General features: G+C 68.2%; 691 protein-coding genes, 12 tRNA genes, 1 rRNA gene, 1 other RNA gene and 2 pseudogenes (1 of these 707 cut by a window edge). 306 read left to right on the forward strand and 401 right to left on the reverse strand.

The window, feature by feature from the left end:
- The 5 genes from QSJ30_RS04265 to QSJ30_RS04285 form a co-directional block, all read left to right on the forward strand.
- A protein-coding gene (locus QSJ30_RS04265; protein WP_285606747.1) for an acyl-CoA mutase large subunit family protein crosses the window boundary here: on the forward strand, nt 1–296 show its 3' portion. The gene continues 1,360 nt to the left of window position 1, outside the view; only the last 296 of its 1,656 coding nucleotides appear in the window; its start codon lies beyond the left edge, outside the window; it ends in the stop codon at nt 294–296.
- A gap of 109 nt (nt 297–405) precedes the next feature.
- Complete coding sequence (locus QSJ30_RS04270) at nt 406–657, forward strand: hypothetical protein (protein ID WP_285606749.1); 252 nt, start codon at nt 406–408, stop codon at nt 655–657.
- Between the two features lie 219 nt (nt 658–876).
- The gene (locus QSJ30_RS04275) at nt 877–2,739 is read left to right on the forward strand and encodes a cytochrome c3 family protein (protein WP_285606751.1); all 1,863 of its coding nucleotides are present in this window, start codon (nt 877–879) and stop codon (nt 2,737–2,739) included.
- Between the two features lie 50 nt (nt 2,740–2,789).
- The gene (locus tag QSJ30_RS04280) at nt 2,790–4,964 is read left to right on the forward strand and encodes a cytochrome b/b6 domain-containing protein (protein WP_285606753.1); all 2,175 of its coding nucleotides are present in this window, start codon (nt 2,790–2,792) and stop codon (nt 4,962–4,964) included.
- A 226-nt stretch (nt 4,965–5,190) separates the two neighbouring features.
- The gene (locus tag QSJ30_RS04285; RefSeq protein ID WP_285606755.1) at nt 5,191–5,421 is read left to right on the forward strand and encodes a cytochrome c3 family protein; all 231 of its coding nucleotides are present in this window, start codon (nt 5,191–5,193) and stop codon (nt 5,419–5,421) included.
- Between the two features lie 64 nt (nt 5,422–5,485).
- On the opposite strand, the gene QSJ30_RS04290 is transcribed toward QSJ30_RS04285, so the two are convergent.
- Genes QSJ30_RS04290 through coaE form a run of 5 tightly spaced genes read right to left on the reverse strand, consistent with a single transcriptional unit; the run spans nt 5,486 to nt 11,845 of the window.
- Complete coding sequence (locus QSJ30_RS04290; RefSeq protein WP_285606757.1) at nt 5,486–7,186, reverse strand: phospho-sugar mutase; 1,701 nt, start codon at nt 7,184–7,186, stop codon at nt 5,486–5,488.
- Between the two features lie 34 nt (nt 7,187–7,220).
- Nucleotides 7,221–7,841: an SAM-dependent methyltransferase gene (locus QSJ30_RS04295; RefSeq protein ID WP_285606759.1), complete on the reverse strand. Its 621-nt coding sequence runs from the start codon at nt 7,839–7,841 to the stop codon at nt 7,221–7,223.
- The gene (locus QSJ30_RS04300; RefSeq protein WP_285606761.1) at nt 7,841–9,229 is read right to left on the reverse strand and encodes a TldD/PmbA family protein; all 1,389 of its coding nucleotides are present in this window, start codon (nt 9,227–9,229) and stop codon (nt 7,841–7,843) included. Before QSJ30_RS04300 ends, QSJ30_RS04295 begins: the two co-directional genes overlap by 1 nt.
- 1 nt (nt 9,230) lies before the next feature.
- Nucleotides 9,231–9,749: an O-acetyl-ADP-ribose deacetylase gene (locus QSJ30_RS04305; RefSeq protein WP_285606763.1), complete on the reverse strand. Its 519-nt coding sequence runs from the start codon at nt 9,747–9,749 to the stop codon at nt 9,231–9,233.
- Nucleotides 9,746–11,845 (reverse strand): dephospho-CoA kinase, encoded by a 2,100-nt coding sequence (coaE, locus tag QSJ30_RS04310; protein WP_285606765.1) that lies wholly within the window; start codon nt 11,843–11,845, stop codon nt 9,746–9,748. The genes QSJ30_RS04305 and coaE overlap by 4 nt, the downstream gene beginning before the upstream one ends.
- Before the next feature lie 120 nt (nt 11,846–11,965).
- Between coaE and QSJ30_RS04315 the strand changes: the two genes are divergently transcribed.
- From QSJ30_RS04315 to QSJ30_RS04370, 12 genes are all read left to right on the forward strand, one after another.
- Nucleotides 11,966–13,909, forward strand: coding sequence for a hypothetical protein (locus tag QSJ30_RS04315; protein ID WP_285606767.1), 1,944 nt, complete (start codon nt 11,966–11,968; stop codon nt 13,907–13,909).
- Nucleotides 13,909–15,888: a hypothetical protein gene (locus QSJ30_RS04320; protein WP_285606769.1), complete on the forward strand. Its 1,980-nt coding sequence runs from the start codon at nt 13,909–13,911 to the stop codon at nt 15,886–15,888. The genes QSJ30_RS04315 and QSJ30_RS04320 overlap by 1 nt, the downstream gene beginning before the upstream one ends.
- A gap of 123 nt (nt 15,889–16,011) precedes the next feature.
- Complete coding sequence (locus tag QSJ30_RS04325; protein WP_285606771.1) at nt 16,012–16,971, forward strand: acetyl-CoA carboxylase carboxyltransferase subunit alpha; 960 nt, start codon at nt 16,012–16,014, stop codon at nt 16,969–16,971.
- A 1-nt stretch (nt 16,972) separates the two neighbouring features.
- Complete coding sequence (locus tag QSJ30_RS04330; RefSeq protein WP_285606773.1) at nt 16,973–18,640, forward strand: single-stranded-DNA-specific exonuclease RecJ; 1,668 nt, start codon at nt 16,973–16,975, stop codon at nt 18,638–18,640.
- A complete protein-coding gene (locus tag QSJ30_RS04335) occupies nt 18,637–20,385 on the forward strand; it encodes a hypothetical protein (protein ID WP_285606775.1) in 1,749 nt (582 codons plus the stop codon). Before QSJ30_RS04330 ends, QSJ30_RS04335 begins: the two co-directional genes overlap by 4 nt.
- A 52-nt stretch (nt 20,386–20,437) precedes the next feature.
- A complete protein-coding gene (locus QSJ30_RS04340) occupies nt 20,438–23,707 on the forward strand; it encodes a WD40/YVTN/BNR-like repeat-containing protein (RefSeq protein ID WP_285606777.1) in 3,270 nt (1,089 codons plus the stop codon).
- A gap of 75 nt (nt 23,708–23,782) precedes the next feature.
- Nucleotides 23,783–24,520: an LPS export ABC transporter ATP-binding protein gene (gene lptB / locus QSJ30_RS04345; protein ID WP_285606779.1), complete on the forward strand. Its 738-nt coding sequence runs from the start codon at nt 23,783–23,785 to the stop codon at nt 24,518–24,520.
- A gap of 2 nt (nt 24,521–24,522) precedes the next feature.
- Entirely contained in the window at nt 24,523–26,088 is a 1,566-nt protein-coding gene (gene rpoN / locus QSJ30_RS04350) for an RNA polymerase factor sigma-54 (protein ID WP_285606781.1), read from the forward strand.
- A 72-nt stretch (nt 26,089–26,160) separates the two neighbouring features.
- The gene (gene hpf, locus QSJ30_RS04355) at nt 26,161–26,484 is read left to right on the forward strand and encodes a ribosome hibernation-promoting factor, HPF/YfiA family (RefSeq protein WP_285606783.1); all 324 of its coding nucleotides are present in this window, start codon (nt 26,161–26,163) and stop codon (nt 26,482–26,484) included.
- Nucleotides 26,485–26,557: 73 nt separating this feature from the next.
- Nucleotides 26,558–26,722, forward strand: coding sequence for a hypothetical protein (locus QSJ30_RS04360; RefSeq protein ID WP_285606785.1), 165 nt, complete (start codon nt 26,558–26,560; stop codon nt 26,720–26,722).
- Between the two features lie 2 nt (nt 26,723–26,724).
- Nucleotides 26,725–27,825, forward strand: a complete 1,101-nt coding sequence (locus QSJ30_RS04365) for a CofH family radical SAM protein (protein ID WP_285606787.1) — start codon at nt 26,725–26,727, stop codon at nt 27,823–27,825.
- Nucleotides 27,826–27,851: 26 nt separating this feature from the next.
- Complete coding sequence (locus QSJ30_RS04370; protein ID WP_285606789.1) at nt 27,852–28,358, forward strand: GreA/GreB family elongation factor; 507 nt, start codon at nt 27,852–27,854, stop codon at nt 28,356–28,358.
- Nucleotides 28,359–28,364: 6 nt separating this feature from the next.
- Here QSJ30_RS04370 and hisG read toward each other — a convergent pair whose 3' ends face one another.
- The 9 genes from hisG to hisD form a co-directional block, all read right to left on the reverse strand.
- On the reverse strand, nt 28,365–29,012 hold the full coding sequence (hisG, locus tag QSJ30_RS04375; RefSeq protein ID WP_285606791.1) for an ATP phosphoribosyltransferase: 648 nt from the start codon (nt 29,010–29,012) through the stop codon (nt 28,365–28,367).
- On the reverse strand, nt 29,009–29,977 hold the full coding sequence (locus tag QSJ30_RS04380; RefSeq protein WP_285606793.1) for an ATP phosphoribosyltransferase regulatory subunit: 969 nt from the start codon (nt 29,975–29,977) through the stop codon (nt 29,009–29,011). Before QSJ30_RS04380 ends, hisG begins: the two co-directional genes overlap by 4 nt.
- Complete coding sequence (gene hisIE / locus QSJ30_RS04385) at nt 29,977–30,624, reverse strand: bifunctional phosphoribosyl-AMP cyclohydrolase/phosphoribosyl-ATP diphosphatase HisIE (protein ID WP_285606795.1); 648 nt, start codon at nt 30,622–30,624, stop codon at nt 29,977–29,979. Before hisIE ends, QSJ30_RS04380 begins: the two co-directional genes overlap by 1 nt.
- A gap of 1 nt (nt 30,625) precedes the next feature.
- Entirely contained in the window at nt 30,626–31,378 is a 753-nt protein-coding gene (gene hisF, locus QSJ30_RS04390) for an imidazole glycerol phosphate synthase subunit HisF (protein ID WP_285606797.1), read from the reverse strand.
- The gene (locus QSJ30_RS04395) at nt 31,378–32,091 is read right to left on the reverse strand and encodes a 1-(5-phosphoribosyl)-5-[(5-phosphoribosylamino)methylideneamino] imidazole-4-carboxamide isomerase (protein ID WP_285606799.1); all 714 of its coding nucleotides are present in this window, start codon (nt 32,089–32,091) and stop codon (nt 31,378–31,380) included. Before QSJ30_RS04395 ends, hisF begins: the two co-directional genes overlap by 1 nt.
- A complete protein-coding gene (hisH, locus tag QSJ30_RS04400) occupies nt 32,082–32,723 on the reverse strand; it encodes an imidazole glycerol phosphate synthase subunit HisH (RefSeq protein WP_285606801.1) in 642 nt (213 codons plus the stop codon). Before hisH ends, QSJ30_RS04395 begins: the two co-directional genes overlap by 10 nt.
- A complete protein-coding gene (gene hisB, locus QSJ30_RS04405; RefSeq protein WP_285606803.1) occupies nt 32,720–33,304 on the reverse strand; it encodes an imidazoleglycerol-phosphate dehydratase HisB in 585 nt (194 codons plus the stop codon). The genes hisH and hisB overlap by 4 nt, the downstream gene beginning before the upstream one ends.
- Nucleotides 33,301–35,064 carry an aminotransferase class I/II-fold pyridoxal phosphate-dependent enzyme gene (locus tag QSJ30_RS04410; protein WP_285606805.1) on the reverse strand — a complete coding sequence of 588 codons (1,764 nt, stop codon included), beginning with the start codon at nt 35,062–35,064 and terminating at the stop codon, nt 33,301–33,303. Before QSJ30_RS04410 ends, hisB begins: the two co-directional genes overlap by 4 nt.
- 82 nt (nt 35,065–35,146) lie before the next feature.
- Nucleotides 35,147–36,433 carry a histidinol dehydrogenase gene (gene hisD / locus QSJ30_RS04415; RefSeq protein ID WP_285606807.1) on the reverse strand — a complete coding sequence of 429 codons (1,287 nt, stop codon included), beginning with the start codon at nt 36,431–36,433 and terminating at the stop codon, nt 35,147–35,149.
- A 219-nt stretch (nt 36,434–36,652) separates the two neighbouring features.
- Here hisD and QSJ30_RS04420 point away from each other — a divergent pair, with 219 nt between their 5' ends.
- Nucleotides 36,653–38,263, forward strand: coding sequence for an ATP-binding protein (locus tag QSJ30_RS04420; protein WP_285606809.1), 1,611 nt, complete (start codon nt 36,653–36,655; stop codon nt 38,261–38,263).
- Between the two features lie 36 nt (nt 38,264–38,299).
- Here QSJ30_RS04420 and lpxC read toward each other — a convergent pair whose 3' ends face one another.
- From lpxC to QSJ30_RS04455, 7 genes are all read right to left on the reverse strand, one after another.
- The gene (gene lpxC / locus QSJ30_RS04425; RefSeq protein ID WP_285606811.1) at nt 38,300–39,220 is read right to left on the reverse strand and encodes a UDP-3-O-acyl-N-acetylglucosamine deacetylase; all 921 of its coding nucleotides are present in this window, start codon (nt 39,218–39,220) and stop codon (nt 38,300–38,302) included.
- A 124-nt stretch (nt 39,221–39,344) separates the two neighbouring features.
- Entirely contained in the window at nt 39,345–40,049 is a 705-nt protein-coding gene (locus QSJ30_RS04430; protein ID WP_285606813.1) for an IspD/TarI family cytidylyltransferase, read from the reverse strand.
- A complete protein-coding gene (locus QSJ30_RS04435) occupies nt 40,018–40,863 on the reverse strand; it encodes a septal ring lytic transglycosylase RlpA family protein (protein WP_285606815.1) in 846 nt (281 codons plus the stop codon). Before QSJ30_RS04435 ends, QSJ30_RS04430 begins: the two co-directional genes overlap by 32 nt.
- A 134-nt stretch (nt 40,864–40,997) precedes the next feature.
- Entirely contained in the window at nt 40,998–42,593 is a 1,596-nt protein-coding gene (locus QSJ30_RS04440) for a DUF4388 domain-containing protein (protein ID WP_285606817.1), read from the reverse strand.
- Complete coding sequence (tyrS, locus tag QSJ30_RS04445) at nt 42,590–43,789, reverse strand: tyrosine--tRNA ligase (RefSeq protein WP_285606819.1); 1,200 nt, start codon at nt 43,787–43,789, stop codon at nt 42,590–42,592. The genes QSJ30_RS04440 and tyrS overlap by 4 nt, the downstream gene beginning before the upstream one ends.
- 43 nt (nt 43,790–43,832) lie before the next feature.
- Nucleotides 43,833–44,384, reverse strand: coding sequence for a hypothetical protein (locus QSJ30_RS04450; RefSeq protein WP_285606821.1), 552 nt, complete (start codon nt 44,382–44,384; stop codon nt 43,833–43,835).
- A gap of 9 nt (nt 44,385–44,393) precedes the next feature.
- Nucleotides 44,394–45,725 carry a PhoH family protein gene (locus tag QSJ30_RS04455; protein WP_285606823.1) on the reverse strand — a complete coding sequence of 444 codons (1,332 nt, stop codon included), beginning with the start codon at nt 45,723–45,725 and terminating at the stop codon, nt 44,394–44,396.
- Nucleotides 45,726–45,831: 106 nt separating this feature from the next.
- Between QSJ30_RS04455 and QSJ30_RS04460 the strand changes: the two genes are divergently transcribed.
- From QSJ30_RS04460 to QSJ30_RS04470, 3 genes are all read left to right on the forward strand, one after another.
- Nucleotides 45,832–47,946: a prolyl oligopeptidase family serine peptidase gene (locus QSJ30_RS04460; protein ID WP_285606825.1), complete on the forward strand. Its 2,115-nt coding sequence runs from the start codon at nt 45,832–45,834 to the stop codon at nt 47,944–47,946.
- Nucleotides 47,947–48,015: 69 nt separating this feature from the next.
- A complete protein-coding gene (locus QSJ30_RS04465; RefSeq protein ID WP_285606828.1) occupies nt 48,016–50,157 on the forward strand; it encodes a prolyl oligopeptidase family serine peptidase in 2,142 nt (713 codons plus the stop codon).
- Between the two features lie 40 nt (nt 50,158–50,197).
- Nucleotides 50,198–50,273: transfer RNA gene (locus QSJ30_RS04470), tRNA-Thr, on the forward strand.
- Between the two features lie 308 nt (nt 50,274–50,581).
- On the opposite strand, the gene QSJ30_RS04475 is transcribed toward QSJ30_RS04470, so the two are convergent.
- The 6 genes from QSJ30_RS04475 to QSJ30_RS04500 form a co-directional block, all read right to left on the reverse strand.
- Complete coding sequence (locus tag QSJ30_RS04475) at nt 50,582–51,316, reverse strand: methyltransferase domain-containing protein (RefSeq protein WP_285606830.1); 735 nt, start codon at nt 51,314–51,316, stop codon at nt 50,582–50,584.
- Between the two features lie 52 nt (nt 51,317–51,368).
- The gene (locus tag QSJ30_RS04480; protein ID WP_285606832.1) at nt 51,369–51,761 is read right to left on the reverse strand and encodes a cupin domain-containing protein; all 393 of its coding nucleotides are present in this window, start codon (nt 51,759–51,761) and stop codon (nt 51,369–51,371) included.
- Nucleotides 51,762–51,777: 16 nt separating this feature from the next.
- The gene (gene wrbA, locus QSJ30_RS04485; RefSeq protein ID WP_285606834.1) at nt 51,778–52,380 is read right to left on the reverse strand and encodes an NAD(P)H:quinone oxidoreductase; all 603 of its coding nucleotides are present in this window, start codon (nt 52,378–52,380) and stop codon (nt 51,778–51,780) included.
- A gap of 86 nt (nt 52,381–52,466) precedes the next feature.
- Nucleotides 52,467–53,288, reverse strand: a complete 822-nt coding sequence (locus QSJ30_RS04490; protein ID WP_285606836.1) for an alpha/beta fold hydrolase — start codon at nt 53,286–53,288, stop codon at nt 52,467–52,469.
- A gap of 59 nt (nt 53,289–53,347) precedes the next feature.
- Entirely contained in the window at nt 53,348–54,580 is a 1,233-nt protein-coding gene (gene ubiG / locus QSJ30_RS04495; RefSeq protein WP_285606839.1) for a bifunctional 2-polyprenyl-6-hydroxyphenol methylase/3-demethylubiquinol 3-O-methyltransferase UbiG, read from the reverse strand.
- Complete coding sequence (locus tag QSJ30_RS04500; RefSeq protein WP_285606841.1) at nt 54,577–55,737, reverse strand: 3-oxoacyl-[acyl-carrier-protein] synthase III C-terminal domain-containing protein; 1,161 nt, start codon at nt 55,735–55,737, stop codon at nt 54,577–54,579. The genes ubiG and QSJ30_RS04500 overlap by 4 nt, the downstream gene beginning before the upstream one ends.
- Before the next feature lie 242 nt (nt 55,738–55,979).
- Here QSJ30_RS04500 and QSJ30_RS04505 point away from each other — a divergent pair, with 242 nt between their 5' ends.
- Entirely contained in the window at nt 55,980–56,156 is a 177-nt protein-coding gene (locus QSJ30_RS04505) for a hypothetical protein (RefSeq protein ID WP_285606843.1), read from the forward strand.
- Nucleotides 56,157–56,169: 13 nt separating this feature from the next.
- On the opposite strand, the gene QSJ30_RS04510 is transcribed toward QSJ30_RS04505, so the two are convergent.
- The 8 genes from QSJ30_RS04510 to QSJ30_RS04545 all read right to left on the reverse strand — a co-directional run bounded on the left by QSJ30_RS04510 (nt 56,170) and on the right by QSJ30_RS04545 (nt 64,744).
- Entirely contained in the window at nt 56,170–56,568 is a 399-nt protein-coding gene (locus tag QSJ30_RS04510; protein WP_285606845.1) for a YchJ family protein, read from the reverse strand.
- Nucleotides 56,569–56,587: 19 nt separating this feature from the next.
- Complete coding sequence (locus QSJ30_RS04515; protein ID WP_285606846.1) at nt 56,588–59,317, reverse strand: WD40/YVTN/BNR-like repeat-containing protein; 2,730 nt, start codon at nt 59,315–59,317, stop codon at nt 56,588–56,590.
- 66 nt (nt 59,318–59,383) lie between these two features.
- Entirely contained in the window at nt 59,384–61,048 is a 1,665-nt protein-coding gene (hutU, locus tag QSJ30_RS04520) for a urocanate hydratase (RefSeq protein WP_285606848.1), read from the reverse strand.
- Nucleotides 61,049–61,099: 51 nt separating this feature from the next.
- Nucleotides 61,100–61,960, reverse strand: a complete 861-nt coding sequence (locus QSJ30_RS04525; RefSeq protein WP_285606850.1) for an MBL fold metallo-hydrolase — start codon at nt 61,958–61,960, stop codon at nt 61,100–61,102.
- Between the two features lie 22 nt (nt 61,961–61,982).
- Nucleotides 61,983–62,972, reverse strand: coding sequence for an aldo/keto reductase (locus QSJ30_RS04530; RefSeq protein WP_285606852.1), 990 nt, complete (start codon nt 62,970–62,972; stop codon nt 61,983–61,985).
- Between the two features lie 155 nt (nt 62,973–63,127).
- Nucleotides 63,128–63,778, reverse strand: a complete 651-nt coding sequence (locus QSJ30_RS04535; protein WP_285606854.1) for an NAD(P)H-dependent oxidoreductase — start codon at nt 63,776–63,778, stop codon at nt 63,128–63,130.
- A gap of 29 nt (nt 63,779–63,807) precedes the next feature.
- Nucleotides 63,808–64,128, reverse strand: a complete 321-nt coding sequence (trxA, locus tag QSJ30_RS04540; RefSeq protein WP_285606855.1) for a thioredoxin — start codon at nt 64,126–64,128, stop codon at nt 63,808–63,810.
- Nucleotides 64,129–64,192: 64 nt separating this feature from the next.
- The gene (locus QSJ30_RS04545) at nt 64,193–64,744 is read right to left on the reverse strand and encodes a flavodoxin family protein (protein ID WP_285606857.1); all 552 of its coding nucleotides are present in this window, start codon (nt 64,742–64,744) and stop codon (nt 64,193–64,195) included.
- Between the two features lie 105 nt (nt 64,745–64,849).
- Here QSJ30_RS04545 and QSJ30_RS04550 point away from each other — a divergent pair, with 105 nt between their 5' ends.
- Nucleotides 64,850–65,260 (forward strand): winged helix-turn-helix transcriptional regulator, encoded by a 411-nt coding sequence (locus QSJ30_RS04550; protein ID WP_285606859.1) that lies wholly within the window; start codon nt 64,850–64,852, stop codon nt 65,258–65,260.
- Here the strand turns inward: QSJ30_RS04550 and QSJ30_RS04555 are convergent.
- The 6 genes from QSJ30_RS04555 to QSJ30_RS04580 form a co-directional block, all read right to left on the reverse strand.
- Nucleotides 65,250–65,804: a nucleotidyltransferase family protein gene (locus QSJ30_RS04555; RefSeq protein WP_285606861.1), complete on the reverse strand. Its 555-nt coding sequence runs from the start codon at nt 65,802–65,804 to the stop codon at nt 65,250–65,252. The genes QSJ30_RS04550 and QSJ30_RS04555 overlap by 11 nt on opposite strands.
- The gene (locus QSJ30_RS04560; RefSeq protein ID WP_285606863.1) at nt 65,801–66,778 is read right to left on the reverse strand and encodes an XdhC family protein; all 978 of its coding nucleotides are present in this window, start codon (nt 66,776–66,778) and stop codon (nt 65,801–65,803) included. The genes QSJ30_RS04555 and QSJ30_RS04560 overlap by 4 nt, the downstream gene beginning before the upstream one ends.
- 7 nt (nt 66,779–66,785) lie before the next feature.
- Entirely contained in the window at nt 66,786–68,936 is a 2,151-nt protein-coding gene (locus QSJ30_RS04565; RefSeq protein ID WP_285606865.1) for a xanthine dehydrogenase family protein molybdopterin-binding subunit, read from the reverse strand.
- Nucleotides 68,933–69,406, reverse strand: coding sequence for a (2Fe-2S)-binding protein (locus QSJ30_RS04570; RefSeq protein ID WP_285606867.1), 474 nt, complete (start codon nt 69,404–69,406; stop codon nt 68,933–68,935). The genes QSJ30_RS04565 and QSJ30_RS04570 overlap by 4 nt, the downstream gene beginning before the upstream one ends.
- Before the next feature lie 69 nt (nt 69,407–69,475).
- Nucleotides 69,476–71,623 (reverse strand): xanthine dehydrogenase family protein molybdopterin-binding subunit, encoded by a 2,148-nt coding sequence (locus tag QSJ30_RS04575; RefSeq protein ID WP_285606869.1) that lies wholly within the window; start codon nt 71,621–71,623, stop codon nt 69,476–69,478.
- Entirely contained in the window at nt 71,620–72,081 is a 462-nt protein-coding gene (locus QSJ30_RS04580; protein ID WP_285606871.1) for a (2Fe-2S)-binding protein, read from the reverse strand. Before QSJ30_RS04580 ends, QSJ30_RS04575 begins: the two co-directional genes overlap by 4 nt.
- A gap of 132 nt (nt 72,082–72,213) precedes the next feature.
- Here QSJ30_RS04580 and QSJ30_RS04585 point away from each other — a divergent pair, with 132 nt between their 5' ends.
- Nucleotides 72,214–72,792, forward strand: coding sequence for a peptidylprolyl isomerase (locus tag QSJ30_RS04585; protein ID WP_285606873.1), 579 nt, complete (start codon nt 72,214–72,216; stop codon nt 72,790–72,792).
- Here QSJ30_RS04585 and QSJ30_RS04590 read toward each other — a convergent pair.
- Entirely contained in the window at nt 72,767–73,477 is a 711-nt protein-coding gene (locus tag QSJ30_RS04590; protein WP_285606875.1) for a protein kinase family protein, read from the reverse strand. The genes QSJ30_RS04585 and QSJ30_RS04590 overlap by 26 nt on opposite strands.
- Before the next feature lie 305 nt (nt 73,478–73,782).
- On the opposite strand from QSJ30_RS04590, the gene QSJ30_RS04595 reads away from it, so the two are divergent.
- Nucleotides 73,783–74,895, forward strand: coding sequence for a DUF2344 domain-containing protein (locus QSJ30_RS04595; RefSeq protein ID WP_285606877.1), 1,113 nt, complete (start codon nt 73,783–73,785; stop codon nt 74,893–74,895).
- Here QSJ30_RS04595 and ftsW read toward each other — a convergent pair.
- From ftsW to bshC, 7 genes are read right to left on the reverse strand one after another with little or no spacing between them, the layout of a single operon-like run.
- Entirely contained in the window at nt 74,887–76,005 is a 1,119-nt protein-coding gene (ftsW, locus tag QSJ30_RS04600; RefSeq protein ID WP_285606879.1) for a putative lipid II flippase FtsW, read from the reverse strand. The two genes, QSJ30_RS04595 and ftsW, sit on opposite strands and share 9 nt — an antisense overlap.
- A gap of 1 nt (nt 76,006) precedes the next feature.
- Nucleotides 76,007–77,323, reverse strand: coding sequence for a phosphohexomutase domain-containing protein (locus QSJ30_RS04605; protein ID WP_285606881.1), 1,317 nt, complete (start codon nt 77,321–77,323; stop codon nt 76,007–76,009).
- A 9-nt stretch (nt 77,324–77,332) separates the two neighbouring features.
- Nucleotides 77,333–78,151 (reverse strand): dihydropteroate synthase, encoded by an 819-nt coding sequence (folP, locus tag QSJ30_RS04610; protein WP_285606883.1) that lies wholly within the window; start codon nt 78,149–78,151, stop codon nt 77,333–77,335.
- Complete coding sequence (gene ftsH, locus QSJ30_RS04615; protein ID WP_420798758.1) at nt 78,148–80,079, reverse strand: ATP-dependent zinc metalloprotease FtsH; 1,932 nt, start codon at nt 80,077–80,079, stop codon at nt 78,148–78,150. Before ftsH ends, folP begins: the two co-directional genes overlap by 4 nt.
- Nucleotides 80,080–80,083: 4 nt before the next feature.
- Entirely contained in the window at nt 80,084–81,103 is a 1,020-nt protein-coding gene (gene tilS / locus QSJ30_RS04620) for a tRNA lysidine(34) synthetase TilS (RefSeq protein WP_285606885.1), read from the reverse strand.
- Entirely contained in the window at nt 81,100–81,819 is a 720-nt protein-coding gene (gene bshB1 / locus QSJ30_RS04625; protein WP_285606887.1) for a bacillithiol biosynthesis deacetylase BshB1, read from the reverse strand. Before bshB1 ends, tilS begins: the two co-directional genes overlap by 4 nt.
- Complete coding sequence (gene bshC, locus QSJ30_RS04630; protein WP_285606890.1) at nt 81,816–82,988, reverse strand: bacillithiol biosynthesis protein BshC; 1,173 nt, start codon at nt 82,986–82,988, stop codon at nt 81,816–81,818. Before bshC ends, bshB1 begins: the two co-directional genes overlap by 4 nt.
- A gap of 119 nt (nt 82,989–83,107) precedes the next feature.
- On the opposite strand from bshC, the gene QSJ30_RS04635 reads away from it, so the two are divergent.
- Complete coding sequence (locus QSJ30_RS04635) at nt 83,108–83,605, forward strand: hypothetical protein (protein ID WP_285606892.1); 498 nt, start codon at nt 83,108–83,110, stop codon at nt 83,603–83,605.
- Entirely contained in the window at nt 83,592–84,899 is a 1,308-nt protein-coding gene (locus tag QSJ30_RS04640) for an MgtC/SapB family protein (protein ID WP_285606894.1), read from the forward strand. The genes QSJ30_RS04635 and QSJ30_RS04640 overlap by 14 nt, the downstream gene beginning before the upstream one ends.
- Before the next feature lie 3 nt (nt 84,900–84,902).
- Here the strand turns inward: QSJ30_RS04640 and QSJ30_RS04645 are convergent, their stop codons facing one another.
- On the reverse strand, nt 84,903–85,088 hold the full coding sequence (locus QSJ30_RS04645; protein ID WP_285606896.1) for a hypothetical protein: 186 nt from the start codon (nt 85,086–85,088) through the stop codon (nt 84,903–84,905).
- Nucleotides 85,089–85,235: 147 nt separating this feature from the next.
- Here QSJ30_RS04645 and QSJ30_RS04650 point away from each other — a divergent pair, with 147 nt between their 5' ends.
- Genes QSJ30_RS04650 through QSJ30_RS04685 form a run of 8 tightly spaced genes read left to right on the forward strand, consistent with a single transcriptional unit; the run spans nt 85,236 to nt 92,216 of the window.
- Nucleotides 85,236–86,567 (forward strand): aldehyde dehydrogenase family protein, encoded by a 1,332-nt coding sequence (locus QSJ30_RS04650; RefSeq protein WP_285606898.1) that lies wholly within the window; start codon nt 85,236–85,238, stop codon nt 86,565–86,567.
- Nucleotides 86,568–86,588: 21 nt separating this feature from the next.
- Nucleotides 86,589–86,939, forward strand: a complete 351-nt coding sequence (locus QSJ30_RS04655) for a hypothetical protein (protein ID WP_285606900.1) — start codon at nt 86,589–86,591, stop codon at nt 86,937–86,939.
- Nucleotides 86,936–87,940 carry a phosphate acetyltransferase gene (gene pta, locus QSJ30_RS04660; protein ID WP_285606901.1) on the forward strand — a complete coding sequence of 335 codons (1,005 nt, stop codon included), beginning with the start codon at nt 86,936–86,938 and terminating at the stop codon, nt 87,938–87,940. Before QSJ30_RS04655 ends, pta begins: the two co-directional genes overlap by 4 nt.
- Nucleotides 87,937–88,518 (forward strand): phosphoribosylglycinamide formyltransferase, encoded by a 582-nt coding sequence (gene purN, locus QSJ30_RS04665; protein WP_285606903.1) that lies wholly within the window; start codon nt 87,937–87,939, stop codon nt 88,516–88,518. The genes pta and purN overlap by 4 nt, the downstream gene beginning before the upstream one ends.
- Before the next feature lie 9 nt (nt 88,519–88,527).
- A complete protein-coding gene (locus QSJ30_RS04670; RefSeq protein WP_285606905.1) occupies nt 88,528–89,922 on the forward strand; it encodes an NAD(P)H-hydrate dehydratase in 1,395 nt (464 codons plus the stop codon).
- A complete protein-coding gene (gene tsaE / locus QSJ30_RS04675) occupies nt 89,915–90,349 on the forward strand; it encodes a tRNA (adenosine(37)-N6)-threonylcarbamoyltransferase complex ATPase subunit type 1 TsaE (RefSeq protein WP_285606907.1) in 435 nt (144 codons plus the stop codon). The genes QSJ30_RS04670 and tsaE overlap by 8 nt, the downstream gene beginning before the upstream one ends.
- A 6-nt stretch (nt 90,350–90,355) precedes the next feature.
- The gene (locus tag QSJ30_RS04680; protein ID WP_285606909.1) at nt 90,356–91,654 is read left to right on the forward strand and encodes a DNA recombination protein RmuC; all 1,299 of its coding nucleotides are present in this window, start codon (nt 90,356–90,358) and stop codon (nt 91,652–91,654) included.
- A 55-nt stretch (nt 91,655–91,709) separates the two neighbouring features.
- Complete coding sequence (locus QSJ30_RS04685) at nt 91,710–92,216, forward strand: HNH endonuclease (protein WP_285606911.1); 507 nt, start codon at nt 91,710–91,712, stop codon at nt 92,214–92,216.
- 6 nt (nt 92,217–92,222) lie between these two features.
- Here QSJ30_RS04685 and QSJ30_RS04690 read toward each other — a convergent pair whose 3' ends face one another.
- Nucleotides 92,223–93,503 (reverse strand): chorismate-binding protein, encoded by a 1,281-nt coding sequence (locus QSJ30_RS04690; protein ID WP_285606913.1) that lies wholly within the window; start codon nt 93,501–93,503, stop codon nt 92,223–92,225.
- Between the two features lie 156 nt (nt 93,504–93,659).
- Here QSJ30_RS04690 and QSJ30_RS04695 point away from each other — a divergent pair, with 156 nt between their 5' ends.
- From QSJ30_RS04695 to QSJ30_RS04705, 3 genes are all read left to right on the forward strand, one after another.
- The gene (locus tag QSJ30_RS04695) at nt 93,660–95,132 is read left to right on the forward strand and encodes a leucyl aminopeptidase (protein WP_285606915.1); all 1,473 of its coding nucleotides are present in this window, start codon (nt 93,660–93,662) and stop codon (nt 95,130–95,132) included.
- A 149-nt stretch (nt 95,133–95,281) separates the two neighbouring features.
- On the forward strand, nt 95,282–95,578 hold the full coding sequence (locus QSJ30_RS04700; protein ID WP_026853675.1) for an HU family DNA-binding protein: 297 nt from the start codon (nt 95,282–95,284) through the stop codon (nt 95,576–95,578).
- Between the two features lie 29 nt (nt 95,579–95,607).
- A complete protein-coding gene (locus tag QSJ30_RS04705; RefSeq protein WP_285606917.1) occupies nt 95,608–96,345 on the forward strand; it encodes a CsgG/HfaB family protein in 738 nt (245 codons plus the stop codon).
- A 6-nt stretch (nt 96,346–96,351) separates the two neighbouring features.
- Here QSJ30_RS04705 and QSJ30_RS04710 read toward each other — a convergent pair whose 3' ends face one another.
- The 4 genes from QSJ30_RS04710 to QSJ30_RS04725 are packed head-to-tail and all read right to left on the reverse strand — an operon-like array spanning nt 96,352 to nt 98,574.
- A complete protein-coding gene (locus tag QSJ30_RS04710; RefSeq protein ID WP_285606919.1) occupies nt 96,352–97,341 on the reverse strand; it encodes an alpha/beta hydrolase in 990 nt (329 codons plus the stop codon).
- On the reverse strand, nt 97,338–97,622 hold the full coding sequence (locus QSJ30_RS04715) for a 2Fe-2S iron-sulfur cluster-binding protein (protein ID WP_285606921.1): 285 nt from the start codon (nt 97,620–97,622) through the stop codon (nt 97,338–97,340). The genes QSJ30_RS04710 and QSJ30_RS04715 overlap by 4 nt, the downstream gene beginning before the upstream one ends.
- Nucleotides 97,623–97,633: 11 nt before the next feature.
- Nucleotides 97,634–98,059 carry a hypothetical protein gene (locus QSJ30_RS04720; RefSeq protein ID WP_285606923.1) on the reverse strand — a complete coding sequence of 142 codons (426 nt, stop codon included), beginning with the start codon at nt 98,057–98,059 and terminating at the stop codon, nt 97,634–97,636.
- Entirely contained in the window at nt 98,056–98,574 is a 519-nt protein-coding gene (locus QSJ30_RS04725; protein WP_285606925.1) for a hypothetical protein, read from the reverse strand. The genes QSJ30_RS04720 and QSJ30_RS04725 overlap by 4 nt, the downstream gene beginning before the upstream one ends.
- 56 nt (nt 98,575–98,630) lie before the next feature.
- On the opposite strand from QSJ30_RS04725, the gene QSJ30_RS04730 reads away from it, so the two are divergent.
- From QSJ30_RS04730 to QSJ30_RS04755, 6 genes are all read left to right on the forward strand, one after another.
- Nucleotides 98,631–99,098: a peptidylprolyl isomerase gene (locus tag QSJ30_RS04730; RefSeq protein ID WP_285606928.1), complete on the forward strand. Its 468-nt coding sequence runs from the start codon at nt 98,631–98,633 to the stop codon at nt 99,096–99,098.
- A 73-nt stretch (nt 99,099–99,171) separates the two neighbouring features.
- Nucleotides 99,172–99,741 carry a DNA-3-methyladenine glycosylase I gene (locus QSJ30_RS04735; protein ID WP_285606930.1) on the forward strand — a complete coding sequence of 190 codons (570 nt, stop codon included), beginning with the start codon at nt 99,172–99,174 and terminating at the stop codon, nt 99,739–99,741.
- A 21-nt stretch (nt 99,742–99,762) separates the two neighbouring features.
- A complete protein-coding gene (gene metG / locus QSJ30_RS04740; RefSeq protein ID WP_285606932.1) occupies nt 99,763–101,664 on the forward strand; it encodes a methionine--tRNA ligase in 1,902 nt (633 codons plus the stop codon).
- Nucleotides 101,661–102,002, forward strand: coding sequence for a hypothetical protein (locus tag QSJ30_RS04745; protein ID WP_285606934.1), 342 nt, complete (start codon nt 101,661–101,663; stop codon nt 102,000–102,002). The genes metG and QSJ30_RS04745 overlap by 4 nt, the downstream gene beginning before the upstream one ends.
- Nucleotides 101,999–102,340, forward strand: coding sequence for an arsenate reductase family protein (locus tag QSJ30_RS04750; protein WP_285606936.1), 342 nt, complete (start codon nt 101,999–102,001; stop codon nt 102,338–102,340). The genes QSJ30_RS04745 and QSJ30_RS04750 overlap by 4 nt, the downstream gene beginning before the upstream one ends.
- Nucleotides 102,341–102,350: 10 nt before the next feature.
- Nucleotides 102,351–103,127 (forward strand): exodeoxyribonuclease III, encoded by a 777-nt coding sequence (locus tag QSJ30_RS04755; RefSeq protein ID WP_285606938.1) that lies wholly within the window; start codon nt 102,351–102,353, stop codon nt 103,125–103,127.
- A 62-nt stretch (nt 103,128–103,189) separates the two neighbouring features.
- On the opposite strand, the gene QSJ30_RS04760 is transcribed toward QSJ30_RS04755, so the two are convergent.
- Nucleotides 103,190–104,212: a carboxypeptidase regulatory-like domain-containing protein gene (locus QSJ30_RS04760; RefSeq protein WP_285606939.1), complete on the reverse strand. Its 1,023-nt coding sequence runs from the start codon at nt 104,210–104,212 to the stop codon at nt 103,190–103,192.
- 187 nt (nt 104,213–104,399) lie between these two features.
- On the opposite strand from QSJ30_RS04760, the gene QSJ30_RS04765 reads away from it, so the two are divergent.
- The 6 genes from QSJ30_RS04765 (at nt 104,400) to QSJ30_RS04790 (ending at nt 110,749) form a co-directional block, all read left to right on the forward strand.
- The gene (locus QSJ30_RS04765; RefSeq protein WP_285606941.1) at nt 104,400–104,687 is read left to right on the forward strand and encodes a DUF1844 domain-containing protein; all 288 of its coding nucleotides are present in this window, start codon (nt 104,400–104,402) and stop codon (nt 104,685–104,687) included.
- A gap of 17 nt (nt 104,688–104,704) precedes the next feature.
- Nucleotides 104,705–106,567 carry a tetratricopeptide repeat protein gene (locus QSJ30_RS04770; RefSeq protein WP_285606942.1) on the forward strand — a complete coding sequence of 621 codons (1,863 nt, stop codon included), beginning with the start codon at nt 104,705–104,707 and terminating at the stop codon, nt 106,565–106,567.
- Nucleotide 106,568: 1 nt separating this feature from the next.
- Nucleotides 106,569–107,735 carry a DUF4388 domain-containing protein gene (locus tag QSJ30_RS04775; protein WP_285606943.1) on the forward strand — a complete coding sequence of 389 codons (1,167 nt, stop codon included), beginning with the start codon at nt 106,569–106,571 and terminating at the stop codon, nt 107,733–107,735.
- 9 nt (nt 107,736–107,744) lie between these two features.
- On the forward strand, nt 107,745–108,344 hold the full coding sequence (locus tag QSJ30_RS04780) for a thymidine kinase (protein WP_285606945.1): 600 nt from the start codon (nt 107,745–107,747) through the stop codon (nt 108,342–108,344).
- A 168-nt stretch (nt 108,345–108,512) separates the two neighbouring features.
- Nucleotides 108,513–109,703, forward strand: coding sequence for an acyl-CoA dehydrogenase family protein (locus QSJ30_RS04785; RefSeq protein ID WP_285606947.1), 1,191 nt, complete (start codon nt 108,513–108,515; stop codon nt 109,701–109,703).
- A 62-nt stretch (nt 109,704–109,765) separates the two neighbouring features.
- Nucleotides 109,766–110,749 (forward strand): patatin-like phospholipase family protein, encoded by a 984-nt coding sequence (locus QSJ30_RS04790; RefSeq protein WP_285606949.1) that lies wholly within the window; start codon nt 109,766–109,768, stop codon nt 110,747–110,749.
- On the opposite strand, the gene QSJ30_RS04795 is transcribed toward QSJ30_RS04790, so the two are convergent.
- On the reverse strand, nt 110,746–111,174 hold the full coding sequence (locus QSJ30_RS04795; protein WP_285606951.1) for a universal stress protein: 429 nt from the start codon (nt 111,172–111,174) through the stop codon (nt 110,746–110,748). The genes QSJ30_RS04790 and QSJ30_RS04795 overlap by 4 nt on opposite strands.
- Before the next feature lie 115 nt (nt 111,175–111,289).
- On the opposite strand from QSJ30_RS04795, the gene QSJ30_RS04800 reads away from it, so the two are divergent.
- The gene (locus QSJ30_RS04800) at nt 111,290–111,988 is read left to right on the forward strand and encodes a pirin family protein (RefSeq protein WP_285606953.1); all 699 of its coding nucleotides are present in this window, start codon (nt 111,290–111,292) and stop codon (nt 111,986–111,988) included.
- Nucleotides 111,989–111,997: 9 nt separating this feature from the next.
- On the forward strand, nt 111,998–112,864 hold the full coding sequence (locus QSJ30_RS04805) for a pirin family protein (protein ID WP_285606955.1): 867 nt from the start codon (nt 111,998–112,000) through the stop codon (nt 112,862–112,864).
- Here the strand turns inward: QSJ30_RS04805 and QSJ30_RS04810 are convergent, their stop codons facing one another.
- The gene (locus QSJ30_RS04810) at nt 112,865–114,253 is read right to left on the reverse strand and encodes a replication-associated recombination protein A (protein WP_285606957.1); all 1,389 of its coding nucleotides are present in this window, start codon (nt 114,251–114,253) and stop codon (nt 112,865–112,867) included.
- Nucleotides 114,254–114,297: 44 nt separating this feature from the next.
- Between QSJ30_RS04810 and QSJ30_RS04815 the strand changes: the two genes are divergently transcribed.
- The 4 genes from QSJ30_RS04815 to QSJ30_RS04830 all read left to right on the forward strand — a co-directional run bounded on the left by QSJ30_RS04815 (nt 114,298) and on the right by QSJ30_RS04830 (nt 118,866).
- Nucleotides 114,298–115,485, forward strand: a complete 1,188-nt coding sequence (locus QSJ30_RS04815) for an alanyl-tRNA editing protein (protein ID WP_285606959.1) — start codon at nt 114,298–114,300, stop codon at nt 115,483–115,485.
- Nucleotides 115,482–116,327, forward strand: a complete 846-nt coding sequence (locus tag QSJ30_RS04820; protein ID WP_285606961.1) for an alpha/beta hydrolase — start codon at nt 115,482–115,484, stop codon at nt 116,325–116,327. The genes QSJ30_RS04815 and QSJ30_RS04820 overlap by 4 nt, the downstream gene beginning before the upstream one ends.
- A gap of 4 nt (nt 116,328–116,331) precedes the next feature.
- Entirely contained in the window at nt 116,332–117,480 is a 1,149-nt protein-coding gene (locus QSJ30_RS04825) for a cysteine desulfurase family protein (protein ID WP_285606963.1), read from the forward strand.
- Nucleotides 117,481–118,056: 576 nt separating this feature from the next.
- Entirely contained in the window at nt 118,057–118,866 is an 810-nt protein-coding gene (locus QSJ30_RS04830) for a hypothetical protein (protein ID WP_285606965.1), read from the forward strand.
- Between the two features lie 22 nt (nt 118,867–118,888).
- On the opposite strand, the gene QSJ30_RS04835 is transcribed toward QSJ30_RS04830, so the two are convergent.
- Together QSJ30_RS04835 and QSJ30_RS04840 are read right to left on the reverse strand one after the other, a co-directional pair.
- A complete protein-coding gene (locus QSJ30_RS04835; protein ID WP_285606967.1) occupies nt 118,889–119,863 on the reverse strand; it encodes a YheT family hydrolase in 975 nt (324 codons plus the stop codon).
- A gap of 25 nt (nt 119,864–119,888) precedes the next feature.
- Complete coding sequence (locus QSJ30_RS04840) at nt 119,889–120,434, reverse strand: hypothetical protein (RefSeq protein ID WP_285606969.1); 546 nt, start codon at nt 120,432–120,434, stop codon at nt 119,889–119,891.
- A 190-nt stretch (nt 120,435–120,624) separates the two neighbouring features.
- Between QSJ30_RS04840 and QSJ30_RS04845 the strand changes: the two genes are divergently transcribed.
- Nucleotides 120,625–122,877, forward strand: coding sequence for an NADP-dependent malic enzyme (locus QSJ30_RS04845; RefSeq protein ID WP_285606972.1), 2,253 nt, complete (start codon nt 120,625–120,627; stop codon nt 122,875–122,877).
- A 43-nt stretch (nt 122,878–122,920) separates the two neighbouring features.
- On the opposite strand, the gene QSJ30_RS04850 is transcribed toward QSJ30_RS04845, so the two are convergent.
- Genes QSJ30_RS04850 through QSJ30_RS04860 form a run of 3 tightly spaced genes read right to left on the reverse strand, consistent with a single transcriptional unit; the run spans nt 122,921 to nt 126,764 of the window.
- Nucleotides 122,921–123,712, reverse strand: a complete 792-nt coding sequence (locus QSJ30_RS04850) for a SirB1 family protein (RefSeq protein ID WP_285606974.1) — start codon at nt 123,710–123,712, stop codon at nt 122,921–122,923.
- Entirely contained in the window at nt 123,712–124,209 is a 498-nt protein-coding gene (locus QSJ30_RS04855; RefSeq protein WP_285606976.1) for a hypothetical protein, read from the reverse strand. The genes QSJ30_RS04850 and QSJ30_RS04855 overlap by 1 nt, the downstream gene beginning before the upstream one ends.
- Nucleotides 124,206–126,764: a SpoIIE family protein phosphatase gene (locus QSJ30_RS04860; RefSeq protein ID WP_285606978.1), complete on the reverse strand. Its 2,559-nt coding sequence runs from the start codon at nt 126,762–126,764 to the stop codon at nt 124,206–124,208. The genes QSJ30_RS04855 and QSJ30_RS04860 overlap by 4 nt, the downstream gene beginning before the upstream one ends.
- Nucleotides 126,765–126,789: 25 nt before the next feature.
- Here QSJ30_RS04860 and QSJ30_RS04865 point away from each other — a divergent pair, with 25 nt between their 5' ends.
- Nucleotides 126,790–127,524: an SDR family oxidoreductase gene (locus tag QSJ30_RS04865; protein ID WP_285606980.1), complete on the forward strand. Its 735-nt coding sequence runs from the start codon at nt 126,790–126,792 to the stop codon at nt 127,522–127,524.
- Nucleotides 127,521–128,189, forward strand: coding sequence for a radical SAM protein (locus tag QSJ30_RS04870; protein WP_285606982.1), 669 nt, complete (start codon nt 127,521–127,523; stop codon nt 128,187–128,189). Before QSJ30_RS04865 ends, QSJ30_RS04870 begins: the two co-directional genes overlap by 4 nt.
- A gap of 34 nt (nt 128,190–128,223) precedes the next feature.
- On the opposite strand, the gene QSJ30_RS04875 is transcribed toward QSJ30_RS04870, so the two are convergent.
- The 11 genes from QSJ30_RS04875 to QSJ30_RS04925 form a co-directional block, all read right to left on the reverse strand.
- Nucleotides 128,224–128,610, reverse strand: coding sequence for a VOC family protein (locus QSJ30_RS04875; protein WP_285606984.1), 387 nt, complete (start codon nt 128,608–128,610; stop codon nt 128,224–128,226).
- 37 nt (nt 128,611–128,647) lie between these two features.
- On the reverse strand, nt 128,648–129,055 hold the full coding sequence (locus tag QSJ30_RS04880) for a DUF3788 family protein (RefSeq protein WP_285606986.1): 408 nt from the start codon (nt 129,053–129,055) through the stop codon (nt 128,648–128,650).
- 1,183 nt (nt 129,056–130,238) lie between these two features.
- Entirely contained in the window at nt 130,239–130,523 is a 285-nt protein-coding gene (locus QSJ30_RS04885; RefSeq protein ID WP_285606988.1) for a hypothetical protein, read from the reverse strand.
- A gap of 292 nt (nt 130,524–130,815) precedes the next feature.
- A complete protein-coding gene (locus QSJ30_RS04890; protein ID WP_285606991.1) occupies nt 130,816–131,679 on the reverse strand; it encodes a DUF2911 domain-containing protein in 864 nt (287 codons plus the stop codon).
- The gene (locus QSJ30_RS04895) at nt 131,672–133,600 is read right to left on the reverse strand and encodes a hypothetical protein (protein ID WP_285606993.1); all 1,929 of its coding nucleotides are present in this window, start codon (nt 133,598–133,600) and stop codon (nt 131,672–131,674) included. The genes QSJ30_RS04890 and QSJ30_RS04895 overlap by 8 nt, the downstream gene beginning before the upstream one ends.
- A gap of 35 nt (nt 133,601–133,635) precedes the next feature.
- Nucleotides 133,636–134,130: a hypothetical protein gene (locus tag QSJ30_RS04900; protein WP_285606995.1), complete on the reverse strand. Its 495-nt coding sequence runs from the start codon at nt 134,128–134,130 to the stop codon at nt 133,636–133,638.
- 7 nt (nt 134,131–134,137) lie between these two features.
- Nucleotides 134,138–135,076: an arginase family protein gene (locus QSJ30_RS04905; protein WP_285606997.1), complete on the reverse strand. Its 939-nt coding sequence runs from the start codon at nt 135,074–135,076 to the stop codon at nt 134,138–134,140.
- A complete protein-coding gene (locus QSJ30_RS04910; protein WP_285606999.1) occupies nt 135,066–135,746 on the reverse strand; it encodes a lysophospholipid acyltransferase family protein in 681 nt (226 codons plus the stop codon). The genes QSJ30_RS04905 and QSJ30_RS04910 overlap by 11 nt, the downstream gene beginning before the upstream one ends.
- Nucleotides 135,746–136,282 (reverse strand): GNAT family N-acetyltransferase, encoded by a 537-nt coding sequence (locus QSJ30_RS04915; RefSeq protein ID WP_285607004.1) that lies wholly within the window; start codon nt 136,280–136,282, stop codon nt 135,746–135,748. Before QSJ30_RS04915 ends, QSJ30_RS04910 begins: the two co-directional genes overlap by 1 nt.
- A gap of 190 nt (nt 136,283–136,472) precedes the next feature.
- Nucleotides 136,473–137,489, reverse strand: a complete 1,017-nt coding sequence (locus tag QSJ30_RS04920; RefSeq protein WP_285607006.1) for an inorganic phosphate transporter — start codon at nt 137,487–137,489, stop codon at nt 136,473–136,475.
- Nucleotides 137,490–137,496: 7 nt separating this feature from the next.
- Nucleotides 137,497–138,144, reverse strand: a complete 648-nt coding sequence (locus QSJ30_RS04925) for a DUF47 domain-containing protein (RefSeq protein ID WP_285607008.1) — start codon at nt 138,142–138,144, stop codon at nt 137,497–137,499.
- A gap of 114 nt (nt 138,145–138,258) precedes the next feature.
- Between QSJ30_RS04925 and QSJ30_RS04930 the strand changes: the two genes are divergently transcribed.
- Nucleotides 138,259–139,632, forward strand: a complete 1,374-nt coding sequence (locus QSJ30_RS04930) for a sensor histidine kinase (RefSeq protein ID WP_285607010.1) — start codon at nt 138,259–138,261, stop codon at nt 139,630–139,632.
- On the opposite strand, the gene QSJ30_RS04935 is transcribed toward QSJ30_RS04930, so the two are convergent.
- Genes QSJ30_RS04935 through QSJ30_RS04960 form a run of 6 tightly spaced genes read right to left on the reverse strand, consistent with a single transcriptional unit; the run spans nt 139,602 to nt 144,606 of the window.
- A complete protein-coding gene (locus tag QSJ30_RS04935) occupies nt 139,602–140,306 on the reverse strand; it encodes a response regulator transcription factor (protein ID WP_285607012.1) in 705 nt (234 codons plus the stop codon). The genes QSJ30_RS04930 and QSJ30_RS04935 overlap by 31 nt on opposite strands.
- A 14-nt stretch (nt 140,307–140,320) precedes the next feature.
- Nucleotides 140,321–140,986: a phosphate signaling complex protein PhoU gene (phoU, locus tag QSJ30_RS04940; protein WP_285607014.1), complete on the reverse strand. Its 666-nt coding sequence runs from the start codon at nt 140,984–140,986 to the stop codon at nt 140,321–140,323.
- Nucleotides 140,986–141,768 carry a phosphate ABC transporter ATP-binding protein PstB gene (pstB, locus tag QSJ30_RS04945; protein ID WP_285607016.1) on the reverse strand — a complete coding sequence of 261 codons (783 nt, stop codon included), beginning with the start codon at nt 141,766–141,768 and terminating at the stop codon, nt 140,986–140,988. The genes phoU and pstB overlap by 1 nt, the downstream gene beginning before the upstream one ends.
- The gene (pstA, locus tag QSJ30_RS04950) at nt 141,768–142,646 is read right to left on the reverse strand and encodes a phosphate ABC transporter permease PstA (protein ID WP_285607018.1); all 879 of its coding nucleotides are present in this window, start codon (nt 142,644–142,646) and stop codon (nt 141,768–141,770) included. Before pstA ends, pstB begins: the two co-directional genes overlap by 1 nt.
- Nucleotides 142,646–143,761, reverse strand: a complete 1,116-nt coding sequence (gene pstC / locus QSJ30_RS04955; RefSeq protein WP_285607020.1) for a phosphate ABC transporter permease subunit PstC — start codon at nt 143,759–143,761, stop codon at nt 142,646–142,648. Before pstC ends, pstA begins: the two co-directional genes overlap by 1 nt.
- Nucleotides 143,761–144,606 carry a phosphate ABC transporter substrate-binding protein gene (locus QSJ30_RS04960; protein WP_285607022.1) on the reverse strand — a complete coding sequence of 282 codons (846 nt, stop codon included), beginning with the start codon at nt 144,604–144,606 and terminating at the stop codon, nt 143,761–143,763. Before QSJ30_RS04960 ends, pstC begins: the two co-directional genes overlap by 1 nt.
- A gap of 344 nt (nt 144,607–144,950) precedes the next feature.
- On the opposite strand from QSJ30_RS04960, the gene QSJ30_RS04965 reads away from it, so the two are divergent.
- The 3 genes from QSJ30_RS04965 to QSJ30_RS04975 are packed head-to-tail and all read left to right on the forward strand — an operon-like array spanning nt 144,951 to nt 150,230.
- Nucleotides 144,951–147,182 carry an Rne/Rng family ribonuclease gene (locus QSJ30_RS04965; RefSeq protein WP_285607024.1) on the forward strand — a complete coding sequence of 744 codons (2,232 nt, stop codon included), beginning with the start codon at nt 144,951–144,953 and terminating at the stop codon, nt 147,180–147,182.
- 6 nt (nt 147,183–147,188) lie between these two features.
- Entirely contained in the window at nt 147,189–147,911 is a 723-nt protein-coding gene (locus tag QSJ30_RS04970; protein WP_285607026.1) for a ZIP family metal transporter, read from the forward strand.
- A 36-nt stretch (nt 147,912–147,947) separates the two neighbouring features.
- Nucleotides 147,948–150,230: an LPS-assembly protein LptD gene (locus QSJ30_RS04975; RefSeq protein WP_285607028.1), complete on the forward strand. Its 2,283-nt coding sequence runs from the start codon at nt 147,948–147,950 to the stop codon at nt 150,228–150,230.
- Between the two features lie 9 nt (nt 150,231–150,239).
- Here QSJ30_RS04975 and alr read toward each other — a convergent pair whose 3' ends face one another.
- From alr to kdsB, 3 genes are read right to left on the reverse strand one after another with little or no spacing between them, the layout of a single operon-like run.
- Entirely contained in the window at nt 150,240–151,379 is a 1,140-nt protein-coding gene (gene alr / locus QSJ30_RS04980; protein ID WP_285607030.1) for an alanine racemase, read from the reverse strand.
- Between the two features lie 10 nt (nt 151,380–151,389).
- Nucleotides 151,390–152,358 (reverse strand): thioredoxin-disulfide reductase, encoded by a 969-nt coding sequence (trxB, locus tag QSJ30_RS04985; protein WP_285607032.1) that lies wholly within the window; start codon nt 152,356–152,358, stop codon nt 151,390–151,392.
- Between the two features lie 43 nt (nt 152,359–152,401).
- Nucleotides 152,402–153,187, reverse strand: a complete 786-nt coding sequence (kdsB, locus tag QSJ30_RS04990) for a 3-deoxy-manno-octulosonate cytidylyltransferase (protein ID WP_285607034.1) — start codon at nt 153,185–153,187, stop codon at nt 152,402–152,404.
- A 169-nt stretch (nt 153,188–153,356) separates the two neighbouring features.
- Between kdsB and QSJ30_RS04995 the strand changes: the two genes are divergently transcribed.
- The 7 genes from QSJ30_RS04995 to QSJ30_RS05025 are packed head-to-tail and all read left to right on the forward strand — an operon-like array spanning nt 153,357 to nt 163,444.
- Nucleotides 153,357–155,381, forward strand: coding sequence for a chemotaxis protein CheA (locus tag QSJ30_RS04995; RefSeq protein ID WP_285607035.1), 2,025 nt, complete (start codon nt 153,357–153,359; stop codon nt 155,379–155,381).
- On the forward strand, nt 155,374–155,805 hold the full coding sequence (locus tag QSJ30_RS05000) for a chemotaxis protein CheW (RefSeq protein WP_285607036.1): 432 nt from the start codon (nt 155,374–155,376) through the stop codon (nt 155,803–155,805). The genes QSJ30_RS04995 and QSJ30_RS05000 overlap by 8 nt, the downstream gene beginning before the upstream one ends.
- A gap of 50 nt (nt 155,806–155,855) precedes the next feature.
- Nucleotides 155,856–156,857, forward strand: coding sequence for a beta-ketoacyl-ACP synthase III (locus tag QSJ30_RS05005; protein ID WP_285607037.1), 1,002 nt, complete (start codon nt 155,856–155,858; stop codon nt 156,855–156,857).
- A gap of 10 nt (nt 156,858–156,867) precedes the next feature.
- The gene (locus QSJ30_RS05010; protein WP_285607039.1) at nt 156,868–157,398 is read left to right on the forward strand and encodes an RsmD family RNA methyltransferase; all 531 of its coding nucleotides are present in this window, start codon (nt 156,868–156,870) and stop codon (nt 157,396–157,398) included.
- 25 nt (nt 157,399–157,423) lie between these two features.
- Complete coding sequence (locus QSJ30_RS05015; protein ID WP_285607041.1) at nt 157,424–159,910, forward strand: methyl-accepting chemotaxis protein; 2,487 nt, start codon at nt 157,424–157,426, stop codon at nt 159,908–159,910.
- A 46-nt stretch (nt 159,911–159,956) separates the two neighbouring features.
- Nucleotides 159,957–161,627 (forward strand): sensor histidine kinase, encoded by a 1,671-nt coding sequence (locus QSJ30_RS05020; protein ID WP_285607043.1) that lies wholly within the window; start codon nt 159,957–159,959, stop codon nt 161,625–161,627.
- Nucleotides 161,624–163,444: a response regulator gene (locus tag QSJ30_RS05025; RefSeq protein WP_285607045.1), complete on the forward strand. Its 1,821-nt coding sequence runs from the start codon at nt 161,624–161,626 to the stop codon at nt 163,442–163,444. The genes QSJ30_RS05020 and QSJ30_RS05025 overlap by 4 nt, the downstream gene beginning before the upstream one ends.
- On the opposite strand, the gene QSJ30_RS05030 is transcribed toward QSJ30_RS05025, so the two are convergent.
- On the reverse strand, nt 163,425–164,135 hold the full coding sequence (locus tag QSJ30_RS05030) for a CoA transferase subunit A (RefSeq protein WP_285607047.1): 711 nt from the start codon (nt 164,133–164,135) through the stop codon (nt 163,425–163,427). The two genes, QSJ30_RS05025 and QSJ30_RS05030, sit on opposite strands and share 20 nt — an antisense overlap.
- A gap of 81 nt (nt 164,136–164,216) precedes the next feature.
- Here QSJ30_RS05030 and QSJ30_RS05035 point away from each other — a divergent pair, with 81 nt between their 5' ends.
- The 9 genes from QSJ30_RS05035 to QSJ30_RS05075 all read left to right on the forward strand — a co-directional run bounded on the left by QSJ30_RS05035 (nt 164,217) and on the right by QSJ30_RS05075 (nt 173,193).
- A complete protein-coding gene (locus QSJ30_RS05035) occupies nt 164,217–165,290 on the forward strand; it encodes a TolB family protein (protein ID WP_285607049.1) in 1,074 nt (357 codons plus the stop codon).
- On the forward strand, nt 165,287–165,838 hold the full coding sequence (locus QSJ30_RS05040) for a D-glycero-alpha-D-manno-heptose-1,7-bisphosphate 7-phosphatase (RefSeq protein WP_285607051.1): 552 nt from the start codon (nt 165,287–165,289) through the stop codon (nt 165,836–165,838). The genes QSJ30_RS05035 and QSJ30_RS05040 overlap by 4 nt, the downstream gene beginning before the upstream one ends.
- Nucleotides 165,835–166,575: a DNA/RNA nuclease SfsA gene (gene sfsA, locus QSJ30_RS05045; RefSeq protein WP_285607053.1), complete on the forward strand. Its 741-nt coding sequence runs from the start codon at nt 165,835–165,837 to the stop codon at nt 166,573–166,575. The genes QSJ30_RS05040 and sfsA overlap by 4 nt, the downstream gene beginning before the upstream one ends.
- Nucleotides 166,576–166,601: 26 nt before the next feature.
- Nucleotides 166,602–167,717 (forward strand): glycine cleavage system aminomethyltransferase GcvT, encoded by a 1,116-nt coding sequence (gcvT, locus tag QSJ30_RS05050; RefSeq protein ID WP_285607055.1) that lies wholly within the window; start codon nt 166,602–166,604, stop codon nt 167,715–167,717.
- A gap of 56 nt (nt 167,718–167,773) precedes the next feature.
- Nucleotides 167,774–168,160: a glycine cleavage system protein GcvH gene (gene gcvH / locus QSJ30_RS05055; RefSeq protein WP_285607057.1), complete on the forward strand. Its 387-nt coding sequence runs from the start codon at nt 167,774–167,776 to the stop codon at nt 168,158–168,160.
- A gap of 4 nt (nt 168,161–168,164) precedes the next feature.
- Nucleotides 168,165–170,126, forward strand: a complete 1,962-nt coding sequence (locus QSJ30_RS05060) for a LysM peptidoglycan-binding domain-containing protein (RefSeq protein WP_285607059.1) — start codon at nt 168,165–168,167, stop codon at nt 170,124–170,126.
- A 50-nt stretch (nt 170,127–170,176) separates the two neighbouring features.
- Nucleotides 170,177–170,252 (forward strand) — tRNA-Ala (locus QSJ30_RS05065).
- Nucleotides 170,253–170,360: 108 nt separating this feature from the next.
- The gene (locus tag QSJ30_RS05070) at nt 170,361–172,343 is read left to right on the forward strand and encodes an ABC-F family ATP-binding cassette domain-containing protein (RefSeq protein ID WP_285607061.1); all 1,983 of its coding nucleotides are present in this window, start codon (nt 170,361–170,363) and stop codon (nt 172,341–172,343) included.
- A gap of 34 nt (nt 172,344–172,377) precedes the next feature.
- A complete protein-coding gene (locus tag QSJ30_RS05075) occupies nt 172,378–173,193 on the forward strand; it encodes an SDR family oxidoreductase (RefSeq protein WP_285607063.1) in 816 nt (271 codons plus the stop codon).
- Here QSJ30_RS05075 and QSJ30_RS05080 read toward each other — a convergent pair.
- Nucleotides 173,184–174,587, reverse strand: coding sequence for an aldehyde dehydrogenase family protein (locus tag QSJ30_RS05080; RefSeq protein WP_285607066.1), 1,404 nt, complete (start codon nt 174,585–174,587; stop codon nt 173,184–173,186). The genes QSJ30_RS05075 and QSJ30_RS05080 overlap by 10 nt on opposite strands.
- A gap of 34 nt (nt 174,588–174,621) precedes the next feature.
- The gene (locus QSJ30_RS05085; RefSeq protein WP_285607068.1) at nt 174,622–175,992 is read right to left on the reverse strand and encodes a tryptophanase; all 1,371 of its coding nucleotides are present in this window, start codon (nt 175,990–175,992) and stop codon (nt 174,622–174,624) included.
- A 110-nt stretch (nt 175,993–176,102) separates the two neighbouring features.
- Here QSJ30_RS05085 and QSJ30_RS05090 point away from each other — a divergent pair, with 110 nt between their 5' ends.
- From QSJ30_RS05090 to QSJ30_RS05110, 5 genes are all read left to right on the forward strand, one after another.
- Entirely contained in the window at nt 176,103–176,897 is a 795-nt protein-coding gene (locus tag QSJ30_RS05090; protein ID WP_285607070.1) for a type III pantothenate kinase, read from the forward strand.
- A 1-nt stretch (nt 176,898) separates the two neighbouring features.
- Complete coding sequence (locus tag QSJ30_RS05095) at nt 176,899–177,579, forward strand: biotin--[acetyl-CoA-carboxylase] ligase (RefSeq protein ID WP_285607072.1); 681 nt, start codon at nt 176,899–176,901, stop codon at nt 177,577–177,579.
- Between the two features lie 127 nt (nt 177,580–177,706).
- Nucleotides 177,707–179,995 (forward strand): nitric-oxide reductase large subunit, encoded by a 2,289-nt coding sequence (locus QSJ30_RS05100; RefSeq protein WP_285607074.1) that lies wholly within the window; start codon nt 177,707–177,709, stop codon nt 179,993–179,995.
- Between the two features lie 22 nt (nt 179,996–180,017).
- Nucleotides 180,018–180,326, forward strand: a complete 309-nt coding sequence (locus QSJ30_RS05105) for a cupin domain-containing protein (protein ID WP_285607076.1) — start codon at nt 180,018–180,020, stop codon at nt 180,324–180,326.
- A 5-nt stretch (nt 180,327–180,331) separates the two neighbouring features.
- Nucleotides 180,332–181,603: an NAD(P)/FAD-dependent oxidoreductase gene (locus tag QSJ30_RS05110; protein WP_285607078.1), complete on the forward strand. Its 1,272-nt coding sequence runs from the start codon at nt 180,332–180,334 to the stop codon at nt 181,601–181,603.
- 150 nt (nt 181,604–181,753) lie between these two features.
- Here QSJ30_RS05110 and QSJ30_RS05115 read toward each other — a convergent pair.
- The 15 genes from QSJ30_RS05115 to QSJ30_RS05185 all read right to left on the reverse strand — a co-directional run bounded on the left by QSJ30_RS05115 (nt 181,754) and on the right by QSJ30_RS05185 (nt 196,402).
- Nucleotides 181,754–181,825: transfer RNA gene (locus tag QSJ30_RS05115), tRNA-Gln, on the reverse strand.
- 95 nt (nt 181,826–181,920) lie between these two features.
- Nucleotides 181,921–182,280 (reverse strand): SpoVG family protein, encoded by a 360-nt coding sequence (locus tag QSJ30_RS05120; protein WP_285607080.1) that lies wholly within the window; start codon nt 182,278–182,280, stop codon nt 181,921–181,923.
- Between the two features lie 48 nt (nt 182,281–182,328).
- On the reverse strand, nt 182,329–183,006 hold the full coding sequence (locus QSJ30_RS05125) for a purine nucleoside phosphorylase YfiH/LACC1 family protein (RefSeq protein ID WP_285607082.1): 678 nt from the start codon (nt 183,004–183,006) through the stop codon (nt 182,329–182,331).
- A 7-nt stretch (nt 183,007–183,013) separates the two neighbouring features.
- Nucleotides 183,014–183,850 (reverse strand): serine hydrolase, encoded by an 837-nt coding sequence (locus QSJ30_RS05130; protein ID WP_285607084.1) that lies wholly within the window; start codon nt 183,848–183,850, stop codon nt 183,014–183,016.
- An 82-nt stretch (nt 183,851–183,932) separates the two neighbouring features.
- On the reverse strand, nt 183,933–184,835 hold the full coding sequence (locus QSJ30_RS05135; RefSeq protein WP_285607086.1) for a UbiA family prenyltransferase: 903 nt from the start codon (nt 184,833–184,835) through the stop codon (nt 183,933–183,935).
- On the reverse strand, nt 184,832–185,620 hold the full coding sequence (locus QSJ30_RS05140; protein WP_285607088.1) for a DUF116 domain-containing protein: 789 nt from the start codon (nt 185,618–185,620) through the stop codon (nt 184,832–184,834). Before QSJ30_RS05140 ends, QSJ30_RS05135 begins: the two co-directional genes overlap by 4 nt.
- The gene (locus tag QSJ30_RS05145) at nt 185,617–187,083 is read right to left on the reverse strand and encodes an MlaD family protein (RefSeq protein WP_285607090.1); all 1,467 of its coding nucleotides are present in this window, start codon (nt 187,081–187,083) and stop codon (nt 185,617–185,619) included. The genes QSJ30_RS05140 and QSJ30_RS05145 overlap by 4 nt, the downstream gene beginning before the upstream one ends.
- Complete coding sequence (locus QSJ30_RS05150; protein WP_285607093.1) at nt 187,080–187,871, reverse strand: ABC transporter ATP-binding protein; 792 nt, start codon at nt 187,869–187,871, stop codon at nt 187,080–187,082. Before QSJ30_RS05150 ends, QSJ30_RS05145 begins: the two co-directional genes overlap by 4 nt.
- 4 nt (nt 187,872–187,875) lie before the next feature.
- Nucleotides 187,876–188,652 carry an MlaE family ABC transporter permease gene (locus QSJ30_RS05155; RefSeq protein WP_285607095.1) on the reverse strand — a complete coding sequence of 259 codons (777 nt, stop codon included), beginning with the start codon at nt 188,650–188,652 and terminating at the stop codon, nt 187,876–187,878.
- Nucleotides 188,653–188,673: 21 nt separating this feature from the next.
- On the reverse strand, nt 188,674–190,071 hold the full coding sequence (gene glmU / locus QSJ30_RS05160; protein ID WP_285607097.1) for a bifunctional UDP-N-acetylglucosamine diphosphorylase/glucosamine-1-phosphate N-acetyltransferase GlmU: 1,398 nt from the start codon (nt 190,069–190,071) through the stop codon (nt 188,674–188,676).
- A 37-nt stretch (nt 190,072–190,108) separates the two neighbouring features.
- On the reverse strand, nt 190,109–192,085 hold the full coding sequence (locus QSJ30_RS05165) for a hypothetical protein (protein WP_285607099.1): 1,977 nt from the start codon (nt 192,083–192,085) through the stop codon (nt 190,109–190,111).
- A gap of 24 nt (nt 192,086–192,109) precedes the next feature.
- Entirely contained in the window at nt 192,110–192,814 is a 705-nt protein-coding gene (locus QSJ30_RS05170; protein ID WP_285607101.1) for an aminotransferase class IV, read from the reverse strand.
- Complete coding sequence (locus QSJ30_RS05175; RefSeq protein WP_285607103.1) at nt 192,811–194,013, reverse strand: PdxA family dehydrogenase; 1,203 nt, start codon at nt 194,011–194,013, stop codon at nt 192,811–192,813. The genes QSJ30_RS05170 and QSJ30_RS05175 overlap by 4 nt, the downstream gene beginning before the upstream one ends.
- Nucleotides 194,014–194,038: 25 nt before the next feature.
- On the reverse strand, nt 194,039–194,521 hold the full coding sequence (locus QSJ30_RS05180; protein WP_285607105.1) for an LSm family protein: 483 nt from the start codon (nt 194,519–194,521) through the stop codon (nt 194,039–194,041).
- 195 nt (nt 194,522–194,716) lie between these two features.
- The gene (locus QSJ30_RS05185) at nt 194,717–196,402 is read right to left on the reverse strand and encodes a sensor histidine kinase (protein ID WP_285607107.1); all 1,686 of its coding nucleotides are present in this window, start codon (nt 196,400–196,402) and stop codon (nt 194,717–194,719) included.
- A 24-nt stretch (nt 196,403–196,426) separates the two neighbouring features.
- On the opposite strand from QSJ30_RS05185, the gene QSJ30_RS05190 reads away from it, so the two are divergent.
- The 4 genes from QSJ30_RS05190 to amrB all read left to right on the forward strand — a co-directional run bounded on the left by QSJ30_RS05190 (nt 196,427) and on the right by amrB (nt 198,352).
- The gene (locus QSJ30_RS05190; protein ID WP_285607108.1) at nt 196,427–196,861 is read left to right on the forward strand and encodes a Fur family transcriptional regulator; all 435 of its coding nucleotides are present in this window, start codon (nt 196,427–196,429) and stop codon (nt 196,859–196,861) included.
- A 36-nt stretch (nt 196,862–196,897) separates the two neighbouring features.
- Nucleotides 196,898–196,972 (forward strand) — tRNA-Gly (locus QSJ30_RS05195).
- A gap of 56 nt (nt 196,973–197,028) precedes the next feature.
- Nucleotides 197,029–197,103: transfer RNA gene (locus tag QSJ30_RS05200), tRNA-Cys, on the forward strand.
- Between the two features lie 97 nt (nt 197,104–197,200).
- Entirely contained in the window at nt 197,201–198,352 is a 1,152-nt protein-coding gene (gene amrB / locus QSJ30_RS05205; protein WP_285607110.1) for an AmmeMemoRadiSam system protein B, read from the forward strand.
- A 9-nt stretch (nt 198,353–198,361) separates the two neighbouring features.
- Here amrB and mnmA read toward each other — a convergent pair whose 3' ends face one another.
- From mnmA to QSJ30_RS05225, 4 genes are all read right to left on the reverse strand, one after another.
- Entirely contained in the window at nt 198,362–199,462 is a 1,101-nt protein-coding gene (mnmA, locus tag QSJ30_RS05210) for a tRNA 2-thiouridine(34) synthase MnmA (protein WP_285607112.1), read from the reverse strand.
- A gap of 67 nt (nt 199,463–199,529) precedes the next feature.
- On the reverse strand, nt 199,530–201,488 hold the full coding sequence (locus QSJ30_RS05215; protein WP_285607114.1) for an LTA synthase family protein: 1,959 nt from the start codon (nt 201,486–201,488) through the stop codon (nt 199,530–199,532).
- 126 nt (nt 201,489–201,614) lie between these two features.
- Nucleotides 201,615–203,834: an LptF/LptG family permease gene (locus tag QSJ30_RS05220; protein ID WP_285607116.1), complete on the reverse strand. Its 2,220-nt coding sequence runs from the start codon at nt 203,832–203,834 to the stop codon at nt 201,615–201,617.
- A 75-nt stretch (nt 203,835–203,909) separates the two neighbouring features.
- On the reverse strand, nt 203,910–204,896 hold the full coding sequence (locus tag QSJ30_RS05225; RefSeq protein ID WP_285607118.1) for a KpsF/GutQ family sugar-phosphate isomerase: 987 nt from the start codon (nt 204,894–204,896) through the stop codon (nt 203,910–203,912).
- 178 nt (nt 204,897–205,074) lie between these two features.
- On the opposite strand from QSJ30_RS05225, the gene QSJ30_RS05230 reads away from it, so the two are divergent.
- Nucleotides 205,075–205,150 (forward strand) — tRNA-Ile (locus QSJ30_RS05230).
- A 43-nt stretch (nt 205,151–205,193) separates the two neighbouring features.
- Here the strand turns inward: QSJ30_RS05230 and QSJ30_RS05235 are convergent.
- Entirely contained in the window at nt 205,194–205,910 is a 717-nt protein-coding gene (locus QSJ30_RS05235) for a FadR/GntR family transcriptional regulator (RefSeq protein ID WP_285607120.1), read from the reverse strand.
- Between the two features lie 158 nt (nt 205,911–206,068).
- Here QSJ30_RS05235 and QSJ30_RS05240 point away from each other — a divergent pair, with 158 nt between their 5' ends.
- From QSJ30_RS05240 to QSJ30_RS05265, 6 genes are all read left to right on the forward strand, one after another.
- On the forward strand, nt 206,069–207,832 hold the full coding sequence (locus QSJ30_RS05240; protein ID WP_285607122.1) for an L-lactate permease: 1,764 nt from the start codon (nt 206,069–206,071) through the stop codon (nt 207,830–207,832).
- A gap of 97 nt (nt 207,833–207,929) precedes the next feature.
- Entirely contained in the window at nt 207,930–210,785 is a 2,856-nt protein-coding gene (locus QSJ30_RS05245; protein ID WP_285607125.1) for an FAD-binding and (Fe-S)-binding domain-containing protein, read from the forward strand.
- Entirely contained in the window at nt 210,782–211,528 is a 747-nt protein-coding gene (locus QSJ30_RS05250) for a (Fe-S)-binding protein (RefSeq protein WP_285607127.1), read from the forward strand. Before QSJ30_RS05245 ends, QSJ30_RS05250 begins: the two co-directional genes overlap by 4 nt.
- On the forward strand, nt 211,518–212,951 hold the full coding sequence (locus QSJ30_RS05255; protein ID WP_285607130.1) for a LutB/LldF family L-lactate oxidation iron-sulfur protein: 1,434 nt from the start codon (nt 211,518–211,520) through the stop codon (nt 212,949–212,951). Before QSJ30_RS05250 ends, QSJ30_RS05255 begins: the two co-directional genes overlap by 11 nt.
- Nucleotides 212,944–213,627, forward strand: coding sequence for a LutC/YkgG family protein (locus tag QSJ30_RS05260; RefSeq protein ID WP_285607131.1), 684 nt, complete (start codon nt 212,944–212,946; stop codon nt 213,625–213,627). Before QSJ30_RS05255 ends, QSJ30_RS05260 begins: the two co-directional genes overlap by 8 nt.
- Nucleotides 213,628–213,663: 36 nt before the next feature.
- Nucleotides 213,664–213,740 (forward strand) — tRNA-Met (locus tag QSJ30_RS05265).
- Between the two features lie 227 nt (nt 213,741–213,967).
- Here the strand turns inward: QSJ30_RS05265 and QSJ30_RS05270 are convergent.
- The 3 genes from QSJ30_RS05270 to bshA all read right to left on the reverse strand — a co-directional run bounded on the left by QSJ30_RS05270 (nt 213,968) and on the right by bshA (nt 218,343).
- Nucleotides 213,968–214,489 carry a hypothetical protein gene (locus QSJ30_RS05270; RefSeq protein WP_285607133.1) on the reverse strand — a complete coding sequence of 174 codons (522 nt, stop codon included), beginning with the start codon at nt 214,487–214,489 and terminating at the stop codon, nt 213,968–213,970.
- A gap of 111 nt (nt 214,490–214,600) precedes the next feature.
- Nucleotides 214,601–217,171, reverse strand: a complete 2,571-nt coding sequence (locus QSJ30_RS05275; RefSeq protein ID WP_285607135.1) for a ligand-binding sensor domain-containing protein — start codon at nt 217,169–217,171, stop codon at nt 214,601–214,603.
- 62 nt (nt 217,172–217,233) lie between these two features.
- Nucleotides 217,234–218,343 carry an N-acetyl-alpha-D-glucosaminyl L-malate synthase BshA gene (bshA, locus tag QSJ30_RS05280; RefSeq protein WP_285607141.1) on the reverse strand — a complete coding sequence of 370 codons (1,110 nt, stop codon included), beginning with the start codon at nt 218,341–218,343 and terminating at the stop codon, nt 217,234–217,236.
- A 50-nt stretch (nt 218,344–218,393) separates the two neighbouring features.
- On the opposite strand from bshA, the gene QSJ30_RS05285 reads away from it, so the two are divergent.
- From QSJ30_RS05285 to QSJ30_RS05295, 3 genes are read left to right on the forward strand one after another with little or no spacing between them, the layout of a single operon-like run.
- The gene (locus QSJ30_RS05285; RefSeq protein WP_243301201.1) at nt 218,394–218,651 is read left to right on the forward strand and encodes a YggT family protein; all 258 of its coding nucleotides are present in this window, start codon (nt 218,394–218,396) and stop codon (nt 218,649–218,651) included.
- Between the two features lie 13 nt (nt 218,652–218,664).
- Nucleotides 218,665–219,225: a DivIVA domain-containing protein gene (locus QSJ30_RS05290; RefSeq protein ID WP_285607149.1), complete on the forward strand. Its 561-nt coding sequence runs from the start codon at nt 218,665–218,667 to the stop codon at nt 219,223–219,225.
- Between the two features lie 53 nt (nt 219,226–219,278).
- Nucleotides 219,279–220,451 (forward strand): thiolase family protein, encoded by a 1,173-nt coding sequence (locus tag QSJ30_RS05295; protein WP_285607152.1) that lies wholly within the window; start codon nt 219,279–219,281, stop codon nt 220,449–220,451.
- Between the two features lie 71 nt (nt 220,452–220,522).
- Here QSJ30_RS05295 and QSJ30_RS05300 read toward each other — a convergent pair whose 3' ends face one another.
- The 8 genes from QSJ30_RS05300 to QSJ30_RS05335 all read right to left on the reverse strand — a co-directional run bounded on the left by QSJ30_RS05300 (nt 220,523) and on the right by QSJ30_RS05335 (nt 228,646).
- Nucleotides 220,523–222,022, reverse strand: coding sequence for an OmpP1/FadL family transporter (locus QSJ30_RS05300; RefSeq protein WP_285607154.1), 1,500 nt, complete (start codon nt 222,020–222,022; stop codon nt 220,523–220,525).
- A gap of 155 nt (nt 222,023–222,177) precedes the next feature.
- Nucleotides 222,178–222,921 (reverse strand): tryptophan synthase subunit alpha, encoded by a 744-nt coding sequence (trpA, locus tag QSJ30_RS05305; protein WP_285607156.1) that lies wholly within the window; start codon nt 222,919–222,921, stop codon nt 222,178–222,180.
- 1 nt (nt 222,922) lies between these two features.
- Complete coding sequence (trpB, locus tag QSJ30_RS05310) at nt 222,923–224,107, reverse strand: tryptophan synthase subunit beta (RefSeq protein ID WP_285607158.1); 1,185 nt, start codon at nt 224,105–224,107, stop codon at nt 222,923–222,925.
- Nucleotides 224,100–224,738: a phosphoribosylanthranilate isomerase gene (locus QSJ30_RS05315; protein ID WP_285607160.1), complete on the reverse strand. Its 639-nt coding sequence runs from the start codon at nt 224,736–224,738 to the stop codon at nt 224,100–224,102. Before QSJ30_RS05315 ends, trpB begins: the two co-directional genes overlap by 8 nt.
- Complete coding sequence (locus tag QSJ30_RS05320; protein WP_285607162.1) at nt 224,735–225,571, reverse strand: indole-3-glycerol-phosphate synthase; 837 nt, start codon at nt 225,569–225,571, stop codon at nt 224,735–224,737. Before QSJ30_RS05320 ends, QSJ30_RS05315 begins: the two co-directional genes overlap by 4 nt.
- Nucleotides 225,568–226,602 (reverse strand): anthranilate phosphoribosyltransferase, encoded by a 1,035-nt coding sequence (trpD, locus tag QSJ30_RS05325; RefSeq protein ID WP_285607168.1) that lies wholly within the window; start codon nt 226,600–226,602, stop codon nt 225,568–225,570. The genes QSJ30_RS05320 and trpD overlap by 4 nt, the downstream gene beginning before the upstream one ends.
- A gap of 56 nt (nt 226,603–226,658) precedes the next feature.
- On the reverse strand, nt 226,659–227,249 hold the full coding sequence (locus QSJ30_RS05330; RefSeq protein ID WP_285607171.1) for an anthranilate synthase component II: 591 nt from the start codon (nt 227,247–227,249) through the stop codon (nt 226,659–226,661).
- Nucleotides 227,246–228,646 (reverse strand): anthranilate synthase component I family protein, encoded by a 1,401-nt coding sequence (locus tag QSJ30_RS05335; protein ID WP_285607174.1) that lies wholly within the window; start codon nt 228,644–228,646, stop codon nt 227,246–227,248. The genes QSJ30_RS05330 and QSJ30_RS05335 overlap by 4 nt, the downstream gene beginning before the upstream one ends.
- 234 nt (nt 228,647–228,880) lie before the next feature.
- On the opposite strand from QSJ30_RS05335, the gene QSJ30_RS05340 reads away from it, so the two are divergent.
- From QSJ30_RS05340 to QSJ30_RS05355, 4 genes are all read left to right on the forward strand, one after another.
- Nucleotides 228,881–229,807 carry a hypothetical protein gene (locus tag QSJ30_RS05340; protein WP_285607176.1) on the forward strand — a complete coding sequence of 309 codons (927 nt, stop codon included), beginning with the start codon at nt 228,881–228,883 and terminating at the stop codon, nt 229,805–229,807.
- Nucleotides 229,788–230,588, forward strand: coding sequence for a 5'-nucleotidase C-terminal domain-containing protein (locus QSJ30_RS05345; RefSeq protein WP_285607177.1), 801 nt, complete (start codon nt 229,788–229,790; stop codon nt 230,586–230,588). The genes QSJ30_RS05340 and QSJ30_RS05345 overlap by 20 nt, the downstream gene beginning before the upstream one ends.
- 8 nt (nt 230,589–230,596) lie before the next feature.
- On the forward strand, nt 230,597–231,526 hold the full coding sequence (locus tag QSJ30_RS05350) for a bifunctional metallophosphatase/5'-nucleotidase (protein ID WP_285607179.1): 930 nt from the start codon (nt 230,597–230,599) through the stop codon (nt 231,524–231,526).
- 164 nt (nt 231,527–231,690) lie between these two features.
- A complete protein-coding gene (locus tag QSJ30_RS05355; RefSeq protein ID WP_285607181.1) occupies nt 231,691–233,913 on the forward strand; it encodes an NADP-dependent isocitrate dehydrogenase in 2,223 nt (740 codons plus the stop codon).
- 70 nt (nt 233,914–233,983) lie between these two features.
- Here the strand turns inward: QSJ30_RS05355 and QSJ30_RS05360 are convergent, their stop codons facing one another.
- The gene (locus QSJ30_RS05360; RefSeq protein ID WP_285607183.1) at nt 233,984–235,891 is read right to left on the reverse strand and encodes a formate--tetrahydrofolate ligase; all 1,908 of its coding nucleotides are present in this window, start codon (nt 235,889–235,891) and stop codon (nt 233,984–233,986) included.
- Between the two features lie 108 nt (nt 235,892–235,999).
- Between QSJ30_RS05360 and QSJ30_RS05365 the strand changes: the two genes are divergently transcribed.
- From QSJ30_RS05365 to QSJ30_RS05385, 5 genes are all read left to right on the forward strand, one after another.
- Entirely contained in the window at nt 236,000–236,608 is a 609-nt protein-coding gene (locus QSJ30_RS05365) for a YigZ family protein (protein WP_285607185.1), read from the forward strand.
- 200 nt (nt 236,609–236,808) lie between these two features.
- Nucleotides 236,809–237,234 carry a LiaF transmembrane domain-containing protein gene (locus QSJ30_RS05370; protein WP_285607187.1) on the forward strand — a complete coding sequence of 142 codons (426 nt, stop codon included), beginning with the start codon at nt 236,809–236,811 and terminating at the stop codon, nt 237,232–237,234.
- Nucleotides 237,231–237,941: a LiaF transmembrane domain-containing protein gene (locus QSJ30_RS05375; RefSeq protein ID WP_285607189.1), complete on the forward strand. Its 711-nt coding sequence runs from the start codon at nt 237,231–237,233 to the stop codon at nt 237,939–237,941. The genes QSJ30_RS05370 and QSJ30_RS05375 overlap by 4 nt, the downstream gene beginning before the upstream one ends.
- A complete protein-coding gene (locus QSJ30_RS05380; protein ID WP_285607192.1) occupies nt 237,941–239,005 on the forward strand; it encodes a sensor histidine kinase in 1,065 nt (354 codons plus the stop codon). The genes QSJ30_RS05375 and QSJ30_RS05380 overlap by 1 nt, the downstream gene beginning before the upstream one ends.
- Nucleotides 239,002–239,757 (forward strand): LytR/AlgR family response regulator transcription factor, encoded by a 756-nt coding sequence (locus QSJ30_RS05385; protein ID WP_285607194.1) that lies wholly within the window; start codon nt 239,002–239,004, stop codon nt 239,755–239,757. Before QSJ30_RS05380 ends, QSJ30_RS05385 begins: the two co-directional genes overlap by 4 nt.
- A gap of 6 nt (nt 239,758–239,763) precedes the next feature.
- Here QSJ30_RS05385 and QSJ30_RS05390 read toward each other — a convergent pair whose 3' ends face one another.
- The 4 genes from QSJ30_RS05390 to QSJ30_RS05405 form a co-directional block, all read right to left on the reverse strand.
- Entirely contained in the window at nt 239,764–239,991 is a 228-nt protein-coding gene (locus tag QSJ30_RS05390) for a hypothetical protein (protein ID WP_285607196.1), read from the reverse strand.
- Nucleotides 239,992–239,998: 7 nt separating this feature from the next.
- Nucleotides 239,999–241,180, reverse strand: a complete 1,182-nt coding sequence (locus tag QSJ30_RS05395) for an SCP2 sterol-binding domain-containing protein (RefSeq protein WP_285607198.1) — start codon at nt 241,178–241,180, stop codon at nt 239,999–240,001.
- 173 nt (nt 241,181–241,353) lie between these two features.
- Nucleotides 241,354–242,670 (reverse strand): M56 family metallopeptidase, encoded by a 1,317-nt coding sequence (locus tag QSJ30_RS05400; protein WP_285607200.1) that lies wholly within the window; start codon nt 242,668–242,670, stop codon nt 241,354–241,356.
- A complete protein-coding gene (locus tag QSJ30_RS05405; RefSeq protein ID WP_285607202.1) occupies nt 242,667–243,053 on the reverse strand; it encodes a BlaI/MecI/CopY family transcriptional regulator in 387 nt (128 codons plus the stop codon). The genes QSJ30_RS05400 and QSJ30_RS05405 overlap by 4 nt, the downstream gene beginning before the upstream one ends.
- Nucleotides 243,054–243,154: 101 nt before the next feature.
- On the opposite strand from QSJ30_RS05405, the gene QSJ30_RS05410 reads away from it, so the two are divergent.
- A complete protein-coding gene (locus QSJ30_RS05410; protein WP_285607204.1) occupies nt 243,155–244,651 on the forward strand; it encodes a Ppx/GppA phosphatase family protein in 1,497 nt (498 codons plus the stop codon).
- 7 nt (nt 244,652–244,658) lie between these two features.
- Complete coding sequence (locus QSJ30_RS05415; RefSeq protein ID WP_285607207.1) at nt 244,659–245,858, forward strand: LeuA family protein; 1,200 nt, start codon at nt 244,659–244,661, stop codon at nt 245,856–245,858.
- 36 nt (nt 245,859–245,894) lie between these two features.
- Here the strand turns inward: QSJ30_RS05415 and QSJ30_RS05420 are convergent, their stop codons facing one another.
- Complete coding sequence (locus tag QSJ30_RS05420) at nt 245,895–247,796, reverse strand: serine/threonine-protein kinase (protein WP_285607209.1); 1,902 nt, start codon at nt 247,794–247,796, stop codon at nt 245,895–245,897.
- Between the two features lie 127 nt (nt 247,797–247,923).
- Between QSJ30_RS05420 and QSJ30_RS05425 the strand changes: the two genes are divergently transcribed.
- From QSJ30_RS05425 to QSJ30_RS05445, 5 genes are all read left to right on the forward strand, one after another.
- Nucleotides 247,924–249,447, forward strand: coding sequence for a cellulose synthase family protein (locus QSJ30_RS05425; RefSeq protein WP_285608044.1), 1,524 nt, complete (start codon nt 247,924–247,926; stop codon nt 249,445–249,447).
- A 207-nt stretch (nt 249,448–249,654) separates the two neighbouring features.
- Nucleotides 249,655–250,506, forward strand: coding sequence for a PHP domain-containing protein (locus tag QSJ30_RS05430; RefSeq protein WP_285607211.1), 852 nt, complete (start codon nt 249,655–249,657; stop codon nt 250,504–250,506).
- A 31-nt stretch (nt 250,507–250,537) separates the two neighbouring features.
- A complete protein-coding gene (locus QSJ30_RS05435; protein WP_285607212.1) occupies nt 250,538–250,936 on the forward strand; it encodes a response regulator in 399 nt (132 codons plus the stop codon).
- Between the two features lie 2 nt (nt 250,937–250,938).
- Nucleotides 250,939–251,769, forward strand: a complete 831-nt coding sequence (locus QSJ30_RS05440) for a tRNA pseudouridine synthase A (RefSeq protein WP_285607216.1) — start codon at nt 250,939–250,941, stop codon at nt 251,767–251,769.
- Nucleotides 251,770–251,778: 9 nt separating this feature from the next.
- The gene (locus QSJ30_RS05445; RefSeq protein ID WP_285607218.1) at nt 251,779–252,336 is read left to right on the forward strand and encodes an HD domain-containing protein; all 558 of its coding nucleotides are present in this window, start codon (nt 251,779–251,781) and stop codon (nt 252,334–252,336) included.
- Between the two features lie 3 nt (nt 252,337–252,339).
- Here the strand turns inward: QSJ30_RS05445 and QSJ30_RS05450 are convergent, their stop codons facing one another.
- The 5 genes from QSJ30_RS05450 to sucC all read right to left on the reverse strand — a co-directional run bounded on the left by QSJ30_RS05450 (nt 252,340) and on the right by sucC (nt 257,056).
- Nucleotides 252,340–253,566, reverse strand: a complete 1,227-nt coding sequence (locus tag QSJ30_RS05450) for a CapA family protein (protein WP_285607219.1) — start codon at nt 253,564–253,566, stop codon at nt 252,340–252,342.
- Nucleotides 253,566–254,444: a radical SAM protein gene (locus QSJ30_RS05455; protein ID WP_285607220.1), complete on the reverse strand. Its 879-nt coding sequence runs from the start codon at nt 254,442–254,444 to the stop codon at nt 253,566–253,568. The genes QSJ30_RS05450 and QSJ30_RS05455 overlap by 1 nt, the downstream gene beginning before the upstream one ends.
- An 18-nt stretch (nt 254,445–254,462) precedes the next feature.
- Complete coding sequence (locus QSJ30_RS05460; protein WP_285607223.1) at nt 254,463–254,861, reverse strand: acyl-CoA thioesterase; 399 nt, start codon at nt 254,859–254,861, stop codon at nt 254,463–254,465.
- A gap of 120 nt (nt 254,862–254,981) precedes the next feature.
- Entirely contained in the window at nt 254,982–255,854 is an 873-nt protein-coding gene (gene sucD / locus QSJ30_RS05465; RefSeq protein ID WP_243321408.1) for a succinate--CoA ligase subunit alpha, read from the reverse strand.
- 44 nt (nt 255,855–255,898) lie between these two features.
- Nucleotides 255,899–257,056: an ADP-forming succinate--CoA ligase subunit beta gene (sucC, locus tag QSJ30_RS05470; protein WP_285607227.1), complete on the reverse strand. Its 1,158-nt coding sequence runs from the start codon at nt 257,054–257,056 to the stop codon at nt 255,899–255,901.
- Nucleotides 257,057–257,164: 108 nt separating this feature from the next.
- Between sucC and QSJ30_RS05475 the strand changes: the two genes are divergently transcribed.
- Nucleotides 257,165–258,658, forward strand: coding sequence for a type IV pilus twitching motility protein PilT (locus QSJ30_RS05475; protein WP_285607229.1), 1,494 nt, complete (start codon nt 257,165–257,167; stop codon nt 258,656–258,658).
- 194 nt (nt 258,659–258,852) lie between these two features.
- On the opposite strand, the gene QSJ30_RS05480 is transcribed toward QSJ30_RS05475, so the two are convergent.
- The 5 genes from QSJ30_RS05480 to udk all read right to left on the reverse strand — a co-directional run bounded on the left by QSJ30_RS05480 (nt 258,853) and on the right by udk (nt 262,073).
- Nucleotides 258,853–259,848: a polyprenyl synthetase family protein gene (locus QSJ30_RS05480; RefSeq protein ID WP_285607231.1), complete on the reverse strand. Its 996-nt coding sequence runs from the start codon at nt 259,846–259,848 to the stop codon at nt 258,853–258,855.
- A gap of 1 nt (nt 259,849) precedes the next feature.
- Complete coding sequence (locus tag QSJ30_RS05485) at nt 259,850–260,347, reverse strand: YajQ family cyclic di-GMP-binding protein (RefSeq protein WP_285607233.1); 498 nt, start codon at nt 260,345–260,347, stop codon at nt 259,850–259,852.
- 133 nt (nt 260,348–260,480) lie between these two features.
- The gene (locus tag QSJ30_RS05490; RefSeq protein WP_285607235.1) at nt 260,481–261,110 is read right to left on the reverse strand and encodes an NUDIX hydrolase; all 630 of its coding nucleotides are present in this window, start codon (nt 261,108–261,110) and stop codon (nt 260,481–260,483) included.
- Nucleotides 261,110–261,427: a rhodanese-like domain-containing protein gene (locus tag QSJ30_RS05495; RefSeq protein WP_285607237.1), complete on the reverse strand. Its 318-nt coding sequence runs from the start codon at nt 261,425–261,427 to the stop codon at nt 261,110–261,112. The genes QSJ30_RS05490 and QSJ30_RS05495 overlap by 1 nt, the downstream gene beginning before the upstream one ends.
- Nucleotides 261,420–262,073, reverse strand: a complete 654-nt coding sequence (gene udk, locus QSJ30_RS05500; RefSeq protein ID WP_285607239.1) for a uridine kinase — start codon at nt 262,071–262,073, stop codon at nt 261,420–261,422. Before udk ends, QSJ30_RS05495 begins: the two co-directional genes overlap by 8 nt.
- Nucleotides 262,074–262,126: 53 nt before the next feature.
- On the opposite strand from udk, the gene QSJ30_RS05505 reads away from it, so the two are divergent.
- Nucleotides 262,127–262,750, forward strand: coding sequence for a type II secretion system protein GspG (locus QSJ30_RS05505; protein WP_285607241.1), 624 nt, complete (start codon nt 262,127–262,129; stop codon nt 262,748–262,750).
- Nucleotides 262,751–262,846: 96 nt separating this feature from the next.
- On the opposite strand, the gene tdh is transcribed toward QSJ30_RS05505, so the two are convergent.
- Nucleotides 262,847–263,878: an L-threonine 3-dehydrogenase gene (gene tdh, locus QSJ30_RS05510; RefSeq protein ID WP_285607243.1), complete on the reverse strand. Its 1,032-nt coding sequence runs from the start codon at nt 263,876–263,878 to the stop codon at nt 262,847–262,849.
- Between the two features lie 261 nt (nt 263,879–264,139).
- Between tdh and asnB the strand changes: the two genes are divergently transcribed.
- The 5 genes from asnB to QSJ30_RS05535 are packed head-to-tail and all read left to right on the forward strand — an operon-like array spanning nt 264,140 to nt 267,722.
- Nucleotides 264,140–265,849, forward strand: coding sequence for an asparagine synthase B (gene asnB, locus QSJ30_RS05515; RefSeq protein WP_285607244.1), 1,710 nt, complete (start codon nt 264,140–264,142; stop codon nt 265,847–265,849).
- 38 nt (nt 265,850–265,887) lie between these two features.
- Nucleotides 265,888–266,298, forward strand: a complete 411-nt coding sequence (locus tag QSJ30_RS05520; RefSeq protein WP_285607246.1) for a PilZ domain-containing protein — start codon at nt 265,888–265,890, stop codon at nt 266,296–266,298.
- Between the two features lie 26 nt (nt 266,299–266,324).
- A complete protein-coding gene (locus QSJ30_RS05525) occupies nt 266,325–266,570 on the forward strand; it encodes a hypothetical protein (protein ID WP_285607248.1) in 246 nt (81 codons plus the stop codon).
- A 37-nt stretch (nt 266,571–266,607) separates the two neighbouring features.
- Nucleotides 266,608–267,264, forward strand: a complete 657-nt coding sequence (locus QSJ30_RS05530) for a rhodanese-like domain-containing protein (protein WP_285607250.1) — start codon at nt 266,608–266,610, stop codon at nt 267,262–267,264.
- Nucleotides 267,261–267,722, forward strand: coding sequence for a MauE/DoxX family redox-associated membrane protein (locus QSJ30_RS05535; protein WP_285607252.1), 462 nt, complete (start codon nt 267,261–267,263; stop codon nt 267,720–267,722). Before QSJ30_RS05530 ends, QSJ30_RS05535 begins: the two co-directional genes overlap by 4 nt.
- A 58-nt stretch (nt 267,723–267,780) precedes the next feature.
- Here the strand turns inward: QSJ30_RS05535 and QSJ30_RS05540 are convergent, their stop codons facing one another.
- Nucleotides 267,781–268,974: a glycine C-acetyltransferase gene (locus tag QSJ30_RS05540; protein ID WP_285607254.1), complete on the reverse strand. Its 1,194-nt coding sequence runs from the start codon at nt 268,972–268,974 to the stop codon at nt 267,781–267,783.
- A gap of 98 nt (nt 268,975–269,072) precedes the next feature.
- Between QSJ30_RS05540 and QSJ30_RS05545 the strand changes: the two genes are divergently transcribed.
- Complete coding sequence (locus QSJ30_RS05545) at nt 269,073–269,618, forward strand: DEAD/DEAH box helicase family protein (protein ID WP_285607255.1); 546 nt, start codon at nt 269,073–269,075, stop codon at nt 269,616–269,618.
- 69 nt (nt 269,619–269,687) lie between these two features.
- On the forward strand, nt 269,688–271,031 hold the full coding sequence (locus tag QSJ30_RS05550; RefSeq protein ID WP_285607257.1) for an MFS transporter: 1,344 nt from the start codon (nt 269,688–269,690) through the stop codon (nt 271,029–271,031).
- A 16-nt stretch (nt 271,032–271,047) separates the two neighbouring features.
- Here QSJ30_RS05550 and QSJ30_RS05555 read toward each other — a convergent pair whose 3' ends face one another.
- On the reverse strand, nt 271,048–272,043 hold the full coding sequence (locus tag QSJ30_RS05555; protein ID WP_285607259.1) for a hypothetical protein: 996 nt from the start codon (nt 272,041–272,043) through the stop codon (nt 271,048–271,050).
- 68 nt (nt 272,044–272,111) lie between these two features.
- Between QSJ30_RS05555 and dnaG the strand changes: the two genes are divergently transcribed.
- The 6 genes from dnaG to QSJ30_RS05585 all read left to right on the forward strand — a co-directional run bounded on the left by dnaG (nt 272,112) and on the right by QSJ30_RS05585 (nt 283,076).
- Entirely contained in the window at nt 272,112–273,833 is a 1,722-nt protein-coding gene (gene dnaG, locus QSJ30_RS05560; protein WP_285607261.1) for a DNA primase, read from the forward strand.
- Nucleotides 273,834–273,993: 160 nt separating this feature from the next.
- The gene (gene rpoD, locus QSJ30_RS05565; RefSeq protein WP_285607263.1) at nt 273,994–275,718 is read left to right on the forward strand and encodes an RNA polymerase sigma factor RpoD; all 1,725 of its coding nucleotides are present in this window, start codon (nt 273,994–273,996) and stop codon (nt 275,716–275,718) included.
- 349 nt (nt 275,719–276,067) lie between these two features.
- Nucleotides 276,068–277,687, forward strand: coding sequence for an MFS transporter (locus QSJ30_RS05570; protein WP_285607265.1), 1,620 nt, complete (start codon nt 276,068–276,070; stop codon nt 277,685–277,687).
- Nucleotides 277,688–277,756: 69 nt separating this feature from the next.
- On the forward strand, nt 277,757–278,725 hold the full coding sequence (locus QSJ30_RS05575; RefSeq protein ID WP_285607267.1) for a serine/threonine protein kinase: 969 nt from the start codon (nt 277,757–277,759) through the stop codon (nt 278,723–278,725).
- Complete coding sequence (locus tag QSJ30_RS05580) at nt 278,725–282,807, forward strand: translocation/assembly module TamB domain-containing protein (protein WP_285607269.1); 4,083 nt, start codon at nt 278,725–278,727, stop codon at nt 282,805–282,807. The genes QSJ30_RS05575 and QSJ30_RS05580 overlap by 1 nt, the downstream gene beginning before the upstream one ends.
- Before the next feature lie 47 nt (nt 282,808–282,854).
- On the forward strand, nt 282,855–283,076 hold the full coding sequence (locus QSJ30_RS05585) for a MoaD/ThiS family protein (RefSeq protein WP_285607270.1): 222 nt from the start codon (nt 282,855–282,857) through the stop codon (nt 283,074–283,076).
- Here the strand turns inward: QSJ30_RS05585 and dnaX are convergent, their stop codons facing one another.
- Complete coding sequence (gene dnaX, locus QSJ30_RS05590) at nt 283,077–284,678, reverse strand: DNA polymerase III subunit gamma/tau (RefSeq protein WP_285607272.1); 1,602 nt, start codon at nt 284,676–284,678, stop codon at nt 283,077–283,079. It abuts the gene before it with no gap.
- A 133-nt stretch (nt 284,679–284,811) separates the two neighbouring features.
- Between dnaX and gltB the strand changes: the two genes are divergently transcribed.
- A complete protein-coding gene (gene gltB, locus QSJ30_RS05595) occupies nt 284,812–289,200 on the forward strand; it encodes a glutamate synthase large subunit (RefSeq protein ID WP_285607274.1) in 4,389 nt (1,462 codons plus the stop codon).
- A 268-nt stretch (nt 289,201–289,468) separates the two neighbouring features.
- Here the strand turns inward: gltB and QSJ30_RS05600 are convergent, their stop codons facing one another.
- The 6 genes from QSJ30_RS05600 to hemH form a co-directional block, all read right to left on the reverse strand.
- Entirely contained in the window at nt 289,469–290,356 is an 888-nt protein-coding gene (locus QSJ30_RS05600) for an SPL family radical SAM protein (RefSeq protein WP_285607276.1), read from the reverse strand.
- Nucleotides 290,357–290,427: 71 nt separating this feature from the next.
- A complete protein-coding gene (locus QSJ30_RS05605) occupies nt 290,428–290,868 on the reverse strand; it encodes a hypothetical protein (RefSeq protein WP_285607278.1) in 441 nt (146 codons plus the stop codon).
- Nucleotides 290,869–291,062: 194 nt separating this feature from the next.
- Nucleotides 291,063–291,497, reverse strand: a complete 435-nt coding sequence (locus tag QSJ30_RS05610; protein ID WP_285607280.1) for a DUF2914 domain-containing protein — start codon at nt 291,495–291,497, stop codon at nt 291,063–291,065.
- Nucleotides 291,498–291,556: 59 nt separating this feature from the next.
- Nucleotides 291,557–292,420 (reverse strand): DUF481 domain-containing protein, encoded by an 864-nt coding sequence (locus tag QSJ30_RS05615; RefSeq protein ID WP_285607282.1) that lies wholly within the window; start codon nt 292,418–292,420, stop codon nt 291,557–291,559.
- A gap of 54 nt (nt 292,421–292,474) precedes the next feature.
- Nucleotides 292,475–293,734, reverse strand: coding sequence for a protoporphyrinogen/coproporphyrinogen oxidase (locus QSJ30_RS05620; protein ID WP_285607283.1), 1,260 nt, complete (start codon nt 293,732–293,734; stop codon nt 292,475–292,477).
- Nucleotides 293,731–294,678, reverse strand: coding sequence for a ferrochelatase (hemH, locus tag QSJ30_RS05625; protein WP_285607285.1), 948 nt, complete (start codon nt 294,676–294,678; stop codon nt 293,731–293,733). The genes QSJ30_RS05620 and hemH overlap by 4 nt, the downstream gene beginning before the upstream one ends.
- Before the next feature lie 112 nt (nt 294,679–294,790).
- On the opposite strand from hemH, the gene QSJ30_RS05630 reads away from it, so the two are divergent.
- Nucleotides 294,791–295,312, forward strand: a complete 522-nt coding sequence (locus tag QSJ30_RS05630) for a hypothetical protein (RefSeq protein ID WP_285607287.1) — start codon at nt 294,791–294,793, stop codon at nt 295,310–295,312.
- An 18-nt stretch (nt 295,313–295,330) separates the two neighbouring features.
- On the opposite strand, the gene QSJ30_RS05635 is transcribed toward QSJ30_RS05630, so the two are convergent.
- On the reverse strand, nt 295,331–295,732 hold the full coding sequence (locus QSJ30_RS05635) for a hypothetical protein (protein ID WP_285607289.1): 402 nt from the start codon (nt 295,730–295,732) through the stop codon (nt 295,331–295,333).
- A 137-nt stretch (nt 295,733–295,869) separates the two neighbouring features.
- Between QSJ30_RS05635 and QSJ30_RS05640 the strand changes: the two genes are divergently transcribed.
- Complete coding sequence (locus QSJ30_RS05640; protein ID WP_285607291.1) at nt 295,870–296,745, forward strand: TIGR02757 family protein; 876 nt, start codon at nt 295,870–295,872, stop codon at nt 296,743–296,745.
- Nucleotides 296,746–296,942: 197 nt separating this feature from the next.
- On the opposite strand, the gene ffs is transcribed toward QSJ30_RS05640, so the two are convergent.
- An RNA gene (ffs, locus tag QSJ30_RS05645) (signal recognition particle sRNA small type) lies at nt 296,943–297,038 on the reverse strand.
- Nucleotides 297,039–297,328: 290 nt separating this feature from the next.
- On the opposite strand from ffs, the gene QSJ30_RS05650 reads away from it, so the two are divergent.
- Nucleotides 297,329–300,727 carry an adenosylcobalamin-dependent ribonucleoside-diphosphate reductase gene (locus QSJ30_RS05650; RefSeq protein WP_285607293.1) on the forward strand — a complete coding sequence of 1,133 codons (3,399 nt, stop codon included), beginning with the start codon at nt 297,329–297,331 and terminating at the stop codon, nt 300,725–300,727.
- A 123-nt stretch (nt 300,728–300,850) separates the two neighbouring features.
- Here QSJ30_RS05650 and nudC read toward each other — a convergent pair whose 3' ends face one another.
- From nudC to QSJ30_RS05680, 6 genes are all read right to left on the reverse strand, one after another.
- Complete coding sequence (nudC, locus tag QSJ30_RS05655; protein WP_285607295.1) at nt 300,851–301,621, reverse strand: NAD(+) diphosphatase; 771 nt, start codon at nt 301,619–301,621, stop codon at nt 300,851–300,853.
- A gap of 63 nt (nt 301,622–301,684) precedes the next feature.
- Entirely contained in the window at nt 301,685–301,936 is a 252-nt protein-coding gene (locus QSJ30_RS05660) for a hypothetical protein (RefSeq protein ID WP_285607299.1), read from the reverse strand.
- 65 nt (nt 301,937–302,001) lie between these two features.
- Nucleotides 302,002–303,111: a sialidase family protein gene (locus tag QSJ30_RS05665; RefSeq protein ID WP_285607301.1), complete on the reverse strand. Its 1,110-nt coding sequence runs from the start codon at nt 303,109–303,111 to the stop codon at nt 302,002–302,004.
- A 2-nt stretch (nt 303,112–303,113) separates the two neighbouring features.
- On the reverse strand, nt 303,114–303,383 hold the full coding sequence (locus QSJ30_RS05670; RefSeq protein ID WP_285607302.1) for a MoaD/ThiS family protein: 270 nt from the start codon (nt 303,381–303,383) through the stop codon (nt 303,114–303,116).
- A gap of 64 nt (nt 303,384–303,447) precedes the next feature.
- Nucleotides 303,448–303,666 carry a hypothetical protein gene (locus tag QSJ30_RS05675; RefSeq protein WP_285607305.1) on the reverse strand — a complete coding sequence of 73 codons (219 nt, stop codon included), beginning with the start codon at nt 303,664–303,666 and terminating at the stop codon, nt 303,448–303,450.
- A gap of 118 nt (nt 303,667–303,784) precedes the next feature.
- Nucleotides 303,785–304,774 carry a malate dehydrogenase gene (locus tag QSJ30_RS05680; RefSeq protein ID WP_285607307.1) on the reverse strand — a complete coding sequence of 330 codons (990 nt, stop codon included), beginning with the start codon at nt 304,772–304,774 and terminating at the stop codon, nt 303,785–303,787.
- Between the two features lie 177 nt (nt 304,775–304,951).
- Between QSJ30_RS05680 and QSJ30_RS05685 the strand changes: the two genes are divergently transcribed.
- Nucleotides 304,952–308,002: a ligand-binding sensor domain-containing protein gene (locus tag QSJ30_RS05685; RefSeq protein WP_285607309.1), complete on the forward strand. Its 3,051-nt coding sequence runs from the start codon at nt 304,952–304,954 to the stop codon at nt 308,000–308,002.
- Between the two features lie 7 nt (nt 308,003–308,009).
- Here the strand turns inward: QSJ30_RS05685 and mtgA are convergent, their stop codons facing one another.
- Complete coding sequence (mtgA, locus tag QSJ30_RS05690) at nt 308,010–308,738, reverse strand: monofunctional biosynthetic peptidoglycan transglycosylase (RefSeq protein ID WP_285607311.1); 729 nt, start codon at nt 308,736–308,738, stop codon at nt 308,010–308,012.
- Nucleotides 308,739–308,793: 55 nt separating this feature from the next.
- On the opposite strand from mtgA, the gene QSJ30_RS05695 reads away from it, so the two are divergent.
- Nucleotides 308,794–309,942, forward strand: coding sequence for a M29 family metallopeptidase (locus QSJ30_RS05695; protein WP_285607313.1), 1,149 nt, complete (start codon nt 308,794–308,796; stop codon nt 309,940–309,942).
- Between the two features lie 31 nt (nt 309,943–309,973).
- Here the strand turns inward: QSJ30_RS05695 and QSJ30_RS05700 are convergent, their stop codons facing one another.
- The 6 genes from QSJ30_RS05700 to QSJ30_RS05725 form a co-directional block, all read right to left on the reverse strand.
- A complete protein-coding gene (locus tag QSJ30_RS05700) occupies nt 309,974–310,204 on the reverse strand; it encodes a cysteine-rich CWC family protein (protein ID WP_285607315.1) in 231 nt (76 codons plus the stop codon).
- 11 nt (nt 310,205–310,215) lie between these two features.
- Nucleotides 310,216–310,638: a PaaI family thioesterase gene (locus QSJ30_RS05705; protein ID WP_420798768.1), complete on the reverse strand. Its 423-nt coding sequence runs from the start codon at nt 310,636–310,638 to the stop codon at nt 310,216–310,218.
- A 95-nt stretch (nt 310,639–310,733) separates the two neighbouring features.
- The gene (locus QSJ30_RS05710; protein ID WP_285607320.1) at nt 310,734–311,084 is read right to left on the reverse strand and encodes a DUF2200 domain-containing protein; all 351 of its coding nucleotides are present in this window, start codon (nt 311,082–311,084) and stop codon (nt 310,734–310,736) included.
- Between the two features lie 408 nt (nt 311,085–311,492).
- On the reverse strand, nt 311,493–311,927 hold the full coding sequence (locus QSJ30_RS05715; RefSeq protein WP_285607322.1) for a hypothetical protein: 435 nt from the start codon (nt 311,925–311,927) through the stop codon (nt 311,493–311,495).
- Between the two features lie 158 nt (nt 311,928–312,085).
- A complete protein-coding gene (locus tag QSJ30_RS05720; RefSeq protein WP_285607323.1) occupies nt 312,086–312,562 on the reverse strand; it encodes a hypothetical protein in 477 nt (158 codons plus the stop codon).
- Between the two features lie 155 nt (nt 312,563–312,717).
- Nucleotides 312,718–315,945, reverse strand: coding sequence for a S41 family peptidase (locus tag QSJ30_RS05725; RefSeq protein WP_285607325.1), 3,228 nt, complete (start codon nt 315,943–315,945; stop codon nt 312,718–312,720).
- Between the two features lie 545 nt (nt 315,946–316,490).
- Here QSJ30_RS05725 and ilvA point away from each other — a divergent pair.
- Nucleotides 316,491–318,029 (forward strand): threonine ammonia-lyase, biosynthetic, encoded by a 1,539-nt coding sequence (ilvA, locus tag QSJ30_RS05730; protein ID WP_285607327.1) that lies wholly within the window; start codon nt 316,491–316,493, stop codon nt 318,027–318,029.
- 269 nt (nt 318,030–318,298) lie between these two features.
- On the opposite strand, the gene QSJ30_RS05735 is transcribed toward ilvA, so the two are convergent.
- From QSJ30_RS05735 to QSJ30_RS05745, 3 genes are read right to left on the reverse strand one after another with little or no spacing between them, the layout of a single operon-like run.
- The gene (locus QSJ30_RS05735; protein ID WP_285607328.1) at nt 318,299–319,006 is read right to left on the reverse strand and encodes a 16S rRNA (uracil(1498)-N(3))-methyltransferase; all 708 of its coding nucleotides are present in this window, start codon (nt 319,004–319,006) and stop codon (nt 318,299–318,301) included.
- On the reverse strand, nt 319,003–319,524 hold the full coding sequence (locus QSJ30_RS05740; RefSeq protein WP_285607329.1) for a GNAT family N-acetyltransferase: 522 nt from the start codon (nt 319,522–319,524) through the stop codon (nt 319,003–319,005). The genes QSJ30_RS05735 and QSJ30_RS05740 overlap by 4 nt, the downstream gene beginning before the upstream one ends.
- A gap of 5 nt (nt 319,525–319,529) precedes the next feature.
- Nucleotides 319,530–319,874, reverse strand: a complete 345-nt coding sequence (locus tag QSJ30_RS05745; protein ID WP_285607331.1) for a TfoX/Sxy family protein — start codon at nt 319,872–319,874, stop codon at nt 319,530–319,532.
- 74 nt (nt 319,875–319,948) lie between these two features.
- On the opposite strand from QSJ30_RS05745, the gene QSJ30_RS05750 reads away from it, so the two are divergent.
- Nucleotides 319,949–320,851 (forward strand): bifunctional enoyl-CoA hydratase/phosphate acetyltransferase, encoded by a 903-nt coding sequence (locus QSJ30_RS05750; RefSeq protein ID WP_285607333.1) that lies wholly within the window; start codon nt 319,949–319,951, stop codon nt 320,849–320,851.
- Nucleotides 320,852–320,857: 6 nt separating this feature from the next.
- Here the strand turns inward: QSJ30_RS05750 and QSJ30_RS05755 are convergent, their stop codons facing one another.
- The 5 genes and pseudogenes from QSJ30_RS05755 to QSJ30_RS05770 all read right to left on the reverse strand — a co-directional run bounded on the left by QSJ30_RS05755 (nt 320,858) and on the right by QSJ30_RS05770 (nt 326,351).
- Nucleotides 320,858–321,688 carry a hypothetical protein gene (locus QSJ30_RS05755; RefSeq protein WP_285607335.1) on the reverse strand — a complete coding sequence of 277 codons (831 nt, stop codon included), beginning with the start codon at nt 321,686–321,688 and terminating at the stop codon, nt 320,858–320,860.
- 107 nt (nt 321,689–321,795) lie between these two features.
- Nucleotides 321,796–322,941, reverse strand: a complete 1,146-nt coding sequence (buk, locus tag QSJ30_RS14475) for a butyrate kinase (RefSeq protein WP_420798770.1) — start codon at nt 322,939–322,941, stop codon at nt 321,796–321,798.
- 36 nt (nt 322,942–322,977) lie between these two features.
- Nucleotides 322,978–324,006: pseudogene (locus tag QSJ30_RS14480) on the reverse strand (phosphate acyltransferase); the annotation flags it as partial.
- A 75-nt stretch (nt 324,007–324,081) separates the two neighbouring features.
- Nucleotides 324,082–324,717 carry a hypothetical protein gene (locus QSJ30_RS05765; protein ID WP_285607339.1) on the reverse strand — a complete coding sequence of 212 codons (636 nt, stop codon included), beginning with the start codon at nt 324,715–324,717 and terminating at the stop codon, nt 324,082–324,084.
- A 38-nt stretch (nt 324,718–324,755) separates the two neighbouring features.
- Complete coding sequence (locus QSJ30_RS05770; protein WP_285607341.1) at nt 324,756–326,351, reverse strand: BamA/TamA family outer membrane protein; 1,596 nt, start codon at nt 326,349–326,351, stop codon at nt 324,756–324,758.
- A 264-nt stretch (nt 326,352–326,615) separates the two neighbouring features.
- Here QSJ30_RS05770 and QSJ30_RS05775 point away from each other — a divergent pair, with 264 nt between their 5' ends.
- On the forward strand, nt 326,616–328,649 hold the full coding sequence (locus QSJ30_RS05775) for an SPFH domain-containing protein (RefSeq protein WP_285607343.1): 2,034 nt from the start codon (nt 326,616–326,618) through the stop codon (nt 328,647–328,649).
- A 91-nt stretch (nt 328,650–328,740) separates the two neighbouring features.
- Nucleotides 328,741–329,580: a tetratricopeptide repeat protein gene (locus QSJ30_RS05780; RefSeq protein ID WP_285607345.1), complete on the forward strand. Its 840-nt coding sequence runs from the start codon at nt 328,741–328,743 to the stop codon at nt 329,578–329,580.
- A gap of 34 nt (nt 329,581–329,614) precedes the next feature.
- Here the strand turns inward: QSJ30_RS05780 and QSJ30_RS05785 are convergent, their stop codons facing one another.
- The 3 genes from QSJ30_RS05785 to QSJ30_RS05795 are packed head-to-tail and all read right to left on the reverse strand — an operon-like array spanning nt 329,615 to nt 332,197.
- On the reverse strand, nt 329,615–330,790 hold the full coding sequence (locus tag QSJ30_RS05785) for a cache domain-containing protein (RefSeq protein ID WP_285607347.1): 1,176 nt from the start codon (nt 330,788–330,790) through the stop codon (nt 329,615–329,617).
- Between the two features lie 25 nt (nt 330,791–330,815).
- On the reverse strand, nt 330,816–331,415 hold the full coding sequence (locus QSJ30_RS05790) for a roadblock/LC7 domain-containing protein (protein WP_285607348.1): 600 nt from the start codon (nt 331,413–331,415) through the stop codon (nt 330,816–330,818).
- Nucleotides 331,412–332,197: a DUF4388 domain-containing protein gene (locus QSJ30_RS05795; RefSeq protein ID WP_285607350.1), complete on the reverse strand. Its 786-nt coding sequence runs from the start codon at nt 332,195–332,197 to the stop codon at nt 331,412–331,414. The genes QSJ30_RS05790 and QSJ30_RS05795 overlap by 4 nt, the downstream gene beginning before the upstream one ends.
- A gap of 248 nt (nt 332,198–332,445) precedes the next feature.
- Between QSJ30_RS05795 and QSJ30_RS05800 the strand changes: the two genes are divergently transcribed.
- Entirely contained in the window at nt 332,446–333,093 is a 648-nt protein-coding gene (locus tag QSJ30_RS05800) for a class II aldolase/adducin family protein (protein WP_285607352.1), read from the forward strand.
- The gene (gene mtnA, locus QSJ30_RS05805; protein ID WP_285607358.1) at nt 333,093–334,091 is read left to right on the forward strand and encodes an S-methyl-5-thioribose-1-phosphate isomerase; all 999 of its coding nucleotides are present in this window, start codon (nt 333,093–333,095) and stop codon (nt 334,089–334,091) included. Before QSJ30_RS05800 ends, mtnA begins: the two co-directional genes overlap by 1 nt.
- Before the next feature lie 15 nt (nt 334,092–334,106).
- Here the strand turns inward: mtnA and QSJ30_RS05810 are convergent, their stop codons facing one another.
- The 3 genes from QSJ30_RS05810 to QSJ30_RS05820 are packed head-to-tail and all read right to left on the reverse strand — an operon-like array spanning nt 334,107 to nt 337,155.
- Nucleotides 334,107–334,484 (reverse strand): DMT family transporter, encoded by a 378-nt coding sequence (locus QSJ30_RS05810; RefSeq protein ID WP_285607361.1) that lies wholly within the window; start codon nt 334,482–334,484, stop codon nt 334,107–334,109.
- The gene (locus QSJ30_RS05815; protein WP_285607363.1) at nt 334,481–335,500 is read right to left on the reverse strand and encodes a glycosyltransferase family 9 protein; all 1,020 of its coding nucleotides are present in this window, start codon (nt 335,498–335,500) and stop codon (nt 334,481–334,483) included. Before QSJ30_RS05815 ends, QSJ30_RS05810 begins: the two co-directional genes overlap by 4 nt.
- Nucleotides 335,497–337,155: an ArnT family glycosyltransferase gene (locus QSJ30_RS05820; RefSeq protein ID WP_285607365.1), complete on the reverse strand. Its 1,659-nt coding sequence runs from the start codon at nt 337,153–337,155 to the stop codon at nt 335,497–335,499. The genes QSJ30_RS05815 and QSJ30_RS05820 overlap by 4 nt, the downstream gene beginning before the upstream one ends.
- A gap of 84 nt (nt 337,156–337,239) precedes the next feature.
- On the opposite strand from QSJ30_RS05820, the gene QSJ30_RS05825 reads away from it, so the two are divergent.
- Entirely contained in the window at nt 337,240–337,515 is a 276-nt protein-coding gene (locus QSJ30_RS05825; protein WP_285607366.1) for a hypothetical protein, read from the forward strand.
- A 110-nt stretch (nt 337,516–337,625) separates the two neighbouring features.
- Here the strand turns inward: QSJ30_RS05825 and QSJ30_RS05830 are convergent, their stop codons facing one another.
- From QSJ30_RS05830 to QSJ30_RS05860, 7 genes are read right to left on the reverse strand one after another with little or no spacing between them, the layout of a single operon-like run.
- Nucleotides 337,626–339,290, reverse strand: coding sequence for a glycosyltransferase family 39 protein (locus QSJ30_RS05830; protein WP_285607368.1), 1,665 nt, complete (start codon nt 339,288–339,290; stop codon nt 337,626–337,628).
- A gap of 16 nt (nt 339,291–339,306) precedes the next feature.
- On the reverse strand, nt 339,307–340,359 hold the full coding sequence (locus QSJ30_RS05835) for a bifunctional UDP-4-keto-pentose/UDP-xylose synthase (protein WP_285607371.1): 1,053 nt from the start codon (nt 340,357–340,359) through the stop codon (nt 339,307–339,309).
- A 60-nt stretch (nt 340,360–340,419) separates the two neighbouring features.
- A complete protein-coding gene (locus tag QSJ30_RS05840) occupies nt 340,420–341,322 on the reverse strand; it encodes a CorA family divalent cation transporter (protein ID WP_285607373.1) in 903 nt (300 codons plus the stop codon).
- Nucleotides 341,322–342,386, reverse strand: a complete 1,065-nt coding sequence (locus QSJ30_RS05845) for a zinc-binding dehydrogenase (protein WP_285607375.1) — start codon at nt 342,384–342,386, stop codon at nt 341,322–341,324. The genes QSJ30_RS05840 and QSJ30_RS05845 overlap by 1 nt, the downstream gene beginning before the upstream one ends.
- 13 nt (nt 342,387–342,399) lie before the next feature.
- Complete coding sequence (locus QSJ30_RS05850; protein ID WP_285607377.1) at nt 342,400–343,398, reverse strand: NAD(P)H-dependent glycerol-3-phosphate dehydrogenase; 999 nt, start codon at nt 343,396–343,398, stop codon at nt 342,400–342,402.
- Entirely contained in the window at nt 343,385–344,050 is a 666-nt protein-coding gene (gene plsY / locus QSJ30_RS05855) for a glycerol-3-phosphate 1-O-acyltransferase PlsY (protein ID WP_285607379.1), read from the reverse strand. The genes QSJ30_RS05850 and plsY overlap by 14 nt, the downstream gene beginning before the upstream one ends.
- Nucleotides 344,051–344,062: 12 nt before the next feature.
- Nucleotides 344,063–345,289 carry a CinA family nicotinamide mononucleotide deamidase-related protein gene (locus tag QSJ30_RS05860; RefSeq protein WP_285607381.1) on the reverse strand — a complete coding sequence of 409 codons (1,227 nt, stop codon included), beginning with the start codon at nt 345,287–345,289 and terminating at the stop codon, nt 344,063–344,065.
- A gap of 257 nt (nt 345,290–345,546) precedes the next feature.
- Between QSJ30_RS05860 and QSJ30_RS05865 the strand changes: the two genes are divergently transcribed.
- Entirely contained in the window at nt 345,547–345,843 is a 297-nt protein-coding gene (locus QSJ30_RS05865) for a hypothetical protein (RefSeq protein WP_285607383.1), read from the forward strand.
- Here QSJ30_RS05865 and QSJ30_RS05870 read toward each other — a convergent pair.
- Nucleotides 345,822–346,349 (reverse strand): DinB family protein, encoded by a 528-nt coding sequence (locus tag QSJ30_RS05870; protein WP_285607385.1) that lies wholly within the window; start codon nt 346,347–346,349, stop codon nt 345,822–345,824. The two genes, QSJ30_RS05865 and QSJ30_RS05870, sit on opposite strands and share 22 nt — an antisense overlap.
- A gap of 10 nt (nt 346,350–346,359) precedes the next feature.
- Nucleotides 346,360–347,781, reverse strand: coding sequence for a pyruvate kinase (gene pyk, locus QSJ30_RS05875; RefSeq protein WP_285607386.1), 1,422 nt, complete (start codon nt 347,779–347,781; stop codon nt 346,360–346,362).
- A 140-nt stretch (nt 347,782–347,921) separates the two neighbouring features.
- Here pyk and QSJ30_RS05880 point away from each other — a divergent pair, with 140 nt between their 5' ends.
- The 3 genes from QSJ30_RS05880 (at nt 347,922) to QSJ30_RS05890 (ending at nt 350,286) form a co-directional block, all read left to right on the forward strand.
- Nucleotides 347,922–348,146 (forward strand): helix-turn-helix domain-containing protein, encoded by a 225-nt coding sequence (locus tag QSJ30_RS05880; RefSeq protein ID WP_285607389.1) that lies wholly within the window; start codon nt 347,922–347,924, stop codon nt 348,144–348,146.
- Nucleotides 348,147–348,267: 121 nt separating this feature from the next.
- Nucleotides 348,268–349,272, forward strand: coding sequence for a type I glyceraldehyde-3-phosphate dehydrogenase (gene gap, locus QSJ30_RS05885; protein WP_285607391.1), 1,005 nt, complete (start codon nt 348,268–348,270; stop codon nt 349,270–349,272).
- 3 nt (nt 349,273–349,275) lie between these two features.
- Nucleotides 349,276–350,286, forward strand: coding sequence for a type I glyceraldehyde-3-phosphate dehydrogenase (locus QSJ30_RS05890; protein ID WP_285607393.1), 1,011 nt, complete (start codon nt 349,276–349,278; stop codon nt 350,284–350,286).
- On the opposite strand, the gene QSJ30_RS05895 is transcribed toward QSJ30_RS05890, so the two are convergent.
- Both QSJ30_RS05895 and QSJ30_RS05900 read right to left on the reverse strand, forming a co-directional pair.
- Nucleotides 350,283–351,512: an aminoacetone oxidase family FAD-binding enzyme gene (locus tag QSJ30_RS05895; protein WP_285607395.1), complete on the reverse strand. Its 1,230-nt coding sequence runs from the start codon at nt 351,510–351,512 to the stop codon at nt 350,283–350,285. The two genes, QSJ30_RS05890 and QSJ30_RS05895, sit on opposite strands and share 4 nt — an antisense overlap.
- A gap of 112 nt (nt 351,513–351,624) precedes the next feature.
- The gene (locus QSJ30_RS05900; RefSeq protein WP_285607397.1) at nt 351,625–353,073 is read right to left on the reverse strand and encodes a serine/threonine-protein kinase; all 1,449 of its coding nucleotides are present in this window, start codon (nt 353,071–353,073) and stop codon (nt 351,625–351,627) included.
- 57 nt (nt 353,074–353,130) lie between these two features.
- Here QSJ30_RS05900 and lipB point away from each other — a divergent pair, with 57 nt between their 5' ends.
- The 3 genes from lipB (at nt 353,131) to QSJ30_RS05915 (ending at nt 357,228) form a co-directional block, all read left to right on the forward strand.
- Nucleotides 353,131–354,255: a lipoyl(octanoyl) transferase LipB gene (lipB, locus tag QSJ30_RS05905; RefSeq protein WP_285607399.1), complete on the forward strand. Its 1,125-nt coding sequence runs from the start codon at nt 353,131–353,133 to the stop codon at nt 354,253–354,255.
- A 152-nt stretch (nt 354,256–354,407) separates the two neighbouring features.
- A complete protein-coding gene (locus tag QSJ30_RS05910) occupies nt 354,408–355,547 on the forward strand; it encodes an acyl-CoA dehydrogenase family protein (RefSeq protein WP_285607402.1) in 1,140 nt (379 codons plus the stop codon).
- Nucleotides 355,548–355,695: 148 nt separating this feature from the next.
- Nucleotides 355,696–357,228 carry a TolC family protein gene (locus tag QSJ30_RS05915; RefSeq protein ID WP_285607404.1) on the forward strand — a complete coding sequence of 511 codons (1,533 nt, stop codon included), beginning with the start codon at nt 355,696–355,698 and terminating at the stop codon, nt 357,226–357,228.
- Nucleotides 357,229–357,273: 45 nt separating this feature from the next.
- On the opposite strand, the gene QSJ30_RS05920 is transcribed toward QSJ30_RS05915, so the two are convergent.
- Nucleotides 357,274–359,487, reverse strand: a complete 2,214-nt coding sequence (locus QSJ30_RS05920; protein ID WP_285607408.1) for a S9 family peptidase — start codon at nt 359,485–359,487, stop codon at nt 357,274–357,276.
- A 52-nt stretch (nt 359,488–359,539) separates the two neighbouring features.
- Nucleotides 359,540–360,388 carry a carboxylating nicotinate-nucleotide diphosphorylase gene (nadC, locus tag QSJ30_RS05925; protein ID WP_285607410.1) on the reverse strand — a complete coding sequence of 283 codons (849 nt, stop codon included), beginning with the start codon at nt 360,386–360,388 and terminating at the stop codon, nt 359,540–359,542.
- A gap of 47 nt (nt 360,389–360,435) precedes the next feature.
- Here nadC and QSJ30_RS05930 point away from each other — a divergent pair, with 47 nt between their 5' ends.
- The gene (locus QSJ30_RS05930; RefSeq protein WP_285607412.1) at nt 360,436–361,212 is read left to right on the forward strand and encodes an enoyl-CoA hydratase-related protein; all 777 of its coding nucleotides are present in this window, start codon (nt 360,436–360,438) and stop codon (nt 361,210–361,212) included.
- Between the two features lie 61 nt (nt 361,213–361,273).
- On the opposite strand, the gene QSJ30_RS05935 is transcribed toward QSJ30_RS05930, so the two are convergent.
- Together QSJ30_RS05935 and QSJ30_RS05940 are read right to left on the reverse strand one after the other, a co-directional pair.
- Nucleotides 361,274–363,382, reverse strand: coding sequence for a hypothetical protein (locus QSJ30_RS05935; RefSeq protein WP_285607414.1), 2,109 nt, complete (start codon nt 363,380–363,382; stop codon nt 361,274–361,276).
- Nucleotides 363,383–363,405: 23 nt separating this feature from the next.
- Nucleotides 363,406–365,145: a SpoIVB peptidase S55 domain-containing protein gene (locus QSJ30_RS05940; RefSeq protein WP_285607416.1), complete on the reverse strand. Its 1,740-nt coding sequence runs from the start codon at nt 365,143–365,145 to the stop codon at nt 363,406–363,408.
- A 178-nt stretch (nt 365,146–365,323) separates the two neighbouring features.
- Here QSJ30_RS05940 and QSJ30_RS05945 point away from each other — a divergent pair, with 178 nt between their 5' ends.
- Complete coding sequence (locus QSJ30_RS05945; protein WP_285607418.1) at nt 365,324–368,284, forward strand: TonB-dependent receptor; 2,961 nt, start codon at nt 365,324–365,326, stop codon at nt 368,282–368,284.
- A gap of 62 nt (nt 368,285–368,346) precedes the next feature.
- On the forward strand, nt 368,347–369,117 hold the full coding sequence (locus QSJ30_RS05950) for a TIGR00282 family metallophosphoesterase (protein ID WP_285607420.1): 771 nt from the start codon (nt 368,347–368,349) through the stop codon (nt 369,115–369,117).
- Nucleotides 369,118–369,126: 9 nt separating this feature from the next.
- On the opposite strand, the gene aqpZ is transcribed toward QSJ30_RS05950, so the two are convergent.
- The 3 genes from aqpZ to QSJ30_RS05965 all read right to left on the reverse strand — a co-directional run bounded on the left by aqpZ (nt 369,127) and on the right by QSJ30_RS05965 (nt 371,055).
- Nucleotides 369,127–369,804: an aquaporin Z gene (gene aqpZ, locus QSJ30_RS05955; protein ID WP_285607427.1), complete on the reverse strand. Its 678-nt coding sequence runs from the start codon at nt 369,802–369,804 to the stop codon at nt 369,127–369,129.
- 76 nt (nt 369,805–369,880) lie between these two features.
- A complete protein-coding gene (locus QSJ30_RS05960; protein ID WP_285607429.1) occupies nt 369,881–370,696 on the reverse strand; it encodes a hypothetical protein in 816 nt (271 codons plus the stop codon).
- A 2-nt stretch (nt 370,697–370,698) separates the two neighbouring features.
- A complete protein-coding gene (locus tag QSJ30_RS05965) occupies nt 370,699–371,055 on the reverse strand; it encodes a hypothetical protein (RefSeq protein ID WP_285607431.1) in 357 nt (118 codons plus the stop codon).
- Nucleotides 371,056–371,108: 53 nt separating this feature from the next.
- Here QSJ30_RS05965 and QSJ30_RS05970 point away from each other — a divergent pair, with 53 nt between their 5' ends.
- The 3 genes from QSJ30_RS05970 to QSJ30_RS05980 all read left to right on the forward strand — a co-directional run bounded on the left by QSJ30_RS05970 (nt 371,109) and on the right by QSJ30_RS05980 (nt 373,793).
- Nucleotides 371,109–371,795 (forward strand): HAD family hydrolase, encoded by a 687-nt coding sequence (locus QSJ30_RS05970; protein ID WP_285607433.1) that lies wholly within the window; start codon nt 371,109–371,111, stop codon nt 371,793–371,795.
- A gap of 143 nt (nt 371,796–371,938) precedes the next feature.
- Nucleotides 371,939–372,796 (forward strand): 3-hydroxybutyryl-CoA dehydrogenase, encoded by an 858-nt coding sequence (locus QSJ30_RS05975; RefSeq protein WP_285607435.1) that lies wholly within the window; start codon nt 371,939–371,941, stop codon nt 372,794–372,796.
- Between the two features lie 73 nt (nt 372,797–372,869).
- Complete coding sequence (locus QSJ30_RS05980) at nt 372,870–373,793, forward strand: class I fructose-bisphosphate aldolase (RefSeq protein WP_285607436.1); 924 nt, start codon at nt 372,870–372,872, stop codon at nt 373,791–373,793.
- Between the two features lie 56 nt (nt 373,794–373,849).
- Here the strand turns inward: QSJ30_RS05980 and QSJ30_RS05985 are convergent, their stop codons facing one another.
- The 3 genes from QSJ30_RS05985 to QSJ30_RS05995 all read right to left on the reverse strand — a co-directional run bounded on the left by QSJ30_RS05985 (nt 373,850) and on the right by QSJ30_RS05995 (nt 380,111).
- Complete coding sequence (locus QSJ30_RS05985) at nt 373,850–375,418, reverse strand: peptide chain release factor 3 (RefSeq protein ID WP_285607438.1); 1,569 nt, start codon at nt 375,416–375,418, stop codon at nt 373,850–373,852.
- A gap of 105 nt (nt 375,419–375,523) precedes the next feature.
- The gene (locus QSJ30_RS05990) at nt 375,524–377,596 is read right to left on the reverse strand and encodes a S9 family peptidase (protein ID WP_285607440.1); all 2,073 of its coding nucleotides are present in this window, start codon (nt 377,594–377,596) and stop codon (nt 375,524–375,526) included.
- Nucleotides 377,597–377,732: 136 nt separating this feature from the next.
- On the reverse strand, nt 377,733–380,111 hold the full coding sequence (locus QSJ30_RS05995) for a sodium-translocating pyrophosphatase (protein ID WP_285607442.1): 2,379 nt from the start codon (nt 380,109–380,111) through the stop codon (nt 377,733–377,735).
- Nucleotides 380,112–380,557: 446 nt separating this feature from the next.
- Between QSJ30_RS05995 and QSJ30_RS06000 the strand changes: the two genes are divergently transcribed.
- Genes QSJ30_RS06000 through QSJ30_RS06010 form a run of 3 tightly spaced genes read left to right on the forward strand, consistent with a single transcriptional unit; the run spans nt 380,558 to nt 383,989 of the window.
- Complete coding sequence (locus tag QSJ30_RS06000; protein WP_285607444.1) at nt 380,558–381,253, forward strand: succinate dehydrogenase cytochrome b subunit; 696 nt, start codon at nt 380,558–380,560, stop codon at nt 381,251–381,253.
- Nucleotides 381,254–381,269: 16 nt separating this feature from the next.
- On the forward strand, nt 381,270–383,189 hold the full coding sequence (locus QSJ30_RS06005) for a fumarate reductase/succinate dehydrogenase flavoprotein subunit (RefSeq protein WP_285607446.1): 1,920 nt from the start codon (nt 381,270–381,272) through the stop codon (nt 383,187–383,189).
- An 11-nt stretch (nt 383,190–383,200) separates the two neighbouring features.
- The gene (locus QSJ30_RS06010) at nt 383,201–383,989 is read left to right on the forward strand and encodes a succinate dehydrogenase/fumarate reductase iron-sulfur subunit (RefSeq protein WP_285607447.1); all 789 of its coding nucleotides are present in this window, start codon (nt 383,201–383,203) and stop codon (nt 383,987–383,989) included.
- 79 nt (nt 383,990–384,068) lie between these two features.
- Here the strand turns inward: QSJ30_RS06010 and tatA (QSJ30_RS06015) are convergent, their stop codons facing one another.
- Both tatA (QSJ30_RS06015) and QSJ30_RS06020 read right to left on the reverse strand, forming a co-directional pair.
- Entirely contained in the window at nt 384,069–384,254 is a 186-nt protein-coding gene (gene tatA, locus QSJ30_RS06015) for a twin-arginine translocase TatA/TatE family subunit (RefSeq protein ID WP_285607450.1), read from the reverse strand.
- 117 nt (nt 384,255–384,371) lie between these two features.
- On the reverse strand, nt 384,372–386,261 hold the full coding sequence (locus QSJ30_RS06020; RefSeq protein ID WP_285607451.1) for an APC family permease: 1,890 nt from the start codon (nt 386,259–386,261) through the stop codon (nt 384,372–384,374).
- A 522-nt stretch (nt 386,262–386,783) separates the two neighbouring features.
- Here QSJ30_RS06020 and kdpF point away from each other — a divergent pair.
- From kdpF to QSJ30_RS06060, 9 genes are all read left to right on the forward strand, one after another.
- The gene (kdpF, locus tag QSJ30_RS14485; RefSeq protein WP_420798771.1) at nt 386,784–386,849 is read left to right on the forward strand and encodes a K(+)-transporting ATPase subunit F; all 66 of its coding nucleotides are present in this window, start codon (nt 386,784–386,786) and stop codon (nt 386,847–386,849) included.
- On the forward strand, nt 386,846–388,564 hold the full coding sequence (gene kdpA, locus QSJ30_RS06025) for a potassium-transporting ATPase subunit KdpA (RefSeq protein ID WP_285607453.1): 1,719 nt from the start codon (nt 386,846–386,848) through the stop codon (nt 388,562–388,564). Before kdpF ends, kdpA begins: the two co-directional genes overlap by 4 nt.
- Nucleotides 388,561–390,684, forward strand: a complete 2,124-nt coding sequence (kdpB, locus tag QSJ30_RS06030) for a potassium-transporting ATPase subunit KdpB (protein WP_285607456.1) — start codon at nt 388,561–388,563, stop codon at nt 390,682–390,684. Before kdpA ends, kdpB begins: the two co-directional genes overlap by 4 nt.
- A gap of 8 nt (nt 390,685–390,692) precedes the next feature.
- Nucleotides 390,693–391,304 carry a potassium-transporting ATPase subunit KdpC gene (kdpC, locus tag QSJ30_RS06035; RefSeq protein ID WP_285607458.1) on the forward strand — a complete coding sequence of 204 codons (612 nt, stop codon included), beginning with the start codon at nt 390,693–390,695 and terminating at the stop codon, nt 391,302–391,304.
- A gap of 9 nt (nt 391,305–391,313) precedes the next feature.
- Nucleotides 391,314–393,998, forward strand: coding sequence for a sensor histidine kinase (locus tag QSJ30_RS06040; protein WP_285607460.1), 2,685 nt, complete (start codon nt 391,314–391,316; stop codon nt 393,996–393,998).
- Nucleotides 393,995–394,690, forward strand: coding sequence for a response regulator (locus QSJ30_RS06045; RefSeq protein WP_285607462.1), 696 nt, complete (start codon nt 393,995–393,997; stop codon nt 394,688–394,690). The genes QSJ30_RS06040 and QSJ30_RS06045 overlap by 4 nt, the downstream gene beginning before the upstream one ends.
- A 197-nt stretch (nt 394,691–394,887) precedes the next feature.
- A complete protein-coding gene (locus QSJ30_RS06050; protein ID WP_285607464.1) occupies nt 394,888–395,781 on the forward strand; it encodes a UbiA-like polyprenyltransferase in 894 nt (297 codons plus the stop codon).
- Nucleotides 395,782–395,841: 60 nt separating this feature from the next.
- On the forward strand, nt 395,842–396,819 hold the full coding sequence (locus QSJ30_RS06055; RefSeq protein WP_285607466.1) for a M23 family metallopeptidase: 978 nt from the start codon (nt 395,842–395,844) through the stop codon (nt 396,817–396,819).
- A gap of 18 nt (nt 396,820–396,837) precedes the next feature.
- Nucleotides 396,838–397,299 (forward strand): bactofilin family protein, encoded by a 462-nt coding sequence (locus QSJ30_RS06060; RefSeq protein WP_285607467.1) that lies wholly within the window; start codon nt 396,838–396,840, stop codon nt 397,297–397,299.
- Nucleotides 397,300–397,313: 14 nt separating this feature from the next.
- On the opposite strand, the gene ruvB is transcribed toward QSJ30_RS06060, so the two are convergent.
- Nucleotides 397,314–398,327 (reverse strand): Holliday junction branch migration DNA helicase RuvB, encoded by a 1,014-nt coding sequence (gene ruvB, locus QSJ30_RS06065; protein ID WP_285607469.1) that lies wholly within the window; start codon nt 398,325–398,327, stop codon nt 397,314–397,316.
- A 116-nt stretch (nt 398,328–398,443) separates the two neighbouring features.
- On the opposite strand from ruvB, the gene QSJ30_RS06070 reads away from it, so the two are divergent.
- Both QSJ30_RS06070 and ispF read left to right on the forward strand, forming a co-directional pair.
- Nucleotides 398,444–399,970 (forward strand): sensor histidine kinase, encoded by a 1,527-nt coding sequence (locus QSJ30_RS06070; RefSeq protein WP_285607471.1) that lies wholly within the window; start codon nt 398,444–398,446, stop codon nt 399,968–399,970.
- Nucleotides 399,967–400,458: a 2-C-methyl-D-erythritol 2,4-cyclodiphosphate synthase gene (gene ispF / locus QSJ30_RS06075; protein ID WP_285607474.1), complete on the forward strand. Its 492-nt coding sequence runs from the start codon at nt 399,967–399,969 to the stop codon at nt 400,456–400,458. The genes QSJ30_RS06070 and ispF overlap by 4 nt, the downstream gene beginning before the upstream one ends.
- Here ispF and QSJ30_RS06080 read toward each other — a convergent pair.
- On the reverse strand, nt 400,455–401,795 hold the full coding sequence (locus QSJ30_RS06080; protein ID WP_285607476.1) for a CCA tRNA nucleotidyltransferase: 1,341 nt from the start codon (nt 401,793–401,795) through the stop codon (nt 400,455–400,457). The genes ispF and QSJ30_RS06080 overlap by 4 nt on opposite strands.
- A complete protein-coding gene (locus tag QSJ30_RS06085; protein WP_285607477.1) occupies nt 401,795–402,277 on the reverse strand; it encodes a GNAT family N-acetyltransferase in 483 nt (160 codons plus the stop codon). Before QSJ30_RS06085 ends, QSJ30_RS06080 begins: the two co-directional genes overlap by 1 nt.
- A 17-nt stretch (nt 402,278–402,294) precedes the next feature.
- Between QSJ30_RS06085 and QSJ30_RS06090 the strand changes: the two genes are divergently transcribed.
- Nucleotides 402,295–403,233 carry a thiamine pyrophosphate-dependent dehydrogenase E1 component subunit alpha gene (locus QSJ30_RS06090; RefSeq protein ID WP_285607479.1) on the forward strand — a complete coding sequence of 313 codons (939 nt, stop codon included), beginning with the start codon at nt 402,295–402,297 and terminating at the stop codon, nt 403,231–403,233.
- Between the two features lie 92 nt (nt 403,234–403,325).
- Nucleotides 403,326–404,495, forward strand: coding sequence for an acetate/propionate family kinase (locus QSJ30_RS06095; protein ID WP_285607481.1), 1,170 nt, complete (start codon nt 403,326–403,328; stop codon nt 404,493–404,495).
- 62 nt (nt 404,496–404,557) lie between these two features.
- On the opposite strand, the gene QSJ30_RS06100 is transcribed toward QSJ30_RS06095, so the two are convergent.
- Nucleotides 404,558–404,968: a hypothetical protein gene (locus tag QSJ30_RS06100; RefSeq protein ID WP_285607483.1), complete on the reverse strand. Its 411-nt coding sequence runs from the start codon at nt 404,966–404,968 to the stop codon at nt 404,558–404,560.
- A 314-nt stretch (nt 404,969–405,282) separates the two neighbouring features.
- Between QSJ30_RS06100 and QSJ30_RS06105 the strand changes: the two genes are divergently transcribed.
- The 6 genes from QSJ30_RS06105 to QSJ30_RS06130 all read left to right on the forward strand — a co-directional run bounded on the left by QSJ30_RS06105 (nt 405,283) and on the right by QSJ30_RS06130 (nt 410,711).
- On the forward strand, nt 405,283–406,503 hold the full coding sequence (locus QSJ30_RS06105) for an efflux RND transporter periplasmic adaptor subunit (RefSeq protein ID WP_285607485.1): 1,221 nt from the start codon (nt 405,283–405,285) through the stop codon (nt 406,501–406,503).
- A gap of 74 nt (nt 406,504–406,577) precedes the next feature.
- Nucleotides 406,578–407,264 carry an ABC transporter ATP-binding protein gene (locus tag QSJ30_RS06110; protein ID WP_285607487.1) on the forward strand — a complete coding sequence of 229 codons (687 nt, stop codon included), beginning with the start codon at nt 406,578–406,580 and terminating at the stop codon, nt 407,262–407,264.
- Nucleotides 407,265–408,515, forward strand: a complete 1,251-nt coding sequence (locus QSJ30_RS06115) for an ABC transporter permease (RefSeq protein ID WP_285607489.1) — start codon at nt 407,265–407,267, stop codon at nt 408,513–408,515.
- Nucleotides 408,508–409,821 (forward strand): ABC transporter permease, encoded by a 1,314-nt coding sequence (locus QSJ30_RS06120; RefSeq protein WP_285607491.1) that lies wholly within the window; start codon nt 408,508–408,510, stop codon nt 409,819–409,821. Before QSJ30_RS06115 ends, QSJ30_RS06120 begins: the two co-directional genes overlap by 8 nt.
- A gap of 8 nt (nt 409,822–409,829) precedes the next feature.
- Nucleotides 409,830–410,255 (forward strand): alternative ribosome rescue aminoacyl-tRNA hydrolase ArfB, encoded by a 426-nt coding sequence (gene arfB, locus QSJ30_RS06125; RefSeq protein ID WP_285607493.1) that lies wholly within the window; start codon nt 409,830–409,832, stop codon nt 410,253–410,255.
- A 24-nt stretch (nt 410,256–410,279) separates the two neighbouring features.
- On the forward strand, nt 410,280–410,711 hold the full coding sequence (locus QSJ30_RS06130; RefSeq protein ID WP_285607495.1) for a DUF6526 family protein: 432 nt from the start codon (nt 410,280–410,282) through the stop codon (nt 410,709–410,711).
- 24 nt (nt 410,712–410,735) lie between these two features.
- Here the strand turns inward: QSJ30_RS06130 and QSJ30_RS06135 are convergent, their stop codons facing one another.
- Together QSJ30_RS06135 and QSJ30_RS06140 are read right to left on the reverse strand one after the other, a co-directional pair.
- Nucleotides 410,736–410,915, reverse strand: coding sequence for a hypothetical protein (locus QSJ30_RS06135; RefSeq protein WP_285607498.1), 180 nt, complete (start codon nt 410,913–410,915; stop codon nt 410,736–410,738).
- Nucleotides 410,916–411,044: 129 nt separating this feature from the next.
- Nucleotides 411,045–411,986, reverse strand: a complete 942-nt coding sequence (locus QSJ30_RS06140) for a DUF1684 domain-containing protein (protein WP_285607500.1) — start codon at nt 411,984–411,986, stop codon at nt 411,045–411,047.
- Nucleotides 411,987–411,995: 9 nt separating this feature from the next.
- Between QSJ30_RS06140 and QSJ30_RS06145 the strand changes: the two genes are divergently transcribed.
- Nucleotides 411,996–412,967, forward strand: coding sequence for a DUF1028 domain-containing protein (locus QSJ30_RS06145; protein WP_285607507.1), 972 nt, complete (start codon nt 411,996–411,998; stop codon nt 412,965–412,967).
- 8 nt (nt 412,968–412,975) lie between these two features.
- Here the strand turns inward: QSJ30_RS06145 and lspA are convergent, their stop codons facing one another.
- From lspA to QSJ30_RS06175, 6 genes are all read right to left on the reverse strand, one after another.
- Nucleotides 412,976–413,467 carry a signal peptidase II gene (gene lspA, locus QSJ30_RS06150; protein WP_285607509.1) on the reverse strand — a complete coding sequence of 164 codons (492 nt, stop codon included), beginning with the start codon at nt 413,465–413,467 and terminating at the stop codon, nt 412,976–412,978.
- Nucleotides 413,464–416,253 (reverse strand): isoleucine--tRNA ligase, encoded by a 2,790-nt coding sequence (gene ileS, locus QSJ30_RS06155; protein WP_285607511.1) that lies wholly within the window; start codon nt 416,251–416,253, stop codon nt 413,464–413,466. Before ileS ends, lspA begins: the two co-directional genes overlap by 4 nt.
- A 132-nt stretch (nt 416,254–416,385) precedes the next feature.
- Nucleotides 416,386–416,769, reverse strand: coding sequence for a large conductance mechanosensitive channel protein MscL (mscL, locus tag QSJ30_RS06160; protein WP_285607513.1), 384 nt, complete (start codon nt 416,767–416,769; stop codon nt 416,386–416,388).
- Between the two features lie 57 nt (nt 416,770–416,826).
- A complete protein-coding gene (locus tag QSJ30_RS06165; RefSeq protein ID WP_285607514.1) occupies nt 416,827–417,930 on the reverse strand; it encodes an OmpA family protein in 1,104 nt (367 codons plus the stop codon).
- Nucleotides 417,931–418,342: 412 nt separating this feature from the next.
- A complete protein-coding gene (locus QSJ30_RS06170; protein ID WP_285607515.1) occupies nt 418,343–418,867 on the reverse strand; it encodes an acyl-CoA carboxylase biotin carboxyl carrier protein subunit in 525 nt (174 codons plus the stop codon).
- An 11-nt stretch (nt 418,868–418,878) separates the two neighbouring features.
- Nucleotides 418,879–420,390, reverse strand: coding sequence for an acetyl-CoA carboxylase biotin carboxylase subunit (locus tag QSJ30_RS06175; protein WP_420798761.1), 1,512 nt, complete (start codon nt 420,388–420,390; stop codon nt 418,879–418,881).
- A 161-nt stretch (nt 420,391–420,551) separates the two neighbouring features.
- On the opposite strand from QSJ30_RS06175, the gene QSJ30_RS06180 reads away from it, so the two are divergent.
- Nucleotides 420,552–420,995 (forward strand): hypothetical protein, encoded by a 444-nt coding sequence (locus QSJ30_RS06180; RefSeq protein WP_285607518.1) that lies wholly within the window; start codon nt 420,552–420,554, stop codon nt 420,993–420,995.
- A 13-nt stretch (nt 420,996–421,008) separates the two neighbouring features.
- Here the strand turns inward: QSJ30_RS06180 and coaBC are convergent, their stop codons facing one another.
- Nucleotides 421,009–422,217, reverse strand: a complete 1,209-nt coding sequence (coaBC, locus tag QSJ30_RS06185; RefSeq protein WP_285607520.1) for a bifunctional phosphopantothenoylcysteine decarboxylase/phosphopantothenate--cysteine ligase CoaBC — start codon at nt 422,215–422,217, stop codon at nt 421,009–421,011.
- 87 nt (nt 422,218–422,304) lie between these two features.
- Between coaBC and QSJ30_RS06190 the strand changes: the two genes are divergently transcribed.
- From QSJ30_RS06190 to QSJ30_RS06220, 7 genes are all read left to right on the forward strand, one after another.
- Nucleotides 422,305–422,589 carry a DNA-directed RNA polymerase subunit omega gene (locus QSJ30_RS06190; protein ID WP_243315126.1) on the forward strand — a complete coding sequence of 95 codons (285 nt, stop codon included), beginning with the start codon at nt 422,305–422,307 and terminating at the stop codon, nt 422,587–422,589.
- A 135-nt stretch (nt 422,590–422,724) separates the two neighbouring features.
- Entirely contained in the window at nt 422,725–423,432 is a 708-nt protein-coding gene (locus QSJ30_RS06195) for a TetR/AcrR family transcriptional regulator (protein ID WP_285607525.1), read from the forward strand.
- Entirely contained in the window at nt 423,429–424,421 is a 993-nt protein-coding gene (locus QSJ30_RS06200; RefSeq protein ID WP_285607527.1) for an HlyD family secretion protein, read from the forward strand. The genes QSJ30_RS06195 and QSJ30_RS06200 overlap by 4 nt, the downstream gene beginning before the upstream one ends.
- The gene (locus QSJ30_RS06205) at nt 424,421–425,344 is read left to right on the forward strand and encodes an ABC transporter ATP-binding protein (RefSeq protein WP_285607528.1); all 924 of its coding nucleotides are present in this window, start codon (nt 424,421–424,423) and stop codon (nt 425,342–425,344) included. The genes QSJ30_RS06200 and QSJ30_RS06205 overlap by 1 nt, the downstream gene beginning before the upstream one ends.
- On the forward strand, nt 425,337–426,299 hold the full coding sequence (locus tag QSJ30_RS06210) for an ABC transporter ATP-binding protein (protein ID WP_285607529.1): 963 nt from the start codon (nt 425,337–425,339) through the stop codon (nt 426,297–426,299). The genes QSJ30_RS06205 and QSJ30_RS06210 overlap by 8 nt, the downstream gene beginning before the upstream one ends.
- Nucleotides 426,296–427,438 (forward strand): ABC transporter permease, encoded by a 1,143-nt coding sequence (locus QSJ30_RS06215; protein ID WP_285607530.1) that lies wholly within the window; start codon nt 426,296–426,298, stop codon nt 427,436–427,438. The genes QSJ30_RS06210 and QSJ30_RS06215 overlap by 4 nt, the downstream gene beginning before the upstream one ends.
- A 9-nt stretch (nt 427,439–427,447) precedes the next feature.
- Complete coding sequence (locus QSJ30_RS06220; protein ID WP_285607531.1) at nt 427,448–428,578, forward strand: ABC transporter permease; 1,131 nt, start codon at nt 427,448–427,450, stop codon at nt 428,576–428,578.
- Nucleotides 428,579–428,590: 12 nt separating this feature from the next.
- Here QSJ30_RS06220 and QSJ30_RS06225 read toward each other — a convergent pair whose 3' ends face one another.
- Nucleotides 428,591–429,373: a DODA-type extradiol aromatic ring-opening family dioxygenase gene (locus tag QSJ30_RS06225; RefSeq protein WP_285607532.1), complete on the reverse strand. Its 783-nt coding sequence runs from the start codon at nt 429,371–429,373 to the stop codon at nt 428,591–428,593.
- A 117-nt stretch (nt 429,374–429,490) separates the two neighbouring features.
- Here QSJ30_RS06225 and QSJ30_RS06230 point away from each other — a divergent pair, with 117 nt between their 5' ends.
- Nucleotides 429,491–430,219, forward strand: a complete 729-nt coding sequence (locus QSJ30_RS06230) for a pyridoxine 5'-phosphate synthase (protein WP_285607533.1) — start codon at nt 429,491–429,493, stop codon at nt 430,217–430,219.
- Nucleotides 430,216–431,034, forward strand: coding sequence for a DUF4388 domain-containing protein (locus tag QSJ30_RS06235; protein WP_285607534.1), 819 nt, complete (start codon nt 430,216–430,218; stop codon nt 431,032–431,034). The genes QSJ30_RS06230 and QSJ30_RS06235 overlap by 4 nt, the downstream gene beginning before the upstream one ends.
- 17 nt (nt 431,035–431,051) lie before the next feature.
- On the opposite strand, the gene QSJ30_RS06240 is transcribed toward QSJ30_RS06235, so the two are convergent.
- Complete coding sequence (locus tag QSJ30_RS06240; protein ID WP_285607536.1) at nt 431,052–431,738, reverse strand: fumarylacetoacetate hydrolase family protein; 687 nt, start codon at nt 431,736–431,738, stop codon at nt 431,052–431,054.
- 9 nt (nt 431,739–431,747) lie between these two features.
- A complete protein-coding gene (locus QSJ30_RS06245; protein ID WP_285607538.1) occupies nt 431,748–432,668 on the reverse strand; it encodes a tyrosine recombinase XerC in 921 nt (306 codons plus the stop codon).
- Between the two features lie 31 nt (nt 432,669–432,699).
- Here QSJ30_RS06245 and QSJ30_RS06250 point away from each other — a divergent pair, with 31 nt between their 5' ends.
- Nucleotides 432,700–434,526, forward strand: a complete 1,827-nt coding sequence (locus QSJ30_RS06250; RefSeq protein WP_285607539.1) for an AMP-dependent synthetase/ligase — start codon at nt 432,700–432,702, stop codon at nt 434,524–434,526.
- Between the two features lie 7 nt (nt 434,527–434,533).
- Here QSJ30_RS06250 and QSJ30_RS06255 read toward each other — a convergent pair whose 3' ends face one another.
- The 18 genes from QSJ30_RS06255 to QSJ30_RS06340 all read right to left on the reverse strand — a co-directional run bounded on the left by QSJ30_RS06255 (nt 434,534) and on the right by QSJ30_RS06340 (nt 452,148).
- A complete protein-coding gene (locus tag QSJ30_RS06255) occupies nt 434,534–435,040 on the reverse strand; it encodes a protein-tyrosine phosphatase family protein (RefSeq protein ID WP_285607541.1) in 507 nt (168 codons plus the stop codon).
- A gap of 145 nt (nt 435,041–435,185) precedes the next feature.
- Nucleotides 435,186–436,556 carry an oxygen-independent coproporphyrinogen III oxidase gene (gene hemN, locus QSJ30_RS06260; protein WP_285607542.1) on the reverse strand — a complete coding sequence of 457 codons (1,371 nt, stop codon included), beginning with the start codon at nt 436,554–436,556 and terminating at the stop codon, nt 435,186–435,188.
- Entirely contained in the window at nt 436,553–437,542 is a 990-nt protein-coding gene (hemE, locus tag QSJ30_RS06265; protein ID WP_285607543.1) for a uroporphyrinogen decarboxylase, read from the reverse strand. The genes hemN and hemE overlap by 4 nt, the downstream gene beginning before the upstream one ends.
- Before the next feature lie 73 nt (nt 437,543–437,615).
- A complete protein-coding gene (gene hemL / locus QSJ30_RS06270; RefSeq protein ID WP_285607544.1) occupies nt 437,616–438,872 on the reverse strand; it encodes a glutamate-1-semialdehyde 2,1-aminomutase in 1,257 nt (418 codons plus the stop codon).
- A complete protein-coding gene (gene hemB / locus QSJ30_RS06275; protein ID WP_285607545.1) occupies nt 438,869–439,846 on the reverse strand; it encodes a porphobilinogen synthase in 978 nt (325 codons plus the stop codon). Before hemB ends, hemL begins: the two co-directional genes overlap by 4 nt.
- Nucleotides 439,840–440,532, reverse strand: a complete 693-nt coding sequence (locus QSJ30_RS06280; RefSeq protein WP_285607547.1) for a uroporphyrinogen-III synthase — start codon at nt 440,530–440,532, stop codon at nt 439,840–439,842. The genes hemB and QSJ30_RS06280 overlap by 7 nt, the downstream gene beginning before the upstream one ends.
- On the reverse strand, nt 440,529–441,407 hold the full coding sequence (gene hemC / locus QSJ30_RS06285; RefSeq protein ID WP_285607548.1) for a hydroxymethylbilane synthase: 879 nt from the start codon (nt 441,405–441,407) through the stop codon (nt 440,529–440,531). Before hemC ends, QSJ30_RS06280 begins: the two co-directional genes overlap by 4 nt.
- Nucleotides 441,404–442,567 (reverse strand): NAD(P)-binding domain-containing protein, encoded by a 1,164-nt coding sequence (locus tag QSJ30_RS06290; protein WP_285607550.1) that lies wholly within the window; start codon nt 442,565–442,567, stop codon nt 441,404–441,406. Before QSJ30_RS06290 ends, hemC begins: the two co-directional genes overlap by 4 nt.
- Before the next feature lie 86 nt (nt 442,568–442,653).
- Nucleotides 442,654–443,787 (reverse strand): chorismate synthase, encoded by a 1,134-nt coding sequence (gene aroC / locus QSJ30_RS06295; RefSeq protein ID WP_285607552.1) that lies wholly within the window; start codon nt 443,785–443,787, stop codon nt 442,654–442,656.
- Nucleotides 443,788–444,194: 407 nt separating this feature from the next.
- Nucleotides 444,195–445,805, reverse strand: coding sequence for a capsule assembly Wzi family protein (locus QSJ30_RS06300; protein WP_285607554.1), 1,611 nt, complete (start codon nt 445,803–445,805; stop codon nt 444,195–444,197).
- Nucleotides 445,802–446,449: a class I SAM-dependent methyltransferase gene (locus tag QSJ30_RS06305; protein WP_309559873.1), complete on the reverse strand. Its 648-nt coding sequence runs from the start codon at nt 446,447–446,449 to the stop codon at nt 445,802–445,804. The genes QSJ30_RS06300 and QSJ30_RS06305 overlap by 4 nt, the downstream gene beginning before the upstream one ends.
- Nucleotides 446,449–447,084: an acetyltransferase gene (locus QSJ30_RS06310; protein WP_285607559.1), complete on the reverse strand. Its 636-nt coding sequence runs from the start codon at nt 447,082–447,084 to the stop codon at nt 446,449–446,451. Before QSJ30_RS06310 ends, QSJ30_RS06305 begins: the two co-directional genes overlap by 1 nt.
- Nucleotides 447,081–448,193, reverse strand: a complete 1,113-nt coding sequence (locus QSJ30_RS06315; protein WP_285607561.1) for an aminotransferase class I/II-fold pyridoxal phosphate-dependent enzyme — start codon at nt 448,191–448,193, stop codon at nt 447,081–447,083. The genes QSJ30_RS06310 and QSJ30_RS06315 overlap by 4 nt, the downstream gene beginning before the upstream one ends.
- On the reverse strand, nt 448,190–449,011 hold the full coding sequence (locus QSJ30_RS06320) for a glycosyltransferase family 2 protein (RefSeq protein WP_285607563.1): 822 nt from the start codon (nt 449,009–449,011) through the stop codon (nt 448,190–448,192). Before QSJ30_RS06320 ends, QSJ30_RS06315 begins: the two co-directional genes overlap by 4 nt.
- Nucleotides 449,005–450,003 carry a dTDP-glucose 4,6-dehydratase gene (rfbB, locus tag QSJ30_RS06325; RefSeq protein WP_285607565.1) on the reverse strand — a complete coding sequence of 333 codons (999 nt, stop codon included), beginning with the start codon at nt 450,001–450,003 and terminating at the stop codon, nt 449,005–449,007. The genes QSJ30_RS06320 and rfbB overlap by 7 nt, the downstream gene beginning before the upstream one ends.
- 62 nt (nt 450,004–450,065) lie before the next feature.
- Entirely contained in the window at nt 450,066–450,902 is an 837-nt protein-coding gene (rfbD, locus tag QSJ30_RS06330) for a dTDP-4-dehydrorhamnose reductase (RefSeq protein ID WP_285607567.1), read from the reverse strand.
- Nucleotides 450,902–451,402, reverse strand: a complete 501-nt coding sequence (locus QSJ30_RS06335) for a dTDP-4-dehydrorhamnose 3,5-epimerase family protein (RefSeq protein WP_285607569.1) — start codon at nt 451,400–451,402, stop codon at nt 450,902–450,904. The genes rfbD and QSJ30_RS06335 overlap by 1 nt, the downstream gene beginning before the upstream one ends.
- Before the next feature lie 2 nt (nt 451,403–451,404).
- Nucleotides 451,405–452,148 (reverse strand): sugar phosphate nucleotidyltransferase, encoded by a 744-nt coding sequence (locus QSJ30_RS06340; protein WP_420798772.1) that lies wholly within the window; start codon nt 452,146–452,148, stop codon nt 451,405–451,407.
- Between the two features lie 123 nt (nt 452,149–452,271).
- On the opposite strand from QSJ30_RS06340, the gene QSJ30_RS06345 reads away from it, so the two are divergent.
- Both QSJ30_RS06345 and QSJ30_RS06350 read left to right on the forward strand, forming a co-directional pair.
- A complete protein-coding gene (locus QSJ30_RS06345) occupies nt 452,272–453,225 on the forward strand; it encodes a glycosyltransferase family protein (RefSeq protein WP_285607573.1) in 954 nt (317 codons plus the stop codon).
- A 31-nt stretch (nt 453,226–453,256) separates the two neighbouring features.
- Entirely contained in the window at nt 453,257–454,540 is a 1,284-nt protein-coding gene (locus QSJ30_RS06350) for a glycosyltransferase (protein WP_285607575.1), read from the forward strand.
- On the opposite strand, the gene QSJ30_RS06355 is transcribed toward QSJ30_RS06350, so the two are convergent.
- A complete protein-coding gene (locus QSJ30_RS06355) occupies nt 454,497–455,507 on the reverse strand; it encodes a glycosyltransferase family 9 protein (protein WP_285607576.1) in 1,011 nt (336 codons plus the stop codon). The two genes, QSJ30_RS06350 and QSJ30_RS06355, sit on opposite strands and share 44 nt — an antisense overlap.
- Before the next feature lie 26 nt (nt 455,508–455,533).
- Nucleotides 455,534–456,565 (reverse strand): glycosyltransferase family 9 protein, encoded by a 1,032-nt coding sequence (locus QSJ30_RS06360; RefSeq protein WP_285607578.1) that lies wholly within the window; start codon nt 456,563–456,565, stop codon nt 455,534–455,536.
- Between the two features lie 79 nt (nt 456,566–456,644).
- Here QSJ30_RS06360 and QSJ30_RS06365 point away from each other — a divergent pair, with 79 nt between their 5' ends.
- The 6 genes from QSJ30_RS06365 to mqnE are packed head-to-tail and all read left to right on the forward strand — an operon-like array spanning nt 456,645 to nt 463,024.
- Nucleotides 456,645–458,450, forward strand: a complete 1,806-nt coding sequence (locus QSJ30_RS06365; protein WP_285607580.1) for a peptidylprolyl isomerase — start codon at nt 456,645–456,647, stop codon at nt 458,448–458,450.
- Nucleotides 458,447–459,742, forward strand: coding sequence for a hypothetical protein (locus QSJ30_RS06370; protein WP_285607581.1), 1,296 nt, complete (start codon nt 458,447–458,449; stop codon nt 459,740–459,742). The genes QSJ30_RS06365 and QSJ30_RS06370 overlap by 4 nt, the downstream gene beginning before the upstream one ends.
- Before the next feature lie 46 nt (nt 459,743–459,788).
- The gene (locus QSJ30_RS06375; protein ID WP_285607583.1) at nt 459,789–460,451 is read left to right on the forward strand and encodes a 3-oxoacid CoA-transferase subunit B; all 663 of its coding nucleotides are present in this window, start codon (nt 459,789–459,791) and stop codon (nt 460,449–460,451) included.
- A gap of 7 nt (nt 460,452–460,458) precedes the next feature.
- Nucleotides 460,459–460,815: an Ig-like domain-containing protein gene (locus QSJ30_RS06380; RefSeq protein ID WP_285607585.1), complete on the forward strand. Its 357-nt coding sequence runs from the start codon at nt 460,459–460,461 to the stop codon at nt 460,813–460,815.
- Complete coding sequence (locus tag QSJ30_RS06385; RefSeq protein ID WP_285607587.1) at nt 460,815–461,843, forward strand: quinone-dependent dihydroorotate dehydrogenase; 1,029 nt, start codon at nt 460,815–460,817, stop codon at nt 461,841–461,843. The genes QSJ30_RS06380 and QSJ30_RS06385 overlap by 1 nt, the downstream gene beginning before the upstream one ends.
- A gap of 53 nt (nt 461,844–461,896) precedes the next feature.
- Nucleotides 461,897–463,024: an aminofutalosine synthase MqnE gene (gene mqnE, locus QSJ30_RS06390; protein ID WP_285607589.1), complete on the forward strand. Its 1,128-nt coding sequence runs from the start codon at nt 461,897–461,899 to the stop codon at nt 463,022–463,024.
- On the opposite strand, the gene QSJ30_RS06395 is transcribed toward mqnE, so the two are convergent.
- The gene (locus tag QSJ30_RS06395; RefSeq protein ID WP_285607592.1) at nt 463,021–464,190 is read right to left on the reverse strand and encodes a phospholipase D-like domain-containing protein; all 1,170 of its coding nucleotides are present in this window, start codon (nt 464,188–464,190) and stop codon (nt 463,021–463,023) included. The two genes, mqnE and QSJ30_RS06395, sit on opposite strands and share 4 nt — an antisense overlap.
- Before the next feature lie 65 nt (nt 464,191–464,255).
- Between QSJ30_RS06395 and QSJ30_RS06400 the strand changes: the two genes are divergently transcribed.
- Nucleotides 464,256–464,813 carry a 5-formyltetrahydrofolate cyclo-ligase gene (locus QSJ30_RS06400; RefSeq protein ID WP_285607594.1) on the forward strand — a complete coding sequence of 186 codons (558 nt, stop codon included), beginning with the start codon at nt 464,256–464,258 and terminating at the stop codon, nt 464,811–464,813.
- Between the two features lie 9 nt (nt 464,814–464,822).
- Here QSJ30_RS06400 and QSJ30_RS06405 read toward each other — a convergent pair whose 3' ends face one another.
- Together QSJ30_RS06405 and QSJ30_RS06410 are read right to left on the reverse strand one after the other, a co-directional pair.
- Complete coding sequence (locus QSJ30_RS06405; RefSeq protein WP_285607596.1) at nt 464,823–465,959, reverse strand: FHA domain-containing protein; 1,137 nt, start codon at nt 465,957–465,959, stop codon at nt 464,823–464,825.
- 48 nt (nt 465,960–466,007) lie between these two features.
- Entirely contained in the window at nt 466,008–466,307 is a 300-nt protein-coding gene (locus QSJ30_RS06410) for a YhbY family RNA-binding protein (RefSeq protein ID WP_285607598.1), read from the reverse strand.
- A 44-nt stretch (nt 466,308–466,351) separates the two neighbouring features.
- Between QSJ30_RS06410 and QSJ30_RS06415 the strand changes: the two genes are divergently transcribed.
- On the forward strand, nt 466,352–467,743 hold the full coding sequence (locus QSJ30_RS06415; protein ID WP_285607600.1) for an IgA Peptidase M64: 1,392 nt from the start codon (nt 466,352–466,354) through the stop codon (nt 467,741–467,743).
- A 67-nt stretch (nt 467,744–467,810) separates the two neighbouring features.
- Complete coding sequence (locus tag QSJ30_RS06420; protein WP_285607602.1) at nt 467,811–470,357, forward strand: serine/threonine-protein kinase; 2,547 nt, start codon at nt 467,811–467,813, stop codon at nt 470,355–470,357.
- Nucleotides 470,358–470,616: 259 nt separating this feature from the next.
- On the opposite strand, the gene uvrB is transcribed toward QSJ30_RS06420, so the two are convergent.
- The 3 genes from uvrB to acpP form a co-directional block, all read right to left on the reverse strand.
- Nucleotides 470,617–472,629 carry an excinuclease ABC subunit UvrB gene (gene uvrB, locus QSJ30_RS06425; RefSeq protein WP_285607604.1) on the reverse strand — a complete coding sequence of 671 codons (2,013 nt, stop codon included), beginning with the start codon at nt 472,627–472,629 and terminating at the stop codon, nt 470,617–470,619.
- A 94-nt stretch (nt 472,630–472,723) separates the two neighbouring features.
- On the reverse strand, nt 472,724–473,977 hold the full coding sequence (gene fabF / locus QSJ30_RS06430; RefSeq protein ID WP_285607606.1) for a beta-ketoacyl-ACP synthase II: 1,254 nt from the start codon (nt 473,975–473,977) through the stop codon (nt 472,724–472,726).
- A 77-nt stretch (nt 473,978–474,054) separates the two neighbouring features.
- Nucleotides 474,055–474,294: an acyl carrier protein gene (gene acpP / locus QSJ30_RS06435; protein WP_243288255.1), complete on the reverse strand. Its 240-nt coding sequence runs from the start codon at nt 474,292–474,294 to the stop codon at nt 474,055–474,057.
- A gap of 135 nt (nt 474,295–474,429) precedes the next feature.
- Here acpP and QSJ30_RS06440 point away from each other — a divergent pair, with 135 nt between their 5' ends.
- Complete coding sequence (locus QSJ30_RS06440) at nt 474,430–475,365, forward strand: site-specific tyrosine recombinase XerD (protein WP_285607608.1); 936 nt, start codon at nt 474,430–474,432, stop codon at nt 475,363–475,365.
- Nucleotides 475,366–475,432: 67 nt separating this feature from the next.
- Complete coding sequence (locus QSJ30_RS06445; RefSeq protein WP_285607610.1) at nt 475,433–476,467, forward strand: helix-turn-helix transcriptional regulator; 1,035 nt, start codon at nt 475,433–475,435, stop codon at nt 476,465–476,467.
- 9 nt (nt 476,468–476,476) lie between these two features.
- Here QSJ30_RS06445 and QSJ30_RS06450 read toward each other — a convergent pair whose 3' ends face one another.
- Together QSJ30_RS06450 and QSJ30_RS06455 are read right to left on the reverse strand one after the other, a co-directional pair.
- Nucleotides 476,477–478,042, reverse strand: coding sequence for an ABC transporter substrate-binding protein (locus QSJ30_RS06450; RefSeq protein WP_285607612.1), 1,566 nt, complete (start codon nt 478,040–478,042; stop codon nt 476,477–476,479).
- Between the two features lie 49 nt (nt 478,043–478,091).
- Complete coding sequence (locus QSJ30_RS06455) at nt 478,092–478,664, reverse strand: thioredoxin domain-containing protein (protein ID WP_285607614.1); 573 nt, start codon at nt 478,662–478,664, stop codon at nt 478,092–478,094.
- Nucleotides 478,665–478,750: 86 nt separating this feature from the next.
- Here QSJ30_RS06455 and QSJ30_RS06460 point away from each other — a divergent pair, with 86 nt between their 5' ends.
- Together QSJ30_RS06460 and ttcA are read left to right on the forward strand one after the other, a co-directional pair.
- Complete coding sequence (locus tag QSJ30_RS06460) at nt 478,751–479,257, forward strand: Rrf2 family transcriptional regulator (RefSeq protein ID WP_285607616.1); 507 nt, start codon at nt 478,751–478,753, stop codon at nt 479,255–479,257.
- 5 nt (nt 479,258–479,262) lie between these two features.
- A complete protein-coding gene (ttcA, locus tag QSJ30_RS06465; protein ID WP_285607618.1) occupies nt 479,263–480,114 on the forward strand; it encodes a tRNA 2-thiocytidine(32) synthetase TtcA in 852 nt (283 codons plus the stop codon).
- 128 nt (nt 480,115–480,242) lie between these two features.
- Here ttcA and QSJ30_RS06470 read toward each other — a convergent pair whose 3' ends face one another.
- The gene (locus QSJ30_RS06470; protein WP_285607619.1) at nt 480,243–481,433 is read right to left on the reverse strand and encodes a class I SAM-dependent rRNA methyltransferase; all 1,191 of its coding nucleotides are present in this window, start codon (nt 481,431–481,433) and stop codon (nt 480,243–480,245) included.
- Between the two features lie 30 nt (nt 481,434–481,463).
- Here QSJ30_RS06470 and QSJ30_RS06475 point away from each other — a divergent pair, with 30 nt between their 5' ends.
- On the forward strand, nt 481,464–482,636 hold the full coding sequence (locus QSJ30_RS06475; RefSeq protein WP_285607620.1) for an alkaline phosphatase family protein: 1,173 nt from the start codon (nt 481,464–481,466) through the stop codon (nt 482,634–482,636).
- Nucleotide 482,637: 1 nt separating this feature from the next.
- Here QSJ30_RS06475 and QSJ30_RS06480 read toward each other — a convergent pair whose 3' ends face one another.
- Nucleotides 482,638–484,320 carry an aspartate:alanine exchanger family transporter gene (locus QSJ30_RS06480; protein ID WP_285607621.1) on the reverse strand — a complete coding sequence of 561 codons (1,683 nt, stop codon included), beginning with the start codon at nt 484,318–484,320 and terminating at the stop codon, nt 482,638–482,640.
- A gap of 31 nt (nt 484,321–484,351) precedes the next feature.
- Nucleotides 484,352–485,386 (reverse strand): cysteine desulfurase family protein, encoded by a 1,035-nt coding sequence (locus QSJ30_RS06485; RefSeq protein ID WP_285607622.1) that lies wholly within the window; start codon nt 485,384–485,386, stop codon nt 484,352–484,354.
- Nucleotides 485,387–485,408: 22 nt separating this feature from the next.
- Here QSJ30_RS06485 and QSJ30_RS06490 point away from each other — a divergent pair, with 22 nt between their 5' ends.
- Complete coding sequence (locus tag QSJ30_RS06490) at nt 485,409–486,320, forward strand: 5'-nucleotidase (RefSeq protein WP_285607623.1); 912 nt, start codon at nt 485,409–485,411, stop codon at nt 486,318–486,320.
- Between the two features lie 7 nt (nt 486,321–486,327).
- Here the strand turns inward: QSJ30_RS06490 and QSJ30_RS06495 are convergent, their stop codons facing one another.
- Complete coding sequence (locus QSJ30_RS06495; RefSeq protein ID WP_285607624.1) at nt 486,328–486,936, reverse strand: YajG family lipoprotein; 609 nt, start codon at nt 486,934–486,936, stop codon at nt 486,328–486,330.
- A gap of 109 nt (nt 486,937–487,045) precedes the next feature.
- On the opposite strand from QSJ30_RS06495, the gene ftcD reads away from it, so the two are divergent.
- Nucleotides 487,046–488,893 carry a glutamate formimidoyltransferase gene (gene ftcD, locus QSJ30_RS06500; RefSeq protein WP_285607625.1) on the forward strand — a complete coding sequence of 616 codons (1,848 nt, stop codon included), beginning with the start codon at nt 487,046–487,048 and terminating at the stop codon, nt 488,891–488,893.
- A gap of 48 nt (nt 488,894–488,941) precedes the next feature.
- Here the strand turns inward: ftcD and QSJ30_RS06505 are convergent, their stop codons facing one another.
- On the reverse strand, nt 488,942–489,625 hold the full coding sequence (locus tag QSJ30_RS06505) for a hypothetical protein (protein WP_285607626.1): 684 nt from the start codon (nt 489,623–489,625) through the stop codon (nt 488,942–488,944).
- 292 nt (nt 489,626–489,917) lie between these two features.
- Between QSJ30_RS06505 and QSJ30_RS06510 the strand changes: the two genes are divergently transcribed.
- Nucleotides 489,918–490,817, forward strand: coding sequence for an RluA family pseudouridine synthase (locus tag QSJ30_RS06510; protein WP_285607627.1), 900 nt, complete (start codon nt 489,918–489,920; stop codon nt 490,815–490,817).
- On the opposite strand, the gene QSJ30_RS06515 is transcribed toward QSJ30_RS06510, so the two are convergent.
- The 9 genes from QSJ30_RS06515 to mltG all read right to left on the reverse strand — a co-directional run bounded on the left by QSJ30_RS06515 (nt 490,814) and on the right by mltG (nt 499,611).
- A complete protein-coding gene (locus QSJ30_RS06515; RefSeq protein WP_285607628.1) occupies nt 490,814–492,445 on the reverse strand; it encodes an ABC-F family ATP-binding cassette domain-containing protein in 1,632 nt (543 codons plus the stop codon). The two genes, QSJ30_RS06510 and QSJ30_RS06515, sit on opposite strands and share 4 nt — an antisense overlap.
- A gap of 156 nt (nt 492,446–492,601) precedes the next feature.
- Entirely contained in the window at nt 492,602–494,452 is a 1,851-nt protein-coding gene (locus QSJ30_RS06520) for a mechanosensitive ion channel domain-containing protein (protein WP_285607629.1), read from the reverse strand.
- A 100-nt stretch (nt 494,453–494,552) separates the two neighbouring features.
- Nucleotides 494,553–494,738, reverse strand: a complete 186-nt coding sequence (locus tag QSJ30_RS06525; RefSeq protein WP_285607630.1) for a hypothetical protein — start codon at nt 494,736–494,738, stop codon at nt 494,553–494,555.
- Between the two features lie 82 nt (nt 494,739–494,820).
- The gene (locus QSJ30_RS06530) at nt 494,821–495,717 is read right to left on the reverse strand and encodes a proline dehydrogenase family protein (RefSeq protein ID WP_285607631.1); all 897 of its coding nucleotides are present in this window, start codon (nt 495,715–495,717) and stop codon (nt 494,821–494,823) included.
- Nucleotides 495,718–495,882: 165 nt separating this feature from the next.
- Nucleotides 495,883–495,959: transfer RNA gene (locus tag QSJ30_RS06535), tRNA-Lys, on the reverse strand.
- A gap of 62 nt (nt 495,960–496,021) precedes the next feature.
- Entirely contained in the window at nt 496,022–497,011 is a 990-nt protein-coding gene (gene trpS / locus QSJ30_RS06540; protein WP_285607633.1) for a tryptophan--tRNA ligase, read from the reverse strand.
- A 24-nt stretch (nt 497,012–497,035) separates the two neighbouring features.
- Nucleotides 497,036–497,785, reverse strand: coding sequence for a site-2 protease family protein (locus tag QSJ30_RS06545; protein WP_285607636.1), 750 nt, complete (start codon nt 497,783–497,785; stop codon nt 497,036–497,038).
- Nucleotides 497,786–497,822: 37 nt separating this feature from the next.
- Entirely contained in the window at nt 497,823–498,602 is a 780-nt protein-coding gene (locus tag QSJ30_RS06550) for a TlyA family RNA methyltransferase (RefSeq protein ID WP_285607638.1), read from the reverse strand.
- The gene (gene mltG / locus QSJ30_RS06555; protein ID WP_285607640.1) at nt 498,595–499,611 is read right to left on the reverse strand and encodes an endolytic transglycosylase MltG; all 1,017 of its coding nucleotides are present in this window, start codon (nt 499,609–499,611) and stop codon (nt 498,595–498,597) included. The genes QSJ30_RS06550 and mltG overlap by 8 nt, the downstream gene beginning before the upstream one ends.
- A gap of 47 nt (nt 499,612–499,658) precedes the next feature.
- Here mltG and QSJ30_RS06560 point away from each other — a divergent pair, with 47 nt between their 5' ends.
- Together QSJ30_RS06560 and QSJ30_RS06565 are read left to right on the forward strand one after the other, a co-directional pair.
- A complete protein-coding gene (locus QSJ30_RS06560; protein WP_285607642.1) occupies nt 499,659–501,089 on the forward strand; it encodes an APC family permease in 1,431 nt (476 codons plus the stop codon).
- Nucleotides 501,086–502,207, forward strand: coding sequence for a saccharopine dehydrogenase family protein (locus QSJ30_RS06565; protein ID WP_285607644.1), 1,122 nt, complete (start codon nt 501,086–501,088; stop codon nt 502,205–502,207). The genes QSJ30_RS06560 and QSJ30_RS06565 overlap by 4 nt, the downstream gene beginning before the upstream one ends.
- On the opposite strand, the gene rapZ is transcribed toward QSJ30_RS06565, so the two are convergent.
- Entirely contained in the window at nt 502,208–503,059 is an 852-nt protein-coding gene (gene rapZ / locus QSJ30_RS06570) for an RNase adapter RapZ (protein ID WP_285607646.1), read from the reverse strand. It abuts the gene before it with no gap.
- A 98-nt stretch (nt 503,060–503,157) separates the two neighbouring features.
- Nucleotides 503,158–505,776, reverse strand: a complete 2,619-nt coding sequence (gene secA, locus QSJ30_RS06575; RefSeq protein ID WP_285607648.1) for a preprotein translocase subunit SecA — start codon at nt 505,774–505,776, stop codon at nt 503,158–503,160.
- Nucleotides 505,777–505,915: 139 nt separating this feature from the next.
- On the opposite strand from secA, the gene ndk reads away from it, so the two are divergent.
- Nucleotides 505,916–506,335 carry a nucleoside-diphosphate kinase gene (gene ndk, locus QSJ30_RS06580; protein WP_285607650.1) on the forward strand — a complete coding sequence of 140 codons (420 nt, stop codon included), beginning with the start codon at nt 505,916–505,918 and terminating at the stop codon, nt 506,333–506,335.
- A 74-nt stretch (nt 506,336–506,409) separates the two neighbouring features.
- Here the strand turns inward: ndk and QSJ30_RS06585 are convergent, their stop codons facing one another.
- From QSJ30_RS06585 to QSJ30_RS06600, 4 genes are all read right to left on the reverse strand, one after another.
- Complete coding sequence (locus tag QSJ30_RS06585) at nt 506,410–506,883, reverse strand: hypothetical protein (RefSeq protein WP_285607652.1); 474 nt, start codon at nt 506,881–506,883, stop codon at nt 506,410–506,412.
- Between the two features lie 312 nt (nt 506,884–507,195).
- Nucleotides 507,196–509,037: a proline--tRNA ligase gene (gene proS / locus QSJ30_RS06590; protein ID WP_285607653.1), complete on the reverse strand. Its 1,842-nt coding sequence runs from the start codon at nt 509,035–509,037 to the stop codon at nt 507,196–507,198.
- 130 nt (nt 509,038–509,167) lie between these two features.
- Entirely contained in the window at nt 509,168–509,617 is a 450-nt protein-coding gene (locus tag QSJ30_RS06595) for a GatB/YqeY domain-containing protein (RefSeq protein ID WP_285607654.1), read from the reverse strand.
- Nucleotides 509,618–509,752: 135 nt separating this feature from the next.
- Nucleotides 509,753–510,007, reverse strand: a complete 255-nt coding sequence (locus QSJ30_RS06600) for a ferredoxin (RefSeq protein WP_285607655.1) — start codon at nt 510,005–510,007, stop codon at nt 509,753–509,755.
- 135 nt (nt 510,008–510,142) lie between these two features.
- On the opposite strand from QSJ30_RS06600, the gene QSJ30_RS06605 reads away from it, so the two are divergent.
- Genes QSJ30_RS06605 through recR form a run of 4 tightly spaced genes read left to right on the forward strand, consistent with a single transcriptional unit; the run spans nt 510,143 to nt 512,532 of the window.
- Entirely contained in the window at nt 510,143–511,060 is a 918-nt protein-coding gene (locus QSJ30_RS06605; protein WP_285607656.1) for a thiamine-phosphate kinase, read from the forward strand.
- Entirely contained in the window at nt 511,057–511,569 is a 513-nt protein-coding gene (locus QSJ30_RS06610; RefSeq protein ID WP_285607657.1) for a DUF2062 domain-containing protein, read from the forward strand. Before QSJ30_RS06605 ends, QSJ30_RS06610 begins: the two co-directional genes overlap by 4 nt.
- 1 nt (nt 511,570) lies before the next feature.
- Nucleotides 511,571–511,873 carry a YbaB/EbfC family nucleoid-associated protein gene (locus tag QSJ30_RS06615; RefSeq protein WP_285607658.1) on the forward strand — a complete coding sequence of 101 codons (303 nt, stop codon included), beginning with the start codon at nt 511,571–511,573 and terminating at the stop codon, nt 511,871–511,873.
- 59 nt (nt 511,874–511,932) lie between these two features.
- On the forward strand, nt 511,933–512,532 hold the full coding sequence (gene recR / locus QSJ30_RS06620) for a recombination mediator RecR (protein ID WP_285607659.1): 600 nt from the start codon (nt 511,933–511,935) through the stop codon (nt 512,530–512,532).
- A 4-nt stretch (nt 512,533–512,536) separates the two neighbouring features.
- Here the strand turns inward: recR and QSJ30_RS06625 are convergent, their stop codons facing one another.
- From QSJ30_RS06625 to QSJ30_RS06640, 4 genes are all read right to left on the reverse strand, one after another.
- Nucleotides 512,537–512,818 (reverse strand): 2Fe-2S iron-sulfur cluster-binding protein, encoded by a 282-nt coding sequence (locus tag QSJ30_RS06625; RefSeq protein ID WP_285607660.1) that lies wholly within the window; start codon nt 512,816–512,818, stop codon nt 512,537–512,539.
- Between the two features lie 72 nt (nt 512,819–512,890).
- Entirely contained in the window at nt 512,891–513,232 is a 342-nt protein-coding gene (locus QSJ30_RS06630) for a P-II family nitrogen regulator (RefSeq protein WP_285607661.1), read from the reverse strand.
- Nucleotides 513,233–513,251: 19 nt separating this feature from the next.
- Complete coding sequence (locus QSJ30_RS06635) at nt 513,252–514,574, reverse strand: ammonium transporter (RefSeq protein ID WP_285607662.1); 1,323 nt, start codon at nt 514,572–514,574, stop codon at nt 513,252–513,254.
- Nucleotides 514,575–514,701: 127 nt separating this feature from the next.
- Entirely contained in the window at nt 514,702–515,244 is a 543-nt protein-coding gene (locus QSJ30_RS06640; RefSeq protein ID WP_285607663.1) for a YqgE/AlgH family protein, read from the reverse strand.
- Nucleotides 515,245–515,275: 31 nt separating this feature from the next.
- On the opposite strand from QSJ30_RS06640, the gene QSJ30_RS06645 reads away from it, so the two are divergent.
- Entirely contained in the window at nt 515,276–516,016 is a 741-nt protein-coding gene (locus tag QSJ30_RS06645) for a hypothetical protein (RefSeq protein WP_285607664.1), read from the forward strand.
- On the opposite strand, the gene QSJ30_RS06650 is transcribed toward QSJ30_RS06645, so the two are convergent.
- The 9 genes from QSJ30_RS06650 to QSJ30_RS06690 all read right to left on the reverse strand — a co-directional run bounded on the left by QSJ30_RS06650 (nt 516,017) and on the right by QSJ30_RS06690 (nt 522,743).
- Nucleotides 516,017–517,078, reverse strand: a complete 1,062-nt coding sequence (locus tag QSJ30_RS06650; protein ID WP_285607666.1) for a PLP-dependent cysteine synthase family protein — start codon at nt 517,076–517,078, stop codon at nt 516,017–516,019.
- A gap of 87 nt (nt 517,079–517,165) precedes the next feature.
- Complete coding sequence (locus QSJ30_RS06655) at nt 517,166–517,381, reverse strand: hypothetical protein (protein WP_285607668.1); 216 nt, start codon at nt 517,379–517,381, stop codon at nt 517,166–517,168.
- Nucleotides 517,378–517,863, reverse strand: coding sequence for a MogA/MoaB family molybdenum cofactor biosynthesis protein (locus QSJ30_RS06660; protein ID WP_285607669.1), 486 nt, complete (start codon nt 517,861–517,863; stop codon nt 517,378–517,380). Before QSJ30_RS06660 ends, QSJ30_RS06655 begins: the two co-directional genes overlap by 4 nt.
- A 2-nt stretch (nt 517,864–517,865) precedes the next feature.
- On the reverse strand, nt 517,866–518,363 hold the full coding sequence (gene purE, locus QSJ30_RS06665; protein ID WP_285607671.1) for a 5-(carboxyamino)imidazole ribonucleotide mutase: 498 nt from the start codon (nt 518,361–518,363) through the stop codon (nt 517,866–517,868).
- 75 nt (nt 518,364–518,438) lie between these two features.
- Nucleotides 518,439–518,852 (reverse strand): hypothetical protein, encoded by a 414-nt coding sequence (locus tag QSJ30_RS06670; protein ID WP_285607672.1) that lies wholly within the window; start codon nt 518,850–518,852, stop codon nt 518,439–518,441.
- 71 nt (nt 518,853–518,923) lie between these two features.
- Nucleotides 518,924–520,603 (reverse strand): N-acetylmuramoyl-L-alanine amidase family protein, encoded by a 1,680-nt coding sequence (locus QSJ30_RS06675; RefSeq protein ID WP_285607674.1) that lies wholly within the window; start codon nt 520,601–520,603, stop codon nt 518,924–518,926.
- Nucleotides 520,600–521,148 (reverse strand): hypothetical protein, encoded by a 549-nt coding sequence (locus QSJ30_RS06680; RefSeq protein WP_285607675.1) that lies wholly within the window; start codon nt 521,146–521,148, stop codon nt 520,600–520,602. The genes QSJ30_RS06675 and QSJ30_RS06680 overlap by 4 nt, the downstream gene beginning before the upstream one ends.
- A complete protein-coding gene (rdgC, locus tag QSJ30_RS06685) occupies nt 521,149–521,760 on the reverse strand; it encodes a recombination-associated protein RdgC (protein ID WP_285607677.1) in 612 nt (203 codons plus the stop codon).
- Nucleotides 521,757–522,743: a PP2C family protein-serine/threonine phosphatase gene (locus tag QSJ30_RS06690; RefSeq protein ID WP_285607680.1), complete on the reverse strand. Its 987-nt coding sequence runs from the start codon at nt 522,741–522,743 to the stop codon at nt 521,757–521,759. The genes rdgC and QSJ30_RS06690 overlap by 4 nt, the downstream gene beginning before the upstream one ends.
- 21 nt (nt 522,744–522,764) lie before the next feature.
- On the opposite strand from QSJ30_RS06690, the gene QSJ30_RS06695 reads away from it, so the two are divergent.
- The 4 genes from QSJ30_RS06695 to QSJ30_RS06710 are packed head-to-tail and all read left to right on the forward strand — an operon-like array spanning nt 522,765 to nt 525,028.
- On the forward strand, nt 522,765–523,787 hold the full coding sequence (locus tag QSJ30_RS06695) for an NAD(P)-binding domain-containing protein (RefSeq protein ID WP_285607682.1): 1,023 nt from the start codon (nt 522,765–522,767) through the stop codon (nt 523,785–523,787).
- Nucleotides 523,784–524,653 (forward strand): 3-hydroxyacyl-CoA dehydrogenase family protein, encoded by an 870-nt coding sequence (locus QSJ30_RS06700; protein WP_285607684.1) that lies wholly within the window; start codon nt 523,784–523,786, stop codon nt 524,651–524,653. Before QSJ30_RS06695 ends, QSJ30_RS06700 begins: the two co-directional genes overlap by 4 nt.
- Nucleotides 524,650–524,802, forward strand: coding sequence for a hypothetical protein (locus QSJ30_RS06705; RefSeq protein WP_285607685.1), 153 nt, complete (start codon nt 524,650–524,652; stop codon nt 524,800–524,802). Before QSJ30_RS06700 ends, QSJ30_RS06705 begins: the two co-directional genes overlap by 4 nt.
- 25 nt (nt 524,803–524,827) lie before the next feature.
- Nucleotides 524,828–525,028, forward strand: coding sequence for a hypothetical protein (locus QSJ30_RS06710; protein WP_243301923.1), 201 nt, complete (start codon nt 524,828–524,830; stop codon nt 525,026–525,028).
- A 61-nt stretch (nt 525,029–525,089) separates the two neighbouring features.
- On the opposite strand, the gene QSJ30_RS06715 is transcribed toward QSJ30_RS06710, so the two are convergent.
- From QSJ30_RS06715 to QSJ30_RS06745, 7 genes are all read right to left on the reverse strand, one after another.
- On the reverse strand, nt 525,090–527,126 hold the full coding sequence (locus QSJ30_RS06715; protein WP_285607689.1) for a type IV pilus secretin family protein: 2,037 nt from the start codon (nt 527,124–527,126) through the stop codon (nt 525,090–525,092).
- Nucleotides 527,123–527,578, reverse strand: coding sequence for a hypothetical protein (locus QSJ30_RS06720; RefSeq protein WP_285607690.1), 456 nt, complete (start codon nt 527,576–527,578; stop codon nt 527,123–527,125). The genes QSJ30_RS06715 and QSJ30_RS06720 overlap by 4 nt, the downstream gene beginning before the upstream one ends.
- A gap of 10 nt (nt 527,579–527,588) precedes the next feature.
- The gene (locus tag QSJ30_RS06725; protein WP_285607692.1) at nt 527,589–528,200 is read right to left on the reverse strand and encodes a type IV pilus inner membrane component PilO; all 612 of its coding nucleotides are present in this window, start codon (nt 528,198–528,200) and stop codon (nt 527,589–527,591) included.
- An 8-nt stretch (nt 528,201–528,208) separates the two neighbouring features.
- The gene (locus QSJ30_RS06730) at nt 528,209–528,808 is read right to left on the reverse strand and encodes a PilN domain-containing protein (protein ID WP_285607694.1); all 600 of its coding nucleotides are present in this window, start codon (nt 528,806–528,808) and stop codon (nt 528,209–528,211) included.
- Nucleotides 528,805–529,899, reverse strand: coding sequence for a type IV pilus assembly protein PilM (pilM, locus tag QSJ30_RS06735; protein ID WP_309559874.1), 1,095 nt, complete (start codon nt 529,897–529,899; stop codon nt 528,805–528,807). The genes QSJ30_RS06730 and pilM overlap by 4 nt, the downstream gene beginning before the upstream one ends.
- Before the next feature lie 67 nt (nt 529,900–529,966).
- Nucleotides 529,967–530,734, reverse strand: a complete 768-nt coding sequence (locus QSJ30_RS06740) for a Stp1/IreP family PP2C-type Ser/Thr phosphatase (protein WP_285607698.1) — start codon at nt 530,732–530,734, stop codon at nt 529,967–529,969.
- 2 nt (nt 530,735–530,736) lie between these two features.
- The gene (locus QSJ30_RS06745; RefSeq protein WP_285607700.1) at nt 530,737–531,492 is read right to left on the reverse strand and encodes a J domain-containing protein; all 756 of its coding nucleotides are present in this window, start codon (nt 531,490–531,492) and stop codon (nt 530,737–530,739) included.
- 211 nt (nt 531,493–531,703) lie between these two features.
- On the opposite strand from QSJ30_RS06745, the gene gatA reads away from it, so the two are divergent.
- Complete coding sequence (gatA, locus tag QSJ30_RS06750; RefSeq protein ID WP_285607702.1) at nt 531,704–533,164, forward strand: Asp-tRNA(Asn)/Glu-tRNA(Gln) amidotransferase subunit GatA; 1,461 nt, start codon at nt 531,704–531,706, stop codon at nt 533,162–533,164.
- Nucleotides 533,165–533,173: 9 nt separating this feature from the next.
- Nucleotides 533,174–534,520, forward strand: coding sequence for a dihydrolipoamide acetyltransferase family protein (locus QSJ30_RS06755; protein ID WP_285607703.1), 1,347 nt, complete (start codon nt 533,174–533,176; stop codon nt 534,518–534,520).
- Between the two features lie 44 nt (nt 534,521–534,564).
- Here QSJ30_RS06755 and QSJ30_RS06760 read toward each other — a convergent pair whose 3' ends face one another.
- Together QSJ30_RS06760 and QSJ30_RS06765 are read right to left on the reverse strand one after the other, a co-directional pair.
- Nucleotides 534,565–535,938 (reverse strand): replicative DNA helicase, encoded by a 1,374-nt coding sequence (locus QSJ30_RS06760; RefSeq protein ID WP_285607705.1) that lies wholly within the window; start codon nt 535,936–535,938, stop codon nt 534,565–534,567.
- A 17-nt stretch (nt 535,939–535,955) separates the two neighbouring features.
- Complete coding sequence (locus QSJ30_RS06765) at nt 535,956–539,102, reverse strand: CehA/McbA family metallohydrolase domain-containing protein (RefSeq protein WP_285607707.1); 3,147 nt, start codon at nt 539,100–539,102, stop codon at nt 535,956–535,958.
- 181 nt (nt 539,103–539,283) lie between these two features.
- On the opposite strand from QSJ30_RS06765, the gene QSJ30_RS06770 reads away from it, so the two are divergent.
- Together QSJ30_RS06770 and QSJ30_RS06775 are read left to right on the forward strand one after the other, a co-directional pair.
- The gene (locus tag QSJ30_RS06770) at nt 539,284–539,853 is read left to right on the forward strand and encodes a SanA/YdcF family protein (protein WP_285607708.1); all 570 of its coding nucleotides are present in this window, start codon (nt 539,284–539,286) and stop codon (nt 539,851–539,853) included.
- Nucleotides 539,850–540,992 (forward strand): thiolase family protein, encoded by a 1,143-nt coding sequence (locus QSJ30_RS06775; protein ID WP_285607709.1) that lies wholly within the window; start codon nt 539,850–539,852, stop codon nt 540,990–540,992. Before QSJ30_RS06770 ends, QSJ30_RS06775 begins: the two co-directional genes overlap by 4 nt.
- A gap of 3 nt (nt 540,993–540,995) precedes the next feature.
- On the opposite strand, the gene QSJ30_RS06780 is transcribed toward QSJ30_RS06775, so the two are convergent.
- Nucleotides 540,996–543,626 carry an AMP-binding protein gene (locus QSJ30_RS06780; RefSeq protein WP_285607710.1) on the reverse strand — a complete coding sequence of 877 codons (2,631 nt, stop codon included), beginning with the start codon at nt 543,624–543,626 and terminating at the stop codon, nt 540,996–540,998.
- A gap of 131 nt (nt 543,627–543,757) precedes the next feature.
- Here QSJ30_RS06780 and QSJ30_RS06785 point away from each other — a divergent pair, with 131 nt between their 5' ends.
- Together QSJ30_RS06785 and QSJ30_RS06790 are read left to right on the forward strand one after the other, a co-directional pair.
- Nucleotides 543,758–544,489, forward strand: a complete 732-nt coding sequence (locus tag QSJ30_RS06785; protein WP_285607711.1) for an ABC transporter ATP-binding protein — start codon at nt 543,758–543,760, stop codon at nt 544,487–544,489.
- A gap of 44 nt (nt 544,490–544,533) precedes the next feature.
- A complete protein-coding gene (locus tag QSJ30_RS06790) occupies nt 544,534–545,202 on the forward strand; it encodes a carbonic anhydrase (RefSeq protein WP_285607712.1) in 669 nt (222 codons plus the stop codon).
- Here the strand turns inward: QSJ30_RS06790 and era are convergent.
- The 4 genes from era to QSJ30_RS06810 are packed head-to-tail and all read right to left on the reverse strand — an operon-like array spanning nt 545,199 to nt 549,129.
- Nucleotides 545,199–546,131 carry a GTPase Era gene (gene era, locus QSJ30_RS06795; protein ID WP_285607713.1) on the reverse strand — a complete coding sequence of 311 codons (933 nt, stop codon included), beginning with the start codon at nt 546,129–546,131 and terminating at the stop codon, nt 545,199–545,201. The two genes, QSJ30_RS06790 and era, sit on opposite strands and share 4 nt — an antisense overlap.
- Nucleotides 546,124–546,909 carry an acyl-ACP--UDP-N-acetylglucosamine O-acyltransferase gene (gene lpxA / locus QSJ30_RS06800; RefSeq protein WP_285607715.1) on the reverse strand — a complete coding sequence of 262 codons (786 nt, stop codon included), beginning with the start codon at nt 546,907–546,909 and terminating at the stop codon, nt 546,124–546,126. Before lpxA ends, era begins: the two co-directional genes overlap by 8 nt.
- Nucleotides 546,906–547,376 (reverse strand): 3-hydroxyacyl-ACP dehydratase FabZ, encoded by a 471-nt coding sequence (gene fabZ, locus QSJ30_RS06805; protein ID WP_285607717.1) that lies wholly within the window; start codon nt 547,374–547,376, stop codon nt 546,906–546,908. Before fabZ ends, lpxA begins: the two co-directional genes overlap by 4 nt.
- Before the next feature lie 49 nt (nt 547,377–547,425).
- Nucleotides 547,426–549,129: an HD family phosphohydrolase gene (locus tag QSJ30_RS06810; RefSeq protein ID WP_285607718.1), complete on the reverse strand. Its 1,704-nt coding sequence runs from the start codon at nt 549,127–549,129 to the stop codon at nt 547,426–547,428.
- An 88-nt stretch (nt 549,130–549,217) separates the two neighbouring features.
- On the opposite strand from QSJ30_RS06810, the gene QSJ30_RS06815 reads away from it, so the two are divergent.
- Nucleotides 549,218–550,390, forward strand: coding sequence for a class I SAM-dependent RNA methyltransferase (locus tag QSJ30_RS06815; RefSeq protein ID WP_285607720.1), 1,173 nt, complete (start codon nt 549,218–549,220; stop codon nt 550,388–550,390).
- Nucleotides 550,387–550,758 carry an adenosylmethionine decarboxylase gene (speD, locus tag QSJ30_RS06820; protein WP_285607722.1) on the forward strand — a complete coding sequence of 124 codons (372 nt, stop codon included), beginning with the start codon at nt 550,387–550,389 and terminating at the stop codon, nt 550,756–550,758. Before QSJ30_RS06815 ends, speD begins: the two co-directional genes overlap by 4 nt.
- Here speD and QSJ30_RS06825 read toward each other — a convergent pair.
- The 4 genes from QSJ30_RS06825 to QSJ30_RS06840 form a co-directional block, all read right to left on the reverse strand.
- Nucleotides 550,748–551,251, reverse strand: coding sequence for a methylated-DNA--[protein]-cysteine S-methyltransferase (locus QSJ30_RS06825; RefSeq protein WP_285607723.1), 504 nt, complete (start codon nt 551,249–551,251; stop codon nt 550,748–550,750). The genes speD and QSJ30_RS06825 overlap by 11 nt on opposite strands.
- The gene (locus QSJ30_RS06830; protein ID WP_285607725.1) at nt 551,248–552,660 is read right to left on the reverse strand and encodes a DNA-3-methyladenine glycosylase 2; all 1,413 of its coding nucleotides are present in this window, start codon (nt 552,658–552,660) and stop codon (nt 551,248–551,250) included. The genes QSJ30_RS06825 and QSJ30_RS06830 overlap by 4 nt, the downstream gene beginning before the upstream one ends.
- Nucleotides 552,661–552,728: 68 nt before the next feature.
- Nucleotides 552,729–553,241, reverse strand: coding sequence for a methylated-DNA--[protein]-cysteine S-methyltransferase (locus tag QSJ30_RS06835; protein WP_285607732.1), 513 nt, complete (start codon nt 553,239–553,241; stop codon nt 552,729–552,731).
- Between the two features lie 42 nt (nt 553,242–553,283).
- On the reverse strand, nt 553,284–553,706 hold the full coding sequence (locus QSJ30_RS06840) for a methylated-DNA--[protein]-cysteine S-methyltransferase (protein ID WP_285607734.1): 423 nt from the start codon (nt 553,704–553,706) through the stop codon (nt 553,284–553,286).
- Nucleotides 553,707–553,782: 76 nt separating this feature from the next.
- Between QSJ30_RS06840 and QSJ30_RS06845 the strand changes: the two genes are divergently transcribed.
- From QSJ30_RS06845 to QSJ30_RS06870, 6 genes are all read left to right on the forward strand, one after another.
- The gene (locus QSJ30_RS06845; RefSeq protein ID WP_285607735.1) at nt 553,783–554,592 is read left to right on the forward strand and encodes a menaquinone biosynthetic enzyme MqnA/MqnD family protein; all 810 of its coding nucleotides are present in this window, start codon (nt 553,783–553,785) and stop codon (nt 554,590–554,592) included.
- A 51-nt stretch (nt 554,593–554,643) separates the two neighbouring features.
- Nucleotides 554,644–555,954, forward strand: coding sequence for a Xaa-Pro dipeptidase (gene pepQ, locus QSJ30_RS06850; RefSeq protein WP_285607736.1), 1,311 nt, complete (start codon nt 554,644–554,646; stop codon nt 555,952–555,954).
- A gap of 197 nt (nt 555,955–556,151) precedes the next feature.
- Complete coding sequence (locus QSJ30_RS06855; RefSeq protein WP_285607737.1) at nt 556,152–556,475, forward strand: hypothetical protein; 324 nt, start codon at nt 556,152–556,154, stop codon at nt 556,473–556,475.
- Nucleotides 556,476–556,481: 6 nt separating this feature from the next.
- Entirely contained in the window at nt 556,482–557,153 is a 672-nt protein-coding gene (locus QSJ30_RS06860) for a hypothetical protein (protein WP_285607738.1), read from the forward strand.
- An 8-nt stretch (nt 557,154–557,161) separates the two neighbouring features.
- Complete coding sequence (locus QSJ30_RS06865) at nt 557,162–557,962, forward strand: sensor histidine kinase (protein WP_285607739.1); 801 nt, start codon at nt 557,162–557,164, stop codon at nt 557,960–557,962.
- A gap of 52 nt (nt 557,963–558,014) precedes the next feature.
- The gene (locus QSJ30_RS06870) at nt 558,015–560,177 is read left to right on the forward strand and encodes a S9 family peptidase (protein WP_285607740.1); all 2,163 of its coding nucleotides are present in this window, start codon (nt 558,015–558,017) and stop codon (nt 560,175–560,177) included.
- On the opposite strand, the gene QSJ30_RS06875 is transcribed toward QSJ30_RS06870, so the two are convergent.
- The 8 genes from QSJ30_RS06875 to QSJ30_RS06910 all read right to left on the reverse strand — a co-directional run bounded on the left by QSJ30_RS06875 (nt 560,178) and on the right by QSJ30_RS06910 (nt 567,997).
- Nucleotides 560,178–561,443, reverse strand: coding sequence for an MFS transporter (locus QSJ30_RS06875; protein ID WP_285607742.1), 1,266 nt, complete (start codon nt 561,441–561,443; stop codon nt 560,178–560,180). It abuts the gene before it with no gap.
- A 152-nt stretch (nt 561,444–561,595) separates the two neighbouring features.
- Complete coding sequence (locus tag QSJ30_RS06880; protein WP_285607743.1) at nt 561,596–562,018, reverse strand: CBS domain-containing protein; 423 nt, start codon at nt 562,016–562,018, stop codon at nt 561,596–561,598.
- A gap of 10 nt (nt 562,019–562,028) precedes the next feature.
- On the reverse strand, nt 562,029–562,733 hold the full coding sequence (locus QSJ30_RS06885; protein ID WP_285607744.1) for an ABC transporter ATP-binding protein: 705 nt from the start codon (nt 562,731–562,733) through the stop codon (nt 562,029–562,031).
- Entirely contained in the window at nt 562,726–563,445 is a 720-nt protein-coding gene (locus QSJ30_RS06890; protein WP_285607746.1) for an ABC transporter ATP-binding protein, read from the reverse strand. The genes QSJ30_RS06885 and QSJ30_RS06890 overlap by 8 nt, the downstream gene beginning before the upstream one ends.
- Nucleotides 563,445–564,494 carry a branched-chain amino acid ABC transporter permease gene (locus tag QSJ30_RS06895; RefSeq protein ID WP_285607748.1) on the reverse strand — a complete coding sequence of 350 codons (1,050 nt, stop codon included), beginning with the start codon at nt 564,492–564,494 and terminating at the stop codon, nt 563,445–563,447. The genes QSJ30_RS06890 and QSJ30_RS06895 overlap by 1 nt, the downstream gene beginning before the upstream one ends.
- A gap of 10 nt (nt 564,495–564,504) precedes the next feature.
- Nucleotides 564,505–565,374, reverse strand: a complete 870-nt coding sequence (locus tag QSJ30_RS06900; protein ID WP_285607750.1) for a branched-chain amino acid ABC transporter permease — start codon at nt 565,372–565,374, stop codon at nt 564,505–564,507.
- Nucleotides 565,375–565,442: 68 nt separating this feature from the next.
- Nucleotides 565,443–566,588 (reverse strand): ABC transporter substrate-binding protein, encoded by a 1,146-nt coding sequence (locus QSJ30_RS06905; protein ID WP_285607752.1) that lies wholly within the window; start codon nt 566,586–566,588, stop codon nt 565,443–565,445.
- Between the two features lie 146 nt (nt 566,589–566,734).
- Nucleotides 566,735–567,997 (reverse strand): porin, encoded by a 1,263-nt coding sequence (locus QSJ30_RS06910; RefSeq protein WP_285607755.1) that lies wholly within the window; start codon nt 567,995–567,997, stop codon nt 566,735–566,737.
- Between the two features lie 461 nt (nt 567,998–568,458).
- Between QSJ30_RS06910 and QSJ30_RS06915 the strand changes: the two genes are divergently transcribed.
- Nucleotides 568,459–569,700 (forward strand): porin, encoded by a 1,242-nt coding sequence (locus QSJ30_RS06915; protein WP_285607757.1) that lies wholly within the window; start codon nt 568,459–568,461, stop codon nt 569,698–569,700.
- Between the two features lie 188 nt (nt 569,701–569,888).
- Here the strand turns inward: QSJ30_RS06915 and cls are convergent, their stop codons facing one another.
- From cls to QSJ30_RS06960, 9 genes are all read right to left on the reverse strand, one after another.
- Nucleotides 569,889–571,337, reverse strand: coding sequence for a cardiolipin synthase (gene cls / locus QSJ30_RS06920; protein WP_285607759.1), 1,449 nt, complete (start codon nt 571,335–571,337; stop codon nt 569,889–569,891).
- Nucleotides 571,334–571,891, reverse strand: coding sequence for a DUF1003 domain-containing protein (locus QSJ30_RS06925; RefSeq protein WP_285607761.1), 558 nt, complete (start codon nt 571,889–571,891; stop codon nt 571,334–571,336). Before QSJ30_RS06925 ends, cls begins: the two co-directional genes overlap by 4 nt.
- A 60-nt stretch (nt 571,892–571,951) precedes the next feature.
- On the reverse strand, nt 571,952–572,785 hold the full coding sequence (locus QSJ30_RS06930) for an alpha/beta fold hydrolase (RefSeq protein WP_285607763.1): 834 nt from the start codon (nt 572,783–572,785) through the stop codon (nt 571,952–571,954).
- Nucleotides 572,786–573,005: 220 nt separating this feature from the next.
- The gene (locus tag QSJ30_RS06935) at nt 573,006–574,502 is read right to left on the reverse strand and encodes an OmpA family protein (protein WP_285607765.1); all 1,497 of its coding nucleotides are present in this window, start codon (nt 574,500–574,502) and stop codon (nt 573,006–573,008) included.
- A gap of 114 nt (nt 574,503–574,616) precedes the next feature.
- Nucleotides 574,617–574,904: a YtxH domain-containing protein gene (locus tag QSJ30_RS06940; protein WP_285607767.1), complete on the reverse strand. Its 288-nt coding sequence runs from the start codon at nt 574,902–574,904 to the stop codon at nt 574,617–574,619.
- A gap of 10 nt (nt 574,905–574,914) precedes the next feature.
- The gene (locus tag QSJ30_RS06945; protein ID WP_285607769.1) at nt 574,915–575,304 is read right to left on the reverse strand and encodes a hypothetical protein; all 390 of its coding nucleotides are present in this window, start codon (nt 575,302–575,304) and stop codon (nt 574,915–574,917) included.
- A 110-nt stretch (nt 575,305–575,414) separates the two neighbouring features.
- Nucleotides 575,415–575,702 (reverse strand): sll1863 family stress response protein, encoded by a 288-nt coding sequence (locus QSJ30_RS06950; protein ID WP_285607770.1) that lies wholly within the window; start codon nt 575,700–575,702, stop codon nt 575,415–575,417.
- Between the two features lie 11 nt (nt 575,703–575,713).
- On the reverse strand, nt 575,714–575,863 hold the full coding sequence (locus QSJ30_RS06955; protein WP_285607772.1) for a lmo0937 family membrane protein: 150 nt from the start codon (nt 575,861–575,863) through the stop codon (nt 575,714–575,716).
- Between the two features lie 64 nt (nt 575,864–575,927).
- The gene (locus tag QSJ30_RS06960) at nt 575,928–576,689 is read right to left on the reverse strand and encodes a BON domain-containing protein (protein ID WP_285607774.1); all 762 of its coding nucleotides are present in this window, start codon (nt 576,687–576,689) and stop codon (nt 575,928–575,930) included.
- A 422-nt stretch (nt 576,690–577,111) separates the two neighbouring features.
- Between QSJ30_RS06960 and QSJ30_RS06965 the strand changes: the two genes are divergently transcribed.
- A complete protein-coding gene (locus QSJ30_RS06965; protein ID WP_285607776.1) occupies nt 577,112–578,773 on the forward strand; it encodes a sigma-54-dependent Fis family transcriptional regulator in 1,662 nt (553 codons plus the stop codon).
- 93 nt (nt 578,774–578,866) lie between these two features.
- Here QSJ30_RS06965 and QSJ30_RS06970 read toward each other — a convergent pair whose 3' ends face one another.
- The 5 genes from QSJ30_RS06970 to QSJ30_RS06990 all read right to left on the reverse strand — a co-directional run bounded on the left by QSJ30_RS06970 (nt 578,867) and on the right by QSJ30_RS06990 (nt 585,170).
- Entirely contained in the window at nt 578,867–579,055 is a 189-nt protein-coding gene (locus QSJ30_RS06970) for a hypothetical protein (protein ID WP_285607778.1), read from the reverse strand.
- 201 nt (nt 579,056–579,256) lie between these two features.
- A complete protein-coding gene (locus tag QSJ30_RS06975) occupies nt 579,257–580,168 on the reverse strand; it encodes a response regulator (protein ID WP_285607780.1) in 912 nt (303 codons plus the stop codon).
- A complete protein-coding gene (locus tag QSJ30_RS06980) occupies nt 580,165–582,762 on the reverse strand; it encodes a PAS domain S-box protein (protein ID WP_285607782.1) in 2,598 nt (865 codons plus the stop codon). Before QSJ30_RS06980 ends, QSJ30_RS06975 begins: the two co-directional genes overlap by 4 nt.
- Before the next feature lie 394 nt (nt 582,763–583,156).
- The gene (locus QSJ30_RS06985; protein WP_285607784.1) at nt 583,157–584,791 is read right to left on the reverse strand and encodes a BamA/TamA family outer membrane protein; all 1,635 of its coding nucleotides are present in this window, start codon (nt 584,789–584,791) and stop codon (nt 583,157–583,159) included.
- Nucleotides 584,792–584,897: 106 nt separating this feature from the next.
- Complete coding sequence (locus tag QSJ30_RS06990) at nt 584,898–585,170, reverse strand: hypothetical protein (RefSeq protein WP_285607785.1); 273 nt, start codon at nt 585,168–585,170, stop codon at nt 584,898–584,900.
- Between the two features lie 525 nt (nt 585,171–585,695).
- Here QSJ30_RS06990 and QSJ30_RS06995 point away from each other — a divergent pair.
- Nucleotides 585,696–586,946 (forward strand): AI-2E family transporter, encoded by a 1,251-nt coding sequence (locus QSJ30_RS06995; RefSeq protein ID WP_285607787.1) that lies wholly within the window; start codon nt 585,696–585,698, stop codon nt 586,944–586,946.
- 110 nt (nt 586,947–587,056) lie between these two features.
- On the opposite strand, the gene QSJ30_RS07000 is transcribed toward QSJ30_RS06995, so the two are convergent.
- Nucleotides 587,057–587,133, reverse strand: a tRNA-Arg gene (locus tag QSJ30_RS07000).
- 16 nt (nt 587,134–587,149) lie between these two features.
- Nucleotides 587,150–588,382 carry an FAD-dependent oxidoreductase gene (locus QSJ30_RS07005; protein WP_285607789.1) on the reverse strand — a complete coding sequence of 411 codons (1,233 nt, stop codon included), beginning with the start codon at nt 588,380–588,382 and terminating at the stop codon, nt 587,150–587,152.
- Between the two features lie 60 nt (nt 588,383–588,442).
- Here QSJ30_RS07005 and QSJ30_RS07010 point away from each other — a divergent pair, with 60 nt between their 5' ends.
- Nucleotides 588,443–589,663, forward strand: a complete 1,221-nt coding sequence (locus tag QSJ30_RS07010) for an MFS transporter (RefSeq protein WP_285607791.1) — start codon at nt 588,443–588,445, stop codon at nt 589,661–589,663.
- Nucleotides 589,664–589,672: 9 nt separating this feature from the next.
- On the opposite strand, the gene QSJ30_RS07015 is transcribed toward QSJ30_RS07010, so the two are convergent.
- From QSJ30_RS07015 to pgsA, 3 genes are all read right to left on the reverse strand, one after another.
- Entirely contained in the window at nt 589,673–590,401 is a 729-nt protein-coding gene (locus tag QSJ30_RS07015; RefSeq protein ID WP_285607793.1) for an SDR family NAD(P)-dependent oxidoreductase, read from the reverse strand.
- Entirely contained in the window at nt 590,398–591,036 is a 639-nt protein-coding gene (locus QSJ30_RS07020) for a DUF502 domain-containing protein (protein ID WP_285607795.1), read from the reverse strand. The genes QSJ30_RS07015 and QSJ30_RS07020 overlap by 4 nt, the downstream gene beginning before the upstream one ends.
- Before the next feature lie 104 nt (nt 591,037–591,140).
- Nucleotides 591,141–591,794 carry a CDP-diacylglycerol--glycerol-3-phosphate 3-phosphatidyltransferase gene (gene pgsA, locus QSJ30_RS07025; protein WP_285607797.1) on the reverse strand — a complete coding sequence of 218 codons (654 nt, stop codon included), beginning with the start codon at nt 591,792–591,794 and terminating at the stop codon, nt 591,141–591,143.
- A 99-nt stretch (nt 591,795–591,893) separates the two neighbouring features.
- On the opposite strand from pgsA, the gene queG reads away from it, so the two are divergent.
- Complete coding sequence (gene queG, locus QSJ30_RS07030; protein ID WP_285607799.1) at nt 591,894–592,862, forward strand: tRNA epoxyqueuosine(34) reductase QueG; 969 nt, start codon at nt 591,894–591,896, stop codon at nt 592,860–592,862.
- A 361-nt stretch (nt 592,863–593,223) separates the two neighbouring features.
- On the forward strand, nt 593,224–595,113 hold the full coding sequence (gene speA, locus QSJ30_RS07035; RefSeq protein ID WP_285607801.1) for a biosynthetic arginine decarboxylase: 1,890 nt from the start codon (nt 593,224–593,226) through the stop codon (nt 595,111–595,113).
- Nucleotides 595,114–595,137: 24 nt separating this feature from the next.
- Here speA and QSJ30_RS07040 read toward each other — a convergent pair whose 3' ends face one another.
- Both QSJ30_RS07040 and QSJ30_RS07045 read right to left on the reverse strand, forming a co-directional pair.
- Complete coding sequence (locus tag QSJ30_RS07040) at nt 595,138–595,620, reverse strand: nucleoside deaminase (RefSeq protein WP_285607803.1); 483 nt, start codon at nt 595,618–595,620, stop codon at nt 595,138–595,140.
- Nucleotides 595,621–595,661: 41 nt separating this feature from the next.
- Nucleotides 595,662–596,144 (reverse strand): DinB family protein, encoded by a 483-nt coding sequence (locus QSJ30_RS07045; protein WP_285607805.1) that lies wholly within the window; start codon nt 596,142–596,144, stop codon nt 595,662–595,664.
- 123 nt (nt 596,145–596,267) lie between these two features.
- Here QSJ30_RS07045 and QSJ30_RS07050 point away from each other — a divergent pair, with 123 nt between their 5' ends.
- Together QSJ30_RS07050 and QSJ30_RS07055 are read left to right on the forward strand one after the other, a co-directional pair.
- Nucleotides 596,268–597,155, forward strand: a complete 888-nt coding sequence (locus QSJ30_RS07050; protein WP_285607807.1) for a 3-hydroxyacyl-CoA dehydrogenase family protein — start codon at nt 596,268–596,270, stop codon at nt 597,153–597,155.
- A gap of 24 nt (nt 597,156–597,179) precedes the next feature.
- Complete coding sequence (locus tag QSJ30_RS07055; RefSeq protein WP_285607810.1) at nt 597,180–597,527, forward strand: hypothetical protein; 348 nt, start codon at nt 597,180–597,182, stop codon at nt 597,525–597,527.
- 9 nt (nt 597,528–597,536) lie between these two features.
- Here the strand turns inward: QSJ30_RS07055 and purD are convergent, their stop codons facing one another.
- Nucleotides 597,537–598,841 (reverse strand): phosphoribosylamine--glycine ligase, encoded by a 1,305-nt coding sequence (purD, locus tag QSJ30_RS07060; RefSeq protein ID WP_285607812.1) that lies wholly within the window; start codon nt 598,839–598,841, stop codon nt 597,537–597,539.
- 267 nt (nt 598,842–599,108) lie between these two features.
- On the opposite strand from purD, the gene QSJ30_RS07065 reads away from it, so the two are divergent.
- The gene (locus QSJ30_RS07065) at nt 599,109–599,678 is read left to right on the forward strand and encodes a hypothetical protein (protein WP_285607814.1); all 570 of its coding nucleotides are present in this window, start codon (nt 599,109–599,111) and stop codon (nt 599,676–599,678) included.
- Between the two features lie 49 nt (nt 599,679–599,727).
- On the opposite strand, the gene QSJ30_RS07070 is transcribed toward QSJ30_RS07065, so the two are convergent.
- Both QSJ30_RS07070 and QSJ30_RS07075 read right to left on the reverse strand, forming a co-directional pair.
- Entirely contained in the window at nt 599,728–600,492 is a 765-nt protein-coding gene (locus QSJ30_RS07070; RefSeq protein WP_285607816.1) for a LytR/AlgR family response regulator transcription factor, read from the reverse strand.
- Nucleotides 600,489–601,571 (reverse strand): sensor histidine kinase, encoded by a 1,083-nt coding sequence (locus QSJ30_RS07075; RefSeq protein ID WP_285607818.1) that lies wholly within the window; start codon nt 601,569–601,571, stop codon nt 600,489–600,491. Before QSJ30_RS07075 ends, QSJ30_RS07070 begins: the two co-directional genes overlap by 4 nt.
- Before the next feature lie 156 nt (nt 601,572–601,727).
- Between QSJ30_RS07075 and tpx the strand changes: the two genes are divergently transcribed.
- Nucleotides 601,728–602,273: a thiol peroxidase gene (tpx, locus tag QSJ30_RS07080; RefSeq protein WP_285607820.1), complete on the forward strand. Its 546-nt coding sequence runs from the start codon at nt 601,728–601,730 to the stop codon at nt 602,271–602,273.
- 41 nt (nt 602,274–602,314) lie between these two features.
- Here the strand turns inward: tpx and QSJ30_RS07085 are convergent, their stop codons facing one another.
- The 11 genes from QSJ30_RS07085 to QSJ30_RS07135 all read right to left on the reverse strand — a co-directional run bounded on the left by QSJ30_RS07085 (nt 602,315) and on the right by QSJ30_RS07135 (nt 616,647).
- The gene (locus QSJ30_RS07085; protein WP_285607822.1) at nt 602,315–602,809 is read right to left on the reverse strand and encodes a 3-isopropylmalate dehydratase small subunit; all 495 of its coding nucleotides are present in this window, start codon (nt 602,807–602,809) and stop codon (nt 602,315–602,317) included.
- 3 nt (nt 602,810–602,812) lie between these two features.
- Nucleotides 602,813–604,099 carry a 3-isopropylmalate dehydratase large subunit gene (locus tag QSJ30_RS07090; RefSeq protein WP_285607824.1) on the reverse strand — a complete coding sequence of 429 codons (1,287 nt, stop codon included), beginning with the start codon at nt 604,097–604,099 and terminating at the stop codon, nt 602,813–602,815.
- 10 nt (nt 604,100–604,109) lie between these two features.
- On the reverse strand, nt 604,110–605,309 hold the full coding sequence (locus tag QSJ30_RS07095; RefSeq protein ID WP_285607825.1) for a CaiB/BaiF CoA transferase family protein: 1,200 nt from the start codon (nt 605,307–605,309) through the stop codon (nt 604,110–604,112).
- Nucleotides 605,306–606,214, reverse strand: coding sequence for a hydroxymethylglutaryl-CoA lyase (locus QSJ30_RS07100; RefSeq protein WP_285607826.1), 909 nt, complete (start codon nt 606,212–606,214; stop codon nt 605,306–605,308). The genes QSJ30_RS07095 and QSJ30_RS07100 overlap by 4 nt, the downstream gene beginning before the upstream one ends.
- Nucleotides 606,215–606,221: 7 nt before the next feature.
- On the reverse strand, nt 606,222–607,340 hold the full coding sequence (locus tag QSJ30_RS07105) for an isocitrate/isopropylmalate dehydrogenase family protein (RefSeq protein ID WP_285607827.1): 1,119 nt from the start codon (nt 607,338–607,340) through the stop codon (nt 606,222–606,224).
- 162 nt (nt 607,341–607,502) lie between these two features.
- Nucleotides 607,503–610,301 carry a DNA polymerase I gene (gene polA, locus QSJ30_RS07110; RefSeq protein WP_285607829.1) on the reverse strand — a complete coding sequence of 933 codons (2,799 nt, stop codon included), beginning with the start codon at nt 610,299–610,301 and terminating at the stop codon, nt 607,503–607,505.
- A gap of 30 nt (nt 610,302–610,331) precedes the next feature.
- Entirely contained in the window at nt 610,332–611,156 is an 825-nt protein-coding gene (locus tag QSJ30_RS07115; protein ID WP_285607831.1) for an SDR family oxidoreductase, read from the reverse strand.
- A gap of 76 nt (nt 611,157–611,232) precedes the next feature.
- A complete protein-coding gene (locus tag QSJ30_RS07120) occupies nt 611,233–611,520 on the reverse strand; it encodes a hypothetical protein (RefSeq protein ID WP_285607833.1) in 288 nt (95 codons plus the stop codon).
- Nucleotides 611,521–611,577: 57 nt separating this feature from the next.
- Nucleotides 611,578–613,299, reverse strand: a complete 1,722-nt coding sequence (gene ispH, locus QSJ30_RS07125) for a 4-hydroxy-3-methylbut-2-enyl diphosphate reductase (protein WP_285607835.1) — start codon at nt 613,297–613,299, stop codon at nt 611,578–611,580.
- 96 nt (nt 613,300–613,395) lie between these two features.
- Nucleotides 613,396–614,307 carry a prohibitin family protein gene (locus QSJ30_RS07130; RefSeq protein WP_285607838.1) on the reverse strand — a complete coding sequence of 304 codons (912 nt, stop codon included), beginning with the start codon at nt 614,305–614,307 and terminating at the stop codon, nt 613,396–613,398.
- Nucleotides 614,308–614,415: 108 nt separating this feature from the next.
- Nucleotides 614,416–616,647: a nitric-oxide reductase large subunit gene (locus QSJ30_RS07135; protein WP_285607839.1), complete on the reverse strand. Its 2,232-nt coding sequence runs from the start codon at nt 616,645–616,647 to the stop codon at nt 614,416–614,418.
- A gap of 213 nt (nt 616,648–616,860) precedes the next feature.
- Here QSJ30_RS07135 and QSJ30_RS07140 point away from each other — a divergent pair, with 213 nt between their 5' ends.
- On the forward strand, nt 616,861–617,301 hold the full coding sequence (locus QSJ30_RS07140; RefSeq protein ID WP_285607841.1) for an ATP-binding protein: 441 nt from the start codon (nt 616,861–616,863) through the stop codon (nt 617,299–617,301).
- Nucleotides 617,298–617,921 carry a cation efflux transmembrane domain-containing protein gene (locus QSJ30_RS07145; RefSeq protein ID WP_285607843.1) on the forward strand — a complete coding sequence of 208 codons (624 nt, stop codon included), beginning with the start codon at nt 617,298–617,300 and terminating at the stop codon, nt 617,919–617,921. Before QSJ30_RS07140 ends, QSJ30_RS07145 begins: the two co-directional genes overlap by 4 nt.
- 3 nt (nt 617,922–617,924) lie before the next feature.
- On the opposite strand, the gene QSJ30_RS07150 is transcribed toward QSJ30_RS07145, so the two are convergent.
- The 5 genes from QSJ30_RS07150 to QSJ30_RS07170 form a co-directional block, all read right to left on the reverse strand.
- Nucleotides 617,925–618,254, reverse strand: coding sequence for a DUF190 domain-containing protein (locus QSJ30_RS07150; protein WP_285607846.1), 330 nt, complete (start codon nt 618,252–618,254; stop codon nt 617,925–617,927).
- Between the two features lie 9 nt (nt 618,255–618,263).
- Complete coding sequence (crcB, locus tag QSJ30_RS07155; protein WP_285607847.1) at nt 618,264–618,650, reverse strand: fluoride efflux transporter CrcB; 387 nt, start codon at nt 618,648–618,650, stop codon at nt 618,264–618,266.
- Nucleotides 618,651–618,661: 11 nt separating this feature from the next.
- Nucleotides 618,662–619,330 (reverse strand): divergent polysaccharide deacetylase family protein, encoded by a 669-nt coding sequence (locus QSJ30_RS07160; protein ID WP_285607849.1) that lies wholly within the window; start codon nt 619,328–619,330, stop codon nt 618,662–618,664.
- Between the two features lie 247 nt (nt 619,331–619,577).
- A complete protein-coding gene (locus QSJ30_RS07165; protein ID WP_285607851.1) occupies nt 619,578–620,741 on the reverse strand; it encodes a S41 family peptidase in 1,164 nt (387 codons plus the stop codon).
- A 78-nt stretch (nt 620,742–620,819) separates the two neighbouring features.
- Nucleotides 620,820–621,917 (reverse strand): D-alanine--D-alanine ligase family protein, encoded by a 1,098-nt coding sequence (locus QSJ30_RS07170; protein ID WP_285607853.1) that lies wholly within the window; start codon nt 621,915–621,917, stop codon nt 620,820–620,822.
- Between the two features lie 141 nt (nt 621,918–622,058).
- Between QSJ30_RS07170 and QSJ30_RS07175 the strand changes: the two genes are divergently transcribed.
- Nucleotides 622,059–623,297 carry a DUF438 domain-containing protein gene (locus QSJ30_RS07175; protein ID WP_285607855.1) on the forward strand — a complete coding sequence of 413 codons (1,239 nt, stop codon included), beginning with the start codon at nt 622,059–622,061 and terminating at the stop codon, nt 623,295–623,297.
- A 7-nt stretch (nt 623,298–623,304) separates the two neighbouring features.
- Nucleotides 623,305–623,817, forward strand: coding sequence for a DUF1858 domain-containing protein (locus QSJ30_RS07180; RefSeq protein WP_285607856.1), 513 nt, complete (start codon nt 623,305–623,307; stop codon nt 623,815–623,817).
- 2 nt (nt 623,818–623,819) lie between these two features.
- Here QSJ30_RS07180 and QSJ30_RS07185 read toward each other — a convergent pair whose 3' ends face one another.
- Nucleotides 623,820–624,008, reverse strand: coding sequence for a hypothetical protein (locus tag QSJ30_RS07185; protein ID WP_285607858.1), 189 nt, complete (start codon nt 624,006–624,008; stop codon nt 623,820–623,822).
- Between the two features lie 230 nt (nt 624,009–624,238).
- On the opposite strand from QSJ30_RS07185, the gene coaD reads away from it, so the two are divergent.
- Entirely contained in the window at nt 624,239–624,721 is a 483-nt protein-coding gene (gene coaD, locus QSJ30_RS07190) for a pantetheine-phosphate adenylyltransferase (protein ID WP_285607860.1), read from the forward strand.
- A gap of 51 nt (nt 624,722–624,772) precedes the next feature.
- Here coaD and QSJ30_RS07195 read toward each other — a convergent pair whose 3' ends face one another.
- The 4 genes from QSJ30_RS07195 to QSJ30_RS07210 all read right to left on the reverse strand — a co-directional run bounded on the left by QSJ30_RS07195 (nt 624,773) and on the right by QSJ30_RS07210 (nt 632,008).
- A complete protein-coding gene (locus QSJ30_RS07195; RefSeq protein ID WP_285607862.1) occupies nt 624,773–627,550 on the reverse strand; it encodes an OmcA/MtrC family decaheme c-type cytochrome in 2,778 nt (925 codons plus the stop codon).
- A gap of 361 nt (nt 627,551–627,911) precedes the next feature.
- Complete coding sequence (recG, locus tag QSJ30_RS07200) at nt 627,912–629,996, reverse strand: ATP-dependent DNA helicase RecG (RefSeq protein ID WP_285607864.1); 2,085 nt, start codon at nt 629,994–629,996, stop codon at nt 627,912–627,914.
- 10 nt (nt 629,997–630,006) lie between these two features.
- On the reverse strand, nt 630,007–630,717 hold the full coding sequence (locus QSJ30_RS07205) for a hypothetical protein (protein WP_285607866.1): 711 nt from the start codon (nt 630,715–630,717) through the stop codon (nt 630,007–630,009).
- 76 nt (nt 630,718–630,793) lie between these two features.
- Nucleotides 630,794–632,008 (reverse strand): trans-sulfuration enzyme family protein, encoded by a 1,215-nt coding sequence (locus QSJ30_RS07210; RefSeq protein ID WP_285607868.1) that lies wholly within the window; start codon nt 632,006–632,008, stop codon nt 630,794–630,796.
- Between the two features lie 77 nt (nt 632,009–632,085).
- On the opposite strand from QSJ30_RS07210, the gene QSJ30_RS07215 reads away from it, so the two are divergent.
- The gene (locus tag QSJ30_RS07215; protein ID WP_285607870.1) at nt 632,086–632,550 is read left to right on the forward strand and encodes an Lrp/AsnC family transcriptional regulator; all 465 of its coding nucleotides are present in this window, start codon (nt 632,086–632,088) and stop codon (nt 632,548–632,550) included.
- On the opposite strand, the gene QSJ30_RS07220 is transcribed toward QSJ30_RS07215, so the two are convergent.
- On the reverse strand, nt 632,538–632,834 hold the full coding sequence (locus QSJ30_RS07220; RefSeq protein ID WP_285607872.1) for a winged helix-turn-helix transcriptional regulator: 297 nt from the start codon (nt 632,832–632,834) through the stop codon (nt 632,538–632,540). The genes QSJ30_RS07215 and QSJ30_RS07220 overlap by 13 nt on opposite strands.
- 255 nt (nt 632,835–633,089) lie before the next feature.
- Here QSJ30_RS07220 and QSJ30_RS07225 point away from each other — a divergent pair, with 255 nt between their 5' ends.
- Nucleotides 633,090–634,160 (forward strand): DUF3187 family protein, encoded by a 1,071-nt coding sequence (locus QSJ30_RS07225; RefSeq protein ID WP_285607873.1) that lies wholly within the window; start codon nt 633,090–633,092, stop codon nt 634,158–634,160.
- Between the two features lie 17 nt (nt 634,161–634,177).
- Here the strand turns inward: QSJ30_RS07225 and QSJ30_RS07230 are convergent, their stop codons facing one another.
- The 5 genes from QSJ30_RS07230 to QSJ30_RS07250 are packed head-to-tail and all read right to left on the reverse strand — an operon-like array spanning nt 634,178 to nt 637,634.
- On the reverse strand, nt 634,178–634,783 hold the full coding sequence (locus tag QSJ30_RS07230) for a TMEM175 family protein (protein WP_285607875.1): 606 nt from the start codon (nt 634,781–634,783) through the stop codon (nt 634,178–634,180).
- 46 nt (nt 634,784–634,829) lie between these two features.
- A complete protein-coding gene (locus QSJ30_RS07235) occupies nt 634,830–635,372 on the reverse strand; it encodes a DUF1697 domain-containing protein (protein ID WP_285607877.1) in 543 nt (180 codons plus the stop codon).
- Entirely contained in the window at nt 635,369–636,673 is a 1,305-nt protein-coding gene (locus tag QSJ30_RS07240) for a hypothetical protein (RefSeq protein WP_285607880.1), read from the reverse strand. Before QSJ30_RS07240 ends, QSJ30_RS07235 begins: the two co-directional genes overlap by 4 nt.
- Nucleotides 636,670–637,293, reverse strand: coding sequence for a hypothetical protein (locus tag QSJ30_RS07245; RefSeq protein WP_285607882.1), 624 nt, complete (start codon nt 637,291–637,293; stop codon nt 636,670–636,672). Before QSJ30_RS07245 ends, QSJ30_RS07240 begins: the two co-directional genes overlap by 4 nt.
- Entirely contained in the window at nt 637,293–637,634 is a 342-nt protein-coding gene (locus tag QSJ30_RS07250; RefSeq protein WP_285607884.1) for a hypothetical protein, read from the reverse strand. Before QSJ30_RS07250 ends, QSJ30_RS07245 begins: the two co-directional genes overlap by 1 nt.
- Nucleotides 637,635–637,680: 46 nt before the next feature.
- Between QSJ30_RS07250 and map the strand changes: the two genes are divergently transcribed.
- Nucleotides 637,681–638,478, forward strand: a complete 798-nt coding sequence (gene map, locus QSJ30_RS07255; RefSeq protein WP_285607885.1) for a type I methionyl aminopeptidase — start codon at nt 637,681–637,683, stop codon at nt 638,476–638,478.
- Nucleotides 638,479–638,565: 87 nt separating this feature from the next.
- On the opposite strand, the gene QSJ30_RS07260 is transcribed toward map, so the two are convergent.
- The gene (locus QSJ30_RS07260) at nt 638,566–639,069 is read right to left on the reverse strand and encodes a thioesterase family protein (protein WP_285607886.1); all 504 of its coding nucleotides are present in this window, start codon (nt 639,067–639,069) and stop codon (nt 638,566–638,568) included.
- 38 nt (nt 639,070–639,107) lie between these two features.
- Between QSJ30_RS07260 and ispE the strand changes: the two genes are divergently transcribed.
- Genes ispE through QSJ30_RS07315 form a run of 11 tightly spaced genes read left to right on the forward strand, consistent with a single transcriptional unit; the run spans nt 639,108 to nt 653,454 of the window.
- Nucleotides 639,108–639,941, forward strand: a complete 834-nt coding sequence (gene ispE, locus QSJ30_RS07265) for a 4-(cytidine 5'-diphospho)-2-C-methyl-D-erythritol kinase (RefSeq protein ID WP_285607889.1) — start codon at nt 639,108–639,110, stop codon at nt 639,939–639,941.
- Between the two features lie 33 nt (nt 639,942–639,974).
- On the forward strand, nt 639,975–641,513 hold the full coding sequence (locus QSJ30_RS07270) for an NAD(P)H-dependent oxidoreductase (protein WP_285607891.1): 1,539 nt from the start codon (nt 639,975–639,977) through the stop codon (nt 641,511–641,513).
- A 59-nt stretch (nt 641,514–641,572) separates the two neighbouring features.
- On the forward strand, nt 641,573–642,493 hold the full coding sequence (locus QSJ30_RS07275; RefSeq protein ID WP_285607893.1) for an ABC transporter ATP-binding protein: 921 nt from the start codon (nt 641,573–641,575) through the stop codon (nt 642,491–642,493).
- 33 nt (nt 642,494–642,526) lie between these two features.
- A complete protein-coding gene (locus QSJ30_RS07280) occupies nt 642,527–643,582 on the forward strand; it encodes an ABC transporter permease (protein WP_285607895.1) in 1,056 nt (351 codons plus the stop codon).
- A gap of 48 nt (nt 643,583–643,630) precedes the next feature.
- Nucleotides 643,631–646,426: a hybrid sensor histidine kinase/response regulator gene (locus QSJ30_RS07285; RefSeq protein WP_285607897.1), complete on the forward strand. Its 2,796-nt coding sequence runs from the start codon at nt 643,631–643,633 to the stop codon at nt 646,424–646,426.
- Nucleotides 646,427–646,464: 38 nt separating this feature from the next.
- Nucleotides 646,465–647,727: an MFS transporter gene (locus QSJ30_RS07290; protein ID WP_285607899.1), complete on the forward strand. Its 1,263-nt coding sequence runs from the start codon at nt 646,465–646,467 to the stop codon at nt 647,725–647,727.
- Nucleotides 647,724–649,214: a histidine ammonia-lyase gene (hutH, locus tag QSJ30_RS07295; RefSeq protein ID WP_285607902.1), complete on the forward strand. Its 1,491-nt coding sequence runs from the start codon at nt 647,724–647,726 to the stop codon at nt 649,212–649,214. The genes QSJ30_RS07290 and hutH overlap by 4 nt, the downstream gene beginning before the upstream one ends.
- A complete protein-coding gene (locus QSJ30_RS07300; protein WP_285607904.1) occupies nt 649,211–649,891 on the forward strand; it encodes an HD domain-containing protein in 681 nt (226 codons plus the stop codon). The genes hutH and QSJ30_RS07300 overlap by 4 nt, the downstream gene beginning before the upstream one ends.
- Nucleotides 649,888–652,164, forward strand: coding sequence for a HEAT repeat domain-containing protein (locus tag QSJ30_RS07305; RefSeq protein ID WP_285607905.1), 2,277 nt, complete (start codon nt 649,888–649,890; stop codon nt 652,162–652,164). The genes QSJ30_RS07300 and QSJ30_RS07305 overlap by 4 nt, the downstream gene beginning before the upstream one ends.
- A gap of 54 nt (nt 652,165–652,218) precedes the next feature.
- Nucleotides 652,219–652,743: an inorganic diphosphatase gene (locus tag QSJ30_RS07310; protein WP_285607907.1), complete on the forward strand. Its 525-nt coding sequence runs from the start codon at nt 652,219–652,221 to the stop codon at nt 652,741–652,743.
- Between the two features lie 6 nt (nt 652,744–652,749).
- Nucleotides 652,750–653,454, forward strand: coding sequence for an HAD hydrolase-like protein (locus QSJ30_RS07315; protein WP_285607909.1), 705 nt, complete (start codon nt 652,750–652,752; stop codon nt 653,452–653,454).
- Between the two features lie 4 nt (nt 653,455–653,458).
- On the opposite strand, the gene QSJ30_RS07320 is transcribed toward QSJ30_RS07315, so the two are convergent.
- From QSJ30_RS07320 to QSJ30_RS07330, 3 genes and pseudogenes are all read right to left on the reverse strand, one after another.
- Nucleotides 653,459–654,052, reverse strand: coding sequence for a LolA family protein (locus QSJ30_RS07320; protein ID WP_285607910.1), 594 nt, complete (start codon nt 654,050–654,052; stop codon nt 653,459–653,461).
- A gap of 727 nt (nt 654,053–654,779) precedes the next feature.
- Nucleotides 654,780–655,355: pseudogene (locus QSJ30_RS14495) on the reverse strand (GTP-binding protein); the annotation flags it as partial.
- A 94-nt stretch (nt 655,356–655,449) separates the two neighbouring features.
- Nucleotides 655,450–655,938, reverse strand: coding sequence for a peroxiredoxin (locus QSJ30_RS07330; protein WP_285607913.1), 489 nt, complete (start codon nt 655,936–655,938; stop codon nt 655,450–655,452).
- Here QSJ30_RS07330 and QSJ30_RS07335 point away from each other — a divergent pair.
- A complete protein-coding gene (locus QSJ30_RS07335; RefSeq protein WP_285607915.1) occupies nt 655,919–657,061 on the forward strand; it encodes an isocitrate/isopropylmalate dehydrogenase family protein in 1,143 nt (380 codons plus the stop codon). The two genes, QSJ30_RS07330 and QSJ30_RS07335, sit on opposite strands and share 20 nt — an antisense overlap.
- A gap of 158 nt (nt 657,062–657,219) precedes the next feature.
- On the opposite strand, the gene lexA is transcribed toward QSJ30_RS07335, so the two are convergent.
- Nucleotides 657,220–657,873 carry a transcriptional repressor LexA gene (gene lexA, locus QSJ30_RS07340; protein ID WP_285607918.1) on the reverse strand — a complete coding sequence of 218 codons (654 nt, stop codon included), beginning with the start codon at nt 657,871–657,873 and terminating at the stop codon, nt 657,220–657,222.
- A gap of 192 nt (nt 657,874–658,065) precedes the next feature.
- On the opposite strand from lexA, the gene QSJ30_RS07345 reads away from it, so the two are divergent.
- From QSJ30_RS07345 to QSJ30_RS07355, 3 genes are all read left to right on the forward strand, one after another.
- On the forward strand, nt 658,066–659,889 hold the full coding sequence (locus tag QSJ30_RS07345) for a 2-oxoacid:acceptor oxidoreductase subunit alpha (protein ID WP_285607920.1): 1,824 nt from the start codon (nt 658,066–658,068) through the stop codon (nt 659,887–659,889).
- A gap of 11 nt (nt 659,890–659,900) precedes the next feature.
- The gene (locus QSJ30_RS07350; protein WP_285607922.1) at nt 659,901–660,953 is read left to right on the forward strand and encodes a 2-oxoacid:ferredoxin oxidoreductase subunit beta; all 1,053 of its coding nucleotides are present in this window, start codon (nt 659,901–659,903) and stop codon (nt 660,951–660,953) included.
- Nucleotides 660,954–661,055: 102 nt separating this feature from the next.
- Nucleotides 661,056–661,131, forward strand: a tRNA-Ala gene (locus QSJ30_RS07355).
- Nucleotides 661,132–661,239: 108 nt separating this feature from the next.
- Here the strand turns inward: QSJ30_RS07355 and QSJ30_RS07360 are convergent.
- Entirely contained in the window at nt 661,240–662,232 is a 993-nt protein-coding gene (locus QSJ30_RS07360) for a hypothetical protein (protein ID WP_285607924.1), read from the reverse strand.
- A 367-nt stretch (nt 662,233–662,599) separates the two neighbouring features.
- On the opposite strand from QSJ30_RS07360, the gene QSJ30_RS07365 reads away from it, so the two are divergent.
- Nucleotides 662,600–663,712 (forward strand): ice-binding family protein, encoded by a 1,113-nt coding sequence (locus QSJ30_RS07365; protein WP_285608046.1) that lies wholly within the window; start codon nt 662,600–662,602, stop codon nt 663,710–663,712.
- A 143-nt stretch (nt 663,713–663,855) separates the two neighbouring features.
- On the opposite strand, the gene QSJ30_RS07370 is transcribed toward QSJ30_RS07365, so the two are convergent.
- Complete coding sequence (locus tag QSJ30_RS07370; protein ID WP_285607925.1) at nt 663,856–665,691, reverse strand: acyl-CoA dehydrogenase; 1,836 nt, start codon at nt 665,689–665,691, stop codon at nt 663,856–663,858.
- A gap of 130 nt (nt 665,692–665,821) precedes the next feature.
- On the reverse strand, nt 665,822–667,498 hold the full coding sequence (locus QSJ30_RS07375; protein ID WP_285607927.1) for an AMP-binding protein: 1,677 nt from the start codon (nt 667,496–667,498) through the stop codon (nt 665,822–665,824).
- Nucleotides 667,499–667,662: 164 nt separating this feature from the next.
- Between QSJ30_RS07375 and QSJ30_RS07380 the strand changes: the two genes are divergently transcribed.
- From QSJ30_RS07380 to QSJ30_RS07405, 6 genes are read left to right on the forward strand one after another with little or no spacing between them, the layout of a single operon-like run.
- Entirely contained in the window at nt 667,663–670,101 is a 2,439-nt protein-coding gene (locus QSJ30_RS07380; protein WP_285607929.1) for a bifunctional acetate--CoA ligase family protein/GNAT family N-acetyltransferase, read from the forward strand.
- A 16-nt stretch (nt 670,102–670,117) separates the two neighbouring features.
- Nucleotides 670,118–670,744: a CBS and ACT domain-containing protein gene (locus QSJ30_RS07385; RefSeq protein WP_285607931.1), complete on the forward strand. Its 627-nt coding sequence runs from the start codon at nt 670,118–670,120 to the stop codon at nt 670,742–670,744.
- Nucleotides 670,732–671,865 (forward strand): acetoin utilization protein AcuC, encoded by a 1,134-nt coding sequence (locus QSJ30_RS07390; RefSeq protein ID WP_285607932.1) that lies wholly within the window; start codon nt 670,732–670,734, stop codon nt 671,863–671,865. Before QSJ30_RS07385 ends, QSJ30_RS07390 begins: the two co-directional genes overlap by 13 nt.
- 39 nt (nt 671,866–671,904) lie before the next feature.
- On the forward strand, nt 671,905–672,492 hold the full coding sequence (gene ruvA / locus QSJ30_RS07395; RefSeq protein WP_285607934.1) for a Holliday junction branch migration protein RuvA: 588 nt from the start codon (nt 671,905–671,907) through the stop codon (nt 672,490–672,492).
- Entirely contained in the window at nt 672,489–673,424 is a 936-nt protein-coding gene (locus tag QSJ30_RS07400; RefSeq protein WP_285607937.1) for a 2-hydroxyacid dehydrogenase, read from the forward strand. Before ruvA ends, QSJ30_RS07400 begins: the two co-directional genes overlap by 4 nt.
- A 28-nt stretch (nt 673,425–673,452) precedes the next feature.
- Complete coding sequence (locus QSJ30_RS07405; protein ID WP_285607938.1) at nt 673,453–674,994, forward strand: tetratricopeptide repeat protein; 1,542 nt, start codon at nt 673,453–673,455, stop codon at nt 674,992–674,994.
- A gap of 311 nt (nt 674,995–675,305) precedes the next feature.
- Here the strand turns inward: QSJ30_RS07405 and smc are convergent, their stop codons facing one another.
- Nucleotides 675,306–678,815: a chromosome segregation protein SMC gene (gene smc / locus QSJ30_RS07410; RefSeq protein WP_285607939.1), complete on the reverse strand. Its 3,510-nt coding sequence runs from the start codon at nt 678,813–678,815 to the stop codon at nt 675,306–675,308.
- 235 nt (nt 678,816–679,050) lie between these two features.
- On the opposite strand from smc, the gene QSJ30_RS07415 reads away from it, so the two are divergent.
- From QSJ30_RS07415 to QSJ30_RS07460, 10 genes are all read left to right on the forward strand, one after another.
- Entirely contained in the window at nt 679,051–679,782 is a 732-nt protein-coding gene (locus tag QSJ30_RS07415) for a hypothetical protein (protein WP_285607940.1), read from the forward strand.
- On the forward strand, nt 679,782–680,618 hold the full coding sequence (locus QSJ30_RS07420; protein WP_285607941.1) for a PilN domain-containing protein: 837 nt from the start codon (nt 679,782–679,784) through the stop codon (nt 680,616–680,618). Before QSJ30_RS07415 ends, QSJ30_RS07420 begins: the two co-directional genes overlap by 1 nt.
- Nucleotides 680,615–681,193 (forward strand): hypothetical protein, encoded by a 579-nt coding sequence (locus tag QSJ30_RS07425; protein ID WP_285607942.1) that lies wholly within the window; start codon nt 680,615–680,617, stop codon nt 681,191–681,193. The genes QSJ30_RS07420 and QSJ30_RS07425 overlap by 4 nt, the downstream gene beginning before the upstream one ends.
- On the forward strand, nt 681,190–681,837 hold the full coding sequence (locus tag QSJ30_RS07430) for a hypothetical protein (RefSeq protein WP_285607943.1): 648 nt from the start codon (nt 681,190–681,192) through the stop codon (nt 681,835–681,837). The genes QSJ30_RS07425 and QSJ30_RS07430 overlap by 4 nt, the downstream gene beginning before the upstream one ends.
- Nucleotides 681,838–681,854: 17 nt before the next feature.
- Nucleotides 681,855–684,146 carry a secretin N-terminal domain-containing protein gene (locus QSJ30_RS07435; protein WP_285607944.1) on the forward strand — a complete coding sequence of 764 codons (2,292 nt, stop codon included), beginning with the start codon at nt 681,855–681,857 and terminating at the stop codon, nt 684,144–684,146.
- A complete protein-coding gene (locus QSJ30_RS07440) occupies nt 684,143–684,601 on the forward strand; it encodes a type II secretion system protein (RefSeq protein WP_285607945.1) in 459 nt (152 codons plus the stop codon). Before QSJ30_RS07435 ends, QSJ30_RS07440 begins: the two co-directional genes overlap by 4 nt.
- Before the next feature lie 86 nt (nt 684,602–684,687).
- A tRNA-Leu gene (locus tag QSJ30_RS07445) sits at nt 684,688–684,773 on the forward strand.
- A 133-nt stretch (nt 684,774–684,906) separates the two neighbouring features.
- Nucleotides 684,907–685,176: a 30S ribosomal protein S15 gene (gene rpsO / locus QSJ30_RS07450; RefSeq protein ID WP_243293268.1), complete on the forward strand. Its 270-nt coding sequence runs from the start codon at nt 684,907–684,909 to the stop codon at nt 685,174–685,176.
- 58 nt (nt 685,177–685,234) lie between these two features.
- Nucleotides 685,235–685,909, forward strand: coding sequence for an NUDIX domain-containing protein (locus QSJ30_RS07455; RefSeq protein ID WP_285607949.1), 675 nt, complete (start codon nt 685,235–685,237; stop codon nt 685,907–685,909).
- Nucleotides 685,906–686,508, forward strand: a complete 603-nt coding sequence (locus tag QSJ30_RS07460; protein ID WP_285607951.1) for an L-threonylcarbamoyladenylate synthase — start codon at nt 685,906–685,908, stop codon at nt 686,506–686,508. Before QSJ30_RS07455 ends, QSJ30_RS07460 begins: the two co-directional genes overlap by 4 nt.
- Here QSJ30_RS07460 and QSJ30_RS07465 read toward each other — a convergent pair.
- The 7 genes from QSJ30_RS07465 to QSJ30_RS07495 are packed head-to-tail and all read right to left on the reverse strand — an operon-like array spanning nt 686,501 to nt 693,270.
- Nucleotides 686,501–687,259: an SHOCT domain-containing protein gene (locus QSJ30_RS07465; protein WP_285607953.1), complete on the reverse strand. Its 759-nt coding sequence runs from the start codon at nt 687,257–687,259 to the stop codon at nt 686,501–686,503. The two genes, QSJ30_RS07460 and QSJ30_RS07465, sit on opposite strands and share 8 nt — an antisense overlap.
- On the reverse strand, nt 687,259–688,659 hold the full coding sequence (locus QSJ30_RS07470) for an L-serine ammonia-lyase (RefSeq protein WP_285607955.1): 1,401 nt from the start codon (nt 688,657–688,659) through the stop codon (nt 687,259–687,261). The genes QSJ30_RS07465 and QSJ30_RS07470 overlap by 1 nt, the downstream gene beginning before the upstream one ends.
- Nucleotides 688,660–688,684: 25 nt before the next feature.
- Complete coding sequence (nadB, locus tag QSJ30_RS07475; protein ID WP_285607956.1) at nt 688,685–690,259, reverse strand: L-aspartate oxidase; 1,575 nt, start codon at nt 690,257–690,259, stop codon at nt 688,685–688,687.
- The gene (locus QSJ30_RS07480; protein ID WP_285607958.1) at nt 690,256–691,044 is read right to left on the reverse strand and encodes a DUF309 domain-containing protein; all 789 of its coding nucleotides are present in this window, start codon (nt 691,042–691,044) and stop codon (nt 690,256–690,258) included. The genes nadB and QSJ30_RS07480 overlap by 4 nt, the downstream gene beginning before the upstream one ends.
- Nucleotides 691,041–691,763, reverse strand: coding sequence for a peroxide stress protein YaaA (yaaA, locus tag QSJ30_RS07485; RefSeq protein WP_285607959.1), 723 nt, complete (start codon nt 691,761–691,763; stop codon nt 691,041–691,043). Before yaaA ends, QSJ30_RS07480 begins: the two co-directional genes overlap by 4 nt.
- A complete protein-coding gene (locus tag QSJ30_RS07490) occupies nt 691,760–692,578 on the reverse strand; it encodes a DUF3473 domain-containing protein (RefSeq protein WP_285608048.1) in 819 nt (272 codons plus the stop codon). Before QSJ30_RS07490 ends, yaaA begins: the two co-directional genes overlap by 4 nt.
- The gene (locus tag QSJ30_RS07495) at nt 692,575–693,270 is read right to left on the reverse strand and encodes a MotA/TolQ/ExbB proton channel family protein (protein WP_285607961.1); all 696 of its coding nucleotides are present in this window, start codon (nt 693,268–693,270) and stop codon (nt 692,575–692,577) included. The genes QSJ30_RS07490 and QSJ30_RS07495 overlap by 4 nt, the downstream gene beginning before the upstream one ends.
- A gap of 70 nt (nt 693,271–693,340) precedes the next feature.
- Here QSJ30_RS07495 and QSJ30_RS07500 point away from each other — a divergent pair, with 70 nt between their 5' ends.
- The 4 genes from QSJ30_RS07500 to tatC all read left to right on the forward strand — a co-directional run bounded on the left by QSJ30_RS07500 (nt 693,341) and on the right by tatC (nt 696,101).
- The gene (locus tag QSJ30_RS07500) at nt 693,341–694,696 is read left to right on the forward strand and encodes a UDP-glucose dehydrogenase family protein (protein WP_285607963.1); all 1,356 of its coding nucleotides are present in this window, start codon (nt 693,341–693,343) and stop codon (nt 694,694–694,696) included.
- Nucleotides 694,693–695,040, forward strand: a complete 348-nt coding sequence (locus QSJ30_RS07505; protein ID WP_285607964.1) for an AtuA-related protein — start codon at nt 694,693–694,695, stop codon at nt 695,038–695,040. The genes QSJ30_RS07500 and QSJ30_RS07505 overlap by 4 nt, the downstream gene beginning before the upstream one ends.
- Before the next feature lie 31 nt (nt 695,041–695,071).
- The gene (gene tatA, locus QSJ30_RS07510) at nt 695,072–695,266 is read left to right on the forward strand and encodes a twin-arginine translocase TatA/TatE family subunit (protein WP_285607966.1); all 195 of its coding nucleotides are present in this window, start codon (nt 695,072–695,074) and stop codon (nt 695,264–695,266) included.
- 64 nt (nt 695,267–695,330) lie between these two features.
- A complete protein-coding gene (tatC, locus tag QSJ30_RS07515) occupies nt 695,331–696,101 on the forward strand; it encodes a twin-arginine translocase subunit TatC (protein WP_285607968.1) in 771 nt (256 codons plus the stop codon).
- Here tatC and QSJ30_RS07520 read toward each other — a convergent pair.
- A complete protein-coding gene (locus tag QSJ30_RS07520) occupies nt 696,047–697,177 on the reverse strand; it encodes a UDP-N-acetylglucosamine--N-acetylmuramyl-(pentapeptide) pyrophosphoryl-undecaprenol N-acetylglucosamine transferase (protein WP_285607969.1) in 1,131 nt (376 codons plus the stop codon). The two genes, tatC and QSJ30_RS07520, sit on opposite strands and share 55 nt — an antisense overlap.
- Before the next feature lie 187 nt (nt 697,178–697,364).
- Between QSJ30_RS07520 and QSJ30_RS07525 the strand changes: the two genes are divergently transcribed.
- Together QSJ30_RS07525 and QSJ30_RS07530 are read left to right on the forward strand one after the other, a co-directional pair.
- A complete protein-coding gene (locus QSJ30_RS07525) occupies nt 697,365–698,114 on the forward strand; it encodes an electron transfer flavoprotein subunit beta/FixA family protein (RefSeq protein ID WP_285607971.1) in 750 nt (249 codons plus the stop codon).
- A gap of 45 nt (nt 698,115–698,159) precedes the next feature.
- Nucleotides 698,160–699,131 carry an electron transfer flavoprotein subunit alpha/FixB family protein gene (locus QSJ30_RS07530; RefSeq protein WP_285607973.1) on the forward strand — a complete coding sequence of 324 codons (972 nt, stop codon included), beginning with the start codon at nt 698,160–698,162 and terminating at the stop codon, nt 699,129–699,131.
- A 66-nt stretch (nt 699,132–699,197) separates the two neighbouring features.
- Here the strand turns inward: QSJ30_RS07530 and QSJ30_RS07535 are convergent, their stop codons facing one another.
- From QSJ30_RS07535 to QSJ30_RS07550, 4 genes are all read right to left on the reverse strand, one after another.
- Nucleotides 699,198–699,647: a DUF1569 domain-containing protein gene (locus QSJ30_RS07535; RefSeq protein ID WP_285607975.1), complete on the reverse strand. Its 450-nt coding sequence runs from the start codon at nt 699,645–699,647 to the stop codon at nt 699,198–699,200.
- An 84-nt stretch (nt 699,648–699,731) separates the two neighbouring features.
- The gene (locus QSJ30_RS07540) at nt 699,732–699,959 is read right to left on the reverse strand and encodes a hypothetical protein (protein ID WP_285607977.1); all 228 of its coding nucleotides are present in this window, start codon (nt 699,957–699,959) and stop codon (nt 699,732–699,734) included.
- Nucleotides 699,960–699,990: 31 nt separating this feature from the next.
- Nucleotides 699,991–700,713, reverse strand: a complete 723-nt coding sequence (locus QSJ30_RS07545; protein ID WP_285607979.1) for a cyclic nucleotide-binding domain-containing protein — start codon at nt 700,711–700,713, stop codon at nt 699,991–699,993.
- A 24-nt stretch (nt 700,714–700,737) separates the two neighbouring features.
- Nucleotides 700,738–701,274: a GAF domain-containing protein gene (locus tag QSJ30_RS07550; RefSeq protein ID WP_285607981.1), complete on the reverse strand. Its 537-nt coding sequence runs from the start codon at nt 701,272–701,274 to the stop codon at nt 700,738–700,740.
- Nucleotides 701,275–701,334: 60 nt separating this feature from the next.
- On the opposite strand from QSJ30_RS07550, the gene lpxK reads away from it, so the two are divergent.
- From lpxK to QSJ30_RS07580, 6 genes are all read left to right on the forward strand, one after another.
- A complete protein-coding gene (lpxK, locus tag QSJ30_RS07555; protein ID WP_285607983.1) occupies nt 701,335–702,363 on the forward strand; it encodes a tetraacyldisaccharide 4'-kinase in 1,029 nt (342 codons plus the stop codon).
- Between the two features lie 107 nt (nt 702,364–702,470).
- Entirely contained in the window at nt 702,471–703,727 is a 1,257-nt protein-coding gene (locus tag QSJ30_RS07560; RefSeq protein ID WP_285607985.1) for an ABC transporter substrate-binding protein, read from the forward strand.
- A 73-nt stretch (nt 703,728–703,800) separates the two neighbouring features.
- Nucleotides 703,801–704,679, forward strand: a complete 879-nt coding sequence (locus tag QSJ30_RS07565; protein ID WP_285607987.1) for a branched-chain amino acid ABC transporter permease — start codon at nt 703,801–703,803, stop codon at nt 704,677–704,679.
- A 1-nt stretch (nt 704,680) separates the two neighbouring features.
- Nucleotides 704,681–706,633: a branched-chain amino acid ABC transporter ATP-binding protein/permease gene (locus QSJ30_RS07570; protein WP_285607988.1), complete on the forward strand. Its 1,953-nt coding sequence runs from the start codon at nt 704,681–704,683 to the stop codon at nt 706,631–706,633.
- Between the two features lie 11 nt (nt 706,634–706,644).
- Entirely contained in the window at nt 706,645–707,361 is a 717-nt protein-coding gene (locus QSJ30_RS07575) for an ABC transporter ATP-binding protein (protein WP_285607990.1), read from the forward strand.
- 47 nt (nt 707,362–707,408) lie between these two features.
- A tRNA-Gly gene (locus QSJ30_RS07580) sits at nt 707,409–707,483 on the forward strand.
- 74 nt (nt 707,484–707,557) lie between these two features.
- Here QSJ30_RS07580 and QSJ30_RS07585 read toward each other — a convergent pair.
- From QSJ30_RS07585 to QSJ30_RS07605, 5 genes are read right to left on the reverse strand one after another with little or no spacing between them, the layout of a single operon-like run.
- A complete protein-coding gene (locus tag QSJ30_RS07585) occupies nt 707,558–708,667 on the reverse strand; it encodes a hypothetical protein (protein WP_285607992.1) in 1,110 nt (369 codons plus the stop codon).
- On the reverse strand, nt 708,664–709,482 hold the full coding sequence (locus QSJ30_RS07590) for a helix-turn-helix domain-containing protein (RefSeq protein ID WP_285607994.1): 819 nt from the start codon (nt 709,480–709,482) through the stop codon (nt 708,664–708,666). The genes QSJ30_RS07585 and QSJ30_RS07590 overlap by 4 nt, the downstream gene beginning before the upstream one ends.
- Nucleotides 709,479–710,462, reverse strand: coding sequence for an AAA family ATPase (locus QSJ30_RS07595; protein ID WP_285607995.1), 984 nt, complete (start codon nt 710,460–710,462; stop codon nt 709,479–709,481). Before QSJ30_RS07595 ends, QSJ30_RS07590 begins: the two co-directional genes overlap by 4 nt.
- Nucleotides 710,459–711,712 carry a sigma-54-dependent transcriptional regulator gene (locus QSJ30_RS07600; RefSeq protein ID WP_285607997.1) on the reverse strand — a complete coding sequence of 418 codons (1,254 nt, stop codon included), beginning with the start codon at nt 711,710–711,712 and terminating at the stop codon, nt 710,459–710,461. Before QSJ30_RS07600 ends, QSJ30_RS07595 begins: the two co-directional genes overlap by 4 nt.
- 12 nt (nt 711,713–711,724) lie before the next feature.
- Complete coding sequence (locus QSJ30_RS07605) at nt 711,725–713,110, reverse strand: bifunctional type I 3-dehydroquinate dehydratase/shikimate dehydrogenase (RefSeq protein WP_285607999.1); 1,386 nt, start codon at nt 713,108–713,110, stop codon at nt 711,725–711,727.
- A gap of 208 nt (nt 713,111–713,318) precedes the next feature.
- Here QSJ30_RS07605 and QSJ30_RS07610 point away from each other — a divergent pair, with 208 nt between their 5' ends.
- Nucleotides 713,319–714,653, forward strand: coding sequence for an anaerobic C4-dicarboxylate transporter (locus QSJ30_RS07610; protein ID WP_285608000.1), 1,335 nt, complete (start codon nt 713,319–713,321; stop codon nt 714,651–714,653).
- Nucleotides 714,654–714,714: 61 nt separating this feature from the next.
- Here the strand turns inward: QSJ30_RS07610 and QSJ30_RS07615 are convergent, their stop codons facing one another.
- Entirely contained in the window at nt 714,715–716,463 is a 1,749-nt protein-coding gene (locus QSJ30_RS07615) for an anion permease (protein ID WP_285608002.1), read from the reverse strand.
- Between the two features lie 147 nt (nt 716,464–716,610).
- On the opposite strand from QSJ30_RS07615, the gene QSJ30_RS07620 reads away from it, so the two are divergent.
- Nucleotides 716,611–717,666: a tartrate dehydrogenase gene (locus tag QSJ30_RS07620; RefSeq protein ID WP_285608004.1), complete on the forward strand. Its 1,056-nt coding sequence runs from the start codon at nt 716,611–716,613 to the stop codon at nt 717,664–717,666.
- 1 nt (nt 717,667) lies between these two features.
- Here the strand turns inward: QSJ30_RS07620 and QSJ30_RS07625 are convergent, their stop codons facing one another.
- The 10 genes from QSJ30_RS07625 to QSJ30_RS07670 all read right to left on the reverse strand — a co-directional run bounded on the left by QSJ30_RS07625 (nt 717,668) and on the right by QSJ30_RS07670 (nt 728,473).
- Entirely contained in the window at nt 717,668–718,198 is a 531-nt protein-coding gene (locus tag QSJ30_RS07625) for a hypothetical protein (protein WP_285608005.1), read from the reverse strand.
- Entirely contained in the window at nt 718,195–718,983 is a 789-nt protein-coding gene (mazG, locus tag QSJ30_RS07630; protein ID WP_285608007.1) for a nucleoside triphosphate pyrophosphohydrolase, read from the reverse strand. The genes QSJ30_RS07625 and mazG overlap by 4 nt, the downstream gene beginning before the upstream one ends.
- A 32-nt stretch (nt 718,984–719,015) precedes the next feature.
- The gene (locus QSJ30_RS07635) at nt 719,016–720,956 is read right to left on the reverse strand and encodes a L,D-transpeptidase family protein (protein ID WP_285608008.1); all 1,941 of its coding nucleotides are present in this window, start codon (nt 720,954–720,956) and stop codon (nt 719,016–719,018) included.
- Nucleotides 720,953–722,905, reverse strand: a complete 1,953-nt coding sequence (locus QSJ30_RS07640; RefSeq protein WP_285608010.1) for an aconitase family protein — start codon at nt 722,903–722,905, stop codon at nt 720,953–720,955. The genes QSJ30_RS07635 and QSJ30_RS07640 overlap by 4 nt, the downstream gene beginning before the upstream one ends.
- Nucleotides 722,906–722,985: 80 nt before the next feature.
- Complete coding sequence (locus QSJ30_RS07645) at nt 722,986–723,333, reverse strand: DUF1292 domain-containing protein (protein WP_243302289.1); 348 nt, start codon at nt 723,331–723,333, stop codon at nt 722,986–722,988.
- 159 nt (nt 723,334–723,492) lie between these two features.
- Nucleotides 723,493–723,696, reverse strand: coding sequence for a cold-shock protein (locus tag QSJ30_RS07650; RefSeq protein ID WP_243285857.1), 204 nt, complete (start codon nt 723,694–723,696; stop codon nt 723,493–723,495).
- A gap of 159 nt (nt 723,697–723,855) precedes the next feature.
- Entirely contained in the window at nt 723,856–724,641 is a 786-nt protein-coding gene (locus QSJ30_RS07655; RefSeq protein WP_285608012.1) for a C40 family peptidase, read from the reverse strand.
- Nucleotides 724,642–724,763: 122 nt separating this feature from the next.
- Nucleotides 724,764–727,520, reverse strand: coding sequence for a beta strand repeat-containing protein (locus QSJ30_RS07660; protein WP_285608013.1), 2,757 nt, complete (start codon nt 727,518–727,520; stop codon nt 724,764–724,766).
- A gap of 8 nt (nt 727,521–727,528) precedes the next feature.
- Nucleotides 727,529–728,071, reverse strand: a complete 543-nt coding sequence (locus QSJ30_RS07665) for a hypothetical protein (protein WP_285608014.1) — start codon at nt 728,069–728,071, stop codon at nt 727,529–727,531.
- 102 nt (nt 728,072–728,173) lie between these two features.
- Nucleotides 728,174–728,473, reverse strand: a complete 300-nt coding sequence (locus QSJ30_RS07670) for a PilZ domain-containing protein (protein ID WP_285608015.1) — start codon at nt 728,471–728,473, stop codon at nt 728,174–728,176.
- A gap of 173 nt (nt 728,474–728,646) precedes the next feature.
- Between QSJ30_RS07670 and QSJ30_RS07675 the strand changes: the two genes are divergently transcribed.
- A complete protein-coding gene (locus tag QSJ30_RS07675; RefSeq protein WP_285608016.1) occupies nt 728,647–729,135 on the forward strand; it encodes a helix-turn-helix transcriptional regulator in 489 nt (162 codons plus the stop codon).
- Nucleotides 729,136–729,224: 89 nt separating this feature from the next.
- Nucleotides 729,225–729,491, forward strand: coding sequence for an Ada metal-binding domain-containing protein (locus tag QSJ30_RS07680; RefSeq protein WP_285608017.1), 267 nt, complete (start codon nt 729,225–729,227; stop codon nt 729,489–729,491).
- A 151-nt stretch (nt 729,492–729,642) separates the two neighbouring features.
- On the opposite strand, the gene QSJ30_RS07685 is transcribed toward QSJ30_RS07680, so the two are convergent.
- Entirely contained in the window at nt 729,643–730,671 is a 1,029-nt protein-coding gene (locus tag QSJ30_RS07685) for a DUF2911 domain-containing protein (protein ID WP_285608018.1), read from the reverse strand.
- Nucleotides 730,672–731,517: 846 nt separating this feature from the next.
- On the opposite strand from QSJ30_RS07685, the gene QSJ30_RS07690 reads away from it, so the two are divergent.
- Both QSJ30_RS07690 and QSJ30_RS07695 read left to right on the forward strand, forming a co-directional pair.
- Nucleotides 731,518–731,928 (forward strand): hypothetical protein, encoded by a 411-nt coding sequence (locus QSJ30_RS07690; protein WP_285608019.1) that lies wholly within the window; start codon nt 731,518–731,520, stop codon nt 731,926–731,928.
- Nucleotides 731,929–732,092: 164 nt separating this feature from the next.
- Nucleotides 732,093–732,719: a hypothetical protein gene (locus tag QSJ30_RS07695; protein WP_285608020.1), complete on the forward strand. Its 627-nt coding sequence runs from the start codon at nt 732,093–732,095 to the stop codon at nt 732,717–732,719.
- A gap of 3 nt (nt 732,720–732,722) precedes the next feature.
- Here QSJ30_RS07695 and QSJ30_RS07700 read toward each other — a convergent pair whose 3' ends face one another.
- Genes QSJ30_RS07700 through QSJ30_RS07720 form a run of 5 tightly spaced genes read right to left on the reverse strand, consistent with a single transcriptional unit; the run spans nt 732,723 to nt 737,945 of the window.
- Entirely contained in the window at nt 732,723–735,659 is a 2,937-nt protein-coding gene (locus QSJ30_RS07700) for a helix-hairpin-helix domain-containing protein (RefSeq protein ID WP_285608021.1), read from the reverse strand.
- 13 nt (nt 735,660–735,672) lie between these two features.
- Complete coding sequence (locus QSJ30_RS07705; RefSeq protein ID WP_285608022.1) at nt 735,673–736,011, reverse strand: hypothetical protein; 339 nt, start codon at nt 736,009–736,011, stop codon at nt 735,673–735,675.
- Nucleotides 736,008–736,259: a BrnT family toxin gene (locus QSJ30_RS07710; protein WP_285608023.1), complete on the reverse strand. Its 252-nt coding sequence runs from the start codon at nt 736,257–736,259 to the stop codon at nt 736,008–736,010. Before QSJ30_RS07710 ends, QSJ30_RS07705 begins: the two co-directional genes overlap by 4 nt.
- A gap of 37 nt (nt 736,260–736,296) precedes the next feature.
- Nucleotides 736,297–737,424, reverse strand: coding sequence for a Y-family DNA polymerase (locus QSJ30_RS07715; protein ID WP_285608050.1), 1,128 nt, complete (start codon nt 737,422–737,424; stop codon nt 736,297–736,299).
- A gap of 59 nt (nt 737,425–737,483) precedes the next feature.
- Nucleotides 737,484–737,945, reverse strand: a complete 462-nt coding sequence (locus tag QSJ30_RS07720) for a molybdenum cofactor biosynthesis protein MoaE (RefSeq protein WP_309559875.1) — start codon at nt 737,943–737,945, stop codon at nt 737,484–737,486.
- A gap of 27 nt (nt 737,946–737,972) precedes the next feature.
- Here QSJ30_RS07720 and lat point away from each other — a divergent pair, with 27 nt between their 5' ends.
- Nucleotides 737,973–739,313 carry an L-lysine 6-transaminase gene (gene lat, locus QSJ30_RS07725; RefSeq protein WP_285608025.1) on the forward strand — a complete coding sequence of 447 codons (1,341 nt, stop codon included), beginning with the start codon at nt 737,973–737,975 and terminating at the stop codon, nt 739,311–739,313.
- Complete coding sequence (gene rnhA, locus QSJ30_RS07730) at nt 739,310–739,753, forward strand: ribonuclease HI (protein ID WP_285608026.1); 444 nt, start codon at nt 739,310–739,312, stop codon at nt 739,751–739,753. The genes lat and rnhA overlap by 4 nt, the downstream gene beginning before the upstream one ends.
- 127 nt (nt 739,754–739,880) lie before the next feature.
- Here the strand turns inward: rnhA and QSJ30_RS07735 are convergent, their stop codons facing one another.
- The 3 genes from QSJ30_RS07735 to QSJ30_RS07745 form a co-directional block, all read right to left on the reverse strand.
- Entirely contained in the window at nt 739,881–741,704 is a 1,824-nt protein-coding gene (locus tag QSJ30_RS07735; RefSeq protein WP_285608027.1) for a TonB family protein, read from the reverse strand.
- A 98-nt stretch (nt 741,705–741,802) separates the two neighbouring features.
- A complete protein-coding gene (locus tag QSJ30_RS07740) occupies nt 741,803–742,471 on the reverse strand; it encodes a hypothetical protein (RefSeq protein ID WP_285608028.1) in 669 nt (222 codons plus the stop codon).
- The gene (locus tag QSJ30_RS07745; RefSeq protein ID WP_285608029.1) at nt 742,464–743,885 is read right to left on the reverse strand and encodes a sigma-54-dependent transcriptional regulator; all 1,422 of its coding nucleotides are present in this window, start codon (nt 743,883–743,885) and stop codon (nt 742,464–742,466) included. The genes QSJ30_RS07740 and QSJ30_RS07745 overlap by 8 nt, the downstream gene beginning before the upstream one ends.
- A gap of 65 nt (nt 743,886–743,950) precedes the next feature.
- Between QSJ30_RS07745 and QSJ30_RS07750 the strand changes: the two genes are divergently transcribed.
- Complete coding sequence (locus tag QSJ30_RS07750) at nt 743,951–746,281, forward strand: ComEC/Rec2 family competence protein (RefSeq protein WP_285608030.1); 2,331 nt, start codon at nt 743,951–743,953, stop codon at nt 746,279–746,281.
- Here QSJ30_RS07750 and QSJ30_RS07755 read toward each other — a convergent pair.
- The 4 genes from QSJ30_RS07755 to ettA are packed head-to-tail and all read right to left on the reverse strand — an operon-like array spanning nt 746,250 to nt 750,014.
- Nucleotides 746,250–746,831: a phosphorylase family protein gene (locus QSJ30_RS07755; RefSeq protein WP_285608031.1), complete on the reverse strand. Its 582-nt coding sequence runs from the start codon at nt 746,829–746,831 to the stop codon at nt 746,250–746,252. The two genes, QSJ30_RS07750 and QSJ30_RS07755, sit on opposite strands and share 32 nt — an antisense overlap.
- A 9-nt stretch (nt 746,832–746,840) precedes the next feature.
- Nucleotides 746,841–747,698: a DNA cytosine methyltransferase gene (locus QSJ30_RS07760; RefSeq protein ID WP_285608032.1), complete on the reverse strand. Its 858-nt coding sequence runs from the start codon at nt 747,696–747,698 to the stop codon at nt 746,841–746,843.
- A gap of 4 nt (nt 747,699–747,702) precedes the next feature.
- Nucleotides 747,703–748,320, reverse strand: a complete 618-nt coding sequence (locus tag QSJ30_RS07765; RefSeq protein WP_285608033.1) for a hypothetical protein — start codon at nt 748,318–748,320, stop codon at nt 747,703–747,705.
- A complete protein-coding gene (gene ettA, locus QSJ30_RS07770) occupies nt 748,317–750,014 on the reverse strand; it encodes an energy-dependent translational throttle protein EttA (RefSeq protein WP_285608034.1) in 1,698 nt (565 codons plus the stop codon). The genes QSJ30_RS07765 and ettA overlap by 4 nt, the downstream gene beginning before the upstream one ends.
- 194 nt (nt 750,015–750,208) lie before the next feature.
- Between ettA and QSJ30_RS07775 the strand changes: the two genes are divergently transcribed.
- On the forward strand, nt 750,209–750,604 hold the full coding sequence (locus QSJ30_RS07775; protein WP_285608035.1) for a DUF6982 domain-containing protein: 396 nt from the start codon (nt 750,209–750,211) through the stop codon (nt 750,602–750,604).
- A 10-nt stretch (nt 750,605–750,614) separates the two neighbouring features.
- Here QSJ30_RS07775 and ppdK read toward each other — a convergent pair whose 3' ends face one another.
- Entirely contained in the window at nt 750,615–753,329 is a 2,715-nt protein-coding gene (ppdK, locus tag QSJ30_RS07780; protein WP_285608036.1) for a pyruvate, phosphate dikinase, read from the reverse strand.
- Between the two features lie 116 nt (nt 753,330–753,445).
- A 5S ribosomal RNA gene (rrf, locus tag QSJ30_RS07785) occupies nt 753,446–753,561 on the reverse strand.
- Nucleotides 753,562–753,579: the final 18 nt, after the last annotated feature.

The raw sequence follows: 753,579 nt of genomic DNA on the forward strand, positions 1-753,579 counted from the left end.
AGCAGGTCGTGGTCGGCGTGAACCGCTTCGCCATCAGCGGCGAGGTGACACCGGATCTCCTCCGGGTGGACGAGTCGCTGGGCGAGGCCCGGCGCCGCCAGGTGGCGGCCGTGCGGGCGGGCCGGGACCAGGAGGCCGTCGCGGCCCGGTTGGCCGAGCTTGCCGCGGCAGCCAGGGGCACGGAAAACCTCATGCCACGCATTGTGGCGGCCGTGAAGGCCGAGGCCACCGTGGGTGAGATCTGCGATGCCCTCAGGCTCGTCTTCGGTGAGTACCAGGAGCACCTGGTGCTCTGATCGTTCAAAACCCCACGATGTCTTGTGAGAACTCCTGATCCGGGTACCCTTATTGCAGTGCGGTCCCCAACCCCGTCCCGCTCCTGCGGGACCCCCATCCGGAGGCACCATGCGCATCACCACCCTCATCGCCGCCGCGGCGCTGATCCTCGCCGTTCCCGCCCAGGCCAAGATGCCGTGGGTCAAGAAGGCCCAGGAACTCGGCTTCGCCGAAGTCAAGGACTGCAAGGCCTGCCACGTCGGCGCTCCCAAGAAGGGCGGCGAGATGTCCGCCCGCGGCAAGTTCCTCGAAGAGACCAAGGCCAAGAAGAAGGCCACCGAAGTCGACCTCAACTGGCTGAAGGACTACAAGGGCAAGTGAACCGCCGGCATCGGCTTCCGGACCTCACCGGGCGGGTTTTCCGCCCGGTTTTTTCTGTACCCAGGGGTCGCCCTCACAGTGGATCCCGACACATGTAGCGACATCAATGTTCAGCTGGGCAAGGACTTGGATCTTCCCTGGTGTCGTGATCTAGATCACCAACAGGTATCTTAATGGGAGGCAACCGCGTTAGGGTTATAGGCGACACGTGAGGTAGCTATGCGCCTGCTGATCGCCGGACTGTTTTCCGTATTCCTTGCGGCGGCTCCCCCCTCGGCCAAGGACTGCCTTTCCTGCCACGACATCGACCTGGCCAAGTTCGCGGCCACGAAACACGGCAGCATGGCCTGCACGGATTGCCACAGCAGCATCACGAGCCTGCCCCACGCCGACAAGCCCGCGCCGGTGAAGTGCGCCACCTGCCACGAGGATCAGGTCAAGGCCTACGGGAAGAGTGTCCACGGAGTCGCCAAGCAGAACGGGATGACCGACGCGGCCACCTGCGCCTCCTGCCATGGTCCCGCCCACGCGATCCTCGGTGCCGGCGATCCGGGTTCGAAAGTCGCCAAGCAGAATCTGGCGGATACCTGCGGGGCCTGCCATTCCAACCCGGATTTCCTCACCAAGCACAAGATCCCCTTCGCCAAACCGGTGGAGGCCTACCGCCTGAGCGTGCATGGCCGAGAGGTCGCCAAGGGGAATGCCGGCGCGGCCTCCTGCTCCGACTGCCACGGCAGTCATGACATCCTGGCCTCGCGGGACCCCAAGGCGAAGGTGAACCGGGCCAACGTGGCGGAGACCTGCGGCCTTTGCCATGGCGATGTCCAGTCCGCCTATGCCGACAGCGTCCACGGGCTCGCGGTGAAACGGGGGTCCAAGGATTCACCCACCTGCACGGGTTGCCATGGGGAGCACAGCATCCTGGCGCCTTCCGAGCCGGGTTCCCTGGTCAACGCGGCCCGTGTATCCACCATGACCTGCGGCCGCTGCCACGGGGACGAGCGCCTGAACACCCGCTACGGATTCGGCGACAAGGTGCCCGCCTACCAGGACAGCTTCCATGGCCTCTCCGTCCGGGGCGGCGGCAAGTCGGCCGCCAACTGCGCCTCCTGCCACGGCGTGCACAACATCCTCCCCTCGGCGGATGTACGCTCCACGGTGAATCCCGCCAATCTGAGCCAGACCTGCGGCAAGTGCCATCCCGGTGCCGGAACGAAGCTCGCCTCCGCACCCATCCACGTCCGCACCGCCACGATCACGGAGCACATCTCCGTGCGCTGGATCCGCCTGGCTTACCTGGTGCTCATCCCCCTGACCATCGGCTTCATGCTGGTGCACAACTTCCTCGACTGGCTGGCGAAGCTGCGGCGAGGCCCGCACCACGGTGGCACCCACGAAGGGTTCCCGCGGATGAACCCGACCTTCCGCATCACCCATGCCCTGGTGATCGTGAGCTTCGTCTCCCTCGTCGTCACCGGGTTCGCCCTGAAGTTCCCCGAGGCCGGCTGGGTGAAGCTCTTCCAGTCGTTCGACCCTACTTCGAGTCTGCGCGGCGTGGTGCATCGCATCGCGGCGGTGATCATGATGGCCGGCACGGTGTTCCATTTCATCCACCTGGCCGTGTCGAAGCGGGACCGGGTGATCCTGGTGGAGCTGCTCCCCTCCTGGCAGGACGCCAAGGACATCTTCAACATGCTCCGGTTCAACCTGGGCCTGATCCAGGACCGGCCGACCTTCGGCATGTTCGGCTATGCCGAGAAGATGGAGTACTGGGCCTTCATGTGGGGCACCGTGGTGATGGCCGTGACAGGCGTCCTGCTGTGGGCCGAGAACTGGAGCCTGCGGCACTTCCCGAAATGGGTGCTGGACGCCGCCACGGCCGCCCACTGGTATGAAGCCATCCTGGCGACGCTCTCCATCCTCGTCTGGCACTGGTACCTGGTGATCTTCGATCCCGACGTCTATCCCATGGATCTGGCCTGGCTCAATGGCAAGGCCTCGGCGGATCACATGCGCGAGACGCGGCCCGAGTACTACCGGAAGACCCTAGAAAAGCGCGAGACCGGTTCCGACAACTCGTGACACCCAGCCTGGCACACGACCCTGCCCCTACCCACTCCACAGGAACGACCATGACCCGAACGCCTTCTGATACTCAGGCTCCCGCCGCCGGCAAGCGACGCGGGGGGGGCCTCCTGCTGGCCCTGATCACCGGCCTCCTCCTTTTGGCTGCGCCCCTGCAGGGCGCGCCGGCCAAGGCTGCGGCCAAGGAGAGCTGCTTCGATTGCCACAGCGACAAGGACCTCACCAAGGAAGGTCCGAGCGGCACCACCGTGCCGCTCTTCGTCGATGCGGGCCGCTTCGGCGGCTCAGTCCATGCGTCGCTCTCCTGCAAGACCTGCCATGCCGAGCTCCACAAGGATCATCCGGGTGACGGCAACCCGGTGCCCAAGGTGAAGTGCGGCACCTGCCACACGGAGCAGGACAAGGTCTACCAGGGCAGCATCCACGGCATGAGCAAGGCCATGGGGGCTTCGGCCGCTGCGAACTGCACGGACTGTCACGGGAACCACTACATCGTTCCCGTGAAGCAGGCGGATTCGCCGGTCTACAAGATGAACCTGTCCCGGACCTGCTCGAAGTGCCACGCGAACAAGAACCTCACTGACGAATACAAGATGAAGTACCCGCAGGTGGCCTCCCAGTACCAGGAGAGCATCCACGGGAAGGCGCTGCTCGTGAAGGGGCTCATCGTGGCCCCCAGCTGCAACGACTGCCATGGCGTCCACGACATCAAGCGAAGCGTGGACCGGAGCTCACCCATCAACCATGCCAACGTCGCCAAGACCTGCGGCAAGTGCCATGTGACGGTGGAGGAGGTCTACAACAAGAGCGTCCACGGCCAGCTCCTGGCCAAGGGTGATCCTCGCGGCCCGGTGTGCATCCAGTGCCACTCCGCCCACCAGATCGAGACCCCGGTGAGCGGTCACTTCAAGGCCGGCAGCGACATGGTCTGCGGCAAGTGTCACGCCGACCGCCTGGAACACTACCGCGACACCTACCACGGCAAGGCCATGGCCCTGGGCAAGGCGAACACCGCCAGCGCGGTCGCCGCCTGCTATGACTGCCACGGGCATCACGACGTCCTGCGCGCCGCGGATCCGAATTCCCGGCTGTCCCCTGGGAACATCGTCAACACTTGCAAGCAGTGCCATGCCAACGCCACCGTCAGCTTCACGAAGTACGCACCCCACGCGAACCCGATGGACCGCAAGAACTACCCGGTGCTGCACTACGTCTTCCTGATCATGACCACCCTGCTCGTGTGCACCTTCTCCCTGTTCGGGGCGCACACGCTCCTGTGGTTGATCCGGTCCGTCTGGCTCTACCGCCACGACTCCAAGCAGTTCCGCGAGGCCAAGATCAAGATCCAGGAGGATGACGAGCAGTTCACCCGGTTCCAGCCCTTCGAGCGGTTCCTCCACATCCTGGTGGTGACGAGCTTCCTGCTGCTGACGATCACCGGCATGCCGCTGAAGTTCTACTACACCGACTGGGCCAAGGCGATCTTCCGCTTCTTCGGGGGGGCCGACGTGGCCCGCACCCTCCACCACTTCGGCGCGGTGATCACGTTCGTCTACTTCGCGCTGCACGTGAGCACCACCTTGGGCCACTTCTGGCGGAACCGCGGCTTCCTGAAGGACCCGGAAACGGGCGCCATCCGGCTGAACCGGATCTTCAAGGCCATGGCCCACCCGGATTCCATGATCCCCACCAAGCAGGACGTGAAGGACTTCGTAGCCCACAACCGTTGGTTCTTCGGCAAGGGTCCACGCCCCGAGTTCGACCGCTGGACCTACTTCGAGAAGTTCGACTATCTCGCCGTGTTCTGGGGCGTGTTCGCCATCGGCGTCTCGGGCCTGATCATGTGGTTCCCGGAATTCTTCAGCAAGTTCATGCCGGGCTGGATGATCAACGTCTCGCTCATCGTCCATTCCGACGAGGCCCTGCTGGCTGCCGGCTTCATCTTCACGGTCCACTTCTTCAACACGCACTTCCGGCTGGAGAAGTTCCCCATGGACACCGTGATCTTCTCGGGCCGCATCTCCAAATCCGAGATGCTCCACGAGCGGAAGCGCTGGTATGACCGCCTGGTGGCCGAAGGCCGCCTGGACAGCTTCCGCGTCAAGGATGAGTGGGAGGCCTGGAAGGGCATCGCCCGGAGCGCTGGCTACATCTTCTTCAGTGTCGGCCTCGTGCTGCTCTTCCTCATCATCTATGCCATGACCTCGCGCCTCGCCCACTGACGCCAGGATGGGTGGAGAAGGGCTCCGGTTCGCGCCGGGGCCCTTTTTCTTGGCGTGGCGCGCTTGCCCCTTCGTTGCCTCAAATGGCTTGAAATCAGTGAATTCAGAACCGTGACAAAGCTGTGACTACCATCACTGACGATCCAGCCCTGTCATACGACACTCAAGTCATCGGTTCCGTCCTGCTCGGATCGGATTCAAACCCCTACCCCCCTAAGGAGTTTCCATGCGCCGCATCACCCTCCTCACTGCCGCCCTGATCCTGGCCCTGGCCCCGATGGCCTCCGCCAAGCCCACCACCGTGAAGGGTGCCAAGTGCACCGCCTGCCACGAGGGCGCCCCCAAGGACAAGAAGTTCAACGATGCCGCCGCCAAGATGGTCGCGAAGTACAAGGAAGCCCAGTGCAAGGATTGCCACGGCTTCGCTGATGGCAAGCTGACCACCACGAAGAAGTAGTCGTTCTACTCTCCAGAAACGAGAAGGCGCCGGATTTCCGGCGCCTTCTCGTTTCTGGGGTCGGCTATAGGCCGAGCAGCGAGCGGGCTTCCGTCTCCATGAGATCCAGCTGGGCCTCGCCGCCCCGGCCCTGGAGGTAGACCTTCAGCTTGGGTTCGGTGCCGCTGGGGCGGAAGGCGGCGAAGGCGCCGCTCTCCAGGCGGAATTTCAGGACGTTGCTGCGCGGGATGGGCAGGGCGACCGCCCGGCTGTCGGGACGATCAAGGATGGGTTCGCTGCGGTCGCCATCGTGCCAGAGGCCGGTCTGGAAGTCCTCCCAGCTGACGACCTTCTCGCCACCCAGGGAGGCCAGCCCCGCAGCGCGAATGCGACCCATGGCCTCGGCAAAGCGCTTGGCGCCGCCGGGCCGGGGATCCTCCAGGTTCACCAGGCGGTTGCGGAAGGTGCCGACCTTGGCCATGAGGGCGTCCACCGCCTCGAAAAGGTTCTGCCCCATGGCCTTGTAGTGCCCCGCCAGCTCGGCGACGACCAGGGCGGCCGTGACGCCGTCCTTGTCGCGTAGATCCGGCGGCAGCAGCATGCCGTAGCTCTCCTCCGCGCCGAAGGCATAGGGCTCACCCAGGGCCTCCAGGCGATCCATGCACACGGCGATGTTCTTGAACCCCGTGAGGGTCCACACCACGGGCAGGCCGTGGTACCGGGCCACCTCAGCCATGAAGTCGGAGGTGACCACCGTGCTGACCACGGCGCCCTTGCGGCCCCTCTGGGTGCAGAGGTAGTCCAGGGTGAGGGCCGCCAGGTCGTTGCCGGACATGAGCTCCCAGGCCCCGTTCCGCCTGGCCACCACGCCGATGCGATCCGCGTCCGGGTCATTGGCGAGGATCACCTCGGCATCCATGGCCTCAGCCTCCTTCAGGGGCGCGGCATAGGCCGCCAGCTCCTCCGGGTTGGGGCGCGGGGCCGTGGGGAAGGTGCCGTCCTGCACGCCCTGGCTGGGGCTGACGGAGAGCGGCAGACCCGCCCGCTCGAAGAGGGCGGGCACGAAGGCGATGCCCGTGCCGTGGAAGGGCGTGTAGAGGATGCGGGCGGCCTCGAAGGCCTTGGGATGCTGGAGCAGGTCCTGGCCCATGGCGATGTAGGCTGCCTCGACCTCGGCGGGGATCGGTTGGATGCGGCCCGCCGGCACGATGGGTGGTTCGGGCACCAGGGGCAGGCCCGCCATGTGCGCTTCCACCTCCGCGTCCCAGGGCTCCACCACCTGGCCGCCCAGGTCGTTGTAGGCCTTGAAGCCGTTGTATTCCTTGGGATTGTGGCTGGCGGTGACGATGGCGCCGCAGCCGGCGCCCAGGCGCTTCATGGCGAAGCAGAGGAAGGGGGTGGGCAGGGGGCGGTCGCCGAGGAACACCTGATAGCCGGCCGCGGCGAGAACCTCGGCGCAGGCCCTCCCGAAGGCCTGGGAGTTGAGGCGGGTGTCGAAGCCCACGACGGCCACCATCTTCCCGGGGGCCCTGCGGCTGGCCACATTGGCCAGGGCCATGGACACGCGACGGATGTTGGGGAGGTTCATGCGGCGCAGGCCCGCGGCCATGAAGCCGCGGAGGCCGCCGGTGCCGAAGGCGAGGGGCTCGGAGAAGCGGTCCTCCAGTTCGGCCGAGGCCTTGGCATCCCCCGCCTCGGCGGCCTTCAGCAGGGGCTCCAGCTCCGCCCGGAGCTCAGGCTCCAGGTGGGGGAAGGCAAGGTAGGCGTGGGCGGAATCAAGGCTCATGGAAGGTCCCGTAAGAACATTCCAGGATTGCAGATCAAGGAAGCGAGGTCGACCCGGAGGGCTTGCGGGCCACCACCTGGACCACTGCGCCCAGGCCATGATGGTGGACGCCTTCGCGGATCTCACGCACCAGCTCCTGGCCAATTTCGAACTCCAGGCCAGGCAGGAGGCTTCTCAGTTCCGCCAGAGTGATCAGCAGGTCCACTTCCTTCGGGCCACCGGTGCCGTATTTCAGCTGGTCGGGTGTGTAGGCTTCCAGGATCAGCATGCCGCCAGGGGCGAGGGCCGCGGCGCAGCGTGGATAGAGGCTGCGCCTAAGGGCGGAAGGCAGGTGGCAGAAGATGGAGATGATGCCGCTCCAGGGTGTCCGGCCGAGGTCGAAGTCCGCGAGGTCGGCAGCCACCGTGGTTAGCGCCACGCCCCGGCTGGCGGCCAGTTCCCGGGCCCGGGCCAGTCCCACAGGAGACTGGTCCACCGCCGTGACGGCATGTCCCAGGGTGGCGAGGTGGACGGCATTCCGACCCTGGCCCTCGCCCAGCCCCAGCACGGGGCCGGGGGGAATGCGCGGCGCCATCTCCCGCAGGAAATCATTGGGTTCGGAGCCGTAGGTCAGCTCGGCCTCACCGTAGCGCTCATCCCAGAATTCGCGTCCCATCACGCGCCTCCCAGGGCGATGTCCTCCAGCAGGATGCTCAGGCCCGCGCTGCTGCCGTACCAGCGGAGGTCACTGCCCAGGGCGGCGATGCGGGTGAGGAAGTCGCGCAGGTTGCCGGCGAAGGTGAGCTTATCCACGGGTTCGGCCAGGAGGCCATCGCGGATGCGGATGCCGCTGGCGCCCACGCTGAGGTCGCCGCTGACGGGGTCCACCGTGTGCAGGCCCATGATCTCCGTGATGAGCACGCCATTCCCCGCCATGCGGTAGAGGGCGTCGGGCGCCGTGTTTCCGGGCAGGGGGAACAGGTTGAAGGTCGTGGCGCCCGGCTGGCTGCCGAAGCCCCGCCCGGCGCTGGCGGTGGGTGCCACGCCCATCTCCGCGGCGGTCTTGAGGGTGTGGAGGTAAGTCTTCAGCACGCCGCCTTCGAGCAGCACATTGCGGCGTGTGGGCAGGCCCTCGGCATCCCAGGGCTCGGTGCCTAGGGCCGGGCGGCCCGGCGCCTCGGGCAGGCGGCCGTCGTCCACCAGCGTGAGCAGGGGCGAGGCGATGGCCTGGCCCAGCTTTCCCGCGAAGAGGCTGCGCTGCTTGAGCACGGATTCCGCATCCAGCATGCCGGCCACGATGCCCAGCAGGTCCACGGCCACTTCCGGGTGCAGCACCACCGGGTACCGTCCAGCGGGCAGGCGCTGCGGGTGCAGCTTCCGCTCGCCTTTCAGGGCGGCCTCGGCGCCGATGGCTGCGAGGTCCAGGCCGGGTCGCCGGGAGACATCCCAGTGCCAGGCAGCCTGCCGTTCTTCGCCGTCAGCCACGGCCAGTTCGATGGCCGCGGAGCAGCTGGACCACGCGTCCGGCGTGCGTACGCCCTTCTGGGTGAGCAGCAGGCTGGCCCCGGTGCCGTCGCTCCAGGCGGATTCCCGCACCGCCGCGACTTTCGGGGAGGCCTTCCGGGCCTCAGTTTCCAGCTCCAGAGCCCACCCGATGCGCTGCTCGGGCGTGAGGGCCTCCACGGACGGGTCGAAGCGGCTGGGCAGGTCATCGGTGCCCTCGGGCGCCGCCTGGCGTAGCCAAGGGTCCTCATCGCCCAGGGCGCTCAGCTCCCAGGCCTGGGCGAAGAGGCCGCGGAAATCCACTGCGGCGAGGTCCGTGGTGGTGGCCAGGCCGGTACGGCAGCCCTTGCCCCCGTTGCGGATGACACGCACGCCGAGGCCCCCGCGCTTGCTGGTGGTCAGGTCCTCCAGGGCGCCGTTCTGCACCTTGGCCTTGCGGCTGCGGGACACGGACACGAAGGCCTCGGCGCCTTCCGCGCCCAGGCTCAGGGCGTGCCGGATGCCATCCTGGAGGCGGGACTCGAGGGATTCGGGAATGAACGTTCGGAACGGATCGGTCATGTCAGGCTTCCTTCTCGAGGGCAGAGCGCAGAACCATCAGGGAGCGGGCATCGAAGGCCACGAGGGTGATGGTCTGCGGGAGGTCATAGGCCGCCAGCCAGGCGCGACAGGTGGCCACGGCGATGGCGGCGGCCCGGTCAGCGGGGAAGCCGTAGATGCCCGTGCTGATGGCTGGGAAGGCCACACTGCCGCAGCTGTGGGCCTCGGCCAGCTGGAGGCTCGCCCGGTAGCAGGAGGCGAGGGTCTCGTCCTCACCCTGCTGCCCGCCGTTCCAGACGGGGCCCACCGCATGGATGACGAAACGGGCTGGCAGGCGGTGGCCGCCAGTCAGCTTCGCCTGTCCCGGAGGGCAGCCACCCAGGCCGCGGCATTCCCCCAGCAGGTCAGGTCCCGCCGCGCGGTGGATGGCCCCGTCCACGCCGCCGCCGCCCAGCAGGCTGCGGTTCGCGGCATTGACGATGGCGTCCACGGCGAGGGTGGTGATGTCGGCCTGCACCACCTGCAGGCGCTCGGAGCTCAAATCACGCTCGGCAGGGGCTCGGCGGTGCCGCCCACGACGAGGGCGGGGCAGAGGATGGTGGGGAGGGCGTCGCTCACCGGGACGCCCTGGCCGTCCTTGCCGCAGGTGCCGATGTCGAAGTGGTGGAGGTCATTCCCGATGCGGGTGAGGCCCTTCAGCACCTCGGGACCGCAGCCGCTGAGGGTGGCGTTCTTCACGGGGTACTTGGGCTCGCCGTTCTCCACCCAATAGCCCTCCGTCACCTGGAACACGAAGTTGCCCGTGACCGTGTCCACCTGGCCGCCGCCCATGCGCTTGACCAGCAGGCCGCGGTCCAGGTCGCGGAGGATGGCCTCGGGGGCCTCGCTGCCGGCGGCGAGGAAGGTGTTGCGCATGCGGGGGATGGGCAGGTGGCGGTAGCTCTCCCGACGGCCGTTGCCCGTGGGCTCCGTGGCCATCTTCCGCGAGGTCTTCCGTGATTGCAGGTAGGCCTTGAGCACGCCGTTCTCGATGAGGACCACGCGGCTCACGGGGTTGCCCTCATCGTCGATGGCCTGACTGCCGCGCTTGTGGGGCAGGGTGCCGTCGTCGATGATCGTCACGCCCTCGGTGGCCACCTTCTGGCCCAGCTTGCCCGCGAAGGCGCTCATGCCGGCGAGGGCGAGATCCGCCTCCAGGCCGTGGCCGCAGGCCTCGTGGATCATGGTCCCGCCGGCGCTGCTGCTGAGCACCACGGGGAAGGTGCCGGCCGGAGCGGGCTGGGCGTCCAGGGACTGCAGGGCCAGCCGGACCGCCTCATGCACGGTGTGGGCGACGGCCTCGTCCGTGAAGAGCTCGAACCCGCGGGTCTCGCCCAGGGCCTGGTAGCCGGACTGGAGCTGCTGGCCGTCCCCGGCGGTGACATTCACGCGAAGCACGACTTGGGTGCGGTGATCCTCGGTGAGGCGGCCGGTCCAGGTCCCGTCCGCGCGCTCGGCAGCGGCGATCCAGACCCTCTGGGTGCTGTCGCCGTAGCCTGCGGAAACCTGCTTGAGCGCGCCGGGGCGCAGGGCCTCCGCCTGAGATCGCGCCAGGGCCTCGGCGCGGCGCACCAGGGCCACCTTCTCATCCAGGGGCACCCCGCCCGGATCGCGCTCCACGGGGCTGGGCGTGGGGTGGACCTTCAATGTCAGGGCGGGGATTTCGGCCTGCCCGCCGGTACCCGGCGCGGCCAGGGTGTGGGCAGCCTCGAGCAACTCGTCGAAGCCAGGCGCGATGAGATCCGCGAAACGGGTGGTCTCGCCGTCCATGAGTCGGAGGCTCGCGCCGAAGGTCTCGGAGGCCAGCACGTCCTCCATGCGGCCGTCGTCCATGCCCAGGGCATGGGCCCGCCGCCGTTCGATGAAGGCCTCGCCGTAGTCCCCGCCCCGGCTGAGCAGGGTGGCCAGGATCTCGCGGAGCTGATCAGCGGTGAAAGGTGCGGGCATCGGCGCTCTCCAGGTCCGCGCGCGGCGGACCTTCCAGTTTGACAGAAGCGAGGCCTCGGCTCCCGCGAGGGTCTCCGTCAGATCCCTGCCGTCGTTGGGGATCACGAGGTCCGCATGGAGCGCCCGTTCGGGCGGGCCGGCCTGGGCGCGGATGCGGGCGAGGACGGCTTCGCGGGTCAGCCCGTCCCGGGCCATCAGGCGCGCCACGCGCAGGTCCTCGGGGGCGTCCACCGTCCAGAAGGCGTCGAAGTGGTGGGCCCTGGCCCGCTCCACCCAGAGGGCCGCATCCAGGACCGCCCCGCGGGTGGTGGAGGGAAGGGCCGTGAGGCGGGCCGCCAGGAGGGCCTCGATGCGGGGGTGGAGAATCGCGTTGAGGCGGCCACGGGCCGCGTCATCTGCAAACACGTGGGCGGCCATCCAGGCTCGGTCGAGGGCCCCGTCGGAGCGGAGGCAGGCTGGGCCGAAGGCTGCCGCCACGGCCGCCAGCCCCTCGCTGCCCGGCAGCACTGCATCCCGGGCCAGGGCATCAGCGTCGATCACGGCCCAGCCCCGGGCCGCCAGCAATCCGGCCACATGGCTCTTCCCTGCGGCGATGCCGCCGCTGAGACCGAGGAGGGGGAAGGGGGAGGACGGTTCTGGAGTGACCGGCATGGTTTCCACGGGCAGAAGGAGTTTAAAAAGGGTTTCACATTTCGCAAAGGTGTGATGGGCGTCTCTTGCCGACTCACTTTCCACATGCCAGCATGCCGGGGATTCCACCAGGAGTAACTCGTGAAAACGCGGATCATGTCAGCCGTATTCTGCTTGACCATCCGACTCATGGCCGGAAATGCCTGGCTTCCCATTCCACCTGAAGTCTGGGCCATCAAGGACGGCCCAACAGGGGCCGTGATCCTGGAAGATCGGATGAAACTCAACGTTCTTACCATTGATTACGTCTACCGGGTGCGCGTATTCGCTGAGGCCGGGCGCCAGGCGGCGGAGATTCCAGACCTTCCGAGCTCGGCCACCGGCGTGAAGGGCCGGACGGTCTATCCAGATGGCCGTCAAGTGGAATTCAACAGCCGGAAGGATTTCGCGGAGCGGGTCATCGAAAGCGGGAACGGCGAGCGGCGTAAGACTCACTTGGTGGCACCAGGAGTCACGACGGATTGCGTCGTGGAATTCCAGTGGTCTGAATCAGCAGATGGACTTCTCAGGGGATTGCCCGCCCGTTTTTATCAGGGGCTCTACGGTGTTTGGATCTTGGCTCATGCTTATCCTACGCAGGTCATGGCCATCGAGGTGGCCCAGCCGTTCCCGCTTGCCTGGTCGTTGAGTCCTGGCGCCGCACCTGCTCCCGAAGTCACGAGTTCCTGGAACAGCAAACGGTTGACCTTCAAGAACCTTCCAGCAGTGGAACTGCCGCCCTATAGCCTCAGGCCCACCCTCTGGTTACCGAGGTTGGTCATCTTCTGGCAGCCGGATGACATACGCGGTTCAGTGAGTGAGGGGGCTGATGCGTACTGGAACCAGGCCATCCGGCAGCATTACAAGCCAGATTATGAAGAGTCGATCGAGAAGGGAGGGGCCTTCAAGACGCTAGCCATCGAGTTGACGACCGATCTCTCAGGAACCCCCAGCAAACAGGCCGTCACATTGCTGGAACGCCTGGATAGCCGGATCGCCAATTTGAGCCAAGCCACGTTCGCGGAGTCCGCGGCCCTGCCGAAAAATTTCTGGAAGGATTTCGCACCCAAGAACCTCGCTGCCGCGGCCAAAAACGGGAAGACCAACGCCCAAGGGATGAGACTCATCTTTTACCACTTGCTCAAGGCGGCCGGACTGAAACCGATCATCGCCAAAGTACCTGACCGGGAATTCACCCTATTCGACTGGAACCACCTCAATCCTTGGCAGTTCTCTACTGATTTGATCGGTATCGAGGAACCCAACGGCGGGATGATCTGGTTTGATCCCACGCGTCGGTTCGCCACACCAGGTGTGGTGCATCCGGACTATACAGCGGTCACCGCCCTGATCATCGACTCCAGCACCTGGAAGGGGAAGAAAGGCCTGGTCGGCAGCCTGGGCGCGAACGCAAATCTGCGTCGCTACACCTACAGACTGAACCTGGACGAGGATGCAGATCGGTTTGAGGTGGACTCGGAATTCGCCGGGTACCCGGAGTATGTCGAGAGAAACCGGTACATGGCTCTTGAACCTAAGGAACAGTCGAAGCTGCTGAAGGAGAAGTTCGAGAAGGAGATGAAAAACCTTGTCGTGGCCTCGGCTGAGGTGAGAAACACTTCTGACGCCAAAGCTAGCGTCACGTGGCACCTGAAGGGGTCGCTGGAGCGGGAAGCCGGCCGCAAGCGAGTGTTGGACCCTTTTCCGGGCATGCCGTGGCCCTTATGGGTTCCTGGAAAGTTGGATGACTCCCGAACCGCGCCGATTGTGTTGCCCTATCAGGCCACACAACTTGCGATCGCCACTTTCCCGGTTCCACGGGGTTACACCATGGGCCCCCAGCAGGAGCTGAAGAAGCAGAACCTGTTTGGCCGAGTGTTCTGGGTGCCTGCCTTTGATCCCGCCACGGGAATGGGGAAGGTTGTACTTCGGGTGGAGGTGACTGCCCAATCTGCTCCGTCCACCCAGTGGGCAGAGTTCAGACAATTCCTGGGCTGGATTGAAGACGCCTGCCGACGGCAGGTCACGCTTTCGCGGGAGGGTTGATGCGCCTTCGATGGCTGGGGTTGTTCCTCCTGACGGCGCTGCTTCCCGCCCAGGATTTTGGACGATTGCCCGAGTGGGCCGCCCAGGTTGCCCGCGCCACGGCCGGGGAGGCCGCTCCGGAGAATGCCGTGGCCTGGGTGTTGTTGGATCGGACGGAGATCGCCTACACCGGTAGCGGAGAGATTCGTCAGCGGCGATTCAGGCTTGTGAAAGTTCTGGGAGAGCGCGGATTGCGGCAGGGCACCTTTGTCATTCACGGCCTTGGCGGGAAGGGAAACAAGGTGAAGAAGTTGAAGGGATGGAATCTCCGTCCCGATGGCGACCTGGTGAAACTGGATTCAGACGATGTCGTGACCATGAACGATGCATCTGAGGCGGAATTCAGCACGGATACCGTCACTGGTGCCACGCTAGATCGTGTGGTCAAGGGCAGTTACATCGCATTCGAGTCTCTAGAGGCCATTCAAAGTCCTATTGGTCCAGTGGCCGCGACGGGCCTGCTCGAAACGATCCCCGTCCGTCGGTGGGAACTCGATGTGGCCAAGAAGGAGGGGTGGTTCACCAACCTGCAGCTGGTCGATGTGCGCATCGATCGCCGTCACTTCCTCCCCTGGATTGCCAAAGTGGAACCGCTGGGAGCCACGGGCTTGGCTGTTTCGAATCTGCCAGTGCTACCGGAGGACGAAGGCGGGCATCCCCATCGGTACAATGTGCTACCGGTCATCAGGGTTCGATTCCTGGATCCGGCTCATCCCGCCGCTCGTATGTGGGCGACCTGGGATGAGGTCGCACGATGGACGGCCGGAAACTATGCCACGGCCACGGCCTCAGGGGGCGTGGCGGATCTGCATGGCCGGAAGGGCCCGGAAGGCCTCAATGCCCTCTGGTCGTGGATGGCGGCGGCGCTCAACTACAAGCAGGTGTACCTCTCTGCTGAACGAGGGTGGGTACCTGAACAGACAGTTGAAGTGGGGCGAAAACGTTACGGAGACTGCAAGGACCTGTCGGCCTTCTTCATCGCCGAGGCCAAAATGCTCGGTTTCACGGCGCATCCGACGCTGGCAAGGATCAACGAAGGGGAAATCGAGGCGCAGGAGGAGCCCTTCCCGATTTTCAATCATGTGATCACGGCCCTGCGACTGGACAAGAGCCTGGGACTTCCGGGCGAAGTGGAAAGTCCGAAGGGTCGGTTCCTTCTTGTGGACGCCACGGACCCCTTCACACCCTTCGGATTCCTGGGCTCAGGCCATTGCGGACGGCGGGTGATGATCTGTTTGCCCGACGGGGCCCAGTGGGTGACGGTTCCGGATGCCGCAATCCTGCGCGACCGGCTGTCAGTCGATCTTGAAGGAGAGGTGAACGGTTCCGCACTCCGAGCCACCATGAAGCTCAAGGAGACTGGAGCCTATTGGAATCTCCGCGCCATTGCTCACAAGGGAGGCGCAAAGGCCATGCGGGAGGCCCTCATGGGAGGTCGGTTCGACCTGCCGGCCACGGCCCAGATCGAGGTGGTTCGCCTAGGAGACCCGCTTTCCACGGATCGCCCCTTCGAGGTGGAAGTGAAGATCACCCATCCCGACGGATTTCACCGGAACGGCGCGGAATGGACCCTGGCGGCCTGGGGCATTCCCTACCCGCCGGCCCTCATCCAGAAGGCTGGTACGCTCCGGCGGTACCCCGTGGCGAGCATGGCGACGGGGGAACTCAGCTACCACGCCACTTTGACGTTCCCAGCCAAGATCAAGCCAGTGCTGCCGGAACGCAAAGGTGATACGCCGTTTCGCACCTTTGAGTGGAAGGCCGAAACCGAACCCATGGCGGATGGTACGCGCCTACGGCTCAGTCTTGCACATTGCTACAAGCCGGTTACTTTCGGTTTTGAGCAGCTAGACAAGGGGCTCCAGGCCTGGAAGCAGGACCGTGGTCTCGTGAAAGCTCTTAGGGAGGACGGCTTGGCTTTCACGGCAGTGGCGAACTAGACATCGGGCACGGTCGCACAGAGGGCTCCGGGGGGTGCCTGAGCTACTCTGGGTCAGCCCGGCCTGTTCATTCGCTCCTGGGCCCTCTACACTGGACCGTCCGACTTCCCGGCTCGAGGCTTCATGAAAGACGCGACTCCCGAACAGGCCATGGATCTGTCCCAGCTGGAAAAGCCGGTGCTCGAGCTGGAGGCCCAGATCCGGGCCATGGAGATGGACCCCTCCCAGTCCAAGGAACGGGAGAAGCTGGAAAAGAAGCTGGACAAGCTGAAGGCCGAGCTGTTCACAAACCTCACCGACTGGCAGCGGGCCCAGCTGGCGCGGCACCCCAAGCGCCCCTATACGCTCGACTACCTGGAGCGGATCTGCGAGCGCTTCGAGGAGCTGCACGGCGACCGCCGCTTCGGCGACGACGCGGCCATCGTGGCCGGCATGGGCTGGATCGAGGGCAACCCCGTCATGATCATCGGCCAGCAGAAGGGGCGGGACACGAAGCAGAAGATCCTCCGCAACTTCGGCATGCCCAAGCCCGAGGGCTACCGCAAGGCCCTGCGCCTCATGAAGCTGGCCGAGAAGTTCCAGCGCCCCATCCTCTGCCTCATCGACACGCCGGGCGCCTATCCGGGCGTGGACGCCGAGGAGCGCGGCCAGGCCGAGGCCATCGCCCGCAACCTGCTGGAGATGGCCAAGCTCGAAGTGCCCGTGGTGGCCGTGGTCCTGGGCGAGGGCGGCAGCGGCGGGGCCCTGGCTCTGGGCGTGGCCGACCGGGTGCTCATGATGGAGAACGCCATCTACTCCGTGATCTCGCCCGAGGGCTGTGCCTCCATCCTGTGGAAGGATGCCAGCCAGGCCCCCAAGGCCGCGGCGGCCCTCAAGCTCACGGCCCCGCATTTGCTGGAGCTGGGCGTCATCGACGGCATCGTGAAGGAACCCCTGGGTGGCGCCCACTCCGACTTCGACGCGGCGGCCGCTGCTCTGAAGGAAGCCGTCGTGGAGGCCTTCTCTGAGCTGTCCGAGCTGACCGCTGAACAGCTGGTGGAGGAGCGGTACCAGAAGTTCGCCCGCATGGGCAGTGTCGGCTGACATGGAAGCCAAGGCCTGGCGCCTCCGCCGGGAGATCCCGGCGGGTCCGGCGCCCTGGCGGGCCCTGGCCGCGGCCTGGAACCTGGATCCCCGCCTCGCGCGGCTGGCCTGGCTGCGCGGCGTGGATCAGCCGGAGGGTCTGGCCTGGCGCCTCGACCCCTCCTGGACCCGCAGCACGGACCCCCACCTCCTCCCCGGGGTGGACGCGGCCGTGGCGCGCATCCGCCGGGCCGTGGATGCCCGCGAGCGCATCGTGGTCTATGGCGACTACGACGTGGATGGCGTGACGGCCACGGCGCTCCTGATGCGCGCGCTGGAGCGGCTCGGCGCGGACGTCTCGTTCTTCATCCCCAACCGCTTCTCGGATGGCTACGGCCTGCACCTGGACTGCATCCGGGAGCTGAAGGAAACCCGTGATCCCGGCCTGCTCATCTCCGTGGACTGCGGCGTGCGCAGCGTGGCGGAAGTGGCGGCCAGCTCGGAGCTGGGCCTGGACTGGGTCATCACGGACCACCACGCCCTGGGCCCGGAGCTGCCGGCCGCCTGCGCCGTGGTGCATCCCCACCTGGACGGCTATGCCAACCCCTTCCTGGCGGGCGTGGGGGTGGCCTTCAAGCTGGCCCAGGCCCTGATCGGGGCCGCTCCCCATCCCGTGGGCGCCGATGCGGCCTTCCTGGACGGCATGCTCAAGCTGGTGGCCATCGGCACCGTGGCGGACGTGATGCCGCTGGTGGACGAGAATGCCCTGCTCGTGCGGCGCGGGCTCGATTCCCTAGGCGGCAGGAATGGTCCCGGGCTGGCGGCCCTGCTGCGCGCCGCCAAGAAGGAGGGCGCTCCCGGCGGGCAGGACATCGCCTTCGGCGTGGCGCCCCGGCTCAACGCCGTGGGCCGCATGGGTGGGGCGGAGGATGCGGTCCGCCTGCTCCTGACCCGCGATCCGGCGGAAGCGGAGACCCTGATGATCCGGGTGGAAGCGCTGAACCAGGAGCGCCGGGCCATCCAGGAGCAGCTGGCCGCCCGCCTGCCCCGTCCGGAGGATGCCGCCTTCGACCTGGTGCTGGATCCCTCGGCCCACAAGGGCGTCATCGGCATCGTGGCCGGCCACCGCATGCGCGCCACGGGACGCCCCGCGGGCGTCTGCACCGTGGTCGATGGCGTGGCCCACTGCAGCCTCCGGGCTCCGGAAGGCTACGATCTGGGCGGCCTGCTGGCCCTGGCCCAGCCCTTCATCCTGGGCGGCGGCGGCCATCGCGCGGCGGCGGGCCTAAGCTTCGAGCCCTCCCGCCTCGCCTTCGTCCGTCAGGCCCTCCAGCGGGGCGCGGCCGAGCAGGCCGCCGGGCGCGAGCTCCCGCCTCTGCTGGTGGACGGCGGCCATGCGGATCTTCCCGATGACGCGGACCTGGCCCGCCTGGAACCCTTCGGCCAGGGCTTCGCCCCAGCTCTGGCAAAGCTTGAGGGGGCCGTGGCCGCTTCGGCTGTGTTCGGGGCGGACCACTGGAAGCTCCGGCTGGCCGGGACCCCGGATCCCCTCACCTGGTTCGCGGGTCGCGAGCGACCGTCGCAGCCGGTCATCGGCGAGCGGCTCTGCGTGGCCGCCGTGCCTCAGGGCAGTGCCCGTTGGGGCCGCTCCTGGCTGGTGGACGCCCCCCTCGGGGAGGTGGCCCCATGAAGGTGCAGGCCCTGCTCCGGGACCTGCCGCCGGCCCGCCACCCGCTATGGCGGGGCCTGGGCTGGGGACTGGTGGTGGGAACCCTGGGCTTCACCCTGCGCTTCCTGATGATGGGCGGCGGGGGCATGCCGGGTCGCACCGTGGGCGGGGATCCCCTGTTCGGCGAAGGCACCCGGGGCACCGTGGGAACCCTCACCGAACAGCTGGGCCTGAACCGCATGGTGCTGGCCTACCGGACCATCGAAGGGTCGGAGGAGGACCTGCGCCTGGAGACAGTGACGGGTCACCTGGACGAGCCGACTGGCCAGTGGCGCATGCTGTCGCCCAAAGCCCGCCGGCAGGATGGCGTCTGGACCCTCCAGGGCCCTCTGGATCTGGAAGTGGCCGATCCAGGCACCAAAGCCATCCAGGGGCGGGGGCGGGTGGAGAACGCCGGGCCCGCGCTCCGCTGGGCGGAAGGGGAGTGGGAAGGGCTGGCTCCGTTGCGCTGGGAGGCCCTGGAGGGGTCCACCAGGGGCATCTGGAACCTGCCCGCCGGATGGCGCCGCGAAGCCGACGGCCGGTTCCGTGTGGAGCAGGGTCCCGTGCGCTGGCAGGCGCCGACGGACGGCACCGCCCCGGCCACCCTCCAGGCCATGGAAGCCGAGCGGCTGTGGGCCGTGCCCGGGTTCCAGACGGGCCATCTCGAGGGGGTGCGGGCCCGCCTGGCGGAAGGCTCACTGCAGGCTTCCGTGGCGGATCTGTCGCCGGACACCGTCACCTGGCCCGGGCCCCTGGCCTTCGAGCGTGCTGACGGCTGGCGCGGCGAGGCGAAGAGCGGGATGGCGCCGAGACCTGCGCCCGGTGCGAAGTTCCAGCAGGTGGAGTTCCGGAAGTTCCAGGCCCATCGGGGGCTGCCCACGGGCGAGGAGCGCCTGTCCACGGACGGGGCCCGCTGGACGCCCGCGGGCCTGCGCCTGGAGGGCAGCGTGGTCTGGGACCAGCCCATGGACGGCCAGCGCCTCGTGCTCCGCGCGCCGCGCGTGCTCATGCGAGAGGGGCCGGGGGGCGACCTGCCGGAAACCCTGCCCGTGGGCCATGCCGTGGCCGAGGGCCAGGCCCTGCTCACCTGGGGCCGGCGCACCCTGTCCTCCCCCCGCATCCTGGTGGAGCGGGCCACCCGGCGCTGGAAACTCCAGGCCCCGGTCCTGGGCCGCGGCGAGGACGGCACCTTCAGCGGCGGCGCGGGGCAGGGGGATCCCCGGTCCTGGACCATCGAGGGGCCCGTGCAGGTGAACCTGTTCGCCGGCGGCAACCTGCGGGGGGCGAAGCTCGTGTGGGAGGACACGCTGTGGACCCTCACGGGTCGCCCCGCGGCCTGGAGCCGCCTGCGCGAGCGGCTGTCCGGCCCCCGCATTGTCCGGAAGGGCGAGGCGGTGAGCTTCCCAGAAGGCCTGAGCGGGACCCTGGCCGCCGCGGACGGAGACCTCTTCCTGCGCGCGGAGCATGGCCAGAGCGAGGGGCAGAAGATCGTCCTCGGGGGCGGCGTGGAGTGCCAGGGCCAGGGCTGGCGTCTTGCGGCGGACTCGGTGACCGTCACCGTCGGGCCGGACCGCACGGCGAAGCTGATCCAGGCCCAGGGCACCGTCACCCTGCGGGGCCGCCTCGGCGAGGGCCAGGGCGAGGCCCTTGAGCTGGAGCCTGCCACCCAGACGGTCAAGTGGCAGGGGCGTGTGCGCGGCAAGGGCGCGGGCCCTGGCTGGTGAAGGCCGGGGCTTTCTCGGGCATCATGGAGCAAACCTCGTATTAGGAGGCACCATGCCCCGGTTCCGCTCCCTCTCGCCTCTGGCCCTGCTGCTCGCCGCTGTGCCGGTCCTGGCGGCACCGCCGGTGAAGGCCAAGGCCACGGAACGGGCGGGCTCGCCCCTGGCGGACTTTCCCGCCCGGAATCTGGGGCCGGCGGTGACCTCGGGGCGCGTCGGGGATATCGCGGTCGATCCCCGCAAGCCGGACACCTGGTACGTGGGCGTGGCCTCCGGCGGCGTGTGGAAGACGGTGAACGGAGGCACCACCTGGGCTCCGCTCTTCGACAAGGAGGGCTCCTTCTCCATCGGCTGTGTGACGGTGGATCCCCGCGACTCGAACACCGTCTGGGTAGGGACGGGCGAGAACAACTCCCAGCGCTCGGTGGCCTATGGCGACGGTGTGTACCGCAGCCTGGATGGCGGGAAGCACTGGGAGAACATGGGCCTGAAGGCCAGCGAGCACATCGCCAAGATCCTCGTGGACCCGCGCAACGGCCAGGTGGTCTACGCGGCCGTCCAGGGTCCCCTTTGGAAGGAAGGCGGCGAGCGCGGCCTCTACAAGAGCGCCGATGGCGGAAAAACCTGGAAGGCCGTCCTCACCGTGGATGCCCACACCGGCGTCACGGACGTGGTGCTGGATCCCCGCAACCCCGACGTGCTGTACGCCGCCACCTACCAGCGGCGCCGCCACGTCTGGGGCATGCTGGACGGCGGTCCCGGCGCCGGCATCCACAAGAGCCTGGACGGCGGCCAGACCTGGGTGAAGCTCACGGAAGGGCTGCCCAAGGAGGACATGGGCCGCATCGGCCTGGCCGTGCCGGCGGGCGAGCCGGACACGGTCTACGCCACCATCGAGGCTGCCAACAAGGCGGGCGGCTTCTTCCGCAGCCTGGACGGGGGTCGCACCTGGGAGCGCCGCAGCGAGCAGGTATCCGGCAGCGCCCAGTACTACCAGGAGCTCATCTGCGACCCGAAGGACCCGAAGCGCGTCTACTCCATGGACACCTGGATGCAGGTGACCGAGGACGGCGGCAAGACCTGGCGGCGCGTGGGCGAGACCTCCAAGCATGTGGACAACCACGCGCTGTGGATCGACCCCGCCAACAGCGACCACCTGCTCTCCGGCTGTGATGGCGGCGTGTACGAGAGCCGCGACCGGGGCGCCACCTGGGAGTTCAAGGCCAACCTGCCCGTCATCCAGTACTACCGGGTGGCCGTGGACAACGCGCGCCCCTTCTACACGATCTACGGCGGCACCCAGGACAACTTCTCCCTGGGCGGCCCCAGCCGCACGCGGAACCTGCACGGCTCCACGAACCTCGACTGGTTCGTGACCCAGGGCGGAGATGGCTTCTACAGCCAGGTGGACCCGGATGACCCGGATACGGTCTACTCCGAAAGCCAGCACGGCGGCCTGGTCCGCTTCGACCGCCGCACCGGCGAGCGCGTGGAGATCCAGCCCCAGCCGGCGCCCGGCGAGGAGCCTCTCCGCTGGAACTGGGACGCCCCGCTGCTGATCAGCCCCCACAACGGCAAGCGGCTGTACTTCGCCGCCCAGAAGCTCTTCCGCAGCGACGATCGCGGAGACAGCTGGACCGCCGTGAGCCCGGATCTCACCCGGAAGATCGATCGCAGCCGCCTGAAGATCATGGACAAGGTGTGGAGCGTGGACGCCGTGGCCCGCAACGCCTCCACCAGCTTCTACGGCAACATCGTGGCCTTCACCGAAAGCCCCAAGAGCGAAGGACTGCTGTACGTGGGCACCGACGACGGCCTCATCCAGATCAGCGAGGATGGCGGCAAGGCCTGGCGGAAGACGGAGCGCTTCCCCGGCGTGCCCGAGCTGACCTACGTCTCCTGCCTGGCGGCGAGCCCGCAGCAGGCCGGCACGGTGTACGCCGCCTTCGACAACCACAAGACCGGAGACTTCCGCCCGTACCTGCTGCGCTCCCGGGATCGCGGCCGCACCTGGGAATCCATCGCCGAAGGACTGCCCGAGCGGGGCAGCGTCTACACCGTGCGGGAAGATCCGGCCCGGGAAGGCCTGCTCTACTGCGGCACGGAGTTCGGTCTGTTCTTCAGCCTCGACGCCGGGAAATCCTGGTCGAAGTTCACCCAGCTGCCCACCATCGCCGTGAAGGACATGGCCATCCAGGCCCGGGAAGGCGACCTGGTGGTGGCCACCTTCGGGCGGGGCTTCTACGTCCTCGATGACCTCACGCCCCTGCGCCAGGCGAAGCCGGAGGACTTCGAAGCCGAGGCCCACCTCTACGGCCTCCGGCCCGCCCAGGCCTACATCCCGGCCGTTCCCTTCGGCGGACCCGGGAAATCCTTCCAGGGCGATTCCCTCTTCCTGTCGCCCAATCCGCCCTTCGGCGCCGTGTTCACCTACCACGTGAAGGTGGAGCCGAAGACATTGAAGAAGCAGCGCCAGGCGAAAGAGCAGGAAGCCGCCAAGGCCGGCCAGGATCCGGCCACCCCGGCCTGGGAGGCCCTCCGGGCCGAGGACCGCGAGCTGCCCCCCGCCGTGGTGCTGACCATCGCGGCGAGCGACGGCCAGGTGGTGCGCCGCATCTCGGCGAAGCCCGAAAAGGGCCTCCACCGTGTGGCCTGGGACCTCCGTCTCCAGGATCCGGCGCCCATCCGCCTGAGGGTCCCGAGCGAGCGGGATCCGTGGGATTACGGCGCCCAGGGCGCCCTCGCCGCGCCAGGCCGCTACCAGGCCACGCTGGGCTTCCAGGTGGATGGTGTGCTGAAGTCCGTGGCCGGCCCCGTCGCCTTCGAGGTGAAGCCCCTGGATGCCGACCGCCTGACCCCGGCCCAATGGACGGAGTACAGCGCCTTCTGCGCCCGCATGGGCGACGCCCAGCGCCGCGCCATGGGCATCTCTGAGCGCCTGACCGAGGCCCAGAACCGGCTGGATCATGCCCAGAAGGCCCTGCTCGAGACCCCGGCCGCCGATGCGGCCCTGCTGACCCGCGGCCGGGCGCTGCACGGCGAGCTGAAGGACCTGCGGGATCTGCTCAACGGCGATGCCACCGTCGCCTCCCGCCAGGAGCCCACTGTGCCCGGCATCCTGGGGCGGATCCGCGAGGTGTCAGGCAGCGTCTGGGCCACCACCCAGCTGCCCACCGCCACCCAGCGCCAGAACCTGGCCTGGGCTGAGGATGGCTTGAAGGCCCTCCAGGCGAGGTTCGGCGCCGCCCTGGGGGCGCTCAAGGCCCTGGAGGACGCCCTGGAGGCCGCCAAGGCCCCGTACACGCCAGGACGCGCCGTCCGCTAAAGGTTTTCCCTCCGCGCGCCGGCCACGGCGCGCGCCCCCGGCGCGATCGGGCAGTCAATATGTTCTGATAGATCCATGACAGAGCCCACCCCCTGCCTCGAGGCCGTGAACCTCCAGAAGCGCTACGGCGACCGCACCGTGGTGCGGGACGTGAGCCTCTGTGTGGGCATGGGCGAGGTGGTGGGCCTGCTCGGTCCCAACGGCGCGGGCAAGACCACGACCTTCTACATGGTGGTGGGCGTGGAGGCGCCGGATCGGGGCGGCATCCGCTGGCTGGGCCAGGATGTGACCGCCCTGCCCATGCACCGGCGGGCCCGGCTGGGCATCGGCTACCTGGCCCAGGAATCCAGCGTGTTCAGGGGTTTGACTGTTTGGGAGAACTTGCTGGCCCTGGCTGAGTTGCAGCCCATCCCGAAGACAGAGCAGAAAGACCGCTGCGAACGCCTCCTGGCCGATTTCCACCTGGGGAAAGTGCGCGACACGCTGGGCATGAGCCTATCCGGGGGCGAGCGGAGGCGCTGCGAGTTGGCGCGGGCCCTCGTGACCGAACCCAAGATCATGCTGCTGGACGAGCCCTTCGCCGGCGTGGATCCCAAGTCCGTGCTGGAGATCCAGGGCCTCATCGCCGACCTCAAGGCGCGAGGCATCGGCGTGCTGATCACCGACCACAACGTCCGCGAGACCTTGCAGATCGCCGACCGGGCCTATATCTTGGCGGACGGGATGATCATGAAACACGGCCTGCCCAGCGAGATCGCAGAGGATCCGGACATCCGCCGGGTCTACCTGGGCGACCGGTTCAGGTTGGACTGATCGTGGCCGGCCCCTTCCTCTCCCAGCGCCTGGCCCAGAGCCAGACCCTCGCGCTCACCCCCGCCATGCAGCTGAAGCTCAAGCTGTGGCAGATGAACCTTCAGGAGCTGTCGCAGACCATCGAGCGCGAGCTGGAGGACAACCCTCTGCTGGAGCTGGCCGACGACGGTGACGAGGTGCCGACCCTCGAGGCCATCGAGGAGGGGCGCGATTCCGACGTGACCGAGGCCTCCTCCGACCAGGCCGGTGATGGCGTGGAACTGCCCGAAGGGGTGGACACCGTCGATCTGGGACCCATGCTGGATGCGGCAGGCGAGATGAACCCCGAAAGCGATCTGGAGAAGTTCACGGAAGAGGGGGTGGCCCAGGTCCAGGAGACCGAGCTGGGCGCCGAGAACAGCTGGGATTCGGACCTGCCGCGCACCAGCAACCTGCCTGAAGAGGATCGGTTCTCCTGGGAGGATCGGCTCAGTGCTTACGAATCCCTCCAGGATCACCTGGTGAGCCAGCTCTACGAGACCCTGGAGAACGAGGATCCCCGGGCTGCGCTGGTGGAGCGCCTCATCGACCGCCTCGACCCCAAGGGCTTCCTGCGGCTCGATCCGGACCAGCCCTCGGTGGAGGCCACCCCGGCCGCCCTGGCGGCGGACCTGGGCGTCACGGAGGAGGCGCTGCGCGCGGCCCTGGACGTCCTCCAGGAGTTCGACCCCTCCGGCGTGGGTTGTTTCACGGTGCAGGAGAGCCTGCTGCTCCAGCTTCGTCACGCCGGTGCCGAGCCCGACGATCTGGCGGTGCGCATCATCCAGGACCACACCGCGCAGGTGGCGCAGCGGGACAGCGCCAAGCTGCGCCGCGCTCTGGGCTGCACCGACGCGGAGCTGTGCCTGGCCATGGACCAGCTCAAGCACCTCAACCCCTCGCCTGGCCGGGCCTTCGATCCCGAAGGCGAGCGGGTGGTGAAGCCGGATGTGGTGGTGCTCAAGGGCGAGGATGGCAACTGGAAGATCTACCTCAATGACGAGGGCCTGCCCCGGCTCAAGGTGAACGGCGACTACCAGCGGTTCCTGGCCTCCAGCGACGCCAAGGCCGACAAGGACTTCATCCGCGAGCGCTTCCGCAGCGCCCGCGACTTCATCCGCGGCGTCGAGGACCGGAACCGCACCGTCCTGCGGGTCTCGGCCCAGATCGTGGAGCTCCAGAAGGAGTTCCTCGAACACGGTATCGAAAGCCTGCGGCCCATGGTGCTGCGCGACGTGGCCGAGGCCACGGGCTTCCATGAGAGCACCATCAGCCGGGTGGTGAAGGCCAAGACCATCCACACGCCCCAGGGGCTCTACGACCTGAACTATTTCTTCTCCGCGCGTCCCAAGGATTCGGACATCTCCGCCACCGTGGTCAAGCACCGCATCAAGGCGTTCGTGCAGGCCGAGGATCCTGCCAAGCCGCTGTCCGATGAGGCCATCGCCGGCCTGCTGGAGCGGGACGGCATCAAGGTGGCCCGTCGCACCGTGAACAAGTACCGCGAGGAGCTCAAGATTCCTCCTGCCTCCCAGCGCCGGCGCCGCTGACAAGGGTTGAGGCCCCTTCAGGCGCTGCTTTCACCGATTTACGGGCCGCCCGGCCCCTTTCAGGAGTGTCCCATGAAGGTCCACTACACCGGCCGCCACGTGGAGCTCACCGAGCCCCTGAAGCAGTTCACCAAGGAGCGGCTGGATAAGATGGCCACCTATCTGGACGACATCATCGACGTCCACGTGATCCTGGCTGTGGAGAAGCACCGCCACGAGGCTGAGATCACGCTGAAGACCCGCGCCAGCGCCTTCGTCGCCTCCGCCACCACCGATGACATGTACACAAGCATCACCCAGGCCGTGGAGAAGCTGGACGTGCAGGCGCACAAGCACCAGGGCAAGCGCAACTCCCGCCCCCATGAGAGCGCCAAGGCCGGCGCCGTCGAAGAGTAGTCATTGCGTGTTTTCCGATCAAAGGCGGCCCATCCGGGCCGCCTTTGATATCCTTGAAGGTCCGGAGTCCGCCATGCCCGATCCCACCCATCTCTACGCCCCGAAGACCAGCACCGAGCCCACGCAGGTCTGCGAGAAATGCCGGAACCCCTACACGCTGGATCATTTTCAGCACGGCGTGGCCGGCCAGGAATGCGTCTGCCGTCGCTGCCTCCAGGTGATGGGGTACCAGGTCTAGACATGCTGAAGGCCCTCGATTCCCCCGAGGCGATCCTGGAGGGCGTCCTCCAGGGTCGCCGCGTCTCCGCGGCCGAGGCCCTGGTGCTCATGGAGCAGGCGGAGCTGCCCGATCTGGCCGTGGCCGCCACCGCCGCCCGGGACCGCCACAACGATCCCCGGCGCGTGAGCTACGTCATCGACCGGAACGTGAACTACACGGACGTCTGCAACGTCTACTGCACCTTCTGCGCCTTCTACCACAAGCCCGGCGACACCCGCGGCTACGTGCTCACCAAGGAGCAGCTGAAGCAGAAGGCCGAGGAGACCCAGGCCATCGGCGGCACCGGCTTCCTCCTGCAGGGCGGCGTGAATCCGGACCTGCCGTGGGACTACTACCTGGACCTGGTGCGCTACCTCCACCACGACCTGGGCATCTGGGTCCACGGCTTCTCCCCGGTGGAGATCCAGATGATGGCGAAGCTCAGCGGCCAGACGCTGCGGAAGACCATCGCGGACTTGCGCGAGGCCGGCCTCGGCTCCATCCCCGGCGGTGGCGCGGAGATCCTGGTGGACCGCATCCGCAAGAAGATCGCGCCCCTCAAGGGCGGCCGCGAGAAGTGGCTGGAAGTGATGGAGGCCGCCCACGAGGAGGGCGTGAAGACCACGGGCACCATGATGTTCGGCATCACGGAAACCCTGGCCGAGCGCATCGAGCATTTCGAGGCCCTGCGCGACCAGCAGGACCGCGCCCTGGCGCGCAACAATGGCGGCGGCTACACGGCCTTCGCCGCCTGGCCCTTCCAGAGCGGCCACACGCCCTGGGAAGGCAAGGTGCCCAAGCCCACGGATGTGGAATACCTCCGCACCATCGCCATCGCCCGCATCTTCCTGGACAACTTCGCGCACATCCAGAGCAGCTGGGTCACCATGGGCCGCAAGACCGGCCAGCTGGCCCTGCACTACGGCTGCGACGACATGGGCAGCCTCATGCTCGAGGAGAACGTCGTCAGCGCCGCGGGCACCTGCTACAGCGTGAACAAGGATGAGATGACCCGCATGATCCGCGCCGCCGGCTACGAGCCCTGGCAGCGGGACAACATCTACGGCGAGATCCGCGGCTGATCCGCCGGCGAACCCTGGGCGAACCCGTGAATCGAGCTTTCATCAAGGATCCGGATGACACGGGGCGCCCCGAGGACCTGCCCGACCGGCCCCAGAGCCCCCACCCGAACTACGTGACCCCCGCCGGCCTGCGGCAGCTGCAGGACCTGAAGGCGGATCTGGCCGGCCGCCAGAGCCGGCTGCTGGCGGAGGGCAAGCTTGCCAATCCTCAGGAGCTGGCCATCGTCCAGCGCGACCTGCGCTACTACCAGGAGCGCCTGAACCGGGCTGTCCTGGTCGATCCCAGCGGCAAAACGGGAGAGCGGGTCCATTTCGGGGCTGCCGTGGAGGTCTGCGACGAAGCCGGCGCCATCGCGACGTACACCCTCGTCGGCGAGGACGAAGCCGATCCCGCCCAGGGCAAGGTCAGCTGGGTCTCGCCGCTGGGAGAGGCCCTGCTGAACGCCGAGGCCGGCGATGAAGTCCTCTGGCGCCGACCCGCCGGAACGATGCGCCTGGAGATTCTCAGCATCCGTCCAGGCGCCTCCTGTTGATCCTGTCTACGCCTTTGCCTTCAGTGCGCCGAGCAGCATGTCCGCCAGCGGTCGGATCCGCCCGGGTTCGCTGAGGTAGGCGCCGCGGGCGGCGACCAGGCGGGCGGAGGAGCGCCCGAGCACGGCCGTTTCCACCAGGCCGTGAGCCTTGAGGGTGCCGCCGGTCTGCACGAGGTCCACGATGGCATCCGCCAGGCCCAGCAGGGGTGCCAGCTCCGCGCTGCTGCTGAGGGGTACCAGCTCGGCGGTGAGGCCTTCACGGGACAGCCAGGCCTCGGTGGCCTTCGGGAACTTGGTGGCCAGCCGCAGGTGCGGCTTGGCGCGCAGATCCTCCAAGGTGACGCCGGTCTTGGCGCAGAGTGACAGGCGGCAGGCGCCGAAGCCCAGATCCGCCAACTCCAGCAGGTCCATGTCCATTTCGTCCAGCGTGTCCGAGCCCACGATGCCCAGGGAGGCCACGCCGGCGGCCACGTAGCGGGGCAGGTCCGCGCCCTTGAGCAGCAGGGCCGCCACGCCGGGCGTGGCGGTGGGGATGCGGAGCACCCGGGACTTCAGGGCCGCGGTGTCGAGCGCCAGCGGGGTGCCCGCCAGCTTCGGCACCAGCTCGTCGCCGAGGCGGCCCTTGGGGAAGGCGATGAGCAGGGTCTGGTTCATCGGGGTTCCTCGAAGAGGTCGGGGCGGGTGGCGGCCAGGTCGAGCAGGCGGGACAGACGCACGCAGAAGCCGGCGGCCTGCCAGGGGCGGCCCAGGTCGGGGAAGAGGCGGTCGTAGCGGCCGCCTGCGGCCAGCTCCTGCTGGGCGCCGGGGGCCCAGAGCCGGAGTGTGGGGCCTGTGTAGAAGCCCAGGCCCGCCACGTCCGCCAGGTCCACCCGCAGCTCGAGGTTGGGTGGCAGGATGGGCAGCAGGGTCTTGAGGGCACGGTCCATGTGGCTCCGCTCCTCTTCCAGCAGACTCGCGTAGGGGCTGGATTCCAAGGCGCTGAGCGTTCCTGGGCCGTCGAGTTCGGAGAGCAGGGCCTCGGCGTGCGCAGACAGTCGTGCGGCGGACGGATGACCGTCGAGGGCCTCCCGCACCCGGTGGGGGGCGCGCCGGGAGAGGGCGGCCACCACGGCGTCCGCCAGCTCACCGAACAGACCTTCCGCTTCCAGGGGGCGCCGCACCAGGGCGGCGTTGCCCAGGTGGAGGATGGCGCTCTTCAGGCCGATGAGGCCGGGGATGGCCATGAGCATGCGGGCCAGCTCCACATCCGCCTCCGCGGCGGGCTCGCCTTCGGGCTGGATGCGCTCGCAGCCCACTTCGAAGCGCTCCACCGCCTCCCAGGGCTGGACGGGCCGCCGGAACACCGCGCCCGCATAGGCCACGCGGTCCGGCGGTGTGGGGAAGCTGCGGGCCAGGAGACCTGCCAGGGCCACCGTGAAGTCCCAGCGCAGGGCCACCAGCTCATCGCCGTCGAAGAAGCGCAGGGCGCCCTCGGGCACGGCTTCGCGCAGGACGAGGGAGGGGTGCAGCTCACGGTAGCCGTGGTCCGCAAGGAGCCCCATGAGGGCGCCTTCCCACCGACGGAGCCGGGCGGCGGAACCGAAGAGCAGATCAGGGAAATGAGGTGTGCGGACGGGCATCAGGCGGGCCCTCCGGTGCGCTCAGCGTGGCGGTGATGAAGCACCTCCACCACATCCAGCAGGCTGGCGCCACGTTCGAGGAGGAGCATGTCGAGGTGGAACAACAGGTCCGCGGCCTCGCCGAGGAACTCCTCGCGGTTGTCGTTCTTGGCGGCGATGACGACCTCTCCGGCCTCCTCCACCACCTTCTTGGCGATGCGGTCCACACCCTGGGCGAAGAGCTTCTGGGTGTAGCTGCCGTCCAGGTCCGCCAGCGCCTGGCGCGACGTCAGCAGGGCCTCCAGGCGGCCCAGCCAGGGCAGGGTGGCGGGCCAGGGAGCAGTGTTTGGGCCGCCTTCCGGACTGGAATCGAAGCAGCTCTCCGTACCGCGGTGGCAGCTGGGACCCTCGGGGTCGGCCACGATGAGCAGGGCGTCCGCATCGCAGTCGGGGCGGATCTGCACGAGGCGGAGCCGGTTTCCGCTGGTCTCGCCTTTCACCCAGAGCGACTGGCGCGAGCGGCTCCAGAAGGTGACGAAGCCCGTGTCGAGGGTGAGCTGGAGGGATTCCCGGTTGAGCCAGGCCACCATGCGCACTTCGCCGGTGCGGTCCTGCACGATGCCGGGGATGAGGCCGGCGGAATCGAATTTGAGCGTGTCGAGGTCCATGTCAGATCCGTATGGAGAGGTCGTTCTGGGCGAGGTAGGCCTTGAGGCGGGGGATGGGCAGGATGCCTTCGTGGAAGAGCGTGGCGGCCAGCACCGCGTCGGCGCCGTGCTGGAGGGCCTCCAGGAAGTGGACCTCCAGGCCCGCGCCGCCGGAGGCGATGAGGGGGATGGGCAGCTCCGAGGCCAGGTCCAGCAGGGGCAGGTCGAAGCCGTCACCGGTGCCGTCGCGGTCCATGGAGGTGAGCAGGATCTCGCCGGCGCCGAGGTCGTTGAGCTCCCAGAGCCAGTCCACGGCCGCCCGTTCCGTGGGCTCGGTGCCGCCCTTCAGGTATACGCGCCAGCCCAGGTCGGCATCGCGCTTCACGTCCACGGCCGCCACCACGCACTGGCGCCCGAAGGCATCCGCCAGCTCGCAGACCAGGTCCGGCCGCAGGGCAGCAGCGGTGTTCACGGCCACCTTGTCGGCCCCGGATCGCAGTAGGCTGCGGGCATCCTCCACGCTGGAGACGCCTCCGCCCACGGTGAACGGGATGCTCAGCTCCCGCGCCACCTCGCGGACCCAGGCCTCCCGCGTGCCGCGGTTCTCCAGGGAGGCTGCGATGTCGAGAAAGACCAGCTCGTCCGCGCCTTCCAGATCGTAGCGCCGGGCCAGGTCCACGGGGTGCCCCAGGTCGCGGAGCTCCTTAAACTGGACGCCCTTCACGACGCGGCCGTTCTTTACGTCGAGGCACGGGATGATGCGCTTGGCGGGCATCAGGCACCCCCTGCCAGGGCGGCCCGGGTGCGTGGATCGTCCAACGCGATGAAGCCCTCCATGAGGGCCTTCCCGCTGATGGCGCCCACGACACCGGGCAGCATGGTCAGCGGGTCAAGGTCGGCGAGGTCCTTCACGCCGCCGGAGGCCTGCACCCGGAAGCCCTCGCGGGCCACCCACGCGACCGCTTCGAGGCCGGGGCCTTCCAGCGTGCCATCGCGGCTCACATCGGTGACGAGCGCCCGGTCGAAGCCCAGGGTGAGCAGGGCCTCGAACACATCCGTGGAGGCGCAGGCGCTGGCGGCCTGCCAGCCGCGGGTGACGACGCGCTCGCCCTTGAGGTCCAGGGCGGCCACGATGCGATCGCCGGGGAGGCCCCGCAGGGCGGAGGGCTGCTCCACCGCCAGCGTGCCGACCACCGCGTCAAAGCCCAGGGCCAGTACCCCCTCGATGGCCCCGCGGTCCCGCAGGCCGCCGCCCAGCTGGAAACGCACCTGGGGGAAGCGGGCGGGAAAGGTGGTGAAGGTCCCCTGGCGGGGCCCACCGAAAGCGCCGTCCAGATCCACCAGGTGGATGCGCCGCGCCCCGGCCGCGATCAGGTGTTCGACCCAGCCCTCGGGCGTGAAGTCATAGAAGGTGGCCTGCTTCCGGTCACCGTGGCGCAGGCGGACCAGGCGGCCCTGCAGCAGGTCCATGCTTGGAATCAGTTGCATGGAGCCTCCGAGGACACGGGCAGGGCGCCCATCCAGGCCAGGGCCGACTGGAGCAGCCCGAGGCCGGCGGGGCCGGACTTCTCGGGGTGGGGCTGGAAGCCCAGGACCTTCCCCCGGGCCTCCACGGCCGCGAAGGGGCGACCGTGGTCGGCCAGGTAGATGGTCTCGGCGGAGGGCTCCAGGGCGTAGCTGTGGACGAAGTAGAGCCAGGCGCCGTCGGGATCGGGCAGGGCCGGGTGGGCGCTGCCCTGGCGCACCTGGCACCAGCCCATGTTCGGGACCTTCACGCCCGGCCCCAGGCGCCGCACGAGGCCGGGGATCAGGCCCAGACCCGAGGCGCGAGGCGCCTCTTCGCTGCCTTCAGCCAGCAGCTGGAGCCCGAGGCAGATGCCCAGCAGGGGGCGGCCTTCGGCCACCAGCTCCGGCAGAAGCTGCCACCAGCCGCGCTCGCGCAGGGATTTCCGCGCAGCCTCGAAGTGGCCCACGCCCGGCAGGACGATGGGGCCGGAGGCGGTGGCCTGGTCTGGCGACGCGGCCCGCACGTAGGCCAGGCCCAGGCGGTCCAGGGCGCCTTCCAGCGAGGCCAGGTTGCCGGCCTCGTAGTCGATGAGGGTGATGCGGCCGGCGCTCATGCGGACAGGGTCCCCTTGGTGGAGGGTACGCCGCCGCCCTCGGCGCGGGTGGCCTGGCGCAGGGCCTTGGCCAGGGCCTTGAAGAGGGCCTCGACCTTGTGGTGGGTGTTCACGCCGCGGATGAGGTCCGCGTGGATGGCCAGGCCGCCGCGCATGGCCAGGGCGATGAAGAACTCCCGGACCATCTCCACCTGGAAGCCGTCGCCGAGGACGACCGGCGGCAGCTCTGCGTGGAACTCGCACCAGGGGCGGCCGGAGAGATCCACCACCACCCGGGCCAGGGCCTCGTCCAGGGGCACGTAGGCGTGGGCGAAGCGGGCGATGCCGGCGCGGTCGCCCAGGGCCGTCTTCAGCGCGTCGCCCAGGCAGAGGCCCACATCCTCCACCAGGTGGTGGCTGTCCACGGGCAGGTCGCCGGCGGCCTCCACCTCGAGGCCGAAGCCGCCGTGCTTCGCGAGCTGCATCAGCATGTGGTCGAAGTAGCCCAGACCGGTGCGGATGCGGGCCTCGCCCCCGTCCAGGGAGAGGCTCAGCTTCACCTGGGTCTCGGCGGTGGCACGGGTCAGGATGGCGGTTCTCATGGCAGCTCCTGGTTCAGCATCGGCAGAAGGGCGCGCAGGGTCTCGAACTGGACATCCCCGGCCGCGGCGAAGTGATCGCGGTCGGGCCCCAGGGCGGCGAAGCGCCAGGCCACCTCGGGCTTCAGGTCCGCGGCGGCGCGCAGGCAGCGCGCATCGTCGACGGTATCCCCGGCGAAGACGATCTCCTCGGCCCGGAAGGCGTCCGCCAGCTGCAGCAGGCCCGCAGGTTCGGGCTTCCGCAGGTGGGGTGCGGCGTCGCAGACCGCGGGCAGCGAGAAGCCGAGCACCTTCCAGGCCAGGTCCAGTTCCTCGGGTGGCCGCCCGGTGAGCACCGCCAGCTCCCAGCCCGTGGCCTGGAGGTCGGCCAGGGTGGCGAGGGGACGCTCGAGGCGGATGGTGTCGACGTAGTGTTTCTGAACGAGGATCTGCGCCGGGGGTTCGAGGGCCTCCATCCGCGCGTCGAGCTCCGGGAAGCCACGGCCGTCCGCCGCTTCGATCACGGGCCGGAGGTCCACGTCACCGTGCACCTCCGCCAGGGCCAAGGCCCCAGCCGCGAGGCGGAAGTCGTTGTTGTAGCCGCCCAGGCGCTTGAAGGCGCGATAGGCCCCGTCGGACCAGGGCAGGGCAGGCCGGCACTCCGCCAGCGCCCGGGCCACAGCCTCCATGAAGCTGCGGTCGGCGTCGATGAGCACGCCGTCGATGTCCAGGACCAGCAGGCGGCGGCGTGGCCGTGGCGCGGGTTGTGGCAGCGTCGCGCCCAGGGTCGTGGCCACGCGGGTGGTGTCCGCCTCCGTGCCGATGGTGAGCCGGGCGGCGCCGGTGCCGGGCAGGCGGCGCACCTTGATGCCCTCGGCTTCCAGCGCATCCGATGGATCCGGCGTCACATGGATGAAGTTGCCGGCGCTGGGAGCGGCGTGGTGCAGAGGCAGAGACGCGACCAGGCGGTCGCGCCGCTCCGGCAGGGCCCGCACGGCAGGCTCGAAGGCCGGGGCGAAGTCCAGGGCCACGTCCAGGGCTTCCAGGCTGGCGGCGGGGATGGAGTAGGGCAGCTGCAGGGTGGCCAGCTTCGACACCAGGGCCGGATCGCCCAGGAGGTAGCCCAGGCGCCAGGAGGCGGAGGCCAGCGCCTTGCTGAAGGTGCGGAGCAGCACCACGTTCGGGTAGCGGTCCACGGCCAGACGGTGGGTGGCGGGGGCGAATTCCGCGTAGGCCTCGTCCATCACCAACAGGGGCGGCACCGGCCGGGCCGCGGCGGCGGCCAGCAGGGGCTCCAGTTCTTCCGGCGACACCCAGGCGCCCGTGGGATTGTTCGGCAGGGTCAGCCAGATCTGGCGGCAGTCCAGGGCCTCGAACCAGGGCTCCAGCGGGAAGTCCGTACCCTGGGGCACCTTCCGCACCTGGCCGCCGTTCCTGCGCACGAGCATGGGATAGAGGCTGAAGCCCGGATCCGGGATGGCCACCGTGTCGCCGAAGCTGAGGCCCGCCATGGCCACCAGGTCCAGGAGGGCGCCGCTGGAGGGGCCCAGCAGCAGGCCGCCCTCGGGGGCGCCCACGCGCTTCCGCAGGCGCTCGGTGAGCTCCTCCTGGCGCTCGGGATAGAGGTGGAAGGGCATGTCCCGGAGCCGCGCCAGCAGCGCCTCCCGGGCTTCGGCGGGCCAGTCGGAACCAGCCTCGTTCATGTGCAGCCGGAGGCCCGTGGGCGGCTCGGGAGGCCGCCGGTAGGCGGGCAGATCAGCGAGGTCGGGTCGGAGGAAGGACATGGGCAACTCGGGATGAGGGTAGGAGGAAACCTGGCTTCTGGGAGGAAGAAGCGGAACGGAGCGCTCGGCGAGGAGGCGCTCCCTAGGGGTGGTGATGGCCGCGCAGGCCGGCGCTGCGGCCGTGGTGGGTGAGGCCCTCGGCCTCGGCGAGCTTCTCGACCCAGGGGGCCATGGTGGCCGCGTCGGCGGCAGAGAGCCGCAGCAGGCTCTGGCGCTTGAGGAAGGTGGCCACGCCCAGGGGGCTGGTGTAGCGGGCGCTGCGATCCGTGGGCAGCACGTGGTTCGGCCCGGCGCCGTAGTCGCCGAAGGCCTCGGCGCTGGCGCTGCCGATGAAGACGGCTCCGGCGGCGGTCAGCGAAGGCAGCCACGCCTCGGGATCGCGCACGCAGAGTTCGAGGTGCTCGGGCGCCCAGGTCTGGGCCAGGGCGATGGCCAGGTCGCGCTCGGCGCAGACCAACCGCCCGTGGGTACCCAGGCTCTGCTCGAGGATCGTCCGGCGGGGCGAGGCGGTCACGCGGTTCTGGAGCTGGGCCTCCACCGCCTTGAGGAGGGCGCGGTCGGCGCTCACCAGCACGGCGGCGGCGTCGGGATCGTGCTCGGCCTGGGCCATCAGGTCCTCGGCGAGCCAGGCGGGATCAGCGCCGTCGTCGGCGATCACCAGCAGCTCGGTGGGGCCCGCCAGGGCGTCGATGCCGCAGGTGCCGATGAGCTGACGCTTGGCCTCGGCCACGAAGCGGTTGCCGGGGCCGGCCACCAGGTCCACGGCAGGTTCCCCGTAGGCCAGCCAGGCCAGCGCCTGGGCGCCGCCGAAGGGGTACAGTTCGGTGAGGCCCAGTTCCGCCGCGCAGGCCAGTACGAGCGGATCCACGCCCCAGGCTCCGGGCAAGGTGGGCTGGGGCTTGGGAGGTGTGACGCCCACGATGCGGCCCACGCCGGCCACTTGGGCGGGGATCACGGTCATGGCGAGGGTGGAGGGATAGAAGGCGCGCCCGCCGGGGATGTAGACGCCCGCGGTCTTCAGGGGGCACCAGCGCTCGCCCACGGTGCCGCCGCCGGGCAGGGGCAATTCCAGGTCGCGCAGGCAGCCGCGCTGGCCTTCCGCGAACCGGCGCACATTGGCGATCATCTCCCTCAGGGCGGCCATGAGGTCGGGCTGGCGGCGGTCCAGGTCCGCTCGGGCGGTCTGGAGGGCCGCTTCGGGGATGCGCAGGGCGGCGGGATCGAGGGCCACACCATCCAGACGCGATGTCCAGTCCAGCACGGCCTTCAGCCCGTCGCGACGCACGTCGGCCAGGATGGCCGTGACGGCCTTCCGCGTGTCCTCTTCCGTCTCCCCGTTCCGCGCCAGCGCGGCCACCCACCCGGGCACGTCCGCCCGGTTCGTCAGGTCAGTGATGGAGATGAAGTAACACCTGTGCACCTCAAGGGTGAAGAGAGAAGCCTGACAGCCGATGGAGGGGGGTGCAAGCAGGAACCCTGTCTGGGCAGATTCTTTACTACGACCGTCCATTGTTTCCTGCCACCTTCAGCGCCTAGCATCGAGAGGTGCTGCTGCGTCTATCACAACCGATCTTGAGATCATGAAATCATGACGAACCTGGATGACCTGATCAAAGAGACCCTGGTGTTCACCGCCCAGAAGGGTTGGACCCAGTCCCATGCGGGGTTCTTTCCGGCGTTGGTGCAGTTTCTCGGCGAAAAGCTGGGTGTGGAGTACGCCCTGGTGGACGAGCTTCTTCCCGACCAGAAGCGTGCACGGACCGTGGGGTTGTATGCCTCCGGGGAACTCGTCCCGGACGTGGAATACGACCTGAACGGAACTCCTTGCGAGAACGTCATGGGAAGGGGCCTCTGCTGCTACCCCAGGGGAATCCAGCGCCTCTTCCCAGAAGATCTGATGCTCCAGCAGATGTCCGCGGAGAGCTACATCGGGATTCCGCTATGGGATTCGCGGGGCAACCCCATCGGTCTGATCGCCGTGATGGGGAAGAAGCCCATGGAGGACAGGGAACTGGCGGAATCCATTCTGCAGATGGTGGCGGTGCGCTGTGCCCACGAGCTGGAGCGCAAGCGGGCGGAGGAGGAGCGGCGGCGGATCCAGGCCGAGCTGCTGCGATACCAGAAACTCGAATCCATCGGCAGCCTCGCCAGCGGCGTGGCGCACGACATGAACAACGTGCTGGCCGCGATCATGGGCGTGGCCACGGTCCTCAGGGACCGTTTCGAAGGCGATCCTTCCGTGGCGGGGAATCTTGATCTTCTCCTTAACACGGCTATGCGGGGGCGGACGCTGGTCAAGGGGCTCACCGATTTCGCCCGCGACAGGCTGGAAGACGCTGTTCCCCTGGACCTGAATCAGCTCCTTCGGCAGGAGGCGGAGCTCGTCTCCCGCACCAGTTTCCAGAGGGTCGATCTGGACCTGGACCTGGAGGAACCCCTCCCGAAGGTGATGGGGGAGGCCGCCTCGCTGGCCAATGTGCTCATGAATCTCTGCGTGAACGCGATCGACGCCATGCCCGAGGGTGGCCGCCTGAGGTTCCGATCCAGGGGGCTGGGCGAAGGCGGCGTGGAAGTGGTGGTCGAGGACACGGGCCAGGGAATGACTCCTGACGTGCTGGCCAAGGCCCTCGATCCCTACTTCACCACCAAGCCCGTCGGCAAGGGAACGGGACTGGGGCTCTCCGTCGTCTATGGGGCGATGAAGGCCCACGGGGGCAGCTGCAACATCGAGAGCGAGCCGGGCTGGGGTACACGGGTCACGCTCCGCTTCCCGGCCCTGGTGGTCCCGTCCCCCGGGCCCGAGGTGATCCCGGAGGGTCCCCGGGCTTCAGAGCCCAGGTCTCTGGGCATTCTCCTGGTGGATGACGAGGAGATGATCCGCGAGTCCGCTTCGGCCCTGTTCCGTCATGTGGGCCACCGGGTCGAGGTGGCGGCCAGCGGCCGTGAGGGCCTGGACCGGCTGCAGGCCGGATTGGCGGTGGACCTGGTGGTGCTCGACCAGAACATGCCCGGGATGACCGGCGTGGAGGCCCTGCAGGAGCTCAGGACCTCGCGACCCGACCTTCCGGTCATCCTCTCCTCGGGAAGGGTGGACCGGGCCGTGGAAGGCGCCCTGGCTTCCTATCCCCGGGTGTGGCTCCTCAGGAAGCCCTTCGACTTCGCCGAGATGCAGGCAGTCGTCCGGAGAGCCTGCCCCTAGGCGCAGCAGGAGCCTGGGTGGATGGGCCGGGTTCGCTCAGGCGGGCTGGGCGGCGATGCTGAGCTCGGCGGGCCGGAAGAAGAACTGCACGTTGGCCGGCACGGCATCCTCGGTCCATTCCCAGCAGCCGGGGTCCGCCAGGATGGCCTGGGCCAGGGCGACATGCAGGGCGTGACCGGCGGCATGGGCTTCCACCAGGCCCAGCAGCGGGGCGCCAAGCAGAGCCAGGTCGCCCACCAGATCGAGCATCTTGTGGCGCACGGCTTCGTCCTCGTAGCGCAGGGACTCGTTCAGAGGGCCGTCGGCGCCGAAGACCACGGCGTTGTCGAGGCTGCCGCCCAGGGCGAGGCCGCGGGCGCGCATCATGTCGATCTCCTGGGCCAGGCAGAAGGTGCGGGCAGCGCCCAGCTCCCGGCGGTACTTCTCCGGGGTGAGGCTCAGCTCGCGGCTCTGGCGGCCCAGGGCGGGGATGGGGAAGTCGATGACGTACCGGAGGCGGAGGCCGTCGAAGGGAAGGGCGCGGATCCAGCGGTCGCCGTTCCGGACCTCGATGGGCCGCGTGATCTTGAGGAAACGGCGGCGGCCTTCGAGGGCCCGGGTGCCCGCCTGCAGGATGGCCTCCACCCAGGGGGCGGCGCTGCCGTCCAGGATGGGCAGCTCCTCGGCGTCCACCTCGATGCGGAGGTGCTCGACCTCCAGCCCCATGAGGGCCGACAGCAGATGTTCGATGGTCTGAAGACGGACCCCATCCTTCACCAGGGTGGTGGCGAGGACCAGGTCGCCGGCCAGGCCGGCCTTGGCGGGAATCTCGGTGCCCGTGGGCGTGTGGATGAAGACCAGGCCCGTGGGAGCTTCCACCGGCACCAGGCGCACCGAGCAGGGGCGGTTGCCATGCAGGCCATGGCCCGAGACGGTGATCTCGCGGCTCAGGGTCTGGGGTGCGGTGCTGCGGGGCATGGTTTGTCCTCGCAGATTGTTAAGCCAGTATCGTGCCGTTTTACTACTCAAATCATTTCATGATTTGTGTAGAGATGGAGGAGGCACGGATGTGGGTTCATCCACCACACACCGTGGTCGGAGGTCAGCGCGGCTGGGTGCGCTCCCAGTCCTCGGGGGTGGTGAGCTTCAGGTTGGAGCTGGGGCTGGAGATCAGCCTCACGGCCAGGCCCAGGCGTTCCAAGAGGGCCACGTCGTCTGTGGCACTGAAACCCGCTGCATCGGCGTCCCGGAAGGCATGGAGCCAGGTCCCCAGGCGCGCGATCTGGGGGGTCTGGGCCCGGAAGAACGGCTCCCGGGGTTCGGTGCCGAGCACTCGGCCCTCCGGATCCACCCGCTTGAGGGTGTCCGTGGAGGGCTCCCCGAGCAGGACGCCGTCGAAGCGGTTCAGGGCTGCCAGGGCCTCCCAGAGGGGCGCGACCGGTGGGAAGGGGCGGACGGCGTCGTGGATCATGACGGGGGCCATGGGCTGGTCGGGCAGGGCCCGGAGGGCAGCCCAGACAGAATCCTGGCGGGTATCCCCGCCCGGTACCACCCAGCAGGGCACACTGAAGGACCAGCTGCGGGTTTCCTCCAGGTGGCCCTCAGGCACGGCCAGGGCGATGCCGGCCAGGGGCGGCATCCCGGGGGCGAGGAAGGCATCGACTGTGGCCTGGAGCAGGGGACGCCCCCCCCAGTCCCGGAACTGCTTGGGCAGGCCGCCCCCCATGCGCAGACCCCGCCCCCCGGCCGGGATGACCAGGAAGGGGCGCAGGGGTTCAGCGCTGGCGGGTGATGAAGGGTTCGACACCGCGGTCCTTCAGGAGCTTGGCGAGCTGCTCGGCGGCCTGTTCGGCGTCCTGGCGGCTGGTGTAGCTGCCCACGCGGACCCGCTTCACGGCCAGCCCACCGCGGGTGGTGGCGCTCTGGGTGGTCACCACGCCGAAGGTGTTTTCAAGTTCGCGCGTAAGTGACTCGATGTTCTTGGGATCGGAAAGTGCAGCCACCTGCACGACGAAGGGGTCCGCATGGTCCATGGCCGGGTCCAGTGCGGTGGGGAGGCCCATGGCGTCCACAGAGCGGAGGCGGATGCGGGTGGTTCCCCGGCCCATGAAGCCCAGCTCTTCGGCCCCGCGCTTGGAAAGATCCAGCACCCGGCCCTTGATGAAGGGGCCGCGATCGTTCACCCGGAGGACGGTGCGCCTGCGGTTCTCCAGGTTCTCCACTTCCACGAAGCTACCGAGGGGCAGGGTCCGGTGGGCGCAGGTGAACTGTTCGGGGTCGAAAATTTCCCCGCTGGCCGTGGGCCGGCCTGCGAATCCGTCATCGTTGCCGCCGTACCAGCTGGCCATGCCCTCTTCCACATAGGCCTGCCCGTCGACCGACAGGGCGCCCTGGCGGGAGCCGGCGAGCGATGAATCGTAGGTCGCGGGGGGCCGGGTGCAGTGGAGGGTGAAGCTGAGGGCCACCAGGGTGGCCACGCGTGGGGTGCTCCAGCGCATGAGCCTGAGAACACCGCCCTTGCCTGGGTCCACCGGAGTTGGAGGGTCGAAGGCGATGTGGATCTCGTGGATCCAGAGCGCGCAGGCCTTGCTCCAATTGGTGGGATGGAAGGGTGACAGCATCGGACTCCACAAAGATCATCAGGTCGCATTTAATGGACCAGCTCGTATACATATAAAGTATGCCCCGGGCCGGCCCTTTTGTAAAGAGTCGCAAATGACAATGGGAATATATATGATGAAGACGGGAATGATGCCTATTGCCGGCTGGGGATCTGATCCGCCCGGAAGGGCTTCGGGCGGTTCCCCGCCGCCAGGAAGGGAGCGGGAAGGCGCTTGGCGGCGGTCATGGCTGCCGCTTCCGAGTCGTGGCTCCCCAGGAAGACCTGGTAGCAGGTGCGCCCGTTCCGCATGGTCATGGGCAGGATGAAGAGATCCGGGTCCCGATCCTTCAGCAGCCCGGCGGCGTGCTGGATCGTCTCGCCCTGGCAGGCGATCTCCAGCCGCAGGGACCACTTCCCCTGCATCGCGCCCAGCTGGGCGGCACCCTGGGTGAGGGCCAGCTTCCAGTTCCCGTCACGGATGGCCTTCATGCGCTCTGCCTTGGAAGGAACCGCGGGAGGCTTGGGCGCCGGCTTCGGGGTGACCGGGGGGGGAGCCTGGACGGCGGGCTCAGGCTCGGGGCTGGCCTTCGCCTCGATCTTCGGGGGGGCTTCGGTCGTGGGAGGCTCGGGTTTCGGTGTGGCCGGTTCTGGGTTCTGGTGGGTCGCCTGGGCCAGTCTCGGGAGAATGATGGGGTTCCGCTTGTACCACCGCAGACCAGCCCATAGCCCGAGGGCGACCAGGAGGATCAGGAACAGTATCAGCGGGCGCCGGGACGTGGCTCTGGGCTCAAGGTAGGGCGGCTCAGGGAATTCCGTGCTTCCAGCCGCCGTTTGCTGGATGGGGAGGGCACGCTCCTGGGGGGCCGGAGGCTGGAAGCCTCCCTGGGGAAGGGGCTCGTCCACCTCGTCCTCAGGCCCCAGCTGGTCCAGGGCCTCGGAAAGGTGCTCCAGGTTGGTGGTGGGGAGCTGGGCGGCCTGGATCTCCTCGATCAGCGAAGACTTGGGCGCCGGTGGTGGGGTGGGGGGAGCCACCGGAAGAGGGATCGGGAACGGTTCCAGGACGGGGATGTCCAGGGTGGGCGCCCCCTCCAGCCGGACCCAGCCCATCTCCCGCAGGAACAGCACGAAGGCACCCAGGCGAAAGGGCTCGACCCCGGCTTCGCGGCTCAGTTCCAAGAGGGTCCGAGGGCCGTCGAGGAGGGAGGGAATGCGGACCAGGTCGGGGGGGAGGCTGAGCTCGGGGGGCCGCCTGCCCTCCAGGGCCACCGTCTGGTCCAGGGGGCCCAGTTCCGCCAGCAGGCGCTCCCGGTCCTGCAGGTTCAGCACCCCGGCCAGCAGCATGGCGGGGGTGTCGAAGGGCAGCCGGACGGTGCTGGCATCCAGGGGCTTGGCCTCGAAGGCGGGGGGCTCGGCCGCCCCGGCCATGGAGGCCCAGACCACCCGCTCCACCTGGGCCCGGGCCACATCCAGCAGGTCGCGCTGGGTGATGAACCCCATTTCGATGAGGTTCCGGCCGATGGACATGGTCGGATTCAGGTTGGCCATGGCGTAGTCGAGCTGGACCTGGGTGAGCTTGCCGCGTTCCACCAGGAGGTGGGTGAGGCGGTCCAGGGGGTGGCTGCTGGATGCGAACACCACATTCCCCTGCTCGAAGAAGATGGTCCGGCCGGGCTCGTGACCCAGACGCCACAGCCCCGTGGCCCCCGTCCTGTGTCTCGCGAAGAGGTCTCTGAGGGCCGGAAGGCTCATGTGATCACCCAGCGCTCGAGCTTGAGCTTGCCGACCTTCACGAGGATGGACTGGCCGGAGCTCAGGACGAGCCGGAGAGCCGGGTCTGCGGCCTTCTGGCCATCCAGGCTCACGGCGCCCTGGCCGATGAGGCGCTCGGCCTCCTTCCGGCTGGTAGCCAGACCCCGGTCTACGAGCAGCCGGCTGAGGGGGACCTCGCCCCCGGTGGCGGCCACGGCGACCTCGGGGGCCGCCTCCTGGCTGCGCTCGGAGAAGCGGCGCACCCAGCGTTCCTCGGCCTCCCGGCCGGCGCCGGCGCCGTGGAAATCCGCCACGATCTGCCGGGCCAGGGCCTTCTTGGCGTCCATGGGGTGGCCCTGCTTGAGGGCTTCGATCTCGGCAGGGAGCTTGTCGGTCAACAGGAGGTACCAGTCCCACATGAGGGCGTCGCTGGCGCTCATGGCCTTGCCGAACTGGGTGTCCGGATCCTCCATGAAGCCGATGTAGTTGCCCAGGGATTTGGACATCTTCTCGATGCCGTCGAGACCCAGCAGCAGGGGCACGGTGAGCACCACCTGGGGCTTCTGGCCCGAGGCCTCCTGGAGGATGCGGCCCTGCATGAGGTTGAAGAGCTGGTCGTTGCCGCCCAGCTCCACGTCAGCTTGGAGGGCCACGGAATCGTAGGCCTGGGTCAGGGGATAGAGCAGCTCGTGGAGGGCGATGGGCTCGCGGGCCTCCATGCGCTTGGCGAAATCGTTGCGCTCCAGCATCTGGGCCACGGTGAAGCGCGAGGCCAGGCGGATCCACTGCTCGCCGTGCAGAGGACCAAGCCATTCGCTGTTGAAGCGGACCTTTGTCTTCTCGGGATCGAGGATCTTGAAGACCTGGGCCTTGTAGGTCTCGGCGTTGGCGAGAACCTCTTCGCGTGTGAGGGGCGGGCGCGTGGCCTTCTTGCCCGTGGGATCGCCGATGAGGCCGGTGAAATCGCCGATGAGGAAGGTCACCTCGTGGCCCAGCTTCTGGAACTGGGCCATCTTGCGGATGAGCACGCCGTGGCCCAGGTGCAGGTCGGGCGCCGTGGGATCGAAGCCCGCCTTGATCCGCAGAGGCCGGCCCTCCTTGAGTTTCGCCTCCAGCTGGTCGAGCTTGTGGCAAGTCACGGTGCCCTTCGTGAGCAGGGCTAGGGCGTCAGATACGGATCCGGAAGCGGCGGTCATGCTTGAATCTTGGCGGAAAACGCGTGGCGGCTCAATGCGCAGGTCAGCGGACGTCCACTTCCAGCACGCGTCGAGGGCCCCTGTCTCCGGGTTTCCGGGCGCCCTCGAAGGTGACGTAGACGGCCCGGCCCGACTTCGGGCTCCAGCCCACCTCCACCTTGCCGCCGAAGTCATGGTTGATGCGGAGGCCCTGATGCTCCATCAGGTCAGGCGTAAGGTCCGGGGTGGGGGCCAAGTCCTTCTGCCACTTGGCCGCGGCTTGGAGGAAGTCGGATTCGGTGGCCCAGGTCTTCGCCAGACCGGGGTTCCCGGCATAGAGGGCGCGGCAGCCCTCGGGCGTGCGGAGCTGATCCACCACGCCGCGGAAGTCCTCCCAGTCCGGGCGGATCTTCTCTAGGGCGAACCCCATGATCTGGTTCTTGAAGCCTGCGGGGTCCTTCTTGGCCTTGTTCGCCACGTAGGCGATGCCGCCCACGCAAGTGACCAGAGCCACCAGGAAGGCGATGCCGCAGCCGAGGGCGACCTTGCCCCAGAGCGGCAGGCCCGGCTTGAGGGGGACGCCGTGTCCGCCGTTGTCCCAGGATGAGTCCGCCATGAAGGGCTCCTACAACAGGTTGCTCGCCAGCTCCGCCAGCTTGCTGCGCTCACCCTTCATGAGGGTGACGTGGCCGGAGATGTCGAGGTGTTTGAAGTGTTCCGCCAGGAAGCTCAGGCCGTTGGTGCTGGCATCCACGTAGGGGTTGTCGATCTGGTGCGGATCGCCCGTGAAGATCACCTTGGTGCCCTCGCCGGCGCGGGTGAGGATGGTCTTGACCTCGTGGGGCGTGAGGTTCTGGGCCTCGTCCACCACCAGGTACTGCTTGGGGATGCTGCGGCCCCGGATGTAGGTGAGGGGCTCCACGCTGAGGTAGCCGGCCTCTTCCAGCTGCCCCGCGGTCATGGTGGTGCGCTTCCGGGCCTCGGTGTTCGCGCCCACGATGAACTCGAGGTTGTCGTAGATGGGCTGCATGTAGGGCCGCAGCTTCTCGCCGATGTCGCCAGGCAGGTAGCCCAGATCGCGTCCCATGGGCATGACCGGCCGGCTCACGAGGATCTTGTCGTAGGCCTCGTCGTCCACCACCTGCTGGAGGCCGGCCGCGATGGCCAGCAGGGTCTTGCCCGTGCCGGCCTTGCCCAGCAGGGTGACCACCTGGACCGTGGGATCCAGCAGCAGCTCCAGGGCGAACTGCTGCTCGCGGTTGCGGGGCTTGATGCCCCAGGGGTAGGACTCCATGCGCTTCACGGGCCGCAGCAGCCCCTCCCCGGCCATGAACCGGGCCAGGGCGGTGTGGCTGGGATTGGTCTGGTCCACCAGGGTGAGGAACTGGTTGGGTTCGAGGTGCAGCTCGGGGTCGGGCTGGAGGCCGCCGTCATAGAGCAGGTCCACCTTGGCGGGGTCCACCTCCCAGGACTTGTGGCCGGTGTAGAGTTCGTCCATCTCCACCCGGTCGGTGGTGTAGTCCTCGGCCAGGATGCCGATGGCGTCGGCCTTGATGCGGAGGTTGGTGTCCTTGGTGACCAGGACCACCTTCTCCTTGCGGGCGGTGAGGAGTTGCTTGGCGCAGGCCAGGATCTGGTTGTCGGCCTTGTGCTTGTCCTCGCGCAGGATGCCGATGTCCAGGGGATGATTCTCGACGTCCACCTTGAGGGAGCCCCCGCCCTCCAGGGCCACGCCCACGCTGAGGCTGCCGGTGGCCCTGAGCTTGTCCAGCATCCGTGAGACTGTGCGGGCGTTCCGGCCCACCTCGGTCTGGTCCTTCTTGAAGTGGTCCACCTCCTCGATGACCACGATGGGCAGCACCACATCGTGTTCCTGGAAGTGGAGGATGGAGTTCGGATCGTGCAGGAGGACGTTCGTATCCAGGACGAAGACTTTCTTGCTGGATGGCGGGACCAAGAGACCTCCGGTTCTGCCCGCACCCTACCACCAAGCTTCCCCGGTTGCACGGCTGGGATTGGGCTTCCCGAAGGTGGGAGAATGACCGCCCCCTTTGGAGACCCGCATGAGGATCCTTGCCATGGCCCTTGCTTTCACCGCAGTCCTGTCCGCCCAGCCTCCCATCACCTACCCCGCCACCCGCAAGGCCGACGTGGTGGATGACTTCTTCGGGACCAAGGTGGCGGACCCCTACCGGTGGCTGGAGGACGACAACTCCCCGGAAACCAAGGCCTGGGTCGAGGCCCAGAACAAGGTCAGCTTCGCCTACCTGGAGCAGATCCCCGAGCGGGCGAAGATCCGGGAGCGCATCACGAAACTGTGGGACTTCGAGAAATACAGCGCCCCCTTCAAGCGGGGCAAGCGGTACTTCTACTCCTACAACACGGGCCTCCAGAACCAGTCCGTGCTGTTCGTGACCGAGGATCCCAAGGCCCAGGGCCGGGTGCTCCTCGATCCCAACACCCTGAGCAAGGACGGCACCGTGGCCCTCAGCGGGGCCAGCTTCACGGAGGACGGGCGCCTCATGGCCTATTCCGTGTCCGTGGCCGGCTCGGACTGGCAGACCTGGAAGGTGCGGGATGTGGCCACCGGGAAGGATCTGCCCGACGAGATCCGCTGGTCCAAGGCCAGCGGCGCCTCCTGGCTGAAGGATGGCAGCGGCTTCTTCTACAGCCGCTACGAAGCCCCCAGGGAGGGTGGGGCGCTCACGGGCGTGAACAACAACCACATGCTCTATTTCCACAAGCTGGGCACTTCGCAGGCGGAGGACGTGCTCATCTACCAGCGCCCGGACCAGCCCGAGTGGTACATCGGCGGCACCGTGACCGATGATGGCCGCTGGCTCGTCATCACCGGGAGCAAGGGCACCAACCCCGAGACCAGTCTGTTCCTGAAGGACCTGACGAAGCCCGGCAGCCCCGTGGAGCCCTTCCTGGACCGCATGGATGCCTCCTATGGCGTCGTGGACAACGAGGGCGACACCTTCTTCGTGCTGACCAACCAGGGCGCTCCCCGCAACCGCCTGGTGGCCATCCGGAAAGGGCAGGCCGATCCTGCGAAGTGGACGGGCATCATTCCCCAGGCCAAGGGCAAGGACGTGCTGGAGTCCGTCTCCCTGGTGGGCGGACGCTTCATCGCCACCTGGATGCGGGATGCCCACTCCGCCGTGGAGTTCTACGATCCCAAGGGCAAGCGGACGGGCAGCCTGGCCCTGCCCGCGCTGGGCACGGCCGGCGGCTTCGGCGGGCGCCGCGAGGACACCGAGACCTTCTACACCTTCGGCAGCTTCGCCTATCCCGGAACCATCTACCGCCTGGACCTGAAGACCGGGAAGAGCACGGTGTTCCGCACGCCGAAGGTGGCCTTCAGGCCCGCGGACTACCAGGTGGAGCAGGTCTTCTACCCCAGCAAGGACGGCACGAAGGTGCCCATGTTCCTGGTGCACAAGAAAGGGTTCAAGCGCGACGGCCAGAACCCGACCCTGCTCTACGGCTACGGTGGCTTCAATGTGTCGCTGACGCCCGCTTTCTCCGTCTCGCGCATGGTCTGGCTGGAGATGGGCGGCGTCTACGCCATGCCGAACCTCCGCGGTGGCGGCGAGTACGGCCTCGAGTGGTATGACGCGGGCCGCAAGGACAAGAAGCAGAACGTCTTCGACGACTTCATCGCCGCGGCAGAGTGGCTCATCGCCCACAAGATCACCTCCACGCCGAAGCTGGCCATCAACGGCGGCAGCAACGGCGGTCTGCTGGTGGGTGCCTGCCTGACCCAGCGGCCGGACCTCTTCGGCGCCGCGGTGCCCGAGGTGGGCGTCATGGACATGCTGCGCTTCCACAAGTTCACCCTGGGCTGGGGCTGGAAGAGCGACTACGGCAGCAGCGAGACGAAGGAGGGCTTCGAGACCCTCATGAAGTACTCGCCCCTCCACACCATCAAGGCCGGCACGAAGTATCCGCCGACGCTGATCACCACCGGCGACCACGATGACCGCGTGGTGCCCGCCCACAGCCACAAGTTCACGGCCACCCTGCAGGCCGCCCAGGCGGGTCCGGCGCCCATCCTCACCCGCATCGAGACCAGCGCGGGGCACGGCGCGGGCAAGCCCACGGCCAAGGTCATCGCCGAGCGGGCGGATGTGCTGGCCTTCCTGGTGAAGAACCTCGGCATGAAGCTGCCCTGAGGGTTGTTCTAGCCTTTTGTTACGAGGTATCCTGAGGGGCATCCCCCATGCCCTTCAGGAGGTCCTTTCATGCCCCTCGCCCTGTCCCGATCCTGCCTTCTGGCCTTCGCCGCGTCGGCGCTGGTGGCCCAGGCCCCGCTCACCTATCCGGCCACCCGCAAGGCGGATGTGGTGGACAACTACTTCGGCACCAAGGTGGCCGATCCCTACCGCTGGCTGGAGGATGACCACTCCGCCGATACAGCCGCCTGGGTGGCCGCCCAGAACCAGGTGACCCAGGCCTATCTCGGCCAGATCCCCGAGCGGCAGGCCATCGAGGCGCGGATGACCCGCCTCTGGAACTACGAGAAGTACGGAGCGCCCAGCAAGCACGGCAAGTACTACGTCTACTCCTACAACTCCGGCCTGCAGAACCAGGCGGTGATCTACCTCACGGAGCGCCTGAAGGAGAAGGGCCGAGTGCTCTTCGATCCCAATGTCCTCAGCAAGGACGGCACTGTCGCGCTGGGGGGCATGCGCTTCAGCGAGGACGGCGCCTTCGTGGCCTACAGCCTGTCCAAGGGCGGCTCGGACGTGAGCACCTGGAAGGTCCGCAACGTGGCTACGGGCGCGGACCTGCCGGACACCTTCCCGGCCGGCCGCATGGGCGTCAACAGCTGGGCCAAGGACGGCAGCGGCTTCTACTACACCGACTACCCCAAGGTCGAGGCCGGCAAGGCGCTCACCGCCGTCTACAAGAACCAGAAGCTGTACTTCCACAAGCTGGGCGATCCGGTCGAGAAGGACGTGGTGGTCTATGAGCGCCCGGACCAGCCCGACTGGGGCTTTGGCGCCGGCGTGACCGATGACGGCCACTGGCTGGTCATCTCCCAGCGCCAGGGTACCGAGCGGAAGAACCGGGTGTTCCTGAAGGACCTCCAGAAGCCGGGCAGTCCCGTGGTGCCCCTGTTCGACCAGTACGACGGGTCCTATTCCATCCTCGGCAATGACGGCGACACCTTCTACGTGCACACGGATGCCGGCGCGCCGCGCCATCGCATTGTGGCCGTGGGCCTCAAGGATCCGAGCCCCAAAGCCTGGAAGGACCTCATTCCCGAAGGGAAGGGTCGCGATGTCCTGGCCGGGGCGGACCTCTTTGGTGATACCTTCGCGGTCACCTGGAAGGTGGATGCCCTCAACGTCGTGAAGCTCTATGACCTGAAAGGCCGGCTCCTCAAGGAGATCAAGCCCGAGGGCCTGGGCAACCTCAGCGGCTTCGGCGGCCGCCGCCAGGACACCGAGACCTTCTACACCTTCACCTCGTACAACCAGCCGCCCACGCTGTACCGCTACGACCTGAAGACTGGCATCAGCACGGTATTCCGCCAGCCCAAGGTGGACATCAAGCCCGCCGAGTACGAGGTGAAGGAGGTCTTCTACCCCAGCAAGGACGGCACGAAGGTGCCCATGTTCCTGGCCTACAAGAAGGGTCTGAAGCTGGATGGCACCAACCCCACGCTGCTGTATGCCTACGGCGGCTTCAACATCGCCCAGTCGCCGGGCTACTCACCCGTGTCCCAGGTCTGGATGGAGATGGGCGGCGTCTATGCCGTGGCCTGCCTGCGGGGCGGCAGCGAGTACGGCAAGGACTGGTGGGAGGCCGGCAAGCGTGAGAAGAAGCAGAATGTCTTCGACGACTTCATCGCCGCGGCCGAGTGGCTCATCCAGGAGAAGTACACCAGCACCCCCCGGCTCGCCATCCACGGCGGGTCCAACGGCGGCCTGCTGGTGGGCGCCTGCATGACCCAGCGCCCGGACCTCTTCGGCGCGGCGCTGCCCGCCGTGGGCGTCATGGACATGCTGCGCTACCACACCTTCACCATCGGCTGGATGTGGAAGAGCGACTACATGTCCAGCGACACCCCCGAGGGCTTCGCCAACCTCATCAAGTACTCCCCGCTGCACAACCTGAAGCCCGGCGTGAAATACCCACCGACACTGGTGACCACTGGCGATCACGATGACCGCGTGGTGCCCGCCCACAGCCACAAGTTCATCGCCACCCTCCAGGCCGACCAGGCCGGCCCGGCCCCCGTCCTCACCCGCATCGAGACCAACGCGGGCCACGGCGCCGGGAAGCCCACGGCCAAGCTGATCGCCGAGCGGGCCGACCTCTGGGCCTTCCTCGTCAAGAACCTCCACATGAAGCTGCCCTCCGGCTTCGCCCAGTAGTTGATTCCAGGGCCTTCCCAGGGCAAACTGGGAGGCCAGCGCCAACTTAGCTCAGCTGGTAGAGCAGCTGATTCGTAATCAGCAGGTCGCAGGTTCGAATCCTGTAGTTGGCTCCAGTGAAAAGGCCCCGCTTGCGGGGCCTTTTCACTGGAGTGAATCCCTCCGGGATTCGAACCTGCCCTCGCGATGCATGCGTCGCAAGGATCTAGGGTCGAGTGGGACCGCCCGAGGCGCGACTCTCCACCTGACGCATCCTCCACCGGAGGATGCTCCCACTCGCTTCGCTCGCGGAGTTGGAGCCTCTGTCGCGCCGAAGCGGGACCGGCGACCGGCAAAGCCGGGCGCAGTTCGAATCCCGCCCGAGTGGGTCGACGCCCCTTCCTGAGCCCTTGACTACGGCCGAGGGTGCCCTTTGGCCTGGCCTTCATGGAAGGACACTCCCGGCGAGGACCCCTCTCTTTTCCCCAACCAGCAGCTGATTCCCAATGGCCTGACCGGCCGATGCTGTTGCCGGAGGAAGCACAAAGTCGGCCTCCAGCAAGTCGGCCCGGACTGCGGAGAGGGGACGCCAGTGCACGTTCTCGGCCCTGTTCCAGCCGATCTTGACAGCGGCCTGTTCGCAGAGGCGCGTCAGGATCGCCACGCCGCCGGCGCGGCCGTCCATCACGCGAACCAGCAGCCGGCCACCTTCAGGCAGGTGGGAGGCGGCCCTGAACAGCAGCGCGCGTTGCTGGGCGGGTGGGAGGTAGTGGAGGACGTCCAGCAAGGTGATCACCGAACATTCGGGCCAGGGCTCCTTGAGCAGATCGCCGCACTCCACTTGGATGGCAGGGGTCGATTCGGCCAGCTGTCGGGCGAAGTGCGCTTTGGGTGCATCCCATTCAATGCCGTGGATGTCGTTCTCAAGGCCTCGCGCGGTCAGAAGCAGCCCAAGCAGGCCGACTCCACACCCGAGGTCCAGGACCTTCGCGCCTGGGGGGATCAACGGGAGAACAGCACGGTAGATGGGATCCAGCCGGATCTTGTACTTCCCATAGCCAGCGAGCCAGTACGCACCCGGACCGGCTGCGGCCGTCAGCCTCGCGGACACCGCCGCGAAAGGGTTGCCGGCCCGATCGGAGGAGAGATCGCTGAGGTCCGTGGATTCGATCGTGTTCACCGCGCTCCCCAACATGGACCAGCCCCGGGCCATGGGGGGCTTGATGACCAGTCTATTCCGTCGTCTTGCCATCAAAGTGTTCGTTGTCTGCTTCGGCGTCACGGCGGGTCTGATGGACGACACCATCCCGATGATTCGGCGGGGCGTAGAGCGTATAGAGCTTCAGCGGAACACTGCCGGTATTGACGATGTTGTGCTTCGCCCCTGCGGGGACGATCACCGCGAAGCCGGCGTGGATCGCCGTCCGGACGCCATCGAGAACCGCTTCCCCGTCCCCCTCCTCCACGCGGAAGAACTGATCGAGCTGGTGGACCTCCGCCCCGATCTCCTCCTTGGGTTTCAGGGCCATGACGACAAGCTGGCAGTGCCTGGCGGTGTACAACACCCGCCGGAACGCGTCATTACTGATGGCGAGACTTTCGATGTCTTTCACAAAGCCCTTCATCGCTGTTCCTCCTTTGTCAGGCAGATTGCTTCTTGGCGACTTGCGCCACATGGCTTCCCTGGAAACGGGCGACCTTCAATTCGTTTTCCGACGGTCGGCGGCTGCCATCGCCGCCGGCCAGCGTACTCGCACCGTACGGCGATCCGCCGGTGATCTCGCTCATGTTCATGATCTCCTGGCAGGAATAGGGCACCCCCACGAGGATCATGCCGTGGTGCAGCAGCGTGGTATGGAACGAGGTGATCGTGGTCTCCTGGCCGCCATGCTGCGTGGCCGTGGACGTGAACACGCTGCCCACCTTGCCGATCAGGGTGCCCTTGAGCCACAACCCGCCGGTCTGGTCCAGGAAGTTGCGCATTTGGGCGCACATGTTGCCGAACCGTGTCGGAGTGCCGAAGATGATGGCGTCGTAGCCCGGCAGCTCGTCCACGGTCGCGACGGGGGCCGCCTGATCGAGCTTGGCGCCCGCCTTCCGGGCCGCTTCTTCGGACATCAGCTCAGGCACGCGTTTGATGGTGACCTCGGTGCCTGCGACGCTGCGGGCGCCTTCGGCCACCGCGTTCGCCATGGTTTCGATGTGGCCGTACATGCTGTAGTAGAGAACCAGGACTTTTGCCATGTCGTATCTCCTCGTTGAGTGATGCCGTGGAATGAGGGCCCGCATCAGCGGCGGCGCAGAGTGGGATCTCCGGCGCTTGTGGAAGGTCAGGCCTGGAGGAAGGCGAGCAGATCGGCATTGACCTGGTCTTTATGGGTCGAACAGAGGCCGTGGGAGGCCCCGGGGTAGGTCTTCAGCGTGGAGCCCTCCACGAGCTTGGCCGCGAGCAGCGCTGTGGTGTCGATCGGCACGATCTGGTCGTCATCGCCGTGCATGATGAGCGTCGGAATATGGAAGGTCTTGAGATCCTCGGTGAAGTCCGTTTCCGAGAAGGCCTTGATGCAGTCGAGCACGCTCTTGAGACTGGCCTGCATGCCCTGGCGCCAGAACGAATCCCGGAGGCCTTGGGAGACCTTGGCATCGGGCCTGTTGGCGCCATAGAACGGCAGGGTGAGGTCCTTGAAGAATTGCGAGCGGTCGGCGAGCACGCCAGCGCGGATTTTGTCGAATGCATCGAGCGGCGCTCCCCCGGGGTTGGCGGCTGTCTTCAGCATCAAGGGCGTCACGGCGGCGATCAGCACGGCCTTGGCCACCCGCTTGGTGCCGTGGCGGCCGATGTACCGGGCGACTTCGCCGCCGCCCATGGAGTGCCCGACATGGATGGCATCCTTCAGGTCGAGCATCTCGACGAGTGCCGCGAGGTCATCCGCGAAGGTATCCATGTCGTTGCCATCCCAGGGCTGGCTGGAGCGCCCATGGCCACGGCGGTCGTGGGCGATGCATCGGTATCCGCGGGCACCCAGGAACACCATCTGGTCTTCCCACGCATCGGCACTCAGCGGCCAGCCGTGGCTGAACACCACAGGCCTCCCGCTGCCCCAGTCCTTGTAGTAGATCTCCGTACCGTCCTTGGTGGTGATCGTGCTCATGGCGGATGCTCCTTTCGCTGATTTGCCGTGGTCACCCCAGGAAGCAGATCTGGGGGGGGTCAGGCGGTCTTCAGGGCCCGGCCGCAGTACCCGACCCTCTGGGACTTGGTGAACTTGAACTGGAACTGGTCGCTCACCCGTCCCGTGAGCAGCAGCTTGAGGAAGGCCCAGGTGAAGATCCGGGGCTGCACGCCCCGCACCACCTCGACGGCGAGGTGGTGCCGGGCACACAGATCCTTGAGCTCCGCGGGCTTCAGGAACAGGTCGTAGACATGCATGTGCTTGGGGGTGTTCTTGACGAACCATTCGACGCCCTTGATGGCAATGAGCCAGCTGATGGGAGTCCGATTGAACGTATGGAAGAAGAAGAAGCCGCCGGGCCTGAGGACCCTGGAGGCTTCCCGCAGGACGGCATCCCGTTCGACCAGATGCTCGAGGAAGTCCATCATGCAGATCGCGTCGAAGCGTCCGGCGGGAAGGGACAGCACCCGCGCATCCATCGAGCGGTAGATCACGGAACGAGTCGTGTCGTGTCGATGGGCCACCGCCAGGCTGTCCCGGGAGAGATCGATCCCGGTGACCGCATGGCCGGCCTCCGCCAGGGGATTGGCGAGGAACCCGGCCCCGCAGGCTACATCCAGGATGGTGAGGGGCGGCTCGCCAAAATGCGCCTGCAGTTCCGACAGCACCCAGGAGGTCCTGAGGCGGGACTCCGCCCTCAACAGGGCGACCGGATCATCGGTGGCTGTGTACCATCTTTCGCCCAGCTCATCGTAGAGGGTGTTGTTGATGCCGGGCCTCGTGCTCTCCCGTCGCTTGCGGGTCGACCAGTAGACGACCTGGAACACCAGGAATCCGGACACGGCGAGGCACTGGAACAGAAGCATCGCCCTTGCCGAGGCCAGAGCCGGTGTGGGAATTCCCTTCAAAGGTATGGCCCCCGTGCTGATCCAGAGCAGGGCCGTGGCGATCAGGACCAGGGGATGCAGGATGAACAGGACGGCATGCACCCAATGCTCCCCCCCGGGGCATAGGCGCTGGTGGAGGAACTCATCCTTGGTGATCAGGAGGCAGGAGAGCACGGCCAGCACCCCGTAGAGGCCGAGGTTCGAGGCCACCGGGGGGAGTAGGAGCGGGCAGGCGAGGCAGGCCAGGAACACCGAAGTGTCCAGGGCGTGCCCCATCCACTCACCACGGGGCAGGGTCCTCCGGCGGTGGAACCAGAACTCGTCCACCCCCATGGCGAGCCCCTGGAGGCCGAAAGGCAGGGACCAGAGCAGCAATCCGTTCACGCGCTTTTCCGAAGAAGGGCGCCGGAGATGGTCAGCCCGGGCCCGAAGGCCAGGGAGACGATCAGGGTGCCGGGTTGGACAGCTCCATCCTCCAGGATGGCCTTCCACACATGGGGCAGCGTCGCGGAGGACATGTTTCCGAAATCGCCCAGGATGGCATTGCTGGCCTGGATCTGCTCCGGGCGCAGACCGAGGTGCTCCGCGATTTCGTCGATGATCCGGGGACCGCCGGGATGGATGGCGAAGAGGGCTGCCTCGCACAGCTGGGCCGTGGTCAAGCCTGCGGTGGCGGCCAGGCGGTCCAGGAATGCTCCCAGGCCGGCGCGGATGTGGTCCGGGACCTTGCGGGAAAGGGTCATCAACATCCCGAAGTCGGAGACCATCCAGCTCATGGCGTCCTCCGTGTTCGGCACGATCTCCTCGCGGGTGGCGATCAGTTCCAGGCCGTTCGCGACCGGAGGCCCTTCCCCCATCCGCGAGGCGGAGTACCGGATCACGCCATCCGCGAACAGGGTCTGCACCACCAGCTGTTCGGGCAGATGCTGGGTCGGATCCATGTGCAGGGTGCACAGCTCGGTGTGGACGATATCCACCCGGGCCTTGCCCCTTTCCACAAATCCCGCGGCCATTCGGATGGCGGGCAGCGAGGCGTAGCAGCCCATGTGGTAGGCGTGGATCACCTCGGTGGACTGCCCCCAGTCGCGCTTGGCCACCAGCCGCTGGGCCCCGCTGGGTGAGACATATCCCGTGCAGGTGACATGGATGAGCACTGGCGGCGGGTCTGCCTCCTCGGCGTAGAACTGGTCGAAGGCGAGGCCGCTGACCTCCCGGAAGAAACGGCTCCGCTCGCCGCAGGGCTTGCCCGACGGATATTCCTTGAGCCGGAAGATCCGCATGCGATCCCAGTCGGTGTGGGTGAAGTCATCCAGGGCGGAGTTGCGGGAACGGATCCGATCCGTGCTGCAGCCGAAGCGCATGACCAGCTTCCGGTATTTCCGGGTGATGGCCTCTCGCGCTTCGTCCGTGGTCGGTTTCTGAAGGGTGATTTCCGCCTGGGCGTGGGCCGCGGCGATCCATTCCAGGATCGCGCCCTGCCCCGAGTGGTGTTTGGGCGGCTGGCTCTGGAAACTGTGCAGGAGGACCGGAGAGTGAGTCATCTGCACTTCCAAGCATTTTGTGAACCAAACTATAACCTATTATATTGTAATAATTAAATAATACAAACCAACGGCTGCCCAAGGGCATTGAATCAACATGAAACACCGACGCCTTCAATTTGAAGGCCGATCCCAGCTCCAGGCGGCAACCTGGCCGGCCGGGTGGTTGAGGTCTCCTCCTCACAACTTGACGGCGCAACCCGCTTTTATGCCCTATATTCCTCAAGGGAGGGGAACGGAAGATGAATCGACGGATCAGCCAGACCCCCTTGAACTACGACCGCGAAGCTGGGACCGAGCGACGCGCCCTGCGTTCTCGAGGCGACCGCCGCCGCCACGGTCGGGCCCTCCGCATCTTCTTCATTCCGCTGGACATGTTGGTGCATAAGCTGCGCAGCCGCACCCTGGTCGTATTCTGAACGGCCGGGCCTGCTAGGACTTCACCACGCCGTCGACGTACACCCAGCGGCCATTCTCCCGTGCGAAGGTGCTGGTCTCGATGTGGAGGGTGCGCCGGCCGTTGGCCTGGAGGCTGGCGTGGAAGGTGACGATGCCGGTGTCGTCGGCCTTGCCGCCCTTCTCTTTGGCGATGATCTTCAGGCCCACGCAGCTGACGGACTTGCAGTAGGTGGCAAGCTCCTCCCGGTTCTCCTCGGCGCGCTTGTCCTCGGGGCGGGTGGCGATCAGGTAGTCCACCTTGCCGAGGGCATAGGCGGAGAAGCGGGAGCGCATGAGCTGCTCGGCGGTCTCGGGCTGGGCCATCCCCGCGTGATACGGGCCGCAGCAGCGGTCATAGGGCTTCTTGGAAGTGCAGGGGCAGGGGCGGGACATGGATCCTCTCTTGGGACGGTCAGCGGGTTTCGATGCCGGGGGCGATGGTGACCTGGACCTTCTGCTGCACCTTGGCGGCGCCCAGAGTCAGGGTGGCAGTGTAGGTGCCGGGGCGCACGAACTTGTCGGGGCCCAGGCCGCCGTACTCGGTGAGCAGGGTCTTGGTCGGGCGCAGGTTCCAGGCCACCCGTCCCAGGCCCGGCGTACGGGGCAGGGGGAAGGTGGCCACGGGCTGGCCTTCGGCATTGGTGATCGAAAGGCTGGGAGCCTCGTCGCCCAGGTCGCGGATCCAGTAGGTGAGCACCGCGCCCTCGGGCGGGTTCTCCCCGCGATAGATGCCCCTGCCGGCTGAGTCCTCCCAGCCGGGCAGCAGATAGGCGCCTTCCGCGGGACGCACGGGGAAGAGCTCCAGCGGCTTGGCGGCGACCTCGGCGGTGAGGGCCTCCAGGGGCGAGATGTCGTCCAGTACATAGAGGCTGCGGCCGTGGGTGGCGATGACGAGATCACGCTCCCGGGGCTGGATCTGAAGGTCGTCCACAGCCACGGCGGGCAGGCCGCCGAGCTTCACCCAGTTCGCACCCCGGTCCAGGCTCGCGTACAGGCCGGCCTCGGTGCCTGCATAGAGCAGGTCCGGGTTCACCGGATCTTCCCGGACCACCTTCACGGGCACGTCCGGAGGCAGGTTGGCGGCGAGGCTCTGCCAGGTGCGTCCGCTGTCGGCCGTGCGGTAGACCAGGGGGGCGTAGAGGCCGGCCCGGTGGGCGTCCACGGCCAGGTAGGCCACCTTGGCGTCGCGCCTTCCGGGCTCGATGCGGCTCATCCACTGGCCGCGGGCCGGCGTGGGCACGAAGGCGCTGAGGTCCGTCCAGTGGCCGCCGTCGTCCTCGGTGAGCCAGAGCTTACCGTCGTCCGTGCCGGCCCAGAGCAGTCCGGCCTTCACGGGCGACTCCGCCAGGGTGTACACCACGCCGTAGGTCTCGGCGCCGCTGCCCGTGGCCGTGGTCTTCTGGGGGTCCCGAGTCGAGAGGTCGGGGCTGATGACCTTCCAGTTCTCCCCGCGGTCCGTCAGGCGGAAGATCCGGTTGCCGCCCAGGTACAGGGCGCCCTTGTCGTGGCTGCTGCCGAAGAGTGGCGCGTTCCAGTTGAAGCGGAAGGCGGGCTGGCCCTCGGCCGGGTTGGGGCGCAGCGTCTTCAGCTCGCCGGTGCGGAGGTTGAAGCGGTGCAGCATGCCCTCCTGGCTCTCGGCGTAGATCAGATCGGGGTCCTGGGAATCGAAGGCGCAGGAGAAGCCGTCGCCCCCGCCGATATTGGTCCAGTCGGAGTTGAGGATCCCGTCCTTGGAGCGGGTGCGGCTGGGGCCCACCCAGTTGAGGTTGTCCTGGAGGCCACCGGCGATGCGGTAGGGCGTGCTGTCATCAAGGGTGATGCGGTAGAACTGGCCCGCAGGGATGCTGTTCAGGTGGAGCCAGGCCTGGCCGGCCTCGTAGCTCTGGTACACGCCGCCATCCGTGCCCAGCAGCAGCCGAGGTGAGACGGGTGGCAGCGCCGGCTCGCCGGGCGCGGGGGGTTCCACCTTCGGGGGATCGGCCTTGGGGAAGGCCAGGGCATGGCAGTCTGCATGGACCTTGCCGAAGAGGTCCTCCCGGAAGCTGCGGCCCCCGTTGTCCGAGACGTGCAGCATGTAGCCCGCCACGTAGACCCGCTGGGGATTCACCGGGTCGATGCGGAGCTGGCTGAAGTAGAAGGGGCGGGGGTTCAGCGCGTTCATGCGGATCCAGCTCTCCCCGCCGTCTTCGGAGCGGAACACGCCGCCGGCGCGGCTCAGGAGGTCGTCGATGCCCACGGTGCCGCCCTGGTCGCTCTGGACCACCGCCATCACGACGTTCGGGTTGCTGCGGGAGACATCCAGGCCGATGCGACCGGTGAGTGTGGGCAGGCCCTTCCCGAGCTTGCGCCAAGTGGCTCCGCCGTCGGTGCTTCGGTAGATGCCGCCGACATCCTGCCCCTCCGAGGCGGCGATGCCACAGCTGAAGGACCAGGGGGTGCGCTGCCGCGCGTAGAGGGTGGCGTAGAGGGTATCCGGGGTCGAGGGATCCAGGACCACATCGCCGCAGCCCACGCGGATGTCCAGGCCGCCGGGAGCCTTGAGGACGGCCTTCCAGGTCTTCCCGGCGTCGGTGGTCTTGAAGAGCCCCCGCTCGCCGCCGGGGTTCCACAGATCGCCCATCACCGCCACCCAGGCGATGGCGGGGTCCTTGGGATGGACCACGACCCGCGGGATGGCCCTGCTGCCCTCCAGGCCCGCCCGGGCCCAGGTGGCGCCGCCGTCTGTGGAGCGGTAGACGCCGTTGCCCCAGCCGGAGCTGTTGCGGTCGTTGGCCTCTCCCGTTCCGACCCAAAGCACCTTCGGATCTGAAGGGGCCACAGCCACGGCACCGATGGACTGAACGGGCTGCTTGTCGAAGAGGGGGGAGAAGGTGGCGCCCGCATTGGCGGTCTTCCAGACGCCTCCCGTGGCCAGGCCCACGTAGAACGTGTCGGGGCTTGCCGGATCCACGGCGATGTCGGAAACCCGGCCGCCCATGATGGCGGGCCCGAGGCTGCGGGCCTTCAGGGCCGCGAGACGGGCCGCATCCACGACCGGCCCCTGCGCTTTCGGGGCGGGCGCGGGTACCTTGCCCTTCGGGCCAGCCGTCAGCGAGGCGCAGAGCAGAAGGGCGGACAGCAGGCGCGGAAGGCTGGCGGGCATGGAGACCTCGTCGGGAAGATCCGCCAGCTTACCGCAGGGCTTGAGGTATCCGCTGATCCAGTGGCATCAGCCCTTCATGGGGATGTGCAGGCCGATGGTCTCGGCATGCTCGCGGGCGGTTTCGTAGCCGGCATCGGCATGGCGGAAGACGCCCATGGCGGGGTCGTTCCAGAGCACGCGGGCGATGCAGCGGTCCGCGCGATCGGTGCCGTCGGCCACGATGACCACGCCGCTGTGCTGGCTGTAGCCCATGCCCACGCCGCCGCCATGATGGAAGCTCACCCAGGAGGCGCCGCCGCCCACGGCGGTCATGGCGTTGAGCAGCGGCCAGTCGCTGACGGCATCGGAGCCGTCCTTCATGGCCTCGGTCTCGCGGTTGGGGCTGGCCACGCTGCCGCTGTCCAGGTGGTCGCGGCCGATGACGATGGGCGCCTTCACCTTGCCGGTGCGGACCAGCTCGTTGAACTTCAGGCCCGCCAGGTGGCGCTCACCGGCGCCGATCCAGCAGATGCGGGCGGGCAGGCCCTGGAAGGCGATCTTCTCTTTGGCGGCCTTGAGCCAGCGGATCATGCCTTCGTTCTCGGGAAACAGCTCCATCATGGCGGCGTCCGTCACCGCGATGTCCTCGGGATCGCCCGACAGGGCCGCCCAGCGGAAGGGGCCGATGCCCTTGCAGAAGAGGGGCCGGATGAAGGCGGGCACGAAGCCCGGGAAGGCAAAGGCGTTCTCGAAGCCGGCCCGCTTGGCCTGGGCGCGGATGTTGTTGCCGTAGTCGAAGGTGACGGCGCCGCGACGCTGGAACTCGACCATGGCTTCGACATGGGTCCGCATGGACGCCAGGGCCCGCTCCACGTAGGCCTCGGGCTCCTCCTTGCGCAGGATGGCGGCCTGTTCCAGCGAGAGCCCCGCGGGGATGTAGCCGTTGTATTCGTCGTGGGCGCTGGTCTGGTCCGTGACGAGGTCAGGCTGGAAGCCGCGCTTGAGGATCTCGGGCAGGAGCTCCGCGGCGTTGCCCAGCAGGCCGATGCTCCGGGCCTCGTGGGCGTCCACGTACTGCTGCACCAGGGTCAGGGCCGTGTCCAGGTTGTCGGTCCACTCGTCCAGGTAGCGGGTGTCCAGGCGCTTCTGGATGCGGGTCTGGTCCACCTCGATGCAGAGGGCCACCCCGCCGTTCATGGTGACGGACAGGGGCTGGGCGCCGCCCATGCCGCCCAGGCCGGCCGTGAGGGTCCAGGTGCCGGCCAGTGTCCCGTTGAAGTGCTGGCGGGCGGCTTCGGCGAAAGTTTCGTACGTGCCCTGCACGATGCCCTGGCTGCCGATGTAGATCCAGCTGCCGGCGGTCATCTGGCCGTACATCATCAGGCCCTTCTGATCCAGTTCGCGGAAGTGCTCCCAGGTGGCCCATTTCGGAACCAGGTTGGAGTTGGCGATGAGGACGCGGGGCGCGTCGGGATGGGTCTTCACCACACCCACGGGCTTGCCGCTCTGCACCAGCAGGGTTTCGTCATCGTTCAGGTGCTTCAGCTCCTTCACGATCGCGTAGAAGCAGTCCCAGTTACGGGCCGCCTTGCCCAGGCCGCCGTAGACCACCAGGTCCTCGGGCCGCTCGGCCACCTCGGGATCCAGGTTGTTCATGAGCATGCGCAGCGCGGCCTCCTGGACCCAGCCCTTGCAGTGCAGGTGGGTGCCGCGGGGCGCGGTGATGATGGGGGCATCAGAGGCGGTGGTCATGGGGACTCCGGCGGAACCCCCTAGTTTCCCACGCCTTCCGAGGGATCGCGATCAAGACCGCCGGAGGATGGCCAAGGCCCGTTCCAGTTCGGCCCTCATGGCGAGGGGAGAATCCGCATGGTGGATGCTCCCGTGGCCCGGCAACACCCAGGTGAAATCGAAGTCGAGCAGCCTTTCCAGACTGTCAAGCTGCTGCTCCCAGCTGTGCCAATTGTAGGTGCGGGAGGCTGAGAGGCGCCCTTTCTCCGGGTTCCACCACAGGTGGTCCCCCGTGAAGAGGAAGTCCCGGTACAACAGGCACACGCTCCCTGCCGTGTGCCCCGGCGTGGGGATCAGCAGCAGGTCATCGGCCAGGGGGATGGGCTCGCTGCCCTCCACCAGCCGTTCCGGCCAGGTCATCCCCTCGGCCCGGTGCATGACGCGCTCGCAGCCGAACCGTGCGCGGTAGGCGGCGTGGTCCGCCACATCGTCCTGGTGGCTGAGCACCAGCATGGCCACGCCACCCAGGGCCTCCAGGTTCTTCATGAGCGGCTCGGCGGCCCGGGGCGAATCCATGAGCACGTTGCCCCTCGGCCGGCGGATCAGGTAGCTCCAGGCCCCGAAGCTCTTCTCGCTGGTGTAGCCGCAGAAGAAGACATCCTCAGCCAAGGGATGGGGGAAGGCCTTGGCGGCGGCGAGAAGTTCCACCTTGTCATCGGTGCCGATGGAGCCCACGGGACAGGCCACCAGGGCCATGGAGGCCCGGAGCCGCGATACGGAATCGCCGGGCTGGGCGTGGACCTTGGCGTGGTCGCCGCCGTCGGCGAAGGTCTCCGGCGCGAACTGGTAGCAGGTGCCGCAGTCGATACAGGTCCGGTCCACGAAAAAGGGGCCGGGGACGTTGTCGGATTGGGCCTCTGCACGGCGGGCCATGGATCCCTCCGCACCTTGGATGCTAGCGGTTGACCAGACGCATCATCGATTCGGGATAGCGGGGCCCCGCGGCGGCACCCGGCGGGAAGAGGCCGCTGAGCTCCACGAGCTCGCCCGGGCAGAGCACCTGCTCCAGGGCGCCCAGGTTCTCGTCCAGGCGGTCCCGGCGCTTCGTTCCCGGGATGGGCACGATATCGCCGCCCTGGCCCAGAACCCAGGCCAGGGCCAGCTGGGACGGGGCGCAGCCACGGGCGGCGGCCATGTCCTGGAGGCGGGCGACGAGCTCCAGGTTTTCCTGGAAGTTCCCGCCCTGGAAGCGGGGCGAGTTGCGCCGGTAGTCATCCGGCTCGAAGTCTTCGAAGCGCTTGATCTGGCCCGTGAGGAAGCCCCTCCCCAAGGGGCTGTAGGGCACGAAGCCCACGCCCAGCTCGCGGCAGGCCTGCAGCAGGCCGGCCTCGGGATCGCGGGTCCAGAGCGAATATTCAGACTGGACAGCGCTGATGGGATGCACAGCATGGGCGCGCCGGAGGGTGGCCGGGCTCACCTCGGACAGGCCCAGGAAGCGCACCTTTCCGGCCTTCACGAGCTCCGCCATGGCGCCGACGGTATCCTCCACGGGCACCTCGGGATCCTGACGATGCTGGTAGTAGAGGTCGATGGTGGCCACGCCCAGGCGCTTCAGGCTGGCGTCACAGGAGCTGCGGACGTAGTCGGGCCGGCCGCAGACGCCGCGCGCGGCGGGGTTGGCCGGGTCCCGCACGATGCCGAACTTCGTGGCGAGGATCACCTTCTCCCGCACCGGGGCCAGGGCCTTCCCCACCAGGGCCTCGTTGGTGTGGGGTCCGTAGACATCCGCGGTGTCGAAGAAGGTGATGCCCTGGTCCACGGCATGGAGGATCGTGGCCGTGGATTCAGCGTCATCCCGGTGGCCATAGAAATCGGACATGCCCATGCAGCCGAGGCCGAGGGCGGACACCGTGAGTCCCTGGGTTCCGAGGGTGCGGGTCAGCATGGGGACCTCCTTGGGTGAGGCAGGAAAGCCACGAAGAATAAAACTCTCGCAGAGAAAAGAATGAGAAGACGGAGGTCGCAGAGGAAGGCTTTTCCTTCACCTCTGCATCCTCCGCCTTCTCAGCGACCCTCTGCGGGTGTTGTTGCTGTTCGCGCTCAGCGGTGCTCGACGACGTCCTTGGCTTCGAAGCGCACCTTGGGGGCGCTGGCGTACTTGTCATCGGTGGCGCGATAGCCCAACGGGCAAGCGCTGATGGTGGTGTAGCCCGTGCCCTTGAGTTCGAGGATCTCGTCGTACTTGGCGGGCTCGATGCCCTCGAAGGGGCAGGCGTCCACGCCCAGCAGGGCGGCGGAAGTCATGAGGTTGCCCAGGGCGATGTAGGTCTGGCGGGCGGCCCACTCCTGGATGACCGCGTGGCGGGCGCCCTTGACCAGGTCGCCCACCATGTAGCCCTTGTAGCCGGCCAGGGTGTCGATGGCCACGCCGCGCACCTCGGCGATGCGGGCCACGAAGCGGTCCACGTCGGCCTCGGTGATGTCCTGCTTGGCGGTGAGGACCACCAGGTGGCTGCAGTCCTCCACCTGGGACTGGTTCCAGGACGCGGGGCGCAGCTTGGCCTTGAGGGCCGGGTCGGTGACGACGATGAACTTCCACGGCTGCAGCCCGTAGCTGGAGGGCGTGAGGACGAGGGCCTCCTCGATCACGGCCCAGTCGGGGGCGGAGATCTTCTTCGCGGGGTCGAACTTCTTGGTGGCGTAGCGCCAGTTCAGCTGCTGAAGCAGGCTTTCGCCAGAGATGGTGCTCATGAGTGCCTCGGGTACGGGAGGGTGCGGGTTCAAATGACCTGCTGGATGCGGGTCCGCAGCTGGTCGATGGGCAGGGAGCCCACGATCCGGTCCAGCGGCTCGCCGTCCTTGAAGATCACCAGGGTCGGCATGCTGAGAACGTCGTACTGCTCGGAAAGCGGCGTGAAGTCATCCACGTTGAGCTTGGCGAAGCTGATCTTCCCCTTGAACTCCGCGGCCAGGGTCTCGGTGATGGGGGCCAGCTCGCGGCAGGGCGCGCACCAGGGAGCCCAGAAATCCACCACCGTGGTGCCATGGGCGACAGCCTCGGTGAAGGTCTGGTCAGTGAGGTGCTGGATGAGGTCGGACATTCGGGAACTCCTCCGGGGGCCTTCCAGATTAACGGATCTGGAAGGCTTTCCGGTCATGACAATATCAGGCGCCCTTCGCCCACCGCGTGGCCGCGGAGGCGATGCGCTGCCCCAGGAGCTCGGCGCTCCTGCGGTCCGCCAGGTTGGGCTCGACCTCGGGGGCCACCTGGCCCGCCTGGGCCATGAGGCCCGTGAAGCTGCCGAGACGGTTGATGCCCTCCTCGTTGTAGGGCATCTCGGCGTTGCCGATCCAGACCATGCCGTGCTGCATGGCGAAGATCATCAGGGACTGGAGGGTGTTCAGCTTGTCGCCGCTGGGGCTGCCGCTGATGGTGAAGCCGGCGGCCAGCTTGTCCTTCCACTTCCGCTCGAGCCAGGGCTTGGAGCTGGCATCCATGAAGGTCTTGAAGGGGCCGCTCACGTTGCCCATGTAGGTGGGGCTGCCGAAGATGATGGCGTCGGAGGCCTCAAGGTCCGACCAGTGGGCGTCGATCTCCTCGACGGGAACCAGCAGGACCTTGGCGCCGGGAATGGTCTCTGCGCCGGACTTCACGCTTTCGGCCACCACCTTGGTGTGGCCGTAGCCGCTGTGGAACACGATGGAAAGCTGGGTCATCCTCATCTCCTTTTCGGGGGCTTGCATTCGATTCGCCCGTGATCCAAACTTTAGGTGCTTACGATCGAAAAGAAAGTAGGCACTATTTCGGAAGGTAGGCACCTAATGGTTAGTCATGCGACTCGCAAGGCATGCGCCCTGGCTCCCAACGTCCTCAGCGCCCAGTGCCCGACGCGCCAGGCCCTGGATCTCATCGCCGACAAGTGGACGACCCTGTTGATCTACCTGCTGTCGAAGGGGAAGCAGCGCTACGGCGACCTCCACCGCCAGGTGGGTGGCATCAGCCAGAAGATGCTGACCCAGACCCTGCGGAAGCTGGAGCGGGACGGCCTGGTCACGCGCCACGTCTATCCTGAGGTGCCGCCCCGCACCGAGTACGAGCTGACCAAGCTGGGGCACACGCTCATCGGGCCCCTGGGCGCCCTCTGCGAGTGGGCCGGCACGCACCTGTCGGAGCTGGAGCAGGCCCGCAAGCGCTACGACCATCTGCAGAAGAAGCCCAGCCTCAGCGCCTGATGCTGTCCAGGTCCCCGGGCGCGTCCAGGTCGTCGGCGCCGGCCGGGAAGGGCAGGGAGACCGTCTGCTGACGCAGGAGGAGGGCCTTGGCCCCCCGGTCCCCGCGCAGGGCCAGCAATTCCGGGAAGCACCGCCGCGGCAGCACGGCGGGGATGCCGAGGGTGCCAGCATAGGCGCAGGCCACGGCGCGCGCGGGATGGGCTGCGGCCAAGGCCAGCAGGGCTTCGAGCAGGGCCGCGTCCACGGCGGGTTGGTCCACCGTCAGCAGCAGGGCGGCTTCCACCTCCGGCGCCAGGGCCGCAATGCCCTGGCGGATGGAGCTGCCCATGCCCTCCTGGGCCTCGGGGTTGAAGACCGTCCGGACCTCCAGTCCGTCAAGGCCGGCGTCCCAGGCCCCGATCACGGCCACCACCGGACGGCAGCCGGCGTCCAGGGCGGCCCGGGCAGTGCGGTGCAGCAGGGTCTCGCCGGCCAGGCGCAGGAGAGCCTTGGGGCCGCCCATGCGTCGCCCCGCTCCCGCTGCCAGGATGACGGCCGCGATCATGGGGCCGACACGGGCGCGCGGGATGCCCGCAGGGAACCGCCCGCCCGGCCCTGGAAGCTGGCCTGGATCTCCGCCAGCACGGCCAGGGCGATGGTCTCGGGATCCTCGGCGCCCAGATCCAGTCCCACCGGGCTGTGCAGGCGGTCTCCGAAGTGGAGGCCCTCCGCGGCGAGCTCGGCCACCAGCTTCGCGCTCCGGGCCCGGCTGCCCATGAGGCCGAGGTACCCGGCGCCCGCGTCCCCAAGCAGCCGCAGGGCCTCGAGATCCTTCTGGTAGTTGTGGGTCATGAGCACCACCGCGCTGCGGCCGTCCAGTCCCAGCCCGGGCACCCGCTGGGCGGGGTGGCCCGAGAGGATGCGGTCCGCCTCGGGGAAGCGTTCCGCCCGGGCGAAGGCGGGGCGATGGTCCAGCAGGCCCACGGACCATCCGAGCCCCTTGGCCAGGCGGACCAGGGGCCGGCTGTCATCGCTGGCGCCCAGGACCCACAACGAGACCGGCGGGGGGATGACCTCCAGGATTTCCTCGGCGTCCGGAGCATCCCCCTCACGCAGGCGACGGCGCGGGAAGCCCTCCTTCAGCGAGGTCGCAAGGCGCAGGGGGCGGCGATCCCGCAGCACCTCCTCGACCCAGGCCAGCCAGCCCGGGGGGGCGGCCTGATCCAGCCGCTCCACCAAGATGTCCAGCACCCCTTCGCAGCCGCTGCCGCTGCCCCAGACGAGGTCCGCCTCGCCCCGCAAGTCGTACCGCAGCCGCCGCGGGAGGCCGTCGGCCAGCACCTCCCTGGCCCTTCCGAGCACCTCCCCCTCCAGGCAGCCGCCGCTGAGGGAGCCGCGCAGCACCTGCTCCCCATCGGTGAGCAGGCGGGATCCGGGTCGGCGGTAGCTGGAGCCTTCGACGCGCAGCAGCGTGGCCAGGGCCAAGGGCCCGCCCTGCTCCCGGATCAAGCCGAGGATGTCCTGGAGTTCCTTGTGCATGAGGAGATTATGCCTTGCGCAGAGCCGGTGGGAGGAGCGGCAGACTGCGCAGGCGCTTGCCGGTGGCGGCGAAGACCGCGTTGGCCACGGCGGGCGCCAGGGGCGGCAGGCCCGGTTCGCCCACGCCGCCCGGCGGCAGGTCACTGGGCACGATGTGGACCTCCACCTTGGGCATGGATGGGAGCAGGAGGATCGGGTGGGCCGAGAAACTGTCGGCGGTCACGCGGCCGTCCTTGAGCGTGATCTCGTCGTAGAGGGCGGCGCTGAGGCCGAAGGCGATGCCACCCTCCATCTGGGCCTTCACGTTCCCCGGATTGAGCACCATCCCGCAGTCCACGGCGCAGACCACGCGGTGGACGCGGATGCTGCCGTCGGCCTTGGCTTCCACTTCCGCCACCTGGGCCACATAGGTGCCGCAGTCCAGGTAGGCGTGGGCTGCGATGCCGCGTCCCCAGCCCTTGGGCAGCTTGCGGGTCCGCCAGCCGGCCTTGGTTGCCGCCAGCTCCAGCACGGCGCGGTACCGGGCCGGGTCGAAGGTGTCCCTCCCCAGCTTCCGCGGACCCTTCGGAAGGTTTTCGAGGCGGAAATCGAGGGGATCCTTCCCGGCCGCATGGGCCAATTCGTCCAGGAAGGACTCGGTGACGAAGGGGTTGAAGCTGGCCGGCACGGCCCGCCAGAACCAGATGGGCACCGGCGTGTCGCTCTGGCCCCACTCCACGTGGAGGTTCGGGATGGCATAGGCCAGGTCCGCCGCGCCCGCCAGCTCCGTGGCTTCCGCGGGCCAGGGGAAGTGGTTGGCGGCCGCGATGGAAGGCCCCACGAATCGGTGGCGCCAGGCGAGTGGATGGCCCTGGCCGTCCAGACCCGCCTCCAGTTCGTGGAGGGTGGCCGGGCGATAGCCGTCGTGCTGGAAGTCGTCAGGCCGGGTCCACTGCGCCTTCACCGGCGCGCCGACCGCCTTGGAGCACTCCACGGCATCGAGGATGAAGTCCGCCATGGCGCGGCGGCCGAAGCCACCGCCGGCCAGCGTGACCTGGATCTCGATCTGGTCGGCCTTCAGGCCCGTGAGCTTCTCGACGAAGGGCAGGGTCATCCCCGGGGCCTGGGTGGGGGCCCAGATCATGCAGCGGTCGGGCTTCACGTCCGCCACGGCCACCATGGGCTCCATGGTGGCGTGGGCGAGGAAGGGGGCGTCGTAGGTGGCCTTGATGCGCTTGGCCGCCTTGGGCAGGGCCTGGGCCGCATCACCTTCCTGGCGCACGACCTTGCCCGGCGTCTTGAGCCGCTCCTCGAACTGCCGCCGGAGGGCGGCGCTGTCCACCTTGGCGGCCGGGCCTTCGTCCCACTGCACCTTCAGCGCCTCCCGGCCGGCGAAGGCCGCCCAGGTGTCCTCGCCGAAGACGGCCACGCCGCTCGAAACCTGCAGCACCTTCTTCACGCCGGGCACCTTGAGGGCGGCCGCGGCGTCGAAGGACTTCACCTTCCCGCCGAACACCGGGCACCGCTCGATGCTCGCCACGAGCATGCCGGGGAGGTGGATATCCGTGGCGAACTGGGCCCGTCCGGTGACGATGTCGGGCCCGTCCAGGCGCAGGGTGTCCTTGCCCAGGATCCGGAAATCCCTGGGCGCTTTCAGCGGTGGCTCCGCCGGGGCCGTGAGTTTTGCGGCCCGGGCCACCAGGTCGCCGTAAGCCAGGCTCCGCTTCGTGGGCGGGTGCTGGATCCGGCCCGAGCGCGCCAGGCACTCGGACTTGGCCACACCCCAGGTGTCGGCAGCGGCCTGGAGGAGCATTTCCCGGGCCTGGGCGCCCACCTTCCGAAGGGCCAGGGTGGTGGAGCGCGTGGTCTGGCTGCCGCCGGTGACACCGAGATCGCCGAATCTCGGCGCGGTGGAGGCCTGGAGCACCTTCACGCGGGACCAGTCCGCCTCGAGTTCCTCCGCGATGGCCATGGCCATGCTGGTGCGCACGCCCTGGCCGATCTCCGTCCGCGTGGCCCAGATGGTGATGGAACCGTCGGGATCGATGCGGAGCATGCCGCTGGGCTGGAACGAGGCTACCGGGGCCTGGGCCGCGGCGCCCCTCACCCGCACGGGCAGGGCGAAGGCCAGGGTCAGGGCGCCGGTGGTCTTGAGGAAGTCACGCCGGGTGGTGCTCATGGGGCCACCTCCTTCCGCTGGCCCGCGGCCCGGTGGATGGCCTCGCGGATCCGCAGGTAGGTGCCGCAGCGGCACACGTTCTCGCCCATGGCCTGGTCGATGTCGCGGTCCGTGGGTTTGGGGTGCTTGGCCAGCAGGGCCGCGGCGGTCATGATCTGCCCCGTCTGGCAGTAGCCGCACTGGGCGACGTCCGTCTCGATCCAGGCCTTCTGCAGGGGATGGGCGCCATGGGGGTCCAGGCCCTCGATGGTGGTGATGCGCTTCGTGCCGACGTCGCCCACCGGCGTGACGCAGGACCGCACGGGCTCGCCGCCGAGATGGACGGTGCAGGCGCCGCAGAGGCCCTGTCCGCAGCCGAACTTGGTGCCTGTCAGGGCGAGGCGATCGCGCAGCACCCAGAGAAGGGGCATATCGGGTGGTGCCTCGACCGTGTGGGACTGGCCATTGACCGAGAGCGTGTACTCCGCCATGGGCACCTCCAGCTGGGATGGCGGCCCCCATGCTACGCCCGTTTGATGGCGAGGGTGGGATATGAAAAACTAGATCAATCCATCTTCAATGGGAACTTTCCGGATCCGCTTTCCCGTGGCGGCGAAGACCGCGTTCAGCACGGCCGGGATGACCACGGGCACGGGCGGCTCGCCCATGCCGGAAGGGGCCTCGACGCTGGGGATCACGTGGGTCTCGACGAGGGGCATGTCCCCGAGGCGCAGCACAGGGAAGTCGTGGTAGCCCGTCTGCACGGTACGGCCCTTGTCCCACGTGATCTGGGAGAAGAGGGCCGAGAGGCCGAAGGCGATGCCGCCTTCCACCTGGGCTTCGAGGCCCGCGGGATTCACCGCCAGGCCGCAGTCCACCGCGCAGGTGACCTTGTGCACCTTGAGCCGGCCCTTCACCAGGGAGACCTCCGCCACCTCGGCGGCGTAGGTGCGGCCGTCATAGGCGTGGCACGCAAGGCCGAGGCCATGGCCCGCGGGCAGCTTGCGGCCCCAGCCGGCCTTTTCCGCCGCCACCTCCAGCACCTTCTTCAGGCGCCGGATGTCGGCCGCGTCGCGGCCGAACTTGACGATGCCGCGGTCGCCCAGCAGGTCCAGGCGGAAGCGGAGGGGGTCCTTCCCCAGGGCGTGGGCGACTTCGTCGAGGAAGCATTCCCGGGCGAAGACATTGGGCACGATCTGGATGCCGCGCCACCAGCCCAGGGGCGTGGGCGCTTCCACTTCCGAGAAATCCACGGCGAGGGCGGGGATGGCGTAGGGGATGTCGTAGGCGCCGTTGGCTTCCGTGGTGGCTTGGGAGGGCGCCTTCTGGCCTCCCAGCCAGGACCTCAGCACAGCAGGGCCGGCGATGCGGTGGGTCCAGGCCGCGAGGGCGCCCGCGCCGTCGATCCCCGCGCGCAGTCGGTGGAGCGTCGCGGGATGGTGGAGGTCGTGGCGGAGGTCATCCTCCCGGTCCCACACCACCTGCACGGGACCGCCGCCGGCGGCCTTGGCCACCTGGGCGGCCTCGGTGCTGAAGTCGGTGCCCAGGCGGCGTCCGAAGCCACCGCCGATGAGGGGCACGTTCAGCTTCAGCTGCTCGGCCTTCAGGCCCATGGCCGCGGCGGCGCGATCCTGGGCCCGATTCGCGGACTGGCTGCCCACCCACATCTCGGCGCCATCGCCACCCACCTGGGCGGTGGCGTTCATGGGCTCCACGGTGACGTGGGCCTGGTAGGGGAAGCTGTACTCCGCCTCCAGCACCTTGGCGGCGGCGGCCAGGGCCTTGGCGGGGTCGCCTTCCCGGCGGGCGTCGTCGGCGGGCCCGGTGAGGGCCGCCCGCATCTTCGCTTCGAGCGTGGCGGAATTGAAATCCCGGCCGGTGCCCTCGTCCCAGGTGGCCGCGGCGGCCAGCGCCTCCCGGCCCTTGAAGGCCGCCCAGGTGCTGTCGGCCACGACCGCGAGCCCCGTGGGCACCTTCAGCACGGCCTTCACGCCGCGCACGGCCTTGGCCTTGGCGTCATCCCAGGTTTTGGGCTGGCCCCCGGGCACGGGGCAGCGCAGCACGGCGGCGAAGCGCTGGTCCGGGCGCCGCACATCGAGGCCGAAGACCGCCTTGCCCGTGACGATGGCCGGGCCGTCGAAGCGGGGCGTCCGCTTGCCCAGCAGGCGGTACTCGCCGGGCTTCTTCAGGGGGACATCCTTGGGAACGGGCAGCTTGGCCGCGGCTTCCGCCAGGGCGCCATAGGCCAGCCTCTTCCCGTCGGGACCGAGCACGAAGCCCTTCTCCGTGCGGCACTGGCCCAGGGATACCTTCCACTGGGCGGCGGCCGCGCCCTTGAGCATCTCCCGGGCCGTGGCCCCGGCGCGGCGGAGCGTATCCCAGGTGGTGCTCACGCTGGTGCTGCCGCCGGTGTTCATGGCCTTGAACTCCGGTCCGGGCTGGCCGGTGATGACTTCGACCTTCGACCAGTCGAGGTCCAGTTCCTCCGCCAACGCCAGGGGGAGAGCCGTGCGGACGCCCTGGCCCATCTCCACCTTGGGCACGGTGATCTGCGCCGTGCCATCAGGCCGGATAGTCAGGAAGGCATTGGGGCGGAAGGCCGCCCTGGTGGTCTCCCCAGGGCGGGGTTTGGCCTCCAGGTACACGCCCAGCATCAAGCCCGTGCCGGCGGCGCCGGTCAGTTTCAGGAAGTCGCGGCGGCTGGTCACTTCGCACCTCCGGCGGCGCGCTTCACCGCTTTGCGGACGCGGGGGTAGGTGCCGCAGCGGCAGACATGATCGGCGAAGGCTTCATCGATGTCGTGGTCCGAGGGACGGGCCTTGCGCTTCAGCAGGGCCGCGGCGGTCATGATCATGCCCGGCTGGCAGTAGCCGCACTGGGCCACGTCCTCGGCGATCCAGGCACGCTGCACCGGGTGGGAGCCATCCTTGGACAGGCCCTCCACGGTGATGACGGTACGTCCGGCGGCCTCCTTCAGGCTCGTCTGGCAGGCCTTCACGGCCTGCCCGTCGAGATGGACAGTGCAGGCACCACAGACGCCCTGGCCGCAGCCGAACTTGGTGCCGGTGAGGCCGAGCGTGTCCCGGAGCACCCAAAGCAGCGGCGTGTCGGCGTCGACCTCCACGCTGTGGCCGCGGCCATTCACAGTGAGCTGGTAGGTGGGCATGACGACCCTCGCAAATATCGTGTGACGAGGCTTCCACCCTACGCTCCTGGCCACCGGGTCGCAACGGCGGCGCCACCGCGGGACACCGGAATCGGCGACGCGCTATGCTGGGAGGCCCCCCCGGAGATCCCGATGCGACCCTTGCTCGCTGTCCTTCTGTCTCTTGCAGCGGCTGCCCTGAGCGCCGGCCCCAAGCCCCAGGTGAAGCTCACCACCTCCCTGGGGGTGATCGTGATGGAGCTCGAGCCGCAGGCGGCTCCGCGGACCGTGGAGAATTTCCTGAAGTACGTGAAGAAGGGGCAGTACAACGGCACCATCTTCCACCGCGTCATCCCCGGCTTCATGATCCAGGGCGGCGGCTACGTGGACTACCTGGGGAAGAAGCGGACCGACGCCTCCATCCCCAACGAGGCCGACCGCGCGCTGGCGGCGGGACTCAAGAACAAGCGCGGCACCGTGGCCATGGCGCGGACGCCGGATCCCCACAGCGCCGCGGCGGAGTTCTTCATCAATACGGTCGAGAACCGGTCCCTCGACTTCAAGAGCAAGGCCAACGACAAGACATGGGGCTATTGCGTGTTCGGTCGGGTCGTGAAGGGCATGGACGTCGTGGACCGCATCCAGGCCGTGAAGACCAGCTACAAGCGCAGCGATTTCCCGAACCTTCCCGTGAAGCCCGTGCTCATCAAGGAAGCTGTGCAGATCCAATGATGGACAGGGCCTCCGCGGGCGCACCCAGCTTGCGCAGGCTGCGCTCGAGGCGTGCGCGGTAGCGGGGCCAGAGGTCCGTGCCCGCAGGCGTGAAGCCGGCGCGATCCCAATCCAGGACGAGGGCGCCGCCGCTCGGCGGCAAGAGAATGTTGGTGGCGTTGAGGTCGGGCGACCACAGGCCCCACTCGCAGAGCGAGGCGAGGGCCTGGCGGATGGCGTCGGCGCGTCCGGCGCTGAGATCCCAGCGGCGCGGCCAGGCCTCGCCCTCGGCCAGCCGCGTGAACAGCACGCCCTCCACGCCGATGCCGTTGGGCCGCCACGCATAGCCGAGGGGCTCCACGGTGGGGAAGCCCGCCTCCCAGAGTCCGCGATGGACCGCGTGCTCCGCTGCGAAACGCAGGTGGGTCCGGTAGGTCCGTTCGTTCAGGTGGCGCAGGAGGCCGCCGCGGCGGTAGGGGCGCATCACCAGATCGCCGACGCGGAGAATGCCGCCGCGACCGAAGGCGCCTTCGAGCGGAAGGGCCTCTCCCTCGATGAGCTGGCCGCCGGGCGTACAGACGCGCCAGCCGGGGCCGAGGCCCGGCAGCTCCAGGTTCACGCGGCAGCCCAGCGGACGGAGCGGCCTGCCAGGTTCGTACGGCCACGAAGCCGGCAGGGGGGGGACGATGTAAGGGTCGTGGATCATGTGGATTCCAGCTTGGCGGGTCCCGGGACGGAAGGCAAAGACTGTGTCTGTCCTCCCGCTGGAACGAGCCCGGCGACACCTGTCAACTGTCTCGTCAGGGCGGGAACCTGCCACCAAAAATCAGCACGGACCCAAGTGGCTTGAGCTGGAAGGAATTCTTCCGGATTGCACCCCCGCTTCCCACAAAGGATGTGGAAATCCCTCCCCGCCCCCTCGGTAATGGGGAAAAAATTTTCTCGATTTCTGCACGTCGGCCAAACGCCGTTTGATCCGCGCACGCGGTGCGGCCTCACTATCCTGGAGTCGTGAACGCATCCGCTCCCCATCCCTCCATTCCCGCCGAAGCACTGGCGAGGCAGGCCCGGCTAGCGATGGTGCTGGCCGCCATGGAGCGGCAAGCGGAAAACCTCGAACCCCATCCGCTGCAGACCCTGCGCCAGGCCCTGCAGGGAGAGCCGGCGGATCTCTCCGCGCTCGTCGAGGGATTGGTCGAGGAGGATCTGGTGGAGGAAGGCGCCTGTCTGGTCCGCGCCGAGCGGAGGCAGGCCCGGGAGGAGCCCGCGAAGCAGATCGGCTCCCTCCTGGCGCCACTGGCCACGAAGGCCATGGCGCGGCGAGAGGCGACCTGGCAGCTGGACAGCCGACGCGCCACCGTGCGCCTGGGCTACGCGAAGGACGGCGGGGCCCTGGACTTCGACGAGGGGGACGTACACGCGATCCTGCTCCAGGCCTTCCGCCTTGAGGGGTTCCGCTTGGCCCTGGACTTCGGCAAGCGCTCCCGCCCTTCGCTCCGACTGGAACTGCCGCTGCCCGCGGGGGCCGGCGGCCTGGCGGAATGGGCCGAGGCGGAGCTCCGGATGGAGCCGCCGGAAGCGCACGGGAGCCTGATGGCGCGGATGAACAGGCGGCTGCCGGAAGGGCTGCGGATCCATCACTGGGACGCCTGCCCGCCCTACGCTTCGCCGCTGGGGGAACTGGCTGATGCCTCCCACTGGCGCTGGGAGTGCCCGGCCGACCATGCGGATGGGGCGCGGCTCCGCACGGCCGCGTTCCTCCGCGCGACGGAGTGGCTCTGGGAGAAGGGCGGCCGGATCGAAGGCCGCAAGCAGGTCAAGCAGCTGGACCTGCGGCCCCTGGTGACGGACCTGCGGTGGGAGGGGAATGTCCTCTTCAGCACGACCCGCGCCGAGGTCGGTAACCCCCTGAAGGTCCACGCGGCGATCCTGGGTCTGGAACCCTCGGCCCTCCGCGGCCTCCTGCGCCTGTCCCTGGACCTGAGGCCGGATCCACGGCTCGCCCAGGCGGAGCGCTTCGAGCCCAAGCTCAAGAACATGTACGAGGACGCGGTGCTGCTCAGCGGCGGCTCGAACATCACCCTGGTGGACGAAGATGACGACGAACCCCTGCGCCTAGGCTGAACCTGCCTCCTTGCTGATGGCCAGCAACAGGCCAAGGCAGATGAGGCTGGCGATGAGGCTGTTGGGGCCGAAGGAGATGAAGGGCAGGGGGATGCCCTTGTTGGGGGCCAGCGACAGCACCACGCTCATGTTCATCAGGGCCTGCACCACCAGCAGCAGGACGAAGCCCATGGCGCAGAGCTTGAGGAAGGTGTCGTTGACGCGCCGGGCGATGCGGTAGCCCCGCCAGAGGATCGCGATGAAGAGCGCCAGGATCGCCACGGTCCCGATGAGGCCGGCCTCCTCGGCGATCACCGCGTAGATGAAATCCGTGTGCGCCTCGGGCAGGAAGAAGAGCTTCTGTTTGCCGCCGCCCAGGCCGACGCCCATGAAGCCGCCGTTGCCCACGGCCACGAGGCTCTGGAGGGCCTGGTGGCCCTTGCCGAGGGGATCGGCCGCAGGATTCAGGAAGCTCGTCACGCGGGCCAGACGGTAGGGCGACAGCACCACGAAGGCGGTCCCCAGGGCGCCCAGGACCGGAATGGCCACGGCAAAGATCCACTTGGGCGCGCCGCCGAGGAACACCACCATCAGCGTCACGAAGACGATGAGGAAGGAGGTCCCGAAGTCAGGCTCGCGCAGGATGAGGGCCAGGGGCACCGACATGATGCCGGCCAGCCCCAGCAGCTTGGGCAGGGCATCGCGATGGCTGGTCCAGGCCTCGCGATGGCGGACCATCCAGCCCGCGGCGATGAGGACCGACAGGGGCTTGAAGAGCTCCGAGGGCTGGAGGCTCATGGCCCCGAGCCGGATCCAGCGGTGGGCACCGTTGATCTTGGGCCCGAAGAAAAGCACCGCAGCCAGGAGCAGCACCAGGATCCCGTAGGTGATCTGGAGGGGGCGCGGGTGGTCCTGGAGGGGGGTCAGGTCCACCTGGGAGAGCGCCAGCATGCAGGCGATGCCGATGACGCCACCGAGGAGCTGCCGGGTCAGGAAGGCGGTGGCGGCCGCGTGATTCTGGGAGGCCTTGATGGCGGAGGCGGAGTAGATCCACACCATCCCGACGGCGACCAGGGCCAGCGCGAACAGCACCAGCCAGCGATCCACGGGGCGGCGGACGTCGGGTGCCATGTCAGAGCGCCAGGTCCCGCCGGGCGGCGGCTTCGAGCTCGTGGAGGGCCAGATCCACCCAGGTGGCCTCCTGGGCCTCCACCATGAGCCGGAGTTTGGGCTCCGTGCCGGACCAGCGGACCACCTGGCGCACCCCCTCGCCCCAGCGAGCGTCGATGGCGGCCATGGTGGCCACCAGTTCGGGGCAGGCCTCCACGGCCCGCCGGTCCTTGGCCAGCACGTTCACCAGGCGCTGGGGCCAGGGGCGGAAGGTCCAGGCCCAGCGGCGGTCATTCGGCCGGTGCAGGAGGGCCCGCAGGATGCCGAGCGCGGCAGCCATGCCGTCGCCGCTGGGCCCCACACGCTTCTGGATGAGATGGCCCGAGGCCTCGGCGGCGAGATCCCAGCCGCGCCGGGCCATCTCCCGCAGCAGGAACTTGTCACCCACGGGGGTGCGGACGAAGGGAATACCGGCGTGGGCCAGGGCCTGGGCCAGGCCGCCGTTGGTCATCACGGTGCCCACCACGCCCGGAGGAGCATCCCCGCAGGCCAGGCGATCCTGGGCCAGCAGCCACACCATCTGGTCGCCATCCACCAGGTCGCCCTGGCTGTCGACGAGAAGGCAGCGGTCCCCGTCGCCATCAAAGGCGATGCCCAGCTGGGCCCCCCGCGCCACCACGGCCGCCGACAGGGCGTTGAGGTGGGTCGAGCCCACGCCCACGTTGATGGAGGGACCGTCGGGAGGCACGCCGATCCAGTGGATGGCGTCGCCGCGGAAGAGCTCCAGGGCGGCTTCGGCAGTGGCGCCATGGGCGCAGTCGATCACCACGCCGAAATTACGGGGCAGGTCGAGGCCGCCGAGGTGGGCCAGGTAGGGCCGGAGGTCCAGGTGGCTGGCCGGCAGGGAGATGGTGGTTGGCTCGGGAATGACCTCGAACGCGGCCTCGATGGCGCGCTCCTGGCCCTCCTCGAGCTTCTCGCCCAGCTCGTTGAAGCCCTTGAGGCCGTTGTCCTCAGGCGGATTGTGGCTGGCGGAGATCATGAGACCCCAGGTCTTCTCTCCCTCCATGCTCAGCTTCGCGACGGTCCAGGCCACCGCGGGGGTGGGCGCCATGCCCAGGATCAGCACCTTCAGGCCCATCCCCACGCCCAGGATGAACGCCTCGGACATGGGACCGGAGCTGGAGCGGGGATCCCAGCCCACCACGAGCCGCTTCACACCGGCTTCCCGGGCCACCTGGGCCCAGGCGGCGCCCCAGCGGGACACCTCTTCCAGGGTGAGGGGGGAACGCAGGGCCACCCCGCGAATGCCGTCGGTTCCGAAATAGCGCAGGCTCATGCCGTCAGATTAACCGATGGCGTGCGTCCTGAAGACCCTGTAGCCCCATTCCATGGCTTCCGCGTGGGCCGTGGCGGTAAGGGGATCCCGCTGGTCCGGGGCGAGGCCCGGCGTTCCGGCCCGGGACGCGAGGAACCGCTTGCGGGAGATCCCGATGCAGATCCGGTCCGCCGGCCAGCCCAGGGCCCCGGGCAGGCGGGGCAAGGCGTTCCAGAGTGCGAGATCCTCCGCGAACGTGGTGCCGAAGCCGAAGCCGGGGTCCAGCAGCACGCGGTCATCGGCGATGCCCGCGGCCCGCAGGCGGTCCCGCACCGCGAGCAGTTCAGCGATGGCGGAAGCCGCGTCCTTCGGCGTGGAGTCGGCGTAGGGGGGCATCAGGAACCCCTCCCCAAGGCGACGGCTGCGCATGGCGATGAGGCCGCACCGCGAGGCCGCGGCCAATTCCAGCATGGCCGGCACGGTGAAGCCATCCACATCGTTGATGACAGCGGCGCCCGCAGCGAGACCCTTCGCGGCCACGGCCGCGTGGCGGGTGTCCAGGCTGAGAGGGATGCGCGGCAGGGCCTCCGCCAGGGCCGACAGCACCGGCTCGAGACGGCCCCATTCCGTGGCGGCGTCCACCACCGCGGAACCCGGCCGGGTGCTCTCAGCCCCGAGGTCCAGCATGCGGGCGCCGGAGGCCACCAGGTGTCGGGCCTGGGCCAGGGCCGCGGTGGGCTCCACGAACCGGCCGCCATCACTGAAGGAGTCCGGGGTGAGATTGAGGATGCCGATGAAAAGGGGGCCGCTCGTGAGAAGCGGCCCCCATTGGAACGGCAGGACGGTCACGCGGGCTTCAGGGCCGGGTTCAGACCGGGATCCGTGGAGGGACCCTCCACCGTCGCGGGGGCGGTGGGGGTGCTACCGCTCTTGGGCGGCGGCAGGGTGCCGCCCTTCATGAGGATGTCGATGTCGTTGCCGTCCAGAGTCTCCCGCACGAGCAGAGCCTCGGCGATGGACACCAGCTGGTCGCGGTGGGCTTCGATGGCGGCCTTGGCCCGGCGGTAGTTGCGGAGCACGAACTCCTGCACCTCGACGTCGATGAGGCGGGCCGTGTCCTCGGAGATCTCGCGATGCTGTGCGAAGTCGCGGCCGAGGAAGACCTCGTGGTTGCCGCCCCCGCCGAAATTGAGCGGGCCCAGCTTGTCGCTCATGCCGTATTCCGTGACCATCGACCGGGCCATCTCGGTGGCCTGCTGGATGTCGTTGGCCGCGCCGGTGCTGAGCTGGTTGAAGAAGATCTCCTCCGCGATGCGGCCGCCCATCGCGATGGCGATGCGGCTCTCCATGTAGTCGCGGGTGGTGTTGTAGCGGTCCGTGGTCGGGAGCTGCCAGGTGACGCCCAGGGCGCGACCGCGCGGGATGATGGTGACCTTGTGGAGGGGATCGCTGTCCGGCACCACGGCGGCGACGACCGTATGGCCCGCCTCGTGATAGGCGGTGATGCGCTTGTCCGCTTCGGTCATGACGAGGCTGCGGCGCTCGGCACCCATGTAGACCTTGTCCTTGGCGTTCTCGAAGTCGGCCATCTCGACCCACTTCTTGCTGCCGCGGGCGGCGGTGAGGGCGGCCTCGTTGCAGAGGTTGGCCAGGTCCGCGCCGGCGAAGCCGGGGGTGCCGCGGGCGATGACTTCAAGATCCACGTCGGGGCTGAGGGGGATCTTGTCGGTGGTGTGCACCTTCAGGATCTCGAAACGGCCCTTGACGTCGGGGCGGTCCACCACCACGCGCCGGTCGAACCGGCCGGGGCGGAGCAGGGCGGGATCGAGCACGTCGGGACGGTTGGTGGCGGCGATGAGGATGACGCCCTCGTTGCCCTCGAAGCCGTCCATCTCGACCAGCAGCTGGTTCAGGGTCTGCTCACGCTCGTCGTGGCCGCCGCCCAGGCCGGCGCCGCGATGGCGGCCGACCGCGTCGATCTCATCGATGAAGACGATGCAGGGGGCGCTCTTCTTGGCCTGCTCGAAGAGGTCGCGCACGCGGCTGGCGCCCACGCCCACGAACATCTCCACGAAGTCGGAGCCCGAGATGGAGAAGAACTGGACCTTGGCCTCGCCGGCGATGGCGCGGGCCAGCAGGGTCTTGCCGGTGCCCGGAGGGCCCATGAGCAGCACGCCCTTGGGGATCTTGCCGCCCAGCTTCACGAACTTGGCGGGATCCTTCAGGAACTCCACGATCTCCTTCAGCTCCTCCTTGGCCTCGTCGCAGCCGGCGACGTCCGAGAAGGTGACGCGCTTGGCGCTGCTGGACAGGCCCTTGGCGCGGGCCTTGCCGAAGCTGAGGGCCTTGTTGCCGCCCATCTGGGCCTGGCGCATGAATACGAACCAGAGCACGACAAACACCAGCAGGGGCGCCCAGAACATCAGGACATAGGCGAAGTTGTTCTCGCTGGGCTTGGCGGCCTTGAACTCGTCGAGCTGGCCTTCGGTCTTCCAGCTGAGGATCACCTTGCCCAGATCCTGCATGGGCGGGGCGATGGTGCGGAACTTCTCGATGACCTCGCCGGTTTTGGGGTTCTTCTCGGGCTGCTTGTAGGTGCCCTCGACATCGAACCCGGACAGGGTCACGGACTTGTACTTGCCTCCCACGCCTTCGGTATAGAAGGTCGAGAAGGGAATCTCGATCTGGCGGCTGTTCTGGGGGATCTGGCGGAAAGCCAGCACCAAGAGGGCGATGATGCCCAGCCAGACCAGCACGCTCTTCATCATGGAATTCAAAGGGTCACTCCTTGGGGCGCTTGCCCAGGTGGCCCTCCAGTGTACTAGGCCCGGGAAGGCAGCTGAACCTTAGATGCAGATACCCGCCGTCTGGTTCAGGGTTTAGATGAAAATTCCCCCAGGCCGAAGGTTTGCGGCCCTTTGCGAGCCGCGCGGCGAGCCAGGGCGCGAGGCCCCGCAGCAGGGCCGCCTCCCGGGGCCAGCCGAGGCGGCGGAAGGCGGATTCCAGCGTCCAGCGCAGCTCCGGCTCGATCCAGGTCTCCCGCCTGAAGGTGACACCTTCCTCCGAGATGGACCACCGGGAGCCCTCCCATCCGGCCACGAGCGTCCGGGCCAGCTGTTCCGCCTCCTCGGCCTGGCGGTGGGTCTCGAACAGGTGGCGGTCCAGATTCGGCGCTTCCTGGCGGAGGGTATCGAGGATCGGCCGCCAGCGGTTCCTGGCGGTGAAGGGTTCGGCATTGCTGGCGTCCTCCCGCCAGGGTAGGTTGCGCGAGGCCAGGTAGGCGCGGAGCTCCGCGCGGCGCGTCTCTGCCAGGGGCGACCAGCGCAGGCCCTGGCGCGGCGCCAAGGGGTGCAGGCAGCCCAGGCCCCCACCTCGGGCCAGGCGCAGGAAGACGGTCTCCGTGTGGTCGTCCAGAGTGTGGCCGGTGGCCACGACGCCGGCGCCGCACTGCTCGGCCTCCTGGCGGAGCCAGTTCCAGCGCAGGTCCCGGGCCGCCATCTCCAGGCCCTGGGCGCTGGCCTCGGCGTGAGCGTGCACGCCCAGCGACGCCTCCGCGAGATCCAGGTCCAGCGCCCGGCAGAGCTGCCGCACGAACGCTGCATCCTCCTGAGCCTCCGGCCGCAGCCCGTGGTCCGCATGTGCCACGCTCAGTTCCAGACCCAGGCTCTTCCTCAACGTCCAGAGCAGCGCCAGCAGGGCCACCGAATCGCCGCCTCCGGAGCAGGCCACCAGCACACGGCCCGTGACGCCATCGCCCCGGTGCTGGATCTGCGCGAGGAGGTCAGACTCGAAGCGGTTCATGCCGGGGCGTTCAGGCGGCCGACGAGCTGGAGCAGGGCCGGGGACACCGGCCGCTCGCACCACAGGGCCTCGGCCCAGTCGCACATGTGCAGCGAGCCCCAGTGCATGGCCCGGCCGAGGACCCCGCGCCGGAAGGCCGGGTGGGCGATGCGCGTGGCGGGCTGGGCGGGGTCCTGGTTGAACTGGCTGCCGAAGGCGTCGAAAGCGGCCATGCGGCGCTCCCACACGGTGCTCACGTCCACCAGCAGGTCCGGCGGGCCGGGGTTCTCGCCGCCGGCCCAGGCGATGGCTTCCGGACGCCAGGGCGCTCCGTCGCAGGGATAGTTCTTCAGCCCGGCATAGTAGGCGGCCTCCCGGGCCAGGCGGTGGGCGCGGCGGTGGTCGGGGTGGCGATCCTCCGGGGCGGGCACGATCAGCACGCGGGGCCGGAGGCGGCGGAGCTCGGTCATGAGGCGCAACCGGTAGGCCTCCTCCTCTGTGAAGCGGCCGTCGGGGAAGTCGAGGACGAGGCGGGGCACGCCCAGGATGCGGGCGGCCTCCTGGGCCTCAGCGCGGCGGGTCTCCGCCGTGCCCCGGGTGCCGAGGTCACCGCTGGTGAGGTCGAGGATGCCGGCCTTCATTCCCCGGTCAGTGGCCAGGGCCAGGAGGCCCCCCACGTGGACCTCCACATCGTCGGGGTGGGCGCCGAGGGCGAGAATCTCGTAGTCGTGGCTCATGGTTCCTCCACCAGGATCACGGATGTGGCCCCGTCCATGCGCTCCAGGATGCGATCGAGCAGGGCACCATGGCGAAGCCATGAGAGGCCCGGCAGCACGCGTTCCTGCGGGACGCTGAAGGGGAAGAGGGCCTGCCGCAGGTGTTCGGGATCACCCCCCACCAGGGCGGCGGCCGCCTCCCGGTGGAGCCGTTGATCCAGCTTCGCGATCCGGTCCCGGGTGCGCGCCTGCTCGCGCAGGAACCGTGTCTGCAGGGCCTCCGGCCAGGCCGGATCGGCCTCCGCCGGGCGGAAACGGGAGGTGGGCAGCGCCCCGGGCCAGGGAGCCAGGCGGTCCCAGGCTCCCAGGCGCAGGGCGTCCAGCTGGACGGCCGACACCCTGAATCCACGGGGTACGACGAAGACGCTGGGTCTCGGGAGGATCTTCGGCGCAGCGAGTCCCACGCGCTCCCAGAGGGGTTCGCAAAGCCGCCAGTAGGCCCGCTCAGAGGGGCCCAGCACCACCGCGGCCACCGGGAGCATCAGCGACTGCATCAGGGGGCGGATGGCCGCTCCAGGGCTCAGCCAGCGTCCGGCCGGCAGCGGCAGGTCGCGGTCCAGGCGCTGGCGGAGCCCCGTGCGCGGCTCCAGGGAGAACCAGGCGGCCTGCACGCGCGGATCCAGGGGCAGGGGGGCGCCTTCGGCCTCCAGCCGCTCGGCCTGCCGCACCAGCAGGGCTTCCAGATCCAGGGAGCGCCAGCGCTCCAGCTCGGCCTGGATGGGCTCGCGGACCGCCGGGGCCGTGGGCGAGAAAGGCCGGAGGCCGCGCTCCCACAGCGGTTGCCCCAGGGTCAGGACGTGGCTCCGGAGCGTGGGTTCCGGAGGCGTGGGTAGCGGCCCCCACCAGGCCTCGGCCTCGGCCTGATGCCCGGGCGTCCAGGGCAGCCAGCCGGTGGCCGTGCCGAGGCGCGCGTCGAACCGGAAGCGGTGGCGCATCGGGCGGCCCGCCTTCCAGCCCACTACCGAAGCCACTTCGGCGCGGTCGTGATCCTCATCTGCCAGCCAGTAGACCGCCTCGGCGCCCGTGCGGCGGGCTTCCGCCAGGGCCGCGAGGGCCTTGGCCACCGAGAGGGCGGGACTCCATCCGGCCCCGATCTGCTGGCCGGTGGCGATGACGGGCGTCCGGCTCATGGGCGCGTCCTTCCGCCCGGTCCGAGCCTTCCCCGCTGGTGCATCGTCCTCGTCATGGGCCCCAGCCTACCCGATATGCGCGGCTCCCCGGCCATGCGATGCTCGATGGCATGTGGAGCGTGGAACCCTGGATTCCCCCCGCCTCGCCGGATCTCGCGCTGCTCGCCATGGAGGCGGCGGACGCGGCCGGCGTGGCTGCCCTGAGGGCCTGGCCGGAGCTCCGGAAGGGCGGCATCGGATTTGGCGACCTCCCCCCCTTCCTGTGCTGGCGGGGCGCGGCGGAGGGACGCTGGCACCTGGTATTGCTGCAGGCCCGGGAAGTCGGTGCCCTGGTTCCCGGAGCCAGGACGACCCCCCTTCCTGCAGGCTGGCTCGACGCGCTGGATCTCGAGGCCCTGGCCCGCCCTCTGGCCCGCCATCCGGATTTTCCCGGTGGGACTTCGGTCCATGTCGTCCAGCTGCCCGGGGGAGAGACCTTCAGGACCCGCACCTTCGGCCACCCGGCTCCGGACCTCGTGGCGGAGGTCCTGCGACGCACCAGCCACATCCGGGACTGGCATCCGGCCGATCTAGAGATGGATAAGGGACCCTCGGGAGCACCCCATGCTGAGCCTTGATTTCTCCACCTTGAAGGAAGCGGCGATGGCGGTGGCCCTGGGCCTGATGATGGGTCTGGAGCGGGAACGCAGCGGCTTCGAGCGGAGCCGGGAGGGCCATGGGGAGCCGCTCCGGCGGGAATCGGATCACAGCGAGTCTCTGCACGGCAGCCTGGGGGCGCGGACCTTCGCCCTCCTGACCCTCCTGGGCTGGATCTCCGTGAAGGTCGGGGGGGAGGGCCTGGCCCTGCCCATCGCCGTGCAGGCCTTCGCGGCGGTCCTGATCGGCCTCTTCTATCACCAGACCAGCTCGCCGGACCGGGGCCTCACCACGGAGGTCGCCGCCCTGGCCGCGCCCCTGCTGGGCATGCTCCTCACCCGGGATGCGCTGCTGGCGGTGGCCGTGGCGGTGATCGTGACCCTGCTCCTGCTGTCCAAGCCGTGGATCCGGGCCTGGATCCCCCGGCTGCATCGCGAGGACCTGACCTCCGCCATGCAGCTTCTCATCGTCTTCGCCATCATGCTGCCGCTCCTTCCTGTACGGACGCTGGATCCCTGGGGCGTCCTCTCACCGCAGAAGGTGGGCTGGATGGTGGCGCTCATCGCGGCCGTGGACTTCCTCGGATATGCCCTCAACCGGGTCCTGGGACCCCGGAGGGGTGCCGTGATGACGGGCCTGGTGGGTGGCCTGGTCAGCTCGACTGTGGTGACCGTGACCATGTCCCGGCAGGCCCGGGAGGATCCCTCGTTCCGGAGCTCGGGCCAGGTGGCCGTGATGCTGGCCTGCGCGGTCATGGGCGTCCGCGTGGCCGTCCTGGCTGGCGTGGTGGGCGGCCTCGACCTGGTCCGTCCCCTGCTGCTGCCCATGACGGCCATGGTGGCCACACTGCTGGGCGCGGCCTGGTGGACCTTCCGGTCGAAGGCCGACCGCGGGACCGGCACGGAGGAGATGCCCCTGCGGAATCCCTTCCACCTCAAGCGGGCCCTGGGCTGGGGGCTGGCGCTGGCCACGGTCCTGCTCGTGTCCGCGGCGGCCCGGGCCTGGTTCGGGGACCGGGGCCTGATCCTGACGGCGGGTCTCTCCGGTGTGGCAGACGTGGATCCCATCACCCTGGCGGTGGGCAGTCAGATGCACACCAGCGGCCTTCCGGCGGGAACGGCGGTGCTGGCCATCGTCCTGGCCATCGCCGCGAACACCCTCGCCAAGGCTGGATTCGCCTGGATCTCGGGCGGCCGGGCCTTCGGCCTGCGCCTGACGGCCATGCTGACCGCCTCACTGGTCGCTGCCCTCGCGATGGTGGCCCTCAGGCTGTAGGTACTATTTCCCGCGGTTGCTCATGCGCGTATGGGCGACGCTGCTCTTGCCCTGGGGGCGGGCAGAAGCCTTGACCATGGGCTTGGGATGGGAGTCGGCCTTCGGTTTCCCGGCGCTGGCCACGGATACCGGCTTGTCCGCGGCCTGAACCTGCTGGAGGAGATCGGCGGGGACGAGGGGCTTGGTCATGGTGGGACTCCTGTCCTGTGATTCTACCGCAGCCCGCCAGCGGGTCCGCCGGGCGGATGTGACCGCCCTCAAGGCGGGGCGGCGCGAGCCGAGGTTAATCTGGCTCCAGGCGGGGCGCGGCCCGGGCCTTCCGGGGAGGGGTGGACCATGATGGCGGCGATGGGGAACGGCCTGGTGGAGGCGGCTCTGGAGGCCTTCGAGGCCTGGCGCGAGGTCCCCCGGCTGGAGCGGCGGCGGCTCATCGAGGCCTGGCTGGAGCAGCTTGGCCTGGTGCGGGAGGAGCTCGCGCAGCTGCTCACCCAGGAGACCGGCAAGCCGATCACGCTGGCCCGGGGCGAGGTGGGCCGGGCGGAGGCCACCCTGCGGGCCACGGTCGAGGCCGTGGGCGGGTTCGGCGAGGAGGCCGTGCCCTACGATCTGATGGCGGGGGCCGAAGGCTGCCGGGCGGTGCTGCGGCGGTTTCCCGTGGGGCCGGTCCTGGCGATCACGCCGTTCAATTTTCCGGTGAACCTGGCGGTCCACAAGCTGGCTCCCGCCCTGGCCGCGGGGTGCAGCGCCATCTGGAAGCCCTGTCCCCAGGCGCCACGGACCTCGGCGCTGCTGGGAGAAAGCTTCCAGGCCGCCAGTCGCCAGGTGGGTGCGCCCCGGAACCTGCTCCAGCTGGCCGCGCCGGACCCGGCTGCGGCCGAGGCCCTGGCGAAGGATCCCCGCATCGCGGCGGTGAGCTTCACGGGCTCCGAGCGGGTGGGGCGACACCTGGAGCAGGTGCTGGCGGGCAAGCGGCTGCTGCTGGAACTGGGTGGCAACGGCGCCGTGGTGGTGGACGAGGGCGTGGACGCGGCGGCCGTAGCCCGCCACCTGGCCCCCGCCGCCGTGGCCGGGGCGGGCCAGAGCTGCTCCAAGGCCCAGCGGATCTACGTGCACCGGAACCTGTGGAACACCTTTGCCCCGGCCTTCGTGGCGGCGGTGCAGGCCCTGCCCGTGGGCGATCCCATGGATCCCGCCACGGTGGTCGGGCCCCTCATCGACGAGGCCACGGCCCGACGGATGGACGAGGGCCTGGACCGCGCGGTGGCCGCGGGGGCTGAGATCCTGCTGCGGGGCCCCCGGCAGGGGGCGCTCCTGCCGCCGGCCATCCTCACCGGACTGCCGGAAGAGGACCCCCTCCAGTGCGAGGAGGCCTTCTCGCCCATCACGGTGCTGACACCCGTGTCCAGCTTCGAGGAGGGTCTCGACCGGGCGGCCGCCACGCGCTTCGGCCTGCGGGCCAGCGCCTACAGCCGGGACCAGCGGCACCTCCGCCTGGCGGAGTCGAAGCTCCGTGCCGGCGGCGTCCTGCTGAACCTGCCGCCGACCTTCCGCCTGGATGCCGCGCCCTTCGGCGGCGTCCGGGCCAGCGGCAATGGCTTCGAAGGCCCCCGGTGGGCGATGGAGGGCTTCACCGAGGGCCGGCTCATCGTCGAAGGCCCGGCCCTGTAAGATTCGACCTGGAGCCGACCCATGAACCTCTCCATGCCCTTCCGTCCCGGCGATCTCGTGGTGGTGGTGCTCCACTCCCCGCGGGAGCGGCTGTGGGGACGGATCCTCGGCCTGGAGGCCGCCGGCATCGCCGTCCGGGGTGTCGACCTCTCCCCCTGGAGCGAAGTCCTGTCCCTGGTCCGCACGGGCCAGGCGGATCAGGTGGCCCTCGGCACCCGCTTCCTGCCCATGCACCGCGTGGAGACGCTGTACCTCGATGAGGCCAGCTCCGGCGCCCCCAGCCTGGCGGAGACCTTCCTCGACCGCACCGGCCAGGACCCCCACACCTTCCTGGCAGACCCACCCTCGTCCCGACACCGGAGGAATCCATGAGCCACGCCAATCACGCCAGCTGGATGGCGCGTTTCCGCGAGCGCGCCAAGACCCTGAATCGCCACATCGTCCTGCCCGAGGGCCGGGACGACCGCACCCTCCAGGCCGCCCAGCTGCTGCTGGACCAGGCGCTCTGCCGCCTCACCCTGCTGGGCGATCCCGCCGACATGGCCAGGCGCGGCTCGGCGCTGGGGCTTTCCCTGAAGGGGGCCATGCTCGTGGATCCCGCCGCCAGCCCCCTGCTTCCCGAGCTGGCCGGCGCCTACTACGAGCGGCGCAAGGCCAAGGGCATCAACGAGGCCCAGGCCCTCGAGGCGGTGCACAACCCCCTCTGGTTCGGCGCCATGCTGGTGCAGAACGGCCACTGCGACGGCATGGTGGCCGGCGCCCTCAACACCACTGCGGAGACCGTGCGGGCCTGCCTCCAGGCCATCGGCCCCGCCAAGGGCATCAAGACGGTCTCCAGCTTCTTCCTGATGATCCACCCCGATGCCGCCTTCGGCGAGCAGGGCGCGGTGATCTTCTCGGACTGCGCCGTGGTGCCGGATCCCACCCCCGAGCAGCTGGCGGACATCGCCATCGCCGCCGCCGAGAATGCCCGCAGCGTCATGGGCGTGGAGCCCCGCGTGGCCCTGCTCAGCTTCTCCACCCGCGGCTCCGCCGAGCACCCCTGCGTGGACAAGGTCCGCGCCGCTCTGGCCATCGTCAAGGAGCGCCGGCCCGATCTGGCAGTGGACGGCGAGCTGCAGGCCGACGCGTCCCTGCTGCCCTCCGTGGGGCAGAAGAAGGCTCCGGGCTCCGCGGTGGCCGGCCGGGCCAACGTGCTGGTCTTCCCGGACCTCGACGCCGGGAACATCTCCTACAAGATCGCCGAGCGCATGGGCGGTTGCGCGGCCATCGGGCCCTTCCTCCAGGGCCTGGCCAAACCCGCCAACGACCTGAGCCGCGGCTGCAGCCCCCAGGACATCGCCGACACGGTGGTCCTGACGGCCCTCCAGTGAAGCGGATCGCCCTCTTCATCTCCGGCACCGGCGGTAACGCCCTGAACCTGCTGCGGGCCTGCCGGGAGGGCCGGGTGCCCGCCCTCCCGGTGCTGGGCCTCGCCTCCACCGCCAAGGCCGGCGGCATCCCCCGGCTCCAGGCGGAAGGACTTCCCACCGTGGCGGTCGTCCGGAAGGAGTTTGAATCGGACGAGGCATTCTCGGAGGCCTGCTACCGGGCCGCCGAGGCGGCGGGGGCGGAGGTCATCTGCCTCTGCGGGTGGCTGAAGAAGCTGGCCGTCCCCCGCCGCTGGGAGGGCCGCATCCTCAACATCCATCCGGGGCTGCTGCCCAGGTTCGGCGGGCCGGGCATGTACGGCATGCATGTCCACCGGGCCGTCCTCGAAGCAGGAGAGACCGAATCCGGCGCCACGGTGCACCTGGTGGACGCGGAATACGACCATGGCCGCATCGTGGATCAGCTGCGGGTGCCCGTCCTGCCCGGCGACACCCCGGAAGACCTGCAGAAGCGGGTCTATGCCGCCGAGATGGAGTTGTACCCGAAGGCGCTGGCGGCATACCTGGCCGAACGGGCTTAGACTGTCGCCATGATCCCCCTCCTCACTGCCGACGAGATGCGGGTTGTGGAGCGCCAGGCCATCGAGGGCTGGGGCGTCCCATCGCTGGTGCTCCAGGAACATGCGGCCCTCGGAGCCCTGGCTCTGCTTCCCCCGGGGCAGCCGGTCCATGTGCTGGCAGGTCCCGGTAACAACGGGGGCGATGCCCTGGCCCTCGCCCGGCTCGCCCGCCTGGAGGGCCGCGAGGTCTCGGTGTGGTCCCCCTCCGCCCAGCCCGGCTGGCGTGGTGACGCCGCCCACCAGGCCCGGCTCTGGAAGGGCCTCGGCGGCGAGATCCGCACCTCCACGGCCCCGGCGGAAGCCATGGCCGTCTGGCGGGGCTGGGTGGTGGATGGGCTCCTTGGCCTGGGCACCACGCGACCTCTGGAAGGCGCGGCCCTGGCCTGGGTGCGGGCCCTCAACGCCTCAGGTTTGCCGGTGCTGGCCTTGGATCTGCCCTCGGGCCTGGACCCCAGCGCCGCGGAAATCCCCGGGGAGGCTGTGCGCGCCACGCGGACGGCCTGCTTCGGGCACCGCAAGGTCTGCCATGGGCTGATGCCCGCGCGGGAGGCCTGCGGGGACATCACTGTGGTTCCCATTCCCCTGGACCGCGCTCCCCGGGCCGCCCTGCAGCTCCTGGAGCGTCCAATCCTCCCGCCGCGGGCCTGGGATGCCCACAAGGGCAGCTTCGGGCACGTGGTCATCCGGGCCGGGAGCCTGGGCATGAGCGGCGCAGCCGTGCTTTCGGCTCTGGGCGCCCTGCGTGTGGGCGCGGGCCTGGTGACCGTGCTGACCGATCCCGAGGTCCGCGCCGAGGTGGCCGCCCAGGTGCCTGAGGCCATGGTGCGGCCCTGGCAGGGCACCCTACCCGCCGAGGCCGATGTGCTGCTGGTGGGCCCGGGTGGCATCGACCAGGTGCCCGACTGGGAGGGACCCCTGGTGCTGGACGCCTCGGCCCTGAAGGAGGGCGAAGGGAAACGCTGGATGGAGCGGCCCGGCACGGCCATCACGCCCCACCCCGGTGAGTTCGCGCGGCTGTTCCGGCTGCCCCGTCCGATGCTGATGGACGAGCGCCTAGCCCAGGCCCGGCAGGTGTCCACGGGGAAGCCCGGTGTCCTGCTGCTCAAGGGCGCCCAGAGCGTCCTCGCCGGCGGTGCCCGCGAGGAGCTGTGGATCAATCCCACGGGCCATCCGGGGCTTGCCACCGGCGGCAGCGGCGACCTGCTGGCGGGGATGGTCGCCGGCTTCCGCGCCCAGGGGCTGCCCATGCGCGAAGCGGTGGCCGCCGCGGCCTGGTTCCACGGGGCCGCCGCGGATCGCCTCCCCGGCGCCGGCCTGTTGCCGCGGGACCTGGCGGACCAGCTTCCGGAGCTGCTGCGTGGCTGACCGCCACCTCGCCGACGATCTGGCCACCGAGGCCCTGGGCGAAGCCCTCGCCCGGCTCACGCCCCCCGGCGGAACCTGGCTGCTCCGCGGGGAGCTGGGGGCCGGCAAGACCACCTGGACCCGGGGGTTCCTGCGCGGGCTGGGAGGCGACCCGGACGAAGTGGCCTCGCCCACCTATGCCGTCCTCCACCGGTACGAGCTTCCCGAGGGCCGGCTCTTCCACCTGGATCTCTACCGCCCGGGCCCGGAAGGCGCCTGGACCCTGGGGCTGGAGGAGGCCATCGGCCCCTTGGACCGGCTGGTGGTGGAGTGGGCGGGATCAGATGGTCCCTGGCCCACGGCCTGGGTGGCCGAGCTGTCGCTGGTCCCCGAGGGCGGGGGGCGGCGGGCCGAATGGACACTGCCTGACGAATCAGCCCGGCGATGATGGGGCATGACTCTTCCCCTGGTGGTCTCCCTTCTCGCCTGCCTGGCCGCCCTCCTCGCGCTTGGGGCGGTCCTGCGGCGGAGCCGGACTGACCCGGTCCCCTTCGAGGCCCTGCGGCGGCACGCCGAGGAGCTGGCTTCGAGGAACCGGTCCGAATCCCACCAGGCGCTGATCGCCCAGCTCCGGCCCCTGGCGCTGGAACTTGGCGAGCTCCGGACGGCCCAGGCCGAGAAGTTGGGGGAGGGCTTCCGGCAGCTCACGGCCGCCGTCCAGGAGGCGCTCCGGGCCTCCCGGTCCGAGCAGGGGGCCCAGCTTGGGCTGGTCCAGCAGCAGGTCCAGCAGCGGCTCGAGACCATCCAGGCCTCGAACGAGGCGAAGCTCGAGCAGATCCGCCGCACCGTGGACGAGCAGCTGCACGAGGCGCTGGAGAAGCGCCTGGGGGAGAGCTTCAACCTGGTGGCCCAGCGCCTGGAGCAGGTGCAGCGGGGCCTGGGCGAGATGCAGGGGCTGGCCCAGGACGTGGGCGGTCTCAAGCGGGCGCTGACCAACGTGAAGGCGCGCGGAGTCCTGGGTGAGGCCCAGCTGGGGGCCCTGCTGGAGCAGTTCCTGTCCCCCGGGCAGTACCAGGCCAATGTCCATGTGCGGCCGCGGTCCCCGGAGGTGGTGGAGTTCGCGGTGAAGCTCCCCGGGCCCGAAGAGGGCGGCACGGTCTGGCTGCCCATCGACGCCAAGTTCCCGCTGGAGGACTACCAGCGGCTCATGGAGGCCTACGAGGCGGGCGACCTGGTGGCCGTGGAAGCTGCCGGGAAGGCCCTGGAGGTCAGGCTGCTCTCCCAGGCCCGCGACATCCGCGACAAGTACATCGCCCCGCCCCACAGCACGGACTTCGGCCTGCTCTTCCTCCCCTTCGAGGGGCTCTACGCAGAGGTGCTCCGCCGCCAGGGCCTCTTCGAGCGGTTGCAGCGGGAGTGCAGGGTCATCCTGGTGGGCCCCACCACCCTCACAGCCTTCCTCAACAGCCTGCAGGTGGGCTTCAAGACCCTGGCCATCAGCCGGCAGACCAGCGAGGTCTGGAAGGTGCTCGGGCACGTGAAGGCCGAGTTCGGGCGCTTCGGCGGGGCCCTGGCGGCGGTGCAGAAGAAGCTGGAGGAGGCCAGCGGGAAGCTGGGCGATGTCTCCGCCCGGCGGGACCAGATGGAAAAGAGGCTGGCGGGGGTGGAGGCGGCGCCAGAAGCCGGCCCCGTGGGCCTGCCGGTGGATTCCCTGGAACCATCAATGCCTTATTTATCCAAAGCGCCGGAATAATTCACTTCACAAATCCCCGGATTGCCTTAGGATACGGGCCAATCCAGGGGGTGTGATGCTGAAGGGACGGGAACGTCACGGCGTGGGTGAGGTGATCGCCGTGGACCGGAACTACGTCCCCATGCAGGAAGTGAGCCGGAGGCGGGCCCTCTGCGCCGTGGTGGCGGGCCGCGCCCACGTGCTCAACCCGGCCACCTTCGAGCGCCACCGGAACCTGGATGGCCGCCTCGAGCTCATCATCTTCCCGCACGCCCAGGCCTGCAGCGACTCCAAGCTCCTCATCGGCCGCCTGGAGCGCCGCGTGCTGCGCCGGGACCACTACCTCTGCCAGTACGAAGGCTGCCAGCGGAAGGCCACCACGGTGGATCATGTGATTCCCCTCTGCCAGGGCGGGTCCACCACCTGGCAGAACCTGGTGGGCTGCTGCCTGCCCTGCAACCAGATCAAGGGCGGCCGGACGCCGGATCAGGCCGGCATGGTCCTCAAGCGCCAGCCCAAAGGCCCCCGGGCCCACCTGTTCGAACGCTTCGAGGAACTGCTGAAGCGGGCGAGCGCGGCCTGAAGTCCTTCAGCCGCTGATGGCCCGGGTCTTCAGGAACAGCTCCGCCCATTCCCGGGCGGGGTCGCTGCGGCGGGTGATGCCGCCGCCGGTCCAGTAGGTGAGGGCCTCTCCCGCGATCTGGGCGGTCCGGATGGGCAGGGTCAGGTCCAGGTCGCCGCTGGGGGCGATCCAGCCCAGGGCGCCGCAGTAGAAGCCCCGGGACGCGGCCTCGGTCCCGGCCAGGTGCGTGCAGACCGCGTGTTTGGGGGCGCCGGTGACGCTCCCGCCCGGGAGGACGGCCCGGAGGAGGTCGGCCAGGCCGAGACCCGGGCGGGTCCGGGCCTCCACGGTGCTCACCAGGTGCTGCACGGTGGGGTAGGGTTCCACGGCCATGGGTCGGCTCACGACGACGGTTCCGGTGCGGGCCACGCGACCCAGGTCGTTGCGCACCAGGTCCACGATCATGGTGTGCTCGGCCCGCTCCTTGGGATCGGCGGCCAGGGTTTCCGCCGCCCGGCGGTCGAGCTCCGGGTCTCCCGTGAGGGGAACGCTGCCCTTGATGGGCTGGGACCAGATCCGGTCCCCGCGGCGGGACAGGAGCCGTTCCATGCTCAGGCAGAGGAGGCACAGGTCGCCGAGGTCCAGGAGCGCGCCGAAGGGGGGGCGGGCCCGCCGGAAGGCCGCCAGGGCCAGCGCCACCGGATCGCCCGGAAACAGGGCGTCGAAGGGAACGCACAAGTTGGCGACATAGAACCCGCCTTCAAGGATGCGCTCGCGGATGGCCTCGACGGCCGCCCGGTGGTGGGCCTCGGTCCAGCGGGGGTGGAGCGCCGGGGGGGGCGGAACCCGGGAGACCTCGGGCCGGAGGAGGCCCTGCCAGAGGCCTGGTTCCGGCGGGGCGCCCCAGGACCACAGCTCGGCTTCGCCATCCCAGACGTGAAGGGCCTGCCGGAGGCCCCGCCAGTGCTGTCCCAGGGTCCCGGGGGTCAACGCCTGGCGGGGCAGGGCGGCCTCGTCGCAGGCCAGTTCGAAGGAGACGGCACCGATCCAGGGGCCCGGATGCTCCGGCAGGACGGACTCCAGGGCCTCCCAGGGCGATCCGGAGCGGGCCTGGCCGTCCAGGCGGGAGGTCCAGGCATCGCCTGACCATCGGGAGGCCAGGATGGGGCCGTCCGGCAGGCCCAGGAGCCCGTCGCCCGTGCCGCCCGTATGGAGCCAGACTGCACCCCGCCTGAGAAGGGCCTGGGCACAGTCAGGCCAGGGGCCGGGCAGGGGGAAGGGCTGGCGGTGCCGGGGGGTCAGATCCATGGGGGTATCTTCCCATTGGATTCCGGAAATAACTCTATCGTCTAGTGTTGAAAAAGTTGCCGCTAGTAAATTGATGGCCCATGACAAATAACGACGAAAAACAGGCTTTTCTTTTTTTCCCGCAGGACCTAGGCTCTTGGGCCAGGAGGAACCTCCATGCCTTCAGTGGATATCAGTTCTCAGACCGGGAAGGACTTCGCCGGGGATGCCTTGATCGTCCCCGTATTCTCCGGGCGCGAGCGCCATCGTCTGCCGCTCGCCATCAGCAAGGTCGCGCGCCAGGTGATGGATGAAGAGGATTTCAAGGCGGACTATCTCGAAGTTGTGCCGCTGCATCACCCCAATGGTGTCAAGGAGAGCCGCTGGATGGTGCTCGTCGGCCTCGGCGACGAAGAGAAGGTGACGCTCAACAAGATCCGCAAGGCGGTGGGAACCGCGGGCCGCTTCTGTCTCAAGAAGAAGTGGAAGAAGATCGGCGTGCTGTCGCCGTCCACGTCCACCCTGGATCACGACGCGGTGCAGGCCGCCGTGGCCGAAGGCGCGCTGCTGGCGAACTACGATCTCGTGGCCTTCAAGGGCGGCAAGCAGGAGGCGAAGCAGTTCACGTCCATCGAGATCTTCACCAATGGCGACGACACTCGGAAGGCCCGCCGCAAGCTGCCCGTGATCGAGGCTGGTGTCGCGGCCTGCCATCGCGTCCGTGACCTCGCCAACACCCCCGCCGGCGATCTCTATCCCGAAGTCTTCGCCGAAATGGCCGTGAAACTGGCCAAGCAGCACAAGCTCCACTGCGAGGTGCTGGATGTGCCGGCCCTGGAGAAGGGTGGCTTCCGTTCGGTGCTCGCCGTGGGTCAGGGCAGCGTGCGCCCCCCGCGGGTGGTGAAGCTGGAGTACAAGCCCAAGGAGAAGCCCAAGAAGCATGTGGTGCTGGTGGGCAAGGGCGTCTGCTTCGATTCGGGCGGCCTGTCCCTCAAGGATGCCTCCGGCATGGAGACCATGAAGGACGACATGACCGGCGCGGCGATCGTCCTGGCCACCCTGGCGGCCTGCGCCCAGCTGGAAGTCCCGGTCCAGGTGACGGGGCTCCTCGGCCTGGTGGAGAACATGCCCTCCGGGTCCAGCTACAAGCCCGGCGATGTCCTCCGCAGCCGCAGCGGCAAGACCATCGAAGTGCTCAACACCGATGCCGAGGGCCGGCTGGTGCTGGCGGACCTGCTCCACTACGCCGGGGAGCTGGGCGCGGACCATGTGGTGGACCTGGCCACCCTCACCGGGGCGGCCCTGGTCGCCATGGGCGATGGCGTCTCGGCGGTCATGGGCACGGACCAGAAGCTGGTGGACCGGCTCTTGGACGCCGGCAGCGCCGCTGGCGAGCATCTCTGGCAGCTCCCCCTGGTGGAGGAGTACACCGAGCTGCTCAAGAGCCCCCTGGCCGACCTGAAGAACATCACCGGCATCCGCTGGGGCGGCACCATCACCGCCGGCCTCTTCCTGCGGGAGTTCGTGGGTGGCGCCTCCTGGGCCCATGTGGACCTCGCCGGCAGCTGGTCGGGCAAGGAGCGGGACTACCGCACCCACGGCGCCAGCGGGGAGGGCCCCCGGTTCCTCCTGGAATGGCTCATGGATTGATCCCGGGCCGCGAGGCTGGGCCAAAGGGGGGCATCGCCCCCCTTTTTTTCAAATGGGTGAAGATATCCCTCTTGACCGCGGGGCATGGATGGGGATTTATTGAGGACTGCCTTCACCCCACCTGAGCGCCCAACCCCTTCGGAGTTCCCATGGAAGCGATGGAGACCCTCACCAAGGCTGACCTCTCCCGGCACCTCATGGAGCGGCTCGAACTGGGGAAGAAGGATGCGGATCTCCTGGTGAACACGTTCCTGGAGAGCATCATCGAGTCCCTCAAGACCGGCGAAGGCGTGGAGCTTCGCGGGTTCGGAAGCTTCCGCCTCCGGGACCGGCGGGCCCGCCAGGGGCGGAACCCCCGCAGCGGGGAGAGCATCCAGGTACCCCCCAAGCGCGTCGTGTACTTCAAGCTGGGCAAGGAACTGCGCAGCAAGCTGATCGACGAGTAGCCGTACAACCCACCATCCACGGAGTCCCCATGCGTTTCCGCAAGCTGCTCCTGGCCCTGTTGGCCGTCCTCGCTGTCGCGACACCGGCCCTCGCCCAGAAGAAGATGTCCAAAGAGGAGAAGGCGAAGCTCCCGCGCATCGCCATCCTCGAGTTCAAGGCCGCGCCGGATGCCTGGCACGGCTGGCGATTCGGCGGCTGGGGCAACCAGATGGGCACCATCTCCAACCAGCTCCGCGACCTCTTCACCACCGAGATCATGGAGAAGGGCCGGAACAAGATCCGGGTCATCGAGCGCGAGCGGCTGTCCGAGATCCGCGAGGAGCTGAACTTCCAGCAGAGCGGCGAGGTGGATACCGCGACCGTCCAGAAGATCGGCAAGCTGCTGGGCGTGAAGTACGTGATGACCGGCAAGATCACCCGTTTCGCCTACAAGGAGGGCGGGTTCGGCACCGGCTGGGGCGTGGGCGCCCTGGTGAGCAAGGTCACGGGCGACGGCATGGCCGGCGCCGTGGCCGGCAGCGTGAACGTCAAGAAGGCCTCCTTCACGGGCCGCCTGGACATCCGCCTCATCGAGGTGGAGACCGGCGAGATCCTGGGCGCCTGGAAGGACGAGGACAAGATCTCCGACACGAGCGTGAAGGTGGCGGGGACCGGCGCGGAAGTCCAGTACGACGAGGAGCTGGTGAACAAGGTGTTCGAGCCCATCGTCGCCCGGATCACGCCCAAGCTGCTGCGGGCCACCGTCGCGGCCCACGAAGAGGACTGAGCGCTCTCAGCGTGCTGCGGGGGGCCCTCCGGGGCCCCTCGTCGCGTGCGGGAACCAGGTTTCCACGGACTGCTGGATGGCCCCGGTGTAGGCCGATCCCAGCACTTCCGCACAGTGCAGGTGCCAGGTGGGCACCTCGACCACGCGGATCGCGGTGAACCGGGCCGCCAGCGCCCGCTGGACCTCCGGCGGCGCGAGCCGGTCCTGGGTGGCCAGGAAGCACAGGCTGGGCGTGGCGAACCGGAGGCCCGCCGTCCGGCCCAGGAGATCTGTCTCCGAAGGGTCGTAGCCGCCCAGGCGGCCGGCGGTCCGGCTGGCCAGGGCCCCGATGGACGGGGCGAGGATGTGCCACCAGCGGTCCGCCGGGCCCCGCACCAGGCGCTCGGCGAAGCTCCGGCTGCTGGCGGGGGCGCCCTCCCAGATGAGCCCCGCGAGAGGGCCCCGGCCTTCCCGTTCGAGATCCGCCAGGGCCAGCAGGCCCACGGAAGCGCCGAGGCTCCGGCCGAGCAGGAGGATCTTCCGGCGGGGGATGCCGGTGGCTTCCAGGTGGTGGACGATGCGGACGACATCCCGGGATTCGGCCACGCCGAAGGTCACGGCCGGCGCTGGCCCACCGGCCCGGAGGGCATCGTCCCGCCGCCGATAGGTGAAGATCGCGGCATCGAGGCCCGGAAACCACTTCAGGGCCGGACTGGTGCCCCAGCGATCGTCTCCGAAGCCGTGGAGCAGCAGCACCACCCCAGGCGCGGGCTCGCGCCGCCGGAGGCGCCAGAGCTGGAGGCCGGCCACCTCTTCCGAGGACCAGACGCCCCCGGGATCCCCGTGCCCGCCCGCCGCCAGGTCGCGGTAGGTGGCTTCTACCCGTGCCAGGGGCTGGGGGCGGTAGAAGGGCGGATCCACCAGCTCCCGGGCGACGGCCCGGGTCTTCCATGCCACGAATCCCCCCACCGCGAGCAGGGGCAGGGCGGGCAGGAGCACCCAGCGGCGCGCCCTCACCAATAGCCCGTGGTGATCAGGATGGCCGCGGAGGAGTCCACGGCCCGGCACTGGCAGCTGAGCCGCTGATCCGGTCCGGCCGCATTGCGCTCCAGCGTCCGGGACTCGTGGGGACGGGGCGGAGTCAGGTGCGCGGCCCCCTCCAGGACCGTGACCAGGCAGCGGGCGCAGGCCCCCTGACCGGAGCAGGCGGAGGCCACGGGCAGGCCTCCGGCCAGGCAGCGCTCCATCAGGGACCCCCGCCCGCCAAGGACGAGGTCCGCCCGGCGAGTGCGGGCCACCAGCGCCATCGCTACTTGGCGAGCGCCGCGGTCACGCCGGGCAGGCCCTCGGCGGTGGGCAGGGGATCGGGCTTGCCGTAGAGCACGGCATCGAGCTTCTGGACCAGCGTGATCTGGTAGAGGCCCTTGTCCGCCCCCATCTCCAGCTCCCCGAGATCAGGGCTGAAGGTCTCGCGCTGGCTGGTGAGGAAGAACCGGTGCTTGCCCGCGGCGAGGCCCTTCACCACGAGGCTGGTCGCGCCCTTCGGCAGCTGCTGGACGGGGATGCGGGCGCCATCGAGGCTCAATTCGACCGGACCCACCACCTTGCGGGTGAAGCGGAACACGACCGTGCCGGCTGGAACGGGGGTTTTGGGAGTCAGGGGGACCTTGCGGCAGCCCAGGAAGGAGATGGAACCCAGCAGCACCAGGGCGGGAACAAGGGGGTGGAGCTTCATGAAACCTCCGCAAGCTTTGATGATATGCGATCAGCGGTCCCGAGGTCTCGGGGCAGCTCGGCCCAGAGGGATCCATGCCAGGTCGCTGTCCTGGGCTTCCGGCCGATGACGCCGGTCAGCGGGCCTGAGCAGGTCAGCTCCAGCCGTCCCCCGCTGTGGTCCTCCAGCCGCGTGAACCGCACCCGGGTCTTCCCCGTGGCGGCCCAGGAGTCCGGGTAGCCGCCGGGCCTCTGCCGCACCAGGCGCAGCGTGTAGAGGGTGCCATCCTTGAGAACGACCAGCTCCAGGTCGAAGGCGAGGGCCGGGTCCCGGGGTACCAGGCGACCGGTCAGGCGGACCAGGGGCGGCAGGCCCGAACGGGCCGGGATGGAGGCCACGGAGGCGAGCTCCAGGCGCCAGGGGGCCCCGTCGAGGGTGAGGTCTCCGCCGCCGCGGACCACGACCTCGAGCCCGGGGGCCTGGGCTTGGAGGCTGAAGGCCAGGAAGAGGCAGGGCAGGGCGCGCAGGAAGTTCATGCTGACTCCGGGGGGTCCGCCTTCTATTCTGGTGGTTTGACGCAGAGAGGTGAACCATGACGCGCGTGCTCTTCCAGACCGACAAGGGCGACATCAACCTGGAGCTCTTCCCGAAGGAGGCGCCCGGCACCGTGGCGAACTTCGTGAAGCTCATCGAAGCCGGCTTCTACGACGGCCTGGCCTTCCATCGCGTCATCCCCGATTTCGTCATCCAGGGCGGGTGCCCCAACACCAAGCCCGGCGCCTCGGGCATGCCCGGGACGGGCGGTCCCGGCTGGAAGATCAAGTGCGAGACCGCCGGCAACCCCCACCAGCACAAGCTGGGCGCCCTCTCCATGGCCCACGCCGGCAAGGACACGGGCGGCAGCCAGTTCTTCGTGGTGAACGGCGATCGCCGCAACGTCCAGCACCTCGATGGCGTACACACGGTCTTCGGCCAGTGCGTGTCCGATGCGGACATCAAGGTGGTCCAGGCCATCAAGGCCAACGACCGCATCCTCAAGGCCACGGTCACTGAGGCCTGATTTTGGCTTTCCACAGGCGCAGAATCGGGCGGCAAAGCCGCCCGATTCTGCGTAGAGAAGGGCGGGTGGGGACATGAAAGACCGCTGTGGCTGGTGCGGGACGGATCCGCTGTATGTGGCCTACCACGACGAGGAATGGGGCGTCCCCCAGCACGACGACCGGCGCCTCTTCGAGAAGCTGGTGCTGGAAGGGGCCCAGGCCGGGCTCAGCTGGATCACCATCCTCCGGAAGCGCGAGGCCTACCGGAGGCTTTTCCACGGGTTCGATCCCGCGAGGGTCGCGGCGATGACGGACGGGGAGCTGGAGGCCGCCCTCCAGGACCCGGGCATCGTGCGGAACCGCCTGAAGGTGTTCTCGGCCCGGAAGAACGCCGGCGCCTTCCTGGCGGTGCAGAGGGAATTCGGCAGCTTCGACGCCTTCCTGTGGGCCTTCGTGGGCGGGGCGCCGAAGGTGAACCACCCGCGGACGCTGGCGGAGGTTCCGGCCGTGTCCCCGGAGGCCGAGGCCCTGAGCAAGGCGCTCAAGAAGCGGGGCTTCACCTTCGTGGGGCCGACCATCATGTACGCCTACCTGCAGTCCCTGGGCCTGGTGGATGACCACGTGGCCACCTGCTGGAAGCGCCAGGGGCCTGACTCGCTGTAGACTGGAAGGCTCGGAGCCCCCGTGTCCAAGCCCTTCTACATCACCACGCCCATCTACTACGTCAACGACCGCCCCCACATCGGCCACACCTACACCACGGTGCTGGCGGATGTGATCGCCCGGTTCCATCGCATGCGCGGCGAAGAGGTGTATTTCCTGACGGGTACGGACGAGCACGGCCAGAAGGTGGAGAAGGCCGCCGCGGCCCGGGGCATCACGCCCAAGCAGCTGGCGGACGAAGTGGTGGCCAACTACACGGACCTCTGGCAGCGCATGGGCATGACCCACTTCCGCTTCATCCGCACCACGGACGAGGACCACAAGGCCCAGGTGCAGCGGCTGTTCAAGCGCCTGCTGGACAAGGGCGACATCTACAAGGCCACTTACAAGGGGCTCTATTCCGTCAGCGACGAGGCCTACGTCACGGAGACCCAGGCCAAGGAGCTGCAGGCCCAGGGCCTCGCGCACCAGCTGGTGGAGCTGGAGGAGGAGACCTACTTCTTCCGCCTCAGCGCCTACCAGGACCGCCTGCTGAAGTACTACGAAGAGCATCCCGAGTTCGTCCAGCCGGACTTCCGCTTCAACGAAGTGAAACGCTTCGTGGAGGGCGGTCTCCAGGACCTCTCCATCAGCCGCACCAGCATCAGCTGGGGCATCCCGGTCCCCGGCGACGAGAAGCACGTCATCTATGTGTGGTTCGACGCGCTGCTGAACTACCTCACGGGCTGCCCGGCCAACACGTGGCCGCCGGACCTCCAGCTCGTGGGCAAGGACATCCTGCGCTTCCACGCCGTGTACTGGCCCGCCTTCCTCATGGCGGCGGGCATGTTCCAGCCCACCACCATCCTGGCCCACGGCTGGTGGCTCATGGGTGAGGACAAGATGTCCAAGAGCAAGGGCAACGTGGTGCGCCCGGACACGCTCCTGCGCTTCGGCAACGATGCCCTGCGCTTCTACTTCATGCGCGACATGCAGGTGGGCCACGATCGCGGCTTCAGCTACGAGGGCTTCATGGATCGGCTCAACGCCGACCTGGCCAACGGCCTGGGCAACCTGGCCTCCCGCACCCTCAGCATGATCCAGCGCTACCGGGGCGGCGTGGTGCCCATGCCCACGGTCATGGATGAGCTCGACTGCGAGATGGCCCAGCAGCTCCTCGCCGTCTTCCCCGAGTATCTGGAACAGGCGCGGGCGAACAATTTCCACGGCGCCCTGGACACCCTGTGGACCTACCTGCGGGCCCTGGATGGCTACATCGTCAAGGCCGAGCCCTGGAAGCTGGCCAAGGATCCCGCCAAGGACCCCAAGCTGGATGCCGTGCTGGCCATCCTCTACCGGGCCCTGCGCGCCACGGCCCTGCTGGTGGTCCCCGTGATGCCCGAGCTGGCCCAGACCCTCTGGGAAAGCCTGGGACACACCACCAAGGTCGCGGATCGCACCTTCCACGGCTTCGCCCTGGACGGCCCCGCCATCGGACCCATCGGCGAACCCAAACCCCTGTTCCAGCGCATCGACAAGGAGAAGGAAATGAGCGAACTCGAGGCTTCCGCAGCACCGGCGGAAGTGAAGCCCACCTTGGATATCCCTGGAATCCGGGAGACTGTGGACGCGGACACCTTCTTCAAGGTGGACCTGCGCGTGGGGAAGATCCTCGAGGCCGAGCGCGTGCCCAAGAGCGACAAGCTCATCAAGATGAAGGTCGACATCGGCCTGGAGCAGCGCACCATCGTGGGCGGCATCGGCAAGGCCTACGAGCCCGCCGATCTGCTGAACCGCCTGGTAGTGGTGGTGGCGAACCTCGCCCCCCGCAAGCTCATGGGCGTCGAGAGCCACGGCATGCTGCTGGCCGCCAGCGACAACGCCAGCAAGCCCTATCTCGTGGCTCCACCTGAGGATGCCCAGCCCGGGTTCCTGGTGAAGTGAAACAGCCCGTCTTCACCTTCGAGGCCGAGCTCCTCACCGATGCCCCCTACGAGCACATCGCCGGGCGGCTGCGGCGGGAGTCGCCGGCGGCGTTCAAGAGCCTGGGTTCCCTCAAGGTGTGGGCGCCACCCGAGGAAGGTGCAGAGCTCATGGTTCTGCGCTGGGCCCGGACGGTGGGCGGGGCGACCGAATCCGGAGTCCTGACCCTCGCCCCGAATCCCAAGGGTGCCCATCTCCGCCTTGAGGGCCGCATGAAGGGCTGGTCGGCCTTCATGCTGTTCGGTCTGCTGCGCTGGCGGACGGATCGCCTGCTGGATCGGTTCGTGGAGGAACTGTGAAGCCCGTGCTCTGGATGAAGTCGAGCTGCACCACCTGCCGCAACACCAAGGCGAAGCTGGCGGAGCTGGGTATCGAGGTGGAGGTTCGCGACTACTTCAGGAAGCCGCTGGAAGCCGCGGAGCTGGAGCGCCTGCTGCCCGCGGACCCCACGCCCATGCTGGGGACGAAGAGCCCCAAGTACAGGGAACTCGGCCTGAAGGACCGCCAGCTGTCCAAGGCCGAGGCCGTCGCCCTCATGGTTGGGGACAACAACCTGCTCAAGCGCCCCATCCTCGTGCATCCCAGGGGCACAGTCATTGGTTTCGATCCGGAAGCTTATGCGAGACTGGTCCGCTGAAGGAGGATGCATGCGCTTCTACAGCTGGAACGTGAATGGCTTCCGGTCGGTCCTGAAGAAGGGGTTCATGGACTGGCTGGAGGAGACGGAACCGGACGTGCTCTCCCTCCAGGAGATCCGCTGCGAGTGGGAGGAGGCGGACCTGGGCGTCCGCCGCCAGATCGAGAGCGCCTACGACGTGTGCTGGTTCCCCGCCACCAGCAAGAAGGGCTACGCGGGGGCCGCCACCTTTGCCAAGAAGGAGCTGGGCTTCACCCATGCCAAGGGCCTGGGGGTCGACGGCTACGACGCCGAGGGCCGCATGATCGTCTCGCGGAGGGACAAGCTCGTCTTCATCGGCGGCTACTTCCCGAACGCCTCCCAGGGGCTCGTGCGCCTGCCGTTCAAGCGCCAGTTCGCCAGGGATCTCGCCGCCTTGGTGATGAAGCACCACGCTGCTGGCGATCAGGTGATCCTCACCGGCGACATGAACGTGGCTCCGGAGGAGATCGATCTCGCCCGGCCCAAGGACAACGTCAAGAATCCCGGCTTCACCCCCGAGGAGCGCGAGGACTTCAAGCTCTACCTGGGTGCGGGACTGGTGGACGTGCTGCGCGAACGGAACCCTGCGGTGCCCGGCCTCTACACCTGGTGGACGGCCCGGGGCGGCGCCCGGGAGCGGAACGTGGGCTGGAGGATCGACCTGTTCCTCGCCAGCCGGACACTGCTTGACCGCGTGAAGGACACCCGCATCCACGCCGAGGTCCTGGGCTCCGACCACTGCCCCATCAGCCTTGAGCTGCTTTGATTTTTCCCCGGCACCAAAAGAAGAGGGCCCCGGTCGGGGCCCTCTTCTTTTGGTGACAATGCCTACTTGATGCGCTTCAGGGACGGATCCTTCAGCATCTCGCGGGCGGTGGCGGCATTCTTGCCGGTGGGGGCGAGCTCGATGTATTTCTCGAGGTGGGTCTTGGTGCCCTTCAGGTTGTTCTCGCCGAACTCGACCATGGCCAGCAGGTAGTGGGCCTCGGCGTACTTGGGATCCACCTCCAGGGCCTTCAGCAGGTGGGTCTTCGCCTCCTTGGTCCGGCCGCCATTGAAGGCCTCGACGCCCTTGTTGTAGATCACGTCGGGGTTGGGCCCCTGGATGGCCTCCAGCATGGCGGTGTACTTCTGCTCGGCGGCCGCGTCGGCCTTGGCCTTGCTGGTCTCGATGAGCCCGGCGATCACGCGCTCGTCCTTGGGGTTCCGCTCGAGGGCCTTGAGGAGATAGGGCTCGGCCTCCTCCTTCTTCGTGCCGGCCTGGGCGATGCAGATGCCCAGCACCCGCTCGATCTTGAGGAGCTCGGGCGCCAGTTCCGCCTTGGCCGCGTCGTCCTTGAGCTTGGTCAGGGCCTCGGTCAGGGTCTTGTAGGCCTTGTCCACGTGCGGAAGGGCCTCTTGGTAATTGCCTTCGTTGTAGAGCGGAATCGCGGCATTGAAAGCATCGCGGCCCTCAGCATCAAGGGCGGCGCCGGAATCTGCAGCGACGGCGGCTGGTCCCGCAGCGGCCAGGCTCGCAGCTCGGGCCTGTTCTGCGGTCAAGAGCGTGATGTTCTTCATCAACACATCGCCCAGGGGAATCTTGACCATCTCCTTGGAGTCTGCGTAGCCTGCGGCGCTCACCGTGAGCTCAAATTCCTTGGGATCAAGCCCCACCTGAAGGAAATTCCCCTTCTTGTCGGTCACGAGCTCCTTGATCCAGGCGAGATCGAGGCGTTTCAGGACGACCTTGGCCCCGATGATGGGTTGGCCCTCCTTGGATTGCACCCGACCGCTGATACGACCTGTGGTATCGGCATACAAAGACAGACAGGCGGCCGGGATGAGGATCGAAGAGATGAGGCGTCGCATGGGGGCTTCCTCCAAACCCATCTATCGTTCCACAGGGCTGCTTGCGCGCCGAGTGCTTTTCGTCAAAAAGGCGCCTTGCCGGTCTCCCGTTCCTCCGCGAGGCCTGGTGTGGCCGGCCGGATGCAGGAAAATTCGGCCTGTGGTAGGCTTCCGGGCAGACAAGTCCTGAAAGTGTTCGAGGTAGTCCATGAATCCAGCGGTGCCGGAAGCCTCCTTGACCGCCCTGATGCATCTTCTGGCGGAGCAAGCGCTTATGGCCCTGGGCGTGCCCCACCCGATGATGAAGGAAGTCCCGCCAGCAAACCCCACGGTGGCGCGGTTTTATGTGGACCTCCTCGGGGTGCTCAAAGAGAAGACCGAAGGTTCCCGGGACGAGGCGGAGACGCGCCAGCTGGAGGATCTCCTGTATGGCCTCCGCATGAGGCTGATGGACCTGAAACCGGCCGCGGATGTTCCAGCAGGCCCCAAGTCATGAATCGCGGAAGGAAGGCCATGGGACTCTTCCAGGTCTTGCGGGTTGCCACTCTGACGGGGGGCCTGGGTCTTTCAGCCTTTTCGGCCGCGCCCAAGCCCGAGGCCCCCAAGCCCACTCCAGCGCCCCAGGCGGTGGCGACGGAACCGGCCATCGCACTCAGCCACCGGGCGAACCACCTGTTCGAGGCCTTGGCGAAGGGCGACCCCGAGGCCGTACGCCGCGCCCAGGTCGAAGTGGAGGCGCTGCGCCGCACCTACTCCATGCTGGATGTCACGCCTCTGGTGGAAGCCGCGGCCCTCTGGGCCCGGCAGCAGGGCGTGATCGGACGGCCGTCGCTCGGACTGGAGGCGCTCCAGGCCGTGGAGCGCTGGGCTCCCGACCATCCCAGCCTGCTCGGCAGCCGCATCGCGCTGATGCGGCAGGAGGGGCCGAGAGGGTGGATCTGGAGTTTCCCCGATCTGCTCCGGCTCACCCGCCTGCGCCTGGAGCAGCCGGCCCACCGCTGGCTCTGGCTGCTGCAGCACCTGGGAATGCTGCGGCTGACGGCCACGCTGCTGCTCTGGGGCTGGGCCCTCACCATGGGCCTCCGCTACCGCCACGTGCTCCGGCATCTCTGGGAGGAACCCTTCCAGCACAAGGGCATCAGTCCGGCGCTCGCCGCGCTGGTCGGTGCGGCGATCCTGGCCGGGCCGGTGCTCCTGGGCCTGGATCCCCTCGTGGCGGCCCTCCTCTGGCTTTTCCTGCTCGCCCCGTTCCTCCTGGTCGCCGAAGTGAGGATCACGGTCTTCATCATGCTGTTCCAGCTGGTGCACCCCCTCCTGGCGGTCATGGAGCCCCTGGCGGCCCGGGAGCCCCAGCCCAGCATCCAGACCCTCCAGCTCCAGCCCCGGGTCCAGCCGATCCCGGCTTCGGCGCTGCGCCTCCTCCCGCCCACGGACCAGGCTTTCCTCAAGGGTTGGGAACAGCTCCAGAACCAGCAATGGAAGGAGGCCGAAGGAACCTTCCAGGACCTGGTGGGCCGCCATCCGGATCAGCCCGAAGTTCTGAACAACCTGGGTGTCGCGCGGTATCAGACGGGCGATGTCGCCGGGGCCGAGCGGGCCTTCCAGGAGGCCCAGCAGGCGGGGTCGCGGATGGAGGTGCTCCTCAACCAGAGCATCCTGGCCTTCAACCGGCTCGATACCGTGCTGGGAGCCACCAAGCAGGACGAGGCCCAAGCGGCCAGTCCCGAGGCGTATGCCCGTCTCATCGCCCTCAACGATGCCAGGAAGGACGTGCGTACCTATCCCATGCCCCTGCCTGACACCACCCTGAGGGCGGATGCGCTCGCGGACGCAGCCGGAGGGCCCAAGGTGGAGCGCCTGCCCCTCTCGGAGCCCGCCTTCCTGGTCGCCCTCCTGCTGCCGCTGCTGGGGATCGGAGCCTTCCTCCTGAGGGTGCGCAGGAGCATGCGGATGGCCCATCCAGGCCAGTGCATCCGCTGCGGGGAGCCCTATCACACCACGGACAGTCCCGATCCGGAGGTCTGCTCGAAGTGCCACCACCTCTTCGTCCTGAGGGATGGGCTCCACACCGAAAGCCGCCGCAAGAAGCTCGATGAGGTGGCGGAGCACCAGCGGAACACGCGCTGGATCCACAAGACCCTCATCGTCCTCCTGCCGGGTTGCGACCTGGCCTTCCTGGGGGAGACCCGGGAGGCCCTGATGGAGTTCCTCCCCTTCTGCCTCGCCGTGGGCATGGTTCTCGCGACGGGCCGGTCGGTGCGGTACCCGGGGGAGATTCTTCCGGACCCGGCTTCCACCTGGCTGGCCCTGGGGGCCGTTCTCGTGGGCCTGCTCTACCTCCGCTCCTGGCTGAAGCTGTTCCTGAGGAGGGCCTGAGATGGCGCTGGAAGGATCCCTCCGGGACTTCGACCTCTTCTCCCTGTTCAACATGATCAAGATCCAGGGGAAGAACGGCACCCTGGTGCTGTCCCAGGGGCAGGAGTTCGTCAAAGTCTTCTTCGAGAACGGCGAGATCGTCGGCTGCGACTCCAACCAGGTCCGCATGGAGGACCGCCTGGGCACCATGCTCGTGCGCCTGGGCCGGCTCACGGGTGAGGAACTGCTCGGCATGGTCCAGGTCCAGCGGCAGACCCTCAAGCGCATGGGCACCCTCCTCCTGGACAGCGGCAAGGTGACGGCCGCGGACCTGCAGGACGCCCTCTTCAGCCAGGCCACCGCCATCCTGCATCGCACCTTCCGCTGGGTGGAAGGGGACTATCGCTTCGACTCCTTCCTGCCGGCAGACCTGGACCGTGAGCACTTCGTCCCCATCCCCGTGGACACCGTGCTGATGGAAGCCGCCCGCATCCAGGACGAGTGGCCCGAGGTGGAGCGCCGCCTGCCGGGCCTCGACACGGCCCTCGGCAAATCTCCCAGGGCCCAGGCCCTGCATCTGGACATCGACCGCGAGGTCTCTTCCGTACTGGATGGCAAGGGCCAGGTGCATGGCTCCTCGGGCCTCACCCACGAACAGGAGATGGTCCTCTCCTACTTCGACCATCCCCAGAGCCCCAGGGAGATCATCCAGATCAGCCGCTATGAGGAGCTGGACACCTGCAAGGCCATCGCCGATCTCCTGGAGGCCGGCCTGCTGGAGCCCAAATCGAATGACGGGAGCGTCAAGATCTCCCGCCCCTGGGTGGAGGGTCATCCCGACCTGGCCCCGGAGGCCTGGGAGCCGAGTCCGTTGTTGTGGCCCCTGGTGGTGCTGGGCTTCGCGGTTCCGCTGGCCCTGTATGTGCCCCACGCGCGCGGCTCCATGAACCTCGGCCTGGCCAGTCTCCAGCCTGTGGACGTCCAGGTGACCGCGGAGGGGCCGACGCGCCTCCGGCACGAGTGGGTGCTCCGCATGGCCGCTCCCAAGGATGGCGGCGCAGCGCTGGCGAAGCGGCTTGGAAGCCCGCTGGATGGCAAGAACTCGATTCCCGATCTGGCCAGTCTTCCCGATCCCATGGCCCCGGCTCCCGCCAAGGCCCCTGAACCGCCTCCGCGGCCCAAGCGATAAGGATTTCCGATGTTCGTGCACCAGCGCCAGGGTTCCCTGGAGGTGATCTGCGGTCCCATGTTCTCCGGCAAGTCCGAAGAGCTGATCCGGCGCATCAAGCGGGCCATCATCGCCAAGCAGAAGGTGCAGGTGTTCAAGCCCGCCCTGGATGACCGCTACGATGTCTCCGCCATCGCCAGCCACAGCCAGAGGAAGCACGACGCCATCCCCGTGAAGGACAGTGTGGAGCTGGCCCGGCACCTGGATCCGGAGGCCCAGGTGGTGGCCCTGGACGAGGTGCAGTTCATGGATGAGGGCCTCATCCCCATCATCGAGGACCTGGCCGATCACGGCGTGCGCGTCATCGCCGGGGGCCTGGACCAGGACTCCAACGGCGAGCCCTTCGGCATCATGCCCATCCTGCTGGCCAAGGCCGAATACGTCACCAAGCTCCAGGCCATCTGCATGGTGTGCGGCGCCCTGGCCGGGCGCACCCAGCGCATGGTGCAGACGGGCGGCCAGGTGCTGGTGGGGGCCGCCGAAGCCTATGAGGCCCGTTGCCGCCACTGCCACGAGACGCCCCACGCCACTGGGGGAAGGCTGCTGGAGGACCCCGCCCAGGGGTCCTGATTTTCCACTTCGTCAAGCCGATCCCCGACATGACATCCAATTGGGGGGTATGGGGCGGAATGTGACTCCGGGCGGGTTCCGGGGCGGCGGTAGACTGGCCCCGGCGCGCTGCTGCAGCGCCGTTTCCGCCACACCGCCCGAGGCTTCAGGGCACACCAGGAGATCCCCATGGCCGGCGCCTACGCCACCTTCACCCACATCACCGACTACATGGGCTTCGAGGGCCTGCTCACCGAGGAAGAACGGATGATCCGCGAGACCGCGCGGAAGTTCGTGAATGCCGAGGTGCTGCCCATCATCGAGAAGCACGCCCAGGACCAGACCTTCCCCAAGCACCTCATCCCCAAGATGGGCGAGCTGGGCTTCTACGGCCCATCGCTGCCTGAGGAATATGGCTGCATGGGGGTTTCCAACGTCGCCTACGGCCTGTTGATGTATGAGCTTGAGCGCGGCGATTCGGGCCTGCGTTCCTTCGCGTCGGTGCAGGGCAGCCTCGTGATGTGGCCCATCTACACCTATGGCAGCGAAGAGCAGAGGCGGCACTGGCTGCCCAAGCTGGCCACCGGCGAGAAGATCGGCTGCTTCGGCCTCACGGAGCCCGATTTTGGTTCCAACCCCGGTGGCATGCTCACGAAGGCCGTGCGCGAGCCCGGCGGCAAGTGGCGCATCAACGGCACCAAGATGTGGATCACCAACGGCACCGTGGCCGATGTGGCCGTGGTGTGGGCCCAGACCGAGGACGGCATCCGCGGCTTCCTGGTGGAGAAGGGCACTCCCGGCTTCAGCGCCCCCGAGATGAAGGGCAAGTGGAGCCTGCGCGCCTCGACCACCTCCGAGCTCGTGCTTGAGGACGTGATCGTGGACGAGAAGGCCAGCCTGCTGCCCAACGTGAAGGGGCTGAAGGGCCCTCTCGGCTGCCTCACCCAGGCCCGCTACGGCATCGCCTGGGGCGCCCTGGGCGCCGCGGACGCCTGCTACCAGTGCGCGCTCGACTACGCGAAGAGCCGCATCCAGTTCGACAAGCCCATCGCCAGCTTCCAGCTCCAGCAGGAGAAGCTGGCCTGGATGGTCACCGAGCTCACCAAGGGCCAGCTGCTGGTGCACCAGCTGGGCCGCCTGAAGGACGCCAAGACCTACACGCCCGCCCAGGTCTCCATGGCCAAGATGAACAACGTGAACGTCTCCCTCGAGATCTGCCGCAAGGCCCGCACCATCCTCGGCGCCAACGGCATCCTCGACGAGTACCCGGTCATGCGCCATATGGCCAACCTCGAGAGCGTCTACACCTACGAGGGCACGCACGATATGCACACCCTCGTCATCGGCCAGGAAGTGACTGGGATCCCCGCGTACCGCTGATCGCCGTTCCCACCGGAGAAAAACGGGCCGCACGGCCCGTTTTTCTCCGCATAGAATGCCGGATGCCCCAACCCTTCCGCATCCTGTCCATCGACGGCGGCGGCATCCGCAGCCTCATCCCGGCGCTGGTGCTGGCGGAGCTGGAGCGGCAGACGGGACGGGCCGTGGCCGACTGCTTCGACCTCATCGCCGGCACGAGCACAGGCGGCATCCTGGCCCTGGGGCTCGCCACGCCCGGGGAGGTCGGACGGCCCCGCTACTCGGCCCAGGATCTGGCCGGCCTCTACCTGAAGGAGGGAGCCCGGATCTTCGACGAGAGCCTCTGGCGGCGGCTCACGAACCCCATGGGGCTGCGGGCGGCGAAGTATCCGAGCGACGGCATCGAAGGGGTGCTCGCGCAGTATTTCGGGGAGTCGCGCCTCAAAGAGGCGCTCGTGGAAGTGCTGGTGACGGCCTACGACCTGGAGAAGCGGGATGCCTTCTTCTACCGCCGCCGCCGGGCGCGTGAGGACGCCCGCTATGACGTGCCCATGCGTGTGGCGGCCCGGGCCACCAGCGCCGCGCCCACCTACTTCGAACCGCTGCTGGTGCCCTGGCCGGGGGATCGTGATGTGCTGGTGGATGGCGGCGTCTTCGCCAACAACCCCGCCATGTGCGCCTACGCCGAAGGTTGGCAGACCTTGGCCAAGATGGGCCGCGGTGCGGAGTCCATCCTCCTGGTATCCCTCGGTACGGGCCTCTATGCCCGGCCTTACCGTTACGAAGACGCGAAGGGCTGGGGTGTGGCCGGGTGGGCCCGACCTGTGCTGGATGTGATCTTCGACGGCGTAGCCGACACCGTGGACTACCAGCTGCGTCAGCTCCTGCCTCCCCGGGAGGACGGCGCCCCGCGCTACCTGCGCTTCCAGGCCGATCTCGATGCCGGCCTCAGCGAGATGGATGACACCAGTCCGGAGCACCTGAAGGGGCTCCACCGCGCCGCCGAGGCCATCCTCCAGCGCCAGGCCGCCGACATGGCGGCCCTCGTCAGGCAACTCGCGGGCTAGTGCGTCTTCTCGGTCCGCACCACGAGGACATCACAGGGCGCCAGCCGCACCACGCGGGCGGCGGTGCTGCCGAAGAGCAGTCGTTCCAGGGTGGAGTGGCCGACCTGGGCCACCACCAGCAGCGTCTTGGTGTCCGCCTCGGAGACCAGCTCCTCCGCGGGGCCGCCCCACTTCACGATGACCTGGGAACCCCCGAACGGCTTCACCCAGGCTTCCAGCTGCTCCCGCGCGTGGTCCTCCATGCTCTTCAGCCAGGCGGGGTCGGGCAGGGCGATCTGCGCCTCAGGCAGCATGGGTGCCGGCGGCTGGAGGACGTGCATGGCGACCAGGGGCACACCCATGCGGACCGCCCAGGTCCCGGCCCGTTCCAGAGCCTGCTTCGAGGCTTCGGAGAAGTCCACACCCACCAGCACCCGTGCGATCACGGCGTCCTCCGCTTGGATGCCCCCAAGATACGTCCAGGTCATCGATCGGTGCCGGATTTTTTGGGAGGGGCTTGAAATAGAAGTTGCAACACATATAATGGATCCAGGAGGCGCCATGATCACGCTGCGATCTGCCGGGGCCCGGGGCCACTTCGACTTCGGATGGCTGGACACCCACCACACCTTCTCCTTCGGAGAGTATTTCGATCCTGAACACACCCAGTTCCGTGCCCTGCGCGTGCTGAACGAGGACCGGGTCCAGCCCGGCAAAGGCTTCGGCACCCACGGCCACCGGGACATGGAGATCCTCACCTGGGTGCTGTCCGGCGCCCTGGAGCACCGCGACAGCCTGGGCACCCACGGGGTCATCCGGCCCGGCGAGGCCCAGGTTATGAGCGCCGGCACGGGCATCCGGCACAGCGAGTTCAACGCTTCGGATACGGAGCCGGTGCATTTCCTCCAGATCTGGATCCTGCCGGAACAGCAGGGCCTGGCCCCCCGCTATGACCAGGTGGCCTTCAGCGAGAAGGACCTGGAGAACCGCCTGCGCCTGATCGCCAGCCCGGATGGCTCCGAGGGCTCGGTGAAGCTCTTCCAGGATGTGAAGGTCTACGCGGCGCGCCTGGATGCCGGTCGCGAAGTCCAGGCCGCGCTGCCTGCGGGGCGTTCCGGCTTCCTCCAGGTGGCCAAGGGCTCCGTGACGCTCAATGGCACCGTCATGAACGCCGGGGATGCCGCCCGCATCGAAGGAGAGCCGTCGCTCACGGTGGTGGCCGGTTCCCCTTCCGAAATCCTGTTCTTCGATCTGGCCTGAGGAGGTCCCATGTCTTTCAAACCCGTCTCCATCGTCGTTCCAGGCCTTCCCACGGAGGATGGCAACCGGGTGCCCCTCACCCGCCTCGTGCCCGGCCAGGGGCATCGGGGGGCCGATGCCTTCCGCGCCATGGACCCCTTCCTGCTCATGGACCACTTCGGGCCCATGGTGCTCCCTCCGGGCACGGACGCGGGCTTCCCGCCCCACCCCCACCGCGGCTTCCAGACCCTCACCTACCTCATCCAGGGCGCCTTCCGGCACCGGGACAGCACGGGCGGGTCCGGCCTGCTGCAGCCCGGCGGCGCCCAGCTCATGAACGCGGGTGCGGGCATCGTCCACGAGGAGATGCCTGTTCCCGAGCACCTCGAGACCGGCGGCCCCATCGAGGGCGTCCAGCTCTGGATCAACCTGCCGAAGGCCCAGAAGCGCACCGCCCCCGGCTACACGGACCTGCAGCCGGAAGCCATGCCCTGGCAGACCCTCCCCGGCGGTCGCATGCGCGTGCTGGCCGGCACCTGGGCGGGCGTGACCGGCCCGGCGGTGGCGCCTGCCCGGATCGCCTACGCCCACCTGGAACTGGAAGCTGGCGGGCGCTTCCAGCACAGCATCCCCGCCGGGTGGATCGCCGCGGCGGTACCCCTGCATGGTTCCCTCCGTATCGAAGGCACGGAGGTACCGGCGGACTCCGTGGCCCTGCTGGGCGAGGGCGAGCGCCTCGCCCTGGAGGCCCTCACGCCGGTCAGCTTCATGCTGCTGGCGGGGGAACCGCTCCGGGAGCCCATCGCCCACTACGGCCCCTTCGTGATGAACACCCGCGAGGAGATCGAGCAGGCCATCGAGGACTACCAGACGGGGCGCATGGGCCACCTGGACTGATCAGACCGGCTTCGCTTCCAGCTTCCGGCCCAGGGTGAACTTGCCCTGGGCCAGTTTGTGGATGGACCGCGCCAGGGCTTCGCGGCTGCACGCCAGCTCAGCGCTCCAGGCTTCCAGGGGCAGCTCGCCGCCGTCGGGATGGTCCTCGACCCAGGCCTCCCAGAGCGCGGACAGGGCCTCGGCATCGGGCTCCTGGCGGTCCCGCCAGCTGCGTTCCTGGGGGCGCTTCGGTTCGTAAAAGGTTTGCCCACGCAGCTTGTCAGGCAGGAAAGTCTGCTCCCGGTCGTAGTCGTCGTGGGAGTAGTGGTAGCCCGCGCCCCGCCCGGCCTTGCGGGCGGTGGCGGTGTGGGCGTCGCGGATGGCTTCGGGGATCGGCGCGTCGTCCGCCGCCAGGGCCGCGTCCACGGCCAACACCGTGGCGTTGCTCTTGGGGGCGTTGGCCACGTAGATGATGGCCTGGGCCAGGGGGATGCGGGCCTCGGGCCAGCCGATCTGCTCCACGGCCCGGCTGGCGGCCTCGCAGAGGATGAAGGCCTGGGGATCGGCGTTGCCCACATCCTCGGCGGCGCAGACCATGAGGCGGCGGGCGATGAAGCGGGGATCCTCCCCGCCTCGGATCATGCGGCTCAGGTAGTAGAGGGCGGCGTCGGCATCGGAGCCCCTGAGGCTCTTCTGGAAGGCGCTGGCCAGGTCGTAGTGGCCGTCGGCGCGGTCGAACATCATGCGACCGCCCAGGGCGCCCTGGAGGGACTCCAGGTCGGGATCCGGCATCTCCATCCAGGTCTCGAGCCCCGAGAGCGCCGAGCGCAGGTCGCCGCCAGCCCAGTGCGAGAGCCACTCGAAGACTTTGGCCGGTTCCGGCTGCCCGGTCCGCTCCTTGGCCCAGGCCCGCTTGAGCACCTGCTGGATGTGGGCCGGCTCCAGGGCCTTGAGGGCGATGAGCTGGCAGCGGCTGCGCAGCGCCGGGTTCAGGTAGAAGGCCGGGTTCTCCGTGGTGGCGCCGATGAGGATGGCCTCGCCGCGTTCGAGGAAGGGCAGCAGGATGTCCTGCTGGGCCCGGTTGAAGCGGTGGATCTCGTCCAGGAACACCACGGGCGGCACCGTGCGGAACAGCGGCATCTCGCGGCTGTCGGCGAGGAACTTCTTCAGCTCCGCGGCGCTGCCGCTGACGCCCGAAAACTCCATGAACCCGTGGCCCGTGGCCTCGGCCAGGATGCGGGCCAGGGTGGTCTTGCCGGTGCCCGGCGGCCCCCACATCACCATCGAGGGCAGCCGCCCGCCCGCGGTAAGCCGGGTCAGCGCGCCCTTGGGGCCGAGCAGGTGGGCCTGGCCCACCACCTCGTCGAGGGTGGCCGGGCGGAGGCGTTCGGGCAGGGGGACGTGGGACATGGCGACCCCTCCAGCCTATCAGCGCCCATGCTAGGCTCCGGGGCATGCTTCCGGCCTACGAACGAGACCCCTACGCCACGTTCCTGGAGACCCGCCTCGTCCGGGGCGGCGAGGACCAAGGCCGACCCTTCGCGATCCTGGAGGACACGGTCTTCTACCCCGAGGGTGGCGGCCAGCCCTGCGACCTGGGCTCCGTGAACGGCGTGGCTGTGGTGGACGTGCAGAAGCGGGAGGGCGAGATCCGCCACTACCTGGCCTCACCGCTGGCGGAAGGCCCTGCCTCGCTGACGCTGGACTGGGCCCGCCGCTTCGACCACATGCAGCAGCACACGGGCCAGCATCTGCTCACGGCCGTGGCCCAGGATCAGTTCAAGTGGGAGACCACGGCCTTCCACCTGGGGGCGTCGGTCTGCGACATCGAGCTCACGGCTCCCTCCATTTCGCCACGCGAAATGGAGCAGTTGGAAGAGGCTGTGGCGTCTGAGATCCGGGCGCATCGAGACATTTCGGCCCGACGGGTGAGCCCGGAGGCCTACAAGCTGGAGGTGGTGCGCTCCCGTGGTCTCCCGGAGGGCCACTCGGGGGACATCCGCCTGGTGCAGATCGCGGGGGTGGACCTGAACACCTGCGGCGGCACGCACCTGCGCCACACCGGCGAGATCGAGGCCCTGAAGCTGCTGGGGACCGAGCCCATCCGGGGAGGCACGCGCCTCTTCTACGTGGCCGGAAGGCGCGCCAGGCTGCGCCTGGACGCGCATGAAAAGCGCAGCGCGGCCCTGCGTGCCCTGCTGGGTGCGCCGGACGAAGACCTGGTGCCCGCCCTTCAGACCAAGCTGGATCAGCTGCTGGTTCTGGACCGCCGCAGCCGCAAGCTGGAAGAGGAGCTGGCGGAGCTCCAGGCCACCGCTCTCGCGGCGCGACCCGGCGCCCTCGTGGAGGTCCACCTGGAGGGGAAGGACATGGCCTTCCTCCAGAAGCTGGCCCGGGGCATCCTCGCCGCAGCTCCCGCCAAGGCCGTGTTTCTCACCTCCGAAGGAGGCGGGCAGGGGCTCTTCCTGCTGAGTGCGGGGGAGGATTCCCGCCTGGATGTGCCGACCGCCGGCAAGGCCGTGGCGGCGCTCCTGGGCGCCAAGGGCGGCGGCTCCGGGAAGAGCTTCCAGGGCAAGGCGCCGGATCTGGCGGCGCGGGCCGAAGCGCTGGCCTCCCTCCAGGCGGGCGGAGTCGAGCCATGACACGGTCCTGGCCACTCTGGATCGTCAGCATCCTCAAGCTGGTGGGTTGGGGTCTGGGGATCTACGTGGGGCTCTGCCTCCTGGCCTTCCTGGCCCAGCGCCGCATGATGTACTTCCCCGACCGCGAACCCGAGCCGGAGGCGGTGCAGCGGGCCCTCGGCGTGCGTATGGGCCCCTGGCGGGACGGGAAGGGGAGCGTGCTCGGCTGGCGGCGGGCGGCGCGGCGGGGTGGCCCCCGCATCCTCGTGCTGCACGGGAACGCTGGAGACGCCCTGGGCCGGGTGGACTACATGCCGACGCTGGAGGCCGCGGGTTTCGAAGGGGTGCTGCTGGAGTATCCGGGCTACGGCCCCCGGGAGGGGGAGCGATCGGAGGCCTCGCTGGTGGCCGATGCCCGGGCGGCGCTGCGCCAGCTGAAGGCGGAATCCACCGCGCCGGTGTTCCTGCTGGGTGAGAGCCTCGGGTCCGGCGTGGCGGTGCAGGTGGCCGCCGCGGAGCCGAAGCTGGTGGCCGGCCTGCTCCTCGCCGTGCCCTTCGCGCGGATGACGGAAGTGGCCGCGCACCACTACCCGTACCTCCCCATGACCCTGATCCTGCGGGATCGCTGGGACAGCCTGGGCCGCATCCGCGGCTACCCAGGTCCGGTGGCCATCGTGGTGGCGGGGCAGGACGAAGTGGTGGGCGCCGCCCAGGGCCGCCGGCTGGCCCAGGGCCCCGCGGGACCGGTCCGGGTCTGGGAAGTGCCCGGGGCCACCCACAACAGCCTGCCTCTGGCGCCGGGCCGCCCGCCCTGGTCCGAGGCCCTGGCCTTCCTCCGCAGCCGCGCGGGGATGGGACAATGAGGCCATGGATCTGATCTACCTCGACCACAACGCCACCACGCCCCTCGCTCCCGAGGCCTTCGAGGCCATGCGGCCCTGGTTCATGGAGCGCTTCGGCAACGCCAGCGCAGCCTATGCCCTGGGCCACCTGTCGGACGGCGCCGTGGTGGCGGCACGGGAGCAGGCGGCGGCTCTGGTGGGCTGCACGCCGGCGGAGATCGTGTTCACCAGCGGCGGCACGGAGAGCCTCAACCACGCCTTCCGGGGCGTGTGGGAGGGCGTCCCCGCCAAGCGCCACCTGGTGACCACGGCCGTGGAGCATCCGGCCGTGCGGGCCCTGGTGGTGTGGTGGAAGGGCCAGGGCGGCGAGGTCACGGATGTGGGCGTGGATGAGGCCGGCCGACTGGACCTGGGGGCCCTGGAGGCCGCGGTGCGGCCGGAGACGGCCCTGGTGGCCGTCATGGCCGCCAACAACGAATCGGGCGCGCTGTTTCCGGTGGCCGAAGCCACCCGCATCGCGAAGGCGAAGGGGGCGCTCTCCCTGGTGGATGCCACCCAGGCCATGGGCAAGATCGCGGTGGACGCCGGAGCCTGGGGGGCCGACCTGCTCTGCCTCAGCGGCCACAAGTTCCACGGCCCCAAGGGCACGGGCCTCCTCATGATCCGGCGGGGCGTGCGCCTGAAGCCCCTGATGCTGGGCGGCTCCCAGGAGCGGGGCCGGCGGGGCGGCACTGAGAATGTCCCGGGCATCGTGGGGCTGGGCAAGGCCGCCGAGCTGGCCCGGGCCAGACTGCCGGAGATGGACCGCGTGCGCGGCCTCCGGGATGAGCTCGAGGCGCGCATCCTAGATGGGATCCCGGATGTCCGCATCCACAGCGCCGCTGCCGACCGCCTGCCCAACACCAGCCTGGTGGGATTCGCGGGGATCGAAGGCGAGGCCCTGCAGCTGAAGCTGGCGGAGCACGGCATCTGCGTCTCCACGGGCAGCGCGTGCAGCACGGGCATGCGCGAGCCCAGCCATGTGCTGCGTGCCATGCGCGTGCCGGATGCCTATGCCCGGGGCACGGTCCGCTTCAGCCTGGGCCTGGGCACCACGGCCGACCAGATGGCCCACGTGGCGGAGCTGCTGCCGGGGCTGGTGGGGGAGCTGCGCCGGGGCCTGGGCGGGCGCTGAATGGCTCGATAAATTCGATAAATTCCCTGCGTGATGCAGTAATTTAATAGATTGCATGGAGTGGTTGTCGAAGGCGGGTGGGGGGAAGCCCTTTTTTCCCCGCCCATGGCTGGACCGGAGTGCCTCATGGTCCTGGAACGCCTCAGACGGTTTGCCCAAGGCTTCGGGGCCTTCGGTGATGGCACTGGTTGTCCCGAATGGCGCAAGCCTGCTGTCTTAGACCAGGGGCGGCTCGGGGAGGCCCGCGTGGCGTTGGACCACGAGGGGCGGGGAGTGGTGCTCTGGGAGAACGATGGGGGCCTGTGGGCCCTGCCTTTGGGGCCCGGCGCCTCTCCTGAGTTGATGCGGTTTCCCCTCGGAGAGGGGGCGGCTCCGCGGGTCGCGCTGAGTCCCGAAGGGCGCGGGCTGGCGATCTGGATGACCGATCTGAAGAACAGACGACAGATTCTCGGGAAGGTCCTCGGGACAGACGAAAACCCTGAGCACGTGTTGTTCCGGACGGTGGGGCGGATCCACCAGCTCCAGGTGGCGGTCGATCGTCGTGGCAACGCACTGGTGGCATGGGTCCATGAAAATATGGAACGGATCGAGGTGATGGCCCAGTCCTTCGACTCCCGGGGGGAGGCCTGGGAGAAGGAGCCGGTCGTCCTGGGCCTTCCGGGGGATCCATCGGTCTCACCGCACCTCGCGGCCAACCACCGCGAGTACGCCATGGTGCTCTGGGAGGCGCAGGACGGCAGCTTCGAAGGGCTGATGGCCTGCCACTACTGGCCTTCGGACCGGATCTGGTCGGACCGCCCCGTGCCCGTGGTGGCTCATGAAGCCCACCATCACCAGGTGGCCATGGATGATTCAGGAAACGCGCTGGCCCTGTGGATCCACACCCCGCACGGCCAGCGAAGCGTCCTCGAAGCCGGCTATTACGATGTCTGCCAGGGCGAGTGGAGCGAACCTGTGGTGTTGGCGAACGCCCAGGCGATCGTGTCGCCGCGCCTGGTCATGAACGGCCATGGCGAGGCCATGGCCACCTGGTGCCAGCGGGAAGGCGCGGGCGCCTGCCACCTGTTCGCGAAGGACTTCAAGGGGAGGGCGTGGGAGCCGGGAGCGGAGTGTCTGGACCACGGCCACCAGCCGATCCAGGACTATGCCATCGACTTGGCCGCGGATGGCCGCGCGGGCTTCCTGGTGGTCCAGCAGGGAGCTGCCGGGAATCACGTGTCTGTCCGGATCCGCCAGGCCGGGTGGTCCGCTCCCAGGGTCGTGGGATCAGCCCGGGATTCCGTTTGCGCCTCCCCTCGAATCGCGCTCAGCCCCCGGGGCGGGGCGCTCCTCTGGACGCAGGGCGCGGACCCGAAGAGATCCCTGGTCCTGGTCGGGTCCCTTTGAACGGCGGGAGCCCGGCCGATGGCTACTCGCCGAGCAGCTGCCTGGCATAGTGCTCCACCGCGTACGGCAGCCAGCGGTGTCCTGGCAGGTCCCGGCTGAGGTAGCCCATGTGGCCGCCGTGGGGTTCGATGTGGAGGTGCACGGCGGCCGAGGGCTCCGCCTCGGCGGCGTGCCGCCAGGGAATGAAGGGATCGTCCTTGGCCATGAGGATGACGGTCGGTATCGCGATCTTCGACAGATGATGGCGGGCCGAGCACCGGGCGTAGTAGTCGTCGGCGTCCCGGAACCCTCCAGCCTTCGTGGTGTAGGCATCGTCGAAGGCCCGCAGGCTCATGAGGGGGCCCGTCCGGTAGATGTCCTGGATGAGACCGTCCTCCACGCGCTGGCGGATGGCCTTGCGGCAGCGCTTGATGAAGCGCAGCTCGTAGAGCCGGCTGAGGCCGGAGTGGATGGCGCTGGAGCAGGCGCCCAGGTCCACGGGCGGGTTCACGGCGATGGCGCAATCGGGTTGCGCGGAGGGTTCCGGCAGGCCGCCGCCCAGGTTCAGCAGCAGGGCGTTGGCGGACAGGGAGTAGCCGATGGCCAGCTGGCGCAGCCGGGGATGGCGCTCCCGGGCGGCGGCGAAGGCCGCGCCGAGGTCATCGCCGGAGCCGCTGTGGTAGGGCTTCTTCGCCAGGCCGCGCCCCTCGCCGCAACCCCGATGATTGACGGTCCACACATGGTGGCCGAGCTTCCGGGCCAGGGCGATGGTGCGCCGCACGTAGTGGGCCTGGTCATCGCCCCCGAGGCCGTGGAAGACCAGCACCAGGGCATCCGTCTCGCCTGGATAATGCCGCCCGGTGAGCTGGTCCCCATCGGGCAGGGGGATGCGGAAGGGGGTCGAGGGGTGGTCCGGCGAGGCCCCGGGCAGGTAGTTGCCCAGGATGGTCTGGAGGTGGCCTGAAGCGGCCCACCAGGGGGCGCGGCAGGGGAGGGGCGGCGGAGCCAGCGTGCGCATGCACCCAGTCTGCCCGGGCCGCGGCTCAGTCGTTCCTCTTGAACACCAGCTTGTAGCTGAAAGGGTTGTCCAGCTTGGGGTGCGTGTAGGTCACCTGCAGGGCCAGCGAGTTCCCGTCCTTGCGCATGGAGTAGACGTATCTGAGCGTGAAGCCGTCGCCGGTGAGGGTCTGGATCATGGTCGGCCCGTCCTTGGCGAGGGTGGCCTTGAAGACCGTGTCGTCACTGCGCTTCCAGTCGCTCTCGGTGCCATCCGCGGGTGTGTCGATGGGGCGCTCCCGGCCCATGGTCACCGAGAAACTCTCCCCCGCCAGGATGTCGAGCTTGTTGAACTCCTGGCAGGCCGACTGGAGCTTCTTCTTCCAGTAGAGCTTCTTGGCGAAGTTCAGATCGCTGACGTGGGCCTCGATCTGCTCGCCGACCTTGTCACTTTGTGAAGCCGCAAGGGTCCATTCACCGTCCCAGTCCACCTTGACGGCCCGGGGCTCGCTGGCGGCCGCAGGGGTCCTGGACTTCTGCGCCGCGAGCGGGCAAAGGAGGAGGAAAGACAGGCCAGGAGCCAGAATGCGCACGGGACCTCCGGAAGCGATATGGAGGAGCCTACCTTCTCACCGGGGCTTCTGGAAGTTTTGTAAGCATCCTGTGTGATCCCTGCAACAAAGGGGGGGATTGATGACCTTGTAGGCATGATCGCGTAAGACGAGGTGTAAGCTTGGTGGCATTCAGCCCAGAGACAGGGCACTCAATTCAAGGAGTGTGGCCATGAGTCGTAAACAGGAAGCCCTCGATTACCATTCGCAGGGACGGAAGGGAAAGATCGAGGTTGTCGCCACCAAGCCCTGTTCGACCGCCCGCGATCTGGCCAACGCGTATTCCCCAGGTGTGGCGGAGCCCTGCCTGGAGATCGAGAAGAACCCCGAGGACGCCTACAAGTACACCGCCAAGGGCAACCTGGTGGCCGTGATCTCCAACGGCACCGCCGTGCTGGGCCTGGGCAACATCGGCGCCCTGGCCGGCAAGCCCGTGATGGAAGGCAAGGGGGTGCTCTTCAAGCGCTTCGCCGACATCGACGTGTTCGACATTGAAGTGAACGAGCTGGACATCGACCGCTTCTGCCAGGTGGTGAAGGCGCTGGAGCCCACTTTCGGCGGCGTGAACCTCGAGGACATCAAGGCCCCCGAGTGCTTCGAGATCGAGACCCGCCTGAAGAAGGAGATGAACATCCCCGTCTTCCACGATGACCAGCACGGCACCGCCATCATCAGCACCGCGGCCCTGATGAACGCCTCAGAAATCGTGAAGAAGAAGCTGAGCGACATGAAGGTGGTGTTCAGCGGCGCCGGGGCCTCGGCCATCGCCTGCGCCAACATGATGGTCGCCGCCGGCGTGAAGCTCGAAAACCTGTGGCTCTGCGACACCAAGGGCCTGGTCTACACGGGCCGCACCGAGGGCATGAACAAGTACAAGGACAAGTTCGCCAAGCCCAGCGAGTGGCGCACCCTGGCCGACACCATCGTGAACGCGGATGTGTTCGTGGGCTGCTCCAGCAAGGGCGCGCTGACGCCCGAGATGCTGCTGAGCATGGCCAAGAACCCCATCGTCTTCGCCCTGGCCAACCCTGATCCCGAGATCGACTACCCCACCGCGAAGGCCACCCGCGACGACATCATCCTGGCCACGGGTCGCAGCGACTACCCGAACCAGGTGAACAACGTCCTGGGCTTCCCCTTCATCTTCCGCGGCGCTCTGGATGTGCGCGCCTCGGAGATCAACGAGCCGATGAAGCTGGCCGCCGCCAAGGCCCTGGCCGCCCTGGCCAAGGAAGAGGTTCCGGATTCCGTGGTGAAGGCCTACTCGGGCCAGAAGTTCACCTTCGGCCCCGAATACATCATCCCCAAGCCCTTCGATCCCCGCGTGCTCCTGTGGGTGGCCCCGGCCGTCGCCAAGGCCGCCATGGAGACGGGCGTGGCGAAGCAGCCCATCGCCGACATGCAGGCCTACAAGGAGCGCCTCGAGGGGCTCCAGGGCCGCAGCAAGGACGTGATCCGCAGCGTGGTCCATCGCGCCAAGGCCAACCCCAAGCGCGTGGTCTTCCCCGAGGGCGACCATCCGCTGATCCTCCAGGCTGTCTCTCAGATGGTGGATGAGGGCATCTGCATTCCCATCCTGGTGGGCGACCCCGTCAAGGTGAAGGCCGTGGCCGCCGGTCACGGCATCTCCGTGGACGGCATCGAGATCCTGGATCCGGCCACCGTGACCTGGCGCAAGGAGGCGGAGGACGCCTTCCTGGACCTGCGGAAGCGCCGCGGCGTCACCCGTGACGAAGCGGGCCGCAAGCTTCAGGAACGCATCTACTTCGGTGCCATGATGTGCCGCATGGGCAAGGCCGATGGGCTGATCGCGGGCCTGACGATGTACTACCCCGACACCATCCGCCCCTGCCTGGAGGTCATCGGCACCCGCAAGGGCGTCAAGCGCGTCTGCGGCGTCTACACCATGGTGCTGAAGAACCGCGTGCTGTTCTTCTCCGATACGACCATGAACATCGAGCCCAGCAGCGAGGAGCTGGCTGAGATCGCCCTGCTCACCGCGGACCTGGCGAAGGACACCTTCGGCATGGAACCCCAGGTCGCCATGCTCTCCTTCTCCGACTTCGGCAGCGTGGAGCACCCCCTGGTCCGCAAGGTCCAGAAGGCCGTGGAGATCGTGAAGACCACCCGCCCCGGCCTCAAGTGCGACGGCGAGATGCAGGCCGACACCGCCCTGGGCGACGGCATCCTGTCCGAGAACTACCCCTGGGTGGACCTCCCGGGCGGGCCGAACGTGTTGATCTTCCCCGACCTCACCAGCGGCAACATCGGCTACAAGCTGGTGCAGCGGCTGGCGGGCGCTGAGGTCATCGGTCCCATCACCTGCGGCATGGCGGCTCCGGTCCACGTGCTCCAGCGGCACAGCGACATGAACGACATCATCCACCTCACGGCGCTCACCGTCGTGGAGGCGCAGCAGAAGTAGCTGTCAGTCACCAGCTTTCAGTCGCGGGGCCTTCGGGCCCCGCTTACTTTTCCAGCTGCTGGAGCCAGGTCTGGAGCTCGGGATCGGGATCGGGGCTGAGGCGCAGGGCTTCGCGGAGATCCCGGAGGGCCGGTCCGGGCTCGTCCCGCTGGAGGTGCACGAAGGCGCGCTCCTTGTGGACCCGGGCATCCTCCGGGTCCAGCAGGATCAGGTGGGTGGCCGTCCAGAGGGCCTCCTCCCAGTCCTCGGCGTGCATGAAGCGCAGGTGGAGGTTGCGCACCAGGCGGACGAGGATCTGGCGGTCCGTGGCGGGCCTCAGCATGTCCGGGTGGAAGGTGACGCGGCCGGCGCTGGCGGCCCGCACCAGGGCGGCCCCGGCCTCCTCGCCCACGGCGCACCCGCGGTTGAAGGGGTCGAAGCAGAGCAGGGCGGGTCCGGTGCGCAGGGCGGCGATGAAGTGCCCGGGCAGGCCCACGCCCACGGCGTCGAAGCCGAGGCGGCGCGCCAGATCGATCCAGAGGATGGACAGAGCGATGGGCAGTCCCTTGCGCCTTGCCACCACGGCCGGGAGCAGCGCGTTCAGGGGGTCATCGTAGGTCTCGCGGTCGCCCTCGAAGCCCAGCTCGACGAAGAGCATGTGGTTCAGGGCCTCCAGGGCCTTGGCGGTATCCCAGGGCAGGGGCATGCGCCCGGCGAGGTCGAAGGCCCACTCATTCAGCAGCATGACCACCGGCGCCGGGTCGGGATCCTCCAGGGCCGGGGCCACCGCGTGGATGGCGCCTTCGGCCAGGTTCCGGCACTGCGGGTCGAGGCGAAGGTATTCGAGCAGGGACATCAGCCCCGCCGGCGGATCACCGCGCGGGCCACCAGGGCCGCCGCCACCAGGCCCACGGCGCCCCAGGACCAGTTCATCCAGGAGCTGGTGGCGGCCTGGACTTTCCGGGTCTCCTCCGCCTTCCGGGCGTTCTCCTCGATCGAGATCTTGGACTGGGCTTCCCGGGCGTCCTTCACGGCCTTCTGGGCTGATTCGCGGGAGGCCTGCAGGTCCTTGGCCCCGGCCTCCTGCTCCTCCTGGATGCCGAGCACCGCGACATGCTCATGGGATCTGGCCTGGGCCTTGGGAGGTGTGCTCGCGGGCACGGCCTCCGTGTCATCGCTGCCGGAGACCGGGCCCTGGTTGGCGTCCAGCGACTCGGTGAGGGCCTGGAGGTCCTCGCGCAGGCCCTGGAGCACCTGGTTCTGGCGGTGGAGCTGGGCGCCCTGCAGCCACAGCATGAGCAGCTGGGCGGCCAGGAGACAGGGGATGGTCCATCGGAGGGCGGGGCGAGTCATGGGTGCTCCCTTCCCAGGATAAACAGAGTCCGGTCATCCCGGTTCTGGGTATCAAATGCCGCTACATCCCGGAAGACCGCTTCACAGGCCGCCCGGGGGCTGCCCGTGCCCCAGAGCCGGCGGAGCTGGCCGCACAGGCGGGCGACGCCGTAGAGCTCGCCCTCCCGGTTCATGGCCTCGGAGAGCCCGTCGCTGTAGAGCACCAGCCAGCCCTTGGGAGGCAGGGTCCCCTCGACGACCTCCCAGTCACCGGGGCCCGCCGGGCGCAGGCCAAGGCCGCGGCCGTGGGGCGCCATCTCGGTGAAGCAGTCCTCGGCGACCCCTTGCAGCAGCAGGGCGCCGGGGTGGCCGGCCCGGGCCAGCCGGTAGTGGCCCTGGTCGTTCCACTCCAGCAGGACCAGGGTGAGGAAGCCCCGCTGCCCCAGCAGCTGGCGGAGGGTGTGATCCAGGGAGCAGAGCATCTCCTCCAGGCCCTGGTCCTCGCGCTGGGCGGCCTGCTCCAGCAGGGCGGTGGCCTGGGCCATGTAGAGGGCCGCGGCGAGGCCCTTGCCGCAGACGTCGCCCACGGCCGCCAGCCAGTTGCCGCTGGGCCGCCGCTTGACGAAGAGCAGGTCGCCGCCGGTCTCCTGGGCGGGTTCCAGGCGCAGGGCCACCTGGAAACCGGGAATGGGCGGCAGGTGCGAGGTGATGAGCCCCTCCTGGATGCGCCGGGCGGTCTCCAGTTCCTGGCTGAGGCGCTCCTGGGCCAGCAGGCGCTGGTGCATCACGGCCGTTTCCAGCACCTGTCCCGCGGCCAGGGCCACCTCGCGCAGCAGCTCGCGATCCTCGCGGCCGTAGTTCAGCTCGGCGTACTTGCCGCCCAGCAGCACGGCGCTGTGGGGGTGGTCCCCCGCCAGGATGAGCAGGAGCAGCTGGGCTTCCAGGGCGTCCACATGGGCCCGGAGGCCCTCCCCCTGCTCCCGGATCCAGTCGGCCTCCTCGCTGCCCAGGCCCAGCACCAGCTCCCGGTTCTCCCGGGCCAGGCGGAGCAGGCCTGGGGGCAGCCGCAGGGGCTGGGGCGGGAAGTGCACCCGCCGGTCGTCCCGGTCCATGGTCTCGGCGGCGGGCAGGAGGAACTGGCGCGACTCGATGGGCAGCACCTGCAGGAATTGCGGCTGGAAGGCCTCGTCGAGGGCCCGCTGCAGGGACTTCAGCAGCGCCTCCTCGCTGAAGCGTTTCCGGGGCTCCCGCACGGCGCTCAGGGCGATCTCGCGGGTGCTGGAGAAGTCCCGCCGGAAGCGGCGGCGGATGCCCTTCAGCAGGCGGCGCAGGGTCCAGCCCAGGGGCAGGGCCAGCAGACCGATGAGGGCCCCCGCCCAGCCCGGCGGGATGGAGGACAGGTGGGAGAAGGCCCAGGCCAGACCCCCCAGGTAGCCCGCCACCGTCAGCGCCAGGATGGCCATGTAGCTCACCCACCGCAGCAGCACCTTCTGCACCTCGAAGAGGCCGTGGCGGAAGATGGCGAAGGCGAAGCTCAGCGGCAGCAGGGGGGCCGGCAGCATGAAGATGAAGACCTGCCGGCGGAAGAGTAGGCTGCCTCCGAACCGGGCCCGGAGCACGGTCCAGGCCAGCAGATCCAGGCAGAGCACCGCCGCCACGATGAGGGAGGGCCGTAGGGCCCGGCGTAGCCGCTCGTGGGTCCGGAAGGTGCCCACCAGGAAGAACCCGAGGCCCGCCAGGGCCGCCGCGGCGTAGAGCGGGATGGGCAGGAACCCGAAGAGGTTCAGCGTCGCTTTGAGGAGGCCCTCGGGCGGCGCGCCGGCCGGGGTGCGGAGCGCGCCGTCGCTGAGGGTGACCCAGAGGCGGAGGAGGAACTGCGCCAGGGCCATCAGCGCGAAGATCCCGTAGACGGCCTGGAGGAAGCGCCGGTTCTTCCGCAGGTGGAAGGGGTGCGGGAAGCGCAGGAAGAAGTGGATCCACAGCGGGGGCAGGAGGGCCGCCGTGAGGGACGCCATGAGGCTCACGGCGATCCGCATGGCCGTCGGGGCGTTCAGCCCCACGGTGGCGCCGGACAGCAGCAGCGCCGTGGCCGCCAGGTAGAAGAAGTGCCGCGAGGTCTTGCGCTCGGGCGCCGACAGCACCACCAGCAGGGCGATGGCCCAGGCGAGGATGCCGTTCAGCAGCAGGGCCACCTGCTCCAGGTCGAGGGGCTTCACCAGGCGCAGGGGCAGCAGGATCTGACGGCCCTGGCGCTTCACGGTGTAGATCAGGATGGTGCCCTGGGACTTGGCGTTGATGAACCGCTGGGCCTTGAGGGTGCCCTCCAGCGTGGGCTCGAAGGCCCGGCCCTGGATCTTCACCAGCTCGTCACCCTCGAGGAGGCCCGCCTCCTCGGCCACGCCGTCCGGCAGGATCTCGCGGATGACGATCTTCCCGTTCTCCACGATCCAGGAGCACTGGTCGTCCGAGGCGGCGTACACCCACTGGTTGAGCCCGAAGGACCCCAGGGCCAGCGTGAGGCAGGCGAAGCTGATCCACAGCAGGCGCCAGCGGATGCGTTTGAGGTAGGGGTTCATGGGACCTTTGTGGAAGAATGCCCCGATGGAGCGGATCTCGCGGAACGACAGGCCCTGCTGGGTGCTGGTGGGGGGACGGCGGCGGCTCGGCCGGGCCCTGGCGGAGGATCTGGCCCGGGATCATGACCTGGTGCTGACCAGCTCGGAACCCTGGGGTGGAGAGGCGTGGATGGAGGCTCTGTCGAAGACGGCGGGGATCCGGACACTTGTGTGGAATGCAGAGAGCCCGGAACTGAGTTCCAGAATCATGGCAGATCTGGAGGGCCTGAAGGCGGAGGGCTGGGTGATTTCCGGCGCCGTGCTGCTGGCCGGGACCTTCCCGGAGCAGCCCCTCGGCGCCTGGACGCCGGCCTTGCTCGAGGCCACCTGGCGCCTGAACCTCAGCTTCCCCTTTCTCGGCGCCCAGGCCCTGGCGCCGCACCTCACAGACGGTGCCTGCCTACAGCTCCTGCTGGACACCTCCATCCACCATCCCTGGCTCAAGCGCCTGCCCTACAGCGCCGCCAAGGCCGGACTGGCGGCGCTGGTGCCGGGCCTGGCCCAGCTGCTGGCGCCGAAGGTGCGCGTGGTGGGTCACGCCCTGGGGGCGATCCTGCCCGCCGAGGGCAGCGACGAGGCCTTCCTGGCCGGCCGCACCCTGCTCAAGCGCCTGGGCGACCCCGCCGACCTCTGCCGCGCCGTCCGCTACGCCGCCGACAGCCCCTTCCTCACGGGGGAGATCATGACGCTGGACGGCGGGCGGCGCTGGGTGGACCGATGAAATTCAAGGTCAATGAGGTGTTCCATTCCATCCAGGGCGAGGGCGCCCGGATCGGCCGCCCCTGCCTGTTCATCCGCCTCACGGGCTGCCCGCTGCGCTGCACCTACTGCGACACCGAGTACGCCTTCTACGACGGCACGATGCGGGACCTGGACGACCTGCTGGAGGAGGTGAAGCGGCGCCTCGGGCCGCCCGTGAAGGGCCCCAGCGCCCCCTTCGTGGAGCTCACCGGAGGCGAGCCCCTGGCCCATCCCCAGGCCCCGGAGCTGCTGCGCTCCCTGCTGGACCTGGGCTACGAGGTGGCCCTGGAGACGGCGGGGGCCCACGACCTGGCCCCCGTGCCCCGGGAGGTCATCAAGATCGTGGACCGCAAGACCCCCGGTAGCGGCGAGTCCCACCGGTGGCTGGAGTCCAACCTCGATCACATGGTTCCCGGCCAGGACGAGCTGAAGTTCGTCCTCTGCGACCAGGCCGACTACGCCTGGGCCAAGGCCTGGTGCGCCGAACGCGAGGTGTGGGACCACCTGGAAGTCCTCTTCAGCCCCGTCTGGGGCAGCCTCGACCCCGCCTGGCTCGCCGGGCAGGTTGTCGCCGATGGCCTGCCCGTGCGCGTCCAGGTGCAGCTGCACAAGGTCATCTGGGGGGCGGAGAAGAAGGGCGTGTAGCAGATGGTCGGGGCGCCGGGGCTGACGAGCCGCATCATTGGCCTTGAGGCGGCTGCCACAACTCGATCTTGTTCCCCTCTGGATCCATGACCCAGCCGAACAACCCGTACTCGGAATCGTCGATCTTATCGAGCACCTGGCAGCCCTCTTCCTTCAGGGCCTTGATCAAGGCGTGGAGGTCTTCCACTCGGTAGTTGACCATGAAGGGAGCAGAGCTCGGAGCGAAGTGGCTGCTCTCCTGCGGATCGATCAGCCAGGCCGTCGTGCCGGCCACCGGCTTGCCTTCGGCGTCGGTCCAGTCGAAGGCGGCTCCGCCCCAGGCCTGGACATCGATTCCCAGGTGCCGCTTGTACCAGGCCTGCAGGGCCGGGGCGTCCTTGGCCTTGAAGAAGATGCCGCCGATGCCTGTGACTCGTTTCATGGGACCTCCGAGGCGTGGTGGGGGTGAAGGGACTGTCTCATGAGTGGGCGGTTTTGATTTCAAGCAGCTTGGCCACCGATGCCAAGTCATTCGAAGCATGGATGGAGAACCGGATGCCACGGCCTTCGGCGTAAGGCCTTGCTTCGAGAAGCAGCTTCTTGATCTCGTCGGGAAGCCAGCTGGCCATGGCGAGCTGGAACGCGCGCTCGCCGAGAATGATTGCTACCCAGACCGAACCCTTGTCAGGGGTGAGATAGAGCAGGGTTCTCTTCTTGTGCTGGAGCAGGCACATCTGGCCGAAGTCGGTTTTCGAAGGCTTCCAAGTCATCGTGAGCGGGCCATAGGCGGCTTCAACCTGGCTGATGATCCCATTCCAGATCGGCAACGCCGGACCCATGACGCCCTCGAGCTCAGCCATGGTTGGAGGTTTGGCGTTCACGGGCATGCGGGAAGCCTAATGAAGGACGCTGACCAGACTTGGCTGCATCGAGGCGAGGGGCGACGCCGAGGAAGCGGCATGTGGAGGGGGAGCGGAAGACAATGCCCGTGGGGCCGAGACGAGCGGAGGTCAGGCCACCAGGAAGACCGCTACGACTCTACAGCGAATGGCTTATCGGAATCTTTGAGTTGAGCGAGGTAATCATCTGGATCCAACTTTGCGAAGGTCATGCGAGGGCGCTCACTTATGGAACGACTGGGCGTGAAGGTCAATTCGAGCGGCCCTTCCACTTCCAGGACAAAACGGATAGTGCCGCTTTTCATAAGCACAAGATCGGTTAGTGCGCGACTTCCATACATGGGCCCTGAAAAGGAATCAGAAGTGACGTATTTGAGCTCATGGGAGATGAGCGTAAAGCAAGTGGTTTCCTCCCAAGGGCAATCGAAATCCGTAACCAGCAGGTAGCCCTCTGGAACCAGGATTTGGTGTCGGAGGCAATAGCCGCTTACGTGGAGACCAGTAGGTACCCCGTCAAGGAGCAACCTGGACTTTCCGCCCCAAGAATCATAGGGTCCCTCGTGTTCTTCGAGTGTGAACCGGTCAATTCGCTGCACGTAAGGCACCCTGAGGAAGGAAGCCGATCGTCATCGCCTGCATCGAGGCAATGAGCGGAGCCGGGGAAGCGAGATGTTGAGAGAGAACGGAAGGCAAGGCAGGCGGGGTCCGAGTTGAGCGGAGGGTTAGGTGGCGCCGACGCACAAGGAGAGGATGCCAATAAGAACAAAAATGGGCCAAGCAAGATGCTTCGCCCTTGAGCCAATAAGAACAACAATCCCAGTTGCTAGGAAGGTAATGCCAATGATCTTAACTACAACCAGATGTGAGGGTGAACCATGGCTAAGGTGAATCAGGATGGCAGCGAAGCCCCACCATGCAACGGATGTAATGTGCCAGGCGAAACGAAGGATTCGAGTCGTGAACTGGGTGCTACCGAAGAGTTTCGGTAAGTCCTCTCGACGAAAAAGACGGATGAGAATGTAACGCTCACCGAGGTAAGAATGGGCCACTCCCACAATGAGAAGCAGAATCGCAGCGATTAGGAGGGCGATGGACATAGCCATCTAACCACTGAGTTAAGCCGCGCCGCGAAGCGGCGTCGGCTTGGACGAATTGTTAGGTGGCCAGCTTCTCATGGCTGCCGCCGCGCTGCCGCGCCCCGGCTCGGATCCAGCCACCGGGAGGGCGCGAAGAGAATCGGCAAGCCCAAGCCACAAAGGATCAGTGAGCCCCAAATTCCACGGCGCTTGCTGTCGGGATCAGCAGTGTATTCCTCCTGGCTCGTTATCTTGATATCCGGCCGCTGGAGAGCGATCCAACCAAACGCAGACATGAAGCCGCCGAACACGACGAGCGCAAAGCCGAACATGCGAACTTTCCACGATGCCAAAGTTTTCGGATGCGACGTGCTATCCATGGCCACCTAACTTTGAATTAGACGAGCGTTTGCAGAAGTCAGAGGCGCCCACGTTGTATGGGAAGTGTTGGATGGGAAAGACCCTCCGAGCTTAGGCGCCCATCGCCTTGTGGGCAAATGGAAAACGAACCTGGATTGGCGTGAACGGTGAACCCCTCAGGCCCGTCGCGCCTCGCTTCCACGCGATGGTCATGGCCTTCCCCAGGCCTGTACCTTCCAGAGACAAGACACCAGGAACCGCAAAGCCGCGCGCTTTGCTTTTCCTGGTGCCTTCGTGCCCTGGTGGTGTTCCTTATTTCCAGGTCGCCAGTTCTTTCTCCAGGTTCTCCGTGTATTCCTTCGGCGCCTTGCCCTTGGAGAGGTCGATGGCCTTCTGCAGCTCGGCGCGGGCTTCGGGCATGCGCTTGGCGTCCTTGTAGATCCTGGCGGCGGTCTCGTGGTTCCAGAAGCTCTCGCCGGCCTGGAGGCTCTTCTCGATCCAGGCCAGGGCCTTCTGGGGTTCGATGCCCTGGTCCTGGCAGTACTTGGCGGCCTGGTACCAGGGCACCCAGTCGTTGTCCGGCGCCTTCTTGAGGCTGTCCTCCAGGTGGGCCCAGTAGATGGCCCTGGTGTCGAAGGCCACGGGGAAGCTCACCCGCAGCTTCTCCCAGCCCAGCTCCACGGTGGCGTGGCCGCCGTCGGTGGGGATCACGCGGTAGTCCAGATACTCCAGGAAGGGCCCAGCCTGGGGCGTGGCCTCCCAGCGCAGCAGGTCCTCGCCGGCCTTGTACTCGTAGGCGCCCCACTGCTTGGCCTTCTTGTTGAGGATGAGGGTCCAGGTCTTCTCGCCGGGGATGACGAAGAAGCCGTAGGTGCCCGCGGGCACCTCCTTGCCGGCCACCTTGGCGGCGTGGCTGAAGGTGATCACGGTGGCGCTGTTGGCGCCGGCCCGCCAAACCTGGCCGAAGGGCACGAGGTCGCCCCAGATCTTGCGGCCCTTCACGGCGGGCCGGGCGAAGGCGAGGTCGATCTTGCTGATGCCGATCTCCTGGGACACCGTGCAGGCTGGGCTCACGCGCAGCGGGATCAGGCGCACGGGGGCGGGCTTGTCCTCCGCGCGCAGGGTGGCCGCGAGGGGCAGGGCGACCAGCAGAGTGGGGAGGAGCAGCCTACGCATGGGAATCTCCTGGGACACGGCTGTCGAGGGTAGCACCCCGGCGCGGCGGAAGGAGGAAGCGGCCGGGGTTCCGGTTGAAGGCCTTCAGGATCTCCAGCCAGAGGCGGCGGCTGGCCCGGCCGCTGAGGTCCCGGGCCCGCAAGGCCGTCCAGAGGGCCAGGGCGAAAGATACCGCGAAGTTCAGGACGCCGATGAGGCCGATGCCGAACAGGCCCCAGAGGACCTCCTTCCAGGCCAGGGTGCCCTCGAACCAGAGGGTGGCGGAGCCCAGGGCCAGCGAGGCCGCCTGGAGGGTGACGTGGCGCACTTCCGCATGGATGCCCGCGAAGGCAAAGGCCATGGGCACGAAGACCAGCAGGGCGCCCAGGGCCGTGTAGCCCGCGAAGCCCGCCAGGTGCCTCTGGATGAACCGGCCCAGGGCCTCGGCGCCACCCGCTCCGAACCAGGAGCGCAGCCGGTGGTTCTGGGCCAGGGCCTCGGGCAGGCAGCGGTAGGCGCTCCAGTTGGCGGTCCAGCCCGCGGCCAGGCTGGAGAGCCAGAGCAGCACGCCCGTGAGGGCCGCGAAGACCAGGGTCCAGCCGTGGAAGGGGTGAGTGCCCTGGAGGCTGTGCAGGGCCGCTTCGTGCTCCAGCGGGACGTGGCCCGTCAGCCAGACCCAGGCCGCAACCAGGCCCGCCGACACGGGCACGGTGGCCAGCACATTGCCCAGGGTGGCGATGACCTGGGTCCGCGTGATGGCCGCCACCAGTTCGACTTCCCGGGCCTGGCCGTCATCGTCCTCCAGGGCGCGGGCCAGAGCCGCGGCGGTCATGGCGGGCTGCTTGGAGGCCAGCGTGAAGCCCAGCAGTTGCATGGTGCAGAAGCTGGCCGCGTAGTTGGCGGTCAGGGCGAGGCCCGACAGCAGGGGCGCCAGGGGAAGGATCGAGAGGGTGATCTTGAACAGGGCCGTGCCCGCCGTGAGGAGCCCGCCGCCCGCCGCGGACCGGCTCATGGCCCACCACTCGGACCGGTCCCGGGCGATGTAGTGCTCGCCGGTCTCGCCGGTGTGCTCCACCACCTTGCGGGCCAGGCGCTTGACCGTGGTGCGCAGCAGGGCCAGCAGCCCGTGCTGGGCGAGGCTGCCGCGCACCAGCTCGGCGGCGAAGGCGGTGCCGTCCCCCTGGCCCGCGGCAAAATCCAGGAGCTGGCCGATGCGGGCCAGCTGGGCTTCCAGCAGCTCGAGCCGGAACACCAGGTCCGTGGAGACGCCGCGATCATCGAGGCGGGCGTGGGCCTGGGCCAGGGTGGCGGTGCAGGTGCCCCAGCAGGCCTCCCAGGCGGCCCGCGCCTCGGCATCCCCGGGGCGGTCCCCGGCCTCGTGGACGACGCGGGTGAGGTGGAAGAAGGGGGAATCCGCATCGCTGCCTTCCGGATCCAGGGCCAGCAGGTCGCGGGACAGGCCCACGGCCGCGGCGCGGTGGGCCAGCAGGCGGGCGGCGTGGGCCCAGATCGCCTGGGGGGGGGCCAGCAGGGCGCCCCAGATGATCCGCAGATCCACAGGCAGGCGCTCGATCCACACCGCGTCCGCCTCGTCCAGGTCCAGCCGGTCCACCAGGGCGTAGAGGTCCCCTTCCGGGTCCAGGCGGGGGATGACCCGGTCCACGATCCGCAGGAATCCCTCGCCCACCAGAGTGGTGCGGTCCGGCAGGCCCGTTTCCGCCAGGAGGCGAATGGCCGAGGCGTGGTTCCAGGCCTCCGACAGCGGCCCGCTGAGGCCCCGGAAGGCCAGGGCCGCGTGGAGCCGGCGGAGCCGGGTCGTGCGCCGGGGCTCGCCATCCTGGGAATCCAGGGGCGAAGCCTCCAGCAGCCAGCGCAACAGAGGCTCCAGCCTCGGGGCGCCGCCGCTCAGCAGTTCATCCAGCCTGGGGTCGGACAGGGGCATCGGGACTCCGGAGGAGTCCTCAGGGTGGCACAAGCCTAGGAATTGGAACCCGATCGATGGGATGAGGTGGGCCTAGTCCGATTGAGGAACTGCTGCACCGCCAGGGGATCCACCGTGGCGGGAGTGCCGGACCAGGCCTGGGAGGGCCGCAGCATGCCCAGCATGTCCTCAGGGCAGCCCACCTGCTCGTAGAGGCGCTCCACCCGCGCCGCCAGCTGGCCGAGGGTGCTTTCCGTGGCCAGAGCCTCGCGCAACAGGGCCTCCCGCCAGCGGTCCTGGGCCTGGGACCAGCGGAGGCTGCCGGGCCGGGGCGTCCGGCCCACCGCTTCCGCGCAGGCGGCCCAGAGGTGGGCCTCGAAGGTCCGGAGCCCTTCGCCCGTCAGGGCCCTCAGGCGGGTGGCGGCCGAGCCGTCGCCCGGGATCCAGCCCTGGATCTCCTCGGTGCCGAGCAGGCCGAAGTCGTGGCCGGTCACGATGTCGTCCCAGGTGGGCTCCCCATGTGTGCGGCGGAAGGCGTCGTAGGCGCTCATGGGGACCTCAGGCGAGGAGGTGGAGGGCAAGGTGGACGGCGACCCGGGCGCTGGCCTCGGCACCCTCCAGCGTGGGGGCCAGCTCCATGAGATCGGCGCCCAGCCAGGGCTCGGGCCAGGAGCGGGCGGCGTGGATGAGGCGCAGGGCTTCGGGAAGGCTGAGACCGCCAGGTACCGGCTCCGCCACGGCCGGCACCAGCACCGGATCCAGGGCATCGAGGTCCATGCTCAGGTAGGCCGGACCCCGGCCCACGGCGGCGAGATCCGCCGCCAGGCGGGAATCCAGGCGGGGATCGCGCAGGTCCTCGGGCGTCCACATGCGCACGCCGGCGGCCTGGAGGAAGGCCAGCTCGCCATCGTCGAACCGGGGCGCCCGCAGGCCGGCCTGGACCACGCGCGCGGGATCCAGCAGGCCCTCCTCCAGCGCCTGGCGCACCCAGGTGCCGTGGTGGATCTCCGTGCCCCAGGCGGCGCCATCGGCGGCGTCCGGGTGGGCGTCCAGGTGCAGCAGGCCCAGGGGCCCGTGCTGGCGGGCCAGGGCCCGCAGGGCGCCGAGGGTGAGCGCATGGTCGCCCCCCAGCAGGAGGCTGCGGCAGCCGGTCATGGCCCAGGCGCCCACGGTGGCCTGGACGGTCTCCAGGGCCTCCTTCAGGGAGAAGGGCAGGGTGGGGATGTTGCCGCCGTCCAGCCAGCCATGGGCGGCGGTGGGGCCCAGGGCCAGGCGGCCTTCGCGCAGGCGGCCCGGCATGGGATGCGTTCCGAGGCCCATGGAGGCCGCCCGTAGGGCCCAGGGGCCCAGGCGGGCGCCGGGGCGGTTGATGACGCCGGCATCACAGGGCACGCCGAGGACGACCCCGGTGGCGGGGCGGGGGTCCAGCACCAGAGGCAGCCCGAGGAAGGGCGTCAGGCCGGTGCGGAGACCCTGCATGAGGACATCAGCGGACATCTGGACTCCGGGGCTCGAGGGCGGTGCGGAAGGCGGCGATCCACTGGTCCGGGCTCTCGAAACCGGCGGGATGCAGGGGGGCCTCCGCCACCACGGTGACGGGCGTGCGAGTGGTGAGAAGGGTGCGGAGGTGGGGGAGCAGGGTCTCGTCGCCAGTCCACGGGTAGTGGGGCGCGGGGCTGCTGAGACGGAAGGGCTGGGCGGGCAGGCCCAGCTCGTAGACGGCCCGCAGGCCACCTTCATAGAACGGCGCAAGCCGCTCGCCCCGGGTGGTGGTGCCCTCGGGGAAGAGCAGCATGTCGCGGCCCTCGCGGAGCGAGGCGGCGAAGCCGACGAGGGCCGCGGCACGGCTGCCGGCGTCGTCCCGGTCCACGAAGTGGAGGCCGGATTTCCGTGCCCACCGCCCGATGAGGGGATAGCCCGTGACCTCGCCCTTGGCGATGGTGCCCATGGGGCGGAGGCTCATGAGCGCCACAGGATCCACCCAGCTGAGGTGGTTGGCCACCCAGAGGGGGATGTCCTTCCGGGGATGCCCGGCCACCTCGAGTTCCACCCCCAGGGCCGGCAGCAGCCGTCGCGCCCAGCGGTGCATGCCGGGCTGGGGCTCCGTGCCGGCGGCCAGGCGCGGCAGCAGGGCGAAGGTGGGCCAGAGGACGCCCGTCCAGGACATCAGGACACCAGCTTCAGCCGCGTGTAGCGGGCCCGGACACGCTCCAGGTCGTCGCGGGTGATGGCGGACCAGAGCCGCGTATCCCCGGGCGTGTAGTAGTCCCGCACTTCGGCCACCACCCGGGCGCCGAGGGCGTGGTGGACGCTGCGGGCATCATCGTTGCCGGGCTCCACCAGGAACCGGCACTCCTCCACGTTCTCCTGGAGCAGCTTGGAGACCATGGCCCGGATGAGCAGGTAGTTCACCCGGCCCTTCTGGTAGTCGGGGTGCACGGCCAGCGTGGCGCAGTAGACGGTGGTCCCCTTCACGAAGTTGAGGACGTAGCCCACGGGCCGGTCACCGTCCAGGGCCAGGAAGCACCAGTCACCGTAGAGCTCCGTGCAGAGGCGCAGGTAATGGGGGCAGAGCTCCCCGGCGCCATCCCCGGACCAGATCTCGGCTTCCAGGCGCTGGAGGTGGGCGAAGTCGGCGCTGGAAAGCGGCCGGACGACGTAGCGGGCACCCTCGGAATGGGGAGTGAGCGTCTCGATGGTCATGGTGGGCCTCCCTGGTGTCGGGACCAGGATCGGAGACGGGCATGACGGTCTTGCAGCGGCGCCGGTAAATTTATGGAAATACAGTGCTTCCGAGTGGCTACGGAATGCGCGTGGACCGGGCCCTCCAGACTGGCCGGCCGTCGTGACGGATCGGCGCCTTCGAGGTCACATCTCTGGGACGTTCATCCGGTCAGAAGAACGGCGCCACCAGCTTGAGGAAGCCCGCGGCCAGGAGGGCGCTGATGGGGATGGTGAGGATCCAGGCGACGACGATGTTCCCGGCCACCCCCCAGCGCACGGCGCTGGCGTTCATGGAGGTGCCGACCCCCATGATGGCGCCCGTGATGCTGTGGGTGGTGCTGACGGGGATGCCGAAGTGGGCGGTGGTGAAGAGCACCGCGGCAGCCGCGGTCTCGGCCGCGAAGCCGTGGATGGGGCGCAGCTTCACGATCTTCGAACCCATGGTCTTGATGATCTTCCAGCCGCCGGAGGCGGTGCCCAGGGCCATGAAGCTGGCGCTGCCGATCTTCACCCAGAGGGGGATGATCACCTTCGCCTTGGCATCCATGGGGAGATGGAACTTGTAGGCGATGAGGGCGAGACAGATGATGCCCATGGCCTTCTGGGCATCGTTCTGGCCATGGGTGAAGGACATGGCCGCGGCGCTGACGAGCTGCGCCTTGCGGAAGACGACGTTCACCTTGTGTCCCGAGAAGTGGCGCACGATCCACAGGATGATCAGGATGAGCAGCATGCCCACGATGAAGCCCATCGCCGGGGAGATGATGATGAAGGCGCCGATCTCCTCGAGCTTCTTGGTGTGGAGGGCCCCGAAGCCCGCGTGGGCGACGACGGCCCCGGCCAGGCTGCCGAGCAGGGTGTGGCTGGTGCTGGAGGGGATGCCGAACCACCAGGTGAGCAGGTCCCAGGTGATGGCCGCCATGAGGGCCGCCGCGATGACCGCGGGAACCACATGCTGGCTGTCGGCGATGCCCTTGGCGATGGTGGTGGCCACGGAGGTGCCGGCCAGAGCGCCTGCAAAGTTGAGCGTCGCGGACATGACCAGGGCGTATTTGGCCGGCAGCACGCCGGTGCTTACCACGGTGGCGATGGAGTTCGCCGTGTCATGGAAGCCGTTGATGTAGTCGATGCCCCAGGCAAGGAGGATCAAGACCGCCAGGGACGGGATGAGGAACGCTTCGATCATCGAAGCCTCAGGCGTTCTTCATGACGGTGGAGCCGATGACCTTGGCGACCAACTCGATCTTGTCGGTGGCGTCCTCGATCTTTTCGAGCATTTCCTTCCACTTCACCAGTTCGATGGGGTCCTTCGGATCCTGGAAGATCTGGGCCAGGCCCGCGTGGTAGATGGAGTCGGCCTTGTTCTCCAGGGCGTGGACCCGGCGGATGCGGTCGCCGATCTCCTTCTGGTTGGACATGTTGCGCAGGGACCGGGTGAGGTGGAGGATCTCGCCGGCGCCCTCCACGATGATGGAGCTGATCTCCGTGACCGCTGGCATCACATGGCTGATGCGGTACAGGATCAGGCGCTCGCAGACCGAGTGGATGCGGTCGATCACGTCATCGATGGAATGCGCCAGGGCCAGGATGTCCTCCCGGTCGATGGGCGTGACGAAGGTGTGGTTCAGGCGGTCGATGATCTCGTGCGTGATGTCGTCGCCGGCGTGTTCAAGATCCTTCATCTGCCGGCGCAGCTCCGCGAACCGGGCCGGGTCGCCGCTGCGGATCTCGCGATCGAAGAGCTGGGCCGCCTGGTACACATTGCTGGAGGCGGATTCCAGGAGATCGAAGAAGACCATCTCTCTGGGCTTGAGCCAGCGCATCACGGCATTCAAGGACATGACAACTCCCATAGATCCGTTTCCCACTGTACCGGCTCCCGGGATGTAAACGGAGCGTAAATTGGCTGCCAGCCGGTGGGTTGTGACCGCGTAGAAGGTGTATGGTCTGAAGGCATGGAGGACCGAAACCCGAATCGTGAGGCAGGGCCCGGCGTGAGGGCCTTTCTGGAGCGCGCCCTGGTCTGCCTGGGGGCCGTATTGTTCCTGGGCCTGGGCCTGGGGATGAGCGTCCAGAAGGGGATCTCGGCGCCCTGGACGCTGGGGCTCGTGGCAACCGTCCTCCTGGTGGTCATCCTCATGGCCCGGTGGCAGGTCCGCCAGGTGGCGGAGCCGCTGGGCCGGTTGCTGGGCGGCTCCGGTCCCCGCGCCATCGAGGATCTTCCCAGCGCCTGGTCGGCCATGGAGCAGGAGAACCTGGACCTGCGGGAGCGCGCGGCCCGGGAGGACCGCCTGCTCCCCAGCATCATGGCGCGGCTGGAGGAGGGAGTCCTCCTCTTCGGCCCGGCGGGCGGCCTGGAGCAGTTCAACCCGGCGGCCCAGCGCCACCTGGGGCTGGGGGCGCCCCTGGCCAAGGGGATGACGGTGGGAGAGGTGTTCCATGACCCCGACAGCCCCTCCGCCGTACAGAAGGCCTATCGCGGCGCGCCGTCGGAATGGCGGCTCGCGCGGGCGGGCCGGACGCTCCGGGTGCGGGCCATCCCCTTCGCGCCGATGGGCAGCGTGTCGGGCGTGCTGCTCACGCTGGACGACGTGACCAGCCAGGAGGCCCTGGAGACCACGCGGCAGAAATTCATCTCGAACGTCAGCCATGAGCTGAAGACGCCCGTCACGGCCATCCGGATCGCGGCGGAAAACCTCCAGGAGGAGGCGCTTCCGGATTCGGCGCAGGCGGGGGCGCAGTCCATCCTCCGCTCCGTGGACCGGCTCGCGATGCTGCTGGGGGACCTCTCCGAGCTGAGCCGCATCGAGAGCGGAGCCCTCCGCCTGGAGCCGGTGCGCCTGGATCTGGCCGAGTTCATCGCCTCGGTGGTGAAGGACCAGCAGGCCCGGCTCGCGAAGGCTTCGGTCCGCTTGGAGGTCGCCGTGGATGCGCCGGAGGGTGCCATCCTCCAGGCGGATCCGCTCCGCCTGAGCCAGGTGCTCGAGAACCTCCTCTCCAACGCCATCAAGTTCAGCCCGCCCGGGGGGCTGGTCCGGCTGGGCGTCCACATCTCGGCCCAGGGTGAGCTGTGGGAGGTGGCCGACCAGGGCCCCGGTGTTCCCGAGGCGGAGCAGGGGCGCATCTTCGAGCGCTTCTACCGCTCCCAGGCCGCCAAGGCCAAGCCCGGGACGGGCCTGGGCCTGGCCATCGTGAAGCACCTCTGCCGGTTGATGGGGGGCGAGGTCACGGTGGAGAGCCATCCTGGAGCGGGAGCCACCTTCAAGGTGATGCTGCCGCCCCGGTCCGCGGGAGCCGATCAGGCCTCGGCCGGTCCGCCCAGCCGGTAGCCCACCCCGACCACCGTCTCGATCTGCTCCGCGGCCATGGGGCCGAGCTTGGCGCGGACGCGGCGCACATGGGCGTCTATGGTGCGGCTTTCGCCGAGGTATTCGAGGCCCCAGACCTGCTGCAGGATCTTCTCCCGGGTCAGCACCCGGCGGGGGTTGGCCAGGAAGTAGGCCAGCAGCTCGAACTCGCGGCGGGTGAGGTCCACGATCTGCCCGTCAACCCGGGCCGTATGCATGTCGAGGTCCACGGCGATGGGGCCGAAGGTCAGCTGCGGGGCCCGCTCGGCAGCCTCCGTGGGCGTGGATCTGCGCAGGATGGCGCGCAGGCGGGCCGCCAGCTCCCGGGTGGAGAAGGGCTTGGAGATGTAGTCGTCGGCGCCCAGCTCGAGGCCCAGCACCCGGTCGATCTCTTCGCTGCGGGCGGTGACCAGCAGGACGGGAAGGGCCTTGTGGGCCGCATGGCCGCGGATGGCCCGGAGCACATCGAGGCCGTCCATGTCGGGCAGGCTCAGGTCGAGCAGGGCCGCGTCGAGCCGGAGGCCCGGAGTCCCGAGGGACAGGAGCGCCTCGCGGCCGGTCCCCACGCTGGTCAGGCTGAAGCCCTCCCGGCGCAGATGCTGTTCGAGGCCCAGGCGGATCTCGGTGTCGTCTTCCAGGAGGAGGATGTGGGGCATGGGATCCTTTGCCCTTATTCTACGGAATTGCCGCGAAGGTAGGGGTGCTTGGCACTGTGGCCCTCGAGGATGAAGAGCACCTCTTCGGCGATGTTGGTGGCCTCGTCCGCGATGCGCTCCCAGTTCTTGATGACCAGGATGAGGTGGCTGGCGCGCTCGATGCAAAGGGGATCCGCCAGCATGGTGCGCAGCAGGTCGCGGTAGATCTTCCCGTAGAGGGCATCCACGCTGTCGTCGCTGAGGATCACGGCCTGCGCCAGGGCCGCGTCGCTGCCCACGAAGGCATCCACCGCCCGGCGGACCATGCTCCGGGTCTCCGTGCCCAGGCGCTCCAGGTCGTTCCCCGCCAGGATCGGCGGATGGACCGTCGCCACCCGGCGGGCGATGTTGCAGCAGTGGTCGCCGATGCGCTCCAGCTCGGGGATGATCTTGAGGCTCGAGGCGATGCGCCGGAGATCCGTGGCCGCCGGGGACCGGAGGGCAAGGAGGTCGATGCACTGCTGGTCCAGCTTCAGCTCCCATTCGTCCATGGTGCGATCGAGCTGGTTCACCTGCTCGGCTTTGGCCGGGGAGGGTTCCGCCAGGGCCTGGATGGTGAGCTCGATCATCTGCTCCGCCACCCCGGCCATGGCCATGATGCCTTCCCGGAGCTCCTTGAGTTCTGTGTCGAACAGCCGCATCAGCCGAACCTCCCCGTGATGTAGTCTTCCGTCATTTGCACCCTCGGCGTGGTGAAGATGCGCTCGGTGAGGTCCATCTCCACCAGCTTGCCCAGCCAGAAGAAGGCCGTGTAGTCGCTGACTCGCGCCGCCTGCTGCATGTTGTGGGTGACGATCACGATGGTGAGATTCTCCTTCAGCTCGGTGATGAGATCCTCGATCTTGGCGGTGGCGATGGGATCCAGGGCCGAGCAGGGCTCGTCCATGAGCAGCACCTCCGGGTTCACCGCCAGGGCCCGGGCGATGCAGAGCCGCTGCTGCTGGCCGCCGCTCATGCCGGTGGCGCTCTCCTTGAGGCGGTCCTTCACTTCCTCCCACAGCGCGGCCTTGCGCAGCGCGTCCTCCACGAGGCCGTCCAGGGTGGGGCGGTCGTTGACGCCGAAGAGGCGCGGTCCGAAGGCCACGTTCTCGTAGATGGACTTGGGGAAGGGGTTCGGCTTCTGGAAGACCATGCCGACGCGCCGGCGGAGGTCCACCTCGTCGATGCCGCCCTGGTAGATGTCCACCCCGTCGATCTGCATGTCACCGCTGACCTTCACGGCGCTGGAGACTTCGTGGATGCGGTTGAAGCACTTGAGGAAAGTGCTCTTCCCGCAGCCGCTGGGGCCGATGATGGCGGTCACGCGCTCGGCGTGGATATCCAGGGAGAGCCCGTCGAGAACCTTCTTCTCACCATAGCTGAAGGCCATGTTGCGAACCGAGAGCTTGATGGGCTTGGTTTCGGGAAGGGTGGGAGTGAGCATCAGCGGGTCCGTCGTCGGATGGCGCGGTCCACCAGGCGGACCAGCAGGTTCAGGGAGAGCAGGACCAGGATCATCACGGCGGCGGTGCCGGCCGCGATCTCCCGGGCATCGGGCAGGGTGCCGTCCGAGGTGACGTACCAGAGGTGAACGGAGAGGGTCTCGCCGGGCACGGTCAGGCGGAAGTCCGGGAACTGGGCGCTGGCGTTCGTCCCCGCGGTGAAGACGAGGATGGCGCTCTCGCCGAAGGCGCGGCCCGCGGTGAGCACCAGGCCCGTGAGGATGCCCGTGGCGGCATAGGGCAGGGCCACCTTGAGGATGGTCTGGAGTTTGGTCGCGCCCAGTCCGTAGCTGGCCTCCTTCAGTTCCCGGGGGACGGCCAGCAGGCTCACCTCGGTGACGCGGGTGATCACGGGGATGTTCAGGAGGGCCAGGGTGAGGGCGCCGGAGCGGATGGAGAAGCTCCAGCCCATGGCCTGCACGAAGACGATCATGCCGAAGAGGGCCAGCACGATGGAGGGCGTGGCCGCGAGGGTCTCGATGGAGAGCCGCAGGAAGCGCAGAGCCCGGCCCTGGCCTGCGTAGGCGGCCATGTAGATGCCGGCGCCCAGGCCCACGGGCAGGGAGATGCCCAGGGAGAGCACCACCAGGTAGAGCGAATTGAAGATCTGGGGCTTGATGCCGCCGCCCGCGTCCAGCGTCTCGGGCATCTTCGTGAGGAAGCCCAGGTTCAGGACCGGCCAGCCCTGCTTGAGGATGGCGCCCACGAAGACGATCAGGACGAGCACGAACAGGATCGCGATGCCCCAGAGGACACCGCGCATCAGGCGGTCGACGAACTTCGAGGACCGGGAGCGGCGGAAGGTCGGTGCGGCGCCCATCAGGCCTCCTTCCCGCGGCCCAGCCGCCGGGTGGCCATGATCAGGACCATGGTCAGCAGGTAGAGCAGCAGGCCCATGGCGAAGAGGACGTTGTTCCAGGTCGAGCCGGCCGCGGTATTCGGAAGCTCCTGGACCAGCTCGGTGGTGAGGGTGGCGGCCGGCGTGAACAGGGCGCGCAGGAAGGGGGCCCGGTCCGTGGATTCCCGCATGAGGGCGATCCACTGGGGGTTGTTGCCGATGACCATCTGCACGGCCATGGCCTCGCCGATGGCCCGGCCCAGGCCCAGCACCGCGGCGGTGAGCAGGCGGGGGCGGGCGGCGGGGATGAGGACGTGCCAGATGGCCTGCCAGCGGCTGGAGCCCAGGGCCTGGGCCCCTTCGTCGAGGCTGGCCGGCAGGGACTCGAAGGCGTCGGTGGACAGGCTGACGATGGTGGGCACGATCATGACGGCCAGGATCACGGCGGACACGGCGAAGCCCGAGGCCGGGGCGTCCGCGAGCCAGGTGCGGCTCACGAGGGGCAGCACGACCGTGAGTCCGAAGATGCCGTAGACCACGGAGGGGATGCCCACCAGCAGGTCCATGACCTGGCGCATGAGGTTCCGCATCCAGGCCGGAGCCATCTTGGCGATGAAGACGCCCGTGAGGATGCCGGCGGGGGCGGCGAGGAGGAGGGCCAGCCCGGTGACGCCCAGGGAGCCGGCGATGAAGGGCAGGATGCCGAAGCGGTCCGAGGAGGGCGCCCAGTCCGTGGACAGGAAGACCTCGGAGAGGCTGAGGGCCCGTCCGGTATGGGCTGCCGCCGGCCAGAAGGCAGCCAGCCCCCGGGAGGCCAGGAAGAAGAGGATGCCGCCGATGAGGCCGACCACGAGCAGGCTGCAGGCCAGGAAGGCCAGGTGGGCCCAGCGGTCGGCCAGCCGGTGGAAGGGGCTGTGCTGGAAGACTGGTGTCCCGGTGGCCGGGGGGAGGCTCTCGACCGCGGGTTCCACGGGAAGGCCGCCCCCGCTGGGGACGGCGATGAGGGAAGTCTCGGGCGCGTCGGGCATGGGGCCGGCTTTCCGCGAACCACCCGGCTGGAGGTCAGCCGGGTGGGCAAGGGTGGATCCGACGGTCATCAGAGCTTGGTCTTGAGGGACTTCACGTAGTCCACGGGCAGGTAGCCGGCCTTGAGCACGTTCTGCTGGAACCCGGAACTCAGGATGTAGGCCAGGAAGCCCTCGACGGCCTGCTTCACCTTGGGATCGCCCAGCTTGGCGGGATTGGTGTAGGCGTGGCCGAAGGAGAAGACGGGGTACTTCCCGGACTTCACCGATTCGTTGGAGCAGACGACGCCGTTGTAGGCGATGCCGGTGATCCGCGCCTTGTTCTTCTCGAGGTGCTCGAGTTCCACGAAGGAGACGGCGCCGGGCGTGGTGGCGACGGAGGTGACCACGGCGCCGGTGGAATCCTGGATCAGCACGTCCTTGCTGAATTCCTGGTCGTGCAGGATCGTCTTCTTCTGGACGGCGCGGGTACCGGAGGACTCGGGGCGGATCACGCGGACGATCTTCTGGTTCTTCCCGCCGACCTCCTGCCAGTTGCCGATCTTCCCGGTGAAGATCTGCTCGGCCTGCTGGGCGGTGAGGTTGGTCACGCCGACACCGGGGTGGGCGATGAGGGTGAAGGGCTGGACCACGATGTTGTGGTTCTTCACCCCGGCCTTGTCCTGCTCGGGGGTGGCGTAGACATCGGAGATGCCGATGTGGCAGCCGCCGCTGGTCACCTGGTTCAGGCCGGTCATGGACCCGCCGCCGCTGACGGCGATCTGGACGCCGGGGTGTGCCTTCATGTAGTCCTCGGCCGCTTTCTTGACGATCGGGCCGAGGGCGGTGGAGCCCATGACGGTCACGGTCTGGGCCTGGGCGGCCGCGGTCACAAGCAGGCCAGCCAGGATGGTCTGGGCCAGGAATCGGATCTTCATGGATGTCTCCCTCAGATGCTTTCAAGCCTGGTGACCAGGAGTGAACGCCTCGGGGTCTGGTTGTGACATCCGTGTAACTTCGCCCGATCCTGTCCTCGAAGTCTCCTGGCGCTCTTTGCTTGCCCCCCCGGGAATAAGTGGGTTTAATGATTGAAGATCCTGTGGGCAGATCGAGGCATCGCCCTTTGCCCCCAGGGATCGCGACCATCCCTTTTTTCCATCCCGGGTGGCCGAAGCCAGGGCAGGGCCCCCTTCGGTTTCCCGACCTCCCATCCCGCCATCCATCCCAAAGGCTGCCGTGCAGGCCCTGCGCTAGCCGCAGCCCGGGAATCACAGGAGAATCCTTGAACCCCAAGAAAATCATGATGATCAATGCCACCGATCCGGAAGAGATCCGCGTGGCCACCCTGATCGACGGCGTGCTGTTCGATTACGACGTCGAGTTCCTCCACAACGAGAAGATCAAGGGCAACCTGTACAAGGCCAAGGTCGTGCGGGCGGATACCAGCCTCCAGGCGGCCTTCGTGCATTTCGGCGGCCAGAAGAACGGGTTCCTGCCCCTCGGCGAGCTGCCCCGCGACCTGGGTGAGGGTCGCCGGGGCCGGATCCAGGACGTGCTCCAGCGCGACCAGGAGATCCTGGTGCAGGCCGTGCGGGAGGAGCTGGGCTCCAAGGGCGCCATGATGACCGGCCAGATCAGCCTGGCGGGCCGCTACCTGGTCATCACCCCCGGCAACCCCGTGAACGGCATCAGCCGCAAGATCGAGGGCACGGACGAGCGCCGCCACTTCAAGCAGCTCATCGACACCCTGGAGATCCCCGAGGACATCGGCGTGATCGTCCGCACCGCCAGCCTGGGGGTCACCCGCGAGGACTTCCAGCGCGACCTGGAGTACCTGCTGGACACCTACAAGGAGGTGCTGAACCGCTACAAGCACCGCCAGGGGCCCGGCCTGGTCTGGCAGGAGGACGACGTCGTCACCCGCACCCTGCGCGACACCTTCAGCGCCGACGTCGAGGAAGTCCAGATCGACGACCTGGACACCTTCCATGCCGCCCAGTCCTTCTTCAAGCGCACGATGCCCCAGCACCTCGATGTGCTGAAGCACTACACCGGCAAGAAGCCCCTCTTCTCCCGTTTCCAGCTGGAAGAGCAGATCGACCGCATCTACGGCCGCAAGGTGCCCCTGCCCAGCGGTGGCGCCTTGGCCCTGGATCAGACCGAGGCCCTGGTGGCCATCGATGTGAACAGCGGCAAGACCTCCGGCGACGGCGTGGAGGACATGGCCTTCAAGACCAACATGGAAGCCGCGGAGGAAGTGGCCCGCCAGCTGCGCCTGCGCGACCTGGCCGGCCTCATCGCCATCGACTTCATCGACATGAAGCGCGAGTCCCACATCCGTTCCGTGCAGGACCGCCTGGTGGACTGCCTGAAGGCAGACAAGGCCCGCATGGAGGTGGGGAAGATCAACCGCTTCGGTGTGCTGGTCATGACCCGCCAGCGCATCCGGCCCAGCCTGCAGCACGTGAACCACGAGCCCTGCCCCACCTGCGCCGGCACCGGCAAGGTGAAGACCATGGAGGCCCTGGTGCTGTCCGTGGTGCGCCGCCTCCAGGGCATCCTGGCCAAGGGCGGCATCGGCGAGATCCGCGTGAAGCTCGCCCCGGCCATCGCCACGGCCCTGCTGAACCAGAAGCGTCGCGACCTCTCCCTGATGGAGGAGCAGAGCGACGCGAAGGTCATCGTCATGGCCGACTGGTCCATGTCCTACGGTGAGATGTCCGCGGAGATCGAGCGGGCCGAAGAAGCGCCGGCTGAGAAGCCCGCGCCCAGGCCCCATCGCGAGAAGGGCGCCCCCGAGGACGAGACCGTGGTCCTGGGCGGGGACAGCCCCATCTCCTTCGACAAGGCCCTGGGCGTCCACGGTGATGGCCCAAAGGAACCCAAGAAGGAAGCCTTCAAATACGACCGCCGGGACCTCCAGCGGGCGGCCCTGGACGAGCGGGAGCGTCTGCGCGCCCTCTTCGAGAGCGCCAAGCCCGAGGACGAGGAAGAGGAGGAGGGTGCCGAGGCCGGTGCGGATGACAGTAAGGGTGACGGCGCCAAGCGCAAGCGTCGCCGTCGCCGTCGCAAGGGCGGCGCCGAGCGGAATGGCGAGACCACGGTCACCTCCGCGGATGAACCCACCGAACCCGCGGCACGACCCAAGCCCCAGTACGAGGCCCAGCCTGAGCCCCCCAAGGTCACGGCGGACCTGGTGGCGAGCCTGCTGACACCCAGCCCCCGGCCGAAGATCGGCGGCGCCGCGCCGACTTCCCCCGAACCCGCGGGAGCGCCCGCCAAGCCCAAGCGCACGCCCCGGGCGAAGGTCGCTTCTTCGACGGAGTCCGTGACCCCCGCAGCACCCGAACCGGTCCTGGTTCCGGAGCCCAAGGCTGAAGCCCCCGCCAGGAAGAAGGCCGCCCCGAAGGCGAAGGCCAAGGCGGATGACACTCCGGAGGCCGCGGCCAAATCCGCCCCCAAGGCCGCTCCCAAGCCCAAGGCTTCCCGCGCCAAGAAGCCCAAGGCCGAGTAGCGGATCATGTCCATCTACTGGCTGGCCCCCCTCGCGTCCCTGGCCACCCTTCTGGGCGGCTGGGGCGTGGTCCGGTTCCTCCAGGGACGGGCGCAGTTCATGCGTCTGCTTTCAGGCGTGGCGGCGGGCTACCTGCTCTCCGTCACCCTGGTCCGCATCATCCCGGAATGCATGGAGGCCCCTGGCGGGGAAAGCAACGCCATGTGGGTCCTCGCGGGCTATCTGCTGGTCCACGTCATGGAGCACGGCATCACGCTCCACTTCCACTACGGCGAAGAGACCCACAAGGATGGCTCCCCCCTCAGCGGGGTGCTGGCCCTGGTGGGCCTCTCCCTGCACAGCCTCATGGACGGCGTGGCCATTGCCGCGGCCCTCGCCACCCACAGCAACCTGGGACCCCTGGTGGTGCTGGGGATCCTGTTCCATCGCATCCCCGAGGGCGGCACCATCGCCTCGATCTTCCTGGTGCGGGGCTTCGGGAACCGGGGCGCCCTCATGGCCGCCGCGACCCTGGCCCTGGCGGCCCTGGTGGGGGCGGCGGGGCAGTCCCTGCTGGGTCTCCCCACCGGACCGGTCCTGGGGCTCACGGCGGGCCTGGCGCTCTACGTGGCCAGCTCGGACCTGCTGCCCGAGGTGCAGAAGGTGTCGGGCCTGCGCAGCACGGTGGCGCTCCTCAGCGGCGTCGGCATCTTCCTCGTCAGCGCGCGGCTGCTGCCGCATCATCACTGATCGCCCATGGCCATCCCCGGGAGGACCCGAGGCCTGATGTTGGGATGCCTGCCTGCGCTGCTGGCGGCCCAGGGGCTGCCCGATATCCCGCAGCCGGCTCCACTGGAGGCGCCCACGCCGGCGGAATGGTTGCCCCTCCGCCCCTTCCGGGTGGAACGGGGGCCGGGGCTGTCCCGGGTGCCCTTCGACTACCGGGGTGAGGGCGTCTACGAGCGCGGCGACGTCTGGATCCTGGAGCGGGGCGCCATCCAGTCCGAGGGCCTGCTGCTCCTGGCGGACCGCATCGAGTACCGCATCCCGGACGGCCGCCTGGTGGCCGAAGGCCACATCCGCCTGGAGGGGCCGGGCCTCAGGCTCCGCGGCGAGCGCCTGCAGATGAACTGGGAGCGCCGCTCGGGCGAAGCCTGGGCCCTCCAGATGGACCTGCCTCCGAACTGGACCCTGCGCTCCAGCCATGTGGCCTTCACCACGCTCCGGACCTGGGCCTTCGACGCTGTGGAACTGAGCCCATGCCCGGAGGAGCGGCCCGGCTGGAAGGCCCGCCTCTCCTCCCTGAAGGTGGACCTGGATGGCTTCGCGAGCATGTGGAACGCCCGGGTGCTGCTGGGAGCGGTCCCGATCTACTACGTGCCCTACGCCCTCTATCCGGCGCAGGCGGAACGGACTTCCGGCCTGCTTCCCCCGAAACTTGGGATGTCCAGCTCCTTCGGCACGACCTTCGGGCTTTCCTATTACCAGACTCTGGGTGACTCGGCCGATGCCACCCTCTCGCCGGAGTACTTCACCAAAGAGGGCGTCCTCTGGGGCGGCGAGGTGCGCTGGCGGCCGGACCTGACCCACCAGGGCAGCTTTTCCGGCCAGTCCATCCACCAGCAGAGCCTCGACACGCGCCGCTACCGCTACTCGCTCAAGGAGGTGTGGCAGCGGGAGGACGGCTGGCAGCTCACGGCGGACGTGAACCAGGCCTCAGACATCCTGGTGGACGCGGATTTCGGCAAGGGCCTGGGCTACCTGGGCACCACCAGCTTCGATTCCGCGCTCTACCTGGGCCGCACGTACACGTTCGGGAACCTCAGCCTCTCGGCGGCCGAGCAGCGCAGCTTCTTCTATACCAAGGACCAGGGGGATCCCTTCTACAGCCCGGATTTCCCGGCCTCCCTCCGGCGGCAGACGCTTCCGCAGGCGGAATTCCGCTTCTTCCCCATCCCGCTGCTGGGCCCCCTGTACCTCGATGGCGGGGTGCGGCTGGGGCGCTTCGCCTACCGCATCGAAGGCAACACCGCGGCTCCGGGCCAGACCTATGCCTGGGACCGGCAGGACGCCAACACCCGCCTGCACGGCCGCCTGGGGCAGTGGGGGCCGTTCCGGGCCGACTTCGAGGCCATGGGGCGCGCGACCCACTACAGCTCGAGCCTCAGTTCCCCGGTATTCGATCCGGAAGGCGGCGCCACGGACACGGCGGTGAACCCAGCCACCAGCCCCTTCCAGGTGGACGGCGCCGCGGCCTCCCGCTACCTGGCGTCGGCGCATCTGCGCCTGTCCGGTCCCCAGGTGGGCAGGACCTTCAAGGATGTCTCGATCCTCGGCTACAAGGGCGAGCTCAAGCACGTGGCCGAGCCCTATTTCGGCTGGACCCAGACCAGCCTGTACGGCGAGGCGGGTGCCCTGCCGCGCTTCGACACGGTGGACTCCTTCCCCGGTGTCAACGAGAGCGCCTCGGGCGAGCGGAGCTTCGAGGTGGGCCTCAAGCAGCACATCCTCGGGCGCCCGGGCTCCGGGGCGGGGTTCGCGGACCTGGCCCGCCTCCGAATCGCCACCCGGTACCACGCCTCGCCCATCATCCTCAGCGACGGCCGCTACAAGAAGGGCTGGTCGAGCGTGGACACGGATCTGGACGTGGAGCCCGACGAGCGGCTCCGGATCAGCCTCCGCCGTTCTTCGGACCTGGGTGCCGGCGGCTCCGACAACGCCCTGAGCATGGACGTGAAGGGGAAGAGCGGGAACACCTTCAACCTGGCCTACTTCTCCACGGGCATCAACCGCTTCCTGGTGCGCCAGAAGGGGCTGCAGGTGGGCGGGGTCCAGCGGATCTGGGATGACCGCCTCCGCCTGGAGTTCAGTGCCAACTATGACTTCCACCAGAGCGGCTTCGCCTCCAGCCAGGTGGCTTTGGCCTACGTGGAGCCCTGTGTGGCCTACGTCCTGAAGTACACCCACGTGGCCCTGAACACGAACCTCGTGTCCGGTGGCCGGGAGGACCGCATCGACCTGACCTTGACCCTGCGCGGCCTGGGAGATCTCTTCAGCTTCCGGCGCTAGGAGGGCCCGTCAGGGCGTGAAGCGGCGGGTGATCCGGCGGTGGAGCGCGCAGGTCAGCTCGTAGGGGATGGTGCCGAGGAGCTGGGCCAGGCGCTCGAGGCTGTGGGCGGCATCGGGATTCCCGCTGTAGAGGGTCATGGGATCCCCGATGGCCAGGTGCACATCCAGGGGCAGCGCCACCGTGAGGTAGTCCATGGAGATGCGCCCCACCACGGGGAAGGTGCGGCCCTGGAAGCCCACCACGGCCTTGTTGCCGAGGTCGCGGCGGTAGCCGTCCGCATAGCCGCAGGCCAGGGTGGCGATCTGCAGTGGGTGGGGCGCCACGAACGTGCGGCCATAGCCCACGGTGGTGCCCGCCGGCATGGCCTTCACGCGGGCCACTTCGGCCACCAGCTCCAGGGCAGGCTCCAGGCCGAGGGCACGGCCTTCGGCCAGCATGGTCAGGCCATACAGGGCCAGGCCCGGGCGTACATGGGTGTCCTGGCCCAGCATGCCGCGCAGGCAGGCGTCGCTGTTCCCGTGGTGGCGCTGCTCTGGGCGGATGCCTCCGTCCGCGAGCTGCGCGAGGCAGGCGTCGAAGACGCCACGCTGGCGCTGCGCGAAGCCGGGATCCGGATCGTCCGCCGTGGCGAAGTGCCCCATGGCGCCTTCGATCCAGGGCGCCAGCCGCTGGAGTTGCAGGAGGTGTTCCCCCAGTTCCGAGGGCAGCAGGCCGAACCGGCCCATGCCCGTGTCCAGCTTCAGGTGGAGCCGGACGGGGTGCCGCGGGAGGGCCCGGGCGTAGTCGTCCAGGTGCTCGGGTCCCACCACGGCGATGGTGAGGTTCTCGGCGCTGGCGGCGGGCAGGGCCTCGGGCCGCAGGCCACCCAGCACGAGGACGGGACACTCGATGCCGCCCCGCCGGAGCTCCAGGCCCTCCTCCAGGCTGGACACGGCCAGCCCGTGGACGCCGGCCTCCTCCAGGGCCCGGCTCACCGGCACGGCCCCGTGGCCGTAGGCGTTGGCCTTCACCACCGCCCAGATCCCGCGCCCCCCCGAAGCGGTCCGGACCCGGCCCAGGTTGCGCGCGATGCGGCCCAGATCCACTTCCGCCCGGAGCGCACGGCCCTCCGGATGCCGCTTCAGGGGTTCGAGATGCTGCTCATTCACCAGGCGCTCGTCATTCGGCAAGACCCTGTTCCGCCAGCCAGCGCTCGGCGTCGATGGCGGCCATGCAGCCGCTCCCCGCGGCCGTGATGGCCTGGCGATAGACGTGATCCTGGACGTCGCCACAGGCGAAGACACCCGGGATGGACGTGCGGCTGGAGCCCTTCTCGACCTCGAGGTACCCCGTCTCGTCCATGGGCAGCTGGCCAGCGAAGAGCCCGGTGTTGGGCTGGTGGCCGATGGCCACGAAGAGCCCCTCCACCGGCAGCTCGGACTCGCTGCCGTCCACGGTGTCCTTCAGCTTCAGCGCGCGGATCTTCTCCACCTTCTCGCCCATGGGCGTCTCGTGGGTGGCGGTGACCACGTCCAGCACGGTCTTGTTCCAGAGCGGCTGGATCTTCTCGTTCTTGAGGGCCCGGTCCTGCATGGCCTTGGAGGCGCGGAGCTTGTCCCGGCGGTGGATGAGGTGGACCTTGGTGGCGAACTTGGTGAGGAAGGTGGCCTCCTCGATGGCCGTGTCCCCGCCGCCCACCACGGCGATCTCCTTGCCGCGGAAGAAGAAGCCATCACAGGTGGCACAGGCGCTCACGCCGCCACCGGTGCGGGAGAGCTGCTCGTCCTTGCCGATGCCCAGCCACTTGGCCGAGGCGCCCGTGGCGATGATCACGGCGTCGGCGGTGTACTCGCCCTTGTCCGTGGTGAGCTTGAAGGGGCGGGCCTGGAGATCGGCCTTGAGCACGGTCTCCGACCTGATGATGGTGCCGAAGCGGAGCACCTGCTCGCGCATCTCGTCCATGAGGGCCGGTCCGGCGATGCCCTGGCGGAAGCCCGGGAAGTTCTCCACCTCCGTGGTGATGGTGAGCTGGCCGCCGGGCTGGACGCCTTCGAAGACCAGCGGCGCGAGGTTGGCGCGCGAGGCATACAGCGCAGCGGTGTAGCCCGCGGGACCGGTACCAATCACGATGACTTTGTGGTGGCTCACAAGATTCTCCTGGCAAGGAACGGGCGTTGACCGCGTGTCGAGTCTACCGCGCCAGCCCGCGTTCCCGCAGGAGGGCCTCCGCCGCGGCCACGTCGGCGGGCACGTCCACCCCCAGGCTCAGGAAGGGGGTGGAGGCCACCCCGATGGGGATGCCCGCGGCCAGGGCCCGGAGCTGCTCCAGCATCTCCAGCTGCTCCAGGGGGTGGGGCGCCAGCCGGGTGAAAGCCTTGAGCGTCTCCGGCCGGTAGGCGTAGAGCCCCAGGTGGCGCTTGAAGTGGGAGAGCTGCTCCGGCTTCATCCAGGGGCGGAAGTCGGATTCGAAGATCGAACTGTGCCGCAGGTAGGGGATGGGGCTGCGGCTGAAGTAGAGGGCCCGCTGGCGGTCGTCCACCACCACCTTCACGGCATTGGGGTTGAACAGCTCGTCCGCGTGGGCGAAGGGGCAGGCGGCCGTGCCCATGGGCAGGTCCGGCTGGTCGCGCATGAGGGCCACCACGGCGGCGACTGTCTCCGGGTGCATGGCGGGCTCGTCGCCCTGGATGTTCAGGACGCAGTCGAAGGTCTCCCCGAGGGCCTCCAGAGCGGCGGCAGTGCGGTCCGTCCCCGAGGGCAGGGCGGGGTCGGTCATCACGGCCTCGCCGCCGAAGCCCTTCACCGTGCTGGCGATGCGGTCGTCATCCGTGGCCACCACCACCCGATCCACGCCCTCTGCCCGTCGGGCTGCCTCGAAGACCCACTGGATCATGGGCCTCCCGGCGATCAGCGCCAGGGGCTTCCCCGGAAACCGGGAGGCCTGGAAGCGGGAGGGGAGGACGGCGAGGGTGCGCATCGAGACAGTTTAAGCGGCTTGAAGGGCGTCGCTGAGGATCGGATCGTCAGATGGCCGGAGGATATGGAGACGGCGAGCCCTTCGGGCTGCGGATCTGATGGGTCCGGCAAGCCGTCCAGACTCCAGACTCCGGACCCTCCTGCCGATGTCTCAGAGACTGGGAGTTCCCTTGGATTCATCCTTCGACGACGTCTGGGCCGAGTGCGAGGACCTGTTCGTGCAGGCCCGGCAGCGGCTGGCGACACTGAAGACGCCCCAGCCCCCGCACGTGACCCAGGCTTCGGTGAACGCCCTCTTCCGTGCCACCCACACCCTCAAGGGCATGGCGGGGATGCTGGGCTTCCCCCGGTTCAGCCAGGCCGCCCACCGCATGGAGGACATCTTCGACCTGATGCGCCAGGGCCGCCTGCGCTCCACGGATTCGCTCATCGAGACGCTCGAGTCCGGTATCCAGGCCCTGGAATCCGGCCTGGCCGACCTCCGGCGCGGGCAGCCGGAACCAGAGGACTACCTGCATGCCCTCCGACGGCGGCTGGGCGAGCTGGAAGCGCTGGCCCGGCCCACCGAAGGCGCGGTCCTGGACCTCTCCTCGCTGCTGGACCTCTCCCCCGAGGTCCTGAAGACCCTTTCGGATTACGAGCGGACCCGGGTGACGGCGGTGCTCCTGGCGGGAATCCCGATCCATGGAGTCCGGGTCTGCCTGGATCTCGGGACCTTCGACGACCGGCTGCGGGCCCTCAGCGAGGCAGCGGGCGCCCAGGGGGAGCTCATCTCCACCTTGCCCCTGGAGGCGGCCGAAGATAAGGATGGGCTCTGCTTCCTGCTGCTGATCGCGGCTCCGGCCCTGGATGTCCAGAGCCTGGGGGTCCTGCCGGCGGAGGCCGTGGAGGTGACGGCTCTGGCGGATCCAGAGCGGATCCCGGCCAGTCTGAGGGCGGATCCCGGCCCGCTGGCGCCACCTCCGGTCCTCAAATCACCCCGGCTCCCGGCTTCCGCTGCGGCCTCTCAGGATGCCGAGATCCTGCGGCTTCCGGCCCAGCGGGTGGATGCCCTGGAGGCCCGCCTCATGGCCGTGGCCCAGGTGCGGGATTCCGCCAGCCAGGCCCTCCGGCGCATCCAGGATCCGGGCATGGACAGCTCCATGGCCATGATGGGCGAGATCGAGACCGGGCTGCTGGAGGTCCAGAAGTCGCTGCTCCAGATGCGCATGGTGAAGGTTGAAAGCCTGTTCCAGCGGATCGAGCCCATGGTGAAGGCCCTCAGCCGGGACATGGGTAAGCCTGTGCGCCTCTCCTTCCAGGGCGGGGACCTCGAGCTGGAGCGGAGCCTGCTGGGACGGTTGATGGAGCCCTTCCTCCACCTGGTCCGGAACGCCCTCGACCACGGGCTCGAAAGCCCGGCGGAGCGCGTGGCCCAGGGCAAGACCGAGACGGGTTCGCTGAAGATCTCCGCCTCGCAGCGGGGCCGGAACCTCCGGTTCGACATCCGGGACGACGGACGCGGCTTTGACTTGGGCCGTATCGAGGCCCGCGGCATCGCCCTGGGGCTGCTTCGGGAAGGGCAGGTCCACACCGCCGAGGACCTGCACCGGCTGACCCTCGAGCCCGGCTTCTCCACCCAGGAGCGGGCCTCCCAAATCTCCGGCCGGGGCGTGGGCATGGACGTGGTCCGTTCCGAAGTCGAGGGCATGGGGGGTGAGATCCAGATTTCCAGCGAGCCCCGCCGGGGCAGTCTGGTGCGGCTGAGCCTTCCGCTGTCCCGGGCAGTGGTCGGCTGCCTGAAGGTCCGCTGCGGCCAGCAGGCCTTCGGCCTTCCCCTGAGCCATGTGCTCCGCATCCAGGCCAGCCCCGTGGCTCTGCATGGCGGCAGCCACGTCGAGGTGCTGGGAGAGGACCTGCCCATGGAATCGCTTCAGGCCAGCCTTGGGCTGCCCGAGCCGGCCGGGGGCCAGCGCCTCCTCGTGGTGCTCCGCCAGCAGGGCACCGCTGTGGATGCCGGCCTGGAGCTCGCCCTGGGGGTGGACGAGGTCGTGGGCCGCACGGAGCTCCTGCTCCGGAGCCTGCCGGAACTGGCCCACGCACCGGGGATCATGGGGGGCAGCCTCCAGGAGGAGGGCATCCTGTGGGTCCTGGATCCGGAAGCCGTGATGGGCCTGGCCATGGTGTCCCTCATGCAGCGGGTGGCCGGTGCCTGAGACTTCCCTCCTCCTCCGCGCCCGGGCGGCCGGGCGGGACCTCCTGCTCCCGGTGGCCGACCTCCGGGAGGTGGTGGCCTTCGCCCCGGTGACCCCCGTCCCTGGCGGCCCTCCGGGCATCCAGGGGGTGGTGCTCCACCAGGGGGAATTCCTTCCGGTCCTGGACTGGACGGCCATCGAGGGCTGTCCGGCCCGGCTGGACCCGGCGGTGGCCATGGCCGTCCTGCGGCCCCGGCTCGGCCTTCCCCTCGATGGGCTGACCGGCACCGTGGAGGCCCCCGAGGACGGCTGGGGCGACCCGGAGGAGGGAGACCCCTGGGCTGCCATCCTGGCGGGCTGCTGCCAGGTGGAAGGCGAGGCCCTGCCGGTGCTGGATCCGGATCGGCTCCTGGCGCTGCTGCACCGCCTCCGCAAGGGTCGCTGACGTGCTGGGCCGACCATGCGATGATGAGGGTTTCGTGCCCGGAGGCCCCCTTGAATCGTCGCCTTAGCGCCCCCGTCGGAATCACTGCCACTGGGCAATGTTTTCCCCCCAAGGTGGTCACCAACGACGACCTTTCCAAGATCATGGAGACCAACGACGAGTGGATCCGGACCCGCACGGGCATCCGGGAGCGCCGATGGGTCGAGCCGGGCACCGGCGCCTCCCAGCTCGGGGCGCCCGCCCTGCAGATGGCCTTGGACAACCGGGGCATCAAGGCTTCAGAACTGGATTTGATCCTGGTGACCACCGTGACCCCCGACACCCTGTTCCCGGCCACGGCCTGCCGCATCCAGGACATGGTGGGTGCCAGCAATGCCTTCGGCTTCGATCTGAACGCCGCCTGCTCCGGCTTCCTCTACGCCCTGACGACCGCCGCCAGCCTCGTGGCCGCCGGTGGTGTCCGCCGGGTCGGCGTGGTGGGCGTGGACATCATGTCCACCATCATCAACCTCGAGGACCGGGCCACCTCCGTGCTGTTCGGCGATGGCGCCGGCGCGGCGATCGTGGAGCGGGTGGAGGACGGCCTCGGCATCCTCGACTTCGAGCACAAGGTGGACGGCTCCGGTGGCTGCTTCCTCTTTATGCCCGCCGGCGGCTCGCTGAAGCCCGCCACCGCGGAGACCGTGGCGGCCAAGGAGCACTACATCCACCAGGCCGGCAGCGAGGTGTTCAAGAACGCGGTGCGCGAGATGGCCGACAACAGCAAGCTGCTCATGGACCGCAACGGCTTCCGCGGCGATGAGCTCAAGCTCTTCGTGCCCCACCAGGCCAACATCCGCATCATGGATGCCGCCGCCAAGCGACTGGAGCTGGATCCCGCCCGCATGATGGTGAACATCGACCGCTACGCCAACACCACCACCGCCACCATCCCCACGGCGCTGCACCAGGCGGTGGAGGCGAAGCGCGTGGAGAAGGGCGACCTGGTGGTGCTGTCCGCGTTCGGAGCCGGCTTCACCTGGGGTTCGACGCTCCTCCGCTGGGCCTACTGACCCTCCGGCGATGCGGATCATCGCCGGGACCCTGAAGGGACGCCGGCTCACGGCGCCTCCCCCGGGGGATCTGCGGGTGCGGCCGACCTCGGACCGGGCCCGGGAGGCCCTGTTCTCCATCCTCCAGCGCTGGCCGTCCGGTCCCTTCCTCGACCTCTGTGCGGGGACCGGGGCGGTCGGGCTCGAAGCCCACTCCCGGGGCTATGGGCCGGTCACCTGCGTGGAGGCCTCCGAGCCCGGTTGGTCCTGCCTGATCCGGAATGCCAACGGCACGGGGATCAATACGATGCGTACGGATCTCCAGCGCCTTCCGGGGGACACGTTCGGCCCTCAGGCTGTGGTGTTCCTCGATCCGCCCTATGATCAGGCCGGAGCCCTTTGGGCCCGCCTGGCACCGCGGTTGCGGTCCTGGACTGCCACCGGGGGGGTTCTGGTGTTCGAGACGGACCGGCATACCCGGCTGGAATTACAGGACGGCTGGACTCTGGCCGAAACACGCGAATATGGTGCAGCCCGATTCCATCTCTGGACCCCGGCCTGAGCTCAGGGCTGAGGCGCCCGCCCCGGTGGACCCGGACATCCTGGCGTTGGTGCTCACTCGCCTCAGGACGGGCACGGTTCTCGTGTGGCTCTCCGCCTTCCTGGTGGGCTTCCTGTTGTTCCTTTTCGCGGCGCCGCCGGATTTCCACCTCTCCCTGCGGGGGATGGCCGTCGCGCTGGGCCTGCTGGGGCTGGCGGCCGGGGCCTCCACGCTCCAGATCCAGCGCCTGGGCCGGGCCCTGGCCGGCGGGCCCCTCGGGCCGGACCTCTACCGGTCCCTGACCCGCTTCCCGCAGACCTCCTCCCTGCTGTTCTTCTACCTGGGGGCCTGCCTGAGCGCGGGAACCTACGTCTGGGTGAAGCTCTACCTGGGCCAGAGCACCCTGGTGAGCTCGGTCACGGTGGCCGTATTCCTGGTGCTGGCCTCCCTGGCGGCCATCAGCCAGTACTTCCTGACCAAGCAGAACCTGATGAAGGTGTACCGGTTCCTGGCCGCCCAGCCGGGGTTCATCGAATCGCAGACCCGGTTCTCCACCAGCCTGCGGGCCAAGTTCGGCTTCGGCATCCTGGCCATGACCGGCGGCGTGCTGATGCTCTCCATCCTGGTGTCGGGGCTCACCCTCCAGTCCTCCATCCGGACCAAAGTCACGAGCTATGCCCGGAATGAACTCGCCAACCTGGCGGACTCCGTGGCCTTCGTGCAGGAGATGAACACCACCCAGGAGGACCTCGACGCCTTCATGGGAACCCTGAAGCTGGGCGCGGGCGGCGGCATCTCGCTCCAGCTGCCCGTGAGCAAGGGCGGGGGGCTCCTGGGTTCCCGCCTCCAGGCCCGGGGGGCCGGCGACATCGTCGTGATGCAGGCGCTTCCGGATGGCTCCCAGCTGCGGGCGGTGATCCCCGAGGCGGAGTATGCCGACGCCATCTGGAAGGCGCTGCGGCCCAGCCTCGCCATCCTGTTCCTGGCCGGGGGCTTCCTGATCTACTTCATCCAGCTGATCCTGCGCGACGTGCAGCAGCCCCTGCTGCTGCTGAGCCGGAATGCCAAGCGGGTCGGGGAAGGGCGCATCGATACCCTCGAGGCGGTCTACAGCGATGACGAGGTGGCCTCCCTGGCGCAGGGCTTCGGCCTCATGGTGGGGAGCCTGCGTGGAATGGTAGTCCAGATCCGCGCCGCCAGCCGGGACCTGGCCAAGGCCTCCAGCGCCATCCGGGAATCCGCCGACGGCGTCCGCCAGTCCAGTCACGGCCAGCGTGAGCTCATCGAGTCCTTCCACGAGGAGATCAACGAGCTGACGGACACCTCGATCAGCATCAGCGCGAGTTCCATGGAGCTGAGCCTGGCCTCCGAGAACACCAACACGACAATTGTGCAGATGGCCGCCAGCGTGCAGCAGATCAACCAGAGCATGGATGAGCTGCTGATGGTGGTGGAGGGCATCACCTCCGCGATCCGGGACTTCGACGTGGCCATCAAGAACGTGGGCAAGAACGTGGACCACCTGGCCGACCACGCCGAGCACACCCGGGAGTTCGCGGAGAACCTGGAGCAGAGCACCTCTGCCATCGACGACAACGTGAAGATCGCCCAACGCTACGCCAAGAACGTGATCCACACCGTCGCCAGGGGCATGGAGCTGGTGGCCCGGAATCGGGACAAGATCCAGGTGATCGACCGGGTCGTGCAGGATTTCCACGCCACCACCCGCACCCTCCTCCAGCTGGGCACCGACATCGCCAAGATCCTGGACTACATCGGCGATCACGCCCAGCAGACGAACCTGCTGGCCCTGAATGCCGCCATCATCGCCTCGCAGAGCGGGACGGCCGGCGACGGGCAGGCCAGGGGCTTCTCGGTGGTGGCCGACGAGATCAAGCAGCTCGCCGAGCAGACCGGGCGCTCCACCCAGGAGATCCAGCAGATCATCGGGATGCTCCAGGCCGAGATCCGGAAGGCCTATCAGCAGGTGGAACTGGGCATCGACGCGGTGCGGGACGGGGCCGAATCCATGGGGCAGAGCGAAGAGGCTCTCCAGGCGATCCTCGAATCGGTGGGGGGGATGGACCGGGTGGTGGAGAGCATCCTCAGCGAGACCCTCCAGCAGGGCGGCCAGGCCAGCCTCATCCACGAGGCCAACCGCAACATCCACCACCAGGTGGAGACCATCCGCTCGGTCATCGCAGAGCAGCAGCAGACCAGCAACCACATCCTGTCGCTGGCCATGAACGTCCAGCAGGCCACCAGCGTGGTCCGCGACTCCACCCGGGAACAGAGCGCGGGCAGCGACGAGATCGCGCGGGCCACCGAGCAGGTCCGGGCCCTGGCCAGCAGCCTCCACGAGATCCTGGCCCGGCAGGAGAGCCACGTGCTGTCCCTGAAGGAGACCATGAACCGGGTGCTGGGCAAGGCCGTGGAGAGCGAGCATGCCATCGGAGCCTCCAGCGGGGCCGTGGAGCAGCTGGGCGTCCAGGTCCACATGCTCAACCGGGAAGTGAACCTCTTCAAGCTGTGACCCGGCTACCTGCTAGGCTGGAAGCCGCTTCCCAGGGCCCCCCTGCATGTATCGCCTGTCCATCAAGACCAAGCTGAGCGCTGTCATCAGCATCCTGGTCCTCTCGTTCATCGCCTTCAACCTGCTGTATTACCCGCGGTGGGTGGAACAGCAGATCCGCACCCAGGCTGAACTGAGCGCACGCCAGGTTGCCGAGACGGCCAGCTATGCCCTGGGTCCGGCGGTGAGCACGGGCAACACCCGGGACATCGCCAAGGTGCTCCAGGGGGTCCAGAACATCCCCTCCTTCCGTTTCAGCGCTGTCTATGGCGCCAACGGGGAGGCCCTGGACAGCACCCCCACCACCCCGGAGTGGGCCACCGGGCAGGTTCTGCGGGACGGCATCTCGCACACCTACACCCGCCGGGAAAGCAGCATGCTGGTGGCGGTGGCCCCGGTCTTCTACGAGGAGCCCAGGGCCGATCAGGTGGGCACCCTGGTCATCGGTTTCACCACGGAGGGCACGCAGCGGGCCGTCCGCGAGAACATCCGCGCCAGCCTGGCCGTGGGCCTGGTGACCCTCGTGCTGGGCATCGGCGTGGCGGTCTTCCTCTCCAACCGATACCTCCGGCCGGTCATCCAGCTCACGGAGGCCGCCCAGAAGGTGGCCCAGGGCCACCTGGAGACCGTCTCCGTGAAGGTCTACACCCGGGACGAGATCCAGGACCTGGGGCATTCCTTCGAGGTGATGACCGACAAGCTGCGGGTATCCCGGGACGAGATCGAGCGGCAGAACCGCCTGCTGGAGTACCGGGTCCAGGAGCGCACCCGCCAGCTCATGGAGACCATCTGGGAGCTCGAGGAGATCCGGGCCAACCTCGAGCAGCTCGTCCAGGAGCGCACCCGCGGCCTCGAGCAGAGTCGGGTGGAGCTCAGGGCCTGGGCCAGCACCCTGGAGGAAAAGGTCCAGGAGAAGACCCAGGAGCTGCGGGAACTGAACGACAGCCTGCTCACCAGCTACCAGAAGCTGAAGGAGGTGGACCGCCTGAAGGACGAGTTCCTGGCCAACGTGAGCCACGAGCTGCGGACCCCCCTGAATTCCATCATCGGCTTCTCGGGCATGCTCATGCAGGATCCCGACGGGCGCTTGGGGGAGGAGGCGAAGGAGGATCTCCAGATCATCTACCAGAACGGGCGGTCGCTCCTGGGGCTCATCGACTCGATCCTTGACCTCTCGAAGATCGAGGCGGGCAAGATGGACCTGGAGCTCGAGGAGGTCGATCCCGTGGCGCTGCTGGATGAAGTGAAGGCCATGGCCACGGGGCTCGTCCAGGACCGGGCCATCCAGCTCGAATACCAGCGGCCCGACGCTCCGGTCCGGGTCATGGGCGATCCCGACCGGCTCCGGCAGGTCTTCACGAACCTCGTGGGCAACGCCATCAAGTTCACGGAGGGGGGTTCCGTGCGCATCTCCGCCGAAACCATCGAGGGCCGCTTCGTGGTCCGCATCGAGGATACAGGCATCGGCATGACCGAGGAGGACCTGGGCCGCCTGTTCAAGCCGTTCCAGCAGGTGGACGGAAGCATCTCCCGACGCTTCGGCGGCACCGGACTGGGCCTCGCCATCAGCCAGCGGTTCATGGGGCTCATGAACGGGCGCATCCGCGCCACCAGCAAAAAGGGCGAAGGCAGCGTCTTCCTGGTGGACATGCCCCTCGCCCCCGGGAGTGCGGCATGAGCGGCGGAGCCCAGAAGATCCTCTGCATCGAGGACAACGCCATGAACTGGCGGCTGGTCCAGCGCCTCCTGTCGCAGGCCGGGTTCGAGATGCACTGGGCCGAGGATGGCCTCAAGGGCTACGAGCTGGCGGTGCAGTTGAAGCCCGCCCTCATCCTGCTGGACATCAACCTCCCGGGCCTCTCCGGATTCGAGGTGGCCACCAAGCTCCGCCAGAACCCGGCCATGGACGGCGTCCTGATCGTGGCGCTCACTGCCAAGACCATGCGCAGCGACCGGGAGACGGCCCTGGTGACGGGCTGCGACGGCTTCATCTCCAAGCCCATCGATCCCTTCCTGTTCGTGGGCCAGGTGGAATCCTACCTGGGGGGCCACCGGGACCGGCTCGAGCAGGGGCGGGAGGGGGCGGCCCTGCGCCAGTTCACGCACCAGGTGGTCGAACACCTTGAGGCCCAGCTCCGGGAGGCCCAGGAGGGCAACCGGAAGCTCCTGGAGGTCCAGGCCGCGCTTGAGCAACGCAGCCACCATCTCTCAAGGCTGCTGGCCCTCAGCAAGGACACCATCCCGGTCCGGGACTCGGAGGAGATCCTGTCGCGGGTGCTCGGCCAGCTGCGGGAGGAACTGGGGCTCGGCCACCTGAGGGCCTATCGCCTCCACTCGAGCGGGGCCTATTTCCAGGGGCGCGCCTGGGAGGCCGAGGGCTTCGTGGAGACTCCGGTCCTGCCCCGAGAGCAGCCCTTGGCCACTGGCGTGGATTCCCTCCCGAGGGGTGTGGTCCTGATGAACACGGATCTCCGCCAGACCGCGGTCTGGGAGCAGGGGATCGACCTGGGTCTATGGGACCCGAGGGCCCAGGCGCTGCTGCTGCCCCTGCGCAGCCGCTCCGGCGAGGACAGCCTGTGGGGCTTCCTCGCCGCGGATCGCGCCGGGCAGGCCTTCCAGCCCTTCGAGATGGAGCTGGCGGCCCTGTACGCCGGGATCCTGCAGGTGAGCCTGGAGAACGCCGAACTCATCGCCCACCTGGACGAGACCAGCCGCGCCCTCGGCACCAGCTATGAGGGGCTCGAGTCCACCTATGTGGCCCTCAAGGACGCCCAGCGCGCCCTGGGCGCCCAGGATCGGAAGACCGCCCTGGGCGGCCTCTTCCTGCAGATGGCCCAGCGCCTCCAGCTGCCGGTCCGGACCCTGAAGGACGAGAGCCACACCCTGTCCGTCTACATGGAGCGGACCGATGTGGGGCCGTCCGAAGAACGGGAGGTCTGCCACCAGTCCATGGAGTCCATCCGGCAGGCCATCGCCCAAGTGGACGATCTGGTGCGCGCCCTGCTCCGGCGGGCGGGCCAGGTCGAGGCGAGCGCCCCGGAATGGATCCACCTGCATGACCTGCTGCGCCAGGAACTGGAGATCCTCCAGGCCGATGGGACCCTGGTCCCCGAACTTCCGGTGGAGGTCAACCTGCAGGCCCCGCGGGACCTGATCTTCGGCGTCTCGACGGATTTCTCCGAGTTGCTGGGGCACCTCGTCTCCCATGCGCTGGGAGGTGCTTCGAGCAGGATCCAGCTGCGGTCCTGGGGCGGGAAGCGGCATTTCCGGCTGGAGCTGGAGGACGATGGCGGTCCCATCTCCCCGGAGCTCATCGAGCGGGCCTTCGAGCCCTTCTCGGGGTTGCGGCCTGAGGATCCGGACCCGGATCCAGGCCGGCGACCGGGCACGGGGCTGCCGTCCTGCGCCCAGCTCATGACCGCCTATGGAGGCGCCGTCGAGCTCCTGCCCACCGCCCAGGGGTCCATCCTCCGGCTCAACCTTCCGATGGACTGATCCGGGTCACCACCTTCTCGATGCGCTTCTCATAGGCCGTTCCCAGCACCAACCGATGGACGAAGATGCCCGGTGTGTGGATGGCGTCGGGATCGAGTTCCCCGACCTCGACGATCTCCTCGACCTCCGCGATGCAGACCTTTCCGCAGGTGGCGGCCATGGGGTTGAAGTTCCGGGCGGTCTTGCGGAACACGAGGTTGCCGAGGCGATCGGCCTTCCAGGCCTTCACCAGGGCGAAATCCGCGAAGATGCCCGCCTCCAGCACGCATTCCCGGCCGTTGAACCTGCGGATCTCCTTGCCTTCAGCCACCTTCGTGCCTGCCCCGGTGGGCGTGAAGAAGGCCGGGATACCCGCGCCGCCGGCCCGCATGCGCTCGGCCAGCGTGCCCTGTGGCACCAGCTCGACCTCCAGCTCGCCGCTGAGGAACTGCCGGGCGAACTCGGCGTTTTCCCCCACGTAGCTGCTGACCATCTTGTGGATCTGGTGGTTCCTGAGGAGGATGCCCAGCCCGAAGTCATCCACCCCGGCATTGTTGGAGTAGCAGGTCAGGCCCTTCGCCCCGGTTTGGGCCAGAGCCGCGATGAGGTGCTCCGGGATGCCGCAGAGGCCGAAGCCCCCCACGGCCAGGTGGGCCCCGTCGGGGATGTCCTTCACGGCTTCCAGGGCGGTGCTGATGCGCTTGTCGATCATATGGGAACCTCGGAGCGGCCCAACAGTGTGCCATCTCTGGCATCCTGCTCCAGTCCCTGTTTGGACTGGAAGAAGGCGACCATGAAACGACTGATGCTTGCCTGCCTCTGTCCGCTGGCCCTGTGGGCCCAGCCGGCCCCTCCCGCGCCGGAGGCCCGGCCCGTGCCCGGGGATGAGCTGAGGGACAGCCGGGAGGTCCACCTCCGGCACGTGAAGAAGCTCACGGGGACCGGCTCCAATGCCGAGGCCTATTGGTCGGACGACGGGCAGCGGATCGTCTTCCAGAGCACCCGGGACGGCTACCCCTGCGACCAGCTCTACACCATGAATGCGGATGGCACGGACCAGAAGCGCGTGAGCACGGGGAAGGGCCGGGTCACCTGCGGCTGGTTCCTGCCGGGGGGGCGGGGGATCCTCTACGCCAGCACCCACGGCGCCGCGCCGGACTGCCCGCCGGCCCCTCCCTTCACGCCCGGCAAGTACCAGTGGCCGGTCTTCCAGGGCTTCGACCTCTACATCGTCCCCGCCTCCGGCGGCGAGCCCCGGCCCTTCCTGCCCTCGCCAGGCTACGACGCGGAGGCCACGATCGCACCCAACGGCAAGTGGCTGGTGTTCACCAGCGAGCGGGGCGGTGACGTGGACCTCTGGCGGGCGGATCTCGACGGGCGGAACCTGCTGCGCCTGACGGACGGGGTGGGCTATGACGGAGGCGGCGTGTTCAGCCCCGATTCGAAGCTCATCGCCTGGCGCACGAACTACCCCAAGGGCGAGGCCGCCACGGCGAAGTACCGGGAGCTGCTGAGGCAGCACCTGGTCGAGCCCATGGAGATGGACATCTGGGTGATGAACGCGGACGGCACAGGGAAACGCCAGGTCACGAAGCTGCCGGGCGCGGCCTTCGCCCCCATCTTCACCCCGGACGGCAAGGGCCTTGTCTTCGCCACGAACCATCACGACAACCAGGGCAGGGGGCGGAGCTTCGATCTGTTCCGGGTCAACCTAGACGGCACCGGGCTCGAGCGAATCACCTGGACCGGCCTCTTCAACTCCTTCCCCCATTTCAGCCCCGACGGGAGGAAGCTGCTCTGGGTGAGCGGCCGGAACCCGCGGGGTCCCCGCCAGTTCGATGTGTGTGTGGCGGAGTGGATTCAATGAGGCCCGCGGTCTTCCTCGATCGCGACGGAACCCTCAACGAAGAGGTGGACTACCTCAGCGACCCGGAGCGCCTGGTGATGATCCCCGGGGCCGCGGCCGCCGTGGCCCGCCTCAACGCCCGGGGCATCCCCGTGGTGGTGGTCTCCAACCAGAGCGGCATCGGCCGGGGCAAGTATGGGTGGCAGGATTTCGCCGCTGTCATGAGCCGCATGGGGACGCTGTTGGCCCTGGAGAACGCCCACATCGACGCGGTCTATGCCTCGCCCCATCACGAGAAGGGGCAGGGTGACTACTGCGTGGCAGACCACCCCGACCGCAAGCCGAATCCCGGCATGCTGATCAGGGCTGCGGCGGAGCACGAGCTCGATCTGGCGAAGTCCTGGATGGTGGGGGACAAGGCCATCGATCTGGACGCCGGCCGGCGCGCAGGGTGCCGGGTGGCCCTGGTCCGCACGGGCTACGGGGCCGAGGTGGATGGCTCCACCGCCGATCTGGTGGCCGCGGACCTACCCGAGGCCGTGGACGGCATCCTGGCCCAGTGGCCATGATCCTGGTCGAGAAGGCCGGCCTGGTCCCGGGCACCCTGATCCAGCGATACAAGCGGTTCCTGGCGGACGTGCGGCTGGCCGATGGCTCGGTGGTCACCGCCCACACCACCAACACCGGTTCCATGAAGACCTGCTGGGAGCCCGGCGACCGTGTGCTGCTGGAGCCTGCGGCCAACCCGGACCGCAAGCTGAAGTTCACCTGGCTGGCCGTGGAGCGGCCCGGCGGCTGGGTGGGCGTGGAGACGGGCATGCCGAACCGCGTGGTGGCCGAAGCGGCCCGGCGGGATGCGCTGCCGGGGCTGCCCGGTCTGCGCGCCGTGCGGACCGAAGTGAGATACGGGGCCGAGAACAGCCGCATCGACGTGCTGGCGTTGGACGCCAAAGGCCGCCAGGTGTTCATCGAGGTGAAGAACACCACACTGAAGGACGGCCCCTGGGGCCTGTTCCCGGATGCGGTCACCGAGCGCGGGACCAAGCACCTGCGGGAGCTCCAGGCCATGGTGCGCGAGGGCCACCGGGCGGCCATCGTCCTGTTCGTGCACCGGACCGACGTGGATCGCTTCGACGCGGCCCGGGAGATCGATCCGGCCTATGCGGCCGAGCTGGACCGTGCCGCGGAGACCGGCGTGGCTGTCCTGCCCCTGGCTGTGCGGCTTGTCACAAGCAGGGAACCAAGCGGTCTGTGGAGCCTGGGCTGGGAATTGCCGGGCCTTCTGCCTTGGGTTCCCCGGCGATAGACTGGGGCTTCGCACTGGAGATTCCCATGTCCACTTCCGCCACCGAGCTGATGAAGACCCCGCTGAACGCCGCCCATCGGGCCCTGAACGCCAAGATGGTGGATTTCGGCGGATGGGACATGCCGGTGCAGTACCCGGCCGGGATCCTCGCGGAGCATGAGGCGGTGCGCACCAAGGCCGGCCTCTTCGACGTGAGCCACATGGGCGAGATCCGCGTGAAGGGCCCTGGCGCCCTGGCCCTGGTGGAACACCTGACCCCAAACGCCGTCTCCAAGCTGGCCATCGGCCAGGTCCACTACACGGCCTTCCTCTATGAGAACGGCACCTTCGTGGACGACTTGCTGGTCTACCGCGAAGGGGAGGAGGAGTTCCTGCTCGTGGTGAACGCGGGCAACTCCGACAAGGACTTCGCCTGGGTGCAGCAGAACGCCAAGGGCTACGACTGCACGGTGGTGAACGAGAGTCCCGCCACCGGCCAGATCGCCCTGCAGGGGCCGCTCTCGGTGGGCATCCTCCAGCCTCTGACGAAGACCCCGCTGGAGCCCATCGGCTACTACTTCTTCACCCATGGCGAGGTGGCCGGGATCAAGTGCCTCATCAGCCGCACGGGCTACACCGGCGAGGACGGCTTCGAGCTCTACTGCGCCGCCGGCGACACCGAGAAGCTCTGGAATGCGGTGCTGGCGGCCGGGATGCCCGCCGGGCTCATTCCCGCGGGCCTGGGCTGCCGGAACACCCTGCGCCTGGAGTGCAAGATGGCCCTCTACGGCCACGAGATCGACGACACCATCCATGCGCTGGAGGCGGGTCTCGGCTGGATCGTGAAGCTGGACAAGGGCGACTTCATCGGCCGCGGAGCCTTGCTGGCCGCGAAGGCCGCCCCCGCCCCGCGGAAGCTTGTGGGCTTCAAGACCCTGGAGAAGCGCGACATCGCCCGCGACCACATGCCCGTGGTGCAGGACGGCCGGCAGATCGGCTTCGTCACCAGTGCAGCCCCCTCGCCCACCTGCGGCATCAACCTGGGCCTGGCGTACGTCCCCACCGAACTGGCCAAGGTCGGCGGGCGTATCCAGATCGAGATCCGCGGCCGGGCCGTGGACGCGGAAATCATCCCCACGCCGTTCTACAAGCGGCAGAAATAGCTCTCGGCTCTCGGCTATCAGCTCTCAGTCAATAAACGACCCAACCTGGAGGATCCATGTTCCCTGCCGACCTGAAGTACACCAAGGACCACGAATGGCTGAAGCCCGCGGGCGATGGCACGGCGCTGGTGGGGATCACCCACTACGCGCAGGATGCCCTGGGCGACGTGGTGTTCGTGGACCTGCCCGAGGCCGGCGCGGCCTTTGATCAGGGCGAGGAGTTCGGCACCGTGGAATCGGTGAAGACCGTCTCTGAGCTGAACATGCCTTCGGCCGGCGAAGTCCTCGAGGTGAATGCGGCCCTGGCGGATCATCCGGAAGCCGTGAACGAGGATCCCTACGGCAAGGGCTGGATGGTCAAGATCAAGCTGACTGGCGCTCTGGCCGGCGATCTTCTGGACGCCGCCGCCTATGAGGCCCTGGTGAGCGCGGAAAGCCACTAGGCTCATGCCGCTGCCGCTTCTGACAGCCCTGCTCTGGGGGACGGCTCCGGTCCTGGGACCACCGCCGTCCCCCCAGCCCCAGGCCGTGATCGTCCCCGCCCGTGCGGCTGAATCGGACGCGGCCCGTATCGCCCGCCTGCGCGCCCTTGTGGAGGCCGCGGAGCAGGCGCTGGAGGCGGATGAGGAAGAGGTGGCCGAGGCCCGGGCGGACGAGGCGGACGTCCTCACGGCCGACTGGTCGCCGGAGCTGCTCCGGAGCCGGGTGGCGCAGGATCTGCTCCAGCGGCTGAAGGACGTCCAGGAGCAGCTCTCCGCGGAAGTGCCGGCGGCTCCCGGTGAAGCCGAGCCGGGCCTCAAGGCCGCCGAGGAGGTGCTCTCGCTCAGCGGCGAGGAGCTGCGGAGCGAGCTGGAGAAGGTCCGGGCGGCCGAGTACGGAGCCACCTACGATTTCCCCATCGACCTGAACGACAAGGTGCTCACCTGGGTGAGCCTCTTCACGACCACCAAGCGCGGCTTCATGGAGAATGCCCTGGGCCGGGCCTCGGTGTACATGCCCATGATCCGCCAGGTCTTCGCCGAGGAGGGCGTGCCTTCGGATCTGGCCTACCTGGCGGTCATCGAGTCGGGCTTCCGCAACGAGGCCAAGAGCCGCGCCAAGGCCGTGGGCATGTGGCAGTTCATCCGCTCCACCGGCCGCATCTACGGGCTCACCGGCAATGCCTGGGTGGAGGAGCGGCGCGACCCCGTCAAGTCGGCCCGGGCAGCGGCCCGCTATCTGAAGCGCCTCTACGAGATCTCCGGCGACTGGTACCTGGCGGCTTCCGGCTACAACGCCGGCCCCCTCACGCTGGAGCGCGCCATCCAGAACCTCGGCACCCGGAACTTCTGGGATCTGGCCCGGTCCCGCTGGCTGCGCACCGAGACCAAGAACTACGTGCCCGAGCTCTGCGCGGCGATCCTCGTGGGGCGGAACCCCGAGCGCTACGGTCTGAAGATCGTGCCGCTGGCGCCCTACGTCTACGAGACGGTGACCGTGCCTGCGATGACCAGCCTCGCCGTCCTGGCCCGCTGCGCCGGCACGGACACAGCTTCGCTGAAGACCCTGAATCCCGAGCTGCTGAGGGGCTCCACGCCTCCGGGCAGCTACACCCTGCGCGTGCCTCCGGGCAAGGCCCTGGAGTGCATGCGCCAGCTCGCCCGGATGCCCGCCGGCAAGCGGCTGGACTTCCAGCACTACACCGTGCGCCGGGGAGACACCCTCGCCAAGGTCGCGAAGCGGTTCAAGGTGGCGCCGGATGACCTGCTGGACGCCAACGACATCACGGCGCGGCAGTTCAAGCCCGGGAAGCGTCTGCTGGTGCCGCCCGCGCCCAGCCTGGCTCTGGATGCCCGCGACCTCGCTCCCAGGATCGAGCGTGTGAAGCTGCTCGGAGACCGGCCCCTGGAGCCCCTGCCGGTCGTTCCCGTAGACCCGGGGCCGGGTGGGACAGCATCGCCCGCGGCCGCGGGGACAGAGGCTGTTGTCGCCTCCAACCCTGCGATTCCGCCTGCCGTTCCACCTGGGGCCACCGGGCCGGCTTCCCCGGCCAGCGTGACCCCGCCTGCCACGGCGGCTGCCAGGCCCGAGCCCGCGGTGGAGGGAGCCACCTACCGCGCCAGGCCCGGCGATACCCTCGCGAAGATCGCCCGCGCCCGCCAGGTCCCCCTGGGCCTGCTGATGCGGCTCAATCCAGACGCCGTGAAGGAGCTGCATCCCGGGGATCTGGTCCGGCTGCCCGGCTCCGCGTCCTCCAGCTCCTCCCCGCGGACAGCGGGCGCGCCGCGGATCCATGTGGTCCAGCGGGGGGAGACTCTGGCCGCCATCGGCCGGAAGTACGACCTGGATCCCAAGGACCTCAAGACCTGGAACCGGCTGAAGGGCGACCGGGTCCAGGTCGGCCAGCGGCTCCGTCTGGTGCCCCGGTGATCTGTGCTTGCGGAAGGCGCAAAGGAGTGTGATACTGGGTCTTCCCCATTGGGGCCATAGCTCAGCTGGGAGAGCGCTTGCATGGCATGCAAGAGGTCGTCGGTTCGATCCCGATTGGCTCCACCAAAACCGAAGGCCACCGGAAGGTGGCCTTCGCGCTGTCAGCCGTCAGCTATCAGCTGTCAGTCGCACCTCACCGATAGCTGACAGCCGATAGCCGAGAGCTGAAACCCCATGCTCGCTTCCCTCAACCATGTCGATCTCCGCTTCGGCCCCCAGGAGGTGCTGAAGGACGTGACCTGGGCCATCCAGGAGGGCGAGTGCTGGGGCGTCATCGGCCGCAACGGCGCGGGGAAGAGCACCGTCTTCAAGCTGCTGCTCGGCCAGCTGGAAGCCGACAGCGGCACGGTGGTGAAGCCCACGAAGGAGCGCGGCATCCGCATGGGCCACTACGCCCAGGACCTGGTGCCGGAGACGCAGGGCAGCGTGCTGGAGGAGGCCCTGGCGGCCTTCGGCGACGTGGAGCGCCTGCAGCATGAGATGCGCGAGCTGGAGCACCGCATGGGCGAGGCCGGCGCAGATCTCGACGAGGTGATGGAGCGCTACCAGAAGGTCACGGAGACCTTCGAGCACCTCGACGGGTTCACCATCCGGGCCCGTGCCGAGAGCATCCTCCAGGCCCTCGGGTTCAGCGCCGCCGATTTCGAGCGCCCCGTGGAGACGCTCTCCGGCGGCCAGAAGAGCCGCGTGATGTTGGCCAAGGCCATTCTCCAGGGGCAGGATCTGCTGCTGCTGGACGAGCCCACCAATCACCTGGATCTGCCCAGCCTGCGTTGGCTGGAGGCCTTCATCCAGGACACGGATGCCACGGTGGCCGTCATCAGCCACGACCGCTACTTCCTGGACAAGATCGCCACCGAGATCCTGGAGCTGGAGCTGGGCCGCTCGCGGGCCTACGACGGCAACTACTCCGAGTTCATGGAGAAGAAGGAACAGGAGCTGGAGCTGCTGGAGCGCCACTACGAGCAACAGCAGGCCTACATCAAGAACCAGGAAGAGTACATCCGTCGCAACATCGCGGGCCAGAACACCAAGCAGGCCCGTGGCCGCCGCACCCACCTCGCCAAGCTCGACCGCATCCAGAAGCCGCTGAAGGACCGCCGGAAAGTGAAGTTCAGCTTTCCCGAGACGCAGCGCGGCGGGGACGTGGCCCTGGTGCTGGAGAACGCCAGTGTGGGCTGGGGCGGGACACCCCTCTACGCGCCCCTGGAGCAGCTCCAGATCAAGCGCGGGCAGAAGATGGGCATCGTGGGCCTCAACGGCACCGGGAAGTCCACCCTGCTGAAGGCCATCTCCGAGGAGATCCCCTTCATCACCGGGCGGGCCCGGCTGGGCAGCCAGGTGAAGCTGGGCTACTTCGACCAGCACCACAGGAACCTGGATCCGCGGAATACCGTGTTCCAGCAGATCCACGCCGTGAATCCGCAGGCCCTCAAGCAGGACGTGCTGGGCTTCCTGGCCAAGTTCCAGTTCCGCGGCGACGAGGTGGACAAGCCCGTCACGGCGCTCTCCGGCGGCGAGCGGGCCCGCCTGAGCATCGCCACCCTCATCCGCCATGGCGTGAACCTGCTGCTGCTGGACGAGCCCACCAACCACATGGACATCCCCAGCATGGAGGCCATGGAGGACACCATCCTGAGCTTCACGGGCGCGGCCATCGTGGTGACCCATGACCGCTACCTGCTGGGCCGCGTGGCGGACTCCCTGCTGCGCATCCACGAGGGCAGGGCCGAGTTCCGCGAAGGCGGCTACGAGGACCATCAGGCCTGGGTGGACCTGGACCTGAGCGCCGAGACGGAATCGGGCAGCCCTGAACCCGAGCCCTCCAGGAAAGTGGCTTCGCCGCAGGCGAAGCCCAGCCCGGCGGCGAAGCCGCAGGGCCTTGATGGCACACCGTCCAAGCCACGCCCTATAGACAAGGACAAGCAGCGGGCCGTGAAGCGCTTCGAGAAGCATGTGGCCGAAGCCGAGGCCAAGGTGGCGGCGCTGGAGGCGAAGCTGGCGGACCTGCAGAGGGAGATGGCCGCCATGGATCCCGCCGACTGGCAGGCCTTCAGCGCGAAGCTCGATGCCCAGAAGACCCTTGAGGCGGACCTGGCCTACGCCATGAGCGACTGGGAAGCCGCCCAGACCGCGCTGGAGGAAGCCCAGCGCTGAGGGTGATAGCATCCAGGGAACCCCCGAGGTCCCCATGACGGCTTTCCGCGGCGCCCACGTCCTCATCACCGGTGCGGCCAGCGGCCTGGGCCGCCTCATGGCCCTGGAGGCGGTCCGGCGCGGCGCCCGCGTGAGCCTGCTGGACCGGGACGCCAAGGGCCTGGCCGAGGTCTGTGAGGCCCTCCGCGCAGAGAAGGGCGATGCCGAGGGCTTCGTCGTGGATCTCTCGGACCGGGCGGCCCTCCAGGCCACCTGCCACGAGGTGCAGGGCACCCGGGGCGGCGTGGACATCCTGATCAACAATGCCGGCATCGTCTCGGGGAAGACGCTGCTGGAATGCAGCGACGAGGCCATCGAGCGCACCTTCCAGGTGAACGTCCTGGCGGGCTTCTGGACGGTGCGGGCCTTCCTGCCGGGCATGCTGGCCGCAGGGAAGGGGCACATCGTCACCGTGGCCTCCGCAGCAGGCCTTGCGGGCACCTCGCGCCTGGTGGACTACTCCGCCTCGAAGTTCGCGGCCTTGGGCTTCGACGAATCCCTGCGCATGGAGCTGAAGCGCCTGGGCAGTCCCGTGCGCACCACCGTGGTCTGCCCCTTCTTCATCGACACCGGCATGTTCGAGGGGGTGAAGACCCGCTTCGCCTGGCTGCTGCCCATCCTCAAGCCGGACTACGTGGTCCGCCGCATCCTGAAGGCCATCGAAGGGAACCGCTCAAGGCTCGTCATGCCCCGCTTCGTGCTGACCGTACCCGTGGTGCGCGTGCTGCCGCCCATCCTCTTCGATGCTGTGCTGGGCTTCTTCGGCGTGAACCGGAGCATGGACGAGTTCGTGGGACGGGCTCAGAAGTAGCGCAGCGTCAGGTCGATCATCCGCCGCACGAAGCCGGTGTAGGGCGGGTACATGAGCTGGATGGCGGAGAACCGGGTCCGCTGGCGCAGGATGCCGCGGGCGTTGGAGAAAGCCTCGAAGCCGTGCCGGCCGTGGGCCTTGCCGAAGCCGGAGGTATTCACGCCGCCCGTGGGCAGGCCCGTGTGGGCGAAGTGAAGGACCGTGTCGTTGATGCAGCTGCCGCCGGCGGTGGTCCGGGCGATGAGGTCCCCGGCGACCCGGCGGCTGCCGCTGAAGACGTAGAGGGCGAGGGGTTTGGGACGGGCGTTCACGAAGGCCACGGCCTCGGCCATGTCCCTCACCTTCAGGACCGGCAGAAGGGGGCCGAAGATCTCCTCCTGCATGACCGGCGAGGCGGGGTCCAGGTCCGTGAGCACGGTCGGGCTGATATAGCGGGAGGCCGCATCGACGTCCCCGCCGAAGGCGAGCTGTCCGCCGGATCCGCGCAGGAGCGCCTGGATCCTGGTGAAGTGCCGGTCATTGATGATCCGGGCCAGGTCTGGGCTCGTCCGCCGGGCTTCCGGAGTCGTGCCGTAGAAAGCCTCGAAGGCCTGCTTCAGTTCCGCCACCAGCGCCTCGTGGACCCGCTCGTGGACCAGCACGTAGTCGGGGGCCACGCAGGTCTGGCCGCCGTTGAGGCCCTTGCCCCAGGCGATCTTGCGGGCGGCTTCGCGCAGGTTGGCGTCCGCGTCCACGAGCACGGGCGACTTGCCGCCCAGCTCCAGCGTCACCGAAGCCAGATGCTCGGCCGCGGCCTTCATGACCGCCCTGCCCACGGCGGGGCTGCCCGTGAAGAAGACATGATCGAAGGGCAGGGCCAGCAGGGCCTGGGCCGTGTCGGCCTCCCCTTCCACCAGGGCCACCTCCTCCTCCGGGAAGAGCCCCGCCAGCAGCTTCCGGAGGAATGTGTTGGTGTGCGGCGTGAACTCCGAGGGCTTGAGGATGGCGCAGTCGCCGGCGGCGATGGCCGAGACCAGGGGGCCGAGGGTCAAGTAGATGGGGTAGTTCCAGGGGCTGATGATGAGCGCCACGCCCTTGGGCTCGTGGCGGATGGTGCCCGCGCTGCCGAAGAGGCCGATGGGGGTGGGGACCCGCCGCGGCTTCATCCAGCGGCGCAGGTGCCGCAGGGCCTCTTTGATTTCTGAGATGACCGGGTAGAGCTCCGTGAGGTCAACCTCCTCCGGGGACTTCCGGAAGTCCGCGGCCAGGGCTGCCTGGGCCTCGCCCCGGTGGGTCATGAGGGCCTCCAGGAGGGCCCGGAGCTTGGCCCGGCGCTGGTCGGGGGACGTTGCCGCCACCCGCCAGCGGGCCGCCTGCTGGCGGGCGAAGAGGGCTTCCAGCGGGGTGGCGGTCATGGGCGGTCCTGGGGAGGTTCCGCCCATCATAGCCCTACGCCCAGGCCATCTCGGCGGTGAAATGCCGCAGGTACTTGCTCTGTTTGACGATCTTCACGCCGCGGATCTCCCGGGCCTTGGCTTTCACCTCGGCGATGACCTCGGCGGCGAAGTCGAAGTGGCTCTGGGTGTACATGCGGCGGGGGAAGGCCAGGCGCACCAGCTCCATGCTGTGGTAGGTCTCCGAGCCGTCATCCAGGTGCTTGCCGAACATGACGGAGCCGATCTCCACGCCGCGGATGCCGCCTTCCAGGTAGAGGGCGTTGCAGAGCGCCCAGGCCGGGTACTGCGAGACGGGCATGTCGGGCAGGACGGTCTTGGCGTCGATGTAGACCGCGTGGCCGCCGGTGGGTTTCACGAAGCCCACGCCCGCGGCCTCCAGCTTCTCGCCCAGGTACTCGGCGGTGCGCAGGCGATAGCGCAGGTAGTCCTCCTGCATGCCCTCCTCCAGGCCCACGGCGAGGGCCTCCAGGTCGCGCCCGGCCAGGCCGCCGTAGGTGGGGAAGCCCTCGGTGAGGATCAGCATGTTGCGGACGGGATCCAGCCACTCATCGCTGCGCAGCATGATGAAGCCGCCGATGTTCACCATGCCGTCCTTCTTCGCGCTCATGGTGCAGCCGTCGGCGTAGCTGAACATCTCCTGGCAGATGGCCTTGATGGGCGTGTTTTCGTAGCCGGGCTCGCGGAGCTTGATGAACATGGCGTTCTCGGCGAAGCGGCAGACGTCCATGATGAGCGGCTTGCCGTACTTCTTCAGGAGTGCGGCGTAGGCCCGGAGGTTGGCCATGGAGACGGGCTGGCCGCCGCCGGTGTTGTTGGTCACCGTGATCATGCCGAAGGGGATCCGGTGGCCTTCCTTCTTGAGCACTTCCTCCACGCGGACCAGGTCGATGTTGCCCTTGAAGGGGTGGATGAGGCTGGGCTGGAGCCCTTCGGGGATAACAAGGTCCACGGCCTCGACGCCGTTGTATTCCAGGTTGGCGCGGGTGGTGTCGAAGTGGCAGTTGTTGGGGACCAGGTCGCCCTGCTTGCACACGGCGGTGAAGAGCACCTTCTCGGCGGCGCGGCCCTGGTGGGTGGGGACGAAGTGGGCCATGCCGGTGATGTCCTTGAGCACGGCCTCCAGGCGGAAGAAGCTGCGGGCGCCGGCGTAGCTCTCGTCGCCCACCATGATGGCGCCCCACTGGGCCGAGCTCATGGCGCCCGTGCCGGAATCCGTCAGCCAGTCCAGCAGCACGTCCTCGGCCCGCAGCTTGAAGACGTTCAGCTTGGCGGTCTGCAGCATCTCCAGGCGCTCCTGGGGGCTGGTCATGCGGATGGGTTCCACGGACTTGATGCGGAAGGGCTCGATCATGGTGCGGGGCATGGGGGGACTCCAGGCGAAAAACCCAGGGTATCGGAGGCTGCCGGAATGGGTATCACAAGGGGGTGGCGGGCCGGGCCCCGTCAGGCGATCCTGGAACGCTCGGAGTGCGCATGAGTCTTCTGTTGGCCGTCGATGTGGGCAACACCAACGTGGTGCTGGGGATCTACGATCTGTCAAAGGGTCCGGACTCGCCCCTCGTCTGTTCCTGGCGCCTGGCCACCAGCCGCGAGCGCACCGTGGACGAGTACGGCGTCTCGGCCCTGGCCCTCATGCGCCACCAGGGCATCGAGGCCGGCCAGATCAAGCACGTCGCCATCTCCTGCGTGGTGCCGCCCCTCCATCCCATCCTCATGAGCCTGGCTTCGATCTACTTCGGCGTGGAGGCCTTCTACGTCGAGCCCGGCGTCAAGACCGGCGTGAAGGTCCTCATCGACAACCCGGCGGAGCTGGGCGCCGACCGGCTGGTGAACGCCGTAGCGGGCATCGAGGCCTACGGGGCCCCCCTCATCGTGGTGGACTTCGGCACGGCCACCACCTTCGATGTGGTGAACGCGAAGCGCGAGTATCTGGGAGGCCTCATCTGCCCCGGCCTGAAGATCAGCGCCGATGCCCTCTTCCAGCGGGCCAGCCGCCTGCCCCGGGTGGAGGTGGCCGAGCCCGAGCGCCTGGTGGGCCGCAACACCGTCCAGGCCATGCAGTCCGGCATCTTCTACGGCTACGTGGGCATGGTGGACGGCATCCTGGAGCGTCTGCTGGCGGACATCCCGGAGGCCAAGGTGGTGTCCACGGGCGGCCTGGCGAGGGTGATCGGCCCCCACACCCGGCACATCCGGCTGGAGGCGCCGGACCTCACCCTGGACGGTCTGCGCATCCTCTGGCTCCGGAACCAGGGCGGGCGGAAATAGGGTGGACCTGCCGCTGATCCGGCTGGCCGAGGTGGACTCCACCCAGGCCTTCCTGCGCCGGAATCCCCAGCTTGGCTTCTGCGCCGTGCTGGCGGACCGCCAGACCGAGGGACGGGGGCGCCAGGGCAACCGCTGGGAAAGCGCCTCCGGGGCAGGGCTCTGGATGTCGGTGGCGCTGCCTTCGCCCTCGGGAGTGGCCCCGGGCCTGGTGCTCCAGCGCGCCATGATCGCCGCCGCCCGGGTGCTGGACCCTGAAGGGCGGGCGCTGGGGCTGAAGTGGCCCAATGACCTCGTGGCCTGGCGTGATGGCCGCCTGGTGAAGCTGGGGGGCATCCTGGGCGAGCAGGTCGGGGGCCGGCTCATCCTGGGCTTGGGCGTGAACCTCACCTGGGCGCCGGCGATCCCGGATCGGGCCATCCTTCCGGCAAGCCTCGTGGATCTTGAGCTGTCCTCCGGGCCAACGCCGGATCTCGCCTTCTGTATCATTCGTTATTGGACGAATTTGGCGCAGGATCTTCAACCTCTCTTCCGATGGCCGGAAGCGGGTTCTCCCATCCATTGGGAGGGGGGGCAGGGCACCTGTCTGGGCTGGGAGCCCGATGGGCGTCTGAAGGTGGCCTCGGCGGAGGGCATCCGGCGGCTCAGCGCGGGAGATGTCTCGGGGCTCGGGCGCGAGCTCTGATCTCCCCTGGGGTTTTTGAGCCTCATCCGAGTTTCAAACGCCGTGGTCCGAATTGTTCCTTGAGCATTGATGCGTTCGGGCGCACTGTTTGATGGGTTTTTCCGAATCCATCAAGGAGATGCGCGTCATGAGCAGTGCCCATCAGGATTCCACGCCCCTTTCCCCCCGCTGGCGGCAGGCGGTCATCCTCGTGATGATCTTCGGCTTCAGCCTGCTGATCTGGGTCACGGCGAAGACCTACGCCGGCGCGCCACCCATCCCCGCACGGGTCGTGGGACCGGCCGGCCAGGTGTTGTTCACGGGGGAGGACATCAAGGACGGCCAGGAGGTCTTCCTGAAGTACGGCCTCATGGAGCACGGCACCCTCTGGGGCCATGGCGCTTACCTGGGGCCCGACTACACGGCCGAGTACCTGCACCGCCTGGCGGAGACCGGGCGCGACACCCTGGCCCAGTCTCGCTATGGGAAGGCCTTCAAGGATCTGGGCGAGGGGCAGGCCCTGGAGATCGGCGCCCTGTTGACCGCGCAGATCAAGCAGAACCGCTACGACCCGGGCAGCGACACCCTCCGGTTCACGGAAGCCGAGGTGGCCGCCTACCGCACCCAGGTGGCGGAGTGGAAGACCTACTTCTCTGGCGACCAGCCTGCGGTGGGACTGCCCGCCAAGTTCATCCAGGACGAGGGGGAGCTGAAAAACCTGACCACCTACTTCGCCTGGGCCACCTGGGCCACCGTGGCTCCGCGCCCCGGAAAGGACTACTCCTACACCAACAACTGGCCCTACGAGCCCCTGGTGGGCAACACGCCCACGGCGTCGACCTACCTGTGGAGCGCCATGAGCCTCATCACGCTGCTGGGTGGCCTGGGCCTCATCCTCTTCATCTTCGGGAAGTTCGACTACCTGGGCTGGGGCGGCGATGCGGGCTGGAAGCACGCGGAGGAAAGCCGGCTCCATGCGTGGACGCTCACCCCCAGCCAGAAAGCGGTGGGCCTCTTCTTCGCCGTGGTGGCCCTGCTGTTCCTGGGCCAGGCTGCTCTGGGCGGGGCCCTGGCTCACTACCGCGTCGAGCCCGGTGGCTTCTACGGCTTCGACCTGGCCCGCATCCTGCCTTACAACCTGGCCCGGACCTGGCATCTGCAGCTGGCCATCTTCTGGATCGCCACGGCCTGGGTGGGTGGCGGCCTCTTCCTGGCGCCCCTCGTGGGCGGGGCTGAACCCAAGGGCCAGAGGGCTGGCGCCCTCCTGCTCCTCGGCGCCCTGGCCATCGTGGTCTTCGGCAGCCTGTTCGGCGAGTTCGCGGGCATCAACGGGTACCTCGGCAGCCTGTGGTTCTGGCTGGGCCACCAGGGGAGCGAATACCTCGACCTGGGCCGGTTCTGGCAGCTGCTGCTGGCGGTGGGGCTCATCTTCTGGCTCTTCCTCATGTTCCGGGCCCTCCGCCCGGCCATGAAGGGCCGTGAACAGGGGGAGCTGCCCTCGCTCTTCTTCTACGCGGCCATCGCCATCCCGCTCTTCTACGTGCCGGCCCTGTTCTACGGGCCCCGCACCAACTTCGCGGTCATCGACAACTGGCGCTTCTGGATCATCCACCTGTGGGTGGAGGGCTTCTTCGAGCTCTTCGCGACGGTGCTGGTGGCCGTGATGTTCTACCAGCTGGGCCTCGTCACGGCGAAGTCCGCCACGCGGCTCGTGTACCTCGACGCCATCCTCTACCTGGCCGGCGGCATCATGGGCATCGGCCACCACTGGTACTTCACGGGGCAGGGCACCCTGAACATGGGCCTGGCCGCCAGTTTCTCGGCGCTGGAGGTGGTGCCGCTCACGCTGCTGACGCTGGACGCCTGGGACTTCATCCGCCTGCAGGACAAGAACTGCGAGGACTGCGGCCGGCCTCTGGCGGCGCGGCAGCGCTGGGCCATCAAGTTCCTCATCGCCGTGGGCGTGTGGAACTTCGTGGGGGCCGGCGTTTTCGGGTTCCTCATCAACCTGCCCATCGTGTCCTACTTCGAGATCGGCACGACACTCACCGCCAACCATGGTCACGCCGCCATGTTCGGCGTCTTCGGGATGCTCGCCCTGGCCGTGCTGGTCTTCTGCCTGCGGGAGCTCAAGGGCGACCGGGCCTGGGAGCGGGCGGAGAAGGCCATCCGCATCGGCTTCTGGGGCCTCAACATCGGCCTGGGCCTGATGCTGCTGCTGGACCTGTTCCCCGCCGGCGTCATCCAGCTCTGGGACGTACTCTCCAACGGCTACTGGCACGCCCGGCGCCTGACCTACCTCATGGGCGGCACCTTCCACACGCTGGAGTGGATCCGCATCGTGGCCGATACGGTCTTCCTGCTCGCGGGCGCACTGCCCATCGCCTACGCCACGCTGCGGCTGGTGTTCTCCCCTGAACCGAAGGACGCGGCCTGAACCGGCCGTGAAAGGAACCCCCATGACCATCACGAACCTGCAGGAAGCCCTGCCCATGCCGGAATCGCAGCGGGCCAACCTCCCTCTCATCGATGTGGAGCACGGTGTCAAGGTGGTGCTCGTGGCCCTGCCCGGAGGGGTCAAGATCGCCCCCCACAAGGCCCCCTACGTCGCCACCGCCCAGCTTCTGACCGGGCGCATCGAAGTGCTCAAGGGCGAGGCCTGGATCCCCATGGCCCCCGGGGACCGGGTGGTCTTCGACAAGGACCAGCCCCACGCCCTGACCGGGATCGAGTCCTCCTACGTCCTCGTGACCCATATGCGGGACTAGGCACGGTGGCAGATCCAGATCCTGTCCCTCCCACGGTCCTCATCGTCGGTGGTGGGTTCGGGGGGCTCCGGGCCGCCCGCGCCCTCGCTGGCGCGCCGGTCCAGGTGGTGCTGGTGGACCGCCAGAACCACCACCTGTTCCAGCCCCTCCTCTACCAGGTGGCCTCGGCCACCCTCTCGCCGGCCGACATCGCCGCTCCCATCCGCCACATCCTCCGGGACCAGGCCAACGCCGACGTGGTGCTCGGAGAAGTCGCCTCCGTGGACCTGGACGCAAGGCGGGCAGTCCTGGTGGACGGGAGGGGTCTGTCCTATGACTTCCTCATCCTCGCCGCGGGTTCCCGCAGCTCGTACTTCGGGCGGGACGCCTGGGCGGGCCTGGCGCCGGGCCTCAAGACCCTGGAGGACGCCCTGGAGATCCGGCGGCGCTTCCTGCTCACCTTCGAGCGGGCGGAGCAGGAGGAGGACCCGGATCTCCGCCGGGAATGGCTGACCTTCGTCATCGTCGGCGGCGGGCCCACGGGCGTGGAACTGGCCGGCACCCTGAAGGAGATGGCACGGCTCACCCTGCCGCAGGAGTTCCGGCGCATCCGAACGGATCGCGCCCGGGTCATCCTGGTGGAGGCCGGGCCGGGCATCCTGGCGAACTTCGGCTCCGGGTTGTCGGAGAAGGCCCTGCAGGGCCTGGAGCGCATCGGCGTCGAGGTCCGCCTGGGCCAGCCCATCACGGCCATCGAGGAGCATGCCGTCCAGCTCGGCGGGGAACGCATCCCGACGCGGACGGTGGTCTGGGCGGCCGGGGTGTCGGCGGTACCCCTGGGGGCGACCCTCGGCGTGCCCGTGGATCGCATCGGCAGGGTGCTGGTGGAACCCGATCTCAGCCTTCCAGGCCATCCCGAGGTGTTCGTCGTGGGGGACCTGGCCGCCTTTACGCATGGGCCCGGAGGCGCCTTGCCGGGCGTCGCCCCCGTGGCGATCCAGCAGGGCATCTGCGCTGCCGGGAACCTCCTGGCGACCCTGGCCAGCCGGCCGCGCCAAGCATTCCGCTACCGGGACAAGGGCAGCATGGCGACCCTCGGCCGGGGCAGGGCCGTGGCCCACATCGGCCGCCTGAGCTTCACCGGCTACCCCGCCTGGCTGGCCTGGCTGTTCATCCACCTCATGCTGCTCGTAGACTTCCGCAGCCGCGTGTTCGTGTTCTTCGAATGGCTGTGGGCCTACCTGACCACCCAGCCCAGAGCGCGGCTGATCCTCGGGAAGAAAACCCGCGATATCTAACGGCTCATCAGGAGATTCCCCGACTCTGGTGGGGGACAGTAGCTGTTAGACATAGACGGGAGCTCGCCTCGAATACCTGCGCGCCATCTCCGATGCGAGTTCCTCAGCTGGTCCCCAACGAAAACGACCGCCTGCTGGCGGCCGTTTTCGTTGGGGAGGAAGGATTCGAACCCTCGGTACGCAGGATCAAAACCTGCTGCCTTACCACTTGGCTACTCCCCAGGCGGAAAGGCAAGCATAGCGCGGGTCTGAGTCCGGCCCAAGCCCGCGGTTCGGTTGCGGGGCCTGGCTTCAGGGCCTGGCTTCAGGGCCTGGCTTCAGGGGTTGGTCTTGGGGGTGAAGCCGAACTCTTCGACGCCCAGGAGGTCGGGGCGCACCTGGGCGGCCTCGCCGCGCTCGATGCGGCTGAGGGCGCGGTGGCCGGTGGCGGTCTCGTAGGCCAGCAGCACCTTCTCCTCGATCTGCTCGCGGAGGTTGTTGTTCAGGGGATAGGCGATGTCCTTGAAGCTGCCGTCGCGCTTGCGGCGGCTGGGCATGGCCACGAAGTAGCCGTCTTCGCCCTCCACCACCCGCAGGTCCCCCACCAGGAAGCAGTCGTCGATGACCAGGCCGGCGAAGGCCCGCAGCTTGTCGTCGCCTTCCACCTTGGTGATGCGGATGTCGGTGATATTGAGCATGGGCTGTCCTCGGTCTTCAGCCGCCGGGAAGGAGGGCCGACTTCCAGGTTAGCCGATCTCGACCCAGCCCCACTGGCGGCCGGTGGTCTCGCCGCGGCGGTAGGAGTAGAGCAGATCGGGGCGGCACACGGTGCAGAGCGCCACGCTACCTTCCTTCCCGGGATCCAAGCCAAGGCTCAGGGCCTGGGCGCGCAGGAAGCCGTGCAGATCGAGGTGGGCCCTTCCGGAGGGGCCCTCGCTGCGCAGGCCCTCATCCCAGGCGGGATCCTGCCGGGCGGCGGCGATGACTTCGTCGCCCACCTCGAAGTGGCAGGCCAGGATGGCGGGACCGAAGGCCCACACCAGCTCCGCCGGACGACCGCCCAGGGCGCGGTAGCGGGCCACGCCGCGCCGCAGGATGCCGCGGCCCGGCCCGGGGAAGGGGCTGTCATCGCCATGCCCCGTGGCGCCGCGCCAGCCTGCATGCAGGGCGGCCACCCAGGGCGTGCCATCGGCCAGGGGACCGGCCAGCAGCACGGGTACGCAGTCGGCGACGCGCACACCGATGCGGACGCCGGGGTGGGTGGTCCAGAGGCCATCGGCCTCCACCACCGCGTCGGTGGCCTCCACCACGCCGCAGCGATGCACCTGGTTCAGGCGCCGCTCGGGCAGGGCCTCCGGGGGATCCTGCCGGGTGGAGAAGCCCCAGGCCAGCGGGAAGGGAGGCCGGACATCAGGCGTGAGCAAGGAGGCCTCAGCCCTTGGGGCCGAGACGGCCTTCCAGCCACGACTTGATGCGGTTGGCGTCGCCCAGGCGGCTGTACTTGCCCCAGGAATCCAGCAGGATGATGAGCACGGGCCGGTTGGCCAGCATGGCCTGCATCACCAGGCAGCGGCCGGCCTCTTCGATGTAGCCGGTCTTGGAGAGGCCGATGTTCCACCGGGGGCTGCGCACCAGGGCGTTGGTGTTGGGGAACTGGATGCTGCGGCGGCCGGCCTGGATGGTGGTCTCGGACCGGGTGGTGAAGTCGCGGATCTCGGGGTAGCGGTAGGCGGCTTCCAGGATCCGGGCCAGGTCGTGGGCGGAGGCGACGTTGCCGGCGGAAAGGCCGGAGGGATCCTCGAACCGGGTCTCCGCCAGGCCGAGCTCCCGGGCCTTGGCGTTCATCGCCTGGACGAAGGCGGTGAGGCCGCCGGGGAAGGTGCGGCCCAGGGCATGGGCGGCGCGGTTCTCCGAGGCCAGCAGGGCCAGCAGGAGAGCCTGCTCGCGGGGGAGGCGGGTGCCCACGGGGAGGCGGGACCTGCTGTGGCGCAGCATGTCCATGTCCTCGCGGGTGATGGTGAGCGTCTCCTGGGGGTCCAGGCGGGCATCCAGCAGCACCATGGCCGTCATCAGCTTGGTGAGAGAGGCGATGGGCTGGACGGCCCCGGCCTGCTTCTCGATCAGGGCCTGGCCCGTGACCTGGTCCAGCACCAGGGCCGAGGCGGACTTCAGCGAGAGCTTGGCCGGGGTGCGGGGGGCCGCCTGCAGGGCCGTGAGGGCCGCGCAGCACAAAAATCCCACCCTTCGGATGCCCCGGCTGAATCCCATGCCCGCTCCATGAAGATAACGATTGTCATCACCCATTCCCAGTCTACTGGATCGGATGGACGATGCCTTCATTAGAAATTGGTCAGGGCCAGAGCAGGACCAAAAGGCTTAGGTCCGTCACGGCCCAGGCACCCAGACCCCAATACATGCCAGTTTCGTGCCGCCGGTCGGTCCAGGTGCGCCAGCCCCTCATCCAGGGCAGGAGGACGCCCAGCCAGCCCGCCAGGGAGGGCACCAGGAACAGGGCGTTCCGCCCCCGGGCCAGGGCTGCGGCGCCGAACAGCAGGTGGGCTGCCGCAGCGGCCGCCAGGGCCAGGGCCAGGCTCCGGCCCACCCCCAGGCGGATCACGAGGGTGCGGTCACCGCGGGCGGTGTCCTCGGCCACCTGGTAGATCTGGGTCATGGGGTAGAGGGCGGCGAAGAGGAAGGCGAAACCCCAACAGGCCCACCAGATGGCTCCGTCAAAGGGCCTTCCCGTGAGGGCCCAGCCAGCCAGGGGCGTGAACAGGCCGAAGCCGAGGCAATTGATGAGCAGGTCCCAGCCGGCCCGGGCCTTGAGCCGCACCGGGGGCACGGAATACAGCACGCTCATGACCACGCAGGCGAGGTTGAGCAGGGCGAAGGGCCTGGGTAGCAGGAAGCCCAGGAGGGCGGAGGCGGCCAACAGCAGTGAGGAGAATGCCAGCAGGTGTTCGGGCGGCTTCGGTGGCGCCTTCAGGTAGCCGATGTCGCCCTCATCCTTGTCGAAGGCGCTGTTGATGGCGAGGGTGCCGCCGTTGAGCAGGGCGACGAAGACCAGCCACCCCAGCAGGGTGGGGCGGGCCCGCAGGGCCCAGCCCGCGGCCAGCAGGGTGCCCAGCAGGAAGTGCGCCGTCATGATGGGCCACTCCAGCGGGCGCAGGTGGAGCAGGTAGGCCAGGGCCCGGGGGCCCAGGAGGCGCTGGAAGAAGGCCCGGATGGGGAAGGCCGGGGCGTCCCCGGTCACGCGATGCCTTCGTGGCGCAGGGCCTGGACCTCGCCGGAGGGCCGCCGGGGCTCCACCAGGGTCTCCATGGCGGCGAGCAGGTGGGGCACGCTGAAGTCTGTGTCCACACACATGCCGTGGGGCAGGCCCAGCGGGATCACGTAGCAGGGGATCTCGGGCATCTTGGTGAGCCCCTTGAGCAGCCGGTCCGGGCAGCTCACGGCCACGACGAGATCGGGCCGGAATTCCCGGGCCTCGCGGTAGGCCTTGTGGCTGCGGTTGGTGATGCGGCCCTCCCAGCGGTTCGTCAGCACCAGGTTCATGTAGTCGCCCACGGGGCACAGGCCGCAGTCGTAGCAGGCCTGGAGGTCATCGAGGATGCCGGCCTTGCAGCGGGCCATCTGGATGCAGTGGGGCAGCAGGATGAGGGCCCGCTTGGCGCGGCGGTCGCTGAAGGCCTCGCGGACCCGCCGGTTGTTGTCGCCGCAATAGGAGAGGATCCACGCGTCCTCCTGACCCAGCCAGCGGGCGAGGGGGCGGAAGGCGTGGGCCCAGATGCTGTCCTGCCGCCGGACGGCCGTCCGGTTCCGCAGGAAGGCTTCGCCCCGCAGGAAACTCGGCCAGGCCGCTGCGAGGGCCGTCACGCCCGCCAGCAGCCACCAGCCGCGACCGGCGGAGTGAAAGGCCGCGCCCAGGAAGGCGAAGGCCGCGGCGGCCAGCGGCACACCCCGGCGGACCCAGAGGAACAGCACGCCCCGCTCCTCCGGCAGGGAGCCGGGGAGGGGCAGGGCGCGGGGTTCCTTCACTTGCCGGCTCCAGCCAGGCCGATGATCTTCTTGAGATCGTCGTCCTTCCAGCGCAGGCCGCCGCCGAAGAAGATCGTGCGGAGGTCCTTGTTGCCGATGTCCTGGACGCCAGCCTGGACGTAGGCGCCCTTCCAGAACTGATAGCTGCTGGTGAACCGGTAGCGCGGGTTGGGCTTGTCGTCACGCTTGGTGAAGTCGTAGGCCAGGACGCCGAAGCGCAGCCGGTCGTTGTCCAGGGTGCGGAGTTCCACGCCGCCGCCGCCCTTGCCCTCGACGATGCCGGCGGAGAAGACTGCAGGGCCGATGCGCTTGGCGAACTGGGCGGACAGGGTGAAGCTCCGATCCGTGGTGACGAACTGGTTCCGCTCCAGCACGGTGATGGGCTGGCCGGTGACGGGGTCGAGCTGGGTGACGGTGCGGGTGCTCTCGCTCAGCTTGCCATCCGGCGTGGAGGCGAAGCCCAGGGCGTACCAGTAGTCGGGCCTGGGGGCGATCTCGAGGCCGAGGGCCACGCGGCTGTCCTTGCGCTTGTCCCACTGGGCCGCGTCCATGTCCAGACGGAAGTCCATCTTGTTGAAGCCGCCCAGCAGGCCGTTCACGTTGTCCACGGCCTCATTGATCTTCTTGATGGTGGTCTCGTCGTTGAGCAGCTTGCCGATGGTGCCCTCGCCCTTGTTGATGCGGTCGGTGAGCACCTTCAGGTTGTCGGCCGTGCCCTGGAAGCTCTGGGCCAGCTTGCGGACGTCACCCATGACGCCCTTCAGCTCGGGCCGGTTCTCTTCGAGCATGGCGTTCAGGTTCTTGCCGACCATCTCGAACTGCTGGGCGAGCTTGGGCAGCTTGTCGCGCAGATCGGCGGTGATGGCCTCGACGTTGCCCATGGTGTTGTTGATGGCGCTGTGGTTCTCCTGGGCCATGGACCGGAACTCGGCCGTCAGCACGCGGATGTTGTCCACGATCTCGTCGAGCTTCTGACGGCCCTGCTCGCCGCCGATGGACTCGTTCAGGGCCTGGGTGACACCCTTCACGTTCTTGCTGATATCAGAGAGGGACTCCATGAGGTTGTCGAGGCTGACGCCGGCCTTGCTGGGCAGGGGCTTGCCCTCGGGGAAGGGCCCCTTGGCGCTGTGGCCGGCATCCAGGTCGATGAACTTCTCCCCCAGGATGCCGATGGAGCCCAGCGACACGAAGGCATCCGCGTAGACCGGGACATCCTGGCTCAGCCCCACCACGACGCGGGCCTTCCCGTTCTCGAGGGCGATGGTGCGGACATCACCCACCTTCACGCCGGCGATGCGTACGGCGCTCTGGACGTTGAGGCCCGCCACGGAGTCGAAGTAGGTGAAGCGCTCGGACTGGTTCTTCTTGCCGCCAATCTCCAGCTTCTCTGAACGGAAGACCAGCACCGCCAGCAGGAAGATGGCGCCGGTGAAGAAGAGGCCGACCTTGGTTTCGGGCTTCATGTGTGGGCCTCCTGGGTTCTTCGCTTGGGCGGGGGCGGGTCCTGAAGGAAGGGACCATCCGCATCGCCCCGCAGGAACTGCTGGATGACGGGATGCGGATTGACCTTGAAGGCGGCGGGCGGCTCGCAGGCGATGCACTCACCGCGGAAGAGCAGGGCGATGCGGTCGGCGATCTCGAAGGCGGACTTGAGGTCGTGGGTGATGGTGATGGTGGTGACGCCCAGCTCGTGCTTGAGGTCGAGGATCACGCGGCCGATGACGTCGGTCATCACGGGGTCCAGGCCCGTGGTGGGCTCGTCGAAGAGGAGGATCTTGGGCTTGAGGGCGATGGCCCGGGCGAAGCCCACGCGGCGCTTCATGCCGCCGGACAGCTCGGCGGGCTTCAGCTTGTCGGTCCCCTTCATACCGACCATGGAGAGGCACTCCTCCACCCGGGCGGCGATCTCGCCCTCGGTGTACTTGAGGTGCCGCCGCAGGCCGAAGGCCACGTTCTCGAAGACGGTCATGGAGTCGAAGAGGGCCGCCATCTGGAAGCACATGCCGATGCTCTGGCGGACCTTGAACAGCTCCTCGCGGGAGAGCTGGGCGATGATCTTGCCCTCGATGGCCACATGGCCGGAATCCGGCGTGAGCAGACCCATGATGTTGCGCAGCAGCACGGTCTTGCCGGTGCCGGAACCGCCCAGCACCACGAGGCTCTCGCCCTCCTGGACCTGGAGGTTCACATTGGACAGCACGACCTTCGGACCGAAGGCCTTGGAGAGGTTGACGACATCAATCAGGGCCATGCCGTCACACCAGCAGGAGCTTGGTCAGGAAAAAATCGGAAATCAGGATCCACAGCGAGCTGGTCACCACGCTGCTGGTGGGTGCGTTGCCCACCCCCTCGGCGCCGCCCTGCGTGCGGTAGCCCTTCCAGCAGCCCACCAGGGCGATGATCATGCCGAACACCAGGGCCTTGTAGAGCGCGATGCGGAGATCCCTGAAGGCCAGCAGCTTGTAGAACTCGTTGCCGTAGACGAAGGCGCTCTGGCCCTCGACACCCACCAGGATCATGTAGCCGCCCCAGAACCCGACGTAGATGGAGATCACGGTCAGGAGGGGGACCACGAGCACCGACGCGAGGAAGCGCGGCACGAAGAGGTAGTGGATGGGATCCGTGGCCAGGCACTCCAGGGCGTCGATCTGCTCGGTGACCTGCATCGTTCCCAGTTCCGCGGCCATGGCCGAGCCGATGCGCCCCGAGAGCATGAGGCCCGTGATCACAGGGCCCAGCTCGCGGACGATGGCCAGGCCCTCCACCTGGGAAGCCAGGCCTTCCGCCTGGAACTGCCGGAAGCCGAAGGCCAGCTGCACAGCGAACACCATGCTGACGGCGACGCTCGTGAGGATCACCACCGGGAGGGAGTGGACCCCCACGGCCTGGAGCTGGTTCAGCAGGTTCTTGCCGTCGAAGGGACGCTTGAAGAGGGCGACGAACGTCCGGCCCGCCAGGGTGGCGAAGTCCCCCGCGGTGTCGAGCGCTCCCAGCACGCGGGCACCAGTCTTGTCGATGAGGGTCAGAACCATGGGGCTCCGGAGCGCAAAGGACTAGCTTAACCGAGTCTGCTTCTTCTGCCGGTCCCGCAGAAGAGCGGCGCCACCTTCACGCAGGGTCTGGGGAGTCCGGCTCAGGGCCAGGCCGTCCGCCGGTACGTCCTTGGTGATGGTGCTGCCAGCGCCGATGAGGGCCCCGTCGCCGATCGACAGCGGAGCGACCAGCTGGGTGTCCGATCCCACGAAGACGCGGCTGCCGATGAGCGTGCGGTGCTTGTTCACGCCGTCGTAGTTGCAGGTGATGACGCCGGCGCCGATGTTCGTGCCTTCGCCGATCTCCGTGTCGCCGAGGTAGGCGAGGTGGTTGGCCTTGGCGCCGCGGTGGAGCTTCGCCTTCTTGGTCTCCACGAAGTTGCCGACATGGACGCCTTCGGCCAGGTCCGTGCCCTCGCGCAGCCGGGCGAAGGGCCCCAGCTTGGCGCCCGCGCCCACCGCGGCCTGCTCGATGACGCAGTAGGGCCGGACCTCCACGCCCTCCGCCAGGGTGGAGTCGGTGATGATCGTGCCCTGGCCGATGCGGCAGCCCTCACCGATGGCGACGGAACCCTCCAGCCTCACGCCGGGTTCCAGGAGCACATCCTGCGCGAGGGTCACCCGCGGACCGACCAGCGTGCTGTCGGGATGGAGGAAGGTCACGCCCTCGGCCATCCAGTGCCGCTGGACCCTTCGCTGGGCCGCGGCCTGGAGGGCAGCCTGGTCGTGACGGGAGTTCATGCCCGCCAGCTCCTCGGGGTCGCACACCTCCACGGCCACGGGGAGTTCCCGGGCCACGGCAGCCACCGCATCCGTGAGGTAGTACTCCTTCTGGGCGTTGTGGTTGGTGAGGCCCTGGAGGGCGCGGCGCAGGGCGGGCCAGGGCAGGGCATAGGCGCCGCCGTTCACGCGCTGGACGGCCAGCTGCTCCGGCGTGGCGTCTTTGGCCTCCACCAGGCCCGCGAGGCGGCCGTCGGCATGCTGGATCACCCGGCCGTACGAGCCGGGGGTCTGCAGGTCCATGGCCAGGAGCAGGGCGTCTGCCGAGCAGAGCCTCCGCACGGTGGCCGGAGAGGTGAGCGGCACATCGCCGCAGAGGATGGCCACCTGGGTGGCACCGAGCCGGTCCAGCTCGGGGATGCAGACCTGGAGGGCGTGACCGGTGCCGAGCGGCTCGCCCTGGTCCACGGCGGTGACGGGACAGGGCAGCAGCCCGGCCTGCCGCCAGGCCTCCAGGGCCGCCAGAACCAGCTCCTTGCCGTGATGGACCACCACGACGGCGCCGCCGAGATCCGGAGGCAGGGTCCGCAGCGCCCAGAGCAGCGACGGGTCGCCGAGGATCGGGTGCAGCACCTTGGGAAGCCGGGATTTCATGCGGGTTCCGAGTCCCGCCGCCAGGATCACCGCCACCGTCGACATGCTGCCTCCAGCCTCCAGCCTACAACAGCCCACGGCATCACTCCGCCGGCTCCCGCAGCAGGGCCAGCACGGACTTGCCGAAGGCCGCGGGCTCGAAGGGCTTTTCCAGGAAGCCGATCCGGCGCAGGCCCAGGGACGCCGGGTCCATGGGCAGGGGCTGGTCCATGCCGATCACCAGGGTGGGTATGGGCTCTTTCTGGAAAGTGCGGAGCGCCCGGTGGAAGCGCTCCAGTTTCGGCGTCCGCTCGAGCACCAGCACGTCCGGCTGGGCCAGTCCGCGGCTCCCCCGCAGGAGCTTCGGCAGGTCTTCGAACGTCCCGGCCTGGCCCCCCAGCTGCCAGACCAGGTCTGCGAGGGCGCTCCGGACCAGCGGATCGCGGTCCACGATCCAGAGGGTCCGCCCTGAGAGCAGCGCGCCCGCCAGAGGCCGGACCGGCGCAGCCACGGGCAGGTAGACCCGGGGCCGCACCCCCGAGCGGGCATCCTGCTCCAGCTCCAGCATGCCGCCGGCCTCCAGCACGGATTGGCGCAACCACCCGAGGCCGAACAGCTCCCGGGTCCAGCCCCCGGGCCCTCCCACCGGCTCCGCATGGAGCAGTCCGAAGCCATGGCCCCCCAGGTCCGCGGCCTCGAGGGTCAGCACCAGGTCTTCGCGGCCCGTGCGTTCCCTGGCATGGAGCAGGAGCTGCGTGGCGATGCGCTTCAGGGCCTCCGCCTCCACGGCCAGAGACAGGGATGCGGCCCTGAGCTCCATGCTCCGGCCCGCCGGGAGAAGCCTCCGGAGGCCCGGCAGCAGCGCCTCCAGCGTGGCCCGGCCCTCCACTGGTCCGCGCTCCGGCTGAGTCGGCGACAGCCTCCGGGTGGCCTCCCCCACGCGCTCGGCGGCCTCCCGGAGCGGGCCTGCCGGAGCATCCGACAGCAGCCGGTCGGCGGCGGCGGCGAGGGCCAGCATCGCGTTGGCGCCTAGCCTCCGCTGCTCCTCGTCGCCGCCGGACCGGGGGGAGGCGCCGGCCCGCAGGGACAGGGCCCCGGCGACGGCATTGGCGATCCACACCAGGCCCATGCCGCGGTCGAAGGCCGAGGCCTCGAGGACGACCTCGCTGAAGCTCCCGTCCTCGCTGACCTGGGTGGCGGTCACCGAGGCGCTTCCGAACTGGAGGAGCTGGTTCCGGATGGCCTGCCAGACCGGCAGCTCGCCCCCCTGGAAGAGCGCATCCATGGGGTAGCCCCGCAGCTGGTAGCGGGGCAGGCCCACCAGCTGGCTGAAGGGACCGTTGGATTCAAGGACCCGGCCCTGGTCGTCCACCAGCCACATGGGCTGGCGCGGATCGAGGCCCAGGGCCAGTCCGGGCAGTTCCGCGGGCCCGGCCTTCTCCACCAGGGCCAGAGCCAGGCGGAGGCCCTGACCGCGCCCTTCCACCCAGGCGCCCTGCTCCCGGAGCCACTTCAGCTGCTGGAGGGCCACTAGGCCGAGGAGCAGGCCCGCGAGGATGGCCGAGAGCCAGGAGAAGCGGGGTGCGTCCGGAGGCAGCAGCAGCTGGGCCAGGGCGCCCGCGCCCAGGGTGAGGGCCCCGACGAGGGGCATCCGCAGCTCCAGCTGGCGTCCGTGGGTCCACCGGTAGGCCAGGTCCGAGAGGACCAGCCAGAGCAGGGCCTCCAGGGCCGCGCCGGCCCACAGGTGCAGCACGGCCTGCCAGGGCAGGTGGAGCCGGACCAGCAGCAGGGCCAGGAAGAGGCTGGCGCTGCCCACGCCCACGGCCAGCCGGCGCACGCCCTGGACGCCCTCCCGCTGAGCCTGGAGGAAGATCGTGAACCCGAGCAGGGCCCCGCCGAGCTGGGCGGCCGGCAGGGGCAGGCCCGTGAGGTGGCCCCAGGGCAGGGCCAGCACCGCGAGGATCCCGCCCAGGAAGTAGCCGTAGCTGAGGCCCACGCGGCCCTTGCGGCGGAAGGTCCAGAACCCCAGCCAAGGCGGAAGGGGCAGCAGCAGGGCCGAGATCAGGTCTGCGAAGGCCATGGCGGAGTTCCTAGGGGAAGCCTCTCACGGAAGCGTGGCGGGCCAGAGGCCGCGAAGGGCATTCAGGCACCAGAGCCGCCCTCCGCCGCAGTCCTCGAGGGAGATGGGCGCGCGCTGCAGCAGCCACCCGTGCTCCTCGGCCCAGGCAGGGAGGTCCAGCCGCTCGGCGACACTGGCCACGCGGCCTTCAGGCGGCGGCAGGGTGAGCGTACCGGCCCGCTCCAGGGCCACCGTGGCGATGGCGCTCTCCGCGAGGGTGCCATCCGGCCACAGCAGCAGAGCGTCCTCGGCGCCATGCCGCCAGGCCTCGGCCAGGGCCTGGGGGCGCCAGGGGCCGGAGAGTCCCTTGTGCGGCGCCAGGGGGTCCGGGCGCAGATCGCCCATGGGGTGGGGCAGGGGCGCGAGGCGATAGGGTGTGGACGGCGGGGGCAGGGGCTCCAGGCGGGCGTCCAGGAGCTTGAGATCCAGGCGGAGTTCCAGGCGCAGGGCGGCCTCCGGGGCCGCATGCCGCTTCAGCCAGTAGCCGAGTTCCTCCGTGGCCTCGGGCAGCCAGGGGGAGGCGTGCCCCAGGGCCTTGGCTCCGGCCTGGAGGCGATCCAGGTGGGCCGCCAGGTGTCGGGGCGTGCCCTGGCGGACCGGCAGGGCCGTGCGGGGAACCGCGGCGCCCTGGGGTTCCGTTCCATGCAGGGTCGCGCCCGGCCCGAAGGCGGCTCGGAGGGCGGGACTCAAGGCTCGGCCACCCGGGCGGTCCAGGGTTCCCCCTGCGCCCGCCCCGCGAGCCGCACGGCCAGGGCCGCGGCCTCGAGGAAGTTCCGCGGATCCGCGATCCACCGGCCCGCCTTGTCGAAGGCGGTGCCGTGATCGGGGCTGGTGCGGATGAAGGGCAGGCCCAGGGTGAGGTTCACAGCCCGGCTGGGCTCCAGCAGCTTGATGGGGATGAGGCCCTGGTCGTGGTAGAGGGCGACCACCAGATCGAACTCGCCCGAGACGGCGCGGTGGAACAGGCTGTCCGAAGGCAGGGGACCGGAGAAGCGCGGCCCGCGGGGGCCCGAAGCGGGTCTGGGAACCGGGGGCTCGCCTGGATGGAGGGTCCATCCAGCGGGCGCGGGCTCGGCCGGAAAGGGGGAAGGCAGGCTGGCGAAGGGGCCCGCGGGCCCTGCTTCGCGGAAGGCCGCCTCGGCCCGGTCGCGGGCTTCTGCCAGCAGGCGCTCTTCGTCTCCGAACGCCCCGGCCTCCCCGGCGTGGGGATTGAGGGCGCAGAGGGCCACGCGGAGATCCGGGTTCCCCGTGAGCTGGATGAACCGGCTGGCGGAGAAGGCCAGGGTTTCCGCCACGGCCTCCGCGTCCAGGTCCTCCACCACGGAGCGCAGGCTCTGGTGGACTGTGTGCAGCACCACGGACAGGCGGGGGCTCACGAAGGCCATGCGCGTGAGGGGCGCGCCGGCGAGCGTCTGGAGGTATTCGGTGTGGCCGGGGATGGGGTACCCGGCCAGATGCGCGGCGGACTTGGCCATGGGCAGGGTGGTGAGGGCGTCCGCCGCCCCGGACAGGGCCAGGCCCGCAGCCAGGCGGATGGCCTCCACGGTGGCCCGGCCGGAGGCGGCGGAGCCGCGGCCCAGGACCAGCTGGCCGGTGTGGATCTCAGGCGTTGGGTCAAGCCAGAGCGCAGTGGTGGAGCCGCCGAGGTTCTCCACTTCGAGGCCGCAGGCCGTCCCCAGGAAACCCTCCGGCGCCGGAGCGGGGGCATCCGCCCACCGCCAGTTCACGAGCCTGCCCTCAGTGCCCTTGAGGAGGTCCACGCCAGCCCGCGCCCCGACCACGACCACGTCGGCCCAGGCTCCCAGGATCGGCAGGGACCGCAGCAGCAGCTCGGGCCCGATGCCGCAGGGATCCCCCAGGGTGATGGCGATGCGCGGTGGGCGGCTCATGGTGGTCCCTGAGGCGTTCCCGCCCTCAATCGTAGGCGGCGATCTCCACTTCCGTGGTCAGCGGTTCTTCCTTCTTGGACGGGCGGCTCCGGCGGATCCGGGGCTCCTCCTCCTGCTTGTAGATGTACTTGATGTTGTGCTTGGGCACGAGGACGTTGGGTTCCTTCACCCGGTTGATCTTCAGGCAGTGCTTGTCGTACCACTCGATGACGCCGCGCACCTTTTCATCGTCCTGGAGCACGATCACCATCGGCGTCTTGGACTGCATCTGCTTGAGGTAGTAGAAGCTCTCGGCGTTGGTCTGTTCGGGCGGCGCGATCTTGCGGCGGGGACTCCCCAGCCCCTGGGGCGCCGTGGCCGCCGAGGGGTTGACCACCGGATTCGGTTCGCCGCTCGGCGTGAGCGAGGGAGGCACGGGTGTCATGGCTTCTCCGCCGCCCCCCTTGGCGGGAATACCCAGCTTGTCCTTGAGTTCGCTGAGGTTCGGTCGGATGAGCTTGCGGTTCATGGCAGATCCTGGCCCGGTGGGCAGTGCGGGAGATGTCAAAGGCATTGGCGGGCGGCCACCCCCTTTCATGGCTGAACGGGGCCCGCCAAGGGGGCAGGAGCCGAAAGCAGTGGAAGGGATGAACCACTGTGGCAGGTGCCAAGTGGACCCTGCAAGGGTGTGTCCTGATTTAGATGACGGAAAGCTGCCGGAAGTTTACGCCGGATCCTCCTGCTGCGCCAACAGCTCTTCCGGTGGATGTTCCGGTAGGAAAATCCTGACCCGGGTGCCGGTCCCGGGCCGGCTCTGGACATCGATGCGCCATCCCATGGCTTCGGTGAACTTGTAGACCAGGCTCATGCCCAGCCCCGATCCCTCCTCGAAACTGCCCGAGAACGGGACGAACAGACGATCCAGTTGATCGGGGGCCATGCCGCAGCCGTTGTCCTCGACCATCAGCCGGATCCGGCCCCCGGTGACCTGGGCCGAAAGGGTGACCCGAGGCGAGGGGACGCCCTTCACCGCCTTCCGGGCGTTGCTCAGGAGGTTCATGAGCGTCCGGTGCAGGCCCACGGGATCCGCGTGGAGGAGGGCCTGGGGGGGCTCCTGCAGGCTGAGGGGCAGGCCTTCCGTCCGGGGATCCATCTCCCAGCTTGCGCGGGCCTCTTCCAGGACGCGGGCGAGGGGAAGCACCTTGCCGGGCGCGGCCTCGGGCCTGGCCAGATCGAGGAAATCGGAGACGATGGCGCCCACCCGCTGGGTCTCCCGATCCAGGATGCCCAGCACCCGGCCCCTGACCTCCTCTGGCGCCCCTTGCCGGTGCAGCAGCTGCACGCAGCCGCTGATGGAGGCCAGGGGGTTGCGGAGCTCGTGGGCGAGGCCGGCCGCGAGCTGCCCGATGGCCGCAAGACGCTCGCTGATCCGGGTGCGTTCCTCCAGGGCCTTGAGCTCGGTCAGATCCTGGAACAGCAGCAGCTGGCCTGTTTCCTGGCCCCCCGGTCCCCGGAGGGAGGTCAGATGCCCGCCCAGGATCTGCGGATTCCGGCCCTCCTGGGGACGGGCGAGCTCGAACCGGTGCTGGGCTGGCAGGGGATCTCCTAGATCGAGGAGCTCCTGGATGGGGAGGCCCATGGGCACGGGCCGTCCGAGGATGGCTGCCGCGGCGGGGTTGGCGGACGTGATCCGTCCCGCCGGGTCCAGGGTGACGAGGCCGGAGGACATGGACTCCACCACCCGGAGATGCAGGGCCGACAGCTCGTCCACCGTGGCTTCGCTGGCGCTCAGGTCGGTCCGCAGCCGATCGAGGCTCCGGCGGATGAGGACCAGCACCAGGGTCGCGGCGAAGATCTGCAGCGAGGCGATGCCCAGCAGGAACGGCAGGCGGCTTCCCTCCAGATCCAGGCCCTCGCCGGACAGGCCGAACGGCGGGATCAGGCCCAGCGTGAAGCCCAGCACGAGCAGGATGTGCGACATGGAGGAGACCACGCCCACCCAGACGATCTCCGTGGTGCCCAGATAGAAGGCGGAGGCCAGCACAGGGAAGATGTAGAGGGTGGAGAAGCGCTCCTGGACCACGCCCTGGTAGGCGATGACCAGGGTGACCAGGCCCAGGTCCAGCACGAGGTTCCACCAGATCCACGGCAGGGTGGGGGTGGGGAAGATCTGGCCCCGGTCCCGGAGGCCCTGGCCCGCCTCCGCCACCGCCTCGATGAGGAAGAGGGCCAGGGCGGCCAGGTACAGGTCCTCGCCCGGGCCCACGACCCGCCCCTCGGCCGGCAGCGCGAGGTGCAGCACCAGCAGGCCGAAGCTGGCGTAGAGCCGGAAGGCGAGGGGAAGGAACGGCTGGCTGGCATCCGTTGCGCCAAGCCGGCCCAATGTGCGCTGGAGCATAGGATCCAGCATGCCCGAATCTGGCATCCTAGGACCATGTCCGACCCCGGTCCCGCCTCCTCGCCCTCCCTGCGTGCCGCCGGCATGCGGCAGACGCCCCAGCGCGAAGGGATCCTCCAGGTGCTCAAGGACTCGGACCGCCCGCTCACCGTGGAGGAGATCTGGGAACGCATGCCGGAGCGGCGCTCGGGCCTGCCCACGGTCTACCGGAACCTCGAGCGCTTCGTGCAGGAGGGCTGGGCCGAGAGCATCATGGGCCCGGACCAGGTCATGCGTTTCGTCCGGTGCGACTCGCGCCGCCACCACCACCACCTCCAGTGCGAGCGCTGCGGACGCACGGTGGAGGTCGATGCCTGCGGGCTCGATGAATCGCTGATCGAGCTCGAGACCCTTTCGGGGTTCCGGATCACCCGGCACCAGCTGATGCTCTTCGGCCTCTGCCCTACCTGCCGATCCGAAAAAGACCGTTGACCGTATCGCGCGCCATTGCTAGTCTTGATGTCTCACGCGGGTGTAACTCAGTGGTAGAGTGCAACCTTGCCAAGGTTGAAGTCGTGGGTTCAAATCCCATCACCCGCTCCACTGCACCCGGGCCGCGCAAGCGGCCCGGACTGTTTGAAAGCTCCACAGCAACACAAGGCGCCGTAGCCAAGTGGTAAGGCCCGGGACTGCAAATCCCGTATCCATCGGTTCGATTCCGATCGGCGCCTCCAGACAAGCCCCCGCAAGGGGGCTTTTTTGTGCGTCGATCGGGAGCGACATCGCGGATGGCGCGGGCGGGGCTGCTACGGTGGTTCCGGAGATTCCCCCATGAAACGCGCCGCGGCCTTCTTCTGCGCCTGCCTCCTGGCGTGCCTTCCGGGCCTTGCCCAGGCTTCGCTTTCCGCGCCCGCCCCCCCAGCCCAGCGCCCCACGCTGGAAGAGGTCCGGAGGACCATGGGCATCCCCTCCCAGGGGGACCTCCGGGGTCAGCAGGATGCGGTGGGCTTCGCCTCGAAGCCGGAGCAGATGGCGAAGGTGTGGGAGCGGTCCGCCCTTCCGCCGGCTCCCGAAGCCCTCGCCCCCATGCCCGCCCCGGGGGTCGCCGGCCTCATCTGCCCGCACGATGACTACCTCTACGCGGGCAGGGTGTACCACCAGCTGATGCCGCTGGTGAAGGCCCGTACCATCGTGTTGGTGGGTGTCTTCCACAAGTACCGCCGGTTCGGGGCCAAGGATGCCCTGGTGTTCGATCCCTATCGCGCCTGGCGCGCACCGGATGGCGAGATCAAGGTCTCCGGCCTGCGTGAGGAGCTGCTGGCCAGGATGCCCGCCTCGGAGGTCATCCGCGATGCGGCCATGCAGGACAGCGAACATTCCGTCGAGGCCATCGCCTACTGGCTGAAGCACCAGGACCCGAGAGTCGAGATCGTATCCATCCTCGTGCCCTCGGCTTCCTTCGAGCGGTTCCAGACGCTGGCCTCGCACCTGGGGAAGGCCCTGGCCGAATGTATTCAGGCCCGCGGCTGGGCCCTCGGCCGCGATTTGGCCATCGTCATCTCCTCCGATGGCATCCATTACGGTGAGGACTTCAAATACACTCCCCATGGTTCCGGGGGCGTGCGGGCCTATGAGGAGGCCATCGCAAGCGACCGCCACCTGCTGAAAGGCCCCCTGGCCGGCCCGGTGTCCGCGGCGAAGGCCCGGGCATTCTTCACCGCGGTGGTGAACCCACAGGATCCCGACCAGTACCGCATGCCCTGGTGCGGCCGCTTCTCCATTCCGTTCGGTCTGTTGCTGCTGGAAGAGACCGCCCGGGACCTGGGATTGGCTTCTCCGACCGGATACCCGGTGGCCTTCGGCACCTCCATCAGCTTTCCCCAGGTCCCAGTACGGGATGTGGGGATGGGCGCCACGGCAGAGGCCAACCTCTACCATTTCGTGAGCTATCCGGGTGTGGCCTTCACGCTGGGAGGGCGGTGATCTTCTCGATCACTCGGGCTGGCTGTCGATCCACCCGCCGCCCAGGAGCTCCCCCTCCTGATAGAAGACCACCGCCTGGCCGGCGGCGATGGCCCTCTGGGGCTCCGCGAACGCGACCTTGACCCGGCCATCCGGCAGGGGGATCACCAGCGCCTCGGCTTCCATGGACCGGCTGCGGATGCGGGCCTGGCAGGCCAGGGGCCCGCGGGGAGGGCCATCCACCCAGCTGAGTTCGCGGGCCACCAGGTCGCGACCGAGGAGGTCGGCCTCACCGCCGACCCAGACCGTGTTGGTGGCAGGTTCCACCCGGACCACATAGAGGGGCTCGGCGTAGGCGACGCCCAGGCCCCGCCGCTGTCCCACCGTGTGCCGCCAGTAGCCGCGATGCCGGCCCAGGACCCGGCCGTCCAGGTGGCGGATGTCCCCATCGCCCCGGCCGGGATCCCGGCCCTCCGCCTCCAGGAAGCTGTCGTAGCGATCCTGGGTCACGAAGCAGATCTCCTGGCTTTCGGGTTTCTCCGCGAGGTGCAGGCCCAGTTCCGCGCCCAGGCTCCGCACCTCGGGTTTGGTGAGCCCGGCCAGGGGGAACAGGGTCCGCGCCAGGGTGGCCTGGGTGTGATGGAAGAGGAAGTAGCTCTGATCCTTGGCCGGATCCGAGGCCTTCCGCAGGTGCCAGCGCCCATCGGCATGGGTGATGGTCGCGTAGTGGCCCGTGGCGACAAAGGCGGCTTCCAGGGATTCGGCTCGCTCCATCAATGCAGAGAACTTGAGATGCTGATTGCAACGAATGCATGGACTAGGGGTTTCGCCATCCAGGTACCCCTGGATGAAGCCCTCGATGACCGTGTCCCGGAAGCGGGCCTCGAAATCCATCACATAGTGCGGGAACCCCATCTCATAGGCCACCCGGCGGGCGTCCTGGAAATCATCCAGAGTGCAGCACTTCCCATCGGATGTTCGAGCCGTCTTCTTGTCGAAGAGCTGCATGGACACGCCGATGACTTCATAGCCGGCATGGTGGAGCGTGGCCGCCATCACGGAGCTGTCCACCCCGCCGGACATGGCGGCGAGGACCCGGGCTCCGGGACGGAGCAGGGGATGCTCCGCCAAGGCTTGTCGGACTCGAGCGAACAAGGAACTCACGATTCGGGCTTCCTGGATGGACACGTAAGGGTGATCAATTGTACTTCTTTGCCTTGAATAGCTCATACGCCGTCTGGTAGTAGGCGATGGCCAGATCATCGTGGCTGGCGCCCTCCGGCTGGGGCAGGTAGGCGTCCTTCTCGGCGTCATACCTCTTGGAGACCCGGGTGCCGTGGAGGCCGAGGATGGTGAGGACGCCATCCTTCATCAGGGCCACGTGATCGTTGTGGTTGAACAGCATGACCCGGCCGGACTCCGGCGTGCGGAGCACGTCCTGGCCGAACCATGGCGCGGTGTAGGGGAGCCCCAGCAGGCCCATGAGCGTGGGGGCCAGGTCGATCTGGGACATGAGCCCGTCCGACCGCCGGGGGGCCAGGCGGCCGGGTGCGTAGAACATCAAGGGGATCTCGTAGGTCTTCAGAGGGATCTCCTGCCGGCCGTAGACCCTGGCGCCATGGTCGGCGATGACGATGAAGAGGGTGTTCCTGAACCAGGGGTGGCGTTCCGCATCCCTCAGGAAGCGTCCCTGGGCGAAGTCGGCGTACCGCACCCCGGATTCCCGGCCTCCTCCCGAAGCCTTCACGCCGATGGACTCCAGCCCGGGCCGGAAGGTGTAGGGCTTGTGGTTCGAGGTGTTCATGATGTGGAGGAAGAAGGGCGCCCCCTTGGCCGCGCGCTCGTCCGCGCAGGACAGGGCCATGTCGAAGAGGTCCTCATCCGACACGCCCCAGATGTTCTCGAACCTGGGCTTGGTCTTCAGGTTGGTCCGGTCCAGCACCTCGTAGCCGTTGCTCTGGAAGAACTCGTTCATGTTGTCGAAGTACCCATAGCCGCCGTACAGGAAGGCCGTCTGGTAGCCATGGCCCCGGAGTACCGCGCCGAGGGTGGCCATGGACTCGTGTCCCGGGCGCCTCAGGACGGCCTCGGTCGGAACCGGGGGCATGGAGGTGCTGATGGCTTCAAGGCCTCGGACCGTGCGGGTCCCCGTGGCATAGGCATGCCGGAACCAGAGCCCCTGCTGGGCGAAATGGTCGAATTCCGGCGTCCAATCCCTCGCGGAGCCGTAGAGGCGGCTGAACTCGGCGCCGAAGGACTCGCTCGAAATCAGGATGACGTTCAGCTTCCCCAGGCCCTCGGGACGGGCGGGGAACTGGCGGTCCAGGCGCCCTTCCGGCAACCGGGTGAACCGGCCATCGCCCGAGGCCAGCTGCGCCTCGAGGCGCTTCAGGTTCTCCGCGGGAGGGCGGGTGGGGTAGTAGGCGTGGTAGTCGATTTCGCTGGTGCGCAGCGCCCGGAAGAAGCTGGAGGGTCCGTTGGCCGCCAGTTCATTGGTGACCCGGTTGAGGGAGAACCCGAAAAGGTTGGTGGGAATCCAGAGGATGGCCACAGCCAGCGCGGCGCCGTAGACCGCCATGGCCAGGCTGCGGGCCTTGAAGCTCAGTGGGGTGGACATAGCCTTCACCCATTGGGCCCGAAGCTTCCAGGCGGCGAAGCCCGCCACCAGGGCGCAGACCAGAAGGATCTTGACCACAGGGTATTCGGACCAGATATCCCCTGCCACTTCAGTTGGATACATCAGGTAGTTCACGGAAACCAGGTTGAACCTGGCGTTGAACTCCTCGAAGAAGAAGTACTCGCAAGCCACCAGGAAGAGCCCGCCGACGGCGTACAGAAAGGTCACGAGGGTCGGAAGGACCGCTCCCCAGGCCCGCCGTCCGGAAGGACGAGGGGGTCGGAGCCAGCCGTACAGGGCCAAAGGGAGTAAGAAGTAGAGGGCCTGGACTGCATCGGAAATCAGGCCCGCTGGGAGGACCCAGAGCATGGAGGAGGCCGGAACGTGCGCCTCCCGGCCGAAGATGCTCCAGAGCGTCAGGCGCAGCACCAGGCCGAGGCCCAGATACCCCGCAGCGAGCAGCACCAGGGGGCGATAGCGGTCCGCCAGCCCCTGGAGGGTCGGGGCAGGGGGCTGATCGGAATTCAGCGAGTGATCCAAGGGGGTCCTTTCAAACGGGACAAAAAAGAAGCCCGCCCTGAGGAACGGACGGGGATCTGTGATTCATTCTCTCATCCCCGGTGGCCAGGGGTCCAAGGGTTCCGTGCCCGGAGAGCCGCTTCGGACTCAGGTCCGCAGCCTCGAGACCCGGACCAGGGCGCTGGCCCCCAGGAGCATGAAGGGCGCCACGATGCCCCAGTAGGCCGGGATCTCGGAGGCCCTGGCGGCGCCTCCGAAGAGGGTCTGGAGACCCAGGAACACGAGCCCGCCGACCAGGCCGATCCCGATGGCCTGGCCCCGGCCCTGACGAGGTCCCGGAAACGCGTACGAGAGCATGGCCAGGACCAGCAGCGGACCGGCCAGCCAACCAAGGAGGCGGCTCCACAGGAGGTAGGAGCGTTCCGGATCCGGCGCCCATCGCTGCCACTCGATCAGGTCAAGGGTCTTGGCTTCGGCCGCGGAGGGGGCGGCGCGGAGGGCCCGGTCCGGGAACAGGGCCTCGGTGCTGGGACCTGGCACCAGGCGGGTGCCGCCCCAGGCGAGGGCTTCCGACCGCTCCGCCCCGGGCTGCCACCGGAGGAGGATCGGCGCCTCGCCGGGGCCCTTCAGGGGGAACCCCCAGCGAGCCTCCGGGGAGAGATGCCACAGGACGCCCGTGGAGCCGAGATGCATCCAGGGAGAGGCGGAAGAGGAGCCCTGGGGGCGCTGGAGGATCTGGTAGTACAGCCTCCGGGCCTGCGTCCTGGCAAGGGGGGCGAGACCGGCCTGGAGAAGGAAGGTGGCCAGGGCCACGGCGCCCCAGGCGAACCGGCTGGCCCAGATCCACTGGAGCAGGCTGACACCACCGGCGCGGATGGCCAGCCACTCGCGGTTGAGCGCCGCTTCGGACAGGGTGAGCATGCTCCCCAGGAGGAAGGAGACGGGGAAGGCCACCTCGAGAAACGGGGGGAGATTCCAGATCCAATATTTAATGAATACAATTAAATGGATATTGTTCTTCGACAGGTCTCCAGCAAGGTTGGAGAACTCGATGAGCAGATCCAGCGCCAGCAGACTGCCCAGCGTCAGCCCCCAGTTGCGCCACCAGGCGAGGGTGGACCAGTGGCGGAAGATGCCCCGACGGGTTCCCTGGCCATGGATCCACTGCAGGACCGAGGATTTGGCGGCGGAGATCCGGGCATGGAGGGGGCCCAGGGGCAGGACGCGCCCCAGGGAACGCATGAGGATCACCCCCAGGCCGGGGCGGGTCCGATGAGGCGACAGCCGCTGGTTGAAGATGAACCAGGCAGCCCCGAGGAACAGAAAGGGCAGGAGGAGAGTCGGATAGATGGAGGTAGCTTTTCCGCCCAACACCATGTCTTCAAAGTATTTCATCATCAAGTAATAGACCAGGATCACGCCGAGGCTCTTGATGACGGCGCCCCCTCGGTAGAACCGGGGATGGCCGAAGCCCAGGGCGATCCCCATGAGCAATAGCGAGAGGCCAGCCACGGGCAGGGTGATCCTCCGGCCGAGCTCGATGGCGGACTGCTGGCGCAGGGGGGTAGGGGTGGTGGCGTCTCCGTAAGTCTGCAGCAGGGCCCTGGAGGACTTGTAGCGAAGGGGAATCGGAGCGAGCAGGCGGGGGCCCGCCGGGACAAGGAAGCGCAGGATCTGCTGTTCCTGCTTCAGATGGATGACGCTGCCACCAGCGGCAGGCTGGAAGAGCACGCCCTGAAGGTCCGAAAGATGAAGCCGGATCTCGGCATCGCCGGAGGGGGCACTCTCCAGAGCGTAGGTCATCTGGGAGGCCGTCATGTGCTGCGTGCCCTGGGCGGTGGACTCCATCAGGTGGATCTGCCCGCCCTCGGAGACCCAGAACGCGGTGTCCGGGGAGCCCGGCGGATGCCAGGGCGGGCTGCCCGGCCGCAGGAACCGGGCCTTGGCCGCTTCCGACATCTTCCGGCGCAGGGACTGCTGGAGGCCCGCCGAGGTCGGCACCAGGACGTGGGCGTTGAAGGAGGCCAGGAGGAGGAGGCCGCAGGCCATGATCGCCCAGGGCGCGAACCAGGTCCGGCGGCCCGCGCCAAGCCCCTGGGCGGCCACCAGCTCCGACCCCTCCATCATCTGTTGCGTACCCACCAGCCCTCCGAGCACGGCCGCCATGGGCAGGACCATGGAGAAGGTCTCGGGGAGGGAGAGCATGAGCAGGGGGAACATCCAGCGCAGGGGGGCGCCCTGCGAAAAGATCTCCTTCGAGATGGCGATCATCTCCCAGGAGACCAGCAGGAACCCGTAGAAGAACAGCGCCCCGAGGAAGGGCGTCGTCCAGCGGCGGAGGATGTAGCGGGTCAGAACGGAAGGCACCTTGGGATCCAGATTTTACTTTCGATAATGTATATTATGTAACCTTAAATCAACGCCGAGGACGGCTCTGGGAACCTACAAGACCTTTGCTGTCAGTAGATCGTGGATATGGATGAGCCCAACGGGCTGCTCCGGCTTCCCCACCAGGAGGAAGGTGATCTTCCGGGCCTCCATGTCGCCAGCGGCCTCCAGGGCCAGAGCCTCTTCGCCGATCATCGCCGGGCTCCGGGTCATGATCTGCTCCGCCCGGAGGTCGAGGGGGTTCCGGCCCTCGCGCTCGGCACCTTCCAGCGCCCGGCGCAGGTCGCCATCCGTGATGACCCCCAGGAGCTTCGGCCCGTCCATGACGCTGGTCATGCCCAGCCGGCCCCCGGTCATGGCCCGCAGCACGTCGGTCAGGGCCGAGGAGGCGGAGACACTGGGCCAGCTGGTGTGCATCAAGGCTTTCACCTTCATTAACTTCGCACCAAGACTTCCAGCGGGATGATTCAGGGCGAAGTGGTCCCGGGTGAAGCCCCGGCGGGACATGAGGCTGGCCGCGAGCAGGTCACCCCAGATCAGCTGGAGGGTGGTGCTGGCCATGGGCGCCAGATCCAGAGGGCAACCCTCCCCCTGGGGCAGCCGGTAGGTGAAGGTCCAGTGGGCGGCCTGCCCCAGGCTGCTGTCGGGCCGGGCGGTGATCGCGGCCATCGGGATGCCCAGGCGGACGAGGCTGGGCAGCAGGCGGACCACCTCTTCACTTTCCCCGCTGTTGGAGAGGGCGAGGACGGAATCCTCCCGGGTCACCATCCCGAGGTCTCCGTGCAGAGCTTCGGCCGGATGGAGGAACAGGCTGGGGCATCCCGTCGAGGCCAGCGTCGCCGCCACCTTCTGGGCCACGAGTCCCGACTTCCCCATGCCGGTGAGCACCACCCGGCCGGAGCGCTCCAGCACACTGGTGCACCAGGCGTCCACCTGGGCCTGGTTCCAGCTGTCGCGCAATTCCATGAGGGCGGCCTGAGCCGCCTCCAGCACGGCCTGTCCGGCCTCCGCGGCCCCTGCGACCTGGTTCTCGTCCGTCACGGTTTCGACTCCGGTGGGGTGGGCAAAGCGTTCATGCTACCAGCCATTCTCCACCTCATCCCCCTGCCCCGGACCCTGCACTTCACACGATCCGCCCAGCCAGCTTCTTCAGGAGAGAGGCCGCGGGATCCGCCGCATGGGGCCGGAGAACCGCGCCTGCGTTTGCTACACTGGCCCCGGCCCTGTAGCTCAGCGGTCAGAGCTGGCGGCTCATAACCGCTTGGTCGTGGGTTCGAACCCCACCGGGGCCACCATCTGCGCGCGCCGCCCTGGCGGCTCGCGCAGGCGGCGCACGGTTCAGACGATCCACTTCCGCAATTCGCCTTCGGCGAAGTTCAGGTGCGCGAGCATGGCCTCGGACGCGGCCTGGGAGGAGCCGGACCGGATGGCGGCGAGGATCTCGGAGTGCTGGTCGATGATCCGCTGGGGGTTCTGGACATTGTCGTGGTAGAGCTGCCGGCGGGCGACGGAGTTGGCCTTGGCGAACTCCTCGGAGACGGTCTTGAAGAGCTTGGTCAGCAGGCTGTTATGGGTGGCCTCGGCCACGGCGTAGTGGAAGGCGGCGTCGAATTCCTCACCCTTCTCGGAATCCTGCAGATTGAGGCGCTCCCGCATGTTCGCCAGCATGGACTCGATCTGATCGAGCTCCTCGAACGTGGCCCGCTGGGCCGCCAGGCTCGCGGTTGCAGTCTCGAAGATCCGGCGCATCTCGAACATGTCGAGGAGCGAGTTGCGCTCCACCGCCAGGAACATGGCCAGGGGACGGATGATGTCGTCGGTCTCGGTGCCCCGGACGAAGGTGCCCTCACCGGGGCGGATGTCGATGATGCCGAGCATCTCCAGGGTCCGGATGGCTTCCCTCACGGAAGCCCGGCTGACCTGGAAGCGGTCGGCCAGGTCGCGCTCGGCGAGGAGCTTGTCGCCGGGCTTCAGCTTCCCGTCGGCGATGAGCTGCTTGATCTGCTCGACGATTTCCTCGTAGAGCCGTTTGGTCTTGATCGGTGTGAGGTCCATATCCAACCATCCTAAGTGATGGAAAAGGGAATAGATGCGAAATGTGATAAAAAGCAAACGCCTTGCGTATGGTCTGACCACTAGACCCATTGTAGGCTTTCGCGAGGCTCTTTTCCAAAACTCTACCTTCTCATCCCCTACCCCCATCTGGAGGCAGCATGACCCCCTGGACCCAAGTCTATTCCCCCGTCATGGGGAATATCTTTCTCTCCGCACTGGTGGCCGCATTGCCGGTCTTCGTGCTGCTGGGCTTCCTGGCCAAGCACGTGAAGGCCCACTACTCGGCCATCCTGGGTCTGCTCACCTGCTATGTGGTGGCCGTCCTGATCTACAAGATGCCTGCGGGCATGGCCGGCATGGCCGCCGTGCATGGCGCCCTGTTCGGACTGGTGCCCATTGGCTGGATCGTGCTGAACGCCATCTTCATCTACGACATCACCGTGAAATCCGGTGACTTCGAGGTCGTGAAGCACTCCATCGCGGGTCTGGCCGGTGACCGCCGCATCCAGGCCCTGCTGATCGCCTTCAGCTTCGGTGCCTTCATCGAGGGCGCGGCCGGCTTCGGCACGCCCGTGGCGATTTCCGCCGCCATGCTCATCGGCCTGGGCTTCCGGCCCCTCCAGGCCGCCGGCCTGGCCCTCATCGGCAACACCGCCCCCGTGGCCTACGGCGCCCTGGGCAGCCCCCTGATCGCCCTCGCTGGTGTGACCGGCCTGCCCCTGGACATGCTGAGCGCCGCCGCCGGCCGCATCCTGCCCATCTTCTCGCTGATCGTGCCCTTCTGGATCATCTGGACCATGGCCGGGCGGAAGGCGATGATGGAAGTCTGGCCCGCCTGCCTCGTGGCCGGTGGCAGCTTCGCCATCACCCAGTTCGCGGTGAGCAACTTCCACGGCCCCTGGCTGGTGGACATCATCGGCGCCATCGTCTCCATGGTCGCCCTGGTCCTGTTCCTCAAGATCTGGCAGCCCAAGACCACCTGGCGCTATGAGCACGAGCGCGAAGAGCCCCATGCGGTGAAGATCGAGCAGCCCACTGGCAAGGTCGTCAAGGCTTGGCTGCCCTGGGTCTTCCTGTCCCTGTTCGTGTTCGCCTGGGGCACCCCCCAGGTCAAGACCTTCCTCAATGGCGGCACCAAGGACAAGCCGAACTTCCTGGCCGGCTACACGGTCAAGAATTTCGAGATCCCCAAGCTCCACAAGATGGTCATCAAGGCCCCCCCGGTGGTGGCCAAGGCCTCGGCCGAGCCGGCCGTCTGGACCTTCAACTGGCTTTCCCTCACGGGCACCAGCCTCCTGCTCGCCGGCATCTGCAGCGGCCTGCTGGCCGGGTTCAGCTTCCCCGAGCTCGTCAAGGTCTGGGGCAACACCGTCAACCGCGTGAAGATCTCCCTGCTCACCATCGCGGCCATGCTGGCCCTGGGCTTCGTGTCCAAGTCCGCGGGCCTGGACGCGACCATGGGTCTGGCCTTCGCCAGCACCGGCGTCCTCTTCCCCTTCTTCAGCGCCATGCTGGGCTGGCTGGGCGTGGCCCTGACCGGCAGCGACACCTCCGCCAACGTGCTGTTCGGCGGTCTCCAGAAGATCACCGCCCAGCAGCTGGGTCTGAACCCGATCCTCACGGCTGCCGCCAACACCACCGGCGGCGTCATGGGCAAGATGATCGACGCCCAGAGCCTCGTGGTGGCCTCGGTCGCCACCAACCAGCAGGGCGAGGAGGGCACCATCCTCCGCTACGTGTTCTTCCACAGCCTGGCCCTGGCCGCCATGGTCGGCGTCGTGATCTTCCTCTATGCGAAGGTCCTGCCCGCCAACTGGATGCCCCAGCTTCCTCCCGCGGCCCCCGCGGTGGCGGCTCCCGTGACCGCTCCTGCGGCTCCCGCCGCTCCGGCCACCCTGCCCGCCCCCGCCCCTGCCAAGTAGGCCGGGCGGCATCCTGACGTAAGACCCGGGTCCCGCCGCGCCCCAACCGGCCGGCGGGACCTTTTTTCGCGATCGCCTGATCCAGAGGATGTTTCTCATGAGCACCGCCACCGCCACTTCCCTGAGGGAATCCCTCGTGTCCATCGTCGGTCCCGACCGTGTCCTCGACCGGCCGGTGGACTTGATCGCCTTCGCCTCGGATGCGAGCTTCTACCGGCTCATCCCCAAGGCCGTGGCCTTCGCGGGCAGCGTGGACGAAGTCCGGGCCCTGTTCCGGCTCAGCCGCGAGCTCGGGGTCCCCATGACCTTCCGCGCCGCCGGCACCAGCCTCTCGGGCCAGTCGGTGTCCGACGGCATCCTGGTGGAAGTGGCCCGCAACTGGCGCGGCATCCAGGTGCTGGAAGGCGGCGCCAAGGTGAAGGTGCAACCCGGCGTCATCGGGGCCCATGTGAACCATGCCCTGCGCCCCTACCGGGCCAAGATGGGCCCCGACCCGGCCTCCATCAACACCTGCACCGTTGGCGGCATCCTCTCCAACAACTCCAGCGGCATGTGCTGCGGCGTCACCCAGAACGCGTATCACACCCTGGAATCCCTGACCTTCGTCCTGCCCTCGGGCACGGTGATCGACACGGCCGCGCCGGACGCAGACGCGCGCTTCCGCGAAGCGGAGCCGGAGCTGGCCGCAGGGCTCCTCAAGCTCAAGGCCGACCTGGAGGCCAACCAGCCCCTGGCCCAGCGCATCCGTGCCAAGTACAAGATGAAGAACACGACGGGCTACTCGCTCAACGCCTTCATCGACTACGAGCGCCCCGTGGACATCTTCCGCAATGTGCTGGTGGGTTCGGAAGGCACGCTGGCCTTCATCGCCGAGGCTGTGCTGAACTCCGTGCCGGATCTGCCGGTGAAGGTGACGGGTTTCCTGATCTTCCCCGACCTGCATGCGGCCTGCGCCGCCATCGTGCCCCTGCGCGACGCCGGCGCCGCGGCCCTGGAGCTGCTGGATCGGGCCTCTCTCCGCTCCGTTGAGAACCAGGCCGGCGTACCCCCCACCATCAAGACCCTGCCTGATGGCGCCGCTGCCCTGCTGGTGGAGTTCCAGGGCAAGGATGAGTCCGCCCGCGCCGAACTGGAGCGCCTGGCCCTGGATGCCGCCGCCCACCTGACCTTGCTCGAGCCCGCCCGGTTCACCCACGATCCTGTAGAGCAGGCCCTGATGTGGAAGATCCGCTCGGGCACCTTCCCGTCCGTCGGCGCCGTGCGCGCCCGCGGCACCACCGTGCTCATCGAGGACGTGGCCTTCCCCATCGAGAAGCTGGCCGATGCGGCCGTGGACCTCACCAAGCTCTTCGCCAAGCACCGCTATGACGAGGCCATCCTCTTCGGCCATGCCAAGGATGGGAACCTGCACTTCGTCATCACCCAGTCCTTCAACGACAAGGCCGCTGTGGATCGCTATTCCGCGCTCATCGACGATGTAGTGGAGCTGGTGGTCAAGAAGTACGACGGTGCCCTCAAGGCCGAGCACGGCACCGGCCGCAACATGGCGCCCTTCGTGGAAGCCGAGTGGGGCCCCGAGGCCAAGGCCGTCATGGAGCAGCTCAAGAACCTGGTGGACCCTCTGCGCCTGCTGAACCCCGGTGTCATTCTCAACGCCGATCCCCACTGCCACCTGGCCGACCTCAAGCCCATGCCGGGCGTCGAGGAGGAGGTCGACAAGTGCATCGAGTGCGGCTATTGCGAGCCCAAGTGCCCCAGCCGCGAGCTCACCCTCACCCCCCGGCAGCGCATCGTCGTGCGCCGTGAGATGGCCCGTCTGGAGGGAAACCGGGAAAATCCCGCCCTGCTGTCGTCCCTGCAGGAGGCCTTCCCCTACATGGCCCTGGACACCTGCGCCACGGATGGCCTCTGCGCCACCGCCTGCCCCGTCGGAATCGACACCGGCCAGCTCACCAAGCGGTTCCGCCGCGCCAGTCACAGCCGCCGCGCCCAGAAGATCGCCCTCTCCGTGGCCCGCAACTTCGCCACCGTGGAGCCGGCCATGCGGCTGGCCCTGCGCAGCGGGCACCTCGTCCAGAGCCTCTTCGGGCCCAAGGCCATGCCCTTCCTCACCCGGATCATGAAGACCTTCGGCGCCTCCCACCAGTGGAGCCCGGAGATGCCCAAGCCCGCCAAGGCGCCGCTGCCCGTGACTACTCTGGAAGGCGCCCAGGCCATCTACTTTCCCGCCTGCCTCTCCCGCATGATGGGCCACCTGCCCGGCGAGCCCGAGGAGATGAGTCTGGTGGAGGCGCTGGTGAAGGTGTCGGCGCGGGCCGGCTACCCGGTCCACATCCCCTTCGATGTGGAAGGCACCTGCTGCGGTGTGCCCTTCAGCTCCAAGGGCTATGACGAAGCCCACCGCTACACCATCAACCGCACCATCGAGAAGTTCTGGGAGTGGACCCAGCAGGGCCGGCTGGCCCTCGTCATGGACACCAGCCCCTGCACCTATGGCGTGCTCACCAGCCGGGGCTACCTCACGCCCGAGAACCAGGCGAAGTTCGACAAGCTCAAGATCCTCGACAGCACCGCCTTCGCCAACGATGTGCTGCTGCCCCGCCTCCAGGTGACCCGCAAGGTGGGTTCCGTGGTCCTCCACCCGGTCTGCTCGGTCACCAAGATGAACCTGCTGCCCAAGCTGGAGGGGGTCGCCAAGGCCTGCGCGGACAAGGTCGTGGTGCCCCGGGATGCAGGCTGCTGCGGCTTCGCCGGCGATCGCGGCTTCACCCACGCCGAGCTGACCGCCTCCGCAACCAAGCACGAGGCCCGGGAGGTGAAGGCCGAACGTTTCGATGGCTACTTCGCCAGCAGCCGCACCTGCGAGGTGGGCATGACCCGTTCCACGGGCCAGGTCTACCGAAGCTTCCTATACTTGCTCGAGTCCGCGACCCGACCGGAGGTCTCCAAGTGAATGGAACCAAGCCCAAGAAGGTCTACTTCTACGGCACCTGCCTGGTGGACCTGTTCTTCCCGGACGCCGGCATGGCCGGCATCCAGCTCCTGCGCCGGGCCGGCGTGGAGGTGGTCTTCCCCGAGGGCCAGACCTGCTGCGGCCAGCCTGCCTTCAACTGCGGCTATTGGGAGGAGGCCCGGGACGTGGCCCGCACCCAGGTGGCCCTGTTCCCCGAGGACCTGCCCGTGATCCTGCCCTCCGGCAGCTGCGCGGGCATGATGAAGGTCCACTATCCCGAGCTGTTCCACGGCCAGCCTGATGAGGCCAAGGTCCGCGCCTTCAGCGCCCGGGTCTACGAGCTGACCCAGTTCCTCGTGGACGTGCTGGACGTGAAGCTCAAAGACCTCGGCGAGCCCGTGAAGGTCACCTGGCACAGCTCCTGCCATGCGGTCCGCGATCTGGGCCTGAAGGGCGAGCCCCAGGCCCTCATCGGCCAGCTCTCCAACGTGGAGCTGGCGCCCCTGACCCGGGAATACGAGTGCTGCGGCTTCGGCGGCACCTTCGCCGTGCGCCACCCCGAAATCTCCGGCGCCATGGTCACCGACAAGATCGCGGACGCCACCGCCACCGGCGCCTCCCTCGTCCTGTCCACGGACGGCGGCTGCCTGATGAACGTGAACGGCGCGCTGGAGGCCAAGAGCAGCAAGCTCAAGGTCCAGCACATCGCCGAATTCCTGTGGGAGCGCACCCGTGCACGCTGAGAACGAAGTCCATTTCAGGGATGCCGCCGCCAAGGCCCTGCTGGATCCCCAGCTCCGGGCCAACTTCCGCCGCGCCATGGACGGCCTCATCACCAAGCGCAAGGCCCAGTTCCCCGATCCGCGGGACCTCCAGGACCTGCGGGACCTCAGCACGGCCATCCGCTCCCGCAGCCTGCTCTGCCTGCCGGAGCTGCTGGAGCAGCTGGAGGCCAGCTGCGCCAGGAACGGCATCAAGGTGCACTGGGCCGAGACCTGCGAACAGGCGAACCAGCTGATCCTGGGCATCCTCCAGGCCAAGGGCGCCAAGACCCTGGTCAAAGGCAAGAGCATGGTCTCCGAGGAGATGCACCTCAACGCCTTCCTCGAATCCAAGGGCATCGAGGCCCTGGAATCCGACCTGGGCGAGTACATCATCCAGCTCGACGGTGAGACGCCGAGCCACATCATCATGCCGGCCATCCACAAGAACAAAGACCAGATCGCCCGGCAGTTCAGCCAGAAGATCAAGGACGCGAAGTACACCGAGGATGTGGACGAGCTGACGGCCATGGCCCGCAAGGTGCTGCGCCAGAAGTTCCTCGATGCCGATGCCGGCCTGTCCGGCGTGAACTTCGCCGTGGCTGAGACCGGGACCCTGTGTCTGGTGGAGAACGAAGGCAACGGCCGCATGAGCACCCATGTGCCGCCTCTCCACATCGCCGTCATGGGCCTGGAGAAGGTCGTGGCGCGGCTGGAGGATGTGGCGCCGCTCTACGCCATCCTCACGCGCTCCGCCACCGGCCAGGCCGTGAGCACCTACTTCAACCTGATCACCGGGCCCCGCGGTGCCGGGGAGAAGGACGGCCCGCAGGAAGTCCACCTCGTCATCCTCGACAACGGCCGATCCCGGATCTACGCCGATCCCCAGCTGCGCGCCACCCTGCGCTGCATCCGCTGCGGCGCCTGCATGAACCACTGTCCTGTCTACACCCGCGTGGGCGGCCATGCCTACGAGGCCATCTATCCCGGCCCCATCGGGAAGATCCTCACCCCGCAGATGGAGGGCGTCGGCGTGCGCCACGACCTCATCCACGGCTCCAGTCTCTGCGGCGCCTGCGGCGAGGTCTGCCCCGTGGAGATCCCCATCCCCGAGATCCTGGTGCGCCTGCGCCGGGAGGCCACCCACGACGACATGGCCTCGACCGTGGCCGGCAAGGCCACCGGCCGCACGGCCACGGAGGACTGGGCCTGGCGTCTCTGGGCCGGAGTGACGAAGCGCCCCGCCCTCTATCGCGTCGCGACTTGGTTCGCCACGCGCTTCGGGAAGGCCCTGCCCGCCAATGCCCCCCTCATCAAGAACTGGACCCAATCCCGCACCAAACCTGTTCCCGCCCGCCGTTCACTGAGCGAGCGCATGCGCGCCGAGGGAGCCAGCCATGAGTAGCCCGAACTCGTCCGCTGCGGATTCCCGCAGCGCCATTCTCGGTCGCCTCCGCGCCGCCGGCGATTCCGGCCCCCTGCCCGCCCTTGATACGGCGGTTCTCGAGCGCCGCCAATGGTCAGCCGCCGAACGCGTGACCCGGCTGCGCAAGGGCATGGAGGCGGTCCACACGGAATTCATCGAGGCCACGCCCGCTGATTGGCCAGCCGTGATCCGCGCCTTCTGTGAGCGCGAGGGGCTGAGGAACCTGCTCTACGGTCCCACCAGCGAGGCGGGTTCCGCCCTGGCCGCCGCCTGGGCGCCCGGTGGACCACAGCTGAAGCCCTACGACCGCCCCGTGGAGGACTTCAAGCAGGAGCTGTTCGGCGACATCGACGCCGGATTCACCGGCACCGTGGGCGGCGTCGCCGAGACCGGCGGCCTGCTGCTGATGCCCGGTCCTGCCGAGCCCCGGCTCATGTCCCTGGTGCCGCCCGTCCACATCGCGCTGCTGCGCGCCTCCACCATCCAGGACAGCTTCTGGTCCGCCGTGAAAGCCCTGGGCTGGGGCCGGGCCCTGCCCCCCAACGCCCTGATGATCTCCGGTCCCAGCAAGACCGCCGACATCGAGCAGACCCTCGCCTACGGCGTCCACGGTCCCAAGCGCCTCATCGTGGTGCTCGTGGATGATCTGAAGTAGACGAAGACCCGCGCCCCCGCTACACTGCTCCTTCATGGCTGGGTAGCTCAGGTGGTTAGAGCGAGGGTCTCATAATCCCTAGGTCGGCAGTTCGAGTCTGCCTCCAGCCACCACACAGAACACCGGAGCCGAGCTGCTCCGGTGTTTTTGTACGCCCACCCAAGCCAAAGACTCGGACTGCCGAGAAGCAGTGGCGGCCAGGTAGCCCATAGCGAGCAAGGCCCCAGTGGGGCCTGCGCAGCGTACATGGGCGTGGCCAGCCACGCGCCAGTTCGAGTCTGCCCTCTGGGGCTAGGCCAGTGCCAGTCAGTCAGACGATCGGCCTGAGCCCCCGACCCGTCTAAGCCGCATCGCTCGGACCGGCCGGGCGCCGGGACATCCGCGTGTCATTCCAGACCCGGAGGAGATGGGGTCTGGCCTGTTGGTACCAGTAGCGCACCAGGTCGATCCGCCGCCGGTCGGAGGCGCCGGCCAGGAAGGAGCCGTCGGCCAGGGCGAACGAGGCGTCGACACCCGGTCCCAGGACGTGGAACCGGGCAGGACCCTGCACGTCCGGTCCAAGCTCGATCCGCAGGCCGCCCACGCCGCCGAGCGGCGCCCTCCCGAACAGGAGCAGGGTCTCCTCCCCGTCGAAATAGACACAGAGGCCGCTGTTCAGAACGGTGGCGAGATGCTCTTCAAACGCTTCGATTCGGGAGAATCCCTGCAGGCAATCGAACCGGAGGGACGGGGGGATGCCGCCGGCCGGGGACCCCGGGGCCAGCGCCGGCCGGGCCGGGCATCGGCGCCGGGTCCACGTCGACAGGGAGGCCAGATAGGTCGGGGCGGTCTCGCGCTGGAGGTCGGTTGGGAGGGGTGGCATATCGGGCGAAGTCCTCACGGGAATCACCCATGAAACACACCTTCGGCCCCTGCTGGTGGCAGAACCGGCTGAACGGTCATATCTGGCGTCCCAACGGGAGAGCTCCCCCGGTCATTCCCCCTGGGAGGGCCCGGTCTGGCCCTGGCCCCCCTCCCCTTCCCGCCTGGTGGCCCGCTTCCGCTCGGGGTACAGGGCGTCCGCGCAATCCGGGCAGATGCCGTGGGTGAAGTCCGCGTCCGAATGGGCGGTGATGTAGTGCTCCAGCTGGTTCCAGTAGCCCGAGTCGTCGCGGATCTTCTTGCAGCTGGCACAGATCGGCAACAGACCGGAGAGCTGCTTCACTTGGCCGAGGGCCGTGGACAGCGCGGCGTTCCGGGATTGGAGCTCCTCGGTCCGCTTGGCCACCAGGGCCTCCAGCTCGGCTTTGCTGCGCGCCAGGGCCGCCACGCGGAGCCGCAGGATCACGAGGCCGAGCCCCAGGAAGGCCAGGCCGCCAAGGCCCAGGGCCCACCAGGTCCGCCACCAGGGCGGGAGGACGCGGAAATCCAGTCCGGTCGCGGGACCGAAGGCGCCATCCTTGCCCGCGGCACGGGCTTCGAACCGGTAGTGCCCGCCCGGCAGCGCGGGGTAGCGCACCAGGGGTGCGTCAACCTCCCGCCAGGCGTCCTCGAGGCCCAGCAGCCGCACCTGGAACCGCGTCTGGCGTTCGTCCAGGTAGGTGGGCGCGGCGACCCGGAAGGAGAGGGTGGCTTCCCGGTGGGCGATCGGCGCGAGGTTCCCAAAGGGGGGTTCCAGCCGCCGGGTCCCATAGGAGAGCTCCAGGATGTGCGCCGGTGCCTGCACGGGCTGGGGCCAGGCCCCATCCGTCTCGTAACGCACCAGGCCCGCGGCCGTCCCCACCCAGATGCGCCCGGATTCAGCCAGCAGGGCCTGGATGGCGCAGTCCTCGCTCACCATCCCATCCTCCTGGCCGATGTGGAGCGGCGGATCCAGGCGGTCCAGGCCCTGGTCCGTAGTGGCCCAGGTCTGCCCCCGCTCGTCCACCTCCACGGCGTAGATCTGGTCCGAGTGAAGGCCCTGGCCCTTGACGCGCTGCTCCAGCACGGTGAGCCGGTCCCCGTCCACGCGGACCCGGGAGAGCCCCTGGGGCTCCTGGTAATGCACCCAGGCGCTGCCATCCGGCAGGAAGGCCATGCCGTAGAGGCCGAAGGGCAGGAGGCCGTCCTTTTCCGTGAACAGCCGCCAGGGGCCCTTGGCAGCTTTCAGGTACAGCCCCGCGGTGGTGGCGGCCCAGAGGCGGCCCCCGGCATCCTCCCGGATGCGGAAGACCCCGAGAGCGCCTGCACCCGCGGGTTTCACCTCCTGGATGAGGCGCTGCCCGGCTGGATCCCAGCGGAGGATTCCGGACCGGACATGGCTCAGCCAGACCTGCCCCCTGGAGTCCACCATCACGCTGTTCACGGCGAATCCGAGGTCTCCCAGAGGCGCCACTTCAGCGGCCTGGTGCCCGGGGCGGAGCCAGAAGGTGGGTCCGATGGTGCTGACCATCCACAGGGTGCCGGTCCGGTCGAGGGTCAGGCTCTTGATGCGGTGGCCCTCCGTGCCGGGAATCCGCGAGGCGGCGGTGGCGGTCACCCGCCGGGCCCCGTCATCCGTGGCGGCCAGGAGCTCGCCGCCCGGCTGGCGGGTGATGGACCAGACCACCTCCCCGGAGATGCCTGCGGCCAGGGCATGATTCCAGACCCGGCCGCCGCCCTGGAGCCGTGCCAGGGCGGTCCCCAGGACCCAGAGCGTGCCCTCCCGGTCCCTGAACACCGTGCGGACCCAGCGGAACGGCAGCCCTCCGGCCGCGTCCATGCGCTCGGTCTGGTCCCCCGAGAGGTGCAGCGCCCCCGCCTGGGTGGGCAGCCAGATGGAACCGTCGGCGTCCGTGAAGGGGACGCTGTTGGGGGACAGGCTTGCGTCCAGCCTGCGGGACTGGTCCGAGAACCGGGGGGCTCCCGGCGCCTTCAGGACCAGGCTCCGCCCGAAGCCTGCCCAGACCCGCCCGGCCCCATCCTCCACGACCATGGAGACCCCATCGGCCGGCAGGCCCTGGCCCGGGCCCCAGTCCTCCCGGGATCCATCAGGAAGGAACGTGATGAGGCCCGCCTTCGTGCCCAGATGCATGGCCCCCCTGGCCCCGGCCGCGAGGATGGCGACCAGACCAGCCGGCCTGGGTGCCCGGAGCCGGAACTGCACGCCCTCCTCCTGGACGAACAGCCCTTCAGAGGTCATGGCCCATAGCCGGCCACGGCGGTCCAGGGCGATGGTCTCGGCGGGCAGTGGGCCCGGCAGGCTGCCGAAGCGGGCCGGCTCGATGCGCCCCTCCCGGATCCGCACCAGACCCCTCAGGGTGGCTGCCCACACACCGCCTTCCCGGGCGGGGAGCAGCCGGTGGATGAACCCCGAGGGCAGCCCGTCTTCCCGGGTCCAGCGACGGCAGTGGCCACCCTCATAACGCAACAGGCCGCTTTCCGTCCCCAGCCAGAGGAACCCCTCCGCATCCTGGGTCAGGGTGGTGATGGCCCCGGAGGGCAGGCCCTGGGCCGGGCCCATGACCGCGAAGGGACGGCGCCAGCCCTCGGAGGCCAGGCAGAGGACCCCCAGCAGCCCCGCCACGATGATCCTGACCCATGCCATGCCCACTCCTGCTGTCCGTTCCCTATCGATAGCTCCCGCGCCCCGGTTGACTAACGGGACCGTCAGCCCTGGCCCAGCACCCGCCGGTAGAGCGCTTCGTACCGGTCCACGATGGGCCCTTCCGCGAAGGTACCCAGGGCCCGCTCTCGGGCCGCGTTGCCCATGGTCCGGCGCAGGTCGTCATCGCGCAGGAGCTTCACCGCGTCAGCCGCCATGGCCTCCACATCACCCATGGCCTCCAGGTAGCCGTCCACTCCGTGGCGCACCACCTCCGGCAGGCCCCCCACCCGGCTGGCGATGACGGGCACCCGGTGCCCCATGGCCTCCAGGGCCGCCAGGCCGAAGCTCTCCGTGGCGCTGGGTAGCAGGAAGAGGTCCGAGCAGGCCAGGACCGTGCCAATGTCCAGCTGCTTGCCCGTGAACCGCACCTCGGAGGCGAAGCCCCGGTCCCGGCAGTAGGCCTCGGCCTCCACCCGGTCTGGTCCATCGCCCACCATCACCAGGCGCACCGGGACTTCCCTGCGGACGAGTTCGAAGACCTTCAACACGTCCATCACGCGCTTCACGGGCCTGAAGTTGGAGATGTGGGTCAGCACCGAGGTGGCCCTGGGCGCCAGCCAGGCCCGGCAGTCCGGGCTCTCCTGGCCCGGGGGCTCGACGAAGTTCCCGATGACGTCGATGTCGCGATCCACCCCGAAGGTGCGGTAGGTCTCATCCCGCAGGTACTCTGAAACGGCAGTCACGCCATCGCTTTCCCGGATGGCCATCTTCACCATGGGGAGGTAGCTGGGGTCGCTGCCCACCACGGTGATGTCCGTGCCGTGCAGGGTGGTCACGACCTTCAGGCCCGGAATGGCCATGCGGGCCAGCAGGGCGGCCATGGCGTGGGGGATGGCGTAGTGCGCGTGGATGATCTCCAGGCCGTGGTGCTCGGCCACGTCCGCCATCTTGGAGCCCAGGGCGATGGAATAGGGGGCATCCTCGAAGAGCGGATAGGTGGTGGCCCGGACTTCGTGGAAGTTGATGCGGTCCTCGAAGCCCACCAGGCGTGGCGGCACGCTGGGGCTGAGGATGTGCACCTCGTGGCCCCGGGCGGCCAGGGCCTTGCCCACCTCCGTGGCCACGACGCCCGAGCCGCCGAAGGTGCTGTAGCAGGAGATACCGATGCGCATGGGGAACCCTCTCTACCCGCTATGATGAACGGGTTCCCGGGATCCTGCCCATGCCCCTTCTCTTCGCCATCGCCTACCACGCCCTGACCCTGCTCAGCTGGCTGCTGATCGCGACGGCCCTGCTCTCCTGGTTCCCGGTCGACCCCAGGAACCGCTGGATCCGGCTGCTGCACGCCATTACCGACCCGGTGCTGCACCCCATCCGCGCCCTGGTTCCGCCCATCGGTGGAATCAGCCTGGACATCTTCATCGCCCTCCTGCTGCTGTGGGGGGTCCAGAAAGTGCTCGCCCAAGCCGTGGGTTCATGACACAGGAGGAGGCATGAAATACACCCCTCTCGACATCCAGCGCCGGGAGTTCGAAAAGGCCTTCCGCGGCATCGAGGAATCGGAGGTGCGGACCTTCCTCCACGAGGTGGCTGCCGAATGGGAGGAGCTCCTGGCCGAGAACCAGAAGCTGAAGGAGGAGATCCTCGACAGCCGGGAGCGCCTCCGCCAGTACCAGGACCAGGACCGCATCTTCCGCGAGACCCTCCTCCAGGCCCAGCGCACCCGAGAGGATGTGCTGGATGGTGCCAACCGGGAGAAGGAGCTCATCCTCCGCGAGGCCCAGTTCAAGGCCGACGAGGTCATCCGCGATGCCCAGCAGCATGTGGTCGAGCTGGAGGTGCAGATCCGCAACTTGAAGATGGAGCGAACCCGGTTCGTCCGGGACCTGGAATCCCTCATGGAGCGCACCCGCCGCCACGTCCAGGAGGAGGCTCCGGACATCTACCTGGCCGCTCCCCCCACCCTGAACCTGGAGGGGCTGGACTTCAGCTCGCTCGACGAGCCCACCACCCAGGCGATCCCCCCCATCCGCCGGCCGAAGGCCTCGAGCTAGCCTTCAGCTGATGGCCGATAGCTGACAGCTGATAGCCCCCCATTGGAGTTCCCATGTCCCACGCCGTCATCCTGAAAGCCCTCCGGAGCCCCATCGGCAAGTTCCAGGGGGGTCTGGCGCCCCTGGCGGCGCCGGACCTGGCGGCCCAGGTGGTGAGGGCCCTGCTGGCCGCCGTGCCGGGGGCGGCTCCGACCGAGGCGATCTTCGGCAATGTCGTGAGTGCGGGTGTGGGCCAGGCGCCGGCCCGCCAGGCGGCCCTGCGGGGCGGTCTGCCCTCCAGCGTCTCGGCCCTGACCATCAACAAGGTCTGCGGCAGCGGCCTCAAGGCCATCCAGCTGGCCGCCAACGCCGTGCGCCTGGGCGATCATGACGTGGTGCTGGCCGGCGGCATGGAGTCCATGTCCAATGCCCCCTACCTCATGCCCAAGCTCCGGGCCGGAGCCCGCATGGGTCACACCGAGGCCAAGGACGCCATGATCCTCGACGGCCTCTGGTGCGCCATGACGGACCAGCACATGGGCCACACGGGCGAGCTGGTGGCCGACAAATATGGCGTGAGCCGCGAAGCCCAGGACGCCTGGGCCGCCGAGAGCCACCGGAAGGCTGTAGCCGCCATGCAGTCCGGCGCCTTCCATGCCGAGATCGTGCCCATCGCCGTGCCTGGGCGGAAGGGCGATGTGATGATCACGGAGGACGAGGGGCCCCGCCCCGATTCCACGCCCGAGTCCCTCGCGAAGCTCCGCCCCGCCTTCAAGAAGGACGGCACTGTCACCGCCGGGAACGCCCCCAGCGTGAACGACGGCGCCGCCGCGGCCCTGGTGACGACCGAGAGCTATGCCAAGGCCCACGGCCTGGCCGTCCAGGCCCGCATCCTCGGCACGGCCACTGCCGGTCTCGACCCCGAGTGGGTGCTCATGGCGCCCGTGGAGGCCATCCGCAAGGTGCTGGCCCAGGTGGGCTGGACGGTGGGCGACGTGGACCTCTGGGAGATCAACGAGGCCTTCGCCGTGCAGCTGGTGGCCACGATGAATGAGCTGAAGCTGCCGGCCGACCGCATCAACGTTCACGGCGGCGCCGTGGCCCTGGGCCATCCCATCGGGGCCTCCGGCGCCCGCGTCATGGCCACCCTGCTCCATGCCCTGGAGCGCCAGGGCAAGCAGCGCGGCATCGCCGCGCTGTGCCTCGGGGGTGGGAACGCCATTGCCATGGCTGTGGAACGGGTGTAGCCCGCCGCGGAGCACCCTATAACGAGAAGGGGCCCGGCATGCCGGGCCCCTTCTCGTTGCAGAGGCTGGAACTAGAAGCTGTAGCGCAGCGAGACGCCCAGGATGTCGATGGTGGCCTTCATCGTGGCGCTGAGGCTGCCGCGGGTGAGGTTGTCGCCCGCAGATGTCAGGTTGATCTTGCTGTCGCTGATGAACAGGTGGGTGTAGCCGACATCGATCGCCGTCTTCTTGGACAGGTTGTAGCTCACGCCCAGGGAGACCCACTTGCGGTCGTTGTCGGGGATGCGGGGCGTGCGGTGGGCCTCATCCACGGCGCTCTGGTCATAGGCGAGGCCGCCACGGACCGTCCACTCCTGGTTCACCTTCCAGGTGCCGCCCACGGAGTAGAACCAGGTGTTCTTCCAGCTCTCGTTCGTGACGGAATCAGCCAGCCCCGTGTCGAACTTCACGCGGAGCTCCTTGAAGCGGGACCAGGTGCTCTGCGCCACTTCGCCCTGGAGGGAGAAGGCGGGGCTCAGCTGCCAGTCGAAGCCCAGCGAAGCGGTGGCCGGGAGGGCGAGATCAGCCTGACCCTTGCCATTCCGGAGGCCGGCGCCCTGCAGCGCCGCCAGATCCGTGGCGGGCATGGCGGCGGGGTACTCGAAGGAGGCATCACCCTTGAGTGTCATGGTCATGGCGGCGGAATAGGCACCGCCCAGCCGGAACTCCTTGGTCGGCTGCCAGGTGAAACCCGCCTTCCAGCCGTAGCCCCAGCCGTCGCCCTTCAGGCCGGCCTTGCCGTCCCAGGCGCCGGGGATGGCGTAGCCAGGGGTGCCGAAGGTCGCGCTGGGGGCGCCCATGGCGACGGTGGCCACGGGGCTGTTCTGGGTCGGACTGGGCGCCACGGGGGACATGCCGGCCGCAGCCAGCCCGCTGCCCACCTTCAGGGCCAGGGCCGTGCCGTAGTCCACGCCGTTGGTCAGCTCGGCATCGGCCTTGCGGGCGATGAAGGCCACGCCGAAGGAGAACTGGTCAGCCACCCGGTAGGCCAGGCTGGGCGTGATGTCGATGGTCTTCAGGTCGGACTTCAGCGCGTGATAGCGGCCGATCCAGTTGGCGTCGTACTCGGTGGTGAGGCCGAAGGGGACATTCAGGGAGAGTCCCAGTTTCAGGTCCTTGTTCACGCTGTACATGATGTTGAATTCAGGCAGGACGGCGGAGATTCCGGAGTTCGGATGGCTGGAGGCGCCGGAAATGGGGATCAGGCTCGTCGTGGTGTTGGGCGCCACGTTGAAGCCGAGGGCAGTCAGGGCCGGCGTGCGGTTGGCCGTCATGTCCGAGAGCTTCACGTCCAGGCCGACGTAGGTGCCGCCGAAGGAGAACTGCCAGCCATCGTACTGGGTCATCACGGCGGGGTTGAAGAAGAGGGCGCTGATGTCGCTGCCACCCGCGCTGACACCGGCGAAGGCATTGCCCTGGGAGCTGGGGCTCTGCTCGCGAAGCTGGAAGCCGGAGGCCTGGGCCTGGGGAGCGAAGGCGCCGGCGGCGATGAGGGTCAAGGCCGTGAGGGTGAGACGTGAACGGTGGGTCATGGGCGCATGGCTCCTAATCCCGGAAGTCCCGGGGTGGGTGGCTGTTGCCAGCCGATTCCGAAGGTGGAAGATGGATCACAATACCAAATCGATGCAGACCTGCAATCACTCCCGAGAGCCTACCCTAAGGAAAGATCGCGACCTATAGGTCACCATCAGAGGAGTGGAGCGAGGCAGGCCGACAGGCTCCTCCCCCCGGCCAGCTCCCGCACCAGAGCGGATCCGATGACCGGAGTGGCCCCCATGGCCCGCACGGCGGCGAGGCTGGCCGCATCGGACAATCCGAAACCCACGGCGAGTGGGCGCGTCGTGAGCGTTCCCAGGTCCGCCACGCGCTCCCGCACCGGCGCCAGGTCCGTCCCCTGCCCTGTGCCCGTGACGCCCAGCCGTGCCACCACATAGGCGAAGCGCTGGGCAAAGGGCGCCGGAGCCCCCGGATCCGGGCGCTCGCCCAGGACCTGCCGGGCCCGCTCCAGGGTGGTGGTGGGCGCCAGGAGCGGCACCATGGGATAGCCCGCCGCCCGCAGCTCCGCCTCGAACGCGGGCTCCTCCCCGAAGGGCAGGTCCACCACCAGCAGCGCCTTCACGGGCGTGGTCCTCAGCAGCGTCTTCAGCCGCTCCGCCCCGATCTGGAGCAGGGGATTCAGGTAGGTGAAGAGGATCAGGTCCGGGCTGTCCGTGATCCCCGCCAGGGCTTCCAGCACCCGGACCGGCGTGGCGCCGGTTGCAATCGCGCGGTGCGCGGCCGCCTGGAGCACAGGGCCGTCCGCGATGGGATCCGAGTGCGGCAGGCCGAGTTCCAGGGCCTCGAGGCCAAGGGCCTTGGCCTCGGAAAGCAGGTGCGGGAGCAGGTCCAGTGAGGGATCGCCGGCCATGAGAAAGGGAAGGAGCGGGTTCATGTCAGATCCCCAGGCGTGATTGGTAGGTGGACAGATCCTTGTCGCCGCGGCCGCTGAGCCCCAGCAGGATGGTGGCGGCGCCTTCGGCGGCCAGCGCGGGCAGCAGGGCCAGGGCATGGCTGCTCTCCAGCGCGGGGAGGATGCCTTCGGCCTCGCAGAGCAGGCGGGCGCCGGCAAGCGCCTCGTCATCGGACGCGCGGCGCACCTCCACGTTGCCGTCGAGCGCAAGCGCCGCCAGCTCAGGCCCCAGGGCCGGGTAGTCCAGTCCCGCGCTGATGCTGGCGGTCTCGGCCGTGTGGCCATGCTCGTCCTGGAGCAGCAGGGTCTTGCAGCCGTGCAGCACGCCCATGCGTCCGCCATCGAGCCGGGCCGCGTGCTCGCCAAGCCCGCGGCCATGGCCGCCGGCCTCCACGGCCACGCGGCGCAGGTCATCGCCCAGGAAGGGCATCAGCAGGCCCAGCCCGTTGCTGCCGCCGCCGGCGCAGGCAAGGACGGCATCTGGCAACGAACCCGACTGTTCCAGCGCCTGGGCGCGGGCCTCCTCGCCGATGACGGTCTGGAAGGTTCGCACCAGGGTCGGGAAGGGATGGGGTCCAAGCGCGGAGCCCAGGATGTAGTGGGCCCGATCGCAGCGGCCCGCCCAGGCCCGCAGGGCCTCGTTCACGGCTTCCTTGAGGGTGCCCTGCCCCGCGGCCACCGGCTCGACCTTGGTGCCGAAGAGCCGCATGCGGGCCACATTCGGCGCCTGGCGGGCCATGTCCGTGACGCCCATGAACACGGTGCAGGTCAGGCCCAGGCGCGCGCAAGCCGCTGCGGTGGCCACGCCGTGCTGGCCCGCGCCGGTCTCCGCGATGATCTCGGTCTTGCCCATGCGCCGGGCCAGCAGGGCCTGGGCCAGGGCGTTGTTGATCTTGTGGGCGCCGGTGTGGGTGAGGTCCTCCCGCTTGAGGAGGAGGGCCTTCAGGCCCAGCGTCGCAGCTAGGCGTGGGGCAGGCGTGAGAGGCGTGGGCCGGCCCACGAAGTGGCGCAGCTCGGCCTTCAGCTCGGCGAGGAAGGCCGGATCCGCCCAGGCGGCGCGGAAGGCGGCCTCCAGATCCAGCAGCGGCTGCATGAGGGTTTCCGGGGCGTAGCAGCCGCCAAGCTGCTGCGAACCGAAGCGCGTGGGGAGCGTGAACGAATCAGTCATGGGTGCCCTTTCCGGCCGAGGCTTCATGTCTCACGGCCGCTACGAACGCGGCCACCTTCGATGGATCTTTGACGCCGGGCGAGCCTTCCAGCCGACTCGCCGCGTCGAAGCCCCGCAGGTGCGGGCGAATGTCGAGGGGAAGCGCGGTGGCCCGGTCCGCCAGGTTGGTGCCATCCAGGCCACCCGCGAGCAGGAAGGGGCCGGGGGGTGGAAAGGTCATGGGATGGCTCTGCCCCGATCCTCCAGCCACCCCGGTCTGGGTGGGGCTGGATTCCCATAGATAGAGGTCCGCGGGCACCACGGCCTGGCCCGGTTCATCCGCCCAGGGCAGCAGGACGAAGAGGCCTGCCTCCCGCAGCAACGATATTCCTCGCTCGCGTTCCACTGCGGGGAGGTAGGGCTGGATGCGCCGGAACCCATGGCGGCGCGCCTTTTCGAGGAGGGCCTCGGCACGTTCATCCACCATCACCAGCACGGCCCGGTCCAGGAAGGCCTCCGCCACCGACAGATCCGCGCAGTGCCGAGGGCTGGGCGGATGGAACACGAAACCCAGCAGATCCGCGCCCTGCCCTGCGGCGAAAGCTGCGTCTTCGGCGGTGGTAAGCCCGCAGACTTTGGCCAGCAGGTTCATCGCGCCTCCTGGCGCAGGTCCGCGAAGACGCGCTCCAGAAAGCCCTTGGGATCCGGGCTCCGCATGAGGGCTTCGCCGATGAGCACGGCCTCGAAGCCCGCCCGCAGGGAGGTCTGGGCATCCTCGGGCGTGGCGAGGCCGGATTCCCGGACCAGCACCGCATCCGGGAAGGCCTTGCGCAGGGGCGCGGCGGTGGGTTCGCCCAGGGTGAACGTGGAGAGGTCCCGGGCGTTGATGCCCACCATGCGGGCCCGGGCTTCCTGGGCGTGGGGAACCTCCGTGAGGTCGTGCAGCTCCACGAGCGCCTCCAGACCGCGCTGACGCGCAGCCTCGGCGAAGGCGGCCGTATGGCCTTTCAGCACTCGGACGATGAGCAGCACCGCCTCGGCACCGCAGCTTTCGGCCTCCGCAAGCTGGGCCTCGGAAATGACGAAGCCCTTGTAGAGGCGCGGCAGACCAAACTCCGCCGCGGCGGTCAGATGGGCCGCCGCTCCGCGGAAGTAGGCTGGTTCCGCCAGGATGGAGAAGGCTGCCGCGCCACCGTCGCGGTAGGCCTGGAGCTGGGCCTGGAGGGGCGTGCCGGCCGCGAAGGGACCGAGCGAGGGCGAAGCCTGCTTGTATTCGGCGATCACGGCTCCACCCCTGGCCGCGGCTTCCCGCCTCAGGGCCAGCTCGAAGGGACCAGGGCCCTCCAGGGGCCCGCGGACCGGTGGCGCCGTTGGCGTTGCCTGGGCCAGGCGGGCCAGTTCGGATACCAGTACCCGCTGGAGATGCGAACTCTTGGGCAGCCCGGTGCCCCGGACCAGGGAGGCGGGATCAGGCAGGCGACTCACGGTTGCACTCCCGTCATGGGAAACGGCAGGGTGAAGCCGTGTTCGAGGGCGGCCCGCAGGTCGCGGAAGATCTGGGCCAAGCCGTCCAGAGAACCGCCCTGATGCAGGACCAGCCCAAGCCCGGCCTGCAAGGCTACGGCATCCGCCACGGCCGGGCGGAACTCCGCGTGGCCGGCCCCACCGAAGATGCCGCGGGCGACGGCCAGGGCCTCGCCCCGGTCCGCCACCCGCAGCGCGTGGCGGTCGGGCTGGGTGATGCCCAGCTCCCGGGGGACGATCACCTGGGGCGCCAGGACCCGACCCTCCCTCACCGCCACCACCGTCGTGGGACCTTCGATGGAAGCTTCGTCGAGCCCCTTCCCTTCCGCGTCCTTGCCGTGGATGACGAAGGCCCGCTCCAGGCGGGTGCGCCGGGCCAGGGCTCCGGCCATGGGAGCCAGCAGCTCCTCGCGCGCCACGCCCAGCACCTGCAGGGGCGGATGCCCGGGATTCAGCAGCGGCCCCAGCAGGTTGAAGATCGTGGGGATCCCCAACCGGCGGCGGATCTCCCGGAGACGGCCCAGCAGCGGGTGGTAGGCCGGCGCGAACAGGAAGGCGAACCGGCGCTCCAAGAGGTCCGCCTCCAGGTCCGAGACTGCCCTGGAGAGGTCGTAGCCCAGGGCCTCCATCAGGTCGGCGCTGCCGCAGACACCCGTGGCGGCGCGGTTCCCATGCTTCACCACGGGCACCCCGAGGGTCGGGAGGAACAGCGCCGTGAGGGTGCTGAGGTTGGCGGTGGATGCCCCATCACCGCCCGTGCCCACCACATCGATGGCGCCGTGGGGCGCTTGCGGGAAGGGTACGGCCACCTCAAAGAGGGAGTCCGCGAAGGCCGCCAGCTCGTGGGCCTCGGGCACCCGCTGGGCCAGCAGGGCCAGACAGGCCCCTACCAGCAGCGCGTCCGTGTCCTGGTCGATGAAGATGTGCATGAGCTCCGAGGCGGTGGCCTCCGGCAGCGGGCGGATGGGGTTGTGGGTGGTCAGCAGGGTCATCGGGTCAAGTCCTTAGGGAGCGTTAGGGGAAAACCAGCGTAGTTCTGGGTTTCCCCTTAGGGCCCCTTATGTCGCCCAGGCGACGTGGAGAGACGCAGGAAGTTCGCGAGCATGGCCGGGCCGTCCGGCGTGAGGATGCTTTCCGGGTGGAACTGCACACCCCAGCGGGGCAAGTCGCGGTGGGCCATGGCCATGATTTCGCCACCGGGGCTGCGGCCGGTGACGCGCCAGCAGGCGGGCAGCGAAGCCGCATCCGCGATGAGGCTGTGGTAGCGGCCGACAGGAAGTCCCATGGACAGGCCCTGGAAGAGTCCCGTCCCGTCGTGCTCCAGGGCCGTGGCCTCGCCATGCAGGGGTTCGAGGGCCCGGATGACCCGGCCACCAGTAGCCGCGGCCAGGGCCTGGTGCCCCAGGCACACGCCCAGCAGCGGGATGTCCCAGTCGGAGCCGGCGAGCGCCATGTGCGCTGGGCTTTCCGTGGGGTGGCCGGGCCCCGGCGACAACACCACGGCTTCGGGCCGCAGGGCCTTGGCCTCGTCGAGGGTGATGGCGTCGTGCCGGACCACGCGGACCGGCGCACCCAGTGTCTCGAAGGCCTGCACCAGGTTGTAGGTGAAGGAATCCAGGGCGTCGATCAGGAGGATCATCGGGTGGCTCCGGGCAGCTGGACACCGAGGGCCTGGGCGATGGCGCCCAGCTTGTGCAGGGTTTCGAAGTATTCGGACTCGGGCTTCGAGGCCCGCACCACGCCGGCCCCGGCCTGGATGTGGGCCGCGCCGCCCGCATAGACCGCCGTGCGCAGGATGAGGGCCGTGTCGAGGGCGCCATCGGTGCCCAGTCGCAGCAGCACGCCACCATAAGGGCCGCGCACCTCGCCTTCCAGTTCGGCGATGCGCTGGCAGGCCCGGAGCTTGGGGGCACCGCTGACCGTGCCGGCTGGGAAGGTCGCCGCCAGCACGTCCAGGGCGTCCACGCCGTCCCGGAGTTTCGCCTTCACGGTGGTGGTGAGGTGCAGCACGTGGCTGGTGCGCTGGAGGGCCAGGGGCTTCTCCACCCGGACCCCGCCGGGAACGGCCACGCGGCCCAGGTCGTTGCGGGCCAGGTCCACCAGCATCTGGTGCTCGGCCAGCTCCTTGGGATCGCGCTTGAGGGCCTCGAAGCGGGTGATGTCCTCCTCCGCATTGGCCCCACGCGGTACGGTGCCGGCGATGGGCAGAGTCTCCGCTTCATCACCCTGCACCCGCACCAGCATTTCCGGCGACGCACCCACCAGGGCGAAGCCCTCCCACTCCAGCAGGAAGCCATAGGGGCTCGGATTCAGGCGGCGGAGGCGGCGATAGGCCTCCAGCGGCGGCGGCGGATCTTCGATGCGGAAGCGCTGGCTGGGCACCAGCTGGTAGATGTCCCCATCCAGGATCAGTTCCTGGGCTGTTCGCACGGCGCCTTCGTAGGCTTCCCGGGTCATTTGCGCGATGGCGCGGGGTTCCGAGGCGCCTGGTCCGGGATCGCGCACACCGGCCAGGAGCCGCGCCCGAAGGTCCCGCAGGCGGCGGAAGCCGGCCTCTGCATCGCCGTCCACGGTCTGGAGTTCCGCCACCTGGTGCAGGTGGTCGAAGACCAGGGCCACGTCGAAGCGGCGCACCCACAGGCCCGGCAGGCCCAGGCTGTCCCTGGCCGGCTGGGGCAGCGTGGGCTCCAGGGCCCCCACCGCCTCGAAGCCCAGGTAGCCCGCGCAGCCCACGCCCACGGGGAGGGTTTCCTTCAGGGCCGGCAGCTCCGTCGCGGGGTCGGTGACCGTGGCCGACGACGGTCCACCGGCCAGGGCCCGCAGGGCCTCCACCCAGCCCTTCGCGGGCGGGTCCAGGCGGCACTCGGCGGGCCCCTCCAGCAGCACGAAGCTGTGGCGGCCCACGCGCTCGCCCTGGTCGCAGGACTCCAGCAGCAGGCTGGCGCCAGCGGGGCGCAGGGCCAGGTAGGCGGCCAGGGGTGTGAGGAGGTCCGCGGGGAAGGGATGGCGGAGCAGGAGCCTGGGTTCAGAAGCCATGGTTGTCGTCCACATACAAAAAAGCCCGACCATGGGGTCGGGCTCGGAGGGTCCGGGGTGGCGTCGGCCGCTAGGCCTCGCGCAAGGAGCCATCCAAGCCCGTACGCCACCACCAAGCCCCGAGAAGGAGGCCCTGGCGGAGGGTCGGAAAGGACAGCGGCATGGAACCGATGAAACCCCATCGGCGCGGGCCCTGTCAAGTGTGGTTTGATGAAGGATTGCTTGCGGACGGCCATGACCGAGGATCGCCCCACCACCATCCATACCGAGGACGCTCTTGCGCCCAGGAACCCCTGGCGGTTCCTCCGTCCCGGCCTGCCCGGCGGCTTCACCCGCTGGGGCTGGGGCCTCATGGCCGGCTGGATGCTGGTGCTGCTGGGCCCCGTCCTGGGCTGGGCCGGCCACCTGCGCCGGGCCGCGGGCTGGAGCGCCCTGCCCAGCCACTGGGGCGAGCGCATCAGCGCCCGCGACATCTGGGAACTATGGGAGAACGGCGGCCTCCAGCACCGATTGGCGAACTCGCCGACCGTGCATCTCTTCGGCCTGGGCCTCGTGATCGTGCTCTGGTGCGGCTGGCGGATGCAGGCAGAGCGGGCGGGCCTGCAAGCCCGCCTCGGGTCCTGGCTGCTGGGCGCCCTGGACACGGTTCTCATCGGCTTCCTCCCCGTGGGCCTCCTGGCCTGGCTCGGGGATGTGGCGCTGGCCTGGCTGGGCCAGCTGGGCATCGACGGGCTCGGCTGGATGGCTCTCTTCGGACGTCCCCTGTTCTGGATGGCCGCCGTGGCCGCCCTGAACCTCCAGTGGTGGTTCTGCCGCCTGGGCCGCGCCGCCGGGCCGCTCCGCGGCTACCGGCACCATCTGGCCGACTGCTTCCTGCGGCTGTGGACGCACCCCGTCCAGTGGGGCCTCCTCTCCCTGGGCGGCGCCGCTCTGCGGGGGGTCCTGCCCTTCCTGGTGCTGGTCCTGGCCTGGCGCATGGGGGGCGGCACCGCCTTCCGCGTGGGGCTGTTCCTCGGCCTGCAGCTGGCCGTCACCGTGCTCAACGGCTGGCTCATGGGCTGGCTCTTGCGCGCCACCGCCCTGTTCTGGGCCCATGATGCCGAGGTGCGGGACGCCCGCGCCGCCGTGAAGGACCTCCCCCGTGAAGCTGCGATCAACTAGCGTATTCCTGTCCCTGGCCCTCCTGCCTATCCACTTGGCGGCGCAGCCGCCCAGCGTGAAGGCGGAGGTCATCCCCGTCACTGAAATGCTCCCCGACGATCCGGAGGTCCAGAAGGTCATCGCCCCTCTGGCGGAGGAGATCAAGGCCAGCTTCGGCCTGCCCCTGGTGCAGGCGCCCCAGGGCGTGTTCCGCGGGCGGCGGGGGGAGGAGAACCTCCTGGGCTACTGGGTTTCGGATGTCATGCGGCAGGCGGCCCAGCCCCTGGTGGGTGCCCCGGTGCGCTTCGCCATCACCAACGCCGGCGGCCTGCGGGCCAACCTGCGCCCCGGCCAGCTCAAGGTGGGCGATATCTTCGAGCTGATGCCCTTCGAGAACGAGCTGGTCGTCATCGAACTCACCGGCGCCGAGGTCATCCAGGTGGTGAAGGAGGGCCTCCTCCGCCGCGGCGGCGAGCCTTGTTCCGGCGTGAAGGTGAAGGTCGAGGGTACGCCCCAGCAGGCCACGCTCACTGTCACCTGGGAAGATGGCAGCCCCATCGATCCCGCCGCCATGGTGAAGGTCGCCACCACCGACTACCTCTACCTTGGCGGCGACTCCATCCCCACGCTGAAGAAGGGTCGCAAGCCTTTCACCACGGGCGTCACCCTCCGGCAGATGCTGTTGGACGAGTGCGCGGCCATGGGCAAGGCGGGCAAGGAGCTGCTGGCCCCGGCGCCAGGCCGCTACACGGTGCCCGTGCCGATCCTGGAAGCCATCCGCGACAAGACGTTCAAGCTCTAGGAATGCCCATGGACCGCCGCCACTTCCTCGCCTCCCTCGGCGCCGCCGCCGTGGCCTCCCGGGTGCCCCTGAAGGCCGCGGAAGGCCCGGCCGCGGGCCGCATCACCCTGCTGCACACCAACGACACCCACTCCCGCATCGAGCCCTTCGGCCCCGGCAACGGCGCCATCAGCGGCAAGGGCGGCATGGCCCGGCGGGCCACGCTGGTGAAGCAGCTCCGGAGCCAGCTGGGTTCCGTGCTGCTGCTGGACGCGGGCGACACCTTCCAGGGCACGCCCTACTTCAACCGCTACAAGGGCCGGCTCGACTACCAGCTCATGCGGATGATCGGCTACGACGCCACCACCCTTGGGAACCACGATTTCGACAACGGCGTGGGGATGCTGGTCGAGGCCATGGCCTCCATGGAGCAGCTGCAGCACAAGAACCCGCCCTTCGCCTTCCTGAACTGCAACTTCGACTGCAAAGGCGCACCGGAACTGGCCAGGCGGATCCGCCCCTTCCTCATCCGGGACTTCCCTGGCGTGAGGGTGGGCATCACGGGGGTGGGCGTGGCCTTCGCCGGGCTGGTGGCCCCCAAGAACCACGAGGGCATCGCCTGGAAGGATCCCTACCAAAGCCTCAAGCCCGTGGTGAAGCGCCTCCGTGAGGTCGAGAAGGTGGACCTGGTGGTGGTCCTCTCCCACCTGGGCTACGACGTGAAGGACGCCGGCCATGATGATCTGCGCCTGCCCGGCCAGGTGGCGGGCATCGACGCCATCATCGGTGGGCACAGCCACACCTTCCTGGAGGCGCCTGTGAAGGTCAAGCAGGCCCAGGGGGAGACCCTCGTCTTCCAGGTCGGGTTCGGTGGCGTGAACCTGGGGCGCATGGACTTCACCCTGGCCCGCGGCGAGGTGAAGGCCGCCTCCGGGGCCGCCATGCCGGTGCTCGGATAAATCGTTTGGCGTGACGGAAGTCCCAATTCCCCGTCCCCACAGGGAAAGCCGCTTGAAGCGCGACTTTCCCCGTGGGAGCCTGCCATGAATACCCTGAGCCGGACCAGCGGGGGTGGTGAGTCATCCAGGCCCCGGCGGTGCCGTAAAAGCCCAAAGGAGAGCCTATGACCACGCAGAAGATCATCTGGACGGAGATCGACGAGGCGCCCGCGCTGGCGACCTACTCCCTGCTGCCCATCATCCAGGCCTTCACCAAGGGCACCGGCATCGCCGTCGAGACCTCCGACATCTCCCTGGCGGGCCGTATCCTGGCGACCTTCCCCGAGAACCTGACGCCGGCCCAGCGCGTTCCCGACAACCTGGCCCAGCTGGGCGCCCTGGCCCTGAAGCCCGAAGCCAACATCATCAAGCTCCCCAACATCAGCGCCTCCATCCCCCAGCTGATCGCAGCCATCAAGGAGCTGCAGTCCCAGGGCTTCGCCGTCCCCGACTACCCCGAGCAGCCCACGGAGGAAGTGGAGAAGGCCATCCAGGCCCGCTACGCCAAGGTGCTGGGCAGCGCCGTCAATCCCGTGCTCCGCGAAGGCAACTCCGACCGCCGGGCCCCCCTCTCCGTGAAGAACTTCGCGAAGAAGCACCCCCACAAGATGGGCGCCTGGAGCCCCGAGTCGAAATCCCGCGTGGCCTACATGCGCGGTGGCGACTTCTACGGCAGCGAGACCTCCACCACCCTCGCGAAGGCCACGACGGCCCGCATCGAGTTCGTGGGCGCCGATGGCGCCGTGAAGGTTCTGAAGGAGAAGCTGCCCCTGAAGGAAGGCGAGGTGCTGGACGCCTCGACGATGAACGTCCGGTCCCTCCGCGCCTTCTATGCGGAGCAGATCGACAAAGCCCGGGAGGAAGGGCTCCTGCTCTCCCTGCACCTGAAGGCCACCATGATGAAGATCTCCGATCCCGTCATGTTCGGCCACGCCGTGTCGGTCTTCTACCACGCCGTCTTCGAGAAGCACGCTTCGACCCTGAAGGAACTGGGCGTGAACACGGCCAACGGGCTTGGCGATGTCTACGCCAAGATCCAGGCCCTGCCCGAGGCCCAGCGCGCGGCCATCGAGGCGGACATCCAGGCGGTCTACGCCACCCACCCCGCGCTGGCCATGGTGGACTCCGACAAGGGGATCACCAACCTGCACGTGCCCAACGATGTCATCGTCGACGCCTCCATGCCCGTGGTGGTGCGTGATTCCGGCAAGATGTGGGGAGCGGACGGCAAGCTCCACGACACCCTCGCCATGATCCCCGACCGCTGCTACGCCACGATGTACCAGACCATCATCGAGGACTGCCAGAAGCACGGTGCCTTCGATCCCGCCACCATCGGCAGCGTACCCAACGTGGGCCTCATGGCGCAGAAGGCCGAGGAGTACGGTTCCCACGACAAGACCTTCTTCGCCCCTGCCCCCGGGACCATCCGCATCGTGGACGAGTCCGGCGCCACCCTCCTCACCCAGACTGTGGAGGAAGGTGACATCTTCCGGGCCTGCCAGGCCAAGGACGCCCCCATCCAGGACTGGGTCAAGCTGGCCGTCACCCGCGCCCGCCTGACCGGCGCCCCCGCCATCTTCTGGCTGGACAAGGAGCGGGCCCACGACGCGCAGGTCATCGCCAAGGTCGAGCGGTACCTGAAGGACCACGACACCAAGGGCCTGGATATCCGCATCCTGGCCCCCGTGGAGGCCATGAAGGTCTCCGTGGAGCGCATCCGCGCAGGCAAGGACACCATCTCCGTCACCGGCAACGTGCTCCGCGACTACCTCACGGACCTGTTCCCCATCATCGAGCTGGGCACCAGCGCCAAGATGCTCTCCATCGTGCCCCTGCTGGGCGGTGGCGGCCTCTTCGAGACCGGCGCCGGCGGTTCCGCCCCCAAGCATGTCCAGCAGTTCCAGAAGGAGGGCTACCTGCGCTGGGACTCCCTGGGCGAGTTCAGCGCCTTCTGCGCCTCCCTCGAGCACGTGGCCAACGCCTTCAAGAACGCCAAGGCCGGGGTGCTGGCGGAGACCCTGGACCAGGCCATCGCCAAGTTCCTGGACAACGACAAGTCCCCCGCCCGCAAGGTGGGCCAGATCGACAACCGCGGCAGCCACTTCTACCTGGCCCTCTACTGGGCCCAGGCACTGGCCGCGCAGACCAAGGACGCCGAGCTCCAGGCCCGGTTTGCCAAGGTCGCGCAGCAGCTCGGCGCCAACGAGGCGAAGATCAACGAGGAACTGATCGGGGCCCAGGGCAGGCCCGTGGACATGGGCGGCTACTACCACCCCGACAAGGCCAAGACCGGTGCCGCCATGCGCCCCAGTGCCACGTTGAACGCGATCATCGACGCGATGTAGCAGAAGGTTTTCCAGGGACGAAGTCCCACCCGACGAAAACGGCCCGCCAAAGCGGGCCGTTTTTCGCAGGTCAGAACAGCCCGACCACCCTCCCCGTCTCCGGATCGATATCCACATCGTAGAAGCCCGGCCTGGTCGGCAGACCGGGCATGGTGGCCATCTTGCCAAGCAGGGGATAGAGGAAGCCCGCCCCGGCGCTGATGCGGATGTCCCGCACGGGGATGCGGAAGCCCGTGGGCACGCCCTTGAGGGCCGGGTCGTGGCTGAGGCTCAGGTGCGTCTTGGCCATGCAGATGGGCAGGCGGTCGTAATCCAGGCGCGTGTAGGCCTCGATCTTCGCTTCGGCCCCGGGCGCATAGTCCACCCCGTCAGCGCCGTAGATCTCCCGGGCGATGGTCTCGATCTTCTGCTTGATGGGTTCGTCCACGCCGTAGAGGAACCGGAAGTCCGAGGGGCGATCGCAGACGCGCATGACGGCCCGGGCCAGATCCAGGGCCCCTTCCCCGCCCTGGGCCCAGTTGTGGCAGACCACGGCGTCCTCGGCGCCGCTCTCCAGCGAGGCCCGGCGGACCAGGTCCAGCTCGGCGGGACTGTCCGTGGCGAAGCCGTTCACAGCCACCACCACCGGCACGCCGAACTTCCGGGTGATGCGGATGTGGTGCAGCAGGTTGGGCAGGCCCCGGCGCAGGAGGTCCAGGTTCTCCTCCACGTAGACCGGGTCCAGCGGCTTCCCGGCCACCACCTTGGGGCCGCCACCGTGCATCTTGAGGGCGCGGACCGTGGCCACCAGCACCACCGCATCAGGCACCAGGCCCGAGACGCGGCACTTGATGTCGAAGAACTTCTCCATGCCCATGTCGGCACCGAAGCCCGATTCGGTGATCACGTAGTCGGCCAGCTTGAGGGCGATCTGGTCCGCCAGGATGGAGCTGTTCCCATGGGCGATGTTGGCGAAGGGTCCCGCATGCACGAAGACCGGCGTACCCTCCAGCGTCTGCATGAGGTTCGGTTTGAGCGCGTCCTTCATGAGCACGGTCATGGCGCCCGCCACGCCCAGATCCTCGGCGGTGACGGCTTCGCCCTGCCGGTTGAGCCCCACCACCATGGCGCCCAGGCGTCGCCTCATGTCCTCGAGGCCCGTAGTGAGGGCCAGCACGGCCATGATCTCGCTGGCCACGGCGATGTCGAAGCCCGTCTCCCGGGCGAAGCCCTGCTCCTCGTCGCCCCGGCCCACGGTGACTCCGCGCAGGAACCGGTCACTGGTATCCAGCACCCGACGCCAGGTCACGGCGGCGGGATCGAGGTCCAGGCGGCAGATCCGGCGGCGTTCCTCCGTGGTGAACCTGTCCGGGTCGCCCTGGGTGATGCCCAGCTTCGCGCAGCGCAGCTGCAGCGAGCGCGGAAACTTCCTGCCGCCTCTCCCCTTCGGGAAAATCCGCTCGAACAGCTGCTCGTCCGTGGCTCCAGCCTCATGCAGGATGCGGGCGTCGATGGCGGCCGCGCAGAGGTTGTGGGCGGCGGTGATCGCGTGGATGTCCCCGGTGAGATGGAGGTTGAAGTCCTCCATGGGGATCACCTGGCTGTAGCCGCCGCCCGCCGCGCCACCCTTGATGCCGAAGGTCGGCCCCTGGCTGGGCTGCCGGATGCAGGTGATGACGCGCTGGCCCAGATGGGCGCCGAGGGCCTGGCTGAGCCCCACGGTGGTGGTGGTCTTCCCCTCCCCCAGCGGCGTGGGGGTGATGGCGGTGACATCGATGTACCTGCCATTGGGACGCGACCGCAGGCGCTCCAGCACCTCCAGCCGCACCTTGGCCTTGGTGGGGCCATAGAACTCCAGCTCGCCTTCCTGGAGACCCAGCTCCGCGCCCACGAGGGCGATGGGTTTGAGGGCGGCCGCCTGGGCGATGTCCAGGTCCGAGGGCACGGGCGTCCTGGGCTGCAGGGCCGTGGGCGTGAAGGGCCGCGTGACGGTAGCCATGCCGTCTCCTCGAAAAGATCCACCTCAACTATAAGTAAAAAACGACTGAATGGTCGTCATTGAACCGCGTTTGTTGATTCCCGTCACAGCCGCCTCCATGCTGGATCCATGCGTCGGTTGAAAGAGGTTGTGACCCACCGGTTCCGCGAGAAGGCCTCCGTCTTCCTCACGGAGCTACACCCTGCCCGGGACGCGGCGGAGCGGTCGGCCGTGCTGGCTGCGCTCCGCAAGCGCGACTTCGACGCCACGCACCGCTGCAGCGCCTGGCGGGAGGGCGTCCCCGTCACCGCCCAGGGGTCGGACGATGACGGCGAACCCTCTGGAACCGCCGGGCGGCCCATGCTGGCGGTCCTCGAGGGCGCCCAGGCCACGGATCTCATCGCGGTCTGCATCCGTTGGTACGGGGGCACCAAACTCGGCACTGGCGGCCTGGTGCGCGCCTACACCGAAGGCGTCCAGGGCGCCCTGGCCGAGGCCGGGACCCTGGGGTCCTGGGAAGAAGTGCGGATCCTCCGCCGGGGGCTGATCCGCGTGCCTGCCGCCCAAGCCCATCTGCCCTTCGCGCTCCTGGGGACCTTCCCGGGAACGGCCCTGGCGGAGCATACCTTTGAAGGCGAGTGGGCCATCCTGCACTTCGAGTGCCCGCCGGAGCTCTGTCCGGCCCTCGATCACGCCTGGCGGGAGCGCAGCCGGGGCGGGAGCATCGCCTGGGACTGACCACTCGCCGGTCCCTGTCCTCCGTTCACCGATCCCCGCCCGGATTCCTGTCGGGACGCCCGTAGCTTGGTCATGCGGAAGGAGACGGACATGATCCATGCGGGATGGTTCCTCGACAGCCCCTGGTGGTGGCTGGCGCTGTGGCTGCCCTCCCTCGCGTTCGTCATCCCCTTCGGTTCGGAAAGAAAGGAACATCGCTCATGAACGCCCAGGAACGCCCCCCCGTCTTTTCGGTGAAGCTGGTCCTCGGACTGGTGGTCATCGCCATCGGTCTCATCCTCCTGCTGGACAGCCTCCGCTGGTACGACGCCTGGCACCTGCTGGCCTGGTGGCCGCTGGCTCTGGCCGCCTTCGGACTCGCCCGCCTGGCCCAGGACGGCCCCCTCAGCCTGCGGGGCCACATCTGGCTTGGTTTCGCCGTCGCGGGCTTCATCTCCCAGTTCGGCCCCTGGGGCCTGCTGGAGCGCTGGTGGCCGGTCTTCCTGGTGTGGGGCGGCACGGTCGTCGCCCTGCGGGCCATCTTCCCCCAGCCCAAGCGGGTCCGGACTCCCAAGGCCGTCCCCCCATCGCCAACACCCAGCGTTTCCTGTGATCCTGAAACCGAATCCACCCAGGTGAAGCCATGAACGCCCCCGACGACGCCAAGGCTCCGAGCCCCTTCAGCCCCAAGCTGGTGGTGGGCGTGGCCATCATCGTGGCGGGCCTCGTGCTCACCCTGGACAACCTCGGGCTCATCCAGGCCCACACCATCTTCAAGCTCTGGCCCCTGGTCCTCGTAGCCATGGGCGTGGCCAAAATCCGCCAGGACCGCGGCGGCAGCAGCATGGGCGGCTGGTTCCTGGTCCTGGGCGGGGCCTTCCTGCTGCTCTTCACGTTCGGTCATGGCCATCTGGCCGACGCCCTGGGGCCCATGCTGGTGGTGGCCGTGGGCATCCTCATCGTGGTCAAGGCCCTCAAGCAGAACCGGGGCGTCCCCCCGGAGTTGGCCCGCTCCGAGGACTTCCTCCAGGGCACGGCCATCTTCGGCGGCTTCAAGCGGCGGATCTCCACCCAGTCCTTCAAGGGCGGCGAGCTGACGGCCATCTTCGGCGGCTACGAAGTGGATCTCCGCCAGGCGGTCCTCGAAAACGGGCAGGCCCGCATCGATGTGTTCGTGCTCTTCGGTGGCGGCGAGATCCGCGTGCCGGAAGGCTGGGAGATCTCCAATCGCGCCACCGCCATCGCCGGGGCCCTCAACGACAGCACCCACCACGGCCCGGCCTCTCTGGAGAGCCGGCCCCGCCTGGTGGTCACGGGCCTCATCCTCTTCGGCGGCACGGAAGTGAAATCCTGATGCATCCCCTGCTGGCCAGCCGCGCGCGACTGGGGGCCTACCTCCTGGGGTGGGTCCCCATCGCCCTGCTGCTGGCGGGTATCGCCCGGAGCCAGGGCTGGAGCTGGGCCGAGGCCGGCACCCTCGCCCCGCCCCTCTGTCTACTGGCGGCCTTCCTGTTCCTGTCCGCCTGGTTCCTCTGCCGGGCCCTGCCCCTGGGCCGGAGGGTGGAGACCCTGGGCTCCCATGGCGCGGCCTGGGGCCTGGCGGCCGTGCTCATGGGCGGCATCTGGGCGGGGCTGGCCTGGCTGCTGGCCCGGGCCCTGGCCTGGATCCCCGGCCTGGGCGCCCTCCCCCGTCGGGTGGACATCGCCCTGCCGGTGCTCACGGGCCTGGGCATCCTGCTCTACCTGGCCTCTGTGGCCCTCAGCTACCTCATGCTGGCCCAGGACCGGGCCGTGGAGGCCGAACGCCGGGGAGCCGAGCTGCAGCTGCTGGCCCAGGAATCAGAGCTGAAGGCCCTGCGCGCCCAGCTCAACCCCCACTTCCTGTTCAACAGCCTGAACTCGCTCTCCGCGCTCACGGCCGTGGATCCGGCCCGGGCGCGGGAGATGTGCGTGCTGCTGTCCGACTTCCTCCGCCGCAGCCTGGGCCTGGGGGAGCGCCGCCTGGTGCCCCTGCGGGAGGAACTGGACCTGGCCCGGGCCTACCTGGCCATCGAGCAGATCCGCTTCGGCGCCCGGCTGACCCTGGACTGGCGCATCGATCCGGCCGCCGATCCCGCCCTCCTGCCCACGCTGCTGCTGCAACCGCTGGTGGAGAACGCCATCAAGCACGGCATCGCGGCGCTGCCCGAGGGAGGCACCCTGGTCGTGGCCGCCGAGGCGGCGGAAGGCCATGTGACCTTGCGGGTGGAGAACCCGGCGGACCTGGACGTGCCGACACCCCAGGGACTGGGGCTCGGGCTGCGCCAGGTCCGCCAGCGCCTGCTCGGGCGCTTCGGCAACCGGGCCCGCTTCGAAGCGGGCGTGCAGAATGGCATCCATCGCGTGACCCTGGTCTTCCCCCTGGAGACGGAACCATGAAAGCCCTCATCATCGACGACGAGGATCTGGCCCGCGCCGTGGTGCGCGAACACCTGGCCGCCCATCCGGACGTGGAAGTCGCGGCCGAGTGCGCCAACGGCTTCGAGGCCCTGAAGGCCGTGGCCCTGCACCAGCCCGATCTCATCTTCCTGGACATCCAGATGCCCAAGCTCGATGGCTTCGAGGTGCTGGAACTGCTCGAAGCCGAAGGGAAGCGTCCCGCCGTGGTCTTCGTCACCGCCTACGACCAGCATGCCCTGCGGGCCTTCGAGGCCCACGCCGTGGACTATCTTCTGAAACCGTTCTCGAAGGAACGCTTCGACACCGCACTGGCCAAGGCCCGGGCCCAGCAGGCGGCCCACCCCGCCGTTCCCGCGCCCGCCGCCTCGGAACTTGCGGCCGCGGCCCGCCAGGGGAAGCCCCTGGAGCGCGTCGTGGTGAAGGATGGCCCCAAGGTGACGGTGGTCCACCTGGATCATCTGGACTGGGTGCAGGCCCAGGACGACTACGTGCTGCTGAGGACCGAAGGCAGGAACCTGCTCAAGCAGCAGACCCTCGCCAGCCTGGAAACCCAACTCGATTCGAGTCGTTTCATCCGCATTCACCGCAGTTACATCCTGAACCTCGACCGCCTTGTCCGCGTCGAACAAGACTCCAAGGAGCATCGCGACGCCATCCTCCGCGACGGCACCCGCCTGCCCGTGAGCCGGGCGGGCTACCAGCGATTGCGGGAGCTGTGGGAAGGCGACTGATCAGATTCAGATTCCGCCGTGGAGACGGCAGGGATGGTGATGGCAGTGTCCGCAGCGCCCCTCGCAGGGCACCCCGGGGGCCAGATCCTCTTCCGGGTCGAGCAGCGCCTTCTTATCGGGCTTGGCGGCGGTCATCGGCGCGATGACCTTGGCCACGCGGATGGTGCCCACAGCCGCCTTCCCGGGTTTGGGGCCCGGTGTCCTCTTGCGGGAGGGGGCGGCGGGAGGCGTCACGGGAGACTCAGGCTTCAGGCCGCTTGAAGCTCTTCGCGACCTTCTGCATGAGCAGCGGGTCGCCCTCGATCTGGATCTTGCCGGTCATGAAGGCCTCCTGGGCATTCAGCGTTCCGGTACTCATGGCAATGAAGTCGTCGGCCTTGGCTTTCAGGAGCGTATCACAGGGTTTCATGAGGCGGGGGAACACCATGCAGGTGCCATTCCGGACGAAAAGCGTATAGCCCAGGTCATCAATCTGGTAACCCACGGCGGCTTCAAGATCTCCGGCTTTTTCGGCGTTGAAACGCTCAGGCATGGACTCCAGCAGGGCCTGGGCCGGGTTCACGTCCGCATCGAAGTGGGCGGTGTAGGCCGCCACCTGGCTCATGTCGCCCTTCACGGTGATGGCGCCGCCCAGCAGGGCCGCCACCAGGTTCAGCTTGCCCGCGTTGAGCGCCGCGAAATCCGCATCGGAGATGCCCAGAGCCGCGCCGCCCTCCACTTCGCCAGGTCGCACGGACAGCCCTTCCGGCTTGAAGTCCAGGCGGTAGGGCACCCCATCCACCTTCACTTCCAGGGTGCCGCTGGCGCCGCCCTTGTAGCGCTTGCGCAGGGTCGCCAGGGCCTTGCCGCCGGGCGTGTCGGGGAAGCTGATTTCAGGCTCGGCGGACCAGGTCTTCCAGGCCTTGCGGAGAAGACTCATGTCCCCCGCGTACCGGATCTGGCCACCCAGCAGGGCGGGGCCGGGCTCCGAGACACCGCAGACCAGTCCCCGCACGGCGGCTTCATCGCCGGACACTTCCGCGCCGTCGCCCCAGCTTTCCGTTCCCACGGTCACCTTGATCCCCGTCCCGGCCAGCGCGAGGCGCGCGGGCAGCAGATCCTTCAACGGCTTCACCGGGCCGCCCTGCTTCTGGGGCTTCTTGAAGAACTTGGGGAATTTCTGGAGCAGGCCGAGATCCCCGGTGCCCTTGAGCTTCCCGGTCATGAAGGCCTGCATGGGATCGAGCTTGCCTTCGTTCAGGGCGATCCAGTCCTCCGCGCCGATCACCACCACGGAGGTGGCGTCGGGCTTGGCCTCCCGCTTCAGGGAGAACACACCGTTGTCGATCTGGCAGGTGTAGTCCCCGCCACCCTCGCCCGTCACCTGGTAGTAGACGGAGACCGTGAGCCCCTGGGCCTTCTCGGGCAGGAAGAGTTCGGGCATGAGCGCAAAGATGCCATCCACCGTCAAAGCCATCTGATCACCTCGGAATGTGGGATCGAGCATGGCCGGGCCCTCGGACTTCACGCAACGGTTACCAGAGGTCAGGCTCCTCCCTGCTTCTCACTGGGCGCAAAAGGGGCCTGATGGCCCCTTTTGCGCCGTGGTGAAAAGATTCACTTCAGGCGGAACGGCATGGTGAGCTTGAATCTGGCGGGCACGGGTTTTCCTTTGACTTTGGCGGGTTCAAACTCCCAGGCCCTGGCATAACCCACGGCGCATGCGTGGAGTTCCGGGGGGCCCGAGATGGCCTTGGCCGCCGTCACCTTGCCTTCGGTGTCGATGACCAGGACCACCACCACGGTGCCCTGGATGCGAGCGGCCTTGGCCTCGGGAGGATAAGCGGGCGCCTCGGGCTGATGCTTGACACGGATCAGCTTGAAATCCATCTCCACGGGGTCCGATGCTGCCGGTGCAGGCTTGGGGGCGTCGGTGGCCGAGAGTGTGGCGATGCCCAGGACAACCGCCAGCAGGAGGGCCGGAATGAGGGCGGCCAGGGGCGCGGCCGGAGCGTGGGTGGCATGCGGGTGCAGCAGTCGTTGAATGCGGGACATGAGGTGGCCTCCACTGGCCGCGGGGGCCAGATCGGGAATCAGGTTCGGTTGAGAGCGGAGTTCCTCCAATCCGACGAGGGCGGAGGCGTAGAGGATCGGATCGCCGCAGGCTTGTACGGCCGCATCATCGCAGCAGTGCTCGCGCTCCTGGCGGATGCGCCGGGAGAGCCACCAGACGGCGGGGTGGTAGAACAACAGCGCTTCCGCGAAAGTCTGGAGGACATTCGCCAGGAAGTCCCCACGGCGGACATGGGCCAGTTCGTGGGCCAGCAGGGCCTCCAAAGCCTCGGGGCTCAGGGCCAGGAAAGCCGCCGCCGGGACCAGCACCATGGGTTTCAGCCAGCCCAGCACTACGAGGGAATCCACCTGGTCGGACAACCCCAGGCGGACGGGTGCTTGCACGCGGCTGCGGATTCGCATGGATTCGAACCGTGCCAGCCATTCGGCTGGCGGCGGCTGAAGGTTTCCCAGGCAAGGCCCATAGAGCCAGACCAAGGATCGCCCCACTTGCACGAGCCGCAGGCTGAAACCCAGAATCCAGGCCAGGAACAGCCAGGGAATCCAGGGACCGAGTGCCCCACGAAGCCGGACCATCCAGCTCACGGGGCTCTGCCCTTCACCGATGGGGACGATGGCCAAGGTTCCGGACACGGGCAGCGGATCGCCGCCGATCGAGATCCAGATCAGGGTTCCGGCGAAGGTGAGGACCAGCAGGCCCAGCGTTCCCACCGCGATGGCGTAGCGGAGGTCCGCGGAATGTCGCTGCGCCAGCCGGAGCGCCACCACCGCCAGCAGGGCCAACAGCGCGCCCTGCCAGAGGCTGTGGAGCAGGGTCCAGCCGATGGCCTGCAATACAGGGAAGGATGATAGGTCGATCATCGGGCCCTCCCCTTGGCGTCATTCAGCAGCTTGCGGATGTCCTCCAGTTCCTCGGCCGAGGCGGGCTCGGTTTCGAGGGCCTGGAGGACGAGTTCCCGACGATTGCCCGCGAAGGCCTTCTGCAGAAGTTCCTTCAACAGGCAGCGCTGGGTTTCGGCCTCCCCCTGGAGGGTCCGGTAGGTGTGGGAGCGCGCGCGTTCGTCCCGGGCCACCAGGCCCTTCTCCACCATGATCTGCATGAGCTTCAACACGGTGGTGTAGCCCATGTCCCGGTCCTTCGACAATTCGGTGTGCACATCCCGAACGGTCGAGGGACCCCGCGACCAGAGGACCCGCAGAATGGCGAGCTCGCCATCGGACGGGCGGATGGGCGCGGTAGTCATGAAGCCTCCAGGGGGTCTGGAGACAACATACGAATCAATTCGTATGTTGTCAACGAATCGATTCGTAATTTTTGGGGGCGCCATCCGGCCACAATCGTTCCATGCGGATCGCGGCCGTCGACGTCGGATCGAACTCCATCCACCTGGTGGTGGTGGAGGCGGATCCCATGGGGGGTCAGCTGGTCCTGGCCCGGGAGAAGGCCATGGTGCGCCTGGCCCGCGGCGAGGCACGCTCTGGCGAGATCGGTCCCGAGGCCTTCCGGGCCGGCCTTGATGCCCTGGCCCAGATGGCGAAGGTCATCCAGGGCTTTGAGTGCGAGACCGTGATGGCCTGCGGCACGGCGGCCCTGCGCGACGCGAAGAATGCCCAGGTCTTCGTCATGGAGGCCGAGTCGCTGGGCATCGCCATCCAGGTGATCTCCGGTGAGGAGGAGGCCCGGCTCATCCACCAGGCCGTCTCCCACGCCATCCCCTTCCCCCTGGAGCCCGTTGCCCTGGTGGACATCGGCGGCGGCAGCACCGAGCTGACGTGGGTGCAGGCCGGGCGCGTGGCGGCCAGCATCTCCCTTCCATGGGGCCTCCAGCGCCTGGCGGATGCGGCCCAGACCTCGAACCCGCCCACGGCCCACGACCTCAAGCGGCTGCGGAAGATGATCCGACGCATCCTCAAGAAGGCCCGCAAGGACCTGCCCACGGAGCTGCCCGAGCCCACGCTCATCCTGGGCACCTCAGGCACCCTGGAGGATCTGGCCAAAGGCTCGGACGACGGCCGGGGATTCACGGCGGAGCAGCTCCGGGCCTACGCCCTGAAGCTCTGGCGGACGGATGTCCAGCAGCGCACCGAGCGCCTGGGTGTGGATCCCAAGCGCGCCGAGGTGCTGCACGTGGGTGCCATCTGGGCCCTCTCCCTCATGGAGTGGCTGGGCACCCCGCCCCTGCGCCACCTGCCTGTGGGCCTGCGAGAGGGCATGATCTGGGAGGCCCTCAAGCACGGCGGGGCCGCCATCCCGCCCCTGGCGGACCGCCGCCGGGCCTCCATCGAGCAGCTGGCGGCGCGCCTGGATCCCGACCCCGGTCACAGTCGCCATGTGGCCCTGCTGGCGGACCAGCTCTTCCTGGCGCTCCAGCCGCACTTCGAACTGGGCGACACCGAGCGCCAGTGGCTGGCCTTCGCCGCGCGGGTGCATGACGTCGGCTTCTCGGTGTCCGAGAAGGACCACCACAAGCATGGTGAGTATCTGGTGCGCAATGCGGCCCTGCCTGGCTTCTGGCCGGAGGAGGTGGATGTGCTCGCCCAGGTGGTGCGCTTCCACCGGGGCAAGCCGCCCCATCACGCGAAGCACGAGGCGTTCCGGGCTCTGGCGCCCTGGCACCGCCAGGTGGTCCGCAAGCTGGCGGCCCTGGTGCGGGGGGCCGATGCCCTGGACCGCCGGCGCCGCCAGGCGGTGCGTGGCCTGTCCGTGGACATCGACGACGACACCCTGCGGGTGCACCTGGAGGCCACCGGGGATGTGGAACCGGAGATGGAGGCTTTCCGCGAGAAGGCCGCCCTCCTGGGAACCCTGCTGGACCGCAGGATCGAAGTCACCGTAGTCTGATTCCTCCATGACACTGGACGAGCTGATCAATGACTGGAACGGCCCTCAGGCAGAAGGCCGGATCCCGATACTCCTCGACGAGACCCTGCGCGACGGCCTCCAGAGCCCTTCCGTGCGTGATCCGGACATCGCCGCCAAGCGCGACCTGATCCACCGTCTCGCCAGCCTGGGGGTGGACGCCGTGGACCTGGGCATGCCCGGGGCGGGGCCGAAGGCCCTGGCGGCCGTGCGGGCGCTCATGGTCGAGATCCGGGATCACCGCCTGCCCCTCCAGCCCAACGTGGCCGTGCGGACCATCGAGGCGGACCTGATCCAGGTAGCGGAGATCCAGCAGCGCGTGGGGTTCCCGCTGGAGGCCGGCGCCTTCCTGGGATCCAGCCCCATCCGCATGGATGTAGAAGGGTGGGACCTTGCCTTCCTGGTGGACACGGCGCGCAAAGCCGTGGCCTTCTGCCGCCGCCACGACGTGCCCGTGATGATGGTGACCGAGGACAGCACCCGGGCCCGGCCCGACGTGCTGAAGGCCATCTACGTTGCCGCCCTCGACGAGGGGGCCCAGTCCATCTGCCTCTCGGATACCTGCGGCCACGCCACGCCCGACGGCGTTCGGCGGCTGGTGCGCTTCATCAGGGACGAGGTCGTCCGGGACCGCCCGGTGAACATCGACTGGCACGGGCACAACGACCGGGGGCTGGGCGTGGCCAATGCCATCGCCGCCTTCGAGGCCGGCGCGGACCGCCTCCACGGCACCATCCTGGGTATCGGAGAGCGCTGCGGCAACGTGGCCCTGGACCAGCTCATGATCAACCTGCACCTCATGGGCTACCCCAAGGGGGACCTCACGGACCTGCCTGCCCTCGCAGAGCGCGTGGCCGAGCTGTGCGATGTGGTGATCCCCGCCAACTACCCGGTGCTGGGCCGCGACGCCTTCCGCACGGGCACGGGCGTCCATGCCGCCGCCATCGTGAAGGCCCTGCATCGGGGCGACGTGGACCTGGCGGATGCCGTCTACTCCGGCGTTCCCGCCGCCCTGGTGGGCCGGCGGCAGGAGATCGAGATCGGCCCCATGGCGGGGCACAGCAACGTCATCTACTGGCTTGAGCTCAACGGGTACGACCCCAGTCCCGACCGCGTGGAACGGGTCCTCCAGGCCGCCAAGAACAGCCCACGGATCCTCAGCGAGGCCCAGATCCGGGCCGTGCTCTAGGCCTGGGGCGGGTGGAGGCGAACTCCACCCCGGTCATTACAACGGGAACCTCAACCCCTTGTCGCCCTTCACCTCCACCGTCTCGTTCTTGCTGCCTTTGGGGCCTCGGACGGTGACGGTGTGGCGGCCCTCCGTGAGCTTGACGCCGCTGCCGTCGCTTTCGATGCCCGCATCCTGGCCATCCACGAGGACCTTGCCGGTGCCAGGGAAGGTCTCGACGGTGAGGGTGGCGAGGGGGGGCAGATTCAGGGGCGCGGTCTGGCCGGCGGTCACACTCAGGGTCCGAATCTCCTTGAAGTAGTGCTTCGGGCTGGCCAACTCGACCTTGTGGGAGCCGGGAGGCAGCGGGAGCTTGGCACCAGGGGCGAAGTCACCCATGTCCTTGCCGTCCACCCTCACGCGCACGCCGAAGGCGCCGGCCAGCCTGATGAGGCCGGGGGCGTTGGGATCCAGGGGCGGCTCCTGGCGGGCGTCGGCGGTGGTCCCCTCCTTCAGCTCGAAGACCCTCCCGCCCGGAGCCTCGCCGGGGGCAAAATCCGAGGCGTAGCCCAGCTTCTCCTTGGTGAGGGTGAGGCGATGGGGCTGCCCATGGTTCCACGACACCTTGAGGGGCGTTGCGCCCTCCAACGGTTTCTCGTCCAGCACGACCGAGGCGCCGGGCGGCACGGAATCGATGAGCTCCTCGCTGACGATGGCCGCCAGGGTGAAGGTCGGAGGCGCTTCGCCTGGCTTGAAGGCGTACTCCATGGGCCGGAAGCCCTTGAGTTCCAGCCGCAGGGCATCCCCGGCCCGCAGGGGCTGGCTCATAGGGGTGGTGCCCACGGCCTGGTCGTTCAGGAAGACCTTGGCCCCCGCAGGCTGAGAGTCGATGGGAAGGCGGACGACCTTCGGACCCTGGAATAGGAACCAGCCGCCCCCCGCCAGGGCGGCCAAGGCGGCCGCGGCGAGCCAGATCCGGCCGGAGCCCCGGGGTTCGGGCCGCGCCACCACCATGGTCTCGTCGAAGGAGGTCGACCGGATCTCGGGGATGGGGGAATCTCCGTTCATCTTCAGGAGCCCGAGGAGCTCGCGGCGGTCCTCCTTGCCGAGGTCCACCACGGCGTCGAGCAGCTCGCGGACGAAGGCCGTGCAGGTGGCGTAGCGGTCTTCGGGACGCTTGGACAGCACCTTGTCGAAGATGCGGCGCCAGCCATCCGGGAGGACCCCGAGCACCGGCGGCTGCACCTCCACGGGCGGCTCGTTGACGATGCGGTAGAGGATGGTGTTGATGGAGGTGCCGGGGAACGGCGACTGGCCGCTCATCAGCTCGAAGACCAGCACGCCGAAGCTGAAGATGTCCGAGCGGCTGTCCACGGTGCCTTCGCGGATCTGCTCGGGGCTCGCATAGCTGGGTGTGCCCAGGAAGGTTCCGGTCTGGGTGAGGCTGGCATCCTCGCGCTTCGCGATGCCGAAGTCCATGAGCTTGGGGTGGCCATCCTCGCCCACCATGGCGTTCCCGGGCTTCACGTCGCGGTGGACGATGCCCTTGGCATGCGCGTGGTCCAGCGCCTCCGCCAGGCCCGCGGCGATGCGCAGCTTCTCCTTGTTGGGCAGTGCCGCACCCTCCTTCATCAGGCCGTCGAGGGGCTTGCCCGGCACGAACTCCATGGCCAGGAAGGGCCCGTAGCCCTCCTCCTCGCCCACATCGTAGATGGCCACGATGCCCGGGTGGTTCAGCAGGCCGGAGACCTCCGCCTCCCGCTGGAAGCGCATCAGGTGTTCGTGACGGTCCGCATCGGTCGTCACGGCGTCGAGCTTCATGAGCTTGATGGCCACCTTGCGCTTGATGCGGGGGTCCTCGGCGAGCACGACGCTGCCCATGGCCCCGGAGCCCAGGAGGCGCAGGACCTGGTAGCGGCCGATGGTCTTGGGGAGGTTCAAGTTGTCGAGTTCTGCCATGCCAGCATCCTACCGGACGATCGGAGATGGAGTGGTAGATTGTCATGTTTTTCGTGGATTTTCCGGCCTCCCGTGCCACAATAAACCACAGGCCCGCTGACCCGGGCCGAGGGAGGTTTATTCCGTGATGGAAGTCGTCAAGACCATCGTGCTCGGCACCTACTTCACGCTGCTCACCATCCTGAGTGTCTACGGGGCGCACCGCCTCTGGATGCTGCTGCTCTACTACCGCCACAAGAAGGACGTGCCGCAGCCCGTGGGCGACGCGAACTACCTGCCGGTGGTGACGGTGCAGCTGGCGGTGTTCAACGAGATGAATGTCATCGAGCGGCTCATGGACCACGTCGTGAAGATGGACTGGCCCAAGGACAAGCTTGAGATCCAGGTGCTGGACGATTCCACGGACGACACGGTGCACGTCGCCAGCGGCGTGGTGGACCGTTACAAGGCCCTGGGCTTCGACATCCACTACCTGCACCGCACGGACCGCACGGGCTTCAAGGCCGGCGCGCTGGCCGAGGGCCTGAAGGTCGCCAAGGGCGAGCTGGTGGCCATGTTCGACGCCGACTTCCTCCCCACCGAAGACTTCCTCCGCAAGGCCGTTCCCCACTTCGCTGATGAGAAGGTCGCCTTCGTCCAGGGCTGCTGGGCCCACTTGAACCGCGAGTTCTCCCTGCTGACCCAGGTGCAGGCCATCCTGCTCGACGGCCATTTCGTCTTCGAGCACACCGCCCGCCACCGCTCCAAGGCCTTCTTCAACTTCAGCGGCACCGCCGGCATGTGGCGCGTCGCCGCCATCGCCGACGCAGGCGGCTGGGAGCACGACACCATCACCGAGGATGCCGACCTGTCCTACCGGGCCCAGCTCAAGGGCTGGAAGGGCGTCTATCTCAAGGATCTGGTCGTCCCCGCCGAGCTGCCCGTGGAGGTCAACGCCTTCAAGAGCCAGCAGCACCGCTGGGCCAAGGGCAACGCCCAGGTCATCCGGAAGCTCATGAAGACCATCTGGAAGTCCGATGAGAGCCTGCACACCAAGATGGAGTGCTGGTTCCACCTGACGGCCAATTGCAACTACATGCTGATGGTGGTGCTCTCCGTGATCATGGTGCCCGCCATGGTCTTCCGGGCCGGCACGCCCGTGCATGTCCTGCTGCTCACCGACGGCCCCTTCTTCCTGCTGAACGCAGTGAGCGTCGGTCTCTACTTCGGCCTCTCCCAGAAGGAACTGACGGACAACACCGGTTGGCAGAAGCGCCTGAAGTACATCCCCGGCCTCATGGGCCTGGGCATCGGCCTCGCACTGAACCAGGCCAAGGCCGTGCTGGAGGGCTTCTTCACCGACGACAAGGAGTTCAAGCGCACCCCCAAGTACGGCGTGGATGCCAATGGCAAGTCCGTCACCAAGCGGGCCTACAAGGTGCCCAAGAGCCTGCTCACCTTCCTGGAGCTGGGCTTCGCGATCTACTATTTCGCCGCCCTCTTCGTGGCCATCTACATCCGCAAGTGGGCTTCCGTGCCCTTCCTCTGGCTGTTCTTCAGCGGCTTCTCCTACATGAGCATCCTGTCCCTGGCTGACGTGAAGCTGTTCCGCCGCCTGGCCATGGATGAGCCCACCGACGACGCCCAGAGCGCGGCAAACTTCGTCCAGTAGGGCGCGCTTTCAATATGGGGCCCTGCCCCGCCCCGGGGGTTTCCGAAACTGCGCGGGATCCTCCTTCGGATCATTCCGTCCAATCCTCTCCCTCCCTCCTTACCAGGGTCGGATCGTGACTCGGGCCTCCGGCCCTCGCCCTTCGGGCGGCAATGCCCCTTCGGGGCATTCCGTCCAATCCTCCCTCCGCTCTGCTACGGTCGGATTGTGATCGACCTCCACTGCCACACCCTCCACTCGGACGGCACCGATACGCCGGAACGGCTGGCTCTGCTCGCGGAGGAGGCGCGGCTGACGGCCCTCTGCCTTACTGACCATGACACCCTGGACGGTATCCCGCAGTTCCTGGCCATGCAGCCCCGGGTGCAGGTGCGCCTGCTGGTGGGCACTGAACTGAGCTGCCGTTTCCTGGGCCGCTCCCTGCACGTGCTGGGCCTCCTGGTGGATCCTGCCGACGCGCGGTTCCAGACTCGTCTCGACGAGCTGCGCCTCCGCCGCGATGACCGGAACCGCCGCATGATCGCCCGCCTGGGGGAACTGGGGTGCCCCATCACCTCTGAGGATGTCCAGGCCCAGGCGGAGACGCCGCTGATTTCCCGCGTCCATTTCGCCAAGGCCCTGGCCGCCCGGGGGTTCGTGCGGCGGGCACCGGAGGCCTTCGAGCGGCTCATCGGGGATGACTGCCCGGGCTTCGTGCCGCGGGAGGAATTGAGCCCCGCTGAGGCCGCCCGCTGGATCCGGGAGGCCGGCGGCGTGCCCGTGGTGGCCCACCCGGGGCGATTCGCCGGGGGGGCCTTCCGCTGGGACGAGGCCATGAAGGATCTCCAGCGCGAGGGAATGGAAGGGCTCGAGGGCTACTACGGGGAGTACCGGGCCGCGGAGCAGAAATACTTCGTGGCCCTGGCTGCGCGTCTCGGCATGGTGGTCACGGGGGGCAGCGACTACCACGGCGCCAACAAGCCGGGTCTCCGCCTGGGCGTCGGGCGGGGGGGCCTCAAAGTGCCGGATGACCTCCTGGAACACCTGGAACGGCGGCAAAAATACGGCACTTACCGCTGATTGCCGATAGTCTGGAATCACCGAGGCAGCTATGGCAGACCGGATCCTCCTAGTGGAGGATGACCCCATCAATGTGAAATTCATCCAGACCGTGCTGGTAAAAAAAGGCGGGTACGAGGTGCTGGTTTCCGAGGAGGTCGACGAGATCCTCCGTCTGGCGCGTGAAGCCGGACTGAAGGCCATCATCATGGACGTGAGCCTGTCCAGATCGAGCTATCAGGGCCAGAAGGTGGACGGGATCTTCATCACCAAACTGCTTAAGCAGGATGAGGCCACCCGGCGGGTTCCCGTGCTGCTCGCGACCGCCCACGCCATGTTCGGGGACCGGGAGAAATACCTGGAGCTGACCGGCGCCGAAGGCTACATCTCGAAGCCGATCCACGACCCATCGACTCTCATCGAGGCGGTGAAGTCCGTCATCGGGGGTTGAAGGTGGCTGCGAAACCTGTGCCCTATGCCGCCTTCCGCCTGCTGGTGGAGTACGACGGCAGCCGCTTCCAGGGTTGGCAGAAACAGGGCCCCAAGCAGACCCGCGAAGGAGTCCGCACGGTGGCAGGCAGCCTGGAGCACGCCATCCACGAGGCCGGTCTGCACCTGGTCTATCTGGGCGGCGCCGGTCGCACCGACGCCGGAGTCCACGCCCTGGGCCAGGTCGCCCATCTGCACCTGGAGGCCAAGGGCGCGCCGCGGCCGGGAGAACTGCGCCGCATCTTTGATAGCGTCCTGCCCCAGGACATCGCCATCCGCGATGTGCGTGTGTGCGCCCCCCGGTTCCATGCGCGCTTCGATGCCGTGGATCGCACCTACCTCTACCAGATCAGCCAGCGGCGCAGCGCTTTCGGCAAACCCTGGATCTGGTGGGTGAAGCGCAGCCTGGACCTCAACCGGCTGCGGAAGGCCTGGTGCGCCTTCGAGGGGGACCAGGATCTAGGCTCCTTCGCGGATCTGGACGCCGAGGAGGATGGCCTGAGCCGGATCCTCCAGTGCGAGGTCACGGAAGCCGGCTCGCTGGTGCTGCTGCGGGTCCGGGCCACGCATTTCTTCCGTCGCCAGGTGCGGCGCATGGTCGGGGCCTCTGTGGCCTGTGCCCTGGGCGAGGAGGAACCGCGCCGCATCCTGGAGGACCTCCACGCCCCCACCGAAGCCGCGAACCTGTACTGGGCCGCCAAGGCCGCCCCCGCCTCGGGCCTGTTCCTGGAGGCCGTGCGCTATTCCGGCGACCCCGAGCCCGGGCCGCCGCGGCCCACCATCATCATCCCTTGAGGACACGCGATGCTCGCCCGTGATGAAGCCTGGACCCTGCTCTGCCAGTGGACGCCTTCCGAGAAGCTGCGGACGCACGCCCGGGCCGTGGAGCTGGTCATGCGTGACCTCGCGGCCAGGCTGCAGGAGGACGTGGCGCTCTTCGGCCTGGCGGGACTGCTCCACGACGCAGACTACGACACCTGGCCCGGGGAGCACCCGAAGCGCATCGTGGCCTGGCTGAACGAGCGGGGAGAGGGGGACCTGGCCCATGCCATCAGCGCCCACTACACCCGCTGGAACGTGCCCTACGACCATTTGCTGGACAAGGCCCTGCTCGCCTCGGATGAGATCACGGGGTTCGTCATGGCCTGCGCCCTGGTACGACCCACTCGCACCGAGGGCCTGGAACCGAAGAGCGTGAAGAAGAAGCTCAAGGACAAGGCCTTCGCGGCCGGGGTGGATCGCTACGAAGTGGCCGAGGGCTTCCGGATGCTCATGGAGGCCGTGGGCGGTTCCGAGGACGAGCACCTGGCCCGCATCATCGCCGTGCTGCATGAGAACCGCGCGGAACTGGGCCTGGCCTAGCTCCTAGCGGACAAACGCCTCGCCCAGGGTCTCTGCGATGCGCCGCCGCCGGAGGATGAGCGTGCGGAGGTACTCCTGCTTCGCGAGGAGCGCGGTCCGATGGCCTGGGGCCCCCTGCCCCTCCCGGGAGGCCGACAGGGCCTCCACCTCCGCCCGCACCCTGGCTTCGGCGGCGGCCACGCGGATGACGCGGATCTCCCGTTGCGCGGCGGGGGAGCCCCAGTTGTTCTCGGTCCACAGGGGCTCGAAGGAAGTCTCCGCCAGCGCCAGGTGCGGCCGTCCGTCCGCGCCCTGCCGCTGTTCGAAGACGGCCTGGAGGGCTGCTCCGTCGCGGCTGTCGCCCCCCGCCACCGGAAAGAGGTCCGCCCGGTACATGCGATCCTGATTGCTGATGAAGTTGCCGAGGGAATAGGCCACCAGGGCCTTCCGCCCGCCCGCCTCCACGATCTCCGCCGGCTGCAGGACGTGGGGGTGGTGGCCCAGCAGGAGATCGCAGCCAGCCTCCACCAGCCGCTTCGCGATGTCCCGCTGCCGCTTTGTGGGCTGCCGCTGATACTCATTGCCCCAGTGGACGCTGACGACCACCAGGTCGGCGCGGAGGCGCGCTTCCCGCACGGCAGACATGGCGGGCTCCAGGTCCAGGGGCCGCACCCAGGGCTCGGTGGCCTTCCGGTTGAGGTCCACGTTGAAGAGATCGGTGAAGCCCAGGAAGGCCACTTTCAGGCCCTGGCGCTCCACGACCTGGACCGCCTCCGCCCGGACGCGGTCCTCGCCACTGCCCACCGCCACCAGCTGCTCCGCCCGCAGGCGGTCCAGGGTCTCCCGCACTCCCTTCGCCCCCTGGTCGAAGGCGTGGTTGTTGGCCGTGGAGAGTACCGTGAACCCGCTGGCCCGCAGGGCGGCCGGAAGGGCGGCTGGCGCGTTGAACTGGAACGGCACCCCGGGACGGCCCGAGGTCGGCGCCACGGGCGTCTCCAGATTGCCGAAGGCCACATCTGCCCCCTGGAACAGAGGCACGAGATCGGCCCAGAGGGCCGGAAATCCGGACGGAGCGCGCTCGGCGGCCGCCTTCACATCCTGGTGCATCAGGATGTCCCCCACCGCCACCAGGCGAAGGCGCGGGGGTGGGGGCGGCGGTGGGACGCGGCGGGGCCGGCAGGCGATGGGCAGGCCCAGCATGGCGCCCAGCCCGACCGCCACGATGACGGTGCTCCCGACCCGGCGGCGCATCAGCCCCAGGCCTCCGGCCCGTAGTAGACCTCGATCGGCAGGCTGGGCAGTCGGGCGCCCACCCGGGCCGCGAGATCATCCATTTCCGGCCGGGACAAGGGGCGCGCCTCGGGCTCCGGCGTGGGCCGCGCCACCGTATAGAGCTGAAGGGCCTGGAGGCGGCCGCCCTGGGCCAGGATGGCCTCCAGACGGCCGCAATAGGCTTCCACCTCGCCAGCCGAGGGCCCCTGCCCCTTCCAGCTGAGGAAGAGGGTCTGGATGAGGATGGGCCAGCGCCGGGCCGTGGCCAGCAGGTTGTCGAGGATCCTCTGGAACGGTACCTGGCTGCGGCAGATCTCGCGGTAGAAAGCCTCGGTGCCCGCATCGAGCTTGGCCCAGATCTCGCCCTGATTCGCCATGAGCGTCTCCAGGCCCTTCACCACCTCGGGGGCCTGCAGGCGGCTGGAATCCGTGATGAGCACGAGCTTTACTAGGTCGAGGCCGCGCTGTTTCTTGAGGGTGGCGACCCTCGCCGCGACTTCCGCGAACTCGCGGGCCGTGGTGGGCTCGCCATCGCCGCTGAAGGCGATGTCGTTGAGGCGGCGCTGCTCGGGCCGGGCTGAATCGAAGGGCGGGATGTCGTAGATCTCGCCGCTGGTCGCCAGGTCCAGCAGCAGGCCCAGCTCCTTGTCCAGCAGGTCCAGATCCAGATCCTTCCGCCTCGCCGGCGTCAGGCGGTCCACCTCGCAGTAGACGCAATCGAAGTTGCAGACCTTGTCCGGGTTCAGGTTCACGCCCAGGCTCACCCCGCGGCTGCGCCGTGAAATCACAGGGTAGCAATAGTCGAAATCCCGCCAGACGCGGCGGTGATCCAGATGGGCCTTGATGAGATCCGTCATGCCACCAGGATACGCCCTTCAGGCCCGGCTGCTCCGGGCCTGGTGGGCCTCCGCCGCGAGTTGGACGGCCTCGGGCTTCCAGAGGATGGGCTCAGGGTGCTGCCCTTCGTCTACGGCCACCATGACGAATTCGCCGCTGGTGACGGCCCGTCGGGCATCGGACACGGGCTGGTAGACCTGCACCTCGATCTGGAGCGTCATGCTGGTGCGACCCTGGCGGGCGACGGCCACGTAGAACTCGATGATCTCTCCGGCCCGAACCGGGCTGTGGAAGACCAGCTCTGAGACCTTGAGCGTGAGGAACCGCCGGTTCCGGGACATGAGCGAGGCCGTGATCCCCGCCACCTTGTCCATGCGGGACATCATGTCGCCGCCGAAGAGGGTGGCGTTGAGGCCGATGTCCTGGTCCAGGACCATTTCCCGTGAAATCAACATAATGAAAATTAACCACCAAGACACCAAGACACCAAGAAAAGAAAAAGCAGTTCTTGGTGCCTTGGTGTCTTGGTGTCTTGGTGGTGAAGCTTTTCGTTGCGGCTACTTCAGGCGCTCGGCCAGGGCCTTGCCCATGTCGGCGGGGCTCTGCACCACGGTGATACCGGCGGCGGTCAGGGCCTTCATCTTCTCGGCGGCGGTACCCTTGCCTCCGGAGATGATGGCGCCGGCGTGGCCCATGCGGCGTCCCGGAGGGGCCGTCTGGCCGGCGATGAAGGCGACCACGGGCTTCTTCATGTTGGCCTTCACCCAGGCGGCGGCGTCTTCCTCGGCGCTGCCACCGATCTCGCCGATCATGATGACGGCGTGGGTGTCGGGGTCGTTGTTGAACATCTCCAGCGCGTCGATGTGGCTGGTGCCGCTCACCGGGTCGCCGCCGATGCCGATACAGGTGCTCTGGCCGATGCCCAGGGCGGTGAGCTGGCCCACGGCCTCATAGGTGAGGGTGCCGGAGCGGCTGACCACGCCCACGTGGCCCTGCTTGTGGATGCGGCCGGGCATGATGCCGATCTTGGCCAGGCCGGGGCTGATGATGCCCGGGCAGTTGGGGCCGATGAGGCGGCTCTTGGGGTAGTTGGGGAGCACCCGCTTGACCTTGACCATGTCGAGGACGGGAATGCCCTCGGTGATGCAGACCACCAGCTCGATGCCCGCGTCCAGGGCCTCGAGGATGGCGTCCGCAGCGGCCACGGGGGGGACGAAGATCATGGTGGCGTTGGCGCCGGTCTTGGCCACGGCGTCCTTGACGGTGTTGAAGACGGGGAAGCCTTCGATCTCCGTGCCGCCCTTGCCGGGGGTCACGCCGCCGACCACGTTCGTGCCGTAGTCGCGGCAGCCCTTGGCGTGGAAGAGCCCTTCGCGACCGGTGATGCCCTGAACGATGAGTTTGGTGTGGTTGCCCACGAGAACTGCCATGTCATACCTCGCAAGAATGGAATCGATCGGGTTCCGTGGTGGGACTACTTGATGGAGGCAACCACCTTCTCGGCGGCGTCCTTCAGGTCGGCGGCGACGATGAGGTTCAGGCCGCTGGCCGCGAGGATCTGCTTGCCTTCCTCGACGTTGGTGCCCTCGAGGCGCACGACCACGGGCACCTTGATACCGATCTCCTTGGCGGCATTGACGATGCCGGAGGCCACGATGTCGCAGCGCATGATGCCGCCGAAGATGTTCACCAGCACGGCCTTCACGGCCTTGTCCTGGAGGATGATGCGGAAGGCGTTCTTCACCGCATCCTCGGTGGCACTGCCGCCCACATCCAGGAAGTTGGCCGGGGAGCTGCCGCAGTACTTGATGATGTCCATGGTGGCCATGGCCAGGCCGGCGCCGTTCACCATGCAGCCGATGCTGCCGTCGAGCTTGATGAAGTTGAGGTTGTACTTGCTGGCTTCCACCTCCTCCTCCGCTTCCTCGTTGAGGTCGCGGTAGGCCAGCACATCCGGGTGGCGGACCAGGCCGTTGTCATCGAAGCCGATCTTGGCGTCCAGGGCCGTGACCTCACCCTGCTTGGTCACCACCAGCGGGTTGATCTCCACCATGGAGCAGTCCTTCTCCACGAAGAGCCGGTAGAGGTTCTGGAGGAACACCACACCCTTCTTGAAGGCATCGCCCTCAAGGCCCAGGGCGAAGGCGACCTGGCGGGCCTGGAAGCCATTGAGGCCGAGCGCCGGGTCGATGGCCACCTTGACGATCTTCTCGGGGGTCTTCTCCGCCACTTCCTCGATCTCCACGCCCCCTTCGGTGGAGGCCAGGATGGTGACCCGGCTGGTGACGCGGTCCACCAGGAAGCTCAGGTAGAGCTCCCGCTCGATGTCCACGGGCTTGGAGAGGAACACGGTGCGGACCTTGCGGCCTTCGGTGCCGGTCTGCTTGGTGACCAGCTGCATGCCGATCATGGCCTTGAACAGCTCGGCGGCCTTGTCGGGGTCCGTCGCGAACTTCACGCCACCGCCCTTGCCGCGGCCACCGGCATGGATCTGCGCCTTGACGACGCTGGCCCCGCCGAACTCCTTCGTGATCATGCGGGCCTCTTCCGCGTCCTGGGCGACCTTCCCGTCGGGCGTGGCCACCTTGTACTGCCGCAGCAGTTCTTTGGCTTGGTACTCATGAATGTTCATGCTGGCTCCGGGAAAAGGGTCGCCCTCCAGTCTAGCGTCCAGGCCGCCAGGTCCGAACCCCGAAGGCTGTGACCCGTGGCATCCTTTGAGGGCACCCAGGAGGCGTTCATGGCCCAGCTCGACCGGCTGCTCTCGCACGTCATCTCCCGCGGTGGGTCCCGGCTCCACCTGGAAGCGGACCAGAAGCCCCGACTGGAGCTCAAGAGCGGGGAATTCGTGGACCTCCTGCCCAACCCCCTGCCTGCGGTGATGGTCGACGTGCTGGCGGGGGAGGTGGTTCCCGGCGGCATGAAGGCAGCCTGGCAGATGGAAGGGAAGGCCGAGTTCGAGCACGAGCTGGCCGGTGAGACCTTCCGGATCCGCCTGGGTCGTCATGGGGAGGTCCCGAACCTCGTCGCCGAATACCAGGGACCCACCGGCCCGCAGGCAGTGGCCGTCCCAGCCACCGCACCCGTTCCCGCCTCCAAGCAGGCCCCGAGACCCGGGGGGACCCACGGCCATCCCCTGGCCGAGCGCCTGTTCTCCGCCCTGCTGGCCCAGCAGGGTTCCGATCTCCACTGCACCTCCCTGGAGCCGCCCCTGGTCCGCGTCCATGGCGACATGAAGGAACTGGAAGGCTTCGGTCCGCTCGAACCGGCCACCATGCTGGAAATGATGGAGGCCGTGGCCACGCCGGCCGCCTGGCACCACTTCCAGGAGCGCCACGATGCCGATTTCGCCTACGCCTACGAGGCGGGCGGCTGCCGGCTGCGTGTGAACTACTTCATGGATCGCGTGGGACCGGGTCTGGTCTGCCGCGTCATCCCCAATCAGATCCCGGATCCCGACAAGCTGGGCCTGCCCGACCCCATCCGGCGACTCTGCGACCTGGCCAAGGGCCTGGTGCTGGTGACCGGCCCCACGGGTAGCGGCAAGTCCACCACCCTGGCGGCTATCATCGACCTGGCCAACCAGAAGCGCCACGACCACATCCTCACCATCGAGGACCCCATCGAGTTCGTGCATCCCCGCAAGGGCTGCCTCGTGAATCAGCGCGAGGTGGGCACCCACACGGACAGCTTCAAGAGCGGCCTCCGCGCGGCCCTGCGGGAAGATCCCGACATCGTGATGGTCGGGGAGATGCGCGATCTCGAGACCATCGCCATCGCCCTGGAGACCGCCATCACCGGCCATCTGGTCTTCGGCACCCTGCACACCAGCAGCGCCATCGGCACCATCGACCGCATCGTGGACCAGTTCCCCGCCGACCGGCAGCAGCAGATCCGCGTGATGCTCGCCGACGCCCTCAAGTGCGTGGTGAGCCAGACCCTGCTCAAGAAGATCGGCGGCGGCCGCATCGCGGCCCTGGAGACCCTCTTCATCAGCCCAGCCATCGCCAACCTCATCCGCGAAGGCAAGAACTTCCAGATCACCAGTGCCATGCAGACGGGCCGGAGCTATGGCCAGAAGCTGATGAACGATGCCCTGGTGGAGTTCATCAAGGACAAGAAGGTGGAGCCCATGGAGGCCTACCTCAAGTGTCCCGACAAGGAGAGCTTCATCGCGGCCTGCAAGCGGGCCGGCATCCCCTTCGATCTGAGGTTGGGCGAAGTCGAAGGATAGGTCGGTCTCGAAAGGCCTTTGCGCCGGGTGGCCTGGCCCAGGGCCTATGCCTTCGACCGCCAGGACCTCTTCGCGACGCTCGACGACCTGACCCGGTGCGTGGCTTCCTCCTCCTCGACGGCGACCTGGATGCGGTCCGGTCCCATCCCCGCTTCCGGGAACTATTGGCAAGACTAGAGGGTCGATCCCGACCCTCACTTGCTCCGTGACAGCAAAGCCTCCGGAATGTCACGCAACAGGGCCCCGGTGTCGGCATCGCCGGCCACGGCCGCAAGCTGGGCCACGGCATTCTGGGAGGCCCTGTGGGCCAATCCGCGGGTTTCCGAGAGGGCGTCGTGCCGGGCGATGAGGGCGCGGAGCCGGGCCTCCTCGTCCGATGGGATGGGCACTTCCTCGCCCCGGTCCCAGATGGTGCGGATGAGGGTTCGGGCCTCATCCGGAGCCCTCTCCAGCAGGGTGAGCATGGGCAGGGTGAGCTTGCCCTCCCGCAGGTCGCTGAAGGCCGGCTTGCCCAGCTGCTCGCTGGTGGCGGTGTAGTCCAGCAGGTCATCCACCAGCTGGAAGGCGCGCCCCACCTCAAGGCCGTACTCGCGCATGGCCGTGCACTCGGCCAAGCTCCGGCCGGTGAGCACGGCGCCGGTCTCGGTACAGCCACTGAACAGGAGCGCGGTCTTCCGTTCCTGGATGTCGAAGTAGTCCTTGCGGCTGGTGTCCAGCTTGAAGAGGACGTCGTTCTGGATGAGCTCGCCCTCGATCATGCGGGTGGTCACTTCCGCGAAGATCTCCATCATCCGCCAGCTCCGGCCGGCGATGGCCTCGTTCATGGCCACCAGGTAGAGCAGATCCCCGAAGAGCACCGTCAGGGTGTTGCCCCAGAGCCGATTGAGGGTGGGCATCCCCCGGCGCAGCTGGGCGTGATCGATGACATCATCGTGCACCAGGGTGGCGGTGTGGATCAGCTCGAAGACGGCTCCGAAGCGCACGTCCTCATCGTTGGGCACACCGCAGAACCGGGACGACAGCATCACCAGGGCCGGCCGGAGACGCTTGCCCTGGCCTCCGCGAACATGGTCCGCCAGCTTCTGGACCACCTCCACGTCGCTCTGCAGGATGCGCTGCAGTTCCGCCTCCACGCCCGCCAGCTTGGGGGCGATGGGGAGGAAGTAGCGGGAGAGGTCGAGTCGCGACACGTCAGCCCCGGTAGTTGGTGAACTGAAGGTCCAGACCCTGGTCGTCCTTCTTGAAGAGGGCGATGACTTCCTGCAGGTCGTCGCGGCTCTTGCCGCTCACCCGGAGCTGGTCGCCCTGGATGCTGGCCTGGACCTTGATCTTGGCGTCCTTGACGGCCTTGATGAGCCCCTTGGCCTTCTCCACGGGAATGCCCTGGTGGATGGTGACCTCCTGGCGGACGGTGCCCTTGGTGGCGGGTTCGATCTTGCCGTATTCCATGCTGCGGATGCTCACGCCGCGCTTGTGCAGCTTGGTCTGCAGCACATCGATGACGGCCTTGAGCTTCACCTCGTCATCGCTGTTGAGCACCAGCACCTTGTCGTCCTTGAGCTCGATCTTGGATACCGAGCCCTTGAAGTCGTAGCGCTGGCCAATCTCCTTCATGGCCTGGGAGACGGCGTTCTTCACCTCGTCCAGGTCCACCTTGCACACCACGTCAAAAGAACATTCGCTGGCCATGGGCACTCCTCATCCGGATACACCTTTCAGACTAGCGCTTTGCCTTGGCTTAGGAAAAGGCCGAGACAGGATTAACAGGATGAAAAGCCGGATGAACAGGATGGGTGCAGCGTTGTGCTTCTTTTGGATCCTGTTAATCCTGCCCCCGCTTTTCACCCGAGCCCTCCAGCCGCTCTCGCAGCGCGGGCCAACCTTCCCAGAGGCTCAGAAGCTGGAAGGCGGACAGCACCAGGGCGTGGTGGACCTCCCCCTGGCGCATGCGGGCCTGCCATTCAGACCAGGAGCAGGCCCAGACCTGCAGTTCCTCGGCGGGATCCAACTCCAGGTCTCCCTGGAGCTCGCAATCCAGGGCCAGGAAGCTATGGCAGCGGTTGTTCTGGGTGGCCGGGTTCGGGGTGCAGGAGCCCAGCGGAACCCAGCGGTCAGAGACGAACCCGGTCTCCTCCCGGAGCTCCCGCCGAGCGGCCGCTTCCGGGATCTCGCCCCCATCGCAGCCCCCGCCCGGGATCTCCAGGGTGGAGGCGTCGATGCCGTGCCGGAACTGCTCAACCACCAGCAGGTCGCCCTCCCGGGTGAAGGCCACCACGTTCACCCAGTCGGGCCCCTGGAGGCGGTAGAAGGCATGCTGGCGGCCGGTATGGGGGCTCCGCCGCTGGGCCACGATCTGCCGGAAGAGGCGGGAATCCTGCCGCACACTCTCGGATTCCTGGGTCCAGGCCGCGTTCGGGTCGAAGCCTTCCGGGTGGCGGTGCAGGAGCCGCATCAGTACCTCGGAATGGATGGATCCAGGCGGCTGTAGGCGTCGATGCCACCGGCCAGGTGGGCCAGATCCCGGAAGCCCGCACCCTGGAGGAACCGCACGGCATAGAGGCTGCGGGTGCCGTGGTGGCAATAGGCGGCCACGGGCCGGGCGGGGTCCAGCTCCGCCACCCGCTCCGCCAGCTCGCCCAGGGGGATGAGGATGGCGCCGGGGATCCGCGCCAGGTCGTATTCCCACTGTTCCCGCACGTCGAGGCGCTGAACCGTTTCCGGAAGGTCCCGGTAGGTTTCGGCTGACAGATGGATACCGTTCTCAAACACGCTGAGGTTCTCCCTGATCCAGCACGCGGCTGCAGATGTGGCGGGTGATGACGTCCAGAGCCGTGCGGTTCTCCACACCTGTCGGGACGATGAGATCGGCCCAGCGCTTGCTGGGTTCCACGAACTCCAGGTGCATGGGGCGGACGCTCTGTTCGTACTGGTCCATGACGCTCTCGAGGCTGCGGCCCCGCTCCCGGGTGTCCCGCCGGATGCGGCGGAGGATGCGGATGTCGGCATCCGTGTCCACGAACACCTTCATGTCCAGCTGGTCGCGCAGCTCCGGCAGCGCGAAGAGCAGCAGCCCCTCCAGGATCACCACCTGTCCCGGCGGCACGGATTCCTCCCAGCCGGTGCGGTCGGAGATGGTGAAATCGTAGGTGGGCTTGCGGATGCTCTCGCCGCGATGGAGGGCCGCCAGGTGGGCGGCCATGAGGTCCAGGTCGAAGGCGTGCGGATGGTCCCAGTTCACGGGCAGGCTGCCGAAGCGGGATTTCACCAGTTCCAGCGGGGCGTAGTAGGCGTCCATGTCCAGGAGGAGCGTGGCCACCGAGCGTCGCCGCAGGCGCTTCACCAGCTCCGCGGCCACGGACGTCTTCCCGCTGCCGGAGCCCCCCACGATGCCCACCAGCATCGGCCTGTCGGTCATGTGCCCCCCTTTCCTCCATCCTAACGTCCCACGCCTCTGCTAAGGTTCATGCCATGCATCGCACGCGCTTCGCCCCAGCCCTGGCCCTTCTCACGCTCCTGGCCGGATGCAGCTCCGAAGATCCCAGGCTGCCCGGAAACCTCTACGAGGAGGCCCGCAAGCTGAACCTGGAGGGCCGGAGCCTGGAGGCCCGGGCGATGATGAAGCAGCTGGTGGATCGCTACCCGGACACCGAGGCCGCCCGCCAGGCCACCCGGGACCTGTTCCTCATCGAGGCCTTCGTGAGCCGGGACCTGGCGGACCGCCAGAAGCAGGTGCGGGCGGCCCTCAAGCGGATCACCGACGCCCTGATACGCTACCGGACCAAGACTGGGGAGTACCCGGAGTCGCTGCAGGGACTGGTGCCCGAGTATCTGGAGCAGGTGCCCGAGGCCCCCTGGGGCCATCCGTTCCTCTACCGGCCCTATGTCACCCGCCCGGTGGAGGAAGTCCAGGTCAAGCGCGGCCCGGTCCGGCAGAAGTTCAACACCAAGCTTGATGGCTACTACCTGGCCTGCCTCGGCACCGACGGTGTCCCCGGCGGCGAGGGGCTCGCCGGCGACATCCTCATCAAGGACGGCGCCCCCTGGACCGATGGCCCCTTCCCGCCCGTGCCCCAGCCGCAGCCCCTTCGCTAAGGTTCCAACCAGCCGTGCACCAAGCTGCGCCCGTTCGTGCGCAGCAATCAAAATGCGGCCCATGGCCGCATTTTGCAGGTGCCTCAAGGCAAGAAGCTACTTGACGCCCCAATCGAGGATCACCTTCCCGCTCTGCCCGCTGCGCATCGCATCGAAGCCCTTCTGGAAGTCGTCGATGCCGAAGCGGTGGGTGATGACGGGGGTGATGTCCAGGCCGCTCTGGACCATGGCGGCCATCTTGTACCAAGTCTCGAACATCTCGCGTCCGTAGATCCCCTTCAGGATCAACCCTTTGAAGATCACCTGGCTCCAGTCGATGGCGCAGTCGCCGGGGAGGATGCCCAGCAGGGCCACGCGGCCGCCATGGTGCATGGCCTCGAGCAGGGACTCGAAGGCGTTGCGATTGCCGCTCATCTCCAGGCCCACGTCGAAGCCCTCGGTCATCCCCAGGTCCTTCATCACCTCTGGGAGGCTCTTCTTCATGGGATTCACGGCCACGGTGGCACCCATCTTCCGGGCCAGATCCAGGCGGTACTCGTTCACGTCCGTGATGACGATGTGTCGGGCGCCCACGTGCTTGGCGATGGCCACAGCCATGATGCCGATGGGGCCCGCCCCCGTGATCAGCACGTCCTCGCCCACCATGTCGAAGCTGAGGGCCGTGTGGGCGGCGTTGCCGTAGGGGTCGAAGATGGAGGCCACCTCGTCCGGGACGTTGTCGGGCACCTTGAAGACGTTGAAGGCGGGAATGGACAGGTATTCGGCGAAAGAGCCCGTGCGGTTCACGCCGACGCCCACGGTGTTCCGGCAGAGGTGGCGCTTGCCCGCCCGGCAGTTCCGGCAGTGGCCGCAGGTGATGTGGCCCTCGCCGCTCACCCGGTCGCCGGGCTTGTAGCCTTCGACCTCGGCGCCCACCCGCTCGATGATGCCGAAGTACTCGTGGCCCACCACCATGGGCACGGGAATGGTCTTCTGGGCCCAGTCGTCCCAGTTGTAGATGTGCACGTCCGTGCCGCAGATGGCGCTCTTGTGGACCCGGATCAGCACATCGTTGGGGCCCACTTCGGGCATGGGCGCCTCGCCCATCCAGATGCCTTCCTCGCGCTTGGTCTTCAACAGGGCTTTCATGGCGCCTCCAACCGCACCATTTCATCATCAACATCAAGACTGGCCAACTTAGCCTTCCGCCCTTGACGATTCGTGAAGACAACCGATAAGGTTCTCCCAGGCGTTATATGACCAATCCCTCTCTGCGGTCCAACCGCAATATCAATCGGCTCCCTCGCGCGAATCGCGCGTGGGCCGGAGAGGGTCTCACCTAGACACCTGAATTCCCGGACCACCCCGATTCGCGAAAGCGGATCGGGGTTTTTTCTTTTGGAGCAGGCCATGTGCGGCATCCTCACCATCCTCGACATCGATCCCTCCCGCTCGAACCCGGCGGAGCTCCGGCGGCAGGCCCTGGCCATGGCCCGGAAGATCCGCCACCGGGGCCCAGACTGGAGCGGCATCTACAGCGACGATTGGGCCATCCTCGTCCACGAGCGCCTCTCCATCGTGGATGTCGAGCACGGCGCCCAGCCCCTCGTCGACACCCTCCAGGGCACGGTGCTGGCGGTCAACGGTGAGATCTACAACCACCGGGAGCTGCGCCACGGACTGGGGGAGGCCCACGACTTCCAGACCCTGTCCGACTGCGAGGTGATCCTCTACCTCTACGATGAGCTGGCCCCGAAGGACTTCCTCAACCGCATGAACGGCATCTTCGCCTTCGTGCTCTACGACCCCAAGCGGGAGACCTACCTCATCGCCCGGGATCCCATCGGCGTCATCCCCCTCTACCTGGGTTGGGACCGCGAGGACCGCCTCTACGTCGCCTCGGAGATGAAGGCCCTGGTGAGCCACTGCGAACGGATCCGCGAGTTCCCGCCGGGCCACTTCTTCCTGGGGCACGAAGCCGACAAGGGGTTCCAGCGGTACTACGAGCCGGACTGGGCCGAGCCTGGGTACGTCCCCGACACGCCCTACGATCCCACGGCGCTGCGCGCGGCCCTGGAATCAGCCGTGCGGCGGCAGCTCATGTGCGACGTGCCTTATGGCGTCCTGATCTCCGGAGGCGTGGACTCCTCGCTGGTAGCGGCCATCGCCGCCCAGTACCGGGACGGCCGCGTGGAGGAGGGCGGTACCACGCCCGCCTGGTGGCCCCGGATCCACAGCTTCGCCGTGGGGCTGAAGGGCGCGCCGGACCTGGCTCCCGCCCGTCTGGTGGCAGACCACATCGGCGCCATCCACCACGAGCTCCACTTCACGGTGCAGGAGGGGCTGGATGCTCTCTCGGACGTGATCCACCACCTGGAGACCTTCGACATCACGACCATCCGGGCCTCCACGCCCATGTACCTCATGATGCGGAAGATCCGGGCCATGGGCATCAAGATGGTGCTCTCCGGCGAAGGCGCGGACGAGATCTTCGGCGGCTACCTCTACTTCCACAAGGCCCCGGACGGCCCGGAGCTGCACGCCGAGACGGTGCGCAAGCTCCAGAAGCTGCACCTCTACGACTGCGCCCGGGCCAATAAGTCCAGCGCGGCCTGGGGCGTGGAAGCCCGGGTGCCCTTTCTCGACCGCGACTTCCTCGACGTGGCCATGCGGCTGGATCCTGCGGTGAAGCTGCCCCGGAATGCGCCCCGGCCCCGGCCCATCGAGAAATACCCTCTGCGGAAGGCCTTCGAAGGGCTCATCCCGGAGGAGGTGCTCTGGCGGCAGAAGGAACAGTTCTCAGACGGCGTGGGCTACGCCTGGATCGATGCCCTCAAGGCCACCGCCGAGCGCGAGATCAGTGACGTCATGTTGCGGGGCGCGGCGGAGCGCTTCCCCGTCAAGACTCCGGAAACCAAGGAGGCCTACTTCTACCGCCAGATGTTCGAGCACCACTTCCCCAGCGCCACGGCCGTGAACTGCGTACCCTTCGAGCGCAGCGTAGCCTGCAGCACGGAGACGGCCCTGCGCTGGGACGCCTCGTTCGCGAAGATGGCCGATCCATCTGGCCGGGCGGTCACTGGCATCCACGACCAGGGGTACCGGGATGAAGTTCGGTGATTTCCTCCGCGGTATCATGTCTGGATTGGACGTCAGACATGGCAACCCCTTCCGAGAGGCGGCGATTCCGCCGCGTTCCAATCACCTACCGGGTGAAACTGGTGGTCGAGGACCGGATCATTGCCTACCCCACCGCCATCGACATCAGCATGGGTAGCATCCTGTTGGGCGGCACCGAGCGCCTGCCCCTTGGGAGCCCGTGCGGCGTGGCCATCCTGCTGGCAGAGGGGGAGTCCGGGCAGCGGGTCGTGGCGAGGGGGACCGTGGTGCGGTCCGACTCCCGGGGCATGGCCGTCGCCTTTTCCAAGTCCCTCGACGCAGACAGCGAGAACGCGCTCCGGGCCCTCATCCATTCGCTGTCGCCCGGAGCTGAAGGGGTGGTCGAGCCGGAGCCCGGGCCAGCGGGCGATCAAGCCCCCCGTTCAACCAAGCAGGCGAAGCGTTCATGACAACACCTGGAAGCCTGGAGCGTACGATGCAGGACCCTGAAGCCTCGCTGGCCCGCCTGATGGGCTACATCAAGCCCGGCTCCGGCGCCCGGGGCCCCGTCGAAGGCGGATGGGAGCCGCCCCCCTTCGACCGGTACGAGGACATCCGCGAATGGCTGAAGGAATCCGTCATGAGCGCCACCATGTACGAGCGGTTCCCGGACGGCCGCTGGACCATCCAGCTGCTGCTGAAGGAGCAGGAACCCGGGATCTACCGGTACATCGTGCTGTGAGTCCGGCCAAGACCATGCCCCCGTGGACTGCCCTCTGATGGCCCGATTCCGGTCCACCCTTCTCCGAGTCCTGGCCCTGGCCGGAATGGCGCTGGTGGCGGCTCTGATCGCGAACAGCCTCGCCTCCCCCGCGCGCCGCCTGGCCTGGGTCCGGTCGAGCCTGCCGCCTGCCACCGCCGCGCCCAGGGTCGAGAAGATCCAGCCTCCCCTGCCCGGCTCCGGCCTCCCCATCGTCCCGGAGTCGAAGGTCGGCCACCCGATCCATCCTGGCCACCTCCCGTCGTCGCGGCCGGCGCCCTCTCCCGCCCCTGCCGCTGCGCCGGCAGCAGAGACGTCTCCCTCCAGCCCCATCCTCGACATCAGCGCCGAGGAGGCCTGGCGGGCGTTCCAGTCCGGAACCCCCTTCCTGGATGCCCGGCGAGGCTCCGAATTCGCCGAGGGCCACATCGCCGGTGCCTGGAGCACCCCGGTGTGGGAATCGGACCTGGACGACCGCCTGCTCTCCTTCAAGGCCGCGCGCCGGCCGGGCTCGGAGGATCCCATCGTCATCTACTGCAGCGGCGGTGACTGCCGGGATTCCCACCTCCTCGCCGAGAAGCTGCTGGGAGAGGGCTACTTCCACTTGCTCATCTTCCATGATGGCTACCCGGCCTGGGTGGCCCAGGGGCGCCCCATCGGGAAGGGCCGGCCATGAAGGCCCGCCTCTGGCCTTGGCTCCTGCACCCCAGGTTGACCCTGGCCGCCCGGATTGCCCTGGGTCTGGTCTTCATCGCGGCAGCCCTGCCCAAGATCGGGGATCCGCCGGGCTTCGCCAAGGCCATCTGGGCCTACCAGCTGGTGCCTGGCCCGACCCTGAATCCCATGGCCCTCGTCCTTCCCTGGCTGGAACTGCTCTGTGGGCTGGGGCTCGCCCTGGGGATCTGGGTCCGCGCCGCCGCCACATGGGCCGCGATGCTGCTCCTGGCCTTCGGCCTGGCGCTCGCCATCAACCTCGCCCGCCACCATCCAGTAGATTGCGGCTGCTTCGGCGCCACCGCACACCGGACGGACGCCGAACGCCTGACAGACATGCGGTGGTCCCTGCTGCGCGATGCCGGCTTGCTGCTCCTGGCCGCCCAGATCTTCCTGGCCGCCGCTCCCAGAAAGAACTGACGCCCCAAACCGGCGCGGTCTGGGGCGCGATTCCACTCGTCTGGTGCGGTCGATCCGCTTATTGGATCACTCCAAGTTCCCGACCCACCTTGGTGAAGGCGGCGATGGCTTTGTCCAGGTCTGCGCGGGTGTGGGCGGCGCTCATCTGCGTGCGGATGCGGGCCTGGCCCTTGGGCACCACGGGGAAGAAGAAGCCGATGACGTAGACGCCCTCGTCCAGCAGGCGCTTGGCGAACTCCTGGGCCAGGGGCGCCTCGTAGAGCATGACGGGCACGATGGGATGCTCGCCCGGCAGCAGCTTGAAGCCGGCCTTCTCCATGCCGGCCCTGAAGTAGCGGGCGTTCTCGTGCACCTGCTTGATGAGGCCCTGGCTGTTCTTGAGCAGGTCCAGCACCTTCAGCGTGGCCGCGACGATGGCGGGCGCCACGGAATTCGAGAACAGGTAGGGGCGGGCCTTTTGCCGCAGCCAGTCGATGGCCACCTGCCTGGCGGCGATGTAGCCGCCGGAGGCGCCGCCCAGGGCCTTGCCGAAGGTGCCCGTCATGAAGTCGATGCGCCCCATGACGCCGCAGTGCTCGTGCGTCCCCCGGCCGTTGGCACCCATGAAGCCCACGGCGTGGCTGTCGTCCACCATGACCATGGCGCCGTGTTTCTCCGCCAGGTCGCAGATCTCCGCGAGCTTGGCGATGTAGCCATCCATGCTGAAGACGCCATCCGTCACCACCAGCTTGAACCGGGCGCCAGCGGCGTCGGCGGCTTTCAGCTGGGCCTCCAGGTCGACCATGTCGGAATTGGCGTAGCGGAAGCGCTGGGCCTTGCAGAGGCGGATGCCGTCGATGATGGAGGCGTGGTTCAGCGCGTCGCTGATGATGGCGTCCTCCTCGCCCAGGAGCCCCTCGAAGATGGCGCCGTTGGCATCAAAGCAGGAGGAATACAGCTGCGTATCCTCGAAGCCCAGGAAGGCCGCCAGCTTCTGCTCCAACTCCCGGTGGATGTCCTGGGTGCCGCAGATGAAGCGCACCGAGGCCATGCCGAAGCCGTGGCCATCCATCACCTTCTTGCCCGCCTCGATCACCTCGGGATGGTTGGCCAGCCCCAGGTAGTTGTTGGCGCAGAGGCACACCACATCCTTGCCGTTGGCCTGCATCTGCGGCTGCTGGGGCGAGGTGATGATCCGCTCGGTCTTGTAGAGCCCCGCCTCCTTCAGCTGCTCGATCTCGCGGGTCAGGTGGGCCAGGTAGGCAGGGTTCACGGCGGTCTCCTAAGCGTCGAAGCCCCATAGGATACTGCGAGGCTGCGTGACGGGCGCCCGGTTGTGTCACCATCCTTGCGAACTGGAAAGGAACGAACATGCGCCCCGCCCTGCTCCTGCCTGTCCTCCTCCTGACGCTGGCCTGCAACTCCAAGCTGGAGCGGGCGAAGGCCGAGGACCTGATCCGCAAGGACTACCCGGTGGTGGTGCCCGTCACCGTGCCTGAGAGGGCCTCCGCCGAGAAGGGCAGCCCCGAGCACCTGCGGCTGGTTTCCCTCAAGGAGAGCCTGGACAAGAGCGGCTGGTTCGACAGCACGGTCCAGGCTGACGGCAGCCGGGAGACCTTCACCTTCCGCCTGAAGCCGTCTGCTCCAAAGGACATCAAGGCGGCGCCCAAGGGCTTCTCCATGCCCGCGGCCGAGGCCGTGTTCGTGCGCGCCGTCCGCATGGAGCCCACCCGGGAGGGCGCCCGCGTGACCTACGAGATCCGCCTGGACAAGCCCACGGCCCAGTTCCCGCTCTTCCAGGCCCTGCATCCGGATGTGAAGATCGGCCAGACCAAGCCGCGCCACGCCACCTTCGAGCGGCGCCGGGGCAGCTGGGGATTGACCGGGACCGACGAGACCTTCCGCAAGGCGGAGTGACCGGCGTTACACGCTCGTTCCTTGGGGTATGGCCAAGCCCCCGGTACCATCGAAGGCATCGAGGTTCCCTTGGATCACAGCCCTGCCTTCCGCCTGCGCCGGTTTCTGAACTGGTTTCCCCTGGGGCTGACCTACGCGGCCATGTACATGGGCCGCTACAACTTCAATATCGTGAAGAATGACATCGGCGCCTGGTACCACCTGGACAAGGCGCAGATGGGGCTCATCGCCTCGGCGGGCTTCTGGACCTACGGCCTGGCTGTGGCCTTCAATGGCCCCCTCGCCGACCGCATCGGCGGGCGGAAGGCCATTCTCGTGGGCTCCCTGGGCGCGGCCCTCCTGAACCTGGCCATCGGGTTCATGTTCCTGAACGGGCATGTCACCCAGATCCTGGTGAGCATGAGCCTGCTCTGGAGCCTGAACATGTACTTCCAGAGCTTCGGCGCCCTGTCCGTGGTGAAGGTGAACAGCACCTGGTTCCATGTGCAGGAACGCGGCGTCTTCGGCGGCATCTTCGGCATCATGATCAGCTCTGGCTACTTCCTGGCCACCACCATCGGCGCCTGGCTGCTGGCCAGCTTCCGCAGCTGGACGGTCATCTGGTTCGTGCCGGCCGCGGCCATGACCTTCATGTTCGCCGTGGACTGGTTCCTGGTGCGCAATCGCCCCAGCCACGCGGGCCATGCGGACTTCGACACAGGCGACGGCTCCAACGCGGCCTCCGCCGACGAGACGCCCCTGCCCCTCGGCGACCTCATGCGGAAGGTCTTCCACAACCCGATCGTGGTGGCGCTCATCTTCGCGGAGTTCTGCACGGGCTTCGTGCGGCAGGGCGTGATGCTCTACTTCACCGAGTACCTGCAGGAGGTCTACCACCTCGGCAAGAAGGAGCACCTCTTCTGGTGGACGGGCGTCGCCTTCATGGGCGGCGGCATCCTGGGCGGTCTGCTCTGCGGCTGGATGAGCGACAAGCTGTTCCAGTCCCGCCGTCCGCCCGTGGCCTTCCTCTTCTACCTGGTGCAGGTGGTGATGCTGGGGCTGCTGGGCCTGACGCTCGGCCAGGGCACCACGGGTGGCCAGATCTGGGCCGTGGTGCTGCTGGGCCTCACCGCCATGTTCATCTTCGGCGTCCACGGCATGCTCAGCGGCACCGCGAGCATGGACTTCGGCGGGCGCAAGGCCGCGGCCTCCGTGGCCGGAGCCCTGGATGGCATCCAGTACATCGGCTCGGGCCTCACGGGTTTCGGCCTGGGCTGGATCCTCAAGACCTACGGCTGGGACGGCATCGCCGCCCACGGCCACCAGCCCGCCCATGCCTGGGTGTGGGTGGGTTCCATCATCCCCTTCAGCCTCCTCGGCGCCTTCATCATGACCCGCATCTGGCACGCCAAGGCGGGCGCCGGGGCGCACTGAATCCAGGGGCTGTCAGCTATCGGCTGGCGGTCGCCAGCTGGTCGAAGGCGGCCTTGAGGCCACTGTGGATGGCCAGGACGTCGGCGGGCTTCCAGAGCTTCTGGTCTTCGCGGACGAAGGTGGTGAGGTCGTTCCGGTTGTCGAACCGGGCCACGGGCAGGTGGTAGACCCGGGTCTCGTAGCGGTCGCCCGCGGGCACGATGCGCTCCACGCGGATGGTGCCGGGGCGGTCGCTCTGCTCCATGAGCCAGGCCATGTCGTCGGTGCCGTACTGGCCCAGCATCACCTCCATGGGCACGCTGTGGTGGAGAATGCTGCCCTGGCCATCGGGGCGGCCGCGCTCGATGTTCTTGCGGCGGCTTTCCGCGGGATCCACCCAGACGTACAGGACTGCGGCCGTCTCGAGGATGGCGGGGGACAGCGTCTGGAAGGCCGTGTCGTAGCCGTGGGGCGGGCACAGGGGGAAGGCCGAGCCGTGGGCACCGCCCCGGGCGGCCTCGATCACCAGGGTGCGGCCCGCCTTGTCCTGGGCGTTCTGGCGGTTGAGGACGTCCAACTCGGCGCGGCACTCGGCCTCCAGGGCCTCGGCCATCCGCACCCGGAGGCGGTGGGGGATGTCGCCCAGGTATTCCGGCAGGCCCACCTTGGCATGGGCCGCATCCAGGCGGTCGAAGAGGTGCTGGGCCGCGCCGGCGACTTCGGTCTGACGGCTGGCCATGAGGTTCGCGTAGTCCTCGTTCAGCAGCTCGATGAGGACCGCCCAGGTCCAGTTGTCGCGGAAGGGACGGTTGGGCCCGTGGTAGTAGGCGTAGCCCAGGCCGTTGGCCTTCAGCTCGTCGTCGATGCGGTGCATGAGGTGGACGTAGGGGTAGTCGTCCAGCTGGAGGGTGGGGCCCATGTGGAAGTCGTTCCGGCACTGGTCGGGGGTCAGGCTGGCCAGGTACCGGCGCACCTCCGACTTGCCCGAGGCAGGCAGGCTGAAGAGGAGGATGGTGTCGAGGAGCTGGCTCATGGGGTCCGCCGTGCGAATCCTCAAATATGCCATGCCTCCCGCATCCGCGCTCATGTTATGCCTGAAGCATGCGTGACCGCGAAATCGTCGAGCGCGTCCGGGAGGCCACGGACCTGCTGGCCCTGGTGGGCCAGGCGGTGAAGCTGCGCAAGCAGGGCTCGGCCCACGTGGGCCTCTGCCCCTTTCACGCGGAGCGCAGCCCCAGCTTCCAGGTGGTGGCCAACCGGGGCTTCTACCACTGCTTCGGCTGCGGCAAGCATGGGGACGCCTTCGCCTGGCTGATGGAACGCGAGGGCATGACCTTCCCCGAAGCGCTGGAGCAGCTGGCCCGGGCCGCGGGCATCGACCTGCCCCAGCGCCGGGAGCGGCCGGCGGCCGAGGTGGACCTGGAGACCCGCCTGCGCGCGGCGCTGGAGGCGGCCCAGACCTTCTACGAGCGGCAGCTGGAGCGCCACGAGGAGGCCCGGGCCTACCTGCACCGGCGCGGCTATGAAGGCCCCTTCGTGGCCGAGGCCGGGTTCGGGGTGGCGCCGGACGGCTGGGAGCCCCTCGTCACCCACCTGCGGGGTTTGAACTTCTCCGGCGAGCTGCTGGAACAGGCGGGCCTGGCCAGCCGCAGCGAGCGCGGCACCCAGATCGACTTCCTCCGCAACCGCCTGACCATCCCCATCCATGACGCCCGGGGCCGCCTGGTGGCCTTCGGGGGACGCACGATGGGGGATGCCCAGCCCAAGTACCTCAACACCCGCGACACGGTCCTCTTCCACAAGGGCGAGACCCTCTTCGGCTTCCACCGGGCGAAGGGCGCCATGAAGGACGGAGCCCTGGTGGTGGAGGGCTACTTCGATGTGCTGCAGCTCCACCAGCACGGGATCCACCAGGCCGTGGCGCCCCTGGGAACGGCCCTCACCGAGGAGCACCTGAAACAGCTGGGCCGGTTCACCCGCCGCGTCATCCTCTGCTTCGACGGGGACGCCGCTGGCCGCCGGGCCATGGAGAAGAGCCTGAGGATGGCCCTGCCCCTGGGCTTCGAGGTGCGCCTGCTGGAGCTGCCCCAGGGCGAGGACCCCGACACCTGGTGTCTCAAGCTGGGCGGCGAGGCCTTCCGCGACCTGCTGGGGACCGCACCGGACTGGACCGCCTTCATGATCGACCGGGCCATGGAGGGCAAGGACCTGCGCCGCACCTCCGACCGCATGGGCGCCTTCAAGGATCTGCTGGATTTCCTGCCGTACCTGCCCCGCACCACTGAGAGCCGCGACCTCTTCGCCAGCCTGGCCCACCAGCTCCAGGTGCCGCTGCAGGAGCTGGACCGGGCGGTGCGAGGCCGGCAGGCCCCGGCCGCGGACACCGAGAGTCCCGTCCAGGCGGCTCCTCCCGAGGTGGATGACCTCATCCGCAGCCTCATCCTCATGACCACCGCTGGCCACTGGCGGCGAATCCAGGAAGTCCCTCCCGCCTGGTGGGAGGGCCTCCCCGGAGCCCCCCTGCTCCAGGCCCTGCTCGATGCCGAGGGGGACCCCACCCCCCTGCCCCCCGGCGCGCTGGCCGCCATCCGGCACCTTGAGGCCCAGGCCAGCCACAAGGACGAGGCCGGTCGCGATGCCGATTCTTTACTTGCCCGGCTGGAAGGCCGATACCTCGACCGGGAGATCCAGGCCAACAACCGCCTGCTCCAGGATCCCCGCACCATGGTGGACGCCGCCCTCACGACCCGGGTCATGACCCGCCAGAACGAGCTGCTGGCCCGCCAGAAGGACCTTTCCCGCCGCCGGCGGGCACCTCGCTGAGGCCCAACCTGAAGATCCAGCCCTTGCCTGAGTCAACAGATCCCCTATACTGAAAAGTTCCGGACTCGGCCCGGTACATTGGCCGTGTTCTGTTTTCCCCTCGGCCTCCGGGTCTTTCCACCCCCTTGGCCCGATGCCTGCAGTGCTCTTTGAGGTCCGAATGGTTCCGACGCCGCCACGCGATGCCTACTACACCCTGACCAAAGCCCTGATCTCCATCGGAAGGAAAAACGGATTCCTGCTGGTCGACCAGCTCAACGATTTCCTCCCCAACACCGCCTCAAGCCCCGATGACCTCGAAGTGGTCATGGGTTTGTTCGCGCGTCTGGGCGTGGGCATCGGTGCCACGGAGGAGGAGGCCCAGGCTGCCCGCGAGGCCATCGAGCCCGAGTTCATCGTGGTGGAAGGCGGCGGGAAGGGCGACAAGGATCTCGAGACCGAGATCGACAGCCCCGACAGCGACAAGTTCAACGACCCGGTCCGCATGTACCTCAAGGAGATGGGCACGGTGCCCCTCCTCAAGCGCGAGGACGAGGTCGAGATCGCCAAGCGCATCGAAGTGGGCGTCCGCAGCGTCATGCGGGCCCTCTCCCGGTCCCGCCTGGCCGCCAGCCTGCTCATCGACATCGGCAAGATGCTGAAGGAGAACCCCGGCAAGATCCGCGAGGTCGTGGGCCTGTCCGACGAGGTGGACGACGACGAGGATGCCGAGAGCACCTCCGCCACCCAGCACGTGCACCACCAGTTTGAGAAGCTGCTGGTCTACGACCAGGCGCTCCAGGACCTGCTGGAGCTGAAGCTCCTGGTGGACGCCGGCACCAAGACCCTGCCCAAGAAGCGCAAGCTCGACCGCGAGATCCTCCACGCCCGGGCCCGGCTCTCGCGCCAGATCCGCAAGCTGGGGCTCAACAGCCTGGCCGTCACCCGCCTCATCGACCGCATCACCCACCAGCACAGCCAGGTGATGGCCGGCGAGCGCAAGTGCCGCGAGCTGCGGGACCGCCTGAAGAACCCCGCCTTCGCCAAGCTCAAGGACCGCTACAAGGACGAGCTGGCCCACATCGAGAAGACCCTGGCCGACTTCTTCGAGAAGTACGAGACCACCAGCGACTACTTCCACAAGGACTTCAACGGCCTCAAGGCCGCCGAGAGCATCAGCCGCGCCGCCAAGGCCGAGCTCATCGAGGCCAACCTCCGCCTCGTGGTCAGCATCGCCAAGCGCTACACCAACCGCGGCCTGCAGTTCCTGGACCTCATCCAGGAGGGCAACATCGGGCTCATGAAGGCCGTGGACAAGTTCGAATACAGCCGCGGCTTCAAGTTCTCGACCTACGCCACCTGGTGGATCCGGCAGGCCATCACCCGCGCCATCGCGGATCAGGCCCGCACGATCCGCATCCCCGTGCACATGATCGAGACCATCAACAAGCTCATCCGCACCCAGCGCGAGCTGGTGCAGAAGCTGGGCCGCGAACCCTCCAGCGAGGAGATCGCCCACGCCATGGACATGCCCGTGGGCAAGGTCCGCAAGGTGATGAAGATCGCGCAGGAGCCCATCTCCCTCGAAACGCCCATCGGCGAGGAGGAGGATTCCCACCTGGGGGACTTCATCGAGGACAAGACCGTGGTCTCCCCCGTGGAGCAGGTCGTGCAGCAGCGCCTCAAGGAGACCGTCCGCAACGTGCTCAACACCCTCAGCGAGCGCGAGGAGCGCGTCCTCCGCATGCGCTTCGGCGTGGGCGACGACGGCTCGGAGCACACCCTGGAGGAGGTCGGCAGCGAGTTCGCCGTCACCCGCGAGCGCATCCGCCAGATCGAGTCCAAGGCCCTGCGTAAAATTCGCCACCCGCGCTATTCCAAGACGCTCAAGGCCTTCCTCGGCTAAACGCGGGAGCCATGACCGCATGGGTCGGCGAATTTGTGAGCCATCCGAAGGATGCGAACAGGATTCGCCACCCGCGTTATTCCAAGACGCTCAAGGCCTTCCTCGGCTAAACGCGGGAGCCATGACCGCATGGGTCGGCGAATTTGTGAGCCATCCGAAGGATGCGAACAGGATCCGACACCCGCGCTATTCCAGGACTCTGAAAGCGTTCTTGGGATAAATACACTCGCGGAGGATGCCGAGAATGCGGAGGGTCGCAGAGGAGAAAATCCTTTTCCTTCTCTGCGGCCCTCCGCTGCCTTCGCACTCTCTGCGAGTGTTTTCCGCTTTCCCTGGGTAGCCTGAGCCCGTGACCGAATCGAAAAGCCCCTTCGCTCCGCTCCGCAGCCACATGTTCCTCGCGATCTGGATCGCGGCCATGGCTTCGAACGTGGGCACCTGGGTCCAGAGCGTGGGCGAGAAGTGGCTCATGGCGGAGATCAGCCGGTCCCCGCTGCTCATGAGCCTCATCGAGACGGGCGCCACCCTGCCCATGCTGGCGCTCTCCATGCCCGGCGGCGCCATCGCCGACATCGTGGACCGCCGGCGGCTGCTCCTGGCCACCCAGGCCTGGATGCTGCTGGCCGCCGCGGCCATGGCCATCCTCTCCGCCCTGCACCTGGTGACGCCCGGCGTGCTCATCGGCATGTCGCTGCTGCTGGGCGTGGGCGCTGCCCTCAATGCCCCGGCCTGGCAGGCTTCGGTGCCGGACCTGGTGCCAAAAGACCAGATCGCCGCCGGCGTGGCCCTCAACAGCGCCGGCTTCAATGTGAGCCGGGCCGTGGGCCCCGCCCTGGGCGGCCTGGTGGTGGGCTGGCTCGGTGCCACCTGGGCCTTCGCTCTCAACGCGGTCTCCTTCGTGGGCGTGCTCGTGGTCCTGAAGGGATGGAAGCGCCAGACCATCACCACGGACCTGCCCGCGGAGCGCTTCATCGCGGCCATGAAGGTGGGTCTTCGGTACACCTGGCACAGCAAGGCGCTGCAGGTGATCCTGCTGCGTGGCGGCGGCTTCGTGTTCTTCGGCGGCCCGATCTTCTCGCTGCTGCCCACCCTGGCCATCCACCGGCTCCAGCTCGGCTCCACCGCCTTCGGCCTGCTGCTGGGTTGCATCGGGGCCGGGGCCGTGGGCGCCACACTGCTACTCCCCTCGCTCCGCAAGAAACTCACCCCCAACATGCTGATGGCCGCCGCCACGGCCACCTTCGCCCTGGGCCTCCTGGTGCTGGCTTTCGTCTCGCACACCCTTTCTGTGGGGCTGGCCCTCCTGGTCTGCGGAGGCGGCTGGCTGGCGGTCCTGAGCACCTGCAACACCGGGGTCCAGCTTTCAGTGCCCTCCTGGGTGCGCGCGCGGGCCCTGGGTGTCTACATCACGGTCTGGGGCGGGGCCATGGCCGGCGGAGCGGCCTTCTGGGGCGTCGTGGGGGAGCGCTGGGGCATCCATACCGCCTATGCCGCGGCGGGCCTCGGCATGCTCCTGCTGCTGGCCATCACGGGGCGCCTGAAGATCCAGGCCCTCCAGCGGCCGCTGGACCTGAGCCCCCACCACCTCGAGCCCCACTCGCCCGGGCCCATCCATCCTGACGAGGGACCGATCCTCACGGTGCTCGAATACCGGGTGCCACAGGATCGCAAGGCCGCCTTCCAGGAGGCCATGCGGGAGGTCCGCCGGATCCGCATCCGGGACGGCGCCGTGCGCTGGTCCCTATTCCAGGATCTGGTGCCCCCCGATCCCGGCCAACTCCGGTTCGTGGAGAGCTTCCTCAGCTCCAGCTGGGGGGAGCACCTCCGGCAGCACCACCGCGCCACCGTGGAGGATCGGGCCTTCCTCCGGAAAGCCTATGCGCTCGGGGTGGAGCCGCGCCCCCGGATCCGTCACCTGGCGGCGGCCTGGGAGGACCAGAGCTCCCTCCTGGACCGCATCCTGGAATAGGCTACCGGGACGCTAGGAGCCCTGAGCTGTTTCGGTCATGCTGGTTCCATCGCTTCGGAGCCCGCGCCCGTGCTTTCCAAGGACCAGACCCTGGGGAAATACCAGATCCTGGACCGCCTCGGCTCTGGCGGTTTCGGGGCCGTTTACCTGGCCATGGACACCTGGGTCAACCGCAAGGTGGCCCTGAAGGTGCCGCACCAGCAGCAGGACGAGATCGTGGACCAGCTCAAGGAGGCGCGGATCATGGCCGCGCTCAAGCACCCGAACATCGTCGAGCTCATCACCACCGAGCGGAAGAACGGGATCTTCTTCATGGTGCTCGAGTACGTCGAAGGCGAGAGCCTCGACCGGATCATCCGCCGCGAGCGCACCCTGCCCCCGGCCCGGGCCCTGGAGATCGGCCTGGACGTGTGCAGCGCCATCGCCTTCGCCCACGGCCACCAGATCCTCCACCGCGACCTGCGGCCCGCCAACATCCTCGTGAACCGCGAAGGCGTGGCCAAGGTCACGGACTTCGGCACCTCCCGGGTGCTGGAGCTGCAGCACGTGCCCTACGCGCCCACCCGCATCGGGTCGCCGCCCTACATGGCCCCCGAGCACTTCCGGGGCCGGGCCGTCTTCCAGTCCGACCTCTGGTCCCTGGGCATCACCCTCTACGAGATGCTCACGGGCACCGTGCCCTTTTACGATGCGGACCCGCTCAAGATCGCCCAGGCCTTCACCAGCCAGCAGGTGGTGGCGCCGCACCTCCGCAATCCCATCGTCCCCAAGGCCTTCTCTGAAGTGGTCATGAAGGCTCTGGCCGTCAACCTCGGCGAGCGCTACCTGTCGGCCCAGGCCTTCCTGGAGGCCCTCCGCCGCCTCAAGGACAGCGTGGCCCGCGAGACCCGGCCCCTGGGCACCGCCGTGCTCTCGTCCAGCAGCTCGGGCCCCCACCCCACCCTGCGCGCCGCCACCCAGGCCAGGCTGTGCCGCTTCTGCTACCGCCAGCTGCCCCGCATGGCCATGATCTGCCCCAGCTGCGGCGAAAAGAACTGATGGTCTGGCATCCGACGAAGGAAGCGGTGCAACGGCTCTGGGGCCGCCGCTGGGTGCGGCGCGTGTCCTATGTCCTGGTGGCCGGCGGCGCCACCATGACCATCGTCCCGTGGGTGGCGACCCGACCGGCGGTGCTGCGCTGGACCATCTCCAAGCTGGACGCCCTGGTGCGCGAGGAGACCGGCCTTTCCCTGGAAGTCGGCCAGCTGGAGGTCCATCCCCTCTTCGGCTCCGCAGCCATGAAGGATGTGCGGCTCGGCGGCGACCTGCTCACGGTGCAGCGGGTGGAAGTCCAGGCGAACCTGACCTCCCTGTTCGGCCCCGCGCCACGCATTTTCTCGATCCGGGTGGAGCGCCCCCACCTCCGCCTCACCGAAGCCGGTCTGGCGTCCATCCACCTCAAGGAGCATCCGCCCCGCAAGGGCCCCCTGCCCCAGGTACGCCTGGATCTGCTCAGCATCACCGGGGGCGAGATCGAGCTCCCCGAGCCTCTGCGGGGCCTGCCCGCCATGCGCTACCAGTTCGAGGTGAAGGCCACAGGTCCGGGGCCCAACCGGCTGCGCGTGGATGTGGCCGGCCCCCAGCTGATGGTCCTGGGACCCAAGGGCTGGGAGAAGGGCCGCCTGGACTTGAACGGCGAGGTTGCGGAGACCTTCGTGGCCCTCAAGGAGGGCTACCTCCGCCTGGGTGAAAGCCAGGTCCGCCTGCATGGACAGTTTGATGCGAAGACCCCCCAGCGGCCCGAGCGGCTGGAGGCCCAGCTGGCGGGCATCCTGGGCCTGACCCAGGCCGCCCACTGGGGAGGCATGACGCGTCCCCCCCTCGCGGGCAGCCTGGACTTCACCGCCTCCGTGAACGGGGCCCTCGCAAATCCCCAATGGACCCTGGCTGCCGAGGGGACCGGACTTCAGCCATCGGAGGCCACCTTCGCGCCCGGTAGCCTCGCCCTTCATGGCCGCGGCAATCTGGAAGGATTCCAGCTGAGCCAGTTCCGCTGGCATTCCCCGCAGGGAGAGCTTGACCTCGAGGGGAGCTGGTCCCACAAGACACCCGCCAGAGGCACCCTCACTGGCCGGGCCCTGGACCTCGAGGCCCTGGGCAGGCTCCTCCGGATCCAGGAATTCCAGGGCCTCCGGGGGGACCTGCGCGCCCAGGTGGAAGGTCCCAGGGACGCCGCTGCCCTCCGCCGGCCCGACCGCTGGCAGGGAACCGTCCAGCTGGGGCTGACCCAGCATGGCCTGGAGGCGGGAAATCTGCGTGCCACCGTCCGGAACGGGCGGGCCACACTGGATCAGCTTCACCTCGACCTGGAGGCCCTCAAGGCCCAGGGCACCGGGTGGGCCGACCTGGGGCCCCGGGGACTGATCCGTCTGGAGGCCGAGGGGAACGCGGAGGTGGGGGCGGGCCAGGTGGGCCGGGCGCTCCGGGCCTGGAAGGTGGTGGACCTCGATATGGAGGGGCAGACCCGGGCCCAGGCGAAGGTCCGCTGGACCCGCGGTCCGGGCCTGGAGCTGGACGGCTCGGCCCAGGTCACCCAGCCCCGCTGGCACGGTGCGCAGGCAGACAGCGTCCAGGCGAATGTCCAGATCCGAGACACCGACCTGCGCGTCACGGACATCCGCCTGCAGAAGGGCGAGGGCAGCGGCGCGGGCGACCTCTGGCTGACCTGGGGCCGGACCGCCCCCGGCCAGAAGCAGATGGACATGTGCTTCACCGCCTTCCGCCTGCCGGTGGCCGAAGGGCTCAAGGCGGCTGATCTGGGGGACCTGCCCATCACAGGCACCGGAGGAGGCTGGGTGCGCCTCCAGGGTCGATTCGACCACATCACAATGAACGGCGAGGCTCAAGTTGAATCTGGTGTAGCTTACGGAATCAAAATTCCAGCAGCTTCCTCCAGCTTCGCCATGGACCTGGGCAGCCTCCGGCTGCGGCTCGAGGGGGTGCGGATCGGCGAACGGCTCGACCTGCTGGGTGGGCCCGGAGGCGCGCCCGAAGGCGCCCTGGCCCTGACCGGCAGGGCCGACATGGACTTCCAGGGCTGGACCTGGTGGGTGGACCTCGCGGGGCGTCTGGATTCCCAGCTCCTGGCCCTCCCAGGGCCCCACATCCAGGCCCAGGTGGAAGCCCGGCTCCTGGGGCCCATCACCAGCCCGTTCGGGGCTCTGGACCTGCCCGAAGGCCAGGCCACCTTGAGCCGGGGCCGCGTCTTCTTCGAGGGCCGCAGCGTGGAGGGCCTCGAGGCGAAGGTGAACCTGGAGCGTGGCCGGATGGAGGGACGGCTCGGAATCGAAGGCATGACCCGCTCTCTGGTCGAAGCCCAGGTCCGGCCGGAGGGACCCGATCTGGTCGGCAGCTTCTCCCTCGCCATATCCCCCGAGAGCGCCCACACGGAAACCCTGGCCCGGGGTCTCACGGATGACCTGCTGGAGGACCTGAACCTGGAGGCCGTCGCCCAGGGCCGCTGGAATGGCCGGGCCCTGACCTGGACGGGCACGCTGAACCGCCTGGCGGCTCAGTTCAGCGCCTTCGAGCTGCATCAGGCCAGGCCCTCGGCCCTCCGCGGCGACGCCGCCGGCGCGGAAGTCGACATCACCCTGGAGGGCGGCGCCCGGAAGGCGTCAGACGCGGCGCCAGCCCAGGCGGCGGGGCTGCGGATCTCGGGCACGGTGCCCTTCTCGAACGCCGGTTCTCTGGGTCTCCGGGCCCAGGGAACTGCGAACCTGGCCCACCTCAAGGCCATCTTTGACCGCGTGATGGAGGTGGATGAGTACAACCTGCTCTCTGAGGTCAGGGTCCAGGGGACGAGCCGCTTCGACCTCCTGGCCCACGGGACCTATGCCAATCCGCAGCTGGACGGCACGCTCTCCCTTGAGAAGGGGCAGATGAACCTGCGGGGCTATCAGGGCGTGGAGGACCTCCAGGCGGAAGTGGTGTTCAAGGACCGCACGATCTCCATCCCCGTGGACAAGCCCCTGCGGGGCACCCTCGCCCATGGCGACCTGGTGGTGTCCGGCGGCCTCATCTGGCGGCTGGGGGGACTGGATACCTATGCGCTGAAGGCCTCCCTGGCCAACTTCCAGCTCCGCGATGTGCCGGATGGCCTGGACCTCCAGGGCACCCTGCGTGCCACCCTGGAAGGCACCGAGGAGAGCGGCCTGCTCAAGGGCCGGCTGCGGGCCGATCACCTGAGCTACCACACCGAGGTGAAGCTGGCCGATCTCATCCTCCGCAGCGCCCTCAGTGACAGCGGTGGGCTGGTGGGCCTGGACCTGGACGATCCCCTGGAGCGCATCCGGCTGGAGCTCGACCTGGACCTCCGCAGCCCCTGGAGCTTCGACACCAACCTGCTGAAGCTGGAGGGCCACACCGAAGGCCCCTTCCAGGTCCTGGGCACCCTGGCGCACCCCGCCCTCAAGGGCACCCTGGTCTTCCAGCCCGGCGGCCGCATCACCAACATCTTCCCGGCGGGCGACATGGTGGTGAACCAAGGCTCGCTGCGCTTCTCTGAAGCCCGCGGCCTGGATCCCAGCATCAACCTCCAGGGCAGCGTCAGCTCCATTCCGGGCTACACCGTGAACCTCGATATCCACGGCACCCTGAGCAACCTGTCCATCGTGCCCAGCTCCACGCCGAGCCTGCGCCAGGACGAGATCGTGGCCATCCTCATCAACCCCGGCAACGTGGCCAACGTCGGCACCGCCGGCGCCTCCTCCGGCGCCACCCAGGGCGCCATCACCTCGGGCATCGCCAGCGCGGGGTCCGGCCTCATCTCCACCCTGGCCTTCGCGCCCCTGCAGGAGCAGCTGCGGAGGACCCTCGGCCTGGACCGCGTGAACGTGGCCGTGCGCACCACCAGCCTCGGCACCACGGAGACCGAGGTCACCCTGGGCAAGAGCATCAACCTGTTCGGCCAGCGCAGCGCCTTCGTGGTGTCCCACCGGAAGAGCGGCGAGCTCAGCATCACCTCCGGCCAGGTGGAGTGGCGCTTCGGCGGCTTCATCCTCCAGCTGGGCGCCAGCAAGGGCGGTGGCACCGGACTGCACCCGTCGGGGGAGATCCGGCACTCCTGGAGCCCGAAGTAGGCTGGAGGCTGGAGGCTGGAGGCGGTAGGTTGGAGCTGGAGATGGCCATGCTGACCGTCAAGTGCTTCGCCCGCTACCGCGCCCTGCTGGGCTTCAGCGATCTCACCGTGCCCGCGGTCCCCACCCTGGGGGACCTGCTGGCGGACCCGCGCTTCGCGGACCTGCCCAAGGACGCCCTGCTGGCCGTGAACCAGAGCTTCGTCGACCGGAGCGCGCCGCTGGCGGACGGGGACGAGGTGGCCCTCATGCCGCCGGTGTCAGGCGGCTGATCAGCCTTCGCGCCGAATCTCCAGGACTTCCCCGCCACTGAGGCGCAGCAGCTCCTGGAAGCCTGGTTCCCGACGCAGGCGATCCTCCGGGCGTTCAGCCTGGGTCCCCGCCGGCCCATCATCGAAGCGGACCTCCAGTTCCCTCAGGCCCGGAAGCACCGCCGCCAGGGCCGCCAGCACATGGGGGTTGGCCTGCTCGCGCTCCAGGTCCTGGAGGGTCTGCCGCACATTGCCCGGAAACCGGAACCGCAGCACCGGCGGCTCCCAGCGCAGGTCCGTGGCCATCTGGGGCGCGGTGCCGAGGACCCGCAGGCCGGGTACGGCCCGCAGCGCTTCGCTGCACGCCATGCGCAGCTGGGCCGGCGCTGGCGGCCCAGGGGGCGGGGGCGCCTGGGCGCGCGCCGGGGCATGGGCCGGGGGTGTGGCCGGCGGAACCCTGCGAGGCCCCTCAGGCGCCGGCGCGGCCTGGGGGGCCCTGGAAGGGACCGGCGGCGGGCTGGTGGGAGGTCCCGGGGGCCGGACGGCGGCGCCTGATACGAGGGCGTCCAGGGGCGCCAGATGGGGCAGCTGGGCCGCGGTCACCAGGGCCAGCTCCACCACCACCCGGGGCAGGCTGCTGTCGCGCAGGTCCCGCTCCCGGCTCAGCAGAAGCTGGAGCATCCGGGCCCAGCGCAGCAGGTCCTGGGGCCCACGGGCGGCGCGGGCCTCCTGCTCGAGGCGGTCCCGGAAGGCCAGCACCAGCTCGCGCCAGAAGGTGGCCCAGTCCGCGCCCTGCTCGTTCAGCTCGCGGCAGGCCTCCACCAGGGCCGCCGTGTCGCCGATGGCCAGGGCGGACATCACGCCCTGCACCAGGTGGGCGCTGACGATGCCCAGCTGCTCCCGGACCGCTTCCTCCAGCACCTTCCCATCCCCCGCCGCGATGACACGGTCGAGGATGGTGAGCGCATCGCGCATGGAGCCCTGCCCCGCCTCGGCCACCAGCCGCAGGCTGCCGCTCTCGGCCTCGACGCCCTCCTGCTCGCAGACATGCTTGAGGCGGCCCTCGATGAGACCCACGGGGATGAGGCGGAAGGGGAAGATCTGGACCCGGCTCTTGATGGTGTCGGGCACGTCCTGCAGTTCCGTCGTGGCCAGCACGAAGATGGCGTGGGGCGGCGGCTCCTCGATGACCTTCAGCAGGGCGTTGAACGCCTCGGTGCTGAGCATGTGCACTTCGTCGATGATGTAGACCCGGTAGCGGCAGAAGGCGGGCCGGGTCTGCACCTGCTCCCGCAGGGCGCGCGCATCGGCCACCGAAGCCCGGCTGGCGGCGTCGATCTCGACGATGTCCAGGCTGCTGTCCGGCTGCTCCGCGGCACGGCAGGGATCGCAGACGCCGCACGGCGTGGCCGTGGGTCCCTCCGCGCAGTTCAGAGCCCGGGCCAGGATGCGGGCCGTGCTGGTCTTGCCCGTGCCCCGCACGCCGGCGAAGAGGTAGGCCTGGTGGATGCGACCGCTCTCCTTCGCCCGCTTCAGAGCGTTGGCCAGGGCCTTCACACTGCCTTCCTGGCCCACCAGGTCGGAGAGCAGGCGCGGACGGTACTTGAGGGCGAGGGTGGTCATGGGAAGTCCAGTCTCCCACAAGGTCCCTGCGATAGTCAGGGGCTATAAGCGCGCCTGATAACCCCATACGCCGTTTCAAAGCCAAAGATTCCGTGATTCTCGTTAGCATGGCTTGATCCCAGAAGGGAAAGCCATGCTTGAGGGATCGCGATCTGAGCACAGTGCCTGCGGGGTCGGCTTCATCGCCAGCCGGACGGGTGTGGCCAGCCGGGACATCCTGGAGGACGCCCTTCACGCGCTGAAATGCGTGGAACATCGCGGCGGCTGCGCGGCGGACCAGATCAGCAGCGATGGCGCTGGCGTCATGGCCGACATCCCCTTCGAAATGTTCGGCCATCGGTCTGGCGACATCGCTGTGGCCAGCCTCTTCCTGCCCCAGGACGCCGACCGGCTCCGCCGGTCCCTGGAGATCTTCGAGTCCACCTTCGCCTTCTTCGATCTGAACGTGCTGGCCTACCGGGAGCCCCCCGTGGATCCCGCCGTGCTGGGCGACGAGGCGCGACGCTCCCTGCCCACCATGCGCCAGGCGGTCCTGCGCCGCCCCGCCCAGTGCCGCACGGACGCCTCCTTCGACAAGCTGCTCTATTCGGCCAAGCAGGTGCTCCGCACCAAGCTGGTGGAACAGGGCATCCAGAACGAGGTCTTCTTCGCCTCGCTGTCGGCCCGCACCATCGTCTACAAGGCCCTCACCCGCGCCGCCGATCTCGATCGCTTCTACCTGGACCTGCGCGACCCGCGGTTTGTCACCCGGTTCGCCATGATCCACCGGCGGTTCAGCACCAACACGCGCACCTCCTGGGACAAGGCCCAGCCCTTCCGCCTCATCGCCCACAACGGCGAGATCAACACCATCGCCGGCAACCGCTCCCGGGCCGTCTCCCGGGAGATGTCCATCGGGCTCAAGCCCGACCAACTGGTGACCCACGGCTCCATCAGCGATTCCGGCAGCCTGAACGAGATCGCGGAGGGCCTGCACTACCGCAGCAGCATCCCCCACATGGAGGACATCCTGGCGATCATGATGCCTCCCGCCGAGGGGCAGAGCGCCTTCTACACGTTCTGGAGCCGCGCCATGGAGCCCTGGGACGGGCCGGCCTTCCTGGTCTACTCCGATGGGAGCAGCGTGGGCGCCCGTCTGGATCGCAACGGCTTCCGCCCGGCCCGGTGGGCCATGACGGAAGACCGCTTCTACCTGGCCTCCGAGGCCGGTTCCTTCCCGCTGGACGAGGCCGCCGTGTGCCGCAAGGGCATCCTCTACGCCGGCACCGGCGTCACGCTGGACCTGGGCACGGGACGGGTCCACTTCCGCGATCCGGGCCGCTCGCGCGAGCACCGCGATGCCACCTTCGACGCCCGGACCCGGCCCATCGGGTCACTGCCCGGCGCCGAGGCCACCGGGCCGGTGAGCGTGTTCAAGAAGACCCTCTTCACCTGCTCCCGCGAGGAGCTGGAGAAGATCCTCTATCCCATGGCCGCCACCGGCAAGGAGGCCATCGGCTCCATGGGCGACACAGCCCGGCCCAACGTCTTCTCCTCCGAGCCCCGCCCCTTCTTCGACTACTTCTATCAGCACTTCGCCCAGGTCACGAACCCGCCCCTGGACTACATCCGCGAGGGCAACATCACGGACCTGCGGGTGTTCCTGGGCCGCGCGCCGAACATCTTCTTCCCCAAGGACCTGCTGCCCCTGAACGAGGCGCTGGAGCTGCCACGGCCCATCCTGGACCTGGGACAGATGCGCTTCTTGGAGCGGATGCAGAGCCTGCGACCCTCCGAGTCTCACATCATCCCCCGCACCTTCCCCATGGTCTTCCGGCGCGACGATGGCGTGGCCGGCTTCCACGCCGCCGTCGAGCAGCTGGCCTCGGATGTGCGGGAGGCCGTCGAGCAGGGCACCAGCGTCATCATCCTCAGCGACCGGGAGGCCAGCGTGGAGCGGCCCCCCATCCCGGGCCTCATCGCGCTGCGCGCCGTGGTCCACACGCTCAACGAATCGGGCCTGCGGTTGAACGCCTCCATCGTCATGCACACCGGGGAGGCCCGCACCTCCCACCACCTGGCGGCCCTCATCAGCTTCGGCGCCTCGGCGGTCTGCCCCTATCTGGCCCTGGAGATCGCCCGTCAGGACGAGCACCCCACCTTCAGCGCCATGAGCCCGGACCAGCGGGAGCGGAACTTCGTCAATGCGCTGGAATCCGGCCTCCTCAAGATCATGGCCAAGTGCGGCATCTCGGTGGTGCAGAGCTACATGAGCGCCAAGCTCTTCACGGCCGTGGGCCTGGGGCCCGAGCTGATGGAGACCTTCTTCCCGGGCCACGCCAGCCCCCTGGGCGGCATCGGCTATGAGGAACTGGCCGGCGACGTGCTGCGGAAAACCGGCCTCGCGGCCCAGGCCGGCTTCATGGACCGGCTGCTGCACACGCACCAGTTCCGTGAATCGCCCCGGGCGGGCGAGGGCGAGCACCACGGGCTCACCTCCTCGCGGTCCCGCCTGCTGCACCGTCTCGTGGCGCTGGAGCCGGATTCGTCTGAGGCCCAGGCCCTCTACCAGGAGTACCTCGCCTCGCTGAAGGCGGACGAACCCATCAATCCGCGCCATCTGCTGGCCTTCCGGACCGCCCCGACCCCCCTGCCCCTGGACGCGGTGGAGGATGTCTCCGCCATCTGCCAGCGGTTCGGCGCTGGCGCCATGTCCTTCGGAGCCGTCAGCGCCGAGAGCCAGCGCGACCTCATCCTGGCCATGGAGGCCGTAGGCGGCCGCAGCAATAGCGGCGAGGGCGGCGAGAACCCCTTCTACTGGACGGACGGCATCACCGCCTCCACCAAGCAGGTGGCCTCGGCCCGCTTCGGCGTGACGGCCGAGTACCTGATCTCGGGCGAGGAGATCCAGATCAAGGTGGCCCAGGGCGCCAAGCCCGGCGAGGGCGGCCAGCTCATGCGCGTGAAGGTGGACGCCACCATCGCGAAGGCCCGGTTCTCCCTGCCGGACGTGGACCTGATTTCGCCGCCGCCCCTCCACGACATCTACAGCATCGAGGACCTCAAGGAGCTCATCCACGAGCTGCGCCAGGTCCACCCAGGGGCGAAAATCAGCGTGAAGCTGGTCTCCGGCACGGGCATCGGCACCATCGCCGTGGGCGTGGCCAAGGCCGGCGCGGACATCATCTACATTGCCGGGGGCGACGGCGGCACCGGCGCGGCCACGCTCGGCTCCATGAAACATGCGGGCCTGCCCTGGGAGTTCGGGCTCATCGAGGCCCACCAGGCGCTGCGCGAGAACCAGATGCGCGAGCAGGTGGAGCTGCGCGTGGACGGCGGCCTCCTCACGGGCAAGGACCTGGTGACCGCGGCCATCCTGGGCGCCGAGGGCTTCGAGTTCGGCAAGCTGCTGCTGGTGGCCGAGGGCTGCATGATGGCCCGGATCTGCGAGAAGAACACCTGCCCCGCGGGCATCGCCACCCACGATCCGAAGTTCAAGGCCCGCTACTCGGGCAGCCCTGAGGCCATCCAGCGTATGCTCGCGCATCTGGCCGGGGATGTGCGCCGCCACCTCGCCGCCCTGGGCGTGGCCTCCCTCGCCGACCTGCAGGACCGGGTGGACCTGCTCCAGGTGGCGCCGGATCACGCGGCCTTCGTGCGCGACCGCAAGCTGGACCTGGCCGGCTTCCTCGATCCCCGCCCCCAGGGCATCGGTTCGAACCCCGTGCCCTTCAACCAGGAAGGCGTAGCTCCCCTGAACCAGCAGATCCTGGCGGACGCAGAGCCCTTCCTGGATGACGGCGGCAGCCACCATCGCGCCTACACCATCACGACCGGGGACCGGGGGATCCTGGCCACCCTCTCGGGCGCCATCGCCCGTCAGGTGCGCGAGCACCGCCTGCGGGGCGAGGACCCGGCGGTGCGCGGGACGCTGCGTCTCGACTTCACGGGCAGCGCGGGGCAGGGCTTCGGCGCCTTCCTCACCGAAGGGCTGGACGTCCGCCTCCAGGGCGAGGCCAACGACTCCGTCTGCAAGTCCATGTCTGGCGGACGGACGGTCCTCGTGCCCCATCCCGAGGCCACCTACACCGCGGAGACGAACGCCATCCTGGGGAACGGGGCCCTCTACGGCGCCACGGGCGGCACGCTGCTGGTCCTAGGCCTGGCCGGGGACCGCTTCGCCGTCCGCAACAGCGGTGCCTCGGCCGTGGTTGAAGGTGCGGGCCACCACGCCTGCGAGTACATGACCCGCGGGGCGGTGGCCATCCTTGGTCCAGTCCTCACCAATGCCGGCGCGGGCATGACCGGCGGCTGCCTGTTCCTCCGCCGGGAGCGCGGTGACCAGGTGAACCGCGACTACCTCGCCGCCATCCCCTGGCGGGCCGAGGAGGAGACCCTGTTCCGCGGCCTGGTCGAAGCCCACGCCGCCGAAACCGGCAGCCGCACCGCCACGACTCTGCTCGAGGACTGGCCCGCGGCGCTGGCCGCCTTCGCCCCCTTCGTGCCCGTGGCCGTCGCCAGGCGCCTGGCCCAGGAGGCCTAGGGTCTGTTTTCAACGTGGATGCGAGCCGCGACGTCGTCCAGCCGCGCGCATGGCCAGGCGGTGACCGAAGGGCGATGCGGTCCATCGTTCGAGGTCGCCAACGCAGCCAGGGGTGCGGCTGGGCGACGTCCCGGAGGGCAAGGGGCGGCGCCCGGCGCGATGCTGCGTCAAGCTCCGCGTCGATAGTGCCGCTATCGCCTTCGTCGCTTTCCTGGCCTCGCTTGGGCGGCGCCCCTTGCGCGGCCACACCCCACTTTGAAAACAGACCCTAGCCCACCCGGTCGAACAGTCCCGGTTGCCGGATGGGCGGCGGCGGGAGCGGCGGAGGCTTCACCGGCCGTTCCCGGACCCGGCGGCGGGTCGGGAAGGCCTCCCGGAAGGCTTGGCGGATGCCCTCGGCGTAGGTGGGATCGAGCACCTTCAGCCAGCCATGATCCGCCAGCACCTTGTAGAAGGGGTCCTGCTTCAGGAGGCGGAGGCCGCCCACCCAGGCGCCCGACGCGCCGCTGGCCCTGGCCCGGCGGGCGAAGGCCTGGGCGTCATGCACGGCCATCAGGGGCGTCACGGCCACCGTCACCCCGATGCCCGCCGCCGCCAGCCGCTCCACCGCGGCCCAGCGGCTGGGGATGGCCGGGGCATGCGGCTCCACGGTCTGGCGCACGGTGTCGTCATCGGTGGGGATCGACAGGCCGACCGTCAGGCGATCGCCAAAGGCCCGCAGCAGGTCGAGGTCCTGGAGCACCAGGGGCGACCGGGTGTGGACGATCACCTCGGTCGTGGGACAGAGCAGCAGCACCTCCAGGCAGCGGCGGCTCAGGCGGTACTGCCGCTCCAGGGGCTGGTAGGGATCCGTGGCCGAGGCCATGAAGACCCGCTCCCCATGGAGCCGGTGCCGCTGGGACCAGAGCAGCTCTGGGGCGTTCAGCTTGGGCGTCACCCAGTTGCCCCACTCCTCGGCCCTGTGCAGGGCATTGGGATACTCGCGGACGTAGCAGTAGCGGCACCCGTGGCTGCAGCCCCGGTAGGGGCTGAGGGCGAACCCGAATCCGTAGCGCTCGTCCTTCTGGGGCCGCAGGATGGACCGGGCCTCCTCGGGTTCCACGAGCAGGCCCTGGAAGAGCAGCGGTGGATCTGAGGGCAGTGGCAGGGGCGTCATGCCATCAGTTTTCGCCTTTTATTCGTTTCGTCAAGCCCTCCCGTGGCTGTTTTCGATCACGGGAGCCCCCATCACGGCTTGGCATCCTTCCGATGGGTCTCGATGAGTTTCTGCAGCAGGGCATCCTGCGCCTCAAGGTGCTTCTGGATCTCGAGCGCCTCGTGAAGAATGGCCTCGGCATCGTTATAGGTGTCGTCGGCCCTGGTATCCGCTGCCGCGCCCTCGACCTTCTGGCCGACCATGATGATGGACAGCAGGACCAGCTGCAGGAAGGTCTGCGCGATCCAGGAGATGAGCGCGCCTTTCCCGGTGTGGATGGCTTCCGGCAGGCTGATGAGGGCGATCAGGGCGAAGGCGTAGGCGCACCACATGGTGCCCACTCCCTTGGTGATCTTCTCTCCCAGGAGCGCGTTGAAACGGGCCAGGCGCCCCTCAGGGAGCGGCTTGGGCTTGGGGGCACGTTTCTTCCGAGTTTCGATGTGCGGGTGGGGATGATGCTCGAAGATTTTCATGGTTTCACCTTGGGATGGAGAACCGCTGGGTGGCCCCCAGGATGAACCAAGGGGACACGGTATGGCCACCGGTGATCGAAGTGCCCGCAGAGGGCGCCCTCGATCCCCGGTGGCAGACGCAGACCCTCCCAGCCAAGAGAACGGTGCCCCTGCGAGGTACCGCCTCTTTGAAGACTGGAGCCGTGTGGCAGTCCCTACTCGAATTCGACCGTGAAGTCGGCCTTGCCCAGCTCGGCGCCGTCAGCGGCCAGGACCTTCACCGACCAGCTGCCCTCGTCGCCCTTGCGGAAGGTGCGGTAGGCGTTGGTGCGGTAGGGAGAGCGCGGAACCTTCAGCTCCATCTTGGAGGTGCGGTCGCCCTTGCTGAACACCACCGTGATGGAGCTGTCAGCAGCGCCGGCTACCTTGGTCCAGGCGTAGATCTTCGTGCCGGCGGCCACTTTGAACGAGGTGGACTCGCCCTGGAGTTCCATCTTCTCGACGCCGGTGCCGACCTTGACCTCGGCGCTGGCCTTGGCATCGACCTTGGCTTCCGCCTTCGCCGCGGGCTTGGGCTCGGCCTTCGGCGCTGGCGCCTGGGCGAAGAGCGCCGCAGAGGCGAGGAGAGGGAGGAACAGGCTGGCGCGCATGGCAGGCTCCTGAAAAGGTGGCCCCATTCTGCGCCTGTCGGTGCTGGGTGTCACCAGGATCAGAAGCTGATCACCAGAGAGGTGGTGAACACGGTGTCGGTCTTCTTCAGCTGGAAGGGCACCTGGCCCAGGATTACGGGTGGCGTGGCGACGGGCGTCTGCACGACATCCACCCCTATGGACGCGGGCTTGTTCTTGTAGGTCACGTCGTAGCCGACCTTCAGGGCCAGCCGCGAGGACAGGTTCGTGGTGAAGCCGTTCCGCCAAACCGCCAGGTAGTTCTGGGTGTCCTTGAAGCTGTCCGAGAGGTTCAACTCCGAAGCGAAGGCCGAGGCGGCGAAGATCTTCTTCTCGAATTTGGCGCCGAGCCGGAAGGTGGCGAACCCGTCCTCCGTGCCCACGGGCCGGAACACCAGGGTCTCCTTGGTATAGCCCACGCCGGCATCCGTGAAGAACTTGGCGCGATCCTCCTTGATCCACCAGTACCCGAGGCCAGCCAGTCCCACGTATCGCGCTTCCAGGCCCGCTGGGATGTTCCGCTCCCACCCGGCGGAACCGAACCACAGGAGCCGCTCAGTGATGTTGTGGTCATAGCGGAGGTTCGCGTAGTAGGTCTCGGTGCTGGTCTTGCTGGTGCGGGTCTCCTGGACCGTGGCCGTGGCCAGGCTCGCCCCCAGGGCGCTACGGTCGATGGTGGTGGTGGCCACCCGTACGCCCCCCACGTTGAAGGCGAAGGTGGCATCGGCCCAGGTGTATTTGTACTCGTTGGTGAAGCCCAGGCTCTGGCTGGATGCGTTTCCGCCCACGGCCACGTAGCTCAGGGCCGCCTTGTCCGACCAGGGCCGCTTGGGAGCCGGCGCCTCCTGGGCGACCAGTGTCTGCAATGTCGCCGGAATGGCTAGCAGAATAAGGCTTGTCTTCATGGCCAGCTCCTGGAAATTCCAGGCCATGCTACCAGCCTCAGGGTGAAAGCAGGCTCAGGAAACCCAGGTCTCCAGGCCCTCCAGGATGTCGCGCACGCCCGGTCCGAAGCGGGCGTTGCTGAGCCAGTCCACACCGGCGGGCAGGCCCTCCACGGCGGCCTTCACCCGGGCCCGGTGGCCCAGCTCCGGTCGCGGGATGGCGCGCTCCGCGCGCTCGTGCCGCACGGCGGCGGGGGCTTCGAGCGCGGGAATCCAGTGCTTCAGGCGGGCGTAGATGCCCTCCCAGGCCTCCAGGTCCGCGGGCTTGCCGAAGGCGCCGCCGATGAAGCTGCGGAGCTGCATGAGACCTGCCGGCGCGCTCTGGGGATCCATCCAGGACGGCACAAGGGAGCCGAGGTAGCCGTTCCCCTCAGGCGGGTGGATGAGGAAGCCGAAGCTGTCCTTCAGGGCCGGCAGCGGCGCGTGGCGGCTGTGCCAGAGGTCCACGGAGGTGTACGGGATGGCCGCCAGGGCCTCGGCGCTCTGCTGCGCTACCGGTCCGAGCAGGATCGCCGCTTCGTAGGCCGGGAGCGCCAGCACCACGCGGTCCGCCTCGCGCACTTCGCCGCCGCCGCTCACGCGCCAGCGGCCATCGGGAAGCGCCTCCATCCGCTCCGCCCGCAGGCCCGCGCGCACCGCGCCGAGCTTCGAGGCCAGGCGGATGGGCAGCTGCCCCATGCCGCCCTCGGGCACCACCATGTGGCTCACTCCGCCCTTGCGGATGCCGTTCACCAGACTGCCGGTGGCCTCCCACTGGCGCAGCTTGGGGATGGCGTCCACGGACAGGATCTCCGCCGGCGCCGCCAGGACGCCCGCGATCATGGACGGCAGCAGCTCCGTCGCCACGCCCTTGCCCAGGCGCCGTGTGATGAAAGCGGACAGGCCCTCCTCCGGTTCGGCATCGCGCACGGGCTGGAAGGGCTCCAGGATCATCCGCAGCTTGGCGCCCAGGGGCATCAGCGGCGAAGTCATCAGCCCCACCGGCGAGGCGGGCACGGGGATGAGCCGCCCGCCCTTCCCCACCCAGCGGGCGCCGGTGCCCGGGGACTTGAAGGGCAGCTCGATGGCGCTGAACAGGCGGTCCACCGCCGTGCCCTTCTGCCACAGCACGCCCTGGGGACCGGTCTCGAAGTGGCCGCCCTCCCAGGGCAGGGTCTTCATCCAGCCGCCCACGCTCGCGCCGGCCTCCCACACTTCAACGGTCTCGCCCTTCCTTTGCAGGTGCCAGGCGGCCGCCAGGCCAGTCACGCCGCCGCCGAGGATCAGGGTGCTCATGGGAGGATCTCCAGGACGCGCCGCACGAGGCAGCGGATGTAGGCGGGGTCGATGCCCGGGGCGGCCACGCGGCGGTAGGTTCGGATACCCGCCTGGTCGGCCACGTGCCGGTACTCGATATCCAGTTCGTGCAGGGTCTCGATGTGCTCGCTCACGAAGCTCATGGGCACGACGATGACGTCCTTGCCGCCCATGGATTCCAATACCGACTTCAGCGGCGGCTCCAGCCAGCGCACAGGGCCGGTGCGGCTCTGATAGGCCTGGAGGTAGCCACCGGGGATGGGTCCGATGCGGGCGATCAGCGCCTCCCGGGTGGCGTGGATCTCCTTCTCGTAGGGATCGCCGGCCTCGATCTGGCGCACGGGCAGGCTGTGCGCGCTGAAGATCACGGTGGCCTCAGGCAGGTCCTTCAGCGCGGCGCGGAGCGGCCTCTCCAGCGCATCCAGGTAGTCGGGATCCGTGGCGTAGTGGTCCACGCCCGGCAGGATCTCCATGCCCGCCTTCGCGGCCTCCACGGCCAGCTCCCTCAGGCTGGAGCCCGTGGTGGCCTGGCAATCGTGGGGATAGAGCGTCACCGGCACCAGCTTCGTGATGCCCTGGCGCTTCAGGGCCTTCAGCAGGCCTTCGGCCCGGGGCGCAGCGTACCGGAAGCAGAGCTTCACGGGTTCGAGACGCCCGGCGGCCCGCAGAGAGGCCCGCAGCGCCGCGGCCTGGAAGGCACTCTCGCGGAGCAGGGGCGACCCGCCGCCGATCTGCGCGTAGCGGCCCTTTGCCCCGGGAGCCCGAAGGCGCGCGATGAGACGGGCGAAGGGGGGCTGCAGCCAAGCCGGACCCGGCAGCCGGATCAGGTCCCGATCGCCGAACAGTGCCGCAAGGAAGGGTTCGACCTGGTCCAGGTTCACCGGACCGCCGAGGTTCAGGAGCAGGATCGCCGTATCTCGCATCACCCTCCACCTTACGCGAGACTTGGCGGAACTTTCGTCACGGAAACCCGTCCTCGGCATGACGCTGGAGGCCCCGGCATCCCATAGACTGTCCTGACAATTGGAGTCCGCCATGCCCGAGTCCGCCCCCCTGACTGCCTTCGCCGCCCTGCCTGATGACGCCCGGCTCTGGCTCGTGGCCTTTGACCGGCCCGTGGAAGCCGGTCGCCTCGCTCCGGAGGTGGATGCCCTGCTCGGCCGGTGGCGCCACAAGGGGGTCGAGTACCGCGGATCCTGGACCCTCCTGGAGGATCGCATCCTGGCCATCGCGGAGCCCACCCTGGCCTCCAACCCGTCAGGCTGCGCCATCGACGGCATGCTGCGGGGCGTGCGTCAGCTCTCCGAGCGCCTCGGCCTGGGCCTGCAGGACTCCCAGGATGTGCTCGCCCGCCTGCCCGGGGGCCTCCGCGCCTTCGTCCGCACCGACCTCGAGGCCCGCCTGGCCGACGGCACCCTGGGCGGCGGCACCCCGGTCCTCGACCTGGCCCTCCTCACCCTGGGGGACCTCCGGAACGGGCGCTTCGAGCGCCCCCTCGCCGCCACCTGGATCGGCCGGAAGTACAAAATCCAGGCCCCGGTTTCCGCCGGGGCCTGATTGAAAGGAAGCCGTTCGCTAGAAGATCGATTCGCCGGGCTTGCGGCGCCAGGCTTCGGAGCGCTTCTGCCCCTCGACCTTGGGCTTGGCATCCTTGGCGGCGGCCAGGGTCTGCAGCAGGGAGCCGCCCACCTTGGAGGCCACGCTCTTGGCCAGGGCCGGCGCGGCGGGCACCAGCGGGGCGCTGACGGGGCCGGAGGCGGCATTCTCGGAGGCGGCAGCCTTGGCCGTGACCTCCTTCAGGCGCTTCTCGTACCAGACCTTCCGCTTGGGATCGATGGTCCGGGTGTTCCCGGCCTTCTCACCCTTCTTGAGAACCTTGGGCTTGGGCTTCTCGCGGTCTTCACGCAATACGGAATCGGGCTTTGCTGCTTCTTCCAGGATCTTCGCCAGGTTTCCAAGGCCACGCAGGTTCATCATGTGCGGTTGCTACTCCCATTGGGGCCACGGGCCACCGCTGACCAGAATAACGGCAACACCTTTGCTTACATAGTGATTTTAGACACGTGGTGCGGTTTTTTGCCGCCACCCCCACCCCGCCTGGGACACTGGGCCCCATGGGAACCTCCGCCGCCACCCTGAAGGCCCGCCTGGACAGCCTTTGCGTCCGGTACGACACGGCCGGGGCGCTGGCGAAGGATCCCCTCTCCGTGCCATTGGCCTATGAGTCGCCCCTGGACCGGGAGGTGGCCGCGTTCGTGGCGGCCCACCTCGCCTATGGTCGGGTGGATCCCATGATCCGGGCCGTCCGCGGCGCCCTGGCCCCGCTTGGCGCCCACCCTGCCGACTGGCTGCGGGAGCGCTCCGAATCCGCCATCCAGCAGCACCTGGCCCAGGCCCTGGGCAACTGGGCCTGGCGGTTCCACACGGCCGATGATCTTGCGGCCTGGCTCCTGGCCTGGAGGCGGCTGGACGGGGAAAGCAGGGCGGGCCTCGAAGCCCACCTCCTGCCCGGCCCCGACGGAGATTCCGATGCCGCGCTCTCGCGGCTGGTCCAGCGCCTGCGGGCGGAGCTCCCGGCCTCGTACGGCTCCCGCTTCTCCCTACCTGATCCCCGCGAAGGCGCCGCCTGCAAGCGCTGGCGCATGTTCCTGCGCTGGATGGCACGCCCAAGTTGGCCCGACCTGGGCCTCTGGACCCGCTACCCCGTGGATCAGCTCATCATCCCCCTCGACACCCACGTGGCCCGCGTCTCCCGCTTCATCGGCCTCAGCCGCCGGGCCACACCGGACGGCAAGATGGCCCGGGAGATCACCGAGGCCCTGCGCCTCCTGGACCCCGCCGACCCCCTGCGCTACGACTTCGCCCTCAGCCACCTGGGCATCCTGGGTGACTGCCCCGGCGTGCGGAAACGCAGCACCTGCGCGGGGTGTCCGCTGTACACGGTGTGTCGCGCCGGCTCGGAATCCGAGATAAGAACAAACAAGAGCTAAGCCACCTTTTTTTCAATACCCTTGCGATTGCCGGAACCGAAGGCCGGGCTGGCCATGTGCGCGACCTAAGTGGGTCTCGGAGCAGAGCCTGGGGGGTTCTGCGGAGCGGGGACCCACTGGGAGCATATGCCAGTGCCGATTCGCTCAGGCGTAGCCTGCGCGATGGTAAGCCCGGCCCTTTTGCGCCTTTGGCGCAAAAGGGCCGGGCTTACCACGGCACTCGGGGGAACGACTTAGGGCTGCTTCTTCCGATCTGACCCGGTTCATCGCACCCCGATGCATGGGGCCCGGCTTGGGTACAGGGTAGTCCGGAAGAGGTAGGTCGCGCCAGCGGAAGGGGGCCCCGGGGAGGCGCGCCGGCCCTCGAAGTGACGGATTTCATGGAGGTTTTTAATTGCTGGAAAAATCCGGTGCTGGGCCCTTGACACCCCTACATGTTGGGGCCATCCTTTTCTCCCGGCACAACCCCTAGAGGTTTCCCATCAAGCGCCCTTCCTGTAAGGGAGAGCTTCGTGCGCCTTGCCGGTCGCGCCTTGCCTGTTTGAACGCCCTTCTCCACCCCCCCCTACCCAGGACAGCCCCCATGAAGATCGCCCGCCATTTCACCAAGGCAGGTCACGACCCCCTGGAAGGTTTCCGCTTCGTCCCTCGGACGAGCCGGATCTCCAAGCTCGATGGCACCGTGGTCTTCGAGGCCAAAGACGTGATGGTGCCGGAGGCCTGGTCCCAGGTGGCCGTGGACATCCTGGCCCAGAAGTACTTCCGCCGGAAGGGCATCGACGCCCAGAACGGCGGAGAGAAGGACGCGCGGCAGGTGTTCCACCGCCTGGCGGGCTGCTGGCGCCACTGGGGCGAGACCCATGGCTACTTCGACACCACGGACGACGGCCAGGCCTTCTACGACGAGCTCACCTACATGCTCACCGACCAGATGTGCGCGCCCAACTCGCCCCAGTGGTTCAACACGGGCCTGCACTTCGCCTACGGCATCTCCGGACCGGCCCAGGGCCACAGCTACGTGGATCCGAAGACCGGCGAGATGATGAAGTCCACCTCCGCCTACGAGCGCCCCCAGCCCCATGCCTGCTTCATCCAGAGCGTGGCCGACGACCTCGTGAACGAGGGCGGCATCATGGACCTGTGGACCCGCGAGGCCCGCATCTTCAAGTACGGCTCCGGCACCGGCACCAACTTCTCCAGGGTGCGCGGCTCTGAGGAGCCCCTCTCCGGCGGCGGCCGCAGCTCGGGTCTCATGAGCTTCCTGGCCGTGGGCGACCGCGCCGCGGGCGCCATCAAGAGTGGCGGCACCACCCGCCGGGCCGCCAAGATGGTCTGCCTTGATCTCGACCACCCCGACATCGAGGCCTTCATCGACTGGAAGGTGACCGAGGAGCGCAAGGTCGCCATGCTGGCCGCCGGCAGCGCCATGCTGCGCCGCCACTGGGATGCCGTCTGCCAGACCGTGGAAGGCTCCACCAGCAAGGACGCCGATCCCGCGACCAACGAGGCCCTCCGCAAGGCTCTGGCCCGCGCCAAGCGGGAGGGCGTGCCCACGGCCTTCCTCACCCAGTGCCTGGGCCGCCTGGCCGATGGCGATTTCGCCCGGGATCTCGCGGGCTACGACACCTCCTGGGACGGCGAGGGCTACCTCACCGTGGGCGGCATGAACTCCAACAACTCCGTGCGCGTGCCCGATGCCTTCATGCGCGCCATGGAGATCGACGGCGACTGGGAGCTGAAGCGCCGCATCGACGGCAAGACCAGCAAGAAGCTGCGCGCCAAGGATCTCTGGGAGAAGGTGAACCGCGCCGCCTGGGCCTGCGCCGATCCCGGCATCCAGTTCAACACCACCATCAACGACTGGCACACCTGCCCCGAGGATGGCCTCATCAACGCGAGCAACCCCTGCTCCGAGTACATGTTCCTGGACGACACCGCCTGCAACCTGGCATCCCTGAACCTGTGCACCTTCCTCACCGATGACGGCGGCTTCGACCTGGTGGGCTACCGCCACGCCATCCGCCTCTGGACCGTGGTCCTCGAGATCAGCGTGCTCATGGCCCAGTTCCCCAGCGAAGCCATCGCGCAGCGCAGCTACGACTTCCGCACCCTGGGCCTCGGCTACGCCAACCTGGGCGCCATGCTCATGCGCATGGGCATCCCCTACGACAGCCCCGAGGGCACTCAGTGGTGCGCGGCCCTGACCGCCATCCTCACGGGCGATGCCTATGCCGCCAGCGCCGAGATGGCCCGCGAGCTGGGGCCGTTCCCCAGCTACGAGAAGAACGCCGCCCACATGCTGCGCGTCATCCGCAACCACCGCCGCGCCGCCTACCACGCGCCGGGCTCCGAGTACGAGCAGCTCTCCATCCGCCCCCAGGGCCTCACCGGCACGGGCGTGCCCAAGCGCATCGTCGAGGCTGCCCGCGAGAGCTGGGACACCGCCCTCACCTACGGCGAGCAGTGGGGCTACCGCAACGCCCAGGTGACGGTGCTGGCGCCCACGGGCACCATCGGCCTCCTCATGGATTGCGACACCACCGGCGTCGAGCCCGACTTCGCCCTGGTGAAGTTCAAGAAGCTGGCCGGCGGCGGCTACTTCAAGCTGGTGAACCGCGCCATCCCCGAGGCCCTGGCCCGCCTGGGCTACGCGCCCACCCAGATCCAGGAGATCGAGCGCCACGTGGTGGGCTGGCTCCAGATCACCGACGAGACCCCCGGCATCACGCGCAGCATGCTGAAGGGCGCAGGCTGGGCCGAGGAGGAGATCGCCGCCGTGGAACAGAAGCTCCCCACGGCCTTCGATCCCGCCTACGCCATGGATGTCGAGCGCCTGAAGAAGGACTTCAGCGCCGAGCAGGTGGAGACCTTCCTCCTGGCCCTGAGCGGCACCATGACCGTGGAGGGCGCGCCCCACCTCAAGGACGAGCACCTGCCCATCTTCGACTGCGCCAACCGCTGCGGCCGCACGGGCCGCCGCTACATCGCCCCCCTGGGCCACCTGCGCATGATGGGCGCCGCCCAGCCCTTCCTCAGCGGCGCCATCAGCAAGACCATCAACCTGCCCGCGGAAGCCACCGTGGAGGAGATCGGCCGCATCTACGAGGCCAGCTGGCAGCTCATGCTCAAGGCCGTGGCGCTCTACCGCGACGGCTCCAAGATGAGCCAGGCCATGTCCACCAGCCTCGATCTGCTGGACGGCGCCGATACGCTGATGGACGACCAGGCCACCCACGCCGAGAAGACCCCCGTGCTGGCCCAGGCCCTCACGCAGCAGCTCGTGCGGACCTATCGCCGGCGCCTGCCCAACCGGCGCGGCGGCTACACCCAGGCGGCCACCATCGGCGGCACCAAGCTCTACCTCCGCACGGGCGAATACGAGGACGGCAGCCTCGGCGAGATCTTCCTCGACATCCACAAGGAGGGTGCCGCCTTCCGCGCCGTGCTCAACTGCTTCGCCATCGCCGTGAGCATGGGCCTCCAGCACGGCGTGCCCCTGGAAGAGTTCTGCGATGCCTTCCTGTTCACCCGCTTCGAGCCCGGCGGCATGGTCTCCGGCAGCGACACCATCAAGCTGAGCACCAGCCTCATCGACTTCGTGTTCCGGGAGCTGGCCATCAGCTACCTGGGCCGCTACGACCTGGCCCATGTGGAAGCCGATCAGATCGTGAGCGCCACCACGGGCCTGCGTCCCGGCAGCCAGGCCCCCGGCCTCGCCAACCTGCCCAGCCTGCCCACAGGCACGCCCCTGCCCTTCCCCGAGGCCGGTGCCGCCGCCGGCGCTGCCGCCCACGAGCAGGAACTCCAGCCCGTGCTGCAACCCGTCACCGTCGGCGCCCGGACCGCCGTCAGCGCCGCCCAGGTCGCCCGCGAGAAGGGCTACACCGGCGACCCCTGCCCCGAGTGCGGCCACCTCACCCTCGTCCGCAACGGCGCCTGCATGAAGTGCCAGACCTGCGGGGCGACCACGGGATGCAGCTAGAACATCAAGAAGAAGGGCTGATGTAAGCGGAGGACAGCAGAGGAACGGAGGAGAGCGGAGGAAGATAAGAATTTCCTCCGCTCTCCTCGGCCCTTCCGCTTTCCTCCGCTTATCTACATTTCTTCAAGCCCCCGGAAGCCGCCCGACCGCACCTTCTGCCACAGCCGCATCCAGCATCCACCTGGCGATGCTGAGGGCGCTGGGCAGCTGCGGCAGGGCGTCGAGGCGGAACCAGCGGGCGTCTTCGATCTCTCCGGGATCGGGCCGCAGGTCGCCATCCAGATGGTCGGCCACGAAGGCCACCATGAGGCCATTGGGGAAGGGCCAGGGCTGGCTGCCGAAGTAGCGCAGGCGGTGGACGCGGATGCCCAGCTCCTCGGCCACCTCCCGGTGGACGGCCTGCTCCAGGGATTCCCCGGGCTCCGTGAAGCCCGCGATGGCACTGTACACACCGGGCTTGAAGTGGGGCGAGCGCGCCAGGGCCAGATCCCGGTCCGGGCCCTCCCCGCGCTGAATGAGTACGATGATGGCCATGGCATTCGAGGGGAACACCGTCCGCCCGCAGGCCGGGCAGCGGCGGCCATGTCCTGCCTCGGGCCCCTCGCAGGGCTCCAGGGCCGTGGCGCAGGTGCCGCAGAAGCGATGCGCCGCCGCCCACTCCAGCCACTGGTAGGCGCGACCCGCCCGGGCCCAGTCCTCCGGGTCCATGCGAGGGAAGGCCTCGCGCAGGCTCAGCGCCTCCACCCCTTCGGGCAGCGGGTGGTCCTCAGCCACCTTCAGCGCCAGGTGCCCCTCCGGCAGGCGCAGGCGGAGCTCCGCCTCCACTTCCGGCAGCGCCGGCGCGGAGGAGAGCCACAGCCGGTCCCCCTGGAAGATGATCCGCACACCGCTCATGTCGGATCCGCGGCCAGAGGCGGGACCACGCGCTCTCCGCGCGAGCCCATCCGGCCCCTGCTCCTAGTGCTTGCCGTGGCCCTTGCCCTCGCGCTTCTCCTCGCGCTTCTCCTGGTGCTTCTCCTGGCCCTTGTGCTTGCCTCGATTGCCGCGCCTGGGTTCCACACGGCGGCCCTCCTGCCGCGGCGCCGGCGCTGGCGCGGGCTTCTTGGAGAGGCCCAGGGGATCGGGCAGGCCCAGGGGATTGGGCAGCTGCGCCATCAGTAGAGTGCCGCCGAACAGCAGGGCAGCCAGGGTGCGAACCGTACGGGCCATGGATTCTCCAGACTCTTGGCAGGGGCGGCGGGTCCGCCGCACCGAATCCCCATGCTAACCGGCCTCTACACGAAGAGCACGGCATGCACCGGAGGAAGGTGCTCGGCGAGGGTGGTCCAGTCGTCGCCGGCGTTCTCGCTGATCCACACGGAGCCCGTGGTGGAACCGAAGGCCAGGCGCTCGCCGGAGGCGTCGAGATCCAGCGCGTGGCGGTAGACCAGGTCATAGGCCCAGGCTTGCGGCAGCCCCTTGTGCAGGGTCTCGAAGGTGCGGCCGCCGTCGCGGGTGCGGTTCACCACCACCCGTCCTTCCGCGGGAATGCGGCGCTCGTCCTTGATGGCCGGCACGAACCAGGCCGTGTCCGGATCCTTCGGATGCACCACCACGGGGAAGCCGAAGACCGAGGGCTTCACATCGGTGATCTCCCTCCAGGTCATGGCATCGTCGGTGCTGCGGAAGATGCCGTTGTGATGCTGGATCCACCAGACGTCCGGCGCCGCAGGGCACTGCACCATGCGGTGGGGATCCTGCGATTCCGGCGCCTCCACCAGCTCCGGTGGCGCGTAATCGGCCCGCATGCCCTTGGTGTGGGCGGTCCAGGTCTGCCCGCAATCCGTGGTGTGCCACACGCCGCCGCTGGAGACGGCCACCACCACGCGGTTGCCGTCGCGAGGATCCACGCAGATGGAATGGATGCCGGGGACATCGGCGCCGCCGCCGGCCCACTTGCGGCGTTCCGGCATGTTCCAGAGGGCTTCCACCATGGTCCAGGTGGCGCCGCTGTCCTCGCTCCAGAAGAGGCCACCCGGCAGGGTGCCAGCCCAGAGCAGGCCCGGCTGCGAGGCGAGGCCCGGCGTCAGGCACCAGAAGCGCATCAGGCGCCACGGGATCTCGCGCCCGAGAAAGTCCTTCTCCACATGCCCCTCGGGCGGCGTGGGATAGGCGGGCACGCCGATCTCCTCCCAGGTGGCGCCGCGGTCGCGGGAGCGGTGCAGCTTGGCCCCGAAGTGGCCGTGGTCCAGGGCCGCGTACCAGGCGCCGTCGCGGGGATCCTGCATTGCGAGGGAGACGTTGTCCCCCAGAAAGGACACCGAGTCGAGGTCCCAGACGCCCCGGGCCGTGCGGCGGGCGGAGAAGAGCCCCTTGCGGGTGGAGACGAGCAGCTGGTCGGACATCATCAACCTCCGGACAGGGCCTGCATGACGTAGATCTCGCTGGCGGCGGACACGGGGTCGCTGAGCCCCCGGCGATCGGCGATGGGGACGCCGTCGACGAAGACGGCCATGTGGAACCTCAGGGCGCCGTGCTCGTCCAGCACGTAGCCCCGTAGCCTGGGATAGAGGGCGAAGGCCGCCTCCAGGCTCTCCTGCACCGTGGCGCCCGTCACCGTGCAGGGCGGGCACGCCACATGGCGCTGGAGGTTAGTTGTGAATGCGACTCGGGACATGCAGGAGCCTCAAGGCCCCGCCACTTTCCCCCATCGCCTCCCTACCTGTCAAGACACGCACCGGTCAGTCGAACAGGTCGGGATTGCTCCACCGATCATGATGCTCGGAGGCCTTCTTCTTCGCCGCGGCGAGTTCGGCCTGCGTGGCGGCGAATTCCTCGTCTTCCAGCCTGGTCGGATCCGGCAACGGACGTCCGGCCAGGTCGTGCAGGGGCGCGGCCCGACGCTCCACCCCGACGATCCGGCTCCAGGCCTTCTTGCGCCGTTCGACCTGTTCGATCATGGTCCACCTCCGGCTCAGGCCAAGGATAGGTTCCGGGGGGGCGGCCTGCCATTGTAAAAAAGCGCAGGGGGATCGCTCCCCCTGCGCTTCTGGTAATGGTTTCCGGTAACCGGGCTTTCTACTTGACCAGGCCCAGGTCCTTCACTGCCTGGCGCTCTTCTTCGAGCTCCTTGGCGGTGGCGTCCATCTTGGCGCGGCTGAAGGCGTTGATCTCCAGGCCCTTCACGATCTCCACCTGGCCGTTCTTCACGGTGACGGGGAAGCCGTAGACCAGACCCTCGGGCACGCCGTAGCTGCCGTCAGAAGGGAAGGCCATGCTGGTCCAGTCGCCCTCGGCGGTGCCGAGCGCCCAGGAGCGCATGTGGGCGATGGCGGCATTGGCGGCGCTGGCGGCGCTGCTGAGCCCACGGGCCTCGATGATGGCGGCGCCGCGCTTGGCCACGGTGGGGATGAAGGTGGTCTCGTACCAGGCGTGGTCATTCACCAGCTCGTAGGCGTTCTTGCCGTCCACGGTGGCGTGGTAGAGGTCGGGGAACTGGGTGGTGCTGTGGTTGCCCCAGATGGTCATCTTCTGGATGGCGGTGACGGGCTTGCCGGTCTTCTCGGCCAGCTGGGAGATGGCGCGGTTGTGGTCCAGGCGCACCATGGCGTGGAACTGGCTGGGCTTCAGCTTGGGCGCGTTGGACAGCGCGATCAGGGCGTTGGTGTTGGCGGGGTTGCCCACCACGAGCACCTTCACGTTGCGGCTGGCCACTTCGCTCAGGGCCTCGCCCTGGGGCTTGAAGATGCCGCCGTTGGCATTCAGCAGGTCGCTGCGCTCCATGCCGGCCTTGCGCGGCAGGGCGCCCACCAGCAGGGCGTAGTCCGCATCCTTGAAGGCCACCTTGGGATCGTCGGAGGTGACCACGCCCGCCAGCAGCGGGAAGGCACAGTCCTTGAGCTCCATCACCACGCCGTTCAGCGCCTTCAGGGCCGGCGTGATCTCCAGCAGCTGGAGGATCACAGGCTGGTCTTCGCCCAGCATCGCGCCGCTGGCGATGCGGAAGAGCAGGCTGTATCCGATCTGACCGGCAGCGCCGGTGACGGCCACGCGAACGGGGGGCTTCATGGGATCCTCCTGGAAGTTGGCCCATTCTATACCGCGCTCCCGCGCAGAAACCCCGCAGGTCGGGAATCCGTGATCCAGGTCCCTCATCTTGTCAGCCCCATGGAAGAATCCCCGTCCTCCGATCCAATAGGAAAGATCCGAGGTCGAACATCCGATAGGATGGAATCTGACCGGCCCATGCGCTCCCTCTTCCGCCTCTTCCTGTTCCTCCTGATGGCCTGCCTCGGGCAGGGGGGCAGTGCTGCGGGCATCCCCGGCTCCGGGCGCATGGTCTTCCGGAGCTACGGGCCCTCCGAAGGCCTGGAGCACACCAGCATCACCACGCTGGCGCAGGATGCCGAGGGCTTCATGTGGATCGGCACCGAGGGTGGTGCCTACCGCTTCGACGGCACGGGCTTCCGGCTGTGGAGTCTGCCGGAGGGCCTGCCCTCCGCCTGGGTCCGGTCCTTCTGGCCCAACGATGACGGCAGCCTGTGGATCGGCACCCGGGCGGGCCTCTGCCTGCTGAAGGACGGACGGGCGCGGACCCTGGAGGCCGGCGATCCCCTCGGCTCGGCGCAGATCCACCGCCTCTTCCGGGACGTCCGGGGCCGCCTCTGGGTCGCGGCCGAATCCGGTCTCTTCATGAGCCCCGACGGCGGTCCGCATTTCACGGCCGTCCACGGCTGGCCCGGCGGTCCGGCCTACGCCCTGGCCCCGGACGGCGATGGTCTCTGGGTGGGGGGCAACGCCGCCCTCCACCACCAGGACGGGAACGGATCCTGGCGCACCTGGGCCACCCGGGAGGGCGTGCCGACGGAGCCTGTGAAGGCCCTGCTCGCACTCCGCTCCGGCGCCCTGTGGGTGCGCACGCCCAGCCAGCTCCGCGTGCTCGCGCCCGGGGGCGCGCGGCTGAGCGTGCCCGCCCTGGGCCTCCCCTCCGTGGCCGTGAGCGTCTACGAGGAATCCCTCGCTGCGGACGGCGACGCCGGCGTGTTCGTCCCCACGGCCAAGGGGCTGCTCCACCTCACGGACCGGTCCTGGCGGCTCCTGGACGAGCGCCGTGGGCTGCCCGCGGGCTGGGCCAACCAGGCCTTCGTGGACCGCTCCGGCAACCTCTGGGTGGCCAGCCTGGGCCTGCACCGGCTCCAGGGCGACGGGGCCTGGGAGAACTTCACGCGGCTGGACGGCCTGCCTGCGGACAGCATCTGGGGCCTGCTGCGGGATCATTCCGGCGTGCTGTGGGCCGGCACCAGCGGCGGGCTCGCCTGTCTGGATCCCCGGGGCCTGGCGCCCTTCCCCGCCGCCGCGGGACTGGTGCTCTACACCCTCAAAGAGGGGCCCGACGGCTCCATCTGGGGCGCCGGTGAGCATCCGTTCCTCATCCGCATCAGCCCCGACCGCGGCCGGCTGACGCGCATCCCCCTGCCGCCCTCCCGGAGCTTGGCGGTGCCCGTGGTGCTGACCTTCGACCGCACGGGCGACCTGTGGGTGGGCACCACCCGCGAGGGGCTCTGGCGGGTCTCGGATCCCGGCGGCCGCCCCGAGTTCCACCGGGCGGAGCTGCCCGGTCCCGCCGCCAGGGAGGCCATCACGGCCCTGCACGAGGATGGCCGGGGCCGGCTCTGGGCCGCCACGGAACGGGGTCTGGCCCGCCTGAACCAGGGCCGCTGGCGGCTCTGGGGCCAGGAGATCGGCCTCCATCCCGCTCCGCTCGCGGCCCTGGCCCCCCTTCCGGACGGCACCGCCTGGCTGGCCTACCGGGAGCCCCTGGGCCTCACGCTGGTGGACCTGCGGGGCGACGCGCCCAAGGTCGTGCGCCACTGGACCCGCCGGGACGGCCTGGCCAGCGATTCGGTCTACAGCCTGGCGGCGGATGCGGCGGGGCGCCTGTGGGTGGGCGGTCCCCGGGGCGTCCAGTGGGTGGCTGGCCAGGAGCACCGGCTCTTCCGGCGGGAAGATGGCCTCACCAGTACCGACTGCAATCCCTTCTCCACCTGGGTGGATGGGGATGGCGGCGTCTGGTTCGGCTCCACGGCGGGCCTCCTCCACCACCGCCCCGAGCAGGGCCCGCGGGCCCAGCGCCTGCCGGAGACCCGCTTCGTCTCCATCCGCCTGGGGTCCCGCCAGTGGGAGCACCCCTTCACCGGCTCGGCGAACCTGGGCGCCGTGCCCTACGGCGACCGGACCCTCACCGCCCAGTTCACATCCCTCACCTTCGAGCACGAGGGCAGGATCCGCTTCCAGTCCCGCTTGGGCGGCCTGGATGACGACTGGGTGGAGGTCGGCACCCGCGACCTACGCTACTCGGCCCTCTCCCCGGGGACCTACCGCCTGGAGGTTCGTGCCCTCATCGAGGATGGCGGCGCCGGGCCCATCGCCTCGGCCACCTTCCGCGTCCTGCACCCGTGGTGGCTGCGCTGGTGGGCCTGGCCCGTCTGGGCCGGCCTGGCCGTGTGCGCGGGTACGGGCGTCTTCCGCTGGCGGCTGCGCCTCCTGGAGAAGCGGAACGAGGAACTGAAGGTCCTCGTCTACCAGCGCACCGAGGCCCTGGAGCTGAGCAACCTGGCCCTCGCGACCATCTCCACCACGGACCCGCTCACGGGCCTGCGGAACCGGCGCTACCTCGAGGAGGAGCTGCCCCCGGTCGTCGCCCTGGTCCTGCGCGCCCAGCGCGACCACCTAGCCACGGACCACCACCCCAGCGAGGCCTGCCTCGTCTTCGCCATGATCGATCTCGACCACTTCAAGCGCGTGAACGACACCTGGAGCCATGCTGCGGGCGATCTGGCCCTGAAGCAGGTGTCGGACATCCTCCGGCGGGAAGCCCGCGAGTCCGACTTCCTCATCCGGTGGGGCGGCGAGGAGATCCTGTTCGTGGGCCACACCTCCGACCTGGACGGCGCTGCCACGGTGGTGGCCCGCCTCCACCAGGCCATCCGCGAGCATCCCTTCGACCTGGGCCTCGGGCAGCCCGTGACCATCACCTGCTCCATCGGCTTCTCGCTCTTTCCCTTCCAGTCGGATCACCTGGAGGCCGCCTCCTGGGAGGACCAGGTGCGCGTGGCGGACCGCTGTCTCTACGCCGCCAAGCGCTCCGGCCGCGACGGCTGGGTGGGCGTGGCGGCCCGGCCCGGCCTCCCCGCGGGCCTGGCCCAGCGCTTCGACCAGGGCCCGGCCCTCTGCGTCCAGGCCGGCGCCGCGGACCTGCGCCACAGCCCTCGCGAAGGGGACCTGATCTGGCACTAGGGCGCAGCTAGAAGACCTTCGCCTCCATCTCCTTCACCAGCTGCTCGCCGCCCAGCTGGCGCATCTGGCCCAGGATCCAGGCCTGGCGGCCCCGGATGTAGTCGCTGGGGGCGTTCGCGCGGAACTTGCGGGGGTTGGGCAGCACGGCGGCCAGCAGCGCCGCCTCGCCCGGCGTGAGGCGCTTGGCGGGCTTGCCGAAGTAGGTGCGGGCCGCCGCCTCGGCGCCGTAGACACCCTCCCCGAATTCCACGATGTTCAGGTAGACCTCCAGGATCCGCTTCTTCGACCAGCCCACCTCGATCATCAGCGTGAACCAGGCCTCGGCGCCCTTCCGCACCCAGGAGCGGGTGTTCCAGAGGAAGAGGTTCTTGGCCGTCTGCTGGGACACCGTGGAGGCCCCGCGCTTCCGGCGGCTGTGCTCGTTGTGCTGGATGGCCTTCTCGATGGCCTGCCAGTCGAAGCCGAAGTGGTCCGGGAAGTTCTGGTCCTCCGCCGCGATCACCGCCGCCCCCAGGCTGGGGGAGATGTCCTCCAGGGGCACCCAACGGTGGCGCGAGGTGTAGGGCTTGTCACTGGACCAGGATTCCACCCGGCGCTGCAGCATGAGGGCCGATACGGGCACGGGCACCCAGCGGAACACCAGCACCAGCACCAGGCTGAGCCCCAGGAACAGGCCCACCAGCCAAGTCAGGACCACCAGGATCCGTCCGCCCCACCCGCGCTTCTTCTTCGCCATCCCTCCAGGATGCCAGCCCCGCCGCCCTGTGGCATCCTCGCAGGCGGAGGATGGCATGAGCGAAGCCTTGACGGGACCTGAACTGGTGGCGCTGGTGCGGCGGGTGTTCCAGCCCCGGGCGGGCGAGAGGGCCCTGGCCATCCTGGTGGACCTGCCCGATGCCAAGGTGCCCGATGACGCGAACTGGGCCGCCCGGCGCGCCATCGCCGCCGCCTGGACCGCAGAGCTGAACACCCACCGCGCCGAGCTGGGGCTGGAGACGCACCTGGTGGTCTATCCCAACGTGCACACCAACAACGGTGACCTGCCGGAGCGGGCCTGGCTCCACACCGGCGGCCCCCTGCCCTCCGTGAACGCCCTGGATCCCGCGGCCTCCGTGAGCTTCGCGGACCTCTACGCCGGCCACCCCATCCTCATCGCGCTGACGAAATTCTCGGCCACGGCGCCCCTCAAGCTGGCGGCGAAGACCCACCCCATCCGTGCCGCCACCATGCCCGGCTTCCGCGAGGACATGATCCCCGCCCTGCGCCTGGACTACGCCGAGGTGAACCGCCGCGTGGAGCTGCTGAAGGACCTGCTGGACCGGGCCGAAGGCGCGGACTTCCACTTCGATACACCGTCCGGTGCCTGCGAGCTGCACCTGGACCTGCGCCACCGCACGGGCCATGCCTCCGGCGGCCTGCTGCCCAAGCCCGGCGTGGCGGGCAACCTGCCCTCGGGCGAGGCCTACATCGTGCCCTACGAGGGCGAGCGCGACGGTGATCCCAGCCGCACGGCGGGCATCATGCCCGTGCAGTTCGGCCCCGAGATCGTGCGCTACCGCTTCGCCCAGAACAAGGCGGAGGAGGTGATCAGCGAAGGCCCCAGGTCCCGCGAGGAAGCGGCCCTGCTGGCCCGGGAACCCGCCTACGGCAACCTGGCCGAGCTGGGCCTGGGTGTGCTGGCGGCCTTCGGCGTGAAGCCCATCGGCGAGATCCTCCTGGACGAGAAGCTGGGCCTCCACCTCGCCTTCGGCCGCAGCGACCACTTCGGCGGCCAGGTGGGCCCCGCCCAGTTCTCCAGCCACGATGCCGTCATCCACATCGACCGCGTCTACGTCCCCGAGACCCAGCCGGACGTGAAGGTGGTGAGCGTGGACCTTCAGATGGGGGATGGCACCACCGTGCCGCTCATGCGGGATGGAGCGTATTCGGTGGGATTCTGATCCCGGCAGCGGTTGATCTGGGCCTTCCGCCTCAGCCCCGGCCCTCGGTCGGAGGCGCTTCGGCACAGCGGCGGCAGAGGCAGACCACGTTCCGGAGCTCGTCCGGGATCAGGGCCAGCGAGGCCGGGTTGAAGATGACGGTGGTGCACCAGCAGGGCACATCCGTGCGGCCGCAAGCGGAAGGCACGCACCCGTTCGGCCCACCGCAGAGGGGGCAGGTCTGCCGTTGGGCATCCGTCAGGTGCTGGTAGTCGAGGGGCATGGGTGGCGGCGTCACGGGCGGATGGTGGCGATGGTGGCCTGCATGAGCGCGACGACCTTCGGGGTGCCCCCGGTCCCGGAGAAGGCCTGGACCTCGCCCGTGCAGACCGTGAGGGAGCGACCCGCGTTCTGGACTCGCCCGATGGCCAGGAAGCGGTCGCCGAGGGCGGGCCGCAGCAGGTTGATCTTGAACTCGGCGGTGACCACATCGCAGCCCGGCGATGCCTTCGTCAGCGCCGCGTACCCGCAGGCGCTGTCGAGGATGCTGGTGATCGCCCCCGCATGGAGGTAGCCATGCTGCTGGGACAGCCGCTCGGAGAAGGGCAGCGCGATGTGCACCTCGCCCTCCGACACCAGGGCCAACTCCGCCCCGAGGGTCGTCATCAGGCCCTGGGCCTGGAAGCTGGTGGTGATGCGGTCCTGGAGATTCGTCATCGGCATGGGATCGGTCGTGAAGGCAGTGCAGGCGGCTGTGAATGGGGCAAAGGGTCAGGCACCGTGATGGGGCCTGTCCTGCAATCAGGTTGGGCCTACTGGCGCAAGATCTTGTCCATGGGTCTGCCCTTGGCGAGTTCGTCAATGAGCTTGTCGAGGTATCTGATCTTCTGGGTGATGGGGTCCTGGATGTCCTCGACGCGAATGCCACAAACCACACCCTTGATTTGAGAGCTGTTGGGGTGGATCGCCGGGGCCTGGTCAAAGAAACGTTGGAAGTCAATGATGACCGCGGTGTGGTGGTTGAGCTGCGCGCGGCTGTAGCCCGTCAGCCAGCAGATGATGGTGTCCACCTCCTCCTTCGTCCGATTCTTGCGTTCGGCCTTCTGCACGTACAGCGGATAGACCGTCGTGAATAGTAGCTTGGAGATTTCGCGTGTGGACATGGTGACGTCTCTTGACTTGATCGTTTCAGGGATGCCTAACGAAAGAAACTAACCGGTCACGCCTGCGCCGAGGCAACGAGCGGAGTCGAGGAAGCGGGTAACTGAGAGAGAGCGGGAGGCAAGGTAGGCGGGGTCCGAGTTGAGCGGAGGGTTGGGCGGCACATTGATTACGTGTTATGCGTGCACCCTGGATAGTTGCGATCCAGCCAATCGTGGATTTCGTTCCAATGCGCAGATTCGAAACAGACGCCTATGGTTCCGTTGGGACGAACATCGCGAATCACTTTGGTCGGCCCCTGTATTAGAACCTCGGCCATTTGTTCGCCATCAAGGATTACTTGGCTTCGAGGAGGGCCTGACCAGGAGGTAGATTCTCGGTTGGGTTCCATAGAAAATCCTTTAGGGTAGTTAATCGCCGGATGCGATTTGGCCATCATCAATGGCTTTGATTAGTGCTTTCACCAAGCGACCGGCCTCGGGAGGAGAGGTGTGATTCCCAAGCCCGCCCGTAGGCCGATATCTCCAAACCACTTTCCCGCTTGGGAGGTGAAGGCGGACCAGTCCTTCGGGGTATTGGCTTCCACTGGGATCTGCCGGGGTCTGCCGGACAATGATTCCTGCGAGGGTTGCATCTGGCTTTTCAGTGGCTGCGACAATTTGAAACCCATTGGCGATTAATTCTTCTTCTACGAGAAGACGAAACCAAGCGCCGTAGTCTTCATTGCCGAAGCTTCCAAGAAATACCCTTTGAATTGGACGTTTTACCTCCTGCCCTATTGCCACCGTTGCCGCCGATGACAGGTTTGCCAGCAGGTAGAGTGCGAGGAGTGTGCTCTTGAACATGTGACCTCCATTCAGGGACTGACGATGTTCGAGAACTGCGGTCTAGTGAATGAAGCTAACTTACCCCGCCTGCACCGAGGTGCTGAGCGGAGCCGAGGAATCGAGAAGCTGAGAGAGAGCGGAAGGCAATGCAGGCGGGGTCCGAGTTGAGCGGAGGGTTAGGGAGCCGATTGGAGGATCTTTGCGATTTGCGTGACGATTTCAGAACCTTCTCTTGCGATTTTTTGAGCTGTATGGACTGGTTTACCTTGGATTTCAGTGATTTCAAATGCCTCATCATGAACCATGTCATTTCTGGCATCGCGGAAGTGTTGAGCCAGAGTCAGAAGGCTCGGATCGGTGATTCCAAGAGCTATCAATCTGTCTTTGTAGGGTACCTTTTTTCTATCGAGCTTTTTGTACTCGGCCTTCCCTAATCGTTCACCGCCGACAATAAACAGCAGTGCATCAAGGTACATTCCGTAAAAGGCAATGGCTACAAGACTTTGCTTGAAAGACCGTCGTTCTGGATCGTATTTGATTACAAATCCAGGTTGCCCATCTTCTCTGGGAGTGCGCGCACCAATCTCAAGTCTCTCAGACTCGGCGAATGCCTCTTCTGCGATGGCGAGATATGTAGGAAGGTTTGTGATCATCAGGTTCTGGGTGCTTCCAAACTACGTTTAGACGCCGATGAACGAAGGGGACAGTAATGGGACCACTCTCCCACCACCGTCCCTCCTCGTCCATCAGCAGCCTGCCTGGCATTTCTTGGTGTCTTTGTGGTGAATCTTATTGCAGTGCGAACGACTCACCGCTTCGGATAAGCCGGAATCGCCGGAAGCGCAGGCGTGGGGTTCTCGCCCAGCTGCTTCAGCAGTGTCTCGATGCCCACTTCGAGCTGGCGGTCGTGGCCCTGCATGAGGCTGGCGGGATCGTTCTCGACGGTTAGGTCGGGGTCGGCGCCGTGGTTCTCCACCCACCACTTCCCTTCCCGGCCGTAGAAGCCGTTGTTGCTCTGCTCGACGCGGCCGCCATCCAGGGTGAACTGGGTGTTGATGATGCCCACCAGGCCGCCCCAGCTGGGCACGCCCACGATGGGGCCCAGCTTGCGGGCCTTCACGTGCTCGAGGAAGGCCTCGCCGTCGCTGCCGTTCTGCTCGTTGGTGAGGAAGACGTAGCGGCCGTCGCTGGCGGTGCCGGGGTAGCGGAAGGCGCCCATGCCGCGCAGCACGTTGAAGCCCACCTGCTTGCGCTCCAGCTTGTCGATCATGAAGAACTCGGTCCAGCCGCCGCCGTTGCCGCGCACATCGATGACGATGCCCTTCTTGTAGCGGAAGGCGCGCCAGTACTTGTCGAACTGGCCAATGTTCTGGTCGCCCATGGCCGTGAGGTGCATGTAGCCCAGCTGGCCGTTGGAGGCCTTGTCCACGGCGGCGATGTTGTCAGCCACCCAGCGCTCGTAGCGCAGGGTCCAGTCATTGGGGACGGGTTCCACTTCGATGGTGCGGGCCCCGTCCAGGGTGGGCTTCGCATTCACGGTGAGCGTCACCTTCTGGCCCTTGATGACCTGGAGGCGGGCGCCGATGGCCTCCGGAGCCTTCACGGGCTTGCCGTCGATGGCCAGGAGGTAGTCGCCCTCCTTCACCTTGGGGGCGGGATCGGCCAGCGGGGCCTTGAGGTCGCGGGCATAGGCCGTGGGACCGTAGACCCTGGCGAAGCGGTAGAGGCCATGCTCGGCGCTGAGGTCGGCACCCAGGGCACCCGTGAACACCGGGCTGGGCGCGGGCCGGCCGGGGCCGAAGTCGCCGCCGGAGACGTAGGTGTGGCTGGCGCTGAGCTCGCCCACCATCTGGCTCAGCAGCCAGTTCAGCTCCTGGCGGGAGTTCAGCTCCGGCAGCCAGGCGCGGAACTTGGCGCCGATGGCGTTCCAGTCGTTGCCGTTCATGTTGGTGTCGTAGAAGAAGTCCCGGTACCAGCGCCAGGTGTCTTCGAAGATCTGCTTCCACTCCGCCCTGGGATCGGCGGTCATCGTCATGCGGTCGAGGTCGAGCTTCTCGGGCAGCGCCTTGGACGTGAACACGGCCGCGGCCTCGCCCACGTGGAAGTTCGGCCCCTTGCGGAGCAGCAGGCGTCTGCCCTCGGCGTCGAAGGTCCAGTCGCTGATGGCGTCGGTCAGCACCACCTCCTTGTCCTTCTTGGCGGCGGCGTCATAGAGGTGCAGCTTCCACTTGTCGGCGCCGCGGGGGGCGTAGAACTCCTCCACCACGTTGTCGTCCCAGCCCTCGACCTCATCCCAGCCCACGAGGCCGCGGCCGGCCTTGAGGTGGAACAGGTTGCCGGGCTTCACGGGCAGGGGCGCGACGCGGTCGGACAGGCCCGCCACATCGATGCGGAAGGCGGAGGCGGACGAGAGCGATGACGTGGCGGAGGCCTTGTCCTCGCCCGCCTTCAGCTTCACCGCCATGACCTGGACCGGCGCGGACTGGATGTGGTTGTCCTGGCTGGGGTCGAGCTTCGTGTGGAAGTTGCTGTAGCTCAGGAAGTAGAGGGTGCTGCCGTCCTGGTCGAAGGTGGGGTTCACGCAGTCGTAGAACCCGTCCGTGAGGGCCACCTTCTGCTTCGTGGCGAGGTTGAAGAGGACGATGCGGCCGTTGCGGCTGGGCTCCACCACCGAGTAGGCCACCCACTGGGAATCCGGCGCCCAGGCGTAGTCGCTCACCTCCCAGGTGAACTGGTCGTTCTTCAGGTCATGGAACTCGTCGATCTTGGTGAGCTTCTTCGTGGCCACGTCCATGACGTAGATGGCGAAGCTCTTGTCGCCGAAGAGGACCTTTGTGCCGTCGGGGCTCCACTCCAGGTGGTAGAGGGCCGTCTTCAGGCCCGTGGGGATGCGCTCCGCCGCGCCGCCGTCCGCGGGCTGCACGTAGAGGTCGTAGTCGCCGCTGGCATCGCTGAAGTAGGCCACCCGCTTGCCGTCCGGCGACAAGCGCGGCATGCGCTCGCGCACGCCCGGCGTCTGCGTGAGGTTCTTCGCGGGCTTGGTGGCGTCCGTGGGCAGGAGGAAGACCTCGCCCCGGGCCTCGAAGACCGCCGTCTGGCCCGTCAGGCTCATGGAGAGGATCCAGTCCTTGGGGTTCACGGGACGCGGCGCCACCTTCCAGCCATCGCTGGCGGTGGTGACGGGCACGGGATGGACCGCCTTCGTGGCCAGGTCCAGGGCCTGCAGGTGGCCGCCCTGCACGAAGACCACCGTGCGGCCATCCGTGCTGGGCTGCTGCACGTCGAAGTCCTTGAGGTCCGTGAGCTGTGCCACGGCCTTGGTGGCCGGATCCACGGCATACAGGTTCGTGATGCCGTTGGTGCCGCGATCGGAGACGAACAGCACCTGGTTGCCAGCCCACATGGGATGCCCGTTCTTGCCCGGGTAGTCCGTGAGCTTCTCGAAGCGCTGCGTCTTCAGATCGCCCAGCCAGAGGTCCGGGGCCTGGCCGCCCTTGTAGCGCTTCCAGTAGTATTCGGCGTCGCCCCTGGTGCTGAACAGGAAGCGCTGGCCATCGGCGTTGAAGGCGCCCTCGGTGACCTTCTTCAGCGGCAGGGCCTGGGGCTCGTGACCTTCGAGGTCCACGGTGTAGAGGCGGGAGATGGGGCGCACGTCGTATTCGTAGGCCGCCCGGTACACCACCTGCTTGCCGTCCGGAGTCCAGCCGAGGACCTGCCCCGCTCCGCGCCAGGTGAGGCGCTTCGGTGCGCCGCCCTCCGCGGGAATCACGTAGACCTCAGCGGCCCCGTCGTACTGGCCCCGGAAGGCGATCCACTTGCCGTCGGGGCTGAACCGGGCCGTGGTCTCCAGGCCGGGGTGGGTCGTCAGCCGCCGGGCCGCGCCGCCCTTGAGGGAGCCGAGCCAGAGGTCGTCCTCCCAGGTGAACACCACGCGGTCGCCGTTCACATCCGGCGAGCTGACGAAGCGGGGGGCGCGGTCCTGGGCCACGAGGGCACAGGCCACGAGAAGCACGGCGGAAGCACGGAAGCGCGGCATCAAAGACTCCGGTGAGGGGTGGACCACTATACATCGTTTAACGATGAAAGTGGGTCCAATCCTGGCCAGTACCCCGAAACGCCTTGTGGCGCCTGGCGTCTGGTGCTAGGTTGAGGTTCCAACAGGCTTCCCATGTCCCACGCCGGTTCCGCCAGCATTTCCGCCGCCATCGCGATTATCTGGTCGCGCGAGGGGGCATAGGCCGGATCCGATCCACGATTCCAAGCCCCCCGCACCGCAAGGTCGGGGGGTTCTTCATAAGAGGTCATAACAAAACCCGACGGAGCCGCGATGAACCCAGGCAGGATGCACCGCAAGGAAGGGCCCGCAGGGCGATGCGGCACATCGTTCAAGGGCCCTGACGCCGCGGAGCGCCTGCCTGGGTTCATCCCTCCGGGCGAGGGGCGGCGGGCGTCGCGATGCAGCGTCACGCTCGTCGCGCGTAGTACCCGCTACGCGTCGACTCGCGTTTCTCGCCTCGCTCGCCCGGCGCACCTCGCGCGGTCCCGTGGGGTTTTGTTATGACCTCTTTGCCCGGAGCACCCATGAGCCCAGACACGGTCCAGCCTCCCCAGGATCTCCTCGAGCGCATCCTCACGGCCCTCGTCTACGACGTGGCCATCGAGTCGCCCCTGGAGGCGGCGCCGCGCCTGTCCAGCCGCGTGGGCTGCCCCGTGTGGCTGAAGCGCGAGGACCTCCAGCCGGTGTTCTCCTTCAAGCTCCGGGGCGCGTACAACAAGATCGCCCAGCTCGCCCCGGCGGAGCGGTCTCAGGGCGTCATCGCCGCCTCGGCGGGCAACCACGCGCAGGGCGTGGCCCTGGCGGCCCGCAAGCTGGGCTGCGACGCGGTGATCGTCATGCCCGTGACCACCCCCCGCATCAAGGTGGACGCCGTGCGCCGACTGGGAGCGCGGGTGGTCCTCCACGGGGACTCCTTCGACGAGGCCTACGCCCACTCCCAGGCCCTCATGGCCGCGGAGGGCAAGGTCTACATCCATCCCTACGACGACCCCGACGTGATCGCGGGCCAGGGCACCATCGGCCTGGAGCTGCTGCGCCAGATGCCCCGGGGCCTGCGGGCCGTGTTCATCCCGGTGGGCGGCGGCGGCCTCATCGCGGGCATCGCCGCCTACCTCAAGCGGCTCCGGCCCGAGATCCGGATCATCGGCGTGGAGCCCGTGGACGCCGATGCCATGACCCGCTCCCTGGCGGCGGGGCACCGCGTCAGGCTGGAGCGGGTGGGCCTGTTCGCGGATGGCGTGGCCGTCAGCCAGGTGGGCGCCCTGCCCTTCGAGCTCTGCCGGCAGTACGTGGACGAGATGGTGCTGGTGGACACGGATGAGATCTGCGCCGCCATCAAGGATGTCTTCGAGGAGACCCGGTCCATCCTGGAGCCGGCCGGAGCCCTGGCCCTGGCGGGACTCAAGGCCTGGGCGGCCCGCCAGAATGTCGGCGTCGACACCGGCAACCTCGTGGCCATCCTCTCCGGGGCCAACGCCAACTTCGACAACCTCCGCTTCGTGGCGGAGCAGGCCGAGCTGGGCGAGAAACGCGAGGCCATCCTCGCCGTCACCATCCCCGAACGTCCCGGCAGCTTCAAGGCCTTCTGCGAGCTCATCGGCGCCCGCGCCATCACCGAGTTCAACTACCGGCTGGCGGATCCCGAGCGCGCCCACATCTTCGTGGGCCTGCAGATGGCCGACCGCTCGGAGCTCGAGCCCCTGCTGGCCCGCCTGCGGGCCGAAGGGCTGGAGGCCCAGGACCTGAGCGAGAACGAGATGGCCAAGCTCCACGTCCGCCATCTGGTGGGCGGGCGGGCCCCCACGGCGACCCACGAGCGGCTCTACCGCTTCGAGTTCCCCGAGCGCCCCGGCGCCCTCCTCCGGTTCCTGGAGCGCATGAGCCGGGGCTGGAACATCTCCCTCTTCCACTACCGCAACCACGGCGCCGACTACGGCCGGGTCCTGGCGGGCATCCAGGTGCCGCCGCAGGATCAGGCCGCCTTCCAGGCCTTCCTGGACGGCCTTGGCTACCAGTACGTGGATGAAGGCGACAACCCGGCGTACCGGCTGTTCCTGGGTTAGAGTGCCTAACAAAACCCCCACGGGGCCGCGCGAGGGCCGCCGGGCGAGCGAGGCGAGGAACGTGAGGAGACGCGTAGCGGGTACTACGCGCGACGAGCGTGACGCGGCATCGCGACGCCCGCCGACCCTCGCCCGGAGGGAGAAATCCAGGTGGGCGCCCCGCGGCGTCAGGCCCCTTGAACAACGAACCACGTTGCCCTGCGGGCCCTTCCTTGCGGTGCATCCCACCTGGCTTTCTCGTGGCCCCGTCGGGGTTTTGTTAGGCACTCTTAGAACAGCTTCCCCACCAGCGCCGCCAGGGCGGTCTCGGTGCGGAGGATGCGGGGGCCGAGGTCCAGGGGATGCAGGCCGGCCTTCAGCAGGCTCTGGACCTCAGCCTCCACCCAGCCGCCTTCGGGGCCGATGGCGAGGGTGACGGGGGCCGCCAGCACCTTCGGCGCCGCCGCGCCCGTGCCGGGATGGGCCATGAGGCCCGTGCCGCCGGCCAGCAGGCCGGGCAGCTCATCCTCCACAAAGGGGCGGAAGAGCCGCGCCAAGCGCAGGTCCGGCAGCGCCGTGTCCTTGGCCTGTTCGAGCCCGAGAATCAGCTGCTCGCGGAGGTTCTCGGGCTTCATTCTCGGGCTGGCCCAGTAGGCCTTCTCCACCTTCCAGGCGTTCAGCAGGACGATGCGGGCCACGCCCAGGCTGGCGGCGGCCGCCACCACCCGGTTCAGCACTTTGGGCCGCGGCACGGCGATGAGCAGGGTCAACGGCAGCTTGGGCGGCGGCGCCTGATCCAGGGTCAGCTCCAGGTCCAGGGCCTCGTCGTCCAGGCGCAGCACCCGGCCCCGGCCCATCTTCCCGCCCAGCAGGCCCACGGCCAGCTCGTCGCCCACCGCGGCGCGGTGCACCTCGCGGACGTGGGCCAGGCGTCGACCCGTGAGGCGAGCCCGATCCGGAGCCGTCAGATCCTCCGGCAGCAGCAGTACCAGGTTCAAGTCAGGTCCCGCGCCAGGATCAGGTCGCGATCGACCTGGTCCCCGATCTGGAAGACGTGGTCGCCCACCTCGCGGAAGCCGGTCCGGGCATAGAAAGCCAGGGCCTTGAGGTTGTTCTCCCACACGCCCAGCCAGAGGACATCCGCCCCCCAGGCCCGGGCCATCTCCACCGCCTCCGCCATCAGGGCCGCGCCCCGGCCCCCGCCCTGGGCCGCGCGCAGCACGTAGATGCGCTGCAGCTCGACGGGGTGCTCGCCGGGGACGCCCGGCTCCCGGTGGCCCAGGCGCAGCTGGAGGAAGCCCACGGGCACGCCATCGACCTCCAGGATCCGGGCGGGCCGGGCGGGGTCCGCCAGCTCGGCGCGCTGGATGGCCTCGCCGTAGGCGGCCGTCAGGAAGGCCTCCAGGTCCGGGCCGGCGGTGTGCGGCTCGAAGGTCTCGCGGAAGGTGCGGGCGCCGAGCTCCGCGAGGATGGGGGCGTCTTCCGGCGCGGCGGGACGGATGGTGATGGTGGACATGGGGGCTACTTCCGCTTGGGATTGGAACGGGGTTTCGTCTTGGCGCGGGCGGCCACGGCGATGGCCTTGGCCATCCAGATCGCCAGCAGCTCCGGATCCTCCAGCACGTCCTCGGGCAGCTCGTAGTACCCCATGGGCTTCCCCGGATCGCCGAAGGGCAGGAAGGGGCCCATGCCCGCGGCGATGAAGTCCGGGCGGTTCGAATCGTCCACCTTGAAGTACAGCACGCCATCGTCCGCCAGGGCGAAGGCGCGGCCGTCGGCGAAGAAGCAGAGACCGCCGAACATGGGGCGGGAGGTCACGGGCCGGATCTGCCCCATCTGCTCCAGGAGGTATGTGCGGAAGCTCACGGAAACGGCCATGGAGACATGCTACCTTCCTCGCGGACCCGCCGGAGACCCGGCGTCATTTGTCAGGATCCCCCATGCGGATCAACACCCTCGATGAGCTGCTCCGCGCCGTGCAGGAACGCCCCCACAAGCGGCTGGTGGTGGCCTGGGCCAACGACGCCCACACCCTGGAAGCCGTGAACGCCGCGGTGGAGGGTGGCCTGGTGGAGGCCATCCTCGTGGGCGACGAGGCCGCGATGGTGAAGGTCTGCCTGGAACAGGGTCTGCCGAAGGAACGGTTCCGCATGGTCCACGCCGCCACAGACACGGAGGCCGCGGCCAAGGCCGTGGCCATGGTGCGCTTCGGCGAGGCGGACCTGCTGATGAAGGGCCTGCTCAGCACCGAGAAGTACATGAAGGCCATCCTGAACAAGGACCAGGGTCTGCTGGACCCGGGCGCCATCCTCAGCCACGTGACCGTGATGGAGCACCCCGGCCATCCCAAGCTGCTCATCGCGGGCGATGTGGCCGTGATCCCCGAGCCGGAGTTCAAGGAGAAGGTCGCCATCCTCGGCTACCTGGTGAAGACCGCCAAGGCCCTGGGCATCGAGACCCCGAAGGTCGCCGTGCTGGCGGCTTCCGAGCAGGTGCAGCCCAAGATGCGCGCCAGCGCCGAGGCCGCCCTGCTGTCGAAGATGGCGGACCGGGGCCAGATCAAGGGCGCCCTGGTGGACGGGCCCATGGCCCTGGATGGCGCCATCGACCCCGAGTCCGCCCGCATCAAGGGCATGGGCGGCCCCGTGGCCGGCGACGCCGACTGCCTGCTCTTCCCCAACCTCGAGGCCGGCAACACCTTCTACAAGGCCGGCACCAAGCTCGGCGGCGCCGAGATCGCCGCCGTCGTGGCCGGTGCCAAGGTGCCCTGCGTCCTCAGCAGCCGGGGCGACAGCGCCAAGACCAAGCTCAGCTCCATCGCCCTGGCGGCCCTGCTGGCCTAGAAAGGGCTACTTCTTCTCCACGCTGGGCTCGGCGAAGGCCATGAGGATGCGGGTCCCGTTGCCGCCGATCCAGGCCGTGAGGTCCAGATCCACCGGCATCAGGAGGTCGCGGACGGGCCGGTTCTTGATCAGGACGGCGATGCGGATGGGGGCCGCCGGGGGTTGCTCCCGGTACTCCGCCTCGTAGCTGGTGAGGACCAGGCCGGCCGGCCCCCGATCGAAGACCGGACGGATGACGGAATCGAAGGCGGGGGTGGTGACCTTCATCTCCGTGACGGCGAAAGCCTGGTCCGTCAGGATCTCCACCTTGGTGCTCCCGTTCTCCACCCACCGGAACCGGTACTTCGCCCCGATGGTCTCGACGCTCAGGTCGGCGCCGACGCTGGAGAACGGAGTCTCGATCATGAAGGGGGTCCAGGTCTGGAAGAAACCCGTGAGCATCTGGTCCATGCCGCCGTAGAGCTGCGTCAGGCCAGCCCGGGTCTGATCGTTGGGGGCATCCACATCATTGTGCGAGATCTTCGCGCTGCCCTTCTCGTCCACCACGACGTCGAAGCGCAGCTTCGCGAAGATGGCCATGGCGGCCTCGAACCCTGCGGGATTGGTCTTCGCCTGGTCCCCGAGCATGGCCGACCAATCCGGCTTGGCCTGGAAGCGGTACTGCCGGTACCCCCTGGACGAAAGGCTGTAGTAGGCGGCTCGAGCCTGGGCGACCACACCCTTGGGGTCGCGGCTGGCCACCGGGGCCTCGGCCCGCAGGGATGGCGACCAGGTCAGCGACCCGAAGCTGGCGAGGAGGATGGGGAGGATCTGGGCAAAACGTCGGCAACGGCTCAAGGGGCCCCCTGGGAGCGTGGAACGTGGGATGGGATGGCCCATTCTAGGCGGATCGCCGGGCCAGATCACGGATTCTGGCTTGAGGACACGACGGTCCGTCGGTTTCTTCAGATCGCTGGCGGGTAGTCCTTGGCCGCTTCGCGGCCGGAGAGGACACGCAGGGCCCCCTTGGCCAGGGCGGCCATCTCGTTCTCGCCGGGGTAGACCTTCACGGGGCAGCCCAGGGCGGCGGTGAGGCGGGTCAGCTCGCCCACGAGCTTCGGCGAGCGGGCCATGCCGCCGGTGAGCAGGATGGCGTCGATGGGTGCGCCCTCGAAGGCGGGCACCTGACCCGTGATGGCCTTGGCGATCTGGTAGATCATCGCGTCGTAGACCAGGGTGGCTTCGGCATCCCCGGCTTCCACGCGGCGCTCCACTTCACGCATGTCGGAGGTGCCCAGCAGGTCGATCATGCCGCCGCGGCCCTTGTTCTTGAGCTTCAACTCAGCCTTGGTGTACTTGCCGGAGAAGCAGAGGTCGATGAGCTGACCCGCGGGCAGCGTGCCCGTGCGCTGGGGCGAGAACGGCCCTTCGCCATCGAGCCCGTTGTTCACGTCGATGTAGCGGCCCTTGCGGTGGGCGCCCACCGTGATGCCGCCGCCCATGTGGGCCACGATGACGTTGACGCGCTCGTAGAAGGTCTCGTGCTCCTCGGCGTACCGGCGGGCCGTGGCGATCTGGTTGAGGGCGTGGCTGATGACGCGGCGGGGCAGCTCCTTCAGGCCCGAGATCCGGACCTTGGGATCGGCCTCGTCCACCACCACGGGATCCACGATGTAGGCCGGCGTCCCGGTCCCCGCCACTAGCTCGGAGGCGATGAGCGCGCCCAGGTTCGAGGCGTGCTCGCCGCGCTGGCCGGCCCTCAGGTCGTCCAGCATGGCGGCCCCCACCTTCCACGTGCCGTGGGGGATGGGCCGCAGCAGGCCGCCGCGCCCGGCCACGGCATCGAGATCGCCGAGGCCCAGGCCCTTGTCCGCCAGGAACCGCAGCACCGCCTCCTTGCGGAAGGTGAACTGGTCCGTGATGGGTCTGCCTTCGAAGGCCTTCAGTTCCTCTGCGGAGTGTTGAAGCTCCTCGGTGAACCGCTCCTCGTCGCCCTCGAAGACCGAAGTCTTGGTGGAGGTGGAACCAGGATTCAGCACCAGCACGCGATGGCGGCGGAAGAAGGTGTCCTTGGGCGTCCGCTTCCATTCGCCGTAGGCGTGCAGCCGCATCAGCGAGGCCTTGAGGGCGAGCCGGATGTCCTCGGGCGTGCAGTCCATGGGCAGATCCACGCCCTGGAACCAGAGGCCGAACATGACGGGGAACTTCTTGGCCTCGGGGAAGCGGGTGGCATAGAGGTGGTAGAGCAGGTTCCCCATGTCCAGGTTGGGGCACACGATCACGTTGGGGACGCCTTCCCAGGGCAGGCCGTCCGAGTGGTAGAGACCCGCTGAACGGCGCGAGAGGGCCACGCTGACCTTCACCTCGCCCCGGATCTGGATGCTGGCGTAGCGGGGGCTGTGGGCGATGCGCTCCGCGAGGATGGCCGGAACCAGATCCGCCGCCTGGCGCACCAGCTCGGGCGAGGGCCCCTCGTCGCTGCCACGGTTCGAGTAGGACACCATGGCGCAGCGGATCTCCGGCAGCACGTCCTCGGGGATGAGGTCGCGGGCCACGGCGCAGGTGCCCACGGCCACCTCCGCCAGCGTGCGCGGGGTCATGCTGGCGTTCACGCCCACATCCCCGAAGACCACGATGTTGTGGGGGTAGACCTCCTCGGGGTGCTCGTCCGGCAGCACGAAGACACCGGCCTCGCAGGTGACGCTGCGCTGGGCCAGGATGTCCACCATGGGCCGGAAGAAGGCCTTGGGTTCGTGGATGGCGCCGCCCACCACCATGTCGGCGTGGCCCAGCTTCACGGCCCAGATGCCGAAGCGGCCGGGCTCGGACACCAGCTTCCGGGCCTCGCCCAGGTCCATGGCCCGGCCTTGCGCCTTGCTGAACGCCACGCAGGCTGTGGCGAACGACTCCACCAGGTCGGGCCGGGACACGGGGTCGACGAAGGCGCTCTCAGAGAGGGTGTAGGCCACCCGGTCCGCGCCCAGGTGGGCCAGACGCTGGGCGGCCACGGCCCTCACCTCGGCCTCCGGCGCCAGGAACACCGGGCGGATGAAGCGCCCCAGGAAGCAGGCGGCTTCGAGGGTGCGCGGATCCAGGGCCTCGGGGAACATCACCGTGGGTCGGTTCCGGGGCACGGCCAGCAGGCGGCTGTCGAGGGACGCTTCGATGTCAAACATGGGGCTCCAGGAGCTTGGAAGGCCTTGCAGTGCTGAGTCTAGCAGCCGGAGGATTCTATTTTGCAGATCCGAAGGTCACATATCCTTCGGCCGGTCTGCGACCTGCACCGATTCCACCCAGATCACCTCGCAGGAGCCATCCCCGGTATCCGTGCGGCTCAGGCTGCTGACCCAGTGCCAGCCGTCCTTTCCGTCCGCCCGCACGAGCTGCCCCCGCAGGTGGACCAGCTGCCCCACCCGGGCTGCCTTCAGGCGCCGGGCGATGCCCTCGTTGGCGGGGATCATGTGCATGTTGGCGCTGTGGCCGATGACCTCCGCTTCCGGAATGGGCATGTGGGCCGCGCGCCAGAAGTACCAGCGGTCCCGCTGCTCGATGGTGAAGGCTTCGAGGATCCGCGAATCGGACATGGGGCCCCAGCCCAGGGCCAGGTCCACGGGCGACAGCTCCGCGGGCCGGTCGAAGCGGTAGCGTTCCACGCTCAGCACCCGCGCCCGGATCTCGAAGGCGGCGAGGGCCGTGAGGGTGTGGTCGTGGAAGGTCCAGGTCCTCGCGGCTTCCGGCGGGGTCTGGGCCGGCTCCCCCGGCGCGAGGATGCCCGAGGGCTGGGCCACGGCGCGGTCTCCCCACCACCAGACCCCCAGGAATCCGATGAGGGCCACCGCCGCCAGGGTGCCCCGGCGCTCCCGGAGCTGATCGAGCCATTCGTCCATTTGACAAGGCTACCCTGGGCGCGGGAGGAAGCCTCTGCTCAGAATCTCACCACATCGCTGATGACGAACTGGTGGTGCTCTGTGCCCGGGTCCCGCACCAGCGGGTAGGCGATGGTGAGCAGGAAGACCCGGCCTACCGAGCTCTTCAGGTTGCCGAGCCGCAAGCCGCCGCCCACATCCACATAGGTGCGGCTCCAGCGCCCGGTGTCGGTCCGGCGGATGGCGCCGCCGTCCGCGTACACCACGAACCCGAGCCGCAGGATGCCCAGCCAGTCGTAGGAGGTGTTGATCCGCTCCTCCAGGGAGGCCATCCAGCGCCGGTCGCCCAGCAGCAGGTGGTTCCCGTACCCCCGCAGGCCATCCATGCCGCCGAGGTAGAGGTAGGACTCGGGCTCCGGCCGGTGGACCGCATCCAGCTGCACATAGGCCGCCTGGGTCTGCGCGGGGAACCCCTGATGGTAGGCGGTGAAGCCCAGGTTCAAGGAGGCGTCCTGCCAGCCGTCGGATTCGTGGCGGGCCTCCCCCTTGGCCCGCAGCAGGAGGAGGGACCGGGCTCCTGGCGTCCAGCCCTTGGCGGCGCTGGCCCGGAGGAAGGGCGAGGCGACATCACTCCCCAGTCCCTTCAGATACGACCCCACGCTGACCTGTGCGTCCCAGCCCAGGTTGTAGTCCTCGGGATGGGTCATGCCGGCCAGATCCACGAAGGCCTGATACCGGTCCTCGAACAGGCCCGCCGTGACATGGACGCCCCGCAGCTGGCGGTCCCGCAGCACAGGGGGCGGAAGGCTCCCCGCGGCGAGCGTCTGGATCGGGCCGTACCGGGACTGCTTCAGGTCCAGCCCCCCGCCCAGACGCAGGGCCCGCCCATCCGCCACCACCGCGGCCATGGTTCCACCCACGAGGACGTTCTCTTGGCGCGAGCTGAAGGCGTAGGCGGTCTGCCGCAGGTTGTAGACCGACTCGACGGCATCGGAGGAGGACGCGCGGAAGCTCATGGCCCAGGGCGTCTCGAGGCCGCGGTACGGCCTGGACAGCTCGAGGAAGCGGGTCTTCCCGTCGGAGAGTGCCTGGTAGCGGGTATCCAGGGTCCACTGGGTGCCCAGGATCTGACGATCCAGATACTGCACTGTGTCGATGGACCGCTCGGGCGTCTTCTCGTGGGCCAGGACCAGGTCCTTGCCGAAGCCCAGGAGGTTGGCCTCGTGGACGGAGAACCCGAAGCTCCGCTGGCCGCCCACCTGGGTGAAGCCGGCACTGCCCTTCAGCGTCCAGGCATCCCGGGTGTGGACCACCGCGTGGACGGTTCCGTCCCCATCCACCTGGGGCTCGATCCGGGCATCCTTCAGGAAGCGGAAGGTCCGGAGGTTCCGCTCGGCTTCGTGGATGAGGCGGGCATTCACCACATCGCCGGGCTGGAAGGGGATCTCCCGGCGCACCACCTGCTCCCGGGTCTCGATGTGCAGGAAGTTCGCGGCGCGGCCGATCCAGTGCCTCTCGTTGGGCTGGGAGGGGTCGAAGACGTCGCCGATGAGGATGTCGACGCTGGCGATGCGCGCCTGCCGGGCCTCCAGCTCCTCCCAGGTGGCCGGGGCCTGGGCGACGAGCGCGGAGCCCGCCAGCAGGGCCGTTACCAAGGACCTCCGGCAGAGGCGACCCCGGCTCCCGACCCCTTCACGCGTGGTTCGCATGCCCAAGCCTAGGCGAAATGGTGATGCGCGTCACGGCGGGGCCCTCAGGCCAGCCTATGATTCGAGCCTTCGTATGGTTCTTTCCGCGCAGGATCCCAACCGCCCGCTCCCCCCGGAGCCGGGGCGCGGACCCGCGGAAAAACCCCGGAACCCGGGCGGGAGGGCGCGCCGGGCCGGTAATCTATCCCCAACCCCTCCCCTGGAGTCCTCATGGACCTCACCTGGCTATCCGCCAACCCCGGCCTAAGCCTGCTGGCTTTTCTCGCCGCCGCCTTCACCCTGATCCTCCTCAGCAAGTGGATCCGCTACATCCCCAACAACCGCGTGGGCATCGTCGAGAAGCTCATCAGCCGGAAGGGCTCGGTCAAGACCGGACTCATCGCCCTCAACGGCGAGGCCGGCTATCAGCCCCAGCTCCTGCGCGGCGGTTGGCACCTCCTCACGCCCTTCCAGTACCGCATCCACAAGATGCCCCTGGTGACCATCCCCCAGGGCAAGATCGGCTACATCTTCGCCCGCGACGGCAAGGACCTGCCGCCCACCCAGGCTCTGGCCAGCAACGTCCACGGCGCCGACTTCCAGGATGTGGTGGCCTTCCTCCAGAACGGCGGCCAGAAGGGCCCCCAGCGCCAGATCCTGCGCGAGGGCATCTACGCCATCAACCTGGTGCAGTTCGTGGTGCTCACCGAGGACCGGCTCTTCTACCTGCCCCTGGATCCCGGCGAGCTGGAGACCTTCCAGAAGATGAGCGCCATCATCACCGAGCGCGCCGGCTGGCGGCCCGTGATCATCAAGGGCACGGATGACGCGGTGGGCATCGTGACCGTGCATGACGGGCCCAGCCTGGCCAGCGGCGAGATCATCGCCTCCACCGTGGGCGAGGACCCCCACCAGGCCTCCACCTACCACAACAACTTCCAGGACGCCGACAAGTTCCTGGTGGCGGGCGGCCAGCGCGGCCGCCAGTACCAGGTGCTGGTGGAAGGCACCTACTACATCAACCGCCTCTTCGCGACCATCGAGCTGATCCCCAAGACCGTCGTGGAAGTCGGCACCGTGGGGGTGGTGGTGAGCTACACCGGCGCCGTGGGCGCCGACATCAGCGGCCAGGAGTACCGCCACGGCGAGCTGGTCACCAAGGGCACCCGCGGCGTGTGGAGCGAGCCCCTGCTGCCCGGCAAGTACGCCTTCAACGCCTATGCCGGCAAGGTGCTCATGGTGCCGACCACGAACTTCATCCTCAAGTGGACGAAGGGCGAGGTGGGCAGCCACAAGTTCGATGAGAACCTGGCGGAGGTGAGCCTCATCACCAAGGACGCCTTCGAGCCCAGCCTGCCGCTGTCCGTGGTGGTGCACATCGACTACCGCAAGGCGCCCCTCGTCATCCAGCGCTTCGGCGACATCAAGAAGCTGGTGGAGCAGACGCTCGACCCCATGGTCAGCGCCTACTTCAAGAACATCGGCCAGACCCGCACCCTCATCCAGCTCATCCAGGACCGCAGCGCCATCCAGGAGCAGAGCGGCGTCCAGATGAAGGAGAAGTTCGCCCAGTACAACCTGGAGCTGCAGGAGGTGCTCATCGGCACCCCCAGCAGCGGCAGCCAGGGCGGGCAGATCGAGCAGATCCTCATCCAGCTCCGCAGCCGCCAGATCGCCGACGAGCAGGTGGAGACCTACGGCCGCCAGCAGAATGCCGCCGCCAAGGAGCGGGAGCTGCGCGAGGCCGAGGCCAAGGCCAAGCAGCAGACGGCCCTCACGGAATCGGCCATCAGCATCGAGGTGCAGAGCAATCAGGGCAAGGCCGACTACGCCAAGGCCCAGCAGCAGGCGGCGCAGATCCAGACGCTCGCCGGCGCCGAGGCGGAGAAGGTGCGCCTCATGGGCGAAGGCGAGGCCAAGCGCATCAAGGTCATGGCCGAAGCCCAGGCCGAGCAGGCCGCCCGCGTGGGCATCGCCCAGGCCATGGCCATCGAGGAGCAGGTCCGCGCCTATGGCGGCCCCCAGTTCCAGCTCGTGCAGCAGGTCATGAACCGCTTCGCCGAGGCCATCGAGAAGTCCCAGGTGGATGTCGTCCCCAAGATCCACATGGGCGGCGGCGACAAGGGGGGCGGCAGCCTCATCGAGAGCCTGCTGGGGCTCCTCCTCAGCGAGAAGGCCGGACAGCTGGCGGGCGTGGTGCCCACCGCGGCCAATCCCGAGGCCGAGGCGCTGAAGGCCACGCTGCGGCAGAACCTGACCAAGTAGCCCCACCTCGGCGACCAGTGAAAGGGGCGGCGATGCCGCCCCTTTCACTGGTAGGTTTGGAGGCGCCCCTCCCGCCTGTTCCGGATAATCCATGATCCCACTGCTCCTCCTGACTCCTGTCGCCCAGGTCCAGTCCCAGGGTCTCGCCATGCCCCTGCCCGCCCCTGGTGAGGCCCTCTACAAGGCCAGGGACTGGGCCGGTCTCGCGGACTGGTTCGAGACCGTGCCGCCGGCCACCCGCGGGGCCCATTACGAGCTGTGGATCCAGGCCCTCAACCGGAGCCAGCGGTGGGAGCGGCTCGCAACCGTCTGCGAGGCCCTGCAGCCCCAGCTGGAAGCGAAATCCGGCCCCCGCCTGGCCACTTACCGCCTCTACCGCGCCCAGGCCCTGAGCCAGCTGGGCCGCCACGCGGAGGCCGCGACCGCCCATGCGGAGAATGGCCGGCTGGGCTACCCCGACGGCTATCCCAATGCCTGCGCCGAGGCCCGGCTGGCGCAGGACTGGAGCGCCCTCCTGACCTGCGCCGACACGCTGCTGGGAGCACACCCCGGGGATGCTATGGCCCTGGCCTGGAAGGGTGAGGCCCTGGCCCGGGCGGGGCGCCTGGCCGAAGCGGAACCGATCCTCCGCGAGGCCGTGGCGAAGGATCCCAAGATCGCCTACGCCTGGAACAACCTGGGCCGCTGCCTGAACGAGGAGAAGGCCTGGGCCGAGGCCTGCGAGGCCCTCGACAAGGCCCTGGCACTGGAGCCCAATCAGCTTGAGGCCCTCTTCAATCGTGGCCGGGCCCGCTTCGAACTGAAGCGGTACAAGGAAAGCCGGGACGATTTCCGCGCAGCCCTCACGTTGCGCCCCGACGATCCCGTCCTCACGGAGAACCTGCGCCAGGCCGAGCGCTACGCCACCCTTCCCGCACCGAAGAAGCGCTGAAAGGGTGGCGCGCCGGACCTGACTGGAGTGGAGGTCACTCTGGTCGGGTCAGCATGGCTATGGACTTCTTGAGGCTCACGCGCATCCGTTCGAAGGATCGGATCAGCAGCCCGATCTCGTCTTCCCGCTCGGTCTCGAGCTTCAGGTCGACATTCCCCATGCTGATCTCCTTGGCCTGTCCCGCCAACTGGACCAAGGGCCCGATGATCTCTACGCGGAGGTACATCGCCGCCACCACGAAGCTGCCCGCGAAGACCAGGACTGTGGCGAGAACCAGGGTCCAAATGGCCGAGTGTTCATTCCGGATCTGGTCGGTCACATCGTTCAGGGCCAGCACGACGCCCACTTGTTTCCCGGAGGCGTCCTTGAGGGGGAAAGCCCCCTTGGCAAGGCTCCGCGAGCCCCGGGTGAAGACTCCGAAGTATTCAGGGGACGTGGCCTTGCGGAACTCCTCTTCGGAAACCATGCCGGCGGCCGTTGTGGCATCGGCCAGGGTGGTGCTGACCATGACGAACCCCTTGAACTGATCCCAGTTGTCCGCCTTTCCCTTCGCCTTGAGCGTCTTCCGGTACTGGTCCTCGTCCAGGAACTGCTTGTCCACCATCACCGCCACATCCACTCCGGTTTCCCGCTTCACCAGCTGGTCGAAATGGTCAATCTCCTCCCCGAATTCCAAGAATCCGATCAGGTCCCCGTTGTGGAGGTAGGGGGTCACCACTCGCAGCGCGAAGGCTGTCTTGCCGAGCTCGATGCCGCTGACGGTCTTCCCGGCCGCCCGGGCCTGCTGAAAGGTCTCCCGCTGAACCACGTCACCGAAATTGCCTGGGTCGTGGGCCCGCAGGAAGCAGGTGCCATCTTTGTCGATGAAATAGAGGTGCGTGATCCCGAAACGGGCCTTGTTCTCCCGGTAGAGGTCCTGCACCGCCTCCTGAAGCTTTTGACGATCCTGGTGGTCCGCATAGACCTGACGCAGGGAGGCGTTGGTGGCGAGGCTATTCATGGCCGCCGACAGCATCTTGGTATCGCCCTGGAGGATCAGGTTGTAGGCACCCTGGGACCGCTCCACGGCCTTCGTGGCATTGAGCGCGAGGCTGTTCCGGACGGATATGTAGAGGATCCCGGAATAGACCGCCACCATCAGCAGTTCCAGGATGAGGATTCCGCCCAGCATCTTGAAGCGGATGCTCCGCTTGAGGGCTCCAATGTCCATGCATGACCTCCGAATGGCCGATGATTCAGCCGATGATGGCGTTCGCTTCCTTGAGAAAACGCTTGCGGTCCGAGGGATCGTCGAGTTCCTGCGCGAGGAGGTTCACGAAGTCCCTGAGTTTCCTGGGATCCTCTCCGGCCGACCAGTCGGCATGGACCCTCGAGAAAAGGAGCTCGCCGATGGGACCGATGGATCCGAGGAAGGCCTGTTTCAACTGTCCCAGAACCACCGAACGGGTCGTGGCGACCGTCACTGCGGGCGGTTTGCGGGGTGGGGCCGTGGGCAGGGCCTTTTCGAGCCGGTGCGCGGCTTGGAGCAGCGCCAGGTTCATCAGCTGGGCATTGACCGAGCCGTTGCATAAGGCGAGGATCGCGCCCTTGGGTACAGGGCGCAGGATCACCCGCCCCCCGTTGAAGCGCAGGTCCAGGCCGCCACCTTCTCCCTCGAGGGCCTGTTGGACGAGGAAGTCCTCCGAAAGGAGCTGGACCATGTTCTGGATGGTGCCGATGGAGTAATGGTCGGGAAAATCCGAGGCCAGTACCGCCCCTTCGGTGCTGAAGACCAGCGTCCCGATGGCTCCCGGAACACCGAGAATCTGGTGGAGGATCTCTTTCGCCTCGGTCATGAGCTCACCCGGCGCGCTACAAGAGCCTGCCGGATCCCCGCCTCTACCGCCTCTGGAGCAGCATCATCAGTGAGGCAGACCGAAAGACCCGTCCCCTTCGACCTGAACAGCAGCACCCGTTCAGGCCCTGCATGAATCAAGGCCGCCTGTAGATCGCCAAGCCCGAACGCCTCGCCCAAGGGGGCAGCGATCATGGTCGCCAAGTAGGCGCCCTTGGCCGCCAGGTCCTCGCCCCGAGCATCCGTCACCCCGCGCGGCGCCCCGTCCTCGTCCGTGAACACTGCATAGGCAACGCCTGGAACGCCACCGACGGTCTGCATGAACTCCTCCGGGCGGACCGTCGTTGGCTGACCCGGCGCGCTCCCGGTCCGGAGTTCCGTAAGACCGTGGCGGGACTCATCCAGCCACTGGTGTGCGGACAAAAGCAGGTGTTCCCTGTGTTTGTGGATGGACTGGTGGAGGGTCATCACGTTGGGATGCAGCCGGAAACTTCCTCCAGGCCAAGCCATGATGCGGTTGAAGGCCTCCTCGCCCCCGAGGCTCCCCACCTCAGCGTGGACCACTTCGCCGCGATGGAAGAAGATCTGCCCTTCTCGCTCCTGGTAGACGACCTGGATGGATCCCGAAAAGAGGTTCTGCCCCTCGATCTGGACCACATCCGCCAGGGTCATGTTCGAGATGGCGCCTTCAAATCCCACGGGTTCCGTGCCGGATGGAGGCAGAGCTGTGTCGGTCGGCGAAATCGAGGTCATTGAGAAAACATCCGGTGCCGCCAGTGCCATGGAGGAGCCTTTTGGGAAGTTTTCGGGTTGAGAACAATCAAGGAGCCGAGTTTCCCCACCGGGGGCGGCCAACAAATTGTCTACCGCAAGGTGTGGTATGGCCAGGCCTCCCGGTGAATCGTGCCCAAAGTCACGAGCACACTTACCTCAGGTCGGGTGGACAGGCGGTTGCATTCCGGGTCCGGGCACGGCTCCCCGAAAAACCAGCCATTACCTTTCCCGCTCATGGCCCCCCTACACTGGTTCCCATGCCCGACTCCCTGCTCCAAGATCTCCTCGACGGCTGCCGACGTTTGCATGCGGGCGGCCTGTTGGCGGCTTCGGACGGCAACCTTTCCGTGCGCCTCCCCAACGGCCTCATCGCCATGACCCCAAGCGGCGTGCCCAAGGCCAAGGTGCAACTCATGGACCTGGCGCACCTCACGCTGGCAGGCGAGATCCTCTCGGGTCGCCCCAGCAGCGAGCGCGCCATGCACCTGGCCATTTACCGCGCCGTGCCGGAAGCGAAGGCCGTGGTCCACGCCCATCCCCCCACCGCCATCGCCTGGTCCCTGGCCCGGCCCGACCTGGAGGAGCTGCCCTCCGACGGCCTGCCCGAGGTGATCCTGGCTGCCGGCCGCATTCCCATCGTGCCCATGGCCATTCCCGGCACCGAGGCCATGGGCGCGAACCTCCTGCCCTTCCTGCCTCAGCACCGCCTGATGATCCTGGCCCGCCACGGCGGCCTCTGCTGGGGCGAGCACCTGGACGAGGCCGTGGGTGGTCTCGAGCGCCTGGAGCAGGTGGCCCAGATCCTCTGGAAGGCCGAGGCCCTGGGCGGCGCCAAGCCATTGCCTGCCTCCGACCTTCAGGAACTGCGCGCCCTGAGGGCGAAGATCGGACCGAGGATCATCTGATGCATTCCTTCGAATCCCTGGGCCTGAGACACGATGGCCACACGCTCTGGGTGCTGGATCAGACCCAGCTTCCGGATACCGAGATCTGGCTGGACGGCAGCGAGCCCGAGGCCATGATCGCCCTCATCAGGCGCCTGGCCGTGCGGGGCGCGCCGCTCATCGGCGTGGCGGCGGCGGCCAGCCTCGCCACCTTCGCCCACCGGGGCGCGTCCGCGGCCGAATACGCTGCCGCCTGCGCGGCCCTGCGCGCAGCCCGGCCCACGGCCGTGAACCTCATGTGGGCCATGGACCGCATGATGGGCGCCGCCGATCCCGTCGCCGAGGCCCAGGCCATCTTCGAGGAGGATGTCCGGCTCTGCGAAGGCATGGCCCAGCACGGCGCGGCGCTCATCCAGGACGGCGAAGGGATCCTCACCCACTGCAACACGGGCGGCCTGGCCACCGCGGGCATCGGCACGGCGCTGGGCGTCATCCGCCGTGCGCACGAGCAGGGCAAGCGCATCCATGTCTACGCGGACGAGACGCGGCCCCTGCTCCAGGGCGGGCGCCTCACGGCCTGGGAGCTGCGGAAGCTGGGCATCCCCTCCACGCTCATCACGGACAGCATGGCGGCCCTGCTGCTGCGCGACGGCAAGGTGCAGCGCGTGCTGGTGGGCTCGGATCGCGTGGCCGCCAACGGCGACTTCGCCAACAAGGTGGGCACCTATGGCGTGGCCGTGCAGGCGAAGCACCACGGCGTGCCCTTCCACCCCGTGGCCCCTTTCTCCACGGTGGACCTGGCCTGCCCCACCGGCGCCGCCATCCCCATCGAGCTGCGCGACCCCGCGGAGGTGCGGGGCTACGGCCGGTGGCGCTGGGCCCCGGAGGATATGCCCACCTGGAACCCGAGTTTCGATGTCACGCCCGCAGATCTCGTCACCAGCCTGGTGCTGGACCGGGGCGTGTTCAGTGCCGAGGCGCTCCGGGCGGGCGTACTGGCCCAGGTGTGCGGAAGCTGAGGCCTGGCGCTCCGCTCACTGTCCGCGACCGCTCCACGCCTGCAGCCCCACGCCGATGACGATGACCGTGAGCGCCACCCAGCGCATGGGGGTCATGGCCTCGCCCAGGAAGGCCCGGGCCATGAGGGCATTGGCGAGGAAGCCGAGGGCCAGGAAGGGATAGGCGTAGTTCACCTGCACCATGGACAGCGCACCCAGCCACACAACCACGCTCACGGCGTAGCACGCCAGGCCCGCGATCACCCAGGGTTCGAGCATCAGGCGGAACAGGGGACCCACCGCAAGGTGCATGCCGCCCGCGGCCTGGAGGCCCTTCTTCAGGCAGATCTGCGCCGCCGCGTTCAGCAGCACGCCCAGCACGATGAGGGGGATGGCCTTCACATTGGGGCTCATGGGGCCTCCGGGGCGGGGGTGGCGAGGTGGGCTTCGAGGGCGGTCCAGATGGTTTCGGCGGGAACCTGGGTCATGCAGGGATGGTCCGGCAGGGGGCAATGCCACTGCTGGCATTCCAGGCAGGCCAGGCCCTCCTTCCGGATCACGGTCACCTTCGGGCCCCGGGGGGCCGTGTGGCGGGGGATGGTGGGACCGAAGACGGTCACCAGCGGCACACCGCAGGCCGCGGCCAGATGGGCCAGGCCTGAATCGTTGGCCAGCACGGCGGAAGCGCCCACCAGCCAGGCGGCGCTCTGCGACCAGGGGATCTGCGCCGTCAGGTTCAGCACCTCGGGCACCCGTTCCTGGAGGCGCCCGCCCCAGAGCACATCGTCGCCGGGACCGCCCAGCACCACGATGCCGAACCCCCGGGCCAGGGCGCGTTGAGCCAAGTCCACCAGCAGCTCGAGCCCGAGGCGCTTGGCGCCGGCGGCGGCACCGATGGCGAAGGCCAGATAGGGGCCCCGATCGAACCCGTTCGCCCCGCGGGCCGCCGCCACAGCCTCGGCACTTTCAGGTCGCGGACGGAACGGCAGGAAGGCGGGTGGCCCCAGCTCCGGATAGCCCAGGCGCACGATATCCCGGTAGCGCTCCAGCGAGTGGTCGTCCCGGCCCCAGTAGTTGAGGCTGGCTGTCAGCAAGAGGGAGGCACCCCCATCGCCGCAGCCCACGCGGCGGGGCACCCGGGCGGCGAAGGCGGCGACGGGTGCGCGCAAGCTCTTGGCCAGGGCCAGGATTGAGGCAGGCCGGTGGGCCCGCAGGAGCCGGGCGCCTTCCAGCAGGCCCGCCTTCTTCGCGGGATCGGCACAGGCCCCGACGTAGCCCTGGGCACCCTCGAAGAGCTCCACCGTGGCCGCCGGGCCCCAGGCCACCAGGGGCAGGCCGGCGGCCAGGAGAGGCGCTGCCGCCTGATGCATCAGGATGGCGTCGCCCACGAAGCGGGGCATGCGGATCCAGTGGGCGCCGGCAGGGATCATGGCCGCTTCTTCAGCAGCAGGATCTCCCCGCCGCCAGTCGGCACCGCGGCGAGCACCTCGAAGCGGGCCCGCAGGGTCGAGGTCATGCCCCAGGCATCCTGGTCCCACTCGCCGCGCTGGGCCACCAGCCGGGCCTCGGGATCCATGCGCTCCAGGGCCTCGGCGTTGCGCAGTTCCGGCATGAGGTGGTCCGTATAGACCATGACGCCGCTACGGATGGTCTGCCAGTAGAAGACCTGGCGACCGGCGATCAGCGGTTGGACAGTAGTTGTCCAGCGACGGTAGGACTTCTGTGAGTCCAGGAGGCGGAAGCCCCAGGTGCCGCCCACCAGGTAGAGCAGACCCAGGCCCAGGGCCGCGGCGCGGACCAGGCCGCCGGCCCTTTTCCGCCAGGCCAGAACCGCCATGAGAAAGGTGCTGCCGACCAGCACCAGGGCCATGAGCCGGGTGGGCCCAAGGAACGGGATCACCTGGCTCTGCAGTTTCACACCGCCAGCCCCCAGGGCCAGGGCCGTCAGGGCGAGGGCCGGCAGGGCGAGGCCGGCCGCCAGCAGCAGCCCGAGGCGGCGGACGCGGTCACCCTCCATCCGCCGGAACAGGTCCCCCAGCAGCAGGGCCAGGAAGGGGTAGCTCATCAGCAGGTACTTGCCCTGCTTGCTCTGCACGGCACTGAGGAAGGCAAAGGGCACCACGAAGGCCGCCAGCAGGAATCTCGGCGCAGCCTCGTCCAGCCTCCGTTCCCGCCGCAGATGCAGGGCCAGCGCCGGCACCAGGAGCACCCAGGGGAAGAAGTCCCCCAGGCTGTACTCGAAGTACCGCCACCAGGGCTGGATGTGATCCCAGGCCTTGGTGGCCCGCTCGAAGTTCTGGAAGATGATCAGCTCGTAGGCGTAGTGCGCCCCGCCCTTCAGGCCCGCCGCCACGTACCACGGCGCCACCAGCAGCAGGGTGAGGCAGAGGCCTGCGACGATGCCCGCGCGGCGCAGCACCGCGAGGTCCCGCTGCCAGACCAGGAAGGCTACCAGCACCAGCACGGAGAGCACGGGGGCCAGGGGCCCCTTGGCCAGGAAGGCCAAGGCCAGCCAGAAGTACGCCTTCAGGAACCAGCGGCGGTGCTCGCCGGGCGCCAGCTCGGGGCCGTGTTCGCGGAGCAGGAGGTAGCCGCCCAGCCAGGCGAGCCAGCTCCAGGCCAGCAGGGCCGCGAAGAGCATGTCGATCTGGATGAACTGCCCCTGCCAGAACCAGAGGGGCGTGGTGGCCAGGATCAGGGCTGCTGGCTCGGCCGTGCCCGGGGCCAGGAAGCGCACGGCCCAGCGGCGGAAGGCCGACAGGAAGGCCACCGCCGCGATCACCGAGGGCAGGCGCAGGGCCCAGGCCGCCACGCCCTGGGTGAAGCCCAGTCCGCCCGTGAGCGTGTCGAACAGCACGGAGGAGGCCTTCATCACCCAGTAGTAGAGGATGGGCTTCTCGCTATAGGGCACCCCGTTGAGGTAGGGCAGCAGCCAGTCGCCCCGCAGGCGCATCTCCTTCACGCACTGGGCGAAATCCGGCTCATCCGGAGCCCAGAGGTCGCGCACGGGCAGCACCGCCACCAGCAGCAGGGCGAAGAGCAGCTCGGGCGCGTGGGCGCGCAGCCAGCTTGCGAGGCGGGACATGCGGGTCGGCCGAGTCGGGGTTCCATTCATCCCCCCATCTTCCCCTGGAAGCACCCCTCTCGCCCAGCGGGGTACAATGGTTCCATGGTCCCAGCCCTCCTCACCCTCCTGTTCCTCACCGCCCCGGCCCCGGTCGATGGCGTGAAGGAGGACATCAAGCAGGCCGGCAAGCAGATCGGCCAGGGCGTCAAGAAGGGGGGCCAGGCGGTCGGCCAGGCGGCCAAGAAGGGCGGCAAGGCGGTCGGCCAAGCGGCCAAGGAAGGCGGCAAGGCCGTGGGCCAGGGCGCCAAGACCGCCGGCAAGGGCGTCGCCAAGGGCGCCAAGGATGCCGGGCGTGGCGTCAAAGAGGCCGTGAAGTAGGCTCGATCCCGACTGGAGTCTGACCGCTGCCAGATCCTGTCAGTCCGAAGGAGAGGTCTCGGCACTCCCGAAGGGAGTCCGAGAAAGAGGCCGTAAAGTAGGCTCAGCCCCTACCGCCGCCGCGCCACCACGGCAGCCGGGCTGCGGGCAACTTCCTCCCAGCGCGCCCGCTCCTCGGGGGTGAGCTGCCTCCAGGTGGCATCCTTGGCCATCACGAAGACCGGCCGGGATGGATCCGCCTCCTTCATGCGATCGGCCACGGCGTCCAGGGCGCCGGGATCCTCGTTGAACCACCGGGGGGCATCGGCCAGGTGCCTCCGGCCAAAGGCCAGCTCCCCGGTCCCGGCGACCACCACGACCCGGGTGCGGGCGTAGAACGGCAGTCCCTGGAAGTAGTTGCCGTAGCTGATCCACTGGGCGGGTCCGGGGACGGCCCGCACCAGCCCGGCGACGGACTTGCCTGGGCCCACGGCGGCCTGGGCGCTGAGGATCAGCAGCCAGAGCGCGGCGCCCAGCACGGCCATCAGGCGCGGCCCGGTCAGGCCCCTCCGCCCGCGGGCCCAGAGGCCGAGCCCCGCGAAGGCGAGGCCCAGGACCACCAGCCAACCGGGGGCGCCCAGCTCGCTGCGGAAAAGGACGGCCCCGACCAGGAAGAGGGTGCCGAGCCCAAGCAATTCCCAGCCCATCCGGCGCAGGGCGGTCGGCTCCTCGCCCTCACGCTCGAACGCGCAGGCCAGGGCCGCCAGCGGCGCGAGCACCGGCAGGATGTAGGGCGGGAGCTTGGAGCCGGACAGGCTGAAGAAGGCCAGGGGCCAGAGGAAACCCACCGCGGTGGTCCCGACGATCCACCGGGCGAGGTGGTCCGTGCTCCGGGGGCCGCGGCCCGCCAGGAAGGCCCAAGTGCGCTTCAACCCCACGGACGTCGCCGACAGCCAGGGCAGCAGGCCCACCGCGAGGATGCCGAGGAAGTAGAGCTTGTCGAGCAGCCAGTTGTTGGAGCCCTGACGCGCGTGCTCATGGGTGAGGAAGCGGGTGAAGTGCTCGTGGATGAAGAAGTACTGGGCGTGGCCGGGGTTGGCCCGGTCCACGAACCAGAACCAGGGCGCCACCAGGACGAGGTAGAGCAGCCAGCCGAGGGGATTGAATCCCGTGCGCAGCACGGCCCGGCGCAGGGCCGCATCCTTCCAGGCGAAGGGCAGCGAGAACACCAGGATACCGCCCATGAGGATCACCTGGGCCAGGCCCTTGGTGAGCATCGCGCCCGCCATGAAGAGGAACGCCAGCAGCGTCCAGCCCAGGGCGCCCTGTCCTTCCCGGCGCCGGGCCACGGCCTCCACGAAGGCGGCCAGGGCCGCCACCAGGAAGGCGCTGAAGAGGGCATCGAGGGTGAGAAGCTGCCCCACCAGGAAGGCCAGCAGGCCGGTGGCGGCCATGAACGGGGCCCAGCGCGCATCCCGCGCGCCCAACCGCTTGGCCAGGCGCCAGGCCGCCCAGATCAGGAGTCCCGAGGCCAGGGCCAGGGGCAGGCGCGCCGCGGCGCCGTTCAGGCCGAAGAGCTTCATGCTGATGGCGGACAGCCAGTACTGGAGGGGCGGTTTCTCGAAGTAGAGCACCCCGTTGAGTCGGGGCGTCAGCCAGTCGCCCGTGGCCAGCATCTCCCGCGGAATCTCCGCATAGCGTCCCTCGTCCGGCTCCCACAGGGGCCGCACCAGCAGGGGCAGCAGGCCCAGGAAGAACCAGAGGACGAGGAGGTAGGTGCGTTCGCGGCGCGTCATGGGCCCAGGCTGGGGATCAGTTCTCGGTCTCGACGACCTTCTCCAGGGCCTTGTGCTCTTCCACGAAGAAGTCGATGGCCTTCTTCAGCGAATCCTTCATGGTCACCTTGGGTTCGAATCCGAAGGCGGCCTGCATGCGCTTGATGCTGGGGGTCCGGCGGGCCACATCCTGGTAGCCCTTGCCGTAGAAGTCGCCGCTGCCCACTTCGACCATGCGGCCTTCGGGAATGCCGCGCTCGATGCGGAAGGGATGGTCCTTCCAGATGGCGATCATCTGCTCGGCGATCTCACGCACGCTGAAGTCGTTGGCGGGGTTGCCGATGTTGAAGATCTGGCCATCGGCCTTGCCGCCCTCGTTGCGGAGGATGGACATGAGGCCGTCCATGGCGTCGGCCACGTCGATGAAGCAGCGGCGGGCAGTGCCGCCGTCCACCAGCTGCAGAGGCTCCCCGTTGAACAGGTTCCAGCTGAACTGCGTCACCAGGCGGCTGCTGCCCTCCTTGGCGGTGTTCAGGCTGTCGAGCTTGGGGCCCATCCAGTTGAAGGGGCGGAAGAGCGTGAAGCGCAGGCCCTGCTGGAAGCCGTAGGCCCAGATCACGCGGTCCAGCAGCTGCTTGCTGGTGCTGTAGATCCAGCGGTTCATGGGGATGGGGCCCGTCACCAGCGGCGACTCGTGCTCGTCGAACTCCGCGTCGGGGCACATGCCGTAGACCTCGGAGGTGCTGGGGAAGACCACGCGCTTCTTGTACTTCACGCACTGCCGGACCACGCGGAGGTTCTCCTCGAAGTCCAGCTCGAAGACGCGCAGGGGGTCGGTCACGTAGACCTTCGGCGTCGCGATGGCCACCAGGGGCAGCACCACGTCGCACTTCTTGATGTGGTATTCGATCCATTCCTTGGAGATGGTCACGTCCCCCTCCACGAAGTGGAAGCGGGGGTTGGTCAGGTGGTCCGCCACCTTGTGGGTGCCGAGGTCCAGGCCGTAGACCTCCCAGTCCGTGTCCTGCATGATGCGGTCCACCAGGTGGGAACCGATGAAGCCGTTGACACCCAGGATGAGGACTTTCACGGGGACTCCTTACGCAAACGTATCAGTCTAACCGCTTGACCGCAGGGAGGCAGCAGGCGATTACCGCAGCCACCCCTTGCGCCGGAACCAGGCCCAGATGGCCAGGGCCGTGAGCAGCATGGCGCCGATCACCAGGGGGTACCCGAGACGGTGCTCCAGCTCCGGCATCCGCTTGAAGTTCATGCCGTAGACACCGGCGATGAAGGTCAGGGGCAGGAAGAAGGCGCTGAAGACCGTGAGCACCCGCATCACCTCGTTGGTGCGCTGGCTGGCCAGGTTGATCTCCAGATTCATCAGGTGGGTGGCGTTCTCCAGCAGCTCGTCCGCCCAGGTGTGCAGGCGATCGGCCTCCTCCACCACATCCGCCAGCAGCCCCTGGTCGTCCCTGACCTGTTCCTTGAAGGGGCCCAGGGCCGTGGTAATGCGCCCCAGGGTCCGCTTGATAACGGCGCAGCGGCGCTTGAGCCCATAGATCTGCTTGATCCCCAGGTGCGGGACCTTGCGGTTGAAGAGCGTGGCCTCGATCTGGTCGAGCTTCTCCTCGCTCTCCTTCAGGGGCTCGTCGAAGGACTTCACGGCCCTCGCACACAGGGAGAGCACCAGCTGTTCCGGACGAAGGGCCTGCCCGGTCGCCGCGCGCTGAGCGGCTTCAGCGAAAAACGGCTGTTCCCGCCGGTGGACGGTGATGATGACGCCTTCCATCATCAGCACCACCAGGCGGCGGGTCATGGCCTGGATGGTGTCGCCCCGCTTGGCCAACTCGTCGTAGGCCCGGAGGATGAGCAGCTGCTGGCCCGGGAGGCGCTCGTACTTGGGCAGGTGGGGCTGATTGAGCAGATCCCGTACGGCCGCCGGGTGGAGGCCATAGCGTTCGGCCACCTCGGCCATCTCGGCGGTCGTGGGATCCACCAGGTCGACCCAGGTGAAGGTGGAGCCTTCCGGAAGGGGCAGGTTGCGCAGCATCAGGACACCCGGCAGACCACTTTGCCGAAGCCCTGGCCGGCTTCGAGGTGACGCTGGGCCTCGGGGTACTCGGCCAGGTCGAAGACACGGTCGAGCACGGGGCGGAAGGGCGGGTTGGTGGGGTTGCGTTTCAGCAGCGAGAGCAGGGTCCAGAGATGTTCCCGGCGCCCCATGTACGAGCCGCGGACCTGGAGCTGCTTGGCGAAGAGAGCCTGCAGGTTGAAGGGGGTCTCCGGGCCCGTGGTGGCACCGCAGGTGACGATGCGGCCCCCCCGGGCGCAGACGGCCATGCTCGTGCCCCAGGTGACGGCGCCCGTGTGCTCGAAGACCACGTCCACCCCGCGCTTGCCTGTCAGCTCACGCACCTTGGCGGCCAGAGCCTTCAGGTCCTCCCGGACCAGCACATGCTCGGCCCCCAGGTCCCAGCACTTCATGGCCTTCGCCTCGCTGCCCACCACGGCGATGGCGGAGCCACCCAGGGCCCTCACCAGCTGGATGGCCGCGCTGCCCACCCCGCTGCCCCCGCCCCACACCAGCACGGTCTCGCCGGGCCGCAGGGCCGCCTTGTGGACGAGCATCTCCCAGGCCGTGAGGAAGACCAGGGGGAACGCCGCCGCCTGCTCGAAGTCCCAGTTGCCGGGGATGGGCAGGAGGTTGGCCGCGGGCACCAGCACGTGGGTGGCCGCCGTGCCGTCGCAGACGTGACCCAGCACGCCGTAGGAGGGGCAGAGCATGTCGTCGCCCCGCAGGCAGGCGGAACAGACGCCGCAGCTCAGCCCCGGCGCGATCATCGCGCTGCCGCCGACCTCGACGCCTGGGGGGAGGACCGTCCCCTCGCCCACGGCGGCGATCACCCCCGCCCCGTCACAACCGGGCGTGAGGGGCAGCGGCAGCGGGAAGCCCGGAATGCCCTCTGTGGTCCAGAGGTCCAGGCGGTTCAGCGCCATGGCCTTCAGCTCAAGACGCACCCAGCCCGGCTTCGGCTCCGCTGGCGTGAAGGCCTCACGGACAGGTGAGCCCGCCGGGCCGTGCTGGTTCACTCGGAAACGGAACGGATCGGCCATGGCGGCCTCCAGGTCACTCGGACTTCAGCGAGCGGGTCATCAGCCGCCGCACGGCTTCCTCGGGGCGCTCGCCGTTGAGGAGGCGCTGGACCTCGGCGGCGATGGGCAGGTCGAGGCCGTGCTCCTTGGCCAGGGCCAGGGCGGCCTCGGTGGTGAACATGCCCTCGATGATCTGGCCACCGAGGGCGTCCCGGGCCGCCTCCACGCTGTGCCCCTGCCCCACCAGCTCGCCGAAGGTGCGGTTGCGGCTTTGCGGTCCCGTGGCCGTGAGGAGCAGGTCCCCCATGCCGGCCAGGCCCATCACCGTGGAGGGCTGGCCGCCCAACACCTCCACCAGCCGGGCCATCTCGGCCAGGCCCCGGGTGATGAGGGCCGCCCGGGCGTTGTAGCCCAGCTTCAGGCCGTCCACCAGGCCTGCGGCGATGGCGAGGACGTTCTTGAGGGCGCCGCAGAGCTCCGTGCCCACCACATCGCGGCTGAGGTAGATGCGCAGCTTCTCGGAGGCCAGCTGGGCCTGGAGGGCCTTGGCCCGGGCGTCGGACACGGTGCCCGGCAGGGCCAGCACGATGGCGGAAGGCACGCCGCGGCTGACCTCGTCCGCGAAGGTGGGCCCGGAGAGGGCGCCCACGGGCACATCCAGCACACCGGTCAGCGCCTGGGAGAGCGTCTGGTGCGTGCTCTGGAGGATGCCCTTGCTGACATGGATCACCAGCTCGGGGGCACCCGGCGCCTTGGGCCGCAGGCTGCGCCAGGCATCGGGAGTCACCTGGGTGGGCATGGCGGAGATCCAGAGCGGGGCGGCGAAGGCGGCCGCCGGATCGTCCGAGGTTTCCAGCCGATCAGGAAATTCGACGTCCTTGAGCCGCAGGTGCCGCCGCGTGGCGGCCATCTGGGCCATTTCGTCGGGGAAGCTGCCCCACAGCGCCACCTTGGCGCCCGCCCGGGCCCAGGTGATGGCCAGGGCCGTGCCCCAGGCGCCGGAACCGAAGACGCCGATGTCAGCCCTGGACATGCGCGTCCTCCTTCTTGGCACCCCAGAGCTTGGATTCGGTGCCCGCCTGCAGGCGCAGGATGTTCTCCCGGTGCTTCCAGATGACCAGGATGGCAAGGGCCGCCCAGGGGAGGACCGGCGCCGGGCCCTGGCCGAGCAGCTCCGCCAGGGGCCTGTGCGGGCCCCGGGTCAGGAAGAGCTGCACCGGCACCATGGCCGCCGCCAGGATGCTGCCCAGGCTGACGTGGCGGGTGAGCCAGAGGGCGAGGAGGAAGGTGCCCATGGGCAGGAGCATCATGGAGGCATCCGCGGCCAGGATCACGCCAAGGGCCGTGGCGACACCCTTCCCGCCCTGGAACTTCAGCCAGGGAGTGAACACGTGGCCCAGAACCGCAGCCAGGGCCAGGAGGGCCAGCAGGTCCACGCCCACGCCCGCCTTCTTGGCCAGGAACACGGGCAGGAATCCCTTGGCGATGTCCAGGAGCAGGGTGACGGCGCCCAGGGCCTTGCCACCCACCCGGCTCACATTGGTGGCGCCGATGTTGCCGCTGCCGTGGGCGCGCACATCCCCCTTCCCGGCCAGCTTCACCAGCAGGAGGCCGAAGGGGATGCTGCCGCACAGGAAGGCGGCGAGACACCAGAGGACCGGAGAAGGCACGAGCGTCGATGGCATGGACGCAGTGTATCAGCCGTTCCGGATGGTCCGCCGCAGCAGGTCCAGGGCCGCGGCCATGCCCCTCAATTGCACGTCCAGCCGGTCGCCGGAAATGGCCAGGGCTTTCGAGACGGTCCCACCGGGCCCGGCAAGGGCGATGAACAGGGCGCCCGCGGGCGCGCCTCCTTCGGCGCCGGGTCCGGCATTGCCGGTAAGCCCCAGTCCCCAGGTGGCGCCCAGCCGGTTCCGCACGGCCTCCGCCAGCGCGCGGCTGGTGGCTTCGGACACGGTGCCCTCCTGCGCCAGGCGCCTCGCATCCAGGCCCAGGAGCGCGGTCTTGGCCGTCGCGGTATAGACCGTGGCGCCGCCGAGGAACACCTCGCTGGCCCCGGGGATGGCCGTGAGCCGGGACGCCAGCAGGCCGCCTGTGACGCTCTCCGCCACCGCAAGGGTCTCACCCCGGGTCTTCAGGCCTTCCAACACCGCATCCTCGAGGTTGCCCGCCCCCACCCCCACAAGGTCCTCGCCCAGCACGGGCAGGAAGTCGGCCCGGGCCGCCTCGAGGGCAGCGGGTTCGGCCCCCCGGGCCAGCAGCTCCACCTGGGTGAGGCTGGCGAGAATGGTCCAGTCCAGGTGGCCGTGCCTCTCCCGGGCCTCGCGGGTGCGCTCGTCCAGGGTGCTCTCGGGCACGCCGGCCACCACCATGCGCAGCGTGTGGACAGGCGCTCCGGCCAGGCCGCGCAGGCGGGGCTCCACCTGCTCCTCCCACATGCGCTTCATCTCGCGGGGCACCCCGGGCAGCATCACAATGCGCGCCCCGGGATGGGCCGGGGGAGCCTCCCACCACACGCCGGGCGCGGTCCCCACGGGGTTGCGCAGGGCCTCGGCACCCGCGGGCAGCAAGGCCTGCTTGAAGTTGGAGGCGGCCGGCACCCGCTTCCGGGCGGCATAGAAGGCCAGCATGTCCTCGCGGCTCTGTGCGTCCTCGAGGAGTTCCACGCCCAGGACCTCCGCGAAGCACTCCTTCGTGAAGTCGTCGAAGGTGGGCCCCAGGCCGCCCGTGGTGACGATGAGGTCGGAGCGGAGCAGGGCCTCGCGGAAGAGCGCAGCCAGGTCCTCCCGGCTGTCCCCCACGGCTGTTTTGCGGTGGAAGGCCAGGCCGAGGCCCGCCAGGCGCTCGCCCAGCCACACCGAGTTGGTGTCGAGGCGCCGCGTGGTGAGCAGTTCGGTCCCGATGGCGATGCATTCGATCCGCATGACTGGAATGGAACCACGGGGGCGGAAAAAGCTCAAAGGCCGGTCAGGACTCCAGCCACCGCCGCGCGGCCCAGCGCCCGGCCCAGATCCCGGCCCCCGTGCCCACCATGCTGAGCACAACGCCTGTCGTCACCCCGACTAGCGCCCCGAGGTACCACCCCGCCAGGCTGCCCAGGGCGGCGCCGACGAAACCCATGAGCTTTTCCACGAAGACGCCTCCAGGGATCTAGGATGAGGTCACTGCATGAGGTGTTCCCATGATCATCCCGGATCTCGATGACCTGGTGCTGGAATCCGACGAGGAGTCCGGCATCCAGGAGCTTGGCCGGCGCTTCCTGGCCCGGGGCCCCTGGACCACGGTTGCCTTCCTCGTGAGGACGAGGACCGACCCGGAAGGCGACTGGGAGGGCCCTTCCCTCTGGCTACACCGCTACCAGAAGGTGGCCCAGGGCTGGAAGCTGGTGAGCCGGTTCCGCACCACGGAAACCACGCAGCTGGAGAAGCTGGCGGACGCCCTGGACGGGTGGAAGGACTACTTCAGCGCCGGCAGGTAGCGCTCCCGGATCACCGTCAGATGATGCGCGGCGTGGCCCAGCGCGATGTAGGGGATGCAGCGGGCGGTGATGGCGCGGTGGTTGGTGGTGCCCTGGTTGCCCCAGGCTCCGTCCGGCAGGCCGCGGAAGAGGGTGAGGCTGGCCGTGCGGACCGCGCGGAAATCCGCCAGCAGGTCGGCCACCGTGCGCGCATCGGCCTGGGCGGCGGCGGCGTAGGCATCCTCCTCGAAGCCCGGCATGGGCGTGGCGTCCCCCCGGCCGATGCGCAGGCAGCGGTACGCGAAGATGCGCTCGGCGTCGCTCAGGTGCAGGAGCAGGTCCTTCAGGCTCCACTTGCCGGGGGCGTAGCGGAACGCGCCCTGGGTTTCGGACAGCCCCGCGAACAGGGCGGCCACCTCGCCCATCTGGCCCTGGAGCAGGGCCAGCACATCGCCCTCACCGGCTTCGGCGATGTAGGTCGCGTAGCCTTCGGCGTATTCACCGGGCAGGGGTCGCGTGAGGCTCATGGGCCCTCCTTCAGAAGGTCATCACCTTCATGGTGTTCGTGCTCCCCGTCTTCCACAAGGGCAGGCCCATGGTCATGACGACCCGGTCGAGGCTCACCAGCTCGTGTTTGGCCGCCAGGAGCTCACGGACCACGGCCACCATCTCATCCGTGCTGCTGACGCGGGGGATCATCAGGGCGGTGACGCCGCGCAGCAGGCCCATGCGCCGGGCGGTGACCTCATCCACAGTGGCGCCCAGCACGGGGGTGCGGCCCGCCAGCCGGCTCACCATGCGGGCCGTGCCGCCGCCCTCGGTGAAGGCGACGATCCAGCGGGCGTTGATCTCGTCCGCCGTGCGGCAGGCGGCGAAGGCCACGGAGATGTCCGTGCGGGAGAGGACCTTTTCCGCCAGCTCCTCGGGCAGCGTGAGCGTGCGCTGCTTCACATTGGAGTCGGCCTCAGCGGCGATGCGGGCCAGCCACTTGACGGCCTCCACGGGATGGGCGCCGGTGGCGCTCTCGGCGCTGAGCATCACAGCGTCGGTGCCGTCCCAGATGGCGTTGGCCACATCGCTGGCCTCGGCCCGCGTGGGCTGGGCGTGCTCGATCATGCTCTCCAGCATTTGGGTGGCGGTGATCACGGGCTTGAGGGCCTTGCGGGCGGCCTTGATGATCTGCTTCTGGAGGCCCGGAACCCGCTCCACACCCAGTTCCACGCCCAGATCGCCGCGGGCCACCATCACGCCCCAGGACACATCGAGGATCTCACCCAGGTGGGCGAGGGCCGTCGGGTGCTCGATCTTCGCGATGATGGGCTGGGTGCCGCCCAGGTGCTGGATGATGGCCTGGAGTTGCTGAACATCGGAGGCCCGGCGGACAAAGCTCTGGGCAAAAAGGTCCACCTCGTGCTCCACGCCCCAGCGGATGTCGGCGTGATCCTTTTCGGTGAGGGGGTCCATGTTGATGTCCATGCCGATGGGATGGACGCCCTTCCTCGCCTTCAGGGGCCCGCCGATGATCACCCTGGCCCTCAGCAGCTCCGGACCCTTGGCGAGGATCTTCACCGTGATGGCCCCGTCGTCAAGGAGCCAATCCTGGCCGGGTTCCGCCCCTTCGAAGAGCTCCGGGTGAGGCAGGGGGGCGGCCCACGCGAGGCCCGCCGGGACCGCCGTCCCGGGTGCGTAGAAGACCCCTTCGCTGCCCTCCGCCAGGTCGACGGGCGCCTCCAGCAGGCCCACCCGCCACTTCGGCCCCTGGAGATCCAGGAACACGGGAATGGAGCGGCCCAGCTCGACGGCGATGGCCCGCACCTTCTCGAGGGCCACCAGGCGGGTCTCAGGATCCCCGTGGCTGGCGTTCAGCCGGACCGCATCGGCCTCGCGGAGGGCTTCCCGCAGACGGTCACCCAGCATCAAGGCCGGTCCCAAGGTCATCACCAGTTTGGTCTTGCGCACATCTACTCCCGTCGCCTGCACAGGCATTCCACACACTTTTCCACAGTCTGCGCCTGCGTTTTGAAGTTGTCACGGGGCTTTCACTCTTGTCACCGCGGTGCTACCTTCGTTCTCCCGATACGGTTGATGGAGAAGATGGCATGCGCGAAAAGCTGCGTATCCTCGTGGCCGAAATGGTGCGTGGCGGAGTGACTCTGGAACTGGCCCGGCGGGAGTTCGAGCGGGTGTACCTCGAGGAGGTGCTGGCCGCCCACGCCGGAAACCACAGTGCCGCCGCCCGCGAGCTGGGCATCCACCGGAACACCCTCGCCAAGAAGCTGGAGGCCCCCCCCAGCCGGCTCAGGCGCGTGAGCCTCGCGAGTTGACCCTCGGCCCCGCCGACGGACGAGAACCCGGCCTGGCCGGGTTTTTCATTTCGCATACCGCGCCGCCTTTTCTTTCGACAGCGTCGCCCGGGACCGGTACAACAGGGGTTCGGAGGGCGCCATGAAGAAGGTGGCCATCAATGGACTGGGGCGGATCGGGCGGTTGGTGCTGAGGCACCTGATGAAGGTTCCCCATGTCCGGGTGGTGGCGGTGAACGACCTCACCGACGCGGCCACGCTCGCCCACCTCATGAAGTACGACTCGGTCCACGGGTCTGCGGACTTCCCCGTGGCCTCCGACGGGGACTACCTGGTGCTGGATGGCCGCCGCATCCGGGTCTACGCGGAGAAGGATCCCCAGCTCATCCCCTTCGGTGCCCAGGGCGCCCAGGTGGTGCTGGAGTGCACGGGGAGGTTCACCAAGCGCGCCCAGGCGGCCGTCCATCTCCAGGGCAGCGTCAGCCATGTGCTGATCAGCGCCCCGTCCGATGATGCCGATCGCACGGTGGTCATGGGCGTGAACGAGACAACGCTCGATCTCGCCACCGAACACGTGATCTCCAACGCCAGCTGCACGACCAACTGCCTGGGTCCGGTCGTGAAAGTGATGGATGAGGCCTTCGGCATCGAATACGGCTTCATGACCACGGTGCACAGCTACACCAACGACCAGCGCCTGCTCGACCTGCCCCACAAGGACCTGCGCCGGGCCCGGGCCGCGGCCCTCAGCATGATCCCCACCAGCACCGGGGCCGCCAAGGCCATCGGCCTGGTACTGCCCCACCTCAAGGGCCGCATGGACGGCTTGGCGGTGCGGGTCCCCACCCCCGACGTGAGCATCGTCGACCTCACCGCGACCCTCAAGTCCGACGCCACCCTGGAGGCCGTGCAGGAGGCCTTCCGCCGGGCCGCCGAGACGGGTCCCCTGGCGCCCTACCTGGAGGTCCTCGACGCGGAGCTGGTGAGCGCGGACCTGCGGGGCCGGACCGCCAGCAGCCTGTACGACCCCTACCTCACGAAGCTGCTGGGTCCCCGGCTGATCAAGGTCTTCGCCTGGTACGACAACGAGTTCGGCTACGCCGCCCGCCTGAAGGACCTCTGCGTGCATGTGCTGGAGCGCCTCTAGTCGATGAATACCCTGGCACTGAATGGCCTCGGCCGCATCGGCCGCCTGCTGGTGCGTCGACTCGGCGCCTCCAGGCCCGGCCTCCTGGGCGCCGTGAACGATCCGGCGCCCCTGGAGCAGCTGGTCCACCTGCTGAGATACGACTCGGTCCACGGCCCCGCGGACCGGCCCATCGAAGGCTTCACCGACGGGGTCCAGGACTTCCTCCTCCTGGGCGACCATCGCGTGCCCCTCTTCCATGCCAGCGACCCGGCGGAGATCCCCTTCCCCGCCTCCACGCGGCTGGTCGTGGAGGCCAGCGGGCGCTTCACCCGGCGGGCGGATGCGGCCAGGCACCTCAAGGCCCGCGTCTCCCATGTGCTGATCAGCGCCCCCAGCCCCGATGCGGACTACACGGTCATCGACCCGGTGAACGGCGCCGGCCTCGACCCCGACCGGCACCGCGTGATCTCCAACGCCAGCTGCACGGCCCACGCCACCGCGCCCATGCTGAAGATCCTGGAGGACGCGTTCGGCATCGAGCACGCCGGGATGAGCACCGTGCACGTGGTCACCAACGACCAGCGCCTGCTCGATCTGCCCCACAAGGACCTGCGCCGGGCCCGCGCGGCCTTCCAGAGCATCATCCCCACGACCTCGAGCGCCTTCGGCGCCCTCCACCGCGCCATGCCCGGGCTGCCCGCCGCCTTCGACGGCGTGGCCCTCCGCGTGCCCACGCTCAATGTGAACCTGGTGGACCTGGTGGCCACCCTGCGCCGCGAGGTGGATGCCGCCGCTGTGAACGCCTCCTTTGAGGCCGCCATCGCGGGCCCCTGGAAGAACCTGGTCGGACTGGCCCCTCCCCACGCCGTCAGCTGCGACATCACCGGGCGGGCGGAGAGCGTGCTGATGGACCTGGGCCTGACCATGACGCTCGGCCCGCGCTTCGTGAAGGTCTTCGGCTGGCACGACAACGAGACCGGCTATGCGGCCCGGCTCGGCGAGCTGGTGGTGGACCTGGCGGGGCGGATCTAGAGGCTCCCCGCCGCAAAGCCTGTGCTGAACGCCGCCTGGAGGTTGTAGCCCCCCACCGGGCCGTCGATGTCCAGCAGCTCGCCGCAGACCCGCAGGTTCTCCCAGCCGCGCAGGGCCATGGTGCGGGGATCCACCGCCGCCAGAGCCACACCACCCGCGGCCACCTCGCCCCGGGCCAGGGGCACCGGCTGAGGCTCGCCCAGCGGCAGGGCGGTCACCAGGCCCACCAGCACCTTCCGCGCGGCCTTCGACAGGTCCTTCAGCATGAGGGCCCGGCTGATCCCGGCCTCGTCCAGGAGGGGATCCACCAGCCGCTCCGGCAGGTGCCGCTGCACCCAGGTGGCCGCCAGCAGCCGGGGATTCGCGCGGGCTTCCGACTGGAGCGTGGCATCCACAGCCTCAGGCGCGTCCATGCTCGACGCATAGGCAAGCCAGGCTGAGCCGTCGCGGCGGGCCCGCTCCACAGCCTGGCTCAGCTCCAGGGCGGCGGGGCCGCTGAGCCCGGTCTTCGTGAACACGACGTCGCCCGCGAAGGCACCCAGGCGACGGCCACCGATTCCCGCGCTCAGGCGCAGCTCCCCATCGCGCAGGGCCACACCCTCCCAGGCAGGACGGGGGCGCTCCAGGGGGATGGGAGCCAGAGCCGGGAACCAGGCCTTCACGGGCACGCCCAGCTGTTTCAGCCATCCCAGCACCTCGCCCCGAGTGCCGGTCTCGGGGTAGCTGGCGCCCCCGGTGGCGAGGATGAAGGCATCCGCGGCGATCCGTTCGTCGCCCAGGCACAAGGCCCTCAGGCGGGGGCCCCTGCCCTCCAAGGCCGTCACTCGGGCACCCGTGCGCACGTCCACGCCCGCCCTATGCGCCAGGGTCTCGAAGGCCGCCACCACCGCCGCCGCGCTCCCCGGGCGATCCAGGGGGAACACGCGGCCATTCTCGCGGGTGTACGTCTCCACGCCCTCCCGGCGCAACAGGTCGAGCACCGCCTGGTTGTCGAAGGCATGCAGCGACGGCCGCAGGAAGCGGGCCTGCTCCATGGGAAAGGCCGCCATCAGGGCTTTGGGCGGGCCGGCGTGGGTGATGTTGCACTTGCCGCCCCCGCTGATGCGGAGCTTCACGCCCAGGCGGCCGTTGGCCTCCAGCAGCGTGACCGCGTGCCCCAGCGAGGCCGCCCGCCAGGCCGCCACCAGCCCCGCCGCACCACCACCCACCACGATCACGCTCGCCATGGATCCATCATGGCGGAACTTGCTGTCAGCTATCAGCTATCGGCTGTCAGTCACGGCACGGCGGCCATTGGGCCGCCGCTTCTTTAGCTGAGCGCTGACAGCCGAGAGCTTCCTACTGGAAGATCCCCTTGAAGAACTTCCTGATCTTGCCGTCGCCGGAGCCCTTCTTCCCCCGGTGTTTCTGGAGATGGATGGGATCCGGCAGGGGCTTGCGGCGCTCCGGCACGACGAGCCAGGACTGGTATCCCTCCAGGTCGAGGCGCAGCTGATGGCTGCCCTCGCCGGGGATCTCGATGGCCGCGGGCGTCCTCCCCTTGGGTTCGCCATCCAGGAAGATCTCGGCGCCGGCAGGCTCGCTGGCCACCTGCACGTGGAACGGCGCAGGCTGGAGGCGCAGGGCCAGGTCCTTGTCCTCCGCCTTCAGGTGGTAGGCCAGAGGCAGAAAGTCCGGCTTCTCCAGGCGCAGCAGATCCGCCTTGCCCTTCACCACCACCTGGCGGAGCGGCGTCCGCCCAAGGGAGGTCCCATCGAGGAACACCTCGGCGCCGCCGGGTTTCGATTCGATGGACAGCACCCGGCTGGGCTCCGACCGGAAGATGAAGAACCCGAGCCCCAGGGCGGCGATGAGGACCCCACCCCCCCAGAGCCAACGGTTCTGCGCGGCGGCGGGGACCATGCGCTCGATCCTCAGGGTGCCCGTGGCCTTCACCGGCGCCGTGGAGTCGAGCTGGGCCAGGTGGGCCACCCGGCGCACCGGTTCCAGGGGCAGGGCCTCGATCAGGGCCCGGAGGAAGGCGGTCAGGTCCGCAAACCGCTTTCCCGGGTCCTTGTCCAGGGCCTTCCCGAAGACGGCCGCCAGGTCAGGGTTGAACTCCGGCGGCCAGACGGGCGGCTCATGCGCGATGCGGTAGAGAGTGGCACCCACGCTGTCGGCCGCGAAGGGCAGCGTGCCCGTCAGCATCTCGAAGGCCGTGAGCACCAGGGCCCACTGGTCGGAGGCCGCCGTGGCTCTGGCGCCATTCAGCACCTCGGGCGCCGCATAGGCCGGCGTGCCGAGGAAGGCGGAGCTCGTGGTCAGGCGGCCCTGGTCTCCCCGGGCGATGCCGAAGTCCATGAGCTTCAGGCGGCCATCCTTGGCCACCATGAAGTTGTCGGGCTTGATGTCCCGGTGGAGGATGCCCAGGCCATGCACCGCCGCCAGGGCATCCGCCGCCTGGATCAGCAGGCCGACCACCTCGTCCGGATCCAGCGAGCCCCGGCGGATCCGATCCGACAGGGACTCCCCTTCCACGTATTCCATGACGAGATACGGCCCCAGGTCCGGCACCTCGCCCACATCGAAGACCGTGATCGCGTTGGGGTGGTTCAGCCGGGCCGAGATCTCGGCCTCGCGCTTGAAGCGGAGCAGCACCTCGGCGTCGCCGGTACCCTCCCGCACCACCTTGATGGCCAGGGCCCGTTTGAGCAGGGGGTCCTCCGCCAGGTACACCGTGCCCATCGCGCCGGAGCCGAGCGTACCCAGGACCTTGAAGCGGCCGATGGTGGAAGGATCCAGACTCATCCTTCCACCGATCATGCCAGAGCCGGGGCGGACCGTCGCCCCGGCTACACTCGAGACATGTCCGAAGCCGGCTTCTCCGTCCCCCGCCCCGCCCAGCTCCGCCGCTTCGGCCGGGTGTTCTATCCCGCGGGGCTCCGGCTGCAGAAGGCCCTGGCGGCCCATGTGAGCCAGGAGGGGAACCCGGACCAGCTCGTCATCCTCGAGCACGATCCGGTCTTCACGCTGGGCAGAAACGCCACGCCAGCGGACATCCACATGAGCGACGACTTCCTCGCGGCCCAGGGCGTGAGTGTCCATCGCACGGACCGTGGGGGCGAGGTGACCTATCACGGGCCCGGCCAGATCGTGGCCTATCCCATCTGCAACCTGCGGGGCGGCCGGGAGGATGTGGGTCGCCTCGTGCGTGGCCTGGAAGAGGCCATGATCAGCACCGCCGCGGATTTCGGCGTGGTGGCCGATCGACTCAAGGGCGCGCCGGGCATCTGGGTCGAAACCCCGCGGGGCCTGGAGAAGCTCGGCGCCATCGGCCTCCACCTCAGCCGCTGGATCACCACCCACGGCATCGCCTTCAATGTGCGCCCCAACCTCGACCACTTCCGCTGGATCACCCCCTGCGGCTTCACGGACAAGGGCGTATGCAGCCTCCACTCGCTGCTGGGCGGCGAGGCGCCCACCTGGGAGGAGGCCGCGGACCGCCTCCAGGCGCACCTCACGGCTTCCCTGGCCCTGGACCTCCAGCCCGTCCGTCAGCCCAGCCGCAGCGTGTCCGCCCTGACCTGGCGCCGCGGCTCCAATGGCCCGGAGATCCTCATGATGCTGCGCGTCCCCGAGCACGGCCTCTGGTGGCAGAGTGTCACCGGCATGATGGAGCCCGGCGAGACGCCTGAGCAGACGGCCCACCGCGAGCTGATGGAGGAGACGGGCCTCACGGGCACCCTGCGGCCCCTGGGCCTCTCCCACAGCTTCTGGGTGGACCCGGCCATCGTGCGCTTTCCCGACGCGGAGCCCCGGTTCAACACCGAGGCCTGCTTCTCCATGGAAGTCCCCGCCGAGGCCCCGGTCCGCCTGGAACCCCTGGAACACAGCGAGTTCAAGTGGTGCGGACTTGATGAGGCCCACGCCCTGATGAAGTGGGAGGGGTCCAAGGCGGCGCTGAGGCTCCTCGAGGCCTGGCTGGCCTGAATCGCGGGTCCGGGGAGCCACAGACCTGGCTCCCCGGGTCCGCGGGCGGCGCCCGTGCCGAGGCGTGGTCTGTGATCCGCGGCACGCCATGGCTGAGGTTCCGGAAGGCTCTCGGCGGGGTTGCTAACCTGAAGCCATTGCCTGGAGCGCCCATGTTTCCCCAGTTCACCGATGACCAGACCGCCGTCCGCGATGCCGCCCGCGACTTCGCCCTGTCGGAGATCGCGCCCGGGGCCGCGGCCCGCGACGCCAGCGGGGAATTCGCCAAGGACATCTTCCAGCAGCTGGGCGAGATGGGCTTCATGGGCATGACCGTCCCCGAGGCCTACGGCGGCGCGGGCGTGGACTTCCTCAGCTACATCCTGGCCCTGGAACAGGTGGCCTACGCCGACGCCTCCGTGGCCGTGGCCATGAGCGTGAACAACTCCGTGGCCTGCGCCCCCATCCTGGCTTTCGGCACCGAGGCGCAGAAGCAGACGTACCTGAAGCCCTTGGCCAATGGCGAGGTGATGGGCGGCTTCATGCTCACGGAACCCGATGCCGGCTCCGATGCATCGGCCCTCAAGACCCGCGCCACCAGGGTGGACGGCGGGTGGAAGCTGAACGGCGCCAAGGCCTGGATCACCAACGGCGGCGTGGCCCGGTACTTCGTCACCATGGCCCGCACGGACCCCGACAAGGGCAAGAAGGGCATCAGCGCCTTCATCCTTGATGCAAACCAGCCGGGCGTGGTCATGGGCCGGCCCGAGGAGAAGATGGGCCTCCGCTCCAGCAAGACCGTGATGGTGGCCCTGGAGGACGCCTTCGTGCCCGAGGACGCCATGCTGGGCAAGCCCGGCGATGGCCTGAAGGTGGCCTTCGGCGGCCTGGATGGCGGACGCATCGGCATCGCGGCCCAGGCCCTGGGCATCGCCCAGCGGGCCATGGACGAGAGCGTGGCCTACGCCAAGGCCCGCATCTCCTTCGGCAAGCCCATCGGCGAGCACCAGATGATCCAGACCTACCTGGCGGAGATGGAAGCCCGCCTCCAGGCCGCCCGGCTGCTGGTCTACCGCGCCGCCTCCCTGAAGGGGGCCGGGAGGACCTGCACCGTGGAGGCCGCCACGGCCAAGCTCTTCACCACGGAGAGCGCCGTCTGGATCTGCGACCGGGCCGTGCAGATCCATGGCGGCTACGGCTACTCCCGGGAATACACCGTCGAACGCCTCTACCGGGACGTGCGCGTGACCACCATCTATGAAGGCACCAGCGAGATCCAGCGCATGGTCATCGCCCGGGAACTGCTGAAGTAGGTCTTTTCAACGCATGATGAAATCCCCTTGCCCTCATCTTGCGAGGGCGGCATGCTGCTTCTGTGGGGCCTTCTAAACCCGGCCCCGGGCCCGTCCGTAGGCACCTTGTCCCCGTGGCGGCTCTTTCCGACCTTACTAAGGAGTGGTGATGATGCGTCCCCCGATCCTCCCGGCCCTGCTCGTGGCCTTCTCCCTGGTCGGCCAGGAGGCTCCCAAGGCTGACGGGGCCAAGCCCGCCGCCCCGAAGCTGACCCTCCAGAACGCCATCGAGACCTCGCTCAAGAACAACCTGCAGGTGCAGATCGCCGTCGAGACCCGCGACTTCACCCGGGCCGGGCTGACGATCGAGCAGGGCGCCTTCGACTGGAACCTCACCAGCAGCCTGAGCATCGGCAAGTCCGAGGACGCCAGCCGTGTCCAGAACTTCCCCGGCGGCCCCTTCACCTCCTCCGAGACCACCAGCTTCGCCCGGAGCTTCACCCTGGGCTCCACCAAGGCCTTCGGCTGGGGCGGCAACCTGAGCCTGAACTACGCGCCCACCTACCGCTTCACCAAGGGCACGGTCAATGGCGGTCCGGAGACCCCGTTCACCACCAACCCGTATGACGGCAGCTTCTCGGCCACATACACCCAGAGCCTCCTGAAGGGCTTCGGGCGGGACGCCACCGAGAGCCGCCTCATCGTCGCCCGGAAGAGCGCCCAGGCCGCGGACCTCTCCTTCCAGAAGGCCATCATCGACCTGGTGGCCAGCACCGAATCGCTCTACTGGGACGTGGTCTTCGCCCAGCGCAACCTGGAGAACAAGCAGCAGGCCCTGGCCCTGGCCCAGAAGCAGCTCAAGGAGAACCAGATCCGCGTGCAGGTGGGCACCCTGGCGCCCATCGAGGTGACCTCCTCCGAAGCGTCCGTGGCCCAGCGCGAGCAGGACATCATCGCTGCGGACGCCCAGCTGCTGAACGCCAAGGACGCCCTCATCCGCGCCCTGTATCCCTCCTCCGAGCGGCCCGCGGGCCTGGAACCGGCGGACGCCCCGGGCATCAAGCCCCTGGAGCTGAACGAGACCACCGCCGAGAAACAGGCCCTGGCCAACCGCATCGAGCTGAAGACCGCCCGCCTCGACCTGGAATCCAAGCAGGCCCTCGAGACCGCGGCCAACAACCGCACCCTGCCCCAGCTGGACGCCTTCGCCACCTACAACGGCAACGCCGCCTCCCAGATCCCCTCCGAGGGCCTCACGGCCGTCAACAAGGATCTCACCAAGGGCGCCTACCCCGGCTACGCCGTCGGCCTCCAGTTCTCCATGCCCATCCAGAACCGCGCCGCCCGGGGCAGCCAGGCCCAGGCCCGCGCCAACCGCCGCCAGAGTGAGCTGACCCTCCGCGACCTGGAGCTGGGCATCACGCTGGAGGTGCGCCAGGCCTTCCGCAATGTGGACGCCTCCGCCAAGGGCGTGGCCGCCGCCGAGAAGACCCGCATCTTCCGGGAGAAGGACCTCGAGGCCGAGCAGAAGAAGTTCGAGAACGGCATGAGCACCAACTTCCTCGTGCTCTCCAAGCAGAACGACCTGGACACCGCCAAGAGCAACGAGCTCCAGTCGCAGATCACCTACGCCAAGGCCGTCACAGCCCTGGAGAAAGCCCTGGGACACCTGCTGGAAGCCCGCAAGCTGGAAGTGAAGTAAGCCCTTCCTTCTCCGAAAAAGGGGCCCTCACGGGCCCCTTTTTCGTTAGCGCCGCCGCGCCGCGGCGGCGCTCGAAGCCGCTTCCGGCTTGGCCTCTGCGTCCGCCGGCAGGGTGTCCAGCAGGGCCTTCCACTCGAACCAGTCCTTCCGGCCCTTGATCCACTTCTCGAACCAGCTGAACTCGCTGACCATCTTCACCAGCTGGTATCTGGGCTCAGTCAGGCCGTGGGGCATCCCAGGATAGACGAGGTACTCGACCGGCACGCCCAGCTTCTTCAGGGCCATGTAGAGTTCATCGCTCTGGGGCTTGGGCACCCGCTGATCCGCCTCGCCCACGTGGATGAGGGTCGGCGTCTTCGCATTCCGGATGTACTTCAGCGCGGACTCCTTCACGAAGTTGTCCCAGGCGTCGTAGGGCCGCCCCCCCAGGTAGAACTCGCGTACGCTCTGCACGTCACTCTCGGCGTACATGGAGATCCAGTTCACCGCGCCCGCCCCGGTGCTGATGGCCTTGAAGCGGTCCGTCTGGGTCAGCGTCCAGCTGGACAGGTGCCCGCCGGCGCTCCAGCCCATCATGCCGAGGCGGTCTGGATCCGCGATGCCCTCGGCGATGAGGTGGTCCACACCGCTCATGATGTCGCCGTACGAGAGCCGCATGAAGTTGCCGCCGATCTGCCGCGCGAAGGCCTCGCCGTAGTTCGTCGAGCCCCGGTAGTTGGGCTGGAGCACCGCGTAGCCGGCGGCGGCGTAGATGTGCGGGTAGGTGACGTAGCGCCCCTGGAAGCCGTTCATGTCCGCCGCGGCGGGACCGCCGTGGATCTGCACGATGAGCGGGTAGCGCCTGCCCTTCTCGTAACCCAGCGGCTTGATGAGCAGGCCCTCCACGGTCACGCCGTCCTTGGCCTTCCAGCGCACGGCCTCGGTCTCACCCAGCGCCAGCTTCCCCACTTGGGGGTTCCCGTCGCTGACCTTCACCCAGCTCGACGGCTGGCCCACCGTGGCCGGCTTCACCACGTAGAGGTCCAGGGGCATCTTCGGGTGGCTGTACGTGAGGAGGAGGGCCCGGGCCTCCAGGTTGTAGCTTCCGTTGATGACGCCCGTCCGTTTCGTGAGCTGGGCCAGGGCGCCATCCGCCAGGGTGAGCGCGAACAGGTGCTGATCCACGCCCTGCGCCTCGGTGAAGTAGAGGGAGCGGGAATCCTCGGACCAGCTGGCGCTGGATACGCTCATGTCCCTTCCGGCCAGGAGGTTCTTCGCGGGGCCGCCAGCGGTCGGCACCACCCAGAGCTTCTCGTTGCGCAGGCGCTCGAAACGCTCCGGCGCGGCGTAGGCCAGCCAGCGTCCGTCCGGCGAGAAGGCCGAGAATCCGGCGAACTTCTCCAGGATCCGCCGGCCCTGGCCGGTGCCCAGGTCCAGCAGGTGCAGGCTCGCCTCCTCCCGGGTGATGTCCCCCACGCGCCGCGCCGCCGGAAAGGCACGGTACGAAGCCCAGCGCCCATCCATCGAAAGCTGGAAGCCGGACACCGTGAAGTCGGCCCCTTCGGTCCAGCGCTTCTCGGTCTTGTCCTTCAGGTCCATGGACCAGAGGTGCACCGACGGCTGCTCCGGATCCGCCACCCGCACATCGAACTTCTTCTCCTTCCGTTTCAGGTCGTCCTTGTCCACCCGATCGGGGCTGGTGAAGAAGAGGCGGCTCCCGTCCTCGCTGAAGGCCAAGTCGCGGATGGGCGTGGCGTGCTTCGGCAGCGCCGTGACCGGGAAGTCCTCCAGGGCCAGGTCGACCAGGGAGATCTGGCGGTCCTCCGCCTTGCCGGCGCTGAAGGCCAGCCACTTCCCATCACGGCTGAAGGCGAAGGCATGGACACCATCCTTGGCCTCCGTGAGCTTCCGGGCCTCGCCACCCTCCGTGGACATGAGGTAGACCTGCTGGCTGCCCTCCCGGTCGCTGAGGAAGGCGAAGCGCCGGCCATCCCGCGCCCACTGGGGAGCGGTCTCGCTCTTCTCTCGGGTGAAGGTCATCTGCCGGATCCGCCCCGTGGCAGCGTCCCCCACGAAGATGTCCGTGAAGACCTTGCCCGATTTCCAGTGGGGCACGCCCACGGTGTAGACCACGTGGCCGCCGTCGGGCGCGAGCTGGCCGCTGCCCACGGTGCGCATCTCCATCACGTCCATGAAGGTCATGGGCCGCCCGGCCTGGGCCGCCAGCGGCAACACCGCCATCAGGATCGCCGGGACTATCCCCCATCGGATCGCGCGCATGTCCCCTCCTGCCTCGTGTTTTGAGGCTATCAGTCTGGCCCGGAGGCGTCCTTCAGTCCATCCGCAGGCTGAGATCCACCGCCGGGGCGCTGTGGGTCAGGGCGCCCACGCCGAGGAAGTCCACGCCGGTCTCGGCCACGGCCCTGGCCCGGTCCAGAGTGATGTTGCCGCTGGCCTCCAGGAAGAGGCGCCGGCCGCTGCGATCCCGAAGGGCCACCGCCTCGCGCATCTGGTCCAAAGCCATGTTGTCCAGCAGCACCCCATCCACGTCCGGAAGGTCCAGGCAGGCCTTGAGCTGGCCCAGGGTCTCCACCTCCACTTCGATCTTCACGAGGTTCGGCGCGGCGCGGCGCGCGGCCTCCACGGCGGCCCGGACGCCGCCCGCCGCCGCGAGGTGGTTCTCCTTCAGCAGCACCCCATCGCCCAGGGTCAGCCGGTGGTTCACGCCGCCGCCGCAGCGGACGGCGTACTTCTCCAGCAGCTTGAGTCCTGGCGTGGTCTTGCGGGTATCGAGGATGCGGGCCCCGGTGCCCTCGACCGCGTCCACGAACCGCCGCGTTAGGGTGGCCGTGCCGGACAGCCGTTGCAGCAGGTTCAGCATCACCCGCTCGGCCAGCAGGATGCCGTGGCTGGAGCCCCGCAGGCGGATCACCTCGGTGCCCGGGCCGACCCGCTGGCCATCGTTCCGCGCCAGGTCCGCGTTGATGTTCGGACAGGTGAGCCGGAGGGTCTCCACCGCCATGGGAAGTCCGGCCAGCACCAGCTCGCCCTTCGCCACCACCCGCGCAGTCATGGGCCGGTCCGGCACGGCTGCGGTGCTCCAGTCCTGGGTGCCCCAGTCCTCCCTCAGGAAGGCGCGCAGCTGGTCGCGATAGGTCTCGGGGTGCGGGGGATGGAACATCGGTCACTCCTCCCACAGCGTACAATGGCCGGAAACCAGGAGCCCCCATGTCCTTCGTCCTCGTCGAGAAAACCGACCGCATCGCCTGGGTCACCCTCAACCGCCCCGAGAAGCTCAATGCCCTCAACAATGAGGTTCTCAAGGAGTTGGAGCAGGTCTTCGCGGGCCTGGAACACGATGCGGAGGTGGGTGTCGTGGTGGTCACCGGCGCTGGCGAGAAAGCCTTCGTGGCCGGCGCCGACATCGCCGAACTGAAGTCCCTGGATACCGCCTCCGCCCGGGTCCAGGCCCTGCTCGGCCAGGCCGTGTTCCAGCGCATCGAGTCCATGCCCAAGCCCGTCATCGCCGCCGTGAACGGCTTCGCCCTGGGCGGCGGCTGCGAGCTGGCCCTGGCCTGCCACATCCGCATCGCCAGCGAGAACGCGAAGTTCGGCCTGCCCGAAGTGAGCCTCGGCATCATCCCAGGCTACGGCGGCACCCAGCGCCTGCCCCGCCTCGTGGGCAAGGGCGTGGCCCTGGACCTGATCCTCAGCGCGGAGATGACGCCCGCTGCCGACGCCCTCCGCATGGGCCTCGTGAGCCGCGTGGTGCCCCAGGCCGATCTGAAAGCCACCGCCGAGAAGCTGGCCAGGACCATCCTCTCCCGCGGCCCCCTGGCCCTCCGCAGCGCCCTGGCGGCCGTGAACGAGGGCATCGAGATGCCCCAGGATCAGGGCCTCCAGTATGAAGCCGCCCTCTTCGGCCTCCTCGCCGCCACCACGGACATGCAGGAGGGCATGGGCGCCTTCCTGGAGAAGCGCCAGGCGCAGTTCAAGGGTCTGTAGTCGTTCATCGGCTTCAAAAAAGGCGGGCCATCAGGCCCGCCTTTTTTGAAGCAAGTCACGGCTATCGCTTGGCGCCAGCGGCGCCAAGCGTCACGGCCGCCGTCTGCTCGTTGCCGCTCTGGTCCGCAACCTTCACGAGGATGCGGTCACCGCGCATGGAGTCGCGGGGCACGACCACATCGAAGCGCTCATCCTTCTGATCGAAGACGCGGTCCTCGGGCACGATCTGGAGCCAGTGCTCGCCATCGGCGCTGATGGCGGCCTCCTTCAATGTGGAGGTCTCATCGCGGGCCACGAAGCGGAGGCGGACGCCCTCCCCTTCAGAAACGGCACTGAGTTCGGAGATGGCCGGAGGCGTGTGGTCGATGATGAAGGGAGCCGTCCGCCAGGTGCTGGTGAGGGCGGCGTTGAAGGCTGCGGTGGGCGCGTCGGAGGCTGTCACCTCCAGGCGATAGCGGCCGTCGGGCACGGGCAGCGTGTCGAAGCTGAAGAACTTCTCCTTCCAGGCTTTCTCCAGCCACATGGGCGCCCCCCGGTCCGGCAGCAACCGGATGGCGAACTGCAGCGCGTCGGCATTGGGATCGTTCACCCGGAAGATGAAGCTCTGGCCGCCGCGGCGGAAGCTGCGCTTCTCCGCCCCCATGTAGCCCAGGGCCGGGATGAGCTTCTGGGTCTCGAGAGGCACCCGCTCGATGCCGATGTCGTCGGGCGGGGCCGTGCGGGTAATGACCAGGCCCGGCGGCATGATGTCCACGCCTTCCCATACCGGCGCCAGGTTGCGGTGGGCCCAGTGCACCGTGACCGTCTCCACCGTCGGCGTGGCGCCGCCCCGGGTGCTGCTGAGGCGCAGGCGGAACTGGGCGAAGCGGGAAGGTGGCAGCGCCGGCCGCTCTCCGCTGCGCAGCGGCGGCGTCCAGGTGCTCCAGGTGGCGTCGGGCGTTTCAGTGCTCCCCGTGCGGAACTGGAACTCCACGTTGGTGCCCGTGGGCGTTTCCGCATCGAGGTAGGCCCTGCCCCAGTCCGCGAGCGGCGCCCCCTTGAGGATCCTGGACTCCACCGTGCCCTCCGTGGCCTGTGCCTCGGACAGCAGATGCAGCTCGGCGGGATTGGAGCCCACCACCAGCAGGTCCCCGCCGGAGGGCAGGAAGGCCGTGGCCTGCGCCGTGCCCAGTTCCTGCACCACGGCGAAGGGGTCGGTGTCATGGGCCTTGCCCAGCGGCAGGGAGAAGAGCCGGGAGCGGTTGCCGGTGCCCACCAGCAGCTGCCCCTTCCACACCGTCAGGGCATAGACCTGGCTCTGGGCGCTCTGCCACAGGGTCTCGGGCACGCGATCCTTGTCCAGGCGGATGACGGCGGAGCGGGCGGCGACGGCGGTATCCGCCTGGAGGTAGCCCTCCCGCCGTTCCAGCTGGCCCGTGCTGAACTTGGGGGTGAGTCCGTTGTCGGCGCCGATGTAGAGCTGGCCCTCGGCCACCGCCAGGGCCCGCACCTCCTCGAAGGGCGTGTCCATCAGGGTCTCCAGGCGATCGCCCTGGCGGCTGTAGCGGAGCACCAGGCCCCGGCCGTGGCTACCCAGGTACCACCCGCCCTGCCCGTCCGGTGTCAGGGCCGTGAAGGCCGTCTCGTCCGCCAGCTCGGTGAGGCGTCGACTGGAGCCGCTGCGGGCCTGCACCAGCACGGCGCCCTTCTCGGAGCCGCCCGCGGCGATGACGGCATCTCCCTCCACGGCCAGGGCCCAGACGATGCGGGCCTCGATGTCCGCGAAGGGCTTCACGTCGCCGGTGGGCGACACGCGGAAGAGCTTCCCCTCGCCCGTGGGCGCCACGATCAGATCCTGGCCCAGGCGCGCCAAGGCGAAGACGATGCCGCCCTTGACCTGGCCCAGGGGCTTCACCTGGCCGCCGGTGTAGTGGAACAGCTTGCCGTCGGTGCCCGCGGACAGATAGGTACCTCCGGAACCATCCGGCACCGCCGCCCAGATCACGCCTTCGGGCAGCTGGCCCACGCGGCGGAGGTTCGGGGCCAGGCGCAGGCGCCCATCGGCGCCGATGCGGACACCATGGGTCTCGGAACCCAGCCAGTCATTGAACCCGGAGAACGTGGCGGTGGGCTGGTCCGCCAAGGCGGTCACCCCCATGACAGCGGGAAGAAGGAACGTCATCCAGCGCATAGAACCCTTTCGTCCGAGAGCCATCATTCGATTTCCACATCCAGCTGGCTGAGGCCCCGCACCTCCCGGTCCAGGGGCAGCACCGCCCGACCGACGATGCGCCGCTGCAGCTTGTTGTCGCTGCTGGCCCCGTCGCCGCTCACCAGGCTCGCCACCGTGGGGGGGATGCCCTCGATGCGGCTGCCGCGCAGGCCCGCGCCGGGCTGGGCCTGCACCAGGAGGGCATAGGCGTGGTTGTTCCGGAGGGCCCCGTTCAGGAGGCGCACCACATCGCCCAGGTTGGCCACGTCGATCATGCGCTCGTCGGGATCCGCGGCCATGAGGCTGAAGCCGTCACCCACCATGAGGGTGGCCTTGCCCTTGGCGGCGGAGGAGGGCACCTGGATGTTGAAGGTGGCCGTCTCCCGCACGCCCTGGATGTTCTGGAGGGTCACGAGCACCGGCAGCACCTCGCCCCGCTTGGCCCGGGCCTTCAGCAGGCGCACCCCGGCGATGCCCGACAGGTCCAGCCGCTCCTCGGCCTTGATGGTCAGGGAGATGCCCTCGAACACCGGCTTCTCGAAGGGGTTGAGCATGATGGCCTGGAGCATGGCGCCGATGTACTGGGACATGCGAGAGGGGTTCAGGTCCGCGATGACGTTCTCGATCAGGATGGCGGGATGCCCGGCCAGCTTGATGTTGCCCTGCATGGACAGGCTCTGGAGCCCGAGGCCGCGGGTGTGGGCGTCCAGCGTCTGGGCCACGGCCGTGGCCACCAGCGCCGGCGTGGCCACCGGGTGGTCCATCAACTCGAAGCGGAAGTTCAGGGTGCGCTTGCCCCCCAGGTTCAGGCCGATCCGCAGCGGGACCATGCGTGCCTCGGCCCCCAGCAGGCCCGCCACGCCCGAGCTGCGGTCCAGCCGCAGGGCACCGATGGGCGCCACCGGCATGGCCATCTTGAAGGAGCTCTGGTAGCTCGCCACCGAGCTGGCCACCGTGGCGGACCAGAGCGGCAGATCCACGGGACCGAGGTTGAACAGCTGGTGGCCGAAGAGCAGCACCCGCTTGCCCGAGATGAACGTGATCGTGCCCGCGGCCGCCAGATCCAGGTCCCCCTGCATAAGGGTGATGGCCGCCATGCCCCCGGGTTCGATGGGGCTGGCTTCCTCTCGCCCCCCGGACAGGACCGGCGCCGCGGCGAAGGTGATGGGCAGCCCGGACCAGAGGCGCCGGGCCTCGGCCCCCAGGCTGCTGCCGACGAGGGCCATGGGCAGCGCCTGGGGATCCGCCTCGCCCATCAGGGTCCGGAAATCCAGCATCTCCCCCGCCAGGGCCGCCTTGAGGACCTTGGGCGGCTCCAGCTTGGGCAGGATCAGGGGGGTGCGGCTGGGCGCGGTTTCCGGGATGTCCCGGAGCTGATCCAGCATTTCCGCGATGGGCGTGATGCCGCCGATGGCCTCCTTCTCGAAGAGGATGCCTGTGCTCAGGGCCCCGACGAGCTTCCCGTCGATGTAGCAGGGACTGCCGCTCATCCCCGCCAGGATGCCGGTTTCCGCCAAGGGACCGCCCGAGGCCCGGACCATGATCCGGCTCCGCCCGGGAGCGGCGTTCTTCTGTACCCCAAGGACCTCGAATTCGAACCGGTCGATCTTGCCGCCCTGGAACACCGTCCGGCCGTAGCCCTTCATGCCGGCCCGGATCTCGGAAACGGCCAGGGTGGCAGGCCCCTGGGCGGCCAGGGGAGCCAGGGAAAGGAGGGCGAAAGCGAGGGCGACCAGTCTCATCGATATCTCAAGGAATGAATGAAGCCTAGCAGGGCAATCCCGGAAACCGGGACGGCCCCCGGCTGGGCGCCCCTGTGAACTTCGGATGTCCTGGGTGACATTTTCGTTCCATGACCATGAGATCCCTTTTAATGCGAGGCGAGCCGAGGATATTCTTTTGGGCATGGAGGAACTTCTCATGCGATCTAGGCATTTCAGCAGCTCATCTCTCATGGCCCTGCTGGTGGCAGCGGCTCCCATCATGGCCCAGGGTGTGTCCACCCAGCTGGGTGGCCGGGTGTTGGACACCAAGGGCGGGGCCATTGCCGGCGCCACAGTGGTCATCCGCAACACCGAGACCGGGCTGACCCGCACCCTCCAGACCAGCAGCGAAGGCCGGTACATGGCCACCCTGCTGCCCGTCGGCCCCTATACCGTCAGCGTCACCAAGTCCGGCTTCCAGACCGCCAGCAACGTCAAGGTGAACCTGAACCTCGGTGATGCCGCCCCCCTGACCATCCGTCTCGCCGCCGAGACCGGCGCCGTGGTGGAAGTGGTCGCCGCCAGTGCTGCCGTGGACACGGAGCGCGCCAGCGCCGCCGCCATCATCTCCCCCGACAACCTCACCAACCTGCCGGTGCTCAACCGCAACTTTACGAACCTGGCCACCCTGTCTCCCCAGGTGGTGGTGGACAGCAGCCGCGGCAACCTCGCCATCGCCGGCCAGCGCGGCGTCAACACCTCCATCAACATCGACGGCGGCGACAACAACGAGCCCTTCTTCGGCGGCGCCACCGGCGCGGCCGAGGGCAAGACCCCCTTCACCATCTCCATCGAGGCCATCCGCGAGTACCAGGTGGTCACGGACGGCGCCAGCGCCGAGTTCGGCCGCATGGGCGGTGGCTACGTGAACGCCATCACCAAGAACGGCACCAACGAGCTCAGCGGCAGCCTCTTCTACTACATGCGTCCCCGGGGCTGGGTGGAGGCCGGTCCGACCCTGCGCCAGCCCAACGGCACCACCACCACCAACGCCGTGGGCGACTTCAAGCAGGAGCAGTTCGGCTTCAGCGTCGGCGGTCCCATCCTCAAGGACAAGCTCTTCTATTTCGTCGCCTACGACGCCCAGCGCTACAAGTCCCCCATCAACCAGGTCTGGGGCGGCAACACTCCGGTGGCCCTCGATCCCACCCTGCCCGGCCAGGCCAATGACGCGGTGCTCCTCGCGAAGGGCGGCAACTACTCGAACAAGCTCGATTCGGACGTCTACTTCATCCGCTTCGACTGGAACCCCACCGTCGACCAGAGCATCCAGTTCCGGGTCAACCACTCCAGCTTCAAGGGCGTCACCGGCGCCGGCACCATGGCCGCCTCCGAGAACCTGGCCTCGGACGACGTGAAGACCGACGCCTACGTCCTCCAGTGGAACTGGGTCATCACCGGCAACTGGATGAACGAGTTCCGGGTGAGCCACACCAAGGACGACATGCCCCGGTCGACCTACTCGAAGATCCCCGAGGTCAGCATCAGCAACGTGGGCTTCTACGGGGCCTACCCCTTCGATCGCACCTACAACACCAAGCGCACCCAGTACCAGGAGAACATCAGCTACGTGACGCCCACCTTCCAGGTGAAGGCGGGCGTGGACTACAACGACATCAACGTCTCCGAGTTCTTCGCCGGCAACTGGCAGGGCGTCTACCAGTTCAGCTCCCTCGCCAACTTCCGCCTGGGCAACTGGTCCTACTACCGCCAGAACTTCGGCCTGAACGGCCCCGTCCAGCAGGCCGGGCTCTTCGACACCAGCTACAAGCAGATGGCCGCCTTCATCCAGACCGACTGGCGCATCACCGACACCTTCAAGCTCGGCGTGGGCGTCCGCTGGGACCGCCAGGAGAACCCGGACTTCCCGATCCTCGACATGAGCAATCGGCTCGCGAACCCCATGCCCGTGACCGGCAAGATCCCCACGGACAGCCAGTTCTCCCCCCGCGTGTCCTTCACCTGGACACCCGCTTTCGATCAAGGCAAGACCGTCTTCCGGGGCAGCGTGGGCCGCTATGTGAGCACCACCCCCGCCGTGTTCCTCTACCAGGCCTTCGCGGCCAACGGAATCCGCACGGGCTCCAAGGACTTCCAGGCGTCTGAGGCCGCCACCTACGGAATCCCGCGCGGCACGGCCTTCAACGCCGCGAATCCGTACTGGATCTCCGCCATGCCCGCTGGGGTGACCCTGTCCGGGTTCAACATCTGGACCTTCAGCCCCGACTTCAAGAACCCCTACACTGACCGCGTGAACATCGGCGCCGAGCGCCCCTTCTTCGGCGATCTGGTGCTGGGCCTGTCCGCCACCTATGCCCGAGCCAAGCAGTTGGAGCGCACGGCGGACCTGAACCTCGGCACCCCCACCGCGAACGCCTCCGGCCGCCTCATCTATCCCAGCACCATCAGCGCTTCCGGTGCCTACACGGCGGTCCGCCCCAATACGGCCTACGGCACCATGGGCATGTATCTGTCCGATGCCACCAGCCAGTACCATGCCTACACCGCCAGCCTGAAGTACCACAAGGACGGCAGCCCCTTCGATGCCCAGCTCTACTACACCTACTCCATCAACAAGGACAGCGACTCCAACGAGCGCAACTACTCCGGCATCGGCATCCAGGACCAGGGCAACCTGGGCGCGCAGTGGGGCTACGCCGACACGGACCGCCGTGAAGTGCTCACCGGCTACTTCAGCTTCCTCGACAAGCAGGTGACGGGCATCCTGACCTCCGTCTCCCTCCGCTACCAGACCGGCACCCCGTACACCTTGACCTACGGCACGGATGTGAACGGCGATGCGAACAGCACCAACGACCGCTACTTCCAGAACGGGGTGGACACGGGCCGCAACACTCGGCGGGCCGGATCCTTCCTCACCATGGACCTCGGTCTGCGGCGCGACTTCTTCTTCACCAAGCGGATCAAGATGACCCTGTCCCTGGACGTGTTCAACGTGCTGAACCGCCAGGACACCTACCTGTCCTACCGGACGCCCTCCGTGGCCAACCCCTCCACGGTCGATGCGACCAGTCCGGCTCTCACCCAGCAGCAGAACTGGACTGGCGGCGCCACCTCCGCCCGCCAGATCCAGGTTGGCGCCCGTTTCGCCTTCTAGCCCCACCCGCATCACCCAAGGGCGGCGCACCAGCGCCGCCCTTTTTCATTTACCCTGGTTCCATGAAGATCCTGGCGCTGGGCGATGTGGTGGGGGAACCGGGACGCCGGCTGGTGGAGGCCTTCGTGCCTGTCCTGCGGCGGGAGACCGGGGCCGATCTGGTGGTGGTGAACGGCGAGAATGCCGCGCATGGCCATGGCATCACCGACACCATCGCCCGGGAGTGGTTCGACCGCTTCGGCGTGGACGTCATCACCACGGGCAACCATGCCTTCGATGTGAAGGGTATCGAGGCCTACTTCCGCCAGGAACCTCGCATCCTCCGGCCCGCCAACCATCCGCCCGACACGCCCGGCAACGGCTGGGTGAAGCTGCACACGCCCTCCGGCGCCGAGGTCCTCGTCATTAACCTCATGGGCCGGGTGCACATGCCCGCCTGTGACTGCCCCTTCCGGGGGGTGGATGCCATCCTCCAGAAGGAACGCGCCGACCTGGTCATCGTGGACATGCATGCTGAGGCCACCAGCGAGGCCCAGGCCATGGGCTACCACCTGGAGGGCCGGGCCGCGGCCGTCCTGGGCACCCACACCCACGTGCCCACTTTGGATGCCAAGGTGCTGCCCGGAGGAACCGCCTACGTGACGGACATCGGCATGACCGGGCCCTATGGGGGCGTCATCGGCATGAAGAAGGAGGCTAGCATCGGTCGCTTCCTCAGGGTCCAGCGCCCGAAGTACGAAGTGGCCGAGGGCGACCTCCAGCTCCACGCCGTGCTGGTCACCACGGAAGGCCGCAAGGCGACCGGCATCGAGCGGATCCTCAGACGGCTCTGAACCGTTCCGTTAGTCCTCCAGCTTCGGGAACAGCCAGCCCGCCAGGGCCGCACCGAGGAGGGGCGCCACCCAGAAGAGCCAGAGCTGGCCGAGGGCCCAGCCGCCCACGAACAAGGCAGGCCCCGTGCTGCGGGCGGGGTTCACCGAGGTGTTCGTCACCGGGATGCTGATGAGATGGATCAGGGTGAGGCAGAGGCCGATGGCGATGGGCGCGAAGCCCGGGGCCGCCTTCCGGGCGGTGCTGCCCAGGATCACCATGAGAAAGAAGAAGGTCATCACGACTTCGGTCAGGAAGGCCGCGCCCAGCCCGTACTTTCCGGGGGAGTGCTCTCCGAAGCCATTGCTGGCGAAGCCGCCGATGGAGGCGCCGTTGCCCGTGGCGATGACATAGAGGATCAGGGACGCGGCCACGGCCCCGAGTACCTGGGCGACCCAGTAGCCGGCGATGTCCTTGTAGGGGAAGCGCCCGCCCACCGCCAGGCCCAGGGTCACGGCCGGGTTCAGATGGCACCCGGAGATGGGCCCGATGGCAAAGGCCATGGTCAGCACCGTGAGGCCGAAGGCCACGCTGACACCGTGCAGGCCGATGCCCACGCCCGGGAAGCCGGCGGCCAGCACCGCGCTCCCGCACCCTCCCAAGACCAGCCAGAGGGTTCCAAAGAATTCCGCCACAAGCCGCTTGCTCACAGTGCCTCCCTTGGGAAGAAACGGGGTCGTCGATCGGCAGATCCGGCCCAGTCTAGTCGCCCCGGGGCGGAAGGAGTCAAGAAAGTCGGGTCCAACCCTCCAGGAACAGCCCGAACATGGGATCCACGGCCATCTTCTGCTCGATGAGGACCCGGATCTGGGCCTCCTCGGCCTCCAGCTGCTCGGGCGTCAGGTGGCCGGAGAGCGTCATGGCGCGCAGCCACACCAGGAAGGTGGTGAGGGCGTCGAACTGGTTGTAGCGCACGATGCCGGCGATGTCCCCCGCCCGCCAGAGGTCGATGACACTCTTGCCGTCGGTGCCCAGCTTGCCGGGAATGCCGCAGGCCGTGGCCAGCTCGTGGAGCGTGGACGAGGCCTTGCCCCAGCTTCCCGTCACCTCCCGGAGGTCGATGTGCTGGTTGCCGTAGCGGTCGAAGAAGTCGCCGGGGGCCCACTTCTCGGCGCTGCGGCCCAGACCCGGGATGGACAGGCGGTGGACCATGCCCCGCTGCACCAGGATGGGCAGGTCCGCATCCCGCGAGTTGAAGCCCACCAGCTGGGGCTTCTTATCCCCCAGGGCCACCAGGAAGCGGCGCAGCAGGTCATCCTCAGCCAGGGCCTCCGGTCCCTCCGGCAGCGCGAAGAGCTTGTGCTGGACCTCGCCGTGCCGCACCGTGCGGATCACCGCGGCGATGGACACCACGCGGCAGAGGATGGTCTTGAGGTAGGGCCGGGGCTCCGCCTCCGTGGCGCCGCCGTACGCCCACAGGCGCTCCGTCACCTCCTCGTCGGGCATGTCCTTCGGCAGGTCGAGCACGCGCCGTCCCGTGGCCGGATCCGGCACCCACTCGGCATCGAAGGCGAAGATCTGGTGGTGCGGGGGACGCAGCATGGCTACTTCTCCAGGGCCCACTTGCCCCCGCCACCCACCGCGCAGGCCAGGCCTACGAGCAGGCGGAAGAGGGCGGGCAGGTTCGACAGGGGACCGGCACCATGGATCCAGCCATGAACCAGTGGCCAGCCCAGCACGGCCACGAGAAGGCCGCCCACCAGAGGCACCCAGATCCCGAGAAGGATCAGGGCGCCGCAGACCAACTCACCCAGGGCCAGGCCCCACGTGGAGGCATGGGCCATGGTGATGGCCCCGTGGGCGCGGCGGAGCACCTCGAAGCCCTGCACCACCGCCATGCCGCCCACGGCGAGGCGGAGCAGGAAGAGGGCCCAGTCGGTGCGGGTCTTGGAAGCGGCCATGAATACCTCGGGAAACATCCATTGTAGGCTGGGGATTCTCCACGGAAACCGCCATGCGCCCCACCCTCGCCTTCGACGCCGACGACACCCTCTGGCACAACGAGACCCTCTATGCCGAGACCCAGGAGGCCTTCCGGGCCCTGCTGCACCCCTTCCACGACGATGCGTGGATCGACGCCCGCCTCCACGTCACGGAGATGCGCAACCTCCGCCGCTACGGGTACGGCATTAAGGGCTTCACTCTGTCCATGATCGAGACGGCCCTCGAACTGACCGAGGACCGCCTCGACGGCGCGGGCGTCCGAAAGGTGCTGGAACTGGGCCAGGCCATGCTGGACAGGCCCGTGGAGCCTCTGCCCGGCGTGGCGGAGGTGCTGGCGGAACTCGCCGGGACCTTCGACCTGATGCTGATCACCAAGGGCGACCTCTTCGACCAGGAGACCAAGCTGGCGAAGTCCGGCCTCGGCCACCACTTCTCGCGGGTGGAGATCGTCTCCGAGAAGGACGAGGCCACCTACACGGCCCTTCTGGCACGCCACGGCCTTCAGCCCGGAGCCTTCACCATGGTGGGCAACTCCGTGAAGTCGGACATCCTGCCCGTGCTGGCCCTGGGCGGCCGGGCTGTCCACATCCCCTACCACCTGACCTGGGCCCATGAGGTGGTCGCCAGTCCGGTGGAATCCCCCTTCCCGGTGCTCGAATCCATCCGGGACCTGCCGGCTCTCCTCGCAGGCTGGTGACCCCTTCCTCCGCTATGATTGGGGGTTGGAGGATTCCCAATCTCCGCATCCACTCTGCGGATACGCGAGACCTCTCCCGACAAGGGCTTTGAAGCCCCACCATACGCATCCCCCTGATCATCATTTCCAATGGAGAGGTCGTTATGAGCATCCAGAACATCGGCGTCATCGGTGCGGGCCAGATGGGCAACGGCATCGCCCATGTCTTCGCCCAGGCTGGCTTCAGCGTGCTGATGCAGGACATCAGCGAGGCCTTCGCCGCCAAGGGCGTGGCCACCATAGACAAGAACCTCCAGCGAGGCGTGGACAAGGGCAAGATGACGGCCGAGGAGAAGGCCGCCGTCCTGGGCCGGGTCCGCACCACCACCAAGCTTGAGGATCTCGCCGGCTGCGACATCGTCATCGAGGCTGCCACGGAGAAGTGGGAGGTCAAGAAGCAGATCTTCGAGACCCTCGACAAGGTCTGCAAGCCCGGCGCGATCCTGGCCAGCAACACCAGCAGCATCTCCATCACCAAGCTGGCGGCCGTCACCAAGCGCCCCGAGGCCTTCATCGGCATGCACTTCATGAACCCCGTGCCGGTCATGCAGCTCATCGAGGTCATCCGCGGCCTGGCCACCGGCGACGCCACCTTCGACGCGGTGATGGAGCTGTCGAAGAAGCTGGGCAAGACCCCCATCCACTGCAACGACTTCCCCGGCTTCGTCAGCAACCGGGTGCTGCTGCCCATGATCAACGAGGCCATCTACGCGCTGTACGAAGGTGTGGCCTCGGTGGAGAGCATCGACGGCATCATGAAGCTCGGCATGAACCACCCCATGGGCCCGCTCACCCTGGCGGACTTCATCGGCCTCGACACGTGCCTCTTCATCCTCAACGTCCTGCATGAGGGCCTAGGCGATCCCAAGTACCGCCCCTGCCCCCTGCTCATCAAGTACGTGGACGCGGGCTGGCTCGGCAAGAAGAGCGGCCGCGGCTTCTACGACTACAGCAAGGCCTGATTCCAGTCCTGGCGCAAGCCAAGCCGGCCATTTCCAGGTAGAATGGCCGATTGAATCCATGTGAGGTGCCCTCATGGCCACGGCCAAAGTCCGCGAGATCCTATCCTGGTACAGCTCCGAAAACCCCGGCGTGAAGGCCAACCTGGCCCGGCTCATGAACACGGGCCGCCTCGCCGGCACCGGCAAGTTCGTGATCCTGCCCGTGGACCAGGGCTTCGAGCACGGCCCGGCCCGCAGCTTCGCTCCGAACCCCGGCGGCTACGATCCACGCTACCACGTGGAGCTGGCCATCGAGGCCGGGTGCAACGCCTACGCCGCACCCCTGGGCTTCATCGAGCACGTGGCCTCCGACTACGCCGGTGACATCCCCCTCATCCTCAAGCTCAACAACAGCGACAGCCTCAGCAAGGGCCATGAGCCCTGCAGCGCCATCACCGGCAGCGTGGAGGACGCCCTGCGCCTGGGCTGCGCCGCCATCGGCTACACCATCTACCCCGGCAGCGGCGACCGCAACATCCAGTACGAGAACCTCCGGGAGCTGATCCTCGAGGCCAAGGCCGTGGGCCTGCCCACCATCGTCTGGTCCTACCCTCGCGGAGCGGGCCTGAGCAAGGACGGCGAGACCGCTGTGGACGTGGCGGGCTACGCGGCCCAGATCGCGGCCCAGCTCGGCGCCCACATCATCAAGGTGAAGCCGCCCAAGAAGCACCTGGAAGTGAAGGAGGCCGCCGCGACCTTCGAGAAGAACGGCATCGCCATCGATACCCTCACTGACCGCGTGAAGGAGGTGGTCCGCAGCGCCTTCGGCGGCCGCCGCATCGTGATCTTCAGCGGCGGCGAGGCGAAGGGTACCGAGGAGGTCCTCAAGGAAGTGGCCGAGATCGCCGCAGGCGGCGCCTCGGGCTCCATCATGGGCCGCAACGCCTTCCAGCGGCCGAAGGCCGAGGCCATCCAGCTGCTGCATGCGGTGATGGACATCTTCGCGAAGGTCAAGTAGTCGATTGGAACGCCGCGCATTCCGGGCATGAACAACGGCGCGAAAGCGCCGTTGTTCTATTTGGGCGGGTGTTCCAGGAACGTCAGGCCCGGACATTTCTCCGCCGTGGTCCGGCGCTGCCAGTCGTTCTCGAAGAGGATGGCGGGGTTGCCCTCGACGTCCTCCACCAGCTCGCCCCAGTAGCGGCTGGGCTCGGGCCAGCCGCCCTCGATCCAGCGGGCCATCTGGAAGCCACGAGGCTCCAGCAGCACGGGACAGGCGTACTCGTCCTTGAGGCGGTGCTGGAGCACCTCGAACTGGAGGCGGCCGATGGCGCCGAGGATGGGCAGGGGCGCGCCGCCCTTGGGCCAGAAGACCTGCACCACGCCTTCCTCTGCGATCTGGCCCAGGCCCTTGAGGAAGCCCTTGCGGGCGCCGGGATCGGCGAGGCGCACGGACGCGAACTGCTCGGGCGAGAACCGGGGCACGGCATGGAACTCGATGGCCCCGGCGGCGCTCAGCACGTCGCCGATCCGGAAGAGGCCGGGATTGATGAGGCCCAGGATGTCGCCGGGGTAGGCCTCGTCGACGATCTGCCGCTCGCGGCCGAAGAACATGTGGGGGTAGTTCAGCTTGATGGACTTCTTCTCGCGCACGTGCAGCGCATCCATGCCCCGGTCGAACTTCCCGGACACGATGCGGGCGAAGGCCACGCGATCCCGGTGGGCCTTGTTCATGTTGGCCTGCACCTTGAAGACGAAGGCCGTGAAGGCCTGCTCCGGCCCGATCTCCCCTCCGTTCATGAGGGGTCGCGCGCCAGGAGCCGGCGCCAGGTCCAGGAACTCTTCCAGGAACTCCGCCACACCGAAGTTGTTCACGGCGGAGCCGAAGAACATCGGGGACTGCTCCCCCCGGAGGAAGGCCTCCCGGTCAAAGGCCGGCAGCACGTGATTCATGAGATCCACATCGTCCTTGAGCTGCTGCAGCTCGGCTGGCGTGAGCAGGGCCGCGATCTCCGGATCGTCCAGCCCCCCCTGCCCCGCCACGCGGGCCTTCCGGCCCGCCTTGGCCCGCTCGAAGACCTGGATCTGCCCCGTGGCGCGAACGTAGACCCCCTTGAAGTCCGTGCCGGACCCGATGGGCCAGGTCATGGGCACGGCGTGGAGGCCGAACAACTCTTCTACCTCGTCGATCAGCTCCACGGGTTCCCGGCCCGGGCGGTCCAGCTTGTTCACGAAGGTGAAGATGGGGAGCTTCCGCTCGCTGGCCACGCGGAAGAGCTTCTTGGTCTGCTCTTCCACGCCCTTGGCGCAGTCCAGCAGCATCACCACGGAATCCGCCGCCGTGAGGGCCCGGTAGGTGTCCTCGCTGAAGTCCTGGTGGCCCGGGGTATCCAGCAGGTTGATGGCCCGGCCCAGGTACTCGAACTGCATGGCCGCCGAAGTGACGCTGATGCCTCGTTCCTGCTCGATGCTCATCCAGTCCGAGTGGGCCGCCGCCCCGCCCTCCCGGGCCTTCACGCTGCCCGCCCGGTCGATGGCACCGCCATAGAGCAGCAGTTTCTCCGTCAGCGTGGTCTTGCCCGCGTCGGGGTGCGAAATGATGGCGAAGGTGCGCCGCCGCTGGATCTCTTCAGAAAGGGACATGGGCTTCCGGACATAGAAAGGCGCGGCGATTGCCGCGCCCCCTTATTCTAATACGCTTTTCCCCTCTCCAAAGGGCGCGAACGCGCCCTTTGGAGCCGGGAACGGCTACTTGGTGATGCCGACCTGCTTGAGCATCCACGCCGTCTCGAAGGCCTTGTCCTTCAGGGCGTCGTAGCGGCCCGAGGCACCGCCGTGGCCGGCGGGGTCCATCTTGATCTTCAGGAGCAGGGGGTTGTCGTCGGTCTTGAGGGTGCGGAGCTTGGCCACGTACTTCGCGGGTTCCCAGTACATCACCTGGCTGTCGTTGAAGCTGGTGGTGACGAGGATGGCCGGATAGGCCTTCTTCGCCAGGTTGTCGTAGGGACTGTAAGCCCGCATGTAGTCGAAGGCGGCCTTCTCGTTGGGGTTGCCCCACTCGAGGTACTCGCCCACGGTCAGGGGCAGGCTGGCGTCCATCATGGTGTTCATGACGTCCACGAAGGGCACCGCGCTGTGAACGGCCTTGAAGAGGTCGGGTCTCAGGTTCGTGACTGCGCCCATAAGCAGGCCCCCGGCGCTGCCGCCCTCGATGACGAGGCGATCCTTGCTGGTCCATTTCTCCTTCACCAGGAAGTCCGCGGAATCGATGAAGTCGGTGAATGTGTTCATCTTCTTCATGAGCATGCCGTCGTCGTGCCAGCCTTCGCCCATCTCGTTGCCACCCCGGATGTGGGCGATGACGTAGACCATGCCCCGGTCCAGTAGGCTCAGGCGCGGAATGGAGAAGCCCGCGGACATGCCGAAGCCATAGGATCCGTAGGCGTAGAGGAAGAGGGGCGCGCTGCCGTCGCGCTTCACGCCCTTCTTGTAGACCACGGACAGGGGCACCTTCGCGCCATCCCGGGCCGTGGCCCAGAGGCGTTCCGTGGCGTACTGGGACCGGTCATAGCCGCCCAGGACTTCGGTTTCCTTGAGCAGGGTCTGCTTCCCGGTGGCCATGTCGCAGTCGTAGATGCTCTGGGGCGTGACCATGGACTGGTAGACGAAGCGGAAGGTCTTGGAGGTGTACTCGGGCGTCCCCCCGGGGGAGGCCGCGTAGACGGACTCGGGGAAGGCGACCTTCCGCCAGGTGCCGGTCTTGAGGTCCCGGATGCGGAACCGCTCCAGACCCTGGCTCTTCTCGGCCACCACCAGGAAGTCCCGGAAGGGCTCGATGCCTTCGAGCAGCACGTCGGCCCGGTGGGGGATGAGGACCTTCCAGTGCTTCGGATCCGGCGTGGCCGCGGGAGCAGTGACGAGGCGGAAATTCTTCGCGCCCTTGTTCGTGCGGATGTAGAAGGTCCCGCCTCGGTGCTCCACATCGTACTTGTGGCCCTTCTCCCTGGGGAGCAGGACCTTGAAGGCGGCTGTGGGCTTCGAGGCGGCCAGATAGCGGGTCTCCCATGTATCGGTGGACTGGCTTTCCATCAGGAGATACTTGTGGTCCTTGGTACGCCCCACGAACACCCGGTAGAGTTCGTCCTTCTCCTCGAAGACGAGCTCGGGCGCACGGCCCGTGAGGTCCAGGCGCAAGAGCTGGTTCGAGCGCTTCGTGCCCGAGTCCTCGGTCGTGAAGAACACGTGCCGGCCATCGCTGGCCCAAGTGTAGGAGGTCACCCGCTCGGCCAGGGGGCCGCTCGCCCGACCCGTGGCCAGGTCCTTGGTGAAGAGCTGATACTGGCGGAATCCCGTCGTGTCCGTGCTGTAGAGCAGGGTGCGGTCGTCATCGCTGACGACGAGGGGACCCAGCCCCAGGAATTTCAGGCCCTTGGCCAGCTCGTTCTGATCGAGCAGGACTTCCTCGGCGGCCTTCCCGTCGTAGACGCCGTCTTTCCCGGCCTTCCTCCGGCACTGGATGGAGTACTGCTTCCCCTCCTCGGTGCGGGAGTAGTAGTAGAAAGCCCCGCGACGCACCGGCACGCTGAGGTCGGTCTGCTTGATGCGGCCCAGCATCTCCTTGTAGAGGGCCTCGGAGAAGGGCTGGAGGTCCGCCGTCATGGCCTGGGTGTAGGCGTTCTCCGCATTCAGATAGGCCACCACCTCGGGGTTGCTCTTCTCGCGCAGCCAGAACCAGGGATCACTTACCTTTTCGCCGTGCCAGAGGTCCGTGTGTTCCTTCTGGGGCGCAGTCGGAGGCTTCAGGGCAGGATCGGCAGCCATGAGATTCCCGCAAGCAAACAGGACCAGGGAGATGTGAAATAATCGTCGCATAGATAGGACCTCACGATACAAGGTATCACACAAGGAGGGACCCCGCAGGGTCCCTCCTTGATGCATCGCCTTACTGGAAAAACGCCTATTTCGTCTCGACGGTGGGAATGCGCATGCCGTAGAAGGAACGCCACACGAAGACCGTGGACACCAGGAAGAAGACCAGGGCCGCGATGTGGGCGGTGACCGGGTTCAGGCCGATGGCCAGTTCCACGGCCAGCAGGCCGAAGAGGGTCGTGAACTTGATGACCGGGTTCATGGCCACCGAGGAGGTGTCCTTGAAGGGATCGCCCACGGTGTCGCCTACGACGCAGGCATCGTGGAGCTCGGTGCCCTTGGCCTTGAGTTCGGTCTCCACGAGCTTCTTCGCGTTATCCCAGGCGCCACCGGCATTGGCCATGAAGATGGCCTGGTAGAGACCGAAGACGGCGATGGAGATCAGGTAGCCGATGAAGAAGAAGTGGTTCAGGCAGGCGAAGGCGAGTGTGGAGAAGAACACGGCCAGGAAGATGTTGAACATGCCCTTCTGCGCGTACTGGGTGCAGATCTCCACGACCTTCTTGGAGTCCTCGACCGAGGCCTTTTCGGCGCCGGCATCGAGCTTGATGTTCTGCTTGATGAATTCCACCGCGCGGTAGGCGCCCGTGGCCACGGCCTGGCAGGCCGCGCCGGAGAACCAGAAGATGATGGCGCCGCCGGTGATGAGGCCGAGGAGGAAGAGGGGGTTGATGATGGACAGGCCCTCGACCACCTTCAGGACGCCGAACTTGCCGTTCAGCACCTGGATGATGGAGAAGATCAGGGTGGTGGCGCCCACAACCGCGGTGCCGATGAGGACGGGCTTGGCCGTGGCCTTGAAGGTGTTGCCGGCGCCGTCGTTCTCTTCGAGGAACATCTTGGCTTCCTCGAAGTCGGGCTTGAAGCCGAAGTCCTTCTGGATCTCCGCCTCGATGCCGGGGATGGTCTCGATGGTGGAGAGCTCATAGACGGACTGGGCGTTGTCGGTCACGGGACCGTAGGAGTCCACGGCGATGGTGACGGGGCCCATGCCCAGGAAGCCGAACGCCACCAGGCCGAAGGAGAAGATGGCCGGGGCATCCATGAAGCCGGCCAGCCCGAAGGTGGAGACGTAGTAGGCGGCGCCCATGAGGGCGACGATGGTGAGCCCCATCCAGTAGGCGGAGAAGTAGCCCGCCACGATGCCGGAGATGATGTTGAGGGAGGCGCCGCCCTCCTTGGAGGCCGTCACGACCTCACGCACATGGCCGGAGTTGGTGGAGGTGAAGGCCTTCACCAGCTCGGGGATCAGGGCGCCGGCCAGGGTGCCGCAGGTGATGATGGTCGAGAGCTTGCACCACAGGTGGTCGGGCAGGTTCCCGATCAGCACGTAGGACAGGACATAGGTCATCACGATGGAGACGATGGAGGTCAGCCACACCAGGGTGGTGAGGGGCACCTCGAAATCGAACTTGGCGGCGGCGCCGTACTTCGCCTTCGCCCAGAGGCCGTTGATCCAGTAGGAAGCCGCCGAGGTGACGATCATGCCCACGCGCATGACGAAGATCCAGACCAGCAGGGAGACCTGGATGGCGGGATCCTTGACGGCGAGCAGGATGAAGGTGATGAGCGCGACGCCCGTGACGCCGTAGGTCTCGAAGCCGTCCGCCGTGGGGCCCACGGAGTCGCCGGCGTTGTCGCCCACGCAGTCGGCGATCACGCCGGGGTTGCGGGCGTCGTCTTCCTTGATCTTGAAGACGATCTTCATCAGGTCGGAGCCGATGTCGGCGATCTTGGTGAAGATGCCGCCCGCGATGCGCAGGGCGGCGGCGCCGAGGGACTCGCCGATGGCGAAGCCGATGAAGCAGCGGCCTGCCGCGTCACCGGGGACGAAGAGCAGGATGGCGAGCATGAGCACCAGCTCCACCGAGATGAGCAGCATGCCGATGGACATGCCGGCCTTCAGGGGGATCTCCATGGTCGGGAAGGGCTTGCCGCCCAGGCTGGCGAAGGCGGTGCGGGAGTTGGCGAACGTGTTGATGCGGATGCCGAACCAGGCCACGGCCACGGAGCCGAGGATGCCGATGATCGAGAAGAGCAGGATCACGATCACTTCCGGCCAGCTCATCTGCGGGGTCGCCAGGTACTTGAAGTAGGCGATGATGACCAGTGCGATGAAGCTCCAGAGGAGGGCGATGAACTTGATCTGGGTCAACAGGTAGGTCTTGCAGGTCTCATAGATCAGCTCGGAGATCTCGAGCATGGACTTGTGGACCGGCAGCTTCCGGATCTGGGAGTACTGGACGAGCCCGAAGCCGATGCCCAGCAGGCAGATGAAGAGGCCGATGAGCAGCAGGTTGTGGCCCGTCATGCCCATGAAGCTGCCCTGCAGGGCGGGGATCTTCAGTTCCGCCTCGCCGCCGGCGAAGGCCGGGGTGGAGAGCAGCAGGGCGAAGAGCGCCGTCATCCCCCCCTTGAAGAGTCTGGTCGATGCCAGAGAGTCAAGGAGACGTTTCATCGTCACCATCGTTGTTCCTCCAGTTGGGTTAAGGAGAGGGAGACTGCAAAAAGGAGCGGCTGGGAACGGGACGAATCATGGTGGCCTGCGCTAAATCGGCACGAGCCCCCACCCGGGGGCGTTCCACCAAAGATCATGTCTAGATCGGGCTTCATTTTAGCTGATCGGGGATTGTCACTGCAAGGCTCCAGCCCTGGGGACCCGACCGGGGCTCCATCCGCCTGGCAGCCGAAGATGCACATTGTCACAGCTTGCCTTGCGCCAGCATTACCGCTTGGGAATCGAGTACCGTCCGAAGATAATCGGGTCAGATATGGCCCTGTCATTGAAAGCGGGCCCCGCCGTCTGCCGCGGGCGCTCCGATCCACCTCCCCGTTTTTCAAAGGAGTCCCCCTATGTCCGTTGCTGAACAGAGCATCGCGGGCGCGGAAGCACGCGGCCACGGTTTCCTGGCGTCCTCGGTCGGCCGCAAGGTCGTCATGGCGGCCACCGGCGTCATCCTCTTCGGATTCGTCACCGTCCACATGCTGGGGAACCTGACGTCCTACATGGGCGCCGAGGCGATGAACCACTACGCCGAGTTCCTGCACACCATGATCCACGGCATGGGCATCTGGGTGTTCCGGGCGGTGCTGCTCACCGCGGCCGGCCTCCACATCTGGGCCGCCGTGTCCCTCACCCTCGACAACCGCGCCGCCCGCCCCGTGGGCTATCGCAACCAGCACACCCAGGCCTCCACCTGGGCGTCGCGCACCATGCGCTGGAGCGGGTTCATCCTCGCCGCGTTCATCGTCTACCACCTCCTGCACCTGACCACGGGCACCGTCCACCCCGCCTTCGATCACTCGAACCCCTACGCGAACTTCGTGAACGGCTTCAAGGTCCCCGCCGCCGCCGGCTTCTACATCGTGGCCCAGCTCTGCCTCGGCCTGCACATGTGGCACGGCGTGTGGAGCTGCACCCAGAGCTTCGGTCTGGCCCATCCCCGCTACGACAGCCTGCGGCGCAATTTCGCCACCGGCCTGACCGTCCTCGTGGTGGGCGTGAACATCTCCTACCCCATCGCCGTCCTGACCGGCTTCATCCACTGATCCCAGGGAGCGCTCCATGGAACTCAATGCCCGAATCCCAGACGGCCCGATCGACAAGAAGTGGGAAAAGCACCGCTTTGATCTCAAGCTCGTGAATCCGGCCAACAAGCGCAAGTACAAGGTGCTCGTGGTGGGCTCCGGCCTCGCCGGCGGCGCCGCCGCCGCCTCCCTCGCCGAGCTCGGCTACGAGGTCGAGTGCTTCTGCTACCAGGACAGCCCCCGCCGGGCCCACTCCATCGCGGCCCAGGGCGGCATCAATGCCGCCAAGAACTACCAGAATGACGGTGACAGCGTCTACCGCCTCTTCTACGACACGGTCAAGGGAGGCGACTTCCGCGCCCGCGAAGCCAACGTGCACCGCCTGGCCGAAGTCAGCAACAACATCATCGACCAGTGCGTGGGCCAGGGCGTGCCCTTCGCCCGGGAATACGGCGGACTGCTGGACAACCGCTCCTTCGGCGGCGCCCAGGTGAGCCGCACCTTCTACGCCCGCGGGCAGACCGGCCAGCAGCTGCTCATCGGCGCCTACCAGGCTCTGGAGCGCCAGATTGGCCTCGGCAAGGTGAAAATGTTCCCCCGCCACGAGATGCTGGAAGTGATCGTCGTGGACGGTGTGGCCAAGGGCATCGTGACCCGGGACATGGTGACCGGCGAGATCGAGTCCCATGTGGCCGACGCGGTCTGCCTGGCCACGGGCGGGTACGGCAACGTCTTCTACCTCTCCACCAACGCCAAGGGCTGCAACGGCACCGCGGTCTGGCGCGCCTACAAGAAGGGGGCCGCCTTCGCGAACCCCTGCTTCACGCAGATCCACCCCACCTGCATTCCCGTCACCGGCGACCACCAGAGCAAGCTCACGCTCATGTCCGAGTCGCTGCGCAACGACGGCCGCATCTGGGTGCCCAAGCGCAAGGAGGACTGCGGCAAGCCCGCCTCCGAGATCCCCGAGGAGGATCGCGACTACTACCTGGAGCGCAAGTATCCCTCGTACGGCAACCTGGCCCCCCGCGACGTCTCCAGCCGAGCGGCCAAGCAGGTCTGCGACGAGGGCCGCGGCGTCGGTCCCACCCGGCTCGGCGTCTACCTCGACTTCAGCGATGCCATCAAGCGCCTGGGCGCCGCCAAGATCGAGGAGAAGTACGGCAACCTCTTCGAGATGTATGAGCGCATCACCGACGAGAATCCCTACAAGACGCCCATGCGCATCTTCCCTGCCAGCCACTACACCATGGGCGGCCTGTGGGTGGACTACAACCTCATGAGCACCATCCCCGGCCTCTTCGTGCTCGGCGAAGCCAACTTCTCCGACCACGGCGCCAACCGCCTGGGCGCCTCGGCGCTCATGCAGGGCCTGGCCGACGGCTACTTCGTGATCCCCTACACCATCGGCGGCTACCTGGCCGGCATCAAGCCCGGCACCCGCATCAAGGCCGATGATCCGGCCGTGAAGTCCGCAGAACAGACCGTTTCGGACCGCATGACCAAGCTCATGTCCATCGGCGGGAAGGAGACCCCGGACCACTTCCACCGCGAGCTGGGCAAGGTCATGTGGGAGATGTGCGGCATGGGTCGAAACGAGGCCGGGCTCAAGAAGGCCCTGGAACTGATCCCGAAGATCCGCGAGGAGTTCTGGACGAACCTCCGCATCCCCGGCAGCGGCAACGACCTGAACCAGTCCCTCGAGACGGCCGGCCGCGTGGCCGACTTCCTGGAAATCGGTGAGCTGATGTGCCTGGATGCCCTCGAACGCCGCGAGTCCTGCGGCGGCCACTTCCGCGAGGAATGGCAGACCGCGGAGGGCGAGGCCCTGCGTGACGATGAGAACTTCGCCCACGTGGCCGCGTGGGAATACAAGGGCGAAGGGCAGGCTCCGGTGCGCCACACCGAGCAGCTCACCTTCGAGAACGTCCACCTCGCGACCCGCAGCTACAAGTGAGGATCTGAGCCATGTCCAAGCACCTCAATCTCACCCTTCACGTGTGGCGGCAGAAGAACGCCAAGTGCGACGGCAAGTTCGTCGAGTACCCCGCCGAGAACATCAGCCCTGACATGTCCTTCCTGGAGATGCTCGACATCGTGAACGAGGGCCTCATCCGCAAGGGGGAGGAGCCCATCACCTTCGACCACGACTGCCGTGAAGGCATCTGCGGCACCTGCAGCATGGTGATCAATGGGCGCCCCCATGGCCCCCGCGAGCGCACCACCACCTGCCAGCTGCACATGCGCAGCTTCAAGGACGGCGACAGCGTCACCATCGAGCCCTGGCGCGCCGAGGCCTTCCCGGTCATCAAGGACCTGATGGTGGACCGGGGCGCCTTCGATCGCATCATCGCCGCCGGCGGCTTCATCAGCGTGCCCAGCGGCTCGCCCCAGGATGCCAACGCCATGCCGATCCCCAAGGAGAAGGCTGAGCTCTCCATGGATGCCGCCGCCTGCATCGGGTGCGGCGCCTGCGTGGCCGCCTGCCCCAATGCCAGCGCCATGCTGTTCCTGTCCGCCAAGGTCACCCACCTGGGCCTGCTGCCCCAAGGCCAGCCCGAGCGCTACATCCGCGTCCGCGACATGGTCGCTCAGATGGACGCCGAGCAGTTCGGCACCTGCACCAACCACGGCGAGTGCGAAGCCGCCTGCCCCAAGGGCATCAAGATGGAGAACATCGCGCGCATGAACCGCGACTTCATCAAGGCCAGCCTCACCTACCGTCCCGCCAGCACCAGCGGCGGCGGCGCGGGCTGACCCCGGCCCGATCCACCCAAGAAGCGCCCGGCCCAGCCGGGCGCTTCTGTTTTCAACCCTTCCAACTCTTCCGGTGGGGCTATTTCTTGTCCTTCTCGTCCGTCAGATCCTCCTTGACCGAGTCCGTCAGCTCGCGGCTGGCCTTCTTGAATTCCTGGATTCCCTTGCCCAGGCTCTTCCCGAGTTCCGGGAGCCGGGACGGCCCGAAGAAGATCAGGAGCGCGAGGCCGATCAGCAGGATCTCCATCGGTCCGAGGTTTCCCATAACAGCCTCCAGTGGATCAATAGGGGGTCGGTGGTCGGTTCAGCTCGCCCTGGAACGGGAGAAGAGGGGCACCGGTTCCAGGGGGGCGAGAATACCCTGCCGGCACCGGGTTGTCGCCTACTCCACCAGCGGCTCCACGTGGTAGGGAATCGAGATCACGATGATCTTGGGCATGAGGAGCAGCGTGCCCTTGATCCTCATGGCGGTCTGGTTGTGCAGCAGGTTCGCCCACCAGTGCCCGGTGACGAACTCGGGAAGGATGACCGTGATGGTGTATTCCGGCTCCGCCTGCCGCATGCGCTCCAGCTCGTTCACGATGGGCTCGACCACCTTCCGGTAGGGGCTCCGGATGGCCCGAAGGGGAATCCCCTCGCTGTACCTCGGCCAATCCGACCGCAGTTTGTCGAGCATCGCGCTGTCCCGGCCGTGCTCATCCGTGAAGTCGACGGTCAGCGCCTCGACTTCGCCGTGTTCCGCGATGACCTTCGCGTAGTTCAAGGACTGCACCACGCCGGCATGGATGCCGGACACCAGCACGACCACCCGGTTCCGGCGGGGCCCGATAAAATCCACGCGGCTCGCAGCAAGGATCGACTTGATGCGGATGTAGTGCCGGTGGATGTTGAAGAAGGTCATGACCATCAGGGGCACGAGCACGATCACGATCCAGGCCCCGTGGGCAAACCGCGTCACGGCGATCACCAGCATGACGACGAGCGTGGTCACGGCCCCCAGCCCGTTGATCAGCGCCTTCACCTGCCAGCCCCTGCCCTTGAGACGGAACCAGCGGCGGACCATGCCGGCCTGGCTGATGGTGAAGCCGAGGAAGACTCCCACGGCATAGAGGGGCAGCAGGTGATCTTCCTTCGCGCCGAAGAGCAGCACCAGGAACCCGGCCGCCAGCGACAGGATGAAGATCCCATTGGAGAAGACCAGGCGATCCCCCTGGCTGGTGAACTGGCGGGGCAGGAACCCGTCCCGGGCATGGAGCGCCGCCAGGCGGGGAAAGTCCGCATAGGCCGTGTTCGCCGCCAGGACCAGGATGGCCATGGTGAAGCCGGTGGTGGTGAGGTAGACCAGCTTCGCAAAGCCGTGTTCGGCGCCGCCCAGAACGGCCCGGGTGAGCTGGGAAAGCAGGGTTTCCGAGGCATCCGGGTGGTAGGTGAGGCCGTAGTGATTGGCCAGGTACGTGATGCCGAGGAACATCAGACCCAGGATGATCACCATCGAGGTCATGGTCTTGGACGCGTTCTTTGACACGGGCTCCTTGAAGGCCGTCACACCATTGCTGATGGCTTCCACGCCCGTGAGGGCCGTGCAGCCCGCGCTGTAGGCCCGCGCCAGCAGCCAGAGGGCGGCCAGCTTGGTGGTGCCTTCCATGTGGACCGCAGCGGTGTGCACGACCACGGCCTGGCCCGTGGCCACATTCCAGAAACCCTTGAGCAGGAGGCCCATGATGCAGATCACGAAGCCGTAGGTGGGGATGGAGAAGACCGTCCCGCTCTCCTTCACGCCCCGCAGGTTCATCAGGGCGATGAATGCGATGAGGCCCTCGGCGAGGAAGATGCGATGGGCCTCAAATCCCGGGAAGGCCGAAACGATGGCCGAGACTCCCGCTGAGACGGACACAGCCACGGTCAGGATGTAGTCGATCAGCAGGGAGGCCCCGGCGGTCTGGGCAGCGACCTCGCCCAGGTTGTCCTTGGCCACCAGATAGGCGCCGCCACCGCTGGGGTAGGCGTGGATGGTCTGTCGGTAGCTCACGTTGAGGACCAGCAGCAGGCCCACGATGCCCAGGGCCACCCACCACGACCAGCCAAGCACGCCCGCGCCGTAGATGGCCACGGCCGCCGTGAGGGGCGCCATGATCTCCTGGGTGGCGTACGCGACCGACGACAGCGCATCCGAACTGAACACCGCCAGGGCGATGGGGTTGCTGATCTTGGTCTCGTGGCTTTCTTCGCTGGCGAGGCGGCGGCCCAGGAGCAGCGTTCTGTAATTGGGCATGCCTTGGTTTCCTGGGTTTGTTGGGCCATCAGGGTTGGGCCAGACAGAGTGACGACACTAACGACCCGGTTGACCAAGGCCGGGCCCAGCCAGCCCATAGAGTGGCCAAATGGGTGTTAAGAAGGCGTTAGGAATTCAGACCAAACCCCTGGCCTCAACGGCAACTTAACGGATCTGCCCTGACTCCTAACAGCGCCTTAACGCCGGTCGCAACCATGCTGTTGGACCGGCTGCCCTTCAGAAAGCGGGCAGCCCGACCCATTTCACCCTGTCCGTGCAGGGCGGATCCACCGCAGGAGTCATCGTGCACCTCGTGATGCCTTGGTTTCTCCCCCTAGCCTCGTTCGCCGCGTGGTTGGGCATCCGAGCCGCGCGCGACCTACGAACCGAGGGAGAAACCGGGCGAAGGAGTGCCTGGTGGATGCTGATCCTGATGTTCCTACCCCTCTTCTTCTGGCTGATAGCCCAATTCATATCCGCCTAAGGACACCTTCAATGAACGCTTCCCTTCTCATCGCTTCCATGCTGGCTCTGGGTCTCCTGGGTTACCTCTCCTTCGCTCTGCTGCAGCCGGAGAAGTTTCAATGAGCCACGCCTGGATCCAGAACCTGCTCTACATCGCGCTACTGCTGGGCTTGGCCTTTCCCCTCGGGCGCTTCATGGCCAAGGTTCTGGAGGGCGAACGCACCTTCCTGCACCCCGTCCTCGGCCATCTGGAGCGCGGCCTCTACCAGCTCATGGGCGTCCATCCCGAGGATGACATGGGCTGGAAGGCCTACGCCTGGTCCATCACCCTCATCAAACTCCTCGGCCTGGCGGCGGTGTTCCTCTTGATGAAGACGCAGGCGAATCTGCCCCTCAACCCCGAGCACCAGAGCAACGTGGCGACGGGCCTTTCGCTCAACACGGCCGTGAGCTTCATCACCAACACCAACTGGCAGGCCTACGGCGGCGAAACGACGCTGAGCTACCTCACCCAGATGCTCGGCCTCGCGGTGCAGAACTTCATCTCGGCGGCCACGGGCATCGCGGTGCTGGTGGCCCTCGTGCGCGGCATCATGCGCCGCAGCGCCACGGGCCTGGGCAACGCCTGGGTAGATCTTGTGCGCAGCACCCTTTACATCCTCCTACCCCTGTCCTTCGTCTTCGCCCTCTTCCTCGTGTCCCAGGGTGTCATTCAGAACCTGTCGGCCTACATCCACACGGCGGGCGGACAAGTGCTCGCCATGGGACCAGCGGCCTCCCAGGTCGCCATCAAGATGCTCGGTACCAACGGTGGCGGCTTTTTCGGGGCGAACGGTGCCCATCCCTTCGAAAACAGCTCGCCGCTCTCGAATTTCGCACAGATGGTGAGCATTCTCCTCATCCCCGCAGCCCTTTGCGTGACCTTCGGTCACATGGTGAAGGACCGCCGCCAGGGCTGGGCGTTGTTGGCCGCCATGACGGTGATATTCATCGGGGCCCTGGTCGTTTGCACTCAGGCAGAGGTGAAGGGTAACCCGGCCCTCACGCGTCTGGGCGCGAACCAGGTGGCCAGCCAGATGGCCGGCGCCGAGCAGCCCGGCGGGAACATGGAGGGCAAGGAACTGCGCTTCGGCCCCGGTCCCTCGGCCCTCTGGGCCACAGCCACCACGGCGGCCTCCAACGGCTCGGTGAACGCCATGCATGATTCCTTCACGCCTCTGGGCGGCCTGGTGCCCGTATGGCTCATACAGCTGGGCGAGGTGGTCTTCGGCGGTGTGGGCTCGGGTCTCTACGGCATGCTGATGTTCGCATTGGTGGGCGTCTTCATCGGCGGCCTCATGGTGGGCCGCACGCCGGAATACCTGGGCAAGAAGGTGGAAGCCTTCGAGATGAAGATGGCCTCCATCGCCATCCTCCTGCCCTGCGCCGCCGTGTTGATCGGGACGGCCATCTCCGTACTCGTTCCAGCGGCGGTGGGCTCCGTGAGCAATCCCGGGCCCCACGGTTTCAGCCAGATCCTCTACGCCTGGAGCAGTGCCTCCAACAACAACGGCAGTGCCTTCGGCGGCCTCAATGCCAATACACCCTTCTACAACTATGGCCTGGCCCTGGCCATGCTCCTGGGTCGCTTCGGCGTGATCTGGCCCGTGCTGGCCCTCTCCGGCTCCCTCGTGAAGAAGAAATACACTCCCGAGGGCCTCGGCACCCTGCCCACGCACACACCGCTCTTCATCGGCGTGCTCGTGGGCGTCGTGCTCCTGGTGGGCGCACTCACGTTCATTCCCGCCCTGGCCCTCGGCCCCATCGCCGAGCACCTGACTTTGAGGAGCCTTCGATGAGCTCTCGCACGCGGCAGGACCTCCCAAAACCCGCGCATGCGCGAGTCGGAACCTATCGTCAGGCCCGACCCCTCTTCGAATCCGCCATCGTGCGGCGCGCGGTGCTGGACGCCTTCCAGAAGCTGAACCCCCTTCACCAGCTCCGGAACCCGGTGATGTTCACCGTCTGGATCTGCAGTGCCTTCGCCACAGGCCTCTGGATCCAGGCCCTGGCTGGCCACGGCGAGGGACGGCCCGGCTTCATCCTGGCCATCTCGCTCTGGCTGTGGTTCACCCTCCTCTTCGCCAACTTCGCCGAGGCCATGGCGGAAGGCCGAGGCAAGGCCCAGGCGGATTCCCTGCGCCGGTCCAAGCGCGACGTGAAAGCCAAGCGGCTGCTTGGAGCTGACCGACGAGACCTGCACAAAGTTGTCGATGCACCGGATCTGCGCATCAACGATCTCGTGCTTGTGGAAGCCGGCGAAACCATTCCCGGGGATGGCGAAGTGGTCGAGGGCGTGGCCTCCGTGAACGAAAGCGCCATCACCGGCGAAAGCGCGCCCGTCATCCGCGAAAGCGGCGGCGACCGCTCCGCCGTCACCGGGGGCACCCTGGTGCTTTCCGACTGGCTGGTGATCCGCATCTCGTCCAATCCCGGCGAGAGTTTCCTGGATCGCATGATCGCCATGGTGGAAGGTGCCAAGCGCCAGAAGACCCCCAACGAGATCGCCCTGGACATCCTCCTGGCGGGGCTCACCATCATCTTCCTGCTGGCCACGGCCACCCTGTTGCCTTATTCCATCTTCTCCGCCAGGGCGGCCGGACAGGGGCATCCAGTGACCCTGACCGTGCTCGTCTCGTTGCTCGTCTGCCTCATTCCCACCACCATCGGCGGCCTGCTCAGCGCCATCGGCATCGCGGGCATGGACCGCATGATCCAGGCGAATGTCATCGCCACTTCCGGGCGGGCTGTGGAGGCGGCGGGTGACGTGGATGTGCTGTTGCTGGACAAGACCGGCACCATCACCCTGGGCAACCGCCAGGCCGTGGCCTTCCTGCCCGCTGAGGGAGTGGATCTCCAGCAGCTGGCGGACGCGGCCCAGCTCTCCTCCCTGGCGGACGAAACCCCCGAGGGCCGTAGCATCGTGGTGCTGGCCAAAGAACAGCACGGCCTCCGCGAGCGCGACCTCCACGCCCTGGACGCCCACTTCGTGCCCTTCACCGCCCAGACCCGCATGAGCGGCGTGAACCTGGGCGCGCGCCAGATCCGCAAGGGCGCGGCCTCGGCCATCGAGGACTACGTCCAGTCCCACGGCGGCACGTTTCCGGAGGACTTGCGCCGGACCGTGGACCAAATTTCCATGGCGGGCGGCACTCCGCTCGTGGTGGCCGAAGGACCGCGCGCCCTGGGTGTGATCCAGCTCAAGGACATCGTGAAGGGCGGCATCAAGGAGCGCTTCGCCGAGCTGCGCGGCATGGGCATCAAGACGGTGATGATCACCGGTGATAATCCCCTTACCGCGGCCGCCATCGCCGCCGAAGCGGGTGTGGACGACTTCCTGGCCCAGGCCACACCCGAAGCGAAGCTGAAGCTCATCCGAGAGTACCAGGCCGGCGGACGCCTCGTGGCCATGACGGGGGACGGCACCAACGATGCGCCAGCCCTGGCCCAGGCTGATGTCGCTGTGGCCATGAACAGCGGCACCCAGGCCGCCAAGGAGGCCGGAAACATGGTGGATCTCGATTCCAATCCCACGAAGCTCATCGAGATCGTGGAGATCGGCAAGCAGATGCTCATGACCCGCGGATCGCTCACCACCTTCAGCATCGCCAACGACGTGGCCAAGTACTTCGCCATCCTTCCGGCCGCCTTCGTGGCCACCTACCCGGCCCTGGGCGCGCTGAACGTCATGAGCCTGCACAGCCCCGAAAGCGCCATCCTCTCGGCCGTGATCTTCAATGCGCTGATCATCGTCGTGCTCATCCCCCTGGCCCTGCGCGGCGTGAATTACCGGCCCGTGGGTGCCGCCCAGCTGCTGCAGCGCAACCTTCTGATCTACGGCGCCGGCGGTCTGGTGGTGCCCTTCATCGGCATCAAGGCCATCGACTGGCTGCTCGTCGCCCTCCACCTCGCTGCGTAGGAGACCCCATGAATCTGCAACTTCGCCCTGCCATCGTCTCCTTCATCGCCCTGACCGCCATCACCGGCCTGGCTTATCCACTGCTTGTCACCGGCCTGGCCCGAACGATCTTCCCCAGGCAGGCCGAAGGCAGCCTCATCCGCAGGGGCGGTCAGGTGATCGGTTCCGAGTGGATCGGTCAGTCCTTCACGGCACCCCGCGATTTCTGGGGCCGCCCTTCCGCCACTGTCGACGCCAATCGCAGCCCCCTGCCCTACAACGGCGCCAACAGCGGCGGTTCGAACCTGGCGCCCAGCAACCCGGATCTCCACAAGGTCGTGGCGGAGCGGGTCGCGGCCCTACAGGCCGTCGATCCCGAAACCCTGGGCCCGGTGCCCGTAGATCTGATCACGGCCTCTGGCAGCGGCCTGGATCCCCACATCAGCCCGGCCTCCGCGTTCTTCCAGGTTCACCGGGTGGCCCTGGCAAGGGGTCTGGACGAGGCCGCGGTGCGCCGCCTGGTGACCGCGCATGTCGAAGGCCCGCAGTGGGGCGTCCTGGGCGAGCCCCGCGTGAACGTCATGAAGCTCAACCTGGCCCTGGGCGACCAGTTTGGGGCAAACCGCCAGAAATCCCGATAGCGTAGGGGCATGGCTCTCCCACGCCCTGACCCCGACGCCCTGCTCCGCAAGGTCCAGGCAGAGGAGGCCCGGGAGAATCGGGCGAAGCTCAAGGTCTTTTTCGGCGCGGCCCCCGGCGTCGGCAAGACCTACGCCATGCTTTCCGAGGCCCGGGAGCGGAACGTGGAAGGCGTCGACCTTGTCGTCGGGGTTGTTGAGACTCACGGCAGGAGTGAGACCGCCGCCCTGACCGAAGGGTTGGAGATCCTGCCACGGAAGGAACTGGCCTACGCCGGCCAGTTCCTTCCGGAGTTCGACCTGGATGCCGCGCTGGCCCGCCGACCGGGGCTGATTCTCATGGACGAACTGGCCCACACCAACGTGTTGGGCTCTCGCCACGCCAAGCGCTGGCAGGATGTCATGGAGCTTCTGGACGCGGGCATCAACGTCTACACCACGATGAACGTCCAGCACCTGGAGAGCCTCAAGGACGTCGTCGCGCAGATCACAGGCGTCACGGTGCGGGAGAACGTCCCGGATACGGTCATGGAGCGGGCGGACGAAGTCGAACTGGTGGACCTGTCCCCCGAGGATCTGCTGGTCCGGCTCAAGGAGGGCAAAGTCTATCTTCCGGACCAGGCCCGCCATGCCCGCGATCACTTCTTCCGCAAGGGCAACCTGCTCGCCCTTCGGGAACTGGCCTTGCGCCACACGGCGGAAAACGTCGATGCCCAGATGCGGCGGTACATGGAATCGGAGGGCATCCGGAAGACCTGGGCCGCTGGTGATCGGCTCCTGGTCTGCGTCGGCCCGGATGGCCTTTCCGAGCGCCTCATCCGCTCGACCCGCCGCATGGCGAGTTCTCTGGGAGCCTCATGGGTCGCCGTCTACGTCGAGTCGCCCCGGCACTTCAAATTCAACGAAGAAGAGCGGAACCGCGTCGAAGAAAACCTCCGTCTGGCGGAAAAACTGGGAGGGGAGACGGTCGTCATCGAAGGGGGAGGCAGGACGGACGAAGACATCTTGGCCTTCGCCCAGGACCGCAACATCACCAAGATCGTGGTGGGCAAACCCTCACGGCCCAAATGGGTGGACGTCTTCGCCGGGTCCCCCGTGGACGATCTCATCCGCCACAGCGGTGACATCGACATCTACGTCATCACGGGCGAGACGACCAAACAGGCGGATCCACCCAATCTCCGGTCTCGCATCACGAGTCCGCTGCGGAACTACCTGCTCAGCGTCATCACGGTGGCGCTCGCGACGGCCATCGCGGGCCTGATCTTTCGCCGCACCGAACTGGCGGACATCGTGATGATCTATTTGCTTGGCATTCTCGTCGTGGCCACGCGGTTTGGCCGTGGCCCTTCCCTGCTGGCCTCTTTGTTGAGCGTCGCGGCCTTCGACTTCATCTTCGTGCCGCCCTACTTCACGTTCGTGGTATCCGATTTCCGCCATGTCGGCACCTTCTCCGTGATGCTCCTGGTGGGGGTGGTCATCGGAAATCTCACCGAGCGCATCCGGGCCCAGGCCCGCCTGGCGCGGGCCCGGGAACAGCGGACGCAGGTCCTCTTCCGACTGGGGCAGGAACTGGCCCGCAGCGCGGGGTCCACAGCCCTGGTGGCTTCTGCGATACAAAACGTGGCGACCCAGTTCCAAAGCCATGCGGTGGTGCTGCTTCCGGACGGTTCCGGGCGGCTGGAGGCGCCTGCCCATCACCTCGCCTTTCCCCTGAACGACCAGGAACGGGGTGTGGCCCAGTGGGTCTTCGAGCATGACGAGCCTGCCGGATTGGGCACGCTCACGCTTCCGGGAGCCCGCGCCACCTACCTGCCGCTCAAAGGCTCGAAAGGCACCCTCGGCGTGATGGGCGTGCTCCCGGATGACTCCCCCCAATGGGCGGAACCGGATCAGCGCCAGCTGCTGGAAGCCTTCGCCAACCAGACGGCCCTGGCCCTGGAGCGATCCCTGCTGGCCGAACAAAGCACGGCCGATCGCCGGCGCGCCGACGAGGAACGCCTGCGGAACGCGCTGCTCAGTTCGGTGTCCCACGATCTACGCACGCCACTCGGCGTCATCACCGGAGCCGTGAGTACGGCCCTGGAGACCCCCGACATCTCCGACTCGACCCGGCGCGACCTCCTCACCTCGGCCCAGGAGGAAGCCCAGCGGCTGCATCGCCTCGTCAGCAATCTGCTGGACATCACGCGCCTCGAGGCCGGAGCCCTGAACTTGCGCACCGAATGGATCCCCGTGGAGGAGGTGGTGGGCGCCGTCCTGAACCGTCGGGAGCTGGCCACCGAAGCCATGCGCGTCAGGACCCACCTGCCTGAGGATCTCCCCCTCGTGGCCATGGATGCAGTCCTCATGGAGCAGGTGCTGCTGAACCTCATCGACAATGCGTTGAAATACTCCCCGCCCGGTTCCCCGGTGGACATCAAAGCCTGGGCCGCAGGGAAGTCCCTCACATTCTCGGTCACCGACCAGGGACCGGGGATCGCACCTGGTGAGGAAGCACGGATCTTCGAGAAGCTGGCCCGGGGGGAGGCGGGAACCAGCCGCCCTGGCGCCGGGCTGGGTCTGGCCATCTGCAAGGGCATCGTGACCGCCCACGGAGGCTGGATCCAGGCGGTCAACCACCCCCGGGGCGGGGCCCAGTTCCTCGTCAGCCTGCCTCTGGGCACGCCCCCGCCGATGCCCCAGGAGGGCGCATGACCAGCTCCGCGCCCCAGGTCCTCCTCGTGGAGGACGAGCCGCAGATGCGCCGCTTCCTCCGGGTCGCCCTGGAAGGCGGCGGGTACCGGTACCTTGAGGCGGCCACGGGCCAGGAAGGCCTGGCCCTGGCCATCCAGCACCGGCCCGACGTGATCCTGCTCGACCTGGGGCTGCCCGACATGGATGGCCTCGACCTCATGACCCGCCTCCGGGAGTGGAGCCAGACGCCGGTGATCGTCATCTCCGCGCGGGGCCAGGAAGCGGACAAGATCGGCGCGCTGGATGTCGGAGCCGATGACTACCTCACCAAGCCCTTCGGCACGGGGGAGCTCCTGGCCCGCATCCGGGTGGCGCTGCGCCACGCCGACCCTGGAGCCGCGGAGGATCCGACGTTCGCCCTCGGGCGGTGGCAGGTGGACCTCGCCAGGCGCCAGGTCCTGGTCGCGGGCGAGGAAGTCCACCTGACCCCGCTCGAATACCGGCTCTTCACCACCCTCATCCGACACGCGGGGAAGGTGGTCACCCACCGGCAGCTCCTGAAGGAGGTCTGGGGCGGTGTCGCCGGGGCCCAGCCGCTCTACCTCCGGGTCTACATGGCCCAGCTCAGGCACAAGCTCGAGGAGGACCCCTCCCGCCCCCGGTACCTGCAGACGGAACCCGGTGTGGGCTATCGGCTGAAGACCGAAGACTAGGGCCCGCCTCCCGACAGGCGCCCCGGGCAATCCGACGCGAGACATCGATCCGGATTCACAGGATCATGGTTCCAATGGACAGCCTGATGAACCACCCAGACCAGACCCCAGAGCCCTCCGACCCCGAAGCAGGCCGCCCCGAAGGAGGGGTCCAGGAACCGATCGGAGAGCCGAGCCCAGGGCAGGAGCCGGATCCCGTGCCCACGAGCCACTCCTCCTTCAACCAGGCAAGAGAGCTGCTTGACATGATCAAGTTCGAGCACACGGTCTTCGCCCTGCCCTTCGCTTTCCTGGGAGCGCTGGGAGCGGCCCAGGGGATCCCGCCCCTGCGGACCATCCTCTGGATCCTGGCGGCCATGGTGGGCGCTCGGACCGCGGCCATGACCTTCAACCGCCTGGTGGACACGGATATCGACGCCGAGAATCCCCGCACGGCAGGCCGGGCCCTGCCCGCTGGCCGGGTCTCCCGGGCCGGGGCCATGGCCCTGATGGGAGCCGGCATCGTGCTCTTCGGGGTGGCCGCGGGCGCCCTGGGGCCGCTGACCTGGGCCCTGTCCCCGCTGGCCCTCGTCATCATCCTGGGCTATTCGCTCTGCAAGCGCTTCACCTCCTGGGCCCACCTCGCGCTGGGCCTGGCCCTCTCGGGCGCCCCCCTGGGCGCCTGGATCGCCGTGGCGGGGCGCATCGAACCCCCTGCCCTCTGGCTTTCCGGCGGAGTGCTGGCCTGGACCGCAGGGTTCGACATCCTCTACGCCCTCCAGGACCAGGACTACGACCGCAGCAAGGGGCTGCATTCCGTGCCGGCCAGGCTCGGCACCAGCGGGGCGCTGGCGCTCTCCCGCGCCTTCCACCTCCTGGCCCTGGCGGCCTGGGCCATGTTCAACCTGCTCATGGGCAGCCACGTCGTGTCCTGGGCAGGATGGGCGACGGTGGCGACCATGCTCGCGCGGGAGCAGTGGCTCGTGCGGGGGGGGGATCTGTCCCGGATCGACCAGGCTTTCTTCACTTTGAACAGCCTGGTGGGGCTCGTGTTTTTCCTGGGGCACGCATTGGAATGGTGGCTCTCGCGTTCGCTCCTGATGCCCATCTAGATCGTTCGTTGTAAGAAGGCGAGTCGAACCTTCGGAGATTCCCAGGTATGCTGAGGAATCATGTCCACTCACCACCCCGAACGCCGACTCGCTGTGCGATCCAGTCGTCCCGATCCCGTGCGGTGGCTCACCGTGATGGTCGTCTTCAGCCACCGGACCATCCGCTGGTCCCTGACCCGCCGGACGATGCTCTGGATGATCGGTCTCGTGGCCGGCTTCTCGGCCCTGGCCATGATCGGGTCGGGCTACGGGTTCTGGGCCACCAAGAAGATCATGAGCTTCGGCCGGCTCCAGAAGGAGACTCAGGAGCAGCAGGAACAGCTCCGCTCCTCCCTGGACCAGGCCCAGGCCCTGGAGGCCGAGGTCGCCACCCTCCGCCAGCAGCACACGGAACTGCTGAAACTGCTGGATCCCAAGGCTCCCGCCGTGGCACCGCTGCCTGCGCCCTCTGGCCAGCCAGCCCCCGCACCCACCCCGACGCCCCCCGGCGTCCAGGAGCGCCTGTCCCGCCTCAGGCAGGACCTGGACTATACGGCCAAGCAGGCGGCCGTGGTCCGGGCCCGCATGGAACCCGTGCTCCGGGCCTGGGCCCACACCCCCTCCATTCCGCCCACGGCCGGCTACCTCAGCTCGGGGTTCGGCGTACGGGTCAACCCCTTCTCCCGCTCCAACGAGGCTGGAGACGGACTGCTGGGCTATCACACCGGCATCGACATCAGCAATGCCATCGATACGCCGATCCAGGCCACTGCCGATGGCGAAGTGGAAGAGGCCGGCTGGATGGACCGCTACGGCTGGGGCGTCCGGATCCGCCACAACGGTGAGCAGGAGACCCTGTACGCCCACATGAACCATGTGAACGTCAAGACCGGGCAGAAGGTGTCCAGGGGGGATATCCTGGGGACCATGGGGCGCTCGGGGAACGCCACCGGCGTCCATCTCCATTACGAAGTGCGGCTGAACGGAAAACCCACGAACCCCCAGCCCTACCTCCGTCTCCAGCGCCAGTGGGTCCGGGCGCTGGGCAAGAAGTCCTGACACGTGAAGGAGTGATCCATGGCTGTCTTCCGCAACAGCAAGTCCAAGCCTGAATCCGCGCCCGCCATCCACTCCCTGCTGGGCAAGGATGTGGTGCTCACTGGCGAGATCCACACCGGCTCCCAGAGCCTCCGCATCGAAGGCACCATTGAGGGCACCATCCACTCCACGGGGGAGATCTCCATCGCCCCCGGAGGCCAGGTGAAGGGCACCATCTTCGCCAAGCACCTCGTGGTGACCGGCCGGGCCGAGGGGACCATGAAGATCACCGAGTGCCTCGAGATCCACGGCACCGGCTATGTGGAAGGGGATGTGGAGGTCGGCTCCCTGGTCGTGGATGAGGGCGGCACCCTGCAGGGCGTCTGCGTCCGCCGGGACCAGACCCGCAACCTGGACGCCAGCGGCACCGCCAAGGGCGGCACCCTCGCCTTCTCCCCCGCCGGTCCGAAGGCCCTGGATACGCTCGACTCCAAGCTCTGATCAGCGGCCCGCCGTCAGCGGAAGAGGGGCCCCGGGTCCGATTTCACTCCCAGGTAGGCGTAGGCCGCGTCGGTGGCCTTCCGGCCCTGCGGCGTGCGGTCCAGGAAGCCCACCTGCATGAGGTAGGGCTCCACCAGGTCCTCCAGCGCGCCTTCGTCCTCGCCCAGGGCCGCGGCAAGGGTCCGCAGGCCCACGGGCCCGCCCCGGTGCTTGTGGCAGAGGGCCTGGAGGTAGTCCCGGTCCAGGCCATCCAGACCCAGGTCGTCAACCTCGTGGAGGCGCAGGCAGGCCTCTGCGGATTCCATGGTGATGGTGCCGTCCCCCTTCACTTCCGCGTAGTCCCGGCAGCGCCGCAGCAGGCGGTTGCAGATGCGCGGCGTCCCCCGGCTGCGGCGGGCGATGGCCTCGGCCCCTTCCGGCGCCAGGTGGATGCCCAGCAGGTCCGCCGAGCGCCGGGCGATGATGGCCAGGTCCGCCCGGGTGTAGAACTCCAGACGGTGGACGAGGCCGAAGCGGTCGTGCAGGGGCTTCGAGATGAGGCCGGCCCGGGTGGTGGCCCCCACCAGGGTGAAGGGCCGGAGGTCCACCTTCAAGGTCTGGGCGCTGGGTCCCTGGCCGATGAGGATGTCGAGCTTCCGATCTTCCATGGCCGAATAGAGCATCTCCTCGATGGGCGCGGACAGACGATGGATCTCGTCGATGAAGAGGAACTCCCCGGCCTCCAGGTTGGTGAGGATGGCCGCCAGGTCCCCCTTCTTCTCCAGGGCCGGGGCCTGGATCACCTTGCAGGGCGCGCCCATCTCGTTGGCCAGCACATGGGCCAGGGTGGTCTTGCCCAGGCCCGGAGGCCCGAACAGCAGGACGTGGTCCAGCACATCGCCCCGCTTCGTGGCCGCCTTCAGCGCGATCTCGATCCGGGCCTTCACCTTGGCCTGGCCGATATATTCCTGGAGCCGCTGCGGCCTCAGGGAATATTCAACAGGATCCTCCAGGTTCGCGGAGGGGTCGAGGTCGGGGTGCCGGTGCATGACCCCTATTCCCTCACGGGACTTCCACTTGTGTCCAGCCGGTGGCCGGATAATCTTGGGATCGCAGACCAGTGCCAGTTTTTCCCCTTTCCCCTGACGACCGCCCGGGAGATGCCGTGGCCCAGCGCTACCAACTCCTGATCCGAGACCGCCACGGCTTCGAGCGGACCATCCCGCTCGCCCGCTCGGTCACCGTGGGCCGGCAGAGCCTCTGCGATGTGGTGCTGTCGGACAACATGATCAGCCGCAACCACCTGCGGCTGGAGCTGCAGGACGACACCTGGTGGGCCGAGGACCTCAAGACCACCCATGGCAGCTTCTGCAACGACAAGCCCCTGGGGCGTATGGCCTGGGAGCCCGGAACCCCCCTGCTCCTGGCCGACGGCGCCTACACCCTGACCCTGGTCCGCACGGACCACAGCAGCTCCGAGATCCACCTCCAGGCCATTCTGGACGCGGCCCAGCTCCTGGCCCAGGAAGTGGACCTGGAGGACATGCTCGAGCAGTCCCTGGACCGCCTGCTCAGCATCTCGGGAACGGACCGGGGCTTCCTCATGCTCCTTGAGGACGGCGAGCTGGCCAGCCGCGTCCAGCGCAACCTGGGGCAGGAGCTGGAGGGCGCGATCCAGCTGTCCATGTCCAGCGTTCACAAGGTTTTCGAGACGGGCACTCCCATCTGGATCCTCAATGTCGCCGAAGATGGCCAGTTGCGCAGCCAGCACTCGATCCAGCGCCTCGAGCTGAAGACCATCCTCTGCCTGCCGCTCCTGCTGCAGGGACGGCGCATCGGCGTGGTCTACCTGGACAGCCGCCGCCCCATCATCGAGCCACCGGACCGGCAGACCTTCGAGGCCATCGTCTCGCTCTGCGCCATCGCCATCGAGCGGACCCGCCTGTCCGAGGAGAACCTGCGCAGCCACGTGCTGGCCACCGTGGGTCAGGTGGCGAGTTCCATCGTCCACGACTTCAAGAACGGCCTCTTCGTGCTGCGCGGTCACGCGGACCTGCTCGAGCTGTCCACCGAAGACGCCAAGGTCCGCCACCACTGCCGCAAGATCCTGGAGTGCGTGGACCGCCTCACGCATCTCAGCCAGGACGTGCTGGACTTCGCCAAGGTGCGCGAGCCCCGGCGGGAGACGGTGGACCTGCGCCCCTTCTTCGACGCCATCATCGAGCCGCTGGTGCCCCGGGCCGCCGAGATGGGCGTGCTCCTCCGGGCCGAAGGGCCGGCCTGCCTGATCAAGCTGGATCCCGGACGCTTCACCCGGGTGATGGAGAATCTCCTGGCCAATGCCCTGGATGCCACCGTCGGCATCAGCGGCGAGGTGCTGGTGAGCTGGGTCCAGGTCACCGGGGGCGTGCAGGTCCGCGTGAAGGACCAGGGCCGCGGGATTCCCAAGCGCGTCATCAAGCGGATCTTCGAGCCCTTCTTCAGCTATGGGAAGAAGAAGGGAACCGGGCTCGGCATGGCCACCGTGAAGAAGATCGTCGAGGAACACGGGGGCACACTGGAGTTCATCAGCGAAGAAGGAGAGGGGACCGAGGTCGTCATCCTCCTGCCCGACCACCCCATCACCGGGACGATCAAGCTCTCGGATGAGTCCACCGGCGAACACCGCAACCTGGGAGCTGAGCGGGTATGACCTCCATCCGCACCGGCCTGGGGTTCGATGTCCACCGCTTTGCGGCTCCCGAGGAAGGCCGCCCGCTGATGCTCATGGGCTGCGCCATCCCCCACGACCGGGGCCTGGCCGGCCACAGCGACGCGGATGTGATGCTGCACGCCCTCATGGACGCCCTCCTCGGCGCGGCGGGCCTGGGCGACATCGGCCTCCACTTCCCGGACACGGACCCCACGTACCGGGGCGCCGATTCCACCGTCCTGCTCGAGCGGGTGATGGGCGACCTCGCGGAACGCGGCTGGCGTGTGGCGAACGCGGACGTGTGCCTCATCGGCGAGCGGCCCAAGATCGGCCCCCACCGCCAGCGCATGCGGGACCGCATCGCGCCGCTGCTGGGCATCCACGCCGAGGCCCTGAATGTGAAGGCCACCACCACCGAGAAGCTGGGCTTCACGGGCCGCGGCGAGGGCCTGGCGGCCCAGGCCGTGGTGCTGATCGAGCGGATCTAGCGCCTTCCCCTCACCAGCTCCGCCAGCGCCTCCGGGGTGTTGAGTTCGGGGTGTTCGATCACCGCCTCCAGCAGCTCGCGCTGCAGGGCCCCCAGCCAGGGGCCCCCGCCCCGCCCCGCCAGGGCCATGAGGGCCGCCCCATCCAGGGCCAGGGCCTTCACCGTCAGGGGCGGAGCCGCGGCGGCCAGGGCTTCGAGGCGGGCCAGGATGGCGGCGTGCTCGCGCTCCCGGGCCTCCAGGTCCAGCCCCTTGGCGCGCTGATCCGCCAGGCGGAAGGCCCCCCAGCGCACGAGGTCCAGCCCGTCCTCCCCCAGGCGCCGCAGGAAGCGCCGGCAGGCCGCATCGCCCCAGTCCCCCGCAGGGTGCGTGCCGTGGTGGCGCACCAGGGCCAGGACCTCGCGCCGGAGGGCATGGGCGGCCTTGAGCCGGTCCAGGACGGTCGCCGCCAGCTCCAGCGAACCGGCCTCGTGCCCGTGGAAGCTCACCTCGCCGTCCGTCCCCATGACCTTGGCCCCAGGCTTGCCGGCATCATGCAGCAGGGCCGCCCAGCGGAGGCCTGGATCCACCGGGGCCAGGCGCACGGCCTCCAGCGTGTGGCGCCACACCTCCCAGCGGTGGTGGCGGTTCTGCCCGCAGCCGATCATGGGGCGCAGCTCCGGCAGCCAGAGGTCCAGCAGCCCGGTCTCCGCCAGGAGCTCCAGGCCCCGCTCGGGCTCTTCGCCGCAGAGCAGCTTGGTGAGCTCGGCGAGAACCCGCTCCACCGCCACCTTCCGGGCCACCTCGAGCCGTTCGGGGATGGCGGCCAGGGTCCCGGCCTCCACCTCGAAGCCCAGCTGCGCCGCGAAGCGGCAGGCCCGCAGGGTGCGGAGGCCATCCTCCGCGAACCGGAGCAGAGGATCGCCCACGGCCCGGAGGGTCCGCGCCACCAGATCCGCCCGGCCGCCGAAGGGATCCACCAGGTCGCCGCCCCCCACGGGCAGGGCCATGGCGTTGATGGTGAAGTCCCGGCGGGAGAGGTCCTCCTCCAGGGACACCCCCAGCTGCACGGACTCGGGTCGCCGCCCATCCAGGTAGTCGCCATCGCTGCGGAAGGTGGTGATCTCGACGGGCCGGTCCTCCAGCATCACCGTCACGGTGCCGTGCTGGAGGCCCGTGGGGATGACCTTCAGCCCGGCGGCCCGCGCCCGGTCCATCACGGTCCGAGGCAGCAGCTTCGTGGCCAGATCCCAGTCCGCATGAGGGCGTCCCAGGAGTTCATCGCGGACGGCGCCCCCGACCACCACCAGCTCCGCCCCGGACCCGAGGGCCGCCTGGAGGCGGAGCAGCGGAGGCCACATCAGCCAGCATCTCCGGCAAGCTTCACCAGCGCCTCACCCTCCACGCGACAGGTGAGCCAGGGCCGCATCACCCTGGCACCGTGGGCCTCATAGAACTCGATGGCCGGTGTGTTCCAGTCCAGCACCTGCCAGACAAAGCGGGTCCAGCCCTCCTTCACCGCCAGGGCAGCCAGGTGCCGAAGCAGGGCCTGGCCGATGCCCTTGCCCCGGAAGGCGGGGCGCACGAACAGGTCCTCCAGGTAGATGCCGGGCTTGCCTTCCCAGGTGCTGAAGTTGAGGAACCAGAGGGCGAAGCCCGCAGGCTGACCATCCCATTCCGCCATGGTCACCTTCACCAGGGGATGCTCCGAGAAGGCGTAGCGCTGGAGGTCCGCCTCGGTAGCGACGGCCGCCTCCGGCTCGCGCTCATAGTCCGCCAGCTCCCGGATGTACTGCAGGATCAGCGGGGCATCGGCGGGGACGGCAGGACGGAGGCTCAGCATGCGTCTATGCTAACCGGATGGATCGCGACACCGCCCTGCGCCTTCATGAGGCCATGCTGCTCACCCGGCTCGCGGAGGAGCGGTTGGTGAAGCTCTTCCGCCAGGGCAAGACCCTCGGCAGTGTCTACCGGAGCCTGGGCCAGGAGGCCACCGCCTGCGCCACGGCCATGGCCCTGGGGCCCGACGATGTGATCGCCCCCATGATCCGCAACCTGGGCTCTATGTTCGTCCGGGGCGCCACACCGCTGGAGATCTTCCTCCAGTACCTCGGCCGCGCCACCGGCCCCACCGGGGGCCGCGAGCACAACAACCACTTCGGCTCGGTGGCCCGGGGCATCCTCGCTCCGACCTCCATGCTCGGCGCCCTGATCCCCGTGATGGCGGGCGTGGCCCTCAGCTTCCGGCAGAAGGGCGAGCCTCGCGTCGCCATGACCTGGATCGGAGATGGCGGCAGCTCCACGGGCGCCTTCTACGAGGGGCTCAATTTCGCCGTGGTGCAGAAGCTCCCCCTCATCGTCATCGGCGAATCCAACGGGTACGCCTTCTCCACGCCCCCGGACCGCCAGATGGCCGGCCGGATGGCGGAACGCTCCCAGGGGGCGTTCACCCTCACCGTGGATGGCAATGACGCCGCCGCCGTGTATGCCGCCGCCGCCCAGGCCCGGCAGCACTGCCTGGAAGGCAAGGGACCCGCCTTCCTCGTCTGCGAAACCTTCCGCATGAAGGGCCACGCCGAGCATGACGACCAGCGCTATGTGGACCCCGCCCTTCTCGCCCAGTGGGCCGCCAAGGATCCCCTGCCCCGCTTCGAGGCCTGGCTGGCCCTCCGGGGGTGGACACCAGCCCCGGACCTCCGCGCCCGCCTCGAGGCTGAGCTCCTCGCCGCGGCCGAGGCGGCGGAGGCCGCTCCCTGGCCCGACCCGGCCACGCTGGAAGCGGGGGTCTTCTCGACCTAGACTCGGCCCGGGCCCATGGGGACCGATTCATCCACAATGAGGCACCCGTCACGGCCCTTGAGGGTTAGACTTTCCCTGTCATGGGGGATTCTGTGTTTGTTCTCGTTCTGAATGCTGGCTCTTCGAGCCTGAAGTTCAACCTCTTCGACATGGTGAAGGAGGTTTCCATCGCCGAGGGCATGGCGGAGCGCATCGGCCTGGCCGAAGCCAACCTCGCCTGCGTCATCGGCGGGGAGAAGCGCAAGGAATCTCTCGCCCTCCCCACGCACCGGGAGGCCCTGGAGGCGATCCTGGAGCGTCTCCACGCCAACGTGCTGCACGACACGCCCGTCCACGCTGTGGGCCACCGGGTGGTCCACGGGGGCCCCAAGTACGGCGACTCGGTGCTGGTGACGGACGAAGTGCTCCACGACATCGAGGCCTTCGCCATCTATGCGCCGCTCCACAATCCGGCCAATGCCCTGGGCATCCGCGTCGCCCGGGAGACCTTCCCCGACGTGCCCCACGTGGCGGTCTTCGACACGGCCTTCCACCACAACATCCCCGATCATGCCCGCACCTACGGCATCCCCTACGAGCTGAGCCAGAAGTACGGGATCCGCCGCTACGGCTTCCACGGCACCAGCCACGCATTCGTGGCGGCCCGCACGGCGATCCTGCTCTGCCGCCCCCTCCGGTCCCTGAAGGTCATCACCTGCCACATCGGCAACGGCACCAGCATCTGCGCCGTGGGCCAGGGCAAGAGCATGGACACCAGCATGGGCATGACCCCGCTCCAGGGCGTCATCATGGGCACCCGCTGCGGCACCATCGATCCCAGCGTGGTGGAGATGCTCATGGAGCACGAGCACCTGGACTACGCGGCCATCACGGACCTGCTCAACAAGAAATCGGGCCTGCTGGGCATCTCTGGCGTGTCTTCGGACTTCCGCGAGATCGAGCTGGCCGCCGACAGCGGCAACGACCGGGCCCGGCTGGCCCGCGACCTCCTGACCTACAACGTGCGCCAGTTCATCGGCTCCTATGCGACGGTCCTCGATGGCGTGGACGCCATCACCTTCACGGCCGGCATCGGCACCCACAGCACCTATGTCCGCGCCAAGGTGTGCAGCAAGCTGGGCTTCCTGGGCGTGAAGCTGGATCCCGAGGCCAACGAGCACGGCACGGGCGAGCGCATCATCAGCACGCCGGATTCCCGCGTCGTGGTCACGGTGGTTCCCACCAACGAGGAACTGATGATCGCCCGGGAGACCGTGCGGTAGTTCGCTCCGTTCTCATGAAAGCGGCCCCCGGACGGGGGCCGCTTTCATGAGAACGGAAGTGCCTACTTTCCCTGAGCCTGCATGCGCTCGCCCTTGCGCTCGATGCGCGCGCCCCGGCGTTCCTTGCGCTCGCCCCGGCGCTCCTGCCGCTCGCCTTTGCGCTCCTGGGCCTCGCCCACCTTCTCGCGGCGCTCACCGGCCTGCTCGAGAGCCTTCCCCTCGGCCACCTTGCCCTGGGCCTGGAGGGCCTCCCCGCGCTTTTCCATGCGGGCGCCCTGGCGCTGCTTGCGCTCGCCCTGGCGGTCGTTCCGCTCCCCGCGGCGCTCCTGGCGCTCGCCCCGGCGCTCGATCCGTTCGCCTTTCTTCTCCACCTGCTGGCCCGTCGGCGGGGGCACCGGAGCCTGCGCCATGAGCGAGGCGCCGATGAGACCCGCCGCCACGATGAGGGCCACGCGCTTCTGAGTGTTCAACATGCTGTGCTCCTGAGGCGGCCGCGCCGCGAAGGGGAATCGTCCCGGAACGGCCTGATGCCGTCCTCGTGCCAACTCACAACAGCATTAGTCCCCGGCAGTTGGAGAAGGTTTAACCCGTCGGGCGTGGATCCTTGCCTCAACCCCTGTGGCAGGACGCCACGGGGAGGACTCCCCCGGCGGATCCGGCCATTGGCCGGTCCCTGGGCGGCACCGGCCGAAGTCCGGCCGAAACGCCCCCTAAACGACCCCAGACTTTGCCCCGTAGGCCATTCAACATCCCGGCAGGTCCGGCGTCTTTCCCATCAGGGGGTTCCATGAAGAAGCGGTGGGTCATCGTCTCCGTGGCCGGAGTCGCCTTGGCGACCGGCATGTTCTTCACCCTCAAGGGCAGTGATGGCAAGGGTAAGAAGGCCGAGGCCTCCACCCCCTTCCGCCTGGGCAAGGTCCAGGCCGAGGACCTCCAGGTGAGCGTCCGGGAGGTGGGCGTGGTGGATCCCCTCACCAAGGTGGACGTGAAGTCCACAGTGTCCGGCCGCATCGTGGGCCTGAAGGTCCGTGAGGGCGCCACCGTCAGAGCCGGCGAAGTGCTGGCCGAAGTGGAGCCGGACGTGAACCAGGCCCAGACCCTGTCGGACGTCCAGGGCAGCGTGTCCCAGGCCCGGGTGAGCTTCAAGAATGCCGAACGGGACTTCGCCCAGCAGGCCGAGCTCTTCAAGTCGGGGCTCATCTCCGACCAGGCCTACCGGAGCGCCCGGACCACCCGTGATCTGGCGGAAGAGGCCTTCAAGAGCGCCCAGACCCGCTACCAGATCGTGGAGGACCGGGGCATCCCCATCAGCGGCAACGCCTCCACCCAGAAAGCCCGGGTGACCGCCCCCATGAACGGCGTGGTGATCAAGAAGGGCGTGGAACTGGGCGACACCATCACTTCCGGCGTCAGCTCTTTCAATGCCGGCACCGTGGTATTTACCGTGGCGGATCTGGCCTCCATCATCGTGAAGGTGAACCTCAACGAGGTGGACATCGCCAAGGTGAAGGTGGGCCAGGCCGTGCGGCTCACCCTGGACGCCTACCCCCAGAAGGCCTTCACGGGCAAGGTGCGCTTCGTGGCTCCCGCCGCCGAGCTGGTGGAGAAGATCAAGGTCTTCAAGGTGGAGGTGGCCCTGGATGAGCTCACGGATGCGTTCCGCACCGGCATGAGCGCCAACGTGGAGATCCTCGGCGAGAAGCGGGAGAAGGCCGTGAGCATCCCCCTGGAGGCCCTGCAGCGCCGGGACGGCCAGACCGTGGTCTATCGGCTGAAGGAGAACCTCCAGCCCCAGGACCTGGCCAAGGCCAAGGAGGGCCTGGCGGGCCGCGGCAAGTTCATCTGGCTCTCCGACCACTGGAAGGAGTACTTCGACGTGGTGCCCGTCAAGGCCGGCATCGCCACGCTGGAACGGGTGGAGATCCTCACGGGCCTCAAGGCCAACGACCAGGTGAGCCTGGAGGATCCCAGCAAGAAGAAGGTCGAGAAGGATGATGAGAACAATTAGCTCTCAGTCGTCAGCTGTCAGCTCTCAGTCACTGATAGCTGACAGCCGATAGCTGACAGCCTCGCGGAGCGATCATGTCCACCATCATCCAGACCCAGGGCCTGACGAAGGTCTACGGCGCCAACGGAACAGCGGTCCACGCCCTTCGGGGCATCGACCTGACCGTGGCCAAGGGCGAGTTCGTGGCCCTCATCGGCCCCTCGGGATCCGGCAAGTCCACCCTCATGGCCATCCTCGGCTGCCTGGACCTGCCCACCGCCGGCACCTACACGCTGGATGGCCATCAGGTCCAGGGGCTGTCCGGCGGCGAGCTGGCGCGCATCCGCAACGAGAAGGTGGGATTCGTCTTCCAGAGCTACAACCTGCTGCCGAAGGCCAGCATCTCCCGCAACGTGGAGCTGCCCATGCTCTACGCCGGCGTGGGCCGCAGGGAGCGCCGCGAGCGCGCCCTGGCCCTCCTCGAGAAAGTGGGCATCGCAGACAAGGCCGACAAGCTGCCCGGCACGCTCTCCGGCGGCCAGAAGCAGCGCGTGGCCGTGGCCCGGGCCCTGGCCAATGGACCGGCGCTGCTGCTGGCGGACGAACCCACGGGCGCGCTCGATTCCAGGACCGGCGCCGAGGTGCTGGACCTCTTCCGCGAGCTGCACAGCCAGGGCAACACCCTGCTGCTGGTGACCCATGATCCCTCCATCGCGGCCCTGGCGGAGCGGCGCGTTGAAATCAGGGATGGTCTGATCGCCCTTACCGAGGGAGTGGCGTAGATGACCACCTCCGGCGCTTTCCGCGAGCGGCTGTTCGGGGCCTGGGTGGAGATCCGGGAGAACCTCGGTCGCTCCATCCTGCAGGCCCTGGGCGTGCTGCTGGGGGTGGCCTCGGTGCTGGGTGGCTTCTCCATCTCCGACAGCCAGCGGCGGCGCGCGGACCAGATGTTCGTGAAGATGGGCGGCCTCGACAAGCTGAACGTCCAGCCCAAGGCGGCGGTGCGGGATGGCCGGCCCACGGCCTTGCAGCAGGCCAACCTCGGCCTGCGGGACGCCGACGCCCTCGGTGGCGAGGCCCTGAAGGCGGACGCCATCCAGGGCGTGAGCCGGCAGAAGAACGCCCGGGCCCGGGTGGTCTCGGCCTACGGGGATCAGGACCGCCAGATCAGCGGCATCGGCGGGGACTTCATCCCGGCCAATGGCTACGGGGTGGCCCGCGGGCGCGGCTTCTCCGCCACGGAGATGGATACGGGCGCCCCCGTCGTCATCCTCGGCACCGAGGCGGCCCAGGTCTTCTTCCCCAAGGGCGACGCCCTGGGCCAGACCCTCCGCATCGGGAGCGTCCCCGTCACGGTCATCGGCGTCTTCGAGGAGCGGGTCTTCCGCTTCCGCGAGGGCCAGCGCAACCAGTTCTGGTGGCGAAACCGCATCATCGCGGTGCCCGCGAACCTGGTGCAGCGGCGCATGAACGGCGACGCCTACCGCCGGGTGGACCGCATCACCTTCCGCATCCCCGACATGGGGGCCATGGGCGCCTTCGCCAGGCAGCTCTCCTACCTCGTGAAGGCCAACCACCGGCTCCAGGAGGACTTCCGCCTGGACGACGTGGCCGCCCGGATCCGCCGCCGCAACAGCCAGGGGGACGTCTACGACATCATCTTCCTGCTCTCGGGCGTGCTGGCCCTGGTGGGCGGCGGCATCGTGAACGTGAACATCCAGATGGCCGGCCTCAAGGAGCGCGTCCGCGAGGTGGGTGTGAAGATGGCCCTCGGCGCCTCCGGCCGGGAGATCTTCAAGGGCTTCATGACCGAGGCCCTGCTGCTCACGGCCCTGGGCAGCCTGGCGGGCCTGGTGCTGGGCGTGGGCTTCTCCTGGGTCATCACCAAGAGCCTCGGCATCCCCCTCTACATGACGCCCGCCAGCTTCCTCTGGGCCTACGGCCTGGCGGCCGCCTTCGGCTTCCTCTTCGCCCTCTACCCGGCCTGGAAGGCTTCCCGGCTGTCTCCGATGGAGGCTCTCCGCTATGAGTGAGGAAACCTTCATCCTCCGCTCCCCGGGCCCCTCCCTGCTGGACGGCGAAGCCCCCGCCCCACCCGCCCGGAGCCGCGGGTTCAGCCTCGCCATGCTCTGGGAAGTGGTCCGCACAGGCCTGGTGGAGCTCTGGGCCCACAAGGTGCGCAGCCTGCTCACGCTCACCCTGCTCATGCTGGGCGTCTTCGCCCTGGTGGTGATGACTTCCGTGCTCGACGGCGTCATGGACAAGATCAGCACCGGCTTTGCCGGCATGAGCTGGGACGGCACCGTGCGCATCGCCCCGAAGACCGCGGAAACCGCCGAGGAACGCAGCCGCTTCGTCATGAGCCCCGGCCTGCGCCAGGAGGACCTGTCGCGCCTCACGGCGCCCCACCCCAAGGTGCTGGCCTTCCTGCCCCGGGCCCAGCGCACCTCCTCGGTCCGCATCACCGGCGACACCGAGCGCATCTTCGTCACCGGAGTCACGCCGGACTATGCCGTCTGGATGAACCGCCCCATCGGCCTGGGCCGGGGCCTCACGGAGGATGACCAGCGGCGCCGGTCCACCGTGGCCGTGGTGGGCGCCACCCTCGCCGCCAAGCTCTTCGGAGGGGCCGATCCCGTGGGCCGCGACCTGGTCGTGGAAGGCGTGCCCTTCCGCATCGTGGGCGTCCAGGCCCCGGGGCAGATCTTCAACGAGGAGAACTACACCGACGCCAACGGCATCCTCATTCCGCTGGAAGCCTACATGGACCGCATGGACCCCGCCCACAAGCTGGCCCAGGTCACGGTGAAGCTCCGCCGCACCGAGGATCTTGGCGAAGTCTCGGCCATGCTCCTGAGCCGCGTCCGGCAGGCCCACCACGGCATCGAGGACGCCGAAGTGGTGGACCTGGACGCCGAGGCTGCCAAGGCCTACCAGAACTTCCTGGAGCAGATGCACGGCTGGAAGGTGGTGCTGCTGAGCCTGGCGGGCACGGTGCTTCTGGTGGGGGGCGTGGGTGTGCTGTCCGTCATGCTCATCAGCTTCAGCGACCGCCGCTTCGAGATCGGCCTGCGCAAGGCCCTGGGTGCCTCCGACCACGAGATCTTCATCCAGTTCCTGCTGGAGGCGGTCGTGCTCGCGGCCATCGGCGCCCTGCTCGGCACCGTCTCGGGTGGCCTGCTCTGCCAGGCCCTCTCCGCCAGCTTCCCCTACGGCCTGGTGGTCAATCCCGTGGGTCTCATCACCGCCTGGATCGTGGCCCTGGCCCTGGCCGTGGTCTTCGGCCTCTATCCCGCCTTCCGCGCCATGCGCCTGAGCCCCATGGAGGCGATGCGGTAGGATTCCGCATGGCCGATCCCATCCAAGTCACCGCCTCCGTCCGCATCCCCGGCGACGCCATCCGCTTCAAAGCCGTGCGGGCCGGCGGCGCGGGCGGGCAGAACGTGAACAAGGTCTCGTCCAAGGTCGAGCTGCGCGTCGACCTGACCGCCATCGAGGGTCTTCCCGAGGATGCGCTGATCCGATTGCGCGTGGCCCAGCGCAACCGCCTTGATGCCGAGGGCCTCTGGATCGTCATCAGCGACCGCACCCGGGACCAGCTCAAGAACCTGGAGGATGCCCGGGAGAAGGCCGCCGAGGCCGTGCGCGCCGCCCTGGTGCGCCCCATCCCCCGACGGGCCACCCGCCCCACGAAGGCCTCCAAGGAACGGCGCCTGGAAGCCAAGAAGCGGTCTTCCGACATCAAGCGGCGGCGCAGCGGGCCCCTGGAGTAACCTGGATCATCCCCTGGAGACCCCATGTCCGCGCCCCAGACCTACGCGACCCATCGCCGCTTCGAGCCGCTTCACCACTTCATCCTGCTTCCCTTCTTCCTGATCACCGCCGTCGCCACGATCACCACGTTCGTCCGCCGCCCTGCCCTGGGCACCCTCTGGATCGCCCTGCTCGCCCTGGCGGTGCTGCTCCTCGCCCTGCAGGTCCGCGGCTATGCCCTCAAGGTCCAGGACCGGCTCATCTGCCTCGAAGAGCGGCTGCGTCTGGCCCGACTCCTCCCCGGGGACCTGCAGGCCCGCATCCCCGAGCTGACCGTCAAGCAGCTCGTCGGGCTCCGCTTCGCGGCCGATGCCGAGGTCCCGGACCGCGTGCGGGAGGCGCTCCAGGAGCAGCTCACCGGAGAGGCCATCAAGAAGCGCATCCAGACCTGGCGGCCCGACGAGTTCCGGGTCTGAGCGATCAGCGCGGCGGAGCCTCCCCTATCTCAGGAGCTCCTGGCGCATGACCTCGGCAATCTGACTGGCCGCGTCAGACCCGGCCTCGTCGCCGGAGACTCGGCGGGCAAGCTGTACTCGATGGGCGATGGCGATGCAGGCCTCGACCGTCACCTTCTCGACCACCTTGGCTGGTGCCTTGGCAAGCGTATTCCCGGGCGGCATGGGTCCTCCGGTCTGATTGTGGGGTGTTGGGAGAGATGATAACGTTCCCACCCAAACAATCAATGCGTCTATTTTCCTATTTCTTCTCCAACCAAGGATCTACCGGGCCCCATTGCAGCCCGGCCATCCTCAATGCTGGCCGTAGTCTTTCTCCCCCGCCCGGACCGCCACGCGGAGCTCGTTCCGCTTGGGCGGCAGGGGGCAGGTGGCGAAGTGGGAGAAGGCGCAGGGGGGGTTGTAGGCCCGGTTGAAATCCAGGATGACCTTCCCGGCCTTGGGCATGGCGGCGTAGAGGAAGCGCCCCGCCGGGTAGGTCTCCCTGCCGCTCGTGGCGTCGCGGAAGATGATGAACAGCTCGGGGTGGGCCGGGTCCTCGATGAGGGGCTCCAGGGCATAGGTCCGGCCCTTCAGCTTGAAGCGCAGGATCCCTGGCGCGGTCATGGGCTCGGAAGTGCCCAGCACTGTGGGAATGGCCCGGGTCTGCGGGGTGGCATGGGGGATGAAGTCCGCCTCCACCCGCCAGGCCGGGTCCACCGGGAAGCGCTGCACCCCCTGGAAGGCCTTGCGGGCGGGGGCTTCCGGGTCCTTCATGCGGATACCCAGGCGGCTTCCCCGGCGGATGACATAGAAGGCGATGCGACCGGCCCGCAGCAGGTCCGGCTGGCCGTCCGCATCCGTCTTCAGTGCCGCTTCCACCACGGCCTGCCCGTTCACGAGGATCCCGCAGCCCTCCACCAGGCGCACCCGCACCGTGCCGCCATCCACGATGAAGACGCCCGCCCGGGCCGGGGCCGTGCCCGCGGGCAGCAGCACCGTGGATCCAGGCGCAGTACCCAGCGTGTTCTCTCCCAGCTGGAGCCAGTCCAGCCCCACCAGGCTCAGCCAGCCGTCCTCCGCCGCCAGCCGCGCGGTTCGCTGGGCGTGCCAGGCATCCACGGCCTGCACGTAGGCCGCCTCAGGTGGCGCGATGGCGCTGAGGACGAGGCAGGCGGAGGAGAGGGCCAGGGCGCGGAGCATGGAGGCATCGTACCAGCGGAGCGGTAGGATGATGGACACGTCATCGATCCGCACGGAGCCCCCATGCGCCTGTTCGCCCTCGCCCTCCTCGCCCTGGCGCTGCCTGCCCAGGCGGACGACGTCCCCCGCAGGCCGGTCCACACCTACTCCATCGTGGCCCGGGACGCAGCCACGGGTGACCTGGGCGTGGCCGTGCAGAGCCACTGGTTCTCTGTGGGCGCCTCGGTGCCCTGGGCGGAGCCCGGGGTCGGCGTGGTGGCCACCCAGAGCTTCACCGATCCCAGCTATGGCGCCCTGGGACTCGCCCTCATGAAGGCGGGCAAGCCCGCGCCCGAAGCGCTGAAGGCCCTCCTGGCGGCAGACCCCGATCGCGAGGTGCGGCAGGTGGCCATGGTGGACGCCCAGGGCCGGGCCGCAGCCCACACGGGCGCCAAGTGCATCCAGGCCGCGGGCCACGAGGTGGGCGAGGGCTTCACCGTGGAGGCCAACCTCATGGACCGGGCCACGGTCTGGCCCGCCATGGCCAGGGCCTTCCGCGCCGCCAAGGGCGACCTGGCGGACCGTCTGCTGGCGGCCCTCCGTGCCGCCCAGGCCGAAGGGGGCGACATCCGCGGCCAGCAGAGCGCCGCCATCCTCATCGTGAAGGGCAAGGCCACGGGCCAGCCCTGGAACGACCGCCTCTTCGACCTGCGCGTGGAGGACAACCCGGACCCGCTGAAGGAGCTGGGCCGCCTCATCCAGCTGCGCCGGGCCTACCGCCTCATGGACGAAGGCGACGGCTTCGTCACCGCCGGCAAGTGGGCCGAGGCCAAGGCCGCTTATGAGGCCGCGGCCAAGCTGGCTCCCGGCATCTGGGAGATGCCCTTTTGGCAGGCCGTGGCCCTGGCCTCGAGCGGCAAGCGCGACGAGGCCCTGCCCATCTTCAAGCAGGTCTTCGCCGCCGAGCCCTTCTGGAAGCGCCTCGTGCCCCGCCTCGCCGACGTGGATCAGCTGCCCAGGGACCCCGCGCTGCTGAAAGCCATCGAGGCCCAGTAGCCGGCGGCTCAGCTTTCAGTGGGTCGATGCTCGGCCTTCGGCGCCAGCAGCATCCGCAACCCGTAGAGGACGGCTCCCACGAGGATGAAGCTGTCGGCCAAGTTGAAGGTCCAGTAGTGCCAGGTGCCGAAGATGAAGTCGAGGAAGTCCACCACGGCGCCGCGCAGGAGGCGGTCGATGCCGTTGCCCATGGCCCCGCCGAGGATGAGACCCAGGGCCACGCGGTCCCAGGTGGAGGTACCCCTGGCCAGGAAGAGGCGGCCGAAATAGACCAGCGCCGCCAGACCCGCCAGGCCGAACACCACAAACCGTGCCGCCTCCGGCAGCCAGGTGAGGCTGCCGAAGATGGCACCGCGGTTGAAGCCCAGGGTCAGGTAGAAGAACCCTTTGATGACAGGCAGGGACTCGTTTTCGCCCAGAGTCCGCAGGATCCAGCTCTTGGAGCCGAGATCCACCGCGAGGGCGGTGGCGGGGAGCAGCAGCCAGAGGAGACGCTTCACCCGGCCACCACCGTCGCACAGCGGGCGCAGAGCCCGGCATCCTCCCCCGTCCCGTGGCCGCCCTTCCGGTTCCAGCAGCGGGGGCACTTGGTGCCCTGGTGGGTGGTGACCGCTACGACGGGGGCTGCGGCGCCCGAATCTGCGGTTCGGGCGAGGGAGGAAACGACGAGCAGGTCGTCCAGGGATTCGCCGAGGCCATCCAGCAGATCCCACTCCGCCGGATTCAAGGTGATCTCCACCGCCGCATCCAGGCTCGTGCCGATGGTCTTGGCGGCGCGGTGGGGCTCCATGGCCGCCTGGACCGCCTCGCGGACCACCCAGAGCTTTTCCCACCTGGGATCAGCGGCGGTGCCGTTGCCCTGCGGGAACCGCTGTTCATGCACACTGCCGGAGCAGCCCGGGATCTGCTCCCAGGCCTCGTCCGCGGTGAAGCTCATGACGGGGGCCAGCAGGGTGCAGAGGCCCTGGGCCAGTTCCCAGCAGGCCTGACGGCAGCTGCGGCGCCTGGGTGAGTTGAGCGCATCGCAGTAGAGGCGGTCCTTGATGATCTCAAAGTACCGGCCCGAGAGCTCCAGCTGGCAGAAGCTCAGGAGAGCCTGGGTGGCGCGGAGGAACTCGAAGCGCGTGTAGGCATCGCGGACTTCCCGCGCCATGCGGCCGAAGGCGTCCAGGACCCAGCGGTCCAGGGGCGCCAGATCGGCGGGCGCGACCACATCCCTGGCGGGGTCGAAATCCGCCAGGGCGCCCAGGAGGAAGCGCAGGGTGTTGCGGGTCTTGCGGTAGGCGTCGGCGCTGCGGTCGAGGATCTCCTTGGAGATGCGGATGTCCTCGCTGTAGTCGCTGCTGGCGGCCCACCAGCGCAGGATGTCGGCGCCGAGGGTCTTGAGGATCTCCTCGGGTGTGATGACGTTGCCCAGGCTCTTGGACATCTTCTGGCCCTTGCCGTCCAGCACGAAGCCGTGGGTGACCACCTGCTTGTAGGGCTTGGTGCCGGTGGCGGCGAGGTTGAACAGCAGGGAGCTGTGGAACCAGCCCCGGTGCTGATCGGATCCTTCCAGGTAGATGAACTGGCTGTAGTCTGCGCGGTTCAATTCGGGGTGGGACTCGCACACCACGGAGGCGCTGACGCCGGAATCGATCCAGACATCAAGGATGTCCGTCTCCTTCTGGAAGACCGTGGAGCCGCATCGGCAGCGCGCCCCGGCGGGCATCAAATCCTCGACCGGCAGTTCGGACCAGGCCTCGATGCCGCCCAGCTCGATGGCGGCTGCGGCCTTCTCGAAGATCGAGTCGGCCACCAGGGGCTCGCCGCAGGCCTCGCAGCGCAGCACGGTGATGGGCGTGCCCCAGGCGCGCTGGCGGCTGATGCACCAGTCGGGACGGCCCGCGATCATGGCGTGGATGCGGTTCTGCCCCTGGGCGGGAATCCACTGGGTACCTTCCACGCCTTCGATGCCCAGCTCGCGCAGGCTGCGGCCCTTCCCAGCCAGTTCCGAATCCATGGTGATGAACCACTGCTCGGTGGCACGGAAGAGGATGGGTGTCTTGGTGCGCCAGCAGTGGGGATAGCTGTGGGTGAGGCTCTCTTCGTGGAGGAGCGCGCCGATGTGGCGGAGCCGCTCCACCACCAGCGGATTGCACTCGAAGATGTTCTTCCCCTCCAGCTCGGGATCATTCACGGCAGGGAGGAACTTGCCGTCGGGGCCCACAAGCTGGAGCAGGCCCAGGTGATGGGCCAGGTTGAAGTCGTCCACGCCGTGGTCCGGGGCGGTGTGCACCAGGCCCGTGCCCGTGTCGGCGGTGACGTGGTCGCCCAGCAGCACGGGGCTGTCCCGGTCGATCCAGGGGTGGCGCGCCACCAGGGTCTGGAACTCCTTGCCCTTGCGGATCTCCACCGTGTGCAGCGGCATACCGAGCTTCTTGGCGAAGTCCTCCCGCAGGGTCACGGCCACGATGTAGTGCCGGCCATCCGCGCGGACCACGGCGTACTCCAGGTCCGGGTGCATGGCCACCGCCAGGTTGCTGGGCAGGGTCCAGGGCGTGGTGGTCCAGATGGGCAGGAACAAGGGCGTGGGCAGCTCCATGTGCTTCGCCGCAGCGTCGGCCACCGGGAAGGCCACGGTGATGGCGGGGCTGGTCTTGTCGGCGTACTCGACCTCGGCCTCGGCCAGGGCCGTGCGGGCGCCGTAGCTCCAGTGCACCACCTTCAGCTTGCGGGTGACGGAGCCGCTCTCGAAGAGCTTGGCCAGGTGGCGCACGGTCTCCGCTTCGTACCGGGGATCCATGGTGACGTAGGGCTGTTCCCAGGCGCCGAGCACACCCAGACGCTGGAAGGCCGTCCGCTGGGTGTCGATCCATTTCTGGGCGTAGGCGCGGCACTTCTGGAGGAACTCGGCGCGGCTCACCTCGCGGCGCTTGGGCCCCAGGTCCTTCTCGACGGCGTGCTCGATGGGCAGGCCATGGCAGTCCCAGCCCGGCACGTAGGGCGACTCGTAGCCCTCCATCCACCGGGACTTCACCACCACATCCTTGAGGATCTTGTTGAGGGCGTGGCCCATGTGGATGGCGCCGTTGGCGTAGGGCGGCCCGTCGTGCAGCACTTCGCGGCCCTTGCCGGTGCCGGCGGCATTGTCCGCCTTCCGCTTGGCCTCGATGCGGGCATAGAGGCCTTCGGCCTTCCAGCGCTCCAGGCGCTTCGGCTCGCGCTGCGGCAGGTCCGCCTTCATGGGGAAATCGGTCTTCGGGAGGAAGACGGAGTACTTTTTAACCGGAGCCTGCTCGCTCATCGGCGCCCTCGTGCGTCGGAGGGGCGCACCCGAGCGCCCCTGAGGTTGAACCTCCAGTTCAGCACGGGAAACCCTTCTCTTACAAGAGAAAGGGCCCGGAGTCCGGGCCCTTTCCGATCCTTGCGGAGATCCCTACAGCTGGCTGGTGCAGTACTTGCAGCGGGTGGCCTTGAGGGGCACCTGCTCCAGGCAGGCGGGGCACTCCTTGGTGGTGGGAGCTGCCTCTTCCTTCTTGATGAACCTGCCCAGGAACTTGATCAGCACGAGGAAGACCACCAGGGCGATGATCAGGAAGTTCACCGTGGCGCCCAGCACCGTGCCGATGCGGAACTTGCCGAGCACCCACTCCTCCCACTTGATATTGGCGGGGAGCACCGTGGTCACCAGGGGCATCACGAGGCCATCCACAAAGGCCGTGATGATTTTCCCGAAGGCGCCGCCAATGACCACGGCGATGGCCAGATCAACCACATTGCCCTTCATGATGAAGGCCTTGAACTCGTCCTTCATGGACATGGCGTTCCTCCGGAACCAGGTGGGCGGGAGCCCCGAAAGGCCCCCGCCGTCATGGGACTACTTCTTGGGGGCGGATTCCACGGTGTCCGTGGTGATCTGACGGACTTCGGCCTTGCCGTCCTTCACCTTCACGTCGATCTCGACGCGGCGGTTCTTGGCCTGGCCGTCCTTGGTCTTGTTGTCGGCGATGGGCTTGTCAGGGCCCACGCCCACAGTGGTCACCTTGGAGGCGGGAATGCCGGAGTCGACCAGGACCTTGGCCACGGCATCAGCCCGGCGCTTGGCCAGGGCCTTGTTCACGGCCTTGCTGCCCGTGGAGGAAGTGTGCCCGCTGACTTCCAGAGAGTACTCACCGGGATAGGCCTTCAGGCTGTCGGCCACCTTGCGGATGGCGGCAGTGCCCTCGGGACCCAGGTTCGCCTTGCCGTTGGCGAAGTGCAGCACGGCCTCATCCAGGACGATCTTGGCCGGAGGCGGCGGCACGGGCTTGACCACTTCCCTGGGCGGCTCGGGAGCCGGCGGCGGAGGCGGGGGCGGGGGAGGAGCCACGGGCTCGGGCTTGGGCTCCGGAGCGGGCGGCGGGGGCGGCGGCGGGGGAGCGGGCGCGGCCTTTCTGCCGCCGCCCCAGGTGTAGCCGAGGCCCAGGGTCACCAGGTACTCGATCCGGGACTTGGGGAGTTCCACGCTCACGGCCTTGGCATTCAGATCCATCATGAAGTGCTCGGCCAGCTCGCCCATCACGCCGATGCCGCCGTGGTAGTTGAAGCGGGTGGTGGTCTTGTCGCTGGGCGAATAGTTCTTGTTCACATTCGTTCCGCCCACGCCCGCGGCGAGGTACGGGTACCAGTTGTCGGCGCCCGGCCGGAAGTTGAACAGGCCCGAAAGCAGAAGGTGAGTCTCGTCCCCGGTGGGAGCGCCCGGAATCTTGTCAGCCTTCAGGTCCTGGTGCAGCGCGCGCAGGTCGACGCCCCAGCGATCGGTGTACCAGTGGCCGATACCCAGGCCGTAGTGGATCTGATCCTTCAACTCGAAGGGGACCCCAAAGTTCTTGTCCTTCTCGAACATCGTCTGGCCGACATGGCCCATCACCCAGGCCTTGCCTTCCTGAGCAGACAGGGTGATTGCAGCCCCTGCCAGCAGGAATAGGAGCGTTTTTTTCATAATACCTCCCTCGATTGTGATTCACATCACGCCACAAACTACTCCCGATGCGCACTTTACTTCAACAAAAAAAGAGCCTAATTCCCTTTTTTTGCTGTTTCTAGATCAAAAGGATGAAGCCCTCATCGATATGAATTAATCGACTATCCAAACACCCAACTTGGGCGGAGATCGGCCAAATCTGCCTTGAATCTCAAGCAGGTCCGAGGCATTGGCATCCTGCATGGACCTCAGGTAAGTACGAGCTGCCGGCCTTCAGGCTTTGGGCGCCACCACTGTGATGAGAGCAGCCCCCGTCTCCACGGTGGCACCCTCCTGGACATGCACGACCGTGACGGTTCCCGTCGTGCTCGTCTTCAGCTCATTCTGCATCCTCTTGGTATCGCCTTTGGCGATACGCAAGGCCTCCAATTCAGGCTTCGGGCGCCACGACGGTGATGAGTGCGGCCCCCGTCTCGACGGTGGCGCCCTCCTGGACATGCACGATCGTGACGGTCCCGGTGGTGCTGGTCTTCAGCTCGTTCTGCATCTTCATGGCCTCCATCACAAGGAGGGTCTGGCCTTCCTGGACGAGGTCTCCGGATTTCACGAGGAGCTTCACGATCTTGCCGGGCATGGGAGAGGACAGTACGCCCCCACCTGCGCCGGCGCCTCCGGAACCAGCCAGGAGGGCCCGGCGGGGATCCACCAGCGCGAACTCGTAGGCACCGTCGTAGAGCATGGCCCGGTAGGCGTGGGTGTCCGGGTCCGCCGACTTGGCACGGTCCAGGCGGACCTCCACCGAGCGCCCTTCCATGAGGATCGAGTAGCAGCCAGGCTCCAGCTCGAGGATGTCGATGGGATGCCCCTGCCCCTCCCAGGTCAGCGTGGTCACGCCGTCCTGGTGGAGGAGTTCCACATCAAGGGAGTCCTTGCCGACGAGAAGGGTACGTTTCATCTCTGTCTCCCCTACAACCGGTTGAACCGGCCCCAGTGCTTCCAGGCGTCGGGTTTCCCGTCGGCATGACCCGCCGGCTGGGCGGCCCGGCGCTGCTCGGTTTCCAGTTCGTGCAGCAGGGCGGCGGCCACGGCGAACTTCAGGTCGGGGCCCTGCTCCTTCTTCTTCCAGAACGGCTTGTCGAGCATGCCCGTATGAAGCGCGCCCTCGCGGAAGGGCCCGTGCTCCATCAAGGCTTCATGGAAGGCGATGTTGTGGCGGATGCCCCCGATGCGGTACTCGCCCAGGGCCGCGCGCATGCGCTCGATGGCCTCCAGGCGCGTGGGCCCCCAGGTGCTCAGCTTGCTGATCATGGGGTCGTAGAACATGGGCACCTCGGCGCCCTCGTACACGCCGCCGTCGTCGCGCACGTTGCGCCCGCTGGGCGTGCGGAGGAAGGTGATCTTCCCGGGGCTGGGCATGAAGTTCTTGTCCGGGTCCTCGGCGTAGACGCGGCACTCGATGGCCCAGCCGTTGAGGGGGATCTCCTCTTGGGTCATGGGCAGCTTCTCGCCCCGGGCCACGAGGATCTGCCACTTCACCAGGTCGAGGCCCGTGATCCATTCCGTGACGGGATGCTCCACCTGCAGGCGGGTGTTCAATTCCAGGAAATAGAAGTTGCGGTCGGCGTCCGCAAGGAACTCGACGGTGCCCGCGCCGACGTAGTCCACGGCCTTGGCCACCTTCAGGGCCGCCTCGCCCATGGCCCTGCGCATCTCCGGCGTCACGTGGGGGCTGGGAGCCTCTTCGATCACCTTCTGGTGGCGGCGCTGCACCGAGCATTCCCGCTCGTGCAGGTAGACATGGTTGCCGTGGGTGTCCCCGAAGATCTGGATCTCGATGTGGCGCGGCTGGACGATGGCCTTCTCCACATACACGCTGTCGTCGCCGAAGGAGGAGAGGGCCTCGCCCCGGGCCCGGGCCAGGGAGGACGTGAAGTCCTCGGCCTTGTGCACCAGGCGCATGCCCTTGCCGCCACCGCCCATGGCGGCCTTGAGCATCACCGGGAAGCCGATCTTCTGGGAGGCCGCGAGCAGTTCTTCGTCGGCCATGGTTTCCTGGATGCCCGGCACCACGGGACAGCCCGCTCGAAGGGCCACAACCCGGGCGGCGGTCTTGGAGCCCATGCTCTCGATGGATTCGGGCCGTGGCCCGATGAAAGTGATGCCCGCGGCCGCGAAGGCTCGCGCCGCCTCGGCGTTCTCCGAGAGGAAGCCGTAGCCCGGGTGCACTGCGTCGGCGCCGCTGCGCCGGCAGACGTCAATGATCTTCTCGATCACCAGGTAGCTCTCACGGGCCGCGGCGGGGCCGATGCAGTAGGCCTCGTCCGCCATGCGGACGTGCAGGGCGCCACGGTCGGCCTCGGAGTACACCGCTACCGTGGGAATCCCCATCTCTCGGCAGGTGCGGATCACTCTCACGGCGATTTCCCCGCGGTTCGCAATCAAGATCTTGGTCACGGCCATCGGCTCAACCTCGCTCATTGGAATCGGATCGCAGGCTTGCGCGGGGACCTGACCCCGATCGCTTCGCTCCCGCTCCCTCGCTCCGCTCGATCGCGGAGGGGTCATCGTCCCCTCGATTGGCAATGAGGATCTTGGTCACGGGCATGGGTGGGCCTCGTCTTCGGGCATGATGGATGGTGATGCGATCCCCCAGACTAGCAAACCCGCTGCTCGCCATCACGCTCAGCTTCCTGGCAGTCCACTGCGGGCGGAAGGGCGATCCCGTCCCGCGGCCCCGGGCGGCGGCCCAGGCCATGGAGGCCCACCTGGAGGGGTTGCGGAAGATCCGACTGGTGCTGCCGTCCACGGACATGAACGGGACCCCTCTGGCGGGCGTCGAATCCCTGCGGGTGCTCTACCTGCCCCTGGGCCTCGCCAAACCCACTCCAGAGGAGGTCTTCAGCCGGGGCGAGGTGGTGCTGGAGCGCCGGCGCCCGGATCTGCCAGGGCCCGGCGAGGCTCTCGTCATGGACTTGCAGTCCCTGCAGCGGCCCCCGGGCTGGATCGTCATCGTGGCCGTGCGCCTGGGCGAGGTCCCCGGGCGCCCCAGCGAGGTCCTGCCCTGGCTGGATCCGGCGCTCTGAGGGGCTGAAAAGGCTACAGGCCGGACTCCCGGGCCTCGAGCCGGTGGCCCCACCACTGCACGACGGCCCGGGCCAGGTCATCCTTGGGCAGGGGCCCGATGGGAGCCTGGGGCCCCTGGGCGGTGACGGGCGTCAGGGTGTTCGCCTGGGCTCCGAAGGCCCGCCCCCCCTGGATGTCATTGACCAGGACCGCATCAAGGCCCTTCTTCTGGAGCTTGGCCGCCGCATGGGCCAGGTGGTCCTCGCTTTCAGCCGCGAAGCCCAGGATCCACTGGCCCGGCCGCTTGGTGCCAGAGAGGGTGGCGAGGATATCCGGGGTGCGGACCAGAACCATCGTCTCGGGCCCGTCCCCCTTCTTCACCTTCTCCGCGGCGTAGGCCTCCGGCCGCTGATCGGCCACCGCGGCAGCCCCCACCAGGCCATCGACCGCGCCCCAGCGGGCCTCGCAGGCCGCCAGCATCTCCTGGGCGCTGCGGACGCGGGTCGTCTCCACACCCCAGGGAGCCGGCAGGTCACCTCCCAGCACCAGCTGCACCTGGGCCCCGGCATCCCGGAAGGCCCTGGCCAGCTCGATGCCCATGGCGCCGGTGCTCCGGTTGGTGAGGGTGCGAACGGGGTCCAGGTCCTCCCGGGTGGGCCCGGAGGTGATGAGCACCCGCCGCCCCGTCAGGCTGCGGGACTTGGGTGTGCCATGCAGCAGGATGGCCTCGGCGATGGCGGCGACCTCGGCGAGCTTGCCCGAGCCCTCCTCCCCGCAGGCCAGGACGCCTTCCCCGGGCTCGACCACGGCGTGGCCGAAGGAGCGCAGCCGGGCCAGGTTAGCCTGCACGGCGGGATGCTCCCACATGCCCGTGTTCATGGCCGGAGCCCACAGGACCGGCGCCCGGGTGGCCAGCAGCACCGTGCTGAGCAGGTCCGAGGCCAGGCCGTTGGCCGCCTTCCCGATGATGTTGGCCGTCGCGGGCACCACGGCCACCAACTCCGCCCAGCGGGCCAGTTCGATGTGCTCGATGCTGGGGTTGGCGCGCCACTCGCCCTGGTCCGGGTTGGCCCCGTAGCAGGGCTCGCCCGTGAGGCTGCTGAGCGTGAGGGGCGTGATGAAGCGGGCGCCCGCCTCGGTGAGGATGCAGCGGACCCGGTGGCCCTGGTTGGCCAGCAACCGGGCCAGATCAGCGGACTTGTAGGCGGCGATGCCGCCGGTGATGCCGAGGATGATCTGCATCAGAGAGACTCCTGGAGCCCCCATCCTACTCCAGCCACATTGATTGAACGGCTGGCAGGTGTTATGCTTCCTGGTTCGGAGTGGCCCATGACCCAGCGCACCATCGTCCGTGTACCAGAAGAAATCGCCAACAAGTACCGCTTCGTCGTCGTGGCGGGCAAGCGCTGCGACCAGCTCCAGCGCGGCGCCTTCCCCAAGGTCGAAGTGGTCGTCCCCGTGAACAAGCACGGCCAGGCCCAGGATGCCCCCAAGCTGGCCTCCTTCTGGGGCCAAGTGGCCATGGCCGAGGTCGAGGAGAACCGTATCGCCTTCGAAGAGCCCGAGATCATCACCATCGAGGACACGACGGTGGTCCCCATCTCCGGCGAGTGAAGGCACCTGTTCCCGGAAAAGCCCCCGTCCTGGGGGCTTTTTCAGGTCTGGTCAAAATTTCCACATTCGATGAAATAGCTCTTGCCGGGTTCCACGTGAGACTTCATGATTCAACGTCTGTTGAATTGGAGCCCCATGCCCTCCCCTGCCCGCCCTCGCGGCCCCAAGCCCAATCGGATGGACCCGGACCAGATCCTGGACGCCGCCCAGGAGGTCTTCGCCCGGGACGGCCTCCGGGCGGCCAGCCTGCGGGCCATCGCGAAGCAGGCCGGGTGCGATCCGGCCCTCATCTACTACCACTTCGACAGCAAGGAGGCCATGTTCACGGCCCTGCTGGCCCGCCGCTTCCCGCCCATCCTCCAGGATCTCGAGAGGGTGGCGGCGCCCGGAGATCCCCGCTCCACCGCCCTCAGGCTCTGGGAGGTCGTCCGGATCTACCACCGGCACCTCAAGGATGATCCCGCGATCCGATCCCTCATCCGGGGCGAGATCGTGCGCGGAGCCGAGGGGCTCTCGGACCTCATCGAGGCGCGGATCCGTCCCATCGTGATGGCCATCCGGAGCATCCTCGACCAGGGCATCGCGCGGGGGGAGCTGCGAGCGGACCTCCATACCCTGCTGGGCACCTTCTTTCTCGCGAGGATGCACCTCGAGATCCTCGACCTGCTGCCCACCGTGCTGCCCCGTCTCATGGGACTGCCCCATGACCAGGCCGTGGAGACCGGGCTGCAGGTCTGGTTCGACCTGTATTGGCGGGGTGTCGCCCGGGACCCGCTCGCTCCGTTGCCGCCCCTGCCCGGACTTGCGGCAGACCCCATCCCCATCAAGGAGACCCGTCCATGAGACCGGCAGACCGGCACCTTCCCATCACCACGCTGGTTCTCCTGGCCGGCACGGCCTTCCTGGCCACCGGCTGCGGGAACCACCAGGAGAACCGCCTCAAGCTCTCGGGCAACATCGAAGTCATCCAGGTGGAGGCCAGCTTCCGGGTGCCAGGCAAGGTGCTGGAGCGCCCGGTGGATGAGGGCCAGGTGGTCCAGGCCGGACAGCTCATCGCCCGGCTCGACGCCAGGGACCTGGAGCAGCAGGTGGCCATGCGCCAGGCGGACGCCGCCACCGCCAGAGCCGCCTTGGACGCGGCGCTGGCCGGATCGCGCAAGGAGGAGATCGAAGCCTCCAGGGCCGCCCTGGAGCAGGCCAACGCCGATCTCCGGAGGCTGGAGCCCGACGAGGCCCGGCTGCGCGACCTCCAGCAGCAGGGCATCCTCTCGGTGCGCGACTACGAGGCCAGCCGGGCCTCCCTCGAGGCGGCCCGCGGCAAGGTCCGGCAGGCGGATCAGCAGTTCACCCTCATCCGCAAGGGACCCCGGAAAGAGGACATCGACCAGGTCCGGGCCCGGTTCGAGCAGGCCCAGCAGGCCCTCGCCCTGGCCCGGACCCAGCTGGGCTACGCCACCCTCACGGCGCCGACCGCCGGCGTGATCCTCTCCAAGAACGTCGAGCCCATGGAGTACGTCTCGCCGGGCACGGCGGTCGTGACCATGGCAGATCTCGGGCAGGTCTGGCTGCGCGCCTACGTGGAGGAGTCGGATCTGGGCCGCGTGAAGGTGGGCCAGAAGGCGTTCGTCACATCCGATTCCTTCCCCGGGAAGCGCTACGAGGGCCGCGTGGGCTTCATCGCCTCCGAGGCCGAGTTCACGCCCAAGACCGTCCAGACCCGCAAGGAGCGCACGAAGCTGGTCTACCGCATCAAGATCGACATCCCCAACCCGGCCCAGGAGCTCAAGCCCGGCATGCCCGTGGACGCCGAGATCGCCCTGGACGGCCGGTGATGGAGACCGTTCGGACCCAGGCGCTCACGCGCCGCTTCGGGGATCTCGTGGCCCTCGACCAGCTGACCCTGGCCGTGGAGGAGGGGGAGATCTTCGGGCTCGTGGGGCCGGACGGTGCGGGCAAGACCACCACCATGCGCCTGCTGACCGGAATCCTCGAGCCCACCTCGGGCGAGGCGTGGGTCGACGGGCTGCACGCCGTGCGGGATGCGGAGGCCATCAAGGACCGCATCGGCTACATGGCCCAGCGCTTCGGCCTGTACCCGGATCTCACGGTGCAGGAGAACATCGACTTCTACGCTGACCTCTACGAAGTCCCGAAGGCCGGCCGGAACGAGCGCGTCGAACGGCTCCTGGCCTTCAGCAACCTCACGCCCTTCCGGCGCCGCCACGCGGGCAACCTCTCCGGAGGGATGAAGCAGAAGCTGGGGCTCGCCTGCGCGCTCATCCACACCCCCCGGGTGCTCTTCCTGGACGAGCCGACGAACGGCGTGGATCCGGTCTCCCGCCGGGACTTCTGGCGCATCCTCTACCAGCTTCAGCAGGAGCGGGTGACCATCTTCGTCTCCACGGCCTACCTGGACGAGGCCGAGCGCTGCAACCGCATCGGCCTGCTCCACCAGGGCAGGCTCCTGGCTTGCGACACCGTGGAGGGTGTGAAGGGCCTGCTGAAGGGCGCGCTCCTGGAGGTCCGCTGCGAGTCCCCCCGGCGGGCCGCGGGGATCCTGCGCGCCGCCGACCTCGGCTCCGTGGCCCTTTTCGGCGACCGCATCCATGTGCTCGCCGCAGACGCGGACCGGGGCCGGACCGCCGTGGAGGCCGCCCTCCAGGCCGAGGGGATCCCCGCGCTGGAGATCCAGGTGATCGAGCCCACCCTCGAGGACATCTTCACCTCCGCGATTCCCGAGGTGGCGCTTGGCTGAGTTCGCCGTGACCCTGCGCAACCTCGAGCGGCGGTTCGGGGACTTCGTGGCCGTCAACCGCATCAGCCTCGACGTGCGCCAGGGCGAGATCTTCGGCTTCCTCGGCCCCAACGGCGCGGGCAAGTCCACCACCATCCGGATGCTCTGCGGCCTGCTGGAACCCACCGGCGGGCAGGGCACCGTGGCCGGGCACGACATCCGCACCGAACGCGAGGAGATCAAGCGGGGCATCGGCTACATGAGCCAGAAATTCAGCCTCTATGACGACCTCACCGTAGAGGAGAACATCGACTTCTTCAGCGGCATCTACGGCGTGCCCCATGACAAGAAGGCCGGGCGGAAGGCCTGGGTGCTGGATATGGCCCACCTCGTGGAGCACCGCCACACGCGGACGGGCCTGCTCCCCGGCGGCTGGAAGCAGCGTCTGTCCCTGGGTTGCGCCCTGCTCCACGAACCCCGGGTGCTCTTCCTGGATGAGCCGACATCCGGCGTGGATCCCCTGAGCCGGCGGTCCTTCTGGGACCTCATCTATCAGCTGGCCGGCGAGGGGGTCACGGTCTTCGTCACCACCCACTACATGGAGGAGGCCGAGTACTGCGACCGCCTGGGCCTGATCTACCGGGGCGAGCTGGTCGCCCTGGGCACGCCCAGCGAGATGAAGGGCGAGCTCATGGCCGACCAGGTGCTGCGCGTCTCCTGCGACCGCTCCCATGAAGCCCTGGGCGTGGCCGCAACCGTGGCAGGCGTCCGGGACGCGGCCCTCTTCGGGCAGGACATCCACCTCATGACGGAAGACGCCGAAGCCCTCGCGCCCCGCCTCCGCCAGGCCCTCGTGGCAGCCGGCTTCCAGGTGGGCACCGTGGAGCGCATCGCGCCCTCTCTGGAGGATGTCTTCGTCTCCCTCATCGAAGCCCGGGACCGCGCCGACGGCGCCCAGCAGGAGTTCAGGGCATGAGCCCCCTCAACCTCCACCGTCTCCGCGCCGTGGCGCGCAAGGAGTTCATCCACGTCCTGCGGGATCCCCGCGCCCTGGCCATCGCCATCGTGCTGCCCATGATCATGCTGATGATCTTCGGCTACGCCCTGACCATGGATCTCGACCGCGTGCCCCTGGCGGTCTGGGACCAGAGCCGCACGCCCCAGAGCCGGGAGCTGATCAGCCGCTTCGAGGGCTCGCGGTATTTCTCCGTGACCACAAGGCCCGGCTCCTACGCCGAGGTGGAGGAATCCATCGCCGGGGGGCGGACGATGATGGCCCTGGTCATTCCAGTCGAGTTCGGCCGGCGGGTCGCCTCCGGAAGGAAGACCGAGGTGCAGGTGCTGACCGATGGCAGCGACGCCAACACCACCACCCTGGCCCTCTCCTACGCCGATACCATCGTGCGGAACTACTCCCAGGAACTCCTGGTGGAAAAAGCCCGGCAGCTGACGGGCCGGCCCCCCGCCCTGCCCCTGGATCTGCGGTTCCGGGCCTGGTTCAACACGGACATGGAGTCCCGGATCTTCATCGTGCCCGGGCTCATCGCCGTGATCATGATGCTCATCGCCGCGCTGCTCACCTCGCTCACGGTGGCGCGGGAGTGGGAGACCGGCACGATGGAGCAGCTCATCTCCACACCGCTCCGGGGAAGCGAGCTGATCCTGGGAAAGCTCGCCCCCTACTTCGCCATCGGCATGGTGGACATGCTGCTCTCCGTGCTGGCCGGCCGCTTCCTGTTCGACGTGCCCATCCGCGGAAGCCTGCTGCTCCTGTTCGGCGTCTCCGCCGTCTACCTGGTGGGGGCGCTCTCCCTGGGCATCCTCATCAGCACCAAGGCCAAGAGCCAGCTCCTGGCCAGCCAGTTCGCCTTCGTGGCCACCTTCCTTCCGGCCTTCCTGCTCTCGGGCTTCATGTTCGACATCGGCAACATGCCCAGGGCCCTCCAGGTGGTGACCTACCTCATCCCGGCCCGGTACTTCGTGACCTTCCTGCGCGGCCTCTACCTCAAGGGGACAGGCCTGGCCCAGCTGTGGCCCGAGTGCCTGCTGATGGTCGCCTTCGGCACCTTGATGCTCGGCCTCGCCATCCGCAGCTTCCAGAAGCGATTGGCCTAGGAGGTGCCTATGCTCGAACGCCTCTACCGGATGCTCGTCAAGGAATTCATCCAGGTGCTCCGGAACCCCAGGATGCGGGCCGTCCTGTTCGTGATGCCCGTGGCCCAGGTGATCATCATCGGATACGCGGTGAATACCGATGTGCGCCACGTGCCCATGGCCGTCTACGACCTGGACCGCACCCCCGCCACCCGCGACCTGATCGCCCGCTTCGAGGGCTCGGGATGCTTCGACGTGGTGCGTCGGATCACCTCCGAACCGGAGATCCAGGAAGTGCTGGACTCCGGGGAAGCGAAGGCGGTCCTCCGGCTCAACCGTGGCTTCGCTGAGGCGTTGCAGGGGGGAGGCAGCGCCCGGGCCCAGTTCCTCCTGGACGGTTCGGACTCCAACACAGCCAGCGTCGCGCTCACCTACGCCGCCAGGATCTCCGCCGACTTCAACCGGTCGCTCCTGGAGCAGCGCTTCTCGCGGACAGCCGGAGTGCACCTCGATGCCGAGCCCATCGCCCTCGTCTCCCGCGCCTGGTTCAACCCCAACCTGGACAGCCGCAACTTCTTCGTGCCGGGCGTCCTGGCCATGCTCGTGGCCGTGCTCACGATCATCCTCTCCAGCATGTCCATCGTGCGGGAACGGGAGGTCGGCACCATGGAGCAGATCATGGTCACGCCCATCGGCCGGCTGGAGTTCATCCTGGGCAAGACCATCCCCTTCGCGGTCATCGGTCTTGTGGACGTCGCCCTCATCGCCCTCATCGCGGTCTTCTGGTTCCGGGTGCCCCTGCTCGGCTTCCCGCCGATCCTGTTCCTAGGCACGGGCCTGTACTTGCTGAGCACGCTCGGCGTCGGCCTCTTCATCTCCACCGTGAGCTCCACCCAGCAGCAGGCCATGATGACTGCCTTCTTCTTCATGCTGCCAGCCTTCATGCTCTCGGGCTTCGTCTATCCCATCGCCAACATGCCCAAGGTGGTGCAGGTCCTCACCTACCTGAACCCCCTCCGGTACTACCTCGTGATCATCCGGGGCGTGTTCCTGAAGGGACTGGGCCTGGAGGTGCTCTGGCCCCAGATGCTGGCCCTGACCGCCCTCGGAACCCTCATGCTGCTCCTGGCCGCGGGGCGGTTCCGGAAGACGATGGGCTGAGGCGTCGCAGCCTCAGGCGAACCGGTAGCTTGCCAGGCTGAGACTGCCCAGCTGCCAGCCTTCGAAGACCGGCTCCGGCACGGACTGGGCAGCGCCCAGCGCCACAAAGAGGGGATCCAGGTGCTCGGAGGTGGGCACCGATTCCGTCGCACCGGGGGCTCCTGGCCAGCCTGTGAGTCCGACAGCGTCCCCAGCCGCCAGGCGCGCCCGCACCCAGTCCTGGAAGGCCAGGGCCCAGGGCTGCGGCCCGGAGGCATCCTGCCAGTCGAGCCTCCGGAGGTTGTGGACGATGCCGCCACTGCCGAGGATGAGTACGCCAGAATCCCGCAGCGGCGCCAGGGCGCGGCCTGCCGCCAGGAGCTGTTCCGGCGTCCGGGGCCGGGGCAGCGAGAGCTGCACCACGGGGACATCAGCCTTCGGCACCAGGTAGCGCAGGGGCACCCAGGCGCCGTGATCGAGAGGACGCTGGGCCTCCAGTTCCGCTTCCATTCCCGTGGCACGAAGCAGGAACGCGGCCTCCGCTGCCAGGCCCGGCGACCCGGGCGCGGGGTAATCCAGGGCATAGAGCGTCTCAGGGAAGCCCCCGAAGTCGTGCATGACCCCCGGGACTTCCGCCGAGGAGAGACGGAACGCACCCCCCGCCTCCCAGTGGGCCGAGCAGACCAGGATGCCGCGGAGGGGCGGGAGGTCTTCCCCGAGGGCTGCGACCGCCGCGCCCCAGGCCCCGCCCTCCAGGGCGAGCATGGGCGAGCCGTGGGCGAGGAACAGGGCGGGGAGGGAGGGAGATTCGGCCATGCTGCAAGGATGGGTTTTTTATATATGTGTTTCAACTTCTTTTTTTGGTTCTTGAGCCTCGCCTCGTTCATGCCGATTGGAGGGTAAGCTAAGGAAGGTCAGCTACTGGAGCCCGCATTGAACCTCAGGCTTGGCGTGAACATCGATCATGTGGCCACCCTCCGGCAGGCCCGGGGCGGTCATGAGCCCGAGCCCGTGGCGGCGGCCCTGCTGGCCCAGAGCGCCGGGGCCCACGGCATCACAGTCCACCTCCGGAGTGACCGCCGGCACATCCAGGACCGGGATCTCCGTGTGCTGAAGGATGTCCTGGCGATCCCCCTGAATGTGGAGTGCGCCGCCACGCCCGAGGCCCTCGAGGCCGTCGTCCCCGTCCGCCCCTCCTGGATCACCCTGGTGCCGGAAAGCCGGGAGGAACTCACCACCCAGGGCGGGCTGGACGCCATCTTCCTCCAGGGCATGCTGCGCCCCGTGATGCGGGAGCTGCGCAGCGCGGGCATCCGCGTGAGCCTGTTCGTGGACCCGGTGCTCGATCAGGTGAAGATGGCCGCCAAGCTGGAGGCCGACGCGGTGGAGCTGAACACCGGGATCTACAGCGATCTGCCCATGGACTCCGATGCCACCCTCGAGCTCGGCCGCATCCGCGACGCCGCCCGCCTGGGCAGCCGGCTGGGGCTGCGGGTCCTGGCCGGCCACGGGCTGGACCTCCACAACGTGGGCCCCATCGCCGCCATCCCCGAGATTGAGGAGCTGAATATCGGCCACAGCCTCATTGGGCGGGCCGTCCTCGTGGGACTGGAGCGGTCGGTGGAAGAGATGTTGGCCGCCATGGCGGAGACCAGGCCTTGAGCAATCTCCGCGGTACCTTGGAGAGCATTGCCCTCACGGACGTGGCCCAGCTGCTCCACGTCAACCGGAAGACCGGCATGCTCCAGGTGACCTCGGGCAAGACGAGCGGCGTGCTCTATTTCTCGAATGGCGAGGTGATCCACGCCGAGACCGTGGCGGGCCGCGGCGAGACCGCCGCCTTCGAGATCCTCGAGTGGGTGTCGGGCCACTTCGAGTTCCTCGGCACCCAGATCCAGGTCCCCGCCTCGATCCGCCGCACCGTGCCGGATCTGCTCATGGACTCCGCCCGCCTCCAGGACAGCCGGAGGCGCCTCCACACCATCTTCCCCAGGCTGACCGCCGTCCCCTGGCCCACCATGCGCCCGCCCCAGCTCCTGGAGGGCATCAAGGTGTTCGCGGAGGACCGCCGGATCATGCCCTTCTTCGACGGCTACCGCGACTTCCAGGATGTCATGGCCGCCACGGGGCAGAACGATGTCGCCGTGCTCCAGGCGGCCTCCCTCCTCAAGGACGCGGGGCGGCTGGAGGTGCTGGAGCCGGATGCCCATGTCACCGTGGCGGAACTGAAGACCGGCCTCTTCAAGAAGGCCGATCATCTCGGGTTGCCCAAGGCCATGGAGGGCTGGTGGACCGTGCTCGGCCCCTACCGCCACGGGGTCGCCAACGTGCGGGTCATCTGGCCCAAGGGGCCCGCCGTGGAGCGGGTGGAGTTCCTGCCCGGGCTACCCGAGAAGCATGTCGCCATCCCCAGGGAGCTGATGCAGGGCTGGGGACTGTCCGAAGGCGCCCACGTGAAGGTGCGGCCCGCTCCCTGAGCGGCGCGGATCCCGGGTCAGACCAGGACAATCTCCAATTCCCCGATGCCCTCGATGCCGCAGCAGACGCGGTTCCCGCGAACCAGGGCCCCCACGCCCGACGGCGTCCCGGTGAAGATGAGGTCACCGGGGGCCAGGGCCACATAGGCGGACAGGTGGGCGATCACCTCTGCCACGTCCCAGGTCATCTGGGCCAGGTCCCCGCGCTGGCGATCGGTGCCGTCCACCGACAACCAGATGGCGCCGGAGGTGGGATGACCGCAGCGCGAGGCGGGCATCACCGCCGACACGGGCGCCGACTGGTCGAACCCTTTGGCCATCTCCCAGGGCTGCCCCTTGTCCTTGAACTTGGCCTGGAGGTCGCGGCGGGTGAGGTCGATGCCCACGGCATAGCCATAGACACAGGCCAGGGCCTTTGCCGCGGGGATGTCCCGACCGCCGCCGCCCAGGGCCACCACCAGCTCCACTTCATGGTGCAGGTTCGCGGTGAGGGGCGGATAGGCGATGTCGCCGCCACGGGGCACCACCGTGTCCGACGGCTTGCCGAAGAAGAACGGGGGCTCGCGGTCCGGATTCCCGCCCATCTCCCGGGCATGGTCCGCGTAGTTCCTTCCGACGCAGTAGATCCGGCGCACGGGGAAGCAGGCCGTGGATTCCGCCACCGGAAGGACCGGGGCCGAGGGGATGGGGATGACGAACTCCATGGGGTGCTCCTAGCCTTTGGCCCGGGGATGGGCCTTCTCGTAGGTCCGGGCCAGTTCCTCCAGGCCCAGGTGAGTGTAGCGCTGCGTGGTGCTCAGGCTCGCATGCCCCAGCAGCTCCTGGATGGCCCGCAGATCCATGCCCCGGTTCAGCAGGTGAGTGGCGAAGCTGTGGCGCAGGGCATGGGGGCTCACGCGGGAGCGCACCGCCGCGGCCTCCAGGGCTGAGCGCAGCAGGGCGCGCACGCTGGTGGGCGTGAGCCGCCCGCCCCGCTGGTTGAGGAAGAGGGCCGGGCTCGGAGGCAGTTCCTTCTGGGCGAGGAAGGCGGACCGGAAGCCGAGGTAGGCCCCCAGGACCTCACCGGCCTGCAGGTGATAGGGCACCAGGCGCTCCTTGCGCCCCTTGCCCAGCACCCTCAGCGTGCGCTCGCCCGTCAGCAGGTCCTGGAGATCCAGGCCCACCAGCTCGGAGACGCGCAGGCCCGAAGCATAGAGCAGCTCCAGCAGGCAGGTCAGCCGTGCGGACGGGAAGTCCACGGCCGGCGGAAGATCCAGCAGGGCCTGGCTCTCGCCCTCGGTGAGGAACGCGGGGAGCCGCTTGGGCTGCTTTGGATTCCGCAGGCCGGAGGCGGGGTTCTTCGAAATGCGCCGAGTCTCCCACAGCCAGCGGAAGAAGGTCCTGGCCGTGGAGAGAATGCGGGCCTGGCTGGCAGGGTCGAGGCCCCGGTCCCCCAGTTCCAGAGCGAAGCCGCGCACTGTGCGGGGGCTCACCTCCCAGCCGTTCCACTGACAGCGGACGGCGTGGTCCAGGAGCTTGTCCAGGTCGCCGCGCTGCGCGCGCGCGGTGTGCGGAGACACGCCACGGGCCTGCTGTTCCAGGTGGAAGGCCTGGATGCCCTCCCCCAGCGGTGCCGCGGCATTCCCTGCTACCATGTCCCCACATCCCCAAGTATCTGGAGTCATTGTGGCGCAGCCCATCGAGACCATTGCCCAGCTTTTCTATGCGGCAGCGGAGAGGAACCTGCCGGACGCGCTGGCTTCGAAGCGGAACGGGGTCTACGTGCCCATCTCCCACGCGGAACTGGTGGCGCAGGTCGAGCGGCTGGCGCTGGCCATGGCCGCCCGGGGGGTCAAGACCGGGGACCACGTGGCCTTCATGTCCGAGAACCGCCCCGAGTGGGCCATCGCCGACTTCGCCTGCGCCATCCAGGGCGTTCCGGACGTCACCATCTACGCCACGCTGAACGGCGAACAGGCTGCCTTCATCCTCCGGGACAGCCAGGCCCGGTGGGTGCTCTGCTCGACCCGCGAGCAGCTGGACAAGGTCCTCGCGCACTGGGAGAGTCTGCCCGACCTGGAAGCCGCCGTGCTGATGGACGGGGACCTTCCCACAGGCACGGGCAGGAACCTGATGCTCTGGTCGGATCTCCAGCACGAGGGGGAGGCCATGGAGTCCCGTCGCCCGGAGGTCCGCGCCTGGGGCGAGCGGCGGAAGGCCTCGGACATCCTCACCCTCATCTACACCTCCGGCACCACGGGCGATCCCAAGGGCGCCATCCTCACCCACGGCAACCTGGTGTCCAATGTCCTCGCGGGCCGGGCCACGGTGTCCAACATCACGGACAATGAGCGGGCCCTGAGCTTCCTGCCCCTCACCCACATCTTCGAGCGCATGGCCGGCCACTTCCTCTGGTTCCACGCCGGCGCCTCGATCTACTATGCCGAGAGCGTCGCCACCGTCGCCGCCGACATGCTGGAAGTCCGCCCCACCCTCATGGCCTCGGTGCCCCGCATCTACGAGAAGATCTACGCCAAGATCTACGACACGGTCTCCGCGGGCAGCTTCATCAAGCGCCTGATCTTCCACTGGGCCATGCTGGCCGGCCGCCAGGCCGTCCCCTACCTGCTGAAGGGCCAGGAGCCCCCTTCCTGGAAGGGCCTGTGGTACCGCACGGCCAAGGCCATCGTCTTCGAGAAGATCCGCCAGAAGACCGGCGGCCGGATGAAGATCGCTGTCAGCGGCGGTGCCCCCCTGGGCGGGAAGATCATGGAGTTCTTCTGGATCCTCGGCATCCCCATCCTCGAGGGCTACGGCCTGACGGAGACCAGCCCGATCATCACCGTGAACCGCTTCGGCGAGGTGATCCCCGGTTGTGTGGGACGCCCTCTCTACCAGGACTGGAACGGCCGCCCCTTCGTGAAGATCGCGGAGGATGGCGAGATCCTCTGCCAGGGCCCGAACATCATGCTGGGCTACTGGAACAACGAGAAGGCCACCCGGGAGGCCATCGACGAGGAGGGCTATTTCCACACCGGCGACATCGGGCACCTGGACGACCAGGGACGCCTCTACATCACGGACCGGAAGAAGGAGCTCATCGTCACCAGCGGCGGCAAGAAGGTCGCCCCGCAGCCCATCGAGAACCTGCTCAAGGTGGACAAGTACATCTCCCAGGCCGTGCTCATCGGCGACCAGCGGAACTTCATCAGCGCCCTCATCGTGCCGAACTTCGACAGCCTGGTCCGCTGGGCCGGCTACAAGAAGATCACCTTCAAGAGCCACGCCGAGCTCATCCAGAATCCCCTGGTCTACGCGAAGATCGGCAGCCGCGTCGAGCGCGTCAACGAGCGCCTGTCGAACTATGAGCGCATCAAGAAGATGGTCCTGCTCGACGAGGAGATGACCCTGGAAGGTGGACAGCTCACCCCCTCGCTGAAGGTGAAGCGGCGGGTCGTCAATCAGATGTACGCCGCCCAGATCGAGGGGATGTACCTGGAGCCCAAGGCCTGAGCCGACCTCAGGCGCGACCCATCTTGGCCAGGTAGCGCCGCACCGCTTCCTGGGTCTCGGGCAGCTTCAATCCAGCCTCACCGGCAATCCGCATGGCATCGGCCACAGGCATGCCCTTGTCCAGCACCAGCCAGGGGCAGACGGCCGCGGCGGCGCGGTTCCCGTTGCTGCAGTGGACGAGCACCTTCGATCCCTTCGGCAGGTCCCGCAGGAGGGCCCTCAGGAAATCGAAATCCGCGGCCGGCGGCGTCTTGGTGATGGCGTAGCGCTGGTAGTGGATCCCCAGGTCCTGCAGGCGGGAGGACTCGGACTCGCAGTCGAGGTTGGGTTCCTCATCCCGGCGGAGGTCGATGACATGGGTGATGTGCTCCTTCTTCATGGCGTCGCAGATCGCCAGGTTGGGCGCTCCCCGCAGGACAAAGATGCCGGAACGCACCTCCACGGCGTTCGGGATGGCCGATTCCCCGGCCTGGAGCACCAGGGCCGGGAGCAGCAGGAACAGAGTCCGAGACATGGAATCCTCCGCGACATCGCCTGGCGGGCCAGGCAGGTTCGCGGAGACCACCGGAGAGGCCATCGGCTGCGGAGCCAAGGCCCGGGCGGGCGGGTCTCCACACTCTTGAATGTAGGCCTTTGGGTCAGCTATTCAATGGACTGCGTCACACCGTCCTGGAAAAAGGCGTCTTGGCGCTGAGCTTTGCCAGGTAGGCGTCGAAGGGCTGCACCAGGTTGCGGACGAAGCGGCGGCCCAGATCGGTGATGAAGACGCCCTCGGGACGGACTTCCACGGTGCCCTGCGGCACTTCCTCCTGCAACTGGGCCACGGCATCGGCGAAGAGCACCGGGCCGTCCACGCCGAAGCGCTGCTTCAGGTCGTCCCACTTCAGCTCGAAGTGGCCCATGAGGTGGTGGATCACCCAGCGGCGGAGCTCATCGTCCTCGGACAGGCGGTGGCCCTTGTGGACCGCCAGATGGCCGTCCGTGATGCTGCGCTCCCACTTGGCGAGGATCTTCTCGTTCTGGGCATACACGCCGGCCACGTTGGAGATGGCGCTGGGGCCGAAGCCCACCAGGTCCGTACCCGCCTTCACGGCGTAGCCCATGAAGTTGCGGATGAGCTTCCCCTCCAGCACGGCCTTGGCCATGGGATCGTCGGGATGGGCGAAGTGGTCCATGCCGATGGCCACGTAGCCCGCCTTCTCGAGGATGTCCGAGGCCAGCAGCAGCAGGTCCAGGCGCAGCTCGGGCGTGGGCAGCGTCTCCGCCGGGATGCTGCGCTGGAAGGGCATGATGCTGGGCAGATAGGCGAACCCGTAGATGGCCATGCGGTCCGGCGACAGCTCCAGCGTGGATTCCAGCGTGCGGCGGAAGGTGTCCATGGTCTGGCCCGGCAGGCCGTAGACCAGGTCCAGGTTCACGCCTTCGAAGCCCAGGTCCCGGCACTGGCGCATGGCCGTGAGGGTGTGGTCCCAGGTCTGGCCGCGGGTGATGAGGGCCTGCACGTTCTCGTCCAGGTCCTGCACGCCGAAGGAGACGCGGTTGAAGCCCATCTCGCGCAGGGCCGGCAACTGGTCCGGCTCCAGGAAGGTGGGATCCACCTCGATGGCGATCTCGGCCCCGGGCTGGAACTCGAAGCGCTCCTTGAACAGGTTGAAGGTGCGCTTGAGGTCCGCCGCGTTCAGGTAGGTGGGCGTGCCGCCGCCCCAGTGCAGCTGCAGGGCCTTGCGGCGGTCCTTCAGGCGGGAGCAGACCAGGTCCAGCTCCTTGGTCACTGCCGCCAGGTAGGCCTCCACGGGATCGTACTGGGGGCTCACCACCACGTTGCAGCCGCAGTAGGCGCAGCGCCGGGGACAGAACGGAATGTGCAGGTAGAGCGACAGGGCCTCGTCCTTCCGGGCGTTGGCCCGTTCTAGGGCCGAGAGGACCTCGGGCTCCGGGAAGTCGTCCGACCAGACCGGCGGCATGGGATAGCCGGTGTAGCGCGGGCCAGGACGGTCGTAGCGGCGGATGAGATCGGCGAGCTGGTTCATGCCTTCACCTCGTCAAGGACGGCGGCCACCACCGCGGGGTCGGTCTCGGGCGTAAGCCCGTGGCCCAGATTGAAGATGTGGGGGTGGCCCTTCATGGCATCCACGATGGCCCGGGCCTTCCGCTTGGCCGTGTCGGCGCCTGCCAGCAGGGCCACGGGATCGAGGTTGCCCTGGAGCACCATCTTGGGGAAGCGGCGCCGGGCCTCGCTGATGGGCACCTGCCAGGGCACGGCCAGGCCCTTGCAGGGCAGGTTGTTCAATGAATCCGGCAGGTAGCCGGTGCGGGCGAAGAATAGCGTGGGCGCGGCCGTCACCTGGGAAAGCGTGCGCTCCACGGAAGGCAGGGCGAAGGTCGCGTAGTCGTCGGCGTCCAGCTCACCGGCCCAGGTGTCGAAGAGCTGCACGCCCTGGGCGCCGGCCTCGATGTGCAGGTTGAGCAGGCGGGCCGCGGCGTCCGCGAGCTTGTCCATCCACTTCTGGGCCAGCACGGGATTCTGGTGGATGAAGGCCTTGGCCTTCGCCCAGCTCTTGCTGCCCTTCCCTTCGATGCCGTAGGCCAGCAGGGTCCAGGGGGCCCCGGCGAAACCGAGCATCGTGACCTTCTCGGGCAGGTTCGCCTTCACCTTGCGGATGGCATTGCAGACCGGCTCGAAGACCTTCTCGTCCAGGGGTCGGTTGATGTCGATCTGGTCCAGTGTCTTGCCGATGCGGGGCCCGCCCTCGGGGATCGTCACCTCGCAGCCCAGGGCATCCAGGATCACCAGGATGTCGCTGAAGATGATCGCGCCATCGATCTGCGGGAACCGCCGGATGGGCTGCAGCGTCACCTCCGCGGCCAGGTCCGAGTCGTTGAGCAGCTGCTCGAACGTGACCTTGGCCCGCACCTCGCGGTACTCCGGCAGGAAGCGCCCGGCCTGGCGCATGAACCACACCGGGGGCTTGTCGAGGGCTTCGCCGTTCAGGACGCGGAGGAGGGGCTGGGTCATCACATCACCGGGTATATGTCATCACAGAAAACCACGGAGGCGCCGGCGAATCGTCCGCCCGCGCCCCGGAACATCAGGCGAAATCCTTGGCCACGGCGGCCACGGCCTGCTGGAAGTGGGCCAGCTCGGGCTCGCCGTGGGCGGCGCCGAGGAAGGCCACTTCGTAGCCGCTGGGCGGCAGGTAGACGCCCTGGCCCAGCAGGGCCTTGTGCAGGCGGTTGAAGGTGCTGATGGCCTCACCCTTCACCGCGTCGCTGCGGCGGACGCCGTCCTGGAACAGGGGCCAGAGCAGGCTGCCGTAGCGGGGGCAGTGGAGGCCGGGGATGGTCTCGAAGGCCGCGGCCCACTTGGCGGCGTTGGCTTCCAGTCCCGCGTAGAAGGCGGGCGTCAGCTTCTCCATGGTGGCGAGGCCGGCGGCCATGGCCACGGGGTTGCCCGACAGCGTGCCCGCCTGGTAGACCGGTCCGTCCGGCGCGACCACGCCCATGATGTCCTTGCGACCGCCGTAGAGGCCCACGGGCATGCCGCCGCCGATGATCTTGCCGTAGGTGGCCAGGTCCGGCGTGATGCCCAGGCGCTCCGCCGCGCCGCCGGGGGCCACGCGGAAGCCGCTGATGACCTCGTCGAAGATGAGGACCACGCCGTACTGGGTGCAGAGCTCGCGCAGGCGCTTGAGGAACTCGGGACGCTGGAGCAGCAGGCCGTTGTTGGCGGGGATGGGCTCGATGATGGCTGCGGCCAGCTCGTTCCCGATCTCCGCGAAGGTGCGCTCCAGGGTCTCCAGGTCGTCCAGCGTCACCACCGAGGTCAGTTCGGCGATGCCCTTGGGCACGCCGGCACTGGTGGGGGCGCCGAAGGTGACGAGGCCGGAACCGGCCTTCACCAGCAGGCCATCGCTGTGGCCGTGGTAGCAGCCCTCGAACTTCAGGATGCGGTCCCGGCCCGTGAAGCCGCGGGCGGCGCGCAGGGCGGACATGACGGCTTCCGTGCCCGAGGACACGAAGCGCATCTTCTCCACGAAGGGCACCATCTCCTTGATCTTGCGGGCCAGGGCCAGCTCGCGGCGGCTGGGGGCGCCGAAGGTGAGGCCCTCCTGCATGGACTCGGTCACGGCCGCCAGGATGTCGGGGTGGGCGTGGCCCAGGATCAGCGGGCCCCAGGACATGCAGAGGTCGAGGAAGCGCTGGCCGTCCTCGTCCTCGAACCAGGCGCCCGAGGCCTTCTTGAAGAACTTGGGCGTGCCGCCCACGGCCCGGAAGGCCCGCACGGGGCTGGAGACGCCACCGGGGAAGTGGGTGAGAGCTTCCTGGAAGAGGGTGTCGTTGCTCACGAGATCCAGCCTTTCTCCACGGCCTCGCGGCCGGCGTAGGTGACGATCATGTCGGCGCCGGCGCGCCGGATGGCGATGAGGTGCTCGTACATCAGCTGGTCCCCGTTCACCCAGCCGAGGCGGTCGGCGGCCTTGACGCTGCTGAACTCGCTGGACACGTGGTAGGCGCAGATGGGCGCCAGCGTGGCCTGGCGGAGGCGCCAGATGAGGTCCAGGTTCGGCAGGGCGGGCTTGACCATGAGCATGTCCGCGCCCTCCTCGATGTCGAGCAGCGCGTCGCGCAGGCCTTCGCGGGCGTTGCGGGGGTCCATCTGGTAGGTCTTGCGGTCGCCGAACTTGGGGCTGCTGTGGGCGGCCTCGCGGAAGGGTCCGTAGTAGGCGCCGGAGTGCTTGATGGCGTAGCAGAGGATGCTGGTCTGGGTGAAGCCGTTCTTGTCCAGGAGCTCGCGGATGGCGCCGGCCCGGCCGTCCATCATGTCGCTGGGGGAGGCCACGTCGGCGCCCGCCTCGGCGTGCCGAAGGGCCATCTCCGCCAGGATGGGCAGGGTCTCGTCGTTCTGCACCACGCCGTTCTCGTCCACCAGGCCACAGTGGCCATGGCTGGTGCAGCCGCAGAGGCAGACGTCCGTCATGACGATGAGGTCCGAGCCGAAGGCCTTCTTCAGCGCCTTCACGGCCACGGGCACCACGCCGTTGTGGTCGCAGGCGTAGCGGGCATCGGGCGTCTTGGAGGTATCGTCCGGCACACCGAAGAGCAGCACACTGGAGAGGCCCTTCTTCAGGTCCTTCTCCACCTGGCGCAGCGTCTCCTCCACGCCGGCGTTGACGATGCCCGGCATGCTGGCGATCTCGGTGCTGCCGGCCTGGGGCACCACGAAGTGGGGCTGGATGAGATGGCGCGGGCGGAGGTCCGTTTCGGCGACCAGGTTGCGCATGGCGGCGCTGGTGCGGAGGCGGCGGGAGCGGTTCAGCATGGGGACTCCTCCTTGTTCAGGTGTTGCGCGAGCATGGCCCAGAGCAGGCCGGGCTTCGGTTCGCAGTAGGCGTGGGCGGGCGCCCCGGCCCGCGCGAAGGCCTGGGCCGTGGCCTCGCCCCAGGCGAAGCGCTGCACGGCATGGGCGATGGGAGCCAGGATCTCCGCCTGCAGCGGGCTCAGGGCCAGGACCCCCTCCACCTCTGGCAGGGCCGGGAAGGGATCCTGCGCGACCTCGCGGTGGGTCACCCAGGGGTGGATCCGCCAGTCCGTCCCCCTGGCCACCACCTCGAGGAACTCCCGGCTCCGCTCGCCCCGGGCCAGGATGAAGTCGCCACCCCCGGGATACCGGGTCTGCAGAAGGCTCCAAAGTGCCTCGGCCCTGGCTTCGGCGGGAAGATGGATCTCCAGGTCCTCGCGGCCCAGCGCATCCGCCGTACCGGCGCCCTGGAGCAGGCAGACCATCCCACCCGGGAGGGCGGGGGCCGCCACCTTGGCCCCAGCCGGGCTCAGGGCCACGAAGGCGCTGACAGCCTCGAAAGGCATCGGGGGCGGGTTGGAGGTGATCTTGAGGCTGGTGAACGCGTACGGCACAGGCTCCCAGCCCGCCTTGCGCGCGGTGTCCGCCAGCGGGTGCTGGGCGGGCCGGGCCAGGGCCAGGCGCGGGAGCGGAACCGCCGCGGTCATGAGAGGCCGATGCCCTGGAGGACGGTCTTCAGGAGGAGAGCGTCATCCGTGCCCCGGGCCTCGGCCCGGCGGAGTTCCCCATCTGGCGCATAGGCCGCCCGAAGCAGCAGGCTGCCGTCCGCTTGGGGGGTTGCCAGGGCGCCCAGGGGCTGCTGGCAGCCCCCGCCGATGCCGGCCAGCACCCGGCGCTCGAGGGTGACGCAGCGGGCGGTCATGGTGTCGTGGAGTTCTGCCAGGGCCTCGATCAGGTCGGGACGGTCCGCCCGCGCCTCCGCCAGGAGAGCCCCCTGCCCTGGTGCCGAGGGCAGCTCTTCCGGCGTCAGGGGCCGCACGGTGAGGCCCGCCAGGTCCAGCCCCAGGCGCTTCAAGCCCGCGGCGGCCAGCAGGGTCGCGTGGAGGGGCGCCTCGCGCAGGACCCCATCCCTCACCCGCTGGAGGCGGGTCTGCACGTTGCCGCGGATCCAGGTGAAGCGGGCCTTGGGGAACAGCTGGCTCAGGACCCGCTCCCGGCGCACGGCGCTGGTGCCGATGGTGAGGTCCTCGGGCGCGTCGGGGCGCATCACCAGCCAGTCGGAGGGATCCTCCCGCTTGGGGATGCAGGCCGAGACGATGCCCGCGGGCCGCTCCAGGGACACGTCCTTGAGGCTGTGGATGAGGAGGTCGGCGGCCCCCGCAGCCATGGCGTCTTCCAGTTCCTTGGTGAAGAACCCGCCGCCCACCTGCTTGTCCAGGGGCCCTTGCAGCCACTGGTCGCCGGAGGTGGAGAACTTGCGCCACGAGACCTCGTAGCCCTTCGATTCCAGGAACCTCACCAGGGGCTCGGCCTGGCCCACGGCCAGAGCGGATCCGCGGGTGGCGACGGTCACGTGCTTCATGGCTGGTCCGCCTCTGCATTCGGGGTGGGTTTGGGGTGGGTCTGGATCAGGGCCCGGAAGGCCAGGGTACGGCCGCGGGTCAGGATCTCCTTGAGGGCCTCGCGCTGGGCCTCGTCCAGCCCCTGCATGGAGTCCTCCAGCGCCTTCACCTCGGCCTCCAGGGCGCCCCAGGCCGAATCCAGGCGCTCCTGGGCGCTGGCCAGGTGGCGCTTGTGGCCCCGGGCATGGGCCCGGTGGCGCAGCCGGCCGGCGGCGCCCACGAGGAAGGCCTCGGCCTTGGTGGCCGCCTCGGCCCGCTGGGCCCGCGCCGTGGCGGTCTGGGCCAGAAAGGCGGAGAGGTCCACGCGGTGGACCCAGGGCAGCTGCTCGAGGCCGGGCTCAGAATCCGGGGGCAGGGCCAGGTCGAGGATGCGGAGGATGGGGCGCTTGAGGGTCTGCCAGGCATCCAGGGTGAAGATCGGTTCCGGAGCGGCGGTGGCGCTCACGATGGCCTGGAAGCCGGCGGGGTCCCGCTGGAGCTGGGGCAGGTCCACCACCGCAAGGCCCAGGGGATCCGCCAGGTCGTGGGCCTTGCCCTTGGTGCGGTTGGCCACGGAGACCTTGAAGCCGCGCTCCGGCAGGCGCTCGGCCAGGTACTGGGTCATGGGGCCGACGCCCACCAGCGCGATGGAGGAGCCTTCCGGAAGCCCCTCGCACAGATGCTTGAGGGCCACCGTGGCGACGCTGACGTTCCCGTCGGCCAGCCCCAGCCGCGCCCGCAGGCGCTGCCCCTCCCGGATCACGTCCTCGAAGACAGCCTGGGCCTCGTCACCGGCCACGCCCACCTGGCGGGCCGCTTCGAGGGCATCCTTCATCTGTCCGGGGATTTCCCGGTCTCCCAGGTTGGCGGATTCCAGGCCGGCGGACATGGCCAGCAGGTGCACCCAGGCCTCTTCCCCTTCGTAGCGGCGAACGCCCGGCCCGGGGTTCAGGGATCCGGGGTCGCCACCCCAGACCATCCAGAGCACCCGCTGGCAGGTGGCCAGGTAGACGAGCTCCCGCGCGCCGGAAGCACGCTGCCACTCCCGGAGGCGCGCGGGCACGCCGTCCCGGACCACGTGCTGGGCCACCAGGTCCAGGTCGTGGATGGGAGCGTGGAAGCTGAGGAGAACGGGTTCCATATCGGATCCGATTGTCAATTGGCCCGGAGAGGGCAAGGTCATCAGTTCGTCATGCGACCGGGAACGTGGCGGTCATCACAATCAAGTCAGCTTGGGAACAGCGCCTCCAGGGCGCCCCAGTCCCACTCCGCCGCCGGCGCCACCGAGCCCTCCCGGAGGGCCTGCTGGGTGAGCCAGGCGTCGTAGATCACCAGGGCGCACATGGCTTCGGCCACGGGCACGATGCGCGGGGCGATGCAGGGATCGTGGCGCCCCCTGGTGGAGATGTCGGCGGCATGCCCTTCGCGGTCGATGGTCTTCTGGACCTTGGAGATCGAGCTGGTGGGCTTGACCGCCAGGCGCACCACCACGGGGGCGCCGGTGCTGATCCCCCCCAGGGTGCCGCCCGCGTCGTTCTTGAGGGGCCCTTCGGGGCCCAGTGGATCGTTGTTCTCGCTGCCGCGCCGTCGGGCACTCTCGAAGCCCGCCCCCAGTTCCACGCCCTTCACGGCGCCGATGGACATGCAGGCCAGGGCCAGCAGGCCATCCAGCTTGCCGAAGGCCGGATCACCCAGTCCCACAGGCAGGCCCTCGATCCACACCTCGCAGACCCCCCCCACGCTGTCGCCTTCGGCCAGGGCGGATTCCACGGCCGAGCGCTGGGCCGGGAAGGTTCCGGGATCCGCCACCCGGAGCGGATTGGCTTCCACGAAGCTCCAATCCACCACGGTGCCGGCGATGCCGGCGATCTCCCGGTTGAACCCACGCACCGTCACACCCAGGTCGACGAGCTGCTGCTTGGCCCAGGCGCCGGCCGCCACCCGCGCCAAAGTTTCCCGGCCGCTGCTGCGTCCGCCGCCCCGGGGGTCGCGGATCCCGTACTTGCGGTCATAGGTGAGGTCCGCATGGCCGGGCCGAAAGAGGTTTGTGATGGCCTTGTAGTCGCCGCTCCGCTGGTTCTGGTTGAACACCGCCAGCGCGATGGGATGGCCCGTGGTCCGGCCCTCGAAGACGCCGCTGAGTACCTGTACCCGATCCCCCTCGTTCCGCGGCGTCACCAGGTCCGACTGGCCCGGGCGCCGCCGATCCAGCTCCTTCTGGATGGCCTCCAGGTCGAAGGGCAGCCCCGGTTTCACGCCATCCATCACCACGCCCACCGCGGCCCCGTGGCTTTCGCCGAAGGTGAGGATGCGGAAGGCGCGGCCGAAAGAGGATGGGGAATCGAAGAGCATCGTTTTCATAATACCGGTACCGTCCGCCCCCATGGATATTGTAGATACAGCGACCCTGATGGGTATATCAACCCGCACCTTCCGCCAGCCGTCGCCGCTCGTGCCTATATCGCTCGGATGCTTGAAAGCGAAACCCGCATGAGTCGCATCATCCGGATGGAAAATGATGCAGGTCCAAGACACACCGAGGATTTGGCCTGCCATAAGAACCAGAGGCTGGCCGCCGAGCCCGGCCGAAGTTGTTCCAGATGCTGCATGAGCGTGGCCTCATCGGGACTGAGGTCGTGGTCTTGGACGCGCCTGAGAAGGGGGGGAAGAGAATCGAGGCGACCTTCTCCGGTTCGATGCGGCAGGAGTGTCGGACGTACATCATGCATCGTGTCCCTGACCTAGTTCTTCGTCTTGTTCAGGGCTGACTAGGGAAGCCTGGACCAGGTCCATCCCAGCTCGGTGAACCAGCGGAATCCAATACCAGCCAATCCTTGCTCATTCAGGACGGCGGATTGCCGCTGGGTGCTGAACCCCAACCGCAGTAGCCTTCCCGAGGGTCCGTGCTGCTCGACCACCGTTTGAAGCCCGCTGAATCGATTGCGCACCGGCGCCTTACCAGGATGATCCAGCAACCAATCTGTAAGCACATCCCGAAAGGGGCGGTCCCCTGCGTGCAGCCAGAGAAGGACTCGCCATTCTTGCGTCGGGCACCAATGTACGTGAATGGTTCCGTAGCGGGCCTCTCCGCCGAGAGCGGACCCGAGAGCATCGCCTTCGAAATAGAATCCGGATTTATAATCCCAGTGAGTGAAGGATCTGTGCCCCCCTTCCACACCCCGGTTGTCGAACTGGCTGCGGGCATTGACGGTATCGATGTATTCCAGTCCAACCTTCCAGCGCGGCCAATCCATGAGGATCCCGATGGTGTCGTTGGGGACCTGGGGGCTGGGTGCGGTATATCGATAAGTGCGATGCCAGATGTTCGAGGGCGAGATATTCACCAGCGCCCTCCAGTCCGCATTCAGATCCTTTCCAAGATAGTATCCCGGCCGGTGGGCGATCAGCCCGAAGGTGACATTGTTCACAGCCTTTGATCCCCGGCTGACGTACAAGCGAACATCCCGGGCCCGCAGCATATCTTCGAGAAAGGTAAACCGGATCCGCATTCCCACATCGGAATTGGACGCGCTTCTGGCCTTCCTGTTCTTCAAGCCTGATTGAGGCTGGCTCATGTCGGAACCATTTTCGATGAGGGTGTCTTTGCCCCCGGTCATGGCCGTCAGGTAGTCCCCTAGGCCATAGCCGCGAGTGATGTCGACACCATCCTCGATGCCTCCAAATAAATTAATCCAGTTCAGGTAGAACTCTACATTGTCACCGAAGACGGCTTCTGCACGAAAACCTGAGAGAAAGGGGCGTTGGGGATCTCCCGTTTTTGCGATGAAACGGCTGCGATAGGAGGGGTCCTGCAGGTTCTCTGGCAGCTTCCTTTGGTTTTCCAGGCGCCCGACGAAAAATTCACCCCTCCATCTGCCCAAAGGCACGGAGAACCAACATCGCGGTGCCATGGGGCTTGTCAAGTGAAGCTTAGGGAAGGCCCGGCCGGCTTCCCCCAACAGGTAGCCACCATTCAACCCGTAGCCCCATACGATTGGCTCCTGTTCCAGGGAATAGCGCCAACCACCCGAGCTTTGGAACTGAATGTGCCCGCGGTCCAATTCCAATCGACCAGATCCATCCGCGGACCTGAAGGCAATGGTACGAAGAGCCAGATCCCATGCTCCGGCCTTCCAGCCCACGGAGAAGGAGGCACCATTCCCGGTCAGCGCATTCCCAAGCCCCAGGGATTGGACGAAGGGAGCCGGTGGGCCGTGTTTATCGGCACTCCAAAGGCTTGCCCCCAACCAACCGCCTCCAGGCTGATCTGCTCCCAAAGGAACGGCCCCTGACCATCCTGGAACGACTTGAGCGTGCAGGACTCCGCAGGCGAAAAGGTCCATCAGACAGGTGAATAACCGACGGGAGCGCTTCTTCATCGGATGGCTTCGGCCACGAGAAGACTGTCCTTACGGGTTTCCAGCCCCCGCAGGTCTACATGATCACTCTCCAGGTTGGCCGGGAAGGATATCTGCTGAAATCCTGCTTCGCGCAACACACGCTCCAATTCTTCTCGATCATAAAGGTGTTGGTGGCCCCACCACCGGAAGCCGATATTGATCATCTCGGCGCGTGTCCTGATGAATGCGTATTCGGGCCACCGGACCCAATCCAGACGGGTTCTCCAATCTTCCAAATGATAGCCAGCGACCAACTCCTGGAGGTCTGGCATGGCAATACGCAGCACACCGCCCTTCTGCAACGTCCGGTGTGCCTCCTTGAGGAAAGCTAAGCCGGTGGCGTAGGGCACATGCTCCAGCACATGCTCCGAGTAGATCCGAACGAGGGCACCGTCTGAGAAGGGGAGGCGCCGCTCCAGGAAGATGACGAGTTCGGCCCTGGGATCAATGTCAGCGTTGATCCAACCTTCAAATCGGTTACGTCCACACCCCACGTGTAATCGCTTCAGTCCCCGTCGGGGCCCTATGCGATGGAGGAAAACCTTCAGCCAGAAGAAGCACCTAGCAGCCACTACTGGCCAGTGATCCCGGGCAGCATGACGGACCTTGCGCATGAGCCCCATTAAAGGTCCTTCTTGAATGCGGCGGGGACTCCCACCACTAGAGTCCTGCTGATGACGGGTTTGGCCACGAAGGCGCCGCCGCCCACCTCAGACCAGGCGCCAATCTGAATCTTTTCTCGAATGATGCACCCTGTTCCCAAGTAGGCGCCCTCTCCGACATCCACATTTCCGCTCACCACCACGCCCGGAGAAAGGGTGGCGAACTTTCCAATCCTCACGTCGTGCCCCAGGTTGACACTGCGATTCAGAGTCACATGGGCATCGACATCCACGTTCACAGTCAGGATGCAACCCTCGGCGACCATGGTTCCGGGTCCGATATGCGAGCGCTTCGAGAGGTAGACGCCCGGATGTATAAGTGCCGAAGCCAGTCCAAATCCTGAATCCATCGATTTCTCAAAGAAATGGCGCTTCAAAGCGGGGTCCCCTACACCGCCACAGAAAACCGGAACCTTGCCTCGAAGTGGCAGGATGTCCGTGATGTCGCCCAGCACCGGCACGCCATCGACTACGACCCCTTTCATATGGGGTCTTTCATCCAGGAACCCCACCACCTCGATTCCGATTTGTTCGCAGAGATGGCTTACTTCACGGCCATGCCCTCCGCAACCCCAGATGATCAGGTTCCTGCTCATCCCGTGATTCCCCGCAAGATTCGCTCAACATGTGCCGAGGTCATCCCCTCCCACAAGGGCAGACTCAAAATTCGACGGGAGAGGCTCTCGGTCACCTCTAGACCTGCGTGGGGACAGCCGGAAAACTGTGGCTGCTGGTGGCAGGCTGGGCTGAAATAAGTGCGGCACTCAACACCCAGATCTGACAGTCGATCCACCACCTGCCGGTTCAGGACACCCTCAGGGGAGAGGAGCGGCATGAACTGGAACGGGACAGCTCCCCGAACCTTCTGAGTCTGCCAACCCACTTCGCCCAAGTTGAGAGCAGCCAGTTCGGTTTCATAGGAGTCATGGATCGCCCGTCGGCGACTTACCTTCTCGGGATAGGCCTCCCAAGTAGCCAAGGCTATGGCCGCGGTGTACTCGCTGATTTTGCTGTTCAGCCCTTGATCACAAGATGCGCGGTCGGCCCCAAATCCGAAATTGCCGGCGCGCCTCAGTCGCTGCAGGGCAACGGTGTCTGCGCTGTAGACGGCTCCGCCTTCTCCGATGCCGAAGGCTTTGGTGGCATGGAAGCTGAAAACCACGAATCCAGGAAATCCTTTCCCGTACCACTCACCATCCACCTGGGTGCCAAAGCTGGCGGCGGCATCCACCACCACGGGAACACTTGAGCGATGAAGTTCGGCATAGAACTTCAAGTCCAAGCCGGTGCCGAAGGTGGCATATGGCACCACCACAGCAATCTCCTCCCCTAGATGATCCAAGGCTTCTTGAAGTTTGATCGGGTCCAGGCACCAGGTCTCCGGATCAACATCCACGAAGTAGGGATCAAGGCCGGCCCACTGGGCAGCAAGGGGTGTGGCGGCAAAGGTGAAACTCGGCATCACCGCATACCGGCCCGGTCGACGCGACTGCTGGATGGCAAGCACAAGGCCGATGGTGGCGTTGTTGACTGTGCACAAGGATCCGGCACCATCATAGGCCTCGGCGATTACCCGAGCTTCAAATTCCGTGCAGAGAGGCCCATAGTTGGAATAGAGATGCGTTGAGTCAATCCGCTGCAGCAGGCCAAAGTAGGACTGGCTCGGCACCAGTGAAGGGCGGAGGAAGGGAATTCGATCGGTCATTGGGAGTTGTTCCGTTCCTTGAAGTGGCGCAGCAGCAGGTCGGGGTGCCTGGCGACTCTTGCGCCTATCCATTGAATTTTCCGGAATCGGTTCCAATCTCCCGGCTCGAGATATTGGTGGGCATCCAGGTCCCAGGGGATGTTCTTCAGCCACTCATGGTAGAACACGGAAGAGGTGGTCACCTGTGCTTTCCGAAATTCGAGAGCAGAATTGACACGCCATTTCCCTTTAGCGGTCTCGTATTCGAAGGGATGCCAAAGGAGATCGGCTTGAGTCTCCTTGATGTAGGCCACCAATTTGGCAATACGATCAGCCGGCACTGAATCATCGTCATCCAAGTGCGTGATGAACCTCCCCTTGGCCAACTCCAGGGCCCGGTTGATTGGAATGGTTCCAGCCACCATCCACCTCCGATCGGGATCCTGGGGGTAACTCCCCCGGGTAGGCAAATTCTCGAAACGGATTCTGGAATCTCCGAGGGCAGCGACCCGCTCGGGTGTGTCATCGGTGCAGGCATCGCCCACTACCACCACATCTAGATTGTGATATGTCTGCGTGAGAATGGACGCAAGACATCGCTCGGTCAGTAGCGCCGCTCGGTTGTAAGTTGCCACGCATACGCTTACGAGAGGCTCCACTTCGTCGTACGCACTTAGATAAGCCTCTGTGACCCGGGTCTGATGAAAGGCCCGCACGAGGCTTGGGTCAAGATCCATCCGCGATCGGAGGGCATCCAACTCTTCTCCCTGGGCTCGGATCTGGCGCTCAAGATTCCTAAAATCTCCAGCCAAGAGCTTACGCAACACCCACTTCAGCATGCCGTATCTCCCGTAATCGCTTGCTGCAGGTACCACCCCACAGTCCTCGCCAGGCCGACCTGGAAGCCAGTTTCCGGATTCCAACCCAATTCCGACTGGATCCGGCTTGCATCGATGGCGTATCTCCGATCATGCCCGGCGCGGTCCTGGACGAAGGTCTTGAGCTTGCGGCTGGTGCCCTGGGGGCGGCCCAGGTGCTGGTCGACGAGGTCGCAGAGCAGGTCCACCAGGGCGAGGTTGGTCTGCTCGTTGTCGCCGCCCACGCAGTAGGTCTCGCCGGCCATGCCTTTCAGCATGACGGCCTCCAGGGCCGCGCAGTGGTCCTCGACATAGAGCCAATCGCGGATGTTCATCCCGTCCCCGTAGATGGGGATGGGCTCACCCTTGGCCATGCGGGTGATGGCCAGGGGAATGAGTTTTTCCGGGTGCTGGCGGGGACCGTAGTTGTTGGAGCAGTTGGTGGTGACGACGTTCAGGCCGTAGGTGTGGTGGTAGGCCCGCACCAGGTGGTCGCTGCCGGCCTTGCTGGCGCTGTAGGGGCTGTTGGGGGCGTAGGCCATGGTTTCACAGAACTTGCCCTCCTCGCCCAGGGAACCGTAGACCTCGTCCGTGCTGATGTGCAGGAACCGGCAGTCCTTCTGGCCAGCCCAGGCCTGACGGGCGGCTTCCAGCATGGCGAAGGTGCCGCCCAGGTTGGTCTGGATGAACTCAGCGGGGCCCGAGATGCTGCGGTCCACGTGGCTTTCCGCCGCCAGGTGGAAGACCTTCGCGATGCGGTGCTTCTCGATGAGGTACCGGGCCAGTTCCAGGTTCTGGATATCGCCGACCACCAGTTCCACTCGATCGAGGCCTTTGATCTGCTTGGGATCCGCTGCATAGGTGAGCCTGTCCAGCACCAGGATGCGGTCCTGCGGGTGGTTGCGGTGCCAGCGGTGGACCAGGTTGCTGCCGATGAAGCCCGCACCGCCGGTGATGAGGATGGTTTCAGACATGGGGATTCACCAGGGAGACACGGAAGACAGGGGAGGTAAACACTGAGGAAAGAAGGGCTCGATCACAGCACGGGTCGTTGGATCACTTCCCGGAGAGCGGCTTCCCACTCGGGCATGAGGTCGGGACCAAGGCTGCGGCGGTGGGCGCCATCCAGGACGGAATAGGCCGGGCGCTGGGCGGGAGTGGGGTAGTCGGCGGTGGTGCAGGGGTGGAGGTCGGCGGCAATGCCACGGCCCTTGAAAATGGCCTGGGCAAAGCCGTGCCAGGTGGTCTCGCCGGCGCAGGTGGTATTCACGAGACCCTGCCAGCCCTGCTCGGCGGCCACCTTGAGCTGGCGAGCCAGGGCCCGGCAGGTGGTGGGGGCGCCCCGCTGGTCGTCCACCACACGCAGAACCCGGCCCTGGGCGGCGGCGTTCAGCATGGTGTTCAGGAAGTTCTTGCCCCAGGCGTCGTAGAGCCAGCTGGTGCGGGCGATGAGGTGCCGGGAGCAGCGGGCGGCCTGGCGCTCGCCCTCCAGCTTGGTGCGGCCGTACACCGACACCGGGTTCGTGGGGTCGTCCTCCCGGTAGGGGCGCGTGCCCGTGCCGTCGAAGACGTAGTCCGTGCTGATCTGGATCAGCATGGCCTTCTGGGCCTCGCAGGCCTCCGCCAGCCAGCCCACGGCGGTGGCATTGATCTCCTGGGCCAGCTCCGGCTCGGACTCGCAGCGGTCCACCTGGGTGAAGGCGCCGCAGTTGATCACCACCTCCGGGCGAACGCTGGACACCACCGAATGGATGGCAGACTGCTGGCTGAGATCGAGGATGGCTTCCTCAGGCAGTACCAAGTCATGGTCCGACCAGACCTGCCGGATGGCGTGGGCCAGCTGGCCCGAGGCGCCGGTGACGAGGACGCGCATCAGGCGTGCACCCGACGCGCCAGTTCGTCCTTCACGAACGGGTTCTCGGGATCGTCCTCGTGGCGGATCTCGTCGATGGGTTCAGCCTTGCCCTGCCCCATGAACAGGCGGTCCGGGCAGTTGATGACGAAGCCGGGCTCGGCGCTGATGCAGCGGTAGCAGTGGACGACACCCTTGGGGATGATGGCGGAGCCGGGGTTGTTCACGCCCATGGCCACTTCCATGCGGTTCCGGTAGGTGGGGCTGTCCGGGCGGTTGTCCCAGAGCGTGAGCTTGAAGTCGCCGGGACCCACCCAGCAAAAGAGGTCCGCCTGGTCCACGTGCTCGTGGGGGCCCCTCAGCACGCCAGGGTTCGTGACGCTCACGTAGGACATCTCGGGGCGGAACCAGGCGGGCAGCTCGTCGTGCCGGAAGATCTCCGCCAGCCAGCCGCGCTCATCCACGAACTTGCGGAAGGAGGTGATCACCACGCCCTCGATGGGGCCTTTCTGGAATGTCATGCCTAGCTCCTGCCGTTCGCCTGCGGGAAGGGCGTGGCCTCCCGGATGGCCAGCTCGTTGGCGTGGGCCAGGCTCGGGAAGGTGCCCGCGTCGGTCCACCAGCCCTGGAAGGTGCCGAAGCTCAGCTGGCCCTTGGCGATGTAGGCGTTGTTCACGTCCGTGATCTCCATCTCGCCGCGGCCCGAGGGCCTCACGGTGCGGATGATGTCGAACACGGTGGCATCGTAGAAGTAGATGCCGGTCACCGAGAGGTTGGACTTCGGCTGCTTGGGCTTCTCCTCGATGCCCAGCACCTTGCCGTCTCTCACCTCGGCCACGCCGTAGCGCTGGGGGTCCTCCACGGGCTTCAGCAGGATGCGGGCCCCCTGCCCCTGCTTCTCGAAGGCTTCGGCCTCGGGCTTCAGGCTGTCCTGGAAGATGTTGTCGCCCAGGATCACGCAGATGGGCGAGCCGCCCGCGAAGTTCTCCGCCAGGCCCAGCGCCTGGGCAATGCCGCCCGCCTCGTCCTGCACCTTGTAGGTGAAGCGGCAGCCGAAGTCCTTGCCGGAGCCCATCAGCGCCACCACGTCGCCCATGTGCTCGGTGCCCGTGACGATGAGGATCTCCTCGATCCCGGCCTCCTGGAGCTTCCACAGCGGGTGCCAGATCATGGGGGCCATCCCCACCGGAAGCAGGTGCTTGTTGGTCACCTTGGTCAGCGGGAACAGCCTCGAACCCGTGCCCCCGGCAAGAACCACACCCTTCATCGCTGATCTTTTGTCCACAGACACCCTCCGAGAAACCAGCCTATTCTTGTTCTACCAAAGAAAATCATGGGAGGGTTTCGGGTTTATGGCTAGAACACCGCCGAAGATCGGCATGGAGCATCGATGACAGGGGCTGATCCAAGGATTGCCACCCCCGTTGTCGGAATCCTGGTGTTGAACTACCACCAGCCGGACTCCACCCTTGCTTGCATCCGAAGCCTCCTGACTCGTGAAGGGCCTGAGACCCGGATTCTGTGGATCGAGAATGATGCCCGATCATCAACAGGGTCTGTGGAAGAGCTCCTGGCGAGCCATGGGATTCCCTGCCGGAAGCTGACGGCGGAAGACGATGCCCTCCCGGCTGCGGGCCAGATTGGCCTATTGGAGATTCCGGAGAATCTGGGTTACGCCGGCGGCAACAACATGGGGCTGGCCCTTCTGGTCCGCCACCAAGTACCTTTCGCCTGGGTGTTGAACAACGACACCCTCCTCCTCGAAGGGTCAAGCCGCGACCTGGTGGAGCAGGCCCGGGAGCACCCCGAGGTGGGCCTTTGGGGCACCACCATATCCACCGGGAAACGCATGATCTTCGGTGGCCGGCTCGTGTTTCCCACGTTCCATACCGAGGTGCTGACCGACCCAATCCACCTCCGGGACCCCCTGACCTTCCTCAACGGCTGTTCCGTGTTCATGCATGTTGTAGAGGCCATGGCGGTGGGGGGCATCCCTCCCCACTACTTCCTGTATTACGAGGACGTAGCGTTCTCACTGCTTATGCGACGAAAGGGTAGGGCACTCGCCTCCCTTCCGGGTGTGGTGGTGGCGCACGAGGAGTCGCTTTCGTCTGGCCTTCGCAGCGCGGTGGTCGAGTACTACAATCGGCGGAACCGTTGGTTCTTCATCCAGGAGTTCTTCCCCGAGCACCTGCACTCGAACCAGCGGCGGCTCGCCTACCAGATCCAGAAATACCTCTTCCGCTTCCGGTTCCGGCGGGCCTGGCTGGAATGGCTCGCCTACCGGGACTTCAAGGCCCAATCGCATGGCCGGTCCCTCCGCGACCTCCAAGGCCCCGTCTGACCTGGGACCCTCCAGCTTCAAAGGAATGGCGATGTCCATGCGGTCCTGGCTGAAAACCTTCGAACGGACCCGACTCAGACCCTGGGCCCGGGGCTTGAAACGCCTGATGACGGGCCTCCATCCGACCCCTCCGGATCCTCGCCTCGACCAGTGGGCCATCCGGCAGGTTTCCATTCCGGACTCGGGCCTGCCCCGGTTGGCCCTGCTCTCCATCCTCCCCCCCACTCCCAATGGGGTCGCCTCCTTTGCCGCCCGGTTTTTCGCCGACGAGCGCTGGCGGCTGGACGCCTATGCCCCTCTCCCCCTTGAACCGCTTGAATCCCTGTTCCACACAAAGGGATCCCCCCGCCAGCGCTTCTTCCCCATCCAGAGCTGGGGCCAGGTCCTGCCCCCGGATTCCTATCGGGCCGTGATCGTGGAAGCAGGCAACAGCCCCCACCATGTGCCCACCCTCGGCGCCGCCTCCCAGTTCCAGGGGGGGCGCGTCTGGCTGAACCTCCATGAAGCCCAGGCCATCCGTTTCTGGAACGGGTGGTTCGACGAGGACGCCCAGGCCGTGATGGCCTTCTACCGCCAGCATTACCCCGGGTGCCCCTTGTCTATGAATGATCTGTTCGGGGAGCCGGGTCCTCAGACGCCCCGGGGCATCCGGCCCCTCGCGCTCCTGTGCGGCGCCGAGCGCATCCTGGTCCACAGCGACTACTGCGCCCAGAAGGTGCGGGAGGATCTTGGGGACCTGGACCTGCCGATCGAAGTCCTGTTCCATCCCCTGCCCCCACCCAGCGGCGCCCACCCCGAACCGGAGGAAAGCCCCCTGAGGGTGGGACATTTCGGCGGCCTCAGTGAGGGAAAAAGTATCGCCACACTCCTGGCGGCCATGGACCAGCTCGCCGCATCCCAGGACGTGCGGCTGATTCTGGCGGGCTACGGCGCGGGGCGGTATGCCAAACGTCATCGGCTTCAAGCCCAACGCCCCTGGGTGGAGGTTCACGATGCGCCCCCCGATGATCAGCTGGAGGCCCTCATGGCCTCGGTCCATGTGGCGGTGCAGCTCCGTCCCACGAACCATGGGGAATCCTCCGGCGTGGTGAGCCAGCTGCTGGGCATGGCGCGACCCCTCGTGCTGTCGGACATCGGGAGCTTCCCGGAACTGGGCCCGGTGGCCGCCTATGTCCCGTCGGATGTCGCCCCAGGCGCCCTGTCGCAGGCGATCCTGCAGGCTCGCGACCTGCCGAAGGCCCCCTCGGCTTCCTTGCGAGAGCGGCAGAGCCCTAGCGCGTTCCGGGATCGGTTGATGAACCTGCTCCAGCGGTGAACCCGCGCCACGCGCCCCGGATCACCTCCAGTATCGGCTCCGTTTCGAGTTCCTGCATGCAGGCGTGGGTCTGGATCCGGCAGTCGAACCGCATACAGCCCAGGCAATCCAGCCCAGCCTTCTGAAAGATCCGCACCTGCGGCCCCTGGGGAGCCGTGACGCCAGGCAGGGTGGGGCCGAAGGCCACCAGGGTGCAGGTTCCGCTCGCCGCGGCTAGGTGCGACAGGGAGGAGTCATTCCCTACCACGGCCAGGGCATCCGCCATTAGGGCGGCGCTGGCGCTGAGGAGCGTCCTTCCGCAGGCCACCTTCGCTTGGGGGCGCAGGGCCAGAATCTCCCGCCCCTGGGCCAGGTCCTCTTCCTGGGGGCCACCGAGCACCAGGGCCGGGATTCCGTCCTGCTCCAGCGCATCCAGGAGCCGCACCAACACCGGCGTTCCGAGGCGCTTGTTCCAGTACTTGGCGCCGAGCGCCAGCACCACGTACGGAGCAGGCACGTCCAATTCCTTCCGCACGGCGGCGGCCTGATCGAAGGCCTCTCGCCGCGGCCGGAACAGGTCCGGCGCTCCCTGGGAAAGGCCCGGAAAGGCCTTGCTGAGCAGGTGACCGTACCGCTGGATCTGGTGGCCATCGAGCCCCTTGAAGCGGAGGCTAGTCGTGGCCAGGATCCGGCCGCCCCCCTCGCTCCACCCCACCCGGAGGGGCGTCCGGGCGAGGAAGGCGACCACCAGGGCCCGGGAGCTGCGGGGCAGGTTGATCACTCCCTGGGCGCGGGAGGCCCGAAGCAGCCTGGCCATGTCCCAGGCCCTTGGTGGCCCCTGATCGGGCACGCAGGCCGCGAAGGCACCACTGCCTTCAAAGAGCTCCATGACATTCCCCGGGCCCCAGGCCACGAGGGGCAGGCCCAGGTTCCGGAGGGGCGCCAGGGCCTGGTGGATCATCACCGCGTCGCCGATGAACCTCGGCATCCGTACCCAATGGGCGCCTTCGGGAATCACGATCGGGCCTCTGCCATGAGGGCCTTGAGCAGACCCACCACACGCACGGGATGCACCCGATGCGCGACGGAACCGTGGGTTTCGAAGCCCTCGCTCTCGCCCGGATAGGAATCCACCGCCGAGCCCCGGATCGCCACCGCCATGGGACCGACCGGCGCGATCAGGGGTTCCGGCGAATGGCCCATCAGAGTGATGGTGGGCCGGCCCGTGGCCGCGGCCGTGTGGGCCAGGCCGGTATCAATGGCCACAGTGCCCGCTGCCGCTTCCTGGATGGCACAGGCTTCGGGAAGGCTCGTCTTCCCCGTGAGGTCCAGGGAGCCCGGCGCCAGGGCCGCGATCTCCTTGCCCAGGGCCACCTCGTCGGGGCCGCCCAGCCAGACACAGCGGAAACCCTCCGCCGACAGCAGGCGCGCCAGTTCCGGCCAGGTTCCCATCTCCGGGAACCAGCGCTTGACGTGGCCGCGGGTCCCGAAGGCCAGCGTGACGTAGGGTTCTCCGGTCCAGCCCGCCGCCCGCAGGAGCTCGGGACCCTGCGCCCCACCCAGGTTGTGCCGTCCGAGCCGGACCCACTGGAGGTGGTGCTGGCCCGTGAGCAGCTCCAGCAGCGGCTCGTAGCGCTGGGCCAGGTGGACGGGCAGATCCCGGTACTTGAAAGGGTGTGTGTAGAGCAGGCTCAGGCGGTTGTCGGAGATGCCGCCCCGGATGGGGACCCTGGCCATCCAGGCAGCCAGGGCCAGCCGGATGCTCTGGCTCAGGTTGATGACACAGACCGGGGGCGCCTTTCGCCACCGCCGCAGCAGGTGCCAGGGGTCGGGCTTGCCCTGCCCGCCGCTCTCGATGACGGATTCCGCGATGAACTCCGGCGCCGCTTCGGAAAAGAGCGCCGCGCCGATGGCATGGCCCACGGCCACCCAACGCAGGGTCACGCCCAGGGCGGCGGCCTCGGCGTTCCACGCCGCCTGGAGCGATCCGAAGAAGGGAAGCGCGAAGACCACATCGCCCAGCTGCCGGGGCCACCGGATCCACACCTCATGAGGCCCCGCGTGTCCGGCCGCCACGCGCCGGCCGAGCTCTTCCCGTAGAATGTCCGTTCCTCTGCGAGCCAACATGAACCTCTTGCCCCCATCTTTCCAGAAATGGCTGTTCTGTGCGCTGGCGGCGGCCTCCGCCTCCGCCCAGGCCCCCCAGTTCACCATGCGCGAGGCCATTCAGGCAGAGTGGTTGCGGCAACCAGTGACCTTCACCGAGGCCCAGAAGGCCGCTCTGACTGCGGCGGATCGGGCCCGCCTGGAACGGACGCTCCTGCGCAACGGTGCCCCGGGCACCCCCGCCCTCCTTCCGCCCGAGCTGGACAAGCCCACCGTCGAGGCCTGGGAGGGCAAAGCCAGGAACGCCCGCACGCCCCAGGCGCGGTTCACGGCCCTGTTCTTCCTGAACCGGCTCAAGCATCCCAGGGCCCTCATGGCCCTTGAGGGGCTGACCCCCGCCGATGCGGCCACCTGGCCGAAGCACCTGCATCTGGAAGCCTCCCTCGCCATAGCGCGCTTGAATGGCGCCGAGGTCGCGCCCGCCCTCCAGGCCTTCCTCGACGCCCTCCAGAAGGCCGGCAAGGTGGATCCCGTCCGTGCTCAGGCGGCCCGTCTCCGGCTGGTGATGGCCGGGAAGGAGAAGGAGCTGCTGCCGACGGTGCCCACGACGCCGGGCAGCGTGCTGGCGTTGATGGATGCATGGAACCGGGGGCCCTGGGAGCCACGGAAGGCGATCCATCTCGAGTGCCTTCGTGCCTGGGGCCGGATGACTCTGCAGTACCCCTGGCAGATGGCCGCTGTGCAGGTCCCGGAGAGATCGGCCCAGAAGGATGCGGCCCGGCAGCAGCTCCTGCTGGCCGAGGGCTGCCGGCTCCTGGACGGCCTGGGCGCGGGTCTCTCCCCGGAGGAGGAGGAGATCCTTTTCCTGGCGGCAGGCCGCGGACCGCTGCTGCAACGCGAGGCGGCCCTCCGCGCCATGGAACAGGTCCTTCCGGCCGGGAGCATGGCCGGTAACATCTTCCCCCTGAACCCGCGGAACGAACCCAGCGGGTTGAAGGTCTATCGGAAGGTGAATCCGGAGCAGGCCGACCGGATGCGGCCGTGGATGCTGGCTGGCGAGGACCCCATCGCCCGGGCGGCCGCCATCGAGGATCTCTCCTCGGCCCCCCCGGATCTTGAGGCGCTCACCCGGCGCGTCTGGAGCGACACGCAGTTCGAAACCCAGCAGGCCCTGATCCAGAGCTACAGCCGCTGGAAGATGGCGCCGGAGGATCAGAAGGCCCAGCTCCTTCCCTGGCTGCAGCATCCCAACTGGACCTGCCGGTGGGAGGCACACCAGGCGCTGCGGAAGCTGGATCCCGCCGCACCCTGGCCCACCGCGCCCGTCCCCACGAAGACCGACGAAGCCATCCTGAAGGAAGCCGCCCGCCTGGCCGAGCGCGGCAAGCCCGTTCGCCTGCGCATCACCTTCAGCGGAATGCGCGCCATTACGCTGAAACTGGATCCCACCGTCGCCCCCATGAACATCGCCAACCTGGTGCTGCTGGCCAGGAAAGGCTACTTCGACGGCCGCCTGGTGCCCCGGGTGGTGCCGGACTTCGTGGTGCAGATGGGCTCCCCCTTCGACTCCATGGAGGGAGGACCCGGCTACACCGTGCGCTGCGAGAACAGCCTCGACTGGTACGGCCCCGGCAGCGTGGGCATGGCGCTCTCCGGCAAGGACACCGGCGGCAGCCAGTTCTTCATCACCACCAACGCTACGCCCCACCTCACGGGCCGATACACCCGCATGGGCGAAGTGGAGGACCTGGATCGGGCCATGAAGATCCTCGACGACCTCGAACTGGGCGCAGAGATCGTGTCCGTCCGGGTGCTGGAGCCGTGAAACGCCGGCCATCCAAAAGTGCGGCGCTGGGTCTTGCGTCGGGGCTGTGCGCCCTGGCCCAGGCCCCCATGCTCCAAGATGGAGCCACCGCCTTGCGGCAGGCCCAGCGGACCTGGGTCACGGGAGAGGAGCCCCTGCCACCCCTGGCCTTCCCCTCCTTCGAAGTGGGCCTGGGCGGGGCCGACTCAGAGGGCCGCTACGCCCCCTTGATCGGCGGTGAGGGCCTGGGCCATGGGGTCCAGGGCTGGGGCGTCGGGCTGCAGGGCCGGTACATCAGTGGAGGGTGGTCCGTGACCGCCACCGCCCTGGGCCTCCGGGACGGCCGGATGACGCGCGGCCACCTCCTCCGCGCGGGCATCGCCTACCAGTGGGAATCCGGCTGGCGCCTGGCCCTGGAGCAGCAGCCGTCCGCCTGGGGGTCGGGGCTCACGGGCGGCGACCTGCTGGGCGATGCCGCACGGTCCTTCCCACGCCTATCCTTGAGCGCCCCCGAGGCTTCACTGCCCATCGGGCGGTGGCAGGCGGAAGTCTTCGCCGGCTTGCTGGAAGCCGATCGTCCCATACCGACCTGGATCTCCGATCACGAGGCCCGGATCACGGCCCAGGCCGGGGGGCAGGATCTCCGGCGGGCCCGGCTCTACGGAGGGAGGCTCCGGGCCTCGTTCGGCACGCTGGTGGAGGCCGGCCTCGGCACCATCCGCCTGGGGGACGGCGAGGGATCCGCGGGCCAGGCTGCCCCTGCCTCGGCGGCCCGCACCATGACCCTGGCGGAGCTGAAGGTCCGGCTCCCTGCTCTGGCCCGCCTCGCCCAGGCCCGGGGCGCGGCGATCCACCTCTCCCGGAGCGCCGCCCCGGACAGCCGGTCGATCACGCTGGTCCCCGCCCGCACGCTCGGTGGGCTCCAGGTGGTCTGGGAGCGCTGGGACCTCGGCCTCGAATATGCCGGGACGGCTTCGCCCGGCCCAGCCGCCTTCAGCGAGCCCGCCTACCTCGCAGGCTTCTCGACCTTCGGCGATCCCCTGGGGCCCGCCTTCGGTCGCGAGGTCATCACGCGCACGGTGGACCTGGGCCTGCCCATGTTCCTCGAAGGCCAGGGCCGCCTCAGAGCTGTGCGCGGCACCGCGATTGCCCCCCTCACCTCCGGTTTCTGGTTCGTGCAGGGCGAGGCCCAGTGGCGCACACCCACCGGCAGGCTCGGCGCCACCGTCGCCTCGCGGAGGGATGAGTTCCCTGGCTCGCCCGCGCGCTGGGGCTGGGCCTTCAGCGTCTTCCAGAGCTTCCGCGTCTTCTGAAGCCTGGACCGCCTGCGCTATCCTGGACGCCCTTATCGAGGTGCGAATGGCGTTGTCCCGCGATCAACTGGTCCGCCGCGCGGCGCAGGAGCTGCGCGATGGCTACTACGTCAACCTCGGCATCGGCATCCCCACGCTCATCGCCAATGCGATCCCCGAGGGTATGGAGGTGATTCTCCAGAGCGAGAATGGCCTGCTGGGCATCGGCCCCTTCCCCACGCCGGAGGAGGTGGACCCGGATCTCATCAACGCGGGCAAGCAGACCGTGACGACTGCCCTAGGTGCCAGCTTCTTCAACAGCGCCGACAGCTTCGCCATGATCCGCGGCGGCAAGATCGACCTCAGCATCCTCGGTGCCATGCAGGTGGACATGGAGGGCAACCTCGCCAACTGGATGATCCCCGGCAAGATGGTCAAGGGCATGGGCGGCGCCATGGACCTGGTGGCCGCGGCGAAGCGCGTGGTGGTGGTCATGGACCACACCAGCAAAGACGGCGAGTTCAAGATCCTCCGCAAGTGCAACCTGCCCCTCACCGGCCAGCGCTGCGTGCATCGCATCATCACCGATCTGGCCGTCATCGACGTGGTGCCGGGCCGCGAAGGTCTGCGGCTGGTGGAAGTGGCGCCGGGCGTCACCCGGGAGGAGGTCCAGGCCCGCACCGAGCCCCCCCTCGTGATGGATCACGTAACCGAAATGACCGGTGTGTGAGGCTCCCATGCTGAAACGTTCCCTGCCCTTCTCGACCTTGTTGCTGGCCCTCGCCTGCACCGCCCCGGGGGATGCCGTGCCCGCCAAGCCCGCCGAACCCTTCAAGCCCTTCCTGAGCCTCCGTCCCGTGGCAGTCAGCCTGGCCAAGGGCGCCACCCAGGCCTTCCAGGCGGAGATCAATTATCCCGAGGGCATGCGCTACATGCGGCAACCTGTGGCCTGGCGGGTGGTGGAACCTGAGGGAGGCACCATCGACGGCGCCGGCCTCTACACCGCCCCCGCCACGGCCGGCACCTACCATGTGCAGGTCAAGCGCGAGGATTTTCCGGAGGTCTCGGCCACGGCCACCGTCGCGGTGAAGTGATGGATCTGTACGCCGCACTGCGGCCCCTGATCTTCCGCCTCGACCCCGAAACCGCCCACAACCTGGCCTTCTGGCTGGGGGAGCGCGTGTGCTCCTGGCCCCGGCTGCCAAAGCCGAAGCACCGCGCCAGCCTGCGCCGTGGCGCGTTCGGACTCGATTTTCCCACCCCCCTGGGTCTGGCCGCGGGCCTGGACAAGGGGGCCACCCTGCTGCCCCTGTGGAAGAGCCTCGGTTTCGGCCATGTGGAGATCGGCACGGTCACACCGCGCCCGCAGCCCGGGAATCCCAAGCCACGCCTGTTCCGGTTCCCCGAAGCGGGCCTGATCCTCAACCGCATGGGCTTCAACAGCGAAGGCGCAGAAGTTGTGGCTGGGCGGCTGAAGCACCGCCCGACGGGCCTGGTCGTCGGCGGCAACTTGGGCAAGAACAAGGAGACGCCCGAGGCCCAGGCCCTGGACGACTACCGCGCCGCCTACCGCCTCATCGCGCCTGTGGTGGATTACACCGCCCTGAATGTCAGCAGTCCCAACACACCCGGCCTGCGCAACCTCCAGGCCCCCGAGGCCCTGAAGCCCCTGCTGGCCGGCATGCTGGACCTGCGGAAGGAACTGGGACTGGAGCGGCAGCCCCTGCTGCTCAAGCTCGCGCCGGACCTCGCCCCGGAGGACCTGGACGCCATCGTGGAAGTGGCCGTGACCTCGGGCATCTCCGGCCTCATCGCCACCAACACCACCCTGGACCGCGGCGTCGTGGCGGAACCCCTGCGGGCGCGGGTGGAAGCCAGGGGCGCTGGGGGCCTCAGTGGCGTGCCACTCAAGGCCAAGGCCCGCGAAGTCCGGCGTCGTATCCTCGCCGCCCTGCGGGGCCGCCTGCCCCTGGTGGCCTGCGGCGGCCTCGGCTCGGCGGAGGATGTCCAGGGCGCCCTCGACGACGGCGCGGCCCTGACCCAGGTCTACAGCGCCCTCATCTTCGAAGGGCCGAGGCTGGTCTCGCGGATCCACCAGGGATTGAGACCGCAGGACCTCTGAATCGCGCTCGGAGCGGCGCCCTGGCGGCGCTACACTGGAGGGCCGAGGTTTCGATGTTGTCACTCCATTCGAAGATCCGTGATGCGCGCCTGCTGCCCCTGGTGGACAAGGTACTCCGCGGGGAACGCCTGACCTTCGACGACGGCCTGCTGCTCTACGAAAGCCCTGACCTCACGGGCATCGGGGCCATGGCCCACCATGTGCGCCTCCAGAAGAACGGCCGGGCCGCCTACTACGTGATGAGCCGCCGGCTGTCGTACACCAACGTCTGCTTCACCCACTGCCAGTTCTGCGCCTTCCAGGCCAAGCCTGGCGATCCCCGGGCCTACGCCCTCTCGGCCGAGCAGATCATCGCGGAGCTGGAGAAGCCCGAAAACGCGGGCGTCCGTGAGCTGCACATGACCTCGGGCCACAACCCGAAGCTGAAGATCGACTACTTCGAGGACCTGTTCACCAAGATCAAGGCCCGCTTCCCGTCCATCCACCTCAAGGTCTTCACCATGATCGAGATGGACTACTACGCCCGCATCTCGGGCCTGTCCACCGATGCCTTCCTGGACCGCTGCATGGCCGCGGGCCTGGAGAGCTGCCCCGGCGGCGGCGCGGAGATCTTCGACGAGGAACTCCGCGAGAAGATCTGCATCGGCAAGAAGGACGCCCAGGTGTGGCTCGACACGGCCGAGCTCTGCCACCGCAAGGGCCTGCCGACGAATTGCACCATGCTCTACGGCCACATCGAAGAAGCGAAGCACCGGGTGGACCACCTGCTGCGCCTGCGCGATCTCCAGGACCGCTCCCAGGCCGCGGGCTACCCGGGCTTCCTGGCCTTCATCCCCCTGGCCTACCAGAACGAAGACAACGAGCTGAGCGCCACCCACGTCATCCACGAGACCACGGGCACCCAGGACCTGCGCGAGATCGCCGTGGCCCGCCTGCTGCTCGACAACATCCCGCACATCAAGGCCTACTGGGTGATGATCTCCCCGGGCCTGGCCCAGGCGGGCCTGAGCTACGGGGCGGACGACGTGGACGGTACCGTCATCGCCGAGGAGATCGCCCACGACGCCGGCGCCAAGACCCCCCAGGGCCTTCGCCGGGACGAGCTGGTGCGCCTCATCGAGGAGGCCGGCTTCGAGGCCCTGGAGCGGGACAATCTGTACAACGTGTACCAGACGGTCTAGTCGACCTTCCGCTTCTCATAGGCCTTCGCCGGATCCAGCGGGAAGGCGTAGCGGCTGTTCCACAGGCGGTCGTGGATGCGGGTGGCTTCGGCGGCCAGGGGCGAGTCGCGGAAGACCAGCTCGACGTTCCGCGAGTCGGCAAAGTAGCTCTCCTCCCAGTTGCTGGTGCCCAGCACCAGATGCATCCGGTCCACCACCAGGTACTTGCTGTGGACGGTCCGGGCGTAGGGGATGTGACCCTCCTTCGCCTCGGGAATGGAAACCACCTTCACCTCCAGGTTGGGAATCAGCGTTAGCGCCTTGAGGTGCGGCAGGGCCCGGCCCCCCAGCACCCAGTCCGACACCAGCAGGCGTACCTTCACACCCCGCACGGCCGCGGCCCGGAGGGCGTTGTCCAGCACGGGCCAGTAGCGTTCCTGTCCCGCCACCGGTGAATAGGTGAGGAGCTGCACCCGGATGCTCTCCTTGGCCTGGCCGATCAGTTCCACCAGTGCATCGATGGCCGGGCGGATGTCCTTCGGCGTCAGGAAGGGCGGGCTGGCCACCAGCTCCACCCCGGGGCGGAGGGTGAGGGCGGGTCGCCCCGGCAGCTCCGGCAGCTTGCCGCTCCCCGCAAAGGCCCAGTCGATGGTGAACAGCTCGGCCAGTCGGACGACGATCCGCGGATCCGTGGTCCGCACCCCCAGCTCGTGGATCTGCTCCAGGGCCCGCCAGTCGAAGTTCTGGCTGCCCAGAGCCGCCTCCCGGCCATCCACCACGAAGTACTTGGCGTGGAGGATGCCCCTTGAGACCGCCGAGAGATCGAAGCTCCGCACCTCGGCGCCGGGGATGCGGCGGAGCCTGGCTACCGAGACTGCATCCTGGTCCAGCATCTTCGCCGAGAGCAGGAAGCGCACCTTCACGCCCCGGGCCCCGGCCTTCTCCAGCTCGGCCAGCACCGGCTCCAGGGCGCTGCCGGGCCGGTTGGTGACATAGAACTCCGCAGCGTCCACGCTCACCTTCGCGCCCCGGATCATGGCCACCCACGCATCCTTGGCAAAGGCCAGTGCAGGGTCAGCGAGGTCCGTCTCCACGGGGATGGACTGCACCAGCTGGGTGGTGGCCGGTGTCTGAGCGCCCAGGGTCAGGCAGGTGGCGAGGATCAGCAGCAGGGAACGGGGGCTCATGGCATGACTCCAGGTGCGAGGATACTCCGTTGACGCGGGCCCCGCGCCCCTGCTGAGGTGAAGGCATGGACACCAAGGCCGAGCTCCGCGCCCACTTGAAGGCCCGCCGGGAGGCGCTGTCCGCGGACTCGCGGGAGATCTGGTCCGCGGCCATCTCCGGCCACCTCGACCACCTCTGCCGGAACCGCCGTATCACCCGCCTCGGTGCCTTCTGGCCCTTCGGCCCAGAGATCGACCTGAGGCCGGCCGTCACGGCCCACCCGGACTGGCTCTGGTTCTTCCCGCGCGTGGCCTCCACCCAGCCGCCCCGGCTGGTCTGGGGGACCGAGCCCCTGGAGAAGGGCCACTGGGGCCTTCTTGAGCCCGCTCTGGCCCAGCACTTCCTGCCGCCGGTGCAGCTGCTGCTGGTGCCGGGCCTGGCCTTCGACGACGAGGGCCATCGCATCGGCTATGGCCGCGGCTTCTACGATGCCCTCCTGGCGAAGCTGCCGGAGGACGTGCTCACCGTGGGCGTCGGCTTCGAGGTCCAGATGCACCTGCCTGTGCCCGTGGAGCCCCACGACTGGCCCGTCCAGGCTCTCCTGAGCGAGCGCGGCTTCCGCCTCCTGAGGACTGAGGCCTGAAGCCTTCGACTATTCCAGCTTCAGGATGCTCGAACCATCCGCGTAGCCTTCCGTGGGGGTCTCCCGCATCTGCTGCAGGCCCTGGAGCAGAACCTTGATGCGGTCGGCCATCTCCCCGATCTTGGCCAGCTTGGCCTCCTCGGGGTACTTCCGCTGGAGCATCTCCACCTGCATGGAGATGACCGCCAGAGGGTTGTTGATCTCATGCTTGAGGGTCCCCGCGAGCTGGCGCAGAGACTCCAGGCGCTCGGTGGCCAGGGCCTCGACCCGCTGCTGATCCGCCTGGCGGAGCGCCCTGCCCAACCTGGCCTGGCGGAGGACCAGGGAGCCTCGGCGGACGTAGGCCTGGAGGGTCGCCAGGTCGAGGCGGCTGAAGGGCTGCCCACCGGATTCGCGCTCCAGGTAGATGGCCGCCTCCATGCCACCCGCATCCGCCAAGGCCGCGCAGAGAAGGGGACCGCGTCCCCGCTCCAGGGGACTCGCCGCCTCGAGCCTGGGGTCCGCCCCGGGATGGTTGGAAAGGATCGCCGTCTGCTCCCGCGCCACGTAGTCGAGCACCACCTGCGCCGGCCCGGTCCCCTCAGGACCCGCTCCAAGCTGGTGGATCGAGTGCCAGGTGCCCGGCTCCTGGCGCCGGACGAAGAAGCCCCGGTCGCCGGCCAGCAGGCGCAGGCATTCCTCCAGCATGACCCTTTCCAGGGCACCCGAATCCACCTCTCCCAGCAGCCGCTCGGTCGCGGCGTACAGCTGCCGCAGTTCGGCGAGGAAGGTCCGCCCCGGATGGGCCCTCAGCTCATCGAAGAGATCCCCCACCCGCTCCACGAAGGTGGTTCCATCGAGACCCGGAAACCCAGCGGTGAAGGTCAGCCGCCAGGTACCCAGCACCAGCTCGTCTCCATCCCGGAGGGGCTGGCTTGATGGAGGCTTCAAGGGGATCCCATTCAGGGTGGTACCGCCCGCCGAGCCCAGGTCCTTCACCTGCCAGCCGTCCCCAGCCCGGGAGAGGGCGGCATGGACCGGCGACACCGTGTCGAGCGCCGGTCGCGCCAGAGCGCAGGCCATGGGGTCGCGGCCCAGCACGCAGGGGTCCTCCACCACGGCATGCCGGAAGGGCTGGTTCCCCTCCATCCATGACAGATAGGGCATCAAGGCTCCTTTTCCCGTTATCTCGGAACGGGGCGGCCCGGGCTTGAATCAGGCGGGCAGAGGATACCGCGTGTCGCGGGTGCGGCTGGGCCGGAAGAACAGCATGGTGTGGCCGATGGTCCAGACGTGTTCAAGGCCCGGCACGGCGGCACAGAGGGCCGCGGCGGCCGTGGCCTCGTCCTCGAAGCTGTTCTGGTTGACCTTGATCTTCACCAGCTCGAGGCTGTCCATCATCACATCCAGCTCGGCGGCCTGGGCGGGGGTCACGCCGCCCTTCCCCACGTGCATGACGGGCTTGAGTTTGTGGGCCTGGGCCTTGAGGAACTGGCGCTGTTTCGAGGTCAACATCGGATCTCCTGCCTTCCAGTCTATCTTGGATGGCGAGGTGTCCCATGCTCCGCTCCCTGCTGCTCTCCCTCGCCACCTTGGCCTGCCTGGCCGCCCCGCCCCGCACGATGCGCGTGGACTACGGGCATACGGGAGACGCCACTTCCGAGCGGTTCGGTGTAGATCGCGTGGTGCTGGAACCTCTGCCCTGGCCCGGCGACCTCGCCAAGGCCATCGACGATAGCAACCTCGGGAAGTATTGCTTCGAGGTGGCGGACAAGGCCACGGGTAAGCTCCTCTACTCCCGGGGCTTCGCCAGCATCTACGGCGAGTGGGAGACCACGGACGAGGCCAGGACCCTGAGCCGGAGTTTCTCCGAGTCTCTGCGCTTCCCCCAGCCGGACACCCCCGTGCGCATCCAGGTGAAGAAGCGCGATGAGCGGAATGCCTTCAAGACTCTCTGGACCTTCGACCTCGATCCCAGGGACCCCCTCATCGAGCGTGCCCCGGCCCCAGACGCCGGTGGCCTCATCGCCCTCCAGAAGGCCGGCGATCCCGCCAGGAAGGTGGACTTCCTCATCCTGGGCGATGGGTACACCGCCGCCGAGAGGGGCAAATTCGAGCAGCAGGCCCGCAAGGTCATGGAGCTGCTCTTCCAGCAGACCCCCTTCAAGGAGCACCGACAGGACTTCAACGTCTGGGCGCTCTGCCCGCCTGCGACGGAGAGCGGCATCTCCCGGCCCTCCACGGGCGTCCACAAGCGCACGCCCCTGGGCGCCACCTATGATGCCTTCGGCAGCGAGCGGTATGTGCTCACCTTCGACAACCGCGCCTGGCGCGACATCGCGGCCCAGGCGCCCTACGAGTTCGTGGAGATCCTGGTGAACGCCGAGACCTACGGCGGCGGCGGGATCCACAACCTGTACAGCACGGCCTCCGCGGGCAACAGCACCATCGGCTACCTCTTCGTCCACGAGTTCGGTCACCACTTCGCAGGGTTGGCGGACGAGTACTACACCTCCGACGTGGCCGTCACCAACAGCCCTTCGCGTCCCGAGCCCTGGGAACCCAATGCCACCGCGGACCCGAAGCATCCGAAATGGGCCGCCCTGTTGACGGCCGGCGTGCCCCTGCCCACGCCCTGGAAGAAGGACGAATTCGAGGCCCACAGCCACGCCTACCAGAAGGAGCGCCGGGCCATCCGCGCCGCCAACAAGCCTGAAGCCGAGATGGACGCCCTCTTCGCCCGGGAGAAGGTCTACGAGACGAAGCTCCTGGGCACCGACGCCCACAGCGGCAAGGTCGGCGCCTTCGAGGGGGCCAACTACGAGGCCAAGGGCTACTTCCGGAGCCAGGAGGACTGCCTCATGTTCACCCGGGACGACGTGGGCTTCTGCGCCGCCTGCCGGGCCGCCATCGAGCGCGTGATCCGGCAGTACGCCACCACCAAGCCCTGATCGCGCCGGGAGGCATTCGGAGCCTATTGGATTCCCGCCCCTGCGCGGCCACAATCTTCCCACCCTCATGCTCCCTTCCGGAACCCACCTCGGCCCCTACGAGATCCAATCGCCCCTTGGTTCGGGGGGCATGGGGCAGGTTTATCGGGCCCTCGACACCCGGACCCGGCAGCCTGTGGCCCTCAAGGTGCTCAGGGGAGCGCTGGTCCATGACGGAGAACGGCTGGCCCGCTTCCAGCAGGAGGCCCGGACGCTGGCGGCCATCGAGCATCCCGCCCTTCCGGTCATCTACGAATGGAGCACGGACGACCCGATCCCCTACATCGCCATGGAACTTCTGGAGGGGGAGACGCTGCAGCAGCGGCTGCAGCGGGGGGCCCTCCCCCCCAAAGAGGCGCTGGACCTGGCCCACCAGCTCGCGTTGGGGCTGACGGCCACCCACGAGCGGGGGATCATCCACCGGGACCTGAAGCCCGGGAACCTGTTCATCACCACGGAAGGGCGGCTGAAGATCCTGGATTTCGGTTTGTCCAAAGCCCTTCCCACCCTCCTGGATGAGCAGACCCAGATCCAGCGACCGGAGACGAGCCACCAGACGCAGGTGGGCACCATGATGGGCACCGTCGGGTACATGGCCCCCGAGCAGGTGCGGGGCCGGGACCTGGACCCCCGCGCCGACCTCTTCGTCTGCGGCATCCTGCTCTACGAGATGCTCTTCGGCCGGCGGGCCTTCTCCGGCGACTCGCCGGTGGAAGTCCTCAACGCCATCCTCAAGGAGGAGCCCCCCCTCCGGGCCGCCTCCCCCAGTCCCTACTCGCCGGAGCTCATCGGGCTGCTGAAGCACTGCCTCGAGAAGAACCCGGAAGATCGCATCCCCACGGCCCAGCAGCTGGCCTCACGCCTGGCGGCGCTTCAACACAAGGGGGTCGCCCTCCATGGACTCGGCCGGCTCTTCCAGGGCCGTGCGGGCTGGGTGGCCCTGGCCCTGGCGCTGGGGGGCCTGGGCCTGGACCTCGGTCACCGCTGGGGCCACCGGGATCCCCCCACCCTCAAGCGGCTGACCTTCCGGCAGGGCCTGATCCGCAGCGCCCGGCTGAGCCCCGACGGCCAGGAGGTGCTCTACAGCGCCGCGTGGTCCGGCGGCCCCCTCCAGATCTTCTCCACCCGTCCTGACAGCCCTGAAAGCCACGCCCTGGAGCTGCCAGGGGCGGACCTGCTCGGCCTGTCCCGCTCCGGGGACCTGGCGATCGCCCTGGGCAGCCGCCCCATCCAAAGCTGGATGTGGCGGGGCACCCTGGCCGCAGTCCCCCTGGCCGGCGGCGCTCCCAGGGCCCTGATGGAACAGGTGGTCGCCGCCGACTGGAGCCCCGACGGCTCTGAGCTGCTGGTGGTCCGCAACACCGAGGGCAAGGCCCTGCTCGAATTCCCCCTCGGCCATCCCATCGCCGAGTCCCCAGGCTGGATCAGCCACCCTCGGGTCTCGCCCAGAGGTGACCGCATCGCCTATCTCGAGCATCCAGTGTCCGGAGACGACGCGGGTTACCCGGTCGTGGTGGACCGCCAGGGCGCCCGGCGCGTCCTGACCGGATCCTGGCCCAGCATCCAAGGGCTGGCCTGGAAGGGGGACGAGGTCTGGTTCACGGCCGCCGAACATGGCGTGGCCCGGGGCCTCTACGCGGTGGACCATGGCGCTCCGAGACTGGTCCTGAAGGTGCCCGCCCCCCTGACGCTGCAGGACATCTCCCGGGACGGGAACCGGGTGCTCCTCACCAAGGAGGTCATGCGCACCGGCATCCAGAGCCTGCGGCCTGGCGCGGAGCGGGAGCGGGAGCTCTCCTGGCTGGACTGGTCCCTGGTGCAGGACCTCTCGGCGGACGGCTCCACCCTGATCTTCAACGAGCAGGGCGAGGGATCCGGGGCCCACTACGACATCTACCTCCGCCGGACGGACGGGAGCCCGGCCGTCCGCCTGGCCAAGGGCGCCTACCCCGCCCTCAGCCCCGATGGGCGCCATGTGGCGGCGCTGGCCGTGGGAACGCCCCGCCGGATCCAGATCCTTCCCACCGGAACCGGCGACGTCCTCACCCTCCCCGACCCAGGCCTGGAGACCATCCACCGGCTGCGCTGGTTTCCGGATGGACGGCGGCTCCTGGTGCAGGCCAACCGCACCGGAGAGGGCACGCGGCTGCTCGCCGTGTCCCTCGATGGGAAGCCGGCCGAATTCCTGACCCCGGCCGGGTATCAGTTCTTCGGCCAGCCCATCAGCCCCGACGGGCATCGGCTCATCACCCGCATCGGGGAGCAGGAGGACAGGATCTTCACGCCGGAAGACGGCAGATCCCAACCCATTCCGGGCCTGCGCCCCCAGGAGCGGGTGGTCCGCTGGACGCCCGATGGCAAGGGGCTCTGGGTGGTCGATCTGCATGACATGCCCTGCACCGTCCATCACCTGGACCTCGCCACGGGCACCCGGAGGAAGCTCCTGGAGATCGCCCCCGAGGATCTGGCCGGGCTGACGGTCAGCAACTTCCTCCTCACCCCCGACGCCAAGGGCTACGCCTACGCCTACCGCCGGGTGCTGTCCGAGCTGTACCTCTACGAGGGCCTGCGGTAGGCGAAGGGCGGTTCACTCCACTACGGGGCCTGAGGCCATGGCCAGGGGCGAATCGCCCGCACCCAGCAGTCGTTCGCGCCGGGCATGGAGGATACGGTCGCGCAATTCCGCGGCATCCACTCGGTATGCCTGCGGCATACGCGAGACCTCCCGCGTCATATTGCCGCGGTCAACCGTTCGCGCCGGGCACGAAGAATCCGGTCGCGTAATTCCGCCGCATCCACTCGGTATGCCTGCGGCATACGCGAGACCTCCCGCGTCATATTGCCGCGGTCAACCGTTCGCGCCGGGCACGAAGAATCCGGTCGCGTAATTCCGCCGCATCCTCAAACTTCATCTGGGAGGCCAGCTCCTTCATGCGCTTCTCGAGCTTGGCGACCTCGCGCTCGAAGGCCTTGTCCTCCAGGTAGAGCAGCGGCTCTTCGGCGGCCCGCTCTTCCTTGGTGACGTTGATGAACTCCCGGGCCAGGGCCTCGCCCATGACGTCATCCAGGTTGCGCTTCACGGTCTCCGGCGTGATGCCGTGCTCAAGGTTGTGGGCCAGCTGCTTGTTCCGGCGCCGTTCCGTCTCGCCGATGGCCTGCTTCATGGACCCCGTCATCACGTCGGCGTAGAGGATCGCCCGGCCGTTCACATGGCGGGCGGCGCGGCCAATGGTCTGGATGAGGCTGCGGTTGTTGCGGAGGAAGCCCTCCTTGTCCGCATCCAGGATGGCCACCAGGCTCACTTCCGGCAGATCAAGGCCCTCCCGCAGCAGGTTGATGCCCACCAGCACGTCGAACACGCCCCGGCGGAGGTTCTTCAGCAGCTCCACCCGCTCCAGGGTGTCGATCTCGCTGTGCAGGTACTCGGCCTTGATGCCCAGCTCCTGGTAGTAGGCCGTGAGCTGCTCGGCCAGCTTCTTGGTGAGCACTGTCACCAGCACCCGCTCATCCCGGGCCACGGTCTTGCGGATCTCCTCCAGCAGGTCATCCACCTGGGTGCCCACGGGCCGCACCTCGACCATCGGATCAACCAGGCCCGTGGGCCGCACCACCTGCTCCACGAAGGCCCCGCCGCTCTGCTGCAGCTCGTAGTCGCCGGGGGTCGCGGAGACGTAGACCACTTGTTTCACCCGGCTTTCAAATTCTTCGAATTTGAGAGGACGGTTATCCAGTGCGGATGGGAGGCGGAAGCCGTAATCGACGAGCGTGGTCTTGCGGGAGCGGTCGCCGTTGTACATGCCGTGGAGCTGGCCCGTGGCCACGTGGCTCTCGTCCATGAAGACGATGAAGTCCTCGGGGAAGTAGTCCAGCAGGGTGTGGGGTGGCTGCCCCGGCTGGCGGCCATCCAGGAAGCGGCTGTAGTTCTCGATGCCGCTGCAGTGGCCCATCTCCTTCATCATCTCCACGTCGTAGATGACGCGCTGGTGGAGGCGCTGGAGCTCCACGATCTTGCCCTCGGCCCGGAACGCGTTCTCCCGGTCCTCCAGCTCGACCTTGATGTCCCGGATGGCGGTCTTGAGCTTGTCCTCGGGCGTGACGTAGTGGGTCTTGGGCCAGATGGTGAGGTCGTCCAGTTTTTCGATGACCACCCCACGCAGCGGATCGATCTTCGAGAGTCGCTCCACCTCGTCACCCCAGAGCTCGATGCGGTAGGCCACGTCCTCATAGGCCGGATAGACCTCCACCACGTCGCCCCGCACCCGGAAGATGCCGGGTTCGAAACTCAGGTGGTTGCGCTGGTACTGGATGGCCACCAGGTCCCGCAGCAGCATGGCCCGGTCGATGGTCTGGCCGGGCTTCAGGTTCACGGACAGGTTCAGATACGACGAGGGATCGCCCAGTCCGTAGATGCAGCTCACGGAAGCCACCACGATGGTGTCGCGCCGCTCCAGCAGGCAGCGGGTGGCGCTGAGGCGCAGCTTCTCCAGCTCCTCGTTGATCTTCGCGTCCTTGTCGATGAACAGGTCCCGCTCGGGCACGTAGGCCTCGGGCTGGTAGTAGTCGTAGTAGCTGACGAAGTACTCGACGGCGTTCTCGGGGAAGAACTGCTTGAACTCGCTGAACAGCTGCGCCGCCAGCGTCTTGTTGGGCGCGAAAATCAGCGCCGGCCGCCCCGCCCGGGCGATGGTCGAGGCCATGGTGTAGGTCTTCCCCGAGCCCGTCACCCCCAGCAGCGTCTGGGCACGGTCGCCCTGCTCCAGCCCCGCCACCAGCTGCGCGATGGCCTCCGGCTGATCCCCGGCGGGCTGGTAGGGCGACACGAGCTTGAAGGGGATTGCCTTGGCCATAGATTCAAAAGCAAACCACCAAGGCACCAAGACACCAAGAAAAGAAAAAAGCAGTTCTTGGTGCCTTGGTGTCTTGGTGGTGAATCGTTTTCCTTTAGACCTTCCGCAGCACCAGGCACCCGTTGGTGCCGCCGAAGCCAAAGCCGTTGTTCATCACGTATTCGGAGTCCAGGGTGCCGGCCACGTTGGCGGTCACGTCCAGGTCGCACTCGGGGTCCTGGTGGTCCACGTTGATGGTGGGGGGGATCCGGCCCGTCTTCACGGCCATCACCGCCACGATGGTCTCCAGGCCGCCGGCGGCGCCCAGGAGGTGCCCGTGCATGGACTTGGTGCTGCTCACCTTGATCTGCTTCGCGTGGTCCCCGAAGACCTTCTGGATCGCCATGCACTCCAGCTTGTCGCCCACGGGCGTGCTGGTGCCGTGCATGTTCACGTAGCCCACCTCCTCGGGCGCGATATCCGCGTCCTTGATGGCCGCGCGCATGACGCGCTGGCCGCCCTCGCCCTCGGGGGCGGGGGTGGTGATGTGGTTGGCATCGCCGCTCATTCCGTAGCCAGCAACTTCCGCATAGATCTTGGCGCCGCGGGCCTTGGCCAGCTCGTACTCCTCGAGGATCACGATGCCGGCACCCTCGCCCATGACGAAGCCATCCCGGTCCACGTCGAAGGGCCGGGAGGCGCGCTCGGGCTCGTCGTTGCGGGTGCTGAGGGCGCGCATGGAGGCGAACCCGCCCACGCCCAGCTGGTTCACCACAGAGTCGCTGCCGCCGGCCATCATGCGGTCTGCGTAGCCAAAGGCGATGAGGCGGGCCGCGTCGCCGATGGCGTGGGCACCCGTGGCGCAGGCGGTGGCCACGGCGCTGTTGGGGCCCTGCAGGCCGTACTTGATGCTGGCCTGGCCGCTGGCCATGTTCACGATGAGACTGGGGATGAAGAAGGGGCTGGTGCGGCGGGGGCCGCGGTAGCCGTTGGCCTCGTCCCAGATGGTGCTGAGGCCGCCGATGCCGCTGCCGATGTAGGCCCCGAACACCTCCCGCTCAGCCTTGGTGAGCTCGATCTGGTCGAAGCCCGCATCCACCCAGGCCTCATGGGCCGCGCCCAGGGCGTAGTGGATGAAGATGTCCATCTTCTTCTGTTCCTTCTTGTCGATGAACAGGTCGGGGTTGAAGCCCTTCACCTGCCCCGCGATCTTGCAGGCGAAGTCCGTGACGTCGAAGCGGTCGATGGTGCCGATGCCGCTCTTTCCCGCCAGCAGGTTGTTCCAGGTTTCGGGCACGGTGAGGCCGCAGGGGTTGATGGTCCCCATGCCGGTGATGACGACGCGGCGGCGCTGGACGGTCCTGGTCATGGATTCACCTCGTAGAACGGAAAACAAACGTGCCGCAGGGCCGTGGGGGCGCTGCGGCACGTCACGATCGCGATGGGTCAGGCCTTCGCGTGCTTCTCGATGTAGGCGATGGCATCGCCCACCGTGCGGATCTTCTCCTGCTCGCTCTCGGGGATCTCGAGGCTGAAGGCCTCTTCGATCGCCATGATGATCTCGACGGTGTCGAGGCTGTCGGCGCCGAGGTCGTCCACAAAGTGGCTGGATTCGGAAATGGAATCTTCGGGCTTGGCCAGCTGCTCAGCAATGATCGCAATGACCTTCTTACGCACATCAGCCATCGTGGGCTCCTCCAAACGAACCTGGAAACCCTAACACACCCCCGGCCCGATGTCCAAACCCTGGGTAAAGGTGCCCCGCCAGGATCCTGCGACACGAAGGATTGCGTCCTCGCCCCGCCCGTGGAGGATGGTCCCATGCCCCGCCCAAGGACCCACGAGGAACCCGAACACGGCTGGCCCCTCGGATGGGGCGCCAGCCTCCGGGAATTCCGCACCTTCCTGTCCGTGGAGCGCGGTCTGTCGCCCCACACGGCATCGGGCTATCTGTCCGACCTGAACCACCTGGCGGTCTGGGCCTGCGGCCGCGAGCTCCCCGCCACGGAGCTCACGCGCGACCACCTCACGGCCTTCCTGGTGGCCCAGCAGTCCGAGGGCAAGGCCCCGCGCAGCCTGGCCCGGCTGAGCTCGAGCCTGCGCGCCTTCCTGTCCTTCCTGCGCATGGAGGGCGGCGAAGGGGCGGGCCCGGAGGCAGTGGTGAAGCCGCCGCGTCCGCCGCGCATCCTGCCCCGTACCCTGGGCGAGAGCCAGGTCGAGGCCCTGCTCAACGCTCCCGACACCGCCACGCCGCTGGGCGTGCGGGACCGCGCCTGGCTGGAGCTGCTCTATGCTTCGGGCCTACGGGTGTCGGAACTGGCGGAGCTTCCGGCCCTGTCCGTGTTCCTGGACGAGGGCTTCCTCAAGGTCATGGGCAAGGGGCGCAAGGAGCGCCTCATCCCCTTCGGCGCGGGGGCCGAGCGCTGGATCCGCGCCTGGCTGGCCCTCCGGCCCGGCTTCAAGCCGAAAGACAGCGCACTCTTCCTGGGCCAGCGCGGGGAAGGCCTCACGCGGCAGCACCTCTGGCGCCTGCTGAAGGGCTACGCACGGACCGCCGGTCTCCGCCCGGAGGCAGTCAGCCCCCACGTGTTGCGGCATGCGTTCGCCACGCACCTGCTGGACCACGGGGCCGACCTCCGCTCCGTCCAGGCCATGCTCGGCCACGCCGACATCAGCACGACGCAGATCTATACGCATGTCCACCAGGCCAGGCTCCGCGCCCTCTACGATCAGATGCATCCGCGCAGCCAGAACTGACGGCCGAGACCTGATAGCTGACAGCCGACAGCCGATCAGCCATGATGGGCCAGGAGCCAAAGAACCCATGGCCGTGACCAAGACCCCCCGCAAGAAGCCCATCGCCACCGCCGTCGAGGTGGAGAAACCCGCCGCCAAGGCCAAGGCCGCCCCCACGAAGAAGGCGGCCCCCAAGAAGGCCGAGGCCCCGGCACCCAAGGCCAGGAAGACCGCCAAGGCCCCCGCGAAGGCCAAGGCTCCCGAGGTGGTCGAGCTAGCACCGGCTGTCGCGGAAACTCCCGCCCCCGCCATTCCGGCCCCGAAGCCGGCCGCAAAGAAGGCCACCGCCCCGTCTACCCTGCCAGCCCTGGTGGAGGCCATCCTCGCCGCCATCCGCGAAGGCCGCGCCGTGGAATTCATCTTCGCCGACGCAGAGGCCAACGCGCCACGCACCTTCGAGCCCCGGCAGCTCACCTTCGACGCCCTCAGCCAGGCCTGGTACGCCTGGGGCTGGGACCGCCGCTACAACGCCGAGCGCCATCACCGCGTGGACCTGCTGGCCGAGGTGAACGACGTGGAGGGCGTGGGCCGCGCAGCCCAGGGCCCCTATGCCGAGGGCACCGCCGCCAATCAGATCGGCGGCTGGCTGGGTGGCGAACCCATCGCCGTGAAGGCCACCCTGCTCAAGCAGTGGGTCTTCGCCGTGAAGCAGGCACCCCCGGCCTTCCCGCACTTCAAGCTCGAGGAGCAGGGCGACGGCCAGGCCCTCGTGACCTTCACCGCCACGGACCTCCGGGCCATCGCCCGCTGGGCCATGCAGTTCGGCGACGGCATCCAGGTGCTGGAGCCCGCCCGGCTGGTGGACCGCATCAAGCAGGTGGGCGCCGTGTGGGCCGGTCGGGACCGCCAGACCGCCGCACCGGCTCCCAAGCCCGCGCCCCGGCCCGAGCCCAGGCCCGAACAGGAGCCCCGCCGGCACGAGCCCAGGCACCACGCCGAGGCGAAGTCCGAGGCCCGCCCCGAGCCGAAGCCCCACCGCGAACCGCGCCCTGAGCGGGAACGGGACGACACCCCCAAGGGGAAGCCCGGCAAGGTCGAGGTCATCCACTTCGACCGGCTCTAAGGCGTTCGACTACTCCACCAGCTTCCAGCCCCGCTTGCCGGGCCAGAAGCCGTAGGCCTGCCCGAGGACGTTGAAGGAGACCCCCCGGAGCCGCGCGTCCGCCAGCACCCGCACCAGGATGTAGTTGAGCGGGATCACGGGCTTGTCCCGCCAGATGATCTCGGAGAGCTTCAGGTAGATCTTCCTGCGGGAGACCCGGTCCAGGGTGTAGCGCCCCTCCTCGAACAGGCGATCCACCTCCGGATTCAGGTAGCTGCTCACATTCGCCTTGGTGCGGTAGCCCTCGCTGGTGAACAGCGGGGCATCCACGTCGGGATCCAGGGAGGTTGTCCACCCGTAGGACCAGATGTCCCCATCGTGGTTCATGGACTTCTCCGTGAGGGACTCGAAGGGCAGCCGCCGGACCTCGATGTGCATGCCCACCTTCGCCGCCTCTTCCGACAGCAGCTGGGCCGTGCTGCGTCGGATGGAAGTGACCTGCTCGTAGGCCACCAAGGACAGGGGGCGCCCCCGGTCGTCATGCCGGAGCCCGTCTTTGCCCAGGCGCCACCCGGCGGCCTCCAGGATGGCCACAGCCCGCCCGCTCTGGGGCAGCGGCCGGGGTGTGTCATCGTGGGCCCAGTTCTCGGGCGGCCAGAAGGCCGAGGCCAGCCGGGCCGGGAAGAAGCGCCGGGCACGGGCCAGTTCCTGCCAGGGCACCAGCTCCGCCAGGGCGTGGCGCAGGGCTGGATCGCCCAGCAGGCTCAGCTTGGGGTCGCAGTTCAGGAAGAAGGCCCCGAAGGCCGCCTGGGGGACGGAGTAGGCCTGGAGCCGGCCCCCGGCTCGGGCCCCCTTCCGGACGAGGTAGTGCGGCAGGCCCCCCACCAGGGCGTAGTGGTACCGGTGGTCCAGGAGGGCCTGAGTCAGGTTCTTCTCGTTCGAGGAGTCCATGAACTCGAAGGCGGGCCACGTGCCCGGATGAGCCCCCTTGTAGCCGGGCCAGAGCTCCAGCCTCAGATGCGTGGTGGTGGCCCGGCCGACGATGCGGTACGGGCCCGATCCCACCGGCTGGAAGTTGACGGGGGCGGACTGGGGTTTGGCGCCCAGCTGGTAGTGGCGGCGGGGGACGGGAATGAAGTTGTAGAGGTCGGACAGCAGCGTTCCCCGCGCCCGGGACAGGTGGATCCGCACCCGGAGGGGCCCCTCGGCCACCAGGCTATCCAGGGAGGCCACGCCACCTGCGGTGTCTGCGATGGCGCGTATTTGGGGCATCCGGAGGGACTTCCAGGTGAAGACCAGGTCCTCGGCCTCGATGGGGGTGCCATCCTGCCAGGTCATGCCCGGCCGGAGATCCAGGACGACCTCCCGTCCGCCCTTGAGGACCGTCCAGCCCTGCAGCAGGCCGGGGATGAAGGTCCCTTCCGCATCCATGGTCACCAGGCGGTCGAACACCAGGTCCACAGCCTCGCCGTCAGTGTCCCGGGTCATGAGGAGGGGGTTCAGCGTGGTCCAGCCGTCCACCGCCACCCGGATGGGCTCGGCGGCGCCCAGGCCGCAGAAGAGGCAGGTGATCAGGAGGAGGGAGGGCCAGCGCATCGTGCCCCCTCATCGGCGGTCTGGCCGGGGGCCTGAAATCCGGAGGACCTCAGAGCGGCCGGACAGCGGACTCCACCAGCTCCACCAGGGCCTCGGCCATGCGCTGGCCTGCCCGGGGCGGGTTCTCCACCACGGTCCCCACCAGCTTCTGCGCGCCCCCCGGCTGGGTGGCGAACAGGTAGAAGGTCGGGACCCGCACCACCGCCTGGGGGGGGCACCCCTTGGGCCAGGCGGCCTCGGCGACCTGCTTGTCCCGGTAGACGCCCAGGTAGTGGATCTCGATGAAGGGATTGGGGTCCGCCGCCAGGACCAGCAGGTCCGGCAGCTGGTACTGGCTGTCGCCGCACCAGGATCCGAAGACCGCCACCAGAGTCAGGGGCTGGCGCACGGCCTTCCACCGGGCCTTCAGCTCGGAGGGCAGCTGGGTGGCGGCGGCGGTGTCCCGGAAGACGGCCCGGTGGGCGAGGATCTCTTTGGCGGTAGCCGGCCCCAGCAGCAATGGCTGGTGGTCCTTGGCGTCGCTGGGCAGCCCCCCCGGCGTGGTGGCGGGGATCGGCGGCGGCACCGCCGGCGGTTCCGCCTGCAATCCCAGGGTTCCGAGGGCCAGGAGCACAGCTTTCATGGGGATCTCCGGATTCCAGTCTAGCCCGGGCGATAAACTTGACTCAATCACTCAGGAATACTAGCCTGGAACCTGGAGAAGGTTTCGTGAAGATCTCGGCCCGAGGCAGGTACAGCATGCAGGCCCTGTTCGACCTGGCCCACCACAGCCATGGCCAGCCGGTGCCTTTGCATGTCATCGCCGAGCGCCAGAAGCTCTCCCTGCCCTTCCTCGAACAGATCTTCAACAAGCTCAAGAAGGCCGGCGTAGTCGCCAGCGTACGCGGCCCCAAGGGCGGCTACATCCTCACGCGGCCCTGCAACCAGGTGAGTGTGGGCGAGGTGCTTCGCCTCACAGACAGCAGCTTCTATGCCGTGGCCAAGGAAGATCCCAGGGCCGCGAATCAGGCCCTCATGGCCGATGAGCGCATGAGCCTCATGCTCTGGAACCGCCTCTCCGACCACATCTCAGCGTTCATGGAGAAGGTGACCTTCGCGGACCTGTGCTCCGAGACCGCCAGCAACACCTGCCCCGACTGCACCTGCCCCGAATACGTGAAGGATGTGCAAGGCCAGATCGTCCGGGGCGAGCGCAAAGCCTGCGGCGTGATGTAGGGCCGATGAGCAATCCCTGCGCCCTTCCCAGCCTGGCCCTGCCGCCCACCGATGCTGACCTCAAGACCCTGCCCCGGCTGGAGAAGAAGCTCGCCCGCCGGGTGGGGGAGACCAATGCGGCCTACAGGCTCATCGAGGACGGCGACCGCATCCTGGTGGCGGTGAGCGGCGGCAAGGACTCCTGGGCCCTCCTCGATATCCTGGAGCGGCTGCGCAGGCGGGCCCCCGTCACCTTCACGGTCGAGGCCGTCACCGTCGATCCCGGCTTTCCCCAGTTCAACCCCGATCCCATCGCCGAGACCTGCGAGCGCCTCGGCGTGCCGCACCACATCATTCCCGCCCCCATCGACAAGATGGTGCGCAGCAAGCCCGAAGAACTGCCCTGCATCATCTGCTCCCGCCTGCGCCGAGGCGTGCTCTACTCCTTCGCCAAGCAGCACGGCTACACCAAGATCGCCCTGGGCCACCACCTGGACGACCTGCTGGAGACCCTGCTCATCAATCTCTTCTTCGAGGGCCGCCTCAGCACCATGCCCCTGCGCCTGGTGAGCGACGACGGCGCCAACACGGTCATCCGCCCCCTGGGCACCTGCGAGGAGAAGGACCTGCAGCGCTACGCCTGGCTGCGCGGCTTCCCCATCGTGCCCTGCGGCTGCCCCCTCTGCGGCTGCTCCAGCCTGGAGAGCCGCCGCAAGCAGGCGAAGGAGCTCATCGCCTCCATGGAAACCAGCATCCCCCGCCTCAAGGCGTCCATGCTCGGCGCCATGGGCAACGTGAAGCTGAGCCACCTGCTGGACCTGAACCTCGGTGCCCTGCATGCCACGGGCGTGGACGAGGCCGTGGAGCGGCTGGGGTAGCCTGCCCGTCGAAAAGGAATTGGGAAAGAAGCGGAGGAGAACGGAGGAAAGCGGAGAACTGAAACCAGAGTTTCTCTTTTCTCAGCTTTCCTCTGCCTTTCCGTTCTCCTCCGCTTATCTCATTCCGTTCACGACAAACTCAGCCACAGGCCCTTGAGGTAGAACCCTTCGGGGTGGTTCAGCGAATAGGGGTGGTCGGCAGGCTGACCGAGGTGCGCCAGCACCCGCGCCTCGCGTCCCGCTTCGAGCAGGGCGGTCCACACGGCCTCCTGGAAGCGGGTGCGGTCCAGGTGCTGGCTGCAGGAGAAGACCCAGAGCATGCCACCGGGCGCGGTGGCGCGGGCGCCGAGGCGGAAGACATCCTTGTAGGCCTTGAAGGCCTTGTCCACGTCCTTGCGCTGCTTGGCGAAGGCGGGCGGGTCCACGATGACGCGGTCCCAGCCGCCGGGCTCCAGCTGGCGCATCAGCTCGAAGGCATCACCCTCCATCCGCAGGTGGGCCGCGGGATCCAGGCCGTTGGCGGCCCAGTCGCGCTCCGCCTGGTCCAGGGCCGGGGCACTGATGTCGAGGGTCGCCACCTCCGTGGCGCCGCCCAGACCCGCGTGGATGCTGAAGCCACCCGTGTAACCGAAGGTGTTGAGCACGCGGCAGCCTGCCGCGTGGGCGCCCACCTGGAGGCGATGCGCCCGCTGGTCCAGGAAGAAGCCCGTCTTCTGGCCCCGCAGCAGATCCACGCCGAGCCGCGCGGCCCCCTCCTGCACGGTCACCGGCCCGGCGAGGCTGCCCTTGAGCAGGCGGTTCACGGGGTCGAGCCCCTCCTCCCGGCGGCCCGACTGGCTGCGCTCCACGAAGGCCGTGATGCCCTCGCGCTTGCCGATCTCGAAGAGGATGGGCCACCACAGCTCCCGCAGGAGCTCCAGGCCCGCCGTGCCCACCTGGAGCACCAGGGCCTGGGAGTAGCGGTCCACCACCAGGCCCGGCAGGCCGTCGCCCTCACCGAAGATCCAGCGGCAGCCGCCTTCGGGATCCCACAGGCCCAGGCTCTTGCGCAAGGCCAGGGCGGACTCGAAGCGCGCCCGGAAGAAGGCCTCGTCCAGGGGCGCGTCCTCGAACCGGAAGATCCGGGCCGCCAGGGGATTCGTGGGGCTGGCCGTCCCCACGCCCAGCACCTGGCCGGAGTCATCGGCCAGCCGCACCAGGTGGGCTTCCGAAGGCCGCGCCAGGGCCCCGGAGAACACCCAGGGGTGGCGCTTGGAGAGCATCACCTCCTTGCCGGGCTTCAGGCGGAGCAGGGGGTAGGGCCAGCGGGGCGTGTTCATGGCTTCAGATTAGCTTGATAGGCTGGAAGGATGCGCCGCTCCGCCCTGCTCGCCCTCCTGCTCGCCTTCTTCCCTGTCCGGGCCGGCGATTCCCCGGCCGCCGCGGGCCCCGTGCTGCTCATCAGTGAGGACGGCCTGGGCGCCGACCAGTTCCGCCCGGACACCATGCCCGGGCTCTGGGCCCTGGCGGAGCGGGGCCGCCGCGCCGCGGTGCGCCCCCCCTTCCCCGCCACCACCTTCAATGGGCACGTGACGCTGGCCACGGGCTGCTGGCCCGAGCATCACGGCGTCGTGGCCAACGGCTACCTCCGCCCGGAGGACCGGCAGCGCGTCCCGGCCGCCAACCGGGTGGAGGACATCCAGCGCGAACCGCTCTGGGTGGCCGCCACCCGCAGCGGCGTCCGCACCGCCGTCTTCCATTGGGTGGGCTCCAACGGCCCCTGGGAAGGCGTGACCCCCTGGCGCATGGAGGCCTTCCGGCCCGGCGTCCCCGACGCGGAAGGCCTGGCCTTCTGCGAGTCGGCCCTGGCCGACGGAGCCCGCCTGGTCATGGCCTACCTGTCAGGCACCGACGAGGAAGGCCATCTCAAGGGGCCCCGCAGCCCCGAGGCCCTGGCCAAGCTGCGCGCCCTCGATGCCGAGCTCGCCCCCTGGCTGCTCCGCATGCAGGCGGCCCATCCGGGCCTCCGGGTGATCCTCACGGCCGATCACGGCATGGTCCCCATGAAGCGCCGGGTCCACCTCCCCACGGTCCTCGACGGCATCCCTGTGGACCTCATCACCCACGGTGGCAGTGCCTATGTCTATCTGAAACAGCCGGAAGACCTGGCGCGCGCCCTGGCGCGGCTCCGGAAGGCGGGCCTGCAAGCCTGGCCCCGGAAGCAGGTGCCCGTCCGCTACCACCTGGGCGGCAGCCCGCGGGTGGGGGACATCGTGGTCCTGGCGCCCCTCGGCACCTGGCTCTCCCAGGCCCGCAGCAGCCGGGAGGATGAATCCGAGCGCCATGGCCGCGCCGGAGCCCACGCCTACGCCCCTGAGTCCGCCCCCATGCGGTCCTGGCTGGTGGTGCTGGGCGCGGGCCGGGGCCCCCTGGCGGATGTCCCCGCCTGGGACATCGCCCCCACGGCCGCCTCGTGGCTGGGCATCCAGTGGGCCCAGGCTCCGGATGGGGAGCCCGTACCCGCGCTGATGTCCGCCCATTGAGCTATCGGATCAGCGCCAGCAGCACCTGGGCCAGGACGATCTTGAGGATGGTCGCCAGAGGGTAGACCGTGGCGAAGCCCATGTTGGGCAGCTCGTTGCCGGTGTGGTGGCTGGCGTAGCCCAGCACCACGGGCTGGGTGTGGGTGCCCGCCAGGATGCCAAACATGATGTTGAGCGGGATGCCGAACAGCTTATGGCCCAGCAGCATGGTCAGGGAATCCGCCACGAAGCAGACGAGGAGCGCCGCCCCGAGGAAGAGGGGCAGGACCCCGGCGTTCTGGGACACGATGGCCCGGAAGCCCTCGCCGGAGATCACGCCGATGCCCGCGGCGAACAGCACTAGGCCGAACTGGCGGACCGTATGGTTGGCGCTGTAGGGGAAGTTCCAGACCAGCGGCCCGATGCGGTGGAACCGGCCGAGGATCAGCGCCACGGCCAGGGGCCCGCCCGCAAAGCCCAGCTTGAAGACGATGCCGTGCCCCAGCGGGATCGGCAGCTGCCCGAGCGCCAGGCCCGCGGCCAGGCCCATGGCGAAGGTGAGGAAGCTCACCTCGCTGATGGCGCGGTAGCTGTCCCCGAAGAAGGCCTCGACGGCCTCGATGTTGTCGCGGCGCGTGGTCACCCGCACCCGGTCGCCCAGCTCCAGCACCGTGTCGCCGGATGGGACGAACCAGAGGTCCCCGCGGCGGACGCGGGTGATGATGGCCTGGTGCTTGTTCACCAGGTCCAGCTTGCCGAGGGGCACGCCCACCACCTCCCAGTTGGAGACGAAGATCCGAGTGGCATCCAGGGCGCTCTGGTCCCGGTCCAGCTCCACGTGGCTGCGCTCGCCGACGAGGGCTGCCACCTGGACGAGATCGTCCGGCGATCCCACCACCGTCACCAGGTCGTCCAGCTTCAGTCTGAAGTCAGGCCCCGGCAGGAGCAGCTCCGCCTTGCGTAGCACCCGCCCGAAGACCACCTGGAAGCGGCCGGCGGCGCGGATCTCCCGCTTCGTCAGGGACTCCGCTTCGGACCTCGTCACCCGCATGGTCCAGACTTCCAGCTTGTGGTGGCCCACCTGGTAGTCCTTGAGGCCGTCCGCCTCTTCTCGCAGGTTCACGCGAAAGACTTTCGAACTGACCAGGATGACCAGCATGGGCACCAGCACACCGATGGGATAGGCGATGGCGGAAGCCACGGTGGGCTGGGCCAGCTCCACGGGTCCGGCGCCCATGGACTTCACGCGCTCGATGACGCCCGCCAGGGCCGGCATGTTGGTGAAGCTGCCCGTCAAAAGGCCCGCCGCATAGCGGGCGTTGAAGCCCATGACCCGCGCCAGCAGCACCACGAAGCACGTGGAGGCGAGCATCACCAGGAAGACCACGGCGTTCTTCTTCATGCCCTCCCGGCTGAAGGCGGCCCAGAAGCTGTGGGAGATGGAGAGGCCCATGGCGTAGACGAACACCGCCAGGCCCAGCTCGTAGACCAGCTTCATCTCCTTGGAGATATCCTTCTTGAGACCGGCGTCCAGGCCCGGCGCCATGACCAGCGCGCCCAGGGCGATGCCCGCGAAGAGGATGCTGGCGATGCCGAAGGAGGCGCCGGCGATGCGGAGCTTGCTGATGGGGTAGCCCAGGGCCACCACGGCGAAGAGCATCAGGAGCGGGTTCTGCGCGAAGAAGAAGAGGGTCTGCTCGATCATGCTCGCTCCGCCAGAGGGCCTTCCCAGGGGCTCATGTCAACCGCCGGATGGCCGCCGCCAGGGCCTCCACCTCGTCGGGCCGCGCGTCCGGGAGCATCGAGAAGCGAAGCACCGACCGCGCGTCGTCCGAACTATACCCCAAGGTCAAGATTGCATGACTGGGCTTCACCGCCCCGCTGTGGCAGGCGCTGCCCGTGCTCACGGCAAAGCCGGCGAGGTCCAGGGCCACCTGCAGGGCCTCGCCGTTGCGGCCCCGGAACAGCACACAGCTTGTATTCGGCAGACGGGTCGACTCTTGGCCGATGATCTCGATGTCTCGTCCCCAGGAGGTGATTTCCGCCTCGAAGGCATCGCGAACCGAGGCCAATGCGGCATTCATGGCTTGACGCTCCGTCAAGTGCCGCGCCGCCGCCGCCAGACCGAGGATGGCCGGGAGGTCCTCCGTGCCGCCCCGGCGGCGGCGCTCCTGGGGGCCTTCCATGACGGGCTCCCAGGGCAGGCCTGGCCGCAACCACAGCAGGGCCGCGCCCCGGGGACCCCCCATCTTGTGGCCGCTGAACACCGCGGCATCGCAGTCCGACAGGTCTACGGGTACCTTGCCCCAGGCCTGGCAGCAGTCCTTGATGCGAACGGCATCCAGGGCGGAGGGCATGGCGTAGAGGATGCCCGTCTCGTTGCTGGCGGCCAGCTGCACCACCGTGGCGCAGTCCATCGGGATCTCCGGTAGCCAGCTCACGCGCGACCAGTCCCGCAGGGGATTCAGGCAGGCGCTGTGCTCCCCGGGGAACACCGCCGCCGGCCGGTCCCCCAGGGCCGCGTGGAGGCCGCGAATGAGCAGGTGCAGGGCCTCCGTGGCGCTGGCACAGAACACCAGCTCCCCCGCCGCCACCTCCAGTGAGGCCGCCAGCTCCCGCCGGGCCTCCTCGAGGCGGAACCGCGCCCGCTGCCCCTCCCGGTGGGTGCTGGTGGGGTTGGCCCAGTCCTCGGCCATGGCCCGCCGCACCGCCTCCATGACCTCGGGATGGGGCGGCGTGGTGGCGTTGGCGTCGAAGTAGAGCCTGGACATGACATCAATGTACCCTGGGCCCATGCCCAAATCCCTGGAAGGCAAGCTCGTCGTCGCCATCTCCTCCCGCGCTCTGTTCGATTTCGAAGAGGAGAACCGGGTCTTCGAGGAGTCGGATGACCGGGCCTACATGGAGCTCCAGCTCTCGCGGCTGGACGTGCCCGCCCAGCCCGGCGTGGCTTACCCGCTGGTGAAGAAGCTGCTGGCCTTCAACTCGGGAGACGAAAACCGCGTCGCTGTGGTGATCCTTTCCCGCAATGACCCCGTGAGCGGCTTGCGGGTCTTCCGCAGCGCCCAGGAATCGAACCTCCAGCTGGAGCGCGGCGTCTTCACCCGGGGCCGGAATCCCTATCCGTACCTCACGTCCCTGGGGGCGAACCTGTTCCTGTCCGCCAAGGAAGAGGACGTGCGCGCAGCCCTGAACGCTGGCTTTGCGGCGGCGCGGGTCTACCCGGACAGCGCCATGGCCGCGGACCGCCACCCGGACGAGATCCGCATCGCCTTCGACGGCGACGCCGTGCTGTTCAGCGACGAGGCGGAGCGCGTCTACGCCCAGGGTGGCCTGGCCGCCTTCCAGGCCCACGAGATCGAGCGGGCCGCCGTCCCCCTGCCCCCCGGGCCGTTCAAGCCCCTGCTCCAGGCCCTGCAGCCGCTCCAGGACATGGGCACGGACGCCCCCATGCGCATCCGCACCGCCCTCGTCACGGCCCGCAGCGCCCCCGCCCATGAGCGCGCCATCCGCACGCTCATGGCCTGGAACATCCAGGTGGACGAGGCCATGTTCCTGGGGGGCCTGGAGAAGGCTGACTTCCTCCGCGAATTCGAACCCGACTTCTTCTTCGATGACCAGACCGGCTACTGCGACACCGCCGCCAAGGTGGGGCCGACCGGGCATGTGGTGAGCGGCGTGAAGAACGAGGCCGCCAAGGGCTGACGCGGGTTCAGGCGCCTTCCGCCGCCTTGGCGAGGGCCGCGTGGAACTCCGCCTTGCCCATGAGCTTCCGGACGGCGCCCGGCAGGGCCTGCTCGTAGGCCTGCTTCACGTTGCCGCCTCCGAATACCCCAGCCGAATGCTGGAAGGTGTCCATGAAGGTGTCCGTGTACAGCTCCTTCCCCTGGGCATCCTTGACGCGCACCACGAGGCTCACCTCGGCTTTGCTGTCGCCGGAGAAGAACCCGGAGTTGTAGCGGTGGACGAAGGCCAACAGCTCGATCCGGAGAGGCACCTTCCCGCCCTCGAGGCCGTAGCCCCGGGCCCGCAGCTCGGCCTCGATCGCGCGCTTCACCAGGGCCGGAATGTCCTCATCGTTGAGGATGGGGGCCATCTCGGACCCGAACCCGTTGATCTTCCGGGCCACCTCCCGGCCCTGGCTCGACCTCAGGTCCCGGACCTCCACCTTCACCTGGATGGCTTCGGCCCCCTTGATCTTCTCGACCGCAGCGGGCGCCGGGTAGTCGATGTGGATGGTCTCCGTGGTGAGGGCGCATCCGGACGCGGCCAGCAGGCAGGCAGCCGCCACACCACCCGTGAACTTCAAGAGCGAAGGCATGACTCCTCCTTGTGGGAAACCTGCCCGGATTATATATCTACGGGTCAATAAACCTGCCACCCCGCATCAAAGGCGCGCCACTGCTAGACTTGGAGGTTCCGGAGGAATCATGTCCCGCAGGCTGGTGGAGTGCGTGCCGAACATCTCGGAAGGCCGGGATGCCATGAAGATCAAGCAGGTGGTGGACGCCATCAGCGCCGTCTCCGGGGTGCAGGTATTGGATGTGGATCCCGGCGCGGACACGAACCGCACGGTCATCACCTTCGTGGGCGAGCCCGAGGCCGTGCTGGCGGGCGCCTTCGCGTGCATCGCCGAGGCCGCCAAGGTCATCGACATGCGCCAGCACCACGGAGCCCACCCCCGCATGGGCGCCACGGACGTGACGCCCTTCGTGCCCGTGGAGGGCGTGACCATGGAAGACTGCGCGGAGCTGGCCCGCCGCCTGGGCGCCCGTGTCGCCGCGGAGCTGGCCATCCCCGTCTACCTCTACGAAGCCGCCGCCTCCCGCCCCGAGCGCCGCAACCTGGCCGAAGTTCGACGGGGCGAGTACGAGGGCCTGGGGAAGAAGCTCCAGGATCCCGCCTGGCAACCCGATTTCGCCGCCCCCTACCATGCTCAAGCCGGAGCCTGCATCATCGGCGCCCGGGAGTTCCTGGTGGCTTACAACGTCACGCTGAACTCCAACGACAAGGCCCACGCCACGGACATCGCCTTCGAGCTGCGCGAGAAGGGCCGCGTGGCCCGGCGCGGCCGCGTGAAACCCTACTACCAGGCCGGCGAGCTGATCTACTACGCCGAAGGATCCTTCCCCTGCGGCAACTGCGACTTCACGGGCGTCACCTTCCAGGAGACGGTGGATCACTGCGCCTCCGTGCACGGCTACGACCTGCCGGCCCTCATGCGCCTGAACGATGTCGATCCCTCGAAGCCTGTGGGCGAGAAGGTCCGCCGCCGGGGTACCTTCAATCACTGCAAGGCCATCGGCTGGTACGTGGACACCTACCGCCGCGCCCAGATCAGCGTGAACCTCACGGACTACAAGCAGACCGCCCCCCACACGGTGCTGGAGGAGGCCCGTCGCCTGGCCGCCGAGCGCGGCCTGGTGGTCACGGGCAGCGAGATCGTGGGCCTGGTGCCCTTCCAGTGCCTGCTCGCCTCGGGCCGGCACTACCTGAAGGCCATGGGCAAGTCCACGGGCGTGCCCACCGCCGACATCCTCCAGACCGCCGTGTTCTCCATGGGCCTCGGCGATGTGGCGCCCTTCGAGGTGGAGAAGAAGGTGCTGGGCCTGCCCACTTACGATCCGAAGGCCCTGGTCGCCATGCCGGTCCACGCCTTCACGGACGAGGTCAGTCGCGACACGCCCGCCCCCGGCGGCGGCTCCATCGCGGCCCTGGCGGGCAGCCAGGGCGCGGCCCTGGCCAGCATGGTGGCCAACCTGGCCCAGGGCGGCCCGGATGCGGAGAAGGACGCCAAGCTTATCGCCCTGGCGGAGAAGGCCCAAGTCCTCAAGGACCGCCTCATGGTGGCCGTGGACGCGGACACCAACGCCTTCAACGCCTTCATGGATGCCCGCCGCCTGCCGGACGCCACCCCTGAGCAGAAGACCGCCCGCCAGGCCGCCATGCAGGCCGGCCTGAAGGTGGCCATCGACGTGCCCCTGGACACGGCGAAGACCAGCTTCGAGGCCCTGGAGCTGGCCGGCGAGGCCGCCCGCCTGGGCAAGGTGGCCTCCATCACGGATGCGGCCGTGGGCGCCCAGATGGCCTACGCCGGCGTGCGCGGCGGCATCTGGAACGTGGTCATCAACCTCAAGGACATCACGGACGCCGCGTACGTCGCCGACATGCAGGCGGAGTGCGCCAGCTTGCTGGCGCAAGCTGGCGCGGCATTGAAAGAAGTGACGGATCACGTGGATCAGAAGCTTTTGGACCGACTGAACAAGGCGAAAAAGTAACCGTCTCTCTCATCCGAGTAGGACATCCCTGGCGAAGCCGGGGGTGTTCTACTCCGCCATCCAGAAGAACAGCGCCGTCATGCGTTTGGTGGCCAGGTCGTGGCCGAAGTAGCTGGTGGCGGAGTGCACCAGGTCGGCGCGGTAGAGCAGCAGGCGGTTGAAGACGTTGGGCACGGACACATCCGGGTGCCAGGCCTGCAGCGGCAGCCCCGTGACGCCCAGGGCCTCGCGCAGGTTGGCGTGGGGTGGTGGGCAGAGGTTCCCGCTGCGGGTCCCGTTGGGGTAGCGCAGCCGGTAGAAGGTCGTGCCCGCGTTTGCGGGGGCCCGTGGCGTGAGGTAGATCACGGCGGCGTAGCGGCAGAGCTTCCGGGAGTCCGTGTGGGGGCGGGGGCCGGATTCCCTGGCGCCCACCACCTGCACCACATTGTGGTTGAGGTAGGCGCCATCGGGCGCGGTCTCCGACCACAGCCGCTTCGCCCCCGTCAGCTCGCACACCCGGGTCTCGATGGGGGCCAATTCCTCGGGTGTCAGAGCCTGTCGTGAGCGCATGCCCGGCCAGGTTTCCCGGGTATGCGGAAAGCCCAGTTCCCAGACCTCCAAGGCCCGGAAGCGCGCCACCACGGCCTCCGCGTCCGGCAGGATCCCGTCGATGATCCAGTAGTCCCGTCCTTCAGTGGGCTTCCGGTACGGGAGCGACGGGAGGCGCGGGCTGGCCGGCGGGGGCATGGACATGGAGCTGACTCCGGAGGGGAAGCACCCAGCCTACCCTGGACACAAAAAAGGGGGGCCTTGCGACCCCCCCACTCCCCCCCCCCGGGGAGAGTATGTGTGAACATCTACCATGTAGCCCGCTGCCGGGCACCGTGTCCACCCCTTCGGTTCTCGAATGCCGAAACTTGAGGAGTGGTGCCAGAAAAATAATGGATTGATTTTGTCAATATTCCCCGGCCCTGCTCTGACGGCCAGGGCCGGGGAACTCCGGGGATAATGAAAGCCCGGTGGATCCGGAAGGGACGGCGACCGCATGGGGATCAACCAGGGCTATGTCCACCGGGAACAGGTCGGGATCGAGGGGTTTGGCTGCACCCTGCTGGCCCACCTGGCCGCCCGGCATCCCCTGGCAAGCCAGGACTTGTGGCGGGCCCGGATCCTGGACGGCCAGGTGCGCCTCGACGAGGCCCCCGCCGTTCCTGAAGCACCTCTGCGCCTGGGCCAATGGATCACCTGGGCCCGCCCTCCCTGGATCGAGCCGGAGGTTCCCCTTGCCACGGCCGTGCTGTATGAAGACGAGGACCTGCTGGCCGTGGCCAAGCCCAGCGGCCTGCCCACCCTCCCGGGAGGCGGGGAATTCCTGGAGCACACCCTCCTCGCCCTGGTGCGGCGCCGGGCCCCGGAAGCCAGCCCCATGCACCGCCTGGGCCGGGGCACCTCAGGCCTGGTGCTGTTCGCCCGCACGACCGCCGCGCGGAAGCCTCTCCAGGCCGTGTTCCAGGAGCGCCAAACCCGCAAGGTCTACCGCACCTTGTGCCAGGGCCACCCGACCGGGGATGCCTTCGAGGTCACGGCGCCCATCGGGGAGGTGCCCTACGGGCCCCTGGGATCGCTCCATGCCGCCACTCCCGGGGGACGCCCGTCCCTGAGTCGCGTCACCGTTCTGGAGCGGAGGGAGAAGGCCTCCCTGCTGGAGGTGGAGATCCTCACGGGCCGCCCCCACCAGATCCGCATCCATCTGGCGTACGCGGGACACCCCCTGGCGGGCGACCCGCTCTACGGGCCAGGTGGAATCCCGATGCCCGGAACCTGCGCGGTGCCCGGGGACCCAGGTTATCTGCTGCATGCTCATAGGTTGGAACTGAGCCACCCGCGCAGCGGGGCCTGGCTCACCCTCACCTGCCAGCCACCACCGGCGCTGCGCCCAACTTAGTTGTGCACGCCCGGGGCCTCGCGGCCCATGCGCTCGACGTATTCGAGGTAGGAGCCGCCGAAGGCCATGGGGCCGTCGTGTTCCTCGCCACCCAGCTCCAGCACCCGGTTGGCCAGGCCGCGCAGGAAGGTGCGGTCGTGGGACACGAAGAGCATGGTGCCCTCGAAGTCCTTCAGGGCGTCGATGAGCATCTCCTTGGTGGCCAGGTCCAGGTGGTTCGTGGGCTCGTCCAGCACCAGGAAGTTGGGCGGATCGAAGAGCATGCGGGCCATCACCAGCCGGGATTTCTCGCCGCCCGAGAGCGCGCGGATGCGCTTGTCCACGTCGTCGCCGGAGAACTGGAAGGCGCCCAGGAGGTTGCGCAGGACGCCCAGGCCCTCCATGGGGAAGTCCTGCTGCATCTGCTCGATCACGGTCAGGTCGGGATCCAGGAGGTCCAGGGCCTGCTGGGAGAAGTAGCCCAGCTTGAGGCTGGCGCCCAGCTTCACGTTCCCCGAATCCGGCTGGATGGCGCCGGAGATCATCTTCAGCAGGGTGGACTTGCCGGCGCCGTTCTTGCCCATGACGCACCACCGCTCGCCGCGGCGGATGTGCAGGGCGAACTGGTCGTACAGCTTCCGCTTGCCGTAGGCCTTGCAGACCCCCTCCAGCATGGCCACGTCATCGCCGGACCGGCCCGGGATGCGGAAGTCCCACTTCACCACGCGCCGCTTCTTGGGCGGCTCGATGCGTTCGATCTTGTCCAGGGCCTTGACGCGGCTCTGCACCTGGGCGGCCTTGGCGGCATGGGCGGAGAACCGCTCGATGAAGCGCTGCTCCTTGGCCAGCTTGGCCTGCTGGCGGGCGTAGGCGGCTTCCTGGTTGGCCTCCCGCTGCTCGCGTTCCTTCACGTAGAAATCGTAGTTGCCCGAGTAGGTGACAATGTCTCCCCCATCGATCTCCAGCACCTTGGTCACCACCCGATTCATGAAGTCCCGGTCGTGGCTGGTCATCAGGAGGGTCGCGGGCACGGCCTTGAGGAAGGCCTCCAGCCAGAGGATGGACTCGATGTCCAGGTGGTTGGTGGGCTCGTCCATGAGCAGGACGTCGAAGTTCCCCAGCAGCACCTTGGCCATGGAGACGCGCATCTTCCAGCCGCCGGAGAGGGCGCCCACATCGCCGTCGATCTGCTCATCCTCGAAGCCGAGGCCGTGCAGGCAGGCCCGTGCCCGGGCCTCCAGCTCATAGCCGCCCAGGTGCTGGTATTCCTCCTGGACATGGCCGAAGCGCTCCAGGATGGCCTCCAGCTCGTCGCCGCGGTCGGGATCGGACATGGCGTGTTCCAGGTCCAGCAGCTCGTGGTGCAGGTCGCCCAGGCGGCCGCTGCCGGCGATGGCCTCGTCCAGCACGGGCCGGCCCGCCATCTCGTCCACCTCCTGGCGGAAGTAGCCCAGGGTGAGCTTCTTCGGCAGGGTGACGGAGCCCTCGTCCGGCGATTCCTCGCCCATGATCATGCGGAAGAGCGTGGACTTGCCGGCCCCGTTCGGGCCCACCAGGCCCACCTTCTCGCCGGGATTGAGCTGGAAATCCGCCTCGATGAACAGGACCTGCTTGCCGTACTGCTTGCTGACGTTCGAGAACGAGATCATGGGAATCCGATGCGCAGAGTGGGGCGCCCGGCGAGCCTGGGCGGCGGAAGATCCAGAGACAGGGGATCGAGGTCGCGAAAAGCAGGATCCTCAAGCCTACGGTGCCTCCAGGGTACCACAGGGGCCCGGTCGCGCCCGGAGGCTCTGCCCGGCGGGTCAGGCCGGGGCGCCCCCCCGTGGACCGTGCATCAGCTCGACCACCGCCTGGTTCAGCCGGAGCCGCGTCTCGTGGCGCTCGAAGGCCCGGGTGATGTAGCGGGCCCGGATCTCCACGCCGTTCATGGTGGGCACCACATTCAGGCCCGGGGCGGCGGAGAAAGCCTGCACGCGGTAGCGTGCCGTAGCGCGCTTCCACTCCTGTTCCGCCAGGCGGGCGTTGGCCTCGGTCTGCTGCTCCACCAGCTTCTGGACGCCATCAATGATGGGATAGGGGTCCTGGCCGGGCGGAATCATGACTCGCAGCTCGTCCCACATCCACTGGCCCGAGGTGGAGAAGTTGAAGAAGTGCCCCTCGATGGCGAAGTTGTTCACGAAGGCCACGCGGCGTCCCGTGGGGTGGCCCGCGTCGCTCCAGCTGCCCGTCTCCAGCACCACCGTGCGCAGCAGGCCGATCTCCACCACCTCGCCGCCCACGCCGCGGATCTCCACCCAGTCGCCCACGCGGATGCCGTTGCGGCCCATGAGGATGAACCAGCCGAAGAAGGCCACGATGAAGTCCTTGAGCGCCACGGTGAGGCCCGCGCCCGCCAGGCCCAGCACGGTCGTGATCTGCCCAGGCATGCCGAAGATCACGAAGCCGATGGCCAGGGCGCACAGCACCTGGACGCCGAGCTTCACCACGGTCCGCAGGGTTCCAGAACCCTTCTTGTCGCCCGCAGCCGCTCGGTGGAAGAGATGATCGATGGCCAGGCCCGCCAGATAGGCCGCCGCCACCAGGCCCAGCACCCACAGGAGGCGCGAGAGCAGAGTATGGAGGGCGGTGTTCCGCTGGACATCGGCGATGCCCATCCAGGTGGCGTACACCTCTGCCAGTTCCTGCTGGTCGAGGATGCGCCGGTTCATGCTGGCGAGCCGCTGCTGCACATCGCCATAGCGCTTCAGATAGGAGACAGCATCCTTCGCCTGCTCCCGTCCGGCGTCCGCACCTCCTCCTGCGGCCCCTTTCACCAGGCTGGAAGCCCAGAATCTGGCGGCTTCCCGGTCTTCTTTCTCCTTGTTGGCCTGGGCCTCGATGGTGGCTCGCCGTTGCGACAGAGCCTGGACTTTGACCTGGGCGGCCTGACGGGCCTGGACCAGACGGGCCAGCTTGCCCCGCTGCCCCCGCCATTCACTGAGGCGGGCCAGGAGGCTCCCGGCCGGGAAGGCGGAAGCGGGACGCCCCGATGCGATGATCTGGGCAGATTCCTTGTCGCCGGCCTCGAAGGCCTCCTTCAATCTGCGGATCCGGGCCTGGGGATCGCCTCCGGCCCGAGCCAGGTCGTCAGAGGCCGCCTCCAGTTCATCGCGATCCAGTTCCAGCTGGGCCTTTGCGACGTCCAGCTGATCCTCCAGTGGCGCCTTCTGGGACTCCCGCGCGGCCGCGAGCTGCTTGGCCAGGCGATCGATGGTCTGCTGATCGGCCTCGAAGGTGGCCAGGGCCTTGGCCTTCAGATCGGCCAGCTCTTTAAGTTCGGGCGTCTGCTGAACCTGGGCGCTGGCCACCCGCCGAAGCGCGGCGGCGAAGGCCAGGTCCACTTCATGGTTGGCCAGACGCTCGGCCTGCCGGGCGAGCTGCTGTTCCTCCGGCGTCGTGGCCAGGGTCAGGAGCGTTCTCGCGGTGAGGAGGGGGCTCTGGTCCACCACCCACTCGCGCACAGGGGCCGCGCGGCGCGGCCCCTTCTTCTTCGCGGCGGTCCCCTCCTCGGACTGCACCACCGCGGGCTGTTCGCGGGTCAACATCCAGCCGGCGACGGCCGCCCCACAGAGGAGCAGCAGGATGACCGCAGGGATGAATGGACGGAGTTTCATCCCGTCCAGACAACCATGAACCGGGCCGGAACGCAAAAACCCCGGGACCAGGTCCCGGGGTTTTCACTGTCCGGCCGGAAATGGCGCCGGGAATGGGCCTTCAGCTCTTCTTGGGGGCGGTGTCCTTCTTCTTGCTGCAGTCAGCGCAATCCTTGCAGGAAGCGGCCTTGTTCTTTTCGCAGCAGGCCATCCCGCAGCCCTTCTTGGGCTCGGCCTTCTTCTCCTCGGCGGCGAAGCCCACCAGGGCGAAGGAGCTCACCAGAGCCAGCGCCAGCATCTTCTTCATGAAAGTCTCCGACATCGGGGGACACGGCCCCACGGGAAGCACCTTAGCCTCCCCCGGGGCCCTCCCGAAACACTTTATTTGGTCAATGGCCGAACAGGTTCTTCAGCACCATGGCGGCCATGGCGGGATTGGCCCCCAGGCGGCGTTTCATGTAGGCCACGGCGTACTTCCAGTTCTCGGCGAAGGGGACGTAGAGGCGCATGATCTGGCCGCGCTTGACGATCTCCTGCTGGAGGTCCGCCCGGGGCACGCCCATCAGCATCTGGAATTCGTAGGCGTCCTTCGCCACGCCCTTCTTGTCCAGGTGATCGATGCAGCGCCGGATGAGGGGCTCGTCGTGGGTGGCGATCTCGGGATAGTGGCCGTGGTCCAGCAGCAGCTGCACGTACTCGAACAGCTTCTCCTTCATGTCGCGCTTGTCCTGCAGCGCCACTTCCGCGGGCTCCCGGTAGATGCCGATGCAGATGCGGACCTTGCAGGGCTTGAGGTGGAGGGCCTTGATGTCCTCGGCGGTCCGGAAGAGGCGGCTCTGCAGCACGATCCCGAAGTTGTCGAACTCGTTCCGGATGGCCTTGAACATGCGCAGGGTGACATCCGTGAAGTGCCGGTCCTCCATGTCCAGCGTGATGTGGACCCCGTGGACGGCGGCCGCGGCCACGATGCGGCGGAGGTTGTCCTGGCAGTAGGTCTCGCTCTCGTTGATGCCCAGCTGCGTGGGCTTGAGGCTGATGCTGGCGTGGGGACGTTCCTTCACCGCCTCGATCATCCGGAAGTAGACCTGGACCGTGGCCTCCACGTCCTCCCGCTTGAAGACCTCCTCGCCCAGCAGGTCCAGCGTCGAGTAGAGCCCGCTCTTGGCGTGGATCTCGTCCACCTTGGCCACGCCGCTGGCGATGCCCTTGCCCGCGCAGTACGGCGCGGCGAAGGTCCGGACGAGTGCGTCCGGCATGAGGTCGAGAACAATGCGTTTCAGATCCACGGTGTTCCTCCCGTCGTTCCTGCGTTTCCCGGCCCATCCGCGGGGATTGGGCGGCCCTTCAAATATAGCGGTCCTGGCCTGTCCTGAAGCCGGGCGGGTGCGGAGATGTGACCGGGGAGACACAACGAAAAAGCCCGCAGACTTTGGATCTGCGGGCTTCTGGTCTGGTGGTCCCTCCCGGACTCGAACCGGGGACCCTCTGATTAAGAGTCAGATGCTCTAACCAACTGAGCTAAGGGACCACGAGCAAAAGAAAGTCTACCAGGACTGCATGGGAACGCAAGAGCCGGTTCCCCACCCGTTCCTAGAGGGCGGGCATCTTCATGGCCCGCCGGACGTCCACCATGGTTTCCGCGGCCACGGCCCGTGCCCGGGCGCTGCCATCCTGCAGCACCGCCTCGATGGCCGCGGGGTGGGCCAGGTGGGCCTCGATCTTCTCCCGCAGGGGCTCGATCCGCTGGATCATGGCCTGCGCCACGCGCTTCTTGCAGTCGAAGCAGCCGATGCCGGCGCGCCGGCACTCGGTGTCCACCAGCTGCACCGTGGCGTCATCGCTGAAGAGCTTGTGGAAGTCCATGACCGGGCAGATGTCCGGGTTGCCGGGATCGGTCTTGCGGACCCGGGCGGGGTCTGAGGCCATCTGGCGCGTGCACTTCTCGAGGATCACGTCGTTGGTGTCCCGCAGGTAGATGCAGTTCCCGTAGCTCTTGGACATCTTGCGCCCGTCGAGCCCAGGCACCTTGGGCGTCTTGGTGAGCACGGCCTCGGGCTCCGGGAAGACCTCCTCCTTGTAGAGGAAGTTGAAGCGGCGGAGCACCTCGCGGGCGAGCTCTATGTGGAAGAGCTGGTCTTCGCCCACAGGCACCTTGTGGGCCTTGTAGAGGATGATGTCCGCGGTCATCAGCAGGGGGTAGCCCAGGAATCCGTAGCTGCCGAGGTCGGCCACGGCGTTCTGCAGCTTCTCCTTGTACGTGGGCACCCGCTCCAGCCAGGTCAGCGGCGTCACCATGGACAGCAGCAGGTGCAGCTCCGCGTGCTCCTTCACCAGGCTCTGCACGAAGATGGTCGCCTTCTCCGGATCGAGGCCCGCCGCCAGATAGGTGGCGGTGAGCTCCAGCGTGGCCGGCCAGATCTCCTCGACGGACTCGTACTTCGAGGTGAGGGCGTGCCAGTCCGCGATCATGTAGAAGGCCTCGCCCTGCCCCTGCAGCCGCGTGAAGTTGTCCAGGGCTCCCACCAGGTGGCCGATGTGCTGGGAGCCCGAGGGCTGGATGCCGGAAAGGATGCGTTGCATGGAAACTCCGATGGGGCGCGGGGATCAGAAGTGGAGGACGAGGCGGGCGATGAGCTCAATGCCGTAGAACAGCAGGCCGAACACCGGCCCCAGGACGTAGCCCAGGAGGCCCGTGAGGGCCAGCACGATGAGGATGCCGCCCATCCAGGGCTGGACCCGGTCGAACTTCGGCAGCCAGCGCCAGGGCAGGAAGCCCCTCAGGATGCCGGCCCCATCGAGAGGCCCCATGGGCAGCAGGTTGAAGAGGGCGAGGCCCAGGTTGATCAGTACCAGACGGCCCAGGAGCGCCAGGAACAGCGTGGCGGTGGTGCCGAGCTGGAGGACCTGCAGGCTCTCCACCTTCGCGGCCAAGAGGGCCCGGGCGAAGACCCGGAACTCCATGTCGGGGACAGGGACCACGGCCTTCACAACCAGGAACATGATCCCGAGGAAGATCAGGGCCTGGATCAGGTTCGAGAGGGGGCCCGCGCTGGCCACGAAGGCGTAGCCCACCCGCTGGGTGAACCGGCGGGTCAGCTTGCGGGGATCCACCGGCACGGGCTTGGCCCAGCCGATGAAGGGGAAACCCGTGGCCATACCCAGGATGGGAAATATGAAGGTGCCCAGCAGATCCATATGGGCGAGCGGGTTCAGGGTCATCCGGCCCAGCCGTGCCGCCGTGTCGTCTTCGAGCCAGTAGGCCATGGAAGCATGGCTGGCCTCATGCACGCTCAGGCTGAACAAGAGGGCCACGTAGCTGACGAGGATGGTGGGGATGGAGATGCTGTCGAACACCCGGGCTCCGGTAATCCCCCAGTGTACAGGCTGGGGCTCAGAGCCCCAAAGCCGCGAGGGCGGGCCCCAGGGTTCCGCTCGAAGCCCCCAGGCCCAGCCGCAGCAGGAACTCGACGTTGCCTTCGCCGCCCTTGATGGGGCTCTCCGCCAGATCCAGGGGGCGCAGGTCCGTGCCTGCGAAGAAGGTCCAGGCCTCCACCAGCACGCGGCGGTGCACGGCCGGGTCGCGCACGATGCCGCCGGGGCCCACGTCGTCGCGGCCCGCCTCGAACTGGGGCTTCACCAGCAGCACCGCCTCCGCGCCGGGCTCCAGGCTCGGTAGCACTGGCGGGATGGCCAGGCGGAGGGAGATGAAGCTGAGGTCGGCCACCAGCAGGCTGCAGCGCTCGGGAATGGCGGCCGGATCCCAGGTGCGGAGGTTCACCTGCTCCATGGAGACTACCCGGGCGTCTGTCCGCAGTTTCCAGTGCAGCTGGTTGGTGCCCACATCCACGGCATAGACCCTGGCCGCGCCCCGCTGGAGCAGGCAGTCGGTGAAGCCGCCGGTGCTGGAGCCCGCGTCGAAGCAGGTCCGCCCTGTGGGATCGATGCCCCAGCGGTCCAGGGCCCCGGCCAGCTTCAGGCCGCCCCGGCTCACGAAGGGCAGCGCCTCCCCCCGCAGGCGGATGGGGGCCGCCTCGTCCACGGCCGTGCCCGCCTTGGTGACCGGGCGATCGTTCACCAGCACGTCCCCCGCCAGGATGCGCGCCTGGGCGCGGGCGCGGGTCTCGCACAGCCCGCGCTGCACGAGGAGCTGATCCAGCCGGACCTTAGCCACGGGCCGACTTCCGCTGCCGGGCGAGCTCCTTGCGGTAGAGCCCCACGTTCCGGTTGTGGTCCCGCAGGCTGGGGGCGAAGTTGTGGCCGCCCTGGCCCGTGGCCACGAAGTAGAGGTCCTTGCCGGAGAGGGGCGCCTTCGCCGCTTCGATGGCCGAGGGGCTGGGAACGGCGATGGGCGTGGGTGGCAGTCCCTTCACCGCGTAGGTGTTGAAGCGACTGGACCGGCGGATGTCCTCCGGCGTGGGCGCCGTGAACCGCAGGTCGCCGGCGATCCAGCGGGCGTAGAGGCTGGTGGGGTCGCACTGGAGGCGCATGCCGATCTTCAGGCGCTTCAGATAGACGCCCGCCACCCGCGGCTGCTCCTCCGGCAGCTTCGTCTCCTTCTCCACCAGGCTGGCCAGGACCAGAGTCTCGTAGGGTGGCAGCGCACCCCCCTCGAGCTTGGGCCGGACCTGGTTCCGGAAGGCCTCCACCAGCATGAGCATGATCTCCTCGGGCTCCAGGGCCCGGTGCAGCTTGTAGGTGGCCGGGGCCACGAGGCCCTCCAGGCTTTCTGCATCCTCGAAGCCGGCAGTCCGGGCCAGGCGCGGACTCTTCCAGAGGGTCCAGAAGACCTCCTCGGGCACGAAGTCCTTCAGGCGCTTCTGCACGGCCCAGGCGTGGGCCCCCTCGGGAATGGACACGGCGGTGTAGTGGATCTCCGCGCGCCGCAGCTTGCCGGCCACGTCCGACAGGCTGGCCCGGGACGTGAAGGTGTACTCGCCCCGGATGAGCTGGAGCTTCCGGGCCCGGGCCCAGAGCTTGAACAGTGAAGCCGATCGGATCACGCCATCCCGCTCCAGCTGATCGGCCATCTGGTTGATGCTGGTCCCCCGCTTCACGAGCACGGTGGCGTCCTGCCGGAGGGGCCCCTGCCCCTTCCAGGCCCACCAGCCACCCGCAGCCGGAGCCGCGGCCAGGATGAGGGTGGCCAGGAAGAACCTGAGGGAGATGGAAGATCGCGCCATGCCTCCAGGATGCCGTGATAGCGTGGATCCATCCACCCAAGGAACCTATGAGCGCACCTGGTTACCGCCGGCATGTCGGCCTGTTCTCCGCCACCATGCTCATCGCCGGTTCCATGATCGGCAGCGGCGTGTTTATCGTGGCCGCCGACATGATCCGCACGGGCGGCTCCGGAGGCTTCCTGCTGGCGGCCTGGGGCCTCACGGCGATCCTCACCCTCTTCGCGGCCCTGAGCTATGGCGAACTGGCCGGGATGTTCCCCCAGGCCGGGGGCCAGTACACCTACCTCCGCGAGACCTACGGCCCCGCCGTGGGCTTCCTCTATGGCTGGACCTTCTTCGTGGTGATCGAGTGCGGCACCATCGCCGCCGTGGCCGTGGGCTTCGGGAAGTACCTGGGCAGCTTCCTGCCGGCGGTCACGGATGCGGCCTGGATCGGGCCCCACCTGGACGTGCCGCTCATGAAGGTCACCCATGCCATCGGCGTCGGTCCCTACCACCTGGGGCTCACGCCCTCCCGGCTGTCCGGCATCGCGGTGGTGGTCCTGCTGAGCGCCGTGAACCTCTACGGCGTGCGGCTGGGTTCCCGCATCCAGGACCTCTTCACCGTGGCCAAGATCGGCGGCCTGGCGGCCCTGATCCTGCTGGGCCTGCTGCTGAAGCCCGCCGTCGCGCCCTCCCAGGCCCCCTTCATCGCCACAGACGGCGCCGCCCTGCCCTTCCTCACGGCCCTGCTGGTGGTGCAGACCGGGAGCCTGTTCTCGGCGGATGCCTGGAACGCCATCACCTTCATCGCCGGGGAGGTGAAGGAGCCGAAGCGGACCATCCCCTTCGCCCTGCTCATCGGCACGACCATGGTCTGCGGTCTCTACGTGCTGGCCAACGCGGCCTATCTGAAGGTGCTGGGGCCCTCGGGCATCGCCCACGCCCCCCAGGACCGCGTCGGCAGCGCCGCCCTCCAGGCCCTCCTGGGCAGCGGCGGCGGGCTCATCATGGCGGGCAGCATCCTGGTGTCCATGTTCGGCTGCCTCAACGGCCTGGTGCTGTCGGGCGCCCGGGTCTACCAGCGCATGGCGGAAGATGGCCTCTTCTACCCCCGCGCCGCCCTCCTCAACGAGCACGGCGTTCCGGGCTTCGGGCTCTGGATCCAGGCCCTGTGGACATGCCTCCTCACCCTCACGGGCACCTACGGGCAGCTGCTGGACTTCGTAATGCTGCCCACGATCCTTTTCTACGTCCTGGCCGTCGGCGGGATCTTCCTCCTCCGCTGGCGGCGGCCCGACCTGGAACGCCCCGTGAAGGTCTGGGGCTACCCCTTCGTTCCGGGGCTCTACCTCATCGGCGCCCTCGCCATCATCGGCGCCCTCTTCATCCACCGGCCCAGCTATTCCTGGCCCGGCCTGGCCCTGGTGGCCCTCGGCTGGCCCGTCTACCTCGCCGTGAAGCCCCGCGCCGCGGCCTCTGAAGGGAGTCTCCCATGACCCACGTCGTTGTTCTCGGAGCCGGCCGCGTCGGCGGCGCCATGGCCAAGGATCTGGCTCCGGACTTCAAGGTCACGGTGGCCGATCGTTCGGAGGATGCCCTGGCCCGCATGCGCGGCGCGGGACTGGCCACCCGGCCCGCCGACCTGGCTTCCCCCGATGGTGTGAAGGCCGCCGTGGCGGACGCGGACCTGGTCGTGGGCGCCGTGCCGGGCTTCATGGGCTTCGCCACCGCCAAGGCCGTGCTGGAGGCCGGGAAGGCCCTGGTGGACATCTCCTTCTTCGACGAGGACTGCTTCGAGCTGGATGCCCTGGCGAAGGCCCAACAGCTCACGGCCATCGTGGACTGCGGCATCGCTCCCGGCTGCGGGAACATCATCCTCGGCGACACCCTGCGGCAGTGGGACCACGTGGATTCCTTCGAGTGCCTGGTGGGTGGCCTGCCCGCCGTGCGAACCTGGCCCTACGAGTACAAGGCCGGCTTCAGCCCCATCGATGTCATCGAGGAGTACACCCGGCCCGCCCGCTACGTGAAGGATGGCCGCACGATCACAATGCCCGCCCTTTCCGAGCCGGAGCTGCTGAATTTCGAGGGTCTGGGCACCCTGGAGTCCTTCAACACAGACGGCCTCCGCAGCCTCATCCACACCTTCCCCCAGGTGCCGGACATGAAGGAGAAGACGCTCCGCTACCCCGGCCACATCGAGAAGATGCGGATGCTGCGGGAATCCGGGTTCTTCCGGAAGGAGAAGCTCCAGGTGGCTGGCGTGGAGATCAGCCCCCTGGACCTCACCACCGCCCTGCTCTTCCCCATGTGGTTCATGCAGGAGGGCGACGAGGACTTCACGGTCATGCGCGTCACCGTGACCGGCCTGAAGGATGGCCAGCGGGTGCGCCGGGAGCTGGATCTGCTCGATCGCTACGACCGTGCCACGAAGACCACCTCCATGGCGAGGACCACCGGCTACACCTGCACGGCCGCCGTGCGGCTGATGGCCAAGGGCGGCTACGCCCGCCAGGGCGTCAATCCGCCGGAATTCCTGGGCCAGGAGCCCGGAGCCTGGAGCTTCATCCGCGCGGAACTGGCGAAGCGCGGCGTGATCTTCACCGGGGAATGATCACCCGTTCAGCTCCCGGTGCCGCACGGTGAGGGCGGCCACATCGTGCCGGATCCGGTGGGCGAGCAACTCCACCAGGGCCACGGAGCGGTGCTGGCCGCCGGTGCACCCGATGGCGAGGGTGTGGTAGGCGCGGCCTTCCTGGCGCACCAGGGGCAGGGACCAGCGCAGCCAGGACTCCGCCCGCTCGAGGAACTCGCGGAACTCCGGGGACTCGAGCAGGTATTCCTGCACCGCCGAATCGCATCCCGTCAGCGGCTTCAGGGCCTCCACGTAGTAGGGGTTGGGCAGGAACCGGGCGTCCAGCACCACGTCCGCATCGGCCGGCACGCCCCGCTTGAACCCGAAGCTGAGCAGCCGCACGGCCGTGCTGCGCGTCGGCAGCTGAGGCACCAGGGCGGCGACGCGCTGGCGCAGGTCCGCCAGGCTCAGATCCGTTGTGTCGAGGATGGAGGTGGCCAGGGCCCGGATCGGGGCCAGCAGCTCCCGCTCCCGCTGGATGCCCTCCCCGGCGGAACCGAGCAGGGCGAAATGGTGGGGCCGCCGCGTCTCCGAGTAACGGCGCAACAGCGCGCTATCGTCTGCCTCCACGAAGACCACCTGCACCGGCACGTTACCGGCGCTGAGGCGCTCCAGCAGGGGGCCGAACTCGTGGGCGAAGTCCGCCTGGCGGCTGTCCATCCCCACCACCAAGCGCTCCCGGCCCGGCCGGAGCTTGGACTCCAGCTCGATCAGGGGCTCCAGGAGCCGGGGCGGAACGTTATCCAGGGCCGTGCAGCCGCTGTCTTCCAGCGCGCCCAGCACCGAGTGGCGGCCGGCGCCGGAGAGTCCCGTGACGACGATGAGTTCCATATCCAGAAACCGTAGCAGGGCCAGAGGGCCTGCCCAAGAAAATCGCAGGGGGCCGGCTGGCCCCCTGCGATTTTCTCAAGTCAAAGAGGTCGGAAAAATCAGTCCTCCAACCCACCCGCCGTGAACCGCAGCACGCGCTGGATGCCGTCGGGGGCGTTGCCCTGCTCATCGGGCCCCAGCTCGAAGGTGTCCGAGGGGCCCCGGAAGAGGTCCTCATCCGGCGTGTAGGCGGGCTGGGGTTCCACACGGTAGAGGTACGAGATGATCTCGTCCTCGTAGCCGAAGCGCATCTGCTCGAAGTACTCGTAGCTCTCGCGCTTGTACTCCACCAGCGGATCCTTCTGGCCGTAGCCGCGGAAGCCGATGGCCTCCTTGAGGTGGTCCATGACCAGCAGGTGGCGCTTCCAGGCGGCGTCGATGATCTGGAGGATGGACCAGCGCTCGTAGCTGCGCATGCCCTCGCCGCCCAGCCGCTCGTCCTTGCCTTCGTAGAACTTCTGCACCAGGACGGCCAGGGCCTCGCGGGCCTGCGCATAGGGCAGCTGGCCCACCGCATCCACCTCCTCGCCCGTCAGGGTGAAGAGCTGCTCCACGCGCTCGCGGAAACCCGCCAGGTCGCGCTCGCCCTTGTCGGGCAGGAAGTCGTTGCAGATGCCCTCGGCGATCTCACCGGCGACCCGCAGCACGTAATCCTTGGTGTTGCCCTTGAGGATCTCCGTGCGCAGCCCGTAGAAGAAGATGCGCTGCTTGTTCATCACATCGTCGTACTCGAGCAGGTGCTTGCGGATCTCGAAGTGGTGGGCCTCCACCCGCTTCTGGCTGCGCTCGATGGCCCGGGTGACCATGCCGGCCTCGATGGGCTCGTCGTCGTTCATGCCCATGGCGCCCATGAGGCTCTTGATCCGGTCGCCGCCGAAGATCCGCATCAGGTCGTCTTCGAGGGACAGGTAGAAGCGGCTGCTGCCGGGATCGCCCTGGCGGCCTGCGCGGCCGCGGAGCTGGTTGTCGATGCGCCGGCTCTCGTGCCGCTCGGTGCCAAGGATGTGCAGCCCACCGAGGCTGACCACCTCCTCATGCTCGGCCGCGGTCTGCTCCCGCATCTGCTCCACGAGGGCGGAGAACTCCGCCGTTTCGAAGCCCTCCTCGTCGTAGAGGGCGATGTCCTTCTTCTTGGCTTCCAGCCGGGCCATGCCCTCGGGATTGCCGCCCAGGATGATGTCGGTGCCGCGGCCCGCCATGTTGGTGGCGATGGTGACGGCGCTCTTGCGGCCCGCCTGGGCCACGATCTCGGCCTCACGCTCGTGGTGCTTGGCGTTCAGCACCACGTGGGGGATGCGGGCGGCCTTGAGGGCGTCGGCGAGATCCTCGCTGCTCTCGATGCTGGCGGTGCCCACCAGGACCGGCTGGCCCTTGGTGTGGAGCTCGCGGATCTCCTCGACGATGGCCTTCTTCTTCCCGCTGCGGGTGGCGTATACCGTGTCCGCGAAGTCCTTGCGGATCATCGGCATGTTCGTGGGAACGATGATCACGTCGAGCTTGTAGATGGAGTGCAGCTCTGTGGCCTCGGTCTCGGCCGTGCCGGTCATGCCGGCCAGCTTGCCGTACATGCGGAAGAAGTTCTGGAAGGTCACGGTGGCGAGGGTCTGGTTCTCGGCGTTGACCTCCACGCCCTCCTTGGCCTCGATGGCCTGGTGCAGGCCGTTGGACCAGCGGCGGCCCGGCATCAGGCGGCCCGTGAACTCGTCCACGATGACCACTTCCATGCCCTTGCCGTCCTCCTTGGGGCGGACCATGTAGTCCACGTCCAGGCGGTAGAGGTTGTGGGCCAGCAGGGCCTGGTTGAGGCCGTGCAGGGTCTCGATGCTGCCCGGATCGTAGAGGTTCGCCACGCCCAGCAGCTGCTCGGCGTGATGGATGCCCTCGTCGGTGAGCATCACCTGGCGGTCCTTCTCGTCCACCTTGTAGTGGACCTCGGCCTTGAGCTTGGGGACGATCGCGTCGATGCGGAAGTACTTGGAGGTGTCCTCCTCGCTGCTGCCCGCGATGATGAGCGGCGTGCGGGCCTCGTCGATGAGGATGGAGTCCACCTCGTCCACGATGGCGTAGTGGAAGCCCCGCTGGGTGAAGTCCTCCAGGTCCCACTTCATGTTGTCGCGGAGGTAGTCGAAGCCCAGCTCGTTGTTGGTGGCGTAGGTGATGTCGCAGCCGTAGGCGTCGCGGCGTTCCTGGTCGTCGAGGCCGTGCTGGATGACCCCGATGGTGAGGCCCAGCCAGGAGTAGAGGCGGCCCATCCACTCGGCGTCGCGGCGGGCCAGGTAGTCGTTCACGGTGACCAGGTGGGCGCCCTTGCCCGCCAGGGCGTTGAGGTACAGGGGCAGCGTGGCGGTCAGGGTCTTGCCCTCGCCCGTCCTCATCTCGGCCACCTTGCCCTCGTGGAGGACCATGCCGCCCACCAGCTGCACATCGAAGTGGCGCATCTTGAGGACGCGCTTGCTGGCTTCCCGCGCCACGGCGAAGGCCTCGGGCAGGATGTCTTCCAGGGTGGCCCCGTTGGCCAGCTTCTCCCTGAGATAAGGGGTCTTGGCCTTCAGCGCCTCATCGCTCAGGGCCGAGATCTCGGGCTCCAGGGCATTGATGAACTGGACCTTGGCCCACAGCCGCTTCAGCTCCCGGTCGTTCTTGGAACCGATGAGTTTCTTGAGGAGGTTGTCGATCATGGATCCGTCCAGTCGCGTAAACCGTTGATTGTAGCGTGATGAAGGACCAATTCCCAGTGGGGGTGCGGTCTCCCAAGCCTTCGTGGTTGCCCGACTTATCTATCCAGGGCACACTGATTGTTTGGATTCCGGAGAAACCATGACCCTTGAGCGCACCTTTGCCATCGTCAAGCCCGACGCCGTCAAGGACGGCCACATGGGAGAGATTCTCACCGCCATCGAGCAGAGCGGTCTCAAGATCGTCGGCCTGAAGCTGACCCGCCTCACCCCCGCCATCTGCCAGGGCTTCTACCACGAGCACGTGGGCAAGGGCTTCTACGCCGAACTGGAGGCCTTCATGACCGAGGGCCCCGTGGCCATCATGGTGCTGGAGGGCGAGAACGCCATCCTGCGCTGGCGCGACCTCATGGGCGCGACCAACCCCGCCAATGCCGCCGAAGGCACCCTCCGCAAGCGCTTTGGCGCCAGCATCGGCCGCAATGCCACGCACGGCAGCGACAAGCCCGAGAGCGCCAGGTTCGAAGTGGGCTACTTCTTCAACGCGTTCGAGCAGTTCTGACTCAGGGCGTAGTCCCCATGGAAATCGGCGCCGAACGGCGCCGATTTTCGTTTGAACGGACGATGGATGGAATCTCACCCTTCGGCCACCGCCTGCAGGGCGGCCTGGCAGAGCCGGCGCACGCCGGGCAGCAGGTCGGCGTTCTGCAGGCCCTTCTCATGGAGCCATTGGCCGCCGGTGGGGGGGGGCGGCAACAGGTCCTCCGGGGCCTTGGTGCGGAGCAGGTGGCTGAGGTAGAGGCGCTGCTGGCCTTCAAGCCCCTCCAGCCTCAGCAGCCAGGGGGTGGGCAGGCGGCTGGTGCGCTCGTCGAAGACCACGGGCAGAGTGGACTTGTCCACGAACCGGTAGGGCATGCCCCACCCCGCCTCGATCTGCGCGTTCAGCAGGGCGGTGGGCAGAAAGCCGGGCGACCAGGGGATCTGGGCGGGCATGAGCAGGCCGCGGTGGGGCGTATGGGGCGAGGGCACGAGCAGCACGAAGGGCGTCTGCTGGCCATGGACCAGCACGCCTTCGATGAAGGTCGTGAGGTGGATCCGGCCCTCGGCCATTAGGGCCTCCCTTCACATTGGATGGGAGCCGCGACGTCGGCCAGCCGCGCCTCTGGCAGATGTCTGTACGCCTCGCGTATCGCCTCCGGCGATACCGAGAAGGCGCCGGCCGCAGGGCGATGCGGGACATCGTTCAAGGCCGGCAACGCCGCCAGAGGTGCGGCTGGCCACGTCCCGGAGGGCAAGGGGCGGCGCCCGGCGCGATACTGCGTCGAACGCCTCGCCGATAGTGCCGCTATCGCCATCGTCGTTCTCCTTGTCTCGCTTGGGCGGCGCCCCTTGCGCGGCCGCACCCCAAGGTGAAGGGAGGCCCTAACGCCCTCCTGCGGTTTCCAGCTCCTGCATGATGCGGTCACGGGCCACGGAGACCTCGGCCACGGCGGCCTCGGGCTTGAGCTTGACGACCTCCTTGGTGCGGCGGTCGCGCAGCTCCACGATGCCGTCCTTCAGGCCCTTGGCGCCGACGGTCAGGCGCAGGGGGAAGCCCAGCAGGTCAGCATCCTTGAACTTGGCGCCGGGGCTCATGCCCTCGCGGTCGTCGTGCAGCACCTCGAAGCCGGCCTGCTCCAGGTCCTTCTCGACCTGCGCTGCCACGCCAGCCACCTCGGGGTTGGCCGGGTCGAGGCAGACGATGTGGATCTGGTAGGGCGCGATGGGCCAGGGCCAGATGATCCCGTCGGCGTCGTAGTTCTGCTCGACGGCGGCGGCCACGGTGCGGGTGATGCCGATGCCGTAGCAGCCCATCACCATGGGGTTCTCCTTGCCCTGCTCGTCGAGGAAGGTGCAGCCCATGCTCTTGGAATACTTCAGGCCCAGCTTGAAGACCTGGCCCACCTCGATGCCGCGGAAGGCCTGGTAGGTCCCCTTCCCGCAGCGCGTGCAGCTGTCACCCTCGGCCGCCATGCGGAGATCCGCATAGGTGCAGCCCGGAAGGTCACGGACCGGGTCCAGGCCGAAGTGGTGGTAGTCCGTGCGGTTCGCGCCGCAGGTGAGATTCACCGCGCCCTCGAGACTGCGGTCCACGAGGAAGGTCACATCCTTCAGCCCCACAGGGCCCATGAAGCCGCTCTTGGCGCCGGTGAAGGCCTCGGCCTCCTCCAAGGGCATCAGCTCCAGCTCGGCGGCACCCACGAAGTTCTTCACCTTGACCGGGTTCACCTCGTGGTCTCCGCGCAGAACGGCGCCCACCAGCTTCGTCGCCCCGTCCGCGAACGTGACGCGGTAGAGGAAGAACTTGCTGGTCTGCGTGATGGGCATGCCCTGGGGGTGGTCCGCGTCGATCATGCCCGCGGCCTGCTCGACCTGGCCGACGACACCCGGCGTACGGAAGTGGTCCCTCTTCAGCTCGAAGGCCTTCCCGTGATCTCCGGCAGGCAGCGCCGGCGCTTCCGTCTTCTCGATGTTGGAGGTGTAATCACACGCGTCACAGCTGAGGATGGCGTCCTCGCCGCTGCCGGCCAGCACATGGAACTCGTGGGTGAAGCTGCCGCCGATGGCGCCACTGTCGGCTTCCACCGGGCGGAACTTCACGCCCAGGCGGCTGAAGATCCGCTTGTAGGCGTTGAACATGGCCCAGTACTCGCGGTCGGCGCAGGCGTCATCCACATGGAAGGAGTAGCCGTCCTTCATGGTGAACTCGCGACCGCGCATGAGGCCGAAGCGGGGGCGGCGCTCGTCGCGGAACTTGTTCTGGATCTGGAAGAGGTTCATGGGCAGCTGCTTGTAGCTGCGCACATTCTTGCGGACGATGTCCGTGATCACCTCTTCGTGCGTGGGGCCCAGGCAGAAGTTGTAGAACTCCCGCTCGTCGGGCTTCTCCCCGCGGGCCCGGCGCTCGGCGACCTCGGCCTTGGCCTTGCGGTCGCAGAACCGGAGCAGCTCATCGCCGTAGAACTTCCAGCGGCCACTCTCCTGCCACAGCTCCGCCGGCAGCACCGCGGGCATCAGCAGCTCCTGACAGCCGTCCTTGGCCAGCTCCTCGCGGACAATCTCCTCGAACTTGCGGATGCTCCGGAAGGCCAGCGGCAGGTAGCTGTAGATGCCCGCGGCCACTTTCTGGATCATGCCGGCACGCATCATGAGCTGCTGGCTCACCACGTCGGCATCGCGCGGCGTTTCGCGCAGGGTCTGGATCAGGAGCTTCGACTGCTTCATGGGGGCCTCGAACCTTCGAGTCTATCTCAGGAAGGGGGGACCGCCTGCTCGCTTCGCTCGCGAAGTCCCCCCTTCGCCCCCCACGCGCAGCCCAGGCCAAGCCTGGTCTGCGCGTCCGTGGCTACCGGCGTCACCCCAGCAGGCTCTGCACCAGTGCGCTGGCGGCCTTGCCGTCGAAGGCGCCGCCGTGGGCGGCCTGCAGGGCCTTCATGACCAGGCCCATGTCCTTCTTCGTGGTTGCCCCGCTCTCGGCGATGGCCGCCTTCACGGCCGCCTCCAGAGCCGGCCCCTCGATCATCGCCGGCAGGTAGGGCTTCAGCAGCTCGATCTCCGCCCGCTCCTGGGCCGCCCGGTCCACCTGGCCCACCTTCTCGAACTGGGTGATGCTGTCCTCCCGGGACTTCACCAGGCGCTTCAGCACGGCGAGGGCGTCCGCCTCGGCAAGCGTCCCCTGGGGACCGAGGCCCTTGGCCACCGCCTCGTTCTTGTAGGCGGCCAGGGCCATGCGGAGCACCTGGGTCCGGCCCGCGTCCCGAGCCAGCATGGCGGTTTTCAGATCGGCCTGCAGACGGTTGAGCATCGGGACCTCCGGTAGGACTTCCATGGTGACGCAGTTGGGGCAGTCTCCGGTCCTCAGTCTTCAGTAAACACACGAAGCGGGCGCCTTGCGCCCGCTTCGCTGCAGAGGACTGAAGACTGAGGGCTGACCCCTGTCTCAGGCCTTCTCGAACTTGATGACTTCCACGGGGCAGCCGGCGGCGGCGGCCTCGATGCTGGCTTCCAGGTCGGTGCCGAAGCTGCCGGCGAGGGGGCTTTGCTCGTCGCGGTTCTCGGAATCGACGCCGTCCTCGCGCACGGAGCCGTTGATGTTGCAGCTGGTGTCGGTGACATGGAACACGTCGGGGCACTCGGCTTCGCAGGCATTGCACACGATGCAGCCTTCTTCGATCCACACTTTGGTGATGGCCATGGTCGTCTCCTAAAGGTTCAATTGGGGCCCTGGCGAGGGGCGAACCCAACCAAACTAGCATCGCCGCAGCCCCGGACCAAGCTTCGCCTCGCCATCAGAGGCGTGGGAGACTGGACTTGTGACGGAGGTCCGCCCATGAGCCTGCAGGAGACGGGAATTCTTGCCCGGATCCGGGAGCTGCTGCCCGGAGGCGGCCAGCTTACGGACGACTGCGGCGCCCTGCCCGCGACGCCGACCGGACAGACCCTCCTGGTGACCACGGATCTCATGGAGTCCGGCCAGCACTTCAGCCTCGACTGGCACCCGCCGGACCTGCTGGCCCGGAAGCTGCTGATGGTGAACCTCTCGGATCTGGATGCCTCCGGCGCACGGCCTTTCGGCTACACCCTCACCCTGGCCCTGGGCCCGGAGGTCGATGCCCCCTGGCTCGACAGATTTCTGGCGGGCCTGGCGGCGGCCTCCCGCGAGGCCGGAGTCGTGGTCCTGGGCGGGGACACCGTGGGGCGTCCCTCCGGCCTGGGTCTGGGCCTCACGGCCTTCGGCTTCGCCACCCGCTGGCTGCGGCGGGACGGTCTGCGGCCCGGCGACCGGCTCTTCGTGGACCAGCGTCCCGGCGCCAGCCTGCGGGGCTTGCGGAAGCTCCAGACCGGCCTCAGGTGGGATCCCGCGAGACCTGATGCGGAGCTGGAGGCCCACCTGGCCCCCCGCCCCCGGCTGGGCCTGGGCCTGCTGCTGGCCGGAATCCCCGACATCCACGCCTGCCTCGACCTGTCCGACGGACTCAGCCGGGACCTGCGCAACCTGGCGGAGGCCTCGGGCCTCAGCATCGCGGTGGACCCCGCCCTGGATGAGGATGCCCTGCGCGGAGGCGAGGACTATGCCCGCTGCTTCGGCAGTTCAATGCCCCAGGCCGAGCTGGAGGCCCGGCTCGGCCTGCCCCTCATTCCTGTCGGCGAAGCCCTGCCCCGCGGGGAATCGCCGCTGCTGGCCTATGATGGAAGGTCGCTCCACCCCATGCCCGACCTCAGCTTCGACCACTTCGGATCTTCATGACGCATCATGACAAGACGCACATCTGGGCCCGCACCAAGCGGTTCCTGGCTGATCCGGACCTGGAGCCGCACCACTTGGCCTGGAGCTTCGCCTTGGGCTTCGCCATCGCCTGGAACCCCCTGCTGGGCACCCACACGGGGCTGGTGGTGCTCATCTGCGCCCTGGCGAAGAAGCTGCACCGGCCCCTCACCTTCCTCGGCGCCTTCACCAACAATCCCTGGACCATGGTGCCCATGGCCACGGGCTCCGCCCTGCTCGGCAACATCCTGCTGGGGCGGGGCCTGCACCTGGACCTGAGCGGCGTGGTCTGGAAGAGCATCGGATGGCACAGCGTCAGCACCCGCGCAGGCTTCGAGGCCGCGGCCGCCATGCTCAAGCCCATCCTCGCGCCCTATCTGTTGGGCGGCTTCGTGATGAGTGCCATCGCCCTTCCTGTGGGATATTTTCTGATGTTGCGGCTGGCGCACCGGATGCGCAGCCCGAAGATCCAACCCCCTTCCGGAGACTGACATGGACATGCGCTTCCTCATGAAACAGGCCCAGCAGATGCAGGCGAAGCTGGCGGAAACCCAGGCCAACCTGCGGGTCGAAGGCACCGCCGGTGGCGAGCTGGTGAAGGTCACCCTCAACGGTTCCAAAGAACTGATGGGCATCTCCATCGGCAAGGACGCCATGGATCCCGAGGATCCCTCCATGCTCGAAGACCTGCTGATGGCGGCCTTCCGCGACGCCACCACCAAGGTCGACGAAGCCATGAAGAAGCAGATGGGCGGCATGGGTGCAGGTCTCAACCTGCCTGGCCTCGGGTTGTAGATGACTGCCAGGTGTCAGCTGTGGGCGATCGGCCGTAACGCTGGAGCCGGAGGCCTGCTGTGAAGCTGCCGCCGCCCCTCGAGGCCGTGGTGGAGAGCCTCCAGAAGCTCCCGGGGGTGGGCGCCAAGTCCGCCCAGCGCATGGCCCTGCACTTGCTGAAAGAAGGCCCCGAGGCCATGGCCCACCTGGCCCACCAGCTGCAGCAGGCCGCCGAGAAGGTGGGCTTCTGCCAGGTCTGCGGCGCCTTCACGGACCAGCCCACCTGCCCCATCTGCCTGGATCCGCGGCGGGACCCCGCCAGCCTCGTCATCGTGGCCGAGGCTTCCAACGTGCTCAGCTTCGAGCGCAGCGGCCACTTCCGGGGCCGCTACCACGTGCTGGGCGGCCTCATCTCGCCCCTGCGCGGCGTGGGGCCCGACCAGCTGCGCGTGCGGGAGCTGCTGAAGCGCCTGGAGGACGGCGCCATCCAGGAGATCATCCTGGCCACCAACCCCACCGTCGACGGCGAGGCCACCGCCAGCTGGCTGGCCCGCATCCTCGAGCCCATCGGCGTCCGCACCACCCGCATCGGGCTGGGCCTCCCGATCGGCAGCGACCTCGAATACGCCGACGAGCTCACGCTGGACCGCGCCATGGAAGGGCGGCGGCCAGTCGGTTGAGCGGCTAGTACCGCACGCTCACGTCGCCCCGGGCCCAGGTCTGGCAGGCCAGGCGCTGATCGGGCTTGGCCTTGAGCACGTCCAGCACGCGGGTCTCGCTGATGCCCTTCTCGCTCAGGTGCTCGGCGCCCTCGACCACGGTGATGAGGCAGGTGCCGCAGCGGGCGTGCCCCCCGCAGCGGTGCGGCAGCGGCACTCCCGCCCGGGTGCTGGCGGCCAGCAGGGCCGTCTCCTGCTCGCACTCGGCGGTTCCGGGTTTCTTGCCGTCGAATCGGATGGTGTGCATGCGCTACCCATAAGTCAATAAAGCAAGGGAGATACAGACCGGCTGGCCTGTCCCACTCTATCAGGGAGCGCCTCAGATGGCCTGGCCGCCCCGCTCGCCGGTGCGGATGCGGATGCACTCCTTCAGGTCCTGGACGAAGATCTTCCCATCGCCCACCTCACCGGCGCCGTGGCGCGCCGTGCGGATGATGGTGTCCACGGTGATGTCCTCGAACGCGTCGTTGCAGGCGATGGTGATCTGGATCTTGGGGATCAGGTTGGGCACGATCTTCTTGCCGCGCTGCACCATGATCTCCTGCTGGCGCCCGTGGCCACTGACCCGGCACACGGTGATGCGCTCGATCTCCGCTTCGATCAGGGCTTCGCGGACTTCGTCGAGCTTCTCCTCGGGGATGATGGCGGTGATGAGCTTCATCGGAGCCTCCTGGTTCAGGCTAGTTGAGGTTGTTCAGGCCGTAGGCCCGTTCGCCGTGGATCTCGTGGTCGAGCCCGGTCTTCTCCACCGCCTCCGCCACGCGGAAGCCCACGAGCTTCTCCACCAGGAAGGCGATGAGCAGCGTCATGGCCACGGAGAACGCGATGGTCGCCCCCACCGCGAAGGCCTGGACCTTCAGCTGGGCGAGCAGGCCCCAGCCGGGAACCTTGGCCGCGGCCTCGGCCCACCAGGAGTCCCGGATGAAGAACGTGAGACCGAGCGCCCCGACGATGCCGCCGGTGCCGTGGATGCCGAAGGCGTCCAGGGAGTCGTCATAGCCCAGGCGGTTCTTCAGCATGATCATGCCATAGCAGATGCAGGAGGCGATGGCCCCGAGCACGATGGCCCCGCCCACCTGGACCACGCCGGCCGCGGGCGTGATGACCACCAGGCCCGCCAGGATGCCCGAGGCCATGCCCAGACTGGTGGGCTTGTCCTCGCGGATGATCTCGATGAGCACCCAGGTGAGGGCGCCGGCGGCCGCGGCCACCTGCGTGACCGTGAGGGCCCGGGCCGTCTCCAGGTTCGAGGCGATGGAGGACCCGGCGTTGAAGCCGAACCAGCCCACCCACAGCAGGCCCGCGCCGACGAGCGTGAAGGTCAGGTTGTTGGGGGCCATGGCGGTCTTGGGGTAGCCGTGGCGCGCCCCCAGGAACAGGGCCAGGGCCAGACCCGCCACGCCCGAGGAGATGTGCACCACGGTGCCGCCGGCGAAGTCGATGGCCCCCTTGGCGCCGAGGTTGAAGAAGTAGCCGTCGGAGGCCCACACCCAGTGGCAGAGCGGGCAGTAGACGAAGAGCACCCAGAGCGTGATGAAGGCCACCCAGCCCCGGAAGGAGATCCGCTCGGCCACGGCCCCAGCGATCAACGCCGGCGTGATGATGGCGAACTTGCCCTGGAACATGGCGAAGGCGTACTCGGGCACGCCGGCCGGAAGGATCGTGTGGTCGATGCTGCGCAGGAGCACGAGCCCACGGCTCCAGCCGATGAGGCCCCCCAGGGCGTTGGGCCCGAAGCTGAGGGCGTAGCCCACCACCGTCCAGAGCACGCCCACCACGGCCATGGCCGAGAACGAATGCATCATCGTGCCCAGCACGTTCTTGGTGCGGACCAGGCCGCCATAGAACATGGCCAGCCCCGGCACCATGAGCAGCACCAGCGTGGTGGAGGTCAGCATCCAGGCCGTGGTCCCCGTGTCGTTCACCGGGGCGCTGCCCGCCGCGGCCAGGGGGAGCCCCGCCCCCAGGATGGCGGCGAGACGGACGGGTCGCGACCAGGTCATCGGTTCCTCCGGAGAACGGCGTGGCTTCAGGCTACCCGGCAGTGAACCCGTTTAATGGATCATCCCATTTGTATAAAAATTTCTGATGCCGATATAACGCGCCCTTCAGGCGGAACCCGCGTCCAGCTCACCCGCTGGTCCCGCTGCCCAGGGCCACCTGCCACAGGCCCGTGGGATTGGGGTGCATCAGCCACTCGGAGACCAGGGGCCGCCGGGTCCAGGCTCCGACCTCCATCTCCTGGTCCAGCTGGCCGGGGCTCCAGCCCGCGTAGCCCAGGAAGAGCCGGTAGCGGGCGGAAGGGTCCGCCAGCAGGGCCTCCAGGAGGTCCTTGCGGTGGCTCACGAAGTGGGTGAGGTCCACCACGGTGTCCTCCTCTTCCGGCAGACCGCCCTGCACCAGGAGGATGCCCCGCTGGGGATCCACGGGGCCGCCGCGCCAGGCGGTCGCCTCCTCGGAGCCCTGATAGGCCAGGCCACCTTCCTCGCTGACCTGGGTCAGCGGCAGCGGCAGCGGCCGGTTGAGGATCAGCCCCAGGGCCCCCTCCTCGTCGTGTTCGACGATCAGCACCACCGCGTGGAGGAAGTTGGGGTCCAGGAGCGAGGGGCTGGCCACCAGGAGGCAGGGGGCTTCGGGCGTCATGATGCCGATGATGATAGCCCAGCGGTCCATGCGGAGAGGGCGCTCAGGCTAGGCTGGAGGGATGCGTACGCCACTGCCTTCCCACCTGGGCGCCCTCCGCGAGGGGCTCGCCTTCCTGCGCTGCCATCCCCTGCTCAGCTTCGGGCTGGCCCTGCTGGCCATGGTCCTGGCCCAGCTGGGACCGGCCCTGGAGCTGGCGGCGAAGGTGGGCCCCAGCCTCCTGATCCAGCCCATCTTCGGCTTCGCGGGCCTGCTGCCGCTGGAGATGTACTTCATCCCCAGGCTGCAGGCACAGCTGGACGCGGAGCTGCGCGACGCTCCGGCCAATCCCACGGCGTCCTGGCCCGCGGTCTTCGATGGCCGCTGGCTGAAGGCCTTCCTCCTCCGCCTGGGCCTCAGCGTCGCCATCGGCCTGGGCCTGTTCTGCTTCCTGGTCCCTGGGATCCTGCTCCTCACCCTCTTCGGGTGGGCGCCCATGCGGATGCTGCTCCGGGGGGACTCCGCGCTCGACTCCCTGCGCTGGAGCCAGGCCGCCATGGCCCGCCACTGGCCCCGGATCGTCCAGGCGGTGCTGGCCATGCTGCTGGTGGCCCTGGTCTACCAGATCGCCGCGGGCTGGGCCCTGGACCGCCTCCTCCCCGCCACCGACCCCGATCTCGGCCCCAGCGCCCTGCTCCGCCTGAAGCACCCCGCCCTCTGGGTCTTCAACCTGCTGGGCGGCGCCATGAACCTGTGGCTCAGCTGCTCCCTGCTGGCGCTGTACCACCGGCTGGAGGCCGCCCTCCAGCAGCCTGTGGCCTGATCAGCAGCCGCAGTCCCGGACCTTTCCCCCGGCCTGGATGCAGATCCCGCAGACCCGGATGGCCTGCCCGATCCCGACCAGCTCCACCTCGGGGCTGAGGAAGCCCGCCTTGGCCGGCTCCTCCCGCATCAGGTCGGTGGAGAGGTACTTCTTGTTGCTGTCGCTGAAGACCGTCACCACCACCGCATCGCTCCCGAGCCGGTCCTGGGCCTGGAGGGCCGCCAGGAAGTTCGCCCCGCTGCTGATGCCCACGCCCAGGCCCCGGTCCGCCAGCTTCTGGGCCATGAGGATGGCGTCGCCATCATCCACGGAGAGGATGTCATCCAGCTGGTCGAGCTTCACGATGGCGGGGATGAACTCGTCGGAGATGCCCTGGATGCGGTGCTTTCCGACCTTGTGGCCCGTGTGCAGGGTGGGCGAATTGGACGGCTCCACGGGATGGACCCGGATGCCCGGATCCACGCCCTTGAGGAAGCTCCCGACGCCCATCACCGTGCCGCCGGTGCCCACGCCCGCCACGAAGGCGCCGGGCTTCAGGCCCACGGAGGCCAGCTGGGCCAGGATCTCCGGACCGGTGGTGGTGGCATGGGCCTCCACGTTGGCCTCGTTGGCGAACTGGCAGGGCAGGAAGGCGCCCGGCGTCTCCCTGGCCCAGGCCTCGCTGAGGCGGATGGAGCCCAGGAAGCCGCCCTCGGCCGCGCTCACCAGGCGGATCCGGGCGCCGAAGGAGCGGATCAGGTCCTTGCGCTCCTGGCTCATCCAGTCGGGCATGAAGATGGTCACGGGATGGCCCAGCGCGCGCCCCAGGGCCGCGAAGGAGATGCCCGTGTTGCCGCTGGTGGCCTCGGCGATGGGCGCTCCGGGCTTGAGCAGGCCCGTGTCGTGGGCCTTCCGGAGGATGTGCAGGGCCATGCGGTCCTTGATGCTGCCCGTGAAGTTGAAGTTCTCCGCCTTGGCGTAGATCCGCCGGGCCTCACCCCGGAACCGGACGTCCAGCGCCAGGAGGGGCGTGCAGCCCACCAGGCGGCCCAGGGTGTGGAGAGACTGCTGGAGCTCGGTCATGCCGGAGGCCTCGTCAGGAAAGCAGCTTCAACCATCGCATGACGAGGGCCCTGCCCGCCCAAAAGCGTGACCCAGCGCAAAGGGTCCTTACGCTTCGTCAATGAAGTAGCCCGGGTCCTCCACCTCCACCAGGTCGCCCGCTTCGAGGCCCCGCCGCTGCTCGGCGCTGAGGACCACCTCCTGCCAGCGGGGATCCGTGCGGGCATGGAGGAAGTGGGCCGAGGGCTCGGCCGCTTCGAAGTCCTCGCGCCGGCGCCAGAGGTGCACCCAGCCCACGTGGTTGATGCGGGCCCAGACCTTCACGTGCAGGGCCCTCCGGCCGCGCCTTCCTTCCGCAGCACGGAGACGGCGTGCTGAAGCAGGGGCCAGGCCAGCTGGATCTGCTCCAGGGCCGCCGCGGGCCGTCCCGACAGGTTCAGGATCACCGTCCGCCCCGCGATGCCGCAGACGGCCCGGCTGGCGAAGGCCAGGGGATGGCCGCCCTTGGCGCGGATCAGCTCGCAGATGCCCGGCGCCTCGCGCTCCATGATGCGGCGCGTGGCCTCCGGCGTGGTGTCCCGGGGGCCGAAGCCCGTGCCGCCGCAGGTCAGCACCAGGGGCGCATCCGAGGCCACGGCGGCCCTCATATCCGCCTCCAGGGCCGCCGGGTCGTCCGGCATCAGCGAGGCCGTCACGACCTTCACCCCCTGCCCCTTGAGCCACGAGGTCAGCAGCGGCGTGGACTGGTCCTGGTACTCGCCCCGGGAGGCGCGGTCGGACAGGGTGATGAGGTGGACGCGGTCCATGGTCAGGGCATCACGAGATCATCATCGGCCAGGGCCTTTTCCGTCTGCGCCTGGCGGTAGGCCAGGTAGCGCTCGCGGATGCCGGCATCCGTGAGCGAGAGGATCGACGTGGCCAGCAGCGCCGCATTGATGGCGCCGGCCTTGCCGATGGCGAGGGTGCCCACGGGAATGCCCGACGGCATCTGCACCGTGGAGAGCAGCGCGTCCATGCCCTCCGTGGCCCAGCCCTTCATGGGCACACCCAGCACCGGCAGGTGCGTCTTGCTGGCGCAGACGCCCGCCAGGTGCGCAGCCCCGCCCGCCGCCGCGATGATCACCCTCAGGCCCCGGCCCTCGGCCTCCTTGCAGAACGCCACCACCTTCTCCGGCGTGCGGTGCGCGCTGGCCACATGGGCCTCAAAGGGAACGCCCAGGCTCTTCAGGGTGAGGGCCGTGTGTTGCATGGTCTCCCAGTCGTTCTTGGAGCCCATCAGGATGCCCACCAGGGGAGTCGTCGTCATGGATGCCTCTCAATCGCCGGGGGCCAAGGGGGCCGCCTCGGGAAGGGCCATTCTAGCGGAGGTCGCTGGTGCCTCCTACCACCGCGTCCATCCCAGCACCCACAGGACGCCCAGCACGGCCAGGGCGTCGCGGTCATCGGGGTCCATGCGCTGGTTGCGGTCGCGGAGCTCTTCGGGGCCGGGCCCGCGCATGACGACGCGGTGGGTGTCCTGAGCAGGATCCTCCAGCAGCACCCAGTCGGGGGCTGTGCGACCCACGACGGCGGCGCCGATCCTGGGCGCGCCGGACTTCCAGCGGACCTCCAGGGGCTCCCACTGCCCGGCGTTCATCACCCGCCATGGCCCCTCGGCCGGTAGCGCGGCCAGGTCCAGCACCGCATCCCGGTCCAGGTAGCGCACGATGAGCCGCGCCTGGGGCGGAACCGTGGCTTCCGGCTTCCGGCAGCCAAACCCGATGAGCAGGACCAGCGCCACCAGCAGCAGTCGCATCCGACCCTCCGCTTCCATTCTCACCCTTTTCCCGACGGCACCAAGGGCACCTTTGCGCCGCCGTACGGACCCTATCGCCGGTAGTACGCCCGGATCGCGTTCACCACCGCCACGGCGTAGCGCTCGCGGAAGTCGGGATCGCGCAGGTTGGCGGCGTCGTTCTCGTTGGTGAGGTTGGCCACTTCGATGAGGGCCTTGGTGGCGCCGGTGCTGTAGCGGATGACCGCGGGAACCCACTTCCCATGGCCGCGGTAGATGACGTTGCGGATGGGGCGGTTGGCGTGGACGGGGATGTTGTCCTTCTGGAGGGCCTTCAGCAGGGCCTCGGAGAACTGGCGGCTGCGGGCCTCGCCCTGCAGCTTCTCCCGGCCCGTGAAGGCCACCCGGCTGGAGCGCTTCGCCTCGGTCACATGGCCGGTCTTGGCTCCGCCCAGGGCGAAGGTCGAGGGCACCAGGGCCGCCCCGGGCACGTAGACCATCGAGCCCCGCGCGGAGGGGTGCAGGCTGTCGGCATGGAAGCTGAGGAAGAGTGTTTTCTGGGCATCCCCGCGGGTCTTCCGGAAGGCTGCGAAGAGGTCGTTGGCCAGCACCCAGCGCAGGTGGACGCTCACGGCCGACGGGCTCTCGCCATCCACGGCGAAGGGCGGGCTGGTGAGGATCTCCGCGGCGCGGCTGGGCGTCCGGATGGCCTCGCGGCTCTGGAAGCCCAGCGCGGGGTAGCGGATGGTGCTGCTCACCTGGGCGTCGGTCTCCTGCTCGAGGAGGCGGCGCACGCGCATGGTGATGTCGTAGACGAAGTCGGATTCCCAGAGGCCGTTGGCCCGGGCGCCGGGGTCCACGCCGCCATGACCGGCGTCCAGGATGATCCGCACGCCCTTCAGCTTCGGCCCTGCCTCCACCCGCGTCGTGCGGCGCACTTCGGCCCGGACCTCGCGCTCCTCGGCCAGGCCCGTGCTGCCCTCGGACTGGAAGGGATCCGCCAGGAAGGCCACGGGGATCTTGACGAGCTGGCCCGGCTGGATGCCGCGCACATCGGCGATGCCGCTGCGCTGGGCGATGAGTTCCGCCAGCTCGTTCACGCCCTTGGGATCCACCCGGTCGGTGTAGCGGATGACCACGCTCGAGTACAGCGCCTCACCCTTGCGCATGCGATAGGCGGCGAACTTGCCCTGGGCGTCCTCGCCGAAGGAGAGCAGCCCGCGATAGGCCGCCACGCGGGCCTCGTCGTCCAGCTCGTCCTCGGGCTGGGAGCGGTCGGGCCCCTTGCCGAGGCCGCCGAGATCCGCCGAGAGCAGGCTGCGGGGGATCCGCCAGACGTCGCCCTCGCGCAGTTTCTCGGGCAGCTCCGGGTTCTCGGCCATGAGGCGGTCGTAGTTCTGCCCGTGGCCGGTGAACAGCGCGGCCAGCGTCCACACGGATTCCACCTCGGGATGGCTGATCCGGTGGCGGACCTCCTCCTGGCGCCACTGGTCCTCGGGGAACAGGGCCGCGAGAGCCCAGCGCTTGCCCTGGGGGCTGAGGCCCTCGAAGGGAACCCAGCCGCTGGCATCGGCGCCCTTGGCCAGGAAGGCCTTCGGCAGCGCCTTCCCTTCGGTGCTGAGTCCCTTCCGGAACTGGAGCCGGAGGAGGATGGCCCGGCCTTCGGGCGTGCGGGCCTGGGCCAGCACGGGGGCGGGTTCCTGCGCCACGGCGATCACCGCGGGCAGCAGGACGGCGGCGTGTCTCAGGCCTGCCGACCAGCGGAGGCTCACGCCTCCCACGGCGCCTCGCCCGCGGGCAGCGCCTCACCCGTACGCCCCGCCCGGACCCATGCGCGCATGGATTCCTCGAGGCCGCCGGGATCTTCAGAGCGGGCCTGCAGGAAGACCTTCAGGCGCCGCTCCAGGTGGCCCGCGCCCTCCTCCAGCAGGAAGAGCCGGTCGTGGAGGCGTTCGTGGGGCGCCTTGCCGGTGCTGGGCGGCAGCTTGAGCGTGCCCATGTCCAGGGTGGCGGCGTTGAGGGTGAACACCCATTCCAGGTCGCCAGAGAGGATGCGGAGCTTCATCTTCGCGGGTCGCATGCCGCGGCCGAGGGACTCGAAGGCCTCGCGGCTCTCCGCGGGGTTGCCCTTGCGGAGGCTGATCTCCTTCACCTCGCCGCGCTCGGAGGCCAGCTGGATGGCGTCGTCCACGAAGCAGCCGGACCCGTCGCCCTCCTCGCCGCTGGCGCCCCCTTCCGTCATGCTGCGCATCCAGAGCCAGAGAAGGAACTCCTCGCCGAGGAAGCGGCCCTGCTCCATGAGTTCAAGCGGCTTCACCTAGGCCTCCTCGAGTTCGAGATCCAGCGGATCCAGGGCCATCAGGCCCTCCACGGACAATCCGGGATTGAGCCGGCCCGCCAGCACCAGGGGCGCCAGGGGATGGATCTCGCAGCCGAAGGACTTGATGAACAGGGTCGAGAGCGCACCCTGGGCCTTGCTGGAGGAAGCCGTGGTCCAGAGGATGCCGCCCTTGAGATCCCAGGCCACCTCCACCACCCGCGGCGTCGGCAGCACTTTGCGCAAGAGCTCCAGCTTCACTTCGTCCTGAAGGGAAATGCGGGCCTCCTTGCCGATGAAGGCCAGGTCCTTCTCCTTGAGCAGGCTCTGCAGCCGCAGGTCCATGTGGGCCTTGAGCAGGGCCGGCGGCACGCGGCGCGTGTCGATGCGGAGGCCGAAGACGGCGAAGCGCTCCTGCCCGACCCAGTCCTCGTCGGGCGGCGTGATGAGCGGGTTGCGCCAGTCGCACCAGCCCATGCGCTCCTCCTCCATCCCGTCCTGGAAGGGGCGGAACTGGTCCTGCTCCAGGCCGGCCTGGAGGTCCTTGGGATCCGGCACAGGGCCGAGCACCAGGAAGCGTTTGAGGGACACGGTCCCCTGAAGGATGCTCATGAGGCGGTGCCTCCGAAAAGTCCCCGCAGCCGGCCCCAGAAGCCGCGGCCAGGGCCCCGGGAATCCGGGTGCAGGAGGTCCAGAGGTTCTCCTGGGGTGGGCAGGGGCAGGGCGGGATCGTTGAGAACCAGGACCACGCCGGTGACGTTGTCCCGGGCGCCCCGGACGATGGCCTCGTCCAGCAGCAGCTCCAGGCTGCGCCGGGGGCTGAGGTTCTGCTTCAGCACGTCCTGGATGTGGCCGTCCCCCACTTCGCCGTGGAGGCCGTCGGAACAGCACAGGAGGCGGTCCCCCCGGCGCAGGGCCAGGCGGGAGAGCGCCACCTTCAGCGGCTGGGGCGAACCGAGCGCCTGGGTGATCATGTTGCGCTGGGGATGGGTGCGCGCCTGTTCCCGGGTGAGCGAGCCCTGGGCCACCAGATCGTTCACCAGCGTCTGGTCCTCGGTGAGCTGATGCAGGGCGCCCTGGCGCAGCAGGTAGGCCCGGGAATCGCCAATCTGGGCCACATAGGCATGGCCGTTCCAGATGACCGCCGCCGTCAGGGTCGATCCCATGCCCCGGGCCGTGCGGTCGTCGTCGGAATAGCGCAGCACGGCGTCGCTGGCCTCCCGCACGGCGGCTTCCAGCGCCTTGATGAGGTCAGCCTCGCGGCCCTTGCCCGGTGCCAGGCGCCCCCAGTGGCCGAAGAGGTACAGGGCGACGGCGGCCAGGCCCTCGCGGCTGGCCACCTCCCCCGCGGCGGCCCCGCCCATGCCATCGGCCACCGCCACGAGCAGACCCGGCTCGCCCACCTTCAGCGAGCTGGCCGGGGCGTTGATGATGGGCTCTTCGCCGTCCAGCACGCTCAGCAGGTAGGCATCTTCGTTGTTCCTCCGGACTTTGCCCGGATGGGTGATCGCGGCGAAATCGATGAGCATGAGGAAGTGGCGACCCTGGCGGGCTGTGGGTTCGGGAAGGTACGAATGGCCCTTTCCGTTCATCATAGCGGGTGGAGGGGCGAAACAATGGCCGAAGCAGCTGGAGACCCGGATCTTCTGGACCTGTTGATCGTGGGGGCGGGACCGGCGGGGATCGCCACGGCCGTGGAGGCCCGCCGGGCGGGCATCCGGCGCATCCTGCTGCTGGAAAAGGGGCCCAGCCACAGTTTCTCCATCGAGAAGCTCTACACGCCCGGCAAGCGGGTGGACAAGGTCTACCTGGGCCAGCAGGTGGAATGCGAAGGCTCGGTCTGCATCGTCGATGGCAACCGGGAGACCGTGCTGGCGACCCTCGATGGGTTCGTGCGGGAGTATGGCCTGGAGATCCGCAGCCACACCGAGGTCAGCCGCATCACGCCCCTGGAGGGGGGCGGCTTCGAGGCCATGGACGCCCAGGGAACCTCCTATCACGCGCGAACGGTGGTGATCGCCATCGGGGTGTTCGGGCGACCCAACAAGCCCGACTATCCCCTGCCCGCCACCCTCAAGGGCCATGTCCGCTTCGATCTCACCGAGGACGTCCCTGCTGGCGAGAGCGTGCTCGTGGTCGGCGGGGGCAACACGGCTCTGGAATACGTGGAATACCTCTACCCGGGACGCGCCGTCACCCTGGCCTACCGCGGCGCCGAGTTCGCCAAGGCCAACGAGGTGAACCGCCGGATCCTCCAGGATCTGGAAGCCTCCGGCCAGGCCACGGTCTGGCGCAACGCGGATATCGCCTCGCTCCGGGACGCCGGGGAGGCCCCGCGGATCGAGGCCGTCTTCAAGGACGGCCGGACGGCGCGCTTCGATCACGTGGTGTACGCCCTGGGCGGCGCCACCCCGGAGGGCTTCCTGCGCCAGGCGGGCGTGGAGCTGGACGGCAAGCATCCCCGGGTGGACCACCGGTTCCACTCCACCGTGCCGGGCCTCTTCCTGGCCGGTGATCTGGTGGCGGGCGGCAAGGGCTCCATCGTCAAGGCGTTCAACACGGGGCGGGCCGTGGTGTGGGAGGGGCTGTGCCAGGACCACCTGGAATGCCGGATCCCGGATGCCGGGGACCAGCCTTGACCGGCGCCCTGGCCATCCTGGGCCCCGGCAGCCTCGGCCTCTCGGCCGCCCAGTGGGCCGCGGAATGCGGGCTGGAGGTGCGCCTGCTCGGCCGCGATCCGGACCACGCCCGGCAGGGGCTCCGGGAAGTGGAACGGCGCTGGGAGACCGCTCAGCAGAAGGGCGATCTGGCTCCCGAGGCCCGCGAGCGGGCCCTCCGGAGGCTCCGGCCACACGGCTTCGGTCCCGAGGCCCTGGAGGGCGTATCCCTCCTCCTGGAGGCCCTTCCGGAGGATCCGGGCCTGAAGGCCGATGCCCTGGCTGCCGCCGCAGGCTGGGGCGGGAGGGAACTCCTGCTGCTTTCGGGCACGTCAGCCCTGCCCATCTCCGGCCTGGCCGAGGCCGCCGGGCTCCGGCAGCGCCTCCTGGGGTTCCACCTCTTCGTGCCGGTGCCCCGGATGGCGGTGGTGGAGGTCGCCGTCCCCACTGGCACTCCGGAGGCCTGGACCGATCGGGCCCGGGCCTTCGGGGCGGCCCTGCGCAAGCGGGTGGTGGTCGTGAAGGACCAGCCCGGTTTCGCCGCGGCCCGCATGGCCCTGGCCCAGGGCCTCGAGGCCATGCGGCTGCTGGAAGCGGGTGGCCCCTCGGCGGAGGACCTGGACGCCCTCATGACCCTTGGCTATGGCCACCCCGTGGGCCCCCTGGAGCTGTCGGACCGCGTCGGCCTCGACCTTCGCCTGCGCATCGCCGAGGGCCTCTTCCGGGCCACCGGGGATTCCCACTTCGAGCCCCCGGCCCTGCTCCGGGACCTGGTGGCCCGGGGGGACACGGGGAGGAAGGCCCGGAGGGGTTTCTACTGCTGGGACTCAGACGGGAGGCGCCTGTGAGCACCACCATCCTCGTGGCCGGAGGCCTCGCCCTCCTGTTCGTGATCTACGTCGCATATCGGATCGGCAAGGTGCTGCTGCGGGTCTTCGTGGGTCTCGCGGTGCTGGCTCTGGTAAGCTGGGGGCTCTGGAAACTGTTCCATTCCTGACTCTCTAGCCTCCCGAGGAGCAAGCATGGCCGCCATCTCCTGCACCCACTGCGGCGCCGATCTGACCGCCCCCCAAAGCGTACGCATCGCCGAATACCAGTTCGGCCACCTGGAGAAGGTCTCCGAGGATCCCGGCTTCAAGTACCACTTCGAGCAGGCGGACAACTTCACGATCCTCTGCAACAGCTGCAAGCGCCTCGTCCGCACCCTCCCCATCGCCAAGTAGTTTTTCTCCTGCAAAAGGAAACGGCCCCGAACGGGGCCGTTTCCTTTTGGGCAGCGCCGGACTACTGGCGCAGCACCCGCGGCGTGATGAAGATCAGCAGTTCGCTGTTCGACTCGGCCTTGGTGTCCCGGCGGAAGAGGAAGCCCAGGAGGGGGATCTTCGACAGGAAGGGGACGCCCGACCGGCCTGTGCTGTGATTCGTCACATAGACACCGCCGAGGACCGCCGTGCCGCCATCCCGCACGAGCATTTGGGTCTCCAGCGCCTTGCGGAGGATGGTGGGGGTGCCCTGCACCGTGCGGCTGAAATCGGCCTCGGCCTTCTCCAGCTTGATGTCCATGATGATGGTGCCCTCGTTGGTGATCTGGGGCGTGACATCGAGCTGCAGGTTGGCATCCACGAAGGCCACGGTGATCGCACCGCCCTGGGCCCCGCCCTGCTGGGTGGGATAGGGGATCTTCTCACCGCTGAGGATGGTCGCCTTCTTGTTGTTCTGGGTGACCACCTTCGGGGAGGACACGATCTTCACGGTGCCGTCCGTTTCCAGGGCCTGCAGGACCGCATTGATGCTGAGGCGGTTGCTGAGGAAGGAGAGCCAGAGCTCACCCGCCGGGGCCGCGATGGAAGTCACGCCGGAAGTGCCGGGGGACCAAGCCACGGCCGCGGACTGGCCCGAGGGGGCCCTGTTAAATCCCTGGATGCCATTCCAGAAGGGGGCCTGTGAACCTACCCAAGGCGTACTGGAAGATCCCGTACCACCCGTGATGGCAGCAGTGCCACTATTGGCCTGGGGCCACTTGACGCCGAACTGGCGCTGCCAGTCCTTGTTGGCTTCCACTACGCGGGCCTCGATCTGCACCTGCTGGATCTGGACATCCAGGGTGTCCAGCAGCTCGGCGATGACGGGAATGCGCGAAGGCAGGTCCGTGATGATGAGGGTGTTGGTGCGGTCGTCCAGGATGGCCGAGCCGCGCTTGGTCATCATCTCCTTGAGGATGCGCTGGACGTCGCTGACCTTGGCATAGGAGAGGGGACGCGTGATGGTCTGGAGTTCTCCGGCCAGGGCCTTGGTCTCCTCCAGCTTCTTGCGCTCCTCCTCTTCCTTCTGGAGCTTCTCCACTTTGGCGACCCGCAGGACGCCATTCTGGATCTCCTTGCCCAGGCTCGCGTTCTTCAGCACCACATCCAGGACCTGGTCCCAGGGGGTCTCGTTGAACTTGAATCCGTAGTTGCCCTGCACGTCGGGGTCCATGACCAGGTTCAGCTTCCCGGTATCCGCGAGGATGCGCAGGAAGTCACGGATATCCGTGTTCTGGAGGTCGATGGTGATCTTGGCGCCGGTGTACCGGGTGGAGCTCTCACCGAGGGTGCGACCCGTGTACCGGTTGTGGGCGGGAGCCGGAGCCTTCTCGGCCTCGGGCAGCTGTACCGCCTCGGGGGTGGCCACCGGAAGGGCCGTGGAGGCCGCCAGCTGGGGCAGCAGCTGGAAGGAGCTGCCCAGCGCCGGCAGGGTGGCCAGCGGCTTGGCCGAGGCCTGGACGGTCGCGGGAGCGGGCGCAGTGGCAGCGGGGGCCGAGGCGGGTGCGGAGGCCTGGACCGCCGGCAGCGGTAGCGCCCCGGGGTGGTAGACCCCCTCGATCCGTGCCTGGACGCGGCCCTCGCCGGGGTTCAGCATCAGCTGGACGCCGTCAGGGCTGGTTCCCACCACCACCTGGGTGCCGGGGGCCACTTCGAGCACCAGCCGGGTCACCGGCTTGGGCGCGGTCGAGAACTGGCCGAGCCGAGCCTTCTGGACCAGCGGATGGGTCAGCTGGGCCAGATCCTTCTTGGTGACGGCGGTTCCCCGGTCGACACCCGGCAGGTCCAGTACCACCCGAAGGGGGCTGGAAAGGACCTGGATGGCCGGCTGCCCCAGCATGCCCGGGATCCGGAGCGACACCCGGGCGCCCGCACCCGCGGGCTCGAGGGTCGCGGCAGCCAGGGTGGAGGCCTTCGCGACGGCGGTTTCCGTGGACGGCGAGGCAAGGAGGGACCCCGTGTGGATCCCCGCCAGGACCACGCCCCCTGCGACCAGCAAGGAACTCAGGCGAGCATTCATCGTTTACCCTCCTCACGCTTGAACGTCTTCGTGATGGTGCGGAATACAGAACGGTTGGTGGTACTCACATCCCATTGGTGGAACGTCACTGCCTTGTCGGTGATGCTGGTGATCTCGCCATCCTTGAACCGATGGCCCGCAGGGAGCCAGCGGACATTCCCGCGGCTATCGGAGACGATGGCAAAATTCTTGCCGTCTTTCCGGATCATCCCCTTGACGGCAATGTCATCGATGAGATCGAGGGCATCCGTGGGACGGTCATCCCGGGGCGTGGCGAAGGGGTCCCGCTGGATGGTGGGCTTGTAGGGCGTGATCTTGATGATGGCCACGTCCTGGGCCGGAGCCTCCGGCGCCGCGGCGGCAGGTGCCTCGGCGGGCTTGACCGCCGGGCCGGTCTGGGCGACCAGGGCTATTCCGGTGAGGAGGGGGAGATGCAGGAGTCGATGGATCATGGCGGGTTCCTCAATCCTCCTTGGCGCCGCCCTTGGGGGCCGGTGCCGGGGCGGGTTTCGTGGCGGGCGCCGCCGGGGGAGGTTCGGGATTGTAGATGAAGGCGCTGACGGTGCACTTCACGGTGGCCGGATAGACACTGCCCTTGTCGGTCTTGCGGGTGAACTCGATGCCGGAGACGTTGATGATCTTGTCGTAGCCGGACACCAGCGAGGCGAACTGGCCGAAGGTGTGGTATCCCACCCTGAATTCGAACTCCACGGGCTTTTCCGTGTAGTAGGTGTCCTTCCGCTCGGGCTTGAGGGCGAAGGAGACCTGGTCGATGCCTGCATCATCCGCGAGCTTCTTGATGCGGTAGGGGATCTCGCCGTAGTCGGCCTCGGAGGGCATGATCTTGATCAACTCCTCGATGCGCTTGTCCTGCTTCGCGACCTCATCGCGCAGCTTTTCGTAGCTGGCCTTGAGCAGGCGGCCCTTGTCCACTTCGATCTGGAGGTTCTTCACATCGGCCCGGACGGTTTCCAACTCGCCCCGCTTCCCGCCGAGCAGGAAGTAGACCAAGCCGGCCAGGACGAGACCCGCCACCGCGCCGACGCCGATCTGTTTCTGAAGCTGGGGATTCATGGCCTACCTCAGACAGCGTTCTGGAGTTCGAAGGAGATCGTGAAGTCGAAGGAACCGGTGGTCCCCCGCTTCGCGCTCGGATAGTTGATCTTCTTGAACCATCGGGTACGGGACTGGAGGTTGCCGTAGAAGGCGTTGATGGACTCGAAATTCCGGCCCTCGCCTTCGATGGTGATGAGCGAACCCTTCTGGGAGATCTTCTTGAACCACACGTCGTCGGGCAGGCTGTTGGCGAGTTCCTCCAGGAGGTGCACCGGAAGCGACTGCTGCCGCTTGAGGGCCGTCATCACCTCTTCCTTCTTCTGGAGGGCGGCCTTCTTCTCCCGGAAGGTCTTCTCCAGGGCGATGTAGGGTTCATACTGCTTCTTGTCGCGCTCGAGGTCGACTTTCTGCTTTTCGGCCTTGGTGAGCTCGCTGTTCAGCCAGACGTAATAGATGCCGCCGCAGGCCGCGAAGGCCAGGCCCACCACCACGCCGGCGATGGGCAGGGTCGAGCGGCTTCCCCCTTCCCCCGTATAGACCTGGACGGGCTCGGCGGCGGCCTTGTTGGCCCCCTTCTTCGCACCGCCCTGGGTCAGGGCATCACCCAGCAGGTTGATCTTGATCATCGGTCCCCCACTTGGCGCAAGGCCAGCCCGACCGCGACGGTGGCGCCGCCGCCGATCTCACGAACCGTCATGGGATCCTCGGTCCGGCCATCGATGTCCACGAGCTGGAAGGGATTGAACCGGTCCACCGAAACCCGGAGCCGGTCGCTCAGTACGTCCATCAATCCGTGGACCATGGAGCCCCCGCCGCTGACGAGCACGCGGTCGAGGCGATCCACCTTGAAACTGCTCTTGAAGAAATCGAGGGTGCGGCTGAGCTCATCGGCGAAGGCATCGGACACGGCGTTGATCGACGGGTGGACCTCATCCGCCTCGTGGCCCTCCGAAGCCTGGTTCCGCTTGAGGCGCTCCGCACCTTCGCGGGTGACCCCCCAATCTTCCATGAGCTTCTCGGAATACCGGCTGCTGCCCCAGGCCATGTCGCGCCAGAACACCGACTTGCCGCCCACCATCATGGTGAGGTTGGTGAAGGTGGCGCCCATGTTCACCAGGGCCACGACCTCGTCCCGACCGCCCCCCATGGTGTTCGCCTCGTAGGCGTTCTGCAGGGCGAAGACATCCACGTCCACCACCTTGGGGCTGCAGCCCGCCTGGGCGACGCAGCTCACGTAGGCCTCGAGCTTGTCTTTCCGGCAGGCCACAAGGACCACATCCATGTTGCCGTCGGCGGCCCGCTCTTCGATCAGGTAGTAATCCAGGGCGTACGAGTCCAACCCCTGGCCTGCCGGGAAGAAGCTCTCGGCCTCCCACCGGACGGACTCGGCCAGCTCGGCCTGGCTCATCAGGGGGAATGTCACTTTTTTGACCATCACCTGCTGACCGGACACGGAGATGGCCACATCCTTGGCCTTGATTTTCTGTTCCGCCATGACCTGCCGGATAGCTGACGCCACAGCGTTGCTATCCATGATGTCGCCATCCACGATGGCATCGGGCGGCAGGGCCACCCGGCCCAGTTTCTGGAGGCGATAGCGGGTCTGGCCGCTCTTTCCAATCTGCTGGAGTTCGCAGACTTTCACCGAGCTGGATCCGATATCCAAGCCAACAAGACTTTTGGGTTTGCTTCCGAAGAGACCCACCGGATGCCTCACTTGGAGAATTTAGGTATTGGAGATGGTACCGCTGGAATGGATTAGGTCAAGGCTAACTAATTTTGCGTCAGGGTAGTTCGGGTTCCAAACCAACCAGGACGGCCGTGATATTGTCCTCGCCGCCATGTTCCCGCGCGGCCAGAACCAGTGATTCCACAGCCCTTTGAAGGTCGCCGGACTGTGTCACGATGTCCCAGATCTGTCTATCGCCGATCATTCCTGACAGGCCGTCGGAGCAAAGCAAAAGTCGCTCCGTTTTGTCGAGCTCCAGGTTTTGGACCTCAATATCCAGGTCTCCCCCGTTACCCAGGGCCTGGGTGATGACGTTCCGGAAGGGGTGCACCCGGGCTTCCGAGGGGGTCAGAATGCCGTTCGCCACCTGTTCGGCCACCCAACTGTGGTCCCGGGTCACCTGCCGGATGCCTTCGGGCCCCAGCAGGTAGGCCCGGCTGTCGCCCACATGGGCCAGGGTCACTTTCGAGCCGTGGACCAGGCCAGCTACGACAGTGGACCCCATGGTCTCCCGTTCGGGATTGCGGCGGATGTCCTCGGCGATGGCCCGGTCCGACAGCAGCAGCGCCACCTTGAGCCGGTTCCCGTCATAGGAGAGGCTGGGATCGTACTCCATGGGCCACGTCCGGTCCTTCTCCCGGGTGTCGCCCACGAACTTGGCCACCGTCTCCACGACGATCTGGCTGGCCACCTCGCCGGCGGCGTGGCCGCCGAGCCCATCGGCCACGACGAAGAGGCCCAGGTCCGCATCGGCCAGGTAGCTGTCCTCGTTGTGCTTCCGGACACAACCGACATCGGTCTTGCCTGCGGTGCGGATCCTCATGATCAACCCTTTCCCGTCAGTCGGCCCCAGAGGTCCTTCAGTTGATCCATGAGGCCCGCCTGGCCCGCAGGTCCGGCCGGGGACTGCCCTTTCTTGTCGGGCGTCGGGGCCGTCTTGGCCCCCTTGCCACCCTTCGGGGCTGCCTGGCGCAGCTTCGGGTGGTTGGGTGAGATCTCCCGGGCGGTCTGGAGGTGCCGCTGCGCGCGGGCAGCCATGCCCAGGGTCTGGAAGTGGGCCGCGAGACGGAGGTGGCAGTCCACATCCCTGGGGGCCAGCCTGACCGCGGTCTCGAGCGCTTTCACCACCGCGCGGAGGTCGCCCCCGCCCTGTTCCAGGTACGTGGCCAGCAGGGCGTGATATTGGGGTTTCTTCTCGTCCAGGCGGATCGCGTAGTGGATGAGCGCCTGGGCCTGCTCCACCCGGCCCTCCTCAAACGCCTCCTTGGCCATGTTCACCCAGTCCTCGGCGGTCCGCTCCTGCGGGGAGTCAGGATCTTTCTCCTTCTCCTTCTCCCTCGGCGGCGCGGGGGCGGGGGCGGGGGCGGACCTGGGCATCTGCTGCACCAGCGCGAGCCGCTTGCCGGGATCTTTCAAGGTGCTGAACGCCTCCGCCAGCTCCCGGAACTTCCCTTCCGCCTCCTCCTTCGCCGCTCCCGTATACCGGTCCGGGTGCCATTGCTTGGCCAGCCGGTGGTACGCGGCCTTGATGTCCTCGGGCGAGGCATCGGTGGGGATTTCCAGCACATCGAAAGGATTCATGGGAGTCCATGGAGCACCCTGCGCCAGCGCATCGCATGGGGATGGAAGAACAGGGCTTGAGCAGAGGATGGTAGCCTATTTCCATCCCGAGTGCAGGCCCAGAGCAACGAAACGTGGCGGAATCTCACCAGGAGAAGATGGTGGCCCCGCCGGTCCAGGCTGGAAGACACTCCGGCGTGGTGGCAAAGTAGAAGGTTCCACGGGAGCGGGCATGGCGTTGGGCACGGCGATGGACTGGCGCGAAGGCCTGGATGCCGGTGACCTGTCCTCCGAGTCCCTGGTGCGAGGTGCCTTCGACCGCATCCGTACCCTCGACGGGACCCTCCATGCTGTCCTGGCCACCGACGAGGCCCGCAGCCTCGACCTGGCCCGGAAGGCCGATCGGCGCCTGCGGGCCGGGGAGCGCACGCCGGTGCTCGGCCTCCCCATCGTCCTGAAGGACAACCTCCACTGGTCCGGCCTGCCGATGACCTGCGGCTCCCGCGTGCTCGACGGCTATGTGGCCCCCTACGACGCCACCGTGGTGCGTCGCCTGCTCGAGGCGGGCGCCATCCCCATCGCCAAGGCCAACCTCGACGAGTTCGCCATGGGCTCCAGCGGTGAGTACAGCGCCTTCGATCCCGCCCGGAATCCCTGGGACCCGACCCGGGTTCCCGGCGGCAGCAGCAGCGGCTCCGTGGTGGCCGTCGCCGCGGGCTATGCGCCCCTGGCCCTGGGCAGCGACACCGGCGGCTCCGTGCGCCTGCCCGCCAGCTTCTGCAACGTGACGGCCCTGCGGCCAACCTACGGCGTCCTCAGCCGGTACGGCCTCACGGCCATGGCCTCCAGCCTCGATCAGGTGGGACCCATCGCCGCCACGGCCACGGACCTGGCCCTGGCCTTCGGGGTCATGGCCGGCGTCGACCCCATGGACAGCACTTCCGTGGAGCTGCCGCACCGGGAGCGCCTGGCGGATCTTCGGCCCCTGGATCTGAATGGTCTTCGCGTCGGCCTCCCCGAGGAGTACTTTGCCGACGGCCTGGAGCCCGGCGTCCGTGGCCTCCTCGACGCCGCCCTCCGGGTGTTCGAGGGCCAGGGCGCGCGGCTGGTCCCCGTGAGCCTGCCCCACACTCGCTACGCCATCGACACCTACTACCTGCTGTGCACCAGCGAGGTGTCCAGCAACCTCAGCCGCTTCGACGGGGTGCGTTACGGCCTGAGGTCGAACTCGGCAGCCTCCACCCTGGCCGGGATGATCTCCGAAACCAGGGATGAGGGCCTGGGCCCCGAGGTCAAACGCCGGATCCTCCTGGGGACCTTCTGTCTGTCCAGGGGGTACTACGATGCCTTCTACCTGAAGGCCCTGAAGGCCCGGACGCTCATCGCCGCCGATTTCCACGCGGCCTTCGCCCAGGCCGATATCCTGGCTTCCCCCGTCAGCCCCGGCACGGCCTTCCCCTTCGGCGCCAAGACGGATGACCCCCTCGCCATGTACCTCGCCGACGTCTTCACCGTCCCCACCGCCCTGGCGGGGCTCCCCTGCCTGTCCATGCCGGCAGGGTTCACCGGCGGCCTGCCGGCCGGCATCCAACTCATCGGGCCGGCCCTTTCGGATGTCCGCCTGCTGGAGGTCGCCCGCGCCTTCCAGTCCCTCACCCGCCACCACCTCGAAACCCCGACCCTGTCCGCATAGGAGCGAACCATGGCCTTTGACGTCGTCATGCCCCAGATGGGCGAGAGCATCGCAGAAGCCACCGTGCTGAAGTGGCACAAGCAGGCCGGCGACGTGATCGCCAAGGACGAGACCCTCTACGAGATCAGCACGGACAAGGTGGACGCGGAGATTCCCGCGCCCGCCGCTGGCACCTTGCTGGAGATCCTCGTGGACGTGAACGCCACGGTCCCCGTGGGCACCGTGGTGGCCCGGATCGGCGACGCGTCGGAGAAGCCCTCCGGCGCCACGGCCCCTGCCGCAGCTGCAACCACCGCCCCAGCCGCCAGCGTGGCCCCGGCCGCCGCGGCCCCTGCCCCGCTGGGGGACGAGGACGACAACAGCCTGGAGGGTCGCCTGCGCACCAAGAGCAGCCCCCTGGTCCGCGAGATGGCCAAGCAGCACGGCCTCGACCTGGCCAAGGTCCAGGGCACCGGCCAAGCCGGTCGCGTCACCAAGGAGGACCTGGAGGCCCACCTGGCCAAGGGGCCGACCGCGGCACCCGCCGCTTCCGCCTCCTCCATCGCGCCGGCGCTGCCCGCGGTCCATGATCCCTCCGCCCCGACCATGGGCCTGGCGCCCGGCATGGCGGTGGCCCCCGCCCCGGCCATGCCCGCCTTCGCCGCCGGCGAGCGCGTGAAGGTCGAGCCCATGACCCGCATGCGCAAGATCATCGCGGACAACATGGTGGCCAGCCGCCGCACCTCGGCCCACGTCTACACGGTCTTCGAGATCGACATGACCCACGTGGCCCAGCTGCGCAACAAGCACAAGAAGGCCTTCGAGGCCCAGTTCGGAACGAAGCTGAGCTTCATGCCCTTCGTGATGATGGCGGCCTGCAAGGCCCTCCGCGCCTATCCCATCGTCAACGCCTCCGTGGACGGCGACAACATCGTCTACAAGCAGGACATCAACCTCGGCATCGCCGTGAGCCTGGACTGGGGCCTCATCGTGCCCGTGGTGAAGAATGCCGACATGATGAACCTGGGCGGCCTGGCCCGCAGCCTCAACGACCTGGCCGAGCGCGCCCGCGCCAAGCAGCTGAAGCCCGACGAGATCAGCGGCGGCACCTTCACCATCACCAACCCCGGGGTCTACGGCGACACCTTCGGCCTGCCCGTCATCAACCAGCCCCAGGTGGCCATCCAGGGCGTGGGCGCCATCGTGAAGCGCCCCGTGGTCATCACCGGCCCCGACGGCACCGACTTCATCGCCATCCGCCAGGTGATGTTCAGCAGTCTCGGCTTCGACCATCGGATCATCGACGGCGCCATGGGCGACCTGTTCATGGCGTTTGTGAAGAAAGAGTTGGAGAACTCCACGTTCGGGCTCGAATAGCGGTCCATCCGCGCATGAAAACGGCGGCCATCCGGCCGCCGTTTTCATGCGTAGGAGGAGGTCTCCCGCACCATCTCCCGGTACATGGCGTACTCGCCCTGGAAGTGCAGCTGGATGATGGCGGTGGGGCCGTTGCGGTGCTTGGCCACGATCAGCTCGGCGGAGGGATCGGGCTCCTCGTTGGCGGAGGGGATCATCTTCCGGTGGATGAAGGCCACCATGTCGGCGTCCTGCTCGATGGCGCCGGAGTCACGGAGGTCGCTGAGCTGGGGGCGACCGCCAGTGCGGTGCTCCACCTCGCGGTTCAGCTGGGACAGGACCACCACTGGAATGCCGAAGTCCTTGGCCATGAGCTTGAGGCCGCGGCTGATCTCGCCGATGCGGACAGCCTCGTTCTGCTTGGCGCCGCGGCTGTTCTCGGGGCTGCTGAGCAGCTGCAGGTAGTCGATGAGGACGAACTCCACGCGCCGGTTGCTCTGGCTGCCCTGCTTCACGATCATGTTCTGGATCTGGGGCACCGTGATGGAAGCCTGGTCGCAGATGAACAGGGGCATCTGCACCAGCTCGTCCCGGGACCGCATCACATGATCCAGCCGCCCGGTGGCCCGGCCGGACTGGAGGTCCTTCATGTTGGTCTGGCTCTGGGCCGCAAGCAGGCGCAGGAAGACCTCCTCGTGGCTCATCTCCAGGCTGAAGAAGGCGCCACAGTGCCCTGGGCGGCCGTCCCGCTCCTGGGCCGCGCGCAGGACCCAGTTCAGGGCCAGGGCGGTCTTGCCGATGCCCGGACGGGCGGCCAGCACGATGAGGTTGCCGGGCTGGAAGCCCTGGGTCAGCTCGTCGAAGCGGCTGAAGCCCACCCGCACGCCCGGCGAGAGGCGGCCCTCCAGCCGCTCGTGGAGGCGCTCCATGGCATCGTCCGCCACCGTCTGGATGGGGAGCAGGCCCTTGGCCTTGGCGTCGCCCTGGGCCAGGTGGAAGAGGCTCTGGGCCGTCTGGTCCACCAGCACTTCGGGCGGTTCATCCTCTTCGGCGGCCTGGCGGACCAGCTGGGCGCCCAGGTGGACCAGACGGCGCAGCTTGGCCTTGCGGCGGATCAGGTCAGCCAGCACCTGGGGCCGCTCCACATCCTCGCCCGCCAGCAGCTCCACCAGGCCGGGATAGCCACCCACCTTGTTCAGGCTGTCGTCCTGGTCCAGCGCATCCTTCAGGGTGAGGGAGTTGACCTCGACCTGGGCCTCGATGAGCGTGCGGAGGGCGCGGAACACGGCCCGATGGGCCGGGTGGACAAAGTCCTCCTCGGCCAGCGCGAACACGGCCTCGCTGGCGGCGAAACCCGCCCCCGGCGCGCAGCACGTGGCCAGGAAGGCCCGCTCCGCATCAATATCCTCCGGAAGGCGTTCCGGAAGCCAATCCGCCATCAGTCCACCCCTGCCGTCTAGAGTCCCGGAGGAGTGTACCCCCCGCCGTCCACATCCACAAAGACCGGGTTGGTGACAGCGATGGGATAGATGCCCTTCATGATCTTGTTCCAGGGCGTTCCGGCCCGGTAGGCCCCGGTCGTGGCCAGGGGCACTCCGGCCTCGACCACCACCCAGGCATCCTTGCCGGCGGGCATGGCGATGCCGCTGAGGGTGGCCGTGCGCAGGAGGAAGTCCGAGGTGGAGGCCGTGAAGCTGGTCATCGGCACCACCTGGACGGCCCCGTTCACCACCACGCGCACCTCATCGACCGGCACCCAGCCCGCCCCGTAGAGCGAAATGGTGATGGAGACGGTGGCGGCGGGCCCGGTCACCAGGCCACCCGGCCCGACTCCGTTGACGGTCACGTCGAGCAGGGGCCCCGTGGAGGCCACGGCCGCCCCGCTGCGGAGGGAGGTCAGCAGGGGATCGAGGGTCGTCTGGGACAGGGTGGATGCGAGCTTGAGGTAGGTGCGCGCCTGGCCCACGGGGGTGTCGAAGCTGAACCGTGAGGCGGAGAGCCCGAGGCCCTTGGTGAAGGCGGCCGGCGTCTGCTGACTCAGCAGAGAGAACCAGTCGGCGCGGACGGCCTTGAACTCCGCAAACCACGCACTGGGGTCCGCCGGGTCGCAACCCTCGGCCCGGATCAGTTCCAGGGCGTCGAAATCCCCATGGCGCTTGCCCAGGGACACGGGGCCGGTCTGGGTCCACCAGGCATTGGCGCCGGTCCCGATGGGCACCGCGGGATCGAAACCGCGGACCGTGAACAGCCCCTGGGGGCCCCGGGGCCGGTGGACGATGGTGTAGGAGCCCTCGGCCTGGGTGATGAAATCCGCCAGTGTCCAGCCCTTGGAGGGGCGAGCCCCGCCATTGCGGGCCCCGGTGGGGGCCGGGGTGAACAGGGCCGTGACGAAACCATCCGCCAGGGCCGAGCTGCGGGCGCCGACCACGAAGGGGTCGTTGCCGATGGGAGCGCGCTGGGCGTCTGTGACGGAAAGGTTTTCGATCTCCGACCGGAATTCCACCCGCAGCGCGGAGGGATCCGTCAGCCTGTCTTCTTCGGTTCTGGCCACCGCCTGCACACCTTCAGCCAGGGCCGAGCTGAGCATTTCACCCGGATTAAGGCCGCCGGTGGTGGCCTGGGTGGGCCCCGGGACATCGAAAGCCGTCCAGCCAGCCGGCAGGACCGGCGGGATGGTCACGAAGGCGTGGGTCACGTCCGCCTGGCCGTCGAATGACTTCACGGGCAGCGCGTCCAGGTGGGACAGCGGGCCGCGGGTGCCGTAGGCTAGGTAGTCCCCGGGAGCGAAGAAAGCCGTGGCGGACCCACCGGAATTCCGGAAGGACGTCCCGAAGATCTGGTTCCCGGCCGTGTACTGGTAGGCCCCGAGATTGGCGCCCCCGATCTCCTTGGCCTTGTAGACCTGGTTGAAGTAGCCGGCCAGCCTGCGCAGACGCTTCATGGAGGGATCCGGGGTTCCGCCCTGGCCTGCCAGGGTAATGCGGAGGGGGTTCAGGCCTCCCAGTTCCAGGGTGCCCGCCTGCCTGACCACGAAGTAGTGGGCCATCTGCTTCTGGTGGATCACGTTGCCCGTGGCATCCACGACCTCCGTCCGCTCGGGGCTGAGGTTCTCCGCCAAGCGCCAGATCAGGCTCTTCGACGGCGTGATGGGCGTGGCCAGGTAGGGACGATTGGTGTCGGCGGTGTTGGTGCCGAGGTAGAGTCTGCTGCTCTGAGTGGCGTTGGTCGCGGTCAGCCGATATGGCTGGGTGGAGCCAGTCCCCCGGGTATCGGTGACGGCCGGGAGCAGGACGCCGATTGGTCCGCCGCTTGAGGGGATCTCGGTGGCCTCGCGCCACTCCACCCGTTCGGTCACCCAGTGGGAGGGATCCGCATCCGTGGCGGGATCGGCATTCAGGCCCGTGTAGCGCTCGAACCGGAACTCCGTCTGGACCGGGCCACCGCGAGCCGCCGTCCCGAAAGAGTCGAACGTCAGAATGCCGAAGTCCCCGCCGCGGAGAGCGGTTCGCGCCTGCACCATCTCATTGAAGACCCCGGTGGCCTGGGCCGGTTCGATGCTGGCGATGCTGGGTCCCCCCAACAGGTACAGGCGGCGCCGGTAGGTGATGGACTGCCCCGCGGGCAGGCCGGCGACGGCGGGGCTGCCCACGACCAGGCGGCCGGGGAAGCGGGGACGCAGCTCGGTGAGCGCGGGCTGGGGATCCGAGGCCACCAGCACCTGGTCCACATCCAGGGGCAGGATGCCCAGTGAGGAGTGGGCGTCCAGGGTGTCTCCGGCGGATTCCGCACCCATGAAAGCCACCATGGGGGCCACCACGCTGCTGGTAAGGGGCGCCGAGAAGTCCGATCCGGGGATTTCCACACCCCAGCTGCTGAGCGGCGTTCCGGTGAAGGTGGACACCGCCGGGACCACGAAGCGGAAGCCACCTCCGCGCTGGGACAGGAAGTCCCCGAGGCTCCGGATGGGAAGGGCCGTGGTCCCGCTGTTGGTGACCGTGGTCTCCAGGGTGAAGAACACATCCGCCTTGGTGAGCGTGATCCGGTGGACCACACTGACCCCCGCCACCCGGCCCTGGAGGTCCGTGGCCACACCGAGCTTGCCCTTGGGATCCAGCAGGTAGCCCTGCATGTCCAGGAACACCTCATTGACCCTGGTCCCCGGGGTGTAGCGATCAAAGACCAGCGGCAGATCCGGATCCTGGTTGGCCACGGGCCCGAGGCGCTCCACCATGTCCGTGGGCATGGACACCCGCTTGTAGTTCTGGTCCAGAGCCACGCTGCCCATGTCGAGGATGGCGCCACCGGAGGGCGCGCCGAACTGGCCTTCCCGGTCCCCGAAGGCCGCCCCGTCCACCGCCAGCTGGACGGCATCGTTGCCGAGGTAGAAATCGCCGGGTCCCGAGGTGGCCTTCAGACCTGCCAGCCGGTCACCTCCGTTAGCGGGGATCTCTTCCACCGCCACCGTGGGCCGGGCCACACCCGAAGCCCTGAAGCAGCCTGTTCCGCCCGCGGCCAGGATCAGGGCCAGGGGGGCCAGGATCATCTGCAGGCGGCGGGAGGACAGACGGGCGGGAAGAACTGCGGGATCAAGGCTCATGTTCATCAAGGCGTCTCGTTCAGGCGGGAGGTCCATGGGGCTGGGGCGTGCGGAAGGTCTATGCTAACTCACGATGCCGATCTCCGCCTTTCTTCATCGCTGCAGGCCGCACCGGCGGACCCTGCTCCTGGTCCTGACGCTGCCCCTCCTGGGAGATTTGCTCTGGACCCTGGGAAGGTTCCCAGCCATGCACCACCAGCAAATCTACCGGGCAGAGGACATGCCGCCAGTGGGCGGCCCGGTGCTGGTGCTGGGGGCCGGTGTCTATGGCGACGGGGAGCCCACCGAACTCCTCCAGGGGCGCCTCCGCACGGCCCTGGATCTCTACCGCACCGGGAAGGTCCGCTGGTTCCTGGTCTCCGGCGACAACCGGCACCCTTCGTACAATGAACCCCAGGCCATGCGCCGCTGGCTGGTGAAGCAGGGGGTTCCCCCCACCCACATCGTCAGCGACTACGCGGGGCTCCGCACCTGGGACAGCCTCAAGCGCGCCCAGGCCGTCTTCGGCCAGCGACAGGTGGTCATCGTCACGTCGGATTTCCACCTGCCTCGGGCCCTCTACCTGGCGGACCGCCTCGGGCTCCAGGCCTGGGGCGTCCCCGCCTCCACCGAGGACCGGCCGCAGGTGAACCGGTTCCGCTATTGGACCCGGGAGTACATCGCCCGGCACCTGGCCCTCTGGGACGCCTGGTTCCCGCCGGATGTCAGGCTCGGCCCCAGGGAGCCGACGCCCGACGACTGGGACCCGGCTTCATGAGGAATTCCGGCGATCTGCTGATCCTTGCCGCGGGGCGCCTGCCCCAGGGCCGCTACGGCGGAAGCCTGGCAGGCCTGGGGGCCGTGTCCCTCGGGCTCTCGGCGGTGGAAGGCCTGCTCTCCCGGCCCGCCCTGCCCCGCCCGGGCAGCCTCCTCTGGGGCATGGCCCGGAGCCACACCCAGGGCATGAACCCGGCCCGCACCCTGGCCCTGAGGGCCGGCCTCCCCCATGACACCTCCGCCTTCACCGTGAACATGGCCTGCGGATCCAGCCTCCAGGCCCTCCTCCTCGCCGCCCAGAGCCTGAGGGGCGGCGCCGCGGCGCCCATCCTCGTGGGGGGCAGCGAGGCCATGTCCGATACGCCCCACCTGGTGCCGGGCCTCCGCTGGGGCTTCCGCATGGGCCACCGCCAGCTCCCGGATGTCATGCACCATGACGGCCTGCGTTGCCCGGTGACCGGCCTGCTCATGGGCGAGACCATCGAACGGCTCGCGGCCAAGCGGGGCATCACGCGGCTGGAGGCCGATGCCTGGGCGATGGAGAGCCACCACCGGGCTGCGGGAGCCGATTTCCACGCGGAGCTGCTGCCCCATCCGAATCTTGATCGCGATGAAGCCATCCGGCCGGAGATCACCCCCGAGGCCCTGGCCCGCCTCGCACCGGTCTTCGATCCACAGGGCCAGGTCACGGCGGGGAATGCCTCCGCCCTGTCCGATGGCGCTGCCGCGCTCCTCCTGGCCCGGCGGGACCAGGCGGGCGATACCAAACCCCTGGCCCGGATCCGGGCGTGGAGCGAAGCGGGTGTGGACCCGCTGGACATGGGCGAGGCGCCCGTCCCCGCCGTGCGGCGCCTGCTAGAGGTCCAGGGCCTGACCGTGGCCGACATCGACCTGTGGGAGCTCAATGAGGCCTTCGCCGCCCAGCTCCTCGTCTGCCAGCGGCAGGTGGGCCTTCCGGAGGATCGCCTGAACGTGGCCGGGGGCGGCGTGGCCCTGGGGCATCCCATCGGGGCCACCGGCGCGCGCATCGTGGTCACCCTGGTCCACCAACTGAGGGCCCGTGGCGGCGGCCTGGGCGTGGCCACCCTCGGCATCGGGGGTGGCCTGGGCCTGGCGCTGCTGATCGAAGCAGAGCCCTAGCGCCTAGGCCGGCTCTCCAGTCAGGAGCGCCTTGAGGGCCCGGTAGTCCGTCTTGCCGGTGCCCAGGGTGGGGATCTGGTCGATCTGCCGGACCACGCGGATGTTGTGCAGGGAGGAGAGGCCCGCCGCGCGGATCACCGCGTTGGCGTCGTCGCGGCCGATGCCGGCCACGGAGAAGAGGATCAGGTCGGGGTTGAGATCCTCGGTGGTGGCCTCCACCGCCAGCAAGGGCTCGATCTCATCCTCGCCCTGGAAGCGCTGGGACAGGGCCTCCTCGATGGCCGGCAGGGAGACCATCTCGCCTCCGAGCTTCACGAAGCGCTTGAGGCGGCCGGAGAACACCAGGACACCGCGGTCCTGGAACACCAGGTCCCCCGTGCGGTACCAGGACCGGCCCTCGAAGGTCTCGAAGGGGGACTCCACGTCCGGGTTGAGGTAGCCGGAGAAGATGCTGGGGCCGCGGACGAGCAGCATGCCGGGCTGGCCCGGCTGCACCCGGCGGCCGGTCTCGAGGTCGACGATGGCCCATTCCACCGACACCAGGGGCTTCCCGATGCTGCCGTTCCGCAGGTCCTCTTCGCGGTTCACCGAAACCACGGGAGAGCACTCCGTGATGCCGTAGCCCTCGAGCACGGTGGTCTTCGGCCAGCGCCGGGCCAGGGTGGCGTAGACCGGTTCGGGGCACTTCTCCGCGCCCGATACCACAATGCGCAGGGATTCCAGGTGCCGGTCCTCCGCCACGCGGAGGATGCCGCCCAGAAAGGTGGGCGTACCCACCAGCAGGGTGGCGTGGTAGGCCTCGATGAGGCGGGCCAGCATCCTGCCCTCGGTGGGATTGGGATGGTAGACCACCCGCAAGCCGAGCAGCATCGGCAGGATGGTGGTGGTGGTCAGGCCGAAGGCATGGAAGGGCGGCAGGCAGCCCATGACCCGCTCGTCCTCGCGGAACCGGATGGCCTGGGTGATGTCGCGGATGTTGGCGAGGATGTTCCCGTGGGTGAGGGGCACGGCCTTCGGATGGCTCTCGCTGCCACTGGTGAAGAGCACCGCGGCCGTGGCCGGAGCCGCGGAGGCATCGAGGGAGGTCCAGCCCAGGCGGGCCCGCAGGGCCGCGGACAGTTTCGTGGCCAGCGAGATGCGCCTGCCCACGACGTCCAGCAGCACCAGGCGGTCCTTGACGGCCGACAGATCCACGCTCTGGGCCTCGAGCCGGTTGATCAGCGTGGACACGCTGATCACGTGCTTCACCCCCACCAGGTCGAGGCCATAGGCCATGCTGCGGACCCCGGCCGTCCAGTTCACCAGCACGGGCGTCTTGCCCGCGAACAGCAGGGCCAGGTAGAGGATGCTGGCGCCCCCGGAGGCCGGCAGCATCAGGCCCACGTGGGAGCCTTCCAGGCCCTCGAAGATGGGCTTCAGCACCAGGATGGCCGTGATGACATCCCGGTAGGTCTTCACGCCGCCCAGCTGGTCGGCCAGGACCACCCGGCCCGGGTCGCGCCGCGCCTGCTTGAGGAAGACCTCGGGGATCGAGTCGCCGTCAGGCATCTCGATGGGCAGATCCGTGCGCGAATGGAACCAGGCATGGGGCACGGCCTTCAGCTCGCCCTGGCGGAGGGAGACGGCCGCGCCGGTGGCCGCCAGCAGCAGGTCGCCCACGGTCTGGAGGGAGGCGGGATCGGCGCAGGGGTAGCCGAAGGCCTGCTCGAGCCAGAGCTCAAGCTCCCGATGGCCCAGGACATCGAGCCCCAGGTCCTTCACCAGGTGGTGATGTTCCTGGATGTCCGAATGGCCCGTGACCGCCTGCAGGTGGCGCCGCACCGCATCCCGGACCTGGGGCGGCACGTTGCGGGGGTTGCCCTCCACCCTGGGCCGGGGCGGCTCGGGGAGGGTGCGGGGCGCATGGTCCTTCCAGATCAGGTAGGGGACGAAGGTCCGCGGCGTGGCGTCCGCATTCAGGTGGGCCTCCAGGACCCGGTTGACGGCCTCGCGGTCCGCGCCCGCCGGGAGGTCCGGGACCTCCTCGAAGGTGACCTGGACCTCGCGCCGGGGCATGAAGAACAGGGCGTTGGCCAGCAGGTAGCCCAGCCCCTTGAGCAGCTCCACGCCGGTGGATGGACGTCGTCCGGAAGCCGCGCTGAAGCGGCTGCCCCAGAGCCCGCCGAGCCGCACCACCACCACCCGGGTGCCGGGGGCCTGGCGGAGGATCGCGGCCACGGCGCTGTTGTCGGCGAGGTCCTGGGTCTTCTGCCGCGCCAGGCGGGCCCCGGGAAACATGAGGAGGTTCCGCCCCGACGCCAGAAGGCGGGCATGGGCCGCCAGCTCCAGGTCCAGCCTCTCCCGGGTCTGCGCACCGTGGTCCGCGGGATCCGGCAGGGGCCTGGCGCCCAGCGCCCAGGCCAGCCAGCGCAGAGGGGCGGAGGCGCCATGGTCCCGGCCCACCACCAGGACCGGGGCGAAGCGGCCGTGCAGCTCGGCGCCCAGCAGGAAGGGATCCACGAGGGTCGGATGGTTGGCCAGGAACAGGATTCCGGGGGTTCCGGCAGCGGGAACGGCCTCCAGCCCCCCGGTATGGATTCGGTAGCGCAGCCGCAACAGCGGCCGACCCAGGGCGCGGATCAGGGAGTCGATCATCGTGGATGGAACCTAGCGACAGGATGCCGGATGGAGCCAGGATTGTAGCGGGAATCCGGGGAAGGCCCTAAACCGGCCCCCGGGCTTCTGCGAAGATGGACCAGGGCCTTCGGTGGCCCCTTGAGGATCCCATGACCGACGCGCCCCTGATCCGGCTCACCGACATCACCAAGATCTATCAGATGGGTGACATGGAAGTGCGCGCCCTGGACGGCGTGTCCATGGAGATCCGGCGGGGCGAGTACGTGGCCATCATGGGCCCCTCCGGCTCCGGCAAGTCCACCATGATGAATGTCATCGGCTGTCTGGATACGCCCACCGGCGGCACCTACGAACTGAACGGCAAGCTGGCCTCCGCCATGACGGATGATGACCTGGCCCAGATCCGCAACGAGGAGATCGGCTTCGTCTTCCAGACGTTCAACCTCCTGGCCCGCACCACCTCGCTCCAGAACGTGGAGCTGCCGCTGATCTACGCGGGGAAGACGCCCGTCGAGCGCCACCAGATGGCCCTGAAGGCCCTGGAGAATGTCGGCCTGGGCACCCGCAGCGACCACATGCCCAACCAGCTCTCCGGTGGCCAGCGGCAGCGCGTGGCCATCGCCCGTGCCCTGGTGAACGACCCCTCCATCCTCCTGGCGGACGAGCCCACGGGCGCCCTGGACTCCAAGACCAGCATCGAGATCATGGCCCTCTTCGAGGACCTGTACCAGAAGGGCAACACCATCATCCTCGTCACCCACGAGGAGGACATCGCCCGCCACGCCCACCGCATCGTGAAGCTGCGCGACGGCAAGATCATCCACGACGAGCCGAACACGCCCATCACCTCCGAAGAGCACCTGGCGCACCTGAACCTCTGAGCCAGGCCTCCTCTCCCGGCCCTGACCTCAGGTAGACTGGACCGATGCAGAAGCTCGTCCAAGGCATCCACCAGTTCCAGACCCAGATCTTCAGCTCCCACAAAGAGCTGTTCGAGCGGCTGGACAAGGACCAGGCCCCGGAAACGCTCTTCATCACCTGCTCGGATTCGCGCATCAGCCCGAACCTGATCACGCAGACCCAGCCCGGGGAGCTGTTCATTCTCCGCAACGTGGGCAACCTCGTGCCCCCGTACGAGCACATGGGCGGCATGAGCGCAGGCATCGAATTCGCCGTCACCGTGCTCCAGGTGAAGGACATCATCGTCTGCGGCCACTCCAACTGCGGCGCCATGAAGGCCCTGCTGGAGCCGGACCAGCTGGGCGAGCTTCCGGCCACCAAGGCCTGGCTGGCCCACGCCCGGAAGACCGAACAGATCATGTGGGAGAGCTACGGCCACCTCCACGGCAACGAGCTGCTGCACGCCACAGTGGAGGAGAACGCCCTGGTCCAGCTGGAGAACCTGCGCTCCCATCCGTCTGTGGCCAAGGCCGTGACCGCAGGCCGGCTGCACCTGCACGCCTGGGTCTACAAGATCGAGACCGGCGAGGTCTTCGCCTTCGATCCGGACCGCGGCCAGTACACCTCGGTCACGGGCACGGATGGTCTGGCGCCGCTCGACCCCGAGCACCGCGCGACGGACCTGTCGATTTAGATAGAAAGCCGGTCCAGCCGGTCGGGGCGGTCCCGCCAGCCTTCGTCCACCTTCACGAACAGTTCCAGGCGCACGGGGCGCTGGAGGAGCTTCCTCAGCTCGCGCTGGGCGCTCTGGCGGATGTCCTTGATCATCTCGCCCTGGCTGCCCAGCAGGATCTTGCGGTGGCCGTCGCGGTCCACCAGGATCCTCGCGGCGATGAAGACGCCCTCAGGCCCCAGGTCCTCGGGGTAGTCCGCGTGGCCCGCCTCGAGCCACTGCTCGATGAGCACCGCCACCCCATGGGGAACCTCTTCGCGGGTCTTGCGGAGCACCTTCTCGCGGATGAACTCCGCCGCCAGGGACCGCTCGGTCTGGTCGGTGAAGGTCTCCTCGTCGTAGGGCCAGCCGGGCTGGGTGGCATCGCGCTCGAGGAGGGTCCAGAGCGGATCGAGGTTCAGCCCCATCTTGGCGCCGATGGGGACGATCTCCTTGAAGGGGAGCAGGTCCTTGTAGGTGGCGATCTTCTCGAGCAGGCGGCCCTTGGACAGCAGATCGATCTTGTTCAGCAGCAGGTAGGTGGGGCGGCCCAGCTTGCGGAGACGCTTGGCCAGGGCGTGCTCCCCCGTCCCCAGGTAGTCGTCCGCATCCACCATCCACAGCAGGAGGTCGGCCTCCTCCAGCGCCTGGTCCACGTGGGCCATCATGCGCTCGTTCAGGGCGTGCTTGGGCAGGTGGATGCCCGGCGTGTCCAGGAAGGCCAGCTGCACATCCCCACGGTTCACCACGCCCAGCACCTTCGTGCGGGTGGTCTGGGGGATCTGGCTCGTGGCCGCCAGCTTCTGGCCCAGCAGGGCGTTCAGCAGGGTGGACTTGCCGGCGTTGGGCAGGCCGATGATGGCGAGAGTCGCATGGCGGCGCTGCGGGGCCTTGGTAGGCTGGTCAGCCACGATGCACGCCCCGCTTGGCCTCGCGGATGAACGTGAGCAGGTAGGCCACTTCGGCGATGTGGCCCACTTCCTTCTCGGTCTGGGCCATGGCCTCGTCCCGAAGCAGCCCCGAGTGGAAGAGAAGACGGTGGGCCTTCTTCAGCCCCTCGACCACCTCGATGGGGAAGCCCTTGCGCTGGAGGCCGATGGTGTTCACCCCGTAGCTCTTGGTGTCCCGGGCGCCGGCGGTCTTCATGAAGGGCAGCACATCCTGAGTGGCCACGGTGAAGCCGCCCATGAAGGCGTGGTGCCCGACCCGGCAAAACTGGTGGACCGCCGAGAAGGCGCCGATGTTGCAGCCGTCGCCCACCTCGACATGGCCCGCCAGGGTGGCGCAGTTGGCGAAGATGTTCTTGTTCCCCACGTGGCAGTCGTGGGCGATGTGCGACCCGGTCATCAGGAAGTTGTCGTCGCCCAGCGTGGTGAGGCCGCCGCCGCCCTCGGTGCCGCGGTGGAGGGTGGAGCCTTCGCGGATCACGTTGCGGTTCCCCACCTGCAGGCGCGTGGGGGCGCCCTTGAACTTGAGGTCCTGGGGCCCCATGCCCAGGGTGGCGTGGGGGTAGATGTCGTTGTCTTCGCCCAGCACAGTGTGGGGACCGATGACGACATGGCTGCGCAGCAGGGTGCGGGCGCCGATGACGGCATTGCCTTCGATGACGCAGAAGGGACCCACGACCACGCCCTCGCCCAGCCGGGCCTCCGGACTCACCACGCTGCTCGGGTGGATCTGCGCGCTCATCGTCCCTCTCCTTCGGCCAGGTCCATCAGCATGGACATGAATTCAGCTTCCGCGACCTTCTGGCCACCCACGAAGGCTTCGCCCCGCATCTTGCAGATCCGGCCCTTGAGCTGGACCACCTTGACTTCCATCACCAGCTGGTCGCCGGGCAGCACGGGCTTGCGGAACTTCACTCCGTCGATGCCCATGAAGTAGATCACCTTGCGGGCCCGGTCCTCGATGTCCTGGAGCAGCAGGCAGCCACCGGTCTGGGCCATGGCCTCGACGATGTAGACCCCCGGGAACACCGGCCGGCTGGGGAAGTGGCCCTGGAAGATCTGCTCGTTGTAGCTGATGTTCTTGAGCCCCCGGATCCACTGCTTGGGCTCGAAATCCAGGATGCGGTCCACCAGCAGGATCGGATACCGGTGGGGCAGCAGATCCAGGATTCCTTGCAGGTCGATCGTTCGGGGTTCGCGTTCCGACATGGGCACTCCAATCCTATAGCCTACCGGCTATGGGCTTCGGCCTCCACCCTCAGGACCGCCGGGTCGTCCGCTCGTAGATCCTGGCCTCGATGAAGAGGTCCAGCAGGCCCCGGTCCAGGGCCCCCTCCCGGGCCTCCTCGTCCAGGATGGCCAGGCTCCGCTCCACGGGGACGGCCCCCTTGTAGGGCCGGTCCTGGGCCGTGAGGGCGTCGTAGACATCCGCGATGGCCATGGCCCGGCTCTGGACCGGGATGTCCTGTTCCGAGAGCTTCCGGGGGTAGCCGCGGCCGGTCAGGCGCTCGTGGTGGGCGTAGGCGATGTCGGGGATGCCCGCCAGGTCGCGGGTCCAGGGGATGCGCTCCAGGAACCGGAAGGTGTGGGTCACGTGGCTCTCGATCTCGAGGCGCTCGGCTTCGGACAGGCTGCCCCGGCGGATCCGGAGGCTGGCCAGGTCCGCGGGCTCTACCAGCGGCCGGCGCTCGCCGGTCCAGTGGGTGAAGGCCAGGTCCTCCAGCAGGCCCAGGCCTTCGGCCACCTCCTGGGCCAGCACCGTGGGCTCATTGCTCTGGCGCACCAGGTGGATGAGCCGCTCCGATTCAGCCTTGCGATCCTGGATGGCGCGCTCCCACAGCCCGGGATCGCCCCCGCCCTTCCAGGCCCGGGCCAGGGCCTCCAGGGCCTCCTCCAGCTCCCGTTGGCGCAGGCGCTGGAGGATGATCTCGAGCTGGCCGGGATCCAGCTTCTTGGCCTTCACCAGCACCTGCTCGCGGACCCCCACCTTGCCGAAGTCATGCAGCAGGCTGGCATAGCGCAGCTCCCGGAGCTGGCGGTCGCTGAAGGAGAGGCTCCCATAGGCGCCATTCGGCGTGGCGTTCACGACCTCCGCCAGGCCCACGGTGAGGTCCGCCACCCGGCCCGAATGGCCGCTGGTGACCGGGTCCCGGGCCTCGATGGCCGTCACGGAGGCGGCCACGAACCCCTCGAAGAGCCGCTCGATCTCTTCCCGCAGCTGGGCGTTCTTCACCGCCACCGCGGCCTGCCCCGCCAGGCTCTGCGCCAGCCTCTGGTCCGCGGAGGAGAAGGCGGCGACCTGGCCGTCCTCCTGCAGGCGGTTGAGGAGCTGCAGGACGCCCAGCACCTGCCCTTCCGTGTCGAGCATGGGCACCACCAGCGCGGATTGGGTGCGGTACCCGGCCTGGCGGTCGAAGCTGTCATTGAAGCGATAGGGGGCTTCCGGGGAGATCCCGTAGACGTCCGGCAGGTTCAGGCTTTCCCGGCTGAGGGCCACGAAGCCAGCCAGGGCTTCCCGCGAGATGGGCATGGCGACCCGGGCGAAGGGCAGGCTCACCCGGGCATTCTGGGTGTGGGCGAAGAGCAGCTCGGGATGCTCCTCGTCGCCGGTGAGCAGGTAGATGGACCCGGCCTCGGCCATCAGCAGCTCGCGGGCCTTGCTGAGGATCAGGTCCAGCAGCCGGTCCAGGTTCTGTTCGGAGGCCAGGGCCCGGCCCACCTCGTGGAGCCGCTCCATGTCCCGGCGGTCCTGCAGCCGCGCCCAGGCAGCCCGCACCAGGGCCTCCGCCGCCTCCAGGCCAGGCCAGCACTCGCAGTCCGCGAAGGTCCCGTCCCCCGGGAGGCCCAGCACCACGTCCGCCGCGCCGCCGTCCACGAAGACCAGGCAGCGGCGCATCTCCCCGGCCGCGCGGTCCAGGAGGATGCTACGGTGCTCTGGGGGGACGGCGACAGTGAAGCGCAAGGCGGAATCAGGCTCCAGGAAGACGAAGGCGAAAGTCCCGCCAGCATATCGGAATTCCCCTGCCCCCACCGAAACCTGGCAAGGCCCGGTGGAGCGGCTGGCCTGGGGCGGCAAGGGTGTGGGCCGCGAGGCCGATGGCCGCCTGCTGCTCCTGGAGGCCCCTCTGGCCCTCTTTCCCGGCGAGGTGGTGGAGGCCACCGTGATCTGGAAGGCCCGCCATGGAGAGGGCCGCGTCACCCGCTGGATCACCCGGGATCCCCGCCGCGCCGTGGCCGAGTGCCCGGTGGCCGCGAGCTGCGGCGGCTGCGAGCTCTGGGAGGCCGGCCGCCACGCCCCCGACCTCAAGCGGCAGATGGTCGCCGACCTCCTGCGCCGCCAGCTGGGCGAAGAAGTGCCCTGGGACTGGCACCCGGCCCCGGCGGAGGCCCTGCGCCACCGCATCCAGCTCCACTGGGACGGGTCCTCCCTCGGCTACTTCCGCCGCCACAGCCACGCCCTGGTGCCCGTGTCCGCCTGCCCGGCCGCCGCCGAGCCCCTGTCACTGGCCATTCCGCGCATGCAGGAAGCCCTGACGGCGCACATCCTCTCCTCCCGGCCCGGCCGCTGGGAGCTGTCCACGGGCACCCCCGCAGGCGAGGTCCTGGCCACCGATGAGCGGGGCCGCAGCTGGCACCTCGAACCCGACGGCTGGCATCGCACGGAAGCGCCGCTGGCGCACCGCCTGGGAGGGATCACCCTGCATCACGAGCCAGGCGCCTTCTTCCAGGTGAGCCCGCCCTGGGCGGCCGAGGCCTTCCGGAGCCTCCTGGAAGGCTGGGAGGTGCAGGGCGGCACCCTCTATGACCTCTACGGCGGGGTGGGCCTCTTCTCCGCCCTGCTGGGCAAGCGCTTCAACCACCGCGTGCTGGTGGAATCCGGCGAAGCCGCCGTGGCCTGGGCCCGGCGCAACCTGGAGGCCCTGGGCCTGCCCGCAGAGTGCCTGGTGGCCGACGTGGCGGCTTGGGTGCCGGAGGGATTGGGCCAGCCCGACGATGTCGTGCTGCTGGATCCCCCCCGGGCCGGGCTGGAACCAGCCCTCGCCGACCGCCTCTGCACCGCCCAGGCCGGGACGCTGGTGCTGGTGGGCTGCGATGGCGCGGCTTTCTGCCGGGACCTGAAGCGGCTGGCCCAGGCCTGGAGCCTCGAGAAACTCGCCGTGCTGGACCTCTTCCCGCTCACCAGCCATGTGGAGTGCGTGGCCCTGCTGACCCGGCGGCCATGAGCACCCCCGCCAGCGCCCTCGGCCGCCACCTGCTCGCGGAATTCACGGGCTGCGAGGCCGCGGCCCTGGCGGACCTCGCGCGGGTCACCGCCGCCATGCTGGCGGCGGCGGAGGCTTCCGGCGCCACCATCGTCACGCACAGCTTCCACCACTTCAGCCCCTACGGGGTCAGCGGGGCCGTGATCATCGCGGAGAGCCACCTGGCCATCCACACCTGGCCCGAGCACCGGTTCGCGGCCGTGGACTTCTTCAGCTGCGGCGACGTGGACATGGACCGGGGCTTGGCCGTGCTCAAGGCCGCCCTCGGTGCGGAGGCGGAGGTGCGGCTGGAGCTGGAGCGCGGCCCCCTGCGGACGCTCAACCCCTGAGCGCGCCCTCCAGGCGCAGCAGCCGCTCCTTCCTGCCCAGACCGCCGGCATAGCCCGTGAGACTGCCGCTGGCGCCGATCACGCGATGGCAGGGCACCAGAATGGAGATGGGGTTGGCGCCATTGGCCCGCCCCACGGCCCGGCTCAGGTTCGGATCACCAAGGGTCGCCGCCAGCTGGCCGTAGCTGCGGGTCTCTCCGAAGGGGATGCGCTGGAGCTCGGCCCAGACGCGCTGCTCGAAGGGGCTGCCGTGGAGCCGGATGGGCACCTCGAAGCGGGTGCGGCGGCCCGCGGCGTAGGCCTCCAGCTGCTCCCGCAGGCCGGCCGTCGCTCCGGCGGGAGGGGCCGCCACTGGCCCCAGGCGGGCCAATTTCGCCAGCAGCCTGTCGCGGAACTCATGGTCGGAGAACCCCAGGTAGATCACGGCGCCGCCCTGGTCGAAGGCGACCTGGACTGGTCCGAGCGAGGTGTCGAGGCGATGGATTCCCGTCATGCGGGCACTCCTTTCAGGCTGGCCCACAAATGGAAGGTGGCGAGGCTGCGGTGCGGGGCGAAGGGCGCCATGAGGCGCGTGGTCCCGGGACCGTCGGGACGCGCCTCGAGCTTGAACCAGCGCTGGAGGGCCAGCGTGAGGGCCGCATCTCCCACCGGAACGCAGTCCCGGAAGCCGAGGCCGCGCATCAGCACGTACTGGGCCGTCCAGGGTCCGCAGCCCCGCAGGGCGAGGAGGGCCTTGCCAGCCCCCGTGGCCGTGAGCATCTCCTCCAGGCGCAGTTCGCCTGCCGCCACCTTCCCCGCGGCGTTCAGGACGTACTCGGCCTTGCGCCGCGAGAACCGCCGGGCCACCAGCTCCCCGGGCTCCAGCGCCGCGAGGCGCGCCGCCTCGGGATGGGCGATGAGCTCCCCCACGGGTGTTCCCGCCAGGCAGATCAGGTCGCGCCGCAGGGCATAGGCGAAGGCCAGGTTCACCTGCTGCCCCAGGATCGCCCAGACCAGGGCCTCGAAGGGATCCAGGGTCAACGGCACCCGCAGGCCCTCCCGGCCCCGCGCCAGAGCTGGATGCGCTGTTTCGAAGGAGGCTGGATCCCCGTGCCAGGCCAGGAGCCGCAGGGCCGCCCGGTGGGCCTCCGCCATGGCAGCGGGACCCTGCGCGCCCTCCAGGGTCACGGCGACCGTGTCCGTGCCGAAGGCCAGGCTCAGCACCCCGGGCTTCCCGGCGAAGTGGGCGCCCTTGCGGAGGATGGGGCCCACCACCCGCTCGGACACGCTCTCCGGATCGCGGCCATGGAAGCGCAGCAGGTCGTCGAGGCGGGTGCCCTCCGGCAGCGGCAGGGTGAAGCGGGACGAGCCCAGCAGGTCCCGGTAAGCGCCGGGCGCCAGGCCCGTCTGGCGGCGGAAGGCCTCGTGGAAGCCCGAGGGGCTCTCGAACCCCACGGCGCCCCCCAGGTCCAGCAGGGATCCCTCCCCCGTCTCCAGCCGCGCGCAGGCGGCTTGGATGCGAGCCCGCTGGAGGAAGGCCGCAGGCTGGGTGTGGGCATGGTCCCGGAGCAGGGTCTTCAGCTTGGTGAGGCCGACGCCGGCCGCCTCCGCCAGGGCCTCCGCCTCGGGGAAGGCTGCGGGATCCGCCAGGGCCTGGGCCATGGCGTCCTCCAGGCGCGCCAAGTCCGCATCCTCGCCCCGGTAGAAGGCATCGGGCCGGCACCGCTTGCAGGGGCGCAGCCCGGCCGCCTGGGCGGTACCTTCATCCGCGAAGAACCGCACGTTCCGGGCCAGGGGCTTCCGGGCCGGGCAGGAGGGCAGACAGTAGATCCCAGTGGTGAGGACGCCCGTGAGCACCCGCCCGTCGAAGGACGCGTCCTTCGCCAGGATCCGTTCGTAGAGGTGCTCATCCGACCAGCGCATGCCTCCATGCTAGGAGCCCCCCGGAGGGAAGTCCTCCGATGGGCGGCGCCGGAATTTTTAGCGTTTGCTCAGTCCCACTCCAGCGGCAGGCGGGGCTGGGGCGGGGCCTTGGGCAGCACGCCCTCCAGGCGCAGCAGGAACTCCTTCATGTCCAGGCCCCCGGCATAGCCCACCAGGGACCCGTCCGACCCGATGACGCGGTGGCAGGGGATGAGGATGGCGATGGGGTTGGCGCCGTTGGCCCGGGCCGCCGCGCGGATGCACTTCTCGTCCCCCAGACGCCGCGCCAGTTCCAGATATGAGATGGCCTGGCCGTAGGGGATCTTCAGCAGCTCCTTCCAGACCCGCCGCTGGAAATCCGTGCCCTCGGCCAGCATGGGGATGTTGAAGTCCCGGAGGTTGCCGGAGAAGTAGGACTCCAGCTGCCGCTTCAGGTAGGGCAGGCTCTTGGGGACCGGGCTGGCCGGGGCCAGGAGCGGGTGCCCGTGCAGGCGGTCCAGCCGGATCAGGCGTCCCTCCCCATCGAAGACCGCGCCCAGGTCTCCCAGAGGCGTGGGCAGCAGATGGTAGGGCCCGTTCATGGGCACCAGCATGGCAGAATCACGGTTTTTTGTTGAAGGCGATCAGGGCCGCCGCCAACCCAGGCCCGATTCCAGTTCCCGCAGGGCCTTCGGCAGGGGTCCCTCGCCGGGCAGGATCACCCGGTGGGCCGGCACGAGCAGGACGATGGGATTCGAGGCGCAGGCCATGATGATCAGATCCTCATCCACCCCCAGCCAGGCGCCGAGATCCCCGGGCTGCCGGCACTGTCCGTAGGGGATGGTCCGCACCGTGTCCCAGATGCGCAGCTGCAGGGGCGAACCCTGCGGATCCACAGGCACCGTGAAGGTGCGCAACGTGCCGGCCAGGTAGGCGTCCAGCTGGCGGTCCAGATACCGCTTGGCCTCGCGCTGCTCCTTGGGCGGCAGGGGGCTGGTCTTGCGGGGATCAAGCCCTTCCACGGCCAGCTCCCGCAGCCTTCCCCGGCCGTCGAAGGCGGCACGCATCGGCCCCATCGGGGTATTGAGCTCGTAATGCCAGAGGACCATCAGGGAATCATCGCAGGGTCGGTAGACTGTTGCCATGGCCACTGAACCATTCCGCCTGTCCATCATCGACTACCTGAACGCCGCCCCCCTGAACCACGGATTCAAGCACGGCCTCGGCTGGGAGCATTTCCACCTGAAGTTCCACTACCCCTCGGCCTGCGCCGATCGCCTCCGGTCCGGCGAGGTGGATGCGGGCATCGTCAGCTCCATCGAGTACCTGAGGATCCCCGACCTCCGCATCGTCCCGGGCCTCTGCATCGCCTCCCCCAAGCGGGTGCGCAGCGTGGTGATCCTGTCCAAGGTGCCCCCGGAACAGATCAGGAGCCTGGCCCTGGACACCTCGAGCCGCACCAGCGTGGTGCTGGCCCAGCTGCTCCTCCGGGAGCGCTACGGCGTGATCCCGGCCGTGACCGACATGGGTCCCGATCTCCCCGCCATGCTCGAGGCGAACGACGCCGCCCTGATGATCGGAGACTCCGCCATGCGGGCCCCCCGCCAGGGGCTGTTCGTGCTGGACCTGGCCGAGGAGTGGCACGCCTGGACCGGCCTGCCCTTCGTCTTCGCGCTCTGGCTGGTCCGCAAGGATGCCCCGGAGCTGCCGGTACCCGGCGGCGTGGCCTCCTTCTTCCACAAGAGCTTCGAGATCGGCCAGGCCCAGCTGCCCGCCATCATCGAAGAGGCCCGACGCACCATCGGCTGGACCAAGATCGAGCTGCACGAATACCTCACCGAGAACATCAGCTACACCCTGGGCGAAGCCGAGCGCGAAAGCCTGGCGCTCTTCTTCGAAAAGGCCGTCCGTCACGGCTTCGCCCCCGAGGTGAAACCCCTGCAGTTCCTCTGATGCCCAGGATGGCCCGATCATCCGCCTGCTGACCACCCCCGAAGGGATCCCATGACCGACCTCTCATCTCTCTTCCACACCCACACTGCCGAGCGCCAGCGCACCACGGCCGAAGCTCTGGCCGAGACGGGCTTCGACGCGCTGGTGATCTCCAGCGGCAAGGTCTACACCCACTTCGCGGATGACCAGGACGCGCCCTTCCACCCCGTTCCCCACTTCGCCCACTGGTGCCCCATGGCGGGACCGCACCATCTCCTCGTGATCCGGCCGGACCAGCGCCCGCGGCTCATCCGCTATGCCCCCGAGGACTTCTGGTACGAGCAGCTGCCTCTCGGAAATCCCTTCTGGGCCGGCGAATTCGATATCGAGGAGGTGGGCACCGTCGAGGACGCGTGGAAGCGTCTGGGGACCCTGGCCCGGGCCGCCTACATCGGCAACGAGACCGATCGGGCCGAGGCCGCGAACCTCGAGCTGAACCCCGCCGGCCTCACCGCCCGCCTGGACTGGCACCGCACCAACAAGTCCGCCTACGAGGTGCAGTGCATCGAGGAGGCCACGGTGCTGGCCGCCCGGGGCCACCTGGCCGCCCGGGCCGCCTTCCTGGCCGGCGCCAGCGAGCTGGAGATCCACCACGCCTACATCCAGGCCGTGGGCATCGTGGATCACGAGATGCCCTACGGCAGCATCGTGGCCCTCAACGAGAAGGGCGCCACCCTCCACTACGAAGGCAAGCGCACCCTGAAGAACGGGTTCGTCATGCTCATCGACGCCGGCGCCCAGGTCCGCGGCTACGCCGCCGACATCACCCGCACCGTGGCCGCACCCCACTGCGACAGCCGCTTCGCGGACCTCGTGGACGACATGGTGAAGCTCGAGCTCCAGCTCTGCGACCTGGTGAAGCCCGGCCTGCCCTACGGCGACCTGCACCACCAGGGGCACCTGGCCATCGCCGGCCTCCTGAAGGACCACGGCATCCTGAAGGCCGACCCCGATGAGGCCGTGGAGAAGGGCCTGAGCCGTCCCTTCTTTCCCCACGGCCTGGGCCACCACCTCGGCATCCAGGTGCATGACGTGGCGGGACGCCAGGGCGCGCCCGACGGCACCATGGCGCCACCGCCACCCCAGCACCCCACCCTGCGCACCACCCGCACCATCGACGCGGGCCAGGTGTTCACGGTGGAGCCGGGCCTCTACTTCATCCCCATGCTGCTCCGCCCCTTCCGCGAGAACGAGCACAAGGGCCGCTTTGACTGGAAGCTCATCGACGAGCTCACGCCCTGTGGCGGCATCCGGATCGAGGACAACCTGCTGGTGACCGCAGGCGGACATCGCAACCTCACCCGGCCCCACCTGCCCAACTGAGCCCTTGAGGCCGGGACCGCGGGTGGTCCAGGGGGACACCGGGGTTGGACGGCCGCACCCGCCGGGTGTGGCTGCCCAACCCCAACCTCTGCCGTAGTTCCATCTTGTGAGCCGGGCCGTCTTCGGGTCTGATGGGAAGAGACCTTCTCCACTGCCTTCTCTTCCACCGCCAGGGCCGCAGCCCGAGGAGCACTCCTGTGTCTACTGAAGCCTTCGACGCCAACCGCGACCACCGCATCAGCCCGGAGGAGGCCGCCGGTCTGGTCCAGGCCTTCCAGTCCAAGGCCGAGGCCGGCGAGCATCGGGCCACCGCCTTCAACCGCAGCGCCTTCGAGCAGCTCCTCAGCCAGCCGGGTGCCGCCGGCATCCGCATCTACCGTGCCCGGCACGAAGACGGTTCGCCCACCCTGGTGATGGTGGCGGTGGACGCGGAAGGCCAGGACCTCGCCGCGAAGGATGGCGTGTACATCCAGAAGGGTACGGACTGCCCCCCCTATTGCGTTTCGCAGAGCTGGTTCTAGCTCTCCATGGACCGTTTCCGGGTCCTCCTGTGGGTCGGGTGGGGCATCCAGTCGGTCTCCCCCCTGGTTCCCGTCCTGGCGGCCGCGGTCCACGCCCGATCGGAGCGGTTCCAGTCCTTCCCCTGGATGCGGCGCCTGACGGCCCTCCTCATCTTCCAGCTCTTTGTGAACTGGACCATGCTCGGCATGGCCATGAACCGGGTCCGCAACGCCTGGGTGGCCGACCTGGCCCACGTGCCCGAGGTGCTCGGCGCCTTGTGGGTGCTGGCGGGGCTGGGTCCGAAGGTCCTTCCCGGGCCGGTCTTCATTCTCGCCGCCGGCACCATGGTGGCGAGTGCCGCCTGGGAGGCCGCCCAGGCCGGGGTCGGCTCCAGGTGGTCCATGGCCGAGACCGCGGCGAGCCTGGTGTTGTTCGCGCTGTGCCTGTGGCTGCTCAAGGATCTCGTGACGAAGGCTGACGGACGGTCCCCATGGAATCGGCCCGCCGCCTGGCTGCTCGGGACCTGGGCGCTGGATCAGGGGATCATGCTGATGTTCTACCCCGTGCAGAATCTCTTCATCCACCAGCTCTCACGCGATTGGGTCCTGATCCCCTGGCTCGTGAGATTCATCATCGGGCTGCTCCTCAACCTCGCCCTCGCCAGGACCTACCTGTGCCGGAAAACCAACTCGTACTGAGCTATCTCATGGGTGTCCTCGCCCTGCTGGCCCTTGGCGGGCTGGCCCTTTACGCCATGGCGCATGCCAAGAACCGCATCATCCGCGAGCAGCGCAAGGCCCTGGAGACGGAGCAGCGGCTTCGCCGCGCCCAGGAGGCCTTCACGGACAACGCGCACCATGAGCTGCGCACGCCCGTGCAGGTGCTGGCCGGGCACCTCCAGATGCTGCGGGACATGGAACCCACGGCGCCGCAAGCCGAGATCCTATGCCGGGCCGAGGAGACCACGGTGCGCCTGGGCGGTCTGGTGCAGGGCCTGCTCGACCTCGCCAGCCTGGCCCAGGGCACCCTCGCCGTCCGTCCGGCCCTGACGGACCTCGGCGCACATCTGGCCCTTCTCGGGAAGGATCTGGAGGCCCGAGCCCGAGCGAAGGGCCTGAAGGCCCAAGTGGCCCTGGAGCCCCTGCCCCATCCCCTGGTCTGCGATGCCTCCCGCCTCACCCAGGCACTGGGGGCCCTCCTGGACAATGCCACAGGCTTCACAGAGCGCGGGGTCGTGGCCTTTCGTCTGAGGGCCCGGCCCAAGGGTCGGGCCTGGCACCTGCGGTTCGAGATCGAGGACCAGGGGCCGGGTCTGCCTCCGGACTGGGAGCGGCTGCTGAGGCCGTTCGAGCAGGAGGAGCGCAGCCTCCGCCGGCGCCGGGGCGGCCTGGGCATCGGCCTGCCCCTGGCCGCCGGCATCCTCCAGCTGATGGGGGGCCGGATGGGCCTGGAGCCCCTCGCCACCGGCACGCTGGCCTGGGTGGAAATCGAGCTGGGCGAGGCCTGAGGCCAAGCAGCCCTCGCTTCGCGATATATATAGAACATTCACCGGAGCCTCCATGCCCGTCCGCGCCCTCCTGGCCTGCCTGATCCTCGTCCCCTGCCTGCTGGGACAGGGCTCCGGCCGGATCACGCTCGAAAGCATCGCCCACCCCACGAAGAAGGTGGCCTATGGGGGACTGCCCGCCACCCGCCTGGAGTGGCTGCCGGACGGCAGCCTGGTACAGACCCGCCGGGAGGGGGACCAGGTGGCCCTCTACCGCCTGGATCCGCTCACCTGGGAACGGAAGCCCCTGCTGGAATCCTCCCGGCTCCACACCGCCCTGGTGGCAGCCGGGGCCACCGAGGCCGCAGCCAAGGCCGCCCTCGGCCGCGGGAGCTTCGCCTGGAATGGAACCCACAGCGCCTTCCTCGTGGACGTCGGGGAGGAGCTCTTCCTGGTGGACGTCAAGGCGGCCACGGCCAAGCGGCTGGCGGGCGGAAAGCCCGAGGAGCCGGCCTTCAGTCCCGACGGCACCCAGGTGGCCTATCTGCGCGGGAACGATCTCTACCGGGTGGACGTGGCCACGGCCAGGGAGACCCGCCTCACCACCGGCGGCAGCGAGACCGTGTTCAACGGCCGCCTCGACTGGGTGTACCAGGAGGAGCTCTACGGGCGCGGCAGCTTCCGCGCCTTCTGGTGGGCACCGGATTCGAAGCGCCTGGCCTTCCTCAGCCTGGACGAGACAAAGGTGCCGGTCTACACGCTCATGGATGACCGTTTCCAGCCCCAGAGGCCCTTGAAGGCCCGCTATCCCAAGGCCGGGGATCCCAATCCCATCGCCCGCCTGGGCGTGGTGGATCTCGCCGGGACCACCACCTGGATGGACGCCCCCTACGCGGGCCAGGAAACCCTCATCGTGCAGGTGGGCTGGGATCCTTCTGGCCGCCTGCTCGCCACTCATCAGGACCGCATCCAGAGCTGGCTGGACCTGCGCCGCTACGAAGGGACCGCCTCCCGGCTGCTCATCCGCGAGAACGGCCGGGCCTGGCAGGAACGCCTGCCCCTGCCCCACTTCCTGCCGGATGGTGGCTTCCTCTGGGAGTCGGGACGCACCGGACGCCACCACGTCTATCGCTACGGAAAGGAGGCCCAGCTGCTCGGGGCCGTCACGGCCGGCGACTGGGATGTGCGGCAGGTCCATGGCACGGATGCGGTGGGACGGACCCTCTACTTCGACGCCACGGAGCGCAGCCCCATCGGCCAGGACGCCTATCGCATCGGGCTCGACGGGAGGGACCTCACGCGGCTGACAGACCGGCCCGGCACCCACCGCGTCCGCTTCAACGCCACCTTCACCGCCTTCCTCGACACCTGGAGCGATGCCCGGACTCCGCCCCAGCAGGCCCTCCACGACGGCGCCGGGAAGCAGCTCCGCCTCATTGATGCGAATCCCCCCGACAAGCTCAAGGACCTGAAGCTGGGCAAGGTGAGCTTCCAGCAGGTGAAGACGCGCGACGGCTTCCCCATGGAGACCATGCTGGTGCTGCCCGCGGACTTCGATCCCGCGAAGAAATATCCCGTGTACCAGTACATCTACGGCGGACCGGCTTCCCCCATGGTGCGGGACAGCTGGAGCCGGGATATGCCCTGGTACCAGTTCCTGGCCCAGCAGGGCATCGCCACCTGGATCTGCGACAACCGCAGCGCCTCCCACAAGGGTCTGGCCAGCGCCTACGGCATCCACCGCAACCTCGGGGCCCAGGAGCTCCAGGACCTGCTCGATGGCCATGCCTGGCTGAAGCAGCAGGGCTGGGCCGACATGGACCGGCTCTGCCTGGACGGCTGGAGCTACGGCGGCTTCATGGTCACCTACGCCCTCACCCACAGCAAAGCCTGGAAGCTGGGCATCGCCGGCGCGCCCGTGACCGACTGGCACCTCTACGACAGCATCTACACTGAGCGCTACATGGGCCTCCCCGCGGACAACCCGGCCGGCTACGACGCCAGCTCCGTGCTGAAGGCCGCAGGGAACCTCTCCGGCCGCCTCCTCCTGCTCCACGGCACCCTGGATGACAACGTGCATCCCCAGAACAGCGTGATGCTCATCGACGCCCTGCAGAAGGCCGGCTCCTCCGTGCAGATCGTGCTGCTGCCCGGCTCGGACCACAGCCCCCGGGCCCCCCAGCACAGCTGGGCGCGCTTCCAGGCCATGTGGGAGTTCCTGTCGAAATACCTGTGATCAGGCTTCCCCTGTCGCGGGCAGCATCCGGTCGTACACCCACAGCAGCGCGGCCGTGAGCACGCCCACGCCGGTGATGGTCCAGAGCATGCCGGCCGGCTTGTGGGTCACCTCGCCGAAGTGGTGCATCAGCTTCCCGCCGAACCAGCCGCCGATCAGCGAGCCAAGACCGATGGGGAGGAAGGCGAAGCCCATGTAGGTGCCCTGCTGGCCCGGAGGGGCGAGGCGCGAGATGTACTCGTAGTAGCGCGGCGACTGCACGATCTCCCCCAGTGCGACGCAGATGAGCGTGAGGATCACGCCCGTCACGGTCGGCTTGAAGATCAGCACGATCCAGGCAAGGGAGGACATCAGGGTTCCGATCGTGACGGCCTTCACCGAGGCGATCTTCTGGGTGGCCAGGTTGATCAGGACCGTCAGCGAGATCACGACCAGCGGGCCCGTCATCAGCAGAAGCTCCGTATCCGCCTTCGGGTCGATGTACTTGGCGACATACAGGGGCAGCGTGATGAACTCCTGCCAGTACACCACCCAGTACCCCGTGAAGATCACCAGGAACAGCATGAACTTGGGATTCGAGAGGACGGTGAGGAAGTTCCGGCCGGTCTCCGCCAGGGAGGGAGGGGGCACGTCCCCCTCTTTGCGCGGCTCCTTGAACATCAGCAGCACCGCGAAGAACATCAGGAACACGCTGATGGCGGCCACCCGGAAGACGTTCTCGACACTCATGTGCCGGTGGACGTACGACGCGACAAAGGGGCCAGCGGCGCCGCCGATGTTCACCAGGGTGTAATAGATCGAATAGCCGATCGAGCGAACGTTGTCCTTCGAGGCGCGGGCGGTCGTTCCGACCACGGCCGGCTTCACCAGCGCGATGCCGAGGGCCGGCAGCATCAGCAGGAAGGCGACGAGGGCGCCGAGGGGCACCAGGCCGCGCACCGGCAACATCCAGGACGACCCCAGCGACCCGAGCAGGAAATAGGAGCAGCTGAGGATGAGGTAGGCGAGGGAGAGGGCCCGGCGGAAGCCGAGGCGGTCCGCGATCGCCCCGCCAAAGGCCGCCAGGAACCAGACCAGCCCGCCGAACAGGCCGGCCAGGCTGCTGGCATCCTGCGTGGGAAAGCCGAGGGACTCGTTCAGGTAGCGCGCCAGGGACGCAAAGGCCGCGTAGTACGAGAGGCGCTCGAACAGCTCGCTGATGTTGGCCACCCAGAAGGGGCGCTCAAACCCGTCGCGGATATCGCGCAAACGCTGAGCTGTGCTCAAGGTGCCTCCTGGGCAGGGAAACCGACCTTCGATCTTCCCGGGGATCCGGGCGGGCGGTCAACCCGGTCCGCCGCAAACACTCGCGGGGCCGACCCAGCCCCATGGCACAGAAAGGCAGGGGGCCGAGGCCCCCTGCCCTCGGACCGGCCCGCCTACGCCCGGGCCTTGGCGAACTCCACCACGGCCTTGAGCATGTCGCCCACGGACATGATGCCCACCAGCTGGCCCTTGGCATCCACCACGCACAGCCCGTAGAGCTTGTGGTCGAGGATGGCCTGGGCCGCGGTGGCCAGGTCCGTGTCCGGAGTCACGGTCTGGGGGCTCTGGTTCATGACCTCCTTCACGGCGGTCTTGGACAGCAGGTAATGCACTTCCCAGGTGTCCAGCGAGGTGGCCTTGCCCGGGGTGTAGTCCTTGATCATCCGTTCCGTGATCAGGCCCACGAAGCGGCCCCCTGCCATGACGGGAAGGCGCCGGATGCCCTTCTCCTTCATGAGGTGGATGGCCTCGATGATGGAGGCCTCCTCCTGGATCGTGATGGGGTTCTTGGTCATCCACTTGTCGACAGTGGTCATCGGGATCTCCTCACATGCCCAGGAAGGCTTTCTTGATGTGTTCATTGTTGAGCAACTCGTCGCCCCGCCCCGTCAGCACCACCCGGCCCGTCTCCATGACGTAGGCGCGGTGGGCAATGCGGAGGGACTGGTAGACATTCTGCTCCACGAGAAGGATGGTAACGCCCTCCTTGTTGATGCCGGTGATGATGTCGAAGATGTTCTTCACCAGCAGGGGTGAGAGGCCCAGGGAGGGCTCATCCAGGAGCAGCACCTTGGGATTGGCCATGAGACCCCGGGCGATGGCCAGCATCTGCTGCTCGCCGCCGGACATGGTGCCGCCCAGCTGCTTCTCCCGCTCCTTGAGGCGCGGGAACAGCTGGAACACCCAGTCGATGTTCTTCTGGCGATCCCCCCGGGTGGCCTTGACGTAGGACCCCATGCGGAGGTTCTCCATGACGGTCATCTCCGGGAAGATCCGGCGGCCCTCGGGCACCTGCACCAGTCCGGCCTCGACCACATGGTGCGGCAGCATCTTGCTGAGTTCCTTCCCTTCGAAGGTGATGCTCCCCGAAGTGGGCTTGACCAGGCGGGAGATGTTCTTGAGGGTGGTGGACTTCCCGGCGCCGTTGGCGCCGACCACGGTGACGATCTCCCCCTGGTGAACTTCCAGATCCACATCCCACAGGACCTTCAGATCGCCGTAGGCGAAATTCAGCTTCTCGATCTTAAGCATGGCTCTCACCCAGGTAGGCATCGATCACGTCCTGATTGCTCACCACCTCCTGGGGGGTGCCTTCGGTCAGCTTCTCGCCGGAGGTGAGGACGACGATCCGGTCGGAGATGCGCATGATGGCCTTCATGTCGTGCTCGATGACCATCTGCGTGAGGCCGCGCTGCTTGATGTCCAGGATGAGCTGGATGATCTCCTCGCTCTCGGCCGGGTTGAGGCCGCCCATGACCTCGTCCAGCAGCAGGAGCTTGGGCAGCGTGGCAAGGGCCCGGGCCACTTCAAGCTTCTTCCGCTCCCCGATGGGCAGGCCACCGGCCAGGAAGTCCACCCGGTGCTCCATGCGGACCACCTTGAGCTGCTCCATGGCCACTTCGCGGGCGTGCTTCAGAGACGAGGTGCGCGCCAGGGCGCCCACCATGACGTTGTCCACCACGGACAGCTTGGCCAGGGGGCGCACCTTCTGCCAGGTCCGGACCATGCCGAGCATACAGACCTTGTCGGGCTGGAGCCCGTTCATCCGCCGACCGTCGAAGATGATCTCGCCCTTGGACGGCGGGTAGTAGCCGGTGATGCAGTTGAAGAGGGTGGTCTTGCCCGCGCCGTTGGGCCCGATGAGGCCCATGATCGAGCCCTCCTCCACGGAGAAGGACACGTCTGAATTGGCCGCAAGGCCACCGAAGAACTTGCTGACGTTCTTGATCTCCAGGATGGCCATCAGACCGCCTCCCGATTCCGGCGCGCGGCCATCTTCTTGACGAAACCCATGAGCCCTTCAGGCATGAAGAGGATCACCAGCACGACGAGGATGCCGTAGAGCAGGACATGCGCGTGGGCGAGGTTCTCCTTGAGGAAGAGCCCGATCCGCGAATCCGCGCTCACGAGGCCGATCTTCACCAGCCCTTCGGTGATCATGTTGCTCCGCAGGGCCTCGGACAGCGGCACCAGGATCAGGGACCCAAGTACCGGGCCCCACAGAGTGCCCATGCCGCCGATGATGCAGATGAGCATGATCTGGACAGAGACATCCAGTCCCAGCACCGTGGGCGGATCGACGAACCCCACATAGATGCCGTAGAAGGCGCCGGCCAGCGACGTCAGCACCGCCGAGATCACCAGGCCGATGTTCTTGTAGACCGTGATGTGGATGCCGAGGGAATGAGCCGCGTCCTGGTCCTCGCGGATGGCCTGGAAGTAGTAGCCAAGCTTGGAGTGCTGCACCCAGTACGTGATGGCGATGGTGAGCAGGGCCAGGACGAGGCCGATGTAGTAGAAGGGCACCTTGGTGAGGAAGTCCGTCACCACCCGCTCCCCGATCTTGAAGGCGGGGATCTCGGTGGCCAGGATGCCCTCGGCGCCGTTGGTGAGGGTCGTCAGGTTGATGGCGGAGAGCCGCATGATCTCCGCCACGGCGATGGAGGCGAGCACGAAGTAGGGGCCGCGCAGCCGGAAGCAGATGCTCCCGATCACGAGGGCCACCACGACCACGATCGCCACGCCGGCCCAGACGCCCACCCAGGGGACGACCTGCTTGGCATGCATGAGCATCATGGTGGTGTAGGCGCCCACACCGAAATAGGCGGCATGGCCGACGGAATGCTGGCCCGCATAGCCGCCGAGGATGTTCCAGCTCTGGCCCTGGGACACGCTGAGGAAGAGCAGGATCATCATGTGCAGCGCGTAGGGGCTCTCCACATACCGGGGGACAACCAGCAGGGCCGCCAGGACGATGAGGCCGGTCGCAGCCTTGAGAATGGTCTTGGTCATGTCGTCCTCCTCAGGTCCGCGACTTGCCCATCAAGCCCGAGGGCTTGAAGAGGAGTACGAGCAGGAAGAGCACGAAGACCACCACATCCTTCCAGCCGGAGGAGATGTAGACCGCGCTCATGGATTCGGTGACGCCGATGAGGATCCCGCCCAGGGTGGCGCCCACCACGCTGCCCATGCCGCCGAGCACCGTGATGACGAAGGCCTTCAGGGTGAAGGTGCCGCCCACCTGCGGGAAGATGTAGTAGGTCGGGGAGATCAGCGCCCCCGCGGTCCCCGCCAGGGCGGCGCCGAGACCGAAGGCGATCACGGACATGCGGCTGACGTTGATGCCCATCAGCTGCGCCGCGTCCCGGTCCTGCGCCGTGGCCCGGATGGCCTGGCCCGTGTCAGTCTTCAGCAGGAACCAGCCCAGCGCCCCGGTGATGGCCGCCGTGATCAGGAAGGAGATCAGCAACGGCGCGGAGATCGAGACCCCACCCCCCACCTGGATGGTGGAGGAGGAATATGAGGTCGTGAGGATCTTGTAGTCCGAGGTGAAGATCAGCATCACCGTGTTGCTCATGATCAGTCCCAGGCCGATGGTCAGCAGGATCTGGTTCTGGGAGACGGCGTTGAGCACGCGGTTGATGAAGACCTTCTGGAGGAAGCCCCCGAAGAAGAACATCAGCGGGAAGCTGATGAGGACGGAGACGAAGGGATCGATGCCCATCAGCGTGAACAGCAGATAGGTGAGGTACATCCCGACCATCATGATGTCGCCGTGGGCGAAGTTCACGACCCGCATCACGCCGAAGATGAGCGTGAGCCCGATGCCGATGAGCGCGTACACGCCACCGATCAGGATGCCGCTGATAAGGGATTGAAGGAATACGGCCATGGGCGTCTGGAACTCCTGGAGGGGATGGAAAAGGGGGGCGCCACAAGGCGCCCCCGCTCAGGGAGGAGTCACTTCCACTTGGGGAAGGGGTACACAGCCTTCTTGGTGGCGAACTTGGCGGGCAGCACCGTTTCGTAGTTCCCCTGGAGGATCTGCTGCACGAGCATCTGGTGGTTGTTCTGGTTCGTGAAGCCTTCGTAGTCGGCGAACTGGACCTCGCCCATGACGCCGTTCCACTTGCCGGACTTAAGCGCATCGCGGGTCTTGGCGCGGTCACCGCCGGCATTCTTGGCCGTCTCCGCCATGATCATCATGGAGGCGTAGGCGCAGGCGGCGTGATAGGTGGGTTCCTTGCCGAACTTGGCCTTGTAGCGGGCCCCGAACTCCTTCGCGCCGGGCCAGTTCACATCGTTCGTCCACTGGGTGCAGGAGATGACGTTCTCGGAGATCGCGCGTTCCTTGGCGAACTCGGTGGTGGTGAAGCCCGCGCCGGCGCCGAGGAAGGCCTGGGGCTGGAGGCCCACTTCCTTCGACTGGCGCATGAGCAGGATGGCGTCGGCCACATAGGACACCATGAAGACCAGGTCGGGGTTCTTCGACTTCACCTTGGCGAGGGTGGACCGGTAGTCCGCCGCGCCCTTGGGATAGGGTTCGTCCGCGACGACCTGGATGCCCTTCTTGGCCACGTACTCCTTGGCGGTCTTGGTGGTGGAGGTGCCGAAGTCGGTGTTTTCGTAGATGAACGCGATGGACTTCGGCTTGCCCAGGGAGCTCGCCGCGTCGATGAGGCTGGAGGCGTACTTGTCCGCGGGGGCGTTCATGCGGAAGACGTACTTGAGGCCCTGGCGCGTGATCTCCTCTTTGGCCGCGGCGGGAATCAGCAGGGGCACGCGGTACTTTTCAGCCAGCTTCGCCACGGCGTTGGAGCAGGCCGAGGTGTAGGGCCCCACCACCCCCACGACGTTGTCGCGGGTGGCCAGCTTCTCCATGGCGCTCATGGAGATCTGCGGCTTGCCCGTATCGTCCTCCCACACGAGCTGCAGGTTGATGCCCTTCTTCTTGAGGTCCTCGTCGGCGAGCTTGATGCCGTTGGTGATGTTCTCCCCGATGGGCGCTTCGGGGCCGCTCATGGAGTTGATGACGCCGATCTTCTGCGCCATGAGACACGGAGAGAGGGCGAGAACGGCGCCCAGGGCCAAGAGGTGCTTTCGCATGGCAGCTCCAGTGCAAAAGAGATGTGGGTGGAAGGTATGGTGGATTCTACACCCAAGGTCCGACAAAAAAACCACGGAACCCATGGGTTGTGACCCATGAGTTCCGTGGTGTTGCAGCGGCAAGAACCGCTAGGTGGAAGCGGCTATCAGAAGCCGACCATGAGCGAAGCCACGAGGCTGTCGCCGCCCTGCTCGCCGGTCTGGCCGGCGCGCGGAGCCAGGAAGTTCTTGCTGCGATGGACGTAGTCCAGCTTCAGCTTGCCCGCGCCGTACTTGGCGGGGTTGAACACGTAGTTGTAGCCGACGGTGATCTCCGTGTACTTGGGGCTGAAATCGCCGCCAGCCGCGGGCTTGTAGGGATTGGCGGCCGTGTACCAGTCGTCGCCGGTGTTGTAGTTCAGCATGTCGTAGCGGGCCGTGAACCAGTGGTTGCCCATCTTGTAGGCGCCGTCGACGGCATAGCCCAGGAACTTCTGGTCGAGGTGCTCGCGGGAGGGATTCGTCGTGGCGGCCGCGAAGAGGGTGGGGAAGCGGCGGCCCAGCAGGCCCGTGGCGGCTTCGGCGCTGGCGTGCCAGGTGGCCGTGTCAAAGGCGTAGTAGGCGCCCATGATGGTCGTCTTGTCCTTGTTGTCCTTGATCTGGGCGGCGCTGACGTAGCCGGCAGTCGTCCAGGCAGAGGCGGCGTTGAAGGTCGAATCCTTCAGGCCGGTCACGCCTTCGCGGTAGTAGGCGCCGAACTTGTGCTCGGGGCCGTAGGCGAACTCGAGGCGGGTGGTCCAGTCCTTCTGGGCATTGCCGGAACCGGCCACGGTGTTCTCGTTGTTCTTGCCGCCGCTGCCGTCATCGGTGGTGCCGTTGGAGACGGCGAGGTTGACCTTGCCGCTGAAGCCCTTGGGATCGCCGAAGGCGTAGATGCCCCAGATGCCGCGGTCGCGCTTGTCGCCGAACACGCGGTTGATCTGGTTGCGCTCGAAGAACAGGATGTTCGTGGCCGCGACCATGGTGGCCTCATAGGTCGTGGGCATCTTGAACTGGCCGGCCTTCACGGAGATCCCGTTGCCCGCGTTCCAGGTGATGACCAGATCCTGCAGGACGTTGTTGGGCACCGTCGCGGTGTTGCTGTTGTTGGGGTCGAACATCGCATTCCAGGTGATGTCGTCGGTGATCTTGCCGTTCAGGTAGATCTCGGCGCGCTTGACGGCGAAGTTGTTCTCCTGGAACCGGGAGTCGAGGCCGTAGTACTTGGAGGCCCCGGCCGTAGCCGTCGCGTTGTTGCGCAGGTTGCTGTCCAGCATCTGGGTCTGCCAGAACTCGAAGAGGACGCCGGTGAGCTTGATGTCCTGCGCCTGGGCCTGGGTGACCCCGGCGGCGAGAAGGGCGGCAATGCCGGCAAGGCGGGTGATCTTCATGGATGGGCTCCTAGTGAGGGAGGGTTGGGAGGGATTGAGGGCGGAGTTCAGGTCAGACCACCTGATGTCTGGGACACCAGTCGTTCCAAATCGATGAATGGATCAAACGGATTCAAGCTAAACGGGGGAGCCCGCTGCGTCTATCAAAAATGAAGCAAAGGTTCCGACGGTTGTGATGCGAGACACAAAGGTGTGCTGACACCCCCCTGGCAGAGGGCTCAACGGAGGGCCGGGGCCCCCGCGCGCGAAGACCTCCGGCCGGTGTCTTCAGGCGAAGGGACCTCGGAGTCGCTGGTCAAATACAGACCTGTCGCAGGGCAGGTCCTCGAAGGCATATTGAGAATCAAAATCATCAACACCAATTCACAGATCCAGCACACACCCGGAGCAGCGTCTTCGCGACCACGTCACAGGCGGCCGGGAACCTTTCTCCATCGGCCTGACGGCCCCTAGGAGACCCCATGAAGCGCACGTGCAACCTCGGCCTGGCCGCCTTCCTCCTCGCCGCCCTGCCGGCCTCGGCCCAGACAGTGAAGATCGGCGGGGACATCCAGCTCTGGTACACCCAGATGCTGGACAGCAACCTCCGGTACAACAGCGCGGCTCCCGGCGGGTACTACAACCTCCGCAGCGAGTTCAAGGAGAACACCTTCTCCGTCCGCCGTTCCGAGATCAAGCTCTCCGGCAGCGCGGCCGAGGGCGTGGACTACGAAGTGATGTTCGACCCCTCCATTTCCACCGGGACCTCGAACCCCATCATCCTCCAGGATGCCTTCGTCACCTGGAAGCCCTTCGCCGGCCTCGACGTGAAGGCCGGCCAGTTCAAGAACCTCCAGACCTACGAGGGCGTGACGAGCTCCACCGAGCTGCTCTTCGCCGAGCGCAGCCAGCTGGGCCGGATGTTCGGTGACAAGCGTGACCGCGGCCTGGCCCTCGGCTTCTCCTACGGTGATCCCAAGGGCTTCGCCGGCAAGGTCACCGCGGCCGTGTTCAACGGCATGAACGACGCGACCTCCGGCAAGACCAACGACACCAACGCCCAGAAGGACGTTGTCCTCCGCGTGGACTTCAGCCTCGGCCAGACGCACAAGTTCGGCGCCTACACCCTCCAGGGCGGCACGGACGTGGCCGACAAGGGGAATCCCCCCGCCACCATCGCCGCGAACCCTGGAGGCGCCTGGCCCACCCAGGCCGCCATCTACGACAACAAGGACAAGACCACCAACCTGGGCGCCTTCTATGCCTACCAGGATGGCACCTGGACCCTCACCGCGGAGTACATGACCGGCCTGCTGGGCCGCCGCTTCGCCACCCTCGCCGCCACCGCCCCCGCCGTGAAGCGCGAGCACCTGGACCAGAAGTTCACGGGCTACTACGTGACCGGCGGCTACACCTCCGGCCACCACAGCATCCTCGCCCGCTACGACCTGATGAACCTCAACAGCGGGGACGACTGGTACACCGCCACCAACCCCTACACCACGAACGTGGCCACCGGCCTCCCCACCGGCGCCGACTACAGCCCCAAGTACACGGAGGTCACCGTCGGCTACACCTACGCCTGGATCCCCGAGAAGGTGAAGGCCGCCAACCTCAAGGTCAACTACATCGCCCGCAGCAAGAACTTCCTCCGGCCCTTCGGCACCGAGACGGGCGAGCAGGGCGGCAACACCGTCGTGGCGGCCCTGCTGGTCGCGTTCTGATCCCTCCGGAAAGCCCATGCGAGCCCCCGGGAGACCGGGGGCTTTTCATGGACCGGCCGGCCTCAGCCCTCCGGGGGCGTTTGGAGCCCCTGGCGATTGCCCTCGCAGTCGCCCTTTGCCGAGAGCGCGTCGCCGCCCCACCCATTCGATCCATTGAAGCACCCGGTGGGAACGGGCTCCATCTCTCCTCAAAGCCAATAGGAGAGGAGCCGGGCAAACCACTCCGTGAAGCGCTGACCCACGGGTCGATGCTTCCACTGCGCGAGGGTGATCTCGTTGGAATCCTTCAGGTCTTCGCTGAAGGCGTCCTCCATCTCCCGCCCGAAGGCATCCCCCATGACGACCACGTTGACCTCCTTGTTGTGGAGGAAGCTCCGCGTATCCATGTTGGTGGAGCCGACCGTGGACCAGCTCCCGTCGATGACGGCGGTCTTGGCATGCAGCACCGAGCTCTTGAGTTCATGGACCTTGATGCGGCCCTTGAGCATCTGGGTGTAGAAGGAGCGCCGGGCCTGGGTGGTGAGCCAGCTGTCGGAGACCTTGGGCAGCATGATCCTCACCTCCACGCCGCGTTTGGCTGCCTCCAGAAGCGCCTTCATGATCTGGACATCCGGGACGAAATAGGCCGCGGTGATGTGGATGGTTTTCGTGGCCCCCTGGATGGCCAGGAAATAGGCCTTGAAGATCTCGTGGTTGCTTCCCGGCTGGCTCCTGAGAACCCGCAGGACCTTGTCGCCCGCGGGCGAGAGTGTGGGGAAGTAGTCCCTCTCGGGCAGATCGCCCTCCTTCTGGCTGGCCCAGTTGTCGAGGAACATCCATTGCAAGGCGGCCACGGCCGGGCCCTCGATCTGGAGGTGGGTGTCCCGCCACCCCACCGGAGCGGTGCCCTGGGGTGGGGCCCGGAACGACGAGCCGCGTGCGTAGGCCACCGTGATGTTCACGCCCCCCGCGAACGCCACCTTGCCGTCCACCACCAGGATCTTCCGGTGGTCACGGTTGTTGAGCTTCCAGCGCCAGGGGCGGTGGAGGGGATTGACGGGCTGGAAGGGGAGGAGCCGGATGCCCGCGTCCTGCATGCGGTCGAAGAAGGCCTGCGGGGTTCCCAGCGTACCGACGCAGTCGTAGATGATGCTGACCTGCACCCCCTCCTTCTGCTTGGCGATGAGCAGCTCCGCGAACTTCATCCCCAGGGGGTCCTGATCGAAGAGGTAGGTCTCCAGGTTGATGGTGTCCTTGGCCTTGGACACCGCGGCCATCATCGCCGAGATGGTTTTCGGACCGTCGAAGAGGAGGGTGACCTTGTTGCCCGCGATGAGTGGCCGCCCCGTGGCGGCCTCCTCGAGCCCCGCCAGCATCTTGGCATCCACCTTGGAGTGGCCGAGGCGCTTGGGGAGCAGGGACGCAGCATCCCCCTGGCTGAGCGTCCCCTGGCCATCGACGACGACCGGCGTCGCTGGCGCGTTGAGAGGCACCTTCAGGTAGTTCACTTCAGGCAGGCGCGCACAGGCCAAGGTGAGCAGGCCGGCGAGGGCGAGGGGGAGGCCCGTCCGCGCGCGCGCCCAGCCCGCCGGCCGGCGCCGCGGATGGGAAGACGGCGGGTGAACACGAGAGGCCGCCTTGGGAGGGTGGGCGTTCAAGAGGTGGCCGCCTTCCCGGGGCCCAGCCTGGCCAGGAGCTCGAGCTGCTCCTTCTGGATGGCCAGCAGTTCCTCCCACTGCTTCTCCCGGAGGAGATCCAGTTTCTCGTGCAGCAGCATGATGTCCAGTTCGGCCTTGAGGTTCACTTCGTAGTCATGCTCGGCGTGGATCCGGTCCTTCTCCGATTGGCGGTTCTGGGACATGAGGATCACCGGGGCCTGGATGGCCGCCAGCATGGAGAGGAAGAGGTTGAGGAGGATGTAGGGATAAGGATCGAACGTCCTGCCGCGGTTCATGACGAGGAACGCGTTGAGCCCGACCCAGACGACCATGGTGCCGGCGAAGAGCCCGACGAAGATCCAGGACCCTCCGAAGGACGCCACGGCATCCGCCGCACGCTGGCCGAAGGTGGTGCTGGCATCGGCCTCTTTCGCGACGTTCCGCGCGATGTGCTTGCGCCCGGCCACATGCTGCGCCACCTTCTGCGCCCGCTCGTCCAGGGCCTCGAAGGGCATGCCCAACAGCTTGGCCGCGACCTCATGGGGTTCGCGCATGGTGATCTCCCTGGGAATCCTCCGGTTTGCTGGCGGTTCGGGCTCCTGTGGCTGGCAAGGTCAACCTGGCTGATGGCTGGCAGAAATGGTCCCCCTGAAGCCGGGCGCGGAGCTCCTGGACTCAAGCCAGCCGTTCAAGGCCTCGTTGAACGCATCGGCACGCTCGAAGGCCACCAGGTGGCCGGCCTCGGGGATGACCGTGAGCTGGGCGCCGGGAATGGACTCGGCCAGGATGACGGATTCGCTGGGCGGAATGACCGTGTCATCGGCGCCGGTGATCACCAGGGTGGGCACCCGGATCTGGCCGAGGCGGGCGCTCGCATCCGGCCGGTCCGCCATGCCCCACAGGGCCCCCATGACCCCGTCCGGCTTGGAAGCAGCCATGAAGCCGTGGACGGACGCCGCCATGGCAGGATCCGCATGGCTCGCAGAGAGCATCTTGGGCGCCATGGCGTCCACCACCACCGAAACCCCCTCCGTCCGGACCTTTTCAGCGGTGGCCCGGCGGGCGGCGGCCACCTCGGGCGAATCCTTGCCGGCCTTCGTGCCAACCAGCACCAGCCCGCTCAGGGCGTTGGGGTACGCCATGGCGAAGGCGAGCGCCACATAGCCGCCCATGGAGTGCCCCACGAGGACGACCGGCCCCGTGGACAGGCGCTGCACCAGGTCGTGGAGATCCTCGGCGAACCGGCTCATGGAGACCGGTCCCGGCCCCGACGCGCTTTCGCCCAGCCCCCGCAGATCCGGCGCGATCACGCGGTGATTCGCCTTGAAGAACGCCACCTGCTTGGACCAGGTGGCCCGGCTGAGGGGAAAGCCGTGGACGAAGAGCAGAGGAGCCCCCTGGCCCTCATCCGTATAGGCTATCCGGATGCCATTGATATCTTTGAACATGTTGCCTTCCCTTCCGTCACCCCCGCTCGGGAGGCCATGGGTTCCTGGATGTTCCGGGTGGTCTTTCAAGAGGAGGGCCCAGGCAGATCAGCCCCGAAAGGCCCTGGGGGCGCCCCGATCCACAGCTGCAGGATGGGTCCACCCGTGGAGAATGCCAGTCGCCTGGATCCCCACGGGTGGCTCGGGATGGAAGCCCGGATCCAGGAAGGATCCGGGAATCTCAGAGCCCCGCGGTCTTCCGGCCGGTAATGCCTTCACCGGATACGACCAGTTCCACACGCCGGTTCTCCTGACGACCCGAAGCCGTTTCATTGGTGGCGATGGGGTTTCCCTTCCCGAAGCCCCTGGAGGTGACCGAGCTGCGGGGGACACCCTGGCTCACGAGGAAATCCATCGTGTTCTTGGCGCGCTGCTCCGACAGGCGCTGGTTGAGGGCCTCGCTGCCTTCGCTGTCCGTGAAGCCGTCCGCTTCGACCATCAGCCCTTTGTGGGTCGAGAGGATCCCCGCGATCTTGGAGAGCTTCTCGCGCGCGGCGGGGAGCAGCTCTGCCTTCCCGTTCTGGAACAGCACGCCGGACATGTTCACGATGAGCCCACGGGCGGTGGCCCGGGTCTCAAGGACCGCATTGAGCTGATCCATCAGCTGAGTCCGAAGCCCTTCGTTATTCGCCTCGAGCCCTTCATTATCGGCCTTGAGCCCTTCGTTGCTGGCCTTGAGCCCGTCATTCCTGGATTGGAGGCCTGCATTCCGGTCCCGGAGGCCGGCGTTCTCCTGCTCAGCCTGCCGGGTCTTCAGGACGGCGGAATCTTCAGCGTCGGTGGCCTTGGCGGTCTCCCGCCGGGAATCGTCCAGCTTGTCCTGGGCCGCCTGGCGCTCCGCGGTGAGCCCTTCGGCAGCCTGCTTCTGGACCGAGATCAGGCGGGCATCTTCAGCCCGCTGGACGGATTCCTTCGCGGCCACGGCCCGGACCTTCCGGCCGCCCTCCTTGTTTTCCGCCTGGGCAAGGAAGGTCTCGGCCTTCCCGAGCGCCTCCGGCGCGTAGGTCGAGGCCCCCGTGGCCCGGGCGATCCGCACCGCGTTGCGCGCCTGGAAGACATGGAACGGCGTCTTTGGATCCATGGCCACCGGCTCCACGGTCTCCAGGTTCTGGGCGTACTGGCCCCGCTTCAGCAGCTCGAACTTGGCATCGATGAACTCGAACTGTTCTGCCGAGCCCTTGCGGACCTCGTTCTCCATCACGACCACATTGCTGGGCTGGCTCACCGCAAAATAGGGCTCGGCAGTCACGATGAGGCCGAAGGTCTGGCGTTTTTCGGTGACCTTGACCTTGCCTCGACCCTCTTCGAGGATGAGTTCCCCCAGGTTCGTGGCACTGCCTTCGGGGGAGATGCTCCACACCACGTAGGTCAGGAACTCCCCGCCAAAAGTCGAGGCGGGAGGCAGGTTCTTGAACTTCGCGGTGATCTGGACCGCACCGTCTTCGTTCTTCACCTTCGCCTCACCCGAGGCATTCGAGACGAGCACCGTGCCCAGGAGATCAATCTCCGTGGCGTGCTTCAGATTCCGGTAGTTGATGGCCTTGGCCGAGCCCTGGACCACGGTCACCCGATACAGGGGCACGGTCACGGGCTGGGCCTGGGGCGAAAAGGAGACATGGCGGTAGAGACTGCCCGCCACGGCCGGTGTGCCCGCTTGGGCGACCAGGAGCGCAGTCATGAATGGGATCGTTTTCCAATGGTTCATGTGTCGAGCTTTCAAAAGGTCCATGAATGGGTCGGCCCACGCCTCCGGACCCGGATGGCGAGGGCCAATGGCAGAACTTCCGTTCGATCAGCCGCGCAGATCGCTGGCCGCGTCGGTCACGCCGCGCTTCAGGTCACTGGCCGCCAGGGCCGTCCGGCCCCTCAGGCTGTCCCAGGCCTCGCTCGCGTTGTCGGCCAGCTCGCCGGTCCTGCGCTTCGCACGGGTGGCGAGATCCTTCAGGTTCCCGCGAAGCTCGGGGCCGGTCTTGGGGGTGGTCAGGGCCACCACCACCGCGCCGACGGCGGCACCTGCGAGGAAGGTGAGAAGCGTGGGGCCGTAGGAGGAAGTCTTGGGTTCGGTCGTGGTCATGGTCATGGTCGTCGTCCTATTCAGGTTCGAGTTCGGTTGGCTTGCTTTTGAAGAAGGCCAGCGCGGCGCTGATCCCCCCGATGAGGCCTCCGATGTTCCTGGAGGCCGATTCAATGGTGTTGCGAAAGCGGACGTGCCATTCGTTCACGGTGCTGCCCAGCTCGCCGACCGATTTGGCGAAGGCGGAAAACCCGCTCAGGGACTCCGTGATGGAGCCCGCCAGGAGGTCCATGCGCAGCCGGGAGGCATGCACGTCCTGCGCGATCTGGGCGAGGTCCTTGCTTGTGGAGAGTAGGAATAGATCCAGTCCTCGGGCCGTCCGGCGCAACTGATGAAGCAGCGGCACCAAGGCGGCCGCCAGGGCGACCAGGACCAGGATGAGCGTGATCTCAAGGGCGACGGGCATGGGCGCCTCCAAAGGTGTTCAGGTTTCCTGATGGGCGGACAGCATCAAGGCGCCTTAGGTCTGGACCCGGGCGGGCTGGGCCCTTTGCCGGCAATGACAGATGGTGAAGGTCAGTAATGGAGGGATGGATCTTGAACGATCGCCGTGAAATCCATCCAGCTTGTTTCGGTGCTCGCCTTCACGCTCTGCCAGGCATCATCGCTGGCACCCCTCAGGCTGCTCAGGTGATAACTGGTCATATCGTGCTTGTGCTGCAGGGCTTCAATGGACTCGTCGTGCTGGGATGCGGCATCGATTTCGGCCGGCCGCAGCTTGGCCTTGAGGATCGCGAGATCGGCCTTCCAGCGCGCCAGCTGAGCTTCCAGGTTGCTTTCGTAGAGCCAGCGGTTCTGGAGCAAGGAGGCCCCCTTCAGATGATTTTCCTGCCCTGGATGACCCGGACGAGCACGAGGACGATGGCGAGCACCAGCAGGATGTGGATGAAACCACCCATCGTGTACGCGCTGACGAGGCCAAGGGCCCAGAGGACGATCAAGACGACTGCAATGGTCCACAACATGGTTCCTCCTGGTGGGGTCGTGAACCCCGGCCCGCTGAAAGGATCAGAGGGCCGGGGGGAAGGTTCAGGACGGCTTGACGGTCATCTGGTTGACCACGCGCTTCACGCCATTGATGTCCTCGGCAAGCTTGGACACCAGGTCCCGCTCCGCGGCATTCTTGGCTTCGCCGTGCAGGGTCACCACACCATCCTTGGTGACCACTTTGGTGGCCAGGGCATGGGTGGACTTGTGGAACAACAGGGCCGACTTGACCTGGGCCGTGATGGAGGTGTCATCCACCTTCTCTCCCATCGTCCGGTGGGCGCCCTTCGTGACGACGAGGTGGTTGCGAACCTCCGTGACGCCCTCCACATCCTTGGCATATTCGCCGGTCAGCTGCTTCTGGGCCTCCGAGTCGGCCTTGCCGGTGAGGGTGACGACGCCGTTTTCCGTGTTCACCTCAGTGGCGGTGGCGCTGACATTCCGATGGAAGGCCAGGACACCCTTCACTTTCATGGTCATCCAGCCGTCTGAATGTTCCGAGGGCTGGTCGCCGACGATCGTGAGCTGGTTGTCCACCCTCTTGACGCCGGGCAGTCCGGCGACGGTGTCCTGGGCCAGAGACTTGTGGTAGTCGTGGGCGACGGTGCCCTTCAGAGTGACCACGCCATCTTCAGACTCGACCTTGATGTGGTCGCCCTTCAGGTAGGTCTTGAAGTTGTAGCTGCTCTTGGCTGAGGCCTCGATGCGATGGTCCTGGTCAGAAGCCTGGAGGGGCAGGCCGACCATGATCAGTGCTGAAGAGGCCAGGAGGGCGGTGTGGAGATTCAGTTCGATGTGTCGCATGCTGCTCTCTCTTTCTGCCCCATGGGGCTTTGGGTTTGAAAGGCCGCGGCCTTTTTCTTGCGGTTGGTGGTGTTGGGGATGGTTGATGATGCTGATGACTCGACGGTTGTCCTGCCGCCCATCGCGGGTCGTGCTGTAGGCGAGGCCCCCTCGTCCTCCCTTGGCACTCAGCCGTCAACTGAACTGGGAGCCCACCAGTGCGAGGCCCGTCAGCATGGCGGTCCAGAACGCGACCCGTCGAACGATTGCCTCTCGAGACCTCAAGGTGGGGGCTCCTCATCCGGAGTCTTTCAGCGCAGGATTCGAGCCAAGTGTTTACATCCATTATTTCTATGTTTAAATTCGGGCTGCATCGTTTGCGCGGTGGTATGCTCCATCAAGATGAAAGACCACTCCTTCAGTCCGAAGGATGAAGGCCACCAATGCGTGCCGGCGATTTGGACCACAAGGAATTGCTGGAACTGGATCCGGAGGGCGGGCTGATCCGCTTCGCCGGGCAGCGGGCCATTCTGCTGGACGCGGTTGCGATGGGCCTCCTGCGCAAGTACCTCGTCGAGAACTTCGGCTTCACCGCCGCCCGGACGGTCCTGACCCAGTTCGGCTTCGCCCACGGGTGGCGGATGGCCGAGGCCATGAGGACCGAGTTCAAATGGGATGATGAAGCCGAGTGGCGCCGGGCCGGCAATCGCATCCACACCCTCGGGGGCCTCTTCAGCGTCCAGACGGAGGACAAGGACCCCCTCTCCAAGGAAGGGATGATGCTCGTGACCTCCTACGAGGCGGAGCAGCATCTCCTGCACTTCGGCCGGGCCGATGCACCCATGTGCTGGACCATCTGCGGCCTCATCAGCGGCTACCTCAGCCGGATCGCCGGCCAGGAGATCTTCGTCCTCGAGGACCGCTGCCAAGGCAAGGGGGATGCGGGGTGCCACCTGTTCGGGCGCACCCGTGAGGAGTGGGGCGATACCCGGGCCGAGGAGCTCTGGTTCTACGACAAGAGCCGCTTGTCGGATGCCCTCGATGTGTCGATCCACCGCGTCACGGAGACCCTGAAGGCCGCGGAGCGGAAGCTCAAAGAGCACCGCAAGGCGATGGTCAGCACGATCCGGGAGAGTGGCGAACCGATGTACGGGATCGTCGCCCGGAGCGCGGCCATGAGGCAGGTCGTGGATCTCGCCTGCCGCGTGGCCAAGGTCGATTCCACGGTCCTCATCACGGGCGAAAGCGGCTCAGGCAAGGAGCGGATCGCGCGCCTGGTCCACGATGAATCGACACGCATGTCCGGTCCGTTCATCGCGGTCAACTGCGGCGCCATCGCCGAGACGCTGTTGGAAAGCGAGCTCTTCGGCCACGCGCGGGGCGCATTCACGGGCGCCACCCATGACCGTCCGGGCCTGTTCGAGTCGGCCAACGGGGGCACCCTGCTGCTGGATGAGGTCGGCGAGGTTTCACCGGGCATGCAGGTCAAGCTGCTGCGCGCGCTCCAGGAACGGGAGATCCGACGGGTGGGCGAGAACAAGAACCGGAAGGTGAATGTGCGCATCATCGCCGCCACCAACCGCGACCTGGCCCTGGGCGTCACGGATGGCAACTTCCGCCAGGACCTCTACTACCGGCTCAAGGTCGTGGAGCTGCACGTGCCGCCCCTCCGGGAGCGCCGGGACGACATCCTGCCCCTGGCCCGGGTGCTGCTCGCCGGGTCAGCGCTGTCCATGAAGCGCAAGATCACGGGCCTGACCCCAGGCGCGGCCGATCAGCTCCTTCGTTACCCGTGGCCGGGCAATGTACGCGAACTCGAAAATGTCATGGAGCGGGCCGTCGCACTTTCGCCAGGCAACCGCGTGGAGCTCGAGGACCTGCCCGAAGAGGTCCGGCAGGCCTGCGCCCTTCCCCCGACCGCCGATGGGACGGTCCGGCCGCTGGAGGTCATCGAGAAGGAGTACATCCTCGCGGCCCTGGCCTTGAATGGCGGCAATCAGACGCGCACGTCCGAGCAGCTCCACATCGGCTCCGCCACGCTGTACCGCAAACTCAAGAGCTATGGGTTGATCGGCGGAGAACGGGCCAACAACCAAAGTCTCTAGGATCGACTTCCAAAGGAGGCGGCCCCGCGACAGGGATGCCGCCGCGGGGTGGTGCGCTCCACCCCGGGGAAGCGGCTGAGGCTCAACGGCGGCTCACCAGGTCCTGCGCAGGGTGGCGACGAAATAGCTGATCATCTCCTGGGTGCGCCGCTGGAGGGACGCCCACCGCTCCTCGGGAGTCGGCGTGGTGCGCAGCAGCGGGTGGGCTTTCGGCGATTCGTTCATCGGGATGGCCCGGGACGCGAGCGCCTGGCTCCGCAGGATCGACCTTGGTGGTTGCATCGCTCACCTTCTCTCTTGATGAGCACCCAGCAGCATGAATCAGTCCAAACCGTAAATGATTGTATATATGCACCTTATCAATCATTTCCTGCTCTGCGCCTCGAGTTGGCCGTCAAGATGAAGCAGGGAGCCGATCAGATTGAACGACCGGCGTCAGCTTGATCCGGCGGCACCAGAGCCGACCGACCCGGCCGCCCCACCCTAGAAATCGCAGACGATGTTGCGCTTGTGGACGATGCTGGAGACCTCGCTCCCGATGTCGAGCCCGATGCGCAGCTTCAGCTTGTACTTGCTGCGCTCGTTGAAACGATCCACGGCTTCGACGATGTCCAGGGCCTTCTGCGAGGCCTTGATCGTGTGCTCGATCACCGGATCGGACAGGCCGATGGAAGCCAGATAGGCATTGCCGATGGTCCTGGTCTTGTCCAGGCCTGACTGGCCACCCTGGGCATCGAAGCGGATTGCCATTTCGTCGAGCACCCCCAGCAGGACTTCGGCATTCGCCCCCTCCACGAACCTGGTGAACTCCAGGATGTCCGCGAACAGCAGCGTCACTTCCGCGTAGCTTTCCGTGACCAGTTCCGTGAAGACGCCGGCCTTGACCTCGGACTGCCCTTCGAGGCGCCCGGCCAGGGAAGTCGGCAGCACGTTGAGCAGCAACCGCTGCGATACCTTCTGCTCGGCGGCGATCCGTTCGTACAGCCGCTTCATCTCCAGATGCAGCAGGCGGACTTCGAGCATGTTGTGCACCCGCAGCAGCACTTCCGCCAGGTCGAAGGGCTTGCTGATGAAGTCCTTGGCTCCCGCTTTGAGCGCCCGCAGCTTGTGCGCGGGCTGCGCCGTGATCACCAGGACGGGGAGGTAGCCGCCCTTTTCGAGGTCCTTCAGGTTCTCCATCACCTGGAACCCGTCCATGCCGGGCATCTGAAGGTCGAGCAGAATCAGGTCGTAGTGGTTGATGAGGTGGAGCTCGCAGACCTTGCTTGAATCCATGGTGGAGGTGATGGAGGTGTAGCCGGCCCCGCGGAGCATCTGTTCGAGCAGGAGCACGTTGGCCTCCTGATCGTCGACGACCAGGATCTTGCCGTGGAGGATATCGGTTGGACTGATCATGTGTGCCTCGATGGCGCCGTTGCGTGTTCCAGGGCCACGTCCATCGCCGCCATGAACTCGGTGACGTTGATCGGCTTCGTGAGGTAGCGGAAGAATCCCGCCTCCAGGCCCTTCTTGATGTCCCCGACCATGGCATTGGCACTGATGGCCACCACCGGGATGTGCGCGGTCGCGGGATCCTCCCGCAGGATCTTCAGTGCCTGGAGGCCGCTGATCCCAGGCAGGTTGATATCCATCAAGATCACGTCCGGCTGCCTCTCCCGTGCCAGCTCGATGCCGAGGATCCCGTTCCCCGCGCTCACCAGGCGCAGGTCCGGCCGGCGCGCGATGAGCTGCTCGACGAGGCTCAGGTTGGCCGGGTTGTCCTCCACATACAGCAGGGTCCGAAGCGGCGTATCGAGCCGGATCGGCACCTTCACCAGAGCACCGGCATCAGCCTTGTCCCCCGTGAGCTGCGGGGCCGCCACCGAGTTCAGCTCGCACCAGAACCGGCTGCCCACGCCGACCATGCTCTCCACGCCGATCGAACCGCCCATCAGCTCCACCAGCAGCTTGCTCATCACCAGGCCGATGCCCGTGCCCTCTTCCCCGCCCTGTTCCTGGCCCAGGCGATTGAAAGGCTGGAAGAGCTGCCTCAGCTTATCGGGGGGCAGTCCATGGCCTGTGTCTCTGACGTTGATGCGGATGCGGCCGGGAGTGGTCGTGTCACAGTCCACGACGACCGCCCCTGCCGGCCGGTTGTACTTGATCGCGTTCGACAGGATGTTGATGAGGACCTGCTTCAATCGGATCCGGTCGGCCCGCACGAAGGCAGGATGATCGAACCGGGGGAAGGTCATCGTGAGGCCGCGCTTCACGCCTTGGGGCTCGATCATGGCCTGGCAGTCGAGCATGAGATCCGCCAGCGACACGGGTTCCTCCGAGAAGGACAGCTTCCCGGATTCGATCACCGCCAGATCGAGGATCTCGTTGATGAGCTCCAGCAGGTACCACCCCGCATGCAGGATCTGATCGATGCTCGCCTTCTGGGGCAAGGTGGGGGGCGGAGACTCGGAATCCATCAGCTGGGCGAAACCCAGGATCGCGTTGAGGGGCGAGCGGAGCTCGTGGCTCATGCTGGAGAGGAACTCGGATTTCGCGAGGTTGGCCTTCTCGGCGGCGATCTTGGCGCTCATCAGCTCGGCGTTCTTGTCCTGGAGGGCCTGGTCGAGGAGGGCCCGCTCGGCTTCGACCCGCTGGCGCGCCGTGTTGTCGATGCCGATCAGCAGGTAGCCGATGGTGGCGCCCTGAGGATCGCGCAGCGCCGTGACCGAGACCACCGCCGGAAACCGGCTGCCATCCTTCCGGATGTAGGTCAGGTCATAGATGTCCTCGATGCCGCGCGAGGCCTTGAATGCCAGGGCATCGAAGCCCGGTGCGATGGGGGTGCCCAGCTCCAGGCTCAGCGCCTCGGCGCGCAGGATCAACTCCCTGGGATCGGAGATGTCGGCGGGGGTGATCTGGTTCTGGACCTCTGTGGCCGAGTAGCCCAGCATCCGCTCCGCGCCGACATTGAAGATCTGGATGACGCCCCTGGCATCGGTCGCGATGCTGGAGAAGTTGGCGCTGTTGAAGATCGCGTTCTGCAGGGCCCCGGCCTTCAGCAGCGCTTCTTCCGCCTGTTTCCGGGCGCTGATATCCCGCAGGATGCCCGTGAAATAGCGCTGGCCGCCGAGCCACATCTCGCTGACGGCGATCTCCAGGGGGAAGCGCTGGCCATTCTTGCGCAGGCCCAGCACCTCGCGACCTAGGCCGCTGGCCCGGGCCTCCTCGCTCGCCCTGAAATACTCGAGGGAACCTGCCGCCTCGTCCCGGTCCAGCTCGGGGATCAGCGAACGGAAGGGTTGCCCGATGAGCTCGGCCGCGGCGTAGCCGAACATCCGCTCCGTGGCCGGGTTGACCGTCTCGATGATCGCGCCCCGGGCCTGGACGGTGATGATCCCGTCCACCACGGTGTTGAGGACCGCCTGGACCAGGGCCGCAGAGTCCCGCAGGGACCTCTGCGCGGCATATTCTTCGGTGACGTCGCGGAACACCAGCACAGCCCCGACCACCCGCCCGTCCCGGCCGCAGATGGGCGCGCAGCTGTCGGCGATGGGGCATTCCCGGCCATCCCGGGCGATCAGCACCGTGTGGTTGGCCAAACCCTGCACCGTGCCATGCGCGAGGGTGTCCATGACCGGGGCCACGGCGGGCTGGCGGGTCTCCTGGTTGATGATCCGGAAGACCTCGTCCACGGTGTGGCCTTCGGCTTCGGCCATGGTCCAGCCGGTGAGCCGTTCCGCCACGGGGTTCAGGATCCTGACCCGTCCCCCGGCATCCGTGGCGATGACCGCATCGCCGATGGAATGGAGGGTGACGGCGAGTTTCTCCTCGCTTTCCTGAAGGGTCGCGTTGATCCGCTGGAGCCGCTCGTTCGTCTCTTCCTGGCTTCTGAGCAGGCGCTGGGTCTCCAGATGGAGGAGCTTCCTGGTCCGCAGCTGCATCTTCCGCAGATCCCCTGCCAGATCGCCGACGGGGCTCGACATGGCGTGAATGCGGATCTTTCTGGGCATGATCGACCTCTGGGAAGCCGCGAGGAGTCCTGCGGATCGCGAGACCGGAGGTGCGAAGAATGCTCACCTGCTGATACGCCCAGCCTGCAGCAGATCGTCATCGCTGCCGAGATGGACGGGAATATGCTCGCGGTGCTTGCGGCAGGACCCGTTGCGCCAAACAACCTGACACTGGTTCCCCTGGATGGGGGATCGTCAGATCCAAACGTGGTGGCGACCCGACCACCGGTATGTAGCGGTTTCCATTCCAAATCGTAAATAAACTGATATGAATCATTTGCGACATATCCATTTCTTCATCACTAGGCGCTAATCCACCAAAATGAGTACCCTTCCCATCAATGTGACCAGACATTGGGCGGCTTCTGCCCGGAGCTCATGGGAGGGAAACCGCTCAGAACCGCATAGCATTGCCGATGGTGAACTGCCAGCGGGACAGGTAGGGCTCCCGGTTCAAGGGCATTGCCACGCTGAGGAGGATCACGCGGCCCGCGGAGCTCTTGAGGTTCCCCAGCCGGAGCCCGACCCCCACATCCGAGTACGTGCGGGACCACCCCTGCCCGTCCATCCGGCGGACGGAACCCAGGTCCAGGAAGGCGGTGTAACCCAGCCGCACCAGACCCCACCAGCGCTTTTCCGTCAGGAGGCGGTAGTCGAAGGAGGCGGTCCAGCGGGCATCCCCCGGATGGAGCTGGTTGGGAAAGCCTCTCAAGCCCTGCTCACCCCCCAGGTAGTACCAGGTTTCGGGGTCAGGACGCCGGGCCTGATCCACCGTCACCATGCCCGCGAGGATCTGGTTCGAGGTCAGCTTCCGGTACTGCACCAGGGAGAGGGCAAGATGGGTGTTTTCCAGACCGGTGGCGGGTTTCCGGCCCTCCCAGGATGCCGTCAGGAGGGTGAGGTTCTCGCTTGAGGAGGACCAGCCCCGGCCCACCTGGATCCGGAAGAAGGGGGCGTTCATGGTCGAACCCAGGGAGCGCAGGTAGGTGCCGAGTTCCACGTTGCCGGTCCAGGCCAGGTTGTAGTCCTCCGGAGTATCCATGCCCAGCAGGTCCTCGAAGGTCTCGAAGGCGTCCTCCTGAGTGGAGAGCGTGAGCGCGGGCCCCCGGAGACGCCGGCCGGTCAGGGTGGGCGGCGGCAGCGGCCCCAGGGGACCCGTCTGGATGATGGCTCCATAGCTGGTGTCCTGCCGCTTGAGGAGAAGGCCTCCCCGCCAGACCCGGTTCCCGGATTCACGCAGCGCCACGGCTCCGGACAAGCGGACCTCGTTCTGGATGAAAGGGGCCTGGAAGACCTGGGCCCCCTGGTCATAGAGGTAGAGGCTGGCATGGCTCTGCGACAGGGCCACGCCCGTGGACCAGGGGGTGTCCAGGGCGAAGAAGGGCCGCTCGACCTGGAGACTCCGCGTGTACCCATCCGTGAGGTACTGAATGTGGGTGGCCAGGGTCCAGCGGCTCCCGAACAGCTGAGGGTCCCCGTAGGCCAGGCCCCAGGTGCTGCGCTCATGGTCCTTGGAGAGATCGAAGGCCACGCTCTTGCCCAGGCCCATGAAGTTCTTTTCATCGACGCCGAAGCTCGTGGTCCGCTGGCCGCCCACCTGCGAGTAGTTGGCGCTCAGCTGGGTAGTCCAGGCATCCCGGATCCGGACCCGAGCCACCACGGTGCCATCAGGCTCGACCACCGGATCGATGTGCGCGTTCTTCACGAAGGGCAGCGCCCGCAGAAGGCGTTCGGTTTCATAGATGCGCCGCTCCCGCACCCGATCCCCCTCCGCGAAGAGGAGCACCCTCCGGATGACGCCTTCCCGGGTGAGGGCATGAAGATGGTTGGCGGTGCGGCCGATCCAGGTGTTCTCATCGGGCTTGGCGAGATCGAAGACATCGCCGATCTCCAGATCAATTCTTCCGATGGAGGCCTGGCGGGCCTCCAGGGCATTCCAGGGCCGGCCCGGCCGGGCCGCCAGAAGGGGCACAGCCAAGGCCACCAGGACGCTCGCAAGGGAGCGTCCGAACCCGTGAATGCCGCTCAAGGGACCTCCTGGATGTCGTCCATGGGCCCTCAGGTTCTGGCCTTCCCTCCGGACCCATTCTGAATGGAGCGGGTCGACCGGAGACCTCCCGGTCGACCCGATTCACCTAGCGCCACCCCCCGCCGCGCCGGTGGACCTCTCTGGGCCAGTGGGACCGGGGCAGTTCCCTCCGGTCGCCGTCTCTCGAAGAGGAGTAGTACCAGCGATCGCCGGTATAGAAGTAGTGGTAGCCCCCCTGCGAGTAGTAGTCGTCATCGCCGATCTCCACGACCACCGGCAGGATGGGAACGACTTCCAGCCCTCCGCCCCGCCTGGGTCCAACCAGACACGCCGAGAGCATGAGAATCGAGAAGATCGGGACAATCACTTTGCCTGTCATGTTTTTCTCCTTCACGGCCTGGCGATTCGAAGAGCGCCCGCTCCTGCAGCGCAGGAGGGGAAACCAGCGGGGAGCACCTTGCGGTTGCCATCCCTGGAGGGTCACGCCTCGATCCGAAGGTGATCCCGCCTGTTGGATCGCATAATTCAAGCCATATATTAAATATTTTGTTTATATATATTTACAACAAATTATCAAACCCTTCGCCAGCTTGGGCCCCATCAAGATGATGTGGGGGTTCCTCTATTTTGATCGGATCCAGGTCCGCATTCCTTTGAACCGAAACCGAACGGAATGAATATCAAGCTTGTTTTCAGTGTGTTGCGTGCCACGAATCGTTCGGAATGGAAGCTGCGTTTGACACCTGGTCTTCCGGTGGCCTTTGGGGGACCTGCGCGAGCCCGTTCCCCGCAACCCCAGAGTGTCGCCCCAACCTGCGGGTGATCCCATGGCACATGACCACAGCCTCGGCCCGGCCACCTTGAGCTTCCCCGGGAGCACAGAGGCCATCCCGACAGGGTTGCCATGAGCACACCAGAGCCGCCAGCCAAGGCCTCCCAGCCAGCCCCGGGCCCACCGCAGCCTCCGCCATCCGGGCCGCGGACCCTGCGCCTGGAGATTCCCCCGTCGACGCTGCTGCGGCTGGTCCTCCTCGGCCTCGCACTGTGGGGATTGATCCGCCTGTGGCCCGTGATCCTCGTGCTGGTCGTCGCCCTTCTCATCGTGGGGACCCTCAGCCCTGCCGTGCAGTGGCTCGAGTCCAGAGGGATCAGCCGCGGATGGGGGATCGCGATCGTCTTTGCCAGCCTCTTCACGGTGGCGGTCCTCACGGTGACCTTGACGATCCCCTCACTCCTCGCCCAGGCCTCGGCGCTCCTCGAGCGGGAACCCATGGCCCGCGCAGGTCTGGCCGACTACCTCGCCCGGTACCCCCTGAGCACCCCCTTTGCGAACTGGCTGAAACACCTGGATTACAGCGCGTCATGGAACCAGGTCGGCGCCACCGCCCTGTCCTACTCGATGCGCCTCTTCGAGGTCGCAGCCTACGGAATGAGCGCCCTCTTCCTCGGGCTCTACATGATGATCGACCGGGATCGCCTGCGGGGCGGGCTGTTCGCCGTGGTGCCGAGGACCCATCACATCCGGCTCTCCCGGGTCCTGCTGAACCTGGAGACCATCGTCGGCGCCTACATCCGCGGGCAGCTGATCACCTGCCTGCTCATCGGCGCGTTCACCTTCGTCCTGCTGACGGCCTGCGGCGTGAAGAACGCGATGGCCCTGGCGGTATTCGCCGGGATCGCCGATGTCCTGCCCTATGTCGGCGCCATCATGTCGGTGGTTCCCGTGGTCCTGGTCGCGCTCGGCCACAGCCCGGCGATCGCGGCCATCGTCCTGGTGATGATGCTCGCGTACGAGGAATTCGAGGGCCGTGTGCTCATTCCGCGGATCTACGGCCGGGCGCTCCGCCTGCCCTCCTCCGTCGTGTTCTTCGCCCTCCTGGCCGGGGGAACCCTGATGGGGCTGCTGGGCGCGCTGCTCGCGCTACCGGTGGCCGCGACCGTCATGATGCTGATCGAGGAGCTGCGCGTCGAGCTGCCGGGCGAGCAGGAACAAGTCGCCGATACGGTGCTGCGCGCCCGGGACGACCTTGCGGAGGAGGAATACGAGCGCCGGACCGAAGGCGTGGCGGCCGAGCAGGCCGCTGCCATCGCCGTGGAGATCTCCGTGGATCGGAAGAAGGAAGAGCACCAGGCTCCCCCTCCTTCAGGCACATAAATCCCTGCTTGCTCAGAGTCCGAGCCCCCGCGCACCCACAAGTCTCTGGATAGGGGATGTAGAACAACTTGGGCCCAGGTGCATGACCTGGGCCCAAGGGTTGCATCGATTGGTGGTCCCGGAGCGACTCGAACGCCCGACCCTCAGATTCGTAGTCTGATGCTCTATCCAGCTGAGCTACGGGACCGCGTGAAGAAATGATTCTACCGGATCTCCGCCGCCTGTCCATCCCAAAGGCGCAGGGGCGCGGTGGTGGAGGCCTCGCAGCGCAGGCCGGTGAGGTCCGTGGCCAGGCGGTCCATGAGGGCCCGGGCGGTGGTGAGCTTGCCGCCCAGCACGAGGGTGAGGTTCGGGATGCGGGCATGCCGCTCCAGGACAGCCTCGCGGCTCAGGTGCGTGGTGGCGCCGGTGGCGGCCACCAGGGGCCGTACGCCCAGCTCCTCGGCCCACACCAGCATCTCACGCCAGGGGAGGCTGGGCAGGTTGGCCTCCAGGGCGCCGAAGAGCTCCTCCCGCTCCGCCTCGAGGATGGGCACCCAACCGTCCTCCACCTCACGCTCGGTGGTGCCCACCTGGAGCAAGCCATCCCGGGGGACCACGAAGAGGATGCGCCCCTTGGGCCGCCGGATGGCCCAGGGCCGCTCGCAGCCCGGCACGGCGTCGAACCAGAGGTGGATGCCGGAAGACAGCCGCAGCCGCTTCCGTGTCTCGCCGAACCACTGCGCCATGGCGCCGTCCGTCCAGGGCCCCAGGGCGAAGACCCAGCGGCGCGCCCGCAGCTGGCGTGCTGATCCGTCCCGGCGGTCCCGCAGGTGCAGGAGCTTCAGGCCGCCGTCGCCCTGCTCGAAGCCCTCCGGCTCGTGGAAATCCAGCAGCATGGCCTCGCTGGAGGCCGCCAGATCCCTCGTCAGTTCCCGGTCCCAGGTCATGAGGTCGGCGTAGGCCGTGGCGCCGCGGAAGGGGCCGAGGACGCCCCGCGGATCGGCCAGGAAGGCTTCCTTCGGAACGTGGCCGAGGCTCAGGCCCGCGGGCCAGCCGGGCCGCTCGGCGCCCCAGTGGTCGTAGAGGCCGATGCCGACGCGGTGCGCCAGGCCCTCGGCCCAATACCGGTGGGGCATCCAGAAAGCCTCCCAGCGGCAGCGGCGGGGCGCGATGCGGGCCCAGGTGGCGCGCTCGGCCAGGCCCTCCCGCATCTGGCGGATATCGCCCGTGAGCATGTAGCGGATGCCGCCATGCAGGAGCTGGCTGGACCACTGGCTGGTGCCGCCGCCCACCTCGCCCTTGTCCACCAGGGCGCAGGTGACGCCCCGCAGGGTCAGCTCCCGCGCCAGGGCCGCGCCGTGGATGCCGGCGCCCAGGATGGCCACCTCCGCCTCCACGCTGGCTGGAAGGGTGCAGGACCCTTGGGGTGGCGCGGGCCAGGCTGCATCCGACATGAGCACCTCACCAGCAGTGTGCCGGGTTCTGACAAGGTTTCGTATGGTTCAATGGCCCCCATGACTCAGACTCGCCTGCGCACCGTCCTGAACCTCACGGTCCTCGTGGCCGCGCTGGGGTACTTCGTCGACATGTTCGACCTGCTGCTCTTCCCCATCGTCCGCCAGCCCAGCCTCACGGCCCTGGGCGTCCCCGCGGCCATGCAGATCGACGTCGGGGCCCACCTCCTGAACTGGCAGATGGCGGGCATGCTGCTCGGCGGCATCTTCTGGGGCATCCTGGGCGACAAGAAGGGCCGCCTCTCCACCCTGTTCGGCAGCATCGCCCTCTACTCCGTGGCGAACCTCGCCAATGCCTTCGTCCAGTCCGTCCCGGCCTATGCGATGTGGCGCTTCCTGGCGGGCCTGGGGCTGGCGGGCGAGCTGGGCGCGGCGGTCACCATGGTGTCCGAGATCCTGCCGAAGGACCTCCGCGGCTATGGCACCGCCATCGTCGCCGCCGTGGGGATCTTCGGGGCCGTGACCGCCAAGCTGGTGGGCGACTTCTTCCCCTGGCGCGTCACCTATGCGGTGGGCGGCCTGCTGGGCGTGGCCCTGCTCTTCCTGCGGGTGGGCCTGCGGGAGAGCTTCATGTTCGCGAAGACCCACGAGGCCACCGTGACCCGCGGGGACTTCCTCAGCCTCTTCACGGACTGGGGTCGCCTGGGCCGCTATGTCCGGTGCATCCTCATCGGCCTCCCCACCTGGTACGTGGTGGGGATCCTCATCACCTTCTCGCCGGAGTTCGCCCCGGTGCTGAAGGTGACGGGCCCAGTGAAGGCCGGCACCGCCGTCGCCTTCTGCTACACGGGAATCACCCTCGGCAGCGTGCTGAGCGGCTTCCTCAGCCAGGCCCTGCAGACCCGGAAGAAGGTGGTCGGGTGGTTCGCCGCCGGGGCTTTGGCAGGAGTCGCGGTGTACCTGACGACCCGGGGGCTGACTCCGGGGGCGTTCTACGTGCTGGCCGGCTACCTGGGCCTGGCCACGGGCTACTGGGCCGTCTTCGTGACCGTGGCCGCCGAGCAGTTCGGCACCAACCTCCGGGCCACCGTCGCCACCACGGTGCCCAATTTCGTCCGGGGCGCAGTGCCGCTCATCACGGGCAGCTTCCTCTTCTTCCGGCCGTCCATGGGCCTGGTGCGCTCCGCCTGGATCGTGGGGATCGCCTGCTTCGTCCTGGCCTTCGGCGCCCTCTGGGGCCTGCCGGAGACCCATGGGCGGGACCTGGATTTCGTCGAGTAACTGGCGAGCCTAGTAGACCGCGTCAGCTCCGCCGTCGAGCGGGATCACAGCCCCCGTCGTCCATCCGCTCTCGCCGCCGAGCAGGTGCGCGGCCAGGGCGGCCACCTCGGCTTCGGTGCCGAGGCGCCCCAGGGGATTCACGGCCGACAGCGCGGCCAGATCGCCCTCGGGATCCGCGCTGGCAGCCAGGCGGGCGTCCACCATGGCCGTGCGGATGGGGCCCGGCGCAATGGCATTGCAGCGGATGCGCCGCGGCGCCCACTCCAGGGCCAGCACCTTCGCCAGCATGTGGACCCCGGCCTTGGCCACGCTGTAGGCCGCGCTGTCCGGGATGGCCCGGAGGCCGATGTTGGAGCCCACGAGCACGACACTTCCACCATCCTTCAGTCGGCTTGCCAGATGGTGAGCCATGAGCCAGGGACCGCGGAGGTTCACAGCGATGGCCGCATCGAAATCCGCGGTGGACGTGGAAGCCACGGAGCCCAGCACCAGGCCGCCCGCGTTCAGGAACATCCCATCCAATTCCGGGCATTCCCGGGCGTAGGCCGCCACGGCCGCATCATCCGAATGATCCAGGACCACGTGGACCGCATCCGGCAGCGTGTCCCGGAGTGTGTCCAGATGCCGGCCCGCCAGGATCAGGTCCGCGCCGCGGTCCCTGAAGAGTCGCGCCGCCGCCCGTCCGATGCCGCTTCCGGCGCCCGTGACGAGGATGCGCCGACCCTGCAGGCTGTTCATGGTTTCTCCGGCAGCCGGAAGGAACCGGTGCCCGTCCGGGGCGGCACCACGACGCCGCCGCTGATGGCCCAGGTCAGGGCCTGGTCGGCGCTGAGGTCCGCCGGCCTCACCTTCGAAGCCTCGATCATGATCACGTAGCCGGAGGTGGGGTTGGGGGCGGTCGGAATGTAGACGGCCAGCATGCCCTGTCCCCCCGGGATGGCCCAGGAGCAGTCCCGGCTGGCCACGAAACCCAGGGTGTAGGAGCCGGGATGGGGCCACTCCACGACCACCACCTCCTTGAAGCTGCCGCCGCGGCCCGACTGGATGGCGCCCATGAGCTGCCGGGTGGCGCCGTAGACGGTCTTCACGACGGGCACGGACATCATCAGCTCATCCAGCCAGGACAGCAGCTGGCGGCCGATGAAGTTGCCCATCAAGGCGCCCACCACCACCAGCAGCATCACGGTGGCCAGGCCGGAGAACAGCGCCAGCGCCCAGGTCGGCGGGTCCGGCACGTGGATCAGGTGGGCCAGGAAGGTCAGCGGCTCCCGGAAGATGCCCACCAGGGCCGTGAAGATGCCCCGGAGGATCCAGAGCGTCACCACCAGGGGCAGCAAGGTGAACAGGCCCGCGAGGAGGTACTTCCGAATCATCGGTACACCCCATGTCGACACACGAACCACGCTCCACCGAGCGTCTCGCGCATCCCTGCAGGGGATGCCGAGAACAGGCCTGCGAGGAGATACTTGCGGAACATTCAGTGTCCTTCGGAATCCTTGTGCCCGGTGAGGCGGCCTTCTTCGGCCAGGATGCTTGGTCCCACCACCTTCCAGAAGCCGTGGAAATAGGAGATGGCGCTCCAGATGGCGAGGATGACGGCACCCCAGAGCAGCAGCACGCCCATGCCCCAGAAGAAACTGTAGGGCCGGTTGAGCTGGATGAAGAGGTGGAAGATCTCCTTGTGGGTCCAGTCGTAGAGCCAGTAGTCGAGCCGCGGGCCGAGGATGAGACAGGAGATGGCCGCCACCTGGAAGCCCATCTTCCACTTGCCGATGGCGCCGGCCGGAATGGTCATGCCCTCTTCGCTGGCGATGCCCCGCAGGCCCGTCACGGCGAACTCCCGGGAGAGGATGATGAAGGTCATCCAGGCCGGGGCCAGGTTCAGCTCCACCAGAGAGATCAGGGCTCCGGACACCAGCAGCTTGTCCGCCAGGGGATCCAGCAGCTTGCCGAGGGTGGTCACCTGCTTCCAGCGCCGGGCGAAGTAGCCGTCCAGGGCGTCCGTGATGGAGGCGGCCCAGAACACCAGCACACCGATGACTTCGTGATTCGTCACCTTGGTCATGAGCACCACGACCAGGACTGGGACCATGAGGATCCGCGCGAGCGACAGGAAATTGGGCAGGTTCATGACGGGCGTTCGGCTCCGCCTCTAGCCTACCGCCATTTGGGGAACCACCACGCGGCCCCGCCCCGGAAGCCCGTGACATCGGCCATCCCGGAGGCGAGGATGATCCTGGGAGGTGGCCTGCGCGTGCCCGTCGAACACCCGGATCCAATGGCATTCAGGGCCTGGCTTCGGTCTGAGGCCCTGGCCGCCGGGTTCGCCCGGGCGGGGTTCGCCGACTGCGAGCCCTTCCGGGATGAGGAAGAGCATCTCCGGGCCTGGTTCCAGGAAGGCCGAGGCGCCCTGCTCCCCTACCTGGACCCAGCCGCGCTCCTGGACCCGCGAGCCCTCTGGCCCCAGGCCCGCACGGCCCTGGTGGGTTTCTTCCCCTATGCCCGGCCGGAGGCCGTGCCCGGCGCGGCTCCGGGCAGCCTCAAGCTGAGCCGCTACCTGTGGGGCCCGGACTACCACATGATCCTGAAGCCCCGCCTGACCCGGGTGCTGGAGGCGGCCCAGGCCCGCTGGCCGGGGCTGGAAGGCCGAGTCTGCGTGGACACGGCCCCCCTGCTGGAGCGCCAGCTGGCCGCCCGGGCCGGCCTGGGCTGGCAGGGCAGGCACACCCTCCTCATCGCCGGAAAGGACGGCTCCTGGGGCTTCCTGGGCGTGCTGCTGCTGTCCATCGAGCTGCCGCCGGACGAGCCGTTCGGGACCCAGCAGTGCGGAACCTGCACCGCCTGCCTGGAAGCCTGCCCCTCCGGCGCCCTGGAGGCCTTCCGGCTCGACCCGGCCCGCTGCCTCACCACCTACACCATCGAGACCGAGACCGAACCACCCCCGGACATTGCCTCGGCGTTGGCGGAGAGCCGCTGGGCGGCGGGCTGCGACGCCTGCCAGGAGGTCTGCCCCTGGAACCGGGTGCCCATCTGGGGAGATCCCACTCTCTGGGGCGGCCCCAGCCCCCTCCACACCCGCTCTGCCGGGGACCTGCCCCGGGGCGCGGCCCAGTGGCGGAAGCTCACCCGGCGGACCGCCCTGAGGCGCGTGAGGGACCGCCACTGGCGGGCCACCCTGGGCCGAATCCTGGGAGAGTGATTTTTCATTGGAACTATTGGACTTTTTTCCATATAAACAAACTTCCGGCCAAAGGTGGCCGCCCCGGTATGAGTCTGCATTCGAAGTGGGGTGCGGTCGCGCAAGGGGCGCCGCCCAAGCGAGCCAAGGAGAACGACGATGGCAATAGGGGCACTATGGACGAGGAGTTCGACGCGGGATCGCGCCGGGCGCCGCCCCTTGCCCTCCGGGACGTGGCCAGCCGCACCCTTGGCTTCGTTACCGGCCTTGAACGATGTGCCGCATCGCCCGGCGGCCGGTGCCTTGCCAAGGGCGCGGCTGGCCGGCGTCGCGGCCATATCCCACTTCGAATGCAGACTCTAAGGAGGCACCTCGGATGCCCATGAAGCACTGGACGGTCCAGGACGCCGCGACCCTGTACGGCGTGAAGGAGTGGGGGAATGGCTACTTCGGCATCAACGCCAAGGGCCATCTGGAGATCACGCCCACCAAGGACGAGTCCCTCAGTTGCGACGTCTACGAGATCGTCCAGCACCTGAAGAAGAAGGGCATCCGCACCCCGGTGAACCTGCGCTTCCCGCAGGTGCTGGATCATCGGGTGGTCGAGGTCAACGAGGCCTTCCGCCGCTCCATCATCGAGTTTGGCTACGAGGGCAGCTACCAGGGCGTCTATCCGGTGAAGACCAACCAGACCAAGGAAGTGGTCGAGGAGATCGTCCGCTCCGGCAACAAGTACCACTACGGCCTGGAGGCGGGCTCCAAGCCCGAGCTCATGATCGCCCTGAGCCTCGACCTGCACCCCGAGGCCCTGGTGCTCTGCAACGGCTACAAGGACGAGTCGTTCATCCGCATGGCCCTGCTGGCCCGCAAGGCCGGGCGCAAGGTGGTCATCACCGTGGAGAAGATGACCGAGCTGCCCCTGATCCTGAAGGTGGCCAAGGAGCTGAAGGTGGAGCCCCTCATCGGGCTGCGGGCCAAACTCAATGCCCAGGGCAGCGGCAAGTGGGAGACCAGCGCCGGCGATCACGCGAAATTCGGCCTCACCACCCGCGAGATCCTCGACGCCATCGAGGTGCTGGAGAAGCGCGACCTCCTGGACAGCGTCATCGAGCTGCACTTCCACATCGGCAGCCAGATCACGGACATCCGCAAGATCAAGTCGGCCATGAAGGAGGCCACCCGCATCTACGCCAAGCTCCGCAAGATGGGCGTGCCCATCCGCTACTTGAACGTGGGCGGCGGCCTGGGCGTGGACTACGACGGCAGCAAGACCACCTTCAGCAGCTCCATGAACTACACCATCGCCGAGTACGCGGCGGATGTCGTGTACACCACCAAGGACATCTGCACCCAGGAGCAGGTGCCCATGCCCGACCTGCTCAGTGAGTCCGGCCGCGCCATCGTGGCCTACCACGAGGTGGTGGTGGTGGACATCATCGGCCTCATCGACACCACCCACACCAAGTACACGGTGACCCTCACCGGCAATGAGCCCCAGATCCTCAAGGAGCTCGCCTACACCCGCGACAACATCTCCGTGAAGAACTTCGCCGAGATGTACCACGACGCCATCACCCAGAAGGACGAACTGCTCACCCTCTTCAACCTGGGCTACCTGGGCCTGGAGGATCGCAGCAAGGGCGAGACGCTGTTCTGGGAGGTCTGCCGCAAGCTCTCCCGCATCCTCAGCAGCAAGAGCCTGAAGTACGTGCCCGAGGAGTTCCAGGACCTCAACAAGAGCCTGGCCGACAAGCTCATCGCCAACTTCAGCCTCTTCCAGTCCATGCCGGACCACTGGGCCATCGAGCAGCTCTTCCCGGTGATGCCCATCCACCGGCTCAAGGAGAAGCCCGGCCTCTCCGCCACCCTCTGCGACATCACCTGCGACAGCGACGGGAAGATGGAGAAGTTCATCGACCTGAAGGACGTGCGCGACGAGCTCCCCTTCCACGAGCCCCGCGGCGGCGAGTCCTACTACGTGGCCTTCTTCCTCACGGGCGCCTACCAGGACATCCTGGGCATGCGCCACAACCTCTTCGGCGCCCCCAACGAGGCCCACATCGTGGTGGACGAGGACGACACCTTCAAGATCCAGCACCTCGTCAGAGGCGACACGGTGGATCACGTGCTCCGCAGCGTCCACTACGACCCCGATATTCTGATCCAGGGGCCCCAGACCAAGCGGAAGGCCAGCGCCAAGAGCGACGCCGCGGAAGCTCTGCGGGCGCTGCTCACGGAAGAGCGGAAGCTCCACACGTATCTGGAAATATAGCTGTCGGCCGTCAGCTCCCGGCGGTCAGTAGGGGATCTTGTCGGTCTTCCGGTCCCAGGACTGGAAGACCGACAGGGCCTCGTCGCGGAGCAGCTGTGTGGTGGGCAGGCTCCGCGCCTCCAGGGGCAGAGCCACTTCGCGGTAGAGCCACTCGTCGTCGAACTGGATGGCCGCGGCATCCGCCCGGCCGTTGGCGTACCAGATCCGGTCCAGCCGTGCCCAGTAGATGGCCGCCAGGCACATGGGACAGGGCTCGCAGCTGGTGTAGATCTCGCAGCCCTTCAGCTGGAAGGTGCCGAGCTTCGTGCAGGCGTGGCGGATGGCCACCACCTCCGCATGGGCCGTGGGGTCGTGGCTGGCGGTGACGCAGTTCCAGCCTTCGCCCAGGATCTCCCCGTCCTTCACGATCACCGCGCCGAAGGGTCCGCCCTCGCCCGCCTCCATGTGGATGCGGGAGAGCTCGATGGCGCGTCGCATGAAGCGCAGGGTATCCGCCTCGATCCGCATGGGGTTCCTCCCGCCTGTGCCCGGCCTCATTCTCCCATCGCTCAGAGATCCCAGCGCGCCTCGGGCCGCTGTTTCCAGAGCCAGATGATGTAGTCCACGTTCTTCGGGGCGGCGCCCAGGGCCTTGAGGCGCGTCATGTTCTGGGCCCGGTGGTGCTGGGTGTGGAGGCAGGCCTGGGTCAGCGCCTCGGTCACGGTGATCAGGCAAGGCGGATCGGGAAACCACGGCACCCGCACCAGGCGCGTGAGGGAGGCCTCGTCGAGGCCCCGGCCCAGGGCCCGGAAGGCCTCATGGCTGGACCGGCACCGCGCCTTCAGGGTCTCGAAATCGGGGACGGGACGCTCCTCCAAGTCCATGGGCTCGCCCTTGAGGAGGCCAAGGAAGACCTGCTGGACATCCACCATGTGGCCCGTCCGGGTTCGCAGGTCAGGATCCTCCCGGAAGTCCGACTTGCCCCACACATGGAAGAACAGGGCGTCGGCCCATGCCTGATGGCCGAGCAGGTCCCTCAACAGGTCGGTCATGGGAACCTCCATGCAGGGCCGAATCATAGCGGAACCAACCTACCGCAGGTCATCCTCCCATGCGGCCCGCAACCGGCGGAGAATGGGGACCAGACCATCACCATTCCAACAGGGGGGCTCGCCATGGACATCCAGCGCATCGGCATCGTCGGTTGCGGACTCATGGGCTCGGGGATCGCGCAGTGCGCCGCCGAGGCGGGCTGCGAGGTCTGGGTGAAGGAGGCGGATGAAACCCTGCTCGCGAAGGGGCTGGCGCGGATCAAGGGCACCTGGGAACGGGCCGTGGCCAAGGGGAAGATCACCGAGGATCAGAAGGCCGCCTTCAGCGACCGGCTCCACGGCACCCTCGCCTTTGCCGCCCTGTCGGCCTGCGATCTCGTGGTGGAGGCCGTCCCGGAGCGCATGGACCTCAAGCTCGAGACCTTCGCCGAGCTGGACAAGGTCATGGCCCCCGGCGCCCTGCTCTGCACCAACACCTCCAGCCTCACCGTGGCCCACCTCAGCCCGGTGCTGGCGCCCGGCCGCCTGCCCCGCCTGGCGGGCCTGCATTTCTTCAACCCCGTGCCCGCCATGCCCCTGGTCGAGATCGTCCGCACCCTCGCCACCGACGAGGACACCCTCGACGCCCTGAAGGCCTTCGTCCAGCGGCTCGGGAAGACCGCCGTGCTGGCGCCGGACGCCCCGGGCTTCGTGGTGAACCGGCTCCTGGTGCCCTACCTGCTGGATGCCCTGCGCTGCGCCGAGCAGAAGCTGGCCACGGTGGAGGACATCGATACCGCCATGAAGCTGGGCTGCGGCCACCCCATGGGCCCCCTGCACCTCAGCGACTTCATCGGCCTCGACACCATGCAGAGCGTCGCCGAGGTCCTGTTCGAGGCCTTCGGGGAGCCCCGCTTCAAGGCGCCCCCGGTGCTGCGCCAGCTGGTGGCCGCCGGCCGCCTGGGCCGGAAATCCGGCGCGGGATTCTACCGCTGGGAGGGCGAGAAGCGCATGGAGGCCCTCCTGCTCTGATCCACCTGTTGTAGTCTGGCGGCCATGCTGGACCTGCTGCTGATCCCCGCCGCGATCCTCCTGGCCTTCGCCCTCCGCGCGGTCCGCCGGGGAGACCACCGCCTGCACGGCCACCTCATGGTGGCCACGGTGACCGTGGTGGTGCTCCGGATCCTGCTCCAGCCCCGGGCTCTGGAGAGGCACCACCTCGCCCTCTGGCTGCTCCTCCTCGGCTCCGCGGGCGGTACGCTGCTCCTGGGCCGCGTGGCCCTGGCATGGCGCGAGGGCCGCAGCACCCGATCAGTGGCTCCGCGCCTCCACCGGGCCGCCGGCACCCTCACCCTCACCTTGGCGGCCTTCACCCTGGCGGTCTGGTTCCTGAGGAACCGGTAGGACCGGGGCCTACCAGGAATCCCGGACCGTCTTTCCGGCCTGGGCATGCCGCAGGGCCTTGAGTCCGATGTCATGGCGCACCTGCATGCCGAGCCAGTGGATCTGTGGCAGGGCAGCCTCGATGGCGGCGCGGGCCGCAGCGAGGTCCGGCGCGGAGGTGGCCAGGTTCATCACGCGGCCGCCGTTGGTCAGCCACTGCCCATCCTGCTTCCGCGTCCCGGCGTGGATGACAGTGACCGAGGGGGTCCCGATCTGGATGGGCACCCCCTTCTTCGCCCCCTCGGGGTAATCCTCCGCGGCCAACACCACGGTGATGGCCGTGTGCGGTTTCAGCTTCAGCTCCCGCGAAACGAGGCGCCCCTCGGCCACCTCCAAGAGCAGGGCCGCGAGGTCCTCGTCCAGCAGCTGCATGAGCACCTGGGTCTCGGGATCCCCGAAGCGCACGTTGTATTCCAGCAGCTTCGGACCCGCCGCCGTCCACATGACGCCCAGGAACAGCACCCCGCGCGCGGGGAGGCCATCCGCCTGGAGGCCGCGCACCGTGGGCTCCACCAGCTCGACGCGCATCCTCTGGATGTCCTCGGGGCGCAGGAACGGAATGGGCCCGAAGGCGCCCATGCCACCGGTGTTGGGACCGCGGTCGCCCTCGAAAATGCGCTTGTGGTCCTGGCAGGCGGGCAGCATGGCGAACGCGGCGTGGTCGGCGTCCACGTCCACCAGCACGTGCAGCGACAGCTCCATGCCGATCAGGGGTTCCTCGAACACCACCGTCTTGCTGGCCTCCCCGAACTGCCCGGCCATGAAGGCCCGGAAGGTGGCCAGGGCCTCCTCTCCGCTTTCGGCCAGCACCACGCCCTTGCCCGCGGCCAGGCCGTCGGCCTTGAGGACGATCGGATAGCCGTGCGGCCAGGCGCGGATGAGGGCTTCTCCGGCCGCAAGGTCCTTCACGGTCTGGCTGGCGGCACAGGGGATGCGGTGCCGCTCCATGAAGGCCTTGGCGACGGCCTTGCTGCCCTCCAGCCGGGCCGTGGCGGCGTCGTGGCCGAAGACCGGGATGCCCAGGGCCCGCACCGCGTCCGCCACCCCCGCCACCAGGGGCACCTCCGGCCCGGCCACCACGAGGTCGGGGCGGGCCGTGGCGCACCAGGCGGCCACGGCGGCCGGGGCCTCCAGATCCAGCGCCACGCAGGTCCCCAGTTCCGCCAGGGCGTCACTGCCCGGCGCCGACACGAGGTCCACGGGAGTGGTTGAAGCCTTGAGCTTCAGCGCCAGCGCATGTTCCCGGCCGCCCGAGCCGAGGAGCAGGATCTTCATGGATGCCTCCGGATCCTCCAGTATCGCCCGGGAAGTGGGCGGGTGTCGCCAGGGGCGACGCTCCGTCCCGCTGGGGACCGGAGCCGGTCCGCCCCCGGGACGATGCGCTTCACCCAGCTGAAAGCCGCTTCACCCCGAAACCATGGCCGGGGGAGGCCCTCCTCCGCATGTTGTTGGGCGTTCCCCCGCCCGTCGGTTCTGCCGCTCCGGGCTCCCCTTCACCCGGTGCCGGGGCTGCGCCCCCACCGCCGTCCTACCGGAGGCAACATGAACCGCATCTCGACTTCCCTTGTCGTGGCCGTGGCGGCCTTCGCCGGTCTGGCCCTCCATGCGGAGGACTTCCGGCCGCTGATGAAGACCTCTCTGGCCACCTGGCCGGCGAAGCAGCACATCGGCGTGATCTGCGACTACGCCGCCAGCCGCGACGAAGTGATGGCCTTGGCCAGGGCCGCGGGCGAAGGCGCCTTCATCACCGTGGCCGACACGCGCCGCGCCGAGCACGCGACCTCCGCCGCCCACCTCATCGCCAACCAGGGCACCGACTACCTCGTGCTCCTGCCGGGCGACCGGGTGTTCCGGGATGGGTCCTTCGGGGCCACCCAGGCGATCCTGCAGCTCGGGAAGCGGGGGGTGCCCGCCATCGGCACCACGCCCGTGGCCCTGAAGCAGGGAGCCGTGTTCAGCGTGGGCGACGGCACGAACGGCCAGCTGCTCGTGACCGACCGCCTCATCGGCACCGTGGACGTGATCCTGCCCAGCCGGGCCATGACCGAGAAAGGCGCGCTGGTGCTCCGGGAAACGGGCATGGCCTCCATCGCCGTCATGCCGGCCGAATGACTTCATGGGATCCAGGACAGGGCCCGGCCTGCGCCGGGCCCTGTCCTGGTCAGAGCCACTCCCCGAACTGCTCCCGGTAGGTCCGGCTGAGGGTGAGGCGGGTGCCGTCCCGCATGATCACGAGGTGGTCTCCACCGGTCCAGGGCTGGAATTCCCGGATGCAGTCAAGGTTGACGATGGCGGAGCGGTGGATGCGCCGGAACTCGGCCGGATCCAGCCGGGCGAGCAGTCCCGTCATGGTCTGCCGCAGCAGGTACGAGGTGCCCTCCACGTGGAGCCGGACGTAGTTGTCCTCTGCCTCGATCCACTGCAGGGCGCTCGTCCGCACCAGGATGTGCCGGTCTCCCTGCCGCACCAGCAGGCGGTCCACCCACGGCCGGTCCTGACGGAGGCTGGCCATGAGGGCCTCCAGATCCGGCCCCTGCCCCGGTCCATTCTCCGGCGTGTGGCGCTGACACCAGCGCCGGGCCCGCTCCAGGGCCTGGTGGAACCGCTCGGGCGAAAAGGGCTTCAGCAGGTAGTCCAGGGCATGCACCTCGAACGCCTTGAGGGCATGCTGGTCGAAGGCCGTGATGAAGAGGGTGAGCGGCATGCGGTCCGCCCCCACGGCCTCCACGACGCCGAAACCATCCAGTTCCGGCATCTGGATGTCCAGGAAGACCAGGTCCGGCGAGAGTTCCTCGATGGCCTTCACAGCCTCGAGGCCGTCGGCGCACTCCCCGATCACCTCGATGTCGGTGGAACGGCGCAGAAGATGGCGGATGCGCTGGCGGGCCAGCGCCTCATCGTCCACCACCAGGGCCCGGAGATTCACGAGGCTTCCGCGTCAGGTTCCGCGAGGGGCAACCGCAGCACCACCAGGGTGCCACGGCCCGGGGCGCCGATCAGGTCCAGCTGGTGCCTCCCCTTGTAGATGAGGCCCAGCCGCGCCCGCACATTGCCCAGTCCGGTGCCCTCCCGGCCGGGCTGGTAACCCTCGCCGTCGTCCCGCACCTCCAGGGTCAGGTATTCGGAGTCCCGCGAGGCCCCCAGCCGGAGCGTCCCGTTCCGTGAGCGATCCGCCAGTCCGTGCTTCAGGGCGTTCTCCACCAAGGGCTGGAGGATGAAGCTGGGCACCCGCAGGTCGAGGAGTTCCGCGGGGACCTCCATGTCCAACCGGAGGCGGTCCTGGAAGCGCACCTGCTCGATGGCCAGGTAGGCCCGGATGAAGGCCAGCTCCTTGCGCAAGGGCACCATCTGATCCGGCGGGGCCTCCAGAGTCATCCGCAGGAAGTCGCCCAGCCGGCTGATCATGTCGTCGGCCCCATCCGGGTCCGCATGCACCAGGGCCGAGATCGAATGGAGGGTGTTGAAGAGGAAGTGGGGCTGGAGCTGCATCCGGAGCGCCAGGTTCTGGGCCTCGGCGAACCGGGCCTCCAGCTGGGCGGCCTCGACCTCGCGGGCCTTGTACTTCCGGTAGATCCGCAGGGCGTGGAAGGCCGCCACCACAGCCCACATGAAGAGCAGGTTCGTGTGGAAATAGGCCCGGTAGAACCGGGGCATGCCCTTGCGGAACGCCTTCAGATCGAGCGCCTTCTCCCAGCCGGCATCCACCAGGAGCGAGATGAGGTAGGCCAGGAAGAGCCCCAGGGCCGCCACGAGGACACTGGCCAGGAGGTGCAGGATCCAGGTCCGCCAGCGCGACCAGGCGAAGGATTCGATGGGATGCCGGTCCGCCAGCCGGATGAGGTAGAGGCCCAACAGGCCCCAGACCCCGTTCTGCAACAGGTTCAGCAGGAGGAGGCGCAGCGCCGGCGAGGCGGGGTACATGACCATGTCCCAGGTGGCCATGTAGAGCCCCATCAGGCCCCAGATGCCCCAGTACCACCGCCACTTCATCCCCGCGGTTTGCATGCCACAAGCCTAGTGGCCCGAGGGAGATCCCGCCAGCGGCCTGGGGCCAGCCGAGGGATTCCGGGGGTGGCCACCCCAGAAAGATCATCTGTGGATCGTGAACGAGCGGGCCTCTTCTCCCGAACGGGAGTAGGATGGGCCCGCCGGGAGGTCCTCATGGCCACGATCACCCTGAACGGGAATCCCATCCACACCTGCGGCGAGCTGCCGGCCGTGGGTTCCGCCACCCCCGCCTTCACCCTCACCCGCACGGATCTCCGGGAAACCACCAGCGTGGACCTGGAAGGCAAGCGCGTCCTGCTGAGCATCTTCCCCAGCCTGGACACCTCGACCTGCGCGGAGAGTGTGCGGAAGTTCAACGCCCTGACAGCGGATCTGAGCGACACCGTCCTGCTGTGCGTGTCCATGGACCTGCCCTTCGCCCAGGACCTCTTCTGCGGCTCGAAGAACCTGGAGCGCGCCACCCCGGCCTCCGCCTTCCGCCATCCCGAGTTCGGCGTGGATTTCGGCGTCACCCTCATCGACGGACCCATGCGGGGACTCCTCGCCCGCGCCGTGGTGGCGCTGGACGAGAATGGGACCGTCATCCACACGGAGCTGGTCCCGGAACTCACGCGGGAACCCGACTACGACCTGGCCGTCCACGCCATCCGCAGCCACCACCATCCGTGCCCCGAGGATGCGCTGGAGAGCACGGAATAGGCGGAATCGCGCGAGGCGCGATTCCGCCCTGGTGAACGACTTCAGGACTGCTTGGCCAGCAGCCGGGCGCGCGTGTACGGGATCAGCCCGCCGGCATCCATGATGCCCTTGCGCGCGGCGGGCAGCTTGACCTGCTCGTAGGCCTTGCCCGTGGTCTTGTTGAGCACCTGGTCCGCGGTGATCTCCAGGTCATCACCCTCGCCGGCCTCGAGGCCGGGACAGATCACGACCTGGAGTCCCAGGTTGATGCTGTTCTGGAGGAAGATGCGGGAGATGCTCTTGGCCACCACGGCCACGTCGTGGCCCTTCAGGGTGGAGCAGGCCTGCTCGCGGCTGGAGCCGCAGCCGAAGTTCTCACCGCCCACGATGATGGAGCCGGACGCGAAGGCCCTGGCCTTGAGCTGGGCGTTGAACTCGGTCCGGTCGAAGAAGGCGAACTGGGGGGTTTCAGTGGGCAGCACCGTGGCCATGAAGCGGCCGGGATAGATGTCATCGGTGCTGATGTCGTTGCCGAGCTTGATGATGACCTTGGACATGGTTCAGCCCTTTCTCGGATCGGTGATGACGCCGGTGATCGCCGAGGCCGCGGCCACCACGGGGCTGCAGAGGTAGACTTCGCCCGTGGGATTGCCCATGCGGCCCTTGAAGTTGCGGTTGGTGGTGCTGAGGGCCTTCTCGTGGTCGCCCAGGGCGCCTTCGTGGACGCCCAGGCAGGGCCCGCAGCCGGAGTTCATCACCACGGCGCCGGCCGCCATGAGGTCGTGGACATAGCCCTTGTCCAGGGCCTGCGCGAAGATCTTGCTCGAGGCCGGGAACACCAGCATGCGCGTGCCCTGGGCCACCTTCTTGCCCCGCAGGATGTCGGCGGCGGCGGCCAGGTCGTCCAGCCGCCCGTTGGTGCAGCTGCCGATGACGATCTGCTGGATCCGCGTGCCCACCACGTCGCCGATGGGCTTCACGTTGTCCACCATGTGAGGGCAGGCGATCTGAGGCACCAGCCTGGTCACGTCGATCTCCACCGTCTGGACGTAGCTGGCATCCAGGTCGGGCGTGACGCAGGGGATCGGATCGGTGACTCCTGCCTCCTCCCGCAGGTAGCGCAGGGTCTCCGCGTCCCCGGGCACGATGCCCGAGGTGGCGCCGGCCTCCACGCTCATGTTGCAGATGGCGATGCGGCCGCTGGTGCTCATCTTCCGGATGGTCTCGCCGTGGAACTCCAGCACCTTGTAGTTGGCGCCCTGGGCCGTGAGCTTCCCGATGAGGTGGAGGATGAGGTCCTTGGGGCCAACGAAGGGCGGGAACTCGCCGTGGACCACCACCTTGATGGTGGCGGGCACCTCGATGTTGACGGCGATGCCCAGGCTCCACACCGAGGCCATCTCCGTGGCGCCGATGCCGAAGCTGAAGGCGCCCATGGCCCCATGGCTGGTGGTGTGGGAGTCGGTGCCCACCACCACATAGCCCGGCCGGACGTAGCCGTACTCCGGCAGGATCTGGTGGCAGATGCCGCCCACATCGCCGCGGATGTCGTGGAACTTGGTGATGCCGTGGTCGGCCACGAAGCCGCGGATCTTCTTCTGGTTGGTGGCCGTCTTGGGCGATTCCGCCGGCACGCGGTGATCGAAGATGATGGCGATCCGGGAGGGATCCCAGACCTTGGCGCTCAGCCCGGTGCCTTCGTACACCTCGTGGAACTGGTTGATCACCAGCGCAGCGTTCTCGTGGGACATGGCGAGGTCCACCCGCGGCTCGACCACATCCCCGACCTTCACGGACGGCAGGCCCGCCGCGCGGGCCAGAATCTTCTCGACGACCGTCATGCCCATGGGAACCTCCTCAGATGACACCTTTGGTTTTCAACTCAGCCAGATCGGATGTACCAAGCCCGAGATGCCCGTAGACCTCGGCATTGTGCTCGCCCAGCGCAGGCGGTGGCGCATCCACAGAACCGGGGGTCTTCTCGAACAGCGCTGTCAGGCCGAAGACCTCGATCTCACCGACACCTTCGGCCTGCACCTTCTGGAGCACGCCGCGATGTGCGATCTGCGGCTGCCGCAAGGCCTCCTCCAGCCCGAGAATCTCGCCACTCGGAACATCCTTCGCATTCAGTTCCATGACCCAGAAGCCGGTAGGTTTCTGGATCAGCCGGGCCTCCAGCAGCGGCGTCAAGGCCTTGCGGTTCTTCTTGCGGGTGTCCCGCTCCTGGAACCGGGGGTCGGCCTTCAGTTCCGGCACCTCCAGCACCTCGCAGACAGCCTCCCACTGCTCCTGCTTGTTGGCCGCGATGTTGATGTGGCCGTCCTGCGTGCGGAAAGTGCCGCTGGGGGCCGCCGTGAAGTTGTCATTGCCCATGAGCACGGGCTGCTCCCCGCCGATGAGCAGGTTCGCCGCCACCCAGCCCATGAGGGGCATGATGCTGTCCAGCAGGGCGATGTCGATGGCCTGCCCTTCTCCCGTCCGTTCGCGGTGGAAGAGGGCCGCCATCACGGCGAAGGCCGCGTTCAGGCCGCCCACGGTGTCGCAGACGGGAAAGCCCGTGCGCAGGGGGCTCAGGCGCTCATCGCCATTCACGGCCATCTCGCCCGACAGGCCCTGGATGATCTGATCGTAGGCCGGTTTGAGGGCGTCCGGCCCCGTCTGGCCGAAGCCGGAGATGGCGCAGTAGATGAGCCGCGGGTTGAGCTCCGCCAGGCTCTTGTAGCCGATGCCCAGACGGTCCATGACGCCGGGGCGGAAGTTCTCCACCACCACGTCCGCGTCCTTCACCAGCTTCCGGAACAGTTCCTTGCCTTCGGCGGACTTGGTGTTCAGGGTGATCGACTTCTTGTTGCAGTTCTGGGCCAGAAAGCTGGTGCCCATGAGCTTCTTGTTCAGCTCGGGCACGATGCCCAGCTTGCGGGCCAAGTCCCCATCCTTGGGGTTCTCCACCTTGATGACCTCGGCCCCGAGGAGGGCCAGGTGCAAGGTGGTGAAGGGTCCGGAGAGGACGTTGGTGAGGTCCAGGACCTTGATGCCGTCGAGGATCTTCCTGCTCATGCCGTCACCTTCGCAGTGATGGGGCCGGTCTTGTGGACGCAACCCGGCAGATCCCGGCCCAGGTGAGTGGATACATCCTTCGCCACGCCGATGAGGGCGGCGAGGTCGATGTCCGTGCGCAGGCCCATGCGCTGGAGGCCGTGGACCAGGTCTTCAGTGGCCACGTTGCCCGCCGCCACCTTGGTGAAGGGGCAGCCGCCCAGACCGCCGAAGCTGGTCTCGATGGCCTTGGCGCCGGCGTCCATGGCGGCGTAGACGCTGGCCATGCCCAGACCGTAGGTGTTGTGGATGTGGGCCGTGATCTCTGCGGCCGGGTGGAGCTCCAGCACCTTCTGCACATAGCGCCGGACCTGGTCAGGGTGCGAGTGCCCGGCCGTGTCCGCGAGGCTGATGGAGGTGAGCCCAGCTTCCAGGTAGGCCGCCACGATGCCCATGACGCGGTCCTCGGGGATGGATCCCTCGAAGCCGCAGCCGAAGGCGCTCTGGACGCTGACCTGCACCTTGCGGCCCGCCTGCTTCGCCGCCAGCGCCGTGGCGATGATGCGCCGCTGGGCGTCCTCGGTACCCATCCCCGTGTTCTTGCGGCTGTGGGTCTCGGAGGCGGAGACGCCCAGGCAGATGAGCGGCACGCCCACCTCCAGGGCCCGCTCCAGCCCCTTCTCGTTGAGCACCAGGCCGGACAGCAGGGCGTGGTGGTCCTCCTTCACGAGGATGCGGAAGAGGTCGTCCGTGTCCGCCATCTGGGGCACCTTGTCGCCCCGCACGAAGGAGCCCACCTGGACGATGTCCACCCCTGAATCCGCCGCGCGACGGATCCAGTCGAGCTTCACATCCGTGGGCACCACCGTGGCTTCGACCTGGAGGCCATCGCGGGGGCCGACTTCGTGGATGAGGATGCGATCCATGGCTTCCTCAGAGCTTGCGCGCGATCGCCTCGCCCATGTCGAGGGTCGAGGCGCTGCCGCCCATGTCGTAGGTGCGCACCTGGCCTTCGGCGATGACAGCGGCCACGGCCTTCTCGAGGCGCGAGCCCTTCTCCGTCTCGCCCAGCCAGTCGAGCATCATCTTCGCGGCGAGGATGGTGGCGATGGGGTTCACCTTGTACTGGCCGGCGTACTTGGGCGCACTGCCATGGCTGGGCTCGAACACCGCCAGCTTCTCGCCGATGTTGCCGGAGCAGCCGAAGCCCAGGCCGCCCACCATCTGGGCCGCCAGGTCGCTCACGATGTCGCCGAACAGGTTCGTCGCCACCATCACGCCGTAGTTCTTCGGGTTCTTCAGCATCCACATGGTGATGGCATCCACATTGGCGTCATCCATCGCGATGCCCGGGTACTCCTTCGCGATGCGCTTGCCCGTCTCCAGGAACATGCCTTCCGTGGCGCGCACCACGTTGGCCTTGTGGATGACCGTGACCTTGGGGTAGCCGAAGGTCTTGGCGTATTCGAAGGCGGCACGGATGATGCGGTCGCAGCCCTTCTGTGTGTTCACCTTGCAGGTGATGGCGAACTGGTCTCCGGGGATGTCGGCAAAGTGGGCGAAGGGCTTGCTCAGCTTCTTCAGGGTCGCCTTCAGCTCGTCCGGAACGGGGCTGAATTCCACGCCGGCATAGAGATCCTCGGTGTTCTCGCGGAAGATCACCATGTCGATGTCTTCCTTGTAGTTCAGGGGATTGCCGAGGTAGGCCTTGCACGGCCGCAGGCAGGTGTAGAGGTCGAACATCTGCCGCATGCGGACGATGGGGCTGCGGTAGATGAGGCCCTTGCCCTTGAGCTCGGGCACAAGCTCCGCCTCGGCGTCCTTCACGGGCTTGGAGGTGATGGCACCGAACATGGCGGCGTGGCTGTTCTTCAGCAGGTCGATGGTGCGCTGGGGAAAGGACTCGCCCTCCTTGCACCAGAACTCCCAGCCGATGTCGCCGTGGGTGTAGGTGGCGTCGAACTTCAGCGCATCGAGGCAGATCCTGGCCGCCTCCATGACCTCGACGCCCACGCCGTCGCCGGGCAACCACGCGATGTTGAACTGGCTCATGATCAGGCTCCTTCGGGCAGGGGTCTGCGGTGCGGCGCGACACGCGCCGGAACCGCCCAATCATGACCTCCCCGTTAAGTTTGAGCTCCGATCGCCATCACAAATCCGGCCGAAAAGGCGGGTTTCGACTCTCCGGACCTACAGATCGTCAAAAATGACCGGTCACTTGCAGGCCAGCCAGCTGTCGCCGGTGCGCACTTCCGCTGCCAGCTTCACGCCGAGAGGACCCAGGTCATCCGCGCCTTCCATGGCCTCCTTCAGCAGGGCCGAGGCACGCTCCACTTCTTCCGGCGGCGCCTCCATGAGCAGCTCGTCGTGGACCTGGAGCAGCAGCCGCGCCTGGAGCCCCGAGGCCTGGAGGCTGCGGTGCAGGCGCACCATGGCCCGGCGCATGAGGTCGGCGGCCGTGCCCTGGACGATGGTGTTCACGGCCTCGCGCAGGCCCTGGGCCTGGAACTGCTTGTTGGGGCTCTCCAGCTCGGGGATGCGCCGGATGCGACCCCAGTGGGTGCGCACCAGGCCCTCCGCCAGGGCCTTCTCCTTGGCGCCCTCGATCCAGGCGGCCACCTTGGGCATGCGCTCGAAGTAGCGCTCGATGAAGGCCTTGGCTTCCTTCTGGCTGACGCCGATGTTGGCCGCGAGGGCGAAGGCCCCCTGGCCGTAGAGCAGACCGAAGTTGACAGCCTTGGACGCGCTGCGCTGCTCCGAGGTGACCTGGTCCATGGGCACATTGAAGACTTCCGACGCCGTGCGGCGGTGGATGTCCTCGCCGGCCGCGAAGGCGCCCAGCAGCACCGGATCCTCGGCCAGGGCCGCCACCACCCGCAGCTCGATCTGGCTGTAGTCGGCGTCCAGCAACACCCAACCGGGCTCGGGCACAAAGGCGCCGCGGATGGCGCGACCCTCCTCCGTTCGGATGGGGATGTTCTGGAGGTTGGGATCACTGGAGGCCAGCCGTCCCGACGCCACGGCCGCCTGATGCAGCCGCGTGTGCACCCGGCCTGTGACGGGGTTCACCATCTGGGGCAGCGCCTCCACATAGGTGCCCAGCAGCTTCACCATCTGGCGGTGGCGCAGCAGCTCCTGCGCGATCTCGGCCCCCTGTTTTTCCGCCAGTTCCTGGAGCACATCCTCGTCCGTGCTGGGCGCCTTGGTCTTGCCGGTGTACTTCACGGGCTTGAAGCCCAGCTTGCCGAAGAGGATGCCGCCCAGCTGGGTGGGGCTGTTGAGGTTGAAGGGCTCGCCGGCCAGCTCGAGGACGCGGGCCTCCGCGCGCTTGCGCTCGCCCTGCATGCGTACGGCGAGTTGGGAAAGGACATTCAAGTCCAGGCGGACGCCGTGGCCCTCCAGGGCGGCGAGCACATCCACGAGGGGCAGGTCCACCTCTTCGTAGAGCTGCTTCAGACGATCATCCGTGAGCTTTGCCCGCAGCTTGTCGCAGAGCTGCAGAGCCAGATCCGCATCCTCGGCGGCGTACTGCACCGCGTGTTCGAACTCGGCCTCATCGAAGCGCTTCTGGGCCTTGCCCTTCCCCACCACCTCCTCGAAGGCGATGGGCTTCACGTCCAGCAGGCGCACGGACAGGTCATCCAGGTTGTGGCGGACCCCGCTCTCCAGCAGGAAGCTCAGCACCATGCTGTCATCGGCCAGCCCTGCCACGGGCATCCCATGGCGGGCCAGCACCTGGAGGTCGTACTTGAGGTTCTGGCCGCACTTGCCCACGGCCGGATCGGCGAACAGCGGCGCCAGGACCCGCCGGGCCTCTGCGAACGGGATATTGCGCGGATCCAGGTGGGACGCCAACTCTGCGAAGAAGGTGCCTGCCTCCCCCCGGAGGTCCAGCAGCGAGTCCGGCAGACCCGAGTCCGGCAGGAGCCCAGGCAGGGAGCCTTCCGTATCGGCCGTGGCCGGCTTCAGGTGCGCCAGCGGGACATAGAGGCCCTCATTGGTCGCCCAGGCCAGGCTGAGGCCCACAATGTGGCCGCGGGTGGGGTCGATGCTCGTGGTCTCCGTATCGAGGCCGAACCGCCCAGCGGCGCGGCAGGCGGCCACGGCGGCTACCAGGTCCGCCACGGTGGCCGCGGCCCGGTATTTCCGGGCGCTGCCCGCCTCCTGGGCGCTCTGGGTGAACTCCTTGGTGAGGGTCTGGAAGCCCAGGGCCTTGAAGGTCTCCCGGGCCCTGGCCTCGTCCACGCCCGGATAGACGAGATCCTTGGGGTGCAGAGGCAAGTCCAGGTCCGTCACCACCGTGACCAGGCGCTTGGTGAGGTCCAGCCACTCCCCGGCGGCCTCGAGCCCCTCCCGCTGCTTGGGCTTCAGGTCGGCCTTGGCGGCGATGACGCCGTCCAGACTGCCGTGCTTCTCCAGCAGCAGGGCCGCGCCCTTCTCGCCGATGCCGGGGACGCCCTTCACATTGTCGGAGGCATCGCCCACCAGGCTGAGGAAGTCCACCACCTGCTCAGGCCACACACCCATGCGGCTCTTCACGCCCTCGCGGTCGTGCCAGATCTCGCCGTCCTTGGTGTTCAGCACCTGGATCTTCAGGTCGTCGTCCACCAGCTGCAGCAGGTCCTTGTCCGGGCTGACGATGACCGCCGGCAGGCCGTGGGCCGCCGATTCCCGGGCCAGGGTGCCCATGACGTCGTCCGCCTCGTAGCCCGACAGCTCCACGATGGGGATGTTCAGGGCCTCCACCAGCTGCCGGATCATGGGGATCTGCGGGCGCAGATCCTCGGGCATTTCGGCGCGGTTGGCCTTGTACTCGGGATAGAGCTCGTGCCGGAAGGTGGGCCCCGGCATGTCGAACACGCAGGCGATGTGCGTGGGCTGGTGCTTCTCCAGCAGCTGGAGCACCAGCCGCGTGAAGGTGTACGCCGCGCCGTTCTTCAGCCGGGGGTTGGCGAAGTAGGCGCGAAAAATGAAAGCGAAGGTGTCGATCAGGTAGAGGCGGTCTTCGGACATGCCCCCAGTCTGGCAGGACTCGCCCCGGGATCACCTCAGTCCATAGGCCCGGCGCAGGATCGCCTCCCACCAGGCCGCGGGCAGGAGGGCCTTCAGCTTGCCCACCCAGAAGGCGTCCCGACCGATGACCACGCGCCGCGGGGGACGCTCGGCCACCAGGGCCTTCAGGATCTTCCGGGCGCAGCGCGCGGGATCCATGGCGAAGCGCTCGCCCTGCTGCTTCCGCACCGCCAGGTAGCGGGCGAGGATGGCCTCGTAGCGCGTGCCGCGGGCCCGCCCGGGCAGGTCGCCCCAGGCCTTCGTCAGGGTTTCCCGGAATTCCGTCCGGATGGCGCCAGGTTCCACAAGCACCACGGCCACCTCCCGGCCGATCTCCAGCCGCAGGCTCTCCGCCAGGGCCACCACCGCATGCTTGGAGGCGTTGTAGGGGCCCGCCAGCGGGATGGACAGCCGCCCCAGCATGGAGGCCACCTGAAGGATCCGGGCCCCGGGTTCCCGCCGCAGCAGGGGCAGGAAGGCGTTGGTCACTTGGTGGAGGCCGATGACATTGGTCTCGAACTGCACGCGGAGTTCCTCCGCGCGTAGGAGTTCAAGGGGGCCCACCTGGCCGTAGCCGGCGTTGTTGACCAGGGCCTTGAGGGGCAGATCCGCGCAGGCGGCGGCCGCGGCGGCGACGCTGGTTCCGTCGGTGACATCGAGAGGGAGCACACGGAGGTCCTCGCCCGAAGGTAGGTCCGCCAGCGTCTCCACCCGCCGCGCCGTGGCCACCACGCCCCAGCCCGCCGCGCGGCAGAGCGGTACCAGTGCCCGCCCGATACCCGTCGAGCAACCTGTGATGAGGACCCAGTTCCGCATGCAGCCATCTTTTCACACACTGCAAAACGGGGCGCGGATGCGCCCCGTTTTGCAGTCGCCGCCTTCGGCGGGGAAACTACTTCTTCTTTGCCGGAGCCTTGGCAGCGGCTTTGGCTTCAATCTTCGTCGCCACCTGCTTGTAGGTGACGGTCACCTTGTCGCCGACCTTGAGGGCATCCTTGCCCGCGGTGCCGCCGTCGGTGTAGAACCGCCAGGCTTCCTTGCCGAGGTCCAGGGTGAAGCTGTCGGGGGCCACTTCCTTCACGGTGCCGGTCTTCTGGTAGCTGGCGGCCGCGGCGGCCCAACCGAGGGCGGCGCCCAGGATGGCCGTGGCCGAAAGGACGACAAGCGACTTCATGCGCATGAGGCTCTCCTTGAAAAGGTGCCCCAAGGCTAGCAGTCCCCCACGAAAGGGCAAGAACTACACGATGGCCAGCAAACCCACCAGCCAGAAGCTCAGGTCCACGCTCAGCTCGAAGCGGTGTTTCCCGGCGGTGAACCGCTCGTGGAACAGCCAGAGGTACAGCATCGGATAGGCCGCGCAGACCACCAGGACCAGGGCCACAGCCAGGGGGTGCCCATGCTGGCGGTTGTCGAAGGTGAGCCAGAGGGTGCCGGCGAGCAGCGTCCCAAGGAGCCCCACCAGCACCGCCTTGGTGGCCGACTTGCCCATGAGGATCGGCAGGGTCTCCTTCCCCACGATCTGGTCGTTCTGCATGTCCCGGATCTCGTAGATCACCGTGCGGACGAAGGCCAGGACGCCCACGAGGAAGATGGCCGCGAACGCGCGGAGGTCCCAGATCCGGCCCTCCTGCCAGACGGGCATGATGACGGCCACCGTGGCCAGGGCCAGGGCCACCACCACGTCCTTGGAACCCGGGATGTTCCGCAGGCTGAAGGTGCGCCCGCCCAGTTGGAAGCGCCGCTTGTAGCCAGCGCCCACCACGGAGGCGCCCGCCGCCACGGCCAGGGCCTTAAGGCCCAGCGTGGCCGAGAGTCCCAGGGTGAGGGCCAGGGCCACCAGGCCCGCGCCCAGCAGCACCTTGCGGTTGCGCTCCAGGAACCGCGCCCGGGCCGGGCCCTTGGCGCCGACCCCCAGCGGGTCCAGGAAGGGGGTCAGCAGGTACATGGCCAGCACGTAGGTTCCCGCCAGGAGCGGGTAGCGCCAGCCCAGGGGCAGGCCCAGCCACTTGTGCACGCCGAGGGTCATGAAGGCCGCCCCCGTGGCCAGCAGCGACGAGCTGCCGAAGGCCGCCTGGAGGAAGCTGCGCCAGCGGCTGGGACCGTCGCCCAGCTGCTCCAGCACGTCCACCACCTCATCCACCAGCCAGGTGGGGGTGGAGGCGCCGGCCAGCACGCCCACGGTCTCGCGGCCGGTGAACGCCCGGAGATCCAGTTCCGCGGCGGTTTCGACGTACTGTACGGGCTTGCCATAGTGATGCGCCAGCTCGGCCAGGTGCTTGGTGTTGCTGGAGGCCTTGCCGCCCACGACGATGACCGTGTCGACCGTCCGGGCCAGCTCCCGAGCCTCATCCTGGCGCATCCAGGTGTCCTCGCAGATGGTGTTCTCGAACACGGCATCCACGGCGCGGGTCCGGATGTAGTCGGTGATGGTGTGGTAGTCCTTCACCGTGAAAGTGGTCTGGGCCACCACCAGCACCTTCTTGAGCTGCTCGTCCGTCAGGGCCTCGGCCTCGGCCATGTTCGACACGATGAGGCTGCCGCTGTCCGCGAAGCTGCGGTGGGCCACACTCTCTGCATGGCCATGGCTGCCCAGGATCACCGTGAAGTAGCCCTTGGGGCTCCACTTCTTGATCTTGTGGTGGACCTTGGCCACCTCGGGACAGGTGGCGTTGACGATCTTCAGCTCGCCCTTGGCCTGGCGCTCCTTGAGGCCCCGCAGGTCCTGGATGGGGATGCCGTGGGCGCGGATCACCACCGTGCCCGCCTGCACCTTGTCCGGCGCCTCCGCCACGGCCACACCCCGCCTGCCGATGAGCTCGAGCGCCTGGGGATTGTGGATGAGCGGACCCAGCGTCTGCACGGTGCGGCCATCGTTGCGCACCGAGGCCTCCAGCACCGCGTCCATGGCGCGCTTCACGCCCCAACAGAAACCGGCGGTCTTGGCGACGATCACTTTCATGGAAGCCCCACAATCCTGACTGAGTTGGTCAGGTTATTTATCATAGCGCTCCCACCCCGTGGACGCACGAGGTGAGATGGCACCTGGAACCCCGGCCTACTTCCGGGCCGGGACCTGGATCATGGGCGTGGCGCCGCCCATGGGGGTGATGATCAGGTTGCCCTTGGCGCCGATGTCCCGCAGGGCCTGGATGCGCTGGTACTCGATGATCTGGGGCGTCAGGCTCTGGCTCACGATCTGCTGGGCCTTGGCCTGGCCTTCGGCTTCGATGCGCTTGCGCTCGGCCTCCTGCTTCTCCTTCTGGAGCACGAAGGCCATCTTCTGGGCATCCTGGTCCGCGCTGATCTTGTCGTTGATGGACTTGGTGATCTGGTCCGGCAGGATGACATTGCGGAGCAGCATCTGCTCCAGGGAGATGCCCCGGGCCTCGAAGGCCGCCTTGAGCGTCTTCGACACCTGTTCCACGAACGCCTGGCGTTTGGAAGTATAGAGCTCGGTGGCAGACAGGCTCGCGGCGGCGTCCCGCAGGCTGGCGCGGATCTCGCTGCGCACGATCCGGTCCTCCACATCGGGTCCGATGGTGCGGTAGATCTCCGGCAGGCGCGCCTGCTGGAGCGAGTAGAAGATGGTGGCGTCCAGCTTCACGGTGAGGCCATCACTGGTGATGACCGAGATGGAATCATCACCCCGCTTCTGGCCCTCGTCGGCAACGGTCGACATGGTGTAGTTCCGGGTGCGGACTTCCATCTCCACCACCTGGGCGAAGGGATTGATGAAGTGGAGACCTGAAGGCAGGGGCTCATTGTTCACCTTGCCGAACAGCACCTGGATCCCCGCCTGCCCCGGGGGCACGATGACCGCCATGGAGGCCAGCAGGACGACCACACCCAAGCCCAGCCCCACCCACTGCACGATGATCAGACGGGCGGACAGGGGATACCCGACCTTGGTCTTCCATCGCCAAGCCAGGGCACCTACGACGAACAGCAGCAGAGCGATGAGGACCACGGAATACCTCCAAGGGGCGGGTCAGGTTAACAGGGCCCATTCTGCAGGCTTGCACCAAGAACGAAGCCCCCACCTTGCGGCGGGGGCCTCGTCTGTGGGCGGAAGACCTCAGTCCTCGTTCAGGGCGAAGGCAGGGGCGCCATCCACTTCTTCACGGGCGGGTCGGGTTTCCTCGGCGGTCCTCCAGTTCCAGGCGCCGATGACGGCCTTGAAGGTGAAGATGATCACGGCAAGGGCGCCGAGGCCGAAGAGCGTGTCGCCGGGCATGCGCAGCCAGGTGAAGGCGCGCATCAGGGGCGACTGCACCACCTCGGCGCTGCGGGCATACCAGGTGCCGTGCTCGAGACTCTGGGCGACCTGGTAGAAGCCGCTGGGGATCAGGGACAGCGCCAGCATCAGGACCAGACCCAGGTTCAGGCCCCAGAAGCCCCACTTCAGCCACTTCTCGTCCCAGGCCTTGTCCGGCGTCATGCCGCGCAGGGCGAAGAGCATGAGGGAGATCGCCAGGAAGCCGTAGACTCCGAAGAGCGCGGCGTGGCTGTGGATGGGCGTGGTGTTGAGGCCCTGGCCGAAGTAGAGCACGGAGGGCGGGTTGATGAGCATGCCGAAGACGCCGGCACCCAGCAGGTTCCAGAAGCAGACCGCCGCGAAGAACTTGAAGGGCCACTCGTAGCCGCTGCCGAGGGCGCGGCCGGCCTTCAGGCTCATGGCGATCTCGAAGCCCACGATGGTGAGGGGCACGATCTCCAGGGCGCTGAACACGGAGCCCAGGGCCGCGATGGAGGCTGGCGAGCCCGTGTAGTAGAGGTGGTGGAAGGTGCCGATGACGCCGCTGCCCAGGAACAGGCCCATGGAGAGGCTCACGGCGCGCAGCGCGGTGCTCTCGCGCAGCAGGCCCATGCGGGTGGAGAGCAGCGCGATGGCGACGGTGGCGAAGACCTCGAAGAAGCCCTCCACCCAGAGGTGGACCACCCACCAGCGCCAGTATTCGGCCATGGCGATGTGGGTCTCGCGGGTGTACATGAAGCCCGCGGAGTAGAAGAGCGGAATGGCGATGGCCGACAGCACGAAGAGCTTGAGCAGGCCCAGGCGACCCTTCTCGCCCTTCAGGGCGGGCAGCAGCGAGCGCAGCACCAGCACCAGCCAGATGACCATGCCCAGGGTGAGCAGGATCTGCCAGAGGCGGCCCAGCTCCACATATTCATAGCCCTGGTGGCCCAGCATGAAGGAGCCGGAGAGCTTGCCCACGATGGCCTGGTGCGCGCCGGCGAGGGCGCCGACGACGACCACGACCAGGGCCGCCAGCAGGCCGGCGACGCCGAGCCACTGGCCCTTGGGCTCCTTGGCGCTAAGCTTGGGCCCCAGGTAGAGGCCCGTGGCCAGCCAGCAGGTGGCGATCCAGAAGACGGCCAGCTGCAGGTGCCAGGTGCGGGAGGCCGCATAGGGCAGGATGTGCGACAGATCCAGACCGTAGAGCCCGTTGCCTTCCACCGCGTCGTGGGCCGTCATGACGCCCATGCCGATCTGGACCAGGAACAGGGCCATGGCCACGGCGAAGTAGATGGCGGACCAGCGCTGGCTGGGAGTGGCCGGAGCCGGGGGAATGGGCTTGGGATCCGGGAACTCCTCAGCCGGCTGGGTGGCGTGATGCCAGACCATGAGACCCACGCCCAGGATCAGCAGGATGATGGAGAGGATGCTCCAGAGGTGGCTGATGGGCGTGATGGTGTTGCCCACGAGGGGCTCCTGGGGCCAGTTCTGGGTGTAGCTGTGGTCCGCGCCGGGACGGCGGGCCGCGGCGGACCAGGCCGTCCACAGCCAGAAGTCGGCCACCCGCTCGCCCTCCTGCGCCGTGGGGATCCACCGGGCAGGAATGGCCGCATCCTTGTCGCCTTCCACGGCGATCTTCGCCAGCTCGGCGCGGGTCTTCAGGTAGGCGGCGGCCTGGGCGGCGCCGAGGGTCAGCGTGCCCGTGGATGATTCATACCTATTATTCTGAAATACGGATACGGTGCTGGCCTTGGCGTCGGCCATGGAGACCCCCTGGGCCTTCACGCCGTCAAGGGTGTGCGCAGCCCACTGGTGCAGGGCCTTGGCGGACCAGTCCGGCGCCAGGTAAGCCCCGTGACCCCAGATGGAACCAATGTGCTGGCCGCCGTGGCCAAGGTAGCTCACCTGGCCTTCCAGGATCTGGCCGGGTCCCACCAGCTGGGTGCCGTCCTCCGCCACCACCCGCTGCGGGATGGGAGGCGCGTTCTGGGCGATCTGCCTGCCGCCCAATCCCAGCACGCCGAAGCCCGCGAGGAGCACCAGCAACACCAGCCACCACCTTGCTTTCATGGAAACCTCCTTCATGCCCGCACCGGGCGCCGGGAAGCAGTGTTCCACAATTCTCCATATTTAGGACCATTAATTCTTAATTGTGACCTCGAGCACGCCGGCCGGGCTGGGTCGGATGCCTTGCGCCCTCTGGCAAAACCACTGGCCCTGGAAGGCAGATTCCAAGTACCTTGGCCTAGGCACGCCTGATCTCTGAAAGGGAATTCCCGTCCCATGGCCCATCCCGCCCTCCTGCCCGTCGTCCTCACCTGCAACACGGACCTGCGCTTCATCGACCTCATCCAGGTGGTGGGCGCGGAGTTCCTGAAGCACCTCAGCTTCACCCAGGAGGACGGCGAGCGACTGTGGCTGGCGATCCAGGAGGGCATCGCCAACGCCATGCGCCACGGCAACAAGCTGGACCGGGACAAGCCCGTGAAGGTGACCTTCACCCCCAAGACCGACCGCTTCGAGATCCGCATCGAGGATCGCGGCCCCGGCGTGGATCTGGAGGCCCTGCCCGATCCGAACCTGCCCGAGAACCTGCTGAAGCCGGGCGGCCGGGGCGTCTTCTTCATGCGCCAGGTCATGGACGAGGTGCACATGGAGCGCCATCCCGCGGGCTCCACCCTGGTGCTGGTGAAGGCCCGGAAAGTGCGGGAAGCCCACGCATGAACGGCGTGGACTGGCGCCGCCGGGCGCTCTGGCTGGCGGGGTTCACGATCGCCTACAACCTGCTGGAAGGCCTGGTGTCCATGGCCTTCGGCTGGGCGGACGACTCGGTCGCCCTCTTCGGCTTCGGCGCCGACAGCTTCATCGAAGTGGCCTCGGCCCTGCTCGTGCTCTGGAAGCTGCTGGACCACGGCAACCTCGAGCGGGAAAGGAAGGCCACGCGCGGCATCGGCCGCCTGTTCCTGGGCCTGGCCCTGGGCATCGCCGGGGGGGCCATCCTCCAGCTCACGGCCCGCACCCACCCGCCCACCACGGTGCCCGGACTCGTCATCTCGGCGCTCTCCCTGGCCTTCATGGTCTTCCTGTGGCGCGCCAAGCTGAAGACGGCCAGGGCCCTGGACAGCGCCACCGTGGCCGCCGACGCGGCCTGCAGCCGGGCCTGCATCCAGCTCTCCTTGGTGCTCTTCGCGGGCAGCCTGCTCTTCCTGCTCTTCCCCGCCCTCTGGTGGGTGGATGCGGCGGCCGCCCTGGCCCTGGCGTTCCTCATCGGGAAGGAAGGGCTTGGCATGGTCCGCGCCGCGAACAGCGACTGCTTCACCGGTGGGTGCGGCTGTGGGCACTAGGCCCTAGGACCGCACCTGCTGGTTGATGAAGCCGCACTCGGCGGGCACGCGGATGTAGAACATGGACTGCCCTTCCTGCTCGATGAAGGCGATCAGGCGCACCGCCTCTTCCTCCGTGGCCATGAAGGTCACTTCCACAGGCAGGTCGCCCGCCAGTTCGATGAAGTGGTCCGCGTGGATGAGGCCGTGGCGGCCGAAACCGGCGATGGCCTTGAAGGCGGTGCCCCCTTTGAGGCCGAGCCTGCGGGCCTCCTTCAGCAGCCACTCATAGACCAGGATCCCGTGGTGGGTCCGGTCTTCCTGGACGAAGAAGGTCAGGTAGGTGCCCTTCATGACGCCTCCTCAGGCTTTCACGAACGCCTTCACCGTCAGCAGCCCCAGCAGGGTCATGGACAGGGAACCCGCCAGGTGGACGGCCATGTGGCCGGCGGCCCAGGCGTACTCGCCGCGGGTCAGCAGGTGGACCGCCTCCGCCGAGAAGGTGGAGAACGTGGTGAGTCCTCCCAGGAAGCCCGTGATGATGAGGAGCCTCGCTTCAGGCGCCAGTCCCGGATGCTGGGTGAACACGGCCACGGCCACGCCCACAAGGTAGCCCCCCAGCAGGTTCGCCGCCAGGGTTCCGAGCGGAAGCGACGGGAGCATGGGATTCAGCAGGGCGCCCAGGCCCCAGCGCAGCCACGCGCCCAGAGCCGCGCCGATGCCCACCGCCAGAAACGAATAGATAGCCATTCCCCATCATCTCACTTGGCGAGTTCACTCGCCTTCACGAAGCGCACCTGGCCCTTGCTGCGGGGCACCAGCTTCTCCAGGGCCTCCACGGTCTCAGGGTAGATGTGCCCGATGATGAGCACCGAACCTTCCTTCTCCGCGAGCTTGAGGGCCCGGTCCCACTGCTTCTCCATCTCGGGGAAGGCCTTGTCGTCATCCAGGAAGACCTTCCGCTGGACGGCGGGGATGCCGAGCTGCTCGGCGACGTCATAGGCCACGCTGTCCTTCTCTGTGCGGCTGTCCACGAAGAAGAGCTTGCGGGCCTTGAGCTCCTGGAGCACCCAGCCCATGCGCGTGCGGTCGGGCGTGATGCGGCTGCCCATGTGGTTGTTCACGCCCACGCGGTGGGGGATGCCGTCCAGGGCCATGCGCACGCGGCGGCGGACCTCGGGCTCCGGCAGGTTGTAGAGGATGGCGTTGGGCCCCGGATCGCGGCCCGGCCCCGGGTAGCCGATGGGCTCCATGGGCAGGTGCAGCATGACCTCCTTGCCGAGGCGATGCGCGATGTCCGCGCTGTCCCGGGTGAACTCCTGATAGGGCAGCACGGCCACACTGAAGGACACGGGCAGACTGCACAGCCGCGTCACCAGCTCCGGCTGCATGTAGCCGAGGTCGTCGATGACGAGGGCGAGGCGGGGCAACGGGCGCTCCGGTTCGGGGCTCTGAGGCCTGACGGCCTCAGAGGATGGCTTCGCCTTCGGCTCAGCAGATTTCTTTTCGGGCTTTTTGGACTCCGGAGCGGGGACTTCCCGCTTACCTGGGGCCTGGCGCCGGTCGCAGCCCTGCTGGCCCAGCATCAGGCCGGCCCCCAACCCCAGGAGGAGGGTGAAAGTGGCCCAGCCCAGCAGGGCCAGGGTGGAGGTACGCTTCCCCTTGCCTCGCGCCAAGCTAGGAGGCCTTCTGCACAGGGGCCGGCGCAGGCGCGGGAGACTGCAGGGCCGTCAGCACCTTGGCCAGGGCATCGTCCGAGTCCGCCAATTTCAGCGTCTGGTCCGGGGCCACGCCCTGGCGGTCCAGCTTCTCGCCACCGAGGCCCATCCAGCGGCGGGACACCAGCTCCACGGCCCCACCCTGCTTCAGGAGGAAGCGGCTCCGCTCCACGCCCAGGCCGGGCGTCTTCTCGCCGAAGGTCCGGACGCCGCCCTTCTTCAGGCAGGCGGCCAGCACTTCGGGAACGCCCAGGGTCGAGCGCCCCACCAGGAGCGCCAGGCGCGCGAAGGGGGTGCCCGTGCCGACCACGGCGATGGCCCGGTCCGGTTTCCCGGCTTCCTGGAGGGTGCCGAGGGAGCCTTTGGCGCCCAGCAGGCCCGCCACGGCGGCGGCCTCCTCGACCGAGCCCTTCACGCACTGGCGCAGGTCCAGCACCAGGGTCTGGCTGTGGTCCACCGCGGCCAGCACCTTCTTCAGCTCCTCGGCGCGCCCGGGATTCAGGTCCGGCAGCGAGACCATCAGGGCGCCGGTCCCCGGCTTGAGGGCCACAGCGGGCTTCGGCAGCCGCTGCAGCTTCAGGCTGGTCTTGGTGAGGTCCCCCGTGGCGTTGTAGCGGTAGAGATCCAGCGTGGCCCCATCCAGCCCGGACAGGCGGCGCTCCAGGGCCCAGGCGCTGAGGCGGCCCACGGAATCCCCATCCACCTTGCGGATCACGTCGCCCGGCTGGATGCCCGCCTTGGCGGCGGGGCCGCTGGGCGTCACCGCCAGCACCGCGGCATAGATGCCCCGCTTCAGGACCACCAGGCCAGCCTCGGCGGGGCCGGGGTCCGGCAACCGGAGGTCCTCGGCCGACAGATAGGAATTCATGGGGTGCGAGCGCTCCAGAACCGCCTGGATGCCGCCGGACACCACCTTCTCCATGTCGGGGGGGTCCACGTAGTTCTGCTGCACCAGGGCCAGCACATCCTGGATGTCGGACATGCCCGCGAGGGGATCCTGGGGCGGGGCCTTCACGCCCGGTTTGGGTTGGGCCTTGGCCTGCTCCCCCTGCTGGATCACCGGCAGGGTGAAGGCGGCCACGAGGGGGAAGGAGAACACCGAGAGCCAGGTACGCGCATGCATGGTGACAGTCTACGTGGAAATGAGCTGTCAGCTATCAGCTGTCAGCGGAAGCAGGCCGGTCCCGGCTCCGGAACGACCCTATCCCTGAGTGCTGCGGAACCAGTCGCTGCCGGACTGGAAGCCCTTCTGCTTGACGGCGGTCTGGGCGTGACGCGCCAGGGCCAGGTCGATGAGCCGCGTCAGCAGCTCGGCATAGGGCACGCCGCTGGCGGCCATCATCTTGGGATACATGGAGATGCTGGTGAATCCGGGGATGAAGTTCAGCTCGTTGAGGAAGACCCGGCCGCTGAGGCGCTCCAGGAAGAAGTCCACCCGGGCCATGCCATAGCCGTCGGAGGCGGCGAAGGCCTTTGCCGCCAGCTTCCGCACCAGGTCCGCCAGTTCCTCGGGGATGTCGGCCGGGATCTCCGTGCGGCTCTTGCCATGGAGGTACTTGTCCTCGAAGGTGTAGAACTCGTCGGCCACGATGACTTCACCTGGCTTCGACACCTGGGGCTCGTCGCCGCCCAGGACCGCCACCTCGATCTCCCGGACATCCAGGCCCTGCTCCACCAGCACCCGCCGGTCGAAGGTGAAGGCCCGGTCCAGGGCCGCGGCCAGATCCTCGGCCCGCTTCACCTTCTCCACGCCGATGCTGCTGCCCAGGTTCGCCGGCTTCACGAAGAGGGGCAGGCCCAGCTTGGCGCATTCCGCCAGACAGACGGCCTGCTCGCGCCGCCAGCGCTCCTCGGTGAGCCCGACGTAGGGCACCACGGGCAGGCCCTCGGACTCCCACAGGCGCTTGGTGATCCACTTGTCCATGCCCGCGGCCATGGCCAGGAGGCCCGCGCCCGTGTAAGGGCGGTGCAGCAGCTCCAGGTAGCCCTGGATCTGGCCATCCTCGCCGCCGGCCCCGTGCAGGGCATTGAAGAAGAGGTCCGGCAGGGCCGTCGCCTCGGCGCCCTTCTCCAGGGGCAGGAAGGGATGGGCGCTGCGTTCCGGCAGTTCGCCGGCCGCCAGCCGCGCGAAGGGGTCGCCGGTCACCGCCCACACGCCGTTCCGGGCGATGCCCATGGGCCGCACCGTGAACCGGCTGGCATCCAGGTGCTCCGCGATGGCCCGGGCCGTGACGATGGAGACTTCGTGCTCGGGGGATTCCCCGCCGAAAAGGAGGCCGACGCTCAATTTCTCGTTCATGCCCCTACTCTAGCACCCGCCCCTGGCGGGTTCTCCGGCGATGGAGCCCTGGTCCAGTGCGACGAAAATCACATTTAAGAATTGTTGATCATTTTTATCTGATATTCATAGTCCCGGGGACGGCACCCCGCGGAAGCCACCATGAGCGAACTCCTCAACAACCGGGACCACCGGATCGCCACCCTCAAGGAGATCATCCTCCATCTGCACCGGGGCGAGGCCCCCGAGCAGGTCCGCGCGAGGCTGGCCCACCTGGTGGGTGAGGTGGACGCCACCGAGATCGCCGCCATGGAGCAGTCGCTCATGGCCGACGGCATGAGCCCCGAGGAGGTGAAGTCCATGTGCGACCTCCACGCGGAGGTGCTCCAGGACACCGTGACTCCGCCCAAGGCCCGGGAGCTGCCCGCGGGACATCCCGTGGACACCTTCCGCCGCGAGAACCGGGCCCTGGAAGCCGCCATCAGCACCGCCCGGCAGCAGGTCGCCGTCCTGGAGTCCGTGGCGGACCAGACCTATCCCACCGATGAGCGCCTGGCCGTGCTGGCTGCCTTCAACGTCCTCATGGACGTGGACAAGCACTATCAGCGCAAGGAGCACCTGGTCTTCTCCATCCTGGAGCGCCACGGCAACACGGGACCCTCCAAGGTCATGTGGGCCAAGGATGACGAGGTGCGCGAGCTGCTCAAGGGGGCCATCGAAGTGCTGCGGGAGGAGAGCCTCAGCGGCGCCGAGCTGAAGATCCTGGTCCCCACGGTGCTGCGCCCGGCCCTGGCGGCGCTGGAGTCCATGATCTACAAGGAGGAGACCATCCTCCTGCCCATGTGCCTGGGCCTCTTCACCGAGGAGGAATGGGGCGAGGCCTGGCGGGACAGCCCGCGCTACGGCTGGTGCCTGGTGGAGCCCGCCGCGGGCTATGTGCCGCCGGCGGCCACCCTGCCCGAAGATCCCATCCAGCTTCCCAGCGCCTCGGCGGTGGCCTTCCCCAGCGGGGCCCTCAGCTTCCAGCAGCTCATCGGCATCTTCTCCAGCCTGCCCGTGGACATCACCTTCGTGGACGCGGAGGACCGCGTGGCCTTCTTCAGCGAGGGGCCGGACCGGGTCTTCGCCCGCAGCCGCACCATCCTGGGCCGCGAGGTGAAGCACTGCCACCCGCCCAAGAGCGTGGACGTGGTGGAGCGCATCCTCAACGACTTCAAGACCGGCCGCCAGACCGTGGCGGAGTTCTGGATCCAGATGCAGGGGAAGTTCGTCCACATCCGCTACTTCGCCGTGCGCGACGAGGCCGGCACCTACCTGGGCACCCTGGAGGTCACCCAGGACCTGACCCGCCTGCGCGCCCTCGAAGGCGACCGCCGCCTGCTCCAGTACGACGAAGCCTGAGGCGCCCATGGCCATCACGCCCGAAACGAAGATCGGCGACTTCCTGGCGGCCCACCCGGACCAGCAGGAGGCCCTCATCGCCCGCGTCCCGGAGTTCGCCAAGCTCCGCAACCCCATCCTCCGACGCACGGTGGCGAAGCTGGCCACCGTGGAGCACGCGGCCCGCATGGCGGGCCTCCCCACGGCGGAGCTGGTGCGCTTCCTCCGGGAGTTGGCCGGCGAGGCCGCTGGTCCCGTGGCGGAGGGAAGGCCGGCCCCGGCGGAGGATCCCCGGCCCGACTGGGCGCGCTCCGGCGCCGTGCGCTCCACCCTGGACGCGGAGGCCCTCATGGCGGCCGGCGAGCATCCCCTGGCCCGCGTCCGCCGGGCCCTGCTGACCCTGGCCCCCGGCGAGGCCATGCAGCTCCTGAGCCCCTTCCGCCCCGAGCCCCTGCTGGACCAGTTCCGCCAGGAGGGCACCCCTTGCTGGTGCGAGGCCGAGGGTGCGAGCCGCTTCCGAACCTGGATCCTCAAGACCTGAGATCACTCCAGGAATTCGGAGGCCTCCCAGTGCGTGGCGCGCTCCATGTGGCGCAGCCGCACGAGCCGGAGCATCTGCTCATTCCTCAGGCGGACGCCGTCCTCCGGCAGGGCGTCCATGGTCCCGCGCCGTCGATCCGGACCGGCATAGGCAAGGTCGCGGACCCGGCGTTCACTGCCATTCCAGGCCATGGTTCACCTCCGTCCAGGGAAGGGTAGGCCCGGCAGAGGATCCCGCCACTCGGCCATTCGGACGAGGCCGTCTCATCCTACTGATCCGGGTATGGCGCACAGGTGCCAGCGGCTGGGTGGCGTCTGCAAAATCCCGCGAGGCACGACACCGCTGACCGATTCCCGGCGAGCTTTGGCCCGGAATGCGCCTGGGTTGCGCTAGGCTGATTCCCCATCCTGACGGAGCGCCCGTGCGGTCGGCCATCTATCCAGGCTCTTTCGATCCCGTGACCCTCGGCCACTGGGACCTCATCCAGCGGGCTGCCAAGCTCGTGGACCGGCTCGTGGTCGCGGTCCTCCACAACCCCGCCAAGTCCCCCGCCTTCAGCGTGGAGGAGCGGGTCGCCATGCTCAAGGAACTGACGGCCTCCCTGCCCCAGGTGGAGGTGACCACCTTCCACGGCCTGCTGGTGGATTTCGCCAAGGCCCAGAACGCCCAGTTCATCATCCGCGGCGTCCGCGCCTTCAGTGATTTCGAGTACGAGTTCCAGATGGCCCTCATGAACCGCAAGCTGGCGCCGGAACTGGAGACCGTCTTCCTCATGCCCAAGGAGAAGTACAGCGCCGTGAGCAGCCGGTTCGTCCGCGAGATCGGCAGCATGGGCGGCAACCTGACGGACCTGGTGCCGGAGGTGCTGCGGGGACGGATCGCGGAACGACTGATGAAGCCGTAGGGAACGCCTCCGGGCCATGGGCGGCACCGGAGGCCTTCCCGTCTGGCTCCTTCACTTGAAGGTCATGTGGACCACCCGCACATCGGCGATCTTGCCGGCGGAGTGGCACAGGAAACACTGCTCCTGCCGGATGAACTTCCCGCCGGCCGTGACGCTGGCCCGGCTGCCGTAGAAGGTGCCGCCGTTGGTCTGCATGTGGGAAATGGCCAGGGGGCCGTCGTGGCAGTTGGAGCAGGCTGCGACATAGGGCGAGTTCACCAGCGTGGTGCCGGCGGCGGCCGTGGTGGCTCCCGTGTTGGCGTTGTAGCTGAAGCCGCTCCCGAAGACATAGCCGGATCCGTAGGCCGCGGCGAAGGGCGACCAGTAGACGCCCGGAATGGGCTCGGTGCCCGTGAGGATGACATTCACGGGCGTGGGCACGGTGCCGGTGGCGACCGTGGTCCAGAGCAGGTCAGGCAGCTCGCCCGCGTTGAAGGAGAGGCCGAAGTCGTAGGTTCCGGGGATGTGGCAGGCCTCGCAGTTGTTCAGCACGCCCGGATAGGTGGTCTTCCAGAAGGTGTCCCCCGCAGAGGCCTCCCAGGAGAACTTGTTCACCCGCTTGTCGGCCCCGTGGATGGCGTGGACGAAGTCCTTCATGTTCACGCCCCAGCCGCTGTTCACGCGCTGGCCGTTGTGGCAGAACTCGCAGGTCTGGGGGTCGTTGCGTTGACCCGCATGGAAGGCCTTGGTGGTGAAAACCCCCATGGCGCCGTGGCAGTCCAGGCACTTCGCATTGGCCACGATGGTGCGGCGCGGCGTGTTCGCGGGCCCCGTGGTCGTGCTCCCGGTGTTGAGGGGGAAGCCGACCGGCAGCGGGCCGCTGATGAGCTTCGAGACGTTGGGGGCGGGCACGCTCAGGCCCCCCTGCCCCGTTCCGGGGGTGCCCGCGACCCTGGGCACGTAGGGATAGTTCGGCACGTTGGTCTGGGTCAGGGGCTGGGTGAGGGTCAGCCCGTAGGTGTACCCGATGCCACCGGTGACCATCCCGGCCGTGGTGGGAATGACCACCCCAGTCATGGTCAGGGTGTAGTAGCCGCTGGCGTCGGGCGTGGCGCTGAGGGTGCCCTGCGCTGAGGCCGCCAGGGGCGCACCGGCCATGTCGAGACCATCACCCCGCCAGATGTTCTTGAGGTACGTGCTGGCGGTGGCGTTCCAGTCCGCCGGGTTGGCGATGCCGTCCTGTGGCACGGAGAAGGCGATGTAGAAGCTGGGCCCGCCCACGAAGTTGTCCATCAGTTCCGTGACGCTCCCCGCGGCGTAGGTGTTGAAGACCACGGGTACGCCATCCTTCAGGAACCGGAAGGTGAAGACGGGCTTGGCGCTGGCGTTGAGGGTCACGCTCTTGAGGTCCCACGTCACCTGGCTGGCGCCGGCAGGCAGGTTGCCCGGGAAGGCGGCCACGGAGGAGGCGTTGGTGTTGTTGTTCGTCCCGCCGGTGTTCCAGATGTTGGCGGGATCGGGCGGAACCACGGGAAGGTGCACGAGCTTGATGCCCGCCGCGCCGTGGCAGCTGGAGCAGTTGTTGTCCGCAAAGGCCGCGCCGCCGGGATGGTTGGCACCGGTGGCCCAGTCGATGTCGTCATGGCACCCGCTGCATGCGAAGCGGCTGGGCACGTTGAACCAGTTGTCGCCCTGGGGCGTCGCGGTGCTGGCGGTATGGCACTTCACGCAGTTGCGGTGGTCCTGGGGGTAGGTGACCTCATTGAATGCGATGCCGCCGTAGGAGTAGCCGGTCCTCGCCAGCTCCTCCCCCCGGTGGATCCGGTGGATGAAGGAGGGGAAGTCCCCGGAGGCATGGCCGGCAAGCTTGCCGGTCTCCCCGGAGACCGTGGTGGCCGTCAGCGTGGCTTCGGCCCGGCCGTACTTGCGCTGGTCGTTGTGGCAGATCACGCAGTAGCGGGTGTCCTGGCGGCCGGAGCCGTGGAACTCGAACTTGGCGTGGCAGCTGAAGCAGGCGGAGACATTGACGATCTCCCGCTGGGCGTCGGTGGCCCCGACGGCTGCGCCCGTGGCGGGGATGAAATCGTAGGCGGTGTTGGCAGGGTTCAGGATGGGCACCGCGACCTGGCCACTGCTGGACCCATCCGATGTGTTGGTCCCCGTCCCCCGGGCCGTGCCGCCCACGAAGAGGGTCAGCCGGTGAGTGAGGCTGGGGTTGTAGCTGACGTCGCCCAGGTCGGCCCGGAGGTTGTTGCCGGAGTAGGTGGCCGCATCCAGCAGGGCCTGAGTCTGGGTGATGTCCCGGCGGAAGGTGTAGACGTAGGAACCGTCGCCGTTGTCCACCAGGGTCCCGATGTTGTCGGTGGAGGGTCGGGAGGGGGTCCAGGTCGTCGGCGCCGCGGCCGCCGGATTGGCCGTCACAACGTAATTGACCCAGGTGCTTGGGCTTCCATTGGAACCCGGGACCAGCTTCGCCAGGCCGAAGGCCATGTTGGCGTAGCTGGCATAGGCCGCCGACGAAGCCTTGGTCGTGAAGCCCAGACCCTTGACCGGCACGTTGTGGCCGTCGGTCACCTTGAAGGCCACCACGGGAGACGAGCTGACAGTGACACTGGTGAGGGTGGCCTTCAGCGTCAGGGCCCCCCACTCATCCGCGGTGTAGGTGGTGGCGTCGATGGCGTAGGCGGGTCCAGGCGCCCCGTTGGTGCCGTTGGTCCCGTTTGTGCCGTTGGTGCCGTTGGTCCCATTGAGGCCGTTCTGGCCCGAGGAGCCCCGGCAGCCGGCGAGGGCCAGGACCACGATGATGGCGGCGGTAGCCGCCCAGAATCCCCTGAAAGTGGCGGGTTTCATGACGACCTCCCCTGTGTCCGGTGCCGGTGGCTGGAATGGGTCTTTCGAATCGACTTGATTGTTAAAACAAGTAACCTCAATGCTTGATTCAACAGCAACTCGGGGGCTGGCTTCGCCCAGCCCGGCGCCTTTCAGGACATCCAGGGGTAGAGAATCCCAATGTAGGCCGAAGCCCGCTCGGCGGAAGTACTCTGATGAAAATTCCGGCAGGCCGGGTTTCCGTCAGCTGAGAATCCGCTCGCCTCCCTCCCCTTCATCAGGACCGCGGACCCCTCTACCGAGGGGCTTCGACTTCAGCCGATCCCAGAAGGGCCTTCCGATGGGATATCCGTCGGCAGGACCCGGTGGTCGGGCATCGGCTTCAGCTGACGTCCGCCAGTTTCAGCCTCACCTGCTCCCGCCTCAGCCAGGCGGCCTGGGTTTCGCTGAGCCCGTGGGCCAGAGCCCGGTCCGCGGCTTCGCGGCAGCGGGCCAGGAGGCGGCGATCACGCACCAGGTCGGCGACCTGGAACTGGGGCAGACCGGCCTGGCGCACACCGAAGAACTCGCCTGGGCCGCGCAGCTCCAGGTCCCGCTGGGCGATACGGAAGCCATCCTGCGTCTCCACCAGCGTCTGCAGACGCTCGGTCTCGGAGCCGCTGATCATGAGGAAGTGACTGCGGTGCGCACCGCGACCCACGCGGCCCCGCAACTGGTGGAGCTGGCTGAGGCCGAAGCGCTCGGCGTGATCCACCACCATCACCGTGGCGTTGGGTACGTCTACGCCCACTTCGATGACCGTGGTGGCCAGCAGGATCTTCGCCTCGCCGGACACGAAGCGGCCCATGCGGGCGGCCATCTCGTCGGCCTTCAGGCGGCCATGGACCACCTCGATCCCCTCGTCGGGGAAGATCCCCCGCAGCAGGGCCTCCATGGCCTGGATGTCGCGGAGTTGCACCTTGCCCTCGTCCGACGGGTCGATGCTCGGGCTCACCACGAAGGCCTGGCGGCCCTCGGCCAGCTCGCGGCGCACCTGCTCCCAGGCCCGCTCGGCGGACTCGGGCTTGTGCAGCTTGGTGGTGATGGGTTGCCGGCCCGGGGGCAATTCGTCCAGCACGCTCTGGTCCAGATCGCCGAAGACCGCCAGGGCCAGGGAACGGGGGATGGGTGTGGCGCTCATGACCAGCCAGTGGGGATCGCCGCCTTTCTCTTTGAGGGCCTCGCGCTGCTTCACGCCGAAGCGGTGCTGCTCGTCCACCACCACCAGCTGGAGTTGGTGGAACGCGACGGCTTCCTGGAACAGGGCGTGGGTGCCCACCACATAGCGGGCCTCGCCGCTGGCGATGCGGGCCAGGGCCGCCCGCTTCTCCGCGGCCTTCATCCCCCCCAGCAGCAGCTGCATGGCACCGGCGTGCTCCCCGAGATAACGGCGGAAGCTGGCCGCGTGCTGGCGGGCAAGGACCTCCGTGGGCACCAGCAGGGCCCCCTGCCCGCCCGTCTCGGCGACCATCGCCATGGACAGCAGGGCCACCAGTGTCTTGCCGCTGCCCACATCACCCTGGAGCAGGCGGTTCATGACGCGGCCCGACGTGAGGTCGTCCACGATCTCCTTGAAGGATCGGCGCTGGGCGCCGGTCAGATGGAAGGGCAGGAAGGACTTCAGCCGCGCCCGGAGCTCCGGCGACGTGGGCACCACCAGGCCTTTCCGCTTCAGGCGCCCGGCCCGGCGCAGGGCCACGCCCAGGGAGAAGGCGAACAGCTCCTCGGCCGCCAGCCGCTGGTGGGCGGGGGAGGTGCCCGAGTCCAGCAGGGCGGAGTCGCTGTCGTCCGGCGGATCATGGAGGAGCCGCAGGGCCGTCATGCTGTCCGGCAGGTCCTTTGCCAGGTCCAGGGGCAGCCATTCCTCCGCCCCGTGGGCCCGACCGAGGGCCTCCTGCACCAGCTTCTGGCGCACCCGGCTGGTGAGGGGGCCCAGCTTGCGGTACAGGGGCAGGAACCGCCGGACCCAGCCAATGTCCTCGCCGCGGCCCATCACCTCGACCTGCGGCCCCCGCATCTCCAGGCCATGGCGCCCTACGGACAGGGGTCCGAACACCAGCAGGCGGTCACCCACCTTGAGCGCGCGTGACAGGTAGGCCTGGTTGAACCAGATGAGCCGCAGGGTGCCGGTTCCGTCCTCCAGCAGGGCCTCCGTGAGGGCCATGCGCTGGACCCGGGTGGTGCTCTGGCGCAGGTCCCGCAGGGTACCCAGCACGGTCACGAGGCCGGGTTCAGCCGGCTCCAGTCCCCGCATCTCCAGGCTGCCCAGGGGTCGCAGACTGCCCCGGTCCACGTAGCGGTAGGGCAGGCTCCAGAGCAGGTCCCGCAGGCTGTCGAGGCCCGCCTCCTGCAAGGCCGCCGCCCGCGCCGGTCCCAGGCCCCGGAGGACCGTGATCTTGGAGGACAGGGGCAGGGGCGCGAGCGTCATGGCGGCTGTTTCAGCCTAGCCGCGCCTCCATGGACTCCACCACCTTTGCCACGAAGCGGTCGCCGTACCAGGCGCCATGGCGGGGATCCTCCAGCTTCCGAAGCCCCGCCATGAGGGCCGGCAGGTCATGGACGCCCTGATCCAGCAGACCCCGGATCTGCATGCGGGTGCGACCGGGACCCTCCACCGGGTGATCCTCCGCCAGCCGTGCCAGGGCCCGGGCCAGCCAGGGCAGCGCGGGGATGCCGCAGCCCGCCAAGGCCCCCCACCCCCGCTCGAGGAACCCCGCCCAGAGGCTCCTGGCCTGGGTCAGAGTCTCCTCCTCCAGCAGGACCCGTCCGATGAACAGGCCCGGCAGGGCGGCGGGGGCGGTCTGCGCGACGCTGCAGTCCAGGGGGACCAGGTCCGAGAGTGTCCCCTCCGGCAGCTCCGCCAGCACCCACAGGAGACAGGCCTGCTCCCAGGGATCCGGCCCGAACCACAGGACGGGCTCGGCGGTGCCCCCGAGATCCGAGAGGACGGGCCGCAGGGAGCCTTCGTCCCCGGGCACGCCCCACCAGCCGGCCCGCAGCGCCGGCAGCTGCGAGGCTTCCGCCACCCAGGGGCCCACGGCCGGGGAGTCGCGGCAGATGCGCAGCGAACCGGGCAGCCCGGACCGCCGATGGACCAGCGCGGAAGCGTCACCGCAGTGGAGATGGATCAGGCTGTCATGCGAAGCCATGGATCGCTCCGAGGTGGGGCACCTCAGCATACGACCCGGGTCAATCCGTGTCGGCCATCCCGTGCGACCGGAGCCCTCAGTGCGCGGAACCCACAGCCACCCGGGCCATGGCCTTCGCCAGCGCCTGCTCGAGATCTGCCCACAGGTCCCCGGGGCTCTCCAGTCCCACGGAAAGCCGCATGAGGGACTGGGAGATGCCGGAGTGCTCGCGGGCCTCGGCATTCACCACGCGATGCGTGAGCGCGGCCGGATGCTGGATGAGCGTATCTACGCTGCCCAGCGACACGGCGGGGGTCATGAGCTTCACCTCGGCCATGACCACGGCGGCCGCCTCGAAACCGCCCTTCAGCTCGAAGGCCATGAGGGAGCCGGGGCCCTTCATCTGGCGGCCCAGGAGGCCCTTGGGATCCTGGCCGGCGAGACCGGGGAAGTGGACGGCGGCCACCGCGGGGTGCTGGGCCAGCCGCTCGGCGATCACCTGGGCGCCGGCCTGCTGGGCCCGGACGCGCAGGGGCAGCGTGGGCAGGCCACGGTGCAGGAGGTAGGCTGCCAGCGGATGCAGCACATTCCCCGTAATGACGCGGACCTTGCGCAGTTCCGTGGCCCAGTCGTTGTTGGTGGCCACCAACCCCGCCAGCACGTCGCCGTGGCCACCCAGGAACTTGGTGGCGCTGTGGAGGACCAGGGTCACGCCGTGCTGGATGGGATTCTGGAGGATGGGCGTGGCGAAGGTGTTGTCCACCAGCACGGGGACCTTGCCCGCCTGGCGCACCACATCCTCCAGGTCCACCATCGCGAGGGTCGGGTTGGCGGGCGTCTCCACGATGACCATGGCCGTGTCGGGCCGGATTGCGGCGGCAATGCCGTCGGCCTCGGCCCAGGTCACCTCCAGGCCCAGCATGCCGGAGGCCAGCAGGTGGTCAGTGCCGCCGTAGACGGGACGCACGGCCACGATGTGGCTGCCGCGCTGCTTGGCCGCCATGAGGCAGGCGGTCACCGCCGCCATGCCGGAGCCGAAGGCCACGGCCTCCTCGGCACCCTCCAACTGGGCCAGGGCCTGCTCGTACCGGGCCACCGTCGGGTTGTAGAGACGGGCATAGACGGGGCTTCCGATGGGCAGGCCGCCCATGGCCATGGCCTCCAGGCTGCGCCCGCCCTCGTCCAGGTCCTGGAGGGGGTAGGTGCTGCTCAGGTCGATGGGCATCGCGTGGATGCCCTGCTCGTGCAAGACCTCGCGACCGGCGTGGACGGCCTGGGTCTCGATCGACGTGGAGGCGATGGGCTTGGACATGGGGATGCTCCTGTCCACAATGTAGGTTTCAAAGATTCGCCAATCCCTCGAATTTATTTCGTGAAACAATGGCATTCATGAACCTTGACCGAATCGACTGCGACATTCTGACACTTCTCCAGAAGGATGCTCGGCTGTCCAACAAGGAGCTGGCCGCCGCCGTGGGTCTGGCACCGTCCTCCTGCCTCGCGCGCGTGCAGCACCTGCGTGCCGAGGGCGTCCTCCGGGGCGCCCATGCGGAGGTGGACCCCCAGGCCCTGGGCGTGGGCCTCCAGGCCCTCATCGCCGTCCAGCTGCGCCAGCACAGCCGGGCCCAGGTGAAGGCTTTCTGGAAACACGCCCTGGGCCTGCCTGAGGTTTTGTCAGTCTTCCACGTGGCGGGCACGCACGACTTCCAGGTGCACGTGGCCGTGCGGGATGCCCACCACCTGCGCGACCTGGCCCTGGACGCCTTCACCACCCGCACCGAGGTGGCCCACATCCAGACCAGCCTCATCTTCGAGTGGGCCAAGGGCCAGGTGATGCCGAACTACCGGGCCTGATCCGACGACTCGGAGATCTGGGTCCCCCAGTGCGTGACGGCCTCCACCACCTGGCGGAAGCCCTGCCCCTTGCAGGTGAGCTCGTACTCGACCCGCACGGGCGTGGTGGGCAGGACGCGCCGCACCAGCAGGCCCTGGCACTCCAGCTCCTTCAAGCGGGCCGAGAGCACCTTCTCGCCGATGCCCTGCACCTTGGTGGCCAGCTCGTTGAAGCGCAGAGGCCCCTCCTGGAGGATCCACAGGATCTGACCCGTCCAGGGCTTGCCCAGGAGGTCGATGGCCATGCGGAAGCATCGGCAACTGGCGGATTCGGGCATGTCCATGGGCTGGTCCCCGACCCAGGGTGGGTCGCCTTAAAACTATCCCAAAGAAAGCCGCTTGACAAGGGGAAGTGACAACCTCAATATTGCTTTCATAGGGAAATAGACTTCCCGAAGGAAAGCAAAGGCCGGGCCGACCCGGCTCCTGAATCCCACCATCACCCGGGCCGTGGCCCGGCGGAGTGGCTCGCCCAAACGCAGCCATCCAAGGAGTTCCCCATGCGCGCCATGCTCGCGCTGGCCCTTGGCCTGTCCCTCCAGGCCCAGGACGAGCCCTACCCCGAGATGGGCCCCCTGCCCACCCGCAACATGTTCACGCTGCTTCAGGCCCCCATGACCTATCAGCCCCAGGCCCCGCGCCCCATCGGCCCCGGCCAGTGGCAGCTGACCCTCACCCATGTGCGAGCCAATGTGTTCGAGTTCTCGAACCTGATCAAGGACCATCCCCCAGCCTGGTTCCAGGGCCGCCACCGCATGGACCGCGCCTCGCTTGAGGCCCTGGCGGCCGAATACCCCACGGCGCCCTTCGTCTTCTACTTCGACGAGGAGATCGCCCGCACCACCCTCCAGGTCCGCCGGGGGCTCACCGAGCGCACGGACATCTGGATGGAGCTGCCTGTGGAGAGCCACGGCGGCGGCGACCTGGACGCACCCATCGAGACCTTCCACAAGGCCTTCGGCTTCGGCCAGTGGGGCCGCTCCGAGGTGGCCCGGAACCAAGCCGTGGTGGCCACCATCCGCTACGGACGGCTGGACTTCGTGCGAGAGGGCGCCCAGCCCACCCGCCTCCAGGATCCTCTCTTCGGCGTGGTCCACCTGCTCCACCAGGATGCCTCCACGGGCCTGAGCGCCACCTTCACCGTGAAACCGCCCCTGGTCCGCACCTACAGCTCGTTCAAGTCCGGCTGGGATCTCGAAGGCGGGCTCAGCGGCTGGTGGCAGCCCTCGGCCACGCAGATCGTCTACGCGGGTGCCGCCTACACCCACCGGGGACGCGGCAATTCGGCCTACAACCAGCTGGACTACACCTCGGACATCGGGGCCCACGTGACCTGGCAGGGGCGCCGCAACCGAATGGTCCAACCCTTTGTCCAGCTCTACTTCCTCAGCGGCTTCAGCACCCCCCAGCCCTTCGCCAAACTGCATGACGGCAGCCTCCAGCATGATGTGGGCCTCCACGTCTATCTGGATGCGAGGACCACGCTCACCTTCCGCTACGTGAACAACATCACCCACAACGAGAACACCGACGATGCTTCCTTCGCGGCGGGCCTCACCCACCGGTTCTGACGGGTTTTCCGCCCCCTTCAGGGCCTGGAGCCGCCCTCCCCGGCGCCTTCGCGGGCCAGGATCCGCTCGATGCGCCGGTCCGGCACCAGCCAGATGAGGGCCACCACCCAATAGAGTGCGAAGCCGGCCCAGCGATTGGCGAAGGACAAAAGGATGGCAGAAGCATAGATCGCGATGGAGGCCTTCCCCTTGAAGTCCGCACCCACCGCAGCCTCCAGAAGCGACCCCCGTCCGTGGTGGTGGATGAGGCACTGGCTCAGCAGGTAATAGGCCAGGGCGGCCATGAGCAGGACGAACCCGTAGAGGGCCACGGGTCGGGCCGCGAAGTTGTTGCTCCCCATCCAGGCCGTGGCGAACGGCACCAGGGAGAGCCAGAACAGCAGGTGCGTGTTGGCCCACAGGATCGGCCCGTTCACCTTCCTGGCCGCGTGGAGCATGTGGTGGTGGTTGTTCCAGTAGATGGCGATGTAGATGAAGCTCAGCGCATAGCCCACGAAGGTCGGCAGGAGGGGCCAGAGGGCCCCGAAGGCGTCGCCGCGAGGCGCCCGCAGTTCCAGCACCATGATCGTGATAATGATGGCCAGCACGCCGTCACTGAAGGCTTCCAGCCGGTTCTTGCCCATGCGTGACCTCGGATTCGCGATTGTTCCACAGCCCGAGGCCGATGGGTCAAGCCTTCAGGTGCTTTGCCGCCAGCCGCTGCAAGGTGCTGAAACCGCGGATGGTGCTCCGCACGCCGAGGGCCCGCTCGAAGACGGCATTGGAGAAGGTGGATTCGCTCTGCTTCACCTGACAGAGCCACCACACCTCGCGGCCGGTGGTTCGAAAGGCGTCCACCGCCGTGCCGAGGGTCTGGAGCTTCGTTTCCTGGGCCTCTGTGAGCGGCGCGGCGAGAAAAGCCACGTTCAAGGCCTTGGCGGCGGACACCTCGACCTCACGGAAGGGGCAGCCCCCCACCAAGGCAGCCAATTCCGCCTCTCCGCGGAGAAGGACCGCCACCTCGTAGCCCAGGGCTGCCTTCAAGCCCGCTTCGATGCGTCTGGAAAGGGCCGCCTCGGTCTCCCGGCCAGTTTCGAAGATCAGGTTGCCACTGGCGATGAACGTTTCCACGCCCTGCAGACCGAAGCCCGCGAACAGCTCCCGCAGCCGTTCCATGGTGACCGTATGGCCACCGACATTGATGGCACGGAGGAAGGCGAAGGTTCGACTCATGGCCGAGCCGCAGCCAGCGCCCGATCCGCCAGCCGCCCCAGATCCCCGCTGCCCTGGCTGTTGGCCAGGCTCTTGGCCAGGGCCGCCAGCATGGCCTCCTGCACCGGAGGCGGCAGGTCTGGCAGCAGGTCCGCGGCCGCCGCCACGGCGAACACCTGGTGGGCATGGTTGAAGGTGGGATCGTTCTGGGCCGCGGCCTCGGCCAGGGCCCCCAGGGCGGCCTCCGCGCGACCGGCCTTCGCCAGGCCGCCGGCCTGGGCCATGGCCAGGGCCGGCTCCGCATCCAGCACCGCATCCGTCAGGGCCGCGGCGTCTGGCTCGCCGATCCTGGCAGCCTGCACCCGCTCCTCCGGCTCGTCCGTGGGGAAGAGGTTCACCAGGGCCGCGGCCTGGCACCACGGCCGGGGATCCGCTGGGCGAGTGCGGGCCAGGGTGGCCAGGTACACAAAGGTCCAGGCGGTCTTGCCCTCCAGGTCGCGGCGGGCATCCAGCTGCTTCTCCGAGGCGGCCAGCACCAGGGCCGCCAGGGAGTCCCCAGCCCCCTGCCCGGCTTTCAGGCGCGCCGTGAGCTGGTCCAACAGGGCCACCAGCCCCAGGTCACACATCTCCCGCACCTGGGAAGCCCAGTCCGCCGGCCCGAGGGCCGCCGGCGCCCAGGGCACGGCCACCTCGGCGGTCCCCAGACGCTTGGCGGCACGACGTGCCCAGAAGGTGTCCTCCGGCGAGGCCGCCACCCAGGCCGTGAGGCCGAGCAGGCGCCGGCCGGTGGCCCTGGGCCGATCCAGCCGCTCGTGGAGGTCGGCCAGGTGATCGCACAGCACGGCCTTGTGGCCCACGTTGGCCATGTCGGTTTCCGTGAGCTGCCCGAGACGCTGGAAGTCCGCGGCCTCTGGCAGCTCGAAGCCCTGGGCCTCCGCGTAGGCCAGGCCGGGCCGGCGGGACTGGATGAACGACTCCAGGTTCCGCCACTGGCCGCTGCCCTTGGCCGCCAGGACCTGGGCCAGGGCCGGCGCGGCCCGGCGCCCCTCGTGGGCCGCCATGTGCAGTTGGGTGGCCAGGGCGCGATGGAAGCTGGCCTCGCCCAGCAGCGGCTGCAGCCGCAGCACCGCCCGCAGACCCGGGATGCCATGGGGCAGATGAGGCAGATAGGCCTCCCAGTCGATGCGGGGGATGAGGGTTTTGACCGCCTCCCGCAGCCCATCGCGCAGGCCGTCAGGCTCGGCAAGCTGGGCCGCGAAGGCCTCGAAGAAGCGCTCCGAGGGCGCTTCCAGCTCCTGCGGCCAGCGGGCTTCCACGGTCATGCGCCCTCCAGCGGCAGATTCCATGCAGCGGCCACGAGTCGGGCCCAGTGGTGGTTCCAGGCCCGCTTCCACACAAGGCCGTCCTCCTTCATGTCGGCGGCTTCGAGCCGCCGGCGGAGGTCGGCCCTCAGCGCCTCGGCCGCAGGCCCCAGGGCCGTTTCGGCCAGGGCCAGCAGGGCCGTGCGGGCCTCCCGCTCCCGGTCATGGTGGGTCAGATAGCCGGCGGATTCCGGCGAAGGCGCCTGGGCCCGCAGGCGCTGCCAGGCTTCAAACGCGGCCCTCGCCGCCGGGTCGTCCTGCAGGGGCGCCTTCACCTGGGCCCAGCCCTTGCCGGCATCCAGCTCGGGGCCCGCCCGGACCAGGGCCTCGCGCAGCTTCACGGCCTTGGCGACGTCCCGGTCGAGGTGCTTGAGGGCCACGAAGGTGCGTGGTTTCTCGCGCTTCTCGCGGCGGTCGAAGAAGGCATTGAGGGCCGACACCACCAGGTCCATGGGGACGCCGTCCGCCTCCCAGGCCAGCACCTGCCGGTAGTCGTCGGTGCTGAGCAGGCCCGCGCGACCCCAGGCCCGGAAGGCCCACTCGCGTTCCAGCCAGTCCTTCTCCTCGCGGGAATAGGTCATCAACGCGCAGCCGGAGCTTCAGGCACCAGCCAGGTGCCGTCCTTCAGATGCAGGGCCCCGTTCTCCCAGGCCAGGACCTCCTCGGGGACGATCTTGGCCTTGGCGAAGCCCCGCAGCCGGAAGGAGCCCGACCCCAGGGAGTGGCCCTGGCGATCCCAGACCTCCAGCTGCCAGAGGGTGCTCTGATGGCCGCCGACCTTGAGGAAGAGCCCGTCCTTGGCCTCGGCGCACCACATGGCCTCGGGGGGGACGGAGGCCGGGCGGGAGGGGATGCCCCGGCAGGCCACCAGGCCCGCCGCGAGGAAGGTTGTCATCACCAGGATCGTCCAGGGTCGCGTCATACCGACATTCTACCGTCGACCCGCTAGACTGGGGATCGAGGGCAAGATGGTCCTGATCCGAGAGCAGATCCGCTACAAGAGCCGCAAGGAGATCGAGAAGCTCCGCGAGGCGGGCCGCGTGGCCGCCAACGCCCTGCGCCTGGCCGCCCGGGCCGCCAAGCCCGGCGTGAGCCTGCTGGAGATCGACCGGATCGCCGAGGCCTACATCCGCCAGCAGGGGGCCTCCCCCAGCTTCAAGGGCTACCACGGCTTCCCCGCCACCCTCTGCACCTCCGTGAACGACAAAGTGGTGCACGGCATCCCCTCCAAATACGTGCTCCAGGAGGGCGACATCATCGCCATCGACTGCGGCGCCAAGCTCGACGGCTACCATGGCGACACCTGCCTGACCGTGGGCGTGGGCAAGATCAGCGACGAGGCCCGCCGCCTCATCCAGACGGCCCAGCTGGCCATGTTCGTGGGGATCGAGCACTGCCGTCCCGGCGAGCGCCTGGGCGACATGGCCACCGCCGTGCAGACCTTCGCCGAGGAACGCGGTTATTCCGTGGTGCGCGAGTACATCGGCCATGGCCTGGGCCGCGACCTGCACGAGGATCCCCAGGTGGTCTTCGCGGACCAGCGGCCGGGCACCGGCTTCCGCATGGAGCCGGGGATGACCATCACCATCGAGCCCATCCTCAACATCGGCAGCCACAGGTGCCTGGTGGAACCCGATGGCTGGACCGTCCGCACACGCGACGGCCAGCTCTCCGCCCAGTTCGAGCACGACATCGCCATCACCAAGGACGGCCCGGAGATCCTGAGCATTCCCGATCCTGAATTCGAGCTGGAGGACGGGCTGTAGTAGTCGGCTGTCAGCCCTCAGCTGTCAGCTCTCAGGCGCGTGAGCTGCGCTCGCGCGCCTACGAAAAACGCGGACGCGTTTTTCGCGCTACACCTTCGCCCATCTCCTGATCGCCTCGGGCAGTTCGGGTTGCGGTCCGTCGTACTCCATCAGGTGGAGCACCTCGGCCATGGGGACGTTGCCAGCCTTCCCTCGGAAGAGGGCCTTCACGATGCCTTCGGCGGCCAGGTCACCGCCCCGCTTCAGGAACCGCTGCTCCAGGAAGACCCACTTGTCATCCCAGCCCAGCAGCCGCGTGTGCAGCTCGTAGGACTCGAAGGGATCGAGGCTGCGGCGATAGCGCATGGTGATGGCCCCAACGAGGGGCTGCCAGCGGTTCCGCAGCATGGCCTTGCCGAGCCTGGTGCGGAAGCTGAGGTCGAAGCGGCCCAGGTCCATGATGCTGAGGAAGCGGCCGTTGTTCATGTGGACGTTCACGTCCAGGTCGTTGGGCCAGACGCGGAAGCGGAGCACCGACGTTCCCAACGGCTCCAGCCCTGGCCGGAACCAGAGGGTGAGGCCTTTCCAGAGGGTGCGGAAGAACAGAACCATCCCCTGAGCCTAGCGGATGGTTGCGCTACCTTGGAGCCATGGAATTCACAGTCCAGGCTCCCGCCAAGCTCAACCGCTTCCTCGCCGTGCTCGGCCGGCGGGCGGATGGCTTCCACGAGCTGGAGCTGGTCACCACCGTGCTGGAAGGTGTGTTGGACCTGACGGATACGCTGGAGGGCGAACCTGCCTCCGCGCTGTCCCTCGCCATCTCCGGTCCCACCGGTGCGGGTCTCGTGGCCGACGCATCCAACCTGGTGATCAAGGCCTGGCGTCTGCTGGAGGAGGCCGCGAAACGGCCCCTGCCCGCGCACCTGCACCTGGAGAAGCGCATCCCCCACGGCGCGGGTCTCGGTGGCGGCAGCAGCGATGCCGCGGCGGCCCTGCGTCTGGGCAACCGGATGTTCGACCTGGGCCTGGGCGAGGACAAGCTGCTGGGCCTGGCGGCCCGTCTGGGCAGCGATGTGCCCTTGTTCCTCCTGGGCGGGACCGTGCTGGGGCTGGGCCGCGGCGAGCGGGTGTTCCCCCTCCGGCCGGTGCCCCTGGAACCCATCCTGCTCGTCCATCCCGGCCTGCACTTGAGCACGCCCAGCGTGTACCGCGCCCTCCAGGACGTGGGCTACCCCTTCCCCGAGGCCCTGGCCTCCCAGCCCGGAGGCGCCGCGCCACCCTGGCGCAACGACCTCACGGGCGCGGCGCTGTGGGTGTGCCCGCCGCTGGCCGAGGTGCGCGACGCCCTGCGCGACAGCGGCGGCGAGCCCCTGCTCTGCGGCTCGGGGAGTTGCTGGGCGGCGCGCTACGCTTCGGTCCAGGCCCGGGACATGGCGGCGGAACAGCTGTCCGGTCACTCTGGATGGGGCGTCTGGCACGTGTAAGATGTCCGTTCTCGACCTGGGCGGAGGGCGTGCATGGACGATTCCAGGGAAGGCCGGCCCCGCAAGATCCTGGTGATCCTGGGCCACCCCCGCCGGGAGAGCTTCTGCGGCGCCCTGGCCGGGGCCTACCTCGAGGGCGCCGGAAGCGCGGGCCACCAGGCCCGGCGGCTGGATCTGGCGGACCTCGCCTTCGACCCGGATGTCCGGATGCCCTCGCCCCGGGACCAGGGCCTGGAACCGGACCTGGCCCGGGCGCAGGCACTGATCCTCTGGGCGGATCATCTGGTCTTCGTCTACCCCGCCTGGTGGGGCACCCTGCCCGCCCTGCTCAAGGGATTCCTCGATCGGGTGCTCACCCCAGGCTTCGCCTTCGCAGCGGACGAGGCGGACCCCTCGGCCTGGGCCAAGCTTCTGAAGGGCCGCTCGGCCCACCTGCTGGTGACCATGGACACCCCGCCCTGGGTGTACCGGTTCGTCTACCGCCAGCCCGGCCACCAGGCCATGCGCCGGGCGACGCTGGGCTTCTGCGGCATCGGGCCCACCTTCATCTCCACCTTCGGGCCCGTGCTGTCCTCTTCGCCGGAGCAGCGGGCCGGGTGGCTGGAGGGTGTCCGGAGGGAGCCGCTCCGGCTCGCGGACCGGCTTCGCCGGGACGCAGTCCGGCGGCGTGCCGGGGCCTGGCTGAGGCTGCTCCGGCTGCAGTTCTACCCCATGGCCTGGGTGGCTTACACCATCGGCGCACTGCTGGCCTGGCGCCACGGGGGGACCTTCTCGCCGCAGGTCTACTGGCTCGGCTACCTCTGCCTCTTCCTGATGGAGGCGCTGACGGTCCTCAGCAACGAGTGGTTCGATCAGGGCACGGACCGGCTCAACCATCATGCAGGCCCCTTCAACGGCGGCAGCCGGGTGCTGGTCGAGGGGGAACTGGCCCCCGGCAGTGTCCGGCGGGCGATGCTCGGCCTGACCCTGCTGCTGGGCCTGGCCCTGGCGGTGCTCGCCGCCCTGCCCGGCCCCGCCGGACCCGGCCCGATGGCCATGCTCGCCCTGGCGGTGCTGGCGGTGGGCTATACCGCCCCGCCCCTGAAGCTCAGCTACCGCGGCCTGGGCGAGCTCGATGTGGGTCTCACCCATAGCTTCGCGGCGATCCTCTGCGGCGGGCTCCTCCAGTCCGGCGTCTGGCGGGACCCGCACCTCTGGCTCATCGGGGCGCCGCTCTTCTTCGCCACCGTCGCGGCCATCACCCTGTCGGCCCTGCCGGACCACGAGGCCGACCGGATGGTGGCCAAGCGGACCCTGGCGGTCCTCCTGGGCCGCCGGGGGGCGGCGCTGACGGCCCTGGGTTTCGTGGCCGTCGCCGCCATCTGCGGTGTGGTCTGGCAGCAGCGTGGCCTCTTCGGCGGGCGGAGCGGACTCGCCGTCTTCCTGGCCATCCCCCACGGCCTCCTGCTGGTCCGGGCCATCTGGCGCTACCTGCGCCGGGGCGCGCCCTGCGAGCGGATCAACGGGATCATGGTCCTGGCCCTGACCTACCTCCTGTGGTTCGGGATCATCCCCCTGGCCGGCCTGTCTTGAGCACCTCCCTGTGCCCACAGAGATCGAACCCGGGCATGATGGTCTCTCCGGAGGTATTCATGTCCGCACCAGCCCTCCGCATCCGCGGCCTGCGCAAAGCCTTCCCCAAGGTGGTCGCCGTGGCCGGGGTGGATCTGGAAGTGGCCCGGGGCGAGGTCTTCGGCCTGCTGGGCCCCAACGGGGCGGGCAAGACCACGACGCTGGAGATCATCGAGGGTCTGACCGAGGCCGACGGCGGGGACATCGAGATCCTGGGCCTGACCTGGGCGAAGCATGGACAGGAGATCCGCGCCCGCATCGGCGTGCAGCTCCAGAGCACCAGCCTCTTCAACAAGATCACGCCCCGGGAGTCGCTCGATCTCTACGGCAGCTACTACCCGAAGCGGCGGAGCACGGAGGAGCTGCTGGACCTGGTGCAGCTCCAGGAGAAGGCCGACGCCTACCACATCACCCTCAGCGGCGGGCAGCAGCAGCGGCTGGCCCTGGCGCTGGCCCTGGTCAACGATCCCGAGCTGGTGTTCCTCGATGAGCCCACCACGGGCCTCGATCCCCAGGCCCGGCGCAGCCTCTGGGACGTGGTGCGCCGCATGAAGGGCGAAGGCCGGACTGTCATGCTCACCACCCACTACATGGACGAGGCGGAGGCCCTCTGCGACCGGCTGGCCATCATGGACCACGGAAAGGTCATCGCCACGGGAACCCCGGCCTCGCTCATCGCGGACCTGGCCATTCCCAGCGTGGTGGAGCTGACGTTTGAAGGGGCGGCACCGGATCCGGCGGCCTTCTCCGCGCGGCTGGGCCAGGCCGTGGAGTGCCGTGCGGACCTCTGGGAGATCCCCACGCCCGATCCCAAGGCGCTCCTTCCGCGGCTCCTGGAAGCCGCCGAAGCTGCGGCGGTGCCCTTCCAGCAGGTGCATGTGCGCCGGGCCACCCTCGAAGACGTGTTCCTGCACCGCACCGGGCGCAGCCTGAGGGAGTAGCCATGACACCCCACTTTGAGAAGAGGCCCTAGGATGCTCTGGCGGCAGTTCGTGATGGAATGGCGGCTCTACAGCCGCGACCGCGTGGCCATGTTCTGGACCTTCGCCTTCCCGGTGATCCTCCTGCTGGGCTTCGGGACGATCTTCCGCGATGGCGGCGGCCCCAAGCTCTCCGTCGTGCGCGTGCAGGCCCCGGCGCCCAGCGCGCGGGACCTGGCCCTCGACCAGGCCCTGGCGGACCTGCAGCTCAAGGTCCAGACGCTGCCGAAGGCCGAGGCCGAGGCCCGCTGGGCCCGCGGCGAGACCGCCGCCCAGCTGGAAACGGAGGGCGCCGGCTACCGCCTCCGCCTGAACAGCTACCTCATGGCCCAGGCGGGGGCGACCGCCGGGCTGGTGAACCAGGCCTGGCTGATGGCCCAGGCGCGCTTGAACGGCGAGCCGGAGCCGCAGCGGATCCCTGTCCAGGTGGAGAGCCCCGGGCACAAGCACTCCGCCAACTACGCCTCCTTCCTGCTGCCGGGCCTGCTGGGCCTGAACCTCGTCAGCATGGGCCTCTTCAGCGTGGGCATGGTGAACGTGTCCTACCGGGAGAAGGGCAAGTTCCGCCGCCTGGCCGTGACGCCCCTCCCCAAGTGGATCTTCCTGCTGGGCCAGGTGCTGCACCGCCTCACGGTCACCGTGATCCAGGCCGGCATCCTGCTGCTGGTGGGCCGCCTGGTCTTCGGCATCCAGAACCAGGGGTCCTTCCTGGACCTGCTGCTCATCATGACCCTGGGCACCGGCTGCTTCATGGCGTTCGGCTTCGCCCTCAGCGGCTTTGCGGAGACCTCCGAGGGCTACGCCGCCATCTCGAACCTGGTGTTCTTCCCCCTGATGATGCTCAGTGGCGTCTACTTCACCCTGGACTCGGCGCCGGCCTGGCTCCAGCACGCCGTGGCCGTGATGCCCCTGGCCCCGTTCCTGCGGGCCCTGCGGGCCGTGTTCAACGACGGGGGCACCCTGGCGGGACATGGGGTGGGACTGGCCATCGTGGCGGCCTGGGGTTGCGCGGCCTTCGCCCTGGCGGTCCGCCGGTTCCGCTGGGCCTGACCCCCTCCGGAACTTGTGCGGACAGGGGACCGGCCCGATAACAGGTTCATGCGTCCACCGAGGGAACCCCAGGACCCGACCGAGGCCTTGGCCTTGGTCCGCAGGTATCTGGGAGCCACCTACCGCATCGCGGAGGCCGCGCTCCGGGCCATCGACCTGCAGGAGCTGTACGGCCGGGTCCACACCATCATCCGCGACCTCATGCCCGCGGAGAACCTCTACTTCGCCCTCTGGGACCGCGCCTCTGGTACGGTCTCCTTCCCCTACTTCGTGGACGCCCTGGACCCGGCGCCGCCGCCCCGGATCTTCCGCCGGGGACTGACGGAATACGTGCTCCGCACGGAGCGTCCCATCCTCCTGGACCAGGAGATCCTGCAGGGACTGGAGGCTTCCGGTGAGGTCGAGCCTCTTGGAGCGAACACCCTCGACTGGCTCGGCGCCCCCCTCGTCGGGGTCGAGGGGGTGTTCGGGGTCCTGGCCATCCAGATGTATGACGGCGTCCGCCGCTATACGCCGGAAGAACGGGACCTGCTGGTCTTCGTATCGGGCCAGGTGGCCATGGCCATCGAGCGGAGGACCTCCGAGGATGCCCTCCGGCTCAGCGAGGAGAAGTTCTCCAAGGTCTTCCACGCCTCGCCCGACGCCATCAACCTGAGCCGCCTGGAGGATGGCGTCTACCTGGACGTCAGCGAAGGCTTCACGCGCCTCACCGGCTGGACGCGGGAGGAGAGCATCGGGCGTTCCTCCCTGGAGCTCGGGATCTGGGCCAACCCTGAGGACCGCTCCCGCGCCGTGCAGCTGATCCAGGACCACGGGGAGTTCACAGGCCTGGAGGCCACCTTCCGCCGCAAGGACGGGACCGTCCTGACCGGCCTCATGTCCGGGAAGATCATGGAGGCGGATGGCGCCCGCTGCCTGCTTTCCATCACCCGGGACATCACCGACCGCAAGACCGCCGAGCAGGCACTGCGCAACGCCGAGCGGCGCATCAGGACCGTCCTCGCGTATTCCCAGGCCATCATCTACCAGCTGGACCAGGAGGGACACTTCATCCTGTCGGAGGGTCTGGGCCTCACCAAGATCGGCCTGCGCCCAGGGGAAATGGTGGGGCGGTCCGTATTCGAAAGCCACGGTTGGGACCCCCTGGTGCTGGGCCAGGTCCGCCAAGGCCTGCATGGACGGGCCTCCCGGGAGACGGCCCGGTTCCGGGAGCGGACGTTCGACAACCTGCTCACGCCGGTCTTCGACGATCACGGAGACGTCGACTCCGTGATCGGCATCGCCACAGACATCACGGAGCGGCAGCAGGCGGAGGAGGAGCTCCTCGCCGAGCGGGGCCTCTTCGTGGGGGGCCCGGTGATGGTCATCAAGTGGCGCGTGGAGGAAGGCTGGCCGGTGGACTACGTCTCGCCCAACATCCAGACCATTCTCGGCTACCCGCCCGACGATCTGGTCAGCGGACGGATCTCCTACAACTCGCTGGTGCACCCCGATGAAGTGGAGGCCATCCACCAGGCTGCGGCGGAATTCAAGGCGCAGGGGCTCACCCACTACGAGCAGCAGTACCGCCTGCGCACCGCCTCCGGGGAATACCGCTGGTTCTATGACTTCAGCACGTCGGTGGCCGGCCAGGGTTCCGACCCCGGCTACCACCTCGGCTACCTCCTTGACCTCACGGATCGCCGCCGGGCTGAGGAGGCACTCCGCCAGTCCCAGAAGCTGGAGAGCCTCGGCGTCCTCGCAGGAGGCATCGCCCACGACTTCAACAACCTGCTGACCGTGATCCTGGGCAACCTGAACCTCGCCCAGTTCCGCCTCCCGGATGACTCCTCCGCCCGCCCCTACCTGACGAACATGGAGGCCGCCGTCCTCCGTGCCACCGAGCTGACCAAGCAGATGCTGGCCTATTCCGGGCGGGGCCACTTCCAGGTGAGGCCCCACGACCTCAATGCCGTGGTCCGTGACCTCACCCACCTCCTGGAGGTCTCGATCTCGAAGAAGATCCATCTCCAGCTCGACCTGGAGCCGGACCTCCCGGCCATCCAGGCGGACGCGGCCCAGTTCCAGCAGGTGGTCATGAACCTGGTCACCAATGCCTCCGATGCCATCGGTGACCGGGAAGGCGTCATCCACCTCACCACATCGGTCCAGCACCTGGAGGCTCCGGTCCTCCGGGACGAATACCGGGTCGACGCCCCCACTCCCGGCCGCCATGTGATCCTCGAGGTGGAAGACACCGGCTGCGGCATGACGGCCGATGTGCTGGAGCGCATCTTCGACCCCTTCTTCACCACCAAGGCCACCGGCCGCGGCCTGGGCCTCTCCGCCATGCTGGGCATCCTCCGGGGGCACGGGGCCGGCCTGAACATCTCCAGTGAGGTGGGCCGGGGCAGCCGGTTCCGGCTCTGCTTCCCCGCCTCCACCCAGGCCACCCTGCCGGAGTCGCCCACGGATCAGGCTCCCAGCACCACGCCCCTCCGTGGCCTCGTGCTGCTGGTGGACGACGAGGAACAGATCCTTGACGCCACCGGCTTGGCGCTCGATTCACTCGGCTTCGGGGTCGTGACCGCCCGGGACGGCCTCGAAGCCCTGGACCGCTTCCAGGAGCACCGGAAGGACCTGTGCCTGGTGGTCATGGATCTCACCATGCCGCGCATGGACGGCCGGGAAGCCTTCCGGGCCATGCGGGGGCTCGACCCGGCCATCCCGGTGGTGCTCAGCAGTGGATTCACGGAGCAGGATTCCCTGCAGACCTTCCCGGACGGCGGGCCTGCGGGCTTCCTCCAAAAGCCCTACCAGATCAAGGATCTGAAGACCGCCCTCCAGAGAGCCCTGGAAGGCTGAGCCGGATCCCAAGCTAAACTGGTCGGCTGGAGAACCTCATGCCGTCTTCCAAGCGCGCCAGGCTGGCCATCTTCCTCACCGTGTTCGTCGACCTGCTCGGCTTCGGCATCGTCATCCCGATCCTGCCCCTCTACGCCAAGGAGATCGCGGATCATCCGAGCGCCTGGATGGAGAGCGTCAACCACTTCCTGGGCCTCGGCGGGGCGGGCACCACGCCGGGCGCGTTCTGGGCGGGCGTGGGCTTCCTCAGCTTCAGCCTCATGCAGTTCATCGCCTCCCCCATCCTGGGGCGCACCTCGGACAAGATCGGCCGCAAGCCGGTGCTGTGGATGAGCCTGGTGGGCTCGGCCATCGGCTACCTGATGCTGGCCCTCACCAGCCGCTTCGAGTGGATGCTCGCCGCCCGGATCCTGGATGGCATCACCGGCGGCAACATCTCCGTGGCCCAGGCGGCCATGGCGGACAGCTCGGCCCCGGAGGAGCGCTCCAAGGCCATGGGCATGATCGGCGCCGCCTTCGGCCTGGGCTTCGTGCTGGGACCGGCCATGGCCGGTGTCCTCAGCGGCAGTGCCTTCGGGCATCACCTGCTGGCGACCCGCGGCTGGCATCTACCCTTCTTCGTGGCGGCGGGTCTCTCCCTGGCCGCCTCCCTCCTGGTGGCGCTGTGGGTGCCTGAGACGCTCGACCAGGAAGCGCAGGCCCGGTCCCGCGAAACCCGTGGCCACGCCCTGGTGAAGGCCTTCAAGCGCCCCGGCATGCCCCAGCTCCTGGGGGTCTCCATGCTCGCCATGGCGGGCTTCGCCATGATGGAAGGCACCTTCGCCCTCATGGTCCATCAGCGCTTCGACTTCCATCAGCGGGAAGTGGGCTACCTCTTCGCCGGCATCGGCGTACTCATGGTGATCTACCAGGGTGGCCTCGTCCGCGTCGTTTCCAAGCGCGTCCCGGAGCGGGTGGCCCTCATCGCAGGCCTAATCCTGATGGGCCTAGCTCTGCCTTTGATGCCTCTGGCGGCCTGGATGTGGCCATTCCTCCTCCTCCTCATCCCCCTGGCCTGGGGCAGCGGCATGGGCAACACCGCCGGCTCGGCGCTGGCCAGCCGGCTGACCCCGCCGGAAGACCAGGGCAGTCTCTTCGGCGTGCTGAATGCCATGACCGGCCTGGGACGCATCATCGGCCCTGCGGTGGGCACCTTCACCTTCGCCCGCTGGGGCGGCCAGACCTCCTACACCGTGGCCGGACTCACCCTTGCCCTGGCCCTCTGCCTCGCCCTCACCCTCTCCCGCAAGGTGCCTGCATGATCCGCCTCGATGGACAGTCCCTCACCGCCCCCCTGCTGGCGCGCATCGCCGCCGGCGAGGGCGTCGTCCTGGACGAGGGCGCCCTGGCCCTGGTGGCCGAGAACCGGTCCGTGGTGGACCGCATCGTGGCCGAGGGCCGCACGGTCTACGGCATCAACACGGGCTTCGGCCAGTTCGCCACCGTGGTCATCGCCCCGGACCAGCTCCAGCAGCTCCAGCTCAACCTGATCCGCAGTCATGCCGCCGGCGTGGGCGAGCCCCTGCCGAAGGACCAGACCCGCGCCCTCATGGCCGCCCGCATCAACTGCCTCCTGAAGGGCCACAGCGGCATCCGGCCCGAGCCCATCCGCCTGCTGACGGACTGCCTGAACCGCGACGTGGTCCCCGTGGTGCCCAGCCAGGGCAGCGTGGGCGCCAGCGGCGACCTGGCCCCCCTGGCCCACATGGCGCTCCTGCTGGTAGGAGAAGGATTGGCATGGGGCAGCGATGGGCAGGTCCCCGGCGGGGAAGCCCTGGCCAAGGCCGGGCTGAAGCCCGTGACCCTGCAGGCCAAGGAGGGCCTCGCCCTCATCAACGGCACCCAGCTCATCACGTCTCTGGGCAACCTGGCGGTCGAGAAGTTCACCCGCCTGGCCGCCTTGGTGGATGAAATCGCGGGCCTCAGCCTGGAAGCTCTGCGAGGCACCCGCGCGGCCTTCGATCCGCGCATCCACGCCGCCCGACCCCACCCCGGGCAGATCGCCGTGGCCGAGCGCATGCGAGGAATCCTGGGTACCTCCAGCGAAATCTCGGAAAGCCACAAGGACTGTCACCGCGTGCAGGACGCCTACAGCCTGCGCTGCATCCCCCAGGTCCACGGCGTGACCCGCGACGCGCTCCAGTTCGCCGGCGCCATCCTCGAGCGGGAACTCAACAGTGCCACGGATAATCCGATGATCTTCACAGATACTCAGGAGTCCCGTTCCGGTGGCAACTTCCATGGCCAGTACCCCGCTTTCGCCTGTGACGTGCTCGCCATCGCGGCGGCGGACCTTGCCAGCATCTCCGAGCGCCGCCAGGAGCGCCTTGTGAACCCGGCCTACAGCGACCTCCCGGCCTTCCTCACCCAGAACGGCGGACTCGAATCCGGCTTCATGATGGCCCACGTCACCTCCGCCGCCCTGGTCAGCGAGATGAAGGGCCTGGCCCATCCCGCCTGCGTGGACACCATCCCCACCAGCGCCGGGAAGGAGGACCACGTCAGCATGGGTCCCATCGCCGCGCGGAAGCTGCTGCGCGCCGTGGAGGCCCTGGAGCAGGTGCTGGCCATCGAAGCCCGCATGGCGCTCGAAGGCCTCCGCATCATCGGGCTGGCCCCCGCGGCCGGACTTCAGCCGCTGGTCGCCCGGCTGGCGGAGGCCTGCGCCCCCTGGACCGACCGGGTGATGTACGAAGAGCTCAACGCCACCCTCGGCGCCCTCCGGGCCCATCAGGAAGCCTGCCCATGAACCAGCCCACCCCCTGGCGGCCCGCCTGCGAACTGGCGCTCCGGCAATTCTCCGATGCCGACGCCATCCGGTTCTGGGGCATCGGCCACCAGGTGGACGGTGAGTACCAACCCATCTTCAACTACCGCTTCGAGCACACCTACGCGGCGGTGCTCCTGGCCCGATGGCTGGCGCCCCTGGTGGGCGCGGACGCGGAGGTGGTGGAGTGCGCGGCCTGGCTGCATGACGTGGCCAAGCGCCTGAAGGACCCCCAAGCCAAGGACACCCACGCCCAGGATGCCTCGGCCCGGGTGGAGGAGATCCTCTCGGGCACAGACTTCCCGCCGGAGAAGATCCCCGCCGTGCGCCATGCCATCGAGCACCACGTGGGCCTCAAGCTCACGAAGCGGCTGGAGCCCCTGGAGACCGCCTGCCTCTGGGACTGCGACAAGCTCAGCAAGATCGGCGCCGCGAGCCTCATCCACTTCGGCTGCATCAGCGGCGCCTTCCAGCCCATCACCACCGAGGAGATCCTGCGCCGCGGCGAGGCCTGGCTGGACCTGGCCCGGGGCATCACCGCCAGCTTCAACACCGAACCGGCCCGGGAGGAGGGCGCGCGGCGCCTGGCCTTCCTGGAGGCCCACTACGCCCAGCTGCGCCGGGAATGGTCCGATCCCATGAAGGCGACTCCGGCATGAGCGATTCCCTCCAGTTCGCGCAGACCCTGGCCGTGGCCTTCCGGTCCATGCAGATGTACACCGCGGCCCATCCCCGCTCCAAGGACGCCGTGGCCACGGCCTACGCCATCCTGCAGGAGCAGCTGGAGGAGCGCCCGCGGATCCAGTTCGTGGTTTCGGGGGCGCGGTCCTTCTTCAACGGCGAGGCCCAGGAGGACCGGAGCCCCCACCTCGCCGCCCTCGTCCGCCAGGTGACCGAGCGGGGCGTGAGCGGGTTCATCATCGAGCGCGGGGCCACCCCGGACGAGTTCGCGGCCTTCCTGGAGGCCCTGGGAACCCGGCCTCCGCGGGTCCAGGAGCTGGGCGGGCTGGAGAGCATGCTGCTGGCCGCCGGCGTGAAGCGCATCCAGATCACCCAGGTCCGCTACCAGGTGGTGCTGGAAGGCGACGAGGCCGAGGAGGCCGGCCGGGAGTTGAACCGCGCCCCCTCGGTGCAGGCGCCGCCCGCAGAGGACCCGCTGGTGAAGGCCATCCTGGAGGCCCTCCTGTTCTCCCTCCCCCTCGGCCAGGGTGCGGATCCCGGCGGGCACGGGGACGGTCCGGCCCCCGCCGAGGCCGACGAGCTGGCCTTCCTCAAGGACTTCCAGCCCCTCCAGCTGGGGGGCCTGGGGCCCCTGGGCGCCGAGTTGGGCTTCGGGCCGGACCAGCCCTCCGGTGACCAGGTGGACACCCTTCGCCAGGTGCTCTCGGGCCTGGGCCCGGGGATGTTGCTCCGCCTGCTGGCGGGCCTCGACACCCTGCCCCAGGAGCCCGCCGGCCTTGCGGTCGGGGTCCAGGGCCTGGCGGGCGGCCTCCTGCAGCAGGCGGTGACTGGGCTCCTCGGGCAGGGGGCGACCTGGGACCAGCTGGCCGGCCCCGTGCAGGGCATCCTGAATCGCCTGTCCGACCGGGACCAGGTGCGGGGCGGCCTTGGCGACTTCCTGCGTGGCCAGGGGCACGACCCGAGCAAGATCGGCCTCCTCCTGCGGCGGGTCACCTGGGAAGACCTCAGCCTCGAAGCCCGGCTCGTGAAGGTGCTCGAGGAGGGGTGCCTCTTCGACCTCACGCTGGATGAGCGGCTGGCCTTCCTGAGAGAGCTCCTGGACCTCGGCAGGATCGACGATTTCATCCGGGTGCAGGAGCTGCTGCTGGACGCCCTCCGCCAGGAGCGCCTGCTCCGCCTGCAATCCGCCCAGACCCTGGCGGGGATCGCCCGGTGGGCCCACGCCCCGGGCCTTCCCCCGGACATCGAGGCCCCCCTGACCGAGGGCCTCAAGGCCAACTTCCCCTGGGAGCCGGACCCCCCGACCCACCGCTGGACCACGGAGGCGCTGGAGACCCTCCTTCGCGCCCACGTCAGCCGCGGCCACCTCAACCAGGTCATCTCCGACGTCCGGGAACTCGAAGAGGTCTGTGCCTTCCTGGACCATCCCCAGCCCTGGCGGCAGGAGGCCTACGACCGGCTCCTGGAGCCCCTCCGCCGCCCCGGCGTCCTCGACGAGGTGGTGGCCCACCTTTACGGCATGGACCGCGCCCACCTCGCCTCGGAGGTATTCCCGTACCTGGAGTTCATCGGCGTCCCCATGGTCCACCACCTCATGGCCTGCCTGGGCCACGAAGAGGACCGGGTGAAGCGCGGGCGGCTGGTGGAGGCCATCCGGCAGATGGGCCCGACCGCCCTCCCGCCCATCCTGCAGGCCCTGGAATCGCCGACCTGGTACCTGGTGCGGAACGCCCTCAACCTGCTCACGGACATCGGTGATGCGGGCCTCATCCACGCCATCGCGCCCCTGCTCCGACATCCGGAGCCCCGGGTCCGCCGGGTGGCCATCCGCTCCCTGTGGCGGCTCTGCGGGCCGGCCTCCGAGCCGTACCTCATCCCCCGGATGAAGGAGACCGATCCGGGCGCGCTGGAGGAAGTCCTCTTCGCCCTGGGCCAGCTCAAGTCCGTGGCGGGCCTCCCGGCCATCGCCGAGTTCGCCCAGGACCGCCGGGCCATGGAGAAGCTCCGGATCAAGGCCATTGAGACCCTCGGCGCCATCGGTTCCCCGGAGGCCCTGGCCCCGCTGGCGGAGTTGACGCGGCGGCGGGGCTTCTTCGCGGGCACGGAGTCCACCCCGATCCGGCTGGCGGCCGCCCGGGCCCTCATGGACCTCGGAACCCCCGCCGCCATGGCGTTCCTGAAAGGCGTCCAGGAGGCGGAGCCCCGGGGGGAGTTCCGCGAGGCCCTGATGGGGCTGAGGGGAATGGCCTGAGCTCGTGACGGACGTCACAGGGCATGCGAAAATCGAGGTCTTCGCGGAGCGCCCATGTCCTTGGTCCACCTTGATCCCGGCAAACAGGCGCCTGAAATCGTCAACGCCATCATCGAGATCCCCACGGGATCCCGCATCAAGTACGAGATCGACCACCACACGGGTCTGGTCCATGTGGACCGCGTGCTCTTCTCGCCCTTCCACTACCCGGCGGAGTACGGCTTCATCCCGGGCACCCTGGCGGAGGACGGCGATCCGGCGGACGTCCTCGTGCTCATCAACGGCTCGACCTATCCGGGCGTGGTGATCCGTGCCCGCCCCATCGCCCTGCTGCGCATGCGGGACGACAAGGGCCTGGACTCGAAGGTCCTGGCGGTGGCCACGGACGACCCCACCTATGCCCACGTGACCTCCCGCAGCGACCTGCCGCCGCACTTCCTCCTCGAGGTGGAGCACTTCTTCCTCACCTACAAGGACCTCGAGCGCAAGAGCGTGTCCAGCGACGGCTGGGGCGGCAAGGACGAGGCGCACGCGTTCGTCCGGTCCTCCATCGAGGCCTACAACCGGCAGAAGAAGTAGGGGCCGATGGCATCACCGGAGGCCCCGGGCCTCGTCTGCTTCGACCTGGACGGAACCCTCGTGGATCCCCTGCTCGGGGTCCGGAATGGCGTGCGGAAGACCTGCGAGAAGTTCGGCCTCCAGATGCCGGACGAGGCCACAGTCCGCGCCTGGATCGGCTTCGGCATGCGCGAGTCCCTGGCCACCGTCCCGGGCCTGGAGGATCCGGAGCGGCTGGAGGAGGCCCTGGACTTCTACTGGGAGCGCTACCGCGAGGACGGCGTCTTCGAGCACGAGCTGTACCCGGGCGTCTTCCACCTCCTGCACCGCCTGAAGCGCCAGGGGCACCGCATCTACATCGTATCCGCCAAGCCCAGCCTCTTCGCGCGCCGCATCGCCTACCAGTTCGACCTCAACCTCGTCTTCGACGAGATCTTCGGCAGCACGCTGAAGGGCCGCTGGCAGCCCAAGACCGAGGTGCTGGCGGGCCTGGCGGAGCGGGGCACCGTCTGGCCCGGCGGCGTGTTCATCGGCGACCGGGGCGTGGACATGGAAGCCGCCCGGGACCATGGCCTCGAGGCCATCGGCGTGGGCTGGGGCTACGGCAGCCGCGGGGAGCTGGAGCAGGCCGGGGCGGAGCACATCTTCGACACGGTGCCGGACCTGGACGCCTGGCTGCGCGTCCGCTTCCCGCAGCCTGAGGTGTTCGACGCCTTCAGCCGTTCGGAGTAGGCCTTCAGCGGTTCGGAGTCGCCCAGCGCGTGCCCGCGGGCACCTGGGCCTTGAAGGCGGCCGGGCCCGGGGCCGGTGGCTTCTTCGCGTCCAGGAGCTCCAGCCGCTGGCGCGCGCCGGTGGGATCGGTCCACTCGAGGCCGTGGAGCAGGCCCCTGCGTCCGGTGGCCTTGAGGGCCGGAACGTCGGGCGTCCTCGGAACCAGCCTCACCGCGTCGCCCCCCAGCGCCTCGACCCGGTAGAGGGCCTCGATCCGCGACGGATCCAGCAGGATTCCCAGCAGGGGGAAGTCGCGCACGGCCCGCGCCAGCTCCACGCGCTGCGCCGTGCGGGTGTCCGGATCGTACTGCACGAGCTGGCGGCCGTCGGAGGTGACGGTGAGCCCCGAATCGTAGGTCACCTTCAGCCGTCCGCCCCGGGCCACCAGCAGGTTCCCCTCGCGCGCCATCTTTCCGAAGACGGCGCTGTCGCTCTCCTGGCGGAAGCGGCTGGCGAGGGCGGGCACCTTGGGAAAGGCAGTCCACCAGCTCGGCAGGGCCGCTGACAGGGGCACCGCCAGCAGCGCCAGGAAACCGATGCCGCAGGAGGGGACGCGCACGTCAGCTCCGCTTCAGCTCGACGCTGAGCTTGGCGGTGCTGCCCTTGGCCGGCGCCGGGCGGTGGACCTGCCCCTCGGCCAGCACCACCCCCTTGTGACGCAGCTGCACGAAGACCTCGACCTCCTGGCCGTCCATCTCCGCGGGCACGTCGAGGCGGAGCACGGAGGGCGCGCCCTGGCGCCCCACCTGGGTCAGCTCGCCCAGCAGGGAAGAGATGGCGTCCTTGGAATCCACACTCCTGGGGCGCAGGGCCGGGCGCTTGCCTTCCACTTTCAGCGAGGCCAGTGCGGCCAGGGGGTCGGCCTTCGCGGCCGGCCTGGGTCCAGGGGAAGGTTCCGAGGCCTTGGGCTCCTCCCAGGGTGCCGGGGCCTCCGGGACTGGCAGCTGGCTCTCCGCAGGTTCATCGGCCTGGAATGCGGAGAACGCCTCCGCGTCGAAGGGCCCCACACCCTCCTCCATGAGGAAGGAGAGGGTTCCGTCCTCGGATGGCGGTTCCGGCAGGTGGGGCGCCTCGATGAAAATGCCCGTGTCGTCGTCCAGATCGGGCAGCGGGGCGACTCCAGAAGCCTGGGCCGAGGAGCCTTCCATGTCGAGCAGATCGGTGACGGAAGGCAGGTCCGACAGGGTGAGGGCCCCTCCTCCCGTCGGGGCCTGCTCCCGGGGGGCGGGTGCGCTGGGAACTGGAGGGACGGGGGCGGCTGCCTGGGGTTCTCCGAGCACGTGGGTCTTGATGTGCGACAGGGCGAGCTTGGTGATGCCGCGCAGGGTCTCGAAGACCCCCGTGCCATCCGAGGCCACGGACTGGAAGCTGGGGACACCCCGGGCGTTGAAGACCGCCTCGAGCTCCTCGACGGCGACCACGTTCTTCAGGTCCCGCTTGTTCCACTGGAAGACCACGGGGATGTCCTGCAGGTTCAGGCCCAGCTCCCGCAGGTTCTCGTCGAGGTTCAGCCAGCTCTCGCGGCAGGCGTCCAGCATGGGCACCTGGCTGTCCACCACGAACACGATGCCGTCCACACCCTTGAGCACGAGCTTGCGGGTGCTGTTGTAGAACACCTGGCCCGGCACGGTGTAGAGCTGGAGCTTGGTCTTGAAGCCGCCCACCATGCCCACATCCATGGGCAGCAGGTCGAAGAAGAGGGTGCGGTCCGTCTCCGTGTTGAGGCTCACCATCTCGCCGCGGGCTTTCTGGCTGGTCTTGCCGTAGATGGTGTTGAGGTTGGTGGTCTTCCCGCACAGACCCGGCCCGTAGTAGACGATCTTCGCCGTCATCTGCCGGGTGGCGTGGTTGAAGAACACCATTCTCGAACCTCTTGGGAAGAAAAAGTTTAGCCCGGAAAACCTCCCGGGCTCAATGCAAATGCGGGTGTTCCCCCGCCAGGGTTGGTGTCCGGACTCAGGGCAGGGCCTTTAGGAGCGCCAGCACCTGCTGGTCGTGATCCTTGGTACGGACATCCCGGATGATCTTCCGGATGATGCCTTGCCGGTCGATGAGGACGGTGGTCCGCTTCGCGAAGCCCAGCAGGGGCATCTTCACCCCGTAGGCCTCGATGATGCGCTTGTCCGGATCCGCCAGGATGCTGAAGGGCAGGTGGAACTTCTCGGCGAAGGCCTTGTGGCTCTGGGTGGTGTCCGCGCTCACGCCGAGGATCACCGCATCCGCGGCCTGGATCGCCGCGAACCCATCCCTGAGGCTGCAGGCCTCGGCGGTGCATCCCGGCGTATCGTCCTTGGGATAGAAATAGAGCACCACCCTCGATTTCCCCTGAAAATCCGCCAGGCGGATCAGGGCGCCGTGCTGGTCCCGGGCCTCGAAGGCCGGGGCCTTCGCGCCCTCCGCGATCTCCCCTGCGGAAGCCAGCCCCATGATCGACAGAATCCCCATCGCCACCCTCCAGTTCCGGCCCATGGTCGCCTCCCGAGGGGTGGGAGTGTGGCACCATCGGCTGGAACTGGAAACAGAAACGGAGCAGGACATCTTGGACCACATCACTCGCATCGCCCTCATCCCCGGGGACGGGGCCGGCCCCGAGGTCATGGCGGAAGCCGAGCCACTGCTGGAATGGGCCCGGGCCCGGGGGCGCCGCCTGGAGGCCGAGCGCCTGCCCTATGGGGCGGACCACTTCCTCGCCACGGGCGAGACCCTGCCCGAGGCGGCCTACGCGGACCTCCGGGACCGGTTCGACGCCATCCTCTTCGGTGCCGTGGGCGACCCCCGGGTGCCGGACGGGCGCCATGCCGAGGAGATCCTCCTGCGCCTGCGCCAGGGCCTGGAACTGACCGTGAACTTCCGGCCCTGCCGGCCCCTCCCGGGAACCCGCATGGCGGGCCTCCACCTCGAGGTCTTCCGCGAGAACACCGAGGGGGCCTACTGCCTCCAAGGCTCCTCCGAGCCCGGTCGAGCCGTGGACCTGGCTGTGCATACCGAAGGAGCGGTGCGCCGCCTGCTGGAAGCGGCCTTCCTCCGGGCGCGGGCCCGGGGCTGCACGCTGACCCTGGCCCACAAGGCCAATGTCCTGAAGCACGGCCACGGGCTCTGGCTCCGGGTGTTCCAGGATCTCCGCGCCGCGCACCCGGAGGTGCCTGCCCGCGGCATGCATGCGGATGCCCTCCTCTGCGCCCTGGTGCAGGATCCGGCTCCCTTCGGCGTCATCGCCGCCGACAACTATCTGGGCGACCTCATCAGCGACCTCACGGCGGCCTTCGCCGGCGGCATGGGCACCGCGCCCTCCCTGAGCTGGGCGCCGCACCGCCCCTTCCGCTGCGCGGTCCTGGCGGAACCCGTGCATGGCTCCGCGCCGGACATCGCCGGGCAGGGCCTGGCCAACCCCGTGGGCATGATCCTCAGCACCGCCCTGCTCTTCCGGCATCTGGGCTGGGAGACCGAAGCCCGGGCGGTGGAAGAGGCCGTGGCGGCCACCCTGCGTGACGGAGCCAGAACCAGCGACCTGGGCGGCAACCTGAGCACCGGGGAGATGGGAACGGCCATCCGCGAACAGTTGCCCTGACCCTGCATTCCGCCGCTTAGTGGGGAAGGCGTTGATAAGCGGAGGTCTGCGGAGGAGCAGAGGAAAGCGGAGAACAGAACGGATTCTTTTCTCCGCTTTTCTCAGCGACTCAGCTCTCCTCCGCTTTCATCAGCCTTTTGATGGCGTCAGCTCGGCCTTCAGCAGCTGCGCATGACGCCGACGAGAACACCCTGGATGTCGATGTTCTGGGGGGCGTAGCAGCGGGGCTGGAGCTCCGGGTTGTGGGGGATGAGCCACACGCCCTTGGCGTCGCGCCGGAACTCCTTGAGGGTGACCTCCTCCTGGTCGATGAGGGCCACCACGCGATCGCCGTTCCGGTACTCGCCCTTCCGCTGCAGCACCACCAGGTCGCCGTCGAGGATGGCGTCGTCCACCATGGAGTCGCCCCGGACGCGCAGCACGAAGAGCTCGTCCCGCTGCCGGTGGATGCTGTTGGGCACCTCGATGGGCAGGGCGCGGCTCTCGGGCAGGATGGGCGAGCCCGCGGCCACATCCCCGCAGAAGGGGAAGATCCTCACGGGGCTGGCCGGTTCGTTCCGCTCGGCGCGTGGCGCAGCCTCCTCCATCACCGGCCCCGCCGCCACCACGAGGTTGTTCCCCTTCCCGTGGCTGCGGACGAGGAAGCCCTTGTCCATGAGGTGCTGGACATGCTTGTGGATGGTGGACACGGCGCTGGAACCCACCCCCTTGGCGATTTCCGCCAAGGTGGGGCTTCGCCCCTCGTCCTGCACGAAGGTGCGGATGAACTTCAGGACCGCCTGCTGGCGTTTGGTGAGATCGCTGGCTTTCATGGTCTTCAAGGTAAGAGCCGATCCGCAGGTCGTCAATCCCTTTTTTTTCGCTTTATTTCAGATCCTCGAAGACACCCCTTCCGACACCTTTCCTGGATGCCCCTGCTGGCCTCTGCCATACTGACGGATGCTTTGGCGAACCTAGTATTTACGCCCTCTTCGTCGCCATTGCCCCGATGCGAAAGGAGTCCTATGACTGCCGCCCTTGCCGCCCCCTCGCCCGCCGGAGGAGCGAAAACCCGGATCAATGATTTTTCCATCCAGGTGGCCACGGTCAACGGATCGGGTTCCCAGACGGCCAACACGGTTCTGCTGCGCGCCATCTTCCAGATGGGTGTGTTCGTCAGCGGCAAGAACCTCTTCCCCTCGAACATCGCTGGACTGCCCACCTGGTTCACCATCCGCGCCAGCGCCCAGGGCTACGTGGCCCGCAAGGCCAGCAACGAGATGCTGATCCTCATGAACCCCGAGACGGCCAAAGAGGACATCGCCAAGGCCGACCCCGGCGCCCTCGTGATCTACGACGAGCCGCTGCAGCTCGACAAGCTCCGCGGCGACCTGGCCTACATCCCCGTGCCCTTCCAGAAGCTGGTGACGGCCTCCTGCCCTGAGCCCAAGCTGCACAAGCTGGTGAAGAACATGATCTATGTGGGCGTGGCCTCCCGCCTGCTCGGCATCGACATGGAGGAGGTCAAGAAGGCCATCGCCAAGCAGCTCAAGGGCAAGGCCAAGGCCATCGAGCTGAACCAGACCGCCTGCGTGGCGGGCTACGACTGGGCCATGGAGAACCTGGAGGACCAGGACCACATCAAGGTCGTGCGCGACAACAAGACCCAGGGCCTCATCATCGTGGACGGCAACGAGGCCTGCGCCCTGGGCGCCCTCTTCGCCGGCGTGACGGTGGTGGGCTGGTACCCCATCACCCCGGCCTCCAGCCTGGTCGAGACCTTCATCGAATACGCCGAGGAGTACCGCAAGGATCCCAAAACCGGCAAGTCCACGGTGGCCATCGTGCAGATGGAGGACGAACTCGCCTCCGCCGGTGTGGTGCTGTCCGCCGGCTGGGCCGGGGCCCGCTCCATGACCTCCACCGCCGGTCCCGGCATCTCGCTGATGAGCGAGTTCATCGGCCTGGGCTACTACGTCGAGGCCCCCGGCGTCTTCTTCAACGTGGCGCGCACGGGCCCCAGCACGGGCCTGCCCACCCGCACGCAGCAGTCAGACGTGGAGCTCTGCGCCAAGTGCAGCCATGGCGACACCCTGCACATCAACCTCTTCCCCGGAACCATGGAAGAGTGCTTCCAGTTCTCCTACGACGCCTTCGATCTGGCCGAGAAGTTCCAGACGCCGATCTTCGTCGTCACCGACCTGGACCTGGGCATGCAGAACTGGGCGTCCAAGCCCTTCGCCTACCCCGCCAAGCCCTATGATCGCGGCAAGGTGCTCAACCAGCAGCAGCTGGCCGACATGAAGGACTGGGGCCGCTACAAGGATGTGGATGGCGACGGCATCTGCTACCGCAGCCTGCCCGGCACGCCCGGCGGCAAGGGCGCCTACCTGACCCGCGGCTCGGGCCACAACGCCTACGCCCAGTACTCTGAGAAGCCCGAGGACTACGTCGAGGTGATGGACCGCCTGAAGCGGAAGTATGAGACCGCCAAGGCCTTCGTGCCCGGCCCCGTGTTCCGCAACCAGGGCTCGGACAAGGGCGTGCTGGCCTTCGGCTCCAGCGATCCCGCCGTCATCGAGGCCCAGGACATCCTTCTGGCCCAGGGCCTCAAGACCGACTACCTGCGCCTGCGCGCCCTGCCCTTCACCGCCGAGGTCGACACCTACGTGAAGGAGAAGCAGGTGGTCTACGTGGTCGAGCAGAACCGGGACGGCCAGCTGGCCAACCTCTTCCGCGAGACCTATCCCGAGCACGCCACCAAGTTCAAGAGCGTCCTGCACTACGACGGCCACGCCATCGACGCCAAGTCCATCGTCGATCAGATCACCGCCTTCGAGCAGAAGTAGAGGAGCCGACCATGACCACCGCCACGCCTTCCGCTCCGGTTCCCGCCGCTCCCACCAACAAGCTCGGCTTCACCAAGCAGGACTATGTGGGCTCCAAGTCCACCCTCTGCGCCGGCTGCGGCCACGACGCCATCACGGCCCAGATCATCAATGCCGCGTTCGAGTCCAGCATCGAGGGTCACCGCGTCACCAAGTACTCCGGCATCGGCTGCTCCTCGAAGACGCCCGCCTATTTCATGAACCAGGGCTGGGGCTTCAACAGCGTCCACGGCCGCATGCCCTCCATCGCCACCGGCGCCTCCCTGGCCAACCGCACCCTCATCAACATCGGTGTCTCCGGCGACGGCGATTCCATGTCCATCGGCATGGGCCAGTTCGTGCATGCCGTGCGGCGCAACATCCCGATGATCTACATCATCGAGGACAACGGTGTCTACGGCCTAACGAAGGGCCAGTTCTCCGCCACCGCGGACAAGGGCTCCCACCTGAAGTCCGGGGCCGTGAACGACTTCCCGCCCATCGACCCGTGCACCCTGGCCATCGAGCTGGGCTGCGGCTTCGTGGCCCGGTGCTTCTCGGGCAACCCCAAGCAGCTGAACGCGATCCTGAAGGCGGCCTTCGCCTACCAGGGCACCGTGGTGCTCGACGTCATCAGCCCCTGCGTCACCTTCAACAACCACGACGCCTCGACCCGCTCCTACAAGCACGTGAAGGACCACGACTTTCCCCTCCACGACCTGGGCTTCATCCAGTACTCCGAGGTGGAGGAGGTGGAGATTCCCGCCGGCCAGACCGAGATCGTCACCTTCCCCGACGGTTCCAAAGTGGCCATCAAGGCCATCCACGAGGGCTACGAGCCCACGGACCGCTTCGGCGCCATGAAGGCCATCCACGAGTCCATGGCCAAGGGCGAGTTCCTGACCGGACTGCTCTACATCAACCCCACCCAGCCCCCCCTCCCCGAGGTGCTGAACCTGGTGGACGAACCCCTGGCCACCCTGGGCGAGGACCTGCTCAAGCCCAGCCCCGCCGAGCTGGACAAGATCATGCAGGCCCTCATGTAATTTCAATCTCCGTCCCTGCCAGCGGCCGCCCCACCAGGCGGCCGCTGTTCTACAAGGCCAAGCATTGACGCGGACCTCAGGCCGGGTAGACTGGAGTTTCGTGGGCCTGTAGCTCAGCTGGGAGAGCGCTGCGTTCGCAATGCAGAGGTCGTCAGTTCGATCCTGATCAGGTCCACCACTCAGTACCTGCGGCGGTCTTCGGGCCGCCGTTCGCTTGTCGGGGGATGACCTCGCCGGCGTTCAGAACTGGGGTCACCCTGAACCATTGAGGGCCTGGACTTTGTCATCACCAGCGGGGGCCGAGCCCCAGGAGAATGATGTCGGCATCGCGGTTGTAGCTGCTCGTGACGCGGTCGACCATGAGGCGCAGATTCCAACGGTCAGTGAGGCGTGTGGAAAGGCTGAGCGAAGCCAGGGGCGTGATGGCTGTTGGATTGATGCTGCCTGCAGCGGCCGGGTGTTTGCGATCGATGTAGATGTAGGGACCAAAACCGATTCCGACGGTCACGCGATCCTGGAAGAAATTGTTAACAGCCCAGCCTTGCAGCGCCAGACCACTCCGGCGGACGATCTCCGGATTGCCTTCGTAGATGAAGGTTGCCGTCCAGTCCACATGCCGGATGAGACCACGGCGGAATTCAAGGGCATAGGCACGAGCTGACTCGCTGCGAAAGGTGTTCACGACACTCTGGCCCGTGAAAACCGTCAGTTCGTTCCCGGTCACAGCAGCCTTCTCGTCCGGTCCATGGCCGAATTGACCGGGGGTTGGTTTCTCGTTGCGCCCAAACCAGTAGCCGACCCCCAGGGTTGCGGTTGTCACTTTCAGATCATGCGCCGGGAGGATCTGGTTCAGGGCGAGGCTGTAGAACCACCGATTCGAAAGGTACCCCGTGCCGGTGACACTGATGATCGGGGCCGTGCCATGGACATCTGCCGAACCACCGCTTGGCAGCGCCTGGGTGTCATAGAAGAAATAGGCACCCGCGCCGAGTGAAATCGAGAAGTGGTTGTGCGGCGTGGGGAGACGACCCCAAACCTCGACCGCATAACCGTCCCGGTGATGCCCAGGGACATGGCCCTCGTTGAGGTAGGCGACCGAAGCGGCGAGGTTCTGGTAGAAATCCTGACGGTACTCCAGTTGATAGGAATAGCTGGATTGCTTGATGTCGGTGGCCTTCATCGCCCCGGCGAGAAGGGTGAGTTCCTGCGCGCGAAGGTTGAAGGGAACGCTCCCCAGCAAGCACATCAATGGGAGGCGGAAAAGGTGTCGGTGTTTCATTCCAGGTGTTGCTCCAAACACATGGGACGATAAGAGCAATTATCACGCCTATTGTTTAACTATCTTTATTTGCTTTTTTTAATTCAATTACTGCCTATCATCGAACGCTGAATTCAATCAAGGTGGCTGATCGCCTCCTTCGTTCTGACGACTTCCGTCCTTGAAAATGAAGGCGAGGGTGGTTCATTGCGGTTGAATATTCAATTTCGATAAATAAGCAACTGTTATTAAAATATTCATTATTATTAATTTATTTTATAAAATAGGGAGCACTCTGGGTGAAGCGTTCGGAGCGCCCCCACCGCTGGTGGCGACGCATCCTCTGCTTCTTCCCACGCCACACCCCAAGAGAGATACCAAATTGATGATGGATCTGAAACTGCCCCTTTGGAAACCGGCCTCCGCGTTTCTGCTGTTGTTCTCGTTAGTCGCCTGCGGGAGTTCCAGTAATGGGGGTCAAACCGCACGGCCAGGCACACCTACAGGCACACCGACGGTCCTTTCTCATGCCCCCCTCGCCGGTGCCACCAACGTCCCCATCAACGGAAATGTGAGTGCCACGTTCAGTGAGCCGATGGATGGTGCCACCCTCACCGGCAGCACCTTCACCCTGACCACCGGGGCGGCGGCAACCCCGGTCCAGGGCACCGTGATCTACGGAAATTCTAAAGCCTACTTCACGCCAAGCACACCCCTTGCCAGCAACAGCTCGTTCACCGCGACGATCAGCACCGGGGCCAAGAGCACCATGGGCATGGCCCTCGCGGCGAAGCTCACCTGGACCTTCACCACTGGCACGACCGTGGCGGCCGCAGCTCCTGTGAGCCTTGGGACGGCCGGCACCTATGTGATCCTCGCGAAAACCGGGATTTCCACCGTGCCGACCTCCGCCATCACGGGAAATCTGGGCGTCAGCCCAGCCGCGGCCAGCTACATCACGGGATTCTCGTTGATTGCGGATTCGACGAATGTGTTCTCAACCAGCCCGCAGGTCACGGGGAAGGTGTACGCGGCTGACTACGCAGTGCCCACCCCGACCAACCTGACCACGGCGGTCAGCGACATGGGGACCGCATTCACTGATGCGGCGGGCCGCGCGCCCAGCGTCGCCGAGTTGGGCGCCGGAAACATCGGAGGGATGACCCTCGCCCCTGGTGTCTACAAATGGGGTACCAGCCTCCTGATCCCGACGGATGTCACCCTCAGCGGCAGTGCGACGGATGTCTGGATCTTCCAGATCGCCCAGAACCTGACCGTGAGCAGCGCCGCGAGAATCCTCCTGACGGGCGGTGCACTGCCCAAGAACGTCTTCTGGCAGGTCAGCGGCCTCGTGGATGTCGGCACCACGGCCCACTGCGAAGGGGTCGTTCTGAGCCAGACGGCAGTCACGTTGCACACGGGTGCCACGATCAATGGCCGGCTGCTGGCACAGACCGCAGTCAGCCTCGATGGAAACACCGTCGTTCAACCCGCCCAGTAAGTCGACCAAGAAGCATCCACAGTGCCACCGGGGCCGGGCGGTTATCGCCTGGCCCCGGTTTTTCATTTTCACCCCAGGCTCCGGTTGGACTGAGGTGATCGACACTCGGAGACAAAGCTGAGCGAGCTCTTTGTCAGCGTCGGCTAGAACATCGCCTCCATGGGAGCGGTTTCGCCGGCCTGGAGGGCTACGGCCTGGGCGGCCACGAGGGGCAGGCCCCGGTGGGCGAAGTGGATCGCGGTCTGGACCTTGTTCTGGTAGAAGGCCGCTTCACGGCTCTCCGCGAGGAGGGCCCGGACGGCGGCGGGGTTCCCGGCATCCACGCTGCGTTCCTGCAGAAGCGCGGCCAGCTTGCCCTGCGCCAGCGCCGCCTGTTGGAGCAGGAGGTGGCCCGCCACCACATGACCGACCATGTCCAGCAGGGGCACGGCATTCAGTCCCAGGAGCAAGGCGGCATTCTCCCGGGCGGGGATCTCCTGGAGCACCGCGCCCAGGGCCTTCGCGGCATCGCCCAGCTGGCGGGCGGAAGGACCCAGGACCGGGTCGGCGGCCAGGGACTTGACCGTCGCTCCCACGAGCCCCATCAGGGCCTTCACGGGACGGCCATCCTGCATCCGGAACTTGCGGCCCACCAGATCCAGGGCCTGGATGCCATTGGTGCCTTCGTAGATCGAGGCGATCTTGCAGTCGCGGAGGTACTGCTCGGCGGGATACTCCATCGTGTAGCCGTAGCCACCGAAGGTCTGCAGCGCCCATTCCGTCACGCGGAAGCCCCAGTCCGAGCACCAGGCCTTGCTGACCGGCGTGAACAGCTCGACCAGGCCCTGCCAGCGGTCGCGCTCCTCGCCCGTGGAGACATGGGCCATGTCCATGCACCAGGCGGTGTAGGTCACCAGGGCGCGCATGGCCTGCACGTAGGCGGACTGCATGAGGAGCATCCGCCGCACATCGGGATGCTCGATGATGAGGGACTGCCCGGCGCCCTTGCCCGCGCTGGGGGCGCGGCCCTGCAGGCGCTCCTTGGCATAGGCCAGGGCGGCCTGGTGGGCGGCGGAGGCATTGCCCAGGCCCTGGACACCGACCTCGTAGCGGGCGGCGTTCATCATCTGGAACATGTGGGCCAGCCCCTGCCCTTCCTGCCCCAGCAGGAAGCCCTGGCTGCCGTCGTTGGTGCCGAACACGAGGCTGCAGGTGGGTGAACCGTGGATGCCCAGCTTGTGCTCGATGCCGGCGCAGGCGACGTCGTTGGGTGCGCCCAGGCTGCCGTCGGCATTCACCCGGACCTTGGGCACCACGAAGAGGCTCAGGCCCTTGGGTCCGGCCGGTGCATCGGGGGTGCGGGCCAGCACCGCATGGATGATGTTCGGCGTGAGCTCGTGGTCGCCGCTGGTGATGAAGATCTTCTCGCCGCTGATGAGGTAGGTGCCATCGGCCTGCTTCACGGCCTTGGTGGTTAGGGCGCCCAGGTCGCTGCCCGCGCCGGCTTCCGTGAGGCACATGGTGCCGGTCCACTCCCCGGTGTACATCTTTTCGCAGTAGACCGCCTTCAGCTCATCGCTCCCGAAGGTCTCGATGAGGTGGGCGGCGCCGCGGGTGAGCAGCAGCTTGAGCCCCAGGGCCGTGTTCGCGCCCATGAGGAACTCGCTGATGCCCGTGCCCACGGACTCCGGCAGGCCCATGCCGCCGAACTCTGGGTTCATGGTGGCGCTGATCCAGCCGCCCGAGGCCAGATCCTGGAAGGCTCCGGCGAAGCCATCCGGCAGGCGGACCTTCCCGTTCTCCCACTGGGCGCCGACCCGGTCCCCCGTCTCGTTGCAGGCGGCGACGCTGCCCTTGGCGACCTTGAGGGCCTCGTCCAGCACCATGCCGAGCTGGTCGCGATCCACCTCCTGGTAGGCCTCGGACTTCAGCACCGCGTCCAGATCCAGCCACTCGAGGAGGTTGAAGCGGACATCACGGATATCGTCGAGGTACTTCATGGGAGCCTCCAGGAGGAGAGAGCGGGATGGATGCCAAGGGACGAGGGCTTTCCTTCATTCTTCGCCCAGACACCTCGCCCCACCAATACCTGTCCTCAGGTAAGTTGCGCCGGGCTTTCCAGAGCGGTGGCTACTTCAGTTCAGGGAACTGCTCCTCCCGGAATTCGGTGGACGAGTGGGTCTGCTCCGCGGCCCGCTTGCGGAGCTCCACCCGCCGGATCTTGCCGGAGATGGTCTTGGGCAGATCGCCGAACTCCAGGATCCGGATGCGCTTGTAGGGCGAGAGGCGCTCGCGGATGAACCGGAACAGTGCCAGGGCCGTGCCGCGGTCGGGCTCGAAGCCCGCGCGCAGGATGATGTAGGCCTTGGGCACCGCCAGCTTCAGCGGATCCGGGCTGGGCACCACGGCCGCCTCCGCCACGGACTCGTGCTCGATGAGAAAAGACTCCAGCTCGAAGGGGCTGATGCGGTAGTCGGAGCTCTTGAAGACGTCGTCGGCCCGGCCCACGAAGCAGAGGTAGCCGTCCGCGTCGCGCGTGGCCACATCCCCGGTGCGGTACCAGCCCTCGGCCAGGGCCTTCTCCATCTTCGACGGATCGTCCTTGTAGCCGGCCATGAGGCTCGTCGGGCGGGGGCTCAGCTTGAGGGCGATCTCGCCCTCCTCCGCCTCCTTCCCATCCGCGTCCAGCAGCGCCACCGTGAAGCCCGGCAGAGGTCGGCCCATGGAGCCGGCTTTGACCTTCTGGCCCGGGGAGTTGCCCACGATGGCCGTCGTCTCGGTCTGCCCGTAGCCGTCGCGGATGGTGAGACCCCACGCCTTCTCCACCTGGGTGATGACCTCGGGGTTCAGGGGCTCGCCAGCACCCACCAGGGCCCGGAGCTTCACCTTGTACGCCGCGAGGTCCTCCTGGATGAATAGGCGCCACACGGTGGGAGGCGCGCAGAGGGTGGTCACGCCCTTGTCGGCGATGACCTGGAGCGTGGCCGGCGCGCTGAAGCGGGCGGCCCGGTAGATGAAGATGCAGGCCCCGGCGTTCCAGGGCGCGAAGAAGCTGCTCCAGGCGTGCTTCGCCCAGCCAGGCGAGCTGATGTTGTAGTGGATGTCCCCTTCGCGCAGGCCCACCCAGTACATCGTGGACAGGTGGCCCACGGGATAGGACTGGTGAGTGTGGACCACCAGCTTGGGCTTGGCCGTGGTGCCTGACGTGAAGTACAGCAGCATGGGGTCCGTCGCACGGGTGGCCGCATCGGGCGCGAAGGAGGCCGATCCCGCCAGGAGCTCGGACACGTCATGCCAGCCGGCCACCGCAGCGCCCACACTGATGCGGGTGAGGCTGGCATCCAGGCCGTCGAACTTGCCGGTCTGGGCGGAGTCCACCACCAGATGCCGGATGCCGCCCCGCTCGATGCGGTCCTGGAGGTCCGCCTGGGAGAGCAGCAGCGTGGAGGGGACGAGCACCGCGCCGAGCTTGATGCAGGCCAGCATCACCTCCCAGAGGGGGAGGACATTGTCCAGCATGATCAGCACGCCATCGCCCCGCTTGACGCCCATGGCCCGCAGCGAGCTGGCCACCTGATTGCTGCGCCGGGACAGCTCCTGGAAGCTGACCTTCGTCTCCGAGCCACCCTCCTCGACGATCCACAGCGCGGGGCGGTCGTTGCCCACCGCGTAGGCATCGAAATAGTCCAGGGCCCAGTTGAAGGTATCCAGGACCGGCCAGCGGAAGTCGCGGCAGGCCGTGGCGTGGTCGTCCCGATGCGCGACGAGGAAATCCCGGGCACGGAGAAAGGCTTCGCGACCACTCATCTGGTCCTCCTGGTTTGCTTGGGGTATAGAGCAATCTAGGACGGCCCCGACCCGCCGTCCAGGATGAAAAACGACGTGCAGGGGGAGAAAGAATCTCAAGTAGGACCGGGGGCTGAGCCTGCATGGTAGGGTGGTCGCGTTGCACCCCCTCCGCGAGGCTTCCTGTGTTCAGCATCATCCCTGACGGCGCAGGTTACCGGGAATTCGTCCTGCTGAAGGATGGCCAGGGCGTGCTCCTGCGGATCGCGACTCCGGATGACGTGGAGCGGGTGGCGGCCTTCATCCAGGGGCTCTCCCGCGCCAGCATGGCCATGCGGTTCATGGGCGGCGTGTCCAGCGTGTCCCGCAAGTTCGTGGAGGACCTCTGCGACGAGAACCCCCACCAGCAGGCCTGCCTGCTGGCCATCGAAGGCGAGGGGGCGGAGCAGCAGGTGCTCGGCCTGGGCAACTATGTGGGCGACGGCGGGGCCGTGGCCGAAGTGGCCTTCATGATCGGGGACGCGCACCAGGGCCGGGGCATCGGCACGCTGATCCTCGAGCGGCTGGCGGGCCTGGCCGCCGGCGCAGGGTACGTGGGCTTCGAGGCCGAGCTGCTCCACGAGAACCAGAAGATGGCCAACGTCTTCCGGGATTCCGGGTTCGAGACCACCCGGGCCATGGAGGGCGGCATCATCCACGTGCGCTTCCCCCTGAGCGCCCCCGAGGCCCAGCGCGAGCGCGCGGAGATCCGCGAGCGCGTGGCCACGGCCAATTCCCTCGTCCCGCTCCTGCGGCCCGGCAGCGTGGCCGTGGTGGGCGCCTCCCGGGACCCCGCCTCCGTGGGGAGCATCATTTTCCGCAACATCCTCAAGGGAGGCTTCCAGGGGGCTGCCTATCCGGTCAACCCCAGGGCCAAGACCATCGAAGGCGTGCCGGCCTATCCATCCCTGGACTCCCTGCCGGAGTCGCCGGACCTGGTGGTCCTCGCCGTCCCCGCCATCAAGGTGTCCGCCCTCGCCAAGCGCGCCCTGGACAAGGGCGCCCGCGGGCTCCTGGTCCTCACGGCCGGCTTCGCGGAGACGGGCCCGGAGGGCGCGCGGCGCCAGGAGCGCCTGGTGCGGCTGGCCCGCAGCCGGGGGGCGCGGCTGGTGGGCCCCAACTGCCTGGGCCTCCTGAACACGCATGCCGCCGTCCAGCTGAATGCCAGCCTCGCCACCGTGATGCCCCCCCGAGGCCGGGTGGGGTTCTTCAGCCACTCCGCGGCCCTGGGCGTGGTGATCCTGCAGTACGCCGCCGAGCGGGGGCTGGGCTTCTCCTCCTTCGTCTCGGCCGGGAACCGGGCCGATGTCTCGGGCAACGACCTGCTCCAGTACTGGGAGGAGGATCCGGACACCGACCTGGCCCTGCTCTACCTGGAGACCTTCGGGAATCCCCGCCGCTTCGCCCGGCTGGCCCGCCGCATCTCCCACCGCAAGCCGGTCCTCTGCGTGAAGAGCGCCCGGAGCCACGCCGGCCGCCGCGTGGCCCAGGCCCACATCGCGGCGAGCCCCCAGAACGACGCCGAGGTGGAGGCCCTCTTCCACCAGGCCGGCGTCATCCGGGCAGACACCCTGGAGGATCTGTTCGACATCGCGCTGCTGCTGTCCCACCAGCCCCTGCCCCGGGGGGACCGCGTGGCCATCGTCAGCAACTCCGGCGGGGTCGCGACCATCTGCGCGGATGCCTGCGAGTCCCACGGCATGCGGATCGCCGGCCCCGGCGTGGTGGACCTGCATGCCATGGCCACCCCCGAGCACTACGAGCAGGCCTGCCGGGAAGCCCTCGAGCATCCTGAGGTCGACGCCCTCATCGCCTCCTTCGCCTGCCTGGGGGACTGCGACCCGGCCCTGGTGGCCCGGGCCATCCGGCGGGCCGCGGTGCGCGCCGAGCAGACCACGGGCATCGCCAAACCGACCCTGCTCTCCCTCATGGGCGTGAGCGGCGCCGTGCCCGTGGGTTCGGCCACCCGGGGCGAAAGCACAGGCACGCACCGGATCTTCCCCTCCTACCGCTTCCCGGAATCCGCCGCCCTGGCGCTCTCCAAGGTGGTCCAGTACGCCCACTTCCGGAGACAGCCCCCCGGCCGGTTCCTGGGCTACTCGGACATCAACGCCGGGGAGGCCCGGCGCCGCGTGGAGCAGCATGTCGAGAAGCTGCCCGACTCCGCCCACTCGATCTTCTCGCCGGCCCAGGCCAGGGAGCTCGTGGGGTTCTTCGGCGTGCCCGTCACGACGCTCCCGGAACCCGCAGAACGGAAGGGCCCGAGGGTGACGCTCAACCTGACGGCCGACCCCGATTTCGGACCCATCTGGCGCTTCCACCGCCAGGGCGTGGGATCCATCCTCCGCATCACGCCGCTCACGGACCTGGACATCGCCGACGTCCTCGAGCGGATGCACCTGCTCCCCACCAGCGGGCTGGGAGAGACCCTCGGCCGCCTGACCCAGCTGGTGGAGGAGCTGCCCTGGCTCTGCACCCTGGAGGCCCAGGTCGCCGTCCACGGCGAGACCGGCGCCCTCAGTCCCCTGCCCCTGCAGCCCGACCTGCGCCTGACCTTCACCCAGGTCGGCTTCCGCAAACCCTGAGCCCAAGGAGACCGCCATGCTGGTGAAGGAGATGATGCGCAGTCCGGTGACGGTGGTTGGCGTGGAGGCCACCATCGGGGAGGCCCATGAGCTGCTCCAGGCCCACGGCTTCCGCCACCTTCCCGTGGTGGACCGGGGGCGCCTGGTGGGAGTCCTCACGGACCGGGACCTCCGCTTCGCCACCAGCAACCTCTGCCACACGGCGCGCACCGCGGAGGATCCCGTCTCCGGCGCCATGAGCAGCCCACCCCTGACGGCCGATCCCCTCGATCCGGTGGAAGATGCGGCGCGGATCATGCGCGAGCACAAGATCGGCTGCCTGCCGGTGGTGGACGGCGGTGAGCTGGTGGGCATCCTCACCGGCATGGACCTGCTGGACGCCCTCATGATCCTCACGGGCGTGACCAAGCCCTCCTCCCGGCTCGAGGTGGCCCTCGCGGACCGGCCGGGCGAGCTGGCCCGGCTCACGGCCTTCCTCGCCGATCGCCACGTCAACATCCACTCCATCCTCACCTACCCCTCGCCCGAGGCGGTCCGCACGGTGCTCAGGGTCGCCTCCAACCAGATCCGCCCCCTGGCGGAGGAACTGCGGACGGCCGAGTTCACGGTCCTGTGGCCGCCGCCCAAGCCATGGCAGCACTGATCTACCGCCCGGAATACGCCGGGTACGACTTCGGGCCGGAGCATCCCTTCACGCCGGCGCGGCTGAGCATGCTCCTGGACCTGATCCACTCCCTGGGACACCCGACCTCGCCCATCGCGGCCCCGGCGGCGACCCGGGAGGAGATCCTGTCTGTCCACGACGAGGCCTTCGTCGCGATGGTGGAGGCCCTGGACCGTGGCGAGACCCGCCCGGAGGCCGAGCAGTTCGGCCTGGGCACTCCGGACAATCCCGTCTTTCCGGGCATGGACCTCGCGGCCCGCTGGCTGGTGGGCGGCACCCTCCACGGCGCACGCCTGCTGATGGCGGGAACCGAGACCCGCGTGCTCCAGCTGGGCGGCGGGCTGCACCATGCCCAGAAGGACCGCGCCGCCGGCTTCTGCATGTACAACGACCTGGCCGTGGCCATCCAGGCCTGCGTGGACCACGGCTGGCGCGTGGCCTACCTGGACATCGACCTCCATCACGGGGATGGCGTCCAGAGCCTGTTCTACGGCAATGACCGGGTGCTGACCATCAGCCTCCACGAGACCGGGCACTACCTCTACCCCGGCACCGGCCACATCCAGGAGCTGGGCACCGGCCCCGCGCGAGGCCTGAGCGTGAACGTCCCCCTGGAGCCCTTCACAGAGGCCGAGAGCTACCTGGAGGCCTTCGAGGCCGTGGTGCCCCGGGCCCTGGCCGAGTTCTCGCCCCACATCCTGGTGGTGCAGGCGGGCGCGGACGCACACTTCGCCGACCCCCTCGGCGACCTGGCCCTGACCACGCAGACCTTCCAGGCGCTTCACCGCCGGATCCTCGACCTGGCCGAAGCTCACACCCAGGGCCGGGTACTCGTCACGCTGGGCGGCGGCTATGAGGCCCAGGTGGTGGCCCGCGTCTGGACAATCCTCTACCTCACCCTGATGGATCTCCCCATCCCCGAAGCCCTCCCGCAGGACTGGCTGGATCGCTGGCAGCACCTCCTGGGCGCGGACGTCGGCCGGACCCTCCACGACCCGACCCCGGCCTATCCGGAACTGCCCGGCCGGGCGGAACGGAACCGCCGCAACCAGGACGTGGTCGGGCGGCTGCTGGATTCCCTCGTCCGCTACTGGCTCTAGCGGGCCAGGCGAGGGCCGCTCTTCCGGTATCCTCGAAGGATGATCGGACGCCTGCGCGGGGAACTCATCCAGAAGCTGCCGAACCTGGCCCTCGTCGAGTGTGGCGGGGTGGGCTACGCCGCGGCCATCAGCCTCTCCACTTACGGCCTGCTGCCGGAGGTGGGCGCCCAGGTGCTGCTGCATACGGAACTGCTGGTGCGCGAGAACGAGATCGCCCTGCTGGGCTTCTCCTCCGCGCAGGAGCGGGAGCTCTACCGGCTGCTGGTGAAGGTGGATGGCGTGGGGCCCAAACTGGCCCTGGCCGCCCTGGGCGCCCTGAACCTCGAGGACCTGGTGCGCGCGATCCGGGGCCGGGACGTGAAGACCCTCACCCGCATTCCCGGTGTGGGGAAGAAGACCGCCGAGAAGATGTGCTTCGAGCTGTCGGAGAAGATGGGCGGCCTCTCGGGGCTGGACGGCCTCGCGGGAACTGCCTCGGGCGACCCCTGGGAGGAGAGCCTGCGCTCGGCCATGACGAATCTTGGCTTCAAGGAGGATGCGGTGCTGCCGGTGGTGGCTGATCTCCGCGCCTCGAAGCCGCCCCTGGCGGAGGCCATCCGCCTTGCTTTGAAGGCCCTGCAGCGATGAGCACGCGTATCCTCTCCACCTCCCCCCTCGTCGGCCCCGCCCTGGCCGAGCTTGGCGCCCGCTTTCCGGACCTCCGCCTGGCCGCCTTCCGCTCGCCCGAATGGAACGCCGCCCTGCCCGAGGCCGAGGCCCTGGTGGTGATGCTGTCCGAACCCATCACGGAGGCGGACCTGGACGCCGCGCCGAAGCTGAAGGCCATCGGCACCTACTCTGTGGGCGTGAACCACCTGCCCGGGAAGGCCTGCCAGGCCCGCGGCATCGCCGTGGTGAACACGCCCGGCGTGCTGACGGACGCCACGGCGGACATCGCCCTGGCCCTCCTCATGGCGGTGACGCGCCGCGTGGCGGAAGGCGAGGCCCTGGTGCGCTCCGGCCAGTGGCAGGGCTGGGCGCCCGACCAGCTGCTGGGACCGGGCCTGGCAGGCAAGTTCTGCGGCATCCTCGGCAGCGGCCCCATCGGCCAGGCCTTCGCCCGCCGCGCCCAGGCCCTGGGCATGACGCCCCTCTTCTGGGACCGCGAGGGCCGCGGCGGCGACGTGGACTACGGCGCGGGAGGCGCACCCCGCCTGCCCCTGGCGGACCTGCTCCCCCGCAGTGCCGTCCTGTCGCTCCACTGCCCGCTCACGGACCAGACCCGCGGCATGCTCGGCCGCGCCGCGCTGGAGCAGCTGCCCGAAGGCGCCGTGATCATCAACACCGCCCGCGGCGGCATCATGGACGAGAACGCCGCCATCGACCTGCTGGAGTCGGGCCGTCTCGGCGGCGTGGGACTGGATGTCTATGAAGGGGAACCGCGAATCAATCCGCGCTGGCCGAAGGCACCCCGCGCGGTCCTGCTGCCCCACCTCGGGTCCGCGACGGTGGAGACGCGCGAGGCCATGGCGCACCTGCTTTGTGAGGGACTCGCCGCGGCGCTGGCTCCATCCCGGTGATACCCTGGACTCCCTCACGAGGCACCTCATGGTACGACCCTGGATCAAGCTGCTGGACCCCGACCTGACGGCCCTCAAGGCCGCCGCCGGGACTTCCTTTGAAGACCGCCTGAAGCTGGCCCGCGCGTTCAACGGACGTGCCCGCCACGCCGAGGCCCAGGAGATCCTCGACCAGCTGCTGGTCGAGGACCGCTCGCACGCGGAGGCCTGGTTCGAGCGCCTGCTCTGCTTCAGCGACAACACCGGAGAGGAGGAGGGCCTGGAGCTGCTGGGGCAGCTCGAGTCGCTCCGCGACGAACATCCGGAACTCGGCGGTCACCTGCGCAACCTGGGCTACCTGCGCCTCCTCCTCCAGGACATGGATGGCGCGGAGCTCGCCCTCCAGCAGGCGCTCGCCGTGGATGGGCAGGACCCCAAGGCCCTGGAGCTGGCGGGCCTCGTGCAGCTCCACCGCGGCCACCCCGCCGAGGCCAAGGCCTGGCTGCTGAAGGCCCTGAGCCTGCGACCCAAGGATCCGCGCACCCTGCGCCTGCTCGCCATCGCCATGGACCAGCTCGCCGACTGGACCGGGGCCGAAGCCCAGCTGGTGGCGGCCCTCCAGACGGACGGCTCGTACTACTGGGGCTGGCATGCCCTGGGCGAGATGCTGCTGAAACGCGGCGAACTCGCCGAGGGCCTGCGCTGCATCCAGCGGGCCCGCAGTCTGCATGTGTGCGACCCCGCCAGCTACTTCATCCTCGCGGAGATCTTCAGCGAGCAGGGCCACCTGGAACTGGCCCAGGGGCAGCTCCACACGCTGATGCTGCTTGCCCCGCCAGCGCCGGTGCTGGCCGAGGCCCAGGCCCTCCTGGGTGAGCTGAAGCGCGACATGGGCGACCGGGAAGGCGCCGTCTCCTACTTCAGCCTCGCCACGGAAACCGATCCCGACGCGTCGAACCCCTGGGCGGCCCTGGGCGACATGGCCCGCGAGGAATGCCGGTGGGACGACGCCCTCCGCTGCTACCGGGAGGCCCTCATGCGCGAGCCCGATGCCGCGGACCTCCAGGTCCAGCTGGGCTACGCGCTCCTCGAGACACGGCAGGGACCCGCCGCGGAGCAGGCCTTCCTCCAGGCCCTGGAGAACGACCCCAGCGAGTACAGCGCCTACCTGGGCCTCTCCGAGGTGTACCGCTTCGCCAACCGCTGCGAGGATCAGATGGGCATGGTGGACCAGGCCATGACCCTGGCCCCCGACGATTCCGACGTGTGGAACGCCCGGGGCGTGGCACTGGAAGTGGCGGGACGCCTCCAGGAGGCCACGGAGGCCTACGAGAAGGCCCTGGCCCTGGAGCCCAGCCACCGCAAGGCGGCGAACAATCTGGGATTCGTGCTCGAGAAGCGCATGGACCAGGGCGAACCCGAGCTGCGGAGCCGCGCCCTGGAAGCCTGGAAGCAGCGGCTGCTCATCTGCCGCGATGCAGGCCAGAGCATGAAGATGGCCACCGAGCATCTCACCAAGCTCGGCGTGGGGGAGGAGACCCTCCGTGAGTGGCTGCGACCGGAGTTCCTCGCGGCCGAGATGGAAGGCTGAACGCTCCCGTCACCCCAGCGTTACCAGATAGTTACAAACCGCAACCCGGGGCCTGTGGAAAAGCCTGTGGATTGATCCCTTGCGGTGGGGCTAAATCCAGTCGCGAGACAGACTTCCCGAGTCTTTTAATCACCTGTGTCGTCAATCAAAATCAAATCATATCAATCTTTATATTGAAAGCGTTTGCGGGATCTGCCGATCAGCTTCGGGACAGGGTTTTCCACAATTTACGCTTTCTTTCGCATTGACAGGACGAGTCCCCTTTCCGTGCGCGAAGCGGGGGGCGAAAACACCTTCCACCACCCATTCCGTCACACCAGGGCCTCGGCCTCCCGGAGCTGGACGCTCACCAGGCGCGAACAGCCCGCCTCCTCCATGGTCACGCCGTAGAGGGTGTCCGCCGCCACCATGGTGGGCTTCTGGTGGGTGATGACGATGAACTGCGTATCGGCCTTCATCTTCTGCACCATGGCGGCGAACCGGCCCACGTTGGCCTCGTCGAGGGGCGCGTCCACCTCGTCCAGCACGCAAAAGGGGCTGGGCTTGAAGTGGAAGATGGCGAAGAGGAGGGAGATGGCCGTCAGGGCCTTCTCGCCGCCACTGAGCAGGGTGAGGGCCTTGGCGGTCTTGCCAGGCGGCTGGGCCGTGATCTCGATGCCGCACTCCAGCAGGTTCTTGGGATCCTCCAGGCTCAGCTGGGCCTGGCCGCCCCCGAAGGCCTCGCGGAAGACCTCCTGGAAGCGGTTGTTCACGAAGTCGAAGGCCTCGCGGAACCGCTCCTCGCTGGTCGCGTTGATCTCCTGGATGGTGGACTCCAGGTTGCCGATGGCGGCGGTGACGTCCGCCCGCTGCTCGTTCATGAAGGCCATGCGGGTTTCCGCCTCCTCCAGCTCCTGGATGGCCAGGGGATTCACCCCGCCCAGGTCCATGCGCCGGCCCTGAAGCTCGTTCAGGCGGGTCTGGTGGACCAGCTCCCCTTCGGACCAGGCCTCCCGCTCGGCGTCGCTGATGCCGGCCAGGAAGGCGGGGATGTCGAGCCCCAGCGCCAGCTCGACTTCCTTGGCCAGGGCCTCCTGGCTGCCCTGCACCTGGGCGCCGTGGATGAGCACCTCCTGGTGCTGGGCCCGGGCATTCTCCAGGGCCTCCTGGAACTCGCGGGCGGCCCGTTCCTGCACCCGGAGGGTCTCCTGAGCCAGCTCCAGCCTGGGCTGGGCCTCCTGGGCCTGAGCCTGGATGCCCTCGCGGTCCTTCAACAGGTTCTGGGATTCCGATTCCAGCTCGGCGAGGCGGCGGGTACAGGTCTCCATCCGGCTGGTCTGCTCGGCGGCCTCCACTTCCAGGCGTTGCCGCTCCGCCTCTAGGTCGAAGCGACCCCGCTGGGCCAGCTGGAGGTGCCGCTCGTGGCCGTCCCGTTCGGCCCAGACGGCGTCCCGGCTGCGCGCGGCCTCCATGCGCTGGTCGCGGCGCTCATCCAGCCGGTGCCGGGCCTCGCGGACCAGGGTCTCCGCCTGCTGGATGGCCTCCTCCAGGGCGGTGTCGTTGGCCTCCTCCGGATGGGCCTCCAGCTCCCGGAGCTGGCCCTGGAGCCCCTTGATCTCGGCCTCGATCTGCTCCCAGAGGGCGTCGGCCCGCTCGCTGGCGGCCCGGATCTCCGCCAGCTGGCTCTGCAGCGAGGTCCGCTGCGACTTCAGCGTGTCGGCGCGCCGGCGCAGGGCGCGCAGGTCCTCATCGATCTCCAGGGACCGCTCCCGGGCGGCCCGACTGTCATCCCCGCCCTTGCCCCGCCGGGCCTCCAGGTCCTCGATCCGGTCGAGGAGGGCCTCGCGGGTGGCCTTGGCCTCCTCCTGCTCGGCCCGCAGCTTCAGGGGCGAGGCCGCGGGCGCGGACACGCCCAGCTGCACGGGACCGAAGGGCAGGCGCACGAAGGCCGGGGACACGAAGGCCAGATCCGGGTGGGCGAGGGCCAGGGCGGGCAGGGCCTCGTCCGAACAGTGGAAGGCCCGGTCCAGCAGGCCCCCGAGGGGGCGGTCCGGGCCGGTCCACCGGAGGTGGTCGCGCAGGGCTTCGCAGCCTGCAGGAATGGGCGGGAGTGTGGCCTGGGATTCCAGGGCCAGCAGCAGGTGGCCAGGAGCGCCGGCGGCGCGGCCCGTCAGCGCTTCGTCGGCGGCCAGGACCTGGAGCCAGCTGCCCAGCAGGCGCTCGAGGTCCGGTCGCAGGGCCTCATCCACTGTGAGCAGGTCCACCAGGGTCTGGGGGCGGACGCCCTGCTCGCGCAGCCAGGTGAGGCCCTTCTGGAGCTCGGCCTCGCCGAAGCTCTTGGCCAGCAGGTCGGAGATCTGCCGCAGGCGGCGCTCCGCGGCGTCCAGCTCGGCCTCGGCCCGGTGGTGATCCTGGGCCAGGGTCCGCTGGGCCTCCTCCAGCTGCTCGGCCCGGCGGCGCTGATCCAGCGCCGCCTCCTCGGCCTGCTCAAGCTGGGACAGCAGGCCTTCCAGGGTACGCTCCACCTGGCCGGCCTCGGCCTCGAGGCTCTCCAAGCGCGGGGCACGGACGGATTCCTCGTGATTGAGGGTGTCCAGCCGGCCCTCCAGCTGGGCGACCTGGGTCTGCAGCCCGATGCGCTGTTTCTGGCGGGCGAGGGCCTCCCTCTGGGAGTCGGCCTTCCGCTCCCGCAGGGCATGGAGATCCGCTTCCGCGTGGCGGAGGGCACCCTGGGCCAGGGCTACAGCCTCTTCGGCCTTGGCCAGCCCGGCCTCCTGCTGGGCGAGCCGCTCGCCGGCGCCCTTCAGCTGGGCTTCGAGGGTCGTGAAGGAGTCGCCGGATTCGGCCAGCCGCGCCACCAGCATCTGGATGTGCTCCTCCAGGCGGCCGCGCTGGTCCCGCGCCTCGGTCCGCCGGTCCTCCTGGAAGCTGCGCTCCTGGTCGGCCAGCTGCAGGCGCTGATCCAAGCCGAGCATGGCGCTCGCGCGCTTGGCCTGGGCCTGCTGCTGCTCGTCCACCGACAGGCGCTGGGCCTCGACCTCCGACGCCTTCTCGGATACCTGCGCGGTGAGCTCGGCCACCCGCCGTTCGACCCGGTCCAGGTCATCCAGGATCCGCTGCTTGGCCTCCTCCAGCTCCACGGCCTTCCCGGCCAGCAGCACCCGCTGGGTGGCCTTGATCTCCGTGTCCAGTTCCCTGGCCTTGCGGGCCCGGGCGGCCTGCCGGCGGAGCGAGTCCATCTGCTTGTTCAGCTCGTAGAGGATGTCGTCCAGCCGCTGGAGGTTGGCCCGGGTCTCCTCCAGGCGCTTCTCCGCGTCGGCGCGGCGGAGCTTGTAGCGGGTGATGCCCGCGGCCTCCTCCAGCAGGAGGCGCCGGTCCTTGGGCTTGCTGCTGAGGATCAGGTCGATCTGCCCCTGCTGGATGAAGCTGTAGGCGCGGGTGCCCATGCCCGTGTCCAGCAGGAGGTCCTGCACATCCTTGAGGCGGGCCTCCCGGCCGTTGATGCGGTACTCGCTGCCGGTATCGCGGTAGAGCCGCCGCGAGATGGTCACCTCGCGGGTGGAACCCGGCAGGGCAGGATCGGGCATGTCGAGGACCAGCTTCACCTCGGCCAAGCCCGTGGGCCGCCGCTGCGCGGTCCCCGCGAAGATCACGTCGGCCATCTCCGCGCCGCGCAGCATGGAGGCCCGCTGCTCGCCCAGCACCCAGGCGAGGCTGTCGGAGATGTTGGATTTCCCGCAGCCGTTGGGCCCCACGACCGCCGTCATGCCGCCGGGAAAGCTGAGCTTCTGGGCATCGGCGAAGGACTTGAATCCGTGGAGTTCGAGGGAGATCAGGCGCACGTGATCAGCGCTCCGGGGGGGGTGGTGGGGAACATCTGCCTCCATCATTCCACACCAAGCGTGACCTCCGTCCTCTTGGGAATCCGGTGGAGGCCCGGTAGACTCGATTCCTTCCCCTGTCCTGCCAGGAGTCGCCTGTGCATTCCCCCAGCCTCCCCCTGTGCGACCCGGCGATGGATGCCCGGCCGGGGGCGGCCTGCCCAGACCGGGCGGCGGCCGCCAGAGGGTGGATGCCATGAGGCTGCCGTTCCTCCAGACCCCGGTGGCCTCTTTGGTGTGGCTCGAAGCCCACCGCCTCCACGCGGGAACCCACCGCCGCACGCTCGCAGGCCCCGCCACCGAGGATCAGCTGGCCCAGGCCCTGGCCGCCCTGCCCCAGGGACCCACGCGCTGGGTGCTGGATGACCTCTGGACGCCCTCCATCCTGCTGCGGGACCTCACGGAGCTTCCCAAGGGCGCCGAAGCCCAGGAGGCCTTCTTCCGCTGGCGCTTTACGCAATCCCTCGCCCTCGAGGAGCCCCACTTCGTCCAGGCCCTGGAGATCGAGCCCGGAACCTGGCTCGCCGCCGGCATCCGCGAGGAGCTCCGGGAGACCCTGCTCCAGCTGGGCCTGCGCCTGGACCGGAACCTCCATGCCCTCACCCCGCGCTGGCTGCACCTCTACAACCTGCTGGCCCCGAACCTGAACCTGCCGGGCATGCTCCTGTCTCTCAGCCCCGCCGGCCAGGGCCGCTATGCCGGCACCCTTGTGGCCTGGGGCCGGACCCTCTGCCTGCTCCGCCAGTGGTCCGAACCCCTGGATCCCCAGGGCTGGAACGAGGAGCGCATCACCCCCAGCGCCGCCTTCCTCCAGCGGGAATCCCGGACCCCGCAGAGCCTGGCGATCTGGGGCGCTCCGGCCTGGCCGGAGGCGGGCCTTCCGGTGCGCATCCTGGATGACCGCTTCGCGCTGGTGGAGACGCCCTGATGGCCGTTCCTGCCCTCCACCTCAACCTGGCCCCCCGTCCCAGCCTCTGGCGCCAGCACCACCGGATCCTCGGCTGGGCCGCCCTCGGCCTGGGCGCGGTCTTCCTGCTCGGCGCCCTGGGCCTCACCTGGCGGGCCTACCATCAGGCGGGCCGGGCCGGGCGCGATGCCGTGAACCTGACGGAGGAGACCCGGCGGGCCGCCCGCTCGGAAGCGCAGATCCAGAGTTCGCTCCAGGGCATGGACGCCACTCGCGAGCAGGCCCGGTGGAAGTTGGCCGAGCGCATCCTCCAGGAGCGGAGCCTGCCCTGGTCACGCGTCACCGCGGAGCTCGAGCAGTGCATGGCGCCCGGCATGCGGCTGAAGGGGCTCCAGCGGACCCGCGGCAATGGCCAGCAGGTGATGATGAAGCTCAAGGGCGAGGCCCAGAGCCGGGAGGCGGAGGCCGCCTTCGTGGACGCCCTCCGCACGGCCCCGGTCTTCGCCGGTGTGATCCTGGAGCGCGAAGCCGAGCGCCAGGGCGGCGGCTGGGACTTCGAGCTGAACCTGCCCGCCGCCGCCGTCCCCCCGCCGTTCGAGGTGCGGGCCGTGAAGACCGGCCCCGCACCGACGGCGTCACCGGTGGCCAGGCCCATTCCCGCCGCCCCCCGGCCGGCCCCGGCGCCTGCCCCGGCCTCCAGTTCCCCCCGCCCGCTCCCGCCACCGGTCCCCCCGACCCCGGCCCCGACCCCCGGTGGCAGGGATGGAGCCCAGGCCCGTCCCGCCCCCGCCCCCGGTGAGGAGGAGGAAGTACGCGCACCCAGGGGCTCGCGCTATTCGAGGAGGCCCCCCCGATGAGCAGCCCCCTCCGCGCAAGCCGTCTCCGCCTGGCGCTGGGCGCCCTGGGCCTGATCCTGGGCCTCGGCGTGGCCTTCTTCCTGCTCCCGGATGCCTCCCAGCAGCTGGCCCAGAAGCTGAAGGCCAAGCAGGAGGCCGAGCGCAACCGGAACCAGCAGGTGCAGCAGCTCCAGGAGCTCCAGCAGCTGGCCGACCGCATCCGGCGGGGCCGGGACACGCTCGAGAACCTGGAGGCCCGCCTGCCGCGCGGCTCCGCCGGAGAGCTGCAGTGGAGCCTCAGCAAGACTCTGCATGAGCTCGCCAAGAAGCACGGACTCCGCCTCCTGACGGTGAAGTACGGCCTGCCCAGCCGGGAAGGCACCCGCGGTTCTGACCTGGAGGCCGTGGATGTGGAATTCGTGGCCGTCGGCGTCTACGCCAGCCACAAGGCCTTCATGCTCGAGCTCGAGGGCTCCGGCCTGCCCTTCGCCGTGCGGGACGGCCGCCTGGAGGAGAGTCCGGAAGGCGCCCGGCTCGACATCGTGCTCCGGGCCTTCCGCAAGGCCGGTGGCCCGGAACGCGAGGAGGAGGCATGAGCACCCCGACCCGCGCCTTCGACTTCCAGGCGATGCTCCAGGAACTCCGCGGCAACCGCCGGACCCAGGCGGCCCTCCTGGCCTTCGCCCTGGTCCTGGCCTATGCGCTCTATACCTTCCTCGCGCCGGAGACTCCGCGCACGAAGCGCGCCTCTGCGGCGGGAAGCGGCACCAGCCTGGATCCACGCCAGCTGGTGGGCCTGCGTAAACTCCCGGATCTGGCCGCCCTGGACCGCGCCGGAGAGCTGCCGCCAGGCGCCAAGGTGAAGCGCGATCTCTTCCTCTTCGAGGCGCCGCCACCCCCTCCCAAGCCCGTCAAGCCGCCCCCGCCGCCGCCGCCCCCGACGGCGGAGGAGCTGGAGCGCCAGCGCCTGGCCCAGGAGAAGGCCGCGGAATTCGCGGGAAGGCCCCAGGATCTGCGCTACCTGGGCTTCTTCAAGGGGAACCCCGCGGGCCTGGTCGGCGCCTTCATGAAGGGCGAGGAGCCCGTGACCCTGGTCCAGGGGACCCTCCTCCGGGAGCGCTGGAAGCTCGTGTCCATCCTCGAGACCCGCGCCGAATTCCAGAACACCAAGTACCCAGACCTGCGGATGGTCCTGGAGGTCCGCGAGGCCTCCGGCGGCGCGCCCGTCAATCAATTCTGATCCGAAGGATGCCTCCGATGCCGCTCTCCTCCTTCGCCCCCGCCCGCAACCTCATCGCCGTCGCCGCGGTCCTGCTCCTGGCCCTTGGCTGCAGCCTGCACAAGGCCAACCGGGCCTACGACGAGGGCCGCTACGACGACGCCGTGGCCTCCTACCGCGAGGTTCTGCGCCGCGATCCGTCGAACACCAAGGCGCGCATCGGCATCAAGCGCGCCTCCCAGCGGGCCGCCGAGGGGCATCTCTCCCTCGCCCGGCAGGCCGAGCAGCGCGGGAAGAGCGACACGGAGCTGATGGAAGTCCGGAAGGCCCTGGTGCTGGACCCCGACAACCAGATCGCCCAGGACTGGCTGATCCGACTGGAAGAGAAGGCCGCCAGGAACAGGGCCGAGGTCGATGCCGCCGATGACCTTGAGCTGATGAAGGCCAAGGCCGACACCGTAAACCCCGTCCAGCTGAACCCGCGGTCCATCGAGGGCATGGATCTCAACTTCAGCCGCCGCACCAGCCTGCGCGAGATCTTCGCCACTCTGAGCCGGGCTTCCGGGGTGAACATCATCGCGCACTCGTCCTTCCAGGATCAGACCATCTCCATCGATCTGCGGGGGCTGCCCTTCCAGCGCATCCTGGACACCCTGATGCTGCAGAACGACCTGTTCTACAAGGTCATCGACAAGAACACCATCATGGTCTTCAAGGCCACCCCCCAGAACCGCGACCTGTACGAGAACCAGCTCCTCAAGACCTACTACCTGTCCAACGCCGACCCCACGGAACTGCGCTCCACCCTCACCACCCTCAATCCCCAGCTGCGGGTGTTCACGGACAAGCGCATCAACGCCATCATCGTGAAGGCCAAGCCCCTGGAGCTGGCCGTGGTGGACCAGGTGATCCGCAGCCTCGACAAGGCCAAGGCCGAGGTCATGGTCTACATGGAACTGATGGAGGTCACGGAGAACAGCCTCGAGCAGGTGGGCCTGCTCCCGGTGATCAACGCCTCCGACACCTCCGGCACCTTCCGCATGGGGGCCACCACGGTGAACAACACGTCGGGCCTGAACACGAACTCGGGCTTCACCAAGATCCACACGGCCGACATCCGCGTGCTCTTCCCCAACCTCGCCCTGGACTTCCTCAAGGGCAACGGCGACGCCCGCCTGGTGGCCAGCCCCAATGTCCGCGTGCTCTCCGGCGAGACCGGCGAAGTGAACATCGGCGAGAAGATCTCCACCACGCAGAGCCAGCTGTCCCTGCCCACCACGGGCACGACCGGCACCGCCTCCGCCTCCTCGCTCCTGGGTGGCGTGGGCCAGACCTCGTTCTCCTACGAGGATGTGGGCGTGAAGATCAAGGTGGAGCCACGCGTCCACCACAACGGCGAGATCACCCTCAAGATCAACAGCCTCGTCACCACCCTGAAGTCCGGCTCCACGCCGGGCCGGCCCGACCTCGGGAAGCGGGAGATCATCACCTCCGCCCGCCTGCGCGACGGCGAGACGGCCATCTTCGGCGGCCTGCTGAAGGACGAGGAGCAGAAGAGCCTCCAGGGCATCTGGGGCCTCGCCGACATCCCCCTCATCGGGCGGCTGACCGGGAACACCCGCAACAGCAAGGCCAAGACCGACGTCATCCTCACCATCCGGGCCGTCCTGGTGCGGAAGCCCGTGCTTACCGAGCAGGACTGGGCCCCCTTCAACCCCGACGAGGCCGCCTCGCAATCCGGGCAGTTCACCCCCAAGGCCGCGAAGGCGCCCGCCCCCGGGTCCGCCGCTGCCGCGCAGCAGCCGGCCCCGACCGCACCGGCAGCCACGCCTGGGCCCACACCCGCGGCCCCGGTCCCCCCCGTCCCCGCCCCCTCGGACGCCATCCAGGAGAAGAAGCCTGAAGGGCCCGCCGATGACCAGCGCCCCCCCGCGGCCTCGGACCTGGTGATCTTCATGACCCCCGTGGCCTCGGAAATCAAGGTCGGCGAGCGGGTCCAGATCAGCCTCACCGTCAGCGGAGGCAAGGGACTCAGCTCGGGCACGGTGGAGCTCCGCCTCCCCGCCGGCCTCAAGCTCGGCTCCGTGACGCCCGGTGATTTCATCACCACCGAAGGCGGCAACCTGGAGCAGTTCCCCGGGAAGGACGGCACGCTGAAGCTCGTCTTCAAGCGCAACAGCGCCGAGGTGGACAGCGGCCTCCTGGCCACCCTCGACCTGACGGGCCTCACCGCCGGCAACGCGCCCGTGCTCATCCAGAGCGGACAGTTCCTGGCCGGCACCAACCCGATCTCCGGGCGCTGGTCCAACGCCCTCGTGACGGTGCAGTGAGCCGCCAGAGCGGATTCACCCTGCTCGAACTGGTGGTCACGGCCACCGTGCTGCTGATCCTCGCCTCCGTGACGGTGCCCCTCGCCCGCAACGGCCTCAAGCGCCAGCAGGAGCTGGAACTGCGCCGGGACCTCCGCGAGATGCGCCAGGCCATCGACGACTATAAGAAGCAGGCCGAGCAGCAGAAGATCAAGGCCCCGCCTGCGGAAGCGAACTTCTATCCCGAAAGCCTCGAGGTCCTGGTGGAGGGTGTGCCCGCCGCCGGGTCCATCAGCCGCAAGGTGCGCTTCCTCCGCCGGATCCCGGTGGACCCTCTCACCGGCAAGGCCGAGTGGGGCCTCCGGAGCTCCAGCGACGACGCCAACAGCACCAGCTGGGGGGGTGGCCACGTCTACGATGTCTACAGCCTCTCCCCGGGCCGGGGCATGAACGGCATCCCCTACCGCGAGTGGTGAGAATCCCTGTTGCTTCAATCTGCAACCCGCGCTAGGCTTGGAGTTCGGCACATCCGGAACCCGCGGGACCCGGCATGTTCTTTCAAGCGGATATGGCGGAATTGGTAGACGCGCTAGTTTCAGGTACTAGTGTTCACAAGACGTGGGGGTTCGAGTCCCTCTATCCGCACCATTTTCTCGCCGGCGTTGCCGGCAAGAAAATGGTCGTTGAAAATCAAAAGGCACTTGGCCTCCTCCAAGTTCGACCCATCCTCGGTACGGGACTGAGGAACGGGTGACGGGCGATCCCCCGAAAAGGAGCCGACATGGCCCTGAATGTGGAACAGAAGAAGATCATCATCGACGACTACAAGCAGCACGAGTCGGATACGGGTTCGCCCGAGGTCCAGGTCGCGATCCTGACCAAGCGCATCAACGACCTGACCGAGCACTTCAAGACCCACACCAAGGACTACCACAGCCGCCGCGGTCTCATGATCATGGTCGGCCAGCGCCGCCGCCTGCTCGACTACCTCAAGAAGAAGAGCAAGGAGCGCTACGCCACGCTGATCGAGCGCCTGGGCCTGCGTCGATAGACCGCCCTTCGTCCCCGCAAAATGCCCGCGAAAGCGGGCATTTTGTTATGTTAAAAAAATGGACCTGAAACCCCTGCCCCGGCCTGAGCATCCGGATCCCTACACCGTCCTCGATCGGCGGTTCGTGTACGACTCGCCGTGGATCCGCATCCGCGAGGACCGGTTCCGCCACCGCCGGGGCGCCGAGGGCCGCTATGCCGTCTGCGGCTTCCACCGCACCGCCTGCGGCGTGCTGGCCCTGGACGACCAGGACCGCGTGGTGCTCGTGGGCCAGTGGCGCTACCCCCTGGAGGCCTACTCCTGGGAGATCCCCGAGGGGGGCGGCGACATCTCCGAGAGCCCCTTCGAGGCCATGCGCCGGGAGCTGGCGGAGGAGGCCGGCCTGGCCGCGCAGGTCTGGGAACCCCTCGCCTTCTTCCACACCAGCAATTCGTCCACCGAGGAAGAGGCCTTCCTCTTCCTCGCCACGGGGCTCAGCCCCTTCGACGGCCACCAGGCCGAGGACGACGAAGAGCTGCTGCTCCATCGCGAGCCCTTCCAGGATTGCCTCCGCCGGGTGCTGGCCGGCGAGATCACCGACAGCCTCACGGTGGTGGCCCTGCTGGCCCTCCAGGGAGGCAGGAGCGGCGTGGCCGCGGCCCTGGACCCGGCCCTGGCGGAACGGTTCTTCCAGCGCCCCCAGGACCACCCCTCCGCGGGCCGGGCGCGCTGGCGCGAGCTGGACGGGCCATGATCCTCACGCTGCATCCCGACACGCCCCAGCTGCGCCATCTTGAGCGCATCGGGGAGTTGCTGCGGCGGGATGGCGTCATCGCCTACCCCACGGACACCCTCTTCGGGCTGGGCTGCCTCGTCTCCCGCAAAAAGGCGGTGGACCGCATCCACCAGATCAAGGGGCGCGATCCGAAGAAGCCCATGTCGATCCTGTGCTCGGACATGGAGATGCTCTGCCGCTACACCCGCCACCTGGACACGCCGACCTTCCGCATCCTCAAGCAGCTGCTGCCGGGCCCCTACACGGTCCTCCTGCCCGCCAGCCGCGAGGTGCCGCGCTACCTCCAGAACAAGCAGGTGGTGGGCCTCCGCATCCCGGACCAGTCGTTCTGCCATGCGCTGGTGACCCTGCTCGGCGAGCCCATCATCACCACCAGCGCCGCCCTGCCGGACCAGCCGGTGCTGAACACTGCCTGGGAGATCGAAGAAGAGCAGGGTCACGCCCTGGATCTGGTGGTGGACTGCGGCCAGCCCCTGGGTACTCCCAGCACCATCCTGGACCTCAGCGGCGAGGAGCCCGTCCTCCTGCGGGAGGGCGCGGGAGCCTGGCCTATCTAGGGGTTCCGGCCTTCTCGACCGCCTTCTTCCGCAGCGCCTGGTATTCCGCTTCGCTGATGAGACCGTCGCGCTTGAGTTCCTCGAGGCGGCGCAGGGCGCCCTCCAGGTCGAAGAGCGGGGCCTCAGGGGGCGCGGCGGCGGGCGGCGGCAGCGCAGGCGCCACCAGGGAGGGCTTCACGGCCGGAGCCACGGAGGCCGCGAGCAGCCGCCCCAGCTCCTGACACCAGCGCTCGAAGCGGCTGGGGAGATAGTCTGCGCCCGGGCTCTCGAGGGTGTCGTGGAAGGCGCCGAGCAGCTCACCGGTAGCCCCGTCCACGAGCTTGAGGTCGAAGGACAGGGTGGACCGGCCGACGGCCAGGTAGCTGTCGGCCTGGCCCTCCGCATCCACCACGCGCGCGATGAGGCGGACATCCCCGTGGGTGGAGGACACGGGAAGGCTCCCCTTCAGCCCACGGCGGAGGCCCCGTTCCAGCCCCTTCGGCAGGGAACCCTCCACCCGCTGCAGGAAGACCTGGTCCTGCGAGGCCCGCCTGCCCAGCAGCCAGGCGGGAGCCTCCCAGGCCATGAGCTGGATCGTCCGGCCCCGCAGGTCCAGGCCTGGCTTCACCCACTGGAAACCCAGGGTCTTCGATGGCTGGAAGGCGGCGCCGGGGCCGAACCAGGCCGGATCGAGCCGCCCTGCGTCCAGGCCCCCGGCCTGGGCCGAGAGGAGAGCGGGGAGCAGCAACAGCAGGGCGGCAGGTGGTCGCATCAGCACTCCGGCAGGTTCACGGTGAAGTCCAGCGGCAGCTCGAGCACGTTCACGGCAAGGCCGCCCCGGGCGGTCTCCTTGTACTTGCTCTTCATGTCTGCGCCGGTATCCCGCATGGTCTTGATGACCTTGTCCAGGCTCACGAAATGGTGGCCATCCCCATAGAGTGCCATGCGCGCGGCGTTGATGGCCTTCACGCTGGCCATGGCGTTGCGCTCGATGCAGGGCACCTGCACCAGGCCGCCGATGGGATCGCAGGTGAGGCCCAGGTTGTGCTCCATGCCGATCTCCGCGGCGTTCTCCACCTGGCCCGGCGTGCCGCCCAGCACCTCGGCCAGGGCCCCGGCCGCCATGGAGCACGCCACGCCCACCTCGCCCTGGCAGCCCACCTCGGCGCCACTGATGGAGGCGTTCTCTTTGTAGAGGGCGCCGATGGCCCCGGCCGTGAGCAGGAAGCGCTCCACACCCTCGTCCGTGGCCCCGGGCACAAAGCGGCGGTAATAGTGCATCACGGCGGGGATGATACCCGCCGCGCCATTGGTGGGGGCCGTCACCACCCGTCCCCCGGCGGCGTTCTCCTCGTTCACCGCCAGGGCGTAGAGGCTCACGAAATCGAGGGCCGTGAGGGGATCCTTCAACCCCGTCTCCGGAGTCTCCGTCAGCCGGCGGAACAGCGAGGGGGCGCGGCGCATCACCTTCAGCCCCCCGGGCAGCAGGCCTTCCGTCGCGCAGCCCCGCCGCACGCAGGCCTGCATCACCCCCCAGATCTCCAGGAGGCCCGATCGGATCTCCGCCTCAGAACGCCAGGTCCGCTCGTTCTCCAGCATGAGTCGGCTGACGCTGAGCCCCGACTCGCGGCAACGCGCCAGCAGCTCGTTGCCCGTGTGGAAGGGATGAGGCGGCTCGGGTCCCGCGGCCGCCTGGACAGGAACGCCCTCCTCGACCACGAACCCGCCGCCCACGGAGTAGTAGACCTGGGTCCGCAGCGTCCCACCGGCTGCATCGAGGGCCGTGAAACGGAGGCCGTTGGGATGGAAGGGCAGGCTCTTCCGGAGCATGAGCAGGTGGTCGGCCTCGCGGAAGACGACCTCCCGTCGGCCGAGAAGCCGCAGGCGCTCCGAACCCCGGATCTGGGCCAACCGGCCCTCCACGGCCTCCACATCCACGCCTTCCGGCGTCTCCCCGAGCAGGCCCAGGATCACCGCCTTGTCGCTGCCGTGGCCCTTCCCCGTAGCGCCCAGGCTGCCGAACAGCTCGGCCCTCACCGCGGCGGTCGCCTCCAGCAGGCCCGCGGCCTCCAGCGCGAACGCGAAGCTTCGGGCCGCGCGCATGGGCCCCACGGTGTGCGAGGAGCTGGGCCCGATACCGATGCGGAAGAGGTCGAAGACGGACAGCACCATGCCCCCATTGTCCCGCAGGATGCGATCAATCCACCCGGTAATGGCAGCCCCGGCTTTCGGGATTCTGGAGGGCGGCATTGAGGATCAGCCGCGCGCAGAGGATGCCGCTGCGCAGCTCGAGCAGCTCCCGGCTCAGGGGCGCCTCGTGGTAGAACCGCTCGATGCGGTGGGCCAGGTAGTGCAGGTCCGCCTTGGCCCGCTCCAGGCGGGCGCTGCTGCGGACGATGCCCGCATAGTTCCAGAGGGTGCTCCGGATGAGGCGCCAGTCCTGGTCGATGAGCAGGGGGTCGGTCTCCACCGGCTCCTCCGGCATGCGCCAGGAGGCCAGGTCACCGGGATCCGGATCCACCGTCTCCCGCAGCTCCCGCACCGCAGCATCGGCGCCGTGGAAGCCCCAGACCAGGCCCTCCAGGAGGCTCGTGGAGGCCAGGCGGTTGGCGCCGTGGAGTCCGGTACAGGCCACCTCGCCTGCCGCGAAGAGCCCCGGCAGGCTGGTGCGGCCTTCGAGGTCCACGAGCACGCCGCCGCAGAAGTAGTGGGCGGCGGGCACCACGGGAATGGGCTGCCGGTGGGGATCGATGCCCTCGGCGTGGCACGCGGCCATGACCGTGGGGAAGTGTTCGTCGAGGTCCAGCTTCGCCGCCACTGGGGCCAGGTCCAGGTAGGCGCAAGGCTCACCGCTGACCGCCATCTCCTGGAAGATGGCCCGGCTCACCACGTCGCGGGGTGCCAGTTCCAGCTGATCCGGCGCGTACTTCGCCATGAACCGCTCGCCCTTCCGGTTCAGCAGCTGGGCGCCCTCGCCCCGCAGCGCCTCGGTCAGCAGGGTCCGGGGCTTGCCGGGGACGTAGAGGGTCGTGGGATGGAACTGGAGGTACTCGCAGTTCACGATGCGGGCGCTGGCCCGGTAGGCCGCCGCCAGGCCGTCTCCTGTCGCCCCGGAGGGGTTCGTGGTGTGCAGGTAGAGGTAGCCCAACCCGCCGGTGGCCAGCAGCGTCCGGCGGGCCAGGAGCCCTTCCACCCCACCCGTAGCGGGGTCGAAGAGGAAGGCGCCGTGGACGCGGATGGGCTCGTAGACCCGCACCGGGCTGATGCAGTGGTGGGGACTGGTGATGAGGTCCACCAGGCAGAGCCCCTCCCGCACGCGGATGTTGGGGTGCTTCCGCACCGCTTCGCTGAGGGCCGTCTGGATGGCCAGGCCAGTGGCATCCTTGGCGTGGTAGATGCGCCGGGCGCTGTGGGCCGCCTCGGCCGTGGGATCGGGCGTTCCGTTGGCCCCCAGGTCGAAGGGCACGCCCAGGCGCTCCCAGAGGAAGCTCCGGCAGAGCTTGGGCCCCTCCTCCGCCAGCTGGCGCACCGCTTCGGGCCGGCAGAGGCCGGCGCCCGCCGCTTCGATGTCCGCGGCCAGCAGATCGGGGGAATCGCCCTCCTCCGGCGGGGGCTGGCCGATGATGCCGCCCTGGGCCCAGGCCGTGTTGCTGCCGCCCAGCTCGTCCTTGGCCACCAGCACCACCGTGACGCCCTGCTCCGCCGCCCGCAGGGCCGCGGAGCACCCGGCGATTCCCGCGCCCAGCACCAGCAGATCGGCCATGTCCTTCATGCCAGCTCCCAGGTGGGGCGGTCCAGGGCCCACAAGGGCCCAATCACCGCATCATCGTCCGCGTCGTCCGTCATGCGCTTCCCATGGTCCAGCCGCCGGGCCGTCAGGTCCAGCGCGAGCTCGGCCCGCACCTCGCCCCAGGGCGTGGCGAGGCGTCCGCCGCAGTCCTCCAGGCGGCCCAGGCTCTCCTCCCACAGGGCCAGCATGCCCCGCAGGTTGTGCTGCTGGAGGTGGTGGTAGCCACCCGCCAGCAGGATGAGGCCCTGGAGCTGGCTCTTCAGGGACCCTTCCGCGGCATCCCAGAGGGGCTCGAGCGCGTCGTGGCACTCGTGGTAGAGGCCGTGGTTGAAGAGGGAGACGCCGCAGGCCAGCGGATAGCGGGCGCCCAGGGGCAGCGGCGTGAGGGCTGCCAGCTGCCAGCCACAGCGCAGGCTCACCAGGGGGCCCCAGGCCCCCCATGCGGCAGCGGGGCGCCAGCCGGTGGCTCCCGTCTCCGCCGTGTCGGGCCAGGCGGCGAGGTGGGCCTGCCAGGCCGCGGCCGGATCGTGGTGCCCGAGGGCGCTCAGCATCCGGGCGGCGTGGTCCCGCAGCGGGGCTTCGGGAATGCCCTCGGGATGGGCCTTCCGCAGCCCCGGTGCCCCGAGGATCGTGGGCCAGACCAGGACCTGGCGGGCCTCCGGGTCCCCCAGGGCCGCCTCCATCCGGGCCTGGAAGAAGCGCTGGATCTGCAGCGGGAGCTGGGGCTGGCGCTGCCAGAAGGGGGTCAGGTTGCAGTCGTCGCTCATGGTTCCACCCGCAACCGGAGGACCAGGCCGCCCCGGTCGTTCTCGTCCACCCCGAGCCACTGGCAGCCGGGGACCCGCCCCTTCAGCACCTTCCGGGGATCGCCCTGCCCGTGGAGCAGGATCCACCGGGCCACCAGGCCCCGGTACTTCTTCGAGAAGTGGCTGATGGCCCTGCCGTGGGCGTCGAAGATCTCCACGGTGTGCCGGGGCCGCCCCCAGCCCTTCAGCAGGTCGGCGGCCTCGCCAGGCAGCAGCTCCCACACGGGCCCCCCGGGCAGGGCCTCCAGCTGCGCCGGCAACGCCTTCCGCCAGTGGGCCTTCAGCCCCGGGATGGCACTCAGCTTGAGTTTGTAGGGTGGCACGGGTTCGTCCCCGCGCACGAGGCCCCGGAGGTTGGAGAGGATGAACACCCGGGCCCAGGCCTCCGGTGCCAACGAAGCCGCGTCCAGGGCCTGGAAGGCCACGCCGGCATAGCGGGACAGCGCCGGCAGCAGGGGCACGGGCCGGGTCAGCGCCAGGGCCTCTGCGCGGGCCTTGTCCAGGGCCAGCTCCTTCACGTCGAAGGCCTTCTTCAGGGCCTCCGGCGAGCCGGTCTTCGCCAGAGCCACCAGGCGCTCGCGCACCCAGTGTTGAGCCGGGGTCTCCGGCAGGCGGCCCCGCACGCCCCCGCCGGCCTTCTCCTCCGAAGGCGCGAGCAGGACGACCGGCAGGCTGGTCATCGCGCCGCCACCCAGGCATCCAGGGTGGTGAGGCGGATCCCACCCAGCAGCTCGCGCAGGCGGCCCTCATAGCCCCGAAGGGCGATGCTGTGGGTATAGCGGTGGCCCAGGGAGATGCCCGCCAGGCGGGGCTGCTCCGCGTCCAGTTCCCAGGGGTGCAGCACCAGGGGGGTGCCGGCGTCCTCCGACGCCAACTCCTCCAGCGCCCGGCGGACCAGCGCGTAGGGCAGCACCCTCGGCCCCCAGCCCCAGAGGGGCATGCGGACCGGCCCGGACCAGAGCACCGGCGGAGGCAGCTCCCACAGGCCCTCGGTCAATCGATAGGGACGCCGGGGTGCCGCCGGGTCCCCGATGACGGCCAGGGGCACGCGGCTGGAGTCGTAGCGGAACCCAAGCTCGGGCAGATCCTGCCACCAGTCTGCCGCCGGGCCGCGCAGGCTCCACTCCGGGGCCCGGTAGCCCAGCACAGGAGAACCCGTGAGGTCCTCCAGCAGGGCCTTGCCATCGCGCACCGCGCCCCGCCAGGTGGTCCGATCCATCTCGAAGGCCCGGCGGTGCGTGAGCCCATGGAGGCCGATGGCGTGACCCTGCGCCGCCACGCGCCGCAGCAAGCCGGGATGGCGCCGGGCCTGGTCGCCCAGGCAGAACCAGGTGGCCGTGGCGCCGAGCTCGGCGCAGAAGGCCAGCGACCGCTCCGTGGCCAGCGGCAGCCGGCACTCGAAGCGATCCAGGGCCTCGGGCTGGTCAAAGGGCGGGCAGCAGAGCTGGAACCAGTCCTCCCAATCCAGGGAGAGGGGAAGGCGCAGGCTGCTCAGGTGAAGTTCCGCTCGGAGAGGCTGATGAACTCCAGGGAGAAGTCGTCGAGCTCGGTCTGGAACTGCTTCAGCTGGCCCTGGAAGAAGTTGTAGGCCATGAGGGCGGGGATGGCCGCCACCAGGCCGATGGCCGTGGCCACCAGGGCCTCGGAGATGCCCGGCGCCACCGTGGCCAGGTTGGCGTTGCCCGTGGCGCCGATGCCGCGGAAGGCGTCGATGATGCCCCACACGGTGCCGAAGAGGCCGATGAAGGGGCTCACGGCCGCCACCGTGGCCAGGCCGCCCAGGGACCGCTCGAGCCGCCCCATCTCCACCACACTGGCCCGCTGGAGGCTGCGCTCCACGGCCTCCATGCTGCGCAGCTGGGGCTTCCCGTCCGGGCCCACCTGGCGCAGCTGGTAGGTGACCTCGCCGTAGCCGGCTACGAAAAGCCCCACGAGCGGACTCAGGGCGAACCGCTCCACCTGCTGCTTGAGGTCCCGCCAGTCCGTGGCGCGCTTGAAGGCGCCGCGGAACCGCTCGGACACCTCCCGGCTGCGGTGGTAGAGCAGCGCCTTCCGGATGATCACGACCCAGCTCAGGAGGGAGAAGGTGGCCAGGATCGCCAGCACCGACTTGGAGACGGGACCTGCATGGAGCATCACCTCCAGCAGGTTGACCTCATTGCCCGTGGGTGCCGCCAGGATCGCCATGCTGCCTCCGTCCGGAGAAATGATAGCAAGCGGGGATGCGGCTACACTGTGTGCTTTGCGCGAGGACGCCATGCAGGTGCTGGTCATTGGTTCGGGATACGTGGGGCTGGTGGCTGCGGCCTGCTTCGCCGAGGCCGGGCACCACATCCTGGGCGTGGACGTGGATGCCGCCAAGGTGGCCACCCTCACCCGGGGCGAATCCCCCATCTTCGAACCGGGCCTGGACGACCTCCTCGCGAAGCACCTGGCCACGGGCGCCCTGCGCTTCACCACCGACCTCCAGGCGGGCATCGCCGACGCGGATGCCGCCTTCATCTGCGTGGGCACGCCCCAGAGCGAGGATGGCAGCGCGGACATGAAGTACGTGCTGGCCGTGGCCGGTCAGATCGGCAAGGCCATGGCCCTGCGCGCCAAGGAGGCCAAGCCGCTCATCGTGGTGGACAAGAGCACGGTGCCCGTGGGCACAGCGGCCCGCGTCCACGCCGAGATCGCGGCCCACACCGATCGCACCTTCGAGGTCGTGAGCAACCCCGAGTTCCTCCGGGAGGGTTCGGCCATCGGCGACTTCCTGGAACCCGACCGCGTCGTGGTGGGCTGCCGCACGGACCACGCCGAGGCCGTGATGAAGGGCCTCTACCAGCCCTTCCTGGACCGCAGCGGCGGCAAGTGGTTCCGCATGGACCCCCCCAGCGCGGAGCTCACCAAATACGCCGCCAATGCCATGCTGGCCCTGCGCATCAGCTTCATCAACGAGATCGCCAACCTGGCGGAATGCGTGGGGGCCGACGTGGACCACGTGAAGACCGCCATCGGGGCGGACCACCGCATCGGCCCCGCCTTCCTGAATCCCGGGCCGGGCTTCGGCGGCTCCTGCTTCCCCAAAGACCTGCAGGCCCTGCTGAAGGTGGGCCGGGAGTATGGCCAGCCCATGATGACCCTGGCCACCACCGTGGAGGCCAACCGCCACCAGAAGCAGGTGCTCCTGCGCAAGGTGAAGGAGCACTTCGGCGTGAAGGCCGGCGTGCCCGCCCCCCTGAAGGACCGGCGCTTCGCCCTCTGGGGCCTGGCCTTCAAGGCCAACACCGACGACATCCGGGAGAGCATGGCCCTGGAGCTCATCGACGGCCTGGTGAACCTGGGCGCAGAGGTGGTGGTCCACGACTTCGCCGCCATGGGGGCCGTGAAGGCCAAGATCGGCGACAAGGTCCGCTACGCCGAGACGCCCCTCGCGGCCTGCGAGGGCGCCGATGCCCTGCTCATCGCCACGGAGTGGCCCCAGTACCGCGAGGCGGATCTGGAAGCCGTCGCCAAGGCCCTCAAGACCCGCCGCTTGTTCGACGGCCGCAACCTCTTCCGCCCGGAGGCCATGGAGGCCGGGGGCTGGAGCTACCACTCCCTGGGCCGTCGTGCCGTGGAGGCGAAATGACCCGGATCCGCCTTGAGGACATCGCCCACGCCCGCAGCGGGGACAAGGGGGACGGCTCCAACGTGGGGCTGATCGCCTACACGGAGGCCGGCTACCGGTTCCTCCAGCAGGAATTGACCGCGGAGCGTGTCAAACATCACTTTTCAACCATATGCAAAGGTAGTGTTGAACGTTTCGAAGTTCCTAACCTCAAGGCCATCAACTTCATCCTGCATGATTCCCTCGGCGGGGGCGGCAGCGAGAGTGTGAAAACCGACGCCCAGGGCAAGACCCACGGGCAAGCCCTGCTTAGAATGGAACTCGACCTTCCGGCCGGCCTGGCGCTGGCAGACCTCAAACCCTGAAGGGCACTCGCACCCGCCAAGGAGCACGGACATGGGCAATCTCGGAATGATGGAAATCCTGCTGATCGGCATCGCGCTGCTGATCTTCTTCGGCCCCTCCCGCCTGCCCGAGCTGGGCAAGAGCCTGGGCAAGGGCATCCAGGAGTTCAAGAAGGCCAGCCGCGAGCTGACGGATTCCGTGAAGGAAGACGTCGTCGCCCCGCCCGCCGACAAGGACAAGAAGTAGGCCCGCAAGCCCTTCACCGGCCGGCCTCTTTCCGGAGGCCGGCCCTTTTTCCCGCTTGAGGACCATGGCCCTTCCGGTCACGCCGCCCGACAAGATGAGCTTCTGGGAGCACCTGCAGGAGCTGCGAGTGCGCATCGTGCGCTCGCTCGCCATCGTGGCCGTGGGCTTCGCCGTCACCTACGCCTTCCGGTTCAAGCTCTGGGCCTGGGCCCAGAAGCCCTTCCTGGAGGCCATGTCGCGCCAGACCGGCAAGGCCGTCTCGGCTCTCGATCCCTTCGCCTTCACGGACCTCACCGAGCCCTTCTTCAGCATGATGCGGCTCTCGCTGTGGTCCGCGGCGGTGCTCTGCGCCCCCTTCCTCTTCTACCAGCTCTGGGCCTTCATCCGGCCCGGCCTGCTGCCCAAGGAACGCCGCCTGGTCATCCCCTTCGTCTTCGTGACCTCGGGCTGTTTCCTCGCCGGCGCGGCCTTCGCCTACAAGCAGGCCTTCAAGTTCCTGGGCGACATCCTCTTCCAGGAGGCCGCCTCCGCGGGGCTGCGGGCGAACCTGCATGCGTCGGATTACCTGGATCTGTTCATCTCCACCACGCTCATCACCGGCGTGATGTTCGAGCTGCCGGTCCTGTTCTTCTTCCTGGCCAAGTTCCGCATCGTGACCGCGCGGCTCATGCTGAAGTACTGGCGCCACGCCACCATGGCCATCCTGATCTTCAGCGCCTTCTTCACGCCGGGCGACGTGGTGGTGACCACCATCTTCTTCAGCATCGTGCTGCTGGGCCTCTACTTCATCTCCGTGGTGGTCGCCTGGCTGGCGGAACCACGCACGCCGAGGTAGTCCGCCAGGTCGTCCAGGCAGAGAGCCACGGCCCGGTTGGGCTCCGGTGGACCGCCCAGCGCCCGCCGGGCGTCGCCGTCCGCCATGAGCGTCCGCAGGGCGCCCTGAAGACGCGCGGGAAATTCGCCGCCCTGCTCGACGACCGTGGCCCGCCCTTCCCCCACCAGGGCGAGGGCGTTCCTGCGCTGGTGGTCGTTGGCGCTGGTGGGCAGGGGTACCAGGATCGCCGCCCGGCCCGCGGCCTTCAGCTCGGCGCAGGTGCTGGCCCCGGATCGGCTCAGGACGAGGCTGGTGGACTCCATGGCCTCGTCCATGCGGGTGATGAAGGGGACCAGGGCATGGCGGACATGGCGGGGGCGGTCCTTCAGGCGCTCGAACTCCGCAGGCCCGGCCTGGTGGAGGATCTCCCACTCCGGGGCCGCTTCCAGCAATGGTCCAGCGACCTCCAGCAGCGCTTCATTGAGTGCCCGGGCACCGCCGCTGCCGCCCAGCACCAGCAGCCGGAGGGGCGGCACCAGGGACGCCGCGGGCCGGAACGCCCGCAGGAAGGCGTCCCGCACCGGTGTCCCGACCACCCGGCAGTCGGCGCGGGGCAGCAGCGGGCACACCGCCTCGAGGCCACACCAGACGCGCCGGGCCCTCGGGGCGACCAGCTTCACCAGGGCGCCCGGGGCCGCATTGCTCTCGTGCAGGAAGAAGGGGATGCCCAGGGCCCGCGCCGCGAGCAGCGCCGGGGCCGCGCCGTAGCCGCCGGTGCCGATCACGGCCCAGGGCCGCTCCCGGCGCCACAGCGCCTTCAGGTGGGCCGTGGCGCGCCAGAGCTTCCAGGCGGACTTCGCCGCCCGCAGGGGGGAGCGGCCCAGGAAGCCTTCCACATCCAGCAGCAGATGGGGCCAGGGGCTGGCCGGCAGCTCCCGGGCCTCGATGCCGCGGCGCGCCCCCACGAACGCGATGGCGCGGTCGGGCCAGCGGCGGTGGGCACCCTCCGCCAGGGCCATGGCCGGGAAGAAATGGCCGCCCGTCCCCCCACCGGTGAGGACGAGGGCTCCAGCGAAGGTCGGGGTGGTGTCGCTCATGATCCGACCACCATACCGGAAGGCGCCTTGTTCCTACCCAAAGGCAAGCGCAACTTACCTGGAGACAGACACGTGATTCCAGGCACAAAGATCCTCAAAGGCCGGTAAAGTGGAAGGTCACGCCGCGCTAGAATCCATTTTTCCGCCGGTCCCCACCGGCCAGTCCATGACGCATCAGGGAGCGCCCATGAAGATCCTCGTCGCCCTCAAACAGGTCCCCGATACTGAGACCAAGATCAAAGTCGCCGCGGACGGGAAGTCCCTCGATCCCGCGGACGTCAAGTGGATCACCAGCCCCTACGACGAGTACGCGCTGGAAGAGGCCATCCGCATCAAGGAGGGCAAGGGCGCCGAAGTGGTCGCCCTCTCCGTCGGCGGCGACACCGCCAAGGATGTGCTGAAGAATGCCCTGGCCCTGGGCGCCGACACCGCCGTGCTCCTCAAGGGTGACGGCCAGGGCGACGCCTTCGCCGTGGCCCAGATGATCGCCGCCTACGCCAAGGACAAGGGCTTCGACCTGATCCTCTGCGGCAACAAGGGACTGGGCGGCGACAACGCCGCCATGGGTCCCATGCTGGCGGAGCTGCTCGGCGTGGCGCAGGCCAACGTCGTGGTGAAGCTGGAACTCGGTGAGGGCACGTTCAAGGCCGAGCGCGAGATCGAGGCCGGCTCCGAGGTCGTCGAAGGCGCCCTGCCCGCCGTGATCACCGCCCAGAAGGGCCTCAACGAGCCCCGCTACGCCAGCCTCAAGGGGATCATGGCCGCCAAGAAGAAGACCATCGAAGAGCTGGACGCCTCGGCCGTGACCGCGGGCGCCCAGGTGAGCGCCCTCGCCCTGCCCCCGGAGCGCCCGGCCGGACGCCTCCTGGATGGCGACGCCTCCGCCCAGGCCCAGGCCCTGCTCCAGGCCCTCAAGGATGAAGCCAAGGTCTTCTGACCGGTCCTCTTCCGCTGACTGACCCGATTCGAAAGGACGACATCCATGATTCTCGTGTTCTGTGAACTGAAGGACGGCCAGATCCGCAAGCCCAGCACCGAAGCCCTCAGCGAGGGCCGTCGCCTGGCCGACGCCTCCGGCAAGAAGGTCGGCGCGCTCTTCGCAGGCGCCTCCTGCGCCGGCGCCGCCGAAGCCGCCAAGTTCGGCGCCGACGTGATCCTGACCGCCGAGGCCCCCACCCTGGCCTCCTACTCCAGCGACGCCTTCGCGACCCTCCTCGCCGACGCGGTGAAGGCCAAGGGCGCCACGGTGCTGCTGGCCGCGGCCACCGCCGTGGGCAAGGACGTGCTCCCCCGCGCCGCCGCGCGCCTGGGCGCCGGCTACGCCTCCGACGTCACCGGCCTCGCCATGGTGGACGGCAAGCTGCAGGCCGTGCGCCCCGTCTACGCCGGCAAGGCCTTCGCCACCACCACCTTCTCCAGCGCCGTGCAGACGGCCACCACCCGCCCCAACGTGTTCCCCGCCGCCGAGAAGGCCGGCGCTGGCGCCGTGGAGGTTCTCGCCGCTCCGGCCGGGGACTTCAAGTCCGTGGTGAAGGAGATCCTCGCCAAGGCTGGCGGCAAGGTGGACCTCAGCGAAGCCAACGTCATCGTGAGCGGCGGCCGCGGCATGAAGGACGGCGCCAACTTCAAGATCCTCGAAGAGCTGGCGGATGCCATCGGCGGCGTCGTGGGCGCCTCCCGGGCGGCCGTGGACGCGGGCTGGGGCCTGCCCCACAGCATGCAGGTGGGCCAGACCGGCAAGGTCGTGAGCCCCACCCTCTACATCGCCTGCGGCATCAGCGGCGCCATCCAGCACATCGCCGGCATGAGCGGCTCGAAGTACATCGTCGCCATCAACAAGGATCCCGAAGCGCCGATCTTCAAGCTGGCGAACTACGGCATTGTCGGCGACCTGTTCGAAGTGGTTCCAGAACTGACCAAGGCCGCCAAGGCCATGGGCATCGGCAAGAACTAGTCCGCGCCGTTCCCACCTGCAAAATCGCCCGGCATCCGCCGGGCGATTTTGCAGACAGGGAAAAATTCAAACGCCGAACTGCCTCAAATGGTGGTCGAAGTGCTTGTAGATCAGCCGGCCCCACTGCTCGCCGCTGAGCTGCCCGAAGAAGGGGTGGACACTGCCGTCAACCTTCGCGGCGCCGCGCTGGACAACACGGTCGATGAGCGTCGCCAGCCGGGTGCGCTCGGCCTCGAAGTCCTGGGGGGCGGACACCACGTAGATGGGATCGGTGGGGGAGTTGCGGCGGAAGGGCTTTTCCCCGAAGACGTGGCTCCGGATGAAGGGCGTGATCAGCTTGCCGATGAAGAGCTGCTTCACCGGGCGGTCGCCCAGGAGGTCGCCCAGGGCGATGGAGCAGTGCTTCATCATCTGGGCGGGATCCATCTTCCCCCACTGACGCTGGGCCCCCGGCTCCAGCTCCGCGAACCGCCGGGCCAGGGCGTCGCGGTCGGCCGGGTTGAACAGTGAATTCATCGTTGGTGTCCTTTCTCAGAATGCCGTTCATCGCTCCAGGACATCGCCCGGCGACGCCGGGTGATGTTCTGGAGGGTGCCAGTGCTATACCGGCTCGAACCCTTCATCGCGGAGGAAGTCCCGGGCATCTTCGGGATCGCCGAAGCGGGCGACGACCATGTCGCCTTCGTTCCCATCGCCATCCAGGGCATCCAGGCTGTTCCGCTCCCGGATCACGCAGGACCCGCCGATCTCATCCAGGCCGAACTGCACCAGCTCCCGGATGACGCCGTGCTCATCCCGCCACAACTCGACATGCAGATCCGTTCCCATGGCCACCTCCGGTGTTCCGTCCGCCGGAAGGTTAGTTCTTTTCGAAGAACAGCACCACCATGCCGAAGCCGACCCGGTCGCCGTGCTTCAGCTCCCGGGGCTCGCCAGGCTGGATGCGCTCGCCCCGCACGAAGGTGCCGTTGGCGACGCCGGGCTCCTCCAGCAGGAAGTACCGGCCATGCTCGCAGAGGATGCGGGCGTGGCGCCGGGACACGCTCAGGTTGTGGTCCTCCTCGGTGAGGTCGATGTCGGGATGCACGCCCGTGGTGGGGTCGAAGCGGCCGATGAGGGACCCGTGGGCCAGGATGGGGTGGGGCTTGCCGCTGAGCACGGACACGAGGTTCGCCACCGGCGTTCCCGCGGCCTTGGCGGGCCGGCTGGCATCCAGCTCCTCCACCCGCTCGCCCAGCTCCCGGTGCCGCTGCGCCAGGCGCTGCATCATCTTCACGGACACTTCCGGGTTCTGCCGGATCATGCGCATGAAGGTGCCGCGGTTGATGGCGATGAGGTCCGAGTCCTCCAGGGCCAGGGCCGTGTGCTGGCGCGGCAGGGCCTCCAGGAGGCTGCCTTCCCCGAAGAAATCCCCCTTGGACAGTTCCTCCGCCCATTCCCCCTTGGGCTCCTCTGAGACATACAGCCGCACCCGGCCCGCGAGGATGATGTACATCTGCTGGGCCATCTCCCCTTTGCGGAAGATGATCTCGCCTTCGCGGAAGCGCAGCTTGCTTTGGTCGATGAAGCTGGGTTCAGCCATGCGGGTCCCGGAGAGTGCCCTAGGTTAACCGATGCCAGGCGATGGGTGAACCTCTCCAGAGAACGCGCGCGCCATCAGAGCTTCCAGGATCCGGGCCTCGGCGGCCGAGAACCCGCTCGGATGCGGGGAATCCAGGTCCAGCACGGCGCGGAGGCGGCCGCCAACCGTGATGGGAATCACGAGCTCGGAGCGGGTGGCGTCATCGCAGGCGATGTGGCCGGGAAAGGCCTGGACATCAGGCACCAGCTGGGTGGTTTCCGTGCGGGCGCAGGCTCCGCAGACCCCCCGCTCGAAGGGGATGCGCAGGCAACCCATGCCGCCCTGATAGGGGCCCACCGCCAGCAGACGCTCGCCGATGCGCCGGTAGAAGCCGCACCAGTTGACCTGGGGTAGCGTCTCCCACAGGAGGCAGGCCAGGGTCGCCTGGATGGCCACCTCGTCGGTCTCGCCTTCAAGCGCCGCGAGCACCTGCGGAAGCGCGGATTCGAGGCGCGCCACCCGCGCGGGTTCTGACAGCAGGGTGCCCCGCGCCACCGGTTCCAGCAGGATCCCCTCGCTCATCATCTCCTCCGCCGCCCTGATGCCGTGACCCCGTGGGGGTTTTGTTGGACACTCTAGCCCATGTCCATTCTGCGCTATCTGGCCGCTCCCCTGTCCCCGTTGTACGGGATGGTGGTGCGCGCCCGGAACCGCAGCTTCGACGCCCACCCGGAGCGGATCGCCCACGCCTCCGTCCCGGTGGTGTCCATCGGCAACCTGAGTGCCGGAGGCACGGGCAAGACCCCCCTCACCCTGTTCCTGGCCGAAGGCCTCGAAGCGGCGGGCTGGCGCAACGCGGTCTTGTCCCGGGGCTACGGGGGACGGCGCGAGATTGATCCCATGAGCGTGGAAGCGGATTCCGATCCCCGGCAGACCGGCGATGAGCCCCTGCTCATGGCCCGGCGCCTGGGGCCGGAGCGGGTGGTGGTGGGGCGGAAGCGCCATGCCGCCGCCCTGCGGGCCCTGGCCCAGCGACCGGACCTGCGCTGCCTGCTGCTCGATGACGGCTTCCAGCACCGGGCCCTGCACCGGGATCTGGACCTGCTGGTGCTCGATGGCGTGCGGCTCTGGGGCAACGGCCGCATGCTGCCGCTGGGGAACCTGCGCGAGCCCATGGACAGCGCGCAGCGCGCCCACGCGCTGGTGGTCACGAGGGCCGCCCGCGTGAAGGATCGCGGGATGGTGGAGGTCTGGTGGGCCCGTTTCGGCAGCGGCGGCCCCATCTTCTGGGTGGACTTCGTCCTGGGGGCGCTGCGCCGCTGGGACACGGGCGACCGCCAGCCCATCCCCCTGCCCGGCCTGGGCCCGGCCTTCGCCTGGTGCGGCCTGGGCCACCCGGAGGCCTTCTATGCCGATCTGCTGGTGGCCGGCCAGGCCTGGACCGGATCCCACAGCTATCCGGACCACCGGGGCCCCACCCCCGCCGAGCTGGTCCGGCTCCAGGTCCGCGCCAAGATGGAGGACGCCGCCTGGCTGGTCTGCACGGAGAAGGACGCCGTGAAGCTGGGTCGCGGACATGCCAGCGTACTGGAGCTGCCCCTGTTCATCGCCGAGCAGCGGGTCGCCGGTGGGGAAACCTTGCTCGCCTGGCTGAAGTCCGAGCTCGCCTGAACGGGCCCCCAGGAAGGAACCGGCGTGGCTTCCCAAAGCCCGGCTGGATCGCTATGCTTGCGCCCACCAAGCCACTCCAACCAGATCCATCTCTTCAGGGGGATACGATGCTCAGGCAGGCCTTCTACGGTTCTCTCTTGCTGGCGGCCCTCGGCCTTCACGCCGGGGATTCGGTCAAGCTCGCCATCACGGGTCCCTTCACCGGCGGTTCCGCCCCCATGGGCGCCTCCATGCGGGACGGCGCCAAGCTGGCCATCGCGGAGATCAACGCCGCGGGCGGCATCCAGGTGGGCGGCAAGAAGCTGAAGATCGACATCATCGAGCGGGACGATGAGGCCAAGAACGAGCGCGGGGCCCTCATCGCCCAGGAGCTGGCCGCCATGAACGACCTGTCCGGCGTCATCGGCACCGTGAACACAGGCGTCTGCATGGCGGGCGACAAGCACTTCCAGGAGAAGGGCGTCACCAAGATCATCTGCCCCGCCGCGGGTTCCGCCTCCATGACCCAGTGGAGCAAGGCCGGCGTGAAGGACCTCTCCATCTTCCGGTTCGCGGCCCACGATGGCATCCAGGCCGCCATGGTGGTCGAGGAGGCCATCAACCGCAAGTTCACCAAGGTGGCGGTGGTCTTCGACTCCACCAACTACGGCGTGTCCGGCCGGGACGACATGCTGAACCAGATCAAGCTGCAGGGGAACAAGCTCCAGGTGGTGGCCCAGGAGAAGTTCAACATCGGCGACAAGGACATGACCGCCCAGCTGCTCCGCGCCAAGGCCGCCGGCGCCCAGGCCGTCCTGATCTGGGCCATCGGCCCCGAGCTGGCCGCCGTGTCCAACGGCATGGCCAAGATCGGCATGAAGGCGCCCCTCATCGGCGGCTGGACGCTCTCCATGTCCAACTACATCGACAATGCCGGCAAGAACGGCAACGGCACCCTCATGCCCCAGACCTTCATCGAGGACCCCATCACCCCCAAGGCCAAGGCCTTCATCGACGGCTACCACAAGACCTACAAGGTGGACCGCATCCCCTCCGCGGTGGCCGCCGCCCAGGGCTACGACGCGGTCTACATCTTCGCCGCCGCCGTGAAGCAGGCCGGCACCACGGACACCCACAAGATCAAGGAGGCCCTGGAGGACCTCAAGGAGCCCGTGAAGGGCGTCATCGCCACCTGGAACCACCCCTACACCAAGTGGAATCCCGCGGACGTGACCACCCACGAGGCCTTCCGTCGCGAGCAGACTGTCATGGGCATGGTGCAGGACGGCCGCGTGGTCTTCGGCAATGCCGCCGACAAGGCCCGCCTGATCAAGGAGGCCGCCGCCAAGCCCGCCGCGAAGCCGGCCAAGGGCAAAACCAAGTAGCTGACCTGGCCTCATCGCCGCTCCGGGGGGCTTCGGCCCCCCGCCTTTTCCGCCCGTCACCGGGGGCCCAGACATGAACCCTTCGATCATCGGACAGATGGCCGTCAGCGGCGCCCTCATGGGGCTCGTGTACGCCCTCATCGCCTACGGCTTCCAGCTCACCTACGCCACGAGCAAGAGCATCAACTTCGGCCAGGGCGAGCTGGTGATGGTGTCCGCCTTCTTCAGCCTCACCCTCACCAACCTGGGCCTGCCCTACTGGCTGATGGTGCCGGGGGGCCTGCTCTTCGGCGCCCTGCTCGGCCTGATCGTCGAGCGGGCAGGCGTCCGGCTCGCGCTGGAACAGAAAAGTGAAGGCTGGATCCTGCTCAGCATCATCATCGGGCTCTTCTTCTTCTCTGCCGCCGAGAACATCTGGGGGCGCGATGACCGTCCCTTTCCCACTCCGATCTCCGCCGATCCCATCCACATCCTGGGCGTGGATATCACCCGCCTTGAGCTGTCGGTGGCCGTGGGCGTGCTCGCCATCATGGGCCTGGTCGAACTGTTCAAGCGCCGCACCCTGCTGGGCAAGGCCTTCGAGGCCGTGTCCGCCGACCGGGATGCGGCCGAGCTCATGGGCATCTCGGCCACGCGCACGGTGATGCTCTCCTACGCGCTGTCGGGTGCCGTCGCGGCCCTGGCCGGCATCCTCGTCTCACCCATCACCACCGTCGGCCCCACCATGGCCTCGGCCCTCATCCTCAAGGCCTTCTCCGTAGCCGTGGTGGCGGGGCTGGATTCGGGCTTCGGGGTGGTGCTCATCGGCATGGCCCTCGGCGCGCTGGAGAGCCTGGCGAGCTTCTACCTGGGCAGCGGCTGGCGCGAGGCGCCCGGCCTCACCCTCCTGATCCTCGCCCTGGCCGTGCGCCCCACCGGTGTCTTCGGCAAAGCCGTCATCCGGAAGGTGTGACATGCGCCGCATCCTTCTCCTTCGCGGCGCCGAACTCGCGGTCTTCGCCTTCCTCGCCACCGTCCCGCTGCTGGTGGTGAATCCCTACGCTCTGGGCCTCCTCACCCTCCTGGCCATCTACGGGATCCTCCTCATCGGATTGGATGTCACCGTGGGTTACCTCGGCCAGGTGAACCTCGGCCATGTGGCCTTTCTGGGGCTGGGCGCCTACGCCGCCGGCCTCGCCGTCACCCGGTTCGGCCTTGGCCTGGTTCCCGCGCTGGCCGTGGCCATCATCGTAGGTCTGCTCCTGGGAGCGCTGCTCGCTCTGCCCGCCCTGCGCCTCGAAGGGCCGCAATTCGCCCTGGCGACGTTGAGCTTTGCGGCCCTCAGCACCACGGCCCTCAATGAGCTGGAGACCCTCACCGGCGGCGCCCAGGGCCTCAGTCTCGTGCGCCCGCCACTGTTCGGACATGCCCTCACGCCCTCGCTCTTCTACTGGCTGTGCATGGTCCTGCTGGCCCTGGTCTGGATGGTGATGCGGAACCTGCTGTCCTCCCAGTGGGGCCGGGCCTTCGAGGCCCTGCGGGACAGCCCCATCGCCACGGACGCCATGGGTGTGGGCACCTACTACCACAAGGTCGCCGCCTTCTCCCTGGGCTCGGGCCTCGGGGGGCTCGCCGGCGGGCTCTACGCCTTCAACTTCCAGTACCTCCAGCCCCAGAGCTTCGTCTACGAGCTGATGATCATCCTCCTGCTGGGCGTGGTGCTGGGCGGCCGCAAGAGCCTGTGGGGCGCCTTTGTGGGCGCCACGGTGGTGGTCCTGCTTCCCAACCTGCTGTCCAACCGGATGCTCTTCCATGTCTTCAGCGGCGCCGGATTCGCCGTGGCCCTGGCCGCGGGCCTGCGGGGCCTGGTGAAGAAGACCACGCGGCCCTTCCAGGCCTTCGCCCCCGTGGTGGCCATGGGCCTCCTCGCCGTCGGCGGCTTCTTCGTGGAGAACACCGAGGACTGGCGCAAGGGCATCTTCGCCCTGATGCTCTTCTCCGTGGTGGTAGGCCTGCCCGAGGGCCTCATGGGCTTCCTGGCCATCTTCCTGGCCAAGCTGTTCCGGGTGCCCCCCGCGCCCCTACCTGCGCCTTCGGACCTGGACGCGGTGCTGCCCCTGCGGGGCCAGGGCGACGGCCCCCTGCTCGTCCTGAGCGACCTCCACCGCCATTTCGGCGGCGTGAAGGCCGTGGATGGGCTGTCCATGCAGGTGCGCGCCGGCACCATCCACGGCCTCATCGGGCCGAACGGCTCGGGCAAGAGCACCGTGGTGAACGTGATCTCCGGCCTCTACACGGCGACTTCGGGCGGAATGTCCCTCCGCGGGTCGGAGCTGCCCCAGGGCAGCCTCAACCGGGTGGCCCGGGCCGGCGTGGCCCGCACCTTCCAGAACCTCCAGCTCTTCAGCGAGCTCACGGCCCTCGAGAACGTGATGGTCGCGCTCAAGGGCGTCTACAGGATGCCCCTCCCCCTGGTGCTGCTGGGCTTCGCCCGGGCCGAGGAGCGGCACGCCCAGGCCGACGCCCTCGCCCTGCTGGAACTCATCGGCCTGAAGGACCAGGCGCGGGCCAAGGCCAAGGACCTCACCTATGGCGCCCAGCGCTTCCTGGAGATCGCCCGGGCCCTGGCCCGCAAGCCCGACCTGCTGATCCTGGACGAACCCGCCGCGGGGCTCGCCCACCCGGATGTCATTCAGCAGATCGAAATCATCAGGCGGGTCCACGCCCGGGGCGTCACCATCATCCTCATCGAGCACCACATGGATGTCGTGAGTGAGCTCTGCGACCAGGTGACGGTGCTGGACGGCGGCAAGGTCATCGCCGAGGGCGCACCGGACGAAGTGAAGCGGCATCCCAAGGTGATCGAGGCCTACCTGGGCCAGGCCAGCGGCTCCGGGCCTTCCGGCGCCGAGCCCCTGCCCGCGTGAAGGAGACCGGCATGCTCGTGGTGGATGATCTTCATGCGGGATACGGCGCCAGCGAGGTGCTGGTCGGCACGTCGCTGACCGTGAAGCCCGGCGCCGTGGTGGCGCTCATCGGGGCCAACGGCGCCGGCAAGACCACCACCATGCGCGCCATCTCCGGCCTGCTCCGGCCCTCCCATGGCCGCGTGGTGCTGGATGGCAGGGAGGTGCAGGGCCTCGACGCCTCGCGCATCGCCCGGCTGGGCCTCGCCCACTCCCCCGAGGGCCGCAAGGTCTTCGGCCCCCTGTCAGTGGAGGACAACCTGCTGCTGGGCGCCTACGGCCGCCTGCCGAAGTTCCTCGGGTACAAGGCCGGGGCCCGGGCGGACCTGGACCGCATCTATGAGCTGTTCCCCCGCCTCAAGGATCGCGCGCGCCAGTCAGCCGGCACCCTCTCCGGCGGCGAGCAGCAGATGCTCGCCATCGGCCGCGCCCTCATGGCCCGGCCCAAGGTGATGCTGCTGGACGAGCCCTCCATGGGCCTGGCGCCGGTCATCGTGCAGGAGGTCTTCCGCACCATCCGCCGTCTCAAGGAGGAGGGCATCACCCTGCTCCTGGTCGAGCAGTTCGCCAAGAGCGCCCTGGAAGTGGCCGACTACGCCTACGTCATGGAGCGCGGCCACATCGCCGTCGAAGGCACCCCGGAGGAACTGGGCCGGAACGAGCGGGTCCTCGCCGCCTACCTCGGCTGAGCAGGGCTGGCCCGGCGCCGGGCCTTGAGGTAGGATGATTCCCTGCCGCGGGCGTAGTTCAGTGGTAGAACGTCAGCTTCCCAAGCTGAATGTCGCCAGTTCAATCCTGGTCGCCCGCTCCAAATCAGAAGGCCCGCCATTCGGCGGGTCTTCTGATTTGGAGTCGGAGAAAGGATGGGACCGGACGAACGATGACCTACCCCTTCCCCTGCGCCTTCTGTTCAAGGAACCGCTTGGCTTCGCGGCGCAGCAGTTCGGCCACGTTGCGGTCCTTCACCAGCAGCTTCATGTCGCTCTCGAGCAGACGCTTGAAGTGGGTCATGGCCAGGGGGAGCGGGGTGCGCGGGTTCAGGACCAGAGCCTTGGTGATGGTGTATTTCTTCATCCATTCCCGGTTGCTGGCGATGATCCGCAGCACCTCGTCGTTCACGGTGCGCATCTGCGCGATGTAGGCCACCTCGCCTTCCGTGATTCGACCGTTCCGCATGACGTTCACCTGGATGAGGCGGTTGGCCTCGCGGATGAGGATGGTGCGCTCCTCCTTGCCGCCCTTGATGGCCAGCATGATCTTCTGGTTGGTCCGCAGCTTCGCCACGCGCTGAGAGAGGGTGAGGACGATCTCCTCGCCCTGGTCGTCCACCAGGGGCCTCTGGGCCAGCAGGCGCCGCTCCGCGGCCATCTCCTCGGACTCGATCTCCGCCTCTTCCTCTTCCCTGGACTTCTCTTTCGGCAGGGGCAGCTCCGCCCAGGCCTTGTCCAGGTGCCCCGCCTCCACCTCGTCGAGGATCTCCAGCCGCTCCTTCTTGACCTCCTCGGGGACCAGGCGCAGCACATCGAACCGATACTCGTTCACGCGGCGCTTGATGACGTACTCGCCCTCGGGATGCTCCTCCAGCAGGTCGAGGATCCTCGGCCGCGCCATCCACATCACCTGGTTGTTCAGCACGATCTCCAGCACCGAGCCAGGCAGGCTGGGGACCGAGGCCTCCACGATCTCCGCCGTCAGCGACGGGTTCAGCAGGGCCTCCTCCAGCAGGGCCGGCTCTTTCCGGTGGCAGAGCACCAGCTGCAGGGGCCCCGGCGGTTCTACGGCATCAAGGAAAACCCCCGCCAGCATGGACTCGGGCATGGCCCCGAGGCACTCGAGGGCCCGGGCCGTGTAGGGCGTTTCCCGAAGCGCGGCGTGGGCCAGGGCCTGGAGGAGATCCCTGGTCGGAACCGGCAGGCCCCCGCCCACCAAGGTCATCCCCATGGGCTCAGGCAGGGTGCCCTGCAGGAAACGTTCGACAATGGGGTTCAGACTCATGGCGCGGTTCCGTCCTCTTCGTCATCGGGGGGCTGGGGCTCGGCGGGCGTGGGGGCCGGCGGCGCCGGTGGCCGGAGCCAGCGACCCTCGGCATCGAAGTGGCCGGACCAGGCCTCGCCCACGTTCTGGCCGTGGGCGATCCGCACGCCGGCCACCTCCACGTTCACCACGCCTGCGTTGTCCAGGCTGAGGGCGAACGGCCCCTTCACGCGGAGCCGCCAAGGCTCCGACACACGCAGGGTGCGGGCCTGGGCCGGCGCCCCCGATTCCGGGGAGGGCTCCAGGCGAACCTCGCAGGTGTCCAGAGCCCGCAGGCTGATCAGCACGCCCTGGTCGTTGAGGGGGGCCTCCGGCAGCAGCTCCCCCAGCACGGGATAGGGCGAGGTGGAGGGCGCCGGCGGCGGCGGCAGGGCGGCCTTGGGGAGGCTGGTCAGGTAGCTGGCGGCCACCTTCCGGCCGAGGCTGGGGCCAGGCACCACCAGCCAGGCGGCCACCAGCACCGAGGCGGCGGTGAGGAGGCCCATGACGATGCGCTCGAGCCGCTCCTGCCTGGGATCGGGAGGCGCCAGCTCCCGCACGCCGGGCACGGTCTGGAAGGCGCCCGTGTGGAAGTCCAGATCCACCCCCAGGCGCGCGGCCAGCTGCCGGGCCAGGGGCCGGGGCCGGCCCGGCGGGAGGGCCGCCCAGTCATCAGCCTCGATGGCCTCGATGTGGCGCACTGGCAGCTTCAGCTCCACCGCGAGGATCTCGCGGGAGAGCCCCTTCGCCACGCGCGCGTCCCGCAGGATCTGGCCTACGGTCTCGCCCTCTCTCATCCCGCCCATCCCACGGGCAGTTCCTTGACCAGGCGGGCCAGGTGCTCCCGGCGATCAGTCCGGCTGAGGCGCCGGTCGTCCAGGCTGCCGCGATGGGCCATGGTGTCCGCCAGGGTGGCCTGCAGGTCATCGGGCGTGATGAAGTCGCGGCCCTCCAGCCAGGCCTCCGCCTGGGCCAGCCCGAGCCAGTGCTTCACGGCCCGGGTGGAACAGAAACCGCCACCAGTGCGGATGCGGTCCACCATCCGCTCGGCGTAATCCATCACCGCCTCGGACACGCGGACGGCCCGCACCGCGGCGCGGGCCAGTTGCCAGCCATCCAGATCCAGGGCGGGACGCAGCCCGTCCAGCCGCTCGGAACCCGCCTCGCCCTTGAGGATCCGCCGCTCCGCCTCGCGGTCCGGGTAGCCCAGGTGCAGGGAGCAGGAGAACCGGTCCAGCTGACTCTCCGGCAGGGGGAAGGTGCCCGCGTGGTCCAGGGGATTCTGGGTGGCGATGACGAAGAACGGATCCGGGAGCTTGTGGGTGCTGCGGTCCAGAGTCACCTGTCCTTCGACCATTGCCTCGAGCATGGCGCTCTGGGTCTTGGGGCCGATGCGGTTCAGCTCGTCCAGCAGCAGCACCTGGCAGAACACAGGGCCGGGCTGGAATCGGAAGGCCTGTTCCTTGGCGTCCCAGAGGTGCACGCCCAGCAGGTCCGAGGGCAGCAGGTCGTTGGTGCCCTGCACCCGCTGGAAGCTGCCGCCGAGGATGCGGGAGAGCCCCTTGGCCAGGGTGGTCTTGCCCACCCCGGGCAGATCCTCCAGCAGCACGTGCCCCCCCGCCAGCAGCGCCGCGAAGGCGCGCCGCACCTGGGCATCCTTCCCCACCACCACGGCCTGGAGCGCCGCGAGGCCCGCCCGGGCTGCGGGACGGACAGCCTCCGGCGACCGCACCGGCGGGGCGAGGACGGGAGGGGCCTGGGCTGGGTCCTGGATCATGGGGCCTTCCGGGGGAGAGGGCTTTCTCTATCTTCCAGAGGGATGCCATGGTCCCGCAAGCGCTGAGCCAGGCCGCGCAGGGTGAGGCCGAGGCGTTCCGCCGCCTCCGGAAGGTCGCCGTCAGACTGGGCGAGGGCCCGCCGCAGCAGCTGGGCCTCGGCTGATCGCGCAGCGGCCCGCACCATGGCGTCCAGAGGCCCCCGCTCGGGCCAGGGCAGACTCAGGAGCTCCGAGCAGCCCAGTTCCAGGTCCGGGAAGGCCCGGATGGCGGGCCCGTCCGAGAGGCCCAGGGTCCGGCCCAGCAGGGCCTCCAGCTCCCGCACGTTCCCCGGCCAGGCGTGTTCGAGCAGCTGGCGCTCCGCCGGCCGCTCCAGCCAGGGGACCGGCCGGCCCTCCAGGCGGGCACCCCGTTCCAGCAGCGCCTTGGCCAGGGCCAGGAGATCCTCCCGGCGCTCGCGCAGGGGCGGCACCCGCAGCTCGAGCGCGCCCAGGCGCTGGGCCAGCTCCGGAGCCAGCGATGCCCCCGCTTCCAGTCCCGCCAGCCAGTGGAACCCCGGACCGGCCGCATCCATGGCCCGGATCAGGGGCGCGACGGACTCCGGCGCCAGGTGCTCCAGCCCCGCCAGGTACAGGCTTCCCCCCTGGACCCGCTGGAGGAGGGCCGGGTCCGGTCCCTCGGGTCCCAAGGTGGCTGCGGCCAGCGCGAGGTAGGGCGCGCCGGGATGGCGCAGGGTATGGAGGCGCCGGGCGCACCGGCCCTTGCCCGCCCCCCGCTCGCCGAGGAAGAGCACCGGCAGGTCCGTGCCCGCCGCCCGCCGCAGGGCCTGGTCCAGGGCCTGCATGGGGGCGCTGTGGGCGATCCATGGCTCGGCGGGGTCCGGCGGCGGCGCGCCCACCAGGGCCCGCAGGCGGTCCAACAGGGCCAGGAAGACCTCCAGGTCGAAGGGCTTGGGCAGGAAATCCTCCGCCCCCAGGCGCATGGCCGCCACGATGTCCCGGGGCTCCCCGAAGGCGGACATGAGCACCACCCGCAGCGTGGGGTGCAGCTGGCGGGCCCGGCGGATCAGCTCCAGGCCGCTCATGCCCGGCAGGCGCAGGTCCGTCACCAGGACCTGGGATGGCGCCGCTTCCAGGGCGCGCAGGGCCTCCTGCGGATCCGCCACCGCCCGCACGGTCCAGGCCGAGCCCTCGAGGGCCTGGATCAGCAGGCGCCGGAAGCTGTCCTTGTCCTCGACGAGCAGAAGGTCCATGGGTAGACGCTATCAGCTATCAGCTGTCGGCTGTCGACTTGCCCCAGCACAGTCCGTGAGGAACCGCCGACTCTGGGCCTCGGCCTGGGCGTCGAAGAGGGCCGCGCCCGAGACCAGCTCCAGACCGGCCTGTCGGGCCCAGGCTGCGAAGGCGGTGTCCTCCTTGTAGATCCACTCCATGGCCCAGCGGGCGCTGGGAAGCGCGGCCTCCAGCAGCTCGGGGAAAGGTGGCGGGTCTTCCGGCTTCATGCCCAGGCTGGTGGCCTGCATGACACCCACCGGCGCGAAGGCGGTCACGACCCCGGGGGCGACGGGAGCCTGGCGCGAGGCCTGCAGCACGGGCCGGCCCGCGGCCTCCAGCACCGCGCGGCTCGTGCGGCCCACACCACCGCCACCGAGGAGCAGCACGGGGCCCGGCTCAAGCTGCGACAGGGCCTGGCCAAGCGCCTCGGCGTCTGTGTTGGCCCCCTGCCAGGGCTCCCCCAGCGATCGGCGCCAGAGGGTGTTCAGGGGGCCCTCCTGGCCGAGGGCCCGCGGCAGGGTCAGCTTGAGGGGCGCGGTGATGCTGAGGCCCAGGATGCCGAGCGCCTCCAGAGCCTCCGCCGCCTCATCCGCATCGCCGCACACCAGGGGGAGGTAGACGAGATTCTTGAAGGCCTTCTGGAACCGCGGGTTGTGGAAGGCCGGGCCCCGGGAGTGCAGCACGGGATCCCCGATGACGCCGCAGAGGCCGTGGCTCTGGCCCAGCTGCGCGCAGCGCCAGGCCCGGAGGGTGGCCAGGGGGAGCTGGCCCGGAGCGGCCGCGGGACCATCATCCGGCGCCGCATAGGTGAAGGCGCCGCCCCAGGCTCCCTGCATGGCCCGGCTGGGAAGGCCCTTCGGCCCCATGAGGAAGGCGGAGAGGGCCACGCCCTGATTCCGGGCCCAGGCCAGAGCGGGCCGAAGGCGGCCGTTGTCCCCCAGGCGTCCGGCCCAGCCCACCCACTTGAAGGCGTCGCCTTCGGGAAGGGCCGCCAGCCGCTGATCCAGGTCGAAAACACCGGGCGCCACATGCACCGAGCGCAACAGGCCCACCCCGGGCCGGGCAGCCTGGAGCTCCGGCGGCACCGGCAGGTCCCATTCCAGGTCCACCCAGGTTGGTCCGGCCGCCACGGCCCGCAGCAGGTAGGCCAGCCGTCCCGCCTCGTCCTCGTCCGGCCAGCGGCCGCCCTCGGATTGCCGCCGACAGGTCACGAGGCAGCGGCCCCCAAGCGCCCGGACCAGGTCCCCGGGATCGGCTTCTGGAAAGAGATCCAGCCTCAGTTCAGGCAGCGCGCCCGGCCCCAGGCTGCGGGCACAGGTGAGGGCCTGGCCCCAGGTGGCGTGGGTCAAGGTCACCAGATGGAAGGGAAGGGGCATCACAGGGAGGCGCTCACAGGTCATCGTAGCCTGCCCCGGGGCCGGCGCGGGACGGGCCCGACGTCCTTCGGCCCTCATTCATGAGCATGGTTTACCAACTTAAGAAAGTGGTGACGCCACCATTCACTACCGATTGGTCTGCTACCATCTGCGTCATCATCGGTCGGTGGTCAGACCACAGGACCGAAAAAATCTAGGAGGTTCAAAGATGTCCCCAGCCTTGATGTTCTGGACCCAATTCTTCCTCGTGCTTGCCGCCATCCTTCTGGGCATCCGGAAGGGCGGCGTCGCCCTGGGCCTCATCGGCGGCCTGGGCGTGGCCGTGCTGGTGCTGCTGTTCCGCGTCGCCCCCGGCACCCCGCCCATCGACGTGATGCTCATCATCCTGGCGGTGGTGACGGCCTCGGCCACCCTCCAGGTGGCGGGCGGCCTCGACTACCTGGTGCAGCTGACGGAGCGCGTCCTCCGCGCCCACCCCAAGTACGTCACCATCCTCGCCCCACTCTCCACGTTCCTGCTCACGGTCTGCGTGGGCACGGGGCACGCGGTCTACGCGCTGCTGCCGGTCATCTCCGACGTGGCCCTGAAGACCCGCATCCGCCCCGAGCGTCCCATGGCCATCTCCAGCGTGGCCTCCCAGATGGGCATCACCGCCAGCCCGGTGGCTGCCGCCGTGACCACCTTCCTGGCCATGGCCGCCAAGAACGGCCATCCCGTGGGCCTCTTCGACATCGTCCGCATCACCCTGCCCGCCGGCATCATCGGCGTGCTGGCCGCGGCGGCCTGGAGCTTCAACCGAGGCAAGGAGCTGGACCAGGATCCGGAGTTCCTGGAGCGCATGAAGGACCCCGAGTTCGCCAAGGCCCTGGATGCCAACGTGACCACCCTCGACAAGAAGATCCCCTTCACCGCCAAGCTCTCGGTGGGGCTCTTCTTCGCCGGCGTGCTGACCATCATCCTCATCGCCATGAAGCCCAGCCTGCTCCCCCTGGTGAACGGCAAGGCCGTGCCCATGACCACCGTGGTCCAGATCGTCATGCTGGCCTTCGGCTCCTTCATCCTCTTCGCCACCCAGGTCAAGGCCCCGGACATCGCCCGCTCCAGCGTCTTCATCGCGGGCATGATCGCCGTCGTCTCCATCTTCGGCATCGCCTGGATGAGCGAGACCTTCATCAAGGCCAACGAGGGCTACCTGGTGGCCAACATCAAGGCCATGGTGCAGATGGCGCCCTGGACCTTCGCCCTGGCCATGTTCGCCGTCTCCGCCTTCGTGAAGAGCCAGGCCGCCACCCTCACCATCATGCTGCCCTTCGGCTACGCCCTCGGCCTGCCCACGTCCCTGCTGCTGGGCCTCATCCCCGCAAGCTACGCCTACTTCTTCTTCGCCTTCTACCCCAGCGACCTCGCCGCCATCAACATGGACCGCACCGGCACCACGCGGATCGGCAAGTACCTCCTCAACCACAGCTTCATGATCCCCGGCCTCATCGGCGTCAGCGTCTCCACCTGCGTCGCCTACGGGCTGTCGAAGATCCTCGGCTGAGCACCGCTTCCGACGTAAAAAGCCCCGCCATCCGGCGGGGCTTTTTTGCAGGTTGGGAAAGCTACCAGAGCCCCAGCACCTTCCACCACAGGCCGCCGAGGCCCACCCAGATGACGATGTTCACGACGCTCACGATGAGCCCCGTGCGCCACCAGGTGCCGATCTCCACGTAGCCCGTGCCGAAGAGCACCGGCGCGGGTCCCGTTCCGTAGTGGGTCATGCCGGCGAAGAGGTTGCTGAAGAAGGCGAGCACCAGCGCCGCCAGCACGGGCGGGGCGCCGGCGACGATGGACACACCGAGGAAGGCCGCGTACATCGAGGCCACGTGGGCCGTGTTGCTGGCGAAGAAGTAGTGGCTGTAGAAGTAGACCAGCGCGAGCACCAGGAAGGCCGCGATCCAGCCCTTGCCCGCCACCATGCCGCCCATGGTCTTGCTGAACCAGGGCACCATGCCCAGCTTGTTGAGGAAGCTGGCCATCATCACCAGGGCGGCGAACCACACCAGGGTGTCCCAGGCACCGGTCTCGGCCTTGATGTCATCCCAGGTGAGGACCCCGGAGAGCAGCAGCACCGCCAGGCCCGCCAGGGCGGAAGTGGTGGGGTTGAGGTCGCCCAGCTGCTTGGCGAAGATCCAGAGGATCAGCAGCATCACGAAGACGCCCAGCATCATCCACTCCTGGCGCTTGATGGGCCCCAGGTCCCGCAGGTGTCCCTTGGCCATCTCCACGGCCTCCGGGGTCTCCGTGATCTCCGGCCGGTGGAGGCGATAGATGATGAATGGGACCAGCAGCAGCGCCACCAGGCCCGGCACCACCGCCGCGACCGCCCAGCCGACCCAGGTGATGTTCACCTTCAGGTCGCCCGCCAGCTTCTGGGCCAAAGGGTTGGCGGCCATGGCCGTGAGGAACATGGCGCTGGTGATGCAATTCACCTGGTAGGCCGTCAGCGTGAGGAACGACCCCATCTTCCGGGCGCTGGCGTCGCCGGGGTTGCTTCCGTAGGCGCGGGCCAGCGAGGCCATGATGGGCATGACGATGCCGCCGCCCCGGGCGGTGTTGCTGGGAATGGCCGGCGCCAGAACCAGGTCCGTGGCTGCCAGGCCGTAGCTGAGCCCCAGCGTCCGCTTGCCGAGCAGGGCCATGAAGGTGTAGGCGATGCGGGCGCCGAGGCCCGTCTTGATGAAGCCCCGGGAGATGAAGAAGGCCAGGACGATGAGCCAGATCACCACGTCGGAGAAGCCGCTCATGGAGTCCGCGATGCCGAGGGTGCCCGTGAGGGCCGTGACGGCGATGCCGATCATGGCCACCGCGCCCATGGGCAGCGCCTTCACGATGATCCCCACGATGGTGGTCACGAAGATCGCGAAGAGGTGCAGCCCCTTCACCCAGTCGGCCTTCCGCTTGGTTTCGGCCTCCACCTTGGCCTTGGCCTCGGCGTCGGCCTTCACCTTGGCATCGGCTTCCGCCTTCGCTTTGGCCTCCGCCTCGACCTTGGCCCTGGCTTCCGCCTCCACCTTCGCCTTGGCTTCCTGCTGGGCCTTGGTCAGGGGTTTGGCAGACAGCGGGGCGGCCGCGGGAGCCGGCGCGGGAACGGGCTTGGCCGCTGGCTTGGCGGGCATGGCCGGGACCGGCTTGGCAGCTGCGGGCTGGCCCGTGAAGAGCTTGGCATCGGGCACGGATACCAGCCTCGGCAGGCCGAAGTACAGGATCAGCCCCAGGACCAGCGTGACGAGGGCCGGAAGCGGCCTGGCGCCCTGCCAGCCGGACAGGCCTCCGGCGGCGGCCGTTCCGGAAACGGGTTCATGGCTCATGAGGAGCCTCCATGGTTAGGATGGGTTGGAATTTCGGTGCGTAGTCTACCCCTGAGTCACATAGTGTGAAGAGGTATCTGCGCTGCCTTCCCGCTCCATTCCTTCACCAATTAGATACATTTGCATCTTTCTTCACAGGAGCATCCCATGCGCGACTTGAGGATCGCGGTCATCCCCGGCGATGGCATCGGCAAGGAGGTGGTGCCCGAGGGCATCCGCGTGCTGGAGGCCGCCGCGGCCAAGCACGATCTGCGCTTCAAGTGGGACGAGTTCCCCTGGAGCTGCGAGTACTTCCTCGAACAAGGACGGATGATGCCCGTGGACGGCCTGGACCGCATCCGCCACCACGACGCCATCTTCCTCGGCGCCGTAGGCTTCCCCGGCGTGCCCGACCACGTCTCGCTCTGGGGCCTGCTCATCCCCATCCGCCGCGGCTTCAAGCAGTACGCCAACGTCCGCCCCGTGAAGCTCATGCCCGGCGTGCCCTGCCCCCTCGCGGGCCGGCAGGTGGGCGACATCGACTTCATCGTGGTGCGCGAAAACAACGAAGGCGAGTATTCCTCCATCGGCGGCCGGCTCTACGAGGGCACCGATCAGGAGATGGCCGTGCAGCAGACCGTCTTCACCCGCCAGGGCGTGGACCGCATCTTGAAATACGCCTTCGAGCTGGCCCAGTCGCGGCCCAAGAAGCACCTCACCTCGGCCACCAAGTCCAACGGCATCGCCATCACCATGCCCTACTGGGACGAGCGGGTGAAGGCCATGGGCGCCCGCTATCCCGAGGTGAAGGTGGACCAGTTCCACATCGACATCCTCTGCGCCCACTTCGTCCGCAATCCCCACTGGTTCGACGTGGTGGTGGGCTCCAACCTCTTCGGCGACATCCTCTCGGACCTGGGCCCCGGCTGCACGGGCACCATCGCCATCGCGCCCAGCGCGAACCTGAATCCCGAGCGCGAGTTCCCCTCCATGTTCGAGCCCGTCCACGGTTCGGCGCCGGACATCTACGGCAAGGGCATCGCCAACCCCATCGGCCAGATCTGGGCCGGGGCCATGATGCTGGACCACCTGGGCTGCCCCGAGGCCGGCGCCTCCGTCGTGGCCGCCATTGAGAAGGTGCTGGCCAGCGGCCTGCGCACCCCCGACATGGGCGGCAAGGCCAGCACCACCGACATGGGCCGGGCCATCGCCGACGCGGTGTGAATCACCGCGGCCGGATGGCCCCCGGGCCCGGCGGCAGGCCCGTTCCGCAGGACGGTCCACCCGCGTGGCCCTGCTTCTCACGGACCTTCGCCTGGAGGGTCCGGGCGGCCCGGCCGCGCAGGCGGATCACCCGCCCGTCGGCCCCCAGCCGGAACTCGGCCGCGCTGAGGAAGGCCCAGGAGGACTCGTCGGCCGCCTTCTCCACACGGATCTGGTCCCAGGGGATGGAGGCCGGCCCCTGCCACCAGGCGGGCTGAAAGGGAAAGGGCTGCTTCAGGTGCAGGCAGCGCCGGCCCACCTTGAGGGAGATGGGCGAGTGGCCGCGCAGGGCCCCGAACTCCACCTGCGGCCAGCCCAGGCTCCGCTCGATGGGATCCGTGGGATCGGCGGGAAAAGCGGCGTAGAGCGCCGGAAGGCCCATGAGCCGGTTGGAGAACCAGGAGATCGCCAGGAAGACGGCCGGGACCAGCAGGAACACGAAAGGTGGTGGCGGGGGGCCACCCCGCGAGACGAGCAGTGCCAGGGCCATCATGAGGTCGCCTTCCGCTTGGCCGCCTGCCAGGCCGCTTCCATCTGGTCGAGGTTCCGGAATTCCCACCCGCCTGCGGATCGCGCATCATCCTCCACCGCGAGGAAACGGCCCTTGAAGCGCATCATCTGGCGACGCAAGGCGGTGTCGGGGTCCACGCCCTTCTTGCGGGCCCACTGCATGAGGCTGAACAGCACGTCGCCGAACTCCTCCTCGACCCGCACAGGATCGGATTCCGCCTGCAGCTCGGCCACTTCCTCCTTCACCTTGTCGAGGACACCTTCCATATCGGGCCACTCGAAGCCCACCTTGGCGCAGCGGCGCCCGATCTCCAGGGCCTCCTCCATGGGCGACAGCGAGGCCGGGATGCCCTCCAGGAGGCGCGGCTCCCCGCCGTGGAGCCCCTTCTCCTCGCGCTTGATGGCGGCCCAGTTCGTGAGCACCTCATCGGCGCCATCGACACTGACCTCGGCGAAGACATGGGGGTGGCGGCGCACCAGCTTCTCCACCACGGTGCGTTCGACTTCGTGGAGGTCCCAGGCCCCGCGGTCCGCCGCCAGCTGGGCGTGGAAGGCGATCTGGAGCCAGAGGTCGCCCAGTTCCTCGCAGAGGTGGGCCTCCGTGGCCGGGTCGCCGGGCGCGTGGGCCGCCAGGGCATCCAGCACCTCCGCCGCCTCCTCCCGCAGGTAGCGGGCCAGGCTCTGGTGGTCCTGCTTCAGGTCCCAGGGGCAGCCCGTCTCCGGCTTCCGGAGCGCGGCCATGACAGCGCGGAGGGTCGTGGGTTCCATACCCTGAGGGTACCGCGAACCTAGCCCCGCCATCAGGCCGGAAGCGCCCCCAGGATGGCCTTGGCCAGATCCGTCAGCGAGGGATCCCGCGCACCCATCACCAGGATGAGGTCTCCGGAGTTCGCCTCGGCGGCCAGCCGGTCCACGAGCCAGTCCCGCGAGGACGCCAATTCCGTGGCCACACCCCGGGCGGCGATGTCCGCGACCACCTCGGCGCTGGTGATGTCGCGGCTGGCGGTGCCCCCGGCGTAGAAGACATCCAGGAACCAGAGGTGGTCCCGGGGCGCCAGCTCGGCTGTGAAGGCCTCCACGAATTCCGCCCGGAGGAACTTGAGGGGTCCGAAGCCGTGGGGCTGGAAGACCGCCAGCACGCGTCCCCCCGCGGCCGCCACGCGCAGGTGGGCGGCCCGGATCGAGGCCGACACCTTCGCGGGGTTGTGGCCGAAGTCGTCCACGACGGTGATGCCCTGCCGCGCGCCCAGCACCTGGAAGCGCCGCGCCACGCCCTGGAAGGCGGCCAGCGGCGCCGCCATGGCTTCCAGCCTCACTCCCAGCGCCTGGCAGGCCCCAAGGGCCGCCAGCGCGTTCTCGACGTTGTGAAGCCCGGTCACAGGAATGACAAAGTTGGTCCTCCCGACGCGGAAAGCGGAGCGTTCCGCGCCAAGCGACAGGCCTTCGGCCCGCAGGCCGGCCCCTTCCCCGAACCCGAAGGTCGCCGCCCCCGCCGCGAATTCCCGCAGGTTCTCCGCCTCGCCCACCACCGCGGCCTCGCGCACCTGGGCGCGGAAGAGCCGGAACATCCCGGCCACCGCATCCATCTCCTTGTGGTCCTTCTGGAGATTCAGGATCACGCCCACGGCCGGGTGGTAGCGCACCACGGAGCCGTCGCTCTCGTCGGCCTCGATCACCAGAAGATCGGAAGCCCCCGCCCAGGCGTTGCCCCAGCGACCCTCGCGCTGCAGGGCCACCAGCTCGCCGCCGGTGATGACTGAGGGATCCAGCCCCGCGCCGCGCAGGATCTCGAAGACCATGGCCACCGTAGTGGACTTGCCGCTGGTGCCCGTCACGGCCACCGTGCGGTACCGCGCCACGAGGTGCGCCAGCAGTTCCGACCGGTGCAGGACCGGCACCCCCAGTCGCCGCGCCGCCACCACATCCGGCACCTCCTCTTCCACGGCCGTGGACACCACCAGGGCCGCGCAGTCTCCTTCCAGGCCCGAGCCATCCTGGGGATGGATCACCACTCCCAGGGCCTCCAGCTGAGCCCTCGCCTCGGGCCGCTGGTTGCGGTCGAAGGTGCGGTCGCTGCCGCTGGCCCGGCCACCCTTCAGGGCCGCGAACTGGGCCAGGGCGCTCATGCCGCTGCCGGCCACGCCGGCGAAGTGCAGGCGGCCGAGGCCCAGGCCAGCGCCCGGCAGATCCTCGGCGATGAGGACGGGATCGCCCTCTGCCACGCGCTCGAAGAGGTCCTCCACGTCGGTGTTCGACAGGCGCACGCAACCGTGGGACACGGGCGTGCCCAGCTCGTGCTCCTGGTTGGTGCCGTGGAGGTAGATCCAGCGCAGCCGCGAGTCCCGCCCCGGCCCGCGGTTCCAGCCCTCCTCCAGCCCGTCCAGCGTGAGTACGCGGGTGAGGATGAGATCCTCCTCCCGGGCCTCGCCCCGCCACACCTCGCCGGTGGGCTTCTGGGCCTTGAACACCGCGCCGGGCTCGGCCCCGTCGCCGATGCGTGCGAGGATGCGGTGCCAGCCCGTGGGCGTGCGGTACGAGTTCTCCTCGCAGCCCAGGCCGTTCTTCGCCGTGGAGATGACGGCCTCGAAGGCCAGACGGCCGCCCACCAGCAGGCCCAGGCGCTGGCGCGCCACATCCACCACGACCACAGGCCCCAGGGGATCCCAACCCGGTGCGCCCGGACGGGCGAGGTTCGCCAGCACCAGGGCGCGGTAGCGGGCGGCGAGGACGGGATCGATCACGCCCCCGCCTCCACGATGCGCCCGGCCAGGGCGCTGGCGGCGACGGTGGCGGGGCTGGCCAGCCACATCTGGCCCGGTCCGCTGCGGCCAGGGAAGTTCCGGTTGATGGCGCTGATGGTCACCTCGTCGGGTCGCGTGGACACGCCGGGCCCCGCGTTGATGCAGGCGCCGCAGGAGCTGCCCAGCACCACGGCACCCACGGCCTCGAAGGCCGCGAGCCAGCCGTGTGCCTCGGCGTGGCGGCGCACATCCTCGCTGCCGCACTGCACGAAGAACCGCACGCCCACAGGCACTCGCCGCCCTTCCGCCGCGGCAGCCTTCACCACCTCGTAGGCCCGGCGCAGGTCCTCGCGCTTGCCGCCGGTGCAGCTGCCCAGGTAGGCGATGTGGATGGGCACGGCCTCGCCCAATTCCGCCAGGGCCACGCCATTCCCGGGATCGCCGGGTCGGGCCAGCATGGGACCCAGGGCCGCGCCGTCCACGACCAGGGTGTGGGCGTATTCGGCGCCCGCGTCACCCTGCATCCAGGGTTCCAGCGCGAGGTCCGCGCCGCGCCGCTCCTTCACGAAGCGCACGGTCTCCGCATCCGGCGCGATCAGCCCCGTGAAGCCGCCGATCTCCGCGGCCATGTTCGTGAGCGTGGCCCGCTCATCCGTATCCAGGTCCAGCAGCCCTTCGCCCTGATACTCGATGACATGGCCGATGGCCCCGCCCTCGCGGATGAGGGGCTGGGCCAGGAGGTGCAGCACCAGGTCCTTGGCGGACACACCCGGGCGCAGGCGGCCGTCCAGGCGCACCCGCAGGGTGGGCGGCACGGTCACGCGCACGTCGCCCGTCACCCAGGCGTTGGCGATGTCCGTGGTGCCCACGCCGAAGGCCAGGCAGCCCAGCGCCCCGGCGTGGGGCGTGTGCGAGTCCGTGCCCACCACCACCTGGCCCGGCAGGGCGTAGCGCTCGGCCATGAGCGCGTGGCAGATGCCCTCGCTGCCGGAACCATCCGGAAGCTCGCCGTGGAGCCGGATGCCGTGCTTCGCGCAGAAGGCCTCCTGGGCGGGCTTCAGGCGCTCGGCCACCGTGAGCAGGCCCATGGCCCGGTGCTCGGCCGTCATGCTGTGGTGCAGGAAGGTCAGGTGGTCGCGGAAGGCGAGGATGGAAGCGGGATCGCGCAGCTTCGAATCCGGTCCCAGGGCCCTCTCCAGGAAGCTCGCCGCCATGGGCGTCACGTACTCGTGGCTGAAGCGCCAGTCCGCCCGCACGAAGAGGCCATCGCCGGGCCTCACGGCGGGGAGTCCCACCTGCCCCGCCGCCGCGTCCACCACGGCGTGGCGGGCCAGCAGCTTCTCGGCGTAGGTCATGGGGTGCGGCTCGTGGGCGGGCAGCGGAGGCTTCACGTCGCCCGTCATGCGGGCGGCGTTGTAGGGGAAGAGGCCGCCCCGACGCACGATCTCGGCGGTGACGGGGTCCAGGCCCGCGGTGAACTCCGCCAGGGGGATGGCCTCGCCCCGCCGGAGGCGCGGAATCAGACCGAAGTCCGTGCTGGTGAGCAGGCCCAGGTTCTGGGCGTTCTGCCGGTAGATGCGCTCGAAGCTCTCCGCGATCACCAGGCGGAGGCCCGCGCATTGTTCCGCGTAGGGGCTGGCCTCCCGGCTGCTGCCCTTGCCCCGGCGCCTGCCGGCCACACTCACGGCGAAGCCCCCGGCCCGCACGGAGCCTTCCTTCACGGGGAAGGCCTCGCCGCACTTCAGGCCCAGGTAGGGGAAGTCGCCCAGCTTCTCGTCGAAGTGGTAGCAGATGAAGGCCGGCGTGATCTCGTCCGTGCTGATCTGGTCGCGCAGGGGAAGTGCTTCGCCCAGCTCGAAGTCCTCGCCTTGCAGCTGGCGGAGGATCCGCTCCGGATCCTCCGTGAGGAAGAGCACTCGGCCATCGAAGCGGATCGGATCAGGCAGCATCCCTCCAGAGTACCGGCTCTTCCCCCTCCGCACGAAGGCCCCCAACCGGGGGCCTTCGTGCGGACGATGGGTGGTGCCCGTCAGTCCTTCTCTTCCTCGGCCTTGAGCTTGGCTTCCTGCTCGTCGAGGTGCTTCATGAGGCGCTCGGCCAGTTCCTCGTCCTCGAGGGGCGTGAACATGTCGTCCTTCACCTCGAAGATCTCCAGGCTCAGGCCCTCCTCGGGATCCGCGGTGCCTTCCTCCTGGGCCTGCAACTCAGCCAGGGGCGCCAGGATGGCGAAGTTGCGGCCCTCGAACTCAAGCTCTTCCAGGATCGCGAACTCTTCCTTCTCGCCATTCTCGTCTTCGAGCTCAACGACTTCGATCTCGAAGGAATCGTCGTGATCGTGGTTGCAGTTCGGTCCGTGTTCGTGACCGTCATGAGCCATGGGCTCCTCCTTGCGCAAGGGACCAGAATACGGCCGGAAGCCTTTCCAGCCAAGGAAATATGCCGAAAGGGACCAGCCGTCGCGGGTCCCCTAAAAAAGGATCGGCCTCCCGAAGGAGGCCGATCCATGGTGAACAGTAGGGTCTAGATCTTGATGATGCTAGATCTTGGTGACGTTGGTCGCCTGGGGGCCCTTCTGGCCCTGACCCACGTTGAAGCTGACGCGCTGATTCTCGTCCAGGGTGCGGAAACCCGTGGTCTCGATGGCGGAGTGGTGAACGAACAGATCCGCACCACCGTCATCGGGGGTGATGAATCCGAAACCCTTTTCGGCGTTGAACCACTTCACGGTTCCCTGAGCCATTTGACTACCTGCTTTCTTCGTCCTGGATGTAGATGCATTGTTCCTTCCAGGCGAGGCAGCAACGCTTTTAGATACCCGCACGACCGGCGGGCGATTTCCAGTGTAAGGCCATTCCGGATGCAATTTTCAAAAAATCGACGAAATGATTCGGGAGGGCCTCTACAGATAGCTCTTCGCCCCGACGAAGGCCCGGCTGTAGTAGCGATCCGCCAGCCGGTCCTGCCGGATGCCCTGCCCCGGGCGCGGCGCGTGGATGAAGGCGCCCTGCCCCAGGTACAGCCCCACATGGCTCACCCGGTCGCCACCGTTTGTGGCGAAGAAGAGGAGGTCCCCGGCCCGGGCCTCGTCCAGGTCCACCGAGCGGCCAGCTTCGAACTGCGCCTGGGAGGAGCGCGGCAGCTTCAGCCCGTTCAGCCGGTACACGGCTCCCGTGAGCCCGCTGCAGTCGAAGCCCCGCTCCGTGGTGCCCCCGAAGAGGTAGGGCACGCCCAGGTAGCCCCTGGCCGTATCCACCAGGCTGGCCCGCAGGCCCCGCTCATCCTCGGGATGCGCCTGGAAGCGGCCGCCCGCACCCGGGGCGGAGCCGTCCGGCGCCACCACCCAGTAGGCCTCGATGGTCCCGGCCGACTTCAGCGCCTCGCCCCGGGCCCGGGCCCGCTCCTTCGTGGCGAAGTCCCCGAACCGCACCCGGTAGAGGCCATCGCCCGAGGCGTAGTAGGCGGCCTCCAGCCCCTGGGCCTGCAGCGATTGCGAGAACCGGGCCGCGTTCTCCACCTTGGCGAAGGCCCCGGCCTGCAGCGTGTAGCCCAGCTTGGGAAGGGCCCTGACCGCACCTGGGCCCGACGCCGGGCGCGCGGCCACAGAGCGGGGTGCCCGGGTGCAGGCCGTGGACAGCAGCAGGGCCGCCACCACGACTGGACCGATCCTGTGCCTCAGGCGCCGCATGGGACTCCGCATGAAAGTCTGGAGGGATCCTAGCAGGGGGCGGCATCGAGAGCCCCCTTACCCACAAAGAGGCGGGGCCGAAGCCCCGCCTCTGGTTCGTCGGCCGCCTGCGGCCGAACCCATCAGTTCGTCAACTGGATCGGGAAGGGGCCGTTCACCTGCTTCGTCACCCCGGAGGTGATGTAGATGTAGTAGGTTCCGGGTGTGAGACCGGTGGTCTTCCAGTTGAACTGCCAGGTGTTGGTGGTCGTGTCGTATTGGTAGCCGCTGGAACCGGCATCATCCAGGGTGATGGCTCCGTCGGAGGATGCGTAATCCGCGACCTTCAGGATCCTGATCTCCGGAGCGGCGGTCCCGCTGGGAATGGCCACGTTGGCGGCGTTGGTGTACTGCCACTTGAGCGGGATCGCGCTCTTGATCTTGTACGACTTGTTGGGCGTGTAAGGGGACAGCAGGCCGTAGAAGCCGTAGGTGATCACGTCATGGACCGTGCCACTGGCGGAGTTGTAGTTGGTGTTGCCCGCAAAGCTCCAGGCATCGGCCGGGTAGTCGCCGGGGCTGGTGTGCGTGGTGCCGCTGAGGGTCAACAGGCCGGCCAGGCTCTCGCCCTTCACACCCGTGGCTGTGCCTGTGGCGGTGTGCGAATTGCCGTCGTAGATCGTGTTGTAGGGCGTCACGGTGATGGTCGCGTTGGCTTTGGTAAGCGTGATGGCCACGCTGCCGCTCGTGTTGTTGTAGTTGCCGGTGATATCGGTGAAGGTCCAGTTGGCCGTGCCACCCGGAACGTCGGTGAAGCTGGCGCCCAGGTTGAGGCCGCTCAGGGTCTCGCCCTTCACGCCCGTGGCCGTGCCGGTGGCCCCGTGGGGGTTGCCGTCGTAGACGCCCGTGTAGCCCGTCACATTGACCGTGGCATTGGCCTTGGCAATGGCGTCGTGGATCGTGCCGCTGGCAGGGTTGTAGTTCGTATTGCCCGCGAAGCTCCAGGCATCCGCCGGGTAGTCGCCGGCGTTGGTGTGCGTCGTACCGGTGAGCGTCAACAGGCTGCCCAGGTCGGCGGGGACGCTTTCCACGCCCCTGGCTGTGGCAGTGGCCGTGTGCGCATTGCCATCGTAGGTCACGCTGTAGGGTGTGACGGTGATGATCGCGTTGACCTTGGCGATCTTGTCGGTGATGGTGCCGCTGGCCGCCTTGTAGTTGGTGTTGCCCGCGAAGCTCCATCCGTCGGTCGCGTAGGTGCCCGCGTCGGTGTGGGTCGTGCCGGTCAAGGTCAGCAGGCTGGAGAGATCCAGACCGGCGAGCCCGGTGGCCGTCCCGGTGGCCGTGTGGGCAGTGCCGTCGTAGTTGACGTCGTAGGGCGTCACCACGATGGTCGCGTTGATCTGGGCGATCTTGTCCGTGACCGTGCCGCTGGCGGCCTTGTAGTTGGTGTTGCCCGCGAAGCTCCAGCCATCGGTCGCGTAGGTGCCCGCGTCGGTGTGGGTCGTGCCGGTCAAGGTCAGCAGGCTGCTCAGATCCAGACCGGCGAGCCCGGTGGCCGTCCCGGTGGCCGTGTGGGCAGTGCCGTCGTAGTTGACGTCGTACGGGGTCACTACGATGGTCGCGTTGATCTGGGCGATCTTGTCCGTGACCGTGCCGCTGGCGGCCTTGTAGTTGGTGTTGCCGGCGAAGCTCCAGCCGTCGGTCGCGTAGGTGCCCGCGTCGGTGTGGGTCGTGCCGGTCAAGGTCAGCAGGCTGGAGAGATCCAGACCGGCGAGGCCGGTGGCTGTGCCGGTGGCCGTGTGGGCATGGCCGTCGTAGTTGACGTCGTACGGGGTCACTACGATCGTGGCTTCGGCCTGGAACACCTGGAAGGTCTGATCCACATCCGTCGCGGCAGTGTAGGTTCCGTTCCCGCCCTGGGAGGCGCGCACGGTCACATAGCCCGCTCCCGTGATGGTGAGCGTATTCCCGGACAAGGTGGCCGGGCCGGAGAAGATCGTGAAGGTCACGGGCAGGCCTGAGGAAGCCGAAGCGGACAAGCCGAAGGCCGTGTCACCGTAGGTGTGGTCGGGGATCGCGCCGAAGCTGATGGTCTGCCCCAGCTTGCCGATGTTCCGGACGCTGCCGGTACCCAAGGAAGCCAGATCCGCTGCCAGGTAGGTGCGGCTGTTGTTGAGGGCATCCAGGGTGGTCACCTTGCTGAGCTGATAGAGGCCCGGCACGGAGCCCGCGGGGATGGTCACCGCACCGCCCCAGGTGCCGCTCAGGGTCGTGCCCGAGCCCAGGGCGGTGGCTCCGGGATACAAGGCCCCATCCGGCCCCGTGAACCAGAAGCTGACCGAACTGGTGCCCGACAGGTTGTCCGTCACCGAGAAGCTGGCATTGATGGCCTGGGCGGCGCTGGTGGTGTCGATGGTGGACGGGCTGAGGCTGAAGGAAGCCAGCAGAGGTGCCGCGGTATCCGCCGTGCTGCTGATCACGTCAACAGTGGCCGGGGGGAAGTCCTGCTTGAGGCGCCCCCACGGGTACTGCGCCTCGGGTCCAGAGCCCTCCGTCGCGTGAAGGGACAGCTGCCAGGTGCCGGCAGCCCCCTGGTAGGGGACGCTCAGGCTGATCTGGAAGTGGCCAGGCGAGAGCATGGTGCCTGCGACATAGCCGGTGGTCTGGCTGCTGGTCGGACTGCTGGCTCCCGCCAGGGTCAACGAGGCGCTCACCGAAGAGGCGGCCGTATCCGTCACCGTGACCACCACGGTCCGGGCGGAGGCGCTGACATCCACCGAGCCGGGACTGATGGCCAGGGCCGTGACATTGGCGGGCTGCGCACCGAACAGGGAGGAGGCCGCGAGGAGCAGCAGGGCGGCGGCTGTCCTGGCGAGCCGAGGGAGGAGGCGAGGTGTCATGGACCGTCTCATTTCCGGATCCTCCCACGCGTATCCACGCCAATCTGGCCATGGAGCAGGTCGAGGTTCCCGATGACGGAGAGGTTGCCGGTCGCCGAGGCCAGGACGCCAGTGCCGCCGGTGATCACGAGGGCTCCGTCCAGGCCGTAGACCCCTTCCGTATCCGTCGGGGTCAGCAGCACCTCGTCCAGGGTGGTAATGGAGCTGCCGTCGGCGAAGAGGAAGACATGGCTGCCAGTGGCATGGAGGAGGCCATCCTCCGCCAGAGCCTCGGGGATGCTCAACTGCTGGGTCACCTGGGCCCACCGGCCCACGCCGTTGGCCCGGACCTCCGCCATGCCCAGAAACCCGCCCTTGGGGCTACGCGCGAGCTGGGACCGCAGGGCCACCTCATTGGTGCCGAAGTCGATCCAGATCGCGCCCGGGATGGCGCCGTCGTCCAGCGTGGCCGCCGCCAGCCGGGGCCGGGCCAATCCGCACACGCCCGCGGCTGCGACCGCGAGCAGCGCAAAGAGCGCCCTTCTCCGGCGGGAAGTGATGATGTGACGCATGGCGTACCTCCTTAGATTTCATGTAAATTCTGCAAATGAAGCGTTAATACAAACTACAGAAGGGCCGCCCCCCGGATGCGCGGAGGAACGGGGAAGGGGTGCTCAGGCGAGAAACTGCAGGCCCACACGGAAGCCGTTCCGGGTCCGCTGGGTCCACCTCACCTGGGAGATGACGGGCACACTGGCGCGCTCCGCTTCGATGGGGACGTGGAGCTTCAGGATCTCCCCAGGCTGCAGGGCACAGTCCGTGAGGAGACTCGCCCCCTCCGGGCTGATGTCGCGCCCGACCCCTTGGGTCGGTTCCTCCTCCATCAGGCCGGACTCGGAGGCAGTGCGTTCGAAGCGGACGACCTGGTGCAGGTCCGTCCGAGGACTGGCGCGTTTTTCCTCAGGGGTATCCATGAGCCCGAAGCTTAGGGCCTCCACCCCCCGGGGCCAATCCCCCCGAAAGAGGGGTTTTTCCTAGGTAGACCTTTTCTTCGTTTGGATTATGTTGTTATCCATTGACCAGCCTCTCTGGAATCGTCCGACAGCGCTCTGCGCCGGGGGTCCTCATTTTTGATCTTGAGGGCAGGATGGCTTTTGCCAATGAGCAGGCCCTGGAGCTGCTCGTCACCCTGCTTCCGGTCGAGAGCCCAGCCGGCACCATCCCCGAGCCCATCCTCACCCTCTGCAAGAAGGCGCAAGGCGGCGGCGAGACCACAGTGACGCTGCGCTCACCGGGCCCGGCCTGGGCCGGCCTGCCGGAAGGGGTGCTGCCCGCCTGCGCGTTGCGGGCTCTGCCCCTGGGCGCCCCGGGGGAGAAGGGCCCCGCGACCCACACCATGGTCCTCATGGAGCGGGTCGTGGAGAAGCACCAGATCGACCTGGAGAAGGCCCGCGCCGCCTTCCAGCTCTCCAAGCGGGAAGCAGAGGTGCTGAATCTGCTGGGCCTGGGCTTCACCAACAAGAAGATCGCAGAGATGCTCTACATCTCCGAGCACACGGTGAAGGACCACATCAAGAACATCATGAAGAAGCTGGGCGCCAGTTCCCGGGGCGAGGTCGTGGCCACCCTGAGGTAAGGCGTCCACCCTCGCGGGCATGACCACTGGCACCCTCCCCCATGGAACCGAAACTGAGTCTCTGGACTCACTTCCTGGGGAGGTGCCCGATGAGGAAACGCTCGTTCGTCGTCCTTGCCTGCCTGATGGCCAGCCCCCTGGCAGCCCGGATCGCCAATCCGGCCAAGACTCCCGCCAAGGCCGAAGCCAAGGCCGAGGCCATCGTGGGCTGCAAGGAGACGAAGCTGTACCACAAGGCCGACTGCAAGTGGGTGAAGGAGATCGACAAGGCCCACACCCGCGTGGACTTCAAGTCCGTGGCCGAGGCGAAGAAGGCCGGCATGAAGCCCTGCGAGGACTGCAAGCCCGGCAGCTGAGGCCTTCTGGCCAAGGAGGGTCGGCCAAGCCGGGGGAAGTGGGCCCTGGTGTCCGTGCTGCCAGGGCCCACTCACCGTGAATCACTGTCCATCAGCGGGTAAACATCTCTTTTCGGGAATCCGGCCCCAGTGACGCAGACGCCCGTCCGGGCTACTTGAGCTTGTCCAGCTCGCCCTGGATGCGGGTGCGCTGGTCGGCCTGCTTCACCCGTTCGAGGGCCTTGCGGTAGTTCGCGGCGGCCTGGGCCTTGTCGCCCTTGAGGGCGTAGGCCTCGGCGAGGCTGTCGTAGGCGTTCCAGGAGTCGGGGTGATCCTGCACGTTCCGCTGGAAGAGGACGATGGCCTCGTCCAGCTTCTTCTGGCCCAGCAGCGTGTAGCCCAGCTGGTTGACCTCCACCTCCGTGGCCTTCGCCAGGGCCTTCGCCCGCAGGGCCTCGGCACCCTTGGCGTCGCCCTTCTTGTCCAGCAGCGCGGCCTTAGTGCGCAGGGCCGTGAAGGACTCTCGCATGGTGAGGGAGCGGTCGACCCAGGTCATGGCCTCGTCCAGGTTCACATCGTTGCGGGCGCACCAGCCCGCGGCGCCGCTCCAGGCCTCGGGGAAGAACTGGTGGAGGCCGCGCAGCTGTTCCCGCAGGCTCTGGACCACCACGGCCTTGGTGTCCACGGCCACCGGAATGGGCACCCGCAGCTTCTCCCAGCGCAGCGACAGGGTGACCCCCTGCTCGCTGGGATCGTCGAAGGTGTAGGCGAGGCGCTCCGTGGGCTCGGCGACCAGGGGCGTCACCTGCACCCGGGCCACGTCCTCCTTGGCGTCGTAGCTGTAGCTGCCCCAGCCGTGGGACTGGCTGCTGAAGATCACGGTCCAGGCCGTGGCCGTGGGCAGCATGTGGAGGCCGTAGCGCCCCGCCGGCAGCGGCGTCCCGCCCACGCGGACGGGGCTGGAGAAGGTCACCACGGTGTTCTCGTTGGCCCCGGCCCGCCAGACCTGGCCGTAGGGCACCAGCCCGCCCCAGACCTTGCGGCCGTTCACCGCCGGCCGGTGGTAGCTCACCTCGATGTCCGTCAGCCCCACCGTCTGGCTGGCGTGGGCCCGGGGGCTGGCCTCGGGCAGCGTGAGGGGCGGCGCCTGGGCGACGAGCACCGGCGCGACCACAAGAAGAGCAAGGGCGATGCGACGCATGGGACACCTCCGCGAGCATCCTGGCCGGAAGCCCTCGAAACCGGAAGCAGGCTGGGGCCAGCGGTGCGATTCCGGGGGCGGACCGGGAGACCAAGGATAATTTGAGCCACGGATGAACACGGATGGACACGGATTGAAAAGCAAAAGCATTCAGCCGGTGATGAACGGTGATTCACGGGGATTGGGCCCTGGCAACACGAGTCTGGGCTCCACCGGAAGCCGCCGAAGGCGGGCCCATGCGGGCCCCTGCCCGGCTTTATCACCGTCCATCACCGTTCATCACCGGGTAAAAAAGCTCTTTTCATTCGCCCCGCGACTACCGTTCAGAGGCCGATTCAGCCCCGTTCGCCCGGTTGTGACGAGCGTCCGACCGGCTTAGTGACAGCATGAGCACGGATTTCCAGCACCCAGCATTTCCACATCACCACCCAAACAAAGGCATCGATTGCAATCCAGTCGTGCGAATCGCCTAATTTTGAGTTAGGCCGACGTGGGCGGGCTCGGCACAACGCTTTCTGGTCTAACTTCCCCGAGGTCCCGTCGCGCTAAAGTGGATTACCCAATCACCGTCACTTCCCGCTGGTCCTGGCTTTTCGTTCGTTCGCCCTTTCCCATTCTCAGCGCTTGGGCCGTTAGATCAGGCGCTGTGGCCTCACCCGCCCACCTCCGCCTAACGTGCCCGTCTCCTGGGCTCGGTTCACCGGGCATCGGCGTACGGCCTAACCTTGCGCTCAACTCGGACCCCGCCTACATTGCCTTCCGCTCTCTCTCAGCTTCCCGCTTCCTCGGCTCCGTTCAGCGCCTCGGTGCAGGCAGGGCCGGTTAGCTTCATTCGTTAGGCCGCCGATGAACACTCCGCAAAAATTCCACCGGCATTGGTCGTTTATTGTTTGCGACAAAAGGTACTTCTATCCCTTCGTCATTGCCCTATTTGTCCTGGGGTTATGGGCCGCGTTTCACTTCAAAGATGCATCTCACTTTGCGAGAGTCGGAAATTTCATCATTGGTGGTGGCGTTTGGATCAGCATGAGATCTACTTTGCGTGAAGCGTACAAAGAAGGCACTAACTTGGCAGATCTTTCTCCGTTCATTCCTGGTACCAACGCGCTCAATTCAACTTTCTTCAACAACATTACTTTCGCGGCCGAGGATAAACGTCTTCAGATCCATGGCTTTGTATTAGTTATCCTTGGTTCATTGATTAGCTCTTATGGCGATCTTTTTCTCAAGGCATTGTCGCCTGGGTCGTTCCTATGATCGCAGCGGTCGGCCTAACCCTCCGCTCAACTCGGACCCCGCCTGCATTGCCTTCCGCTCTGTCTCATCTCCCTGCTTCCTCGGCTCCGTTCAGCGCATCCGCGCAGGCGTGGCCGGTTAGCTTCATTCGTTAATTGCCCCCTTTTCCGTTACCAAGGCCCTCCGTGAAACCCCTCCTGCTCCCCTCCGCCCTCCTGCTCTCGCTGTTCGCCTGCACGCCGAAGCCGCCGATCTACGTGGTGACGGCGGCTTCGGCGGACAGCCTTCGGCCCATGCGGGACGCGGCCTTCCAGACCAAACCGGTCGCCAAGATCGATCTGCATGACTTCAAGCGGGCCTTCGTCAAGAAATACGGCAGCGAGGCGGCCTTCATCGAGGGGTTCCAGAAGGATCTGGCGCAGTCGCTGTCGGCAGGCGTGGCGACCGGGACGGGGGTCACCTATGTCCTGGAGCTGCCCCGGCTGGATGTGGACAGCGTGACCATCGGCTACTGGACCTCCGTGGGTGGCGGGCCCCACATGCCGCCTCAGCAGGTCTACCACAGCACCGAATACTGCGTGATCACCCTCGACTACCGCGTGAAGGACGCCTCGGGCCGCGAGCTCCTCGGCGGCACCGTCCGGGAGAAGACCGCCAAGGGCGAGTTCCTGCACCCCAACCAGAGCAAGCTGGCCAACGCCGTCCAGGGCGTCCAGGCCCACCTGGTGGACTACCTGCGGGGCCGCCTCGCCCCCGAGAACATCGGCGTCCCCGAGGCCCCCAAGGCCGCCCCGGCCACGGCCGCCAAGTAGGCGTCAGGCCACCTCGAACACCGCCAGCCCATCCTGCAGGGTCGTCTGCCCGCTGATGGGCACGACATCGCCCACGCGGAAGGGGCGCTGGCGGCGGCGGATGGTGTCGGGGAAGGCCACGGCTTCGCAGAGGCCGGTGTCGTCCTCGAAGGTGACGAACTGCATGCGCCCGCCTTTCTCGGTGGCCACTTCCTTGTCGGCCACCACCAAAGCCCAAAACCGCAGGCGGCGGCCCGGTTTCTCCCCGGCCAGGACCTTGGCCACATCGGCGGCGCGGTCGGGGCCCCCGCCCTTCCGCACGCGGGCGAGGGCCGCCGGGTGGATCTCCAGCGTCAGGCCCATGGTCTGCAGCTCCAGGTCGGCGCGGTCGAAGGCGTCCGTGGGGCGCGGGCGCACGCCCGGGGGCACGCCGCCCAGCCGCGCCCACATGAGGCGCGTGCGGTCGCCGTCCGGCGCCCAGCGGTCGAAGGCCCCGGCAGCGCAGAGGGCCTCGGCGGTGGTGACCGACAGCTTCACGCGGCCCAACAGATCGCCCAGATCCGCGAAGGGGCCCTGCTGCTCCCGGTTCTCCAGCAGGGCCTCCACCTCCTTCGCCAGGGCGCCCTGCACCTGCATCAAGCCCACGCGCAGGGCCTGCTCGCCCTCGGCGGTGAAGGGCCAGGCGGAGGCGTTGGCGTCGGGCCCCCGCACCACCAGGCGATGGCGGCGGGCGTCGCCCAGGTAGGCGATGGCGGGGTAGTAGCCGCCCTGGTTGGTGACCACCGATGCGAAGAACACCGCCGGGTGGTGGGCCTTGATCCAGGCGCTCTCGAAGCTCACCTGGGCGTAGCTGGCCGAGTGCGGCTTGCAGAAGGAGTAGCCCTGGAAGGTGCGGATCATGTCCCAGGCCTCGTCCACCGTTGAAGGGCGCACGGCGCGGGCCGCGCAGCCGCTGCGGAACCGGGCCTCGAAGTAGGGCAGCTTCTCCTCGCAGTCGGGCTTGCCCAGGAGCTTGCGCAGCTGGTCGGCCTCGAAGTGGCTCCAGCCCGCCAGCTCCACGCAGACCTTGATGACGTCCTCCTGGTAGACCAGCACGCCGAAGCTGTCGGACAGCAGGTTCGCAAAGACGGGATCGCTGGGCTCCCAGACCTCCTCGCCCCGGCTGCGCTTCACGTAGCGGTCCACCCAGCGGTAGGCGGCGGGGCGGATGAGGCTGCTGTGGATCACCAGCGTCTCGAAGTCGCCCTTCCGCACCCGCTGCTGGAGCTGGCGCGTGGCGGGGCTCTCGACATAGAACACACCGATGCTGTCGCCCCGGGCCAGCAGGGCCTGGGTGTCGGGGTCGTTCCGCGAATGGGTGCCGGGATCGGCGGGCTTGCGGTCGCCCAGCACTTCGTAGGCATCGCGGATGACGGCGAGGCTGCGGTTGCCGAGGAGGTCGATCTTCACCAGGCCGTAGTTCTCCACGCCGTCCTTGTCCCAGGTGGTGGTGGACACGCTCTCCTTGGCGGGCGCGGGCTGGAAGGCGGCGTGCTCCCAGAAGGCCTTGGGCGTGACGACGGTACCGCCGGGGTGCACGGAGAACTGGTGGAAGTGGCCCTTCAGCGCCAGGGCCTGGCGCAGGATCGTGTCCCAGGCCGGGTTCTCGGCGGCGCGGACGAGGCCCCCTTCCCAGCCGCGGACGTAGCGGGCCAGCTGCTTGAGCTCGCTGTCGGGCCGCCCGTGAGCCTGGGCCACGGCCCGCAGGGCGCCCTTGGCCTTGAAGAAGGCGTGGTTGGCCACCATGGCCACGCGATGGCGCCCGTAGCGCTCGAACACCTTCTGGATGACGTCCTCCCGCTCGTCCCAGGCGAAGTCGATGTCCATGTCCGGCGGATCCTTGCGCTCCTTCGTGAGGAAGCGCTCGAACATCAGGTTCGTGGCCACGGGATCCACGTTGCTGAGGCCCAGGGCGTAGCTCACCAGGGAGGCGGCGCCGCTGCCCCGGCCGCAGATGCGCGGCATGGCGCCCTGGGCGGCCCGCACGATGTCCTCCACCAGGAGGAAGTAGCGGGCGAAGCCCTTGAAGGCGATGAGGTCCAGCTCCTGCTCCATACGCGCCAGCACCTCGCCGTTCGGATTCCGGAAGCGCGCCGCCACGCCCACCCGCACCTTCTCGCGCAGGAGGGCGTCCAGGTCCGCGCCCTCGCGGCCCAGGGGCTCAGCCAGCACCCACTTCCCCCAGTGGAGGTTCCAGCCCGAGATGCGCTCCAGGACGGTCGCCGTGGCCCGTTCCACGACGGGCTCGCCGAAGGGGAAGCGCGCCTCCCAGTCGGCCCGGGGGACAGCGGCCTCGGCGGGATCCCACAGGGCCTCCGTGCGGATGAGCGTCATCTGCTGATCGATGGCCCGCTTGAGGCGGTGCATCTCCAGGCCCTCGGCGGTGCGGAAGCGCAGCACCTGGGGCGCCACCACCTCCAGGCCCGCCGCCAGGGCCTTCCGCGCCTCCTGCGCCCGGCGGGGGTGGGCCAGCAGGGCGCCATAGAGGCCCTCCCGCAGCAGGGCGTCCAGGCCCGCGAGATCGTCGGCCAGCAGGACGCAGTCCTGGGGCGGCTCGGGGGCGCCCAGGCCGGGAATGTCCGGCCCCGGTGCCGCATCGTGGGCCTGGGCCGAGAGCAGGCGGTTCAGGGCGGCGTAGCCCGAATCACTGAAGGGAAGCGCCCCGTAGCCGTGGCCCCGCCAGGTGAAGCGGCTGCCCAGGTGCAGGCGGAAGCCCGTCCACCGCGGGTCCGGTGGCAGGCCCTCCAGGCGCCGGGCCTCGTGGATCCACTCCAATTCCGCCCGCAGCTTCGGGTAGCCCGCCACGCCCCGGTCCCAGCAGACCAGGTCGCGGTAGCCCAGCTGCCGCGCCAGCGACAGCAGCTGCTTCGCCGGGTAGACGCCTTCACCTACAGAGAAATCGGAGATGCCGAGGGCGAACATGGGGGGAGGGACCTCAGGCCCCCCGGTGGTGGATGAGATACTCCACAGCGGCCATTTGAAGGAGCGCATTCAGGGAGAGGCCTTCGGCCTTGGCCCTGGTCTGGAGCTGTTCCAGGAGGGCTTCGGGCAACCGGATGGCCTTCACCACCGTCGGAGCGGCGGCTTCCCCGGCCTTCGGCCGTCCCCGGCGCAGGCGAATGGGCGCTCCCAACACCTCCCTGCCCTGGAATGCCCGTTCCGCCCAAGCGGCATCGGCCTCCTGGCGAGCCCGCAGAGCGTCCAGGGGCTCGCCTGGTCCGGAGACCTTCTCGAATTCGGCCATGGACATGCGCTTGGCTTTCTTGGAAGTCATGGCGTCCTCCTGCGTTTGGGGCTCATCCAATGCGCGGTGATGACCCGGAAGCCCTCGGGGAAAACTCTGGCGAAAGCCACCTTGAGCGTCCGATCTTCCACGGTGGCCTCCAGCACCCATCGGTTCAGCCGGGCGGCATCCGGAAAGACCGTGACGTCTTCGGCCTGGAAAGCCGCCTTCGCCTGGAATTCGGAGATGCCGTGCCGGGCGATGTGGGCCCGGTTTTCGTCGTCCCAATGAAAGATCACTCCGGCTCCAATAAATGTAGAACAATTAATCTACCTGTCAACACGGAACCTCCCGCCCCATCCACCCCGGCAGGACGGCGCGGTCGGGGAAGCGGCGGCGGAGGCGGGCGAGGGCGGGCTCGAGGCGCTCGAGCTTCTCGTTCCGGGGGTCCTCGAAGAGGCCGCGCGCGCGGCCCAGGCCCCAGGCCAGGCGCAGCTCCACCTCGCGCACGAGGAGGCGGCGGGTGGCCAGGGCCAGGAAGGCCTGCTGGAGGCGGCGGGCCAGGGCCAGGGGCGGTGCCGTGAGGTCCTCGGGCGAGGCCCGCCAAGTGTGGGGCTCGCCGTCCACGTCCCACCAGCGCAGCACCAGCGTCCTGGGATGGCGGGGATCGGACCAGAGCCACTCCAGGCAGCGGGCGGCCAGGGCCACCTCCTCGGGCAGGCGGGGGGGCTGGAGGCGCCAGCCGTGGCGGGCGTGGCCGGGGCGCTCCGTGAGCAGGGGCAGGCGCGGCCGGTCCTCGCCCCGCACCCGGGCCCGCAGGTCCGGTGCCAGCTTGGGGTTGGTCAGCTCCGCCAGCACAGACAGGGGCACGGGCTGGAGGTCGCCGAAGGCCCGCAGGCCCAGGCGGTGGAAGCGGTCGTGGAGGCGCGGGGGCAGGTCCGGCAGGCGGCGCAGGGGCTGGGGAGCCAGGAAAGTAGCCTCGCCGCCATCCGTCACGCGCTCCAGGTGGTGCTCGGCCCGGGCGGCGAGCTGGGCGGCGGTGGCGCTGAGGGACAGGCCCCCGTGGCTGGCCCAGCCGCGACGCTCGGCCAGCTCCCGGCGGATGCGCTCAGCGGTGTCCGCCAGGGGCCCGAAGATCCGTTGGGTGCCCTGGAGCTCCACCAGGGCCTCGCCCAGGCGCCCCAGCTGGCCCTGGGGCGTCCAGTGCTGGAGGAAGTCCCCCAGGTCGGCCTGGGCCTCCCACCAGACCTGGGGCGAGGGATCCAGCACCCGCAGCCCCGGCGCCCGTCGCAGGGCCTGGTCCAGGGGCAGGCCCGGCCCCAGCCCCTCGGCCCGCCCCAGGCGGTTCACGAACCAGAGGGTGGGCGAGCGGGGGGTGTCCGGGCTCAGGAAGGCCAGGGGCCGGTCCCGCAGGGCGCCATCCCGTCCGCAGGCCAGCTGGAACGGCAGTTCAGGAACCCACATCGCCAGCACCGGATCCTCCTGGGGGATCCAAGTATGGCGAAAATTTAGCGAAAAACAAGCTACATCTGGAACCGGTGCGTGCACTCCACCCAGCTCTCGGAGCCATCCTTGTAGCGCTCGCGCTTCCAGATGGGCACGCGCTGCTTGATCTCGTCCATGATCCAGGCGGCGGCCTGGAAGCTCTCGGCGCGGTGGGCGCTGCTGGTGGCGACGAGAACAGCGGCCTCGGTGAGGGGCACGACGCCGATGCGGTGGTGGATGGCGCAGCGGGTGAGGCCGTAGCGCTCGATGGCCTTCTCGCGCAGGAGGCCCAGCTCCTTCTCGGCCATGGGCACGTAGGCCTCGTAGGCCAGCTCCAGCACGGCGCGGCCTTCGTGGTGGTCCCGGGCCCGGCCCTCGAAGAGGACGAGGGCCCCGGCATGGGGGTCCTCCATGACACTTCGTAAAGCCATCGCCCCAAGAGGCGCTTCCTGAACCGATATCCAGGGAATCATGCGTGTCTCCGCTTCGATCCCAACCATACACTGAACCGTTTTCAGGGGTTTGCCATGTCCAGTCCGCACGTCGATCCGAACGCCGTTTTCGAGACCCTGGGCCGCCACATGCTGGTGGACGGGTTCCACCTGGTCATGGACCTGGAGAAGTCCCACGGCTCCTGGATCGTGGATGCCCGGGATGGCCGCAAGTACTTGGATTTCTACACCTTCTTCGCCACCACACCCCTGGGGCACAACCATCCCCGCCTGCGGGAGCCGGAGTTCGTCCAGCGCCTGGGCGAGATCGCCGTCAACAAGCCCGCCAACTCGGACATCTACACCACGGCCTTCGCGGAATGGGTGGAGGCCTTCGGCACCCACGCGGCGCCGGACTACCTGCCCCACCTCTTCTGGATCGACGGGGGCTCCCTGGCGGTGGAGAACGCCCTGAAGGCGGCCTTCGACTGGAAGGTGCGCAAGAACCTGGCGGCGGGCAAAGGCGAGAAGGGCTCGCAGGTCATCCACTTCCGCGAGGCCTTCCACGGCCGCAGCGGCTACACCCTGAGCCTCACCAACACGGCCGATCCCCGCAAGCACCAGTACTTCCCCAAGTTCCCCTGGCCCCGGGTGCCGAACCCGAAGCTGACCTTCCCCATGGACCTGGCCAAGATCGAGGCGGCCGAGGCGGAAGCCGTCGCGGCCATCGAGGCCGCCGTGGCCCAGAATCCCGATGACATCGCCTGCCTCATCGTGGAACCCATCCAGGGCGAGGGCGGCGACAACCACTTCCGGGGCGAGTTCCTGCGGAAGCTCCGGGTCCTGGCAGACCGTCATGATTTCCTGTTGATCTTCGACGAAGTGCAAACGGGTTTCGGCGCCACGGGCAAGTGGTGGGCCCACCAGTGGTTCGACGTGCAGCCCGACATCATCGCCTTCGGCAAGAAGGCCCAGACCTGCGGCATCGCCGCGGGCCGGCGCCTGGACGAGGTGGAGAGCGTGTTCAAGGTGCCCAGCCGCATCAACAGCACCTGGGGCGGCAACCTGGTGGACATGGTGCGCGGCACCCGGATCATCGACGTCATCCGCGAGGAGAACCTCCTCGATCACGGCGTGAAGCAGGGCGAGCGGCTACTGAAGGGCCTGCAGGAGATCCACCGCGACTTCCCCGACTTCACCGCGAACCCCCGCGGCCGCGGCCTCTTCTGCGCCCTGGACATCGCCACGCCGGAGCTGCGGAGCGCCGTGGTGGCCAAGGGCCACGAGCTGGGCATGATGATCCTCTCCACTGGTGAGAAGGGCCTGCGCTTCCGCCCCGCCATGAACCTCCGCCCGGAGGATCTGGACCTGGGCGTGGAGCTGCTCCGCAAGGCCGTGGCACAAGTCGCGGCGGCTTCTTCTACTCTGGTGGGATGAAGATCGAGCTCTACTGCGACGGCGCGTGTCTCGGCAACCCCGGCCCGGGCGGCTGGGGGTACCTGCTGCGGGTGCATCTCGCCACGGGCATCCAGGAGAAGGAGGGCTCGGGCCCCGAGGCGGACACCACCAACAACCGCATGGAGCTGACGGCCGCCATCCGCGGCCTGGAGGCGCTCACCAAGCCCTGCCAGGTGCTGCTCCAGAGCGACAGCCAGTACGTGGTGAAGGGGATCACCACCTGGCTGAAGGACTGGAAGCGGCGGGGCTGGAAGAAGGCCGACGGCAAGCCCGTGCTCAACGCGGACCTCTGGCAGGCCCTGGACGCGCAGCTGGCGCGGCATCACGTGGAGGCCCGCTGGGTGAAGGGGCACGCCGGACACGCGGAGAACGAGCGGGTGGACCGCCTGGCCAATGCGGCGGCGCAATCCTTAACGTAGAAGGGCCGCTTGTCGGCGGCCCTTCGGCGGTGAGGTGGCGGCTTCCTGGGGCGGGTCTCCCGACCCGGGAAGCGGGGGTCCGGGGGGACATCGCGAGCAACGCGAGCAGGCGGTCCCCCCGGAGTGATCAGCGGCGCTTGGGGAACTTGTAGACGATCTCGGGCGTCCAGCCGCGCACGGGCCGGCCATCGCGGATGGCGGGCGCGAAGGAGGACTTGTTGGCGGCCTCGATGGCGGCTTCGTCGAAGCCGAAGGCCCCCGACACGCCCTCGACCACGGACACCTTCAGGGGCTGGCCCTGCTCGCCCACGAACACCTTCAGGCGCACGAAGTGGTCCAGGTTCGTCTCCCACCGCATCTGGGTGGCGCGGAGGGGGAAGATGGGCACGACCTGGCTCACCACGCGGGCGGCCTGGTCATTGGTGGAGGGAGCAGCCTGCTGGGGAGCGGCGGCCTGGGGCGTGGGCACGGCCGTCGGCGTGGGCACGGCGGTCTGGCGTGAAGCCTCCTGCATGGGCTGGGGCTTGGGGACCTCCTGCACCGGCGGGGCGGCTGCGACCTTGGTCTGGCTGGCCTTCTTCTGCTCGGCCAGTTTCTGCTCGGCCAGTTTCTGCTCGGCCAGCCGCTGCTCCGCGGCCTTCTGCTGCCGCTCGAGATCCAGCTTGCGCTGCTGGTTCTCCTCGAGCTGCTTCTGGATCTTCACCTTCTCCTCAGCGGACTTGGTCTCGCCGAGCTGCTTCTGGAGCTGGGAGGTCTTCTCGGCCTCGGCCCGGGCCTTGGCGTCGAGGTCGGCCTTCTGCTGCTCCATCTCCGCCTTGATCCGCTGGAACTCCACCAGCTGCGCCTGGATGGCCGGATCCACCTTGGGGCGGCCGAAGAACATGTAGCCCAATCCCAGGATCACCACGGCGGCGAGGCCGCCGCCGATGAGGACGGTGCGGTTCTTCTGGCTGACCTGCTCATCCGCATGGCCGTCGATGTGCTCGGCGCGGGTGGCGCCGCTGCGCAGGCTCTCGCCGGCGGCGGTGTAGGCGAGGAAGTTGTCGCCCTGTTCGGCCTTCATGGACGTGGCGTCCCGGTCGTTCTCCTCCCGGAACAGCGTGTGCATGAAGAAGGCCATGTTGAAGGTGGTGGGGCTGTACTCGCCGTCGTAGAGGACGCGCTCGAGCTCGGTGCTGAAGGCCTCCACTGTGGGGAAGGGCTGGCGGCCCAGCAGCAGGCGGCCGAGGAAGGCGCGGATCTCCACGGGCAGGGCGGCCTCTTCCTGGGCGGCCTTGAGGGTGGCCTGGTCCAGGGTGGCCTGGAGGTCGCCGCCGACGGGCAGCTTCTCGAAGGTGAGCAGCTCGTAGAGCACGGCGCCCAGGGCGAAGAGATCCTGCTGGAGGGCGTCGTTCTCGGGCCCCTGGAGGTAGGGGGCGAGCTTGCGCTTCGCGTTGGGGGCCTTGGCCAGCATGCTCTTGACCAGGGCGGCGAAGGGCGCGTCCACGACCTGGGTGGCCCCCTCGAAGCTAACCCACACGCTGTGGGGGCTCAGCACGCCGTGGGAGACGCCCTTGGCCTGCATCTGGACGATGCCCTGGGCCACGCCCTGGATGACCGTCAGCGCGTGGTCCACGCCGAAGGGGACCTGTTCCGACTTGGCCTTGTCGATGAGCTGGGCGAGGCTGCGGCCAGGCACGTAGTCCCAGGCCACGTGGGGCGCCTTGGTGCTCTCCAGACGGTAGCCCAGGCCGTAGATGCGGGCGCCGCCGAGCAGGGGCACCACCCGGCCGGCCTCGGCCAGGCGCGTGTTCATGCCCGCCTGGAACAGCTCCTCCGAGAAGGTCCGCACCAGCATGTGGCGGTCGAAGTTGCTGCCGGCGATGACCACGGCCCGGTGAATTGATCCGAACGGATCAGTGGCCAGTTCGGAGGCCAGGAGGTAGGACCCGAGGCGGGTGTAGGTGCCCATGACTGCTCCAGAGGGATGGTTGGAACGATAGCCCGAAAGTCGCGATTCGCCTAGCCCATGCCGGAATCAGAGGCCAGGTGGAATCCATTCACCGCCCCTCAGGGCTGGGAAGGGATTTCCCACTGATCACCCGCCGCGCGCCAGGCCAGGATCCAGAGGTTGGCTGTGGCGTGTACACCATTGGAAAAAGCCAGCTGGAGCTGGGCGAAGGGCAGCGACAGATCATCCCAGGGGCCGATGCGGCGGCCGGTGGCATCGTCGAAGTGCTCGCGGAGCCGGCGGTTCCGTTCCTGCTTGGTGGCCAGGAGGCGCTGGAGGGCCGGTTCCGGATCCAGGCTGCCCGTGGCGGCCCAGTAGGGCTCCTGGGTCACCAGCAGGTGGGTCAGGTTCTGGTCCGCGTAGGCTTCGAAGCTCTCCCGGAGCGGGCTCAGCCCCTCGGTGGCGGAAGGATCCGTCAGCAGCTGGACCATGTGGGCCAGCACGCCCAGGTCGCGGACGATGTCCCCGGGCCGGCGGTGCTCCTCGCTGAGGCGCAGGATCGTGCGGTACTGGGCCTGCACCTGCTCCGTCGTGGGCGGCTGGTCGTTGGCCACGCCCCGGGCCCCCTCCAGCAGCTCCTGGGGGTGGGCCCGCAGCAGGGCCGCCAGGTTCCGGGGCAGCAGGCGGACCGCCTTGGCCGTCTGGGCCTCATGGACCTTGGGCGACCAGGCCCCCAGCGGGAGGCCGGCCAGCAGGAGGCCCAGGACGAAGCCGTTCGGTTCACGCATCGAGGGTCTCCGCGGTGGGGGCGGCTTCCGCCAGGCCCGCCTGGGGATCCAGGGGAATGCCCAGGGCCCGGAGGCGGTGCAGCAGGGTGGTGCGACGCATGCCGAGGCGCCGGGCTGATTCGCTCTTGTTCCAGCCCGTGGCCCGGAGGGCTTCGAGGACCAGGTGGCGCTCCAGCTCCTCCAGGAACCGGCCCAGGTCCTGGTCCTGGGGCAGCCGGGGGAAGGCCGGGGACGGCAGGAGCCCCGCCACCGAGGCCGGAAGGTCCTGGTGGAGCAGCCGGTCGGGATCGGAACCCAGGGCCATGGCCCGCTCCACGGCATTCTCCAGCTCGCGCACATTGCCGGGCCAGGCGTAGGCCTCCATGGCCTGCAGGGCGGCGGGCTCCACCTGCTTGAGCGGCAGGTCCAGCTCCCGGGCGAACTTGCGGAGGAAGTGGGCCACCAGCACGGGGATGTCCTGGGGGTGCTCGCGCAGGGGATGGATCTGCACGGGGATCACGTTCAACCGGTAGAACAGGTCCTCCCGGAACCGCTTCTGCTCCACGAGGCTACCCAGATCCTCGTTGGTGGCAGCCACCAGCCGGAAGTCGGCCTTCAGCGTGCGGGAGGAACCCAGCGGCGTGAACTCCCGCTCCTGGATCACCCGCAGCAGCTTCACCTGCAGGCTCAGAGGCATGGTGCCGATCTCGTCGAGGAACAGGGTACCGCCCTCCGCCTGCTGGAAACGGCCCGGGCGGTCCGTGCGGGCATCCGTGTAGGCGCCCCGCACATGGCCGAACAGCTCGTCCTCCAGCAGCGTCTCCGGGATGGCGCCGCAGTGGATGGGGATGAAGGGCCCCTGGGAACGCGGGCTCCACTGGTGGATGGCGCGGGCCGCCAGCTCCTTGCCGGTGCCAGAGGGGCCCGTGATCAGCACAGTGGAGGGCGAGGGCGCCACCCGCCGCAGCAGGGTCTGGAGTTTCTGCCAGGCGTCGGAGCAGCCCACCATCTGGGGGCCCTTGGCCTGGCCCTCGATCTGCTCGCGGAGCCGCTTGTTCTCCTGGTTCAGCTGCGATTTCTCGATGGCCCGCAGCAGGGTGTGCTCCAGCTCCTCCACCCGGAAGGGCTTGGGCACGTAGTCGTAGATCCCCATGCGCATGGCCTGGAGCGCCGTTTCCACCGAGGTGGAGCCCGACAGGACCACTACCACCGTGTCGGGCTTGGCCACCGCCTCCCGCGCCAGGTCCAGGCCGTTCAGATCCGGCAGCATGAGGTCCACCACGGCCAGGTCGAAGAACTCGTTCCTCAGGAACTGGGCGCCCCGGCGCCCGGAGCCGGTGCCCACCACTTCGTGCCCGTGCCGGGACAGCAGGGTGCCCACCACCTCGAGGATGGTGGGGTCGTCGTCCACCAGCAGGGCCCGGGCCGGGTTCATGCCTGTCAGAGTCCCGGGCTTGAGGCCCCCTGTCAAGGTTTGGACAGTCCGGCTAGACTGCCCCCATGCTTTCCAGATCCAGCCTGTGGCAGCGCCTCGCAGGAGCTTCGCTCTGGCCTGTGGCCTGGGCCCTGGCCGCCGCCTGCGCCGTGCCCTGGCTCGTGCCCGAGCGCTGGGACGGCGGAATCGCCGGACGGTGGGCGGTCCTCGGCGGTCTGGCCTGGTTCCTGACCCTCCCCCTGCTCCGCTTTCGGCGCTGGGCCGTGGTCCCCCTGGCCCTGGGGCTCGCGGGCTTCACCTTCCTGGGGCTCGCGCGCAAGGCGCAGTGGGAGAGGGCCCTGCCCGCCGGATTCCAGGCCCTGGAGGGCCGCATCGACGCTCCCTGGACCCTCCAGGGCGAGCGGCTGCGGAGCCGCCTCGAGGTGGCCACGCCCGGACCGCTGCGGGGCCTCGCCCTGCCCCTCACGGTGCCCGCCGATGGCGAGCAGATGCCGCCCCCGCCGGGCACCCCCGTGCGCCTCCGCGCGGAGCTGAGGCCCGTCCAGCCCGCGCCCGTCTTCCTGGCAGAGCGCCCCCTGTGGCGGGCCCGCAGCGACGAGGCCCCCCGTCGCATCCACCTGGCCTCGGCGCAGCTGATGGAACCGCTGGGCCCGCCGCGCCCGTCCTGGCTGCTGCGCCTCCAGGCCTTCGCCCGGCGCCAGTTCGAGGCCCTGCCCCTGGGCCCCACGGCGAAGGATCTCTGGGGTGCGCTGGCCCTGGGCATCCCCCCCGCGGACGAAGCCCACTTCAGCGTGTTCGCCGAAAGCGGGACCATCCACATCCTCGTCGTGTCGGGTCTGCAGGTGACGCTGGTGATGGCCGTGATCGAGGCCCTCCTGCGCCGCCTGCGCCTGCGTGGCGTCAGCGCCGGGGCCATCGCCGCTGGGCTGCTCTACTCGGCCCTGGTGGGCTTCTCGGCGCCCGTGTGGCGGGGCCTGTTCATGGGCATCGCCTGGGCCATCGGTCGCTCCAGCGGCTGGAAGCTGCCGCCGGTGGCAGGCCTGCACGTGGCCCTGCTCCTCTGGCTGCTGGGCCATCCGGCGGCGGGCGTCGAGCCGGGCTTCCTGCTGGCCTGGTGGGCCCTGCTGGGCCTGCTCTGGGGGGCGGAGCCCCTGGCGGGACTGCTGTCCCCCCTGCTGGGCCGCCTGGCCCTGCCCTTCGCCCGGCTGGCGGCGCCCTGGCTGTCCACCCTGCCCCTGCTGGCCCTGCTGCACGGCGGCGCGCCCTGGTGGGGCATCCTCGCCAACCTGCTGGTGCTGCCCCTGGTGGCCTTCCTCACCCCCCTCTGCCTTCTGCTGATCCTGGTGCCCCTGCCCTGGCTCACCCAGGGCGCCGCAGCCACCCTGACCTGGATGGGCGAGCGCCTCGTGCCCGCGCTCACGGGCATCGCGCCCCTGGCCACGGGCCTGCTCTGGCCCTGGCTCCTGCTGGCGCTGGGCTGGCTGGCGCTGGCCCACCTCCAGGGACGCCTCATGCGCACTCGCGCCCTCACCCTCGGGCTCGTGACCATGTCCCTGGGCCTCCTCGCCTTCCGTGGCACAGGCCGGGCGGCGGACACCCTGTCGCTGGAAGCCGTCGATGTGGGCCAGGGCGATGCCCTGCTGCTGCGGGTGCCCGGCGGCGAGGCCACCCTCATCGACTCCGGCCCCGGTCCCTGGACGGGCCGCCGCCTCGCCCGTGTGCTGAGCCGACGCGGCGTGCGGGAGCCGGTGCACCTCGTGCTCACCCACGCCCACGGCGACCACGCAGGCGGCTGGGCCACCCTCGCGCGGATCTGGCCCCTGGCTTCCACGTCCGTTCCCGTGACCGCCGAGGAGGAGGACCCCTGGGCGCCCTTCCGTCCCGCCGGGGGAGCGGAACCCACAGGGCTCCTGCGGGGCGATGCCTGGACTCGCGGCGAGGCGGCCTTCAGCGTGCGCTGGCCCGCCCGGGCCTTCGCCCTGCCGGACGCCAACATGGTGTCCACGGTGCTGCGCGTGGCCTGGCGGGACCGGGAGCTCTGGCTCATGGGCGACGCGCTGGCCATCCAGGAGCGGGACCTGATGGATCTCGGCGATCCGGGCCTCTCGCCCCATCGCCTGCTGAAGGTGGGGCACCACGGCAGCCGGAACGCCACGGATCCGGCCTGGGTGGCGTCACTGGGGCCGGAGGTGGCCGTCATCCCCGCCGGCCTGCGGAACCGCTTCGAGCATCCCCATCCGGAGACCCTGGCGACGCTGCACCGGGCGGGAACACCGGTCTGGATCACAGGCCCCGGCGCCGGCGTGCGGATCTCCGCCGTGGCGGATGGCTGGCGCGTGGAGACCGGCGACGGAACCGCGTGCCTCACGCCTCTTCGAAGAAGCCCGAGGCCCTGAGGGCCTCCACCAGCCGCCGGCTGCCCTCGGCGTGGTTGGCCTTCCACTGGATGGGGGCCTCGGGCCCCACGTCGTTCACGACGACCAGCGCCCCGCCGCAGGGCACGCCGGCCGCATGGCAGGCGGCGAAGACGCCCGTGAGTTCCAGGTGCTCGGCCGGGGCCACGGAAGCCAGCAGGGCCGCACCTTCGGAGGTCTTCGTGATGGCGGGCACCACCGCCACGGCACGCGGCGGCAGCGGTCCCGGGAGGGTCGAGATCCACCGGATGCGTTCGAGGCCGGGCCGATAGGCGCCACCGCGCCGTTCCTCCAGGGAGGTGGCGATGGCCTCCGAAGCCCACAGGCACTCGAACAGCGCCAGCCGCTCGTCGTAGCGCCCGCAGGTGCCCAGGAAGAGCACGGCCTCGGGCTGCCGCTCGGCCAGCAGCCGGGCCGTGGCCACCGCCGCCGTCACGGCGCCGATGCCCACGGTGGCCGTCTCCCAGCCCGGGGGCGGATCTTCCGCGAGGGGGCCCAGTTCCGGGGCGAAGGCGGACAGCAGGAGGCGCATGGACAGAGTCTACAGGTGATCCAGGGCCCACGCGGCGACAGGGATGGACAGGCCGTTCCCCAGCAGGCGGTAGCGGGCCTCCAGCGACAGCTCCGCAGGAAAGCGGAAGCCCTTCGGCAATCCCAGCAGCCGCGCCACCTCGGAGGGTGCGAACCGGCGGACGCCCCGCTCCGTCCGGAGGAAGGAGCCGCTGCCCACGAAGCGCTGGCCATAGCCTCCGATGAAGCAGGTGCTCCGGTGGTCCTCCGGCGTGACGAAGTCCAGGCCGTGGCGGTGGCGGGCGAGAACTTCCGGCCGGAGGTAGAGGCCTTCGTCCTCCTCGGCATCCAGGAAATCAGCCAGGGGACGGGGAGGCAGGTCCGGCAGGCGGCGCGCGGTCAGCGGGTGGCGGCCGGCCACCACGAACACCCGCGGCCGCTGGTTGGGCAGGCCGAACCGGCTGGGGCAGGCCTCCAGATCCAGCTGATGCAGGCCATGGGCTCTGATGCGCTCCGACAGCAGGACATGGGCGTCCGAGCCCAGGAAGCCGCGGACGTTCTCCAGCACCAGGCGCTCGGGCGGCGCTTCGAGGAAGAGGTCCAGGAGGTGGCGGAAGGCCCGGCAACGGCGGTCCTCCAGGCCCTGGTGTTTTCCCATCCGACAGAAGGGCTGGCAGGGCGGGCTGAGAAGCCAGGTGTCGGCCCCGTGGGCGGCCAGCTCCGCCAGCGGCACCGCGGCCAGTTCCCGGGCCTTCGGCCGTTGGCCGTGGTTCAGCGTGTAGGTGGCGTTGGCGGCCTCGCTCACATCGTAGGCGGCCGCGACGCTGCCCCGGTCTCCGAGGGCGCAGCGCCAGCCTCCGAGACCCGAGAACAGCTCGAGGACGCGCATCCGCCTAGCCGCAGCCGCAGCTTCCGCAGCCGCCGCAGGAGGCCGCCGTGGACAGGGCCGTGCCCCGGGCCAGCGCCTGTCCCTCGATGAACAGGCGCACCCCCATGGCGAGCCCGGCAGCCGCATCGGCCCAGGGGAACCAGCGGCCGAGCAGCACCCCAGCCAGGAGCAGGCCGCCCAGCTCCAGCCAGGCGCGGGTCCGCGAGGCGTCCGAAGCCAGGCTGGGATGGAGCCCTGCCTGCGCCCGTCGGATCCACCAGAGGGGCGCCAGGATGGCCAGGGCGGCACCCGCCAGGATGAGCGGGACGGCGCCCGCCTGGGGCCTGCGGTCGCCCATGAGAGCCGCCACGGCGGTCAGGATGGCGCCCAGGGCCAGGAGGCGCAGGAGGTGGCTGGCGGCCCGGAGGGTCAGTCGCTCCCGCTCCAGGCCGCGGTTCCCGAAGCCCTCGCGGACGCGCTGCCCCACCACCAGGGAGGGCAGGCCCTGCAGGAGGCCGGCGGCCCCGAAGGTCCAGAGGGCGATGGCGCCCTGATCCAGACCGAGCCAGAGGGCCGGTGCACCCAGAAGCAGACCCGCGGCGGCGGTGGCGAAGGCGGGGACCGGAGAAGCGCCCGTCTTCATCGCGTGAGCTTCCGGTACTTGATGCGGTGCGGATCGAAGGGCTTCAGGCCCAGCACGTCCTTGCGGTACTGCTCGTACTCGGTGTAGTTCCCGTCGAAGAACTGCACCTGGGAATCGCCCTCGAAGGCCAGGATGTGCGTGGCCAGGCGGTCCAGGAACCAGCGGTCGTGGCTCACCAGCACGGCGCTGCCGGCGAAGGACTCGATGGCCTCCTCCAGCGCCCGCATGGTGTTCACGTCCAGGTCGTTGGTGGGTTCGTCGAAGAACAGCAGGTTGGATTCACTTTTCAGCGTCAGCGCCAGGTTCAGGCGGTTCTGCTGGCCGCCGCTGAGCTCGGACACCTTCTTCTGCTGGGAGTCGCCGGAGAACCCGAAGCGACTCAGCCAGGCGCGGGCGTTGATGAGCTTGCCGCCCAGCTCGATCTGCTCGTAGCCGCCAGACACCGCCTCGAACACGCTCTTGTCCGGATTGAGCCCAGACCGCAGCTGGTCCACATAGGCCATGCGCACGGTCTCGCCGAGGCGGATGGTGCCCGCGTCCGGCTGTTCCTGGCCCGTGAGGAGGCGCAGCAGCGTGGACTTGCCGGCGCCGTTGGGACCGATGACGCCCAGGATGCCGCCGCGGGGGATGGCGAAGCTGAGGTTGTCGAAGAGCACCCGGTCGCCGTAGGCCTTGGACACGCCGTCCAGCTCCGCCACCAGGTCGCCCAGGCGGGGGCCGCTGGGGATGTAGATCTCCAGCTCCTGCTCCTTCTGGCGGCCCTCCTCGCCGGCCAGCCGCTCATAGTTGGCGATGCGGGCCTTGCTCTTGGTGTGCTGGCCCTTGGGCGACATGCGGATCCACTCCAGCTCGCGCTCCAGGGTCTTCTGGCGACGCTGGTCGGACTTCTCCTCCTTGGCCAGACGGCCCTGCTTCTGCTCCAGCCAGCTGGAGTAGTTGCCCTTCCAGGGGATTCCTTCGCCGCGATCCAGCTCGAGGATCCACTCGGCCACATGATCCAGGAAGTAGCGGTCATGGGTGACGGCGATGACCGTGCCCTTGTAGTCCTGGAGGTGCTTCTCCAGCCAGGCCACGGTCTCCGCATCCAGGTGGTTGGTGGCCTCGTCCAGCAGCAGGATGTCCGGCTCCTGGAGCAGCAGGCGGCAGAGGGCCACGCGGCGGCGTTCGCCGCCGGACAGCACGGCGATCTTCGTATCCGGGTCCGGGCAGCGCAGGGCGTCCATGGCCTGCTCCAGGCGCGAGTCGAGGTCCCAGCAGTCGTGGGCGTCGATCTTCTCCTGCAGCTCGGCCTGCATGGCCAGCAGCACGTCCATGTCCGCGTCGGGATCGGCAAACTGGTCGCTGATGGCGTTGTAGTCCTTCAGCCACTTCACCTTCTCGGCGGCGCCCTCCTCCACGATCTCGCGGACCGTCTTGGCCTCGTCGAGCTGTGGTTCCTGGTCCAGGATGCCCGTGGTGTAGCCCTTGCTGAGAACCGCCTCGCCATTGAAGTCGGGGTCCACGCCGGCCATGATCCGCAGGACGGTGCTCTTGCCGGAGCCGTTGAGGCCCAGGACGCCGATCTTGGCGCCATAGAAGTAGCTTAGGGATATGTCCTTGATGACAGGCTTGTTGTTGTAGATCTTGCTGACCCGCATCATCGAATAGATGATCTCGGGCTGCTCGGATGAAGCCTTGGTCGCGGTCTTGGCCATGATTCGCTCGAAAAGGGTGATTCTATCGCGCTTCCCCGCAGGCCCCTCCTGCGGCTTTCCAAGGCGGCTTCGGTCTCACGGGCCTCCGACCCAGGGGGCTTGCGCCAGAATCCGATCGTTTGTAATTTAAAGACAACAAATCTCGTGTGCAGGTGGATTCGACATCCGCATGTCCGACCAATCTGGAGGCTTCCATGAACCAAGTGGTGGCGCGATTCCTGGACGGGACGACCCTGAAGGGCCAGACCAACGACTTCCTTCCCGCGAAGGAGCTCTTCCACATCTCGGCGAACGGGAGCGTTGAGGCGAAGCCGCTGGAGGTCAAGGTCCCGGATCTCAAGGCCCTGTACTTCGTCCGGAGCCTCAACGGGGATCCAGAGCACCAGAAGACCAACGAGTTCCCGCCCCAGGCCCCGGCGCCGGGCCGGAAGGTCAAGGTCACCTTCAAGGACGGTGAGGTGCTGGTGGGCACCACGCAGGGGTACCAGCCGGGCCGGCCGGGGTTCTTCCTGCTCCCGGCCGACCCGCGATCCAACAACGAACGGTGCTACATCGTGACGTCCGCCACCCAGTCCGTGGCGTTCGTCTGAGCCACGCTGCTCAGCCCAGGGCCGCCTGGGCCGCCGCCAGGGTGGCGATGGGCACCCGGTAGGGGCTGCAGCTCACGTAGTCGAGCCCCACGTGGTGGAAGAAGGTCACGCTGCGGGGATCGCCACCGTGCTCGCCGCAGACGCCCAGCTTGATGCCGGGACGCGCCGCGCGGCCCTTCTCGCAGGAGATGCGCACCAGCTCGCCGATGCCCTCCTGATCCAGGCTCTGGAAGGGATCATCCTCCAGGATCTTCTTCCCGACGTACTCGGGCAGGAAGGTGCCCGCGTCATCGCGACTGAAGCCGAAGCCCATCTGAGTGAGGTCGTTCGTGCCAAAGCTGAAGAACTCGGCCTCCACGGCGATCTTGTCGGAGGTGAGGGCGGCCCGGGGGATCTCGATCATGGTGCCGATGGGGCAGGCGAACTGGGTGCCGCGCTCCCGGTTCACCTGGGCGATCTCGTCCAGCATCTCGGTCTTGGTGTAGATCAGCTCACGCACGGTGCCGATGAGCGGGACCATGATCTCCGGTACGGCCTTGATGCCCTTGGCGGCCACGTTGAGCGCAGCCTCGGTGATGGCGCGCACCTGCATGCGGATGATCTCGGGGAAGGTGATGCCCAGGCGGCAGCCGCGGTGGCCCATCATGGGGTTGAACTCGTGGAGCTGCGTCACGCGGCGCTCCACGGTGCCCAGGTCCACACCCAGCACCTCCGCCATCTCCCGCTGGCCCGCCTCATCCTGAGGCAGGAACTCGTGGAGGGGCGGATCCAGCAGGCGGATGTTCACCGGCAGGCCATCCATGGCCGTGAAGAGGCCTTCGAAGTCCTCGCGCTGCATGGGCAGGAGCTTGGCCAGGGCCTTCTTGCGGCCTTCGGTGTCCGAAGCGAGGATCATCTCGCGGACGGCCAGGATGCGGTCGCCCTCGAAGAACATGTGCTCCGTCCGGCAGAGACCGATGCCCTGGGCGCCAAAGGCGCGGGCCACGGCCGCGTCATGGGGCGTGTCGGCGTTGGTGCGGACCTTCATCCGCTTGGCTTCGCGGCTCCAGGTCATGATCTTGGCGAAGCGCTGGTACAGCTCGCTGTCTTCGGCCTTGAGGCGGCCATCCACCAGCACCTGGTTCACTTCAGAGGGATGGGCGCTGAGCTTGCCGGCGAACACCTCACCGGTGGAGCCGTCCATGGAGATCCAGTCCTGGCCGGCCTTCAGCTCGTGGACACCGACCTTCACCACGCCGCGCGCCACGTCGATCTGCACGGCCGAGGCCCCGCAGACACAGGGCTTGCCCATGCCGCGCGCCACCACCGCCGCGTGGCTGGTCATGCCGCCGCGCGCCGTGAGGATGCCCTGGGAGGCCACCATGCCGGAGATGTCCTCCGGACTCGTCTCCACGCGCACCAGCACCACGGGCCCCTCCTGGGCCATCTGCTCCGCCTGCTCGGCGGTCAGGGCGATACGGCCCGTGGCGGCGCCGGGTCCGGCGTTCAGGCCCTTGGTCAGCAGCTGGCCCTCCTTGCGCAGGCGGTCCTTCTCCTTGGGATCGAAGACCGGCGCCAGCAGCTGCGACAGGCTGTCGGCATCAATGCGCTTCAGGGCCGTGTGGCTGTCGATGAGGCCTTCGTCCACCAGGTCGATGGCGATGCGGATGCCCGCCATGGCCGTGCGCTTGCCGTTCCGGGTCTGCAGCAGGTACAGCTTCCCGCGCTCGATCGTGAACTCGATGTCCTGCATGTCCTTGAAGTGAGTCTCCAGGCGCTTGCAGGTGGCGTCCAGCTCGGCGAAGGAGGCCGGCATGGCCTCCTCCAGGCTCTTCAGGCCCGTGCCTTCGGCCTGGGCGCGGGTGATGGGCTGGGGCGTGCGGGTCCCGGCGACCACGTCCTCGCCCTGGGCGTTGATGAGGTACTCGCCGTAGAACAGCTTCTCGCCCGTGGCGGGGTCGCGCGTGAAGGCCACGCCGGTGCCGCAGTCATCGCCCATGTTGCCGAAGACCATGCTCTGCACGTTGACGCCCGTGCCCCAGTCATCCGGGATCCGGTTCAGGCGCCGGTAGGTGATGGCACGCGCCGTGTTCCAGCTCTCGAAGACGGCGCGGATGGCGCCCCATAGCTGATCCATGGGCTCCTGAGGGAAGGCCTGTCCGGTCTCCTCCAGCACGATGTCCTTGAAGGCGGTCACAAGGACCTTCCAGTCCTCGACGAGGAGGTCGGTGTCCTGATGCCTGCCGAGACGCTCCTTCGCGCGCTCCAGCTCCGCTTCGAAGAGCGCGTGCTCCACGCCGAGCACCACGTTGCTGTACATGGTGATGAAGCGGCGGTAGGAATCCCAGGCGAACCGCGGGTTGCCGCTGGCCTTCTCCAGAGCCAGCACGGTGCGGTCATTGAGGCCGAGGTTGAGGACTGTGTCCATCATGCCCGGCATGGAAACGCGTGCGCCGGAGCGGACGGACAGCAGCAGGGGGTTCTCGATGGAACCGAAGCCGCAGCCACGCACGCCTTCCAGCCACTTCAGGGCCTCCAGCACTTCCGTCTTGAGCCCCTCGGCCAGCTGCCGGCCATTGGTGTAGTAGGCGCCACACTGCTCGGTGGTGAGCGTGAAACCCGGAGGCACGGGAATGCCGAGCCCGGCCATCTCCGCCAGGTTGCAGCCCTTGCCACCGAGAAGGTTGCGCATGGCGGCGCCGCCTTCGTTACGGTTTCCCCCGAAGGTGTAAACACCTTTGTTCATCAGATCCTCCACGCGGAACATCCAGTGTATCCGGCACCGGGCCAAAAACCCGCATGGATGCGGAATGAGGGTACGCAAAAACGGGCCACCCCGGTGGGGGTGACCCGTTCGATTTAACGTCGCAGCGACCTACTTTTCCACTCCTGTGAGGAGCAGTATCATCGGCCCTCCAAGTCTTAACTGCCGTGTTCGGGATGGGAACGGGTGTGACACTTGGGGAAAAGCCACGACGAAGGGTTAAGAAGGGTTG

The organism is Geothrix edaphica (assembly GCF_030268045.1).
GTDB classification, from domain to species: Bacteria; Acidobacteriota; Holophagae; order Holophagales; family Holophagaceae; genus Geothrix; species Geothrix edaphica.

Bases quoted from the DNA above. Each gene is read 5' to 3' on its own strand.
- QSJ30_RS07655 (WP_285608012.1), bottom strand. From the start codon at position 724,641: ATGCGGCGCCTGAGGCACAGGATCGGTCCAGTCGTGGTGGCGGCCCTG.
- QSJ30_RS06145 (WP_285607507.1), top strand. From the start codon at position 411,996: ATGCGCCTGTTCGCCCTCGCCCTCCTCGCCCTGGCGCTGCCTGCCCAG.
- QSJ30_RS06200 (WP_285607527.1), top strand. From the start codon at position 423,429: ATGAGACCGGCAGACCGGCACCTTCCCATCACCACGCTGGTTCTCCTG.
- QSJ30_RS07010 (WP_285607791.1), top strand. From the start codon at position 588,443: ATGACTCAGACTCGCCTGCGCACCGTCCTGAACCTCACGGTCCTCGTG.
- QSJ30_RS04850 (WP_285606974.1), bottom strand. From the start codon at position 123,712: ATGTCCCTGCTCGAATACCTTCGCCTCGACCCGCAGTGCCGGAACCTG.
- QSJ30_RS05865 (WP_285607383.1), top strand. From the start codon at position 345,547: ATGATCATCCCGGATCTCGATGACCTGGTGCTGGAATCCGACGAGGAG.
- QSJ30_RS07085 (WP_285607822.1), bottom strand. From the start codon at position 602,809: ATGTCCAAGGTCATCATCAAGCTCGGCAACGACATCAGCACCGATGAC.
- QSJ30_RS07195 (WP_285607862.1), bottom strand. From the start codon at position 627,550: ATGAAACCCGCCACTTTCAGGGGATTCTGGGCGGCTACCGCCGCCATC.
- QSJ30_RS06770 (WP_285607708.1), top strand. From the start codon at position 539,284: ATGCACCACCAGCAAATCTACCGGGCAGAGGACATGCCGCCAGTGGGC.
- QSJ30_RS07285 (WP_285607897.1), top strand. From the start codon at position 643,631: ATGCGTCCACCGAGGGAACCCCAGGACCCGACCGAGGCCTTGGCCTTG.
- QSJ30_RS07500 (WP_285607963.1), top strand. From the start codon at position 693,341: ATGCAGGTGCTGGTCATTGGTTCGGGATACGTGGGGCTGGTGGCTGCG.
- QSJ30_RS04830 (WP_285606965.1), top strand. From the start codon at position 118,057: ATGGAACGGATCGAGGTGATGGCCCAGTCCTTCGACTCCCGGGGGGAG.
- mscL (WP_285607513.1), bottom strand. From the start codon at position 416,769: ATGTCCATGAAGGACGAGTTCAAGGCCTTCATCATGAAGGGCAATGTG.
- QSJ30_RS04735 (WP_285606930.1), top strand. From the start codon at position 99,172: ATGAAAGACCGCTGTGGCTGGTGCGGGACGGATCCGCTGTATGTGGCC.
- QSJ30_RS04440 (WP_285606817.1), bottom strand. From the start codon at position 42,593: ATGAGCCTTCCGGCCCTCAGAGACCTCTTCGCGAGACACAGGACGGGG.
- QSJ30_RS04860 (WP_285606978.1), bottom strand. From the start codon at position 126,764: ATGAACCCCTACCTCAAACGCATCCGCTGGCGCCTGCTGTGGATCAGC.
- QSJ30_RS06010 (WP_285607447.1), top strand. From the start codon at position 383,201: ATGTCCAAGCACCTCAATCTCACCCTTCACGTGTGGCGGCAGAAGAAC.
- QSJ30_RS07240 (WP_285607880.1), bottom strand. From the start codon at position 636,673: ATGACCGTGGAAGCCCGCTGGCCGCAGGAGCTGGAAGCGCCCTCGGAG.
- bshA (WP_285607141.1), bottom strand. From the start codon at position 218,343: ATGCGCATCGGTATCTCCTGCTACAGCACCTTCGGCGGCTCGGGCGTC.
- lipB (WP_285607399.1), top strand. From the start codon at position 353,131: ATGTCCGAAGCCGGCTTCTCCGTCCCCCGCCCCGCCCAGCTCCGCCGC.
- pstA (WP_285607018.1), bottom strand. From the start codon at position 142,646: ATGGGCGCCGCACCGACCTTCCGCCGCTCCCGGTCCTCGAAGTTCGTC.
- QSJ30_RS07675 (WP_285608016.1), top strand. From the start codon at position 728,647: ATGGCTTTTGCCAATGAGCAGGCCCTGGAGCTGCTCGTCACCCTGCTT.
- QSJ30_RS04895 (WP_285606993.1), bottom strand. From the start codon at position 133,600: ATGCCCCTGTCCGACCCCAGGCTGGATGAACTGCTGAGCGGCGGCGCC.
- QSJ30_RS07535 (WP_285607975.1), bottom strand. From the start codon at position 699,647: ATGAATTCACTGTTCAACCCGGCCGACCGCGACGCCCTGGCCCGGCGG.
- QSJ30_RS07720 (WP_309559875.1), bottom strand. From the start codon at position 737,945: ATGGTTGGGATCGAAGCGGAGACACGCATGATTCCCTGGATATCGGTT.
- QSJ30_RS04900 (WP_285606995.1), bottom strand. From the start codon at position 134,130: ATGAGCGCCTACGACGCCTTCCGCCGCACACATGGGGAGCCCACCTGG.
- QSJ30_RS07215 (WP_285607870.1), top strand. From the start codon at position 632,086: ATGAACCTTGACCGAATCGACTGCGACATTCTGACACTTCTCCAGAAG.
- QSJ30_RS06220 (WP_285607531.1), top strand. From the start codon at position 427,448: ATGCTCGAACGCCTCTACCGGATGCTCGTCAAGGAATTCATCCAGGTG.
- QSJ30_RS06355 (WP_285607576.1), bottom strand. From the start codon at position 455,507: ATGCCGAGGTTCATCGGCGACGCGGTGATGATCCACCAGGCCCTGGCG.
- QSJ30_RS06780 (WP_285607710.1), bottom strand. From the start codon at position 543,626: ATGATCGACTCCCTGATCCGCGCCCTGGGTCGGCCGCTGTTGCGGCTG.
- arfB (WP_285607493.1), top strand. From the start codon at position 409,830: ATGGCCGATCCCATCCAAGTCACCGCCTCCGTCCGCATCCCCGGCGAC.
- crcB (WP_285607847.1), bottom strand. From the start codon at position 618,650: ATGGCTATCTATTCGTTTCTGGCGGTGGGCATCGGCGCGGCTCTGGGC.
- queG (WP_285607799.1), top strand. From the start codon at position 591,894: ATGATCCTGGGAGGTGGCCTGCGCGTGCCCGTCGAACACCCGGATCCA.
- QSJ30_RS05035 (WP_285607049.1), top strand. From the start codon at position 164,217: ATGAAACGACTGATGCTTGCCTGCCTCTGTCCGCTGGCCCTGTGGGCC.
- QSJ30_RS05370 (WP_285607187.1), top strand. From the start codon at position 236,809: ATGAACGCCCAGGAACGCCCCCCCGTCTTTTCGGTGAAGCTGGTCCTC.
- QSJ30_RS05945 (WP_285607418.1), top strand. From the start codon at position 365,324: ATGCGATCTAGGCATTTCAGCAGCTCATCTCTCATGGCCCTGCTGGTG.
- QSJ30_RS07570 (WP_285607988.1), top strand. From the start codon at position 704,681: ATGCGCCGCATCCTTCTCCTTCGCGGCGCCGAACTCGCGGTCTTCGCC.
- QSJ30_RS07090 (WP_285607824.1), bottom strand. From the start codon at position 604,099: ATGGGCATGACGGTCGTCGAGAAGATTCTGGCCCGCGCGGCGGGCCTG.
- QSJ30_RS06885 (WP_285607744.1), bottom strand. From the start codon at position 562,733: ATGCTTAAGATCGAGAAGCTGAATTTCGCCTACGGCGATCTGAAGGTC.
- QSJ30_RS07220 (WP_285607872.1), bottom strand. From the start codon at position 632,834: ATGGCCATCGACCTCCTGGGCAAGCCCTGGACGGGTCAGATCCTGTGG.
- QSJ30_RS06605 (WP_285607656.1), top strand. From the start codon at position 510,143: ATGAGCCTGCAGGAGACGGGAATTCTTGCCCGGATCCGGGAGCTGCTG.
- QSJ30_RS06340 (WP_420798772.1), bottom strand. From the start codon at position 452,148: ATGAAGGGTGTGGTTCTTGCCGGGGGCACGGGTTCGAGGCTGTTCCCG.
- QSJ30_RS05720 (WP_285607323.1), bottom strand. From the start codon at position 312,562: ATGATCACAAACCTTCCTACATATCTCGCCATCGCAGAAGAGGCATTC.
- QSJ30_RS04680 (WP_285606909.1), top strand. From the start codon at position 90,356: ATGACTCTTCCCCTGGTGGTCTCCCTTCTCGCCTGCCTGGCCGCCCTC.
- QSJ30_RS07735 (WP_285608027.1), bottom strand. From the start codon at position 741,704: ATGGGCACCTACACCCGCCTCGGGTCCTACCTCCTGGCCTCCGAACTG.
- QSJ30_RS04785 (WP_285606947.1), top strand. From the start codon at position 108,513: ATGGCCGGCGCCTACGCCACCTTCACCCACATCACCGACTACATGGGC.
- QSJ30_RS05145 (WP_285607090.1), bottom strand. From the start codon at position 187,083: ATGAAGCCCGAAACCAAGGTCGGCCTCTTCTTCACCGGCGCCATCTTC.
- QSJ30_RS05460 (WP_285607223.1), bottom strand. From the start codon at position 254,861: ATGGTCCTGGACCAGGACATCGGCCTCAACGCCACCCTCTTCGGCGGC.
- QSJ30_RS06445 (WP_285607610.1), top strand. From the start codon at position 475,433: ATGGCCGTGACCAAGACCCCCCGCAAGAAGCCCATCGCCACCGCCGTC.
- QSJ30_RS07575 (WP_285607990.1), top strand. From the start codon at position 706,645: ATGCTCGTGGTGGATGATCTTCATGCGGGATACGGCGCCAGCGAGGTG.
- QSJ30_RS04300 (WP_285606761.1), bottom strand. From the start codon at position 9,229: ATGACCGATCCGTTCCGAACGTTCATTCCCGAATCCCTCGAGTCCCGC.
- QSJ30_RS05890 (WP_285607393.1), top strand. From the start codon at position 349,276: ATGAATACCCTGGCACTGAATGGCCTCGGCCGCATCGGCCGCCTGCTG.
- QSJ30_RS05450 (WP_285607219.1), bottom strand. From the start codon at position 253,566: ATGCGCCGCCGGGTCGGGAGCACCGTCATCGTGGCGGTCGGGCTGGGC.
- QSJ30_RS07275 (WP_285607893.1), top strand. From the start codon at position 641,573: ATGTCCGCACCAGCCCTCCGCATCCGCGGCCTGCGCAAAGCCTTCCCC.
- QSJ30_RS04920 (WP_285607006.1), bottom strand. From the start codon at position 137,489: ATGATCGAAGCGTTCCTCATCCCGTCCCTGGCGGTCTTGATCCTCCTT.
- QSJ30_RS04480 (WP_285606832.1), bottom strand. From the start codon at position 51,761: ATGAAGGGCTTTGTGAAAGACATCGAAAGTCTCGCCATCAGTAATGAC.
- QSJ30_RS06190 (WP_243315126.1), top strand. From the start codon at position 422,305: ATGACCCAGCGCACCATCGTCCGTGTACCAGAAGAAATCGCCAACAAG.
- QSJ30_RS06415 (WP_285607600.1), top strand. From the start codon at position 466,352: ATGCTCCGCTCCCTGCTGCTCTCCCTCGCCACCTTGGCCTGCCTGGCC.
- QSJ30_RS07505 (WP_285607964.1), top strand. From the start codon at position 694,693: ATGACCCGGATCCGCCTTGAGGACATCGCCCACGCCCGCAGCGGGGAC.
- tatA (WP_285607450.1), bottom strand. From the start codon at position 384,254: ATGGGAAACCTCGGACCGATGGAGATCCTGCTGATCGGCCTCGCGCTC.
- QSJ30_RS06565 (WP_285607644.1), top strand. From the start codon at position 501,086: ATGACCCACGTCGTTGTTCTCGGAGCCGGCCGCGTCGGCGGCGCCATG.
- QSJ30_RS06825 (WP_285607723.1), bottom strand. From the start codon at position 551,251: ATGACGGGAATCCATCGCCTCGACACCTCGCTCGGACCAGTCCAGGTC.
- QSJ30_RS05235 (WP_285607120.1), bottom strand. From the start codon at position 205,910: ATGGACCTCACACCGATCAAGACCAAACGGCTCTACGAGGAAATCGTC.
- QSJ30_RS05425 (WP_285608044.1), top strand. From the start codon at position 247,924: ATGGAAGTCGTCAAGACCATCGTGCTCGGCACCTACTTCACGCTGCTC.
- QSJ30_RS07055 (WP_285607810.1), top strand. From the start codon at position 597,180: ATGCTGGACCTGCTGCTGATCCCCGCCGCGATCCTCCTGGCCTTCGCC.
- QSJ30_RS05535 (WP_285607252.1), top strand. From the start codon at position 267,261: ATGAAGGCCCGCCTCTGGCCTTGGCTCCTGCACCCCAGGTTGACCCTG.
- QSJ30_RS04835 (WP_285606967.1), bottom strand. From the start codon at position 119,863: ATGCGCACGCTGGCTCCGCCGCCCCTCCCCTGCCGCGCCCCCTGGTGG.
- QSJ30_RS07560 (WP_285607985.1), top strand. From the start codon at position 702,471: ATGCTCAGGCAGGCCTTCTACGGTTCTCTCTTGCTGGCGGCCCTCGGC.
- QSJ30_RS06515 (WP_285607628.1), bottom strand. From the start codon at position 492,445: ATGATCTCGTTCTCGAACGTCAGCAAGCAGTACGGCAAGCAGGTCCTG.
- QSJ30_RS04565 (WP_285606865.1), bottom strand. From the start codon at position 68,936: ATGAGCACCACCCGGCGTGACTTCCTCAAGACCACCGGCGCCCTGACC.
- QSJ30_RS06835 (WP_285607732.1), bottom strand. From the start codon at position 553,241: ATGAACGGGCCCTACCATCTGCTGCCCACGCCTCTGGGAGACCTGGGC.
- QSJ30_RS07335 (WP_285607915.1), top strand. From the start codon at position 655,919: ATGATCGACAGAATCCCCATCGCCACCCTCCAGTTCCGGCCCATGGTC.
- QSJ30_RS07235 (WP_285607877.1), bottom strand. From the start codon at position 635,372: ATGAGTCGAACCTTCGCCTTCCTCCGTGCCATCAATGTCGGTGGCCAT.
- tatC (WP_285607968.1), top strand. From the start codon at position 695,331: ATGGCCCTTCCGGTCACGCCGCCCGACAAGATGAGCTTCTGGGAGCAC.
- udk (WP_285607239.1), bottom strand. From the start codon at position 262,073: ATGACCGACAGGCCGATGCTGGTGGGCATCGTGGGGGGCTCCGGCAGC.
- QSJ30_RS06420 (WP_285607602.1), top strand. From the start codon at position 467,811: ATGCTCCCTTCCGGAACCCACCTCGGCCCCTACGAGATCCAATCGCCC.
- QSJ30_RS04915 (WP_285607004.1), bottom strand. From the start codon at position 136,282: ATGACCATCGAGACGCTCACTCCCCATTCCGAGGGTGCCCGCTACGTC.
- QSJ30_RS04590 (WP_285606875.1), bottom strand. From the start codon at position 73,477: ATGATCCACGACCCTTACATCGTCCCCCCCCTGCCGGCTTCGTGGCCG.
- QSJ30_RS04685 (WP_285606911.1), top strand. From the start codon at position 91,710: ATGCTGAAGGGACGGGAACGTCACGGCGTGGGTGAGGTGATCGCCGTG.
- QSJ30_RS04890 (WP_285606991.1), bottom strand. From the start codon at position 131,679: ATGCGTAGGCTGCTCCTCCCCACTCTGCTGGTCGCCCTGCCCCTCGCG.
- rfbB (WP_285607565.1), bottom strand. From the start codon at position 450,003: ATGTCTGAAACCATCCTCATCACCGGCGGTGCGGGCTTCATCGGCAGC.
- QSJ30_RS06495 (WP_285607624.1), bottom strand. From the start codon at position 486,936: ATGCCTTCGCTCTTGAAGTTCACGGGTGGTGTGGCGGCTGCCTGCCTG.
- QSJ30_RS04270 (WP_285606749.1), top strand. From the start codon at position 406: ATGCGCATCACCACCCTCATCGCCGCCGCGGCGCTGATCCTCGCCGTT.
- QSJ30_RS06120 (WP_285607491.1), top strand. From the start codon at position 408,508: ATGAGTGAGGAAACCTTCATCCTCCGCTCCCCGGGCCCCTCCCTGCTG.
- QSJ30_RS05810 (WP_285607361.1), bottom strand. From the start codon at position 334,484: ATGAGCCCCAATGTGAAGGCCATCCCCCTCATCGTGCTGGGCGTGCTG.
- QSJ30_RS04695 (WP_285606915.1), top strand. From the start codon at position 93,660: ATGCCTTCAGTGGATATCAGTTCTCAGACCGGGAAGGACTTCGCCGGG.
- tpx (WP_285607820.1), top strand. From the start codon at position 601,728: ATGGCCACGATCACCCTGAACGGGAATCCCATCCACACCTGCGGCGAG.
- QSJ30_RS07180 (WP_285607856.1), top strand. From the start codon at position 623,305: ATGGCCATCACGCCCGAAACGAAGATCGGCGACTTCCTGGCGGCCCAC.
- QSJ30_RS04570 (WP_285606867.1), bottom strand. From the start codon at position 69,406: ATGGCGGAGTACACGCTCTCGGTCAATGGCCAGTCCCACACGGTCGAG.
- QSJ30_RS07605 (WP_285607999.1), bottom strand. From the start codon at position 713,110: ATGCCCCTTCCCTTCCATCTGGTGACCTTGACCCACGCCACCTGGGGC.
- QSJ30_RS06830 (WP_285607725.1), bottom strand. From the start codon at position 552,660: ATGCGCTGGTCGGATGAGCACCTCTACGAACGGATCCTGGCGAAGGAC.
- QSJ30_RS04395 (WP_285606799.1), bottom strand. From the start codon at position 32,091: ATGCAACTGATTCCAAGCATGGACCTGCTGCAGGGCCGCCTGGTCCGC.
- QSJ30_RS05960 (WP_285607429.1), bottom strand. From the start codon at position 370,696: ATGCTGCGTCCCCCGCACCACCAGATCTTCGCCTTCGATGCCGAGTGG.
- QSJ30_RS06560 (WP_285607642.1), top strand. From the start codon at position 499,659: ATGAGCGCACCTGGTTACCGCCGGCATGTCGGCCTGTTCTCCGCCACC.
- QSJ30_RS07530 (WP_285607973.1), top strand. From the start codon at position 698,160: ATGATTCTCGTGTTCTGTGAACTGAAGGACGGCCAGATCCGCAAGCCC.
- QSJ30_RS05880 (WP_285607389.1), top strand. From the start codon at position 347,922: ATGCGCGAAAAGCTGCGTATCCTCGTGGCCGAAATGGTGCGTGGCGGA.
- QSJ30_RS06945 (WP_285607769.1), bottom strand. From the start codon at position 575,304: ATGCCCGTCGCCCTTGAGATCACGCTCATCCTGGTCCTGGTCGCCCTG.
- QSJ30_RS05525 (WP_285607248.1), top strand. From the start codon at position 266,325: ATGCAGGACCCTGAAGCCTCGCTGGCCCGCCTGATGGGCTACATCAAG.
- QSJ30_RS05350 (WP_285607179.1), top strand. From the start codon at position 230,597: ATGGACCGCCGCCACTTCCTCGCCTCCCTCGGCGCCGCCGCCGTGGCC.
- QSJ30_RS06305 (WP_309559873.1), bottom strand. From the start codon at position 446,449: ATGGGGCTCATGCGCAAGGTCCGTCATGCTGCCCGGGATCACTGGCCA.
- QSJ30_RS07315 (WP_285607909.1), top strand. From the start codon at position 652,750: ATGGCATCACCGGAGGCCCCGGGCCTCGTCTGCTTCGACCTGGACGGA.
- QSJ30_RS07375 (WP_285607927.1), bottom strand. From the start codon at position 667,498: ATGAGTGGTCGCGAAGCCTTTCTCCGTGCCCGGGATTTCCTCGTCGCG.
- QSJ30_RS07250 (WP_285607884.1), bottom strand. From the start codon at position 637,634: ATGACGCGACCCTGGACGATCCTGGTGATGACAACCTTCCTCGCGGCG.
- QSJ30_RS04815 (WP_285606959.1), top strand. From the start codon at position 114,298: ATGCTTCCGGCCTACGAACGAGACCCCTACGCCACGTTCCTGGAGACC.
- gcvT (WP_285607055.1), top strand. From the start codon at position 166,602: ATGTCCACTTCCGCCACCGAGCTGATGAAGACCCCGCTGAACGCCGCC.
- QSJ30_RS04670 (WP_285606905.1), top strand. From the start codon at position 88,528: ATGATCCCCCTCCTCACTGCCGACGAGATGCGGGTTGTGGAGCGCCAG.
- QSJ30_RS05850 (WP_285607377.1), bottom strand. From the start codon at position 343,398: ATGTCCAGGGCTGACATCGGCGTCTTCGGTTCCGGCGCCTGGGGCACG.
- QSJ30_RS06290 (WP_285607550.1), bottom strand. From the start codon at position 442,567: ATGGAACCCGTTCTCCTCAGCTTCCACGCTCCCATCCACGACCTGGAC.
- QSJ30_RS06175 (WP_420798761.1), bottom strand. From the start codon at position 420,390: ATGAGCGAGGTTGAGCCGATGGCCGTGACCAAGATCTTGATTGCGAAC.
- QSJ30_RS04855 (WP_285606976.1), bottom strand. From the start codon at position 124,209: ATGACTCGCCCCGCCCTCCGATGGACCATCCCCTGTCTCCTGGCCGCC.
- speA (WP_285607801.1), top strand. From the start codon at position 593,224: ATGAAGCACTGGACGGTCCAGGACGCCGCGACCCTGTACGGCGTGAAG.
- tilS (WP_285606885.1), bottom strand. From the start codon at position 81,103: ATGAACCGCTTCGAGTCTGACCTCCTCGCGCAGATCCAGCACCGGGGC.
- QSJ30_RS07205 (WP_285607866.1), bottom strand. From the start codon at position 630,717: ATGGCTTCGCATGACAGCCTGATCCATCTCCACTGCGGTGACGCTTCC.
- QSJ30_RS06905 (WP_285607752.1), bottom strand. From the start codon at position 566,588: ATGCGAAAGCACCTCTTGGCCCTGGGCGCCGTTCTCGCCCTCTCTCCG.
- QSJ30_RS06380 (WP_285607585.1), top strand. From the start codon at position 460,459: ATGCTGAAACGTTCCCTGCCCTTCTCGACCTTGTTGCTGGCCCTCGCC.
- QSJ30_RS06005 (WP_285607446.1), top strand. From the start codon at position 381,270: ATGGAACTCAATGCCCGAATCCCAGACGGCCCGATCGACAAGAAGTGG.
- QSJ30_RS07755 (WP_285608031.1), bottom strand. From the start codon at position 746,831: ATGCGCCTCCTGCTGTCCGCCTTCGCCCCGGAACTGGGCCCCCTCGCG.
- dnaX (WP_285607272.1), bottom strand. From the start codon at position 284,678: ATGACCACCCTCGCCCTCAAGTACCGTCCGCGCCTGCTCTCCGACCTG.
- QSJ30_RS05490 (WP_285607235.1), bottom strand. From the start codon at position 261,110: ATGCGGCTCCTGCACCGCCACCCGGAAGGCTTCGACCCGAACGCGGCC.
- QSJ30_RS06995 (WP_285607787.1), top strand. From the start codon at position 585,696: ATGAGCACACCAGAGCCGCCAGCCAAGGCCTCCCAGCCAGCCCCGGGC.
- QSJ30_RS04535 (WP_285606854.1), bottom strand. From the start codon at position 63,778: ATGAGCACCATCTCTGGCGAAAGCCTGCTTCAGCAGCTGAACTGGCGC.
- gatA (WP_285607702.1), top strand. From the start codon at position 531,704: ATGGCGTTGGGCACGGCGATGGACTGGCGCGAAGGCCTGGATGCCGGT.
- QSJ30_RS05950 (WP_285607420.1), top strand. From the start codon at position 368,347: ATGAAGATCCTGGCGCTGGGCGATGTGGTGGGGGAACCGGGACGCCGG.
- QSJ30_RS05900 (WP_285607397.1), bottom strand. From the start codon at position 353,073: ATGAGTCTGGATCCTTCCACCATCGGCCGCTTCAAGGTCCTGGGTACG.
- QSJ30_RS04810 (WP_285606957.1), bottom strand. From the start codon at position 114,253: ATGTCCCACGTCCCCCTGCCCGAACGCCTCCGCCCGGCCACCCTCGAC.
- QSJ30_RS04645 (WP_285606896.1), bottom strand. From the start codon at position 85,088: ATGACCAAGCCCCTCGTCCCCGCCGATCTCCTCCAGCAGGTTCAGGCC.
- QSJ30_RS05445 (WP_285607218.1), top strand. From the start codon at position 251,779: ATGCTCGCCCGTGATGAAGCCTGGACCCTGCTCTGCCAGTGGACGCCT.
- QSJ30_RS06760 (WP_285607705.1), bottom strand. From the start codon at position 535,938: ATGGCGGATTGGCTTCCGGAACGCCTTCCGGAGGATATTGATGCGGAG.
- QSJ30_RS06055 (WP_285607466.1), top strand. From the start codon at position 395,842: ATGTCCACTCACCACCCCGAACGCCGACTCGCTGTGCGATCCAGTCGT.
- glmU (WP_285607097.1), bottom strand. From the start codon at position 190,071: ATGTCGACGGTGGCGGTGATCCTGGCGGCGGGACTCGGAACCCGCATG.
- QSJ30_RS04450 (WP_285606821.1), bottom strand. From the start codon at position 44,384: ATGGCGGACTCATCCTGGGACAACGGCGGACACGGCGTCCCCCTCAAG.
- QSJ30_RS05615 (WP_285607282.1), bottom strand. From the start codon at position 292,420: ATGAAGACAAGCCTTATTCTGCTAGCCATTCCGGCGACATTGCAGACA.
- QSJ30_RS06045 (WP_285607462.1), top strand. From the start codon at position 393,995: ATGACCAGCTCCGCGCCCCAGGTCCTCCTCGTGGAGGACGAGCCGCAG.
- gap (WP_285607391.1), top strand. From the start codon at position 348,268: ATGAAGAAGGTGGCCATCAATGGACTGGGGCGGATCGGGCGGTTGGTG.
- QSJ30_RS05100 (WP_285607074.1), top strand. From the start codon at position 177,707: ATGAGCAGTGCCCATCAGGATTCCACGCCCCTTTCCCCCCGCTGGCGG.
- QSJ30_RS06170 (WP_285607515.1), bottom strand. From the start codon at position 418,867: ATGAAACGTACCCTTCTCGTCGGCAAGGACTCCCTTGATGTGGAACTC.
- hemH (WP_285607285.1), bottom strand. From the start codon at position 294,678: ATGCGAGATACGGCGATCCTGCTCCTGAACCTCGGCGGTCCGGTGAAC.
- hutH (WP_285607902.1), top strand. From the start codon at position 647,724: ATGATCCGCCTCGATGGACAGTCCCTCACCGCCCCCCTGCTGGCGCGC.
- QSJ30_RS06375 (WP_285607583.1), top strand. From the start codon at position 459,789: ATGGCGTTGTCCCGCGATCAACTGGTCCGCCGCGCGGCGCAGGAGCTG.
- QSJ30_RS07270 (WP_285607891.1), top strand. From the start codon at position 639,975: ATGGACGATTCCAGGGAAGGCCGGCCCCGCAAGATCCTGGTGATCCTG.
- QSJ30_RS05845 (WP_285607375.1), bottom strand. From the start codon at position 342,386: ATGGCCGATCCGTTCCGTTTCCGAGTGAACCAGCACGGCCCGGCGGGC.
- QSJ30_RS06690 (WP_285607680.1), bottom strand. From the start codon at position 522,743: ATGATGAACGGAAAGGGCCATTCGTACCTTCCCGAACCCACAGCCCGC.
- QSJ30_RS07715 (WP_285608050.1), bottom strand. From the start codon at position 737,424: ATGTGGGTTCCTGAACTGCCGTTCCAGCTGGCCTGCGGACGGGATGGC.
- QSJ30_RS06110 (WP_285607487.1), top strand. From the start codon at position 406,578: ATGTCCACCATCATCCAGACCCAGGGCCTGACGAAGGTCTACGGCGCC.
- QSJ30_RS06485 (WP_285607622.1), bottom strand. From the start codon at position 485,386: ATGTCCAGGCTCTACTTCGACGCCAACGCCACCACGCCGCCCCATCCC.
- QSJ30_RS05940 (WP_285607416.1), bottom strand. From the start codon at position 365,145: ATGAGACTGGTCGCCCTCGCTTTCGCCCTCCTTTCCCTGGCTCCCCTG.
- QSJ30_RS05990 (WP_285607440.1), bottom strand. From the start codon at position 377,596: ATGGCTGCCGATCCTGCCCTGAAGCCTCCGACTGCGCCCCAGAAGGAA.
- QSJ30_RS07545 (WP_285607979.1), bottom strand. From the start codon at position 700,713: ATGGCTGAACCCAGCTTCATCGACCAAAGCAAGCTGCGCTTCCGCGAA.
- QSJ30_RS05020 (WP_285607043.1), top strand. From the start codon at position 159,957: ATGTATCGCCTGTCCATCAAGACCAAGCTGAGCGCTGTCATCAGCATC.
- QSJ30_RS05870 (WP_285607385.1), bottom strand. From the start codon at position 346,349: ATGAGCCTCACGCGACCCCTGCCCGGTGAATACGCCGAAGGCTACGCG.
- QSJ30_RS06585 (WP_285607652.1), bottom strand. From the start codon at position 506,883: ATGGCCGAGGGCCGGATCCACCTCACGACCTTCATCGAAGGCGTGCTG.
- QSJ30_RS05040 (WP_285607051.1), top strand. From the start codon at position 165,287: ATGAGGCCCGCGGTCTTCCTCGATCGCGACGGAACCCTCAACGAAGAG.
- ftsW (WP_285606879.1), bottom strand. From the start codon at position 76,005: ATGGCACCCGACGTCCGCCGCCCCGTGGATCGCTGGCTGGTGCTGTTC.
- QSJ30_RS07640 (WP_285608010.1), bottom strand. From the start codon at position 722,905: ATGCTGCCTGATCCGATCCGCTTCGATGGCCGAGTGCTCTTCCTCACG.
- QSJ30_RS05895 (WP_285607395.1), bottom strand. From the start codon at position 351,512: ATGGCGAGCGTGATCGTGGTGGGTGGTGGTGCGGCGGGGCTGGTGGCG.
- QSJ30_RS06365 (WP_285607580.1), top strand. From the start codon at position 456,645: ATGAACCTCTTGCCCCCATCTTTCCAGAAATGGCTGTTCTGTGCGCTG.
- lpxC (WP_285606811.1), bottom strand. From the start codon at position 39,220: ATGCCCCGCAGCACCGCACCCCAGACCCTGAGCCGCGAGATCACCGTC.
- QSJ30_RS05605 (WP_285607278.1), bottom strand. From the start codon at position 290,868: ATGAAAATCTTCGAGCATCATCCCCACCCGCACATCGAAACTCGGAAG.
- plsY (WP_285607379.1), bottom strand. From the start codon at position 344,050: ATGCCATCGACGCTCGTGCCTTCTCCGGTCCTCTGGTGTCTCGCCGCC.
- QSJ30_RS05820 (WP_285607365.1), bottom strand. From the start codon at position 337,155: ATGTCCCGCCTCGCAAGCTGGCTGCGCGCCCACGCGCCCGAGCTGCTC.
- QSJ30_RS06715 (WP_285607689.1), bottom strand. From the start codon at position 527,126: ATGAATGCTCGCCTGAGTTCCTTGCTGGTCGCAGGGGGCGTGGTCCTG.
- QSJ30_RS07045 (WP_285607805.1), bottom strand. From the start codon at position 596,144: ATGACCGACCTGTTGAGGGACCTGCTCGGCCATCAGGCATGGGCCGAC.
- QSJ30_RS05725 (WP_285607325.1), bottom strand. From the start codon at position 315,945: ATGCCGCGCTTCCGTGCTTCCGCCGTGCTTCTCGTGGCCTGTGCCCTC.
- QSJ30_RS06755 (WP_285607703.1), top strand. From the start codon at position 533,174: ATGGCCTTTGACGTCGTCATGCCCCAGATGGGCGAGAGCATCGCAGAA.
- QSJ30_RS05240 (WP_285607122.1), top strand. From the start codon at position 206,069: ATGACCCCCTGGACCCAAGTCTATTCCCCCGTCATGGGGAATATCTTT.
- QSJ30_RS07175 (WP_285607855.1), top strand. From the start codon at position 622,059: ATGAGCGAACTCCTCAACAACCGGGACCACCGGATCGCCACCCTCAAG.
- QSJ30_RS07685 (WP_285608018.1), bottom strand. From the start codon at position 730,671: ATGCGTCGCATCGCCCTTGCTCTTCTTGTGGTCGCGCCGGTGCTCGTC.
- QSJ30_RS07625 (WP_285608005.1), bottom strand. From the start codon at position 718,198: ATGATGGCCCTGGCACTGCTCGTCTCGCGGGGTGGCCCCCCGCCACCA.
- QSJ30_RS04930 (WP_285607010.1), top strand. From the start codon at position 138,259: ATGGAGGACCGAAACCCGAATCGTGAGGCAGGGCCCGGCGTGAGGGCC.
- QSJ30_RS06245 (WP_285607538.1), bottom strand. From the start codon at position 432,668: ATGGTAGCAGGGAATGCCGCGGCACCGCTGGGGGAGGGCATCCAGGCC.
- rdgC (WP_285607677.1), bottom strand. From the start codon at position 521,760: ATGAGCATCCTTCAGGGGACCGTGTCCCTCAAACGCTTCCTGGTGCTC.
- mltG (WP_285607640.1), bottom strand. From the start codon at position 499,611: ATGGCGCGATCTTCCATCTCCCTCAGGTTCTTCCTGGCCACCCTCATC.
- QSJ30_RS05600 (WP_285607276.1), bottom strand. From the start codon at position 290,356: ATGACGCCCCTGCCACTGCCCTCAGATCCACCGCTGCTCTTCCAGGGC.
- hpf (WP_285606783.1), top strand. From the start codon at position 26,161: ATGAAGGTCCACTACACCGGCCGCCACGTGGAGCTCACCGAGCCCCTG.
- QSJ30_RS05030 (WP_285607047.1), bottom strand. From the start codon at position 164,135: ATGATCGACAAGCGCATCAGCACCGCCCTGGAAGCCGTGAAGGACATC.
- QSJ30_RS07225 (WP_285607873.1), top strand. From the start codon at position 633,090: ATGCGCGCCATGCTCGCGCTGGCCCTTGGCCTGTCCCTCCAGGCCCAG.
- pstC (WP_285607020.1), bottom strand. From the start codon at position 143,761: ATGACCGTCGGATCCACCCTTGCCCACCCGGCTGACCTCCAGCCGGGT.
- QSJ30_RS05620 (WP_285607283.1), bottom strand. From the start codon at position 293,734: ATGAGCACCCTGATCCTCGGCGGCGGCGTGACTGGCCTGGCGGCCGCC.
- QSJ30_RS05915 (WP_285607404.1), top strand. From the start codon at position 355,696: ATGATGCGTCCCCCGATCCTCCCGGCCCTGCTCGTGGCCTTCTCCCTG.
- QSJ30_RS05680 (WP_285607307.1), bottom strand. From the start codon at position 304,774: ATGAAGCCCCCCGTTCGCGTGGCCGTCACCGGCGCTGCCGGTCAGATC.
- QSJ30_RS06955 (WP_285607772.1), bottom strand. From the start codon at position 575,863: ATGTTGTGGACCATTGCAGTCGTCTTGATCGTCCTCTGGGCCCTTGGC.
- coaBC (WP_285607520.1), bottom strand. From the start codon at position 422,217: ATGCAGATCATCCTCGGCATCACCGGCGGCATCGCCGCCTACAAGTCC.
- pstB (WP_285607016.1), bottom strand. From the start codon at position 141,768: ATGCTCACTCCCACCCTTCCCGAAACCAAGCCCATCAAGCTCTCGGTT.
- QSJ30_RS07230 (WP_285607875.1), bottom strand. From the start codon at position 634,783: ATGGGCAAGAACCGGCTGGAAGCCTTCAGTGACGGCGTGCTGGCCATC.
- QSJ30_RS05285 (WP_243301201.1), top strand. From the start codon at position 218,394: ATGCCCCTTCTCTTCGCCATCGCCTACCACGCCCTGACCCTGCTCAGC.
- QSJ30_RS06455 (WP_285607614.1), bottom strand. From the start codon at position 478,664: ATGAAAGCTGTGCTCCTGGCCCTCGGAACCCTGGGATTGCAGGCGGAA.
- QSJ30_RS06965 (WP_285607776.1), top strand. From the start codon at position 577,112: ATGCGTGCCGGCGATTTGGACCACAAGGAATTGCTGGAACTGGATCCG.
- amrB (WP_285607110.1), top strand. From the start codon at position 197,201: ATGAAACGCGCCGCGGCCTTCTTCTGCGCCTGCCTCCTGGCGTGCCTT.
- QSJ30_RS04970 (WP_285607026.1), top strand. From the start codon at position 147,189: ATGTCCATCTACTGGCTGGCCCCCCTCGCGTCCCTGGCCACCCTTCTG.
- lat (WP_285608025.1), top strand. From the start codon at position 737,973: ATGTCCAGTCCGCACGTCGATCCGAACGCCGTTTTCGAGACCCTGGGC.
- mtnA (WP_285607358.1), top strand. From the start codon at position 333,093: ATGCATTCCTTCGAATCCCTGGGCCTGAGACACGATGGCCACACGCTC.
- trpS (WP_285607633.1), bottom strand. From the start codon at position 497,011: ATGCAACGCATCCTTTCCGGCATCCAGCCCTCGGGCTCCCAGCACATC.
- purD (WP_285607812.1), bottom strand. From the start codon at position 598,841: ATGAAGATCCTGCTCCTCGGCTCGGGCGGCCGGGAACATGCGCTGGCG.
- mtgA (WP_285607311.1), bottom strand. From the start codon at position 308,738: ATGGCGAAGAAGAAGCGCGGGTGGGGCGGACGGATCCTGGTGGTCCTG.
- QSJ30_RS07360 (WP_285607924.1), bottom strand. From the start codon at position 662,232: ATGAAACACCGACACCTTTTCCGCCTCCCATTGATGTGCTTGCTGGGG.
- mqnE (WP_285607589.1), top strand. From the start codon at position 461,897: ATGTTGTCACTCCATTCGAAGATCCGTGATGCGCGCCTGCTGCCCCTG.
- QSJ30_RS06925 (WP_285607761.1), bottom strand. From the start codon at position 571,891: ATGCGCGAACCCCATGAGGTCGCGGCCAAGCTGTTGGGCATGCCCTTC.
- QSJ30_RS04805 (WP_285606955.1), top strand. From the start codon at position 111,998: ATGTCTTTCAAACCCGTCTCCATCGTCGTTCCAGGCCTTCCCACGGAG.
- QSJ30_RS05860 (WP_285607381.1), bottom strand. From the start codon at position 345,289: ATGCGGATCGAATGCATCGCCATCGGGACCGAACTGCTCACCACGCGG.
- QSJ30_RS06440 (WP_285607608.1), top strand. From the start codon at position 474,430: ATGCCCCGCCCAAGGACCCACGAGGAACCCGAACACGGCTGGCCCCTC.
- QSJ30_RS06940 (WP_285607767.1), bottom strand. From the start codon at position 574,904: ATGACCATGACCACGACCGAACCCAAGACTTCCTCCTACGGCCCCACG.
- ilvA (WP_285607327.1), top strand. From the start codon at position 316,491: ATGAGCCCAGACACGGTCCAGCCTCCCCAGGATCTCCTCGAGCGCATC.
- QSJ30_RS07100 (WP_285607826.1), bottom strand. From the start codon at position 606,214: ATGGATCGCATCCTCATCCACGAAGTCGGCCCCCGCGATGGCCTCCAG.
- QSJ30_RS05475 (WP_285607229.1), top strand. From the start codon at position 257,165: ATGGCCCAGCTCGACCGGCTGCTCTCGCACGTCATCTCCCGCGGTGGG.
- QSJ30_RS04505 (WP_285606843.1), top strand. From the start codon at position 55,980: ATGAATCGACGGATCAGCCAGACCCCCTTGAACTACGACCGCGAAGCT.
- QSJ30_RS05970 (WP_285607433.1), top strand. From the start codon at position 371,109: ATGCGCCCCACCCTCGCCTTCGACGCCGACGACACCCTCTGGCACAAC.
- QSJ30_RS07615 (WP_285608002.1), bottom strand. From the start codon at position 716,463: ATGAGCCATGAACCCGTTTCCGGAACGGCCGCCGCCGGAGGCCTGTCC.
- pta (WP_285606901.1), top strand. From the start codon at position 86,936: ATGAGCCACGCCAATCACGCCAGCTGGATGGCGCGTTTCCGCGAGCGC.
- ettA (WP_285608034.1), bottom strand. From the start codon at position 750,014: ATGGCCAAGACCGCGACCAAGGCTTCATCCGAGCAGCCCGAGATCATC.
- QSJ30_RS07750 (WP_285608030.1), top strand. From the start codon at position 743,951: ATGCTTTCCAGATCCAGCCTGTGGCAGCGCCTCGCAGGAGCTTCGCTC.
- QSJ30_RS05155 (WP_285607095.1), bottom strand. From the start codon at position 188,652: ATGGTTCTGACCCTCATCGACAAGACTGGTGCCCGCGTGCTGGGAGCG.
- hemE (WP_285607543.1), bottom strand. From the start codon at position 437,542: ATGACCCAGCCCCTCCTCCGCGTCCTGAACGGCGAAGCCCTCGACAAG.
- QSJ30_RS06730 (WP_285607694.1), bottom strand. From the start codon at position 528,808: ATGATCAAGATCAACCTGCTGGGTGATGCCCTGACCCAGGGCGGTGCG.
- QSJ30_RS05670 (WP_285607302.1), bottom strand. From the start codon at position 303,383: ATGTCCCGAGTCGCATTCACAACTAACCTCCAGCGCCATGTGGCGTGC.
- QSJ30_RS04725 (WP_285606925.1), bottom strand. From the start codon at position 98,574: ATGAACTTCCTGCGCGCCCTGCCCTGCCTCTTCCTGGCCTTCAGCCTC.
- QSJ30_RS07525 (WP_285607971.1), top strand. From the start codon at position 697,365: ATGAAGATCCTCGTCGCCCTCAAACAGGTCCCCGATACTGAGACCAAG.
- gcvH (WP_285607057.1), top strand. From the start codon at position 167,774: ATGTTCCCTGCCGACCTGAAGTACACCAAGGACCACGAATGGCTGAAG.
- QSJ30_RS05090 (WP_285607070.1), top strand. From the start codon at position 176,103: ATGAGTCTTCTGTTGGCCGTCGATGTGGGCAACACCAACGTGGTGCTG.
- QSJ30_RS04935 (WP_285607012.1), bottom strand. From the start codon at position 140,306: ATGCCCCACATCCTCCTCCTGGAAGACGACACCGAGATCCGCCTGGGC.
- QSJ30_RS04525 (WP_285606850.1), bottom strand. From the start codon at position 61,960: ATGGCCCGCCGTGCAGAGGCCCAATCCGACAACGTCCCCGGCCCCTTT.
- QSJ30_RS05060 (WP_285607059.1), top strand. From the start codon at position 168,165: ATGCCGCTGCCGCTTCTGACAGCCCTGCTCTGGGGGACGGCTCCGGTC.
- QSJ30_RS05930 (WP_285607412.1), top strand. From the start codon at position 360,436: ATGTCCTTCGTCCTCGTCGAGAAAACCGACCGCATCGCCTGGGTCACC.
- QSJ30_RS06640 (WP_285607663.1), bottom strand. From the start codon at position 515,244: ATGGACCGCTGGGCTATCATCATCGGCATCATGACGCCCGAAGCCCCC.
- QSJ30_RS05980 (WP_285607436.1), top strand. From the start codon at position 372,870: ATGGCCACGGCCAAAGTCCGCGAGATCCTATCCTGGTACAGCTCCGAA.
- QSJ30_RS05555 (WP_285607259.1), bottom strand. From the start codon at position 272,043: ATGAGCCAGCTCCTCGACACCATCCTCCTCTTCAGCCTGCCTGCCTCG.
- QSJ30_RS07165 (WP_285607851.1), bottom strand. From the start codon at position 620,741: ATGCATGCGCGTACCTGGCTCTCGGTGTTCTCCTTCCCCCTCGTGGCC.
- QSJ30_RS04605 (WP_285606881.1), bottom strand. From the start codon at position 77,323: ATGAGCCTGCGCTATTTCGGAACCGACGGCATTCGCGGGGTGGCCCTG.
- QSJ30_RS05330 (WP_285607171.1), bottom strand. From the start codon at position 227,249: ATGATCCTCCTGATCGACGCCCTGGATTCCTTCACCTACAACCTGGTG.
- QSJ30_RS07745 (WP_285608029.1), bottom strand. From the start codon at position 743,885: ATGAACCCGGCCCGGGCCCTGCTGGTGGACGACGACCCCACCATCCTC.
- QSJ30_RS04330 (WP_285606773.1), top strand. From the start codon at position 16,973: ATGGAAGCCAAGGCCTGGCGCCTCCGCCGGGAGATCCCGGCGGGTCCG.
- hisH (WP_285606801.1), bottom strand. From the start codon at position 32,723: ATGAGCGCCGGCCGCATCACCCTCATCGACTACGAGGCCGGCAACCTG.
- QSJ30_RS06960 (WP_285607774.1), bottom strand. From the start codon at position 576,689: ATGCGACACATCGAACTGAATCTCCACACCGCCCTCCTGGCCTCTTCA.
- QSJ30_RS07365 (WP_285608046.1), top strand. From the start codon at position 662,600: ATGGATCTGAAACTGCCCCTTTGGAAACCGGCCTCCGCGTTTCTGCTG.
- QSJ30_RS07455 (WP_285607949.1), top strand. From the start codon at position 685,235: ATGGACCTGAAACCCCTGCCCCGGCCTGAGCATCCGGATCCCTACACC.
- QSJ30_RS05290 (WP_285607149.1), top strand. From the start codon at position 218,665: ATGAAATACACCCCTCTCGACATCCAGCGCCGGGAGTTCGAAAAGGCC.
- QSJ30_RS06505 (WP_285607626.1), bottom strand. From the start codon at position 489,625: ATGTCCATGCCCCCGCCGGCCAGCCCGCGCCTCCCGTCGCTCCCGTAC.
- QSJ30_RS06880 (WP_285607743.1), bottom strand. From the start codon at position 562,018: ATGACCACTGTCGACAAGTGGATGACCAAGAACCCCATCACGATCCAG.
- QSJ30_RS06490 (WP_285607623.1), top strand. From the start codon at position 485,409: ATGCCCAAATCCCTGGAAGGCAAGCTCGTCGTCGCCATCTCCTCCCGC.
- QSJ30_RS05705 (WP_420798768.1), bottom strand. From the start codon at position 310,638: ATGACGAATCTCCAGGACCGCATCACCACCAGCTTCCAGGCCCAGGGC.
- map (WP_285607885.1), top strand. From the start codon at position 637,681: ATGGTCCTGATCCGAGAGCAGATCCGCTACAAGAGCCGCAAGGAGATC.
- QSJ30_RS07775 (WP_285608035.1), top strand. From the start codon at position 750,209: ATGAACCAAGTGGTGGCGCGATTCCTGGACGGGACGACCCTGAAGGGC.
- QSJ30_RS06080 (WP_285607476.1), bottom strand. From the start codon at position 401,795: ATGTGGCCTCCGCTGCTCCGCCTCCAGGCGGCCCTCGGGTCCGGGGCG.
- QSJ30_RS05790 (WP_285607348.1), bottom strand. From the start codon at position 331,415: ATGACCGAGGCGAAAGAGATCCTCCACCAGATTCTCGGTGTTCCGGGA.
- QSJ30_RS05710 (WP_285607320.1), bottom strand. From the start codon at position 311,084: ATGTCCACACGCGAAATCTCCAAGCTACTATTCACGACGGTCTATCCG.
- QSJ30_RS05335 (WP_285607174.1), bottom strand. From the start codon at position 228,646: ATGGCTTCTGAACCCAGGCTCCTGCTCCGCCATCCCTTCCCCGCGGAC.
- ftcD (WP_285607625.1), top strand. From the start codon at position 487,046: ATGTCCCGCAGGCTGGTGGAGTGCGTGCCGAACATCTCGGAAGGCCGG.
- QSJ30_RS07005 (WP_285607789.1), bottom strand. From the start codon at position 588,382: ATGTCGGATGCAGCCTGGCCCGCGCCACCCCAAGGGTCCTGCACCCTT.
- QSJ30_RS05995 (WP_285607442.1), bottom strand. From the start codon at position 380,111: ATGACGGCGCTCTTCGCCCTGCTGCTCTCCACCCCGGCCTTCGCCGGC.
- QSJ30_RS06315 (WP_285607561.1), bottom strand. From the start codon at position 448,193: ATGACCGATCGAATTCCCTTCCTCCGCCCTTCACTGGTGCCGAGCCAG.
- QSJ30_RS04380 (WP_285606793.1), bottom strand. From the start codon at position 29,977: ATGCCCGTCCGCACACCTCATTTCCCTGATCTGCTCTTCGGTTCCGCC.
- QSJ30_RS04885 (WP_285606988.1), bottom strand. From the start codon at position 130,523: ATGGATAGCACGTCGCATCCGAAAACTTTGGCATCGTGGAAAGTTCGC.
- buk (WP_420798770.1), bottom strand. From the start codon at position 322,941: ATGCGGCTGCACGCCTACGGCGAATGGAAGCGGACGCCCAAGGACACC.
- QSJ30_RS05650 (WP_285607293.1), top strand. From the start codon at position 297,329: ATGAAGATCGCCCGCCATTTCACCAAGGCAGGTCACGACCCCCTGGAA.
- tdh (WP_285607243.1), bottom strand. From the start codon at position 263,878: ATGAAAGCCCTGTTGAAGACCAAGCGCGAGGAAGGCATCTGGATGGGC.
- QSJ30_RS07020 (WP_285607795.1), bottom strand. From the start codon at position 591,036: ATGATTCGGAAGTACCTCCTCGCGGGCCTGTTCACCTTGCTGCCCCTG.
- QSJ30_RS06520 (WP_285607629.1), bottom strand. From the start codon at position 494,452: ATGAAACTCCGTCCATTCATCCCTGCGGTCATCCTGCTGCTCCTCTGT.
- QSJ30_RS05530 (WP_285607250.1), top strand. From the start codon at position 266,608: ATGGCCCGATTCCGGTCCACCCTTCTCCGAGTCCTGGCCCTGGCCGGA.
- QSJ30_RS04925 (WP_285607008.1), bottom strand. From the start codon at position 138,144: ATGTCCTTGAATGCCGTGATGCGCTGGCTCAAGCCCAGAGAGATGGTC.
- QSJ30_RS06130 (WP_285607495.1), top strand. From the start codon at position 410,280: ATGTCCGCGCCCCAGACCTACGCGACCCATCGCCGCTTCGAGCCGCTT.
- QSJ30_RS05630 (WP_285607287.1), top strand. From the start codon at position 294,791: ATGCCCGAGTCCGCCCCCCTGACTGCCTTCGCCGCCCTGCCTGATGAC.
- QSJ30_RS05355 (WP_285607181.1), top strand. From the start codon at position 231,691: ATGACCACGCAGAAGATCATCTGGACGGAGATCGACGAGGCGCCCGCG.
- QSJ30_RS05815 (WP_285607363.1), bottom strand. From the start codon at position 335,500: ATGATCCCTGCCGGCGCCCACTGGATCCGCATGCCCCGCTTCGTGGGC.
- QSJ30_RS07150 (WP_285607846.1), bottom strand. From the start codon at position 618,254: ATGAAGGGCACCTACCTGACCTTCTTCGTCCAGGAAGACCGGACCCAC.
- QSJ30_RS07400 (WP_285607937.1), top strand. From the start codon at position 672,489: ATGAGCACGCGTATCCTCTCCACCTCCCCCCTCGTCGGCCCCGCCCTG.
- QSJ30_RS06725 (WP_285607692.1), bottom strand. From the start codon at position 528,200: ATGAATCCCCAGCTTCAGAAACAGATCGGCGTCGGCGCGGTGGCGGGT.
- QSJ30_RS07075 (WP_285607818.1), bottom strand. From the start codon at position 601,571: ATGCAAACCGCGGGGATGAAGTGGCGGTGGTACTGGGGCATCTGGGGC.
- ppdK (WP_285608036.1), bottom strand. From the start codon at position 753,329: ATGAACAAAGGTGTTTACACCTTCGGGGGAAACCGTAACGAAGGCGGC.
- QSJ30_RS06785 (WP_285607711.1), top strand. From the start codon at position 543,758: ATGACCGACGCGCCCCTGATCCGGCTCACCGACATCACCAAGATCTAT.
- QSJ30_RS05715 (WP_285607322.1), bottom strand. From the start codon at position 311,927: ATGTTCAAGAGCACACTCCTCGCACTCTACCTGCTGGCAAACCTGTCA.
- QSJ30_RS05965 (WP_285607431.1), bottom strand. From the start codon at position 371,055: ATGGCCGCTTCCAAGACCCGCACCGACTGGGCCCTCTTCCTGCTCCGC.
- QSJ30_RS05375 (WP_285607189.1), top strand. From the start codon at position 237,231: ATGAACGCCCCCGACGACGCCAAGGCTCCGAGCCCCTTCAGCCCCAAG.
- QSJ30_RS07680 (WP_285608017.1), top strand. From the start codon at position 729,225: ATGAGGAAACGCTCGTTCGTCGTCCTTGCCTGCCTGATGGCCAGCCCC.
- QSJ30_RS04515 (WP_285606846.1), bottom strand. From the start codon at position 59,317: ATGCCCGCCAGCCTTCCGCGCCTGCTGTCCGCCCTTCTGCTCTGCGCC.
- hutU (WP_285606848.1), bottom strand. From the start codon at position 61,048: ATGACCACCGCCTCTGATGCCCCCATCATCACCGCGCCCCGCGGCACC.
- QSJ30_RS06350 (WP_285607575.1), top strand. From the start codon at position 453,257: ATGTCCATGCGGTCCTGGCTGAAAACCTTCGAACGGACCCGACTCAGA.
- QSJ30_RS04910 (WP_285606999.1), bottom strand. From the start codon at position 135,746: ATGTCCTGGACGGGCGTCCTCTGGCCCACCTTCGCCCTGCTGCCGCGC.
- QSJ30_RS05410 (WP_285607204.1), top strand. From the start codon at position 243,155: ATGCGGATCGCGGCCGTCGACGTCGGATCGAACTCCATCCACCTGGTG.
- QSJ30_RS07290 (WP_285607899.1), top strand. From the start codon at position 646,465: ATGCCGTCTTCCAAGCGCGCCAGGCTGGCCATCTTCCTCACCGTGTTC.
- QSJ30_RS04465 (WP_285606828.1), top strand. From the start codon at position 48,016: ATGCCCCTCGCCCTGTCCCGATCCTGCCTTCTGGCCTTCGCCGCGTCG.
- QSJ30_RS07170 (WP_285607853.1), bottom strand. From the start codon at position 621,917: ATGAACGAGAAATTGAGCGTCGGCCTCCTTTTCGGCGGGGAATCCCCC.
- QSJ30_RS04295 (WP_285606759.1), bottom strand. From the start codon at position 7,841: ATGGGACGCGAATTCTGGGATGAGCGCTACGGTGAGGCCGAGCTGACC.
- QSJ30_RS04640 (WP_285606894.1), top strand. From the start codon at position 83,592: ATGCTGAGCCTTGATTTCTCCACCTTGAAGGAAGCGGCGATGGCGGTG.
- QSJ30_RS04585 (WP_285606873.1), top strand. From the start codon at position 72,214: ATGCGACCCTTGCTCGCTGTCCTTCTGTCTCTTGCAGCGGCTGCCCTG.
- QSJ30_RS06525 (WP_285607630.1), bottom strand. From the start codon at position 494,738: ATGAAGAAGATGCTGGCGCTGGCTCTGGTGAGCTCCTTCGCCCTGGTG.
- QSJ30_RS04320 (WP_285606769.1), top strand. From the start codon at position 13,909: ATGCGCCTTCGATGGCTGGGGTTGTTCCTCCTGACGGCGCTGCTTCCC.
- QSJ30_RS06740 (WP_285607698.1), bottom strand. From the start codon at position 530,734: ATGAGGATCCGCACCGCAGGCAAGACCGATGTCGGTTGTGTCCGGAAG.
- QSJ30_RS04755 (WP_285606938.1), top strand. From the start codon at position 102,351: ATGCGCTTCTACAGCTGGAACGTGAATGGCTTCCGGTCGGTCCTGAAG.
- QSJ30_RS04335 (WP_285606775.1), top strand. From the start codon at position 18,637: ATGAAGGTGCAGGCCCTGCTCCGGGACCTGCCGCCGGCCCGCCACCCG.
- QSJ30_RS05360 (WP_285607183.1), bottom strand. From the start codon at position 235,891: ATGGCTACCGTCACGCGGCCCTTCACGCCCACGGCCCTGCAGCCCAGG.
- QSJ30_RS05455 (WP_285607220.1), bottom strand. From the start codon at position 254,444: ATGACGGATCTCATCAAGGCCCATCTGGATCACCGCCGCGTCTGGCGG.
- kdpA (WP_285607453.1), top strand. From the start codon at position 386,846: ATGAGCCACGCCTGGATCCAGAACCTGCTCTACATCGCGCTACTGCTG.
- QSJ30_RS05785 (WP_285607347.1), bottom strand. From the start codon at position 330,790: ATGGACATTGGAGCCCTCAAGCGGAGCATCCGCTTCAAGATGCTGGGC.
- trpD (WP_285607168.1), bottom strand. From the start codon at position 226,602: ATGACCCTGCTGACCACCCACAACCCCATCCGCCCGCTGCCGGAGGCC.
- QSJ30_RS05120 (WP_285607080.1), bottom strand. From the start codon at position 182,280: ATGCTCAATATCACCGACATCCGCATCACCAAGGTGGAAGGCGACGAC.
- QSJ30_RS07550 (WP_285607981.1), bottom strand. From the start codon at position 701,274: ATGAGCGAGGGGATCCTGCTGGAACCGGTGGCGCGGGGCACCCTGCTG.
- QSJ30_RS06870 (WP_285607740.1), top strand. From the start codon at position 558,015: ATGCCCGTCCGCGCCCTCCTGGCCTGCCTGATCCTCGTCCCCTGCCTG.
- QSJ30_RS04770 (WP_285606942.1), top strand. From the start codon at position 104,705: ATGGGACTCTTCCAGGTCTTGCGGGTTGCCACTCTGACGGGGGGCCTG.
- QSJ30_RS06930 (WP_285607763.1), bottom strand. From the start codon at position 572,785: ATGTTCAAAGATATCAATGGCATCCGGATAGCCTATACGGATGAGGGC.
- QSJ30_RS05635 (WP_285607289.1), bottom strand. From the start codon at position 295,732: ATGATGAACCTGCGTGGCCTTGGAAACCTGGCGAAGATCCTGGAAGAA.
- tatA (WP_285607966.1), top strand. From the start codon at position 695,072: ATGGGCAATCTCGGAATGATGGAAATCCTGCTGATCGGCATCGCGCTG.
- QSJ30_RS07415 (WP_285607940.1), top strand. From the start codon at position 679,051: ATGAGGCTGCCGTTCCTCCAGACCCCGGTGGCCTCTTTGGTGTGGCTC.
- QSJ30_RS06980 (WP_285607782.1), bottom strand. From the start codon at position 582,762: ATGCCCAGAAAGATCCGCATTCACGCCATGTCGAGCCCCGTCGGCGAT.
- QSJ30_RS05245 (WP_285607125.1), top strand. From the start codon at position 207,930: ATGAGCACCGCCACCGCCACTTCCCTGAGGGAATCCCTCGTGTCCATC.
- QSJ30_RS07185 (WP_285607858.1), bottom strand. From the start codon at position 624,008: ATGGCCTGGAATGGCAGTGAACGCCGGGTCCGCGACCTTGCCTATGCC.
- QSJ30_RS07065 (WP_285607814.1), top strand. From the start codon at position 599,109: ATGAACCGCATCTCGACTTCCCTTGTCGTGGCCGTGGCGGCCTTCGCC.
- QSJ30_RS06215 (WP_285607530.1), top strand. From the start codon at position 426,296: ATGAGCCCCCTCAACCTCCACCGTCTCCGCGCCGTGGCGCGCAAGGAG.
- QSJ30_RS06165 (WP_285607514.1), bottom strand. From the start codon at position 417,930: ATGAAAAAAACGCTCCTATTCCTGCTGGCAGGGGCTGCAATCACCCTG.
- ttcA (WP_285607618.1), top strand. From the start codon at position 479,263: ATGAGCAATCCCTGCGCCCTTCCCAGCCTGGCCCTGCCGCCCACCGAT.
- QSJ30_RS07690 (WP_285608019.1), top strand. From the start codon at position 731,518: ATGAACACTCCGCAAAAATTCCACCGGCATTGGTCGTTTATTGTTTGC.
- hemC (WP_285607548.1), bottom strand. From the start codon at position 441,407: ATGAAGCACGTGACCGTCGCCACCCGCGGATCCGCTCTGGCCGTGGGC.
- QSJ30_RS06510 (WP_285607627.1), top strand. From the start codon at position 489,918: ATGGGGATCAACCAGGGCTATGTCCACCGGGAACAGGTCGGGATCGAG.
- hisF (WP_285606797.1), bottom strand. From the start codon at position 31,378: ATGCCCGCCAAGCGCATCATCCCGTGCCTCGACGTAAAGAACGGCCGC.
- QSJ30_RS07595 (WP_285607995.1), bottom strand. From the start codon at position 710,462: ATGATCCAGGACCCAGCCCAGGCCCCTCCCGTCCTCGCCCCGCCGGTG.
- nadB (WP_285607956.1), bottom strand. From the start codon at position 690,259: ATGAAGGACATGGCCGATCTGCTGGTGCTGGGCGCGGGAATCGCCGGG.
- QSJ30_RS05585 (WP_285607270.1), top strand. From the start codon at position 282,855: ATGCTGACCGTCAAGTGCTTCGCCCGCTACCGCGCCCTGCTGGGCTTC.
- QSJ30_RS07015 (WP_285607793.1), bottom strand. From the start codon at position 590,401: ATGAACAGCCTGCAGGGTCGGCGCATCCTCGTCACGGGCGCCGGAAGC.
- QSJ30_RS05270 (WP_285607133.1), bottom strand. From the start codon at position 214,489: ATGCCACCCCTCCCAACCGACCTCCAGCGCGAGACCGCCCCGACCTAT.
- QSJ30_RS06000 (WP_285607444.1), top strand. From the start codon at position 380,558: ATGTCCGTTGCTGAACAGAGCATCGCGGGCGCGGAAGCACGCGGCCAC.
- QSJ30_RS06470 (WP_285607619.1), bottom strand. From the start codon at position 481,433: ATGAACACGCCCCGCTGGCCCTACCCCCTGCTCCGCCTGAAGCCCGGC.
- QSJ30_RS06840 (WP_285607734.1), bottom strand. From the start codon at position 553,706: ATGCGTGCCGCCTTCGACGGCCGGGGAAGGCTGCGGGAGCTGGCCGTG.
- phoU (WP_285607014.1), bottom strand. From the start codon at position 140,986: ATGCGGCTGTTCGACACAGAACTCAAGGAGCTCCGGGAAGGCATCATG.
- QSJ30_RS05580 (WP_285607269.1), top strand. From the start codon at position 278,725: ATGGTCTGGCATCCGACGAAGGAAGCGGTGCAACGGCTCTGGGGCCGC.
- QSJ30_RS06100 (WP_285607483.1), bottom strand. From the start codon at position 404,968: ATGTTGAACACTCAGAAGCGCGTGGCCCTCATCGTGGCGGCGGGTCTC.
- QSJ30_RS06615 (WP_285607658.1), top strand. From the start codon at position 511,571: ATGGACATGCGCTTCCTCATGAAACAGGCCCAGCAGATGCAGGCGAAG.
- QSJ30_RS07310 (WP_285607907.1), top strand. From the start codon at position 652,219: ATGTCCTTGGTCCACCTTGATCCCGGCAAACAGGCGCCTGAAATCGTC.
- QSJ30_RS06600 (WP_285607655.1), bottom strand. From the start codon at position 510,007: ATGGCCATCACCAAAGTGTGGATCGAAGAAGGCTGCATCGTGTGCAAT.
- QSJ30_RS05700 (WP_285607315.1), bottom strand. From the start codon at position 310,204: ATGCCCCTCGACTACCAGCACCTGACGGATGCCCAACGGCAGACCTGC.
- QSJ30_RS05300 (WP_285607154.1), bottom strand. From the start codon at position 222,022: ATGACCCACCGTTCACGTCTCACCCTCACGGCCTTGACCCTCATCGCC.
- QSJ30_RS06765 (WP_285607707.1), bottom strand. From the start codon at position 539,102: ATGAACATGAGCCTTGATCCCGCAGTTCTTCCCGCCCGTCTGTCCTCC.
- coaE (WP_285606765.1), bottom strand. From the start codon at position 11,845: ATGCCGGTCACTCCAGAACCGTCCTCCCCCTTCCCCCTCCTCGGTCTC.
- QSJ30_RS07350 (WP_285607922.1), top strand. From the start codon at position 659,901: ATGACCACCGCCACGCCTTCCGCTCCGGTTCCCGCCGCTCCCACCAAC.
- QSJ30_RS07670 (WP_285608015.1), bottom strand. From the start codon at position 728,473: ATGGATACCCCTGAGGAAAAACGCGCCAGTCCTCGGACGGACCTGCAC.
- QSJ30_RS07660 (WP_285608013.1), bottom strand. From the start codon at position 727,520: ATGACACCTCGCCTCCTCCCTCGGCTCGCCAGGACAGCCGCCGCCCTG.
- QSJ30_RS04875 (WP_285606984.1), bottom strand. From the start codon at position 128,610: ATGAAACGAGTCACAGGCATCGGCGGCATCTTCTTCAAGGCCAAGGAC.
- QSJ30_RS07260 (WP_285607886.1), bottom strand. From the start codon at position 639,069: ATGGTTCTGTTCTTCCGCACCCTCTGGAAAGGCCTCACCCTCTGGTTC.
- rpoD (WP_285607263.1), top strand. From the start codon at position 273,994: ATGGTTCCGACGCCGCCACGCGATGCCTACTACACCCTGACCAAAGCC.
- QSJ30_RS06645 (WP_285607664.1), top strand. From the start codon at position 515,276: ATGCGTACGCCACTGCCTTCCCACCTGGGCGCCCTCCGCGAGGGGCTC.
- QSJ30_RS06020 (WP_285607451.1), bottom strand. From the start codon at position 386,261: ATGCCCAATTACAGAACGCTGCTCCTGGGCCGCCGCCTCGCCAGCGAA.
- QSJ30_RS06115 (WP_285607489.1), top strand. From the start codon at position 407,265: ATGACCACCTCCGGCGCTTTCCGCGAGCGGCTGTTCGGGGCCTGGGTG.
- QSJ30_RS05150 (WP_285607093.1), bottom strand. From the start codon at position 187,871: ATGGCCCTGATTGATGTCGTCAACCTCTCCAAGGCCTTCGGTCCGAAG.
- QSJ30_RS07590 (WP_285607994.1), bottom strand. From the start codon at position 709,482: ATGAGAGAGGGCGAGACCGTAGGCCAGATCCTGCGGGACGCGCGCGTG.
- QSJ30_RS06180 (WP_285607518.1), top strand. From the start codon at position 420,552: ATGCGATCCCCCAGACTAGCAAACCCGCTGCTCGCCATCACGCTCAGC.
- QSJ30_RS05010 (WP_285607039.1), top strand. From the start codon at position 156,868: ATGCGGATCATCGCCGGGACCCTGAAGGGACGCCGGCTCACGGCGCCT.
- QSJ30_RS07115 (WP_285607831.1), bottom strand. From the start codon at position 611,156: ATGCGGAACTGGGTCCTCATCACAGGTTGCTCGACGGGTATCGGGCGG.
- QSJ30_RS06610 (WP_285607657.1), top strand. From the start codon at position 511,057: ATGACGCATCATGACAAGACGCACATCTGGGCCCGCACCAAGCGGTTC.
- QSJ30_RS06790 (WP_285607712.1), top strand. From the start codon at position 544,534: ATGCAGAAGCTCGTCCAAGGCATCCACCAGTTCCAGACCCAGATCTTC.
- QSJ30_RS07765 (WP_285608033.1), bottom strand. From the start codon at position 748,320: ATGAAGACGGGCGCTTCTCCGGTCCCCGCCTTCGCCACCGCCGCCGCG.
- bshC (WP_285606890.1), bottom strand. From the start codon at position 82,988: ATGAGCCGGACGCCCGTCATCGCCACCGGCCAGCAGATCGGGGCCGGA.
- QSJ30_RS05695 (WP_285607313.1), top strand. From the start codon at position 308,794: ATGAGCGAAGCCTTGACGGGACCTGAACTGGTGGCGCTGGTGCGGCGG.
- QSJ30_RS06845 (WP_285607735.1), top strand. From the start codon at position 553,783: ATGGCCACTGAACCATTCCGCCTGTCCATCATCGACTACCTGAACGCC.
- QSJ30_RS05800 (WP_285607352.1), top strand. From the start codon at position 332,446: ATGCCCGACTCCCTGCTCCAAGATCTCCTCGACGGCTGCCGACGTTTG.
- QSJ30_RS06660 (WP_285607669.1), bottom strand. From the start codon at position 517,863: ATGGACCGCGTCCACCTCATCACCCTGTCCGACCGCGCCTCCCGGGGC.
- QSJ30_RS07390 (WP_285607932.1), top strand. From the start codon at position 670,732: ATGGCAGCACTGATCTACCGCCCGGAATACGCCGGGTACGACTTCGGG.
- QSJ30_RS07420 (WP_285607941.1), top strand. From the start codon at position 679,782: ATGGCCGTTCCTGCCCTCCACCTCAACCTGGCCCCCCGTCCCAGCCTC.
- QSJ30_RS06635 (WP_285607662.1), bottom strand. From the start codon at position 514,574: ATGACCTGGTCGCGACCCGTCCGTCTCGCCGCCATCCTGGGGGCGGGG.
- polA (WP_285607829.1), bottom strand. From the start codon at position 610,301: ATGTCCGAAGACCGCCTCTACCTGATCGACACCTTCGCTTTCATTTTT.
- QSJ30_RS05275 (WP_285607135.1), bottom strand. From the start codon at position 217,171: ATGGCATGGGTCAGGATCATCGTGGCGGGGCTGCTGGGGGTCCTCTGC.
- QSJ30_RS07405 (WP_285607938.1), top strand. From the start codon at position 673,453: ATGGTACGACCCTGGATCAAGCTGCTGGACCCCGACCTGACGGCCCTC.
- speD (WP_285607722.1), top strand. From the start codon at position 550,387: ATGAGCACCCCCGCCAGCGCCCTCGGCCGCCACCTGCTCGCGGAATTC.
- QSJ30_RS06240 (WP_285607536.1), bottom strand. From the start codon at position 431,738: ATGGAGTTCGTCATCCCCATCCCCTCGGCCCCGGTCCTTCCGGTGGCG.
- sfsA (WP_285607053.1), top strand. From the start codon at position 165,835: ATGATCCTGGTCGAGAAGGCCGGCCTGGTCCCGGGCACCCTGATCCAG.
- QSJ30_RS07140 (WP_285607841.1), top strand. From the start codon at position 616,861: ATGGCCCATCCCGCCCTCCTGCCCGTCGTCCTCACCTGCAACACGGAC.
- QSJ30_RS04365 (WP_285606787.1), top strand. From the start codon at position 26,725: ATGCTGAAGGCCCTCGATTCCCCCGAGGCGATCCTGGAGGGCGTCCTC.
- QSJ30_RS06410 (WP_285607598.1), bottom strand. From the start codon at position 466,307: ATGTTGACCTCGAAACAGCGCCAGTTCCTCAAGGCCCAGGCCCACAAA.
- QSJ30_RS07700 (WP_285608021.1), bottom strand. From the start codon at position 735,659: ATGTTCGCCCTCGGCATCTCCGATTTCTCTGTAGGTGAAGGCGTCTAC.
- QSJ30_RS05175 (WP_285607103.1), bottom strand. From the start codon at position 194,013: ATGAGCCGCCCACCGCGCATCGCCATCACCCTGGGGGATCCCTGCGGC.
- QSJ30_RS04820 (WP_285606961.1), top strand. From the start codon at position 115,482: ATGACACGGTCCTGGCCACTCTGGATCGTCAGCATCCTCAAGCTGGTG.
- QSJ30_RS07665 (WP_285608014.1), bottom strand. From the start codon at position 728,071: ATGCGTCACATCATCACTTCCCGCCGGAGAAGGGCGCTCTTTGCGCTG.
- QSJ30_RS04435 (WP_285606815.1), bottom strand. From the start codon at position 40,863: ATGCTGTCACCCTTCCATCCCACCAATTGGAGCAAGGCCTGCGCGCTC.
- QSJ30_RS05180 (WP_285607105.1), bottom strand. From the start codon at position 194,521: ATGAACCGCAAGCTCATCCGACCGAACCTCAGCGAACTCAAGGACAAG.
- QSJ30_RS04280 (WP_285606753.1), top strand. From the start codon at position 2,790: ATGACCCGAACGCCTTCTGATACTCAGGCTCCCGCCGCCGGCAAGCGA.
- QSJ30_RS04650 (WP_285606898.1), top strand. From the start codon at position 85,236: ATGATGGCGGCGATGGGGAACGGCCTGGTGGAGGCGGCTCTGGAGGCC.
- QSJ30_RS06255 (WP_285607541.1), bottom strand. From the start codon at position 435,040: ATGTCTCGGACTCTGTTCCTGCTGCTCCCGGCCCTGGTGCTCCAGGCC.
- QSJ30_RS04550 (WP_285606859.1), top strand. From the start codon at position 64,850: ATGGTTAGTCATGCGACTCGCAAGGCATGCGCCCTGGCTCCCAACGTC.
- QSJ30_RS05435 (WP_285607212.1), top strand. From the start codon at position 250,538: ATGGCAGACCGGATCCTCCTAGTGGAGGATGACCCCATCAATGTGAAA.
- QSJ30_RS04530 (WP_285606852.1), bottom strand. From the start codon at position 62,972: ATGCTGACCCGCACCCTCGGAACCCAGGGACTCACGGTGTCCGCCCTC.
- QSJ30_RS05485 (WP_285607233.1), bottom strand. From the start codon at position 260,347: ATGGCCAGCGAATGTTCTTTTGACGTGGTGTGCAAGGTGGACCTGGAC.
- QSJ30_RS04870 (WP_285606982.1), top strand. From the start codon at position 127,521: ATGAAATTCAAGGTCAATGAGGTGTTCCATTCCATCCAGGGCGAGGGC.
- QSJ30_RS06320 (WP_285607563.1), bottom strand. From the start codon at position 449,011: ATGCTGAAGTGGGTGTTGCGTAAGCTCTTGGCTGGAGATTTTAGGAAT.
- lexA (WP_285607918.1), bottom strand. From the start codon at position 657,873: ATGAAAGCCAGCGATCTCACCAAACGCCAGCAGGCGGTCCTGAAGTTC.
- QSJ30_RS05665 (WP_285607301.1), bottom strand. From the start codon at position 303,111: ATGTCCGACCAGCTGCTCGTCTCCACCCGCAAGGGGCTCTTCTCCGCC.
- QSJ30_RS06935 (WP_285607765.1), bottom strand. From the start codon at position 574,502: ATGACTGCGCTCCTGGTCGCCCAAGCGGGCACACCGGCCGTGGCGGGC.
- QSJ30_RS07610 (WP_285608000.1), top strand. From the start codon at position 713,319: ATGTCCCCAGCCTTGATGTTCTGGACCCAATTCTTCCTCGTGCTTGCC.
- QSJ30_RS07465 (WP_285607953.1), bottom strand. From the start codon at position 687,259: ATGCGACCACCTGCCGCCCTGCTGTTGCTGCTCCCCGCTCTCCTCTCG.
- dnaG (WP_285607261.1), top strand. From the start codon at position 272,112: ATGCGTGACCGCGAAATCGTCGAGCGCGTCCGGGAGGCCACGGACCTG.
- QSJ30_RS06720 (WP_285607690.1), bottom strand. From the start codon at position 527,578: ATGATCCATCGACTCCTGCATCTCCCCCTCCTCACCGGAATAGCCCTG.
- QSJ30_RS07650 (WP_243285857.1), bottom strand. From the start codon at position 723,696: ATGGCTCAGGGAACCGTGAAGTGGTTCAACGCCGAAAAGGGTTTCGGA.
- fabF (WP_285607606.1), bottom strand. From the start codon at position 473,977: ATGACCAGGACCGTCCAGCGCCGCCGCGTCGTCATCACCGGCATGGGG.
- QSJ30_RS06630 (WP_285607661.1), bottom strand. From the start codon at position 513,232: ATGAAGCTCATCACCGCCATCATCCCCGAGGAGAAGCTCGACGAAGTC.
- QSJ30_RS07540 (WP_285607977.1), bottom strand. From the start codon at position 699,959: ATGGGAACGGATCTGCATGTCGAGTTGTGGCGGGATGAGCACGGCGTC.
- QSJ30_RS06085 (WP_285607477.1), bottom strand. From the start codon at position 402,277: ATGCTGAGCCTCCGTCCTGCCGTCCCCGCCGATGCCCCGCTGATCCTG.
- QSJ30_RS06135 (WP_285607498.1), bottom strand. From the start codon at position 410,915: ATGCCGCCCGGGAATACGCTTGCCAAGGCACCAGCCAAGGTGGTCGAG.
- QSJ30_RS05400 (WP_285607200.1), bottom strand. From the start codon at position 242,670: ATGATCGACCTATCATCCTTCCCTGTATTGCAGGCCATCGGCTGGACC.
- ndk (WP_285607650.1), top strand. From the start codon at position 505,916: ATGACCCTTGAGCGCACCTTTGCCATCGTCAAGCCCGACGCCGTCAAG.
- QSJ30_RS05830 (WP_285607368.1), bottom strand. From the start codon at position 339,290: ATGACGCGCCGCGAACGCACCTACCTCCTCGTCCTCTGGTTCTTCCTG.
- QSJ30_RS05295 (WP_285607152.1), top strand. From the start codon at position 219,279: ATGTCCCACGCCGTCATCCTGAAAGCCCTCCGGAGCCCCATCGGCAAG.
- QSJ30_RS07520 (WP_285607969.1), bottom strand. From the start codon at position 697,177: ATGAGCGACACCACCCCGACCTTCGCTGGAGCCCTCGTCCTCACCGGT.
- acpP (WP_243288255.1), bottom strand. From the start codon at position 474,294: ATGGCTGATGTGCGTAAGAAGGTCATTGCGATCATTGCTGAGCAGCTG.
- QSJ30_RS06900 (WP_285607750.1), bottom strand. From the start codon at position 565,374: ATGGCCGTATTCCTTCAATCCCTTATCAGCGGCATCCTGATCGGTGGC.
- hemN (WP_285607542.1), bottom strand. From the start codon at position 436,556: ATGAACCAGCTCGCCGATCTCATCCGCCGCTACGACCGTCCTGGCCCG.
- QSJ30_RS04975 (WP_285607028.1), top strand. From the start codon at position 147,948: ATGTTGGGATGCCTGCCTGCGCTGCTGGCGGCCCAGGGGCTGCCCGAT.
- QSJ30_RS04560 (WP_285606863.1), bottom strand. From the start codon at position 66,778: ATGCACAAGGAACTCCAGGACATCCTCGGCTTGATCCGGGAGCAGGGC.
- QSJ30_RS07370 (WP_285607925.1), bottom strand. From the start codon at position 665,691: ATGAAGTACCTCGACGATATCCGTGATGTCCGCTTCAACCTCCTCGAG.
- QSJ30_RS07050 (WP_285607807.1), top strand. From the start codon at position 596,268: ATGGACATCCAGCGCATCGGCATCGTCGGTTGCGGACTCATGGGCTCG.
- QSJ30_RS07480 (WP_285607958.1), bottom strand. From the start codon at position 691,044: ATGAGCGACGACTGCAACCTGACCCCCTTCTGGCAGCGCCAGCCCCAG.
- trxA (WP_285606855.1), bottom strand. From the start codon at position 64,128: ATGTCCGACCTCATCCAGCACCTCACTGACCAGACCTTCACCGAGGCT.
- QSJ30_RS07645 (WP_243302289.1), bottom strand. From the start codon at position 723,333: ATGGCTCATGACGGTCACGAACACGGACCGAACTGCAACCACGATCAC.
- QSJ30_RS07565 (WP_285607987.1), top strand. From the start codon at position 703,801: ATGAACCCTTCGATCATCGGACAGATGGCCGTCAGCGGCGCCCTCATG.
- QSJ30_RS04720 (WP_285606923.1), bottom strand. From the start codon at position 98,059: ATGAAGCTCCACCCCCTTGTTCCCGCCCTGGTGCTGCTGGGTTCCATC.
- ruvB (WP_285607469.1), bottom strand. From the start codon at position 398,327: ATGCACCGGCACCCCGACCTCGACCCCTCCGCGAACCTGGAGGATCCT.
- QSJ30_RS07495 (WP_285607961.1), bottom strand. From the start codon at position 693,270: ATGGCGATCCTGGCGGCACCCACGGGCAATGAGGTCAACCTGCTGGAG.
- lptB (WP_285606779.1), top strand. From the start codon at position 23,783: ATGACAGAGCCCACCCCCTGCCTCGAGGCCGTGAACCTCCAGAAGCGC.
- QSJ30_RS04290 (WP_285606757.1), bottom strand. From the start codon at position 7,186: ATGAGCCTTGATTCCGCCCACGCCTACCTTGCCTTCCCCCACCTGGAG.
- QSJ30_RS04510 (WP_285606845.1), bottom strand. From the start codon at position 56,568: ATGTCCCGCCCCTGCCCCTGCACTTCCAAGAAGCCCTATGACCGCTGC.
- QSJ30_RS05685 (WP_285607309.1), top strand. From the start codon at position 304,952: ATGCGCTCCCTCTTCCGCCTCTTCCTGTTCCTCCTGATGGCCTGCCTC.
- kdsB (WP_285607034.1), bottom strand. From the start codon at position 153,187: ATGCGCACCCTCGCCGTCCTCCCCTCCCGCTTCCAGGCCTCCCGGTTT.
- QSJ30_RS07280 (WP_285607895.1), top strand. From the start codon at position 642,527: ATGCTCTGGCGGCAGTTCGTGATGGAATGGCGGCTCTACAGCCGCGAC.
- QSJ30_RS05975 (WP_285607435.1), top strand. From the start codon at position 371,939: ATGAGCATCCAGAACATCGGCGTCATCGGTGCGGGCCAGATGGGCAAC.
- QSJ30_RS07425 (WP_285607942.1), top strand. From the start codon at position 680,615: ATGAGCAGCCCCCTCCGCGCAAGCCGTCTCCGCCTGGCGCTGGGCGCC.
- QSJ30_RS05085 (WP_285607068.1), bottom strand. From the start codon at position 175,992: ATGCCCCGCACCATGATCGAGCCCTTCCGCATCAAGTCCGTGGAACCC.
- QSJ30_RS06480 (WP_285607621.1), bottom strand. From the start codon at position 484,320: ATGATCGAGCAGACCCTCTTCTTCTTCGCGCAGAACCCGCTCCTGATG.
- QSJ30_RS05105 (WP_285607076.1), top strand. From the start codon at position 180,018: ATGACCATCACGAACCTGCAGGAAGCCCTGCCCATGCCGGAATCGCAG.
- hisIE (WP_285606795.1), bottom strand. From the start codon at position 30,624: ATGGACCTCGACACGCTCAAATTCGATTCCGCCGGCCTCATCCCCGGC.
- QSJ30_RS07585 (WP_285607992.1), bottom strand. From the start codon at position 708,667: ATGAGTCTGAACCCCATTGTCGAACGTTTCCTGCAGGGCACCCTGCCT.
- sucC (WP_285607227.1), bottom strand. From the start codon at position 257,056: ATGAACATTCATGAGTACCAAGCCAAAGAACTGCTGCGGCAGTACAAG.
- wrbA (WP_285606834.1), bottom strand. From the start codon at position 52,380: ATGGCAAAAGTCCTGGTTCTCTACTACAGCATGTACGGCCACATCGAA.
- lpxA (WP_285607715.1), bottom strand. From the start codon at position 546,909: ATGAGCGCGCAGATCCACCCGAGCAGCGTGGTGAGTCCGGAGGCCCGG.
- QSJ30_RS06970 (WP_285607778.1), bottom strand. From the start codon at position 579,055: ATGCAACCACCAAGGTCGATCCTGCGGAGCCAGGCGCTCGCGTCCCGG.
- QSJ30_RS05025 (WP_285607045.1), top strand. From the start codon at position 161,624: ATGAGCGGCGGAGCCCAGAAGATCCTCTGCATCGAGGACAACGCCATG.
- QSJ30_RS05910 (WP_285607402.1), top strand. From the start codon at position 354,408: ATGTTTCCCCAGTTCACCGATGACCAGACCGCCGTCCGCGATGCCGCC.
- QSJ30_RS07430 (WP_285607943.1), top strand. From the start codon at position 681,190: ATGAGCACCCCGACCCGCGCCTTCGACTTCCAGGCGATGCTCCAGGAA.
- QSJ30_RS05405 (WP_285607202.1), bottom strand. From the start codon at position 243,053: ATGACTACCGCGCCCATCCGCCCGTCCGATGGCGAGCTCGCCATTCTG.
- rpsO (WP_243293268.1), top strand. From the start codon at position 684,907: ATGGCCCTGAATGTGGAACAGAAGAAGATCATCATCGACGACTACAAG.
- pepQ (WP_285607736.1), top strand. From the start codon at position 554,644: ATGACCGACCTCTCATCTCTCTTCCACACCCACACTGCCGAGCGCCAG.
- QSJ30_RS06650 (WP_285607666.1), bottom strand. From the start codon at position 517,078: ATGACCGAGCTCCAGCAGTCTCTCCACACCCTGGGCCGCCTGGTGGGC.
- QSJ30_RS07345 (WP_285607920.1), top strand. From the start codon at position 658,066: ATGACTGCCGCCCTTGCCGCCCCCTCGCCCGCCGGAGGAGCGAAAACC.
- secA (WP_285607648.1), bottom strand. From the start codon at position 505,776: ATGATCGACAACCTCCTCAAGAAACTCATCGGTTCCAAGAACGACCGG.
- QSJ30_RS06400 (WP_285607594.1), top strand. From the start codon at position 464,256: ATGGACACCAAGGCCGAGCTCCGCGCCCACTTGAAGGCCCGCCGGGAG.
- QSJ30_RS05740 (WP_285607329.1), bottom strand. From the start codon at position 319,524: ATGTCCACCATCACCATCCGTCCCGCCGCGCCGGAAGACGCCCCCATC.
- QSJ30_RS07435 (WP_285607944.1), top strand. From the start codon at position 681,855: ATGCCGCTCTCCTCCTTCGCCCCCGCCCGCAACCTCATCGCCGTCGCC.
- QSJ30_RS06450 (WP_285607612.1), bottom strand. From the start codon at position 478,042: ATGCGCTGGCCCTCCCTCCTCCTGATCACCTGCCTCTTCTGCGGCCTG.
- QSJ30_RS04780 (WP_285606945.1), top strand. From the start codon at position 107,745: ATGTTCGTGCACCAGCGCCAGGGTTCCCTGGAGGTGATCTGCGGTCCC.
- hemB (WP_285607545.1), bottom strand. From the start codon at position 439,846: ATGCTGAACCGCTCCCGCCGCCTCCGCACCAGCGCCGCCATGCGCAAC.
- QSJ30_RS05825 (WP_285607366.1), top strand. From the start codon at position 337,240: ATGGTCCCAGCCCTCCTCACCCTCCTGTTCCTCACCGCCCCGGCCCCG.
- QSJ30_RS07460 (WP_285607951.1), top strand. From the start codon at position 685,906: ATGATCCTCACGCTGCATCCCGACACGCCCCAGCTGCGCCATCTTGAG.
- gltB (WP_285607274.1), top strand. From the start codon at position 284,812: ATGCTTGAGGGATCGCGATCTGAGCACAGTGCCTGCGGGGTCGGCTTC.
- QSJ30_RS04880 (WP_285606986.1), bottom strand. From the start codon at position 129,055: ATGCCCGTGAACGCCAAACCTCCAACCATGGCTGAGCTCGAGGGCGTC.
- uvrB (WP_285607604.1), bottom strand. From the start codon at position 472,629: ATGGCCAAGGCAATCCCCTTCAAGCTCGTGTCGCCCTACCAGCCCGCC.
- rapZ (WP_285607646.1), bottom strand. From the start codon at position 503,059: ATGGAACTCATCGTCGTCACGGGACTCTCCGGCGCCGGCCGCCACTCG.
- ispH (WP_285607835.1), bottom strand. From the start codon at position 613,299: ATGAAAGTGATCGTCGCCAAGACCGCCGGTTTCTGTTGGGGCGTGAAG.
- QSJ30_RS07105 (WP_285607827.1), bottom strand. From the start codon at position 607,340: ATGAGCCAGTTCAACATCGCGTGGTTGCCCGGCGACGGCGTGGGCGTC.
- QSJ30_RS04865 (WP_285606980.1), top strand. From the start codon at position 126,790: ATGGAGCGGATCTCGCGGAACGACAGGCCCTGCTGGGTGCTGGTGGGG.
- QSJ30_RS05365 (WP_285607185.1), top strand. From the start codon at position 236,000: ATGCGTCGGTTGAAAGAGGTTGTGACCCACCGGTTCCGCGAGAAGGCC.
- QSJ30_RS07135 (WP_285607839.1), bottom strand. From the start codon at position 616,647: ATGAAAGCAAGGTGGTGGCTGGTGTTGCTGGTGCTCCTCGCGGGCTTC.
- QSJ30_RS06310 (WP_285607559.1), bottom strand. From the start codon at position 447,084: ATGAGCAGGAACCTGATCATCTGGGGTTGCGGAGGGCATGGCCGTGAA.
- QSJ30_RS07040 (WP_285607803.1), bottom strand. From the start codon at position 595,620: ATGCGGATCGAGGCGGATACCCTGCGCTTCATGCGACGCGCCATCGAG.
- QSJ30_RS06710 (WP_243301923.1), top strand. From the start codon at position 524,828: ATGGCCGCCATCTCCTGCACCCACTGCGGCGCCGATCTGACCGCCCCC.
- QSJ30_RS05520 (WP_285607246.1), top strand. From the start codon at position 265,888: ATGGCAACCCCTTCCGAGAGGCGGCGATTCCGCCGCGTTCCAATCACC.
- QSJ30_RS05610 (WP_285607280.1), bottom strand. From the start codon at position 291,497: ATGCGCGCCAGCCTGTTCCTCCCTCTCCTCGCCTCTGCGGCGCTCTTC.
- QSJ30_RS07095 (WP_285607825.1), bottom strand. From the start codon at position 605,309: ATGAGCAGGAAGATCCTCGACGGCATCAAGGTCCTGGACCTCACCAAC.
- QSJ30_RS05165 (WP_285607099.1), bottom strand. From the start codon at position 192,085: ATGGCCTTCGCAGACCTGATCTCGGCCCTGCTGCTGCCCCTTCCGCCT.
- ispE (WP_285607889.1), top strand. From the start codon at position 639,108: ATGGAATTCACAGTCCAGGCTCCCGCCAAGCTCAACCGCTTCCTCGCC.
- QSJ30_RS04825 (WP_285606963.1), top strand. From the start codon at position 116,332: ATGGATCTGATCTACCTCGACCACAACGCCACCACGCCCCTCGCTCCC.
- hisB (WP_285606803.1), bottom strand. From the start codon at position 33,304: ATGAGAACCGCCATCCTGACCCGTGCCACCGCCGAGACCCAGGTGAAG.
- QSJ30_RS06695 (WP_285607682.1), top strand. From the start codon at position 522,765: ATGGCCGAAGCAGCTGGAGACCCGGATCTTCTGGACCTGTTGATCGTG.
- QSJ30_RS07120 (WP_285607833.1), bottom strand. From the start codon at position 611,520: ATGCGCATGAAGTCGCTTGTCGTCCTTTCGGCCACGGCCATCCTGGGC.
- proS (WP_285607653.1), bottom strand. From the start codon at position 509,037: ATGAAGCAGTCGAAGCTCCTGATCCAGACCCTGCGCGAAACGCCGCGC.
- QSJ30_RS06775 (WP_285607709.1), top strand. From the start codon at position 539,850: ATGAGGAATTCCGGCGATCTGCTGATCCTTGCCGCGGGGCGCCTGCCC.
- ileS (WP_285607511.1), bottom strand. From the start codon at position 416,253: ATGAGCGAGCAGGCTCCGGTTAAAAAGTACTCCGTCTTCCTCCCGAAG.
- QSJ30_RS05315 (WP_285607160.1), bottom strand. From the start codon at position 224,738: ATGAACCTGCTGGCCAAAGTCTGCGGGCTTACCACCGCCGAAGACGCA.
- QSJ30_RS06975 (WP_285607780.1), bottom strand. From the start codon at position 580,168: ATGATCAGTCCAACCGATATCCTCCACGGCAAGATCCTGGTCGTCGAC.
- pgsA (WP_285607797.1), bottom strand. From the start codon at position 591,794: ATGAACCTGCCCAATTTCCTGTCGCTCGCGCGGATCCTCATGGTCCCA.
- QSJ30_RS05935 (WP_285607414.1), bottom strand. From the start codon at position 363,382: ATGCGCTGGATGACGTTCCTTCTTCCCGCTGTCATGGGGGTGACCGCC.
- QSJ30_RS06890 (WP_285607746.1), bottom strand. From the start codon at position 563,445: ATGGCCATCCTGGAGATCAAGAACGTCAGCAAGTTCTTCGGTGGCCTT.
- QSJ30_RS07470 (WP_285607955.1), bottom strand. From the start codon at position 688,659: ATGGTGCTGTCCGTCTTCGACCTCTTCCGCATCGGTATCGGGCCCAGC.
- ispF (WP_285607474.1), top strand. From the start codon at position 399,967: ATGACCTCCATCCGCACCGGCCTGGGGTTCGATGTCCACCGCTTTGCG.
- mazG (WP_285608007.1), bottom strand. From the start codon at position 718,983: ATGGAACCCACGACCCTCCGCGCTGTCATGGCCGCGCTCCGGAAGCCG.
- QSJ30_RS05130 (WP_285607084.1), bottom strand. From the start codon at position 183,850: ATGGGATTCAGCCGGGGCATCCGAAGGGTGGGATTTTTGTGCTGCGCG.
- QSJ30_RS05780 (WP_285607345.1), top strand. From the start codon at position 328,741: ATGATCCCACTGCTCCTCCTGACTCCTGTCGCCCAGGTCCAGTCCCAG.
- QSJ30_RS06205 (WP_285607528.1), top strand. From the start codon at position 424,421: ATGGAGACCGTTCGGACCCAGGCGCTCACGCGCCGCTTCGGGGATCTC.
- QSJ30_RS04690 (WP_285606913.1), bottom strand. From the start codon at position 93,503: ATGGATCTGACCCCCCGGCACCGCCAGCCCTTCCCCCTGCCCGGCCCC.
- QSJ30_RS04705 (WP_285606917.1), top strand. From the start codon at position 95,608: ATGCGTTTCCGCAAGCTGCTCCTGGCCCTGTTGGCCGTCCTCGCTGTC.
- QSJ30_RS05075 (WP_285607063.1), top strand. From the start codon at position 172,378: ATGACGGCTTTCCGCGGCGCCCACGTCCTCATCACCGGTGCGGCCAGC.
- QSJ30_RS04360 (WP_285606785.1), top strand. From the start codon at position 26,558: ATGCCCGATCCCACCCATCTCTACGCCCCGAAGACCAGCACCGAGCCC.
- QSJ30_RS06225 (WP_285607532.1), bottom strand. From the start codon at position 429,373: ATGGCCGAATCTCCCTCCCTCCCCGCCCTGTTCCTCGCCCACGGCTCG.
- QSJ30_RS04545 (WP_285606857.1), bottom strand. From the start codon at position 64,744: ATGACCCAGCTTTCCATCGTGTTCCACAGCGGCTACGGCCACACCAAG.
- QSJ30_RS05420 (WP_285607209.1), bottom strand. From the start codon at position 247,796: ATGGCAGAACTCGACAACTTGAACCTCCCCAAGACCATCGGCCGCTAC.
- QSJ30_RS06895 (WP_285607748.1), bottom strand. From the start codon at position 564,494: ATGACCAAGACCATTCTCAAGGCTGCGACCGGCCTCATCGTCCTGGCG.
- QSJ30_RS06990 (WP_285607785.1), bottom strand. From the start codon at position 585,170: ATGACAGGCAAAGTGATTGTCCCGATCTTCTCGATTCTCATGCTCTCG.
- lpxK (WP_285607983.1), top strand. From the start codon at position 701,335: ATGTCCATTCTGCGCTATCTGGCCGCTCCCCTGTCCCCGTTGTACGGG.
- QSJ30_RS05395 (WP_285607198.1), bottom strand. From the start codon at position 241,180: ATGCCCGAACTCTTCCTGCCCGAGAAGGCCCAGGGGCTCACGGTCTCC.
- QSJ30_RS05765 (WP_285607339.1), bottom strand. From the start codon at position 324,717: ATGGACGAATGGCTCGATCAGCTCCGGGAGCGCCGGGGCACCCTGGCG.
- bshB1 (WP_285606887.1), bottom strand. From the start codon at position 81,819: ATGAGCCACGACTACGAGATTCTCGCCCTCGGCGCCCACCCCGACGAT.
- QSJ30_RS06040 (WP_285607460.1), top strand. From the start codon at position 391,314: ATGGCTCTCCCACGCCCTGACCCCGACGCCCTGCTCCGCAAGGTCCAG.
- yaaA (WP_285607959.1), bottom strand. From the start codon at position 691,763: ATGACCAGCCTGCCGGTCGTCCTGCTCGCGCCTTCGGAGGAGAAGGCC.
- QSJ30_RS05750 (WP_285607333.1), top strand. From the start codon at position 319,949: ATGCGGATCAACACCCTCGATGAGCTGCTCCGCGCCGTGCAGGAACGC.
- QSJ30_RS05985 (WP_285607438.1), bottom strand. From the start codon at position 375,418: ATGTCCCTTTCTGAAGAGATCCAGCGGCGGCGCACCTTCGCCATCATT.
- QSJ30_RS06865 (WP_285607739.1), top strand. From the start codon at position 557,162: ATGGGTGTCCTCGCCCTGCTGGCCCTTGGCGGGCTGGCCCTTTACGCC.
- QSJ30_RS04460 (WP_285606825.1), top strand. From the start codon at position 45,832: ATGAGGATCCTTGCCATGGCCCTTGCTTTCACCGCAGTCCTGTCCGCC.
- kdpC (WP_285607458.1), top strand. From the start codon at position 390,693: ATGAATCTGCAACTTCGCCCTGCCATCGTCTCCTTCATCGCCCTGACC.
- QSJ30_RS04800 (WP_285606953.1), top strand. From the start codon at position 111,290: ATGATCACGCTGCGATCTGCCGGGGCCCGGGGCCACTTCGACTTCGGA.
- QSJ30_RS04775 (WP_285606943.1), top strand. From the start codon at position 106,569: ATGGCGCTGGAAGGATCCCTCCGGGACTTCGACCTCTTCTCCCTGTTC.
- QSJ30_RS04765 (WP_285606941.1), top strand. From the start codon at position 104,400: ATGAATCCAGCGGTGCCGGAAGCCTCCTTGACCGCCCTGATGCATCTT.
- QSJ30_RS05795 (WP_285607350.1), bottom strand. From the start codon at position 332,197: ATGGCACTGGCGGCACCGGATGTTTTCTCAATGACCTCGATTTCGCCG.
- QSJ30_RS07210 (WP_285607868.1), bottom strand. From the start codon at position 632,008: ATGTCCAAGCCCATCGCCTCCACGTCGATCGAGACCCAGGCCGTCCAC.
- QSJ30_RS05185 (WP_285607107.1), bottom strand. From the start codon at position 196,402: ATGCTGGATCCTATGCTCCAGCGCACATTGGGCCGGCTTGGCGCAACG.
- QSJ30_RS05415 (WP_285607207.1), top strand. From the start codon at position 244,659: ATGACACTGGACGAGCTGATCAATGACTGGAACGGCCCTCAGGCAGAA.
- QSJ30_RS06335 (WP_285607569.1), bottom strand. From the start codon at position 451,402: ATGACATTCCAGAAAGGCCCCATCGAGGGCGTGGTGATCACCTCCTTC.
- QSJ30_RS04845 (WP_285606972.1), top strand. From the start codon at position 120,625: ATGAGTCGTAAACAGGAAGCCCTCGATTACCATTCGCAGGGACGGAAG.
- QSJ30_RS06060 (WP_285607467.1), top strand. From the start codon at position 396,838: ATGGCTGTCTTCCGCAACAGCAAGTCCAAGCCTGAATCCGCGCCCGCC.
- rnhA (WP_285608026.1), top strand. From the start codon at position 739,310: ATGAAGATCGAGCTCTACTGCGACGGCGCGTGTCTCGGCAACCCCGGC.
- nudC (WP_285607295.1), bottom strand. From the start codon at position 301,621: ATGAGCGGTGTGCGGATCATCTTCCAGGGGGACCGGCTGTGGCTCTCC.
- QSJ30_RS04700 (WP_026853675.1), top strand. From the start codon at position 95,282: ATGGAAGCGATGGAGACCCTCACCAAGGCTGACCTCTCCCGGCACCTC.
- QSJ30_RS05080 (WP_285607066.1), bottom strand. From the start codon at position 174,587: ATGACCGCCACCCCGCTGGAAGCCCTCTTCGCCCGCCAGCAGGCGGCC.
- QSJ30_RS05385 (WP_285607194.1), top strand. From the start codon at position 239,002: ATGAAAGCCCTCATCATCGACGACGAGGATCTGGCCCGCGCCGTGGTG.
- QSJ30_RS04410 (WP_285606805.1), bottom strand. From the start codon at position 35,064: ATGTCCTTCCTCCGACCCGACCTCGCTGATCTGCCCGCCTACCGGCGG.
- QSJ30_RS05675 (WP_285607305.1), bottom strand. From the start codon at position 303,666: ATGATCGAACAGGTCGAACGGCGCAAGAAGGCCTGGAGCCGGATCGTC.
- QSJ30_RS06385 (WP_285607587.1), top strand. From the start codon at position 460,815: ATGGATCTGTACGCCGCACTGCGGCCCCTGATCTTCCGCCTCGACCCC.
- tyrS (WP_285606819.1), bottom strand. From the start codon at position 43,789: ATGACCGCCGCTTCCGGATCCGTATCTGACGCCCTAGCCCTGCTCACG.
- QSJ30_RS05660 (WP_285607299.1), bottom strand. From the start codon at position 301,936: ATGGCCCGTACGGTTCGCACCCTGGCTGCCCTGCTGTTCGGCGGCACT.
- fabZ (WP_285607717.1), bottom strand. From the start codon at position 547,376: ATGTCGGAACGCGAACCCCGAACGATCGACCTGCAAGGAATCCTGGAT.
- QSJ30_RS06105 (WP_285607485.1), top strand. From the start codon at position 405,283: ATGAAGAAGCGGTGGGTCATCGTCTCCGTGGCCGGAGTCGCCTTGGCG.
- QSJ30_RS07385 (WP_285607931.1), top strand. From the start codon at position 670,118: ATGCTGGTGAAGGAGATGATGCGCAGTCCGGTGACGGTGGTTGGCGTG.
- purE (WP_285607671.1), bottom strand. From the start codon at position 518,363: ATGACGACGACTCCCCTGGTGGGCATCCTGATGGGCTCCAAGAACGAC.
- QSJ30_RS05505 (WP_285607241.1), top strand. From the start codon at position 262,127: ATGCATCGCACGCGCTTCGCCCCAGCCCTGGCCCTTCTCACGCTCCTG.
- sucD (WP_243321408.1), bottom strand. From the start codon at position 255,854: ATGGCAGTTCTCGTGGGCAACCACACCAAACTCATCGTTCAGGGCATC.
- trpB (WP_285607158.1), bottom strand. From the start codon at position 224,107: ATGACTGATTCGTTCACGCTCCCCACGCGCTTCGGTTCGCAGCAGCTT.
- QSJ30_RS05260 (WP_285607131.1), top strand. From the start codon at position 212,944: ATGAGTAGCCCGAACTCGTCCGCTGCGGATTCCCGCAGCGCCATTCTC.
- recG (WP_285607864.1), bottom strand. From the start codon at position 629,996: ATGACGCTCGCGCCCCTGCCCCTGTCCTCCAAGATCACGGTCCTCCGG.
- QSJ30_RS06910 (WP_285607755.1), bottom strand. From the start codon at position 567,997: ATGAAGATCACCCGCCTTGCCGGCATTGCCGCCCTTCTCGCCGCCGGG.
- QSJ30_RS04905 (WP_285606997.1), bottom strand. From the start codon at position 135,076: ATGTCCGCTGATGTCCTCATGCAGGGTCTCCGCACCGGCCTGACGCCC.
- QSJ30_RS05775 (WP_285607343.1), top strand. From the start codon at position 326,616: ATGGACCTCACCTGGCTATCCGCCAACCCCGGCCTAAGCCTGCTGGCT.
- QSJ30_RS05190 (WP_285607108.1), top strand. From the start codon at position 196,427: ATGTCCGACCCCGGTCCCGCCTCCTCGCCCTCCCTGCGTGCCGCCGGC.
- QSJ30_RS07300 (WP_285607904.1), top strand. From the start codon at position 649,211: ATGAACCAGCCCACCCCCTGGCGGCCCGCCTGCGAACTGGCGCTCCGG.
- trpA (WP_285607156.1), bottom strand. From the start codon at position 222,921: ATGAACCCGCTCCTTCCCTTTCTCATGGCCGGCGATCCCTCACTGGAC.
- rfbD (WP_285607567.1), bottom strand. From the start codon at position 450,902: ATGCGCGTCCTCGTCACCGGCGCCTCGGGCCAGCTGGCCCACGCCATC.
- QSJ30_RS04500 (WP_285606841.1), bottom strand. From the start codon at position 55,737: ATGACTCACTCTCCGGTCCTCCTGCACAGTTTCCAGAGCCAGCCGCCC.
- QSJ30_RS05640 (WP_285607291.1), top strand. From the start codon at position 295,870: ATGGGAACCTCCGCCGCCACCCTGAAGGCCCGCCTGGACAGCCTTTGC.
- QSJ30_RS06595 (WP_285607654.1), bottom strand. From the start codon at position 509,617: ATGCTCAACCGTCTGCAGGCCGATCTGAAAACCGCCATGCTGGCTCGG.
- QSJ30_RS04325 (WP_285606771.1), top strand. From the start codon at position 16,012: ATGAAAGACGCGACTCCCGAACAGGCCATGGATCTGTCCCAGCTGGAA.
- kdpB (WP_285607456.1), top strand. From the start codon at position 388,561: ATGAGCTCTCGCACGCGGCAGGACCTCCCAAAACCCGCGCATGCGCGA.
- QSJ30_RS06475 (WP_285607620.1), top strand. From the start codon at position 481,464: ATGCGCCGCTCCGCCCTGCTCGCCCTCCTGCTCGCCTTCTTCCCTGTC.
- QSJ30_RS04960 (WP_285607022.1), bottom strand. From the start codon at position 144,606: ATGAAGATCCGATTCCTGGCCCAGACCATCCTGGCTGGCCTGCTTGTG.
- aroC (WP_285607552.1), bottom strand. From the start codon at position 443,787: ATGAAAACGATGCTCTTCGATTCCCCATCCTCTTTCGGCCGCGCCTTC.
- QSJ30_RS06090 (WP_285607479.1), top strand. From the start codon at position 402,295: ATGGATCGCGACACCGCCCTGCGCCTTCATGAGGCCATGCTGCTCACC.
- QSJ30_RS04760 (WP_285606939.1), bottom strand. From the start codon at position 104,212: ATGCGACGCCTCATCTCTTCGATCCTCATCCCGGCCGCCTGTCTGTCT.
- QSJ30_RS05920 (WP_285607408.1), bottom strand. From the start codon at position 359,487: ATGCGCGCGATCCGATGGGGGATAGTCCCGGCGATCCTGATGGCGGTG.
- QSJ30_RS04275 (WP_285606751.1), top strand. From the start codon at position 877: ATGCGCCTGCTGATCGCCGGACTGTTTTCCGTATTCCTTGCGGCGGCT.
- QSJ30_RS06395 (WP_285607592.1), bottom strand. From the start codon at position 464,190: ATGAGCCCCCGTTCCCTGCTGCTGATCCTCGCCACCTGCCTGACCCTG.
- QSJ30_RS07145 (WP_285607843.1), top strand. From the start codon at position 617,298: ATGAACGGCGTGGACTGGCGCCGCCGGGCGCTCTGGCTGGCGGGGTTC.
- QSJ30_RS07330 (WP_285607913.1), bottom strand. From the start codon at position 655,938: ATGGGGATTCTGTCGATCATGGGGCTGGCTTCCGCAGGGGAGATCGCG.
- QSJ30_RS07305 (WP_285607905.1), top strand. From the start codon at position 649,888: ATGAGCGATTCCCTCCAGTTCGCGCAGACCCTGGCCGTGGCCTTCCGG.
- ruvA (WP_285607934.1), top strand. From the start codon at position 671,905: ATGATCGGACGCCTGCGCGGGGAACTCATCCAGAAGCTGCCGAACCTG.
- QSJ30_RS04340 (WP_285606777.1), top strand. From the start codon at position 20,438: ATGCCCCGGTTCCGCTCCCTCTCGCCTCTGGCCCTGCTGCTCGCCGCT.
- QSJ30_RS07620 (WP_285608004.1), top strand. From the start codon at position 716,611: ATGCGCGACTTGAGGATCGCGGTCATCCCCGGCGATGGCATCGGCAAG.
- QSJ30_RS04285 (WP_285606755.1), top strand. From the start codon at position 5,191: ATGCGCCGCATCACCCTCCTCACTGCCGCCCTGATCCTGGCCCTGGCC.
- QSJ30_RS06915 (WP_285607757.1), top strand. From the start codon at position 568,459: ATGAAGCGCACGTGCAACCTCGGCCTGGCCGCCTTCCTCCTCGCCGCC.
- QSJ30_RS06280 (WP_285607547.1), bottom strand. From the start codon at position 440,532: ATGACCGCGGCGGTTCCGCTCCCGCGCCTGGCCCTGGCCCGGCCCGCC.
- QSJ30_RS04790 (WP_285606949.1), top strand. From the start codon at position 109,766: ATGCCCCAACCCTTCCGCATCCTGTCCATCGACGGCGGCGGCATCCGC.
- QSJ30_RS04490 (WP_285606836.1), bottom strand. From the start codon at position 53,288: ATGAGCACGATCACCACCAAGGACGGTACGGAGATCTACTACAAGGAC.
- QSJ30_RS06670 (WP_285607672.1), bottom strand. From the start codon at position 518,852: ATGCGACTGCTGCTGGTGGCGCTGGTCCTGCTCATCGGGTTTGGCTGC.
- QSJ30_RS05840 (WP_285607373.1), bottom strand. From the start codon at position 341,322: ATGCTGCGCAACCTGCCCCTTCCGGAAGGCTCCACCTTCACCTGGGTC.
- QSJ30_RS05070 (WP_285607061.1), top strand. From the start codon at position 170,361: ATGCTCGCTTCCCTCAACCATGTCGATCTCCGCTTCGGCCCCCAGGAG.
- QSJ30_RS07600 (WP_285607997.1), bottom strand. From the start codon at position 711,712: ATGGACCTTCTGCTCGTCGAGGACAAGGACAGCTTCCGGCGCCTGCTG.
- QSJ30_RS07705 (WP_285608022.1), bottom strand. From the start codon at position 736,011: ATGACTTCCAAGAAAGCCAAGCGCATGTCCATGGCCGAATTCGAGAAG.
- QSJ30_RS07740 (WP_285608028.1), bottom strand. From the start codon at position 742,471: ATGCGTGAACCGAACGGCTTCGTCCTGGGCCTCCTGCTGGCCGGCCTC.
- hisG (WP_285606791.1), bottom strand. From the start codon at position 29,012: ATGAACCAGACCCTGCTCATCGCCTTCCCCAAGGGCCGCCTCGGCGAC.
- asnB (WP_285607244.1), top strand. From the start codon at position 264,140: ATGTGCGGCATCCTCACCATCCTCGACATCGATCCCTCCCGCTCGAAC.
- QSJ30_RS04580 (WP_285606871.1), bottom strand. From the start codon at position 72,081: ATGCCCACCTACCAGCTCACTGTGAATGGCCGCGGCCACAGCGTGGAG.
- QSJ30_RS06405 (WP_285607596.1), bottom strand. From the start codon at position 465,959: ATGCCCTATCTGTCATGGATGGAGGGGAACCAGCCCTTCCGGCATGCC.
- QSJ30_RS04655 (WP_285606900.1), top strand. From the start codon at position 86,589: ATGAACCTCTCCATGCCCTTCCGTCCCGGCGATCTCGTGGTGGTGGTG.
- QSJ30_RS07245 (WP_285607882.1), bottom strand. From the start codon at position 637,293: ATGACCTATTCCCGCGAGGAGAAGGACTGGCTGGAACGCGAGTGGGCC.
- QSJ30_RS06745 (WP_285607700.1), bottom strand. From the start codon at position 531,492: ATGAATCCTTTCGATGTGCTGGAAATCCCCACCGATGCCTCGCCCGAG.
- QSJ30_RS07760 (WP_285608032.1), bottom strand. From the start codon at position 747,698: ATGCGCGTCCTCGAGCTGTTCTCGGGTCTCGGAGGCTGGCGCTGCGCC.
- QSJ30_RS05545 (WP_285607255.1), top strand. From the start codon at position 269,073: ATGCGCCCCGCCCTGCTCCTGCCTGTCCTCCTCCTGACGCTGGCCTGC.
- QSJ30_RS04420 (WP_285606809.1), top strand. From the start codon at position 36,653: ATGACGAACCTGGATGACCTGATCAAAGAGACCCTGGTGTTCACCGCC.
- nadC (WP_285607410.1), bottom strand. From the start codon at position 360,388: ATGTTCCATCCCCCGCACCCCGAGACCTATCGCGACCAGCTGCGCGCC.
- QSJ30_RS06860 (WP_285607738.1), top strand. From the start codon at position 556,482: ATGGACCGTTTCCGGGTCCTCCTGTGGGTCGGGTGGGGCATCCAGTCG.
- QSJ30_RS05380 (WP_285607192.1), top strand. From the start codon at position 237,941: ATGCATCCCCTGCTGGCCAGCCGCGCGCGACTGGGGGCCTACCTCCTG.
- QSJ30_RS06195 (WP_285607525.1), top strand. From the start codon at position 422,725: ATGCCCTCCCCTGCCCGCCCTCGCGGCCCCAAGCCCAATCGGATGGAC.
- QSJ30_RS06625 (WP_285607660.1), bottom strand. From the start codon at position 512,818: ATGCACACCATCCGATTCGACGGCAAGAAACCCGGAACCGCCGAGTGC.
- QSJ30_RS06300 (WP_285607554.1), bottom strand. From the start codon at position 445,805: ATGAAGAAGCGCTCCCGTCGGTTATTCACCTGTCTGATGGACCTTTTC.
- QSJ30_RS04555 (WP_285606861.1), bottom strand. From the start codon at position 65,804: ATGATCGCGGCCGTCATCCTGGCAGCGGGAGCGGGGCGACGCATGGGC.
- QSJ30_RS04730 (WP_285606928.1), top strand. From the start codon at position 98,631: ATGACGCGCGTGCTCTTCCAGACCGACAAGGGCGACATCAACCTGGAG.
- QSJ30_RS06345 (WP_285607573.1), top strand. From the start codon at position 452,272: ATGACAGGGGCTGATCCAAGGATTGCCACCCCCGTTGTCGGAATCCTG.
- QSJ30_RS05340 (WP_285607176.1), top strand. From the start codon at position 228,881: ATGACCGAGGATCGCCCCACCACCATCCATACCGAGGACGCTCTTGCG.